This window comes from Streptomyces sp. Je 1-369 (assembly GCF_026810505.1).
GTDB lineage: Bacteria > Actinomycetota > Actinomycetes > Streptomycetales > Streptomycetaceae > Streptomyces.
This window is the reverse complement of record NZ_CP101750.1, coordinates 1,532,520-2,449,625: the sequence shown is the minus strand read 5'-3', so window position 1 is coordinate 2,449,625 and position 917,106 is coordinate 1,532,520. Positions and strand designations below refer to the sequence as shown.

Annotated in this window: 824 protein-coding genes, 9 tRNA genes, 3 rRNA genes, 12 pseudogenes and 3 riboswitches (2 of these 851 running past the window's edge); of the genes and pseudogenes, 526 read left to right on the top strand and 322 right to left on the bottom strand. The window is 71.1% G+C overall.

The features are described from left to right. The 4 genes from pknB to thiO all read right to left on the bottom strand — a co-directional run. On the bottom strand, positions 1–156 hold the 5' end (the start) of the coding sequence (gene pknB / locus NOO62_RS11210) for a Stk1 family PASTA domain-containing Ser/Thr kinase (RefSeq protein WP_268770736.1). 1,803 nt of this gene lie to the left of the window's left edge; only the first 156 of its 1,959 coding nucleotides appear in the window; its start codon is at positions 154–156; the stop codon falls past the left edge of the window. Positions 157–259: 103 nt separating this feature from the next. Further along, on the bottom strand, positions 260–1,054 hold the full coding sequence (locus NOO62_RS11205; RefSeq protein WP_268770735.1) for a thiazole synthase: 795 nt from the start codon (positions 1,052–1,054) through the stop codon (positions 260–262). Positions 1,055–1,059: 5 nt separating this feature from the next. Further along, complete coding sequence (thiS, locus tag NOO62_RS11200; protein ID WP_268770734.1) at positions 1,060–1,272, bottom strand: sulfur carrier protein ThiS; 213 nt, start codon at positions 1,270–1,272, stop codon at positions 1,060–1,062. Continuing rightward, a complete protein-coding gene (gene thiO / locus NOO62_RS11195; RefSeq protein WP_268770733.1) occupies positions 1,269–2,483 on the bottom strand; it encodes a glycine oxidase ThiO in 1,215 nt (404 codons plus the stop codon). The genes thiS and thiO overlap by 4 nt, the downstream gene beginning before the upstream one ends. Then, positions 2,481–2,594: riboswitch (TPP riboswitch) on the bottom strand. Its footprint overlaps the gene before it by 3 nt. A gap of 130 nt (positions 2,595–2,724) precedes the next feature. Here thiO and NOO62_RS11190 point away from each other — a divergent pair. The 5 genes from NOO62_RS11190 to NOO62_RS11170 all read left to right on the top strand — a co-directional run bounded on the left by NOO62_RS11190 (position 2,725) and on the right by NOO62_RS11170 (position 7,111). Beyond that, on the top strand, positions 2,725–3,975 hold the full coding sequence (locus NOO62_RS11190) for an NAD(P)/FAD-dependent oxidoreductase (RefSeq protein ID WP_268770732.1): 1,251 nt from the start codon (positions 2,725–2,727) through the stop codon (positions 3,973–3,975). 65 nt (positions 3,976–4,040) lie between these two features. Next, on the top strand, positions 4,041–4,406 hold the full coding sequence (locus NOO62_RS11185; RefSeq protein WP_268770731.1) for an Rv2175c family DNA-binding protein: 366 nt from the start codon (positions 4,041–4,043) through the stop codon (positions 4,404–4,406). A gap of 76 nt (positions 4,407–4,482) precedes the next feature. After that, entirely contained in the window at positions 4,483–5,139 is a 657-nt protein-coding gene (thiE, locus tag NOO62_RS11180; protein WP_268770730.1) for a thiamine phosphate synthase, read from the top strand. 103 nt (positions 5,140–5,242) lie between these two features. After that, positions 5,243–6,160 carry a methylenetetrahydrofolate reductase [NAD(P)H] gene (gene metF, locus NOO62_RS11175; protein WP_268770729.1) on the top strand — a complete coding sequence of 306 codons (918 nt, stop codon included), beginning with the start codon at positions 5,243–5,245 and terminating at the stop codon, positions 6,158–6,160. 54 nt (positions 6,161–6,214) lie between these two features. Then, the gene (locus tag NOO62_RS11170) at positions 6,215–7,111 is read left to right on the top strand and encodes a hypothetical protein (RefSeq protein WP_268770728.1); all 897 of its coding nucleotides are present in this window, start codon (positions 6,215–6,217) and stop codon (positions 7,109–7,111) included. Positions 7,112–7,181: 70 nt separating this feature from the next. On the opposite strand, the gene NOO62_RS11165 is transcribed toward NOO62_RS11170, so the two are convergent. The 5 genes from NOO62_RS11165 to NOO62_RS11145 all read right to left on the bottom strand — a co-directional run bounded on the left by NOO62_RS11165 (position 7,182) and on the right by NOO62_RS11145 (position 13,142). Further along, positions 7,182–8,681 (bottom strand): phytoene desaturase family protein, encoded by a 1,500-nt coding sequence (locus NOO62_RS11165; protein ID WP_268770727.1) that lies wholly within the window; start codon positions 8,679–8,681, stop codon positions 7,182–7,184. A gap of 30 nt (positions 8,682–8,711) precedes the next feature. Further along, entirely contained in the window at positions 8,712–9,326 is a 615-nt protein-coding gene (locus NOO62_RS11160) for a DUF4126 domain-containing protein (protein WP_268770726.1), read from the bottom strand. A gap of 234 nt (positions 9,327–9,560) precedes the next feature. Next, complete coding sequence (locus NOO62_RS11155; RefSeq protein WP_268770725.1) at positions 9,561–10,181, bottom strand: TetR/AcrR family transcriptional regulator; 621 nt, start codon at positions 10,179–10,181, stop codon at positions 9,561–9,563. Positions 10,182–10,246: 65 nt separating this feature from the next. After that, entirely contained in the window at positions 10,247–12,331 is a 2,085-nt protein-coding gene (locus tag NOO62_RS11150) for a YhgE/Pip domain-containing protein (RefSeq protein ID WP_268770724.1), read from the bottom strand. Beyond that, positions 12,303–13,142, bottom strand: coding sequence for an ATP-binding cassette domain-containing protein (locus tag NOO62_RS11145; RefSeq protein WP_414930799.1), 840 nt, complete (start codon positions 13,140–13,142; stop codon positions 12,303–12,305). Before NOO62_RS11145 ends, NOO62_RS11150 begins: the two co-directional genes overlap by 29 nt. 166 nt (positions 13,143–13,308) lie before the next feature. Here NOO62_RS11145 and NOO62_RS11140 point away from each other — a divergent pair, with 166 nt between their 5' ends. From NOO62_RS11140 to NOO62_RS11130, 3 genes are all read left to right on the top strand, one after another. Beyond that, a complete protein-coding gene (locus NOO62_RS11140) occupies positions 13,309–13,854 on the top strand; it encodes an SAV_6107 family HEPN domain-containing protein (protein ID WP_268770722.1) in 546 nt (181 codons plus the stop codon). A 99-nt stretch (positions 13,855–13,953) separates the two neighbouring features. Continuing rightward, on the top strand, positions 13,954–14,733 hold the full coding sequence (locus tag NOO62_RS11135; RefSeq protein WP_268770721.1) for a class I SAM-dependent methyltransferase: 780 nt from the start codon (positions 13,954–13,956) through the stop codon (positions 14,731–14,733). 275 nt (positions 14,734–15,008) lie between these two features. Beyond that, the gene (locus tag NOO62_RS11130) at positions 15,009–15,422 is read left to right on the top strand and encodes a DUF3040 domain-containing protein (RefSeq protein WP_268770720.1); all 414 of its coding nucleotides are present in this window, start codon (positions 15,009–15,011) and stop codon (positions 15,420–15,422) included. Between the two features lie 96 nt (positions 15,423–15,518). Here NOO62_RS11130 and NOO62_RS11125 read toward each other — a convergent pair whose 3' ends face one another. The 4 genes from NOO62_RS11125 to NOO62_RS11110 all read right to left on the bottom strand — a co-directional run bounded on the left by NOO62_RS11125 (position 15,519) and on the right by NOO62_RS11110 (position 21,220). Next, complete coding sequence (locus NOO62_RS11125; RefSeq protein ID WP_268770719.1) at positions 15,519–17,945, bottom strand: DUF3488 and DUF4129 domain-containing transglutaminase family protein; 2,427 nt, start codon at positions 17,943–17,945, stop codon at positions 15,519–15,521. Positions 17,946–18,039: 94 nt separating this feature from the next. Continuing rightward, positions 18,040–19,404, bottom strand: a complete 1,365-nt coding sequence (locus NOO62_RS11120; RefSeq protein ID WP_268770718.1) for a DUF58 domain-containing protein — start codon at positions 19,402–19,404, stop codon at positions 18,040–18,042. Further along, positions 19,404–20,426: an AAA family ATPase gene (locus NOO62_RS11115; protein WP_268770717.1), complete on the bottom strand. Its 1,023-nt coding sequence runs from the start codon at positions 20,424–20,426 to the stop codon at positions 19,404–19,406. The genes NOO62_RS11120 and NOO62_RS11115 overlap by 1 nt, the downstream gene beginning before the upstream one ends. A gap of 239 nt (positions 20,427–20,665) precedes the next feature. Further along, positions 20,666–21,220 carry a beta-class carbonic anhydrase gene (locus tag NOO62_RS11110; protein ID WP_268770716.1) on the bottom strand — a complete coding sequence of 185 codons (555 nt, stop codon included), beginning with the start codon at positions 21,218–21,220 and terminating at the stop codon, positions 20,666–20,668. Positions 21,221–21,642: 422 nt separating this feature from the next. Between NOO62_RS11110 and rsmH the strand changes: the two genes are divergently transcribed. The 16 genes from rsmH (at position 21,643) to NOO62_RS11030 (ending at position 39,278) form a co-directional block, all read left to right on the top strand. Beyond that, positions 21,643–22,602: a 16S rRNA (cytosine(1402)-N(4))-methyltransferase RsmH gene (rsmH, locus tag NOO62_RS11105; protein ID WP_268770715.1), complete on the top strand. Its 960-nt coding sequence runs from the start codon at positions 21,643–21,645 to the stop codon at positions 22,600–22,602. 46 nt (positions 22,603–22,648) lie between these two features. Then, positions 22,649–23,212, top strand: a complete 564-nt coding sequence (locus NOO62_RS11100; protein ID WP_268770714.1) for a septum formation initiator family protein — start codon at positions 22,649–22,651, stop codon at positions 23,210–23,212. A 5-nt stretch (positions 23,213–23,217) separates the two neighbouring features. After that, positions 23,218–25,182: a peptidoglycan D,D-transpeptidase FtsI family protein gene (locus tag NOO62_RS11095; RefSeq protein ID WP_321170566.1), complete on the top strand. Its 1,965-nt coding sequence runs from the start codon at positions 23,218–23,220 to the stop codon at positions 25,180–25,182. 19 nt (positions 25,183–25,201) lie between these two features. After that, positions 25,202–26,854: a UDP-N-acetylmuramoyl-L-alanyl-D-glutamate--2,6-diaminopimelate ligase gene (locus tag NOO62_RS11090; RefSeq protein WP_268770712.1), complete on the top strand. Its 1,653-nt coding sequence runs from the start codon at positions 25,202–25,204 to the stop codon at positions 26,852–26,854. 4 nt (positions 26,855–26,858) lie between these two features. Further along, a complete protein-coding gene (locus NOO62_RS11085) occupies positions 26,859–28,274 on the top strand; it encodes a UDP-N-acetylmuramoyl-tripeptide--D-alanyl-D-alanine ligase (protein WP_268770711.1) in 1,416 nt (471 codons plus the stop codon). Further along, positions 28,271–29,341, top strand: coding sequence for a phospho-N-acetylmuramoyl-pentapeptide-transferase (mraY, locus tag NOO62_RS11080; protein WP_055565239.1), 1,071 nt, complete (start codon positions 28,271–28,273; stop codon positions 29,339–29,341). The genes NOO62_RS11085 and mraY overlap by 4 nt, the downstream gene beginning before the upstream one ends. 5 nt (positions 29,342–29,346) lie before the next feature. Next, positions 29,347–30,762 (top strand): UDP-N-acetylmuramoyl-L-alanine--D-glutamate ligase, encoded by a 1,416-nt coding sequence (gene murD / locus NOO62_RS11075; RefSeq protein WP_268775566.1) that lies wholly within the window; start codon positions 29,347–29,349, stop codon positions 30,760–30,762. Between the two features lie 64 nt (positions 30,763–30,826). Further along, positions 30,827–32,122: a putative lipid II flippase FtsW gene (gene ftsW, locus NOO62_RS11070; RefSeq protein WP_414930983.1), complete on the top strand. Its 1,296-nt coding sequence runs from the start codon at positions 30,827–30,829 to the stop codon at positions 32,120–32,122. A 6-nt stretch (positions 32,123–32,128) separates the two neighbouring features. Then, entirely contained in the window at positions 32,129–33,223 is a 1,095-nt protein-coding gene (murG, locus tag NOO62_RS11065; RefSeq protein WP_268770709.1) for an undecaprenyldiphospho-muramoylpentapeptide beta-N-acetylglucosaminyltransferase, read from the top strand. Between the two features lie 14 nt (positions 33,224–33,237). Beyond that, entirely contained in the window at positions 33,238–34,029 is a 792-nt protein-coding gene (locus NOO62_RS11060; protein WP_268770708.1) for a cell division protein FtsQ/DivIB, read from the top strand. A 275-nt stretch (positions 34,030–34,304) separates the two neighbouring features. Next, a complete protein-coding gene (gene ftsZ / locus NOO62_RS11055; RefSeq protein ID WP_268770707.1) occupies positions 34,305–35,534 on the top strand; it encodes a cell division protein FtsZ in 1,230 nt (409 codons plus the stop codon). Between the two features lie 17 nt (positions 35,535–35,551). Beyond that, entirely contained in the window at positions 35,552–36,262 is a 711-nt protein-coding gene (gene pgeF / locus NOO62_RS11050; protein ID WP_268770706.1) for a peptidoglycan editing factor PgeF, read from the top strand. Positions 36,263–36,268: 6 nt separating this feature from the next. After that, positions 36,269–36,988 carry a YggS family pyridoxal phosphate-dependent enzyme gene (locus tag NOO62_RS11045; protein WP_268770705.1) on the top strand — a complete coding sequence of 240 codons (720 nt, stop codon included), beginning with the start codon at positions 36,269–36,271 and terminating at the stop codon, positions 36,986–36,988. Between the two features lie 124 nt (positions 36,989–37,112). Then, positions 37,113–37,748, top strand: a complete 636-nt coding sequence (locus NOO62_RS11040; RefSeq protein WP_268770704.1) for a cell division protein SepF — start codon at positions 37,113–37,115, stop codon at positions 37,746–37,748. 80 nt (positions 37,749–37,828) lie between these two features. After that, positions 37,829–38,113 carry a YggT family protein gene (locus NOO62_RS11035; RefSeq protein ID WP_268770703.1) on the top strand — a complete coding sequence of 95 codons (285 nt, stop codon included), beginning with the start codon at positions 37,829–37,831 and terminating at the stop codon, positions 38,111–38,113. Positions 38,114–38,168: 55 nt separating this feature from the next. Beyond that, positions 38,169–39,278 carry a DivIVA domain-containing protein gene (locus NOO62_RS11030; protein WP_268770702.1) on the top strand — a complete coding sequence of 370 codons (1,110 nt, stop codon included), beginning with the start codon at positions 38,169–38,171 and terminating at the stop codon, positions 39,276–39,278. Between the two features lie 143 nt (positions 39,279–39,421). On the opposite strand, the gene ileS is transcribed toward NOO62_RS11030, so the two are convergent. Then, positions 39,422–42,601 carry an isoleucine--tRNA ligase gene (gene ileS, locus NOO62_RS11025; RefSeq protein ID WP_268770701.1) on the bottom strand — a complete coding sequence of 1,060 codons (3,180 nt, stop codon included), beginning with the start codon at positions 42,599–42,601 and terminating at the stop codon, positions 39,422–39,424. Between the two features lie 592 nt (positions 42,602–43,193). Between ileS and NOO62_RS11020 the strand changes: the two genes are divergently transcribed. From NOO62_RS11020 to NOO62_RS11000, 5 genes are all read left to right on the top strand, one after another. Further along, positions 43,194–44,096 (top strand): TraR/DksA family transcriptional regulator, encoded by a 903-nt coding sequence (locus tag NOO62_RS11020; protein ID WP_268770700.1) that lies wholly within the window; start codon positions 43,194–43,196, stop codon positions 44,094–44,096. A gap of 78 nt (positions 44,097–44,174) precedes the next feature. Continuing rightward, the gene (gene lspA / locus NOO62_RS11015; RefSeq protein WP_268770699.1) at positions 44,175–44,843 is read left to right on the top strand and encodes a signal peptidase II; all 669 of its coding nucleotides are present in this window, start codon (positions 44,175–44,177) and stop codon (positions 44,841–44,843) included. 80 nt (positions 44,844–44,923) lie between these two features. Beyond that, positions 44,924–45,865 (top strand): RluA family pseudouridine synthase, encoded by a 942-nt coding sequence (locus NOO62_RS11010; RefSeq protein WP_268770698.1) that lies wholly within the window; start codon positions 44,924–44,926, stop codon positions 45,863–45,865. Continuing rightward, positions 45,862–46,341, top strand: a complete 480-nt coding sequence (locus NOO62_RS11005) for a GNAT family N-acetyltransferase (protein ID WP_268770697.1) — start codon at positions 45,862–45,864, stop codon at positions 46,339–46,341. The genes NOO62_RS11010 and NOO62_RS11005 overlap by 4 nt, the downstream gene beginning before the upstream one ends. Before the next feature lie 80 nt (positions 46,342–46,421). Beyond that, positions 46,422–48,008, top strand: a complete 1,587-nt coding sequence (locus tag NOO62_RS11000; RefSeq protein ID WP_268770696.1) for a Na+/H+ antiporter — start codon at positions 46,422–46,424, stop codon at positions 48,006–48,008. Positions 48,009–48,014: 6 nt separating this feature from the next. Here the strand turns inward: NOO62_RS11000 and NOO62_RS10995 are convergent, their stop codons facing one another. Continuing rightward, complete coding sequence (locus tag NOO62_RS10995) at positions 48,015–49,112, bottom strand: mechanosensitive ion channel family protein (RefSeq protein WP_268770695.1); 1,098 nt, start codon at positions 49,110–49,112, stop codon at positions 48,015–48,017. A 43-nt stretch (positions 49,113–49,155) separates the two neighbouring features. On the opposite strand from NOO62_RS10995, the gene NOO62_RS10990 reads away from it, so the two are divergent. Further along, positions 49,156–49,725: a dienelactone hydrolase family protein gene (locus NOO62_RS10990; protein WP_268770694.1), complete on the top strand. Its 570-nt coding sequence runs from the start codon at positions 49,156–49,158 to the stop codon at positions 49,723–49,725. 23 nt (positions 49,726–49,748) lie between these two features. On the opposite strand, the gene NOO62_RS10985 is transcribed toward NOO62_RS10990, so the two are convergent. From NOO62_RS10985 to NOO62_RS10970, 4 genes are all read right to left on the bottom strand, one after another. Next, positions 49,749–51,407 carry an alkaline phosphatase D family protein gene (locus NOO62_RS10985; RefSeq protein WP_268770693.1) on the bottom strand — a complete coding sequence of 553 codons (1,659 nt, stop codon included), beginning with the start codon at positions 51,405–51,407 and terminating at the stop codon, positions 49,749–49,751. A 129-nt stretch (positions 51,408–51,536) separates the two neighbouring features. Then, on the bottom strand, positions 51,537–52,337 hold the full coding sequence (locus NOO62_RS10980; RefSeq protein WP_268770692.1) for a DsbA family protein: 801 nt from the start codon (positions 52,335–52,337) through the stop codon (positions 51,537–51,539). Positions 52,338–52,380: 43 nt separating this feature from the next. Next, complete coding sequence (locus NOO62_RS10975; protein WP_268775565.1) at positions 52,381–53,067, bottom strand: hypothetical protein; 687 nt, start codon at positions 53,065–53,067, stop codon at positions 52,381–52,383. Positions 53,068–53,104: 37 nt separating this feature from the next. Further along, positions 53,105–54,433, bottom strand: coding sequence for a DUF2252 domain-containing protein (locus tag NOO62_RS10970; RefSeq protein ID WP_268770691.1), 1,329 nt, complete (start codon positions 54,431–54,433; stop codon positions 53,105–53,107). Positions 54,434–54,659: 226 nt separating this feature from the next. Between NOO62_RS10970 and dnaE the strand changes: the two genes are divergently transcribed. Further along, on the top strand, positions 54,660–58,202 hold the full coding sequence (gene dnaE / locus NOO62_RS10965) for a DNA polymerase III subunit alpha (RefSeq protein ID WP_268770690.1): 3,543 nt from the start codon (positions 54,660–54,662) through the stop codon (positions 58,200–58,202). 92 nt (positions 58,203–58,294) lie between these two features. Here dnaE and NOO62_RS10960 read toward each other — a convergent pair whose 3' ends face one another. Next, positions 58,295–58,480: a hypothetical protein gene (locus NOO62_RS10960; protein WP_268770689.1), complete on the bottom strand. Its 186-nt coding sequence runs from the start codon at positions 58,478–58,480 to the stop codon at positions 58,295–58,297. 337 nt (positions 58,481–58,817) lie between these two features. Between NOO62_RS10960 and NOO62_RS10955 the strand changes: the two genes are divergently transcribed. The 4 genes from NOO62_RS10955 (at position 58,818) to NOO62_RS10940 (ending at position 62,716) form a co-directional block, all read left to right on the top strand. Next, positions 58,818–60,056 carry an NYN domain-containing protein gene (locus NOO62_RS10955; protein ID WP_268770688.1) on the top strand — a complete coding sequence of 413 codons (1,239 nt, stop codon included), beginning with the start codon at positions 58,818–58,820 and terminating at the stop codon, positions 60,054–60,056. Positions 60,057–60,119: 63 nt separating this feature from the next. Then, entirely contained in the window at positions 60,120–61,154 is a 1,035-nt protein-coding gene (locus tag NOO62_RS10950) for an ABC transporter ATP-binding protein (RefSeq protein ID WP_398976055.1), read from the top strand. 43 nt (positions 61,155–61,197) lie between these two features. Continuing rightward, the gene (locus NOO62_RS10945) at positions 61,198–62,019 is read left to right on the top strand and encodes an ABC transporter permease (protein ID WP_414930798.1); all 822 of its coding nucleotides are present in this window, start codon (positions 61,198–61,200) and stop codon (positions 62,017–62,019) included. Positions 62,020–62,053: 34 nt separating this feature from the next. Next, positions 62,054–62,716 carry a DUF2567 domain-containing protein gene (locus NOO62_RS10940; protein ID WP_268770687.1) on the top strand — a complete coding sequence of 221 codons (663 nt, stop codon included), beginning with the start codon at positions 62,054–62,056 and terminating at the stop codon, positions 62,714–62,716. A 181-nt stretch (positions 62,717–62,897) separates the two neighbouring features. Here the strand turns inward: NOO62_RS10940 and ybaK are convergent, their stop codons facing one another. The 4 genes from ybaK to NOO62_RS10920 form a co-directional block, all read right to left on the bottom strand. Further along, positions 62,898–63,404: a Cys-tRNA(Pro) deacylase gene (gene ybaK, locus NOO62_RS10935; RefSeq protein ID WP_268770686.1), complete on the bottom strand. Its 507-nt coding sequence runs from the start codon at positions 63,402–63,404 to the stop codon at positions 62,898–62,900. A gap of 47 nt (positions 63,405–63,451) precedes the next feature. Continuing rightward, positions 63,452–64,198, bottom strand: coding sequence for an LON peptidase substrate-binding domain-containing protein (locus NOO62_RS10930; RefSeq protein ID WP_268770685.1), 747 nt, complete (start codon positions 64,196–64,198; stop codon positions 63,452–63,454). 2 nt (positions 64,199–64,200) lie between these two features. Further along, the gene (locus NOO62_RS10925) at positions 64,201–65,172 is read right to left on the bottom strand and encodes a hypothetical protein (RefSeq protein WP_268775562.1); all 972 of its coding nucleotides are present in this window, start codon (positions 65,170–65,172) and stop codon (positions 64,201–64,203) included. Between the two features lie 232 nt (positions 65,173–65,404). Further along, a complete protein-coding gene (locus NOO62_RS10920) occupies positions 65,405–66,919 on the bottom strand; it encodes an oxidoreductase (protein WP_268775561.1) in 1,515 nt (504 codons plus the stop codon). A 232-nt stretch (positions 66,920–67,151) separates the two neighbouring features. Between NOO62_RS10920 and hisD the strand changes: the two genes are divergently transcribed. From hisD to NOO62_RS10870, 10 genes are all read left to right on the top strand, one after another. Further along, the gene (gene hisD, locus NOO62_RS10915) at positions 67,152–68,483 is read left to right on the top strand and encodes a histidinol dehydrogenase (RefSeq protein WP_268770684.1); all 1,332 of its coding nucleotides are present in this window, start codon (positions 67,152–67,154) and stop codon (positions 68,481–68,483) included. After that, complete coding sequence (locus NOO62_RS10910; protein WP_268770683.1) at positions 68,480–69,592, top strand: histidinol-phosphate transaminase; 1,113 nt, start codon at positions 68,480–68,482, stop codon at positions 69,590–69,592. Before hisD ends, NOO62_RS10910 begins: the two co-directional genes overlap by 4 nt. Further along, on the top strand, positions 69,589–70,191 hold the full coding sequence (gene hisB / locus NOO62_RS10905) for an imidazoleglycerol-phosphate dehydratase HisB (protein ID WP_055563285.1): 603 nt from the start codon (positions 69,589–69,591) through the stop codon (positions 70,189–70,191). Before NOO62_RS10910 ends, hisB begins: the two co-directional genes overlap by 4 nt. Positions 70,192–70,194: 3 nt before the next feature. Then, positions 70,195–70,359 (top strand): hypothetical protein, encoded by a 165-nt coding sequence (locus NOO62_RS10900; protein WP_055527442.1) that lies wholly within the window; start codon positions 70,195–70,197, stop codon positions 70,357–70,359. Positions 70,360–70,375: 16 nt separating this feature from the next. Further along, complete coding sequence (gene hisH / locus NOO62_RS10895; RefSeq protein ID WP_150166753.1) at positions 70,376–71,017, top strand: imidazole glycerol phosphate synthase subunit HisH; 642 nt, start codon at positions 70,376–70,378, stop codon at positions 71,015–71,017. Then, the gene (gene priA / locus NOO62_RS10890; protein WP_268770682.1) at positions 71,014–71,742 is read left to right on the top strand and encodes a bifunctional 1-(5-phosphoribosyl)-5-((5-phosphoribosylamino)methylideneamino)imidazole-4-carboxamide isomerase/phosphoribosylanthranilate isomerase PriA; all 729 of its coding nucleotides are present in this window, start codon (positions 71,014–71,016) and stop codon (positions 71,740–71,742) included. Before hisH ends, priA begins: the two co-directional genes overlap by 4 nt. Continuing rightward, entirely contained in the window at positions 71,739–72,152 is a 414-nt protein-coding gene (locus NOO62_RS10885; RefSeq protein WP_268770681.1) for a RidA family protein, read from the top strand. The genes priA and NOO62_RS10885 overlap by 4 nt, the downstream gene beginning before the upstream one ends. Continuing rightward, on the top strand, positions 72,149–72,904 hold the full coding sequence (gene hisF, locus NOO62_RS10880) for an imidazole glycerol phosphate synthase subunit HisF (RefSeq protein WP_268770680.1): 756 nt from the start codon (positions 72,149–72,151) through the stop codon (positions 72,902–72,904). The genes NOO62_RS10885 and hisF overlap by 4 nt, the downstream gene beginning before the upstream one ends. Before the next feature lie 124 nt (positions 72,905–73,028). Then, positions 73,029–73,610, top strand: a complete 582-nt coding sequence (locus tag NOO62_RS10875; protein ID WP_268770679.1) for an ArsR/SmtB family transcription factor — start codon at positions 73,029–73,031, stop codon at positions 73,608–73,610. An 11-nt stretch (positions 73,611–73,621) separates the two neighbouring features. Beyond that, positions 73,622–74,863, top strand: a complete 1,242-nt coding sequence (locus NOO62_RS10870) for an MFS transporter (RefSeq protein ID WP_268770678.1) — start codon at positions 73,622–73,624, stop codon at positions 74,861–74,863. Positions 74,864–74,886: 23 nt separating this feature from the next. Here NOO62_RS10870 and NOO62_RS10865 read toward each other — a convergent pair whose 3' ends face one another. Continuing rightward, entirely contained in the window at positions 74,887–75,522 is a 636-nt protein-coding gene (locus NOO62_RS10865; RefSeq protein WP_268770677.1) for a TIGR03085 family metal-binding protein, read from the bottom strand. 81 nt (positions 75,523–75,603) lie between these two features. Here NOO62_RS10865 and hisI point away from each other — a divergent pair, with 81 nt between their 5' ends. From hisI to lgt, 11 genes are all read left to right on the top strand, one after another. Then, the gene (hisI, locus tag NOO62_RS10860) at positions 75,604–75,999 is read left to right on the top strand and encodes a phosphoribosyl-AMP cyclohydrolase (protein WP_268770676.1); all 396 of its coding nucleotides are present in this window, start codon (positions 75,604–75,606) and stop codon (positions 75,997–75,999) included. 11 nt (positions 76,000–76,010) lie between these two features. Beyond that, positions 76,011–77,519 carry an anthranilate synthase component I gene (locus tag NOO62_RS10855; RefSeq protein ID WP_268770675.1) on the top strand — a complete coding sequence of 503 codons (1,509 nt, stop codon included), beginning with the start codon at positions 76,011–76,013 and terminating at the stop codon, positions 77,517–77,519. A gap of 7 nt (positions 77,520–77,526) precedes the next feature. Next, entirely contained in the window at positions 77,527–78,174 is a 648-nt protein-coding gene (locus NOO62_RS10850; protein ID WP_268770674.1) for a TIGR02234 family membrane protein, read from the top strand. A 109-nt stretch (positions 78,175–78,283) separates the two neighbouring features. Continuing rightward, positions 78,284–78,508: an HGxxPAAW family protein gene (locus tag NOO62_RS10845; protein WP_268770673.1), complete on the top strand. Its 225-nt coding sequence runs from the start codon at positions 78,284–78,286 to the stop codon at positions 78,506–78,508. A gap of 131 nt (positions 78,509–78,639) precedes the next feature. Further along, a complete protein-coding gene (locus NOO62_RS10840; RefSeq protein WP_268770672.1) occupies positions 78,640–79,065 on the top strand; it encodes a DUF2752 domain-containing protein in 426 nt (141 codons plus the stop codon). A 139-nt stretch (positions 79,066–79,204) separates the two neighbouring features. Continuing rightward, positions 79,205–80,014 carry an indole-3-glycerol phosphate synthase TrpC gene (gene trpC / locus NOO62_RS10835; protein ID WP_268770671.1) on the top strand — a complete coding sequence of 270 codons (810 nt, stop codon included), beginning with the start codon at positions 79,205–79,207 and terminating at the stop codon, positions 80,012–80,014. An 8-nt stretch (positions 80,015–80,022) separates the two neighbouring features. After that, a complete protein-coding gene (trpM, locus tag NOO62_RS39255; protein ID WP_398307285.1) occupies positions 80,023–80,169 on the top strand; it encodes a tryptophan biosynthesis modulator TrpM in 147 nt (48 codons plus the stop codon). Positions 80,170–80,306: 137 nt separating this feature from the next. Next, positions 80,307–81,593 carry a tryptophan synthase subunit beta gene (gene trpB, locus NOO62_RS10830; RefSeq protein ID WP_268770670.1) on the top strand — a complete coding sequence of 429 codons (1,287 nt, stop codon included), beginning with the start codon at positions 80,307–80,309 and terminating at the stop codon, positions 81,591–81,593. Next, on the top strand, positions 81,590–82,405 hold the full coding sequence (trpA, locus tag NOO62_RS10825; protein WP_268770669.1) for a tryptophan synthase subunit alpha: 816 nt from the start codon (positions 81,590–81,592) through the stop codon (positions 82,403–82,405). The genes trpB and trpA overlap by 4 nt, the downstream gene beginning before the upstream one ends. A 63-nt stretch (positions 82,406–82,468) precedes the next feature. Then, positions 82,469–83,248: a DsbA family protein gene (locus NOO62_RS10820; RefSeq protein WP_268770668.1), complete on the top strand. Its 780-nt coding sequence runs from the start codon at positions 82,469–82,471 to the stop codon at positions 83,246–83,248. A 108-nt stretch (positions 83,249–83,356) separates the two neighbouring features. Then, the gene (lgt, locus tag NOO62_RS10815) at positions 83,357–84,325 is read left to right on the top strand and encodes a prolipoprotein diacylglyceryl transferase (protein WP_268770667.1); all 969 of its coding nucleotides are present in this window, start codon (positions 83,357–83,359) and stop codon (positions 84,323–84,325) included. 82 nt (positions 84,326–84,407) lie between these two features. Here the strand turns inward: lgt and NOO62_RS10810 are convergent, their stop codons facing one another. The 7 genes from NOO62_RS10810 to NOO62_RS10780 form a co-directional block, all read right to left on the bottom strand. Continuing rightward, positions 84,408–85,256 (bottom strand): HpcH/HpaI aldolase/citrate lyase family protein, encoded by an 849-nt coding sequence (locus tag NOO62_RS10810; protein ID WP_268770666.1) that lies wholly within the window; start codon positions 85,254–85,256, stop codon positions 84,408–84,410. After that, positions 85,253–86,470, bottom strand: coding sequence for a CaiB/BaiF CoA transferase family protein (locus NOO62_RS10805; RefSeq protein ID WP_268770665.1), 1,218 nt, complete (start codon positions 86,468–86,470; stop codon positions 85,253–85,255). The genes NOO62_RS10810 and NOO62_RS10805 overlap by 4 nt, the downstream gene beginning before the upstream one ends. Beyond that, on the bottom strand, positions 86,467–87,378 hold the full coding sequence (rbsK, locus tag NOO62_RS10800) for a ribokinase (protein ID WP_268770664.1): 912 nt from the start codon (positions 87,376–87,378) through the stop codon (positions 86,467–86,469). Before rbsK ends, NOO62_RS10805 begins: the two co-directional genes overlap by 4 nt. Then, a complete protein-coding gene (locus NOO62_RS10795) occupies positions 87,375–88,724 on the bottom strand; it encodes an ADP-ribosylglycohydrolase family protein (protein ID WP_268770663.1) in 1,350 nt (449 codons plus the stop codon). The genes rbsK and NOO62_RS10795 overlap by 4 nt, the downstream gene beginning before the upstream one ends. Further along, positions 88,721–89,947 carry an ADP-ribosylglycohydrolase family protein gene (locus tag NOO62_RS10790; protein ID WP_268775560.1) on the bottom strand — a complete coding sequence of 409 codons (1,227 nt, stop codon included), beginning with the start codon at positions 89,945–89,947 and terminating at the stop codon, positions 88,721–88,723. Before NOO62_RS10790 ends, NOO62_RS10795 begins: the two co-directional genes overlap by 4 nt. Beyond that, complete coding sequence (locus tag NOO62_RS10785; RefSeq protein ID WP_268770662.1) at positions 89,895–91,106, bottom strand: ADP-ribosylglycohydrolase family protein; 1,212 nt, start codon at positions 91,104–91,106, stop codon at positions 89,895–89,897. Before NOO62_RS10785 ends, NOO62_RS10790 begins: the two co-directional genes overlap by 53 nt. Positions 91,107–91,219: 113 nt before the next feature. After that, a complete protein-coding gene (locus NOO62_RS10780) occupies positions 91,220–92,242 on the bottom strand; it encodes an ADP-ribosylglycohydrolase family protein (RefSeq protein WP_268770661.1) in 1,023 nt (340 codons plus the stop codon). A 296-nt stretch (positions 92,243–92,538) separates the two neighbouring features. Between NOO62_RS10780 and NOO62_RS10775 the strand changes: the two genes are divergently transcribed. The 7 genes from NOO62_RS10775 to NOO62_RS10745 all read left to right on the top strand — a co-directional run bounded on the left by NOO62_RS10775 (position 92,539) and on the right by NOO62_RS10745 (position 103,682). Further along, positions 92,539–93,270 (top strand): VIT1/CCC1 transporter family protein, encoded by a 732-nt coding sequence (locus tag NOO62_RS10775; protein ID WP_268770660.1) that lies wholly within the window; start codon positions 92,539–92,541, stop codon positions 93,268–93,270. Positions 93,271–93,601: 331 nt separating this feature from the next. After that, on the top strand, positions 93,602–98,164 hold the full coding sequence (gltB, locus tag NOO62_RS10770; RefSeq protein WP_268775559.1) for a glutamate synthase large subunit: 4,563 nt from the start codon (positions 93,602–93,604) through the stop codon (positions 98,162–98,164). Then, positions 98,157–99,617 carry a glutamate synthase subunit beta gene (locus NOO62_RS10765; RefSeq protein ID WP_268770659.1) on the top strand — a complete coding sequence of 487 codons (1,461 nt, stop codon included), beginning with the start codon at positions 98,157–98,159 and terminating at the stop codon, positions 99,615–99,617. The genes gltB and NOO62_RS10765 overlap by 8 nt, the downstream gene beginning before the upstream one ends. A 288-nt stretch (positions 99,618–99,905) precedes the next feature. Then, complete coding sequence (locus NOO62_RS10760; protein ID WP_268770658.1) at positions 99,906–101,207, top strand: sugar ABC transporter substrate-binding protein; 1,302 nt, start codon at positions 99,906–99,908, stop codon at positions 101,205–101,207. Between the two features lie 67 nt (positions 101,208–101,274). After that, entirely contained in the window at positions 101,275–102,234 is a 960-nt protein-coding gene (locus tag NOO62_RS10755; protein WP_321170649.1) for a sugar ABC transporter permease, read from the top strand. Beyond that, positions 102,231–103,064: a carbohydrate ABC transporter permease gene (locus NOO62_RS10750; protein WP_268770656.1), complete on the top strand. Its 834-nt coding sequence runs from the start codon at positions 102,231–102,233 to the stop codon at positions 103,062–103,064. Before NOO62_RS10755 ends, NOO62_RS10750 begins: the two co-directional genes overlap by 4 nt. Positions 103,065–103,325: 261 nt before the next feature. Next, positions 103,326–103,682, top strand: coding sequence for a hypothetical protein (locus NOO62_RS10745; protein ID WP_268770655.1), 357 nt, complete (start codon positions 103,326–103,328; stop codon positions 103,680–103,682). A 23-nt stretch (positions 103,683–103,705) separates the two neighbouring features. Here the strand turns inward: NOO62_RS10745 and NOO62_RS10740 are convergent, their stop codons facing one another. Next, positions 103,706–104,446, bottom strand: a complete 741-nt coding sequence (locus NOO62_RS10740) for an SDR family NAD(P)-dependent oxidoreductase (protein WP_268770654.1) — start codon at positions 104,444–104,446, stop codon at positions 103,706–103,708. An 81-nt stretch (positions 104,447–104,527) separates the two neighbouring features. On the opposite strand from NOO62_RS10740, the gene NOO62_RS10735 reads away from it, so the two are divergent. Next, positions 104,528–105,271: a VWA domain-containing protein gene (locus tag NOO62_RS10735; protein ID WP_268770653.1), complete on the top strand. Its 744-nt coding sequence runs from the start codon at positions 104,528–104,530 to the stop codon at positions 105,269–105,271. Here the strand turns inward: NOO62_RS10735 and NOO62_RS10730 are convergent. Continuing rightward, positions 105,268–106,224, bottom strand: coding sequence for a tyrosine-protein phosphatase (locus NOO62_RS10730; RefSeq protein ID WP_268770652.1), 957 nt, complete (start codon positions 106,222–106,224; stop codon positions 105,268–105,270). The two genes, NOO62_RS10735 and NOO62_RS10730, sit on opposite strands and share 4 nt — an antisense overlap. 288 nt (positions 106,225–106,512) lie before the next feature. Between NOO62_RS10730 and NOO62_RS10725 the strand changes: the two genes are divergently transcribed. From NOO62_RS10725 to NOO62_RS10715, 3 genes are all read left to right on the top strand, one after another. Next, the gene (locus tag NOO62_RS10725) at positions 106,513–106,716 is read left to right on the top strand and encodes a cold-shock protein (RefSeq protein ID WP_030362889.1); all 204 of its coding nucleotides are present in this window, start codon (positions 106,513–106,515) and stop codon (positions 106,714–106,716) included. A 142-nt stretch (positions 106,717–106,858) separates the two neighbouring features. Then, positions 106,859–108,526, top strand: a complete 1,668-nt coding sequence (locus NOO62_RS10720; RefSeq protein WP_268770651.1) for a DEAD/DEAH box helicase — start codon at positions 106,859–106,861, stop codon at positions 108,524–108,526. 82 nt (positions 108,527–108,608) lie between these two features. Then, the gene (locus NOO62_RS10715; protein ID WP_268770650.1) at positions 108,609–109,496 is read left to right on the top strand and encodes a pentapeptide repeat-containing protein; all 888 of its coding nucleotides are present in this window, start codon (positions 108,609–108,611) and stop codon (positions 109,494–109,496) included. A gap of 110 nt (positions 109,497–109,606) precedes the next feature. Here NOO62_RS10715 and NOO62_RS10710 read toward each other — a convergent pair whose 3' ends face one another. Next, entirely contained in the window at positions 109,607–110,563 is a 957-nt protein-coding gene (locus tag NOO62_RS10710) for a hypothetical protein (protein ID WP_268770649.1), read from the bottom strand. Positions 110,564–110,857: 294 nt separating this feature from the next. Between NOO62_RS10710 and NOO62_RS10705 the strand changes: the two genes are divergently transcribed. Both NOO62_RS10705 and NOO62_RS10700 read left to right on the top strand, forming a co-directional pair. Next, positions 110,858–111,643 (top strand): S1 family peptidase, encoded by a 786-nt coding sequence (locus tag NOO62_RS10705; RefSeq protein ID WP_414930982.1) that lies wholly within the window; start codon positions 110,858–110,860, stop codon positions 111,641–111,643. Between the two features lie 143 nt (positions 111,644–111,786). Beyond that, positions 111,787–114,921: an endo-alpha-N-acetylgalactosaminidase family protein gene (locus NOO62_RS10700; protein WP_268770647.1), complete on the top strand. Its 3,135-nt coding sequence runs from the start codon at positions 111,787–111,789 to the stop codon at positions 114,919–114,921. Positions 114,922–115,045: 124 nt separating this feature from the next. Here NOO62_RS10700 and NOO62_RS10695 read toward each other — a convergent pair whose 3' ends face one another. Beyond that, complete coding sequence (locus NOO62_RS10695; protein WP_268770646.1) at positions 115,046–116,791, bottom strand: glycoside hydrolase family 35 protein; 1,746 nt, start codon at positions 116,789–116,791, stop codon at positions 115,046–115,048. A gap of 124 nt (positions 116,792–116,915) precedes the next feature. On the opposite strand from NOO62_RS10695, the gene NOO62_RS10690 reads away from it, so the two are divergent. The 6 genes from NOO62_RS10690 (at position 116,916) to NOO62_RS10665 (ending at position 124,886) form a co-directional block, all read left to right on the top strand. Then, positions 116,916–117,824: a helix-turn-helix domain-containing protein gene (locus tag NOO62_RS10690; protein ID WP_268770645.1), complete on the top strand. Its 909-nt coding sequence runs from the start codon at positions 116,916–116,918 to the stop codon at positions 117,822–117,824. 11 nt (positions 117,825–117,835) lie between these two features. Further along, a complete protein-coding gene (locus NOO62_RS10685; protein WP_268770644.1) occupies positions 117,836–118,234 on the top strand; it encodes a chorismate mutase in 399 nt (132 codons plus the stop codon). A gap of 130 nt (positions 118,235–118,364) precedes the next feature. Continuing rightward, a complete protein-coding gene (locus NOO62_RS10680; RefSeq protein ID WP_268770643.1) occupies positions 118,365–118,799 on the top strand; it encodes a hypothetical protein in 435 nt (144 codons plus the stop codon). Positions 118,800–118,902: 103 nt separating this feature from the next. Then, positions 118,903–121,452 carry an aminopeptidase N gene (gene pepN, locus NOO62_RS10675; RefSeq protein WP_268770642.1) on the top strand — a complete coding sequence of 850 codons (2,550 nt, stop codon included), beginning with the start codon at positions 118,903–118,905 and terminating at the stop codon, positions 121,450–121,452. Positions 121,453–121,986: 534 nt separating this feature from the next. After that, positions 121,987–123,438, top strand: a complete 1,452-nt coding sequence (locus tag NOO62_RS10670; RefSeq protein ID WP_268770641.1) for a pyridoxal phosphate-dependent decarboxylase family protein — start codon at positions 121,987–121,989, stop codon at positions 123,436–123,438. Further along, entirely contained in the window at positions 123,435–124,886 is a 1,452-nt protein-coding gene (locus NOO62_RS10665) for a lysine N(6)-hydroxylase/L-ornithine N(5)-oxygenase family protein (RefSeq protein ID WP_268770640.1), read from the top strand. Before NOO62_RS10670 ends, NOO62_RS10665 begins: the two co-directional genes overlap by 4 nt. On the opposite strand, the gene NOO62_RS10660 is transcribed toward NOO62_RS10665, so the two are convergent. Next, complete coding sequence (locus NOO62_RS10660; protein ID WP_268770639.1) at positions 124,876–125,268, bottom strand: hypothetical protein; 393 nt, start codon at positions 125,266–125,268, stop codon at positions 124,876–124,878. The genes NOO62_RS10665 and NOO62_RS10660 overlap by 11 nt on opposite strands. A 104-nt stretch (positions 125,269–125,372) precedes the next feature. Here NOO62_RS10660 and NOO62_RS10655 point away from each other — a divergent pair, with 104 nt between their 5' ends. Continuing rightward, positions 125,373–126,554: a GDSL-type esterase/lipase family protein gene (locus NOO62_RS10655; protein ID WP_268770638.1), complete on the top strand. Its 1,182-nt coding sequence runs from the start codon at positions 125,373–125,375 to the stop codon at positions 126,552–126,554. Here NOO62_RS10655 and NOO62_RS10650 read toward each other — a convergent pair. Next, positions 126,551–128,359, bottom strand: a complete 1,809-nt coding sequence (locus tag NOO62_RS10650; RefSeq protein WP_268770637.1) for a bifunctional metallophosphatase/5'-nucleotidase — start codon at positions 128,357–128,359, stop codon at positions 126,551–126,553. The two genes, NOO62_RS10655 and NOO62_RS10650, sit on opposite strands and share 4 nt — an antisense overlap. Before the next feature lie 156 nt (positions 128,360–128,515). Here NOO62_RS10650 and NOO62_RS10645 point away from each other — a divergent pair, with 156 nt between their 5' ends. Then, a complete protein-coding gene (locus tag NOO62_RS10645) occupies positions 128,516–129,241 on the top strand; it encodes an SIMPL domain-containing protein (protein ID WP_268770636.1) in 726 nt (241 codons plus the stop codon). 128 nt (positions 129,242–129,369) lie between these two features. Next, positions 129,370–130,806, top strand: coding sequence for a pyruvate kinase (pyk, locus tag NOO62_RS10640; RefSeq protein ID WP_268770635.1), 1,437 nt, complete (start codon positions 129,370–129,372; stop codon positions 130,804–130,806). A 12-nt stretch (positions 130,807–130,818) separates the two neighbouring features. On the opposite strand, the gene NOO62_RS10635 is transcribed toward pyk, so the two are convergent. Both NOO62_RS10635 and NOO62_RS10630 read right to left on the bottom strand, forming a co-directional pair. Continuing rightward, positions 130,819–131,607 (bottom strand): helix-turn-helix domain-containing protein, encoded by a 789-nt coding sequence (locus NOO62_RS10635; RefSeq protein ID WP_268770634.1) that lies wholly within the window; start codon positions 131,605–131,607, stop codon positions 130,819–130,821. 83 nt (positions 131,608–131,690) lie between these two features. Then, positions 131,691–131,773, bottom strand: a tRNA-Leu gene (locus NOO62_RS10630). A gap of 92 nt (positions 131,774–131,865) precedes the next feature. On the opposite strand from NOO62_RS10630, the gene NOO62_RS10625 reads away from it, so the two are divergent. Further along, a complete protein-coding gene (locus tag NOO62_RS10625; RefSeq protein WP_268770633.1) occupies positions 131,866–132,522 on the top strand; it encodes an ANTAR domain-containing response regulator in 657 nt (218 codons plus the stop codon). A gap of 87 nt (positions 132,523–132,609) precedes the next feature. Here the strand turns inward: NOO62_RS10625 and NOO62_RS10620 are convergent, their stop codons facing one another. The 5 genes from NOO62_RS10620 to NOO62_RS10600 form a co-directional block, all read right to left on the bottom strand. Next, on the bottom strand, positions 132,610–133,326 hold the full coding sequence (locus NOO62_RS10620; RefSeq protein ID WP_268770632.1) for an ABC transporter ATP-binding protein: 717 nt from the start codon (positions 133,324–133,326) through the stop codon (positions 132,610–132,612). Continuing rightward, a complete protein-coding gene (locus NOO62_RS10615) occupies positions 133,323–134,147 on the bottom strand; it encodes an ABC transporter ATP-binding protein (RefSeq protein WP_321170565.1) in 825 nt (274 codons plus the stop codon). The genes NOO62_RS10620 and NOO62_RS10615 overlap by 4 nt, the downstream gene beginning before the upstream one ends. Before the next feature lie 3 nt (positions 134,148–134,150). Beyond that, complete coding sequence (locus tag NOO62_RS10610; RefSeq protein WP_268770631.1) at positions 134,151–135,998, bottom strand: branched-chain amino acid ABC transporter permease; 1,848 nt, start codon at positions 135,996–135,998, stop codon at positions 134,151–134,153. Positions 135,999–136,003: 5 nt separating this feature from the next. Continuing rightward, complete coding sequence (locus NOO62_RS10605; RefSeq protein WP_268770630.1) at positions 136,004–136,933, bottom strand: branched-chain amino acid ABC transporter permease; 930 nt, start codon at positions 136,931–136,933, stop codon at positions 136,004–136,006. A 102-nt stretch (positions 136,934–137,035) separates the two neighbouring features. After that, the gene (locus NOO62_RS10600; protein ID WP_268770629.1) at positions 137,036–138,286 is read right to left on the bottom strand and encodes a branched-chain amino acid ABC transporter substrate-binding protein; all 1,251 of its coding nucleotides are present in this window, start codon (positions 138,284–138,286) and stop codon (positions 137,036–137,038) included. A gap of 523 nt (positions 138,287–138,809) precedes the next feature. Here NOO62_RS10600 and NOO62_RS10595 point away from each other — a divergent pair. After that, positions 138,810–139,130, top strand: coding sequence for a hypothetical protein (locus NOO62_RS10595; RefSeq protein WP_268770628.1), 321 nt, complete (start codon positions 138,810–138,812; stop codon positions 139,128–139,130). Positions 139,131–139,164: 34 nt separating this feature from the next. Here the strand turns inward: NOO62_RS10595 and NOO62_RS10590 are convergent, their stop codons facing one another. The 3 genes from NOO62_RS10590 to NOO62_RS10580 form a co-directional block, all read right to left on the bottom strand. Next, complete coding sequence (locus NOO62_RS10590; RefSeq protein WP_268770627.1) at positions 139,165–139,548, bottom strand: hypothetical protein; 384 nt, start codon at positions 139,546–139,548, stop codon at positions 139,165–139,167. A gap of 134 nt (positions 139,549–139,682) precedes the next feature. Beyond that, entirely contained in the window at positions 139,683–140,150 is a 468-nt protein-coding gene (locus NOO62_RS10585; protein WP_268770626.1) for a PaaI family thioesterase, read from the bottom strand. A gap of 49 nt (positions 140,151–140,199) precedes the next feature. Next, positions 140,200–142,479, bottom strand: coding sequence for an FdhF/YdeP family oxidoreductase (locus tag NOO62_RS10580; RefSeq protein ID WP_268770625.1), 2,280 nt, complete (start codon positions 142,477–142,479; stop codon positions 140,200–140,202). Between the two features lie 208 nt (positions 142,480–142,687). Here NOO62_RS10580 and polA point away from each other — a divergent pair, with 208 nt between their 5' ends. The 4 genes from polA to NOO62_RS10560 all read left to right on the top strand — a co-directional run bounded on the left by polA (position 142,688) and on the right by NOO62_RS10560 (position 148,809). Next, complete coding sequence (gene polA / locus NOO62_RS10575; protein WP_414930981.1) at positions 142,688–145,357, top strand: DNA polymerase I; 2,670 nt, start codon at positions 142,688–142,690, stop codon at positions 145,355–145,357. 355 nt (positions 145,358–145,712) lie between these two features. Next, entirely contained in the window at positions 145,713–147,470 is a 1,758-nt protein-coding gene (locus NOO62_RS10570; protein WP_268770623.1) for a lytic murein transglycosylase, read from the top strand. Positions 147,471–147,655: 185 nt separating this feature from the next. Further along, positions 147,656–147,790: an SPW_0924 family protein gene (locus NOO62_RS10565; protein WP_107098168.1), complete on the top strand. Its 135-nt coding sequence runs from the start codon at positions 147,656–147,658 to the stop codon at positions 147,788–147,790. Positions 147,791–147,810: 20 nt separating this feature from the next. Next, complete coding sequence (locus NOO62_RS10560; protein ID WP_268770622.1) at positions 147,811–148,809, top strand: DUF3068 domain-containing protein; 999 nt, start codon at positions 147,811–147,813, stop codon at positions 148,807–148,809. Here NOO62_RS10560 and hrpB read toward each other — a convergent pair. Together hrpB and NOO62_RS10550 are read right to left on the bottom strand one after the other, a co-directional pair. Continuing rightward, entirely contained in the window at positions 148,799–151,360 is a 2,562-nt protein-coding gene (gene hrpB / locus NOO62_RS10555; RefSeq protein ID WP_268770621.1) for an ATP-dependent helicase HrpB, read from the bottom strand. The genes NOO62_RS10560 and hrpB overlap by 11 nt on opposite strands. 5 nt (positions 151,361–151,365) lie before the next feature. After that, positions 151,366–152,187 (bottom strand): class I SAM-dependent methyltransferase, encoded by an 822-nt coding sequence (locus tag NOO62_RS10550; RefSeq protein ID WP_268770620.1) that lies wholly within the window; start codon positions 152,185–152,187, stop codon positions 151,366–151,368. Between the two features lie 357 nt (positions 152,188–152,544). On the opposite strand from NOO62_RS10550, the gene rpsA reads away from it, so the two are divergent. Further along, positions 152,545–154,062, top strand: a complete 1,518-nt coding sequence (rpsA, locus tag NOO62_RS10545; protein ID WP_268770619.1) for a 30S ribosomal protein S1 — start codon at positions 152,545–152,547, stop codon at positions 154,060–154,062. Between the two features lie 197 nt (positions 154,063–154,259). On the opposite strand, the gene NOO62_RS10540 is transcribed toward rpsA, so the two are convergent. Then, positions 154,260–155,231 (bottom strand): right-handed parallel beta-helix repeat-containing protein, encoded by a 972-nt coding sequence (locus NOO62_RS10540; protein ID WP_268770618.1) that lies wholly within the window; start codon positions 155,229–155,231, stop codon positions 154,260–154,262. A 243-nt stretch (positions 155,232–155,474) separates the two neighbouring features. On the opposite strand from NOO62_RS10540, the gene NOO62_RS10535 reads away from it, so the two are divergent. The 3 genes from NOO62_RS10535 (at position 155,475) to NOO62_RS10525 (ending at position 157,527) form a co-directional block, all read left to right on the top strand. Further along, entirely contained in the window at positions 155,475–156,413 is a 939-nt protein-coding gene (locus NOO62_RS10535; RefSeq protein ID WP_268770617.1) for a PAC2 family protein, read from the top strand. Between the two features lie 23 nt (positions 156,414–156,436). Continuing rightward, complete coding sequence (coaE, locus tag NOO62_RS10530) at positions 156,437–157,036, top strand: dephospho-CoA kinase (RefSeq protein WP_268770616.1); 600 nt, start codon at positions 156,437–156,439, stop codon at positions 157,034–157,036. A gap of 125 nt (positions 157,037–157,161) precedes the next feature. Further along, positions 157,162–157,527: a tetratricopeptide repeat protein gene (locus NOO62_RS10525; protein WP_268770615.1), complete on the top strand. Its 366-nt coding sequence runs from the start codon at positions 157,162–157,164 to the stop codon at positions 157,525–157,527. A gap of 43 nt (positions 157,528–157,570) precedes the next feature. Here NOO62_RS10525 and NOO62_RS10520 read toward each other — a convergent pair whose 3' ends face one another. Further along, on the bottom strand, positions 157,571–157,831 hold the full coding sequence (locus NOO62_RS10520; RefSeq protein WP_268775558.1) for a DUF6343 family protein: 261 nt from the start codon (positions 157,829–157,831) through the stop codon (positions 157,571–157,573). 118 nt (positions 157,832–157,949) lie between these two features. Between NOO62_RS10520 and NOO62_RS10515 the strand changes: the two genes are divergently transcribed. Both NOO62_RS10515 and NOO62_RS10510 read left to right on the top strand, forming a co-directional pair. Further along, the gene (locus tag NOO62_RS10515; RefSeq protein WP_268775557.1) at positions 157,950–158,891 is read left to right on the top strand and encodes an acyltransferase domain-containing protein; all 942 of its coding nucleotides are present in this window, start codon (positions 157,950–157,952) and stop codon (positions 158,889–158,891) included. 69 nt (positions 158,892–158,960) lie between these two features. Next, a complete protein-coding gene (locus NOO62_RS10510) occupies positions 158,961–159,656 on the top strand; it encodes a class I SAM-dependent methyltransferase (protein ID WP_268775556.1) in 696 nt (231 codons plus the stop codon). Positions 159,657–159,732: 76 nt separating this feature from the next. Here NOO62_RS10510 and NOO62_RS10505 read toward each other — a convergent pair whose 3' ends face one another. Next, positions 159,733–160,095 carry an RNA-binding S4 domain-containing protein gene (locus tag NOO62_RS10505; protein ID WP_268770614.1) on the bottom strand — a complete coding sequence of 121 codons (363 nt, stop codon included), beginning with the start codon at positions 160,093–160,095 and terminating at the stop codon, positions 159,733–159,735. A 693-nt stretch (positions 160,096–160,788) separates the two neighbouring features. Between NOO62_RS10505 and NOO62_RS10500 the strand changes: the two genes are divergently transcribed. From NOO62_RS10500 to NOO62_RS10475, 6 genes are all read left to right on the top strand, one after another. After that, a complete protein-coding gene (locus tag NOO62_RS10500) occupies positions 160,789–162,162 on the top strand; it encodes a M20/M25/M40 family metallo-hydrolase (RefSeq protein ID WP_268770613.1) in 1,374 nt (457 codons plus the stop codon). Next, positions 162,159–163,712, top strand: a complete 1,554-nt coding sequence (locus NOO62_RS10495) for a YfcC family protein (protein ID WP_268770612.1) — start codon at positions 162,159–162,161, stop codon at positions 163,710–163,712. The genes NOO62_RS10500 and NOO62_RS10495 overlap by 4 nt, the downstream gene beginning before the upstream one ends. Before the next feature lie 48 nt (positions 163,713–163,760). Beyond that, the gene (locus NOO62_RS10490; protein ID WP_268770611.1) at positions 163,761–164,492 is read left to right on the top strand and encodes a uracil-DNA glycosylase; all 732 of its coding nucleotides are present in this window, start codon (positions 163,761–163,763) and stop codon (positions 164,490–164,492) included. 66 nt (positions 164,493–164,558) lie between these two features. Then, positions 164,559–165,764, top strand: a complete 1,206-nt coding sequence (locus tag NOO62_RS10485; protein WP_268775555.1) for a nitrate/nitrite transporter — start codon at positions 164,559–164,561, stop codon at positions 165,762–165,764. Between the two features lie 25 nt (positions 165,765–165,789). Further along, positions 165,790–166,743 carry a prolyl aminopeptidase gene (gene pip, locus NOO62_RS10480; RefSeq protein ID WP_268770610.1) on the top strand — a complete coding sequence of 318 codons (954 nt, stop codon included), beginning with the start codon at positions 165,790–165,792 and terminating at the stop codon, positions 166,741–166,743. Between the two features lie 264 nt (positions 166,744–167,007). Then, entirely contained in the window at positions 167,008–167,973 is a 966-nt protein-coding gene (locus tag NOO62_RS10475) for a glycoside hydrolase family 6 protein (protein ID WP_414930980.1), read from the top strand. 45 nt (positions 167,974–168,018) lie between these two features. Here NOO62_RS10475 and NOO62_RS10470 read toward each other — a convergent pair whose 3' ends face one another. From NOO62_RS10470 to NOO62_RS10460, 3 genes are read right to left on the bottom strand one after another with little or no spacing between them, the layout of a single operon-like run. Next, entirely contained in the window at positions 168,019–169,047 is a 1,029-nt protein-coding gene (locus NOO62_RS10470) for a hypothetical protein (protein ID WP_414930979.1), read from the bottom strand. Positions 169,048–169,061: 14 nt separating this feature from the next. Further along, a complete protein-coding gene (locus NOO62_RS10465; protein WP_268770609.1) occupies positions 169,062–170,348 on the bottom strand; it encodes an MFS transporter in 1,287 nt (428 codons plus the stop codon). A gap of 20 nt (positions 170,349–170,368) precedes the next feature. After that, complete coding sequence (locus NOO62_RS10460; protein WP_268770608.1) at positions 170,369–171,316, bottom strand: metallophosphoesterase family protein; 948 nt, start codon at positions 171,314–171,316, stop codon at positions 170,369–170,371. 269 nt (positions 171,317–171,585) lie between these two features. Here NOO62_RS10460 and NOO62_RS10455 point away from each other — a divergent pair, with 269 nt between their 5' ends. Next, positions 171,586–174,531, top strand: a complete 2,946-nt coding sequence (locus tag NOO62_RS10455) for a DEAD/DEAH box helicase (protein WP_414930978.1) — start codon at positions 171,586–171,588, stop codon at positions 174,529–174,531. 50 nt (positions 174,532–174,581) lie between these two features. After that, complete coding sequence (locus NOO62_RS10450; protein ID WP_414930795.1) at positions 174,582–176,120, top strand: SWIM zinc finger family protein; 1,539 nt, start codon at positions 174,582–174,584, stop codon at positions 176,118–176,120. Between the two features lies 1 nt (position 176,121). On the opposite strand, the gene NOO62_RS10445 is transcribed toward NOO62_RS10450, so the two are convergent. The 5 genes from NOO62_RS10445 to NOO62_RS10425 all read right to left on the bottom strand — a co-directional run bounded on the left by NOO62_RS10445 (position 176,122) and on the right by NOO62_RS10425 (position 179,777). Then, on the bottom strand, positions 176,122–176,706 hold the full coding sequence (locus tag NOO62_RS10445) for a DUF4291 domain-containing protein (RefSeq protein WP_268770607.1): 585 nt from the start codon (positions 176,704–176,706) through the stop codon (positions 176,122–176,124). A gap of 132 nt (positions 176,707–176,838) precedes the next feature. Continuing rightward, entirely contained in the window at positions 176,839–177,336 is a 498-nt protein-coding gene (locus NOO62_RS10440) for a DUF3574 domain-containing protein (protein WP_268770606.1), read from the bottom strand. 143 nt (positions 177,337–177,479) lie between these two features. After that, the gene (locus tag NOO62_RS10435; protein ID WP_268770605.1) at positions 177,480–178,094 is read right to left on the bottom strand and encodes a 2'-5' RNA ligase family protein; all 615 of its coding nucleotides are present in this window, start codon (positions 178,092–178,094) and stop codon (positions 177,480–177,482) included. Continuing rightward, complete coding sequence (locus NOO62_RS10430; RefSeq protein ID WP_268770604.1) at positions 178,091–178,642, bottom strand: FABP family protein; 552 nt, start codon at positions 178,640–178,642, stop codon at positions 178,091–178,093. Before NOO62_RS10430 ends, NOO62_RS10435 begins: the two co-directional genes overlap by 4 nt. A 178-nt stretch (positions 178,643–178,820) precedes the next feature. Next, positions 178,821–179,777, bottom strand: coding sequence for an endonuclease/exonuclease/phosphatase family protein (locus NOO62_RS10425; RefSeq protein ID WP_268770603.1), 957 nt, complete (start codon positions 179,775–179,777; stop codon positions 178,821–178,823). Between the two features lie 281 nt (positions 179,778–180,058). On the opposite strand from NOO62_RS10425, the gene NOO62_RS10420 reads away from it, so the two are divergent. The 3 genes from NOO62_RS10420 to NOO62_RS10410 all read left to right on the top strand — a co-directional run bounded on the left by NOO62_RS10420 (position 180,059) and on the right by NOO62_RS10410 (position 182,508). After that, on the top strand, positions 180,059–181,339 hold the full coding sequence (locus NOO62_RS10420; RefSeq protein WP_268770602.1) for a cytochrome P450 family protein: 1,281 nt from the start codon (positions 180,059–180,061) through the stop codon (positions 181,337–181,339). A gap of 134 nt (positions 181,340–181,473) precedes the next feature. Beyond that, complete coding sequence (locus NOO62_RS10415; RefSeq protein ID WP_268770601.1) at positions 181,474–182,157, top strand: DUF899 domain-containing protein; 684 nt, start codon at positions 181,474–181,476, stop codon at positions 182,155–182,157. 162 nt (positions 182,158–182,319) lie between these two features. Then, positions 182,320–182,508: a hypothetical protein gene (locus NOO62_RS10410; RefSeq protein WP_268770600.1), complete on the top strand. Its 189-nt coding sequence runs from the start codon at positions 182,320–182,322 to the stop codon at positions 182,506–182,508. Between the two features lie 25 nt (positions 182,509–182,533). Here NOO62_RS10410 and NOO62_RS10405 read toward each other — a convergent pair whose 3' ends face one another. Beyond that, the gene (locus NOO62_RS10405; protein ID WP_414930794.1) at positions 182,534–182,980 is read right to left on the bottom strand and encodes a hypothetical protein; all 447 of its coding nucleotides are present in this window, start codon (positions 182,978–182,980) and stop codon (positions 182,534–182,536) included. A gap of 83 nt (positions 182,981–183,063) precedes the next feature. Next, positions 183,064–183,573: an ATP-binding protein gene (locus tag NOO62_RS10400; RefSeq protein ID WP_268770599.1), complete on the bottom strand. Its 510-nt coding sequence runs from the start codon at positions 183,571–183,573 to the stop codon at positions 183,064–183,066. 158 nt (positions 183,574–183,731) lie between these two features. Between NOO62_RS10400 and NOO62_RS10395 the strand changes: the two genes are divergently transcribed. Both NOO62_RS10395 and NOO62_RS10390 read left to right on the top strand, forming a co-directional pair. Continuing rightward, the gene (locus NOO62_RS10395) at positions 183,732–184,592 is read left to right on the top strand and encodes a helix-turn-helix domain-containing protein (protein ID WP_268770597.1); all 861 of its coding nucleotides are present in this window, start codon (positions 183,732–183,734) and stop codon (positions 184,590–184,592) included. Between the two features lie 103 nt (positions 184,593–184,695). Further along, on the top strand, positions 184,696–184,911 hold the full coding sequence (locus NOO62_RS10390; RefSeq protein WP_244177774.1) for a DUF397 domain-containing protein: 216 nt from the start codon (positions 184,696–184,698) through the stop codon (positions 184,909–184,911). Positions 184,912–184,920: 9 nt separating this feature from the next. Here the strand turns inward: NOO62_RS10390 and NOO62_RS10385 are convergent, their stop codons facing one another. Together NOO62_RS10385 and NOO62_RS10380 are read right to left on the bottom strand one after the other, a co-directional pair. Then, positions 184,921–185,400 carry a DUF1772 domain-containing protein gene (locus tag NOO62_RS10385; RefSeq protein ID WP_268770596.1) on the bottom strand — a complete coding sequence of 160 codons (480 nt, stop codon included), beginning with the start codon at positions 185,398–185,400 and terminating at the stop codon, positions 184,921–184,923. Positions 185,401–185,574: 174 nt separating this feature from the next. After that, entirely contained in the window at positions 185,575–186,276 is a 702-nt protein-coding gene (locus NOO62_RS10380; RefSeq protein WP_268770594.1) for a DUF2293 domain-containing protein, read from the bottom strand. An 88-nt stretch (positions 186,277–186,364) separates the two neighbouring features. On the opposite strand from NOO62_RS10380, the gene NOO62_RS10375 reads away from it, so the two are divergent. Next, on the top strand, positions 186,365–187,024 hold the full coding sequence (locus tag NOO62_RS10375; protein ID WP_268770593.1) for a uridine kinase: 660 nt from the start codon (positions 186,365–186,367) through the stop codon (positions 187,022–187,024). A gap of 110 nt (positions 187,025–187,134) precedes the next feature. Further along, a complete protein-coding gene (locus NOO62_RS10370) occupies positions 187,135–187,554 on the top strand; it encodes a CBS domain-containing protein (RefSeq protein WP_268770592.1) in 420 nt (139 codons plus the stop codon). Positions 187,555–187,586: 32 nt separating this feature from the next. Here the strand turns inward: NOO62_RS10370 and corA (NOO62_RS10365) are convergent, their stop codons facing one another. Beyond that, positions 187,587–188,732, bottom strand: coding sequence for a magnesium/cobalt transporter CorA (gene corA / locus NOO62_RS10365; RefSeq protein ID WP_268770591.1), 1,146 nt, complete (start codon positions 188,730–188,732; stop codon positions 187,587–187,589). Between the two features lie 147 nt (positions 188,733–188,879). On the opposite strand from corA (NOO62_RS10365), the gene NOO62_RS10360 reads away from it, so the two are divergent. Further along, a complete protein-coding gene (locus tag NOO62_RS10360) occupies positions 188,880–189,728 on the top strand; it encodes a methyltransferase domain-containing protein (protein ID WP_268770590.1) in 849 nt (282 codons plus the stop codon). Between the two features lie 33 nt (positions 189,729–189,761). On the opposite strand, the gene NOO62_RS10355 is transcribed toward NOO62_RS10360, so the two are convergent. Both NOO62_RS10355 and NOO62_RS10350 read right to left on the bottom strand, forming a co-directional pair. Beyond that, positions 189,762–190,700 (bottom strand): carbohydrate kinase family protein, encoded by a 939-nt coding sequence (locus tag NOO62_RS10355; RefSeq protein WP_414930793.1) that lies wholly within the window; start codon positions 190,698–190,700, stop codon positions 189,762–189,764. After that, complete coding sequence (locus NOO62_RS10350) at positions 190,697–191,602, bottom strand: pseudouridine-5'-phosphate glycosidase (RefSeq protein ID WP_268770589.1); 906 nt, start codon at positions 191,600–191,602, stop codon at positions 190,697–190,699. The genes NOO62_RS10355 and NOO62_RS10350 overlap by 4 nt, the downstream gene beginning before the upstream one ends. A 108-nt stretch (positions 191,603–191,710) precedes the next feature. Here NOO62_RS10350 and NOO62_RS10345 point away from each other — a divergent pair, with 108 nt between their 5' ends. Further along, entirely contained in the window at positions 191,711–192,076 is a 366-nt protein-coding gene (locus NOO62_RS10345; RefSeq protein ID WP_268770588.1) for a cupin domain-containing protein, read from the top strand. Positions 192,077–192,103: 27 nt separating this feature from the next. Here NOO62_RS10345 and NOO62_RS10340 read toward each other — a convergent pair whose 3' ends face one another. From NOO62_RS10340 to NOO62_RS10330, 3 genes are all read right to left on the bottom strand, one after another. Next, positions 192,104–193,366 (bottom strand): MFS transporter, encoded by a 1,263-nt coding sequence (locus NOO62_RS10340; protein WP_268770587.1) that lies wholly within the window; start codon positions 193,364–193,366, stop codon positions 192,104–192,106. Between the two features lie 80 nt (positions 193,367–193,446). Beyond that, positions 193,447–194,004, bottom strand: a complete 558-nt coding sequence (locus tag NOO62_RS10335) for a methylated-DNA--[protein]-cysteine S-methyltransferase (protein WP_268770586.1) — start codon at positions 194,002–194,004, stop codon at positions 193,447–193,449. A gap of 57 nt (positions 194,005–194,061) precedes the next feature. Further along, positions 194,062–194,952, bottom strand: a complete 891-nt coding sequence (locus tag NOO62_RS10330; protein ID WP_268770585.1) for a glycerophosphodiester phosphodiesterase family protein — start codon at positions 194,950–194,952, stop codon at positions 194,062–194,064. 275 nt (positions 194,953–195,227) lie between these two features. On the opposite strand from NOO62_RS10330, the gene NOO62_RS10325 reads away from it, so the two are divergent. From NOO62_RS10325 to NOO62_RS10300, 6 genes are all read left to right on the top strand, one after another. Further along, positions 195,228–196,112, top strand: coding sequence for an MHYT domain-containing protein (locus NOO62_RS10325; RefSeq protein WP_268770584.1), 885 nt, complete (start codon positions 195,228–195,230; stop codon positions 196,110–196,112). A 99-nt stretch (positions 196,113–196,211) separates the two neighbouring features. Next, positions 196,212–198,365: an excinuclease ABC subunit UvrB gene (gene uvrB / locus NOO62_RS10320; RefSeq protein ID WP_268770583.1), complete on the top strand. Its 2,154-nt coding sequence runs from the start codon at positions 196,212–196,214 to the stop codon at positions 198,363–198,365. Between the two features lie 188 nt (positions 198,366–198,553). Further along, the gene (locus NOO62_RS10315; protein ID WP_268770582.1) at positions 198,554–199,132 is read left to right on the top strand and encodes a TerD family protein; all 579 of its coding nucleotides are present in this window, start codon (positions 198,554–198,556) and stop codon (positions 199,130–199,132) included. Positions 199,133–199,213: 81 nt separating this feature from the next. Next, complete coding sequence (locus tag NOO62_RS10310; RefSeq protein WP_268770581.1) at positions 199,214–201,166, top strand: TerD family protein; 1,953 nt, start codon at positions 199,214–199,216, stop codon at positions 201,164–201,166. A 251-nt stretch (positions 201,167–201,417) separates the two neighbouring features. After that, positions 201,418–202,416, top strand: a complete 999-nt coding sequence (locus tag NOO62_RS10305) for a TerC family protein (protein WP_268770580.1) — start codon at positions 201,418–201,420, stop codon at positions 202,414–202,416. Between the two features lie 75 nt (positions 202,417–202,491). Beyond that, positions 202,492–203,592: a calcium:proton antiporter gene (locus NOO62_RS10300; protein WP_268770579.1), complete on the top strand. Its 1,101-nt coding sequence runs from the start codon at positions 202,492–202,494 to the stop codon at positions 203,590–203,592. On the opposite strand, the gene NOO62_RS10295 is transcribed toward NOO62_RS10300, so the two are convergent. Then, entirely contained in the window at positions 203,582–204,874 is a 1,293-nt protein-coding gene (locus NOO62_RS10295) for an MFS transporter (protein WP_268770578.1), read from the bottom strand. The two genes, NOO62_RS10300 and NOO62_RS10295, sit on opposite strands and share 11 nt — an antisense overlap. A 134-nt stretch (positions 204,875–205,008) precedes the next feature. Here NOO62_RS10295 and aroQ point away from each other — a divergent pair, with 134 nt between their 5' ends. Beyond that, complete coding sequence (gene aroQ, locus NOO62_RS10290) at positions 205,009–205,479, top strand: type II 3-dehydroquinate dehydratase (protein WP_268770577.1); 471 nt, start codon at positions 205,009–205,011, stop codon at positions 205,477–205,479. Positions 205,480–205,495: 16 nt separating this feature from the next. Here aroQ and NOO62_RS10285 read toward each other — a convergent pair whose 3' ends face one another. Both NOO62_RS10285 and NOO62_RS10280 read right to left on the bottom strand, forming a co-directional pair. Continuing rightward, a complete protein-coding gene (locus NOO62_RS10285) occupies positions 205,496–206,152 on the bottom strand; it encodes an MBL fold metallo-hydrolase (protein ID WP_268770576.1) in 657 nt (218 codons plus the stop codon). A gap of 10 nt (positions 206,153–206,162) precedes the next feature. Beyond that, entirely contained in the window at positions 206,163–206,846 is a 684-nt protein-coding gene (locus tag NOO62_RS10280; protein WP_268770575.1) for a maleylpyruvate isomerase family mycothiol-dependent enzyme, read from the bottom strand. A gap of 230 nt (positions 206,847–207,076) precedes the next feature. On the opposite strand from NOO62_RS10280, the gene uvrA reads away from it, so the two are divergent. Both uvrA and NOO62_RS10270 read left to right on the top strand, forming a co-directional pair. Continuing rightward, positions 207,077–210,247 carry an excinuclease ABC subunit UvrA gene (gene uvrA / locus NOO62_RS10275; RefSeq protein ID WP_268770574.1) on the top strand — a complete coding sequence of 1,057 codons (3,171 nt, stop codon included), beginning with the start codon at positions 207,077–207,079 and terminating at the stop codon, positions 210,245–210,247. Positions 210,248–210,419: 172 nt separating this feature from the next. Then, entirely contained in the window at positions 210,420–211,184 is a 765-nt protein-coding gene (locus NOO62_RS10270) for a crotonase/enoyl-CoA hydratase family protein (protein ID WP_268770573.1), read from the top strand. 48 nt (positions 211,185–211,232) lie between these two features. Here the strand turns inward: NOO62_RS10270 and NOO62_RS10265 are convergent, their stop codons facing one another. After that, the gene (locus NOO62_RS10265) at positions 211,233–212,177 is read right to left on the bottom strand and encodes a carbohydrate kinase family protein (RefSeq protein WP_268770572.1); all 945 of its coding nucleotides are present in this window, start codon (positions 212,175–212,177) and stop codon (positions 211,233–211,235) included. 177 nt (positions 212,178–212,354) lie between these two features. Between NOO62_RS10265 and NOO62_RS10260 the strand changes: the two genes are divergently transcribed. Next, positions 212,355–212,780: a Rieske (2Fe-2S) protein gene (locus tag NOO62_RS10260; RefSeq protein WP_268770571.1), complete on the top strand. Its 426-nt coding sequence runs from the start codon at positions 212,355–212,357 to the stop codon at positions 212,778–212,780. Positions 212,781–212,804: 24 nt separating this feature from the next. Here the strand turns inward: NOO62_RS10260 and NOO62_RS10255 are convergent, their stop codons facing one another. Further along, entirely contained in the window at positions 212,805–213,764 is a 960-nt protein-coding gene (locus NOO62_RS10255; protein ID WP_268770570.1) for a hypothetical protein, read from the bottom strand. Between the two features lie 225 nt (positions 213,765–213,989). Here NOO62_RS10255 and NOO62_RS10250 point away from each other — a divergent pair, with 225 nt between their 5' ends. Together NOO62_RS10250 and NOO62_RS10245 are read left to right on the top strand one after the other, a co-directional pair. Then, positions 213,990–214,658, top strand: coding sequence for a papain-like cysteine protease family protein (locus NOO62_RS10250; protein WP_268770569.1), 669 nt, complete (start codon positions 213,990–213,992; stop codon positions 214,656–214,658). A 5-nt stretch (positions 214,659–214,663) separates the two neighbouring features. After that, positions 214,664–215,500, top strand: a complete 837-nt coding sequence (locus tag NOO62_RS10245) for a hypothetical protein (protein WP_268770568.1) — start codon at positions 214,664–214,666, stop codon at positions 215,498–215,500. Positions 215,501–215,554: 54 nt separating this feature from the next. Here the strand turns inward: NOO62_RS10245 and NOO62_RS10240 are convergent, their stop codons facing one another. Continuing rightward, complete coding sequence (locus NOO62_RS10240) at positions 215,555–216,502, bottom strand: L,D-transpeptidase (protein WP_268770567.1); 948 nt, start codon at positions 216,500–216,502, stop codon at positions 215,555–215,557. A 125-nt stretch (positions 216,503–216,627) separates the two neighbouring features. On the opposite strand from NOO62_RS10240, the gene NOO62_RS10235 reads away from it, so the two are divergent. The 14 genes from NOO62_RS10235 to NOO62_RS39100 all read left to right on the top strand — a co-directional run bounded on the left by NOO62_RS10235 (position 216,628) and on the right by NOO62_RS39100 (position 232,557). Then, complete coding sequence (locus NOO62_RS10235) at positions 216,628–217,200, top strand: SigE family RNA polymerase sigma factor (RefSeq protein WP_268770566.1); 573 nt, start codon at positions 216,628–216,630, stop codon at positions 217,198–217,200. After that, on the top strand, positions 217,190–217,819 hold the full coding sequence (locus tag NOO62_RS10230) for a L,D-transpeptidase (protein WP_268770565.1): 630 nt from the start codon (positions 217,190–217,192) through the stop codon (positions 217,817–217,819). The genes NOO62_RS10235 and NOO62_RS10230 overlap by 11 nt, the downstream gene beginning before the upstream one ends. A gap of 36 nt (positions 217,820–217,855) precedes the next feature. Next, complete coding sequence (uvrC, locus tag NOO62_RS10225; protein ID WP_268770564.1) at positions 217,856–219,952, top strand: excinuclease ABC subunit UvrC; 2,097 nt, start codon at positions 217,856–217,858, stop codon at positions 219,950–219,952. Next, positions 219,949–220,884, top strand: coding sequence for an RNase adapter RapZ (rapZ, locus tag NOO62_RS10220; RefSeq protein ID WP_268770561.1), 936 nt, complete (start codon positions 219,949–219,951; stop codon positions 220,882–220,884). Before uvrC ends, rapZ begins: the two co-directional genes overlap by 4 nt. After that, complete coding sequence (locus NOO62_RS10215; RefSeq protein WP_268770560.1) at positions 220,881–221,903, top strand: gluconeogenesis factor YvcK family protein; 1,023 nt, start codon at positions 220,881–220,883, stop codon at positions 221,901–221,903. Before rapZ ends, NOO62_RS10215 begins: the two co-directional genes overlap by 4 nt. Continuing rightward, entirely contained in the window at positions 221,894–222,883 is a 990-nt protein-coding gene (gene whiA / locus NOO62_RS10210; RefSeq protein WP_055566779.1) for a DNA-binding protein WhiA, read from the top strand. The genes NOO62_RS10215 and whiA overlap by 10 nt, the downstream gene beginning before the upstream one ends. 173 nt (positions 222,884–223,056) lie before the next feature. Continuing rightward, the gene (locus NOO62_RS10205; RefSeq protein WP_268770559.1) at positions 223,057–226,017 is read left to right on the top strand and encodes a M14 family metallopeptidase; all 2,961 of its coding nucleotides are present in this window, start codon (positions 223,057–223,059) and stop codon (positions 226,015–226,017) included. A 189-nt stretch (positions 226,018–226,206) separates the two neighbouring features. Further along, on the top strand, positions 226,207–227,217 hold the full coding sequence (gene gap, locus NOO62_RS10200) for a type I glyceraldehyde-3-phosphate dehydrogenase (protein WP_268770558.1): 1,011 nt from the start codon (positions 226,207–226,209) through the stop codon (positions 227,215–227,217). A gap of 101 nt (positions 227,218–227,318) precedes the next feature. Next, complete coding sequence (locus NOO62_RS10195) at positions 227,319–228,530, top strand: phosphoglycerate kinase (protein WP_268770557.1); 1,212 nt, start codon at positions 227,319–227,321, stop codon at positions 228,528–228,530. 6 nt (positions 228,531–228,536) lie between these two features. Further along, positions 228,537–229,313 carry a triose-phosphate isomerase gene (gene tpiA / locus NOO62_RS10190; RefSeq protein WP_268770556.1) on the top strand — a complete coding sequence of 259 codons (777 nt, stop codon included), beginning with the start codon at positions 228,537–228,539 and terminating at the stop codon, positions 229,311–229,313. Positions 229,314–229,417: 104 nt separating this feature from the next. Beyond that, positions 229,418–229,648 (top strand): preprotein translocase subunit SecG, encoded by a 231-nt coding sequence (gene secG / locus NOO62_RS10185; RefSeq protein ID WP_030784160.1) that lies wholly within the window; start codon positions 229,418–229,420, stop codon positions 229,646–229,648. A 159-nt stretch (positions 229,649–229,807) separates the two neighbouring features. After that, positions 229,808–230,143, top strand: coding sequence for an RNA polymerase-binding protein RbpA (locus tag NOO62_RS10180; protein WP_003957010.1), 336 nt, complete (start codon positions 229,808–229,810; stop codon positions 230,141–230,143). Between the two features lie 179 nt (positions 230,144–230,322). Beyond that, a complete protein-coding gene (gene pgi / locus NOO62_RS10175) occupies positions 230,323–231,975 on the top strand; it encodes a glucose-6-phosphate isomerase (protein WP_268770555.1) in 1,653 nt (550 codons plus the stop codon). 87 nt (positions 231,976–232,062) lie between these two features. Further along, the gene (locus NOO62_RS39100) at positions 232,063–232,557 is read left to right on the top strand and encodes a DUF2087 domain-containing protein (protein WP_321170564.1); all 495 of its coding nucleotides are present in this window, start codon (positions 232,063–232,065) and stop codon (positions 232,555–232,557) included. Between the two features lie 52 nt (positions 232,558–232,609). Here the strand turns inward: NOO62_RS39100 and pgl are convergent, their stop codons facing one another. Genes pgl through tkt form a run of 5 tightly spaced genes read right to left on the bottom strand, consistent with a single transcriptional unit; the run spans position 232,610 to position 239,250 of the window. Beyond that, positions 232,610–233,389: a 6-phosphogluconolactonase gene (gene pgl, locus NOO62_RS10165; RefSeq protein ID WP_268770554.1), complete on the bottom strand. Its 780-nt coding sequence runs from the start codon at positions 233,387–233,389 to the stop codon at positions 232,610–232,612. Beyond that, entirely contained in the window at positions 233,386–234,468 is a 1,083-nt protein-coding gene (gene opcA / locus NOO62_RS10160; RefSeq protein WP_268770553.1) for a glucose-6-phosphate dehydrogenase assembly protein OpcA, read from the bottom strand. The genes pgl and opcA overlap by 4 nt, the downstream gene beginning before the upstream one ends. Next, positions 234,465–235,988 (bottom strand): glucose-6-phosphate dehydrogenase, encoded by a 1,524-nt coding sequence (zwf, locus tag NOO62_RS10155; protein ID WP_268770552.1) that lies wholly within the window; start codon positions 235,986–235,988, stop codon positions 234,465–234,467. Before zwf ends, opcA begins: the two co-directional genes overlap by 4 nt. A 6-nt stretch (positions 235,989–235,994) precedes the next feature. Beyond that, on the bottom strand, positions 235,995–237,113 hold the full coding sequence (gene tal, locus NOO62_RS10150; protein ID WP_268770551.1) for a transaldolase: 1,119 nt from the start codon (positions 237,111–237,113) through the stop codon (positions 235,995–235,997). A 34-nt stretch (positions 237,114–237,147) separates the two neighbouring features. After that, positions 237,148–239,250: a transketolase gene (tkt, locus tag NOO62_RS10145; protein WP_268770550.1), complete on the bottom strand. Its 2,103-nt coding sequence runs from the start codon at positions 239,248–239,250 to the stop codon at positions 237,148–237,150. Between the two features lie 419 nt (positions 239,251–239,669). Between tkt and NOO62_RS10140 the strand changes: the two genes are divergently transcribed. From NOO62_RS10140 to NOO62_RS10130, 3 genes are all read left to right on the top strand, one after another. Beyond that, entirely contained in the window at positions 239,670–240,623 is a 954-nt protein-coding gene (locus NOO62_RS10140; RefSeq protein WP_268775547.1) for a heme o synthase, read from the top strand. 103 nt (positions 240,624–240,726) lie between these two features. Further along, positions 240,727–241,098 carry a hypothetical protein gene (locus NOO62_RS10135; RefSeq protein ID WP_268770549.1) on the top strand — a complete coding sequence of 124 codons (372 nt, stop codon included), beginning with the start codon at positions 240,727–240,729 and terminating at the stop codon, positions 241,096–241,098. A 103-nt stretch (positions 241,099–241,201) separates the two neighbouring features. Then, complete coding sequence (locus NOO62_RS10130; RefSeq protein ID WP_268770548.1) at positions 241,202–242,308, top strand: amidohydrolase family protein; 1,107 nt, start codon at positions 241,202–241,204, stop codon at positions 242,306–242,308. Here NOO62_RS10130 and NOO62_RS10125 read toward each other — a convergent pair. Genes NOO62_RS10125 through NOO62_RS10110 form a run of 4 tightly spaced genes read right to left on the bottom strand, consistent with a single transcriptional unit; the run spans position 242,288 to position 245,882 of the window. Next, positions 242,288–243,316, bottom strand: coding sequence for a COX15/CtaA family protein (locus tag NOO62_RS10125; protein ID WP_268770547.1), 1,029 nt, complete (start codon positions 243,314–243,316; stop codon positions 242,288–242,290). The two genes, NOO62_RS10130 and NOO62_RS10125, sit on opposite strands and share 21 nt — an antisense overlap. Before the next feature lie 42 nt (positions 243,317–243,358). Then, entirely contained in the window at positions 243,359–244,129 is a 771-nt protein-coding gene (locus NOO62_RS10120) for an ABC transporter permease (RefSeq protein ID WP_268770546.1), read from the bottom strand. Next, on the bottom strand, positions 244,126–245,049 hold the full coding sequence (locus tag NOO62_RS10115; RefSeq protein WP_268770545.1) for an ABC transporter ATP-binding protein: 924 nt from the start codon (positions 245,047–245,049) through the stop codon (positions 244,126–244,128). The genes NOO62_RS10120 and NOO62_RS10115 overlap by 4 nt, the downstream gene beginning before the upstream one ends. An 11-nt stretch (positions 245,050–245,060) precedes the next feature. After that, complete coding sequence (locus tag NOO62_RS10110) at positions 245,061–245,882, bottom strand: aminoglycoside N(3)-acetyltransferase (protein ID WP_268770544.1); 822 nt, start codon at positions 245,880–245,882, stop codon at positions 245,061–245,063. Between the two features lie 161 nt (positions 245,883–246,043). Between NOO62_RS10110 and NOO62_RS10105 the strand changes: the two genes are divergently transcribed. From NOO62_RS10105 to NOO62_RS10055, 11 genes are all read left to right on the top strand, one after another. Then, positions 246,044–246,784: a helix-turn-helix transcriptional regulator gene (locus NOO62_RS10105; protein WP_268770543.1), complete on the top strand. Its 741-nt coding sequence runs from the start codon at positions 246,044–246,046 to the stop codon at positions 246,782–246,784. After that, on the top strand, positions 246,781–248,202 hold the full coding sequence (gene sufB / locus NOO62_RS10100) for a Fe-S cluster assembly protein SufB (protein ID WP_062776871.1): 1,422 nt from the start codon (positions 246,781–246,783) through the stop codon (positions 248,200–248,202). Before NOO62_RS10105 ends, sufB begins: the two co-directional genes overlap by 4 nt. Before the next feature lie 62 nt (positions 248,203–248,264). Then, complete coding sequence (gene sufD, locus NOO62_RS10095; RefSeq protein WP_268770542.1) at positions 248,265–249,446, top strand: Fe-S cluster assembly protein SufD; 1,182 nt, start codon at positions 248,265–248,267, stop codon at positions 249,444–249,446. Further along, positions 249,443–249,787 carry a bifunctional 3-phenylpropionate/cinnamic acid dioxygenase ferredoxin subunit gene (locus tag NOO62_RS10090; RefSeq protein WP_055566801.1) on the top strand — a complete coding sequence of 115 codons (345 nt, stop codon included), beginning with the start codon at positions 249,443–249,445 and terminating at the stop codon, positions 249,785–249,787. The genes sufD and NOO62_RS10090 overlap by 4 nt, the downstream gene beginning before the upstream one ends. A gap of 7 nt (positions 249,788–249,794) precedes the next feature. Continuing rightward, on the top strand, positions 249,795–250,559 hold the full coding sequence (sufC, locus tag NOO62_RS10085; protein WP_055566802.1) for a Fe-S cluster assembly ATPase SufC: 765 nt from the start codon (positions 249,795–249,797) through the stop codon (positions 250,557–250,559). Continuing rightward, positions 250,556–251,824: a cysteine desulfurase gene (locus tag NOO62_RS10080; protein WP_268770541.1), complete on the top strand. Its 1,269-nt coding sequence runs from the start codon at positions 250,556–250,558 to the stop codon at positions 251,822–251,824. Before sufC ends, NOO62_RS10080 begins: the two co-directional genes overlap by 4 nt. Positions 251,825–251,840: 16 nt before the next feature. Further along, the gene (gene sufU / locus NOO62_RS10075) at positions 251,841–252,317 is read left to right on the top strand and encodes a Fe-S cluster assembly sulfur transfer protein SufU (protein ID WP_268770540.1); all 477 of its coding nucleotides are present in this window, start codon (positions 251,841–251,843) and stop codon (positions 252,315–252,317) included. Beyond that, the gene (locus NOO62_RS10070; protein WP_030358830.1) at positions 252,314–252,652 is read left to right on the top strand and encodes a metal-sulfur cluster assembly factor; all 339 of its coding nucleotides are present in this window, start codon (positions 252,314–252,316) and stop codon (positions 252,650–252,652) included. Before sufU ends, NOO62_RS10070 begins: the two co-directional genes overlap by 4 nt. 139 nt (positions 252,653–252,791) lie before the next feature. Beyond that, positions 252,792–253,112, top strand: coding sequence for a DMT family transporter (locus NOO62_RS10065; protein ID WP_268770539.1), 321 nt, complete (start codon positions 252,792–252,794; stop codon positions 253,110–253,112). After that, a complete protein-coding gene (locus NOO62_RS10060) occupies positions 253,112–253,657 on the top strand; it encodes a TetR/AcrR family transcriptional regulator (protein ID WP_268770538.1) in 546 nt (181 codons plus the stop codon). Before NOO62_RS10065 ends, NOO62_RS10060 begins: the two co-directional genes overlap by 1 nt. Before the next feature lie 114 nt (positions 253,658–253,771). Then, entirely contained in the window at positions 253,772–254,260 is a 489-nt protein-coding gene (locus NOO62_RS10055) for a hypothetical protein (protein WP_268770537.1), read from the top strand. 266 nt (positions 254,261–254,526) lie between these two features. Here the strand turns inward: NOO62_RS10055 and NOO62_RS10050 are convergent, their stop codons facing one another. Continuing rightward, positions 254,527–255,417, bottom strand: a complete 891-nt coding sequence (locus tag NOO62_RS10050) for a winged helix-turn-helix transcriptional regulator (protein WP_268770536.1) — start codon at positions 255,415–255,417, stop codon at positions 254,527–254,529. A 140-nt stretch (positions 255,418–255,557) separates the two neighbouring features. Here NOO62_RS10050 and NOO62_RS10045 point away from each other — a divergent pair, with 140 nt between their 5' ends. From NOO62_RS10045 to NOO62_RS10030, 4 genes are all read left to right on the top strand, one after another. Then, positions 255,558–256,760 carry an MFS transporter gene (locus NOO62_RS10045; protein ID WP_414930977.1) on the top strand — a complete coding sequence of 401 codons (1,203 nt, stop codon included), beginning with the start codon at positions 255,558–255,560 and terminating at the stop codon, positions 256,758–256,760. Positions 256,761–256,769: 9 nt separating this feature from the next. Further along, positions 256,770–257,759 carry a 2,3,4,5-tetrahydropyridine-2,6-dicarboxylate N-succinyltransferase gene (dapD, locus tag NOO62_RS10040; protein WP_268770534.1) on the top strand — a complete coding sequence of 330 codons (990 nt, stop codon included), beginning with the start codon at positions 256,770–256,772 and terminating at the stop codon, positions 257,757–257,759. A 155-nt stretch (positions 257,760–257,914) separates the two neighbouring features. Beyond that, a complete protein-coding gene (locus NOO62_RS10035) occupies positions 257,915–258,502 on the top strand; it encodes a SigE family RNA polymerase sigma factor (RefSeq protein ID WP_268770533.1) in 588 nt (195 codons plus the stop codon). After that, positions 258,499–259,725 carry a WD40 repeat domain-containing protein gene (locus NOO62_RS10030; protein WP_268770532.1) on the top strand — a complete coding sequence of 409 codons (1,227 nt, stop codon included), beginning with the start codon at positions 258,499–258,501 and terminating at the stop codon, positions 259,723–259,725. Before NOO62_RS10035 ends, NOO62_RS10030 begins: the two co-directional genes overlap by 4 nt. Here the strand turns inward: NOO62_RS10030 and dapA are convergent. Continuing rightward, positions 259,665–260,609 carry a 4-hydroxy-tetrahydrodipicolinate synthase gene (gene dapA, locus NOO62_RS10025; protein WP_268770531.1) on the bottom strand — a complete coding sequence of 315 codons (945 nt, stop codon included), beginning with the start codon at positions 260,607–260,609 and terminating at the stop codon, positions 259,665–259,667. The two genes, NOO62_RS10030 and dapA, sit on opposite strands and share 61 nt — an antisense overlap. Before the next feature lie 188 nt (positions 260,610–260,797). Between dapA and NOO62_RS10020 the strand changes: the two genes are divergently transcribed. The 6 genes from NOO62_RS10020 (at position 260,798) to NOO62_RS09995 (ending at position 264,633) form a co-directional block, all read left to right on the top strand. Next, complete coding sequence (locus NOO62_RS10020; RefSeq protein WP_414930792.1) at positions 260,798–261,220, top strand: phage holin family protein; 423 nt, start codon at positions 260,798–260,800, stop codon at positions 261,218–261,220. Then, the gene (locus NOO62_RS10015; protein WP_268770530.1) at positions 261,217–261,849 is read left to right on the top strand and encodes a DUF3618 domain-containing protein; all 633 of its coding nucleotides are present in this window, start codon (positions 261,217–261,219) and stop codon (positions 261,847–261,849) included. Before NOO62_RS10020 ends, NOO62_RS10015 begins: the two co-directional genes overlap by 4 nt. Then, on the top strand, positions 261,849–262,115 hold the full coding sequence (locus NOO62_RS10010; RefSeq protein ID WP_268770529.1) for a DUF4235 domain-containing protein: 267 nt from the start codon (positions 261,849–261,851) through the stop codon (positions 262,113–262,115). Before NOO62_RS10015 ends, NOO62_RS10010 begins: the two co-directional genes overlap by 1 nt. Positions 262,116–262,218: 103 nt before the next feature. After that, on the top strand, positions 262,219–263,025 hold the full coding sequence (locus tag NOO62_RS10005) for an SGNH/GDSL hydrolase family protein (RefSeq protein WP_268770528.1): 807 nt from the start codon (positions 262,219–262,221) through the stop codon (positions 263,023–263,025). Positions 263,026–263,090: 65 nt separating this feature from the next. Next, entirely contained in the window at positions 263,091–263,729 is a 639-nt protein-coding gene (locus NOO62_RS10000) for an antibiotic biosynthesis monooxygenase (protein ID WP_268770527.1), read from the top strand. A gap of 73 nt (positions 263,730–263,802) precedes the next feature. After that, positions 263,803–264,633 (top strand): SRPBCC family protein, encoded by an 831-nt coding sequence (locus NOO62_RS09995; RefSeq protein WP_268770526.1) that lies wholly within the window; start codon positions 263,803–263,805, stop codon positions 264,631–264,633. Between the two features lie 32 nt (positions 264,634–264,665). On the opposite strand, the gene NOO62_RS09990 is transcribed toward NOO62_RS09995, so the two are convergent. Then, positions 264,666–266,525 carry an endonuclease/exonuclease/phosphatase family protein gene (locus NOO62_RS09990; protein WP_268770525.1) on the bottom strand — a complete coding sequence of 620 codons (1,860 nt, stop codon included), beginning with the start codon at positions 266,523–266,525 and terminating at the stop codon, positions 264,666–264,668. A gap of 221 nt (positions 266,526–266,746) precedes the next feature. On the opposite strand from NOO62_RS09990, the gene NOO62_RS09985 reads away from it, so the two are divergent. Further along, a complete protein-coding gene (locus NOO62_RS09985) occupies positions 266,747–268,201 on the top strand; it encodes a hypothetical protein (protein WP_268770524.1) in 1,455 nt (484 codons plus the stop codon). Between the two features lie 93 nt (positions 268,202–268,294). Here NOO62_RS09985 and NOO62_RS09980 read toward each other — a convergent pair whose 3' ends face one another. The 4 genes from NOO62_RS09980 to NOO62_RS09965 all read right to left on the bottom strand — a co-directional run bounded on the left by NOO62_RS09980 (position 268,295) and on the right by NOO62_RS09965 (position 271,153). Next, entirely contained in the window at positions 268,295–268,750 is a 456-nt protein-coding gene (locus tag NOO62_RS09980; RefSeq protein ID WP_268770523.1) for a hypothetical protein, read from the bottom strand. Between the two features lie 26 nt (positions 268,751–268,776). After that, on the bottom strand, positions 268,777–269,940 hold the full coding sequence (locus NOO62_RS09975) for a hypothetical protein (protein WP_268770522.1): 1,164 nt from the start codon (positions 269,938–269,940) through the stop codon (positions 268,777–268,779). A 65-nt stretch (positions 269,941–270,005) separates the two neighbouring features. Next, complete coding sequence (locus NOO62_RS09970) at positions 270,006–270,203, bottom strand: hypothetical protein (RefSeq protein WP_268770521.1); 198 nt, start codon at positions 270,201–270,203, stop codon at positions 270,006–270,008. 170 nt (positions 270,204–270,373) lie between these two features. Next, a complete protein-coding gene (locus NOO62_RS09965) occupies positions 270,374–271,153 on the bottom strand; it encodes an SDR family NAD(P)-dependent oxidoreductase (RefSeq protein ID WP_268770520.1) in 780 nt (259 codons plus the stop codon). A 116-nt stretch (positions 271,154–271,269) separates the two neighbouring features. On the opposite strand from NOO62_RS09965, the gene NOO62_RS09960 reads away from it, so the two are divergent. Beyond that, positions 271,270–272,724, top strand: a complete 1,455-nt coding sequence (locus tag NOO62_RS09960) for an alkaline phosphatase PhoX (RefSeq protein ID WP_268770519.1) — start codon at positions 271,270–271,272, stop codon at positions 272,722–272,724. Positions 272,725–272,760: 36 nt separating this feature from the next. Here NOO62_RS09960 and NOO62_RS09955 read toward each other — a convergent pair whose 3' ends face one another. The 3 genes from NOO62_RS09955 to NOO62_RS09945 are packed head-to-tail and all read right to left on the bottom strand — an operon-like array spanning position 272,761 to position 277,855. Next, complete coding sequence (locus NOO62_RS09955) at positions 272,761–275,121, bottom strand: protein kinase domain-containing protein (protein WP_268770518.1); 2,361 nt, start codon at positions 275,119–275,121, stop codon at positions 272,761–272,763. Then, positions 275,118–275,564 carry a hypothetical protein gene (locus NOO62_RS09950; RefSeq protein WP_268770517.1) on the bottom strand — a complete coding sequence of 149 codons (447 nt, stop codon included), beginning with the start codon at positions 275,562–275,564 and terminating at the stop codon, positions 275,118–275,120. The genes NOO62_RS09955 and NOO62_RS09950 overlap by 4 nt, the downstream gene beginning before the upstream one ends. Further along, positions 275,561–277,855, bottom strand: coding sequence for a protein kinase domain-containing protein (locus tag NOO62_RS09945; protein WP_268770516.1), 2,295 nt, complete (start codon positions 277,853–277,855; stop codon positions 275,561–275,563). Before NOO62_RS09945 ends, NOO62_RS09950 begins: the two co-directional genes overlap by 4 nt. 111 nt (positions 277,856–277,966) lie before the next feature. On the opposite strand from NOO62_RS09945, the pseudogene NOO62_RS09940 reads away from it, so the two are divergent. Beyond that, positions 277,967–278,194 (top strand): annotated as a pseudogene (locus NOO62_RS09940) (hypothetical protein); the annotation flags it as partial. A gap of 85 nt (positions 278,195–278,279) precedes the next feature. Beyond that, complete coding sequence (locus tag NOO62_RS09935; protein WP_055564387.1) at positions 278,280–278,507, top strand: CarD family transcriptional regulator; 228 nt, start codon at positions 278,280–278,282, stop codon at positions 278,505–278,507. A gap of 141 nt (positions 278,508–278,648) precedes the next feature. Here NOO62_RS09935 and NOO62_RS09930 read toward each other — a convergent pair whose 3' ends face one another. From NOO62_RS09930 to NOO62_RS09885, 10 genes and pseudogenes are all read right to left on the bottom strand, one after another. Continuing rightward, a complete protein-coding gene (locus NOO62_RS09930; protein ID WP_268775545.1) occupies positions 278,649–279,875 on the bottom strand; it encodes a TerD family protein in 1,227 nt (408 codons plus the stop codon). A 97-nt stretch (positions 279,876–279,972) separates the two neighbouring features. Continuing rightward, positions 279,973–280,194 (bottom strand): hypothetical protein, encoded by a 222-nt coding sequence (locus NOO62_RS09925; RefSeq protein ID WP_268770515.1) that lies wholly within the window; start codon positions 280,192–280,194, stop codon positions 279,973–279,975. 41 nt (positions 280,195–280,235) lie between these two features. After that, positions 280,236–281,225, bottom strand: a complete 990-nt coding sequence (locus tag NOO62_RS09920; protein ID WP_268770514.1) for a zinc-dependent alcohol dehydrogenase family protein — start codon at positions 281,223–281,225, stop codon at positions 280,236–280,238. Positions 281,226–281,241: 16 nt separating this feature from the next. Further along, entirely contained in the window at positions 281,242–282,072 is an 831-nt protein-coding gene (locus NOO62_RS09915) for a carbohydrate ABC transporter permease (RefSeq protein ID WP_268770513.1), read from the bottom strand. Continuing rightward, positions 282,072–283,022 carry a carbohydrate ABC transporter permease gene (locus NOO62_RS09910; protein WP_268770512.1) on the bottom strand — a complete coding sequence of 317 codons (951 nt, stop codon included), beginning with the start codon at positions 283,020–283,022 and terminating at the stop codon, positions 282,072–282,074. Before NOO62_RS09910 ends, NOO62_RS09915 begins: the two co-directional genes overlap by 1 nt. Beyond that, a pseudogene (locus tag NOO62_RS09905) lies at positions 283,019–284,080 on the bottom strand (ABC transporter substrate-binding protein); the annotation flags it as partial. The gene NOO62_RS09910 and the pseudogene NOO62_RS09905, both read right to left, overlap by 4 nt. Further along, positions 284,077–284,772: pseudogene (locus NOO62_RS09900) on the bottom strand (aminotransferase class V-fold PLP-dependent enzyme); the annotation flags it as partial. The pseudogenes NOO62_RS09905 and NOO62_RS09900, both read right to left, overlap by 4 nt. A gap of 22 nt (positions 284,773–284,794) precedes the next feature. After that, a complete protein-coding gene (locus NOO62_RS09895) occupies positions 284,795–285,520 on the bottom strand; it encodes a DsbA family oxidoreductase (protein WP_268770510.1) in 726 nt (241 codons plus the stop codon). Between the two features lie 117 nt (positions 285,521–285,637). Beyond that, complete coding sequence (locus NOO62_RS09890; RefSeq protein WP_268770509.1) at positions 285,638–286,246, bottom strand: DUF1349 domain-containing protein; 609 nt, start codon at positions 286,244–286,246, stop codon at positions 285,638–285,640. Positions 286,247–286,250: 4 nt separating this feature from the next. Further along, a complete protein-coding gene (locus NOO62_RS09885) occupies positions 286,251–287,783 on the bottom strand; it encodes an aldehyde dehydrogenase (NADP(+)) (protein WP_268770508.1) in 1,533 nt (510 codons plus the stop codon). A gap of 124 nt (positions 287,784–287,907) precedes the next feature. Here NOO62_RS09885 and NOO62_RS09880 point away from each other — a divergent pair, with 124 nt between their 5' ends. The 3 genes from NOO62_RS09880 to NOO62_RS09870 all read left to right on the top strand — a co-directional run bounded on the left by NOO62_RS09880 (position 287,908) and on the right by NOO62_RS09870 (position 290,750). Further along, positions 287,908–288,681, top strand: a complete 774-nt coding sequence (locus tag NOO62_RS09880; protein WP_268770507.1) for an IclR family transcriptional regulator — start codon at positions 287,908–287,910, stop codon at positions 288,679–288,681. Positions 288,682–288,684: 3 nt separating this feature from the next. After that, positions 288,685–289,200 (top strand): GNAT family N-acetyltransferase, encoded by a 516-nt coding sequence (locus NOO62_RS09875; RefSeq protein ID WP_268770506.1) that lies wholly within the window; start codon positions 288,685–288,687, stop codon positions 289,198–289,200. A gap of 101 nt (positions 289,201–289,301) precedes the next feature. Continuing rightward, complete coding sequence (locus NOO62_RS09870; protein ID WP_268770505.1) at positions 289,302–290,750, top strand: peptidoglycan D,D-transpeptidase FtsI family protein; 1,449 nt, start codon at positions 289,302–289,304, stop codon at positions 290,748–290,750. A 106-nt stretch (positions 290,751–290,856) separates the two neighbouring features. On the opposite strand, the gene NOO62_RS09865 is transcribed toward NOO62_RS09870, so the two are convergent. The 5 genes from NOO62_RS09865 to NOO62_RS39250 form a co-directional block, all read right to left on the bottom strand. Further along, entirely contained in the window at positions 290,857–291,636 is a 780-nt protein-coding gene (locus NOO62_RS09865) for a hypothetical protein (RefSeq protein WP_268770504.1), read from the bottom strand. Continuing rightward, on the bottom strand, positions 291,633–291,977 hold the full coding sequence (locus tag NOO62_RS09860; RefSeq protein ID WP_268770503.1) for a PadR family transcriptional regulator: 345 nt from the start codon (positions 291,975–291,977) through the stop codon (positions 291,633–291,635). Before NOO62_RS09860 ends, NOO62_RS09865 begins: the two co-directional genes overlap by 4 nt. 14 nt (positions 291,978–291,991) lie before the next feature. Further along, positions 291,992–292,729, bottom strand: a complete 738-nt coding sequence (locus NOO62_RS09855) for a CPBP family intramembrane glutamic endopeptidase (protein WP_268770502.1) — start codon at positions 292,727–292,729, stop codon at positions 291,992–291,994. A 111-nt stretch (positions 292,730–292,840) separates the two neighbouring features. Beyond that, on the bottom strand, positions 292,841–293,638 hold the full coding sequence (locus NOO62_RS09850; protein ID WP_268770501.1) for an HAD family acid phosphatase: 798 nt from the start codon (positions 293,636–293,638) through the stop codon (positions 292,841–292,843). Positions 293,639–293,745: 107 nt separating this feature from the next. Continuing rightward, positions 293,746–293,997 (bottom strand): hypothetical protein, encoded by a 252-nt coding sequence (locus NOO62_RS39250; protein WP_414930791.1) that lies wholly within the window; start codon positions 293,995–293,997, stop codon positions 293,746–293,748. Between the two features lie 14 nt (positions 293,998–294,011). On the opposite strand from NOO62_RS39250, the gene NOO62_RS09840 reads away from it, so the two are divergent. Then, a complete protein-coding gene (locus NOO62_RS09840) occupies positions 294,012–295,217 on the top strand; it encodes an MFS transporter (RefSeq protein ID WP_268770500.1) in 1,206 nt (401 codons plus the stop codon). On the opposite strand, the gene NOO62_RS09835 is transcribed toward NOO62_RS09840, so the two are convergent. The 3 genes from NOO62_RS09835 to NOO62_RS09825 form a co-directional block, all read right to left on the bottom strand. After that, complete coding sequence (locus NOO62_RS09835; RefSeq protein WP_268770499.1) at positions 295,192–296,565, bottom strand: S28 family serine protease; 1,374 nt, start codon at positions 296,563–296,565, stop codon at positions 295,192–295,194. The two genes, NOO62_RS09840 and NOO62_RS09835, sit on opposite strands and share 26 nt — an antisense overlap. 61 nt (positions 296,566–296,626) lie before the next feature. After that, on the bottom strand, positions 296,627–297,826 hold the full coding sequence (locus NOO62_RS09830) for a hypothetical protein (protein WP_268770498.1): 1,200 nt from the start codon (positions 297,824–297,826) through the stop codon (positions 296,627–296,629). Then, a complete protein-coding gene (locus NOO62_RS09825; RefSeq protein WP_268770497.1) occupies positions 297,823–298,788 on the bottom strand; it encodes a 5-dehydro-4-deoxyglucarate dehydratase in 966 nt (321 codons plus the stop codon). Before NOO62_RS09825 ends, NOO62_RS09830 begins: the two co-directional genes overlap by 4 nt. Before the next feature lie 248 nt (positions 298,789–299,036). Between NOO62_RS09825 and NOO62_RS09820 the strand changes: the two genes are divergently transcribed. The 6 genes and pseudogenes from NOO62_RS09820 to NOO62_RS09795 all read left to right on the top strand — a co-directional run bounded on the left by NOO62_RS09820 (position 299,037) and on the right by NOO62_RS09795 (position 303,403). Next, on the top strand, positions 299,037–299,846 hold the full coding sequence (locus NOO62_RS09820; protein ID WP_268775544.1) for an NAD-dependent epimerase/dehydratase family protein: 810 nt from the start codon (positions 299,037–299,039) through the stop codon (positions 299,844–299,846). Positions 299,847–300,080: 234 nt separating this feature from the next. Beyond that, positions 300,081–300,851 (top strand): DeoR/GlpR family DNA-binding transcription regulator, encoded by a 771-nt coding sequence (locus NOO62_RS09815; protein WP_268770496.1) that lies wholly within the window; start codon positions 300,081–300,083, stop codon positions 300,849–300,851. Between the two features lie 149 nt (positions 300,852–301,000). Continuing rightward, positions 301,001–301,306, top strand: a pseudogene (locus NOO62_RS09810) (extracellular solute-binding protein); the annotation flags it as partial. A gap of 1 nt (position 301,307) precedes the next feature. Continuing rightward, positions 301,308–301,667 (top strand): annotated as a pseudogene (locus tag NOO62_RS09805) (aminotransferase); the annotation flags it as partial. Positions 301,668–301,733: 66 nt separating this feature from the next. Then, positions 301,734–302,372: an RNA polymerase sigma factor gene (locus NOO62_RS09800; RefSeq protein WP_414930976.1), complete on the top strand. Its 639-nt coding sequence runs from the start codon at positions 301,734–301,736 to the stop codon at positions 302,370–302,372. Beyond that, entirely contained in the window at positions 302,369–303,403 is a 1,035-nt protein-coding gene (locus tag NOO62_RS09795) for a maleylpyruvate isomerase family mycothiol-dependent enzyme (RefSeq protein ID WP_268770495.1), read from the top strand. Before NOO62_RS09800 ends, NOO62_RS09795 begins: the two co-directional genes overlap by 4 nt. A 35-nt stretch (positions 303,404–303,438) precedes the next feature. Here NOO62_RS09795 and NOO62_RS09790 read toward each other — a convergent pair whose 3' ends face one another. After that, a complete protein-coding gene (locus NOO62_RS09790) occupies positions 303,439–303,960 on the bottom strand; it encodes a MarR family winged helix-turn-helix transcriptional regulator (RefSeq protein ID WP_268770494.1) in 522 nt (173 codons plus the stop codon). Positions 303,961–304,107: 147 nt separating this feature from the next. On the opposite strand from NOO62_RS09790, the gene NOO62_RS09785 reads away from it, so the two are divergent. After that, positions 304,108–305,175, top strand: coding sequence for an alkene reductase (locus NOO62_RS09785; protein ID WP_268770493.1), 1,068 nt, complete (start codon positions 304,108–304,110; stop codon positions 305,173–305,175). Positions 305,176–305,241: 66 nt separating this feature from the next. Here NOO62_RS09785 and thpD read toward each other — a convergent pair whose 3' ends face one another. From thpD to NOO62_RS09760, 5 genes are all read right to left on the bottom strand, one after another. Continuing rightward, entirely contained in the window at positions 305,242–306,141 is a 900-nt protein-coding gene (thpD, locus tag NOO62_RS09780) for an ectoine hydroxylase (RefSeq protein ID WP_268770492.1), read from the bottom strand. 51 nt (positions 306,142–306,192) lie between these two features. After that, complete coding sequence (locus NOO62_RS09775) at positions 306,193–306,597, bottom strand: ectoine synthase (RefSeq protein WP_150166377.1); 405 nt, start codon at positions 306,595–306,597, stop codon at positions 306,193–306,195. A gap of 53 nt (positions 306,598–306,650) precedes the next feature. Further along, complete coding sequence (gene ectB / locus NOO62_RS09770; RefSeq protein ID WP_268770491.1) at positions 306,651–307,922, bottom strand: diaminobutyrate--2-oxoglutarate transaminase; 1,272 nt, start codon at positions 307,920–307,922, stop codon at positions 306,651–306,653. A 122-nt stretch (positions 307,923–308,044) separates the two neighbouring features. Continuing rightward, the gene (gene ectA / locus NOO62_RS09765) at positions 308,045–308,596 is read right to left on the bottom strand and encodes a diaminobutyrate acetyltransferase (protein WP_268770490.1); all 552 of its coding nucleotides are present in this window, start codon (positions 308,594–308,596) and stop codon (positions 308,045–308,047) included. Between the two features lie 481 nt (positions 308,597–309,077). Continuing rightward, positions 309,078–310,184, bottom strand: coding sequence for a pyridoxal-phosphate-dependent aminotransferase family protein (locus NOO62_RS09760; protein ID WP_268775542.1), 1,107 nt, complete (start codon positions 310,182–310,184; stop codon positions 309,078–309,080). A 135-nt stretch (positions 310,185–310,319) separates the two neighbouring features. Between NOO62_RS09760 and NOO62_RS09755 the strand changes: the two genes are divergently transcribed. Beyond that, positions 310,320–311,417 carry an amidohydrolase family protein gene (locus tag NOO62_RS09755; protein ID WP_268770489.1) on the top strand — a complete coding sequence of 366 codons (1,098 nt, stop codon included), beginning with the start codon at positions 310,320–310,322 and terminating at the stop codon, positions 311,415–311,417. Between the two features lie 466 nt (positions 311,418–311,883). Further along, positions 311,884–312,762, top strand: a complete 879-nt coding sequence (locus tag NOO62_RS09750; protein WP_268775541.1) for an SCO1860 family LAETG-anchored protein — start codon at positions 311,884–311,886, stop codon at positions 312,760–312,762. Between the two features lie 543 nt (positions 312,763–313,305). On the opposite strand, the gene cobC is transcribed toward NOO62_RS09750, so the two are convergent. Continuing rightward, entirely contained in the window at positions 313,306–314,760 is a 1,455-nt protein-coding gene (gene cobC / locus NOO62_RS09745; RefSeq protein ID WP_268770488.1) for an Rv2231c family pyridoxal phosphate-dependent protein CobC, read from the bottom strand. Positions 314,761–314,833: 73 nt separating this feature from the next. Between cobC and NOO62_RS09740 the strand changes: the two genes are divergently transcribed. Further along, the gene (locus NOO62_RS09740; protein WP_268770487.1) at positions 314,834–315,565 is read left to right on the top strand and encodes a ZIP family metal transporter; all 732 of its coding nucleotides are present in this window, start codon (positions 314,834–314,836) and stop codon (positions 315,563–315,565) included. Positions 315,566–315,579: 14 nt separating this feature from the next. Here NOO62_RS09740 and NOO62_RS09735 read toward each other — a convergent pair whose 3' ends face one another. The 7 genes from NOO62_RS09735 to NOO62_RS09705 form a co-directional block, all read right to left on the bottom strand. Continuing rightward, positions 315,580–316,971 (bottom strand): cobyrinate a,c-diamide synthase, encoded by a 1,392-nt coding sequence (locus NOO62_RS09735; RefSeq protein WP_268770486.1) that lies wholly within the window; start codon positions 316,969–316,971, stop codon positions 315,580–315,582. Next, the gene (gene cobO / locus NOO62_RS09730) at positions 316,965–317,573 is read right to left on the bottom strand and encodes a cob(I)yrinic acid a,c-diamide adenosyltransferase (RefSeq protein WP_268770485.1); all 609 of its coding nucleotides are present in this window, start codon (positions 317,571–317,573) and stop codon (positions 316,965–316,967) included. Before cobO ends, NOO62_RS09735 begins: the two co-directional genes overlap by 7 nt. Next, positions 317,573–319,660, bottom strand: a complete 2,088-nt coding sequence (locus NOO62_RS09725; protein ID WP_268770484.1) for a putative cobaltochelatase — start codon at positions 319,658–319,660, stop codon at positions 317,573–317,575. Before NOO62_RS09725 ends, cobO begins: the two co-directional genes overlap by 1 nt. After that, on the bottom strand, positions 319,657–321,195 hold the full coding sequence (locus tag NOO62_RS09720) for a cobyric acid synthase (protein WP_268770483.1): 1,539 nt from the start codon (positions 321,193–321,195) through the stop codon (positions 319,657–319,659). Before NOO62_RS09720 ends, NOO62_RS09725 begins: the two co-directional genes overlap by 4 nt. Continuing rightward, complete coding sequence (locus NOO62_RS09715; RefSeq protein ID WP_268770482.1) at positions 321,192–322,148, bottom strand: cobalamin biosynthesis protein; 957 nt, start codon at positions 322,146–322,148, stop codon at positions 321,192–321,194. The genes NOO62_RS09720 and NOO62_RS09715 overlap by 4 nt, the downstream gene beginning before the upstream one ends. A 36-nt stretch (positions 322,149–322,184) precedes the next feature. Then, a riboswitch (cobalamin riboswitch) is annotated at positions 322,185–322,324 on the bottom strand. A 148-nt stretch (positions 322,325–322,472) separates the two neighbouring features. Next, positions 322,473–322,697, bottom strand: a complete 225-nt coding sequence (locus NOO62_RS09710) for a hypothetical protein (RefSeq protein ID WP_268770481.1) — start codon at positions 322,695–322,697, stop codon at positions 322,473–322,475. A gap of 12 nt (positions 322,698–322,709) precedes the next feature. After that, a complete protein-coding gene (locus NOO62_RS09705; protein WP_268770480.1) occupies positions 322,710–324,008 on the bottom strand; it encodes an inorganic phosphate transporter in 1,299 nt (432 codons plus the stop codon). A gap of 236 nt (positions 324,009–324,244) precedes the next feature. Here NOO62_RS09705 and NOO62_RS09700 point away from each other — a divergent pair, with 236 nt between their 5' ends. The 3 genes from NOO62_RS09700 to NOO62_RS09690 all read left to right on the top strand — a co-directional run bounded on the left by NOO62_RS09700 (position 324,245) and on the right by NOO62_RS09690 (position 327,688). Beyond that, entirely contained in the window at positions 324,245–324,988 is a 744-nt protein-coding gene (locus tag NOO62_RS09700; protein ID WP_268770479.1) for a class II aldolase/adducin family protein, read from the top strand. A gap of 10 nt (positions 324,989–324,998) precedes the next feature. Continuing rightward, positions 324,999–326,135 carry an alpha/beta hydrolase gene (locus NOO62_RS09695; RefSeq protein WP_268770478.1) on the top strand — a complete coding sequence of 379 codons (1,137 nt, stop codon included), beginning with the start codon at positions 324,999–325,001 and terminating at the stop codon, positions 326,133–326,135. A gap of 101 nt (positions 326,136–326,236) precedes the next feature. Next, positions 326,237–327,688 (top strand): hypothetical protein, encoded by a 1,452-nt coding sequence (locus NOO62_RS09690; protein ID WP_268770477.1) that lies wholly within the window; start codon positions 326,237–326,239, stop codon positions 327,686–327,688. Positions 327,689–327,716: 28 nt separating this feature from the next. On the opposite strand, the gene NOO62_RS09685 is transcribed toward NOO62_RS09690, so the two are convergent. Further along, a complete protein-coding gene (locus tag NOO62_RS09685; RefSeq protein WP_268770476.1) occupies positions 327,717–328,607 on the bottom strand; it encodes a neutral zinc metallopeptidase in 891 nt (296 codons plus the stop codon). Between the two features lie 225 nt (positions 328,608–328,832). Here NOO62_RS09685 and NOO62_RS09680 point away from each other — a divergent pair, with 225 nt between their 5' ends. From NOO62_RS09680 to NOO62_RS09665, 4 genes are all read left to right on the top strand, one after another. Continuing rightward, a complete protein-coding gene (locus tag NOO62_RS09680; RefSeq protein ID WP_268770475.1) occupies positions 328,833–329,588 on the top strand; it encodes a hypothetical protein in 756 nt (251 codons plus the stop codon). A gap of 121 nt (positions 329,589–329,709) precedes the next feature. Then, a complete protein-coding gene (locus NOO62_RS09675) occupies positions 329,710–331,308 on the top strand; it encodes an ABC-F family ATP-binding cassette domain-containing protein (RefSeq protein ID WP_268770474.1) in 1,599 nt (532 codons plus the stop codon). A 354-nt stretch (positions 331,309–331,662) separates the two neighbouring features. After that, positions 331,663–331,884 (top strand): helix-turn-helix domain-containing protein, encoded by a 222-nt coding sequence (locus tag NOO62_RS09670; protein WP_055550175.1) that lies wholly within the window; start codon positions 331,663–331,665, stop codon positions 331,882–331,884. Positions 331,885–332,018: 134 nt separating this feature from the next. Next, positions 332,019–332,822: an enoyl-CoA hydratase/isomerase family protein gene (locus NOO62_RS09665; protein WP_268770473.1), complete on the top strand. Its 804-nt coding sequence runs from the start codon at positions 332,019–332,021 to the stop codon at positions 332,820–332,822. 17 nt (positions 332,823–332,839) lie between these two features. Here the strand turns inward: NOO62_RS09665 and NOO62_RS09660 are convergent, their stop codons facing one another. After that, positions 332,840–333,574, bottom strand: coding sequence for a nucleopolyhedrovirus P10 family protein (locus NOO62_RS09660; RefSeq protein ID WP_268770472.1), 735 nt, complete (start codon positions 333,572–333,574; stop codon positions 332,840–332,842). Between the two features lie 108 nt (positions 333,575–333,682). Here NOO62_RS09660 and NOO62_RS09655 point away from each other — a divergent pair, with 108 nt between their 5' ends. Genes NOO62_RS09655 through amaP form a run of 5 tightly spaced genes read left to right on the top strand, consistent with a single transcriptional unit; the run spans position 333,683 to position 335,962 of the window. Further along, the gene (locus NOO62_RS09655) at positions 333,683–334,168 is read left to right on the top strand and encodes an Asp23/Gls24 family envelope stress response protein (RefSeq protein ID WP_268770471.1); all 486 of its coding nucleotides are present in this window, start codon (positions 333,683–333,685) and stop codon (positions 334,166–334,168) included. Positions 334,169–334,179: 11 nt separating this feature from the next. Continuing rightward, positions 334,180–334,365, top strand: coding sequence for a hypothetical protein (locus NOO62_RS09650; protein ID WP_150166335.1), 186 nt, complete (start codon positions 334,180–334,182; stop codon positions 334,363–334,365). 3 nt (positions 334,366–334,368) lie between these two features. Beyond that, positions 334,369–334,713 (top strand): Asp23/Gls24 family envelope stress response protein, encoded by a 345-nt coding sequence (locus NOO62_RS09645; protein ID WP_268770470.1) that lies wholly within the window; start codon positions 334,369–334,371, stop codon positions 334,711–334,713. Continuing rightward, the gene (locus NOO62_RS09640) at positions 334,710–335,378 is read left to right on the top strand and encodes a DUF6286 domain-containing protein (RefSeq protein WP_268770469.1); all 669 of its coding nucleotides are present in this window, start codon (positions 334,710–334,712) and stop codon (positions 335,376–335,378) included. The genes NOO62_RS09645 and NOO62_RS09640 overlap by 4 nt, the downstream gene beginning before the upstream one ends. After that, the gene (gene amaP / locus NOO62_RS09635; protein ID WP_268770468.1) at positions 335,375–335,962 is read left to right on the top strand and encodes an alkaline shock response membrane anchor protein AmaP; all 588 of its coding nucleotides are present in this window, start codon (positions 335,375–335,377) and stop codon (positions 335,960–335,962) included. The genes NOO62_RS09640 and amaP overlap by 4 nt, the downstream gene beginning before the upstream one ends. A 33-nt stretch (positions 335,963–335,995) precedes the next feature. On the opposite strand, the gene NOO62_RS09630 is transcribed toward amaP, so the two are convergent. The 6 genes from NOO62_RS09630 to NOO62_RS09605 form a co-directional block, all read right to left on the bottom strand. Continuing rightward, the gene (locus NOO62_RS09630; RefSeq protein ID WP_268770467.1) at positions 335,996–336,751 is read right to left on the bottom strand and encodes an SDR family oxidoreductase; all 756 of its coding nucleotides are present in this window, start codon (positions 336,749–336,751) and stop codon (positions 335,996–335,998) included. 4 nt (positions 336,752–336,755) lie between these two features. Then, positions 336,756–338,534: a glycoside hydrolase family 15 protein gene (locus NOO62_RS09625; protein ID WP_414930975.1), complete on the bottom strand. Its 1,779-nt coding sequence runs from the start codon at positions 338,532–338,534 to the stop codon at positions 336,756–336,758. A 124-nt stretch (positions 338,535–338,658) separates the two neighbouring features. Beyond that, positions 338,659–339,450: an SURF1 family protein gene (locus tag NOO62_RS09620; RefSeq protein WP_268770465.1), complete on the bottom strand. Its 792-nt coding sequence runs from the start codon at positions 339,448–339,450 to the stop codon at positions 338,659–338,661. Between the two features lie 70 nt (positions 339,451–339,520). Continuing rightward, positions 339,521–339,754 carry a hypothetical protein gene (locus NOO62_RS09615; RefSeq protein WP_079074822.1) on the bottom strand — a complete coding sequence of 78 codons (234 nt, stop codon included), beginning with the start codon at positions 339,752–339,754 and terminating at the stop codon, positions 339,521–339,523. Between the two features lie 103 nt (positions 339,755–339,857). After that, complete coding sequence (locus NOO62_RS09610) at positions 339,858–340,853, bottom strand: DEDDh family exonuclease (RefSeq protein WP_268770464.1); 996 nt, start codon at positions 340,851–340,853, stop codon at positions 339,858–339,860. A 31-nt stretch (positions 340,854–340,884) separates the two neighbouring features. Then, entirely contained in the window at positions 340,885–341,520 is a 636-nt protein-coding gene (locus NOO62_RS09605; RefSeq protein WP_268770463.1) for a TetR/AcrR family transcriptional regulator, read from the bottom strand. Between the two features lie 82 nt (positions 341,521–341,602). Between NOO62_RS09605 and NOO62_RS09600 the strand changes: the two genes are divergently transcribed. The 6 genes from NOO62_RS09600 (at position 341,603) to NOO62_RS09575 (ending at position 347,651) form a co-directional block, all read left to right on the top strand. Beyond that, positions 341,603–342,400 (top strand): acetoacetate decarboxylase family protein, encoded by a 798-nt coding sequence (locus NOO62_RS09600; RefSeq protein ID WP_268770462.1) that lies wholly within the window; start codon positions 341,603–341,605, stop codon positions 342,398–342,400. Between the two features lies 1 nt (position 342,401). Continuing rightward, positions 342,402–343,277, top strand: coding sequence for an SDR family NAD(P)-dependent oxidoreductase (locus NOO62_RS09595; RefSeq protein ID WP_268770461.1), 876 nt, complete (start codon positions 342,402–342,404; stop codon positions 343,275–343,277). Positions 343,278–343,300: 23 nt separating this feature from the next. Next, positions 343,301–344,584, top strand: a complete 1,284-nt coding sequence (locus tag NOO62_RS09590; RefSeq protein ID WP_268770460.1) for an amidohydrolase family protein — start codon at positions 343,301–343,303, stop codon at positions 344,582–344,584. After that, the gene (locus tag NOO62_RS09585; RefSeq protein WP_268770459.1) at positions 344,581–345,828 is read left to right on the top strand and encodes an amidohydrolase family protein; all 1,248 of its coding nucleotides are present in this window, start codon (positions 344,581–344,583) and stop codon (positions 345,826–345,828) included. Before NOO62_RS09590 ends, NOO62_RS09585 begins: the two co-directional genes overlap by 4 nt. Positions 345,829–346,017: 189 nt before the next feature. Then, positions 346,018–346,935 carry a sterol desaturase family protein gene (locus tag NOO62_RS09580; RefSeq protein ID WP_268770458.1) on the top strand — a complete coding sequence of 306 codons (918 nt, stop codon included), beginning with the start codon at positions 346,018–346,020 and terminating at the stop codon, positions 346,933–346,935. After that, positions 346,932–347,651, top strand: coding sequence for a lysoplasmalogenase (locus NOO62_RS09575; RefSeq protein ID WP_268770457.1), 720 nt, complete (start codon positions 346,932–346,934; stop codon positions 347,649–347,651). The genes NOO62_RS09580 and NOO62_RS09575 overlap by 4 nt, the downstream gene beginning before the upstream one ends. Here the strand turns inward: NOO62_RS09575 and NOO62_RS09570 are convergent. From NOO62_RS09570 to NOO62_RS09555, 4 genes are all read right to left on the bottom strand, one after another. Then, positions 347,558–348,622 (bottom strand): CopD family protein, encoded by a 1,065-nt coding sequence (locus NOO62_RS09570; RefSeq protein WP_268770456.1) that lies wholly within the window; start codon positions 348,620–348,622, stop codon positions 347,558–347,560. The genes NOO62_RS09575 and NOO62_RS09570 overlap by 94 nt on opposite strands. A gap of 131 nt (positions 348,623–348,753) precedes the next feature. Further along, positions 348,754–349,296 carry a hypothetical protein gene (locus NOO62_RS09565; protein WP_268770455.1) on the bottom strand — a complete coding sequence of 181 codons (543 nt, stop codon included), beginning with the start codon at positions 349,294–349,296 and terminating at the stop codon, positions 348,754–348,756. 82 nt (positions 349,297–349,378) lie between these two features. Continuing rightward, positions 349,379–350,956: a S8 family peptidase gene (locus NOO62_RS09560; protein WP_268770454.1), complete on the bottom strand. Its 1,578-nt coding sequence runs from the start codon at positions 350,954–350,956 to the stop codon at positions 349,379–349,381. A 14-nt stretch (positions 350,957–350,970) separates the two neighbouring features. After that, positions 350,971–352,518, bottom strand: a complete 1,548-nt coding sequence (locus NOO62_RS09555) for a S8 family peptidase (protein WP_268770453.1) — start codon at positions 352,516–352,518, stop codon at positions 350,971–350,973. A gap of 352 nt (positions 352,519–352,870) precedes the next feature. Here NOO62_RS09555 and NOO62_RS09550 point away from each other — a divergent pair, with 352 nt between their 5' ends. From NOO62_RS09550 to moaA, 3 genes are all read left to right on the top strand, one after another. Beyond that, positions 352,871–353,290: a DUF485 domain-containing protein gene (locus NOO62_RS09550; RefSeq protein ID WP_268770452.1), complete on the top strand. Its 420-nt coding sequence runs from the start codon at positions 352,871–352,873 to the stop codon at positions 353,288–353,290. Continuing rightward, a complete protein-coding gene (locus tag NOO62_RS09545; protein WP_268770451.1) occupies positions 353,287–354,924 on the top strand; it encodes a cation acetate symporter in 1,638 nt (545 codons plus the stop codon). The genes NOO62_RS09550 and NOO62_RS09545 overlap by 4 nt, the downstream gene beginning before the upstream one ends. A gap of 172 nt (positions 354,925–355,096) precedes the next feature. Continuing rightward, positions 355,097–356,104, top strand: coding sequence for a GTP 3',8-cyclase MoaA (gene moaA, locus NOO62_RS09540; protein WP_268770450.1), 1,008 nt, complete (start codon positions 355,097–355,099; stop codon positions 356,102–356,104). A 14-nt stretch (positions 356,105–356,118) separates the two neighbouring features. On the opposite strand, the gene NOO62_RS09535 is transcribed toward moaA, so the two are convergent. Both NOO62_RS09535 and NOO62_RS09530 read right to left on the bottom strand, forming a co-directional pair. Continuing rightward, complete coding sequence (locus NOO62_RS09535) at positions 356,119–356,343, bottom strand: hypothetical protein (protein WP_268770449.1); 225 nt, start codon at positions 356,341–356,343, stop codon at positions 356,119–356,121. 189 nt (positions 356,344–356,532) lie between these two features. Next, the gene (locus tag NOO62_RS09530; RefSeq protein WP_268770448.1) at positions 356,533–356,919 is read right to left on the bottom strand and encodes a DUF3099 domain-containing protein; all 387 of its coding nucleotides are present in this window, start codon (positions 356,917–356,919) and stop codon (positions 356,533–356,535) included. Positions 356,920–357,144: 225 nt separating this feature from the next. Here NOO62_RS09530 and NOO62_RS09525 point away from each other — a divergent pair, with 225 nt between their 5' ends. After that, entirely contained in the window at positions 357,145–357,420 is a 276-nt protein-coding gene (locus tag NOO62_RS09525) for a GlsB/YeaQ/YmgE family stress response membrane protein (RefSeq protein WP_150183375.1), read from the top strand. A 75-nt stretch (positions 357,421–357,495) separates the two neighbouring features. Here NOO62_RS09525 and tyrS read toward each other — a convergent pair whose 3' ends face one another. Genes tyrS through NOO62_RS09510 form a run of 3 tightly spaced genes read right to left on the bottom strand, consistent with a single transcriptional unit; the run spans position 357,496 to position 361,734 of the window. After that, on the bottom strand, positions 357,496–358,761 hold the full coding sequence (gene tyrS / locus NOO62_RS09520) for a tyrosine--tRNA ligase (RefSeq protein WP_268770447.1): 1,266 nt from the start codon (positions 358,759–358,761) through the stop codon (positions 357,496–357,498). A gap of 58 nt (positions 358,762–358,819) precedes the next feature. Further along, positions 358,820–360,214, bottom strand: coding sequence for a metallopeptidase TldD-related protein (locus NOO62_RS09515; protein WP_268770446.1), 1,395 nt, complete (start codon positions 360,212–360,214; stop codon positions 358,820–358,822). Continuing rightward, on the bottom strand, positions 360,211–361,734 hold the full coding sequence (locus NOO62_RS09510; RefSeq protein WP_268770445.1) for a TldD/PmbA family protein: 1,524 nt from the start codon (positions 361,732–361,734) through the stop codon (positions 360,211–360,213). Before NOO62_RS09510 ends, NOO62_RS09515 begins: the two co-directional genes overlap by 4 nt. Positions 361,735–361,920: 186 nt before the next feature. Here NOO62_RS09510 and fabG point away from each other — a divergent pair, with 186 nt between their 5' ends. The 3 genes from fabG to NOO62_RS09495 all read left to right on the top strand — a co-directional run bounded on the left by fabG (position 361,921) and on the right by NOO62_RS09495 (position 363,873). Continuing rightward, positions 361,921–362,640 (top strand): 3-oxoacyl-[acyl-carrier-protein] reductase, encoded by a 720-nt coding sequence (gene fabG, locus NOO62_RS09505; protein WP_150166284.1) that lies wholly within the window; start codon positions 361,921–361,923, stop codon positions 362,638–362,640. A 4-nt stretch (positions 362,641–362,644) separates the two neighbouring features. After that, positions 362,645–363,406, top strand: coding sequence for an enoyl-ACP reductase FabI (fabI, locus tag NOO62_RS09500; RefSeq protein WP_268770444.1), 762 nt, complete (start codon positions 362,645–362,647; stop codon positions 363,404–363,406). Positions 363,407–363,546: 140 nt separating this feature from the next. After that, the gene (locus NOO62_RS09495; protein WP_268775540.1) at positions 363,547–363,873 is read left to right on the top strand and encodes a hypothetical protein; all 327 of its coding nucleotides are present in this window, start codon (positions 363,547–363,549) and stop codon (positions 363,871–363,873) included. 28 nt (positions 363,874–363,901) lie between these two features. Here NOO62_RS09495 and NOO62_RS09490 read toward each other — a convergent pair whose 3' ends face one another. Continuing rightward, on the bottom strand, positions 363,902–364,588 hold the full coding sequence (locus NOO62_RS09490) for a FadR/GntR family transcriptional regulator (protein WP_268770443.1): 687 nt from the start codon (positions 364,586–364,588) through the stop codon (positions 363,902–363,904). Positions 364,589–364,711: 123 nt separating this feature from the next. Here NOO62_RS09490 and NOO62_RS09485 point away from each other — a divergent pair, with 123 nt between their 5' ends. The 4 genes from NOO62_RS09485 (at position 364,712) to NOO62_RS09470 (ending at position 367,259) form a co-directional block, all read left to right on the top strand. Continuing rightward, positions 364,712–366,031: a CynX/NimT family MFS transporter gene (locus NOO62_RS09485; RefSeq protein WP_414930789.1), complete on the top strand. Its 1,320-nt coding sequence runs from the start codon at positions 364,712–364,714 to the stop codon at positions 366,029–366,031. Between the two features lie 85 nt (positions 366,032–366,116). Continuing rightward, complete coding sequence (locus NOO62_RS09480; protein WP_268770442.1) at positions 366,117–366,233, top strand: SGM_5486 family transporter-associated protein; 117 nt, start codon at positions 366,117–366,119, stop codon at positions 366,231–366,233. A gap of 155 nt (positions 366,234–366,388) precedes the next feature. Next, positions 366,389–366,652, top strand: a complete 264-nt coding sequence (locus NOO62_RS09475; RefSeq protein ID WP_321170563.1) for a hypothetical protein — start codon at positions 366,389–366,391, stop codon at positions 366,650–366,652. An 88-nt stretch (positions 366,653–366,740) separates the two neighbouring features. Next, positions 366,741–367,259, top strand: a complete 519-nt coding sequence (locus tag NOO62_RS09470; protein ID WP_268770441.1) for a SixA phosphatase family protein — start codon at positions 366,741–366,743, stop codon at positions 367,257–367,259. 126 nt (positions 367,260–367,385) lie between these two features. Here NOO62_RS09470 and serB read toward each other — a convergent pair whose 3' ends face one another. Together serB and NOO62_RS09460 are read right to left on the bottom strand one after the other, a co-directional pair. After that, on the bottom strand, positions 367,386–368,600 hold the full coding sequence (gene serB, locus NOO62_RS09465; RefSeq protein ID WP_268770440.1) for a phosphoserine phosphatase SerB: 1,215 nt from the start codon (positions 368,598–368,600) through the stop codon (positions 367,386–367,388). 364 nt (positions 368,601–368,964) lie between these two features. Further along, a complete protein-coding gene (locus NOO62_RS09460) occupies positions 368,965–371,163 on the bottom strand; it encodes a streptophobe family protein (protein WP_268770439.1) in 2,199 nt (732 codons plus the stop codon). 265 nt (positions 371,164–371,428) lie between these two features. Here NOO62_RS09460 and NOO62_RS09455 point away from each other — a divergent pair, with 265 nt between their 5' ends. Next, the gene (locus tag NOO62_RS09455) at positions 371,429–374,050 is read left to right on the top strand and encodes an FHA domain-containing protein (protein WP_268770438.1); all 2,622 of its coding nucleotides are present in this window, start codon (positions 371,429–371,431) and stop codon (positions 374,048–374,050) included. A 110-nt stretch (positions 374,051–374,160) separates the two neighbouring features. Here NOO62_RS09455 and NOO62_RS09450 read toward each other — a convergent pair whose 3' ends face one another. Further along, complete coding sequence (locus NOO62_RS09450; RefSeq protein ID WP_268770437.1) at positions 374,161–374,877, bottom strand: transglycosylase SLT domain-containing protein; 717 nt, start codon at positions 374,875–374,877, stop codon at positions 374,161–374,163. Positions 374,878–375,316: 439 nt separating this feature from the next. Here NOO62_RS09450 and NOO62_RS09445 point away from each other — a divergent pair, with 439 nt between their 5' ends. The 4 genes from NOO62_RS09445 to NOO62_RS09430 all read left to right on the top strand — a co-directional run bounded on the left by NOO62_RS09445 (position 375,317) and on the right by NOO62_RS09430 (position 377,837). Continuing rightward, positions 375,317–376,462: a GAF domain-containing sensor histidine kinase gene (locus tag NOO62_RS09445; RefSeq protein WP_268770436.1), complete on the top strand. Its 1,146-nt coding sequence runs from the start codon at positions 375,317–375,319 to the stop codon at positions 376,460–376,462. Further along, positions 376,455–377,126 carry a response regulator gene (locus tag NOO62_RS09440; RefSeq protein WP_268770435.1) on the top strand — a complete coding sequence of 224 codons (672 nt, stop codon included), beginning with the start codon at positions 376,455–376,457 and terminating at the stop codon, positions 377,124–377,126. The genes NOO62_RS09445 and NOO62_RS09440 overlap by 8 nt, the downstream gene beginning before the upstream one ends. Positions 377,127–377,266: 140 nt before the next feature. Continuing rightward, on the top strand, positions 377,267–377,512 hold the full coding sequence (locus tag NOO62_RS09435; protein WP_268770434.1) for a chaplin: 246 nt from the start codon (positions 377,267–377,269) through the stop codon (positions 377,510–377,512). Positions 377,513–377,588: 76 nt separating this feature from the next. Then, entirely contained in the window at positions 377,589–377,837 is a 249-nt protein-coding gene (locus NOO62_RS09430) for a chaplin (RefSeq protein WP_268770433.1), read from the top strand. Positions 377,838–377,932: 95 nt separating this feature from the next. On the opposite strand, the gene NOO62_RS09425 is transcribed toward NOO62_RS09430, so the two are convergent. Further along, positions 377,933–378,724 (bottom strand): hypothetical protein, encoded by a 792-nt coding sequence (locus NOO62_RS09425; protein ID WP_268770432.1) that lies wholly within the window; start codon positions 378,722–378,724, stop codon positions 377,933–377,935. A 121-nt stretch (positions 378,725–378,845) separates the two neighbouring features. Here NOO62_RS09425 and NOO62_RS09420 point away from each other — a divergent pair, with 121 nt between their 5' ends. From NOO62_RS09420 to NOO62_RS09410, 3 genes are all read left to right on the top strand, one after another. Beyond that, positions 378,846–379,643 (top strand): ABC transporter ATP-binding protein, encoded by a 798-nt coding sequence (locus NOO62_RS09420; protein ID WP_150183359.1) that lies wholly within the window; start codon positions 378,846–378,848, stop codon positions 379,641–379,643. 45 nt (positions 379,644–379,688) lie between these two features. Beyond that, positions 379,689–380,117, top strand: coding sequence for an NfeD family protein (locus NOO62_RS09415; RefSeq protein ID WP_268770431.1), 429 nt, complete (start codon positions 379,689–379,691; stop codon positions 380,115–380,117). 125 nt (positions 380,118–380,242) lie between these two features. Further along, the gene (locus NOO62_RS09410) at positions 380,243–381,181 is read left to right on the top strand and encodes an SPFH domain-containing protein (RefSeq protein WP_150166251.1); all 939 of its coding nucleotides are present in this window, start codon (positions 380,243–380,245) and stop codon (positions 381,179–381,181) included. Between the two features lie 31 nt (positions 381,182–381,212). Here NOO62_RS09410 and NOO62_RS09405 read toward each other — a convergent pair whose 3' ends face one another. From NOO62_RS09405 to NOO62_RS09395, 3 genes are all read right to left on the bottom strand, one after another. Beyond that, the gene (locus NOO62_RS09405; RefSeq protein WP_150183357.1) at positions 381,213–381,719 is read right to left on the bottom strand and encodes an HNH endonuclease; all 507 of its coding nucleotides are present in this window, start codon (positions 381,717–381,719) and stop codon (positions 381,213–381,215) included. Between the two features lie 167 nt (positions 381,720–381,886). Then, positions 381,887–382,426 carry a YbhB/YbcL family Raf kinase inhibitor-like protein gene (locus NOO62_RS09400; RefSeq protein WP_268770430.1) on the bottom strand — a complete coding sequence of 180 codons (540 nt, stop codon included), beginning with the start codon at positions 382,424–382,426 and terminating at the stop codon, positions 381,887–381,889. A gap of 38 nt (positions 382,427–382,464) precedes the next feature. Continuing rightward, positions 382,465–383,247, bottom strand: a complete 783-nt coding sequence (locus NOO62_RS09395; protein WP_268770429.1) for a sporulation protein — start codon at positions 383,245–383,247, stop codon at positions 382,465–382,467. A 161-nt stretch (positions 383,248–383,408) separates the two neighbouring features. Here NOO62_RS09395 and NOO62_RS09390 point away from each other — a divergent pair, with 161 nt between their 5' ends. The 6 genes and pseudogenes from NOO62_RS09390 to NOO62_RS09365 all read left to right on the top strand — a co-directional run bounded on the left by NOO62_RS09390 (position 383,409) and on the right by NOO62_RS09365 (position 391,984). Further along, positions 383,409–384,050: a DNA-3-methyladenine glycosylase gene (locus tag NOO62_RS09390; protein ID WP_268770428.1), complete on the top strand. Its 642-nt coding sequence runs from the start codon at positions 383,409–383,411 to the stop codon at positions 384,048–384,050. 539 nt (positions 384,051–384,589) lie between these two features. Next, positions 384,590–386,114, top strand: a 16S ribosomal RNA gene (locus tag NOO62_RS09385). 314 nt (positions 386,115–386,428) lie between these two features. After that, positions 386,429–389,550: ribosomal RNA gene (locus NOO62_RS09380) — 23S ribosomal RNA — on the top strand. 137 nt (positions 389,551–389,687) lie between these two features. Then, positions 389,688–389,804 (top strand): 5S ribosomal RNA (gene rrf / locus NOO62_RS09375). The 16S, 23S and 5S rRNA genes sit together here, the layout of an rRNA operon. A gap of 146 nt (positions 389,805–389,950) precedes the next feature. Further along, a pseudogene (locus NOO62_RS39095) lies at positions 389,951–390,868 on the top strand (hypothetical protein); the annotation flags it as partial. 327 nt (positions 390,869–391,195) lie between these two features. Then, positions 391,196–391,984 (top strand): tetratricopeptide repeat protein, encoded by a 789-nt coding sequence (locus NOO62_RS09365; RefSeq protein WP_268775537.1) that lies wholly within the window; start codon positions 391,196–391,198, stop codon positions 391,982–391,984. 60 nt (positions 391,985–392,044) lie between these two features. Here NOO62_RS09365 and NOO62_RS09360 read toward each other — a convergent pair whose 3' ends face one another. After that, positions 392,045–393,337, bottom strand: coding sequence for a DUF1015 domain-containing protein (locus NOO62_RS09360; protein ID WP_268770427.1), 1,293 nt, complete (start codon positions 393,335–393,337; stop codon positions 392,045–392,047). A gap of 72 nt (positions 393,338–393,409) precedes the next feature. On the opposite strand from NOO62_RS09360, the gene NOO62_RS09355 reads away from it, so the two are divergent. Beyond that, on the top strand, positions 393,410–394,462 hold the full coding sequence (locus NOO62_RS09355; RefSeq protein ID WP_268770426.1) for an HAD hydrolase-like protein: 1,053 nt from the start codon (positions 393,410–393,412) through the stop codon (positions 394,460–394,462). Positions 394,463–394,526: 64 nt separating this feature from the next. On the opposite strand, the gene NOO62_RS09350 is transcribed toward NOO62_RS09355, so the two are convergent. Next, a complete protein-coding gene (locus NOO62_RS09350) occupies positions 394,527–395,360 on the bottom strand; it encodes a siderophore-interacting protein (RefSeq protein ID WP_268770425.1) in 834 nt (277 codons plus the stop codon). Continuing rightward, a complete protein-coding gene (locus tag NOO62_RS09345) occupies positions 395,357–396,400 on the bottom strand; it encodes an ABC transporter substrate-binding protein (RefSeq protein ID WP_268770424.1) in 1,044 nt (347 codons plus the stop codon). The genes NOO62_RS09350 and NOO62_RS09345 overlap by 4 nt, the downstream gene beginning before the upstream one ends. Before the next feature lie 53 nt (positions 396,401–396,453). Here NOO62_RS09345 and NOO62_RS09340 point away from each other — a divergent pair, with 53 nt between their 5' ends. Genes NOO62_RS09340 through NOO62_RS09330 form a run of 3 tightly spaced genes read left to right on the top strand, consistent with a single transcriptional unit; the run spans position 396,454 to position 399,403 of the window. Further along, entirely contained in the window at positions 396,454–397,497 is a 1,044-nt protein-coding gene (locus NOO62_RS09340) for a FecCD family ABC transporter permease (RefSeq protein ID WP_268770423.1), read from the top strand. Continuing rightward, complete coding sequence (locus NOO62_RS09335; protein WP_268770422.1) at positions 397,494–398,522, top strand: FecCD family ABC transporter permease; 1,029 nt, start codon at positions 397,494–397,496, stop codon at positions 398,520–398,522. The genes NOO62_RS09340 and NOO62_RS09335 overlap by 4 nt, the downstream gene beginning before the upstream one ends. Next, positions 398,519–399,403, top strand: coding sequence for an ABC transporter ATP-binding protein (locus NOO62_RS09330; protein WP_268770421.1), 885 nt, complete (start codon positions 398,519–398,521; stop codon positions 399,401–399,403). The genes NOO62_RS09335 and NOO62_RS09330 overlap by 4 nt, the downstream gene beginning before the upstream one ends. On the opposite strand, the gene NOO62_RS09325 is transcribed toward NOO62_RS09330, so the two are convergent. Further along, positions 399,387–399,734 carry an alkyl sulfatase C-terminal domain-containing protein gene (locus NOO62_RS09325; RefSeq protein WP_268770420.1) on the bottom strand — a complete coding sequence of 116 codons (348 nt, stop codon included), beginning with the start codon at positions 399,732–399,734 and terminating at the stop codon, positions 399,387–399,389. The genes NOO62_RS09330 and NOO62_RS09325 overlap by 17 nt on opposite strands. A gap of 42 nt (positions 399,735–399,776) precedes the next feature. On the opposite strand from NOO62_RS09325, the gene NOO62_RS09320 reads away from it, so the two are divergent. From NOO62_RS09320 to NOO62_RS09310, 3 genes are read left to right on the top strand one after another with little or no spacing between them, the layout of a single operon-like run. Beyond that, positions 399,777–400,091 (top strand): hypothetical protein, encoded by a 315-nt coding sequence (locus NOO62_RS09320; RefSeq protein ID WP_268770419.1) that lies wholly within the window; start codon positions 399,777–399,779, stop codon positions 400,089–400,091. Between the two features lie 7 nt (positions 400,092–400,098). After that, complete coding sequence (locus tag NOO62_RS09315) at positions 400,099–400,914, top strand: TlyA family RNA methyltransferase (protein WP_268770418.1); 816 nt, start codon at positions 400,099–400,101, stop codon at positions 400,912–400,914. Then, positions 400,911–401,831 (top strand): NAD kinase, encoded by a 921-nt coding sequence (locus NOO62_RS09310; RefSeq protein ID WP_398980209.1) that lies wholly within the window; start codon positions 400,911–400,913, stop codon positions 401,829–401,831. The genes NOO62_RS09315 and NOO62_RS09310 overlap by 4 nt, the downstream gene beginning before the upstream one ends. A 172-nt stretch (positions 401,832–402,003) precedes the next feature. Here NOO62_RS09310 and NOO62_RS09305 read toward each other — a convergent pair whose 3' ends face one another. Next, entirely contained in the window at positions 402,004–403,359 is a 1,356-nt protein-coding gene (locus NOO62_RS09305; RefSeq protein WP_268770417.1) for an ABC transporter permease, read from the bottom strand. Positions 403,360–403,594: 235 nt separating this feature from the next. On the opposite strand from NOO62_RS09305, the gene recN reads away from it, so the two are divergent. The 4 genes from recN to NOO62_RS09285 all read left to right on the top strand — a co-directional run bounded on the left by recN (position 403,595) and on the right by NOO62_RS09285 (position 408,674). After that, the gene (gene recN / locus NOO62_RS09300; protein ID WP_268775535.1) at positions 403,595–405,322 is read left to right on the top strand and encodes a DNA repair protein RecN; all 1,728 of its coding nucleotides are present in this window, start codon (positions 403,595–403,597) and stop codon (positions 405,320–405,322) included. A 75-nt stretch (positions 405,323–405,397) separates the two neighbouring features. After that, complete coding sequence (locus NOO62_RS09295) at positions 405,398–406,159, top strand: hypothetical protein (RefSeq protein ID WP_268770416.1); 762 nt, start codon at positions 405,398–405,400, stop codon at positions 406,157–406,159. A 65-nt stretch (positions 406,160–406,224) separates the two neighbouring features. Next, positions 406,225–407,298 carry a hypothetical protein gene (locus NOO62_RS09290; protein WP_268770415.1) on the top strand — a complete coding sequence of 358 codons (1,074 nt, stop codon included), beginning with the start codon at positions 406,225–406,227 and terminating at the stop codon, positions 407,296–407,298. Between the two features lie 239 nt (positions 407,299–407,537). Further along, positions 407,538–408,674: a glycosyltransferase family 4 protein gene (locus NOO62_RS09285; protein WP_268770414.1), complete on the top strand. Its 1,137-nt coding sequence runs from the start codon at positions 407,538–407,540 to the stop codon at positions 408,672–408,674. A gap of 27 nt (positions 408,675–408,701) precedes the next feature. Here NOO62_RS09285 and NOO62_RS09280 read toward each other — a convergent pair whose 3' ends face one another. Beyond that, positions 408,702–410,345 carry a PucR family transcriptional regulator gene (locus NOO62_RS09280; RefSeq protein ID WP_268770413.1) on the bottom strand — a complete coding sequence of 548 codons (1,644 nt, stop codon included), beginning with the start codon at positions 410,343–410,345 and terminating at the stop codon, positions 408,702–408,704. Between the two features lie 223 nt (positions 410,346–410,568). On the opposite strand from NOO62_RS09280, the pseudogene NOO62_RS09275 reads away from it, so the two are divergent. Both NOO62_RS09275 and NOO62_RS09270 read left to right on the top strand, forming a co-directional pair. After that, positions 410,569–410,857, top strand: a pseudogene (locus NOO62_RS09275) (IS5/IS1182 family transposase); the annotation flags it as partial. A gap of 336 nt (positions 410,858–411,193) precedes the next feature. Then, positions 411,194–411,862: a hypothetical protein gene (locus tag NOO62_RS09270; RefSeq protein ID WP_268770412.1), complete on the top strand. Its 669-nt coding sequence runs from the start codon at positions 411,194–411,196 to the stop codon at positions 411,860–411,862. 106 nt (positions 411,863–411,968) lie between these two features. Here the strand turns inward: NOO62_RS09270 and NOO62_RS09265 are convergent. From NOO62_RS09265 to NOO62_RS09255, 3 genes and pseudogenes are all read right to left on the bottom strand, one after another. Continuing rightward, positions 411,969–412,217: pseudogene (locus NOO62_RS09265) on the bottom strand (tyrosine-type recombinase/integrase); the annotation flags it as partial. A gap of 9 nt (positions 412,218–412,226) precedes the next feature. Beyond that, complete coding sequence (locus tag NOO62_RS09260; protein WP_268775534.1) at positions 412,227–412,616, bottom strand: transposase; 390 nt, start codon at positions 412,614–412,616, stop codon at positions 412,227–412,229. Between the two features lie 67 nt (positions 412,617–412,683). After that, positions 412,684–414,495 (bottom strand): glycoside hydrolase family 15 protein, encoded by a 1,812-nt coding sequence (locus NOO62_RS09255; RefSeq protein ID WP_268775533.1) that lies wholly within the window; start codon positions 414,493–414,495, stop codon positions 412,684–412,686. Between the two features lie 443 nt (positions 414,496–414,938). On the opposite strand from NOO62_RS09255, the gene NOO62_RS09250 reads away from it, so the two are divergent. From NOO62_RS09250 to NOO62_RS09195, 12 genes are all read left to right on the top strand, one after another. Next, positions 414,939–416,633 (top strand): CTP synthase, encoded by a 1,695-nt coding sequence (locus NOO62_RS09250; RefSeq protein ID WP_268775532.1) that lies wholly within the window; start codon positions 414,939–414,941, stop codon positions 416,631–416,633. An 85-nt stretch (positions 416,634–416,718) separates the two neighbouring features. Continuing rightward, entirely contained in the window at positions 416,719–417,345 is a 627-nt protein-coding gene (locus NOO62_RS09245; protein WP_268770411.1) for an NUDIX domain-containing protein, read from the top strand. 164 nt (positions 417,346–417,509) lie between these two features. Beyond that, positions 417,510–419,600: a tetratricopeptide repeat protein gene (locus NOO62_RS09240; protein WP_398980198.1), complete on the top strand. Its 2,091-nt coding sequence runs from the start codon at positions 417,510–417,512 to the stop codon at positions 419,598–419,600. Between the two features lie 145 nt (positions 419,601–419,745). Next, on the top strand, positions 419,746–420,861 hold the full coding sequence (gene ald / locus NOO62_RS09235) for an alanine dehydrogenase (RefSeq protein ID WP_268770410.1): 1,116 nt from the start codon (positions 419,746–419,748) through the stop codon (positions 420,859–420,861). A gap of 356 nt (positions 420,862–421,217) precedes the next feature. Then, a complete protein-coding gene (locus NOO62_RS09230; RefSeq protein ID WP_223828263.1) occupies positions 421,218–422,390 on the top strand; it encodes a ParA family protein in 1,173 nt (390 codons plus the stop codon). Continuing rightward, complete coding sequence (locus NOO62_RS09225; protein WP_268770409.1) at positions 422,375–422,962, top strand: hypothetical protein; 588 nt, start codon at positions 422,375–422,377, stop codon at positions 422,960–422,962. The genes NOO62_RS09230 and NOO62_RS09225 overlap by 16 nt, the downstream gene beginning before the upstream one ends. Positions 422,963–422,981: 19 nt before the next feature. Then, the gene (locus NOO62_RS09220) at positions 422,982–423,968 is read left to right on the top strand and encodes a segregation and condensation protein A (protein ID WP_268770408.1); all 987 of its coding nucleotides are present in this window, start codon (positions 422,982–422,984) and stop codon (positions 423,966–423,968) included. After that, positions 423,965–424,621, top strand: coding sequence for an SMC-Scp complex subunit ScpB (scpB, locus tag NOO62_RS09215; protein ID WP_268770407.1), 657 nt, complete (start codon positions 423,965–423,967; stop codon positions 424,619–424,621). Before NOO62_RS09220 ends, scpB begins: the two co-directional genes overlap by 4 nt. Before the next feature lie 12 nt (positions 424,622–424,633). After that, the gene (locus tag NOO62_RS09210) at positions 424,634–425,761 is read left to right on the top strand and encodes a pseudouridine synthase (protein ID WP_268770406.1); all 1,128 of its coding nucleotides are present in this window, start codon (positions 424,634–424,636) and stop codon (positions 425,759–425,761) included. Positions 425,762–425,862: 101 nt separating this feature from the next. After that, positions 425,863–426,588: an NUDIX hydrolase gene (locus NOO62_RS09205; protein ID WP_268770405.1), complete on the top strand. Its 726-nt coding sequence runs from the start codon at positions 425,863–425,865 to the stop codon at positions 426,586–426,588. Then, the gene (locus NOO62_RS09200) at positions 426,585–427,586 is read left to right on the top strand and encodes an ADP-ribosylglycohydrolase family protein (protein WP_268770404.1); all 1,002 of its coding nucleotides are present in this window, start codon (positions 426,585–426,587) and stop codon (positions 427,584–427,586) included. The genes NOO62_RS09205 and NOO62_RS09200 overlap by 4 nt, the downstream gene beginning before the upstream one ends. A gap of 3 nt (positions 427,587–427,589) precedes the next feature. After that, on the top strand, positions 427,590–428,378 hold the full coding sequence (locus NOO62_RS09195) for a DNA polymerase beta superfamily protein (protein WP_268770403.1): 789 nt from the start codon (positions 427,590–427,592) through the stop codon (positions 428,376–428,378). Here NOO62_RS09195 and NOO62_RS09190 read toward each other — a convergent pair. Continuing rightward, positions 428,277–429,047, bottom strand: coding sequence for a DNA polymerase beta superfamily protein (locus tag NOO62_RS09190; protein ID WP_268770402.1), 771 nt, complete (start codon positions 429,045–429,047; stop codon positions 428,277–428,279). The genes NOO62_RS09195 and NOO62_RS09190 overlap by 102 nt on opposite strands. A gap of 22 nt (positions 429,048–429,069) precedes the next feature. Then, positions 429,070–429,387 (bottom strand): annotated as a pseudogene (locus NOO62_RS09185) (Rieske (2Fe-2S) protein); the annotation flags it as partial. Between the two features lie 109 nt (positions 429,388–429,496). On the opposite strand from NOO62_RS09185, the gene aroH reads away from it, so the two are divergent. The 5 genes from aroH (at position 429,497) to der (ending at position 433,965) form a co-directional block, all read left to right on the top strand. After that, complete coding sequence (gene aroH, locus NOO62_RS09180) at positions 429,497–429,859, top strand: chorismate mutase (protein WP_268770401.1); 363 nt, start codon at positions 429,497–429,499, stop codon at positions 429,857–429,859. Continuing rightward, positions 429,856–430,941 (top strand): prephenate dehydrogenase, encoded by a 1,086-nt coding sequence (locus NOO62_RS09175; protein WP_268770400.1) that lies wholly within the window; start codon positions 429,856–429,858, stop codon positions 430,939–430,941. The genes aroH and NOO62_RS09175 overlap by 4 nt, the downstream gene beginning before the upstream one ends. A 124-nt stretch (positions 430,942–431,065) precedes the next feature. Further along, positions 431,066–431,761, top strand: a complete 696-nt coding sequence (gene cmk, locus NOO62_RS09170; protein WP_268770399.1) for a (d)CMP kinase — start codon at positions 431,066–431,068, stop codon at positions 431,759–431,761. Beyond that, positions 431,719–432,405, top strand: a complete 687-nt coding sequence (locus NOO62_RS09165) for a lysophospholipid acyltransferase family protein (RefSeq protein ID WP_268770398.1) — start codon at positions 431,719–431,721, stop codon at positions 432,403–432,405. Before cmk ends, NOO62_RS09165 begins: the two co-directional genes overlap by 43 nt. An 81-nt stretch (positions 432,406–432,486) precedes the next feature. Continuing rightward, positions 432,487–433,965 carry a ribosome biogenesis GTPase Der gene (der, locus tag NOO62_RS09160; RefSeq protein WP_268770397.1) on the top strand — a complete coding sequence of 493 codons (1,479 nt, stop codon included), beginning with the start codon at positions 432,487–432,489 and terminating at the stop codon, positions 433,963–433,965. Between the two features lie 87 nt (positions 433,966–434,052). Here der and NOO62_RS09155 read toward each other — a convergent pair whose 3' ends face one another. Continuing rightward, on the bottom strand, positions 434,053–434,349 hold the full coding sequence (locus NOO62_RS09155) for a hypothetical protein (protein WP_321170562.1): 297 nt from the start codon (positions 434,347–434,349) through the stop codon (positions 434,053–434,055). Between the two features lie 178 nt (positions 434,350–434,527). Further along, positions 434,528–435,310: a hypothetical protein gene (locus NOO62_RS09150; RefSeq protein ID WP_268770395.1), complete on the bottom strand. Its 783-nt coding sequence runs from the start codon at positions 435,308–435,310 to the stop codon at positions 434,528–434,530. A 525-nt stretch (positions 435,311–435,835) separates the two neighbouring features. On the opposite strand from NOO62_RS09150, the gene NOO62_RS09145 reads away from it, so the two are divergent. Together NOO62_RS09145 and NOO62_RS09140 are read left to right on the top strand one after the other, a co-directional pair. Then, on the top strand, positions 435,836–436,477 hold the full coding sequence (locus tag NOO62_RS09145; protein ID WP_268770394.1) for a transglycosylase family protein: 642 nt from the start codon (positions 435,836–435,838) through the stop codon (positions 436,475–436,477). A gap of 84 nt (positions 436,478–436,561) precedes the next feature. Then, on the top strand, positions 436,562–437,176 hold the full coding sequence (locus NOO62_RS09140; protein WP_268770393.1) for a transglycosylase family protein: 615 nt from the start codon (positions 436,562–436,564) through the stop codon (positions 437,174–437,176). On the opposite strand, the gene NOO62_RS09135 is transcribed toward NOO62_RS09140, so the two are convergent. The 3 genes from NOO62_RS09135 to NOO62_RS09125 are packed head-to-tail and all read right to left on the bottom strand — an operon-like array spanning position 437,127 to position 441,057. After that, positions 437,127–437,822, bottom strand: a complete 696-nt coding sequence (locus tag NOO62_RS09135; protein WP_268770392.1) for an ATP-binding cassette domain-containing protein — start codon at positions 437,820–437,822, stop codon at positions 437,127–437,129. The genes NOO62_RS09140 and NOO62_RS09135 overlap by 50 nt on opposite strands. Further along, positions 437,823–440,519, bottom strand: a complete 2,697-nt coding sequence (locus NOO62_RS09130) for an ABC transporter permease subunit (protein WP_268770391.1) — start codon at positions 440,517–440,519, stop codon at positions 437,823–437,825. Between the two features lie 4 nt (positions 440,520–440,523). Continuing rightward, entirely contained in the window at positions 440,524–441,057 is a 534-nt protein-coding gene (locus tag NOO62_RS09125) for a hypothetical protein (protein WP_268775530.1), read from the bottom strand. A gap of 146 nt (positions 441,058–441,203) precedes the next feature. Between NOO62_RS09125 and NOO62_RS09120 the strand changes: the two genes are divergently transcribed. From NOO62_RS09120 to NOO62_RS09100, 5 genes are all read left to right on the top strand, one after another. Next, a complete protein-coding gene (locus NOO62_RS09120) occupies positions 441,204–441,785 on the top strand; it encodes a hypothetical protein (protein WP_268770390.1) in 582 nt (193 codons plus the stop codon). After that, a complete protein-coding gene (locus NOO62_RS09115; RefSeq protein ID WP_268770389.1) occupies positions 441,760–443,052 on the top strand; it encodes an ABC transporter substrate-binding protein in 1,293 nt (430 codons plus the stop codon). Before NOO62_RS09120 ends, NOO62_RS09115 begins: the two co-directional genes overlap by 26 nt. A 163-nt stretch (positions 443,053–443,215) precedes the next feature. After that, positions 443,216–444,478 (top strand): glycosyltransferase family 4 protein, encoded by a 1,263-nt coding sequence (locus NOO62_RS09110; RefSeq protein ID WP_268770388.1) that lies wholly within the window; start codon positions 443,216–443,218, stop codon positions 444,476–444,478. Next, complete coding sequence (locus NOO62_RS09105; protein ID WP_268770387.1) at positions 444,475–445,365, top strand: hypothetical protein; 891 nt, start codon at positions 444,475–444,477, stop codon at positions 445,363–445,365. Before NOO62_RS09110 ends, NOO62_RS09105 begins: the two co-directional genes overlap by 4 nt. A 27-nt stretch (positions 445,366–445,392) precedes the next feature. After that, positions 445,393–446,511 carry a YafY family protein gene (locus tag NOO62_RS09100; RefSeq protein ID WP_321170561.1) on the top strand — a complete coding sequence of 373 codons (1,119 nt, stop codon included), beginning with the start codon at positions 445,393–445,395 and terminating at the stop codon, positions 446,509–446,511. Here the strand turns inward: NOO62_RS09100 and ctaD are convergent. Next, positions 446,417–448,084, bottom strand: a pseudogene (gene ctaD / locus NOO62_RS09095) (cytochrome c oxidase subunit I); the annotation flags it as partial. The gene NOO62_RS09100 and the pseudogene ctaD overlap by 95 nt on opposite strands. Positions 448,085–448,523: 439 nt before the next feature. On the opposite strand from ctaD, the gene NOO62_RS09090 reads away from it, so the two are divergent. Next, positions 448,524–448,739: an I78 family peptidase inhibitor gene (locus tag NOO62_RS09090; RefSeq protein WP_268770385.1), complete on the top strand. Its 216-nt coding sequence runs from the start codon at positions 448,524–448,526 to the stop codon at positions 448,737–448,739. 120 nt (positions 448,740–448,859) lie between these two features. Here NOO62_RS09090 and NOO62_RS09085 read toward each other — a convergent pair whose 3' ends face one another. Continuing rightward, a complete protein-coding gene (locus NOO62_RS09085) occupies positions 448,860–449,888 on the bottom strand; it encodes a phosphatase PAP2 family protein (RefSeq protein ID WP_268770384.1) in 1,029 nt (342 codons plus the stop codon). 248 nt (positions 449,889–450,136) lie between these two features. After that, the gene (locus NOO62_RS09080) at positions 450,137–451,285 is read right to left on the bottom strand and encodes a mannosyltransferase family protein (protein WP_268770383.1); all 1,149 of its coding nucleotides are present in this window, start codon (positions 451,283–451,285) and stop codon (positions 450,137–450,139) included. 231 nt (positions 451,286–451,516) lie between these two features. On the opposite strand from NOO62_RS09080, the gene NOO62_RS09075 reads away from it, so the two are divergent. Together NOO62_RS09075 and NOO62_RS09070 are read left to right on the top strand one after the other, a co-directional pair. After that, a complete protein-coding gene (locus NOO62_RS09075; protein ID WP_268770382.1) occupies positions 451,517–453,154 on the top strand; it encodes an MFS transporter in 1,638 nt (545 codons plus the stop codon). 179 nt (positions 453,155–453,333) lie between these two features. Then, positions 453,334–454,530 (top strand): acyl-CoA dehydrogenase family protein, encoded by a 1,197-nt coding sequence (locus NOO62_RS09070; RefSeq protein ID WP_268770381.1) that lies wholly within the window; start codon positions 453,334–453,336, stop codon positions 454,528–454,530. Positions 454,531–454,540: 10 nt separating this feature from the next. On the opposite strand, the gene NOO62_RS09065 is transcribed toward NOO62_RS09070, so the two are convergent. Continuing rightward, positions 454,541–454,990: a cell division protein SepF gene (locus NOO62_RS09065; protein ID WP_268770380.1), complete on the bottom strand. Its 450-nt coding sequence runs from the start codon at positions 454,988–454,990 to the stop codon at positions 454,541–454,543. Positions 454,991–455,281: 291 nt separating this feature from the next. Here NOO62_RS09065 and NOO62_RS09060 point away from each other — a divergent pair, with 291 nt between their 5' ends. Next, positions 455,282–456,583: a DUF5685 family protein gene (locus NOO62_RS09060; RefSeq protein ID WP_268770379.1), complete on the top strand. Its 1,302-nt coding sequence runs from the start codon at positions 455,282–455,284 to the stop codon at positions 456,581–456,583. Between the two features lie 19 nt (positions 456,584–456,602). Here NOO62_RS09060 and NOO62_RS09055 read toward each other — a convergent pair whose 3' ends face one another. Next, positions 456,603–457,562, bottom strand: a complete 960-nt coding sequence (locus NOO62_RS09055) for an ABC transporter substrate-binding protein (protein ID WP_268770378.1) — start codon at positions 457,560–457,562, stop codon at positions 456,603–456,605. 495 nt (positions 457,563–458,057) lie between these two features. On the opposite strand from NOO62_RS09055, the gene NOO62_RS09050 reads away from it, so the two are divergent. From NOO62_RS09050 to adhE, 10 genes are all read left to right on the top strand, one after another. Next, a complete protein-coding gene (locus NOO62_RS09050; protein WP_268770377.1) occupies positions 458,058–458,924 on the top strand; it encodes an amino acid ABC transporter permease in 867 nt (288 codons plus the stop codon). Further along, positions 458,921–460,699: an FAD/NAD(P)-binding protein gene (locus NOO62_RS09045; protein WP_268770376.1), complete on the top strand. Its 1,779-nt coding sequence runs from the start codon at positions 458,921–458,923 to the stop codon at positions 460,697–460,699. The genes NOO62_RS09050 and NOO62_RS09045 overlap by 4 nt, the downstream gene beginning before the upstream one ends. After that, a complete protein-coding gene (locus NOO62_RS09040) occupies positions 460,683–461,471 on the top strand; it encodes an amino acid ABC transporter ATP-binding protein (protein ID WP_321170560.1) in 789 nt (262 codons plus the stop codon). Before NOO62_RS09045 ends, NOO62_RS09040 begins: the two co-directional genes overlap by 17 nt. A gap of 16 nt (positions 461,472–461,487) precedes the next feature. Continuing rightward, entirely contained in the window at positions 461,488–462,549 is a 1,062-nt protein-coding gene (locus tag NOO62_RS09035) for an LLM class flavin-dependent oxidoreductase (RefSeq protein ID WP_268770375.1), read from the top strand. Next, entirely contained in the window at positions 462,546–463,850 is a 1,305-nt protein-coding gene (locus tag NOO62_RS09030) for an NtaA/DmoA family FMN-dependent monooxygenase (protein ID WP_268770374.1), read from the top strand. The genes NOO62_RS09035 and NOO62_RS09030 overlap by 4 nt, the downstream gene beginning before the upstream one ends. Positions 463,851–463,855: 5 nt before the next feature. Beyond that, positions 463,856–464,674 carry a DUF1684 domain-containing protein gene (locus NOO62_RS09025; protein WP_268770373.1) on the top strand — a complete coding sequence of 273 codons (819 nt, stop codon included), beginning with the start codon at positions 463,856–463,858 and terminating at the stop codon, positions 464,672–464,674. Positions 464,675–464,845: 171 nt separating this feature from the next. Continuing rightward, positions 464,846–465,748: a S1 family peptidase gene (locus NOO62_RS09020; RefSeq protein WP_268770372.1), complete on the top strand. Its 903-nt coding sequence runs from the start codon at positions 464,846–464,848 to the stop codon at positions 465,746–465,748. Positions 465,749–465,883: 135 nt separating this feature from the next. Continuing rightward, positions 465,884–466,765, top strand: coding sequence for a slipin family protein (locus NOO62_RS09015; RefSeq protein WP_268770371.1), 882 nt, complete (start codon positions 465,884–465,886; stop codon positions 466,763–466,765). Positions 466,766–467,043: 278 nt separating this feature from the next. After that, complete coding sequence (locus NOO62_RS09010) at positions 467,044–468,123, top strand: S1 family peptidase (protein WP_268770370.1); 1,080 nt, start codon at positions 467,044–467,046, stop codon at positions 468,121–468,123. Positions 468,124–468,398: 275 nt separating this feature from the next. Further along, complete coding sequence (gene adhE / locus NOO62_RS09005) at positions 468,399–471,002, top strand: bifunctional acetaldehyde-CoA/alcohol dehydrogenase (RefSeq protein ID WP_268770369.1); 2,604 nt, start codon at positions 468,399–468,401, stop codon at positions 471,000–471,002. Positions 471,003–471,020: 18 nt separating this feature from the next. Here the strand turns inward: adhE and NOO62_RS09000 are convergent, their stop codons facing one another. After that, the gene (locus tag NOO62_RS09000) at positions 471,021–472,169 is read right to left on the bottom strand and encodes an AAA family ATPase (protein ID WP_268770368.1); all 1,149 of its coding nucleotides are present in this window, start codon (positions 472,167–472,169) and stop codon (positions 471,021–471,023) included. Between the two features lie 40 nt (positions 472,170–472,209). Continuing rightward, positions 472,210–473,277 carry a DUF3533 domain-containing protein gene (locus tag NOO62_RS08995; RefSeq protein WP_268770367.1) on the bottom strand — a complete coding sequence of 356 codons (1,068 nt, stop codon included), beginning with the start codon at positions 473,275–473,277 and terminating at the stop codon, positions 472,210–472,212. 184 nt (positions 473,278–473,461) lie between these two features. Between NOO62_RS08995 and NOO62_RS08990 the strand changes: the two genes are divergently transcribed. From NOO62_RS08990 to NOO62_RS08980, 3 genes are all read left to right on the top strand, one after another. Beyond that, a complete protein-coding gene (locus NOO62_RS08990; RefSeq protein ID WP_268770366.1) occupies positions 473,462–476,968 on the top strand; it encodes a DNA polymerase III subunit alpha in 3,507 nt (1,168 codons plus the stop codon). Then, entirely contained in the window at positions 476,965–477,972 is a 1,008-nt protein-coding gene (locus tag NOO62_RS08985; RefSeq protein ID WP_268770365.1) for a DNA polymerase thumb domain-containing protein, read from the top strand. The genes NOO62_RS08990 and NOO62_RS08985 overlap by 4 nt, the downstream gene beginning before the upstream one ends. A 173-nt stretch (positions 477,973–478,145) precedes the next feature. Next, positions 478,146–479,012 carry an esterase/lipase family protein gene (locus NOO62_RS08980; protein ID WP_268770364.1) on the top strand — a complete coding sequence of 289 codons (867 nt, stop codon included), beginning with the start codon at positions 478,146–478,148 and terminating at the stop codon, positions 479,010–479,012. Between the two features lie 52 nt (positions 479,013–479,064). On the opposite strand, the gene NOO62_RS08975 is transcribed toward NOO62_RS08980, so the two are convergent. Together NOO62_RS08975 and NOO62_RS08970 are read right to left on the bottom strand one after the other, a co-directional pair. Further along, positions 479,065–480,072, bottom strand: a complete 1,008-nt coding sequence (locus NOO62_RS08975; RefSeq protein WP_268770363.1) for a lytic polysaccharide monooxygenase — start codon at positions 480,070–480,072, stop codon at positions 479,065–479,067. A 1,048-nt stretch (positions 480,073–481,120) separates the two neighbouring features. Next, a complete protein-coding gene (locus NOO62_RS08970) occupies positions 481,121–481,807 on the bottom strand; it encodes a response regulator (RefSeq protein ID WP_268770362.1) in 687 nt (228 codons plus the stop codon). A 131-nt stretch (positions 481,808–481,938) separates the two neighbouring features. Here NOO62_RS08970 and NOO62_RS08965 point away from each other — a divergent pair, with 131 nt between their 5' ends. The 4 genes from NOO62_RS08965 to NOO62_RS08950 all read left to right on the top strand — a co-directional run bounded on the left by NOO62_RS08965 (position 481,939) and on the right by NOO62_RS08950 (position 485,462). Then, positions 481,939–482,922, top strand: a complete 984-nt coding sequence (locus NOO62_RS08965) for a Bug family tripartite tricarboxylate transporter substrate binding protein (protein ID WP_268770361.1) — start codon at positions 481,939–481,941, stop codon at positions 482,920–482,922. An 80-nt stretch (positions 482,923–483,002) separates the two neighbouring features. Further along, the gene (locus tag NOO62_RS08960; protein ID WP_268775528.1) at positions 483,003–483,485 is read left to right on the top strand and encodes a tripartite tricarboxylate transporter TctB family protein; all 483 of its coding nucleotides are present in this window, start codon (positions 483,003–483,005) and stop codon (positions 483,483–483,485) included. Between the two features lies 1 nt (position 483,486). Further along, positions 483,487–484,992, top strand: a complete 1,506-nt coding sequence (locus NOO62_RS08955) for a tripartite tricarboxylate transporter permease (protein ID WP_268770360.1) — start codon at positions 483,487–483,489, stop codon at positions 484,990–484,992. After that, positions 484,989–485,462, top strand: coding sequence for a GNAT family N-acetyltransferase (locus tag NOO62_RS08950; protein WP_268770359.1), 474 nt, complete (start codon positions 484,989–484,991; stop codon positions 485,460–485,462). Before NOO62_RS08955 ends, NOO62_RS08950 begins: the two co-directional genes overlap by 4 nt. Positions 485,463–485,504: 42 nt before the next feature. Here NOO62_RS08950 and NOO62_RS08945 read toward each other — a convergent pair whose 3' ends face one another. From NOO62_RS08945 to NOO62_RS08935, 3 genes are all read right to left on the bottom strand, one after another. Beyond that, positions 485,505–485,645, bottom strand: a complete 141-nt coding sequence (locus tag NOO62_RS08945) for a hypothetical protein (RefSeq protein ID WP_268770358.1) — start codon at positions 485,643–485,645, stop codon at positions 485,505–485,507. A 96-nt stretch (positions 485,646–485,741) separates the two neighbouring features. Then, the gene (locus NOO62_RS08940; RefSeq protein WP_268770357.1) at positions 485,742–486,281 is read right to left on the bottom strand and encodes a DUF402 domain-containing protein; all 540 of its coding nucleotides are present in this window, start codon (positions 486,279–486,281) and stop codon (positions 485,742–485,744) included. Beyond that, a complete protein-coding gene (locus tag NOO62_RS08935; RefSeq protein WP_268770356.1) occupies positions 486,262–487,200 on the bottom strand; it encodes a GNAT family N-acetyltransferase in 939 nt (312 codons plus the stop codon). The genes NOO62_RS08940 and NOO62_RS08935 overlap by 20 nt, the downstream gene beginning before the upstream one ends. Positions 487,201–487,306: 106 nt before the next feature. Here NOO62_RS08935 and NOO62_RS08930 point away from each other — a divergent pair, with 106 nt between their 5' ends. Continuing rightward, complete coding sequence (locus NOO62_RS08930; RefSeq protein WP_268770355.1) at positions 487,307–487,687, top strand: GntR family transcriptional regulator; 381 nt, start codon at positions 487,307–487,309, stop codon at positions 487,685–487,687. 23 nt (positions 487,688–487,710) lie between these two features. Here NOO62_RS08930 and NOO62_RS08925 read toward each other — a convergent pair whose 3' ends face one another. Beyond that, positions 487,711–488,805, bottom strand: a complete 1,095-nt coding sequence (locus tag NOO62_RS08925; RefSeq protein WP_268770354.1) for a DUF5925 domain-containing protein — start codon at positions 488,803–488,805, stop codon at positions 487,711–487,713. A gap of 106 nt (positions 488,806–488,911) precedes the next feature. On the opposite strand from NOO62_RS08925, the gene NOO62_RS08920 reads away from it, so the two are divergent. Beyond that, positions 488,912–490,342 carry a GH39 family glycosyl hydrolase gene (locus NOO62_RS08920; protein ID WP_268770353.1) on the top strand — a complete coding sequence of 477 codons (1,431 nt, stop codon included), beginning with the start codon at positions 488,912–488,914 and terminating at the stop codon, positions 490,340–490,342. 34 nt (positions 490,343–490,376) lie between these two features. On the opposite strand, the gene NOO62_RS08915 is transcribed toward NOO62_RS08920, so the two are convergent. From NOO62_RS08915 to NOO62_RS08890, 6 genes are all read right to left on the bottom strand, one after another. Then, positions 490,377–494,309, bottom strand: coding sequence for a lipopolysaccharide biosynthesis protein (locus NOO62_RS08915; protein ID WP_414930788.1), 3,933 nt, complete (start codon positions 494,307–494,309; stop codon positions 490,377–490,379). Beyond that, positions 494,302–495,105, bottom strand: a complete 804-nt coding sequence (locus NOO62_RS08910; RefSeq protein WP_268770352.1) for a polysaccharide deacetylase family protein — start codon at positions 495,103–495,105, stop codon at positions 494,302–494,304. The genes NOO62_RS08915 and NOO62_RS08910 overlap by 8 nt, the downstream gene beginning before the upstream one ends. Further along, positions 495,102–496,109 (bottom strand): glycosyltransferase family 2 protein, encoded by a 1,008-nt coding sequence (locus NOO62_RS08905; RefSeq protein ID WP_268775526.1) that lies wholly within the window; start codon positions 496,107–496,109, stop codon positions 495,102–495,104. Before NOO62_RS08905 ends, NOO62_RS08910 begins: the two co-directional genes overlap by 4 nt. Positions 496,110–496,150: 41 nt before the next feature. Further along, entirely contained in the window at positions 496,151–496,984 is an 834-nt protein-coding gene (locus tag NOO62_RS08900; RefSeq protein WP_268770351.1) for a glycosyltransferase family 2 protein, read from the bottom strand. 362 nt (positions 496,985–497,346) lie between these two features. Further along, the gene (locus NOO62_RS08895; RefSeq protein WP_268770350.1) at positions 497,347–498,468 is read right to left on the bottom strand and encodes a GNAT family N-acetyltransferase; all 1,122 of its coding nucleotides are present in this window, start codon (positions 498,466–498,468) and stop codon (positions 497,347–497,349) included. Between the two features lies 1 nt (position 498,469). Continuing rightward, positions 498,470–498,895 carry a hypothetical protein gene (locus tag NOO62_RS08890; protein ID WP_268770349.1) on the bottom strand — a complete coding sequence of 142 codons (426 nt, stop codon included), beginning with the start codon at positions 498,893–498,895 and terminating at the stop codon, positions 498,470–498,472. Positions 498,896–499,129: 234 nt separating this feature from the next. Between NOO62_RS08890 and NOO62_RS08885 the strand changes: the two genes are divergently transcribed. Continuing rightward, entirely contained in the window at positions 499,130–499,951 is an 822-nt protein-coding gene (locus NOO62_RS08885) for an SGNH/GDSL hydrolase family protein (protein ID WP_268770348.1), read from the top strand. A 26-nt stretch (positions 499,952–499,977) separates the two neighbouring features. Here the strand turns inward: NOO62_RS08885 and NOO62_RS08880 are convergent, their stop codons facing one another. From NOO62_RS08880 to NOO62_RS08865, 4 genes are all read right to left on the bottom strand, one after another. After that, positions 499,978–501,648: a serine/threonine-protein kinase gene (locus NOO62_RS08880; protein WP_414930787.1), complete on the bottom strand. Its 1,671-nt coding sequence runs from the start codon at positions 501,646–501,648 to the stop codon at positions 499,978–499,980. Between the two features lie 44 nt (positions 501,649–501,692). Continuing rightward, positions 501,693–503,135 (bottom strand): nickel transporter, encoded by a 1,443-nt coding sequence (locus tag NOO62_RS08875; RefSeq protein WP_268770347.1) that lies wholly within the window; start codon positions 503,133–503,135, stop codon positions 501,693–501,695. Continuing rightward, on the bottom strand, positions 503,132–504,469 hold the full coding sequence (locus NOO62_RS08870; RefSeq protein ID WP_268770346.1) for a tetratricopeptide repeat protein: 1,338 nt from the start codon (positions 504,467–504,469) through the stop codon (positions 503,132–503,134). Before NOO62_RS08870 ends, NOO62_RS08875 begins: the two co-directional genes overlap by 4 nt. A 154-nt stretch (positions 504,470–504,623) precedes the next feature. After that, positions 504,624–506,177, bottom strand: a complete 1,554-nt coding sequence (locus tag NOO62_RS08865; RefSeq protein ID WP_268770345.1) for a DUF4331 domain-containing protein — start codon at positions 506,175–506,177, stop codon at positions 504,624–504,626. 100 nt (positions 506,178–506,277) lie between these two features. Between NOO62_RS08865 and sigK the strand changes: the two genes are divergently transcribed. Together sigK and NOO62_RS08855 are read left to right on the top strand one after the other, a co-directional pair. Beyond that, positions 506,278–506,910, top strand: a complete 633-nt coding sequence (gene sigK / locus NOO62_RS08860) for an ECF RNA polymerase sigma factor SigK (protein ID WP_398979638.1) — start codon at positions 506,278–506,280, stop codon at positions 506,908–506,910. Positions 506,911–507,377: 467 nt separating this feature from the next. Beyond that, positions 507,378–507,647: a hypothetical protein gene (locus NOO62_RS08855; protein ID WP_268770344.1), complete on the top strand. Its 270-nt coding sequence runs from the start codon at positions 507,378–507,380 to the stop codon at positions 507,645–507,647. Positions 507,648–507,880: 233 nt separating this feature from the next. Here the strand turns inward: NOO62_RS08855 and NOO62_RS08850 are convergent, their stop codons facing one another. Next, positions 507,881–508,663, bottom strand: a complete 783-nt coding sequence (locus NOO62_RS08850; RefSeq protein WP_268770343.1) for an ABC transporter permease — start codon at positions 508,661–508,663, stop codon at positions 507,881–507,883. A gap of 56 nt (positions 508,664–508,719) precedes the next feature. Beyond that, the gene (locus NOO62_RS08845) at positions 508,720–509,652 is read right to left on the bottom strand and encodes an ATP-binding cassette domain-containing protein (RefSeq protein ID WP_268770342.1); all 933 of its coding nucleotides are present in this window, start codon (positions 509,650–509,652) and stop codon (positions 508,720–508,722) included. A 64-nt stretch (positions 509,653–509,716) separates the two neighbouring features. On the opposite strand from NOO62_RS08845, the gene NOO62_RS08840 reads away from it, so the two are divergent. Continuing rightward, positions 509,717–510,445: a TetR/AcrR family transcriptional regulator C-terminal domain-containing protein gene (locus tag NOO62_RS08840; RefSeq protein WP_268770341.1), complete on the top strand. Its 729-nt coding sequence runs from the start codon at positions 509,717–509,719 to the stop codon at positions 510,443–510,445. A gap of 3 nt (positions 510,446–510,448) precedes the next feature. On the opposite strand, the gene NOO62_RS08835 is transcribed toward NOO62_RS08840, so the two are convergent. The 3 genes from NOO62_RS08835 to hmgA are packed head-to-tail and all read right to left on the bottom strand — an operon-like array spanning position 510,449 to position 513,812. Further along, entirely contained in the window at positions 510,449–511,654 is a 1,206-nt protein-coding gene (locus NOO62_RS08835; protein WP_268770340.1) for a type ISP restriction/modification enzyme, read from the bottom strand. Positions 511,655–511,679: 25 nt separating this feature from the next. Next, positions 511,680–512,429 (bottom strand): GntR family transcriptional regulator, encoded by a 750-nt coding sequence (locus tag NOO62_RS08830; RefSeq protein WP_268770339.1) that lies wholly within the window; start codon positions 512,427–512,429, stop codon positions 511,680–511,682. Positions 512,430–512,456: 27 nt separating this feature from the next. After that, positions 512,457–513,812 (bottom strand): homogentisate 1,2-dioxygenase, encoded by a 1,356-nt coding sequence (gene hmgA, locus NOO62_RS08825; protein WP_268770338.1) that lies wholly within the window; start codon positions 513,810–513,812, stop codon positions 512,457–512,459. Between the two features lie 222 nt (positions 513,813–514,034). Between hmgA and NOO62_RS08820 the strand changes: the two genes are divergently transcribed. From NOO62_RS08820 to NOO62_RS08810, 3 genes are all read left to right on the top strand, one after another. Continuing rightward, the gene (locus tag NOO62_RS08820; protein ID WP_268775523.1) at positions 514,035–514,622 is read left to right on the top strand and encodes a TetR/AcrR family transcriptional regulator; all 588 of its coding nucleotides are present in this window, start codon (positions 514,035–514,037) and stop codon (positions 514,620–514,622) included. A 151-nt stretch (positions 514,623–514,773) separates the two neighbouring features. Beyond that, complete coding sequence (locus tag NOO62_RS08815) at positions 514,774–516,216, top strand: CitMHS family transporter (protein WP_268770337.1); 1,443 nt, start codon at positions 514,774–514,776, stop codon at positions 516,214–516,216. Next, entirely contained in the window at positions 516,216–517,454 is a 1,239-nt protein-coding gene (locus NOO62_RS08810; RefSeq protein WP_268770336.1) for an MFS transporter, read from the top strand. The genes NOO62_RS08815 and NOO62_RS08810 overlap by 1 nt, the downstream gene beginning before the upstream one ends. On the opposite strand, the gene NOO62_RS08805 is transcribed toward NOO62_RS08810, so the two are convergent. Both NOO62_RS08805 and NOO62_RS08800 read right to left on the bottom strand, forming a co-directional pair. Further along, positions 517,438–518,652 (bottom strand): S8 family peptidase, encoded by a 1,215-nt coding sequence (locus tag NOO62_RS08805; protein WP_268770335.1) that lies wholly within the window; start codon positions 518,650–518,652, stop codon positions 517,438–517,440. The genes NOO62_RS08810 and NOO62_RS08805 overlap by 17 nt on opposite strands. Positions 518,653–519,052: 400 nt before the next feature. Then, positions 519,053–520,108, bottom strand: a complete 1,056-nt coding sequence (locus NOO62_RS08800) for a sulfotransferase family protein (RefSeq protein ID WP_268770334.1) — start codon at positions 520,106–520,108, stop codon at positions 519,053–519,055. 209 nt (positions 520,109–520,317) lie between these two features. Here NOO62_RS08800 and NOO62_RS08795 point away from each other — a divergent pair, with 209 nt between their 5' ends. After that, complete coding sequence (locus tag NOO62_RS08795) at positions 520,318–521,712, top strand: aldehyde dehydrogenase family protein (RefSeq protein ID WP_268770333.1); 1,395 nt, start codon at positions 520,318–520,320, stop codon at positions 521,710–521,712. A 52-nt stretch (positions 521,713–521,764) separates the two neighbouring features. Beyond that, positions 521,765–522,844: a Zn-dependent alcohol dehydrogenase gene (locus NOO62_RS08790; protein WP_268775522.1), complete on the top strand. Its 1,080-nt coding sequence runs from the start codon at positions 521,765–521,767 to the stop codon at positions 522,842–522,844. Here the strand turns inward: NOO62_RS08790 and NOO62_RS08785 are convergent, their stop codons facing one another. Together NOO62_RS08785 and NOO62_RS08780 are read right to left on the bottom strand one after the other, a co-directional pair. Then, complete coding sequence (locus tag NOO62_RS08785; protein ID WP_268770332.1) at positions 522,845–523,891, bottom strand: urea transporter; 1,047 nt, start codon at positions 523,889–523,891, stop codon at positions 522,845–522,847. It lies immediately after the preceding gene. Positions 523,892–523,949: 58 nt separating this feature from the next. Next, positions 523,950–524,540, bottom strand: coding sequence for a dihydrofolate reductase family protein (locus NOO62_RS08780; RefSeq protein WP_268770331.1), 591 nt, complete (start codon positions 524,538–524,540; stop codon positions 523,950–523,952). A 69-nt stretch (positions 524,541–524,609) separates the two neighbouring features. On the opposite strand from NOO62_RS08780, the gene NOO62_RS08775 reads away from it, so the two are divergent. Further along, positions 524,610–525,185: a TetR/AcrR family transcriptional regulator gene (locus tag NOO62_RS08775; RefSeq protein ID WP_268770330.1), complete on the top strand. Its 576-nt coding sequence runs from the start codon at positions 524,610–524,612 to the stop codon at positions 525,183–525,185. A gap of 20 nt (positions 525,186–525,205) precedes the next feature. On the opposite strand, the gene NOO62_RS08770 is transcribed toward NOO62_RS08775, so the two are convergent. Beyond that, positions 525,206–525,853 carry a TetR/AcrR family transcriptional regulator gene (locus NOO62_RS08770; RefSeq protein ID WP_268770329.1) on the bottom strand — a complete coding sequence of 216 codons (648 nt, stop codon included), beginning with the start codon at positions 525,851–525,853 and terminating at the stop codon, positions 525,206–525,208. A 95-nt stretch (positions 525,854–525,948) separates the two neighbouring features. On the opposite strand from NOO62_RS08770, the gene NOO62_RS08765 reads away from it, so the two are divergent. From NOO62_RS08765 to NOO62_RS08755, 3 genes are all read left to right on the top strand, one after another. Then, positions 525,949–527,100, top strand: coding sequence for an acyl-CoA dehydrogenase family protein (locus NOO62_RS08765; protein WP_268770328.1), 1,152 nt, complete (start codon positions 525,949–525,951; stop codon positions 527,098–527,100). 60 nt (positions 527,101–527,160) lie between these two features. Beyond that, a complete protein-coding gene (locus NOO62_RS08760) occupies positions 527,161–527,448 on the top strand; it encodes a YiaA/YiaB family inner membrane protein (protein ID WP_268770327.1) in 288 nt (95 codons plus the stop codon). A gap of 97 nt (positions 527,449–527,545) precedes the next feature. Further along, positions 527,546–528,184, top strand: a complete 639-nt coding sequence (locus tag NOO62_RS08755) for a TetR/AcrR family transcriptional regulator (protein WP_268770326.1) — start codon at positions 527,546–527,548, stop codon at positions 528,182–528,184. On the opposite strand, the gene NOO62_RS08750 is transcribed toward NOO62_RS08755, so the two are convergent. Beyond that, positions 528,175–528,639: a MaoC family dehydratase gene (locus tag NOO62_RS08750; protein ID WP_268770325.1), complete on the bottom strand. Its 465-nt coding sequence runs from the start codon at positions 528,637–528,639 to the stop codon at positions 528,175–528,177. The two genes, NOO62_RS08755 and NOO62_RS08750, sit on opposite strands and share 10 nt — an antisense overlap. 94 nt (positions 528,640–528,733) lie before the next feature. Here NOO62_RS08750 and soxR point away from each other — a divergent pair, with 94 nt between their 5' ends. Then, positions 528,734–529,204, top strand: a complete 471-nt coding sequence (gene soxR / locus NOO62_RS08745; RefSeq protein ID WP_268770324.1) for a redox-sensitive transcriptional activator SoxR — start codon at positions 528,734–528,736, stop codon at positions 529,202–529,204. 39 nt (positions 529,205–529,243) lie between these two features. Here soxR and NOO62_RS08740 read toward each other — a convergent pair. Then, a pseudogene (locus NOO62_RS08740) lies at positions 529,244–529,549 on the bottom strand (RNA ligase (ATP)); the annotation flags it as partial. A 122-nt stretch (positions 529,550–529,671) separates the two neighbouring features. On the opposite strand from NOO62_RS08740, the gene NOO62_RS08735 reads away from it, so the two are divergent. Beyond that, the gene (locus NOO62_RS08735) at positions 529,672–530,190 is read left to right on the top strand and encodes a hypothetical protein (protein ID WP_268770323.1); all 519 of its coding nucleotides are present in this window, start codon (positions 529,672–529,674) and stop codon (positions 530,188–530,190) included. Positions 530,191–530,202: 12 nt separating this feature from the next. Here the strand turns inward: NOO62_RS08735 and NOO62_RS08730 are convergent, their stop codons facing one another. After that, entirely contained in the window at positions 530,203–530,811 is a 609-nt protein-coding gene (locus tag NOO62_RS08730; RefSeq protein ID WP_150219545.1) for a hypothetical protein, read from the bottom strand. Between the two features lie 303 nt (positions 530,812–531,114). Between NOO62_RS08730 and NOO62_RS08725 the strand changes: the two genes are divergently transcribed. Next, on the top strand, positions 531,115–533,955 hold the full coding sequence (locus NOO62_RS08725) for a penicillin acylase family protein (protein WP_268770322.1): 2,841 nt from the start codon (positions 531,115–531,117) through the stop codon (positions 533,953–533,955). A 27-nt stretch (positions 533,956–533,982) separates the two neighbouring features. Here NOO62_RS08725 and NOO62_RS08720 read toward each other — a convergent pair whose 3' ends face one another. Together NOO62_RS08720 and NOO62_RS08715 are read right to left on the bottom strand one after the other, a co-directional pair. After that, complete coding sequence (locus NOO62_RS08720) at positions 533,983–535,248, bottom strand: serine-threonine protein kinase (protein ID WP_268770321.1); 1,266 nt, start codon at positions 535,246–535,248, stop codon at positions 533,983–533,985. A gap of 55 nt (positions 535,249–535,303) precedes the next feature. After that, positions 535,304–536,557: an MFS transporter gene (locus NOO62_RS08715; protein WP_268775521.1), complete on the bottom strand. Its 1,254-nt coding sequence runs from the start codon at positions 536,555–536,557 to the stop codon at positions 535,304–535,306. A gap of 189 nt (positions 536,558–536,746) precedes the next feature. Between NOO62_RS08715 and NOO62_RS08710 the strand changes: the two genes are divergently transcribed. From NOO62_RS08710 to NOO62_RS08695, 4 genes are all read left to right on the top strand, one after another. Further along, complete coding sequence (locus tag NOO62_RS08710; RefSeq protein WP_268770320.1) at positions 536,747–537,448, top strand: alpha/beta fold hydrolase; 702 nt, start codon at positions 536,747–536,749, stop codon at positions 537,446–537,448. Between the two features lie 119 nt (positions 537,449–537,567). Next, positions 537,568–538,335: an SDR family oxidoreductase gene (locus tag NOO62_RS08705; RefSeq protein ID WP_268775520.1), complete on the top strand. Its 768-nt coding sequence runs from the start codon at positions 537,568–537,570 to the stop codon at positions 538,333–538,335. A gap of 71 nt (positions 538,336–538,406) precedes the next feature. Beyond that, positions 538,407–540,077, top strand: a complete 1,671-nt coding sequence (locus tag NOO62_RS08700; protein WP_268775519.1) for a class I adenylate-forming enzyme family protein — start codon at positions 538,407–538,409, stop codon at positions 540,075–540,077. A gap of 21 nt (positions 540,078–540,098) precedes the next feature. Continuing rightward, positions 540,099–540,695 (top strand): TetR/AcrR family transcriptional regulator, encoded by a 597-nt coding sequence (locus NOO62_RS08695; RefSeq protein ID WP_268770319.1) that lies wholly within the window; start codon positions 540,099–540,101, stop codon positions 540,693–540,695. Positions 540,696–540,832: 137 nt separating this feature from the next. Here NOO62_RS08695 and NOO62_RS08690 read toward each other — a convergent pair whose 3' ends face one another. The 3 genes from NOO62_RS08690 to NOO62_RS08680 all read right to left on the bottom strand — a co-directional run bounded on the left by NOO62_RS08690 (position 540,833) and on the right by NOO62_RS08680 (position 543,529). Then, positions 540,833–542,071 (bottom strand): acyl-CoA dehydrogenase family protein, encoded by a 1,239-nt coding sequence (locus NOO62_RS08690; protein ID WP_268770318.1) that lies wholly within the window; start codon positions 542,069–542,071, stop codon positions 540,833–540,835. A 6-nt stretch (positions 542,072–542,077) separates the two neighbouring features. After that, on the bottom strand, positions 542,078–543,100 hold the full coding sequence (locus NOO62_RS08685; protein WP_268770317.1) for a phosphotransferase family protein: 1,023 nt from the start codon (positions 543,098–543,100) through the stop codon (positions 542,078–542,080). A 132-nt stretch (positions 543,101–543,232) separates the two neighbouring features. Continuing rightward, on the bottom strand, positions 543,233–543,529 hold the full coding sequence (locus NOO62_RS08680; protein ID WP_268770316.1) for a hypothetical protein: 297 nt from the start codon (positions 543,527–543,529) through the stop codon (positions 543,233–543,235). A 193-nt stretch (positions 543,530–543,722) separates the two neighbouring features. On the opposite strand from NOO62_RS08680, the gene NOO62_RS08675 reads away from it, so the two are divergent. After that, positions 543,723–544,658, top strand: a complete 936-nt coding sequence (locus NOO62_RS08675; protein WP_268770315.1) for an NADP-dependent oxidoreductase — start codon at positions 543,723–543,725, stop codon at positions 544,656–544,658. Between the two features lie 46 nt (positions 544,659–544,704). Here the strand turns inward: NOO62_RS08675 and NOO62_RS08670 are convergent, their stop codons facing one another. The 5 genes from NOO62_RS08670 to NOO62_RS08650 form a co-directional block, all read right to left on the bottom strand. Beyond that, on the bottom strand, positions 544,705–544,989 hold the full coding sequence (locus NOO62_RS08670; protein WP_268775518.1) for a DUF202 domain-containing protein: 285 nt from the start codon (positions 544,987–544,989) through the stop codon (positions 544,705–544,707). Positions 544,990–545,123: 134 nt separating this feature from the next. Continuing rightward, a complete protein-coding gene (locus NOO62_RS08665) occupies positions 545,124–545,495 on the bottom strand; it encodes a YidH family protein (protein ID WP_414930974.1) in 372 nt (123 codons plus the stop codon). A gap of 108 nt (positions 545,496–545,603) precedes the next feature. Then, positions 545,604–546,140 carry an NUDIX hydrolase gene (locus tag NOO62_RS08660; RefSeq protein ID WP_268770313.1) on the bottom strand — a complete coding sequence of 179 codons (537 nt, stop codon included), beginning with the start codon at positions 546,138–546,140 and terminating at the stop codon, positions 545,604–545,606. Positions 546,141–546,186: 46 nt separating this feature from the next. Then, positions 546,187–546,957, bottom strand: coding sequence for a glucose 1-dehydrogenase (locus NOO62_RS08655; protein ID WP_268770312.1), 771 nt, complete (start codon positions 546,955–546,957; stop codon positions 546,187–546,189). Then, positions 546,954–547,604 (bottom strand): helix-turn-helix domain-containing protein, encoded by a 651-nt coding sequence (locus NOO62_RS08650; RefSeq protein ID WP_268770311.1) that lies wholly within the window; start codon positions 547,602–547,604, stop codon positions 546,954–546,956. Before NOO62_RS08650 ends, NOO62_RS08655 begins: the two co-directional genes overlap by 4 nt. A gap of 274 nt (positions 547,605–547,878) precedes the next feature. On the opposite strand from NOO62_RS08650, the gene NOO62_RS08645 reads away from it, so the two are divergent. The 3 genes from NOO62_RS08645 (at position 547,879) to NOO62_RS08635 (ending at position 552,344) form a co-directional block, all read left to right on the top strand. Beyond that, the gene (locus tag NOO62_RS08645) at positions 547,879–549,534 is read left to right on the top strand and encodes an FAD-binding dehydrogenase (RefSeq protein ID WP_268770310.1); all 1,656 of its coding nucleotides are present in this window, start codon (positions 547,879–547,881) and stop codon (positions 549,532–549,534) included. Between the two features lie 199 nt (positions 549,535–549,733). Next, on the top strand, positions 549,734–550,696 hold the full coding sequence (locus NOO62_RS08640; RefSeq protein ID WP_268770309.1) for a hypothetical protein: 963 nt from the start codon (positions 549,734–549,736) through the stop codon (positions 550,694–550,696). A gap of 82 nt (positions 550,697–550,778) precedes the next feature. Then, positions 550,779–552,344, top strand: coding sequence for an APC family permease (locus tag NOO62_RS08635; RefSeq protein WP_268770308.1), 1,566 nt, complete (start codon positions 550,779–550,781; stop codon positions 552,342–552,344). Positions 552,345–552,437: 93 nt separating this feature from the next. Here the strand turns inward: NOO62_RS08635 and NOO62_RS08630 are convergent, their stop codons facing one another. After that, positions 552,438–553,835 carry a gluconate:H+ symporter gene (locus NOO62_RS08630; protein ID WP_268770307.1) on the bottom strand — a complete coding sequence of 466 codons (1,398 nt, stop codon included), beginning with the start codon at positions 553,833–553,835 and terminating at the stop codon, positions 552,438–552,440. 69 nt (positions 553,836–553,904) lie between these two features. Then, positions 553,905–554,420, bottom strand: a complete 516-nt coding sequence (locus tag NOO62_RS08625) for a gluconokinase (protein WP_268775517.1) — start codon at positions 554,418–554,420, stop codon at positions 553,905–553,907. 138 nt (positions 554,421–554,558) lie between these two features. On the opposite strand from NOO62_RS08625, the gene NOO62_RS08620 reads away from it, so the two are divergent. Together NOO62_RS08620 and NOO62_RS08615 are read left to right on the top strand one after the other, a co-directional pair. Beyond that, positions 554,559–555,260: a FadR/GntR family transcriptional regulator gene (locus NOO62_RS08620; protein ID WP_268770306.1), complete on the top strand. Its 702-nt coding sequence runs from the start codon at positions 554,559–554,561 to the stop codon at positions 555,258–555,260. 115 nt (positions 555,261–555,375) lie between these two features. Further along, a complete protein-coding gene (locus NOO62_RS08615) occupies positions 555,376–555,783 on the top strand; it encodes a YchJ family protein (RefSeq protein ID WP_268770305.1) in 408 nt (135 codons plus the stop codon). Positions 555,784–555,810: 27 nt separating this feature from the next. Here the strand turns inward: NOO62_RS08615 and NOO62_RS08610 are convergent, their stop codons facing one another. Continuing rightward, positions 555,811–557,082 carry a lipase family protein gene (locus NOO62_RS08610; protein ID WP_268770304.1) on the bottom strand — a complete coding sequence of 424 codons (1,272 nt, stop codon included), beginning with the start codon at positions 557,080–557,082 and terminating at the stop codon, positions 555,811–555,813. Between the two features lie 418 nt (positions 557,083–557,500). On the opposite strand from NOO62_RS08610, the gene NOO62_RS08605 reads away from it, so the two are divergent. Then, the gene (locus tag NOO62_RS08605; RefSeq protein ID WP_268770303.1) at positions 557,501–560,389 is read left to right on the top strand and encodes a peroxidase family protein; all 2,889 of its coding nucleotides are present in this window, start codon (positions 557,501–557,503) and stop codon (positions 560,387–560,389) included. Further along, on the top strand, positions 560,376–561,791 hold the full coding sequence (locus tag NOO62_RS08600) for a hypothetical protein (protein ID WP_268770302.1): 1,416 nt from the start codon (positions 560,376–560,378) through the stop codon (positions 561,789–561,791). The genes NOO62_RS08605 and NOO62_RS08600 overlap by 14 nt, the downstream gene beginning before the upstream one ends. A gap of 12 nt (positions 561,792–561,803) precedes the next feature. Here the strand turns inward: NOO62_RS08600 and NOO62_RS08595 are convergent, their stop codons facing one another. Both NOO62_RS08595 and NOO62_RS08590 read right to left on the bottom strand, forming a co-directional pair. Then, entirely contained in the window at positions 561,804–563,366 is a 1,563-nt protein-coding gene (locus NOO62_RS08595; RefSeq protein ID WP_268770301.1) for an acetolactate synthase large subunit, read from the bottom strand. Between the two features lie 73 nt (positions 563,367–563,439). Next, positions 563,440–564,483 carry a GlxA family transcriptional regulator gene (locus tag NOO62_RS08590; protein WP_268770300.1) on the bottom strand — a complete coding sequence of 348 codons (1,044 nt, stop codon included), beginning with the start codon at positions 564,481–564,483 and terminating at the stop codon, positions 563,440–563,442. 52 nt (positions 564,484–564,535) lie between these two features. Between NOO62_RS08590 and NOO62_RS08585 the strand changes: the two genes are divergently transcribed. The 7 genes from NOO62_RS08585 to NOO62_RS08555 all read left to right on the top strand — a co-directional run bounded on the left by NOO62_RS08585 (position 564,536) and on the right by NOO62_RS08555 (position 571,146). Beyond that, a complete protein-coding gene (locus tag NOO62_RS08585) occupies positions 564,536–564,955 on the top strand; it encodes a cupin domain-containing protein (RefSeq protein WP_268770299.1) in 420 nt (139 codons plus the stop codon). A 14-nt stretch (positions 564,956–564,969) separates the two neighbouring features. After that, positions 564,970–565,671, top strand: a complete 702-nt coding sequence (locus NOO62_RS08580; RefSeq protein WP_268770298.1) for a bleomycin resistance protein — start codon at positions 564,970–564,972, stop codon at positions 565,669–565,671. A 249-nt stretch (positions 565,672–565,920) separates the two neighbouring features. Beyond that, positions 565,921–566,010: a K(+)-transporting ATPase subunit F gene (gene kdpF / locus NOO62_RS08575; protein ID WP_033264828.1), complete on the top strand. Its 90-nt coding sequence runs from the start codon at positions 565,921–565,923 to the stop codon at positions 566,008–566,010. Between the two features lie 8 nt (positions 566,011–566,018). Then, complete coding sequence (gene kdpA, locus NOO62_RS08570; protein WP_268770297.1) at positions 566,019–567,683, top strand: potassium-transporting ATPase subunit KdpA; 1,665 nt, start codon at positions 566,019–566,021, stop codon at positions 567,681–567,683. Further along, on the top strand, positions 567,680–569,782 hold the full coding sequence (gene kdpB, locus NOO62_RS08565) for a potassium-transporting ATPase subunit KdpB (RefSeq protein ID WP_268770296.1): 2,103 nt from the start codon (positions 567,680–567,682) through the stop codon (positions 569,780–569,782). The genes kdpA and kdpB overlap by 4 nt, the downstream gene beginning before the upstream one ends. 7 nt (positions 569,783–569,789) lie before the next feature. Further along, complete coding sequence (locus tag NOO62_RS08560; protein WP_268770295.1) at positions 569,790–570,458, top strand: potassium-transporting ATPase subunit C; 669 nt, start codon at positions 569,790–569,792, stop codon at positions 570,456–570,458. A gap of 4 nt (positions 570,459–570,462) precedes the next feature. Beyond that, positions 570,463–571,146, top strand: a complete 684-nt coding sequence (locus NOO62_RS08555) for a response regulator (RefSeq protein ID WP_268770294.1) — start codon at positions 570,463–570,465, stop codon at positions 571,144–571,146. Positions 571,147–571,176: 30 nt separating this feature from the next. On the opposite strand, the gene NOO62_RS08550 is transcribed toward NOO62_RS08555, so the two are convergent. After that, positions 571,177–571,533 carry an effector-associated constant component EACC1 gene (locus NOO62_RS08550; protein WP_268770293.1) on the bottom strand — a complete coding sequence of 119 codons (357 nt, stop codon included), beginning with the start codon at positions 571,531–571,533 and terminating at the stop codon, positions 571,177–571,179. Positions 571,534–571,642: 109 nt separating this feature from the next. Between NOO62_RS08550 and NOO62_RS08545 the strand changes: the two genes are divergently transcribed. Further along, positions 571,643–572,686: a glucokinase gene (locus NOO62_RS08545; RefSeq protein WP_268770292.1), complete on the top strand. Its 1,044-nt coding sequence runs from the start codon at positions 571,643–571,645 to the stop codon at positions 572,684–572,686. Between the two features lie 212 nt (positions 572,687–572,898). Here NOO62_RS08545 and NOO62_RS08540 read toward each other — a convergent pair whose 3' ends face one another. Next, the gene (locus NOO62_RS08540) at positions 572,899–574,275 is read right to left on the bottom strand and encodes a glucose-6-phosphate dehydrogenase (protein WP_268770291.1); all 1,377 of its coding nucleotides are present in this window, start codon (positions 574,273–574,275) and stop codon (positions 572,899–572,901) included. 125 nt (positions 574,276–574,400) lie between these two features. On the opposite strand from NOO62_RS08540, the gene NOO62_RS08535 reads away from it, so the two are divergent. Next, a complete protein-coding gene (locus tag NOO62_RS08535) occupies positions 574,401–576,749 on the top strand; it encodes an ATP-binding protein (RefSeq protein WP_268770290.1) in 2,349 nt (782 codons plus the stop codon). Here NOO62_RS08535 and NOO62_RS08530 read toward each other — a convergent pair. Next, positions 576,746–578,188 carry a trehalose-6-phosphate synthase gene (locus tag NOO62_RS08530; RefSeq protein ID WP_268770289.1) on the bottom strand — a complete coding sequence of 481 codons (1,443 nt, stop codon included), beginning with the start codon at positions 578,186–578,188 and terminating at the stop codon, positions 576,746–576,748. The genes NOO62_RS08535 and NOO62_RS08530 overlap by 4 nt on opposite strands. Positions 578,189–578,239: 51 nt before the next feature. After that, entirely contained in the window at positions 578,240–578,905 is a 666-nt protein-coding gene (locus NOO62_RS08525) for an SIS domain-containing protein (RefSeq protein ID WP_268770288.1), read from the bottom strand. A 139-nt stretch (positions 578,906–579,044) separates the two neighbouring features. On the opposite strand from NOO62_RS08525, the gene NOO62_RS08520 reads away from it, so the two are divergent. The 7 genes from NOO62_RS08520 to NOO62_RS08490 all read left to right on the top strand — a co-directional run bounded on the left by NOO62_RS08520 (position 579,045) and on the right by NOO62_RS08490 (position 583,514). Then, positions 579,045–580,358, top strand: coding sequence for a caspase family protein (locus NOO62_RS08520; protein WP_268770287.1), 1,314 nt, complete (start codon positions 579,045–579,047; stop codon positions 580,356–580,358). A gap of 412 nt (positions 580,359–580,770) precedes the next feature. Continuing rightward, the gene (locus NOO62_RS08515; RefSeq protein WP_266985467.1) at positions 580,771–580,980 is read left to right on the top strand and encodes a hypothetical protein; all 210 of its coding nucleotides are present in this window, start codon (positions 580,771–580,773) and stop codon (positions 580,978–580,980) included. Beyond that, positions 580,964–581,485: a DUF6879 family protein gene (locus NOO62_RS08510; protein ID WP_268770286.1), complete on the top strand. Its 522-nt coding sequence runs from the start codon at positions 580,964–580,966 to the stop codon at positions 581,483–581,485. Before NOO62_RS08515 ends, NOO62_RS08510 begins: the two co-directional genes overlap by 17 nt. Next, the gene (locus NOO62_RS08505) at positions 581,475–582,308 is read left to right on the top strand and encodes a helix-turn-helix domain-containing protein (RefSeq protein ID WP_268770285.1); all 834 of its coding nucleotides are present in this window, start codon (positions 581,475–581,477) and stop codon (positions 582,306–582,308) included. The genes NOO62_RS08510 and NOO62_RS08505 overlap by 11 nt, the downstream gene beginning before the upstream one ends. A 61-nt stretch (positions 582,309–582,369) precedes the next feature. Next, positions 582,370–582,684 carry a hypothetical protein gene (locus NOO62_RS08500; RefSeq protein WP_268770284.1) on the top strand — a complete coding sequence of 105 codons (315 nt, stop codon included), beginning with the start codon at positions 582,370–582,372 and terminating at the stop codon, positions 582,682–582,684. 38 nt (positions 582,685–582,722) lie between these two features. Next, positions 582,723–582,953 (top strand): DUF397 domain-containing protein, encoded by a 231-nt coding sequence (locus NOO62_RS08495; RefSeq protein WP_268770283.1) that lies wholly within the window; start codon positions 582,723–582,725, stop codon positions 582,951–582,953. A gap of 90 nt (positions 582,954–583,043) precedes the next feature. Further along, positions 583,044–583,514, top strand: a complete 471-nt coding sequence (locus NOO62_RS08490; RefSeq protein ID WP_268770282.1) for a hypothetical protein — start codon at positions 583,044–583,046, stop codon at positions 583,512–583,514. A 300-nt stretch (positions 583,515–583,814) separates the two neighbouring features. On the opposite strand, the gene NOO62_RS08485 is transcribed toward NOO62_RS08490, so the two are convergent. The 8 genes from NOO62_RS08485 to NOO62_RS08450 all read right to left on the bottom strand — a co-directional run bounded on the left by NOO62_RS08485 (position 583,815) and on the right by NOO62_RS08450 (position 590,070). Then, positions 583,815–585,221 (bottom strand): DUF3987 domain-containing protein, encoded by a 1,407-nt coding sequence (locus tag NOO62_RS08485; protein WP_268770281.1) that lies wholly within the window; start codon positions 585,219–585,221, stop codon positions 583,815–583,817. Positions 585,222–585,309: 88 nt separating this feature from the next. Continuing rightward, positions 585,310–585,834: a hypothetical protein gene (locus NOO62_RS08480; protein ID WP_268770280.1), complete on the bottom strand. Its 525-nt coding sequence runs from the start codon at positions 585,832–585,834 to the stop codon at positions 585,310–585,312. A 916-nt stretch (positions 585,835–586,750) separates the two neighbouring features. Further along, the gene (locus NOO62_RS08475; RefSeq protein ID WP_268770279.1) at positions 586,751–586,933 is read right to left on the bottom strand and encodes a hypothetical protein; all 183 of its coding nucleotides are present in this window, start codon (positions 586,931–586,933) and stop codon (positions 586,751–586,753) included. 253 nt (positions 586,934–587,186) lie between these two features. After that, positions 587,187–588,092, bottom strand: a complete 906-nt coding sequence (locus NOO62_RS08470) for a P22 phage major capsid protein family protein (RefSeq protein WP_268770278.1) — start codon at positions 588,090–588,092, stop codon at positions 587,187–587,189. A gap of 45 nt (positions 588,093–588,137) precedes the next feature. Next, positions 588,138–588,404 (bottom strand): helix-turn-helix domain-containing protein, encoded by a 267-nt coding sequence (locus NOO62_RS08465; protein ID WP_268770277.1) that lies wholly within the window; start codon positions 588,402–588,404, stop codon positions 588,138–588,140. A 360-nt stretch (positions 588,405–588,764) separates the two neighbouring features. Then, the gene (locus NOO62_RS08460) at positions 588,765–589,280 is read right to left on the bottom strand and encodes a hypothetical protein (protein WP_268770276.1); all 516 of its coding nucleotides are present in this window, start codon (positions 589,278–589,280) and stop codon (positions 588,765–588,767) included. Further along, positions 589,277–589,447, bottom strand: coding sequence for a helix-turn-helix domain-containing protein (locus NOO62_RS08455; RefSeq protein ID WP_266985443.1), 171 nt, complete (start codon positions 589,445–589,447; stop codon positions 589,277–589,279). Before NOO62_RS08455 ends, NOO62_RS08460 begins: the two co-directional genes overlap by 4 nt. Positions 589,448–589,518: 71 nt before the next feature. Then, positions 589,519–590,070, bottom strand: a complete 552-nt coding sequence (locus tag NOO62_RS08450) for a hypothetical protein (protein ID WP_266985441.1) — start codon at positions 590,068–590,070, stop codon at positions 589,519–589,521. A gap of 56 nt (positions 590,071–590,126) precedes the next feature. Between NOO62_RS08450 and NOO62_RS08445 the strand changes: the two genes are divergently transcribed. After that, the gene (locus NOO62_RS08445) at positions 590,127–591,485 is read left to right on the top strand and encodes a tyrosine-type recombinase/integrase (RefSeq protein WP_266985439.1); all 1,359 of its coding nucleotides are present in this window, start codon (positions 590,127–590,129) and stop codon (positions 591,483–591,485) included. Between the two features lie 88 nt (positions 591,486–591,573). Here the strand turns inward: NOO62_RS08445 and NOO62_RS08440 are convergent. Beyond that, a tRNA-Leu gene (locus tag NOO62_RS08440) sits at positions 591,574–591,661 on the bottom strand. 188 nt (positions 591,662–591,849) lie between these two features. On the opposite strand from NOO62_RS08440, the gene NOO62_RS08435 reads away from it, so the two are divergent. The 3 genes from NOO62_RS08435 to NOO62_RS08420 all read left to right on the top strand — a co-directional run bounded on the left by NOO62_RS08435 (position 591,850) and on the right by NOO62_RS08420 (position 594,568). Then, on the top strand, positions 591,850–593,175 hold the full coding sequence (locus tag NOO62_RS08435) for a M20/M25/M40 family metallo-hydrolase (protein ID WP_268770275.1): 1,326 nt from the start codon (positions 591,850–591,852) through the stop codon (positions 593,173–593,175). A gap of 190 nt (positions 593,176–593,365) precedes the next feature. Beyond that, positions 593,366–593,599: a chaplin gene (locus tag NOO62_RS08430; protein ID WP_268770274.1), complete on the top strand. Its 234-nt coding sequence runs from the start codon at positions 593,366–593,368 to the stop codon at positions 593,597–593,599. A 138-nt stretch (positions 593,600–593,737) separates the two neighbouring features. After that, complete coding sequence (locus NOO62_RS08420; RefSeq protein ID WP_321170559.1) at positions 593,738–594,568, top strand: chaplin; 831 nt, start codon at positions 593,738–593,740, stop codon at positions 594,566–594,568. 62 nt (positions 594,569–594,630) lie between these two features. Here the strand turns inward: NOO62_RS08420 and NOO62_RS08415 are convergent, their stop codons facing one another. After that, positions 594,631–594,819, bottom strand: coding sequence for a DUF5703 family protein (locus NOO62_RS08415; RefSeq protein WP_079074641.1), 189 nt, complete (start codon positions 594,817–594,819; stop codon positions 594,631–594,633). A gap of 47 nt (positions 594,820–594,866) precedes the next feature. Between NOO62_RS08415 and NOO62_RS08410 the strand changes: the two genes are divergently transcribed. Beyond that, on the top strand, positions 594,867–595,646 hold the full coding sequence (locus NOO62_RS08410; protein WP_268770273.1) for a hypothetical protein: 780 nt from the start codon (positions 594,867–594,869) through the stop codon (positions 595,644–595,646). Between the two features lie 96 nt (positions 595,647–595,742). Here the strand turns inward: NOO62_RS08410 and NOO62_RS08405 are convergent, their stop codons facing one another. Further along, the gene (locus tag NOO62_RS08405; protein WP_268770272.1) at positions 595,743–597,971 is read right to left on the bottom strand and encodes an ATP-binding domain-containing protein; all 2,229 of its coding nucleotides are present in this window, start codon (positions 597,969–597,971) and stop codon (positions 595,743–595,745) included. Continuing rightward, on the bottom strand, positions 597,968–598,948 hold the full coding sequence (locus tag NOO62_RS08400) for an aldo/keto reductase (RefSeq protein ID WP_268770271.1): 981 nt from the start codon (positions 598,946–598,948) through the stop codon (positions 597,968–597,970). The genes NOO62_RS08405 and NOO62_RS08400 overlap by 4 nt, the downstream gene beginning before the upstream one ends. A 167-nt stretch (positions 598,949–599,115) precedes the next feature. On the opposite strand from NOO62_RS08400, the gene NOO62_RS08395 reads away from it, so the two are divergent. Further along, positions 599,116–600,171, top strand: a complete 1,056-nt coding sequence (locus tag NOO62_RS08395; protein WP_268770270.1) for an LLM class F420-dependent oxidoreductase — start codon at positions 599,116–599,118, stop codon at positions 600,169–600,171. 235 nt (positions 600,172–600,406) lie between these two features. Next, positions 600,407–601,195: a ferritin-like domain-containing protein gene (locus NOO62_RS08390; protein ID WP_268775515.1), complete on the top strand. Its 789-nt coding sequence runs from the start codon at positions 600,407–600,409 to the stop codon at positions 601,193–601,195. A gap of 9 nt (positions 601,196–601,204) precedes the next feature. Here NOO62_RS08390 and corA (NOO62_RS08385) read toward each other — a convergent pair whose 3' ends face one another. Then, positions 601,205–602,206, bottom strand: a complete 1,002-nt coding sequence (gene corA / locus NOO62_RS08385; protein ID WP_268770269.1) for a magnesium/cobalt transporter CorA — start codon at positions 602,204–602,206, stop codon at positions 601,205–601,207. A 61-nt stretch (positions 602,207–602,267) separates the two neighbouring features. Here corA (NOO62_RS08385) and NOO62_RS08380 point away from each other — a divergent pair, with 61 nt between their 5' ends. The 5 genes from NOO62_RS08380 (at position 602,268) to NOO62_RS08360 (ending at position 609,000) form a co-directional block, all read left to right on the top strand. Next, entirely contained in the window at positions 602,268–602,954 is a 687-nt protein-coding gene (locus NOO62_RS08380; protein WP_268770268.1) for a histidine phosphatase family protein, read from the top strand. 73 nt (positions 602,955–603,027) lie between these two features. Continuing rightward, the gene (locus tag NOO62_RS08375; protein WP_268770267.1) at positions 603,028–603,618 is read left to right on the top strand and encodes a DUF3090 domain-containing protein; all 591 of its coding nucleotides are present in this window, start codon (positions 603,028–603,030) and stop codon (positions 603,616–603,618) included. Continuing rightward, positions 603,582–604,406: an SCO1664 family protein gene (locus NOO62_RS08370; protein ID WP_268770266.1), complete on the top strand. Its 825-nt coding sequence runs from the start codon at positions 603,582–603,584 to the stop codon at positions 604,404–604,406. Before NOO62_RS08375 ends, NOO62_RS08370 begins: the two co-directional genes overlap by 37 nt. 67 nt (positions 604,407–604,473) lie before the next feature. Then, complete coding sequence (mshC, locus tag NOO62_RS08365; RefSeq protein WP_268770265.1) at positions 604,474–605,703, top strand: cysteine--1-D-myo-inosityl 2-amino-2-deoxy-alpha-D-glucopyranoside ligase; 1,230 nt, start codon at positions 604,474–604,476, stop codon at positions 605,701–605,703. A gap of 234 nt (positions 605,704–605,937) precedes the next feature. Next, the gene (locus NOO62_RS08360) at positions 605,938–609,000 is read left to right on the top strand and encodes an NPCBM/NEW2 domain-containing protein (protein WP_268770264.1); all 3,063 of its coding nucleotides are present in this window, start codon (positions 605,938–605,940) and stop codon (positions 608,998–609,000) included. 96 nt (positions 609,001–609,096) lie between these two features. Here NOO62_RS08360 and NOO62_RS08355 read toward each other — a convergent pair whose 3' ends face one another. The 12 genes from NOO62_RS08355 to NOO62_RS08300 all read right to left on the bottom strand — a co-directional run bounded on the left by NOO62_RS08355 (position 609,097) and on the right by NOO62_RS08300 (position 622,534). Further along, positions 609,097–609,699, bottom strand: coding sequence for a hypothetical protein (locus NOO62_RS08355; protein ID WP_268770263.1), 603 nt, complete (start codon positions 609,697–609,699; stop codon positions 609,097–609,099). A gap of 33 nt (positions 609,700–609,732) precedes the next feature. Beyond that, entirely contained in the window at positions 609,733–611,490 is a 1,758-nt protein-coding gene (locus NOO62_RS08350) for a S8 family peptidase (protein WP_268770262.1), read from the bottom strand. Positions 611,491–611,703: 213 nt separating this feature from the next. Next, a complete protein-coding gene (locus NOO62_RS08345) occupies positions 611,704–612,693 on the bottom strand; it encodes a PAC2 family protein (protein ID WP_268770260.1) in 990 nt (329 codons plus the stop codon). A gap of 151 nt (positions 612,694–612,844) precedes the next feature. Further along, entirely contained in the window at positions 612,845–613,516 is a 672-nt protein-coding gene (locus tag NOO62_RS08340; RefSeq protein WP_268770259.1) for a FadR/GntR family transcriptional regulator, read from the bottom strand. Between the two features lie 119 nt (positions 613,517–613,635). Further along, a complete protein-coding gene (locus NOO62_RS08335) occupies positions 613,636–614,403 on the bottom strand; it encodes a ferredoxin reductase (RefSeq protein ID WP_268770258.1) in 768 nt (255 codons plus the stop codon). Next, positions 614,396–615,013: a sulfite oxidase-like oxidoreductase gene (locus NOO62_RS08330; RefSeq protein WP_268770257.1), complete on the bottom strand. Its 618-nt coding sequence runs from the start codon at positions 615,011–615,013 to the stop codon at positions 614,396–614,398. The genes NOO62_RS08335 and NOO62_RS08330 overlap by 8 nt, the downstream gene beginning before the upstream one ends. Further along, complete coding sequence (locus NOO62_RS08325; protein WP_268770256.1) at positions 615,010–616,383, bottom strand: amidohydrolase; 1,374 nt, start codon at positions 616,381–616,383, stop codon at positions 615,010–615,012. The genes NOO62_RS08330 and NOO62_RS08325 overlap by 4 nt, the downstream gene beginning before the upstream one ends. Positions 616,384–616,432: 49 nt before the next feature. Further along, a complete protein-coding gene (locus tag NOO62_RS08320; RefSeq protein ID WP_268770255.1) occupies positions 616,433–617,194 on the bottom strand; it encodes a purine-nucleoside phosphorylase in 762 nt (253 codons plus the stop codon). A 131-nt stretch (positions 617,195–617,325) separates the two neighbouring features. Further along, a complete protein-coding gene (locus NOO62_RS08315; protein WP_268770254.1) occupies positions 617,326–618,936 on the bottom strand; it encodes a glycerol-3-phosphate dehydrogenase/oxidase in 1,611 nt (536 codons plus the stop codon). A 5-nt stretch (positions 618,937–618,941) separates the two neighbouring features. Continuing rightward, positions 618,942–620,486, bottom strand: a complete 1,545-nt coding sequence (gene glpK, locus NOO62_RS08310) for a glycerol kinase GlpK (protein WP_268770253.1) — start codon at positions 620,484–620,486, stop codon at positions 618,942–618,944. 69 nt (positions 620,487–620,555) lie between these two features. Then, entirely contained in the window at positions 620,556–621,347 is a 792-nt protein-coding gene (locus tag NOO62_RS08305; protein ID WP_268770252.1) for an MIP/aquaporin family protein, read from the bottom strand. Positions 621,348–621,769: 422 nt separating this feature from the next. Continuing rightward, a complete protein-coding gene (locus tag NOO62_RS08300; protein ID WP_150183100.1) occupies positions 621,770–622,534 on the bottom strand; it encodes an IclR family transcriptional regulator in 765 nt (254 codons plus the stop codon). 266 nt (positions 622,535–622,800) lie between these two features. Here NOO62_RS08300 and metH point away from each other — a divergent pair, with 266 nt between their 5' ends. The 4 genes from metH to NOO62_RS08280 all read left to right on the top strand — a co-directional run bounded on the left by metH (position 622,801) and on the right by NOO62_RS08280 (position 630,731). Beyond that, a complete protein-coding gene (gene metH / locus NOO62_RS08295) occupies positions 622,801–626,331 on the top strand; it encodes a methionine synthase (RefSeq protein WP_268770251.1) in 3,531 nt (1,176 codons plus the stop codon). A 100-nt stretch (positions 626,332–626,431) separates the two neighbouring features. Then, complete coding sequence (locus NOO62_RS08290; RefSeq protein WP_268770250.1) at positions 626,432–627,127, top strand: HAD family hydrolase; 696 nt, start codon at positions 626,432–626,434, stop codon at positions 627,125–627,127. 348 nt (positions 627,128–627,475) lie between these two features. After that, positions 627,476–629,083 carry an ABC transporter substrate-binding protein gene (locus NOO62_RS08285; protein WP_268770249.1) on the top strand — a complete coding sequence of 536 codons (1,608 nt, stop codon included), beginning with the start codon at positions 627,476–627,478 and terminating at the stop codon, positions 629,081–629,083. Between the two features lie 61 nt (positions 629,084–629,144). Continuing rightward, entirely contained in the window at positions 629,145–630,731 is a 1,587-nt protein-coding gene (locus tag NOO62_RS08280) for an ABC transporter substrate-binding protein (protein WP_268770248.1), read from the top strand. 75 nt (positions 630,732–630,806) lie between these two features. On the opposite strand, the gene NOO62_RS08275 is transcribed toward NOO62_RS08280, so the two are convergent. Together NOO62_RS08275 and NOO62_RS08270 are read right to left on the bottom strand one after the other, a co-directional pair. Beyond that, entirely contained in the window at positions 630,807–631,478 is a 672-nt protein-coding gene (locus NOO62_RS08275; RefSeq protein ID WP_150165899.1) for a response regulator, read from the bottom strand. 15 nt (positions 631,479–631,493) lie between these two features. Continuing rightward, a complete protein-coding gene (locus NOO62_RS08270) occupies positions 631,494–632,375 on the bottom strand; it encodes a RecB family exonuclease (RefSeq protein ID WP_268770247.1) in 882 nt (293 codons plus the stop codon). Between the two features lie 129 nt (positions 632,376–632,504). On the opposite strand from NOO62_RS08270, the gene NOO62_RS08265 reads away from it, so the two are divergent. The 3 genes from NOO62_RS08265 to NOO62_RS08255 all read left to right on the top strand — a co-directional run bounded on the left by NOO62_RS08265 (position 632,505) and on the right by NOO62_RS08255 (position 635,791). Then, on the top strand, positions 632,505–634,040 hold the full coding sequence (locus NOO62_RS08265; RefSeq protein ID WP_268770246.1) for a site-2 protease family protein: 1,536 nt from the start codon (positions 632,505–632,507) through the stop codon (positions 634,038–634,040). Positions 634,041–634,090: 50 nt separating this feature from the next. Continuing rightward, entirely contained in the window at positions 634,091–634,993 is a 903-nt protein-coding gene (locus tag NOO62_RS08260; RefSeq protein WP_055567236.1) for a tRNA (adenine-N1)-methyltransferase, read from the top strand. Between the two features lie 216 nt (positions 634,994–635,209). Further along, positions 635,210–635,791: a hypothetical protein gene (locus tag NOO62_RS08255; RefSeq protein WP_268770245.1), complete on the top strand. Its 582-nt coding sequence runs from the start codon at positions 635,210–635,212 to the stop codon at positions 635,789–635,791. Positions 635,792–635,810: 19 nt separating this feature from the next. On the opposite strand, the gene NOO62_RS08250 is transcribed toward NOO62_RS08255, so the two are convergent. Further along, on the bottom strand, positions 635,811–636,122 hold the full coding sequence (locus NOO62_RS08250) for a ferredoxin (protein WP_268770244.1): 312 nt from the start codon (positions 636,120–636,122) through the stop codon (positions 635,811–635,813). A 254-nt stretch (positions 636,123–636,376) separates the two neighbouring features. On the opposite strand from NOO62_RS08250, the gene arc reads away from it, so the two are divergent. From arc to prcA, 6 genes are all read left to right on the top strand, one after another. Beyond that, on the top strand, positions 636,377–638,143 hold the full coding sequence (gene arc / locus NOO62_RS08245; RefSeq protein ID WP_268770243.1) for a proteasome ATPase: 1,767 nt from the start codon (positions 636,377–636,379) through the stop codon (positions 638,141–638,143). A 213-nt stretch (positions 638,144–638,356) separates the two neighbouring features. Continuing rightward, on the top strand, positions 638,357–639,868 hold the full coding sequence (gene dop, locus NOO62_RS08240; RefSeq protein WP_414930782.1) for a depupylase/deamidase Dop: 1,512 nt from the start codon (positions 638,357–638,359) through the stop codon (positions 639,866–639,868). A 124-nt stretch (positions 639,869–639,992) separates the two neighbouring features. Continuing rightward, a complete protein-coding gene (locus NOO62_RS08235; protein WP_150219625.1) occupies positions 639,993–640,211 on the top strand; it encodes a ubiquitin-like protein Pup in 219 nt (72 codons plus the stop codon). A 7-nt stretch (positions 640,212–640,218) separates the two neighbouring features. Next, positions 640,219–640,812: an endonuclease VII domain-containing protein gene (locus NOO62_RS08230; protein ID WP_268770242.1), complete on the top strand. Its 594-nt coding sequence runs from the start codon at positions 640,219–640,221 to the stop codon at positions 640,810–640,812. Then, the gene (gene prcB, locus NOO62_RS08225; RefSeq protein WP_268770241.1) at positions 640,764–641,609 is read left to right on the top strand and encodes a proteasome subunit beta; all 846 of its coding nucleotides are present in this window, start codon (positions 640,764–640,766) and stop codon (positions 641,607–641,609) included. The genes NOO62_RS08230 and prcB overlap by 49 nt, the downstream gene beginning before the upstream one ends. A gap of 54 nt (positions 641,610–641,663) precedes the next feature. Then, positions 641,664–642,437 (top strand): proteasome subunit alpha, encoded by a 774-nt coding sequence (gene prcA, locus NOO62_RS08220; protein WP_268770240.1) that lies wholly within the window; start codon positions 641,664–641,666, stop codon positions 642,435–642,437. A 69-nt stretch (positions 642,438–642,506) separates the two neighbouring features. On the opposite strand, the gene NOO62_RS08215 is transcribed toward prcA, so the two are convergent. Beyond that, complete coding sequence (locus NOO62_RS08215) at positions 642,507–643,571, bottom strand: LacI family DNA-binding transcriptional regulator (protein WP_414930780.1); 1,065 nt, start codon at positions 643,569–643,571, stop codon at positions 642,507–642,509. Between the two features lie 68 nt (positions 643,572–643,639). Here NOO62_RS08215 and NOO62_RS08210 point away from each other — a divergent pair, with 68 nt between their 5' ends. The 17 genes from NOO62_RS08210 (at position 643,640) to NOO62_RS08130 (ending at position 660,731) form a co-directional block, all read left to right on the top strand. Beyond that, positions 643,640–644,899, top strand: a complete 1,260-nt coding sequence (locus NOO62_RS08210; RefSeq protein ID WP_268770238.1) for an MFS transporter — start codon at positions 643,640–643,642, stop codon at positions 644,897–644,899. 9 nt (positions 644,900–644,908) lie between these two features. Next, positions 644,909–646,270, top strand: coding sequence for a Pup--protein ligase (gene pafA, locus NOO62_RS08205; RefSeq protein ID WP_055567245.1), 1,362 nt, complete (start codon positions 644,909–644,911; stop codon positions 646,268–646,270). A 138-nt stretch (positions 646,271–646,408) separates the two neighbouring features. After that, positions 646,409–647,410, top strand: coding sequence for an FKBP-type peptidyl-prolyl cis-trans isomerase (locus NOO62_RS08200; protein WP_268770237.1), 1,002 nt, complete (start codon positions 646,409–646,411; stop codon positions 647,408–647,410). A gap of 59 nt (positions 647,411–647,469) precedes the next feature. Then, the gene (locus NOO62_RS08195; protein ID WP_268770236.1) at positions 647,470–647,844 is read left to right on the top strand and encodes an FKBP-type peptidyl-prolyl cis-trans isomerase; all 375 of its coding nucleotides are present in this window, start codon (positions 647,470–647,472) and stop codon (positions 647,842–647,844) included. A gap of 134 nt (positions 647,845–647,978) precedes the next feature. Then, the gene (locus NOO62_RS08190) at positions 647,979–648,932 is read left to right on the top strand and encodes a helix-turn-helix transcriptional regulator (RefSeq protein WP_268770235.1); all 954 of its coding nucleotides are present in this window, start codon (positions 647,979–647,981) and stop codon (positions 648,930–648,932) included. A gap of 18 nt (positions 648,933–648,950) precedes the next feature. Continuing rightward, positions 648,951–649,946 (top strand): helix-turn-helix transcriptional regulator, encoded by a 996-nt coding sequence (locus NOO62_RS08185; protein WP_268770234.1) that lies wholly within the window; start codon positions 648,951–648,953, stop codon positions 649,944–649,946. 11 nt (positions 649,947–649,957) lie between these two features. Next, complete coding sequence (locus NOO62_RS08180) at positions 649,958–650,221, top strand: hypothetical protein (RefSeq protein WP_268775513.1); 264 nt, start codon at positions 649,958–649,960, stop codon at positions 650,219–650,221. 9 nt (positions 650,222–650,230) lie between these two features. Next, positions 650,231–650,428 carry a hypothetical protein gene (locus NOO62_RS08175; protein ID WP_268770233.1) on the top strand — a complete coding sequence of 66 codons (198 nt, stop codon included), beginning with the start codon at positions 650,231–650,233 and terminating at the stop codon, positions 650,426–650,428. Positions 650,429–650,638: 210 nt separating this feature from the next. Then, positions 650,639–650,923 (top strand): Sec-independent protein translocase subunit TatA, encoded by a 285-nt coding sequence (tatA, locus tag NOO62_RS08170; RefSeq protein ID WP_150165866.1) that lies wholly within the window; start codon positions 650,639–650,641, stop codon positions 650,921–650,923. Positions 650,924–651,018: 95 nt separating this feature from the next. Next, the gene (gene tatC / locus NOO62_RS08165) at positions 651,019–651,912 is read left to right on the top strand and encodes a twin-arginine translocase subunit TatC (RefSeq protein WP_268775512.1); all 894 of its coding nucleotides are present in this window, start codon (positions 651,019–651,021) and stop codon (positions 651,910–651,912) included. Positions 651,913–651,955: 43 nt separating this feature from the next. Continuing rightward, on the top strand, positions 651,956–652,846 hold the full coding sequence (locus tag NOO62_RS08160; protein ID WP_268770232.1) for a diacylglycerol kinase: 891 nt from the start codon (positions 651,956–651,958) through the stop codon (positions 652,844–652,846). A gap of 95 nt (positions 652,847–652,941) precedes the next feature. Further along, positions 652,942–655,752: a DEAD/DEAH box helicase gene (locus NOO62_RS08155; protein ID WP_268770231.1), complete on the top strand. Its 2,811-nt coding sequence runs from the start codon at positions 652,942–652,944 to the stop codon at positions 655,750–655,752. 358 nt (positions 655,753–656,110) lie between these two features. Then, positions 656,111–657,763, top strand: a complete 1,653-nt coding sequence (locus tag NOO62_RS08150; protein WP_268770230.1) for a sensor histidine kinase — start codon at positions 656,111–656,113, stop codon at positions 657,761–657,763. Next, positions 657,760–658,167 carry a roadblock/LC7 domain-containing protein gene (locus tag NOO62_RS08145; protein WP_268770229.1) on the top strand — a complete coding sequence of 136 codons (408 nt, stop codon included), beginning with the start codon at positions 657,760–657,762 and terminating at the stop codon, positions 658,165–658,167. Before NOO62_RS08150 ends, NOO62_RS08145 begins: the two co-directional genes overlap by 4 nt. After that, positions 658,164–658,577, top strand: a complete 414-nt coding sequence (locus NOO62_RS08140; RefSeq protein WP_268770228.1) for a DUF742 domain-containing protein — start codon at positions 658,164–658,166, stop codon at positions 658,575–658,577. The genes NOO62_RS08145 and NOO62_RS08140 overlap by 4 nt, the downstream gene beginning before the upstream one ends. Then, positions 658,558–659,181, top strand: coding sequence for a GTP-binding protein (locus NOO62_RS08135; protein WP_268770227.1), 624 nt, complete (start codon positions 658,558–658,560; stop codon positions 659,179–659,181). Before NOO62_RS08140 ends, NOO62_RS08135 begins: the two co-directional genes overlap by 20 nt. A 62-nt stretch (positions 659,182–659,243) precedes the next feature. Then, complete coding sequence (locus tag NOO62_RS08130; RefSeq protein WP_268770226.1) at positions 659,244–660,731, top strand: cytochrome P450; 1,488 nt, start codon at positions 659,244–659,246, stop codon at positions 660,729–660,731. Positions 660,732–660,737: 6 nt separating this feature from the next. Here NOO62_RS08130 and NOO62_RS08125 read toward each other — a convergent pair whose 3' ends face one another. Further along, a complete protein-coding gene (locus NOO62_RS08125) occupies positions 660,738–661,682 on the bottom strand; it encodes an RluA family pseudouridine synthase (protein WP_268770225.1) in 945 nt (314 codons plus the stop codon). Between the two features lie 180 nt (positions 661,683–661,862). Between NOO62_RS08125 and NOO62_RS08120 the strand changes: the two genes are divergently transcribed. The 4 genes from NOO62_RS08120 (at position 661,863) to NOO62_RS08105 (ending at position 673,670) form a co-directional block, all read left to right on the top strand. Beyond that, a complete protein-coding gene (locus NOO62_RS08120; RefSeq protein ID WP_268770224.1) occupies positions 661,863–662,462 on the top strand; it encodes a GNAT family N-acetyltransferase in 600 nt (199 codons plus the stop codon). 210 nt (positions 662,463–662,672) lie between these two features. Next, positions 662,673–666,332, top strand: a complete 3,660-nt coding sequence (locus tag NOO62_RS08115; protein WP_268770223.1) for a LamG-like jellyroll fold domain-containing protein — start codon at positions 662,673–662,675, stop codon at positions 666,330–666,332. Positions 666,333–666,545: 213 nt separating this feature from the next. Next, positions 666,546–673,163, top strand: coding sequence for an RHS repeat-associated core domain-containing protein (locus NOO62_RS08110; RefSeq protein ID WP_268770222.1), 6,618 nt, complete (start codon positions 666,546–666,548; stop codon positions 673,161–673,163). Positions 673,164–673,226: 63 nt separating this feature from the next. After that, complete coding sequence (locus tag NOO62_RS08105) at positions 673,227–673,670, top strand: hypothetical protein (protein ID WP_268770221.1); 444 nt, start codon at positions 673,227–673,229, stop codon at positions 673,668–673,670. A gap of 25 nt (positions 673,671–673,695) precedes the next feature. Here NOO62_RS08105 and NOO62_RS08100 read toward each other — a convergent pair whose 3' ends face one another. After that, positions 673,696–674,532: a siderophore-interacting protein gene (locus tag NOO62_RS08100; RefSeq protein WP_268770220.1), complete on the bottom strand. Its 837-nt coding sequence runs from the start codon at positions 674,530–674,532 to the stop codon at positions 673,696–673,698. Between the two features lie 63 nt (positions 674,533–674,595). Beyond that, a complete protein-coding gene (locus tag NOO62_RS08095; RefSeq protein ID WP_268770219.1) occupies positions 674,596–675,534 on the bottom strand; it encodes a 5'-3' exonuclease in 939 nt (312 codons plus the stop codon). 263 nt (positions 675,535–675,797) lie between these two features. Here NOO62_RS08095 and NOO62_RS08090 point away from each other — a divergent pair, with 263 nt between their 5' ends. The 5 genes from NOO62_RS08090 (at position 675,798) to NOO62_RS08070 (ending at position 682,080) form a co-directional block, all read left to right on the top strand. Beyond that, positions 675,798–676,922 (top strand): quaternary amine ABC transporter ATP-binding protein, encoded by a 1,125-nt coding sequence (locus tag NOO62_RS08090; protein WP_268770218.1) that lies wholly within the window; start codon positions 675,798–675,800, stop codon positions 676,920–676,922. After that, on the top strand, positions 676,915–679,524 hold the full coding sequence (locus tag NOO62_RS08085; protein WP_268770217.1) for an ABC transporter permease/substrate binding protein: 2,610 nt from the start codon (positions 676,915–676,917) through the stop codon (positions 679,522–679,524). Before NOO62_RS08090 ends, NOO62_RS08085 begins: the two co-directional genes overlap by 8 nt. 146 nt (positions 679,525–679,670) lie before the next feature. After that, positions 679,671–680,660: a hypothetical protein gene (locus NOO62_RS08080; protein ID WP_268770216.1), complete on the top strand. Its 990-nt coding sequence runs from the start codon at positions 679,671–679,673 to the stop codon at positions 680,658–680,660. Between the two features lie 105 nt (positions 680,661–680,765). Further along, on the top strand, positions 680,766–681,341 hold the full coding sequence (locus NOO62_RS08075) for a helix-turn-helix domain-containing protein (protein WP_268770215.1): 576 nt from the start codon (positions 680,766–680,768) through the stop codon (positions 681,339–681,341). A gap of 22 nt (positions 681,342–681,363) precedes the next feature. Beyond that, the gene (locus tag NOO62_RS08070) at positions 681,364–682,080 is read left to right on the top strand and encodes a helical backbone metal receptor (RefSeq protein WP_268775511.1); all 717 of its coding nucleotides are present in this window, start codon (positions 681,364–681,366) and stop codon (positions 682,078–682,080) included. Here NOO62_RS08070 and NOO62_RS08065 read toward each other — a convergent pair. After that, on the bottom strand, positions 682,049–683,176 hold the full coding sequence (locus tag NOO62_RS08065; protein WP_268770214.1) for a TDT family transporter: 1,128 nt from the start codon (positions 683,174–683,176) through the stop codon (positions 682,049–682,051). The two genes, NOO62_RS08070 and NOO62_RS08065, sit on opposite strands and share 32 nt — an antisense overlap. A gap of 71 nt (positions 683,177–683,247) precedes the next feature. Here NOO62_RS08065 and NOO62_RS08060 point away from each other — a divergent pair, with 71 nt between their 5' ends. Genes NOO62_RS08060 through NOO62_RS08050 form a run of 3 tightly spaced genes read left to right on the top strand, consistent with a single transcriptional unit; the run spans position 683,248 to position 685,597 of the window. Continuing rightward, entirely contained in the window at positions 683,248–684,183 is a 936-nt protein-coding gene (locus tag NOO62_RS08060) for a LysR family transcriptional regulator (RefSeq protein WP_268770213.1), read from the top strand. 3 nt (positions 684,184–684,186) lie between these two features. After that, a complete protein-coding gene (locus tag NOO62_RS08055; protein ID WP_268770212.1) occupies positions 684,187–684,603 on the top strand; it encodes a DNA-binding protein in 417 nt (138 codons plus the stop codon). A 4-nt stretch (positions 684,604–684,607) separates the two neighbouring features. Continuing rightward, a complete protein-coding gene (locus NOO62_RS08050; protein WP_268770211.1) occupies positions 684,608–685,597 on the top strand; it encodes a phosphotransferase in 990 nt (329 codons plus the stop codon). Here NOO62_RS08050 and NOO62_RS08045 read toward each other — a convergent pair. From NOO62_RS08045 to NOO62_RS08035, 3 genes are all read right to left on the bottom strand, one after another. Further along, the gene (locus NOO62_RS08045; protein ID WP_268770210.1) at positions 685,566–686,270 is read right to left on the bottom strand and encodes a gamma-glutamyl-gamma-aminobutyrate hydrolase family protein; all 705 of its coding nucleotides are present in this window, start codon (positions 686,268–686,270) and stop codon (positions 685,566–685,568) included. The two genes, NOO62_RS08050 and NOO62_RS08045, sit on opposite strands and share 32 nt — an antisense overlap. A gap of 35 nt (positions 686,271–686,305) precedes the next feature. Continuing rightward, entirely contained in the window at positions 686,306–687,751 is a 1,446-nt protein-coding gene (eat, locus tag NOO62_RS08040; RefSeq protein ID WP_268770209.1) for an ethanolamine permease, read from the bottom strand. Between the two features lie 137 nt (positions 687,752–687,888). Further along, positions 687,889–688,638, bottom strand: coding sequence for a FadR/GntR family transcriptional regulator (locus tag NOO62_RS08035; protein ID WP_268770208.1), 750 nt, complete (start codon positions 688,636–688,638; stop codon positions 687,889–687,891). Positions 688,639–688,713: 75 nt separating this feature from the next. On the opposite strand from NOO62_RS08035, the gene NOO62_RS08030 reads away from it, so the two are divergent. From NOO62_RS08030 to NOO62_RS08005, 6 genes are all read left to right on the top strand, one after another. Further along, positions 688,714–690,084: a glutamine synthetase family protein gene (locus NOO62_RS08030; protein WP_268770207.1), complete on the top strand. Its 1,371-nt coding sequence runs from the start codon at positions 688,714–688,716 to the stop codon at positions 690,082–690,084. Positions 690,085–690,092: 8 nt separating this feature from the next. Continuing rightward, positions 690,093–691,445 (top strand): aldehyde dehydrogenase family protein, encoded by a 1,353-nt coding sequence (locus NOO62_RS08025; protein WP_268770206.1) that lies wholly within the window; start codon positions 690,093–690,095, stop codon positions 691,443–691,445. 4 nt (positions 691,446–691,449) lie between these two features. Continuing rightward, positions 691,450–692,229 carry a 3-oxoacyl-ACP reductase gene (locus NOO62_RS08020; protein ID WP_268770205.1) on the top strand — a complete coding sequence of 260 codons (780 nt, stop codon included), beginning with the start codon at positions 691,450–691,452 and terminating at the stop codon, positions 692,227–692,229. Between the two features lie 90 nt (positions 692,230–692,319). Next, the gene (locus NOO62_RS08015; RefSeq protein ID WP_268770204.1) at positions 692,320–693,636 is read left to right on the top strand and encodes a haloacid dehalogenase-like hydrolase; all 1,317 of its coding nucleotides are present in this window, start codon (positions 692,320–692,322) and stop codon (positions 693,634–693,636) included. Positions 693,637–693,658: 22 nt separating this feature from the next. Beyond that, the gene (locus NOO62_RS08010; RefSeq protein WP_268770203.1) at positions 693,659–694,969 is read left to right on the top strand and encodes a haloacid dehalogenase-like hydrolase; all 1,311 of its coding nucleotides are present in this window, start codon (positions 693,659–693,661) and stop codon (positions 694,967–694,969) included. A gap of 46 nt (positions 694,970–695,015) precedes the next feature. Then, a complete protein-coding gene (locus tag NOO62_RS08005) occupies positions 695,016–695,972 on the top strand; it encodes a DUF2510 domain-containing protein (protein ID WP_268770202.1) in 957 nt (318 codons plus the stop codon). A 24-nt stretch (positions 695,973–695,996) separates the two neighbouring features. Here NOO62_RS08005 and NOO62_RS08000 read toward each other — a convergent pair whose 3' ends face one another. After that, entirely contained in the window at positions 695,997–697,199 is a 1,203-nt protein-coding gene (locus NOO62_RS08000; protein ID WP_268770201.1) for an amino acid deaminase/aldolase, read from the bottom strand. Positions 697,200–698,036: 837 nt separating this feature from the next. Between NOO62_RS08000 and NOO62_RS07995 the strand changes: the two genes are divergently transcribed. The 3 genes from NOO62_RS07995 (at position 698,037) to NOO62_RS07985 (ending at position 701,289) form a co-directional block, all read left to right on the top strand. Next, positions 698,037–699,275 (top strand): hypothetical protein, encoded by a 1,239-nt coding sequence (locus NOO62_RS07995; RefSeq protein ID WP_268770200.1) that lies wholly within the window; start codon positions 698,037–698,039, stop codon positions 699,273–699,275. Further along, positions 699,272–700,480 (top strand): type VII secretion-associated serine protease mycosin, encoded by a 1,209-nt coding sequence (gene mycP / locus NOO62_RS07990; RefSeq protein WP_414930779.1) that lies wholly within the window; start codon positions 699,272–699,274, stop codon positions 700,478–700,480. The genes NOO62_RS07995 and mycP overlap by 4 nt, the downstream gene beginning before the upstream one ends. A 65-nt stretch (positions 700,481–700,545) precedes the next feature. After that, entirely contained in the window at positions 700,546–701,289 is a 744-nt protein-coding gene (locus NOO62_RS07985) for an SseB family protein (protein ID WP_268775509.1), read from the top strand. Positions 701,290–701,299: 10 nt separating this feature from the next. Here NOO62_RS07985 and NOO62_RS07980 read toward each other — a convergent pair whose 3' ends face one another. Then, a complete protein-coding gene (locus NOO62_RS07980; RefSeq protein WP_268770199.1) occupies positions 701,300–701,683 on the bottom strand; it encodes a DUF1844 domain-containing protein in 384 nt (127 codons plus the stop codon). Positions 701,684–702,141: 458 nt separating this feature from the next. Here NOO62_RS07980 and infC point away from each other — a divergent pair, with 458 nt between their 5' ends. The 10 genes from infC (at position 702,142) to NOO62_RS07930 (ending at position 713,050) form a co-directional block, all read left to right on the top strand. Further along, positions 702,142–702,804 (top strand): translation initiation factor IF-3, encoded by a 663-nt coding sequence (infC, locus tag NOO62_RS07975; RefSeq protein WP_268775508.1) that lies wholly within the window; start codon positions 702,142–702,144, stop codon positions 702,802–702,804. A 106-nt stretch (positions 702,805–702,910) separates the two neighbouring features. Next, positions 702,911–703,105 (top strand): 50S ribosomal protein L35, encoded by a 195-nt coding sequence (gene rpmI, locus NOO62_RS07970; RefSeq protein WP_268770198.1) that lies wholly within the window; start codon positions 702,911–702,913, stop codon positions 703,103–703,105. A 95-nt stretch (positions 703,106–703,200) separates the two neighbouring features. Continuing rightward, a complete protein-coding gene (gene rplT, locus NOO62_RS07965; RefSeq protein ID WP_016642495.1) occupies positions 703,201–703,584 on the top strand; it encodes a 50S ribosomal protein L20 in 384 nt (127 codons plus the stop codon). A gap of 141 nt (positions 703,585–703,725) precedes the next feature. Continuing rightward, the gene (locus tag NOO62_RS07960; protein WP_268770197.1) at positions 703,726–704,553 is read left to right on the top strand and encodes a TrmH family RNA methyltransferase; all 828 of its coding nucleotides are present in this window, start codon (positions 703,726–703,728) and stop codon (positions 704,551–704,553) included. 80 nt (positions 704,554–704,633) lie between these two features. Continuing rightward, the gene (locus tag NOO62_RS07955; protein WP_268770196.1) at positions 704,634–705,776 is read left to right on the top strand and encodes an ATP-binding protein; all 1,143 of its coding nucleotides are present in this window, start codon (positions 704,634–704,636) and stop codon (positions 705,774–705,776) included. Between the two features lie 158 nt (positions 705,777–705,934). Beyond that, positions 705,935–707,065 carry a phenylalanine--tRNA ligase subunit alpha gene (pheS, locus tag NOO62_RS07950; protein WP_268770195.1) on the top strand — a complete coding sequence of 377 codons (1,131 nt, stop codon included), beginning with the start codon at positions 705,935–705,937 and terminating at the stop codon, positions 707,063–707,065. Next, positions 707,065–709,593, top strand: a complete 2,529-nt coding sequence (gene pheT, locus NOO62_RS07945) for a phenylalanine--tRNA ligase subunit beta (protein ID WP_268770194.1) — start codon at positions 707,065–707,067, stop codon at positions 709,591–709,593. Before pheS ends, pheT begins: the two co-directional genes overlap by 1 nt. 190 nt (positions 709,594–709,783) lie before the next feature. Next, on the top strand, positions 709,784–710,845 hold the full coding sequence (locus NOO62_RS07940) for a PP2C family protein-serine/threonine phosphatase (protein WP_268770193.1): 1,062 nt from the start codon (positions 709,784–709,786) through the stop codon (positions 710,843–710,845). 191 nt (positions 710,846–711,036) lie between these two features. Beyond that, positions 711,037–712,386 (top strand): transcriptional regulator, encoded by a 1,350-nt coding sequence (locus NOO62_RS07935; protein WP_150219668.1) that lies wholly within the window; start codon positions 711,037–711,039, stop codon positions 712,384–712,386. Between the two features lie 121 nt (positions 712,387–712,507). Continuing rightward, complete coding sequence (locus NOO62_RS07930; RefSeq protein ID WP_268770192.1) at positions 712,508–713,050, top strand: NUDIX hydrolase; 543 nt, start codon at positions 712,508–712,510, stop codon at positions 713,048–713,050. Here NOO62_RS07930 and NOO62_RS07925 read toward each other — a convergent pair whose 3' ends face one another. Together NOO62_RS07925 and NOO62_RS07920 are read right to left on the bottom strand one after the other, a co-directional pair. After that, complete coding sequence (locus NOO62_RS07925) at positions 713,051–713,308, bottom strand: hypothetical protein (protein WP_150165797.1); 258 nt, start codon at positions 713,306–713,308, stop codon at positions 713,051–713,053. It lies immediately after the preceding gene. Positions 713,309–713,535: 227 nt separating this feature from the next. Continuing rightward, positions 713,536–714,396 (bottom strand): 3-hydroxybutyryl-CoA dehydrogenase, encoded by an 861-nt coding sequence (locus NOO62_RS07920; RefSeq protein ID WP_268770191.1) that lies wholly within the window; start codon positions 714,394–714,396, stop codon positions 713,536–713,538. A 188-nt stretch (positions 714,397–714,584) separates the two neighbouring features. On the opposite strand from NOO62_RS07920, the gene NOO62_RS07915 reads away from it, so the two are divergent. Continuing rightward, entirely contained in the window at positions 714,585–715,820 is a 1,236-nt protein-coding gene (locus NOO62_RS07915; protein WP_268770190.1) for a glycoside hydrolase family 10 protein, read from the top strand. 10 nt (positions 715,821–715,830) lie between these two features. On the opposite strand, the gene NOO62_RS07910 is transcribed toward NOO62_RS07915, so the two are convergent. Next, entirely contained in the window at positions 715,831–716,025 is a 195-nt protein-coding gene (locus NOO62_RS07910; RefSeq protein WP_268770189.1) for a DUF1918 domain-containing protein, read from the bottom strand. Positions 716,026–716,120: 95 nt separating this feature from the next. Beyond that, positions 716,121–717,071 (bottom strand): DMT family transporter, encoded by a 951-nt coding sequence (locus NOO62_RS07905; protein WP_268770188.1) that lies wholly within the window; start codon positions 717,069–717,071, stop codon positions 716,121–716,123. Here NOO62_RS07905 and NOO62_RS07900 point away from each other — a divergent pair. Further along, positions 717,070–718,512 carry a PLP-dependent aminotransferase family protein gene (locus NOO62_RS07900; RefSeq protein WP_268770187.1) on the top strand — a complete coding sequence of 481 codons (1,443 nt, stop codon included), beginning with the start codon at positions 717,070–717,072 and terminating at the stop codon, positions 718,510–718,512. The two genes, NOO62_RS07905 and NOO62_RS07900, sit on opposite strands and share 2 nt — an antisense overlap. 52 nt (positions 718,513–718,564) lie before the next feature. On the opposite strand, the gene NOO62_RS07895 is transcribed toward NOO62_RS07900, so the two are convergent. Together NOO62_RS07895 and NOO62_RS07890 are read right to left on the bottom strand one after the other, a co-directional pair. Continuing rightward, the gene (locus NOO62_RS07895) at positions 718,565–719,008 is read right to left on the bottom strand and encodes an SUKH-3 domain-containing protein (RefSeq protein ID WP_268770186.1); all 444 of its coding nucleotides are present in this window, start codon (positions 719,006–719,008) and stop codon (positions 718,565–718,567) included. Beyond that, positions 719,009–723,631, bottom strand: a complete 4,623-nt coding sequence (locus NOO62_RS07890; RefSeq protein ID WP_268770185.1) for a DUF6531 domain-containing protein — start codon at positions 723,629–723,631, stop codon at positions 719,009–719,011. A 140-nt stretch (positions 723,632–723,771) separates the two neighbouring features. Between NOO62_RS07890 and NOO62_RS07885 the strand changes: the two genes are divergently transcribed. Then, positions 723,772–724,212 (top strand): GNAT family N-acetyltransferase, encoded by a 441-nt coding sequence (locus tag NOO62_RS07885; protein ID WP_268770184.1) that lies wholly within the window; start codon positions 723,772–723,774, stop codon positions 724,210–724,212. Here the strand turns inward: NOO62_RS07885 and NOO62_RS07880 are convergent. Beyond that, positions 724,160–724,660 carry a DUF6314 family protein gene (locus NOO62_RS07880; protein WP_268770183.1) on the bottom strand — a complete coding sequence of 167 codons (501 nt, stop codon included), beginning with the start codon at positions 724,658–724,660 and terminating at the stop codon, positions 724,160–724,162. The genes NOO62_RS07885 and NOO62_RS07880 overlap by 53 nt on opposite strands. Before the next feature lie 62 nt (positions 724,661–724,722). Then, positions 724,723–725,745, bottom strand: coding sequence for an aldo/keto reductase (locus NOO62_RS07875; RefSeq protein WP_268770181.1), 1,023 nt, complete (start codon positions 725,743–725,745; stop codon positions 724,723–724,725). Positions 725,746–725,940: 195 nt separating this feature from the next. On the opposite strand from NOO62_RS07875, the gene NOO62_RS07870 reads away from it, so the two are divergent. Together NOO62_RS07870 and NOO62_RS07865 are read left to right on the top strand one after the other, a co-directional pair. Continuing rightward, positions 725,941–727,476 carry an alpha/beta hydrolase gene (locus NOO62_RS07870; RefSeq protein ID WP_268770180.1) on the top strand — a complete coding sequence of 512 codons (1,536 nt, stop codon included), beginning with the start codon at positions 725,941–725,943 and terminating at the stop codon, positions 727,474–727,476. Further along, entirely contained in the window at positions 727,473–728,693 is a 1,221-nt protein-coding gene (locus NOO62_RS07865) for a serine hydrolase domain-containing protein (protein ID WP_268770179.1), read from the top strand. The genes NOO62_RS07870 and NOO62_RS07865 overlap by 4 nt, the downstream gene beginning before the upstream one ends. A gap of 83 nt (positions 728,694–728,776) precedes the next feature. On the opposite strand, the gene NOO62_RS07860 is transcribed toward NOO62_RS07865, so the two are convergent. Together NOO62_RS07860 and NOO62_RS07855 are read right to left on the bottom strand one after the other, a co-directional pair. Then, complete coding sequence (locus NOO62_RS07860) at positions 728,777–730,246, bottom strand: MFS transporter (protein ID WP_414930778.1); 1,470 nt, start codon at positions 730,244–730,246, stop codon at positions 728,777–728,779. Next, the gene (locus NOO62_RS07855; protein ID WP_268770178.1) at positions 730,243–730,830 is read right to left on the bottom strand and encodes a TetR/AcrR family transcriptional regulator; all 588 of its coding nucleotides are present in this window, start codon (positions 730,828–730,830) and stop codon (positions 730,243–730,245) included. The genes NOO62_RS07860 and NOO62_RS07855 overlap by 4 nt, the downstream gene beginning before the upstream one ends. Positions 730,831–730,957: 127 nt before the next feature. On the opposite strand from NOO62_RS07855, the gene NOO62_RS07850 reads away from it, so the two are divergent. Then, positions 730,958–733,177 (top strand): NADP-dependent isocitrate dehydrogenase, encoded by a 2,220-nt coding sequence (locus NOO62_RS07850; protein WP_268770177.1) that lies wholly within the window; start codon positions 730,958–730,960, stop codon positions 733,175–733,177. A 112-nt stretch (positions 733,178–733,289) separates the two neighbouring features. Here the strand turns inward: NOO62_RS07850 and NOO62_RS07845 are convergent, their stop codons facing one another. Then, positions 733,290–734,060, bottom strand: a complete 771-nt coding sequence (locus tag NOO62_RS07845) for a LysR substrate-binding domain-containing protein (RefSeq protein ID WP_268770176.1) — start codon at positions 734,058–734,060, stop codon at positions 733,290–733,292. A gap of 57 nt (positions 734,061–734,117) precedes the next feature. On the opposite strand from NOO62_RS07845, the gene NOO62_RS07840 reads away from it, so the two are divergent. Continuing rightward, positions 734,118–734,534 (top strand): DUF5997 family protein, encoded by a 417-nt coding sequence (locus NOO62_RS07840; RefSeq protein WP_268770175.1) that lies wholly within the window; start codon positions 734,118–734,120, stop codon positions 734,532–734,534. 39 nt (positions 734,535–734,573) lie between these two features. Beyond that, entirely contained in the window at positions 734,574–735,362 is a 789-nt protein-coding gene (locus NOO62_RS07835; protein ID WP_414930777.1) for an alpha/beta fold hydrolase, read from the top strand. Positions 735,363–735,455: 93 nt separating this feature from the next. On the opposite strand, the gene NOO62_RS07830 is transcribed toward NOO62_RS07835, so the two are convergent. Further along, positions 735,456–736,040, bottom strand: coding sequence for a hypothetical protein (locus NOO62_RS07830; RefSeq protein WP_268770174.1), 585 nt, complete (start codon positions 736,038–736,040; stop codon positions 735,456–735,458). Between the two features lie 286 nt (positions 736,041–736,326). On the opposite strand from NOO62_RS07830, the gene rph reads away from it, so the two are divergent. From rph to NOO62_RS07800, 6 genes are all read left to right on the top strand, one after another. Then, on the top strand, positions 736,327–739,047 hold the full coding sequence (gene rph, locus NOO62_RS07825) for a rifamycin-inactivating phosphotransferase (protein WP_268770173.1): 2,721 nt from the start codon (positions 736,327–736,329) through the stop codon (positions 739,045–739,047). A gap of 97 nt (positions 739,048–739,144) precedes the next feature. Next, complete coding sequence (argC, locus tag NOO62_RS07820; RefSeq protein WP_268770172.1) at positions 739,145–740,173, top strand: N-acetyl-gamma-glutamyl-phosphate reductase; 1,029 nt, start codon at positions 739,145–739,147, stop codon at positions 740,171–740,173. After that, positions 740,170–741,324, top strand: coding sequence for a bifunctional glutamate N-acetyltransferase/amino-acid acetyltransferase ArgJ (gene argJ, locus NOO62_RS07815; protein ID WP_268770171.1), 1,155 nt, complete (start codon positions 740,170–740,172; stop codon positions 741,322–741,324). The genes argC and argJ overlap by 4 nt, the downstream gene beginning before the upstream one ends. Continuing rightward, positions 741,321–742,235 (top strand): acetylglutamate kinase, encoded by a 915-nt coding sequence (gene argB / locus NOO62_RS07810; RefSeq protein ID WP_268770170.1) that lies wholly within the window; start codon positions 741,321–741,323, stop codon positions 742,233–742,235. Before argJ ends, argB begins: the two co-directional genes overlap by 4 nt. Then, complete coding sequence (locus tag NOO62_RS07805; RefSeq protein WP_268770169.1) at positions 742,232–743,437, top strand: acetylornithine transaminase; 1,206 nt, start codon at positions 742,232–742,234, stop codon at positions 743,435–743,437. Before argB ends, NOO62_RS07805 begins: the two co-directional genes overlap by 4 nt. A gap of 7 nt (positions 743,438–743,444) precedes the next feature. Beyond that, positions 743,445–743,990 (top strand): arginine repressor, encoded by a 546-nt coding sequence (locus tag NOO62_RS07800; RefSeq protein WP_055566065.1) that lies wholly within the window; start codon positions 743,445–743,447, stop codon positions 743,988–743,990. 141 nt (positions 743,991–744,131) lie between these two features. On the opposite strand, the gene NOO62_RS07795 is transcribed toward NOO62_RS07800, so the two are convergent. Further along, entirely contained in the window at positions 744,132–744,737 is a 606-nt protein-coding gene (locus NOO62_RS07795) for a pyridoxamine 5'-phosphate oxidase family protein (RefSeq protein WP_268770168.1), read from the bottom strand. Between the two features lie 268 nt (positions 744,738–745,005). Here NOO62_RS07795 and argH point away from each other — a divergent pair, with 268 nt between their 5' ends. From argH to NOO62_RS07775, 4 genes are all read left to right on the top strand, one after another. Next, positions 745,006–746,436, top strand: a complete 1,431-nt coding sequence (argH, locus tag NOO62_RS07790; protein ID WP_268770167.1) for an argininosuccinate lyase — start codon at positions 745,006–745,008, stop codon at positions 746,434–746,436. 65 nt (positions 746,437–746,501) lie between these two features. Continuing rightward, positions 746,502–747,476, top strand: a complete 975-nt coding sequence (locus NOO62_RS07785; RefSeq protein WP_268770166.1) for an aldo/keto reductase — start codon at positions 746,502–746,504, stop codon at positions 747,474–747,476. Positions 747,477–747,570: 94 nt separating this feature from the next. Beyond that, complete coding sequence (locus NOO62_RS07780; protein WP_268770165.1) at positions 747,571–748,122, top strand: TetR/AcrR family transcriptional regulator; 552 nt, start codon at positions 747,571–747,573, stop codon at positions 748,120–748,122. Beyond that, positions 748,119–749,660 carry an MFS transporter gene (locus NOO62_RS07775; protein ID WP_268770164.1) on the top strand — a complete coding sequence of 514 codons (1,542 nt, stop codon included), beginning with the start codon at positions 748,119–748,121 and terminating at the stop codon, positions 749,658–749,660. Before NOO62_RS07780 ends, NOO62_RS07775 begins: the two co-directional genes overlap by 4 nt. Before the next feature lie 268 nt (positions 749,661–749,928). Here NOO62_RS07775 and NOO62_RS07770 read toward each other — a convergent pair whose 3' ends face one another. Continuing rightward, positions 749,929–750,600: a lysophospholipid acyltransferase family protein gene (locus NOO62_RS07770; protein ID WP_268770163.1), complete on the bottom strand. Its 672-nt coding sequence runs from the start codon at positions 750,598–750,600 to the stop codon at positions 749,929–749,931. 384 nt (positions 750,601–750,984) lie between these two features. Here NOO62_RS07770 and NOO62_RS07765 point away from each other — a divergent pair, with 384 nt between their 5' ends. From NOO62_RS07765 to NOO62_RS07755, 3 genes are all read left to right on the top strand, one after another. Further along, entirely contained in the window at positions 750,985–752,175 is a 1,191-nt protein-coding gene (locus NOO62_RS07765; protein ID WP_268770162.1) for a glycerophosphodiester phosphodiesterase, read from the top strand. A gap of 74 nt (positions 752,176–752,249) precedes the next feature. Continuing rightward, entirely contained in the window at positions 752,250–752,777 is a 528-nt protein-coding gene (locus tag NOO62_RS07760) for a sigma-70 family RNA polymerase sigma factor (RefSeq protein ID WP_268770161.1), read from the top strand. Between the two features lie 37 nt (positions 752,778–752,814). Then, a complete protein-coding gene (locus NOO62_RS07755; RefSeq protein ID WP_268770160.1) occupies positions 752,815–753,327 on the top strand; it encodes a GNAT family N-acetyltransferase in 513 nt (170 codons plus the stop codon). On the opposite strand, the gene NOO62_RS07750 is transcribed toward NOO62_RS07755, so the two are convergent. Beyond that, positions 753,324–753,761 (bottom strand): hypothetical protein, encoded by a 438-nt coding sequence (locus tag NOO62_RS07750; protein ID WP_398979300.1) that lies wholly within the window; start codon positions 753,759–753,761, stop codon positions 753,324–753,326. The genes NOO62_RS07755 and NOO62_RS07750 overlap by 4 nt on opposite strands. Position 753,762: 1 nt before the next feature. Further along, positions 753,763–754,122 carry a hypothetical protein gene (locus tag NOO62_RS07745; RefSeq protein ID WP_268770159.1) on the bottom strand — a complete coding sequence of 120 codons (360 nt, stop codon included), beginning with the start codon at positions 754,120–754,122 and terminating at the stop codon, positions 753,763–753,765. Positions 754,123–754,214: 92 nt separating this feature from the next. Between NOO62_RS07745 and NOO62_RS07740 the strand changes: the two genes are divergently transcribed. From NOO62_RS07740 to NOO62_RS07695, 10 genes are all read left to right on the top strand, one after another. Further along, complete coding sequence (locus tag NOO62_RS07740) at positions 754,215–754,871, top strand: HAD family hydrolase (protein WP_268770158.1); 657 nt, start codon at positions 754,215–754,217, stop codon at positions 754,869–754,871. A gap of 419 nt (positions 754,872–755,290) precedes the next feature. After that, positions 755,291–756,349: a methionine ABC transporter ATP-binding protein gene (locus tag NOO62_RS07735; protein ID WP_268770157.1), complete on the top strand. Its 1,059-nt coding sequence runs from the start codon at positions 755,291–755,293 to the stop codon at positions 756,347–756,349. Then, a complete protein-coding gene (locus NOO62_RS07730; RefSeq protein ID WP_268770156.1) occupies positions 756,346–757,092 on the top strand; it encodes a methionine ABC transporter permease in 747 nt (248 codons plus the stop codon). Before NOO62_RS07735 ends, NOO62_RS07730 begins: the two co-directional genes overlap by 4 nt. A gap of 69 nt (positions 757,093–757,161) precedes the next feature. Next, the gene (locus tag NOO62_RS07725; RefSeq protein WP_268770155.1) at positions 757,162–758,001 is read left to right on the top strand and encodes a MetQ/NlpA family ABC transporter substrate-binding protein; all 840 of its coding nucleotides are present in this window, start codon (positions 757,162–757,164) and stop codon (positions 757,999–758,001) included. A gap of 2 nt (positions 758,002–758,003) precedes the next feature. Then, a complete protein-coding gene (locus NOO62_RS07720) occupies positions 758,004–758,819 on the top strand; it encodes a MetQ/NlpA family ABC transporter substrate-binding protein (RefSeq protein ID WP_268770154.1) in 816 nt (271 codons plus the stop codon). Positions 758,820–758,960: 141 nt separating this feature from the next. Then, entirely contained in the window at positions 758,961–759,644 is a 684-nt protein-coding gene (locus NOO62_RS07715) for a GNAT family N-acetyltransferase (protein WP_398979458.1), read from the top strand. A gap of 102 nt (positions 759,645–759,746) precedes the next feature. Continuing rightward, entirely contained in the window at positions 759,747–760,961 is a 1,215-nt protein-coding gene (gene cbiE, locus NOO62_RS07710; RefSeq protein ID WP_268770152.1) for a precorrin-6y C5,15-methyltransferase (decarboxylating) subunit CbiE, read from the top strand. A gap of 356 nt (positions 760,962–761,317) precedes the next feature. Beyond that, entirely contained in the window at positions 761,318–765,265 is a 3,948-nt protein-coding gene (gene cobT, locus NOO62_RS07705; RefSeq protein WP_268770151.1) for a nicotinate-nucleotide--dimethylbenzimidazole phosphoribosyltransferase, read from the top strand. 154 nt (positions 765,266–765,419) lie between these two features. Next, positions 765,420–766,652 carry a uroporphyrinogen-III C-methyltransferase gene (cobA, locus tag NOO62_RS07700; protein WP_268770150.1) on the top strand — a complete coding sequence of 411 codons (1,233 nt, stop codon included), beginning with the start codon at positions 765,420–765,422 and terminating at the stop codon, positions 766,650–766,652. Positions 766,653–766,743: 91 nt separating this feature from the next. Then, positions 766,744–767,562 carry a TrmH family RNA methyltransferase gene (locus NOO62_RS07695; RefSeq protein ID WP_268770149.1) on the top strand — a complete coding sequence of 273 codons (819 nt, stop codon included), beginning with the start codon at positions 766,744–766,746 and terminating at the stop codon, positions 767,560–767,562. Here NOO62_RS07695 and NOO62_RS07690 read toward each other — a convergent pair whose 3' ends face one another. After that, positions 767,563–768,951 (bottom strand): serine/threonine-protein kinase, encoded by a 1,389-nt coding sequence (locus NOO62_RS07690; protein ID WP_268775504.1) that lies wholly within the window; start codon positions 768,949–768,951, stop codon positions 767,563–767,565. It lies immediately after the preceding gene. Positions 768,952–769,147: 196 nt separating this feature from the next. Here NOO62_RS07690 and NOO62_RS07685 point away from each other — a divergent pair, with 196 nt between their 5' ends. The 4 genes from NOO62_RS07685 (at position 769,148) to NOO62_RS07670 (ending at position 771,647) form a co-directional block, all read left to right on the top strand. Next, positions 769,148–769,426 (top strand): hypothetical protein, encoded by a 279-nt coding sequence (locus NOO62_RS07685; RefSeq protein WP_150165703.1) that lies wholly within the window; start codon positions 769,148–769,150, stop codon positions 769,424–769,426. 199 nt (positions 769,427–769,625) lie between these two features. Further along, complete coding sequence (locus tag NOO62_RS07680; protein ID WP_055569527.1) at positions 769,626–769,829, top strand: hypothetical protein; 204 nt, start codon at positions 769,626–769,628, stop codon at positions 769,827–769,829. A gap of 498 nt (positions 769,830–770,327) precedes the next feature. Continuing rightward, positions 770,328–771,275, top strand: coding sequence for an aminoglycoside phosphotransferase family protein (locus NOO62_RS07675; protein WP_268770148.1), 948 nt, complete (start codon positions 770,328–770,330; stop codon positions 771,273–771,275). 69 nt (positions 771,276–771,344) lie between these two features. Continuing rightward, positions 771,345–771,647: a zf-TFIIB domain-containing protein gene (locus NOO62_RS07670; RefSeq protein ID WP_268770147.1), complete on the top strand. Its 303-nt coding sequence runs from the start codon at positions 771,345–771,347 to the stop codon at positions 771,645–771,647. 57 nt (positions 771,648–771,704) lie between these two features. Here NOO62_RS07670 and NOO62_RS07665 read toward each other — a convergent pair. The 5 genes from NOO62_RS07665 to NOO62_RS07645 all read right to left on the bottom strand — a co-directional run bounded on the left by NOO62_RS07665 (position 771,705) and on the right by NOO62_RS07645 (position 772,179). Beyond that, positions 771,705–771,779: transfer RNA gene (locus NOO62_RS07665), tRNA-Val, on the bottom strand. Positions 771,780–771,808: 29 nt separating this feature from the next. Continuing rightward, positions 771,809–771,880, bottom strand: a tRNA-Val gene (locus NOO62_RS07660). Positions 771,881–771,919: 39 nt separating this feature from the next. After that, positions 771,920–771,991 (bottom strand) — tRNA-Val (locus NOO62_RS07655). A 1-nt stretch (position 771,992) separates the two neighbouring features. Further along, positions 771,993–772,066, bottom strand: a tRNA-Cys gene (locus NOO62_RS07650). A gap of 40 nt (positions 772,067–772,106) precedes the next feature. Then, positions 772,107–772,179: transfer RNA gene (locus NOO62_RS07645), tRNA-Gly, on the bottom strand. 187 nt (positions 772,180–772,366) lie between these two features. On the opposite strand from NOO62_RS07645, the gene NOO62_RS07640 reads away from it, so the two are divergent. From NOO62_RS07640 to NOO62_RS07630, 3 genes are all read left to right on the top strand, one after another. Further along, complete coding sequence (locus tag NOO62_RS07640; RefSeq protein ID WP_268770146.1) at positions 772,367–773,392, top strand: chorismate-binding protein; 1,026 nt, start codon at positions 772,367–772,369, stop codon at positions 773,390–773,392. Then, complete coding sequence (locus NOO62_RS07635; RefSeq protein WP_268770145.1) at positions 773,389–774,210, top strand: aminotransferase class IV; 822 nt, start codon at positions 773,389–773,391, stop codon at positions 774,208–774,210. Before NOO62_RS07640 ends, NOO62_RS07635 begins: the two co-directional genes overlap by 4 nt. Before the next feature lie 77 nt (positions 774,211–774,287). Next, complete coding sequence (locus tag NOO62_RS07630) at positions 774,288–775,112, top strand: GNAT family N-acetyltransferase (protein ID WP_268770144.1); 825 nt, start codon at positions 774,288–774,290, stop codon at positions 775,110–775,112. On the opposite strand, the gene NOO62_RS07625 is transcribed toward NOO62_RS07630, so the two are convergent. Then, entirely contained in the window at positions 775,109–775,639 is a 531-nt protein-coding gene (locus NOO62_RS07625) for a DsbA family protein (protein WP_268770143.1), read from the bottom strand. The genes NOO62_RS07630 and NOO62_RS07625 overlap by 4 nt on opposite strands. Positions 775,640–775,846: 207 nt before the next feature. Here NOO62_RS07625 and NOO62_RS07620 point away from each other — a divergent pair, with 207 nt between their 5' ends. Beyond that, positions 775,847–776,293 carry a hypothetical protein gene (locus tag NOO62_RS07620; RefSeq protein ID WP_268770142.1) on the top strand — a complete coding sequence of 149 codons (447 nt, stop codon included), beginning with the start codon at positions 775,847–775,849 and terminating at the stop codon, positions 776,291–776,293. Positions 776,294–776,510: 217 nt separating this feature from the next. Continuing rightward, positions 776,511–776,786: a hypothetical protein gene (locus NOO62_RS07615; protein WP_268775975.1), complete on the top strand. Its 276-nt coding sequence runs from the start codon at positions 776,511–776,513 to the stop codon at positions 776,784–776,786. On the opposite strand, the gene NOO62_RS07610 is transcribed toward NOO62_RS07615, so the two are convergent. Then, positions 776,783–777,352, bottom strand: a complete 570-nt coding sequence (locus NOO62_RS07610; protein ID WP_268770141.1) for a CGNR zinc finger domain-containing protein — start codon at positions 777,350–777,352, stop codon at positions 776,783–776,785. The two genes, NOO62_RS07615 and NOO62_RS07610, sit on opposite strands and share 4 nt — an antisense overlap. 216 nt (positions 777,353–777,568) lie before the next feature. Then, positions 777,569–777,982 (bottom strand): SsgA family sporulation/cell division regulator, encoded by a 414-nt coding sequence (locus NOO62_RS07605; protein ID WP_003959770.1) that lies wholly within the window; start codon positions 777,980–777,982, stop codon positions 777,569–777,571. A 191-nt stretch (positions 777,983–778,173) separates the two neighbouring features. On the opposite strand from NOO62_RS07605, the gene NOO62_RS07600 reads away from it, so the two are divergent. Further along, positions 778,174–778,608, top strand: coding sequence for a TIGR02611 family protein (locus NOO62_RS07600; protein ID WP_268770140.1), 435 nt, complete (start codon positions 778,174–778,176; stop codon positions 778,606–778,608). Positions 778,609–778,670: 62 nt separating this feature from the next. Further along, positions 778,671–778,742, top strand: a tRNA-Val gene (locus NOO62_RS07595). 103 nt (positions 778,743–778,845) lie between these two features. Here the strand turns inward: NOO62_RS07595 and NOO62_RS07590 are convergent. Continuing rightward, a complete protein-coding gene (locus NOO62_RS07590; protein ID WP_268770139.1) occupies positions 778,846–781,236 on the bottom strand; it encodes an SCO7613 C-terminal domain-containing membrane protein in 2,391 nt (796 codons plus the stop codon). 103 nt (positions 781,237–781,339) lie between these two features. On the opposite strand from NOO62_RS07590, the gene NOO62_RS07585 reads away from it, so the two are divergent. Next, complete coding sequence (locus NOO62_RS07585) at positions 781,340–781,786, top strand: SRPBCC family protein (RefSeq protein ID WP_268770138.1); 447 nt, start codon at positions 781,340–781,342, stop codon at positions 781,784–781,786. A gap of 50 nt (positions 781,787–781,836) precedes the next feature. Continuing rightward, a tRNA-Val gene (locus NOO62_RS07580) sits at positions 781,837–781,908 on the top strand. 78 nt (positions 781,909–781,986) lie between these two features. On the opposite strand, the gene NOO62_RS07575 is transcribed toward NOO62_RS07580, so the two are convergent. Next, the gene (locus NOO62_RS07575) at positions 781,987–782,712 is read right to left on the bottom strand and encodes a 3'-5' exonuclease (RefSeq protein WP_268770137.1); all 726 of its coding nucleotides are present in this window, start codon (positions 782,710–782,712) and stop codon (positions 781,987–781,989) included. 168 nt (positions 782,713–782,880) lie between these two features. Here NOO62_RS07575 and NOO62_RS07570 point away from each other — a divergent pair, with 168 nt between their 5' ends. The 6 genes from NOO62_RS07570 to NOO62_RS07545 all read left to right on the top strand — a co-directional run bounded on the left by NOO62_RS07570 (position 782,881) and on the right by NOO62_RS07545 (position 792,386). Next, positions 782,881–783,447, top strand: a complete 567-nt coding sequence (locus tag NOO62_RS07570) for a DUF4365 domain-containing protein (protein WP_268770136.1) — start codon at positions 782,881–782,883, stop codon at positions 783,445–783,447. Then, complete coding sequence (locus tag NOO62_RS07565) at positions 783,447–784,688, top strand: hypothetical protein (protein WP_268770135.1); 1,242 nt, start codon at positions 783,447–783,449, stop codon at positions 784,686–784,688. Before NOO62_RS07570 ends, NOO62_RS07565 begins: the two co-directional genes overlap by 1 nt. 118 nt (positions 784,689–784,806) lie before the next feature. Continuing rightward, the gene (thrS, locus tag NOO62_RS07560; protein ID WP_268770134.1) at positions 784,807–786,786 is read left to right on the top strand and encodes a threonine--tRNA ligase; all 1,980 of its coding nucleotides are present in this window, start codon (positions 784,807–784,809) and stop codon (positions 786,784–786,786) included. A 60-nt stretch (positions 786,787–786,846) separates the two neighbouring features. Then, on the top strand, positions 786,847–787,413 hold the full coding sequence (locus NOO62_RS07555) for an HIT family protein (protein WP_268770133.1): 567 nt from the start codon (positions 786,847–786,849) through the stop codon (positions 787,411–787,413). Positions 787,414–787,557: 144 nt separating this feature from the next. Continuing rightward, a complete protein-coding gene (locus NOO62_RS07550) occupies positions 787,558–788,979 on the top strand; it encodes a helix-turn-helix domain-containing protein (protein ID WP_268770132.1) in 1,422 nt (473 codons plus the stop codon). Between the two features lie 218 nt (positions 788,980–789,197). After that, positions 789,198–792,386, top strand: coding sequence for a M20/M25/M40 family metallo-hydrolase (locus tag NOO62_RS07545; protein ID WP_268770131.1), 3,189 nt, complete (start codon positions 789,198–789,200; stop codon positions 792,384–792,386). Between the two features lie 3 nt (positions 792,387–792,389). Here the strand turns inward: NOO62_RS07545 and NOO62_RS07540 are convergent, their stop codons facing one another. Beyond that, positions 792,390–794,057 carry a hypothetical protein gene (locus NOO62_RS07540; protein WP_268770130.1) on the bottom strand — a complete coding sequence of 556 codons (1,668 nt, stop codon included), beginning with the start codon at positions 794,055–794,057 and terminating at the stop codon, positions 792,390–792,392. A gap of 180 nt (positions 794,058–794,237) precedes the next feature. Further along, positions 794,238–796,445, bottom strand: a complete 2,208-nt coding sequence (locus tag NOO62_RS07535) for an elongation factor G-like protein EF-G2 (protein ID WP_268770129.1) — start codon at positions 796,443–796,445, stop codon at positions 794,238–794,240. 202 nt (positions 796,446–796,647) lie between these two features. Between NOO62_RS07535 and pgsA the strand changes: the two are divergent. From pgsA to NOO62_RS07460, 15 genes and pseudogenes are all read left to right on the top strand, one after another. Then, a pseudogene (gene pgsA / locus NOO62_RS07530) lies at positions 796,648–797,375 on the top strand (phosphatidylinositol phosphate synthase). Continuing rightward, on the top strand, positions 797,372–798,292 hold the full coding sequence (locus tag NOO62_RS07525; RefSeq protein WP_268770128.1) for a phosphatidylinositol mannoside acyltransferase: 921 nt from the start codon (positions 797,372–797,374) through the stop codon (positions 798,290–798,292). The pseudogene pgsA and the gene NOO62_RS07525 overlap by 4 nt, the downstream one beginning before the upstream one ends. Next, complete coding sequence (locus NOO62_RS07520; RefSeq protein ID WP_268770127.1) at positions 798,289–799,452, top strand: glycosyltransferase family 4 protein; 1,164 nt, start codon at positions 798,289–798,291, stop codon at positions 799,450–799,452. The genes NOO62_RS07525 and NOO62_RS07520 overlap by 4 nt, the downstream gene beginning before the upstream one ends. 488 nt (positions 799,453–799,940) lie before the next feature. Further along, positions 799,941–800,486 carry a hypothetical protein gene (locus NOO62_RS07515; protein WP_268770126.1) on the top strand — a complete coding sequence of 182 codons (546 nt, stop codon included), beginning with the start codon at positions 799,941–799,943 and terminating at the stop codon, positions 800,484–800,486. Between the two features lie 151 nt (positions 800,487–800,637). Next, the gene (pdxS, locus tag NOO62_RS07510) at positions 800,638–801,552 is read left to right on the top strand and encodes a pyridoxal 5'-phosphate synthase lyase subunit PdxS (protein WP_268770125.1); all 915 of its coding nucleotides are present in this window, start codon (positions 800,638–800,640) and stop codon (positions 801,550–801,552) included. Beyond that, positions 801,552–802,154, top strand: a complete 603-nt coding sequence (gene pdxT / locus NOO62_RS07505) for a pyridoxal 5'-phosphate synthase glutaminase subunit PdxT (protein WP_268770124.1) — start codon at positions 801,552–801,554, stop codon at positions 802,152–802,154. The genes pdxS and pdxT overlap by 1 nt, the downstream gene beginning before the upstream one ends. Positions 802,155–802,237: 83 nt before the next feature. Continuing rightward, the gene (locus NOO62_RS07500; protein ID WP_268770123.1) at positions 802,238–802,990 is read left to right on the top strand and encodes a YebC/PmpR family DNA-binding transcriptional regulator; all 753 of its coding nucleotides are present in this window, start codon (positions 802,238–802,240) and stop codon (positions 802,988–802,990) included. A gap of 128 nt (positions 802,991–803,118) precedes the next feature. Then, positions 803,119–803,721 carry a crossover junction endodeoxyribonuclease RuvC gene (ruvC, locus tag NOO62_RS07495; RefSeq protein WP_268770122.1) on the top strand — a complete coding sequence of 201 codons (603 nt, stop codon included), beginning with the start codon at positions 803,119–803,121 and terminating at the stop codon, positions 803,719–803,721. Next, positions 803,718–804,329 (top strand): Holliday junction branch migration protein RuvA, encoded by a 612-nt coding sequence (gene ruvA / locus NOO62_RS07490; protein ID WP_268770121.1) that lies wholly within the window; start codon positions 803,718–803,720, stop codon positions 804,327–804,329. Before ruvC ends, ruvA begins: the two co-directional genes overlap by 4 nt. 101 nt (positions 804,330–804,430) lie before the next feature. Further along, entirely contained in the window at positions 804,431–805,513 is a 1,083-nt protein-coding gene (gene ruvB, locus NOO62_RS07485; RefSeq protein WP_268770120.1) for a Holliday junction branch migration DNA helicase RuvB, read from the top strand. 196 nt (positions 805,514–805,709) lie between these two features. Further along, positions 805,710–806,174: a preprotein translocase subunit YajC gene (gene yajC, locus NOO62_RS07480; RefSeq protein WP_268770119.1), complete on the top strand. Its 465-nt coding sequence runs from the start codon at positions 805,710–805,712 to the stop codon at positions 806,172–806,174. Positions 806,175–806,336: 162 nt separating this feature from the next. After that, positions 806,337–808,115: a protein translocase subunit SecD gene (secD, locus tag NOO62_RS07475; protein WP_268770118.1), complete on the top strand. Its 1,779-nt coding sequence runs from the start codon at positions 806,337–806,339 to the stop codon at positions 808,113–808,115. 1 nt (position 808,116) lies between these two features. Next, entirely contained in the window at positions 808,117–809,244 is a 1,128-nt protein-coding gene (gene secF, locus NOO62_RS07470) for a protein translocase subunit SecF (protein WP_268770117.1), read from the top strand. After that, positions 809,241–809,789 carry an adenine phosphoribosyltransferase gene (locus NOO62_RS07465; RefSeq protein ID WP_268770116.1) on the top strand — a complete coding sequence of 183 codons (549 nt, stop codon included), beginning with the start codon at positions 809,241–809,243 and terminating at the stop codon, positions 809,787–809,789. Before secF ends, NOO62_RS07465 begins: the two co-directional genes overlap by 4 nt. 229 nt (positions 809,790–810,018) lie before the next feature. Continuing rightward, complete coding sequence (locus NOO62_RS07460) at positions 810,019–812,559, top strand: RelA/SpoT family protein (RefSeq protein ID WP_268770115.1); 2,541 nt, start codon at positions 810,019–810,021, stop codon at positions 812,557–812,559. A gap of 70 nt (positions 812,560–812,629) precedes the next feature. Here the strand turns inward: NOO62_RS07460 and NOO62_RS07455 are convergent, their stop codons facing one another. Both NOO62_RS07455 and NOO62_RS07450 read right to left on the bottom strand, forming a co-directional pair. After that, positions 812,630–813,862, bottom strand: coding sequence for a DUF349 domain-containing protein (locus NOO62_RS07455; RefSeq protein WP_268770114.1), 1,233 nt, complete (start codon positions 813,860–813,862; stop codon positions 812,630–812,632). A gap of 134 nt (positions 813,863–813,996) precedes the next feature. Beyond that, complete coding sequence (locus NOO62_RS07450; protein ID WP_268770113.1) at positions 813,997–814,818, bottom strand: peptidylprolyl isomerase; 822 nt, start codon at positions 814,816–814,818, stop codon at positions 813,997–813,999. 167 nt (positions 814,819–814,985) lie between these two features. Here NOO62_RS07450 and NOO62_RS07445 point away from each other — a divergent pair, with 167 nt between their 5' ends. The 5 genes from NOO62_RS07445 to rpsD all read left to right on the top strand — a co-directional run bounded on the left by NOO62_RS07445 (position 814,986) and on the right by rpsD (position 820,110). After that, a complete protein-coding gene (locus NOO62_RS07445; protein ID WP_268770112.1) occupies positions 814,986–815,699 on the top strand; it encodes an MBL fold metallo-hydrolase in 714 nt (237 codons plus the stop codon). 13 nt (positions 815,700–815,712) lie between these two features. Next, the gene (gene hisS / locus NOO62_RS07440) at positions 815,713–816,975 is read left to right on the top strand and encodes a histidine--tRNA ligase (RefSeq protein WP_268770111.1); all 1,263 of its coding nucleotides are present in this window, start codon (positions 815,713–815,715) and stop codon (positions 816,973–816,975) included. 129 nt (positions 816,976–817,104) lie between these two features. Then, positions 817,105–817,734, top strand: coding sequence for a vitamin K epoxide reductase family protein (locus tag NOO62_RS07435; protein ID WP_268770110.1), 630 nt, complete (start codon positions 817,105–817,107; stop codon positions 817,732–817,734). A gap of 47 nt (positions 817,735–817,781) precedes the next feature. Next, positions 817,782–819,143 carry a replication-associated recombination protein A gene (locus NOO62_RS07430; RefSeq protein ID WP_268770109.1) on the top strand — a complete coding sequence of 454 codons (1,362 nt, stop codon included), beginning with the start codon at positions 817,782–817,784 and terminating at the stop codon, positions 819,141–819,143. 352 nt (positions 819,144–819,495) lie between these two features. After that, complete coding sequence (rpsD, locus tag NOO62_RS07425) at positions 819,496–820,110, top strand: 30S ribosomal protein S4 (RefSeq protein WP_055543665.1); 615 nt, start codon at positions 819,496–819,498, stop codon at positions 820,108–820,110. On the opposite strand, the gene NOO62_RS07420 is transcribed toward rpsD, so the two are convergent. Next, the gene (locus NOO62_RS07420) at positions 820,098–822,230 is read right to left on the bottom strand and encodes an ATP-binding protein (protein ID WP_268770108.1); all 2,133 of its coding nucleotides are present in this window, start codon (positions 822,228–822,230) and stop codon (positions 820,098–820,100) included. The two genes, rpsD and NOO62_RS07420, sit on opposite strands and share 13 nt — an antisense overlap. Before the next feature lie 173 nt (positions 822,231–822,403). On the opposite strand from NOO62_RS07420, the gene NOO62_RS07415 reads away from it, so the two are divergent. The 13 genes from NOO62_RS07415 (at position 822,404) to nusB (ending at position 835,316) form a co-directional block, all read left to right on the top strand. Further along, a complete protein-coding gene (locus tag NOO62_RS07415) occupies positions 822,404–822,862 on the top strand; it encodes a DUF948 domain-containing protein (RefSeq protein ID WP_268770107.1) in 459 nt (152 codons plus the stop codon). Between the two features lie 7 nt (positions 822,863–822,869). Continuing rightward, a complete protein-coding gene (locus tag NOO62_RS07410) occupies positions 822,870–823,202 on the top strand; it encodes a DUF6167 family protein (protein WP_150165619.1) in 333 nt (110 codons plus the stop codon). Beyond that, positions 823,202–825,871, top strand: a complete 2,670-nt coding sequence (gene alaS / locus NOO62_RS07405) for an alanine--tRNA ligase (protein WP_268770106.1) — start codon at positions 823,202–823,204, stop codon at positions 825,869–825,871. The genes NOO62_RS07410 and alaS overlap by 1 nt, the downstream gene beginning before the upstream one ends. Further along, a complete protein-coding gene (ruvX, locus tag NOO62_RS07400; RefSeq protein ID WP_268770105.1) occupies positions 825,871–826,356 on the top strand; it encodes a Holliday junction resolvase RuvX in 486 nt (161 codons plus the stop codon). Before alaS ends, ruvX begins: the two co-directional genes overlap by 1 nt. A 124-nt stretch (positions 826,357–826,480) precedes the next feature. Further along, positions 826,481–828,208, top strand: a complete 1,728-nt coding sequence (mltG, locus tag NOO62_RS07395) for an endolytic transglycosylase MltG (protein ID WP_268770104.1) — start codon at positions 826,481–826,483, stop codon at positions 828,206–828,208. After that, on the top strand, positions 828,205–829,035 hold the full coding sequence (locus NOO62_RS07390; protein ID WP_268770103.1) for a shikimate dehydrogenase: 831 nt from the start codon (positions 828,205–828,207) through the stop codon (positions 829,033–829,035). The genes mltG and NOO62_RS07390 overlap by 4 nt, the downstream gene beginning before the upstream one ends. Positions 829,036–829,203: 168 nt before the next feature. After that, a complete protein-coding gene (aroC, locus tag NOO62_RS07385; protein WP_268770102.1) occupies positions 829,204–830,388 on the top strand; it encodes a chorismate synthase in 1,185 nt (394 codons plus the stop codon). Then, on the top strand, positions 830,385–830,900 hold the full coding sequence (locus tag NOO62_RS07380) for a shikimate kinase (protein ID WP_268770101.1): 516 nt from the start codon (positions 830,385–830,387) through the stop codon (positions 830,898–830,900). Before aroC ends, NOO62_RS07380 begins: the two co-directional genes overlap by 4 nt. Then, entirely contained in the window at positions 830,897–831,994 is a 1,098-nt protein-coding gene (aroB, locus tag NOO62_RS07375; RefSeq protein ID WP_268770100.1) for a 3-dehydroquinate synthase, read from the top strand. The genes NOO62_RS07380 and aroB overlap by 4 nt, the downstream gene beginning before the upstream one ends. 161 nt (positions 831,995–832,155) lie before the next feature. After that, entirely contained in the window at positions 832,156–833,049 is an 894-nt protein-coding gene (locus tag NOO62_RS07370) for a Pro-rich N-terminal domain-containing protein (protein ID WP_268770099.1), read from the top strand. A 92-nt stretch (positions 833,050–833,141) separates the two neighbouring features. Then, positions 833,142–834,254, top strand: coding sequence for an aminopeptidase P family protein (locus NOO62_RS07365; protein ID WP_268770098.1), 1,113 nt, complete (start codon positions 833,142–833,144; stop codon positions 834,252–834,254). A 58-nt stretch (positions 834,255–834,312) separates the two neighbouring features. Next, positions 834,313–834,879, top strand: coding sequence for an elongation factor P (gene efp / locus NOO62_RS07360; protein ID WP_268770097.1), 567 nt, complete (start codon positions 834,313–834,315; stop codon positions 834,877–834,879). A gap of 2 nt (positions 834,880–834,881) precedes the next feature. Then, complete coding sequence (gene nusB / locus NOO62_RS07355; protein ID WP_268770096.1) at positions 834,882–835,316, top strand: transcription antitermination factor NusB; 435 nt, start codon at positions 834,882–834,884, stop codon at positions 835,314–835,316. Positions 835,317–835,527: 211 nt separating this feature from the next. Here nusB and bldD read toward each other — a convergent pair whose 3' ends face one another. Next, on the bottom strand, positions 835,528–836,028 hold the full coding sequence (bldD, locus tag NOO62_RS07350; protein WP_030787240.1) for a transcriptional regulator BldD: 501 nt from the start codon (positions 836,026–836,028) through the stop codon (positions 835,528–835,530). A 224-nt stretch (positions 836,029–836,252) separates the two neighbouring features. On the opposite strand from bldD, the gene pyrR reads away from it, so the two are divergent. The 14 genes from pyrR to NOO62_RS07280 all read left to right on the top strand — a co-directional run bounded on the left by pyrR (position 836,253) and on the right by NOO62_RS07280 (position 852,943). Then, the gene (pyrR, locus tag NOO62_RS07345; protein ID WP_268770095.1) at positions 836,253–836,834 is read left to right on the top strand and encodes a bifunctional pyr operon transcriptional regulator/uracil phosphoribosyltransferase PyrR; all 582 of its coding nucleotides are present in this window, start codon (positions 836,253–836,255) and stop codon (positions 836,832–836,834) included. An 85-nt stretch (positions 836,835–836,919) separates the two neighbouring features. Beyond that, complete coding sequence (locus NOO62_RS07340; protein WP_268770094.1) at positions 836,920–837,906, top strand: aspartate carbamoyltransferase catalytic subunit; 987 nt, start codon at positions 836,920–836,922, stop codon at positions 837,904–837,906. A 4-nt stretch (positions 837,907–837,910) separates the two neighbouring features. Further along, positions 837,911–839,197: a dihydroorotase gene (locus NOO62_RS07335; protein WP_268770093.1), complete on the top strand. Its 1,287-nt coding sequence runs from the start codon at positions 837,911–837,913 to the stop codon at positions 839,195–839,197. Then, entirely contained in the window at positions 839,194–839,766 is a 573-nt protein-coding gene (locus NOO62_RS07330) for a hypothetical protein (RefSeq protein WP_268770092.1), read from the top strand. Before NOO62_RS07335 ends, NOO62_RS07330 begins: the two co-directional genes overlap by 4 nt. Next, positions 839,763–840,905, top strand: a complete 1,143-nt coding sequence (gene carA / locus NOO62_RS07325) for a glutamine-hydrolyzing carbamoyl-phosphate synthase small subunit (protein ID WP_268770091.1) — start codon at positions 839,763–839,765, stop codon at positions 840,903–840,905. The genes NOO62_RS07330 and carA overlap by 4 nt, the downstream gene beginning before the upstream one ends. Beyond that, positions 840,898–844,206, top strand: coding sequence for a carbamoyl-phosphate synthase large subunit (gene carB / locus NOO62_RS07320; protein ID WP_268770090.1), 3,309 nt, complete (start codon positions 840,898–840,900; stop codon positions 844,204–844,206). Before carA ends, carB begins: the two co-directional genes overlap by 8 nt. Before the next feature lie 85 nt (positions 844,207–844,291). Next, positions 844,292–845,407: a quinone-dependent dihydroorotate dehydrogenase gene (locus NOO62_RS07315; protein WP_268770089.1), complete on the top strand. Its 1,116-nt coding sequence runs from the start codon at positions 844,292–844,294 to the stop codon at positions 845,405–845,407. Beyond that, positions 845,404–846,249 (top strand): orotidine-5'-phosphate decarboxylase, encoded by an 846-nt coding sequence (gene pyrF / locus NOO62_RS07310; protein WP_268770088.1) that lies wholly within the window; start codon positions 845,404–845,406, stop codon positions 846,247–846,249. Before NOO62_RS07315 ends, pyrF begins: the two co-directional genes overlap by 4 nt. 255 nt (positions 846,250–846,504) lie before the next feature. Then, complete coding sequence (locus tag NOO62_RS07305; RefSeq protein ID WP_055564204.1) at positions 846,505–846,831, top strand: integration host factor; 327 nt, start codon at positions 846,505–846,507, stop codon at positions 846,829–846,831. A gap of 38 nt (positions 846,832–846,869) precedes the next feature. Continuing rightward, positions 846,870–847,463, top strand: coding sequence for a guanylate kinase (gmk, locus tag NOO62_RS07300; protein ID WP_268770087.1), 594 nt, complete (start codon positions 846,870–846,872; stop codon positions 847,461–847,463). Positions 847,464–847,523: 60 nt separating this feature from the next. After that, the gene (gene rpoZ / locus NOO62_RS07295; RefSeq protein WP_005319902.1) at positions 847,524–847,796 is read left to right on the top strand and encodes a DNA-directed RNA polymerase subunit omega; all 273 of its coding nucleotides are present in this window, start codon (positions 847,524–847,526) and stop codon (positions 847,794–847,796) included. Positions 847,797–847,853: 57 nt separating this feature from the next. Continuing rightward, positions 847,854–849,098 (top strand): bifunctional phosphopantothenoylcysteine decarboxylase/phosphopantothenate--cysteine ligase CoaBC, encoded by a 1,245-nt coding sequence (gene coaBC / locus NOO62_RS07290; RefSeq protein ID WP_268770086.1) that lies wholly within the window; start codon positions 847,854–847,856, stop codon positions 849,096–849,098. A 334-nt stretch (positions 849,099–849,432) separates the two neighbouring features. Further along, on the top strand, positions 849,433–850,641 hold the full coding sequence (metK, locus tag NOO62_RS07285; protein ID WP_268770085.1) for a methionine adenosyltransferase: 1,209 nt from the start codon (positions 849,433–849,435) through the stop codon (positions 850,639–850,641). Between the two features lie 112 nt (positions 850,642–850,753). Further along, positions 850,754–852,943 (top strand): primosomal protein N', encoded by a 2,190-nt coding sequence (locus NOO62_RS07280; RefSeq protein ID WP_268770084.1) that lies wholly within the window; start codon positions 850,754–850,756, stop codon positions 852,941–852,943. Positions 852,944–853,148: 205 nt separating this feature from the next. Here the strand turns inward: NOO62_RS07280 and NOO62_RS07275 are convergent, their stop codons facing one another. Further along, the gene (locus NOO62_RS07275; RefSeq protein WP_268770083.1) at positions 853,149–853,703 is read right to left on the bottom strand and encodes a hypothetical protein; all 555 of its coding nucleotides are present in this window, start codon (positions 853,701–853,703) and stop codon (positions 853,149–853,151) included. A 282-nt stretch (positions 853,704–853,985) separates the two neighbouring features. On the opposite strand from NOO62_RS07275, the gene fmt reads away from it, so the two are divergent. Together fmt and NOO62_RS07265 are read left to right on the top strand one after the other, a co-directional pair. Beyond that, entirely contained in the window at positions 853,986–854,930 is a 945-nt protein-coding gene (gene fmt / locus NOO62_RS07270; RefSeq protein WP_268770082.1) for a methionyl-tRNA formyltransferase, read from the top strand. 142 nt (positions 854,931–855,072) lie between these two features. Continuing rightward, positions 855,073–856,515, top strand: coding sequence for an RsmB/NOP family class I SAM-dependent RNA methyltransferase (locus NOO62_RS07265; RefSeq protein ID WP_268770081.1), 1,443 nt, complete (start codon positions 855,073–855,075; stop codon positions 856,513–856,515). Positions 856,516–856,610: 95 nt separating this feature from the next. Here the strand turns inward: NOO62_RS07265 and NOO62_RS07260 are convergent, their stop codons facing one another. Then, positions 856,611–857,252 (bottom strand): hypothetical protein, encoded by a 642-nt coding sequence (locus NOO62_RS07260; protein ID WP_268770080.1) that lies wholly within the window; start codon positions 857,250–857,252, stop codon positions 856,611–856,613. Between the two features lie 142 nt (positions 857,253–857,394). Next, positions 857,395–858,039 (bottom strand): TetR/AcrR family transcriptional regulator, encoded by a 645-nt coding sequence (locus tag NOO62_RS07255; protein WP_268770079.1) that lies wholly within the window; start codon positions 858,037–858,039, stop codon positions 857,395–857,397. A 70-nt stretch (positions 858,040–858,109) separates the two neighbouring features. Here NOO62_RS07255 and NOO62_RS07250 point away from each other — a divergent pair, with 70 nt between their 5' ends. Together NOO62_RS07250 and NOO62_RS07245 are read left to right on the top strand one after the other, a co-directional pair. Continuing rightward, on the top strand, positions 858,110–858,772 hold the full coding sequence (locus tag NOO62_RS07250; protein WP_268770078.1) for an O-methyltransferase: 663 nt from the start codon (positions 858,110–858,112) through the stop codon (positions 858,770–858,772). 140 nt (positions 858,773–858,912) lie between these two features. Next, positions 858,913–860,247 (top strand): MFS transporter, encoded by a 1,335-nt coding sequence (locus NOO62_RS07245; RefSeq protein ID WP_268770077.1) that lies wholly within the window; start codon positions 858,913–858,915, stop codon positions 860,245–860,247. On the opposite strand, the gene NOO62_RS07240 is transcribed toward NOO62_RS07245, so the two are convergent. Further along, positions 860,244–862,355 carry an MMPL family transporter gene (locus NOO62_RS07240; RefSeq protein ID WP_268770076.1) on the bottom strand — a complete coding sequence of 704 codons (2,112 nt, stop codon included), beginning with the start codon at positions 862,353–862,355 and terminating at the stop codon, positions 860,244–860,246. The two genes, NOO62_RS07245 and NOO62_RS07240, sit on opposite strands and share 4 nt — an antisense overlap. 134 nt (positions 862,356–862,489) lie before the next feature. On the opposite strand from NOO62_RS07240, the gene rpe reads away from it, so the two are divergent. From rpe to NOO62_RS07195, 9 genes are all read left to right on the top strand, one after another. Continuing rightward, positions 862,490–863,176 carry a ribulose-phosphate 3-epimerase gene (gene rpe, locus NOO62_RS07235; protein WP_268770075.1) on the top strand — a complete coding sequence of 229 codons (687 nt, stop codon included), beginning with the start codon at positions 862,490–862,492 and terminating at the stop codon, positions 863,174–863,176. Positions 863,177–863,254: 78 nt separating this feature from the next. After that, positions 863,255–864,307 (top strand): sugar-binding transcriptional regulator, encoded by a 1,053-nt coding sequence (locus NOO62_RS07230; RefSeq protein WP_055564812.1) that lies wholly within the window; start codon positions 863,255–863,257, stop codon positions 864,305–864,307. 98 nt (positions 864,308–864,405) lie between these two features. Next, complete coding sequence (locus NOO62_RS07225; protein ID WP_268770074.1) at positions 864,406–864,798, top strand: ribonuclease domain-containing protein; 393 nt, start codon at positions 864,406–864,408, stop codon at positions 864,796–864,798. Next, the gene (locus tag NOO62_RS07220) at positions 864,798–865,193 is read left to right on the top strand and encodes a barstar family protein (protein ID WP_268770073.1); all 396 of its coding nucleotides are present in this window, start codon (positions 864,798–864,800) and stop codon (positions 865,191–865,193) included. The genes NOO62_RS07225 and NOO62_RS07220 overlap by 1 nt, the downstream gene beginning before the upstream one ends. A 174-nt stretch (positions 865,194–865,367) precedes the next feature. After that, complete coding sequence (locus NOO62_RS07215; RefSeq protein WP_268770072.1) at positions 865,368–866,810, top strand: GuaB1 family IMP dehydrogenase-related protein; 1,443 nt, start codon at positions 865,368–865,370, stop codon at positions 866,808–866,810. Between the two features lie 315 nt (positions 866,811–867,125). Then, complete coding sequence (locus tag NOO62_RS07210) at positions 867,126–868,595, top strand: amino acid permease (protein ID WP_268770071.1); 1,470 nt, start codon at positions 867,126–867,128, stop codon at positions 868,593–868,595. Between the two features lie 10 nt (positions 868,596–868,605). Further along, positions 868,606–869,061 carry an Lrp/AsnC family transcriptional regulator gene (locus NOO62_RS07205; protein WP_268770070.1) on the top strand — a complete coding sequence of 152 codons (456 nt, stop codon included), beginning with the start codon at positions 868,606–868,608 and terminating at the stop codon, positions 869,059–869,061. A gap of 212 nt (positions 869,062–869,273) precedes the next feature. After that, positions 869,274–870,062 carry a carbon-nitrogen hydrolase family protein gene (locus NOO62_RS07200; protein ID WP_268775503.1) on the top strand — a complete coding sequence of 263 codons (789 nt, stop codon included), beginning with the start codon at positions 869,274–869,276 and terminating at the stop codon, positions 870,060–870,062. Positions 870,063–870,123: 61 nt separating this feature from the next. Continuing rightward, on the top strand, positions 870,124–871,833 hold the full coding sequence (locus NOO62_RS07195) for a flavin monoamine oxidase family protein (RefSeq protein ID WP_268770069.1): 1,710 nt from the start codon (positions 870,124–870,126) through the stop codon (positions 871,831–871,833). 26 nt (positions 871,834–871,859) lie between these two features. Here NOO62_RS07195 and NOO62_RS07190 read toward each other — a convergent pair whose 3' ends face one another. The 5 genes from NOO62_RS07190 to NOO62_RS07170 form a co-directional block, all read right to left on the bottom strand. Further along, on the bottom strand, positions 871,860–872,792 hold the full coding sequence (locus NOO62_RS07190) for an LLM class F420-dependent oxidoreductase (protein ID WP_268770068.1): 933 nt from the start codon (positions 872,790–872,792) through the stop codon (positions 871,860–871,862). A gap of 91 nt (positions 872,793–872,883) precedes the next feature. Beyond that, the gene (locus tag NOO62_RS07185) at positions 872,884–873,594 is read right to left on the bottom strand and encodes a DUF5995 family protein (RefSeq protein ID WP_268770067.1); all 711 of its coding nucleotides are present in this window, start codon (positions 873,592–873,594) and stop codon (positions 872,884–872,886) included. Positions 873,595–873,724: 130 nt separating this feature from the next. Beyond that, positions 873,725–874,945, bottom strand: a complete 1,221-nt coding sequence (locus tag NOO62_RS07180) for a Cmx/CmrA family chloramphenicol efflux MFS transporter (protein ID WP_268770066.1) — start codon at positions 874,943–874,945, stop codon at positions 873,725–873,727. Between the two features lie 200 nt (positions 874,946–875,145). Continuing rightward, positions 875,146–876,534 (bottom strand): uracil-xanthine permease family protein, encoded by a 1,389-nt coding sequence (locus NOO62_RS07175; RefSeq protein WP_268770065.1) that lies wholly within the window; start codon positions 876,532–876,534, stop codon positions 875,146–875,148. A gap of 97 nt (positions 876,535–876,631) precedes the next feature. Next, on the bottom strand, positions 876,632–877,843 hold the full coding sequence (locus NOO62_RS07170; RefSeq protein WP_268770064.1) for an MFS transporter: 1,212 nt from the start codon (positions 877,841–877,843) through the stop codon (positions 876,632–876,634). Positions 877,844–877,940: 97 nt separating this feature from the next. Here NOO62_RS07170 and NOO62_RS07165 point away from each other — a divergent pair, with 97 nt between their 5' ends. Next, entirely contained in the window at positions 877,941–879,116 is a 1,176-nt protein-coding gene (locus tag NOO62_RS07165; protein ID WP_268770063.1) for an ROK family transcriptional regulator, read from the top strand. A gap of 31 nt (positions 879,117–879,147) precedes the next feature. Here NOO62_RS07165 and NOO62_RS07160 read toward each other — a convergent pair whose 3' ends face one another. From NOO62_RS07160 to NOO62_RS07150, 3 genes are read right to left on the bottom strand one after another with little or no spacing between them, the layout of a single operon-like run. Next, positions 879,148–879,897 (bottom strand): SDR family oxidoreductase, encoded by a 750-nt coding sequence (locus NOO62_RS07160; RefSeq protein WP_268770062.1) that lies wholly within the window; start codon positions 879,895–879,897, stop codon positions 879,148–879,150. A gap of 16 nt (positions 879,898–879,913) precedes the next feature. After that, positions 879,914–880,810, bottom strand: a complete 897-nt coding sequence (locus tag NOO62_RS07155) for an RNA polymerase sigma-70 factor (protein ID WP_414930776.1) — start codon at positions 880,808–880,810, stop codon at positions 879,914–879,916. 38 nt (positions 880,811–880,848) lie between these two features. Beyond that, positions 880,849–883,185, bottom strand: coding sequence for a chitinase C-terminal domain-containing protein (locus tag NOO62_RS07150; RefSeq protein WP_268770060.1), 2,337 nt, complete (start codon positions 883,183–883,185; stop codon positions 880,849–880,851). A gap of 269 nt (positions 883,186–883,454) precedes the next feature. Continuing rightward, positions 883,455–883,585: riboswitch (FMN riboswitch) on the top strand. Between the two features lie 181 nt (positions 883,586–883,766). Here NOO62_RS07150 and ribD point away from each other — a divergent pair. The 10 genes from ribD (at position 883,767) to NOO62_RS07100 (ending at position 892,223) form a co-directional block, all read left to right on the top strand. Next, positions 883,767–884,852, top strand: a complete 1,086-nt coding sequence (gene ribD / locus NOO62_RS07145; RefSeq protein ID WP_414930775.1) for a bifunctional diaminohydroxyphosphoribosylaminopyrimidine deaminase/5-amino-6-(5-phosphoribosylamino)uracil reductase RibD — start codon at positions 883,767–883,769, stop codon at positions 884,850–884,852. A 1-nt stretch (position 884,853) separates the two neighbouring features. Continuing rightward, the gene (locus NOO62_RS07140) at positions 884,854–885,468 is read left to right on the top strand and encodes a riboflavin synthase (protein WP_268770059.1); all 615 of its coding nucleotides are present in this window, start codon (positions 884,854–884,856) and stop codon (positions 885,466–885,468) included. Between the two features lie 56 nt (positions 885,469–885,524). Further along, positions 885,525–886,112, top strand: a complete 588-nt coding sequence (locus tag NOO62_RS07135) for a nicotinamide mononucleotide transporter family protein (RefSeq protein ID WP_268775501.1) — start codon at positions 885,525–885,527, stop codon at positions 886,110–886,112. Continuing rightward, positions 886,109–887,407: a bifunctional 3,4-dihydroxy-2-butanone-4-phosphate synthase/GTP cyclohydrolase II gene (locus NOO62_RS07130; RefSeq protein WP_268770058.1), complete on the top strand. Its 1,299-nt coding sequence runs from the start codon at positions 886,109–886,111 to the stop codon at positions 887,405–887,407. The genes NOO62_RS07135 and NOO62_RS07130 overlap by 4 nt, the downstream gene beginning before the upstream one ends. Before the next feature lie 26 nt (positions 887,408–887,433). Beyond that, positions 887,434–887,919 carry a 6,7-dimethyl-8-ribityllumazine synthase gene (ribH, locus tag NOO62_RS07125; RefSeq protein ID WP_268770057.1) on the top strand — a complete coding sequence of 162 codons (486 nt, stop codon included), beginning with the start codon at positions 887,434–887,436 and terminating at the stop codon, positions 887,917–887,919. Positions 887,920–887,954: 35 nt separating this feature from the next. After that, complete coding sequence (locus NOO62_RS07120) at positions 887,955–888,227, top strand: phosphoribosyl-ATP diphosphatase (protein ID WP_055564821.1); 273 nt, start codon at positions 887,955–887,957, stop codon at positions 888,225–888,227. A 51-nt stretch (positions 888,228–888,278) separates the two neighbouring features. Then, positions 888,279–889,127: an ATP phosphoribosyltransferase gene (hisG, locus tag NOO62_RS07115; protein WP_150219802.1), complete on the top strand. Its 849-nt coding sequence runs from the start codon at positions 888,279–888,281 to the stop codon at positions 889,125–889,127. Between the two features lie 31 nt (positions 889,128–889,158). After that, positions 889,159–889,623, top strand: a complete 465-nt coding sequence (locus tag NOO62_RS07110; protein WP_268770056.1) for a PH domain-containing protein — start codon at positions 889,159–889,161, stop codon at positions 889,621–889,623. A gap of 174 nt (positions 889,624–889,797) precedes the next feature. Further along, positions 889,798–891,141 (top strand): hemolysin family protein, encoded by a 1,344-nt coding sequence (locus tag NOO62_RS07105; protein ID WP_268770055.1) that lies wholly within the window; start codon positions 889,798–889,800, stop codon positions 891,139–891,141. Next, positions 891,138–892,223 (top strand): hemolysin family protein, encoded by a 1,086-nt coding sequence (locus tag NOO62_RS07100; RefSeq protein ID WP_268770054.1) that lies wholly within the window; start codon positions 891,138–891,140, stop codon positions 892,221–892,223. The genes NOO62_RS07105 and NOO62_RS07100 overlap by 4 nt, the downstream gene beginning before the upstream one ends. A gap of 25 nt (positions 892,224–892,248) precedes the next feature. Here NOO62_RS07100 and NOO62_RS07095 read toward each other — a convergent pair whose 3' ends face one another. Next, positions 892,249–894,204, bottom strand: coding sequence for an AAA family ATPase (locus NOO62_RS07095; RefSeq protein ID WP_268770053.1), 1,956 nt, complete (start codon positions 894,202–894,204; stop codon positions 892,249–892,251). A gap of 483 nt (positions 894,205–894,687) precedes the next feature. Beyond that, positions 894,688–895,296, bottom strand: coding sequence for a uridine kinase (locus tag NOO62_RS07090; RefSeq protein WP_268770052.1), 609 nt, complete (start codon positions 895,294–895,296; stop codon positions 894,688–894,690). A gap of 274 nt (positions 895,297–895,570) precedes the next feature. Between NOO62_RS07090 and NOO62_RS07085 the strand changes: the two genes are divergently transcribed. Further along, positions 895,571–896,938, top strand: coding sequence for a peptidase C39 family protein (locus tag NOO62_RS07085; protein WP_268770051.1), 1,368 nt, complete (start codon positions 895,571–895,573; stop codon positions 896,936–896,938). 28 nt (positions 896,939–896,966) lie between these two features. On the opposite strand, the gene NOO62_RS07080 is transcribed toward NOO62_RS07085, so the two are convergent. From NOO62_RS07080 to NOO62_RS07070, 3 genes are all read right to left on the bottom strand, one after another. Beyond that, positions 896,967–897,485 carry a hypothetical protein gene (locus NOO62_RS07080; protein ID WP_268770050.1) on the bottom strand — a complete coding sequence of 173 codons (519 nt, stop codon included), beginning with the start codon at positions 897,483–897,485 and terminating at the stop codon, positions 896,967–896,969. Between the two features lie 271 nt (positions 897,486–897,756). Continuing rightward, the gene (locus NOO62_RS07075; RefSeq protein WP_268770049.1) at positions 897,757–897,942 is read right to left on the bottom strand and encodes a CsbD family protein; all 186 of its coding nucleotides are present in this window, start codon (positions 897,940–897,942) and stop codon (positions 897,757–897,759) included. Between the two features lie 74 nt (positions 897,943–898,016). Next, entirely contained in the window at positions 898,017–899,498 is a 1,482-nt protein-coding gene (locus NOO62_RS07070) for a M1 family metallopeptidase (RefSeq protein WP_268770048.1), read from the bottom strand. A gap of 218 nt (positions 899,499–899,716) precedes the next feature. Between NOO62_RS07070 and NOO62_RS07065 the strand changes: the two genes are divergently transcribed. Then, positions 899,717–899,863 carry an SCO1431 family membrane protein gene (locus NOO62_RS07065; RefSeq protein ID WP_268770047.1) on the top strand — a complete coding sequence of 49 codons (147 nt, stop codon included), beginning with the start codon at positions 899,717–899,719 and terminating at the stop codon, positions 899,861–899,863. Here the strand turns inward: NOO62_RS07065 and NOO62_RS07060 are convergent. Genes NOO62_RS07060 through NOO62_RS07050 form a run of 3 tightly spaced genes read right to left on the bottom strand, consistent with a single transcriptional unit; the run spans position 899,841 to position 902,309 of the window. Then, positions 899,841–900,755 carry a hypothetical protein gene (locus NOO62_RS07060; protein ID WP_268770046.1) on the bottom strand — a complete coding sequence of 305 codons (915 nt, stop codon included), beginning with the start codon at positions 900,753–900,755 and terminating at the stop codon, positions 899,841–899,843. The two genes, NOO62_RS07065 and NOO62_RS07060, sit on opposite strands and share 23 nt — an antisense overlap. Before the next feature lie 10 nt (positions 900,756–900,765). Then, the gene (locus NOO62_RS07055; protein ID WP_414930774.1) at positions 900,766–901,764 is read right to left on the bottom strand and encodes a DUF6114 domain-containing protein; all 999 of its coding nucleotides are present in this window, start codon (positions 901,762–901,764) and stop codon (positions 900,766–900,768) included. Then, entirely contained in the window at positions 901,755–902,309 is a 555-nt protein-coding gene (locus NOO62_RS07050) for a DUF6230 family protein (RefSeq protein ID WP_268775499.1), read from the bottom strand. The genes NOO62_RS07055 and NOO62_RS07050 overlap by 10 nt, the downstream gene beginning before the upstream one ends. 203 nt (positions 902,310–902,512) lie before the next feature. Here NOO62_RS07050 and NOO62_RS07045 point away from each other — a divergent pair, with 203 nt between their 5' ends. Beyond that, positions 902,513–903,136, top strand: coding sequence for a TetR/AcrR family transcriptional regulator (locus NOO62_RS07045; protein WP_268770045.1), 624 nt, complete (start codon positions 902,513–902,515; stop codon positions 903,134–903,136). 93 nt (positions 903,137–903,229) lie between these two features. Here the strand turns inward: NOO62_RS07045 and NOO62_RS07040 are convergent, their stop codons facing one another. After that, positions 903,230–904,474, bottom strand: coding sequence for a glycoside hydrolase family 18 protein (locus tag NOO62_RS07040; RefSeq protein ID WP_268770044.1), 1,245 nt, complete (start codon positions 904,472–904,474; stop codon positions 903,230–903,232). Between the two features lie 408 nt (positions 904,475–904,882). On the opposite strand from NOO62_RS07040, the gene NOO62_RS07035 reads away from it, so the two are divergent. Then, positions 904,883–906,055 carry an acyl-CoA dehydrogenase family protein gene (locus NOO62_RS07035; protein ID WP_268770043.1) on the top strand — a complete coding sequence of 391 codons (1,173 nt, stop codon included), beginning with the start codon at positions 904,883–904,885 and terminating at the stop codon, positions 906,053–906,055. On the opposite strand, the gene NOO62_RS07030 is transcribed toward NOO62_RS07035, so the two are convergent. Next, a complete protein-coding gene (locus tag NOO62_RS07030; RefSeq protein ID WP_268775974.1) occupies positions 906,018–906,344 on the bottom strand; it encodes a hypothetical protein in 327 nt (108 codons plus the stop codon). The genes NOO62_RS07035 and NOO62_RS07030 overlap by 38 nt on opposite strands. A gap of 578 nt (positions 906,345–906,922) precedes the next feature. On the opposite strand from NOO62_RS07030, the gene NOO62_RS07025 reads away from it, so the two are divergent. Together NOO62_RS07025 and NOO62_RS07020 are read left to right on the top strand one after the other, a co-directional pair. Further along, positions 906,923–908,050: a hypothetical protein gene (locus tag NOO62_RS07025; RefSeq protein WP_268770042.1), complete on the top strand. Its 1,128-nt coding sequence runs from the start codon at positions 906,923–906,925 to the stop codon at positions 908,048–908,050. Between the two features lie 33 nt (positions 908,051–908,083). Next, positions 908,084–909,184, top strand: a complete 1,101-nt coding sequence (locus tag NOO62_RS07020) for a phosphotransferase family protein (RefSeq protein WP_268770041.1) — start codon at positions 908,084–908,086, stop codon at positions 909,182–909,184. Between the two features lies 1 nt (position 909,185). Here the strand turns inward: NOO62_RS07020 and NOO62_RS07015 are convergent, their stop codons facing one another. Further along, on the bottom strand, positions 909,186–909,614 hold the full coding sequence (locus NOO62_RS07015; RefSeq protein WP_268770040.1) for a hypothetical protein: 429 nt from the start codon (positions 909,612–909,614) through the stop codon (positions 909,186–909,188). 205 nt (positions 909,615–909,819) lie between these two features. Between NOO62_RS07015 and NOO62_RS07010 the strand changes: the two genes are divergently transcribed. From NOO62_RS07010 to fxsA, 4 genes are all read left to right on the top strand, one after another. After that, entirely contained in the window at positions 909,820–910,260 is a 441-nt protein-coding gene (locus NOO62_RS07010; protein WP_030789227.1) for an Lrp/AsnC family transcriptional regulator, read from the top strand. A 42-nt stretch (positions 910,261–910,302) separates the two neighbouring features. Continuing rightward, positions 910,303–911,946 (top strand): amidohydrolase, encoded by a 1,644-nt coding sequence (locus tag NOO62_RS07005; protein WP_268770039.1) that lies wholly within the window; start codon positions 910,303–910,305, stop codon positions 911,944–911,946. Between the two features lie 480 nt (positions 911,947–912,426). Beyond that, a complete protein-coding gene (locus NOO62_RS07000) occupies positions 912,427–913,227 on the top strand; it encodes a polyprenol monophosphomannose synthase (protein ID WP_268770038.1) in 801 nt (266 codons plus the stop codon). 64 nt (positions 913,228–913,291) lie between these two features. Next, a complete protein-coding gene (gene fxsA, locus NOO62_RS06995; protein WP_268770037.1) occupies positions 913,292–913,867 on the top strand; it encodes an FxsA family membrane protein in 576 nt (191 codons plus the stop codon). 123 nt (positions 913,868–913,990) lie between these two features. Here fxsA and NOO62_RS06990 read toward each other — a convergent pair whose 3' ends face one another. The 4 genes from NOO62_RS06990 to NOO62_RS06975 form a co-directional block, all read right to left on the bottom strand. Further along, on the bottom strand, positions 913,991–914,365 hold the full coding sequence (locus tag NOO62_RS06990; protein WP_030360404.1) for an RNA polymerase-binding protein RbpA: 375 nt from the start codon (positions 914,363–914,365) through the stop codon (positions 913,991–913,993). A 256-nt stretch (positions 914,366–914,621) separates the two neighbouring features. Continuing rightward, positions 914,622–915,983 carry an MFS transporter gene (locus tag NOO62_RS06985; protein WP_268770036.1) on the bottom strand — a complete coding sequence of 454 codons (1,362 nt, stop codon included), beginning with the start codon at positions 915,981–915,983 and terminating at the stop codon, positions 914,622–914,624. A gap of 45 nt (positions 915,984–916,028) precedes the next feature. Continuing rightward, positions 916,029–916,796 carry a glycerophosphodiester phosphodiesterase gene (locus NOO62_RS06980; RefSeq protein WP_268770035.1) on the bottom strand — a complete coding sequence of 256 codons (768 nt, stop codon included), beginning with the start codon at positions 916,794–916,796 and terminating at the stop codon, positions 916,029–916,031. Continuing rightward, a protein-coding gene (locus tag NOO62_RS06975; RefSeq protein WP_268770034.1) for a YczE/YyaS/YitT family protein crosses the window boundary here: on the bottom strand, positions 916,793–917,106 show its 3' end. The gene runs 376 nt beyond the window's last position; 314 of the gene's 690 nt are visible here — the last part of the coding sequence; its start codon lies off the right edge, out of view; the stop codon is at positions 916,793–916,795. The genes NOO62_RS06980 and NOO62_RS06975 overlap by 4 nt, the downstream gene beginning before the upstream one ends.

Here is a 917,106-nt window from a genome sequence, read left to right as displayed (position 1 = left end):
CGTCGGGTGCATCACCTTGAGCGCGAGCTCGCGGTCGAGGCGGGTGTCCACGGCCCGGTAGACCGTGGCCATCCCGCCGACCGCGATGCGCCCGTCGATGCGGTAACGGCTGTCGAGCAGCTGCCCGACGAGCGGGTCCTGAAGGGTCGTGTCCACGCAGGGGAGTCTACGAGCCGCCGCCGACACCTCGTCCCGGGCGGGCGCCCTCACGGCTGGACTGCAGCCGAGCTGTAACAGGCGGAGCCCCTGGGGGGACTGCTCAGAACGCGGGCCGCTCCGGGTCGAGGCGTGCCATGCCCTCCGCGGGCGAGGACGCCTCCGCGAAGTGCCGACGCGGAATGCGGCCCGCCCGGTGCGCGAGGCGCCCGGCCTCCACGCCGTACCGCATGGCCTCGGCCATCAGGACCGGCTCCTGCGCCCGCGTCACCGCCGAGGCGAGCATCACGCCCGCGCACCCCAGCTCCATCGCGATCGCCGCGTCGGACGCCGTGCCCGCGCCCGCGTCGAGGATCACCGGCACGCGCGCGTGCTCCACGATCAGCTGGAAGTTGTGCGGATTGCGGATGCCGAGACCGGAACCGATGGGCGACCCGAGCGGCATGACCGCCGCGCAGCCCACGTCCTCCAGCTTCCGCGCGAGCACCGGGTCGTCGTTGGTGTACGGCAGGACCGTGAAGCCGTCGTCCACCAGCGTCTCCGCGGCGTCCAGGAGCTCGACGGGGTCGGGCAGCAGGGTCCGCTCGTCGGCGATCACCTCCAGCTTCACCAGATCCGTGCCGAGCGCCTCCCGTGCGAGCCGGGCGGTGAGGACGGCCTCGCCCGCCGTGAAGCAGCCCGCGGTGTTGGGCAGCACGCGGATGCCGAGCCGGTCGAGCACGGAGAGCACGGAACCCTGGACGCCCGGGTCGAGCCTGCGCATCGCGACCGTGGTCAGCTCCGTGCCGGACGCGACGAGGGACCGCTCCAGGATGTCGAGGCTGGGCGCCCCGCCCGTGCCCATGATCAGGCGCGAGGAGAGGGTGAGCCCGCCGATGACGAAGGGGTCGTCTGCCATGGTGTTCAGCCTCCCTGTACGGCGGTGAGTACTTCGACGCGGTCACCCGCGGAGAGGGCCGTGGTGGGCCACTGCGCGCGCGGGACGACGGTTTCGTTGAGGGCGGCGGCGACACCGGAGTGCGCCGAGGAGAGGGTGGCCACGAGGGCTTCGAGCGTGGTGCCCGAGGCCACCTCGCGTTCCTCCCCGTTGACGGAGACGGCGAAGGGTGTGCTCATGCGGGCTGCTCCGTGTCGTGCTGCGTGCGGGCCGGGGCGGAGATCTCGGGGGACGCGCCGTCGAAGCGGCGCGGGGTGAACGGGAGCGCCTCTTCCGGGAGCGCGCCCGTGGTCAGGGCGTGCGCCATGACGTCGCCCGTGACGGGCGTCAGGAGGACGCCGTTGCGGAAGTGCCCGGTGGCCAGGTGGAGCCCGTCGAGCCGTGTCGGGCCGAGCATCGGCGCGTTGTCGGGGGAGCCGGGGCGCAGACCCGCGCGGGTCTCGGTCAGCGGCAGCTCGGTGATGCCGGGCACGAGCTCGTGCGCGTCCCGCAGCAGTTCGTACACGCCGCCCGCGGTGACCGTGGTGTCCCAGCCGAGCTCCTCGCTGGTCGCGCCGACGACGAGCTCGCCGTTCTCGCGCGGCACGAGGTAGACGTGGCTGCCGCGCACCACGGCCCGCACGGTGCGGCTCAGGAACGGGGCGTAGGGCCCGGGCACCGTAAGACGCAGGACCTGGCCCTTGACGGGGCGCACGGGCGGCAGGACGTCGTCGGGGACGCCCGCGAGGCGCCCGCTGAGGCTGCCCGCCGCGAGGACCGTCAGACCCGCGCCCAGCTCGGTGCCGTCCGCGAGGACGACGCCGTGCGCACGGTCGCGTACGACCGACAGACGCTCGGCCCAGGCGCGGTGGAAGACCACACCGGCCCGCTCGCAGGCCACCACGAGCGCGCCCGCGAGCCGCCGCGGGTCGATCTGGTGATCGCCGTCGACCCGAAGGCCGCCGCGCACACCCGGCGCCAGCATCGGTTCGAGGCGACGGCACTCGCGGCCGTTCAGCCACTCGGACTCCAGGCCCGAACGCTGCTGCAGGGCGTGCAGTTCGCGCAGGTGGGCACGGTCGTCGGAGTCCAGCGCGACGGCGAGCGTGCCGCACGCGCGGTAGCCGAGGTCGTGGCCGCTCGCCTCGGTCAGCTCGTCGGCGAACGCCGGATAGCGCCGCGCGGAGGCGATGTTGAGGCCGAGCAACGTCTGCTCGCCGTAGTGGAGTTCGGTGACGGCGGCCAGCATGCCCGCCGCGACCTGGGCGGCGCCGCCGCCCGGCTCGGGGTCCACGACCGCCACGGAGAGCCCCCGCTGCGCGGTCCGCCAGGCCGTGACCAGGCCGATGATGCCGCCTCCGACGATCAGGACGTCAGAGGTGGCGGATGGTGATGTCGTACGTGGATGCATGGGCGTCCAGCCCCTCCCTTCGCCGGCATGACCCGGATCAGGTTCGTACGGTCGGAGGCCGTCCCAGCCTCCCTCTCAGCCCGGTGCGTCCGGGCTCCCGCGAGTGCTCTGCACGGGCCACCCTAGCCCGTCGCTTCGTGCGGCAGTAGGGGAGCTGTCCGGGTATGGGCGGTGACGTTGTGTCAGAGATCTCCCCGACCACACCTGAGGGCGCCCTCGACAACCGCCCTAGAGTGATCGGGTGAGCGAGCAGCAGAGGCAGAGCGAGCAGCAGCAGAGCGGGAAGCGGCGACAGGCGGAGCGGCACGTCGTGGTCGTCGGCGCCGGGATGGCCGGCGTGCAGACCGCGGTGGCCCTGCGCGAGCAGGGCTTCACGGGCCGGGTCACCCTCGTCGGCGCCGAGCCGCACCCGCCGTACGACAGGCCACCGCTGTCCAAGGCGGTGCTGCTCGGCAAGGCGGAGGGCTCCACCTTCGACATCGACTTCCCGGCGCTCGGCATCGAGCTGGACCTGGGCCGCGAGGTCACCGGCGTGCGCCCCGCCGACCACGAGCTGGACACCGCCGACGGGGCCCTCACGTACGACGTCCTGGTCCTCGCGACCGGCGCCGAACCGATCCGCCTGCCCGGCACCGAGAACATCCCCGGCGTGCACCTGCTGCGCACCCTGGACGACGCCGCGCGGCTGCGCCCGGTCCTCGCGGGGCAGCACGACGTGGTGGTCGTCGGGGCGGGCTGGATCGGCGCGGAGTTCGCGACCGCCGCGCGCGAGGCGGGCTGCTCCGTCACCGTCGTCGAGGCCGCGGGCAGGCCGCTCGCGGGGGCGCTCCCCGAGGAGGTCGCGGCCCCCATGGCGGGCTGGTACGCGGACTCCGGAGCGGTCCTGCGCACCCACGCGCGCGTGGAGCGCGTCGAACCCGGCGCCGTCGTCCTGTCCGACGGGACCACGCTGCCCGCGACCGCCGTCGTCGTCGGCATCGGGGCACGGCCCGCGACGGGCTGGCTCACCGGCTCCGGCATCGAGCTCGGCACGCACCGCGAGGTCGTCACCGACGAGGGCCTGCGCACGTCGGCGCCGGACGTGTACGCGGTCGGGGACTGCGCCTCGTTCCCCTCCGGCCGGTACGGCGAGCGGCTCCTCGTGCACCACTGGGACAACGCACTCCAGGGGCCGCGCACGGTGGCGGCGAACATCATCGGTGAGACGCCGGCCGCGTACGACCCCGTGCCGTACTTCTGGTCGGAGCAGTTCGGCCGCTTCGTGCAGTACGCGGGACATCACGCCGGGGCCGACGAGCTGGTGTGGCGCGGGGACCCGGACGGCATGGCCTGGTCGGTGTGCTGGCTGCGGGACGGCGCCCTGGTCGCGGTTCTCGCCGTGGGCCGCCCCAGGGACCTGGCGCAGGGCCGTCGGCTGATCGAGTCGGGTGCGCGCCTCGACCCGGCACTGACGGCGGACCCGTCGATTCCGCTGAAGAAGGCGGTGCTGTAGCGGGCCGCTCGCCGGTGGGGCGGTGCCACCCGGTGCGTGTCAGTGGCCGGAGATACGCTTGACCCGTGACCGAGATTGACGCAAAGACCGATGCTCTCGTCCCCGAGTGGCTGCACCTCCCCGACATCGCGGAGATGCTCGACATCGAGGTGACCCGTGTGCGCCAGCTGGTCAAGGAGGGCCAGGTGATCGCCGTGCGCCGCGGGGAGAACCGGGCGCTCCAGGTGCCGGCCGCCTTCATCGACGGCGACAAGGTCGTCAAGGGCCTCAGCGGCACCCTGACGCTCCTGCGGGACGACGGTTTCTCCGACGAAGAGATGCTCGAATGGCTCTTCACCCCCGACCCGAGCCTGCCCGGCACCCCCGCGCAGGCGCTGAGCGAGAATCGCGGCACGGAGGTGAAGCGCCGCGCCCAGGCGCTCGCCGTCTGACCTGAACACATCGTCCGGTGTGCGGGCCGCTGATCCCACGCGGCCCGCACACCACCGACAACGGGGGGACCTCTCCATGGCCGCAGACCGCCGCGACCGGCTCGCCGACGCCCGGCTCTACCTGTGCACGGATGCCCGCAGGCGCCAGGGGGACCTCCCCGAGTTCCTCGACGCCGTCCTCGCGGGCGGCGTCGACATCGTGCAGCTGCGCGACAAGGGCATGGAGGCCGGCGAGGAGCTGGAGCACCTCCGAGTCTTCGCGGACGCCGCCTGCAGGCACGGCAAGCTCTTCGCCGTGAACGACCGCGCGGACGTCGCCCACGCCATCGGCGCCGACGTGCTGCACCTCGGCCAGGGCGACCTGCCCGTCCCCGCGGCCCGCGCCATCCTCGGCGGCAGCGCCGACGTGCTGATCGGCCGCTCCACGCACGCCGAGTCGGAGGCCGCCGCGGCCGCCGTCCAGGAGGGCGTGGACTACTTCTGCACGGGACCCTGCTGGCCCACGCCCACCAAGCCGGGCCGCCATGCCCCGGGCCTCGACCTGGTCAGGTACACGGCCTCGCTCGGCACGGACCGCCCCTGGTTCGCCATCGGCGGCATCGACGCGGACAACCTCGACGAGGTCCTCGACGCGGGCGCGCGGCGCGTCGTCGTCGTACGGGCGATCACCGAGGCCGACGACCCCGGAGCGGCGGCCGCGGAGTTCGCGAAGCGGCTGCGCGACGCCGGGTGAGGCGTGGCCCGGGAGTGTCCGATCCGTGGACAAGAAACCGGCAAACCGGCCAAAACTTCCGGCCCCGGTTGGGGGACCGCCCGGGCCTGGCTAACCTGCCCATATGGCCCTAGGCACAGCTTCGACCAGGACTGACCGTGCGCGCACGGTTCGCGACATGCTCGCGACCGGTAAGACGACGTTCTCGTTCGAGTTCTCCGCGCCGAAAACCCCGAAGGGGGAGCGGAACCTCTGGAACGCGCTGCGCAGGGTCGAGGCGGTCGCCCCGGACTTCGTCTCCGTGACCTACGGTGCGGGTGGTTCCACCCGCACCGGCACGGTCAAGGAGACCCAGCAGATCGTCGCCGACACGACGCTGACGCCGGTCGCGCACCTGACGGCGGTCGACCACTCCGTGGCCGAGCTGCGCAACATCATCGGGCAGTACGCGGACGCGGGCATCAGGAACATGCTCGCGGTCCGCGGCGACCCGCCCGGCGACCCGCTCGGCGACTGGATCGCCCACCCCGAGGGCCTCACCTACGCCGCCGAACTGGTCGAACTCATCAAGGAGTCCGGCGACTTCTGCGTGGGCGTCGCCGCCTTCCCGGCGATGCACCCGCGCTCGCCCGACTGGGAGACCGACACCCGGCACTTCATCGACAAGTGCCGGGCAGGCGCGGACTACGCGATCACGCAGATGTTCTTCGACCCCGAGGAGTACCTGCGGCTGCGCGACCGCGTCGAGGCGGCGGGCTGCGCCACGCCGATCATCCCCGAGATGATGCCGGTCACCAACGTCCGCCAGCTCGACCGGCTGCCTCAGCTCAGCAACGCCGTGTTCCCGGCCGAGCTGAAAGAGAGGATCCTCGCGGTCAAGGACGATCCCGCCGCTGTACGCTCCATTGGCATCGAGTTCGCGACGGAGTTCTGCGCGCGGCTGCTGGCCGAAGGTGTGCCGGGGCTGCACTTCATCACGCTCAACAACTCCACGGCGACGCTGGAAATCTACGAGAATCTGGGCCTGCACCACCAGGCCTGAAGCGGTCGTACCCGTACCCGTACCAGCGGGCGGCCGCAGGGGAGAGGGGCGTACATGGGCTGGACGGTCCTCTACATCGCGTTCGCATTCGTCGCGCTGTGGCTGCTCGGCGAGGTGCTGTTGCAGTACAAGGCCAGGCTGCGCTGGCGCCTGCTGGCCTTCGTCGGCTTCCTCGGTGTCGTCGTCGGCGTGCTGATTCCGTCGGTGTGGATCATCGGGCTGGGTGCCATCGCCTTCGCCACGGGCCAGACGTACGTGACGCTGTCGTTCCGCAAGGGCTTCTCCACCGGCTGGGCGCTCGGCGGACGGCCGGGCCTGAGCAAGCGCCGCAGGGCACCGGCGCGGGCCGCCGCCAAGGAGCCGACGCTGCAGGTCTCCGACCTGGAGTACGAGCAGGTCCCGCCGCCCCCCGCGCACGGCCCCGACATCCCTGACGTCCCCGACGTTCCCGGGGGCGGGGTGTACGCGCCGGAGCCGATGCCCGACGACACCGGTCAGTACGGCGTGTACAACGACGCGGCCCACGCCCCGCCCGCGGCGGGCAACGCCCACCAGAGCGAGGGCTACGGCTACGACGCGGCGGCCTTCGGCGGCTACGACCAGCAGAACTACAGCTACGACGAGACGGGCGGCCAGCAGTACGCCGCCTACTCCGACCCGTACATCGGCACGCAGACCTACGGCGCCCGGCAGAGCTACGACACCTACGGCGACCAGCAGCAGTACGCCCCCTACGGAGGCGACACGTACAGCGGCGGGCTCGGCGGGACGTACAGCGACAGCACGTACACCGACACGCCGCCCGGCGGCGTCTGGGTGCCGCAGCAGCGCAGCACCGACGACCAGTACAGCGGCGAACTGCCGCCGGAGCAGCCCTACCCCTACCAGGGCGGACACCCGGGCGACCACCACGACGGCTCGGGCTACAACGAGCAGCAGTACCGCTACTGAGCCCTGCCGAGCGGATCCGAGCCCTGCCGATCCGGTCTGAGCCCCGCCGAGTCCGGCGGGGCCCGGACACTCACTGGGAGCCGCGGAACTCCGGCCCCTCGACGATCAGCCCCGCCACCAGCGTGCCCGACATGCCCGCGTGGGGCAGACCGCCGCCCGGATGGGCCCAGCCGCCGACCGCGAAGAGACCCGGCAGACGCGTGCTGTTGGACGGCTGCAGGAGCCCCCCGGCGGCCGCGGCGAGCGCCGGCGCGGGAACGGCGCCGCCGTGCGCGCCGGTGGCCTCCGCGACGTCCGCCGGGGTGCGGACCTCGTGCCACAGCAGACGGCTCCGCAGCTCCGGGACCACGTCCTCGGCGCGGGTGATCACCCGCGCCACGTCCTCGGCCGTCACCTCCAGGTGGGCGGGCACCGTCGCCGTGAGCGTCACCGCCTCGTGTGCTGCGTCCGGTGTCAGCTCCGGGTCGTCGGGGCGGAGCACCGCGAGCGTGGGGGAGGCGGGCAGTCCGGGCCGCTCTCCGAAGAGGCGGTCCAGCTCGTCCTGACGGTCGGCCGAATGCAGCACCGTGCGCAGCGGCGTGCCCTCGGGGCGCGCGCCGGACAGGGCCAGGAAGATCGTCAGACGGCTCGGCAGACCGGAACGCGCCGGAACGTCACCCTCCGCCCGTATGTTCACACCGGACAGCATCCCGTCCAGGACCGAGGGGGCGACCCCGGCGACCACGAAGTCCGCGTCCGCGGTGGTGCCGTCCGCGAGCTCCACGCCCGCCGCCCTGCCGTCCTTCTCGACGATCCGCGTCACCGCGGCGCCGAACACGAACTCGACCCGCCGGGCCACACACCGCTCGTACACCGCGCGGGCCAGGGCGCGCATGCCGCCCCGCGCCGACCAGGTGCCGAACGTCTGCTCCAGATAGGGCAGGACCGCGGCGCTCGCCGGAGTCGCACGGGGATCCAGGCCCTGCGCCAGCGCGAACTGCTCCAGGAGCGCCACCAGCCGCGCGTCACCGCCCAGCTCCAGCTCGCCGACCTCGCTGAGCGTGGCCGCCCTGCGCTCACGGCGCAGCAGCCGCTTGTGAGGCACCGAGGGGTAGGGCTCGCGGTCGGCGAGCACCTCCCAGTTCGGCCACAGGGGCTCTTCGAGGAGGGGGCGGCGGGTGCGGTCCCAGGCCTCCCTCGCGCGGTCCATGAACGCCGACCAGCGCGCGCCCGCGCCCGCGCCGAGAGCCGTGTCCAGGGCCTCGCCGACGCCCGCGCGTGAGGCGTTCGGCAGGTCGGCCGTGGTGCCGTCCGCGAAGACGTGGCGCACGGCGGGCTCCACCTGGGACAGCTCGACGCACTTCTCCAGGGGCTCCTTGCCCGTCTTGACGAACAAGTCGCGGTACACCGCGGGGAGGTGCAGCAGCCCCGGGCCCGTGTCGAACGAGAAGCCGTCCCGCTCGACGCGGCCCACCGCGCCGCCGAACGTCTCCCCGCGTTCGTACACCACCACCCGGTGGCCCGCGACGGCCAGCCGGGCGGCCGCCGACATCGCGCCGAGACCTGCGCCGATCACCACAATCCGTGCCATGCCAGGGACTTTATCGGCAGCCACTGACAGTCACGGCGGCGGCGCCCCCACCCGCTCCGCGAGCCGCTTCTCCTCGCGCCGCTGCGCCCTGCGCCGCCAGAACCGGCGGATCCGCGAGACGAGGAAGAACAGCAGGAACAGGCCGATCACCAGCAGCACCGCGGCGATGATCGCCGCGGCCTCCGGATAGAACATCGCGAAGCTGATGAGGCCGCCGACCCCGAGGTCCTCGGCCGTGCTCATCACGACGTTGCTGAACGGTTCGGGCGAGGTGTTGACCGCCATCCGCGTCCCGGCCTTCACCGCATGGCTGGCCAGCGCGGTCGACCCGCCCACCGCGCCCGCCGCCAGATCCGACAGCGACCCGCTCTGGCCCGCGAGCAGCGCCCCCACCACGGCGCCCGACACCGGCCGGATCACGGTGTGCACCGTGTCCCAGACCGAGTCGACGTACGGGATCTTGTCGGCGACGGCCTCACACAGGAAGAGCACGCCGGCCGCGATCAGGACATCGGGCCGCTGGAGCGCCTCGGGAACCTCGTCGCTCACACCGGTCGCTCCGAAGACGCCGAGCAGCAGGACCACGGCGTACGCGTTGATCCCGCTCGCCCAGCCGCTGGTGAACACCAGGGGGAGTACGGACACGGACGTGATCGTAACCATTTGTGAACGTATCGGCCTGGGGATGAACACGGACGACTGAGTATCCGTACTCAGTGAGTGAGATGAGTACCCGCACGGATGGGCTCCCACCTGCGGAGACGGAAGAGTGTGGGGCACGGAGAAGGGCGCGGCGCCGGTACCGCCGACACGGGGCGGCGGAACCGCGCCGCGCCCTTGGCCGTCCTGGAGAGATCGAAAGAGATCGAAGAAGCAGGTCTACGCGCGCGTGCCGCTGACCCGGCCCTGCAGCAGCCGCGACAGTGCCGCGTGCACGTCGTCGAGCGAGCGCTCCGGCTGGAAGGCCTGCCAGTCCAGCGCGGCGACCAGCACCATGCCGACGAGCGCCGCGGCCGTCAGCGGGATGTCGATCTCGTCGCTGAGCTCACCGCTCTCCACGCCCGCCCGCAGTACGTCCTCGACCACCGCGACGGCCTGCTGCCTGACCACGAGCAGGGTGGACTGCCACGCGCGGTTGGTCCGCCACAGCTCGGCCACGTAGAGCTGTGTGAAGGCCGGATAGCGGTTGATGAAGACCAGGCCGGCCCGGATCATCGCGTCGAGGGCGTCGACCGTGCTGCCGCCGCTCCTCGCCGCCTCCTCGGAGGCCTCCTTCAGGGAGGCGGTCAGCAGGCCGACACCGTGCCGCAGCAGCTCTTCGAAGAGGACCGATTTGCTCGCGAAGTTGTAGTAGACGGTGCCCTTCGCGACTCCGGCCCGCTCGGCGATCTCGTCGACCGTCGTGGCCGAGAAGCCCTGTTCCGCGATGAGGGTGACCGCGGCCTCGTAGAGCTTCTGCCGGGTGGCCTCGCGGCGGGTGCTGCCTGCACTGCTGTCCATGGTCCTGATTCTCACAGGTCGCGCCGGGCCGCCCGGCCCCGTCGTGCGCACGGAGTGGGCGCCGCTCACAGCGTCAGCTCCGGGTGCAGCCGGTCGAGGGTCCACACCTGCTTGCGGCGTGCGGAGAGCGCGGTGAGGGCGAGGGCGCCCAGGGTGAAGGCGGTCAGCACCGCGCAGCCCTGCCAGACGGGACCGAGGCCGCCGCCCGTGATGAGTCTCCGGAGAGCCTCGACGACGTAACTCATCGGCAGGAAGGGGTGGATCGCGCTGAAGAAGCCGGGGCTCGTCTGAACGGGGTACGTGCCGCCCGCCGACGTCAGCTGCAGCATCAGCAGGGCGAGGACGAGGATGCGTCCGGCCGCTCCGAAGCGGGCGTTGAGCCACTGCACGATCGCCGCGAAGCACGCCGTCACCAGGAACAGGAAGCCCACCGTCCCGGCCGCCCGCTCCATCTGCAGACCGATGCCCCAGTGCAGTACGGAGAGCAGCGCCGCCGTCTGGAGCACCCCGAGGGCGGCCACCGGGAGCCAGCCCGCGAGCGCGATGCGCCACGCGGAGGCGCCCGCGGCGAGCGCGCGCCGGTTGAGCGGCTGGATCAACATGTACGCCACCATCGCGCCGACCCACAGGGAGAGCGGGATGAAGTACGGGGCGAATCCGGTCCCGTAGTTGGGTGCCTTGTGCAGCGACTGGGAGGCGAGCTGCACGGGGTCGGACATGACGCCCGTACGTTCGTCACGGTCCTTCTTGTCGTAGTCCGGGATCTTCTTGACGCCGTCGTGCAGTCCGCCGGACAGCTTCGACGACCCGTCGGCGAGCTTGAACATGCCGCCCTTGAGGTCGCTCGCGCCGGTCTCCAGCTTGCCGATGCCCTCGTCGAGGTCGTTGGCGCCGGTGCTCGCGGTGCCGAGGCCGGTGTGGATCTTCTTGGCGCCCTTGGCGACCTCGCCCGCGCCCTTGTTGAGGTCGTTGATCTGGGTGACGGCGGTGTTCAGGTCCTCGTCGAGGTGCGGGGCGCGGTCGGCGAGCGCCTGGGACTTCTTCTCCAGCGCGGCCAGGTGCTTGTCGAGCTTCTTGACGTCGCTGTTCTGGTCCTTGATGACGGTGTTCATGTCGTCCGCGATGGTCGACACGTCCTCGGCGGCCGTCCTGGCCTTCTTGAACCGCGCGCAGTGGGGATCGGGGACGGGGGCCTTCTCGCACCGCTCGCGGTAGAAGTCGCCGATGACCCGGGAGCCGTCCTTGGCGCCCTCGGCCGCCACGGGCGCCAGCTCGACCCAGGTGGACAGGTTGCGGCGCATCGCCTTGGAGGAGTCGGCGACCAGCTGCGCCGTGTCCCCGATCGTCTTGCCGTTGTCCTTCAGGAAGGGCCGCACCTGGTCCGCCGTGCCGTTGACCTTGTCGGCCAGCTTCTGCGTACCGTCCGCGACCTTCTTCGAGCCGGTCTGGAGCCTGCCCGCACCCTTGTCGAGCTTCTCGACGCCACTGGACAGCTTGCCGCTGCCGTCCTTGGCGTCCCCGAGGCCGTTCGCGAGGTCCTTGGAGCCCTTCTTCGCCTTGCCGATGCCGCTGTCCAGCTTGTCGGCGCCGTCGGCGGCCTTCTGCGTGGCCCCGTGGATGTCGGAGAACGAGATGAAGATCTTGTCGAGGAACGAGCGCGAGGCCTTCGTGGACGCGGCGGAGCGCACCTCGGAGAAGACCGTCCGCGAGATCTGCCCGACGATGTAGTTGTTGGCGTCGTTCGTACGGACCCGCAAGGCACCCGTCTCGGGGGAGTCCCCCGAACTCGACGCGATGCGCTTGCTGAAGTCCGTGGGCATCGTCAGGGACAGGTAGTACGTGCCGTCCTCGACGCCCCTGCGCGCCTCGGCGTCGCTCACCTCGTGCCACTCGAAGGTCTTGCTGTCGCGCAGCCCCTCGACGATGTTGTCGCCCGCCGCGAGCTTCTTGCCCTGCGCGGTGGCGCCCTTGTCGTCGTTGACGAGTGCCACGGGGATGCGGTCGAGGCGGCCGTAGGGGTCCCAGAAGGACCACAGGTACAGGGCTCCGTACAGCAGGGGCAGCAGCAGGAGTGCGACGAGCGCGGCGCGCGGCAGCTTCCCCCTGCCGAAGCGCCTGAGCTCAAGCGCGGCGAGCTTCGGCGAGCGCATCCGCCGCCTCCTTGTCGTCGGAGCGGTCGTCGGATCGGTCGTCGGGACGTGCGTCGGCACGGGCTTCGGAACGTTCGTCGGGGCGGGAGCCGGTGCGGACCACGACCGCGCCCTCGGGGGCCTCGCTGCACACCGCCACGACGGTCATGCCGTGGTCCGTGAGGGACGCCAGCATTCCCCAGGCCTCGGCCCGTTCGGCGTCGGAGAGCTTCAGGTCGGTGTCGTCGACGCCCAGCACGCGCGGGCGGCCGATCAGGGCCAGCGCCACCGAGAGCCGCAGCACTTCGAGCCGCTCCAGATCGCGCACCGCGGTCCGCCGCCCCTTGGGCAGCGTCTCCGGGTCGAGCCCGGCGGCGGCCAGTGCCGCGTCGACGCGCAGCCGCGCCTCGTTCCTCCGTTCGCCGCGCGGCCGCAGGAGTCCACGCAGCGAACCCCCGAACCGCCGCTGCAGCAGCGCGCGTTCGCGCAGGTGCTCGCCGACGGTCAGGGCAGGGTCGAGGTCGGTGACACCGGGCACGGGCCCGAGCCCGCTGATCCCGCGCACCGCGGCCAGCTGCTTCGGCAGGCGGAAGCGCCCCACGGACGCATGGCCCTCAGTGGCACGCATACGTCCCGTCAGCGCGAGCAGAAGACAAGTGCGGCCCGACCCCGAAGGGCCCTCCAGAGCGATCAGCGACCCGGGCTCCGCACGGATCCCGATGCCGCGGAACGCCCAGCCGCGCGGACCCTTGAGCCCGAAGTCCTCGGCGGTGACGGCGGCTCCCCGCGCGCCATCGGTCGGACCGTCCACAGTCCCCCCCTGCCCCTTCATCGCGCCGGGCGCACCCGCACCGGCTTTTGAACTGACTGGTCAGTACAAAAGTAAGCCCGAACCCCCGGCCGAGGCAAAGGCCCAGGTCAGAGCCGATTGTCAGTGGCGTACTCCACGATGGGCACATACGGCCACTGCGCCGTCACACGACGACAGGAGGTTCGTCATGGCCAGCACTTCCGCAGCCGCCCACCGGCACCGCGCCGTCGGCCCTGCTCCCTCACTGACCGGCCCGGCGAGCGATGTCCACCCCGTCCTGCGCCGCGCGACCGCCCCGCCCGCCGCCCTCGAACTGCTGGCCCAGGCCCGCGCCGGCATCGACGAGGCCGCCCGCCTGGAAGCCCCGCACGAGCGCTACGCCACCGCACACCTCGCCGCCCTGCGCACCGCCGCCGCCGTCCTGGCCGCCCGCGGCCGCCCCGAGACGACCGCGCGCCGCAGGCAGCGCATCCGCAGCGCCTGGGAAGTCCTCCCCGAAATAGCCCCCGAACTGACCGAGTGGAGCGCCCTGTTCGCCTCCGGTGCCGCCCGCCGGGCCCGCGCCGAGGCGGGCATAGCGGCCGCAGCCACCACCCGCGACGCCGACGACCTGCTCCGCGACGTCGCGATGTTCCTGCGCATCGTCGAGCGGATGCTCGTGCTCCAGCCCGTGCTGCCCCAGCCCCGGCAGGAGTCCCAGGACGCGGGCCGGGAGCCGCCGGACGCGGGCTGACCGGCGCGTCCGCACGGTGGGACACGTGGCCCTGGCACCACGGCGCAGGCAATAGGGTGGAGCCATATCCGCACCCCACGCGCCGAGGAGTCACCTGCCGTGTCGGACCCGATGCGCCCCCGCGCTTCTCTTCGTACAGCAGTGGTCTGGGACGTCCTGAAGGACGCCCTGGACCGCCGGGTCAAGGCCACCGGTAGGGAGTCGCGCACCGAACTCGACGTGCTCGACACCGGCGGCGGCAGCGGCAACTTCGCCGTGCCCGTCGCCCGGCTCGGCCACCGCGTCACGGTCGTCGACCCCAGCCCGAACGCGCTGTTCGCACTGGAGCGCCGCGCCGCCGAAGCAGGCGTCGCCGACCGGGTCCGCGGCGTCCAGGGCGACATCCTCGGCCTCTTCGACGTCGTCGAGCGGGGCGGCTTCGACGCGGTCCTGTGCCACGGCGTCCTGGAGTACGTGGACGACCCCGCCGAGGGCGTCCGCCTCGCCGTCGACGCGCTGCGCCCCGCCGGCATCCTCAGCCTGCTCGGGGCGGGCCTCGGCGGCGCCGTGCTCGCCCGCGCCCTCGCCGGGCACTTCAAGGAGGCGCAGACCGCACTCGCCGACCCGGCGGGCCGCTGGGGCGCAGGCGACCCCGTGCCGCGCCGCTTCACCGCCGAGCAGCTCACCGCGCTCGTCGAGTCCGCGGGCGTGCGCGTCGACGCGGTGCACGGCGTCCGCGTCTTCGCCGACCTGGTCCCCGGCGTCCTCGTGGACACCGAGCCTGGCGCCATGGAGGCCCTCCTCCAGCTGGAGGCCGCCGCGGCCGAGCTGCCCGCTTTCCATGCCGTGGCCACCCAGCTGCACGTGCTCGGCGAGGCACGGGAGACGTCCGCGACCTGAGCTGCTCCCGTGGCTCACCGGCTGATCAGGGGCGCAGCCGCACATGGAGTACGCCACAGGCCCCCCGAACGGGCTACGGGCGCCGTATGATCGAGGGACACCGTTCTGCATGACGGTTCGGCCGCTGGGGAATGCACGCTTCAGCGAGCCGGAGCGGAGTGAAGGTCCGGTTTGGCGAAGTTGGCGTAGAGGGGCGGGTTTCACGGGGGCGATTCCCTGCCTATCCTGAAGGGGACCCCCGGTCGCCCCGGCGACTGCACGATGAGGAGGACTCCGTGCCGCTCTCGGAGCACGAGCAGCGCATGCTCGAGCAAATGGAGCGAGCGCTGTACGCCGAAGATCCCAAGTTCGCGACAGCGCTTGAGGGAAGCGGGCTGCGCACGTACACCCGGAAGCGGGTCTACCAAGCGGTCGTGGGCTTCCTTGTGGGCATCGCCCTTCTCATGTCCGGAATGGTCGCCCAGCAGATCTGGATCAGCGTGGTGGGGTTCCTCGTCATGCTGGGCTGCGCGGTGCTCGCCGTCACCGGCTGGCGCAAAGCGCCGAAACCGGGCGAGCAGGCTTCGGGCACGGCCGCCGCGCCAGGTGGGGCAGCGGCCCCACGGCCGGCGAGGCAGCGCCGCTCCGTCATGAACCGGATCGAGCAGCGGTGGCAGCGTCGCCGCGACGAACAGCAGGGCGGTCAGTGAGCCCAGCGGCTCACGCCTGACCGAACAGACGTAGGTACGTGTGAGGGGCGGCCACCCACTGGGTGGCCGCCCCTCACACATGTACGGACCCGCGCCTCAGTTCTCCTGGCCGGCCCGGCGCGGCAGCTTCCGTGCGAGCGCCGACCACCGCTTGGCGGTCCGCTCGCGCCACCGCTCCCCGAACGCCGCCCACCGGTCCGAGGCCGCCCACACCACCCGCGCGGCCGAACGCGGCGCGAGCGTCACCCGCAGTCGCGTCGTCCGGCCCACCGAAGCGTTCAGGCCGTCCTGGACGCGCCGGACGTCCTCGGCGAGGCCCGCCGCGGGCTGCGGATGCGGAGCGTAGAGCACCTGCTCCACCGCGGCCGCCACCCGATGGACGGCCTCCGCGGGACCACTGGCCAGCTGCCCCACGCGGACGATCCGCGCGGCGGCCTTCCGCGGGGTCTGTGACTCGTCCGGCGCAATGCCGTGGTCCCAGGCCGTATCGGTCACTTCCAGCCAGGCGGCCAGCGTGCGCGCCGCCGCGTCCCGCGGGGTGCGGCCGCCGGAACCCAGGCGCGCGGCCCGGACCCTGGTCCGCCACAGCAGGGGCAGCAGAGGCAGGGTGAGGGCGAGCAGCGCCGCCAGACCGATGCCCACGATCATCGCGACGGGCGGCCCGTCATCGCCCGAACCACCCGCGATCGCCGGGGCGATGCTCGCGCAGCCGCCCTGCTTCTTCTGGTCGGGCGGGCAGGTGTCCGCGGCGGAAGGCGCCGTGGAGGGCTCGGAGGAGGTGGAAGGCTCCGGGGTGTCCGGGTCGTCCGTGTCGCCGGACGGGACGTCCGCGCGGGTGTAGTCCGGCACCGTGCCGCGGCTCGGCGTCGGCTCGAAACGGGTCCAGCCCACGCCCTCGAAGTACAGCTCGGGCCAGGCGTGCGCGTCCCGCAGCCCGACCGACATCGAACCGTCCCCCTCGGCCGTGCCCGGAGTGAAACCCACCGCGACCCGGGCCGGTATCCCCAGCGTCCGTGCCATGGAGGCCATCGCGAAGGAGAAGTGGACGCAGAAGCCCTCCTTCTGCTTCAGGAACCGCTCGATCGCCGAGGGACCGCTGCCCGCGCGCACCTGCGTGTTGTACGTGAACCCGCCGTCCGACGCGAAGTAGTCCTGGAGCTTGACCGCCTGCTCGTACGGGTTCCCGGCGCCCTTGGTGACCTGACGGGCCCGGTCCGCGACCAGCTGGGGCAGCGAGTCCGGCACCTTCGTGAACTCGCGCCGCAGATCGTCGGGCGGCTCGGGCGCGGCCGCGAGCTGCTCGGCCGTGGGCTCCACGACCAGGCTCTTCACCTTGTACTGCGCACCCCGCGTGGTCTGGCCCCGGTCGCCCACGAGGGCGCGGCCCACCGGCTCGTACCGCCAGCGGCCGTCGATCTCCACCTGGCTGGCGGGGAACGGCATCGGGAGCCAGTTCTGCGCGTAGCTGTCGGCGGCCCCGATGTTCGTCTGGATCTCGGTCCTGCGGACGTCGGGGCGCAGCCCCTGGGGGGTCGGCAGCGGCGACGGCACGTCCTGGATGCGCCGGACGGTGGTCTTCCACGTCGTGCCGTCGAACTGGTCGAGGGAGACGATCCGCAGATACATCCCGTCGGTCGTGTCGGCGTTCGTGCGGTACGACAGGACCTCGCGGTCCTCCGGCTGGTTCAGGCTGTCCTGGAGCGCCACCAGCGGATTGACCGCCGAGATCGTTCCGCCGCCGCCCGATCCGTCACCGCCCGCACCGCCGGAGCCGTCAAGCAGACCGCCGTCCAGGGCGGGCAGCGCGAGCGGCACCACCAGGGCGATGCCCAGGGCGACGGCCCCGATGCGGCGCCCCGTGCGGACCGGGGCGAGTGCCCCGCCGTCGCTTTCCAGGCCCGCGCTGACCCGCCCCGGCGCGCGCGCCGCGCCGCCGAAGACACGGCCCCACTGCGAGAGCCGGTCCCGGCCCTCGGCCAGGAGCAGCAGCAGATATCCGGCGGCCGCCAGCAGGAACCACAGCCATCCCGCGCCGCCGTCGGAGAGCCCCGCCGCGACCGAGTACAGGGCGAGCAGCGGGAGTCCGGCGGGGGCCGCCGTACGGAAGGTCACCGCGAGCGCGTCCACCGCGAGGCCGATCACCAGCACGCCGCCGACCAGCATCAGCCGGATGCCGTCGCTGAGCGGCGCCGGGATCATGTACTGGCTGACGTCGTTGCCGCCCGCTTCCAGAAGCGTCCCGAACCTGCGGAACACGTCCGGCCCCGGCACGATCCCGGCCAGCGCCTGTTCGCGGGCGAACACCAGCGTCAGCAGGAACAGCGACACCAGGGCCTGCACCGCCACGGTCAGGGGCCTGGCCAGCGGCACCCGCCGGGCCAGCGCGCCCACCCCGCTCTGCAGCACGAGCAGGACGATCGCCTGCAAGAACCACGTCGCCGGATCGACGAGCGGCAGCAGCGAGCCCGACGCCATCAGCGTGGCCGCCGTGGCGCAGACCGCGAGCCGCGCGCGTCCGCTCATGAAAGTTCCCCCACGTCCCTGGCCCCCACGTCCCTGACCCCCACGTCACTGACCCTCACGACACTGTCTTTCACGGTCCAACGGCCCCGGCCGTTCATGCCCAACCCCCGGTCGTGCCCGCGGCGGCCGCGGGCCCCGCGGCCGCGCGGGCGTGGTCCGCCTGCCGCCACAGGTCCGCGAAGCCCACCCCGGGCGGCACCATCAGCGCCGCCCACCCCGCCTCGCGGAGCATCTGCACGCGCGCCTCACCGGCACCGGACGGCAGAGCGCCGGGACCCTGCGCCCACGCCGCGCTGTCCAGCACGAACGCGACCGCGGAGCCGCTGCGTCGGCGCATCTTGGCGACCACCGCGGCCTGCTCCTCCGCCAGGTCGCCGAGGAAGGCGACGAGGAGGCCTTCGTTCCCGCCGCGCAGCACGTCGTACGCCCGCGAGAGCCCCGCACCGTCCGAGTGGTCGACCACCGCGAGCGTGTCCATCATCAGTCCGGCCGCGTCCGCCGACTCCTGGCTGGCCCCCGCGAAGCCGTCCGAGCCCTCACCCGGCACCGAGGCGCCCGTGTCGGTGAGCAGACGCACCGAGAAGCCCCGTTCGAGCATGTGCACCAGGGTCGACGCCGTGCCCGACACCGCCCACTCGAAGGCCGAGTCCGGTCCAGCGCCCCGGAACCCGGCGGCCCGGGTGTCAAGGAGCACCGTGCAACGGGCGCGCTGCGGCTGCTCCTCGCGGCGCACCATCAACTCGCCGTAGCGCGCCGTGGAGCGCCAGTGGACCCGGCGCAGGTCGTCGCCGTGCCGGTAGCCGCGCGGGATGACGTCGTCCTCGCCGGCCAGGGCAAGCGAGCGGTTGCGCCCGTCGCCGTACCCCTTCGCCTCACCGGTGAGCCGCACCGGAGGCAGCGCCTCCACGCGCGGGATGACCGTCAGGGTGTCGTACGTCGAGAAGGAACGCGTCAGCTCGCACATGCCGAACGGGTCCGTCAGGCGCAGCTGCAGCGGGCCCAGCGGGTAGCGGCCCCGCAGGTCGGAGCGGACGCGGTAGGACACCTCGCGCCGCCCGCCCGCCTCGACGCGGTCGAGCACGAACCGGGGTCGCGGCCCCAGCACGTACGGCACCCGGTCCTGGAGCATCAGGAGCCCGGTGGGCAGCCGCGAGACGTTGTCCATCCGCAGATGGACGCGGGCCTCCGAACCGGCCGGCACGCGCGCGGGGGACAGCCTGCGGCTGCCCGCCACGCGGTACCGGGTGCGGAACAGGACGGTGGCGCACACCAGGGGCAGCACGGCGAGCAGCAGCCCGACGCGCAGCAGGTCGCTCTGGCCCAGAACATAGGCGCAGATGGCGGCGGCGACACCGGCCGCGAGGAAGGAACGGCCGCGGGTGGTCAGTCCCGCGAGAGCCGTGCGCACCCCGCCCTTCTCGCCCTCGGCGGGGCCCGCCGGCCTCCCCCCGGCCGTCATCACAGCCTCCGGGCGCCGGGCGGCTGCTGGTTGAAGTAGGCGTTCGGAGCCGGCTGCGCCGCGGCGGGCACCGGGGTGTGCTGCAGGATCTCCAGGACGACGGATTCGGCCGTGCGCCGGTTCAACTGGGCCTGTGCCGTGGGCAGCAGGCGGTGCGCGAGGACCGCGACGGCCAGGGCCTGCACGTCGTCCGGGAGGGCGAACTCACGGCCGCTCAGGGCGGCGGAGGCCTTGGCGGCGCGCAGCAGGTGCAGCGTCGCGCGCGGGGACGCCCCAAGTCTGAGGTCCGGGTGGTTGCGGGTCGCGGAGACCAGGTCCACCGCGTACCTCCGCACGGGCTCGGCCACGTGGACCGTGCGCACCGCGTCGATGAGCTTCACGATCTCGTGCGCGTGCGCCACCGGCTGGAGGTCGTCCAGGGGTGAGACACCGCCGTGGACGTCGAGCATCTGCAACTCGGCCTCCGGCGCCGGATAGCCGATCGAGACGCGCGCCATGAAGCGGTCGCGCTGCGCCTCGGGCAGGGGATAGGTCCCCTCCATCTCGACGGGGTTCTGCGTGGCCACCACCATGAAAGGACTCGGCAGTTCGTACGTCTGCCCGTCGATGGTGACCTGGCGCTCCTCCATGGACTCCAGGAGCGCGGACTGCGTCTTCGGAGACGCGCGGTTGATCTCGTCGCCGATCACGATCTGCGCGAAGATCGCGCCCGGTTTGAACTCGAAATCCCTGCGCTGCTGGTCGAAGATGGACACCCCGGTGATGTCCGACGGCAGCAGGTCCGGCGTGAACTGGATCCGCCGCACGGAACAGTCGATGGACCGCGCGAGTGCCTTGGCGAGCATGGTCTTGCCCACGCCCGGCACATCCTCGATGAGCAGGTGCCCCTCCGCCAGGAGCACAGTCAGCGAAAGCCGTACGACCTCTGGCTTGCCCTCGATCACACCCTCCACCGACCTGCGGACACGCTCCGCGGTCGTGGTCAGATCTGTGAGGCTCGCTCGATCGTCATAGGTCGTCACCCGGCCCTCCTCGGCCCTTCCCCGAGCTCACGAGGAGCAGGGGATACCCCATGTCCGGGCCGGACGCTCGCGCGCACGACCCGGTCCACCCAGAATTCATCGGCAGCACGCGGGAATGGTTCCGCGTGATGCCACCCCCGCATTGTTGTTGGGCATACCGGGTCGTGTCACTCGCCTGTGGATAACTGGCGGCGAATTGTCGGGCCTTGCGGCCCTTTGTCAGTCACGCCCCTTGTCGGTCACGCAGGGTCGATCTCCCGCAGCAGACCCGTCTTCACGTCGAAGACAAAGCCCCGGACGTCGTCGGTGTGCAGCAGGAACGGCGAGGTCCGCACCCGCTCCATCGACTGCCGTACGTCCTGGTCCACGTCCCGGAAGGCCTCCACCGCCCAGGCGGGGCGCTGTCCGACCTCCATCTCCAGGTCGTGCCGGAACTCCTCGGTGAGGGACTCCAGGCCGCAGGTGGTGTGGTGGATCAGCACGACGCTGCGGGTGCCGAGCGCGCGCTGGCTGATGGTCAGGGAGCGGATGACGTCGTCGGTGACCACGCCGCCCGCGTTGCGGATGGTGTGGCAGTCACCGAGGTCGAGACCGAGGGCGCCGTGCAGGTCGAGACGGGCGTCCATGCACGCGACGACGGCGACCTGGAGGACGGGCCGCGCGTCCATGCCGGGGTCGGTGAACCGGGAGGCGTACTTCCCGTTGGCTTCGACGAGGCGGTCGGTGACGCCTCCGACGGCTATGGCGCCGGTCGTGTCGGGCGTGCGGTCCGGGGAGGCTGCGGAAGTCGACATGGCTACGACGTTAATGCGCGCTGATCGTCCGGGCCCGCTGTGAGGAGGGACAAAGAACGTCAAAGACTCTTGTTGTGAGCTAACCCACAGGGGGTCCCGAAGATGCAGCTGAACGGGTGAACCAGCCGGTTCGAGACCCCCGCCCGCGACCCGTGCGCGACGCGCAGGCCGGTTGATTGACCGCGAGACACGGTGGACTAAAGTGACGCGAAGCGGGAGACGTGACCTGCTCCCCACTGGACCGCACATCCCGGGGATTCCCAGAATCCCCCCACGTGCGCGGCGCGTACGTACGGCTCGGCCTCCTCCCGCTCCCGGTCGGCTGACGCCACTTCCCCGGCGCCAGCAGTCCATTCCCCTTCACGGAGCGGGTGGGGACCCGGCGGTGCGTACGCACGCCGCGCCGGACCTGAGAGGGCCCCTTGAGCGACAACAGCCGACACGTCCCGGTGATGCTTCAGCGATGCCTGGACATGCTGGCCCCCGCGCTCGCCGAGCCGGGCGCCGTCGTCGTCGACTGCACCCTGGGCCTCGGCGGCCACAGCGAGGCCCTCCTCACCACCTTCCCCTCCGCCCGCCTCGTCGCCCTGGACCGCGACAAGGAAGCGCTGCGCCTGTCCGGCGAACGCCTCGCCCCCTACGGCGACCGGGCCACCCTGGTCCACGCGGTCTACGACGAACTCCCCGACGTACTCGACCGCCTCGGCATCCCACGCGTCCAGGGCGTCCTCTTCGACCTCGGCGTCTCCTCCATGCAGCTCGACGAGGCGGACCGCGGCTTCGCGTACGCCCAGGACGCCCCCCTCGACATGCGCATGGACCAGACCACCGGAGTCAGCGCCGCCGAGGTGCTCAACACCTACGCGCCGGGCGAACTGGTGCGGATCCTGCGGGCGTACGGCGAGGAGAAGCAGGCCAAGCGCATCGTGAGCGCCGTGGTGCGCGAGCGCGAGAAGGAGCCGTTCAGCAACAGCGCCCGACTCGTCGAACTCATCCGCGACTCCCTGCCGCAGGCCGCCAAGCGCACCGGCGGCAACCCCGCCAAGCGCACCTTCCAGGCCCTGCGCATCGAGGTCAACGGCGAGCTGAGCGTCCTGGAGCAGGCCGTCCCCGCCGCGGTGAAGTCGCTCGCCGTCGGCGGCAGGATCGCCGTCCTGTCGTACCAGTCGCTGGAGGACCGCCTCGTCAAGCAGGTGCTCGCGGCCGGCGCCGCGACGACCGCGCCGCCCGGCCTGCCCGTCGTACCCGAGCGCTACCAGCCACGGCTCAAGCTCCTGACCCGGGGTGCCGAACTCCCCACCGAGGAAGAGATCGCCGAGAACCGCAGGGCGGCACCGGCCCGGCTGCGGGGCGCCCAGCGCATCCGCGAAGACGTCGGATAGCCGCTGCCCGCGCAGAACCCCTGATCAGAGGCCGCGAGGAGGCTCCATGAGCAAGAAGCCCGAGCTGCGGGGGAGGGCCGCCCGCCTCGCGCGGCTGCTGCCCCAGGGCCCGAGCCAGGCCGCACGGACCCCCTTCGTGCTCCTCGTGGTCCTGCTCCTCGGCGGTGGCCTGATCGCGCTGCTCATCCTGAACTCCTCCCTCAACGAGGGCTCGTTCCAGCTGAGCGAGCTGAAGAAGGAGACCAAGGACCTCACCGAGGAGGAACAGGAGCTCCAGCGCGAGGTCGACGGCTACGCGGCCCCCGACGCCCTGCAGCGCCGCGCCCAGGAGCTCGGCATGGTCCCCGGCGGCGACCCGGCCTTCCTGAACCCCGACGGCACCGTCCGCGGCGTCCCCGGCACCGCGGCCCGCCCCTCCTCGCTGTCGTACCCCGCGCCCCGCCCGCAGGAGGTCGCGTCCCCCGCCGCCACCGTCTCCCTCCCGGCCACGCCCCCGCCGTCCTCCGCGGCCCCGGACCCGGCCGCCCCACCGCCGCCCGCGCAGCCCGCCGACAGCCACGCTGCCCAGGCCCCCACGACTCCCCGGCCCACGACGACCTCCGGCAGGTGACGCAAGTGTCCGACAGGGAACCCCCGCGGCGCCGGGTGCCAGGACCGGCGAAGCCCGTCAGGCCCGCACGGCCCGGCGCGCCCCGCCGACCTGCCCAGGGCGGCCGCCCCGCCGCCCGCCGCCCCGCCGCCAAGGGAAAGGGCAAGGCCCGCACCATCCGCCTGGGCAGCCCCCGGCCGCGCCTGCGCATGGTCAGCCTCGGACTCACGCTGGTGATGCTGGCCTTCGTCGTACGGCTTCTCCAGGTGCAGGCCGTCGACGCGAGCGCGTACGCCGCCAAGGCCGAGAAGAACCGCTACTTCACCCACACCCTCACCGCCGAGCGCGGGCGGATCACCGACCGCGGCGGCGTCGAGATGGCCGCCAGCGTCGACGCGTACGACATCACGGCCGACCCCACGCTCTTCGCGCCGAAGGAGGCCAAGACCAAGGACGCGCCCGAACAGGCCGCCGCGCTCCTGGCCCCCATCCTCGGCAAGGACACCGCCGAGCTCACCAAGAAGCTCAAGACCCCCGACACGCGCTACGTCCTGCTCGCCCGCCGCCAGACACCCCAGGTGTGGAAGCAGATCAAGGACCTGCGCGGCGCGCTCGCCGAGCGGGCGGGCGCCGACCCGGCCTCCCCGAACGTCCTGGCCGGCGTCCTGGCCGACCCCAGCAGCAAGCGGGTCTATCCGAACGACGAGCTGGGCGCCGGGATACTGGGCTGGGTCAACTCCGACGGCAAGGGCGCGGGCGGCCTGGAGGCGCAGCTCGACAAGCAGCTGGCGGGCGAGGACGGCAAGATCCGCTACGCGCAGTCCGGTGGCCGCCAGGTGCCGACCGCGGGCTCCACGGAGACGCCCGCCGTGCCCGGCTCCGACGTCGAGCTCACCATCGACCGCGACATCCAGTGGGCCGCGCAGAACGCCATCAGCGAGCAGGTCAAGAAGTCCAGGGCCGACCGGGGCTACGTGATAGTGCAGGACACCCGGACCGGCGAGGTCCTCGCCATGGCCAACGCCCCCGGCTTCGACCCGAACGACCTCTCGCAGGCCAACGGCGCGGCCCTCGGCAACGCCGCCCTCCAGGACGCCTTCGAACCGGGTTCCACCGCCAAGGTCATGTCGATGGCCGCCGTCCTCGAGGAGAAGGTGGCCACCCCCGGCACGCGCGTGACGGTGCCCAACCGGCTGCACCGCGGCGACCGCCTCTTCCAGGACGACATCGACCACCCCACCTGGCACCTGACGCTCAACGGCGTCCTCGCCAAGTCGTCCAACATCGGCACGATCCTCGCCACCGGGGAGCTGGGCAGGACACAGAAGGACGTCAACAAGGTCCTCTACTCGTACCTGCGCAAGTTCGGCCTCGGCAAGGAATCCGGGCTCGACTTCCCCGGCGAGACGTCCGGCATCCTCGCGCGCCCCGCCAAGTGGTCCACCTCGCAGCAGTTCACGATCCCCTTCGGCCAGGGCTTCTCCCTCAACGCCATGCAGGCCGCCTCCGTCTACTCGACCATCGCCAACGGAGGCGTACGCGTCGAACCCACCCTGGTGCGCGGCACGAAGGGTCCCGACGGCCGCTTCACGCCCGCGCCCAGGCCGAAGAAGAACCGCGTCGTCAGCGAGAAGACCGCGAAGACCGTGGCGCAGATGCTGGAGTCCGTCGTCGACGACGAGGAGGGCACCGGCACCAAGGCGCGCATCCCCGGCTACCGCGTCGCGGGCAAGACCGGTACGGCCAACCGGGTCGATCCGGAGACCGGCCGCTACAAGGGCTACACCTCGTCGTTCGCCGGCTTCGCGCCCGCCGACAAACCGCGCGTCACCGTCTACTGCGCCATCCAGAACGCCACCAAGGGCAGCTACTTCGGCGGCCAGATCTGCGGCCCCATCTACAAGGAGGTCATGGAGTTCGCCCTCAAGACGCTCCAAGTCCCGCCCACCGGAAGCGGCCCGGCCCGTCTGCCGGTGACCTTCAAGCCCTGAGACCGACCAGGAACCACCCGTGACAACGATCACCCCCGACCCGGGGAACCGCCCCCCGGCACGCCCCTCACTTCGCTCCGAGAGGGGTACGCCCGGTACGCTCACCGCCGTGCCACACGCTGATCAGTCCCAAACCACCCAGAAGGGCGCTCCCGTGACATATCCGGGACCGCCGCGGCCGGACCGGGTCTCACCGGCCTCGCTGACCGAGCTCGCGGGCCAGCTGGGCCTCGCCGACCCGGGCAGCGCGCAGATCACGGGCATCACGCACGACTCGCGCGCCGTCCGTCCCGGCGACATCTACGCCGCGCTGCCCGGCGCCCGCATGCACGGCGCCGACTTCGTCGCGCAGGCCGCCGACCTCGGCGCCGCCGCGGTGCTCACCGACCCGACGGGCGCCGAACGCGCGGCCGCCACCGGCCTGCCGGTCCTGGCCGTCGACGACCCGCGCGGCAGCATGGGCGAGCTCGCGGCGACGGTCTACGGCCACCCAGGACGCGACCTGCTGCAGATCGGCATCACCGGCACGTCCGGCAAGACCACGACCGCGTACCTCATCGAGGGCGGCCTCAAGGGCGTGCGCTCGACCGGTCTCATCGGCACGGTCGAGATGCGCATCGGCGACGAGCGCATCAAGTCGGAGCGCACGACCCCCGAAGCCACCGACCTCCAGGCGCTGTTCGCGGTGATGCGCGAACGCGGCGTCGAGGCGGTCGCCATGGAGGTCTCCAGCCACGCGCTGGTGCTCGGCCGGGTGGACGGCTGCGTCTTCGACGTCGCCGTCTTCAACAACCTCAGCCCGGAGCACATGGAGTTCCACTCCGGCATGGAGGACTACTTCCAGGCCAAGGCGCAGCTGTTCACCAAGCACCGCTCGCGCGTCGGCGTGGTCAACTTCGACGACGAGTACGGGCGCAGGCTCATCACCGAGTCGGAGGTGCCCGTCACCACCTTCTCCGCCGAGGGCCACCCCGACGCCGACTGGCGCGCCGAGGACGTCGAGGTCGGGCCGCTCGACTCGACGTTCGTCGCCGTCGGACCCAAGGGCGAGCGCATCAACGCCAAGTCGCCGCTCGCGGGCCCCTTCAACGTCGCCAACACCCTCGCCGCGATCGTCTCGCTGGCCGTCGCCGGGCTCGACCCGCAGCAGGCCGCCGACGGCGTCGCCGCGGTGCCCGGCGTCCCCGGCCGCCTGGAGCGCATCGACGCCGGCCAGCCCTACCTCGCCGTCGTCGACTACGCCCACAAGACGGACGCCGTCGAATCGGTCCTGCGCGCCCTGCGCAAGGTCACCGAGGGCAAGCTGCACATCGTGCTCGGCTGCGGCGGCGACCGCGACAAGACCAAGCGGATGCCGATGGGCGCGGCCGCGGCCCGCCTCGCCGACACCGCCGTACTGACGTCGGACAACCCGCGTGGCGAGGACCCCCTCGCGATCCTCGCCACGATGCTCGCCGGCGCCGCCGACGTGCCGGCCCACGAGCGCGGCGACGTCGCCGTCTTCGAGGACCGGGCCGCCGCCATCCGTGCCGCCGTCGTCCGCGCCAGGCCGGGCGACACCGTCCTGGTCGCGGGCAAGGGCCACGAGCAGGGACAGGACATCGCCGGGGTGGTGCGTCCCTTCGACGACCGCCAGGTGCTTCGCGAAGCTATCCAGCAAACCCAGGGATGAAGTTGTGATCGCCCTCTCCCTCGCCGAGATCGCCACCGTCGTCGGCGGGCAGACGTACGACATACCGGATCCGGCCGTCCAGGTCACAGGACCCGTCGTCCGGGACTCCCGTGAGGTGGAGCCCGGCAGCCTCTTCGTCGCCTTCGTCGGCGAGCGCGTCGACGGCCACGACTACGCGGCCGACGTGGTCGCGGCGGGCGCGGTCGCCGTGCTCGCCTCGCGGCCCGTCGGCGTGCCCGCCGTCGTCGTCGACGATGTGCAGGCGGCCCTCGGAGCCCTCGCGCGCCACGTCGTGGAGCGGCTCGGCGCCACGCTGGTGGCGCTGACCGGATCGGTCGGCAAGACCAGCTCCAAGGACCTCCTCGCGCAGGTGCTCCAGCGCAAGGCGCCCACGGTCTTCACGCCGGGCTCGCTCAACAACGAGATCGGCCTGCCGCTGACCGCGCTCAGCGCCACCGACGAGACGCGCTTCCTCGTCCTCGAGATGGGAGCGCGCGGAATCGGCCACATCCGGTACCTCGCCGGTCTCACCCCGCCGAAGATCGGGCTCGTCCTGAACGTCGGCACCGCCCACATCGGCGAGTTCGGCGGCCGCGAGCAGATCGCGGTCGCGAAGGGTGAGCTGGTGGAGTCGCTGCCCGCGGACGGGGCCGCGATCCTCAACGCCGACGACCCGCTCGTCCGCGCCATGGCTTCCCGCACGAAGGCACGCGTCCTCCTCTTCGGGGAGTCCGACGACGCCGACGTACGGGCGGAAAATGTCCGGCTCACAGAGAACGGACAGCCTGCTTTTACGCTGCACACACCCTCCGGGTGCAGCGACGTGACCTTGCGGCTGTACGGTGAGCACCACGTGTCGAACGCGCTTGCCGCGGCCGCCGTCGCCCATGAGCTGGGCATGTCCGTGGACGAGATCGCCCTCGCGCTCTCCGAGGCGGGCACGCTGTCCCGCTGGCGGATGGAGGTCACCGAGCGCCCCGACGGCGTGACGGTCGTCAACGACGCCTACAACGCGAACCCCGAGTCCATGCGAGCCGCCCTGCGCGCGCTCGTGGCCATGGGCAAGGGGCGTCGTACGTGGGCGGTGCTCGGCCACATGGCCGAGCTCGGGGACGAGGGGCTCGCCGAGCACGACGCGGTCGGACGCCTTGCCGTCCGGCTCAACGTGAGCAAGCTCGTGGCAGTCGGGGGCAGGGAAGCGTCCTGGCTCCAACTGGGCGCATACAACGAGGGTTCGTGGGGTGAGGAGTCGGTGCACGTGTCCGACGCACAGGCGGCGATCGACCTGCTGCGCAGCGAGCTGCGCGCAGGAGACGTCGTACTGGTGAAGGCGTCCAGATCGGTCGGTCTCGAGAAGGTCGCCACGGCGCTTCTCGACGACGCCGCGGTGTCTTCTGAGGGGCAGGTCTCCGGCCGATGAGGCAGATCCTCTTCGCGGGTGTGATCGGGCTCTTCCTGACCCTGGTCGGTACCCCGCTGCTGATCAAGCTCCTGGCCCGCAAGGGCTACGGCCAGTTCATCCGGGACGACGGCCCGCGCGAGCACCACAGCAAGCGCGGTACGCCGACCATGGGTGGTATCGCCTTCATCCTGGCCACGCTCATCGCCTACTTCCTCACGAAGGTCATCACCGGCACGGAGACGACGCTCTCCGGCCTCCTGGTGCTCTTCCTGATGGCGGGCATGGGCCTCGTCGGCTTCCTCGACGACTACATCAAGATCGTCAAGCAGCGCTCGCTCGGTCTGCGCGCCAAGGCGAAGATGGCCGGTCAGCTGATCGTCGGCATCGGCTTCGCCGTGCTCGCGCTGAACTGGCCGGACAACCGCAACCAGACCCCGGCCTCCACCAAGCTGTCGTTCGTCACGGACTTCGGCTGGTCGATCGGCCCGGTCCTGTTCGTGGTCTGGGCGCTGTTCATGATCCTCGCGATGTCGAACGGCGTGAACCTCACCGACGGTCTGGACGGCCTCGCCACCGGCGCCTCCGTGATGGTCTTCGGCGCCTACACCTTCATCGGTGTCTGGCAGTACCAGGAGTCCTGCGCCAACGCGGTCACCCTGACCAACCCCCAGGCGTGCTTCGAGGTACGGGACCCCCTCGACCTCGCGGTGGTCGCCTCCGCACTCATGGGCGCCTGCTTCGGCTTCCTGTGGTGGAACACCTCGCCCGCCAAGATCTTCATGGGCGACACCGGCTCCCTGGCCCTCGGCGGCGCGCTCGCCGGCCTCGCGATCTGCTCCCGCACGGAGCTGCTCCTCGCGCTCCTCGGCGGCCTCTTCGTGATGATCACCATGTCGGTCGTCATCCAGGTCGGCTCGTTCAAGCTCACCGGCAAGCGCGTCTTCCGGATGGCGCCACTCCAGCACCACTTCGAACTCAAGGGGTGGTCCGAGGTCCTTGTGGTGGTCCGCTTCTGGATCATCCAGGGCATGTGCGTGATCGTCGGTCTCGGACTCTTCTACGCGGGATGGGCAGCCGAAAAGTGACCACTGTGTCCGAGTGGCAGGGCAAGAACATCACCGTCGCCGGTCTCGGCGTGAGCGGCATCAGCGCCGCCCGCGCCCTGGCCGGCCTCGGCGCGACGGTCACCGTCGTGGACGGTGGCTCCGGAGAGGCGCACCAGGAACGTGCCGCCTCCCTGGAGGGCGAGGGCATCTCCGTACGGCTCGGAGACGCACAGACGCTCCCCGCGGGCACCGACCTGGTGGTCACCTCGCCCGGCTGGAAGCCCTCCTCGCCGCTGTTCGCGGCGGCCGCGGACGCGGGCGTGGACGTCATCGGCGACGTCGAGATCGCCTGGCGCCTGCGCGGCCCCGACGCGGCACCCTGGCTCGCCATCACGGGCACCAACGGCAAGACCACGACCACCCAGATGCTCGCCTCGATCCTGACGGCGGGCGGCCTGCGCACGGCGGCCGTCGGCAACATCGGCACCCCGATCGTGGACGTGATCCTGGAGGGCGACGACGCGTACGACGTGCTCGCCGTCGAGCTCTCCTCGTACCAGCTGCACTGGGCGCCCTCGCTGCGCGCCCACTCCGCGGCGGTCCTCAACCTCGCGCCGGACCACCTGGACTGGCACGGCTCCATGGAGGCGTACAGCGCCGACAAGGGGCGTATCTACGAGGGCAACACGATCGCCTGCGTCTACAACGTCGCCGACCGGGCCACCGAGGACCTGGTCCGCGAGGCCGACGTCGAAGAGGGCTGCCGCGCCATCGGTTTCACGCTGAATGCGCCCGCGCCCTCGCAACTGGGCGTCGTGGACGGCATCCTGGTCGACCGTGCCTTCGTGCCGGACCGCCAGAAGCAGGCCCAGGAGCTCGCCGAGATCTCCGACGTCCAGCCGCCCGCGCCGCACAACATCGCCAACGCGCTGGCCGCGGCCGCCCTCGCCCGCGCCTTCGGCGTCCAGGCGACGGCCGTCCGCGACGGCCTGCGGGCCTTCCGCCCGGACGCCCACCGCATCGAGCACGTCGCCGACGTCGAGGGCGTGGCGTACGTCGACGACTCCAAGGCCACCAACACCCACGCCGCCGAGGCGTCGTTGGCGGCGTACGAGTCGATCGTCTGGATCGCGGGCGGCCTCGCCAAGGGCGCCACCTTCGACGAACTCGTCGAGAACGCGGCGAAGCGGCTGCGCGGCGCCGTCCTCATCGGCGCCGACCGCGAGCTGATCCGCGAAGCCCTCGCGCGACACGCGCCCGAGGTCCCGGTCGTCGACCTCGACCGGACCGACACTGGGGCGATGTCCGAGGCGGTACGCCGGGCGGCAGAGCTGGCCCAGCCGGGGGACACCGTGCTGATGGCTCCGGCCTGCGCGTCGATGGACATGTTCACCAACTACAACAAGCGTGGTGAAGCGTTCGCGGACGCCGTCCGCGAGCTCGGCTCCACGAGCGCCTGACCGGGCTTACCGCCCGGCGGGGCGCCGGGCACACCCTTGGGAGGGGAACGTGGCCAGGTCTTCCGTGCGGGTCGCAAGGCGACCGGCTCCGGTACGCGCCAGGGGAGCCACCCAGCCCCCGGGCGAGAGCGGGCCGAGGCGGCTCTACAACAGGGCGCGCAAGGCCTGGGACAGGCCGCTCACGGCGTACTACCTGATCTTCGGCAGCAGCCTGCTGATCACCGTGCTCGGCCTGGTGATGGTCTACTCGGCCTCGATGATCCAGGCGCTGCAGCTGAACCTGCCCGCCTCGTACTTCTTCCGCAAGCAGTTCGTGGCGGCCGTGCTCGGCACGATCCTGCTCCTGGTCGCCATGCGGATGCCGATCAAACTGCACCGGGCGCTCGCCTACCCGATCCTCGCGGTGACCGTCTTCCTGATGGCCCTCGTACAGATCCCGGGCATAGGGCGCAGCGTCAACGGCAACCAGAACTGGATCTACCTCGGCGGCCCGTTCCAGCTCCAGCCCAGCGAGTTCGGCAAGCTCGCCCTGGTCCTGTGGGGCGCCGACCTGCTCGCGCGCAAGCACGACAAGCGGCTCCTCGCCCAGTGGAAACACATGCTGGTGCCGCTCGTCCCCGTCGCCTTCATGCTGCTCGGACTCATCATGCTCGGCGGCGACATGGGCACGGCGATCATCCTCACCGCGATCCTCTTCGGCCTGCTCTGGCTCGCCGGAGCGCCCACCCGCCTCTTCGCGGGGGTGCTCAGCATCGCGGCGGTCCTCGGTGTGATCCTCATCAAGACCAGCCCCAACCGCATGGCGAGGCTCGGCTGCATCGGCGCCACGGATCCGGGCCCCGGCGACCAGTGCTGGCAGGCCGTGCACGGCATCTACGCCCTGGCCTCCGGTGGATTCTTCGGTTCCGGACTCGGCGCGAGTGTGGAAAAATGGGGTCAACTGCCTGAACCGCACACCGACTTCATCTTCGCCATCACCGGGGAGGAACTCGGCCTGGCAGGGACACTGTCGGTGCTCGCCCTGTTCGCGGCTCTAGGCTATGCGGGTATCCGCGTGGCCGGACGCACGGAGGACCCCTTCGTACGGTATGCCGCGGGAGGCGTGACCACCTGGATCACGGCGCAGGCCGTGATCAACGTCGGTGCGGTGCTCGGTCTGCTGCCGATCGCCGGTGTCCCGCTCCCGCTGTTCTCCTACGGGGGTTCGGCCCTGCTGCCGACCATGTTCGCCATCGGACTCCTCATCGCCTTCGCGCGGTCGGATCCGGCGGCGAAGGCGGCCCTGGCCATGCGGCAACCTCGGGTGAGATGGAACACGATGCGACGGCGCGTCAAGGCGCGTTCGTCCGGAGAGCGGTGAATTTCGGTGCATGTCGTACTCGCCGGCGGGGGGACCGCCGGCCACATCGAGCCCGCGCTCGCCCTCGCGGACGCCCTGCGGAGGCAGGACCCGACCGTGGGCATCACGGCCCTGGGCACGGAGCGTGGACTCGAGACCCGACTCGTACCCGAGCGGGGCTACGAACTCGCGCTGATCCCGGCCGTCCCGCTGCCGCGCAAGCCAACCCCTGAACTGATCACCGTCCCGGGGCGGCTGCGCGGCACCATCAAGGCGGCCGAGCAGATCCTGGAGCGCACCAAGGCGGACTGCGTCGTCGGCTTCGGCGGCTACGTGGCCCTGCCCGGCTACCTCGCGGCCAAGCGGACCGGGACGCCGATCGTGGTGCACGAGGCCAACGCGCGCCCCGGCCTCGCCAACAAGATCGGTTCGCGATACGCCTCCGGGGTGGCCGTCGCCACGCCCGACAGCAAGCTGCGCAACTCCCGCTACATTGGCATTCCGTTGCGGCACACCATCGCCACGCTGGACCGGGCCAGGGTCCGCCCGGAGGCGCGCGCCGCCTTCGGTCTCGACCCCAACCTGCCGACACTGCTCGTCTCCGGCGGCTCGCAGGGCGCCCGGCGGCTCAACGAGGTCGTCCAGCAGATCGCTCCGGTCCTGCAGCGCGCGGGCATCCAGATCCTGCACGCGGTCGGCCCGAAGAACGAATTGCCGCAGGTACAGCAGATGCCGGGGATGCCCCCCTACATCCCGGTACCGTACGTGGACCGGATGGACCTCGCGTACGCCGCGGCCGACATGATGCTCTGCCGCGCGGGCGCGATGACCGTGGCCGAACTCTCCGCCGTCGGGCTCCCCGCCGCCTACGTCCCGCTGCCGATCGGCAACGGCGAACAGCGGCTCAACGCCCAGCCGGTGGTCAAGGCCGGCGGCGGACTGCTGGTCGACGACGCGGAACTGACGCCCGAGTGGGTCCAGGGCAACGTCCTGCCCGTCCTCGCCGACCCGCACCGGCTGTACGAGATGTCCCGCGCGGCCTCGGAGTTCGGCCGCAGGGACGCCGACGAGCTGCTCGTCGGCATGGTGTACGAGGCGATTGCGTCACGCCGCAACGCGTGAGAAGGCAGGGGACCGTGGCCGGACCGACCACCGCCGAACGGCAGCAGAAGAAGTCCGGCCCGCCCCGCCCGCAGCGCATCCGCCGCCTCCGGCTGCCGCGTTCGCGCACTGTGATCATCATGTCGGTGCTCGCCGTGCTGTTCGGCGCCGGGGCGGTCTGGATGCTCTACGGCTCGCCATGGCTGCGTCTCGAACACGTGAAGACGTCGGGAACCCGCGTCCTGACGCCCGAAGAAGTCCGCGAGGCGGCCGACGCCCCCGTCGGGGCACCACTGATTTCGGTCGATACGGATGCGCTCGAAGACCGGCTGCGCTCAAAATTGCCCCGAATTGACTCGGTTGACGTCGTCCGCTCCTGGCCGCACGGAATCGGACTCAAAGTGACGGAACGCAAGCCGGTTCTCCTCATCGAAAAGGGCGGAAAGTTCGTCGAAGTGGACGCCAAGGGAGTGCGATTCGCCACGGTCGGACGCGCGCCGGGGGGAGTCCCGAAGCTCGAAATGCGGGTGGACCGGGACAGTGCGGCGGCCAGCCTGCGCCGCTTCGGCGCCGACCGGCTGCTGCGCGAGGCGGTCCGGGTCGCCGGTGACCTGCCCGAAGGGGTCGCCCGCGATACCCGGAACGTCAAGGTCCGTTCGTACGACTCCATCTCCCTGGAGCTGAAGGGCGGGCGCACCGTCGAGTGGGGCAGCGGCGAGAAGGGGCGTTCCAAGGCCACTACCCTCACCGCGCTCATGAAAGCGGCACCCAAGGCAGGGCACTTCGACGTGAGCGTCCCCACCGCCCCCGCATCGTCGGGCAGTTGACGCATATCGTCGCAGGCCAGCACCCTGGTTCGGCAGCGCTACGGCTGATCACATAGGGTGAAAAGAAAAACGGGAGGTTCGGCGTGTTCGTTGAACGTGCGCCACTTGTCGACTTAGTGTCCTGTTCGGAAGAGTCCAAGGAACAGACACACTGGTAACCCTAAACTTCAGCGTTAGGGTTCGGGTCGGCGTTCGGACCGTCCCATTCGGCATCAGTCGCCGTATCGCATCCATGCGAAACGGCGACACGTAACTCGAGGCGAGAGGCCTTCGACGTGGCAGCACCGCAGAACTACCTCGCAGTCATCAAAGTCATCGGTGTCGGCGGCGGTGGTGTCAATGCCATCAACCGGATGATCGAGGTCGGTCTCAAGGGCGTCGAGTTCATCGCCATCAACACCGACGCGCAAGCCCTGTTGATGAGCGACGCCGACGTCAAGCTCGACGTGGGCCGTGAACTCACCCGCGGACTCGGCGCCGGCGCCAACCCGGCCGTCGGCCGCAAGGCCGCAGAGGACCACCGCGAGGAGATCGAGGAGGTCCTCAAGGGGGCCGACATGGTCTTCGTCACCGCCGGCGAAGGCGGTGGCACCGGCACCGGCGGCGCACCCGTCGTCGCCAACATCGCGCGCTCGCTCGGCGCCCTCACCATCGGCGTGGTCACCCGGCCCTTCACCTTCGAGGGCCGCCGCCGCGCCAACCAGGCCGAGGACGGCATCGCGGAGCTGCGCGAAGAGGTCGACACCCTCATCGTCATCCCCAACGACCGGCTCCTGTCCATCTCGGACCGGCAGGTCTCCGTCCTCGACGCCTTCAAGTCGGCGGACCAGGTCCTGCTCTCCGGTGTCCAGGGCATCACCGACCTCATCACCACGCCCGGCCTGATCAACCTCGACTTCGCCGACGTCAAGTCGGTCATGTCCGAGGCCGGTTCGGCGCTCATGGGCATCGGCTCGGCCCGCGGCGACGACCGCGCGGTGGCCGCCGCCGAGATGGCGATCTCCTCGCCGCTCCTGGAGGCGTCCATCGACGGCGCCCGCGGGGTGCTGCTCTCCATCTCCGGCGGTTCGGACCTCGGCCTCTTCGAGATCAACGAAGCGGCCCAGCTGGTCAGCGAGGCCGCGCACCCCGAGGCCAACATCATCTTCGGCGCGGTCATCGACGACGCGCTCGGCGACGAGGTCAGGGTCACCGTCATCGCGGCGGGCTTCGACGGCGGCCAGCCGCCGTCGAAGCGCGACACCGTCCTCGGTTCGGCTTCATCCGGCCAGGCCAAGCGGGAAGAGCCCGCGACGCCCGCCCGCCCTGCCGAATCGTCCCGCCCGGCCTTCGGCGGCCTCGGCTCCGTCACCCCGCGCGACGAGCCCGCCGCCCCGGAGCCCGCGGAGTCGGCCGCGGTGAGCGAGGCCCCGTCCGCGCCCTCGGCCCCGCCGCAGGTTCCGCCGGCCCGTCCCTACCAGGACAGCCAGGCCGAGGAGCTGGACGTGCCGGACTTCTTGAAGTGATAAGCACGCACAGCACCGTGAGCGGCGCGCACTTCGCCTTCACCGACAGGTGGGGCGGGGTGAGCGCCGTTCCGTACGAAGAGCTCAACCTGGGCGGCGCGGTCGGGGACGACCCCGAGGCCGTGCGCACCAACCGCGCGCTCGCCGCCAAGTCCCTCGACCTCGATCCGGTCCGCGTCGTCTGGATGAACCAGGTGCACGGCCGTGATGTCGCGGTGGTCGAGGGTCCCTGGGGACCCGACGCCGACATCCCGGCCGTCGACGCGGTGGTGACCGCCCGCAGGGGCCTCGCCCTCGCGGTCCTCACCGCCGACTGCACGCCCGTCCTGCTCGCCGACCCCGTCGCCGGTGTCGCGGCCGCGGCGCACGCGGGCCGTCCCGGCATGCTGGCGGGCGTCGTTCCCGCCACCGTCGAGGCCATGGTGGAACTCGGCGCGGAGCCCGGCCGCATCGTCGCCCGCACCGGCCCCGCGGTCTGCGGGCGCTGTTACGAAGTGCCGGAGGCGATGCGCGCCGACGCCGCCGCGGTCGAACCCGCGGCGCACGCCGAGACGAGCTGGGGCACGCCCGCGGTCGACGTGACCGCCGGGGTGCACGCGCAGCTCGAGCGGCTCGGGGTGTGCGACCGGGAGCAGTCGCCGGTGTGCACCCTGGAATCCGGTGACCATTTCTCGTACCGCCGCGACCGGACCACCGGTCGTCTCGCGGGCTATGTCTGGCTGGACTGATAGGGCATGACGGAGCGAAAGTCCCAACTCGCAGCGAATCTCGCGCAGGTCGAGGAGCGCATCGCCGCGGCGTGCGCCGCGGCGATGCGCAAGCGGGAAGAAGTGACCCTGATCGTGGTCACGAAGACCTATCCCGCGAGCGATGTGCGGATTCTCTCCGAACTCGGTGTGCGGCACGTCGCGGAGAACCGTGACCAGGACGCGGCGCCGAAGGCGGCGGAGTGCGCGGACCTCCCTCTCACCTGGCACTTCGTGGGTCAGTTGCAGACCAATAAGGTCCGTTCCGTGGTCGGTTATGCCGATGTGGTGCAGTCCGTCGATCGTCCCAAGCTCGTCACAGCTCTGTCGGCGGCCGCGGTGCGCGCGGAGCGCGAGCTCGGCTGTCTGATCCAGGTCGCGCTCGACGCGGAGGAGAACGGGCGGGGCGAGCGCGGGGGCGTGGGCCCGGGCGGAATCGAAGAGTTGTCCGGCCTCGTGGCCGGGGCGCCGGGGCTGCGGCTCGACGGTCTGATGACCGTGGCGCCGCTCACCGGACCGTACGCGGGCCGGCAACAGGCGGCGTTCGAGCGGTTGATGGAATTCTCAACCCTCATGCGCGCGGCTCATCCTGCTGCGAACATGGTGTCGGCAGGGATGAGTGCGGACCTCGAACAGGCTGTTGCGGCCGGGGCGACACATGTGCGCGTCGGAACGGCGGTACTCGGAGTCCGACCCGGGCTCGGGTAACGTCGCCAAGAAGTCGGACCACAGCAGAAAATATGGTCATTCTCGCTGTTGGGCGGGGATACCTCGTGGATCGCGAGCAGTTGGTGACGACAGCCGATCCACCACAGAGCGGAGGACTCAGAGCATGGCCGGCGCGATGCGCAAGATGGCGGTCTACCTCGGCCTCGTGGAGGACGATGGGTACGACGGTCCGGGGTTCGACCCCGATGACGAGTTCGAACCCGAGCCGGAGCCCGAGCGTGACCGCAGGAGGCACGAACCGTCGCATCAGTCGCACCAGTCCCACCAGTCGCAAAGGGACGAATCGGTACGAGTGGTGCAGCCGCCCGCCCCGCGCGAGCCGGCGCCCCATTCCGCTTCGCCAGCCGCGGAATCCGGACGTCCGGCACGAATCGCCCCCGTGGCATCCATCACACCTGAACGCCAGAGCCTGGAGAAGAACGCACCGGTGATCATGCCCAAGGTCGTGTCCGAGCGGGAGCCCTACCGCATCACCACATTGCACCCCCGGACCTACAACGAGGCCCGTACCATCGGGGAACACTTCCGTGAAGGCACTCCGGTGATCATGAATCTGACGGAGATGGACGACACGGACGCGAAGCGACTTGTCGACTTTGCCGCCGGTCTGGTCTTCGGCCTGCATGGCAGCATTGAGCGAGTGACGCAGAAGGTGTTCCTGTTGTCGCCTGCTAACGTCGATGTAACGGCGGAGGACAAGGCTCGCATCGCAGAGGGCGGGTTCTTCAACCAGAGCTGAGACGCAGTGATGCAGTAGTTGCCGTAGACGCAGTACCGGAACGACGAAGTACGAGTAACAGGGGAGAGGGAACCGCGAACATGAGCGTGGTCGTGCAGGTGCTTTATGTCGCGCTGATGTGCTTCCTCATCGTGCTGATCTTCCGGCTGGTCATGGACTACGTCTTCCAGTTCGCCCGCTCATGGCAACCAGGCAAGCCGATGGTGGTCGTTCTGGAGGCCACCTACACTGTCACTGATCCACCGCTCAAGCTCCTGCGGCGGTTCATTCCGCCGCTGCGTCTCGGGGGCGTGGCGCTCGACCTGTCCTTCTTCGTACTGATGATCATCGTCTACATCCTGATCCACATCGTGAGTCAGCTGTGAGTGCGATGTCTAATACGGTCTTGCCGAATGCCGACGACTACGTTGAGGTGAAGAGATGCCGTTGACCCCCGAGGACGTGCGGAACAAACAGTTCACGACCGTCCGCCTCCGAGAAGGCTATGACGAGGACGAGGTCGATGCCTTCCTCGATGAGGTCGAAGCCGAACTGACGCGGCTCCTCCGTGAGAACGAGGACCTGCGCGCCAAGCTCGCCGCGGCCACCCGTGCCGCCGCGCAGAACCAGCAGCAGGGCGGGATGCGCAAGGGCCCCGACGGCGGCCCCGGCCCGCAGGACCAGCGCGGTCCCGGCGCCCCCGTGCCCGCCGCTATATCGGGTCCGCAGCCGGTCCCGCCGCAGCAGCAGATGGGTGGCCCCATGGGCGGCCCGCCGCAGCTGCCCGGCGGCGCTCCGCAGCTGCCCGCAGGTCCCAGTGGACACGGTCCGCAGGGCGGTCAGCAGGGTCCGGGCCCGATGGGGCAGGGTCCGATGGGCGGCCCCATGGGCGGTCCGATGGGCGGCGGTCCCATGGGCGGCCCGCAGATGCCGCAGCCCGGTCAGGGCCCCGGTGGCGACAGCGCCGCCCGTGTGCTCTCCCTTGCGCAGCAGACCGCCGACCAGGCGATCGCGGAGGCCCGTTCCGAGGCCAACAAGATCGTCGGCGAGGCCCGTTCGCGCGCCGAGGGTCTTGAGCGTGACGCCCGTGCCAAGGCCGACGCCCTGGAGCGGGACGCGCAGGAGAAGCACCGCGTCGCGATGGGCTCCCTGGAGTCCGCTCGCGCCACGCTGGAGCGCAAGGTCGAGGACCTGCGCGGCTTCGAGCGCGAGTACCGCACGCGTCTGAAGTCGTACCTGGAGTCGCAGCTGCGTCAGCTGGAGACCCAGGCCGACGACTCGCTGGCGCCCCCGCGCACTCCGGCCACCGCCTCGCTGCCGCCGTCCCCGGCGCCGTCGATGGCTCCGGCCGGTGCGGGTGCCCCGTCCTACGGCGGCAACCAGTCGATGGGCAACAACCAGCCCAACGGCGGCCCGTCCTACGGCGGCCAGCAGCAGATGTCTCCCGCGATGACCCAGCCGATGGCGCCGGTGCGGCCGCAGGGCCCCGCCCCGATGCAGCAGGCTCCGTCGCCGATGCGCGGCTTCCTCATCGACGAGGACGACAACTGACGGGCGTGACCACGCCCTAGGCGTCGGCAGCGTTCAGGGCCGGGCCCCCAGAGTTTCTGGGGGCCCGGCCCTTTTGTGTACCTCGGGAGGTGGGGTGCGCGAAAGGCCCGGCCCCATGGGGACCGGGCCTTTCGCGCGAGTGCTTACGCCTTGCGGAGGCGGAACGTCAGCTTCAGGGAGTCGTCCGTGAACGGCTCTCCGTACGTGTCGTCCGCCTCGCCCCGGGCGAAGTCGGTGGCGAGGACCTCGTCCGCGATCAGACCGGCGTGCTCGGCCAGGGCGGTGGACACCGCCTCGTCCGTCGAGGTCCAGCGCAGGGCGATCCGGTCCGCGACGTCCAGGCCGCTGTTCTTGCGGGCCTCCTGGATCATGCGGATCGCGTCGCGGGCCAGTCCTGCCCGGCGCAGTTCCTCGGTGATCTCCAGGTCAAGGGCGACCGTGGCGCCGGACTCGGACGCCACCGACCAGCCCTCGCGCGGGGTCTCCGTGATGATGACCTCGTCCGGGGCCAGCGTCACCGTCTCGCCGTCGACCTCGACGGAGGCCGTGCCCTCGCGCAGGGCGAGGGACAGCGCGGCGGCGTCCGCGTCGGCGACGGCCTTGGCGACCGCCTGGACGCCCTTGCCGAACCGCTTGCCGAGCGCCCGGAAGTTCGCCTTGGCGGTGGTGTCGACCAGTGAACCGCCGACCTCGGAGAGCGACGCCAGCGAGGAGACGTTGAGCTCCTCGGTGATCTGGGCGTGCAGCTCCGGGTTGAGGGACTCGAAGCCCGTCGCCGCGATCAGCGCGCGGGAGAGCGGCTGGCGGGTCTTGACGCCCGACTCCGCGCGCGTGGCGCGGCCGAGCTCGACGAGTCGGCGTACGAGGACCATCTGCTGGGACAGGTCCGGGTCGATGGCGGAGAGGTCCGCCTCCGGCCAGGTGGAGAGGTGCACCGACTCCGGGGCGTCGGGCGTCACCGGCACGATCAGGTCCTGCCAGACGCGCTCCGTGATGAACGGCGTCAGCGGGGCCAGCAGGCGCGTGACCGTCTCGACGACCTCGTGCAGGGTGCGCAGCGCCGCCTTGTCGCCCTGCCAGAAGCGGCGACGGGAGCGGCGGACGTACCAGTTCGAGAGGTTGTCGACGAAGACGGAAAGGAGCTTGCCCGCGCGCTGGGTGTCGTAGCTCTCCAGGGCCTGGGTGACCTGGTCGGTCAGTGCGTGCAGCTCGCTGAGCAGCCAGCGGTCCAGGAGCGGGCGGTCGGCGGGCGCCGGGTCGGCGTCGCTGGGGGCCCACTTCGACGTACGGGCGTAGAGCGCCTGGAAGGCGACCGTGTTCCAGTACGTGAGGAGGGTCTTGCGGACGACCTCCTGGATGGTGCCGTGGCCCACGCGGCGGGCCGCCCACGGGGAGCCGCCTGCCGCCATGAACCAGCGGACCGCGTCGGCGCCGTGCTGGTCCATGAGCGGGACCGGGTCCAGGGTGTTGCCCAGGTGCTTGGACATCTTGCGGCCGTCCTCGGCGAGGATGTGGCCGAGACAGACCACGTTCTCGTAGGACGACTTGTCGAAGACCAGGGTGCCGACGGCCATCAGCGTGTAGAACCAGCCGCGGGTCTGGTCGATGGCCTCCGAGATGAACTGCGCGGGGTAGCGGCTCTCGAAGAGCTCCTTGTTCTTGTGCGGGTAGCCCCACTGCGCGAACGGCATCGAGCCCGAGTCGTACCAGGCGTCGATGACCTCCGGCACGCGCGTGGCCGTCGCTCCGCAGCCCTCCTGCGGGCAGGCGAAGGTGACCGCGTCGATGTACGGGCGGTGCGGGTCGAGGCCCGACTGGTCGGTGCCCGTCAGGTCGGAGAGCTCGGCGCGCGAGCCGACGCAGGTGAGGTGGTCCTCCTCGCAGCGCCAGATGGGCAGCGGGGTGCCCCAGTAGCGGTTGCGGGACAGGGCCCAGTCGACGTTGTTGGTCAGCCAGTCGCCGAAGCGGCCGTGCTTGACCGACTCCGGGAACCAGTTGGTCTTCTCGTTCTCCTGGAGGAGGCGGTCCTTGATGGCCGTGGTGCGGATGTACCAGGACGGCTGCGCGTAGTAGAGCAGGGCCGTGTGGCAGCGCCAGCAGTGCGGATAGCTGTGCTCGTAGGCGATGTGCTTGAAGAGCAGGCCGCGGTCGTCGAGGTCCTTGGTCAGGCTTTCGTCGGCCTTCTTGAAGAAGACGCCGCCTACGAGCGGGATGTCCTCCTCGAAGGTGCCGTCCGGGCGGACCGGGTTCACGACCGGCAGGCCGTACGCACGGCAGACCTTGAGGTCGTCCTCACCGAAGGCGGGGGACTGGTGGACGAGGCCGGTGCCGTCCTCGGTCGTGACGTAGTCGGCGTTCACGACGTAGTGCGCCGGGGCCGGGCTGTGCCCATTGGTCCCCTCGCCGGCGCTCGGGAACTCTACGAGCTCGAAGGGACGTTGGTAGTTCCAGCGTTCCATCTCGGCGCCGGTGAAGGTCTCGCCGGTGGTCTCCCATCCCTCGCCGAGGGCCTTCTCGACGAGCGGCTGGGCGACGACCAGCTTCTCCTTGCCGTCCGTCGCGACGACGTACGTGACGTCGGGGTGCGCGGCGACAGCGGTGTTGGAGACGAGGGTCCACGGGGTCGTCGTCCAGACCAGGAGGGCGGCCTCGCCCGCGAGAGGACCGGAGGTGAGGGGGAAACGGACGTAGACGGAAGGGTCGACGACCGTCTCGTAGCCCTGCGCGAGCTCGTGGTCCGAGAGGCCCGTGCCGCAGCGCGGGCACCAGGGGGCGACACGGTGGTCCTGGACGAGGAGGTCCTTGTTGAAGATCTCCTTCAGCGACCACCAGACCGAGTCGACGTACTCGGGGTTCATGGTGCGGTACGCGTCGTCGAGGTCGACCCAGTACCCCATGCGGGTCGTGAGCTCGGCGAAGGCGTCGGTGTGCCGGGTCACGGACTCGCGGCACTTGGCGTTGAACTCGGCGATGCCGTACGCCTCGATATCCTTCTTGCCGTTGAACCCGAGTTCCTTCTCGACCGCGAGCTCCACGGGGAGGCCGTGGCAGTCCCAGCCGGCCTTGCGGGCCACGTGGTAGCCCCGCATCGTGCGGAAGCGCGGGAAGACGTCCTTGAAGACGCGGGCCTCGATGTGGTGGGCGCCCGGCATGCCGTTGGCGGTGGGCGGGCCTTCGTAGAACACCCACTCGGGGCGGCCCTCGGACTGCTCGAGGCTCCGGGCGAAGATCTTCTGCTCGCGCCAGAAGTCGAGCACGGCGTGCTCGAGGGCGGGCAGGTCGACCTGGGCGGGCACCTGACGGTACTGCGGCGGCGTATTCAACGAGTCCTCCGGCGGATGTGCTGCCTTCCGTCGGAGGGACGAGAGCCGTGTGCGCCTGGTGCGGCGCGCTCCCGCGGTACCACCCTCCTTGGCCCTCCGGCGCGGGGTTCGCACCGGTGAGCCCCCTCATTGGGGTCGCGATACCGGGTCTACTGGCCTCGGCTGTGGCGCTTCGGCGTTCTTCCGGCGGCTCCGGGGTGATCTTCACGTCGCGCCGGCCCCCGGGCTCTCACCGTCCCCGGGTCGCTCATGGCTGCGTACGCCGCTACTCGTCCCCATCCACGCTTCTCGCTGCCGTCCAGTGTACGGCGCGCGGGGAGGGTACTCCGACCGGTTTTCCGGGAGTCCCGGGGCGGGTGGGGGAGGAGGCCTCGGCTGACCCGAATGGCGACATGCGGGGCGAGCGGTTCCGGGCGTGTCCTGTCCCGCGGATTACCCGCCGGGGAGTTGGGCACAACGCTTGCAGACTCGCCTCGCGGCACCCGTGGGGCGGGGGATCGGGCGGCGTGCCCCGTTGCCGCGGGCCTGGAGTCGATTTATCGTCCCAGCACGATTCGCGAGCAAGATCACAATATGTGAAGGGGCCGCGGCCATGGTGGCGAAGAAGACCGCCGTACAGCAGTCGGCGTCCGGCAGATCCACCCCCGCGGCCGCGGGGACGGCCAAGGATGTGAGCGGCAAGAAGACGGCGGCGAAGAAGGCACCGACCACGACGTCGACCGCGGCGAAGGCCCCGGCGGGTGGGTCCGCGGCCAAGAAGGCCGTCGGCAAGAAGACGGCGGCCAAGAAGACGGCGGCCAAGAAGGTGGCGGCCGAGAAAACCGCTGCCAAGAAGACCGCCGTCGAGGCGGATGCTTCCGGTACCGAGGGCGAAGCCGCCCCGGTGAAGAAAGCGGCCGCCAAGAAGAGCACCGCCAGGAAGAGCACCGCCAAGAAGAGCACGGCCAAGAAGACGGCCGCGTCCGCGGCCGAGGGTGCGGCTGAGGCCGCGGAGACGACGGGAGCCACGACGGTGGTTGCGAAGAAGACTCCGGGCACGGCGACAGCAGCGAAGCAGCCGACGGCGGTGCCCAAGGCGCGCGCCGCCGCCGCGGAGCCCGGTGAGCTCGCGGTCCGGCCCGGGGAGGACCCCTGGACCCCGGCAGAGGTCGCCGAGGCCCGCACGGAGCTGCAGAGCGAGGTGCTGCGGCTCGGCAGCGAGATCGCGTCCTCCGAGGACGCCCTTGCGGGGCTGATGCGGGACTCCGGGGACGGAGCGGGCGACGACGACGCGGACACCGGCACGAAGAACATCACGCGGGAGCACGAGATGGCGCTCGCCGCCAACGCGCGCGAGATGCTCCTGCAGACCGAGCGCGCCCTGGAGCGCCTCGACGCGGGGACGTACGGCCTCTGCGAGAACTGCGGCAACGCGATCGGCAAGGCACGGATGCAGGCCTTCCCGCGCGCGACGCTGTGCGTGGAGTGCAAGCAGAAGCAGGAACGGCGCTACTGAGCACGGCCTGGGCACCGGGGACCGTACGTGTGTGCCGTACTCTCGTCCCCAGTCAGGTACCTAGGTTGAGGGACTCACGTGGCAGAGGCGGAGCGCATCATCGGTACGCCGGACATCCCTGAGGCGGCCGGGGACGGGCCGGAGCAGTCCGGTCCGGACTCCGGGGAGTCGGCGGCGGCCGAGCAGGACGGGCAGCGGGCCGAGCCCGACGCCGAAGGCGCGGCCGACGCCGAGGCCGAGGCCGGGACCGCCGACGGCAAGGGCAAGCGCAGGATCGCCGTGCTCTTCGCGGTGGCCGTCGTCGCGTACGCCTTCGACCTGATCAGCAAGATGATCGTGGTCGCCAAGCTGGAGCACCACGAGCCGATCGAGCTGGTCGGCGAGTGGCTCCGCCTCTCCGCGATCCGCAACGCGGGCGCGGCCTTCGGCTTCGGCGAGGCCTTCACCATCATCTTCACGTGCATCGCCGCGGCGGTCATCGTGGTGATCGCACGGCTCGCCCGCAAGCTGTACAGCCTGCCGTGGGCGATCGCGCTCGGCCTGCTCCTCGGCGGCGCCCTCGGCAACCTCACCGACCGCCTCTTCCGCACGCCCGGCGTCTTCGAGGGCGCGGTCGTCGACTTCATCGCCCCCAAGGGCTTCGCGGTGTTCAACCTCGCGGACTCGGCGATCGTCTGCGGCGGCATCCTGATCGTGCTGCTCTCCTTCCGCGGCCTGGACCCGGACGGCACCGTCCACAAGGACTGAGAGCCTGAGAGCCGACCTTCCGGACGCGGGCGGGAACCCTGTGGTGCGGGAGTGTCGGTGCGCTCCTGCATACTCAATGGGTGAGCACGATTCCCGAGATCCGTACCCTGCCCGTGCCGGACGGCCTGGAGGGCGAGCGCGTCGACGCCGCCATCTCGCGCATGTTCGGGTTCTCCCGTACGAAGGCCGCCGAGCTTGCCGCGGCGGGGAAGGTCTCGGTCGACGGCTCGGTGGTCGGCAAGTCCGAGCGGGTGCACGGCGGCGCCTGGCTGGAAGTCGAGATGCCGCAGGCGCCCGCTCCGGTGCAGATCGTCGCCGAGCCCGTCGAGGGCATGGAGATCGTGCATGACGACGACGACATCGTCGTGATCGTCAAGCCGGTCGGCGTGGCCGCGCACCCCAGCCCGGGCTGGACCGGCACGACCGTGATCGGCGGCCTCGCGGCGGCCGGATACCGGATCTCCACCTCCGGCGCGGCCGAGCGCCAGGGCATCGTGCACCGCCTCGACGTCGGCACGTCCGGCCTGATGGTCGTCGCCAAGTCGGAGCGGGCGTACACCTCCCTGAAGCGCCAGTTCAAGGAGCGTACGGTCGACAAGCGCTACAACGCGCTGGTCCAGGGCCACCCCGACCCGATGAGCGGCACCATCGACGCCCCCATCGGCCGCCACCCGAACCACGACTACAAGTGGGCGGTCACGGCCGAGGGCAAGCCCTCCGTGACGCACTACGACCTCATCGAGGCCTTCCGCGCCGCTTCCCTGCTCGACATCAAGCTGGAGACGGGACGCACGCACCAGATCCGCGTGCACATGTCGGCCCACCGGCACCCGTGCGTGGGCGACCTGACGTACGGCGCGGACCCGACCCTCGCCAAGCGTCTCGGCCTCACCCGCCAGTGGCTGCACGCGGTCCGGCTCGGCTTCGAGCACCCGGGCGACGGCCAGTGGGTGGAGTATGAGAGCGGCTACCCCGAGGACCTCCAGAAGGCGCTCGACCGGGTCCGGGCGGAGAGCTCGTGACCGGAGTGACGGTCCGGGTCGCCGAGAACACCGACGACGTGGAGGCCTGCTTCGCCGTCCGCAAGGACGTCTTCGTGGCCGAGCAGCAGGTCCCCGAAGAGCTGGAGTACGACGAGTACGACGCCCGGGCGGTGCACGTCCTGGCCGTCCGTGCGGACGGCGTCCCGCTGGGCACGGGCCGCCTCCTGACCGGATCCGCCGCGGCCGCCAAGAACGGCGGGGACACCACCGTGGGCGCCCTCGGCAGGCTCGCGGTGACGCGGGCCGCGCGCGGGCTCGGCGTGGGCGCCGCCCTGGTCCGGGCCATCGAGGACACGGCACGCGCGCGTGGCCTGAGCGCGGTCGACCTGCACGCGCAGACCCACGCCCTGGGCTTCTACGAACGCCTCGGGTACGAGGTGTATGGGCCGGAGTTCCCCGACGCCGGTATCCCGCACCGCGCCATGCGGAAGTCACTCACCCAGCGAGCCCAGTGAGCGCGCTGCTCCGGTTGGTGGTGCGGGCGTGGCAGGGTTGAGGTCTTGATCGTCCAAGTCTCGACCGCCGGAGTGCACACGTGGATCAACTGGCGCTGGTGCTCATCTTGCTGCTCGGTGCCGTGGTCACGGTGCCCCTGGGGGACCGGCTCGGGCTGCCCGCGCCGGTCCTGATGACGTTGGCCGGCATCGGCATGGCGCTGCTGCCGTTCGTGCCCAATGTGGAGATCCCGCCGGACTACATCCTTCCGCTGGTGCTCCCGCCGCTGCTCTACGCCGCCGTGCAGCGCACGTCGTGGCGGCAGTTCACGGCCAACATCCGCCCGATCCTGCTGCTCGCGGTGGCGCTGGTCTTCGTGACGACCGCGGCGGTCGCGGCGGTCGCCAACTCGTTCGTGCCGGGGCTGCCGATCGCTGCGGCCGTGGCGCTGGGGGCGCTCGTCGCGCCGCCCGACCCGGTCGCCGCGACCGCGGTCGCCGGGTCGCTGGGGCTGCCGCGCAGGCTCGTCTCGATCCTGGAGGGCGAGGGCCTCTTCAACGACGTCACGGCCATCGTGCTCTACCACGTGGCGATCACGGCGGCGGTGAGCGGTTCCTTCTCCTGGCCCTCCGCCGTGGGGCTCCTGGTCCTGTCGGCCGTGGTCGCCATCGTCGTCGGCCTCGTGCTCGGCTGGCTCACCAACAAGCTCATGGGGCTCCTCGGCGAGGCCACCCTGCAGACCGGTCTCACCCTCCTCGTGCCGTTCGTCAGCTACGTGCTCGCCGAGGAGCTGCACGGATCCGGTGTGCTCGCGGTCCTCGTCACCGCGCTCTACCTCGCGGAGAACGCCGTCGACGCCGACGACGTGCTCGGCCGGATCACCGGGCAGACGTTCTGGCAGATCGTGGACACCCTGGTCACCGGCATCGCCTTCGGCCTCATCGGCCTGGAGCTGCACAACGTCTTCGGCATCGCGAGCGGCCGCCAGTGGGAGATGTTCGGCTGGGGCGCGGCGATCGTCGCCGTCGTCGTCGGCGTACGCCTGCTGTGGCTGCTGCCCGCGACGTGGCTGGCCAAGCGGCTGCACAAGCTGCGCGACGTCGACGAGGAGATCCCGACCACCTGGCGCGAGACCGTCGTCATGTGGTGGTCGGGGATGCGGGGCGTGGCGTCGGTGGCGCTGGCGCTCGCCATTCCGCTCAAGACGGAGGACGGTTCTCCGTTCCCGGCCCGCGAAGAGATCATCTTCATCGCGTTCTGCGTGATCATGGCGACCCTCATCGCGCAGGGTCTCACCCTGCCCTGGCTGGTGCGCAGGCTCGGGGTGCGCGCCGACGCCGACAAGGAGCGCGAGCTGGAGCGCACGCTCGCCCTGCGGGCGGCCAAGGCCGCCAAGCGACGCCTCAAGGAGATCGAGGAGGTCGAGGAGCTCCCCGAGGACGTCACCGAGCGGCTCCAGCGCGGGGCGTTCGACATCGGGGCCAGGATCAGCCCGGACCTGGTCGACGACGAGCGCCGCGAGCGGTACGCCAAGCGCGTCGACCGGTGGAAGGCCGTCCAGCGCATCCAGCGCGAGATGATGTCCGCCGCCCGGCACGAAGTGCTTGCCGCCCGCAGCGAACCCGGCGCCGACCCCGAGGTCGTCGACCGGGTCCTGCACCACCTCGACATACGGAGTCTGCGGTGACTCGGCTCAGCCGCGTCCCGTCCGGGGCGCGTCCGGCGTGAACTGCTCGAAGTGCGGGCGGTGGCCGTTCGACGCCGACTCGGCGGTGCCGGTGGTGACCCGCGGCAGCGCGTAGGCGTGGTGCTCGGTGAGCCAGCGGACCATCTGCTCGCGCACCGTGACCCGCACCGTCCAGATGTCGTCCGCGTCCTTCGCGGTGACCAGGGCGCGGACCTGGATCGTCGTCGGCGTGGTGTCCGTGACCGCGAGGCCCCAGTCCCTGCCGTCCCACGCGGCGCAGTCCCGCAGGATGTCGTGGAGCCGGTCGCGCATCAGCGCGATCGGCGCCGAGTGGTCCAGCTGGAAGAAGACCGTGCCGGTCATCTCGGCGCCGCCCCGCGACCAGTTCTCGAACGGCTTCGACGTGAAGTACGACACGGGCATGGTGATCCGGCGCTCGTCCCATGTGCGGACGGTCAGGAAGGTCAGCGTGATCTCGTCGACCGTGCCCCACTCGCCGTCCACCACCACCGTGTCGCCGAGTCGCACCATGTCGCCGAAGGCGATCTGCAGCCCCGCGAAGAGGTTGCCGAGGGTGGACTGGGCGGCGACACCGGCGACGATGCCGAGGATGCCGGCGGAGGCGAGCAGTGAGGCGCCCGCGGCCTGCATGGCGGGGAAGGTCAGGAGCATCGCGGCGACGGCCACGACACCGACGATCGCGGTGACCACCCGCTGGATGAGGGTCACCTGTGTGCGGACGCGGCGGACGCGGGCCGGGTCGCGGTGCATGGCCGCGTAGCGCGCGTACGACGACTCGACTATGGCCGCCGCGATCCGCACGACGAGCCAGGCGGTGGAGCCGATGAGGACGAGGGTGAGCGTGCGGCTGATGTCCGCCGAGTGGTCCTTGGCGATCTTCGTCTGTGCGTAGGAGCCTCTCAAGATGGCGGTGCACAGGACGACTTGCAGCGGTATGCGGCAGCGGCGCAGCAGCCCCCACAGCGGTGTGTCGTGGTGCCGCTCGTCGGCCCGGCGCAGCAGTACGTCGACCAGATAGCCGACGACCACCGTGAGCACGACCGAGCCGCCGACCACGATCAACGGACGCAGTACGTTCTCCATGCCTCCGAGGGTAGGGGTACGGCCCGGATGGCACGATGGCCCCATGAACATCGTGCTTTTCCATTCGACGTACGGCCTGCGGCCCGCGGTGCACGCGGCGGCCGACCGGCTGCGTGCCGCCGGGCACGAGGTGTGGACCCCCGACCTCTTCGAGGGCCGCGTCTTCGACAGCGTCGAGGAGGGCAGGACCTTTCAGAACGAGCTCGGCAAGGACGAGATCCTGAAGCGCGCGATCCTCGCCGCAGCGCCCTACTCGGAGCGGGGGCTCGTCTACGCGGGCTTCGCGCTCGGCGCCGCGACCGCGCAGACCCTCGCCCTCGGCGACGAGAAGGCGCGCGGGCTGCTGCTCCTGCACGGCACCTCCGACCTCGCGGAGAACGCGGCCGTGGACGAGCTGCCCGTGCAGCTGCACGTCGCCGAGCCCGACCCGTTCGAGTCCGACGACTGGCTGAGCGCCTGGTACCTGCGGATGGGCCGGGCGGGCGCCGACGTGGAGATCTACCGGTACGCGGGCGCCGGGCACCTCTTCACCGACCCGGACCTCGACGACTACGACGCCGAGGCCACGGAGGCGACGTGGCGCACGGCGCTCGGCTTCCTGGAGACCCTCTAGAGCCTGCCCCTGGGGATCGGCGGTCAGCGGACCGGGGCGTGCACGCGCTCGACCTTCTGCGTGCCGCTCAGCGTGCGGTACGAACGGGCCCAGGACGAGGTGGCCGCCGGGTCGGTCCGGTCCGAGACGACGTAGTAGTCCATCTGCGAGCGCTCGGCGGTGACGTCGAGGACGCCGTAGCCGTGCGAGTCCATGTCGAGCCACTTCACGTGCCGGTTGGCGGCCTTGAGGGCGGCCGCCGCCACGAGGGAGACCGTGTGCGGGGCGACGTGGAGCATGTCGTCGATGTTGTCGGAGCTCACCGACGTGACCACGAACTCGGTGGCGGCCGAGGCCGACAGCGGGTACGTGGCGGCCTTGACCGGCACGTCGTTCGCCCAGGCCATGTGGATGTCGCCGGTGAGGAAGACGGTGTTGTGGATCTTGTTGTCCCGCAGGTGGGAGATGAGTTCCTTGCGGTCGTCCGTGTAGCCGTCCCACTGGTCGGTGTTGATGGCCAGGCCCTCGCCGGGCAGGCCGAGCAACTCCGCGAGGGGCTTCAGGAGATGCGCGGGCAGGGAGCCGAAGGCGACCGGCGTGATCATCACCGAGGTGCCGACGAGCTTCCAGGCGGCGTCCGAGGCGGCCAGGCCCGACTTCAGCCAGTCGAGCTGCGCGCGGCCGGTGATCGTGCGGTCCGGGTCGTCGACCTCGCCGCTGCCGAACCCGGCCTGCTCGGAGCGGAAGGACCGCAGGTCGAGCAGGTGCAGATCGGCCAGCCTGCCGAACCGGACGCGGCGGTAGACGGTGCCCGCGGTCGAGGCGCGCACGGGCATCCACTCGAAGTACGCCTGCTTGGCCGCCGCCATGCGGCCCGCCCAGTCGCCCTCGGTCTCCGGTGAGTGGTTCACGGCCCCGCCCGACCAGGCGTTGTCGGCGAACTCGTGGTCGTCCCAGATCGCGATGACGGGGTGCGTGGCGTGCATCGCCTGCGCGTCGGGGTCGGTCTTGTGGACGCCGTGCCGGGTGCGGTAGTCGGCGAGCGTCCTGATCTCGTGCTTCGGCTCGTGCTGGCGTACGACGTTCTCGGCCGAGGGGTACTCGCCGCTCCGGTACTCGTAGATGTAGTCGCCGAGGTGGAGGACCGCGTCGAGTTCGGTGCGGGCCGCGAGGTGGCGGTACGGGGAGAAGTGACCGGCCTCCCAGTTGGCGCAGGACACCACTCCGAAGCGGACGCCGTGCGCGGAGGCGTCGTGCGCGGGGGTGGTGCGGGTACGCCCCACGGGGGAGTGCACATCCCCTACGGAGAAGCGGAAGTAATAGGTGGTCGCCTGGTGCAGGCCCCTTACGTCGGCCTTCACCGTGTGGTCCGACTCCGCCCGCGCGGTGGTGCTGCCGCGGCCGACGACCCGGGTGAACCCCTTGTCCTCGGCCACCTGCCAGGTCACCTCGGTGTCGGGGCCCTTGCCGGAGCCGGGCACGGCGTCCGGGGCGGGCGTCACACGGGTCCAGAGCAGGACGCCGTCGGGCAGCGGGTCGCCCGAGGCGACGCCGTGGTGGAAGGCGGGTCTCTCGGCCGCGTGGGCGGGTATGGCGGCGAGGGGGGCGCCGAGTACGGCGGTGGCGGCCGCGGCCTTGACGACCGTACGGCGGCTGGGCGCCGGGGAGTTGAGCGACGAATGAAGATCGTTTCGACTGGTCACAGGCGATCACGATACTGAGCGGTAATCGCACGAGGGGGGCGAACGCGTTAAGTCCGCCCCCCTGTTGGGTGATCAGCCCGCTACCCAGGCGGAGCTATCAGCCCACTACTGATCGGGATGATCAGTCCGCTACTTCGTGACGCCCGCCTTCTTCAGGGCGGCCTTCCAGTCGTCCGGGGTCTTCGGCGTCTCGATGGCCTTGTCGTTGATCTTGATGGTCGGGGTGGAGTCCACGCCCTCGGCCGACTGGAAGGAGTCGCTCATCTTGAGGGCCCAGGGGTCGAACTTCCCCTTCTCGACGGCGCTCTTGAACTTCTTGTTGCCCTTGAGGGCGTCCACGGTGTTCGCGACCTTGATCAGGTACTCGTCCTTCGCGAAGTCGTCGGCGGACTCCGAGGGGTGGTACTTCGACGAGTACAGCGCGGTCTTGTACTCCAGGAACGCGTCGGAGCTGACGTCCAGGGCGGCGCCGAGCGCGCTCAGGGCGTTCTTCGACCCTTCGCCCGAGAGGTTGTTGTCGAGGAACGTGCCGATGGTGAAGGTCAGCTTGTAGTCGCCGTCCTTCATGCCCTTGTCGACCGCGGAGCCGATGGACTGCTCCATGGCCGCGCAGCCGGGGCAGCGCGGGTCCTCGTACAGGTGGACCTTGTTCTTCGAGTCGGACTTGCCGATCGTGACCGTGGTGCCGTCCTTGCCGGAGGTGTTCGCCGGGACGACCACCTTGGCGTCGGCGGCCTCCTCCCACTTCGAGGGCGCGTTGGACTGCATGACGGCGTAGCCGACGCCGCCGGCTATCGCGAGGACGCCGACGATCGCGCCGGCGACGATGGCGCCCCGCTTGCGCTTCTCGCGCCTGCGCTCGGCCTCCTGCTGGACGCGGATGCGCTCGCGCGCTGCGGACTTGGCGGCCTGGCTGTTGCGCTTGCTCATGATCTTTTTCTCCGTGTGGACGAACTGCGTGGGGGAGCTGTACTCAGGCGATGACGGCCGAGCACGGCGGTCCACGCCGTCCCACGAAGTGCACGAGGAGCCGCGTGCGCGCCGCCGCCCGCACCCGGCGCGCGGGGCGCGGCAGGCGGCGTACGGGCCTGCGGGAGGTGGTGACCGCGGCGACCGCGATCAGCAGGGGCCGGAACGTCGCGGCGGCGACCGCGCGCAGCAGCTGGGCCAGCGCCCGCTCGCCGCGCCGCAGCCAGGCCGCCGCGAGGAGGCCCACCCCGACGTGCGCACCGAGCAGCAGCCAGGCCGCGCCCGGATCCACGTCGGTGAGGAGCGCGGCCGCGCCGTGCCCCTCGGCGGTCATCCTGGCCAGCGGGGTCCCCACGGGCGCCCCGCCGCACAGCACGTCGAAGCCGACGGCGCGCAGCGGGCCCGCGACGGGGCCGCCCGCCTCGCCGTAACAGACGTGCTGCCCCGCGGTGAACACCGTGTCGGCTGCCAGCTCCAGGGGGATCAGCAGGGCCGCGATCCGCCCGTACCCGCGCTCGCGCCCCGCCGTCGCGTACGCGATGACGAAGACGGCGGCGGCGATCGCCGCGACGGTGGTCAGCGGCAGGGGAACGCGGGACAGCAGCACGTGCGACGCGGCGGACAGCGTCACGACGAGTGCCGTGAAGAGCGCCGCGCGCACCACTCTGAGCTGCATCCCGGATATGTCCATCGCGGAGGAGTGTGCCATGTGTTCCTGTGGGCGACGCCTACAGGCCCGGGATCCTGCCGTTGCGGAACAGGTCGACGAAGATCTGGTGGTCGGCACGCGCGCGTGCCCCGTACGAGTGCGCGAAGTCGACGAGCAGGTCCGCGAAGCCGTCCTCGTCCGCGGCGATCGTGGCGTCGATGGCGCGCTCCGTGGAGAACGGCACCAGGTCGGAGTGGCCGCTCTCGTCGTCCGCCGCGGCGTGCATCGTGGCCGTGGCGCGGCCCAGGTCGGCGACGACGGCGGAGATCTCGTCGATCTCGTCGATGTCCGACCAGTCCAGGTCCACGGCGTACGGCGACACCTCGGCGACCAGCTGGCCCGCGCCGTCCAGCTCGGTCCAGCCGAGCCACGGGTCGGCGTGCGCCTGGAGGGCGCGCTGCGAGATGACGGTGCGGTGGCCCTCGTGCTGGAAGTACCCACGGACCGCCGGGTCCGTGATGTGGCGCGAGACGGCGGGGGTCTGCGCCTGCTTGAGGTAGATCACGACGTCGTTCTCCAGGGCGTCGCTGTTGCCCTCCAGGAGGATGTTGTACGACGGCAGGCCCGCGGAGCCGATGCCGATGCCGCGACGGCCCACGACGTCCTTCACGCGGTACGAGTCGGGGCGGGTGAGCGAGGACTCCGGCAGCGTCTCCAGATAGCCGTCGAACGCGGCGAGGACCTTGTACCGCGTGGCGGCGTCGAGCTCGATGGAGCCGCCGCCGTCCGCGAAGCGGCGCTCGAAGTCGCGGATCTCGGTCATCGAGTCGAGCAGCCCGAAGCGGGTCAGGGAGCGGGCGTCGCGCAGGGCGTCCAGGAGGGGGCCCTGAGCGGTGTCCAGCGTGAAGGGCGGCACCTCGTCGCTCTTGGCGCCCGTCGCCAGGTCGTGGATCCGCTCGCGGTACGCCGACGCGTACGTCCGCACGAGGTCGGTGATCTGGTCGTCACCGAGCGCCTTCGTGTACCCGATCAGGGCCACGGAGGCGGCGAAGCGCTTCAGGTCCCAGGTGAAGGGGCCCACGTAGGCCTCGTCGAAGTCGTTCACGTTGAAGATCAGGCGGCCCTGCGCGTCCATGTACGTACCGAAGTTCTCGGCGTGCAGGTCGCCGTGGATCCACACCCGGCCCGTGCGGTCGTCGAGGTAGGGCCCGCCGTGCTGCTCGCGCTCCAGGTCGCCGTAGAACAGGCAGGCCGTGCCGCGGTAGAACGCGAAGGCGGAGGAGGCCATCTTCCGGAACTTGACCCGGAACGCGGCGGGGTCCGCGGCGAGCAGCTCGCCGAACGCGGTGTCGAAGACGGCGAGGATCTCCTCGCCGCGCTGCTCAGCCGTGGGCTGCGGGACCGACATCGCTGGGTGCCTCCTGGTACAGGGGTGGTGCGTGACACGGGGGCGGACGCTCCGCCTCCGGGGACAGGGGGATCTTCCGCCCCTCGGGGCAGGTGTTCCGCCCCTTCCAACGCTCGACCGTACTCCCGAGTGCCCACCGGTTGTCAGCGCCCCGGATTAGACTTCCACGCTGTCCCCCCAGACTGCCCGCAGCCTGTCACCCCTCGTTCGCCGGAGGCCTTCCACCGTGACCAAGCCGCCCTTCACGCACCTGCACGTCCACACGCAGTACTCGCTCCTGGACGGTGCCGCGCGGCTCAAGGACATGTTCAACGCGGCCAATGAGATGGGCATGACGCATATCGCCATGTCCGACCACGGCAACCTGCACGGTGCGTACGACTTCTTCCACTCGGCGCAGAAGGCGGGCGTGACGCCGATCATCGGCATCGAGGCGTACGTGGCGCCGGAGTCGCGCCGGAACAAGCGCAAGATCAAGTGGGGGCAGCCGCACCAGAAGCGCGACGACGTGTCCGGTTCGGGTGGTTACACCCACAAAACGATCTGGGCGGCGAACGAGAAGGGCCTGCACAACCTCTTCAAGCTGTCCTCGGACGCCTATGCCGAGGGCTGGCTGCAGAAGTGGCCGCGCATGGACAAGGAGACCATCTCCCAGTGGTCGGAGGGTCTTATCGCCTCCACCGGCTGCCCCTCGGGCGAGCTGCAGACGCGGCTGCGGCTCGGACAGTTCGACGAGGCCGTGCAGGCGGCCTCGGACTACCAGGACATCTTCGGCAAGGACCGGTATTTCCTGGAGCTGATGGACCACGGCATCGACATCGAGCGCCGGGTCCGTGACGACCTGCTCCGGGTCGGCAAGAAGCTCGGCATCCCGCCCCTGGTGACGAACGACTCGCACTACACGTACGCGCACGAGTCCGTGGCGCACGACGCGCTGCTGTGCATCCAGACCGGCAAGAACCTCTCCGACCCGGACCGCTTCCGCTTCGACGGCACGGGCTACTACCTGAAGTCCACGGACGAGATGTACGCCATCGACTCCTCGGAGGCGTGGCAGGAGGGCTGCCGCAACACGCTCCTGGTGGCCGAGCAGATCGACACCACGGGCATGTTCGAGAAGCGCGACCTGATGCCGAAGTTCGACATCCCGGAGGGCTTCACCGAGGTCACCTGGTTCCAGGAGGAGGTCCGCCGCGGCATGGAGCGCCGCTATCCGGGCGGCGTCCCCGAGGACCGCCAGAAGCAGGCCGAGTACGAGATGGACATCATCATCCAGATGGGGTTCCCGGGGTACTTCCTGGTCGTCGCCGACTTCATCATGTGGGCCAAGAACAACGGCATCGCGGTCGGCCCGGGCCGAGGCTCCGCGGCCGGTTCGATCGTGGCGTACGCCATGGGCATCACCGACCTCGACCCGATCACGCACGGCCTGATCTTCGAGCGGTTCCTCAACCCCGAGCGCGTCTCCATGCCCGATGTCGACATCGACTTCGACGAGCGCAGGCGCGTCGAGGTGATCAGGTACGTGACGGAGAAGTACGGCGCCGACAAGGTCGCCATGATCGGCACGTACGGCAAGATCAAGGCGAAGAACGCGATCAAGGACTCCGCGCGCGTGCTCGGATATCCGTACGCGATGGGCGACCGCCTCACCAAGGCCATGCCCGCCGACGTCCTGGGCAAGGGCATCGACCTCTCCGGCATCACCGACCCCAAGCACCCGCGCTACAGCGAAGCGGGCGAGATCCGGGGGATGTACGAGAACGAGCCCGACGTGAAGAAGGTCATCGACACCGCCAAGGGCGTCGAGGGCCTGGTCCGGCAGATGGGTGTGCACGCGGCCGGCGTGATCATGTCCAGCGAGCCCATCGTCGACCACGCCCCGCTCTGGACGCGGCACACCGACGGCGTGACCATCACGCAGTGGGACTACCCCCAGTGCGAGTCGCTCGGCCTGCTCAAGATGGACTTCCTGGGCCTGCGCAACCTCACCATCATGGACGACGCCGTCAAGATGGTGCGGAACGACAAGGGCATCGACCTGGAGATGCTCTCCCTCGAACTGGACGACCCCAAGACCTTCGAACTGCTCTGCCGCGGTGAGACGCTCGGCGTCTTCCAGTTCGACGGCGGCCCCATGCGCTCGCTGCTCCGCCAGATGCAGCCCGACAACTTCGAGGACATCTCCGCCGTCTCGGCCCTGTACCGGCCGGGCCCGATGGGCATGAACTCGCACATCAACTACGCCGAGCGCAAGAACGGCCGCCAGGAGATCACGCCGATCCACCCGGAGCTCGAAGAGCCCCTGAAGGAGACGCTCGGCCTCACCTACGGCCTCATCGTGTACCAGGAGCAGGTGCAGAAGGCCGCCCAGATCGTCGCCGGGTACTCGCTGGGTGAAGCCGACATCCTGCGCCGCGTGATGGGCAAGAAGAAGCCCGAGGAGCTGGCGAAGAACTTCGTCCTCTTCCAGGAGGGCGCGAAGAAGAACGGGTACTCGGACGAGGCGATCCAGGCCCTGTGGGACGTCCTGGTCCCGTTCGCCGGATACGCGTTCAACAAGGCGCACTCCTCCGCGTACGGCCTGGTCACCTACTGGACCGCCTACCTGAAGGCGAACTACCCGGCCGAGTACATGGCCGCGCTGCTCACCTCGGTGAAGGACGACAAGGACAAGTCGGCCGTCTATCTGAACGAGTGCCGGCGCATGGGCATCAAGGTGCTGCCGCCGAACGTGAACGAGTCGGTGCACAACTTCGCCGCCCAGGGAGACGACGAGATCCTCTTCGGCCTGGAGGCCGTGCGCAACGTCGGCACGAACGTGGTCGAGTCGATCATCCGGTCCCGCAAGGCCAAGGGGAAGTTCACCTCCTTCCCCGACTACCTGGACAAGGTCGAGGCCACCGCCTGCAACAAGCGCACCACGGAGTCGCTGATCAAGGCGGGCGCCTTCGACACCATGGGGCACACCCGCAAGGGCCTCACCGCGCAGTACGAACCGATGATCGACAACGTGGTCGCGGTCAAGCGCAAGGAGGCCGAGGGACAGTTCGACCTCTTCGGGGGGATGGGCGAGGAGACCGGCGGCGACGAGCCCGGCTTCGGCCTGGACGTGGAGTTCTCCGAGGACGAGTGGGAGAAGACCTACCTGCTCGCCCAGGAGCGCGAGATGCTCGGTCTCTACGTCTCCGACCACCCGCTCTTCGGCCTGGAGCACGTCCTGTCCGACAAGGCGGACGCGGGCATCGGGCAGCTCACCGGCGGTGACTTCTCCGACGGGTCGGTCGTCACCATCGGCGGCATCATCTCGGGCCTGCAGCGCAAGATGACCAAGCAGGGCAACGCCTGGGCGATCGCCACCGTCGAGGATCTCGCGGGATCCATCGAGTGCATGTTCTTCCCGGCCACGTACCAGCTGGTGTCGACGCAACTGGTCGAGGACGCCGTGGTGTTCGTCAAGGGACGCCTCGACAAGCGCGAGGACGTGCCGCGGCTCGTCGCGATGGAGATGCAGGTCCCCGACCTGTCGAACGCGGGTACCAACGCGCCCGTGATCATCACCATCCCGACGGTCAAGGTGAGCCCGCCGATGATCACCCGCCTCGGAGAGGTCCTCAGCCACCACCGCGGCAACAGCGAGGTGCGGATCAAGCTCCAGGGAGCGCAGAAGACCACCGTGCTGCGCCTCGACCGGCACCGCGTGAAGCCGGACCCGGCGCTCTTCGGCGACCTGAAGGTGCTGCTCGGCCCGTCCTGCCTGGCGGGCTGATCCGGCCCCCGGTCACCGACCGACACCTGCCATGAGGGGCGCACCCGGACCGGGTGCGCCCCTCATGCGTGCCATGTGTGCCTGCGCGCGCGTCAGTTGTGACCGAAGCGCCGCTGGTGCTTACGTGCAACATCAGCAGGGCTGCCCTGGGCCTGCGTCTGCGGCTGCATCGAGGTCTGGGCGTCGACGGCGGTCGACTTGGCCTCCTCCTGCGCCTGCTCGGCCTGCGAGGAGCGGTTCTGCTGGCCGCCCTGCTTGCGGTGTTTGTTCTTGGCCATGGTGATCTTCCTCCTGAGGGGGATCTGGGGGCCAGGACGCGACCAGATTCACATATGGCGGCAAAGCGCGCATTTCGGATAATTACCGTGCGTCATACGGCCTGTCGGGGAGCGATTCGCCGATGCGCCACGCCGAAGATCGAGTTCCGGCCGTTAACCTCCGCCGGGTCGGGCAGACTCGAAGGGAACCCGACGCGGACCCGCACCCCTGATTCGTTGGCCGGACAGGGTGTCTTCGTGGGCCTTCGAGGGAACGTCCAGAGACCTCCAGGCACGTAGCACTGTCCTGGAACCTCCAGGCACGTCAGGGAACCTCCAGGGAAAGAGGGTGGACCGCGTGGATCGCTGCATCGTCCTGGTGGACGCCGGTTATCTGCTGGGTGCCGCCGCGAGTCTCCTCGCGGGCGAACCGTCCAGGTCCCGGATCACCGTCGATCACTCCGCCCTCATCCAGGGCCTGCGCGAACGCGCGGAAGCCGACACCGAGCGCCCCCTCCTGCGCATCTACTGGTTCGACGGCGCCCCCGACCGCGTCCCCCAGCCCGAACACCGCAGACTGCGCGTCATGCCCCGCGTCACCGTCCGCCTCGGCGCCCTGACCCGCAGCGACGGCCGCTGGGCGCAGAAGGGCGTCGACGCCGCGATGCACGCCGAACTGACCGAGCTGGCCCGCAACCGCGCCTGCTCCGACGTCGTGCTCGTCACCGGCGACGGCGATCTGCTGCCCGGCATGATGGCCGCCAAGGAACACGGCGTCGCCGTCCACCTGTGGGCCGTACAGGCCGCCGACGGGGACTACAACCAGTCCGAGGACCTGGTCGCGGAGGCCGACGAGCGGCGCGTCCTCGACCGCGCCTGGATCACCAAGGCCGTCCGCCCCAAGGAGCTCACCGGCATCTGCGCGCCCCCGCCCGTGCCGCGCCCCGAGATCGCCGCGATCCTCTCCGCCCCGCTCCCGGAGTCCGCGCTCGCCGCCGCCGCGCAGCACGCCGAGGAAGAGGCCCAGGACCACCACCCCGAACCCGCGGCCAACGGCAGGCAGCCCGACGAGCACCGCATGCCGCCGGGCAAGGGCGTGCCCACCCCCAAGGACCTGGCCGCCCTGCGCGCCCCCGGCACCCAGCCCGCGCAGCACCCCACCAACGCGACGCTGCGCTGGTCCTCCGACAAGGGCTGGGTCGAGCGCCCGGGCGGCGCCCCGGAGGCCGCCGAGGCCGCCGCGCTGCCCACCCTCGCCCAGCTGACCACGGCCGAACAGCGCTGGGCCGACCGCGAGGAGGACATCACCACCGTCGGCGGCGACCCCTTCGAGGTCGGTCAGGTGTTCGCGCGGCGCTGGATGGCGCGGCTCCCGGAACAGCACAACCTGCAGAAACTGTCCACGATGTACCCCCGCATCCCGCACCGCGTCGACGGCGAGCTGCTCCGCTACGCCGCACGGTTCGGCCTGCTCGCGCACAAGGACGACCAGATCGACGAGCACGACCGGTACGCGATCAGGGCGGGCTTCTGGCGCGAGGTCGACGGGCGCACGGCCGCGGAGCACGCGCCCGCGGGCGACCGGGCAGGCGACTGACACAGGACGTACGGGGCGCCCCGGGCGCACTCCGCGCCCGCCGACCCCGTAGGCTCGTCCTTCGTGAGTACGCGCCCGACACCGGCAGTCCGACAGGGACTCCGTCAGGAACACGGCAACGACGCCGTCTGCGCGGTGCGCGACCTGGTGAAGACGTATCCCGCCGCCCGCGCCCGGCGCGGCAGGCCCGCGACCCCCGAGGTCCGCGCCACCGACGGGATCCGCCTGACGGTCGGACGCGGCGAGATCTTCGGTCTGCTCGGCCCCAACGGCGCCGGCAAATCCACCCTCGTACGCCAGCTGACCGGCCTGATGCGGCCCGACAGCGGCAGCGTCGAGATCCTCGGCCACGACATCGTGCGCCACCCCGAGCGGGCCGCGCGGATCCTCGCCTACCTGGGCCAGGAGTCCACCGCCCTCGACGAGCTGACCGTGTCGCTCGCCGTCGAGACGACCGGACGGCTGCGCGGACTCGACGTACCGCGCGCGCGGTACGAGCGGGACGCGGTCCTCGAGGAGCTGGGGCTCACCTCGCTGGCCGGACGGCCGCTGAAGAAGCTTTCCGGCGGGCAGCGCAGGCTCGCCTGCTTCGCCACCGCGCTGGTGGGGGAGCGGCAGCTGCTCGTCCTCGACGAACCCACCACCGGCATGGACCCGGTCGCGCGGCGCGCCGTCTGGGCGGCCATCGACTGGCGCAGGGCCGAGCGCGGCACCACGGTGGTCCTCGTGACCCACAACGTCATCGAGGCCGAGACGGTCCTCGACCGGGTCGCCGTGCTCGACCAGGGCAAGGTCATCGCCTGCGACAGCCCGGCCGGACTCAAGGAGAAGGTCGCGGACGAGGTCAGGGTGGAACTGGTGTGGCGGGAGCGGGCGCCGCTCGACGTGCCCGAGGTGGCCGCGCTGCGGTCCTCCGCGGTGGAGTCGGGGCGCCGGTGGTCCCTGCGGCTCGCCCCGGACGAGGCGCGGGCCGCCGTCGCGGCGGTCACCGGCGGGGCCGCGTTCGCCGCGCTGGACGACTTCACGCTGGCCACGCCCAGCCTGGAGGACGTCTACCTGGCATTGGGCGGGAGCGGACGGGGGCTGGTGAAGGCATGACACCGAGCACAGTGCGTAGGAACAGCGACAGAAGGGTTGCCCGGTGAGTGCCGTTCCCCTCGAAGCCGTGGTGCGGGCCGACGGGCGGGCCGAGGCGGCCGCGCCGGGCCCCGCACCCCTCGGGCCGCCCGCCCGGCTGCTGCCGGCGCTCTCGGCCGTCTACCGCGCCCAGCTCTCGCGGGCCAGGGTCGCCCGCATCCCGCTGCTCTTCGTGGCGACCTTCCAGTCCGTCGGCATCATGATCCTGATGCGCGGCGTCGTCGACGGGGGCGGTGAGGCGCGGGCCGTCGTCGCCGGGTCCTCCGTGCTCGTCGTCGCGTTCGTCGCCCTCAACCTGCTCGCCCAGTACTTCGGGCAGCTCCGCTCCGACGGCGGGCTCGACCACTACGCCACGCTCCCCGTGCCGCCCGCCGCCGTGGTCCTGGGGGCCGCGGCCGCGTACGCCTCGTTCACGGTGCCCGGCACGTTCGTGACGGCGATCGTCGGGTGCGGGCTCTTCGGGCTGCCCTTCACCCACCTGTGGGTGCTGCTCGCGGTGATCCCGCTGGCCGGTGCCGCCCTCGCGGGACTCGGCGCCGCCCTCGGCCTGCTCGCGCCACGCCCCGAACTGGCCACCCTGCTCGGTCAGATGGGCATGTCGGCGGCGCTGCTGCTCGGCGTGCTCCCGGCCGACCGGATGCCGACGGTGCTGCAGTACGCGCGTGACCTGCTGCCGTCGACGTACGGCGTGGAGGCCTTCGCCCATACGTTCGGTCCTGATCCTGACTGGGTCGTCGTCGCCCTGGACCTCGCGGTCTGCGCGGGCGTCGGCGTGGTCTCCCTGGCCGTCGCCACGTGGGCGTTCCGCCGGGCGGCCGTCCGGTGACGCGCCGCACAGGGTGTGCTGGCACGATGTGGGGGTGACCGCACCGTTGACTCCCTCCCAACCGCCGGACGAACAACCCCCGCACGACCCCTGGCAGACCCCCGAGCAGCCCTCGGGAGCGACGTCTCCTTACGGGTCCCCCGACGGGTCTCCCTACGGGTCTCCCGACGGGTACGAGCGGGACGGTGCGGGCCTGCGGGCCGAAGTGGTGCAGGCCGCAGTGATCGTGGTCGCGGTGGCCGTGGCCGGTGTGCTGCTCGGCGCGCTGTGGATGTGGCTGGCGCCGCGGGTGCCGCTCGTCTCGGACGGCAAGGCGGTGTACCTCAAGGACACCGAGGGCGAGCAGGCCATCGGAATAGACGGAACGTTCACCCTGCTGTCGCTCGGCTTCGGCCTGGTCAGCGGCGTCGTCGTCTTCCTGCTCCGCAAGCGCGGCGGGATCCCGCTGGTCGCGGGGCTGGCGGTCGGCAGCCTGCTCGGCGCGCTGCTCGCGTGGCGGGTCGGCATCTGGCTGGGCCCCGAGACGGACGTCGTGGCGCACGCCAAGTCCCTCGGCAAGGGCGTCGTCTTCGACGCGCCGCTGGAACTCAAGGCGATGGGCACGGTCCTCGCCTGGCCGGTGGCGGCGCTGGCCGTGCATCTCGGCCTCACGGGACTGTTCGGCCCGCGGGACCCGGAGCCGTACCCAGGACCCTGAGCCCTGGGCACGGGATCTGAGGCATCCGCAGCAACTACGGGAGCTACGGGATCTACGGGATCCTAGGCGGGACGTTTGCCGTGGTTGGCCTTGCGCTTCTTGGCCCGCCACTTCCGCATGCGCGTCTTCTTCGACATGCCCTCGGTACTAGTCCCGTCCGGGACAGGTGTCGAGGGCACTTTCAGGACCGGCCGATCGGCGCCAGCACCGCGTCCGTGAGCGACGCCAGGTCGCCCGGCGCCAGCTCGACCTCAAGGCCGCGGCGGCCCGCCGAGACGCAGATCGTGGAGTGCGCCGACGCCGAATCGTCCAGGACCGTGCGCAGCTTCTTGCGCTGGCCGAGCGGCGAGATGCCGCCCCGTACATAGCCCGTGGTGCGCTCGGCGGCCGCCGGGTCGGCCATCACGGCCTTCTTGCCGGAGACCGCGGCGGCCAGCGCCTTCAGGTCGAGGGAGCCCGCCACCGGGACGACCGCCACGGTGAGCGCGCCGTCGACCTCGGCGACCAGCGTCTTGAAGACCCGGTCGGGCGACACGCCCATCGCCTCGGCGGCCTCTTCGCCGTACGAGGGATGGGACGGGTCGTGTTCGTAGGAGTGGACGGTGAAGGACGCCCCGGCCGCGGTGAGCGCGACCGTCGCGGGCGTCCCCGCGGCCTGTGCCGTCTGCTTCTTCTGCTTCTTCGCCAAGGTGCTCGTGCCTTACGTCGGTGCGAAGACGGGCTGTGGGGCCCGCGTCAGTTGAGGCTCGTCGTCCCGCGCGTCAGCTCCGTCGCGGGCAGCGAGGGCAGGTTGCGGATGATCGCGGTCTCGGAGCGCAGCAGGGTCAGCTCGTCCCGCAGCCGCGACGCCGTGTCCTGCGCCTCCAGGAGCCGCTGCTTGGTGCCGGTGTCGAGGACGGCCGCGGCGGCGACCAGGTAGGAGACGACGGACGGGTCGTCGGGCAGCTCTGCGCCCGTCGACAGCGACCGCTCCCGCGCCCCCGCCAGCCGCTTCTGGTACGAGCGGAAGGCGCGCAGGACGCCCTCGGCGAGCGTGCCCGCACCCTCGCCGGACTCCTCGGGCACCTCCTCGACCTCGGCGGTGAGGAACGGCCCGGACGCGTCGACCGACGTGATGCGCACCCGTGTCGTGCCCGTCGCGAGGACCTCGAAGCCGCCGTCGTCGCGCTCCCTGATCGTCGCGGCGTCCGCCACGCAGCCCATGCCGTGGAAGGCCTTGAGCGGATCGTCGCCGAACCCCGCGGAGGGGCCGTGCTCGGGCAGCGCCGTCGGGTCGGGGAGTCCTGGCGCGCTCGGCGCCACCTCCTGGCCGTCGCGGATCGCGACGACGGCGAACTGGCGCTGCTCCTCCTCGGGGGTCTTGAGCAGCTCGCGCATCATGGCGCGATATCGCTCCTCGAAGACGTTCAGCGGCAGCACGAGGCCGGGGAACAGCACCGAGTTGAGCGGAAAGAGCGGAAGCCGGGTGGTCACGACCGGCAAGCCTAATGGTCGCCGGAGCGGTCGCGTCCCCGCGGACCGCGCAGCGGAGTCCGTGATGCCACTTCGATGCGCACGCCGTCGCGCAGCTCCAGGAACTGGCCGAGCGGATCGTCGGCCATCCGGTCCCAGGGGAACGACGTGGCGTACGGCCCGATCAGGCGCAGCTGCTCCAGCGCGTCGTCCCACCGCTCCAGGCGGACCAGGACGTACGTGAGGAGGTTGCGGACCTCGGCGGGCCACGGGTCCCCCGCCGCGTACTCCCGTGACAGGGCGATCGCGAGGTCGGCCGCCGCGTCCAGGCGCCGGCGCGGCAGGTTCCCCGAGGGGCTCGTCAGGTAGGCGAAGGCGGCCCGTGCCGGGAGGACCTGTATCAGCGAGCCGGGCAGGGCGTCGCCCGCGGCGCGCTCGGCGAAGTCGAAGCACTCGCGGTGCGAGCCGTACCAGGCGGCCGACAGGTACTGCAGAGCGGACGCGTGGCAGCCGTAGTGGTACGAGGAGCGGCGCACCGCCTCCTCCCACAGCTGCTCGAACACGGTGTGCGAGGCGTGCGTGCCGCGGGCGTGGTCGAGGGCGATCCGCCACGGCACCGGGTCGCGCGGGTCGGCCTCGGCGGCCGCGGTGAGCAGCGGTCCCGACTCGCGCAGCAGCTCGGCGCGGGCCGGTGACTCCCAGCCACGCACCACCGCGAGCTCCGCCTTGACGAGCAGGGCGTCGGGGTCGTGCGGGGACGCGCCGAGCCAGTCGTCGAACCACTCGGGGCGGGAGCGGGCGAAGGCGGCGAGCCGTGTGGTGTAGCGGTCGCGGTTCTCCCACTCGGCGGCCTCGCGGGTGGTGGCGAGGAGCTTCGAGGCCGGGCCGTAGTCGCCGCGTCCGGCGGCGACCAGAGCGGGGGCGAGCCGCTCGTCGGGCACGTCGAGGAGCACCTCGTCGTCCGGCGGGAGCCCGGCGGCGAGCCGCGGGGTGTGCCGGACCATGCGGGCGGTACGGATGAAGGCACGCAGCACCGTGCCCTCCTTTGCGCATCGACCGGCGCCGCTCGCGCGGCACCGCCGGTCACCGTTGTGGTTGTTCGTCGGTCGCAGGGATGACGGCCGACGGCGGGCGATGGTTGCCTGCGGTCACGTAACGGTTCGGCCGGGGACCACGGGTTCCGGCCGCGGCGGGACGACTCAGGGACGCCGGGGCGGCGCGGACGGCACGCCTGGCTCAGCTGCGCCGCAGGAGCCGCGTCGCCCCGGCCGCCACCGTGGTCGCCAGGATCCAGCCGAGCAGGATCAGCGCGGTCGAGAACCACTGCCAGCCGCCGTTCAGCTGCCAGTAGGTGTCCTGCCCGAGGTTGATGACGGGCAGCAGCAGATCGAGGGAGAACAGGGCGGGGTTCCAGTTCGGGTGCTCGCCGGGTTTGATCGCGGGATGCTCGGCGCGCGAGAACGCCACCGCGCTGACCGCCCACAGCACCGCCATCCAGACGGCGGCCCGCCCGGGCCGGTAGCCGTAGGCGACGGTCCAGTCCTGCGCGTACCCCCAGAGCTTCGCCGCGAGGGGCAGGGTCTCGCGGCGCCGCCGCTGCTTGGCGAGGAGCACCTCGCGGGCGTCGGCGTCCTCGCCGCCGTTGCGCAGGACGGTGGCGAGCTTCTCGTACGGCTCCGGGTTGTACTCGGCCGTCGCGGCCATCACCCAGCTCAGCCGCCGGGAGAGCGGGAAGGTGCCCTGCGGCACGAGGTTCTCGTACGTGAAACCGCCCATCTGGAGGCCGCCGGGCCCGGGCCAGCTCGACGCACGGTCGATGAGGTTGACGACCCGGGCGCCGGACAGGACGACCTTCCCGCGCTGCGGGGCCTCGCCGAGGAAGCGGAGCTCGGGCGTCTGGACGCGGCGCAGCGAGATCTCCTGGTCGTTCTGGAGGGTGAAGCGGGCGTGCGCGAAGTCGATGGCGTCGCCGAAGCGGCCGTCGTCGAGGCGGATGCCGCCCTCGCACTCGAAGCGCTGCACGCGGGTGCCGCGGGCCGGTGTGGTGCCGCTGGTCTGCGGGGGATTGCCGACGGCGGCCGGGGTCAGGTACAGGGTGCGCTCGACGGTCATCTGCGGGGCGTTGAGCGCGTGCCTGCCGTACTGGTTCACCAGCTTGCTGCCGCGCAGGCTCAGGGACACGCCGATCTTCGCGCCGCGCAGGCTCAGCTCGCCGTGCGACTCCATCATCTCGGCCTGGAGGTCCTGGCCGACGGTGAGGCCGTCGCCGGTGATGGAGTGGCTGCGCCGGTCGCGGTAGACCACCGCCTGGTTCAGGAGCAGGTCGGTGCCGATGTGGGCGTCGGTGAGGCGGATGCCGTTGTGGATGCGGCAGCGCGGCAGGTGCAGGTCGCCCTCGGTGTGCAGCCGGGCCGCCTCGACGCGCGGGATCGAGCAGTCGACGAGCCGCAGCGTCGCGAAGCGGGCCTCGGGAAGGAGGACCTCCTTCTCGAAGCGGCAGTGCTTCATCTCGGTATACGGGACGACCGTGCCGCCCGCGAGGTCCAGCGGATCGGTGATCTGCACGCCCGCCAGCTTCAGGGACGACACGCGGCCCGCGAGCGCCGGCGGGCCGTCGAGCAGCAGCCAGCACACGATGCGGGCCCGCACGCTCCGGTCGGGACCCCAGGGGTGCCCGCCGTGCGGATCGTCGACGGCCGGATCGCCCGATCTGAGGTCGTACACACTGCCGTTGCGGAAGGCCTGCCACATGCCGATCTCCGCGGCGGTCAGCCCGTCCGGCGGATCGCCGGTGCCGGCGTCGTCGACCACTGCTGTTGCCCCCCGTCCTGCGGCGCACGACTCTCGTACACCTGTTTCATGCCCGCTCGGTGACCGGCTGAAAGCCAGCGAGACCCTAGTGGTCAACGAGATCCGGCGGGGTTCATATCAGCCAGTGATACGCGCGTCCTGCGTCGAATGAAGGTCTGAGAGAATTGGCCGTGTGATCTCTCGAATCGATCTGCGCGGCGATGCCCTCACGGAGTTTCCGTCGGGTCCCGCCCTGCGCGCCCTGCTGCCCCGTGCCGACTTCGACGTCGCGGCCGCCCTGGAGAAGGTGCGGCCCATCTGCGAGGACGTGCATCATCGTGGCGACGCGGCCCTGATCGACTACGCGGAGAAGTTCGACGGCGTGCGCCTGGACCAGGTCCGGGTCCCCGCCGCCGCCCTCACCGAGGCCCTCGACGGCCTCGACCCGGCCGTGCGCGCGGCGCTTGAGGAGTCCATCCGCCGCGCCCGCACCGTCCACCGCGAGCAGCGCCGCGCCCCGCACACCACGCAGGTCGTCCCCGGCGGCACCGTCACCGAGAAGTGGGTCCCCGTCGAACGCGTCGGGCTCTACGCACCGGGCGGCCGGTCCGTCTACCCCTCCTCCGTGATCATGAACGCCGTCCCCGCCCAGGAGGCGGGCGTCGAGTCGATGGCGCTCGCGTCCCCGCCGCAGGCCGACTTCGGTGGCCTTCCGCACCCGACGATCCTCGCCGCCTGCGCGCTCCTCGGCATCGACGAGGTGTACGCGGTCGGCGGCGCCCAGGCCGTCGCGATGTTCGCGTACGGCACCGAGAGCTGCGCCCCCGCCAACATGGTCACCGGGCCCGGCAACATCTGGGTCGCGGCCGCCAAGCGCTACTTCACCGGGCGCATCGGCATCGACACCGAGGCGGGCCCGACCGAGATCGCCGTCCTCGCCGACGACACCGCCGACCCGGCGCACGTCGCGTCCGACCTGATCAGCCAGGCCGAGCACGACCCGCTCGCGGCCGCCGTCCTCGTCACGGACTCCCTCGCGCTCGCCGACGCGGTCGAGAAGGAGCTGGCACCGCAGGTCGCGGCGACCAAGCACGTCGAGGACCGCATCGTGCCCGCGCTCAGCGGCCGCCAGTCCGCGATCGTCCTGGTCGACGGCCTGGAGCAGGGCCTCAAGGTCGTCGACGCGTACGGCGCCGAGCACCTGGAGATCCAGACCGGTGACGCGGCCGCCGTCGCGGGACGCGTCAAGAACGCCGGCGCGATCTTCGTCGGCCCGTGGTCGCCCGTCTCCCTCGGCGACTACTGCGCGGGCTCCAACCACGTCCTGCCCACCGGCGGCTGCGCCTGCCACTCCTCGGGGCTCAGCGTCCAGTCGTTCCTGCGCGGCATCCACATCGTGGACTACAGCCGCGACGCCCTCGCCGACGTCGCGCACCACGTCGTGACGCTCGCCGAGGCGGAGGACCTGCCCGCGCACGGCGCGGCCGTCAAGGCACGGTTCGGATGGAAGGTGCCGGGGCAGTGAGCGACGTACGTATCGACGACCTGCCCGTGCGCGACGAGCTGCGCGGCAAGTCCCCCTACGGCGCACCCCAGCTCGACGTGCCCGTACGCCTGAACACCAACGAGAACCCCTACCCGCTGCCCGAAGCGCTCGTCGAACGCATCGCCGAGCGGGTGCGCGAGGCCGCCCGCGACCTCAACCGCTACCCCGACCGGGACGCCGTCGAGCTGCGCACCGAACTCGCCCGCTACCTCACCCGCACCGGCGGGCACGAGGTGACGCGCGCCCACGTGTGGGCGGCCAACGGGTCGAATGAAGTCATCCAGCAGCTCCTTCAGACCTTCGGCGGACCCGGCCGCACGGCCATCGGCTTCGAGCCGTCGTACTCGATGCACGGCCTCATCGCCCGCGGCACCGGCACCGGCTGGCTCTCCGGCCCGCGCCACGACGACTTCACCATCGACGTCGACGCGGCCACGAAGGCCATCGCCGAGCACCGCCCCGACGTCGTCTTCATCACCACGCCCAACAACCCCACGGGCAACGCGGTCCCGGCCGACGCCGTCCTCGCCCTGTACGAGGCGGCGCAGGCCGCGAAGCCGTCCCTCGTCGTCATCGACGAGGCGTACGTGGAGTTCAGCCACGGCGACTCGCTGCTCCCGCTGATCGAGGGGCGCCCGAACCTCGTCGTCTCCCGCACCATGTCGAAGGCGTTCGGCGCGGCCGGGCTGCGCCTCGGCTACCTCGCCGCCGACCCGGCGGTCGTCGACGCGGTGCAGCTCGTACGCCTGCCGTACCACCTGTCGGCCGTCACCCAGGCCACGGCGCTCGCCGCCCTGGAGCACACCGACACGCTCCTGAAGTACGTCGAGCAACTCAAGGGCGAGCGCGACCGCATCGTCACCGAACTGCGCGCGACGGGGTACGAAGTGACCGACTCCGACGCCAACTTCGTGCAGTTCGGGCGGTTCACCGACTCCCATGAGGTGTGGCGGCAGATCCTCGACCGGGGCGTCCTGGTGCGGGACAACGGCGTGCCGGGATGGCTGCGCGTGTCCACCGGGACCCCCGACGAAAACGACGCGTTCCTCGATGCGGTACGCGAACTCAAGAAGGAGCAGAGCGCATGACTCGCGAAGGCCGTGTCGGAAGAATCGAGCGGACCACCAAGGAGACCTCCGTCGTCGTCGAGATCGACCTCGACGGCACCGGCAAGGTCGACGTGTCGACCGGGGTCGGCTTCTACGACCACATGCTCGACCAGCTCGGCCGCCACGGCCTCTTCGACCTGACGGTCAAGACCGACGGCGACCTGCACATCGACTCGCACCACACCATCGAGGACACCGCGCTCGCCCTCGGTGCCGCCTTCAAGCAGGCGCTCGGCGACAAGGTCGGCATCTACCGCTTCGGCAACTGCACCGTCCCGCTGGACGAGTCGCTCGCCCAGGTGACCGTCGACCTGTCAGGCCGCCCGTACCTCGTGCACACCGAGCCCGAGAACATGGCGCCCATGATCGGTGCCTACGACACGACGATGACCCGGCACATCCTGGAGTCCTTCGTCGCGCAGGCCCAGATCGCGCTGCACGTCCACGTGCCGTACGGGCGCAACGCCCACCACATCGTGGAGTGCCAGTTCAAGGCCCTGGCCCGCGCCCTGCGGTACGCCTCCGAGCGCGACCCGCGCGCCGAAGGCATCCTTCCCTCCACGAAGGGCGCGCTGTAACCCATGACCGGGCTCAACACCATCCTCATCGTCGTCGGCCTCTTCCTGATCGGCGGCATCATCTCCTTCGTCAAGCAGGGCATGCCCAAGAGCCTCATCACGCTGCTCTCCATCGCCGCCGTGATGTGTCTGGCCGCGGGCATCCTCCGCCTCGACTACTGGAACTGACGGGAGGCGTACGCACATGAGCACTCCCAAGAAGGTCGTCGTCTTCGACTACGGCTTCGGCAACGTGCGCTCCGCCGAGCGCGCCCTCGCGCGCGCGGGCGCCGACGTCGAGATCACCCGTGACTACGACAGGGCGATGAACGCCGACGGCCTGCTCGTGCCGGGCGTCGGCGCCTTCGCCGCCTGCATGCAGGGGCTCAAGGAGGCGCGCGGCGACTGGATCGTGGGCCGCCGCCTGTCCGGCGGGCGCCCCGTGATGGGCATCTGCGTCGGCATGCAGATCCTCTTCGCGCGCGGCATCGAGCACGGCGTGGAGACCGAGGGGCTCGACGAGTGGCCCGGCACGGTCGAGCCGCTGAAGGCCGAGATCGTGCCGCACATGGGCTGGAACACGGTCCAGGCCTCGGCGGGATCCCCGCTCTTCAAGGACCTGGACGACGAAGCGCGCTTCTACTTCGTGCACTCCTACGCGGTCCACGACTGGTCCCTGGAGGTCGTGAACCCGGCGATGCGCGCCCCCTATGTGCACTGGTCCACGCACGGCGAGCCCTTCGTGGCGGCCGTCGAGAACGGCGCCCTGAGCGCCACCCAGTTCCACCCCGAGAAGTCCGGCGACGCCGGCGCCCAGCTCCTCACCAACTGGATCGGAACCCTGTGAGCACCCTCGAACTCCTTCCCGCCGTCGACGTCCGCGACGGCCAGGCCGTACGCCTCGTCCACGGCGAGTCCGGCTCGGAGACCTCCTACGGCTCCCCGCTGGAGGCCGCCCTCGCCTGGCAGCGGTCGGGCGCCGAGTGGCTGCACCTGGTCGACCTGGACGCCGCGTTCGGCACCGGCGACAACCGCGCCCTGATCGCCGAGGTCGCGGGCGCCATGGACATCAAGGTGGAACTCTCCGGCGGCATCCGCGACGACGACACGCTCGCCGCCGCCCTCGCCACCGGCTGCACCCGCGTCAACCTGGGCACGGCCGCCCTGGAGACCCCGGAGTGGGTCGCCAAGGTCATCGCCGAGTACGGCGACAAGATCGCGGTCGGCCTCGACGTACGCGGCACGACGCTGCGCGGCCGCGGCTGGACCCGCGACGGCGGCGACCTGTACGAGACCCTGGAGCGCCTGAACGCCGAGGGCTGCGCGCGCTACGTGGTCACGGACATCGCCAAGGACGGCACGCTGCAGGGCCCCAACCTGGAGCTCCTGAAGAACGTCTGCGCGGCGACGGACCGTCCTGTGGTGGCCTCCGGCGGGGTGAGCAGCCTCGACGACCTGCGCGCCATCGCCGAGCTCGTCCCGCAGGGCGTCGAGGGCTCGATCGTCGGCAAGGCGCTGTACGCGAAGGCGTTCACTCTCGAAGAGGCGCTCGCCGCGGTGGCGTCGTCATGAGGGACGCCATTCGCAGGGTGAGCTCGGGCGGTCCGTGGGAGGACGCCATCGGCTACTCCCGCGCCGTCGAGCTGCCCAACGGCCTCGTCATGGTGTCCGGCTGCACCTCCGTGGTGAACGGCGTCATCGACGCGGGCACCCCGTACGAGCAGACGGTCAACGCCTTCCGGGCCGCGTTCGACGCGCTGAGGAAGCTGGGCCTCGGCCGCGAGCACGTCGTCCGCACCCGCATGTACCTCACGCACGCGCGGGACGTGGAGGAGGTGGGCCGCGCCCACAAGGAGCTCTTCGACGACGTGCGCCCCGCGGCGTCGATGCTGATCGTCTCCGGCTTCGTCGACCCCAGCCTGGTCGTCGAGGTCGAGGTGGAGGCGTACGGTCCGCGTGCCGCGCTGGGAGGTGCGGAATGACTCTCTCCGTACGCGTGATCCCCTGCCTGGACGTGGACAACGGCCGCGTCGTCAAGGGCGTCAACTTCCAGAACCTGCGCGACGCGGGCGACCCCGTCGAGATGGCCAAGGTGTACGACGCCGAGGGCGCCGACGAGCTCACCTTCCTGGACATCACCGCGTCGTCCGGCAACCGCGAGACGACGTACGACGTGGTCCGCCGCACCGCCGAGCAGGTCTTCATCCCGCTCACGGTGGGCGGCGGCGTACGCACCGCCGAGGACGTCGACAAGCTGCTGCGCGCGGGCGCGGACAAGGTCGGCGTCAACACGGCGGCGATCGCGCGCCCCGAGCTGATCCGCGAGATCGCGGAGCGGTTCGGCCGCCAGGTGCTCGTCCTCTCCGTGGACGCGCGACGGACTCCGTCCGGCTCCTTCGAGGTCACCACCCACGGCGGCCGCGAGTCCGCCGGGATCGACGCGGTCGAGTGGGCGCACCGGGCCGCGGAGCTCGGCGCGGGGGAGATCCTGCTCAACTCGATGGACGCGGACGGCACGAAGGACGGCTACGACATCGAGATGATCTCGGCCGTACGCAAGCACGTGACCGTTCCTGTGATCGCCTCCGGTGGCGCGGGCCGCCTGGAGCACTTCCCGCCCGCGGTCGCGGCGGGCGCGGACGCGGTGCTCGCGGCGTCGGTCTTCCACTTCGGCGATCTGCGGATCGGCGAGGTCAAGGAGACCCTGCGAGGGGCGGGACACCCGGTCCGCTAGCGGCGGGTTCGCCTGGGCCCCGGTCACCCTGTGCGGGTGGCCGGGGCTTCTTCTTCGGCAGGTAGGAAGGGAAAGTTGCGCAATATTTGTTGTGCAACTTTTCTTTCGTATCTACGGTGGGAGTATGGAGAACCGTCGCCGGATCACGGATCTGGGCACCCTCAAGGCCTTCGGCAACCCCCTGCGCATGAAGCTGTACAGCACCCTGCGCGTGGGCGGCCCCGCGACCGCGTCGCACCTGGCCGCGCAGGTCGACGAGGCCGTCTCCCTCGTCAGCTACCACCTGCGCAAGCTCGCCGAGCACGGCCTCATCGAGGAGGCCGACGCACAGAGCGAGGACGCGCGGGAGCGGTGGTGGCAGGCCGCGCAGGACACGCTGAGCTTCCGCCACGAGGACTTCAAGGACACACCGGAAGGGGCGGCCACGCACGCGGCCGTCGTCCGCGGCCTGATCGCGCACCGCAGGGAGCAGTACGAGACGTACCTCGACCAGCAGGCGGCCTGGGGCGCCGAGTGGCGCAAGGCGGCCGACCAGTCGGACTTCCTCGCCCGCCTCAACCCCGCCGAACTCACGGCCCTGAACGCCGAGATCCACGCCCTCGTCCAGACGTACACGGAACGCGGCAAGGCCGCCGAAGCGGCCGGGGACACCGAGGGCCGCGAGAACGTCGCCGTACACCTGGCCAGCTTCCCGTTCCGGATCTGAGAGGCACCGCCATGGCCACCGCGACCGCACCCCTCACCACCGAGCTCCCCGCCCACCGCGACGCCAACGTCCTGCGCTGGCTCGGCGCCTACACCACGTCCATGGTCGGCGACGGCATCTACTTCGTCGCGCTGTCCTGGGCCGCGGCCCGCAGTGGCAGCCCCGGCCAGGCGGGCCTCGTCCTCGCCGTCGGCGCCGTCCCCCGCGCCGCCCTCATGCTCGGCGGGGGAGTCGTCGCCGACCGCCTCGGCCCCCGCCGCGTCGTGATCGGCAGCGACGCCGTCCGCTGCGCCGTGCTCCTCGCGGCCGCCCTGCTGCTCCTCGTCTCCTCACCCGGCATCTGGCTGCTCGCCTGCCTCGCCCTCGTCTTCGGCGCCGTCGACGCCCTCTTCCTGCCGAGCGTCGGCGCGCTGCCGCCCCGCATCACCGCGCCGGGCCAGCTGGGACGGGTCCAGGGCATGCGCGGCCTGGCCCAACGCGTCGCCACCGTCGTCGCGGCACCGCTGGGCGGCCTCGCCGTGGCGCTCGGCGGACCGTCGGCCGCGTTCGCCGCGGGCGGCGCGCTGTTCGTCGTCTCGCTGGTGCTCCTCGCGGCCGTACGCCTGCGCCCGCTGCCCGCCGACGACGCCACGGCGCACGGCGACTCGGCCGTGCGGCAGCTCGCCGACGGACTGCGGTACATCCGCGGACACCGGCTCCTCGCCCCGCTGACACTCGTCGCGGCGGTGATGGAACTCGGCTTCGCGGGACCCGCCAACATCGGCCTGGTGCTCCTCGCCGACCGGCGCGGCTGGGGCGCCACGGGGATGGGCTGGATCATCGCGGGATTCGGCGTCGGCGCGGGGCTCGCCGCCCTCCTGCTCGCCGTACGCGGACGGATACCCCGGGCCGGAGCGGTGCAGTCCGTGGGCGTCATCGCGGGATCGGTCGCCCTGGCGGGCATCGGCTTCGCACCCTCGGCCGCGGTGGCCACCGCGGCCGCGCTCTGCGTCGGACTGTGCACCGGGCTCGGCGGCGCCCTGATCGCGGCCCTGACGCAGACCGCCGCCGACCCCGCCTACCTGGGGCGCGTCACCTCCGTCGTCACCCTGTTCACCATGGGCTTCGCGCCGCTCTGCTATCCGGTCGTCGGCGCCGCGATCGGGACGTGGGGCGTCGAGCCGGTGTACGCCGTGTGCGCCGCGCTCAGCGCGACGGGCGGCGTCATCGGTCTCTGCTCACGCACCCTGCGCCGCGCCGAACTCCCGCGCTGAACTCCCGCGCTGCGCGCAGCGGTTCACAGGCCCAGCTGCTTCGAATCGTGCAGCGTGGCGATCGCCTGCTTGTCGCCGTCCAGCTCCACGTCCGCGACGTCCTGCCTGCCGTACACGTACATCAGCAGTTCCGACGGCTCACCCGTCACCGTCACCACCGGCGCGCCCCGGTGCGCCACCGCCGTCTGACCGTCCGGGCGGCGCAGCACCAGGCCCACCGGGGCCTTGCGGCCCGCCAGGCGGGCCGAGCGCTCCAGGCGGGACCAGAGGGTGTCCGCGAAGACCGGATCGAGCTCGCGCGGCGTCCAGTCGGGCCGCGCGCGGCGCACGTCCTCCGTGTGGATGTAGAACTCGACGGCGTTCGACAGCTCGTCGATCTGCTTGAGGGCGAAGGGGGAGAACCGTGGCGGACCCGTACGGATCAGCTGGATCAGTTCCTCGTACGGCTTCGCGGCGAACTCGGCCTGCACCCGCTCCAGGCGCGGCGCGAGCTGCTTGATCAGGAGCCCGCCCGCCGCGTCCGCGCGGCGCTCCCGCACCACCACGTGCGCCGCCAGGTCACGCGCCCTCCAGCCCTCGCACAGGGTGGGCGCCTCCGGACCCTCCGCTTCCAACAGATCGGCAAGGAGAAGTCGTTCACGCTTCGCATGGGTCGACATGCAGCCACCCTACGACCGGCCGCGAGGTCCGGACAGTGGACGCCGCCGGGGACGGCCCGCCGGGCGCGGCACAATGGGCCCATGACCAGCGTGCCCCCGCCCAGCAGCAACCTCGACCCGGACATCGCCGCGCGCCTCAGGCGCAGCGCCGACGGACTCGTCCCCGCCATCGCCCAGCAGTACGACACCGGTGAGGTGCTCATGCTCGGCTGGATGGACGACGAGGCGCTGCACCGCACCCTCACCACCGGCCGCTGCACCTACTGGTCCCGCAGCCGCCAGGAGTACTGGGTCAAGGGCGACACCTCCGGGCACTTCCAGTACGTCAAGGAGGTCGCGCTCGACTGCGACGCGGACACCGTCCTCGTCCAGGTCGACCAGATCGGCGCGGCCTGCCACACCGGCACCCGCACCTGCTTCGACACCGACGTGCTGCCCGTCCTGCCCGTGCCCGGCGAGCCCGCCCCCGGTCAGTAGGGTCGGCTGCCATGGACCTCGAGACCTTCCGCAAGCTGGCGTCCGACCGCCGCGTCATCCCCGTCAGCCGCAAGCTCCTCGCGGACGGCGACACCCCCGTCGGCCTCTACCGCAAACTCGCCGCCGAGCGCCCTGGCACGTTCCTCCTCGAATCCGCGGAGAACGGCCGATCGTGGTCCCGGTACTCCTTCGTCGGCGTCCGCAGCGCCGCCGCCCTCACCGTCCGCGACGGCGAGGCCCACTGGCTCGGCACCCCGCCCGTCGGCGTACCCACCTCCGGCGACCCGCTCGCCGCACTGCGCGCCACCATCGACATACTGCACACCCCCCGCGACGTCGTCAGCGCCCACGGCCTGCCGCCCTTCACCGGCGGCATGGTCGGCTACCTCGGCTACGACATCGTGCGCCGCCTGGAGAAGATCGGCCCGGGGGAGCGGGACGACCTGCGACTCCCCGAGCTGACCATGCTCCTCACCAGCGACCTCGCCGTCCTCGACCACTGGGACGGCTCGGTGCTCCTGATCGCCAACGCGATCAACCACAACGACCTGGAGACGGGGATCGACGAGGCGTACGCCGACGCGGTCGCCCGCCTCGACGCCATGGAGACCGACCTCTCCCGGCCCGTCTCCCAGCCCCCGGCCGCCCTGCCGCCCTCCGAGCTTCCCGCCTGCACCGCCCTGTGGGGCGGCGAGCAGTACCAGGAAGCCGTCGAGGACATCAAGGAACGCATCCGGGCCGGCGAGGCCTTCCAGGTCGTCCCCTCGCAGCGCTTCGAGACCCCGTGCACGGCAACCCCGCTGGACGTCTACCGCGTCCTGCGCGCCACCAACCCCTCGCCGTACATGTACCTCTTCCGCTTCGACGGGTTCGACGTCGTCGGCTCGTCGCCCGAGGCCCTCGTCAAGGTCGAGGACGGCCGCGCCATGGTCCACCCCATCGCGGGGACCCGGCACCGCGGCGCCACCCCGCAGGAGGACCAGGCGCTCGCCGACGAACTGCTCGCCGACCCCAAGGAGCGCGCCGAGCACCTGATGCTCGTCGACCTCGGCCGCAACGACCTGGGCCGCGTCTGCGAGCCGGGCTCCGTCGAGGTCGTCGACTTCATGTCGATCGAGAAGTACTCCCACGTCATGCACATCGTGTCGACGGTCACCGGACAGGTCGCCCAGGGCCGCACCGCCTTCGACGTGCTCACCGCCTGCTTCCCCGCGGGCACCCTCTCCGGCGCCCCCAAACCCCGCGCCATGCAGATCATCGACGAGCTGGAACCGTCCCGCCGCGGGCTCTACGGAGGCTGTGTCGGCTACCTCGACTTCGCCGGCGACTCCGACACCGCCATCGCCATCCGCACCGCCCTGCTCCGCGACGGCACGGCATACGTGCAGGCCGGAGCCGGGGTCGTCGCCGACTCCGACCCCGTCGCCGAGGACACCGAGTGCCGCAACAAGGCCGCCGCGGTGCTCCGCGCCATCCACACGGCGAACCGCCTGCACGACCGTTCGAGCGGTGAGGGATAGTGGACAGGTGACTTCAGCCGTACCTCCGCCCCGTACCGAGGACACGTCCGAGAGCCCGGCCCAGCGCAGCAGCAGACGCAGCATCGCTGTCGCGCTGCTGCTCGGCGCCGTCGGCGCGGCCCTCGCGCTCCTCGCCTCCCGCCAGGCCTGGGCCCACGGCACCGCGTCGGTGGCCGGCGGCGAGCTGCCGCTGACCGCCAAGGGCAGCGACGTCACCGGCGTGCCCGCGGCCCTCGCGATCGTGGGCCTCGCCGCCCTCGTCGCGGTCTTCGCGGTCCGCCGCGCAGGCCGCTTCCTCGTCTCGCTGCTGCTCACGCTCAGCGGCGGCGGCATCGTGGCCGCCGCCCTCCTCGGCGCCGACGACAGCGGCGCCCTCGACGAGAAGGCCGCCACCGCGTCCGGCGACGCCGCCACCACCATCGGCGACCTCTCGCACACCGGCTGGCCCTACGCCGCGGCCGCCGCGGGCGCGCTGATCTTCCTCGCGGGCCTCCTCGCCCTCACCTACGGCCGCTCGTGGCCCGCCATGTCGGGGCGCTACGAACGCGACGGCACGCCCACCCCCCGCAAGGCGCGCCGCGCCCCGGACCCGGAGCGGCCCGAGGAGCTGTGGAAGGCCCTCGACCGCGGCGAGGACCCGACGCGCGGAACATGACCCCCCGCGCTCGGGGCATACGCGCGGGTACGGGACAATGACAGCGAGCGTCCGCAGCGCGGCGGGCTCCCCAGCAACCGCCGCGCACACAGCAACAAGGAGCACTTTCATGGCGCACGGCCACGGACACACCCCGGCTGCCTGGACCGGTTCCATCATCGCCTTCGTCGGATTCTGCGTCGCGGGCGTCTTCATGGTGATGGCCAACGTGCCCGGCTTCTGGGCAGGCATCGCGCTCACCCTCATCGGTGCTGCCGTGGGCGGCGCCATGCGCCTCGCGGGCCTCGGCCAGGAGAAGCGTCCGCACCGCCAGGCGGCGAGCGCCCGGAGCTGACCGCGCCGTACGAGCCGTACGAGGTGGGTGACGAGAGGCGGTCCGGCAGGTGCCGGGGCCGCCTCTTCCGCATGCGGACTCTCCGGGCGGGCCACCGGGCGACGCGCCCGGCCACGCGGCACAATGCACGGGTGACCGCCGAACCCGGGAGCGCCGCGCCCGCCCTCCTGACCCGTCTGCTCGTCCCCGCGGGCCTGCTCGCCTCGGTCGCCGGAGCCTTCGCCTACGTCGGCGCCGTCGACCCGAACGAACCCGGCCACTACCCCGCCTGCCCGCTGCTGCGCCTCACCGGCATCTACTGCCCCGGCTGCGGCGGCCTGCGCAGCGCGCACGCCTTCATCCACGGCGACCTCACGACGGCCCTCGGCGCCAACGCGCTCGCCGTCGCCGGGTACGTCCTCTTCGCCGCGCTGTGGACCGTGTGGGTGATCCGCACGGTGCGCGGGCGGCCCTTGCGGATCGCGCTGGGGACGGCTCAGCTGTGGGGCGTCGGCGCCCTCGTGACGGTTTTCACCCTGACGCGCAATCTGCCGTTCGGGTCATGGCTGCATCCCTGAAACCGCAGGCAGCGGGCTTGACGCCTGTCCAGGTCGTGGGACGGGCGTCAACCGGATGCGAGCCCTTCGCCCTCCGGCGGATACCATCGCAGTGACCAGCTTGAACGTCAGCTCAACCGTCAGGAAGGGGGCCGCTCGCGTGAGTGTGCTCGACGAGATCATCGACGGAGTCCGTGCCGACCTCGCGGAGCGGCAGGCACGCGTCAGCCTCGACGAGCTCAAGGAGCGTGCGGCCAAGGCTCCCGCGGCCAAGGACGGCGCGGCGGCCCTGCGCGGCGACGGCGTCAAGGTCATCTGCGAGGTGAAGCGCTCCAGCCCCTCCAAGGGCGCGCTCGCCGCGATCGCCGACCCGGCTGGTCTCGCCGCCGACTACGAAGCGGGCGGCGCCGCCGTCATCTCCGTGCTCACCGAGGGGCGCCGCTTCGGCGGCTCGCTCGCCGACCTGGAGGCCGTCCGCGCCAAGGTCGACATCCCGGTGCTGCGCAAGGACTTCATCGTCACCTCGTACCAGCTGTGGGAGGCCAGGGCGTACGGCGCCGACCTCGCCCTGCTGATCGTGGCCGCCCTGGAGCAGCCCGCCCTGGAGTCCCTCATCGAGCGCGCCGAGTCGATCGGCCTCACGCCGATCGTCGAGGTCCACGACGAGGACGAGGCCGAGCGCGCCGTCGACGCGGGCGCCCGGGTCATCGGCGTCAACAACCGCGACCTCAAGACCCTCAACGTCGACCGCTCCACCTTCGAGCGCGTCGCCACCGAGTTGCCGGACGACGTCGTCAAGATCGCCGAGTCGGGTGTGCGCGGGCCGCACGACCTCATCGCGTTCGCCAACGCGGGCGCCGACGCGGTGCTCGTGGGCGAGTCCCTGGTCACCGGCCGCGACCCGAAGGGTGCGGTCTCCGACCTCGTCGCGGCGGGCACGCACCCGGCGCTCCGGCACGGACGGAGCTGACCCTCCCCATGCCGATCTCCGCCCGCCTCGCACCCGGCTGCCGCCCCCGCGGCTGCCGGGCGCCCGCGCGGCGCGTGCGGGGCCGGCGGGTGCGGTACCACATCGGCTCTGAGCCCGGCCAGATTCCCGGGATGCGATGGCAGGGCGGCGCCTGAACTGAAGAGACCCGCGCCGTTGTCGGCCAGGGTTTCGCCGCGACCGCGGCCCGTCTTGGGCTTGTCGCGCAGTTCCCCGCGCCCCTGAAGGGCGCGCCGGTACCCGTTCTCATCGTCAGCTCTGACAAGGATCTGTCATGCCCAGTGAGTACTTCATCCCCGACCCGGAGGGTCGGATTCCCAGCGCCGAAGGCTACTTCGGCGCGTACGGCGGCAAGTTCATCCCGGAGGCCCTCGTCGCCGCCGTGGACGAGGTCGCCGTCGAGTACGACAAGGCCAAGAGCGACCCCGCCTTCGCCGCCGAGCTCGACGACCTGCTCGTCCACTACACCGGCAGGCCCAGCAGCCTCACCGAGGTGCCCCGCTTCGCCACGCACGCCGGCGGCGCCCGTATCTTCCTCAAGCGCGAGGACCTGAACCACACCGGCTCGCACAAGATCAACAACGTGCTCGGCCAGGCCCTGCTCACCAAGCGCATGGGCAAGACCCGTGTCATCGCCGAGACCGGCGCGGGACAGCACGGCGTCGCCACGGCCACCGCCTGCGCGCTCTTCGGCCTCGAATGCACCATCTACATGGGCGAGATCGACACCGAGCGCCAGGCCCTGAACGTGGCCCGCATGCGGATGCTCGGCGCCGAGGTCGTCGCCGTGAAGTCCGGCAGCCGCACCCTCAAGGACGCCATCAACGAGGCGTTCCGCGACTGGGTCGCCAACGTCGACCGCACCCACTACCTCTTCGGGACCGTGGCGGGACCGCACCCCTTCCCCGCCATGGTGCGCGACTTCCACCGCGTCATCGGCGTCGAGGCCAGGCGGCAGATCCTGGAGCGCGCCGGACGCCTGCCCGACGCCGCCGTCGCCTGCGTCGGCGGCGGCTCCAACGCCATCGGCCTCTTCCACGCCTTCATCCCCGACGCGGACGTACGCCTCATCGGCTGCGAGCCCGCGGGGCACGGCGTGGAGACCGGCGAGCACGCCGCCACCCTGACCGCGGGCGAGCCCGGCATCCTGCACGGGTCGCGGTCGTACGTCCTCCAGGACGAGGAGGGCCAGATCACCGAGCCCTACTCGATCTCCGCGGGACTCGACTACCCCGGCATCGGCCCCGAGCACGCCTACCTCAAGGACAGCGGCCGCGGCGAGTACCGCGCGGTCACCGACGACGCCGCGATGCAGGCCCTGCGCCTCCTGTCGCGCACCGAGGGCATCATCCCGGCCATCGAGAGCGCCCACGCCCTCGCCGGAGCCCTGGACGTCGGCAAGGAGCTCGGCAAGGACGGCCTGATCGTCGTCAACCTGTCGGGGCGCGGCGACAAGGACATGGACACGGCCGCACGCTACTTCGGCCTGTACGACACGGACGCCGTCGTCGAGGCCGACGAGCCCGGCACCGGCGCGGAGATCGAGGGGGACGCCAAGTGAGCGGCAACATCCAGCTGTTGAACGACGCCCTCGCCGGCGCCAAGGCCGAGGGCCGCGCCGCCCTCATCGCCTACCTGCCCGCGGGTTTCCCGACCGTCGACGGCGGCATCGCGGCCGTCAAGGCGGTCTTCGAAGGCGGCGCCGACGTCGTCGAGGTCGGCCTGCCGCACTCCGACCCGGTGCTCGACGGCCCGGTCATCCAGACCGCCGACGACATCGCGCTGCGCGGCGGCCTCAAGATCCGCGACGTCATGCGCACCGTCCGCGAGGCCCACGCGGCGACCGGCAAGCCGGTGCTCGTCATGACGTACTGGAACCCGATCGACCGCTACGGAGTGGAGCGCTTCACCGCCGAGCTCGCCGAGGCGGGCGGCGCGGGCTGCATCCTGCCGGACCTGCCCGTCCAGGAGTCCGCGCTGTGGCGGGAGCACGCCGAGAAGCACGACCTGGCGACGGTCTTCGTCGTCGCGCCGAGCAGCAAGGACGAGCGGCTCGCCACGATCACCGCGGCGGGCTCCGGCTTCGTCTACGCGGCGTCCCTGATGGGCGTCACCGGCACCCGTGAATCGGTGGGCGCACAGGCGCAGGACCTGGTGCGGCGCACCAAGGCCACCACCGAACTGCCGGTCTGCGTCGGCCTCGGCGTCTCCAACGCGCGCCAGGCCGTCGAGGTCGCGGGCTTCGCCGACGGAGTGATCGTCGGCTCCGCGTTCGTGCAGCGGATGCTCGACGCGCCGGACGAGGCCGCCGGGCTCGCCGCCGTGCGCGCGCTCGCCGGTGAGCTCGCGGACGGGGTCCGCGGCAAGGCGTAACTCGTACGGGTGGACCTGGACCGGGGAGGCACGCTCGTGCCTCCCCGGTTCGTTTGGCGGGGTGTGAGCGAGAAGAACCGTGAGGGAAAACGATCGGCCCGTGAGCGGCTGGCGGAAGAGCGAGATCGGCAGAAGGCGCGCGACAAGCAGCGCCGGGCACTGATCGTGGGCGCCGCGGTGGTCGGCGTCCTCGGCCTCGCCGCCGTGGTGGGGCTGCTCGCCGCCAATTCCGGCGACGACAAGAGCGACACGGCGGGCCCGGTGGTCACGCCCAAGGGGGCGAGCGACAAGGACGGGCCCGCGATCCCCGTCGGCAAGAAGAGCGCCAAGTCCACCCTCACCATCTGGGAGGACTTCCGCTGCCCGGCCTGCAAGGGATTCGAGGACGGCTATCGCTCGACGATCCACGAGCTCGCCGACAAGGGGCAGCTCAAGGTCGAGTATCACCTGGCCACGCTGATCGACGGGAACATGGGCGGCAGCGGCTCCAAGCGCGCGGCCAACGCCGCGGCCTGCGCCCAGGACGAGGGCAAGTTCCTGCCGTACCACGACGTGCTGTTCAAGAACCAGCCCGGTGAAGCGGACGACGCGTTCAGCAAGAACAGCAAGCTGATCGAGCTCGCCGGGCAGGTCGACGGCCTGGACGGCGACTCCTTCAAGAAGTGCGTCGAGGACGGCAAGCACGACAGCTGGGTCGACAAGTCCAACCAGGCGTTCCAGGACGCGAAGCTGCGGGGCACGCCCACGGTGCGGCTCAACGGCAAGGACATCTTCGGGGACCAGAACAACCCGCTGTCGCCGCAGAAACTGAAGCAGAAGGTCGAAGAGGCGAACCGGAACTGACGCGCCGAGGGCGACCGGAGCGGCGACCGGAACGGCACGGGCTGTTATGGACCCGTAGCCGGACCGGTTGCCGTCCCCGATGCCCGGCACGGTAGCGTCGGTCGTGTCATGGACCTTGCCTTCATTCCCAGTCCGTCGCGCGGTGTGGTCGAACTCGGACCCATCCCGTTGCGCGGCTACGCGTTCTGCATCATCATCGGCGTCTTCGTAGCCGTCTGGCTCGGCAACAAGCGGTGGATCGCTCGCGGGGGCCGGTCAGGCACCGTGGCCGACATCGCCGTGTGGGCCGTGCCGTTCGGCCTCGTCGGCGGACGCCTCTACCACGTGATCACGGACTACCAGCTGTACTTCAGCGACGGCCGTGACTGGGTGGACGCCTTCAAGATCTGGGAGGGCGGCCTCGGCATCTGGGGCGCGATCGCGCTGGGCGCGGTCGGCGCGTGGATCGGCTGCCGCCGCCGCGGGATCCCGCTGCCGGCCTGGGCCGACGCGCTGGCCCCCGGCATCGCCCTCGCCCAGGCCATCGGCCGCTGGGGCAACTGGTTCAACCAGGAGCTGTACGGCAAGTCCACGGACGTGCCCTGGGCGCTCAAGATCACGTCGGCCGAGGACGGCCGGGTCCCCGGCACGTACCACCCGACGTTCCTGTACGAGTCGCTGTGGTGCATCGGCGTCGCCGTCCTGGTCATCTGGGCCGACCGCCGCTTCAAGCTCGGCCACGGCCGGGCGTTCGCCCTGTACGTCGCCGCGTACTGCGCGGGGCGCGGCTGGATCGAGTACATGCGGGTCGACGACGCGCACCACGTGCTCGGCCTGCGCCTGAACGTGTGGACCGCCATCGTGGTGTTCCTGCTCGCGGTCGCGTACCTGGTCGTGTCGGCGAAGAAGCACCCGGGGCGCGAGGAGATCGTGGAGCCGGGGGAGGAGTCGTCCCCGGACGCCGCCGGGAGCGCCACCGGATCCCCGAAGCTCACGAAGTCCGAGGACAAGGCTGCCGGTAAGGCTGAGGACGCCGACGCCTCGAAGGGGAAGGCCGCTGCCTCCGACGAGGAAGCAGAGTCGGCCAAGAAGAGCTGACGCTCATCGGGCGTACGTCGAAGGGCCGCCGGGTCGTGTGATCCGGCGGCCCTTCGCGCTCTCCGGCCACGGCACGGCACGGTCATTTCCTGCGGGCCAGCGCGAGGACCCGCCGCGCCCCCTCCACCACCGCCTTGTCCACGAAGCGGCCGTCCGGCAGGGCCAGGGCACCCTCGTCCGTCGCGGCCGCCTTGGTCACCTCCTCCGCCCGCTCGATCTCCGCGGGGGTGGGGAGGTAGGCCCGTTCGATCACCGGGAGCTGGCGGGGGTGGATCGCCGCGCGCCCCAGGAAGCCGAGGGCGCGGCCCCGGGAGCAGGACGCGGCGAGACCGGCCAGGTCGCGGATGTCCGGATGGACCGACTGCGCGGGCGGCGCGAGTCCTGCCGCCCGTGCGGCGACCACGACGCGGGAGCGGGCCCAGTCGAGCCCGGTGTCGTCGCGTACGCCCAGGTCCGCCCGGAGGTCGGCCTCGCCGAGGGAGATGCCGCGCAGGGCGGGGTGGGCCGTGGCGATGGCGAAGGCGTGCTCCAGGCCGAGCGCGGACTCGACGAGGGCGTGCAGGGCGGGGGCGCCGCCGTCGGCGGGGACGGCGCGTTCGGCGACGCGGATGACCTCGGCGCGGGTGGTCACTTTGGGCAGACGCAGCCCGGCCACGCCGGGAAGCGGGGCGACGGCGCGCAGATCGTCCTCGGCGAGGGGCCCGTCCAGGGCGTTCACACGCACGTGGACGGGCAGCGGCTGCGGCGAGGACAGCAACTCGGCGGTCGCCGCCCTCGCGTACGCCTTGCGGTCGGGGGCGACGGCGTCTTCCAGATCGACGATCACGGCGTCGGCCCCCGCGAGGAGGGCCTTGCTGACGACTTCGGGGCGGTCACCGGGGGCGTAGAGCCAGGTGAGGGGGGCGGCGGTGGTGACGAGTGGGGTGGTCACAGGGTGCCCTCCTTGCGGAGGGTCGTGATCTCGTCGGGGGTCAGGCCCAGTTCTGTGAGGACCGCTTCCGTGTCGGCGCCGTGGGGGCGGCCCGCCCAGTGGATGGCGCCCGGGGTCGCGGAGAGGCGGAAGAGGACGTTCTGCATGCGCAGGGGGCCGAGTTCGGGGTCGTCGATCGTGGTGAGGGTGGAGAGGGCCGCGTACTGAGGGTCGGTCATGACGTCGCGTACGTCCTGGACGGGGGCGACCGCCGCCTCCGCCTTCTCGAAGGCCTCGATCACCTCGGCGCGGGTGTGCTGCGCGATCCACGCGCCGACCGCCCCGTCGAGGACGTCCGCGTGGCGGGCCCGGTCCGCGCCCGTCGCGAACCACGGTTCCGCGATCAGGTCGGGGCGCCCGACCAGCCGCATGAGCCGTTCCGCGATCGACTGGGCCGACGTGGAGACGGCGACCCACTTGTCGTCCGCCGTGCGGTACGTGTTGCGGGGCGCGTTGTTGGTGGAGCGGTTGCCGGTGCGGGGCTGTACGTGGCCCAGCTGGTCGTACCAGAGAGGCTGCGGGCCGAGGACCGTGAGGATCGGCTCGATGATCGCCATGTCGACGACCTGGCCCTCGCCCGTGCGGTCGCGCGCCGCGAGGGCCGTCATCACCGCGTACGCCGTCGCCAGGCCCGCGATCGAGTCGGCGAGGCCGAACGGCGGCAGGGTCGGCGGCCCGTCCGGCTCGCCCGTGATCGCCGCGAAGCCGCTCATCGCCTCGGCGAGTGTGCCGAAGCCGGGGCGGCGCGAGTACGGGCCGAACTGGCCGAACCCGGTGACGCGGGCGAGGACGAGGCGCGGGTTGGCCGCACTCAGTTCCTCCCAGCCCAGGCCCCACTTCTCCAGCGTGCCGGGGCGGAAGTTCTCGATGATCACGTCGCTGGTGGCGGCCAGGCGCAGGAGGGTGTCGCGGCCGCCGGGTGCCGACAGGTCGAGGGTCGTCGTGCGCTTGTTGCGGCCGAGGAGTTTCCACCACAGGCCGACGCCGTCCTTGGAGGGGCCGTGGCCGCGCGACGGGTCGGGGCGCGTGGGGTGTTCGACCTTGATGACCTCCGCGCCGAAGTCGCCGAGCATCGTGGCGGCGAGGGGGCCCGCGAAGAGCGTGGCGAGGTCGAGGACGCGGAGGCCGGTGAGGGGCGCAGTCGCTGTCTTGGGGGCCGTCTCAGGAGGGGTCATGACGTCGTGCCCGCCTCTTCGTCGATCTCCTTGCGGTACGGCATCGAGGCCGACGCCCCCGCGCGCTGCACGGAGAGCGCTGCCGCCGACGACGCCCAACCCAGCGCGTCCGCGACGGAGTTGCCCTCGGCGAGTGCCACGGCGAGCGTGCCCGCGAAGGTGTCGCCCGCACCCGTGGTGTCGGTTGCCGCGACCTGGCGGGCGGGCACCGTCACGGGTTCGGTGTCGCGCGACGCGTACAGGCTGCCGCGCGAGCCGAGGGTGATGACGACTTCGGGCACCTGGGAGAGCAGTGCGCGGGCGGCGGCGTGCGGGTCGTCGGTGATGCCGGTGAGGGTGGCGGCCTCGTGTTCGTTGGGAAGCAACAGGTCGACGGAGTCGAGGAGTTCGGGTGGCAGGGGTTGTGCGGGGGCGGGGGTGAGGATCGTGCGGACGCCGTGGCGCCGGGCGGCCTGTGCGGCGGCGAGCACTCCTTCGAGGGGCACCTCCAGCTGGAGCAGCAGCGCGTCTGCGGAGGCGATCAGGCCCTCGTCGCCGGGAGTGAGGGAGGTGACGGTGCCGTTGGCGCCGGGGATGACGACGATCGCGTTGCCTCCGTCGTCGTCGACGACGATGTGCGCGGTGCCGGTGGGCGTCTCGACCGTACGCAGGGAGTCGGTCTCGATGCCGGAGTGTTCGAGGACGGCCCTGAGCCGCGCGCCGTACGCGTCGTTGCCGACGGCGCCGATCATCGAGACGGTGGCGCCCGCGCGGGCCGCCGCGACGGCCTGGTTGGCGCCCTTGCCGCCGGGGACGGTACGGAACTCGCGGCCCGTCACGGTCTCGCCGCGCCGCGGGGCCTTGTCGACGTACGCGACGAGATCCATGTTGGCGCTGCCGAGGACGGCGATGTGGGGCGTGGGGGTCATGAGGGGGGTACCTCCCGGGTGGAGAGTTCGGTGGTGAGGTCTGCCAGGGCGTCGAAGCCGGTGCCGTTGAAGTCGCCCACGGAGGTGGCGAGCCGGTTCTTGAGGGGCGCCGTCCAGCGGTCGGGGAGCGCGTCGGCGCGGCCGGCGAGCAGCCCGGCGACGGAGCCCGCGGTCGCGCCGTTGGAGTCGGTGTCCCAGCCGCCGGACACCGCGCGGGTGATGGAGCCGGTGAAGTCGCCGTCGGCGTGGGTGAGCGCGGCGGCGAGCAGGGCGGCGTTGGGGACGACGTGGACCCAGTGGTGGGCGCCGTGGCGCGCGTGGAGGTCGTCCACGACGTCGTCGAAGTCCGGGGTGTCGTGCGCGAGTCGGACGGCGTGGCGGACTGCGCGGGAGAGGCGCGATGCGGCCGGTACGACGGAGAGGCCCGCGTCCAGGCAGGCGTGGACGTCGGCGCGGCCGCCCGCTGCCGCCGCGATGGTGGCCGCGGTGAACATGGCGCCGTACACGCCGTTCTCCGTGTGGCTGAGGACGGCGTCCCGGCGGGCCTGTACGGCGGCCGCCCCTGGCGCTCCCGGGTTGGTCCAGCCGTGCACGTCGGCGCGGATCAGCGCGCCGATCCACTCGCGGAACGGGTTGCGGTGGGTGGCGGTGTGCGGGGGTTCGATGCCCTGGAGGAGGTTGCGGTAGGCGACGCGTTCGGCGGTGAAGGTGCGGCCCGCGGGGAGCTCGTCCAGCCAGAGACGCGCCACGTCGTCGGTGGTGAAGCTCTTGCCGTGGCGCTGGAGCAGGATGAGGTTCAGGAGCGGGAAGTTGAGGTCGTCGTCCTCGGGCGTGCCGTCGATGTTCTCGGCGAGGGAGGTCGGGGCGGAGCGGCGGTTCCAGGGGTACGCGGCCCTGAGCTTCGGCGGGACGCCGCGTTCCGTGAACCAGGTGGTGAGCGGCCAGTTGCCGGTGGCTTTCGCGAGGCTTCGGATGCCGTCGAGGGGGAGCTTCTCGACGGGTTTGCCGAGGACACAGCCCGCGGCCCTGCCGAGCCAGGCGGCGTGCAGCCGGTCGCGCAGTCCGACGGCGTCCGGCGGCCCGGCCGCGGGGTCGGGCGCCGTCTCCGGGATGCTCGGCCCGCCGTGCCACGGGGGCGGCCGCAGCTCGTCCAGGAGCCGCTCGGCGAGGAGGCGGAGGCGGGCCGGTGCCGGAGCGGGGGACGCGCCCGCGGTCGCCGGGGCCGTCTCGCCGCCCGCCGTCAGCCATCGGCACCGCACCGCCGCCACGTCGCGGCCCTCCAGCTCGGCCTGGCGCAGCTCGTGGCCGACGAGGTCCTCCGGCTGGACCCAGCTCAGGCGGATCACCGTCCGGCCCCGGCCGCGGCCTCGGAGCGGGTGACGGCCGTCAGGGCCGCGAACGCCGCCTCATGGGAGCGGCGGCGCCCGGTGTCACGGGCGAAGATCTCCCGCGCCACCTCCGTGAGGACCACCCCGGGAGCGCGCAGGTCGAGGCGGCTGGCCCCGGCGACCTGTACGGACCAGTCGTCGGGGACCGCCTCCTCGCCGTGCAGCGCGCCCACGATCGCCCCGGCCATCGTCGCGATGGAGTCGCAGTCGCGGCCGTAGTTGACGGAGCCGAGCACGGTGCGGCGGTAGTCGGACCCGCCGACCAGGAGCATGCCGAGGGCGACGGGGAGCTCTTCGATGGAGTGCAGCCGGGAGGGGCGGCGGGCGCCGAGCGACGGGGAGCGGTAGTCGGGACCGACGGTGTCGAAGGGCTCGACCGCGGCCCGGATGGGGGCCAGCGCCGACTCGAATTCCCCGTGCCGCGCGGCGACTTCGGTCACCGCCTCGATCGCGGCGCGCGTGCCGTCCTTGGCCAGGGCGAGGCACGCCTCGACCACCGACTCCGCGGTGGCGCCGGGTGTGCAGGCCGCCGCGACCGCCGCCGCGAAGACACCGGCCGCCTCCCTGCCGTACGACGACTGGTGGGCGCCCGCGATGTCGACGGCCTCGGCGTACGCGGCCCTCGGGTCGGCCGCGTTGACCAGGCCGACCGGCGCCATGTACATCGCGGCACCGCAGTTGACGATGTTTCCGGCGCCGGCCTCCCGCGGGTCGACGTGGCCGTAGTGCAGGCGGGCGACGAGCCACTTCTCGGCGAGGAAGATCCGGTGCAGGGGGAGCGCGTCGGCCTCCAGCTCCGGGATCCAGCGCGGGGTCGTCATCAGGTCGGGGACCAGGTGGTCGGCCATGGCGTAGGCGTCGAGGTGGTCGCGGACGGTGGCGTACACGCGGACCAGCGCGTGGGTCAGCAAGGTGTCGTCGGTGACGTGCCCGTCGCCCTTGTGGAACGGCGCGATGGGCCGGGCGGTGCGCCAGCGGTCGCCGTTCCAGGGGCCGACGATGCCGGTCACGCGGCCGCCGTGCCGCTCGGCGATCTGCTCGGGCGCGTACCCCTCGACGGGGCCGCCGAGCGCGTCGCCCACGGCGGCGCCGATGAGGCTGCCGGTGATGCGGTCGGACAGGGAGGGGTCAGGGAGCGCCGTCGTTCCCTTCGGGCGTGTTGTGGCTGTCGTAGCCGTCATGTACGTCATGTCGGGATTGTCCACCTGGGGTGGCCCGTTCCGTGTCTGCCAGGCGCCCGGCGAGTTCCACCAGGTCGGTACCGGCGAGCCGGGGGAGCGCGCAGCCCGACAGGGTGCGGCAGGCGTCGCGCCAGGCGGCGGGGATCGCGGCCGCCGTGCCGAGGGCGCCGGTCAGCGCCCCGGCGAGCGCGGGCGCGGAGTCCGCGACGCGCGACAGGCACGCGGCCGCGGGCACCGCCTCGCCGATACGGCCCCGGGCGGCGGTGGCCAGGGCGAGGGCGACCGGGACGGTCTCGGCGGCCGCGATGCCGTAGCTGTAGACGTGGTCGACGATCTGGTGCTCCAGGAACGGTACGAGGGCGAAGGCGCCGTCCCCCTCCGGCTGGGCGCGGGCCGTCTTCACGGCGTGCCGGGCGTTCCTGCCGATCTCCGTGTGTTCCGGGAGCTGGTCGAGTGCGTGGTCCACGGCGGTGTCGACGTCGGCGTTCCCCAGTGCGGCGGCGAGTGCGGCGGCCATGGCGCGGGCGCCGTGCACGCCGTCGCCGTCCTGGGTGTAGCGGGCGTCGAACTCCGCGAGGTCGGCGGCGCGTTCGGGGTCGCCGGGGTGGACGAGGGCGAGCACGCAGGCCCGTACGCAGGCCGCGTCGTCGAAGTAGTGCGGGTTGTCGTGGCCGGTGGCCGGGGGGCGCAGGCCTGTCGCGAGGTTGCCGAGACCGGCGCGGACGGAGATGCGGGCGCGCAGGGGGAGTACGGCGGACTCGACCTCGGGGGCACGGTCCGCGGCGGCGGCGATCTCGGCGGCGAGGGTGGTCCAGGCGAGGTCGAGTGCGGTCCGTACTTTCAGGTGGTGGTTGCCCGGTCCGGCGCGCAGTACGGACTCCGCGGTGAACGCCGCCCATTCCGCGTCGTCGGAGGGGCCCAGGCGGAGGGGTTCCGGGGGCTGGTTCAGGGCGATGGGGACGGGGAGGGTGGTCGTGGCGTTCTGCTCGGCGAAGGTGTCCAGTTCGCGGGTGAGGCGGCGGGTCCACTCGGGCATGCGGGATGCCCTGTGGCGGGCGGCGGGCCACCCCGCGGCGTCGCCTGCGGCCAGGCCCAGCAGAAGCCCCTCGGCTCGGGAGGCGTCGCATTCCCGGGCGTCCCCGTATGGCGCACCCGGCACCGGGGGCTGTGCCCACCCTCCCTCAAGCTCTCGGCTCCGCTCGACCAGGGGGGACCCCCATCGTCCTGCGGCCCGATCGTCCGCAGCGGTAGCGGCGAGCTTGTCCTCAGTGGTCACGAGGCCCCCACTCGTACCGGCTCGGGATCCGGGGTCAGGAGATCCGCCACGTCCAGAACGTGGTGCCCCCGCATCGAAGGCAAGCAGCTGCCCCGTGCCGGGCCGATCGCCGTCGACCAGGGGAGCGGGATCGCCGCCACGCCGCACGTCGCGCCGGAGAGCGCGCCCGCGACCGCCGCCGTCGTGTCCGCGTCCCGGCCCATGTTCACCGCACAGAGCACCGCGTCGCCGAAGTCCCCGCGCGCCGCCGCGTACGCCCCGAACGCGAGGGCCACCGCTTCCGGTGCGAGGTCCGTCCAGGGGTAGCCGCCGATGACCACCGCGGAGCGCACCGCGCGTTCGCCGCGGTCGGCGACCGCCACCGCGCGGCGCAGTGAGCGGGACGTCCAGGAGTCCTCGGGGATGACCGAGAGGCCCGCCTCCACCACGGCCTCCACCGGCGCGCCGGCCATGGCCGCCGCGACCCCCGCCGCCACCGCACGCCCGCCGTAGATGCCCTCGCCGTCGTGGCTGACGGAGCCGTCGATCGCGACGAGGCGGGCCGCTTCGTGCGGGTCGCCCGCGGCGAAGACGCCGAAGGGCGCGGCCCGCATCGCCAGGCCGTCGCTCCACGCGTGCCGGTGCTGGGCGGAGATCGGGGCGGCGAGGCCTCTGCGCAGGTTTTCGAGGGTGCCGCGTTCGCTGAAGCCCGCCCCGCGGAACGGGCCCTCGTCCAGGTCGGCGATCCACTGGTGCCACGCCGTCTCGACGTGCGCGACCGTGAGCGCGGAGCCGTGCCGGGCGAGCAGCAGGCCGGAGAAGATCGCGTACTCGGTGTCGTCCGTGCCCGCGGGGTGTTCGGCGACGTATCCGGTGATGCGGCCCCAGCGGCGGCGGATCTCGGACGGTTTCATGTTCTCGGCGGGCGCGCCGAGCGCGTCGCCGACCGCGAGGCCGAGCAGCGCGCCGCGCGCCCGCTCGCGGAGGTCGTCGGCGTCACCGGGCGCCGGGACCGAGGGAACACATGCGATGGACGCCATGCCGTGCCTCCCTTGTGTGCGGACCACGACGGGCCGCGGACTGGGGGCGTACCGCTGGATGCGGTGCTTGGTGCATCCCTGCCACGCCGGGCGCTCAAAAGAGCATGTGTGAGCTCAGATCACCCCTTCGCGCCTCCCGGGGGTGCGGACCGCTGTGTTCGGGTGGACCCTTTCCCGGCTCCTCCCGCCCTCCTCCGCGGCGCGTTTTCGCAGGTAAGTACGGCCTTCCTTGCTGGCGGGAGATTTTTTTCGCGCGTACTTTCGAGATCGTCCAACACGCACGAGGGGGCTTCACCATGGCGATCATCGAAACCGAAGCGGCACTGCACGAGGCGCACCGCGACAACCACACCCACCGCGATGTCAACGGCGGCTGGCTGCGTCCGGCGGTCTTCGGGGCGATGGACGGGCTCGTCTCCAACCTCGCGCTGATGACCGGCGTCGCGGGCGGCGCGGTGTCGCGGGAGACCATCGTCATCACCGGCCTCGTGGGGCTCGCCGCGGGCGCCTTCTCGATGGCGGCGGGCGAGTACACCTCCGTGGCCTCGCAGCGCGAGCTCGTCGAGGCCGAGCTGGACGTGGAGCGGCGCGAGCTGCGCAAGCATCCGCAGGACGAGGAGCGGGAGCTCGCCGAGCTGTACGCGTCGCGCGGCGTCGAGCCCGGCCTGGCCCGCGAGGTCGCCCGTCAGCTGTCCAAGGACCCCGAGCAGGCCCTGGAGATCCACGCCCGCGAGGAACTCGGCATCGACCCGGGCGACCTGCCCTCGCCGACCGTCGCCGCGGTGTCGTCCTTCGGCGCGTTCGCGCTGGGCGCCCTGCTCCCCGTACTGCCGTATCTGCTGGGTGCCACCGTGCTCTGGCCCGCCCTGCTGCTCGCGCTCATCGGGCTCTTCGCCTGCGGTGCGGTGGTGGCCAAGGTGACCGCGAGGTCCTGGTGGTTCAGCGGTCTGCGGCAACTGGCGCTCGGTGGGGCGGCCGCCGGTGTGACGTACGTCCTGGGCAGTCTGTTCGGTACCGCCGTAGGATGAGCCCTTGCAGGCCTATGCGGGACCTTGCATAAGTAGCCGTTACTCGGCGGTTTCGACACCGTGATCACGGGGCATGAGCCGTAAGCGCTGCGGGCAATGAGGCCTGTGCCGCGCCGGGCCTTCGGTCATGGATCTGCCCGCAGAGGTCCCCCTCGAACCGCTCCCACCTCCACGAGCGGTGTCCACATGGTGGAACCAGCTATCCGCTTTTCGAGAAGCGTTCCATCATGTAATCTGCACGAAATTTTGCCAGGGCCAACGTCGTCCCTTGCCACATGTAGTTGCCCCGACGACGACGGGAGTGCCGATGCGTACCCACGCCTGGTCGCCCATGGACGGTCGCCCCGCCCCCCAGGGGATGTACGACCCCCGCAACGAACACGACGCCTGCGGTGTCGGATTCGTGGCCACTCTTACCGGTGTGGCCAGCCATGAACTGGTCGAACAGGCGCTGACCGTACTGCGCAATCTCGAGCACCGCGGCGCCACCGGCTCCGAGCCGGACTCGGGTGACGGTGCGGGCATCCTGCTCCAGGTTCCCGACGCCTTCCTGCGCGAGGTGGCCGGATTCCAGCTGCCCGCGGCCGGCGCCTACGCCGTCGGCATCGCCTTCCTGCCGGTCGACACCGCAGGCACCACGGACGGCGCCGTCTCACAGATCGAGACGATCGCCTCCGAAGAGGGCCTGACCGTCCTCGGCTGGCGCGACGTCCCCGTCGCCCCCGAACTCCTCGGCGCCACCGCCCGCTCGACGATGCCCGTCTTCCGGCAGATCTTCGTCGCCGACGGCGACACCGAAGGCCTGGAGCTGGACCGCAAGGCGTTCGTGCTGCGCAAGCGCGCCGAACGCGAGGCGGGGACGTACTTCCCCTCCCTCTCCTCCCGCACCATCGTCTACAAGGGCATGCTGACCACCGGCCAGCTGGAGCCCTTCTTCCCCGACCTGTCCGACCGCCGTTTCGCCACGGCCGTCGCGCTCGTCCACTCCCGTTTCTCGACGAACACGTTCCCGAGCTGGCCGCTCGCGCACCCGTACCGCTTCGTCGCGCACAACGGTGAGATCAACACCGTCAAGGGCAACCGCAACTGGATGCGGGCCCGCGAGTCGCAGCTCGCCTCCGAGCTCTTCGGCGCCGACGGCCAGGCGGACAAGCTCGAGCGGATCTTCCCGATCTGCACGCCCGACGCCTCCGACTCCGCGTCCTTCGACGAGGTGCTCGAACTCCTCCACCTCGGCGGGCGCTCGCTGCCGCACTCCGTGCTGATGATGATCCCCGAGGCCTGGGAGAACCACGCCTCGATGGACCCGGCCCGCCGCGCCTTCTACCAGTACCACTCCACGATGATGGAGCCCTGGGACGGTCCGGCCTGCGTCACCTTCACCGACGGCACGCAGGTGGGTGCCGTTCTCGACCGCAACGGCCTGCGCCCCGGCCGCTACTGGGTCACCGACGACGGCCTCGTCGTCCTCGGCTCCGAGGTCGGCGTCCTCGACATCGACCCCGCCAAGGTCGTCCGCAAGGGCCGCCTCCAGCCGGGCCGCATGTTCCTCGTCGACACCGCCGAGCACCGCATCGTCGAGGACGACGAGATCAAGGCGGGCCTCGCCGCCGAGAAGCCGTACCAGGAGTGGCTGGAAGCCGGCGAGATCGAGCTGTCCGACCTGCCCGAGCGCGAGCACATCGTGCACACGCACGCCTCCGTCACGCGCCGCCAGCAGACCTTCGGCTACACCGAGGAAGAGCTCCGCATCATCCTCGCGCCGATGGCCAAGACCGGCGGCGAGCCGCTCGGCTCCATGGGCACGGACACCCCCATCGCGGCCCTCTCCGCCCGCCCGCGGCTGATCTTCGACTACTTCACGCAGCTGTTCGCGCAGGTCACCAACCCGCCGCTGGACGCCATCCGTGAAGAGCTCGTCACCTCGCTGCACAGCTCGCTCGGCCCGCAGGGCAACCTGCTCGACCCGACCGCCGCGTCCTGTCGCAGCGTCACCCTGCCCTTCCCGGTGATCGACAACGACGAGCTCGCCAAGCTCATCCACATCAACGCCGACGGCGACATGCCCGGCATGAAGGCCGCGACGCTCTCCGGCCTCTACCGCGTCAGCGGCGGCGGCGACGCCCTCGCCGCCCGCATCGACGAGATCTGCACCGAGGCCGACGCCGCCATCGAGGCAGGCGCCCGCCTGATCGTGCTCTCCGACCGGCACTCCGACGCCGAGCACGCGCCGATCCCGTCGCTGCTGCTCACCTCGGCCGTCCACCACCACCTCATCCGCACCAAGCAGCGCACCCAGGTGGGCCTGCTCGTCGAGGCGGGCGACGTCCGCGAGGTCCACCACGTGGCCCTCCTCATCGGCTTCGGCGCCGCGGCCGTCAACCCCTACCTCGCGATGGAGTCCGTCGAGGACCTCGTCCGCGCCGGAACGTTCCTGGAGTCCGTCGACGGCGGCGCCGAACAGGCCATCCGCAACCTGATCCACGCCCTCGGCAAGGGCGTCCTGAAGGTCATGTCCAAGATGGGCATCTCGACCGTCGCCTCCTACCGCGGCGCCCAGGTCTTCGAGGCCGTCGGTCTCGAAGCGGCCTTCGTGGAGCGGTACTTCAGCGGTACGACGACGAAGATCGGCGGCGCCGGACTCGACATCATCGCCCAGGAGGTCGCCGCCCGGCACGCCAAGGCCTACCCGGCCTCCGGCGTCCCCTCCGCGCACCGCGCCCTGGACATCGGCGGCGAGTACCAGTGGCGCCGCGAGGGCGAGCCGCACCTGTTCGACCCGGAGACGGTCTTCCGCCTCCAGCACTCCACGCGCGGCCGCCGCTACGACATCTTCAAGCAGTACACCGGCCGCGTGAACGAGCAGTCCGAGCGCCTCATGACGCTGCGCGGACTCTTCGGCTTCAAGTCGGGCCGCCGGCCGGTCTCCATCGACGAGGTCGAGCCCGTCTCGGAGATCGTCAAGCGGTTCTCGACCGGCGCCATGTCGTACGGCTCGATCTCCCGCGAGGCGCACGAGACCCTCGCCATCGCCATGAACCAGCTGGGCGGCAAGTCCAACACCGGTGAGGGCGGCGAGGACCCCGAGCGCCTGTACGACCCCGCGCGCCGCTCCTCCATCAAGCAGGTCGCCTCCGGCCGCTTCGGTGTGACCAGCGAGTACCTCGTCAACGCCGACGACATCCAGATCAAGATGGCGCAGGGCGCCAAGCCCGGCGAGGGCGGCCAGCTGCCCGGCCACAAGGTCTACCCGTGGGTCGCCAAGACGCGCCACTCGACGCCCGGCGTCGGCCTCATCTCGCCGCCGCCGCACCACGACATCTACTCCATCGAGGACCTCGCCCAGCTGATCCACGACCTGAAGAACGCGAACCCGCAGGCGCGGATTCACGTGAAGCTGGTCTCCGAGGTCGGCGTCGGCACGGTCGCCGCGGGCGTCTCCAAGGCCCACGCGGACGTCGTCCTCATCTCCGGCCACGACGGCGGCACCGGCGCCTCCCCGCTGACCTCCCTGAAGCACGCGGGCGGCCCCTGGGAGCTCGGCCTCGCCGAGACCCAGCAGACCCTGCTGCTCAACGGCCTGCGCGACCGCATCGTCGTGCAGACCGACGGCCAGCTGAAGACCGGCCGCGACGTGATCATCGCCGCGCTGCTCGGCGCCGAGGAGTTCGGTTTCGCGACCGCGCCGCTCGTCGTCTCCGGCTGCGTCATGATGCGCGTCTGCCACCTGGACACCTGCCCGGTCGGCATCGCCACGCAGAACCCGGCGCTGCGCGAGCGGTTCTCCGGCAAGGCCGAGTACATCGTCAACTTCTTCGAGTTCATCGCCGAAGAGGTCCGCGAGATCCTCGCCGAGCTCGGCTTCCGCTCCATCGAGGAGGCCGTCGGCCACGCCGAACTCCTCGACACCGAGAAGGCCGTCAGCCACTGGAAGGCGCAGGGCCTCGACCTGGCGCCGCTGTTCCACGTGCCGTCGCTGCCCGCGGGCGCCGTCCGGCACCAGATCGCGGTCCAGGACCACGGCCTGGAGAAGGCGCTCGACAACGAGCTGATCAAGCTCGCCGCCGACGCCCTCGCCGCGTCCAGCGCGACGGACGCCCACCCGGTTCGCGCGCAGGTCGCCATCCGCAACATCAACCGCACGGTCGGCACCATGCTCGGCCACGAGGTGACGAAGAAGTTCGGCGGCGCGGGCCTGCCCGACGACACCATCGACATCACCTTCACCGGATCGGCGGGCCAGTCCTTCGGCGCGTTCGTGCCGCGCGGTGTGACGCTGCGCCTGGAGGGCGACGCCAACGACTACGTCGGCAAGGGCCTCTCCGGCGGCCGTGTCATCGTCCGCCCGGACCGGGGCGCCGACCACCTCGCCGAGTACTCGACGATCGCGGGCAACACCATCGCGTACGGCGCGACCGGCGGCGAGCTGTTCCTGCGCGGCCGCACCGGCGAACGGTTCTGCGTCCGCAACTCGGGTGCGACCGTCGTCTCGGAGGGCGTGGGCGACCACGGCTGCGAGTACATGACCGGCGGCCACGCGGTGGTCCTCGGCGAGACGGGCCGCAACTTCGCGGCCGGCATGTCGGGCGGCATCGCGTACGTCATCGACCTCGACCGCGACAACGTCAACGCCGGGAACCTGGCAGCCGTCGAGCCGCTGGACGAGACCGACAAGCAGTGGCTGCACGACGTCGTGCGCCGCCACCAGGAGGAGACGGGCTCCACCGTCGCCGAGAAGCTCCTGGCCGAGTGGGACACGACCGTGGACCGCTTCAGCCGGATCATCCCCAGTACGTACAAGGCAGTGCTCGCCGCCAAGGACGCCGCCGAGCGAGCCGGTCTCTCCGAGACCGAGATCACCGAGAAGATGATGGAGGCGGCGACCAATGGCTGATCCCAAGGGCTTCCTTAACCACGGCCGCGAGGTCGCGCAGACCCGCCCGGTCGGCGAGCGCGTCCAGGACTGGAACGAGGTCTACGTTCCCGGTTCGCTCCTCCCGATCATCTCCAAGCAGGCCTCGCGCTGCATGGACTGCGGCATCCCGTTCTGCCACAACGGCTGCCCGCTGGGGAACCTGATCCCGGAGTGGAACGACTACGCGTACCGCGAGGACTGGTCGGCGGCCTCCGAGCGGCTGCACGCCACGAACAACTTCCCGGAGTTCACGGGCCGCCTGTGCCCGGCGCCCTGTGAGGCGGCGTGCGTGCTCGGCATCAACCAGCCGGCCGTCACCATCAAGAACGTCGAAGTCTCCATCATCGACAAGGCGTGGGACGCCAACGACGTCAAGCCGCAGGCGCCCGAGCGGCTCTCCGGCAAGACCGTCGCCGTCATCGGCTCCGGCCCGGCGGGCCTCGCCGCCGCCCAGCAGCTGACCCGGGCCGGCCACACCGTCGCCGTCTACGAGCGAGCCGACCGCATCGGCGGCCTGCTCCGCTACGGCATCCCCGAGTTCAAGATGGAGAAGCGGCACATCAACCGCCGCATCGAGCAGATGCGCGCGGAGGGCACCAAGTTCCGCACCGGCGTGGAGATCGGCCGCGACATCGACGCGGCGAAGCTCCGCAGGCGCTACGACGCGGTGGTCATCGCCGCGGGCTCCACCACCGCCCGCGACCTGCCCGTCCCCGGCCGCGAACTCAAGGGCATCTACCAGGCGATGGAGTACCTGCCCCTGGCCAACAAGGTCCAGGAGGGCGACTACGTCACCACGCCCGTCTCCGCCGAGGGCAAGCACGTCGTCGTCATCGGCGGCGGTGACACGGGCGCGGACTGCGTGGGCACCGCCCACCGCCAGGGCGCGGCCTCCGTGACGCAGCTGGAGATCATGCCGAAGCCGGGCGAGGACCGTGCCCCGCACCAGCCGTGGCCGACCTTCCCCATGCTGTACAAGGTCACCTCCGCGCACGAGGAGGGCGGCGAGCGGGTCTACGCCGTCAACACCACCCACTTCGAGGGCGACGAGGACGGCAACGTCCAGTTCCTGCACCTCGTCGAGGTGGAGTTCATCGAGGGCAAGCTCACCCCGAAGCCCGGCACCGAGCGGAAGATCCCCGCGCAGCTCGTCACCCTCGCGATGGGCTTCACCGGCACCGACCGCGACAACGGCCTCGTGGACCAGTTCGCCCTCGAGCTCGACGAGCGCGGCAACGTCGCACGCGACGGCGAGTTCCAGACGAACGTCCCCGGTGTCTTCGTCGCCGGTGACGCGGGCCGCGGCCAGTCGCTCATCGTGTGGGCGATCGCCGAGGGCCGCTCGGCGGCGCGCGGCGTGGACCGCTTCCTGACCGGCGCGAGCGACCTGCCGGCCCCGATCCGCCCCACGGACCGCGCCCTCACGGCCTGACGGACCGACCCGTACGGTTGATCCCGTACGACCCCTGATACGTCCCGTACAACGGCGTACGGAACTGAGCGACGCCCGCCTCGTCCCCGACCGGACCTGAGGCGGGCGTCGTGGCGTTTGCGGCCGTTTGTGCAACCAGTGCGTTGCATGGGGCGCAATGCTATGAGCGTATGTTGCGTCACCCGCAACCCTCATTACGGTTCGGCCGCTTATACCAATGGGTCTAGACCGCCCCCGTCTGGTGTGACCACAATCGCTCCCACCAATCGGAACCTGGAGGGGGCCGGCATGAATCGACGCGTCATCGCCGCTGGTTGTATCGCCATGAGTCTCGGACTGACCGCCACGGCGTGCGGTGGGGATGACGGCGACTCGGGCGACAAGGCCACCGACGGCAAGGGCAAGACCCTCACCGTGTGGATCATGGAGGGGACCAACCCCGACGCACGCCCGTTCTTCGAGGAGGCCGAGAAGGCCTTCACCAAGAAGACCGGTGCCAAGATCAAGGTCGAGTACCAGCAGTGGGCCAGCGCCCAGAAGAAGTTCACGACCGCCATCGAGGGCGGCGAGGACCAGGTACCCGACGTCGCGGAGGTCGGCACCACCTGGGTGCCCCAGTTCGCCGAGACCGACGCCCTCGTCGACGTCACGGACGAAGTGAAGAAGTCGGGCCTGAACGACGACCTCGTCGAGGGCCTCGCGGACGCGGGCACGCTCGACGGCAAGCAGTACGGCATGCCCTGGTACGCGGGCGTCCGCTCGATCGTCTACCGCAAGGACATCTTCGAGAAGCACGACCTGAAGCCCCCGACCACGTGGAAGGAGCTCCAGGAGACCGCCAGGACGCTCAAGGAGAAGGAGCCCAAGCTCGTCTCCTTCCCCGTCGCGGGCGGCGCGGAGATGTTCGCGGCCCCCTTCATCTGGGGCGCGGGCGGCGAACTCGCCACCGAGTCCGGCGGCAAGTGGAAGTCCGGCATCAACTCGCCCGACGCCATCAAGGGCATCGAGTTCTACACCGGCCTCGCCACCAAGGACAAGGTCTCCCCGGCCAAGGTCAACACCTGGACCGAGAAGGAGGTCGGCGACGCCTGGAACAAGGGCGAGATCGCCATGGCCATCGGCGGCAACTGGACCCCGAAGGCCATCATCGACGCCAACCCGGACCTCAAGGGCAAGCTCGGCGCGGTGCCGATCCCGGGCCGGAACGGCGGCATGAGCAAGTCCTTCCTCGGCGGCTCCTACCTGTCCACGTTCAACACGGACAAGAAGGACCTCGCCTGGGAGTTCGTGAAGCTCGTGACCACCGGCGAGTTCGCCGCCAAGTGGGCCGAGGAGACCAACTACTTCCCCGGCCAGAACTCCGAACTGAAGAAGATCGAGGCGAAGAAGGACCCGCTCGTCGAGCCCTTCGCCAAGCAGATGCTGGAAGCCGGCGCGACCGTCCCCAAGACCAAGTCGTACGGCGAGATCCAGGCCTCCAAGGTCATCCCCGGCATGGTCCAGTCGATCCTCACCGGCAAGTCGTCCGTGCAGGAAGCGGCGGACAAGGCGGCCAAGGACATGGACGCGATCTTCGCCAAGGACGAGTAGAAAAGGGCGAGTTCGGCACTGTGAAGGACTTACCGTGAAAGACACGCTCGTCAGCGGGGGGTCGAAGATCCCGGCCCCCCGCGGCCCCCGGCCCCCCGACAGCGGCGCCGAAGCGGCCCGCCGTCGCAAGAAACTCATCACACTCACCCGCCCCTGGCTCCTCCTCGCGCCCTCCCTCGTCGTCCTCGCCGGCCTGCTCCTGTGGCCGCTGATCCAGGTCGGCAAGCTCTCCATGGAGGACTACGAGGTCAAGTTCGGCGGCGGCGTCAGCACGTTCACCGGCTTCGACCACTACAGCGACCTGCTCTCCAGCAGCCTGCTGTGGAAGACGGTCCTGCCCAACACCGTCTTCTTCGCCTTCGCCTGCGTCGGCATCACCGTCGCACTCGGCACCCTCGTCGCATTGCTCCTCAACCGCCTCGGCACCACCTGGCGGATGATCTGCTCCATCGCGATCCTCGCCGCCTGGGCCATGCCGGCGGTGACAGGAACGTACGTATGGATCTGGCTGTTCCAGCCGCAGGACGGCATGGTCAGCCAGATCGCGGGCTCGGTCGGCCTGATCGACCCGGAGACCACCAACTGGTTCACCGAACGCGGCCCGTTCTACGCCATCGCCACGCTCAACGTCGTCCACCACGGCTTCCCGTTCGTCGCCATCACCGTCCTCGCGGGACTCATGACCATCCCCAAGGAGCTGTACGAAGCCGGGGAACTGGACGGCGCCAACGCCTGGCAGCGGTTCTGGAACATCACCGTGCCGACCATCAAGCCCGTCTTCCTCGTGGTGACCATCCTCTCCACGATCTGGGACTTCAAGGTCTTCACCCAGGTGTACCTGCAACCCGGCGGCGACGGCTCCAACGAAGAGGTCTACAACCTGGGCGTCTTCTCGTACATCCAGGCCTTCGCCAAGAACGACTACGGCACGGGCGCCGCGGCCGCGGTCCTGCTGACCGTGCTGCTCCTGGCCATCACCGTCGTCTACATCCGCACACTGTTCCGCCAGGGGGACGAGGACCTGTGACGACCCGCCGCACCACGCTCGCCTCACGCATCGGCCTGCCCGCCGCGGTCGTCGGGCTCCTCCTCTTCACGCTCTTCCCCGTCTACTGGATGGTCTCCACCGCGCTGGACCCCAAGGCGTCGCTGCGCGGCTCGGACGTCCTGCCCAGCGGCATCAGCTTCGAGCACTTCGAGTTCGTCTTCGACAAGGGCAACTTCGGCACGTACCTGCTGAACTCGGCGATCGTCGGGCTCGCCACGATCGTCGCGGCCGCGCTGCTCTCGCTCTTCGCCGCCATCGCGGTGGCGCGGTTCAAGTTCCGCTTCCGCACCTCCGTGCTGATCATGATCCTGATCGTGCAGATGGTGCCGCTCGAAGCCCTCGTCATCCCGCTCTTCATCCAGATGCGGGACTACGACATGCTCAACTCCCTGCTGGGCCTCAGCATCGTCTACATCGCCCTCTCGCTCCCCTTCGCGATCTGGACGCTGCGCGGCTTCGTCGCCACCGTCCCCAAGGAGGTCGAGGAGGCCGCGTACATCGACGGGGCGTCCTGGCCGCGGATGTTCTGGTCCGTGCTGCTTCCGCTGGTCGCGCCGGGGCTCGTCGCCACGTCGATCTTCGCGTTCATCACGGCGTGGAACGAGTTCGTGTTCGCGTACACGTTCATGAAGGGCAGCGACAAGTACACGGCCGCCGTGGGCATCTACCAGTTCTTCGGCGAGAACTCCACGGCCTGGGGCCCGGTCATGGCCAGCTCCACGCTGGTGACCGTGCCGGTGATGATCTTCTTCGTGATCGTCCACCGGAAGCTCGGCTCGGGCCTGGCGGCGGGGGCCGTCAAGGGGTGACCGTTCGCAAGGAGGCGCTGGGCGGCCGCAGCGCGCCGCCCGGCGCCTCTTCGCGTGTCACCGTCGTCCGTCGCGGCCCGGCGCACGGTAGTCCACCCGGCGGGCGAAGGATCGTTTCGGCTGCCCCGCGCGGGTGACACCGTGCATGCACGGCTCGGCAGGCGGGGAGGGCGGTGCCGGGCCCGCCACGTGCGGCGGGCCCGGCACACCCCCAGCCACCGGACGCCCACCGCGTCCGGCGCCCGTACCGAAACGGACCCCATGCGCCTTCGCCACACCCTCGCCGCCGCCCTCGGCGCGTTCGCCCTCGTCATCACCCTGCCGACCTCCGCGACCGCCGCCACCGGCGACTTCTCCTACAAGTTCGCCGGCCCCGACGGACACCCGCGGAAGGTCACCTTCCACAACCCGCCGAGCCCCGGCTGCATCCCCCTGGCCGAGGTCGCCGACCCCGGCTCCACCGAGCCCGCGTTCGCCCCGCACAACAACACCGACGAGTGGGCGACGGTCTTCACCGAGCCGGACTGCACCGGCGACTCCTGGACGCTGCGCCCGCACGGCAAACCCGCCACCGACCGCCTCAAGCTGCGCTCGGTGCTGCTGACCGGCCGCCACTGAGACCCGGCGGGACCGGCGCGCGGTCACCCCGCCGTCGACCCGCCGTCCACGGTGAACTCCGCCCCCGTGACGTACGACGACGCGTCCGACGCCAGGAACAGCACCAGCTCACCGACCTCCTCCGGGCGGCCCATCCGGCCCAGCGGCAGATGCGACCAGTCCCGCCCGGCGGAGGCGGCGGAGATCATCGGGGTGTCGACCGCCCCCGGATGTACGGAGTTGACCCGCACCCGGTACTTCGCCAGGTCGAGCGCCGCGGAGCGGGTCAGCCCCCGCAGGCCGAACTTCGTCGACCCGTACGCCGCGTGCCCCGGGATGCCGACGAGCCCCGCCGTCGACGACACGTTCACGACCGACCCGCCGCCCGCCTCCTTCAGCGCGGGCAGCACCGCCTGGATGCCCAGGAACGGCCCCAGGAGATTGACCCGTACCAGCTCCTCGAAGTTCTCGTACGTCTCGTCCTCCACGGACGCCGTCCGCCACAGCGCGGCATTGTTCACGAGGACGTCGAGCCGCCCGAACGCACCGAGCGCCGCCGCCACGGCCGACGCCCAGCTCCCCGCGTCGGAGACGTCGTGCCGTACGAACAACCCCCGCCCGCGCTGCCCGCCCAGGGCTTCGGCGACCTCGCGCCCCTCCTCCTCCCGTACGTCCGTCACCACGACCCGCGCCCCGGCCGCCGCGAAGAGCCGTGCCTCCGCGGCGCCCTGTCCGCGGCCCGCCCCGGTGACGAGGACGACCTTGCCTTCCAGGCCGTGGTTCATGTCATCCTCCGTACGTCCGTACGTGCCGAATCGGCATGTGTCTAGCAGTCATATGTGCAAGGTGGAAGGGCGGGGCGGGACATGGGATCCGCGATCAGTCTGCGCAAGGTGGAGGACTCGGCGCCGGCTCTGGTCAGCCTGTACAAGAGCGCCGGGGTCTCCCTGCGCAAACACGGCCTGGACGGGGCGCGGGCGGCCGTCTACCTCGTCGTCGACTACTCCGGTTCCATGAAGCCCTACTACAAGGACGGCAGCGTCCAGGCCCTCGCCGACCGCGTGCTCGGCCTCTCCGCGCACCTGGACGACGACGGTGTCGTGCCCACCGTCTTCTTCTCGACCGACGTCGACGCGGTGACGGACATCGCGCTGGACAACCACCGCGGCCGGGTCGACGAGATAGCCGCCGGGCTCGGACACATGGGCAAGACCAGCTACCACCTTGCGATGGACGCCGTAATCGACCACTACGTAGACAGCTGTGCCGACGGTCCCACCGCGCCCGCCCTCGTCGTCTTCCAGACCGACGGAGGCCCCATCAACAAGCTCGCCGCCGAGCGCTATCTGTGCAAGGCGGCGAGGCTTCCGCTGTTCTGGCAGTTCATAGGCTTCGGCGACCCCACGAGCAAGCAGTTCGACTACCTGCGCAAGCTCGACGAACTCGCCGTTCCCGCCAAGCGCCCGGTCGACAACGCGGGCTTCTTCCACGCGGGGGAGGACCCGCTCGCGGTGCCGGACGACGAGCTCTACGACCGGCTGGTAGGGGAGTTCCCCGCGTGGCTCGCGGCGGCGCGGGCGGCCGGGATCGTCACCCCGGCGGGCGGCTAGCCCACCATGCGGTCGCGCAGCTTCAGGATCGTGCGGGCGTCCAGGCCGAGCCCTTTCGTCAGGTAATCCTGGAAGCCGCCGTACCGCTGCGTGGCCTCCGTGAGGGCGGTGTCGAGGTAGTCGGGGCGGACCTCCTGGAGCGGGATGATCAGGTCCGGGTTCTGCATCAGCCCGCCCTGCTTCAGCGCCTCGCGGACCTTCGCGTCGTACGCGGCCCGGTAGGTGTTGGAGGCCAGGTAGTCGCCGGCCGCGGTCCGCTCGGGGACGCCGACGAGGCGCAGCAGCAGATACGTCGTCCAGCCGGTGCGGTCCTTGCCGGAGGTGCAGTGGTAGAGCAGCGGCGAGCGGCTGGCGGCGATGTCGCGCAGGGTGGCCGCGAACTGCGCCCGGTTGGCGGCGTCGGTGACGAAGGTGCGGTAGACGTCGCGCATGAACGCGGCCGCCTTCCCGTTGCCGAGCATTTCCTCCTGCTTGACCGGGTCCCTGGAGCCGATGGCGGTGAGGAGCTGGGTGAACAGGCCGTTGTCGGTGATCGGACGCGAGGTGGGGGAGAGCCCGGCGGGCAGCCGGTCCACCCCGTCGTACCGGACCTCGGCGGGCACCCGGAAGTCGATGACCTTCTTCAGCCCGAGCCCGGCGACCGTGCCGAGATCGGCGTCGGTGAGCTTGCTGAGCCCGTCGGCACGGAAGACCCGCCCTTCGCGGACGCGCTCCCCGTCGTAGGTCCGGTAGCCACCGACGTCTCGTACGTTGACCGCGCCCTGGAGCGGGACGTGGCGGGCGGCCGTCTCGGGGGCGGCGACCGTGTGGCTGGGCGCCGTGGGCGCCGCGGCTTCCGAGGGGGCCGCCCAGGCGGGCAGTGTGCCCAGGGCGAGCGCGCAGACCGCCAGCCCGGTCGCGGTACGGGCGCGGGTACGGGTACGGGTACGGGCTCGGGCTCGGGAGATACGCATCGGTCCGCCTTCCCAACGGCCTACCAAGCGATTGTTCGGCCGAAGGTAGCGATGTGATCTTGAGGGGGGAAGGGGCATGCGCGAGGAGGTGCCGTGCGGACAGGACCGTGAGCATGTTAGGGTTATGTGTTGCAGTTTTGGTACCCATGAACTTTATGTGCGCCTGACGGGAATGCTCCGAGGGCGCATGTTTGTTTTTCCGGTTCTCTCCGGTATGGGGGTCAATGCAGCGCTGGAGTCACGCAATTCGGTGTGCCTCCATTCACTGCCCCTGTTGAGGAGATTGACATGGCAACCGGCACCGTTAAGTGGTTCAACTCGGAAAAGGGCTTCGGCTTCATCGAGCAGGACGGCGGCGGCCCCGACGTCTTCGCCCACTACTCGAACATCGCGTCCTCCGGCTTCCGTGAGCTCCTCGAGGGCCAGAAGGTCTCCTTCGAGGTGACGCAGGGCCAGAAGGGCCTGCAGGCCGAGAACATCGTTCCTGCCTGATCGTCGCAGCGCGCGAACCTCACAGCCGAGGCCCGCACCGGAAGGTGCGGGCCTCGGCTTGCGCTGTCATCGGGCCCTACCGGGCCCAGAGCCGCACCGGCTCAGAGGTCCGGAAGTCCAGCGACCAGGAAGGCACTACTGCATGAACCGCTCCGAACGCCCGGCACGCCCCGCCCGCAAGCGCCCCGCCACCTCCGGCGGAAACGCAGGCGGCAGCGCGGCCGGCAGGGGACGGCCGTCCGGCCAGGCCAAGGGCTCCGCGCACGGCGCGAAGAAGTCCGGCAACCGCAGGCCGAAGCCGGTGCAGGGCGGCGAATTCGCCCTGCCCGAGAGCATCACGCCCGCCCTGCCCGCCGTCGAGGCCTTCGGCGATCTGGACATGCCCGAGGCCCTCCTGAAGACGCTGGCGGCCCAGGGAGTCACCGACCCCTTCCCGATCCAGGCCGCCACGCTCCCCAACTCCCTCGCGGGCCGCGACATCCTCGGGCGCGGACGGACCGGTTCCGGCAAGACCCTCGCCTTCGGCCTGGCCCTCCTGGCCCGCACCGCGGGCCACCGCGCCGAGCCGAAGTCGCCGCTCGCCATGGTCCTGGTCCCCACGCGCGAGCTGGCCCAGCAGGTGACGGACGCGCTCACCCCGTACGCGACGTCGGTCAACCTCCGCCTCGCCACCGTCGTCGGCGGTCTCTCCATCACCCGGCAGGCGGGCACGCTCCGCCGCGGCGCGGAGATCATCGTCGCCACCCCCGGCCGCCTGAAGGACCTCATCGAGCGCGGCGACTGCGACCTGTCGCGGGTCCGCGTCACCGTCCTCGACGAGGCCGACCAAATGGCCGACATGGGCTTCATGCCGCAGGTCACGGCGCTGCTCAAGCAGGTCGAGCAGGGCGGCCAGACGATGCTCTTCTCGGCGACGCTCGACAAGAACATCGACCGGCTCGTGCGGATGTTCCTGACCGATCCCGTCGTGCACTCCGTGGACCCGTCCGCGGGCGCGGTGACGACGATGGAGCACCACGTGCTCTACGTCGCCGACGAGACGGACAAGAAGGCCGTCGCCATGCGCATCGCCGCCCGCGAAGGCCGCGTGATCATGTTCCTGGACACCAAGCGCGCCGTGGACCGCTTCACCAAGCGACTCCTCGCCAACGGCGTCCGCGCCTCCGGACTGCACGGCGGACGCTCGCAGCCGCAGCGCAACCGTACGCTCGACCAGTTCAAGACCGGCCAGGTCACCGCGTTGATCGCGACGAACGTCGCGGCGCGCGGCATCCACGTCGACGACCTCGACCTCGTCGTGAACGTCGACCCGCCCACCGACCACAAGGACTACCTCCACCGCGGCGGCCGCACCGCGCGGGCGGGCGAGTCCGGCAGCGTCGTCACCCTCGTCCTCCCCGACGAGAAGCGCGAGATGACGCGGCTCATGACCGACGCCGAGATCCGGCCGAACACGGCCCGCGTCTCCTCCTCCGACGAGGAGCTGGTGCGGATCACCGGGGCGCGCGAGCCCTCCGGCGTGCCGGTCGTCATCGAGGTGCCGCAGCCGCAGCAGCAGCCCGCCGCTCGGGGTGGCGCGCAGCGGCGCCGGCGTCCCCGCGGCGCCGGTGGCGCAGCCGCAGGTCAGGGCCAGGGCCAGAGTCAGGGGCAGCGCAGGGTTCCCCGCCAGGGCCAGGGGCAGAGCGCCCAGGGTCAGGGTGGCCAGGCCAGGAGCGGTTCCGCCGGGACCGGCGGCAGCGGTGGCGGCGGTCGTGCCCGCCGCGGCCGCGCCGGTGGCGGGGCGCAGGGAGGCCGCCGCTCCGCGGCGTGACCCCACTTTCCAGCAGTACCGGTACGAGAGAGCCGCCCGCAGCCCCTCACTGAGGCTGCGGGCGTAACAAGGAGCCCGCCCGATGACACCGGAGCGCGAACCCGTCGCCCTGCCCCTGCTCGACGACGACCGCGCCGCGCTGCGCGCCGACTGCGGCAGCTGTTCCGGGCTGTGCTGCGTGGCCCTCACCTTCTCCAAGTCCTCGGACTTCCCCGTGCACAAGGACGCGGGGAAGCCCTGCGGCAACCTGGCGGCGGACTTCCGGTGCGGCATCCACCGCGACCTGCGGGACAAGGGGTACCGGGGCTGCACCGTGTACGACTGCTTCGGCGCGGGGCAGCGCGTCTCCCAGGGCACCTTCGAAGGGCGCGACTGGCGTCGGGATCCGGCCACCGCACGGCAGATGTTCGAGGTCTTCCCGCTCATGCGGCAGATCCACGAACTGCTCTGGTACCTGACCGAGGCGCTCACGTACCCGCAGACCCGGACGATCGCCGCCGACCTGGAGCGCGTCCTCGCCGAGACGGAGCGCCTCGCGCAGGGCACCCCTGACGCCGTCGCCGGGACGGACGTCGCGGCCCACCGCCAGGTCGTCAACACGCTCCTGCTGCGCACCAGCGAACTCGTCCGCGCCGAGCACCGCGGCCAGGGCGGTCGCGGAGGCAAGGGCGGCAAGGGTGCCAAGAAGAAGGACCGCAGGGGCGCCGATCTCATCGGTGCGCGGCTCAAGGGCGCCGATCTCAAGGGCGTCGACCTGCGCGGCGCCTACCTCATCGGCGCCGACCTGCGCGACGCCGACCTGCGGACGGCCGACCTCATCGGCGCGGACTTCCGCGACGCGGACCTGCGCGGCGCCGACCTGACCGGCGCGCTCTTCCTCACCCAGTCGCAGGTCAACGCGGCCAAGGGCGACGACCGCACGAAGCTTCCCGGCGCGCTCCGCCGCCCCGGGCACTGGGCGCAGGACTAACGGGGCCGCACAGCCTCTCGTAGCGCACCGCTATGTGTGGCTACGTGCCGCTACGTGCCGCTACGTGCCGCTACGTGCCGCTACGTGCCGCTACGAGTGGCTACGAGTGGCTACGTGTCGCACTCCAGCACCGTCCGGCACAGCGTGCACCGCACTCGCATCCGCCCCCGCACGGGAACCCGGATCCGCTGGTGGCAGGTGGGGCAGGAAAACGTCACGCGCAGCGCACCGAGACCGTCACCGGAGAAGCTGTACGCCCCGCCGGGCCCACCAGCGCCGCCAGCCCCGGACGCCCCGCCGCCCCCGTTCGCCCCAGCCGCCCCGCCCCGCACCGCCGACCCGTGCTCTCGCGCGTACCGCCGGTCCTTCGCGTACCGCCGACGTCCCGCCCACCCCGCCGCCGTCAGCGGCGGCTGCTGCTCGTCGCGGCGGGCCTGGGCGAGGCCCTTCGTGTACGCCGTGTAGGCCTGCGCGCTGGTGAACCACGTCTCCGGTGCCTCGCCGAACGCCAACGCCCGCTTGGCCAGGACGTACCCGAACTCCTCCGGGGTCAGATAGCCGAACTTCTGCGAGGAGGCGCCGTCCTCGCGGTAGGCGTCGAGCAGCAGCCAGCCCGCGCCCAGGTACGTGGTGGCCGTGTCGGTCAGGATCTCGTTGTCCCGCGTGCCGGGGAACGACAGGTCGAGCCGGTGCAGATACACGTGCATGATCTCGTGGGCGAGGGCCGCGCCGATGTCCCTGCGATGCGTGCGGAAGCGGTCGTTCAGCTCGATGAAGTACTCGGGCCCCGCGGCGAGTTCGACGGACGCGGCGTGCCGCATCTCGCGGAAGCCGACGATCATCCGGGCGTCGGGCAAATGCAGGTGCCGCACCATCTCGCGGGCCACCCGCTGCGCGCCGAGGTGCAGGTCGTCCTGGTCGCCGAAGGCCACGTCCGCGGGGGCCACGCTGGTCCCGAAGGAGTGCACGGTGTCGTAGGAGAGGCGTTTGTAGAGCGCCGTGACGGCTGCGCGCACGGTCTCCAGATGGGGGTAGCCGTGCACGACGGGACCGCCGGTGACCGTCACATCCGCACCCCCCTGAGGACTCCACCGGGACACTGCGACTCGCCCACCACTCTACGGGCGTCGCGCCTTGTTGTACGGGCCTCGTGCGCGTCGCGGGCCGCCCCGCTCGACAGGTCTGGCCGGAAAAGGCCCCTTGTCCTGAGCGGACACCGATCTCCATAATCCGCAACAACGCTTTGGCGGGCACATGTCACCCACGCGCATTCCGGCGACGGCGCGACCGGGACGGCAGGGTTCGTCACGCGTGCCCCGCCCCGCGAACCCCCCACCAAGGAGAGTCAGTTGAAGACCAAGATGCGTGGAGTCAAGAGAGCCGCCACCCTCGGAGCGATCGCGCTCGCCACCGTCAGCCTTCAGCCCGTGGCCGCCCAGGCGGCCCCGCACCCGGGCCCGCAGCCGAGTGAGAGCGTCGTCGGCGGCACCCGCGCCCAGCAGGGCGAGTTCCCGTTCATGGTCCGTCTCTCGATGGGCTGCGGCGGCGCGCTGTACGCGAAGAACATCGTGCTGACCGCCGCCCACTGTGTGGACGGCTCCGGCAACAACACCAGCATCACCGCGACCGCCGGCACCGTGGACCTGCAGAGCAGCTCCGCGATCAAGGTGAAGTCCACCAAGGTCCTCCAGGCCCCCGGCTACAACGGCAAGGGCAAGGACTGGGCGCTCATCAAGCTGGCGAAGCCGATCGACCTGCCCACGCTGAAGATCGCCAAGAACACCACGTACAACAAGGGCGACTTCACCGTCGCGGGCTGGGGCGCCACCAGGGAAGGCGGCGCCCAGCAGCGCTACCTCATGAAGGCGACCGTCCCGTTCGTCAGTGACGCCGACTGTCAGGCCGCCTACGGCAACGAGCTGACGCCCGGCGAGGAGATCTGCGCGGGCAGGCTCGCCCAGGGCGGCGTGGACACCTGCCAGGGCGACTCGGGCGGCCCCATGTTCCGCAAGGACGACACCGGCGCGTACATCCAGGTCGGCATCGTCAGCTGGGGCAACGGCTGCGCGCGGCCGCAGTACCCCGGCGTCTACACCGAGGTGTCGACCTTCGCGAGCGCCATAGCCACGGCGGCCGCACAGCTCTGAGGCCGCACGTCGTCGGGACCTCATGCCACGCCGTGAGGTCCCGACGGTTAGTCCAAGACCTGTCCCTCCTTTGTCCATGGGCGCGTCCGCCCCACCCGACGCATGGTGAGCGGCACGAATTCCGTCCCGTGGAGGGGTGCCGCATGCCGCCGTCAGACAGGTCAGGGCCGAGCCGTCGAGTCGTGGTCGCCACCGGCGCGATCGCCGGGGTGGGGGCCGCGCTCGGCGCGGGCGGCAGCGCGTTCGCCCAGGGCGCGACCAAGGGCCGGGGCGCCCCCGCCGGGCCCCACGCCGACGAGGTGGTCCTGCGCTCGAAAGACCTGGACGTACGCGTCGCCACCGCCTTCCCGAGCGTCGTCTCGTACACGGACCGCGCGAGCGGCGCCCTGCTGCACGGCCGCGCGGACGCCCCCGCCACCGTCCTCATCGACGACGCCGAGCACACCCCGAAGGTCACCGTCACGACGGGCCGCTCGCGCGCCGCGTACGTCCTGGCCTTCGACGGCGGCACCCGCATCGACGTCGAGATCACGGTCGAGGGCAGGCAGGTCCACTGGCGTGTCACGAAGATCGCGGACACGGCCGCGCTGCGCGTCGGAACCCTGCGCATCCCCGGACTGACCCTGCTCTCCGTGCGCAGCGACCAGCCCGGCGCCGCCCTCCTCGCCGCCAAGGTGCAGCTCGACAAGGCCAAGAGCGGCGACACCCTCGTACGACCTGCGAAGGACACGCCCGCGCAGGCGCCGACCGGATGCGCGTACGCCGTCGTCGCACACGACCGGCTCGGCGGCGCAGTCGAGACGAACACCGTCTACGACAAGCCCACCTTGGAGGCGGGCACCACCTGGGAGAACGGCCGCCTGTGGCGCGAGACGGTACGCCCCACCGTAAACGCCGACTACGTAGAGGCCCGGTTGAGCCCCGGACAGTGGACGCACCGCGCCGCGACCGCCCCCGTCGACGCCACCGAACCCCTCCCGTACGCCACCGTCGTCATCACCGGCGACCGCAACGGCGACGGCAAGGTCGACTGGCAGGACGCCGCGACCGCCTTCCGCGACATCATGGTCACCCCGCTCGGCGCCGACGAGCAGCACCTGCGGGTCGTCCCGCACATCCCCTTCAACTTCGCCTCGCAGGCCACCAACCCGTTCCTCGCCACCCTCGACAACGTCAAGCGGATCCACCTGGCGACCGACGGCCTGCGCCAGTACACACTCCTCAAGGGCTACCAGTCCGAGGGCCACGACTCCGCCCACCCCGACTACGCGGACAACTACAACACGCGCGCGGGCGGCCTCGACGACCTCAACACCCTGGTCCGCGAGGGCAAGAAGTGGAACAGCGACTTCAGCGTGCACGTCAACGCCACAGAGTCGTACCCCGTCGCGAAGGCGTTCTCCGACAAGCTCGTCGACAAGAAGAACGAACAGTGGGACTGGCTCGACCAGAGCTACCGCATCGACCAGCGCCGCGACCTGGTCTCCGGAGACATCATCAAACGCTTCGCCGACCTGCGCGCCCAGACCCACCCCGGCCTGAACGCCCTCTACATCGACGTGTTCCGCGAGTCAGGATGGACCTCCGACCGCCTCCAGCGCGCCTTCCGCGAACAGGGCTGGACCATCACCTCGGAGTGGGGCCACGGCTTCGAACGCTCCGCGATCTGGTCGCACTGGGCCACCGAGACCGACTACGGCGGCGACACCTCCCGCGGCATCAACTCCCGCCTCATCCGCTTCGTCCGCAACCACCAGAAGGACGTCTTCGCCGACAAGTGGCCCACCCTCCTCGGCGTCGCCCGCATGGGCAACTTCGAGGGCTGGGTCGGCAAAACCGACTGGCACGCCTTCTACGACCTGATCTGGACCCACTCACTGCCCGCCAAGTACCTCCAGGCGTACCCCATCAAGACGTGGGACGAGCACGAAATCACCTTCTACGGAGACAAGCGGTCCGCGGCAGACACCACGGTCTCCGACGCCACCGGCAAACGCCGCATCACCACGGACGGAAACGTCGTCTACGAAGACGGCCGCTATCTCCTCCCCTGGGAACCCCGCAAGGCACACGACCCCGCGAAGCTCTACCACTACAACCCCTCCGGAGGGACCAGCACCTGGCAGCTGCCCCGCGGCTGGGCCCGCCGCTCCCGCATCGCTCTCCACCGGCTCACCGACCAAGGGCGCGTCTTCGAGTCGTACGTCTCCGTAGCGGGCGGCAAAGTCACCCTCAAGGCCGAGCCGAAGCAGCCCTACGTCCTCTACCGCGAGCGCACCGCCGCCCTGCCCGACCCGCAGTGGGGCCAGGGCACCCCACTGCACGACCCGAGCTTCCACTCCGGGTCCCTCAAGAAGTGGAAGGTCAGCGGCCCCGCCTCCGTCGAGCTCAGCGACCTCGGCGACCACGAACTGATCATCGGCGCGGGCGGCGCGGCCTCCGTAGGACAGCGGCTCGCCCGCCTCAAAGCCGGCACCTACGTCGCATCCGTGCAGGTCGAGGTCGGCGCGAAACCGGGGGAGCGGCGCACGGCCACCCTGGAGGTGCGCACCGCCGACGGCATCACCGCCACCAACTCCACGGAGACGTCCACCGCCGGGAACTACGTCGCCGCCGACCGCAAGCACGGCACCCGCTTCCAGCGCATGTTCACGTACTTCACCGTCCCCGAAGGAGGCGGCACGGCCGAACTGACACTGCGCACCGGAGCGGGCGACGCGCGCGTGCGCTACGACAACGTACGCGTCGTCGCGACCCCGCGTCCCGCCAGGCTGCCGCGCGCCACCCTCGTCCACGAGGACTTCGAACACGTCCCCCAGGGCTGGGGCCCCTTCGTGAAGGGCGACGCGGGTGACGTCACCGACCCGCGCACCCACATCGCGCAGCGCCATGCCCCATACACGCAGCGCGGCTGGAACGGCAAAGCGATCGACGACGTCATCGACGGCGCGAACTCGCTGAAGTCACGCGGCGAGAACACCGGACTCGTGTACCGCACGGTCCCGCACACCGTCCGCTTCGAGCCCGGCAAGCGGTACCGCGTCTCCTTCCGGTACGAGAACGAGAAGGCGGCCCAGTACGCCTGGATCACCGCCGTCGACGAACCGGCACCCCGCGAACTCGACCGCAAGGACGTGCCGGTCGCCACCGGACCCACCACGCTCACCTACGAGTTCACCGCCCCCGCCACGGGCGAGGCCTGGGTGGGCCTGCGCAAGACCGGCGACGACGGCAAGGCGGAGTTCGTACTGGACGCGTTCGAGGTGAGGGAGGTCTGAGGTCCTCTCCTCTCCTGACCTGACCTGACCTGACCTGATCTGATCTGAACTGAACTGAACTGACGCGCTGAACGGGCCCGCCCCCTCACTCCTGGAGGGGGCGGGCCCGGTCGCAGCGGGAGCCTCAGTCCAGCCGGACCGCCTCCCCGCCCCCCTCCAGCTCCAGGACCCACACCTCGTTCGCCCCGGCCCGCAGCACCGGACCCGGCACGTACAGCGTCGTCTGCGGACCCGCCGACCAGTAGCGGCCCAGGTTGAAGCCGTTCACCCACACGAAGCCACGGGTCCACCCCGGCAGACCCAGGGACGCGTCACCGGGGGAGGACACGTCGACCGTCCCCCGGTACAGCCCGGGCCGCCCCGCACCCTCGCCCGCCGCGGGGATCGCCCGCACCGCCGACGCCACGTCGAACGCGTCCAGGCGCAGCGCCCGCGTCCGCACCCCGTGCAGATACTGCCGCTCATGCAGGATGCCCCCGGTGATCCCCTTGACCTCACCCGTCCGCGGCCCGTAATTGACCCTCCCCAGGGACTCCACCCACAGCTCCACGCGCGCGTGCCCCGCAACAGGGTCGAGCAGCGTCGGCGTGCCCTCCGTCAGGACACCGGCCCGCTCCCCGTCGACGTACACCACCGCCCGGTCCCGCAGCCCCCGCACACTCAGCGGATACGGCTCACGCGGACCCGGCACCGTCACCGCGTACCGCACCAGACCGCGGTCCACGTCCAGCTCCTCGAACGTGGGCGGAACGGCGTACTCCGCTTCCGGGGAGCCGAGCGCGTCCAGGACCGCGTCCAGCGGCGCCCAGTCGGTCAGGGCCGCCGCCGCGGGCTCGCCCAGCGACGGCAGCCGCGGGGGCGGGTCGGGCAGAGGAGCGGACGCGTACTCCGCGAGGACCTTCCTGAACGCCCAGAACTTCGGCGTCACCCGGCCGAACTCATCGACGGGCGCGTCGTAGTCGTACGACGTGACGTCCGGCTGCAACTCCCCGTCGTGCAGCGAACCACCACCCCGGTTGGCACCCGCCCACCCCGCGAAGTTCGTCCCGCCGTGCGCCATGTACAGATTCACCGACGCACCGCACTCCAAGATCTCCCGCAGCGCCCCCGCGGCGTCCTCCGCGTCCCGCACGACATGCTCCGCACCCCAGTGGTCGAACCAGCCGCACCAGAACTCCATGCACATCAACGGCCCCTTCGGCCGGTGCCTGCGCAGCGTCCCGAACCCCGCACGGGCACCCGACCCGAAGTTCACCGTCGCCAGCACCCCCGGAACCGAACCCCCCGTCAGCATGTGGTCCTCGGGCCCGTCCGACGTGCACAACGGCACCTCGACACCCTCCGCGAGCAGCAGATCCGCGAGCCGCCGCAGATACACCCCGTCCGAGCCGTAACTCCCGTACTCGTTCTCGACCTGCACCATGATCACCGGACCGCCCCGGTGCCACTGCCGCCCCACGACCTGCGGCAGAAGCCGCCGGAACCAGCGGCTCACATGCCCCAAGTACTCCTCGTCACGCGTCCGCGCCCGCACCCCCACCGCACCCGTCAACCAGTGCGGAAGCCCACCGTTCTCCCACTCCGCACAGATATAGGGCCCCGGCCGCACGATCGCCCACAGGCCCGCCTCCCGCGCCGCGTCCAGGAACCGGCCCAGCGCCTCGACATCGCGGTACGTCCCCGGGCGCGGCTCATGCAGATTCCACGGGACGTACGTCTCCACACAGTTCAGGCCCATCGCCCGCAGCATCGCAAGGCGGTGACCCCACTGCGCCTCATGCACCCGGAAGTAATGCATGGCGCCGGACAGCAGCCGCACCGGCCGTCCGTCCACCTCGAAATCATCCTCGCCGACCCTGAACCCGTTCATCGCGTCCTCTCGCTCACGTCCCGCCCACGATCACCTCTGGCGGGGCACAGGGTCCATGGACAAAGATCGAGCCCGGTTGGACGCAAGGAGCGGGCCAGCGCCCGGATGAAAGGGACGCACGCGGATGTACCACACGTGGATGCGGTATTTCACCCCCAGCCCCGCCCACCACAAACTCGGCCTCGCCTGCCTCGGCGTCGGCCTCCAACACGGCCTCCTGCCGACCGTCGGCCCCCGCACCCTCGACCACCACGTCGCCGTCGTCATCAGCTCCGGCGGCGGCTGGTTCCGCGGCCCCGACGGACGCCGCACCACCATCACCGCACCCGCCCTCATCTGGCTCACCCCCGGCGCACGCCACCACTACGGGCCCGACCCCGACACCGGCTGGGACGAGTGCTTCGTCGACTTCACCGGACCCGCCACCGCCACCTACACCGAACTCGGCTACATCGAACCCACCCGCCCCGTCGTACCCCTCTCCGACGCGGCAGGCGCCCGCGCCGTCGTCGCCCGCATCGCCCGCGCCGCCCGCCGCGGCAACCCCCTCCTCGAAGTCGAGACCGGCGCCGCCGTCCACGAACTCCTCGTCGCCCTGCGCCGCGCCCGCGCCGACATCGCCCCCGACGGCGACCCCGTCCTCCAGGCCCTCGCCCGCGACGCCTTCCAACCCCTGTCCGTCGCCGAACACGCCGCCCGACACGGCATGACCCCCGCCGAACTCCGCACCGCCGTGCGACGCGGCGCAGGATGCAGCCCCAAGGACTACCTCCTCGGCATCCGCCTGGGCCGCGCCAAGGAACTCCTCGCCGCCACCGAACTCCCCGTCGCCGCCATCGCCCGCCGCGTCGGCTACGACGACCCCGCATACTTTTCACGCCTTTTCACCCGCCGGGTCGGCATGGCCCCCGTACGCTTCCGCGACCAGCAAGGAAGGGCCGTACCCGGCGGCTGGTCCCACCAGATACCCGACCCCGAGCACCCACCCATTTTGCGCTCTTCCGCCGGTAGCGGCCCCGGACCGGCCACGTAGGCTCGGGGACCATGACCACCAGCCACACCAGTGACGACAACGTGAACGGCACGACCCCCGCACCCGCCGCGGGCTCCGCACGGACCACGCCCCCCGCACCCGCCGCGGACGAGGCCGTGCGCGCCGAGCTGTCCCGCCTGCGCGACAGCATCGACAACATCGACGCCGCCGTCGTCCACATGCTCGCCGAGCGCTTCAAGTGCACCCAGCAGGTCGGCCACCTCAAGGCCCAGCACCACCTGCCGCCCGCCGACCCGAGCCGCGAGTCCCGCCAGATCGCCCGCCTCCGCGAACTCGCCGAGAACGCCAAACTCGACCCGGCCTTCGCGGAGAAACTCCTCAACTTCATCATCGCCGAGGTGATCAGGCACCACGAGCAGATCGCCGAACAGCCCCAGACGAGCCCCTGACCAGCGGCAAAGCCGCCCCCACCCGCAGCTGCCTGCCGTGTCGTTTCTCCCGTACGACTAATCCGCCCGCGCGAGTGACCGGCAGCCGCTCCGCTGTTCAGCGCCCCGCAGGGACCGCTATCACCACTGCATGACCAAAACCTCGCTGCGCGGCCTCGCCGCAGCGGCGCTCCTCGTCCTGCCCGCCCTCGTCGCCGCACCCGCGCACTCCGCGCCGACCGACACCCACCGCCCCTCCAAGGCACCCCGCTCGCTGCCGTGCACCAACACCGCGCACATCCCCGTCAGCGACGGACCCGGCAGGGCCAAGGCCACCGTCGAACGCCGCGGCGGCGGCTGCGGCAACGCCACCGTCGAGATCCGCATCTGGTCCGACATCTCCTGGAACCCGGACAAGCAGTTCGGCCACAACAAGCAGTTCTTCTCCGTGGGCTCCCTGGACGCGGCAGGGGAGTGCTACAACGGCTTCGTCCACGTCCGCGGCATCTACAGCGAGATGTACGTCAACGGCCAGAAGGTCGCCGAGTCCGCACGGGCCAAACTGCCCGGCTGCGTCGCCCCCTAGGGCCTGTGCCGGACCGCCTCCCCGCCACCCCCCGGCGGGCAGGCGGTCCGCTCCCGGAGGACGGCCCTACACCCGCGCCCACCCCATCGGGCAGCATGGCCCCATGCCCGTACTGACGCGCGACGAAGCGCAGACCCGAGCCCAGCTCATCGACGTCCACCGGTACACGGTCGAGCTCGATCTGACCCGGGCGGCCGACCCTGCCCGCGACACCTTCGACTCCCACACCGTCATCCGCTTCAGCGCCCGCACCCAAGGCGCCACCTTCGTCGAACTCAAGCCCGCCGAGCTGCGCTCCGTCACCCTCGACGGGCACCCGCTGGACCCCACCGCACTCACCGACAACCGGCTCATCCTCGACGACCTCACCCCCGGCGAACACGAACTCCGCGTCGACGCCACGATGCGGTACTCCCGCACCGGCGAAGGCATGCACCGCTTCACCGACCCCACCGACGGTGAGACGTACCTCTACACCCAGCTCTTCATGGAAGACGTACAGCGCGTCTTCGCCGCCTTCGACCAGCCCGACCTGAAGGCCGTCTTCGAGCTCACCGTCACCGCCCCCGACACATGGACCGTCCTCGCCAACGGCATCACCGAACACCTCGGCGAAGGAAAATGGCGGGCCGCACCCACCCCCCTCATCTCCACCTATCTCGTCGCCGTCGCCGCAGGCCCCTGGCACTCCGTCCGCACCGAACACCGCGGCCTGCCCTTCGGCATCCACTGCCGGCGCTCCCTCGCCCCCCACCTGGACGCCGACGCCGAAGAAATCCTCGACATCACCCGCGCCTGCTACGACCGCTACCACGAGAAGTTCGAGGAGCCCTACCCCTTCGACTCCTACGACCAGGCATTCGTCCCCGAATTCAACGCCGGCGCCATGGAGAACCCCGGACTCGTCACCTTCCGCGACGAATTCATCTACCGCTCCGCCGTCACCGACACCGAACGCCAGACCCGCGCCATGGTCATCGCCCACGAAATGGCCCACATGTGGTTCGGCGACCTCGTCACCCTCCGCTGGTGGGACGACATCTGGCTCAACGAGTCCTTCGCCGAATACATGGGCTTCCAGACCACCGCCGAAGCCACCCGCTTCACCGGACCCTGGACCGACTTCGGCATCGCCCGCAAAACCTGGGGCTACGACGCCGACCAACGCCCCTCCACCCACCCCGTAGCCCCCGACCCCGACGCCGTCCCCGACACCGCGTCCGCGATGCTCAACTTCGACGGCATCTCCTACGCCAAGGGAGCAAGCGCCCTCCGCCAGCTCGTCGCCTGGCTCGGCGAAAAGGACTTCCTCACCGGCATCAACACCCACTTCGCCCGCCACAAATTCGGCAACGCCACCCTCGCCGACTTCATCGACTCCCTCGCCCACGCCACCGACCGCGACGTCCACGCCTGGGCCGAAGCGTGGCTGCGCACCACCGGCGTCGACACCCTCACCCCCAAAGTCACCCACTCCGGCCGCACCTGGACCCTCACCGTCGACCGCGACGGCGGCCCCGGCCACGAAGACGGACGACCCCACCGCATCGCCGTCGGCGTCTACGACCGCGACCTCTCCGGCGGCCCCGGCCTCGTCCTGCGCGAACGCTTCGAAACGGACATCCCCGCCACCGGCACCGACACCCCCCGCGACGGCGGCCGCCCCGCCCTGATCGTCCCCAACGACCAGGACCTCACCTACGCCAAGATCCGCCTCGACGACGCCTCCGAGGAAACCGCCCTGCGCGACCTCTCCGGCGTCCCCGACGCCCTCACCCGCGCCGTCCTCTGGAACAGCCTCCGCGACATGGTCCGCGACGGCGAACTCGAAGGCACCACCTACCTCGAAGCCGCCCGCACCCACCTCCCCGAGGAAACCGACCTCGCCATCGTCCAAGGCGTCCTCACCTTCGCCACCACCTACATCGCCGACCGCACCGCCACCCCCGACGAACGGCCCGCCGCCCTCGCCGTACTCGGCGACCTCTGCCGCGACCTGATCCGCCGCACCGAGGACGGCACCAACCCCGGCCTGCGCCTCACCGCAGTCCGCGGCTTCATCGACGTCGCCACCCAACCCGCACCCCTCCAGGCCTGGCTCACCGAAGGCACCGTCCCCGGCGGACCCGAACTCGACCCCGAACTCCGCTGGCGCACCCTCACCCGCCTCGCCGTCCTCGACGCCACCGACGAGACCGCCATCACCGCCGAACTCGACCGCGACCCCAGCGCCACCGGCCAGGAAGGCGCCGCCCGCTGCCGCGCCGCACTCCCCGACGCCGCCGCCAAACGAGCCGCCTGGGACGCCATGTTCGGCTCCGACGACCTCTCCAACTACCTCTTCACCGCCACCGCACAGGGCTTCTGGCAACCCGAACAAGCCGACCTCGTACGCGAATACGTCCCCCGCTACTACGAAGACGCCGTCGCCCTCGCCGCACGCCGCGGGACCGCCATGGCCGAAGCCGCCGGACGCCACGCCTTCCCCGCCCCCCTGGTCGACCCCGAGACCCTCCACCTCGGCAAACGCTGCCTGGACGCCACCGACCCCACCCCGGCCCTACGCCGCAAACTCATCGATCAACTCGACGACCTCGCACGAGCACTATGCGTACGGGAGAGCGGGACGGCCAGGGGGGACGAGGTGGGCTGAGGCGGGGGAGGGCTAGCTGGGCTGACGCAGGGGGTGGGGGACGAGCTGGGCTGACACGGGTCGGGGTGAACGGGAACGGCCCGGCGGGCGCCGCCAGCCAATGCCCTGCCCTTCGGCCCCCCAGCCCGCCCCGGGCCTCCCATCACGTGCCCTGCCGACCCCCAGACCTCGGCCCCCTCCCGACCCTGAGTTCCCGGCCCTCTGCCTTCCGGGCCCGGGGTCCGGGGCCCGGCCCCGAGCCGAGGCCAGAAGCCCCCCGGCCGCCGGGCCGCCGGGTCCCTCTTCCCCTGCCCCCGAGCCGGGGCCAGAACCCCACCCCACCCCACCCCACTCCGCCCCACCCGGCCCGGAGCCGAAGCCCCCAAGATCGCGGCCCCGCCCCCGGAGGGGCACCCCTAGCACCCCCCGCACCCCCAACACGTTTTCTCCGCACGGCAGTACCACTTTCGGGTTCCCTTCGCCGCGGTACTCGCACGAACCGCCCACGCGGCGTACAGGCTGGTGCCCCTGTACGCGCACCCGAAGGACAGCCCCATGAGTACCCCGCGCACCCCACCGCCCCTCGCCGGAGGCGCCCAAGGAGCCGATGCCCTGGAGCCGTTGCTCGACATCGCGCTCGGCGCCCTCCGCACAGGCGCCACCGCCCGCGGCGGACCCCTACCCGCCGGCGGACCCCAAGCCGTCGCCGCACACCTCCACGCCGCAGCCCACCCCGTCCTCCCCGACCACGGCACCGGACCCGAAACAGCGCTCCGCACCCTCATCCACGCCCTCACCCAAGGCGCCGCCGACCCCGCCGAACCCCTCTGCGCCGCCCACCTCCACTGCCCACCCCTCGCCGTCGCCACCGCCGCCGACCTCGCCGCGTCCGCCCTCAACCCCTCCATGGACTCCTGGGACCAGGCCCCCGCCGCGACCGCACTCGAAGCCCTCGTCACCCACGCCCTCGCCGCGGAAGTCCACGACAACGGCGACGCCCTCATCACCACCGGCGGCACCGAAGCCAACCAGCTCGCCCTCCTCCTCGCCCGCGAAGCCCCCACCACCCGAGGCCCCGTCCGCCTCCTCGCCGGAGCCAACGCACACCACTCCCTCACCCGCGCCGCCTGGCTCCTCGGACTCCCCGAACCCGTCACCGTGCCCGCCCCCGCCGGCACCCTCGACCCCGCCGCACTCGACGACGCCCTCACCGAACTCGGCGGCCCCCCGGGCACCTTCCTCGTCGCCGCCACCGCAGGCACCACCGACGCCGGCCTCATCGACCCCCTCGACGACATCGCCGACCTCTGCGCCGCCCACGGCGCCCGCCTCCACGTCGACGCCGCCTACGGCGGAGGACTCCTCTTCAGCGACACCCGCAAAGCACAACTGCACGGCATCGAACGCGCCGACACCGTCGCCCTCGACCTCCACAAACTCGGCTGGCAACCCGCCGCCGCAGGCCTCATCGCCGTCCGCGACCCCCACGACCTCGACACCCTCAACCACCGCGCCGACTACCTCAACGCCGACGACGACACCGACGCAGGACTCCCCGACCTCCTCGGCCGCTCCCTGCGCACCACCCGACGCCCCGACGTACTCAAAATCGCCGTCACCCTCAAAGCACTCGGACGCACCGGACTCGGCCACCTCGTCGACCAAGTCTGCGACCAGGCACAGCAGTTCGCCGACCTCATCGACGCCCACCCCGCCTTCGAGCTCTACGACACCCCCGCCATCAGCACCGTCCTGTTCCGCCCCACCGACGCCACCGACCACCACATCGCCCACGTACGACGCCGCCTGCTCACCGAAGGCACCGCCGTCCTCGGCCGCGCCGACCTCGACGGCCGCCGCTGGCTCAAGGCCACACTCCTCAACCCCCACACCCGCCCCGCCGACCTCACCGCACTCCTCAAACTCGTCCACGAAGCCGAAGAAGCTGAAGAAACCGAACCCGAAAAGGCCAAAACCGCACACACGAAAGGAACCACCCCCCGATGACCGGCACCCCCGGCACCCCCGACCCCCCCGGACCCCAGCCGCCACCCACCACCCCCGAACACCCCCGAGACCTCGTCGGCATCGGCATCGGCCCCTTCAACCTCTCCCTCGCCGCCCTCGCCCACCCCCTCACCGAACTCGACACCGCCTTCTACGAACAGCGCCCCGCCTTCCACTGGCACCCCGGACTCCTCATCGAAGGCGCCTGCCTCCAAGTCCCCTTCCTCGCCGACCTCGTCACCCTCGCCGACCCCACAAGCCCCTGGACCTTCCTCAACTACCTCAAAACCCGCGAACGCCTCTACCCCTTCTACTTCGCCGAACGCTTCCACATCCAACGCGCCGAATACGACGCCTACTGCCGCTGGGTCAGCGAAAACCTCCCCGCACTCCACTTCGGACACCAAATCGACGCCGTCCGCTGGAACCCCGAACGAGACCTCTTCGAAGTCGACTACACCCAACTCGACACCGAAGGCGAAGCCGAAGCCCTGGGCCGCACCCACACCCGCAACATCACCCTCGGCATCGGCACCGCCCCCCACATCCCCGACCCCCTCAAACCCCTCGCCGAAGCCCCCAACGTCCCCGTCATCCACTCCGCCGACTACCTAGACCACCGCGAACAACTCCTCAACGCCGACCACATCACCGTCATCGGCTCAGGACAGTCCGGCGCCGAAATCTTCCTCGACCTCCTCCGCGCCCGCCCCACCGGACGCGAAAAAATCCACTGGCTCGCCCGCACCGAAGCGTTCGCCCCCATGGAGTACTCCAAACTCGGCCTCGAACACTTCACCCCCGACTACACCCGCTACTTCCACGCACTCCCCGAAGCCGTACGCGACGGCCTCGTCCCCCACCAATGGCAACTCCACAAAGGCATCGACACCGACACCATCACCGCCATCCACGACGAGCTCTACCGCCGCACCCTCCACGGCGGCTGGCCCGACGCCACCCTCACCCCCGGCGTCTCCGTACGCACCGCGGGCCGCGTCGCCACCACCCGCGTCGAACTCCACCTCGAACACCTCCAACAAGGCACCCGCTCCCGCCTCACCACCGACGCCGTCGTCCTCGCCACCGGCTACCGCGAACGCCCCCTCGACCAACTCCTCGCCGGCCTCGACCCCTACATCCGCAAGGACTCCTCCGCCCGCCCCCGCATCGACGACCAATACCGACTCGTCCTCGACCCCTCCGTCACCGGCTCCATCTACGTACAGAACGCCGAACGCCACACCCACGGCGTCGGCACCCCCGACCTCGGCCTCGCCGCCTGGCGCAGCGCCACCATCCTCAACAACCTCACCGGCCGCACCCCCTACCCCCAACCACAACGCACCGCCTTCACCAGCTTCGGCCTCCAAACCCCCGAACAACCCACCAACACCACAGGCCGCATCGGCGAACAACGCGGAAACCTCGTACGCCTCAAGACGTGACCGGCGCACCCAACTCACCGATACGAGCCGCCACCCGCCGCGACCTCGGACACGACCACACCGCGACACCCCCCACCACCCCGGCCGCCAACGGATGCGCGTCGGGGTGCTCAGGACACTCCGGCCACACAGCCGGCCTCAACTCCGCGCACAACGCCTCGACCGCCCAGTCCTGCGCCTGATCCGCGAAGTCCGCCACCCGCTCCGCCGCACTCGAACCGAACCGCGGTACAAGCCCCGCACCCGAACCGTCCGGCCCGTAGAGCACCACCAGATCACCGACCGCGGCGTCCCACTCCTCGCGGACCTTCATCCGCACCGCACACGTCGCCTTCAGATCGCGGAGCACCGGGCCGAGCACCGTCGCAAGTTCCTCATTCATGGGCTGAATTGTCCGGCCCCAAGCGCCCCGACGCCCCCGAATATTCCTTCACCAAAAGGGCATGACAGCGAAATAACAGCCCCCGCGCCCCGGTTCAGACCACCATGACCACAGACTCCACCGCCGCCTGGACCGCAGCCTTCCGCTCCGCCCTCGTCAGCCCGTACGAAACCATCGACCTCTTCGAACGCCGCGGCTTCGACGGACACACCCTCCGCCAGATCATCCGCCTCGACGGCGGCGGCACCGCCCTCCGCATCCGCCTCAGCAACCGCTACGGCAAGGAACCCCTCCACATCGGTGGCGCCCACCTCGCCAGACGCACCGAAGGCAGCGGCATCGACAGCGGCAGCGACACCCCCCTCCGCTTCACCGGCGCCGAAGACTTCACCATCCCCGTCGGCGAGGAGCTCGTCAGCGACCCCGTCGACGGCCCCGTCGCCGCGGGCGACGAACTCGCCCTCACCCTCTGGCTCCCCGACGAAACCGGACCCTCCACCTACTCCGCCGTCCCCCTCCGCACCGGATACGCCGCCCCCGGCAACGCCCTCACCGCAGACACCCTCGACGGCACCGAAGGCCTCGAAGAACTCGCCACCCGCCACTACATCACCGGCGCCGACGTCCTCGCCCCCGCAGGCACCCGCATCGCCGTCGCCTTCGGAGACTCCTGGTTCGAAGGCACCGGCACCACCAACGACACCGACCGCCGCTTCCCCGACCTGCTCAACCAGCGCCTACAGGACGCCGGAAGCAACGGCTGGGTCGTCAACCAAGGCATCTCCGCCAACCGGCTCCTCACCGACGAAATCGGCGAACACGCCCTCGCCCGACTCGAACGCGACGCCCTCGACGTACCCGGCGTCACCCACGTCCTCATCCACTTCGGCCTCAACGACCTCGGCATCCCCGGCCAGGAGGCCTACCCCGAACCCGCCCCCATCCCCACCGCCGCCGACCTCATCGCGGGCCTCACCACCCTCGCCGACCGCATCCACGCGGCCGGACTCACCGCCACCGCCACCACCGTCGGCCCCTACAAGGACACGATCTACGACGGCTACTCCACCCCCGAAGGCGTCGCCGTCGCCCGCGAGGTCAACGACTGGCTCCGCGGCACCGACAGCCCCTTCGACACCTACGCCGACTTCGCCGCCGCCGTCGCCGACCCGGCCGACCCCGACCGGATCCACGACGACTACGACAGCGGCGACGGCCTGCACGTCAACGACGCCGGAGCCAAGGCCCTCGCCGACTCCGTCGACCTCGCCACCCTCAAGATCTAGAACACCGGCGTACCGTCCCGGGTCAGCTTCCAGTCCACCGAAGCGAACTGACCCGGGTCCACCGTCCCCTTCACCTTCACCCAACCAATGATCGTGTTCCGGATCTCCTCCGAATTCGCCCACAACTGCTTGGCCTTCGCGATGTGCGGGAAGTTACCGCCACCACTCGCCCGATAATTGTTCACCGCGAGCACGAACTCCGCCTTCGGATCCAACTCCTTGCCCTCGAACGCCAGCTTCACGATCCGCGAACCCACCGGCTTCGCGACATCGATCTCGTACGTCAGACCACTCACCGCGTCATAGTTGTAATCCGGAATGCTGTCCGCATTCGTCAGCTTCGCCGGATCCACCGGACCACCCGCAGGCGTCTGCACGTAATACCGCGCCGAGAACTCCAGATACTCCTTCACCTGCGCACCCGTAAGCAGCCGCGCCTCCAGAGTGTTCTCGAACGGATACAGACCCGCCGCATCCCGGATCGTCACCTCACCCGCAGGGATCTGCGCCGTACGCGAGAAACACGACGCCTGCGACAACACCGGCAGCGCCGCGTACGCGCCACCCTTCAACGCCTCCACGACCGTCTCCCGCTGGACGAGATTGATCAGGTCGATGATCGCGACGTCCTTCACCGGTCCCTCGGCCGTGCTCATCGCCGCCGTCGACGTACCGATCACCTGATTCACGTACGCCACGACCTTCTCGTGCTCGTCCGCAAGCAGCCGCGTCACCTTCCTGTCCTCCGCCACCGCATTCGAGTTCAGGACCTTCGCACCGACCTTCTCCACCGTCCAGCAGCCCTTCGACCACACCAGATCGAAGTCGAACAACGTCAGCCGCTGCCCCCACTTCAACGGCTCCGACAGGACGACCTTCTTCCCGGTCTTCTTGTTCTCCACGAAGTACTCGGGAATCTCCGTATGCGCATGCCCCACCAGAATCGCGTCGATCCCCGGCACCTGCTCCGCCACCAGACCCGCCGCGTTCTCCACATACGGCAACTGATCCCCGTACGACGACGTACCACTCGACCCCGAATGCGCCGACACGATCACCACATCCGCACCCATCGACCGCAGCTTCGGGACCCACTTCGCCGCCTGCTCCTCAAGACCCGGGAACGTCATCTTCCCCTGCACGTTCGCCTTGTCCCAGATCGCGATCCCCGGATTCGTCAGACCCAGGACCGCCACCTTCACATCACGGCCGTGCGGCGTACGGAGCCGCTTCATGAAATACGGCGGGAAAGCGGGCCTCTGCGTCTTCGCGTTCAGCGCGTTCGCCCCAAGCAGCGGGAAATCACACTGCTCCTCGAACTTCCGCAACACCGGAATGCCGTAATTGAACTCGTGATTGCCGAGCGCCGCCGCGTCGTACCCGATCGCGTTCATCGCCTGCGCCATCGGATGCACCGGACCACGCTTCGCCGTGATCGGATCGACCTTCGCGTAGTAGTACGACAGCTGCGTACCCTGAATCGTGTCGCCCGCGTCGATGAGCAGCGTGTTCCGGCGACCCTTCTCCTCACGGATCCGGTTCACCAACGTGGAGATCTTCGCCAGACCCACATCGTTGTGGTCCTTGTCGTCGAACTCCTTGTCCGTGAAGTAATCCCAGTTGAAGACGTTCCCGTGCAGGTCCGTCGTACCGAGCACCGTGAACGAGTACCGCCGCGTACGCCGCGAGCCCTTCCCGGACCCGTGCGCCGACGCGGACGACGGAGCGACCGCCGCACCCGTCACCGCCACCCCCACCCCGGTCGCGGCGGACGTGCCCAGGAACTTCCTGCGGTTCAACGGCATCTCTGAACTCCTCGCTAGGGCCACAGGGCCACACTCAACTCAACGCACATGGTTAACGCGCGTAGATTCTGTCCCCGGCACCCACACGGACAACAGACCCCACAGGTTGCGATCCGATGACTGTCCGGTACGCCCACGCGATGCGAGAGTGACCACATGGACACAGACCCGCACCCCGCCCCCGCCACCCCCTACGGCACCCCCGACGCCCCCCGCCTCGCCGTCCGCGGCGAAGCACACCTCGAAGTCGACCCCGAAATCGCCCGCATCGGCATCACCGTCCAAGCCCGCGGCACCGACCGCCGCGACGCACTCAACGACCTCACCCACCGCAACACCACCGTCCTCGACCTCATCAAGACCTACGGCCAAGCAGTCGAGAAAATCGAAACCGGCACCTTCTCCATCAGCCCCGAACTCACCAAACACGGCCGCGGCGAACGCATCCGCGCCTACCACGGCCGCGTCCACACCACCGCCGAACTCACCGACTTCACCGCACTCGGCGAACTCACCACCCGCATCGCCGACCTCGACCTCACCCAAGTCGAAGGACCCTGGTGGGCACTCCGCCCCGACTCACCCACCCACCGCCACGCCAGGCAGCAAGCCGTCCGCGAAGCCGTCCAACGCGCCCGCGAATACGCCGAAGCACTCGGCACCGGACTCGCCGCCCTCGTCGAACTCGCCGACATCGGAGCCGACAACCCCCAGCCCCCCACCTACGGAGGATTCGCCGGCGGCATGCGCGCAGCCGCCGCCTACGGAGGCGCCCCCGACCTCACCGAAGCCCCGCCCCTCGACCTCGAACCCCAACGCCAACACGTCTACGCAACCGTCAACGCCCGCTTCACGATGACCCCACCACGACTCACGCCGTAACCTCCGAAACGCTCATAGGAGCGGCGCCCCGCACAATTCAACACTTGTCAATAACCCTTCATGCAAAGGTTGTTGAGTAGTCACCCCCGACCAATTCTCTACCCACGGGTAAGGCCTAGGGTCGAACCATGCGCCGAGCGAAAATCGTCTGCACCCTGGGACCCGCGACCGACTCGTACGACCAGATCAAGGCCCTGGTCGAAGCCGGAATGGACGTGGCACGCTTCAACCTCAGCCACGGCACCCACGCCGAACACGAGGAGCGCTACCAGCGCGTGCGAAAGGCCTCCGAAGAGACAGGACGCAGCGTCGGCATCCTCGCCGACCTTCAAGGCCCGAAGATCCGCCTCGGCCGCTTCCGCGAAGGACCCGTACTACTCGAACGCGGCGACGAGTTCACCATCACCGTCGAAAACGGCATCGAAGGCGACCGCCAACTCTGCGGCACCACCTACGAAGGCCTCGCCGACGACGTCACCACCGGCGAACGCATCCTCGTCGACGACGGCAAAGTCTCCCTCGAAGTCACCTCCGTCGACGGCCCCCGCGTCACCACCACCGTCATCGAAGGCGGCATGGTCTCCGACCACAAAGGCCTCAACCTCCCCGGCGTCGCCGTCTCCGTCCCCGCCCTCTCCGACAAGGACCAGGACGACCTCCGCTGGGCCCTGCGTTCAGGCGTCGACGTCATCGCCCTCTCCTTCGTACGCAGCGGACGCGACATCGAAGACGTCCACCGCATCATGGACGAAGAAGGCCACCGCCTCCCCGTCATCGCCAAGGTCGAAAAGCCCCAGGCCGTCGACAACATCGAAGACATCGTCGCCGCCTTCGACGGCATCATGGTCGCCCGAGGCGACCTCGGCGTCGAAATGCCCCTGGAGCAAGTCCCGATCGTCCAGAAGCGCGCCATCAAACTCGCCAAGCGCAACGCCAAGCCGGTCATCGTCGCCACGCAAATGCTCGACTCCATGATCGACAACTCCCGCCCCACGAGGGCCGAAGCGAGCGACGTCGCCAACGCCGTCATCGACGGCACGGACGCCGTGATGCTCTCCGGCGAGACCAGCGTCGGCAAATACCCCATCGAGACGGTCAAGACGATGGGCCGCATCGTCGAAGCGGCAGAGGAAGACATCCTCGCGAAGGGTCTGCCCCCGCTCACCGAACGCAGCAAACCCCGCACCCAAGGCGGCGCCGTCGCCCGCGCGGCAGCGGAAATGGGCGACTTCCTCGGCGCGAAGTTCCTGGTCGCCTTCACACAGTCCGGCGACACGGTCCGCCGCCTCTCCCGCTACCGCTCACCCATCCCACTCCTCGCCTTCACCCCCGACAAGGCGACGCGCTCCCAGCTGAACCTGACGTGGGGCGTGGAAACCCTCCTCGGCCCGCACGTGGACTCCACGGACGCGATGGTCGACCAGGTGGACGAGCTCCTCCTCAAGATCGGCCGCTGCCAGAAGGGCGACACGGTCGTCATCACGGCCGGCTCCCCGCCCGGGGTCCCCGGCTCCACGAACCTGGTCCGCATCCACCACATCGGCGAGGACGACAGCCCGAAGTAGCGGGTCGGGTGGTCAGTGTTTCGGGCCGACGTGGACGTCCATGAGGGCCACGTCGGCTTTTCGGGCGATGGAGATGTTGTACGGGTTCCCGTGGCGGGTGCAGTGCGTCCAGCCGACGCCGAGCGCGTCGAGGGTGCGGGTGAAGAGCTCCCTGATGTCGTCAGAGACGTTGGTGAAGAAGTACCGGGGATATTCGTAGCGCTTGCGTGCGCCCGCGACGACGCGGGTGGTCCAGTTGGTGATGCGGCAACCGTCGGAGTGGATGAGCCCGCGGACGAAGTCCCACGGGTGGGCGTCGACGATCTCCTGTTGCCAGGGTTCCAGGGCGATCTTCCGGTCGTGCTTCTTGCCGGGCCCGTGCTGGGGGAACATGCACCACAGGTGCCGCGAGTAGACCTTGATGTTCTGGCAGCCGGTCTTGCGGACCCGGCAGACGGAGTTATCCGGGAAGACCGCCCGTATGGCCCGCTCGCAGTTGTCCTTGAGGCCCGGCCATGCGTTGTCGCAGGTGATCATGAGGCTGGGAACGCGGTGTGCTGAGTACTGGATGATGTGCCCGTCGCCGAGATAGAGCCCCAGCAGGTAGGCGTACGCGCTCGTGTCCAGAGCACGGCCGTCGCAGCGGGGGCAACTGGGAATCGGTCTGCCGGGACACTCCCCGCGTCTCGCCCGGTCCTCGTGCTTCCAGTAGCTGATGGTCCCGAGCGGGATATCGAGCGTTCGGGCGACGTCCGCGTTCTTGGTCCCGTTGCGCAGCAACGTCAAGGCTCGCTGTCGCACCTCTGTGCCGTGGAAATTCATACGGCCACTCTGAGTCACGGCCCGTCGCCGTGAGCAGCAAAAAGCGGAGGTCCACGAGAACGTGGACCTCCGCTTTACGGCGGTGCCGGGTGCGGGATTCGAACCCGCAAGCCCTCTCAGGCAGAGGTGTTTGAGACCTCCGTGTATACCGTTCCACCAACCCGGCCAGGCGCTGCCGGAAGTGTACCGGGTCACCGGGTGGCGACGCAGCTAGGTAGGCTGCAGGGGCAGCGCACCTGCCATGAACGAGGAGCCCCCGTGACCGCCCCCGAGTCGCCCCAGCCCACCGACGCGTCGGACGACGACAAGTCGCACGTGCCTCCGGTGACGACCCGCGTCGTCATCGCCGAGGACGAGGCCCTGATCCGGCTCGACCTCAAAGAGATGCTCGAGGAAGAGGGCTACAGCGTCGTCGGCGAGGCCGGTGACGGTCAGGCGGCCGTCGAGCTCGCCCGCGAGCACAAGCCGGACCTCGTGATCCTGGACGTGAAGATGCCCGTCCTGGACGGCATCTCCGCGGCCGAGAAGATCGCCGAGGAGTCCATCGCCCCCGTACTGATGCTGACCGCGTTCTCGCAGCGCGACCTCGTGGAGCGGGCGCGGGACGCCGGCGCGATGGCGTACCTCGTGAAGCCGTTCAGCAAGAGCGATGTCGTCCCGGCCATCGAGATGGCCGTGTCCCGCTTCACGGAGCTGAAGGCGCTGGAGCAGGAGGTCGCGGACCTTTCGCAGCGTCTTGAGACGCGGAAGCTCGTGGACCGGGCGAAGTCGATTCTGCAGACGGAGTACGGCCTGACGGAGCCCGCCGCGTTCCGGTGGATCCAGAAGACGTCGATGGATCGTCGTCTGTCGATGCAGCAGGTCGCGGAGGCGGTCATCGAGGACGCCGAGGAGAAGAAGGCGTCGAAGGGCTAGCTCCGGCGCATACGTACGACGAGGCCCGCATCCCGTTCGGGGGGTGCGGGCCTCGTCGTGTCGGCGGCGTGGGACTGAGTGTGCGGCTCAGTCCTCGCCGAGGTACGCCTTCCGCACGGACTCGTCGTGCAGGAGGTCGCCCCCCGTCCCGGAGAGGACGATCTTGCCGACTTCCATGACGTGGCCGTGGTCCGCGAGGGAGAGCGCGGCCTGCGCGTTCTGCTCGACGAGAAGGATCGTCGTGCCGTTGGCTTTCAGCTCGGAGATCGTCGCCATGATCTTCTGCATCATGATCGGCGAGAGGCCCATGGAGGGTTCGTCGAGCATGAGGAGCTTGGGCTGGGACATGAGGGCGCGGCCCATGGCGAGCATCTGCTGTTCGCCGCCCGAGAGGGTTCCCGCGGCTTGCTTCTTCCGTTCTCCGAGGATGGGGAAGAGTTCGTAGGCGTGGTTGATGTCCTTCTCGATGCCCGTCTTGTCGGAACGCAGGTAGGCGCCGAGGCGGAGGTTGTTCTCGATGGTCATGCGGGGGAAGATGTGGCGGCCTTCGGGGGAGTGGGCGAGGCCTTGCGCGACGATTTGGTCGGCGCGGTATTTCCGGAGGGGCTTGCCGTTGAATTTGATGGAGCCGCCGACCGGCTTGAGCAGGCCCGACAGCGTGCGGAGTGTCGTCGTCTTGCCTGCGCCGTTCGTGCCGATCAGGGTGACGACTTCTCCGGCGTCGACTTTGAAGCTGATGCCTTTGACGGCTTCGATTTTGCCGTAGGCGACGCGGAGGTCCTCGACCTCAAGGAGTGCGGTCATTTGTTGTTCTCCTCGAAGGGCTCGCCGAGGTAGGCGGCGATGACGCGGTCGTCCTGTTGCACGGTTTCGCTGGTGCCTTCGACGAGTTTTTCGCCTTGGACGAGGACGGCGACGCGGTCGCAGAGGTTGAAGATGAAGCGCATGTCGTGCTCGATGACGAGGACGGCGATGCCCATGTCGCGGATGGCGAAGACGAGTTCTTCGGTGGCGCGGGTTTCCTGCGGGTTCATGCCGGCGGTGGGTTCGTCGAGGAGGAGGAGGCCGGGTTCGCTGGCGAGGGCTCGGGCGATTTCGAGCTTGCGTTGTTCTCCGTAGGGGAGGTTGCGCGAGAGGTGTTCGGCCTTGTCGGCGAGACCGACGAACTCCAGGAGCTCCAGGGCGCGGGCCTTGGACGCCGCCTCCGCCTTGTGGAAGCCGGGGCCGCGGAGGAGGGCGGACCAGAGGCCTTCCTTCGTTCTGGTGTGGCGGCCGACGAGGACGTTTTCGAGGACCGTCATGTTGGCGAAGAGGCGGATGTTCTGGAAGGTGCGGGCGATGCCTGCCGCGGTGACCTTGAAGGATTTGGCGGGGAGGATGTCGCCTTTGTAGCGGACTTCGCCTTCGGTGGGGATGTAGAGGCCGGTGAGGCAGTTGAAGAAGGTGGTTTTGCCTGCGCCGTTGGGGCCGATGAGGCCGACGATTTCGCCGGTGTTGACGGTGAGGTCGACGGAGCGTACGGCGGTGAGGCCGCCGAAGCGCATGGTGACGCCGCGGGCGTCGAGGACGTTTTCGCCGGTCGGGGTGGCGGGGGTGTGGTCCTCTTTGGTGGTGTTGGTGGTCATGGGTCAGACCCCTGTCTTGCTGAGGGCTGCGGGTGGCGGCGTCTCGCCGGGGCTGAGTTCGGCCTCGTGGAATTCGAGTTGGCGGCGGCGGTTGGGGATGAGGCCTTCGGGGCGGAAGCGCATGAGGAGGACGAGTGCGAGTCCGAAGGCGAACAGTTGGTAGTCGCCGAGGAATTGGAGTTTGTTGGGGATGAGGTAGAGGAGTGCGGCGCCGACGAGGGGTCCGCTGATGGTGCCCATGCCGCCGAGGACGACGGCTGCCAGGAGGAAGGCGGAGTTGGGCGGTACCGAGTTGGCGAATTGGTACTGCTCCGGTGTCACGGTGTATGTGACGTGCGCCTGGACTGTGCCTGCGAGGCCTGCGAGTGAGGCGCCGAGGGCGAAGGCGATGAGTTTGACGCGGAATCCGTTGATGCCCATGGCGAGTGCCGCGGTTTCGTCTTCGCGGATGGCGACCCAGGCGCGTCCGATGCGGCTGTTTTCGCTGCGTCGGAAGACGAGGACGACGACGAGGGTGATGAGCAGCATCAGGAAGAAGTAGTTGGCGAATCGGCCGATGGTCTGGCCGAGGATGCTGTGCTCTACGCCGAAGTCGAAGCCGAAGATTTTGAGGTTGGGGATGGAGGAGATTCCGTTGGATCCGTTGGTGATGTCGGGTCCGGAGGAGCCGTCGGAGTTGTTGGCGGCGAGGCGGAAGATTTCGCCGAATCCGAGGGTGACGATGGCTAGGTAGTCGCCGCGGAGGCGGAGTGTGGGGGCGCCGATGAGGACGCCGAATATGAGGGATGCGCCTGCGCCGACGAGGATGGCTCCCCAGAAGGGGAGGTGGATGTCGAAGGGGGATGAGGGGGTTCCGGAGACCATGGATGCGGCGTAGGCGCCGACGCCGAGGAAGGCGACGTATCCGAGGTCGAGGAGTCCTGCGAGTCCGACGACGATGTTCAGGCCGAGGGCGACGGTGGCGAAGATGAGGATGTAGACGCCGATGGTGGCGTATTGGTCGTCGCTTTGGGTGAAGGGGAATGCGGCGGCGGCGAGGAAGGAGCCGGTGAGGGTGACGTTGCGGTGGCGGGCCGTATACGTCGAGACCTGTGCGACGAGTCCTGCTTTGGCGAGTGCGGCGAAGCAGAAGCCGACGGTGAGGAGGAAGCCGATGAAGAGTTCGTCGTATTCGGTGCCGATGCCGTAGGTGAAGACGAGGAGGCCGACGGCGAGGGCGGCGATGATGACGAGGATTTCGAGGTAGGAGTTGAGTTTGCGGGGTGGTGCCGGGGTGGTGTCGGCGGTGAAGGCGCCTTTGATGATGGTGTTGGCGTTGCGTGTGCGGTGTTTGAACTGTTCCCAGGTGCTGTCTTCTTCGTCGACCGGGTAGGTGTGGGGTCGGGTGAAGGGGAGGGCGAGGGCGCCGGTGAGGGCGGTGAGGGTGGCGATGGCTGCGACCCAGCCGCCGGGTTCGAGGTTGGCGAGTCCGCCGAGTGTGTCGCTGATGGCGTAGATCGTGTACCAGGCGGTGGTGAAGGCGGCGAGGGCGGCGTATTTGAGGGCTGCGTCGGTGCCGGCGGGGGCGATGGTGCGGAGGCCTTTTGTTCCGTAGGAGGCGAGTCCGAGGAGTGTGGTGAGGGCGCCTGCGATGAGGACGAGGACTTGGAGGCCGCCGGGGTAGCCGTAGACGGTGAGGTCGCCGGGGAATTTGGTGGTCCAGGTCCAGGCCATGAAGGTGGAGATGACGGTGAGGATGCCGCCGCCGGTGGTGAGGGCGCGGGCGGGGCCGGTGGGGATGGGGATGAGCCCGGTGGGGGGCTTTTCCTTGTGCGGCTGGGGGTTGTCGGCCTGGGTGGTGTGTGTGGTCATTGGTGTCACGCCCTGTCCGCGACGCGCTCGCCGAGGAGGCCTTGGGGCCTGACGAGGAGTACGACGATGAGGAGTACGAACGCCCAGACGTCGGCCCAGGACTGGCCGCCGAGCTTGTCCATGCCGGGTACGTCGTTGATGTAGGCGGTGGCCATGGATTCGGCGAGGCCGAGGACGACGCCGCCGATCATGGCGCCGTAGATGTTGCCGATGCCGCCGAGTACGGCTGCGGTGAAGGCTTTGAGGCCGAGGATGAATCCCATGCGGAAGTCGATCTGGCCGTATTTGAGTCCGCGGGCGACGGCGGCGATGCCGGCGAAGGCGGCGCCGATGGCGAAGGCGACGACGATGACGCGGTCGGTGTTGATGCCCATGAGTTTGGCGGTGTCTGGGTCTTGGGCGGTGGCTTGCATGCCGCGGCCGATGCGGGTCTTCATGACGAAGTAGCCGAGGGCGATCATGCAGATGGGGGCGGTGATGAGGAGGAAGACGTCGCCGGGTTGCATGGTGACGGAGCCGATGTGGATGGAGCCGCCGGGGAGTTCGGGGAAGGATCGGGCGGATTTGGCTTCGGGGTACCAGGCCCAGACGGCTTGTTGGAGGGCGAGGGAGAGGCCGATGGCGGTGATGAGTGGTGCGAGGCGTGGTGCTCCGCGCAGGGGGCGGTAGGCGAAGCGTTCGGCGCCGATGGCGATGGTGGTGGAGACGAAGATGGCGCCTATGAGCATGAGGGGCAGGGCGGCCCAGACGCTGGTGCCGGCGGGGAGCCAGAGCCAGACGGTGAGGGCGCCGAATCCGCCGGTCATGAAGATCTCGCCGTGGGCGAAGTTGATGAGCTGGACGATGCCGTAGACCATTGTGTAGCCGATGGCGATGAGGCCGTACATGGATCCCAGTAGCAGGCCGTTGACCAGCTGTTGCGGCAGTTCGTGCACCGCAGTCCTCCGAGTCTTTCGTGCGACGGATGCGACGCCGCGCGGGGCGCTTGTTTGCGGCGCCCCGCGCGGGGGGTTGTCGTGTGGGCTTACGGGCCGGGGTCAGTTGCTCCCGGTGTAGGTGCCGGACTCGACGGGCTTCCAGCCGCTCTTGGGGTCGGTGGTCTTGACTTGGTAGACGGTGAGCTGCTTGTTGGTGGCGTCGCCGTATTCGTCGAAGGAGACCTTGCCGGTGACGCCGTCGAAGGAGACGTCCTTCATGGCGTCGATGACCTTGGTGCGGGCGTCGTCGGGGAGTTTGCCGTCGTTGTCGTCGACGACCTTTTTGACGGCTTCGATGATGGCCCATGCGCTGTCGTAGGAGTAGCCGCCGTAGGCTTCGTAGGCTTCTTTGAAGCCGGCCTTCTTGTAGTTGGCGATGAACTCCTTGGCTGAGGGGAGTTCTTCGACGGGCTGGCCTACGGAGGTGGCGTAGTCGCCGACGCCTTGTTTGCCGGAGAGTTTGATGAAGTCGGCGCTGTAGATGCCGTCGCCGCCGACGAGGGGGGCTTTGGATCCGGCTTGCTTCATCTGCTTGCTGAGGGGTCCGGCCTGGGGGTATTCGCCGCCGTAGTAGACGAGGTCCGCGTCGCTGTTGCGGATCTTGGTGGCGACGGCGCCGAAGTCTTTGGTGTCGGGGTTGATGTGTTCGGTGCCGACGACCTTGCCGCCGAGTTTGGTGAACTCGTCCTTGAAGGTGGCGGCGAGTCCGGCGCCGTAGGTCTTCTTGTCGTCGACGACGAAGACCTTCTTCTTCTTGGCTTTGTTGTACAGGTACTGGGCGGCGAACGGGCCTTGGATGGCGTCGGTGGTGGCGGTGCGGAAGTAGGACTTGTAGGGGCGGGCCTTCTTGCCGCCGTTCCAGTCCGGGCCCTGGGTGAGGGCGGGGTTGGTGTTGGCGGGGGAGACCTGGACGAGTTTGGCGTCGTCGAAGACCTTCTGCATCGATTCGGCGACGCTGGAGTTCAGGGGGCCGACGGCGCCGAGGACGTCCTTGTCGGCGACGAGTTTGGTGGCGTTGGTCTGGCCGGACGAGGGTTGTCCCTGGTCGTCGAGGGCTTCGATCTTGAACGTGACGCCGTCGACGTACTTCTTGGCGTTGGCCTGTTTGGTGGCGAGGTCGACGGAGTTGCGGATGCCGAGGCCCAGCGCGGAGAGTTCGCCGGTCAGTGGCGCGTCGACGCCGATGACCACGGTGGTGCCGCCACCGGCTTCGTCTCCGTCGTCCTTGTCGTCGCGCGAGCCACAGGCGGTGAGGGTGAGAGCCCCCGCGGTGAGTGCAGCGGTGATGGCTATGAGCGAACGTTGACGCACGATCAGTCCTTTCCCCTGGCACGGCTGTCCCTTGTTGGGATGCCGAGTCGAGCGCGGAACCGAACTGACAGGAATCCGGTGGGCGCGGTGACTGGCCGTGACTCTAAGGGCGCCTTTGTTCTTGGTGGAGTGGTCGGACCAAGGCTGTGACGCTCTTGTTATGCCACGGAGTATTCCGGGCTGGAACGCGGGGGGCGGTTGGGGCTGAATATTGCCTTGTTCGGTGGATCTCGACGTATCCGCATGCTGAGAATCCCCAGGGCAACTTGCAGGACTGTTATGCGGTTTGACTCATGACAGTGGTGTTCGTGGGCATGCGGCGGTCAGGGCGGCGGAAAGATCATTCGCGTATTCCGGACCCAGGATGTAACTCTGCTTCTCGTTTGCGCGCGCATTACGCAGCGTTACTTCGAGAAAGGGGAGTCCTGCGTTCCGGGGTACTTCTCCACATTCGCGAATGTGCATCGTAATGATCAACTTCCGGGGTGATCCCGTTTTGACCTCGAAAGGGGTGACAGGGGATGTGCTGACCGAAAGGGCCGCGGAGGGCTGGCCGACCTGGCGGACGGTCGCGGGCGGTCCCGACTCCTGCGCGAACGCGACGGCGAAGGTGAACGTACGGTCCCCGGCGCGGGGGCGCGACATGTCGCCCTCGTACGTCACGGAGACGCTCTGTGACGGCCGGAGTGGCGGCGGCGGTGGGGGTGGTGGTTCCGGTCGCGTCACGTGGAAGGTGATCGCGGCGGCGCCGATGACCGCGGCCGTGGTGGCGGCGAGGGCGGTGCGGCGGAAGCGGAGGGGGCCCGGGCGGGCGCGGCGAGGGGGTGCGGACTCGTGGTCGTAGGTGTCCTCGCCCGGCTCGACCGGTCCGATGGCCATCATGTCCACGGCCCGCCGCTCGGGCCGCCGTCCCGGTATCGCTCGGCGCACCTGTGGCGGGCCTGCCGGTCGATCAACTCCCGTCCGGCGGCGGCGTTTTCACGCCTGCGCTCGGCGCGTGCGGTGTCGAGGATGTCGCGCAGGATGAGGTACTGCCCGTTCGACAGGCCCATGGACTGGTAGTCGCCGTAGGTCTTGTCCCCCGCGTCGTAGATCTTCCGCGCCCACGTGGTGATGATCATGGTGCAGAGGTCGGCGGGGGACGTGGTGCCCTGGGAGGGGCTGCGGGCCGCATCCGGTTCGGCGGATCCGGAATCACCGCATCCGGTGATGGCGGTGAGAGCGGCGAGGACGAGCGCACAGAGCGATATCCGGTGCCTCATGAAGTGACGCTAGACCGAAGCTCTACGCCCCGACAATGCCGCATGCGGGCCTCGTCGCGCCCGCGCCTTCGGCGGCTCCTTGTCGCGCCCGCGCCCTCAGCGGCTCCTCGCCGCGCCCCCGCGCCCCTGCGGGGTCAGCCCGCGGCGTTCTGCGCGTCCCGCAGCATGCACGTCAGGCGTGCGGTGCACACCCGCTTGTCGTGCTCGTCGGTGATCACGATTTCGTACGTCGCCGTGGAGCGGCCCCGGTGCACGGGCGTCGCGACGCCGGTGACCAGGCCGGAGCGGGCGCCGCGGTGGTGGGTGCAGTTCAGGTCGACGCCGACGGCGAGCTTCTGCGCGCCGCCGTGCAGCATCGCGCCGACCGAGCCGAGGGTCTCCGCGAGCACCGCGGACGCGCCGCCGTGGAGGAGTCCGTACGGCTGGGTGTTGCCCTCGACCGGCATCGTGCCGACGACGCGCTCGGCGGAGGCCTCCAGGACCTGGACGCCCATGCGGGTGCCGAGGTGCCCGGCCGAGAACAGGGAGGGCAGGTCGACCCCGAGCGATGCGTACTCGTCGAGGACTTCCTGCGGGAACTTCACGCTGTGCTGCTCACCCATGGGGCCCGGCTCCGTTCGTTCGTCGTCGCACCTGTCGCTGAGCGAACGCTCAGTCGGAGGCTGATTGTTCCAGGCGGACGACGACGGACTTGCTGGCAGGGGTGTTGCTGGTGTCCGCGGTGGCGTCGAGCGGTACCAGGACGTTGGTCTCGGGGTAGTACGCGGCGGCGCAGCCGCGTGCCGTCGGGTAGTGCACGATGCGGAAGCCGGGGGCGCGGCGCTCCACGCCGTCCTGCCATTCGCTGACGAGGTCGGCGTACGTTCCTTCGGCGAGGCCGAGGTCGGCCGCGTCCTGGGGGTGGACGAGGACGACGCGGCGGCCGTTCTTGATGCCGCGGTAGCGGTCGTCGAGGCCGTAGATCGTGGTGTTGTACTGGTCGTGGGAGCGGATGGTCTGGAGCAGTAGCCGCCCCTTCGGGACGGTGGGGTACTCGACGGGGGCCGCGGTGAAGTTGGCTTTGCCGGTGGCGGTGGGGAAGCGGCGTTCGTCGCGGGGTGCGTGGGGCAGGGCGAAGCCTCCGGGGTGGGCGATCTTCGCGTTGAAGTCCTGGAAACCGGGGATGACGCGGGCGATGCGGTCGCGGACGGTGGCGTAGTCCTTCTCGAACTCCTCCCAGGGAGTGCGGGACGTCTCGCCGAGTACGCGGCGGGCGAGGCGGCACACGATGGCGGGTTCGGAGAGGAGCTGCTTGCTCGCGGGTTCCAGGCGGCCGCGTGAGGCGTGGACCATGCCCATGGAGTCCTCGACGGTGACGACCTGCTCGCCGCTGCCCTGGACGTCGCGCTCGGTGCGGCCGAGGGTGGGCAGGATCAGGGCGCGGGCGCCGGTGACGGCGTGGGAGCGGTTGAGTTTGGTGGAGACGTGCACGGTGAGGCGGGCGCGGCGCATCGCGGCTTCGGTGACGTCGGTGTCGGGGGAGGCGGAGACGAAGTTGCCGCCCATGGCGAAGAACACCTTGGCTTCGCCGTCCCTGAGGGCACGGATGGCGCGGACGACGTCGAGGCCGTGGTGGCGGGGCGGTGTGAAGCCGAACTCCTTCTCCAGGGCGTCGAGGAAGGCGGGGGCGGGGCGTTCGAAGATGCCCATGGTGCGGTCGCCCTGCACGTTGGAGTGGCCGCGGACGGGGCAGACGCCTGCGCCGGGGCGGCCGATGTTGCCGCGCAGCAGCAGAAAGTTGACGACTTCGCGGATGGTGGGCACGGAGTGCTTGTGCTGGGTGAGGCCCATGGCCCAGCAGACGACGGTGCGCTTGGAGGCGAGAACCATGCGCAGCGCTTCTTCGATGCGCTGGCGGTCGAGGCCGGTGGCGCGGAGGGTGTCGTCCCAGTCGGCGTCCCGTGCGGCGGTGACGAAGTCCTCGTAGCCGTGGGTGTGCTCGCGGACGAATTCCTTGTCTACGGCGCCCTCGGTCTCCAGGATGAGTTTGTTGAGGAGGCGGAAGAGGGCTTGGTCGCCGCCTAGGCGGATCTGGAGGAAGAGGTCGGTGAGGGCGGTGCCCTTGAGCATGCCCTGTGCGGTCTGCGGGTTCTTGAAGCGTTCCATGCCCGCTTCGGGCAGCGGGTTGACCGTGATGATCTTCGCGCCGTTGTTCTTGGCCTTCTCCAGGGCGGAGAGCATGCGCGGGTGGTTCGTGCCGGGGTTCTGCCCGGCGACGATGATCAGGTCCGACTTGTAGAGGTCGTCCAGGAGGACGCTGCCCTTGCCGATGCCGATGGTCTCGGTGAGTGCGGAGCCGGACGACTCGTGGCACATGTTCGAGCAGTCGGGGAGGTTGTTCGTGCCGAGCTCGCGGGCGAACAGCTGGTAGAGGAACGCGGCTTCGTTGCTGGTCCTGCCCGAGGTGTAGAAGACGGACTCGTCGGGGGAGTCGAGGGCGGTGATCTCTTCGGCGATGATGTCGAAGGCCCGGTCCCAGGACACGGGCTCGTACCGCTCGGCGCCTTCCGCCAGATACATGGGGTGGGTGAGGCGGCCCTGCTGGCCCAGCCAGTACCCACTGCGGGTGGCGAGGTCCGCGACGGGGTGCTCGGCGAAGAAGTCGGGGGTGACGCGGCGCAGTGTGGCTTCCTCGGCGACGGCCTTCGCGCCGTTCTCGCAGAACTCCGCCTTGTGGCGGTGGTCCGGCTCGGGCCAGGCGCAGCCGGGGCAGTCGAAGCCGTCCTTCTGGTTGACGCGGAGCAGGGTGAGGGCGGTGCGGCGCACGCCCATCTGCTGCTGTGCCATGCGCAGGGTGTGACCGATGGCGGGCAGGCCGGCGGCCGCGTGCTGGACCTCGGCGACCTGCGGTGCGTCCTGGACCGGATCGCCCTTGGGCGGCTTGCTTGCCATGGTCGGCTCCCCTTCGAGCACGTACGTGAGGTACGTCTCCGATCCTCCCACGCGCCGGTGACATTGCCGGGGGCCGGGGCCGGGTGGAGCCGGAGTGTCAGTGGGGCGTGGCAGGATCGGGGACGTGGCAGAAACAGCAGCGAAGAAGAAGTCCGAGACCGCGGCGACGAAGGGCGGGTCGGCCGGTGGTGAGCAGCGCCCGCGTCTGATGCTCATGGACGGGCACTCCTTGGCGTACCGGGCGTTCTTCGCGCTGCCCGCGGAGAATTTCACGACCGCGACGGGCCAGCCGACGAACGCGATCTACGGCTTCGCGTCGATGCTGGCGAACACGCTGCGCGACGAGTCGCCCACGCACTTCGCGGTGGCGTTCGACGTGTCGCGCAAGACGTGGCGGTCCACGGAGTTCCCGGAGTACAAGGCGAACCGTTCCAAGACGCCCGACGAGTTCAAGGGTCAGGTCGAGCTGATCGGCGAGATGCTCGACGCGATGCACGCGGTGCGTTTCGCGGTCGACGGTTTCGAGGCGGACGACATCATCGCCACGCTGGCCACGCAGGCGGAGGCGGCGGGCTTTGACGTGCTGATCGTCACGGGTGACCGTGACTCGTTCCAGCTGATCACCGACCATGTGACGGTGCTGTATCCGACGAAGGGCGTCTCGGAGCTGACGCGTTTCACGCCGGAGAAGGTCCAGGAGAAGTACGGGCTGTCGCCGAGTCAGTACCCCGACTTCGCGGCGCTGCGCGGCGACCCGTCGGACAATCTGCCCGGTATTCCCGGTGTCGGTGAGAAGACCGCCGCGAAGTGGATCAACCAGTTCGGTTCGTTCGCCGACCTCGTGGAGCGTGCCGAGGAGGTCAAGGGCAAGGCGGGGCAGAATTTCCGCGACCACCTGGAGTCGGTCAAGCTCAACCGGGTCCTGACCGAGATGGTGCGTGACGTCGAACTTCCCAAGACGGTAACCGACTTGGAGCGCGCGCCGTACGACCGTACGGCGCTTGCGATGGTCCTGGACACCCTGGAGATCCGCAACCCGTCGCTGCGGGAGCGGCTGCTGGCCGTCGACCCGGGTGCGGAGGAGGCCGAGCAGGCTCCGGCCGAGCCGGGTGTGGAGCTGGACGGGTCGGTGCTGGGCGCGGGTGAGCTCGCGCCGTGGCTGGCGGAGCACGGCAAGGCGGTCCTGGGCGTCGCCACGGTGGACACCTGGCAGCTGGGTACGGGCACGGTTACCGAGGTCGCGCTCGCCGCGGCCGGTGGCGCTGCCGCCTGGTTCGATCCGGCGACGCTGGACGAGGCCGACGAGAACGCGTTCGCCGCGTGGATCGCCGACCCGACGAAGCCGAAGGTCCTGCACAACGCCAAGGGCGTCATGCGGGTCTTCCCCGAGCACGGGTGGGCGGTGGCGGGCGTCACCATGGACACGGCTCTCGCCGCGTATCTGGTGAAGCCCGGCCGTCGTTCCTTCGCTCTGGACGCGCTGTCCTTGGAGTACCTGGGCCGTGAGCTGGCGCCCGCCTCGGCGGCCGACGGGCAGCTCGCCTTCGGTACGGAGGAGGACGACCGGGCCGAGGCCGACTTCCTGATGTCGCAGGCCCGCACGGTCCTCGACCTCGGTACCGCCTTCGGCGAGAAGCTGACGGAGGTCGGTGCGAGCGACCTCCTCGCCGACATCGAGCTGCCGACGTCCGCGCTCCTGGCCCGCCTGGAGCGGCACGGCATCGCGGCGGACCGCGAGCATCTGCGGGCCATGGAGCAGCAGTTCGCGGGCGCGGTGCAGCAGGCCGTGAAGGAGGCGCACGCGGCGGCGGGCCACGAGTTCAACCTGGGCTCGCCCAAGCAGCTCCAGGAGGTTCTCTTCGGCGAGCTGAACCTCCCCAAGACGAAGAAGACGAAGACCGGGTACACGACGGACGCGGACGCGTTGGCGTGGCTCGCGGCGCAGACCGAGAACGAACTGCCGGTCATCATGCTGCGCCACCGCGAGCAGGCGAAGCTGCGGGTCACGGTCGAGGGTCTGATCAAGACGACGGCCGCGGACGGCCGTATCCACACCACGTTCAACCAGACGGTGGCGGCGACGGGCCGGCTCTCCTCCACGGACCCGAACCTGCAGAACATCCCGGTCCGCACGGACGAGGGGCGGGCGATCCGCCGCGGCTTCGTGGTCGGTGAGGGCTTCGAGTCCCTCATGACCGCGGACTACAGCCAGATCGAACTGCGCGTGATGGCGCACCTCTCCGAGGACGAGGGCCTCCTGGAGGCGTTCTCCTCCGGCGAGGACCTGCACACGACGGTCGCCTCCCAGGTGTTCGGCGTGGACGGCTCGGCCGTCGACGCGGAGATGCGGCGCAAGATCAAGGCGATGTCGTACGGGCTGGCGTACGGGCTGTCCGCGTTCGGGCTCTCGCAGCAGCTGAACATCGATGCGGGTGAGGCGCGGGCGCTGATGGACACGTACTTCGAGCGGTTCGGTGGGGTACGTGACTATCTCCGCCGCGCGGTCGACGAGGCCCGCGCGACGGGTTACACGGAGACGATGCTCGGCCGTCGGCGTTACCTGCCCGACCTCAACAGTGACAACCGTCAGCGCCGTGAGATGGCGGAGCGGATGGCTCTGAACGCGCCGATCCAGGGCACGGCGGCGGACATCGTCAAGATCGCCATGCTGAACGTCCACAGGGCGCTCACGGAGGCGAAGCTCGACTCCCGGATGCTGCTTCAGGTCCACGACGAAATCGTCCTCGAGATCGCGCCGGGCGAGCGGGCGAAGGTGGAGGAGCTGGTGCGCAGGGAGATGGCGGGGGCGGTGTCCCTGCGGGCGCCGCTGGATGTTTCGGTGGGGGTCGGCCCCGACTGGGAGTCCGCGGCGCACTAGCCCTCCCGGGTGGGGGAGCGGGCTGCCCTCCCGGGCGGGGGTTCGGGGGGTTGCCGCGGCGGGTCCGTGTCCGGGTGCGGTTCCCCGCGCCCCTAGGCGGACCACCCGGGAGTCCCGGCACGTGCCGCAGTCGCGTAACAGACCTGTCGCGGCGGACCCGCCAACCGGTAAAAACCGGGCACGAACGGGTGCCTGGGCGCGTCAAGTTGTCGTAGTGTCGGCTGAGTCGATCCACTGAGAGCACGCGCGTGCGAAGGCAGGCGTGAACGCGCAGGACTGCTGCGCGGCTGTCAACCAGCGTGCACCGGGGGTGGGGCGACGCGCAACAGTCGTCAATGGGGAGGGGTGGCTCGGCATGGCGCCGGTAATCGGCAGGCGGCTGCGCAGAGGAACGGTGACCGCTGCGGTGGCCGCGGCGGCGGTGGCGGCCCTCGCCGCGTCGCAGGCCCCGGGCGTGACGGACGTGGGGCGCGAGGGTCCGGCGGCAGGCGCGGCGGACACCCCGCCGCCGTCCGGTGACTCCGCGACCGGCGACTCCCCGTACTTCACCGATCTGCCGCCCCTGCAGAGTCCCGTCCCGCCGACCGCCCCGAACGGCGGCGACAAAGAGGATGAGGCGGGCGTGCCGGCCACGGTCCTCGACGCGTACAAGAAGGCCGAGGCGTCCCTCAGCAAGGACAAGCCCGGCTGCAACCTGCCCTGGCAACTCCTCGCCGCCATCGGCAAGGTGGAGTCCGGCCAGGCCCGCGGCGGCCGTGTCGACGCGAACGGTACGACGCTCAAGCCGATCCTCGGCCCGGTCCTGAACGGCGACGGCTTCGCGAAGATCACCGACACCGACAAGGGCGCGTACGACGGGGACAGCACGCACGACCGTGCCGTAGGCCCGATGCAGTTCATTCCGTCGACGTGGGCGTCCTGGGGCCAGGACGGCAACGGCGACGGCGAGAAGGACCCCAACAACATCTACGACGCGGCGCTCGCCGCGGGCCGTTACCTGTGCGCGGGCGGCCGTGACCTGTCCGTCGAGGCCGACCTGCACAAGGCGATCCTGAGCTACAACCGGTCGACGGAGTACCTGAACACGGTCCTGTCGTGGCTGGAGTACTACCGCAAGGGCACCCACGAGGTTCCCGACGGCAAGGGTGTCCTGCCGGACGACCGCAGCGACACCCGCTACCCGGGCCTGCGTCCGGACCCGACGCCGTCGCACTCGCCGTCGTCCAAGCCCAAGCCCAAGCCGAACCCCGGCAACGACGACAAGCCCGGGAACAACGGCGGCGGCAGCTCCAAGCCGAAGCCGCCGGGCGACGGCGGTTCGCAGAAGCCGCCCGCGCCCGCGGACGTCGACGCGCTGGCGAACGCGGGGACGGGCGACCTCGTCGCGAAGACGGGCAACGCCTTCAGCGAGCGTGTCGCGGTGCGCGCCCTGACCGAGTCGGGCGTATTCGTGCCCAAGGTGAAGGTGCGGTTCACCGTGTCCGGCGACACGGACGCCCGCTTCGAAGGCGGCGTGCGGGGTGTCACCGTCACCACGAACTCCCGGGGCAAGGCCACCGCGCCAGTGCTCGAAGCAGGGCAGAAGGCCGGCGAGTTCGTCGTGCAGGCCCGGGTTCTGGGCCACGCGGCGTCCCGTATCGACTTCGAGGCGCAGACCGTGGCACGCGTCGCCGACGCGCTCGCCAGGACCAGCGCCAAGCCGCTGGTCTGCGAGCCCGGCAAGGAGTTCGCCGAGCAGGTCGAGGTCAGGGCGACGCACAAGGGCAAGGTCGCGGACGGCGTCGCGGCGACCGCCACGATGATCAAGTCGGCGACGGACGCGTCCGCCAACGACAAGGGTCCGTACTTCAAGGGCGCGGACGGCAAGCCGGTCCGCACTCTGACGGGTCTGAAGACCGGTGCGAACGGCGTGCTGAAGCTCCCGAAGATGTACGCGGACGGCGCGGCGGGCACGTACCTGCTGCGCATCGTCACGGAGGGCGGCGCGACGCTGACCGTCGAGCTGAAGGTGACCGCGCCGGAGCCCGACACGACGCCGTCGCCGTCGGACTCCGCCAGTGCCACGCCGAGCACGTCTCCGAGCGCCTCCACGAGCGCTTCTCCCGGCGTCTGACCGGGCGGGCCCGCCCAGACCCGCCCGGGTCGGCCCCGCGACTCCACAGGACCGCCCCTCCGCCCACCCGGTGGAGGGGCGGTCCTGTGTTGTGCAACGTGTTCTCATCTCGCTCTGCCGTTGCTACGGTGCCCGACCTGACGACCAATCAGTTCCGGCCGTACGCCGAAATGGGGAGGCCCCGCATGCGCGCCCTCATCGCCGCCGCCGCAGGCCTCGCCGTCGCGCTCGCCCTGGTCCTGACCATCACGGCGATCGGCGCCCCACCGGGCGAGACGTCCCCCGAGCCGCTCCTCACCACTGTCCCCAAGCACCCATAGACGTAGGGAGGGCCGCCGCGATGCGCCGCAAGGCCAGCCTCGTCCTGCTCGCCTTCGCCGTGTTCTGCACGGCCATGTCCCCGCTCATGCGCTGGTACGCCTTCCCGCGGCTCGCGAAGATCCCGCCGAGCCAGTACCAGGAGGCGGTCCTGGAGGCGGACGACCCGACCCTCATCGACTACGGCTCCATGAAGGCCGAGAAGATCGACAAGGTCACCATCGTGCAGACCCTCAAGGGCAACGTCGAGGCCTCCGAGAGGATCGAGAGGACGGCGGACCGCGACGTCGTGGTCTGGGACGCCCTCTCCTACGTCCAGGACGCCGACGGCAAGATGGTCTCCAAGATCCCCGAGCGCTACATCTTCGACGCGCACAGCCAGGAACCCGTCCACGCCACGGGAGAAGCGGTCGACGGGGACCCCGTCAAACGCGAGGGCATCGAGTTCAAGTGGCCCTTCCTCACCGAGAAGCGGGACTACGAGTACTTCGACGCACAGGCCCGCATCACCCGCCCCATCCACTACAAGGGCACCCAGAACTTCCGCGGCCTGGAGGTCTACTACTTCGAGCAGACCATCCCCTGGACCAAAGTGCCCTTCCCCAAGACGATGCCCGTCAAAGGCATCACTCCGGAGTCCCTCGCCAAGACGGGCACCACCCGCTGGTACACCACCGTCCGCAAGTTCTGGGTCGAACCCACCACCGGAGCGCCCGTCTACGGAGAGGAGATCCAGAACAACGAACTCCGCGGCGGCACCCTCCTCGGCGACCGCGACAAGGTCACCGTCTTCTCCGGACACGTGAAGATGCGCGAGGACTACATCAAGGACACCGTCGACCTGGTCAAGTCCCAGCGCGTCCTGGTCCTCCTGCTGACCTCGTACCTCCCCTGGGGCTTCCTCACCCTCGGCATCCTCCTGCTGGCCCTCTCCCTCTGGCTGGAGGCCCGCGGCCGCAGGCCGGGCGATCCGACCCCCACGGCGGAGACCGACCCCGAACCGGAGCCCGTCAACGCCTAGGGGACCGGTCGCCGGGGCCCTGGCCCTCGGAACCCCGCGCGGCCTGCCTGGCCTTGGTGTAGCGGGTCGGCTCCGCCGTCGCCGGGTCCTCCGGCCACGGGTGCTTCGGGTAGCGGCCGCGCAGGTCGGCGCGGACCGCGCGGTAGCCGGACCGCCAGAAGGAGGCCAGGTCGGCGGTGACGGCCGCGGGGCGCCCCGCGGGGGACAGGAGGTGGACGACGACGGGGACGGCGCCGTCGGCGATGCGCGGGGTCTCGGCGAGGCCGAACATCTCCTGCAGCTTGACGGCGAGCACCGGCTGTCCGGGGTCGGAGTAGTCGATCCGGATCCTGGACCCGCTCGGCACCTCCAGGCGTTCCGGGGCGAGCTCGTCGAGGCGCGTCGCCTCGCCCGTCGCCCACGGCAGCAGCCGCGCCAGCGCCTGCCCGGCGTCGATCCTCGCCAGGTCGGCCCGGCGCCGGGCCCTGGACAGTTCGGGCTCGAGCCACTCGTCCACGCGCGCGTGGAGCGCGTTCTCCGATACGTCGGGCCAGGGCGCCCCGAGGTGCCGGTGCAGGAACGCGAGCCGCTCCCGCAGCTCCCGGGCGCTCCGGGACCAGTTCAGGAGCCGGGTGCCCTCCTCCCGCAGCCCGGCGAGCAGTCCCTCCCGCACGAGCCGGGGAGCGGGCTTCTTCAAGGGGCGCACCGCGAGCTCGACCGCGCCGAGCCGCTCCACGTGCCGCGCCACGACGTCGCCGCCGCTCCACGCCACCTCGTCGCTCTCGGAGTACAGCGGAGCCGCCGCGGCACGCGCGGCGTCCTCGTCGACGTGCCCGGCCAGGAGCACGCGCGCGTGGCCCGCGCCCACCGGACGGTCGGCCACGGCCACCGCGAGCCACCGCGCCCCGGACAACGCGGACCCCTGCCGGACCTCGGCCCGGGTCCCGCCCGCCATCAGATACGTTCCGCCGCCCACGCTCCGTGCCACCCGCTCCGGAAACGCGAGGGCCGCCACCAGACCGGCCACGTACTCGTCGCTCCCGTCCTCCTCGGCCGCCCCGGCGGGCGCCGCCGACGCCAGGCGTCTCGCCTCGGTCCGCCACCGCGCCCCGTACGCGTCCCTGCCGCCGCGCGCCGCCCGCCACGCGCCCGCCAGGTCGTCGCCGTACTCGCGCGGCGGCTCCTCACTCAGCAGCGCCACCGCCTCCGCCGCACGGCGGGCACCGACCCGAGGCGCCGCGTCCAGCAGGGCCCGCGCAAGGCGCGGGTGCAGCCCCACCCGCGACATCCGCGTCCCCCGCTCCGTCGCCCGGCCCGTGCCCGCGTCCACCGCGCCGACCGCCACGAGGACCTCACGGGCCGCCGCCATCGCGCCGCCCGGCGGAGCATCGAGGAGCGCGAGCCCGGAGGCGTCCGGATCGCCCCAGCAGGCCGCCTGCAGCGCGAACGCCGCGAGGTCGGCCACCTTGATCTCCGGCGCGGGAAAACGCGGCAGACGCCCGTCCTCCGCCTCGGCCCAGCACCGGTACACGGCCCCCGGCGCCTCACGCCCGGCACGCCCCGCCCGCTGCCGCCCCGCCGCCTGCGAAGCCCGCACCGTCGCCAGCGCGCTCAGCCCGCGCGCGTGGTCCACCCGCGGCTCGCGCGCGAGCCCCGCGTCCACCACGACCCGCACCCCGGGCACCGTCAGCGACGACTCGGCCACCGACGTCGCGAGCACCACCCGCCGGCCCGCCGACCCGGCGAGCACCGCGTCCTGCACCGCCGCGGGCGCCCGCCCGTGCACCCGCAGTACCTCCACGTCGCCGAGGCCCGTCAGCTGCCCGGCGACCCGCGCGATCTCGCCGACCCCCGGAAGGAAGCAGAGGACGTCCCCCTCCCGCTCGGCCAGCGCGCGCCGCACCACCGACGCCACGTGGGACAGCAGCGCCGGGTCCACCCGCATCCCGTGCGGCGGCCGCACCGCGCGCGGCGGCGGCGCCCACACCACCTCCACGGGGTGCGCGGTCCCGTGTGCCTCCACCACGGGCGCGTCCCCGAGGAGCCGCGCCCAGCCCTCCGCGTCGGTCGTCGCGGACGCCGCCACCAGCCGCAGCTCGGGCCGCAGCGCCGCCCGCACGTCCACCAGGAACGCCGCCACGGTGTCCGCGTCCAGATGCCGCTCGTGGCACTCGTCCAGGACGACCACGTCCACACCGGCCAGCTCCTGGTCCCGCTGGAGCCGCTGGAGCAGGACACCCGTCGTGACGACCTCCACGCGCGCGTGCGGGCCCACCACGCGCTCACCGCGCACCGTGTAGCCGACGCTGTCGCCCACCTTCTCGCCGAGCAGCCACGCCATCCGCCGGGCCGCCGCCCGCGCCGCGATCCGCCGCGGCTCGGCGACGACGACACGACGTGACCCCCGCGAGGCATCGAGCAGCCCGGCCAGGTCCAGCGGCACCAGCGTCGTCTTGCCCGTCCCCGGCGGGGCGCACAGCACAGCGCTGCCCGGCCCCTCCAGAGCGGACCGGAGGGCGGGCAGCGCGTCGCGTACGGGCAGATCCAGCGCTTCGTTACGGAGACCGATCACGTACGTCAGTCTCGTACGCACACGTAGATGGCCGTCCCCGGGATCAGGTTTCCGCGCAGCGGGGACCAGCCGCCCCACTCCTGGGTGTTCCAGGCGGGCCACTCCGGCTCCACGATGTCGACGAGCCGGAGTCCGGCGGCCACGATGTCCCGCACCCGGTCACCGATCGTCCTGTGGTGCTCCACATATACGGCGTTGCCGTCGTCGTCCTGCTCGACATAAGGAGTGCGGTCGAAATAGGAGGCCGCTACGGAGAGGCCCTCCGGACCCGGCTCGTCCGGGAACGCCCAGCGGATGGGGTGCGTCGCGGAGAAGACGAAACGGCCGCCGGGCCGCAGCACGCGCCGTACCTCTTCGAGGACGAGCACGGGGTCGGCGACGAAGGGCAGGGCCCCGTAGGCGGAGCAGGCCAGGTCGAAGGAGGCGTCCTTGAAGGGGAGCACCCCCGCGTCGGCCTGCACCAGGGGAACGTTTCCGCCGATCCGCAGCGCGTGCTGGAGCTGGCGGTGCGAGAGGTCGAGCGCGACCGGCCTGGCGCCCTGCGAGACCAGCCAGCGCGAGCACTGCGCGGCGCCGGCGCCGATCTCCAGGATGTCCTTGCCCTTGAGCTCCTCAGGCGGACCGAGAAGTTCCGCTTCCACCTCGTCGAGCCCTTCGGGACCCCACACGAAGCGGTCGTCCCCGAGGAACGTGCCGTGCTCGATCTGGTACTCGTCGGCATTCCGGTCCCACCAGCCGCGATTGGCTCGGCTGCTCTCCGTGACGTTCGCGTCACGCCGGGTGGCCTCGGGCTCGGGCAGTTCGGACTCTTGGATGATCGGCTCCATCGTCGTACTCTTCCGTGTCTTCCGTCGAAACCTCGTCGCGAAGGGGGCGCGGTACGGCCCGTGTGGCCTCATGCGACAGGTTTTGTGCCGGGTATGAGGCGATCCGCCCCGGGTGTGCGCCTTCGCGCATTGACCCTGTCCGGCTGCCCCCGTATGCTACAAGTTGCGCTGCGAGCCTGCGCTCCTCAGACATAGCAGGCTGCGCTCGCGTCTGTTGTATGTCCCCTCGGTTGTCGAGGCGCCTTCCGTTTCGCGGAAGTCGCGCTTCCTAGGCTGTCCGGCTTCTTCAGAGCGAAATCGGCTCCGGCGCGTTGCAGTACCTACGACTTCAATGTCCGTACCGGAGCCCTTACCCACATGACGAGCAGCACCGAGACCACCGCCACCACTCCGCAGGTAGCGGTCAACGACATCGGTAACGAGGAAGCCTTCCTCGCCGCGATCGACGAGACGATCAAGTACTTCAACGACGGCGACATCGTCGACGGCGTCATCGTGAAGGTCGACCGGGACGAGGTCCTGCTCGACATCGGTTACAAGACCGAAGGCGTCATCCCGAGCCGCGAGCTCTCCATCAAGCACGACGTCGACCCGAACGAGGTCGTCGCCGTCGGTGATGAGATCGAGGCCCTGGTTCTCCAGAAGGAGGACAAGGAAGGCCGTCTGATCCTGTCCAAGAAGCGCGCTCAGTACGAGCGTGCCTGGGGCACGATCGAGAAGATCAAGGAAGAAGACGGCATCGTCACCGGTACCGTCATCGAGGTCGTCAAGGGTGGTCTCATCCTCGACATCGGCCTCCGTGGCTTCCTGCCGGCCTCCCTCGTCGAGATGCGCCGCGTCCGCGACCTCCAGCCTTACGTGGGCAAGGAGCTCGAGGCCAAGATCATCGAGCTGGACAAGAACCGCAACAACGTGGTCCTGTCCCGCCGTGCCTGGCTCGAGCAGACCCAGAGCGAGGTCCGCCAGACCTTCCTCACGACCCTGCAGAAGGGCCAGGTCCGCTCCGGCGTCGTTTCCTCGATCGTCAACTTCGGTGCGTTCGTGGACCTCGGCGGCGTCGACGGTCTCGTGCACGTGTCCGAGCTGTCCTGGAAGCACATCGACCACCCCTCCGAGGTTGTCGAGGTCGGCCAGGAAGTCACCGTCGAGGTTCTCGACGTGGACATGGACCGCGAGCGCGTCTCCCTGTCGCTCAAGGCGACGCAGGAAGACCCGTGGCAGCAGTTCGCCCGCACGCACCAGATCGGGCAGGTCGTTCCCGGTAAGGTCACCAAGCTCGTTCCCTTCGGTGCGTTCGTGCGCGTCGACGAGGGCATCGAGGGCCTGGTCCACATCTCCGAGCTGGCCGAGCGCCACGTGGAGATCCCGGAGCAGGTCGTCCAGGTCAACGACGAGATCTTCGTCAAGGTCATCGACATCGACCTCGAGCGTCGCCGGATCTCGCTGTCGCTGAAGCAGGCCAACGAGTCCTTCGGCGCCGACCCGTCGGCCGTCGAGTTCGACCCGACCCTGTACGGCATGGCCGCGTCCTACGACGACCAGGGCAACTACATCTACCCCGAGGGCTTCGACCCCGAGACGAACGACTGGCTCGAGGGCTTCGAGACCCAGCGCGAGGCTTGGGAGGGTCAGTACGCCGAGGCGCAGACGCGCTTCGAGCAGCACCAGGCCCAGGTCATCAAGTCCCGCGAGGCCGACGCTCAGGCCGAGGCCGAGGGTGCGGCGGCTCCGGCCGGCGCGGCCCCGTCCGCCGGTACCGGCGGTGGCGGCGGCGGCGGTTCGTACTCCTCGGAGTCGGACGACAACTCCGGCGCCCTTGCTTCGGACGAGGCGCTCGCCGCGCTTCGTGAGAAGCTCGCCGGCGGTCAGAGCTGACCTCGCGTCGCTCTCTCTAGGCGGTAGTTGAACGTTGCGGGCCCGTACCTCTTCGGAGGTGCGGGCCCGTTTCTTTGTTTTCGGGTGCGGGATCGGGTTCGAGGGCGGGATCGGGATCGGGATCGGGTGCGGGATCGGTGGGGGCTGGGCGCGCAGTTCCCCGCGCCCCTGGAAGCTTGTCCCTTCGGGACCCGCTCCTACGGCGTCACCGTAATGTTCGTCAGGCCCTTGCCGCCCGTCACCGTGTTGCTCGCGTAGACCGTCGTCTTGCAGCTGCCGCTGTAGTTCGTCACGTTGATCGCCAGCTGCTTGTCGCCCGTCGCGCCCGTCAGGGTGGACCTGTTGCCGCGGAAGACCGTGCCGCAGCCCCAGCCGGACTGCTGGGAGTGGGTTTCGTAGCCGTTGTTCGTCGTGTTCTTGCCCGTGTTGTTCTCGATGACGTAGTTGTTGCCCTTCACGTCGATCCACGAGTCGTCGTAGTGGTTGCCGGTCAGGCCCCTGCCGTCGAACGTGTTGCCCGAGACCTTGCCGCCCGTGGTGCCCTCCTTGAGGTCGACCGCCTCGCCGCCCACGTCCGGGCCGATCGTGTTGCCGAGGATCTGCACACGGTCGCTCTTGTCGGAGAGCGTGTTGGCCGTGCCTACGTAGACGCCCTCTCCCATGCCGCGATCGTCGTTCCCGGTGTCGAAGATCCGCGAGTTCCTGATCACGCCGTCGCTGCTCGACTTGCGGAAGTGGACACCCTCCATGTCGAGGCCGTGGACGGTGACGCTGTCCACGACGACGCCGCGCGCGGAGTCGATCATGATGCCCTTCTGGCCGCCGGTGACGGTGACGCCCTTTACGGTCCAGTACGCGGCGCCGTTCAGATGGAGGCCGTAGCCGCCGCCCGCCTTGAGCACCGCCTTCGATGAACCGGTCAGTGTGATGCGGGCGTTGGTGTTCGCCGCCACGGAGGTCTTGAAGTTCCCGGAGTACGTTCCGTCGGCGAGGTGGATCGTGTCGCCGGGGGAGACGTCGCCGAGCGCCGCCTTCAGTTCGGCGGCCGTGGAGACCTCGATGGTCCGGGCCGACAGGGGTGACGTGCTCGCGAACGAGGGTGTGGCCAGCACGCCGGTGGCGGCTGTCGTGGCGAACAGGGCGGTGAGCAGGGGGCGTCGGGTGCGCATGGGGGGTGGCCTTCCCGTCGGCGTGGTCCGGAGTGGGTTCGTGGATGTGTTCTCGCACGTTGTCAGTCGTTCTCGTACATGAACACTGGATGCGCCTATGAACGTAGAAGCGGGAGCATGTCCGCGTCAAGGTATGGACCAGCGAGGATCAGCTCTCCAACTCCGTGGCTCCGCAAGGACGGCCGGGAATGCCCGTGACGCTGCGCGTGTTCTCCACTACGAACACGAGGAGGAGCGGTCACAGTGCTTGATCCGCAGGGTTTGTACGCATGGGAGCCGAAGGGCCTCGCCGTCGTCGACATGGCGCTCGCCCAGGAGTCGGCCGGACTTGTCATGCTCTACCACTTCGACGGATACATCGACGCGGGCGAAACCGGCGACCAGATCGTCGAGCGGCTCACGGACGGCCTCCCCGGGCAGGTGGTGGCCACGTTCGACCACGACCGGCTCGTGGACTACCGCGCCCGCCGCCCGCTGCTCACCTTCCGGCGCGACCGCTGGAGTGACTACGAGGTGCCGACGCTCGACGTCCGCCTCGTCCAGGACGCCACCGGCGCGCCCTTCCTGCTGCTCTCCGGGCCCGAGCCCGACGTCGAGTGGGAGCGGTTCGCGGCGGCCGTCCAGCAGATCGTTGAGCGGCTCGGTGTGCGGCTCTCCGTGAACTTCCACGGCATCCCCATGGGCGTACCGCACACGCGCCCCGTGGGTCTCACGCCGCACGGCAACCGCACCGACCTCGTGCCGGGGCACCGCAGCCCCTTCGACGAGGCGCAGGTGCCGGGCAGCGCGGCATCCCTCGTGGAGTACCGCCTCCTGGAGGCGGGCCACGACGTGCTGGGCGTCGCCGCGCACGTGCCGCACTACATCGCGCGCTCCGCGTACCCCGACGCGGCCCTCACGGTCCTCGAGGCCATCACGGCCGCGACCGGCCTGGTGCTGCCCACCGTCGCCCACGGACTGCGCACCGAGGCGCACCGGACGCAGACCGAGATCGACCGGCAGATCCAGGAGGGCGACGAGGAACTCGTCGCGCTCGTTCAGGGGCTGGAGCACCAGTACGACGCTGCGGCGGGCGCGCAGGAGCGGGGCAACATGCTCGCCGAGCCGCTGGACATCCCGTCGGCGGACGAGATCGGCCGTGACTTCGAACGCTTCCTCGCCGAGCGCGAGGGCGACGCGTAACGCCAGGCTCTAAGCTTCCCGGCATGCTGAAAGTTGGCCTGACCGGCGGCATCGGTGCCGGCAAGAGTGAGGTGTCGCGGCTGCTCGTCGCGTCCGGAGCGGTGCTGATCGACGCGGACAAGATCGCGAGGGAAGTCGTGGAGCCCGGAACGCCCGGTCTCGCGGCCGTCGTTGAGGCCTTCGGGACGGATGTCCTCGCCCCGGACGGCTCGCTGGACCGGCCGAAGCTGGGCGCGGTCGTCTTCGCGGACGCCGAGCAGCTGGCCGCCCTCAACGCGATCGTGCACCCCCTGGTGGGCGCCCGCTCCGCCGAGCTCGAACAGGCCGCGTCCGACGACGCCGTCGTCGTCCACGACGTGCCCCTCCTCACCGAGAACGGCCTCGCGCCGCTCTACGACCTCGTGATCGTCGTCGACGCGAGCCCCGAGACGCAGATGGACCGCCTGGTGCGGCTGCGCGGCATGAGCGAGGAGGACGCCCGCGCGCGGATGGCCGCGCAGGCCACCCGCGAGAAGCGCCTGGAGATCGCGGACATCGTCGTCGACAACGACGGCCCCCTGGAAGGCCTCCCGGAGCGGGTCGGCGAGGTCTGGGCAGACCTGGAGCGCAGGGCACGCCCGTAGGGTGCGCGCGTAGGGCACCCGTAGGGCGCGGGTTCACGCGCGCGTGGGGCACGAGTTCACGCGCGGGCGGAATAGGCCGGGGTGTGGCGGGCGTTGAGGCGGGGGAGCGAGGGAAGGAGCCCGGCGTGCCCGACATCACTCCGGAGACCCATGTCATCGATTTCCGAGCGGCCGAGCAGCTTCTCGCCGCCCGGGATCCGCGCGGCGCGGTGAAGTTGCTCGACACCGTCATCGCCGCCCACCCCGAGAACACGGCAGCCCGTCTGCTGCGGGCCCGCGCCTTCTTCGCCACCGCACAACTGCGCGCCGCCGAGCTGGAGTTCAGCACCGTCCTGGAGCGCGAGCCGGACAACGCGTTCGCGCACTTCGCGCTGGCCCGCACCTACGAACGCGGTGCGCGGCCCGAGCAGGCGCGGCGCCACTTCCGGCTCGCGGCCGCCCTCGACCCGCAGCCGGAGTACGTGGCGGCGGCCCGCTTCGACGAGGAGTAGAGGCGTAGAGGGGCAGGCGCGCACTGTTGTGGGCGTCCGGTGGCTACCGGGCGTTCGGCGGTTCGTACGGGGGTACGCTCCTGCCCGGCTGGTAGTGCGAGCCCTGTCGCATCCGGTGTACGACCCACGCCATGTCGACGGCGATCACGACCACCAGCGCGCCGCACACCGCCGCCCACCCCGGCCGGTCCGCGAGCGCGAAGGCCACGGTGCCGAAGACGGCCCAGGCCAGGCCCCATACGCTGAACCAAAGACGCATCCGCAGGGGACTGCGTGCGGTCACCGGTTCACTGCCTGTACGCATCATGGGAGGTCATCTCCTCCCTTACGGGATTCCTCCCTTACAGGATCCTCCCTTACAGGATAAAGAGGGTGAGAACGTGCTGGAAGCGCTCAGGGCCGACGAGCACCTCGCCGCGTGGCTGAGGGAGCTGGAAGACGCGGGGGAGCCACGGGCCGCGGCGGTTCTGCCGGACGCCGACGCGCTGCCGGAGGTGCTCCTCGACCTCGCCGTGCCGCACGAGGACATCAATCCGCTCGTGGCGCTGCGCGGTCGGTTGTGGGCCGATCCGGAGGCGCGCTGGCTGCTCGACCGCTGTGTGGACGCCGTCGTGCGCGACATGGGGAAGGTCGGCGGCGGGCGTGCACCCGTGCTGCCGGAGGCGTGGGGTGAGCTCGGGCGCTGCTTCTTCGTGTTCGTGTACGTGGCGGCGCTGGAGCACGTGCGTGCCTACCATCGCGGCCGCGGCATTCCCGACGACGTCTCGCGGCACACCCTCGCCGACCTCGGGCGCCATCTGGCGGTGCACCACAGGGCGCGCGGCAGCCGGGGGCTCCTCGTGCCTGACTGGCTCGGTCTGCACTTCCGGGGTGAGCTGTTCCAGTTGGGGCGGCTGCAGTTCCAGCGTGCCGTGCTGGGCGGGCGCATGGGCGGCGCGGTCGCGGCGGCCGGGCACCGGGCGGGGCCGGGTGACCCCTGCCTGAACGTCCACATCACCGATTTCCGGGGCGCGTTGACGCCCGAGGCCTGTGATCGGTCGCTGTTCCTGGCGCGGGAGTTCTTCGCGCGCCACTTCCCCGAGGAACGTTTCGAGACAGCCGTCTGCCACTCCTGGCTGCTCGACCCGCAGCTGCGGACGTACCTTCCCGATGACTCGAACATCGTCCGCTTCCAGCGGCGATTCCGTCAGGCGGACAGGTACGGGGAGGGGCCGTCGGACGGTGACCCCATCGCCTTCGTCTTCGGCGACCGGGACCTCCCCGTGGCCGAACTTCCCAGGCGAACGCGGGTGGAGAGGGCCGTGGGCGACCACTTGCGGGCGGGCGGTCACTGGTACGTGGGGCATGGCTGGTTCCCGCTGTAGTCGGCGGGGTGGTGCGGGGGTGGGGAACCGGGGGGTCGCACGCTTCGTTGGGCGGGCATGAGCGTGGAGATGCGTGAGGGATACGAGGGGACAGGGCCCGGCGCGATCACGCCGGACGGGTGCGCGGTCGAGCTGTACACGCGCCTGTCCGTCGGGGACGAGCCCGATGTCATCGAGGCCGCGGTGCCCGCCGGGGCGCACATCCTGGAACTGGGCTGCGGTGCGGGGCGGGTGACCCGTCCGCTCCTGGAGCGGGGCTTCCGGGTGACGGCCGTGGACGAGTCCGCCGAGATGCTGGAGAAGGTCGCCGTGCTCGACGGCGGGGTGCGGACGGTTCGCAGTGCCATAGAGAAGCTCGACCTGGACGAGAAGTTCCCCGTGGTCATGCTTGCGTCGTTCCTCGTGCACAACGGCGACACGGCGGTGCGGCGCCGGATGCTGCGCGCCTGCCGGAACCACGTCACGGACCAGGGCTGCGTGCTCATACAGCGGGAGGGTGCGGACTACCACACGAACCTGCCGAGGGAGCGGGTCGACCCGGGGGGCTATACGGTGCGGATCGTCTCGGCGACGCCGGTCGGCGACGGGGTGAACGAGGTGCGCGCGGAGTACGTGTTCCCGGACGCCGAATGGACCCAGACGTTCCGGGCCAGACCCCTCGACAGGGAGCAGTTCGAGGCGGCGCTCGCGGAGGCGGACCTGGAGGTCGAGGAGTACCTCACGGACGACGGCACGTGGGTGCGGGCCGTGCCGGTGGCCCCTTAACCCTCCGCTCCGCTCCCTACTCCTCCGCTCCCTACTCCTCTGCTTCTTACCTCTCCGGTTCTCACCCTTCCGGTCCTTACCCCTCCGCTCCGCGGAGCCGGTCCATCTCGCGGCGGTCCCGCTTCGTGGGGCGGCCGGTGCCGCGGTCGCGGATGCCCGCGGGGGCGACGGCCTCGCGGGGCGGCGGAGGCGGGGAGTTGTCGACGTAGCACTCGACGGCGACGGGTGCGCCGACGCGCTTGCGGATGAGGCGCTTCACGACGACGATCCGCTCCCGGCCGCCGGCCTGCCGCACGCGCACCTCGTCGCCCACGTGGACGCCGTACGCGGGCTTGACGCGCTCCCCGTTGACCCGGACGTGACCGCCCTTGCACGCGGCGGAGCCCGCCGAGCGGGTCTTGGCCAGCCGGACCGACCAGATCCAACTGTCGACCCGCACGGATCCTTCCCCCGCCGCACCGCCACCCGGCCCGTCGCTCGCACCGCTGCCCGGCCCACTCCCCGGATCTCCACCGGATCCGGCGCCCGAACCGCTGCTTGGCCTGCCGCCCGGCCTGCCTCCCGGCTCACCGCCGGACCCGGTGTCCGCGCCGGTGTGCGACCCGACGCCCGGACCGGCGCCCGGGCCGTCGCCCGGCCCGGCCCCCGGCCTGTTGCTTAGCTCGTCGCCCGGCCTGTCGCCCGAACCGCTGCCCGGCCTGCCGCTCGGCCTACCGCCGGACCCGGTGTCCGCACCGGTGCGCGACCCGACGCCCGCGCCGCTTCCCGGACCGACGCCCGCGCCGCTTCCCGGACCGACGTCCGCGCCGCTGCTTGAGCCAGCACCCAGCCCGGCGACAGGGCCAGCACCCAGCCTGGCGCCCGACCCGCCGCCCAGCCCGGCGCCCGAGCCGCCGCCCAGCCCCATCCTCAAGCCGCCATCCGACATGCCGCCCCGGCCGCCGTCCCCTGAAGTCTCCGAAGCCATGTGTCGACCTTAGTGCGGCTTCGGGGTGGGCTGTTCGTCTCACGGCGAGCCGTCCGGAATCCGCTGACCTCGGCCGTCGATAATTCGGACTGATCGCATCAAATCGGTCCGGACATCTCGGCCCGGACGTGCGGACGTGCCACGCGAATCCCGGGAGTGCTGCCCATGACGTCTTTCGAAGCCACCGTCGACGGTCTGATGGACGGACTCCGCGCCGACCTGGAACGGCTCGCCGCGATCCCCTCGATCGCGTTCCCCGGGTTCCCCGCCGAGCCCGTCGAGGAAGCGCACGACCTGGTGGCCGGGCTGCTGCGGGACGCGGGCGTCCCGCACGTCGAGCGGCTCGACCTGCCGGACACCGCCCCGGTGATCTACGGGGAGATCCCGCCCCCGTCCCCGGACGCGCCGACCGTCCTGCTCTACGGCCACTACGACGTACAGCCGCCCGGCGACGCGTCGCTGTGGAAGTCGCCGCCCTTCGAGCCGACACCCGTCGAGGGCGGGCTGCGCGCCCGGGGCATCGCGGACGACAAGTCCAACGTCATCGCGCACCTCGGGATGGTCCGGGCGTACGGGGGACGGCCGCCCGTCGGGATCAAGATCGTCATCGAGGGGCAGGAGGAGTACGGCGGCGCCTTCGACGACTACCCGCCCACCGACCCGGACCGGTTCGCCTGCGACGCCATGGTCATCGCCGACCTCGGCAACCTGCGCCCCGGCACCCCCACCCTCACCACCGGCCTGCGCGGCGCCGCCGAGGTGACCGTCGAGGTCCGCACCCTCGACGAGCCGCGCCACAGCGGCGAGTTCGGCGGAGCGGCGCCCGACGCGCTGCTCGTCCTCCTGAAGGCCCTCGCCACCCTGCACGACGTCCACGGGGACGTCGCCGTCGAAGGGCTGCGGCGCGAGGAGTGGGCCGGTACCTCGTACACCGAAGAGGAGTTCCGCTCGCTCGCGGGCGTGCGCGAGGGCGTGCCGCTCATCGGCAGCGGCAGCCTCGGCGAGCGGCTGTGGAGCGGGCCCGCGATCACCGTCATCGGCCTGGATGCCCCGAGCGTGCAGCACGCCGCCTCCGCCGTCGTGCCCTCCGCGAGAGCCAGGCTGAACCTCCGCTTCCACCCGAGGCAGGACCCGAGGGAGGCGCAGAGTCGGCTCGTGGAACACCTGCGTTCCCTCAGGCCCTTCGGTGTTCCGCTCACCGTCACACCCGGCGACACCGGGCCCGGCTTCGAGGCCGCCACCGGCGGACCCGCCTACCGCGCCGCACTCGTCGCGCTGCGCGAGGGCTGGGGGCAGGACGCCTCGTACGTGGCGACCGGCGGGTCCATTCCGCTCGTCAACGGGCTGGCGAAGGCGGCACCCGGCGCCGAGGTGCTGCTGTTCGGTGCGCAGGACAGCATGTGCAATCTGCATGCCCCGAACGAGCGCGTCCTCTTCTCGGAGCTGCGCAGCACGGTCATCGCGATGTGTGCCTTCGTACGGGAGTACGCGGCCGGTTTCGGCGGGCAGCCGGGAGAGTCGCGTGGCGGTGCCGCGTGAGTACGGCGCAGGCACCTTTGGAAGAGAAGCCGTCCGACAAGGCGAAGTTCACCTTTCCCAGCGCCCTCACCGTCCTCGCGATCGTCACCGTCGCCGTCTGGCTGCTCGCCTTCCTCGTCCCGTCCGGACAGTACGACCGCAACAAAGCGGGCGCCCCCGTAGAGGGCACCTACCACCGCGTCGACTCCGGGCAGTCCTTCGTCGACCGCCTCAACGACCTCTTCCTGTCACCCGTCAACGGGCTCTACGGCATTCAGGACGACAAGACCTCGCTGGTCGCGCCCGACAACACCGGCTCGCTGTACGGCAGTGCCGGTGTCGTCCTCTTCGTCCTCGCCATCGGCGCGTTCATCACCGTCGTCTTCGCGACCGGCGCGCTCGACCGCGGCATCGGACGGCTCGCGCACCGGCTGCGCGAGCGCGGGGCGCTGCTCATCGCGGGTGTCATGGTGGTGTTCTCGCTGCTCGGCACGGTCGAGGGCTTCGCCGAGGAGACGCTCGGCTTCTACGGTCTGATCGTGCCGCTGATGCTCGCCCTCGGGTACGACCGCATGACCGCGGTCGGCGTGATCATTCTCGGCGCGGGCGTCGGAGTGCTCTGCTCGACGGTGAACCCCTTCGCGACGGGCGTCGCCTCGTCCGCCGCGGGCATCTCGCTCGGCGACGGCATCGTGCTCCGCGCCGCGATGTGGATCGTGCTGACCGGCGTCACCGTCGCGTACGTCATCCGCTACGCGCAACGCGTCCGACGCGACCCCGAGCGCTCCCTCTCCGGCTTCCTGCCCGGCGACCGGGATGGCGACCGGGACGGCGACCGGGATGGCGACCGGGATGCTGAGGAAGCCTCCGACGTGCCCCAACTCACCGGTCTGCACAAGGCCGTGCTCGTCACCACGGGCCTCGTCTTCGCGTTCATGATCTTCTCGGTCGTGCCCTGGGCGAGCGCGCTGACGGGCAAGGCCGACGCGACACCGTACGGCTTCGAACTCGGCTGGTCCTTCCCGCAGCTGGCCGCGCTCTTCCTCTGCGCGGCGGTCCTCGTCGGGATCGTCGCGCGCATGGGGGAGCCCCGGCTCAGCTCGACGATCGTCCAGGGCGCGGCCGACTTCGTCTCGCCCGCGCTGGTCATCCTGCTCGCCCGCGGCGTCACGACCATCATGAACAACTCGAGGATCACGGACACCGTGCTCCACTCCATCGAGGGGGTCGTGAAGGGCACCTCGTCCGGGCTCTTCGCGGTCATCGTCTTCCTCGTGAACCTGCCGCTCGCCTTCCTGATCCCCTCCACCTCGGGCCACGCCACGCTCGCCATGCCGATCCTCGCCCCGCTCGCCGACTTCGCGGGCGTCTCGCGCGCGGTCGTCGTGACGGCGTGGCAGGCGGCCAGCGGCTGGATGAACCTGTGGGTGCCGACGACGGCCGTCACCATCGGCGGCGTGGCGCTGGCGAAGGTCGGCTACGACAAGTACCTGCGGTTCGTGTGGCCGCTGCTCGCCGTCCTCGCCGTGCTGATCTGCGGGTTCGTGGCGCTGGGGGCCGTGGCGACCTGAGCGGGCCCGGCGCGGCGCGGCGCGCGTGCGCGTACGTACGGTGGGGGGATGGACGGCCTGAGCGAACTGGACCAGCGGATCACCGAGTGCCGCGCCTGCCCCCGTCTCGTCGCGTGGCGCGAGGAGGTGGCGCGCACCAAGCGCGCCGCGTTCGAGGACTGGGACTACTGGGGGCGGCCCGTGCCCGGCTTCGGGCCGCACGACGCCGCGCTCCTCATCGTCGGCCTCGCGCCCGCGGCGCACGGCGCCAACCGCACAGGACGGATGTTCACCGGCGACCGCTCGGGCGCGTTCCTCTACCCGGCGCTGTACGACGTAGGGCTCGCCTCCCAGCCCACGGCGGAGAGCGCCGACGACGGCCTGACCCTGTACGGCACGCGCATCACCTCGCCCGTGCACTGTGCGCCGCCCGCCAACAAACCCACCACGCAGGAGCGTGACACCTGCCGCTCCTGGCTGGTGAGCGAGATGCAGTTGCTCGCGCCGACGCTCAGGGCGGTCGTCGTGCTCGGCGGCTTCGGCTGGCAGGCCGCGTTCCCCGCGTTCGCCGCGGCGGGCTGGCAGGTGCCGAGGCCGCGCCCGACGTTCGGGCACGGGGCGCACGTACGGCTCGCGGGCGACCCGGCACGCCCGGAACAGGAGCCCCTCGACGTCTTCGGCTGCTTCCACGTCAGCCAGCGCAACACGTTCACCGGGCGCCTCACCCCGGAGATGCTGCGGGAGGTGCTGCGCACGGCGGCCTTCGAGGCGGGGCTGCACCCGAACGGCCCAGCAGAGTGAGCCGCGCCGGGCGCTGATTCCTAGCGTGAGGACGTGGACGAGACTCGCGCAGCCAAGCCCTCCGGCATGTCGGCCGACAAGCCCTCCGGCACGTCGGCGGACAAGCCCTCCGGTGCCGCCTACCGCAACCTGGTGATGGCGACCATCGGCTTCACGCTCACCTTCTGGGCGTGGGCGCTGGTGGCGCCGCTCGGCAGCGACTTCAAGGACCGGCTGAACCTGAGCTCCTTCGAGCAGTCGCTCCTGGTCGCCGTGCCGGTGATCGTCGGCTCGCTGGGCCGCGTCCCGGTCGGCGCGCTCACCGACCGCTACGGCGCCCGGAAGATGTTCCCGCTGGTCTCGGCGCTCACCATCATCCCGGTGCTGCTGATCATTCCGGCGAGGCACAGTTTCGGGGCGATGATCGCGGTGGGCTTCCTGCTCGGCCTCGGCGGGACGACGTTCGCCATCGGCATCCCGCTGGTGAACTCCTGGTTCCCGCCCGCCCGCAGGGGCTTCGCCCTCGGCGTCTTCGGCATGGGCATGGGCGGTGTGGCGCTCTCCGGCTACTTCACCCCGCGCATCGCCAAGCACGGCGCGAACCTGCCGTTCGTCGTCGTGGCGATCGCGCTCGCCGCCTTCGCGGTGCTCGCGTTCTTCCTCATCACCGACCGCCCCGACCGGCCCGTTCCCACCAGCTCCCTCGGCACCCGTCTCGGGCAGGCGGGACGGCTGAGGGTGACGTGGGAGCTCTCGGCCCTCTACGCGATCGGGTTCGGCGGCATCGTCGCCTTCGGGGTGTACCTGCCCACGTACCTGAAGACCTGGTACGACCTCTCACCCACCGACGCGGGCACCAAGGCCGCCGGGTTCGCGCTCGTCACCGTGATCTTCCGGCCCATCGGCGGCTGGCTCTCTGACCGGATCCACCCGGCCACGGTCACCACGGTCGCCCTCGCCGTCGTCGCGCTCTTCGCCGTCTTGCAGGCCTTCGACCCGGCGCTGAACCCGATGGGCACGATCTGCTTCCTGTTCATGGCGGCGGGCCTCGGCACCGCGAGCGGCAGCGTCTTCGCCCTCGTCTCCCAGGTCACACCGCAGCCGCAGGTCGGCTCCGTCACCGGCATCGTGGGCGCGGTGGGCGGTCTCGGCGGGTTCCTGCCGCCGCTGGTCATGGGCGCGATCTACAGCGCCAAGGACTCGTACTCCATCGGCTTCATGCTCCTCTCCGACCTGGCGCTCGCGGGCTGCGTGTACGCCTACGGGCGCATGCGAAACGCGAAGGCGGAGTGAGACCGGGCGCCGTTACCCTGCCCCGATGGCTCTCTATCCGGATATCGAACCCTACGACCACGGCATGCTCGACGTCGGCGACGGCAACCGCGTGTACTGGGAGACCTGCGGCAACCCGCACGGCAAGCCGGCCGTGGTGCTGCACGGCGGCCCCGGTTCCGGTTGCACCCCCTTCTTCCGCCGGTACTTCGACCCCGACGCGTACCGGATCGTCCTGCTCGACCAGCGCGGCGCCGGCCGCTCCACGCCGCACGCGAGCGACCCGGCGGCCGACATGGGCGTCAACACGATCAAGCACCTGACGGCCGACCTGGAGCTGCTGCGGCGCCACCTCGGCATCGGGCGATGGCTCGTGTGGGGCGTGTCGTTCGGGTCCGTGCTGGGCCTCCGTTACGCGCAGACGTACCCGGACCGCGTCTCGGAACTCGTCCTCACGGGGATTGCCACGGGCAGCCGCGCCGAGGTCGACCTGCTGACGCGCGGGCTCGGGCGGATCTTCCCCGAGGCGTGGGAGGCGTTCCGTGACGGCGTGCCGGAGGCGGAGCGGGACGGGGACCTGGCCGCCGCGTACAACCGCCTCCTGGAGTCGCCCGACCCGGACGTGCGGGCCGCCGCGGCGCGGGCCTGGACGGACTGGGAGACGGCGTGCGTACCGGCGCCGCCGCGGTCCGTGCCGCGCTACGAGGACGCGGTGTTCCGGGCCGGTTTCGCGCGTACCGTCACGCACTACTTCGCCCACGACCACTGGCTGGGCGGCGACGAGGTCGTCCTGCGGGACGCGGATTCCCTCCGGGGGATTCCCGGCGTGATGGTGCAGGGCACCCTGGACTTCGGGAACCTCCTCGGCATCCCGTGGCGGCTTCATCAGGCGTGGCCGGAGAGCGAATTGGTGCTCGTCGACCTCGCGGGGCACAACGCGGGGGCGCGCGGCATCGCGGACGAGCTGACGGTGGCGACGGACAGGTTCCGTCAGCCCTGAGAGCTTGTGTCATCACCCTGATCGGCCGCCGTCGGAGTGATTTATGGGTGAACCGTGGTCGCGGCGGCGGGGGTGTGCGGTGCCGTGGGGGCGGGTCGACCCCAGACTCCGGGAAAGCGCCGGACCGGACCGGCGCCGAGCCACTGGAGCCGCCCGGTGTCCCCGTCGCCCCTCCGCCGCCTCCGTTCGCGCCTCTCTTCCCCCTTCCTCTCCTCCCCCTCCTCCCCCTCCTCCCTCTCCTCCCTCTCTCCCCACAGGCCCCGCCTGCGAAGTGCCCTCGCTGCGGCGCTGCTTCTGGGCGGAGTAGGAGCCGGGCCCTCCGACGCGACCCCGGCCGACGCCCCTGCCACCGCTGCCGCCGGTGCGTTCTGGGTCGACCCGCAGAGCTCCGCCGCTCGTCAGGCCGCGGAGTGGCGGCGGGCGGGCCGGGCGGACGATGCCCGGCTCATCGAACGCATCGCGGTGCAGCCCCAGGCGGTGTGGCTGCACGGCGACGGAGCCGGCGCCGTCGTGCGGGCGCACGTCGAGGCGGCGGCGAAGGCGGGACGCACGGCGGTGCTCGTGGCGTACTTCATTCCGCACCGGGACTGCGGCGCGTACTCGGCGGGCGGGGCCCGCGACGCCGCGCAGTACCGCCGGTGGATCGAGGACTTCGCGTCGAGCCTCGGCACGGGCGGCGCGTACGTGATCGTCGAACCGGACGCCGTCGCCCAGCTCGTGGCGGGCTGCCCGCGCGCGGACGCGGCCGAGCGGTACGCGCTGCTCACGCACGCCGTCCAGCGCCTGAAGCGGCAACCGAACACGAAGGTGTACGTCGACGCGGGCAACGCGGGCTGGATCCCCGACGAACGGCGCCTGGTCGCCCCGCTGGGCAAGGCAGGCATCGCCGGAGCCGACGGCTTCGCCCTGAACACGTCGAACTACCAGACCACCGCGGCCAGTACCGCGTACGCGCACCGTCTCGCCAAGGAACTCGGCGGCGGAAAGCACTTCGTCATCGACACCAGCCGCAACGGAAACGGCCCGTTCCAAGGCCCCCAGTCCTGGTGCAACCCACCCGGCCGCGCCCTCGGCACGCCACCCACCACCGAAACCGGCGACCCCGCCCTCGACGCCTACCTGTGGATCAAACGTCCCGGCGAGTCGGACGGAACGTGCCGGGGTGGCCCGCGGGCGGGCCAGTGGTGGCCGGAGTACGCCCTGGGCCTGGCCAGGCGGGCCCAGGGTTAGGGCCTAGGGGCAGGGCCCGGCCCCGGCCGGGTACGGCGGTGCGGTTCACCGCACCGCCGCCGGTGAACTTCCCCCGCGTATGCGCAACGTGGCGCTCCCCGCGCCGTCCGCCCGGCCCGTCCAGACATCCTGTTTGCGGCTGTTCCCGCCCTCGCTCGGCAGGGCATACGCGAGGGTGTCGTTGTCCAGCCAGGCGGCCTGGTCGTCGACGCTGCGCCGTTCGGCGAGCGGGTGCTCGCGCATCGTGCGCAGGTCGAGGACGTACAGCCGCCACGGGTCGCGCGTCCCCTTCCGCACCCGCTTCTTGAAGGCGATGCGCGTGTTGTCGGGGGAGAGCGAGGGGCACTCGACGTTGGAACGCAGGGTGGTCGCCGACCACTTGGCCATGTCGCCCCGCACCAGGTGCGTCTTCCCCTTCGTCGACACCGTCGCGTAGAAGCGGTTGTCGTCCTTCGCGAAGGTCACGCCCCAGTAGTTGACGTCGGGGGAGTGGTAGCGGCGGCCGTCGAGGGTGAGGGGGATCTCCTCCATGTTCTTGATGAGGTATCCCGTACGGGTGTCCAGGATCGACGTGCGGGTGGAGAAAGACGAGCCCGCGTACGAATCGCCCGTGGCGAACATCGTCCAGGACAGCATCCGGCCGGACGCCGAGACACGCGCCCGGTTCGGGATGCCGGTCAGGGCGATGCGGCGCTTCTCGCGGAGCCGGTCGTCCAGGACGACCGCGTACGACTTGGGCGGGATGCCGGACCTGCGCTGCAAGCAGAGACCCGTGCCCGCGGCGGCGTAGAAGCGCTCGCAGGACGGGCCGCCGGTGGTGCGTGCGCCGCCGCCCCCGCCCCCGGAGGCAGGGACGCGTGCGACCCGGCCTGCCGCCTCCGTCGTACTGCGGAAGTAGAGCTTGTCCCGGTCGAGGCCGAACTCCGAGGTCGCGTCGGCCGATTCGGCGCGCTCCGCCGCGTGCAGCGTGTACGTGACGGCGACGCCCGCGAGGACGGCCGCCGCCGCGGCCACGGCGACGACGCGGGAGCGCAGGGAGGGTGACTGCGGCTCCATGGGGGACTGGGGCTTCATGGGGGACTGCGGCTTCACGTGAGGCCTCCGGAAGATGTGTCCGACCGCGGGAGCAGCGCCGCCGCCCCGGCGACCGCCGCCGTCAGTGCGAGCACCGCGCAGGTCAGCGCGGTCTCGACGCCCCACAGTGTCCACGCCGCGCCGAACCCGGCCGCGGCGACGAGCCGGGCGAGGGCCTGCCCGGTCTGCAGGACGGCCATGCCGCTCGCCCGCCGCTCCTGGGCGACCACGGGGGCGACCAGCGCCATCAGGACGCCGTCGGTGGCCGCGTAGAAGACACCTAGGAGCAGCAGTACGCCGATGAGGAGCGGCCAGCCGTCGGTGGGCGCGAGCAGGAGGACGTAACCGCCGAGCAGGGCGACGTGTCCGGCGAGGAACGGCACGCGGCGCCCGACGCGGTCGGCGAGCCGCCCCGTCGGGACGGCGAGCAGCAGGTAGACGGCGGCGGCGCCCAGCGGCAGCAGCGGGAACCACGAGATCGCGAAGTCGAGCCGCCGTTGGAGGAGGAGGTACAGGAACGCGTCGCCGATGGTCGCGGCGCCGAGCAGCGCCGCCGCGCCGAGGACGCGCCGGAAGGCGGGGACGCGGAGGAGGCTGAGGGCGCGAGGACGTGGGGCGGCGGGGTGGTTCTGTCCGGTGGCGGAGCGTGGTCGCGGTGTGGTCTGCGACAAGTGCCCCGGCACGAACGCCACCAGCATCAGCACTCCGAGCAGCCCGAAGCAGAAGCTGACGACGAACACGGCGTCGTACGCGTCCGCCGTCGCCCACAGCAGCGCGAACGCGGCGAGCGGCCCGAGCAGCGCGCCCGTCGTGTCCATCGCCCGGTGCACACCGAAGGCGCGGCCCAGCGTGTCGGGCGGGCTGCTCAGCGAGATCAGGGCGTCGCGCGGCGCGGTGCGTACGCCCTTGCCGATGCGGTCGGCGGCGAGGGCCGCGCCGATCCCCGCGGTGGCGCCGCCCGCGAGGAGCAGGCCGAGGCGGGAGAGGGCGGAGAGGGCGTAGCCGCCGCCCGCGACCAGTTTGTGCCGGCCGCCGCGGTCGGCGGCGTACCCGCCGGCGAGGCGCACCAGGGCCGTGACTCCGTTGTAGAGCCCGTCGAGGAAACCGAACTGGAGCGGGGAGAGGCCGAGTTGGAGGACGAAGTAGAGCGGCAGGACGGCGGTGACCATCTCGGAGGAGATGTCCGTGACCAGGCTGACCGCGCCGAGCGCGAGGACGGGTCCCGCGACGCGGCCGCGCCGGGCTCCGGACCGTTCCTGGTCCGAGGTTTTGGCGACCGCGTCGGTGGTGGCCAGATACATGGCGTTCGCGTTCGTCCGGCTCAGCGGCAGCTGTAGGACGGGCTGGTGTCCTTCGTGGAGCCGTCCGTGCCGACGAGGTTCCAGGAGAAACCGGTGTCGGTGAAGTTCAGCTTCACGACACCGAAGGTGTCGGTGAGCCGCTTCTGGCTGTTGGGCTGGACTTCCTCGATGTCGTACGGGTTGGCGCCGCCCATGCCGCCGAGCAGCTCGACGATGCCGTTGGAGTCGGCCTTGCCGTCCGCGTTCTGCGGGGCGAACCGCTCGTAATGGTGGTCGTGGCCGTTGAGGACCAGCTCGGCCTTGTTGGCCTGGAGCAGCTTCCAGACCGGGCGGCCGACCGGGTCGTTGCCGTGCTCGCCGGAGGAGAAGAGCGGGTGGTGCCAGTACGCGGCCACGCACTTCTTGGAGTTGGCGGCGAGGTCGTCCTTGAGCCAGTCGATCTGCTCGTCGTCGTCGAAGTTGTTGGAGTCGAGGGCGATGAAGTGCCAGTTGCCCTGGTCGAAGCTGTAATAGCTCTCGCCGTCGGGGTAGGCGACGGACCCGAAGTAGGACTTGTAGCCCTTGAACGCGCCCGCCGGGTCGTAGCTCTCGTGGTTGCCCGGGACGGGCCGCGTCTTGCTTTTGAAGGCGCCCCAGGTCTTGTCGTAGTACTTCTGGAAGTCCTTCAGGCGTGCGTCGTCGTACTGGTTGTCGCCCATGGTCATCACGAAGGACGGGTTGATCTGCTTGACCAGAGCGGCGGTCTTGGGGTGCTTGCAGCTGCTGCTGCTCGCCGTGCACTGCTCGGCGATGTCACCGGCGGCGACCGCCGTGAACCCGGCGCGGGCGGCGGCGGTGGGTGAGGCGTCGGCCTCCCCGGCGGGGGACCACAGCAGCACGCCGCCGACGAGGGCGAGCGAGGCGCCGGCGGCGAGGGGGATGCCGAGGCGGGTCTTGCGGGAGGTCGTGGTGCGAGGGGTGTGCGGCATGTCCGTCTCCTCGGGAGGCGTGGGGGGTGCCGAACCGTCAATCCGGAATCCTGGCGATGCGGCATGTGCGCGTCAATAACTTGGGGTGAATTATTGTTAGGAAAGTTTCCTTCCAGTGTTCATATGGGGTGGGTGTGGCGCTTGGGACTTGTGGGGCTACTGGTGCGCGGTGGCGGTGCGGCGGTCGTTGTGACGGTGTTGTCAGTGGCCTCGCCTAGGGTGGCGAGCACGAGTGGCAGGTGCGTGAGCTGGGGCTGAGCGAGGCGGTGATGAGGATGGGGGCCGAGGTGCCGGGGGACGGCGACGCCGTTCTCGTACGCTCCCGTGCGGCGCTCGTACGTTCCTGTGCCGCCGTCTTCCTTCCGGCGGAGGTGCCGCGGGAGGGGCGGGTCGCTTTCTGGGACCCGAACCCGGAGGGCGGGCCCGCCGAGGCAGTCGTCGGCGTACGCGGTGACCTGGTCATCGCCCGCCTGCACGGCAAGGGCGCCCGCAGCCGCACCGTGCCCGCGCTGTTCCTGACGGTCGCCGAGGCGGTGCCGCTGCTGCTCCACGCCGAGCGTCCGCACCCCGCGGTGGCCTGCTGGGGCGCCGCCGCCCGGCACGCGCTGCATCTGGCGGCGCGGGGCAGGATGCTGCCCGGGCTGACGCCGGGGGACGTGGACGCGTGGCGGGCGGGCCCGCTGGACGAGGCCGACGTCGTCCACCTGCGGGCCATCGCCGCGGCACTCCCCGCGGAGGCGCACGCGGTGCCGCTGCCGGGGCGCGGGTCGGGCCCCCTGCTGCTCCCTCAGCCGTTCGCCCTGATCAGAGCCTTCGTGGACGCGGTGCTCGACGCCCTGCCCCGCACCCCGGCCGCCGCGTACGCGGTCGGTGCGCCCTTCGCCGCGCGCGAGCCGCAACACCTGCCGGGTGCCCGGGAGTGGGCGGCCGAGGTGGCCGCGGGTATGGACGCGGGGGTACGCGTGTCACTCCGTCTCGACCTGAGGGCGCACGAGGTGTTCGACGGGGGTGAGGGTTCCGCCGAAGAGAGTGATGCCGATGCCGATGCCTCTGTAGAGGTCCGCGCCGCCGTCGCCAGTCCCGCCGCCGCTGTCGTGCAGGTGCACAGTCTCGCCGACCCGGCGCTCGTCGCGGACGTGCCGGAGCTCTGGGCCGGTACGGACCACTTCGGGCCGCGCGCTCGCGTCGACACGCTGCTCGCGCTGCGCCGCGCGGCCCGCGTGTGGCCCCCGCTCGGCAGGCTCCTGGAGCGGCCGCGCCCCGACGTGCTGCCGCTCGGCGAAGAGGAGTTGTACGACCTGCTGGGCGCCGCCGCAGGACGGCTCGCCGCGGCGGGCGTGGCCGTCCACTGGCCCAGGGAGCTCACTCGCGGCCTCACCGCGACCGCCGTCGTGCGCCCCGCCCCCGGTACCGCCGCCGACAACTTCGACTTTTTCAAGACCGAGGAACTCCTCGAATTCCGCTGGCAGTTGGCGCTCGGCGACCAGGCGGACGACCCGCTGACCGAGGCTGAGCTCGACCTCCTCGCGGAGGCGCACCGCCCGGTCGTCCGGCTCCGGGACCAGTGGGTCCTGGTCGACCCCGAACTCGTCCGCAAGGCGCGCAAGCGGGACCTCGGCCTGCTCGACCCGGTGGACGCCCTCTCCGTCGCGCTGACCGGCACGGCCGAGGTGGACGGTGAGCAGGTGCCCGCCGTGCCGCTCGGCGCGCTGGCGCGGCTGCGCGAGCGCGTGACGGGCGACCTCGACGTACTGACACCGCCGCCGGGCCTGCACGCGACCCTCCGGGACTACCAGCTCAAGGGCCTCGCCTGGCTCGACCGCATGACCTCCCTCGGCCTCGGCGGCTGCCTCGCCGACGACATGGGCCTCGGCAAGACGATCACGCTCATCGCGCTGCACCTGCACCGCGCGCGGGACGGCGGTTCCGCGCCGACGCTCGTGGTGTGCCCGGCCTCGCTGCTCGGCAACTGGCAGCGCGAGATCGAACGGTTCGCGCCCGGCGAGCCGGTCCGCCGCTTCCACGGCACGGGTCGCACCCTCACCGGCCTGACCGGCGGCTTCGTCCTCACCACGTACGGCACGATGCGTACGAGCGCGCCCGAACTGGCCGCCCAGAAGTGGGGTCTCGTCGTCGCGGACGAGGCACAGCACGTCAAGAATCCGTACGCGGCGACGGCGAAGGCGCTGCGCACCATCCCCTCCCCGGCCCGCGTCGCGCTCACCGGCACCCCCGTCGAGAACAACCTCTCCGAACTGTGGGCGCTGCTCGACTGGACGACGCCGGGCCTGCTCGGCCCCCTGAAGGCGTTCCGGGCCCGCCACGCACGCCTGGTGGAGGGCGGGGACCCCTCGGGGACCGGCGCGGACGACGACGCGCTGGACCGCCTCGCCCGCCTCGTCCGCCCCTTCCTCCTGCGCCGCAAGAAGTCGGACCCCGGTATCGCGCCGGAACTGCCGCCGAAGACGGAGACCGACCACCCGGTGACCCTCACCCGCGAGCAGACCTCGCTGTACGAGGCGGTGGTGCGCGAGACGCTCGCGCGCATCGAGGCGTCGGACGGCATGGCGCGCCGCGGCCTGGTCATGAAGCTGCTGATGGCGCTCAAGCAGATCTGCAACCACCCGGCGCAGTACCTGAAGGACGGCATGCTCACGACCCGGTCGGGCCGCCCGCGCTCGGGCAAGCTCGAACTGCTCGACGAGCTCCTCGACACGATCCTCGCCGAGTCGGAGAGCGCGGGTGCGGTCCTGATCTTCACGCAGTACGTGGAGATGGCACGCCTCCTGGAGGCGCACCTCACCGCGCGCGGCATCGCCTCCCAGCTCCTGCACGGAGGTACGCCGGTCGCGCGCCGCGAGGAGATGGTGGACCGTTTCCAGTCGGGCGAGGTCCCGGTCTTCCTGCTCTCCCTGAAGGCGGCCGGTACGGGCCTGAACCTGACCCGGGCGGGCCACGTGATCCACTACGACCGCTGGTGGAACCCGGCGGTCGAGGAGCAGGCCACCGACCGGGCGTACCGCATCGGTCAGACGCAGCCCGTCCAGGTCCACCGGCTGGTCACCGAGGGCACGGTCGAGGACCGCATCGCGGAACTCCTCGCCGCGAAGCAGGCGTTGGCGGACGCGGTGCTCGGCGACGGCGGCGAGGCGGCGCTCACGGAACTGTCCGACGCGGAACTGGCGGACCTGGTCGCACTGAGGAGGGCGGCATGACGCCGCGGGGCGGGCCGCGACGGGGCGGTGGTCTGGGGTGGGCCAGCGGCATGAGCGAGACGAGCCGCATGGGCAGCGGCCGTGTCTTCCCCGCCCTGCCGAAGCACCCCGATCCCGGGGCGCCCTTCGCCACCTCGTGGTGGGGCAACGCGTGGATCGACGCGCTGGAGGAGAGCGCGCTGGACCAGGCGCGGCTGGCCCGTGGGCGTACGTATGCGCGCGAGGGCGCGGTCGACACGATCACCGTCGCGCCGGGCCGCATCGTCGCGTACGTCCACGGCAGCCGTCCCCGTCCGTACCGCGCGGAGATCCGCATGCGGACGATGCTGCCCGAGCACTGGGACCGCTTCCTGGACGTCGTCGCCACGGATCCCGTGCGCATCGCCGCGCTGCTCGACAAGGAGATGCCGCACGCGCTGGCAGCCGCGGCGGACCGGGCGGACGTCCCCCTCCTCCCCGGCGCCCGCGAACTGACCCCCTCCTGCACGTGCCCGGACCGCGGCCACCCCTGCAAACACGCAGCCGCCCTCGCCTACCAAACAGCCCGCCTCCTGGACGCCGACCCCTTCGTACTCCTGCTGCTGCGCGGCGGCGAGGAACAGGACCTCCTGGACGAACTCTCGCGGAGAAACGCGCGAAGGGGCGCGGCGGAGGCGGCGGAGTCGCTGCGCGGGGCGGGGGCGGCGGGTGAGGTCCGCGGGGCGGAGGAGGACCAGCAGCCGTCGCCCCACGAACTTCAGCCGCCTACGGGCGGAGGCCCTGTGCTCCGCGACGGACAGCAGTCGCCGCTGGAGGGGGGTCCTGTCCCGTCCGGAGGACAGCAGCCGCCCCCGGACAGCGTTTCCGCTCGGCCCGGCGACGTTCAGCCGTCCCCGGCCAGCGGTCCCGTCCTCGGCGACGGAGAACAGTCGCCCCCGACCAGCGCCCCCGTCCTCCCCGGCGTCCTGGCCCGTGAGGCCCTTGGCGCGGCGTACCGGTCGCCGTTGCCCGCGCCGCTTCCGCCCCCGTCGTACCCGGGGGAATCCCCGGTCCTCCCCGTCCTTCCCGGCGCCCCGGACCCGACGGCGTTGGAGTTCCTGATCACGGACGCGGCGCGCAGGGCGCACACGTTCCTCACGGCGAGCGCAACCGCGGTCGCGGACGCGGACCCGTTCCCCGTGGACGCGTCACCCTGGCACGACGCCGTCCGCCTCGCGGCCTCGCACCCCGGGCTCACGGGTCGCCGCACCTTCAGCCGCCAGTTCGGCGAACTGGCCAGGTCGGTGGGGCGTACCGCCGCGGACCTCTCCCGCGCGGCCGCGGCCTGGCGGCAGGGCGGCGAGGCGGGCCTCGCGGCTCTGGAGACCCCCTGGGACCCGCCGGCCGGCCCCTTCGACCGGGCCCGCGGCGCCCTGGTCGCGGCCGACCTGCCCCGGATGACGATCCACCGCAACCAGCTCACCGACGCGGAGGGCACGCTCCAGCTCCGCTACGGGACGGACGGCCGCTGGTACCCGTACCGGAGCGAGCCGGGCGGTGGCGACTGGTGGCCCGAGGGAGAGGCGGACATCGACCCGGTGGGGGCGCTGGCCGGTGTGACGGAGGCGTAGTTCAGGCCCGGAGGTGGGACAGAAGCTCGTCACCCGCCGGGTACGCGCGCTCCTCCGGCAGCAACCGCGCCGCCGCCGCCTCGTCCCCGTCCCTGACGAGCCCGTGGATCTCCCGCGCGCGATCGGTGACGTCGGTGATCGAGACCGTCCACTCGTCCGCGTAACAGCGGGACGCCTCACCGGACAGCCCGAGTTGCAGGGAGCGGTGGGGAAGGGCGTTGAGATGGAGGTCGCGCTCCGGGTCCCACTGGACGCGGGCGGGGGAGCGCCGCAACTCGCGCTTCCACGCGGCCTGGTCGGAGTGGAGACCGCGCACGTAGTGGGAGAGGCATGCGTGGCGCAGCGCCCAGTCGAAGCCCTCACGGGTGATCTCGACGGCAAGGACCGTCTGCTGGCCCTCCTTGGTGCCCCAGCCGCACCGGTACATCATCCAGAGGAAGGACGGCTTGATCCACGTCATGCGGTCCCGCTTCCAGGCGGCGGGAAACCGCCCGGTGCGGGCCGCGGGGACGCCGAGTTCAGGGGCGTACGCCTGGTAGACGGTGATGGTCGTGTCGGTGTGCAGGGCGCGGATCCGGTGGTTCATAGGAGATCAGCGTGCAGCCGCCAGTGATGACGCGCCAGCGAATTTCGCCCGGACGGAAGGGTGACGGTGATCCGTGATCCGTGATCCGTGATCCGTGGTCCGCGCCCCTTGAGCCTTGATCCAGTGTGATCTCTAGAAGTCCACCCGGGTCCGCTCGTCCAGCCGCGCCACCGAGTCCTGTGCGAACTTCTTCTCGTAGTCGCTGCGGATCTCCTCGATCTGGACGTCCCGCCGGTGCGCCTCGGTCGTCGGATACAGCAGGATCAGCTCGTACGAACGCTCGCGCTCGATCCTGCCGTTGGAGTCGCGCCACTGCCCGCGGCCGTTCTGGATGGTCAGCCCGTCGGGAAAGCCCGGCGTGACCTCCTTGTCGATGAAGGCCATGAACTGCTTGTCCGTCACAGCGGGCCCGCCGTCGGGGCGTTCCGTGCCGAAGAAGAGCCGCGTCTCGGTGAAGGGCTTGCCGCGGGCGACGGTCGACACAGCGGCCGACGAGGACGTGGACGGCGTGGTCTTCGCTCCGTCGTCCAGCGAGGCGTAGGCGGCCGGGGCGCCGACGGCCAGCACGGTGGTCGCCGCGGCGGCCACGGCGAGGCGGGTGCCGGAGAGGCGGGGGAGGGTGGGGGCCATGGGGTCCCTTTCCGAGCAGCAGGTTGAGGGCGCCGGTTACGGTTCCCTGCGTACGCCCGTACGCGTGCAGGCAGGGAGTCGTAGATCCGTGACGGCGGCAAACCGTAGCGGACCCGGGCGCGTCCGATGCCCTTCTTCCTGCGTTATGGCCTGTTTGGCCCCTCGTAGTTCGCACGGGGGCGTGCCACACGGCCCGTTCCCAGCCGGTAGGCCCTGAGGTCCCGCCAGCCCTTCCCCGGGCCGTCCGTCACGATCAGGTGGACGGTGCTCACGTGGCTGGTCAGGGGGAGGGCCGGGGCGAGCTCCGACTCCAGGGCGTCGTAGGCCGCTTCGCAGGTGTCCGGGCCCTCGTCGTTCGCCAGGGTGAGGTGGGGTGTCAGGGGCGGGGTGAAGATGCCGCGGTAGGGGAGCGCCTCCGGCCAGCGGTCCGTGAGGGACCGGGTGAGGGCGCTCACGGGGGTCTCGGGGGTCGGGGCGAGGTACAGGACGCCCGGGTAGCGGCGGAATTCGCTGAACGTGAGGGTGAACGCGGGCCGGGCGGCGAAGAGGGCCGTCAGGTCGGCGTGGGTGCTCGGGGTGAAGCGGGACTCGTTGAGGAACGGGTAGAGCACGGTCACGTGGGCGGGAAAGGCGGCCCGCACCAGCGGGTTCGCCTCGGGGATGCGGATCGTCAGGGCCGTGTCGCCGGGGAGGTCGGGCCAGCCGTGCGAGTCCGCCGCCCCGGTTTCCTCCGCGCGTTCGGGTGTCTCCGTGCTCACTGCGTGCGGCGCAGGACTGCCGAGAGGTGGTGCTGCAACGGCTGCTCCACCGCTGCCATGTCGTGGGTGAAGGTCAGCGTGCCGTCGTCGGTCAGCGTGTAGCGGCGGCGGGTCGCCGTGACGTCCTTGGCGGTGGGGGTGAGCGCCACGTCGTGCGTGGCGAGGTCGATGGTGCCGCCGGCCGCGTGGCCGACCGCGATCTCCGCGATGCCGGTGGGCTGGGTGACCAGCGCCTCCACCCGCCCGTCGGGCTGCAGCCGCCACCAGCCGCTCTCGCGCGCCGCGGGACGCAGCGGGGCGTCGTCGGCGTCGAGCAGCCAGGCCTTTGCCTCGTAACGGAGGAAGGGCCGCCCGTCGTGGCTGAACGTCACCTCCTGCGCGTACGTGAAGTCCGCGGGCAGCGTCGGGTATTCGCCCCGGCCCGTGCCGCGCCACCGGCCCAGCAGTCCCAGCACGGGCGCGAGCAGCGCGTGCGGGGCGGGCGTCGCCGCGTCCGGGCTGTGGCTCTCGGGGTACGGGTAGGGGTGCTCCGGCGCGGGGTCGAACACGGTGGGGGCTCCTGGGGGCGGGGCGACGGGTGAGGTGACGGGACGAAGCTTAGGGCGCGCGTACCCGGTCAACCCACGCGCGTACCCGGCCAACCCGCACGCGTCACCCCGACCCTTCCCACCCCCCTGGGGCCTCACCCCCCCACCACCTAAACCACCCCAGCCACCCCCAACACCCCTACGGCTGTATCCGTATCCACACCGGCGCGTGGTCCGACCCCGACGCCTCCCTCCGTACCGCCGGGTCCCCGTCCTCCACCGACGGCAGCGCGCTCGCCGCGGCGCCCGGCGCGCCCGTGCCCGCGCCACGGACCTGGTCCATCAGGCCACGGCTCACCAGCACGTGGTCGATGAGTTCGCGGCGGCCCGCGTGGATGCGGGAGAAGCGCTGGTCGGCCGGGATCAGCGGTGCGACGTTCCACAGCCGCGTCGCGTCGCCCTTGTCCGGGCGGTCGAAGCCCGGCGTGCCGATCTCGGAGCCGGGCGGGCCGAGCAGGATCTGCGTCGTCGCGGCCCCGACCTCGGCGTTGAGGTCCCCGAGCACGGCGACCCTGTGCTCCTGGCCGTCGCCCCGCAGCCGCTGGTCGGCGATCGCGCGGACCGCGGTCGCCTCGGCCGCGCGGCGGCACAGGGCGTACGCGCCGTACCGCGCGCGCTCGCCCTCGTCGTGCGGGAAGAAGCGGCCGCCGGGGTACGACAGCAGCTTCGACTTGAGGTGGCAGACGACCGCGTCGAAGAAGAACGCCCGCGTCGACACCGTCACCGCGAGGATGCCGCGCCCGGCCCGCGCGGTCGTCCGGCCCGAGTCGTCGATCTGCACCGGCCGCACCGGCTCGGGGAAGCCGGCCTCGTCGGCGACGATGAAGACGGGGAGGCTGGTGAGGAAGCCGACCCGGATGCCCCGGTCGTCAGCGTGCTGCGAGAGCGTGACGTGCCAGGTGCCTTCCAGCAGGCCCGCCAGATCTTCGAGCGCCGCGGGGTCGCCGACCTCCTGCACGCCGAGGACGCTCGGCCGCAACGTGGTGATCGTCGCCGCGAGCGAGGCCAGCTTCGCCTCGTAAGCGACCTTGTCCTTGGGGCCGAACTGCCCGCCGGGGCGGTAGAGGTTCTCCAGGTTCCACGTGCCGATGATCATCGTCGACTCCCTCGTCGGACTCCTTGGTCCGTGTCCCCTCGGCCGATCGGCGGGTAGGGCCAGCGTGCTCGCGAAACCGTCCCCGCGACAGGGCTGCCGGATGCGCACTCGTCCTACCTCGAAGAGATGACGCCGCCTCCCGCGTCAGGGGGGGGACGGCCCACCCGCGCCACCCGCCGATGACCACTGCCCGAACTCGTCGTCCGCGGACGCGGGATGCAGATCCAGGAGTACAGGAGTACAGGAGTACGAGGGGTGGGCGCCTGCCTAGAGTGGGACGCATGGCGACGAGCACCCACCGGACCCCGAATTCGACCCCGACCCCGACCCCGACTCCGACCTCGGTCCCGGAACCCCAGGAAGAGCCCGCACATCAGGACCCCGCCCAGGGAATCGCCGACGACCCGTACGGCACATACGCCCGGCTCCGCGACACCGCCCCCGTGCACCGCATCGCCGGTACCGACGGGAAGCCCGCCTGGCTCGTCACCCGGTACGACGACGTCCGCGAGGCGCTCGCGAACCCGCTGCTCTCGCTCGACAAGAGCCACGCCCTGCCCGGCGGTTACCGCGGCCTCGCGCTGCCGCCCGCCCTCGACGCGAACCTCCTCAACATGGACCCGCCGGACCACACCCGCATCCGGAGCCTGGTCGGCCGGGCCTTCACCCGGCGCCGCGTCGAGCGGTTGCGCGCTCCCGTCCGGCGTACCGCCGACGCACTCCTCGACGCTGTCGAACCGCTCGGCCGCGTCGACCTCGTCGCCGCGTACGCCGCACCGCTGCCCATCACCGTCATCTGCGACCTCCTCGGCGTGCCGGACGCCAGCCGAAGGGACTTCCGGGAGTGGACCGACGCCCTCCTCTCACCCGACCCCGCACACCCGGAGAAGGCAAAGCACGCCGTCGTCGCCATGCTCGGCTTCTTCACCGGGCTCCTCGCCGACAAGCGGCAGCACCCCGCCGACGACCTCCTCTCCGACCTGATCGCGGTGCGGGACGAGGGCGACCGGCTGAGCGAGGACGAGCTGATGTCGCTCGCCTTCCTCATCCTCATCGCCGGGTACGAGAACACCGTCCACCTCATCGGCAACGCCGTCCTCGCCCTCCTCGACCACCCGCAGCAGCTCGCCGCCCTGCGCGACGACCCCGCCCGACTCCCCGCCGCCGTCGAGGAGTTCCAGCGCTACGACGGTCCCGCGCCCCTCGCCATCCGCCGCTTCCCGGTGGAGGACATCACGATCGCGGGCGTCACCGTGCCCGCGGGCGAGACCGTGCTGCTCTCGCTCGGCTCCGCCAACCGCGACCCCGGCCGTTTCCCCGACCCCGACCGCCTCGACCTGGACCGCGCCACAGCGGGACACGTCGCCCTCGGCCACGGCATCCACCACTGCCTCGGCGCGCCCCTCGCCAGGCTGGAGACCGAGATCGCGGTCGGCGCCCTCGTCGAACGCTTCCCGCGCCTCGCCCTCGCCGTCCCCAGGGACGAGATCCGGTGGCGCCCTTCGATGCGTTCCAGGGGACTGCGCGAACTCCCCGTGACCCTGACCTCCCTGCCCCTCTGAAAGTTCTCCGGAACTTCTTCGCCCGCCAGCGATGAGTTCCGCGAAGCCCGCCGGTCCACCCTTCGCAGACGTATCGAAGACGTACCGAAGACGCATCGAGGACGTACGCGCCCGACGGGTGGAGGAGACAGACCATGGGACTTCCGGACATCGTCACGCGCGAGGAGTGGCTCACCGCGCGTGCGGAGCTGCTGGCCGAGGAGAAGGCCGTCACCCGCGCACGCGACGCGCTCAACGCCGAGCGGCGCGGGCTGCCGATGGTCGAGGTCGACAAGGAGTACTACTTCGACGGTTACGACGGGAAGGCGACCCTGCTCGACCTCTTCGACGGCAGGGACCAACTGATCGTCTACCACTTCATGTTCGCCCCCGAATGGGACGCGGGCTGCCGCAGCTGCTCCGGGTTCCTGGACCAGATCGGGCACCTCGCGCACCTGCGGGCCCGCAACACGAACTTCGTCGCCGTGTCCCGCGCGCCGTTCACCAAGCTGCTGACGTTCAAGGCACGGATGGGCTGGACCGTGCCCTGGTACTCGACGAACGGCGGCGACTTCAACCACGACTTCCTGGCGTCCTCGCCCGACGAGCCGCACGACGTGCCCGCGATCAACTGCTTCCTGCGGTACGGCGACCGGATCTTCCACACGTACGCGACGTTCGCCCGCGGCCTGGACGGCATCGGCTCCACCACGAGCCTCCTCGACCTCACCGCGCTCGGCCGTCAGGAGGAGTGGGAGGAGCCGACGGGGCGTGCGTCGGTGTTCGGGGCGTCGGCGGGCAGCGCGCGGGTCCGGTACCACGACGAGTACGACGACTGAGCATCCGGACGACGGTCCCAGGGAGAACCCTGGGAAATGCCCCGACTCCGTATCGATTCCGTCACGTCGCGCACCCATGGGGCCGTCCCACGCGTTCTCTTCGATACGGCGCACGCGACGACGGCGCGCGCAACGGAACGACGACGGGGGACAGGGATCATGATGAACGGACGACTGGTACTGGAACGATTTCCCGCGGGCGGACCGCGCGGCTCGTGGCCCGCGGAGGATTTCGCGCGGGACCGGCGGCAGGAGGGTCAGCCCGCCGAGGTCGTCATGGACCTCGCGTCGGACGCCTTCCTGGTGATCGTGCGCGAACCCGGCGAGACCCTGGCGGTGGCAGCGGCCTGACCGCGACGCGCGCGCCGGGCACCGCTCACGCCGTGAGGGCCCGGGACCATCCAGGTACCGTCCCCGTGACCCGGCAGAGCGCCAGATACAGCGGAATCGGCGGCGTATAGGGAACGTCGTCCGCGGGGCGGTTGATGAGCACCGGGCTGCGGTCCGCGTCCCGCACCACCGCCCCCGCCGAGTAGGCGACCTGCGCGGGCCACTCCATGGCCACGTCGGAGTCGGCCGGCACGATCCACCACCACCGCGCCCCGTCCTCGTACACGCAACCCACCCGGGGCAGCCGGGACATCAGTCCGGGCCCCAGCGCCGCGGGCACCGCCACCGCGTCGCAGCCGAGCGGCTCAGTCATCCCCTCGGGCAGGTCGAGCCGCAGGGGCCGCGGTACCGGTCGTCTCCCGGCACGCTGCCGCCGTCGCGACAGACGGACCAAGGTGTTCAAGTCCAACGGCCGCACCGTACCCGCGCTCACATGCCCCCCGCCCGTGCCACTGCCTCCGCAGCCACTGCCACCGCCACCGCAACTGCCACGCTCGATCGTTCCGTTCTGTGCCTCTACGCGTACGCCGTCGCTGTCGTCGTCACCGATGACGCCGTCCGCCGCAACTCCGCCCACACCGTGCGCCCGATATCGGGCCCCGCTTCGTGGACGCCCCACGCGCTGCTCACCGCGTCGACGAGAAGCAATCCCCTCCCGTGCTCATCGTCGGCCCCCCTGTGCGCCGGGCGCGGCATCCCTGAACCGCAGCCCTCGTCACGTACGGCTATCCGCAGCTTCTCCGAATCCGCGCAGAGCTCGCAGATGATCCGCCGGCTCGCGGTGTGCACCACGGCATTGGTGACCAGTTCGGAGAGAACGAGTGCCGCCGCGTCGCAGGCGTCGTCGTCGCGCACCGCCCACCCGTCGAGCTGCGTCCGCATCAGGCGTCTGGCCTGTGCGACGGAGCCCGGACGAGGTGCGAGGGCGAAACTGACGCAGACCTCGGCGCCCTCGGGCGACGCCTCGGCGAGATCGCCAGGACGGCCTTCGGTGGCTTCGGTTCGTAACGGCGCGGGCGGAGTCACGCTTTCCACTATCGCCCCGCCCCGAACACCTTGGCAAGACCCACTCTGAAAAGTGCACAGTGGCGTGTTCCTCCGAGACGGCACATGGCACACTGCTCGCTACAGCTCGCGGTGCGGTGTGAGTTGAAGCGACGCGGAGTCAGGTGGAGGTAGGAGACGTGAGCGAACCGCGGTCCGCGCCGACCGTCGGCCAGGTCGTTCTCGGTCGTCGCCTTCAGGACCTGCGTGAAGGCGCGGGTCTGAAACGCGAGGAGGCGGCGAAGATCCTGCGCGTCGCCCCCGCCACCGTCCGGCGGATGGAGACGGCAGAGGTCGCGCTGAAGATCCCGTACCTCCAACTGCTCCTGAAGTCGTACGGAGTCGCGGACGACGAGGCCGACGCCTTCGTCATGCTCGCCGAGGAGGCCAACAAGCCCGGCTGGTGGCAGCGGTTCCACGACATCCTGCCCGGCTGGTTCAGCATGTACGTCAGCCTGGAAGGGGCCGCGAGCCTCATCAGGTCGTACGAACCCCACTTCGCGCCGGGGCTCCTGCAGACCGAGGAGTACGCGCGCGCCGTGATGCGCTCCGGCGCCATCGGCCAGACCCGGCCCGCGGACATCGAGCGGTACGTGGCGCTCCGGATGGAGCGTCAGGCGCTGCTCACCCGCGAGGACGCGCCCCGCCTGTGGGTGGTCATGGACGAGACCGCGCTGCGCAGGCCGGTCGGCGACGCGGACGTGATGCGGGACCAGATCGACCGGCTCCTCGAAGCCGCCGAACTGCCGCATGTCACCCTTCAGGTCGCGACCTTCGCGGCGGGCCCGCATCCCGGCACGTTCGGACCGTTCGTGCTCTTCCGCTTCGCCATGGCGGAGCTGCCCGACATGGTCTACAGCGAGTACCTGACCGGCGCCGTCTACCTCGACGCGCGCACAGAGGTGGCCACCCACCTGGAGGTCATGGACCGCATGGCGGCGCAGGCCGCCACCGCACAACGCACGAAGGAGATCCTCCGGGACCTCCGCAAGGAGCTGTGACATGGACCGACACCGATCCGGAACGCGCCCTGCCGGTCCGCGTTCACCCGGGGCCCGCGACGACTCGCGCAGCGAGGTCAGGGAGTCCCGGATCTACAACGGCATGCCCGCCCGCGACCTGGGCACGGAGGGCTGGCACAAGCCCTGGAGCGGCGGCAACGGCGGCAACTGCCTGGAAGCCATGAAGCTGGCCGACGGACGCGTCGCCGTGCGCCAGTCCGCCGACCCCGACGGTCCCGCGCTCATCTACACGTACGGGGAGATCAACGCGTTCATCCAGGGCGCCAAGGCGGGCGAGGCGGACTTCCTGCTGTCGTGACCGCGGGCGTCAGGTCAGCGCCAGGACGAACGCCGCCGTCGCGGCGAGCGACGCGCCGGTGCGGACGTGGTTCCACACGGTCCACTCACTGACGTACGTACGCCAGTACGCGGCGCCCTCCGCGCTCTCCGGGTCGATCTTCGCGAGGGCGTCGTTGCGCGGAACGTTCGCCACGACGGTCACCCCGAACGAGCCGACGACGAAGAGCACGCTGCCGAACAGCAGCTCGAAGGTGCCCTCGTCGGGCCAGAGCACGAACGTCACGACGGCGAGCACCACGCAGAGGCCCGTCGCCCCCAGGAAGATGACCATGAAGGCGGGAGCGACCGCGGCGACGTTGATGCGGTTCATCGCGGCGATGCCCTGGGCCGGGGGCAGCGCCGCGAGACCCCTCATCACGAAGGTCGAGAACGCGGCGAAGACTCCGGCGGCGAGGCCGCAGGCCAGCGCCCCCAGCACGGTGAGCACGAAGTACGGTCCGTCGATCATGACAACTCCCGTGAGGCCTGGGGCGGTTGCGCCGGATAGTGGGCGGGGCGAGTGATCCTGCAAGCTTCACCCCGTCACCACAAGTCAATTGCCGCAGCTTCACGCACGCCATACGCGACGCTCGCGGCCGCATGCGCCGTCGTCTCCCACGCTGTCCGGGCCTGGGCCCGCGTCTCACGGTGCGCGCCAGCCGCGCAGCGTCGACTCGACCGCGGCCGCGATCCGTCGCCGCGCCTCCCCGCGGGGCACTCCGCCCATCAGCAACTGGTCGTAGGGCGTGGCCGTGTGACGTACCGCCGCCGCGACCGCCGCTGTCACCGCCCCCTTCGACAGGGCCCGCCCCGCCGCGCTGCGCCCGACCCGACCGCTGCCCCGCACCGACGCGTGCGCGGCGATCGCCTCGGCGCGGTCCAGGGGGCAGCCGGGGAAGAGCCGGTGGATCTCCGCGGCGAACGCCTCCCTGAACCGGACGTCCTCCGCCGCCCTGCGCGCCGCGTCGCGGGCCCGGCGCCGCGCCCGGGCCTCCGCGTCCGCCAGGCAGCGCTCCTCGGCGCGGGCGAGCGCGGCCTCCTCGACGAGGACGCCCTGCCGCTCGTACCGGCCGCGGCGCCGGTGGAAGCGGACGACGACCGCGGAGAGGCCGCTGCCCTCACGGGCGCGCCGGGTGAGCGCGGTGTCGCCGCGCGGCAGGTACACGAGGTGTCCGAGGTCGGCACAGTCCAGGCAGCGCGGCTCGCCGCCCTCCAGGGCGAGCAGCGCGAGCGGTCCGGCGCCGCACTCCGCGCAGCGCCGCCGCTTCAACGGCTGGACGACCAGGGGGCCGGTGGGAGCGGCAGGGCCGGTGGGGGCGGCGGAAGTGCCGGGTGGTCTTGCCATGTCCTGTTCATCCCCGGGACCGCGCCCGACGAAGCGGCCCCGCTCCCCGCGAAGCCGTGGCTCCGCTCCCGCGCGGCATCATGGGCCCGTGCGACTCGAACCGATCACCTGGGAACGACTGGCCGACACGCTCGCCGACCGACTGCTCGGCCTGAAGACGGCCGACGGGGGCTCCTGGCCGCGCATCGCCTTCGACGGGGCACCGGCCGGTGGCGCGGGCGGCATCGGCGGGACCGGTGAGCTGGCGCGCCGGGTGGCCGACGCGCTGCGGGTGCGGGGGCGCAGCGCCCTCGTGGTCGGCACGGAGGGCTTCCTGCGGCCCGCGTCGCTGCGGTTCGAGTACGGCCACGAGGACGTGGAGGCGTACTACAGCGGCTGGTTCGACACCGGCGCGCTCTGGCGCGAGGTCTTCGGGCCGCTCGACCCCGGCGGCACGGGGCGGGTCCTGCCCGACCTGTGGGACCCGGTGGCCGACCGGGCGACCCGCAGCCCGTACGTGCGGCTGCCGCCCGGCGGCCTGCTGTTGCTGCACGGCCCGCTGCTGCTCGGCCACTGGTTCCCGTTCGACCTGACCCTGCACGTGCGGCTCTCGCCGGGGGCCCTGGCGCGGCGCACGCCGGAGGGTGACCGGTGGACCCTGCCGGCCTTCGAACGGTACGAGTCGGAGGTCGACCCCGCGGCGACGGCTGATGTGGTCGTACGCGCGGACGACCCGCGGCATCCGGCGTGGAGCGGGCGAGCGGGGTGAGGGGGACTCCGGATGCGTGCGGGTCGGCCCGCCGCAACAATGGGGAGGGCCGGGACCAGGCGCGCCCTCGCGTCGCCGCTCCGGACACTGCCCGGCAACGGGAGGTAGTGATGACCACCGCCGGAGACATCATGCACCGGGGTGCCCAGTGGATACCCAGGCACGAGACCCTGGACCGCGCCGCGCAGCTGATGAGTGAACTCGACGTGGGCGCCCTGCCCATCAGCGACGAGAACGAACGGCTCTGCGGCATCCTCACCGACCGCGACATCGTCGTCGGCTGTGTGGCGAAGGGCCACGACCCGTCCCGGATCACCGCGGGCGACATGGCCAAGGGCACCCCGCGCTGGATCGACGCGAGCGCCGACGTCGACGCGGTCCTGCGGGAGATGGAGGGCCACCGGATCCGCAGGCTGCCGGTGATCGAGAACAAGCGGCTCGTCGGCATGATCAGCGAGGCCGATCTGGCCGTCCACCTGACCGACGACCAGCTCGCGGGCTGGGTCGAGAGCGTGTACGCCAAGGGGTGACGTCGGCGGCTCGCCGGGCCAGGGGCGACGCCTCAGAGCCAGCCGTTCCTCCGGAAGCCGCGGTACAGCGCCACACAGGCCACCGCGATCAAGGACATGACCATCGGATAGCCGAACTGCCAGTGCAGCTCCGGCATGTGGTCGAAGTTCATGCCGTACATGCCGCAGACCATCGTCGGCACCGCGATGACCGCCGCCCATGCGGTGATCTTCCGCATGTCCTCGTTCTGCGCGACCGTCACCTGGGCCAGGTGCGCCTGGAGGATCGAGTTCAGCAACTCGTCGAAGGCGGCGATCTGTTCGGTGGCGCGCTTCAGGTGGTCGTCGACGTCCCGGAAATACGCCTGTATCTCCGGGGCGATGACGCGCATCGGCTGGGTGGCGAGCACCTGGAGCGGGCGGCCCAGCGGCACCACCGCCCGCTTCAGTTCGAGCAGTTCGCGCTTGAGCTGGTAGATGCGGCCGGGGTCGGTCCGGGCGCCGTCCGGGGCGAACACGGCGGTCTCGACCTGGTCGATGTCCGACTGCACGGCGTCCGTCGCCTCGAGATAACCGTCCACGACGTGGTCCGCGAGGGCGTGCAGCACGGCGGCCGGGCCCTGGGCGAGCTGCTCGGGTGAGGACTCCAGCTCCTCGCGCATCGGGCCGAGCGAGCCGTGCCTGCCATGCCGGACCGTGATGACGAAATCCCGGCCGACGAAGACCATGATCTCGCCGGTGTCCACCACCTCGCTGGTCGCGGTCAGTTCGGTGTGTTCCACGTAGCAGACCGTCTTGAAGACGGCGAACAGCGTCTGGTCGTACCGCTCCACCTTCGGGCGCTGGTGTGCGTGGACCGCGTCCTCGACGGCCAGGGGGTGCAGGCCGAAGAGGTCGGCGATGTCGGCGAACTCGTCCTCCGTCGGTTCGTGCAGCCCCAGCCAGACGAAGCCGTCACCGGTCTTGCGGATGCGCTTCACGGAGTCGACCAGGTCGCGGCCCGGCGGCTGGCGCACCCCCTCGCGATACGTCACGCAGTTCACCACCGACGAGCCCAGCGGGGAGCGGGCCGGGTGGCTCAGGTCGACACGTGTGCCGCGGCGGGCCAGCCGGGCGACCTTCCGCAGGCCGCCGACCCCGCGCAGGCCGCCGACCTTGCGCAGGCCGGTCACCTTGCGCAGATTGCCTGCCATCGACATGTGGTCTCCTCGCACCGACGATTTGGCGTGCCAGTCTGCCAGTACGGTGCGACGGCTCGCCAAGGCCTGGGGGAACGGAGGACTCCGTTCCGGATTGTCCGGTTCTGCCTCCCAGGAGCAAGCAGGACAACTTGGGATGATCGCGGCATGACGCGAATCGACGGTCATCTCCTCGACCCCCGGCAGTACGCAGGCCCCCGTCAGCTCTCCGACCACCGTCAGCTCTCCGACTCCCGGTCGTCCGGGGCGCGGACGTGCTCCGACGCGTTCGCCGCGCTCTTCGACGCCACGACCTTCGGCCACGTCGAGCGCCTCGGCATCGGGCCGGGCTGGCGCTGCTGGGAGGTCGGGGCGGGCGGCACGTCCGTGATCTCCTGGCTCGCCAAGCGGGTCGGGCCCACGGGGCGGGTCCTTGCGACCGACATCGACATCTCCTGGCAGACGCGTGCCGCGCGCTCGCCCCTGGAGGTGCGGATCCACGACGTCGCGGCCGACCCGCCGCCCGCGGGCGGCTTCGACCTCGTGCACGCGCGGCTCGTCCTCGCCGACGTGGCCGACCGGGAGCGGGCGCTGGCCTCGATGCTCAGGGCGCTGCGGCCCGGCGGCAGGCTCCTCATCGAGGAACCCGATCCCGCGCTCCAGCCGCTGGCCTGCCCCGATGAGCACGGTCCCGCCCAGGAGGCGGCGAACCGGCTGCGCCACGGGGTGCACGCCCTCCTCACGGAGCGCGGCACGGACCTCACGTACGGACGCCGCCTGCCCCGCCTCCTGCGCGACGCGGGCCTGCGCCAAGTGGCGTCCGACGTGTACTTCCCCCTGGCCTCCCCGGCCGCCGCGGCCCTGGAAACAGCAACGCTCCAACACCTGCGCCCGGACCTCACCGCGTCGGGCCTGGCCACGCCGGAGGACATCGACGACCACGTGTCGACGGTGGCAACAGGCACCCTGGACGTGACGACGGCACCGCTGATCTCGGCTTGGGGGAAGAAGGCGTAGGGGCAGGTGGGGGGCTCTTCGGGGTGTACGGGGTTACGCCGCCGTCGCCGGGTCCGGAGGTCTGCCGCCGGTCCGTTCCACCGCTCGGGCCCCCGCGTCACACCCCTCCGCCGTCGCCTCACGCAGATCCGCGCCGGTCAGGCGGGCGGCCAGGAATGCGCCGGTGAAGGCGTCACCCGCGCCCGTCGAGTCGCGGGCCCGTGCGCGGGGTGCGGGGAGCCGGTGCAGGACCGTGCCGTTCCGGGCCACCAGCGCTCCGTCCGCGCCCAGCTTGACCACCACGGCCGGGAAGCGGCGGCTCAGCTGTGCCGCCGCGTCGGCCGGGTCGAGGAGGCCGGTCAGGAGCCGCGCCTCGTCGCGGCTCGGCAGGAGCACCGCCACTCCGTCCACCGCCGACAGGAACCGTTCAGGGCCGGTCTCCGCGAGGAACCCCGCCGACGCGGGATCCACGCTCACCGGCACCCCACGCGCGCGGGCCGCCGACAGCGCCGCTCGGGCCGCCGCCCGGCTCGGCTCCGCGAAGAACAGGTAGCCGGAGAGGTGCAGCAGGGCCACGCCGTCGAGGTCCCGGGGTGACCAGTCGGCGGGGGAGAGCCGCAGCGCGGCGCCGCTGTCCGTGAGGAACGTCCGCTCCGCCGCGGCGCCTCCGTCCACCAGACAGATCACCGTCCCCGTCGGCGCCCCGGCGTCGACGACGAGCCGGGAACGTACCCCCGCGCGCGTGAGAGCCGCTTCGTGCCACGCCGCCGAGTCCGCACCGACCCGGCCGACGAGCCGTACATCGGGACAGCCCCGATGCGCGGCCCAACAGGCCACGTTGGCACCCGCGCCACCCGGCACGGTACGGATCGCCGCCACCGTGTCCGTGCCCGGTGCGAGCGCCGTACGGTGCCGGGCCACGATGTCGGTGACGACGTCCCCCACGACCAGCAGCGCGCCGCCCAGGCCCACCCCGGCCGCCCGTACGCTCAACGCCCCGTCCAGGCCGCCGCCACGCGCCCCGCGAGCCGCACGTTGCCGCGGACCGCCGCGAGGTTCGCCTCCAGGGACGCGCCCCCGGTCCGCCGCACCAACTCGCCCAGCAGGAACGGCGTGATCGCCTGCCCCGTGATGCCCTGCTCCTCGCACGCCGCCAGCGCCTCGGCGAGCACGCGCGCGTGGAGCACGGGATCGAGCTGTTCGGCGCGCGGCACCGGATTGGCCACGATGAGCGCCGAGTCGGGCCCGCCGAGCGCGTCCTGGGCCCGTATCACCTCGGCGACCTCACCTGGGGTGTGCAGCGTCCAGTCCACCGGGTGCCCGGAGTCGGCAAGGTAGAAGCCCGGGAAGCGGTCGGTCCCGTACCCCGCCACGGCGACGCCCAGCGTCTCCAGGCGCTCCAGCGTCGCCCCGACGTCCAGGATCGACTTCACGCCCGCGCAGACCACCGCGATCCTCGTGCGGGCGAGCAGCCCGAGGTCGGCCGACTCGTCCTGCGCCTGCGTCCACTGCCGGTGCACTCCGCCGAGCCCGCCCGTGGCGAACACCCGCACGCGCGCGTGCGCGGCGAGCAGCGCCGTCGCCGACACCGTGGTGGCCCCGCTCGCGGCCGTCGCGACGGCGAGGGGCAGATCGCGGTGGCCCAGCTTGCGGATGCCGTCGTCGTTCGCGACGCGCTGCAACTGGTCCTTGGTCAGGCCGACGCGCGGGACGCCGTCCAGTACGGCGATCGTCGCGGGTACGGCGCCTTCGTCCCGTACGACCGCTTCGAGCTCCTCGGCCACCTGGAGATTGCGCGGCCGCGGCAGGCCGTGCGCGATGATCGTGGACTCCAGGGCCACCACGGGGCGTTGCTCCGCGACCGCCGTCCGCACCTCTTCGGACACCACCAGCACGGGTCTGCCTCCTGCCTGTCGGGTCTCCCCCTCATCCCTGGCGGGCGCTGCCTCGCGTCAAACCCCCGCTGCCGAGGGGCCTCCCGGCCGCGGCTAGGGTGACCGGCCATGACCACGAATGATCAGACTGTTTCGTCTTTTGCCGTGCACATTCCGGATGTTGAGCTGGAGGCCGAGCCGCTCGACCCGGCGCAGATCGTCTCCGGAGACCCGGTCGTGACCGGCAAGGTGCTGTGGGAGTCCGCCGACGGCAAGCAGCTGCGCGGCATCTGGCAGATCACACCGGGCGTGGTCACCGACACCGAGGCCAACGAACTCTTCGTGATCGTCAGCGGCCGCGCCACCGTCGCGGTCGAGGGCGGCGACACCCTGGAGATCGGCCCGGGCGACGCGGCCGTGCTGCGCGAGGGCGACCGCACCACCTGGACGGTGCACGAGACGCTGCGCAAGGCGTACCACATCACGCTCCCGTGACCGCCTCGCACGCCCCGGCCTCCCGCCTCACGCCTTCTTGAGCGACCTGCGCACGGCGAGCGCGGCCATCGGCAGCAGCACGCAGACGCCGATCAGGTTCAGCCAGCCGTAACTGGCGCGCGCGACGATCAGACCCGCGGCGGCACCGCCGATGCCCGCCGCCGCGTTCATCGTCAGGTCCGAGAGCCCCTGCACGGCCGCCCGTGCGGGCTGCGGCACCGAGTCGGTGAGCAGCGCCGAGCCGGAGACCAGGCCCGCGGACCACCCGAGGCCCAGCAGGAAGAGCCCGGCCGCGGTCTGGCCGTGGCTGGGCCCCGCCGTGCCCGCGAGCAGCGCGGCGCAGCACAGCAGCCCCACCGCGAGCCCGATCACGGAGAGCCTGCCGAACCGGTCGGCGAGCCACCCCATGACCGGCGAGAACGCGTACATGCCCGCGATGTGGCCGCTGATGACCAGACCGACCAGTTGCAGGCTGGCCCCGTGGTGCCCGAGGTCGACCGGGGTCATCACCATGATCGAGACCATCACGGTGTGCGAGGCGGCCACCGTCACGAGGGCGAGACGTGCCATCGGAGAGGCGGCCACCGCCGCGATGCCGGCTTTCAGCGAGCGGCTCTGCGCGGTCCCGCTCTCCTGGGGCGCCAGCGCACGGGCCGTGAGCAGCGGGTCGGGCCGCAGGAGCACCGCCACCACCACGGCGGCGGCCGCGAAGATCCCGGCGGCGAAGAGGAAGGGACCGGCCTCCTCGGGGATCGAGGTGTCGGTGAAGACCCGGCTCGCGGGCGCGGAGATGTTCGGACCGAGGACGGAGCCGATCGTCGTGGCCCAGATGACGTGCGAGATGGCGCGCCCGCGCCGGTCGGGCTCCACGAGGTCGGCCGCGGCGAACCGCGCCTGCAGTGTCGCAAGTGAGCCCGCGCCGAAGGCCGCCATGCCGAGCAGCAGCAGCGCGAAGCTCTCGGTGACCGAGGCGAGCACGACGAGTCCCGCGCCCAGCGCGCCGATCACATAGGCGAGGACGAGTCCGGCGCGCCGTCCGCGCGAGTTCATCAGCGCGGCGAGCGGCAGGGAGAGGACGGCCGTGCCCGCCACGGAGGCCGTCGGCGCGAGGCCGGACAGTGCCTCCGTCCCGCTCACGTCGGTGGCCAGCATCGGAGCCAGGGCGATGCCGATCGGCACTCCGAGGCCACCCAGGATCTGACTGGCGATCAGTACCGCGTTCGTGCGGCGGCGCAGGGCGGCGAGCGCCTCCGGGCCGGGTATGTCAGGGGCGTCGACGGTCGAAGTCACTGACGCAGTGTGCCAGGGCGTTCGCACGTCCGAAACAGAGAACTGTCGGCCAGGCTCTCGCCGGATCGGACAGGCTCCGGTCAGAACAGTGGCTGGGGAAGCACCCCTTCCAGAGCGAGCAGCTGTCGTTTGGTCTCCAGGCCGCCTCCGAAGCCCCCGATTCCGCCGTCGCTCTCCACCACGCGGTGGCACGGCACCACGACCGGCAGCGGGTTGGCACCCATCGCGAGACCCACGGCCTGGGCCGCGCCCGGACTGCCGACACGGCGGGCGAGGTCCCCATAGCCCACCACCGCGCCGTACGGCACGCCGGAGGCGAGTTCGCGCAGCACCTGACGGTTGAAGCCGGTGACCAGGGACCAGTCGAGCGGCAGCTCGAAGTCGTGCCGCTCGCCCGCGAAGTACTCCCGGAGCTGCGCCGTCGGCCCGGCGAGCAGGGGCGAGTCCGGCGCGTGGACCGGCTCGGCGCCCAAGCGGGAGCCGAGCCGGTCCAGGGTCTTCTCGCGCACCGCCTCCCTGGCATGGAAGCCCACGGTGACCAGTCCGTCGTCGGTCGCGGCGAGCAGCAGCGGGCCGATGTCGCTGTTGACGACGGCCCACACGGCGGCCGTACGCCGGTCCTGCGCAGTGGCGTTCATAGCGACACCGTACGACCGCCCACTGACAACGCCCTCAGGCGACGGCAGCCGGCGCCGTCAGCCGTCGCGCAGCGCCTTGCGCACCACGTCCGGCGTGTTGGTGATGATCCCGTCCACGCCGAAGCCCGCGGCCCGCTTGGCGTTCGGCGCGTCGTTCACGGTCCACGTGAAGATCTCCAGCGGCTTGCCGTGCGGGCCCTTGAGGGAGTGGATCGCGGAGACGTACGCGGCCGAGATGGACGTGTGCGTCGAGTTGATCTGGTCCGCGAAGCGCGCGTATGCGGGCAGGTCGGCGACCGCGGGGGTGCCGAGGAAGCCGGTCTTCACGTCGGGCCGCAGCTTGTGCACCGTCTTCACGCTGTCCGCACTGAAGCTCTGGATGACGAGCTTGCTCTTCACGTGGTGCTTGTCGAGCCAGCCCTCATTGCGCAGGATCCGCAGGCCCTGCTTCTCGATGCCCGGGTACAGCTCGGGCTTCTTGAACTCGAAGACCAGCTTCTGGTGGTTGTGCGAGACCCGCCGCATGTACTGCTTCAGGGTCGGCACGCGCTGACCGGCGTACTTCTTGCTGAACCAGCTGCCCGCGTCCAGCCTGGCTATCTCGGCCGCCGTGAAGTCCTTGACCTTCCAGGGGGCGCGGTCGGGGTAGAGCTCCTCGACGTTCGTCGTCCGCTTCAGGGTGTCGTCGTGCATGATGACCAGCTCGCCGTCCTTGGTGCGCTGGACGTCGTTCTCGACCCAGCGGAACCCCATGTCGCGGGCCTTGTCGATGGCCGCGAAGGTGTTCTCGGGGGCGTAGGCCGAGGCGCCGCGGTGAGCGACGACGAGCGGCTGGTCGTGCTGGACAGCGCTGGGCGCCGGGGTCTGCGCGCCGGCGGTGGCGGTGGGGAGGACGAGTGCACCGGCTCCCAGGAGGGCAGCGGTGGTGACGGCAGCACGTGCGTACACGGGTACTCCTCGCGTCGTGTGATCGCGGACCGCTCGAGAGTGACAGTCCACGGCCAACGGGAGACAGGTGCAGGATGGCCACAGGTTGAACGGAGTCGTCAAGGACAAGGACCCCGCGCGTGGGGATGGCGATTCTTTGCCGGAAAATCGTTCTTACGTTCCGGGCTGAGCTTTACTCTCAGCCTCAGCCGACGGCCTTTCAGATGTCCGTCGGCAGGGGGTGTATGGGGCGTATTCAGGGCATTTGGTCACCACAGGCAGAAGGGCTACCGGGCATGCAGGGCACGGTCGACGGGTTCAGCTACGGAGTCGTCACGCCGGTGGTGGCCTACCTCATGGCGTGTCTGGGAGGGGCGCTCGGGCTGCGCTGCACGACCAGATCGCTCCTCGTCGAGCACTCCTGGCGACCCGGCTGGCTGGCACTCGGCTCGGCCGCGATCGGCTCCGGGATCTGGACCATGCACTTCGTGGCGATGATGGGCTTCACCGTCGAGGAAGCCCCGATCCACTACGACAAGCCGCTGACCTTCGCGAGTCTCGCCGTCGCCATCGTCATGGTCGGCATCGGGATCTTCATCGTCGGCTACCGCGGCGCGACCGGCACCGCCCTCTTCACCGGCGGGACGATCACGGGACTCGGCGTCGCCACCATGCACTACCTGGGAATGGCCGGTATGCGTCTGCGCGGGACGCTGGAGTACAACACGCTGACCGTCGCCGCGTCCGTGGTGATCGCCATGGTCGCCGCGACCGCCGCGCTCTGGGCGGCCGGGCAGGTCAGGGGAATCCTGTGGAGCCTCGGCGCGAGCCTCGTCATGGGGCTGGCCGTGAGCGGCATGCACTACATGGGCATGGCGGGCCTCAGCGTCCATCTGCACGGCTCGGGCGCCGCCCCGCCCGGCGACTCGCCCGCCGAGATCCTCGCGCCCATGATGATCGGGCCGCTGGCCTTCCTGCTCCTCGCGGGCGTCATCGTGATGTTCGACCCGCTCATGGTGATGGGCGGCCAGGCGGACGTCAGGAACCCCGCGAACGGCAACCGCACCCGGCAGTCCTACCCCGTCCCGCGCTCCGGCGACCGCCACGTGCCCGTCTCCCGCCGCAGGACCCGCCCCCGCTCCCGCACCCGCCCCGGCTCCCGCACCCCGCAGAACTGGTGAGCACGGGCGCACCCCGCGGCGCCCCGCAGGACCGAACCGGAGCGCCGCCGGACGGCCGGTCCCGCCCCGTTGTCAGTGCGGGGTCGTACGGTTGATTCCATGCGGCCCGTATCCAAGATCGAACGCACGGTGGCACCTTTCGAGGTCGTCAGTCCGTACCAGCCCAGCGGCGACCAGCCGACCGCCATCGCCGACCTGGAGCGGCGCGTCCGTGCGGGTGAGAAGGATGTCGTCCTACTCGGCGCGACCGGCACCGGCAAGTCCGCCACCACCGCGTGGATGATCGAGAAGCTCCAGCGCCCCACCCTCGTGATGGCGCCGAACAAGACACTGGCCGCCCAGCTGGCGAACGAGTTCCGCGAGCTCCTGCCGAACAACGCCGTCGAGTACTTCGTCTCGTACTACGACTACTACCAGCCGGAGGCGTACGTTCCGCAGTCGGATACGTACATCGAGAAGGACTCCTCCATCAACGAGGAGGTGGAGCGCCTGCGCCACTCCGCCACGAACTCGCTGCTGACCCGCCGCGACGTGGTCGTGGTCGCCTCCGTCTCCTGCATCTACGGCCTCGGCACCCCGCAGGAGTACGTGGACCGCATGGTCCCCCTCAAGGTCGGCGAGGAGATCGACCGCGACCAGCTCCTGCGCCGCTTCGTCGACATCCAGTACACGCGCAACGACCTGGCGTTCACCCGCGGCACCTTCCGCGTCCGCGGCGACACCATCGAGATCTTCCCGGTCTACGAAGAGCTGGCCGTGCGCATCGAGATGTTCGGCGACGAGATCGAGGCGCTCTCCACCCTGCACCCGCTCACCGGCGAGGTCATCAGCGACGACGACCACCTGTACGTCTTCCCGGCCTCGCACTACGTAGCGGGTCCCGAGCGCCTGGAGAAGGCCGTCACCGGCATCGAGAAGGAGCTCACCGAGCGCCTCGCCGAGCTGGAGAAGCAGGGCAAAATGCTGGAGGCCCAGCGCCTGCGCATGCGCACGACGTACGACCTGGAGATGCTCCGCCAGATCGGCTCCTGCTCCGGCGTCGAGAACTACTCGATGCACTTCGACGACCGCGCCCCGGGCACCGCCCCGAACACCCTCCTGGACTACTTCCCGGAGGACTTCCTCCTGGTCCTCGACGAGTCGCACGTCACGGTCCCGCAGATCGGCGCGATGTACGAGGGCGACGCCTCCCGCAAGCGCACCCTCGTCGACCACGGCTTCCGGCTGCCCTCCGCGCTGGACAACCGCCCACTGAAGTGGGAGGAGTTCCTCGGCCGCATCGGCCAGACGGTCTACCTCTCGGCGACCCCGGGGAAGTACGAGCTCTCGCGCGGCGACGGCTTCGTCGAGCAGATCATCCGACCCACCGGCCTCGTCGACCCCGAGGTCGTCGTCAAGCCCACCGAGGGCCAGATCGACGACCTGGTGCACGAGATCCGCACGCGCACCGAGAAGGACGAGCGCGTCCTGGTCACCACGCTCACCAAGAAGATGGCCGAGGACCTCACGGACTACTTCCTGGAGCTCGGCATCCAGGTCCGCTATCTGCACAGCGACGTCGACACCCTGCGCCGCGTGGAGCTCCTGCGCGAGCTGCGGGCGGGGGAGTACGACGTCCTGGTCGGCATCAACCTCCTCCGCGAGGGACTCGACCTCCCCGAGGTCTCCCTCGTGGCGATCCTCGACGCCGACAAGGAGGGCTTCCTGCGCTCAGGCACCTCCCTGATCCAGACCATCGGCCGCGCGGCGCGCAACGTGTCCGGTCAGGTCCACATGTACGCCGACAAGATCACTCCGGCGATGGAGAAGGCCATCGACGAGACCAACCGGCGCCGCGAGAAGCAGATCGCGTACAACAAGGAGAGGGGCATCGATCCGCAGCCCCTCCGCAAGAAGATCAACGACATCGTGTCGCAGATCGCCCGCGAGGAAGTCGACACCGAGCAGCTCCTCGGCTCCGACTACCGCAAGGCGAAGGCCGGCAAGGCCCCGGTGCCTTCGCTCGGCGGCGACGCGGCCAAGGCGGGCAAGGCCGCCGCGCCCGCCAAGGGCAAGGCGAAGGGCAAGAAGGGCGCGGACACCGTCCCGACCGACCGCCCCGCGGCCGAACTGGCCGAGCAGATCGACGAGATGACCGAGCGCATGCGCGCGGCCGCCGCCGACCTGCAGTTCGAGATCGCCGCCCGGCTGCGCGACGAGGTGTCGGAGATGAAGAAGGAACTGCGGCAGATGCGGGAGGCGGGCCAGGCCTGAGGTCGACCTGAGAGCGTGACGGAAGGGCCTGGAGAACACGTCTGAGGCCCGGGAAACGGCGTACTGCCCGGTCTGTTGCAAGACCGCCACAATGTACGGCCCGGAGTGCTGCTTCGCAGGTCGGAGTGCATAAGGTGCTGGGCAACCGCAAGAGGCGGTTGCCCAGGCAGTTCGAGAGGGGACAGCGCGTGACGGTCAACATGACCAAGGGTCAGGCCATCAGCCTGCAGAAGGACGACGGGGGCGCCCTGTCCGCGGTGCGCATGGGACTCGGGTGGCAGGCGGCTCCGCGCCGCGGTCTGTTCGGCTCGCGGACCCGTGAGGTCGATCTGGACGCCTCGGCGGTGCTGTTCGCGGACAAGCAGCCCGTGGACGTCGTGTTCTTCCGCCACCTGGTCAGTGACGACGGCTCGGTGCGGCACACCGGCGACAACCTCGTGGGCGGTGTCGGTGCGGGCGGGGACGACGAGGCGATCCTCGTCGACCTCCAGCGGATCCCCGTCCACATCGACCAGATCGTCTTCACGGTGAACTCGTTCACCGGCCAGACCTTCCAGGAGGTGCAGAACGCGTTCTGCCGCCTGGTCGACGAGACCAACGGCCAGGAACTCGCGCGCTACACCCTCGACGGCGGCGGCCAGTACACCGCGCAGATCATGGCGAAGGTCCACCGTGCGGGCGCGGGCTGGCAGATGACGGCCATCGGCACCCCGGCCAACGGCCGCACCTTCCAGGACCTGATGCCGTCGATCCTGCCGCACCTGTAAAGCACCACAAGCAGTAACGGGCGCCACGAGCACCACCGGCACCACAAGCACCATCCGTACGTACGAGGGGGAACGAACGCGATGACGGCCGAGCTGGTGCGGGGGCAGAACCACCCGCTTCCCGGGACCCGCCTGGAGATCCGCGTGTCGGCAGGCCGACCCGTCGTCGCGGGCGCCACGCTCGGCGACGACCGGGGCCGGGTCCACGGCGTGGAATGGGTGGCCCACCCCGGCTCGCCCACCCTCCCCGGCCTCGAGGTGTCCAAACAGGCGGCCGCCGACCACCGCCTCGCCGTCGACCTCGGCGCACTCCAGGACACCGTTCACCGCGTCAGCGTGCTGCTCGCGCTGCCCGTCGGCGTCGAGGGCCCGGCCACTTTCCGCGCCCTCGCCGCCCCCTTCGTCGCGGTCACCGGACTCGACGGCACCGAGATCGCCAGCTACACCCTCACCGATCTGGACGCCGAGTCCGCCGTCGTCGCCCTGGAGCTCTACCGCCGCCAGGGCGCCTGGAAGGTCCGCGCCGTCGGCCAGGGGTACGCGGGCGGCCTCGCCGACATGCTCACCGACCAGGGCCTGCCGGAGGCCCGCGAGCTGGCCGCCGCGATCAACGAAGCGGTGGCCCAGGGCCTGGCCCGCTCCGTGGCCGCTCCGCCGCCCCGCCCCGCCGACGGCACCCGCGTGCGCACCGCGTCCCAGGGCCAGGACGGCCACCCCGCCCCGCCGCCCGAGGACCGCCCCGACGTCGCACAGGCCCGCCCCGCACGGCAGCCGGGCGACGACACCCCCCTCGCCCCCGCCGACCGGCCGAGCGGCGGCCCCGTCAACTACGCGCACCCGAGCCGCCGGACCACCGCACCCCCGCCGCCCGCGCCCACCGTGCCCCCGGCCCGCCCCGGCGAGCCCGCCCGGCCGGTAGCGGGCGACGCCACCGGCTGGTCCATGGAGGAGCGGCTCTACAACCAGGTGTGGGGCATGTTCGAGGACCTGGCCCGCACCACGGCGGCGTACCGCAGCGCCGTCGACTTCGCCGACTCCCGCATGGAGCAGGAGCTCGACAAGGTCCTCTCCGACCCGCGCGGCCGCATCGGCGGCGCCGGTGACGCCGCGCGCGAGAGCGCCCGCGCCAAACACGCCGACCTCGTCGCCCGGGCCAGGGCCGCCCTCGACCGCGACCTGGCCCAGCTCGCCGCCGAGGCCGAGGTCGTCGAGCCCGCCCTGCCCCCGGCGTACGCGTCGTGGAGCAGCCCCGCCTGGCACGCGTACCGCGCGCCGATGGAGATCCCCATGGCGCTGCGTCTCGGCGACCTCCACCTGCCCGAGCGCGTCGACCTGCGGATCCCGATGCTCGTGCGGCTGCCCCTGGAGCGCGGCCTGTGGATCGACAGCGGCAAGGCCCTGACCAACACCTTCACGGACTCCGCCGAGCTGCGCAGGCTGGCCATGGACACCGCCGTCGCGCACGCGGCGCGGCTCCTCGCGGCCTATCCGGCGGGCGAGTTCCAGGTGCACGTCATCGACGCGGCGGGCGCCGCCGCCGCCTCGCTCGCCCCGCTGGTGACGGCCGGTGTGCTCGCCGGGCCGCCCGCCACCGGGGCGGCCGGTGTCGCGGACGTCCTCGGCGGGCTCACGCAGCGCGTGGACCTGGTCCAGATGGCCGTTCGAGGGGCCGCCGCCGACGCGCTGCCGCCGGACCTGGACATCGCCGAGCAGCTCCTGATCGTCAACGACTTCCCGCACGGCTTCGACGATCGCGCCGTGACCCAGCTGCGCTACCTCGCGGACGAGGGCCCGGCCGTCGGCGTCCACCTGATGATGGTCGCCGACCGCGAGGACGCCGCCGCGTACGGCCCGCTGCTCGACCCCCTGTGGCGTGCGCTGCTGCGGCTGACGCCGGTGCCCGACGACCACCTCGCCGACCCCTGGGTCGGGCACACGTGGACGTACGACCCGCCGGTGATCCCGTCGAACAGCCAGATCCTGCGGCAGCTCCTCGACCGGGTCGCCACGGCCCGACGCACCGGCGGACGTTGACGCCAAAGCGACTTTTGTACCGCCCTGACCAGGGCTTTTGGCTCTTGTTTGCCGTCTCCTTTACCAATGCTTGGTACTTCGCGTACGCTTCTACCTGCGGAGGGGAGTACTCCCGGCTGCGACGTACCCGTCAATACGGACCGCCATCGGTCCCGGGGCGTCGGCCCGACACATGGCGGCAACCGCCTCGGGTGGAAGAGACCTCCGGCAGCGACGACGCTGATCAGTAGCCGTACGACGCCGGAGGCGCAGTGGACGTTTCAATGACCCTGTGGGTAACGACCGTTCTCGGTCTGTGTGCCCTGATCGCGGTCGACTTCTTCATCGGGCGCAAGCCCCATGACGTGTCGATCAAGGAAGCCGGAATCTGGACGGTCGTCTGGATCGTCCTCGCGGCGCTCTTCGGACTCGGCCTGCTCCTCGCGGGCGAGAGCCAGGCGTCCGGCGAGTTCTTCGCCGGCTTCATCACCGAGAAGTCCCTCTCCGTGGACAACCTCTTCGTCTTCATCCTGATCATGGCGAAGTTCTCGGTCCCCTCCCACCTGCAACAGCGCGTGCTGCTGTTCGGCGTGCTGATCGCCCTGGTCCTGCGAGCGATCTTCATCGCCGCCGGCGCCGCGGTCATCGCCAACTTCTCGTGGGTCTTCTACATCTTCGGCGCGTTCCTCATCTACACCGCCTGGAAGCTCATCCAGGAGGCCCGCGCCGACGACGAGGAAGAGGACTGGGAGGAGAACCGCCTCCTGAAGTCCATCGAGAAGAAGTTCGGCGTCTCGGACCGGTACGAGGGCACGAAGCTGTTCATCAGGAAGAACGGCAAGAAGATCATGACGCCGCTCATGGTCGTCATGCTCGCCATCGGCACCACCGACGTGCTCTTCGCGATGGACTCCATCCCGGCGATCTTCGGCCTCACCCAGGACCCGTACATCGTCTTCACCGCCAACGCCTTCGCCCTGATGGGCCTCCGCCAGCTGTACTTCCTCATCGGCGGACTCCTCAGGAAGCTGGTCCACCTCAGCTACGGCCTGTCGGTGATCCTCGGCTTCATCGGCGTGAAGCTCGTCCTGCACGCCCTGCACGAGAACGGGGTGCACGTCCCCGAGATCTCCATCCCCGTCTCGCTGGGCGTCATCTGCGGCGTCCTGGTGATCACCACGATCACCAGCCTCATCGCCTCCAAGAAGCAGGAGCAGCAGGCGGCCGCCGAGGGCGGCGACGACGCCCGCAAGGACAGCGTCGAGGCCTGACGGCACCCCTCCCGCCCGGTACCGGGCGGGAGGCACCGAGTAGCGGCACCAGAGCGCCCGGGGCAGCATCGAGTCATGGTCACTCGGCTCCGGGCGCTCGGCACGCAGTGGACGGCCGTGGTGCCGGTCCTCGCCATCGTTCTCCTCGCCCTCACCTGGGGGCGGAACCTGCCCGGCGTGGTGGTCGCCGTGGTGACGCTGGTCCTCGCCGGGGCGGTGCTCGCCGCCGTCCACCACGCCGAGGTCATCGCGCACCGCGTCGGTGAACCCTTCGGCTCGCTCGTCCTCGCGGTCGCCGTCACCATCATCGAGGTGGCGCTGATCGTCACCCTCATGGCCGACGGCGGCGACAAGAGCTCCACGCTCGCGCGGGACACCGTCTTCGCCGCCGTGATGATCACCTGCAACGGCATCGTCGGACTCTGCCTCCTGGTGGGCGCGCTCCGGCACCGCGTCGCCGTCTTCAACCCCGAGGGCACCGGCGCCGCCCTCGCCACCGTCGCGACGCTCGCCACGCTCTGCCTGGTCCTGCCGACGTTCACCACCACCAAGCAGGGCCCCGAGTTCTCCACGGCCCAGCTCACCTTCGCCGCGATCGCCTCGATCGTCCTCTACGGCATCTTCGTGACCACCCAGACCGTGCGGCACCGCGAGTACTTCCTGCCTCTGACCGAGCAGGGCGAGGTCATCGACACCGACGGCCACGCCAAGGGCCCCTCCTCCAAGGCGGCGATGGTGAGCCTGGGGCTGCTCGGGCTCGCGCTGATCGGGGTGGTCGGCCTGGCCAAGGGCGTGTCCCCGACGATCGAGTCGGGCGTGGAGAGCGCCGGCATGCCGCACGCCGTCGTCGGTGTGATCATCGCGCTGCTCGTACTGCTTCCCGAGACCATCGCGGCCGTGCGCGCCGCCCGCCGCGACCGCGTCCAGACCAGCCTGAACCTCGCCCTCGGCTCGGCGATGGCCAGCATCGGGCTGACCATCCCGGCCGTCGCCGTCGCCTCCGTATGGCTGTCGGGACCGCTCGTGCTGGGGCTGAGCTCGACCCACATGGTGCTGCTCGCGCTCACTGTGATCGTCGGAACGCTCACGGTCGTCCCCGGACGCGCCACACCGCTGCAGGGCGGCGTCCATCTGGTGCTGTTCGCGGCGTTCCTGGAGCTCGCCGTCACCCCGTAGCGGCAGCCGGATCGGGGACCGTAGCGGGGCGGGTCTCCGGCAGCAGCGCGAAGCAGCCGAGGCTCAGCAGAGCGATGCCCGTCAGATACGCGGCCACGCCCCACGGCGTCCCGCCCCCCTGCGCCGCCGCCGTCGCCACGATCGGGGTGAGCGCGCCCCCGACCACCCCGCCGAGGTTGTAGCCGACCGCCGCGCCCGTGCAGCGCATCCGGGGCTCGTACAGCTCCGGCAGATACGCGCCGATCACCGCGAACATCGAAATGAACGCCAGCATCGCCACCAGGAACCCGGTGAACATCAGCAGCGGCTGCCCGGTCGAGAGCAGCGCGATCATCGGGAACATCCACAGGGCCGTCGCGGCGCACCCGAACAGGCACAGCGGCCGCCGCCCGTAACGGTCGCCGAGCACGGCGACCACCGGTGTCAGGGCGCCCTTGACCACCACCACGGCCATGATGCAGCCGAGCATGACGGTACGGCTCACGCCGAGTTCCTCCACGCCGTACGAGAGTGACCAGGTCGTCACGGCGTAGAACACCGCATAGCCGACCGCGAGCGCGCCCGCCGTCAGCAGGACGAGCCGCCAGTGCCCGCGCACCACTTCGGCGAGCGGCACGCGCGCGTGCTCGCGCACGCCCAGGAAGTCCGGGCTCTCGGCGAGCGAGCTGCGCAGTGCGAGGCCCACCGCCACGAGCAGCCCCGCGATCCAGAACGGCACCCGCCACCCCCAGGCCGCGAACTGCGCCTCGGTGAGCGTGGCGGACAGGGCCAGCATGATGCCGTTGGCCAGCAGGAACCCGACCGACGGGCCGACCTGCGGAAAGCTCGCCCACAGTCCGCGCCGCTCGGGCGGCGCGTGCTCCGCGGTCAGCAGCACGGCGCCGCCCCACTCGCCCCCGAGCCCGAGGCCCTGCAGAAAGCGCAGGACGAGGAGCAGTACGGGGGCGGCGATCCCGATCGATTCGTATGTGGGGACGCAGCCGACGGCGACCGTGGCGACGCCGGTGAGGAGCAGCGACGCGATGAGGACGGGGCGCCGCCCGCGCCGGTCACCGATGTGCCCGAAGAGGACGGAGCCCAGCGGGCGCGCGACGAACCCCACTCCGAAGGTCGCGAAGGCGGCGAGGGTTCCGGCGAGTGGCGAGAAGGTGGGGAAGAACAGCGGTCCCAGGACCAGTGCCGCCGCCGTGCCGTAGATGAAGAAGTCGTAGAACTCGATGGCGGTCCCGGCGAGCGAGGCGGCCGCGAGGCGCGGCAGTGAGGGTGGTGCGGTTCGGTGCATGCCGCGTCAACTACCCATAGTGATGAGCTGTAACGCTTCGCGATCGAGTCTGGGATGTCCGCCCTCCTCCCGTGCGCGTGGGGCCCGAGTTGCACGGCCTCCCGCGCGCGTGGGGGGCGTGATAGACCTCCCCTATGACGCGCAGCCTCGCCACCGCCCCGATCATGATCCTGAACGGCCCGAACCTGAACCTCCTGGGCCGCCGCCAGCCCGAGATCTACGGCACGGACACCCTCGCCGACGTCGAGGCGCTGTGCGCCGAGGCGGCGGCCGCGCACGGCGGGACCGTGGACCTGCGACAGAGCAACCACGAGGGCGAGTTGGTGGACTGGATCCACGAGGCGCGCGAGCACCACGCGGGCATCGTCATCAATCCCGCGGCGTACTCCCACACGTCCGTCGCGATCCTGGACGCCCTCAACACCTGTGACGGCGTGCCCGTGGTGGAGGTGCACATCTCCAACATCCACCAGCGCGAGGCGTTCCGGCACCACAGCTACGTCTCGCAGCGCGCCGACGGCGTCATCGCGGGATGCGGTGTGCAGGGGTACGCGTTCGCGGTGGAGCGGGTGGCGGCGCTGGTGTCCGCCGCCGGTCAGGCGTGACGCGTACCCCTCGGGCTCACCAGCCCCGCGCGCGCCACTCGGCGAGGTGCGGACGCTCGGCGCCGAGCGTCGTGTCGCCGCCGTGGCCGGGGTAGACCCACGTCTCGTCGGGCAGCGCCCCGAAGATCTTCGTCTCCACGTCGTCGATGAGGCTCGCGAAGGCGTTCGGGTCCTTCCACGTGTTGCCGACGCCGCCCGGGAAGAGGCAGTCGCCGGTGAACACGTGCGGGTGGCCGTGCGGGTCGTCGTAGACCAGCGCGATCGAGCCCGGGGTGTGGCCCACCAGGTGCCGCGCGGTCAGCGTGACGCGGCCGACCGTGATCGTGTCGCCGTCGTCGACCAGGACGTCCGTCGGGACGGGGATGCCCGTGGCGTCCTCCCGGCCCGCGTACGTCCGCGCCCGCGTGGCCCCGACGACGGCCGCGAGGGCCTGCCAGTGGTCGCCGTGCTGATGCGTGGTGACGACGGACGCGATGCCGTCGTCACCGATCAGCGTCAGCAGCGTCTCGGCGTCGTTCGCCGCGTCGATCAGCAGCTGCTCGCCGGTGGCCCGGCAGCGCAACAGGTAGGCGTTGTTGTCCATCGGCCCGACCGCGACCTTCGAAATCATCAGGTCCGGCAGCTCGTGCACATCCGCGGGCCCGCCGACCTTCACCGCTCCGCTGTACGTCATGTGCGCCAGCCTATAGCGGGGGCAGGGCGGGCAGGAGGCCCCCTTCGGCCGTGAGCGCGGTGCCGTCGCGGCGGCCCGCCAGCCAGCCGACCACGTCGGGCGCGGACCCGGAGACGGTGACTTCGGGACTGCCCTCCCGGCCGGTGCTCCACGCGTGCGTGCCGTCCTTGATCAAGGTGGGCGGGACGTCGGGGTTCCCCGAGAAGCGTGCCGTCAGGAACGCGATCTCCCGCCGCACGAACTCCGCGGGCAGGTCCTCGAGCTCGTACCCGATGCCGAGGTCGACGTGGTGCAGCTCGACCTCGACCCAGCGCCGGAAGGGCACCCGCGCCGCCGCGTCCGTGACGCCGTTGCGGAGCTCAACGGTGCGGGACCAGTCGGCGTCCCGCTCGCCCTCGGCGAGGAAGCGGGCGCCGCTCTCGCGCACGTCCTCCAGCTGCGCGTCCAGCGGCCGCGGGGCGTCCCGCTCGATGTCCGCGTCCCGGGCCTGCGCGCTCTCGTACATCGGCCGCCCGGTGAGGACGTTCACCAGCGCGTCCGCGTTCCGCGCGAGGTGGGCGAGGACGTGGCCGCGGCTCCAGCCGGGGAGCCGTGACGGCTCGGCAGTCGAATCGTTGTTCAGTTTCGCCGCTGCGCTGAGCAGCCGGTCGGTCGCGTCACGTACAGACGCCAGGTCGCGCACATGATCAATCATGCGGTCGACGATAGCTGCGCCACACGTTCGGGTGAAGGGCTCTCGGTCCGGCCGCAAATCGAATACGCGTGCTATATGGTCGAGTGTGGCATCGGGCATTCTTGAAGGTCCGGGTTTGTTGTGCCTGTGGAACCAGGGAAGCGGCCCGGCGTTGTCAGTGGCTCGCCCTAGTCTGTGAATGACGGGGGTTCTGCCCCCTGTCTCTTCTCTCTAGAAAGGTGCGGACCGGCGTGGCCGACCGTCTCATCGTCCGTGGCGCGCGCGAGCACAATCTCAAGAACGTCTCGCTCGACCTCCCGCGTGACTCACTCATCGTCTTCACCGGACTCTCCGGGTCGGGCAAGTCCTCGCTCGCGTTCGACACGATCTTCGCCGAGGGTCAGCGGAGGTACGTGGAGTCCCTCTCCTCGTACGCCCGGCAGTTCCTCGGCCAGATGGACAAGCCGGACGTCGACTTCATCGAGGGCCTCTCGCCCGCGGTCTCCATCGACCAGAAGTCGACATCGCGCAACCCGCGCTCCACGGTCGGCACGATCACCGAGGTGTACGACTACCTGCGCCTGCTCTTCGCGCGCATCGGGAAGCCGCACTGCCCCGAGTGCGGCCGCCCGATCTCCCGGCAGTCGCCGCAGGCCATCGTCGACAAGGTCCTCGAGCTGCCCGAAGGCAGCCGCTTCCAGGTCCTGTCCCCGCTGGTGCGCGAGCGCAAGGGCGAGTTCGTCGACCTCTTCGCCGACCTCCAGACGAAGGGGTACTCCCGCGCGCGGGTCGACGGCGAGACGATCCAGCTCTCCGAGCCGCCCACGCTCAAGAAGCAGGAGAAGCACACCATCGAGGTGGTCGTCGACCGCCTCACGGTGAAGGACTCCGCCAAGCGCCGCCTGACCGACTCCGTGGAGACCGCCCTCGGCCTCTCCGGCGGCATGGTCGTGCTCGACTTCGTCGACCTCGCGGAGGACGACCCCGAGCGCGAGCGGATGTACTCGGAGCACCTCTACTGCCCGTACGACGACCTGTCCTTCGAAGAGCTGGAGCCCCGCTCCTTCTCCTTCAACTCGCCCTTCGGCGCCTGCCCGGACTGCACCGGCATCGGCACGCGCATGGAGGTCGACCCGGAGCTGATCGTCCCGGACGAGGACAAGTCCCTCGACGAGGGCGCCATCCACCCCTGGTCGCACGGCCACACCAAGGAATACTTCGGCCGGCTCGTCGGAGCCCTCGCCGACGCCCTCGGCTTCTCCACCGACATGCCCTGGGCCGGACTCCCGCAGCGCGCCAAGAAGGCCCTCCTCAACGGCCACAAGACGCAGATCGAGGTCCGCTACCGCAACCGGTACGGCCGCGAGCGGGTCTACACCACCGCCTTCGAAGGCGCCGTCCCCTTCGTCAAGCGCCGCCACAGCGAAGCCGAGAGCGACGCAAGCCGCGAGCGCTTCGAGGGGTACATGCGCGAGGTGCCCTGCCCCACCTGTGAGGGCACCCGCCTCAAGCCGATCGTCTTGGCCGTCACGGTCATGGGGAAGTCCATCGCCGAGGTCTCCGCGATGTCCATCAGCGACTGCGCGGACTTCCTCGCCGAGCTGAAGCTGGGCGCCCGCGACAAGAAGATCGCCGAGCGGGTCCTCAAGGAGGTCAACGAACGCCTGCGGTTCCTGGTCGACGTCGGCCTGGACTACCTCTCGCTGAACCGCGCCGCGGGCACCCTCTCCGGAGGCGAGGCCCAGCGCATCCGTCTGGCCACCCAGATCGGCTCCGGTCTGGTCGGTGTTCTCTACGTCCTGGACGAGCCGTCGATCGGCCTCCACCAGCGCGACAACCACCGCCTGATCGAGACCCTCGTCCGCCTGCGCGACATGGGCAACACCCTCATCGTCGTCGAGCACGACGAGGACACGATCAAGGTCGCCGACTGGGTCGTCGACATCGGCCCCGGCGCGGGCGAGCACGGCGGCAAGGTCGTGCACAGCGGCTCCATGAAGGAGCTGCTCGACAACGACAAGTCGATCACCGGGCAGTACCTGTCGGGCAAGAAGGCCATCCCGGTGCCGGACGTGCGCCGCCCGGCCGACCCGTCCCGGCAGCTCACGGTGCACGGCGCCCGCGAGAACAACCTCCAGGACATCGACGTCTCCTTCCCGCTCGGCGTCCTGACCGCCGTCACGGGTGTCTCGGGCTCGGGCAAGTCGACGCTCGTGAACGACATCCTGTACACGCACCTGGCCCGCGAGCTGAACGGCGCCCGGTCCGTCCCCGGCCGCCACACGCGCGTGGAGGGCGACGATCAGGTCGACAAGGTCGTGCACGTCGACCAGTCGCCCATCGGCCGCACCCCGCGGTCGAACCCGGCGACGTACACCGGAGTCTTCGACCACGTCCGCAGGCTCTTCGCGGAGACCACGGAGGCGAAGGTCCGGGGCTACCTGCCCGGCCGCTTCTCCTTCAACGTCAAGGGCGGCCGCTGCGAGAACTGCTCCGGCGACGGCACGATCAAGATCGAGATGAACTTCCTCCCGGACGTGTACGTGCCGTGCGAGGTCTGCCACGGCGCGCGCTACAACCGCGAGACGCTGGACGTGCACTACAAGGGCAAGTCCATCGCCGAGGTCCTCGACATGCCCATCGAGGAGGCGCTCGGCTTCTTCGAGGCCGTCCCCGCCATCGCCCGCCACCTGAGGACGCTCCACGACGTCGGTCTCGGGTACGTGCGCCTCGGGCAGTCGGCGCCGACGCTCTCCGGAGGCGAGGCCCAGCGCGTGAAGCTGGCGTCCGAACTCCAGAAGCGGTCGACGGGCCGGACCGTGTACGTCCTGGACGAGCCGACCACCGGTCTGCACTTCGAGGACATCAGCAAGCTGATCACGGTCCTCTCCGGCCTGGTCGACAAGGGCAACACGGTCATCGTCATCGAGCACAACCTCGACGTGATCAAGACGGCCGACTGGGTCGTCGACATGGGCCCCGAGGGCGGCAACGGCGGCGGTCTGGTCGTCGCCGAAGGCACGCCCGAGGAGGTCGCGGGCGTCCCGGCCAGCCACACCGGCAAGTTCCTGCGGGACATCATCGCGGCGGACCGGATCAGCGACGCGGTGCCCTCACGGGGGCGCGGAGCGGCGAAGAAGGCTCCCGCCAAGAAGTCCGCCGCGAAGAAGTCGGCAGCCAAGAAGGTGGTGGCGGCGAGCGCCGAGGGCACGCGGAAGACGGCGGCCAAGGCGGCCGTGAACGTGGGCGCCGCCAGGGGCACGGTGGCCAAGAAGGCTGCCGCCGCCGAGAAGGCGAGCGCCGCCAAGAAGGCCGCCGTCACCAAGAAGACCGCCGCCACGAAGTCGGCCGCCTCCGCCAAGGAGACCGGCGCCGCCAAGAAGACGGCCGCGAAGAAGACGACGCGGGCCCGCAAGGCCTGACCGGTAGGGGGCCCGGCCGGTAGCGCTCCGCCCTCCGCGGGCCGCCCCCGGCCGACGCTCCCGTACGACGCGCCCCGCCCCTCACCAGGGACGGGGCGCGTCGTCGTACGCGGGGGAGTGGCGGCCCGAACACACCTTGTCCGGCGCCCCGTTCCCATGGTCGGCTTGCACCATGCCCGTACGCAGCGAACGCGCAGGCCCCGTCACCACCATCGTCCTGTCCCGCCCTGCCGCGCGGAACGCCGTCGACGGGCCCACCGCCCGCGCCCTCGCCGACGCCTTCCGCGACTTCGACGCCGACCCGCACGCCTCCGTCGCCGTGCTGTGGGGCGAGGGCGGCACCTTCTGCGCGGGCGCGGACCTCAAGGCCATCGGCACCCCCGACGGCAACGAGGTCACGCAGGACGGGGACGGGCCCATGGGTCCCACCCGGATGCGCCTGACGAAGCCGGTCATCGCGGCGATCTCCGGCCACGCCGTCGCGGGCGGCCTCGAACTCGCCCTCTGGTGCGACCTGCGCGTCGCCGACGAGGACGCCGTCCTCGGCGTGTTCTGCCGACGCTGGGGCGTCCCGCTCATCGACGGCGGGACGGTGCGGCTGCCCCGGCTGATCGGCGAGGGCCGCGCCCTGGACCTGATCCTGACCGGTCGCCCGGTGGGCGCCGCGGAAGCGCTCGGCATGGGTCTGGTCAACCGGACCGTGCCCCCGGGCACCTCACGCGCCGCGGCCGAGCGCCTCGCCGCCGAGATCGCCGCGTTCCCGCAGACCTGCATGCGGCGCGACCGGCTCTCCGTCCTCGAACAGAGCGGCCGGCCGGAGGAGGAGGCGATGGCGGGCGAGTTGAACCATGGCCTGCACTCCCTGGCCGAGGCGGCACAAGGGGCGGCACGGTTCGCGGCGGGGGCGGGGCGGCACGGGGCGTTCAACGGGCGCTGACGGACGCGGCCGCCGGCGGCCGACCGGGTGCCGCTCAGCTCTTCGCGCTCAGGCCAGTTCCGCCGCGTACGGAGGCTCCGCGCCCGCCCGGGAACACGTGAGCGCCGCCGCGCGCGCCGCGAACCGCAGCACGTCGGTCCAGCCCTCCGCGCCGAGACCGGCGAGCGCCCCGTCCGACAGCGCGTCCCGCGCGCGCAGGCCGTGCAGCAGCGCCGCGTTGACCGTGTCACCCGCGCCGATCGTGTCGACCACGTCGACCTTCTCGCCCGGCACGCGCAGCTCCGTACCGTCCCGCGTGTACAGCGAAAGACCGTCCCCGCCGCGCGTGACCACCACGGCCGCGGGCCCGGCGGCCAGCCACTCGTGCGGGGTGCCGCCGAGCCAGTCGGCGTCCTCCTGCGACAGCTTGAGCAGTGTCACCGACGGCAGCCAGCTCTTGAAGCGCGCGCGGTAGGCGTCCGCGTCGGGGATCAGACCCGCGCGTACGTTCGGGTCGAGCGCCGTGCAGACGCCGTCCGCCGCCGCCCGCCGCATCAGCTCCTCGTACGCGCTCGCGCCCGGCTCCAGGACGAGCGAGCAGGTGCCGAACGACATCGCCCGCACCCCGTCGGGGAGCAGGTCGGGCGCTGCGAAGAGCCGGTCGGCCGTGCCCTCGACGTAGAAGGAGTAGCCCGCCGAGCCGTCCGCGCCGATCGAGGCGACGGCGAGCGTCGTCGGCTCCGGGCCGCGCTGCACGGGCGTCACGTCGACACCGGCCGAGCGCAGGCCGTCCAGCAGCGCCTCGCCGAACGCGTCCCGGGAGACGCGCGAGCAGAAGGCCACGGGGGAGCCGAGCCTGCCGAGCGCCACGGCGGTGTTGTACGGGCCGCCACCGAGGCGCGGCGCGAGCGCGGGCAGCCCCGCGCCGCCGTCCGCACCGGCCTGCGGTGTGCTCTCCGGTTCCCCGTCCTGCGGTACGAGGTCGATCAGGGCCTCTCCTGCGACGACAATCACGGGTCATTCCTCTCGGGCACCGTCCGGGTGGGCTCGCCGCGCCCAGGCTAGGCCGTGCGCGGCGCCGCGTGCGGGACCGGGCAGGACTCGGGCACGGTCGTGCCCGACCCGGTCGGGGCGCGGTGCACCGGTATGGTCTGATCCGTCACCGATGCCCTCCTGACCTGTGGAGACACCATGTCCGGCACCCCCCACGCCCGCCGTACCGTGCTGCGGGCCGCCGCTCTCGTCCCGGCCGTCGGACTCGGGCTCACCGCCTGCTCGTCCGGCGACGGGTCGAACCGGTCGGCGCCGACGGCGCCGGTGGACCTCGGGAAGGCCGACGACGTGAAGGTGGGCGCCTCGAAGCTGTACAAGGACAGCAACGTCGTCGTCAGCCGGATCTCCGACGACGAGTACAAGGCGTACAGCACGATCTGCACCCACGCGCGCTGCCCCATCCAGAACCTGGAGGGGCACAAGCTGATCTGTCAGTGCCACGGCAGCGAGTTCGACGCCACCAACGGCAAGGTGCTGCACGAGCCGGCCGTCGAGCCGCTCCCCGAGGTGCCGGTGAAGGTGGCGAACGGCAAGATCATCGCGGGTCCGGCGAAGAAGGCCTGAGAAGCCCCGGCGACCGTTCGGACCTCACTCCCAGTCCCACGCGATCCCCAGGATCCCCGCCCGTACCTGCGGCTCGACCATGTGCACCGACCGGTGGCTGCCGCTCAGCGTCAGCTCCTGGCGGCCGCCGCGCGGGGCCGCCGCCGAGTGCTGGGTGAAGCGGTGGCAGCGTACGGGCAGAGCCGTGTCGTCGTACCGGATCTGCAACGCGTACTGCCCGCCCGCGTAGGTGAAGCCGCGCATGTACTCGGTGGCGGCTCCGGCCGTGCCGTCCTCGAAGCCGTAGCCGAACAGATGCGTGTCGCCCGCGCGCAGCCGGGCGTCGAAGAGCAGCTCGGCGACGAGCACCCCCGTGCTCTTGTGCCAGCGCACCCTCCCCGTGCGGCAGTTCTCCAGGGCGAGCACCCGGACGCGGTCGGGGGCGCACCCGGGATCGCCGTGGTGGATGGCCACATAGCGGTCCACGCCGTCCCGGTGGGCGCGCACGACATGCTGCGACTCGCGGCCGAGCAGCTCGCGTTCCGCGCCGATCCGCACCCGTTCGTGGTGGCCGATGGTGTGCAGGCCGCCGTCGACCGGCGAGCCGAGGTCGGTCAGGAGGGACCGCAGCACGTCGGACGCCTCCACCAGGGAGCGGTACGAGCGGGCGGCGGGGCGGGCCCGGTCCGCGCGCTCCGCCGGCCGTACGAGCAGCCGGATCAGTGACTCCTCAGGGAGTTGGAGGATCTCCTCCAGGGCGCGTACGGCGCGCAGGGATTCGGGGCGCTGCGGTCTGCGGGCGCCCTGCTGCCAGTAACTGAGGCTCGTCACCCCCACGTTGACGCCGTGCCGGACCAGATGGTGGCGTATGCGTTGCAGGGGCAGCCGCCGCGCGGCGATGGCGGTGCGCAGCGCGAGGTGGAAGGGGCCGGTGCGCAGGGCGGCCTCCAGGTCCGCGGGCGCCTCGGGCCCGGGTTCCGCCGCGAGTGGTGTGCCGTGCCGCAAGACGGGTCCTCCTGTGAACGTTCACATCTGCCGTTCCGGCGTTCGCGCCGGTGGGGGCGGGCTGCCAGGTGGACGCACGGCCCGCGTTCACATCCGTACGCCGCCGTTCACGGCCCAAGTAATTCCGCATTGAAGCGTGTTGACCTGCACCCGACAACACTTGATGCTCAATCGCAGCGTCCGGACGCGCTCCTCCACACCCCACCCCCGCACGGGAGGAATGCGATGCGCTCACCACTCAGCAGGAGCGGCGGCGCCGGCAGGCAGAGACGCCTGTCCGCGCTCGCCGTCATATCGGCGGCCCTGTTCGCCGCGCCGGTGGCCACGGCCACGGCAGCCCCGCTCCACCCCGCCCCCGCCCCGGCGGCCACCGGCACCGTCATCGACCAGGGGGCCGCCGACCCGTCCGTCCTCGCCGCCAAGCGGCTGAACATCACCATGCAGGCCCAGCAGAAGACCAACTGGTGCTGGGCCGCGGGCGGCAACACCATCGCGACCTACATGGGCCGCAACTACAGCCAGAACCAGTTCTGCAACGCCGCCTTCGGGCGCAGCCAGAACACCGAGTGCCCCAACAACCAGGCCACCCTCGGCAACGTGCAGAGCGGCCTGCGCTGGGCGGGCATCAACTCCGGTTCGTACGTCACCGGATGGCTGCGCTATCCGACCGTGAAGGCCGAGATCGACGCGGGCCGCCCGATGGAGACCCGCATCCAGTGGTCCAACGGTGGCGGCCACATGCACGTCCTCTACGGCTACGACGACGCGAGCAGCTGGGTCTACTGGGGCGATCCCTGGCCCTCCAACGACCGCTACAACTGGGCCTCGCATGCCTGGTACGTCGACAACAACACGTTCTCCTGGACCCACTCGCTCTACCGGATCGGGGCGTGAGAACGATGACCCGTCACCTTCCCCGCCCCCTGCCCGGCCGGCTCGTGAGGGCCGCGCTCGCGGGCACCGCCGCCACTCTGCTCCTCGGCCTCGCCGCCCCCGCGGCCTCCGCCGACACCAGCCCCGCCGCGCCGTCCGCCGCGTCCAGGGACGCCGCGCACCGGGCGGCCGAGGCACCGAAGAACCTCGACACGCTCTCCCGCTTCTTCGCCAGGGAGGGAGCGGTCACCAAGGCCGCCGCCGCCCCGCGCGTCGAGGGCAGGGCCGTGCCCGTGTACTACCTCTCGCCGGACTTCGTCGCGGGCAAGAAGGACGCGCCCATCGCCCGCCTGCAGTTCCTCGCCAGCAAGGCGGTCTCCTCCGACGGCCAGGAGGCGTCCCTCTGGACCGTCCGGCAGGGCGGTGCCTGGCAGGTCGTGAACATCGCCACGGGCGACGACGAGACCCACTACGCGCGCGTGGGCGAGAAGAAGGCCTCCGGAGGCACCGTCTTCCACGAGCCGCAGATCAACGCCTGGTACGTCCTCCACGGCCGGGACGATGCCCACGCGCGCGTGCTGCCCCTCGACAAGGACGCGATACGCGCCGTGGGCGCGCGGGGCACCTCGGTCGCCGCCTACCGCGAGCGCGTGCGGAAGGCGTACGCCGACAAGCTGCCCGGCTCCGCGTACGAGAAGTCGGGCAAGGCGGGCGGCTACGACGAGCCCGCGCCGGGACCGAGGACGGACGACGGCGGTCCGGTCACGGTCGCCTCGTCGCTCGCGGGCGCGGGGGCCCTGGTCGCCCTCGGCCTCTCCGGAGCGGCGCTCGCCCGGCGCCGCGGCGCACGCCGGCGGGGCTGACCCGGGGGAGCGGCGGCCGGGACGCCGGCCGCCGCTCCACACCCCACCGCGTCCTCAGTCCAGCGCGCTGCCCGCCCGCCACTGCTTCCAGTCCACGTTCCAGGCCCCGTACCCGTTGCCCGTCGCCACGGTCTCCTTGGAGCCGACGACCCGCACGATGTCGCCGGGAATGACCTCTCCGTAGAAGCGCCGCGCGGTCCCGTCGGTGGCCAGGCCTATGCAGCCGTGCGTGACGTTGCTCTCCCCGGCGGTGGCGTTCGCGTTCGGGTTCTCGTGCAGGTACGTGCCCGAAGTCGTCAGGTGCACCGCGTAGTTGTAGTAGTCCTTGTAGGCCTTTCCGTAGCCCACGGTCCTGGAGTCCATGAGGACGCGGGACTGCTTGTCGAGGACGACCATCGTGCCGTTCCAGGTGTCCATCCCCGGGGCGCCCGCGGTCACCTTCACCACGCGCGTCCCGCCGTCCTTCACCACCTTCATGGTGTGCGTCCGCACGTCCACCGTGGCGACGAGCGAACGGCCCACCTCGAACGTCCGGGTGGTCCCGGAGCCCGCACGGACGGTGACCTTCGTACCGGGCTTCCACGGCTCGCGCGGCCGGTAGTCGACGCGCTGGCCGTCGTGCAGGTTGCGGTCCTTCACCCAGCTCCACGACCCCGTCACGCCGGGGTTCGCCGCCACCTTCAGGCGCCGCTCGACCGCGGCCCGCTCCGCCTCCGGCACCGGGCGGTCGAAGGTGAGCGATATCGGCATGCCTACGCCGACGGTCTGGCCGTCCGAGACGTTGACCCGCACGTTCTTGAGCGCGGCGGGGTCCGGAGCGGGCTTCTTCGTGGGCTCCTGCCGCGCGGCCGCGCGGTCTGCCGCGGTCGGCGCGACCTTCGGGCCGGACGCCCGCCCCTCGTCCGCCCCGCCCTGCGCGGAGCAGCCCGCGAGCGCGAGCGAACAGAGCACCGCGGCGCTCCACGCGCGCGTGGCGCGCCTCGTCGTCATTCCTGTGGTCATCGGTCCCCCTGGGCTGTGTTTCGATATACGCGACCTGTACGCACGGGCGATGCGGCGGGTTGCACGCGAGGTGCGGGAAATTTCGGAACACGTGATCCGGCGGGGCCGGACGGGGGCGCGGGGGCATGACGGAGGACGAGTTCGACGCGTTCTACGCCGCCGCCTTCCCGCGTCTGGTCGGCCAGTTGTACGCGCTGACCGGTGACCACGGCGAGGCGCAGGACGTCGTACAGGAGGCGTTCGTACGGGCCTGGGACCGCCGTCGGAGTTTCCTCGCCGACGAGGCCCCCGAGGCGTGGATCCGTACCGTCGCCATGCGCCTCGCGGTGAGCCGCTGGCGCCGGGCCCGTCGCTGGCTCGACCTCGTGCGCAAGAACCCGCCCGCCGATCGCGTCCCCGGCCCGGGCCCCGAACGCACCGCTCTGGTGCAGGCGCTGCGCACCCTCCCTGAGGCGCAGCGCACGGCCGTCGTCCTGCACCATCTGTGCGACCTGAGTGTCGAGCAGGTAGCCTCCGAGACCGGCTCGCCCGTCGGGACGGTCAAGGCCCGCCTCTCGCGCGGCCGGGCAGCGCTCGCCGCGCAGTTGTCCGCCGAGCCGGACACGGAGCCGGACGCCGGGCCGGACGGACGGGACACGAGCGGCGTACGCGACGACGGCGACGGGCAGAGCGCGAAGGAGAGTGGCCGTGTCCGATGACCTGACCTCCGCGCTCCGTGACCTGGCGGCCGACCACGCGACGCCGCCCCCCGTGCCCGGTGCCGAGATCCGCCGCCGGGCCGTGGTGCGCGGACGCCGCCGCCGCGCCGCGGCCGCGGGAGTGACCCTCGCCACGGCAGCCGTGGCCGTGACCGTCGTCGCCGGGCTCGTGTCCGGCTCCGACGACGGCCCGCGGCCCCACAGGAAGCCCGCCCCCGTCGCCACGGACAGCGCCCGCGAGCCCGCCGCCACCGTCGACCTGTCCCGGCGCCGCATGACGCTCGACGGCCGGGAGCTGCCCGTCTCCGCGGGCACCGCCGCGCACCCCACGCCCACCGGCCGCATGACGGTCGTCGCCACGTACCCCGAGAAGCGCATGACGGCGGGGAACGTGGGCCTCGACACGTACGACCTGACGCTGCCCTGGGTCGTCGAACTGCGCACCCCCGACGGCGGCACCAACTACGTCGTCGCACTGACCTACAACGAGAAGGCGCCGGGCGACATGGACGTCACCAAGGGCTGGATCGGCCTGCGCGAGGACGACGCCCGCACGTTCCACGACAGCGTCGAACCCGGCGACGTGATCACCGTCCGCACCGGGCGCCCCGCTCGCTGACCCGTACTGTCGGTGGCCGCCAGTAGGCTGTCCGACATGGCCGACCCTTCCAGCTACCGCCCCAAGCCGGGACAGATCCCCGACGCCCCGGGGGTCTACAAATTCCGCGACGAGCACCGCCGGGTGATCTACGTCGGGAAGGCCAAGAGCCTGCGCCAGCGCCTGGCGAACTACTTCCAGGACCTGGCGGGGCTCCACCCGCGGACCCGCTCCATGGTGACGACGGCCGCCTCCGTCGAGTGGACGGTGGTCAGCAACGAGGTCGAGGCGCTCCAGCTGGAGTACACCTGGATCAAGGAGTTCGACCCCCGCTTCAACGTCAAGTACCGCGACGACAAGAGCTATCCGTACCTCGCGGTGACGATGAACGAGCAGTTCCCGCGCGTGCAGGTGATGCGCGGCGCCAAGAAGAAGGGCGTGCGCTACTTCGGGCCCTACGGCCACGCGTGGGCGATCCGCGACACCGTCGACCTCCTCCTGCGCGCCTTCCCGGTCCGTACGTGCTCCGCGGGCGTCTTCAAGAACGCCGCCCGCACCGGCCGCCCCTGTCTGCTCGGGTACATCGACAAGTGCTCGGCGCCCTGCGTGGAGCGCATCACGCCCGAGGACCACCGTGAACTCGCCGAGGACTTCTGCGACTTCATGGGGGGCCGCACGGGCACGTACATCCGCCGTCTGGAGCGCCGGATGACGGACGCGGCCGAGGAGATGGAGTACGAGCGGGCGGGACGCCTGCGCGACGACATCGAGGCCCTCAAGAAGGCCATGGAGAAGAGCGCCGTCGTCCTCGCCGACGCCACCGACGCCGACCTCATCGCCCTCGCCGAGGACGAGCTGGAGGCCGCCGTGCAGATCTTCCACGTCCGCGGCGGGCGCGTGCGCGGACAGCGCGGCTGGGTCACCGACAAGGTCGAGGCGGTCACCAGCGGCGACCTCGTCGAGCACGCCCTCCAGCAGCTGTACGGCGAGGAGCGCGGCGACGCCGTGCCCAAGGAGGTGCTCGTCCCCGCGCTGCCCGACCCCATAGAGCCCGTCCAGGAGTGGCTGACCGAGCGCCGCGGCGCCAACGTCTCGCTGCGCATCCCGCAGCGCGGCGACAAGAAGGCCCTCATGGAGACCGTCGCGCGCAACGCACAGCAGTCCCTCGTCCTGCACAAGACCAAGCGCGCCTCCGACCTCACGACGCGCTCGCGCGCCTTGGAGGAGATCGCCGCCGCCCTGGAGCTGGACAGCGTCCCGCTGCGCGTCGAGTGCTACGACATCTCGCACCTCCAGGGCGACGACGTCGTGGCGTCGATGGTCGTCTTCGAGGACGGCCTCGCCAGGAAGAGCGAGTACCGCCGCTTCCAGATAAAGGGCTTCGAGGGCCAGGACGACGTCCGCTCCATGCACGAGGTGATCACGCGCCGCTTCAAGCGCTATCTCGCCGAGAAGGAGCGGAGCGGCGAGTGGGTCGACGAGGAGACCGGTGAGGTCGCCGACCTCGGGCCCACGGAGGAGGACGGCCGCCCCAAGCGGTTCGCGTATCCGCCGCAGCTCGTCGTGGTCGACGGTGGGCAGCCGCAGGTCGCGGCCGCCAAGAGGGCCCTGGACGAGCTGGGGATCGACGACATCGCGGTGTGCGGCCTCGCCAAGCGCCTGGAGGAGGTCTGGGTCCCCGACGAGGACGACCCGGTCATCCTGCCGCGCACGAGCGAGGGCCTGTATCTGCTCCAGCGGGTCCGTGACGAGGCCCACCGCTTCGCGATCACCTACCAGCGGACCAAGCGGGCCAAGCGCTTCAAGGCCGGGCCGCTGGACGAGGTGCGCGGCCTCGGTGAGGCCAGGAAACGGACGGTGATCAAGCACTTCGGTTCGGTGAAGCGGCTGCGGTCCGCGACGATCGACCAGATCTGCGAGGTCCCGGGAGTGGGCCGCAAGACGGCCGAAGCCATCGCGGTGGCCCTCGCCCAGGCGGCACCCGCCGCCCCCGCGGTCAACATGACCACCGGAGAGATCCTGGACGACGACGAGCCGATCGCCGTGGCCGAAGAGGACCGGGTGCCGCCCGTCGAGGCCGCGTCCGGGGAGAATGAGAGCGGGGAGCCCGTGTCCGCGGGCACCCCGGAAGAACGACGGGGGCAGAAGACATGACCGAGCACGACGAAGGTGGAGAGCAAGTGAGTGCGGGCACGCCCATGGAGACGCCGGCCGTCCCGGACGCCGCGATTCCCGAGCTGGTGATCATCTCGGGCATGTCCGGCGCCGGACGCAGCACCGCGGCGAAGTGCCTGGAGGACCTCGGCTGGTTCGTGGTCGACAACCTGCCGCCCGCGCTGATCCCCACGATGGTGGAGCTCGGCGCCCGCTCGCAGGGCAACGTCGCCCGCATCGCGGTCGTCGTCGACGTGCGGGGCAGGCGGTTCTTCGACAACCTCCGCGAGTCCCTCGCCGAGCTGGAGTCGAAGAACGTCACCCGGCGCATCGTCTTCCTGGAGTCCTCCGACGAGGCCCTGGTCCGCCGCTTCGAATCGGTCCGCCGCCCGCACCCGCTGCAGGGCGACGGCCGCATCGTCGACGGCATCGCCGCCGAGCGCGACCTGCTGCGCGAGCTGCGCGGCGACGCCGACCTGGTCATCGACACCTCCAGCCTGAACGTCCACGAGCTGCGGGCCAAGATGGACGCCTCGTTCGCGGGCGAGGAGGAGCCCGAGCTGCGGGCCACCGTCATGTCCTTCGGCTTCAAGTACGGCCTGCCGGTCGACGCCGACCTGGTCGTTGACATGCGCTTCCTGCCGAACCCCCACTGGGTCCCCGAACTGCGCCAGTACACCGGCCTCAACGAGGAGGTGGCGGCGTACGTCTTCAACCAGCCCGGCGCCAAGGAGTTCCTCGACAGGTACGCGGAGATGCTCCAGCTCATCGCCGCGGGCTACCGCCGCGAGGGCAAGCGCTACGTGACGATCGCGGTCGGCTGCACCGGCGGCAAGCACCGCTCCGTCGCCATGTCGGAGAAGCTCGCGGCACGCCTGGTGTCCGAGGGCGTGGAGACGGTCATCGTCCACCGGGACATGGGGCGCGAATGACCCCGAACCGCCGGAGCGTCCGCCTGAGCAGGCTGGGCCGCAAGCGGGGTACCCAGCCCAAGGTGGTCGCCCTCGGCGGTGGCATGGGCCTGTCCGCCTCGCTCGCCGCGCTGCGCCGCATCACCGGAGCCGGTGACCTCACCGCCGTCGTCACGGTCGCCGACGACGGCGGCTCCAGCGGCCGGCTCCGCGACGAGCTGGGCGTGCTGCCGCCCGGCGACCTGCGCAAGGCACTCGCCGCGCTCTGCGGCGACGACGACTGGGGCCAGACCTGGTCCCGCGTCATCCAGCACCGCTTCCAGTCCAAGGGTGACCTGCACGAACACGCGGTCGGCAATCTGCTGATCGTCGCCCTGTGGGAGCAGCTCGGCGACCACGTCCAGGCGCTCGACCTGGTCGGCAGGCTGCTCGGCGCGCAGGGCCGCGTGCTGCCCATGTCGGCCGTGCCGCTGGAGCTCCAGGCCCTGGTCAAGGGCCACGACCCGGAGCGCCCGGACGACGTGGACACCGTGCGCGGGCAGGCCACGGTCGCCCTCACGCCCGGCGAGGTCCAGTCCGTGCACGTCGTCCCGCACGACCCGCCGGCCGTCCCCGAAGCGGTCGCCGCCGTGCTCGACGCGGACTGGGTCGTCCTCGGTCCTGGCTCCTGGTTCTCCTCGGTGATCCCGCACCTGCTGGTCCCCGAACTGTTCGACGCGCTCACCGAGACGAAGGCCCGCAAGGTCCTCTCACTCAACCTCGCGCCGCAACCGGGAGAAACCGAGGGGTTCTCTCCGCAGCGTCATTTGGAGGTTTTGGCCCGACACGCCCCTAAACTCGCCCTGGACGTGGTGCTGGCCGACGAGGCCGCCGTGCCCGACCGTGAGTCACTGACCGATGCCGCCAAGCGGCTCGGTGCCACGGTCGAGCTGGCGCCGGTGGCCCGGCCCGACGGGACTCCGAGGCACGACCCGGAGCTCCTGGCAGCCGCGTACGACCGTATTTTTCGGATGCATGGAAGGATCGGCCCATGGCGATGACGGCAGCGGTGAAGGACGAGATCTCCCGGCTCCCCGTCACCCGGACCTGCTGCAGAAAAGCAGAGGTGTCGGCGATCCTGCGGTTCGCGGGCGGCCTTCACCTGGTGAGCGGCCGCATCGTGATCGAGGCGGAGCTGGACACCGCGATGGCCGCCCGGCGGCTCAAGCGGGACATCCTGGAGATCTTCGGGCACAGCTCGGAGCTGATCGTGATGGCCCCCGGCGGCCTCCGGCGCGGCTCGCGGTACGTGGTCCGGGTCGTCGCGGGCGGCGACCAGCTGGCCCGCCAGACGGGCCTCGTCGACGGCCGCGGCCGTCCCATCCGGGGCCTGCCGCCACAGGTGGTCTCGGGGGCCACCTGCGACGCGGAGGCGGCCTGGCGCGGCGCGTTCCTCGCCCACGGCTCGCTGACCGAGCCCGGCCGCTCCTCCTCCCTGGAGGTGACCTGCCCGGGCCCCGAGGCCGCGCTCGCGCTGGTCGGCGCCGCGCGCAGGCTGCAGATCGCGAGCAAGGCCCGCGAGGTGCGGGGCGTGGACCGCGTGGTCGTACGCGACGGAGACGCGATCGGCGCGCTGCTCACCCGTCTGGGGGCACACGAATCGGTGCTCGCCTGGGAGGAGCGGCGGATGCGCCGCGAGGTGCGGGCCACCGCCAACCGCCTCGCCAACTTCGACGACGCGAACCTGCGCCGCTCGGCCCGCGCGGCCGTCGCGGCGGGTGCCCGCGTGCAGCGCGCCCTGGAGATCCTCGGCGACGAGGTGCCTGAGCACCTCGCGGCCGCCGGACGCCTGCGCATGGAGCACAAGCAGGCCTCCCTCGAGGAGCTGGGTGCGCTCGCCGACCCGGTGCTGACGAAGGACGCCGTCGCGGGCCGCATCCGCCGCCTGCTCGCCATGGCCGACAAGCGCGCCCAGGACCTGGGCATCGCGGGTACGGAGTCCAATCTGAGCGAGGAGCTCGCGGACAACATGGCGGTCTGACCCGCCGCTCCCGTACGTCCCGCCAGCCGCTGGTGTCCCACAGGGCACCAGCGGCTTACGCATGCCCGCCCGCACTCCCGAAGGGCTCCTTCACCCGCTGTATTGACATGATCATGCACTGTCACGAGCCTGGCATCCCGCACATCTGTGCCGGACAACCGCAAGGGGGGCTCATGAGACGAAGAGCGACCGCGAGATCCGTTCTCGCCACCGGCGCACTGCTCATCGGCGGCCTCGCCGCCGCACCCACCGCCCAGGCCAGCGGCCCGGGCAAGGCCCCGGCCGCCGACGACCCGGCAGCCGTGCAGGTCTACCAGGCAGAGGTCACCGAGAAACAGATCCCCATCCTCGTCGAGGCCGGCCAGGACGCCCACGAACTCGCCGGACAGACATCCGGGAGCGGCACCAGCTCCGTCGAGCTGTACCTGACCGAGGGCCAGGCCAAGGCCATCGAGCGCAAGGGCATCGAGCTCAGCGAGCACAAGGTGCCGGCGGCGACGCAGAAGCGGCTCAAGGCCGCGGGGGACGGCGTCTACCGCCCGTACAGCGGAAAGGGCGGCCTCCAGGAGGAGATCGTCAAGACCGGGCAGGCCAACCCCGGCATCACCAAGGTCGTCTCCCTCGGCAAGACCCTCCAGGGCAAGGACATCCTCGCCCTGAAGCTCTCCAAGAACGCCAAGAAGGCCAAGGACGGCTCCAAGCCCTCCACGCTGTACATGTCCAACCAGCACGCGCGCGAGTGGATCACCCCCGAGATGACCCGCCGCCTGATGCACCACTACCTGGACAACTACGGCAAGGACAAGCGCATCACCAAGCTCGTGGACTCCACCGAGCTGTGGTTCGTGCTCTCCGCCAACCCCGACGGCTACGACTACACGCACGCCGCCGACGGCAACCGCCAGTGGCGCAAGAACCTGCGCGACATCAACGGCGACGGCAGGACCGCGCCGGGCGACGGCGTCGACCTCAACCGGAACTTCGCCTACAAGTGGGGCTACGACAACGAGGGCTCCTCCCCGGCGCCGTCCTCCGAGACCTACCGCGGCACGGGCCCGATGTCCGAGCCCGAGACCAAGGCGCTCGACCGCTTCCAGAAGCGCATCGGCTTCACGTACGGCATCAACTACCACTCGGCGGCCGAACTGCTGCTCTACGGAGTGGGCTGGCAGGTCGCCACGCCGACCCCGGACGACGTGCTCTACCGGGCGCTGAACGGCACCCCGGAGAAGCCCGCCGTCCCCGGCTACCACCCGCAGGTCTCCTCCGAGCTCTACACCACCAACGGCGAGGCCGACGGCCACGCGGGCAACATCAACGGCATCTCGATGTTCACCCCGGAGATGTCCACCTGCCAGACCGCGTCGAACGTGGACCCCAATGACGCGTGGAAGCCCGAGGACTGCGCCTCCATCTTCACCTTCCCGGACGACGAGAAGCTGATCCAGCAGGAGTTCGCCAAGAACGTCCCGTTCGCGCTCGCCGTCGCCGAGACCGCTCTCCACCCCGACCAGCCGGTCTCCGTCAGCGGCATCGAGGCCCCCGACTTCACCCCCGACTCCTTCACCACCTCCTACGCCCGCGGGGGCGACCAGGAAGTCGCCGTCACCGCCCGCAAGTCGGTGCGCGACAAGGAGCTCAACTACCGCATCAACGGCGGCCGCACGCACGATGAGGACCTCAAGGCCTGGAAGGGCGGCGAGACCTACGGCGGCGAGGACAACCTCCACTTCGACGAGTACCGCGCAGAGATCGAGGACGCGCGCGCCGGCGACAAGGTGGAGGTGTGGTTCACCGGACGCACGAAGAAGGGCCGCACCCAGAGCGAGCACTTCACCTACACCGTCGCCGAGCGCCCGAAGGCGAACACCCTCGTCGTCGCCGAGGAGGGCGCGACGGCCACCCAGACCCAGAAGTACGTCGACGCCATCAAGGCCAACGGACGCACCGCCGCCGTCTGGGACGTCGCCCGACAGGGCGTACCGCACCCCCTCGGCGTCCTGTCGCACTTCTCCGCGGTCGTCCACTACACCGGCGATCCCGTCCCCGGCGCGCCCACCCAACTCGCCCTGCGCGACTACCTCAACGAGGGCGGCAAGCTCATCGAGTCCGGCGAGCGCACCGGCGGCAACGTCGACCTCGGCGAGGCCCTCACCGACGACTTCGCGCAGTACTACCTGGGCGCCTATCAGCGGCTCAACGCGCCGGGCGTCACCAGCTTCAAGGGGAGCGGCGCACTCTCCGGGGTGACCACGCCGCTCGCCGGCGCCGACACCAACCCGCTGGACAAGGCAGGTCGCTTCGCCGTCACCTCCGAAACGCTGCCCGCCGACGAGTTCCCGCAGTTCAAGAGCGCGGCTGCGGGCTCCTACCCCGGCCTCACCAACCCCTACGCGCCCTTCGAGGGCCAGGGCATGGCCTCGGCCACCCACGCCGACCAGGACTGGAAGCGGCTCACCCGCACCATCGACCTGACCGGCGTCACGGCGGCCGACGCGCCCGAGCTGCGCCTCGCCCTCAACTGGAACCTGGAGACCGGCTACGACCACGGCCTCCTGGAGGCGCACACCACCGGAGCCGACGACTGGACCACGCTGCCCGACAAGAACGGCAACTCGTCCGCCGCCGTCCCCGCCGAGTGCGAAGCCGGTTTCTTCGTCAACGGCCACCCGTTCCTGCGCCACTACCTGACCGTCGGCGCCACCAGCTGCACGGCGTCCGGCACCAGCGGCGCCTGGAACAGCTTCACCGGCTCCTCCGGCGGCTGGAAGCCCGTCGCCTTCGACCTCAGCCCCTACGCGGGCAAGAAGATCGAGGTGGCGCTCAGCTCCGTCACCGACCCCTCCACCGGCGGTCGCGGCCTCTTCGCCGACAACGCGCAAATCGTCATCAACGGCAACGCCACGGAGACCGAGGGATTCGAGTCCTCGCTCGGCTCCTGGAGCGTCGCGCCGCCCCCGGCCGGAAGCCCCACTATCACAGGCGACTGGGCGCGGACCGGCGAGCTCTTCCGCTCCTACGCGGCGGTCACAGCGCGTGACAGCGTGCTCCTCGGCTTCGGCTTCGAGCACGTGCCCACGGACGCCGGAAGGGCCGCTCTTATGGGCGCCTCCCTGGCACATCTGCGCAGCTGACAGTGCGTAATCGGGACCAAGGTCCCGGTGGCCCGTACCCCTACTGCAGGGTACGGGCCTTTGTGCCGCCAACGGCCCCTCTCGATGTCACCTCAGAGGCTTCAGAGAGGTAGGGTCGGAGGCGGTCGGGGACATCCCATACAACTCGCCGGCGTCTAAAACCGGCGTACCAACGAGGAGATCGGTTTCGTGACGATCCGCGTAGGCATCAACGGCTTTGGCCGCATCGGTCGCAACTACTTCCGCGCGCTGCTGGAGCAGGGTGCGGACATCGAGATCGTGGCTGTCAACGACCTGGGTGACACCGCGACCACGGCGCACCTGCTGAAGTACGACACCATTCTGGGCCGCCTCAAGGCCGAGGTGACGCACACCGAGGACACCATCACCGTCGACGGTCACACCATCAAGGTGCTGTCCGAGCGCAACCCCGCCGACATCCCGTGGGGTCAGCTGGGCGTCGACGTGGTCGTCGAGTCCACCGGTATCTTCACCAAGAAGGCCGACGCCGAGAAGCACATCGCCGGCGGCGCCAAGAAGGTCCTCATCTCGGCTCCGGCCAAGGACGAGGACATCACGATCGTGATGGGCGTCAACCAGGACAAGTACGACGCGGCCAACCACCACGTCATCTCCAACGCCTCCTGCACCACCAACTGTGTGGCGCCGATGGCGAAGGTCCTCGACGAGAACTTCGGCATCGTCAAGGGCCTGATGACCACGGTCCACGCGTACACCAACGACCAGCGGATCCTGGACTTCCCGCACTCGGACCTGCGCCGCGCCCGCGCCGCCGCCGAGAACATCATTCCGACCACGACCGGTGCCGCGAAGGCCACCGCCCTGGTCCTGCCCCAGCTCAAGGGCAAGCTCGACGGCATCGCGATGCGCGTCCCGGTCCCGACCGGCTCCGCCACCGACCTGGTCGTCGAGCTGCAGCGCGAGGTCACCAAGGACGAGGTCAACGCCGCGTTCAAGAAGGCCGCCGACGACGGCGACCTGAAGGGCATCCTCTACTACACCGAGGACCCGATCGTGTCGTCCGACATCGTCAGCGACCCGGCGTCCTGCACCTTCGACTCCTCCCTGACCATGGTCCAGGAGGGCAAGACGGTGAAGATCCTCGGCTGGTACGACAACGAGTGGGGCTACTCGAACCGCCTCGTCGACCTCACCGTCTTCGTCGGCGGTCAGCTCTAGTCACCAGAGCAGGCACCTAGATGTGAGCACAGGGTCCGGACCGCGCAACGTCGCGCGCTCCGGGCCCTGTTGCGCGTCAGCCCACCCAAGGAGTCCAGTTCATGAAGACGATCGACGAACTTCTCGCCGAAGGAGTCGACGGCAAGCGGGTCTTCGTCCGCGCCGACCTCAACGTGCCGCTCGACGGCGCCACCATCACCGACGACGGCCGCATCCGCGCCGTCCTGCCGACCGTCAAGGCACTCGCCGACGCGGGCGCCAAGGTGGTCGTGGCCTCGCACCTGGGCCGCCCCAAGGGCGCCCCGGACCCGGCCTTCTCGCTGCTGCCCGCCGCCGAGCGGCTCGGTGAACTCCTCGGCGCGCCCGTCGCGTTCGCGAAGGACACCGTCGGCCCCGCCGCGCACGACGCGGTGAACGGTCTGCGGTCCGGCCAGGTCGCCGTCGTCGAGAACCTCCGCTTCAACGCGGGCGAGACGTCCGAGGACGACGCCGAGCGCGGCGAGTTCGCCGATCAGCTGGCCGCCCTCGCCGATGTCTACGTGGGCGACGGCTTCGGTGCCGTGCACCGCAAGCACGCGTCCGTGTACGACCTGCCGGCGAAGCTCCCGCACTACGCGGGCTACCTCATCGCCACCGAGGTCGGCGTCCTCAAGAAGCTCACCGAGGACGTGAAGCGCCCGTACACCGTCATCCTCGGCGGCGCCAAGGTCTCCGACAAGCTCGCCGTCATCGACGAGCTGCTCGGCAAGGCCGACCGGCTCCTCATCGGCGGCGGCATGGCGTACACCTTCCTCAAGGCCAAGGGGTACGAGGTCGGCATCTCCCTCCTCCAGGAGGACCAGATCCCGAAGGTCACGGAGTACATGGAGCGCGCCGAGAAGAACGGCGTCGAGCTCGTGCTGCCGGTCGACGTGCTGGTCTCCAAGGACTTCCCCGACCTGAAGACCAAGGCCCCGGCCGACTTCGAGACCGTCGACGCGGACAAGATCCCCGCGGACCGGGAGGGCCTGGACATCGGCCCCGCGTCCCGTGAGCTCTTCGCCTCCAAGATCGCTGACGCCGAGACCGTATTCTGGAACGGCCCGGTCGGCGTCGCCGAGCACCCCGACTACGCGAACGGCACCGCCGCGGTCGCCCGGGCCCTGCTCAACTGTGACGGCTTCACCGTGGTGGGTGGCGGCGACTCCGCCGCGGCCGTCCGTAACCTGGGCTTCGACGAAAACGCATTCGGCCACATCTCGACCGGCGGCGGCGCCTCCCTCGAATACCTCGAGGGCAAGACGCTCCCCGGCCTCGCCGCACTGGAGAACTGACACCTGATGACTACGCGTACCCCGCTGATGGCGGGCAACTGGAAGATGAACCTCAACCACCTCGAGGCCATCGCCCACGTCCAGAAGCTCGCCTTCGCCCTGGCGGACAAGGACTACGAGGCCTGTGAGGTCGCCGTCCTGCCGCCCTTCACCGACCTGCGCTCCGTGCAGACCCTGGTCGACGGCGACAAGCTCAAGATCAAGTACGGCGCCCAGGACATCTCGGCGCAGGACTCCGGTGCCTACACCGGCGAGATCTCGGGCCCGATGCTGTCGAAGCTGAAGTGCACCTACGTCGCCGTGGGCCACTCCGAGCGCCGCCAGTACCACAACGAGACCGACGAGATCTGCAACGCCAAGGTGAAGGCCGCGTACAAGCACGGTCTGACCCCGATCCTCTGCGTCGGCGAGGGCCTGGACATCCGCAAGGCGGGTCAGCAGGTCCAGTACACGCTGAACCAGCTCGACGGCGGCCTGAAGGACGTCCCGGCCGAGCAGGCCGAGACCATCGTCATCGCCTACGAGCCGGTCTGGGCCATCGGCACCGGCGAGGTCGCGACCCCCGAGGACGCGCAGGAGGTCTGCGGCGCGATCCGCGGCCGCCTCGCCGAGCTGTACTCGCAGGAGCTCGCCGACAAGGTCCGCATCCAGTACGGCGGCTCCGTCAAGGCGAAGAACGTCGCCGACATCATGGCGCAGCCCGACGTGGACGGCGCCCTCGTCGGCGGCGCGGCGCTGGACGCGGACGAGTTCGTCAAGATCGTTCGCTTCGGCGACCAGTGAGTATGCGCTAGCGGCGTTACGTCGTACCCTGACGGGGGTCGAAGCTCCAGGCTTTCGGCCCCCGTCGTCGATTCAAGTCCGAGGAAGTTGGTCCAGCCGTGGTTATGGGGTTCTCGATCGCCCTGATCGTCTTCAGCGCTCTGATGATGTTGCTGGTGCTGATGCACAAGGGCAAGGGCGGCGGTCTTTCCGACATGTTCGGTGGCGGAATGCAGTCGTCCGTCGGCGGTTCCTCCGTCGCGGAGCGCAACCTCGACCGCATCACGGTCGTGGTCGGTCTGCTGTGGTTCGCGTGCATTGTCGCGCTCGGTCTTCTGATGAAGGCGAACAACTAGCGTCAGCCACTGGTCGCTTGTCCGGTGCGAGCTCGCGTGCGCGGCTTATCATGGGGCTTGCGTCCGGGGGTGGGGTGTAACTCCCAACACTGGACGCGCGTTGGGCCTTACGTAAACTGAGGCGCCCGCAGCAGCACCATCACGCAGGGAGTTACGACCGTGGCAAGTGGCAACGCGATCCGAGGAAGTCGGGTCGGGGCGGGGCCGATGGGCGAGGCCGAGCGCGGTGAGTCCGCGCCGCGACTGCGCATCTCCTTCTGGTGCTCCAACGGGCACGAGACGCAGCCGAGCTTCGCCAGCGACGCGCAGGTCCCCGATACGTGGGACTGTCCCCGCTGCGGCTTTCCGGCAGGTCAGGACCGGGACAACCCGCCGGACCCGCCGCGCACCGAGCCGTACAAGACGCACCTGGCGTATGTACGCGAGCGGCGCAGCGACGCGGACGGGGAGGCCATCCTCGCGGAAGCGCTCGCCAAACTGCGGGGCGAGATCTAACACTTGAATACGACCACGGAACCGGCCGGACACGTAAAGGTGTCCGGCCGGTTTCTCTGTTCCGGTACGTGTGCGGACAGACAGTTTCGGACATCTCATCCCGCTCTCTGATCGATTAGGTTGGAGGGTGCAGCGGGGCAATTAACGTACGCACGTACGAGAGAAGGCTGAAGTCCGAGATGAACGCAGAAAGCCGCGCCAGGCTCGACCGTATTCCCGAGTGGACGGCGCTCACCGAGCACCGTGACCAGCTGGGGGAGGTGCAGCTGCGAGAGCTCTTCGCCGCGGACCCGGCGCGCGGCACGGCGTACACCCTCCAGGTCGGCGACCTGCACATCGACTACTCCAAGCACCTCGTCACCGACGAGACGCTGACGCTCCTGCGCGACCTCGCGGCCGCCACCGACGTCTTCGGACTGCGGGACGCCATGTTCCGCGGCGAGAAGATCAACACCACCGAGGACCGGGCCGTCCTGCACACGGCGCTGCGCGCCCCGCGGGACGCCGTCGTCGAGGTCGACGGCGAGAATGTGGTGCCCGCCGTGCACGCCGTCCTCGACAAGATGAGCGCCTTCTCGGAGAAGGTCCGCTCCGGCGAGTGGACCGGTCACACCGGCAGGCGCATCAAGAACGTCGTCAACATCGGCATCGGCGGCTCCGACCTCGGTCCCGCGATGGCGTACGAGGCGCTGCGCTCCTTCACCGACCGCGGCCTCACGGTCCGCTTCGTGTCGAACGTCGACGGCGCCGACCTGCACGAGGCCGTGCGGGACCTGGACGCCGCCGAGACGCTCTTCATCATCGCCTCGAAGACGTTCACCACCATCGAGACGATCACTAACGCCACCTCCGCGCGCGACTGGCTGCTCACCGAGCTGAAGGCTGGTCAGGACGCCGTCGCCAAGCACTTCGTGGCCCTGTCGACCAACGCCGAGAAGGTCTCCGACTTCGGCATCGACACGGACAACATGTTCGAGTTCTGGGACTGGGTCGGCGGCCGCTACTCGTTCGACTCGGCCATCGGCCTCTCCCTGATGATCGCCATCGGGCCCGACCGCTTCCGCGAGATGCTCGACGGCTTCCACCTCGTCGACGAGCACTTCCGCACGGCGCCCGCCGAGTCCAACGTGCCTCTCCTGATGGGCCTGTTGGGCGTCTGGTACGGCAACTTCCACGACGCGCAGTCGCACGCCGTCCTGCCGTACTCGCACTACCTCTCCAAGTTCACCGCGTACCTCCAGCAGCTGGACATGGAGTCCAACGGCAAGTACGTCGACCGGGACGGCAAGGAGGTCGACTGGCAGACGGGCCCGGTCGTCTGGGGCACGCCCGGCACCAACGGCCAGCACGCCTACTACCAACTCATCCACCAGGGCACGAAGTTGATCCCGGCGGACTTCATCGGCTTCGCCGAGCCCGTCGCCGACCTGCTGCCCGGCCTGGTCGCCCAGCACGACCTGCTGATGGCCAACTTCTTCGCGCAGACCCAGGCGCTGGCGTTCGGCAAGACGCCGGACGAGGTGCGCGCCGAGGGCGTCGCGGAGGAGCTCGTCCCGCACAAGACGTTCAAGGGCAACCACCCCACGACGACGATCCTCGCCAAGGAACTGACCCCCTCGGTCCTCGGTCAGCTCATCGCGCTGTACGAGCACAAGGTCTTCGTGCAGGGCGCCGTGTGGAACATCGACTCCTTCGACCAGTGGGGCGTCGAGCTCGGCAAGGTCCTCGCCAAGCGCGTCGAGCCCGCACTGACCGAGGGTGCCGAGGTGCCCGACCTGGACGGGTCGACCACGGCGCTGGTCGACAAGTACCGCGACCTGCGCGGGCGTTGATCCCTACCCGGTATTAATCGGATGCGGGCGGACCACCCGGCGGGTGACACTGCTTCGGCTCTGTCACCCGCCGGGAGGGACCCCGTCATGGACCAGCTGCACGCCGCGCTCGCCGACCCCGAAAGACTCAGGCTGTACGCGCGGATCGTCCTCGACGACCTGCCGCCGCGCGAGGCCGACTCCGCGGTCGCCCGCAAGCACCTGGGACGCCTCCTCGCCACCGGGCTCGTGGAGCGGCTGCCCGACGGCTCGCTGCGGGCCGACCCCGCCGTCTTCCGGCGTTCGCCCGACCCGGTCGACGCGCACGACCGTCCCACCGTGCCGCGCCGCCTCACCGGCTTCTTCGCGCACGGCCGCCTCACGGCCATACCGGTACGTCCCGTCGTGCGCCACGAACTCCTCGTCCACCTCACGGACGCCCTCTTCGACACGGGCCGCACCTACAGCGAGGGCGAGATCAACGACGCGTTCCGCACCGTCCACGACGACACGGCGGCCCTGCGCAGGTACTGCGTCACCGATGGCCTCCTCGTCCGCGAGCAGGACGGCAGCAGCTACCGACGCGTCCTCGTGGACGCCTGAGGGCCCCGCACCGTTCGGTGCGGGGCCCTCAGAGGTGGAGAGCGGTGAACGGCTACGCGACGGCCGGCGGATACAGCTCCGGGGGGAGCTGCGAGGCCGCCGCGGCGTCCAGGAGCCACAGCGTCCGGACACGGCCGTAGGCACCGGCCGCGGGGGCCTGCACCTCGCCCGCGCCCGACAGGGCGACCGCCGCGGCGTTCGCCTTGTCCTCGCCCGCCGCCAGCAGCCACACCTCGCGCGCCGCCCGGATCGCCGGGAGCGTGAGCGTGACGCGGGTCGGCGGGGGCTTCGGCGCGCCGTGCACGCCGACCACCGAGCGCTCCGTCTCACGCACCGCGGGAAGCTCCGGGAAGAGCGACGCGACGTGCGTGTCCGGGCCGACGCCGAGCATCAGGACGTCGAACGTCGGCACCGGGCCGTGGTCCTCCGGGCCCGCGGCCGCGGTGAGTTCGGCGGCGTAGATCTCCGCCGCCGCGTCCACCTCGTACGCGCCGTCCGAGGCCGGCATCGGGTGCACCCGGGCCGGGTTGAGAGGCACCGAGTCGAGCAGCGCCTCCTTGGCCTGGGTGTAGTTGCGCTCCGGGTCGCCGTCCGGCAGGAAGCGCTCGTCGCCCCACCACAGGTCCAGACGCGACCAGTCGATCGCGTCCTTCGCGGGGGAGGCGGCCAGCGCCGCGAGGACGCCGTTGCCGTTGCGGCCGCCGGTGAGGACCACCGACGCGTGGCCGCGGGCGGCCTGCGCGTCGACGATCTTCGTGATGAGGCGGGCCGCCGCGGCCTGCGCCATCAGCTCCTTGTCGCGGTGGACGACGAGCTGCGGGGCCGCGGTCACTTGGCCGCCGCCTTCTTCGCGGCGGTCTTCTTGGCCGGGGCCTTCTTGGCAGGCGCCTTCTCCGGCTCCTCCGACGCGGCCGCCTTGGACTCGGCCTCGGCCTTCGCGTCGTCGGACGGCTTCTCGTCGGCGAGCGACGGGGTCTGCTCCGTCGGGTCGCCCAGACGGTCCACGCCGTACCTCAGCGCGGACGCGTAGGTGTCGTCCGGGTCCAGGCGGCGCAGCTCCTCGGCGATCAGCTCGGCCACCTCGCGGCGCTTGAGCGCCACCGCGCGGTCGGGCTGCCCCTCGATGGAGAGCGTGGCGAGCGAGCCGTCGGCGCGGTCGAGCACGATGGGACCGCAGGTGGTCTCCATGCGGACGCCGGTCAGGCCGGGGCCCCCCGACAGGGTGCGCTTCACGGGGACGTCGAGGCGGTCAGCGAGCCACATGGCGAGCAGCTCGCAGCTCGGGTTGAACTCCTCGCCCTCCACCTGCACCGAGGTGACCTTGCAGATGACCTGGTCGAGCGCGGCGGCCAGCATGGAGCGCCACGGCGTGATGCGGGTCCAGGACAGGTCCGTGTCGCCGGGGCTGTACGCCTCGGCGCGCGCGGTCAGCTCGTGGATCGGCTGCTCCGCCGCGTACGTGTCCGTGACGCGGCGCTGGGCCAGGGCGCCCAGCGGGTCCTTGGCGGGGTCCAGCGGGGCGTTCACCGGCCACCAGGCGACCACGGGGGCGTCGGGCAGCAGCAGCGGCAGGACGACGGACTGGGCGTGGTTGATGCCCTCGCCGTAGAGCCGCAGGATGACCGTCTCGCCGGTGCCCGCGTCCGCACCGACCCGGACCTCGGCGTCGAGGCGCGAGGTGGTGCGGTCGCGGGGCGAGCGGGCGGCGCGCTTGATGACCACGAGGGTGCGCGAGGGGTGCTCGCGGGAGGCCTCGCTGGCCGCCTTCAGGGAGTCGTAGGCGTTCTCCTCGTCGGTGACGATGACGAGGGTGAGCACCATGCCGACGGCCGGGGTCCCGATCGCGCGGCGGCCCTGCACGAGCGCCTTGTTGATCTTGCTGGACGTGGTGTCCGTGAGGTCGATCTTCATGGCCGGCGCCAGCTCCGTCCGTCTCGTGCGAGCATTTCGTCCGCTTCGGTCGGGCCCCAGGTGCCGGCCGGGTACTGCGCGGGCTTGCCGTGCTTGTCCCAGTACTCCTCGATCGGGTCGAGGATGTTCCAGGACAGCTCGACCTCCTCCGTGCGCGGGAAGAGGTTGGCGTCGCCGAGCAGGACGTCGAGGATCAGACGCTCGTACGCCTCCGGGCTGGACTCGGTGAAGGACTCGCCGTACGCGAAGTCCATCGAGACGTCCCGGATCTCCATGGAGGTGCCGGGCACCTTCGAGCCGAACCGCACCGTGATGCCCTCGTCGGGCTGGACGCGGATGACGATCGCGTTCTGCCCGAGCTCCTCGGTGGCGGTGTGGTCGAAGGGGGAGTGCGGCGCGCGCTGGAAGACCACCGCGATCTCGGTGACGCGGCGGCCGAGGCGCTTGCCGGTGCGCAGGTAGAAGGGGACGCCCGCCCAACGACGGTTGTCCACCTGCAGCTTGATGGCCGCGTAGGTGTCGGTCTTCGACTTGGGGTCGATGCCGTCTTCCTGGAGGTAGCCGACGGCCTTCTCGCCGCCCTGCCAGCCCGCGGCGTACTGCCCGCGCACGGTGTCCTCGCCGAGGTCCTTCGGCAGCCGGACGGCGCCGAGCACCTTGGCCTTCTCGGCGACGAGCGCGTCGGCGTCGAAGGAGGCGGGCTCCTCCATCGCGGTGAGCGCCATCAGCTGGAGCAGGTGGTTCTGGATGACGTCACGGGCGGCGCCGATGCCGTCGTAGTAACCGGCGCGGCCGCCGATGCCGATGTCCTCGGCCATGGTGATCTGGACGTGGTCCACGTACGACCGGTTCCAGATCGGCTCGAACATCTGGTTGGCGAAGCGGAGCGCCAGGATGTTCTGGACGGTCTCCTTGCCGAGGTAGTGGTCGATCCGGAACACCTGGTCCGGGTCGAACACCTCGTGCACGATCGCGTTGAGGTCCTGTGCCGACGCCAGGTCGTGGCCGAACGGCTTCTCGATGACGGCGCGCCGCCAGGAGCCCTCGGGGGCGTCCGCGAGCTCGTGCTTCTTGAGCTGCTGGACGACCTGGGGGAAGAACTTCGGGGGCACGGAGAGGTAGAAGGCGAAGTTGCCGCCCGTACCCTGCGCCTTGTCCAGCTCCTGGATGGTGTCCTTCAGCTGCTCGAAGGCGTCGTCGTCGTCGAAGTTGCCCTGGACGAAGCGCATGCCCTGGATGAGCTGCTGCCAGACCTCCTCGCGGAAGGGCGTGCGCGCGTGCTGCTTGACGGCGTCGTGCACTTCCTGCGCGAAGTCCTCGTCCTGCCATTCGCGGCGGGCGAAGCCGATGAGGGCGAAGCCCGGCGGCAGCAGACCCCGGTTGGCGAGGTCGTAGACAGCAGGCATCAACTTTTTACGGGACAAATCGCCCGTGACACCAAAAATGACCAGGCCCGACGGCCCCGCGATACGCGGGAGCCGTCGGTCTGCGGCGTCACGCAGCGGATTGCTGCTTGACAAAGTGGGTCAGCCCTTCGCGGGAGCGAGGCGCTGGAGCTCGGCCTCGGTGGACTTGAGCAGGTCGGTCCAGGACGCCTCGAACTTCTCGACGCCCTCGTCCTCGAGGAGCTGCACGACCTCGTCGTAGCCGATGCCGAGCTTCTCCACCGCGGCGATCTCGGCGCGCGCCTGGTCGTACGTGCCCGCGATGGTGTTGCCGGTGATCTGCCCGTGGTCGGCCGTGGCCTCCAGGGTCGCCTCCGGCATCGTGTTCACCGTGTTCGGCGCGACCAGGTCGTCGACGTACAGGGTGTCCTTGTACGCCGGGTCCTTGACGCCGGTCGAGGCCCACAGCGGACGCTGCTTGTTGGCCTGCGCCTTGTCCAGGGCGGCCCAGCGGTCCGAGGAGAAGACCTCCTCGTACGCCTCGTACGCCAGACGCGCGTTGGCGAGCGCGGCCTTGCCCTTGAGGGACTTGGCCTCGTCCGTGCCGATGCCGTCGAGGCGCTTGTCGATCTCGGTGTCCACGCGGGACACGAAGAACGACGCCACCGAGTGGATCTTCGACAGGTCCAGGCCGCGCTCCTTGGCCTTCTCCAGGCCCGCCAGGTACGCGTCCATCACCATGCGGTAGCGCTCGAGGGAGAAGATCAGCGTGACGTTGACGCTGATGCCGAGGCCGATGACCTCGGTGATCGCCGGGATGCCCGCCTTGGTGGCCGGGATCTTGATGAGCGCGTTCGGCCGGTCCACCAGCCACGCGAGCTGCTTGGCCTCGGCGACCGTCGACTTGGTGTTGTGCGCGAGCCGCGGGTCGACCTCGATCGACACCCGGCCGTCCTGGCCGCCGGTGGCGTCGAAGACCGGGCGCAGGATGTCGGCGGCGTCACGGACGTCCGCCGTCGTGATCATGCGGATGGCCTCTTCGACGGTGACCCCGCGGGCGGCGAGGTCCGAGAGCTGCTGGTCGTAACCGTCGCCCTGCGAGATCGCCTTCTGGAAGATCGAGGGGTTGGTCGTGACGCCCACGACGTGCTGCTGGTCGATCAGCTCGGCGAGGTTGCCGGACGTGATCCGCTTGCGCGACAGGTCGTCCAGCCAGATCGCGACGCCTTCTTCTGAAAGGCGCTTGAGTGCGTCTGTCATGGAATTACATCTCCTACTTGGTCGTATATGGGCGTCAGCGCTGAGCGGCGGCGAGAGATTCCCGTGCCGCCTCGGCCACCGCGTCGGCGGTGAAACCGAACTCGCGGAACAGCACCTTGGCGTCCGCGGAAGCACCGAAGTGCTCCAGCGAGACGATGCGGCCGGCGTCGCCCACGAAACGGTGCCAGGTCAGGCCGATGCCCGCCTCGACCGCCACGCGCGCCTTCACCGACGGCGGCAGCACGCTGTCGCGGTACCCCTGGTCCTGCTCCTCGAACCACTCGACCGACGGCATCGAGACGACGCGCGTCGGGACACCCGCGGCCTGCAGCTGCTCGCGCGCCTCGACGGCGAGCTGGACCTCGGAGCCGGTGCCGATGAGCACGACCTCGGGCGCTGTGCTCTTTCCGTTGGGCCCTTCGGCCTCGAACAGGACGTAGCCGCCCTTGGCGGCGTCCTCGTTGCGCTCGTACGTCGGCACGCCCTGGCGGGTCAGCGCGAGGCCGTGCGGGGCGCCCTTGCCGAACTCCTTCGTGTAGCGCTTGAGGATCTCGCGCCACGCGATGGCGGTCTCGTTCGCGTCGGCCGGGCGCACGACGTTCAGGCCCGGGATGGCGCGCAGCGAGGCCAGGTGCTCGACCGGCTGGTGGGTCGGGCCGTCCTCGCCGAGGCCGACGGAGTCGTGCGTCCACACGTACGTCACCGGCAGGTGCATCAGCGCGGACAGACGCACGGCGTTGCGCATGTAGTCGGAGAACACCAGGAAGGTGCCGCCGTAGATACGCGTGTTGCCGTGCAGCGCGATGCCGTTCATCTCCGCGGCCATGGAGTGCTCGCGGATGCCGAAGTGAATCGTGCGGCCGTACGGGTCGGCCCCCGGCAGCGGGTTGCCCTTCGGCAGGAACGAGGAGTTCTTGTCGATGGTGGTGTTGTTCGAGCCCGCCAGGTCGGCGGAGCCGCCCCACAGCTCGGGGATGACCGCACCGAGCGCCTGGAGGACCTTGCCGGACGCGGCACGCGTGGCCACACCCTTGCCGGTCTCGAACTCCGGGAGCTTCTCCTCCCAGCCCTCGGGCAGCTCGCCCGCGGCGATGCGGTCGAACTCGGCGGCGCGCGCGGAGTCGGCGCCGCGCCAGGCGGCGAAGCCCTTCTCCCACTCGGCCTTGGCCTCGCGGCCGCGGTCGAGCGCCTTGCGGGTGTGCGCGAGGACCTCGTCGGAGACCTCGAAGGTCTGCTCCGGGTCGAAGCCGAGGACGCGCTTGGTGGCGGCCACTTCCTCGTCGCCGAGCGCCGAGCCGTGCGCGGCCTCGGTGTTCTGCGCGTTCGGGGCGGGCCAGGCGATGATCGAGCGCATCGCGATGAAGGAGGGGCGCTCGGTCTCGGCCTTGGCGGCCTGGATCGCGGCGTAGAGCGCGGCGGGGTCGAGGTCGCCGTCCTCCTTGGGCGCCACGCGCTGGACGTGCCAGCCGTACGCCTCGTACCGCTTGAGGGTGTCCTCGGAGACGGCGGTCTCGGTGTCGCCCTCGATCGAGATGTGGTTGTCGTCCCACAGCAGGACCAGGTTGCCGAGCTTCTGGTGCCCGGCCAGCGACGAGGCCTCGCCGGAGATGCCCTCCTGGAGGCAGCCGTCACCGGCGATGGCGTACACGTAGTGGTCGAACGGGGACGAGCCGTCGGTCGTCTCCGGGTCGAACAGACCGCGCTCGTAGCGGGCGGCCATCGCCATGCCCACGGCGTTGGCGACGCCCTGGCCCAGCGGTCCCGTGGTCGTCTCCACGCCCACCGTGTGGCCGTACTCCGGGTGGCCCGGGGTCTTCGAGCCCCAGGTGCGGAAGGCCTTCAGGTCATCCAGCTCCAGGCCGAAACCGGCCAGGTACAGCTGGATGTAGAGGGTCAGGGACGAGTGGCCCGCAGAGAGGACGAACCGGTCGCGGCCCGTCCAGTCGGCGTCCGCCGGGTCATGGCGCATCACCTTCTGGAAGAGGGTGTACGCGGCGGGCGCGAGGCTCATGGCCGTACCGGGATGGCCGTTGCCGACCTTCTGTACGGAATCCATGGCCAGGACGCGGGCGGTGTCAACGGCCCGCTGGTCCAGTTCGGTCCACTCGAGGTCTGTGGTGGTCGGCTTGGTGCTCACCCTGAGTCAGGGCTCCTCTCCACATGTCGAATGCCGGCGGCGTAGATCCCACCGGCCGTTGTCGAGCCTACCGCTGCTAGAACGCTCATTTTTTCGAGTCATTCCAGACTGCAGCGACATGCGAGGATGCGCCTCCCGAAAGGAAAGCGAAGGCATTCCGCAAGTGAATACGGGCTCGCTCATATGTCCGCTCAAAAGGCCATAGGTATCGCCCATTTGTCCGCTCAATGAACGCACGGTTCCGCTCATGTGGCGACTCGAACCGCCGCGGACGCCGTTCGGGGTGGCCGCCCAACACGACCCCACCCCCGCGAAGGGCGAGGTATGGGCAACGTCTACAGTGGCGTGGTACGCGCGGGCTTTACCGGATCTTCATGTCAGAAGGTGCTGGTCGGCCTGCTGGGATGTCTCTGTCAGGGGTGTGCGTGACGGCCGTTGAATCCCGTCCAGCGGGGGTTTCCGGGACGGACCTTAGCCCGAGCCATCGGCCGTTCGGGGCTCGTGTCAAGGCGTTCGTGGAGCTGACCAAGCCGCGGATCATCGAGCTTCTGCTCATCACCACCGTTCCGGTGATGTTCCTCGCCGAACAGGGAGTGCCCGACCTGTGGCTGGTCTTCGTGACCTGCCTGGGCGGCTATCTCTCCGCTGGGGGCGCGAACGCCCTCAACATGTACATCGACCGCGACATCGACGCGCTGATGGACCGCACGTCGCAGCGGCCGCTCGTGACCGGCATGGTCAGCCCTCGCGAGTGCCTCGTCTTCGGCATCACCCTGGCGGTCGTGTCGACCCTGTTGTTCGGCTTCGCCGTCAACTGGCTCTCCGCGTGGCTCTCGCTCGGCGCCCTGCTCTTCTATGTGGTCGTCTACACGATGATCCTGAAGCGCCGGACCTCCCAGAACATCGTCTGGGGCGGCATCGCGGGCTGTCTGCCGGTCCTCATCGGCTGGTCCTCGGTCACCAACTCCATGTCGTGGGCGCCGGTCATCCTCTTCCTGGTCATGTTCTTCTGGACGCCGCCCCACTACTGGCCGCTCTCCATGAAGGTCAAGGCCGACTACGCGCGCGTCGGCGTGCCGATGCTGCCGGTCATCGCCTCCAACAAGGTGGTCGCCCGCCAGATCGTCCTCTACAGCTGGGTCATGGTCGCCGTCTCGCTGCTGCTCCAGCCCCTCGGCTACACCGGCTGGTTCTACACGGCGGTGGCGCTGGTGACCGGCGGCTGGTGGCTGTGGGAGGCGCACGGGCTGCAGAACCGCGCCAAGGCCGAGGCCACGGGCGGCAAGCTCAAGGAGATGCGGCTCTTCCACTGGTCGATCACGTACGTGTCGCTGCTCTTCGTGGCCGTGGCGGTGGACCCCTTCCTGCGCTGAGGGTCCGCGAAAGACCGTTCCGCCGACGGGCGGGGCGCGTGGTGTTGAACGCCACGCGCCCCGCCCGTCGCCAGTTGATCTACCCGTCGGTAGCATCCTGCTCATGGCAGACACGCAGCAGGTGGACGACAGCAAGGGCGCGGGCAGGGAAGCCGCCAAGGAAGCCGCCAAGGCCGAGCGGAAGGCCGCCCGGCTCGCCAAGGAGATCGGCGCCTTCGCGCAGGCTCACGGCGGCGCCGAGGCGCAGGTCGCGTACATCGGGCACGAGGGCACCCGGATCGTCCTCGTCGGCGAGGACGGCGGCTGGGGCGACCTCGTGGCGCCCACCTACGCCGTCGCGCGGAGTGCCGTGGAGAAGGCCGGGATCACCGTCCACGAGGAGTTCGCCGGGGAATTCGCCGCCAAGGTGAGGACCGGCCCCTACGAGTGGAAGCGGATGGCGGGCATCCAGATCGGCGGCCCGAGCAACGGCTGACGGCCCCCGCAACGGATTCCGCCGATAAACGCCGAAAGCAACACCTGACACCCGGGTCACCCGTTAGGACCGTAGAAGCCAGGTCCACCGATCGGGAGTCCGGATGATCGAAACGCCGTCCCTGGTGGATCAGTACTGCCATGGCGTCCTCCGTACGGAGCTGGGCCTCGGCACCTTCGAGGCCCACCTCGGCCGGGGCGAGGGACCGCCCGCCCCCGGCACCACCTTCTTCGACACCCAGACCGGCTTCGCGGTACGCCGCTGGTGCCCGCCCCTGCTCGGCATCGAGCCGCACTGCCCGCCGGCCCGCTATCTCGCCCGCCGCCGCGAACTGGGCGTCCTGGAGTCGGGGCGGCGCCTCCTGCGCGGCAGCGGCATCACCACGTACCTCGTCGACACGGGCCTTCCCGGGGACCTGACAGGACCCGGCGAGATGGCCTCCACCGGCGACGCCGACGCCCGCGAGATCGTCCGCCTGGAATTACTGGCCGAACAGGTCGCCGACACCTCCGGCACCGCCGACTCGTTCCTCGCCAACCTCGCCGAGTCCGTGCACGCGGCCGCCGCCGGAGCCGTCGCCTTCACCTCGGTCGCGGGCGTACGGCACCCGCTCGCCCTCGCCCCTGAACCGCCGGGGCCCGGCGAGGTGCGGGGCGCGGTGGGACGCTGGCTGGCCGGACGGCAGGTGGGCGGCGTCCTCGCAGATCCCGTGCTGCTGCGGCACCTGCTGTGGATCGCGGTGGCCTCGGGACGGCCGCTCCAGCTGCACGCGGGGGCCGGGGATCCGCAGACGTACTTCGGGGAGTTCGCGCGGGCCACCGCGGGCCTCGGCACGGATCTGGTGCTGCTGCACGGCTACCCGTACCACCGCAGCGCCGCGCACCTCGCGGCCGTCTTCCCGCACGTCTACGCGGATCTCGGCCCCGCACTGGTGCGCACCGGAGCCCGCGCCGCCGCCGTGCTCGCCGAGATCCTGGAACTCGCGCCCTTCGGCAAGCTGCTGTTCTCCAGCGGCGCCCACGGGCTGCCCGAGCTGCACGTCGTCGGGGCGCATCTGTTCAGGGAGGCCCTCGGACGGGTGCTGGGCACCTGGGTCGCGGAGGGCGCCTGGTCGCTCACCGACGCGCAGCGCGTGGCGGGTCTCATCGCCGCGGGCAACGCGCGGCGGGTGTACGGCCTCGCGGACGGGTCAGACGGCCGAAAGCCGTGAGTCGTCCGCCTGGGCGGGCAGGTCGGCCGTGGTGAGCGGACGCTCCCGCAGCGAGAGCAGGACGCGCATCACGGCGATCCACACCACGCACGAGCCGAGCATGTGCAGGCCGACCAGGAGCTCCGGCAGGTCCGTGAAGTACTGGACGTAACCGATCGCGCCCTGCGACAGCAGGATCAGGAACAGCTGGCGGGTGCGGGTCAGCGGGCCCGGCGGGGCGTCGACCGCCTTCAGGACGAACCACAGGGCGAACGTCAGCGTCACCACGATCCAGGCGAGGACCGCGTGGAGCTTGCTGACGGCCTCCCAGTCGACGCCCATCCGCGGCACGTCACTGGAGTCGCCCGCGTGCGGCCCCGCGCCCGTCACGACGGTGCCCACCACGATCAGCAGGGCGGACGCCGCGACCAGGAACCACACGAGCTGCGCCACGGCCTTGCCGACCAGCGGGCGCGGTTCCGCGTCGCCCTCCTGGGTGCGCTGCCACATGACGACGGCGACCGCGATCAGGGCGGAGGAGAGCAGGAAGTGTGCCGCGACCGTGTACGGGTTCAGGCCGACGAGGACGACGATGCCGCCGAGTACCGCGTTGCCCATGACCAGCCAGAACTGCGCCCAGCCGAGCCGGACGAGGCTGCGCCGCAGCGGCTTCTGGGAGCGGGCCGCGATGATGGCCCAGCCGACGGCCGCGGACAGCACGTACGCCAGCATGCGGTTGCCGAACTCGATGGCTCCGTGGACGCCCATCTCGTGGGTCGCGGTCAGCGAGTCGTCCGTGCACTTGGGCCAGGTCGGGCAGCCGAGGCCCGAGCCGGTCAGGCGGACGGCGCCACCCGTCACCACGATGAGGACCGTCATGACGAGGGAGATCAGGGCCGCCTGCTGGACGGTCCGCTGGGTGGGGGTCCAGCGCTCGGCGATGAAGGCGAGCGGGTTCCGCACGGCTTGAGCGATGTCGGCTCGGGTCACGTTTGGCACGCGCCCCATCGTAGGGGGCCGCTTGTGCATGGCTTCACGAGGGGGACGTATGCGGTGCTTTTGTGACCCCCATTACTCCCAGCGGAAGAACTTCGCCGCCGCGCCGAGTCCGAGCACCGCCCACACCGCGAGGATCCCGAGGTCCCCCCACGGCATGCCCGCGCCGTGCTGCAGGACGTCGCGCAGGCCGTCCGAGAGCGCCGAGATGGGGAGCAGTTCGAGGAGGGTCCGGGCCGCGTCGGGGAACTTGTCGAGGGGCACGATCACGCCGCCGCCCATGAGCAGGAGCAGGAAGACGAGGTTCGCGGCGGCCAGGGTCGCCTCCGCCTTGAGCGTGCCCGCCATCAGCAGTCCGAGCCCGGAGAACGCCGCTGTGCCGAGCACCAGGAGCAGCAGGACGGCGAACGGGTTGCCGTGCGGCGACCAGCCGAGCGCGAACGCGATGACCGTGACGAGGGCGACCTGCATGACCTCGGTGACCAGCACCGACAGCGTCTTCGCCGTCATCAGCCCCCAGCGGGGCAGCGGCGAGGCGCCGAGCCGCTTCAGCACCCCGTACCGGCGCTCGAAGCCCGTCGCGATGGCCTGCCCGGTGAACGCCGTCGACATCACGGCGAGCGCGAGGATGCCGGGCGCGAGGAAGTCGACGGCCTCGCCCTTGCCCGTGTCGACGATGTCGACCGCGCTGAACAGCACCAGGAGCAGGGTCGGGATGATGACGGTGAGGAGCAGCTGCTCGCCGTTGCGCAGCAGCATCCTCGTCTCCAGGGCCGCCTGCGCCGCGATCATGCGGGGGAGCGGGGCGGCGCCCGGCATCGGCGTGTACGTTCCGGCAGCGCTCATCCGCGCAGCTCCTTACCGGTGAGCTCCAAGAAGACGTCTTCCAGGGTGTGGCGTTCGACCGCGATGCGGTCCGGCATGACTCCGTGCTGGGCGCACCACGAGGTGACCGTGGCGAGCAGCTGGGGGTCGACCGTGCCGCTCACGCGGTAGGTGCCGGGGGAGAGTTCGGCGGCGGCGGAGTCCGGGGGGAGTGCCTTGAGGAGCGAGGCGACGTCGAGCCCGGGGCGGCCGGTGAAGCGCAGGGTGTTCTCGGCGCCGCCGCGGCACAGCGCGTCGGGGCTGCCCTGGGCGATGACCTTGCCCGCGTCGACGATCGCGACGTCGTCGGAGAGCTCCTCGGCCTCGTCCATGTGGTGGGTGGTGAGGATGACGGAGACCCCGTCGCGGCGCAGGTCCCGCACGAGCTCCCAGGTCGCCCGGCGCGCCTGCGGGTCCAGGCCCGCGGTCGGCTCGTCGAGGAAGACCAGTTCGGGCCTGCCGACCACGGCCATGGCGAGCGCCAGACGCTGCTGCTGGCCGCCGGAGAGCCGCCGGTAGGTGGTGCGGCCGCAGCTGCCGAGGCCGAGGCGCTCGATGAGGTCGGGCACGTCCAGGGGGGCGGCGTGCAGCTTCGCCACGTGGCGGAGCATCTCGTCGGCGCGGGCGCCGGAGTAGACGCCGCCGGACTGGAGCATCACGCCGATGCGGGGCCGCAGCGCGTCCGCCTCGCGGGCCGGGTCCAGGCCGAGGACGCGGACGGTGCCGGAGTCAGGCTTCCGGTAGCCCTCGCACGTCTCGATGGTGGTGGTCTTGCCCGCGCCGTTGGGGCCGAGGACGGCGGTGATGCCGGCCCCCGCCGTCAGGTCGAGACCGTCCACCGCGGTCTTGGGGCCGTACCGCTTGACCAGATTCCTGACCTGGACGACGGGCTCGTTTCGCATGGTGAGCCAGTCTAGGGACGGTCCTGGGGCCCCGGGTGGGCGGGGCGGTTCGTCGCCAGCCACCGCTCCGCGTACGCCACGGCGTCCGCCACGGGGAAGAGGCGCGACTCGGCGGCGCCGACGAGACCGCGTACGACCTCGTTGTCCTTCTCGAAGGCCGCGCCGAGCTCGGCGAAGTCCTCCTCGTTGATCGTGCGCTCCCGCACGGTCTTCCAGACGCGCCCCCGGGACGTCATCGCGGCGTAGGAGTTCTCCTCGTACGAGCCGGGGATGCGGTACTCGGCCAGGTGGAACGAGGTGCAGGAGCCGTACCCCGCGCCGAGCAGGAGGACGCGGGCGCCCGCCTTCTCCAGGTGGGCCAGGGGGCTGCGCTCGCCGAGCCGGCAGTCGCGGGCGTGCCCCGCGGTGATCATGGCGGCGGCGGGGCCGAGCGCCGCGAACGACGTCTGGGGGTGGGCGCTGCGCAGGACGCCGGGCCAGGTGCGGACGGTCTCCGGGACGATGCCGATGCCGTACGTGGGGGAGGTCAGAGGGTCGTACGCGGGCATCGAGGCGCGCAGCACCGGCCACCACTCCTCGGGCACGGGCGGGTTCTGCCACGCCGAGGGGTCGGAGTTGTCGCCGGAGTGGGTGGGGACCACCAGCGTGCCCTCGGGGCCCAGGGCGTCCAGGAGCGCCTGGACGAGGGCGACGGCGCCGCCGCTCACCCAGCCGAGCGCGCTGAGCGAGGTGTGGGCGAGGAGGGTCTCGCCGGGGTGCACACCGAGCCTGAGCAGCTCGCGCGCGAGCGACTCCCGCGTGCACAAAGGGCCGGTGAGAGGGCGTGTCGGCATGGTGCACGAGTCTCCAGGAACGGGCGCGCGAGCGCCACCGATTTGCGCGACCGGTGATCGTTTCCGCAGGTCAGCTTAGGTTTGCCTAAGTGATGCAGCGCACCGTCCGGTGATCAGGACGTGGGTTGTCAGGCTCTGAGGAATTACGCAACAATGGCGTTGTGAAAAACGTTGGCGAGGCTCCGCAGGAGGAACTCGCGACCGGTGAGCGTTCGACGCGCAACCGGGTCGCGCGGTCCATCCTGGATCACGGCCCGTCCACCGTCGCCGATCTCGCGAAGCGCCTCGGCCTCACCCAGGCGGCCGTCCGCAGGCACCTGGACGCCCTCGCCCACGAGAACGTGGTCGAGCCCCGCGAACAGCGGGTCTACGGCGCCAGGACCCGGGGCCGCCCCGCCAAGGTCTTCGCCCTGACCGACTGCGGGCGCGACGCCTTCGACCAGTCGTACGACAAGCTGGCCGCGGACGCGCTCCGGTGGATCACCGAGCACCACGGTGAAGAGGCCGTCGTCGCCTTCGCCCGGGCGAGGATCACCGCCCAGGCGGAGACATACAGGCAGGCGATCGACGCCGCGCCCCCCGAACGGCGTACCGAGGCTCTGGCGAAGGCGTTGACCTCCGACGGGTACGCTGCTACGGCGCGCAGCGCACCGGTCGGCGAACAGCTCTGCCAGCACCACTGCCCGGTCGCCCATGTCGCCGAACAGTTTCCGCAGCTCTGCGAGGCGGAGACGGAGATCTTCTCCGAACTCCTCGGCACGCATGTGCAGCGCCTCGCCACCATCGCCCACGGAGACGGCGTCTGCACGACGTTCATTCCGCGCAGCGGCGGCAGCGGCAGCACCACCAGGCAGACCACCACACCAGCATCAGCAAGCACGGCCGGGAGGAACCCCGCATGACGCTCCCCACGGAGACTGCCCACCCCGAACTCGAGGGCCTGGGCAACTACGAATACGGCTGGGCCGACTCCGACGTCGCCGGTGCCTCTGCCAAGCGCGGCATCAACGAGGACGTCGTCCGCGACATCTCGGCGAAGAAGAACGAGCCGGAGTGGATGACCAAGCTCCGCCTCAAGGGCCTGCGCCTCTTCGACAAGAAGCCCATGCCGAACTGGGGCTCGGACCTGTCGGGCATCGACTTCGACAACATCAAGTACTTCGTGCGCTCCACGGAGAAGCAGGCGGAGTCCTGGGAGGACCTGCCCGAGGACATCAAGAACACGTACGACAAGCTCGGCATCCCCGAGGCGGAGAAGCAGCGCCTCGTCGCCGGTGTCGCGGCGCAGTACGAGTCCGAGGTCGTCTACCACCAGATCCGCGAGGACCTGGAGGAGCAGGGCGTCATCTTCCTGGACACCGACACGGCGCTGAAGGAGCACCCGGAGCTCTTCAAGGAGTACTTCGGCACGGTCATCCCCGTCGGTGACAACAAGTTCGCCTCGCTGAACAGCGCCGTCTGGTCCGGTGGCTCGTTCATCTACGTCCCCAAGGGCGTGCACGTCGAGATCCCGCTCCAGGCCTACTTCCGCATCAACACGGAGAACATGGGTCAGTTCGAGCGGACCCTGATCATCGTCGACGAGGACGCGTACGTTCACTACGTCGAGGGCTGCACCGCCCCGATCTACAAGTCGGACTCGCTGCACTCCGCCGTCGTCGAGATCATCGTCAAGAAGGGCGGCCGCTGCCGCTACACGACGATCCAGAACTGGTCGAACAACGTCTACAACCTGGTCACCAAGCGCGCCGTGGCGTACGAGGGCGCGACCATGGAGTGGATCGACGGCAACATCGGCTCCAAGGTGACGATGAAGTACCCCGCCGTCTACCTCATGGGCGAGCACGCCAAGGGCGAGACCCTCTCCATCGCCTTCGCGGGCGAGGGCCAGCACCAGGACGCCGGCTCCAAGATGGTCCACATGGCGCCGAACACGTCCTCCAACATCGTCTCCAAGTCGGTGGCGCGCGGCGGCGGTCGTACGTCGTACCGCGGTCTCGTCGAGATCGGTGAGGGCGCCGCCGGATCGAAGTCGAACGTGCTCTGCGACGCACTGCTCGTCGACACGATCTCGCGCTCGGACACCTACCCCTACGTCGACGTCCGCGAGGACGACGTCTCCATGGGGCACGAGGCGACCGTCTCCAAGGTCTCCGACGACCAGCTCTTCTACCTGATGAGCCGCGGCATGACGGAGTTCGAGGCCATGGCGATGATCGTGCGCGGCTTCGTCGAGCCGATCGCCAAGGAGCTCCCCATGGAGTACGCCCTTGAGCTCAACCGGCTGATCGAGCTGCAGATGGAGGGTTCGGTCGGCTAAGACCGGACACCGTCCCCCGCAGCGACTGACTTCTTACGCAGAGAGAGAGCACGACGACAGCCATGGCTGAGGCTCAGAATATTCCCGTGGGGTCGACGACCGCCGGGTCCATCGCGGTGGCCGCCGAGTCCACCGTCGCCACCCGCATGAGCGCTCCCCCGTCCTACGACGTGGACAGCTTCCCGGTCCCGCACGGCCGCGAGGAGGAGTGGCGGTTCACGCCGCTGGAGCGCCTGCGCGGGCTGCACGACGGCACGGCCGGCGCCGACGGCGGCATCCGCGTCGAGGTGAGCGCCCCCGAGGGCGTCACCCAGGAGACCGTCGGCCGCGACGACGTCCGCGTCGGCAAGGCGGGCAAGCCCGTCGACCGCGTCGCCGCCCAGGCCTACTCGTCCTTCGAGAAGGCCTCGGTCGTGACCGTCCCCAAGGACACGGTGCTCACCGAGCCCATCCGCATCGCCGTGCACGGCGAGGGCGGCACCGCCTTCGCGCACCAGGTCGTCGAGCTCGGCGCGTTCGCCGAGGCCCTCGTCGTCATCGACCACACCGGTGACGCCGTGCTCGCCGCCAACGTCGACTTCGTCGTCGGCGACGGCGCGAAGCTCACCGTCGTCTCCGTCCAGGACTGGGACGACACCGCGGTGCACGTCGCCCAGCACAACGCGCTGGTCGGCCGTGACGCGTCCTTCAAGTCCGTGGTCGTCACCTTCGGCGGCGACCTGGTCCGCCTGCACCCGCGCGTGCACTACGCGGGCACCGGTGGCGAGGCCGAGCTCTTCGGCCTGTACATCACCGACGCGGGCCAGCACCAGGAGCACCGCCTCCTGGTCGACCACAACACCCCGCACTGCAAGTCGAACGTCGTCTACAAGGGCGCGCTCCAGGGCGACGAGGCCCACGCGGTGTGGATCGGCGACGTCCTCATCGAGGCCGCGGCCGAGGGCACGGACACGTACGAGATGAACCGCAACCTGGTTCTGACCGACGGCGCCCGGGTCGACTCGGTGCCGAACCTCGAGATCGAGACCGGCGAGATCGTCGGCGCGGGCCACGCCTCGGCGACCGGCCGCTTCGACGACGAGCAGCTGTTCTACCTGCAGTCGCGCGGCATCCCGGAGGAGGAGGCCCGCCGCCTCGTCGTCCGCGGCTTCTTCGCCGAGCTGGTCCAGCAGATCGGCCTGCCCGACGTCGAGGAGCGCCTCATCGCGAAGATCGAAGAGGAGCTGGAGGCGACCGTCGCATGAGCCTCGACCAAGCCCGCTTCGTTCGGGCCTGCGGACTGAGCGAGCTGGAGGAGGACACCCCGAAGCGGGTGGAACTCGACGGCACGCCGGTCTCGGTCGTCCACACCGAGGGCGAGGTGTACGCGATTCACGACATCTGCTCGCACGCGAACGTCTCCCTCTCCGAGGGCGAGGTGGAGGACTGTCAGATCGAGTGCTGGCTGCACGGCTCCAGCTTCGACCTCCGCACCGGCAAGCCGTCCGGCCTCCCCGCGACGCGCCCCGTCCCCGTATACCCCGTAAAGATCGAAGGGGGCGATGTACTCGTAGACGTGCACGCCTCCCTTTCCCAGGAGTCCTGAGGCACCCATGGCAACGCTTGAAATCAAGGACCTGCACGTCACCGTCGAGGCCGACAACGCCACGAAGGAGATCCTCAAGGGCGTCGACCTGACCGTGAAGCAGGGCGAGACCCACGCCATCATGGGCCCGAACGGCTCCGGCAAGTCGACGCTCGCCTACTCGGTCGCGGGTCACCCCAAGTACACGATCACCCAGGGCAGCGTGACCCTCGACGGCGAGGACGTCCTCGAGATGTCCGTCGACGAGCGCGCCCGCGCCGGCATGTTCCTGGCCATGCAGTACCCGGTCGAGGTCCCCGGCGTCTCGGTCTCCAACTTCCTGCGCACGTCGGCGACGGCGATCCGCGGCGAGGCCCCCAAGCTGCGCACCTGGGTGAAGGAGGTCAAGTCCGCGATGGAGCAGCTCCAGATGGACCCGGCCTTCGCCGAGCGCAACGTGAACGAGGGCTTCTCCGGCGGTGAGAAGAAGCGCCACGAGATCCTCCAGATGGAGCTCCTCAAGCCGAAGATCGCGATCCTCGACGAGACGGACTCCGGTCTGGACGTCGACGCGCTGCGCCAGGTCTCGGACGGCGTCAACCGCGTCCGCGAGACGGGCGAGGTCGGCACCCTCCTCATCACGCACTACACGCGCATCCTGCGCTACATCAAGCCCGACTTCGTGCACGTCTTCGCCAACGGCCGCATCGCCGAGTCCGGCGGCGCCGAGCTCGCCGACAAGCTGGAGGCCGAGGGCTACGAGGCCTACACGAAGGGTGGCGCATCCGCGTGACAGTGGCCCACCAGGGGCTCTCCGGCCTCCTCGACACCGAGGCGATCCGCAAGGACTTCCCGATCCTGGATCGCACGATCCACGACGGCAAGAAGCTCGTGTACCTGGACAACGCGGCGACCTCGCAGACGCCGCGCCAGGTCCTCGACGTACTGAACGAGTACTACGAGCAGCACAACGCCAACGTTCACCGCGGCGTGCACGTCCTCGCCGAGGAGGCCACGGCGCTGTACGAGGGCGCCCGTGACAAGGTCGCGGAGTTCATCAACGCGCCCAGCCGCGACGAGGTGATCTTCACCAAGAACGCCTCGGAGTCGCTCAACCTCGTCGCGAACATGCTGGGCTGGGCCGACGAGCCCTACCGCGTGGACCACGAGACCGAGATCGTCATCACGGAGATGGAGCACCACTCCAACATCGTCCCGTGGCAGCTGCTCTCGCAGCGCACCGGCGCGAAGCTGAAGTGGTTCGGCCTCACCGACGACGGTCGCCTGGACCTCTCCAACATCGAAGAGGTCATCACCGAGAAGACGAAGATCGTCTCCTTCGTCCTGGTCAGCAACATCCTGGGCACGCACAACCCGGTCGAGGCCATAGTGCGCCGCGCCCAGGAGGTCGGCGCCCTCGTCCTCATCGACGCCTCGCAGGCCGCCCCGCACATGCCGCTGGACGTGCAGGCGCTGCAGGCCGACTTCGTGGCCTTCACCGGTCACAAGATGTGCGGTCCGACGGGCATCGGCGTGCTGTGGGGACGCCAGGAGCTCCTGGAGGACCTGCCCCCGTTCCTCGGCGGCGGCGAGATGATCGAGACCGTGTCGATGAACTCGTCGACGTACGCGCCCGCGCCGCACAAGTTCGAGGCCGGCACGCCGCCGGTCTCCCAGGCCGTCGGCCTGGGCGCGGCCGTGGACTATCTCTCGGCCATCGGCATGGACAAGATCGCCGCGCACGAGCACGCGATCACCGAGTACGCGGTCAAGCGCCTCCTGGAGGTGCCCGACCTGCGCATCATCGGCCCGACGACGGCCGAGGAGCGCGGCGCCGCGATCTCCTTCACGCTCGGCGACATCCACCCGCACGACGTGGGCCAGGTCCTCGACGAGCAGGGCATCGCGGTGCGCGTGGGCCACCACTGCGCGCGCCCCGTCTGCCTGCGGTACGGAATTCCTGCGACCACGCGAGCGTCGTTCTATCTGTACTCCACGCCCGGCGAGATCGACGCTCTCGTCGACGGCCTGGAGCACGTACGGAACTTCTTCGGCTGAGGGGCTGGCTGGGAACGTGAAGCTGGATTCGATGTACCAGGAAGTCATCCTGGACCACTACAAGCACCCGCACGGGCGTGGTCTGCGCGATGGCGACGCCGAGGTGCACCACGTCAACCCGACGTGCGGCGACGAGATCACGCTGCGCGTCAAGTACGACGGGTCGACGATCGCCGACGTGTCGTACGAGGGCCAGGGCTGCTCCATCAGCCAGGCCAGCGCGTCCGTCCTGAACGACCTGCTCGTCGGCAAGGAGCTCGCCGAGGCGCAGCGGATCCAGGAGGTCTTCCTGGAACTGATGCAGTCCAAGGGCAAGCTGGAGCCGGACGACGCGATGGAGGAGGTCCTGGAGGACGCGGTCGCGTTCGCCGGGGTCTCCAAGTACCCGGCGCGTGTGAAGTGTGCTCTGCTGAGCTGGATGGCGTGGAAGGACGCGACGGCCCAGGCGCTGGGCACCGATGCCGCCGACGTCGCTGAGAGGAAGACCGCATGAGCGAGAACGAGACCCTGACCACGAAGCCCGCTTCCGAGGAAGAGGTCCGCGAGGCGCTGTACGACGTCGTCGACCCCGAACTGGGCATCGACGTCGTCAACCTCGGCCTGATCTACGGCGTGCACATCGACGACGCCAACATCGCCACGATCGACATGACGCTCACGTCCGCGGCCTGCCCGCTGACCGACGTCATCGAGGACCAGGCGAAGTCGGCGACGGAGGGCATCGTCAACGAGCTCCGGATCAACTGGGTCTGGATGCCGCCGTGGGGCCCCGACAAGATCACGGACGACGGCCGCGAGCAGCTTCGGGCGCTCGGGTTCAACGTCTGAGAGTGACACCACCGCGTACGTAGCCCCCTGGAGGATTCTCCGGGGGGCTTCGTCGTGTGCGCTCACGCCGATCGCGCCGCCCGAGGCCTGGACGCGCTTTTGTGTACGCCCGTACGCATCGATATGTACACTCGTACGCATGGGATACGCACTGCTGGCCGCGGCCATCGCGGCGGAGGTGGCCGGGACGACGGCCATGAAGTACAGCGAGGGGTTCAGCAGGCTGGTTCCCTCGCTGATCACGGTCGCGGGGTACCTGCTCGCCTTCACGCTGCTCGCACAGACCCTGAAGACCCTGTCCGTCGGCACCGCCTATGCGATCTGGGCCGGCATCGGCACCGCCGCCGTGGCCGCCATCGGCATGATCTTCCTGGGGGAGTCGGCCAACATGGTCAAGGTCGCGGGCATCGCGCTCGTCATCGCGGGCGTCGTCGTGCTCAATCTGGGCGGGGCCCACTGATGGGGCGTCGGTACGATCCCGAGCGTCGGCAGCGGATCATCGACGCCGCGATCCGCGTCGTCGGGGCGAAAGGGATCGGCGGGCTCAGCCACCGCTCGGTCGCCGCCGAGGCCGACGTGCCGCTCGGCTCGACCACGTACCACTTCAAGACGCTCGACGAGCTGCTGACCGCCGCGCTGCGGCAGAGCAACGAGGGTTTCGCGAAGGTGATGGCCGCCAGTGACGTGTTCGAGGACCCGGCGGCCGACCTCGGCGACCTGGCTCGTGGGCTCGCCCGGGTCCTGGGTGAGTGGTTCGCGGGGGAGCGGGCCGGGGTCGAGTTGGAGTACGAGCTCTATCTCGCCGCCCTGCGCAGGCCCGCGCTGCGGCCCGTGGCCGCCGAATGGTGCGCCGGGCTCGCGGACGTCATCGAGCTCCGCACCGACCCGGTCACCGCGCGCGCCCTCGTCGCCCTGATGGACGGCATCAGCCTGCAAGTGCTCCTCACGGGCGGGGAGTACGACGAGGAGTATGCGCGGGAGATGCTCGGACGGCTGCTCGTGTAGATCCGTCAAGGAATAGCTATGTGCTGTCAAAGATCATTGCGTACGCCGAGTTCCCGCTGGTAGCGTCCCGCGTGCATTGACCAAGCAATTGCGAGAACTTGGGGGAACGAGTTCATGAGCATGCGTAATAAAGGTATTTCCGTCGTGATTGCCTGCGCCATGACCGGGGTAGCGGGTGGTACGGCGTACGCGGCTTCGGCGCCACAGGAGGCGGCGCAGCGGCAGGCACTCGGCGCGGACGAGATATGTGCCGTCCTCGGCATCGGCAGCGGAGCGGCGGGCCTTGCCAAAGCGCTGGCCAAGGGGGCATCGTGGGTAGGGATCGGCGCCAGCGTCGGGTGCTACGCGTACACGAAGGCCAAGGAAGCGACGCCTGCGCAGAAGCGTGCGGCCATGATCAAGTCGTACAAGAAGTACCAGGCGATGAGTGACGTCAAGAAGCTCGACGCCCTCGGCTATTACTGCCGCAAGCAGAACGGCGGCGGCAGTGGCGGAACCGATGTCGCCCCGGTCAATTCGCCCTCGACCGTGGGGGTGATGGCAGGATGGCGGACCATCAAAATGAAGGGCGTCAAGTACTCGTGCACCGCCAGCAGGGACTGAAGGGGAGCCGCTCTCCCGGACGTACTTCCGGACGCGCTCCGGGAAATGGCGAGCGATTCCTGTTCTCCCTGGCATTGGTCGCCGTGAGCCTCCTGTGGATGACACGGGAAATGGCGCAGTGGGCCGTCGTGCTGTGTGTTGTCGGCGCGGTGGCCGGGGCGGCGGGAATGGTCCTTTTCGGGCTGCGCTATATGCGGGGGCGCGCCCATTCGGGGTGAGTCACACGTAATTCCCCGGCCGTTGTCGTCCCGCTCCGGCGCGCACCCTCAGCCGGAGCGGGACCCCAGCTCCCTGACCGTCCGCAGCGCCGCCTCGACGCTCGCCGTGACGTCCGTGACGGGGTACTGCACGTTCCGCACGGTCCGGTCGCCGTCGAGCACCAGCGTCAGCCGCTTCAGCCGGCTCACACCCGCCGCGCGGAACGTCGGCAGCCGCAGGGCCGCCGTGAGAGCCAGGTCCGCGTCCGAGAGGAGCGGGAAACGCAGGCCCTCCTTCTCCGCGAACGCCGCCTGTTCGTCGGGGCGTTGGGACGAGACCCCGTGCACCGTCGCACCCGCCGCGGTGAACTCCGCCAGCTGGTCGCGGAACGTGCAGGACTCCAGCGTGCAGCCGCGCGCGCCGGGGATCCCTGCCCAGCCGGGCGGGTAGGCGTCCTTGCGGGCGTACGCGCCGGGAAAGCAGTACAGGACCGTGTACGGGGTGTCCGCGGAGACCGGATCGCGCGCCTCGCCGTCGTGTCCCACGAGCCGCAGCTCCGGCAGGCGCGTGCCGAGCAGCGCGTGCACCCGCTGCGCCTCCCGTGAGGTCTCCGTCGCCGTCGCCATCGTCTCTCCCTCTCCCAGCACCCAGGTGTCCCCCCAGTCCTGGAGGGCGACCAGGACGGGCAGCAGCGCGCGGCCGCGCGGCGTCAGGCGGTACTCGTGGCGCACGGGGCGGTCCTGGTAGGGGACGCGCGTGACGACGTCCGCCTCCACCAAGAGCTTCAGCCGCTCGCTCAGCACCTTGCGGGACACGCCCAGTTCGCGCTGCATCTCGTCGAAGCGGCGCACGCCCCGCGCCGCGTCGCGCACGATCAGCAGGGTCCACCAGTCGCCGACCACGTCCAGGGCCTGGGCGATCGCGCAGTGGTCGTCGTCGAGCCGGGTCCGTTGCGCCATGCCGCACATGCTGACATAGTCCGTTCCCAAAAGGAACTGACCCCTGCGGGTCGGCTCCGTCGGTTCACTGACCTGCCGGGGGCGGCGTGCGTGATGTACCCAGGACCGTGTGGCTGCTCGCCGCCGGTCAGTTCTTCAACATGGTCGTCGCGTTCACCTTCGTCTACTTCTTCGTCTACCTGACGGACGAACGCGGCCTCGCGGTCGCCCAGGCCGGACTGATCAGCGGCATCGGCGGCGTCGGCATGGTCGCGGGCAACTTCACCGGCGGCTGGTTCGGCGACCGCTCGGGCCACCGGCGCGTCCTGCTCGTCGGGTCACTGGTCAGCGGCGCGGGCGTGCTCGCGCTGCCGTTCCTGCCGGTCGCGCTGCTCTACGTCGTGCCGCCGCTCAGCCAGTACGCGGGCGGCTGCGTGCGCGCCGCCACCGGCGCCCTCGTCGCCGTGTCCGTGCCCGAGGGCGCGCGCCGCCAGGGGTTCGCGGTCACCCGGTTCGCGGGCAACGCGGGCTTCACCGTCGGACCGCCGCTCGGCGCGCTCCTCATCGCCCACACCTCGTACACCTGGCTCTTCGTCATCGACGGCATCGGCACGCTGGTCTACGCCGCGTACGCCGCGCGGATCCTGCCCGCCCGCGGGGCGGTGCGCTCCGGGCCGGGCCTTCCGGACGCGGGCAAGGGGGCGCGGCCGGGTGTCTTCGCCGCCCTGCGTGAGCGGCCCACCGTCCTCGTCCTCCTCGGCGCCATCCTCCTCACCGACCTCGTCTACCGGCAGCAGTACTCGACCCTCCCCGTCGACCTCGACCGGCACGGCCTCGGCACCGGCGTCTACGGCTGGCTCCTCGCCATCAACGGCGGCGTCATCCTGCTCCTCGAACTCCCCGCCACCCTCGCCCTGCGCGACCGGGCGCCGCTGCGCATCATCGGCACCGGGCTGCTGCTCGTCGGCGCGGGCTGCGCCGTGCTCGCCCTCGGCACCGGGCTCGGCACCGCCGTGACCATGATGCTGCTGCTCACCGCGGGGGAGATCCTCTACAAGACACCGGCCACCGCGTACGTCGCCGACCACGCGCCGGCGCATGTGCAGGGCCGCTTCCAGAGCCTGTACTCGGGCGTCTCGGTCAGCGGCGTCGTGCTCTCGGCGCCGCTCGGCGGGGCGCTCTACTCCGTGGCGCCGGGGTTGTTGTGGCCGGTCTGTGCGGGGCTCGCGGGGGTTGCGGGGTGCCTGGTCCTCGCGGCGGGGCGGGGCCGGGCGCGGCAGCCCTCCGCAGCGGTGGCCGCGGGCGGCACCGCGGGCGGCCCGGAGCGTGAGACCGGTTCGCCCGCGCGGCACACCTCCGGTTAGGTTTCACCCATGACCGACACGAACGCTTCCCGCACCACCGGCGCCGTCGCCGCAGGCCTCGCCACCGTCACCGCCGACGGCACCGTTCTCGACACCTGGTTCCCCGCCCCCGAGCTCGTCGCGGAGCCGGGCCCGGCCGGCAGCGAGCGGCTCACCGCCGAGCGCGCCGTGGAACTGCTCGGTGAGGGCGCGGGCAAGGCCATCGGCCCGGACGCCCGCCGCGGCGTGGAGGTCATCGCTGTCCGTACGGTCATCGGATCCCTCGACGACAAGCCGCTGGACGCCCACGACGTCTACCTGCGCCTGCACCTCCTCTCGCACCGCCTGGTCAAGCCGCACGGCGTGAACCTCGACGGCCAGTTCGCCTTCCTCGCCAACGTCGCCTGGACCTCGCTCGGCCCGGTCGCCGTCGACGACGTCGAGAAGGTGCGCCTCAACGCCCGCGCTGAGGGCCTGCACCTCGCCGTGACGTCCGTCGACAAGTTCCCGCGCATGACGGACTACGTCACGCCGAAGGGCGTCCGCATCGCCGACGCCGACCGCGTGCGGCTCGGCGCGCACCTCGCCGCGGGCACCACGGTCATGCACGAGGGCTTCGTGAACTTCAACGCGGGCACGCTCGGCACCTCCATGGTCGAGGGCCGCATCTCCGCCGGTGTCGTCGTCGGCGACGGCTCGGACATCGGCGGCGGCGCCTCCACCATGGGCACGCTCTCCGGCGGCGGCAACGTGCGCATCGTCATCGGCGAGCGCTGCCTCGTCGGCGCCGAGGCGGGCGTCGGCATCGCGCTGGGCGACGAGTGCGTCGTCGAGGCGGGCCTGTACGTCACCGCGGGCACGCGCGTGACCATGCCCGACGGACAGATCGTCAAGGCCCGCGAACTCTCCGGCGCCTCCAACATCCTCTTCCGCCGCAACTCGGTCACCGGCACGGTCGAGGCCCGCCCGAACAACGCGGTGTGGGGCGGTCTGAACGACGTACTGCACAGCCACAACTAGCCGAGACCGGCAGAAACGGAGCGGCCACCCCGTGCGGGGTGGCCGCTCCGTTTTTCGTGCCGGATTCATCCGCCGGACAGGCATAGCGGGGGCCTTCCGGACCCGTCCTCATCCATGCGGGAGGGCAACAGGCCCCCCAGGGAGCGAAGGTGACGATGGATGCCCATGAGCAGGACAGTTTCCGGGAATTCGTGGCGACCAGATCGTCGGCGCTGCTGAAGACCGCCGTACTGCTCAGCGGGGGCGACCGGCACGCGGGTGAGGACCTGCTGCAGAACGCGCTCGTCAAGGCGGCGGGGCGGTGGCAGCGGATCGACGAGCCGGAGGCGTACGTACGCCGGATCCTGTACCGGCAGCAGGTCAGCCGGTGGCGGCTGAAGTGGCCGCGGCGCGAACTCGCCGTCGCCGAACCGCCCGAGCGTGCCGCGTCGGGGGACGGCACGGCCGCGGCGGAGCTGCGCATCGTGATGCGCGGCGCCCTCGCCAGGCTCACCGCACGGCAGCGCACCGTACTCGTCCTGCGCTACTACGAGGACATGCCGGAGGCGGAGGTCGCCGCCGTGCTCGGCTGCTCCGTCGGCACCGTGCGCAGCACCACGCACCGCTCGCTCGCCCGGCTGCGCGGCCTCGCGCCCGAGCTCGCGCACCTCGGCCGCTCCGACACCGCCGAGCGGGCCGTTTCACCCGGCCCACCCGGCTCAGCCGACTCCCGTGACTTCTCGCCCATGGAGGTATCACCGTGAACGTGGCAGAACTGGTGCGCGAGTCGCTGCGGGAGCAGGCGGACCAAGGGCCGCCCGCGCCGGGGAACTTCGCCGACCGCGTGCTCGCCGTCCGCCGGCGGCGCAGGACCCGGGCGATCGTGGGCACCTCGCTCGCCGTGGTGACGGCCGCCGTCGTGGGTGTGGCGGTGCCGGCCTTCGACTCCGACGGCGAGGAGCGGGGTCCGCGCCCGGCCAGCGAGTCGCAGACCGGCGACGTCGTCGCGCACCCCGGACAGACACCGCCGCGTGACCTGATCGCCGCGGGCGGCACGGCACTCGCCGCGTACAGCACGAGCAAGCACGTCAAGCAGCCCGGCGGCGACGCGCTCATCACCCGTACCTACCGGCTGCTCGACCAGAAGACCGGCACCTACCGCGAGGACCCCCGCTGGTCGTGGGTCGACGTCGCGCCCGGCATGCGGACCGCCGCCGTCCTGGAGCGCGGACTCCCCGCCAAGCGGATCGGCCTGCTGAACATGATCACCGGCAAGGTCGAGCGCTGGCTCCCCGTGGACCACGGGGTCGGAGGCGTCGAGTTCTCGCCCGACGGCAGGAAGCTCGTCGCCACGACGTACGCCGAGGACCCGGACCGGCTCGACGGTGACCGGCCGATGAGCGACGGCAAGCACGAGGAGCCGGGCCCCGCCGACCCCACCAGGACCGGCTTCTACGTCCTCGACGTGGCCTCGGGGAACGGCGGTTGGAGCGAGGTGAAGACCAAGACCGGCGGGTTCGGCGCCGCGGACATCAACACCAGGCAGGACTTCGGCTTCAGCCAGGACGGCTCGCTGGTCTACACGGGGCGCATCCGCGAGCCCAGCCAGCAGTACTACGACTTCCAGGGGCACGAGAAGAGCGCGCCCCCGCGGGAGAAGCACCTGTCCTGGTTCGTCGACGCACGGCTCTCCCCGAACGGGAAGCTCGCCGCGGGTGACTTCGCGGGCGGCCTCGAAACCACCGCCACGCAGGTCCTCGACCCCCTCACCGGTAAGCGGGTCGCCAAGCTGCCCGGTCAGCAGCTGCTCGCCTGGGCCGACGACAAGCGGCTCATCGCCTGGGACATCGCACCCGGCACGAGCGAGTACCGCAACCGGCTCGTCCTGGTCACCATCGGGAGCAAGAAGACCGTCCCGCTCAGCGGCTACCGCTCCTCGAAGGACCGCGGCGTCAAGCGCTGGACGCCGATCTTCGCCGATCGCTGAGCAGCCTCGTACGCGGCGAGCAGCCCGTCGGTCGCCTCGCGGCCGGCGGGCAGCAGCGGTGCCCGCACCGGTCCCGACGGCAGACCGAGCGCGCCGAGCAGCGCCTTCGCCGTGACGGTGCCCGGCAGACCCGACGCCATCATCGCCTCGATCAGCGGGACCGCGGCCAGCTGCGCCCGGCGCGCGCCCTCCGTGTCGCCCGCGTCGAACGCGTCGAAGACCTCCCGGGGGCGGCCGGGGAGCACGTTGGCCACCGTGCTGACACAGCCGGCGCCGCCCACCGCGTACAGCGCCAGAGTGAACTCGTCGCAGCCCGCGTAGTACGCCAACTCCGTGCGGGAGATGACCTTCTGGCTGCCGAGGACGTCGTACGCGCAGTCCTTCACGCCGACGATCCGCGGATGGTCCGCGAGCCGCAGCACCGTCTCCGTCGCGATGCGGGTGCCGGTGCGGCCCGGGATGTCGTAGAGCAGTACGGGCAGCCCGCAGGTGTCGGCGACCGTGCGGAAGTGGGCCTCGACGGCGTCCTGCGGCGGCAGGCTGTAGGACGGCGTGAGCACCAACAGGCCGTCGGCGCCCGCCTTCTCGGCCTCTTGCGCCTGTTCGACGGCGTGCCGGGTGTCGTTGCTGCCGACGCCCGCGACGATCGACGCACGGTCGCCGACCGTGTCGGCCACGGCCCGGATGAGAGCAGCCTTCTCGGCGTCGGAGGTGGTCGGCGACTCACCGGTCGTACCGGACAGCACGAGTCCGTCGCAGCCCCGCGACACGAGGTGGTCGGCGAGGCGCCGGGCGCCGTCGAGGTCGAGGGCTCCCTCGGCGGTGAAGGGGGTGATCATCGCGCAGAGGGCGCGGCCGAAGGGCGCTGCGGTTCCGGAGGTCATGAGGGCAGTCTCGGTACGCCGGTGCTGAAGCTCCACTTAATTCTCCTACGAGGTAATGGACAGCAACGCTACGACGAGTGGGCGCCCGGGCCGACTTCACCGGGATCTGCGGGGATCCGGAGATCGGCGGGGGTAGCGTCGCGCGGTGCGGGTACTCGGCCATCCCAGCCAGAAGGGAGGCGGACCCCGTGACCGGGACCATGGGCGAGCAGCCGACGCGCGATCACGCGCAGCACTCGGTGGGAGAGCTCGTCGAGCGGGCCACCGCGCAGCTTTCGGAACTCGTACGCCAGGAAATGCGGCTCGCCGGGCAGGAGATGGCGGCCAAGGGCAAACGCGCGGGCCGCGGCGGAGGGCTCCTCGGAGCGGCCGGCGCCATCTCGTACGTCGGAGTCATGGCGCTCGCGGCCACGGCGATCGCCGCACTCGCACTGACCCTGCCCGTCTGGGGCGCGGCCCTCATCGTCACCGGCGTGCTCTTCGTCGTGGCCGGGGTGCTCGCCGCGCTCGGCCGCAAGCAGCTGGCCCGCGCGGTGCCCCCCGTGCCGCAGGAGGCGATGGACAGCGTCAAGGCGGATGTCGACGAGATCAAGGAAAGGGCGCACCGATGACGGACACCCCCAAGGACGCGAAGAAAGCGGGCGCCAAGGGTCCCGACGAACTGCGCCGGCAGATCGAGGAGACCCGCGGTGACCTCGGCGAGACCGTCGAGGAACTCGCGGCGAAGGCAGATGTGAAGGCCCGCGCCCGGGAACGGGCCGCGGCGGTGAAGGACCACGTACAAGGGACGGCGGCACAGGTGAAGGACAAGGTGACGGAGAAGGCGGCGCGCGCCACGGGCAAGGCCACGGACGAGGCCGGGCAGGCGAAGAGCGCCACGGCCGAGGGCGCGGCCCGCGCCAAGGGCATGGCGGCCGAGGGCGCCGCCCGTGCGAAGGGCATGGCGGCGGAGGGCGCCGGACGTGCCAAGGGCTTGGCGGCCGAGGGCGCCGGGCGCGCCAAGGGTGCCGTGCTGGAGGGCAAGGCGCGCGCGGAACAGCACGCCGTCGTGGTCCAGGCGGAGGAGAAGGTGGCCGAGGCCGCGCGCCGCGTACAGGACGGCGCGCCCGAGCCCGTGCGGGCCGCCGCGAGCGGCGTCGCACGCATCGGCGGCCGCCACCCGCGGACGGTCGCCGCGGCCGGTGCGGGCGTCCTGGTGGCCTGGCTGCTGCTCCGCCGCGGGAAGAGGAACGGCCGCTGATGAGCGGGACCACGATCCTCTACAAGCCGCTCGGCATGGCCTTCGGCATGCTGGGCGGCGCGGTCGCGGGCGCGGTCTTCCGCCGTACGTGGAAGGCCGTGGCGGGCGAGGACGACGCGCCGGACGCGCACGACGAGGAACGCTCCTGGAACGAGATCCTCATCGCCGCGGCGTTGCAGGGCGCCATCTTCGCCGTGGTCAAGGCCGCGGTGGACCGGGGCGGCGCGGTCGGCGTGCGGCGTGTGACGGGCCGCTGGCCGGGCTGACGGCCGTGCCCGTCCGGCATGACCGGCGCGGGTGCCGACAGGCCGGACCGACACAGAGGCAGGCCGCGTTGACGGGGCCGGACGCCCGGAGGAAGCTCGGGCCATGGCCACGACGCAGCAGCATCCGTACGCGCGTTACGTCGCGATCGGCGACAGTCAGACGGAGGGCCTCGGGGACGGCGACGAGGAACGCGGCTACCGCGGCTGGGCCGACCGGCTCGCCGAGATCCTCGCCGCCGGGTACCCGGACTTCACCTATGCCAACCTCGCCGTGCGCGGCCGCAGGACGGCGCTGATCAAGGCGGAGCAGCTCGGCCCCGCCCTCGCGCTCAAGCCGGATCTCGTGACCGTCATGGCGGGCATGAACGACCTGGTGCGGCCGGGCTACGACGCGGCGCGCGTCGCCGCGGACGTCGAGGAGATGTTCACCGAGCTCACCGCGGCGGGCGCACGCGTGGCCACCGTCACCTTCCCGGACATCGGGCGCGTCTCGCCGATGGCGCGGCGCGCGCTGCCCCGCGTCCTGGACCTCAATGCCCGCATCCGTGCGGCCGCCGACCGGCACGGTGTGATCGTCTTCGACACTTTCCCGCACCGCATCACCACCGATCCGCGGCTGTGGAGCCGCGACCGGATGCACGCGAGCCCGCTCGGCCACGCCCGGATCGCCGCGGGCATGGCGGAGGCGCTCGGCCTCGCGGGGCACGACAGCTGGCTGCGTCCGCTGCCGCCGCTCGCCCCGGTATCGGTGCTCGGGGCGGTGACGGCGGAGGCGCGCTGGTTCGCCGGGTTCATGGGCCCCTGGGTGTGGCGGCGGGTGCGGGGCCGGTCGTCGGGCGACGGCAGGGAGGCGAAGCGGCCGGCGCTGGAGGCGGTGACGGCGGCGCAGGCGCCTCACGAACGGGCTTGACTTCAACCTTGGTCGAGGTCCGAGTGTGGTGCGTGCAACTTCCACCGCGACGGACGGATCACGCCATGCCCACGACCCCCACCCCCACCCTCAGCACCGGCGCCCTCCCCGACCCGGCCCGCGCCGACGGCGGCCTCACCTTCATCAGTACCTGGAGCACCGGCTCGCCCGAGCGGCTGCGGGCCACCCTGGACGCCATCGCCAAGGCGTGGGAGACCCGGCCCTGGCCGCACGAAGGGCTCCTCTCGTACACGGTGTACGCGGGAGCCGACGGGTCGACCGTCCTGCACTACTCGCAGTGGCGGGACGAAGCGGCGTACCAGGACTTCTTCGCGGGCGTCGGCAACGGCAGGGACGCACGGAACTCCGAGATCGACGCGGCCGTGCCGGGCATCGAGCGGCTCGGCCTCAACAAGACGCGTCTGTACCGGAGTTGGAGCGGCGGCCGGGCGGGTGAGGTCCATGAGCCCGGTACGGTGGTGATCGGTCAGACCGACTTCGGGAGTCCCGACCCCGAGGGGCAGCGTGCCCGGTCGGACCGGGCGGTCGAGGCCCTGGACGGAGGTACCGCCGACGGCCCCGGCCCCTACGCCGCGCACTTCCACCTCACCCTGGACGGCAAGCGGGTCATCACCTACGCGGAGGGCGGCGGAGAGGGCGCCCGGTACCGGTTCGCGTACGGCTTCGTACCGAGCAAGGCGTAGATTTTCCCCGCCCCGCACCCCCGACCGCCCCGCTCTCCTGGACAGCCCCCGGAGGCGGCGGGACGGTGGACCCATGAGCGGGGACGGCAGGGCGGGCCGGGGCAGGCCGCGCAGGCGCAGGCCCGACAAGGGCGAGCCCGGCAGCAGCCCCGCCGCGCAGGGCGGGGACGCGGGCAACGGCAAGGCGTTCGAGATCGTCAGGGAGCTGGCGGTCGAGGGCTCCCCGGCCAGGCTCTGGGCCGCCCTCACCACCGGCACCGGCGGCTGGCTGTGGCCGGTGGAGTACGAACCGCGCGAGGGCGGCGCCGCCCCCTCCGGCGGCACCGTCACCCACTGGGACCCGCCCCACCGCCTCACCGCCCGCGTCGAGGACCCGGACGGCATACCCGGCCAGACCCTCGACGAACTCGACCACGTCATCGAGCCGCGCGACGGTGGGCGCCGCTCCTGGCTGCGCCACGTGCACAGCGGCATCTTCACCGGCGACTGGGACGCGCGGTACGACGGCGTGGTGAAGCACACCGACTTCCACCTGCACACCCTGGGTCAGTACATGGCGTACTTCGAGGGCCGCCCCGTTGCCTACTCCGCCCTGCACGGCCCGCCCGCCTCCACCGCCCCGGACGCCTTCGCCAGGCTGGCCAGGGCCCTCGGCCTGCCCGACGACGCCACGGACGGCGCGCGCGTGCGGGTGCAGGCCGCGGGCGGCGAGCTTGACGCGGTGATCGACTTCCGCAGCCGGTACTTCATCGGCCTGCGCGCCGACGAGACGCTGCACCGCTTCTACGGCCGCAACCACTTCGGCGCCCCGGTCGGCATCAGCGTCCACGACTTCGGCGCGCACGCCGACGCCAAAGGCACCGAACTGGCGTGGCAGGACTGGCTGGACCACCTCTACGGCTGAGGCGGCCCGGCCCGTACCGCCGGTCCCTGCGGCTACGGCCTGAAGCGCAGCACCTGCGGGTCGTGGTCGCTGTTCTGCTCCGCGAACTCCGCGTTGATGTGCACGCTGTCGAAGCTGACGTCGTCCGCGTCGCCCACCCCCGGGCTGGTCAGGATCTGGTCGAGGACCTGCGAGTTGCCCTGGTAGACGTACGAGTAGCGCTCGCTCCTCGGCAGCGACCTGACGGCGGAGCGCAGCGCGCCGCCGTCCTCGAGCGCCTTGGTGGTCGCCGAGAACTCGAAGTCGTTGATGTCGCCGAGCACGACGACGTCGGCGTTCCGCTGGACCTCGCGGATGTCCTTCACGAAGCCGTTCACCGCCTGCGCCTGGAGCAGCCGCTTGGCCTCGGAGGAGCGCACCGGCGGCTGGTGGTGCGAGGTCAGCCCCTCGTCGCCGCCCTTGGACCCGAAGTGGTTGGCGATCACGAAGACGGTGCGGCCGCGGAAGGTGAACTCGCCGGCCAGCGGCTTGCGGCTGTCCGCCCACGCCGCGTTGGCCGGGTCGACGCGCCCGGGGGAGTGGCTCAGCGCGGCGCGGCCGCCCTCGCGCACGACCTCGGTGGGCGTCGTCGCGTCGCCGGGCGCGCGCTCGGTGAACGAGACCCGCTCGGGGTTGTAGAGGAAGACCTGGCGGATGTTGCCGCCCGGCTCGCCGCCGTCCTTGTTGTTCTGCGGGTCGACGGACCGCCACGCGTACCGCGGGCCGCCCGCGGCGACGATCGCGTCCGTGAACTTCTTCAGCGTCGTCTCCGCGGAGACCGTGCCGTCGTTCTTCGCCCCGTTGTCGTCCTGGATCTCCTCAAGGGCCACGATGTCGGGCGAGGAGAGGTTCGCGACGACCGCGCCGGCCAGCGCGTCGAACTTCTTCTGCGGGTCGGTCGGGTCGAGGTTCTCGACGTTGTACGTGGCCACGGCGAGCTCGCCCTTGGCCTGGCGCCGCGTCTTCTCGGGCTTCAGGCCCTTGTCGTCGACCTTGCCGAGCTCGCGTGCCACGAGGGTGTAGCCGCCGAACTGGTTGAAGTCCAGGGGGCCCGCGGCGCCGCCGCGCAGGACGTCACCGACGTTCGCCTTGGGGAACGGCTGCTCGGAGACCGGGGCGAGCTGCTGGATCTGCAGCCGCCCGCCGTTCTGGGCGCCGTACGAGCCGTAGACGGTGCCGCCGCGCCGGTTCGGGTTCTCGTGCTTCTTCACCGTCACCCACAGCTCGTTGTACGCGTCGGTCGCACCGACGACGCGGGAGCTGCCGACCCGTACGTTCATGCCCTCAAGCGACTCGTAGAGGTCGAGGGCGTACGAGCGGGGCTTCAGCGGCAGCGCGTTGATGCTGCCGGCCCGCGCGGGGTCGCCCGCGGGCGCGTACCGGCTCGGCACGGACTTGGCGGTGACCGCGACCGGGGCGGGCAGCGCGTTGCCGGAGGACTCCACGGTCACCGTCGGCTTGGTGATCTGCGTGAGGGACTGGTTGCCGGAGCCGGTGCCCCCGGGAACGTACTCGCCGACCGTGCCGGAGACCCGTACCGCGTCACCCGCCTTGACGGTGAGCGGCGCGGAGCCGGTGAAGACGAAGACGCCCTCGCTGGTGGCCGCGTCGTCATCGGCCGTCCCCGCGGCGGACTGGATCCAGAAGCCCTTCGAGCCGTAGCCGCGCACGCCCGTCACGATGCCGGGCACGTCGGTGACCTGCTGCCCCACCAGGGGCGACGTACGGGTGGTGCCCTGGATGTCGTGGATGCGGACCCCGTCGGCGGCGGCCGGGGACGAGGTGACGGCGAGCAGTCCGGCCGCCAGGGCGGCGGCGACCACGGCGCCGACGGCGGCGGATCGCGGAAGGCGGGGCGACGATATGTGAGGCATCTGGGCACTCCGGATGAGGGTGTGGGAACGAAGCTGCGACGCAGGTCCTGTCGGGCGCTCTACGCGCGTCAATCTCTTGTGTGACCAGGGGAGTTGTCAAGGTTCTCCGGGTGTTCCGCCGCTGTACGTTTCCTGACAGGGACATGAACCGGGCGGCATGGTCCCAAATCCGTCTAGGCTTGCGCACTGCAGAGCCCACCCCTCCGGAGGAGAACCAGCCGATGTCCGTAAGCCCCGCCACCCTGCCGCCGGTGCTGCTGCACTCCGAAGCGGAACTCGCGCGGGCCGCGCTCGCCACGCCGCTGCTCTCCCGCGCCGTGCGGCTCGCCCGCTGGGCGGGACCCGAGACCCGCGTCGGCGCGGGCGGCGAGCTCGTCGAGGCGCAGCTCCCGGCGGCCGCGGCCGAGCTGGGCCTCGCGGCGGACGACCCGGACGCGGCCGCCTACGCGAGCGAGGCGTGGCGGGTCGCGGTGGACACCGGACTCCTCGACGTCACGGACGCCGAGGAGGAGGGCGCGGACGGCACCGTCACCCAGGGCGAGGACCTCGCGCTGCTCTCCGAGGGCGGCCCGCAGGACGTCCTCGGCATCTGGCTCGGCGCCCTCGACACCGTGTACGCGGACGCGACCGTGCCCGACATGGAGAACCTCCTCGACGTCCTCGAAGAGAACGGCGAGGTCGACTTCGACGAGCTCGGCTGGGACCCGCAGGCCGAGGCGGACTTCCTCGACGGCGTCCTCGGCAACCTCTACCTGCTCACCGTCGGCGACGCCGCGGGCGGCGAGAGCCCGGTGCCGCTGCCCGCGCTCGCCGCCTCGATGATCGTCCCCGACGACATGGGCGAGCCCACGGACGACATCCTGGAGCAGGTGTCGGACGCGATGATGAAGCTCGACGACCAGTTCCGGCTCTTCGAACCGCTCGGCCTCGTCGAGTACCAGCCGGTCGACGAAGCGCTCATGGCCGACATCGACGACGAGACGGCCCAGGCCATCGAGCCCGCCCCCGTCGACGACGAGGACGTCAGCCGCTACGGCATGGTCCGCCTCACCCCGCTCGGCCTGTACGGCGTCCGCGCCCGCATGCTGGAGGCCGGCGTCGACGCGCCCGCCGTCGGCGACCTCGCGGACAAGGGCGCGGACGCGCTGCTCGACGGCACCTCCGGCTTCCCGCAGCACGCCGCGCAGGCGGAGATCGAGCGGTGGCTCGGGCAGCACGAACCGCTCGGCGCCGCACGGGAGTTGCTGGCCGCGGCGCGCGGCGGCGACGAGGGTGCGCCGCTGCGCAGGCTCCGCTGCCAGCAGGCGCTCTCCCTGGTCGGCGACGAGGCGGAGCCCGCGCTGCGCGACGTCCTGGACGACCCGGAGCTCGGCGGCCTCGCCCGGGTCTGGCTCGCCGAGCACGGCGCCACGGACGTGCCCGCGCCGTCGGAGGAGCTCATCTTCTGGCTGACCATCGACACGCTCGCCGCGCAGCTCTCCGCCGAGGGCAACTCGGACGAGCTGCAGAGCCTGGTCGAGGGCCTGGCCCAGCAGCACAGCGGCTTCTTCGCCACGGCGTGGCGCGTCGAGCACCCCGCCACGGCCGACGTCCTGGACGCGATGGGCCGCCTGCACCCCGACAAGAAGGTCGCGAAGGAGGCCCGCAAGGCGGCGTTCAAGGCACGGAACTTGTGAGCGTTTGAGCCCGAAGGGCGATGAACGGCACCCCGGGTGGGCCGGGCCGAACGGTCCAGGCCCACCCGGGTTCCGCTCAACCCGTCGCAGGCGTCAGCACTCGTACCGCGTCGTGTGCTTGAACGACGACGTCGCACCGTCGAAACCGTACGTCCCCCGGTACGCCGGAGGGTTCTGGTACTCGCCCACGATCGTGATCGTGTTCGCGCACGACCCCTGACCGGCGCGCTTCGCGTCCAGCCGTATCGTCTCGCCGATCGTGCCGCCCGTGATGTCCCACGGCGCGCCGCAGATGCCGGACGTGATCTGCCCGCCCGTCACCACGTGCGGGTAGGTGTTGGGGTTGTACTTCACCTCGATGACGAACGTGACCGCGCCGGCGTGGAGCGTCAGCTTGCACTCCGTCGCCAGGGCCTCGGCCGACACCTCGGCCATCGGCGCGGCGAACGCCTCGTCGCGCGTCTTGACCTCGGCGCCCTGCGGGTTGTGGAAGCGATGCTCCGACACCCGCGACTGGCCGCCCTTCTGCTTACGTGCCTGAGTGGTCATGGAAAACCCTCCTCCCGTCCTGACCGTCAGGCCAGCAGCTCGGCGATCTCCACACGCAGCAGCGCGCGGACGTTCTCGATGTGGTTGACGATGGTCGCGACCGACGAACCGGCGAAGAGCAGACCCACCGCGACGTCGTCCTGCGAGGTCACCAGCGAACCGGAGTCGCCGCCCGCGGAGATGTTCGTCGTGACGATCTGGTCCTTGAAGCGGGCCGTGCCCGCCGTGCCGTAGTTCACGTCGACCGTCGCGTCGACCGCGATGATCCGGCCGAAGCTGATGTTCGTCGTCCTGCCGGACTTCTTCACCAGGTCGCCGACGGCCACATTGGCCTTGCGCCGCCAGGCGCGCGGGGCGCCGCTGAAATACTGCTCACGCGTCGCGTCCTGGAAGTCCACCGCGCCGAGCGCCGCGTCCACGACGTTGTTGTGCCGCTCCAGCGGGATCTGCGGCGCGAACTGGATCGTGATGAACCGCTCCAGCGTCGCGATGCGGTCGGCCGGGTCCTGCCCGCCGTCGAAGACGCCGGGCTGCACGATCGCGCTGCCCAGCTGCGCCCGGTTGGAGTCGGCGAGCACGTGGTTGTTGGAGAGGATGTAGAACTTCGCCGGTACGCCGAGGCCGGCGCCGGGCGGGTCGACGGAGGCGCCCGGCAGGAAGTCGTAGACCACGCTGCCGAGCGTGCCCGCGGTCACCCGGACGTTGCCGACCGAGAAGCCCGAGGGGCACGGACGCATCCGGCGCTTCAGGAGCTGCGGCTCGAACGCGCCGCGTCCCGCGAGCTCTTCGAGCTGCGGCTGCCCGAGGCCCGAGAGCTGCTCGCTGACGCTGCCGTCCGGTCCGTACGTCACCGAGGTGCGGTCCTCGGCGCGCCGGCCGCCCGCGCGGCCCTGCTGGCGCTGCGCCGCGATGTGGCCCACCGCGACGACGTCGGTCGGGGTGCCGTCGTCCATCTGGCGCGGGACGACGTCCCGCTCCGGGAGCATGGACTCCGGGACCTTCTGGGTGACGAACACGATGACGGCGGGCTCGCCCGTGGGCTGCCCGTCGCTCCACTTCACGCCGTGGCCGAAGCCGACGACGTTGGAGAGCGGCTGCTGGGGCCGCAGGAAGTCGGACATCGCCTGCTGGCGGGAGCTGTCGCTCAGCTGACCGCCGGTGGGTCCTCGCATCAGTTCGGGCTGGCTCACCACGCCAGACCACCTCTTCCCCTTTGAAGGGTGGGAGTTCCGGGTGCGCCGGGGCGCCGCTCTGGCTACGTCCCGTTGTTCTGGGCGTCGACCTCGCCGATGGCGAGTACGCGTACGGGAACGCCTTCGAGCGTGTCCGGAACCACGTCTGCGTCACGGAGACGGTCACGGGGCACCCGGTGGGTGACGAAGACGACGATCACGTCCTGACCCGAGTGTTCGTCTCTGCCGGTGCCGACTCCGGTGACATTGGCCAGCCTCATCAGCCGGCCCTCATGGAGGCTGCGTGCCTGATGTGCGTCCACTCGGCTCGCCTCCCCGTGCGGGTGGTGCAGCACTGCACGTACGTGATGTCTATTGCGGTGTGCATCCCGGGTCAAGGTGTTCTGCGGTGATTCTTGGCTTTACGTTCACGTACGCAGCCGCAACACGTTCACGTACGCAGGTGCGACGCGCCGTTGAGGTCGAGCACCGCGCCCGACGCCCACTCGGCGACCGGCGACGCCAGCCACAGCACGGCCGCCGCGATCTCCTCCGCCGTGCCCGCCCGCCCGAACGGGCTCTGCGCCCGGATCGCCTCGCCCTCCGCCCCGCTGAGGCGGTGCGCCACCCGCTCCGTCCCGAAGAACCCGGGCGCCACCGAAGCCACCGCGATCCCGTGCGGCGCGAGGGACACGGCGAGCGACTGGCCGAGCGCGTGGACGGCGGCCTTCGTCGCCCCGTACGCCGGGTGGTCCGGCTCCCCGCGGAACGCGCCGCGCGAGCCGATGTTCACGATCCGGCCGCCCGTGCCCTGGTCGATCATGCGGCGGGCCGCGAGGTGGCTGAGGTTCGCCGTGGCGAGCAGGTTCACGGAGACATGCCGCTGCCACAGGGCCGCCCACTCCTCGTACGGCGTGTCGGCGAGGGGGTGCGGGAGGTTCACGGCGGCGTTGTTGACCAGGACGTCGAGGCCGCCGAGCGCCTCGGCCGCGCGCGACGCGACGTCCGCCGCGCCCGCCGGGTCCGACAGGTCGCCGCCCACCAGCACGTGCCCCTCGCCCTCCAGCGAGCCGAGCGTCGCCCGCGCGTCGTCCTCGCGAGAGCCGTAGTGCACCGCGACCCGGTCGCCGTTCCCCGCGAAGGCGCGGGCGACGGCGCGGCCGAGGCCCCGGGAGGCGCCGCTGACCAGGACGCGGCGGCCGGTGCCTGACTGGTTGATGGGCAGGTTCATGGAAGGAGGCCCCTCGACGTCGAACGGTGTTCAACCGCCGTTTATACGCGAGCGGGACGGTGACGCCGACAGCAGCCCCGGTCGTACGCAGCCACCTTCGCGCCTCAGGAGAAACGATGTCGCTCACCCGCAGGGATTTCGCCGGACGCTCCGCGCTCACCGGTGCGGGGGTCGCCCTGGCCGGCAGTGTCGGGGCGCTCGCCACGGCCCCCGGAGCCCTCGCCGCGACGGACGTCGAGAGCGCGGACGAGTCGGAGGACGCCCGTCACCACGGCCACCACGGCCCCGGTTACGGCCCCCTGATCCCCGACCCCGAAGGCCTCCTCGCGCTGCCCGCCGGATTCTCGTACCGCGTCCTCACGCACAGCGGCAGGACCAGACTGGAGAGCGGCGAGTTCACGCCGTCCAACCACGACGGCACCGCCACCTTCCGCGGCCCGCGCGGCACCACGCTCCTCGTCAACAACCACGAGCTCGGCGGCCCCCGCAGCAAGTGGAAGCACCCCGTACCGCTCGCCGAAGGACTCGTCTACGACCCCGCCGCGTCCGGTGGCTGCACCGTCGTCGAGGTACGCCCCGACGGCCGCGTCGCCGAATGGGTCGGCATAGCGGGCACCGCCACCAACTGCGCGGGCGGCAGCACCCCCTGGGGCACCTGGCTCACCTGCGAGGAGACCGAGGACCGGGCAGGCCGGAACGGCATGACCAAGGACCACGGCTACGTCTTCGAGGTCGACCCCCTCGACAGGCGCGCCAACCGCGCCCCCAAGCCCATCAAGGCGCTGGGCCGCTACGCCCACGAAGCCGTCGTCGTCGACCCCAAGCGCGGCCACCTCTACCTCACCGAGGACGCCTCCGGACCGAACGGCCTCCTCTACCGCTGGACCCCGCCGCACGGCTTCGCACACGGCCGCGGCAGGCTGCGCACCCTCGCCGACGACGCGGGCGTCCTGAAGGCCCCCAAGTGCTTCGACTCCGGCGGCCGCTTCGTCGACGACCTGTCCCGCGCCACGAAGACCGGCACGGTCTACGGCGTGGACTGGATCGAGGTCCCCGACCGCGACGCGCGGACCGTGCCCGTGCGCGAGCAGTTCGACGACGGCGACATCACGCGCGCCCGCAAACTCGAAGGCATGTGGTGGGGCGACGGCGGCGTCTACATCGTCGCGTCCTTCGCCCGCGGCGAGAGCCCCGTACCGCACGACGGACAGGTGTGGTTCTACCACCCGGGCCGCCGCACCCTCACCCTGAAGGTGCTCCTCGGCGTGAACCGGGACCCCGGCAAGGACGGCGCCTTCGACGGCCCCGACAACATCACCGTCTCGCCCTACGGCGGCCTCGTCATCGCCGAGGACGGCGACGGCGTCCAGCACCTCTTCGGGGCGACGGAGCGCGGCCGCACGTACCCGATCGCCCGCAACGAACTCAACGCGGGCACCGAGGAGAAGCCGGAGTACAGCGAGTTCACCGGCGTCACGTTCTCCCCCGACGGCCGAACGCTCTACGCCAACATCCAGACGCCCGGCATCATGCTCGCGATCACCGGTCCGTGGAAGCGGCAGCGGAACTGACCGGAGCGGGGGCGAGGGCGGGAGCGGGCGCGGACGTCACGGCGCGTTGACCGCCCGCAGGGACGACGCGCCGACCCGGGCGTACCAGCCGTCACCGTCGGCGGCGAGCCAGGTGACGCCCTCGTCCACCGGCCACTCCCGCACCGTCTTCCCCGTGCGCAGCTCCAGCGCCCGGCACACCCGCCCCGCCGTGACATAGGCCGTGCCGCCACCGATGGCGGGCGGGCAGCGCGCGACGGCGTCGAACGACGTCCGCCACAACTGCCGCCCGCCGTCGGCGAGATCGATCGCCTGCAACACCCTGGCGTCCACCCAGTTCAGCAGGGTCCCGTCCCGGACGACGGGCCCGCGCCTGCCGCCGCCGGGCAGCGACGGCCAGCCGGTGTCGAGCCCGGCGGTGGGATGGCTCCACAGCCGCTTGCCGCTCCCGGGGTCGAAGCCGATCAGGTCCTCCCCGGCGGCGAGCAGCAGACCGGTGCCCGACGCGTGCCCGAGGGCGGTGGCGCCGCTCCCCGCGGTGAGCCGCAGCGGCTCACCGCGCAGCGCGTCACCCGTGCGCACGTCGATGAGGTGCAGCTCGTCGGCGTCGCTCAGCAGGGCGAAGCGGTCGCCCCCGCGGCCGTCCGGCGCGGGCAGCGTGACCGGTGCGGTCTGCGCCCGACCGTCCCTGCCGAGCCCCTGGTACGTCCACGGCTCGCGGCCCGTGACCGCGTCGAGGCAGAACACGCGCGGGTCCAGCGCGCCGGTGTCCGGCACGAGGAGCAGCCTGCCGCCCGACACCGCGGGTGCCCGCCAGTCCCGTGTGTCCTCCTTGCCGCGGGTGCGGGGTGAGCCTCCCGAGGGCAGCGCCCACGTGTGCAGCACCCGGTCGCCCGACGACCCGCCGCCGTCGTCGAGGGTGAGCAGCCGCCCGCCCGCGACGGCGAACCACTTCACGGTGCCGGGCCACGGCCGCTCCGGACGCCACGGATCGCCCGACGCCAGTTCGTAGGCCCTGTCCAGCAGTTCGGGGGCGATCAGCAGGCCGCCGGTGACGCCCCAGAGGGGTTCGCGGGCCGCCGCCGGGGGAGCCTTCCCGTACTGCCGGCGGCTCGTGCCGTCCGCGGCGCCGACGGCACGGACCACGCCCCGCGAGGCGCCGAACTCCGTGCTCGCCCCGTGCACAAGCACCGTGTCCCCGGCGAGCAGCGCGGCCATGACGCCGCCCGCGCCGCCCTCCTCGCCGGTCAGCTCCCAGCGCTGCCTGCCCGGCCGCTTCGACCCCTTCCGCAGCACGGGCCCGTCCTGCTCCGCGTCCGCGGCCGGGGACTTCGGGGCCCGGGCGACGGCCCACGCGGCGAGTCCGGCGAGCCCGGCGCCGCCGGTGGTGAGGAGCGCGCGGCGGGTGAGGGCGTGGTGGCGTCCGGCTCGGGGGAAGGGTGTGGGGGTGCGGGTGGGGGCGGCCTCGGGCGAGGGGTGCCGCAGCCGCTCGGTGGGGACACCGTCGCCGTTCCGCGCCGCGCCCTCCCGCTCCTCGCCTGCGATCAGCGACCTCAGCGGCTCCTCCCGCCACCACAGAGGCGCGTCCGGAGCCGAGGCCAGGGCGAGGACCCGCGCCACGGAAGGGCGTTGCCGCGGGTCCTTGTGCAGACAGGCGGCGACGAGCGCGCGCAGACCTGCTGTCTCCGGGACGTCGGCGAGGTGCGGCTCCTCGTGCGTGGCGCGGTAGAGCAGCACGGCGACGGGCCCCGAACCGAAGGGCTGCTCGCCGGTCGCGGCGAAGGCGAGGACCGCGCCCAGCGCGAACACGTCGGCGGCGGGCCCGACGTCGCCCTCGCCGGCGATCTGCTCCGGAGCCATGAACCCGGGCGTGCCGATCATCGATCCGGCCTGCGTGAGACCCGGGTCCCCGGCGGCGCGGGCGATGCCGAAGTCGATGACGCGCGGGCCGTCGGCGGTCAGCAGCACGTTGGACGGCTTGAGGTCGCGGTGCACGATGCCCGCGGCGTGGATGCTCGCCAGGGCCTCGGCGAGACACGCCCCGAGCGACCGCACGGCAGCGGCGCCCCACGGCATGCCCGCGGCGACCGCGCGGCGCAGGGTCACCCCGGGCAGGAAGGCCGTCGCGAGCCAGGGCACGGGCGAGTCGGGATCCGCGTCGAGCACGGCGGCGGTGTGCGCTCCCGTGACGGCACGCGCGGCGGTCGCCTCACGCCGGAAACGCTCCCGGTAGTGCGGGTCGGCGGCGAGGTGGGCGTGCACGGTCTTGACGGCGACGAGCCGCCCGCCCGGACTGCGCCCCAGATAAACCTGCCCCATGCCACCCGCCCCGAGCCGCCGCACGATGCGGTGGCCACCCAGGAGACGGGGGTCGCCGGGGAGCAGGGGGGTGCCGGGAAGCAAGGGGGTGCCGGTCACGGGGCGACGTCCTGGGGGGTGTTGTCGCGGGGGTCGGCATGGGCGTCACCGGCATCGGCGGTACCGGCACCTGCGCCACCGGCATGCGCGGCACCGGCGTAGGCTGCGCCGTCACCGTCACCGTCACCGTCACCGTCACCGTCACCGGCGGCACAGGCGGCACCGGCATAGACGGGACCGGCACCTGCGGGACTGGCATGCGCGGCACCGGTGGCAGCGGCACCGGCATAAGCGGAGCCGCCCCCGTCACTGGCGGCACGGGCACCGGCACCTGCGGCACCTGCATGCGCGGCACCGGCATACGCGGCACCGGCATACGCGGCACCGGCATAAGCGGTGCCGGTACTGCCACCGCCACCGCCACGGGCGGCAGCGGCACCGGCACCGCAGGCCCCTTGCCAGGCGGGCGCGGCCGCGTGGTCCCGGCCGCTCAGCGGCGTCACGTTCGCGCCCCCGGGCCGCGCAGCGTGTGCAGCGTGCGGCCCGCGCAGACGTGGAACAGGCCGTCGTGTGCCGCCGTCAGGCTCATGCCGGACGCGGCGGGGACGGGCGCCGCCCACACCGCGTCACCCGTCCCCGCGTCCAGCGCGTACACCCCCCACGTTCCCTCGCCCGCGCCGCCCGGCTCCGGTCCTGAGACGAGGGCCAGGCCGCCCGAGACCGGCGGCGCGCCCTCCTCGATCCATCGGAACTCCGGCCGCGACCAGCGTCTCCTGCCCGTACGGGCATCCAGCGCCTCGACGCCGTCCGACCCGGACGCGAGCACCGGGCCGCCCTCCGCGGCCCGTGCCGCCACCGCCGTGACCGCGCCCGCGGGCCGGTCCCACACCGTGCGGCGGGTCGCCAGGTCGACCGCCTCGATCCGCTCCTCCGACGCGAAGAAGCCGACGCCCTCGGCGCCGGGATGGGCCTGGGGGCGACGGGCGCCGTTCTCGACCTCCCGCTCCACGGTGCCGTCGGACGCCTTGAGGACGACCAGCGGATTGTGGCGGGCGTACCGGTCCGTGCCCGGGGCGCCCGATTCCCCGGACTCGGCGGCCACGGCGATGCGGCCGCCCGCTCCGTCCACGCCGGTCACCCCCGCCGCGCGCCCCTCGTGGTACCAGAGCTCCCGCCCCGTACGCGCGTCGAAGCCGTACGCGCGCCAGGGCCGGTCCCAGGTGCCGCGCCGATCCCCCCGGGTGCCGTACGAGGCGGAGGTGAACAGGCAGGCCACGCCGTCCGAGACGGTGAACAGACCCTCGCCGCCCTCCAGTTCGCTCGCCGGCGCGTCCAGGGGACGGGGCGGGCGGTGCCGGTTGCGTGACAGGACGCTCGACGTCCACGCCTCCCGGCCGCCCGCCGCACGCAGGGCGATCAACTCGGGGGCCAACAGGCTGTTCCGGAGTACGTAGACGAGGCCGCCGTGCGTGTCGACGCCCCGCAGGTCCTCCTCCGGGTAGGTCCAGCGGAGCGTGTTCGTCTCCGCGTCGAGGCGCGTGAGGCCCTTGTCGTCGAGTACGTAGAGGTCCTTGCCGTCGCGCAACAGGGCGCCGCCGTACTCGACTTCGCCGATGTCGCGGCTCCAGACCACCTCACCGGCCGGCGGCCGGGACTCCCCGCGCCGCCCGGCGCGGGACGCGCCCGCGCCACCGTCCCCGTCGTTGAGGGCGACGGCCGCCGTCGTGCCGACCGTGGCCGCGAGGACCGCACCGCCCCAGCCGAGAAGCCGCCGCCGGGACGTGCGGTGCGGGGGCGGCGGGGTGCCCCGGGGGTGAGTGGGGGTGTCGGGACGGGCGTCCTCGGGGGCGGCGGGCGGGCTCCACGCCCCGTCACCCCCGGCAGGGAAGGACCCGTCGACCCGCCCCGCCCCTGCCCCGTCCGCCGCCGCGGCCCTCAGCAGCTCCGCGACCTCGTCCTCCCGGCGGCGGATCAGCCCGGCGACCGGCTGCTGCTCCCACCACGGCTCGTCCGCCGCCCGCTCGGCGCACCGGGCGAGCACCTCCGCGACCGCGGGGCGGCCCGCCGGATCCCTGGACAGGCAGCGGCCGAGCAGGTCCCGCCACCTCGGGTCCGGCACGCCCGCCAGGTCCGGGTCCTCGTGCAGCGTGCGGTGCAGGACCTCGGGGGCGCCGCCCGAACCGAAGGGACCACGCCCGGTCGCCGCCACCGCGAGCACCGCGCCGAGTGCGAAGACGTCGCAGGCGGGCTCGGGGCGCCCGCCCCGCGCCAGCTGCTCGGGGGCGATGAAGCCGGGCGAGCCGATGGCCTCGCCCTCGGCCGTGAGGCTCTCGTCGGCCGCGTTCTTGGCGATGCCGAAGTCGATGAGCTTCGGGCCGTCGCGCGTGACGACGATGTTGGACGGCTTCACGTCACGGTGCACGAGCCCCGCCGCGTGCACCGCCGCCAGGGCCTCGGCGAGCGCGGCGCCCAGCGTGGCGAGTTCGGCGGCACCGAGCGGGCCGCGCGCGGCCACCGCGTCCGGCAGGCCGGGGCCCGCGCAGAACTCGATGGCCAGCCACGGCTGTTCGGCGTCCGGACCCGCGTCGAGCACGGCGGCGGTGTACGGCCCTGTGACGGCACGCACGGCGGCCGCCTCCCGCCGGAACCGCTCACGGAACTCCGGATCGGCGGCGAGGTGCCCGTGGACCGTCTTGACGGCGACCGGCCGCCCGGACGCGGACCGTGCGAGATGTACCCGGCCCATGCCGCCCTCGCCGAGCAGCGCGACGATCCGGTACCCGCCGACCTCCACGGCTGCTCCCTCCGTTGCCCCCGACGGACTGTGCGACGCCTGTGAGGCATCGTACGGTTGCGGCCGCGGGAGAGGTTGCGGCCGCGGAAGAGCGCGGGGAAAACCTTTGGCGTCCCCGTTTACGCCTGGAACCTCGCGGGCCACCGCGCGAGCCACGGCGCGTCGGGCGAGGGCAACCGCCACGTCTTCGGCGGCCTCTCGGACGCGGCGTTCCGGATGGTGCGGCTCCTTGAGGCGGGGGAGAACGCCGACTGGCCGTGGACCGTGGACCGTGGGCTGAGAGCTGTGTCCCCCGTTCGGGTCGTATCCACACCGTCGCCGAGGTCGCACACACCGTGACTTGTGTGTCTGTTCCATACCGATGTGAGGGCAGTGTCAGTACAGAGCATGGTGCCGTGGGCTCCCGAAGGCCCATACTGCGAATATGACGAGGCCCCCCGGCTCGCGCCGACACCTGCCGAACAGTCCCTTCAACGTGCCTGCACCGCCCGCCCCACCCGTGGAGCACTTCGAGGTGGGTGACAGGGTTTCCCACGACCAGTACGGCCTGGGAAGGATCGTGGGCGTCGAGGGAGAGGACGCGGTCGTCATCGACTTCGCGGGCCGCCAGGGGCGGTTCCTGAGTCCTTACCCGAAGCTGGCCAAGCTCTGACACCGAAGGCCCGCTCACGATATTGATGCCGATGCTGTGATCCGAACCGCTTGAGGGGCGGCGGCCCGCTTGTGCGGACCCGCCGCCCCTCAGCGCGTTCCCGGGCGTGTCGCCCGGATGGCGTCCGCGCGTCCCGGAGTCTCAGAGCGCCTGCGCGGCCGGCTTCACCATGCCCCGCACCGTGCGGGACTTGACGAACTGCCCCATTCCGGTCATTTCCCACTCGCCGGTGAACTGCTTGATCAGCTTCGCCATCATGACGCCCGTCTGCGCCTCGGCGTTGGTGAGGTCGAAGCGGACCAGCTCTTCGCCCGACGCCGCGTCGATCAGGCGGCAGTACGCCTTCGCGACCTCCGTGAACTTCTGGCCGGAGAACGAGTTCACCGTGAAGACCAGGCCCGTGACGTCCTGCGGGAGACGGCCGAGGTCGACGACGATCACCTCGTCGTCACCGCCGCCCTCACCCGTGAGGTTGTCGCCGGAGTGCTTGATCGCGCCGTTCACGATCGACAGCTTGCCGAAGTAGCAACTGTCGACGTGGTTGCGCTGCGGTCCGTACGCGATCACGGACGCGTCGAGGTCGATGTCCTTGCCGCGGAACGCGGGCTCCCAGCCGAGGCCCATCTTGACCTGCGAGAGCAGCGGACGGCCGCCCTTGACCAGGGACACCGTCTGGTTCTTCTGGAGGCTGACGCGGCCCTTGTCCAGGTTGATCTTCCCGGCGCCGGGGGCGGGCGCGGCGGGCGCCGCCGGGGCGGCGGGCGCGGCCTGGCGCGGGTCGGCGACCGGCGGGGGCGGGCCCTGCACCGGCTGGCCCACCGGGGGAGCAGGCGGGGCCGGCGGAGCCACGGGCGCGGCGGCCGGGGCCGGGGCGGGCTCCTCCACCGAGACGCCGAAGTCCGTCGCGATGCCCGCGAGCCCGTTGGAGTACCCCTGGCCGACCGCGCGGGCCTTCCACGCGCCGTTGCGCAGGTAGATCTCGACGATCACGAGGGCGGTCTCGGTGCCGAGCTGCGGCGGCGTGAAGGTGGCGAGCACCGAGCCGTCGTCGGCGTTGCGGATCGTGGCGGTCGGCTCGACGCCCTGGAAGGTCTGGCCCGCCGCGTCCGGGCTCGCGGTCACGACGATCTTCTCGATGCCGGGCGGCACGGCGGCCGTGTCGACGGTGACCTTGTCGGGGGTCGTGCCGCCGCCCGACTGATACGTCACGCCGGGCCCGGAGGGCTGGTTGAAGAAGATGAAGTCGTCGTCGGAGCGCACCTTGCCGTCGGCGGTGAGCAGCAGGCCCGATACGTCGAGCCGCACCGGAGCGGCGACGTCCACCGCCACGCGGGCGGCGGTCAGCGGGATGTTCGAGCCGGGGGTCATAGCTGTCATGCCAGGGGTAACGAACGATCCCGCTTTGCCGTTCCCTTACCCGGCGAAGGTTTTTCCAGGTGTTCTCCGGCCCTGTGGGCGGCGGGTCTCAGCCGCGGTTGCGCGGGTGCGCGCGGGCGGCACGTTCGTTGCCGCGCTTGTAGTTCCCGGTCCAGCGGGCCATCACCAGCTGCGGGTCGCCGCCCGTCACCTCGCCGAGGAACTGTTCGGCGCGGCCGCCGCGCAGCGTTCCCGCCGCGCGGCCGCCGTGGGTGATCAGGACGGTCCCGTCGGCGCGTTCCTCGTACGTGAATCCATGGGGTCTCGGCATGGCCGGGAGCGTACGTCCCGGCCCCGCCGCGCGGTACCGAATTACGGCACGACCACGATCTTCCGCCCCACCCCCGCGGCGAACCGGTCGAGCGCCTCCGGGTACTCCGCGAGCGGCAGCCGGTCGCTGATGAAGACGTCGGGGTCGAGGACGCCCGCCGCGAAGAGCTCCGCCGCCCGCTCGTAGCTGTGCAGGACGGCCATCGAACCGGTGATGGTGATCTCCTGGTTGTAGATGCGGTACGGGTCGATCTTCACGCGAGTGGCGTAGTCGGCGACACCGAACTGCAGGAACGTGCCCGCCTTGGCGACCCGTTCGAGACCGTCCTGGATCGCCGCCGCGTTGCCGGTCGCGTCGATGACGACGTCCCAGCCCTGGGGGCGGTCCAATTCGTCCGCGCCGGCCGCGGAACCCGAGACGCCGAGGCGCCGCGCCGTCGCGAGCCGGTCCGCGTTCAGGTCCACGACGTCGACGCTCGCCGCGCCGGTGCGCTTGGCCAGCTCCAGCATCATCAGGCCCATCGTCCCGGAGCCGTAGATCAGCACGTGCGCGCCGAGCCGGGCGCGCAGCACGTCGTAGCCGCGCACCGCGCAGGACAGCGGCTCGATCAGGGCGGCGTCCTGGGTGCGGACGTGGTCGGGCAGCCGTACGCAGTTGGCGGCGGGCGCGACCGCGTACTGGGCGGCGCCGCCCGCGGTGGTCACGCCGATCGCGGCCCACCGTTCGCAGAGGTTGCCCCGGCCGTCCCGGCAATAGCGGCACTCGTGGCAGTGCAGCGAGGGGTCCACGGCGACCCGGTCGCCGACGGCGAGCGTCCGGACGTCGCTGCCGAGCGCGACGACCTCCCCGGCGAACTCGTGGCCCGGCACGACCGGCAGGGTCGGCGCGAACTCCCCCTGGAGGATGTGCAGGTCGGTGCCGCACAGGCCGCACGCGGCGACCTCGACGACGACGTCACGGGGGCCGGGGGCCGGGTCGGGCACTTCCCCGACGACGGCCTTGCCGACGGACTCGATGATGGCGGCCTTCACTTGGCGGCTCCCTGGTTCATTTGACGGCTCCCAACGACAGGCCCTGGACCAGCTTGTCCTGGGCGGCGAACCCCGCGGCGAGCACCGGCAGGGAGATCACGAGCGACGCGGCGCACACCTTCGCCAGGAACAGGCCCTGGCTGGTGATGAAGCCGGTCAGGAAGACGGGCGCGGTCTGGGCGACGACGCCCGTGAGTACCCGCGCGAAGAGCAGCTCGTTCCAGCTGAAGATGAAGCAGATCAGGGAGGTCGCGGCGATCCCGGGGAGCGCGATGGGCGCCACCACGCGCGTGAGGATCGTGGGCAGCCGCGCCCCGTCGATCTGCGCGGCCTCGATGACGGGCTTCGGCACCTCGGCGAGGAACGACTGCATCATCCACACCGCGATCGGCAGGTTCATCGAGGTGTAGAGCAGGACGAGCAGCCAGATGTTGTCCAGCATGCCGGTGTTCTTGGCGAAGAGGTAGATCGGCAGGAGGCCCGCCACGACCGGCAGCATCTTCGTCGACAGGAAGAAGAAGAGCACGTCCGTCCACTTCTTCACGGGCCGCAGGGACAGGGCGTACGCGGCCGGCAGCGCGAGGACGAGGACGAGCAGCGTCGAGGCGAGCGACGCCACCGTCGAGTTGATCAGCGACGGCCAGGGGCTGGCGCCGCCGCCCGTCCCGAAGAAGTCCCGGTACCCGTCCAGGGTGAGCGGAGCGGCGAGCGAGGGCGGGTTGGTGGCGGCGTCCTCCTCCGAGTGGAAGGAGGTCAGGACCATCCAGGCGATGGGCAGGAAGAACAGGATCCCGGCGAGCCAGGCGGTGAGCCCCAGGCCGATTCCCTTGCCGCGTGCGTTCTTCATCAGCGGGACACCTCCTCACGGAACAGGGACGAGACGACCCGCAGGGCGAACGTCGCGATGATGATCGAGCCGATGACGACGAGCACGCCCGCCGCGGAGGCCAGACCGTTCTCGTGGGCCTGGTAGAAGCTCTGGTAGACGGTGTACGGCAGGTTGGCCGTGCCGAGGCCGCCCGAGGTGATGGTGAAGACGGCGTCGAAGTTCTGCACGATGTAGATCGAGCCGAGCAGCGCGCCCAGTTCGAGGTAGCGGCGCAGGTGCGGCAGCGTCAGATATCGGAAGACCTGCCAGTTGCTAGCGCCGTCCATGCGGGCCGCCTCGATCAGCTCGGAGTCACGGCTCTGCAGACCCGCTAGCAGGATCAGCATCATGAAGGGCGTCCACTGCCACACGAGGGACGCCTCGATGGCGAGCAGCGGCGTGTTGGAGACCCAGTCGGGCTGCGCCGCGGAGTCCCCGCCGACCCAGTGCAGCAGGCCGTTGAAGAGCCCGTACTCGGGGTTGTAGAGCACGTGCTTCCACAGCAGCGCGGCAGCCACGGGTACCAGCAGGAACGGCGCGATGAGCAGCGTGCGGACCAGGCCGCGCCCCTTGAAACGCCGGTTGAGGAGCAGGGCGAGGGCGAGCCCGATGATCAGGCTGGCGAGGACCACGGAGGCGGTCAGGAGGATCGTGGTCAGCACGGACTTGCGCAGGTCGGGGTCGGAGAGGACCTCGGAGTAGTTGCCGAACCCGGTGAAGCCGCGGGCGTCGGGGTAGAGGGCGTTCCAGTCGAAGAAGGAGATCACCAGGGTCGCCACGAAGGGCAGCTGGGTCACGGCGATCATGAAGATGAGGGCGGGCAGCAGAGGCGCCCTGGTGGCCCAGGCGCGCAGCCGGTTCGACGGCGGCGGGGTCTTGGGGGTCGGCACGCGCGTGTGCCGCACGGTGGTGCTCGCGGTGGCGGTCATCGTCCCTCGTACTCCTCGGAGATCTTCTCGGCGAGGTCCTGCGACGTCTTGAGGGCCGACTCGACGGACTGGCGTCCGGCGATGGCCGCGCTGATCTCCTGGGAGACCTTGGTGCCGAGGTCGGTGAACTCGGGGATGCCCACGAACTGGATGCCGGGCGCCGGACGGGGCTGCACGCCGGGGTCGCGGGGCCTGGCCCCTTCGATGGCGGCGCGGGTGACGTCCTGGAAGGCGGCGGCCTCCTCGCGGTACGCGGGGTTGGCGTAGGTCGACGCGCGCTTGCCCGCGGGCACGTTGGACCAGCCGATCTTCTCGCCGACGAGCTTCTCGTACTCCTTGCCGGAGGCCCAGGAGATGAACTTCCAGGCCTTGTCCGGGTTGCGCGAGGCCTTCTGCATGCCCCAGGCCCAGGTGTAGAGCCATCCGGAGTTCTCGGTCTTCGCCACGGGGGCGGGTACGTAGCCGATCTTGCCCTTCACCGGGGACTTGGCGGACTCCAGTGACCCGGCGGCGGCCGTGGCGTCGTACCACATGGCCGTCTTGCCCTGGGTGAGGTTGTTGAGGCACTCGGCATAGCCGGACTGCGCCGCTCCGGACTCGCCGTGCTCGCGGACGAGGTCTACGTAGAAGCGCGTCGCCTTCTCGAACTCGGGGGAGTCCAGACGGGCCGTCCAGTCCTTGTCGAACCAGGTGCCCCCGAAGGTGTTCACCACGGTCGTGAGCGGCGCCATCACCTCGCCCCAGCCGGGCAGTCCGCGCAGACAGATGCCCTTCATCCCCGGCTCCTTGCCGTCCACGCGGGCGGCGAGGTCCGCGACCTGCTGCCAGGTGGGGTGCTTCGGCATGGTCAGGCCGGCCTTTTCGAAGACGTCCTTGCGGTACATCAGGAAGGACGACTCTCCGTAGAAGGGCTGTCCGTAGAGCTTGCCGTCGCCGCCGGTGAGCGACTGGCGCATGGGAGGCAGGATGTCCTTCTCGTCGTACGTCCTGTCCTTGCGCGCGTACGAACCGACCTCGTGCAGCCAGCCGTTCTTGGCGTAGATCGGTATCTCGTAGTGGAGTGCCAGGTGTCGGCCGCGGCGAGCCAGCCGCCGTGCAGCGGGGCGAGGGATTCCTGGGCGTCCTCGCGCACGGTCAGGAAGGAGACGCCGCGCGGGCAGAGCAGCCACTTGAAGGCGCCGGTGAGGGTGTAGTCGTACGCGTCGGCGGCCAGCGGCAGCCAGCCCGTCGCCTGCGTCGCGTCGAGGAGGGTGCGCGTGCCGTGGGCGGCGGCGGCCGCGCGGACGGCGGGCAGGTCGGCGGTGCGGCCGTCGGCGGACTGGACGGCGGAGAACGAGACGAGCGCCGTCGTGGGTGTGACGGCGTCGGCGAGCTCGTCCAGCGGCGCGTACCGCATCTTGAGGTCGCCGCGCAGCACGAAGGGGTTCACGATGGAGGCGAACTCCCCCTCGGGAGCTAGGACTTCGGCGCCCGGCGGCAGCGAACCGGCGATCAGTCCCGCGTGCACGGCGACGGACCCGCCGACCGCCACTCGCCCCTCGGCCACGCCGACGAGCCGGGCGAACGCGGCCCGCGCCGCGTCCACCACCTCGAAGTCACCGGCGCCGCCCGGCCGCCCCTGGCCGTTCTCGACGGCGAGCGCGTGCACCGCTTCGATGGCGCGGCGGGGCAGCAGCCCGCAACTGGCGGTGTTCAGATACGTCGTCGTAGGAGCGAATTCCGTGCCGGTGCTGATCCCCATGGACTCCATGGGGATCAACCTATGCGGCGTGTCAGGCCTGCGGAACCGCGCATCCGTCGGGCCCGCACGCGTCGCCGCCGTCGGCTCCGCCGGCCGACGCGAGGGTGGTGAGCGGCGCGCGCTCGCCCCACGCCTGCTCCAGGGCCTGCGTGAAGACCTCGGCGGGCTGGGCGCCGGAGACGCCGTACTTCCGGTCGAGGACGAAGAACGGCACGCCGTTCGCGCCCAGCTCGGCGGCCTCGCGCTCGTCGGCGCGGACGTCGTCGGCGTACCGCTCGGGGTCGGCGAGGACGCCCCGCACCTCGCCCTCCTCCAGACCCGCCTCGACGGCGAGCTCCACGACGCGTGCGTCGTCCGCGAAGACGGACCGCTCCTCGGCGAAGTTCGCGCGGTAGAGCAGCCCGATCAGCTCGTCCTGCCTGCCCTGCTCCTTGGCGAAGTGCAGCAGGCGGTGCATGTCGAAGGTGTTGCCGTGGTCGCGGCCCTCGGTGCGGTAGTCGAGGCCTTCGGCGGCCGCGTTCTCCCCGAGCCGCTGCTCACCCTCGCGGGCCTGCTCCTCGCTCATGCCGTACTTCTGCATCAGCATCGGCAGGACCAGCCCGGTGTCGCCCTTGGCGCGCCCGGGGTCAAGCTCGAAGGAGCGGTGCACGACCTCGACGCCGTCACGGTGCGGGAAGGCGGCGAGGGCCTTCTCGAAGCGGGCCTTGCCCACGTAGCACCAGGGGCAGGCGATGTCGCTCCAGATCTCGACGCGCATGTGTGTGGCTCTCTTCAGGTCGTACGTCAGGTCGGTGCGGAGGTGGCCTCCGCTCCCGACGTCAACGTACGGGCAAAGCACCGCATTCCCGGTACCGCTCCGGCACCGCTCCCGGGCCTACGAACCGTCCCGCAGCCCCTTCGGCCAGTTCGGACGGAACTCGATGTGGTCGTACGTCACCACGCAGCCCTCCCCTACGGGCGACTGCGCCATGAAGCCGACCAGCGCGGCGGCCGCCGCCTTCTCGTCGCCGAGCGAGAAGATCCGTACGAACGTCCACCGCTCGCCGTCCGTCGACGCGTGGAACGCGAACGCCGGTCCCGTACGGCTGATGCGCAGCCAGGCGCTGCTGCCGTCCACCACGAACGCGTTGGCGTCGTCGGAGTGGCCGCGGGTGACGACCGTGCAGATCGTGGGCTCGTCCGGGGAGCGCTCCAGGCAGAGCTTGGCCCACTCCCGTTCGCCGACGTGCAGGTACAGCACGCCCGCGTCGAAGGCGGCGGCGAAGCCGACCGTGACGCGGGCGATCAGCTGGAAGTCGCCCTCGGGGGCGCCGAGGAGGCGCGGCGCGTCGGACGCGGGCTCCACCACGGCGTTCGTCGGCGGCACGAAGCGGTCCTGGCGAGGGCCCGCCCAGCCGGTGAGGACGCCGTCCTCATGGGACCAGCCGCCTTCGGGGCCGTAGGTGCGCAGCGGGAAGGGCAGTTCGGGGATCGTGACGTCCATGGGCTCAGTGTTGCAGGCGCCCGTCGTAGCGCCGGGGCAGTCCCAGCGGGTTGGCGTCGCGCAGCTCCGGCGGGAGCAGCGCCTCGGGGGTGTTCTGGTACGCGACGGGGCGCAGCCAGCGCTCGACGGCCGTGCCGCCCACGCTCGTCGAGGTCGACGTGGTCGCGGGGTAGGGGCCTCCGTGGTGCTGGGCGGGGGCGACGGCGACGCCCGTCGGCCAGCCGTCGACGAGGACGCGTCCGGCGAGCGGGGTGAGCTCGGCGAGGAGCTCGGCGCCCCGGCCGCTCTCCCCCGCCGCCTCGTCCGAGGAGAGCTGCACGGTGGCGGTGAGGTTGCCGGGCAGGCGGGAGAGGACGGCGGTGATCTCCGCGTCGTCGGCGTAGCGCGCGACGACGGTGACCGGGCCGAAGCACTCCTCGAGGAGCAGGTCGTGCGCCCCCTCGGCGGCGAGGCGCGCGGCCGGGACGGTGAGGAAGCCCGCGCTGACGGTGTGCTCGCCGCCCGCGCCCGGGGTGACCGGCGCGTCCACGTCGGGCAGACCGGCGCGCTCGCGCACCCCGGCGACGAAGTTGTCCCGCATCCGGTGGTCGAGGAGCACCCCCGACTCGGTGTTGCTGACCGCCTCGGTCAGGGACTTCACGAGCCGGTCGCCGCCCGCGCCCTCGGGGGCGAGGACCAGGCCGGGCTTGACGCAGAACTGGCCGACGCCGAGCGTCATGGAGCCCGCGAGTCCGGTGCCGATCTCCTCGCCGCGCTCGGCGGCCGCGGCTTCGGTGACGACGACGGGGTTGAGGGAGCCGAGCTCGCCGTGGAAGGGGATCGGCACGGGACGGGCGGCGGCCGCGTCGAAGAGGGCGCGCCCGCCGCGTATGGAGCCGGTGAAGCCGGCGCCGGAGACCAGTGGGTGCTTGACGAGTTCGACGCCCGCGTCGAAGCCGTGCACGAGGCCGAGGACGCCTTCGGGGATGCCGTGCCGGACCGCGGCCCTGCGCAGCACGGAGGCGACCAGCTCGGAGGTGCCGGGGTGGTCGGGGTGGGCCTTGACCACGACGGGGCAGCCCGCGGCGAGGGCGCTCGCGGTGTCGCCGCCGGGCACGGAGAAGGCGAAGGGGAAGTTGGACGCGGAGTAGACCGCGACGACGCCGAGCGGGATCTTGTAGCGGCGCAGGTCGGGGACGGGCGGGGTCGCCGAGGCGTCGGGGTGGTCGATGACGATGCCGAGGAACGCGCCCTCGTCGACCATGTCCGCGAAGGAGCGCAACTGGTAGCAGGTGCGGGCGAGTTCCCCGGTGAGCCGGACCGGGCCGAGGGCGGTCTCCGCGTCCGCGGCCTCCACGAGGTGGTCCTTCGCCTCTTCGAGGAGGTCCGCCGCGGTGCGCAGGAACGCGGCGCGGACCGTGCGGTCGGCGAGCGCGGACGCGGCGTCGCCCGCGGCGCGGACCGCGAGGTCGACCTCCTCGGCCGTGGCCTCCACCGCGACCTGCTCGCGCTCCTTCCCGGTTCGGGGGTCGACACTCCAGACTGGTGCTGCTGCCACCGCGGATTCCCTTTCCAGAGGTATGCCACTCACCAGGGCTGTTCGATATGCTGAACGCTGTCTTCGTTGATGAATGGCGGGGACTTCGGAGACTATTTCTCGGCGTTCAAAGGGGTCAAGGGCGATGTCGGCTGGCGAGACCGGAGGCGGTGCGCAGGTCAAGTCCGCGGTGCGGACGGTGGAATTGCTCGAGTACTTCGCGGGCCGTCCCGGAATGCACTCCCTCGCCGCGGTCCAGGAGGCCGTCGGATACCCCAAGTCGAGCCTTTACATGCTGCTCCGCACCCTGGTCGAGCTCGGCTGGGTGGAGACGGACGCGACCGGCACGCGGTACGGGATCGGGGTGCGGGCCCTGCTCGTCGGCACGTCGTACATCGACGGCGACGAGGTCGTGGCCGCCGCGCGCCCCACCCTCGACCGGCTCTCCGACGACACCACGGAGACCATCCACCTCGCGCGGCTCGACGGCACGAACGTCGTCTACCTCGCCACCCGCCAGTCGCAGCACTATCTGCGCCCCTTCACGCGCGTCGGCCGCCGCCTGCCCGCGCACTCCACGTCGCTCGGCAAGGCGCTGCTCGCCACGCACACCGACGAGCAGGTCCGCAAGCTGCTCCCGGAGACGCTGCCCGCGCTCACCGAGCACACCATCACCGACCGCGAGAAGCTCATCGAGGAGCTGCGCGCGGTGCGCGAGCAGGGCTTCGCGGTGGACCGCGAGGAGAACACGCTCGGGCTCCGCTGCTTCGGCGTGGCCATCCCCTACCGCACGCCCGCCCGCGACGCGATCAGCTGCTCCGTGCCGGTGGCGCGGCTCACGCCCGCGCACGAACAGATGGTGAAGGACGCGCTCTTCGACGCGCGCGACCGGCTGTCACTGGCAACTCGTAGGCTCTGACCCATGGATGTCAGCCTGCGCGAAGTCCACGACAGCGATCTGCCCGTCTTCTTCCGGCAGATGAACGACCCCGAGGCGACCCGCATGGCCGCCTTCACACCCGAGGACCCGGCCGACCACGACGCCTTCGAGGCGCACTGGACGAAGATGCGGGGTTCCGCCGACATCGCCATCCGCACGGTCCTCGCGGACGGGGACGTGGTGGGGAACGCGGGGGTGTACGGGGCGCCGGGCGAGCGTGAGGTCACGTACTGGATCGACCGTGCGTACTGGGGCCGGGGCCTCGCCACGGCGGCGCTGCGCGGCCTCCTCGAACTGGAACGGGGCCGCCCGCTCTATGCCCGCGCGGCGGCGGACAACGCGGCGTCGATACGGGTCCTGGAGAAGTGCGGCTTCCAGATCTCCGCGAAGGACCGCGGGTACGCACCGGCCCGCGGCCAGGAGATCGACGAGGTCGTCCTCGTCCTGCGCGGCAGCCGACCCTCCGCCCCGCACGCCCTGTGGGCCGCGGGGCGGTGATCGCGGCGTACGAGGCGGGCTTCATTAAGGCTCGATGAGAAAACGGTCTCAAGCACGCCAATAGGGAACGAAACCCTTCCCTCCGCTCGTCCTCCCACGGGATGAACAAGACGATCAGGCGCGCCTCGGTCTTCGCGCTGCTGCTCGTGCTCGCCCTGCTGCTGCGGGCGACATGGGTGCAGTTCCACGACTCGACGGCTCTCGCGGACAACAAGCACAACCGGCGGAACGTGATGGCGCAGTACGCGAATCCGCTGGGCGACATCATCGTGGGCGGTGAGGCCATCACCGGCTCGGAGCGGACGACAGGAGGAGACCTCGCGTACAAGCGCACGTACAAGAACGGCGACCTCTACTCGCCCATCACGGGCTACAGCTCGCAGGTGTACGGCGCCACGCAGCTCGAAGGCATCTACAAGGACCTGCTCGACGGCACCGACAACCGTCTGAAGAGCCCCCTCGACGCGCTCACCAACAAGCGCGCCGACCCCGGTGACGTGATCACGACGATCGACCCGGCGGTGCAGAAGGCCGGGTACAAGGCGCTCGGTGACACCAAGGGCGCCGCCGTGGCCATCGACCCCAAGTCGGGCAACATCCTCGGCATGGTCTCGACCCCGTCGTACGACCCGTCGAGGATCAGCGGTTCCTCGGACTCCAAGGCGTGGAAGGAGCTGACCACCGACAAGGAGAAGCCGATGGTCAACCGCGCGATGCGGCAGCCGCTCCCGCCCGGCTCCACCTTCAAGCTGGTCGTCGCGGCGGCGGCCCTGGAGGACGGTCTCTACGGCTCGGTGGACGACAAGACGAGCAGCCCCAACCCGTACACGCTGCCCGGCACGCGGACGGTCCTCAAGAACGAGAACCAGTCGGCTCCCTGCGAGAACGCGGACATCCGCACGGCACTGCAGTACTCCTGCAACAACGTCTTCGCGAAGATGGCCGTCGACCTGGGCCAGGGCAAGGTCAAGGCGATGGCGGACAAGATGGGCTTCAACACGGACAAGCTGGACGTGCCGGTGCGCGCGGGCAAGAGCGTCTACCCGTCCGGCATGGACAAGGCGCAGACCGCGCTGAGCGGCATCGGCCAGTTCGACGTCACGGCGACGCCGCTGCAGATGTCGATGGTCTCTGCGGCCATCGCCAACGACGGCGTACTGGCAAGGCCGCACATGGTGTCGCAGATCAGCGACTCCGGCGGTGACGTCCTGGAGAAGTACGACGACGGCGCTTCCCAGCGCGTGATGGACGCGTCGACGGCCGAGGGCCTCCAGTCGGCGATGCAGACGGTCGTCGAGAAGGGCACCGGCACGAACGCGCGGATCAGCGGCGCGACGGTGGGCGGCAAGACGGGTACGGCGCAGCACGGCGAGAACAACAGCAAGACGCCGTACGCCTGGTTCACGTCGTACGCCAAGGGCAGCGACGGCAAGGAGGTGGCGGTCGCCGTGATGATCGAGTCGTCGAGCGCGGCACGCGACGAGGTCAGCGGCAACGGCCTGGCGGCGCCGATCGCGAAGGCGATGATGGCGGCGGGGCTGAAGTCCTGAGCGGCGCCACGCACGCGTACGCCTGAGGTTCGCGGCTGCACGCACGCGTACGCGTACGCCTGACGTCCCCTCCCCAAGGCGCCGCCCCCGACCCCTCCCCCGGGGGTCAGGTGCGGCGCCCGCGCCACATCTGCAGCGCCCACGCCACGCCCACGACCGCGACCGCCCCGGCGGGCAGCCCCACCAGGAACCCGAGACCGGAGCTCGCGTCCTCGTCACCGACGGCCACGGAGATACCGGCGACGGCCACCGCCAGGGCGAGCACGGCGAGGAGCCCGTAGAACCTGCGGCTGAAGAAGCGGGACCGCTCCGGCACCGGCGGCGGTGACTCCACCCGGGCGGCGGGCCCGAGGCTCGCCGCCCGCGGCCGCTTGAACCAGGCGTAGACCACCCACGTCCCGCAGGCCTCCCAGCCGTCGGGGGCGAGCCGCTCGTCGAGGCCTTCGCGCCCGCGCGTGACCAGCTCGCGCCGGTACTCCCAGCGCTGCGGCTGCGCCACGTCGCGGTGGCTGACGAAGCGGCCGATGGCGTCGACGCGTTCGACCTCCCAGCCCTCGTCGCCGAAGCGGTTGAGGAGCTCCTCGTCGACGTAGGTGTCGGCGGTCCAGCGCCAGGTCTCCACCGCCTCACTCGCCTCACCCGACTCACGCGCCTCGTCCGGCTTGTCCGCCGCCCCTGGTGCCCGCACCCCCGTGTCGGGCACCAGCTGGGCGGCGAACTCGTCGGCGGGCCCGAACTCGGTCTCCGCGTCCTCGGTCCCGGACTCCTCCAGGTGCGCGGCGAGGTCCGTGACGGTCGCCTCGACACGGTCGGCGGGCAGGCCGCGCGCCCTGAGCCGCTCGGCGAGGCCGATGAGGTACCCGTCCCGCTCGTACTGCGTGTTCATCGTGGTTCCACTCCCGCCCTCGCGAGGACGTCGCGTACGGATCCGTCGAAGGCGAGCCACAGCCCACCCTGTTCGCCGAGGGTCTCGCGCCCGGCGTCGGTGAGCCGGTAGTAACGCCGCCCAGGACCCTTCTCGGTGGCGCGGAACTCCGCGGCGACCAGGTCCGCCTCCTCCAGGCGGTTGAGCACGGGATAGAGCGTGCCGCCCTTGATCTGGCCGAAGCCCGCGGCTCCGAGCCGCTTGGCGATCTCGTAGCCGTAGCTCTCACCGTCGGTGAGGGCGGCGAGCACGAGCAGGTCGAGGACGCCCTTGAACCAGCTGGCGCGGCGGTCGGTCGTCACGTCACATCCCTCTTTCAGACGGCGGCTTCGGGTGCGGCACGCAGCTTCTCCGGCGCGGGCAGCGTCAGATCCCGTACGGAGAGGATGACGTGCACGGCGACGGGGAGCAGCAGGCTGCCCGTGGCGAGGTAGAGGCCGGTGAACATGGCGCCGAAGAGCGCGAAGGCGAGGACGCCCTGGCGGCCCTGGTAGAACCCGGCGACGGCGTAGACGAGGACCGAGAAGGCCGCCGCCACGTACAGGTCGAGGCCGAGGACTCCGACGCCGAAGGCGATGAGGAGGCCGCGGTACACGAGTTCGGCGCCGATGCCGTCGGTCACGGCGACGGCGATCGCGAGCCTGCGCTCCTCGGCGGTGCGGGGCAGCATCGCCTCGATGGAGGCGAGCCCCGGCACGTTCTTTTCCCGCTTGGCGAGGTCGTGGAAGTTCCGCCCGGAGGCAACGGCGACCGCGCCTGCGAGGAGGATGCCGGTGACGACGTACCCCGGCCGGTCCGGCATCGCGAGGCCGAAGTCGGCGGCGTCCGTGCCGGGCGAGAGCAGCAGGACCGCGACGGCGAGGGCGGCGAGGGCCCACCACAGGGTGAGGACGAGGCCGAAGTAGCGGACCAGGGCGCGGGGTTCGGTGTCCCTGCGGCGGGCCAGCGAGCCGTACATGCGCCGTCCGGCCCACGGCTCGCCGAGGAGCAGGTATGCGGCGAGCACGGTGGCGACGGCCGTCGAGGCGGCCGAGAAGTCCGGCGAGATGGTCATGGGGGTCCCCCTACCCTGAGCGACTGAGCTACCTAGACCGTATGCCGACCTAGTCAGGATTACAACCTATCTCGCGATGCGACTCCCCGGCCGCCGCGACCACGGCAGCGGCTAGCCCACGAAGTAGGTGGGGTTCGGGAGCTTGTACGTCCGGTCCGCGTAACCGCCGGCGAGGTCGGAGACCTGGTCGCCGAAGCTGCCGATGATGTTGTAGCCGGTGGACTCGATGTGCTTGCGCGTGCCTTCCTTGAACTGGACGGTGTCGCACTTCCAGGCGGCGGCCGTGGCGCAGTGGCTCAGATAGGCCGGGGGGTTCGGCTTGTTCTTGGTGAACACGTGCGTACGGTCGAGCGGCGTCTTGTAGCCCGCCCTGGCGAGGTTGGTGACGGCGCCGTCGCGCTGCGACTCGGCGAGGCCGGTGAGGAAGAAGACCTCGACGCCGTGGCGCTTCGCGTACGCCACGAGCTCGGGCATGCCGAAGACCGCGGGGCGCTTGGCCGCCTTGACGTAGGCGTCCCAGCTGTCGTTGTTGTACGTGTAGTTGGTGGACTTCTCGTAGTCGAAGCTGAGCAGGGCGGTGTCGTCGACGTCGAGGACGATGGCCGGCTTCCTGCCGTGACCGCGGTGCGGGTGCCGCGCGGCCTTCCTGATGTCCTTCTTCGCCTTGGCCTGGATGCGGGCCAGGTCCTTGGCGTACGGGCTGTCCGGCGAGGACTTCCAGACGCCGTCCGCGCCCTTGGTCGCGCCGTAGTACTCGTCGATCTCGCCGACGAGCAGGCCTATGTTGTGGGGTTCCTTGGTGGGCCGCGGCCGGGACTCGTCGGCACTCGCGGCGCCGGTGGTGTAGAGGGCGGCACCGGCGACGGTGCAGGCAGTGGCCAGGCCGGCCACACGTAGGGACTTGCGCATGTGTTGCGTCTCCGCATCAGGGTTCGGGCAGGTCAAGAACTGTCTACGCGCATCAACCCAGCCCTGGGGAGACCATGGGCCGACCCTTTACCTGATCCATACCTGGGTCAGGACCGCGCCTCCTCGCCGGGCAGGTCGAGACCGCCCGCGCGGGTCATGCCCTCCCAGGCCGCCGGGTCGCGCCAGGCGTCGGTGAGGGTGGCGAGGGCCTTCGGCAGGTCCGCGCGCCGGCCCGGGCCGATGGTGCCCTTCTGAGGATGCGAATACGGTACGTCTCCCCTTGTGGACCGCCCCCGCGCGCCGAACTCATCGCCACTCCCAGGGAAGTCGCCCGATACCCGGCGGAGGGCCTTAGTCACCACCATCACCACACATGGAATCTTCGATCGGACGCGTCCTGCGGGACCGAAACGCGGGCCTGTACCTGGGCGCCGTGCTGGTCTCCGGCTTCGGGACCTCCGCGCTGTGGCTGGCCTCCGGGATCTGGGTGAAGGAGCTGACGGGTTCGGACGGACTCGCCGCCCTCTGCCAGCTCGCCCTGTGGGCACCCGCCCTCACCGGCCCGCTCCTCGGCACCCTCGCCGACCGCACGCGCCGCAGACCGCTCCTCGTGGCCACGAACCTGGCACTGGGCGTGCTGCTCCTGTCCCTGTTCACGGTGGACACGCAGGCCCGCCTGTGGATCCTCTTCGCCGTCCTCGTGGTGTACGGGGCGTGCGGCGTCGTCACCGACGCGGCGGAGGCGGCGCTCGCCGCGGCGGCACTCGACAAGGAGCTCCTCGGCGACTTCAACGGCCTGCGGATGTCCGCGAACGAGGGTATGAAGCTGGTGGCCCCGCTCGCGGGCGCGGGCCTGTTCGCCGCGTACGGGGGCGCACGGGTGGCCCTCCTGGACGCGGTGACGTTCGTCCTGGCGGCGGGCATGTTCGCGCTGCTGCGGGTCAGGGAGACCGTGCCGGCACCCGACCCCGCGCCGCTGCGCGCGAGGACGGCGGAGGGAGCCCGCTACCTCTGGGGGCACGCGCGGCTGCGGCCCCTCGTGGTGGCGGGCGGCCTGACGATGCTGACCTCGGGCATCAGCGGCGCGACGGTCTACGCCATCGTCGAGAACCTCGGCCGCTCCCCCTCGTTCACGGGCGTCCTGTACGTCGCCCAGGGCGTCGGTTCCGTCGCGGTGGGCGTGGCGTCGGGGGCACTGATCCGCCGGTTCGGGGCGCGCCGGTTCGGCGGCGCGGGCATCGCCCTGACCGCCGTCGCGGCGGCACTCTCGGCGATCCCGCACGACGCGGCGGCCCTGGCCGGAAGCCTCACGAACGGCGCCGGGCTGCCGTGCGTCCTGATCGCGGGCCTGACGGCGGTACAGCGCGAGACACCGGACGCGCTGCTGGGCCGGGTGGCGGCCACGGCGAACACGCTGATGTTCGCCCCGACCGCCCTCGGCATCGCGACGGGCGCGGCCCTGGTGGAGACCGTCGACCTGGCGGTACTCCTCCCGGCGCTGGCAGGGGCACGACTACTGATAGCCACACCCCTGCTGCGGCCACGGGCCCGGGTTACTTCACGTCCGCCCAGCGCTTGATGGTCGCGACCGCCTTCGCCTGCTCCGCCGCGGGCAGCTTCGCGATCGACGCGCCGTGGTTGGCGCCGGGGACCACGTAGCGGTACGAGTCGTGGCGGCTCGGGGTGAACTTCTCGGCGCTCCACGGGTCGTTCTCGCCGTAGATGAACATCATGCGCTGGCCGCGCTTCTTCACCCAGCGGTCGACGTCGGCGATGGTTTTGTTGTCGTACGTGCCGCGCATGGCGGCGGGCAGCACCGAGTTGGGCTGGTAGATGTCCGGGTAGTGGCGGACGTCCTTGAGGTGCTTGAACGCGAGGTCGGCCCAGCCGAGTTGGGTGGCTGCCTGGCGGTAGTAGGGGCCCGTGCCGTTGGTGCCGAGGGTCTCGTCCTGGTAGACGCTGAAGCCGTGTCCCTTGGACCAGGAGTAGAGCTCGTCGTCGGTGGCCCGCTTCGCGTCGGGCACGGTCGGGCAGTCGGCGGCGGTGCCGGACTGCCAGAAGTTCCACACCTGGTCCAGGACCGCGAACTCGTAGGCGCGGTCGGTGGTGCCGAGGGTCTCCTCGAAGGTGTCGCCCGCGGCCTCGGCATCCGCCTCGAACTTGGGGAGCAGCGCGTCACGGCGTACGAGCATCTCGCGCTGCACGGCGTTCAGCGCGTCCCTGCACTCCTTGGTGCCCACCGTCTTGAAGAAGCGTTCGTAGCCGGAGTCGTCGCGGTTGTTCGCGTCGTTGGGCGCGACGAACGCGACGACCGCGTCGAGGTCCTGGGGGTAGAAGCGCTCGTGGTACGTCGCGGTCATGCCGCCCTTGCTGGCGCCGGTGCCCAGCCACTTGCCCTTCTCGATGGTGCGCAGGGCGCGGGTGAGGCGGTGCTCGTCGGCGGCTTCCTGCTCGACGGTCATCTTGGACCAGTCGTCGCCCGCGGCGCCCTTGGGCCGCGACTCGGCGAAGTAGCGGTGCTCGACGCTGACCTGGTTGGCGTCGATGAGCTTGGTGAGGGCGGTGGTGCCGCCGGCGAGGGTGTAGCCGCCGGTGTACAGGACGGTCGGCTTGTCCGTGGCCTTGTGCCAGAGCGTGGCGCGCTGCGTGAAGGTGGCGCCGTGGGGCCTGCGGTGGTCGACGGGCTGCTTGTACGTGAGCGTGTAGAGGGGGTGGCCCTCCTTGTCCGCCACGGAGACGACCGTCATGCCCGGTATTCGCTCCAGGCGCTCGCGGATGTCGGAGGACGGTGACTTCTTGCCGGGTGCCGCGGCCTCCTTGTGAGCTGCCGTCGGCGTCTGCGCGGCCGCGGACGGCGTGGCGCCGAGCGCGGCGGCGCCCGCGACCACTCCGGCGCAGACCAGCGCGGATATCCCCTTGTTGCGCACTCTTCCCCCTCTGTCCCGTGATACGGGCGTGACGGTTGTGGTGCGCGGATCGTATCGGTGATCACTTCGCGTGCGACAGGGCCTTCGCGACGTGCGCGAGGTCGGCGTCCGATGCCAGTCCCGCGTGGTAGAGCCGCAGTTCCGTCGCGCCCAGTTCGGCCGCGCGTGCCGCGTCGGCGGTGAGGGTGGCGGGGCTGCCGCCCATGCCGCTCACCACGGTGAGGTTGGCCGCCAGGACCGTCCCGTCCCCGGCCCGCGCGGCGAACGGCTCCAGGAGGTGCGCGCCGCCGGTGCAGGGCACGACCACGCCGTCGGCCACGGAGAGGATGTGCGCCGGGTCGACACCCGCGTTGGCGCCGCAGTGGTAGGGCACCGGGTCGGCGTGGAGCAGTACCTGGAATCCGGCGGGGGCCGCCGCGCGGACGGCGGCGACGACGGTCTCCTGGAGGGTGCGGGCGGTTTTTTCGCGCCACGCGCGCGTGGCGGCCGCCAGGTCGGCGCCGATGAGCTTCTCGACGGCAGGCCAGCCATCGCCCTCGTGGCCGCCGCGCCACACCGGCTCAAGCGCGCGGCGTACGGCGGCGGTCAGCTCGTCGGGGTCGAGGCCCTGTCCCGCGTACCCCTCCCGGCAGGAGCCGCAGAAGCACAGGGACATCAGGTACTGCCCCGCCTCGCCGAGGGCGACGCCACCGATCTTGTCGTGGGCGTGCAGGTGCGCGAGGCCGTACCAGCCGCAGGACTCCAGTTCGGTGCCGCGCGTCTCCTGCCCGGGACGCCCGGGACGCCCGGGACGCCCGGGGCGTACGGCGGCTTCCGCGGCGAGATCGGTGAGGTACGCGCGTGTGGCGGGCTGCGCGATGCAGGGCGCCCAGGAATAGCGGTCTCCGTAGGCGTTGACCACCGAGGTCGCCGGGTGGTCCTCGCCCATGCGGGAGTTGTGGGCGAGGACCACCCAGCTGTGCACGTCGAGCCCGGCGTCGCTCAGCGCCCGCGCCGCCTCTCCGTAGGCATCGCCCGGCGCCCAGTCCCCGGCCGCGTACGGCCGCGGCTCGCGGCCCTGCCAGCGGTCGCCCGGCGGGTAGAGCACCGCGGCGTGCGCGGCGGTGACGATGCGGTGGCGCGGGTGGCGCGGGGTCAGCGCGCGCGTGGAGTGGTAGGCGGAGGCGAGGGTGACCTGGCGGATGCCGAGGTCGGCGAGGCGTGCGGGCGCGTCGGGGTCGCCGACGACGTCCCACGGGTAGAGGAACGCGGCGGCCTTCACGCGCCCGCTCCGGGGTGTGTGGTGCCGAGCAGCGCCCGGCCCTGCTCGACGAGTTCGGCGAGCCGCTTGACGTGTTCCCCGGCCGGTTCGTGCAGCGGCGGCCGCACGGGCCCTACGTCCAGGCCGCCGAGCCGCACGCCCGCCTTGACGAGGGAGACCGCGTACCCGCGGCCGAGGGCGCGCAACTCCACGAAGGGCCGGTAGAAGCCGTCGACGAGGCGGTTCACCAGGGCGTCCCCCTCCGGCGTACCGGCGTTGAACGCGCGGTGGAAGGCGAGTGCGATGTCCGGCGCGAAGCAGAAGACCGCCGAGGAGTAGAGGGTCACGCCGATGCCGCGGTAGGCGAGACCGGTCAGCTCGGCGGTCGGCAGGCCGTTGAAGTACAGGAAGTCGCCCGGCACTTCGCCACGCACGGCGCTGACGGTGCGCTGCATCAGGTCCATGTCGCCGAGGCCGTCCTTGAAGCCGATGATGCCGTCCGCGCGGGCGAGCTCGACGACCGTCTCCGGGGTGAGGACGGCGTTGTCGCGCTGGTAGACGATGACGTCCAGGGAGGTGGCTGCGGCCAGTTCCGTGTAGTGCCGTACGAGCCCCTCCTGCTCGGCGACGACGAGGTAGGGGGGCATGGCGAGCAGTCCGTCGGCGCCCGCCTCCTCGGCGAGGCGCGCGTACCGCACGGCGAGCGCGGTGCCGTATCCGGCGCCCGCGACCACCGGCACCCGGCCCGCCGTCTCGTCGACCGCGGCGGCGACGCACTCCTGGAACTCCTCGGGCGTCAGGGCGTGGAACTCGCCCGTGCCGCAGCACGCGAACACGGCCGCCGCACCGGCCTCGATGCCACCGCGCACATGGGCGCGGAAGGTCTCCAGGTCGAGAGCGCCGTCGGGCCCGTACGCGGTGACCGGGAAGAACAGCGGCCCGCTGGGGACGCGCAGTCGGGAAGCGAGGGAAGCTGACGTCACGGACTCTCCCTAGTCGTGCATGTTTCTGATTCACGTCCATATTTCTGAACACCACCACGCTAAGGCGCCGTCTCGGGGCCGGTCAAGCGGGTGAACTCCCCCGCGCGCGAGCGGACTCGCCACCTCCGCAGCCCTCTTGACGCGGCTCGACGGAGATCCTTACCTTGCCACTCGTCCATGAATGTGAATCTCGTACGCGCATGAGTACGACGCCGTATGCGCACGAGTACGCCTCCCGAGGAGACCCGATGCCCGCTCCCCGCACCGTCCTGCTCACCGGCGCAGCCGGCGGCCTCGGCACCCTGATGCGCGGCCTCCTGCCCGCGTACGGCTACGACCTGCGTCTGCTGGACGTCCGCCCCATCGCCGACGAGCCGCACGCCCGCACGGCCGACCTCGCCGACCGGGACGCCCTGCGCGAGGCCGTGCGCGGGACCGACGCGGTCCTCCATCTCGCGGGCATCTCCCTGGAGTCCACCTTCGACAAGATCCTGAAGGCCAACATCGAGGGCACGTACAACCTGTACGAGGCGGCCCGCGAGGAGGGCGTCCGGCGCGTCGTCCTCGCCTCCTCCAACCACGCCGTGGGCTTCACCCCGCGCCCACAGGGCGACGACCCGCTGATCCCCATCGACACCCCCCGCCGCCCGGACACCTTCTACGGCCTGTCGAAGTCCTTCGGCGAGGACCTGGCCCAGTTCTACTGGGACAAGCACGGCATCGAGACCGTGTCGGTCCGCATCGGGTCGTGCTTCCCGGAGCCGTCGAGCGTGCGGATGCTGTCGGTCTGGATGAGCCCCGACGACGGCGCACGCCTCTTCCACGCGGCCCTCACCGCCGAGGACGTGCGGCACACCGTGGTGTACGGCTCGTCGGCCAACACCCGCCTGTGGTGGGACCTCTCCTCCGCGCGGGCGCTCGGTTACGACCCGCGGGACGACTCCGAGCAGTACGCGCCGAAGCTGATCGCCGAACAGGGCGAGCTCGACCCCGCGAACCCGGACCACGCACACCTGGGCGGCCACTTCTGCACGAACCCGCCGGTCTGGCCGTACTGAGGAATCCGCGCCCGCCCCGTTCGGGCACCGAACGGGCACCCCGCACCCCTTAAACGGGCACGCCCGCACCCCGCACCACTGGCCCCTGCCCCGCCAAGCGGGCAGATGCGGGCATCATCGTGCCCGCTCGGAGCCTGGTAACCCCCCTCGTCCGCGCTGTAGAACTTCCCCACAGGCCCGAACGGGCACCGCGCACCGCGCAGACCGCAGACCCAGGGGAAGAAGGTGGCGCCGATGACCGCGGAGGAACGTCAGCGGCGGATCGTCAACGCTGCCCGGCACGCCGGCTCCGTCGACGTGACGGCCCTCGCCGGTGAGCTCGGCGTCGCCAAGGAGACCGTCCGCCGCGACCTGCGGGCCCTGGAGGACCACGGACTGGTCCGCCGCACCCACGGCGGCGCCTACCCCGTGGAGAGCGCGGGTTTCGAGACCACCCTCGCCTTCCGCACGACCATGCACGTCCCGGAGAAGCGGCGCATCGCGGCCGCCGCCGCCGAACTCCTCGGCGACGCGGAGACCGTCTTCGTCGACGAGGGCTTCACCCCGCAGCTCATCGCCGAGGCGCTGCCAGGAGCCGCGGCGGGCCGCCCGCTCACCGTCGTCACCGCCTCCCTGGCCACCGCCGGGTCGCTCGCCGAGGCCGAGAACGTCACCGTGCTGCTGCTCGGCGGCCGGGTGCGGTCGGGGACGCTCGCCACCGTCGACCACTGGACCACCCGCATGCTGGCCGGGTTCGTCATCGACCTGGCGTACATCGGGGCCAACGGCATCTCCCGCGAACACGGCCTGACCACCCCTGACCCCGCCGTCAGCGAGGTGAAGGCGCAGGCCATCAGGGCGTCGCGGCGCACCGTGTTCATGGGTGTGCACACCAAGTTCGGGGCGACGAGCTTCTGCCGGTTCGCCGGGATCGGCGACCTCGACACGATCGTCACGAGCAGTCGGCTGCCCGCGTCCGAAGCGCACCGCTACTCCCTCCTGGGCCCACAGGTCCTCCGCGTCTGACGCCCACCCCTCCCTCTCTCCCCTCCCCCTCTCTCCCTTCCCCCTCCCGCACCGGCCTCCCCGTCCCCCGTACGCCGATCCGGGGTCCCGCACGCCCCGAAACACCCCCCCCCACGTCCCCAAACGACCCTCTACGTCCAGGAGCTTTCATGCGAACCCCGAGCCGACGGAGGCCGCGCACGCTCGCCGCGGCCGCCGCAGGGGCGCTGCTCGCCCCGCTGCTCGCCGGCTGCTGGGCCGGCGCCGGCGGGGCAGGTTCAGGCGACTCCATCAACGTCCTCATGGTGAACAACCCGCAGATGGTGGAGTTGCGCAAGCTCACCGCCGCCCACTTCACCCAGGAGACGGGCATCAAGGTGAACTTCACCGTCCTGCCCGAGAACGACGTCCGCGACAAGATCAGCCAGGACTTCGCCAACCAGGCTGGCCAGTACGACATCGCGACGCTCAGCAACGTACGGCCCGCTCACCGAACTCGCCCCCGACGCCCGCCGGTACGACGAAGCCGCCGCCTTCCTCTCCTACCACGGGGCCGCCGCGGCACTCACCCTCGTCGAGGAGATCGGCGTCGACGCCATCCACGCCCACGACACGGCGCTCGCCGCCCGCTACCGCGCGGGACTCGCCACGCTGGGCCACACCCCCGTGCCGGGCGCCTCACCCATCGTCTCCGTGCCCGGACTCGGCGACCGGGCACCGGAGCTGACCCGGGCGGGCATTCTGACGTCGGCACGGGCGGGACACCTGAGGGCCGCGTTCCACCTGTACAACACCGAGGCCGATGTGGACCGTCTCCTCGACGTGCTGTCGGGCTGAGGCCTGGCGCGGCGGGCCGCGGGGGGCCAGGCTTGGCACTACTACGTGGCCGAGCGGTCGCGCGAGGTGGTGGTGCCGGTGGAGCCGTCCCCCGAGATGCCGGGCACGTCGGACCCGCCGTCCGGCGCGGGCAGGACGACCGTCGACACCGAGCTGCACCGGCGGCTCGTCTACGGCGAGGAGGCGGCGCTCGCCGACGCCTACGCCGAGTACGGCGTGCTCGTCCTCCGCGTCGCCACCCGCGTCACCCGCAACCGCACCGCCGCCGAGGACGTGACCCAGGAGGTCTTCGCCCACTTGTGGACCAGGCCCTACGCCTTCGACGCACGACGCGGCAGCCTGCGCGGCTGGCTCTCGATGCTCGCCCACCGGCGCGCCGTGGACTGGGTCCGCGGCGAGGAACGGCACCGCAAGGCCGCCCACGCCGACGAGACCGCCCTGCGGGCGGTCCCGGCGCCCGGCCCCGCCCCGGACGAGGCGATCCTCGAACAGGAACGCTCCCTGCTCCTGCACTCCGCCCTCGCCAGGCTCCCGCTGCCCCAGCAACAGGTGGTGCACCTCGCCTACTTCGCAGGACGCACCTACCGGCAGGCCGCCGTCGAACTCGGCATCCCCGAAGGCACCGCGAAGACCCGCCTGCGAACGGCCCTGCGCACCCTGGCCGAGACCCTCGCGGACCCACCCCTGCGAGGTGAGCACCCATGACGACCCCCCACGAGGCGGTACGTGAACTCCTCGGCGCCTGGGCCCTCGACGCCCTCATGCCGGGCGACGAGGCCGATGTCGTACGGCACTTGGGGGAGTGCGAGCACTGCGCCGCCGAAGCGGTACGGCTGCGGGCCACCGTGCGGCACCTGGACGGCCCCGCGGCGCCCGACCCGGTGCCGGACACGGACCCCGGCAGGCACGGCCTCTCCCTCGCCCTGCGCAGCCGCGCCCCCGCCCTGCGCACCGCCCCGCACGCCGCGCCCTACGCCGCCGCGGTGGCCGGACTCCGGGCGCTCCTCGCCGAACTGGACGAACACGGGCCGTGGGGGACGCCGGTCATCCACGAATGGGACGTGCACGACACGGTCGCGCACCTGATCGCCGCGGACGAGCCCCTGGCCCGGCACGTGGGCAGCAACGGGCGGGCCCCCGCGTCGTCCCCGGCCCCCTCCGGAGCGCCGCCCCCGTGGCGCGTCGAATGGGCGGCGCGCACCCGCGAGGTGATCTCCCGCGAACGGGTCCGCACGCCCGCCCAGACCGTCTCCACGTGGCGCAACCAGGCCGCCGGGCTCCTCTCGTCCCGCGCCGCCCACGACCCCGAACTCGCCGCCCGCACCGTGCTGCTCGCCGGCGGGCGGCTCCCCGTCGCCGACCACTTCCTGGCCCGCGCCTTCGAGGCGTGGGTGCACGCCCGCGACATCGGTGCCGCCCTCGGCCTGCCCGTCCCCCCGCCGCCCGGCCCGCACCTGTGGCAGCTGGTCCGCTTCGCCGTCCGCATCCTCGGCCCGGCCCTCGGCCCCCAGGCCCCGCCCGTCGCCCTGACGGTCTCCGGCGAAGGCGGCGAAACGGAGTGGATCCTGGGCAGCGGGGACGACCCGGTACGCGCGCAACTCGTCCTGGACCCCGTCGACTTCTGCCTCCTGGTGGGCGGCCGCCGCACCCCCGACCACGTCCCGCGCGGCACGTCGGGCGACGCGTCGGCGGCCCAGCGGGTCCTGACCCGGGCGGCGTCGCTGTCCTGGCTGTAGTGCGGAAGCCCTGACCCCCACGCCCTCCGGGGGCCTCAGCCCCGCCCTTTCCGCTCCGGGCAGTCCTCCGTCTCCTTGCACAGGTTCGTCTCTACCTTCGCGAGGAGCCGCGCCAGATCCGCGCGTTCCGTGTCGTCCAGACCCGCCAGCGTGTGGCCCTCCAGCTCGCCCCACGCGCGTTCCACCTGCGTGAGCAGGCCGCAGCTCGCCGCGCTGGCCTCGACCAGGACCGCGCGGCGGTCGGCCGGGTCGGGGCGGCGGCGCACGTGGCCCGCCTGTTCCAGGCGCTGGAGCATCTTCGTGACCGTCGAGGGGTCGAGGTCGACCGCCTTGATCAGCTCGGACTGCCGCACCGCGCCCGCCTCCCACAGGTGCATCATCACGAACTCCTGGCCGGGGTAGAGGCCGAGCCCCTTCAACACCTTGCCCGCGGCGATGCGGTGCAGCCGGGCCACCCGGCTGACGGCGAGACTGACGGGTCCCGCGTCGGCGACACCGGACGCCCCGGGCGTACAGACGGGGTCGGCCGGGGGTGCCTGGACGGTGTCGGCCTTCATCGCGCGCTCCTGTTTGTCGATCGTGAGACGTCTGCCAAAAGATTACCTTGGTCGGCCAATAAATGGGTTACAGTGCTCTCAGTGCAGATACTTGGCCGACCACATATTTCCGCGACATCTCCGTCGTATCTCAGCCCGGGAGTTCTGATGACCACCGCGTTCGACCCGATCGACCTGTCCGGCACCCCGCTCCGCAACCGCATCGCCATGGCCCCCATGACCCGAAGCCGCGCCGGTGAGGGCGGTGTCGCCACCGATCTGACCGCGGAGTACTACGTACAGCGCGCCTCCGCGGGCCTCATCGTCACCGAGGGCATCCAGCCTTCCGTGGTCGGCCAGGGATACCCGGACACGCCGGGCCTGCACAGCACCGAACAGATCGCCGCCTGGCGCAAGGTCACCGACGCCGTGCACGCCGCCGGGGGCACGATCTTCGCCCAGCTCATGCACGCGGGCCGCGTCGGCCACCCCGCCCTCCTGCCCGACGGACTGATCAACGTCGCCCCCTCGCCGGTCGCGGCCGAAGGGCAGGTCTACACCGCCGAGGGCCCCAAGGACTTCGTCACCCCGCACGAGCTCACCGACGCCGAGATCCGCGCCACCGTCGCCGACTTCGCCACCGCGGCCCGCAACGCCGTCGACGCGGGCTTCGACGGCGTGGAGCTGCACGGCGCCAACGGCTACCTGATCCACCAGTTCCTCGCCCCCGGCTCCAACCACCGCACCGACGACTGGGGCGGCTCGCCCGAGAACCGCATCCGGTTCGCCGTCGAGGCCGCCGCGGCCGTCGCCGCGGAGATCGGCGCCTCCCGCACCGGCTTCCGCGTCTCGCCGGGCAACCCCGCCAACGGCATCTCCGAGCCCGACCCCGAGCCCGAGTACACCGCGCTCGCCAAGGAACTGGGCGCGCTCGACCTCGCGTACCTGCACGTCATGGAGGTCGGCGACATCCGCGAGCTCACCGTACGACTGCGGCAGGACTTCGGCGGCACGCTCGTCCTGAACCCGCACAGCGAAGGCCCCACAGGACCCGACGCGCTCGCCCTGGTCGAGGACGGCACCGCGGACCTCATCACGTTCGGCGCGCTGTTCCTCGCCAACCCCGACCTGCCGGCCCGTTTGCAGGCCGGCGGCCCGTACAACACCCCCGACCGCGCGACCTACTACGGCGGCACCGAGAAGGGCTACACGGACTACGCGCACCTGCCGCGGTAGCCGGAAAACGGCGAACGGCCCGGCTCCCAGCAAAGGGAACCGGGCCGAACGCACCCACCTACCGGGTCACTTCACCGGGGTGAAGTCCCGCGCCCCGATGTACTCGGGCCGGCGCACCGGCGCCGCGAACGGCTCCACCGCCGTGTTCTCCACGCTGTTGAACACGATGAAGACGTTGCTGCGCGGGTACGGGGTGATGTTGTCCCCCGAGCCGTGCATGGCGTTGCAGTCGAACCACGTCGCCGAACCGGCCTCGCCCGTGAACAGACGGATGCCGTAGTCGGACGCGAGGTGCGTGAGCGTCTCGTCCGACGGGATGCCCGCGTCCTGCATCTGCAGCGACCGCTTGTAGTTGTCCTTCGGCGTGGCGCCCGCACAGCCGAGGAACGTCTTGTGCGACCCCGGCATGATCATGAGACCGCCATTGGTGTCGTGGTTCTTCGTCAGCGCGATGGACACCGAGACGGTCCGCATGTTCGGCAGGCCGTCCTCCGCGTGCCAGGTCTCGAAGTCCGAGTGCCAGTAGAAGCCCGTCGCACCGAAGCCCGGCTTCACGTTGATCCGCGACTGGTGGACGTACACGTCCGAGCCGAGGATCTGCCGTGCCCTGCCGACGACCCGCGGGTCCGCCGCCAGCCTGCCGAACAGCTCGCTGATCTTGTGCACCTCGAAGATCGTTCGGATCTCCTGGGAGCGCGGCTCGACGATCGAGCGGTCGTCCGCGCGCATCGCCGGATCGTTGATGAGCCGATCCAGCTCGGAGTGGTACACGCTCACTTCGTCCGGGGTGATCAACTGGTCGATCGCCAGGAAACCGTCCCGCTCGAACCCGGCCAGATCCCCGGCCGTGATCGGCCCCGCTGCACCCGGCTCGGACCACACGACGGGGTCCTTGCGCTCGATCAGCACCTCTTCGGCGCCTCGGGTCGGGTACAGGTCACTGGTGCGTTCGGGTGCGGTGGTCATGGTGTTGCCTGCCTCTCCTCTCGTACGGCCCTTTCCGGGATGTAGGTGGTGTCAGTCCGCTTCCGGCTCCGTGAGCAGCGGGTACACGCCGTTCTCGTCGTGGTCCTCACGACCCGTGACGGGCGGGTTGAAGACACAGATGCAGTGGAAGTCCTCCTTGATCCGCATCGTGTGCTTCTCGTGCCCGTCGAGCAGGTACATGGTGCCCGGCGTGATCGTGTACTTCTCGCCGGTCGTGTCGTCGGTCAGCTCCGCCTCACCCTTGGTGCAGACGACGGCCTCGATGTGGTTGGCGTACCACATCGACGTCTCCGTACCCGCGTACAGGATGGTCTCGTGGACGGAGAAGCCCACCCGCTCCTTGGCGAGAACGATGCGCTTGCTCTCCCAGGTGCCCGAAGCGGCCTTCACATGCCGGTCGGTGCCTTCAATGTCCTTGAACGAACGGACGATCACGGTGAGTTGGTTCCTTTTCTCTTACGGTGCCGGGGGCTCGGTGGGGCGCTCGGTCAGGCGGACTCGCGTACCGCGCGGGCCAGCGTGCGCAACCCCTCGTCCAGCTCGTCGGGGGTGATCGTCAGCGCCGGAAGGAGCTTGACGACCTCGCCCTCGGGGCCGGAGGTCTCGATGAGCAGGCCCAGTTCGAAGGCCCGCTTCGCCACGGCGCTCGCGCGGTCCTTGTCGTGGAACTCGACGCCCCAGACCATGCCGCGGCCGCGCCACTCCTTGATGGCCGAACGGTTCTCCTCGACGATCGAGGTCAGCGCCTGCTCGATCTGCTCGCCGCGGGCGCGGGTCTGCTTCTCCATCGCCGGGCCGTCGGTCCAGTACGTCTCCAGGGCGGCGGCGGCCGTCACGAACGCGGGGTTGTTGCCGCGGAACGTGCCGTTGTGCTCGCCCGGCTCCCAGACGTCGAGCTCCGGCTTGAACAGGCAGAGCGACATCGGCATGCCGTAGCCGCTGATGGACTTCGACACCGTCACGATGTCCGGCGTGATGCCCGCCTCCTCGAAGGAGAAGAACGCGCCGGTGCGGCCGCAGCCCATCTGGATGTCGTCGACGATGAGCAGCATGTCCCAGCGCTCGCACACGTCGGCGAGCTTGCGCAGCCACTCGGCGCGGGCGACGTTGATGCCGCCCTCGCCCTGCACCGTCTCGACGATCACGGCGGCGGGGGTGTTCAGGCCCGAGCCGGAGTCCTCCAGGAGGCGCTCGAACCAGATGAAGTCGGGGGTCCGGCCGTCGAGGTAGTTGTCGAACGGCATCGGGGTGCCGTGCACCAGCGGGATGCCGGCGCCGGCGCGCTTGAACGCGTTGCCGGTCACGGCGAGCGAGCCGAGCGACATGCCGTGGAAGGCGTTCGTGAACGACACGATCGACTCGCGGCCCTTGACCTTGCGGGCCAGCTTCAGCGCCGACTCGACGGCGTTGGTGCCCGTCGGGCCCGGGAACATGACCTTGTACGGCAGGTCGCGCGGGCGCAGGATGACGTTCTGGAACGTCTCGAGGAAGGCGCGCTTCGCCGTCGTCGACATGTCGAGACCGTGCGTGACGCCGTCCCGCTCGATGTAGTCGATCAGGGCGCGTTTCAGGACCGGGTTGTTGTGGCCGTAATTGAGCGATCCGGCTCCGGCGAAGAAGTCGAGGTACTCGTGGCCGTCCTCGTCGTACATGCGGCTGCCCTGCGCGCGGTCGAAGACCGTAGGCCAACCGCGGCAGTAGCTGCGCACCTCCGACTCCAGGGTCTCGAAGACGCTCAGGTCGGGCTGGGTGATGGTCACAGCAGATCTCCTGGGAGATGGAAAGGCGTGGGAGGTGGGGGGAGTTACGGGTGGTGCTGATGGTGCACGTGGTGCATTTGGTGCCGGTCTCGCGGGCATCGCTTGGGGGGAGCGAGAGCGGATCAGTGGTCGAGTGGACCGATGCGGTACAGCACCTCGGGCTCGTGGCCGTCGTCGGGGAAGAGCCCCGCGTCGAACAGGACCTTCCGCTCGACGGACGCGCCGTGTCGCCGCGCGAAGGAGAGGAAGAGCCGCTCGGACGCGGTGTTCGAGGGCGCGATCGTCGTCTCGATCCTGGTCAGCGCCCGGCCCGCGGCGACCTTCGCGGTCAGTCCTTCGAGCAGGGCGCCGGCGAGGCCGCGGCCACGCTGACCGTGGTCGACGGCCACCTGCCAGACCATCAGGACGTCGGGGTGCTCGGGCCGGATGTAGCCGGTGATGAACCCGACCGTCTCCCCGTCGGCGTCCCGGGCCACGAGGGACGTGGCCGCGAAGTCACGGCACCACAGCAGATAGCTGTAGGACGAGTTCAGGTCGAGCACCTTCGAGTCGCGGGCGATCCGCCAGATCGCGGCGCCGTCGGCGACATCGGGACTGTCGAGTCGCAGCCCCTCCGGCAGTTTTTGGAATTTCGCTCGCAGGTCGGTCGGTAGATCGGCTTGTGCAGCGGTCATGCGGATTGAATTTACCGAGCAATTTCTTGAATTGCATCGGGGGGAGGGGTTACACAAGGGCGCCGCATGTGTTATCAGGCGTGGGTGCGCGCCCGCATGAGGTCCCCTCCATTTGGGGTGATTTGACCCATGCAAACCACGCAAAATGGACGCATTGTGGAGTACGTCACATGCCTGCGACCACTCTTGTGTGCGTCCGAATTGGGGGGTTTGATGCTGTCGAAATCTTAGTGTTTAGGTCCCGGGAAAGCGGGCAGAAGAATACGGGAAGCTGCGCTTCTCAGTTTATAAATAATTCGTGAGAGCGTGCGCGGGAATTCACAGAGACGCGAGGGGGCGGGGGCGTGGATTCACGAATGCGGCCGTCCCGCAGCGTGGTCACGGCATGCACGTTGCCATGGGGCTGGGGACGGCCGCAGGTATTTCGTACGGATGGTCCGGCGGGACGAGGACGGAGACAGGGGCGGGGCTGTGGGCGGCCTCAGGCCGTCGTGAAGACGTCCGTCACCGCGCGGCGAGCGCCCTCCAGGTCCACCGCGACACCCGTCTCACCCAGCGCGCCGCCCAGCGCGGCCAACGACGCGTGGACGACGCCTCGGGTCGCGTCAGGACCGTAGTGGTTGACCCTGATCATCTCCTTGGCGAGCGCCCCGCCCCCGGCGACCAGCGGAAGCACCGGATCGGCGGCGAGCGCCCTGGCGACCAGCGCGGACGCGTCGACACCCGCAGGCGTCCGCAGCGTCGTGGCGACCGGCGCCGCGTCCACCGCGTCGTGCACGTACGGCTCGAGGCCCCCGCCCAGCGCGATCGCCCCCGCACGGACCGCCGCGGCGGCCGCGGCGTGCCGCGCCATGAGCGCCTCCAGGCCCTCCCCCTCGATGCGCTCCACACACGCCTCCAGCGCCAGCATCTCCAGCTGCGCGGGCGCGTGCAGCAGCGCCTTCCTGCCGCCGTCGATCCACCGCTCCTTCCAGTCCAGGAGTGAGAGGTACGAGCGGCGCGGCGCCCGCGGATTCGCGGCGACGCGCTCCCACGCCCGCTCGCTCACCGACACCGCGGAGACACCCGCGGGCCCGCCCATCGCCTTCTGCGCGCCGATCACGCACAGGTCCACGCCCCACGCGTCCGGCAGCAGCGGCTCGGCCGCCACCGAGGCGACCGCGTCCAGCATGAACAGCGCCCCGTGCTCCCGCACGACCGCACCGATCTCCGCGACGGGGTTGGTGTTCCCGGTCGCCGCCTCCGCGTGCACCAGCGACACGAAGTCGATCTCCGGGTGCTCGGCGAACGCCTGACGCACCTGCTCGGCCGTGACCGCGGTGTGGAACGGCACGGCGAGATCGATGACGGTCGCCCCGCAGTCGCGCAGCCAGTTGCCGAACGTCTGCCCGTACGGACCGGTGATCACGTTCAGCGCGGTCGTACCCGGCGCCGCCGCGCCCCGGATGCACCCCTCCAGGGGCAGCAGCGCCTCGCCCTGCATGATCACGACGTCCTGCTCCGTGTCGAGCAGCCGGGCCACCCGCGCCTCGATGGCGGCGAAGTGCTGGGCGCTCAGCGGCGCCAGGTCCAGGAAGGGGTGCGTCACAGTACTGCTCACGTCACTGCTCTCTTCGCTCACGAGTTCGTCCGGGATGCCGTACCGAGCGTACCGATCGGCCCCGCACCGGGCGCACCGACCGGCCCCGTATCGGGCGTTCCGAGTGCCTCCTAAGCTGCTGCCATGAGCGATCACGCGGTGCTGCACGTGAAGGGTCGGGTGCTCGTCGGGCCCGACGACGTACGGGACGAACTGTGGGTGGTCGGGGGGAGGGTGACCTACGACCGCCCCGTCGGCACCGCCGCCGACGACGTCCGCACGGTCGAGGGCTGGACCCTGCCCGGCCTGGTCGACGCCCACTGCCACGTGGGCCTGGACGCGCACGGACCCGTCGACGCGGACACCGCGGAGAAGCAGGCGCTCACCGACCGCGAGATCGGCGCCCTCCTCCTGCGCGACGCGGGTTCGCCGTCCGACACCCGCTGGACGGACGACCGCGACGACCTCCCGAAGATCATTCGCGCGGGCCGCCACATCGCGCGCACCCGCCGCTACATCCGCAACTACGCCCACGAGATCGAGCCCGACGAACTGGTCGCGTACGTCGCACAGGAGGCCCGGCGCGGCGACGGCTGGGTCAAGCTCGTCGGCGACTGGATCGACCGCGACGCGGGCGACCTCACGGCGTGCTGGCCCCGCGACGCGGTGCGGGCGGCCATCGCGGAGGCGCACCGCCTCGGGGCCCGCGTCACCGCCCACTGCTTCGCCGAGGACTCGCTGCGCGACCTGGTCGAGGCGGGCATCGACTGCATCGAGCACGCGACGGGCCTCACGGAGGACACGATCCCGCTCTTCGCGGAGCGCGGCGTCGCGATCGTCCCCACGCTCGTCAACATCGCCACGTTCCCGGACCTCGCCGCGGGCGGCGAGAAGAAGTTTCCGCGCTGGTCGGACCACATGCGCCGACTGCACGCACGCCGCTACGACACGGTGCGGGCCGCGTACGACGCGGGCATCCCCGTCTTCGCGGGCACCGACGCGGGCGGCTCCCTGCCGCACGGCCTGGTGGCGGCGGAGATCGTCGAGCTGACCCGCGCGGGCATCCCCGCGCTGGACGCGCTCTCGGCGACGACCTGGGGTGCGCGGGAGTGGCTCGGCCGCCCGGGGCTCACGGAGGGCGCGCCGGCGGACCTCGTGGTGTACGAGGCGGACCCGCGGGACGACGTGCGCGTGCTGGGCGCGCCCCGCAGGGTCGTGCTGAACGGGCTGGTGGTGGGCTGAGGCTCTGGGGTGTGGGCGACGGGTTGACCTGGGCGTTACGTGGGGGCGGCGCGGCTCGTTGGGCGTGGCCCCCGAGGGGGAGGGGGCGCGCTGGTGTCGAGCCCGGACTGTTGCTGGGGTGCTCCCTGGGAACGCCTGTGCCGTGGGATTCGAATGCAGGGACGGAAATGTCCCGTTGGAGTGAACTCACGTCAGGTTGCTGACCGTTCACTCTGTGTGCGTAAAGATTCCCGCGTCGTCCTACGTCGATGTCGGACGACGCCATCGGCGCGCACGTGATGTCCCCCATGTGGCGTGCGCGCCCGGTGGCCCGCGTCTCTCGTGAGGTCCCACCACAGTGAACAGCCACACCTCTAGCCACACCTCCAACCCCACCTCCCACCACACTTTCAGCGCCCCCTTCCGCCCCTTCCGCCCCTCCCGTCCCTTCCGCCCCCTCCGCACGCCCGCCCGCCGCCTCTCCGTCATCGCTGTCGCCACCGCGCTGGCCGCCGGTCCCGCGGCCCTCGCAGGTGCGGGGTCCGCGCAGGCGACGGGAGGCGACAGCCACAAAGGCGGGCGGGCCGACGCCGTCGTGCTGCGCACCGGCCTGAACGTCGCCCTGCTCAACAAGACCGTGAACATCCCGCTCAAGGTCGCCCTCAACGAGGTGCGGGCCCCCGCGAGCGCGGAGAAGACCGCGCTGTCCGCCAGGCTCGACGGCGTCGACGGCGGGCGGCCGTTCAGCGTCCTGCGCGCGGACGTCGCCACGGCGAAGGCGACGGTGCGGGGCGGCACGGCCCGGGGCTACAGCAACATCGCACGCGCCAAGATGCACGTGCCGGGGCTCCCGCTCCTCTCCCTCATCGAGGTGGAGCAGGTCACCTCCAAGGCCGTCTGCGCGGAGGGTGAACGCCCGGTCGCCGAATCGAATCTGCTGGGCGCGGTGACCGTGCTCGGCAAGAAGGTCACGCTCACGGCGAAGGGCACGACGGAGGTGAAGGTGCCGGGGGTCGGCGAGGTCACCCTCGCCCTTTCCAAGACGCACACGACGTCGCGTACGGCGGCGGCGTCGGCGCTGGAACTCACGGTGTCCGTGAACCCGCTGAAGCTGAACGTCGCCGAGGTGACGGGCACGGTGACGCTGGCCGGGGCGGGATGCGAGACGCCGGTGGGGGTGACGCCGCCGAAGGAGTCCGGCGAGCAGCCGCAGGGCAAGCCGAAAGCCCCGGTCGAGCCCGCAACGGAGGCGAACCTCGCGGAGACGGGCGGCAACTCGATGACGCCGTACGTGGCGGGCGGCGCGGTGGTGCTGTTGCTGGCGGGAGGCGGAGCGGTGACGCTGGCGCGCCGCAGCAGGGGTTAGCCACCCCCGGGGACGGGGCGGGCCTCTTGACCCGCCCCTACTCCCGCGGCACGCCGCGGGGTGACCGGACCGCCCAGTCGTCCTACCCCGGTGGGACGCGGCAGTGTGAACGGACCGCCCACCCGTCCCTGTTTTCGCGGCACGTCGCGGGGTGACCGGACCGCCCAGTCGTCCATACCCCGGTGGGACGTAGCGGGTGTCAACAGGCCGCCCACCCACCCCTACTCCCGCAGTGCGTCACGGGGTGACCGGGTCACCCGCCCGCCCCTACCCCCACCACACATCGCGGGGTGAACGGGTGGGTGGGTGGGAGTGATCCCGCCGCGGAGCGGCGGGTTTTGCGCTCCTGCCCCGCGGCGCGTCGCGGGGCAAACGGTCGGGCCCGTACCCTCGCGGCGCGTCACGGGGGAACGGTCGGGCCCGTACTCCCGCGGGACGTCGCGGGGTGAACGGGTGGGTGGGTGGGAGTGATCCGCCGCGGAGCGGCGGGCTTGAGGCCCCCACCCCACCCCAGCGCAGCGGTACACCGCACCCCCCACACCCCTACCCCCGCAACACCCCCGCCAACGCCACAAGGAACTCGGACGACGTGCCCCGATCGCGGACGGCAAGTCGAACCCAGTCAGGCCCCAGGCCAGGAAACGTATCGCCACGCCGCACAGCAAACCCCCGCCCCCGAAGCCGCTCCCGCACCCCGGCCGCCGCCGCCCCCGGCACCCGCACCAGCAGGAAGGGCCCCTCCGCGGGCCCCACCACGCGGACCCCGAGGGGAGCCAACTCGGCGAGACCGGCGAGGAGATGCGTGCGGTCCGAGGCGACCCGGTGCGCCGCATGCCCCGCCTCCGCCAGCGCCCGAGGCCCCACACACGCCCGCGCCGCCACGAGCGCGGGCGTCGACACCGGCCACAGCGGCTGCGCCTGCGCGAGGGCGCCGATCGTCTCGGGGTCGGCGAGGACGTAACCGATCCGCAGCCCCGCGAGCCCCCACGTCTTGGTGAGGCTGCGCAGGACGACGAGTCCAGGCACGTCCGTACGCCCCGCCAACGCCTCCCGCTCACCCGGCACGGCGTCCATGAACGCCTCGTCGACCACCAACACCCGTCCCGGGCGCGCCAGTTGAGCAATCGACGCGGCCGGGTGGAGTACGGACGTCGGATTCGTGGGATTGCCGACGACCACCAGGTCGGCTTCCTCCGGCACCGCCGCCGGATCCAGCCGGAAGCCGTCCTCCTCGCGCAGCAGCACCCGGCCCACCTCGTGCCCCGCATCCCGCAGCGCGGCCTCGGGCTCGGTGAACTGGGGGTGGACGACGTACGGGTGACGGACCTTCAGCGCGCGGGCCAGGAGCACGAACGCCTCCGCCGCGCCCGCCGTGAGCAGCACGCGGTCCGGGGCGAGGCCATGACGCGCCGCCACCGCCTCACGCGCCTCCCGGCCGTCCGGGTAGGCCGCCAGATCGTCGAGGGACGCGGCGATGAGCTCCTTGAGCCACGCCGGGGGAGTGTCGGACCGTACGTTGACGGCGAGATCGGTGAGGTCCGCGCCGTCGTCCCGTACCTCCGCGTCCCCGTGGTGACGTAGATCGAAGGAAGCGGCGGCCGTGCCCCGCGGGCGGGCCGCGACCGCGCACGTCGCCATCGCCGGACGCCCCGCGGGCGCCGACTTCCGCTTGGGCACGAGGAGTTCGCCGCCGCCCCGCAGTGCCGCCGCCTCCGCCACGGAAGGCGTGCCCACCGCGGCACGGGACCGCGCGGTCGGGTTCGGCACCGTCACGTCCGACAGCTCTGCCGCCGTGTACGTCACGAGCGGCACCCCGAGCCGCGCCGCCGCCCCGACGATCCCCGGCTCCGCGCCCTTCACGTCGACCGTCGCCAGCTCGGCGACCGCCCCCTCGGAGAGGCCCGCTTCGCGGACCGTGTCCCGGACGAGGCCGAGCACCTCCTCCACCGGGGCGTCCTCGCAGGCGCCGACGCCGACGACGAGCACGACGTCCTCCATGGAGTGGATCCTTTCGTGTGGGGTGGGGGCGGTGGATGTGCGGAGCAGGGGGTCAATCGGCTAGCAAGGGGCCATGGCGGTGTTCGTGGCGCTCGGCGCCTTTCTCATGACCCTGGTGGGCGGCTGGACGGCCCAGCGGGTCACCGACCGGCGCCACCTCGTCCTGGGGCTCGCGGGCGGCCTCATGCTCGGGGTCGTCGGCCTGGACCTGTTGCCGGAGGCGCTGGACGCCGCGGGCGACCCCGTCTTCGGCGTACCGGCGGCCCTGCTCCTGTTCGTGGCCGGCTTCCTCGTCGCCCATCTGGTGGAACGGCTCCTCGCCGGTCGCCAGGCCGCGCACGGCGCCGACGAGCACGAGGGCGGACGGGTGCCCGAGGTGGGACTGACCGCCGCCGCGGCGATGGTCGGGCACAGCGTGATGGACGGCGTCGCGATCGGCGCGGCCTTCCAGGTGGGCGGCGGCATGGGTGTGGCCGTGGCGCTGGCCGTCGTCGCCCATGACTTCGCGGACGGCTTCAACACGTACACGCTCACCAGCCTGTACGGGAACGCCCGCCGCAAGGCGCTCGCGATGCTGTTCGCGGACGCGGTGGCCCCGGTGGTGGGCGCCGCGTCGACGCTGCTGTTCACCATTCCGGAGCAACTGCTCGGCAGCTATCTGGGCTTCTTCGGCGGCGCGCTGCTCTACCTCGCGGCGGCGGAGATCCTGCCCGAGGCGCACCACGACCACCCGGCCCGCTCGACCCTGCTGTGCACGGTGGCGGGCGCGGCGTTCATCTGGCTGGTGGTGGGCATCGCGGGCTGAGCCGCCGCCCGTGCTCACGGCGTGCACCGCTCGACGAACCGGCGCGCGACGCCCGGCTCCGCGGCCCAGTGCGTGTGCAGGTAACTGGCGTGCACGTTGCCCTGTACGAAGCCTTCGACGCGCCGCTCGGGCCGGTGCAGGCCCCAGGCGGGTACGGGGCCTGCACCCGGCTCCATGACGGTGCGGTGGAACTCGTGGCCCCGCATCCGCGTCCCCACCGCCGCGAGGACGCTGTCCGACACGGCGACGGCCTCGCGGTACCCGAGCGTCAGCCGCTCCGACATCCGCGCCCCGGCGTCAAGCACCCCGCACATCGGCTTCCCGTCCAGCTCACGGGAGAGGTAGAGCAGCCCCGCGCACTCGGCCGCGACGGGCGCCCCCGAGCGGGCGAGCTCGGCGACGGCCTTCCGCAGCACGTCGTTGGCGGACAACTCCGGCGCGTACACCTCGGGGAACCCGCCCCCGATGACCAGCCCGGCGGTCCCGTCGGGCAGTTGCTCGTCGTGGAGGGGGTCGAAGGTGACGACGTCGGCTCCGGCGGCGGCGAGCAGCTCGGCGTGCTCGGCGTACGAGAAGGTGAAGGCGGGCCCACCGGCAACGGCGACGAGCGGCCTCTCCGGCGTGGCGGACGATTCAGCCCGTCCGGCGCTCGAGGACGGACTCGGCGAAGCCGGTGACACGGCCGCAACCGGATCCCACGCCTCACCGGACAGCGAAGGCGCACTGCGCGCCAGCGCGAGCAAGGCGTCCAGGTCGCACCCTTCCCGCACCCGCGAAGCCAGCGCCGCCACCGACTCCACCGCGTCGCCCCGCCGCTCGGCCACCGGCACGAGCCCCAGGTGCCGCGAAGGCGTCTGCACCTGCGCCGCCCGGCGCAGCGCACCGAGCACCGGCACCCCCGACTCGTCCAGCGCCTCCCGCAGCAGCGACTCGTGCCGGTCCGAGCCCACCTTGTTCAGGATGACGCCCGCGACCCGCACCTCCGGGTCCCACGACGCGAAGCCGTGCACCAGCGCCGCCACCGACCGCGACTGCGACGACGCGTCGACGACCAGGACGACCGGCGCCCGCAGCAGCTTCGCGACGTGGGCCGTGGAGGCCAGCTCGCCCTGTCCGGCGGCCCCGTCGTACATCCCCATCACGCCCTCGACCACGGCGAGATCGCACCCGGCGGCGCCGTGCGCGAAGAGCGGCGCGACCAGGTCGGGCCCGCACAGGTACGCGTCGAGGTTGCGGCCGGGCCGCCCCGTCGCCAGCGCGTGGTAGCCGGGGTCGATGTAGTCGGGCCCGACCTTGTGCGGGGAGACGGCGAGCCCGGCCGCCGAGAACGCGGCCATCAGGCCCGTCGCGACGGTCGTCTTGCCGCTGCCCGACGACGGCGCCGCGATGACGAGACGAGCTACCACTCGATGCCCCTCTGGCCCTTCTGCCCGGCGTCCATCGGGTGCTTGATCTTCGACATGTCGGTCACCAGGTCGGCGAAGTCGATCAGCTTCTGCGGAGCGTTGCGGCCGGTGATGACGACGTGCTGCGTCCCGGGGCGGTCGCGCAGGACCTGAACGACCTCGTCCGTGTCGATCCAGCCCCAGTGCATGGGGTAGGCGAACTCGTCGAGGACATACAGCTTGTACGTCTCCGCCGCGAGGTCACGCTTGACCTGCTCCCAGCCCTCACGGGCCTTGTCCTCGTTGGTCGACTCGCCCTCGGCGGGGGCGCGCTGGATCCACGACCAGCCCTCGCCCATCTTGTGCCAGGCGACCGTGCCGCCCTCACCCGTGGCTCCGAGGACCTTCAGCGCGTTCTCCTCGCCGACCTTCCACTTCGCCGACTTCACGAACTGGAAGACACCGATCGGCCACCCCTGATTCCAGGCCCGCAGCGCGAGCCCGAACGCGGCGGTCGACTTGCCCTTGCCGACGCCCGTGTGGACGAAGACGAGCGGACGGTTGCGGCGCTGGCGCGTCGTGAGACCGTCGTCCGGCACGACGCTCGGCTGTCCCTGCGGCATTAAGCGGCCCTCCTGGAAGGCGAGTTCATTCCCTGTACGTCCTTGACGAGACCGGCGATCGAGTCCGCCCGCAGCTCGTCGAGCGTCACGACCGTCCCGCCGAGCTCGCCCGCGAGCTGTCCCGCGAGGCCGAGCCGTACGTAACCCGACTCGCAGTCCACGACGACCGAGGCGACGCCGTCGGCCGCGAACAGCCGGGCCGCACGGCCCGCGCGGGCCACCGGCTCCACGCCCCCGGTCGCCCGCCCGTCCGTCACGACGACGACCAGCGGACGCCGCGCGGCGTCCCGCAACCGCTCGACGCGCAGCACGTCGTGCGCCTTCAGCAGACCCGCGGCCAGCGGGGTGCGCCCGCCGGTCGGCAGCTTTTCCAGGCGGGCGGCCGCCGCGTCCACCGACGACGTCGGCGGCAGCGCCACCTCCGCCTCCGCGCCGCGGAACGTCACGAGCCCCACCTTGTCGCGCCGCTGATAGGCGTCGAGGAGGAGCGAGAGCACGGCGCCCTTGACGGCGCTCATCCGCTGCCGCGCAGCCATCGACCCGGAGGCGTCCACCACGAACAGCACGAGGTTGCCCTCGCGGCCCTCCCGCGTCGCCTGCCGCAGATCGTCACGGCGTACGACGAGACCGGCGCCGGAGCGCCCGCGCGCCTTCTGGTGCGGGGCCGCGGCCTGCACGGTGGCCGCCAGGTGCAGCTTGGTCAGGGCGCCGCGGGGGCGCCGCGAACCCGTGGTGCGGCCGTGCTCGGTGCGGGCGCGCGAACGCCGCCCCGCGGCGCCCTCGCCGATGCCGGGCACGCTCAGCATCTTGGTGCGGAACGGCTCGGCGGCGCGCACGGCCTGCTGCTCGCCGGGGCCGGAGGGGGCGCCTGCCGTGGGGGCGGGCTCCTCGGGGGCCGGTGCGTCGTCGGTGTCCGGAGTGTCGCGCGTGTCCTGGCCCTGGTTCTGCGAGGGCAGCTCGGGGGAGTCGGGGCCGTCGGCCGGGGGCTGCCCGCCGCCTCCGTCGGGTCCGTCACCGTCCGGACCGCCGCCCCCGTCCGGGTCGTCGTCACCCTCCGGGGGCTCGGGCTCCTCGTCCTCGCGCGCGTCCTCCAGCGTCTCGTCGAGCTTGTCCTCGTCGAGTCCGGGCGCGTCGAAGGGGTTGCGGCGCCTGCGGTGCGGCAGGGCGAGCAGCGCGGCCTGGCGCACGTCCTCGCTGAGGACGTCGGTGCGGCCCGCCCACGCGGCGAGCGCCGTCGCCGTGCGCGCCATCACGATGTCCGCGCGCATCCCGTCGACCTCGAACGCCGCGCAGGTCGCCGCGATCTGCCGCAACGCCGCGTCGCCGAGGACGACTTGAGGGAGCAGCGCACGGGCCGCCACGACCCGGTCGCGCAGCGCCGACTCGTCCTCGGACCAGCGCCCCGCGAAGCCCTCGGGGTCGTCGTCGTACGCGAGCCGTCGCCGTACGACCTCGACGCGCTGGTCCGTCTCGCGGGACGCGGCCACCTCGACGGTGAGACCGAACCGGTCGAGCAGCTGCGGCCGCAGCTCGCCCTCCTCGGGGTTCATCGTGCCGACGAGCAGGAACCGCGCGGCGTGCCGCACGGACACGCCTTCGCGCTCCACGTACGAGGCGCCCATCGCGGCCGCGTCGAGCAGCAGGTCGACCAGGTGGTCGTGGAGGAGGTTGACCTCGTCCACGTACAGGATGCCGCGGTGCGCGTCGGCGAGCAGTCCGGGCTCGAAGGCCTTCACGCCCTCCGCGAGGGCCCGCTCGATGTCGAGGGCGCCGACGAGCCGGTCCTCGGAGGCACCGACCGGCAGCTCGACCATGCGCGCGGGGCGCGCGGTGGCACCGGCCGACTCGTGCGGGCCGTCGGGGCAGTCGGGGTCGGCGGCCGCCGGGTCGCACGAGAAGCGGCATCCGGCGACGACCGGCACCTCCGGCAGCAGCGCGGAGAGCGCGCGCACGGCGGTGGACTTGGCGGTGCCCTTCTCTCCCCGTACGAGCACGCCTCCCACGGCGGGCGATACGGCGTTCAGCAAGAGCGCGAGCCGCAGGTCGTCCTGCCCGACGAGGGCGGTGAACGGATACGGGGTACTCACAGAGCCTCCTTGGTGCGTTCTGGTGCTGCCGGCGGTGCTCCGGGCGCGATGAACGGCAGGCCCGCCGGCGGGCCCTGCTCGATGAGCCTCCACAGCGCGTCCGTGTCGGCGTGTTCTTCGATCAGGTCGCCCAGCAGGTCGAGCTGCTCCTCGCGGAGCGTGCCGAAGCTGGTGTCGGGGGCGGGCACGAAGCGGCGGCCCGCCGCGCGGGCGACCTCGGTGAGGAACCGGCGCCGGAACGCGTCGCTCTCCAGCGACCCGTGCCAGTGCGTGCCCCACACCTCGCCGACCCGGCAGCCGTCCAGGAAAGGTTCGCCGCCCGTGACTTCGGCGACGCCGTGGTGGATCTCGTACCCCTCGACGGGCTCGCCGAGCGCCTCGCCCACCGGCCGGGCGAGAGTCTTCTCGCGGGCGAACCGCACCCGCACCGGCAGCAGCCCGAGCCCGTCGACGGAGCCGGCCCGCGACTCGACCTCGTCCTCGATGTGCTCGCCGAGGACCTGGAAGCCGCCGCAGATGCCGAGCACCGGGCGCCCTTCGGCGGCGCGGCGCGCCAGGGCGTCCGCGAGGCCGCGCTCGCGCAGCCACCGCAGGGCCTTCACCGTGCCGCGGGTGCCGGGCACCACCACGAGGTCGGCGTCGACGAGTTCTTCGGCACGGTCCACGAACCGCACGACGACGCCGGGTTCGGCGGCCAGCGCGTCCACGTCGGTGAAGTTGGACATCAGGGGCACGGCGCACACGGCGACGCGCAGTACGTCATCGCCGACGGGCGGGGCGACGACGGACTCGCGCACGGCGCCCCGCAGGGACACCCGCAGGCCGTCCTCCTCGTCGATGCCGAGCCCGTGCTGGAACGGCAGCACGCCGTACGTGCGCCGCCCGGTGAGACCGAGCAGCATGTCGAGTCCGGGTTCGAGGAGGGAGACGTCGCCGCGGAACTTGTTGACGAGGTACCCGGCGACCAGCCCCTGGTCGGCCGCGCTCAGCAGCGCCGTCGTCCCGAAGAACGACGCGAAGACCCCGCCGCGGTCGATGTCCCCGACCACGAGCACGGGGAAGCGGGCGGCCCGCGCGATGCCCATGTTCACGATGTCGGTGCGCCGCAGATTGATCTCGGCGGGGCTGCCCGCGCCCTCACAGATCACGGCGTCGTACGTGCTCCGGAGCTCTTCGAGGCAGCCCACGACGGTGTCGAGCAGCGCCGCCTGACGCCCCCCGTGGTAGCCGCGCGCGCTCATCTCGCCCACGGGTTTGCCCATGAGGACGACCTGGCTGGAGCGGTCGCCGCCCGGCTTGAGCAGCACGGGGTTCATCAGCGCGCTCGGCTCGACGCGGGCGGCCTGCGCCTGCATGGCCTGCGCGCGCCCGATCTCGGCGCCCTCGCGGGTCACGAAGGAGTTGAGGGACATGTTCTGCGCCTTGAACGGCGCGACGGACACACCCTTGCGCGTCAGCCACCGGCAGATGCCGGCGGTGACGACGCTCTTCCCGGCGTCCGACGTGGTTCCGGCGACGAGCAGTCCACCGCTCACGAAGCTCTCCTTGACCTCAGTCGGGCGACGCCCGAGACGACGGCGACGCCGAGAGCCAGCCGGCTCACCCGCCGGGACAGCCGCACCGCGCGCTCGATGTCCCGCACGTGTACGTCGCGCCCGTCCGCGTTGAGTACGGGCCGGTGCTCGACCCGTCCCGCGTACGAGAGGGTCCCCCCGAGGCGTACGCCCAAAGCCCCCGCGAAGGCGGCCTCGACGGGACCGGCGTTGGGGCTCGGGTGTTTCGCGGCGTCGGAGCGCCAGGCGCGCACCGCACCGGAAGGTGCGTCGCCCGCCAGCACGGCCAGCGCGGCGGTGAGCCGCGACCCCGGCCAGCCGAGGACGTCGTCGAGGCGCGCGGAGGCCCAGCCGTAGCGCCGGTAGCGCGCGGACTTGTGGCCGACCATCGCGTCGAGGGTGTTCACGGCACGGAAGGCGACGAGCCCCGGCACGCCGCCGACGGCGCCCCACACGAGCGCTCCCACCACGGCGTCCGAGGTGTTCTCGGCGACGGACTCCACGACGGCCCGCGCGATCCCGTCGGCGTCCAGGGCCTGCGGGTCCCGCCCGCACAGATGGGGCAGCCGCTCCCTGGCGACCTCGATGTCGCCGGCCTCCAGCGCCCCGCCGACGGCCCGTGCCTCGCGGCCCAGCGAGGTTCCGCCGAGCACGGCCCAGGTCGCGGCGGCGGTGAGCGCCACGGTTCCGGCGCGTCCTGCGGCGGAGCGGCGTACGAGAGCGGAAGTCAGCGCGGCGGCACCTGCCGCGCCCCCGGCGCACACCGCGGCGTGCAGGGCGCCCCACCCGCGGTGGTCCCGCCACAGCACCTGTTCGACGGCGTCCGCCGCCCGCCCGAATACGGCGACCGGATGGCCCCGGCGGGGATCGCCGAGCAGCAGGTCACCGAGGAATCCGGCGGCGGCGCCGTACGCGAAATCGCGATCGGCACTCATGGCGTTGTGTGTCCTCACTCAGGGTGTCCGCGCCCTGGTTCGACGTGTATCGGCGGCGAGAGTTCCTGGCTTCCGGGGAGTGGCTCCCCGGTGACAGTGGCGGGACCGCGCCGGATTCGCACCGGCTTCCTCTTCTGCCGCCGTAGTTGGCCCGGGCAGTCCACCACGCCCCGCGAACGCCCGTCAACTCGCTGTTGACCTGCGACGGGAGAGTGTGTTGGGACCCACAGGCGGGTCCACCGGCGGGTCCACACACGCGGCCCGCACGCAGGAGGGGCGCGGAGCGTTTCGCACGCTCCGCGCCCCTCCGGGAAAACGCTGCCGTCAGGCGACGATCAGATAGATCCCGTACGCCACGGCCGCCGCGCACAGCGCGAAGCAGGCGTACGCGCCGGTGCGCGCCATGGCCGCCGAGCCGCCGGAGGCGGTGGTCGCCCTCTCCTGCTGGGAGAGGCCGACGATGCCGAGGGTGAAGAGGCCCACCAGGGCCACCGTCACCGCGAGGCTGACGCCGAAGACGGAGCCGAGAGCCGCCCAGTCGATGTTCATGCTGATCTGTCCTTACACCGTCGCGGGCCGGGCGGGGTCCGCCATGGCGCCGGTCGTGGTCGTGGTCGGGGCCGAGACGCCGGCCTTGACGGTCTCGTCCGGGACGGGCGAGGCGGCCAGGGTGCCCGCGGGGGGCGGCGTGACGGCGGCGATCGCGGTGGTCACGACGCCCGCGGGCTCGGCGGCCGGAGTGTTCCCGTCCGCGCGGAACTCGTCGTCGGTGACGTTGGTGTGGTCGATGGCGTTGCGCCGCGAGAGCACCCAGATGACGGCCGAGCCGCCGATGAGGAGCGCGGCCGTGACCGCGATGCCCCAGGGGCCCTGCTTGGTGAGGAACTCGGCGCCCGCGCCGACCAGACCGGCGGCCGGCAGGGTCAGGCCCCACGCGACGAACATGCGGGTCGCGGTCGACCAGCGGACGACGCCTCCCTTGCGGCCGAGGCCCGCGCCCATCACGGCGCCGGAGCAGACCTGCGTGGTGGAGAGGGAGAAGCCGATGTGCGAGGAGGCGAGGATCGCCGTCGCGGCGCTGGTCTGGGCGGCGAAGCCCTGCTGCGGCGCGAGGTCGGTGAGGCCCTTGCCCATGGTGCGGATGATGCGCCAGCCGCCGAGGTACGTGCCGAGCGCGATGGCGACACCGGCCGAGACGATGACCCACATCGGGGGGTTGGCGCCGGGGTTCAGGGCGCCGCCCGTGATGAGGGCGAGCGTGATGATGCCCATGGTCTTCTGCGCGTCGTTCGTGCCGTGCGCCAGCGAGACGAGGCCCGCGGAGGCGATCTGGCCCGCGCGGTACCCCTTGGCGGTGGCCTTCTGGTCCGTGTTGCGGCCGATGCGGTACGTCAGGCGCGTGGCCAGCGTCGCGGCGATGCCCGCCACGAGCGGGGCCGCGACGGCCGGGATCAGGATCTTGGTGACGACGGTGCCGCCGTTGATCGACGACCAGCCCATCGACATGACCGCGGCGCCGATGAGGCCGCCGAAGAGGGCGTGGGAGGAGCTGGAGGGCAGGCCCACCAGCCACGTCAGGAGGTTCCACAGAATCGCGCCGACGAGCGCGGCGAAGATGACCTCTGTTTTGAGGCCGTCCTCATTGACGATGCCGCCGGAGATCGTCTTGGCGACTTCCACCGAGAGGAAGGCGCCGACGAGGTTGAGCACGGCGGACATGGCCACCGCCGTCTTGGGCTTCAGAGCGCCGGTCGAGATGGTCGTCGCCATCGCGTTGGCAGTGTCGTGGAAACCGTTCGTGAAATCGAACACGAGAGCGGTAACGATCACGATCCCGAGGAGAAGCGTGATGTGTTCCATTTACCCAGGCTTCTGTTGGACGTCAGTGGCAGGTTGAACGTAGGCAATCCGGGTGAACGGAAAGTGAACTGGGCCGGGCGGTGCGGTGACCCGAAGCGGAGTGCCCTCACCTCGCGCGTTCCAGGTGTACGACAGCAATCGTAAGGAGCGGGGGAGGGGGGCCCGCAAACCGGGCGGAATGTCGTGCTCCGCCATCCGGCGGCCGCCGCCGCGCCGCCCCCTGGCAGGATCGCCGCATGACTGAGCAGCGGCAGCAGCGGCAGCACGGGGACGAAGGCAACGGCGACGCCATCGGGGAAGCCTGGGGCGAACTCGTCGGGACGGCCCGCAGGACGGTCACGGACGGCCTGGTCGTCGGCACCTCCGGCAACGTCTCCATACGCGTCGGCGGCACCGTCCTCGTCACCCCGAGCGGAGTGCCGTACGACCGGCTGCGCCCCGAGGACGCGGTCGGCGTCGACCTCGAAGGACGGCAGCTCCTCGGTGACCTCTCGCCGACCAGCGAGCTGCCCATGCACCTCGCGATCTACCGCAACACCTCCGCGCGCGCCGTGGTCCACACCCACGCGGTGCACGCCACGGCCGTCTCGATGCTGGTCCCGGAGCTCCCCGCCGTGCACTACATGACCGGCATCCTCGGCGGCCCGCCCCGCGTCGCGCCCTACGCGCTGTACGGCACCGAGGAGCTGGCCGAGAACATGCTCGGCGCCCTGCGCGACCGCACGGGATGCCTCCTCCAGAACCACGGAACGGTCACCTACGGAGACACCCTCTCCCAGGCGTACGACCGCACCGCACAGCTGGAATGGATGTCCCGCCTCTGGCTCACGGCCGCCGCGGTCCCCGGCCGCGCCCCGACCCTCCTGTCCCCCTCCCAGCTGCGCGAAGCGGAAGACCGGCTGAAGGGGTACGGCCAGCACCGGAGTGATCCGGTCACCCCGGGGACACCGCCCACTGGCCCCGGAGCCCTCCGCCCATAACACTGGGACGGTGCGCCCAGCCAAAGCGACGGCAGCGGCCGTCACCGCAGTAACAGCCGCCCTGGGGACGGCCGCGGCCGCCATCGCGGCGGGCCGTTTCGCCAGCGACGCCGCCCTCAAGGCGCCCGCGGGCCGACCCCTGCCCACCGAGCCCCGCCTCACCGTGCACGCCACGGCCGCGGGCCAGATCAGCCTCACCCGCGCCCTGGCGAGCCTGCGCCCCGGCACGTACGGCCTGAGCGGCAACGGCACCCACGCCGTCGTCGGACCCGTCCTGGAGTCCGCCCCGCACGAGGCCGACACCGTCGTACGCCGCCTCGAAGCCGTCACCCACGGCGTCCTGGAACCCGGCGCCCGCGTCTGGCTCACCCCCCAGGTCCACATCGGCGACCCGCGCACCGCACTCGGCCTCGACCACACCGACGTCGTCATCCCCGGCGAACTCGGCGGCCTGCCCGCCTGGTTCGTGCCCGCCGCGCGGGACACCTGGGTCATCACGGTGCACGGCCTCGGCACCACCCGCGAGCACCCCATGGTCGTCATGGACTTCCTGAACCGCCTGCGGGTCCCCGTCCTCGACCTCGCCTACCGCGGCGACCTCGGCGCGCCCCGCTCCCCGGACGGCCTCGGCCACCTCGGCGAGACCGAGTGGCGCGACCTGGACGCCGCCATCCGCCACGCCGTGCGCAACGGCGCCGAGCGCGTCGTCCTGCACGGCTGGTCCACGGGCGCCGCCATGTGCCTGCACGCCGCCGCGCACTCCGCGCTCCGCGACCGCATCAGCGGCCTCGTCCTCGACTCGCCGGTACTGAACTGGGAGGTCACCCTGCGGGCCCTCGCCGGCGCCCGGCGCACCCCGGGACCCCTCCTTCCGCTTGCGGTCCGTGCGGCACAGGGGCGCACGGGTCTGCGCGGCGACCGGATCCTGGCGTCCGCGGGACCCGACGCGCTGAGGGTGCCCACCCTCGTCGTGCACGGACCCGACGACACCGTCGCCCCCTGGGCCTTCTCCCGCCGGATGGCCGAACGGCGCCCGGACCTGGTCACGTTGCACCCCGTTCCGGACGCGCCGCACGGCGCCATGTGGAACGCGGACCCGGCGGGTTACGAAGAGGTGCTGCGCCGCTTCCTCACCCCGCTGATGTGACCCTTCGAAGCCCCTCCCGCACGCCCGTCGCACACCGCCTTCGAAGGCCTGCGCCGCCATTCCGTTTGGGTTTTCGGACCGTCAACAGGAAGACTGCTCCTGTGACGTCCCGTACCCCGCGCGACTCCAGGCTCCGACTTGTCCGCGCGCCCCGCCAGAGGGCCGAAGAGCGAGGAGAGGCCCGGCGCGACCCAGCACGGCCCCTGTCCGCCGCGCCCGGCGCGATGGGCAACCGCCGCACGCGCCGTCCCGCGCCCCGCCCGCCGGAGGGCACACCCGCCCCCGCGGAGCTCGCGCGGGGCGCACGAGCCGTCCTCGCCGCCTCCGCACGGGTCGCCCGCTGGGCCGACGCGGCCCTGCGCCCGGGCCCCGGCGGCACCGGCGCGGCCCCCGACGGCAAGGGCACCCTCTCCGACGCCACCGCCGAACGGGCCGCCCAGGAACTGGGACTGACCCCCGCTCAGGTCCGCGCCGACTGGGACACCGCCCGCCTCTCCGGCCTCATCGAGGTCCACGGCGACAGCGCACGCCCCGGCTGGCGGCTGCGCGTGTGGGACCGCGACGACACCGCCGTACTGCGCGGCTGGGTCGCCCTCTTCGACGCCTGGTCGCTCGCCCACCCGGCGCCCGACGACCTCGCCCCCGCGGCCGTCGCGGAGACCGTCGAGGCCATGCCGCAGGTCCTCTCCCTCCTCCAGCTGTCGGCGGGCCCCGTCCCCGTGCCGCAGCTCCTCGACCTCCTGGACCAGCGCGTCACGGAACTGCGCACCGAACGCTGCGAGATCGCGCACGGCCCGGAACCGGAAGCCCCCGCCGAGGCCCCGCAGGAGGCCCCGCTCGCCGCCCTCCTCGACTGGGCCCTGCACGGCCTCGCCGCCGTGGGAGCGCTCACCTGCGCCGACGGACAGGCCACGCTCACCCCGCTCGGCAGCTGGGCGGTCTGGGTCAAGCTGGAACAGATCTGCGTCGCCGCACAGAGCCCCGCCGGGCACTTCGAGCAGTCCGCCGAGGACATGCTGCGCGGCTGCGCACGCCTGCGCCCCAACGCGGCCCGCGCCGAATACCGCGCCTGGCTCGCCGCCCGCCCCGTCGGCAGCGCCGTCACCGACCTCCTCACCGCCGCACGCGGCGAGGACGCCCTGCTGCGCGGCCTCGCCTTCGAGGCGCTGCGCGTCGTCGGCGCACCGGCCGAGGCGGACGTCAGGGCCATCGTCACGGAACCCTCCCTGCGGCCCTACGCCCTGCTGTGGCTCGCCGAGCAGGAGGGCGCCGACCCGGAGGACGTCCACCTCGTGCTGACCCGCGAGGAGTCCACCTGGCTCTGGGTCGACACCGCGGCCGCCGTCGCCGACCACGGAGAGGCCGATCTCCTCGTCCGGCACCTGGAGTCGGCGGTCCAGCCCACGGTCCCCGCCCTCCTCGACGAGGTCCGCCGCATCGGGCACCCGCGCACCGTGCAGGTCCTCGTCGCCCTCGCGGCGGCCCACCCCGACCCGGCGCTCGCCAAGGCCGTGCGCCGGGCGGCCTTCCAGGTCCACACCGGCGGCGAGTGAGCCGTAGCGCTCCCCAGCCGCGAACGCCTCAGCGGAACGTGTCGCACCGGCCCATGTCGCCGGTGCGGTAGCCCTCGTAGAACCACTGCTGGCGCTGCTGGGCCGAGCCGTGCGTCCAGGACTCCGGGGTGACCCGGCCCTGGAACTTCTCCTGGATGCGGTCGTCGCCCACCGCGGCCGCCGCGTCAAGGCCGTCGCGGATGTCGTTGTCGTCGAGGCTGCTGATCAGCGGCTTGCCCGTACGGTCGTCCGGGCTGCGCGTCGCGTGCCGCGCCCACACCCCGGCGTAGCAGTCGGCCTGCAGCTCGACCTTCACGGCGTTGCTGTCCCGGCCGGTGCGGCCGTCCTGGGAGCGCTGCAGGGTGCCCATCAGGTTCTGCACGTGGTGCCCGTACTCGTGCGCCACGACGTACGCCTGCGCGAAGGGCCCGCCGCTCGACCCGAACTTGGTCCGCAGGTCGTCGAAGAAGTCCAGGTCCAGATAGACCTTCCGGTCACCGGGGCAGTAGAACGGGCCGACCGCCGACGTGGCGGTGCCGCAGGCGGTGCCGACCCGGCCGGTGAACAGGATGGTCCGCGCGGGGGAGTACGTGCCCTCCCTGCGCTGGAACTCCGGACGCCAGAAGTCCTGGACGCTGTTGACCACCGCCACGATGCGGCAGTCCTCCTTGCTGTTCGCGTCCCGCCCCTTGTGGCAGCTCTGCTGCACCTGCGCGAGGGAGGAGGAGGTGGCCGCGGGCTCCTCGTTGCCGGACGAGAGCCCCAGCTGGTCGGGGCCGACCCCGAAGAAGAGCCCCAGGAGCAGGGCGATCAGGCCGGCGATGCCGCCGCCCACCGTCGCCCGGCCGCCGGGGATCCGACTGCCGCGCACATCCTGCACCTCCGAGGTGTCCAGGTCGGCGTCGTCGTCGAACTGCATGGGCGCACCCCTCTGCCGCGCATCCGGAACGGCACACGCCGTCCCGCACCGAGCTACCGGCCACTTCATCCTGATGTGCCCGCCCCCGCCGAGCCCCGGAGAAGGGTCCGAACGGGGGACACGGACCGCTCCCCGCGCCGTGTCGCCCCGCGGCGCGGCGGCCACCACGACCCTCGCGGCTACGCTCTGCGCCTGACCATGGGCAGTGGTACCGAAGGGGGCGTCATGGCCGCTCTGCCGCTCGGCGCGACAAGCCACGCCACGGTCCGCCGGGGCACGCGCATCGCGCTGCCCGTGGCCCTCGCCGTGCTCGCCCTGCCCCTCATCACCGCCGCCCACCACTCGCGGCCCGCCCCCTACGGAGACCGGCTCATCGTCCACGCGCGCGTGGACGACGCCCGGCCCGACCGGGAACCCGTGCTGCGCGCGACGGGCCGGGCCGTCCAGGCGTACGACAAGGAGAGCGGCGCCCCCCGCTGGACGTACACCCGCGCGGGACGGCGTCCCGTGACGCTCCTGCCCGCGCCGGGCCACGCCTTCACGCTCTGGAGCGACGGCCTCGTCACCGACACCGCGCGGACCGACGGCGACTCCGTGCGCTGGCACCGCGCCGTCCCCGCCGGCGCCGACTGGCTGCGCACCCCGGACGCCCGCGGCGGCGCCGGGGTCCTGCAGCCGCTCACCGCCGACGCCGGCATGCTCGCCGTCGTCACCCCGCACCGCATCGCCGCCTACCGCACCGCGGACGGCGACCTGCGCTGGGTGCTGCCCGCGAAGACCGGCTGCGCCTTCGCACCTGCACGCGCCGTCCGCCGGGGCGGGGCGCTCCTGGTCGCTCAGCCCTGCACGGGCCCGGCCGCGGCCTGGACCGCGCAGGTCGTCGCGGTGGACGACTACGGCAGAATCGTTCCGGGCCGCACTCCGCTGGGCAACGGAGACCTCCGGCCGGGTCCCGGCGGCGCCGACGGCCCGCAAAACTAGTTGCGACGGGCCGTTAGACTGGTTGTCATGGCAGCACCTCTCCTCAGTTGGACGGCATAGACACCGGTCCTGAGCACCTCAGTCGTCCCTCTCGCCGTCCACTCTGTTTCAGGAGAACCCCGTGATCACCGCTTCCGGCATCGAGCTGCGCGCCGGCGCCCGCATCCTCATCGAGAACGCCACCTTCCGCATCGCGAAGGGCGACCGCATCGGCCTCGTCGGCCGCAACGGCGCGGGCAAGACCACCCTCACCAAGTGTCTGGCGGGTGAAGGCACCCCCGCGGGCGGCACGATCTCCCGCTCCGGAGAGGTCGGCTACCTCCCGCAGGACCCCCGCACCGGCGACCTCGACGTGCTCGCCCGCAACCGCATCCTCTCCGCGCGCGGGCTCGACGTACTGATCCGCAAGATGCGCGAGAACGAACAGCGCATCGCGAACGGCGCGGGCGCCACCCGTGAGAAGGCCCTCAAGCAGTACGAGCGCCAGGAGACGGAGTTCCTCACCAAGGGCGGGTACGCCGCCGAGGCCGAGGCCGCCACCATCGCCGCCGCGCTCAACCTCCCGGACCGCGTGCTCGGCCAGCCCCTGCACACGCTCTCCGGTGGTCAGCGCCGCCGTATCGAGCTGGCCCGCATCCTGTTCTCGGACGCCGACACGCTCCTCCTCGACGAGCCGACCAACCACCTCGACGCCGACTCGATCGTCTGGCTGCGGGACTACCTGAAGACGTACCGCGGCGGCTTCATCGTGATCTCCCACGACGTCGACCTCGTCGAGACCGTCGTGAACAAGGTTTTCTACCTGGACGCCAACCGCGCCCAGATCGACGTCTACAACATGGGCTGGAAGCTCTACCAGCAGCAGCGCGAGTCCGACGAGAAGCGCCGCAAGCGCGAGCGCCAGAACGCCGAGAAGAAGGCCGCGACGCTGCACTCGCAGGCCGACAAGATGCGCGCCAAGGCCACCAAGACCGTCGCCGCGCAGAACATGGCCAAGCGCGCCGACAAGCTCCTCGCGGGCCTCGAGGCGGTACGCCAGAACGACAAGGTCGCCAAGCTGCGCTTCCCCGAGCCCTCGCCGTGCGGCAAGACGCCGCTGATGGCCGAGGGCCTCTCGAAGTCGTACGGCTCGCTGGAGATCTTCACCGACGTCGACCTCGCCATCGACAAGGGCTCGCGCGTCGTCATCCTCGGCCTCAACGGCGCGGGCAAGACCACGCTGCTCCGGCTCCTCGGCGGTGCCGAGAAGCCCGACACCGGCCAGGTCATCGAGGGCCACGGCCTGAAGCTCGGGTACTACGCGCAGGAGCACGAGACGCTCGACCCCGAGCGCACGGTCCTGGAGAACATGCGCTCGGCCGCGCCCGACCTCGACCTCGTCGAGGTGCGCAAGACGCTCGGCTCGTTCCTCTTCTCCGGCGACGACGTCGACAAGCCCGCCGGTGTGCTCTCCGGCGGCGAGAAGACCCGGCTCGCCCTCGCGACCCTCGTCGTCTCCTCGGCCAACGTCCTCCTCCTCGACGAGCCCACGAACAACCTCGACCCGGCGAGCCGCGAGGAGATCCTCGGCGCGCTGCGCACCTACAAGGGAGCCGTCGTCCTCGTCACGCACGACGAGGGCGCCGTCGAGGCCCTCCAGCCGGAGCGGATCATCCTGCTGCCGGACGGTGTCGAGGACCTGTGGGGCCAGGACTACGCGGACCTGGTCGCCCTCGCCTGAGACCGTCCACCGCGCTTGATCGAATGACTGATCCACTGGGTATGGATCATTCGGCCGATCCGTGATCCCTCATCTGTGTGAGCCGGACTCGTACCGAGGTGTGGCATACACGGATTTCCGCGCTGAGCTGCGACAAGGCACGCCACGTTGACGGTCGCGGCGCTGACCTGGGGATTCGCCGTTCTCCCCGTTCCGTCGTACGCGGAGCGACGCGCGGAATCATTCACTCCGCTCGTGATGTCCGTCCCCGAAGGGACGAACCCCGCCGTACGGACCTTGTCGAATGGGTGGCCAGGAAGCCCGAGAGGGGTGATCATGAGAAGTCCAGAGCGCACTTCCCACGAGGAGGCACGGGTGGCCGAGACTCTGAAGAAGGGCAGCCGGGTAACCGGCGCCGCGCGCGACAAGCTCGCGGCAGACCTGAAGAAGAAGTACGACGGCGGTGCGAGCATCCGGGCGTTGGCCGAGGAGACCGGCCGCTCGTACGGCTTCGTGCACCGCATGCTCAGCGAATCCGGCGTCACGCTGCGGGGACGCGGCGGGGCGACGCGAGGCAAGAAGGCCGCCGCCGGCTGACGGCAGGCGGCACGCTGTCCCATGGTCCGATGGTGACCACCCGGTCGGTCGGCTGACCGGCCGGGTGGTTACTGTGCAGTCACTTACGGGCGCTCCCGGCGTCCGGCCCGACCGCATCCCCATCGGAGGCACCCATGGCTTCGTCCGACAGCGAGCTCGCACCGGTTCTCGACAAGGACGGCGTACGCCTCACCATCGACGAGGCCGTCGCCACGGTGACGCTGACCAATCCGGCCAAGCGCAACGCCCAATCTCCCGCGCTGTGGAGGGCGTTGGTCGAGGCCGGTCAGCTGTTGCCTGGCAGTGTCCGCGTCGTGGTGCTGCGCGGGGAGGGCAAGTCCTTCTCCGCGGGCCTCGACCGGCAGGCGTTCACGCCCGAGGGCTTCGACGGCGAACCGTCCTTCATCGATCTGGCACGCGGTGAGGACGGTCTTCTCGACGCCACGATCACCGAGTACCAGGAAGCGTTCACCTGGTGGCGGCGGAGCGACATCGTGTCCGTCGCCGCCGTCCAGGGCCACGCCATCGGCGCGGGCTTCCAGCTCGCGCTCGCCTGCGATCTGCGGATCGCGGCGGACGACGTGCAGTTCGCCATGCGCGAGACCAGCCTGGGCCTGGTCCCCGACCTCACCGGCACACACCCGCTGGTGGGGCTCGTCGGTTATGCCCGCGCGCTGGAGATCTGCGCCACCGGGCGCTTCGTCCACGCGAACGAGGCCGAGCGGGTGGGCCTCGCCAACCTCGTCGTGCCCGCCGACCAGCTCGAAGCCGCCGCCACGGACCTGGCCGCCGCGCTCGTCGCCGCGCCCCGCGACGCGGTCATCGAGACGAAGGCCCTGCTGCAGGGCGCGGTGGGCCGCTCCTACGAAGACCAGCGCGTCGCCGAACGCGCCGCCCAGGGCCGCCGCCTGCGGGACCTCGCGGGCCTCGGCGACTGACCCCCCGCGCGGCGTGCCTACCGCACCTCGGTGACCAGCACCGCCACCGTCGGACGGTCGGGCAGGGCCGCGCCGACCGCTGTGCGGACCGCGAGTGCCACGTCCAGGGCGCGGTGCTCGCGGTCCGTCGCGAGTTCCACGCGCGCGTGGCGGCGCGGCAGCGTGTCCGTCGCCGGGGGCTCCTCGATGTGGACGGCGCGGCCCAGGACGCCGGTCAGGCGTGTCACTCCGGGGACCGACAGGGCGGCCCGTTCGGCACGTGCCTCGTCGGTGTCGGCGCCCTCGGCCGCGGGGTGCTCCGGGGGTGAGTGCGGGGGATCGTCGGTCCGCCGAGGGTGGACCTCGTCCGTCGCGTCCGCCTCGTCGAGGAGCGCCGTCACTTTCAGGTCCACCTCGCCGGCGGCCAGACCCAGTCCCTTCGCCGCCTCCGACAGCGCCGCGCGCAGCCGGTCCGCCGCCGCGGGGAGCGGCTCGCCCGCGACGGCGGCGAACTCCGCGGTGATCCGCAGCGGCCCGGGCGGCAGCGCGCTCGGCGGCGCCGGTACCGCAGGGACCCCCGCCTCGTCCGGCGCCGCCAACGCGACGCGCACCGTGCCGAGCCGCACCCCGGGAACCCGCTCAGCCATCTGGCGCAACGCGCCGTCCACCGCCGATTCCGTCACCCACACGCCGTCCGCGGCACCGCCCAGCGGCAGCACCCGGCCAAGCCCCAGCTGCCGGCGCACCGCCTGCGTCCAACCCTCGCCCGTCATGTCCCCAGCCTGCCGCATCCCGGGCGCGCGGGCGCGGGGCCGCGCTTAATGTGGGCGGAGAAGCAGCCCCACTCGGGCAGTTCCCCTTTCGAAAGGGACGGGACGGCCATGACCGACACCGGACAGCGGAAGGCGTCGCAGACGCTGGAGAAGGACTCCCCGGAGGAGAGCACGGCGCGGTCCGCGCCCGGACGGGGAGGCGGTGATCCCGGCAGCCGGGGCCGCACCACCATCGCGGACGGCGTCGTAGAGAAGATCGCCGGTCTCGCCGCGCGTGACGTCGACGGCGTGCACGCGATGGGCGGCGGGCTCGCCCGGACCTTCGGCGCCGTGCGCGACCGCGTGCCCGGCGGCTCGAAGTCCGTGTCGCGCGGTGTGAAGGCCGAGGTCGGCGAGGTGCAGACCGCGCTCGACCTGGAGATCGTCGTGGAGTACGGCGTCGCGATCGTGGACGTCACCCAGGACGTACGGGAGAACGTGATCACGGCCGTCGAGCGCATGACCGGCCTTGAGGTCGTCGAGGTCAACATCGCGGTGAGCGACGTGAAGCTGCCCGACGAGGAAGACGACGAGCAACAAGGACGCCTTCAGTAGGGAGCGCGCACATGAGTATGGCCGTGATCGGCATGATCGCGGGAATGGCTCTGGGCTTCGCCGGATACTTCGGCGGATTCGGGGCGTTCCTGCTGGTGGCAGCCTTGGGTGCCATCGGCTTCGTCGCCGGCAAGTTCCTCGACGGAGACCTGGAACCCGGCGAGTTCTTCCGCACCCGCGGCGACCGGCGGCGGTGAGCGGTGGCGGCACAGGTCGCGCCCCGGGAGCGCGGCGCGACCCGGATCGCCGACCGGGTCGTCGCGAAGATCGCCGCGAGGGCGGCACGTGAGGCGGTGGACGCGGTCCCGGCCGACGGACCGCCGCCCCGAGCCACGGTCTCCGTCCACCACGAGGCGGCCCGCATCCGCGTCAGCCTGGAGCTGGAGTACCCCTGCGACATCGGCGGGCAGTGCGGCGCGGTGCGTCGCCATGTCACCGAACGGGTAGAGGCGTTGGCGGGGATGGACGTACCCGAGGTGGCCGTTCAGGTGGAGCGGCTGCACTCCGCGCAGGTACGCGCCGCGGCACAGGGGAGGACACGATGAGTGAACCCCACGGGGGCGGCACCCAGCCGCTGCCGGTCGTCGAACAGTCGGATGGCGAGCTGCGCCAGTCGGCGTCCGCGACGGTGTACGACCCGCTGCCCACGTTCTCCGACGACGAGGAGAAGGCCTCCCGGTTCTGGTCACCGCGCCGGGTGCCCGCCGCCCTCCTCGCCCTGGTGGTCCTCGGCGCCGCGGGACTGCTGCTCTACGACATCGTCGCCGTCCGGGCCGACCACCCCGCCATGCACTGGCGGCGCGAACTGGCCCACCAGCTCGGCAGGCGACCCCTCGACGACACCGCGGTGCTCGCCGGGGCCGCGGTCGCCGCCCTCCTGGGCCTCTGGCTCCTCGTGCTCGCGTCGACCCCCGGGCAGCGCGGCATCCTGCCGATGCGCCGCACCCACTCCGACGTACGCGGCGGCCTGTACCGCGGCGCCGCGGCGATGGTCCTGCGCGACCGGGCCATGGACGTGCCCGGCGTGCAGTCCGTGCGGGTCCGCATGAAGCGCTCCAAGGTCGACGTGCGCGCCGTGTCCCACTTCCGTGAACTCGACGACGTACGCGGCGACCTGGACGCGGCACTCGCCGACGGCATCCACGATCTGGGCCTCGCCCGCGCCCCCGGACTCTCCGTCCACGTGGCCCGGCCCGGCAGGAAGGGGTGAGCGGCGTGCTGCGTACGGTCAACCGCGTCGTCCTGGCTCTGGCCGGGCTCGTCCTGCTCGTCCTCGGCGGCTCCGTGCTCACCGTCGGACTCGGCGCGTCCCCGCCCTCCTGGTGGATCCACGACGGCCGGCACGACGTGCTGGTCAGCGCCGCCGACCGGGCGCGGTGGCGGGACGACGGATGGTTCTGGCCCACGGTCATCGCCGCCTTGGCGGTGCTCGTCCTGCTCGCGCTGTGGTGGCTCTCCGCCCAGCTGCGCAGGCGCCGCCTCGCCGAGGTCCTGGTGGAGACCGGGGACGGCGAGGGCGCGCTGCTGCGCGGCCGGGCCATGGAGAACGTCCTGGCCGGCGAGGCCGAGGCGCTGGACGGCGTCGACCGGGCCCAGGCCGTCCTCACCGGCCGCCGCGGCACACCGCAGGCGCGCGTGGACCTCACCCTGGCCCCCCACGCCACCCCGGCCGAGGCGCTGCACCGGCTCTCCGCCGACACGCTCGACCGGGCCCGCGACTCGGCGGGCCTCGCGAGCCTGCCGACCACGGTCCGGCTGCGCGCCGCCAAGCACGGGGCGGAACGGGTGAGTTGAGCCGCGGTCCGTACAGCCCGCGCAGCCCTGCCCTCAGAACCCGGCGCGTGAACCGCCGTCCACCGGCACCATGATTCCCGTGAGGTACGACGCCGCGGGCGAGAGCAGGAACGCCGCGGTGCGGCCGAACTCCTGCGGGGTGCCGTAGCGCCGCAGGGGAATGCCCGCCTCGTTGGCGGCGCGGGTGGCCTCCGGGTCGGGGGAGAGACCGTCGAGCTGACGCATGCGGTCCGTGCCGATCCGGCCGGGCAGCACGCCGACCACCCGGATGCCGCGCGGGCCGAGCTCGTCCGCGAGGGACTTGGCGAACCCGGCGAGCCCCGGCCGCAGACCGTTCGAGATCGTCAGGCCCGCGATCGGCTCGTACACCGACCCGGAGAGCACGAAGCCGATGACGCCGCCCTCGCCGAGCTCCGCGGCCGCGGTCCTGGCCAGGCGCACCGCGCCGAGGAAGACCGACTCGAACGCCGCCTGCCACTGCTCGTCGGTGTTGTCCGCGACGAAGCCGGGCGCGGGCCCGCCGACGCTGATCAGCACGCCGTCGAAGCGGCCGAAGTGCTCACGGGCGGCGGCGACGAGCGCGGCGGCGGAGTCCGGCTCCGCGTTGTCCGCGACGACACCCACCGCGTTCGGGCCGAGCTCGGCGGCCGCTTCGTCGACCGTCTTCTGCTGTCGGCCCGTGACCACGACCTTCGCGCCGTCCGCGACGAGCTCGCGGGCGGTGGCGTTGCCGAGGCCACGGGTGGCGCCGGTGACTACGTAGACACGGTTTTCCAGTCCAAGATCCATGGCCCTATCCTCCCGCGTCCTGCCCGTAGAGCGCGAGGGCGGTATTCACCAGGCCGATGTGGCTGAATGCCTGCGGGAAGTTGCCCAGCTGACGGCGGGACGTCGGGTCGTACTCCTCGGCGATCAGCCCCACGTCGTTGCGGAGCGCGAGCAGGCGCTCGAACAGCTCGCGTGCCTCCTTCGTCCGGCCCGTCATGTGCAGCGCGTCCGCCAGCCAGAACGAGCAGACGACGAAGACGCCCTCCTGCCCCGGCAGGCCGTCGATGTCCTTCTGGTCGGCGGTGTAGCGGCGCAGGAGTCCGCCGTGGCCGAGCTCGGCGTGGACCGCGTCGATGGTGCCGATGACGCGCGGGTCGTCGGGCGGCAGGAACCCCACACGCGGTATGAGCAGCAGCGACGCGTCCAGTTCGGCGGAACCGTAGGACTGCGTGAACGTGTTGCGCTCCGGGTCGTAGCCGCGCTCACAGACCTCGCGGTGCACCTCGTCCCGCAGCTTCCGCCACCGGTCGACGTCGCCGCGGAGCTTCGGGTTCTCCTCCAGGGCGCGCACCGTGCGGTCGGCGGCGACCCAGACCATCACCTTCGAGTACACGAAGTGCCGTCGCGGGCCGCGCACCTCCCACAGGCCCTGGTCGGGCTCCCGCCACTTCTTGTGCAGGAATTCGAGCAGGGACAGCTGGAGGTGCCAGGCGTGCGGAGGCGTGGCGAGACCCGACCGGTCGGCGAGGGCGAGGGAGTCGACGACCTCTCCGTACACGTCGAGCTGCAGCTGTTCGACCGCTTCGTTGCCGATGCGGACGGGGGCGGAGTCCGCGTACCCGGACAGCCACGGAACCTCGTACTCCGGCAATCGGCGCTCCCCGGAGAGGCCGTACACGATCTGCAGGTCCGCCGGGTTGCCCGCGACGGCGCGCAGCAGCCAGTCGCGCCACGCCTCGGCCTCCTCCGAGAAGCCCGCGGCGAGCAGCGCGCCCAGGGTGAGGGTGGAGTCGCGCAGCCAGCAGAAGCGGTAGTCCCAGTTGCGCACGCCGCCGGGTTCCTCGGGCAGCGAGGTGGTGGGGGCGGCGACGATGCCGCCGGTCGGGGCGTACGTGAGGGCCTTGAGGGTGATGAGGGAACGGATCACCGCGTCCCGGTGCGGCCCGTCGTAGTGGCAGAGGGACGTCCAGGCACGCCAGTCCTCCAGGCTGTGCTCCAGCGACTCGTACGGGTCGACGAGCGAGGGGCGCGGCTCGTGCGAGGGGTGCCAGGTGAGGACGAAGGCGACCTTCTCGCCCTCCTCGACGGTGAACTCGGAGTGCGTGCCGAAGGCGTGGCCCCAGGTGTGTACGGACGGCTCGCTGCGCAGCCAGACGGAGTCGGGGCCCGCCACGGCGACGCGGTGGCCGTCCTTCTGGCGCATCCAGGGCACGACCGAGCCGTAGTCGAACCGGAGCCGGAGCGTGCTGCGCACGGTGACGCGGCCCTTGAGGCCCTCGACGATGCGGATGACGTCGGGGGCGCGGTCGCGCTGCGGCATGAAGTCCGTGACACGGACGGTCCCCTCCTCGGTGTCCCACTCCGAGTCGAGGACGAGGGAGTCGGGACGGTAGGCGCGGCGGGTGCAGGCCCCGGCGTCCTTGGGCGCTATGCGCCAGTGCCCGTTCTCCTCGTCGCCGAGCAGTGCGGCGAAGCAGGCGGGTGAGTCGAAGCGGGGCAGGCAGAGCCATCCGATGGAGCCGTCCCTGCCGACGAGGGCGGCGGTCTGGTGGTCGCCGATGAGCGCGAGGTCCTCGATGGGCACGAGCTCTTCGGCGGGCGGGAGGTCGGTGGCGGGCGCGAGGTCTTCGATGTGGCGGGACACGGATGACGGTTTCCCGGAGTGGGGCCCCGTCAATCGGGCGAATGCGGGACGTCCGGCACGGGCCCTATACGGCGGCCGGTGTCGCTTCCTCGGTGGTGGCGGCCTCGGCGGCCGCCGCGCGGTCGCGCCGCTCCCTGCGGACCAGGACCACCCAGCCGACCGGGACGCCCGAGGCGAACAGCCACCACTGGACCGCGTACGCCATGTGCGGGCCGATGCTGCTGTGGTCGGGTTCGCCGATCAGCTCGGGGGAGCCGTCAGCGGCCTCGGGCGCGGACTGCTCGACGTATCCGCCGAGGACCTCCTTGCCGAGGGCGTCGGCCTGCTGCCCGCTGCTGATCAGCATGATCTGACGGTCCGGAAGGCCGCGGACGTCCTTGATGCCGCTGGCCGCGGACGTCTCGTCGGCCATGAGGCGGCCGGTGACGGTGATCTCGCCCTTGGGGGGCGCGGGGATCTTCGGGAAGGCGGTCTGCGGGCCGTCGGCGGGGATCCAGCCGCGGTTGACGAGCAGGACCTTGCCGTCGCCGAGGACGAACGGCGTCAGGACGTGGAAGCCGACCGCGTCGTCGGAGTTGGTGCGGCGCCGCACGACGACCTCGTGCTCCGTGTCGAACGTCCCCTCGGCGCTCACCCGGCGGTACAGGTCCTCCTTGGGCACCTCGTGGCCGGGCGACGTGAGCTTCTCGGCCGGGACCGGGTCGGCGTTCAGCGCGTCGGTGATCCGCTGGTTCTGCGCGACACGGTTCTCGTGGCGGTGCAGCTGCCAGAAGCCGAGCTCGACCATCACGGGGATGAGAACGAGGGCGATGAGGGTGAGGATCACCCACTGCCGGGACAACAGGAAGCGGTACACGCATTGACGGTACCCCGGCACGGTCGGGCCCTCGTCGGGTGGGTCCCGACGAGGGCCGGAAACACCGTGATCACACTCGGTCGACGATGCCCACCCGCCCCTCCGCGCGCGAGCAGTGGGCGCCGCAGTACCAGTGCCCCTCCGCCTCGACGCCCTGGCCGATGATGCGGCACCGGCAGTGCTCGCAGATGGGCGCCATGCGGTGGATGGCGCAGGAGAAGCTGTCGAAGACGTGCACCGCCCCTTGGGCGTGCACTTCGAAGGACATGCCGTAGTCGTTTCCGCAGACCTCGCAACGTGCCATGCGCCACAGGGTGGGACGCCGTGGCGGTGCGGGCGAGCGGTCGGCGGGCGAGTCGTGCGGCAATCACCCGTCTGACGCCTGCGAGGGTTCTCAAGGCGGGCTTCTACGACTCCGTGGCGGGCGTCACGTCCTGGAGGAGCTGTCCGAACGCCGCCTCGTCGATCACGGGCGTGCCGAACGAGCGGGCCTTGACCGTCTTGGAGGTGCCGGAGTCCGGGTCGTTCGTGACGAGCAGGCTCGTGAGGCGCGACACACTCGACGCGATGTGCAGCCCGGCTTCCACCGCGCGGTCCTCCAGGAGTTCACGCTCCACGGAGGTGTCTCCGGAGAACGCGACCCGCATGCCCTGCTTGAGTGCTTTGCCCGGTTCGTAACGCCCCGGGTTCGGGTACGGGCACGGCGGACGCTTGCGCGAGGGGCGCCAACTTCCGGGCCGGTACGACGAGGCGGGCGTCGGTCCCGTCGACTGGCGGACGATGCGGGGCGCGCCGTCCGACCACTCGGTGAGCGGCCTGCACTCCAGGAGCGGCAGGCGGACGTTGCCACCGGCCGCCGCCAGCAGGCTGGGGCGGAACGCCTCGGCGAGCACGCGCGCGTCGTCCAGGGCGTTGTGCGCGTGGCGCTGCTCGACGCCGAAGTGCGCGGCCAGGGACTCCAGCTTGTGGTTGGGCAGCGGGAGCGCGAGCTCCTTGGAGAGCGCGATGGTGCACAGGCGTTGACGGACGGGGGCCGTGCGCTCCGCGCGCGCGTACTCCCTCGCGATCATCGACCAGTCGAAGACGGCGTTGTGCGCGACGAGGACGCGGCCGTCGAGCCGGGCCGCGAACTCCTCGGCGACGTCCTTGAAGAGCGGGGCGTCCGCGAGCATCTCGCTGGTGAGCCCGTGGATCCAGACGGGACCCGGGTCGCGCTGGGGGTTCACCAGCGTGTACCAGTGGTCCTCGATGTCGCCCTGGGCGCTCACGCGGTAGACGGCGGCCGACACTATGCGGTCGTCGCGGGCCAGGCCGGTGGTCTCCACGTCGACGACCGCGTATCCCGTTGGATACGCGGCCGGCCAGGGCACTGCGGACGCTGCGGTCGTGTGGTCTTCGAGCATGGTCCATGAGGATACGGGCCGCGACCGACAGTCAGGGCGCCGGTCCGAGAAGCCCGGCCACCAGAGCCCTGACCGAGGTGGCGAAAACCGCCTCCGGATCGACGGGCTCCGCAAGGGCGCGGGCGAGCGCGTCGTCCTCCTCCGCCGCCTGCGCCGTCCACAACTCCTCCTCGCCCGGCCGCTGCACGGGCGCCCGTTCGCGGGCCCGCTCGACCAGGACGTGGCCGACAACGTGGACCTGGACGGCGCGCACGGCCTCGGCTGCGCGGACCCCGCGCAGCCCCGCCTCGTGGACCTCGTGGACGAGCGTGCGCTGGGCGGGCAGGAACATCCGCTCCGTCAGGCCGCGTTCGTGGACCATCGCGACGAGGTGCGGGTGGTCGAGGAGCCGACGGCGCAGGGCGCGGGCCACGGAGGCGACGCGCTGGACGGGGGTGCGTCCGGAGGCGCGGATCTCGCCGAGGTCGTCGAGGGTGCGCTCGACCAGGGCGTCCAGGAGCGACTCGCGGTTGCCGACGTGCCAGTAGATGGAGGTGACGGCGGTGCCGAGCTCGGCGGCGAGCGCCCGCATCGTCAGGGCCTGCGGACCGTGCCGCTTGACGAGGTGCGCGGCGGTGTCGAGCACGACGGCCCGGTTCAGCTGCGCGCGCGTCTCTTTACCCTTCACGAGTCCTGTTGTAACTGTGTTACAGAACCGCCGCAAGTCCCGCCCGCGGACCCCGGTCCGCGCCGACGAAGGGTGGTACGACATGGCACGCATTCGCTACGGAGCACGTGACGAGGCGGAGATCGCCGCCGCGCGCACCGCGAGTTCCAGACTCCCCGACATCTGGTCCACGGGTGTCGTGGCCGTCTGGGAGAGCGACCCGGACGTGGTCGCCGCGGTCCTTCCGCCGCCGCTGAAGCCCACCGGGCGGCCCCTGGTGCGGGCGAACATCAGCAAGGTCGACCTGCCGGGCTACCCCCTGGGCGCGGGCTCGGTCGCGGTCGCCGCCGAGCACGCGGGAGTGGCGGGCTGGTACCCGCTGGTGATGCCGATGACCCACGAGCGGGCCCTCATCGGCGGGCGCGAGGTGTTCGGGGAGCCGAAGAAGCTCGGCGAGGTGGAGGTCGAGCGGGACGGCCTGGTGGTGCGGGCCCGCCTCGCCCGGCACGGCATCGCCTTCGTGGAGGTGCGGGGCGCGGTCAGCGGCGCCCTGCCGCTGCCCGAGCCGACGCGGAAGACCGACTTCTACTTCAAGTTCCTGCCCGCGGTGGACGGTTCGGGCTTCGACGCGGACCCCGTCCTCGTGCACTGCGTACGGAACGAGAAGGTCCGCAAGCTGGAGGCCGTCACCGGGGACGTGGTGCTGCGCGAGTCGATGTACGACCCGGTGGCCGACCTGCCGGTGCGCTCCCTCGTCGGGATCACCATCGGCGAGAAGACCACTGACCAGCAGGGCCGCGTCGTCGAGCGCGTCAGCGCGCAGGCCCTGCTGCCCTACATCCACCAGCGCTACGACGACCCCGCGCAGATCCTCGACGGGCCGCCCGAGGGGAGCGCCTGAGATGGAGCTGCGCACGGGTCGGGTCGCCGTCGTCACGGGCGCGGCGAGCGGCATCGGGCTCGCGATGGCGCGCCGGTTCGCGGCGGACGGCCTGAAGGTGGTCCTCGCGGACGTCGAGGAGAGCGCCCTGGAGAAGGCGTCCGCCTCCCTCAGGGAGGACGGTGCGACGGTGCACGCGCGCGTGGTGGACGTCGGGGTGCGCGAGCAGGTCTTCGCCCTCGCCGAGGAGGCGTACGACAAGTTCGGCGCCGTCCATGTGCTGTGCAACAACGCGGGGGTCGGTTCCGGCGCCGAGGGGCGCATGTGGGAGCACGACCCGAACGACTGGAAGTGGGCCTTCGAAGTCAACGTCTGGGGCGTCTTCCACGGCATCCAGGCCTTCGTGCCCCGCATGCTCGCGTGCGGCGAGCCGGGGCACGTCGTGAACACCTCGTCCGGCGACGGCGGCATCGCGCCGCTGCCCACCGCCTCCGTGTACGCGGTCACCAAGGCCGCCGTCGTCACGGTGACCGAATCGCTGTACGCCCACTTGAAGGCGGAGCACGCGCGCGTGGGCGCCTCCGTGCTCTTCCCCGGCCCGCACATGCTCCGCACCGGCCTGTGGGAGTCCCACCGCAACCGGCCCGGCCGGTACGCCAAGTCCCGCCCCCGCAGGACCCCTTACCGCAGCCTCGACCAGTGGGAGACCGCCATGAAGGAGGAGATCGAGTTCACGCCCGTCGAACAGGTCGCGGACTTCGTGGCCGAGGGCATCACGGCCGACCGCTTCTGGCTGCTCCCGGAGAGCGAGCACAGCGACCGGCAGATCACGGCGAGGTCGCGCTCGATGCTCGACCGCGCCGACCCGGCGTACCTCGAGAACTTCATCCTCGACTGACTGGACCGAAGGGGGCTCAGCAGATGAGCGCTCAGGACCCGTACCTGATCATCTCCTCCGACTGCCACGCCGGACTCCCCACCGAGGAGTACCGGCCCTACCTCGACCGCCGCTTCCACCGAGACTTCGACGACTTCCTCGGCGAGCGCGGCGCCCGCCGCGAGGAGGCCACCCGCCTCGGCATCCGCAACGACGCCTTCGCCGCCAAGTGGTTCCAGGACAACGAAGAGGGCCTGCGCGGCGGCTGGGACGCCGCACAGCGCCTCAAGGAGCTGGACGGCGACGGGGTGGCCGCCGAGGTGGTCTTCCCCGACGCGGACGCCGTCGACAGCCGCACCGCCGCGCCCTTCGGAGTCGGCCTCGGCCTCTCCGGCGACCAGGACCCCGAGCTCGGCATGGCGGGCGCCCAGGCCCACAACCGCTGGCTTGCCGACTTCGTCTCCGAGCATCCCGAACGGCACTGCGGTGTCGCCCTGTTGCCCGTCACCGGAGACGTCGACCGCGTCGTCGCCGAGGTCCACCGCGCCAAGGAGTCGGGGCTCGGCGCGCTGATGATCCCCTCCATGTGGGTCGACAAGGCGCCCTACCACGACCGGCGCTACGACCCCGTGTGGGCGGCGGCGGCCGAGTGCGCGATGCCCGTGGTCACCCACTCCGGAGCGGCGCCCCGCCACGAGTACGGCGACCACCTCGGGATCTACGTCTCCGAAGTGACCTGGTGGCCCGCCCGCCCCCTGTGGTTCATGCTCTGGTCCGGCGTCTTCGAACGCCACCCGGGGCTGCGGTTCGGCGTCGCCGAGTCCGGCTGCTGGTGGCTGCCGAACCTCCTCTGGTTCATGGACCGCCTCTACCTGGGCGCGCACGGCGGCAAGAAGCTCTCCCCGTTCGAGGAGCTCAAGCGGCCGCCGCACGAGTACCTGGACCGGCAGCTCTTCGTCTGCGCCACCAACACCAAGCGGCGCGAGCTCGCCCAGCGCTACGAGATCGGCGTCGACAACATCCTGTGGGGCAGCGACTTCCCGCACCCCGAGGGCACCTGGCCCGACACACGCGCGTGGCTGCGCAAGACCTTCCACGACATCCCCGTGGCGGAGAGCCGCCGCATGCTGGGGCTCGCCGCCGCCGAGGTCTTCGGCTTCGACACGGCGGCTCTCGCGCCGCTGGCCCACCGCATCGGCCCGACACCCGCCGACCTCGGCCAGGACGCCGACCAGACGTCCGTCGAGGCGTCCTGGGCCCGCTCGCGCGAGGTGGGCCGCCACTGGCTGACCGACCACGACTTCCCGATGCTGGGGGTGACCCGATGACCGAGGACCGCTACACCGTCATCTCCGCGGACTGCCACGCGGGCGCCGATCTCCTGGACTACAGGCCGTACTTGGAGTCGCGCCACCACGACGCGTTCGACACGTGGGCGGCCACCTACGTCAACCCGTACGAGGACCTCCTCGCCGACACCGCCGACCGCAACTGGAACTCCGACCGCCGGGTCGCCGAGCTCGAAGCGGACGGCATCGTCGCCGAGGTCGTCTTCCCCAACACCATCCCGCCGTTCTTCCCCTCGGCGTCCCTCATGGCACCGGCGCCGACCCGCGAGGAGTTCGAGCAGCGCTGGGCCGGCCTGCGCGCCCACAACCGCTGGCTGGCGGACTTCTGCGCGGCCGCGCCCGGGCGCAGGGCGGGCGTCTTCCAGATCCTCCTCAACGACGTCGACCGGGCCGTCGAAGAGATCCACCGTTCCGTGGAGGCGGGCCTGACAGGCGGCCTCATGCTGCCCGGCACCCCGCCCGGCTCAGGCCTGCCCGAGCTCTACTCCTCAACCTACGACCCGATCTGGGCGGCCTGCGCGGAGCTGGGCGTACCCGTCAACCACCACGCGGGCTCGGCGTCGCCGCCGCTCGGCGAGGAACCGGCCGCCCGCGCGGTGTTCATGGTCGAGACGACGTGGTTCTCGCACCGCGCGCTGTGGCACCTGGCCTTCGGCGGAGCCTTCCGCCGCCACCCGGAGCTCAAACTGGTCCTCACCGAGCAGGGCTCGGGCTGGATCCCCGGGGTGCTCGACATGCTGGACTACTACCACGGGCGGCTGGTCGCCGCGGCGCGGCGGGCGGGCGGCGCGGACACGGCGGAGACCGCCGAGTCCAAGTTCGGCGCGGGCCTCGCCGACGCGATGGGCAAGGGCCCCTCCGAAGTGTGGCGGGACAACTGCTTCGTCGGCGCGAGCTTCATGCGCCCCCACGAGGCGGCCCTGCGCGACCGCATCGGCCTCGACAAGATCATGTGGGGCAGCGACTACCCGCACGACGAGGGCACGTACCCCCACTCACGCGAGGGCCTGCGCACCGCCTACGCCGGCCTCCCCAGGGACGAGATCACCGCCATGGTCGGCGGCAACGCGGCCCGCGTCTACGGCTTCGACCTGGAACGGCTCGGGCGGATCGCCGCGCGCGTGGGCCCGACGGCCGGAGAACTGGACGAACCCCTCAAGGAGGCACCCGCGGGCGCGACGAGTCCGGTGTTCGCGACGGGAGGGGCGGTGCGGGTCTGGTGAGCGGCGGCGGTCGGTGAGCGGGCGCGGTCGGTGAGCGGGCAGGGGGTTCGGGGTGCCCCCCGCCCGCCAGCACGCCCGTTTGAGGCGGGATCTTTGGTGAGGATCACCAACATCCACCCTCGTACCGCCGGTAATACTTGTCGGTAACAACCCCTAGTCGTGGGCGAATAGCCGTTCTACGGTGCCTGCATGTCCCCGAACCTGCCCGATGTCGTGCTGTGGTCCATCCCGGCCTTCGTGCTGCTCACCGTCGTCGAGATCGTGAGCCACCGGATCCATCCCGACGACGATGCCGCCGGGTACGAGACCAAGGACGCCGCGACCAGCATCACCATGGGGCTCGGCAGTCTCGTCTTCGACTTGCTGTGGAAGATCCCCATCGTCGCGATCTACTCGGGCGTCTACGCGCTGACCCCGCTGAGCGTGCCCATCCTGTGGTGGACGATCCCGCTGATGCTTCTCGCGCAGGACTTCTTCTACTACTGGTCCCACCGAGGCCACCACGTGATCCGCGTCCTGTGGGCCTGCCACGTGGTGCACCACTCCAGTGAGAAGTTCAACCTCACCACCGCGCTGCGCCAGCCCTGGACGAGCCTCACGGTGTGGCCGTTCTACCTGCCGCTGATCGCCCTCGGCGTCCACCCGGCGGCGCTCGCGTTCTGTTCGTCGGCCAACCTGGTCTACCAGTTCTGGATCCACACCGAGCGCATCGGGAAGCTGCCGCGGCCCATCGAGTACGTCTTCAACACGCCCTCGCACCACCGCGTGCACCACGCGTCCCAGGGCGGCTACCTCGACCGCAACTTCGGCGGCATCCTCATCATCTGGGACCGCGTGTTCGGCTCCTGGGTCGCCGAGACCGACCGGCCCGTGTACGGGCTCACGAAGAACATCCACACGTACAACCCGCTGCGCGTGGCGACCCACGAGTACGCCGCCATCGCCAGGGACCTGAAAGCGGCCACCGGTTGGCGCGAACGGGCCGGACGCGTCTTCAGGGGCCCCGGATGGCAGCCCGCGGCCCCCGCGGCGCCCGCCGCCCCCGAGCCGTCCCCGGCCGCCGTCGTGCCCGCCTCCGACACCCCCGTCCCGGAGCGCGCCGCGTGACGCGACGCCCCGCACCCCGCACGGTCCTCGGCGCCTTCGGTGCCGCCGCGCTCGGTGACCTCCTCGCGCTCCTCGCGGACTTCGAGCCCGGCCACGCCGTCTGCAAGCCGCTGCTCATGCCGCTCCTCGCGGCGTACGTCGCCCTGCGGAACGGGCCCCGACCGCTGATCGCCGCCCTTCTCTTCGGCTGGGGCGGCGACACCTTCCTGCTCTCCGACGCCGAGCCCGCCTTCCTCGCGGGGATGGGCTCCTTCGCCGCGGGGCACGTCTGCTACCTCGTGCTCTTCAAGCGGTACGGAGCACGGGCGCCCCGCGCGCGTGGGGTGGGTCTCGTGGCCGCGTACGCGGTCGCGCTCATCGGCACCGTCGCGCTGCTCTGGTCCGACCTGCCCGCCGACATGCGCGGGCCCGTCGCGGGCTACAGCCTGCTGCTCACCGCCATGGCGTTCGGCGCCACGACGCTCGGGCCCGTGGCGGCCGCGGGAGGGGCGCTGTTCCTGCTCTCGGACACGCTGATCGCGACCGGCGTCGCCGAGTGGCCACAGCTGCCCCGGCCCGACTTCGCGATCATGGTCACGTACATCGCAGCGCAGTTTTTGCTGGCCGAAGGGGTGCTGACGGCTCACCAGCGAATCGGTACCGGCACCGCGGTGAGCAGCGCCGAAAGCACTACGACGACGCCCAGCGCGATCACCTCACCACGCGCGGGAACGTAGGCGGAGGCGCGGTCCGCGGCGGTGCGCAGGCGACGGCGGGCAAGGACCGCGAGCACCGCCACGACCAGGACGAGCAGCACCTTGGCGAGCAGGGTGCGGCCGTAGGCCGTTCCGGTGAGCTGGTCGACGACCGTGCCCGCAGGCATCCTGCGCAGCGTGCTGCACACCCCGGTCGCCGTGATCGCGGCGAACAGGACGGCGGCCACGCGCGCGTAGAGCCCCAGTACCGCGACGGCCTTCTCCGGAGAGGACGTCCGCCACCGGCGCAGGATGCGCAGGACGTACAGCAGCCCGCCCGCCCACAGCGCGCCGCAGGTGAGGTGGACGAGCGTGAGACCGCTGCCGAGGAGCGGGGAGTCCTCCACCGGAGGATGGGCCCGCAACGCCTCCGCGACGATCACCGCGCCCAGGGGGAGCGCCGCCCACGCCGGGCGCCGGGAACGCGCACACAGTGCGGCCACGATGAACGCGTTGACCTCAAGGAGGGCGAGACGCCCGTCCCGGGTGTCGTAGAGGCGGCCGATGTCCAGGTCCGAGAGCTCCTGCGGGACCAGGTTCCCGTTCGCCACGATCGCCGCGAGCCCCAGCGCGGCCACGCACCCCGCCCACGCCGCGTAAGCCGACCAACTGCCCGGCGCCCGGTCGGGCGGCGCCCCCGGGACCCGGCGCGCGAGCCGCGTGGCGAACACCTCGCCCAACTGCACGCACAGCGCCGCGAACAGCACCGTCCGCAGGAACGTGATCCCACCCGTGCCGGGCGCCCGGGCCTCACCGGTGTCGTGCAGCGCCGCCGACGGGCCGAGCAGGGGGATCAGCGCGGCGACGGCCACGAGGACGAACACGGCGACGGCGTGGCCGACGGAGGGGCGGCGGCGCGGGGCGCGGTGCGAGACGGGGACGGTGGCGGCAGTGGCCGGTACGCCGGTCGCGGCATCGCCTCCGGGGTCGACGGACGGTCCTATGGAGCTCACCACATGATCTTCACCAGGGCTTCCGGCGATGGGCAAGTCCTGGGGGACAACTGGTGCAAAGCCGTTCCGATCGGACCGAGTCACTCATCTCTACCGGAGTCCCTACCGATCCACCCGAAACCCGACCGGGCTCAACTGCTCGCCGACCACCACAGCCTGACCGACTTCTCCGGCTCCGAGGGCCGCAGCTCCCACCCCTCGGCGGTCGCCGTCCGGACGACGTAGTGCCCGCCGCATCCCCGGTAGGCGCGGCGCGGGATCTCGCACTCGGAGATCGGCCGCGACTTGTTGGGCACACTCGGGGCCGTCGCCCTGGCCGTCCACTTGGCGATGAGCTTGTCGACCTCCGCGCGGTAGTGCGCCGCGTCCCCCTCGTACCGCATCTCGGACCAGAGCACGCACCAGCGGGGCAGCGTGAAGACGCGGCCCAGCGCCTTGTCCATGAACCGGTCGAAGGCCTTCTCGTACGACGAGCTCACCGCCGAGATCACCTCGGAGACGAGGCCGATGGCGAGGGTGCCTGCGAAGATCGCGACCCCGAGGACGGCCCAGAACGGCAGGAGCACCACCGTGCCGACGAACCGGGCCACCAGCTGCCACCGGGGGCGGACCGGCCACGCCACCCAGTGCTCCGTGCCGGAGACGACGAACTCGGAGTTCTTGTACTCGTACATGACACGAAATCCTCTCGTGGGCCGACAGGAAAGGGCCGGGCGGCCCCCAAGCCGCCCGGCCCCACCTCACCGCGTGACGGTGTTACTTGCGCACGGCGTCCAGCGCGTCGGCCATGCCCACGCCGTAGAAGCCGTTCTTGTTCCGGCCGCCCTCGCAGACCGCGTCGGCCTTGCCGTCACCGTCGTAGTCGTACGGCTTCGTGCAGGCCATCGCGTCCGCCTGGCGGTAGAGCAGCGCCTTGATGCGCGCCGCCGAGGCGTGCGGATGCGTCGACTTCAGCAGCGCGGCCACGCCCGCGGCGTGCGGCGACGCCATCGACGTACCGGCCTTGTAGCCGAACTTGCCGCCGGGCAGCGTCGACAGGATGCGGCCGTCGACGGCCGGCGCGTTCGGCGCCTGGTACTTCGTGGAGTCGCCTCCCGGAGCCGTGATGTCGACGACGCCGTTGCCGTAGTTCGAGTACGACGACTTGATGCCCTTCGCGCCGGTGGCCGAGACCGTCACGACGCCGGGCAGCTGCGACGGAAGGTCGAGACAGTCCTTGGTCTTGATGGTCCGCGGCACCGGAGTGGTGTCGTCGGGGCTCGAATCGTCGAGGATCTCGTCCTGGGCGAGGTCGGTCTTCGCGTTGCCCGCGGCCGCGACGTTCACCGCGCCCTTGCGCTCCGCGTACTTCGAGGCCCGCCCGACCGCGTCGACCAGCGCCTTCTGGTCGGCGTCGGTCTTGCAGTTGAACAGCCACGGGTCGGTGTAGTAGCTGCTGTTGGTGACGTCGACGCCGTGGTCGGCCGCCCACACGAAGCCGCAGACGACGGCCTCCGTGTAGTACATGCCGGTCGCCGGCTCGGCCACCTTCAGGCTCGCGACCTTCACGCCCGGCGCGACACCGGTGACGCCGGTGCCGTTCTTCGCGGCGGCGATGGTGCCCGCCACGTGCATGCCGTGGTCGCTCTCCCCGGCCACCGGACGCCACGCGTCGCCCTTCTGGACGGGTACGCCGCCCAGGCAGCTCGCGGAGGCCCCGCGGTCGAAGTTCGGCGCGATGTCGGGGTGCGTGTCGTCGACCCCGGAGTCGAGCACGCCGACCGTGACCTTGCGGCTGCCGAGCGAGATCTCGTGCGCCTTGTCCGCCTTCATGGCGGGCAGGTCCCACTGGAGGGGCTCGAGCTCGTCCTGGCCCGCCGTCGCCTTGCCCGCGGCGGCCTTCGCCTCCTGGGCGGTCAGCGGCCGCTCCGACTCCAGGGCGTCGTCGGCCTGCGCCGAGAGCGGGGCCGTCCGCGTCGCGCCCGCCGAGTCGACGCCCTTGACCTTGCGCATCGTCTTCGCGAAGTCGGGGTTGTCCGAGTGGACGACGATGACGCCGATCCGGTCGTACGCGATGACGACGTCACCGCCGGCCTTGGCGATGGCCTTCTTCGCGCGCTCCGCGCTCCCCTTGCCGGGGCGGACGTTCACCACGTAGCTCATCGACGCGGCGTCCGCGGTCGGCAACCCCAGGGCCTGCGACACCGAGGCCGGAGCGTCCGGGATCCCCGCGGGCCTGGCCGAGGCAGTGCCCGGCAGGAAGGCGACGGCCGAGACCAGCGCGACGCCGAGCGGCAGGGCCAGTGCGCGGCGGGAGCGCAGGAAGGCCGTGGCCGATATGTGGGACTTGTGCACGTTCTCTCTCCCCGTCACTTCTTCTTCACGGCGTCGAGCGCGTCGACGAGACCGCTGCCGTAGAAGCTGTTGTCGTGCTTGCCGCCGCTCTGGCAGACCGCGTCGGCGTCGCCGTCACCGTCGGGGTCGTACGGACCCGACGGGCACTCCAGCCGGTCGGCCTGCTTCTTCAGGAGCCGCTGCACCTCGGCCGGGCTCGCCTTGGGGTGCGTCGACTTGATGAGCGCGGCGACGCCCGAGGCGTGCGGCGCGGCCATCGAGGTGCCCTGCAGCCAGCCGTACTCGCCGCCCGGCATGGTGGAGAGGATGCGGCCGTTCTTCGACGGGGTGTCCGACGGGATCTGCCACTTGTCGCCGCCCGGGGCCGCGATGTCGACGACGCCCTTGCCGTAGCTGGAGTAGATCGACTTCAGGTCCTTGACGCCCGTCGCGCTGGTGGTGACGACGCCCGGCAGCTGGGTCGGCACGTCGAGGCACTCGTGCGGGTCGATGGTGCGGGTCACCGGAGTGGAGTCGTCCGGGCTGGAGTCGTCGACGATCGCGTCGGAGTCCAGGTCGTGGTTGGAGTTGCCCGCGGAGGCGACGTGCAGGGTGCCCTTCTTCTGCCCGTACAGCTGGGCGCGGTTGACCGCGTCGAGGATCGCCCTCTGGTCCGGGTCGTCCTTGCAGTTGTACAGCCACGGGTCCACGTAGTAGCTGTTGTTGGTGATCTCGACGCCGTGCTCGGCGGCGAACACGAAGGCGCAGACCACGTTCTCCGGGTAGAACAGCTCGTCGACCGGGTCGGCGACCCTGATGGCGGAGATCTTCACGCCGGGCGCCACGCCCGCGACGCCGACGCCGTTGCGCGCGGCGGCGATCTCACCGGCGACGTGCGTGCCGTGGTAGCTGTCCTTCGAGGACGGGCGCCAGGCACCCGCCGAGGTGTCCGCCTTGCCGCCGACACAGCTCGCCGACTGCGACGCCGAGAAGTTGGCCGAGAGGTCGGGGTGGGTGTCGTCGACGCCGGTGTCGATCACGGCGACGGTGACCTTCTTGCTGCCCGGGTTGATCTTCGCGGCCTTGTCGGCGTCTATCGCGCGCAGGTCCCACTGGTCGGCCTCCATCGGCTCGGCGCCGGGGGCGGCGCTCCGCTTCAGGGCCTTCGCCTCGGACTTGGAGAGCAGCTTCGCCTTGCCGTCGTCCGTGGTGCCCGCGGCCTTCAGGGGCGAGGTGTGGGTCGCGCCCGCGGACTGGACACCGCGGACCTTACGTATGTGCTCGCCGAACTCCGGATTCGACGAGTGCGCGACGATGACGCCGATCTTCTCGTGCGTGACGACGACGGAGCCACCGGCCCTGGCGATCGCCTTCTTGACGTACGCGAGCGTCTTGCGGTCGGTACGGGTGTTGACGACGTACGCGAAGACGGGGGCGTCCTCCGCGGCCTTCGCCGACACCGGGGCGGGCGACTCGTTCGGGGCCGCGGTCGCGGCGCCGGGCACGAAACCGACCGAGGCGGCGAGCGCGAGGCCGAGCGGCACGATCAGTGCCGTGCGACGTCTGGAACGCAGATGAGCCATGGGATCTCCACATCATCCGGAGACGGAACCGCATACGGAATCGCATACGGAACTGCCCGAACACGACTGGTGCTCGGGCAGGTACATGACGGGTGGTTCAGGGTGAAGCTAACCCTGAAACCCCCAGGCCAGCAATGACTTGCTGAAGAAATGGGGGAGTTCGACCACGTCGGACGCGCCGCGGGGACGTTGAGCAGGCAACGGAAGCAACATCAACCCCTGTCGGATCACGTCCCATGGCCTTAGCATCGCCATCCGTGGCTCACGTGATCCGCGTCACGCCGAATGCGAGATCAGCGAGCCCATGGAACAACTGTCCGTCCCCACCGCACCCGCACCACGAGGAGACTCCGTGGCCACCGACGCACCGCCCCCTTCGAAGGGTGGCGCAGGAAAAGAACCCGCTCCCCACGCGCCCTCCACGGAGGAGTTCACCGAGGTGCAGGAGAGCGTGGAATTCGGTGAACTGCGCACCGCGCACCGCTCGTTCGCCTTCCCGCTCACCATCGCCTTCATCGCCTGGTACCTCGTGTACGTCCTGCTCTCCAACTACGCGGGCGACTTCATGGGCACCAAGCTCTTCGGCAACATCAACGTCGCCCTGGTCCTCGGCCTCGGGCAGTTCCTGACCACGTTCCTCATCGCCTGGTTCTACTCGCGCCACGCCGCCTCGAAGCTCGACCCGAAGGCCGAGGCGATCAGGTCCCGCATGGAGCACGGCCCGCGGAGCTCCGTGGACCGTACGCAGACCCGCCTGGAGGGCGACGCATGAGCCCCGCGCACCCCACCGTCATCGAGCTGGCGGCCGCGTCCGACGCCTCCGAGCACCGGACGCTGATCATCAGCCTCTTCGCGGCCTTTGTCGTCGCGACCCTCTTCATCACCGTCTGGGCGGGCCGGCAGACCAAGAGCGCCGCCGACTTCTACGCGGGCGGCCGCCAGTTCACCGGCTTCCAGAACGGCCTCGCGATCTCCGGCGACTACATGTCCGCCGCGTCCTTCCTCGGCATCGCGGGCGCCATCGCCCTCTTCGGCTACGACGGGTTCCTCTACTCCATCGGCTTCCTGGTCGCCTGGCTGGTGGCGCTCCTCCTGGTCGCCGAACCGCTGCGCAACTCCGGGCGCTACACGATGGGCGACGTCCTCGCGTACCGCATGCGCCAGCGCCCGGTCCGTACCGCCGCGGGCACCTCCACCATCGTCGTGTCGATCTTCTACCTGCTCGCGCAGATGGCGGGCGCGGGCGTACTCGTCTCGCTGCTGCTCGGCATCACCAGTGACGCCGGCAAGATCCTCATCGTCGCCCTCGTCGGCGTCCTGATGATCGTCTACGTCACCATCGGCGGCATGAAGGGCACCACCTGGGTGCAGATGGTCAAAGCCGTCCTGCTCATCACCGGCACCATCCTCATCACCTTCCTCATCCTCCTGAAGTTCGACTTCAACGTCTCAGACCTGCTCGGCACGGCCGCCTCCAACAGCGGCAAGGGCTCGGCGTTCCTGGAGCCCGGCCTCAAGTACGGCGTCTCCGGCACCTCGAAGCTGGACTTCATCTCGCTCGGCATCGCCCTGGTCCTCGGCACCGCGGGACTGCCGCACATCCTCATCCGCTTCTACACGGTGCCCACGGCAAAGGCCGCCCGTAAGTCCGTGAACTGGGCGATCGGCATCATCGGCGCCTTCTACCTGATGACGATCGTCCTCGGCTTCGGCGCCGCCGCCCTGCTCAAGCCCGGCGAGATCATCGCCTCCAACAAGGCGGGCAACACGGCGGCACCGCTCGCCGCCATGGAGATCGGCGGCGGTGGCGACTCGACCGGCGGCGCGCTCCTGCTCGCGGTGATCTCCGCGGTCGCCTTCGCCACGATCCTCGCGGTCGTCGCGGGCCTCACCCTCGCCTCGTCGTCCTCGTTCGCGCACGACATCTACGCGAACGTCATCCGCAAGGGCAAGGCCACGGAGAAGGAGGAGATGAAGGCGGCCCGCTGGTCGACCGTGTTCATCGGCATCGTCTCCATCGCGCTGGGAGCACTGGCCCGCGACCTCAACGTGGCAGGACTGGTCGCCCTCGCCTTCGCGGTCGCGGCATCCGCCAACCTGCCGACGATCCTCTACAGCCTGTTCTGGAAGAGGTTCACCACCCAGGGCGCCCTCTGGTCCATCTACGGAGGCCTCGTCGCCGCGGTCGGCCTGGTGCTGTTCTCACCGGTCGTCTCCGGCAAGCCCTCCTCGATGTTCCCCGATGCGAACTTCGACTTCTTCCCGCTGGAGAACCCGGGCCTCATCTCCATCCCGCTGGGCTTCGCGCTCGGCTGGCTCGGCTCGGTCCTCTCCAAGGAGGAGCCGGACAAGGGCAAGTACGCGGAGCTGGAGGTCAAGTCCCTCACGGGCGTCGGAGCCCACTGATCCGAACCGATTGACCGGGCCTTGTTCACACGTTCGTAGCGGCCGCGTCGTAGAGTCCTACGACGCGGCCGTGCCGTTCCTCGTGGCAAATGGCCCATGAGGATGTCAGAGGCGTCGCGTAAGGTCGAAAGCAGAGGACCCAGAACATCCAACCGCCGGGGAGGGGGCCGCAGTGCTCATCGACACCTTTGGCCGTGTAGCCACTGACCTGCGCGTTTCACTGACCGACCGCTGCAATCTGCGCTGCACGTACTGCATGCCGGAAGAAGGCCTGCAGTGGCTGGCCAAGCCGGACCTGCTCACGGACGACGAGATCGTGCGGCTCGTGCGCATCGCCGTCACCCAGCTGGGCATCAAGGAGGTCCGCTTCACCGGCGGCGAGCCCCTGCTCCGCCCCGGACTCGTCGGCATCGTCGAGCGCTGCGCCCAGCTGGAGCCCCGCCCGAAGATGTCCCTGACGACGAACGGCATCGGCCTGAAGCGCACCGCGAAGGCCCTCAAGGCCGCGGGCCTCGACCGGGTCAACGTCTCGCTGGACACGCTGCGCCCCGACGTCTTCAAGACGCTCACCCGCCGCGACCGCCACAAGGACGTCCTCGAAGGCCTCGAAGCCGCCCGCGACGCGGGCCTCACCCCGGTCAAGGTCAACACCGTCCTCATGCCGGGTCTGAACGACGACGAGGCCCCCGACCTGCTGGCCTGGGCCGTCGAGAACGACTACGAACTCCGGTTCATCGAGCAGATGCCCCTGGACGCCCAGCACGGCTGGAAGCGCGACGGCATGATCACCGCGGGTGACATCCTGACGTCCCTGCGCACCCGCTTCGAACTCACCGAAGAGGGCTCCACGGAGCGCGGTTCGGCCCCCGCCGAGCGCTGGGTCGTGGACGGCGGCCCGCACCGCGTCGGCGTCATCGCCTCCGTCACCCGCCCGTTCTGCTCGGCCTGCGACCGCACCCGCCTGACCGCCGACGGCCAGGTCCGCACCTGCCTCTTCGCCACCGAGGAAACCGACCTGCGCGCAGCACTCCGCGCGGCCCCCGAGGACAGCACGGACGGCTCGGACGAGGCCATAGCCCGCATCTGGAAGGTCGCCATGTGGGGCAAGAAGGCGGGCTCGGGCCTGGACGACCCGACGTTCCTCCAGCCGGACCGCCCGATGTCGGCGATCGGCGGCTGACTGGAACACAGGCCCTAGCCGTCGGCGGCTTCGCGCGCCTGCCACTCCGTCAGCTCGACGACGTCCTTCAGGAACCCGCGTACACCCAGGAACTGGGAGAGGTGTTCGCGGTGCTCGTCGCACGCGAGCCACGTCTTGCGGCGCTCCGGGGTGTGGATCTTCGGGTTGTTCCAGGCGAGCACCCAGACCGCGTCGACGCGGCAGCCCTTGGCGGAACAGATCGGCTTTTCGTCACTCACAGGCGCGTCCAAAAAGTGCTTCAAACAAGGCGACGCCGAGCAGCCACGGGGGGAGCTGCCCGGCGTCGGTCTGTCGCTCCGACGGGGGATGCGGAGCGCGTACGAAGTATGTCATGGGGGACCCGGCTACTGGCACCGGAACTACATGATTGATCTGAGGTTTTCTTGAGCTTGGCGCAACGTCGACGGTCAGCTCGGTTCGGTCGCCGCGTCGCGCCGCTGGTCGTACGCGGGCCCCGGGGGATCTTCCGGGACGGATTCCGCGGCGGCGGCCGCGGCGGGCGGCGCCAGCATTGGCCGAGAAGGAGCGGGTACGAACGTCGACGGCAGCGAAGGCGGCGTCTCCCGCCCGGCGTTGGCGATCACGACGGAGACGTACGGCAGGAGGATGCCGAGCACCAGTGCGACGAGCGCGACGTGTCGCTCGACGTTCCATAGCACCGCCGCGGCCACCACCGACACGGTGCGCACCGACATCGAGATCACATAACGGCGCTGCCTGCCCCGCACGTCCTCCGCGAGACCCTGCCGGGCCCCCGTGATCCGGAAGACCTGGCCGCTGCTCTGCTTCCGCATCACGTTCCACCGCCCTGTCGGCTGTGCCGGACTCTCCCTGGTATCCACCCCTGGCCCGACCCGTCCAACGTTACGCCGCGGCTGCGCCGCCTACGAGACCGGGGCAGCCCTCACCTCGGTGCCCTGCCTGCGCCGTGCCACGTATGGAGCTGCCCGACATGCGCCGTATGGCGTACGGGTCGAGACTTGCCGTAATGCTCATGTAGAGCCGACTAGGAGGCAGCTATGGGCTGGTTGTGGGCGATCATCGTGGGATTCGTGCTGGGTCTGATTGCCAAGGCGATTCTGCCCGGCAAGCAGCACAGTCCACTCTGGCTGACCACGGTGTTCGGCATCATCGGAGCCGTCCTGGGCAACTGGCTCGCGACGCAGTTCGGCATCAATGAGACCAAGGGCATCGACTGGGGCCGGCACGCGCTCCAGCTGGTCGCGGCGCTCGTCGTCGTCGGTCTCGGTGACGCGGCGTACACCATGCTCCGCGGCAACAAACGCAGGGCGTAGCCGCCTCGCACGAAAAGGGGGCCGGTCCACAAGGACCGGCCCCCTTTCGCGTACGGGTGTCGCGTACGGGTGCGGCTACCGGGTGACCTCGACCGCCGCCAGGTTCTTCTTGCCGCGGCGCAGCACCAGCCACCGCCCGTGCAGCAGCTCCTCGCGGGCCGGTACGGCGTCCTCGGCGGCGACCTTCACGTTGTTCACGTAGGCACCGCCCTCCTTGACCGTGCGCCGGGCGGCGGACTTGCTCGCCACCAGGCCCACCTCGGCGAGCAGGTCCACGACCGGGCCGAGCTCGGCGACCTCGACGCGCGGCAGCTCGGAGAGGGCCGCGGCCAGCGTCGCCTCGTCCAGGTCCCCCAGCTCGCCCTGCCCGAAGAGCGCCTTGGACGCGGCGATCACCGCGGCGCACTGGTCCGCGCCGTGCACCAGCGTGGTCAGCTCCTCGGCGAGCGCGCGCTGCGCGGCACGGGCCTGCGGACGCTCCTCCGTCTGCTTCTCGATCTCCTCGAGCTCCTCGCGGGACTTGAAGGACAGGATCCGCATGTACGTCGAGATGTCCCGGTCGTCCGTGTTCAGCCAGAACTGGTAGAACGCGTACGGCGTCGTCATCGTCGGGTCGAGCCAGACCGCGCCGCCCTCGGACTTGCCGAACTTGGTGCCGTCCGACTTCAGCATCAGCGGCGTGCCGAGCGCGTGGACCGCGGCGTCCGGCTCCAGGCGGTGGATCAGGTCGATGCCCGCCGTGAGGTTGCCCCACTGGTCGCTGCCGCCGGTCTGCAGTGTGCAGCCGTACCGCCGGTAGAGCTCCAGGAAGTCCATGCCCTGGAGGAGCTGGTAACTGAACTCGGTGTACGAGATGCCCTCCTGCGACTCCAGTCGGCGGGCCACGGAGTCCTTGGTCAGCATCTTGTTCACGCGGAAGTGCTTGCCGATGTCGCGCAGGAACTCGATCGCGGACATGCCCGCGGTCCAGTCGAGGTTGTTCACCATCGTCGCGCCGTTCTCGCCCTCGAAGGACAGGAAGGGCTCGATCTGCGAGCGCAGCCGCGCCACCCAGTTCGCGACCGTCTCCGGGTCGTTCAGGGTGCGCTCCGCGGTCGGCCGCGGGTCGCCGATCTGGCCCGTGGCACCGCCGACCAGCGCCAGCGGACGGTGACCCGCCTGCTGGAGCCGCCGGACGGTGAGGACCTGCACGAGGTGCCCGACGTGCAGGCTCGCCGCGGTCGGGTCGAAGCCGCAATAGAACGTGACGGGACCGTCCGCGAGCGCCTTGCGCAGTGCGTCTTCATCGGTGGACAGGGCGAAGAGCCCCCGCCACTTCAGCTCGTCGACGATGTCCGTCACGGGTCTCGCGTCTCCTTGGGTGTGCTGACAACTGTGCACGTAGGTGCAGGGTCCGAGGTTATACGCCCGGGCTGACCGAACTCATATTGAAATCGGGGACGCGCAGCGCGGGCATCGCGGCCCGGGTGAAGTAGTCGCCCCACTCGCGAGGCAGCGTCTTCTCCGTACGGCCCGCCTCCGTCGCCCGGCCGAGCAGGTCCACGGGCGACTCGTTGAACCGGAAGTTGTTCACCTCGCCCACGACCTCGCCGTTCTCGACCAGATACACGCCGTCCCTGGTCAGCCCCGTGAGCAGCAGCGTCGCCGGGTCCACCTCGCGGATGTACCAGAGGCAGGTCAGCAGCAGCCCGCGCTCGGTGGCCGCGACCATCTCGTCCAGCGTGCGCTCGCCGCCGCCGTCCAGGACGAGGTTGTCGACGGCCGGCGTCACCGGGAGCCCGGTCAGCTGCGCGCTGTGCCGACTGGTGGCGAGGTGAGCGAGCTCACCGGCGCGGATCCACTCGGTGGGGGACAGGGGCAGGCCGTTGTCGAAGACCGAGGCGTCGCCCCCCGAGGCGTGCGCGAGCACGAAGGGCGCCGACTCGAGGCCCGGCTCGTGCGGATCGCTGCGCAGCGTCAGCGGCAGCTCGGCGATCCGCTCGCCGAGACGCGTGGCACCGCCCGGCTTGGAGAACACCGTGCGGCCCTCGGCGGCGTCGCGGGCCGAGGACTGCCACAGCTGGTAGATCACCAGGTCGGCGACGGCGGTCGGCGGCAGCAGCGTCTCGTACCGCCCGGCGGGCAGGTCGATGCGGCGCTCCGCCCACCCGAGGCGCTTGGCGAGCTCCGCGTCGAGGGTGGCGGGGTCGACGTCCTTGAAGTCGCGGGTGGCGCGCCCCGCCCACGCGGACCTGGTGCGGTCGGGCGACTTGGCGTTGAGTTCCAGGGTGCCGTTGGGCTGGTCGTGCCGGAGGCGGAGCCCCGTCGACGTACCGAGATAGCTCGACACGAACTCGTGGTTCGCGAAGCCGTACAGCTCCCGGCCGCCCGCGCGGGCGCGGGCGAAGGCCTCGCCGAGCGCCGGGGCGAACTCCGCGAACACCGCCGAGGACGTCTCGACGGGCGCCTCGGTGAAGTCGGGGGAGGCGGCCGTGCCGGTCACCAGCGGCTGCGCGTCCTCGGCGGGCCCCGCCCCGCGCGCGGCCTCCTCGGCGGCCCGCACCAGCGGCTCCAGGTCGTCCGCGGTCACCGCCGCGCGCGTCACGACGCCGGACGCGGTGCCCTCCTTGCCGTCGACGGTCGCGATGACGGTGAGGGTGCGTCCGCGCGTGACGCCGTTGGTGGTCAGGGCATTGCCCGCCCAGCGCAGGTTCGCCGTCGACTCCTCGTCGGCGATCACGACGCAGCCGTCGGCGGTGGACAGTTCGAGGGCGCGCTCGACGATCTCGTGCGGCTTGCTGGCGCTGCGGCTCATCGACCGGCCTCCTGCGTGGTGTTCAGAATGTTCACGCCCCGGAACAGGGCGGACGGGCAGCCGTGCGAGACCGCGGCGATCTGGCCGGGCTGGGCCTTGCCGCAGTTGAAGGCGCCACCGAGTACGTACGTCTGCGGACCGCCGACCGCGGCCATCGAGCCCCAGAAGTCGGTGGTCGTCGCCTGGTAGGCGACGTCGCGCAGCTGCCCGGCGAGGCGTCCGTTCCGGATCGCGTATGCCCTTTGCTGAGTAAATTGAAAGTTGTAGCGCTGCATGTCGATGGACCACGACCGGTCCCCGACCACATAGATCCCGCGGTCCACGCCCGCGATCAGATCCTCCGTGGAGAGCCCGCCCGGATCCGGCTGGAGCGACACGTTCGCCATGCGCTGCACCGGGACGTGACCGGGGGAGTCGGCGTACGCGCAGCCGTTGGAGCGCTCGAAACCGGTGAGCTTCGCGATGCGCCGGTCCAGCTGGTAGCCGACCAGCGTGCCGTCCTTGACCAGGTCCCAGGACTGGCCTGCCACGCCCTCGTCGTCGTACCCGATCGTCGCGAGCCCGTGCTCGGCCGTCCGGTCGCCCGTCACGTTCATCAGCGAGGAGCCGTACGCCAGCTTGCCGAGCTGGTCGAAGGTGGCGAAGGAGGTGCCCGCGTACGCCGCCTCGTAGCCGAGCGCGCGGTCCAGCTCCGTGGCGTGGCCGATGGACTCGTGGATCGTCAGCCACAGGTTGGACGGATCGACGACGACGTCGTACGAACCCGCCCGGACGCTCGGCGCCCGCATCTTCTCCGCCAAATGCTCGGGAATCTCGGAGAGCTCCCGCTCCCAGTCCCAGCCGGTCCCCGTGAGGTACTCCCAGCCGCGGCCGACCGGCGGCGCGATCGTCCGCATCGAGTCGAACTCGCCGCTCCCCCCGTCGACGGCCACCGCGGTCAGCTGCGGGTGCAGCCGCACACGCTGCTGCGTGGTCGACGTCCCCGCCGTATCCGCGTAGAACTTGTTCTCGTGCACGGCGACCAGCGACGCGTCGACGTGCGTGACTCCGTCGGCGGCCAGCAGCCGCGCGCTCCAGTCGGCGAGCAGCCCCGCCTTCTCCTCGTCGGGCACCGAGAACGGATCGATCTCGTACGAGGAGACCCACGTCTTGTCCGCGTGCACCGGCTCGTCGGCCAACTCGACCTTCTCGTCCGACCCGGCCGCCTTGATGACCTGTGCGGACAGCTTCGCCATCGCCACGGCCTGCGAGGCGACGCGCGCCGCCGCGTCCATGGTCATGTCGACACCGGAGGCGAATCCCCAGGTGCCGCCGTGCACCACACGGACCGCGTACCCGAGGTCCGTGGAGTCGGAACTGCCCGCCGGTTTGGCGTCGCGCAGCAGCCAGGACGCGCTGCGCACCCGCTCCAGGCGGAAGTCCGCGTGGTCGGCGCCGAGCGCCCGCGCGCGGGCCAGCGCGGCGTCGGCGAGAGCCCGCAGCGGCAACGCCGTGAAGGCTTCATCGATGGAATGAGGCACGGATGTCTCCCTGCAGTCGGCTCCGGTGAGCCCCGATCATGTCGCGCCGGGCACCCCGGCGGCCAGGGGTTTCTGTAGGGATCCGACAGCGAGTTCTCTGAGCCACTGTCGGTCGTCGATTCTCCGTATCGCGACAGGTACCGATAGGTTTTCGAGGTACCAGACCACTATGGAAAGGGTGATCCGTTGAGCCGCTCGGTTCTCGTCACCGGAGGAAACCGGGGCATCGGCCTCGCCATCGCCCGCGCCTTCGCCGACGCCGGCGACAAGGTCGCGATCACCTACCGCTCGGGTGAGCCGCCGAAGCTCCTCACCGACGCCGGTGTTCTCGCCGTCAAGTGCGACATCACCGACGCCGAGCAGGTGGAGCAGGCCTACAAGGAGATCGAGGAGAAGCACGGGAACGTCGAGGTCCTGGTCGCCAACGCGGGCATCACCAAGGACCAGCTCCTGATGCGCATGTCCGAGGAGGACTTCACGTCCGTCCTCGACACCAACCTCACCGGCACCTTCCGCGTCGTCAAGCGTGCCAACCGCGGCATGCTGCGCGCCAAGAAGGGCCGCGTCGTCCTCATCTCCTCGGTCGTGGGCCTGCTGGGCGGCGCCGGGCAGGCGAACTACGCCGCCTCCAAGGCGGGTCTGGTCGGCTTCGCGCGTTCGCTCGCCCGCGAGCTCGGTTCGCGCAACCTCACCTTCAACGTCGTCGCCCCCGGTTTTGTCGACACCGACATGACCAAGGTGCTGACGGACGAGCAGCGTGAGGGCATCGTCTCTCAGGTGCCGCTCGGCCGTTACGCGCAGCCCGAGGAGATCGCCGCCGCGGTCAAGTTCCTCGCGTCGGACGACGCTTCTTACATCACTGGAGCCGTCATCCCCGTTGACGGCGGATTGGGCATGGGTCACTGATCACATGAGCGGAATTCTCGAAGGCAAGCGCATCCTCATCACCGGTGTGCTGACGGAGGCCTCCATCGCCTTCCACGCGGCCAAGGTCGCCCAGGAGCAGGGCGCGGAGGTCATCCTGACCGCCTTCCCGCGGCCCACGCTCACCGAGCGCATCGCCAAGAAGCTGCCCAAGCCCGCCAAGGTCATCGAGCTCGACGTGACCAACCAGGAGCACCTCGACCGCCTCGCGGGCGTCGTCAAGGAGGAGCTCGGCGGCCTCGACGGCATCGTGCACTCCATCGGCTTCGCTCCGCAGGGCGCGTTCAACTTCCTGGAGGCGTCCTTCGAGGACGTGTCCACCGCGATGCACGTCTCGGCGTACTCCCTGAAGTCGCTCACCATGGCCTGCCGCCCGCTGTTCGAGGGCGGCGCCTCGGTCGTCGGCCTCACCTTCGACGCCCAGTACGCCTGGCCGAAGTACGACTGGATGGGCCCGGCCAAGGCCGCCCTGGAGGCCACCAGCCGCTACCTCGCCCGCGACCTGGGCAAGGAGGACGTCCGCTGCAACCTGATCTCCGCGGGACCGCTCGGCTCCATGGCGGCCAAGTCCATTCCGGGCTTCGAGGAGCTCGCGGACGTCTGGAACTCCCGCTCCCCGCTGAACTGGGACATGGCCGACCCGGAGCCCGCGGGCCGCGGCGTCGTCGCCCTGCTCTCGGACTTCTTCCCGAAGACCACCGGCGAGATCATCCACGTCGACGGCGGCGTGCACATGATGGGTGCCTGATCCGGCACTCGCCTGCTGGGCACTTTTCCGAGGCTCCGTCACCCGCAGCGCGCGGGGGCGGGGCCTCACCCGTTCGGCCCCCTCGCCAAGCGGCGACCGGGGAGTGACCGGCACTCTGAAGTGTGCGTCTTACAGGTGCGGTGCTCGTGGCTCTCGCCCTTGTGGTCGCCGCGCCGAGCGCCGCGCCGCAAGGGTCATCCCACGCGCGTGGGCGTACGGACGCGCGTGAGAAGCCGCGCCCCTTCGGGTCGGAGTGCCGCACCGGCGTCGCCGGCTCCCACGTCGTCGCGTACTGCCACAACCCCTACCCGGAGACCGACCGGGTCCGTCTGCACGTGGAGTGCGACCAGTGGTGGGACATCGACACGGACTCCCGCCCCGTCGACGCGGAAGCCGCGATGACGGTGCGTCTCACCGGGCGGTGCTGGAAAGAGGTCCGCTCGGTGTGGGTCAGCCACCAGAAGTGACCGGGCCGGCCACCAGAGGCGCCTGCGGTCAGCTGCCGGAGGTGAAGCGGTCCGGGCGGCACATGAACGGGTAGCCCGCGGCCTCCGAGGCGGCGGCCTCCGCGTCGCCCGCGCGGATCGCGTCGACCAGCCGCGCGTGGTCCATGTGCGCCTCGGGCGTCAGCTCCTCGCCGATGTCCTCGCGCAGCCAGTCCCGCAGCACCTCGCCGAGGTCCGCGTAGAGCGCCGTCATGACGTCGTTGTGCGACGCGGCGACGACGGCCATGTGGAACGTCGCGTCGGCCGTCACGAACGCCTCCGCGTCCCCGGACGCCCAGACCTCCTCGCGGCGCACGAGGAGCGCGTCCAGCTGCTTGAGGTCCCGGTCGGTGCGGCGCTCGGCGGCGAGCTTCGCGGCACTGGACTCCAGCGTGCTGCGCAGCTCCGCGATGTGCCGCGGGTCCGCGTCGGCGAACCTGCGCTGCATCACACCGGCGAGCTCGCTCGTCGCGACCACATACGTCCCCGAGCCCTGCCGGATGTCGAGCAGACCGTTGTGCGCGAGGGCGCGCACGGCCTCCCTGACCGTGTTCCTGGCCACGCCCAGCTGGTCGACCAGCTCCGGCTCGGTGGGGATGCGGGAACCGACCGGCCACTCGCCCGACGAGATCTGGTTGCGCAGCTCGGAGATGACCTGTTCGGAGAGTGCCGAACGGCGAGGGGTGGTCAGCGGCATGACGTTCCTTCGTGCGTGGCCTGTGGGTGAGGGGTTACTCGGGGGGTGGAGGGTTGCCTACGGGTGAGCAGTGTGACGCAATCGATTGGACAGCCAATCATCCCATGATTCTATGATGGCTCCATGGCTAGCGAGAAAACCGAGACGATGACCCCGACGGCCGGGGCGAACCCGGCACCCCCCGTACAGACCGAGGGCGCCGAGAAACAGGCCCCCACGCGCGCGTGGGCGACGCGACTCGTCATCGTCGGCATCGTCCTCGCCGCCATGAACCTCCGCCCGGCCATCACCAGCCTCGGCGCACTCCTCGAAGAGGTCCGCGACGGCCTCGGCATGAGCGGCACCCTCGCGGGACTGCTCACCTCCGTTCCGCCGCTGTGCTTCGCGTTCTTCGGAGTGATGGCACCCCGCCTGGCCAAGCGCTTCGGGCCCAGCGCGGTCGTCTGCGTCGGCATGGTCGCCATCGCCTCCGGCCTGGTGATCCGCCCGTTCATCGGCGGCACCGCGGGCTTCCTCGCCGCCACCGCCCTCGCCCTCGCGGGCATCGCCGTCAGCAACGTCCTGATGCCCGTCATCGTCAAGCGCTGGTTCCCCGACCGGGTCGGTTCCATGACCGGCCTGTACTCGATGGCGCTGGCCCTCGGCACCTCCCTCGCGGCGGCCCTCACCGTGCCCGTCACCGACGGCCTCGGCGGGCGCTGGCAGACCGGCCTCGCCGTGTGGGCGCTGCTGGCCGTCGTCGCCGTCATCCCGTGGATCCCGCTCGTCCGCGACCGCGGCCAGACCGCCGCCGCGGTGCCGGAGCACGTCAGCGCCGCCGTACGCCGCGAGGACGACGAGCTGCGCATCACCTCCAGCCGCACCGCCTGGGCCCTCGCCGTCTTCTTCGGCCTCCAGGCCACCGCCGCGTACATCACGATGGGCTGGATGCCGCAGATCTTCCGCGACGCGGGCGTTCCCGCGGGCCAGGCGGGCGTCCTGCTCGCCGTCACGATGGCCATGGGCGTGCCCCTGGCGTTCGTCATCCCGCGGGTCGCCACGCGTCTCACCAACCAGGGCCCGGTCGTGATCGTCCTCGGTACGTGCGGCCTCGCCGGGTACGCGGGCCTCTACTTGGCCCCCGCCGGTGGCGCCTGGGTCTGGGCGCTGCTGCTCGGCGTCTCCAACTGCGCCTTCCCGCTCGCCCTCACCATGGTCGGCATGCGCGCCAAGAGCAGCGTCGGCGTGGCCAAGCTGTCCGCCTTCGCGCAGAGCACGGGCTACCTGATCTCCATCCCGGGCCCGCTCCTCGTGGGCGTGCTCTACCAGCACAGCGGCGGCTGGGGGCTGCCCCTCGCGCTCATGGCCGGCCTCATGGTGCCGCAGATCGTCATCGGCACTCTCGCGGGCCGCAACCGCACGGTCGAGGACGAGGTGGCGGCGGCGAGGACGGCGACGGCCTGATCCCCGGGGCTTTCAGGGCGACCCCTGGGCCTTTCAGGGCTACCCCGACGCGGAGGGGGCGGGCAAAGGGTGCGAGACTGGCCGTATGCCCGTCCTTGACCCGAACCCCCAGAACGGCCAGAAGAAGTTGCTCATCGTGCTCGGCGCGATGCTGGCCATCACCGTGATCATCGGCGTCATCGCATCCATCGCCTCACCGTGACCGCTGCGCCGGTCGCTTTCATCGCGGCGCCGTGAACCGGCCCCCCGGCGGACGATGGTGGGGCTAGCACCACCATCCCCTAGGGGGTCAGTGTCAGGGTCAAGTGGGTGGATCTCCGGATGGGTTGAGGGGCGCCGATCGCCTAACTTCGAGTTGTGGCCGCGAAGACGCGGCACGGCACACTCGAGGACCACGGAGGCGACATGTCGGCCCGATCGCACACCCTGCGCGACCCGGCGAAGTCGGGCAGCATCGAGGTCCAGCTTCCCTGGTGGGCGATCGCCCTGCCCGCCGTCGCCTTCGCGGCCCTGCTCCTGCTGATCCTGAACCCCGTGGACGCGCACGCGGCGTCCAGCGAGCCGGTGATCACCAACGTCCTGGAGCGGATACAGACGCTGATCCTGCGCACGGCTTCCTGACCCGGTTGCCACCGGTGCCGTCACCCGCGCCGGGGGACCGCACCAACTCCCTGCGCCCCGTGGCGCGTTTCATGCGAAGCTGGGAAGCATGAGCGTCGCAGAACCCCGCAGGATTATCCTCTTCCGGCATGCGAAGGCCGACTGGCCGCAGGTTTCCGACCACGAGAGGCCGCTCGCCGAGCGCGGACGCCGGGACGCCCCCGTCGCCGGGCGCAAGCTGACCGACAGCGGCATCGCCTTCGACCTCGCCCTCTGCTCGACCGCCACCCGGACCCGCGAGACCTGGAAGCTCGCCGTCCAGGAGCTCCCGCAGCGCCCGAAGACCGTCTACGAGGATCGGGTGTACGAAGCCTCCCCCGGTGAGCTGATCGCCGTGCTCAACGAAACCCCGGACGACGTACAGAACCTCGTCCTGATCGGCCACAACCCCGGCATCCAGGGTCTCACCGACGTCCTCGCGGGGGACTCCGAGGGCGACGCCAGAGAGCGGCTGAACCGCAGGGGCTTCCCGACCGCGGCCTTCGCCGTCCTGACGTACCCCGGTTCGTGGAAGGCGCTGGAGCCCGGCGTGGCCACGCTCGTCGACTACTGGGCGCCGTCCGAGTAGTTCCTCTCCCCGCCCGTCGCCAGGGGCCCGGCACCTTCGTGGTGCCGGGCCCCCTTGACGTAGGCGATCCGCGCCGTTTCCGCGGGCCGTGCGTTCACGGGCCGCGGGTTCAGCCGGTGTGCGGGTTCAGTCGGTGTGCGTGTCCGCCGCCTCGACCTCTTCGCGGGTGATGCCGAGGAGATAGAGAACGGTGTCCAGGAAGGGAACGTTCACCGCGGTGTGCGCCGCCTCGCGGACCAAGGGCTTGGCGTTGAAGGCGACGCCGAGGCCGGCCGCGTTCAGCATGTCCAGGTCGTTCGCGCCGTCGCCGATCGCGACGGTCTGCTCCAGCGGGACCCCCGCCTCCGTGGCGAAACGGCGCAGCAGCCGGGCCTTGCCCGCGCGGTCGACGATCTCGCCGGTCACCTTGCCGGTGAGTTTGCCGTCGACGATCTCCAGGGTGTTGGCCTGGGCGAAGTCGAGGCCGAGACGTTCCTTCAGATCGTCGGTGACCTGAGTGAACCCGCCCGAGACGACGCCCACTTGGTAGCCGAGGCGCTTGAGGGTACGGATCAGGGTGCGGGCGCCCGGTGTGAGCCGGACCTCGGAGCGGACCTTGTCCACGACCGAGGCGTCCAGGCCCGCGAGGAGCGCCACGCGGGCGTGCAGCGACTGCTCGAAGTCCAGCTCGCCGCGCATCGCCGCCGCCGTCACCCCGGCGACCTCGGCCTCGCATCCGGCGTGCGCGGCGAAGAGTTCGATGACCTCGTCCTGGATGAGCGTCGAGTCGACGTCCATCACGACCAGGCGCTGGGCGCGGCGGTGCAGGCCCGCCGACACGACGGCGACGTCCACGCCGAGCCGCGCGGCCTCTATGGCGAGGGCGGTGCGCAGCGGCTCCGTCTCGGTGCCGGAGACGGCGAACTCGACGGCGGTGACCGGGTACTTGGCGAGCCGGAAGATACGGTCGATGTTGCCGCCGGTCGCGGTGATGCTGGCGGCGATCGCGGCCGTCGACTCGGAGGTCAGCGGGTGGCCGAGGACGGTCACCAGTGAACGCCCGAGGCCTCGCGGCCGGTTGTCACCGATGCCGGAGATGATCTCGGCCTGCATCTTCATGGACTCCGCCCAGCTGTGGACGGTGGCGCGCAGGTCGCCCTCCAGGCCGGCGGGCGGCTCGGTCACGAGCGCGCACAGCACGATCCGGCCACGGGTGACGACCTGCTCGATGTCGACGACGTCGACGGAGTAGGCGGCGAGGGTGTCGAAGAGGCCGGCGGTGATGCCGGGGCGGTCCTTGCCGAAGATCTTGACGAGGAGCGTCGGGATGTCGGCGGGCTGAGGGGGCTGCGAAGCACTCATGGTGATCCCTACGGTATCCGCCCTCTTCTCGCGGCTGCCCCGCGGTCCGCCTGCCGGACGCGCCCCCCCCGCCCTCCGCGCCGGCCCCCACACTGATCCACCCGCCCACCCACCCGTTCACCCCGCAACGCGACGTGCCGTAGAAGCCCAACACTCCGCCTCCCCCCGGTTCGCCTGCGACGCGACGTACCCGTAACAGCCGCGAGCCGCCGACCGTCCGTTCGCCTCCCTCCGGCTGCCCGCACCGAGGCCCCGCCCCCTTCGTTGCGTGCAGGCGTGCCATAGACGACGAGGGCACCCTGCTCGCGCGAAGCCGAGAGCTTGGGGGAGGACGGACGCGACCCGCGACGCCGGGGGCCGCCGTTCAGTCCGGGTCTCGAGGGGCCTTGGGCGGCGGCGGAGGCGGAGGCGGAGGCGGAGGCGGCCAGTCCGTGGAGCGGGAGCGGGAGCGGCGGCGGGGTGGTGGGGGAGGAGGGACTACCGGACCCATGACGGTGGGGGCGCCGGAGACGTCCCGGTCGGGTCGCGGAGGTACCTCTTCCGGCGGGAGCTCCGGCGGGTCCGTGGGGCTTGTCGGGTCCGAGTAGCCGTCAAAGCCCGCAGGGCCCCTAGACCCCGTCGTGCCTCCGGCCCCCGCAGGGCCCCTAGACCCCGTCGTGCCTCCGGACCCTGCCGTGCCCCTAGGCCCCGCAGGGTCCCTAGATTCCGTCGAGCCTCCGGACCTCGCAGGACCCCAGGACCCTGCAGGACCCCCGGACCCCGCCGTCCCTCCGGACCCTGCCGTGCCCCTAGACCGCGCCGCGCCCCTAGACCCCGCCGTGCCCCCGGCCCCCGCAGGACCCCCGGCCCCCGCAGACCCCCCAGACCCCGCCGAGCCCCCCGCCCCCGCCCAGCCGTCCTCCGTGCGCAAGTACGGATTCGTGTCCGGGTTCGGCGGCCGGTACGGCGCCCCGGGTGCGTACGGCCCTGGCCCTGCCCCCGCAGGTCCGGTGGATCCTGGCCCCGCTCCCGCAGGTCCGGTGGATCCTGGCCCCGCTCCCGCAGGCCCGGCCGCCCCCGGCCCCGCCCCCCCCCCCGCCCCGCCGGACCCCAGCCCCACCCCAGCCCCGCCGGACCCCACCCCCACCCCAGCCCCCGCAGAGCCACCACCCCCCTGCTCGACAGCGAGTGGAAGGCCGCCCGCGCCAGAAGCGAGGGCCAACCCCGATGCTCGGCCACCCGCCGCCCCCGTAAGCACCGCGAGACCCGCCCCGACCAACCCCGCCCCGAACCCCCACGCCGCCCCCAGCAGCGCCGCCATCCCCGGGCGGCCGTGCAGCTCGATGCCCGCGCCGAACGCGTCGAAGCCGAAGACGGAGAGCGAGGCGTCGGCCGAGACATTCGTCAGCCGGACCAGGAGCGGCAGGCCCAGCGCCGTCACGATGCCGAGACGCACCCCGCACCGCCCCGCGAACCCCGCCGCGGACACGGTGTCCCGGGCGCGTGGCGTGCGTACGGCCGTCAGTACGCCCGCGGACAGCATCGCCATCGCCGCCGCGATGCCCAACAGCCATACCCTGTTGTCGAGTTCGGCGAGGCGGGCGAGCGAGAGCGGCTTGTCGGAAGGGCCCGTCAGGAGGTCGTCCACCGGATCCGGCAGGAAACGCGTGAGCTCGCCCGTCGCCTTGCCGTCCCACGGGACGAGGAGGCCGACCGGCAGGCCGAGCCACACCCCGTTCGGCGCCCCGAGCAGCGCCGCGCCCGCGATCCGCTTCGGATGGCCGTCGCCGATCATCGCGTACGCCGCCGCCGCGAACCCCGCGGCGACCGCCACCAGTACCACCGTGACCAGCGCGGACACGGCAGGCCGCACCACTCGGTGCAGGCCGCCCAGGGCGCGCGGCAACGGCGTGCGGCGCGAGGCGAGGAGCGCGATGAGCAGGACGCCGGTCACCCAGACCGCGCCGCCGAGCAGCGTCGGACCCGTGTCGACGGTGAATCCGACCGATGCCTTCGCCTGCGCGAGGTCCCCGAGCCGGTCCGGGAGCAGCCCGCCGATGTCCCCGATCCCGCCGGGCAGCTCGTCGATGCCCTCCTCGATCCCCTTGTCGATACCGAGCTGCTCGCCGTCGATCGTGATGACGTCGTGACCGGCCCAGGCGAGCCCCGCGAGCATCCCGAGGAAGAGGGCGACCACCGCGCCCGCACGCGCGAGGAGTTCGGCAGGTGAGATGACGACGCCCGCCCCGCGCAGGGAACGCAGGAAGAAGTGGGCGAGCAGGAGCGCTCCGACCAAACCCACACCGAGTGGCGCAATATCGACTGTCGTCGTCGCCTCGGCGTCGTCCAGGCCGAAGGCGGAGACGTCACCGGACGGCGTGACCGAACCCCCCGCGCCCAGCGCGACGGTGGCCGCCGTCAGCGGCCCGAGCGCGGCCACCGCGTCCGCGCCGAGCAGGTGCAGCGCGAGCGCGGCCGTCCCCGCCATGCCCACCAGCGCCCAACTGACCGCGGCGATCGCGGAGAGCAGCACATCGCCCCACCGCACGCCCCGCCTCTCACCGTTCCGTTCCTCGGCCTGCATCAGGACCCCCCGGACCGCAGCGCGTTGCCCCAAATGCACTTAATGCTCTCAATGGGCATGATCCGTATGCACTGATGGGCGCTTACTACTCTCCGGGGCGGTTTCTTCTCCGTCAACGGGGCAACCCGTCACGCGCGTACGCAGTCTTCACAAGGCCCGACTTTCGGTCAGAGCCCTCCGCCTGAAATAGTTCCTCCCGATGTTCGACATCCCTAGACTCCCCATCGATGGGGGCTAGCTCGGGGGACAACTCAGTGGGGCTGGAGTGCCGGAACTCGTACTGGAATTGAATGGCAGGACCTGGACGCTCGACGCGTCCAGGCCGTACACCCTCGGACGTGATCCGCAGGGGGATATCTCGCTCGACGACGCCAGGGTGTCCTGGCGGCACGCGACGATCAGCTGGAGCGGCCGCAGTTGGGTCATCGAGGACCACGGCAGCACCAATGGCACCTTCGTGCAGGGCCAGCGGATCCACCAGATGGAAATCGGTCCGGGCACAGCCGTGTACCTCGGCAACGCGACCGACGGTCCGCTGGTGAACGTGTCCGGTGGCGCCGCGGGCGCCGCGGCCGTCTCCGCGCCGCAGCACGCCCAGCAGCAGGCCGCGCCGCAGCACGCGCCCCAGCAGCACCAGCAGGAAGCTCCCGGCTGGGCCGCTCAGGCCCCGCAGCAGGAGGCACCCCAGCAGCAGGCCCCGTACCAGGCGCAGCAGCAGGGCTGGCAGCAGCAACAGCAGCCACCGCAGCAGCACCAGGCGCCGCAGCACCAGCAGCACCAGCAACACGTGCCCCAGCAGCAGGGCGGCCCGTCCGAGCAGTACGCACAGAAAACTCCGGGTTCCGGCGGTGTCGCGGGGGCCCCGCCGGTCTACGGCGACCGCAGCCCGACGACGTTCCACCAGCTGGCCATGGGCCGCAAGATGCGCATCGGCCGTGCGCTCGAGAACGAGCTGGTCGTCTCCGACCTCCAGGTCTCGCGCCACCACGCCGAGTTCACGGCGACGCCCGACGGCCGCTTCGAGATCCACGACCTCGGCTCCCACAACGGCACGTACGTCAACGGCCAGCCGATCGCGAAGTCCTCGACGGTCTCCATCGGCCCCAACGACATCGTCGGCGTCGGCCACTCGACCTTCCGTCTCGTCGGCGGACAGCTCGAGGAGTTCGTCGACACCGGTGACGTCTCCTTCTCGGCCCGGCACCTCACGGTCACGGTCGACGGCGGCAAGCAGATCCTCAAGGACGTCTCCTTCGGCGTACCGGAGAAGTCGCTCATCGCGGTCATCGGCCCCTCGGGTTCCGGCAAGTCCACCCTGCTCAAGGCGCTCACCGGCTACCGGCCCGCCAACCAGGGCGACGTCCTGTACGACAACAGGAACCTGTACAAGCAGTTCGCGGAGCTGCGTCAGCGCATCGGTCTGGTCCCGCAGGACGACATCCTGCACAAGGAGCTGACCGTCAAGAAGGCCCTCAAGTACGCGGCCAAGCTGCGCTTCCCCGCGGACACCACGGAGGCCGAGCGCGAGTCCCGCATCGACGAGGTCCTGCGCGAGCTCAAGCTGGACATCCACAAGGAGAAGAAGGTCACCTCCCTCTCCGGTGGCCAGCGCAAGCGCGTGTCGGTGGCCCTTGAGCTCCTGACCAAGCCCTCGCTGATCTTCCTGGACGAGCCGACCTCCGGCCTCGACCCGGGCATGGACCGCGACGTCATGCAGCTGCTCCGCGGCCTCGCCGACGACGGCCGCACGGTCCTCGTCGTCACGCACTCGGTCGCCGAGCTGGCGATCTGCGACAAGCTCCTGGTGATGGCGCCGGGCGGTTCGGTGGCGTACTTCGGCCCGCCGGAGGAAGCCCTCAACTTCTTCGGCTACAGCACCTGGGCCGACGTCTTCTCCGCCTTCGAGAACTACCGCGACTACGACTGGGCGGGCCGCTGGAAGGGCTCGCAGCACTACCAGATGTACGCCGCGGACATCGACGCCGTCGCCGCGCAGTCCGTACAGATGCCACCGCCCCAGGCCGTGCGGCCGCCGAAACCGCAGGGCTGGGGGTCACAGCTGTGGACCCTGATCCGGCGGTACGTCTCCGTGATCGCCTCCGACAAGGGCTTCATGGGCCTGATGGTGATCCTGCCCGCGGTCCTCGGCATCGTCAGCGTCGTGATCCCGGCCGACTTCGGCCTCGCGCCACCGAAACCGCCGGTCAAGTTCAACGCGGACGCCGGCACGATCATGCTGATCCTCGCGGTCGGCATGTGCTTCTCGGGCGCGGCCAACTCCGTACGTGAACTGATCAAGGAACGGGTCATCTACGAACGGGAACGGGCGACCGGCCTGTCCCGCTCGGCGTACCTGATGTCCAAGGTCATCGTCCTCGGCGTGATCACGGCCATCCAGGGCGTCATCATCTGCGGCATCGGCTTCGCACCGCGCGAGCTGCCGGAAGAGGGCCTCCTGATGCCCCCGGCCGTGGAGATCTGCCTGACGATCATCGCGCTCGGCTTCACGTCGATGATGTTCGGCCTGGTCATCTCAGCGCTGGTGAAGACCTCCGAGAAGACCATGCCGCTCCTGGTGATGTTCGCGATCGTCCAGGTCGTCTTCACCGGTGTCCTCTTCCAGATCTACGGCTCGCCCGGCCTGGAGCAGTTCGCCTGGCTGATGCCGTCCCGCTGGGCCATCGCAGGCGCGGGCGCCACGCTCGACCTGGCGCACATCATGCCGCCGTGGGACCCGAAGAAGCCGGGCGACCTCGATCCGCTGTGGGAGCACTCGGTCGGCCAGTGGAGCCTGAACATCACGATCCTGATCCTGCTCGGCGTCATCTGCGGCGTCGCGGTCGCGCGCCTGCTGCGCCGCCACGAGCCGGAGGTCATGCGCAAGTGACCGGTGCCCCCAGGGCACACGAGAAGGGCGGCACCCGCGCGGGTGCCGCCCTTCGGCGTCTTGAGAACCTCAGCTTCGCTGAAGAGGTCCAGTGATCAGGCGATCAAGGCTCAGTAGGCGCCGTTCACGTTGTCCATCGAGCCGTACCGGTCGGCGGCGTAGTTGGCCGCGGCCGTGATGTTGGCGACCGGGTCGTAGATGTTCGTCGAGGTGCCGTCGACGTGGTACGCGTCGAACGTCGGCTGGATGACCTGGAGCAGGCCGATCGACGGGGTGCCGTTGATGGCGTTGATGTCCCAGCCGTTCACGGCCTGCGGGTTGCCCGCGGACTCACGGATGATGTTGCGGTGCAGACCCTCGTAGGAACCGGGGATGCCCTTGGCCTTCATGATGTCCAGGGACTGGCGGATCCAGCCGTCGAGGTTGTTGGTGTAGACCGGCTTGCGGGCGGCGGCGCGGCTCGCGGCCTCCTCGGCCTTCCGCTCGTCCTCGGCCTTCTTCTTCGCGGCGGCCTCGTCGGCGGCCTTCTTGGCGTCGTCGGCCTTCTTCTTCTCGGCGGCGGCCTTCTCGGCGGCGTCCTTGGCCTGCTTGTCGGCGTTGGACTGCTGCTTCGAGACGTTGGCGTGGACGGCCTGCTGCGCGTTGGCGCCCGCGGCGAAGGCGACGGGGGAGACCTCGCCGGCGGCCTGGGTGGTGGCCTCGGAGCTGCCCGGCACGAGGGAGAACGCGAGGGCGGCGGCACCGAGCGTGGCGACACCGGCGATCGAGAGCTTCTGGGTCTTGGTCACGGTCGAGCGACTATGACCAGGAAGGCTGTGCTTGGACATGCGAGATGGACCTCTTCGGATAGCGGAGGTCGCTCTGGTCCGGCGGGGGACATGTTGCTTCTCCGGCACAAACGCCGCGGTGGGGAGACCGCGGCGCCGAGCGACGGGAGCAATTCTTAGCGGCAGCAAAAATCTGTGGCAAAGGCGTGACGTACGATCCCGGGTAGTGGATCAGCGGATCCGGACATGCCTCCACGGGACCGCATCCCGCGGGCATAAAGGGATTCCTTATCCACTAGGGACCTTCGTACGTGATGTGGGTCCTATGCGCGGGCTCACATCGAACACGTAACAGTCTCACCACGAGTTGCCGAAGCAATGCTCTCCGTGAGGAGACTTCCGCTCGGGCGTACGGACCATGGACCTAGGTCCCGCGCCCTAGGCGTGGGCCTCCACAGGTCGGATACGCACTGTCACACCCCGCCGGTAGCGTGAGGTCATGAGTCAAGGACCCCGATCCGGCCTGACCGCGGTGAGTTCCGCGCTCCTCGCCATGAGCAGGCACCTGGAGGTGCGCGACGTCCTCAAGACGATCGTCGCCTCGGCCCGCGAGCTGCTCAACGCCGAGTACGCCGCGCTGGGGGTCCCGGACGACCACGGCGGCTTCGCCCAGTTCGTCGTCGACGGCGTCAGCGAGGACCAATGGGAGGCCATCGGCCCGCTGCCCCGGCAGCACGGCATCCTCGCCTCGATGCTGAAGAAGGGCGAGACCGTCCGCCTCGGTGACGTGCGCGAGGACCCGCGCTTCGGCGGCTGGCCCTCCGCCCACCCGGACATGTCCGACTTCCTGGGCATGCCGATCCACTCCGACGGCGAGACGCTCGGCGCGCTCTTCCTCGCCAACAAGAACTGCCCCAAGCCCCAGGGCACGTGCGGCTTCACCGAGGACGACGCGGAGCTCCTCGCCCTCCTCGCCCAGCACGCCGCCATCGCCCTCACCAACGCCCGCCTGTACGAGCGCAGCCGCGAGCTGACCATCGCCGAGGAACGCTCCCGCCTCGCCCACGAACTGCACGACGCCGTCAGCCAGAAGCTCTTCTCCCTGCGCCTGACGGCCCAGGCCGCCACCGCACTGGTGGACCGTGACCCGTCCCGCGCCAAGGGCGAACTGCAACAGGTGGCGGTGCTCGCCGCCGAAGCCGCCGACGAGCTGCGCGCGGCCGTCGTGGAACTGCGCCCCGCCGCCCTCGACGAGGACGGCCTGGTGGCCACGTTGCGCACCCACACACAGGTGCTGCACCGCGCGCACTCCGCCGAGGTCACCTTCGAGAGCAACGGAGTGCGGGCCCTGCCCGCCTCCCAGGAAGAAGCCATGCTGCGGGTCGCCCAGGAGGCCCTGCACAACGCTCTGCGCCACTCCGGCGCCGAGCACGTCGCCGTGCTCCTGGACAAGCGCGGCGCCGGTGCCGCCCTGCGCGTCGTCGACGACGGCTCGGGCTTCGACCCGCGGTCGGTGCGGAGCGCGGGGCGCCACCTCGGCCTGGTCTCCATGCGGGACCGGGCGAGCGGGGTCGGCGGACGGCTGACCGTGGAATCGGAGCCCGGCAAGGGCACAACGATCGTGATGGAGGTCCCCGGTGGCTGACGCGGTGCGCAATGCAGTCGATAAAGAGACAGGGATCCGGGTACTGCTGGTCGACGACCACCAGGTGGTCCGCCGCGGCCTGCGCACGTTCCTGGAGATCCAGGACGACATCGACGTCGTAGGGGAGGCGTCGGACGGCGCCGAAGGAGTCGCACAGGCCGAGAAGCTGAAGCCGGACGTCGTCCTCATGGACGTCAAGATGCCCGGCATGGACGGCGTGGAGGCGCTGCGCAAGCTCCGCGAACTGGCCAACCCCGCGCGCGTGCTCGTCGTCACCAGCTTCACCGAGCAGCGCACGGTCGTCCCGGCCCTGCGCGCGGGCGCGGCGGGGTACGTGTACAAGGACATCGACCCGGACGCCCTCGCCGGGGCCATCCGCTCCGTGCACGCGGGACACGTGCTCCTGCAGCCCGAGGTGGCGGGCGCCCTCCTCTCCCAGGAGGAGACGGGCACCGGCCAGGGGAGGGGCGGCTCGCTCACCGAACGCGAGCGCGAGGTCCTCGGCCTGATCGCCGACGGCCGTTCGAACCGCGAGATCGCCCGCGCCCTCGTCCTCTCCGAGAAGACCGTCAAGACACACGTCTCGAACATCCTGATGAAGCTGGACCTGGCCGACCGCACCCAGGCCGCGCTCTGGGCCGTACGCCATGGTGTGGCCGGCTGAGACGATCCGTCGACTTGCGGTCTGAGATTCATACCGTCGTGTGGATGTCCCCCGGATGGCGTATCCCCCGAGCCGTTCGGGCGTTCTCCAGTGCGTGCTGCGGCGGCTGGCCGCAGCTTCTGCTCAGGAGGAACGTAGAAGTGAAGAACCTGAAGAAGGCCGCTGCCGTCACGATGGTGGCCGGTGGCCTGGTTGCGGCCGGCGCCGGCATGGCTTCCGCCCACGGTGGCGCGGACGCCGACGGACTCGCCAAGAACTCCCCCGGCGTCGTCTCGGGCAACCTGGTCCAGGCCCCGGTCCACGTCCCGGTGAACGTCTGCGGCAACGCCGTCACCGTCATCGGTGGCCTCAACCCGGTGTTCGGCAACGTCTGCAAGAACCTCTGATCGCACCCTGCGAGCAGCACATCCCCTGACCCCGCCACCCCCGGGGTCGCCCATGCCAGCAGGAGGAGCACGTCCCATGAACAGCATCGCCAAGAAGGCCGCCCTGGCCGTCGTCGCCGCCGGTCTCGCCGCGGGCGCGTCCGCCGGAGTCGCCTCCGCCACCTCGAACGCCCAGGCCGACGGTGTCGCCACGAAGTCCCCGGGCGTCGGCTCCGGCAACCTCGTCCAGGTGCCGATCGACGTCCCGGTCAACGCCACCGGCAACAGCGTCAACGTCATCGGTGTCCTCAACCCGGCGTTCGCCAACCACACGGTGAACCACTGAGGCACAAGCCCCGGCACGGGCCCCGCGGACCGCAAGGTTCCGCGGGGCCCGCGCCGTTCCCGGCCCCGAAGTGCCCGAGGCCCGCAGCACTGGACTCAGCGCCCGCCGCCCCGCTCCCGCTCCTCGACATACGCGTTGTACGCGGCCACCTGGGCCCGCCGCGCCGTCCGCTCCACGGGCCGCAGCGCCTGCCCCCGCGCGGCCATCTCCGACGCGCTCACGGCTCCGCCGTGCCCGTTCTCGTACGCCAGTGAGATCAGCAGACCGACCCGCTGGGCCAGCTCGAGCACCCGCACGGCACGCGGCGGATAGCCGGGCGCAAGGAGTTCGCGCCCCCGCTCCGCCCGCGCCCGGTACGCGTCGAGCGCCGCCTCGGCCACCGGCCCCGACCCCGCGACATCGAGCCGGGACAGCACCTCCGTCGCCTCCCGCAGCGCCTCCGCGAGCTCCCGCTCCGCCTCGCCCAGCGAGGGCACGTCCGCGGGCGGCGTCTCCCGTACGGGCAGGCAGTGCCAGACGACCTCCACATGCACGTCGCCGTCGGGCCCCGCCTCGTACACCTCGGGCACGAGCCCGTACGGCGCGCCGAAACCGACGACGGCTTCCTCCGCCTCCAGAGCGCGCGCATTGAACTCGGGCGGCCCACTCAGCCCCAGCGGATGCCCCGGCGCGGGCAGCGCCACCCGCAGACCGGTCACCCCCAAGGAGCGCAGCCGCCCCATGGCGAGCGTCAGACCGACCGGGCCGGACTCCCCGGGAAGTCCTTCGACCCGGTGCACCGCGTCGTCGCCGACCATCGCGAGTACGGCGTCATCCGGAGAGACAAGTCCGGCCAAAAGGGCATTTCCCCATGCGGCCAGGCGTCCTGAGCGTAGTTCCGAGAGCATGCACACAGCCTAAGGACCGGGCTCAGGACAGGAACGGTCGGCCGGTGGCGTAGGTTTTATCCGGGGGCCGCGTCCACAGGCGCGAGCGACGACCGAGACTGCAATGGGAGACAGCGCGCTCATGAGCGATGTACTGGAGCTTGAGGACGTATCTGTGGTCCGCGAGGGCCGGGCTCTGGTGGACCAGGTCTCCTGGTCGGTCAAGGAAGGGGAGCGCTGGGTCATCCTCGGCCCCAACGGCGCCGGCAAGACCACCCTCCTCAACGTCGCGTCCAGCTACCTCTACCCGAGCACCGGCACCGCCACCATCCTCGGCGAGACCCTCGGCAAGCCCGGCACGGACGTCTTCGAACTGCGCCCGCGCATCGGCGTCGCCGGCATCGCGATGGCGGAGAAGCTGCCCAAGCGCCAGACCGTCCTCCAGACGGTCCTCACCGCCGCCTACGGAATGACCGCCGGCTGGCACGAGGACTACGAGGACGTGGACGAGCAGCGCGCCCGCGCCTTCCTCGACCGCCTCGGCATGAGCGACTACCTCGACCGCAGGTTCGGCACCCTCTCCGAGGGCGAGCGCAAGCGCACCCTGATCGCCCGCGCCCTGATGACCGACCCCGAGCTGCTCCTCCTCGACGAGCCCGCCGCGGGCCTCGACCTCGGCGGCCGCGAGGACCTCGTACGCCGCCTCGGCCGCCTCGCCCGCGACCCGATCGCCCCCTCGATGATCATGGTCACGCACCACGTCGAGGAGATCGCACCCGGCTTCACCCACGTCCTGATGATCCGCCAGGGCAAGGTCCTCGCCGCGGGCCCGCTGGAGCTGGAGCTCACCTCCCGCAACCTCAGCCTCTGCTTCGGCCTCCCGCTCGTCGTCGACCAGAAGAACGACCGCTGGACCGCCACGGGCCTTCCGCTCAGCTGATCGGCGCCCTGTCCATCGAGGGACCCGCGGTCCTACGATGACCACGTGGACATCGACGCATGGGTGTGGTGGCTGATCGGGGCCGCCGCACTCGGAATCCCGCTCGTACTGACCGCGATGCCTGAACTCGGCATGCTCGCCGTGGGCGCCGTCGCGGCCTCCGTGACCGCGGGCCTCGGCGGCGGCGCCGTGCTCCAAGTCGTCGTCTTCGCCGCGGTATCGGTGGCGCTCATCGCCGTCGTACGGCCCATCGCGACCCGGCACCGCGCCGGACGGCCCGCACTGGCCACCGGAGTCGAGGCCCTGAAAGGCAGATCCGCTCTCGTCCTCGAACGGGTCGACGGCTCCGGCGGCCGCATCAAGCTGGCCGGAGAGATCTGGTCGGCCCGCGCCCTCGACACCGACCGCGCCTTCGAAGCGGGCCAAGAGGTCGACGTCGTCGAGATCGACGGAGCGACCGCCGTCGTCATGTGAATGCCCCACGGGCGGTACGACGGTCTGACAGACTCGACCAGCAAGATCTTCGCGGCCGCGCGGAATCTTTCGGGAACGCGGAATCTTTCGGGAACACCGAAGCATGAAGGGTACGGGGAGCCACGATGCAACCAATCATCATCGTCCTGATCATTCTGGTGGTGCTGGTCTTCATCGCCCTGATCAAGACCATCCAGGTCATCCCACAGGCCAGCGCCGCCATCGTCGAACGCTTCGGCCGCTACACCCGCACGCTGAACGCCGGACTCAACATCGTCGTCCCGTTCATCGACTCGATCCGCAACCGCATCGACCTGCGTGAACAGGTCGTCCCCTTCCCGCCGCAGCCCGTGATCACCCAGGACAACCTGGTGGTCAACATCGACACCGTCATCTACTACCAGGTGACCGACGCCAGGGCCGCGACGTACGAAGTCGCCAGCTACATCCAGGCGATCGAGCAGCTCACCGTCACCACCCTGCGCAACATCATCGGTGGCATGGACCTGGAACGGACCCTGACCTCCCGCGAGGAGATCAACGCGGCCCTGCGCGGCGTCCTCGACGAGGCGACCGGCAAGTGGGGCATCCGCGTCAACCGCGTCGAGCTCAAGGCGATCGAGCCGCCGACCTCCATCCAGGACTCGATGGAGAAGCAGATGCGCGCCGACCGCGACAAGCGCGCGGCGATCCTCCAGGCCGAAGGTGTACGGCAGTCGGAGATCCTCCGCGCCGAGGGCGAGAAGCAGTCCGCGATCCTGCGCGCCGAAGGTGAGGCCAAGGCCGCCGCCCTGCGCGCCGAGGGCGAGGCCCAGGCGATCCGCACGGTCTTCGAGTCGATCCACGCGGGCGACCCCGACCAGAAGCTCCTGTCCTACCAGTACCTCCAGATGCTCCCGAAGATCGCCGAGGGCGACGCCAACAAGCTCTGGATCGTGCCCAGCGAAATCGGCGACGCCCTCAAGGGCCTCGGCGGCGCACTCGGCAACTTCGGCCCGCTGGGCGGCGGCTCCGGCGGCTCGGCCCCCGCCACCGAGCGCCGCGAACAGCCCCCGATCGACTGATCGCACGGACTGCCGACCGCGGGGACGAGCCCTAGGCGGCGGGCTGCGCCAGCCACTCCGGGAGCGAGGCCAGCTCGTCCCTGCCCAGCGACAAGAGCATCGCATCCGCGGGCGTCGGCTCGAACGGCTGCCGGAGCAGCGGCATACCGGCCTCCTCCGGAGTCCGGTTCGCCTTGCGGTGATTGTCCAGCGCACACGAAGCGACCGTGTTCAGCCAGGAGTCCGCACCGCCCTGCGACCGCGGCACCACGTGGTCCACGGTCGTGGCGCGCCTCCCGCAGTACGCGCACCGGTGCCGGTCCCTGACCAGCACGCCCCTTCTCGACCATGGCGCCTGTCTTCGGAACGGCACCCGCACGTACCTGCACAGCCTGATCACCCGCGGCACGGGTATGTCGATCGCCGCCGCGCGCACACGCAGACCGGGGTGGGCGTGCTCGACCACGGCCTTGTCCTGGAGCACCAGAACGACGGCCCGGTTGAGCGACACCGTCGAGAGCGGCTCGAAGCTCGCGTTCAGCACCAGCGTGTCCCGCATCAACCTGCCCACCTCCCGTATGCACCGGCCCACCTGCTGGCGGGCTGGGGATCAACTCTGGCCGGGCACGCCGAGATGGACAACGCAATAAAAAATGCCCGCCTCTGATCACTTCCATGACCAGAGGCGGGCAAACACTGAGTGAACGCTCAGTACCTGACAGTTGTTCAGCTCTCCGGGGGAGCCGCGTACTCGGCGATCACCTGGGCGCGCGCCAGCGTGTGGAACCTGAGGTTGAAGCCCACGAACGCGGGGGGCGCGTCCGAGTCGGGACCCAGCTTCTCCTGGTCCACCGCGTACACGGTGAACACATAACGGTGCGGCCGGTCGCCCGCGGGCGGTGCCGCACCCCCGAAGTCCTTCGTCCCGAAGTCGTTGCGCACCTGCACCGCACCCTCGGGCAGCCCCTCGAACTTCCCGCTGCCCGCACCGCCGGGCAGCTCGGTCACCGAGACCGGGATGTCGAAGACGGTCCAGTGCCAGAACCCGCTGCCCGTGGGGGCGTCCGGGTCGAAGCACGTCACGGCGAAGCTCTTGGTCTCCGGCGGAAAGCCCTCCCACCGCAGCTGCGGCGAGGTGTTCCCCGCCGCGTAGACCTGAGCGTCCTTGAGGACCGCACCCGGCTCGAAGTCCTCGCTCACGACCGTGAACGACGGCACGGGCGGATGGAAGTCATGGGGCAGCGGCGGCCTCTTGAGCTCGCTCACGTAGGCACCTCCAGATTGATTGCTGATCCCCTCCGAGCCTAGAACCAGTTGCGCTTGCTGCCGACCTGGGACAGCCACTCGTTCAGGTACGCCGCCCAGTCGGTGCCCTGGAAGTTGTTCAGACCGACCTTGAACGAACGGAACGAGTCGCTGCTCTCGCTGAACAGACCCGGCTTCTTGTCCATCTCCAGGACGACGTCCATCTCGCGGTCGTCGGCGACGAAGCTCAGCTCGACCTGGTTGAGCCCGCGGTACTGCTGCGGCGGGAAGAACTCGATCTCCTGGTAGAAGGGCAGCTTCTGCCGCGTACCGCGGATGTGACCGCGCTCCATGTCCGCGCTCTTGAAGCGGAAGCCCAGCTGGATGAAGGCGTCGAGGATGGCCTGCTGCGCCGGCAGCGGGTGCACGTTGATCGGGTCCAGGTCACCGGAGTCCACGGCGCGCGCGATCTCCAGCTCGGTGGTCACGCCGATGTTCATGCCGCGCAGCTGCTGCCCGTCGATGCTCGTGACCGGGGTCTCCCACGGGATCTCCAGGGTGAACTGCACGGCGTGCACCTGGTTGGCCTGCAGCGTGAAGGCGCCGCCGAGCCGCACCTTGGTGAACTCGATGTCCTGCTTGGTCTCCTGGTCGTTGCCCTCGACCTCGACCCGTGCCTGCAGACCGACGGAGAGACCCTCGATCTCCTGGTCCACCGAACCGCCCTGGATCCGCACCTCACCCTGGACGACGCCGCCCGGGACCACGTTGACCTCGGCCAGCACGGTCTCCACCGAGGCACCACCGGCGCCCAGACTCGCGAGCAGCTTCTTGAACCCCATGACACTCCATCCCCAGGCCGCCGCCTGTGGCTCGTCTCGACTTGAATACTTGATCGATAGATACGCGAGGGAACCGTCCGTGGTTCCGCACCCTCACCCTGGCAACAGGGCGGCCCGGGGACCACCCATGGACGGAGACAAGTGCATTACGCTCGTACGGCATGATCGCGAGCCCTGACCGTACGCCCCTGACCCGAGACTTCTTCGACCGCCCGGTCCTGGAGGTCGCCCCGGACCTGCTGGGCCGGATCCTCGTTCGCGACTCGGCGGACGGCCCGATCGAAGTGCGCCTGACAGAGGTGGAGGCGTACGCCGGGGAGGTCGACCCCGGCTCCCATGCCTACCGCGGCCGCACCGCCCGCAACAGCGTCATGTTCGGACAGGGCGGACACATGTACGTCTACTTCACCTACGGCATGTGGCACTGCATGAACCTGGTGTGCGGTCCGGAGGGCAAGGCCGGCGCGGTCCTGCTGCGCGCTGGCGAGATCACGGAGGGCGTGGAGCTCGCCCGCAAGCGACGCCTCTCGGCCCGTAACGACAAGGAACTGGCCAAAGGCCCCGCCCGCCTGGCCACCGCCCTCGATGTGGACCGACAGCTCGACGGCGCCGACGTCTGCGGGGACCCGTCCTCCCCCTTCTCCGTACTGACCGGCACACCCACCCCGTCCGACCAGGTCAGCAGCGGACCTCGCACGGGCGTGGCGGGGGAGGGCGGCGTCCACCCGTGGCGCTTCTGGACGACCAACGACCCTACGGTCAGCCCCTATCGGGCCCACGTGCCCCGCCGCCGCCGAACTTGACGCGGCCTTGGTGCCTCCGTAAGGTAGTCCGAGTCGCTTGAACCGGGTACGGCGCTCTGCCACCCCGGAAGCGGCCAACCACTACCTGACAACTTCCCCTCGGCGGGGTCTTATTCGGTGTGCCCGCATGCCGTAATTCGAACTCGCGAAACTCGATTATGAGTTGCGGAGGGAATCCGCTAAAGTAGTGAACACGCCGAAAGGCAAAGGCCCTCCAACGGCCACCGGAAATGAAATCCGAACCGGAAACGGAACGGAAAACGGATCTGGTAGAGTTGGAAACACGAAATACCGAAGGGAAGCGCCCGGAGGAAAGCCGCAGAGAGTTTTCTGCGAGTGAGTACAAAGGAAGCGTCCGTTCCTTGAGAACTCAACAGCGTGCCAAAAGTCAACGCCAGATATGTTGATAACCCCGTCTCCGGCCAATCGGCTGGGACGAGGTTCCTTTGAAAAAACACAGCGAGGACGCTGTGAACGGCCGGGATTATTCCTCCCGACCGTTCCGCTCTCGTGGTGTAGCACCGGATTACCGGTACACATTCACGGAGAGTTTGATCCTGGCTCAGGACGAACGCTGGCGGCGTGCTTAACACATGCAAGTCGAACGATGAAGCCCTTCGGGGTGGATTAGTGGCGAACGGGTGAGTAACACGTGGGCAATCTGCCCTTCACTCTGGGACAAGCCCTGGAAACGGGGTCTAATACCGGATAACACCTACTCTCGCATGGGAGAGGGTTAAAAGCTCCGGCGGTGAAGGATGAGCCCGCGGCCTATCAGCTTGTTGGTGAGGTAGAAGCTCACCAAGGCGACGACGGGTAGCCGGCCTGAGAGGGCGACCGGCCACACTGGGACTGAGACACGGCCCAGACTCCTACGGGAGGCAGCAGTGGGGAATATTGCACAATGGGCGAAAGCCTGATGCAGCGACGCCGCGTGAGGGATGACGGCCTTCGGGTTGTAAACCTCTTTCAGCAGGGAAGAAGCGAAAGTGACGGTACCTGCAGAAGAAGCGCCGGCTAACTACGTGCCAGCAGCCGCGGTAATACGTAGGGCGCAAGCGTTGTCCGGAATTATTGGGCGTAAAGAGCTCGTAGGCGGCTTGTCACGTCGATTGTGAAAGCTCGGGGCTTAACCCCGAGTCTGCAGTCGATACGGGCTAGCTAGAGTGTGGTAGGGGAGATCGGAATTCCTGGTGTAGCGGTGAAATGCGCAGATATCAGGAGGAACACCGGTGGCGAAGGCGGATCTCTGGGCCATTACTGACGCTGAGGAGCGAAAGCGTGGGGAGCGAACAGGATTAGATACCCTGGTAGTCCACGCCGTAAACGGTGGGAACTAGGTGTTGGCGACATTCCACGTCGTCGGTGCCGCAGCTAACGCATTAAGTTCCCCGCCTGGGGAGTACGGCCGCAAGGCTAAAACTCAAAGGAATTGACGGGGGCCCGCACAAGCAGCGGAGCATGTGGCTTAATTCGACGCAACGCGAAGAACCTTACCAAGGCTTGACATATACCGGAAAGCATCAGAGATGGTGCCCCCCTTGTGGTCGGTATACAGGTGGTGCATGGCTGTCGTCAGCTCGTGTCGTGAGATGTTGGGTTAAGTCCCGCAACGAGCGCAACCCTTGTCCCGTGTTGCCAGCAGGCCCTTGTGGTGCTGGGGACTCACGGGAGACCGCCGGGGTCAACTCGGAGGAAGGTGGGGACGACGTCAAGTCATCATGCCCCTTATGTCTTGGGCTGCACACGTGCTACAATGGCAGGTACAATGAGCTGCGAAGCCGCGAGGCGGAGCGAATCTCAAAAAGCCTGTCTCAGTTCGGATTGGGGTCTGCAACTCGACCCCATGAAGTCGGAGTTGCTAGTAATCGCAGATCAGCATTGCTGCGGTGAATACGTTCCCGGGCCTTGTACACACCGCCCGTCACGTCACGAAAGTCGGTAACACCCGAAGCCGGTGGCCCAACCCCTTGTGGGAGGGAGCTGTCGAAGGTGGGACTGGCGATTGGGACGAAGTCGTAACAAGGTAGCCGTACCGGAAGGTGCGGCTGGATCACCTCCTTTCTAAGGAGCACTTCTTACCGAGTCCGCTCGGTCAGAGGCCAGTACATCAGCGACTGTCTGATGCTGGTTGCTCATGGGTGGAACGTTGACTACTCGGCCTGAATCTGGGCCGGAGGCTGCAAGTACTGCTCGTAAGAGTGTGGAAAGCACGATCTCCGGACAGGGACGGGTCGGGCACGCTGTTGGGTATCTGAGGGTACGGGCTGTGAAGCCTGTCCTTCGCGATGCCGACCCCAGTGCACTCGGGCTACTGGTCCGGGGTGATGGGTGGTTGGTCGTTGTTTGAGAACTGCACAGTGGACGCGAGCATCTGTGGCCAAGTTTTTAAGGGCGCACGGTGGATGCCTTGGCACCAGGAACCGATGAAGGACGTGGGAGGCCACGATAGTCCCCGGGGAGTCGTCAACCAGGCTTTGATCCGGGGGTTTCCGAATGGGGAAACCCGGCAGTCGTCATGGGCTGTCACCCGCTGCTGAACACATAGGCAGTGTGGAGGGAACGCGGGGAAGTGAAACATCTCAGTACCCGCAGGAAGAGAAAACAACCGTGATTCCGGGAGTAGTGGCGAGCGAAACCGGATGAGGCCAAACCGTATGCGTGTGATACCCGGCAGGGGTTGCGCATACGGGGTTGTGGGATCTCTCTTTTACAGTCTGCCGGCTGTGAGACGAGTCAGAAACCGTTGATGTAGACGAAGGACATGCGAAAGGTCCGGCGTAGAGGGTAAGACCCCCGTAGTCGAAACATTAGCGGCTCGTTTGAGAGACACCCAAGTAGCACGGGGCCCGAGAAATCCCGTGTGAATCTGGCGGGACCACCCGTTAAGCCTAAATATTCCCTGGTGACCGATAGCGGATAGTACCGTGAGGGAATGGTGAAAAGTACCGCGGGAGCGGAGTGAAATAGTACCTGAAACCGTGTGCCTACAAGCCGTGGGAGCGTCGGATATGTGCTTGCACATATCTCGTGACTGCGTGCCTTTTGAAGAATGAGCCTGCGAGTTTGCGGTGTGTTGCGAGGTTAACCCGTGTGGGGAAGCCGTAGCGAAAGCGAGTCCGAATAGGGCGGTTTAGTAGCGCGCTCAAGACCCGAAGCGGAGTGATCTAGCCATGGGCAGGTTGAAGCGGCTGTAAGAGGTCGTGGAGGACCGAACCCACCAGGGTTGAAAACCTGGGGGATGACCTGTGGTTAGGGGTGAAAGGCCAATCAAACTCCGTGATAGCTGGTTCTCCCCGAAATGCATTTAGGTGCAGCGTCGTGTGTTTCTTGCCGGAGGTAGAGCACTGGATAGGCGATGGGCCCTACCGGGTTACTGACCTTAGCCAAACTCCGAATGCCGGTAAGTGAGAGCACGGCAGTGAGACTGTGGGGGATAAGCTCCATGGTCGAGAGGGAAACAGCCCAGAGCATCGACTAAGGCCCCTAAGCGTACGCTAAGTGGGAAAGGATGTGGAGTCGCAGAGACAACCAGGAGGTTGGCTTAGAAGCAGCCACCCTTGAAAGAGTGCGTAATAGCTCACTGGTCTAGTGATTCCGCGCCGACAATGTAGCGGGGCTCAAGCGTACCGCCGAAGTCGTGTCATTCCAGCAATAAGCCCCAACGGGTGCTGGGATGGGTAGGGGAGCGTCGTGTGCCGGGTGAAGCCGCGCCGGAAGGCAGTGGTGGACGGTTCACGAGTGAGAATGCAGGCATGAGTAGCGATACATACGTGAGAAACGTGTGCGCCGATTGACTAAGGGTTCCTGGGTCAAGCTGATCTGCCCAGGGTAAGTCGGGACCTAAGGCGAGGCCGACAGGCGTAGTCGATGGATAACCGGTTGATATTCCGGTACCCGCTGTGAAGCGTCAAACATCGAGCCCATTAATGCTAAGGCCGTGAAGCCGTCCTGGAGCCTTCGGGCAAAGGGAAGTGGTGGAGCCGCCGACCCAAGGTGGTAGTAGGTGAGTGATGGGGTGACGCAGGAAGGTAGTCCAGCCCGGGCGGTGGTTGTCCCGGGGTAAGGGTGTAGGCCGTGCGGTAGGTAAATCCGTCGCACACAAGGCTGAGACCTGATGCCGAGCCGATTGTGGTGAAGTGGATGATCCTATGCTGTCGAGAAAAGCCTCTAGCGAGTTTCATGGCGGCCCGTACCCTAAACCGACTCAGGTGGTCAGGTAGAGAATACCGAGGCGTTCGGGTGAACTATGGTTAAGGAACTCGGCAAAATGCCCCCGTAACTTCGGGAGAAGGGGGGCCATCACTGGTGATCGGATTTACTCCGTGAGCTGGGGGTGGCCGCAGAGACCAGCGAGAAGCGACTGTTTACTAAAAACACAGGTCCGTGCGAAGCCGTAAGGCGATGTATACGGACTGACGCCTGCCCGGTGCTGGAACGTTAAGGGGACCGGTTAGTGCGCTTTCGGGCGTGCGAAGCTGAGAACTTAAGCGCCAGTAAACGGCGGTGGTAACTATAACCATCCTAAGGTAGCGAAATTCCTTGTCGGGTAAGTTCCGACCTGCACGAATGGCGTAACGACTTCTCGACTGTCTCAACCATAGGCCCGGTGAAATTGCACTACGAGTAAAGATGCTCGTTTCGCGCAGAAGGACGGAAAGACCCCGGGACCTTTACTACAGTTTGATATTGGTGTTCGGTTCGGCTTGTGTAGGATAGGTGGGAGACTTTGAAGCGGGCACGCCAGTGTTCGTGGAGTCAACGTTGAAATACCACTCTGGTCGTGCTGGATGTCTAACCTCGGTCCGTGATCCGGATCAGGGACAGTGTCTGATGGGTAGTTTAACTGGGGCGGTTGCCTCCCAAAGAGTAACGGAGGCGCCCAAAGGTTCCCTCAGCCTGGTTGGTAATCAGGTGTTGAGTGTAAGTGCACAAGGGAGCTTGACTGTGAGACCGACGGGTCGAGCAGGGACGAAAGTCGGGACTAGTGATCCGGCGGTGGCTTGTGGAAGCGCCGTCGCTCAACGGATAAAAGGTACCCCGGGGATAACAGGCTGATCTTCCCCAAGAGTCCATATCGACGGGATGGTTTGGCACCTCGATGTCGGCTCGTCGCATCCTGGGGCTGGAGTCGGTCCCAAGGGTTGGGCTGTTCGCCCATTAAAGCGGTACGCGAGCTGGGTTTAGAACGTCGTGAGACAGTTCGGTCCCTATCCTCTGTGCGCGTAGGAATATTGAGAAGGGCTGTCCCTAGTACGAGAGGACCGGGACGGACGAACCTCTGGTGTGCCAGTTGTCCTGCCAAGGGCATGGCTGGTTGGCTACGTTCGGAAAGGATAACCGCTGAAAGCATCTAAGCGGGAAGCCTGCTTCGAGATGAGTATTCCCACCCCCTTTGAGGGGTTAAGGCTCCCAGTAGACGACTGGGTTGATAGGCCAGATCTGGAAGCCCGGTAACGGGTGGAGGTGACTGGTACTAATAGGCCGAGGGCTTGTCCTCAGTTGCTCGCGTCCACTGTGTTTGTTCTGAAACAACGAACAGTTGTGTCGGCTGAACAGCGTCACTATTAATTGAAAAGTGTGCTTGTTCGCTGCCCTGTTTGAGATTCTGCGTATCCGCAGGATATTTCATAGGGTTTCGGTGGTCATAGCGTGAGGGAAACGCCCGGTTACATTCCGAACCCGGAAGCTAAGCCTCAAAGCGCCGATGGTACTGCAGGGGGGACCCTGTGGGAGAGTAGGACGCCGCCGAACAATCTTTGGAGGACCCCTGGTCCCAGCGTTCACGCTGGGACCAGGGGTCCTTTTGTTTTTGTCGAAGCGCGCCGGCACCCCGGCTGCGCGAGAATGACTGCGGTACCGAAGACTAGGAGTCACCCATGTCCCCCAACTCTCCCGACGAGCGACCCGAGCGCGACCAGCGCCGCAGGGACAGTGGTGACCGCGGTGGCTTCCGTCGTGACGACCGTCGCGACGACAACCGTGGCGGTGGCTACCGGGGTCGCGATGACCGCCGTGACGACAACCGCGGCGGCGACCGGGACCGTGGCGGCCGACCTCCGTTCCGACGTGACGACCGGCCGAGTGGGCCTCGTCGCGATGACAACCGCGGTGGCGGCGGCTTCCGTCGCGATGACAACCGCGGTGGCGGTGACCGGCCCGCGTTCCGCCGTGACGACCGGCGCGATGACCGTCGGGACAACGACCGCGGTGACCGTGGTGGGTTCCGTCGTGACGACAACCGTGGTGGCGGTGGCTACCGTGGGCGCGATGACCGGCCCAGTGGGCCTCGTCGCGATGACAACCGCGGTGGCGGCGGCTTCCGCCGTGACGACAACCGTGGCGGTGGCGACCGGCCTTCCTTCCGTCGCGATGACAACCGTGGTGGCGGCGACCGTCCTCCCTTCCGCCGTGATGACAACCGTGGTGGCGGCGACCGTCCTCCCTTCCGTCGCGATGACCGCCGTGATGATCGGCGCGACAACGACCGCGGCGACCGCGGTGGCTTCCGCCGTGACGACAACCGCGGTGGCGGTGCCGGGGACCGGCTTCCCTTCCGGCGTGACGATCGACGCGATGACCGTCGGGACAACGACCGCGGTGACCGTGGTGGGTTCCGTCGTGACGACAACCGCGGTGGCGGTGGCGGTGGCTACCGTGGGCGCGATGACCGGCCCAGTGGGCCTCGTCGCGATGACAACCGCGGTGGCGGCGGCTTCCGCCGTGACGACAACCGTGGCGGTGGCGACCGGCCTTCCTTCCGTCGCGATGACAACCGTGGCGGTGGCGAGCGTCCTCCGTTCCGTCGTGATGACCGGCGTGACGACCGTCGGGATGACCGGCGCGACGACCGCGGCGACCGTGGTGGCTTCCGTCGTGACGACCGCTCGTTCGACCGCAGGGACGACCGTCGTGACAGTGACCGGGGCGACCGTGGTGGCTTCCGTCGTGACGACAACCGTGGCGGTGGCTACCGCGGGCGCGATGACCGGGGTCGTGACGACCGCGGGCACGGGCCGCGTCGTGACGACCGGGGCGGGCGTCCCGGCGGTGGCGGGTTCCGTGGGCGGGACGACCGGCGCGACGGGGACCGCGGTGGGTACCGCGGCGCGCGTGACGACCGTGATCGCGAGCCCATCAGGCGGCTGCCGATCCCCGAGGACGTCACGGGCTACGAGATCGACAAGGACGTACAGCAGGAGTTGCAGAGCCTTCCCAAGGGGCTCGCGGAGGACGTCGCCAAGAACCTGGTGATGGTCGCCAAGCTCATCGACGAGGAGCCCGAGCAGGCGTACGCCTACTCGCGGATCGCCCTGCGCCTCGCCTCCAGGGTCGCCGCCGTGCGTGAGGCCGCCGGCTTCGCCGCGTACGCCACCCAGAAGTACAGCGAGGCACTCGCCGAGTTCCGTGCCGCGCGGCGCATGACCGGCAGTGTCGAGCTGTGGCCCGTCATGGCGGACTGCGAGCGTGGGCTCGGCAGGCCCGAGAAGGCGCTGGAGATGGCCGGTGCCCCCGAGGTGCACAAGCTCGACAAGGCCGGACAGGTCGAGATGCGGCTCGTCGCCGCCGGGGCCCGCCGTGACCTGGACCAGATGGACGCCGCCATCGTCACCCTGCAGAGCCCCGAGCTGGCCTCGAACTCCGTTCAGCCGTGGACGGCCCGCCTGCGGTACGCGTACGCCGACGCGCTGCTCGCGGCCGGGCGCGAGGACGAGGCGCGGGAGTGGTTCGCGAAGGTCGTCGAGTCCGACAAGGACGGCAGCACCGACGCGTCGGACCGGCTCGCCGAGCTGGACGGCGTCGAGTTCGTCGACCTCGACACCGTCGATGAGGACGATGAGGACGATGAGGGCGACGACATCGCGGAGAGCGGTGCCGGTGCCGAGATCGAAACCGGTACCGATATTGATGGTGACGGGCGTGACAAGGACTGACGCGTAGCGTCGAAGGGCGGGCTCCTCTCTGAGGGGCCCGCCCTTTTGCGTGTCCGGACGTCAGAAGGTGAGGTCTCGGAGTACCAGGCCCGTCGCCGGCTTCGGGCCGAACGATGTCGACTTGCGGGGCATCGTGACGCCCTGCCGGGCCAGGTCGCGGACGACCTCTTCGCGTACCGGATGCATCAGGATCGCCGTGCCGCCGTCGCGTTCCGCCTTCTCGACCGTCGCCGCGGTGTCATGGATGTACGCGATGTGGTCCGGGGTGTCCGGGATCTGCCACACGTGGTCGAGGAGCGTGGAGTGCAGGACCGTCGCGTCGAGGGTGCGCCAGGCCACGGGGTGGTCGTTCGGCACCGTACGGGCCAGGAGCTCCGGGGACGGGTGGTCGATGAGGTGGAAGGCGCCGTCGCCGGCGAGCACGAAGGCGTTGCCCTTCGCCGCCGTCTCGGCCAGAGCTTCCAGGGCGTGGTCGAGCGGTCCCTCGACGGTCCGTATGCGGAAGGAGTCCCCGAGGGCGGCGAGGGCGTCGGCCACCGGCAGGCGGTGGAGGTAGCGGTGGATGGCGCGGACGCGCAGCGGATAGCGGGCCGTGTCGACGAGGAGTACCAGGCCGTAGTCCCAGGCGCTCGGTGACGGGTGCTCGGCGCGCAGGCGCAGGTTGGTCGCCCAGCGGTGGTGGCCGTCCGCGATCAGGGCCTGGTGGTGGGCGAGGTCCGACTGGATCTCGGCGATCTCCGCGGGGTCCGTGACGGCCCACAGGCGGTGGTGGAAGCCGTCCTCCGTGGTCGTCGAGAGGAGCGGCTCGCGGCGGGCGGTGCGTTCGACCACGGCCGTCGCTCCGGCGGGCTCGGTCTCGCCGTCGGGGTCGTCGCTGCGGTACGTCAGGAGCAGCGGCTCCAGGTTCGCGGAGGTCGCCTGCATCAGGGCGGCGCGGTCCTCGACGACGTGCGGCATGACGCCTTCGTGGGGGAGGACGATGCCGTCCGCGGCCTCCGAGAGGCGGAGCGCGCCGATGACGCCGCGCTGCAGGATGTCGCCGTCCCGCTGTTCGTAGACGTACAGGCTGGGCTCGGCGTCGGGGGCGAGGACGCCCTCGGCGAGCCAGGTGTGAAGGGTGTCGGCGGCCTGCTGGTTGCGGACTGCCGGGGTGGTGGCCTGCGGGAGGATCAGCCGGACGATGTTGTGCGGGTCGGCGGATTCCAGGTGGAGCAGGCCGTCCGGCCGTACGACCACGTCGTAGGGCGGTGAGGTCACCGCGGCGAGACTGCCGACCCGTTCGGGGACGTAGCGCACACCCCGGAACGGGATCAGATCGAGGCCGGTGACGTCGTTGTGACCCGCTGTGTTCATTAGGGCATCGTATGTGTGTCAGTGGCATGAGCGATGATCGGGGGAGTGGGATCGAGCGAGGAGCGATGCGTAATGAGCCAGGCCGCGAGCCGGAATACAGATGACCGTGTCAGGACGTGCCCGGACGGCAGCGAACGGGCGCTGAGTGAGGTCTACGACACGGCTCTCCTCGACCTCGACGGGGTGGTCTACGCGGGCGGACACGCCATCGCGCACGCCGTCGATTCGCTGGGCACCGCGCGTGATGGCGGCATGCACCTCGCGTACGTCACGAACAACGCACTGCGGACGCCGGACGCGGTGGCGGAGCATCTGACGGAGCTGGGGATCCCGACCGACGGCTCGGACGTCATCACGTCGGCGCAGGCCGCGGCCCGTCTGGTGAGCGAGCATGTGCCGCAGGGCGCGCGGGTGCTTGTGATCGGTGGTGAGGGGCTGCGGGTCGCGCTGCGCGAGCGGGGGCTCGAGCCGGTCGAGTCGGCCGATGACGATCCGGTGGCTGTGGTGCAGGGGTACGGCGGCCCGGACATGGCGTGGGGGCGTTTCGCGGAGGCCTGTTTCGCCATCGCGCGCGGGGTGCCGTGGTTCGCGTCGAACACGGACCTCACCATCCCGAGCGCCCGCGGTATCGCGCCCGGCAACGGTGCGGCGGTCGAGGTCGTCCGGATCGCGACGGGCGCGGAGCCGCGGGTGGCGGGCAAGCCGCTGCCTCCGATGCACCGCGAGACGATCCTGCGGACCGGCGCCGAGCGGCCGCTCGTGGTGGGCGACCGGCTCGACACGGACATCGAGGGGGCGTTCAACGGCGAGGTGGACTCGCTGCTCGTGCTGACCGGCGTCACGGACGGCGCGCAGCTGCTCGCCGCGCCTCCGGAGCACCGGCCGACGTATGTGGACGCGGATCTGCGCGGCATGCTCACCGGCCAGCCGGAGGTCACCTCCGTGGACGGCGGGTTCGGTTGCGGGGGCTGGACCGCTTCGGTGCGGGGTGAGGAGCTCGTACTGGACGGTGAGGGTCAGGCCATGGACGGGTTGCGGGCCCTGTGTGCGGCGGCCTGGACGGAGGCGGGGGACGGCACGTGCGGTCTTGACGCGGGGAAGGCGTTGTCCCGGCTGGGGTTGTGAGACCCCCGGGCCCGATAGCCCGGCTGCGGGGCCGGTCAAAGGGTCTGCTCGGCCGAGGGGCTCGTCAGGCGGCTTCGCCGGAGTCGATCAGCTGGTCCGTGGTCGTTCCCGCCCGCCAGTAGCCCGAGAACGACACCCGCTTGCGGTCGTGCCCGCGGTCGCCGACGAGGTGGCGGCGGACGGCCTTGACGGTCGCGGACTCGCCCGCGATCCATGCGTAGGGGGTGCCGGCGGGGAGGTCCGTGCCGCGGATCGCGTCCGCGGTGGTGCCCACCCGTGTGAGCCAGTGGATCTCGGCGTCTGCCTCGGTGGGCAGCTCCTGGCGGTCGGCGAGGTCGTGGACCTCGATCCAGACGCGGGTCGGCAGGCCCATCGGGAGTGTTTCCAGGATGTTGGCGACGGCGGGCAGCGCCGACTCGTCGGCGGCGAGGAGCAGCCAGTCGGTGCCGGCGGGGAGGCGGAAGTCGTATGCCGAGTTCTCCTCCTCGACCGGGGCGAGGACGCCGATGCGGGAGCCCGGGCGTGCGGTCCGCGCCCAACTGGTCGCCGGGCCGTCGGCGGGCGACGGGGCGGGGCCGTGCACGGCGAAGTCGATGATCAGCTCGTCCGGGTCGCGGCGCAGTGCACGGGTCGTGTACGTGCGCATGATGCCCCGTACCGAAGGGTCGAGGTCGCACCAGGCTGCGTACCAGTCGAGGGTGTCGCCCGACGACGTGTCCGGCATGACCGGGGCGTCCTGGCCCGGGTGCGGCAGGAAGATCTTGACGCGCTGGTCGAGGCCGGCGGTCGCCATGCGGGACAGGTCGGCGCCGGTGAACGTCACGCGGATCATGGCGGGGGTGACGTGCTCGGCGCGCACCACGTCGACGTCGAAGAACTGGTACGGGGAGTCTGTCATCGCTTGAGCCTCTTCGACTTCTCGACGGCGGCGGCGAGCCGCTCGAGGACGGGTGCGTAGCCGGCGTAGCTGTAGCGCTCTTCCATCGGCCACGGGATGGTCTGCCCCGCCTTGACGGCCGGGAGCTCGTTCCAGGTGGGTTTCTCCGCGAGCTCCTTGGGCGGGAGCGCGGACGTACGGTTGTCGATCATGATGAGGTCGGCGTGGTGACGGTCGGCGTTCTCCCAGCCGAAGAACTCCCAGAAGCCCCACTCGTCGCTCTTCTCGCCCTCGACGAACTCGACGCCGAGGTCCTTGAAGTAGTTGAGGTCGCAGTAGGAGTCGGGGACGGCGACGTACATCTGGTCGGCGGTGCCCGTCATCGCCATGACCTTGAGGCCGCGGTTGGCCTCCGCGGCCTTGCGCAGGGTCCGTTCGGCGCGGTGGAAGCGGGCTTTCGCGGCGCGCACCCGCTCGGTCTCCAGGTCCGCGCCGAGGGAGGCGGCCAGTTCGGCGTAGCGCTTCAGCGGTTCCTTGAGGGAGGCGCGGGCGACGCTGATGCCGACGGTGGGGGCGAGCGACGCGATCTTCTCGCTGCTCTCCTCGGGCACGTACCAGAGGGCGGGCGCCGGGAACATGTTGCTGATCAGCAGGTCGGGTTCGAGGGCCGCGTACTTCTCGATGCTGAACTGGCCCCACTCGGTGCCGAGGCTGGTGAGCTTCCTCAGGTCCAGGTCGCCGGCCTGCGGGTTCGGCTTCCCGCCGATGGGCTTCGAGGGGCCGAAGACACCCTTGCACTCGATGCCGTAGTCGTGCAGGGCCGCTGCCGTGCTGATGAAGGCGACGATGTTCTTCGGGAGCTGTCCGGCCGTGGCGGTTCTGCCGCGGTCGTCCTTGAAACTCCAGGACCCGGCGCCCCGGCTGTTCCTGCCGTCCTGATCGGTGGAGGCGCCGCCGTCGCCGCACGCGGTGAGCAGGGCGCCGACGCCGAGGGCGCCGCCCGTAAGGAGTACGCGGCGGCGGGTCGGGGCAGGTGAGGGGGAGCGCCGGGCTGCGCGCATGGGCGGTGCTTCTCTCGTCGAAGTCCAGTGCGAGGGTAGGCTAACCTAACCAGGTGTTGGTCGACAGTCCCCCAGAATCGCGCGCGGAGACCGCCGCCGCGCCCCCCGGACGCCGCGCGATACGCAGCGTCGGGTTGCTCGTCGCGCTGGCCGTCCTGCTCCTCGTGTTCCTCGCGAGCATCGCGGTCGGCGCCAAATCGATGTCCATGGACCAGGTCTGGCACGGACTGTTTCAGGACACCGGGACGTACGGGGACGTCGTGGTCGGTGAGCGGCTCGCCCGCAGCCTCCTCGGACTGCTCGCCGGTGTCGCGCTCGGCCTCTCCGGCGCCGTCCTCCAGGCGCTCACCCGCAACCCGCTGGCCGACCCCGGACTGCTCGGCATCAACCTCGGGGCGTCGGCCGCCGTCGTCAGCGCCATCAGCTTCTTCGGCGTCACCTCGCTCAGCGGCTACGTGTGGTTCGCCTTCACCGGCGCGCTGCTCGTCGGCGTACTGCTCTACTTCCTCGGCGGATCACGCGGAGCCACGCCGGTACGGCTCGCGCTCGCGGGCACCGCGCTCAGCGCCGCCCTCTACGGCTATCTGCAGGCCGTCATGATCATGGATGGCGCGGCGCTGAACAAGATGCGCTTCTGGACGGTCGGCTCCCTCGCCTCCGCCAACATGGACACCATCAAGCAGGTGCTGCCCTTCCTCGCGATCGGCACCGTGCTCGCCCTCTCCCTGGCCAGGCCGCTGAACGCCATGGCCATGGGCGACGACACCGCCCGCGCGCTCGGCGCCCACCTCACGCGCACCCGCGTCCTGTCCATGGCGGCGGCGACGCTGCTCTGCGGGGCCGCGACCGCCGCCTGCGGCCCGATCGTCTTCGTCGGCCTGATGGTGCCGCACATGGTGCGCTCCTTCACCGGGCCCGACCTGCGCTGGATCCTGCCGTACTCGGCGGTCCTCTCGCCCGTCCTGCTGCTCGGCGCGGACGTCGTCGGGCGCGTCGTGGCCCGGCCCGCCGAACTCCAGGTCGGCATCGTGACCGCGGTCATCGGTGCGCCGGTCTTCATCTTCCTCGTACGTCGGCGCAAGGTGGCCCAGCTGTGAAGGCGATACGCACCCGGGGCGGCCTCTCCGTCCGCATCGACGTCCGCACGGCCGTGGTCATCACCTTCCTCGTGATCGCCGCGCTCGCCTCCGGCGTCGTCCTGATCGGCACCGGCGACTTCTACATCCCGGCCGCCGACGTCGTCCGCACCCTGCTCGGAAACGGCGACGCGGGGCAGGAGTTCATCATCAACGACCTGCGGCTGCCGCGGGTCATCGTCGGACTCCTGGTGGGCGCCGCCCTCGGGCTCGGCGGCGCGCTGTTCCAGTCCATCGCGCGCAATCCGCTGGGCAGCCCGGACGTGCTCGGCCTCGGGCAGGGCTCGACCGCCGGGGCGCTCACCATGATCGTCCTGTTCCAGGGCAGCGCGGCCCAGGTCGCGGCCGGCGCGCTCGTCGGCGGTCTCGTCACCGGCCTCGCGATCTACCTGCTCGCCTGGAAGCGCGGCGTGCACGGCTACCGCCTCGTCCTGGTCGGCATCGGCGTCTCCGCGTTCATCACCGCCATCAACGGCTATCTGCTCACCAAGGCGGACTTCGTCGACGCCGCGCGTTCCGTGGTCTGGATGACCGGCTCCCTCAACGGCCGCGACTGGAAGCAGGTCTGGCCGCTCCTCGTGCTCTGCGCCGTCCTCGTACCCCTCGTGCTCCTGTACGGGCGGCCGCTGCGGATGCTGGAGATGGGCGACGACGTCGCGAACTCGCTCGGCGTACCCGTCGAACGCACCCGGTTCGTGCTCCTGACCGCCTCCGTGCTGCTCACCGCGGCCGCCACCGCCGCCGCGGGCCCCGTCAGCTTCGTCGCGCTCACCGCGCCCCAGCTGGCGCGCCGCCTGACGCGCTCGCCGGGCCCCAACCTGATGCCCGCCATGTTCATGGGCGCCACGCTCCTGATCGTCGCGGACTGGGCCTCGCAGCGGGCCTTCGGCGCCGACCAGCTGCCCGTCGGTGTCGTCACCGGCGTGCTCGGCGGCGTCTATCTGCTGTGGCTGCTCGTCAGCCAGCGCAAGGCGGGACGGATATGAAGCCCCGCCGCGACCTCGTACCACCCCACGACCAGGAGCGTGCTGCTGTGAACCGGCTCATCGCCGACGACGTCACCCTCGGCTATGACCAGCGCGTCATCGCGGAGAAGCTGTCCGTCGAGATCCCCGACAACTCCTTCACCGTGATCGTGGGCCCCAACGCCTGCGGCAAGTCCACGCTGCTGCGCGCCCTGTCCCGCATGCTCAAGCCGTCGACGGGGCGCGTCCTGCTCGACGGGAACGTCATCCAGTCGATGCCCGCGAAGAAGGTCGCCAAGACGCTCGGGCTGCTCCCGCAGTCGTCCGTCGCGCCCGACGGCATCACCGTCGGCGACCTGGTCGCCCGCGGCCGCTACCCCCACCAGGGGCTGCTGCGGCAGTGGTCCGAGGACGACGAGCGGATCGTCAACGAGTCCATGGCCTCGACCGGCGTCGGCGAACTCGCCGAGCGGTACGTCGACGAGCTCTCCGGCGGCCAGCGCCAGCGGGTCTGGATCGCCATGGCGCTCGCCCAGCAGACGCCGCTGCTCCTGCTGGACGAGCCGACGACGTTCCTCGACATCCAGCACCAGCTCGACGTACTCGACCTCTGCGCCGAACTCCACGAGGAGCAGGGCCGCACGCTCGTCGCCGTCCTGCACGACCTCAACCACGCCGCCCGCTACGCCACGCACCTCATCGCGTTGCGCGACGGCGCGGTGCTCGCCGAGGGCGCGCCGTCCGAGATCGTCACGGCGGAGCTCGTGAAGGAGGCGTTCGGGATCGACTGCCAGATCATCGACGACCCGGAGACGGGGACGCCGCTGGTGGTTCCGGCGGCGCGGGCGGGGCGGCGGACAGCTGTCGAAGCGGGGACCTCGTCGGCTAAAGCAGCGACCTGAGGCGCAGCAGGTCACGGAAGCCCGCTTCCAGTTTCACCCGGCCCGACGCCCACGCCCGCGCGAAGTTGAGCTCGCCGTCCACCATCGCGAGCAGGTCGTCCCCGGTCATCGCGAGGCGGATCTCCGTCTTCTCGCGCGGCGGCCCCGGGTGGCTGTCGAGCACCGTGATCCGGCCGTTCTCGAGACGGCCCGTGAAGGTGACGTCGAGATCGGTGATGCGGCAGCTCAGCGAGCGGTTCAGGGCAGCGGCACTCCGCACGTCGCCGTCGGCCGACGCGAGGGTGTCCGAGAGTCTGTCGAGTGCCGTACGGCACTCCGCCATGGTCGCCATCGTGATCGACCGTACCCCAGGCCTTCGCGGTAGCGTCGTGCCATGAGCGACTCTTTCGCGGGCCCCGAACAGGGGGAGGCGGTGGAGCCGGAGCGCCAGGTTCCGGACGATCCTTCGTACGACCCCGCCGCCCCCGCGCCCCTCGGCGTCGAGCGCATCCCCACCGGCCACACCGAGGTGGACGCGTGTCTCGCCCGCCTCGGCGACGCGGACCACCTCGCCACGGACGGCCACATCGAGGTGTACGAGGATGTACACCGGGGCCTGCGCGACGCGCTGACCGCGCTCGACGCGCGCCCCGGACCGTCGGCCCCCACCGGGCCACCGGCAACCCGATCTTCGTACGACAGGAGCTGAACCGAACGTGGCAGGAGTGGCACGACGCCGCCTCGACGCCGAGCTGGTCCGCAGGAAGCTCGCGCGCTCGCGCGAGCACGCGAGCCAGCTGATCGCCGCAGGCCGGGTCGCGGTCGGCAGGACCGTCGCGACCAAGGCGGCGACGCAGGTCGAGACGGCCGCCGCGATCGTGGTGACACAGGACGACAACGACCCCGACTACGTCTCGCGCGGCGGGCACAAGCTCGCCGGCGCCCTCGCCGCCTTCGCGCCGCGGGGCCTGGCCGTCGAGGGGCGCCGCGCGCTGGACGCGGGCGCGTCCACCGGCGGCTTCACCGACGTGCTGCTGCGCGCGGGCGCCGCGCACGTCGTCGCCGTCGACGTCGGGTACGGCCAGCTCGCCTGGTCGCTGCAGAGCGACGACCGGGTCACCGTGAAGGATCGTACGAACGTACGCGAGTTGACGCTCGAAGCCATCGACGACATCCCCGTCGACGTGGTCGTCGGGGACCTCTCCTTCATCCCGCTCGGCCTGGTGCTGCCCGCCCTGGTGCGGTGCGCGGCGCCCGACGCGGACCTCGTCCTCATGGTCAAGCCGCAGTTCGAGGTCGGCAAGGAACGGCTCGGCAGCGGCGGCGTCGTGCGCAGCGCCGAACTGCGGGCGGACGCCGTGCGCAACGTGGCACGGCAGGCGTGGGGGCTCGGCCTCGGGGTGCGCGGGGTGACCGCGAGCCCGCTGCCCGGACCCTCCGGCAACGTCGAGTACTTTCTGTGGCTGCGCGCCGGGGCCGATGAGCTGGACCCGGCGGATGTTGACCGTGCCGTGGCGGAGGGGCCCCGTTGACTGAGACCCGAGTGACCCAGACCCGAGCTCGTACCGTCTTCCTGCTCGCGCACACGGGGCGGCCCGCGGCCATCCGCAGCGCCGAACTCGTCGTACAGGGGCTGCTGCGCAGCGGCCTCGGTGTGCGGGTCCTGGAAGCGGAGGCGGTGGACCTGCCGCTGCCCGCCGAGGTCGAGACGGTCGAGGAGGCCACGGCCGACTGCATCGACGACTGCGAGCTGATCGTCGTCCTCGGCGGGGACGGGACGCTGCTGCGGGGCGCCGAGTTCGCGCGGGCGTCCGGGGTGCCGATGCTCGGGGTGAACCTCGGGCGGGTCGGCTTCCTCGCGGAGGCCGAGCGGGACGACCTCGACAAGGTCGTCGACCGGGTGGTCACCAAGGCGTACGAGGTCGAGGAGCGGATGACGATCGACGTCGTCGTGCACCGCAACGGTGACGTCATGCACCGCGACTGGGCGCTGAACGAGGCGGCGGTGCAGAAGGTGTCGCCCGAGCGGATGCTCGAAGTCGTCCTGGAGATCGACGGGCGGCCCGTCACGGGGTTCGGGTGCGACGGCATCGTCTGCGCGACGCCGACCGGCTCCACGGCGTACGCGTTCTCGGCGGGTGGGCCCGTGGTGTGGCCGGAGGTGGAGGCGCTGCTCATGGTTCCCATCAGCGCGCACGCGCTCTTCGCCAAGCCGCTCGTGACGTCGCCGGACTCCGTGCTGGCCGTCGAGGTCCAGCAGCACACGCCGCACGGGGTGCTGTGGTGCGACGGGCGGCGGACTCTGGAGCTGCCCTCGGGGGCGCGGGTCGAGGTGCGGCGGGGTGAGGTGCCGGTGAGGCTCGCTCGGCTGCATCACGCTTCGTTCACGGATCGGCTTGTCGCGAAGTTCGCGTTGCCGGTCTCCGGGTGGCGGGGGGCGCCGCAGTAGAGCTGCACGGGGGCTCGCCGGGGGCGGTTGTGCGGTGCGGGTCGTGGGGGCTGGTCGCGCAGTTCCCCGCGCCCCTGGGGAGTGGGGCTCGTCGTCGGCTTTTCAGTGCGGGGGTGTGTGGCTTGTCGCGCAGTTCCCCGCGCCCCTTGGCCCAGCCTCCGCCTCGGTTCTTTTACGTTGTGCTCAGTACCGAGATCGCTTGCCTTCGCATCGCTGCTCGTACGGGGACGCCCGTTGCCAGGAGGGTGAGAAGCAGCGTGGCCGTTGCCAGGGCTGTGGGGACCGGCCACGGCACGTACGGGAGTGCTGAGCCGAACGCCGTGCTGAGGATGGGGGCCAGCGTGGCCAGTGCGATCGCCGTGCCGAGGAGTAGCGCCGTTCCCGCCACCACCGCCGCCTCCCACGCCGCCATCGCCCCGACCTGCGCCCGCCCGCTGCCCACGACCCGTAGGAGCGCCACGTCGCGGCGGCGTTCGAAGGAGATCATGGCGAGGGTGTTCGCCGCAGCGATGGCGGCGAAGCCCGCGTACAGGCCCGTGCCGACGTAGTCGAGCCAGACCTCGCCCCGGTCGCCCGCCGAACCCGTGTGGTGCTGGGCCGTCGTATGCATGCCGATCTTGGTGAGGCCGAAGCCCACGACCAGGAGCAGCGGGACCACCGCCGCGGAGAAGCGGCGGGGCTGTGAGCGGACGTTGAGCATCGCCAGGCGCGCGCTCGGGCCGAACCGGCCGACCACCGCCGAGACCAGCCAGGCCGCGGGGCCGATGATGCGGGGACCGAGCAGGCCCGCGCCCACGCAGAAGAGGATGAGGACCAGGAAGGCGCCCTCGCCCGCCTCGTTGGGGGACTCATGGGACAGGAGTACGGAGACGGAGCAGCCGCCGGCCACCGCCAGGACGCCGAGTGGTGCCCGTAGCAGGCCCAGGCCTTTGCGGCCCGTCGCCGCCTCGCTCAGGGCGCGGGCCGGGCGGAGCAGGGAGAAGCGCAGGGCGGACAGCAGCGCGGCGAGCGTCGTCGTCACCACGGCCACGCCGAGGCACACCGGCAGGGCGAGCCAGCTGAAACGGAAGTCGGCCTCGGCGGGCAGCAGCCCGTGGTCGACCATGCCCGCGTGCCACCATCGCGCGCCGAAGCCGCCGAGCACGAAGCCGAGGAGTGCCGCGGGGATCGAGGCCGCCAGGGCTTGCGCGGCCACCGCGCGGCGGATCTGGCGGGGCCTGGCGCCGATGGAGCGGACCATCGCGAGTTCGCGGTGCTGCTGCGTGACGGCCGTGCCCATGGTCGACACGACCACGAATATCGACATGTAGATGGAGCCGATCAGCAGGACGACGGCCATGTCGCCCACGCCGTTCTCCGCGATCTGTCTGCGGGCCGCGGCGGAGAGGCCCGCACGGTCCGTGCTCGTCGTGCCCAGCATCATCGTCGACGCACTCACCACGGTCGCCGCGAAGAGCGCGGCCACCGCCGTCCCCACGAAAGCCGGGCGGTGCGCGCGCAGGGCCGCCCGGGCCAGTCCAGTTGCCATGTGGATCATGGTCTCGCCGGGTGGGGGAGCGGGACCATGTGGAGAACCGGTGGATCTTGCGGGGGGTAGCCCCACCCCACGGCGGTACGGGAAGGTCGCCTGTTCCGGAGGCCCACTCCAGCGGGTGACAGCCGTGTCCGGTGCGCCGCTTCGACCTGCGTCTTCACAGGAGGGGCCCAGGGCCCGTCGCACACCGGGCCTCTGACCTCGTAAGGTCTTGTCCGTGTTGGAGGAGATGCGGATACGGTCGCTCGGAGTCATCGACGACGCGGTCGTCGAGCTGTCACCGGGCTTCACCGCCGTGACGGGTGAGACCGGTGCGGGCAAGACGATGGTGGTCACCAGCCTTGGCCTGCTGCTCGGCGGGCGCGCCGACCCCGCCCTGGTGCGGATCGGCGCGAAGTCGGCGGTGGTGGAGGGGCGCATCGCCGTGCCCGCCGGCGCCTCGGCCGTCGCACGCGCGGAGGAGGCCGGGGCCGAGCTCGACGACGGTGCGCTGCTCATCAGTCGTACCGTCTCGGCGGAGGGCCGCTCCCGGGCGCACCTGGGCGGGCGCTCCGTGCCCGTGGGCCTGCTGGCCGAACTCGCGGACGACCTCGTCGCCGTGCACGGCCAGACCGACCAGCAGGGCCTGCTCAGACCGGCCCGCCAGCGCGCCGCCCTCGACCGGTACGCGGGCGACGCCGTCACCGGGCCACTCACCAAGTACACGGCCGCCTACCGCAGACTGCGGGCCGTCACCACCGAGGTCGAGGAGATCACCACCCGCGCGCGGGAGCGTGCCCAGGAAGCGGATCTGCTGCGCTTCGGCCTGGAGGACATCGCGGGCGTCGAACCGCGTGCGGGCGAGGACACCGAACTCGCCGCCGAGGCCGAACGGCTCGGTCACGCGGAGGCGCTCGCCTCCGCCGCCACGTCCGCGCACGCCGCGCTCGCGGGCAACCCCGAGGACCCGGAGATCGTGGACGCCTCGACGCTGGTCGCGGGCGCCTCACGGGCCCTCGACGCCGTGCGTTCCCACGACCCCGCCCTGTCCGCCCTCGCCGACCGCCTCGGCGAGATCGGGATCCTGCTCGGCGATGTGGCGGGCGAGCTCGCCGGGTACGCCGACGACCTGGACGCCGACCCGCTGCGGCTCTCCGCGGTCGAGGAGCGCAGGGCCGCCCTGACGCAGCTCACCCGCAAGTACGGCCAGGACATCGACGCCGTCCTCGCGTGGGCGGAGGAGGGCGCGGCGCGCCTCACGGAGCTGGAGGGCGACGACGACCGGCTCGGGGAGCTGACCGCCGAGCGCGACGCGCTGCGCGCGGAACTCGCCGGGCTCGCCCAGGCGCTGACGGACGCCCGTCAGGAGGCGGCCACGCGGTTCGCGGCGGCCGTCACCGAAGAGCTCGCCTCGCTGGCGATGCCCCACGCGCGCGTGTCGATCGCCATCAGCAGCACGGAGGTTCCGGAGGGCGCCGACGGCGTGGAGGTCGGCGGCCGCACCGTCGCGTACGGGCCCGCGGGCGTCGACGAGGTGGAGCTGCTGCTCGCCCCGCACCCGGGCGCCCCGCCCCGGCCCATCGCCAAGGGCGCGTCGGGCGGTGAGCTGTCGCGCGTGATGCTCGCCGTCGAGGTGGTCTTCGCGGGCACGGACCCCGTCCCGACGTACCTCTTCGACGAGGTCGACGCGGGCGTCGGCGGCAAGGCGGCGGTCGAGATCGGCCGGCGCCTCGCACGCCTCGCCAAGTCGGCACAGGTCGTGGTCGTCACCCATCTGCCGCAGGTCGCGGCCTTCGCCGACCGGCAGCTGCTGGTGGAGAAGACCAACGACGGCATGGTGACGCGCTCCGGAGTGCAGGTCCTCGAGGGCGAGGACCGGGTGCGTGAACTGTCGCGCATGCTGGCAGGACAGGAGGACTCGGAGACGGCCCGGGCCCACGCGGAGGAGCTGCTGGCGACGGCCCGGGGTGACGGGTGACCAGGTGACGCGCGGCGGGTGACGGGGCTTCGGGCGGCGGACAGGGCGTTCGTGGCCGCGCCATAGGGTGACCGCATGATCGAACGCAAGCTCGGGTCGCGGCTGGGCGCCGCGGCCGTCGCCGCTGCCGCCACCCGTGCCGGGACCGCCGCGCTGCGGTCCCTCGCGCCCGGTGGGGCCGAGCGGTGGACACGGAAGAACTACGCGGGCAGGTGCGTCGACCTGTACGCCGGGCCCGCCGTCGCCATCGGTGCTGCCGTCGGTGTCGCCGCACTGCCCGCGAGGCCGCGGGCGGCCGCCGTACTGGCCGTCCTCGGCGCCGGTGCCTGCGGGGGCTACGACGACATGGCGGGGGCCGGAGACCCGCGCCGTGGGTTCCGGGCGCACCTCGGGGCGCTGCGGAAGGGCGAGATCACCAGCGGCGCCGTGAAGCTGTTCGGAATCTCCGCCGCGGGGCTCGCCGCCGGGGCCCTCCTCAAGGAACGGCCCGTGGACAAGGCACTCGCGGGCGTGGTCGTCGCGGGCACCGCCCACCTCGTGAACCTCGTGGACGTACGCCCCGGTCAGGCCGGTGCGGCCGTGCTGGCGCTTGCCGCGCCCGGGCTGCTGCGCAAGGGGCCGGGCGCGGCGATCGCCGCCGCGTCCATGGGGGCCGCGGCCGCCGTCCTGCCCGACGACCTCGGCGAGCGCACGATGCTCGGCGACGCGGGCGCGCACGCCCTGGGTGCGGCCCTCGGCACGGCCGTCGTCGCGGGCAACGGCCGCATGGGTCTGGCCGCCCACGCGGCGGCTCTGGTGGCCGTGGCGGCGTACGCGGACAAAAGGGTTGGATCATGATCGTCGCGGCGGGTCAGGGTCTGACGGTTCGGGGACGCATAAGGGGTGAACCGGGGGTATCGGGCGTGGTCGTGTTCACGTGCGTGCGGTGCGATGCCGTGCTCACCCGGCCCGTCGAGCGGGTCGCGCTTCCCGCGCGGGCCCATCAGACGTACGGACACGAGCTGCTCCCCGCGCTCATGGAGTCCGGCACGTACGCCGTCGACCCGGAGCCGTTCGGGCTGCCCTACCGGCCCTGGAGCGAGATCGGGGCGGAAGCGGCGGCGGAGCGTGGCGTGTTCGCGCCCGTTCACCGGCTGTCCTTCGCCGCCCCCGGCGCGGTCGTCGTCGCACCGGGGGACACCCGCGGCACCGTCCTGATCCCCGAGCGGTGCGACGGCTACTGCATGGGGCTCGACGGGCGGGACGGCCCGAACCTGGCCTGCGAGCGGTGCGGGAGCGCGGTGGCGACCCGCATCGACGACTGCTCGTTGTGGCAGACGGTGTGGTTCGTTCCGGATGCCGTACGCCGTGTCCCCGACGGCGACGCGTGCGCCGAGCCCGAGGACGCCGGTGCCGACTGGGACGCCCTCGCGCAGGAGTACGGGGCGCCGCCGCCGGTCGAGCCGTACGGGGGGTGGGACGCGCAGTGGGAGGCAGCGGTCGGCGCGGCGCTGGCCCATCTGCTCGCGGCGTCGGCGGGCGCGCCGGTGGCGTTGCCCGACGGGATCCTCACGGACACGTTCGGCCGTGCGCTCGACGCGCTGCTCCCGCCGGGGCCCGCGGCGCGGCGGCTCGTTCCGGCCGGGCCAGGACTGCCCGCGGCCGTCGGGGACCCCGACATCGCCCTGGTGCCGTGGCATCCGCGGACCGGTGAGGTCTGGCGGCCTTCGGACCCCGAGGTCGCGGTCGTGCCGCTCGAGGCCGACGTGTGGCTCGGTGTGGCCTTCCCCCGCGTACAGCTGCCGGTTCCGGCGACGGGCGGGTTGCCCGACGGCGTCTACCGCGACGATCCGCTGCCGCTGTACCCGACGCGGCTGTTCGCACCCGACCGGCGGGTCTTCCTCCATACGCTGGCCCGGCTGCCCGCCGTCCGTGCGCCCTGGCTGCGCGCGGTGTACGACCTCATGGAGGACGCCCCGTTCGGAGAGCCGTTCTAGGGACTTCCGACACAGGCTCCATGGACTGTGCCGGACACCCCGCCCGCCCCGCGAGTTGTCCGCAACCTCCCATATCTCTCCCCCGTGTGGGTGATCCCGTTCGCGGAGTTGCCCCGCCAAATGCGGAAGTGACCTTTCGGCAGTGCCGGAACGCCCGTGCCTCCTGGCATCCTTGGCGCAGCATCTGCCCGAGTACCCGTCCGAGCACCCACCGACGCAGACCGAGGAGCCCCCGCCACGTGAGCCACGTGAGCAGCCACTCGCCGCACGGACAGACGCCGCTGCACACCGTTCAGGTCCTCGGAGGTGGCAGCGCGGGCAGCAGCGCGCACGTCAGAGCGCTGGCCGCGGGCCTCACCGCCAGAGGGCTGCGCGTCACCGTGTGCGCCCCCGACGAGGCCGCCCGCACCTACGACTTCACCGGCGCCGGCGCCCGCCACATCCCCGTGCCCCGCAGCGGCGACCCCGCCTCCGTCGCCGCACTCCGCGCCGCCTGCGCCGACGCCGACCTCGTGCACGCGCACGGACTGCACGCCGCCCTCCGTGCCGCCCTGGCCCTCACCGGCCGCCGCGTCCCCCTCGTCGTCACCTGGCACACCCGCGCGCAGGCGGAGGGCGCCCGCGGCCGCCTGCTGCACCTCCTGGAGCGGCGCGTCGCCAGGGCCGCGGCCGTCGTCCTCGGCACCTCGTCCGATCTGGTCGACCGGGCCCGCAGCAGGGGCGCACGCGACGCCCGCCTCGCCGCCGTCGCCCTGCCCGCGCCGCGCCGCCCGGAGCCCGCCGAGGAACCCGACGGCCTCCTGCACAAGGCCCGCGCCGAAGTGGGCGCCGTGGACCGGCCGTTGATCCTCGCCGTCGGCGCCCTCGAACGCGGCGGCGGCTACGACGTCCTGCTGGACGCCACGCGCGCGTGGCGCCACCTGGACCCGCCGCCGCTGCTCGTCGTCGCGGGGGAGGGGCCCGAACGGGCCGCCCTGCAACGCCGCATCGAGGAGGAGCTGCTGCCGGTGCGGCTCGTCGGGCGGCGCGACGACGTCCCCGAACTCCTCACGGCAGCCGACCTCGCCGTACTGCCGAGCAGCTGGGAGTCCCGCTCCGTGCTCGCCCAGGAAGCGCTCCACGCGCGCGTGCCGCTCGTGGCGACCGCCATCGGCGGCATCCCCGAACTCGTCGGCGACGCGGCCGAACTCGTCGCGTACGGCGACGCGGAGGCCCTCGCCACCGCCGTTGTACGCCTCCTCGCCGACCCCGTACGCCGGGCGGAACTCGCGGCCAGGGGCGCGGCCCAGGCCGCCACGTGGCCGACCGAGGACGAAACGGTCACTCAAGTCCTGAGCGTGTACGACGAGTTGACGCAACCCCTGCCGTACACCTGATGAGGGCCGACAGGCCCCTCCGGAGTGCTACGCCACGTGCCTGCGGGCCCGCAGCGCCAGGCTCAGCGCGAGCACCGTCTGCGGGTCGTCGAGATCCGTGCCCAGCAGCTCACTGATCCTCGCGAGTCGGTTGTACAGGGTCTGCCGGTTCAGATGCAGCTCCCGCGCGGTCTCCGCCTTGCGCCCCGCATGCGCCAGATACGTCTGCAGCGTCGGCAGCAGCGGCGGCTTCGCACGCTGGTCGTGGGCGCGCAGCGGGCCGATCGCGCGGTCCACGAACGCCGCGAGGACCCCGTCCTCGTCGTGCCGGTGCAGCCGCCACAGCAGCAGGTCGATGTCGAGCCGCCGCGCGTCGTACCAGGGCCGGTCGGAGAGCCCCTGCGCGGCCGTCGCCGTCTCCGCGGCGTGCCGCAGCCCCGCCGACGCCGCCGCCCAGCCGCCCGCGACCCCGACCACCACGACCGGCGGCTGTGCCCCCGGCCGCTGCATCCCGGCCCGCTCGACACCGGCCCGCAGCGCGGCGGCGACCCGGTCCGCCACCGCGGTCCGCTCGGACTCCGAGCGCAGCCCGAGCAGCAGCGGCACCCGCCCCTCCACGGGACGTACGCCGAGCAGCGCGGGCACCCCCACCGACGCCAGCTCCTCCGCGACCGCCCGCGCCAGGACCGCCCACCCGCCACCGGTCGGCAACCCGTCCGCGAGCCGCATCACCACCGGGAGCAGCGGACTGTCGGCCGCGCCGGGCCGGAAGCCGAGGACGCGGGCCTGCGCGGGGGCGTCATCGGCCGCGATGCGGCCCTCCGCGAGGTCGGTGAGGAAGTCGCCGCGCCCGCGCGCGGCGAGCTCCTCCTCCTGGCGGGCCTGCATCAGGACCACCGCGAGGCTGCTCGCCGCCCGCTCCGCGGCGATGCGGTGCACCGGCAGCGGCGCCGACTCCACGGCGAGCAGCACGAGCCTGGCCCGCACCGATCCCGCGCCAGGACCCCCGCCCGGCACGTCGACGATGACCGCGCTCGCGGGCGGGCCCTCACGGTCCACCGGGCGCCCCCGCAGCCCCTCCCACACCTGGAGCGGGTCCGCGCACTCGGTGCCCGCCCCGGCGGCGTACAGGAGCTGGCCGTCCGCCGTCTCCAGGAACACCGGGTTGCCGCTGAACTCAGCGAGGATCGCCAGTACCTGCGGTGTGCCGCCCCCGCCGAGCAGCGCCTCCGTGCAGCGCCGGTGCACCTCCTCGGCCTGCTGGAGGAGCGCGTAGTGGCCGTTGACGATCTCGGTGTGCACTTCCTCGGTGACCGTGACGAACGGCACCTCCCGGTGCAGCTGCACCAGCGGGAGGCCCGCAGAGCGCGCCGTCTCCACGATCGCCGCGGGCAGCCGTGCGAAGCGCGGGCCCAGCTCGACGACGAGCGCCGCGATGCCGCGCTCGGCGAGCTTGCGCACGAAGGCGCGCTGCTCGGCGGGGCGGGCGCCGAGCCCGAGGCCCGTGGTGAGCAGCAGCTCGCCGCCCTTGAGCAGCGAGGCGATGTTGGGCACCTCGCCCGCGTGCACCCACCGCACGGTCCGCTGGAGCCGCTCCGCACCCGCGACGACCTCGGGGAGCCCGCCGCGCAGCCCCGGAAGTTCCAGCGCGCGCTGCACGGTGATGCCGCCCTGAGTGCCCTGACTGTCCATGGCTCGGACGCTACCGGGGCGCACCTCCGGCGAACATCTCCGGACGATCACACGGCCGGCCAGGTGCGATGGCGGCCCGGCAACTCGTGGGTTCCGCGCGGCACTTGCGGAGACCCCTGCCCACCTGTGACGTACGCCATAGGGGGGCAGGGGGCGGGGTGCGGGTGCCGGGTGCCGAGGGCCCAGCGCGTGTTTCTTTGATGGGTTGGTCTGTTGATCGGATGTGTCCTTCCGATCAGTGATCACCGATGTGGTGTGGGACCGGATCGAGCCGTTGACGCCGGCGGATCCGGTCCGCGGCCGGTGATGGGCCGACCACCGCCGCACCCTTGAGGCCATCGCGTGGAAGTACCGCTCACAAGCGGCTGATCGGATGGGCCGTGGACGGCACCTGGGAGATGGTCCTCACCGCCGTCCTGGCGGCAGCGGCGGAGGCCGACGACGACATCGACTGGACCGTGTCAGTGGACTCCACGGAACTCCGTGAGTGGGTGGACGCCGCCGACCTGCGGGTCGGCCAGTGGCTGCGCACGAGCGCCGGCACCCACGTGCAGGTCAGCGCGGTCAAACAGTGGACAGTCCAGCAGGCCACGGTCCATAACCTCACTCTGGTTCAAAGGGCTGATTCTCTTGACGCTGGAGAATTGGCTATATCGATTAGTAATGGTGCGCATGCTGAAGTAAAGCTAGTAACTGCAGCTCAGCACCTAGGTCTTAGTCCTGGTGGGATTGCGGCCAGCAGACCTTTCTGTCCTGCTTGTTCTCAGTTTCTGACAAACCAGGGTGCGACACTTGTGAGCCCTAGGACTGCTCTTTGGCTTCCGCCCGGCGTAAAGTAACTCTCGATCGTGGCGGCATCGGAAGGGGTGCAAATGCTCACAAAGGAAGAGATTGGCCGGATCGAGACAGCGTGTGGCGAGCTGGCCCTGGAGAGAGTCCTCGTGCTCTCTCTGGCTGCAGCCCACCGGACTCTTCCCGTTTATCAGGCATACAGTGAGGCCCACGCCGAGCTCCAAGGATACGGCTTGGTTCACGATGGCCTGGTGGGGACGTGGCGAGTTCTGCGCGCCAGGCCGGGCGCCTCTGCCGTCGAACTTGCTCCCAGGCTTGAGGCTGCGATCAGGAGTGCAGAGTCAGACCTTGAGTCGATCAACAGGGTCGATGAAGTTGGCCTCGCGCAAGCTTTGGCTGTGGAGTCAATTTCTACCGCGATTCTGGCGTTGCGTGCCTACCTTGAAGAATCGCGAAGTGGCGCATTCAATGCCATTTTTGGCGCTCTTGAGGTTGATTCTGTTTGGGCGGAAGGCGAGGCCGAACGTCCAGGCGTCGAAGGCAACGTTTCTTGGGACAGTTTGATGACTCACTACGGGCAGCAAGTGCGGGACATCGCCCTCCTGTCTGGTGCTGATGAGTCTGACGAGAAGCTCCTGTTCCGTGATGTTGCAATGCGCGCCGAACGGGAAGGTATGCCTTTCCTTGTACAGATGAGGGACTTGGTGTCAACCGCGACCTCTTAATCTCATAGGGGGTCCTGAAATACCGCGCATTTCATCCACAAGGTGCCCCGCCGGATCGATTCCGGCGGGGCACCTTGGCTGTTTGACGGCAACGGTGGCGGCAACGTCAGCGGACGACGGCTGCGGTGGGTGGGGCGTCGGGGGCATCGTCGCCCGAACCGAGGGCGTTGCCGAGGGTGTCGATGGCTTGGCGTTGGAGGCTGAGCCGGAAGTGGGCGTAGACGCCGATGTGGGCGTGCCCGAGGAATTCCTTGATGACGACGAGGTCGACGCCTCGTTCCAGGAGCAGAGTGGCCGTCGAGTGTCGGAGGTCGTGGAAGCGGATCGTCCGGAGTCCGGCACGGTAGAGGAGTCGACGGACACATCACCGTCTCGAAGGCGGGTGCGTCTCCTGCCTGGCCCGCGGTGACGGTGAAGGCGAGAGGCCGTGTGCGGCCGGTGGGTCTTGGTGCTCAGGTCGCCGCGAGAGCGTCCGAGCGCGTGATCGGCGGGCTCGCCGGTGCGGACCGCCCCCCTTTTTTCGAGTGCTCCGGCAGCGTGCGGGTGCCCGGACAACCGTGGAGTCCACTGACACAATCCATCCGATCAGCCGCTTGTGAGCGGTCTGGAACGAGCCGAGCTTGTCGGGCAGGTCCCGCCGGGGCGAGTTGGTGCGGTACTTCCACGCGATGGCCTCAAGGGTGCGGCGGTGGTCGGCCCATCGCCGGCCGCGGACCGGATCCGCCGGCGTCAACGGCTCGATCCGGTCCCGCACCACATCGGTGATCACTGATCGGACGGATACATCCGATCAGCAGACCAACCCATCAAAGGAACACGCGCTAGCCCCCGTACGCCCCCGAAGCCGTCAGCCGCAGCGCCGTGTCGATCAGCGGCACGTGGCTGAACGCCTGCGGGAAGTTGCCGACCTGTCGCTGGAGGCGCGGGTCCCACTCCTCGGCGAGCAGGCCCAGGTCGTTGCGGAGGGCGAGGAGCTTCTCGAAGAGCTTGCGGGCCTCGTCGACCCGGCCGATCATCGCGAGGTCGTCGGCCATCCAGAACGAGCAGGCGAGGAACGCGCCCTCATCGCCCTCCAGGCCGTCCAGGTTCTCCTCGTCGCTGGAGGTCGGGTAGCGCAGGATGAACCCGTCCGGCGTGGACAGCTCCCGCTGGATCGCCTCGATCGTGCCGATGACGCGCTTGTCGTCCGGCGGCAGGAAGCCCATCTGCGGAATCAGCAGCAGCGAGGCGTCCAGCTCCTTCGAGCCGTACGACTGCGTGAAGGTGTTCCGCTCCTGGTCGTAGCCCTTCTCGCACACGTCCCGGTGGATGTCGTCGCGCAGCTTGTGCCACTCCTCCAGCGGGCCGTCCGCGTCACCGGACTCGATGAGCTTGATGGTGCGGTCCACGGCGACCCACGCCATCACCTTCGAGTGAACGAAGTGGCGGCGCGGACCGCGCACCTCCCAGATGCCCTCGTCCGGCTCGTCCCAGTGGTCCTCGAGATACCGGATCAGCTTGAGCTGGAGGAGTGACGCGTAGTCGTTGCGGGCCAGGCCCGTCATGTGGGCCAGGTGCAGTGCCTCGGTCACCTCGCCGTACACGTCCAGCTGCAGCTGGCCCGCCGCGCCGTTGCCCGCACGGACCGGCTGCGAGTTCTCGTACCCCGGCAGCCAGTCCAGCTCCGTCTCGCCGAGCTCGCGCTCGCCCGCGATGCCGTACATGATCTGCAGGTTCTCCGGGTCGCCCGCGACCGCCCGCAGCAGCCACTCGCGCCAGGCGCGGGCCTCCTCGCGGTAGCCGGTGCGCAGCAGCGAGGAGAGCGTGATCGCCGCGTCGCGCAGCCAGGTGAAGCGGTAGTCCCAGTTGCGGGAGCCGCCGACGTCCTCGGGCAGCGAGGTGGTCGGCGCCGCGACGATGCCGCCCGTCGGCGCGTAGGTGAGCGCCTTGAGCGTGATCAGCGAGCGGACCACGGCCTCCCGGTACGGGCCGTGGTACGTGCAGTGGTCGACCCAATCCCGCCAGAAGTCCTCCGTCGCGGTGAGCGCGTTCTCGGGCTCCGGCAGCGCCGGCTGGTCCTTGTGGGACGGCTGCCACGAGATGGTGAACGCGATCCGCTCACCCGGCGAGACGGTGAAGTCGGAGTACGTCGTCAGGTCCTTGCCGTAGGTCTCGGTATCGGCGTCGTGCCAGACCGAGTCGGGGCCCGCGACGGCCACGGTGCGTCCGTCGACCTTGTGCACCCAGGGCACCACACGGCCGTAACTGAAACGCATCCGCAGCGCCGAGCGCATCGGCACCCGGCCGCTGACACCCTCGACGATCCGCACCAGCTGCGGCGCGTCGGTGTCGCGCGGAGGCATGAAATCGATCACGCGGACGGTTCCGCGCGTCGTGTCCCACTCGGATTCGAGCACCAGGGAGTCGCCGCGGTAGCTGCGGCGCGCGGCAGTGGGTGGCTGCGCGTCCGGTTCGTGTGCGGGCCCAAGGCGCCAGAAGCCGTGCTCCTCGGTGCCCAGCAGGCCGGCAAAAATGGCGTGGGAATCGAAGCGGGGCAGGCACAGCCAGTCGACTGTGCCGTCCCGGCAGACCAGGGCTGCGGTCTGCATGTCTCCGATGAGTGCGTAGTCCTCGATGCGCCCGGCCACGTCTATCTCCAGTCGAACGGCCACGTTCGCCCCGCGGGGCGCTTACAGGTCAGCGGTCAAGTGATCGTCGACGAGCGCTTGTTCCGGGTGCAAGGCGGGATGGTGCCGTGTGCCGGATGGGCTCGGCAGCGATTGTCCGAGCAGGATACGACGCACCCTAGTGATCTGCGCGCCCCTCCCGGCAACGAGGCTCCGCCGAACGGGTGAGCGGCAGGTGAGAGGCGGTGCGGCGGGGAAAAATGGGGGCGTGCGGGTCTGGTGACCGAGTTGTGTGCGCCTGATGGCGGAGCGTGGCCGGGCGCGGGCTCCGTCCGGCGCTGATACCCTGGTAGCCCGTGAGCCGGTGGTCATAGAACCCCCGAACCGCAGCGACGGCACCTCCCCGAACCTCAGGCGAGAGCGCCGGTACGCACCCTTCAGACCGCGACCACGGGAGCCCCCCTTTGGCTATGCAGCCCGCTGCTTTTCGAAACAGCACAGCCACGACGACCAAGCACATCTTCGTCACCGGGGGTGTCGCCTCCTCCCTCGGCAAGGGCCTGACTGCGTCGAGTCTCGGTGCGCTGCTCAAGGCCAGGGGCCTTCGCGTCACCATGCAGAAGCTCGACCCGTACCTGAACGTCGACCCGGGCACGATGAACCCCTTCCAGCACGGTGAGGTGTTCGTCACCAACGACGGCGCCGAGACCGACCTGGACATCGGCCACTACGAGCGCTTCCTCGATGTCGACCTCGACGGCTCGGCCAACGTCACCACCGGCCAGGTCTACTCGCAGGTGATCGCCAAGGAGCGGCGCGGCGAGTACCTGGGCGACACCGTCCAGGTCATCCCGCACATCACCAACGAGATCAAGCACCGCATCCGCCGCATGGCGACCGACGACGTCGACGTCGTCATCACCGAGGTCGGCGGCACGGTCGGCGACATCGAGTCGCTGCCGTTCCTGGAGACCGTCCGCCAGGTCCGCCACGAGGTCGGCCGCGACAACGTCTTCGTCGTGCACATCTCGCTGCTGCCCTACATCGGCCCGTCCGGCGAGCTGAAGACCAAGCCGACCCAGCACTCCGTCGCCGCGCTGCGCAACATCGGCATCCAGCCGGACGCCATCGTCCTGCGCGCCGACCGCGAGGTGCCGACCGCCATCAAGCGCAAGATCTCGCTGATGTGCGACGTCGACGAGGCCGCCGTGGTCGCCGCCATCGACGCCAAGTCGATCTACGACATCCCGAAGGTGCTGCACACCGAGGGCCTCGACGCCTACGTGGTGCGCAAGCTCGACCTGCCGTTCCGCGACGTCGACTGGACGCAGTGGGACGACCTGCTCGACCGTGTGCACAACCCGCAGCACGAGGTCACCGTCGCGCTCGTCGGCAAGTACATCGACCTGCCCGACGCCTACCTCTCGATCACCGAGGCCATGCGCGCGGGCGGCTTCGCCAACAAGGCCCGCGTCAAGGTCAAGTGGGTCACCTCGGACGACTGCAAGACCCCGGGGGGCGCCAAGAAGCAGCTCGCCGACTGCGACGCGATCCTGATCCCCGGCGGCTTCGGCGACCGCGGTGTGTCCGGCAAGGTCGGCGCGATCCAGTACGCCCGCGAGAACAAGGTGCCGCTGCTCGGCATCTGCCTCGGCCTGCAGTGCATCGTCATCGAGGCCGCCCGCAACCTCGCGGACATCCCCGACGCGAACTCCACGGAGTTCGACGCGGCCACCGGCCACCCGGTGATCTCCACCATGGCCGAGCAGCTCGACATCGTCGCCGGTGAGGGCGACATGGGCGGCACGATGCGCCTGGGCATGTACCCCGCCAAGCTCGCCGAGGGCTCCATCGTGCGCGAGGTGTACGAGGGCAAGGAGTACGTCGAGGAGCGCCACCGCCACCGCTACGAGGTGAACAACGCCTACCGCGCGGACCTGGAGAAGAAGGCCGGGATCCTGTTCTCCGGCACCTCCCCCGACGGCAAGCTCGTCGAGTACGTCGAGTACCCGCGTGAGGTCCACCCCTACCTGGTGGCCACGCAGGCCCACCCCGAGCTGCGGTCCCGTCCGACCCGCCCGCACCCGCTCTTCGCGGGCCTGGTGAAGGCCGCCGTCGAGCGCCAGCAGGGCGAGCGGAAGTCCGGCGGCAAGTCCGGCAAGTAACACCGGAGCTGTACGGTTGCCGGGGTGCGTGTCCACGAGACGCGCACCCCGGTTTCTTTTTGCACGTGTGGGAGGACAGGGCGACATGACGATCAAGGACACCGCCGAGGAGTGGCAGGTCACGGCGACGGAGACCCCGTTCGTCGGAAACAAGACCTCCGTCCGCACCGACGACGTGGTCATGCCCGACGGCTCGGTCGTCCGCCGTGACTACCAGGTCCACCCGGGCTCCGTGGCCGTCCTCGCGCTCGACGACACGGGCCGCGTCCTGGTCATCCGCCAGTACCGCCACCCGGTCCGCCACAAGCTCTGGGAGATCCCCGCGGGCCTCCTCGACATCCCCGGTGAGAACCCCCTGCACGCCGCCCAGCGCGAGCTTTACGAAGAGGCGCACGTCAAGGCCGAGGACTGGCGTGTCCTCACCGACGTCTACACCACCCCCGGTGGCTGCGACGAAGCCGTGCGGATCTTCCTGGCCCGCGATCTGTCCGAGGCCGAGGGGGAGCGGTTCGAGGTCGAGGAGGAGGAGTCCGACATGGAGCTCGCCCGGGTGCCCCTCGACGAGCTCGTACGCGGTGTGCTCGCCGGTGAACTGCACAACAACTGCCTGGTCGTCGGTGTGCTGTCGCTCGTCGCGGCCCAGCAGGGCGACGGCCTCGACGCGCTGCGCCCGGCCGAGGCGCCCTGGCCCGCCCGGCCCTTCGACGCGTAGTCCCCGGGGAAGCGCACAGGTTCCGGTATGACGATCCACTGATCCGATCGGGCGACTTGTGCGCGCCGTGCGACCGGAACCGCCACAGGGCCTGAACTAGGCTCTGAAAGCGTCCCGCCCGGAGTCCCGGCGGGTTCGTGCGCAGGCGGACGGGAGCGTGGCCCGTGACGGATCAGGCGGTCGACACGGACGGTGCGACGGCGGGCGGCGCCGTGCCGCCGCCCGCGAGTGCCCCGGAACCGACAAAGGGTCAGTTCGTCGGCAGACGCAGGGAGTTGAAGGAGCTCCGCGCGGACATCGACCGCGCGGGCCTCGACACCCTCTCGGGCCGCAAGGCACCCCGCGCGCGCGTCCTGCTCGTCGCGGGCCGCCCCGGATCGGGCCGCACCTCCCTCGCCGAGGAACTCGCCCGGCAACTCGCGGGCGACTACCCCGACGGCGTGCTGCGCGCCCGCCTCACGGACCCCGACCGCAGCCGGGTGCCCACCGAACGCACCGCCCGCGAACTCCTGGACGCACTCGGCGTGCCCGCACCCCCCGGCGCGGCCGAGGACGACCTGACCGAGATCCTCCGGGACGCGCTCTCCGGCCGCAGGGCCCTGCTCCTGCTCGACGACGCCACGGACGCCGAGCAGGTCGACCCGCTCCTTCCGGACACCCCGGACTGCCTGGTCGTCGCGGTCTCGGAGGGCCCGCTCACCGGCATCCCCGACGTGCGGCCCTGCACGCTCGGCGGCCTGGACAAGGCGGCCGCCGTCGAGCTCCTCGCGCGCGCCGCCGGTCCCGTCCGCATCACCGTGGACCCGCGTTCAGCGGAGTCCCTCGTCGAGGCGTGCGCGGCCCACCCGGCGGCGCTCGTCCTGGCCGGCGGCTGGCTCGGGGGCCGGCCCAAGGCGGCCGTCGCCGATCTGGCCAAGCAGGTGCACGACCTGCCGGACGAGGGCCCGCCCCTCGCCCGTGTCTTCGCTCACACCTACGCCTCGCTGCCCGCGCCCGCCGCCCGGATACTGCGGTTCCTCTCCCTCGCCCCGGCAGGACACGTCGACCCGCACACCGCCTCGGCGCTCGCGGGCTGCTCGGTCTCCGCGGCCAGGACCACCCTCGACGACTTCGTCGCCCTCGGGCTCGTGCGGGCCGTCGAATCGCCGCTGCCGCAGTACGAGGTGCCGGGCTGCCTGGTGCCGCTCCTGAAGGCCCGCACCGAGAGCCAGGACCGGCCCGCCGAGGTCCAGCTGGCCCGCGCCCGCATGCTGGAGCGGACCGTGCGCCTGCTCCAGTCCTGCCGGGCCGTCACGGAGCCGGACGCCTCCGCCGCCCGCAAGAAACTCGCCGGGATGCCGCGAGCCCTGCGCTTCCCCAACCCGCGGGCGGCCGCCGAGTGGCTGCGCATCCGCCAGCCCGCACTGCTCGCCGCCGCACGCCTCGCGGTGGCCGACGGCGAGCTCGACACCCTCGCGCGGCGCCTGATGGCCGCCCTGGTCAGAGCCCTGGTGGCCCACCGCGGCACGGAGGACGCGGCCCCGGAGCTGTACGGCATCCACCGGCTGGTCCTGGACGTCGCCGAGCGGCGGAACCTGCCGCGCGAGCAGGCAGCGGCGCTGCTGAACCTGGCGGATCTGGACGCACGGACGGGACGTACGAAGGACGCGCTGGTCCGCTACCGCGCGGCGCTGGACGCGGGCCGCGCGGCCGGCGATCCGTACGCGACCGGGCGCGCGATGGAATCCGTAGGCGGCGCCCACCAGGAGCTGGGGGACTGGTCACGGGCCTCCGACTGGTTCGGCAGGGCACTGGCACATCGCCTCGCCCGCGGCGAGCGTACGGACGCCGCCCGGCTGTACGGCCGGATCGGCGCGGTGCACACCTACGCGGGGCGCTACGGGGAGGCGTTGCGCAACTGGAGTTCGGCCGTCACCGGGTACCGCAAGAGCGGTGATGTGGCCGCCCAGGCGCGGGCGTTGAGCGAGACGGCCCGCGTGCAGGAGTACGCCGGACGGCCCGAGGAGTCGCTGCGCACCTGCCAGGAAGCCGTCGAGCTGGCCCGGCACGCCGAGGACGTACGGCTCCAGGCGGCGTTGCAGCTCCGGCTCGCGGACACCCTGGAGCGGCTCGGCGACCCGGCGGCCGCCCGGCTGCACCGCGGCGCGGCCGAGCGCATGCTGGGAGAGGAGCTTCCGCAGGCCGCAAGGCTTGAAACGAACGGTGGAGCAGCCCCTTCCGCCTACGAAATCCGTAGTGCTTCGACAGAAGATTGAAGTATTGAAAGGCTAGACAGCGAGAAATCCTTCATTAGACTGGCTCCGCCGCATACCTCTGCGGTGTCTCCCGCTGCGCCCCCACGCGCACCGGTATGCGTTGCATTGCCCGAGAAATCCCCTGAGCCAAGGACCGTGATCGACGATGAAGGTCGGCATCCCCCGCGAGGTCAAGAACAACGAGTTCCGGGTGGCCATCACCCCCGCTGGTGTGCACGAGCTCGTGCGCCACGGCCACGAGGTCGTCATCGAGCGGAACGCAGGCGTCGGCTCCTCGATCACGGACGCCGAGTACGTCTCGGCGGGCGCCAAGATCCTGGACACCGCCGATGAGGTCTGGGCCACCGCGGACCTGCTCCTGAAGGTCAAGGAGCCCATCGCGGAGGAGTACCACCGCCTCCGCAAGGACCAGACCCTCTTCACCTACCTCCACCTGGCCGCGTCCAAGGAGTGCACGGACGCGCTCCTGGAGTCGGGCACCACCGCCATCGCGTACGAGACGGTCGAGACCGCCAACCGCGCGCTCCCGCTGCTCGCCCCGATGTCCGAGGTCGCGGGCCGGCTGGCCCCGCAGGTCGGCGCCTACCACCTGATGGCCGCCAACGGCGGCCGCGGCGTCCTGCCGGGCGGTGTCCCCGGCGTGGCCGCGGGCAAGGCCGTCGTCATCGGCGGCGGCGTCTCCGGCTGGAACGCCGCGCAGATCGCCATCGGCATGGGCTTCCACGTGACCCTGCTCGACAAGGACATCAACAAGCTCAAGGAAGCCGACAAGATCTTCGGTACGAAGATCCAGACGGTCATCTCCAACGCCTTCGAGCTGGAGAAGGCCTGCCTCGACGCCGACCTCGTCATCGGTGCCGTCCTCATCCCGGGCGCCAAGGCCCCGAAGCTGGTCACCAACGAGCTCGTCTCGCGGATGAAGCCCGGAAGTGTTCTTGTCGACATCGCGATCGACCAGGGCGGCTGCTTCGAGGACTCGCACGCGACCACGCACGCCGAGCCGACCTTCCCGGTCCACAACTCGGTCTTCTACTGCGTCGCCAACATGCCCGGCGCGGTGCCCAACACGTCGACGTACGCGCTGACCAACGCGACGATGCCGTACATCGTCGAGCTCGCGAACCGCGGCTGGGCCGAGGCGCTGCGCCGCGACCACGCGCTCGCGCTGGGTCTCAACACGCATGACGGCAAGGTCGTTTACAAGGAGGTCGCCGAGGCCCACGGTCTCGACCACGTCGAGCTGGAGACGCTCCTCGGCTGACCGAGGTGACCGACTCCGGTCGGTCTCCGACACTTTCGGCGCTGTCGTCAACGAAAGTCGTCAATCTCACGCCCGCGGCCGGACCTTGAGAGGGGTCCGGCCGTGTGCGTATCAGTGTGGACACGCTCAACTGGCCGTGAACGTAACCCTTTAACCGTTTCGCGCACCCCCGAAACGCCGCGATGGCGAGCCGCACGCCCTTGACACAAGGGTGTTCCATTGCCGACACATCGGGCCGGGTCCGGCGGATTGTGTTGCTGCGGAGCGGTGACACGCCATAGAGTCGCCAACCGTCGGCATGGTGCCACGCTGACCTATCGAGAAATTTCCTGGTCACCAAGGAGGTAAGACGACTTGTGAATGAGTCGACATTTGCTCCCGGGGGTGGTCAACCAGGAACGTCTGTGCGGGACCAGGGTTCCGAGGGGCTCGAAGCCGTCGGCTCGGTCGCTGTCCGCACCTTCGAAGCCCGGCAGGGCCCCCAGCCGACACAGTCAGCACCCCAGAGCATGGATGGCCATCACGTGAACGCCATGGCCGGCGACCGGAGTGGCGATAACACCCACACCCACCTCGCCGACTACGAGGAACTGCCCCAAGGGCACTTCTACGACCCCGACGCCGAGTACGAGCCCGATCCGGAGTACGCGGCCACGCTCGCGCCGGACGCCGCCCGTCAGCGCCGTGAGCGCATCGGCCCGACGGGACGCCCGCTGCCGTACTTCCCGATCCCGGGCCCGCTGACCGACCACGGTCCCGCGAAGATCATCGCGATGTGCAACCAGAAGGGCGGCGTCGGCAAGACGACGTCGACCATCAACCTCGGCGCGGCCCTCGCGGAGTACGGACGCCGGGTCCTGCTCGTCGACTTCGACCCGCAGGGCGCCCTCTCCGTGGGCCTCGGGGTCAACCCGATGGAGCTGGACCTGACGGTCTACAACCTCCTCATGGAGCGCGGCATGTCCGCGGACGAGGTGCTCCTGAAGACCGCGGTCCCCAACATGGACCTGCTGCCGAGCAACATCGACCTGTCGGCCGCCGAAGTGCAGCTGGTGAGCGAGGTCGCGCGCGAGTCCACTCTGCAGCGCGCCCTGAAGCCGCTCATGCAGGACTACGACTACATCGTGATCGACTGTCAGCCCTCGCTCGGCCTGCTCACCGTGAACGCCCTGACGGCGGCTCACAAGGTGATCGTGCCGCTCGAGTGCGAGTTCTTCGCGCTGCGCGGTGTGGCCCTCCTGACGGAGACCATCGAGAAGGTCCAGGAGCGGCTCAACCCCGACCTGGAGCTCGACGGCATCCTCGCGACCATGTACGACTCCCGCACGGTGCACAGCCGTGAGGTGCTCGCGCGCGTGGTCGAGGCCTTCGACGACCACGTCTACCACACGGTCATCGGCCGTACGGTCCGCTTCCCGGAGACCACGGTCGCAGGTGAGCCGATCACCACGTACGCCTCCAACTCGGTCGGCGCGGCCGCCTATCGCCAGCTCGCCAGGGAGGTGCTCGCCCGGTGTCACGCCGAGTGAGTCTGCCGGGGGCCGACGAGCTGTTCCGTACGACCGGGGGCATGGCGCTGCAGTCGTCGTCGCCGCGCCGCCAGGCGAACGGCGAGGCGAAGGTGCCCGCTCCGGCGGGCGAGAGCGACGAGGCGGCGGCCGCGGCCGAGGACGCGGCCCAGGGCGACGGTGAGCCCGCCGAACACGCGGCATCGGACGCGGAGTCGGGCGCCGAGTCGCGCGCGAGGGCGGCCGGCGCCGAGAGCGACAAGAGTGCCGGACGGCGCTCGGGAGCGGCGCAGGAAGGTTCGGCCGCCCAGGGCGGCAAGTCCGGCGGCTCGTCGACCGCGCAGGCGCGGCGGCGGGCACGGGCGGCGAACCGGCGGCCCAGCGGGCGCGAGCGGCACGACGAGAAGATCACCGTGTACGTCTCCGCCGAGGAGCTGATGGACCTCGAACACGCGCGGCTCGTGCTGCGCGGCGAGCACGGGCTCGCGGTCGACCGCGGCCGGATCGTGCGGGAGGCGGTCGCCGTCGTCCTCGCCGATCTGGAGTCCCGCGGAGACGCGAGCATCCTCGTGCGACGGTTGCGCGGGCGGTAGGGGTAGCGTTTCCGGCCTCATGGCCTCGAACAGTGAACCCGCACCGCCCGCACCCTCCCGCCGCCGCGCCCTGGGCCGCGGGCCCGGCGCGGCGCCCGCGGAGCAGGCAGTGGCGGAGGAGCAGGTTTCGGCTCCGGAACCCCCGGCCGAGCCCGCAGAGCCCCCAGAGCCCCCAGAGCCCCCGGAGCCCGCAGAGCCCGACGACGGGCGGTTCAAGGTCCGGCTCGCGAACTTCGAGGGGCCCTTCGATCTGCTGCTCCAGCTGATCTCGAAGCACAAGCTGGACGTCACCGAGGTCGCGCTCTCCAAGGTCACCGACGAGTTCATGGCGCACATCCGGGCCATGGGAACCGACTGGGACCTGGACCAGACGACCGAGTTCCTGGTCGTCGCCGCCACGCTGCTCGACCTCAAGGCCGCGCGGCTGCTGCCCACCGCCGAGGTCGAGGACGAGGCCGACCTCGCGCTGCTCGAGGCACGGGACCTGCTCTTCGCGCGGCTCCTCCAGTACCGCGCGTACAAACACGTCGCGGACATCTTCAGCGGGCGGCTCGACGACGAGGCGCGGCGCTATCCGCGGACCGTCGGCCTCGAACCGCACCACGCCGAACTGCTCCCGGAAGTCGTCATCAGCATCGGGGCGGAAGGGTTCGCCAAGCTCGCCGTGAAGGCGATGCAGCCCCGCGCCAAGCCGCAGGTGTACGTGGAACACATCCACGCCCCGCTCGTCTCCGTGCAGGAACAGGCGGGGCTCGTCGTCGCCCGGCTCCGGGAGCAGGGGGAGACCAGCTTCCGGGTGCTCGTGGAGGACGCGGGGGACACCCTCACCGTCGTCGCCCGCTTCCTCGCCCTCCTGGAGCTCTACCGCGAGAAGGCCGTCGCCCTGGACCAGGAGGACCCCCTCGGCGAGCTGATGGTGCGCTGGACCGGCGGGGACGGCGCCGCGGAGCCGACCGTGACCGATGAGTTCGACCGGGCGCCCGAGCCCTTGGAGGAGAAGGCGTGAGCACGCAGAGCCCCGTCGGGGAGCTTGCCGGTGCCGTGGCCGATCTGGAGCTGCGGCCCGCCCTCGAGGCGGTCCTGATGGTGGTGGACGAGCCCGCCACCGAGGAGCACCTCGCGAAGATCCTGCAACGGCCGCGGCGCGCCGTCGCCGTCGCGCTGCGGGAGCTCGCCGACGAGTACACCGTGCAGAAGCGCGGCTTCGAGCTGCGGCTCGTGGCCGGTGGGTGGCGGTTCTACTCGCGGCCCGAGTACGCCGCCGCCGTGGAGGGCTTCGTCCTGGACGGGCAGCAGGCGCGGCTCACCCAGGCGGCCCTGGAGACCCTCGCCGTCGTCGCGTACCGCCAGCCGGTCAGCCGTTCCCGGGTCTCCGCGGTGCGCGGAGTGAACTGTGACGGCGTGATGCGCACGCTCCTCCAGAGGGGTCTGGTGGAGGAGGCGGGCGCGGAACCCGAAACAGGTGCGATCCTGTACAGGACGACGAACTACTTCCTGGAGCGGATGGGCCTGCGCGGCCTGGACGAGCTCCCGGAGCTCGCGCCCTTCCTCCCCGAGGCGGACGCGATCGAAGGGGAGACGCAGGAAGGTGTCCCGTCGTTCGACCCGGACGCACCCGATGCGCCGGGGTACGGGTACACCCAGGACACAGCCGACTAGACGGAACTTTTGATGCGAAGCAGCAGCGGCAGGAACAGCAGCGGAAACAACGGCGGGAGCCGTGGTGGCAACAGCGGCGGCCGCGGCGGGAGCAGCGGTGGCCGCGGTAACCCCCGCGGTGCCGGGAACAACCGCGATGACAAGCAGGGCGGCTCCGGCCGTCCGAAGAAGCCGCGTCCGGAGGAGCGGCGCTACGACGTGGGCTCCGGCGGCACGCACGAGGGCCCGAAGTCGGGCCGCGGCGCCTCGGCGCGCGGCGGCGCCAAGGGCGGGCCGAAGCAGGGCCAGGGCAGCGGACGGGGGCGTTGGGCCCCGGCCACGTCCCGTGAGTACGACGCGCGGGCCGAGGAGCGCAACCGCGAGCGGTACGCGGGCAAGGCGAAGACCAACCTGCCCAAGACCTTCCCGGGCGCCGAGCAGGAGGGCGAGCGGCTGCAGAAGGTCCTGGCCCGCGCGGGCTACGGCTCGCGCCGCGCCTGCGAGGAACTGGTCGAGGAGGCCCGCGTCGAGGTCAACGGCGAGATCGTCCTGGAGCAGGGGCTGCGCGTCGACCCGGAGAAGGACGAGATCAAGGTCGACGGCCTGACCGTGGCCACGCAGTCGTACCAGTTCTTCTCCCTGAACAAGCCCGCGGGCGTCGTCTCCACCATGGAGGACACCGAGGGCCGTCAGTGCCTGGGCGACTACGTGACCAACCGCGAGACGCGGCTCTTCCACGTGGGGCGGCTCGACACCGAGACCGAGGGTGTCATCCTGCTCACCAACCACGGCGAGCTGGCGCACCGCCTGACCCACCCCAAGTACGGCGTGAAGAAGGTCTACCTCGCGCACATCGTGGGCCCCATCCCGCGTGACCTGGGCAAGCAGCTCAAGGACGGCATCCAGCTGGAGGACGGGTACGCCCGCGCGGACCACTTCCGCGTCGTCGAGCAGACCGGCAAGAACTACCTGGTCGAGGTCACCCTCCACGAGGGCCGCAAGCACATCGTGCGGCGCATGCTCGCCGAGGCCGGGTTCCCGGTCGACAAGCTGGTCCGGGTGGCCTTCGGGCCGATCACTCTGGGCGACCAGAAGTCGGGCTGGCTGCGGCGTCTTTCCAACACGGAGGTCGGGATGCTGATGCAGGAAGTCGACCTCTAGGCCTTGTAGGCCGCTCCTCCCGGGGCTGGTAGGCCTCTTGCGTGGCCCACCCCCCTCTCTTTATAGTCATCGAGACCATAAAGAGAGGGGGGTGGTCGTGCATGCAGGGGTACGACAAGCACGCCTTCGAGCCGTTCGCCGTCACCGTGGACCTGGCCGTGTTCACCATCCGCGACGGCGCGCTGCACGTCCTGCTCGTCGAGCGCGGCCAGGAGCCGTACGCGGGCCGCTGGGCACTGCCCGGCGGCTTCGTGCTGCCCGACGAGTCCGCCGAGGCGGCCGCGGGGCGTGAGCTCGCCGAGGAGACCGGGATCGCCGACGTCGGACGGCTGCACCTGGAGCAGGTGCGCACCTACAGCGACCCTGACCGCGATCCGCGCATGCGGGTCGTCTCCGTCGCCTTCGCGGCGCTCGTCCCCGACCCGCCGGAGGTGCGGGGCGGGGGCGACGCCGCCCATGCGGCCTGGCTGCCCTACAGCCCCGCCACCTACCGGCCGCTCGCCTTCGACCACGACCGGATCCTCGCCGACGCCCACGACCGCGTCGGCGCCAAACTGGAGTACACCGGGCTCGCCACCGCCTTCTGCGCGCCCGAGTTCACCCTCGGCGAGCTGCGCCAGGTCTACGAAGCGGTGTGGGGCGCCGAGCTCGACCCCGCCAACTTCCGCCGCAAGGTGGTCGGCACGGCAGGGCTCGTCGAAGCCGTGCCCGGCGCCGCGCGGCTGACCGGCGGACGCGGGAAGCCCGCGGCCCTCTTCCGGGCCGGGGCCGCCTCCGCCCTGCACCCGCCCCTGCTCCGCCCCGCCCCGGAAGGACAGCCCTCATGAAGCGTGCCGCCACGGGATCCCTCATAGGGCTCGCCCTCGGGGACGCGCTCGGCTTCCCGACCGAGTTCGACGACGTGCCCTCGATCCTTGCCAAGTGCGGGCCCTGGCGTGAGATGGCGCTGCCGGAACCGGCGTACATCACCGACGACACGCAGATGACGCTCGCCCTGAGCCGCGGCCTGCGCACCGCCATGGACCGGGGGACGCTCGGGCCCAAGCGTCTCGAGCGGCCGCTGCGCGAGGAGTTCGTGGACTGGTACCAGTCGCCGGAGAACAACCGCGCGCCCGGCAACACCTGCCTCAAGGCCTGCTGCCTCCTCAAGACCGGCAAGCCGTGGGAGGAGGCGAGCCAGGTGCACTCCAAGGGCTGCGGCGCCAACATGCGCGTCGCACCGGTCGGACTCGCACCCGGGCTCGACGACGGACAGCGGGCGGGCGCCGCCCAGCTCCAGTCCGCCCTCACCCACGGCCACCCGACCGCGCTCGCCGCCTCCGACCTCACCGCCCACGCCGTCCGGCTGCTCGCCGCGGGCGCCGAGCCGACGGGCCTGGTCGGGCTGCTTCGCTCGTACGCGTACGACAACCGGGAGACGTACCACGAGCGCTGGCTCGGCGAGCTGTGGACGCGGGGCGGGGACGCGTCGCCCGAGGCGTTCATCGCGCGCGGCTGGGACGAATGCCTCGGCGCCCTCGAGCGGCTCCGTGACGCGCTGCGCTCGCCGTCGCCCGAGACGGACCCCTGTCTCGCGACCGGCGAGGGCTGGATCGCCGAGGAGGCCTTCGCCACCGGGCTGCTCTGCTTCCTGATGTTCGTCGACGAGCCGGTCACCGCGCTGCGCAGGGCCGCCTGCACGTCGGGGGACTCGGACTCGATCGCCTGCCTCACGGGCGCCTTCGCCGGGGCCCACCTCGGCGCGGACGCCTGGCCGGCCGAGTGGGCGGACCGGATCGAACACAGGGTCGAGCTCCAGGCGTTCGGGGCGCTCTGGGACGCTTGAGCCATGACTGTGGACCTCGGCCCCGACCTGGACATCGACCTGACCTCCGTCGTCGCCGAGCAGCGTGACCCGCTGCTCTTCGCGACGGTCTCCGGGGCGCACCTGTACGGCTTCCCCTCCCGCGACTCGGACGTGGACCTGCGGGGCGTGCACCTGCTGCCGGTGACCGACCTGGTGGGGCTGCGGGAGCCGGAGGAGACGCGGTCGAGGATGTGGGACAGGGACGGCGTCGAGATGGACCTCGTCACGCACGACCTGCGCAAGTTCGTGCGGCTGATGCTGCGCCACAACGGATACGTCCTGGAGCAGCTGCTCTCCCCGCTGGTCGTGCACACCACCGACGTGCACGCGGAGCTCGTCGCGCACGCCCCGGACGTCCTCACCAGCCACCACGCCCACCACTACCGGGGGTTCGCGAAGACCCAGTGGCGGCTCTTCGAGAAGAACGGCGAGCTCAAGCCGCTGCTCTACACGTTCCGTGTGCTGCTGACCGGGATCCATCTGATGCGCGGCGGTGCCGTGGTGGCGCATCTGCCCACGCTGATCGGCGAGGTGGATGCCCCCGCCTATCTGCCCGAGCTCGTCGCCGCCAAGGGTGAGGCCGAGCACGGCGGCGCCGACGTGGACCACGCGCGCGTGGCCGCCGACGTGGAGCGGCTGCACGCCGTCCTCGACGAGGCGCAGGCGGCGTCAGTGCTGCCCGGTTCCCACACGGCGCACGACGCGCTGCACGACCTCGTCGTCCGCGTACGCCTTCAGGGGCTTCAGGGGCTTCAGGGGCTCCAGGGCTGACGCCCGGCGCGTACGGAACAGGAAGTCCTCGACCCGTTCCCGGTCGGGTTCGGCGGGGAGCGGGCTGTGCACGGCCGCGTCCTCCGACTCCGCGGCGAGACGGTTCATCCAGGACTCGACCCGCGGCCAGGACAGCTCGCCGCGCTTCACCGCGAGCAGCGGCTCGCGCTGGTCGCCGACGTCGATGGTCAGCTCGCCGGTGCGCAGCAGGTCGCGGCAGGACATCAGGAGCCGCAGCAGGTGCATGGCGTGTTTCCAGCGCGGGGCGCCGTGCGTGCGGACGTCGGCGTCGAGCTTCTTGCGCTGGCCGAGGGCGTAGCGGGCGAAGGTGTCGTGGGCCTGGCGGGAGAGGAACGCGCCGCGCAGCGCGAGCAGTTCGCGCCCGGTCTCCGTGACGTGCTCGACGAGCGGGGAGTGCAGGCATTCCAGGGTGTTCGGATTGGCGCGCAGCGCGAGCTCGCAGAACCGTTCCAGCTCCCAGCTGAACTGTTCGTCGTCGGGCCCGTCGACATGCGTCGGGGGCTTGTCGAAGCGCCAGAACAGCGGTGTGGGGGCGAGGAAGATGCCCCTGCGGTCGGTGTCGCTGTCGTCCGTGGCCAGGCCGAAGGCGCGCGAACCCATCACGCAGGAGTAGACGGTGTGGTCGCGTACCAGGTCCTGAGGGTGCATGCAGGGAGCGTACGGGCCCGGATCAGCCCAGGATGATCGAATTTCCGGTGACGGTGATCTTCTCCTCGGACAGCGGGCGCGGGGCGGGACCCTCCGCCACCGACGCGTCGGCCACCCGGTACTTGCTGCCGTGGCACGGGCAGTTGATCGTGCCGTCCGCCACCTCCGCGACCAGGCGGCCCGAGTGGGTGCACACGGCCGAGAACGCCTTGAAGGTGCCGCTCTCCGGCTGCGTCACGACGACCTTCCTGTCCTTGACGACCTTGCCGCCGCCCACCGGCACCTCGGCGGTCTTCGCCGGCTCCGGACCCGCGGGATCCCCCGAGCCGCCGTCTCGTCCAGGGTCCGGGCCGTCCGTCTCGGCAGACGGGCGCCGCGCGCCACCGCGGCGGACGCTGGATAGGCTGGACGCTCATCCAAGGCGTACGTGCGGCAAGAGGGGCAGTGACGTGGCGGTACGAGCGGTCCGGGGCGCCGTCCAGCTGGAACGGGACGAGGCCGGGCACATGGCCGAGCAGGTCGGCGCGCTGCTCACCGGCGTCCTGGAGCGGAACGGTCTGACGCAGGACGACCTGATCAGCATCTGGTTCACGGCCACGCCCGACCTGCACTGCGACTTCCCCGCGGCCGCCGCCCGCGGACTCGGCATCGTCGACGTACCGCTGATCTGCGCACAGGAGCTGGACATCGAGGGCGCCCTGCCCCGCGTCGTCCGCGTCCTCGCGCACATCGACACCGACCGGGCCCGCTCCGAGATCACCCACGTGTACCTCGGCGCCGCGGCCGCACTCCGCAAGGACATCGCCCAGTGAGAACCGCCCTCGTCATCGGCACCGGCCTGATCGGCACCTCCGCAGCCCTGGCCCTCGCCTCCCGTGGCGTCACCGTCCACCTCGCCGACCACGACCCGGGCCAGGCCCGGACCGCCGCCGCGCTCGGCGCCGGCACGGACGAGGAGCCCGCGGGCATCGTCGACCTCTGCGTCGTCGCCGTACCGCCCGCGCACGTCGCCACCACACTGGCCGACGTGATGGGCCGCGGAGTCGCGCGCGCCTACATCGACGTGGCGAGCGTCAAGGGCGGCCCCCGCCGCGAGCTCGAGGCGCTCGGCCTCGACCTCACCCCGTACATCGGCACGCACCCCATGTCCGGGCGCGAGCGCAGCGGCCCGCTGGCCGCCACCGCCGACCTCTTCGAGGGCAGGCCCTGGGTGCTCACGCCGACCCGGGACACCGACACCGAGGTGCTCAACCTCGCCCTCGAGCTCGTCGCCCTCTGCCGGGCCGTGCCCGTCGTCATGGACGCCGACGCCCACGACCGCGCGGTCGCCCTCGTCTCGCACATGCCGCACCTGGTCTCCAGCATGGTCGCGGCCCGTCTCGAGCACGCCGAGGAGTCCGCGGTACGGCTCTGCGGCCAGGGCATCCGCGATGTCACGCGGATCGCCGCGTCCGACCCGCGGATGTGGATCGACATCCTCTCCGCCAACCCGGGACCCGTCGCCGACCTGCTCGCGCAGGTCGCCTCCGACCTCGACGAGACGGTGACGGCGCTGCGCGCGCTGCAGTCCGCCGACAGCGACAAGTGGGCCGAGGGCGCCGCCGGGGTCGAGAGCATGCTGCGGCGCGGCAACGCGGGACAGGTCAGGGTGCCCGGCAAGCACGGCGCGGCCCCGGCCGCGTACGAGGTCGTCGCGGTGCTCATCAACGACCAGCCGGGCCAGCTGGCCCGTATCTTCGCCGACGCGGACGCCGCGGGCGTCAACATCGAGGACGTCCGCATCGAGCACGCGACCGGGCAGCAGGCCGGTCTGATGCAGCTGATGGTCGAGCCGCGGTCCGCGCCGGTGCTCACGGCGGCGCTGCGGGAACGCGGCTGGTCGATCCGGCAGTAGCGGGACCGCGAACGGGACCGCGAAGGGGCTGTCGGGGCAGAGCGTGCGAGCCAGTAACCTTGTGCGGGGCGCGTTCGCGCCCCGCCTCCCTGGCCCGCGTCATGCGAAAGGTGCCCACAGCCCCGTGGAAACAGCCGAAACCGCCGCCCCGGCAGCCGTGATCGTCGCCATCGACGGACCGTCCGGCACGGGCAAGTCGAGCACCTCGAAGGCTGTCGCCGCCCAGCTCGGCCTCAGCTACCTGGACACCGGTGCCCAGTACCGGGCCATCACCTGGTGGATGGTGCACCACGGCATCGACCTCACCGACCCGACGGCGATCGCCGCTGTCGCGGGCAAGCCCGAGATCGTTTCCGGCACCGACCCGGCCGCCCCGACCATCACGGTCGACGGCACCGACGTCGCCGGGCCGATCCGCACCACCGACGTCACCTCGAAGGTCAGCGCGGTCAGCGCCGTCCCCGAGGTCCGCACCCGCATCACCGAGCTCCAGCGCTCCATCGCGGTCTCGGCCGAGAAGGGCATCGTCGTCGAGGGCCGTGACATCGGCACGACCGTGCTGCCCGACGCCGACCTGAAGGTCTTCCTCACCGCGTCGCCCGAGGCGCGCGCCGCCCGCCGCTCCGGCGAGCTGAAGGGCGCCGACATCAAGGCGACGCAGGAAGCCCTGATCAAGCGGGACGCGGCCGACTCCAGCCGCAAGACGTCCCCGCTGGCCAAGGCCGGCGACGCCGTCGAGGTCGACACGACCGAGCTCACGCTCCAGCAGGTCATCGAATGCGTGGTCACCCTCGTCGAGGAGAAGCGGGCCGCCAAGTGACTGAAGGTGCTTCCGAGCGGGGCGCGGAGGTCGGCCGCCGGATCGGCGTCGGCCTCATGTACGGCCTGTGGAAGCCGCGGGTGCTCGGCGCCTGGCGGGTGCCCGCGAGCGGGCCCGTGATCCTGGCCGTCAACCACTCGCACAACGTCGACGGCCCGATGGTCATGGGCGTCGCGCCCCGGCCCACGCACTTCCTGATCAAGAAGGAAGCGTTCATCGGGCCCCTCGGCTCCTTCCTGCACGGCATCGGCCAGCTGAAGGTGGACCGCTCGGTCGCCGACCGCACGGCCATCACCCGTGCGCTCGGCGTCCTGCAGCAGGGCGGCGTCCTCGGCATCTTCCCGGAGGGCACCCGGGGCGAGGGCGACTTCGCGTCGCTGCGGGCCGGGCTCGCGTACTTCGCGGTGCGGGCCGACGCACCGATCGTGCCGGTCGCGGTGCTGGGAAGCACGGAGCGGCCGGGACGGTTGATAAAGCAGCTGCCCCCGCTCCGCAGCCGCGTCGACGTCGTCTTCGGGGAGCCCTTCGACGCGGGCGACGGCAGCGGCCGCCGCACGCGCAAGGCGCTCGACGAGGCGACCGTGCGCATCCAGGAGCGGCTCACCGGCCACCTGGAAAACGCCAGGCGCCTGACCGGGCGCTGAGCGAGACTTATCAAGTAGTGCGCAGGACCGACACGAGGCCGGTGCACCGATCACCACGATGAACGACGAGGTACGGACTTCATGAACGACCAGATCCAGCCCGAGGGCGACGGCTCCGCCGAGCACGACCACGGGGCGCTCGGCGACGCCGAGTACGCACAGTTCATGGAGCTCGCCGCCGAAGAGGGCTTCGACATCGAGGACGTCGAGGGCGCCATCGAGGAGGCGGGCCACGGCCCGCTGCCCGTCCTCGCCGTCATCGGCCGCCCCAATGTCGGCAAGTCGACTCTGGTGAACCGCATCATCGGCCGCCGCGAGGCCGTCGTGGAGGACCGCCCCGGCGTGACCCGCGACCGCGTCACCTATGAGGCGGAGTGGTCGGGCCGCCGCTTCAAGCTCGTCGACACCGGCGGCTGGGAGCAGGACGTGCTCGGCATCGACGCGTCCGTCGCCGCCCAGGCGGAGTACGCGATCGAGGCGGCGGACGCCGTCGTCTTCGTCGTCGACGCCACGGTCGGCGCCACCGACACGGACGAGGCCGTCGTGCGGCTGCTCCGCAAGGCCGGCAAGCCCGTCGTGCTCTGCGCCAACAAGGTCGACGGACCGTCCGGCGAGGCCGACGCCACCGCCCTGTGGTCCCTGGGCCTCGGCGAGCCGCACCCCATCTCCGCGCTGCACGGCCGCGGCACCGGCGACATGCTGGACGCCGTCCTGGAGGCGCTGCCCGAGGCGCCCGCGCAGACCTTCGGCGCGGCCATCGGCGGACCGCGCCGCATCGCGCTCATCGGCCGTCCGAACGTCGGCAAGTCCTCGCTGCTGAACAAGGTGGCCAACGAGGACCGCGTGGTCGTCAACGAGCTGGCGGGCACCACCCGCGACCCGGTCGACGAGCTCATCGAGCTGGGCGGCGTGACCTGGAAGTTCGTCGACACGGCGGGCATCCGCAAGCGCGTCCACCTCCAGCAGGGCGCGGACTACTACGCGTCGCTGCGCACCGCCGCCGCCGTCGAGAAGGCGGAGGTCGCGGTGATCCTCATCGACTCCTCCGAGTCCATCTCGGTCCAGGACCAGCGCATCGTGACGATGGCCGTCGAGGCGGGCCGCGCGATCGTCGTCGCGTACAACAAGTGGGACACCCTCGACGAGGAGCGCCGCTACTACCTGGAGCGGGAGATCGAGACGGAGCTCGCCCAGGTGGCCTGGGCCCCGCGCGTCAACGTGTCGGCGACCACCGGGCGCCACATGGAGAAGCTGGTCCCCGCGATCGAGACGGCCCTCGAGGGCTGGGAGACGCGCGTGCCGACCGGGCGTCTGAACGCGTTCCTCGGCGAGATCGTCGCCTCCCACCCGCACCCGGTCCGCGGCGGCAAGCAGCCCCGCATCCTCTTCGGCACGCAGGCGGGCACCAAGCCGCCGCGGTTCGTCTTCTTCGCGTCGGGCTTCATCGAGGCGGGCTACCGCCGCTTCCTGGAGCGCCGTCTGCGCGAGGAGTTCGGCTTCGAGGGCACGCCGATCCACGTGTCGGTGCGGGTGCGCGAGAAGCGCGGCCGCAAGAAGTAACGCGCCTGCGAGAACCTCGTACACAGACCGATGCCCGGCCCCCCGTCGTGGGGAGGCCGGGCATTCGGCTGTCCGGGCAGACAGGCCTTAGGGCCTGTGTCGCGGGCCGGGCGGCAGGGCCGCCGGGAACGAGTGGTGGCTCGTTCCGTGGTGTTCGTACTGGCCGTAGCGCGACACGTGGAACGGGTTGTAGCGCGGGTCGTGCCGTGCGTCCACACGGTGCTGCATGCCGTACGGCCCCGGGGCGAAGGCGGTGAACCCCAGGTCCTCCTCGCCGCTCCGGTCGCCCGGCAGGGCCCTGAAGGCCCTGAGGTACTCCGAGTACAGCGCGTCGTAGATGGGTGTGGCCGAGTGGTTGCCCGTCGAGTCCGGCGCGGTGCGCATGGACGGGATGGGGCTCTGGTACGCCGGCCGGGGGCGGGAGGGGTCGTATGGATGCACGTATGTGCCAACGAAACGGGCGCTCCCCGGATGCGGGGGCCGCACCGGTTTCCCCGTCCGGCGCACACGTGTGACCGGTGCGTTCGGGGGCCGGGGCGGCCTCCGCGGGCGGCCGGGCCGGTCAGGTCCCGGCGAGCGGCAGGGTGCTCGCGACGAGGCGGCCGTGGGTCGCCGCCTTGTCCAGCGCGTCCCGCAGCATGTCCTCGCGCGGCTGCCGGCCGATGGAGCCGACGGGGGCCGCGAAGAGCAGCACGGTCTGGGTCTTGTTGGCCGCGGTCCGCCAGTCCTCGGTGACCTGGAGCGGGTGGTGCGCCTGCCACCAGGCGACGGGCGAGCCGCCGCCGGTGCCGGGCTGCAGGATGGCGTGCAGCTGGCCCATGGCGAGCAGCACCGACCAGCCGTGCAGCGGGGGCGGCACGGTGTCGAGGGAGGCGACGGGCATGAAGCCCTGTTCGATCAGGAGCGGCAGGAACTCGTCGCCGCCGCCGGTCTCGCCGCCGGGGCGGGCGATGGCCCCGGTCGGCTCCACGACCAGGGCGGGGCGCAGCTCGCCCTCGATCAGGACGAGGCCGCTGGTCACGCCGAGCACGGCCTGGCTCGGGGCCGCGTCGTCCGCCGTGGCGCCGTCGTCCCCGGTGATCGAACGGACGGCGCCCTGCAACTGCTCCTCGGAGACCGTGACGATCTGGGAGGGCAGGCAGGTGGCGTGGGCGAAGGCGAGCACGGCCGTCTCGTCGCCGACGAACAGGACGGTGCTGGTGCGCTCCTGTTCCGCGTCGCCGGGGGTGCGGCAGGACGTGCAGTCGTAGCTGCCCGGGGTGTTGTCTCCGGCGAGCAGCCGGTCGGCTTCTTCGTCGCCGATCTCGGCGCGTACGTCGTCGCTGACGTCCAGCATGCGCGGCACGGGTGACTCCTCGGGATCGTCATCTGGGGTGCATGGGGAGGGTGTGGCGGGCCGGACCGTGTCCGGCTCATAAGGACTCAACGGCGGATCAGTGGCGCAAGTCACGCACGAAGGCGAACGGAATCGAACCATCCGCAGCGGAGGGTGAGACGGGCGGCGGAATGTGTCACTCCGCGCCAACAGGTGCTGGGTGCACGGAGGTTGACCCGGTGAGCTGAGTCACAGATCGCTGGCGTGGACGGTCACTAAATCCTGATATCAGCCAATGAAGTGGGTGGCCTGAACTCGCCGATACCGGGGGTAACGCCCAACTGGCCTGGAATGACAAGGACTTGGTTGATACGGGGCGGAAGGACTCCTAGATTCCACCGCCGTGTGCAGCGAGCACCGCTCGGGTACGTCCGCCGGTCGCACCAGCCAGCTCGAGCACCGACACCGGCGGGCGGGGTCGGCCGGACCCCAGGCGCCGGATGCGTGAGGGGCCGCTCGGCCAGGGGGAGCCCGGGGCCTGCGAGAGGGAAATTCATGTCCGCACGTCCCAAGAGCACGCGCACCATGGCAGTGATCGGAGGGGCCGCGCTTCTGGCCCCGCTGGGACTGCTCGCCGCGACCGGCCAGGCCGGAGCCGCGGACAGCGGAGTGTGGGACCGCATCGCACGGTGCGAGAGCGGCGGAAACTGGCAGATCAACACGGGCAACGGCTACTACGGCGGGCTGCAGTTCTCCGCCGGTACGTGGCGTGCGTACGGCGGCGGGGCCTATGCGCCGACCGCCGACAGGGCGTCGAAGGCGCAGCAGATCGCCGTCGCCGCCAAGGTGCAGCGAGCGCAGGGGTGGGGCGCGTGGCCGTCCTGCGCGGCCCGGGCCGGGGCCTACGGCAGCGCGCCGTCCGCCGCCGCGCCGGTCCCGAAGGCGGCGAAGCCCGCGCCCAGGGCGGCGAAGCCCGCGCCCAAGGCCGTCGGGCAGCGGCCCGGCGGGACCGCGGACCGCTCCGACCGGGGCTCCTCGCGCGGCGCTCCCGGCAACTACACCGTCGGGCAGGGCGACACCCTCAGCCTCATCGCGGCCCGGTACGGGACGGACTGGCAGCGGGTGTACGCGGCCAACCGGCAGGTCATCGGCGGTGACCCGAACATGATCGTGCCGGGGCAGCGGCTGAGCCTCTGATCGGATCGTCCGACCGGGTGGGGGCAGACTCCGCGGCGGCGCGGCAGGCGCTGGGCCCGTCGCGGAGCTGCCTAGCGTGACCCGATGCACCTGAAGTCGATTTCGCGTATCAGGTCCGTACCCCTGTCCCTGGCCGTCGGCGCGGTCCTCGTGGCGGTGGCGTTGCCCTCGGGCGCCGCGTCGGCGGCCGCGCCGCGGCAGCCGGGCGGCGCTCACGGCGCTTCGAAGCCGTACGACTGCTCCCGGGACAAGGGTCCGTGGCACTGCCTCGCCGAGTGCGAGAGCAACGGACGATGGCAGACCAACACGGGCAATGGCTTCTACGGAGGACTGCAGTTCCGGCAGACCACCTGGGAGGAGCACGGCGGGCTCGAGTACGCGCCGCGGGCCGATCTCGCCACCCGGGAGGAGCAGATCAAGGTCGCCGAGAAGGTGTTGCGCACCCAGGGCTGGAATGCGTGGCCCGCCTGCTCCAAGGCGGTGCGCATCGAGCGGTTCGACCGACGCGTCCATGAGGTGAGGCCGGGCGAGACGCTGAGTGGGGTCGCGCGACGCTACGACGTGAAGGGAGGCTGGCAGGCCCTGTACAAGACCAACCGGGGCAAGGTCGGGAGCCGCCCCGACCGGCTCGCCATCGGCACGCTCCTCGTCATTCCGGGGCGTACTGAGAGCGGGCTGGGGTCCAAGGACAGGCTCTGAGCTCTCCCGGCTCTCCGCTGAACACGACCGCGCCCCGACGCAGTTCGTGCACGACCGCCGTCCGGCCCGCGCCCTCCCGCAGGCCGGGCGGCAGCCGCTGCTCGGCGAGGACCACGCAGGCGTCGAGGTCCTCCAGGAGGGCGTAGGTGCGGGCCGCGACGGCGGGTGACATGCCCTGGGTCGGCTCATCCACGAGGATGACGGCCGCGTCGGCGAGCAGGGCCCTGGAGAGGGCCAGCATGCGCTGCTCGCCCCCGGAAAGCGTGCCCGCGCGGCGCGGCAGGAGGGGGCGCAGCTCGGGGTAGGCGTCCAGCGCGCGTGCGGTGTCCCTTGCGGGGTGGGCGAGGGCGAGGTTCTCCGCGACGGTGAGGGAGGAGAACACGGCTTCCCGGTCCGGTACGAAGCAGAGGCCGTTGGCGGCGCGTTCGTGGGCCGGTTGCCGGGTGATGTCTCTTCCGTCGCGGACGACGGTGCCGGAGGAGAGCGGGACCGTGCCGGCCAGGGCGCGCAGGGCGGTGGTCCGGCCCGCGCCGTTGCGGCCGAGGAGGACGGTGAGTGCGGCGGCGGGGGCGGCCAGGGTGATGCCGTGCAGGGCTTCGAGGGGGCCGTAGTGGACGCGGGCGTCGCGGAGTTCGATGCCGCGCATTCAGTGCGCCTCGTCCAGTACCTGGTTCGCGGGGCCGCTCGTCACGATGCGGCCCGCCGCCATGACGTGCACGGTGTCGGCGAGGCCCGCCACGAGATCGAGGTCGTGCTCGACGACGAGGAGCGCCATGCCGTCGGCGGCGAGGGCGCGCAGCAGGGTGGCGAGCGCCGCGACCTCGGCCGCGTCCAGGCCCGCGGCGGGCTCGTCCAGGAGGAGCGTGTGGGGGCTGCCTGCGAGGGCTCTGGCCAGTTCCGTGCGTCTGAGGGCGCCGGTGGGGAGGTTCGTCGCGGGGCGGGTGCGGAGGGGCATGAGGTCCAGGAGGCGGAGGGTTTGGGTGACGGTGGCGGTGGTGCGGGGTCCGTTGGTCTGGTCCGCGCCCACCTGGACGTTCTCCGCGATCGTCAGTGACGGGAAGACGGCCAGCTGCTGGAAGGTGCGGGCCATGCCGGTGCGGGTACGGGCGTGCGCGGGGAGCGCGGTGATGTCGCGGGCGCCGAGGGTGATGCGTCCGGAGGCGGGGCGGAGGGTCCCGGCCAGGCAGTGGAACAGCGTGCTCTTGCCCGCGCCGTTGGGGCCTACTACGGCGGTGACCTGTCCTGGGGGGACGGTGAGACTGACGTCGTTCAGGGCGGTGAATCCGTCGTAGGCCAGGGTGAGGCGGTGAGCGGTGAGGGTGCGGACCTCGCGCGGGGTTCGTCTCGGGTGCGGGGCCGCGGGGGTGTCTGCGTGCTCGCCGTCCCCGCGGCGGGGTCCTTTTGCGGTGGCTCCGTTGCCGGGGTCACTGAGCTGCGCTCGCGGAAACCCCCAGGTCTCCTTCTGCCGGTTCGGCGACCGTGGGGCGGTGGGGGCGAGTGTCGCCAGCGACTTGCGGGCGCGGTCGCCCGTCGGGGTCAGGCGGGGGGTGCGGGGGAAGTGGTGGGCGGCTGTGCGCAGTGCCTCGTAGGGGCCGCCCGGGAAGCGGGCGATGAGGAGTGCCAGGAGGCCTACGAGGGCTGCTGCCAGGCCGCCTCGCGTTCCCGCGTCCAGGCCTACCAGGAGGGCCGCCGCCGTCAACGCGCCGAGCACGCTGTCCGAGCCGAGGACGATGACCGCGGCGAACCAGAGCAGGCCCCGTACGGGGTCGTACGCGCCCGCGTCGAAGGCCCGCTGGCCCATGGCGAGCATGCCACCGCCGAGTGCCGCGAGCGCCGCCCCGGTCACGAACGCGGCGAGTTTGAGGGCCGGGACCGGTACCCCCGCCGCCGCTGCGCCCGCCTCGTGGTCCCGCATCGCCGCGAGCGCCCGGCCCGTGCGGCCCCTGCGCAAGGCGACGACGAGGAGTAACGCGACGGTGAGCAGGGCGAGTTCCAGGACGTAGTACGCGCGGTCGCCCGTGAAGCCCGCCGGGCGGTCCAGGGTCAGGCCCGACGTCGCGTACGGCTGGGTGAAGACGAAGCGGCTGACGCCCACGCCCACCGCGAACGTGGCGAGGGCGAGGGCCAGGCCTCGGCGGCTGATCGCGGGCCAGCCCGTGAGCACGCCCAGCGGCGCGACGAGCAGGACCGCCACGGCCAGGGCGGGCAGGTGCGGGAGTTCGGGGAGGCCGGGGAAGCGGCCTGCCGTGAGGAGGGCCGTGAAGAGGGCGCCCAGGCCCGCGTACGCCGCCTGGCCAAGGGAGATCTGGCCGCCCCGGCCCGTGACGATCACCAGCGAGAGCAGGATCACCGCGAGCGCCGGGACCTGGACCGCGGTCGTCAGGTCGGAGCCCGCGAAGCCGAGCGGGATGAGGAAGAGCACCGCCGCCACCGTCCAGGCCCCCGGCGGCGTGGGGACACGGGCCGTCGCCGTGCGGGGCAGGGCGTCCCGGGAGCCGATGCCGGGCAGGAGCAGCGCCGCGACGAGCAGGGCGATCACGAAGAGGTTCGCGCCCGCGGTCTGGAGGAGCTGCTCCGGGAGGCCGCCCGGGTGCAGGCGCGTCAACTGGCTCTGGGCCACACCCAGGCCGAGGGCGACCGCCACGGCGACGGGCAGGCTGCGCATGCCGGCGACCACGGCGACCGCCACCACTTCCATGACGAGGAGCGGCATGCCGTACGGGTCGAGCCGTACGTAGGGGGCGAGCAGCACGCCCGTGAGGCCCGCCGTGAAGGAGCCGAACGCCCAGCCCGCCGCTGCCACCCGGTCCGCGTCGACGCCGGAGAGCACGGCGAGGCGGCGGTTGTCGACGACCGCGCGCAGCTCGCCGCCGAAGCGGGTCCAGCGGGTCAGCGCGCCCACCCCGGCGGCGAGGGCGACGGTCGCGCCCAGCTGGGTCCAGGGGTCGGCGGGGAGCAGCTCGGGCGCGTCGTCGCGGGCGCCGGGGCCCCAGAGGAGGGCCGCCCCGCCGACGAGCAGGACGAAGACGCCGATCGAGGCGACCAGGGTGCGTGCCGGGTCCCCGCCCAGCACCGCGAGGGGGCGGAACACCGCGCGGTCCAGGAGCAGGCCGATGCCGGGGGCGATGAGGAGGAGAGTCACCGCCGCGGCCAGGGGGAGTGGCCAGTGCCATTCGACCGTCAGGTGGCGCAGGACGTAGGCGCAGAGCATCGCCACCGCGCCGTGCGCGAAGTTGAGGACGCCGGTCGCGCGGTGGGTGACGATCAGTCCGATGCCGGTGAGGGCGGCCGCGCTGCCGATCGAGAGCCCGGCCAGCGTGAGGTCGTAGCTCAGGGACGCCACCGGGTCAGTGCTCCGGGGCGGGGGAGGACGGCGGGGTTTCGGGTTCTGGAGGGCGGCCCGGTTCGCAGATCGGGCAGGGTGCGAGGGCCTGCGCGGAGAGGACCGTGGCGTCGGCGGGGACCGTTTCCGGCTTCCCCGCGACCAGCGGGCAGTCCGCCCGGTGCCAGAGCGTGCCGCCCGGGACCATGAGGGGGGTGCCGTCGGTCGCGGTGGGAGGTCGTTGCGGGGGCGTCGGCGGCTCCGTCGTCACCAGCAGGCCGTACAACTCCTCCACGCGCGCCGCCGCGAGCACGCTCCTGCCGTGTGTGAGCAGCAGCGTGCCCGCGACGATCAGCGCGGCGCCCGGCACCGTGCACGACGCGAGGTAGGGCAGCTGCCGTTCGGCGAACCGCTCGCCGGAGACGCCGTACCAGCCGAGCACGCAGAGCACCGCGCCGACGGCGAGCGACGCGAAGGCCGCCCACAGCATGGGGTGCGGGGCCCGCAGGCGCGCCGGGCCGGACGTACCGGCCGTCCGAGCTGTCCGATCCGCCCGCATCGAGGCCCCCTGGGACACGTCGTCGGTCACATCAGTAACGTCGGTGGGCTGTCCATGTCAGCCGATGGCTTGCACTATGCCTTCTGGAAGCCGACGCTGAAAGCTCCGGGCCCGCGCGGTCCGGACCGATACCCGGTGGTGACCAGATGGTTCTCGGGATCAGCCCCAGGCAGGGGACGTACCACGGGCGGGGCAGGGCCAGGAGCGCGGTGCTGGCGGCCGCCGCGGTCCTGCTGATCGGACCGGCCGCCGCGGCCTGCGGCGACGACAGCGGGGGCGGGGACAGGGCGACGCCGCCCGAGCCGTCCGTGGAGAAGACCACCGAGCCGTCCGACGACGGCGGCGGGTCCGCGTCCGCGTCCGCCCCCGCCGATCCGGCGGCCGCGGAGAAAGAGGTCACGGAGAACTGGGAGAAGTTCTTCGACCCGAAGACGCCGCTGAAGGAGAAGGAGACCGTCCTGGAGAACGGTGCCGAGATGCGCGACGTCCTGGAGAGCTTCAGCGGCGACGAACGCGGCGAGCAGGTGGCGGCGGACGTGACCGAGGTCGGGTTCGGCTCGGCGACGGAGGCGGACGTGACGTACGCGCTGACGCTGAAGGGCGCCACCGCGCTGCCCGACGCCTCGGGGACGGCCGTCAACCAGGACGACACCTGGAAGGTCTCCGTCAAGACGCTCTGCGCCCTGGTGAAGCTGAGCGGCAATGAGTCGCCGGGTCCCGGCTGCTGAGACGCTGCTCGTCGTCGCGGTCCTGCTGGCGGGCGCGGCCTGCGGGAGCCGGCTGCCCGAGAGCGACTTCGAGCGGCGCGGCGCGGCGCCCGCACCGGCCGGGGGAGCGCCCATCAGGGTCGGCATCGTCACCAGCGCGACCAGTCCGGTCGGCGGCGCCGCGTTCACCGGGCCGCGCGACGGGGCCAAGGCCTACTTCGACCGGCTGAACGCCCGCGGCGGCATCGGGGGCCGCGAGGTCGAGGTGCGGACCTGCGACGACGGCGGCAGCGGCGTCGGCAACAACGACTGCGTGCACCGGCTGGTCGAGGAGGAGAAGGTCGTCGCGCTCGTCGCCACGTCGTCCCTCGACTACGCGGGCGCGGCCCGGGTCTCGCGGGCCGGGGTGCCCGACGTCGGGGGACAGCCCATCGGAGCGGCGTACGAGACGTATCCACACCTGTACGGGATCTACGGCAGCCTCGCCCCGCGGAACGGCAGTCCGGGCTGGGACGGCGAGCTGTACGGCGGGACCGAGGTCTACCGCTACTTCAAGCGGGAGCGGGGCGCGCGGACCGCCGCCGTCGTCTCCTACAATCAGGCCGCGTCCGCCGCGTACGCCCGGCTCGTCACCCGGGGCCTGAAGGCCGAGGGCTACAAGGTGGTCACCGAACAGGTCGACTTCGCGCTGCCCAACTTCCGCGCCGCCGCGGCCGACCTGAAGGAGCAGGGCGCCGACCTGGTCTTCGACGCGATGGACACGCACGGCAACGCCAGGCTGTGCGAGGCGATGGACGACGTCGGCGCGAAGGTCACGGCCAAGGTCACCAACGTGCAGAACTGGACGTCGTCCGTCGGCGACGACTACAAGGACGCGCCCCGCTGCCGCAACGCCCTGTGGGCCACCGGGTCGAGCAGGAACTACGAGGAAATCGACCACCCGGCCGTACGCGAGTTTCGCGCCGCCGTGCGCGGCAAGGCGCTCTCACAGTGGCAGCTGGAGGGCTGGGCCGCCGCCATGTGGTTCACCGACGCCGCGAAGTCCTGCCTGAGGGGTGGCGGCGGCGACGTCACGCGCGCGTGCGTGGACCGTTTCATGAACCGGAACAAGCCGTATACGGCGCGGGGGCTGCTGATTCCCGTGACGTTCGAGCACCGGGCGGAGCCGCCGGAGACTCGCAGGACGTGTCTGTCCGTCGCGCGCTGGCGGGACGGTGAGGGATGGGTCACTCAGGGCGACATGAACAGTAACTGTTTCGACGTACCCCAGCTCGCCTACCAGCCTTGATGCACGTCATCGCAGAAAGGTTCCCATTCGTGGTTACCGATCACGCATCTGTTCGGGAACAGGATGGTGAGGGAACCCAACCTTTGGCCAGGAATCCCCGTCTAACCCTGCGGTAGGCGGACGAGGGGGACTGTCCGCATAGAAGCGCGGAATACGGGGACGCATGCACATCTCTTTCCTCATACACAACGCGTACGGAATCGGAGGGACGATCCGGACGACGTACAACCTGGCGAACACGCTGGCCCAACAGCATGACGTCGAGGTCGTATCCGTCTTCCGGCACCGTGACGAGCCTGTCTTCGCGCCTGACCAGCGCGTCCGACTGCGCCACCTCGTCGACCTGCGCAAGGACACGGCCGGCTACGAGGGAGAGGACCCCGAGCACCTGCGCCCCGCCCGGACGTTCCCCAGCGCCGAGGGCCGCTACAAGCAGTACAGCGCGCTCACCGACCGGCGCATCGCCGCCCACCTCACGGGCGTCGAAGCGGACGTCGTCATCGGCACCCGGCCCGGCCTCAACGTGCACCTCGCCCGCCAGACCGCGCGCGGGCCGCTGCGCGTCGGGCAGGAGCACCTCACGCTCGACAGCCACAGCAAGGAACTGCGCCGCCAGCTCCGCAGCGTCTACCCCCGCCTCGACGTCCTGACCACGACGACCGAGGCCGACGCCCGCGCGTACACCCGCAAGATGCGGCTGCCCGGCGTACACGTCCAGGCCGTTCCGAACCCCGTCCCCGCGCCCGGCATCGAGCCCGCCGACGGCTCCCACAAGTGGGTCGTCGCGGCGGGCCGTCTCGCCCCCGTGAAGCGGTACGACCTGCTGATCAGGGCGTTCGACAAGGTGCGGCGCGAGCGCCCCGACTGGCGGCTGCGGATCTACGGAGGCGGCAAGCAGAAGGACAAGCTGCGCGCCCTGATCGACGAGCTCGGCCTGTACAACCACGTCTTCCTGATGGGCCCCGCCCACCCCATCGAGCCCGAGTGGGCCAAGGGCTCCATCGCCGCCGTCACCTCCAGCCTGGAGTCCTTCGGCATGACGATCGTCGAGGCGATGCGCTGCGGGCTCCCCGTCGTCGCCACCGACTGCCCGCACGGCCCCGGCGAGATCATCTCCAACGGCGTCGACGGCCGGCTCGTCGAGGTCGGCAATGCCGACGCCATCGCGAGCGGACTGCTCGAACTGATCAACAACGACTCGCTCAGGCAGCAGATGGCGGGCGCGGCGCTGCAGGACTCCGAGCGCTTCGACCCGGAACGCATCGCCGAGCGCTACGACACCATGTTCACCGGGATGCTCGCCCGGGGGAGCTCGGTGGGGGGCCGGATGCGCGGCTCCCTGCACCGCACGCGCGGCGCGCTGCTCGGGGGCGCGTACGCCGTGCGGGACCTCGGCCGGGCACAGACGAAGGGATCGACCGCATGACGGCCTTGGCCACCTCGCAGGCGCACGCCGGGGACGACCAGGAGGCGTCGGCGGCGCCGCGTGCCGACTGCATCGCGGACTCCGCCGGTGGACTCACCTTCGACGTCACCGACCCCGGCGAGCCGGGCACGGAGGCCGTCGCGCACCTCGTGCTGCGCCGCCGTGACGCCGAGTCCGCGGAGTCTTCCGAGAGCACGGTACGGCTGCCGCTGACCCCGTCGGGCGACGGCAGGCTGCGGGCCGCGCTGCCCAGCAGCGTCGGGCTCGCCGAGGGCCGCTGGAACGCGTACGCGCAGGTCGCGGGCGGCGAGCCGCGCCGCCTCATGCCGGGCCTCAACGACCTGCGCTCGCTGGTCGACCGGGCGCCGAGCGGCAGCCGCGGCCATGTCGCGGTGCGCATCCCGTACGCGACGAAGCAGGGCAACCTCTCGGTGCGCAGCTGGCTGCGCGCCCCGCACGCCGAGAGCGGCGAGGTCGAGATCTCCGGCACCGCCATGACCGTGCGGGGCCGGGTGTACGGCACCGCGCTCACCGACGCCGGATACGTCGAGGCCGTCCGGCGCGACGAGCCGGACGCCGTCCAGCGGGCCGAGATCACCGCCGAAGGGCCGGAGTTCTCCTTCGCGCTGCCGTACGGCCCGCTCGCCGACCGCGGGGCAGGCCCCTGGGACCTGTGGCTGCGCCCGGCCGGTGACAGCGGCCCGCGCGTGCGTCTCGCCCGGATCCTGGACGACGTCCCGGACAAGAAGCCGATCTTCACGTACCCGGTGGTGCCGTGCGTGACCAAGGAGCACGGCACGCTGGAGGCGGGCCCGTACTACACGCTCGACAACGACCTGTCCGTGCGCGTGCGCGAGACGAACGCCAAGGAGGGCACGGGGAAGTAGGACTGGCCCCCCGGCACAATCACCTCCATGTTGGAGACCTCCGCACGACTGCTCCGCCTGCTCTCCCTGTTGCAGGCCCACCGCGACTGGTCCGGCGCGGACCTCGCCGAACGGCTCGGCGTGACCCCGCGCACGGTCCGGCGCGACGTGGACCGGCTGCGCGAGCTCGGCTACCCCGTGAACGCGAGCCCCGGCACCGGAGGCGGCTACCAGCTCGGCGCCGGGGCCGAGTTGCCGCCGCTGCTCCTGGACGACGACGAGGCGGTCGCGGTCGCCGTCGGGCTGCGGACCGCCGCGGGACAGGGCGTCGAGGGCATCGGCGAGAGCTCGGTCCGTGCGCTCTCCAAGCTCGAACAGGTGCTGCCGAACCGGCTGCGCCGTCGCGTCGGCGCCCTGAACGCGTTCACCGTGCCGCTGCTGCGCGCCCCGCAGCGGCAGGGCGTCGACCCGGCGGTCCTCACCGGACTCGCCGACCTCTGCCGGGACTCGGAGCGGCTCCGCTTCGACTACCGCGACCACGGCGGCAGTTCCACCCGCAGGACGGTGGAGCCGCACCGCCTGGTCTGCACCGAGCGCCGCTGGTACCTCGTCGCCTGGGACCTCGACCGCGAGGACTGGCGTACGTTCCGCGCGGACCGCATCGACCCGCGCCCGCCGCACGGCCCCCGCTTCGCGCCGCGCACCCCGCCGGCCGACGACCTCGCCGCGTACGTCGCACAGGGCCTCTCCACCGGCGCGTACGCCGCACACGCTGTCGTCCGCCTCCTCGTCCCCATGGAGGAGGCGGCCCAGCGGCTCTCGCCCGCCGACGGCACCCTGGAGGCCGAGACCGCGCAGACCTGTCTGCTGCGCACGGGCGCCACGAGCCTGGACGTGATGGTCTTCCACGTGCTGTTCCTCGGCATGGAGTTCGAGGTCGTCGAGCCCGCGGAGCTCTCCGAACGGATCAGGACGTCCAGGGACCTGCTCAGTCGGGCTCTGGACCGGAGTGTCCCGGACCGGGATGCCCCGGACCGGGGTGGTCCGTCTGCAGATCGTCGGGGCGCCGGTCAGGGTCCCGGCCCGCGTCCCGCGCCTCGTACGCCGCGTACTCGGGATGGTGCAGATCGAACGCCGGGGACTCGGAGCGGACCCGGGGCAGCGTGACGAAGTTGTGCCGCGGCGGCGGGCAGGACGTCGCCCACTCCAGGGAGCGGCCGAAGCCCCAGGGGTCGTCGACCTCGACCTTCTCGCCGTACTTGGCGGTCTTCCAGACGTTGTGGAGGAATGGCAGCGTCGACATGCCGAGCAGGAACGCCCCGATGGACGAGACGGTGTTGAGCACCGTGAAGCCGTCCGCGGCCAGGTAGTCCGCGTACCGCCGCGGCATGCCCTCGGCGCCCAGCCAGTGCTGGACGAGGAACGTCGTGTGGAAGCCGATGAAGAGCGTCCAGAAGTGGATCTTCCCGAGCCGTTCGTCGAGCATCTTGCCGGTCAGCTTCGGCCACCAGAAGTAGAAGCCGCCGAAGGTCGCGAAGACGACGGTGCCGAACACGACGTAGTGGAAGTGCGCGACGACGAAGTACGTGTCCGTGACGTGGAAGTCGATGGGCGGCGAGGCGAGCAGGACGCCGGTGAGGCCGCCGAAGAGGAAGCTCACCAGGAACCCGACCGACCACAGCATGGGTGTCTCGAAGGAGAGCGAACCCTTGAGCATCGTGCCCGTCCAGTTGAAGAACTTCACGCCCGTGGGGACGGCGATGAGGAAGGACATGAAAGAGAAGAACGGCAGCAGGACCGCGCCGGTGGCGAACATGTGGTGCGCCCACACGACAACGGAGAGACCGGTGATGGCCGTCGTCGCACCGACCAGCGGCAGATAGCCGAAGATCGGCTTCCGGCTGAAGACAGGGATGATCTCCGTGATGATGCCGAAGAACGGCAGCGCGATGATGTAGACCTCGGGATGCCCGAAGAACCAGAAGAGGTGCTGCCACAGCAGCGCACCGCCGTTCTCCGAGGCGAAGACGAGCGAGTGGAAGCGCCGGTCCGCCTCCAGGACGAGCAACGCGGCGGCGAGCACGGGGAACGCGATCAGCACCAGGATCGACGTGAACAGGACGTTCCAGGTGAAGATGGGCATCCGGAACATCGTCATGCCGGGCGCCCGCATGCCGATGATGGTGGTCAGGAAGTTCACCGAGCCGAGGATCGTGCCGAAGCCGGAGAGCGCGAGCCCCATGATCCACAGGTCGGCGCCGACGCCCGGCGACCGCTCCATGCTGTTCAGCGGGGCGTACGCGAACCAGCCGAACGCGGCGGGCCCGCTCGGCACGAGGAGCGAGCCGAGGACCATCAGGCCGCCGAAGAGGAACAGCCAGTACGAGAGCATGTTCAGCCGCGGGAAGGCGACGTCGGGCGAGCCGATCTGCAGCGGCATGATCTCGTTGGCGAACCCCGCGAACGTCGGCGTCGCGAAGAGCAGCAGCATGATCGTGCCGTGCATAGTGAAGGCCTGGTTGAACTCCTCGTTGCTCATCAGCTGCAGGCCGGGGCGGGCCAGTTCGGCCCGCATGAGCAGGGCGAGCGCGCCGGCGATCAGGAAGAAGACGAACGACGTGATCAGGTAGAGGTGGCCGATCTTCTTGTGGTCCGTCGTGGTCAGCCAGTCCACCACGACCCGGCCGGGGCGCCGTTCCCGCACCGGTCGTTCGGCCGCCCGCGCCGTCTCGGTCCCCATCGCCCGCCCCTTCGCCCTCGCGTCCCGGGCCCGCCCGACGCTGCCCGACCGAAGCTGTTCGAAGCCCATCCATGATGCTCGCGTCACCGCGGGTTCGACAGGGGGCGAGCCGGAATGGCGAATTCCTCCACACTTCGTCACCTTCCGTGCGAGGACCGGGATTCGGAAAAGCGGGCGTCCGGAAAAGGGCGTCACGAGGGGGCGCGATCCTATTCGGACCGGTCTTTTCCGGGCGTACGGGAGAACCCTTCCGAGTGACGTTCGGACGCTCCCGAATTACACCTGTAGAAGTACGGAACCGCCCGTACGTGTGACGGAGTTCGACCAAAACACGCGTCGTGATCCTGTGACGAAAGCGTGACCGGAGAGGTATCCGTGACCCAAGGTGCGCACCTCCCGGCCTTCCCCGGCGGGGCCGCGCTCGCCTACCGTGGCGGGCATGGCACCTATCCCGACCCCTCCCACAGAGCCCCAGGACAGCCCGGACGGTTATGTCGGCCTGGCGGCCGACGGCGCCGAGCGGCGGGCCCGCGAGCGCGGCTGGACCACCGTCAGGTCGCTGCAGCCGGGCGCGATCATCACGATGGAGTACCTCGCGGGGCGGCTCAACTTCGAGGTCAAGGACGGCGTCGTGGCGCGCTGCTGGAAGGGCTGAGCCCGTACGCCCGGCGAACGGCGGGCACGCGCACGGCGGAAGGCCCCGGTTCCTCGTCGGAACCGGGGCCTTCGCGGTGCGGGGGATGGGCTGTGCGTACCGGCCCCCGCCGTCCTGGGGTCAGCCGCCCGCCACCGGGCGGGCCGACGTGGTGCCGCGCGGCACGCGGTCGGAGTGCGGCGGGCGGCGGCTGCCCGCCGGGGTGACCGGGGTCCGCTCCGAGCGGGCCGTGTGCGGTCCGGGCGCCAGGTAGGCCGCGGGGCGTGCGCCGCGGGCGGCCGCGACGGGCTCGCGCGCGGGCGCGTCGCCGTCCGGGGCCGTGCGCTGGGGGACCAAGGCAGGGGCGCCGACCGGCGCGGGGCTGGTCTCCGGCACCGTGATGATGCCGGTGCGGCGGGCCCGAACGGCCTCGCGGAGGCTGAAGATCATGGCCTCGACCCGGGCGATCAGCGTCTCGCACCAGGGCAGCGCGAGCAGGATGAGCAGACCCGCGGCCCAGCCGAGGAAGACGTCGCTCAGCCAGTGCGTACCGAGGTAGACGGTGGTGAGGCCGACGCTCAGCGAGACCACGGCGGAGAGGGCCGACAGATAGCGGCGGGTGCGCGGGGTCGAGGCGAGATAGGCCAGGATTCCCCAGGTCACGACGGCGTTGGCGGTGTGGCCCGAAGGGAATATATCGCCGCCGAGCCACATCTCGTTCGAGCCGATCGCGGTCGCGTAGTGCGGGCCGAGGCGGCCCATGCCGAGCTTGGCGGCGCCCACGGTGACGTTGAGCAGGAGCAGGGCGGCGCCGAACATGAGGAGCGGGCGCAGCGTGTGCTGCCGCCAGGAGCGCCAGCCGAGCCAGGCCGCGACCATCACGGCGGTCGGGCCGCGCTGGCCGAGCACGACCCAGTAGTCGAGGAAGGCGTGGATCTCCGGCCACTGCTGGTAGGGCCGGAAGAACATGACCTGCCAGTCGAACCGCACCAGCCACGAGGTGGCCAGCACGGCGACGACGATGGCCAGGTAGAAGGCCAGGGTCGCGCTGAAGAGCACGACCCTGTGCCGACTCATCCTCGGCACGTCGAGGTGGGCCGGTCGTTCCGGCTCACGGTCCAGCCGGGCGAAGACCCGGTCAAGACGGGTGAGGTTTCGTTCGGTACGCACCCAATCGACGTTACAGCGAGTGAGTGAGGCACTAGGCCGAATCAGTGGCTTTGTGATGACGATGTGATGTGGGATTGATCTCAACACGGGGTTTATTCCCGCGTTTTGTTTATTCCGCACCGACCGCCTTAGTCAATTGGCTGATCATTTCCGGCGCAGTTATATGCCCCTTATGAATTCGTTCACCGGGTCCTGGTGCGGAATTTCCCGTTCGATCACCGGGGCCCACGGAAATGATCATGACGCGATCAGGGCGGGCCCGAGCCGTGCAGCCAGAACGCCCCATAGACCGCGCTCGCCACCGCCACGCCCCCGAGCACCAGCGCCGACCTGGACGTACGCAGCCGGGCGAGCGCCACCGCGACCGGCAGCAGCAGCGGGAAGGCGGGCATCAGGAGCCGTGGCTTCGAGCCGAAGTACCCGGCCGCGCAGAGGGCGAGCACGACGACGATCCCGCAGTACACGAGCAGCGGCAGGGGCTGCCCGCGCCGCACACACAGGACGTACAGCCACCCGACCAGGCCGACGCCGCCGATCAGGCCGAGGCCCGCGAGGGCGCCCGGCACCGAGGTGAACTTCTCCCCGACGAAGCGCACGAAGGCGTAGCCGAAGTCGAAGCCGTTGCCCCAGCCCGCCTGGACGTCGAGATAGCCGAAGAGCCCGCCGCCGGTGCGCCGGCCGACCCACAGCACATAGGCCGCGGCGCCCAGTGGCGCCAGGACCACGCCGAGCAGCATGCGCCGGTCCGCCCGGCGCTCCCGGTACATCCGCACGGCGGCCGCCGCCCAGATCGCGGCGACCACCGCCGCGCCCACCGGCCGCGTCAGCCCCGCCAGCGAGGCGAGCAGGCCCGCCGTCACCCAGCGCTCCCCGAGCACCGCGTACAGCGACCAGGCGGCGAGCGCCGTGAACAGGGACTCGCTGTACGCCATCGACTGCACGATGCCGACCGGCAGCACCGCCCACAGCGCGGCCGCGCAGATCCCGGCCCGACGCCCGTACAGATGGTCGGCGACCGCGAAGATCCCGGCGGCGGCGAAGAGTGAGGCGACCCAGCTCACCACCAGACCCGCGTCCGCGTACGACAACGGGCTCACCGACGAGACGAGCCGCTCAAGCCAGGGCAGCAGCGGGAAGAACGCGAGGTTCGAGTGGACGCTGCCGTCCGGGAGCGTCACTTCCCAGCCGTATCCGTGCTCGGCGACGCGGGTGTACCAGAGGGAGTCCCAGCGGGCGGACAGCAGCGTGTGCGGGCTCTTGCCCGCCGCCGCGCCCCAGACCGCGAGCACGGCGACGCCCAGCGCACGCACCGCCGCGTACACGAGGAGCGCGGGCGCCGCACGGCGCAGCACGGGACCCGCCGGGGCCGGTGAGGGACGTTGATCAAGATCGGTCACGAGCTCGATTATCGGCCGTCGAGGGAACCGGACGCCGCCACGGGGCGTGGCCGGAGGGCAGGGGGCGTGGCGCACGCCACATCACATCCGTACAACCGTGAGAGGTCCGCCACGCGCCCCGGTCGCGGACTCGCGTACTCTGACGGCTCACTCGCCTTGTCCGCGCCGCCGGAGCTGGGAGTTCACCATCCCGCAGGCCGCCGATGCGAGGGACCACTGGGAGGTACGCACATGTCCGGGACGACCACGGCCGCAGCACCGCAGGGCCGGCGGGGATCCGGGGCCGGTGTCGGGGCCAACCGCTGGGTCGTGCTCGTCGTCCTCTGCGTCAGCCTGCTGCTCGTCGCCGTCGACGCCACCGTGCTGCACGTCGCCGTCCCCGCGGTCACCGAGGACCTGAAGCCCGGCGCCATCGAACTGCTGTGGATCGTCGACATCTATCCACTGGTCTGCGCCTCGCTCCTCATCCTCTTCGGCACGCTCGGCGACCGCGTCGGCCGCAGACGCGTCCTCCTCCTCGGCTACGCCCTCTTCGGCGTCGCCTCAGCCGTCGCGGCCCTCGCGGACAACGCGCAGGTCCTCATAGCGGCCCGCGCGCTGCTCGGCGTCGGCGGCGCGATGATCATGCCCGCGACGCTCTCGATCCTGCGCCAGGTCTTCCCCGACCGGCGCGAGCGGGCCGTCGCCATCGGCCTCTGGAGCGCCGTCGCCGCGGTCGGCGCGGCCGTCGGGCCGCTGCTCGGCGGGTTCCTCCTCGAACACTTCTGGTGGGGCTCGGTCTTCCTCATAAACATCCCGCTGATGCTGATCAGCCTGCCCATCGGCCGCTGGCTGCTGCCCGAGTCGACCGGCGACAGGAACGGGCCGTGGGACGTGGTCGGCGCGCTGATGGCCGCGACCGGGCTCTTCGGCCTCGTCCTCGGCGTGAAGCGGCTCGGCGGCGGCGAGGACCCGCTCGGCCTCACGACCCTCCTCTCCCTCTTCCTCGGCGGCGCCCTGCTCATCGGCTTCGTCCGCAGACAGCGGCGGCGCGAGCATCCGCTGGTCGACCTGTCGATGTTCATGCGGCCCGCGTTCAGCACGTCGGTCGGCTGCATCGTCCTCGCCATGCTCGCGCTCGTGGGCCTGGAACTGATCGCCGCGCAGTATCTCCAGCTGGTGCTGGGCCTCTCCCCGTTGGAGACGGGACTGCGGCTGCTCCCCCTGACGATCGCCGCGATGGCCGCGGGCCTCGCGGGGTCGAAGATGCTCAGTGGGCTCGGGCCGCGCGCGATGGTCTGCGCGGGCTTCTGTCTGACCGCGTTCGCCGTGCTGCTGCTCACGGGCATGGGCGGACACGCGAACGATGCGCTGCTGCTTGTCGGGTTCGTGCTGCTCGGTTTCGGCCTGGAGACGACGCTCTTCGGCGCGTACGAGTCGATGCTGAGCGAGGCGCCGCAGGCGCAGGCGGGGGGCGCGGCCGCGATCGGTGAGACGTCCTACCAGCTGGGTGCGGGGATCGGCATCGCGCTGCTCGGCAGCGTCATGAACGCGGCGTACGCGCCGGGGTTGTCTTCGGTGCACGGGGTGTCGGCCGCGGACAGTGCGGCCGCGGGGCACTCGCTCGGTGAGGCGTACGAGGTCGCTGCGCGGGTCGGGGGCGGGGCGGGGGCCGCGCTGCGGAGCGCGGCTCGGGACTCCTTCGTGCATGGGCTGCATGTGACCTTGCTGGTCAGTGCGGGGCTGCTGTTGCTGGGGGCGGTGGCTGCGTTGCGGCTGCCGCGGGGTATGGAGTGTGGGGGTTCTGCCCCTGCGGGGCGGGCTGAGGTGGGGGTGCCGGCGCCGCGGGACCCTGCGCGGGTCGGGGCGGGGTCTTCTGTGGACGCCTGACCCCTCGGGGGCGGGTCTTTCGGGTACGGGTTGTTTGTGGCTGGTCGTGCAGTTCCCCGCGCCCCTGGAGGGCTTGCCCCTGACGGGGCCCGGTGCTCTGGACGTAGGGGAGCGTGCGTCGTAACGTCGGCGCGAGTGTGCTAACTAACAGTGCTAGTTTTGTGTTGCCGGAGGCCCGCATGTCCGCAAGCGCCCGCACCCCTCTGCCGCCCTTCGACCCCGCCGACCCCCTCGGCATCGACGACCTCCTCGACCCGGAGGACCTCGCGATCCGCGACACCGTCCGCACCTGGGCGGCCGACCGCGTCCTGCCGCACATCGCCGACTGGTACGAGAAGGGCGAGCTGCCCGGTATTCGCGAGCTGGCCCGTGAACTCGGTTCCATCGGGGCGCTCGGGATGTCCCTGGAGGGGTACGGCTGCGCGGGGGCGAGCGCCGTGCAGTACGGGCTCGCCTGTCTGGAGCTGGAGGCCGCCGACTCCGGCATCCGCTCCCTCGTCTCCGTGCAGGGCTCCCTCGCCATGTACGCCATCCACCGCTTCGGCTCCGAGGAGCAGAAGCAGCGTTGGCTGCCGGGCATGGCCGCCGGAGAGATCATCGGCTGCTTCGGTCTGACCGAGCCGGACCACGGCTCCGACCCGGCGTCCATGCGTACGCACGCGAAGAAGGACGGCACCGACTGGGTGCTCACCGGCCGGAAGATGTGGATCACGAACGGGTCGGTGGCCGGGGTCGCTGTCGTATGGGCCCAGACGGACGACGGGATCAGGGGATTCGTCGTACCGACCGACAGCCCCGGTTTCTCGGCGCCCGAGATCAAGCACAAGTGGTCGCTGCGCGCGAGCGTCACCAGCGAACTGGTCCTCGACGAGGTGCGGCTGCCCGCCGACGCGGTGCTGCCCGAGGTCGTCGGCCTCAAGGGCCCGCTGAGCTGTCTCTCGCACGCCCGCTACGGCATCGTCTGGGGCGCCATGGGCGCGGCCCGCTCCTCCTTCGAGGCCGCCGTCGACTACGCGCGCAGCCGCGAGCAGTTCGGCCGGGCCATCGGCGGCTTCCAGCTCACCCAGGCGAAGATCGCCGACATGGCGGTCGAGCTGCACAAGGGCGTCCTGCTCGCCCATCACCTGGGGCGGCGCATGGACGCGGGGAAGCTGCGCCCCGAGCAGATCAGCTTCGGCAAGCTCAACAACGCCCGTGAGGCGATCGAGATCTGCCGTACGGCCAGGACGATCCTGGGCGCCAACGGGATCTCGCTGGAGTACCCCGTCATGCGGCACGCGACGAACCTGGAGTCCGTCCTCACCTACGAGGGCACGTCCGAGATGCATCAGCTGGTGCTGGGCAAGGCGCTCACCGGTCTCGACGCCTTCCGGTGAGCGGCCTTGCCTAGCTCTGGTTGAAGAAGCCGTCCGCCGCGCGGCTTCCGGCCTCGCCGTTGACGATCTGCGTGTCGGCGGGCGTGAGCAGGAAGACCCGCGTGGCCACGCGCTCGATCGATCCGCGCAGGCCGAACGTGAGGCCCGCCGCGAAGTCGACCACGCGCTTGGCGTCGGTGGGCTCCATGGACGTCAGGTTCATGATGACCGGGACGCCGTCCCGGAACAGCTCACCGATGCGGCGGGCGTCCCGGAAGCTGTCCGGGGTCACGGTCCCGATCCGGTGTTCCTGCTCCGGGGCCTTCTCGCTCGCCACCCGCACGCGCGGGTCGGTGACCCAGGCCTCCGGCTGGTCGGGGCCCTCGCTCCGGTCGTCTTCGTAGCCGTCGTCGTAGTAACGCTCGTCGTTGTTGTCGTCGACGAGGCCAAGCCAAGCACTCGCCTTGCGCACCGATCCCATGGACGCCTCCTCTCGCAGCGGTTTCCCTGAATTCCGCATCCCTATCGTCGTCCATGATGCGGATGATGCGCCAAGTGGATAGTCGCCGCGCGGGGTTTTCGTGACGGTACTGGTGCAGAGTCAACACGCCGATGTGCGGTGCGCTCCAAGGGTCGTGCTGTGCACGGTTGCTGACAGTGAGTGAAATATGATTGTCCACTGCGTATGGGTGACGGCCGGTGCGTACGGGTGAACGGGACGATGGCTACGATGCCGGGGTTGCTCACACACAGGCCTCTCGGGGGAGTCGTCTTGTTCGGAATCGTCAGGCCCTGCAGCCATCGCCTCGGCGAAGGACTCAAGACCCAGTGGATGGCCCACCTGTGCGGGCTCTGCCTCGCGCTGCGCGGCGACCACGGCCAGTTCGCCCGCGTCGTCACCAACTACGACGGCCTCATCATCTCGGTTCTGACGGAGGCTCAGGCACTACGAACGACCGGCTGGCGGCGCACCGCCGGGCCCTGCCCGCTGCGCGGGATGCGGACCGCATCCGTCGCCCGGGGGGAGGGAGCGCGGCTCGCCGCCGCCGTCTCGCTGGTGCTCGCGTCGGCGAAGGTCCGCGACCATGTCGTCGACGGGGACGGGATCCTGGCGCGCAGGCCGGTGGCCGTCGCCGCCCGCCGCGTGGCCCGGAACTGGGACCGGGCGGGCGCGGAGACCGGCGCCGATGTGGGGTTCGACACGGCGGTCCTGGTCGACGCCGTCGAACGGCAGGCCGGCATCGAGGCCTTGGCGGGACCCGGCACGTCGCTGCTCGCGGTCACCGAGCCGACGGAGACGGCGACCGCCGCGGCCTTCGCGCACACCGCCGTGCTCGCCGGGCGGCCCGGCAACGCGGCGCCGCTCGCCGAGGCGGGCCGCCTCTTCGGCAGGCTCGCCCATCTGCTCGACGCCGTCGAGGACAAGGAAGCTGACGCCGCGTCGGGGGCGTGGAACCCGCTCACCGCGACCGGTACGTCACTGGCCGAGGCGCGCCGTCTCGCCGACGACGCGCTGCACGGCATCAGGCTCGCGCTGCGTGACGCCGAGTTCACCGACGGCAAGCTGGCGCACCTGCTGCTCGCGCACGAGCTGGGCACGTCGATCGACCGGGCCTTCGGCACGGTGGCGTGCGGGCAGGGGCATGGGCAGGGGCATGGGCATGGGCATGGACATGGGCGTGGGCATGAGGTGACGGTGCATCAGGGTGGGGGCTTCGGGCCGCCGCAGGGGAGTGGCAACCCTTACGGGGGTGGTAACCCGTACGGGGGTGGGACTCCGGACGGTGGCAACCCTTACGGGGGCGGAGCGCCCGGCGGGTCCGGTGGCTTCGGTGGTCCCGGTGGTCCCGGTGGCTTCGGTGGTGGGCCCGGCTTCGAGCCGCAGCCCCCGAAGCCCGGCAAGCGCGGCTTCTGGGCGGGGTGTGCCGTCGCCATCGGGCTCTGCTGCACCTGCAAGATGTGCTGCGCCGAGGAGTACGAGGGCCCCTGGTCCCGCAAGAAGCGCGAGGGCTGCTGCCACAAGTGCGACTGCGACTGCTGCGAGTGCTGCACCTGCTGCGACTGCGGGGTCTGATCCCCGCGGCAGGCGTATGTCAGTCCTTGATCTCGGGCGGGGAGATGCGGGAGTGCTCGATCGCCGAGCCCCGCGTGCCCCACTTCTTCAGGATGCGGTCGTACGTGCCGTCCTTGATCAGTTGGTCGACCGCCGCCCGGAACGCGGGCGCGAGCTCCGAGCCCTTCTCGAAGGCGAAGCCGACGTCGAGCCGCCGGTACTCGCCGAGGAACTTCAGGCCCTCCTGCTGCTTCACGGCGTAGCGCAGACCGTTGATGGTGGACATCACCACGTCGGCCCTGCCCTGCTGGAGCGCGGCCCAGATCGCGCCTTGCTCGGCGTACGTCTTCACGCTGTACGGCTTCTTGCCCGCCTCCTCGCAGACGTGCTTGTTGTCCTCCAGCGTGACCTCGAACGTGGTGCCCGCGCCGGTCGCCACGTTCAGGCCGCACAGCTGCTCGAAGTCGGTGACCTTCTTCAGCTCGCTGTTCTCGCGGACCGCGAAGCCCTGTCCGTCGTTGATGTACGTGACGAAGTCGATGGTCTTCCGGCGCTCGTCGGTCACGCCGAAGTTGCCCGTGCCCAGGTCGTACTTGCCGCTGCCCAGGGCGGACAGGATCGCCTCGAAGCTCGCGGCCTCCCGCTTCAGCTTCAGGCCGAGGACCTTGGCGGCCGCGTCCGCGAAGTCGATGTCCTGGCCGACGATCGTCCTGCCGTCCTCCAGGTAGAGCGCGCCGGGCGGTGTGCCGCCGACGGATGAGGCGACGGAGAGCGAGCCGCGGGCGCGGACGTCCTCAGGGAGCAGACGCGCCGCCGTCCCGTTCTTCTTGACCGCCGCGACCACGTCCGCGGTGGGGATCCCGCCGCTCTTCCCCGCGGGGGCGGCCCCGCCCGCGGTGTCCGCGGCGTCACCCGCCCCGCAGCCGGTCAGGACGAGAGTGGCCGCGGTGATCAGGGCGAAGGCCGCCGGGATGCGGCGGGACTGCGGGGGCGTGCTCATGGCGTGACGGACTCCAGCTCGGCAGGGCAGGGCAGGGCGAAGCGGACGTGCGAGGGGAGGGGGTGTCACCGCTCGTGGCGTCCGTGACGGGAGAGCGGTGACGTACGCGTGTGAAGGCAGGAGCGAACGGCGCGCGACGGCGCGACGTCGGACGTACGCGGAAGACCGACCGGTCCACAGGCAGGGAAAGGTGCGAGCCCGGAACGGGCCCGGCGCGCAGGCGGTCGGCTCAGAAAGACATCAACAAGACGCCGACCACACTCGACCGAAGTCGATGTGGGAGCGCGTGACCAGCCACTGCTGCGGATGCATGGGGCAAGTGGAACAGGCATCCGTTTCCGCGTCAACTGCCGTGAGACGTAAGGCTCACATCCTGGACAGCCTTGACAATGCGTGTGCGCAGCACCGTAATGTCGATGCGGATCGTGCTGAGGGGCTCGGTCCGTGTGAAGGCATCACCCGTGTTCGGTCTTCTGTATCCACGGAGCCTTCCGCATGTCTTCCGACATCCTCGCCAAACCGGCGCCGGTCCCCGAGCCCCGAGAACCCGCCGAACTCTCCGCCGAGCCGCGCATCGTGCCCCGCCCCCGCGCGGGACAGTGGACCGCGGCCGTCGCCGTCCTGGTCCTGCTCGCACTGGCCGCGCGGTCCGTCGTACGCAACGACGCGTTCCAATGGGCCGTCGTCGGCGACTACTTCACCTCGGCGTCCGTGCTGCGCGGGCTCGGGCTCACGCTCTGGCTGACCGCCCTCGTCATGGCGCTCGGCTTCGCCCTCGGTACGCTCCTCGCCCTGGGCAGGCTCTCCGCCAACCCCGTCCTGCGGGCGGTGAGTTGGGGGTACGTCTGGTTCTTCAGGTCGATGCCGATCCTGGTGCAGCTGCTCTTCTGGTTCAACATCGGGGCGCTGTACCCGCAGCTGTTCGGCGTGAAGACCGTGAACCTGCTCGGGCCCGTCACCATCGCCGTCATCGGGCTCACCCTGCACGAGGCCGCGTACGCCGCCGAAGTGGTGCGCGGCGGGATCCTCTCCGTCGACCGGGGGCAGACCGAGGCCGCGCAGTCGCTCGGTCTCGGGCGGTGGCGCAGGTGGCGGCGGATCGTCCTGCCGCAGGCCATGCGGTCCATCGTGCCGCCGGCCGGGAACATGCTGATCGGCACCCTGAAGGGCACCTCGATCGTCTCCGTCATCGCCGTGCAGGACCTGCTCTACTCCGTGCAGCTCGTCTACCACCGCACCTACCAGGTGATCCCGCTCCTCATGGTCGCCACCCTCTGGTACGTCGTGGTCACCTCGGTGCTCGGCGTCGGCCAGTACTACGTCGAGCGGCACTACGCCAAGGGCTCGGAGCGTGCCCGGTGAGGCGGTCGCTGGTCATCGTCGGCGCGGGGCCGCGCGCCACCGGCATCCTGGAGCGGGTCGGCGCCAACGCCGGTGAACTGTACGGGGGTTCGGGGCTCGACATCCACCTCGTCGACCCCTACCCACCGGGCGGCGGCCGCATCTGGCGGCCCGACCAGTCGCCGCTGCTCTGGATGAACTCGCAGGCCCAGGACGTCACGATGTTCACCGACGAGACGGTGGAGGTCGCCGGCCCCGTCCTGCCGGGGCCCGCGCTCCACGAGTGGTCCGGGCGCGACGGGCGGGCCTTCCTCGGCCGCCGCGAGCAGAGCGCCTACCTGCGCTGGGTGTACGAGAAAGCCGTCGCCGCCCTCCCCGAAGGCGTCGTCGTCCACCACCACCGGCGCAGGGCCCTGCGCGTCACCGGGGCCCGCGACACCCGCCAGGAGGTGGTACTCGAAGGTGTCGACACACCGCTCGCCGCCGATGCCGTCATCCTCGCGCAGGGGCACCTGGGCGCCGAACTCGACGACGAACAGGCCGAGTTGGCGGCGTACGCCGAACGCACCGGGCTCGTGCACCTGCCGCCCGACTTCACCGCCGACACCGACCTGTCGCGGCTCGAACCCGGCGCGCCCGTCGTCGTGCGCGGCTTCGGCCTGGCCTTCGTCGACCTGATGGTGCTCCTCACCGAGGGGCGCGGCGGACGGTACGAAGGGGGCACGTACCACCCCTCGGGCCGTGAGCCCGTCCTGTACGTCGGCTCGCGGCGCGGCGTCCCCTACCGCTCGAAGATCGGCTACGACTGGGAGGGCGAACGGCCGCCGCTGCCGCGCTACTTGGGGCCCGCCGAGATCGACGGACTCCTCGCGAGACCCGGCGGGTACGACTTCCGGCGCGACGTCTGGCCGCTCGTCGAGAAGGAACTCGGCTTCGCCCACTACCACCGCCTCTTCACCGCCCACCCCGAACGCGCCCGCACCGCCTGGACCGACTTCGACGAGAAGTACGCGGTCTGCGACCCCGGCAGCCCCGAACTGGACGCCCTCGTCGCCTCCGCCGTGCCCGACCCCGCCGACCGGCTCGACCTCACCGCACTCGACCACCCGCTGGCCGGGGTGCGCCACACCTCGTACGCGGCGCTTCAGGACGGTCTTCGCGCCCACATCGCCGACGACCTCGCGCGCAGGAACGACCCCGGACACAGCCCCGACCTCGCCGTCTTCCTCGGCCTGCTCTCCGTGTACGGGCAGCTGGTGCGGCTCGGCGACGTCGGGGCGTGGTGGCACGGCTTCTTCAGCTACCTCGCGTCCGGGCCGCCGGGCCCCCGGCTGGAACAGCTGCTCGCCCTCTCCCGCGCCGGAGTCGTCCGGTTCCTCGGCGCGGACGTCCAGGTCACCGCCGAGGACGGGGTGTTCCGCGCCCAGAGCCCCACCCTGCCCGGACAGGTCACCGAGGCCCGCGCGCTCGTCGAGGCGCGGCTCCCGCAGCCCACCCTCGCCCGCACCCGCGACCCGCTCCTGCGCGCCCTGCACGCCGAGGGCGCCGCGTCGACCGCCGCCGGGCTCCTCGCCGTCGACCCGGCCGACGGACGCGTACTCGACCGGGCGGGCACACCGCACCCGCGTCGCTTCGCACTCGGCCCGCACACCGACGCGCGCGGGGCCGGAGCGTTCACCCGGCCGCGTACCAACAGCCCCACCTTCCGGCAGAACGACGCCACGGCACGCGCCGTACTCGACTTCCTGCGCACCCCCACGACCACGACCCGAGGTACCCATGCCCCAGCCCAGTGACGCCCCGATGGCCGACGTCATGGTCGACGTCCGTTCCGTGCACAAGTCCTTCGGCTCCCTGCGGGTCCTGAAGGGCGTCGACCTGCACGTCGGCAGGGGCGAGGTCACCGTCGTCATCGGCCCGTCCGGGTCCGGCAAGTCCACCCTCCTGCGCACCATCAACCACCTGGAGAAGGTCGACGCGGGACGGATCACCGTCGACGGGGCGCTCATCGGCTACCGGCGCTCCGGCGACAAGCTGTACGAGCTGCCCGAACGCGACGTGCTCAAGCAGCGCACCCGGATCGGCTTCGTCTTCCAGAACTTCAACCTCTTCCCGCACCTGACCGTGGTGGAGAACATCGTCGAGGCGCCCGTCTCCGCGCTCAAACGGCCACGTCCCAGCGCGGAACGTGCCGCACGGGAGCTCCTGGAGCGCGTCGGCCTCGCCGACAAGGCCCGCGCCTACCCCCGGCAGCTCTCCGGCGGACAGCAGCAGCGCGTCGCCATCGCCCGCGCCCTCGCCCTGGAACCGAGACTGCTCCTCTTCGACGAGCCGACGTCGGCTCTCGACCCCGAACTGGTCGGCGAGGTCCTCGACGTCATCAAGGACCTCGCCCGGCAGGGCACCACGATGATCGTCGTCACCCACGAGATCGGCTTCGCCCGCGAGGTGGCCGACACCGTCGTCTTCATGGACGACGGCCGCGTCGTCGAACAGGGCGCCCCCGCCGACGTACTCGACAGGCCGCGCCACGACCGCACGCGCGCCTTCCTCTCCAAGGTCCTCTAGCCCTCCGGGAGTACGCATGCCTTCCCTCCACCTGGCCGTCGCCCTCGACAGGCCCGACACCCACGACACCGCCCCCTACCTCGAATCGGCGCTCCTCGCCGAGCACGGGGCACTGGACTTCGTGACGCTCCACGACTCCTTCGCGCGCCCCGGACCCGACGCGCTCGCCGTGGCCGCCAGGATCGCGCCCGGCACCGCACGCATCGGCCTCGTGCCGACCGTCACGACCACCCACACCGAGCCCTTCCACGTGCAGGCCGCCGTGGCGACCCTCGACTGGGTCAGCCACGGGCGGGCGGGCTGGGCGCTCGACGTCTCGGCGACGGAAGCCGAGGCGCGGCTCTTCGGGCGGCGCGGGGCCGCGTCGCGCGAAGAGCTGTGGCGGGAGGCCGGTGACGTCGCCGACGCCGCCGCCCGGCTGTGGGACAGCTGGGAGGACGACGCGGAGATACGGGACGTGGCGACGGGCCGGTTCATCGACCGGGACAAGCTGCACTACGCCGACTTCGCGGGGCGTACGTTCTCGGTGCGCGGGCCCTCCATCGTGCCGCGGCCGCCGCAGGGCCACCCGGTGCGGGTCGTCGACGCGACCGCTCCGCAGGCCCGCGAGACCGCCGCACGGCACGCGGACGTCGCCCTGGTGCGCGCCGCATCCGCCGCACGGGCCGACGCCGCCCGCGCCGAACTGCGCGGCCTGGCGGCCCGGTTCGGGCGCGACCCGCGGACGCTCCTCGTCTTCGCCGCCCTCGACGTCGACCTCGGCGGCGGCGAACACGCCGCCGAGCCCGGCCACGGCGGCGGACCGCTGCCCACCGCCGGAGGGCCCGCCTACCGCGGCGGGCCCGTCGACCTCGCCGAGCTCATCGCCGACTGGCACCGCGCGGGCGCCGTCGACGGCTTCCACCTCACGCCCGCCGAGCCCCGCCGTGACCTGGAGCGGCTCGTCAACGGCACCGTCGCGCTGCTCCAGCACCGCGGCCTGTTCCGCACCTTCTATCCGGGCAGCACGCTCCGCGACCACCTGGGGCTCGCCCGGCCCGCCAACCGATACGCAGCGCTCACGGGGGAGTCCGCATGACGACGCAACGACCCAAGCAGGTGCACCTGGCCGCGCACTTCCCCGGCGTCAACAGCACCACCGTCTGGTCCGACCCCGCGTCCGGCTCGCACATCGACTTCTCGTCCTTCGCGTCGCTCGCCCGCACCGCCGAGCGCGGGCTCTTCGACTTCTTCTTCCTCGCCGAAGGGCTGCGGCTGCGCGAGCACAAGGGGCGCATCCACGACCTGGACGTCGTCGGGCGGCCCGAGTCGCTGACCGTCCTGACCGCGCTCGCCGCCGTCACCGAGCGGCTCGGCCTCGCCGGCACGGTCAACGCCACCTTCAACGAACCTTTCGAGCTGGCCCGCAGGTTCGCCGCCCTCGACCACCTGAGCGCGGGCCGTGCCGCCTGGAACGTCGTCACCACGTCGGACGCCTTCACCGGCGAGAACTTCCGGCGCGGCGGCTACCTCGACCGAGCCGACCGGTACACCCGCGCCGCCGAGTTCCTGGCGACCGCCCGCGAACTGTGGGACTCCTGGACGCCGGACGGCAGACCGCGACCGTTCGCGCACCACGGACGGCACTTCTCCGTCGAGGGCGAGTTCACCGCGCCCCGCTCCCCGCAGGGGCACCCCGTCGTCATCCAGGCGGGCGACTCGCCGGAGGGGCGGGAGTTCGCCGCGTCCGCCGCCGACGTGATCTTCACCCGGCACGGCACGCTGGAGGCGGGACGGGAGTTCTACGCCGACGTGAAGGGCCGCCTCGCGAAGTACGGGCGCTCCGCCGACGACCTGAAGATCATGCCCGGGGTCACCTTCGTCCTCGGCGACACCGCGGCCGAGGCGCAGGAGAAGGCCACCGGGATACGCCGCGAACAGGTCTCCCCGCAGAACGCGATCCTCGCCCTGGAACAGGTCTGGGGCGTCGACCTCTCCTCGTACGACCCGGACGGGCCGCTGCCCGACATCGACCCCGACCCGGACTCCGAGCTCGTCCAGGGCCGGGTGAAGATCGGCGACCCCTTCGCCGTCGCCGCGAAGTGGCGGGCCCTGTCCGAGGCCAAGGGGCTCTCCATCCGCCAGACCGTCATCGAGACCACGGCACGCCAGTCCTTCATCGGCACCCCGGACCGGGTCGCCGCCGACATGACGGAGTTCGTGCGCACCGACGCCGCCGACGGCTTCATCCTCGTGCCGCACCTCACCCCCGGCGGCCTCGACGACTTCGTGGACCGGGTGGTGCCGCTGCTCCAGGAGCGCGGCGCGTACCGCACGGCGTACGAGGGCACGACGCTCCGCTCCCACCTCGGGCTGCGCGAGCCGGTATGGAAGGGTTGATCACCATGAGCAACGGGCACACCGCGGACGCGGCGCAGGACTGGAAGCACTGGCACGAGCAGCGGACGGAGACGGTGTCGGCGCCCTACGGGCCGCTCTCCCTCACCGGCACGCACTGGCTCGCCGACCACCCGGAGGGACACCTGCCGGGCATCCCCGGGCACTGGGCCGACACGTCCGGCACGTCCGGCACGTCCGACGCGCTCGTCCTGACGGCGGGAGCCGAGGACGGCCTCACCGTCGACGGGACGCCCCTCAGCGGCGAGGTCCGCCTCGGCGCCGACAGCGGCCCGGTCGCCGACGCCCGCGTCGCGCTCGGCGGGCGCCGCCTCGTCGTCATCCGGCGCGAAGGCCTGTGGGCGGTGCGCGACTTCGACCCGGACGCCACCGCGCGCCGCGCCTTCCGTGGCATCGACGCCACCGCGTACGACGAGCGCTGGGCGGTGCCGGGGCGCTTCATCCCGTACGACGAGGACCGCACCGTCACGGTCGGCAACGCGGACGGCAAGGAGCGCGGGCTCGGAGTCGGCGGTGAACTCTCCTTCAGGATCGGGGGAGTCGAGCACACCCTCCAGGTGAGCGTCGAGGGCGACGGGTCGCTGTGGGCGGTCTTCGCGGACGCCACCAGCGGCGTGTCCAGCTACCGCTTCCGCTTCCTGCGCCCCGCCGCGCCCGGCGCCGACGGCCGCACCACCGTCGACTTCAACCGTGCGCTGCTGCCCCCGTGCGCCTTCGCCGACCACTTCATCTGCCCCTTCCCGCCGCCCGGCAACACGCTGCCCGTCGACATCGCGGCGGGGGAGCGGAACCTTCGGGACACCTAAGGCCCGTGTCGGCCGAAAGGTGCCCTTGTGCGGCTCGTGTCCACCCCCCAATACTCCCGAGCAGCGCTTGTCAGGAGCACGGCGTAACCGGAATCCGGGCTGTCTCTTTGGCTGCGCCTCACGGGTCCTCAACCCACAAGGACCCACTGACTTCCCTCGGGAGGAACAAACGTGAGGATCAAGCGCACCATCCCCCACAACGGCATATCAAGACACACCCGTCTGCTCGCCGTGGCCACCGGGCTCGTCGCCGCAGGAGCGCTCGCCGTGCCCGCGGCCACCGCGCAGGACGGCGCCGCCACCTTCAGCGCCTCGCAGCTGGAACAGGCCAGCGACGCCGTCCTCGGCGCCGACGTCGCCGGTACCGCCTGGGGTGTCGACGCGAAGACCAAGCAGGTCGTCGTGACCGCCGACAGCACGGTCTCCAAGGCCGAGATCGCGAAGCTCAAGGACGCGGCGGGAGCCAACGCCGACGCGCTGAGGATCGAGCGCACCCCGGGCACGTTCCAGAAGTACATCTCCGGCGGCGACGCGATCTACGCGAGCAGCTGGCGCTGCTCGCTCGGCTTCAACGTGCGCAACGGCAGCACCTACTACTTCCTGACCGCCGGTCACTGCACCGACGGCGCGACCACCTGGTGGTCCAACTCGGCGAAGACCACCGTGCTCGGCACCACGTCGGGCTCCAGCTTCCCGACCAACGACTACGGCATCGTCAAGTACACGAACAACTCGGTCACCAAGTCCGGCACCGTGGGCAGCCAGGACATCACCCGCGCCGCCGACCCGACCGTCGGACAGAACGTCACCCGGCGCGGCTCCACGACCGGCACGCACAGCGGCCGCGTCACCGCGCTGAACCAGACCGTGAACTACGGCGGCGGCGACGTCGTCTACGGCATGATCAAGACCACCGTCTGCGCCGAACCCGGCGACAGCGGCGGCCCGCTGTACTCGGGCTCCACGGCCCTCGGTCTGACCTCCGGCGGCAGCGGCAACTGCTCGTCGGGCGGCACCACGTTCTTCCAGCCGGTCACCGAGGCGCTGCGCGCGTACAACGTCAGCGTCTACTGACACAGCGCCCGCCGAGAACGTCCCACCGGCACAGGCCCCCGTCCGGACACCGGGCGGGGGCTCGCTCTTGCCCGAAGGGCGAGCTACCTTCGAAGCAGCGCGCAACACGCCCAATTCGGACCCTGGGGGGCCGGCATGGTCGAGGAGCTGGTGGCGGTGGGGTTGACCCTCGGGTCGCTCGGAGCGGTCTACGCGATGGCGGCGGCGCGCGTCATCAAACAGTACGAGCGAGGTGTGGTGCTGCGCCTCGGCAAGCTCCAGAGCCACGTGCGCGGACCGGGGTTCACCATGATCGTGCCCATGGTCGACCGGCTCCGCCGCGTCAACATGCAGATCGTGACGATGCCGGTGCCCGCCCAGGACGGCATCACGCGCGACAACGTCACGGTCCGCGTCGACGCCGTCATCTACTTCAAGGTCATGGACGCCGCCGAGGCGGTCGTCGAGGTGGAGGACTACCGCTTCGCGGTCTCACAGATGGCACAGACGTCGCTGCGCTCCATCATCGGCAAGAGCAACCTGGACGACCTGCTGTCCAACCGCGAGAAGCTCAACCAGGGCCTGGAGCTGATGATCGACTCCCCGGCCGTCGGGTGGGGCGTGCAGATCGACCGCGTCGAGATCAAGGACGTGTCGCTGCCCGAGACGATGAAGCGGTCCATGGCCCGCCAGGCCGAGGCCGACCGCGAGCGGCGCGCCCGCATCATCAACGCCGACGCCGAACTCCAGGCCTCCAAGAAGCTCGCCGAGGCCGCCCATGAGATGTCGGAGGAGCCCGCCGCGCTCCAACTCCGGCTCCTCCAGACCGTGGTGGCCGTCGCCGCCGAGAAGAACTCCACCCTCGTCCTGCCCTTCCCCGTGGAGCTCCTCCGGTTCCTGGAACGGGCCCAGCCGCCCGTGCCGCAGCAGCCGCAGGGGAACCACGCGGAGCCCGGGAAGCTGCCGGATTCCGGTGCGGGAGACGCGGAAGTCGGAGAGCTCGGCCCGTCCACGGGGTCGAAATCCGGACAGGACTAGTCCTTACCGGCTGACGACCTTCCCTCGCACGGGGTGTTTGCAGCGGGGACCGACGTGCTGTGACCCGGCTCACTCGACGCACAGGGGGCGCACGGCCGTTCCCGCATGCGCGTCCTGAAGTGGACCTTGTGTGCGACCGGATGACGTCGGGATAGTTAGCGGGTCAACTTGGCATGGACGCGGCTAATTCAGCGTGGTGGTTCCGTGCTGCGCAAGACACGCGACCCGCGAGGCCCCCACGCCGGACGGGTCGGTCCCCCCACAGGAGGTCGTGAGCTTTGAAGCACCGACGCATACCCAAGCGCCGTGCCGCCGTGGCAGGCGCGGGCATCGCCGCGCTGGTCGCCGCGGGAATCACCTTCCAGACTGCGAACGCGAGCGAGAACTCCCCCACCCCCACCCCCGACACCCTCTCCGTGGCCAAGGCCGGAAAGCTCGCCTCTTCGCTGGGCAAGGAGCTCGGCGCGGACGCCGCGGGCACGTACTACGACGCCGAGACCAAGACCCTCGTCGTGAACGTGCTCGACCGGAGCGCGGCGGACGCCGTCGAGTCGGCGGGCGGCAAGGCCAGAATCGTCGAGAACTCCCTCGCCGAGCTGAAGAGCGCCCGCGCGACGCTCGACGACAAGGCGGCCGTGCCCGGCACCTCGTGGGCGATGGACCCGGCCACCAACAAGGTCGTCGTCACGGCCGACCGCACGGTCAAGGGCGCGAAGCTCGACAAGGTCACCTCGATCGTGAAGGAGCTCGGCGGCAAGGCCGAACTCAAGCGCAGCAAGGGCGAGTACAAGGCCTTCATCGCCGGCGGCGACGCGATCTGGGGGAGCGGCTCGCGCTGCTCGCTCGGCTTCAACGTCGTCAAGGGCGGCGAGCCGTACTTCCTGACGGCGGGACACTGCGGCAACGCGGTGAAGAGCTGGTCCGACTCGCAGGGCGGCTCGGAGATCGGTGCCACGGAGGAGTCCAGCTTCCCGGGCAACGACTACGCCATCGTGAAGTACACGGCCGACACCCCGCACCCCAGCGAGGTGAACCTCTATGGCGGCACCCAGGCGATCAGCAAGGCCGGGGACGCCACGGTCGGCCAGAAGGTGACGCGCAGCGGCAGCACCACCCAGGTCCACGACGGTGACGTCACCGCGCTGGACGCCACGGTCAACTACCAGGAGGGCCAGGTCGACGGTCTGATCCAGACGACGGTCTGCGCCGAGCCCGGCGACAGCGGCGGCGCGCTCTTCGCCGGCGACACCGCGCTCGGCCTCACCTCGGGCGGCAGCGGCGACTGCTCGTCCGGCGGCGAGACCTTCTTCCAGCCGGTTCCCGAGGCCCTTTCGGCCTACGGAGCGGAGATCGGCTGACCTCGCAGGACGCTCGACGCCCCGCTCCCGCACCTGCGGGGGCGGGGCTTTCCGTATTTATCGCATTTCTTGTGAAAGTTTTCACAAGCGCGCATGGGTCTAAAGTCACTCACGATTTGCGCAGCTCAGGGCCGCTTTCGCGCGTGCTTGCGTTTCCCCGGAAGGACCTTCTCCCCTGCGTTTGAGGCCCTTTTCGGAGCCTCGCGGGACACGTACAGGTGTGGAATTGAGGTGGAGCGAAAAGGACTCGAAGAATCCGACGAAGGGGTGCCGCCATGCAGGCCAACGAGATGGTGGACGGACTGGTCGAGAGGGCGCTCACGGCCCTCGGCCGGTTCGCGACGTACGACCAGGAACAGGTCGACCACATCGTCAAGAAGGCCTCCCTCGCCGCGCTGAGCCGGCACGGGGAGCTCGCGCGGCAGGCGGTCGAGGAGACCGGCCGCGGCCTCTTCGAGGACAAGGCCGTCAAGAACCTCTTCGCCTGCGAGCACGTCGTCAACTCGCTGCGCGGCCTGAAGACGGCGGGCGTCGTCTCCCGCGACGAGCTGAACGGCGTCACCGAGATCGCCGAACCGGTCGGCGTCGTCTGCGCGATGACGCCGGTGACCAACCCGACCTCCACCACGCTCTTCAAGGCGCTCATCGCCCTCAAGACCCGCAACCCGATCGTCTTCGCCTTCCACCCCAGCGCCCAGCGCTGCTCCGCCGAGGCCGCGCGGATCGTGCGGGACGCGGCGGTCGAGGCGGGCGCGCCCGAGGACTGCGTGCAGTGGGTCGAGGAGCCCTCGATGGAGGCCACCGGCCTCCTCATGAACCACGACGGCGTCTCCACGATCCTCGCCACCGGCGGCAACGCGATGGTGAAGGCCGCCTACTCCTGCGGCAAGCCCGCACTCGGCGTCGGCGCGGGCAACGTACCCGCGTACGTCGCGCGCAGCGGCAAGCTGCGGCGGGCCGTGCACGACATCGTGCTCTCCAAGGCCTTCGACCACGGCATGATCTGCGCCTCCGAGCAGGCCGTCATCCTCGACGAGGAGATCTACGACGAGGGGATCGAGGAGTTCCGGCGGCTCGGCGCGTACGTCGTCACGGCGGCCGAGAAGACCAAGCTGGAGGAGTTCGTCTTCGGCACGACCGCCTTCGCCAACAACTGCTCGGGCGCCGAGCTGAACGCGGACGTCGTCGGCAGGTCCCCGCGATGGATCGCCGAACAGGCCGGGTTCGAGGTCCCCGAGGGCACGTCGGTCATCGTCGCCGAGTGCGCCGAGGTCGGCGAGGGCGAACCGCTCACCCGCGAGAAGCTCTCCCCGGTACTCGCCGCCCTGAAGGCCGACACCACCGAGCACGGCCTCGAACTGGCCGCCCGGATGGTCGAGTTCCACGGACTCGGGCACAGCGCCGCCATCCACACCGAGGACGAGGAGCTCGCCGAGGAGTTCGGCAGGCGCGTCAAGGCGGTCCGCGTCATCGTCAACGCGCCCTCCACCTTCGGCGGCATCGGCGACGTCTACAACTCCTTCCTCCCCTCACTCACCCTCGGCTGCGGCAGCTATGGACACAACTCGGTGTCCAACAACGTCTCCGCGGTCAACCTGATCAACATCAAGCGGATCGGACGGCGCAACAACAACATGCAGTGGTTCAAGGTCCCGCCGAAGATCTACTTCGAGCGCAACGCGCTGCGCTACCTCGGTGAGATGGACGGCATCAAGCGGGTCTCGATCGTCACCGACAAGACCATGTCGGCCCTCGGCTTCGTCGCCCGCGTGACCGACATCCTCGCGGCCCGTACGTCGGCCGTCACCGTCCAGGTCATCGACGACGTCGAGCCCAACCCGGAGCTCTCCACGGTGCGGGCGGGCGCCGCCCTGATGCGGGACTTCGAGCCGGACACGATCATCGCCCTCGGCGGCGGCTCGCCGATGGACGCGGCCAAGATCATGTGGCTCATGTACGAGCACCCCGAGGTCGAGTTCGCGGACACCAAGGAGAAGTTCTTCGACATCCGCAAGCGGGCGTTCAAGTTCCCCGGGCTCGGCGAGAAGGCGCAGCTGGTGGCCGTCCCGACGACCTCGGGCACCGGCTCGGAGGTCACCCCGTTCGCGGTCATCTCCGACCCGGCGGCCGCGCAGAAGTACCCCCTTGCCGACTACGCGCTCACTCCGAACGTCGCGATCGTCGACCCCGTCCTGCCGATGCGGCTCCCGGCGACCGTCACCGCCGACTCCGGCTTCGACGCGCTGACCCACGCCACGGAGGCGTACGTCTCGGCGTACGCGAACGACTACACCGACGGGCTCTGCCTCCAGGCCATCAAACTGATCTTCGAGAACCTGGAGCGGTGCGTCGTGAACGGGGCGGAGGACCCCGAGGCGCGCGAGAAGATGCACAACGCCTCGACCGTCGCGGGCATGGCCTTCGCCAACGCCTTCCTCGGCCTGGTGCACGCCATGGCACACACCCTCGGCAACACGTTCCACGTCGCCCACGGCCGCACCAACGCGCTGCTCCTGCCGCACGTCATCCGGCACAACGGCACGGTGACCGGCAAGGCGACGCCCTGGCCGAAGGCCGAGGTCTACCGGGCGCCTGAGCGGTTCCAGGAGATCGCCCGCATGCTGGGCCTGCCGGCGGCCTCCCCGGAGGAGGGCGTCGAGTCCTACGCCCGCGCGGTGGAGGAGCTGCGCGCGAAGTGCGGGATCCCCGCGTCCTTCCAGGAGGAGGGTGTGGACGAGGCGGCCTTCCTGGAGGCCCTGCCGCAGCAGGCGATGAACGCGTACGCCGATCAGTGCGCGCCCGCCAATCCGCGCATGCCGATGATCGACGAGATGCAGCAGCTCATGCGGCAGGCGTACTACGGCGCGACCAGCCACTGACGAGCCGCAGGGACGAACTCACCGCTTCGGCCAGTACCACAACGGCTCGTCCAAGAGGCTCTCCCGGCCCGCCACCGTCGTCCGGCCCGACTCCTTGAGCAGTTCTATGGAGTTGACGTCGACCCGGTGGCGGGCCGCGCCCTTGGCCACCGCCTCGGCGAGAGGGCGGGCATGGGTCACCAGGACTACCTGCGTGTCCTTCGTCGCCGTCACGATCAGGTCCGCGAGCGGGCGCAGGAGGTCCGGGTGCAGGCTCGTCTCCGGCTCGTTCAGGACGAGCAGCTCGGGCGGCCGCGGGGTCAGGAGCGCCGCCGTCCACAGCAGGTAGCGCAGCGTGCCGTCGGACAGCTCCGCGGGGCCCAGCGGGCGCAGCAGCCCGTGCTGGTGCAGCTGGAGCTCGAACCGGCCGCCGTTGTCGACGACGCGGACCCGGCTGCCCGGGAAGGCGTCGTCCACCGCGTCGTCGAGCGCCTCGTCGTCGCCGATCTCGCGGATGGTCTGGAGCGCGGCGGCCAGATCCGCGCCGTCGTGGGCGAGGACCGGCGTGCGCGTGCCGATGCGGGCGGCACGGGCGGGCGCGTCGGCGTCGGTGCGCACGTGGTCGTAGAACCGCCAGGAGCGGATCAGCTCGCGCAGCCGCAGCAGGTCGGGAGCGAGCTGCGGGTCGGCGAACTCGCTCAGCATGCTGTCGTACGGACGGATGCCCTGGGTGCGGTGCCAGCCGCCGTCGGCCGTGCGGGTGCGCACCGCGGGGCCCGCGCGGTCGCAGAGCAGCGCCGCGGGCCGCAGGACGGGGCCCGCCCAGGTGGACTCGCGCTTGATCTCGGGGTCGAGCTGGAAGAGGGACGGCGCGCCCCGCGGGCCCGCGCCGCTGGACTGGGGGAGGCCGAAGTCCACCGCGTACCCGAACTCGTCGCCGGCGAAGCCGAGCTTCAGCCCCGTGGGCTCCGCCTTCCGCTCGCCCGCCCAGAGCGCGGACGGCAGGCCGCCCTCGCGGGCCAGGGCCGCGACCGCGCCGCCCGTGGCGGAGTCGGCGAGTAGGCGCAGGGAGCGGTACAGGCTGGACTTGCCCGTGCCGTTCGCGCCCGTGATCACGTTCAGCCGGTCCAGCGGGACGATCAGCTTGCGCAGGGAGCGGTAGTTCTCGACGGCGAGTGTGCGGATCATGCGTCTCAGCCTCGCACCCGGGTCTGACAATCCCCGTGTGTCACCCGAAGCGGCGGCTGCCGCTGCCGTTTCCGCTGCCGTAGTTCGTGCCGCTGAGGTCGATGTTGCTGCTGTGGTGCGTCTTGCGGCGGGCGGACAGGGCGAGGGTGACGACCGTGCCGAGGAGTGCCCAGGCGGCGAGGACGAGGAGCGGGCGGGTGATCGAGTTCCCGTCGAAGTACGCGATGGAGCGGGCGACCCAGGTGCCCGCGCCCGGTTGCAGCCAGGGCCCGATCGCTTCCCAGAAGGGCGGGAGCATCGGCAGCGGGAAGGCGCCGCCCGCGCTGGGGTTGCCGCCGATGACGACGAGGAGGACGGCGAGTCCGATGCCGACGATGCCGGTGAGCGCCTGGAGGGCGAGGGTGACCGCGCCGACCCCGAAGATCACCAGTGCGCCGAGGCCCCACAGGCCGAGGACGCTGCCGGGCAGGGCGCCGAGGATCGGCCCGATGATGACCGCGCCGCCGAGCCCGCCGACGATCGCGTAGAGCGCCATGGTGCCGAGTCTGATGACCGCGCGGGGCACGTTGGAGGCCCGGGAGCCCGCGCTGATCGCGAGGATCGACGCGCACAGGTAGCCGCCGACGCACCAGCCGACGACCAGGTAGAACGACGAGAGGCCGTTGAAGTCCTGGTCCGACGCGGGGGCCACGTCGTCGGTCTTCACGGTGCGCTTCTCGGCGGCGTCGACGTCGGTGACGAGGGTGGTGAGGGTCCTGGAGAGGGCGGTGCCGCCGCCGGAGGCGACCAGGAGGGTGTCGGTGGTGCCGCGCGGGTCGACGAGCAGGGCGCCGTCGATGTCGCGGTTCATGATCTGGTGGCGGGCCGCGGCCTCGTCCTTGAGGACGCGCGGGTCGAGCGGGTCGCCGGGGAGCTTCTTCAGCTTGTCGGCGGTCTGCTCGGCCGCGGCGCCGGGGGCGACGACTCCGAAGGGCACGTCTCTGGGTTTCGGGTTGTGCAGGGCCCCTACGTAGGAGGCGATGAACAGCAGTTGCAGGGCGAGTACGCCGATGACGAGCAGGGCTGCTCGCGGGGTGACGGCGCTCTTCAATTCGTCGGCGAACCTCATGCCCCCACGCTCCGGTGTGCGGGGCGTTTGCGCAGGTGGGATGGGCCGAACGGACGATGCGGGGGCAGTGGGGTCAGCCCTCGCACGCTAATCGAACGTATGTGTCGTACGTGAGTTCGAAACTGGTCTATGGTGGAGACGGGGGATGTCAGATCGGATCGGTTCGGAGTTTCAGGAGGTGCGTGTGCCCGGGTTCACGCATCTGCACACCGTCTCCGGATTCTCCCTGCGGTACGGCGCATCGCACCCGGAGCGGCTCGCCGAGCGCGCCGCCGACCGCGGCATGGACGCCCTCGCGCTCACCGACCGCGACACCCTCGCGGGCGCCGTCCGGTTCGCCAAGGCCGCGGCCAAGGCGGGCGTGCGGCCGCTGTTCGGGGCCGAGCTCGCGGTGGGCGCGCCCGCACCCGCCCGGGGCGAGCGCCGGCGTGCCCCCGTACGCGGCGGCGCCTTCATCGACGAGTCGACACCCCGCGTCACCTTCCTCGCCAGGGACGGCGCCACCGGCTGGGCCACGCTCTGCCGCCTGGTCACCGCCGCGCACCGCGACGGCACGGCGCAGGGGCAGGCACAGGGGCAGGGGCAGCCCGTCCTGCCGTGGCAGGAGAACCACGGCGAAGGTCTCACCGTGCTGCTCGGCCCCGCGTCCGACGTGGGGCGCGCGCTCGCCGCGGGCCGCCCCGACCGGGCCGCCCGCCTCCTCGCCCCCTGGCGCGAGCGGTACGGCGACGCGCTGCGCCTGGAGTCCGTCTGGCACGGCCGCGAGGGCACGGGCCCCGGCTCCCTGCGCCTGGCCGCGCGCACCGTCGGCTTCGCCGCCGAACAGGGCGTGCGCCCCGTCCTGAGCAACGCCGTGCGCTACGCGGACCCCGGCCAGGGCCCGGTCGCCGACGTCCTCGACGCCGCCCGCCGCCTCGTCCCCGTCGACCCGACCAAGGAACTCGACAGCGGCGAGCGGTGGCTGAAGGGCGCCGACGCCATGCTGCACGTCGCCGAACGCGTCGTCGAGGCCGCGGGCTTCCGCCGCGACACCGCCCACCGCCTCGTCGAACAGACCAGTGCCGCCGCCGCCGAATGCCTCGTCGACCCCGAGGACGACATCGGCATCGGCTCCGTACGCTTCCCCGAACCGCACCTCGTCGGCGCCGGGCGCCGCACCGCGCAGCGCGTCCTCGCCTCGCGGGCCGCGGCGGGCATGGTGCGGCGCGGCTACGACACCCGGCGCGAGTACTGGGAGCGGATGCACCACGAGCTGGACATCATCGACCACCACGGATACGCCTCGTACTTCCTGACCGTGGCCCAGGTCGTCGACGACGTGCGCGACCTGGGCATCCGGGTCGCGGCGCGCGGCTCCGGCGCCGGGTCCCTGGTCAACCACCTCATCGGCATCGCGCACGCCGACCCCGTCGAGCACGGGCTGCTCATGGAGCGGTTCCTCTCCAAGCGGCGGCACGTCCTGCCGGACATCGACATCGACGTCGAGTCGGCCCGCCGCCTGGAGGTCTACCGCGCGATCATCGGCCGCTTCGGCCCCGAGCGCGTCGCGACGGTCGCGATGCCGGAGACGTACCGGGTGCGCCATGCCATACGCGACGTGGGCGCCGCCCTGTCCATGGACCCGGCCGACATCGACCGGATCGCCAAGGCCTTCCCGCACATCCGCGCCCGCGACGCCCGCTCCGCGATGAAGGAGCTGCCCGAACTCCGGGAGATCACCCAGGAACTGGGCGACCGTGACCGGCTGTGGGACCTCGTCGAGGCGCTGGACGCGCTGCCGCGCGGTGTCGCCATGCACCCGTGCGGGGTGCTGCTCTCCGACGCCTCGCTGCTCGCCCGCACCCCCGTGATGCCGACCAGCGGCGAGGGCCTGCCCATGTCGCAGTTCGACAAGGACGACGTCGAGGACCTCGGCCTGCTCAAGCTGGACGTGCTCGGCGTGCGGATGCAGTCGGCGATGGCGCACGCGGTAGCGGAGGTCGAGCGGGCCACGGGTGACGCCGTGGATCTCGACGACCCGCGCCAGGTGCCGCCGGGCGACCCGGCGACGTACCAGCTGATCAAGTCCACCGAGACGCTGGGATGCTTCCAGATCGAGTCGCCGGGCCAGCGCGACCTGGTCGGGCGGCTCCAGCCGACGACCTTCCACGACCTGGTGGTCGACATCTCGCTGTTCCGGCCAGGACCGGTCGCCGCCGACATGGTGCGGCCCTTCATCGAGTCCAGGCACGGCCGCGCGCCCGTCCGCTACCCGCACCCCGACCTCGCGGAGCCGCTGAAGGAGACGTACGGCGTCGTCGTCTTCCACGAGCAGGTCATCCAGATCGTCGACATCATGACCGGCTGCGGGCGCGACGAGGCGGACCGGGTGCGGCGCGGGCTCTCCGACCCGGAGTCGCAGGGCAGGATCCGCTTCTGGTTCGCGCAGCACGCGGCGGCCAGGGGGTACGACGCGGAGACCATCGGCCGCACGTGGGGGATCGTCGAGGCCTTCGGCTCGTACGGCTTCTGCAAGGCGCACGCGGTGGCCTTCGCCGTGCCCACCTACCAGTCGGCGTGGCTGAAGGCCCATCACCCGGCCGCGTTCTACGCCGGGCTGCTCACGCACGACCCCGGGATGTACCCGAAGCGGCTGCTGCTCGCGGACGCGCGGCGGCGGGGGGTGCCGATCCTTCCCCTGGACGTGAACCGGTCGGCGGTCGCTCACCGTATCGAACTGGTGTCCGGTTCGGAGGGGGCTCCGGACCGGTGGGGGCTGCGGCTCGCGCTCTCCGACGTGCACGGCATCAGCGAGGCCGAGGCCGCCCGGATCGCCGATAGTCAGCCCTACGCCTCCCTCGTCGACTTCTGGGAGCGCGCCAGGCCCTCCAAGCCGGTCGCCCAGCGGCTCGCGCAGGTCGGCGCACTCGACGCGTTCGGCGCCAACCGCCGCGACCTGCAACTGCACCTGGCCGAGCTGCGGCGCGGCGCGCGGGGCGCGGCCGGCGCCCAACTGTCCCTGGCGGGCGGCCGGAAGACGGTGCCCGCGGGCCTGCCCGACCTGGACGACGCGGAGCGGCTCAGCGCCGAACTCGGCGTCCTCGGCATGGACTCCTCACGCCACCTCATGGGCGACCACCGCGCCTTCCTCGATGAGCTCGGCGCCCTCAGTGCCCGGCGCCTGCGCGAGGCCGAACACGGCGCGACCGTCCTGGTCGCGGGCGCCAAGGCGGCCACCCAGACCCCGCCGATCCGCTCCGGCAAGCGCGTCATCTTCACCACCCTGGACGACGGCACGGGCCTGATCGACCTGGCCTTCTTCGACGACGCCCACGAGCGGTGCGCGCACACCGTCTTCCACTCCTGGCTGCTGCTCGTACGCGGCGTCGTGCAGCGCCGCGGGCCGCGCAGCCTCAGCGTGGTGGGCGCGGCGGCGTGGAACCTGGCGGAGCTGGTGGAGGTGCGGGCGGAGGGGGGCCTCGATGCGGTGGCGCTGCGCTTGGCGGAGCCGGTCCATGGGTCGGAGTCGGAGTCGGAGTCGGTCCCGGAACCGGGCTCGGAACCGGGCTCGGAACCGGGATCGGCGGCAGGGCGGCGTATCCGTATGGCCACGGGATACGAGATGCACCCCTGGGCGGACCTGCGCCCGGCGGGCGAAGGGGCGACACCGGCAAGGAAGCTGTGGCACCGGAGTTCGGGGAGCGCGGGATGAGTGAAGAGGCGCGCGGGATGAGCAACGGCGTCACCACCCTCTACGTACGCTTCCTGCTGCCCCCCATGCACGAGGCGCTACTGCCCCAACTCCTCGCCCTGCTGGGCGAGTTCACTCCGCAGGTAGAGGCGCTCCCGCCCGACGCCGCGCTTGTCGACGTACGGGGAGCGCGACGGTACTTCGGACGGAGCGCCGTCGACCTCGCCGCACTGATCCGGGTACGGGCACTCGCGCTGTACGGGGTGGAGTGCGCGATCGGCGCAGGGCCCGGCCCGATGCTGGCGCGGATGGCCGCGCGCGGCGCCGCCCCCGGCGTGACCCGCTCGGTGCCCGAAGGGGAGGACGGCGTACGGGAGTTCCTCGCCGAGCGGCCGGTCGGCGAGCTGCCCGGCATCGGCCGCGCCACCGCCCGCACCCTCTGCGAGTACGGCCTCGACTCCCTCGGGAAGGTCGGTGCCGCGCCCCTGTCCACCCTGCAGCGGCTCGTCGGCGCCCGCGCGGGCCGCGAGCTGAGCGAGAAGGCGCGGGGCGTCGACCGCACCCGGGTCGTGCCGAACGCCGCCGCGCGCTCGCTCTCCGTCGAACGGCCTTTCCCGCGCGACGAACTGGACCCCTTCCGGCACCGCCGCGCACTGCTCTCCGGCGCGGAGGAGCTGGGGGCGCGGATGCGCGGCGAGGACCAGGTGTGCCGCACGCTGGTCCTCACGGTGCGGTACGCCGACCGCTCCACGACCACTCGCTCCAAGGCCCTCCCCGAGCAGACCGCGCACTCCACCGAGCTGGCCATGACCGCGTACCGCATGTACGAGGCGCTGGGCCTCCAGCGGGCCAGGGTGCGCGCCCTCTCCCTGCGTGCCGAGGGCCTCGCCCCCGCCGAACACGCCACCCACCAGCTGTCGTTCGACCCGACGGACGAGAAGACCCGCCGCATCGAGGAGGTCGCCGACCGGGCGCGGGCGAAGTTCGGTCCGGGCGCCATCGTGCCGGGAACGCTGGCGGCGTAACGGCGCCGGGATCCGCGTCGTGACCGCGCCAGTGAACGCTGGAACTTTTTACGACGCGCCGCTTCACTCTTCACCTACTCGCGCGTAATTTGACGTGAGCACGGCATCCTGCTGATCCGGGTCACAGGGCGTACCGCCATCGCACTCCCCTTGAGCCGCAAGGAGATCACACGATGCTGCCCTGGAGACGAGCGCTGCGCGCGCTCGCCGCCGCCCTGCTCGTCACGGGCGCGGTCACTCTCACCCCCGCCACGGCCACCGCTGACGCGGCGTCCACCGCACCCGCCATATCCCGAGGCTGGAACGACTACGACTGCAAGCCGTCCGCCGCACACCCCCGACCGGTCGTCCTCGTGCACGGCACGTTCGGGAACTCCGTCGACAACTGGCTCGTCCTCGCGCCCTACCTGGTCAAGCGCGGCTACTGCGTCTACTCCCTGGACTACGGCCAGCTGCCGGGCGTCCCGTTCTTCAACGGCCTCGGCCCCATCGACAAGTCGGCCGGGCAGCTCGACACCTTCGTGGACAAGGTGCTCGCCTCGACGGGTGCGAAGAAGGCGGACCTCGTCGGGCACTCGCAGGGCGGCATGATGCCGCGCCACTACCTCAAGTTCCTGGGCGGCGCCGCGAAGGTGAACGCCCTGGTCGGTCTCGCCCCCGACAACCACGGCACCACGCTGCTCGGCCTCACCAAGCTGCTGCCGTACTTCCCCGGCATCGAGGACCTGCTGACCACGAAGACCCCGAGCCTCGCCGACCAGGTCGCGGGCTCACCCTTCCTGACCAAGCTCAACGAGGGCGGCGACACGGTGCCCGGCGTGCGCTACACCGTCATCGCCACCAAGTACGACGAGGTCGTCACCCCGTACCGCACCCAGTTCCTGACCGGCCCGGACGTCCGCAACGTCACCCTCCAGGACCTGTGCCCCGTGGCCCTGTCCGAGCACGTGGCGATCGGCATCCTGGACCGGGTGGCCCACCACGAGGTGGCGAACGCACTGGACCCGGCACACGCGACGCCGAGCACGTGCCTGTCATGACACGTGCCCGGCGTCGTTTCCGCTGACTCCGTTCCGCTGACTCGTCCGGGGCTCAGCGGCCGTGGCGTCCCGCGGCGCGGCGGCGGGTCGTGGCGAACATCGCCGCGGCACCGATGGCCAGGATGGCGGCGCCGCCCATGGCGATGTACGGCGTGGTGCTGTCGCCGCCGGTCTCGGCGAGGTTGTCGTTCGCCGTGGTGACCGGCTTCTCGGCGCCGCCGTTCACCTCGGGCCGGTTGTCGCCGGCCGCCTCGTCCGCGGCCGGGGCGGCGGGCGCGGCGCCGGTGGCGTCGGCGCCCGTCTCGGCGTCGGCGTCCCCGTGGCCGTGGTGCTCGACGGAGGACTTGTCGGCACCGGCGGCGATGTCCTGATCGGTGGGCGCGGAGGCGGCGGGGGCCGGGGCGTTGCTGCCCGAACCCCCGCTGTCCTTCCCGAACACGACGTCGGAGCAGGTGTAGAAGGCCTCGGGGGAATCGGAGCGCTGCCAGATCGAGTAGATCAGGTGCCGGCCCGACTTGGCCGGGACCTTGCCGTCGAAGACGTAGTCACCGTTCTCCATCTTCGGGTCGGCCACGTCGACGAAGGGCTTCTCCTCCAGATCCGACCACTTCAGCGGCTTGGACGGGTCGTACGAGTCCTTGGTGATGTACAGCTCGAAGGAGCCCTTGTGCGGGGCGGTGCCCTTGTAGTGGAAGGTGTGGTTGCCGCCGGACATCTTGCTGGACGGCCAGTCGGCGCGCGGCAGGTCGAGCCCCTTGTACTTGTCGTTCCCGGCGCTGCACAGCTTCCCGTCCGGGATGATCTCCTTCGACTTCCCGGCGGCGTTAGCGATGTTCACGCCGTTCCAGTCGTAGAAGGCCTGCGCGCCACTGGCCGCGACGGCTGCCTTGCAGGCGGCCGACTCGGGCGACTCCGGCCCCTCCTGGAAGCAGGCGGAGACCCGGCTGACCGGGTCCGTCATCGAACCGTGCGCGGCGGCAGGCGTGACCGAAAGGGCGGTCAGGGCGAGCGGCGCGACACCGACGGCGGCGAGGCGTGCGACCTTGCGGCGTGCAGACATGGGGGTTCTCCTCAAACGGCGGTTCAGGGGACACGGGGCAGTGGCGAACGGGCGGCACGGCCCCCCGATCCACCAGCGGCACCGACGGCTCGTCACCGCCCCGGCGACCAGAAAACTAGCCCCTGAAATCCACGAAATCCCCTGCTGGGGGCGGGGGATGGAGATCCTTATGGTCGCTTTAAGGGAGAGCTAACCGAGGGCTCAGACTGGGCTTTTGGACGTCCCGGTTTGCCCCCCCTGCGCGAGCTACGGACCGATCCGTGTGACCCCGGAGTGAATCCACGCGACGTGCTACCACACGTATGCCCCGCGAGTCCCTGGATTGCCGCAACTCGGGTGCCAATACGCCAGGGTTCGCTACCCCCGCTCGTTCGCCACCTGGGAGTTCCCCGTTTCGCGCCACCCAGACGCCAGGGTCAGCAAGATCATTCGCCACCGGCAAAAGCCGCATATTGCCGAACCGGGCGGTCATAACGGCTTGATGAGTGCCGTGACTTGGGGTTATCTCGTCCTGGAGCGCCTGCAGAGGCCCGCAGCCGGGGCGCTGCATGCTCCTCGCGCACACGCGAGAAAGGCCTGGCTCCGGGAATGCAGCCCAGAGCCAGGCCCGTGCGCGGGGCGGGTGAGTCCGGCCGGGTATCCGTCGGCCGGGCTTGCTCATCCGCTCGGCCAGCCGTCCGGCTCACACCTCATGCGTCACACAAAGCGTTCGACGCACCCCGCGATGGCGGTGATCGCGGTGAGGGACAGCGCCGCTAACTGCACCCACTCGTACCGTCGGGGGCGCCTGGGGCACCTGCCCTCCCGCCTCGATCCGTCCATCGTGTCCGGCCTCCTGTCTCTCTGTGTCCCCGACCGAAGTCGGGACCCGCCCGGGCACGGGCGGGCGTTGCGGGAGAGACATCGCCGGGCATCTCGCAACCTACCGGCGCGCCGGGCGCGCGCTCGACCGACCGCCACCATTCGCCAGGGATCGCCAGGCTCAACCAGGGAGAGAGCCAGGCGCCCGGCCCGCCGGCCGCGGTGCACGGTGGCCGCCGGGACCGCCTCACCCCACCCACCGATACCGCCGCTCGGGCCGCCCCGTCCCCCCGTACCGAAGCGTCACCTCGGCCCTGCGGGTGTCCGCGAAGAATTCCAGGTAGCGGCGGGCGCTGACGCGGGACAGGGTGCCTGCTTCCGCGCACTCCGAGGCGGAGAGGCCGGACGGGTGGTCGCGCAGGGTCTGTTCCACCAGGTCCGCCGTGTGGGGGGCCAGGCCCTTCGGGAGTTCTCGGGAACCCGGCGGGCGCGTGCCGAAGATCTGGTCGACGTCCTCCTGGCGGGCCTCCGCCAGGCCGTCCAGGCGGGCCCGCAGGGCGGCGACGTGGCGCAGCTGCTCCTGGAGCGCGGCCTGGTTGAAGGGCTTGATGAGGTAGTGCAGCGCGCCGGCCCGCAGCGCCGCCCGCACCACCTCCGCGTCCCGCGCCGCCGTGATGAACAGCGCGTCCACCGGCTCGCGCCCCGGCTCCCGCTCCTCGGCCGCCCGCAGCTCGCGCAGCACCGCGATGCCGTCCATGTCGGGCAGGTACACGTCGAGGAGTACGAGGTCGGGGCGTACGTCATCGGCGAGGCGCACCGCCTCCGCGCCGCTGTGCGCGACCCCGACCACCGTGAAGCCGGCCACCGCCGCGACGTACCGACTGTGCAGCTTGGCGACCATGAAGTCGTCGTCCACGACCAGCACCCTCGTCATCGCCGCAGGCTATGGGCGCGACCACAAGGACCACAACGTCCGTTGGTTCCGGAAGAGAGACAGGTTGTTAACGCCCGGGCAACATGTGGGCCACCTCACAACCGACTACACGCCGACAGGTGGTGGCACACGTGCGCCTGCGCACCCCCCTCGCCCTGTCCGGGGCCGCCCTCCTCGTGCTCGTGGCGCCGCCGCTGCTCACCACGGGCAGCGGCGCCGACACCGGCACACAGATCCCCGGCCTGCGCTTCATGGTCCCCAACACGCCCGGCGGCGGCTACGACATCACCGCACGCACCGCTGCCAAGAACGCCGAGGACGCCGGACTCACCCACAACATCGAGGTGTTCAACCTGCCGGGAGCGGGCGGCACCGTCGGCCTGACCCGGCTCGTCGGCGAGCACGGCAACGGCAAGCTCGCCATGTCCATGGGGCTCGGCGTCGTCGGCGCCGCCCGCTCCAACGACTCGCCCAAGACCCTCGCCGACACGACCCCCATCGCCCGGCTCACCGAGGAGCAGGACGTCGTCGTGGTCGCCAAGGACTCCCCGTACAAGACCATCGGGCAGCTCATCGACGCCTGGAAGGAGGATCCGGGCAAGGTGCCAGTAGGAGGGGGTTCTTCGCCCGGTGGGCCCGACCACCTCGCCCCGATGCTGATGGCCCGTGCCGCAGGCATCGACCCGAAGGAGGTCAACTACGTGCCCTTCGACGGGGGTGGTGAGCTTCTTGCCTCCATCCTCGGGAGCAAGGTCGCCTTCGGTGTCTCCGGAGTCGGCGAGTACCTCGACCAGATCAAGTCGGGCGAGCTGCGGCTCCTCGCCGTCACCGGACCCGAGCGGGTCAAGGGCCTGGACGGGCCCACCCTCAAGGAGTCCGGCTACGACGTGAACTTCACCAACTGGCGCGGCATCGTCGCCCCGCCCGGCCTCAGCGACGCCGAGCGCAAGAAGCTCACCGGGCTCATCAAGAAGCTGCACGGGTCGCGCGAATGGCGCGAGTCCCTGCGGAAGAACGGGTGGGACGACGCCTTCCTCACCGGAGAGAAGTTCGGCGACTTCCTGGACGCCCAGGACAAGCGCGTCGTCTCCGTACTGAAGGAGCTGGGGCTGTGAGCACCAACGGCCTCCCGGACCAGTCCGGCAACCCCGGCCTCCCCGGCACCCCCGACGCGCCGCGCGGCCGCCGCGCCTGGCTGCGCGAGCACTCTGAGCTCGGCGTCTGCGTCCTGCTCCTCGCCCTCGGCGCCCTCGTCCTCACCGACGCCCTCACCATGGACGTCGAGATCGCCCAGCGCGGGCCCATCGGCCCGAAGACCGTGCCGATCGTCGTCGGGGCCGGGCTGCTCGTCGTCGCGCTGCTGCTCGCCGTCGACGTACTGCGCGGCGGGCGCGGCGAGGCCGAGGGCGGCGAGGACGTCGACCTGTCCGAACCCGCCGACTGGCGCACCGTGCTGCTGCTCGCCGGCGTCTTCCTCGCCACCGCCGCCCTCATCGAACCGGTCGGCTTCCCCATCGCGGGAGCGCTGCTCTTCTGGGGCTCCGCCCACGCCCTCGGCAGCCGCCACCTCGACCGCGATCCGCTCATCGCCGCCGGGCTCTCCGTCGTCACGTACGAAGTCTTCAACAACCTGCTCGGCGTGCCCCTGCCGGGCGGCCCCCTGATGGGAGTGCTGTGACATGAACGCCTTCTCCTCCCTCATGGACGGCTTCGGCACGGCCCTGACCCCCGTCAACCTCCTGTGGGCCGCCGTCGGCGTGCTCCTCGGCACCGCGATCGGCGTACTCCCCGGCATCGGGCCCGCCATGGCCGTCGCCCTGCTGCTCCCCGTGACGTACGGACTCGAACCGACCGGCGCCTTCATCATGTTCGCGGGCATCTACTACGGCGCGATGTTCGGCGGCTCGACGACCTCCATCCTGCTCAACACACCCGGTGAGAGCGCCGCCGTCGTCGCCGCCATGGAAGGCCACCCGATGGCCAAGGCAGGGCGCGGAGCGCAGGCCCTCGCGGCCGCCGCCATCGGGCACTTCGCCGGCGGCATGATCGGCACGCTGCTCCTGGTCGCGCTCGCCCCCACCGTCGCCGACCTCGCCGTCGACATCGGCGCGCCCGACTACTTCGCCATCATGGTGCTCGCCTTCATCGCGGTCACCTCCGTGCTCGGCTCGTCCCGCGTCCGCGGCCTCGCCTCGCTCCTCATCGGCCTGACCATCGGCCTGGTCGGCCTCGACCAGATGACGGGCCAGCAGCGGCTCACCTTCGGCTCGCTCCAGCTCGCCGACGGCGTCGACGTGGTCATCGTCGCGGTGGGGCTCTTCGCCATCGGCGAGGCCCTGTGGGTCGCCGCCCATCTGCGCCGCACCAGCGGACAGGCCATCCCCGTGGGCCGCCCCTGGCTCGGCGGGGACGACGTGAAGCGCACCTGGAAGTCCTGGCTGCGCGGGCCCCTCATCGGCTTCCCGTTCGGCGCCATCCCCGCGGGCGGCGCGGAGATCCCGACGTTCCTGTCGTACGTGACGGAGAAGCGGTTGTCGAAGCACAAGGACGAGTGGGGCAAGGGCGCCATCGAGGGCGTCGCGGGCCCGGAGTCGGCGGCCTCCGCGTCGGCGGCGGGCACCCTCGTCTCCATGCTCACCCTCGGCCTGCCCACGACCGCCGTCGCCGCCGTGATGCTCGCCGCCTTCCAGCAGTACGGCATCCAGCCGGGACCGCTCCTCTTCGAACGCGAGCCGGACCTCGTCTGGGGCCTCATCGCGTCCCTGTTCGTCGGCATGGTGCTGCTGCTGGCCCTCAACCTGCCCCTCGCACCGGTCTGGGCGAAGCTCCTGCGCATCCCGCGGCCCTACCTCTACGCGGGCATCCTCTTCTTCGCGGCCGTCGGCGCCTACGCGGTCGGCGGCGAGGCGCTCGACCTCGTCGTCCTCCTCGTCATCGGCCTGATCGGCTTCGGCATGCGGCGCTACGGACTGCCGATCCTGCCCGCCGTCATCGGCGTCATCCTCGGCCCGAACGCCGAGCAACAGCTGCGCCGCGCCCTGCAGATCAGTGACGGCGACGTCAGCGGCCTCCTCACGCCGTTCTCCGTGACGGTCTATGGCCTCATCGTCCTGATCGTGGCCTGGCCCTTGTTGAAGAAGGCGGTGGTGCGGGCGCGACGCCGTGACGTAGACGTAGAGGCATGACCACCACCGAGGGCCCCACGGACGTCCGCCTCGCCACCGCCGCCGACGTGCCCGCCGTACGGGCGGTCACCGACGCGGCGTACCACCGCTACATCGAACGCATCGGGTTGGTTCCCAAGCCGATGGAGGCCGATCACGCGGCCGATGTGGCGGCGGGCTTCGTGTACGTCACCGGGGACCCCGTGGTGGGTCTCCTGGTGCTCGTCCCGCGCCCCTACGAAGGGCGGCTCCTCCTGGAGTCGATCGCGGTCCACCCCGATGCCGCGGGGCGGGGGGTGGGCCGGCGTCTGCTCTCCTTCGTGGAAGCCCACGCGCGCGAGCTGGGGCTTCCCGAGATCCGGCTCTACACCAACGCCCTCATGTGGGAGAACCAGAAGATCTACGAACGGTACGGGTACGAGGTCGTCGAGCGGCGCGCGGACGGGCCGTACGACCGGATCCACTACCGCAAGCGGGTCCAGGACCGCTGACGGTGTGGCCGCACCCGCCGTATCCGCCGCACCCGCCGCATCTCAGCCGTCCGGCCACCACGTCCGCTGGATGTCCTTGCGGACCTCGGGCCTCTCCTGCGGCTGGGATTCCGCCTCCTGACGCTCCCGCACCCGACGGCTGACGGTCTTGGCGGCGGGTTTGTGCGTGGTCACTTGGCGCATCGCGGCCTCCCTGCCTTCTGCTTCCTGCCTTACCGATGTCCATTCAAGGCCTGTCGTAGACCTCTTGGGGCCCGCTTTCTGATCGAGGGCCGAATGTCAGTGGCAGCTGAGACCATCGTCGGCACGGCTCAAGGCCAGTGCTTCCAACTCGTCCAGGGCGCGGACCGCCGCGGCTGCCGCCTCCGGGTCCGTGGTGGCGAGCCCGCTCTCCGCGAACTCGTCCTCGTCCAGGCGCAGTACGGTGCCGCGGTCGGCCGAGACCCACAGGTCCAGGTCCAGATCCACGACAGTGAGGACGGCGCCTTCGCGGACGGCCGGGCGGGTCACGTCGCAGTACCAGCCCTTGAGGGACCCGTCCGCGGCGTACACCTCCTTGATCGCGTACCAGCGGTCGCGCCAGTAGTGCTCCACGAAGACGTCGCCCGGCTCGAAGCGCACGAAGCCGAAGTCGCGGGCCCCGGGGGCCGCCCAGGGTGCCCGGACGGTGAGGTGGTTGCCGTCGTCGCGCAGCAGCGCCGCGGGGTAACGGATCTTCGTACGGCCCGCCTTGACGAGCGCGACCTCCAGCGTGGCCGCCGCGTCCGGCTCCGCCTCCGTGACGTCCGGTTCCGTCGCGTCAGCCGAGGGTGCGGACATGGCGGACCTCCGTCTCGCAGATCTCGTAACCGAACCACTTGTTGATCGCCAGCATCGGCTCGTTCCCGGCGTCGTTGCCCGTGAACGCCTCCGTGCAGCCCGCCGCGCGGGCCCGGTGCAGGGAGTCGTTCTTGGCGAGCTTCGCCAGGCCGCGGCCGCGCTGGGCCCGGGCCGTGCCGGTCATGTTGGACGCGTAGCGCCCCGCGCCGTCCGCGCGGGCCAGGCTGAACGCCGCCGGAACCCCGTCCACGAGGGCCACCGTGGTGAGCTCCTGGCTGACCAGCGGGTGGCGCCAGGTCTCGGCGAGCCAGTGCTCGTAGTCCGTGAACTCGGCGCCCACGTCACTCGGTTCGTCCGCCGCCGTCTCCGCGTCCAGCGCGAACAGCGGGCGCGCGTCGTCCGCGTACACCGAGCCGGAGACCAGTTCGACCCCGCCCGGCGGCTCGCGGCGGGACGGCAGCGTGCCGTGCGCCAGGTCGAGACGGAGGAAGTGCGCGCTGCGCCGCGCCCGGTAGCCGTGGCGGGCGGCGAAGGCGAGGTTCACGGGCTCGTCGAGGACCCAGGAGTAGACCTCCCTCACGCCCGCGTCGGCGAGGTACTCCTCCGCCGTGCGCAGGAGCAGCGTCCCGGCGCCCCGGCCGAGCCGCTCGGGATGTACGTAGATGTTGGCGTAGCCCTTGCCGGGCTCGGGGCTGTCGTAGGCGATGCCGACCTGCGCCGTGCCGATGACCTCGCCGTCGGCCTCCGCGATCAACTGCCGGTAACCGGCGTCCGGATGGGCGTGCGCGCGGTCGAAGGCGACCGAGGCGGGCGTGGCGAGCATGGCGGGCACGCAGGCCCGGCGTACGGCGGCGAAGCCCGCGTCGTCCGCGGCGGCTGTCGGCCCACCGTGGTCGAGGGCTCGGACGATCACTGTCATGGGCCGCACGCTACGGGTGGGACGCGCCGCACCGCTCCTCATTTTCCGAGGCCGCGCGACGCACGGCATGTGCCGCGGGGGCGCCCCCGTGCGGGACAATCACCCCGTGACGCTGAAGATCGACATCGACGGGGGCGCGAGCGACGCGCCGTACGAGCAGGTGCGCGCCCGGATCGCCGAACAGGCGAGGTCCGGAGCGCTGCCCGCCGGCTACAAACTGCCCACCGTGCGGGGGCTCGCCGAAACCCTCGGACTCGCCGCCAACACGGTGGCCAAGGCCTACCGGGCGCTGGAGGCCGACGGGGTCATCGAGACCCGCGGGCGGAACGGGACGTTCGTCGCGGCGGCGGGGGATGCGGCGGCGCGGGCCGCGGCGGCCGAGGCGCAGGCGTACGCCGAGCGGGCCCGCAGGCTCGGCCTCACGGAGGACGCCGCGCTCGCGGCGGTGCGGGACGCGCTGCGCGCGGCGTACGGGGACGCCGGGTAGAGAGCACACGGGAACACCCGCGGCTACAGATACAGCCCCGAATCCGCCCCCTCCCGCTGCCCCGGTACCGACGTCGGCGACGTGCCGCGGCGCAGGGCGAAGAGTTCCGCGAGGGTCGCGCCCTCGCGGGGCACCCCTTCCTCCGTGCCGAGCCACTCCACCGCCTCGGGTCGCGTCAGCGGGCCCACCTCCACGCGGGCCAGACAGCGGCCGGGGCGGACCACCGCGGGGTGCAGGCGCTCCAGGTCCTCGTTGGTCGTGACGCCCACCAGCACGTTCCTGCCCTGGCCGAGCAGGCCGTCCGTCAGGTTGAGCAGCCGCGAAAGGGCCTGGCCCGCCGTGTGCTTGGCCTCGCCGCGGATCAGCTCGTCGCAGTCCTCCAGGAGCAGCAGCCGCCAGCGGCCCTTCGCCGTCCCGTCGTCCTCGCCGATCGCGATGTCCATCAGATAGCCGACGTCGCTGAACAGCCGCTCCGGATCCAGCACGCAGTCCACCTGGCACCAGTCGCGCCACGAACGCGCGAGCGTCCGCAGCGCCGACGTCTTGCCGGTGCCCGGCGGGCCGTGGAGCAGCAGCAGCCGCCCCGAGATGTCCTCGGGGGTCGTCTTCATCAGGGTGTCCATGGCGTCGGCGACCGGCGCCGTGTAGTTGGACCTGACCTCTTCCCACGTACCGGCCGAGATCTGGCGGGTGGTGCGGTGCGGGCCGCGCCGCGGGGAGACGTACCAGAAACCCATCGTCACGTTCTCCGGCTGGGGTTCCGGCTCGTCCTGCGCGCCGTCCGTGGCCTGGCCGAGTACCTTCTCGGCGAGTTCGGCGCTGGTCGCCGTCACCGTGACGTCCGCGCCGCGGTTCCAGCGCGAGACCAGCAGCGTCCAGCCCTCGCCCTCGGCGAGCGTGGCGCTGCGGTCGTCGTCGCGGGCCGCGCGCAGGACCTTCGCGCCGGGCGGCAGCAACGTGGAACCGGACTTGACGCGGTCGATGTTGGCGCTGTGCGAGAAGGGCTGCTCGCCCGTGGCGAAGCGGCCCAGGAAGAGGGCGTCCACGACATCCGTGGGGGAGTCGCTGTCGTCGACGTTGAGCCGTATCGGCAGGGCGTCCTGTGGGTTCGCAGACATGCCGACATGATCCGTCACGTGTGCGCCGTTGTGCACCCGTTTTCCGCCGTGCGCCTGCGTCCGTAACCTGTTCCGCCGCCGACCGGCCCCGCTAGCCTTGCGGTTGATGGGACGACATGAGTGGAATCCGGCCGCACGGCGGTGGCGTCTCACCGCTCTGCTCGGCGTCGGTCTGACCGTACTCGCCCTGGTGATCACGCTGGTCAACACGCTGCCCGGCGACCGGGGCAGCACCGCGGGCACCACCCCGGACGGGGACAAGGTGCACGGCACGCCCGTCGTCCCGCCCGGCGCCGTCGAGCCGCAGGTGGGCTGGGGCTTCACCCATACCCAGTACAGCGCGGACGAGGGCGGGGACAAGGCCGTCGAGCGCGTCCGCGCCGAGCTCGCGGACCAGGGCGCGCCCGTCCCGCAGATCCAGCACATCATGGGCTGGGGCGCGGGCAACCCGGAGCCGGTGAAGGGGCGTTACGACTTCTCGGCGATGGACCGCCGGATGGACTTCGTCCGGGCGAGCGAGGGCACCCCCGTCGTCACCCTGTGCTGCGCGCCCGACTGGATGAAGGGCGGCGAGCCCGGCGCGGACAACACGGACTGGAGCCAGCAGTCCCTGGAGACCGCCCCCGAGCGCGCGCACTACAAGGACTTCGCGAAGCTCGCGGCGACCGTCGCCAAGCGCTACCCGGACGTGCGTCACTTCGTCGTCTGGAACGAGTTCAAGGGCTTCTGGAACGACGAGCAGGGCCGCTGGGACTACGAGGGGTACACCGAGCTGTACAACCTCGTCTACAAAGAGCTCAAGAAGGTCGACGACGACATCATGGTCGGCGGGCCCTACCTGGTGATGAACAGCGTCGACCCGCGCCAGACCGAGGGCGTCGCGGCGGAGCCGAAGGGCCCCTGGGGCCGCATGGACCAGCGCATCCTCGACGCCTTCGAGCACTGGAACAAGAACAAGGCGGGCGCCGACTTCGTCGTCGTCGACGGCTCCAGCTACACCGCGGACGACGAGCTGCTCCCCGACGAGTTCAGGGCCACCGCCAAGTTCACGGACGTCGGCAAGTGGCTGCGCGAGCGGACCGGCGACCTGCCGCTGTGGTGGGCCGAGTACTACGTGGAGCCGGGCGACAGCCAGGACAACCGGGACGACTGGTCCGAGGCGCACCGCGTCGCCGTCCACGCGTCCGGCCTGATGGCGATGGTCCGCGGCGGCGCCACGAGCGGCTTCTACTGGAACCCGCAGAAACGCGGCAAGAAATGCGCGGGCTGCCTCTGGACGTCCACCGAGCTTCCCGACGACGTTGGAGGGGAGGCGCTGCCGATGCTGGGGCTCATCGGGCGGTTCGGCAAGGAGTTCGGGCCCGGTACGACGTACGAGAAGGTGTCCGTCGCCGCCGACGACCGGCCGCACGTCCGCGTCCTCGCCGACGACGAGGCCGTCCTCGTGGTCAACACCCTCGACCGGCGGATCATCACGAAGGTCGACGGACGCCGCCTCGACATGGCGGGGTACGAGGTGAAGTGGCTCGAGCGCTAGCCACGTCCGCGCCCCCTTACGTAGTCGTCAAGAATCACGCCATCGTCACGAACCGTTGGATCAGCGAGGCGAGCAGCACCGCGAGCAGCGGCAGCGAGAACCAGAAGCTGCCCTGCAGCCACCGCTGCTGCCGCACGCTCGGCGCCGCCGCGACCCGCACCATCTCGCGTGCCCCGAGCAGCAGGATGAGCGCCACCGCGGCGAGCCCGCCCACGACCGACCACGGCGTCCACGTCACCTTCGGCCCGACCGGGCCCGGATCGGGCTCCGCCGCCCTGCCGTCCGGCTGCACGCTCAGGGTGTAGAGGGTCGCGTCGGCGTTGGAGTAGACCTTCTTGACGTCCTTGCGGTCGTCCAGGTGGCGGATGAGCCGCGGCTCCCACGTCTTCGAGTAGCCGGCGTCCAGTTGCAGATAGGTCGTCTGGCTGCGGTTGATCATCAGGTACGAGTTGGGGCCCGCGTCCTTGAGCGCCTTCACCAGGGCCGACACCAGGACCGGGTCGGCGGGCGCGAGCGTGGGAACGTACTCCAGCTTCTCCATGTCCCTGGCGCCCCACGGGATCGACGGGGTGACGTTCTCGACCGTGTCGTTGCTCATCCACAGGAGCCGCGCCGTCGGGTCGTCGTGCGCGTACACGTACTCCATCGCCGCGACCTCGCCCGGGCGGATCCGCTCGAAGGGCTCGTTGCCCCAGCGGGCCACCAGGAACCCGCCCATCAGGACGAGCCCGGCCATCAGCGCGGCCAGCGGCGCGAGGCTCACCCGGTCGCGGTCACACTCGTCCGGGGTGAGGCCCGCCCGCGGGAACAGCGCGAGACCGGCGAGCAGCGCGGCGCCCGGCAGCGCGAACATGAAGACGCGCAGGGCCATCTCGCCACCGTACGACTGCATGCCGAAGCCCAGGAACGGCACGAAGGTCAGGACGAGCAGCGAGCGCTCGCTGTACTTGTAGAAGTGCCGCCGCCACCAGCCCCAGCACGCGAACGCCAGCACGGCGCCCGCCATCGCCACCCGCACGTACAGCACCAGCTGATGGGTCGAACTGCCGCCCTCGATACGCCCGGAGACCGACGACGACACGTTGCCGCCGACGCCGCCGACCCCGCCGAACAGCTCGTCGAAGTGGCCCGACCAGTACGGTTCGGCGAGGAAGCCGAGCCAGACGACGACGAGCACGCCGAACAGGATCGGCAGCCCGCGCAGCTCGGAGCGGCCGACCAGGACGAGCACCGTGAGGACGCCGAGCATCACGAACGGCGTGAGCTGGTGGGCGGGGACCGTCGCGGCGAACAGGCCGATGAGGACCAGAAGCAGCACGGCGCGCTCCTTGCGCCCCGCCGGTTCGACCTCGGTCTCGCCCGGCCGCCTCTTGGCCCACAGCATGCGCGGCGCACGGAACCACACCATCAGTACGGCGACGAACGCGATGTAGAGCAGGAACGTGAAGCCCTGCGGCGAGAAGTAGTCCTGGCCCACCCAGCCGCTCAGGACGAAGATCCACAGGCCCGTCCACTTGGCGCGCCAGGCCGCCCGCATGGAGCGTACGAGCAGGAACATCGGCGCCAGGTAGAGCAGTTGGATGGCCGTCGGCCACCAGCGGATCACCTCGGTCAGGTCCGAGACGCCGCACGCCTTCGCGGCGAAGGCGGCCGCGGCGAAGAACCCCGGCCAGCTCCAGCGCGCGTCCAGATCCGGCACCGCGGTGCCGGTCCTGTCGATGTACTCCAGGAAGCCCAGGTGCTGCCAGGCCGTGGCGAACCGCGGCTCGGACTCGATGACGGCGGGCAGCGCGTGCAGGGACACCACGGTCGCCAGCAGCGTGAGCAGGAGGAGGCTCTTGACCGGCCGGTCCATCCAGAGCAGCGCGGCGAACACGACGACCAGGAGGGCCGCGCCGACCAGCGTCGGCGTGGGCAGCACGGAGATCAGCCCGAGCCCGCCCATGTCGTCCAGGTCCTGCTCGCCGAGGCCGAGGACGGGCAGCCAGTAGAGGGCGAGCGCGGCGGCGAGGAGCAGCGCCATGACGAGGACGTGGCGGCGGGGGGCGCGCTGGTCCGTGGGTTCCTCGCGCGCGGCGGCTTCTTCGGGCTCGGCGAGTTCTTCGGGCTCGACGGGCTCCTCGGGCTCGACGGGCTCGACGGGCTCTTCGGGCTTGACGGGCTCCTCGGGCCCCACGAGTTCCGGTTCCGAGGGCTCCAGGAGCTCGACGTGCTCCACCGCCCCCGCAGGCGTCGGCTCGGGCGGCGGCACCTCGTCCTCCACCGGCCCGGCAGGGGATCTCAGTGCCCACGTCGGCCGGTGCTCCATGTCGTCCCCCTCGCTCCGCGCCGCGGGCACCATGCGGACAGGTGTGCCCGCGGCAGGCGTGCCAGGACCCGGCCGTACGTCCGGCCGCCGCTCCTGGTGGTCGAAGTCGAGCTGCACGGCGAGCTGGAGGGTGGGCGAGTCCAGCGACTCGCGCAAAGCCCACGCGGGCCCGTGCCGCTCCTTGTGCGCCCCGGAACCCCGCTGGTCCGGCGCCCCGGCCACCCGCATCCGCACCGTGGGCGCGTCCGGCGTCCCCAGGTCGGCCAGGTCCCCGTCCGGCGCCGCCCGTTCGTCCTTCGCCGAGGGCGCCGCCCGCACCACGCGGTACAGCTTCGGCGCCGCGACGGCCACGATCACGGCCAGGCTGGAGATCTCCGCGATGCCCGCGCCGGTCAGCCCCATGCGCGGCAGCAGGATCAGCGTGAGGCCGAGCACCAGGACGCACAGCAGGCCCTGCAGCCAGGCGATCCCGGACGTCTTGCTCTGCGCGCGCTGCACCGAGAAGTACGTCTCCATGACGACCCGCAGCAGCGCCCCCACCGCGAACCAGCGCAGCAGGGGAGTGGCCGCGTCCGCGTACCCCTGGCCGAACATGCGCAGGATCAGCGGCGCCGCGAGGAAGAGGACGGCGCACACCGGCAGCATGATCGTCGCCATCCGGCGCAGCGCGGCGCGGGTGTTGGCGGCGAGCAGCGCCGGATCGTGCGCGCCCTCCACGGTCAGCGAGGCGCCCATGTTGATGGCGAGGAGGTTGACGGTGCCGCCGATGGTGGTGGTGATGTAGAAATACGCGTTGTCGACCGAGCTGACCTGCGAGGCGACGATGACCGGGACGAGGTAGACCACGGCGAGCGAGAAGAGCGAGCCGGTGTAGTCGCCGGCCAGGAAACGGCCGATCTCGCGCAGCGTCGGCGGATGCGCCTTCCCGGCGGTGGCCTTCACATGCCGAGGCACCAGGCGCCGGAAGACCAGCCAGCCGAGCGGGATCACCGACACGAGGATCGAGGCGACCCAGGAGACGAAGACTCCGGCGGTGGGGATCGCCGCGGCGATCGCGATGAGCAGGCACAGCTTGGCGACCGAGAAGGCGGTGTTGCCCACGGGCACCCAGAGCGCGCTGCGCAGCCCGGTCAGGACGCCGTCCTGCAGCGTCAGGACCGACCAGGCCACGACGGCGAGGATGAACCCGATGCCGTGGACGGGCCCGTGCAGGAAGCGGTACGAGGGTCCCCACAGGTCGAGCGTGAGCAGGAAAGCGGCGGCGGCGAGCGCCACCGCCACCGAACTGCCCGCGTACGTACGGAAGATGAGCTTGCCCGTGGCGCGCCCCGCGACGGGGATGAACCGAGCGAGGGCACCCGTCAGCGTCACGGCGGTGAGCCCCGCGAGGAGCTTCATCGCCGCGATCGCCGCCGATCCCTGGCCGACCGCCGACTCCGAGTAGTAGCGGGCGGCCGCCAGCCAGAAGCCGACGCCGAGCACGCCGGAGATGCCGGTGTTGAGCATCAGCGCGTACGCGTTGCGGAACAGCGGGCTGTTGCCGTCGCCCCGCCCCGGAAGGCGCATCCCGCGGCGCCCACCGGGCGTACTGGCCGACGCCCGCTTCCCGGAGTCCCCGGAACCGGAGACGCCGGTATGGGCCGTGGTCGTGTCAGACACGGGAACCGATTGCCTTCCGGCTGACCTGTCGGGCTCTGCGGACCAGGGCGTACCCCTTGGTCAGGGTGCGGTCCTCGGCGAAGGTGCGGCCGATCGCGCGGCCCGCCACGAGACGCTCGAACTCCTCGGCTCCAGTGGTGCGGCGCACGGTCACGCGCCGCAGGGCATACGGCCCCTGGGCGCGGTGGGCCAGGCCGTTGCCGACGGCGAGCGCCTGCCGGAACCCCGTCTCGCGCACCCGGTCACGGACCCGCCTGCTGGAGTAGCCGTAGGGGTACGCGAACGACACGGGCCGGGTGCCGAGCTGGTCGGCGACGATGTCGCGGCAGCGCCGCAGCTCGTACCGGAGCGCGTCCTCGGCCAGCTGGTCGAGCTCGGGGTGCGTGTGGCTGTGCCCGCCGACCTCCGCGCCGTCGGCGGCGAGTTCGCGCACCTGGTCCCAGTCGAGCATGCGGTCGAGGCCGCCCCCGGTGTCGTACTCCCCGCGCAGCCAGCCGGTGGAGACGAACAGGGTCGACGCGAAACCGTGCTTGGCGAGCACGGGCAGCGCGTACCGGTGCACGCCCTCGTAGCCGTCGTCGAAGGTGATCAGGACCGGCCGCTCGGGCAGCACCTTTCCCGGCGACCGCCAGACGGCGGCCAGCTGGGCGGCCGTGAGCGGCGTGAACCCCTGCTCGCCGAGCACCTCCATCTGGCGTGCGAATGCGTCGGGCGACACGGACAGCGCGTGCGTCGCGGCGCTCGGCACGCGCGCCACGGAGTGGTACATCAGGATCGGCACGGTCTCCGTGCTCATGCGGCAGCCCCCTCGCCACCCGTGCTCCTCACGTCCCCGGCACGCCCGTCGACGTCGCCGATCGGCCCTGCCGAGAACGCGGCGCCTCCCCTGCGCGCACGGACGCTCCCGACTACGTACCCTCCCGTCGCGGTGAGCACTCCCGCCACGATGGCCCCCGCGCGGCCCGCGCCGCCGGGCCGTCCGAGCACGGCGTCGCGCAGTCCGCGGGCGACGCCGGAGGGCAGCACGCGCGTGGTGTAACGCCGCTCGGACTCAAGGCCCTTCGACGCGCCGACGCTGCGGGCGACGAGCGCCTTGGAGAGGCCTTCCGCGTACGTCCGCGTACGGAAGTAGCCGAACCGTTCCCGTGCGGCGGGCACCCGGTGGTGGATCACCGAGCGGTCGTCGATGAGCAGGACCGCGTCAGGGACCGCGCGGGTGAGACGGATGCAGAACTCCGTCTCCTCGCAGCCCAGCGGACGCTTGTCGCCGTCCCGTCCGATGCCCGTGGCGAAGCCGCCCGCCGCGTCGAACGCGGTGCGCCGGAACGAGGCGTTGCCGCCGAGGACGTTGCGCACCCGCACGCGGCCGCGGGGAAGCCCCCTGTACGTACAGCCGACGACCCAGTCGAACTCCTCGGGGAACCAGGCGGGGCGCCCGCCGGACGCCCAGGCGGGCAGGGTGCGGCCGCCGACGGCGAGGACCCGCGGGTCCTCGAACCCCTCGGCGAAGTACCGCAGCCAGTCCCGCTCGGCGACGGCGTCGTCGTCGAGGAAGGCGACGATGTCGCCGCGGGCCGCGCCGATCCCGGTGTTGCGCCCCGCCGAGAGGCCGCGGGGGCCCGCGTTGGCGAGCACCCGCACGTCCCCGGCCTCCCCGTACTCCTTGGTGAGCCGTTCGAGGAGCGTGGGGTTGTGGTCGACCACGAGGAGCGTTTCCCGGGCCGTCAGTGACTGCGCACGGACCGAGGAGACCGCCGAGAGGATGTCCTCCCAGCGGTCCTCGGTGTACACGCAGATCACGACGGAGATCTCTGCGCCGGTCTCTGCGCCGGTCTCTGCGCTCAAGACGCCTCTCCCTGCCCCGCCGGGAGGGGCAGTGCGCGGGCGGGCTTGCGCCGCCCGCCGCGTCTGTCGCGATTGGAGCGCTCGGACAGGATCACCTTCAGGACGCGGATGCCGTCACGGACGGCCCTGAGGTTGCTGGTGCCGTGGATCCGCAGGTACTCGTGGCTCGGAATCTCCTGGACCTTGAGCCCCGCCTTGACGACCCGGATGTTCATCAGGGTCTCGACCTCGAAGCCGGTGCAGTCGAGCTCGATCTTGTCGAGGCAGTGGCGCCAGAAGGCGTTGTAGCCGTAGCACAGGTCGGTGTAGCGGGCCCCGAACTTGGTGTTCACGACGGAGCACAGGACGTGGTTGCCGAGCTTGCGGATCGGCGTCATGTCGTCCGTACCGCCGCCGTTGGCGAAGCGGGAGCCCTTGGCGAAGTCCGCGCCCGAGACGAGGGCGGAGACGTAGGAGACGATCTCGTGGCCGTCGGCCGAGCCGTCGGCGTCGACCATCACGATGATGTCGCCCGTGCACGCGGCGAAGCCGGTGATCAGCGCGTCACCCTTGCCCTTGCCGAGCTGGCGGACGACCTTCACGTCCGGCCACAGGTCACGGGCCACGGCGACCGTGTCGTCGGTGGAGTTGCCGTCCACGAGGACGACCTCGTGGATCCAGTCGGGCAGTGTCTTGAAGACGTACGGAAGGTTCTCCGCTTCGTTCATGGCGGGTATGACCACACTGACCGGCGGTGTGATCGCCAAATGCGTGGAGATCGGACGGTAGTTTCTGGAGATCTCTTTCGACGGGTCTTGTCCGGCGTCTGCCGGGCGCACAAACGAACTCATGAGTCCGGTGGTCCCTCTCGTCCGGTGGACCGCCCGCCCCCGGGCGGTCCGGCAATTGATCCGGTTCGAAAGGGGGGTTCACACTTGAGCATGACGAAATGGATCTCCGTGCATGCCGAGTGAGCTGGCATTGCGCGGGACGTGACTCGGCCGAAGAGCGGTCACCGAGCACGGCACCCCCCTACCGCGCCCCGCTCGGGTGCCATCGCGATCCTGAGCCCTCCCCCGGATCGCATTGCGTGATGGACCGTTGCGGGTGGATGTACGACGGTATTGATGATTGAGACTGTATGGCAAGACCTGGAACGTGGCCCCACGTTTCACATGATTTGAGTAATCTATGCGATCACATTCGGACTGCCTTATTCCTTGTCCCTAGATCGAAATTCTCCGCCCCTAGATCGAATTCGACCCATCCGCTTGAGCATTTTGTCAGCCGGTTCGAAGAATTCCGGTCGTGATTGCACAGTGTTCCGCAGCGCCCTGACCGGGCCGCGCCGCGCGAGGTGTCCGAACGCCACCGGGTGGCGGAGCGCCACCCACCCCTCCGAGACGGTCAGATCGCGGGTCTTGAGGGAGTCCTTGTACGCCTTCTGGCCGCGGCCGAGGTCGAGGTGGGCGATGCCGTCGGCCGCCGCGGCCTCGGCCATGCGCAGATGCAGGACCAAGCCGGGCGAGTACTTGGCGAACGCCGGGTCGTACGCGGGAAACCAGCAGGCGAGGATCTGCTCGGAGCGCAGCCCGAAGTGCGCGGCGATCGGCGCGTCCCCGGCGTAGAGGACCGAGAGGAGTCCGGCGAAGGAGTCGGAGCGGGTGTGGAAGAGCCGGTCCACCAGGCGGGCGATCCACGGATGCGCGAATCGGTCGCTGCGGCCCGTCCTGCGGTACTGCGCGGACTTCCAGCCCATCAGGGTGGCGAGGACCGCGGGGTCGCGCTCGTCGTGCACATAGCGGACCGGGCCGTGATCGCGGTCGAGCCTGCGCTCCTTGGCCAGTGTGGTGCGAGTGAACTTCGGTGCCGCCGCGCGGAGTTGGCCGAGATAGGCCTCATAGCCCCGGTCGACGTCCATGACGGGGGACGGGAAGGAGCCGGACGCGCTCGCCTCGAACGGGGTCTGCCCGCCCACCAGGTGATCGAACTCCCACACCGAGAGACCGCAGGCCCGCAGCAGGTCCCGCGCGTCCCAGTCGAAGCCCGGCCGGTGCACCAGGCCCTGGCAGTCCGAGACGCCGAGGCCGATGGCGCGGCCGACGCCGGCGACGGACCGCTGGAAGGGCAGGAACGCGGCGCGCTCGCTCTCCTCGCGTACGACGGCGATCCGCACCCCGCGCCGCTCGTGCCCGATCGCGAGCGCGAACTCGGGGGAGAGGAAGGGGTTGGCGAGCTCGGGCGAGCCGTCGAGGTGCGCCTTGGACTGCAACGCGGTCCACGCCGCCCGGTCGGCCGCGGTGAGTTCGCCGGGACGGTGCACGGTGATGTTCACGTCAGGAGGTCCACCTCTTCGCCGCGCGGTGGCGCAGCCGCTGTCCCGCTGTCAGCAGGAGGATGAGCGAGCTGAGGACCGCGACCGCGACGACGCCCCCGCGCACCGACCACACGTGCAGCGCCAGCATCCCCTGCGCGACGAGCAGGTTGACGGCCATCGCGCCGGAAACGGAGGCGACGGCCCGGCCCCACGGCGTGAGGGCGCGCAGCGCCGCACCGATCGCGGCGCCCGGTGCGGCGAGGAGGAAGAAGAGGGTGAAGGGGCCGCGCAGCGGGGAGCTCAGGTCGATGAGCGCGAGCACCGCGCCGACGCCGCCCACGGCGACGGCCGCCCCGGCGAGCAGCGGCAGCAGGTCCTTCTCCGTGCCCTGTCCGGTCTGTTGCCCCGTGTCTGATGACGGAGATTTGATCCTGATGGTCTGCATTGGTGACTTTGCCCCCCGACGCACCGGATGCCGGGCCTCAATGTCGCGCAGTCCCGGGCAGCCCGTCAAGATGCGGAGGAGGTGTGCAGATGTTCCCCGCCACCCCCCTGAGCGGTAGATGAACTTCCCACGTGGGCAAGGGAATTGTTGAGGAATTCATTGACATGGACACTATCGGCGGCCGGGGAGCGGTGCTACCACGGTCGAGGCAGAAATCCTGCTAAGGGAGGTTCCATGAAATTGTCCCGCATCACGGCATACATGTCCTCGCTCCTCCTTGCGGCCGCCTTCGCGCTCACCGGCGCGGCAGCGGCCCACGCGGACCAGACGACCGACCGGACGGCCACGGCCACCGGTTATGTGGCCCTCGGCGACTCCTACTCCTCGGGTGTCGGCGCGGGAAGCTACGACAGCGGAAGCGGCGACTGCAAGCGCAGCACCCGCGCCTACCCCGCTCTGTGGGCGAAGGCCCACTCACCCGCAGGCTTCAACTTCACGGCTTGCTCGGGCGCTCGTACGGGTGATGTTCTGGCGAACCAGCTGGGCCCGCTCGGCAGCGGCACCGGACTCGTCTCGATCTCCATCGGAGGCAACGACGCGGGCTTCGCCGACGTCATGACGACCTGCGTGCTGCAGTCCGAGAGCAACTGCATCGCCCGCATCGACAAGGCACGCCAGTACGTGGACTCCACACTCCCCGGCAACCTCGACAAGGTGTACGACGCGATCAGCGCGAAGGCACCCTCCGCCCGCGTCGTGGTGCTCGGCTACCCCCGCTTCTACAAGCTGAGCGGCAGCTGTCTCGCGGGCCTCTCCGAGCGTGAGCGGACCGCCATCAACGACGCCTCCGACTACCTCAACACGGCCACCGCCAAGCGCGCCGCCGACCACGGCTTCGCGTTCGGCGACGTCGCGTCGGCCTTCGCCGGGCACGAGATCTGCTCGGGCAGCCCATGGCTGCACAGCGTGAACTGGACCAACATCGGCGAGTCCTACCACCCCACCGCCGCCGGCCAGTCCGGTGGCTACCTCCCGGTGTTCACCGCGGCGGCCTGACCCCCGCCCGACCCAACCTGCCCCACCTATCCGTTCGGTGTGTAGGAGGCCCCGCCCGTCGGGGTCTCCTGCTCACAGGACACCGTGTACGCCACCGAGTTCGACGTCGCCGACACCGGCCGGCGCACTTGGACGTGGACGGAGTTCTGATACGTCCCTCCGCCCTGGTCGTACGCGGTCTCCACGTGGTTGACCTGCCGGGACTTCCCGCCGCCGGAGGAGAGGGACAGCGTCTTCCAGCCCGGGTCGCCGGACTCGCCGGACGCCGTGACCCAGCGGTACTCGACGGTGGCGGGGACGCGCCCCACCGTGAACGTCGCGGTGAACGACGGCGCCTGACCGGCGCCCGGCGGACACGCGCCCTCGTACTGCGTGTGGGCGCCCACGACGTGCACCTTCACGCTCTGGGCGGGCGGCTTGGTGCTGCCGCCGTTACCGCCGTTGTCGCCACCGGTTCCGTTGTTCCCGCCGTTGTTGCCGCCACTGCCTCCGGTGCTGCCGTTGCCTCCGGTGCCGCCGTTGCCTCCGGTGCCGCCGCCCGTGGACCCGGCCGACCCGTTCCCGTCCTTGTCGCCGGTGGACCCGGTGGACCCGGCGCCGCTGTTCTGGCTCCCTTTGTCGTCGCCGCCCCCGCCGTCGCCGTCCCGGCCGACCAGGGCGTACGTGATGCCGCCCAGGGCGAGCGCCAGCGCGACGAGCCCCGCCACCAGGGCGACCCTCGCACGGCGGTCCCGGTGCGGCTCGTCCGCCGGGGTGCCGACGACCGTGGCGGGTCCCGGTGGCGGCACGGGGAAGGGGGTGGGCGGCGTCGCCCCGGAGGGCGGCCGCTCGGCCGTGGTCGTCGGCAGGTAGGGGAACGCCGCCTCCGTGCGCGGGGTGCCGCCCCCGGCCACGATCCGCAGATCGCGTTCGGCCTCGGCGGCGGACATCCGTTCGGCCGGATCCTTGCGGAGCAGCCCCTCGATGACCGACGTGAGGGGACCGGCGCGGCGGGCGGGCGGCAACTCCTCGTCCACCACCGCGCGCAACGTGCTCAACGGCGTGTCCTGGCGGAACGGTGAGCTGCCCTCCACCGCGGCGTACAGCAGCACGCCGAGCGACCACAGGTCGGACGCGGGCCCCGGACGCTGCCCCAACGCACGCTCCGGGGCGAGGAACTCGGGCGACCCGACGACCTCGCCGGTCATCGTCAGCGCCGAACTCCCCTCGACCAGCGCGATCCCGAAGTCCGTCAGGACCACGCGGCCGTCGTTCGCGACGAGTACGTTGCCGGGCTTCACGTCGCGGTGCAGGACCCCGGCGTCGTGCGCGGCACGCAGCGCGCCGAGGATCTCGGCACCGATCTCGGCGGTCCGCTGCGGGGTCAGCGCGCCCTCGGCCGCCAGTACGTCGGAGAGCGACAGGCCGCGCACCAGCTCCATGACGATCCAGGGACGGCCGTCCTCGCTCGCCACGTCGTAGACCGTCACCACGTTCCGGTGCGGGATGCGGGCGGCCGCCCAGGCCTCCCGCTCGAGGCGCACGTACAGCCGGTCCACGTCGGGTGCCGGTAGCCCGGCGGGCGCGCGCACTTCCTTGACGGCGACCTCGCGGCCGAGCACCTCGTCACGGGCCCGCCACACCGTGCCCATGCCGCCCTCGCCCAACGGGGCCAGGAGCCGGTACCGCCCGGCGATCACGTGCTCTGGCCGGCTCACGGGCGCCCCCCATCCGCAGCGGTGCGATTCTCCACAAAAGTAGCTCAACCGAGCGCCGTTGCAGCCCCCTTGAACACCAATCCACACCCAAGGGCGAGAACCACGCAGGCCGAACCGAGCGGCAGGAACCGCCGGGTGCCGCGGCGCACCCACTCCGGACCCACGCGCCGCCCCGCGAACGCGCCCACGCGCACGACGAGGAACCCGGCGGCCGTCAGCGTCACGGCGAGCCCCACCCCGTACGCCAGCACGAGCGACAGCCCGAACCACGCCTCGCCGAGCGCGGCGGCACCGACGAGCACGACGACGGCGGACGGGCTCGGCACCAGACCCCCGGCGAACCCGAGGAAGAGCATGCCGCGCAGGCCGGTGCCGGGGGAGTGGTGGTGGCCGTGGTCGTGATGATGCGTGTGACCGTGGTCATGTGTGTGCTCGTGGCGGCCCGTCCTGCGCCGTCGCAGCCATGCCCTGCGCACCAGCAGCACCCCCGCGCCCGTGACGAGCAGCCCGCTGACCACGCCGAGCCAGGCGACCACCGAAGGACCCGCGGCGGAGCCCCCGCTCACCAGCAGGCCGAGGGCGAGCACGCCCAGGGTGTGCGTGACGGTCACGGATGCGGCGAGCGGCAGCACGTCGCGTACGGAGGCACGGCCGCGGGCCGCCGCGGTGGCGGCCATGAGTGTCTTGCCGTGGCCCGGCGCGAGCGCGTGCAGGGCGCCGAGGAGCACGGCGGTGCCGAGGGCGAGCGCCGCGAAGGCCGGGGTGAGCGGGTGCCGGCCGACGAGGCCGGTGAGGGCCCGCGCCCACCGGTCGGCTCCACGCGGCAGCACGGAGGCCACGCCGCTACCCCTCTCCTCGGGGCGGCTGTCCGAGAGGGCGGGGCCGCCCGGCGTGATCCGCAGCGACGCGGACGCGGTGTCGGGCGGGGCGGAGAGCAGCCGCTTCGGGTAGCGGGTGAGCCGCTCGGACGCGGACGTCTCCGGCACGTCGGAGCGGGTGAGGGTCGCCCGGTCGCCGCGGGCGGTGATCTCCCGCCAGCCGGTGCCGTCCCGCGCGCCGCTCCGGAACTCGACGCTCACCCCGTCCTCCCGTGGCAGGGCAGCGGTGAGGGTGCACTCCACGCGGAGGGTGTCGAGCCCCGCCTGCCCCGGCCGGACGCGGGCCCGCGCGGCGCCCAGGGTCAGCTCCGCGGCCCGTCCCGCCACGGTGACACGGGCATCGTCGGCCGCGTCCCGGCAGCGCTGCCGTGCCCAGGCGGCGCGGCCCGCCGCACGGATGCGGGGGGCGGCCTGGGCGGCGGGGATCTCGGCGAGGTCCTCCACGTGGTCGACCGTGAGGCGCCCCGGCCCGGCGACGAGTCCGTCGTACCGGCCGACGGTGAAGTTGCCCAGCGGGTGCGCGTGCGCGGTGCCGCCGGGACCGCCCAGCGCGACGACCACCCCGAGCACCACACCGGCCCACACCGCCCACAGCGTCCGGCGCCTCATGACGCGTCACCCCCGAGCGACCGCAGCGCCTCCCGCGCCTCGCGCGCACCCACCGGCGAGAACCCGGGGTTCAGCCGCAGCGCCGACGTCAGCGACTCGCGGGCGGCCGCCTTGTCCCCCACGGCCCGCTCGATCATCCCGCGGTGGTAGCGGAACGCCGCCTCCTCGAACCCCGTGGCCGTGGCGCGCCGCGCGTACCGCAGCGCCTCCTCGTCCCGCCCGTTCACGTGCAGCGCCCACCCGAGCGCGTCCGCCGTGTGGACCGTCCTGCGCCGCTCCCACTCGGCCCGCGCCGCCCGCAGCGCCGCCGCCTCGTCCCCGTGGTCGGCCGAGGCGAGCGCCGTGTCGAGGTCCGGGTCGACCCCGTTGGCGCGGGCCAGCGCGGCCCACGCGTCCACGAGTCGGTACTGCTCGCGAGCCCGCGCCAGGTCGCCCTTCGCCTCGTACAGCTCGCCGAGCGCGACGACAGGACCCGGCAGCGGCTGCCGCCCGACGACATCGCGCAGCCCGGCCACCGCCGCGGCGGTCCCGCCCCTGGCGGCCCGCGCCCTGGCCCGGCACTCCAGGGCGGGCAGATACGTGGAGTCGGCCCGCAGCGCCGCCCCGCAGTGGCGCAGCGCGGCCCCGTACTCACCCTGCCGCCACGCCAGTTGTCCGAGGGCGGTCGCCACGTACGCGATGTCGCCGGGCGCGGTCGCCCCGTCGAGCGCCCGCTCCAGGACGCGTCGCGCGGTCGCCGTGTCGCCGCGCAGCTCCCGTACGTACGCGTACCGCGTGAAGACCGGGACGCCGGGCCGCCGCTCGTCCGCCTCGTCGGCCGCGCGGGACGCCTCGCCGTAGCGCCCGAGTTCGACGAGGGCGTCGATGCGGGTGGCCAGCGCCCGTTCGCTGTACGGGTTCTCGGCGAGCGCGGCCTTGGCGTGGCGCAGGGCGCCGCGGAAGTCGTGCCGGGCGGCGGCGACGGCGGCGCGCCCCGCGAGCGCCGCGTCGTAGTCGGGGCGCAGCTCCAGCGAGCGGTCGAGGGCGCGGTCGGCGGCGCGGTAGAGGGCGGGGTCGCCGCGGGTGCGGGCCTGTTCGACGTAGGCCGTGCCGAGCGTGGCCCAGGACGTGAAGTCCTTCGGCTGGTCGCGCAGCCTGGTCCGGAGCGCCTCCACGCCCCGGTCCAGGTCGCCGCCGCGCAGACCGTCGAGCGGCGCCGCGGGTCCGACCGCTGCGGGCGTCGAACGCCCCGCCCCGTCGTCGCCGTCACCGCCGTTGACGATGACGGCGCCCGAGGTGAGCGCGAGGGCCAGTGCGACGACGGCCACGGCGCTCCGTACGGAGATGCGTGCCATGGAGAAGACCAATCGTTCGAAGAAGCGGAAGCAGAGAGGGTGAGAGGGGAAGGGGAAAGGCGCGGCCCGCAGGGGGATCAAGGTGCGGACCGCGCCCGTTCGAGGAGGAGCCCGCAGGACACCCGGTAGGGGTCCGGAAGGCGTCCGGGAGGGCTCAGACGACCCCGCCGGCCCCCCGCCTGCGCGTCCGCCACCACGCGAGCCCGAGCCCGACGAGCAGCACACCCGCGGCCCCGGCCGCCGCGGAGGCGATCAGTACCGCGTCGGACCCGCCGGACCCGTCGGACGACGACGGGGCCTGCACGTCCGCCCCGCCCCCGAGCGCGCCGCGCATCGAGGTGTTGTCGTCGCCGCCCTTGGCCGCCGGCGCGTGCGTCGGGGACGTGGGCAGTGCCAGGTACGGGAACGTCTGGCCGAACGCCCGGTCGTTCGCGTCCACCGCGTCGCCCAGGTCGTTCTTGTTGCCCACGAGTTCACCCGCGACGGCCTGCAGCTCGATGTCGACGACGTCGTCGGCGAGCCGCCGCCCGTTCGGGAATCCCGCGGTGTCCCCGTCGAGGACGCCGAGCCGCTTCGGGTCGGCCGACGGCTTGATGGAGGTGTTGAGCCGCAGGGCCTCCGCCGGGCGTACGTTCGGCGGCTGGTTGAGGTCCTTCACGCCGGTCAGGAAGACGGAGACCAGGTCCTTCCTGGGCTCGGCCGGTGCCTTGATGCCGTAGACCTTCTCCAGGAGCTTCGGCAGCTCGGGCTTCTGGACGTACGGCAGGAAGTCGGCGTCGTTCCACGGCGAGGACGCGTTGAACTTGTCCTTGTCGCGCAGCGGCACCACGAGCTCGTCGACCAGCGGGTTGCCGAGCCGCGAGACCTGCGTGTAGTCGCCCTTGGCGTTCTTGCGCTGGGTCGTCGACCAGACGCCGACGGTCGGCTGCTTGTCCGACTGGCGTATCTCGGCGGTCGGGACCTGCAGCGCGACCGAGTTCACGCTGTACCCCTTGAGGGTGTCGTCGCCGACCTGCGAGAGGTCGCCGCCGTACAGCGAGTCGAACACCTGCAGATCGAGGAAGAACGGGTCGTCGGCCTGTCCGACGTACGACGTGCCGCCGCCCGCGACCTTCCGCACCGCCTGGTCGCGGAGCTTCTTGTAGTCGGGCATCGAGGCGTCGCCCACCCGCGACGGCGCGACCGGCAGGTTGTTCGCGAGCTTCTTGGTGGAGACGACCTTCTGGTCCTTCAGCTTCAGCAGGTCGATGTCGTACGTCTGCGTGAAGTTGAGGTCGGGGTCGTCGAGGCTCGTCACCTGGCCGGTGTTGTACAGGAAGGTGTTGCCGTTCTTGACCTTGCTGTCGAACGTCCAGCGGTAGACCAGATCGCCCTGGGCGTCGCCGTCGCTGTCGATGTGTATGTCGTACTGGGCATCCTCCGGGAAGGGGTAGAAGTTGGGCCCGCCCGCCGGCTCCTCGAACGGGGTCCAGTTCGCCACGAGCGTCGTGGTGTCCGGCTTGTCGGGGCTGACGAACGCGTACACGTCCGTGTTGTCGTACTGCGGCTGACCCGAGATCAGCGGGGCCTCCCGGTGGCTGGAGGCCCGCGCGGAGCCGGGCTCCAGCGCACTCGCCCCGGCGGCTGCGAGCCCCCCGGCGGCGAGTGCGCCGCAGACCAGCGCGGCGAGGCCGCGAGGCCCCCGCCGGCTCCTGGCATGTGCTGTCATCGCATCCGTCCTTGCGTGTCCGATGAACCTGTTCCGACCCGGCCGACTGGTGCGCACGGGTCGACTGACACAGGCCATTCGGGGCCGCCGCGGGGGCGGATTGGCCCGGGTTTCCATCCGTCAGGGCGCCCGCGCCGAATGCCGGACAGCCGCACGAGCGGCCGTCAGGCGTCGGGGGACGGGGGAGCGGATGGAAGCGGACGAGTTGCTGCCGCGGGTCGCGAAAGGGGACCAGGAGGCGTTCGAGGAGCTGTACGGCCGGGTGGCGGGGCAGGTCTTCGGCCTCGTGCGCAGGGTGCTGCGCGATCACGCGCAGTCCGAGGAGGTGACCCAGGAAGTGCTCGTCGAACTCTGGCGCTGCGCTCCCCGTTTCGACCCGGCCCGCGGCCGCGCCCTGCCGTGGATCCTCACGCTCGCGCACCGCAGGGCGGTGGACCGGGTCCGCAGCGTGCGGGCGGCGGCCGACCGGGAGGCGCGGGCGGCGCGGCGCGGCGAGGGCCCCGCCTACGACCAGGTCGCCGAGGAGGTCGAGGCGGGTCTGGAGCGCGAGTGGGTGCGCGGCTGTCTCGGCAGCCTCACCGACCTGCAACGGCAGGCGGTCGTGCTCGCCTACTACGACGGCTGCACCTACCGGGAGGTGGCCCGGCGCCTCTCCGTGCCGCTCGGCACGGTCAAGACCCGGATGCGCGACGGGCTGCTGCGGCTGCGGGACTGCCTGGAAGCCGCCCTGTGAGGCCGACTTGTGGGGCCGAGGGGGCGGGAAGTCCCCCGTACGCCTGGCGTGCGCGGCCTCCGCCCCGGCGCCGCCCGCCCTGCGGAAACGGGCCGGGCTGCCCTACGCCGAACGCCCCGGCAGGTCACCGGCAGGTGTGCGTGCCCGAGCCGGTCCCTTCTCCCCGCTTCCGTCATCATCGGCGCGCCGCGAGAGGCGGAAACCGCACGTGAGATAGCCCACGTCCCGGTCCGCCCGCACGCGCGGCGAGACCGGCCTCCGCCCGCCGGAGCAGGGCGATCGGGCTCCCTCCGACCCACTGTCGGTCCCTTTGTCCAACTCGCCCTGGAATCAGTTGGATTCGGAGAGTAATCGTCAACCTCCTTACGGGGTAGGTGATTCCTGTGACCGGGATACACGCGTGTACCGATGGGGCGATAGGGTTAACCTGCCCTGGGCCGGGTGCCCTCGTACGGGTGGGGAGTGACATGGAACAGATAACAGTGCGCAGCAGGGCGCGTGTCCCTGCGATCACTTGTGGCAGCAGCGCGAGCAGCTCGCGTCTCGATCGTCACCTTTCGGTGCTGGGCGGCCCCGCCGTCCCGCAGCGCGAGGCGCACGAGGCGACGCTGCTGATGCGTGAGCTGACCTCACGTGACGCCGCGCACGCCCGCAGCAGCAGGGGTGTCCGAGTGAGCCGGGTCTCGCTCTTCGCGCCACTGCGCCGGTTGCGGCGTTCGCTGTTCGGCGGACGCTGACCGCGGGTGGTCCCCGGGACTGAACCGCCGCTCCGCGGCGGATCTTTCCCCCCACTCCGCTCCGCTCCGTAGTCACCCATCGGCCCCCGCACGCATCACCCGTGCCGCGTGCACCTTTCAAACCGCAGAGTTTCAGCCAGAACCGCATCGACCGCCGGGCCGAATCGCCCAAACTCCCCCGGTCGGTGCGGTTTTGCCGTACTTGGTTCCTGTACTCGTCGTCCGTTCGTGGTTCAGCGCGGGCCGCGCGCACAGCGCCGGACGGCGAGCGGGACGCACACCGCGAGCAGCGCGAGCGACCACAGGACCGACCCCGCCACCGGATGCGTGACCGGCCAGGCCGCGTCCGCGGGGACCGGGGCGTTGCCGAACAGGTCGCGCACCGCCGTCGCCACCGCGCTGATCGGATTCCACTCGGCGACGAGACGCAGCCAGGACGGCAGCCCGTCGGTCGGGATGTACGCGTCCGAGAGCAGCGGCAGCATGAACGTCGCGCTCCCCAGCTGCCCCGCCGCCTCCTCGCTCTGCGAGGCGAGACCCAGCAGGATCCCGACCCAGGTGGTCGCGTACCGGAAGAGCAGCAGCAGCCCGAACGCGCCCGCGGCGGCGAACGGCCCGCCCTCGATCCGCCACCCCATGGCGAGCCCGACGAGCGCCAGCGGCACGAGCCCCAGCGCGGTCGTCACCAGATCGGCGAGTGCCTGCCCGAGCGGCACGGCCGCCCTGCTCATCGGCAGCGTCCGCAGCCGGTCCATGACGCCGCGGTGGGTGTCCTGGGCGGCGGTGAACATGCCGGTCATGATGCCGTTGGCGGCGGTCGCGACGAGCATCCCCGGCACCAGGAAGGCGCGGTAGTCGGAGCCGGGCATGGCGAGGGCGCTGCCGAAGACGTAGCCGAAGAAGAGCAGGAAGACGATGGGCATCGTCTGGGTCATGACGAGGATCGCGGGCGCGTGCCGGATGCGCCGCAGATGCCGGCCGAGCATGGTGGTGCCGTCGTAGAGGATGGCGCTCATGGGGGTGACCTCCGGAGGTCGGGTCGGGACGGGGGCTTGGCGGCGGACGGACCGGCTCACGCGATGAGGCGCAGGAAGACGTCGTCCAGCGAGGGCCGCCGCAGGCTCACGTCGACCACGGGCACCCCCGCCGCGTCCAGTTCGCGGACGAGGCGCGGCAGCGTGAGCGCGGGGTCGAGGGTGATCACTCCGGCGGTGCGGGCCGCCGCGTCGAGCACGGGCTCCGCCCCCGTCAGCTGGTCCAGGACCACCGCCGCCGCGGGCAGCGCCGCGTCCTCGGCGACGACGACCTCCGCGTAACTGCCGATCCGCGCCTTGAGCTCCGCGGGTGTGCCGCGGTGCGCCGCGCGGCCGCCGTCGATCAGCACGATGTCGTCGGCCAGCTGATCGGCCTCTTCCAGGTACTGGGTCGTGAGCAGCACCGTCGTGCCCTCCCCGGCCAGCTTCCGCACGGAGTCCCAGATGGCGTTCCTGCTGTGCGGGTCCAGGCCCGTGGTGGGCTCGTCGAGGAAGAGCACGGCGGGCCGGGTGATCAGGCCGACCGCGAGGTCCAGGCGGCGCCGCATGCCGCCCGAGTACGTCCGTGCGGGCCGCTGCGCCGCCTCGGTGAGCCCGAACCGCTCCAGGAGTTCGTCGGCGCGGCCGCGCGGCGCCCGCAGCAGCCGGGCGAAGAGGCGCAGGTTCTCGCGGCCCGTCAGGTCGCCGTCGACGGACGCGTACTGGCCGATGACGCCGATCTGCCCGCGGACCGCCGCCGCGTCCCGCACCACGTCGTACCCCGCCACCCGGGCGGTCCCGGCGTCGGGTGTCTGCAGGGTCGTGAGCACCCGCACCGCCGTGGTCTTGCCCGCGCCGTTGGGGCCGAGGAGTCCGCAGACGGTGCCCGCGGGAATGGCCAGGTCCAGGCCGCGCAGCGCGCGGACGGCGGTGTCGCCGGAGCCGAAGCGCTTCTCCAGACCCTCACTAAGTACAGCGTACGTAGAAGTCATGTGCTGCACGGTACCTCACTACGTACGCTGTACGTAACTAACATGGTGGGCGAGGTGATGATCAATGGCGGGCCGAGCGGCCACTCCCGAAGTGATCTGGGCGCGCCCCGAGCGTGCGGGCCGCGGCCCCAAGCCCGCGTACAGCAGGGCCGACATCGCGGCGGCGGCCGTCCGCATCGCCGACGCGGACGGCATCGACGCGGTGTCCATGCGGCGGGTGGCGGCGGAGCTGGGCTGCGGCACGATGTCGCTGTACAACTACGTGCCGCGCAAAGAGGACCTGTACGAGCTGATGGTCGACGCGGTCAGCGGGGAGTACGAGCTGGCGGCGGACGCCGAGGGCGGCGACTGGTACGACGGGATGCTCGGCCTCGGCCGGCAGACCCGGGCCATCCTGCACCGGCACCCGTGGCTCGTGCGCGTGATGTCGACGGTCCACGGCTCCAGCCCGAACGCGCTGCGCTACCTGGAGCACTGCCTCGGTGTCCTGGAGCGCCTCGACGCGCCCTACGGTACGAAGATGGAGCTCATCGCCATGGTCAACGGCACGGCGATGACGTCCGTGGCCAACGAGATCGCCGCCGCCGAGCGCACCAGGGGCCTGCCCTGGTCGCCGGAGCAGGAGCAGGAGGTGCGGTCCGCCTATCTGGCCGGGCGGCTGGCGGGCGGGGCGTATCCGCGGCTCGCGGGGATGATGGCGCAGGCGCCGCCGCCGGGGAACGCGGACGAGAGCTACGAGCGGGCGCTGCGCAGGCTCCTCGACTCGTTCCGTTCGGAAGGCCGAAGGGACTAGAGACTAGAGCAGGGCGAACTGGCCGTCCGGGCCCTCTTCGTGGTGGTCGAGGACGGATGCGGGGCGGCGGGCGGTGTCGGGTACGGGCAGGATGCCCGCGTCGTGCAGTTCGGGACCGGTGACCGCGGCTTCCGGGGGCGACCTCAACTCCTCCTGCTCGGGGGAGAGTTCCGCGAGCAGGGCCAGCACCGTGATGAGTTCCAGGAGTTCGGACGTCCACGTCTGGGGCCACGCCGTGGGGCGGATCGCCTCCAGCGTGCCCGCCTCGCCCGCCTCCGTGCGCTGCGCGAACCAGCGCTCGACCACGCGTACGCCGCTCACCTCGTACTCCCACGCCTCCCGCGGCACCGGCGAGATGACGCCCTCGTCGCCGACGTACAAGATCTGCTCGTCGGCGTCGTACGACAGGGCGGCGGGGCGGGCGGGCAGCGGTGCCCTGACGTACGGCCTGCGGCCGCCGGGCAGCTTCGGGCGCTCCCCGTTGCCGCGCAAGTGGAGCCGGAGCAGGCGTCGGCCGAGTGCCACGCCGCGCGTCCAGACGTCGGCGTCGCGGGTGAGCGGCACCCGGCAGCCCGCCGCGGAGCCGGTGCCGGTGGCGAGTACCCATGCGAGGAGGTCGCGTGCGGTGACCTCGTGGCTGCCGAGGACGTTCGAGAGGTGGGCGAGCAGGCCCGGGGCCACGTTGGGCTCCCGGCCTCCGGGGCGCCGGAACAGGGGGCGTATCCGTCCCGGGCGCCCTGCCGGGGAGCGGCCGTCCGGGAGGACGAGGGACGCGAGGACGGCGGGGCCCGCCGCCCCGGGAACGTAACCCTGCTCGACGGCGAAGAGCTGGCCCTCGCCCGCCACCCGCCACAGCTCGGGGCGGGCGACGTCGATGAGGCGGTGGTCCGGGATCAGCCACTGCTCGTCGAAGGGGCCGTGCAGGACGCGCACGGGCTCGGGGCAGGGTCCCGCCTCCCTCGCCAGGCGGCCCGTGCCGCCGCCGTGGCCGGGCAGCTGGGCGACCGCGGTGTGCAGGGTGCGGGCGCGGGTGGGGCGGAAGAGGGCCTCGCGGTCCGGCCCCGCGGCGCGGACGAAGGCGTTCCAACGGGCTTGCAGGGATGCCGGGTCCGGGCCCATCGGCCACCCGCGGCCCGGCCGGAGCGGTGCGACGGACCACGGCATGAGGTCCGCGAGCAGCGGCGCTTCGTCGTGCGTCACGCCCGGCATCGTACGACGTGTCCGCCCGGTCACGTCACGTCGCGTCGAGCGTGACCGAGAACGAGAAGCGGTCGCCGCGGTAGTGGATGCGGGCGACGTCCAGGGTGCGGCCGTCCTCGTCGTACGTGATGCCGGTGTAGTGCAGGATCGGGCTGAGCAGCGGCACTTCGAGGAGCCGCGCGGTCTCCGGGTCGGCGAGCGTGGCCTCGACGGTGTCGGTGATACGGCTGATGCGGACGCCCACCACGTCGCGCAGGACCTTCGTCATGGGCCAGCGCACGAGGTCGTCCAGGTCGATGCGGGACGCCAGTTCGGGCCGGATGTAGTTGCGGGCGTGGTTGGTGGGCTCGCCCGTCTTCTCGTCGCAGCGCAGCCGGTGGTACGTCGCGACCTCCGCCGAGCCCGGGAAGTGCCCGGCGAGGTCGGCGGGGGGCGTGGCGGCGCCGTGGCCGAGGAGGCGGGTGGTCATGCCCGACTGCTGGGCCACGATCGCGTCGACCGAGCCGAGCAGGCGGACGGGGGCGCCGCGCCGCGCGCTCGGCTCGATGAAGGTGCCGCGCCGCCGGTGGCGGGTGATGAGACCCTCGTCCTCCAGCTCCTTGAGCGCCTGCCGCATGGTCAGCACGCTCACCCCGTAATGCCCCGCCAGCTGCTCCTCGGTGGGCAGCCGGAGCGGGGCATCGGGGGAGCGGCCCAGTATCGAGGCGCGCAGGGACTGCGACACCTGATACCAGAGCGGCAGCTTCCGATTCAGGACGATCGAGTCCGGGGCGAAAGCGGTCACAATCTCTCCGAATCAGGTGGCGTCGCGTCAGTTGCGGAAGTGGCGCTCCAGACCCTGCCATACGTCGTCGTAGCCGCGCTGCAGGTGGGACGCCCCGGCCGCCTGTTCCGTCGCCGTCACCGGCCACCGCGTCTCGAACATGAAGGCGAGACCGTCGTCGATCTTCTGCGGCTTCAGCTCCGCGGCGGACGCCTTCTCGAACGTCTCGCGGTCCGGGCCGTGCGCCGACATCATGTTGTGCAGCGAGCCGCCGCCGGGCACGAAGCCCTCCGCCTTGGCGTCGTACGCACCCTCGATCAGGCCCATGTACTCGCTCATCACGTTCCGGTGGAAGTACGGCGGACGGAACGTGTCCTCGCCCACCAGCCAGCGCGGCGCGAACACCACGAAGTCGACGCCCGCGAGGCCCGGGGTGTCGGACGGCGAGGTGAGCACGGTGAAGATCGACGGGTCCGGGTGGTCGTAGCTGATCGAGCCGATCACATTGAAGCGGTGCAGGTCGTAGACGTACGGGACGTGGTTGCCGTGCCAGGCGACCACGTCGAGCGGCGAGTGGTCGTACGTGGCGCGCCACAGGTTCCCGCAGAACTTGTTCACCACCTCCACCGGGCCCTCGACGTCCTCGTACGCGGCCACGGGCGCCCGGAAGTCACGCGCGTTGGCGAGCCCGTTGGCACCGATCGGGCCGAGGTCGGGGAGCTGGAACGGGGCGCCGTAGTTCTCGCACACGTACCCGCGGGCGCTCGCGTCGAGGAGCTCCACGCGGAAGCGGACGCCGCGCGGAATCAGCGCGACCTCGCCGGGCTCGGCGTGCAGCAGCCCGAACTCGGTGCGCAGGAGCAGCCCGCCGCGCTCGGGCACGATGAGCAGCTCGCCGTCGGCGTCGCTGAACACCCGTTCCCGCATCGAGGAGTTGGCGTGGTACAGGTGAATGCCCATGCCGGTGCGCTGCGTCGCGTCGCCGTTGCCGCCCAGCGTCCACAGGCCCGCAAGGAAGTCCGTGCCGGGCGCGGGCTCGGGGAGCGGGTTCCAGCGCAGCCGGTTCGGGTCGGGCACCGACTCCGCGAAGGGGGCCGTGCGGAGCGCTCCGTTGTCGGCGCGGGTGAACCGCGGGTGCGCGGCCGAGGGGCGGATGCGGTACAGCCACGAGCGGCGGTTGTGCGCGCGGGGCTCGGTGAAGGCGCTGCCGCTCAGCTGCTCGGCGTAGAGCCCGAGGGGCGCGCGCTGCGGGGAGTTGCGGCCGTGCGGCAGTGCGCCGGGCACGGCTTCGGAGCTGTGTTCGTTGCCGAAGCCGGAGAGGTAGGCCAGCCCTTCGGCGGTCTTGCGTGCGTCTGCGTCGTACGCGTCCGTCCGGTCCGCGTTGCCTGCGTGGTCCCCGCTCATCACACCGCTCCCTCATCAGTGATTCCTATGGGACACCGTAGGATTCACTTTTTCCTTCCGCAAGAGGAAGCGGGAATGTGAGCGATGCTCTACTCTCCCGGAATGCCCCACCCGAACCCGTCCCAGGACCCGTCCCAGGACCTGTCGCAGGGCCCGTCCCCGGACCCGTCGCAGGGCCCGTCCCGCGACTCGCGGCCAGGCCCCCGTGCCCAGTCGTCCGCCATGCGCCGCCTCCCCGTGCAGGAGCGCAGCGCGGAGCGCCTGACGCGGATCCTCGACGCCTGCGCCGCCGTCCTGGACGAGACCGGCTACGACGGCCTCACCACCCGCGCCGTCGCCCAGCGCGCCGGCGTCCCCATCGGCTCCGTCTACCGCTTCTTCGGCAACAAGCGGGCCCTCACCGACGCGCTGGCCCACCGCAACCTCGACGCGTACGCCGAACGAGTGGCCGCCCGCGTCACCGGCATCGAGCACGGCGACTGGCGCGGCGCCGTCGACGCGGCCTTCGACGAGTACCTGGTGATGATGCGCACCGTCCCCGGCTTCGGCCTCGTGGACTTCGGCGTCCCCTCCGCACCGGACGCGATGCCCGACGCCAACTCGCAGGTCGCCGACCGGGTGGCCGCCCTGCTCGCCCTCCACCTGAACCGCCCGCTCGACGCCGCGCTGCGCCGCACCATCCTCGTCGGCGTCGAGGCGGTCGACGCGGTCCTCCAGCTCGCCTTCCGCGCCGACCCGTCGGGGGACCCGGCACTCGTCGACGAAGCGCGGATCCTGCTCCACGCCTACTTCGCGCGGTCCCTGGACTGACTCCTGGACGTCCCCGAGACCCAGCCGTGACCAGGAGTTTTGCGCTTATTGCTCGCGCGTCAACATCTTGTTAACGCTTGATGGCGAGTCCTAACGTCGTCCGGACCGCCAGACCTGGTGGGAGTTCGATGGTGAACGTTAGGTAGCCCCCATGCTGACAATCCTCGGATTCGTCATGATCGCCACCTTCCTGGTGCTGATCATGATGAAGAAGATGTCGCCGATCGCGGCACTGGTGCTGATCCCCGCGCTCTTCTGCGTGTTCGTAGGAAAGGGAGCCCATCTCGGGGACTACGTCCTCGAAGGCATCGGCAATCTCGCGCCCACGGCGGCCATGCTCATGTTCGCCATCGTGTACTTCGGCGTCATGATCGACGTCGGCCTCTTCGACCCGATCGTCCGGGGCATCCTGCGCTTCTGCAAGGCGGACCCGGTGCGCATCGTGGTCGGCACCGCCGTGCTCGCCGCGATCGTCTCCCTCGACGGCGACGGCTCGACGACCTTCATGATCACGGTCTCGGCGATGTATCCGCTGTACAAGCGCCTCAAGATGAGCCTCGTCGTGATGACGGGTGTCGCCGCGACCGCCAACGGCGTCATGAACACCCTGCCCTGGGGCGGCCCGACCGCCCGCGCCGCGACCGCGCTCAAGGTCGACGCCTCCGACATCTTCGTACCGATGATCCCGGCGCTCGCCATGGGCCTCGTCGCCGTCTTCCTCCTCGCGTACGCACTGGGTCTGCGCGAGCGCAAGCGGCTCGGCATCCTCTCGCTGGACGAGGTCCTGGAGAAGGAGACGGCCGGGGAGACGGTCCTGGTGGGTACGGCAGGTGGTGACGGGCGTACGTCGCTCACCAAGAACACCACCGGAGATGCGGGCGGCGGCACCGACGCGGACGCACCCAGGAGCGACAGCGGCAGCCACGGCGACAGCGAAGGCGACGACGACGGCTTCCAGGGCCTCGACCCCGACCGCCCCACCCTCCGCCCCAAGCTCTACTGGTTCAACGCCGCCCTCACCGTCCTCCTGCTCACCGCCATGATCATGGAGTGGCTGCCGATCCCCGTCCTCTTCCTGCTCGGCGCCGCGCTCGCCCTCACCGTCAACTTCCCGCACATGCCCGACCAGAAGGCCCGCATCGGCGCCCACGCCGAGAACGTCCTCAACGTCACCGGCATGGTCTTCGCGGCCGCCGTCTTCACCGGCGTGCTCCAGGGCACCGGCATGGTCGACCACATGGCCGACTGGCTCGTCGACGCCATCCCCGAGGGCATGGGACCGCACATGGGCCTGGTCACCGGGCTGCTCTCCATCCCGCTCACCTACTTCATGTCCAACGACGGTTTCTACTTCGGCGTCCTGCCCGTCCTCGCCGAGGCCGGGCAGGCGCACGGCGTCGGCACCCTGGAGATCGCCCGCGCCTCCATCGCCGGACAGGCCCTGCACATGTCGAGCCCGCTCGTGCCCGCCGTGTACGTCCTCGTCGGCATGGCCAAGGTCGAGTTCGGCGACCACACCAAGTTCACCGTCAAATGGGCCGTGCTCACCTCGCTGGTGGTGCTCGGCGCCGGAATCCTCTTCGGCATCATCTGATGCCGAACGCGTCGTCCGGGCCCGGTGGCAGGGGCTGGCTGCTCCGTCTCGTCATCGCCTTCAGCTTCGCGCAGGGGGCGGTGTCGATGGCGCGGCCCGCCGTCTCCTACCGGGCCCTCGCCCTTGGCGCGGACGAGCGCGCCATCGGCGTCATCGCGGGTGTCTACGCCCTGCTCCCGCTCTTCGCCGCCGTACCGCTCGGGCGCCGGACGGATCACGGACGGTGCGCGCCGCTGCTGCCCGTCGGCGTCGTGCTCATCTCCGGCGGCTGCGCCCTCAGCGGCGTCGCGGGCTCGCTCACCGCGATGGCGGCGTGGAGCGGTGTGATGGGGCTCGGACACCTCTGCTTCGTGATCGGCGCGCAGTCGATCGTCGCCCGGCAGTCCGCGCCCGCCGAACAGGACCGCAACTTCGGCCACTTCACCATCGGCGCCTCCCTCGGCCAGCTGGTCGGGCCGATCGCCGCCGGAGCGCTGATCGGCGGCGACATGGACCGTACGAGTGCGCTCGCCCTGCTCGTGTCGGCGGCGGTCGGCGCCGTCTCCCTCGCCTCGCTCTGGCGCATCGAGCACAGGCGGCCGCGGTCCGCCGCCCCGGAGCGTGCCGGGCGCGTCCCGGTCCTCGGCATCCTGCGCACCCGGGGCGTGCCCGCGGGCATCTTCATCAGCCTCGCCGTGCTCTCCGCGACGGACATCCTCACGGCGTACCTGCCGGTGGTCGGCGAGCATCGGGGCATCGCGCCCGCCACGGTGGGGCTGCTCCTGTCCCTGCGGGCGGCGGCGACCATCGCCTGCCGCCTGGTGATGACGCCCCTCATCCGGCTCCTGGGCAGGACGGTCCTGCTGACCACCACCTGCCTCCTCGCCGGGCTGCTCTGCGCGGGCATCGCGCTGCCGCTGCCGGTGTGGGGCCTCGCGCTGGTGCTCGCGGTGCTCGGCTTCTGCCTCGGCGTCGGGCAGCCGCTCTCCATGACGACCGTCGTCCAGGCGGCACCGGACGGCGCGCGCTCCACGGCGCTCGCGCTGCGGCTCACCGGCAACCGGCTCGGGCAGGTCGCGGCGCCCGCTGCGGCGGGCCTGATCGCGGGCGTCGCGGGTGTGGCGGCGCCGTTCGTGATGCTGGGCGGGCTGCTGTTCGCCGCGGCGGGGCTCGGCGTACGGAAGCGCCCCGGAGGCGGCGCCGGCCGCCTCCGGGGCACTGCTGACCGTGTCGAGCGGAGTGTTACGAGACGATCTTGAGCAGCTTGTTCGGCGACCCCGAGCCGGGGCTGGTCACCACGTTCGGCGTGGCACCGTTCACCAGCGCCGAGGAGACCTGCGACGGCGTGGCCGAGGTGTGGCCCGCGAGGTAGACGGCGGCGGCGCCCGCGACGTGCGGGGTGGCCATCGACGTACCGGAGATGGTGTTGGTCGCCGTGTCGCCGGTGTTCCAGCCCGCCTTGATGTTCACGCCGGGCGCGAAGATGTCCAGGACCGAGCCGTAGTTGGAGAAGCTGGCGCGGGCGTCCGTGTTGCTGGTGGCGCCGACCGTGATGGCCGCGGGCACGCGGGCGGGCGAGGTGTTGGCGGCGTTGGTGTTGGCGTTGCCCGCCGCGACCGCGTAGGTGACGCCGTCGGCGATGGACTTCTTCACCGCGTTGTCGAGCGTGGTGGACGCGCCGCCGCCGAGCGACATGTTGGCCACGGCGGGGGCGCCCGCGGCGTGGTTGCTCGTCACCCAGTCGATGCCCGCGACGACACCGGCGGTGGTGCCGGATCCGTTGTTGTCGAGCACGCGGACGGCCACGATCTTGGCCTTCTTCGCGACGCCGTACGTCGTGCCCGCGATGGTCGTGGCGACGTGCGTGCCGTGGCCGTTGCCGTCCTGGGCGGTGTTGTCGCCGTCGACGGCGTCGTAGCCGTTCACCGCGCGGCCGCTGATCTCGGAGTGCGTGATCCGCACGCCGGTGTCGATGACGTACGCGGTGACGCCGGAACCGGCGCTGTCCGGGTAGGTGTAGGTGCCGGACAGCGGCAGCTTCGTCTGGTCGATCCGGTCCAGGCCCCAGGGGGCGTTGGACTGGGTCGCGTCGACGTGGAGTCTCTGGTTCTGCTCGACCGAGGCGACGGCCGGGTCGGCGGCGAGTCTCCGCGCCTCCGCGGCGCTCAGCTTCACGGAGTAGCCGTTGAGCGCGGACTTGAAGGTCTTCTGCACCGAGCCGCCGTACTCGGCTATGAGGTCCTTGCCCTGGCTCGTGGCGGCCTTGAGGCCGGAGCCGTCCTTCAGCGTGACGAGGTAGCTGCCCTTGACCGCGTCGGCGGAGCCCGCCGCGATCACGTGGCCCTCGGCGGGCGCGGCCTGGGCGGGCAGGGCGGTGACCGCACCGAGGACGGCGGCGGCGGTGGCGGTCGAGATCGCGGCGGCGATCACAGTCTTCTTGCTGCGAAGCATGGCCATTACGAGGGAGTCCTCCTCATAGGCGGCGTGCCCGGGGTGGGGCGACGCGACTGTGGGGGGTGCGCGCGGAATCGCACACACAGATGGGAGCGGTGTGTGCCGCTCCCGTCGCGATCAGTAGCGTGGCCGCTCCACCCGTCCCGGGCAAGAGAGTTGACGCCTTGTCATGCCACTTTCACGTTTCTGAAACCGAATACGGGCCGAATGCGTGGGGTGTGTCCGGAAAACGGCTCGCGGCGGCGCGGGGTGCGTGTGCCGGGCACGCACCCCGTACTGTCCGCTGGGCGGACAAATCGCTGGTCGGAGGCCTTGCGCAGGCCTTAAGACGAGCTGGAGCGGAGCTCGGCGTACGGTGGAGCGCTCGGCCGGACCGGCGCGGCGCACCCGGCCGCCGCGCCGTTCACCCCGGTTCGCCCGGCGCCGCCTGAAGCAAGGTCCGGGTGCCCTCCGTGCAGGCGGCTCGCAAGCCGTCGTACTCGGTGGCGGTCAGCTGCTTCCGTGCGGAGCCGCGGCGGCTGGGGTCGAGTCGGGTGCACGCGTTCTTCAGCCAGTGCGGGTCCGGGTCCACCCCGACGAAGGCCGCGAGCCGGGTGAGTTCGTCCTGCGGGGCGTCGAGCAGGTCCTCGTACCCGAGCGTCATGCACTGATCCGCCGGTACGTCGCCGAGGAAACGTACGCCCTGGACGACGAGTTCGGACCACAGGTCGCCGAACGGCCGCACCGGGAAGGCGCGGTCCCGTACGAGCGCGGGGTCGAAGCGCTCGCCGAGCAGCGGCGCGAGCTCCGGCGGCAGGGAGCGCACCTGCTCGTCCGTGAGGTCGCCGAGGCTCTCGGCGCCCGTCCGCTCCGCGATCTCCCGCATCAGAGTGATCACGCGGTACCCGGGGTGGCGGCTCATGGACAGCGCGCAGTCAGGACCGTCCCGGAAGAGGTGCACGAACTTCGCGTACGGGAACGCCGCACGCAGCCCCGGCACCCAGCCCGTCGAGTAGCCGGAGCGCTCCACGACGGCGGACCGCCCGAACCGGGCGGCCAGGAGGTCGAAGAGCGCCTCGTGGTGCGCGGCGGCGGTGCGGACGGGCCACTCGACGACCGCCGCACGGACCGCGTCGAGCAGGCCGTCGGGGTCGTCCGTGAGGTGGGGCAGCACCATGAGGGAGAGGGCGGGGATGCCGGTGGTCTCCGGTGCGTAGCGGCCCCCGGGCGTGCGGGTGTAGAGGAACTCCGGCATCGGCACCCCGCTGCGGAGCATGCCCGCGAAGTACGGGGTGGGCCGGAAGAGGGTCTCCCAGAACTCCGCGCCCGGCAGCACGCCTTCGGGAAAGGCCGCATCGCCGACCGAGGCCATGTACTCGTTGAGGCTGAGCACGTCGGGGTGGCTGTTGAGGATGCGGGACAGCGCGGTGGAACCGCTGCGGCCGGTCCCGATGACGAAGGTCAGATTGCGCAAGGTCACTCTCCGGGGGCATGTCGCACGGGTGCGGGGTGCGGGGTGCGGGGTGCGGGGCGCGGGTGCGGGTGCGGTGAACTCGGACGGACTCGGGTGTGCCGACCTGTGCACCTCAGCACACCCCCGCCCCCCGCACCAGATGCCCCTGGTGCCGGAAAACTATCAGCGCTAGTTTGTAGGCGGTCGTCCACCGCTCGTCCACCTGGAGGAATGTCATGAAGGCCCACGACGGGATGTACATCGACGGCGCCTGGCGGCCTGCCGCGGGCACCGGCACCATCACGGTCCTGAACCCCGCCGACGAACAGCCCGTCGGCCAGGTCCCCGCCGGCACCGCGGAGGACGTCGACGCCGCGGTCCGTGCCGCCCGCGCCGCCCTGCCCGGCTGGGCCGCCACCCCGCCCGCCGAACGCGCCGCCCTGATCGGCGCGCTCCGCGACCGCCTCGTCGCCCGCAAGGACGAGGTCGCCGAGACCGTCACCGCGGAGCTCGGCGCGCCGCTGCCGTTCTCGCAGGCCGTGCACGCGGGCGTACCGATCCTGGTCTCCGGTTCGTACGCCGAGCTCGCCGCGACCCACCCCTTCCAGGAGAAGGTCGGCAACTCCACCGTCTACCTGGAGCCGGTCGGCGTGGTCGGCGCGATCACCCCCTGGAACTACCCCCTCCACCAGATCGTCAACAAGGTGGCCCCCGCGCTCGCCGCGGGCTGCACGGTCGTCCTCAAGCCCGCCGAGGACACGCCCCTCACCGCCCAGCTCTTCGCCGAGGCCGTCCACGAGGCGGGCGTGCCCGCGGGCGTGTTCAACCTCGTCACCGGTCTCGGTCCGGTCGCGGGGCAGGCACTCGCCGAGCACGAGGGTGTCGACCTCGTCTCGTTCACCGGGTCGACGGCGGTCGGCAGGCGGATCGGCGCCACCGCGGGCGCGGCCGTCAAGCGCGTCGCGCTGGAGCTCGGCGGCAAGTCCGCCAACGTCATCCTGCCGAGCGCGGACCTCGCCAAGGCCGTCAACGTGGGCGTCGCCAACGTCATGTCCAACTCCGGCCAGACGTGCAGCGCGTGGACCCGCATGCTGGTGCACACCGACCGGTACGACGAGGCGGTGGAGCTCGCCGCGGCCGCGGCCGCCAAGTACGGCGACCGCATCGGCCCCGTCGTCAACGCCAAGCAGCAGGCACGCGTGCGCGGCTACATCGAGAAGGGCGTCGAGGACGGCGCCCGGATCGTCGCGGGCGGCCCCGAGGCACCCGAGGGCAAGGACAAGGGCTACTTCGTCCGGCCCACCGTCTTCGCCGACGTCACACCCGAGATGGCCATCGCCCAGGAGGAGATCTTCGGCCCGGTGGTCTCGATCATCCGGTACGAGGACGAGGACGACGCCCTGCGCATCGCCAACGGCACCGTGTACGGGCTCGCGGGCGCGGTGTGGGCGGCCGACGACGCGGAAGCCGTGGCGTTCGCCCGCCGCATGGACACCGGCCAGGTCGACATCAACGGCGGCAGCTTCAACCCCCTGGCACCCTTCGGCGGGTACAAGCAGTCGGGTGTCGGCCGCGAACTGGGCGCGCACGGCCTGACCGAGTACCTCCAGACGAAATCACTGCAGTTCTGACCGCTCGTATGTCGCCACCATCCCCCGACCCCAATCCAAGGAGTACGTGAACGTGGTCCGCGCCGCCATCCTGCCCGCCGTCGGCTCCCCGCTGGAGATCGCGGAGATCGACCTCCCCGAGCCGGGCCCCGGCCAGGTCCGGGTACGCCTCGCAGCCGCCGGGGTCTGCCACTCCGACCTGTCCCTGTCCAACGGCACGATGCGGGTGCCGGTGCCCGCCGTCCTCGGTCACGAGGGAGCGGGCACCGTGGTCTCCGTCGGCGAGGGCGTCACGCATGTCGCGCCGGGCGACGGGGCCGTCCTGAACTGGGCGCCGTCCTGCGGCAGCTGTCACGCCTGTTCCATCGGCGAGGTGTGGCTGTGCGGCAACGCCCTCGCGGGCGCCGCGGACGTCTATGCCCGGCGCCCCGACGGCAGCGACCTGCACCCCGGCCTGAACGTCGCCGCGTTCGCCGAGGAGACGGTGGTCGCCGCCAACTGCGTCCTGCCGGCGCCGGACGGCGTGCCGCTCACCGACGCGGCGCTGCTCGGCTGCGCCGTCCTGACCGGATACGGCGCCGTGCACCACTCGGCGCGGGTCCGCGAGGGCGAGAGCGTCGCGGTCTTCGGCGTCGGCGGAGTGGGCCTCGCCACGCTGCAGGCGGCACGGATCGCGGGTGCCGGGCGGATCGTCGCCGTCGACGTCTCCCCGGAGAAGGAGGAGCTGGCCCGCGCGGCCGGCGCCACGGACTACGTGGTGGCCTCGGAGACGACGGCCCGCGCCATCCGCAAGCTCACCGGCGGCCAGGGCGTCGACGTGGCGGTGGAGTGCGTGGGCCGCGCGGTGACGATCCGCACGGCCTGGGAGTCGACGCGGCGCGGCGGCCGCACCACGGTCGTCGGCATCGGCGGCAAGGACCAGCAGGTCACGTTCAACGCCCTGGAACTCTTCCACTGGGGCAGGACCCTGTCCGGCTGCGTGTACGGCAACTGCGACCCGGTGGTGGACCTGCCGGTCCTCGCGGAACACATCAGGGCGGGCCGCTTCGACCTGGGCGTCCTGGTGACCGACAGGATCGGTCTCGACGGCATCCCGGCGGCGTTCGAGAACATGCTCGCGGGCAAGGGGGGCCGGGCGCTGGTGGTGTTCTGATCAGTGCCCGGCCCCCGCCTCCGTCCCCGAACCCGTCAGCCGCGGAAAGGACTTGGCACCCGCCAGGAACACGACCGTCGTCAGGACGAACGGCCAGGTGAAGGCGTGGCCGCCGGACGGTGCGAAGAGGGCCGAGACCGCGGGGCCGAGTGCCGTCGCGGCGGCGGCTCCCACGAGTGCGTACGCGAGGGTCGCCGCCCGCGCCGGCAGGAAGACGCCGCACAGGGCGAGGGCCACGAGCACCGCGTTGTAGCCCATCGTGCCGTCGGCGATCCGCGCCGCGGGCGCGCCGAGGGCCCACGCGGTCGCGACGCCCACGGCGTTGCCGAGGCACGCGACGGCGGCCGTGCGGGGTCCGGCGACGAGGAGGCCGAGCAGCAGCAGCGCGCCCACGTACCACTGGGGCATGAAGAAGATCTGGGCGAAACCGGCGAGGAACCCCCGGGCGAGTCCGGCCGGTTCGACGGCCGTCGTGCCCGACGCGGGAAGCGGGAGCGCGGCCACGCCCTGCCCCGTGTGCCAGAGCCGTCCGAAGCCGGGCGCGGCGATCGTCACCGCGGTGGCGAGCAGGCAGTACGGGAGCGTGAGCGAGGGCAGGCCCCAGACGCCGAGGAGCCGGACCACGGCCGCGGTCACGACCGTGACGACCACGCACCCCGCGACCGCGAGCAGCGCCGTCGACAGGTGGGCCGCGCCGAGGAAGACCGCGAAACAGAGCGCTGTCAGGCAGGCGTTGAAGCCTTCCAGCCCGGCCGCGACGCGGCCGCCGTCCACGCCGAGGAGCCGTGCGGTGGCCGTCCCCACGGCGGTGCCGGCCAGCCCGTACACCCCGTACTCCCAGCCCGCCGCGAAGAGCGCCACGGCGAAGAGGGCGCCTGTGGCGGCGTTCGGCAGGAAGGTGACCTGCGCCTGGCCGCGCAGCACCTGAGCGGCGAAGAGCCGCGCACGGGACGCCCCGGCCGCCCGGCCCCCGCTCCCGGCCGAGTCCCCCGGCCCCCCGGCCGGACCACCGGCATCCAGCGCGTCCATCGCGTGCCCCACGGCCATCCCCCTGTCCCTCAACCGTCCGGCTCGCACCGCCCGACGGGACGGATGCAGATTACATCTACCGCACCGCTTCGAACCACGTCATCAGGACGTCGTTGTCGAACGACTCGCGGGCCGTGACGCGGAACCGCGTGGGGTCGAACCGGCCGCCGAAGACGGGGATTCCCGCCCCCGCGACCACGGGGTAGCTCTTGACGATCAGCTCGTCGAGCTCGGGAAGCAGCGCGGCCGCGACCCGGCCGCCGCCGCACAGCCAGAGGTCCTGTCCCTGCTGCCGCTTGAGGTCGCGGACCAACGCGAGCGGATCACCGGCGGCGACGGTGACCGCCGGGTCGGGGGAGGCGGCGAGCGAGTTCGACAGGACGAACTGGCGCAGGTGCGCGTACGGACTCGGAGTGCCGTGGGCCAGTGCCTGCCGGTAGGTTCCGTGGCCCATCAGGACCGTGTCGAAGCGGAGATTGGCGGCGTCCGCGAGGCCGACGTGGGGGCGCAGGGACGTGGGGACGGTCTCGGGGTAGCGGGCGTTGACCCGGGCGGCGTAGTCGGCGGCCCGGTCCGCGTCGCCCACCGGGTAGAAGTCGTACTCGCCTTCGGGGCCCGCGATGTATCCGTCGATGGAAGCGCCGATGTAGTAGACCAGCTTGCGCATACGGTTACTCCCCCTGTAGTACTCATGCTGTAGTGGTCGGAACGTAGTACTGCGAATGGAGTGGTGTCAATGGTGCGCAGGAATGACGGGCGGCGGGCGGCCCTGGTCGACGGCGCCATCGAGGTGCTGGCCAGGGAGGGTGCGCGCGGGCTGACGTTCCGGGCCGTGGACACCGAGGCGGGCGTGCCCACCGGGACCGCGTCCAACTACTTCGGCAACCGCGACGACCTGCTCACACAGGCGGGCGCCCGGGTCTACGAACGCCTCACGCCCGAACCCGCCGAGGTCGAACGGCAGCGTGCCGCCAAGCCGGACAAGGAGACCTACGTCCAGCTGATGCGCGAGGTCGTCGGCCGCGTCAGCGGTTTCCGCACGGGCTACCTGGCGCTGCTCGAACTCCGCCTGGAAGCCACCCGGCGCCCGGAGCTCCGCGCCGTCCTCACCGAGCGCGTCCGGGCCGACCTGGCGGCGAACCTCTCGTACCACGAGGCCTCGGGGCTCCCCGGCGACGCCACCGCCGTCAAGCTGCTCTACCTGGCCTTCAACTGGCTCATCGTCGAACAGCTCACCCTGCCCGACGTCCTCTCGGGCGCCGAGCGCGACGCCCTCGTCGCGGCCGCCGTGGAGCGCATCGTCACGGAGTGACGCGGATCGGGGGCTGAACCTTACGTCCGCGCCGCCGCCTGCTCGTACTGCAGCGCGAGCCCGTCCAGCAGAGCCTGCAGGCCCGCCTCGAAAGCCCGCTCGTCGATGACCTGTTGACGGTCGGCGAGCAGGTGGGCCTGGCCGAGGTGCGGGTAGTCGGCGGGGTCGTACGCCGCTTCGTCGTCCACGAAGCCCCCGGCGAACGAGCCGATCGCGGAGCCCATGACGAAGTACCGCATGAGCGCGCCGATCGACGTGGCCTGCGCGGCGGGCCAGCCCGCGTCGACCATCGCCCCGAACACCGCGTCCGCGAGCCGCAGCCCGGCCGGACGGCGCCCGGGGCCGCGTGCGAGCACCGGCACGATGTTCGGGTGCAGGGTGAGGGCCGCCCGGTAGGAGACCGCCCAGTCGTGCAGTGCCGTGCGCCAGTCCCGCGCGTCGTCGGCGTCGAACATCGACAGGTCGACCTGCGCGCTCACCGAGTCCGCGACCGCTTCCAGGATCTGGTCCTTGGTGCGGAAGTGGTTGTAGAGGGACGGTCCGCTGACGCCGAGCTCGGCGGCGAGGCGGCGCGTCGAGACGGCCGCGAGCCCCTCGGAGTCCACGAGTGCGCGCGCCGTCTCGACGATGCGTTCTCGGCTGAGGAGGGGCTTGCGCGGTCGGGCCATGCGGCACATAGTAGGGCTGCCGGAACAAACTAGCAGTGCTAATTTAAAATTCGACGTCACACACTCGACACGTTCCCGACCGGAGAGGTGCCCCGATGAACCTGGAGCTCAGCGACGAGCAGACCGCCGTCCGGGAGCTGGCCGAGGACTTCGTCGCGCGCGAGATCGCACCGCACGTCGTCGAGTGGGACCGCGCGGAGAGCGTCGACCGCGCCCTCGTGAAGAAGCTCGGCGAGGTCGGCTTCCTGGGGCTCACCATCGACGAGGAGTACGGCGGCTCCGGCGGCGACCACCTCGCGTACTGCCTGGTGACCGAGGAGCTCGGGCGCGGGGACTCCTCCGTGCGCGGCATCGTCTCCGTCTCGCTCGGCCTGGTCGCCAAGACCATCGCGCACTGGGGCAGCGAGGAGCAGAAGCGGCAGTGGCTGCCGGGGCTCACCTCAGGCGAGTACGTCGGATGCTTCGGGCTCACCGAGCCGGGCACCGGCTCCGACGCGGGCAGCCTCACCACCAAGGCGGTGCGCGACGGCGACTCGTACGTCGTCAACGGCACCAAGATGTTCATCACGAACGGCACCTGGGCCGACGTCGTGCTCCTTTTCGCCCGCACCGGCGACGCCCCCGGCCACAAGGGCGTCTCCGCCTTCCTGATCCCCACCGACACCCCCGGCCTCACCCGCCGTACCCTGCACGGCAAGCTGGGCCTGCGCGGCCAGGCCACCGCCGAACTCGTCCTGGAGGACGTGCGCGTACCCGCGTCGGCCATGATGGCGCCCGAGGGCAAGGGCTTCTCCGTCGCCATGTCGGCCCTCGCCAAGGGGCGGATGTCGGTGGCGGCGGGCTGCGTGGGCATCGCGCAGGCCGCCCTGGACGCGGCGGTGCGGTACGCCACCGAGCGCGAGCAGTTCGGGAAGACCATCGCCCACCACCAGCTGGTGCAGGAGCTGATCAGCGACATCGCCGTCGACGTGGACGCCGCGCGCCTGCTGACCTGGCGGGTCGCCGACCTCATCGACCGGGGGCAGCCGTTCGCCACGGAGTCCTCCAAGGCCAAGCTGTTCGCCTCCGAGGCCGCCGTGCGCGCCGCCAACAACGCCCTCCAGGTCTTCGGCGGTTACGGCTACATCGACGAGTACCCGGCGGGCAAGCTGCTGCGCGATGCGCGCGTGATGACCCTCTACGAAGGCACCAGCCAGATGCAGAAGCTCGTCATCGGCCGTGCGCTGACAGGGGTTTCGGCCTTCTGAGTACCGACATGAGTACGTGAGCGGATACCGGTCGCGCCCACTCTCGCCGAAGCTGTCCGCATGACCGAGCCGCCCGTCAAACAGCAGACCACCAACGCCTTCTACGGCCAGGCCGTGGCCTCCTTCGCGATCTCCATCGGTGCCGTCACCGTCGGCATCGGCTACCTGGACGCGTCGGCCTGGGTGCGGGGCTTCCTCGCCATCGCCGTGCTCTACCTGACGACCTCCGCGTTCACCCTCGCCAAGGTGATCAGGGACCGGCAGGAGGTGGAGCAGATCGTCAGCAGGGTCGACCAGGCCCGCGTCGACCGGATCCTCGCCGAACACGACCCGTTCGCCAAGCCCTGACCTGACCTGACCTGACCTGCCCCGATCCGGCCGAGGCGCTAAGCGCTTGCTCACCGTCGGGGGTATGGTGTCCCTCCCGAACGGTGAAGGAGCGGACATGGGTACGGCGGAGGAGACGCCCGGCGAGGAGCAGCCGTGGGGCGAGGTCAGCCCCGACGCGGCCAGGCGGCTGCTGGTCGCCGCCGTCGAGGCCTTCGCCGAGCGCGGGTACCACGCGACGACGACCCGGGACATCGCGGGCCGCGCAGGCATGAGCCCCGCCGCGCTCTACATCCACTACAAGACGAAGGAAGAGCTGCTCCACCGCATCAGCAGGATCGGCCACGACAAGGCCCTGACGATCCTGCGGACCGCGGCGGACGGCGAGGGCGGCCCCGCCGAGCGTCTTGAGGCGGCCGTGCGCTCCTTCGTCGGCTGGCACGCCGCGCACCACACGACCGCGCGCGTCGTGCAGTACGAGCTGGACGCGCTCGGCGACGAGCACCGTACGGAGATCGTGGCGCTGCGCCGCAAGTCGGACGCGGCCGTGCGGGACATCATCAACGACGGGGTGCGGACGGGGGAGTTCGACGTCCCCGACGTGCCGGGCACCACGCTCGCCGTCCTGTCGCTCTGCATCGACGTCGCCCGCTGGTTCAACGTGGCGGGACACCGCACGCCGGACGAGGTCGGCGCGCTCTACGCCGACCTCGTGCTGCGCATGGTGGGCGCCAGGCCCGGGGAGCCTCAGAAGTAGTAGCGCGACACCGACTCCGCCACGCACGCCGGCTTGTCGCCGCCCTCGCGCTCCACGGTGACCTTGGCGGTCACCTGCACGCCGCCGTCCTTGGTCGGCGTGACGTCCGTGAGCACGGCGGTCGCGCGCAGCCGCGAGCCGACCGGCACGGGGGAGGGGAAGCGGACCTTCTCCGTGCCGTAGTTGAGGCCCATCTTCATGCCCTCGACGCGCAGTGTCTGCGGCACCAGGACCGGCAGCAGCGACAGCGTCAGATAGCCGTGCGCGATGGTCGTCCCGAAGGGGCCCTGCGCCGCCTTCTCCGCGTCCACGTGGATCCACTGGTGATCGCCGGTCGCCTCCGCGAAGAGGTCGATCCGCTTCTGGTCGATCTCCAGCCAGTCGCTGTACCCGAGCTGCTCGCCGACACCGGCGCGCAGCTCCTCGGGCGACGTGAAGATCCTTGGCTCCGCCATGTCCCTGGCCTCCTAGACGTATGCAGACTAAGCGCTTGCTCAGCATGGTGCGTGGGCCGACGCGTGTCAACGGACCAGCCAGTAGGTTTGAGGCGTGCCCCAGATACCGGAGAAGGTCCACGAACTCACGGTCGGCCAGCTCGCCGACCGCAGCGGCGTCGCCGTGTCCGCCCTGCACTTCTACGAGTCCAAGGGCCTCATCACCAGCCGCCGCACCTCCGGCAACCAGCGCCGCTACCACCGGGACACGCTCCGGCGCGTCGCCTTCGTCCGCGCCTCCCAGCGCGTCGGCATCCCGCTCTCCACCATCCGCGAGGCCCTCGACTCGCTCCCCGAGGAGCGCACGCCCAACCGCGAGGACTGGGCGCGCCTCTCCGAGGGCTGGCGCTCGGAGCTGGACAAGCGCATCAAGCAGCTGGGCAGGCTGCGCGACCACCTCACGGACTGCATCGGCTGCGGCTGCCTGTCCCTGGACACGTGTGTGCTCTCCAACCCCGACGACGTCTTCGGCGAGCGGCACACCGGTTCCCGGCTCCTGGTGGACCGCAGGCCCCGGGAGAAGTGACGCCCCCGGGGCCCCGTACATCCGTGAGCGATGGCCCGCCCGCCCGTCACCGGGCTGTGCCGCTCCGTCGAACACCGCGTACCCGAGCGTGTCGCGGCGGCCGGCCGCGCCGTAGGTGAGGTCCTGCACCCCGTCGCCGTACACCTCGCCGAAGATCCCGATCCGGCGCGCCCCGAGCCGCTCCGCGAGCTTCGCCGCCGCGGCCGCGACCTCGTGGCCGCGGACCGCGCGCCAGTACAGCTTCTCGGTCAGGACGACCGGCTCACCCGGCTCGAAGATGTCCGGATAGCGCTGGATGTTCTCGATGTCGACCCACGGCAGCAGATCGGGCGCCGACTCCACGTCGCGGCATGACCACCGGAATTTCCCTGTGCTACGTCTGGCCGCAACCGGGCCCGGCGTACCAACGTGTGTTCTACGTAAGGAAGCACGCATCCAGCACGTCGACACAGAACGGGGGAGAGCCGATGTCCGTCGCCATTTGCTCATTGCTGTGGGACGCCGCACGCCACGGGAGGCAGACCGTCAAGTACGACAGTGACGGCTACCACCTGGTGCGCTTCCCGTACGGCGCGGGTGACGAGTCCTACGATCCGTGGCACATGCACGACCCGGCGAAGGGCTTCACGAGCCCTTCGGAGTACCCGGACGCGCGCTCGGGGCTGATATGGCCGAGCCACGACGGCTGGGGCATGCTCTCCGCGATGGTCTTCTGGGAGCCGGACGCGAAGGCGACCGAGTTCCGCTCGCGGTACGTCCGTGACCCGCTCAACCACTCGACCGGGTACGACTCGACCGCGACGACCGACTCGGCGCCGACCAGGGGAGGGCAGTACAGGACCTACCTCTGGCAGATGTTCGTGCACCCGGGCACGCCGCTCGGCCTGAAGATCTCGGCACGCGGCGTGGGAGACGTGAAGCTCCGCACGCCGCTGATCCACGCCCAGTTCAAGCTGGCGATCCACACGGATGTGGTCACGCCCTGACCGCGCCGCTCCTCACGCCGACACCAGGGGCCGCAGCCGCCTCGCGCGCGCCCGGTCCACGGCGTCGGCGGTGAGGACCGGGCCGGGCACGACGATGCCGCAGCCCGTGCAGACCGCTCCCGACGACGGCTCGTGCGCCAGGCCGTGCTTCCAGGTGAGGGCGGTGTCCGCACAGACGGGGCAGGTCGTGCCCGGCTCCCTTTCCAGCGCCGCGATGAGCCGCCGGAGCACCTCGGCGAGGGGCTCGTCCGGGTGGATGTCGGGGTCGTCGCACCAGGCCACGCCGCACCCGCCCCAGGTGCAGCGGTGCCAGTCGTCGACGCTGCCCGGGCGCCTGAGCCCGTCGTGCTTCTCCTTGCGGCGGCGTTCGGCGAAGCCCGCCTCGTAGGCGAGCCACACCGCCCGTGCCGCTTCCAGTTCGTTCAGTGCCGCCACCAGCCGCACCGGGTCGGGTGACCTGTCCTCGGGCCCGAACCCCGCCCGGGCGCACAGATGGTCCCAGGTCGCCCGGTGGCCGTAGGGGGCGAACCTCTCCAGGCACTTGCGCAGCGAGTACCGCCGCAGTGCCAGGTCGCTCTTCGGATCACGCACCTGTCTCGCGAGACTCCGGAATCCGGCCATCGCCCTGCACCTCCGTCACACGTACTTCCGTACTGGTACCCGTGTTCCGCATTCGCCGGCGTCGATGTCGAGTCGAGTCCATCGAGTTCGTCACGACGTCGCCGAGTAGACGTATCGACACGCGATTCGGCTCCCTCATCGCGCGACCGTTTTTCGCCTGCCCGCACGAGCTGCGGTGATGCAGGCGCATGGGGGGCGCGTTGTGGTGATTCGGAAAAGGCGACGCTTGTTCATCTTTCACGTTGGGCAACCCGCCAGTAGCCTCCGCCGCATCGGTCTTCCGCAGGAACCGGAGGAGCACCCATGCGACGACGCATCGTCAGGCTCAGAACACTCACCGCGGGGGCGGCGCTCGCGCTCGGCGCCTCCCTGCTCGCGCCCCTGCCGGGCGCCGTCGCCGGTCCCGGGGCGCCGGCGCCCGAAGGGCGCACCGCGGCCGACGACACGGACTACTGCGGGGGTCAGTGCGCGGACGTCCTGCCGCCCGGCGCCAATGGCAACGCGACGCTCGCCGAGATCCTCGCCCACCGCGTCCTCGGCACCCAGCCCAAGCACGCAGACGACCAGTTGGGTCCGTACGACGCGCTCTCCTCCGGCTATCCGTCGCTCACCGACGACAAGCTCACCGAGTTCTTCAACGACGCCTCCTTCGGGGTGCCCGGCGACCGGACAGCCTCCGTCACCAAACCCCGCGACGACGTCACGATCACCCGGGACAAGAAGTACGGCGTCCCGCACATCAAGGGCACCACGCGCTACGGCACCGAGTTCGGCGCGGGCTTCGCCGCCGGGCAGGACCGGCTCTGGCTCATCGACCTCTTCCGGCACATCGGGCGCGGTCAGCTGACGTCGTTCGCGGGCGGCGCGCCCGCCAACCAGGGCCTGGAGCAGCAGTTCTGGCCGCAGGCCCCGTACACGGAGAAGGACCTGGAGAAGCAGGTCGAGTACATCCGGTCGACGCAGGGCGAGCGCGGCAAGCAGGCGATGGAGGATGCACAGGCCTACATCGACGGCCTCAACGCGTACCGCACGAAGTCGAAGAACGGCCGCTACTTCCCCGGCGAGTACGTCCTGACCGGCAAGATAGACGCGATCACCAACGTCGGCGAGATAGAGCCCTTCAAGATCACCGACATGATCGCGCTGGCCTCCGTGGTCGGTGGGCTCTTCGGCAACGGCGGCGGCGGAGAGGTCGAGTCCGCCCTCTCCCTCCTGGAGTCGCAGAAGAAGTACGGCGTCGAGAAGGGCACGAAGGTCTGGGAGTCCTTCCGCGCCCGCAACGACCCCGAGGCCGTCCGGACCATCCACGACGGCACGAGCTTCCCGTACGCGGGCAAGCCGGAGAAGGCGCGCGGCACCGCCATGCCCGACCCCGGCTCGGTCGAGCGCGAACAGCTCGTGTACGACCGCGAGGGCGGCGCCAAGAGCGGCGCCAAGGACCCCGTGAAGGCGCCGAAGAAGCTGAAGCCGGTCCAGGGCATGTACGACAAGGGCGTGCTGCCCCCGGACCTGTTCCGGGCCGACGGCCACAAGAAGGGCATGTCCAACGCCTTGCTCGTCGCCGGGAAGCACACCGCGAGCGGCAACCCCGTCGCCGTCTTCGGCCCCCAGACCGGCTACTTCGCGCCGCAGCTCCTCATGCAGCAGGAGCTCCAGGGCCCCGGCATCAGCGCGCGCGGCGTCTCCTTCGCGGGTGTCGGCATGTACGTCCAGCTGGGGCGCGGCCAGGACTACGCCTGGTCGGCCACGTCCGCGGGGCAGGACATCACCGATACGTACGCCGTGGAGCTGTGCGAGCCGGGCGGCGGAGCGCCCACCAAGCAGTCGGCCGGTTACCTGTACCGGGGCACCTGCACACCCATGGAGAAGATGGAGCGCAAGAACGCCTGGAAGCCGACCGTCGCCGACTCCACGGCCGCGGGCTCCTACCGCATGCAGGTCTTCCGCACGAAGTACGGCATCGTCACGCACCGCGCGAGCATTGACGGAAAACCCGTCGCGTACGTCTCGCTGCGCTCCACCTACCGCCACGAAGCCGACTCGATCATCGGCTTCCAGATGCTGAACGACCCCACGTACGTCAAGGACTCCGCGACGTTCAAGAAGGCCGCGCAGAACATCAGCTACGCCTTCAACTGGTTCTACGCCGACTCGCGCGACATCGCGTACTACAACAGCGGCGCCAACCCCGAGCGCGCCGACAGCGTCGACCCGGCCCTGCCGGTCGAGGCCCAACAGGGCCTCGAATGGCGCGACTTCGACCCCGAGGACAACACCTCGGCGCAGACCCCGCCCGCCCAGCACCCGCAGTCCGTCAACCAGGACTACTACATCTCCTGGAACAACAAGCAGGCCAAGGACTTCAGCACGGCGGGCTTCGGCGTCAGCGCCGTGCACCGCGGCGACCTGCTCGACGGGCGCGTCAAGAAGCTCACCGAGGCAGGCGGTGTCACCCGCGCCTCGCTCACCCGGGCCATGTCCGAGGCCGCCGTCACCGACCTGCGCGGCGAACAGGTACTGCCCGAGCTCCTGAAGGTGCTGCGCAGCAAACCGATCACCGACCCGCAACAGGCCAAGGCGGTCCAGCAGCTGGAGGCCTGGGGCAAGGCCGGGGCCCAGCGCAACCAGACGTCGGCGGGGTCCAAGACGTACGCACATCCCGACGCCGTGCGCATCATGGACGCCTGGTGGCCGCGGCTGATCGAGGCCGAGTTCGAGCCGGGCCTCGGCAAGGAGCTGTACGACGCCCTCACCTCCCAGCTCGCCACCGACGAGGCACCCTCCGCCGGGCACGGGCCGACGGGGGCGCACGCCGGATCGGCCTTCCAGTACGGCTGGTGGGGCTACGCCGACAAGGACCTGCGCAAGGTCCTCGGGCAGCCGGTGAAGGGCGAGCTCGCCGACACCTACTGCGGCGGCGGCAATCTCGACGCCTGCCGCGACGCCTTGCTCACCACCCTCGGGCAGGCCGCCGCGAAGCCCGCCACCGAGGTCTACCCCGGTGACGACTCCTGCAAGGCGGGCGACCAGTGGTGCGCGGACTCCGTCATCCACCGGGCGCTCGGCGGCATCACGCACAAGCCGATCCAGTGGCAGAACCGCCCGACGTACCAGCAGGTCGTCGAGTTCCCCCGCCACCGGTAGACCGGTCCCGCCCTCAAGGACAGGCTCTCAGGACCGGGCGATCCGTCCCGCCGCGAACACGACGCGTGCCAGCTCCTCGTGGCACACGTCGCTGTGCGCGCCGGAGGGCGGACCGCCCCGGCGCACCACCGACGCCGCGTCGATGCTCACGCACCCCTTGGCCGGCACCTTCTCGCCCAGCTTGATGCGTTTGGTGCCGGTCACGGAGCGGACGCCGTTGTAGCCGATGGCGCCCCACCTCTCCCACAGGCCGAGGAAGCCGGAGGAGTCCCCGGCCAGCTTCGACGCGAGGGGGTACAGCCGGCCGAGGGCGTCGTCGTGGCGCGAGTAGCAGGCGACCAGCGGGCCGTCGATCCGCTTCTGTATCCCGTGCAGCGCCCCGCTCCGCGACTTGTCGTGGGGCAGCCGCTCGGCGAACGTGTAGTGCGAGAACGCGCCTTGGAGGAGCGTCACCGACTTCACCGCCCGCACGTCGGCGGGCATCCCGCGCAGCGCGTACGACACGAGCCTGCCGCCGAAGCTGTGCCCGATGAGGTGCACCCTCACCCTCGGCACGTCCGCGGCGAGCAGACCGATCGCGGGCCCGAGCCCCAGCTGGCCGACGGCGCCCGCACGGCGCTTCATCGCGTAGTACGTGCCCTGGCGCAGCAGTTCGTACGCGCCGTCCCACATTCGGTTGCGCAGGTCGCTGAGGAGGAGGGGCTCGCCGGTGTCCGCGCGTGCGGCGGCGAACACCTCGCAGACCTTGACCGCGTCGTCGGTGAGCATGGCGGGCTCGCCCGCCCCGGTGTCCTGGCCGAAGTGCCGGGCCGGATGGGTCTCGCGCAGGGACACCAGCTCGCGCACGTGCCGCCCGAACTCGTAGATGCGGGTCGGTACTTCGGAGCGCTCGGCGAGCAGTTCGGCGATCCGGTCGAGGGTCGCCGCGTGGTCGGGGAAGGCGCGGTCGAGCGCCTCCCGGGTGGTCGCGTCGAGGACGGGCTCGCCCGGCGGGGTGGCGGGGACGGGCGCGGCCGACGGGTCGAAGTCGGGGATCGACTCGTCGGGAAAGCGGATCGCGGGCCACATCACCCCCACGTAGCCGAGGCGCACCCCCGTCCCCGCGAGGTCCTGGCAGGGGGTGAAGAAACGCCCGTACAGCTTCCTGGCGTCCTTCTTCTCGTTGTTCCAGCCGTGCGCGAAGACCAGCAGATCGGTGACGCGTTCACGTTCCGCGCCGGACAGCAGCTGCGCGCGCTGCGCGGTGTCGACGTCGCCGTCGGCGTCGAAGGTCAATTCCCAGTAGGGCTCCACGCCGGTATGGTCCTGCCGCCCGGGCCACCTGGCCAGATGCGCGGCAGGGGCACGTTCACGCGAGTTCCCGCTCCCGCGTCTCGGGCAGGGCGAGGACACACAACAGCGACACGACCGCCATCGCACTCACGTACCAGCCCACCGACGACGAACCGAACGCCGACTGCAGCCGGGTCGCCACCAGCGGCGAGACCGCGCCGCCGAGGACACCGCCCAGGTTGTACGCGAGGGAGGCGCCCGAGTAGCGCACGTTCGCCCCGAACAGCTCGGGCAGATAGGCGCCCATCGGGCCGTACACCACGCCCATGCAGAACAGCGCGCCGCCGATCGCCAGGGCGACGAGCACCGGCTGCTCGGTGTCCAGGAGCGGGAAGAGCACGAGCCCCCACACCACCGCGAGCGCCGAGCCCACGAGGACCAGCCTGCGGCGCCCCGCGCCGTCGGAGCGCGTCGCGGCGAGCCAGGTGCCCGCGGCGAGGAAGAGGCAGGCCACGAGGGAGAGGCCCAGCATGGTGTTACGGGAGATGTGCAGGGTGCCGGTGGCGTACGAGAGGCAGTACGTCGTGGCCGTGTAGAAGAGGCCGTACGCGACGACCATGCCGCCCGCACCGAGCAGCAGTTCGCGCGGATGGCGGCGGAACACGTCGAGCGCGGGCACCTTGCTCGCCTCCTGCGCCGCCATGACCTTCGCGAACACCGGCGTCTCGCTGATCCGCAGCCGCACGAAGAGGCCGACGCCGACAAGGAGGAAGGAGAGCAGGAACGGCACGCGCCAGCCCCACGAGCGGAACGCGTCGTCGGAGAGCGCGGCCGACAGCAGCCAGAAGACGCCGGTCGCCGCGGAGAACCCCACGGACGGGCCGAGTTGCGGGAACGCCGCGTACATCCCGCGCTTCTTCTTCGGCGCGTGCTCCACCGCGAGCAGCGCCGCGCCGCCCCACTCGCCGCCGAGCCCGATGCCTTGCAGGAAGCGGAGCAGGATGAGCAGCAGCGGCGCCCAGACGCCCCACGTGCCGTAGCCGGGCAGGAGCCCGACGAGGGCGGTCGAGAGGCCCATCAGGAGCAGCGAGGCCACCAGGACGGACTTGCGGCCCACGCGGTCGCCGAAGTGCCCGAAGATCACCGAACCGATGGGGCGGGCCGCGAACGCCACCGCGTAGGTGGAGAACGACGCGAGGGTGGCGTTGACCGGGTCGAGGGTCGGGAAGAACGTCTCGTTCAGGACCAGGGCGGCGGCGGTGCCGTAGATGTAGAAGTCGTAGAACTCGATGGCCGTCCCGATGAACGAGGCCACCGCCACCCGGCGCATGCTCTCGCCGCTGCCGACCTGCTGTTTCGATGTTGCTGTCGCTTCGCTGTGCACGTGCGGCACTCTCGTGGTGCGTGTACGGGGCAGTCAATAGCTGATACGGCTGGTCTCGGTCACTGAGACGTGCGTGCGACGACGGCCACCGTAGGGGTCTGCCCCGATTCGCCCCGAGCGTGTACGTTCTCCGCCATGGCGGAATACATACTGGTGGCAGGCGCGTGGCTCGGCTCCTGGGTGTGGGAGGACGTGGCACGGAACCTGCGGGCCGCCGGACACGGCGCCCACCCCCTGACCCTCTCCGGCCTCGCCGACAAGCAGGACGTCCCTGCCGGACAGCAGACCCACGTACGCGACATCGTCGACGAGGTCGAACGCCTCGACCTGCGCGACGTCGTCCTCGTCGGGCACAGCTACGCGGGCATCCCCGTCGGACAGGCGGCCGAGCGCATCGGTGACCGGCTGGCCCGCGTCGTGTTCGTGGACGCGGTCGTGCCCGTCGACGGCGAGTCGTTCGCCTCCCTGTGGTGGCAGGGCCAACCGGCGTTCGAGTCCCTGCTCGACGACGGCGACGGCGCGTGGCTCCTGAACGCGGCGGAGTTCGACGGGCAGGGGCTCGACAGCGAGCAGGTCGCCAGAATCGCGAGCGGCGGGACACCGCACCCGGGCGCCACCCTGACCGAGCCCGCCGTACTGGAACGCTCGCTCGACGGTGTGCCCGCGACGTACGTCAAGTGCCTGCTCGACGGCGAGGAGCCGGGCGACGACGTGGCCGACCTGCTCAAGAGCGAGCACTGGCGGCTCGTCGAGATGGACACCGGGCACTGGCCGATGTTCTCCCAGCCGCGCGAACTGGCACGGATCCTGCACGCGAGCGTGACCGGCAGGCCGTAGGGCCCCGGGCTCCTCAGGGCTCCCGAAGAACCGTACTCCGGCCCTCCGCCCCTCTTTCGCCGCAACATACCGACTGGTTAGTCTGCCAGCGAAGTCGAGCCGCGGGCCGAAGGAGAACCATCGTGGAAACCCTGCTGGACAAGGGAGTCGTCGTCACGGGCGGAGGCGGCGGCATAGGGGCCGCACTCGCCCGCCGCTTCGCCGCCGAAGGGGCGCGCGTCGTCGTCAACGACCTCGACGGCACCAAGGCGAAGGCCGTCGCCGACGAGATCGGCGGCATCGCCGTGCCCGGCGACGCGTCCACGATCGTGCCCGAGGCCCGCGAGGCGCTCGGCGGCACCGTCGACGTGTACTGCGCCAACGCCGGGCTCGGCTCCGGCGGCAGCGAGGCCGCGCCCGAGGAGGTCTGGGCCGCCGCCTGGGACGTCAACGTCATGGCCCACGTGCGGGCGGCCCACGCGCTGCTCCCCGACTGGCTGGAGCGCGGCAGCGGCCGCTTCGTCTCCACCGTCTCCGCGGCCGGTCTGCTCACCATGATCGGCGCCGCGCCCTACAGCGTCACCAAGCACGGCGCGTACGCCTTCGCCGAGTGGCTCTCCCTCACGTACCGCCACCGCGGCATCAAGGTCCACGCGATCTGCCCGCAGGGCGTCCGCACCGACATGCTCGCCGCCACCGGCACCGCGGGCGACCTCGTGCTCACCCCCACGGCCATCGAACCGGACGACGTCGCCGCCGCGCTCTTCGCCGGCATGGCGGAGGACCGCTTCCTCGTCCTGCCGCACCCCGAGGTGGCCGCGTTCTACCGGGCCCGCGCCGAGACTCCCGACAAGTGGCTGAAGGGCATGAACCACATCCAGCAGAAGTGGGAGGAGAGCGAGCGGTGAACGACTCCACGCGAGCGGTGAACGCCCGGGCCGAAGCGGTGAACGCCCAGGCCGAAGCGGTGAACGCCCCCATGCCCACCGGGTCCCCGTACGCCGCCAAGCCCTGGCTGGCCCGGCTCAACGACGCCCAGCGCGCCACCGTCCACCCCGCTCCCTCCGTGACCGACGCCTTCCGCGCCGCCGTCGCACGGGCCCCCGAACACACCGCGCTCGCCTACTTCGACGGCCGCCTGACCTACCGCGAGACCGACGCCCTCAGCGACTCCGTCGCTGGCCACCTCGCCGCACGGGGCGTCGCCCGCGGCGACCGCGTCGCGATCCTCCTCCAGAACACCCCGCACTTCGTGCTCGCGCTCCTCGGCGCGTGGAAGGCGGGCGCCACCGTCGTCCCCGTCAACCCCATGTACCGCACGGCGGAGGTACGGCACGTCCTCGCCGACGCCGGAGCGACCGCGCTGATCTGCTCCGACCGTGCCTGGGAGACGTACCTGCGCGACACCGCCGCCGACTCGCCGGTCCGTGTCGTCCTCACCGCCTGCCAGCTCGACCTGCAGACCCGCAACGACACCCGCGTCCTCGACTTCGAACGCCTGCCCGTCGCCGACGACGCCGAAGACCTGATCGCCGTCGCCCGCCAGGGCACCCCCGCCCCGGACGACCGCGCTCACGCCCCCTCCGACGTGGCGCTGATCAGCTACACGTCGGGCACCAGCGGCACCCCCAAGGGCGCCATGAACACCCACGGCAACATCACCTACAACGCGGAGCGCCAGCGCACCGGATCCGGCATACCCGAAGGCGCCTGCTACTTCGCGATGGCGCCGCTCTTCCACATCACCGGCATGGTCGCGCAGGTCGCCGCCTGCATCGCCAACGCGGGCACGCTCGCGCTCGCCTACCGCTTCGAGGCCGGAGTGGTGCTCGACGCCTTCGCCGAGCACCGGCCCGCGTACACCGTCGGCCCCTCCACCGCCTTCATGGCGCTCGCCGCCCACCCCTCGGTGACCCGCGCCCACTTCGACTCCTTCGCGATGATCTCCTCCGGCGGCGCGCCGCTGCCCCCGGCCCTCGTCGAGAAATTCCGCGCCTCCTTCGGCCCCTACCTCCACAACGGGTACGGCCTCACCGAGTGCACCGCCCCCTGCGCCTCCGTGCCGCCGGGACTGGAGTCCCCCGTCGACCCGGTCTCCGGCACCCTCGCCGTCGGCGTCCCGGGCCCCGAGACGGTCGTACGCATCCTGGACGACCTCGGCGAAGAGGTGCCGTTCGGGGAGCACGGCGAGATCGTCGTCCGCGGACCCCAGGTCGTCCCGGGGTACTGGCAGCGCCCCGACGCCACTGCCGAAGCCTTCCCCGACGGGGAACTGCGCACCGGCGACATCGGGTTCATGGACCCGGCGGGCTGGCTCTACGTCGTCGACCGCAAGAAGGACATGATCAACGCGTCCGGCTTCAAGGTGTGGCCCCGCGAGGTCGAGGACGTCCTCTACACCCACCCCGCCGTCCGCGAGGCGGCCGTCGTCGGCATCCCCGACAGCTACCGCGGCGAGACCGTGAAGGCGTACGTCAGCCTCCGCCCCGGCAGCGACACCCGGCCCGACGACCTGACCGCGTACTGCAAGGAACGGCTCGCCGCGTACAAGTATCCGCGCGAGGTCGAGGTACTGGAGGAGTTGCCGAAGACGACAAGTGGGAAGATCCTCCGGCGGGAACTGCGTTCCCGCCCGACCGACAGCAAGTGACGCGAAAGGCAGGTGGCGGCAGTGGCCCGAACGACGGACGGTGACGGCACGCCCGTCCCGCAGCGACTCCTCGCCGCCGCCACCAGGCTCTTCGCCGACCAGGGCTACGACCGCACGTCGGTCCAGGAGATCGTGGAGGCGGCCGGCGTCACCAAGGGCGCGCTCTACCACTACTTCGGCTCCAAGGACGACCTGCTCCACGAGGTCTACGCCCGGCTGCTCCGCGTCCAGCAGGAGCGGCTCGACGCCATCGCCGACGCGGACGCGCCGGTCGCCGACCGGGTCCGCGACGCCGCGGCGGACGTCGTCGTCAGCACGATCGACAACCTCGACGACGCGTCGATCTTCTTCCGCTCCATGCACCACCTCGGACCGGAGAAGAACAAGCAGGTCCGGGCGGAGCGGCGCCGCTACCACGAACGCTTCCGGGCCCTGATCGAGGAGGGCCAGGCCTCGGGCGTCTTCTCCAAGGCGACGCCCGCGGACCTGGTGGTGGACTACCACTTCGGCTCGGTCCACCACCTGTCCACGTGGTACCGCCCGGAGGGCCCGCTCTCCCCGCGGCAGGTGGCGGACCACCTGGCGGACCTCCTCCTCCGGGCCCTGCGGGCCCCGTAACGGGCGCGTCCCGTAGGGGCGCGGGGAACTGCGCGCTCAGCCCCCGCCGGGGCGCGGTCGCGTCTGCCACGGCAGGGTCTACGGCGAGTGCGGCTCGTCGCGGGCCGCTCGCGCGGTTCCCCGCGCCCCTGACGGGGCTACACGTACCGCTTCAGTTCGCGCCGGGCGAGGGACCGCTGGTGCACCTCGTCCGGCCCGTCCGCCAAGCGCAGCGTCCGCGCCGCGGCCCACAGCTCGGCGAGCGGGAAGTCCTGGCTCACGCCGCCCGCGCCGTGCAGCTGCACCGCGCGGTCGAGGATGTCCACCACCGCGCGCGGCGTCGCGATCTTGATGGACTGGATCTCCGTGTGCGCCCCCTTGTTGCCGACCGTGTCCATCAGCCACGCCGTCTTCAGGACCAGCAGGCGCAGCTGCTCCACGGCGACCCGCGCGTCCGCGATCCACTCCTGCACGACGCCCTGCTGGGCGAGCGGCTTCCCGAACGCCGTACGCGACACGGCCCGGCGGCACATCAGCTCGATCGCCCGCTCCGCCATGCCGATCAGCCGCATGCAGTGGTGGATGCGGCCGGGACCGAGCCGGGCCTGCGCGATGGCGAAGCCGCCGCCCTCCTCGCCGATCAGGTTCGACACGGGGACGCGGACGCGGTCGAAGACGACCTCGGCGTGACCGCCGTGGTAGTGGTCCTCATACCCGTACACCCGCATGGCGCGCCGGACTTCGAGTCCGGGGGTGTCGCGCGGGACGAGCACCATCGACTGCTGGCGGCGGATGTCCGCACCGTCGGGGTCGGTCTTGCCCATCACGATGAAGATCTTGCAGTCCGGGTTCATCGCCCCCGAGATGTACCACTTGCGCCCGCTGATGACGTACTCGGAGCCGTCGGCGGAGCGCTCGATGCGCGTCGTGATGTTCGTGGCGTCGGAGGAGGCGACCTCCGGCTCGGTCATCGCGAACGCCGAGCGGATCTCACCGGCGAGCAGCGGCTCGAGCCACTGCTTGCGCTGCGCCTCGCTGCCGAACTGCGCGAGCACCTCCATGTTGCCGGTGTCGGGCGCGGCGCAGTTCAGCGCGGTGGGGGCGAGTTGCGGGGAGCGGCCGGTGATCTCGGCGAGCGGCGCGTACTGGAGGTTGGTGAGCCCGGCGCCGTGCTCCGCGCCGGGCAGGGTGTGCTGGTCCACGAAGAAGAGATTCCACAGGCCCTGCCTGCGCGCCTCGGCCTTCAACTCCCCGACGACGGCGGGGGTGTCCCAGGGGGAGGCGAGCGCGGCGCGCTGCTCGTCGGCGACGGCCTCGGCCGGGTGGACGTGCTCGTCCATGAAGGCGAGCAGCTTGCCGCGCAGCTCTTCGGTGCGGGCGTCGTACGCGAAGTCCACAGTGGATCAGCCTTCCTGGAGGGTCGTCAGACCGTGCTGGATGAACACGGGCACCAGCTCGCCGATCCTGTCGAAGCCCGCGCCGACCGTCTGGCCCAGCGTGTAGCGGTAGTGGATGCCCTCCAGGATCACGGCGAGCTTGAACCACGCGAACGCCGTGTACCAGGAGACGGCCGACACGTCGCGCCCCGAGCGCGCGGCGTACCGCTCGATCAGCTCGGCCGGATCCGGGTGGCCCGGTGCGCCCGCCGTGGTGCTGACGGGGGAGTCGGGCACCTCCAGCTTCGCGCTGTACATCACGAGCAGGCCCAGGTCGGTGAGCGGATCGCCGAGCGTGGACATCTCCCAGTCGAGGATGGCCTTGATCCGGTCGCCGTCGCCTATCAGCACGTTGTCCAGGCGGTAGTCGCCGTGGATGACGGTGGGCGCGGGGGAGTCGGGGAGCGAACGGCCGAGCGCCGCGTGCAGCTCGTCGATGCCGGCGAGCTCGCGGTTGCGGGACGCGTCGAGTTGCTTGCCCCAGCGGCGCAGCTGCCGGTCCAGGAATCCGTCGGGCCGCCCGAAGTCGCCGAGCCCGACGGCCGCCGGGTCGACGGCGTGCAGGTCGACGAGGGTGTCGACGAGGCCGAGGACCGCGTCACGGGTGCGCTCGGGGCCGAGCGGCGCGAGCTCCTCTGCGGTGCGGTACGGGGTTCCGTCCACGAACTCCATCACGTAGAACGGCGACCCGATGACGGTGTCGTCCTCGCAGAGCAGCACGGGCGCGGGCACCGGCACGTCCGTCGGGTGCAGGGCCGCGATCACCCGGTGCTCGCGCTTCATGTCGTGCGCGGTGGCGAGGACGTGGCCCAGCGGGGGACGCCGGACCACCCAGCGCGACGTGCCGTCGGTGACGGCGTACGTGAGGTTCGACCGGCCGCCCTCGATGAGGCGGGCGGAGAGCGGGCCGCCGACCAGGCCGGGCCGCTCGCGGTCGAGGTGGCCGCGCAGCTGGTCGAGGTCGAGGCCCGGCGGGTGGTCTGAGCTCATCTTCGCTCCTGATCGGCGTGGTGGCGTGCCACTGCGGGGTGGCGTGCCCTCCATGATGCCGACCAGTCGGTATGCCGTCCAGAGGCTACCGCGCCCCGGCGCGGGGCGCGGGCGGAGCGCCGGGCGCGAGTCTCAGTGGTCGTCCCAGTGCCCGTCGTGCGCCGCGTGCCGGTGACCGTCGTGCACGTAGTCGACGTGGTCGTCGTGCGTCACGGAGTCGTGGCCGCAGCCGTCCCCGTGCTGGTGGTCGTGGCCCTGGTGCGCGGTGTGGCCGGACGGCTCGCACTCGTCGTAGTGGTCGGAGTGCAGGCGGTGCATGTGGCCGTCGTGCGCGTAGTCGACGTGGTCGCCGTGCGGCACCTCGGGGTGGCCGCAGGCCGGGCCGTGGACATGGTCGTGCACCGGGTGTTCGTGGTGGAGGGTCGTCATGGCGCGCACCTTCTGTGGCTGCGGGGAAGGGTTGACCCTCTCAGGCTAGCCCCTGATGCCCAGTTATTTCCCGTATGCGAGTGTTGTCAGGCTCGTAGGTGTTTCCCCCTGTCTTCCCCAGTCTTCCCCAGTCTTCCCCAGTCTTCCACTGACCTCCACTGACCTCCACTGACCTCCGCGAAGGCGACCCCTCATGAAGGCGATCAGTTACCGCAGCTACGGCGGGCCCGAAGTCCTCGAGTACGGAGAGGTGCGCGACCCCAAGGTCGGCCCCGACTCCGTCCTCGTGAAGGTCCGCGCCGCCGCAGTGAACCCCGTCGACTGGAAGTGCAGGGAGGGCCACCTCGACGGCCTCCTGGACCCGGTCTTCCCCGTGATCCCCGGCTGGGACGTCGCCGGTGTGGTGGTCCAGCCGGGCGCGGCGGCGCCGGAGTTCGCGGTCGGGGACGAGGTCATCGGCTACGTACGCGAGGACTTCCTCTCCCGCGGCACGTTCGCCGAGTACGTCGCCGCGCCGATCCGCACCCTGGCCCGCAAGCCGCGCAACCTCACCTTCGAGGAGGCCGCCGGGCTGCCGCTCGCCGGTCTAACCGCGTACCAGGTCATCCACCAGGCGCTGGAGGTCACCGAGGGCGACGTCGTCCTCGTGCACGCGGCGGCGGGCGGCGTCGGCTCGATCGCCGTGCAGCTGGCCCGGCACGCGGGCGCCCGCGTGATCGGCACCGCGAGCGAACGCAACCACGACTTCCTGCGCGAACTGGGCGCCGAGCCGGTCACGTACGGGGACGGTCTGGTGGACCGGGTCCGCGGACTCGCCCCGGAGGGTGTCGACGCGGCGTTCGACACGGTGGGCGGCGACACGCTGAAGGCGTCCGCGGAACTCCTCTCGCCCGGCGGCCGCCTCGCGTCCATCGCGGACGGCGGCGTGATCGGCCTCGGCGGCCACTACTGCTTCGTACGTCCCGTGGCCGCGGACCTCAAGCACCTGTCCGAACTCGCCGAGCAGGACGTCGTGACCGTCCACGTGGACAAGACGTTCCCGCTGGAGCGGGCCGCCGACGCGCACCGGCTGAGCGAGGAGGGGCGGGCCAGGGGGAAGATCGTGGTGACGGTGGACTGGGGGGACTGAGGGGAACGCCCCCTCGGGTGCCCCCCCAACGGGCCCCAACCGCCCCTCAGAAGAGCATCACCATCGCGCACACCGCCAGCGCGAACGTGCACAGCGCAGCCGCCCGCGCCGCCCGGAGCGACATCGTCCGGGGCCGGGGCGCCGTCAGCGTGACCATCCGGCGGTGGGCCACCGCCAGGAAGCCGAGCCAGAGCAGCAGGCACAGCGCGCAGGCCAGCACGCCGAGCGCGGTCGCCCCGTCGTGCAGGACCGCGCGGGCGGCGAGCACCGCGGCCACCGTGCACGACAGGGTCGTACGCCGCCACGCGAGGCGGGTGCGCTCCGGCTGCAGACCGGGGTCACGGACCTGCGCGGCCCCGGGACCAGCCCCGGGACCAGCCCCGGGACCAGCCCCGGGACCAGCCCCGGGACCAGCCCCGGGACCAGCCCCGGGACCAGCCCCGGGCCCGGCCCCCGCCCCCTCCGTCACCCCTCCCACCCGAACAGCACGACCACCACCATGGCGAGCGCGACCACCGCGACCGCCAGGCTCAGCACCGTCGGGAAGCGGCTCGACGGCAGGTCGTCGCCGCGCCGCATGGCCCGCTCGCAGCGCACCCAGTGGTTGACCGCGCGCAGCGAGCACAGGACGCCCGCCGCGAGCAGCGCGAGCGCGAGCCCGATCCGCCACCCCCAGCGCAGGTCCGGCAGGAACTGGTCCACGGCGAAGCCGCCGCCGATCAGCGCGAGCGCGGTGCGCAGCCAGGCGAGGAAGGTGCGTTCGTTGGCGAGGGAGAAGCGGTAGTCGGGGGTGTCGCCGTCCTCGCGGATCCGCTCGGGCGCGAACCACAGCTTCATGCTCTGTACGAAATTGCTCACGGCCGCACCATAGGCGGTGTCGATCAAGGTGCGCCGGTCACGCCATGCCGCGCTCACGGCGCTTGCCGCTCATGCCGCTCATGCCGCTCATGCCGCGCGGAAGGCCTTCAAGCGGTGGTAGGCAGCGAGCCCGTCCGGCACCCACTCCCATTCGTCCAGCCGCCGCTCCAGCTCGTCCTCCGTGACGAACGCGTGCCAGGCGACCTCCTCGGCCTGTGGTTGTACGGGCAACTCGCAGCGGACTTCGTAGAGGTACGACCACCAGGACTTCCCGGCGCCGTCGTCGTACAGGAACGTGAACAGCGGGGTGGGCCGCGGCAGCCCGTGGACGCCGAGCTCCTCCTCCGCCTCGCGCAGCGCCGCGTCGTCGCAGGACTCCCCGGCGCCGACCACGCCGCCGACGAACATGTCGTACAGCGAGGGGAAGACCAGCTTGGTCGGGGTGCGGCGGTGCACGAAGACGCGCCCCTCGGCGTCGCGCGCCAGGATGAACACGCAGCGGTGGCGCAGCCCGCGCGCATACGCCTCACCGCGCGGGGCCTCGCCGGTCACCTCGTCGTGCTCGTCGACGATGGTGATCATCTCTTCGCTGGGGTCGGGCACGGGCCCACTGGCGGCAGTCATGCCGCCCATCCAACCCCACTCCGGCGAGACGGGACCGACGGGCCGGTCACTGCCCCATGACGTACTTCACGGTCGGCCCCGCCGTCCAGCCGCCGTCGACGGCGAGCTCGGCGCCCGTGACGTAGGAGGCGGCGTCGGAGAGCAGGAAGACCATGGCGCCCGCGATCTCGTGCGGCTCGCCGACCCGGCCCATCGGCGTGTTGGGGTACTTGCCCTCGCCCTTCTCGATGCCCACCTGGGCGGTCATCGGGGTGTACGTCATGCCGGGGTGCACGGAGTTGACCCGGATGCGTGCCGTGCCGAGCTCCACCGCGCCGATCTTGGTGAGGCCGCGCACGCCCCACTTCGACGCGCCGTAGCCCGCGGTGAGGGCGAGGCCCATCAGTCCTGCGGCGGAGGAGATGTTGACGATCGACCCGCCCCCGGCCTCCTTCATGGCGGGCACGACGGTCTTCATGCCGATGAAGACGCCGGTGAGGTTGATGTCGAGGACCTTGCGGAAGTGCTCGACGGACTCCGACTCCAGGAACTGGCCGGTGGATATCCCGGCGTTGTTCACCAGGCCGTGCACGCCGCCGAACTCGGTGACGGCGAGGTCGACGACGCGCTGCCAGTCCTCTTCCGACGTCACGTCGTGGTGCGCGAACCGGGCGCGCTCGCCGAGTTCCGCGGCGGTGGCCTCGCCCTCGTCCGCGAGCACGTCGGTCAGGACGACGTTGGCACCCGCGGCGACGGCCTGGCGGGCGGCCTCCGCGCCGAGGCCGCGCGCGGCGCCGGTGATGATGGCGGTGCGGCCGGTGAGGTCGTGCTGGCTCATGAGGGGTCTCCAGGGGTCGGATGCGGGGCCCGCAGCAGTGCAGCGGTGGTGGCGGCGAGGTCGGCCAGGAAGACGTCCTCGCCGGTCAGGGGGGCGGTGTCGGCCAGGTACTGGCGTGCGCGGTCGCCCAGCGCGGCGCCGACCATCGTGAGCGCGAGGTCGAGGCGTTCCAGGCGGAGCGGCTCGGGCAGGTCGGGGGAGAGGGCGACGAGCCGGTCCTCGATGTGCCCGATCAGCGTCCAGTAGACGGTGCCGTCGAGGGTGGGGTGCGGGGTACGGGTGCGGACGCCGCTCTCGTGGCTGAGCTGGGCGGAGATGCGCAGACAGCGGCACCCGCGCTCGGTGCGGAGCTCGGTGGCCTCGGCGCGGACGAGGGCGGTGAGGAGTCCGTGCAGGCCGATGTCGTCGCCGGAGCGGGCGAGCTCGGCGGTGAGGACCTGCTCGGTGCGGTGCTGGCGGGCGGCCATCACGGCGTCGAGGAGCCCGGCGCGGGAACCGAAGTGGTACTGGACGGCGGAGGGGTTGCTCTGCCCCGCGAGCCGGACGATGTCCCGCAGCTGAGCCCCGTCCACGCCTTGCGCGGCGAAGACCTCTTCCCCGGCACGGATGAGCTTCTCCCGGGTCTCGGGACCTGAGGTTCTGGCCATGCGCCCACACTAATGCTGCCCATTATTAAAAAGCGAGCGGAACGGGATCCGCGGTCGCAACCCGTCAGATAGGTGTTTCAACCCGTCCGGGGGTCCCGTCGGCCCGCCGCCCGCACGCATCGCGTACCGGAGCTCGACGAACTCCCCCGCCCTGTCGGTTGACGTCGGTCACTCCGCTGCCCAGGATCTGACCTGAGCGTGAGATGACCCACCAGTAACGTTGCGGGCCCGGTCCGGGCTCTTGTCCGGGACCCTGTCGAGGAGGACGACCTCTATGGCGTACGACGCAGATGTGATCGTGATCGGGGCAGGGCTCGCCGGACTCGCGGCGACCGCGGAGCTCGTCGACGCGGGCCGTCGGGTCATCCTCGTCGACCAGGAGCCCGAGCACGCGATCGGCGGTCAGGCGCACTGGTCCTTCGGCGGCCTGTTCTTCGTCGACTCGCCCGAGCAGCGGCGGATGCGCATCAAGGACTCGCACGCGCTCGCCCTCCAGGACTGGATGGGGACGGCGGCGTTCGACCGCCCGGAGGACCGCTGGCCGCGCAAGTGGGCGGAGGCGTACGTCGACTTCGCGGCCGGTGAGAAGCGGTCCTGGCTGCACGGGCAGGGCGTCCGGTTCTTCCCCGTCGTGGGCTGGGCCGAGCGCGGCGGGTACGACGCGCAGGGGCACGGCAACTCGGTGCCGCGCTTCCACATCACCTGGGGCACGGGCCCGGGGCTGCTCGAACCGTTCGTGCGGCGGGTACGGGCGGGGGTCGCGCGCGGCCTCGTCCAGCTGAGGTTCCGGCACCGCGTCACGGGTCTCTCGCGCAGCGCGGGCAGCGTCGACACGGTCACCGGTGAGGTCCTCGAACCGTCGGCCGTCGCGCGGGGCGAGGCGAGCAGCCGCGTGGTGACCGGCGACTTCGAGTTCCGGGCCCAGGCGGTGATCGTCACGTCCGGCGGCATCGGCGGCAACCACGACCTGGTCCGCGCCAACTGGCCCGAGCGGCTCGGCACCCCGCCCCAGAGGATGATCTCCGGCGTCCCCGCCCACGTGGACGGCAAGATGCTGGGCATCGCCGAGGGCGCGGGCGCGCACCTCATCAACCGCGACCGCATGTGGCACTACACCGAGGGCATCCAGAACTGGAACCCCATCTGGGACCGGCACGGCATCCGCATCCTGCCCGGCCCCTCCTCGCTCTGGCTCGACGCGCGCGGCGACCGGCTGCCCGTGCCGCTGTTCCCCGGCTTCGACACGCTCGGCACCCTCGAACACATCATGAAGACCGGGCACGACTACACGTGGTTCGTGCTCAACCAGCGCATCATCGGCAAGGAGTTCACCCTCAGTGGCTCCGAGCAGAACCCCGACCTGACCGGCAAGTCCGTGCGCGGCGTCATCGACCGCGCGCGCTCCGAAGTGCCGGGGCCCGTCAAGGCGTTCATGGACCACGGCGTCGACTTCGTCGTCGAAAGGGAGCTGGGCGCCCTCGTGCGCGGCATGAACGCACTCACCGACAAGCCCCTCATCGACGAGGACACCCTGCGCCGCACCATCGCCGCGCGCGACCGCGAGATCGCCAACCCCTTCACCAAGGACCTCCAGGTGATGGCCGCCCGCGGCGCCCGCAAGTTCCTCGGCGACCGGCTCATCCGGGCCGCCGCCCCGCACCGCATCCTCGACCCGAAGGCGGGCCCGCTCGTCGCCGTACGCCTCAACATCCTCACCCGCAAGACCCTCGGCGGCCTGGAGACCGACCTCTCCTCGCGCGTCCTGACCGAGGGCGGGCGGCCGCTGCCGGGCGTGTACGCCGCCGGGGAGGCCGCCGGATTCGGCGGCGGGGGAGTCCACGGCTACCGCTCGCTCGAAGGGACGTTCCTCGGTGGCTGCCTCTTCTCGGGCCGCACGGCGGGCCGCGCCGCCGCCCGCGCGGTGAAGTGAGCGCGACGCGATCATGATTCGACTGTTGCTCCAGTGGTGCTTGGTAGGGGAGTTCGCCCCGGTGACGGATGAAGTCTGTGGAATGTGAGTCGAGTTGGTGAAGGCGCTGCGACCACCGGGCCTTGACGTGGAGCAGTGCCTACCGCTTTGCTGTGCGTGATCATCCGTACGCAAGCCGCCTCGGGGAGGACGTCCCGCGGTGTCACCACCCCCGCCCCCACTGGGCCGGTCCCGCAAGAAAGCCGCGGGGCACGCCTTCGACGCCGCACTCGACGACGCCGAACTCGTCGCCGCACGCGCGGCCCTGGCGCAGGGCCGCTGGACCGAGGTCCGCGCGCTGCTCGCCGCCACCGGCGACGACTGGGACCGCAGGGGACACCGCGTCGACGTCCTCGCACAGGAGCCCACCACCACCGCGTGGGCGCGCGACTGGCGGCTCGCCGAGCCCGAGAGCCACGACGCCGAGGTGCTGCTCGCCTTCGCCGCCGTACACAAGGCGCTGCGCGGGAAGGAACGTTCGGGCAAGGTGCGCGAGCGGTGCCGCGAGGCCGCGGCCCGCGTGCCCGCCGACCCCACGCCGTGGCTCGCGCTGCTCATCCTCGAACGCGCACTGGGCCACGAGGAGGACGTCGTACGCCTCTTCGACGAGATCAGGCACCGCCACCCCGAACACCACCACGCCCACCACCTGATGGTGGCCCGCCTCGCCGAACGTCGCCCCGGCGCGGGCCAGGACCCGATGCACGAGGTGTACGACTTCGCATCCTGGGCGGCCGAACAGGCCCCCGCCGACTCGCCGCTCGCCGTCCTGCCCGTCGTCGCACACGCCGAGCGCTACCGCGTCCTCGCCCACGCGGGCCTCGAACCCGCGGACCCGGCCGCGTCCGGACACTGGATCGGGCGCCGCGCCCGCGGCGTCATGAAGGCCGCCTTCGACTGGTGGCTGGAGTGGGAGACACCCGACGACCCCGGCCACCCCCGCTGCCACGTCGACCTCAACTTCCTTGCCCACGCGAAGTCCTGCGAGGGCAGGGCGGCCGAAGCCGCCGCGCTCTTCCACCGCATCGGACGGAACGCGACCCCGGCCCCCTGGTCGTACCCGGACAGGGACCCCTACGCGGCGTTCACCGCCGCACGGGCCGCAGCGTTCGGCTCGGCCTGAAGCCTGAAGCCTGAAGCACCCTCCGAACCTCCGAAGAAGCTCCGAAGAACCTCTGAAGAACCTCCGAAAGGACGACCGCGCCATGGCGACGGGAAGTTCGAGCCCGAGCGGAACCAGATCCCCCGGCGACCCAACGGGTGGCACCGGGATCAGTACGTACAAGGGACAGGAGCAGGCGCTCCGCGCGGGCAGGCTCGGCACCGCGGGACTGCTGCTCTCCGTGCTCGCCGCGACCGGGCCCCTGATGGTCGTCGCCGGCGTCATGCCCACCACGTACGGCGTGATGGGCATCGTCGGACAGCCCCTCCTCTTCCTCATCCTCGGCGTCGTCCTCGCGCTCTTCAGCCTCGGGTACGCCGAGATGAGCCGCCACGTGCACAACGCCGGCGCGTTCTACGCGTACATATCCCGCGGCCTCGGCGGCACCGCGGGCGCGGGCGCCGCGCTGGTCGCACTCGTCGCCTACAGCGCCCTGCAAGCGGGCCTCTACGGGCTGCTCGGCTTCGAGGTGTCCGGGCTCCTCCAGACCTACTTCGAGGTCGAGGTCGCCTGGTGGGTCCCTGCGCTGGCCACCGTGGCCGTCGTCGGCGTCCTCGCCTGGATGAAGATCGACCTCAACGCGCGCGTGCTCGGCGTGCTGCTCCTCATCGAGGTGGCCCTCGTCGTCATCTTCGACATCGCCGCCGTCGTCGACCCGGCCAAGGAGGGCCTGTCGCTGCACGCGTTCAACCCGGACACGCTCACCGGCGCGGGCGTGGCCACCTCGCTCTGCTTCTGCATCGCGGCCTTCACCGGCTTCGAGCAGGCCCCCGTGTACGCGGAGGAGACCAGCCGCCCGCAGGTCGTCGTCGCCCGCGTGATGTTCTTCGCCGTCGGCTTCGTCGCCGTCTTCTTCGCGTTCAGCTCCTGGGCGCTCACCGTCGCGGCGGGCCCCTCCGGCATTGTCCCCGCGGCGCAGGAGCAGAGCGCGGGGCTGCTCTTCGGCCTCACCGAGTCCCGGCTGGGCGGCACCTTCACCGACGTGCTCCACGTCCTCTTCGTGACCGGCATGTTCGCGGCGATCCTCAGCTTCCACAACGTCGTCGCGCGGTACGCGTTCGCGATGGGCCGCGAGGGCCTGCTCCCCGCCGCGTTCGCCCGCACGAATACGTCCACGGGCGCGCCGGGCACGGGCTCGCTGCTCCAGACCGTCGTCTCCGTCGTGGTCGTGATCGGCTTCGCCGTCGCCGACGACGGCAAGGCGGGCGACCCGACCGCACCCGTCCTGCACCTGTTCACGTGGGGCGGCAACATCGGCGCACTCGGCGTGATCCTGCTGATGGCCACGGCGTCCGTCGCCGTCATCGTCTTCTTCGCCCGCAGGGGCGCGGCCCGCGCCCAGGCCTGGCGCATCGCGGCCTCCGCGCTCGCCGCGGTCGGCCTCCTGGTCATCGCCGGCTACACCGTCAAGGACTTCGACGTCCTGGTGGGCGCGGGCCCCGACTCGGCTCTCAGCTGGGCGCTGCCGGGCATCATCTTCCTGGCGGCGGTGATCGGCGTGGTGTACGGGGCGGTCCTGCGGAGCAGGAACCCGGCGGCACACGCGAGGATCGGCCTCGGCAACGAGGCGTTCCAGTTGGAGAAGGCGTCGGCCTCGCCGAAGGCGTAACGGGTTCCGGTAAGCCCGACGGCCGCGCTGCGAAGTGCAGCGCGGCCGTCGGGCTCGTGGGTACTGCTCTGTACGGTCAGCTGTCAGCTGTCGCTAGATGATCAGGGACAACAGGAGCACCAGGCCGCCCGCCACCACGGAGATGATCGTCTCCATGACGGACCACGTCTTGATCGTCTGACCGACGTCCAGCCCGAAGTACTCCTTGACCAGCCAGAACCCCGCATCGTTGACGTGCGAGAAGAACAGCGAACCCGCACCGATGGCGAGGACGAGCAGGGCCGTGTGCGACGTCGACATGTCCGCGGCCAGCGGGGCCACGAGGCCCGCCGCCGAGATCGTCGCCACCGTCGCGGAACCCGTCGCGAGGCGGATCGCCACCGCGATCAGCCAGGCGAGGAGCAGCGCCGGGATCGACCAGTCCTTGGAGAAGTCCAGGATCATCTGGCCCACGCCCACGTCGATGAGCGTCTGCTTGAAGCCGCCGCCCGCGCCCACGATCATCAGGACGCCCGCGATCGGGGCGAGCGACTTCTCGACGGTCGTCGAGAGCCGGTCCTTGGTGAACCCGGCCGCGCGGCCCAGCGTGAACATGCCCACGATCACCGCGGCGAGCAGCGCGATCAGCGGCGACCCGATGACGTCGAAGACCCGCTGCACGGTGGCATCGGGGTCGTCGATCACGATGTCCACCAGCGCCTTGGCCAGCATCAGGACGACGGGCAGCAGCACGGTGGCCACCGTCGCGCCGAAGCCGGGGCGCTTCTCCAGGTCCTCCGAGGGACGCTGCGGGATCATCTTCTCGGGCGCGGGAACGTCCACCCAGCGGGCCGCGACCTTCGAGAACAGCGGCCCCGCGATGACCACCGTCGGAATGGCGACGAGGACACCGAGCGCGAGCGTGACACCGAGGTTGGCCTTGACCGCGTCGATCGCGACGAGCGGGCCGGGGTGCGGCGGGATGAGCCCGTGCATCACGGAGAGACCGGCGAGGGCCGGGATGCCGATCCGCATCAGCGAGTAGTTGCCGCGCTTGGCGACCATCAGGACAACCGGGATCAGCAGCACGATGCCGACCTCGAAGAAGAGCGGCAGACCGATGACGGAGGCGATGAGGACCATCGCCCACGGCATGGCGCGCCCGCCCGCCTTCGCGAGGATCGTGTCGACGATCTGGTCGGCGCCCCCGGAGTCCGCGAGCAGCTTGCCGAGGATCGCGCCGAGCGCGATGAGCACGCCCACACCGGCGACCGTCGAGCCGAGCCCGGCGGTGAAGCTGGTGATGGCCTTGTCGAGCGGGGCGCCCGCGAAGGCGCCGAGCGCGAGCGACCCGACGGTCAGCGCGAGGAACGCGTGCAGCTTGAACTTGGTGATGAGCAGGACGATGACGGCGATGCCCGCGAGGACGGCGATCCCCAGCTGGGCATGGCCCGCCGAGGTGATCGGCTCGACGGACTCCGCTGCCAACATCTCGACGCTGAGATGGGTCACGGTGCTTCCTTGTACGTGGGTGCGGGGCGCCCCGTAGGGGCGCGGATCAAAGCCTTCCGGCGGGAGCGCTCAGCCGAGCCGACCGAGCGCCTCGACGGCCCGGTCGGCGATGTCATCCGGGCTACCGGCGACATCGACGGCGACGCCCGCCTCATCCGCCCCGAGAGGCTGAAGCGTGGCGAACTGGGAGTCGAGCAGCGCCGTAGGCATGAAGTGACCCTGCCGGTGCGACATCCGGTCCTCGATGAGGGCCCGGTCACCGGTGAGGTGGACGAAGACGACGTCGGGCGCGGCCGCGCGCAGCCGGTCGCGATAGCCACGCTTGAGCGCGGAGCTGCTGACCACCCCGCCGAGCCCCGCCCGCCCGTGCGCCCAGGACCCGATCGCGTCGAGCCAGGGCCACCGGTCGTCGTCGGTGAGCGGCGTGCCGGACGACATCTTCTGGATGTTCGCCGGCGGGTGGAAGTCGTCTCCCTCGGCGTACGGAACGCCGAGCCGGTCCGCGAGCAGGGGGCCGATCGTGGTCTTGCCGGTCCCTGCCACGCCCATGACTACGACGACGTGGGGGGTGCGCCGTTCCTGCATCGCGTACTGCCTCGCTGTCTTCATCGACATCGGTCGGTTGTTCACGTCACTGAAACCCATTAGGTCAGACAAATTCAAGAGCCTGTGACGTAAAAGTCTGACTTATTGTTCCCGTGTCACTCCTCGTAGGCTTCCGTCATGACCGCACAGGCCCGAGGGCTGCACTCCCGCGTACTGGAAAGCCTCGGGCCCGCCATCACCGCCGGCGAGTACCCGCCGGGCAGCGTGTTGCGCACGGACGAGCTGGCGCAGCGCTTCGAGGTGTCCCGCTCCGTGATGCGGGAGGCCGTCCGGGTCCTGGAGTCCATGCACCTCGTCGCGTCACGCCGCCGCGTGGGCGTCACCGTGCTGCCCACCGAGGAGTGGAATGTCTACGACCCGCAGGTCATCCGGTGGCGGCTGGCCGGCGCCGACCGGCCGCGGCAGCTGCGCTCGCTGACCGTCCTGCGGTCCGCCGTCGAGCCGGTCGCCGCGGGGCTCGCCGCGCGGTACGCCACGGCGGCGCAGTGCGCGCAGCTCACCGAGTGCGCGCTCGGCATGGTCGCCCACTCGCGGGGGCACCAGTTGGAGGGCTACCTCAAGCACGACGTCGCCTTCCACCGGGTCATCCTCAACGCCTCCGGCAACGAGATGTTCGCCCGGCTCGGCGATGTCGTCGCCGAGGTCCTGACGGGACGTACCGCACACCAGGTGATGTTCGAGGACCCGGACCCGCCCGCCGTCACCCTGCACGTCCAGGTCGCCGAGGCGGTCAGGGAGGGCGACGCGGTCCGCGCGGAGGCCCTGACGCGGGAGATCGCGCTGGGCGCCCTGGAGGAACTGGACATCCTCGCGCCCTGAGACCGGGGACCACCGGCCCCTGAGACCGGGGACCACCGGCCTTGCGGGCGAGGGAGCCACAGCATCCTCAGCCCCTGCGACCGAGAGCCCGCCCCCGTCGGTGACAATGGGCGCCATGTCCCGACGCGCCCGCCGCCCCGCCACCACGTCCTGCCCCTGCGGGCACCCCCAGCCGTACGAGAAGTGCTGCGGAAGGCTGCACCGGGGCGAGGCCGCCGCGAGCAGCCCCGAAGAGCTGATGCGCTCCCGCTACAGCGCCTTCGCCGTACGGGACGAGGGGTACCTGCTCCGCACCTGGCACCCCCGCACCCGGCCGCCCCTCGTCGAGTTCGACCCGGCGATGCGCTGGGTCGGCCTGGAGATCGAGGAGACCACCGAGGGCTCCGCGTTCCACACCACCGGCACGGTGACGTTCCGCGCCCGGTACACCGACAGCGGCCGCCCGGACTCCCTGCACGAGAAGAGCAGGTTCGAGCGCGTGGACGGCTCGTGGCTGTACGTGGACGGCGACTTCATCGACTGAGGCGGGGCCGCACCGGGACCGGGACGGTCACAGCACGTCCCCGTACTCGCTGACGGCCCCCTCCGGAGCCAGCGCGTTGACGTAGTGGCCGGGCCCGTGGTCCTCGAAGGAGTACGTGAACGGGATCGTCCGCGTCAGCGCGAGACGCGCCGCGAAGAACGCGAGCGGCGCCACCACCGCGAGCCCCGCGAGGCTGTCCATCTGCGGATAGTGCAGGCCAGGGTCGTGCACCTCGGCCCAGCCGCCCTCCCGCGGCCCCCGCGCGAGCTCGGACAGCGAGCGCCCCGCGGCCCGCGCCCTGCGCCCCGCGTTGCGGCGCAGCTGCCCGCAGAGCAGGTCACCCGGCAGCGAGACCGCGTCGATGGCCGTCTCCGCGGCGAAGGCGAGCGCGCCCTCCGTCACCCCGCGCGGCCTGCGGTAGTGGAATTCGCGGCCGAACGGGGCGTACGGCCCCACGGGCCGGGGCGGCAGCGCGGGCACGACGTCACGGTCGAAGATGTAGCGCAGGAGCCGGTCCCGCAGGACGTGTTCGCCGCGGTGGTCGGTCGCCGCCGCGCACGCCTCGGCGAACTCGGGGCCGCCGAGCAGCGGCTGCCCGAAGGTGTAGACGGCCCGCAGGCGTTCGGCGACGGCGTGGTAGCGCGGCTCGTGGGTCAGGACCACCCCCATCAGCGCGGCCATCGCCCCGCCCAGGCTGTGCCCGGTGATGTACAGCGCCTCCATGCCGTCGCCGCGCACGCCCTTCTCCGTGGGGTCGACCGACTCGCCGCGCGCCGCCCGCTCCAGGGCCTGCATGATGAGGTGCCGGGTGGCGCGCATGTTGCGGTAGAAACCGGCGTGGACCTGGTGGCGCGTGCCCGCCAGCTCCACGGAGAGCGTCTCGGGGCGCACGTCGGCGTCCGTGAGGATGCTGATGATGTCCTCGGGCTGGGTGCCGCGGTAGCAGAGGATCACCACGCGGCGGTCCTTGTCCTGGATCAGATAGGCGGCCGATGCGATGTACATGGCGTCGACGCGCTGCTCGAAGACCCGGCAGCGGTTCTCCTCCAGTCCGAGCCGCGACATGATCATCGCGACGGTGCCGGGGTCACCGACCCGCCCGGCCCCGGCGTACGCGTACGCCGCGCAGGTCGCCATGGTGTGCGGGACGGGGCCCTCCGTCTCGGGCGGCCCCTTCGCCGCGGCGAGCAGATCCACCAGATCCTTGTGGACCGGGAAACCGCCCGGCCCGCCCTCGGTGGGCTCCTTGAGCGGGCGCAGCTCTGCGAAGCCCGGTCCTCTGGCGAAGTCGTCCCGCATGGTGTCCCCCCACGGCGAGCGGCGGCCGCCCCCACGACGCGCGGGGGCCGCACCGGAGCTGCGAGCACACCACCGGCCCGGCGCACCGTCAACTCGGCGGCTCCCGCACGGCGGTCACCCGACGGGACCCGGCCACCGCGCGCGCCCCGCACGTGGGGCTGGTGGGGAGCGGGGATTCACACGGGGTGTGATCCGGCCGCCCGGCCCGGCACGGCGCACCCGGCGGACCGCCGCCCACGGGCCCAAACGCCCTACCCCGCCCGCCTGTTCGACGGCTCGGGGCGGCCGCGCACATAGGCGGGAACCGTCGCTGCGGCCGCCCGGCGCCACCAGTAGCGTCTGCCTGCCCCCTGTCCCGTAAGCAGTCCCGATCCACGCAGTCCCGCGCAGCCCAGCCGTGCGAAGGAAGAGGCGCCCGATGGCCGACACCGGACAGCACCAGCAGAGTTACGAGCGCTACATGGGCGGCAGCCCGGAAGCGGAGCGACGCCTCTTCGAGCGCATGGCCAAGGAACTGATGAAGGTCCAGGAGAAGAACCGGCGCGGGGCACGGGCGGCCACACCCGAGCGCGCCCTGCACGCCAAGGCCGCACTCGGCGTCGAGAACGCCCGCCTGCGCTTCCACGACGACCTGCTCGCCCCCCTGCGCTGCGGCTTCGCGCAGCCCGGCGCCGAATATCAGGCGACCGTGCGGCTCTCCAACGCGAGCGGCATCCGGCAGGCCGACGGCGCGCCCGACCTGCGCGGCGCCGCCGTGCGCGTCACCGTGTCCGCCGAGGAGAGCCACGACCTGCTCGCCACCAACCATCCGGTCTCGCACGCCCGCGACGCCCGCGAGTTCGTCGCCTTCGCCAAGGCCATGGCGGGCGCCACGACCACGCTCCAGAAGGCCGTCGGCCTCTTCGTGAAGCTGCCGCTCGCCGTCGGCGTCGCCACCGCCACCCGCATGCGCCGCAACGTCCGCGCCGCTGCCCGGCACACCGTGAACAGCCTCGCCGCGGAGACGTACTGGAGCCGCAGCGCCATCCTGTGGGGCGAGGCGGGACCGGTCCGCTACCTGCTGCGGCCCGCGGGCGGCAGCGCCACCGCCACCCGCTCCGACCCCGAGCGCCGTGACCCGCAGTACCTGCGCCGCGAGCTGGAGACCCGGCTGGCCCGGCAGGACGTCACCTTCGACCTGTGCGTGCAGCGGTACGTCGACGAGCGGCGCACCCCCGTCGAGGACGGCTCCGTGGAGTGGCTGGAGTCGGTGGCCCCCGCCGTGCCCGTCGCCACCCTCACCGTGCCGAGCCAGGACCTGGACACGGCCGAGGCGCGCGCCGCCGGCGGCCGCGTCGAAGTGACCGGCTTCAACCCGTGGTTCACCACGGACGAGTTCCGTCCGCTCGGCAACCTCAACCGCGCCCGCAAGGCAACCTACGAAGCGAGCGCCGCACACCGCCACGGCCTGCGCTTCGTCACCGACGAACCGCTGCGCAACACGGTGCTCGGGGTGCCCGTCTCCGCCGCCTTCCGGCTCCTGAACCGGTACGTGCCCTGGCACAAGCTGCCGGTCGAGGCGAGCCTGCTCAACCTCGTCTTCCTCCGCAAGGCCCTGCGCCGCCTCAACCTCATCGACACCGACGTGCACGAGGCGCCGCCCAAGACCACGCGGGTGCCCGCCCCCGTCGACGAGCAGCTGCGCACCGCCCGGTCCTACGACGGGACGTACAACGACCTGTCCAAGCCGTCCATGGGAGCCGTGGGCGCCGCATTCGGCCGCAACCTCAAGCCCGTCTACCGGCCCGACCTCTTCGACGTCCCGAACCTCGTCACGGTCAGCCGCCAGCTCCTGCACCGCGACACCTTCCTGCCCGCGCCGTCCCTGAACGTCCTGGCCGCCGCCTGGATCCAGTTCCAGGTCCACGACTGGGTCAACCACCGGCGGTACAAGCCCGGCGGCAAGTCCGTCGAGGTGCCGCTGCCGCCCGGCACCAGCTGGCACAACACCCCCGGCGGGCCCGCGGAGCACGTGATGCGCTTCGCCGACAACGAAGGCATCGAACTCCCCGGCGACCAGCCGCCCGTCCTCTTCGCCAACACCGCGTCGCACTGGTGGGACGGCTCCGAGGTGTACGGCGAGAACGAACACACCGCCAGGTTCCTGCGCGAGCCGGACGGCGGGGCCAAACTCCGCCTCGAAGAGGGCCACTTGCCCATCGCGCAGAACGGCGTCCCGCTCACCGGATTCGCCGACAGCTGGTGGCTGGGCCTCAGCGTCATGCACACGCTCTTCGCCCGCGAGCACAACGCGGTCTGCGACGCGCTGCACCACGCCTACCCGTCGATGGGCCAGGAGAGCGTCTACCACACGGCCCGCCTCGTCGTCTCCGCCCTCATCGCCAAGATCCATACGGTGGAGTGGACCCCGGCGATCCTCGCCACCGAGGCGATCGACATAGGCCTGCACACCAACTGGGAGGGCCCGCCCAACAGCTGGCTGAACAAGCTCGGCCTCTGGCTCCTCGAGTCCCACTCGCTGACCGGCATCCCCGCCACGCTGCCGGACCACCACAGCACGCCGTACTCCCTGACGGAGGACTTCGTCACCGTCTACCGCATGCACCCGCTGATCCCCGACGACTACGAGCTGCGCGAGCACCGCTTCGGGCAGCGCCTGGAGACCCTCGGGTTCAACGACATCCAGGGCCGCGCCGCCGAGGGCGCCATCCGCAAGACGGGTCTCGCCGACACGCTCTACTCCTTCGGCATCGCCCATCCCGGCGCGATCACCCTGCACAACTTCCCGCGCGCGCTCCAGCAGTTCGAGCGCGACGGCGAGCTCATCGACCTGTCCGTCGTCGACCTCGTCCGCACCCGCAGGCGCGGTGTGCCCCGTTACAACGACTTCCGCGAGGGCCTGCACAAGCAGCGCATCCGCAGCTTCGAGGAGCTGTCGCAGGACCCCGAGACGGTGGCCCGCCTCAAGGACGTCTACCGCTCCGTCGACGAGATCGACACCGTGGTCGGCCTGTTCGCCGAGAACCCGCCGCACGGCTTCGGCTTCAGCGACACGGCGTTCCGCATCTTCATCCTGATGGCCACGCGGCGCCTGCAGAGCGACCGCTTCCTGACCGTCGACTTCCGCCCCGAGATCTACACCCCGCTCGGCATCGACTGGGTCCAGAAGGGCGGCATGAACACGGTGCTCCTGCGCCACTGCCCCGAACTCGCGGGCCTGCTCCCGCGCGGAGCGAGCGCGTTCGCGCCGTGGCGGCAGGTGCAGCAGACGGTCGAGGGGGACGAGGGCGGACGTGCCGGCGGCTGAGGGCGGGCAGGGGGACCGGGGCGGGCGTACGGCGGGCCCCGGCCCCGGCCACCCGGGCCTGGGTGACCTCTTCGCCCGGCCCCTCCTGGAGACGGTCTGGCGGCGCCGCACTCACCGGGTGAGCCGCGGCGCCGCCGTCCCCGCGGGGTCGATGAGCTACCGGTCGCCGCACGAGCCGCGGCCCCTGTCCGAGCTGGAGGAGGCGGTGCTGGTCGCGTTGACCGGGTGCACCGGGCTCACCATGCCGGACCGCCCCTTCGACGATCCGCGTGACGGCAAGCCCATCATGGCCAAGCCCAACATGACCATGGCGGGCCGTACCGCGGGCAGCCCCGACAACGCGCAGGGCACGCACTTCTTCCTGATCAACGACTCGGGCACGTACTTCCTGCGCCGCCTGCCCCCGGCCCCCTCCACGCCCCTCGACGCGACCACCCTGGTGGAGCGGGCACGGCAGGCGAAGGTCCGCGTCCTCGACCACCGCCTGGACGTCGCCGACGGCATGCGCGACTTCCCGGCCTACCTCGACTCCAACCGCTTCCTGTCCAACCTGCCGGGAACGACCGTCCTGTTCCCCGTGGTGGACCTCTCCCACCAGTACATCAACGCCCTGATGTACCTGCTCACCCAGCCGGACGACGTCCGCCCCACCCTCGTCGACGACCGCAACTTCTACCGCCCGGCGGGCGTGAAGAAGTGGGTCCGCAACGGCTTCCTCAACGCCGACATCAAGCTGCCGCTCGGCGCGCTCGGCCCGCTGCGCACCCAGATCGAGGCGGACCTGCTGCTGCAGAACCTGATGCTGACCGCGGAGGGGATGGGCCTCGGCGCATGGATCCACGCCTCCATCAACCCGCAGATCGTCCTGGGCGACCCGAAGTTCTCCCGCGCCTACGGCCGCATGCTCGGCTTCACCTTCGTCACCCCGCGCTGGCGCCTGCCGGACGTGTGGCGCTGGCACGTACCGCTCCCCAAATACGCCAACCTGCGCTCCCACCCCGTCGGCCTCAAGTCACCCGGGGGCGAGCCGCTCATCGAGGCGGCGTGCCCGCCGGCGCACCGCACGATGGCGGCGGCGGTCGACGCGGTGATGCGCGCCAAGTTCGGCCCCGGCGGCACGTACGGCGACAAGGACGTCTTCTCCCGCATCTACAAGGAGGGGTACGGGCAGCGGTACCTCGCGGAGGCGAGCGAGTACGAGGACCGGGTGGTCGACTGCGCGCGGGACATCTGCACGTACATCCTGCGCACGCACCGCCGCTTCCCCGCGCACACCGACGCGATCCACGTCCCCGGCGTCTGGCTCCAGGTCCACCACGTCGAGTCCGAGTACTACGACCGGTTCTTCGCCGACGGCCTGACGGACGCGCACCGCCGGCACGAAGGGCTGTGGGACACCTGATGTCTCCCTGAGTCACGCCAACGGCGGGACCACACAAGCGATCAGGAAAGGCCCGGGTTCCGCGAGGCCCCGCTTCAGCAGCGCCGCGAACTCCTCGGCCGTGGCCGCCCGTTCCGCGGGCACCCCCATCCCGCGCGCCAGCGCGACGAAGTCGAGGGGCGGCCCCGACAGGTCGAGGAGCCTGCGGGCCCGCTCCCCGCCCGCCACCGCCCCCACCGCAGCCAGCTCCAGATTGAGGATCGCGTACGACCCGTTGTCGAAGACGACCGTCGTGACGTCGAGCCCCTCCCGCGCCTGGGTCCACAGCGCCTGCACCGTGTACATCGAGGCGCCGTCCCCGACCAGGGCGAGCACGGGCCGCTCGGGACAGGCCACCCCCGCACCCACCGCGAGCGGCAGCCCCTGCCCCATGGCGCCGCCGGTCAGCGTCAGCCAGTCGTGCGGCGGCGCGCCCGCGGTCGCGCCCGGCAGCCACAGCCCCGACGTGTTGGCCTCGTCGACGACGACGGCACCCTCCGGCAGCAGCGCCCCGATCACCTCGGCCGCCGACTCGGCGGTCAGCTCCCCGCTGGGCAGCGCGGGCCGCGCCGTCTCCTCCCGTACGCGCCGCACGCCGGGCCCGACCACCTCGGCGAGCCCTTCGAGCGCCGCCGTCACGTCCTCCGACCCGGCCGCGAGCGTATGCACCGCGCACCCCTGCGGCACCAGCGCGCCGCCCTGCCCCGGATACGCGAAGAAGGTGACCGGCGACGCGGCTCCGGCGAGCACCAGGTGCCGTACGCCCGCCAGTTGACGGACCGCGCCGGCCGCCAGGTAGGCGAGCCGCTCGACGGCAGGGCGGCCCGCGCCCCGCTCCATGCGGGCGGGGAAGGTCTCGCAGAGCAGCTTGGCGCCGGTCGCCGCGGCGATCCGCCCCGCCGCCTCGAGCCCGGGCCCGCGCACGGCGTCCCCACCGAGGAGCAGGGCGGCCCCCTCACCGGACCGCAGCGCCCCGGCGGCGCCCGTCACGGCGTCCACGGAGACGAGGCCGTGCCGCGCCGGGGCGGGACGCGCGGCGGCCGGTGCGTCGCCCGCCTGCGACCACGACACATCGGCGGGCACGACGAGCGTCGCGACGGCGCCGGGCGGACCGGTCGCGGCGGTGACGGCGGCGGCCACGTCCCCCGCGAGTTCGGAGGCGTAGTACGTGCGCCGCGTCCAGGTGGAGACGGTGCGGGCGAGCGCCCCGATGTCGGACTCCAGGGGCGCGTCGAGGCGCTTGTGGTGCAGGGCGTGGTCGCCGACGACGTTGACGACGGGGGTGGCGGCCCGGCGCGCGTTGTGCAGGTTGGGCAGGCCGCCGGCGAGGCCGGGGCCGAGGTGCAGGAGCGTGCAGGCGGGGCGCCGCGTCATCCGTCCGTAGCCGTCGGCGGCGCCCGTGGCCACGCCCTCGAAGAGGCAGAGCACGGGCCGCAGCTCGGGCGTCTCGTCCAGGGCGGCCACGAAGTGCATCTCGGAGGTGCCGGGGTTGGCGAAGCACGCGCGGACGCCTCCGTCCACGAGTCCGTTGATCAGGATCTGCGCTCCGGTCGGCATGGCGGTCCGCCTCTGCTCGGTGGCGAGGGCGCGCGGTGGGCGACGGCGCCCGGCGCGTGGGGGAGGCCAGTCTTCACGGGGTCCGGGCCGTGGCGGCAGCCGGGATCCGGCCAGCCGGTGGGGGCGCGCCGGGCCCGAACCTGCGCCGGTAGCCGGACGGGCTGAGCCCCGTCTCGCGGCGCAGCCTGGCCCGCAGATTGGCGGCGGTGCCGAGGCCGCTGCGGTGCGCGACCACGTCGAGGCGCTCCTCGCCGCGCTCGATGAGTCGGCAGGCCAGCGCCACGCGCTCACTCGTGAGCCAGGCCAGCGGGGTCGTGCCGAGCTGGGCGCGGAAACGGCGGTGCAGAGTGGCCGGGCTGACCCCGGCGCGGGCGGCGAGACCGGTCACCGTCACCGGTTCGCCGAGCCGCTCCTGCGCCCAGGCGAGCACGGGCGCGAGGGACTCGTCAGGGACCGCGGGAACGGGCCGCTCGATGAACTGCCGCTGCCCGCCGTCGCGGTGGGCGGCGAACACGAGCCGCCTGCTCACGGAGTTGGCGACCTCGGCCCCGAAGTCCTTGCGCACGATGTGCAGGCTCAGGTCGAGGGCGGCCGCGCTGCCCGCCGCGGTGAGGATGTCGCCGTCGTCCACGAACAGCACGTCGCGTTCGAGCTGCACGGCCGGAAACAGCTCACGGAAGGAGTCGGCCCACTGCCAGTGGGTGGCGGCCCGGCGGCCGTCGAGGATGCCCGACTCCGCGAGGGCGAAGGCGCCCGTGCAGAAGCTCAGGATCCGGGCGCCGCGCGCGTGGGCCCGCCGTAGGGCGGCGAGGACGTCCGGGGCGCGCGGCACGGTGTTGCCGGGCCTGCCCGGCATGATCAGCGTGTCCGCGGTGTCCGCGGCGTCGAGCCCGGGCACGCCGGTGAGCGTGAAGAACCCGTGGTTCATGCGGATGTCCGGCCGCGGGGTGCACAGCTCGATCCCGTACAGGGCGCCCGGCAGGCCGAGTTCGGGTCGCGGCAGGCCGAACACCTCGGTGGCGACGCCGACTTCGAAGGGGTTGGTGCCCTCGTCGACGATGACGACGACGCGGTGCGGGGGCCGCGCGGCGGACGAGTGCGAGGATCCTTGCGTCATGTGCGATTTCTAGCACTCGTGGCACCTGCCGGTCACGCCGCAAGATCACTGCATGAACACCGAACCCAGCACCGGACCCGGCACCGAACCCCTCGCTCTCGACCGGGCCTTCGCCTCCTTCGACGCCCTGTGGAGCCCTCGCATCGTCACCTCCGTCAACGACTACGACGTACGCGTCGCCAAGGTCGAGGGCACACACGTCTGGCACGTCCACGACGACACCGACGAGTTCTTCCTCGTCGTCGACGGCGAGCTGCACATCGACCTGCGCGAGCCCGCGGGGGAACGCCGGGTCACGCTCCCGAAGGGGTCGGTCTTCACCGTCCCGCGCGGCACCGAGCACCGCCCCTGCGCCCCGGACGGCGCCCGCATCCTCCTCTTCGAGCCCACCGGCACCCCGACGGTCGGCGACCGCCACGACGAGATCCCGGACCACGTGCACGCGACGACAGGAACTCCTATTCAAATTTGACTAGACTGGGCCGCATGCCCGAGAAGATGATTCCGCTCCTCCCGTGCCGCGCCGTTCAGCCGGTGGTCGACTTCTACACCGCCCTCGGCTTCGGGACGACCTTCTTCCAGAAGAGCCCCTATCCGTACGCCGTCGTCGAACGCGGCCGCATCGAGCTCCAGTTCTTCGCCATGAAGGAGTACGACCCCCAGCAGTCCTACTCCGGGTGCTACGTCGTCACGGACGACGTCGAGACGCTGCACGCCGCCTTCCGCGCCGGGCTCAAGGCGGCGTACGGCAGGATCCCCACCCGCGGCCTGCCCCGCATCGGGCCGCTCAAGGACATGTCGTACGGCATGCGGCAGTTCCTGATGACCGACCCCGGCGGCAACACCATCCGCGTCGGACAGCAGATCAGCGAGGACCAGTCGATGCGCCCCGCACCCAAGGAGACGTTCGCGCGGGCCCTGCACATGGCCGACCTGTTCGCCGACTCGAAGGAGGACCTGCCAGGCGCCGCGAAGATCATCGACCGGGCCCTCGGCCTCACCGACGAGAGCCCCACCCCCGAGCAGGAGCTGCGCCTCCTGGTCCTGCGCGGCGACATCGCCCGCCGCCTCGGTGACGACGGCCTGGCGGAGCGGCTCCTGACCCGCGCCGCGGGCCTCCCGCTCACCGACGCGGAGCGGGAGTCCGTGCGGGACGCCCTGGCACGCCTGGCCGAGCTCCGCGAGTAGCGGCCGGGCCCCGGACGGGCGCGGACCGGCACCCTCCGTATGAGAGCCGTCAAGACGGCCGAACGCGCCGTATGGAGGGTGTCAACGCCGGTCGTGGACGGCGAAAAGGGCGGTTACCTCTAACCGTCCGAGCAGCTACTGCACCGTCCACTTCCTTCAGGAGCTCACGATGGCCGACGTGGCCTTCGTCGTCACCACGCTCGCGGTCTTCGCGCTGGTGGCCCTCGTCGCCAAGGGGGTGACCAAGCTGTGACCGCCGAGAACATCGTCGGCCTCGTCGTGGCCGTCGCCCTCCTTGGCTATCTCGTCCTCGCCCTCGTCTTCCCGGAGAGGTTCTGAGTACGGATATGAGCCCCGTTCTTGCCGGTGTGCTCCAGCTGCTCGCCCTCGTGGCGGCGCTCGCCCTCGCATACCGTCCGCTCGGCGACTACATGGCCCACGTCTACGGCTCGAAGAAGCACCTCCGTGCCGAGAAGTGGATCTACAAGGCCATCGGCGCCAATCCCGACACGGAGATGCGCTGGCCCGCCTACCTGCGCGGTGTCCTCGCCTTCTCCGCCGCCGGCGTCCTCTTCCTCTACCTGCTGCAGCGGCTCCAGGGCTCGCTGCCCGGCTCGCTGGGCTTCAAGTCCATCGACCCGGACCAGGCGTTCAACACCGCGGCGTCGTTCGTCGCGAACACCAACTGGCAGTCGTACTCCGGCGAACAGGCCATGGGCCACGTCGTGCAGACCGGCGGCCTCGCCGTGCAGAACTTCGTCTCCGCGGCCGTGGGCATCGCCGTCGCGGTGGCGCTCGTACGCGGCTTCGCCAGGTCCCGCACCGGTGAGCTCGGCAACTTCTGGGCCGACCTCGTGCGCGGCACGGTCCGCATCCTGCTCCCGATCTCCGTGATCGGCGCGCTCGTCCTGGTCGCCTGCGGCGCCCTCCAGAACTTCTCCGGCATCCACGAGGTCGGCCAGTTCCTGGGCGGCAAGCAGCAGTGGAACGGCGGCGCCGTCGCCTCCCAGGAGGTCATCAAGGAGCTGGGCACCAACGGCGGCGGCTACTTCAACGCCAACTCCGCCCACCCCTTCGAGAACCCCAACCCGCTCTCGAACCTCTTCGAGATCTTCCTGATCCTGCTCATCCCGTTCGCGCTGACGCGGACCTTCGGCAGGATGGTCGGCTCGATACGGCAGGGCTACGCGATCCTCGCCACGATGGCGACGATCTGGCTCGGCTTCACCGCGCTGATGATGTGGACCGAGTTCCACCACGGCGGCCCGGCCTTCGACCTCGCGGGCGGGGCGATGGAGGGCAAGGAGAACCGGTTCGGCATCGCAGGCTCGTCGATCTTCTCCGTAGCCACCACGCTCACCTCCACCGGCGCGGTGAACTCCTTCCACTCCTCCTACACCGGCTTCGGCGGCGGCATCCAGATGCTGGGCATGCAGCTCGGCGAGATCGCGCCCGGCGGCACCGGATCGGGCCTCTACGGCATGCTGATCATGGCGCTCATCGCCGTGTTCATCGCAGGACTCATGGTCGGACGCACCCCCGAGTACCTCGGCAAGAAGATCGGCACCCGCGAGATCAAGCTGGCCGCCTGCTACATCCTCGTCACCCCGGCGCTCGTCCTCGGCTTCACCGCCGTCGCGATGGCCCTGCCCACCCCGGGCGACTCGATGACGAACACCGGCGCGCACGGCTTCTCCGAGATCCTCTACGCCTATACCTCCGGGGCCAACAACAACGGCTCGGCCTTCGCGGGCCTGAACGCCGACACGCAGTGGTTCAACAGCACCATCGGACTCGCGATGCTGCTCGGCCGGTTCCTGCCGATGGTCTTCGTCCTCGCGCTCGCCGGTTCGCTGGCCGAGCAGCAGCCCGTCCCGAAGACGGCGGGGACCCTGCGCACCGAGAAGCCGCTCTTCACCGGGCTGCTTGTCGGCACGATCATGATCATCACCGGTCTGACCTATTTCCCCGCGCTCGCGCTGGGACCGCTTGCCGAGGGGCTCGCATCATGAGCACAGACACCAAGGTGGAAGTCCCCACCGGCCACGAGCCCGCCCACGCCGGGGACTCCGGCAAAGTCGGCGCGGGCCTCTTCGACCCGGCCCAGCTCCTGAAGTCGCTGCCGGACGCCTTCCGCAAACTGAACCCGCGCGTGATGGTCAAGTCACCCGTCATGTTCGTCGTCCTGATCGGCTCGGTGGTCACCACCGTGCTCGCGCTCAAGGACCCGGGGGACTGGTTCGGCTGGGCGATCACCGCCTGGCTCTGGCTGACCACGGTCTTCGCCAACCTCGCGGAGGCCGTCGCCGAGGGCCGCGGCAAGGCGCAGGCCGACACCCTGCGCAAGGCCAAGACCGACACCGTCGCCCGCCGCCTCTCCGGCACCGCCGAGGAGTCCGTGGCCGGCACCGACCTGCGCATCGGCGACCTGGTCGTCTGCGAGGCCGGCGACATCATCCCCGGCGACGGAGACGTCGTAGAAGGCGTGGCCTCCGTCGACGAGTCCGCGATCACCGGCGAATCGGCGCCCGTCATCCGCGAGTCGGGCGGCGACCGCTCCGCCGTCACGGGCGGTACGAAGGTCCTCTCCGACCGCATCGTCATCAAGATCACGACGAAGCCGGGCGAGACGTTCATCGACCGCATGATCAACCTGGTCGAGGGCGCGGCCCGCCAGAAGACGCCCAACGAGATCGCCCTGAACATCCTCCTGGCGTCCCTCACCATCGTCTTCCTGCTCGCCGTCGTCACCCTCAAGCCCTTCGCGATCTACGCGGGTGCCGACGGCCAGACGTCGCTGATCGTCCTCGCGGCGCTGCTCGTCTGCCTCATCCCGACGACCATCGGCGCGCTGCTCTCCGCGATCGGCATCGCGGGCATGGACCGCCTGGTCCAGCGCAACGTCCTCGCCATGTCCGGCAGGGCCGTCGAGGCCGCGGGCGACGTGTCGACGCTGCTCCTCGACAAGACAGGCACCATCACCCTCGGCAACCGCCAGGCCGCCGAGTTCGTGCCGGTGCGCGGCACCACGGAGGCCGAGGTCGCCGACGCCGCGCAACTCTCCTCGCTGGCCGACGAGACGCCCGAGGGCCGCTCCGTCGTCGTACTCGCCAAGGAGAAGTACGGACTCAGGGAGCGCCACCAAGGCGAGCTGACCGGCGCCGAATGGATCGAGTTCACGGCCCAGACCCGCATGTCCGGTGTCGACATCGACGGCCGCAAGGTCCGCAAGGGCGCGACCGGTTCGGTCGTCGCCTGGGTCAAGGAACGCGGGGGCGAGGTCGCCGAGGATGCCCAGGACATCAACGACCGGATTTCACAGGCTGGTGGCACGCCGCTGCTGGTGGCTCTGGAAGACGCTGACGGCGCCCGGGTCCTCGGGGTGATCCACCTCAAGGACGTCGTCAAGGAAGGCATGCGCGAACGGTTCGACGAACTGCGCCGCATGGGCATCAAGACCGTCATGATCACCGGCGACAACCCGCTGACCGCCAAGGCCATCGCGGACGAGGCGGGCGTGGACGACTTCCTCGCCGAGGCCACGCCCGAGGACAAGATGGCGCTGATCAAGCGCGAGCAGGCCGGCGGCAAACTCGTCGCGATGACGGGCGACGGCACCAACGACGCCCCCGCGCTCGCCCAGGCCGACGTCGGCGTCGCCATGAACACCGGCACCTCCGCCGCCAAGGAGGCCGGGAACATGGTCGACCTGGACTCCAACCCGACGAAACTCATCGAGATCGTCGAGGTCGGCAAGCAACTCCTCATCACCCGGGGCGCGTTGACGACCTTCTCGATCGCCAACGACGTCGCGAAGTACTTCGCGATCATCCCCGCCATGTTCGCGGTCGCCTATCCGTCGCTCGACAAGCTCAACATCATGAACCTGTCGTCGCCGGAGTCCGCGATCCTCTCCGCGGTCGTCTTCAACGCGCTGATCATCGTCGCGCTCGTCCCGCTCGCCCTCAAGGGCGTCCGGTACCGGCCGATGAGCGCCGACAGGATGCTGCGGCGCAACCTCGGCCTCTACGGCCTGGGCGGGCTCGTCGCCCCGTTCATCGGCATCAAGATCATCGACGTACTCATCTCCCTCATCCCCGGCATTGGGTGACGCAGCCATGAACAACTCCGTAGGAAACACCGCCCGGCTGATCGGCGCCGGCCTGCGCGCCCTCCTCGTCCTCACCGTCATCTGCGGCGTCCTCTACCCCCTCGCCGTGACCGGCGTCGCCCAAGCCCTGTTCAACGACAAGGCGAACGGCTCCGAGGTGCAGGCGGACGGCAGGACCGTCGGCTCCGAACTCATCGGCCAGCGCTACGACCTGCCGCTGAGGAAGGGCCAGGAGACCGCCGAACCGGACCTCAAGTGGTTCCAGCCCCGCCCCTCCAACGGCCTCGGCGAGAACAGCGTCAACACGCAGTACAAGCTGCTCCTGTCCGGCGCCACCAACCTCTCCGGCGCCAACAAGGAACTGATCCAGCAGGTGAAGGACGCCAAGGCGGCCGTCATCAAGGACAACTCGACCCCCGGCCACCGGATCGCCCCCGCCGACGTGCCCGCCGACGCGGTCACCTCCTCCGGCTCCGGCCTCGACCCGCACATCTCCCCGGAGTACGCCGACCTCCAGGTCCGACGTGTGGCCGCCGAGAACCACCTGCCCGTACGACAGGTCCACGAGCTGGTCGACGACCACACCGACGGACGCACCCTCGGCTTCATCGGCGAGCCGCGCGTCAACGTCCTCCAGCTCAACATCGCGCTCAAGGAACTCACCGGCAAGGGGTGACCAGATGACCCGGGTGCTGGTGGTGGAGGACGACGCGCAGCTCGTACGGGCTCTCGTGATCAACCTCCGGGCCCGCGAGTACGGGGTGGACGCCGCCCCCGACGGAACCACCGCGTTACGCCTGACGGAGGCCCGGCGGCCGGACGTCGTCATCCTCGACCTGGGCCTGCCCGACATGGACGGCATCGAGGTGCTCAAGCTCCTCCGCGCCCTGACCCGCGCGCCGGTCCTGGTCCTCACCGCCCGGCGCGCGTCGGCCGAGAAGGTCGTGGCGCTCGACGCGGGAGCCGACGACTACATCACGAAGCCGTTCGGCATGAACGAGCTCCTCGCCCGGCTGCGCGCCGCCGTCCGCCGCACCGAACCCGCCCCGGCGGGACGGGAGACCGCCGTGGTCACCACCGACGGCTTCACCGTCGACCTGGTCGCCAAGAAGGTCACCCGCGACGGCCGCGACGTACGCCTGACCCCCACGGAGTGGCAGCTCCTGGAGATCCTCATCCGCCACCCGGGACACCTCATCACCCAGCGGCAACTGCTGCTCGACGTGTGGGGCCCGTCCCACGACACGAAAACCAACTACCTCCGGGTCTACATGGCCCAGCTCCGCCGCAAACTGGAAACGGACCCCTCCCGTCCCCGGCACCTCATCACGGAGCCGGGGATGGGGTACCGCTTCGAGAGCTGAGAGCCCGAGCCCTGACCCCGGGAACAGCGGTCAGGGCGCCGGGTCCGCATCCCGCAGTACCGTTCGGATGAATTCCTCGGCGCCCGAGATCTGCTCCGCGTCGATCTCCACCTCCTTGCCGTCCGGATGCCGCACGACGATGGAGAGGTTCGCGCGCCGCTGCTTGATCCAGAGCTGCGCGGACGCCACCAGCGCGGCGACCGTGCCGCTGCTGACCGCCGTCAGGACCAGCTCCGACACGGCCCCCATCTGCCCCGGCTCCGGCGGCCCGCCCGCGAGCCGGACCCGGCCGCGCAGCTCGTCCTCCCGCTGGAGCCAGGCGTGCAGATCCCGCACCAGCGCCGAGTCGGAGCCCGCAGGACCACTGACCTTGATCTGTATCGACATCACCGCATCCGTTCCCGCGTCCGCACGGACGTCTCGTCATACTGTGCCCCACGACAACTCGGTCCGTACGGGGGAGAATTGGACCGACCCGAAGCGAAGTGGTGAGACAGTGCGTACAGCGGTGGCCGCGTTCGACGTGGGTGGTACCAATTCCCGGCTGCGCGGCGGCCGGGCGGGCGAACCGGAGTACGCAGAGAGGAAGGTGCGCACCGCGGACTTCCCTTCGCTGGGGGACCTGCTGACCGCCTCCCTGCGCGAGGCGGACCTGCACCCCGACACCGTCGTCCTCGCGGTCGCAGGCCGCGTTCCCGCGCACGGCAACGTACAGCTGACGAACCTGCCGCACTGGCCGCTGTTCGACAGCGCCGCGTTCGCGGCCGAGCACGGCATCCGGCTCCGCGTCGTGAACGACATGACGGCGACCGCGCACGGCATGGCCGACCTCGGACCGGACGAGGTGCGGCCGCTCACCCACCACGATGCCGCCTTCCGCGCGGACGAACTCCTCGCGGTCTCCGTGGGCAGCGGCGTCGGCAGCGCCCTCCTGGACGGGCACGGGGCGGTCCGCACGTCCGAGTCGGGGCACGTCACCTGGCAGCCGGTGGACGCGTTCGAGGCGGGCTACCTGGCCTTCCTCCGGCGCGGAAGCGGCGGGAGCGGCGGACTCGGAGGGGTCATCACCGTCGAGGAGGCCATCGGCGGGCTCCGCGGCTTCGACCGGATGTACGACTACGCGTGTCACGCGGCGCCCGCCGCCCCCGACCTGCACGACAGGGTGACCGAGGCGCGCCGCACCGGCGCGGCCGTCGCACCGCTGATCACCGCCGCGGCGCTCGCGGGCGACCCCCGTGCCCGCGAGGTCGTCCGGCTGTTCGCCGCCCTCTTCGGCCAGTACCTGCGCGGCGTGGTCCTGGTCTGCCTGCCCGCGGGCGGCGTCGTCACCCTGACGAGCGGGGTGTTGCAGGCCCCCGGGGTCGCGGAGTTCCTGTGCGCGGAGACGGAGTTCCTGGACCGCTTCATCAGCCCGGGAGCCTGCCACCACGACCTCCTCGCGGAGGTCCCGGTGCGCCTCGCCCTCGACCCGCTGGTGGGCGTGCGCGGCGCGTACCGCCTGGCCACGCGGGACGCACTGGGGGAGGAGCGCAGGCCTTAGGGCCTGTGTCGGCAGTCCCGCCTGCCCCGCGACGTCCGGCACGCGCCCTCGCGGCGTTGTCGGGACACCCCGATACAACCAGTATCGGGGCGACCCTCCGCCTTGCGATCGCACGCTCCCCCAAGCTCTCGGCTCCGCTCGAGCAGGGAGGTGCCCCCATGACGCCGCGGGGCCCGCCCTCCGGGCGGACGACGGGACTTCCGACACAGGCCCTAGAGCGGCGCGCACCACCCGCCCGCCCCCGGCAGCCCCGCCGACTCCTCCGGCCCCCACGACCCCCGCGCGTAGGGCAGCGGCGCGTCCCGCACGTCCAGTGCGGGGGCCACGATGCGCCACGACTCCTCCACCGTCCGCATCGACACGAACCGGCCCGTCCTGCCGTGGATCGCATCCGCCAGGAGGTGCGTGTACGCCTCCCACGACGGCCCTGACGCCTCCAGATCGAACGCCAGGTCCACCGCCATCGGCCCGGGATCCGCCCCCGGCCTGCGGGCGTTGACGGTCAGCACGGCCCCGCCGTGACCGCCGAGCCGGAAGCGCAGGCGCGCGGGCCCCGGATCCTCGCGGGTGAACCAGAGCCGGTGCTCGGCGGGCACGAAGTCCACGACCACCTCGATCGCCGTCGCGGCGAGACCCTTGCCGGAGCGCAGCAGGAACGGCACGCCGCGCCAGCGCTCGGTATCGATGTCGAGGCGCAGCGCGGCGAAGGTCTCCACCGCCGAGTCGGATGCCACGCCCGCCTCCGCCCGGTAGCCCGCGTACTGCCCGCGCACGAGCTGCCGCGGCTCGACCGGCCGCACCCGGGCGAGGGCCTGCGCGATCCGCTCGCGGAAGGCCTCCGCGGTGCCGTCGGCGGGCGAGTCCATCGCCACTATCCCGACGAGTTGCAGCAGATGGCTCTGGACGACGTCGCGGACCGCGCCGATCTCCTCGTACAGGGATCCGCGCGTGTCGACACCTCTGCTCTCGCAATGCGTGATCTGCACCCGGGAAATGGTGTTCCGGTCCCACGCGGAGGCGAGGAAGGGATTGCAGAATCGGAATGCGAGGAGATTTTCGACCGCTTCCTTGCCGAGGTAGTGATCCATTCTCAGCACGGAGTCGGCGGAAAATACCTTGAGCAGCGAATCGTTGAGCGCCCGCGCCGAATCGAGATCGTTTCCGAACGGTTTCTCGACGAGTACGGAACCGGGCGGGAGCCCCACGGCCCCCATCGTCGCGATCGTGCCGGTCGCCAGTGGGGGCGGAACGCCGAGGAAATACGCGGGACGGTCCGTGGTGCGCAGCGCGTGGGCCACGTCCTCCATGGTGGCGCGCCGCGTCGTGTCCCCTTCGACGTAGCACGTCCTGGCCAGCAGTCCGTGGACCGTCACGCCGTCCGAGGGGCCGCACATGTCGTGGACGGCCGACGTCACGAACTTCTCGAAGCCCTCCCTGCCGAGGCCGGGCAGTCCGACCGCGACGATCAGCGGAGTGCACCGTTCGGAAAACGGGAGTGACAGGCGATAGAGGGCGGGCCAGAGTTTTCGTCGTGCCAGATCTCCGGTCGCGCCGAAGAGAACCAAGGCATCTGACGATGCGTTCGCCACGCACCCTCCTCAGGGAGAACCCGACGCCCGCGAGAATACCCAAGCCACCCGCCCGGGACACGTCTCGCAGCCTTTCGCACGCCGTATAATTCGCCCCACTTGGCTTGACCCACGGGGGTGGACCGGTGTCGGCAGGGGAAATCCACGGAACGGTCGCGGGCGCGCCGTCGCGCGACGCGCCCACGACCGGCTCGCAGACCAGCTGGGAGGGGCTCCGCAGGCTGGTGGACGACCGCACGGCCGGGCGGGCGGGCCGGGACGCGCCACGGGCGGAGGAACGCCGCTGGCCAGCGGTCGGGTCGGTCGACGAGCTGTCGCGAGCCGTCGCCGCGGACCCCGAGTTCGGCCGCCGGCTCATCGAAGGCCTGCTCCGGTTCCGGCCGGCCGAGGCGGCGCCCGCGGACCGGCCGCCGCTCCCCGTCCCCCACCAGCTGCCCCTGGACCGCCCGGGGTTCGTCGGCCGCGAGGACGAGATCGCGGAACTGGACCAGCTGTTGGGGGAGCGCCGCAGGCCGGGCCCCGACACCGCCGTGATCTCCTCCGTCGGCGGCGCCCCCGGAGTGGGCAAGACCGCGCTGATGGTCCACTGGGCGCACCGCTCCCGCGACGCGTTCCCGGACGGACAGCTCTACGTCAACCTGCGCGGCTACGGACCGGGCATCCCCCTCGAACCCGCCGAGGTCCTCGCCGACTTCCTGCACGCGCTGGACGTGGCCTCGCCCAAGGTGCCGCAGGAACTCGAACCGCGCGCGGCGATGTACCGCACCCTGCTGCACGAACGGAAGATGCTCCTCCTCCTGGACAACGCCCGCGACACGGCGCAGGTGCTCCCCCTGCTGCCGGGCAGCGCCACCTGCGTGGTGATCGTGACCAGCCGCAACCGCCTCCAGGGGCTGGTGGGGACCTACGGCGCGCGCAGCATCCGCCTCGACACCCTGAGCGAGCGCGAGTCCATAGAGCTGCTGACCGGGATCGTCGGCGGCGACCGCGTGCTGCACGAGCCCGGCGCGGTCGAGGAACTCGCGGCCGGCTGCGGCCATCTGCCGCTGGCCCTCAGCATCGTGGGCGAGCGCGTCGCCGCGTACCCGCAGTGGCCCATAGCCGACCTCCTGGAAGGCCTCGGCGACGAGCGCCACCGGCTCGACACCTTCGCCGCCGACGGCGAGGACACCGGCGCCGAACAGCGCGAGGTGCGGGTCGCCTTCTCCTGGTCGTACCGCGCACTCGGCACCGGAAGTGCCCGCTGCTTCCGCATCCTCGGCCTGCACCCCACCGGCGAGTTCAGCCTCCTCGCCGCGGCCGCCGCGACCGGCGACTCCCGGGCCCGCACCAACGTGTACCTGCGCGGCCTGATCGACTGCCACCTCCTCGAACAGGTGGCGCCCGACCGGTTCCGCTTCCACGACCTCATCCACGACTACGCCGCCGAGCGCGCCTACGAGGAGGAGTCCGAGGAGTCCCGCAACGAGTCCATCAGGCGCTGCCTGCTCTGGTACCTGCACACCGCCGACGCGGCGAACCGGCAGCTCATGCCGCACCGGCGCGCCATCGACCTCGACGCGCTGCCCGAGCGGTGCGAACCGCTCCGGTTCGCCGACGGCGCGGAGGCCCTGACGTGGTGCGACACCGAACGCACCCACCTGATCGCCCTCGTGCGCCAGGCGGTGCAGTTCGAGCAGGACGCCGTCGCCTGGCAGCTGCCCGTGGTCCTGTGGAGCTTCTTCAACGTGCGCAAGCTGATGAGCGACTGGATCGTCACCCATGAACTGGGGCTGAGCGGCGCCCGCCGCTCCGGCTGCCACAAGGGCGAGGCCTGGACGCTGAACAGCCTCGGCAACGCCTACCGCGGCACGCTGGAGTTCGACAAGGCCGTCGAGGTCTGGGAACAGGCCCTGGCCATCCGCCGCCGGATCGGCGACAAGTACGGCGAAGGCACCTCCCTCAACAACCTGGCGGGCGCGCTGCGGCGGATGGACCGCATCGAGGACTCGATCCGCTGCTCCAAGAAGGCCCTCGCCATCCACCGGGAGATCCGCGACCGCTGGAACGAGGGCATCGACCTCAACAGCCTCGGCACCGCCTACCGCGACCTCGGCCGGATCGAGCAGGCGATCGCCTACTGGCTGGACGCCCTCGTCATCCAACGCGAGATCAAGGACCTCTTCGGCCAGGGCACGTCGCTCAACCACCTCGGCGAGGCCTACCGCACCGCCGGGCGCGACGACGAGGCCGTGGCGACGTTCGACGAGGCGCTGCGGATCAGACGCTCCTTCGGCGACGAACCGGGCGCCGCGGCGACCGCGGTCAACCTGGGCGCGACACTGGCCGCCATGGGCCGCCCGAAGGAAGCCGCCGTCTACTACTCCCTCGCCCTGAAGGACCTCGAACGCCTCGGCGACCCGCGCACCGACGCGGTCAAGGAGGCCCTCCGCGCCCTGGACGAGGACATCGCGCCCTGGACCCCCGAGGCCTAGGACCGGCGGTCCCGGACCTCCGCGAGATCGGCGAGCTGCGCCCGCAGCCAGCTCTCCGGCGAGGTGGTCAGCAGCGGCTCCCGCATCCGGTGCGCCCGCGCGGCACGCTCGGCGGGCGGCATCGCGAGCGCCTGCCCGAGCGCCACCACGGTCTCGCGGACGTCACGCGGGTCGTCGAGCACGACGGCGCCCACGCCGAGCCGCTCGGCGCTCCCGGTACGGGCCGACAGGACGACCGCCCCCTCACGCCGGTTCACCAGGACCCCTTCCTGGGCGACCAGGTTCATCCCGTCGTGCACGGAGTTGACCAGCAGGACGTCGTACTCCCGCAGCGCGGCCATGGCCCGCACCCGGTCCTCGTCCCAGTAGACGGTCAGGACCCCCGGGTGGTCCCGCTGGATGGCGGCGACGGCCTCCCGCACACGGGCCGCGTACCACGCGTACTCGGGAACGGCGGGCCTGGAAGGGGTCAGACAGCACACGAACCGCACGCTGTGCCGCAGCTCCGGGCGCTCGCCGAGGAGCCGCGCGAAGGCCTCGAACCCCCGCAGTACGTTCTTCGCGGGATCGAGCCGGTCGACGCGCACCAACAGCCGCGCACCGCCCCCGGCCCCCTCCCGCAGCCGCCGGAAGGCATCCGACCACCGCTCCGCCTCCGCCGTGCCGACCACACCGGACAGGTACTCCTGATCGGGCGGCGCCGGATAGCGGCGTACCAGCGTCCTGCCCCCCGCGTGCCGGACCGTGCCGGCCGCCGCGTCGACCTCGTGCCCGGCCTCCCCGGCGAAACGCAGGAAGGACTCCGCCCACCGCCCGCACTGGAAGCCCAGCACGTCCGCCCCGAGCATGCCGCGCAGGAGCAGCCCACGCGCCGCGCCCGCCAGCTCGGCCAGCGACGAGGGACCGGCGAACGCGGCGTGCACGAAGAGACCCACGGTCTGCGCGGGCCGCAGGGAGCGCAGGAACGCGGGCGCCGTGGCGAACTGGTAGTCGTGGAAACAGACGACGGTACCGGGACGGCAGTACGTCGCGGCCGCCGCGGCCACACCACGGTTCACCTGCTGGTACGCCCGCAGCGCCGCGCCGTCGCCGAGCGGCCCCGACCCCGCGCCCCCCGCGTCGAGGTCCCGCGGCAGGTCCGCCCACAGATCGTGCAGCGCGTACCAGAGCCCCCGTACGCCCGCGTCCTCGTAGTACCGCCGGTACTCCGCCGCCCGGAAAAGCACCGGCCGGAACTCATAGCCCAGCCCCAGCCCGGCGAACCGGCCGTCCCGGACCGCCGCGCCGTCCGCCTCGCCCGCCGACGGGGCCAGCCAGCACACGTCGTCGTCGAGCGCCCGCGCGGACCGGTCGAGCAGCGCCGTCACACTGCCCGTACGACGTTCCGCAACGAGACCGGACGGGGTGGCCCGGAACGTCACGGGCCCCCGGTCGGACACCAGCACCACATCGGCCGTACGCGCCCCCCGCGCGGACCGACGCTCCACCCGTCAGCCCTGCGTTCCGTCGAACGACGCCTCCAGAATGTCCTGGGAACGCCCCCTCCCCGTGCCCAGAGCGAGCGCCAGGGAGTGCACGAGCCCCAGGTGGACGGTCTCCACCACGCCGTACACCTCGCTGTCGACCAGCAGCGGCACGTCGACGAGCGCGGCGGCGCTGCCCCCCGAGCCACCGAGCAGCCCGACCGTGCGCACACCGCGCGCCCGCGCCGTCTTGAGGCCTTCCAGGATGTTCGGTGAGTTGCCGCTGACGCTGATGGCCACGACGACGTCACCCGGCGTCAGCAGGCGGGCCAGCTGCTCGGAGAACACACGGTCGTAGCCGATGTCGTTGGCCAGCGCGGTGACCAGCGGCGTGTTGCCGGTGAGTGCGTGCGTCCGCAGCCCCGCCGCCTGCGGACCCGAGGTCATCGCGAGGTCGCACGCCAAGTGGCCCGCCGTCGCCGCGCTCCCGCCGTTGCCGATCGCGTAGAGACAGTTGCCGCTCGTCCTCACCGAGTCGAGCAGCCGGACGGCCGCCGCGAACTCACCGGGCTCCACCGCGAGAGCGGCGTCGGCCACCAGATTCTGGAACGCCGTACAGACGGCGGAAGCTTGGTGCGCACCGCCTCTGCCGTCCAACGCGTCCGCGTCGTCCCGCACGTCCGAACGCCCCATAACAACCCCCACCCGTCACAGCCGACTTCGGATTCGTCAGCATGCCCGAAACCTCGGACAGCGGTAAGAGCGCCACCCCTCAAATGAGTTGCGTCGCTATCATTTGGGCAGCGGTGCGGTGCAGCAAGAGGGGGCCCAAGTGCGGTTGGCCGGCGGTTCGAACTCCCATGCAGTACTCATCGGTTGCGGCAGCTACGACGACGACGAATTACCGCCGCTCCCCGCGGTCCGCAACAACCTCGACGACCTGCGGGCGCTGCTCACCGGCCCCCGCAACGTCGCACTTCCCGAGGAACGCTGCACGCTCCTGCGCGACGTACGGGAACCGCACACGGTCGGGGCGGCGCTCAGCCGCGCGGCGAGCGGCGTGGACGACATGTTCCTCGTCTACTTCGCGGGCCACGGCGCGCTCGACGAACGCGGACTGCTCCACCTCCTGCTCACAGGAACCCAGACCGGGCTGCTCGGCTGGACGAGCCTGCCGTTCGACCTCATCCGCCAGACGATGGCGTCGGCACCCGCCAGAAACCGCGTCCTGCTCCTCGACTGCTGCTTCTCGGGGCGGGCCATCGAAACCATGGGCGACACCGCGTCGCTCTACTTCGGCCAGCTGGAGATCGCGGGTACGTTCGTCCTGGCCTCCGCCCCCGCGAACACCCCGGCCCGCGCGCCCCTGGGCGACCGCCACACGCTGTTCACCGGCGAGCTGATCAGGTTCCTGCGCGACGGCTCCGCCGCGGAACCCGAGCTGCTCACCCTCGGCGCGGCCTACCGCCACACGGCCCGCGTCCTCGCCGCCAGGGGCGAGCCGAGGCCCCAGCGGTGCGGCACCGGGACGAGCGACCAGCTGGCCCTGGCCGCGAACACCGCGTTCCGCAGGCTGACCGCCGAGGACGTACCCGAGCGGCTGAGCAGCGCCGTCGGGATGGGCGAGTCCGGTGACCTGGCGGGGGCACTCGAAGCCCTGGACGCCCTCGCGCAGCAGTGCGGCCGGGTACTCGGCACCCATCACGAGCTCACCCTCCTCACGCACCGGGCCCTGGCGCACGCCGAGGGGGAGAGCGGACGGGCGGCCGACGCGGCCGCGCGCTACGGCAGGCTCGCCGAGCAGCTGGCCGTGGAACACGGCCCGCGCCACCCGGACACCCTTCAGGCGCGCCACGAGCACGCCCGCTGGTCCGGCATCGGCGGCGACGCCGCGGCCGCCGCGGACCTCTTCGCCGAGCTCGCCGTGGACGCCTCGGGGGCGCTGGGCCCCGGCGATGTCCGCGCGCTCAGCTGCCGGTGGCAGCATGCCCACTGGCTGGGAGTGGGCGGCCACCCCGAACGTGCCGCGGCGGCCTTCGCCGAGCTCGCCGAGAACTACCGCTCCTCGCTGGGCGAGCAGCACGGCGACACGCGCGCGGTCCGCCGCAATCACGCGTACTGGCGGGACGCCGCGGGACCGGCCTGAGCGTCCTTCCGTACGGGACGCGACTTCCGTACGCCGCGCACCTTTCGTACGCCACGCAAAAGGCCCCAGTCTTTCGACTGGGGCCCTGCTGGTGTCCGAGGGGGGACTTGAACTCTCCACTCGGGCACCAGCACTTTACTTGGTTGACCTGCGACGATGTGCCCGACACGCCGCAGAGTTGACGGCTAGCGTTGGTCATGCGTTCCCCCTGTTTCGGGCTGTTTCGGACCGCTGTTGGTCATGCGTTGGTCACGTGATCAACCAGGGCAGGGCGGGCTCCCTTCGCTCATCCACCCAAGATCGTCTACCCGACAACGCAAATATTGGCGTTCCCGCATGGACGTCCCGCCCGACCGCGTCCTAGCGTCCTCTCAGCAGCAAGGACACGCCTTGCGCGGGAGGGTGGACCATCATGGCTCGCGAGGATCTGACCCGCTTAACGGGCAACGTCGACGACCCGGAGTGCAACCAGAACGATTGCCCCAACCTGTACCGGACGAAGCGCGGCTCCATCATCGTCCAGGGCGACGTGTCCGACGCCTTCACGCCGCCTGACGGTGAGGGCCTGGTGGAGATTCCCGAGCACGTCCTTAGGGAGGCTTTCCGTGCTCTTGGATGGTGACGCTTGGGCGGCCAAGTTCCGCGACTTCCAGAGCGAGGCATGGCGGCTCGAAACGCTGCCTGCGTACAACGTCCCACAGGAGGCCGAGGAGATCAGGGCTTTTCAAGCCGGGGAACGCATCGATCCTCGCATGCACTCGAATGAGTACACCGAGGATCTGCAACGGGTACGACGCGAGGGTAAGAGTAAGGGGCGCGTGCATATCGTGACCCGTCCGCTCTCGGACTACCTTCGCTACGAGTTCATGTACTACCGGCCGCATGTGTGGGCCGGTGAGGACATCCGGATTATGGATGTCACCGACCGGCCAAATCCTTTGGCGGGCGTCCAGGACTTCTGGATGTTCGATCGGCAAGAGGTCGTCCTCATGAACTATGAGGCGGACGGAACTCAGATCAACCGGGAAGCGTACGAGGGCAGCGTGAGCCCTTACTTGGAATACCAGCGAATCGCATTGGCCGAGTCGGTGCCCTTTGAGGAGTACGTGAAGGGCCTTGACGTTTGAGCCGCAGGAGCTAGGCCAGTCGAAGGCTGACCTAGCGGAGACTCTGAAGACACTACGCAAGCGAGCCGGACGCACTCAGGTCTGGCTCGCTAAGCGTACGAATATGTCTCAGACAAAGATCAGCAACATTGAGGGCGGGAAGCTGACCCCGTCCCTTGTCGACGTGGAGCTAGTTCTCCGAGCCCTGGACGCTCCGGCCGACATGGTGGCACAGGTGTCGGCCCTTGCCCGCACGGCCAACACAGAGTGGCAAGACGTGTGGTCGCAACGCCGTACGGGCCTAGAGAAGAAGCAGAACGAGCTAGCAGGCTTCGAGCAGTCGTCTACCGAGTTCCGGTACTTCCTCCTGTCCATGGTGACGGGCCTACTGGCGACGCCCGAATACGTGAGGGAGAGTCTCGCCGCCGTCCCCGGTGACCACAGCAAAGCCATCGGCAAGAAGCTGGAGCGACAGGCTGTCCTACACGACACGTCGAAACGGTTCACGTTCATTCTAACTGAGCAGGCAGTTAGGTGGCCGTACCTTCCTTCGTCGGCAATGGCGATGCAGGTAGACCGTCTCGTTTCTGTCAGTCGCCTGCCGAATGTACGCCTAGGTGTCATTCCCCTGGGTGGTCACATGCCGAATGCGCCACTGAATACGTTCACCGTCTATGACTCTCGGATAGCCACCGTGGAGACTTCGACCGGAGCAATGGTGTTTCGGGATCATCGGGACGTGTCGGCATACCTCAATGAGTTCAGTGTTTACGAGGGGTACGCAGTCTTCGGTGATGAGGCCAGGGAACGACTGTCCGAATGGGCTAGCGGCTTCCGATCGTGATCTTTACCCGACAACGCAAATAAGGCTAGAGATCCCTGGCCGGTGGTCCGAGGATGTACTCATGCCGACCGAACCGAAGAGCCAGAGGAAGAAGTCACCGCAGGGTTGGCGGATGGACCCCATCCCAAGCCGTCCGGCATACCGGGATGACGATGGAAACATTCGCATTCCTGTGTGGCTGACGAAGAACGGTCGGCATATGGCAGACACGGAAATGGTCCTGCTTCCGTCTGAGGCCGCCTTACTGGCCGACAACCTGACCAATGCGATGCGCGACAACTCCAGGTCGATACTGCACGAGATCTTTCGGGAGAGCGCAACGGCTCTTGGCCCGGGTGTCGTGTTCGTGTCGAAGTCGGATCAGTACCAGCTCTGAATCTGCCCCCAGCACTGATCTCACAGGAAGGCACACCCATGCCCGGAACCGACCTGTACAGCCTCCCCATCGACGGCGCCACCTTCCTCAAGGCATGCGGGGGCAACACACACCCCGACGGCGAGTCCTGCGCCACGCTGGCGAAGATCGGCCCCAGCGCGTGGGCGTTGGGCGACAGCAAGCGGCCCGGTGCGGAGCCGTTGCGCTTCACCACCGAGGAACTGAATGCGGCCGGTATCGACCCGGCCCGCTTCGGCCTGTCCGTCTGACGTCCGCTCCTTGCCCCCGGCCCTGGCTCACCCCCGAGAGACGGGGCCGGTCGGGCGCCCCGCTTCTTCCTGCTCCGAACGGGACGACAGTTGCACCACCACGGCTACCTGTGGACCGGCTCCAAGCAACGGTTCGATGACGAGGCGCTGAGACGGCCCCCGCACCCTGACCCTCCTCCGGCCGATAAGCCGGAGCTGATCGCAAGGTACAAGGAAGTGAAGGCGGAGTTCCCAACCGTGGACCTGCCACCGCTGGAAACGGCCCTCTGGCTGAGCAAGCCCGCGAAGCTGGTGCGTGGCACCTGGGAGGAGCCGAAGGAAGCGGCGGAATGGCTCGGGCGACAACTGACCGAGTACGCACCCCGGTTCACCTGCGAGTCGGACCGCGACAGTACGCGGCTGGCGCTGCTGGTCTACTCCGCTGCCGAACGGCTGGGTTGGGGTGGAGACGTATCCCACGGCTTCTACCTGGAGAGGCCCGCATTCCTGTCCGTAGCTCTGGTGACGTGCTCCCCGAACCGTGCCGCACCGGACCTTGCCTGCCCGACGGTCCACGCCTGAGGAGGGGAGCGCACCACGATGCCTCGTTCGATCCTGCGGTATACGAAGCACCGGATCACTCAGCAGCCGGATACAGAGGTGACGTTCGAGGCGAAGTGCCTGACGTGCGGTTGGGAGGCTAAGCCTGCGTCGGACGGCGCGTCCGTCGATGTGGAGTGCATGAGCCACACCGGCCGAACGGGACACGCCCGGTTCCGACGCCTATGCACATCGGTCGCCCTGGTCGAACGAGCGGAGTAGGCCCGAAGCAACAAAGCGAGCCCCGGCCCATTTCTGGCCGGGGCTCGCTTTGTTGGTTCATTAGAGGAGTGCTCGGAACGGGTTGGCGTCGAGCGGTTCCAGGCGCTTGGGTTCGGGCGTGGGCTCCGGGGCCTGCCTGGGAGTCGGGCGGTAAGCGTCCATCTGCACAACCGTTGCGCGGTTCTCATCACGCTTCGAGTCAGCCGGCCGCGACTCAGAGCGACGGGAATCGTCCCGGTTCTGCTCACGCTCCGCGCGGGCCGGCTGCGGCACAGCGTCACCGGAAGTGTCACCGCGGAGCGTGAAAACGGTGGCCGGTCGGCCAGTCTTCCCCGAGCGGTCCACCGTCACGATGATTCCGGGCAGTTCCTTGACCTCGGCGGCCGACGCCCCCACGTACGGGAGCACCTGAGACGACGTGGCCCGGCCGCCGTGCAGTTCGATCCGGGCGCGGACCTTGTCCGCCAGGCTGAGCGGCTGCCGCTTCACCTTCAGAGCGTCGGCCCCCTTATTGATCCGTACGGCGTCCTGGACAGAGCGGCGTACGAGCGTGAACGCGGCCGACAGGATCTCGTCCGTGATGATCTCGGAGCACTCGGAGGCCGCGAGGCAGGCCGCGACCCTGAGCGTCTGCTCTGCGGTCCGCTCGATGAACACGGCCTGAGCTTCCGGCAGGGTCTCGCCCAGGATGCGGGCGTACCGGCGCACGGTCCGCCATAGCGGCCGGGCGTCCTCGGAGAGGGTGATCACGTGGGGGCGGGCGGTGGCCCATCTGTAAGCGTCGGACAGTTCGGAGCCGTCCACCTTCGGCAGGCTCACCCGATCGTCATCCAACATCGGCACCGACCCCAGCAGGAACGGCAGGATGCGGTTGTACGAGCCTCCGGCCGCCTCCGACTCCCCGACGTACTTGGACCAGTCGGAGGTCGTGACGTGGCAGTGCAGCACCATGGCGGGGTCGCGTACTTCCTGCGCCTCTTCCTTGGTGGTGTTCCGGAGGGTGGCGCCGTCCCAGGCGGCCCGAAGTTTGGTCGTGAACGACGCGTCGCGCTTGACCCTGCGGAGCACTTCCGACCATTCCTCTTCGACCACCAGGGTCCGTACGTCCCGGCCGTGTTCGGTCTCGGCGGTGGCCTCTTGCTGCTCCCACAGGTGGTTGACCATGCTCGCTCCGGACGTGATCCCCGAAGTAGTGTGTGTGGCCAGGAAGCGGCCCAAGGACTTGTCCAGAACGTGAAGCGCGGCCCGTAGTGCAGTTCCCTTACCCCTGCCCGTTCCTGCCACGAGGGCCGACCACAGCAGCACGGGCCGGGCGGAGCCACGGGAGGAGACCTTGACGCTTCCGCCGATGGCGGCCGACCACATCGACAGGGCGGCCACGTACACCCCCAGGGCATCCGCTTCCAGGCATGGGGAGATCTTGCGGACCGCGCGACCGATGGGACCGTACAGAACGGGGGTGTTCATGCTGCCTCTATCTCGAAAAGAGTTGCCTGGGTGGCCTCTGGCCGGGGAGGCCGGGCGCACTCAGCGCCCGGCACGGTGGGGGCGGCACTCAGGCCGCAGCCGCTTTTCCCTCGGATGCATCCTGATGGGCCAGCTCGTACGCGTGGCGGACCTGCATCGGGACACGCCCCTGCACAGGGAGGTGGGGCCAACCGTTCTCGCGGGCCCATGCCCGGATCACACGGTTACGCTCCCGATCGCTCACCCCCGAGCGGTCCACCTTGACAGGCTCGGGAAGCGGGTCGCCACCAACGAACTCACCTGAAAGAACGGCCGACTTGAAGCGGCCCGGCTTGCGCACGTCCATGCACGGGATGCCACGCTCGACCGCGTCCCTCAGCTTGTGCCCGTTGTTTTCGCCTCGCTCACCGAGGATGAGAAGCACGGTCGTACTGACCGCACGTCCCACTACCTCGTAGCCCGCGTTCCTCAGTGCGTCCCGAGCCGCCTGATAGTCGTAGCCGGGCACGTCACCGGCCAGCATCACGGAAGGTACGGGCGCAGGCTCCGCCGCTTCCTCGCTCACGTCCTCCACATCGCGCTGCGACTCGACAACGGGCGACGGCTCAGCCACGGGCACAGGCTCAACGACTGCCACCGGTTCAGCCTCGGGAGCCACCGGGGAGGTTTCGGCTGGGGCGCCCTCCGGCACTCCCAGGGCGTCTACCAAATACCGGCCGAACGTGGCCGCGTGTTCCGTGCACAGGTCCCAGGTACGGGCACCCAGGGCAAGTGTGTCCGTGGCCTCTTGCTCACTTCCGTCCCGCGCTATGTGAGCGTCGCAGAGCGTCTTGAGAACGGGTACCAGAACGGTCTTACGCATGGGCGCACGAATCCTTAGATAGGGCGGAGCGGTGAAGTCTCAGCGAGCGGCCGGAGTGAGTCTCTGACGGCCTCCGCATTCGGTGGTGCGGTGTGAGATCAACCCTGCCGATCCCCTATCACGGAACGGTAACGTAAAGATATCTAGAGCATTACTCTCGTGAATGCAATAGTGGGGGTAATGGTTATTGGAAAAGAAATAGGACCCACCAGGGGTGCCTTCCTTCGATCATGTACGGGTATGAACTAACTAACCCGCAGCGTGGTTCGTGGGCCCCTGCCGGCCTCCGCTAATCCCCTGCACCCCCCTTCGAGCCTCTTAGAGGCTTCAATGCCCCCTACGAGGTGATCCGGGTCACTCTTTGAGGGTTTCACGTCCCCCAGATGACCAGGTGACACCGACATTAATAGTGAGGGGGTTATATACCTCCGAACGCTCTGGCCAGGTCTGGCCTCGGAGGCCAGGTGCGGGTCTCCTCGACCGCCCCCAGAGAGGGCGGTGGTGCCTGCATTGAGGCGAGAATGAACGAACTAACCGTGATACAGGGCTAGGTACAAAAAAGGGGCCCTCAAGGGGCCCCTTCTCTGGATAGCCATGGACGAACAAGGACGTGCCCGATAGGTCGGGCGCATCGGGCACGCCCTGCTAGCCAAGCACCAGCGGCGGACTACTCGTCCTCGCCGCTACCCTGGTCCTTCTCCAGTTGCTGCTTGAGGGCGTCTTGGGTGCCGTCGGCGACATCACCGGCCTTTTCGGCGGCCTCGTCGACAACCCCACCATCCTTGTCGGTGGCCTTACTGGCCTGGGGTGCCTGCCCCATCATCTTCTTGATGTTGTCCTCTGTAGGCATTGCAGTCCTCCTTGCAGCGGTTTCCCGTCCTCTCCAGATTCACGGATTCCGCGGCATACCGCATCTGCACAAGGCCATTGGTTTGCTGCCTGATGACTGCTGGACTACCACAGCTGCTGCATCGGGCAGGCTCTCACGCTGCTCCCACTCACGCTTCCAGTCCGGGTCGCCCAGATCGCCCAGGAGTCGCCCGATGTCGAGCATCAGGCTGTCCAGACCGCCAAGGCGGCTCCGTCGCCCTGCGCGGCTGCGGTCAGGCGAGCTTGAGACCAACCGAGCGCCGCTCGTCCAAGACAGTCGAGCCGACGTAGGCGTCCATGATGGAGCGCTGGTTCAGGCTGTCGTCGTTGAAGGTCATCAGCCAGCGCATCGAGTAGCCCTGGTGACCGGCCGAGGCGGAGAACTCACTCCGCACCACGGGCGGCGAGCAGACCGCCATGGCGAACGCCGAGCCGATGTAGGCAACGGCGGTCTTGTCGGCCAGAAACGGCGAGTAGACGACCGTGAAGCCGTACGCCTCACCGATGATGCCGCCGCGCAGCGTCTCATCCGAACCGGCCTGGGCGACCTGAGAGAAGTTGTCGTCCTTCAGCAGGACGTTCTTCACATCCGGGGAGACGGCCAGCCAACGGCGGCCCGCCGTACGGCTCTTGTCCAGCACCGTGCCCGCGTCGATGATCGCGTGCCGGGGCTGGGTCGCCTTCATCGTGATCAGGCCCGAAGCGCCGTCGGCCGTGCGCTGGTTCATCGTGTTCGCAATGTTCTGCTCCAGGTAGTCACCGACTCCCGCGGACTGGGGAAGCGTGATCTGCTGCTCGAACGTGTAGAGGTCGAAGCGCATCTCCTTGTCTGTGATCTCCACCGCCGACAGGGCGTGATCGGTGATCTCTAGCTCAATGGTGGTGTCCTTGACGGGTTGCACCATGCTGTTCACAGAGCCGTTGAAGTTGGCGGCCTTCAGTACCTCCGGACGCCGGATGCGCACCTTGGTGCCGACACCGCCCCGGAAATCTTCCTCCGCGTCCCGGTGCACCGTGTGTGCCAGGCCCTTGAACCCGACCAGCATTTCCAGGGCCGTAGAGGCGACGATCTGGGAGATGGCGAAGCTGTTCTCGGACTTAACGGCTTCCTGGACGGTCATAGGGTTCTGATCGGTCATGCTCACTCCTAATAATCAATAAAACTGTGGCCTATGGGCACTTCATCAGTGAGTCGTGGAATGTCCCTCGCGAAGCAGGGCGTCAACGGCCGTGGCCTTGCGGCGCTGCTCGGTGTCGTCGTCGGTCATGAGGGAAAGCAGCGGCGCGCACAGGTGCCGGGATGCCTGGACGAGCATCCGCAGGCTCGGGCAGGTCTCCCCGTTCTCCCACCGGTAGACGGTGGAGCGAGCAACCATCATTTCGTCGGCCATCTCCTCAACGGACAGGCCAAGGGTGACGCGACGGGCAGTGAAAGCGTGACGATCGAACATAAGGGACTCCTATCAGTTGGTAGCTGAACCGCGACTCTGCGGGCAAAAAGAAGACCCCGGCCACGCATACAAGTGGCCGGGGCTGGAGGCGTTATGGGTAACGTTCTCTCTCACTAATAATGTCGGTGTCCCTGCGAGGGGCAGGGGACGCATCTGCGAGAAAGTGAGACGCCCGTCACGGGGCGGGCGGAACCGAATCCTTGATCTCTGCCTCGGCTGGTAGAAGGTCATAGTTCAGAGCATGAGCCTGGCCAGCCCCTCAAGGCTGGCCATCTCAGCAGCCCTGGCCTAACCAGCCCAGGATCACTCGGTCAACAACCCTCGGTAGAAGTCCCTGGGTAAACATCACTAGGTAGTAGGTCAGTGTGACGTGTGGTCGTATTCCCTGGCCCTGGCCTTCATGTCCTTGAAGCCGTGCCCGTGGTCATGCCGGGGAATCGTCAGCCAGTGCACGTCACAGTCACCCTTGCCCTTCGACTTGTGCTCCACCCACAACCAGCCCTCCTCGCGCCCGTACCGGATGGCCCGGCCAACCGTGCTCAGCGACGCCCCGGACGCTTCGGCGATGAGTTCCTGCGGTGCCCGGAGGTCTCGCCCGGTGTCGAAGGTGGCGAAGAACGAGGCAGCCGCGAGCACGTGCTTGTGCTTGCCTGCGATGTCGGGGCAGTTCCACATGGCCCGCTCCCACTCGTACCGGATCACAGACCTCGGCTTCCTCAACGCCGGGGTCGAGCTAATCAACTCCGGTTCACCGCTCCCGTTCTCGCTCCGCTCAGCCGGCCGTGACGCTCCGTGTGGGGCGGCCACCTGCGCTATCGGCTCGGGCGTCTCCCAAGCCGGGCGCTTGGGGAACGGGTCCGCGTCCAGGTCAATCATCGTGCCCCCTGCCCGTCCAGCCACCGGTCAAGGTCATGACGGCGGCAGCGGAGCGCCTGTCCCACCTTCTTGAACGGGATGCCCTGGGCCTTGTGGTTGTTGTAGATCCAATGCTTCGGGCGGCCCAGGTACTCCGCCACCTCATCAACGGTCATCAGCTTGGTCAAAGAATCCTCCGAGAAACAGAAAGCCCCCGATGGCCTCGGGGGCGTGGTCAAGTAGGCATGCAGAACGGGGACTACCGGGCTTCTCCTGTGTCCGGCAGGGAATCGAGTACGGCCGTGGCCTTGTCGGTCAGCTCCCCACCGGCCTTGCCTGCGAGCGAACTCAAGTACCCGTCCCTGCGGGCCTTCTTGAGGTGGTCCCGGACGGTCTCCGGCCGCCGCTCGATGAGCTCGGCCAGCCAGTCAACGGGGCGGCGTGCTCCGATGTTCGCCATCTGGATGTATGTGGCCGACAGGATGACCAGATAAGGGGCCGAGACCCCTTCGGCGGCGAGCAGATGCCCAGCCGTCTTCGCTGCCGCCTCAATCGCCTCGCTGATCTCCCGTGCTTTGTCTTCGAGGCTGGGGGCGGCCTCATGCGCCGCTTTCAGGGCCCCCGCGAGATCGAGTCTGCGGAGCACCGTCGTAGAGATGCCTCGCGCCACGTCACGGGCGGGGGCATCTTCCGCCTCCTCGATGGTGATGCGCTGCGGACCTCCCGTCACTGGCCCGCTCGGCCACCACATGCGGATGTCCCACGCGCCCTGATGTTGGGTGATCTCGAATCCGCTCTCGTCTGCATCCATGCCCAAACCGTACCACGGATGGTGGTCCACCATCGGTTGACAATGGGTGGTGGGTCATGGTCAAACTGGGGGCGCCGGAGCGATGCACCGGCCCGGTACGGCACACGCCGACCGGCGGACCCGACAGAGAGCACCAGGCATCCGTGGCGAAGCGCGGCAACGGACTCGGCGGAACCCCCGTGGAGATCAAGCGGACGGGACGGCCGAACACCTGGGGCGTACGCACGCCCCTCCACTTCAACAAGGCAACTGGAAAGCAGGAGCGCTATTGGATCGGCAGGGACTACAAGACCAAGACCGCAGCGGAAAAGGCACTTCGCGACTGGCACACCGACCACGAGGCCGGGAAGATCGCGCCCCGCTCTGACATGAAGCTGGGGGACTGGCTCGACAAGTGGCACAGCAATCTAAGGAAGGAGGGAACGACCGTGGCCGGGTACGAGACGAAGATCCGCCTGCACGTTAAACCACACATCGGCCACATGAAGCTGTCCGAGGTCACCGACGACACGCTGGACGACCTGTACCGAATGCTGGAAACCGTCCCGTGCCCCACCAACGCGGGCAAGCCGCTCGGGGCCAAGTCCGTGCGGCACGTCCACAACATCCTGTCCGGCGCACTCGGCGCGGCTGTGCCCAAGCTGATCCCTGCCAACCCGGCCGCCACCGCCAACCCGCCTACAGGCCGGGAGATACGAGCGCAGGAACGGGACTTCCCCACCCTGGACGACGACGGGACCGCCCGGTTCCTGTCCTCCGTGTGGGAGCCGTGCGGCAACCGGGCCTGTGATGGTGGCCTGGCTCATCACTGCCTGCGGGATGCTCCGCTGTGGACCGTCTACGCCGCCACTGGAGTGCGGCGCAGTGAGGCCCTGGGTATGAAGTGGTCCCTCATCAACTGGGCTGAGGGTTCCATCGAACTGGGCTGGGTCGTGGTGGAGGAGGGCAACACCTACCGGCTGCGGAAGCTGACCAAGGACGGCGACGCCAACGCCCTGATCCATGTGGATCAGTCCGTGATGAACATTCTGAAGTGGCAATGGGAGCGCCAGCAGGCGGAGCGCGAACGCCTCGGCTTCGCATGGACGGATCACGATCTCGTGTTCGCCCGCGACGGCTTCAAGCTCTACCGGGGCGAAGCGGGCGGGCCGCAAGACCCCGAGAAGGTCTCGGCACGGTGGCGCACCCTGCGCACCCGCCTGAAGCTCCCCGAAGAGTTCCGGATTCACGACTGGAGGCACAGCAAGGTCACGAACGATCTGGAGGCCGGGGAGAACCCCGTCGAGGTCTCCGCCAACGTCCGGCACCACTCGCCGGGCTACACGATGGCCCGCTACGGGCACAGCAGGAAGAACGGAGCCCGGAAGCTCGCTGCCTCCGGAGCCAACAGGCTCGGCCTGTCATCCCTGGTCTGACCTGGGAAATCTCTGGGCTGTTGGTCACGCGGTTGGTCACGCCACACCCCAGAAAAGCAGAAAACCCCTGATGAACAGGGGTCTCAGCTGGTGTCCGAGGGGGGACTTGAACCCCCACGCCCGATAAAGGGCACTAGCACCTCAAGCTAGCGCGTCTGCCATTCCGCCACCCGGACAAGGTGTCTGTCTTCGCGGGGCGTTTCCCGCGGCGACACAGAGAACATTACCAGGCTTCCAGGGGTCCCCGATCACCCCCGCCACCCCTCGTGAACTGCGGATGACGACACCCGCCCGCCCTTGGGCGCGGAGCCGCGGAGAGAGAGGATGAGGGGGACCACCAGCAGCGAATGCGGGAGGAGCCAGCGTGAGCGGGTCCAGCACGGGCAAGGCCGTCACCGGTGAGGACGAGGTCGTCGACCTCTGTCGCGAACTGATCCAGATCGATACGAGCAACTACGGCGACCACTCGGGCCCGGGGGAGCGCAAGGCCGCCGAGTACGTCGCGGAGAAACTCGCCGAGGTGGGGCTCGAGCCGAAGATCTTCGAGTCCCACCCGGGCCGGGCCTCCACGGTCGCCAGGATCGAGGGCGAGGACCCGTCGCGGCCCGCGCTCCTCATCCACGGCCACACGGACGTCGTCCCGGCCAACGCCGCGGACTGGACGCACCACCCCTTCTCCGGGGAGATCGCGGACGGCTGCGTGTGGGGCCGGGGCGCGGTCGACATGAAGGACATGGACGCGATGACCCTCGCGGTCGTCCGCGAGCGCATGCGGTCGGGCCGCAAGCCCCCGCGCGACATCGTCCTGGCGTTCCTCGCGGACGAGGAGGCGGGCGGCACGTACGGCGCGCGGCACCTGGTCGACAACCACCCCGGCCTCTTCGAGGGGTGCACGGAGGCGATCAGCGAGGTCGGCGGCTTCTCCTTCACCGTCAACGAGAACCTGCGGCTCTACCTCGTCGAGACGGCCCAGAAGGGCATGCACTGGATGAAGCTGACCGTGGACGGCACCGCCGGCCACGGGTCGATGATCCACAAGGACAACGCGATCACCGAGCTCTCCGAGGCCGTCGGACGGCTCGGGCGTCACAAGTTCCCGGTGCGCGTCACCAAGACGCTCCGGCACTTCCTCGACGAACTCGGCGACGCCCTCGGCACCGAGCTCGACCCGGAGGACATGGACGCGACGCTCGCCAAGCTCGGCGGCATCGCCAAGCTCATCGGCGCCTCCCTGCAGAACACCGCCAACCCCACGCAGCTCGGCGCCGGGTACAAGGTGAACGTGATTCCGGGCCAGGCCACCGCGCACGTCGACGGCCGCTACCTGCCCGGCTACGAGGAGGAGTTCCTCGCCGACCTCGACCGGATTCTCGGCCCGCGGGTCAAGCGCGAGGACGTTCATGCCGACAAGGCACTGGAGACCACCTTCGACGGTGCGCTCGTCGACGCCATGCAGACCGCCCTGCGCGCCGAGGACCCGATCGCCCGCGCCGTGCCGTACATGCTCTCGGCCGGCACGGACGCCAAGTCCTTCGACGACCTCGGCATCCGCGGCTTCGGCTTCGCGCCGCTGAAGCTGCCGCCGGAGCTGGACTTCGCGGGCATGTTCCACGGTGTCGACGAGCGGGTGCCGGTGGACGGCCTCAAGTTCGGCGTCCGGGTGCTCGACCGGTTCATCGACGCGTCCTGAAGGAATGCGGCCGGAATTCGGTGGAAAACCGGCCGCATTACGCGCTGAAACGACACTCCAATAATCGTCAGCGCGTGCGTACTTGCCTGAAAAGAGTGAAAGGGCCCGTCGAGTCGTAGCCCCTCCGGTCCCCCCTCGTTACAGGTCATGCAGTCCGCGGCTGGGATTGCATTGCCAACGAGGAGGAATAATGATCAAGAAGGTCGTCGCTGCTGTGGCTGCCACTGGTGGTCTCGTGCTCGCGGGTGCGGGCATCGCCACCGCCGACGCCGGTGCCCAGGGTGCCGCCGTGGGCTCTCCCGGCGTGGTGTCGGGCAATGTCATCCAGGTGCCCGTGCACGTTCCGGTGAACGCCTGCGGCAACACGGTCTCCGTGGTCGGGCTGCTGAACCCCGCCTTCGGCAACACCTGCATCAACAAGTGACGTCGTTGTGCCTCACCCCTTGAGGGTCTGAGTCCGTCGGCCCCGGAGTGCGTGCCATGCGCTCCGGGGCCGACGGGCATTCCGCGTTCGGGCAGTGGGCCCGTACGCATTCCGGCAGGTTAAAGGCAGGGAACAGCTATGCGACAGGTCACGCGCAAGGGCCTGATCACCGTGGCGGCCGCGACCGGCGTGCTCGCCGCGACCGGCGGTTACGCACACGCGGACTCGGGTGCTCAGGGAAGCAGCACGAATTCGCCCGGCGTGTTGTCGGGCAACAATGTCCAGCTTCCCGTCGACGTACCGGTCAACGTGTGCGGGAACACCGTGAACGTGGTCGGCGTCCTCAACCCGGCGATGGGCAACAGCTGCGCCAACGGCGGCCACAAGGGCGGCGGTTCGCACAAGCCGTCCGGCGGCGCCAAGGCGCAGGGGCACGCCGGTGACTCGCCCGGCGTCGGCTCCGGCAACAACGTGCAGCTGCCGATCGACGCCCCGGTGAACGTGTGCGGCAACAGCGTCACCATCGGCGGCCTCGGCAACCCGGCGATGGGCAACGAGTGCGCCAACGAATCCGGCTCCACGGGCACCCCGCCGGGCGGCGAGAAGCCCCCGACCGAACCCGAAGAGCCGGGCAAGCCGGAACACCCCGGCAATCCGGAGGAACCCGGCAAGCCGGGCAACCCGGGTGAACCCGGCCACCCCGGTAATCCCGGTAATCCCGGTAATCCCGGTAACCCCGGCAACCCGGAAACGCCCGGGGGCTCCCAGTCCCCGCACGACCCGGTCAAGCCGATCGACGACCGTGCCATGCCGAACAACCCGCAGGCGCAGGTCGTCACCCCGCCCGAGGGGACGTCGCAGCTCGCGTCGACTGGCAGTGAGCTGCCGCTCGGCCTCACGCTGCCGATCGGTGCGGGTGCGGTGCTCGCGGGCGCCGTGCTCTACCGCAAGGCCCGGGCGTCCGCCTGAGCCACGTCGCACACCGGCACGCCGAACGGAGCGGGCCCCGCCGTCGCGGGGCCCGCTCCGTTTCACCAGGTGGCTCTCAGCTGGCGGATGATGCGCCGCTTCAGGCGCACTCTGCGGCTGCCGTCGGGGCGCAGACTCAGGCGGTCCAACTCCCAGTGTCCGTACTCCGCGTGGTCCGTCAGCAGGCGCGTGGCTTCCTTGCGGGTAACCCCGCGCGGTACATACACGTCGACAAATTCGTATTCCGGCATCGCATCTATTGTGCGGGCACGGGCCTCGTACGGATAGCGTCTGCACTATGTCTGATGCTGCGCAGCCCACCGCTGCCGAGGTACGTGCCGCCGCCGAGGCGGTCAAGACCGCGCTCGACCGCCACCTGGCCGCGGTCGAACGCAGGTCTGGCGAGGACGATCCGGCCGTCTACGAAGCGTTCAACGAACTCGCCGCGGCGGCCGAGGAGTACGACGAGCTCCTCTACGACCGCTACGACGAGGTCACCCCCTTCGAGATCCCCGGCACCGACGACGCGCTCCCGCCGTACCAGGGTCCCGACGAAGCCAACGCGCTGAGCGTGCTGCTCCGCCGCGACTACACGGTGGTGGAGCCGCAGCGGCTCCTCGCCCAGGCCCAGCGGGTCGCCGACCTCGAAGCGGGCGGCACGGGGGGCGGCAGCTCCGCGGACACCGTGCACAGCGCCCTCGGTGTCCTCTTCGGCGAGTTCGAGCCGGACGAGATCTCCTCCCGGCACAAGGAGTTCGGCCTGGAGGAGGGCGACTCCACGCTCTGGGTCACTGCCGTGGACACCCCCGCGGAGCCGGGGGAGTGGCTCGACGCCCCCTTCGACCAGGCCGACCCGCACCGGGTGGTGTGCCGCTTCGACGTCAGCGTGGTCTTCGACGACGAACTGGACGACGACGGGCTCGACGGCCTCGACCCGGACGTCGACATCGACATCGACCCGGACGTGCCGGTGCCGCTCGACGACACCGATGACGTCGACGTCGCCGACGACACGGAGGGTGTCGACGAGACGGACGGTGTCGGGGACGCTCCGGACGCCCGGCGGGCGGGCCGCTGACGGCTGCTTCCCGCGCCATGGTCCAAGGCGAATCGCTCCTGCGCTCGCCGCTCCCTCGGGGGCGGCGAGCGCACTGCGTCGTGGGAGCGGCGGCCCTCAGGCCGTCGTCGCCGGCACCTGCGGGTGCAGCAGCGTCTGCAGGCGCGTCGTACGGCCCTTCCAGAGGCGTTCCGCCACCGCGCGCGGCAGCGCCTGCTCCACGCCCTGCACGACCGACAGATGCCGTTCCGCGCGGCTGAACGCGGTGTACACCCACGGCCGGGACAGTGCCTGGGCCGCGTCGCCCGGCAGCACCACGACGACCGCGGGCCAGCGCTGCCCGGTCGCCTGGTGCGCGGTGAGCGCCCAGCCGTGCCGCACCTCCCGCTCGACCCGTTCCTTGGCTACGACGACGGGGGCGCCGTCGCACTCCAGGTGCAGTCCCTCCTCATCGGCCCGCACCACGCGGCCGAGCGTCGTGCGGCCCGGCGCGGGGACGTACGCCACCCGGTCGTCCGGGTCGAAGCCGCCGAACCTGCCGGGGCCCGGATTCAGCCGTTCCTTCAGGGCGGTGTTGAGCGCGCGCGTGCCCGCGGCGCCGCCGGGTCCCGGCGTGATGACCTGGGTGTGCTCGGCGGGCACTCCGATCGCCCGGGGCACGGAGTCCGCGACGAGCTGGACCGTGCGGTGGATGGCCTCCGCGGGGTCGCGCACCGGGACGAGGACGACTTCCTTGCCGGGCGCCTCGACCTGGTTCAGCTCGCCGATGCCGATGCCGGACGTCAGCTCGCCGACGGGGCCCGGGTCCGGGGTGCGCGAGACGACCTGCGGGCAGCAGCGCGCGGCGAGGAGATCGGTGAAGACCCGCCCGGGGCCCGCCGACCACAGCACGCCCGGGTCGCCGCTGAGGACCAGGCGGGCGCCGTCCGACAGGGACTCGACGAGCATCGCCGCGCTCTCCACGTCCAGCTGCGGCGCGTCCAGGACGACCAGGAGGTCGAGCGCGAGCGCACCCTCCGCGTCGCGCCCGGGGCCCTCGTCGCCCGCGAGCAGCCCGGCGACGGTGACCGCGGTGTCGTCGGTGCCCGTCGCCCGCGCGAGGCGACGGCGTCCGTCGGCGCTGTGGGCGGCGGCGCACACCCGCAGGCCCAGCGCCGCGGCGGCGGCCACCAGCGCCGCGGGCTCGGCGCGTGCCTCCTCGCCGCCGGTGTGCAGCACGAGTCCGTGCCCGGCGACGGCGCGGATCAGCTCGGCCGCGGAGCCGGACGCCTGCGCGGCGGCGGCCTCCCAGTCGGGGCCCTCCGGTTCCGACGTCTCGGCGGGCTCCTTGGGCAGGGAGTTGATCAGGCGGGCGAGGCCGTCGGCGAGGCTCTCCTCCGCGAGTGCGTACCGCTCCAGGCCGATCAGGACGCGGACCGGGCGCTCCGGCTCTGCGCCCTCGCCGTCCTCGCCGTCCGCTCCGCTCCGCGCGGCCTCGTCGTCCGTGCGCTGGACCGGCACCTCGGCCCCTTCGAGGGCGTCCTGGAAGACCAGGGCGTCGCCCTCGGCGAGTGCGCTCTGCACCGCCGCGTCCGGATCCGGCACCGCGCGCTGCCCGAGCGCGGCGTGCAGCGTCGCGGCGTCGAGCGCCGTGTGCCCCGCGACGGCGGCCTGCTCCAGGAGCCATACGGTGATCGCGCGGCCCCTGCGCTCGTCGTCGGGTCCGCACTCCGCGCCGAGCAGCGCCCTGGCGAACCCGTCGGCCTGCTCGGGCCGCACGCCGGTGACCCGCAGCAACTGCCACGGGTCGGCGCGCAGTTGCCCGTCGGCGCCGTCGCCGAGCGCCGCCGCCGTCGGCTCGGCGAGGGCGGGCGGCGCGCCTCCCTCGGCGAGCACGGCACGGACAACCTCGACGGTCTCCTGCGCGGGTGCCTGAGCGGTCGCGGGCTGCTGCGGGCGCACGGGTTCGGGCGCGCGGACCGGGGCGGGCCTGCGGGCGGGCTCCGGCTCCTGGAAGGCGCTCACGACGGGCTTCTCGCCGCTCTCCACGGCGCGCACGGCGGCCAGCAGGTCGGCGGCGGTGCCGCTCAGCTTCGTCCCGGCCTCGATCGGCCCCTGCTTCGACGCCTTCCGCTCCGCGATGCGCTCCCGCAGCTCGCGCTGCGCGGCGATCTCGGCCTCGGTCTCGGACAGCTCGGCGCTCTTGTCCTCGGCCCCGCCTTCGCTCTTGTCCCCGGCCTCGTCCTTGCTCTCGCCGGTGTCCGACGCGGCCTCGGCGTCCGGCGCGGCTTCCTCCGCGCCGGGCGACTCCGCCTGCTCCGCGGCAGCGGCCCCGGGGTCCTCCGCGGCAGCGGGTTCCGTACTCACAGCGTGCTCCAGTCGTGATCGGGATAGCGGTGCACCGGCGCCGACACGTCGTCGAGCGCCCGGCAGATCTCGTCAGGAAGACTAAGGGTCTCCACTGACAATGCGGCCGTGAGCTGCTGCGCGTTGCGCGCGCCGATGATGGGGGCGGTCACTCCGGGGCGGTCCCGCACCCAGGCGAGGGCGACCTGGAGCGGGGTCGCCGCGAGCCCGTCGGCGGCCGTCGCGACCGCGTCGACGATGCGGCCCGCCGTCTCGTCGAGGTACGGAGCGACGAAGGGCGCCATGTGGTCGGAGCCGCCGCGCGAGTCGGCGGGCGTGGCGTGCCGGTACTTCCCGGTGAGGACGCCTCTGCCGAGCGGCGAGGACGGCAGGAGCCCGACCCCCAGGTCGAGGGCGGCGGGCAGCACTTCCCGCTCCACGCCGCGCTGCAGCAACGAGTACTCCATCTGCGTACTGGCCAGGCGGGTGCGGGTGCCCGGCGCCGCGAGCTGCCAGGTGGCGGCCTTCGCGAGCTGCCAGCCGCTGAAGTCCGCGACGCCCGCATAGCGGGCCCGGCCGCTGCTCACCGCGATGTCCAGGGCTTGCAGGGTCTCCTCCAGTGGCGTCCCCGGATCGAAGGCATGAACCTGCCACAGGTCCACATGGTCCGTGCCGAGGCGGGTGAGGGAGGCGTCCAGTGCGGCGAGGAGATGGCCGCGCGAGCCGTCGAAGCGCCGCTCCGGGTCCGGGACGCTGCCCGCCTTCGTCGCGATGACCAGGTCGCGGCGGGGCACGAGCCGCTCGATCAGACGGCCGATGACGTACTCCGCCTCCCCGTCGCCGTACACATCAGCGGTGTCGACGAGGGTGCCGCCCGCCTCCCAGAACACCTTCAACAGGTCGGCGGCGTCGTTCTCCTCGGTGTGGCCCCAGGTGAGGGTTCCGAGTCCGATGCGGGACACGCGCAGGCCGGTCCGGCCGAGATGCCTCTGCTCCATGGGCGCTGAGATTACTGGCCGGGCCCCCGCGACGGGCGAGCCTGTGGACAAACCAGCGACTGTGGAGAACCGGGTCACCCCTCCGTCACTGACGGAGGGCGGTGCCGCACGCTACAGTCCCGGGCACAGACACGTTACTCATGAGTACAGCGGTAAGGGGACCGGTCATGCAGCTCGGGATCAACCTCGGCTACTGGGGCGCGGGGATGGACGCGGACAATCTCGCCGTCGCGAAGGAGGCCGACAAGCTGGGCTATTCGGTCTGCTGGGCCGCGGAGGCGTACGGGTCGGACGCCGCGACGGTGCTGTCCTGGGTGGCGGCGCAGACGGAACGCATCGACATCGGGTCCGCCATCTTCCAGATCCCGGCGCGCCAGCCGGCGATGACCGCGATGACGGCGGCGACCCTCGACTCGCTCTCCGGCGGCCGGTTCCGTCTCGGCCTCGGCGTCTCGGGCCCGCAGGTCTCCGAGGGCTGGTACGGCGTCAAGTTCGACAAGCCGCTGGCCCGCACGCGCGAGTACGTCGAGATCGTGCGCAAGGCCATGACCCGCGAGCGCCTCTCCTACGAGGGCGAGCACTGGACGCTGCCGCTGCCCGGCGGCCCCGGCAAGCCCATCAAGCTGACCGTCCACCCCCAGCGCGAGCACATCCCGCTGTACGTCGCCGCGATCGGCCCGAAGAACCTGGAGCAGACCGGCGAGATCGCCGACGGAGCCCTGCTGATCTTCCCGGCCGCCGAACACCTGGAGGACACCGCGATCCGGCACCTGCGCGCCGGGCGTGAGAAGGCAGGCAAGACCATGGACGGCTTCGACGTCGTCCCGACGGTGCCGCTCGCCGTCGGCGAGGACACCCAGGTCGACGCCCTCGCGGACATGTTCAGGCCGTACACCGCCCTGTACGTCGGCGGCATGGGCAGCCGGAAGCAGAACTTCTACAACCAGCTGGCACAGCGCATGGGGTACGAGAAGGAGGCCGCCGAGATCCAGGACAAGTACCTGGCGGGCGACAAGGACGGGGCGGCCGCGGCGGTGCCCCGGCAGCTGATCGACTCCACCACGCTGCTCGGTTCCGTGGACCGGATCGCCGACCGCATGCAGGCCTACGCCGCGGCCGGGGTCACCACGCTCACGCTGGCCCCCGCGGGCTTCACGCTGGAGGAACGCCTCGCCTCGCTGCGCGCGGGCACGGAGGCCCTGGAGCGCGCCGGACTGGCGTAGGAAGAGGAAACGCAAGGGGGGGGGAAGTCTGCGGCCGTGGTGGGGGCTCGGGGGGTCTTCCCCGCCACGGCCGTCACGGGGAACAACGCGTCAACAAGCCCTCGGTTACGGCTTCGTGGCGGTGCCGGTGTCCTTCGTTCGGCGCAGTCGACCGGTACAGCTGTTGCCCGCGGCGGAACCTCGCACTTGACTCGTTCTTTGCGAGGTTCGCGTGCAGGCCATGGAGGTGTCCGTGATGCTGTCGGCCAGGAGTGTCTTCGAAGAGATCCTCGACAACGACGAGTCGTTCCGGCTCTTCTGCTCCATCGCGGCCAGTGGTGAGGCCCAGGGCGGCTGGGAGAACGGCCGCATCGCCGCGCTCGTCCCGCGGACCGAGCGCGCCCTCGCCCCCAGGATCGTCCGGCACGGCGCCGACGAGGACAAGCACGGCAGGATCTTCCACGCACTGTTGAGGAAACGCGGCCTGCGACCGGTCGAGGTCCCACACGACACCGACTACACGATGCTCCTGGAGAAACACGGCATCGGTCTCGCACACGACAAGCTGAAGGCCGACAAGCCGCTGTCCGTGCAGGACATCGTCACCTACCTCGCGCACAGCAGAGTCACCGAGCAGCGCGCCTCCGAACAGATGCGGCTGCTCCTCAAGCACTTCGCCGACCACCCCGACATCGGCCGCGCCGTACGGATGATCTCCCACGACGAGGACAACCACCTCGCGTACTGCCACGAGGAACTGCTCCGGTTCGCGCGTGCGGGGCACGGCCGCACCATCCAGCGCACCCTGCGCGAGTGCGCCCACACCGAGATCCGCGTCTACCGCGACGTCAGCCTCGCCGTGATGGAGCGCATGGGACGCATCCTCCACTGGCCGCACGCCAAACGGCAGATGCTCACCGCGGGCATCCACGCCCTGTACGGCTACGAGAGAGCCCTCGGCTGGCGGCGCATGGTCTCCCTGGAGGTGCCCGGCCGGCGCGACGCCCTGGGAGGACCCGCCACGGCGGCCACCGAGCTCGCCTGAGCCGCGGGCCTACAGCCAGCCGCGGCGCTTGAACATGCGGTACAGGACGACCTCCAGGACCGCCATCAGGAGGATCACCGCCGGGTACGTCCACGCCCAGTGCAGCTCGGGCATGTGATCGAAGTTCATGCCGTAGACGCCCGCGATCATCGTGGGCACCGCGGCCATCGCCGCCCACGCCGAGATCTTCCGCATGTCGTCGTTCTGCCGCACGCTCATCTGCGCCAGGTGCGCGGACAGGATGTCCGACACCAGCCGGTCCAGACCCTCCACGGACTCGTTGACGCGCGTCAGGTGGTCATTGACGTCCCGGAAGAACGGCTGCGCCGTCTCGTCCACGAAGGGCACCGAGGAGCTGAAAGGGCCCACTCCGGAGAGACGTCCCACAGGCAGGGCCAACGGCCCCGTCGCCCGGCGGAACTCCAGGATCTGCCGCTTGAACCGGTAGATCCGCGACGCCGTGTTCCGCGACGCGCTCCCGCCCTCCGGGGAGAAGACCTCCGCCTCCAGGCCCTCCAGGTCGGTCTGCAGCTCGTCGGCGACCTCCAGATAGTGGTCCACGGACGCGTCGGCGATCGAGTACAGGACGGCTGTCGGACCGTGCTTGAGGACGTCCCGGTCGGCCTCGAGCCGGTGCCGGACGGCACCGAGCGGCGCGCCCTCGCCGTGCCGGACGGTGACCACGAACGAGTCACCCATGAAGATCATGACCTCGCCCGACGAGACGGTGTCGCTGTCCTGCTCGTACACGACCGGCTTGAGGACCATGAACAGCGAGTCGTCGTAAACCTCCAGCTTGGGCCGCTGATGGGCCTTGAGGGCGTCCTCGACGGCCAGCGGATGCAGCCCGAACTCCTGGCTGACCCGGTCGAACTCCTTCGCCGTCGGCTCATGAAGCCCGATCCACACGAACGCGTCGCCCTCCGCCCGCGCCTGGTCGAGGGCGTCGGAGAGGTCCTCGGGGCCCTCGGTCCGACGTCCGTCCCGGTAGATGGCACAGTCGACGATCACACAGCGCATTCTTCCCAGCCTTCCCCCGGTTGCACCACCTGGGGCGCATAGGCTGAACCGCATGCCCACGCTGATCCTCGTCCGGCACGGACGCTCCACGGCCAACACCGCCGGCCTGCTCGCCGGGTGGACCCCCGGCGTGGCCCTCGACGAGCGCGGCTCCGCACAGGCCGCCGCACTGCCCGCACGGCTCTCCGCGCTGCCCATATCCGCAGTGGTCACCAGCCCCCTGCAACGCTGCCGCGAGACCGTCGCGCCGCTGCTCGCCGCCCGCCCCGGGCTGCCGGAGCACACGGAGGACCGCATCGGAGAGTGCGACTACGGGGACTGGTCGGGCCGCAAGCTCGCCGAGCTCGCCGACGAACCGCTGATGGAGGTCGTCCAGCGGCACCCGTCCGCCGCCGCGTTCCCCGGCGGCGAGTCCATGCGCGCCATGCAGACGCGGGCCGCGGAGGCGGTACGCGAGTGGAACGCGCGCGTGGAGCACGAACACGGCGAGGACGCCGTCTACGTGATGTGCTCCCACGGCGACATCATCAAGTCCCTCGTCGCGGAGGCCCTCGGGCTCCACCTCGACCTGTTCCAGCGCATCTCCGTGGAGCCCTGCTCCGTCACCGCCATCCGCTACACGCGGCTGCGCCCCTTCCTCGTACGCCTCGGGGACACCGGCGACTTCGCCTCGCTCGCGCCCCGCGAGGAGCCGCCGGGTGACGACGCCACCGTGGGAGGCGGTGCTGGCGCACCGTGATCGTCCCCCGCAGTAGGGTGAACCGGGCTGGAACAGCCCTCCGTACTTTGCAGCCGATCAATGGAGACAGGACGTGTCCCGTCAGGTGTTCCTCTACGACCCCCCGGAGCGATTCGTCGCGGGAACGGTAGGGCTGCCCGGACGGCGTACCTTCTTCCTCCAGGCCTCCGCCGGCGTCAGGGTGACCAGCGTCGCCCTGGAGAAGACCCAGGTGGCCGCGCTCGCCGAGCGCATGGAGGAGCTCCTCGACGAGGTCGTACGCCGTAGCGGGGGCAACGCCCCGGTGCCGGCCGTCGCACCGTCCGAGGTCTCCGACAGCGCGCCGCTCGACTCCCCCGTGGAGGAGGAGTTCCGCGTCGGCACGATGGCGCTCGCCTGGGACGGCGAGGAGGAGCGGATGGTCGTCGAGGCGCAGGCCCTCGTCGAGCTGGACGCCGATACCGAGGACGACCTCGCCGAAGCCGAAGAAAGGCTTCTTCAGGACGAGGAGAACGGCCCGCCGATGCTCCGCGTCCGGCTCACCGGCGCGCAGGCCCGCGCCTTCACCAAGCGCGCCCTCGACGTCGTCAACGCAGGCCGCCCGCCGTGCCCGCTGTGCAGCCTCCCGCTCGACCCGGAAGGACACGTATGCCCGCGCCAGAACGGATACCGGCGGGGAGCGTGACCGTCGCCGACCCCGTCGCGCTCCTCACCCGCGGGGAGCTGACCGTGCGCGGCCGCATCCGCGAGGCCTCCAACGCGGTGCTCTACTGCACCGTCGCGTACGAAGGGCAGGAGGCCGCCTGCGTCTACAAGCCGGTCGCAGGCGAGCGCCCGCTGTGGGACTTCCCCGACGGCACGCTCGCCCAGCGCGAGGTCGCCGCCTACGAGGTGTCGCTCGCCACCGGCTGGGACCTCGTACCGCCGACCGTGCTGCGGGACGGACCGCACGGCGAAGGCATGTGCCAGCTGTGGATCGAGGCCTCCGGCGACGCGGAACTCCTCGCCCTGGTCGACGGGGACGAACCGGGAGAGGGCTGGAAGGCGGTCGGCCTCGCGCAGGTCGACGAGGAGCGGACGGCGCTCCTCGTGCACGCCGATGACGTACGGCTGCGGCGGCTCGCCGTCCTCGACGCGGTGATCAACAACAGCGACCGCAAGGGCGGCCACCTGCTGCCGGCCGACGGCCGCCTCTACGGCATCGACCACGGTGTCACCTTCCACGCCGAGAACAAGCTGCGGACGCTGCTGTGGGGCTGGGCGGGGGAGCCCCTGACCGACGAGGCCCTGGAGGCCCTCCAGGGCCTCCAGGACGGCCTCGCGGACGAGGCGGGGCTGGCAGGGCGGCTGGCCGGGCTGATCACCGCCACGGAGACCGAGGCGCTGCGCGCACGGGTGGCGGCACTCCTGAAATCGGGGCGCCACCCCGAGCCGAGCGGCGAGTGGCCTGCTATTCCCTGGCCGCCGGTGTGATCCCCCACTCTTATCCGCCGTGATCCCCCACTCGTATACGGACGCTCCGTCCGGTTAGGCTCAGGGCATGCATGCCTGGCCCGCTTCTGAGGTCCCCGCCCTTCCTGGCAAGGGCCGCGACCTCCGGATCCACGACACCGCGACCGGTGGACTCGTCACCCTCGACCCCGGTCCCGTCGCCCGTATCTACGTCTGCGGAATCACCCCGTACGACGCGACCCACATGGGTCACGCGGCGACCTACAACGCGTTCGACCTCGTGCAACGCGTGTGGCTCGACACCAAGCGGCAGGTTCACTACGTCCAGAACGTGACCGACGTGGACGACCCGCTCCTGGAACGCGCCAACCGCGACGGCAAGGACTGGGTCGAGCTCGCCGAAGGCGAGACCGCGCTGTTCCGCGAGGACATGACCGCGCTGCGCCTCCTGCCGCCGCAGCACTACATCGGCGCCGTCGAGGCCATACCCGGCATCGTGCCGCTCGTCGAACGCCTCCGCGACATGGGCGCCGCCTACGAACTCGAGGGCGACGTCTACTTCTCCGTCGAGTCCGACACCCACTTCGGGGAGGTGTCCGGGCTCGACACCGCCGCGATGAAGCTCCTCTCCGCGGAGCGCGGCGGCGACCCGGAGCGCGTCGGCAAGAAGAACCCCCTCGACCCGATGCTGTGGATGGCGGCCCGCGACGGCGAGCCGAGCTGGGACGGCGGCAGCCTCGGCCGCGGGCGCCCCGGCTGGCACATCGAGTGCGTCGCCATCGCCCTCGACCACCTCGGCATGGGCTTCGACGTGCAGGGCGGCGGATCCGACCTCGCGTTCCCGCACCACGAGATGGGTGCGTCGCACGCGCAGGCCCTGACCGGCGAGTACCCCTTCGCGAAGGCGTACGTCCACGCGGGCATGGTCGCTCTGGACGGCGCGAAGATGTCCAAGTCCAAGGGCAACCTCGTCTTCGTCTCGAAGCTGCGGCGCGACGGGGTCGACCCCGCCGCGATCCGGCTCGCCCTCCTCGCGCACCACTACCGCGCGGACTGGGAGTGGACCGACGCGGTTCTGGCGGAGGCGGTGGAGCGGCTCGGACGCTGGCGTGCGGCCGTGTCCCGTCCCGACGGGCCGTCCGCCGACGCGCTCGTCGAGGAGATCCGCGAGGCGCTCGCGAACGACCTGGACGCGCCGACCGCGCTGGCCGCGGTCGACCGCTGGGCCGCTCGGCAGGGTACCGAGGGCGGGGCGGACGAGGGGGCTCCCGGGGTGGTCTCGCGGGCCGTCGACGCGTTGCTCGGCGTGGCCTTGTAGCGGCATCCCTCTGCTGAGGCCGAATCGCCCCGCGGGCTCGTCCTCAAGCGCCGGACGGGCTGGAACCTCTTCCGCCCGTCCGGTTTTTGCGTGCGGGCTCCAGGCTCCGGGGCTCGGGGATGCTAGTCCACGAGCCCCGCATGGTGCGCTCCGGCCCCCTCCCGCGGCGGAAATCCACGAGTAGGTCAGCAAAGTCCATGGCCCCGGGGCCGGTTGTCGCGCTAGACCTCCGCCATGAGATCTTCCACGCGCTTCGGACCGGTGGTCGCGGTCGCCCTGCTGGGGCTCCTCGCGGCGTTCGCGGGGCCCGGTGGCGGCTCCGCGCAAGCCGCCGGTGAGCCTGCCGCTACCACCGTCGGCGACGTCACCGGGTTTGACGCCGACGGCCCCGTCTATCAGCTGACCGCGGGTGACGCCGAGGCCCGCGTCAGCTTCGTGTCGGCCGAGACCTTCCGGCTCGAACTCGCCCCGGACGGGAAGTTCACCGACCCCACGGCGGACGACATCGTCCTGCCGCAGGGCAAGCCGCCCCGCACCAAGTGGGACGACAAGGGCGACCGATACGAGCTGAGCACCCCCAAAGTGACGCTGCGGGCCTACAAGTCACCGCTGCGGTTCGCCCTGTACCGGAGTGACGGCAGCCGGGTCTGGGCCGAGTCCAAGGGCCTTTCCTGGACCAAGGACGGCACCACGCAGAGCCTCGCACGCGGTGCCGACGAGCAGTTCTACGGCGCCGGAATGCAGAACGGGCGCGGCAACACCTCGCACCGCGGCAAGAGGGTCGAGGTGAGCGTCGACTACAACTGGGACGACGGGGGGCACCCCAACTCCGTGCCCTTCTACCTGTCCTCCCAGGGGTACGGCGTCTTCCGTAACACGTACGCGCCCAACACCTACGACTTCGCCGAGCCCGTGACCGCCACGGCCAAGGAACAGCGGTTCGACGCCTACTACTTCGCCGGGCGCGGCAGCGATGCCGCCAAGGACGTCATCGGGCAGTACACGAAGCTCACCGGGAAGCCCTTCCTGCCGCCGGTCTACGGCATGGAGATCGGCGACGCCGACTGCTACCTCCACAACGCCAACCGCGGCGAGCGGCACACCCTGGACTCCCTGAAGGTCGCCGACGGATACGTCGAGAACGACATGCCCAACGGCTGGATGCTCGTCAACGACGGCTACGGCTGCGGCTACGAGAACCTCGCCGAGACCTCCAAGGGCCTCGCCGAGCGCAAGATGAAGACGGGCCTGTGGACCGAGGACGGCCTCGACAAGATCGCCGAACAGGTCAAGGCAGGCCAGCGCGTCGCCAAACTCGACGTCGCCTGGGTCGGCGACGGCTACAAGAAGGCGCTCGACGGCTGCAAGGACGCCCACAAGGGGATCGAGGACAACAGCGACGCCCGCGGCTTCACCTGGGCCCCGGAGAGCTGGTCCGGCGCGCAGCGCTGCGGCGTGCAGTGGTCCGGCGACCAGAGCGGCAGCTGGGAGTACATCCGCTGGCAGATCCCGACGTACGCCGGGTCCACCATGTCCGGGCTCGCCTACACGACGGGTGACGTCGACGGCATCTTCGGCGGCAGCCCCAAGACGTACGTACGCGACCTCCAGTGGAAGATGTTCCTGCCGGTCACGATGACCATGGACGGCTGGGCCGCCAGCGACAAGCAGCCCTTCCGCCAGGGCGAGCCCCACACCTCCATCAACCGCAAGTACCTGAAGCTGCACGAGTCGCTGCTGCCCTATCTCTACTCGTACGCCCATGAGGCCACCCGGACCGGGGTCGGCGCCGTGCGGCCGCTCGCCTTGGAGTACCCCCATGACCCCAAGGCCGCGACCGACGCCGCCAAGTACGAGTTCCTGACCGGCGAGGATTTCCTCGTCGCGCCCGTCTACAAGGACACCACCACCCGCGACGGCATCTACCTCCCCAAGGGCACCTGGACCGACTACTGGAGCGGGCGCACCTACCAAGGTCCGACCACGATCGACGGCTACAGCGCGCCCCTCGACACGCTTCCCCTCTTCGTGCGAGGTGGTGCGACCGTGCCCATGTGGCCGGGCGGCATCCGCTCCTACCAGGACCGCACCGCGGACTCCCCACTCGCCTGGGACATCTACCCGCAGGGCAACTCCTCCTTCGACCTGTACGAGGACGACGGCGTGACCCGGCAGCACCGCGACGGCGAATACGCCACCCAGCGCGCCGACGTCCGCGCGCCGCACTCCGGAGCGGGCGACGTGCGGGTGCGGATCGGCGCCAGCAAGGGCGCCTACAAGGGGAAGCCCAGCAGCCGCCCGTACTCCTTCACCCTGCACACCGGCGACGCGCCCAGTCGTGTGGAGCTGGGCGGCCGCACACTGCCGCGGCTGACCTCGCAGAACGCGTACGACCGTGCACGCTCGGGATGGTTCTACGATCGTGACGACCGCGGAGGCGTCGTCAAGGTGAAGACGGCCGCCCTGCGCACCGACCGCGCCTTCGAGCTGCGGCTCGACGACACGAGCGCCGTCGGCGGTGCCGTGCCCGGCGCACCGGCCACCGTCGGTGTCCCCGCGGGCCAGGAGCTCGGCGCGGGCACGCGCGGCAAGGTCGCCGTCGACATCACCGCGGGCACGAAGGACGCCACCGGCGTCGAAGCCACCCTCGACGTACCGGCAGGCTGGAGCGCGGGCATCGCGAAGGCCGACCGGATCCCCGCCGGCACCACACGCCGCGTCGAGGTGGCCCTCACCCCCGCCAAGGACGCGGCCATCGGCGAACAGCCGCTCACCGCGACCGTCCGCCACCGCTCGGCAGGCCAGGACCGCACCGCCGTCCAACGGTTCGCACTCGGCGTGATGCCCGAGGCACCCACCGAGGACACCTGGGCGAGCGACATGAAGTGGCTCAAGTCCACCAACGGATACGGGCCCGCCGAACGCGACCGCAGCAACGGCGAGTCGGGCGCCGACGACGGCCACCCGCTGACCCTGGCCGGAAAGACGTACGAGAAAGGAATCGGCACGCACGCCGACTCCGTCATCGAGGTCTATGCGGGCGGCCGCTGCGGCAAATTCACCGCGGACGTCGGCATCGACGACGAGATCAACGGCTACGGAGAGGCCGCTTTCTCCGTCGAGGCCGACGGCAAGGTGCTGTGGACCTCGCCCGAGGTGACGGGCGCGTCGGCGACCGTCCCGGTCGACGTCGACGTACGGGGCGCCCGGCACATCGAGCTGAAGGTGTCCGACACCAACGGCTCCAAGAGCGGGGACCACGCGGACTGGGCGGCGGCCCGGTTCAGCTGCGCCTGAGCAGTACGTCGACCTCCGGACACGGAGCGGCGCCGGGCGGGACTCTCCGCCCGGCGCCGCCGTGTGGTCACGCTGGGAGCGTGCCGATCGCGCGGGTCACTTGGTGATGACGATGGCCAGCAGGTAGCCCGGGTTGTTGGTGTCGTAGTAGCCGATCACCTGATGCCCGTAGGCGAAGGCCTCTTGAACCTCGTCGTGGGTGTGCGGGTTGGGGTCGACGAAGGCCCGCCAGGCGTTGTCGACGTGCAGATAGAGGATGTACGCCTGGCCGGGCAGCGGCTCGACGACGTCCCAGAACGCCGTCGCGACGTTGGACGCGAGGGCCTGCGTGGAGATCTCGGGCGCGTGCGCCTGCGGGATCTGCTGCTCCTGCTCCCGCCCGAACTGCTGGAGCAGGTTCTGGAACGGCTGCTGCTGACCGAGCTGCTGGAGCTGCTGGCGCAGATGCGGCGGGACCTGCTGCATGCCCTGTTGCCCCTGCATGCCCTGCTGGCCCTGCATGCCCTGCTGGCCGTACTGCTGCTGGCTCTGCTGCGGCGGGGCGGTGCTGGGGCTCTGCTGCTGGCCGTACTGTTGCTGGCCGTGCTGTTGCGGCCCGTACTGCTGCTGGCCGTACTGCTGGGGGCCGTACTGCTGTTGCGGTCCGTACTGCCGTCCTTGTTGCTGACCCAGTTGACTCATCTGCGGGGTGGTGCTCATGCGTGTGCCACCTTCCCTCACTGATCGGTTGATTCAGCCGGTGACGACGAGGCCGACGACCTCGTCGTCCGAGAACCAGACACGTACGTCCGGTCGCCCCCCGGCGAAGGCGGCGTGCACCGCCTGCCGCGTCTCGGGGGACGGATTGTCGAGGTTGCGCCACTCCCCGGCCACGAACAGCCGGAGCCGCGGCGAGAGTTCCGGCGGATACGGGAGCAGCTCGTCCCAGTACCGCTCGGCCTGACCCGAACCCACCGCGGACGGCAGCAGGTTCGTCACCGCCGCCTTGAGGTCGGGGCGGTTGCCTATGCGCTGCGAAGCGGGCCTGCCCGGCGCGTCCTGCTGCGGGGAGCCCGTCGCGCGCAGCGTCGCGCGGGCCCGGTCCGGCGTCATCGGCTGCTGGCCCGCTGCCTTCAGCATGCCCTGCAACGAGGCGAGGGCGCCCACGACGATCGGTGACGCGGAGGACGTGCCGGAGAACGTGTCCGTGTACCAGGCGATTTCGTCGGCGCCGCCCTGCAGATCGCCGGGCCGGTCCCAGAAGCCGCCGGTCGTGGTCGTCTCACGGCCCCAGCCCTGCGCGTCCACGCGTGCCCCGTAGTTGGAGAACGCGAGCCGCGAACGGTCGGGGCCGTGATCGCGGCCGTGGGTGCCGGGCGGGGGAGCGCCCGCGCCGACCAGGACCGCGCCGGAGGAACGGTTGCCGGGGTTGAACGGGTTGCGCCACCAGGACGGGAAGCCGTCCGGCCTGCGCTCGTACACCGCGTCGTCCAGGGACTCCGCGCCGTTGCCCGCCGCGCCCACGACGAGCACGCCTTTCGCGGTGGCGTAGCGCACGGCGGCGTAGTCGTCGGGCCACCACTCGATGGCGATGTAGCCCTTCTGGTCGTCGCGCGTACCGAAGTCGAACTTCGGCCCGGGGCGGTGCAGTTCGAGCAGGATGATGTCGCCGCGGTTCAGCCGCTCCGCCGCCGCGTGGATCGTCGCGGCCGTGCCGAGGGGCTGGAAGGACGCGGTCGCCGTCACGGCCTCCGGCACGATGCCGGTGATGCCGAGGGAGTTCCGGTCGCCGCCGATGACGCCGATCACCGCCGTGCCGTGGTTGCGCCAGGCCAGGTCCTGGATGGGCGTGCCGACGACCACGCCCGCGAGCTTCGCGGCGAGGTCCTCGTGACGCAGCTGCCAGGCGCCCTCGACGTCGACGACGGTGACACCCTCGCCGGAGCCGCCGACGCGCTGCCAGGCCCAGCGTGCGTCGATTCCCTCGGGCGCCGGCTTCAAGTACCCCTGACGGCTGGTGAAGTCGGGTGTGGCGGGCATGCCCTCCTTGCGCCGCCGGGTCGCCTCGTCCAGGTCGTGCGGCTGCGTCGGCGAGGGGTCGATGGAGGCCGGTACGGCACCGGGCTTCACGTACGCCGTGTCGATGCCCGGCAGCGCCGCCATCCGCGCGCGCAGTTCGTCGGGCCGGTCGTCGCCGCCGCGGACGCGGTAGAAGAGGGCCAGGTCGGGCACGTCCTCCTCGCCCGCCGACGAGGGCGCGGCGGCCCGCAGTCGGTCCTCGTTGCCGAACAGCGGCTCCAGAGTGAGCTGTTCGTCGGAGAGGAACATGTTCAGGGCCGATACGTCTGAGCCGGAGGCCGAGCGGACGTCCCGCTCCCCGGCGCGCAGCCGGGCCTCGGGCCGGGCGACGACGATCAGCTCTTCTTGGGCTTCTCGGTAGGTGAATCCCATTCCGTCGGGGCCCGGACCGCCGGCTCCTGGGTCTCGCGCCGGGTCTGCCTGCTCGGTCATCGCTTCACCGCTCCCTTCCGTCCTTCGGGTGCCGTGCTGTGCGCTACGCCAGGTTTCCGGGGCACACCCTGCTACGGCCGGGCCGCGCCGTCCACCCCCCTTTCGAGCAACAGTGTTTGAAGAGAAGTTGAAAAGGGAACCCCGTGCAATTCGGCCACGAGCAGCACAATGGGGCGGCACCCGTACAGGTGCCGCCCCATCGAGACGTGGAGGTCAGTCGTCCGAGGAATCCGGAGGGCCCGAGTCGCCGCCCTCGCCCTCGCCTTCCTCCGCGCCCTGCCCCGGCCGCTGCGTCGGCTTCGGCTTCGGCGGCCGTGTGCGGTCGCTCGGCGAATCCCGCAGGTACGCCGCTCCGCCCTCCCCGCCGTCGCGCCGCCGCAGGTACCGCTCGAACTCGCGGGCGATGGCCTCGCCGGACGCCTCGGGGAGCTCCGCGGTGTCCCGCGCCTCCTCCAGCGACTGGACGTACTCCGCGACCTCGCTGTCCTCGGCGGCCAGCTGGTCCACGCCCACCTGCCAGGCGCGCGCGTCCTCGGCCAGCTCGCCCAGCGGGATCCGCAGGCCGATCAGGTCCTCGAGGCGGTTGAGGAGCGCCAGCGTGGCCTTGGGGTTGGGCGGCTGCGACACGTAGTGCGGGACGGCGGCCCACAGGCTGACGGCCGGTACGCCCGCGTGCGTGCACGCCTCCTGGAGGATGCCGACGATGCCCGTCGGACCCTCGTACTTGGTCTCTTCCAGGTCCATGGTGCGCGCCAGGTCCGGGTCGGACGTCACGCCGCTGACCGGGACGGGCCGCGTGTGCGGGGTGTCACCGAGCAGTGCGCCCATGATCACGACCAGTTCGACGCCCAGCTCGTGCGCGAAGCCCAGGATCTCGTTGCAGAACGACCGCCAGCGCATGGACGGCTCGATGCCCCGGACCAGGACGAGGTCACGGGGCTTGTCGCCGCCGACGCGGACCACCGAGAGCCTGGTCGTCGGCCACGTGATCTTCCGCACCCCGCCGTCGAGCCAGACGGTGGGGCGGTTGACCTGGAAGTCGTAGTAGTCCTCGGCGTCCAGCGCCGCGAACACTTCGCCCTTCCACTCCTTGTCGAGATGCGCGACCGCGGCGGAGGCGGCGTCACCGGCGTCGTTCCAGCCCTCGAACGCGGCCACCATGACCGGGTCGACCAGCTCGGGTACCCCCTCGAGCTCGATCACCCAGGCCTCCTTCCGACGTTCCCTTGCGTACGCCCCAACCTTACGGCGTCGGGAGGGTCCGTCCGCAGCCCCCTTGCGTGGGGGAATGCGTGATCACTGCCCACGCTCGGGCCCGGGAAACAGCGCCTTCACGCACAGGTGCGAGGTGGTCTCACAGCGTCGTGCGCAGCCACTGTTCCACGCTCGCGATGTGCACGGTCGCCCATGAGCGTGCCGCCTCCGCGTCGCGGGCCCGCAGCGCGGTGAGGATCGCCCGGTGCTCGTGGAGGGTGCGGCTGACGGCGTCCTCCTGGGTCAGGCCGCGCCAGACACGGGCCCGGGTGGTGGGTCCGGAGAGGCCGTCGAGGAGGGAGCACAGGACGGAGTTGCCGGACGTCTGGACGATGCGACGGTGGAACTCCAGGTCGGCGACGACCAGCTCCTCCACCGACGGCGCGCTGCCCAGCGCGTCCAACTGCTCGGTCAGCGCGTCCAGTTCGACGTCGGAGATGTGCGCGCACGCCATCGCCGTGGCCGCCGGTTCCAGGATCCGGCGGACCGCGAGGAACTCCAGGACCGTGTCGTCACGGTGGAAGTCGACGACGAAACTCAGGGCCTCCAGGAGGAGCTGGGGGTCCAGGCTGGTGACGTACGTGCCGTCGCCCTGGCGCACGTCGAGGATGCGTATCAGGGCGAGGGCGCGTACGGCCTCGCGCAGCGAGTTGCGCGAAAGGCCCAGCTCGGCGGCGAGTTCGCTCTCCTTGGGCAGCCGGTCACCCGGGCGCAGCGCGCCCGAGACGATCATGTCCTTGATCTTCTCGATGGCCTCGTCGGTGACAGCCATGGGGACCTCGCCTAATAGACGTCCGATGTATCAGGCGATTATGGACCGGGGTGAGGCCGCACCGCACGGGAGCAGGGGGATCTCCGCGGATCAGCCGCCTGTTGCCGTCGCCGTCGCCGTCAGCCGAAGCGTTCGATGCGGATCCGGTCCACCGGCTGACCGCCCGCCACCAGCAGCTGCGAGGCGTGCTCGGCGAACCCGTTGGAGCCGCAGATGTACGCCTCCCAGCCGCCCTCGGGCCGCCCCTCCTCGCCGAGGAACGGTGCCAGATGGGACGCGTTGAGACGGCCCTCGGAGCGGGTGAGGACGACGGTGGTCTCGTCCGCGTACTCGTCCGCGTAGATCAGGTCCGCGGGCGTGCGCGCCGACACGACGAGCCGCACCGGCACGTCGAGCCCGGCCAGCCGCTGGTGCCGGACCATCGACATCAGGGGCACCACCCCCGACCCGGCCCCGAGCAGCAGTGCGGGACGGTCGCCCGGCCAGGCGAAGAAGCCGGACAGCGGCCCGCGCACCTCGACCGTGTCACCGACGTGCGCCACGGTGTGCAGATGCCCCGACACCTCGCCGCCCGGCACGTGGTCGAGGGTCAGCTCGATCTCGCCGCTGCCGTCGGGCGCGGAGGCGATCGAATAGTGCCGCTGGGCGACGTAGCCGTCCTCGGCGGTGAGCCGCAGCATCAGGTGCTGCCCCGGCAGGTGCCCCTGCCAGTCGGGCACCTTCAGGCGGAACGTCGAGACGAGCGGCGTCTCGCGGCGGATCTCCACGACGGTCGCGCGCTGCCACACCGCCGCGGAACGGTTGCTCACCTCGATGCGGCCGGGCACGGCGAACGCCGTCGGCGGCACGAAACGCTCCTCGGATCCGGAATGCGTGGGGTCAGTCACCGGCGTAACGCTCCTCGGCCCACGGGTTGCCGCGGTGGTGGTATCCGTTCTGCTCCCAGAAGCCCGGCTGGTCGCGGTCGCGGAGCCGCAGCCCCGCCACCCACTTGGTGCTCTTCCAGAAGTACAGGTGGGGGACGATCAGCCGGGCCGGGCCGCCGTGCTCGGCGGGCAGCGGCCCGTCGCCGTACTCCCAGACGATCCACGCCTTGCCCTCCGTCACGTCGGACAGCGGAAGGTTCGTGGTGTAGCCGGTGTGCGAGTACGCGACGACGTGCGTCGCCGTGGGGAGCGGGCGGGCCGCGGCCAGGAACGTGTCCAGGCTCACCCCGCCGAACCGCACCCCGAACTTGGACCAGCTCGTCACGCAGTGGATGTCGCCCCGGTACTCGGAGGCGGGCAGTGCGTGGGCCTCGTCCCAGGTCCAGGTGTGCGGCGCCGCGACGAGACCGTCGACGCGGAACGTCCAGTCCGCGGCGGCGAGCCGCGGGGTGACCTCGGCGGACAGGACGGGCCAGCCGTCGCCCGCGTCGTACTGGCCCGGGGGCAGCCGCGGGTCGCGGTCGGCGGCGCGGGCGCGGCCGGTGAAGCCGCGGGTGGGTTCGAACGTCATGCGGTGGATGCCACTTCGGGGGTCGGTGTCACTTCGCTTGCGGTCGCCGCGTCCTGGAGGGACCGCAGGACGGCCTGCTCGTCGAGGGTGAGCAGGGTCCGGTCGCGCATCAGGACACGGCCGTCCACCACAGTGTCCCGGACGTCGGCGGCGGACGCGGCATACGCCAGCGTGGACCACGGGTCGTGCCGGGGCGCGAGGTGCGGCCGGTCCAGGTCGAGGACGATCAGGTCGGCCTGCTTGCCCGCCTCCAGGGAACCGAGGCGGTCGCCGAGCCCGAGCGCACGCGCCGACTCGATCGTCGCCATCCGGACGGCCTGCTCGGCGCCGACCGCCGTGGGGTCGCCGCCCGCCTTGTGCACCAGCGCGGCGATCTTCACCGCGCCCAGCAGGTCGAGCGTGTTGGACGACACCGCGCCGTCCGTGCCGAGACCCACCGTGACGCCCGCGTCGAGGAGGTCGGGCACGCGCGCGATGCCGCAGCCCAGCTTGAGGTTGGACACCGGACAGTGCGCCACACCCGTGCCGGTGCGGGCCAGCGTCGCGATCTCGGCGTCCGTGAGGTCCACGGCGTGCGCGAGCAGCGTGTCGGGGCCGAGCACACCGAGCGAGTCGAGCAGCTCCACGGGGCGCATGCCGTGGAGCTCGACGACGTTCGCCACCTCCGCCGCGTTCTCCGCGGCGTGGATGTGCAGCAGCGCACCGTGCTCGCGGGCGAGCGCCGTGATCTCGGTGAGCTGCGCGGGGTTCAGCGTGTACGCGGAGTGCGCGCAGACGACGGGACGGGTGCCCGGCACGGGAACGTACGCCTTCAGGTGCGCGGTCGCCCAGCCGAGCCGCTCCTCGTAGGGCCTGCCGTCCGGCGGGCCCGGCACGTCCATGAACGTCGGCCCGGTCAGCAGCCGCCACCCGGCGTCGCGGGCCGCTTCCCCGGCCGCCTCGTGGAACCAGTACATGTCGAGCGCGGTCGTGACCCCGCCCCGTACGGACTCCGCGACGGCCGCCCGCATCGCGGTGGCCACCGTGTCCGGCGAGAGGATCGCGGCCTCACGCGGCACGACCCGGGCCAGGAAACCCTGCAACGTGACGTCGTCGGCGATCCCGCGCATCAGGTTCATCGCGAGGTGCGTGTGCGTGTTGATCAGGCCCGGCAGGACGAGGCAGCCGCGCGCGTCGATCTCCTCGGCCGCCTCGTACGCGGCGCGCAGCCGCTCCGCGGGCCCCACCTCGACGACGCGGCCGCCGCGAACGGCGACCGCCCCGTCCGTCACGACGGTGCCCGCCGCGTCGACGGTCAGCACGTCGCCGCCGTGCACCAGCAGGTCTATGGAGCCGCCGCGGTCCTGGGCCGGCAGGTCAGTGGGGTGCATCGTTCCGTTCTCCCTGGTCGCCTCGGTTCTGGCTGATCGCTACGGTCGTTCAGCGCTCGGTGGAGGCCAGCAGGCGCAGCGCGTCCAAGGTTATCCGGGCGCCCCGGTCGACCCCGGCGGCGACCACCTCGCGGTGCGGGTCGTACCCGCCCGTGACGTCCTTGTCGACGAGCTCGTCGGCGTTCGCGCCGTCCACGACCAGGGCGCCGCCCGCGGTCAGACCGTGCGTCGAGGCGAAGACGTACAGCGCCGAGAGCTCCATCTCGATGGCCGCGATCCCGGCGGCCACGTACGCCTCACCGGGCAGCGGCAGGAAACCCGGCTGGAACGCGGCCCTCGTCCACACCACCCCGCGGTGGTACGGGGCACCGGCGGCCCGCGCCGCGCGTTGCAGGGCGAGCACCGCCTCCGGCGCCGAGAACGCCGGGTACTCGGCGGGGATCAGCTGCTGCGTCACCCCGTCGTCGCGCACCGCCGCGTCCGCGATGACGAGGTCGCCGTCGCGGATGCCGGGCCGGATCGCGCCCGCCGTACCGAGCCGCAGGAACGTCGTGACGCCCGCCTCCGCCAGCTCCTGGAAGAGCAGGAGCGCGCCGGGCGCGCCCACACCGTGCGAGGCGACGACGACGGGCGTGCCCTGCCAGGTGCCGACGAAGGTGCGGTACTCACGGTGGTACGACACCTCCTTCGCGTCGGCCAGGAGATCGGCGACGGCGGCCGCACGGCCCGGGTCGCCGACGACGACCGCGTGCGCGGGCAGGCCGGTGCGGGGGACACGGGTGATGGGCAGCGCGTCGATGGACGACGTCATGGGGGAGGGCTCCTACCGGGGACATGGATGGCTCGCCGCAGCCGGCGCCATCGGCACGAGTAAGGGGCGGTCGCCATGGCGACCGCCCCTTACTCAACCCTCAAGAAGCGCGACTCTCAAGAAACCCGGGATCAGGCCTTCTTGGCCAGCAGGTCCTCGACCTTGCCGCGCACCTCGTCCGTGGCCAGGCCGCGGATCGTCAGCGTCGTACGGCGGCGCAGCACGTCGTCCGCGGTCTCGGCCCACTCGTTGTCGCGGGCGTAGACGACCTGGGCCCAGATCTCCGGGGCGTCCGGGTGGACGCGCTCGGCGAGCTCCGGGTTCTCGTTCGCCAGCCGGGCGATGTCGAAGGAGAGCGAGCCGTAGTGCGTCGCCAGGTGCTTGGCGGTGTCCGCGGCCATGCGCGGGCCGGGCGCCGGGCCGTCCACCAGGAGGCGGTGGGCGACGGCGCGCGGGTTCGCGATGCCGGGCAGCGGCAGCTTCTTCGGCAGCGAGGAGACCGGCTCGTAGTCGTCGCCCAGCGGGTGGCCCGGCAGCGCCTCCAGCTTCTTCATGATCGTCCGGCCGATGTGGCGGAACGTCGTCCACTTGCCGCCGGCCACCGACAGCATGCCGCCCGCGCCCTCGGTGACGACCGTCTCGCGCTTGGCCTTCGAGGTGTCGCCGGGTCCGCCGGGCAGCACCCGCAGACCCGCGAAGGAGTACGTGATCAGGTCCCGCGACAGCTGCTGGTCGCGGATGGAGAACGCGGCCTCGTCCAGGATCTGCGCGGTGTCGGACTCGGTGACGCGCACGTCCGCCGGGTCGCCCTCGAACTCCTCGTCCGTGGTGCCGAGCAGCAGCATGTCCTCCCAGGGCAGAGCGAACGTGATGCGGTACTTGTCGATCGGGGTCGCCAGCGCGGCCTTCCAGGGAGCGGTGCGCTTGAGGACCAGGTGCGCGCCCTTGGAGAGGCGGATGGAGGGCGCCGCGGCGGGGTTCTCCATCTTGCGCAGGTGGTCGACCCAGGGACCGGTCGCGTTCAGGACCAGCCGGGCGTTGACGCCGAACTCGTCGCCGGACGTGCGGTCCTTGAGCTCCGCGCCCGTGACCCGGCCCTGCGTGAAGCGCAGCCCGGTGACCTCGGCGTGGTTGAGGACGGCGGCACCCGCCTCGACGGCCGCGCGGACCGTCATCAGGGCCATGCGGGCGTCGTTCATCTGGTCGTCGCCGTAGACCGCGACGGCCTTCAGATTGTCGGTGCGCAGCTCCGGCACGTCCTGCGCGGCCTTCGACGGCGACAGGAGGTGGCCGACGCCGTCACCGAACGCGGAGAGCGCGCTGTACGCGAACACGCCCGCGCCGAGCTTGGCGGCGCCGTGCGGGCCGCCCTTGTACACCGGCAGGTAGAACGTGAGCGGGTTCGCCAGGTGGGGGGCCACCTGACGGGACACCGCGCGACGCTCGAAGTGGTTCTCCGCGACCAGCTTCACCGCGCCGGTCTGCAGGTAGCGCAGACCGCCGTGGAGCAGCTTGGAGGAGGCGGAGGAGGTGGCGCCGGCGAAGTCACCGGCGTCCACCAGGGCCACCCGCAGTCCCGACTGCGCGGCATGCCAGGCGGTGGAGATGCCCAGGATTCCGCCGCCGATCACCAGGAGGTCGTACGTCGCCTTGGAAAGCTGCTCCCGGGTCTCGGCGCGGCTCTGGTGGGAACCGGCGGCCGGATGCGTCCCGAGGGCAGGGACGCTCTGCAGGGTGGTCATGTGTCTTACTCCTCGCCACTCTCGTCGAGCCAACCCATGGACCGCTCGACGGCCTTGAGCCAGCTCTTGTACTCACGGTCGCGGGTGCCCGCGTCCATGTGGGGGGTCCACTCCGCGGCCCGCCGCCAGTTGGCGCGCAGCTCGTCGGTCGAGGACCAGAAGCCGACGGCGAGACCGGCGGCGTAGGCGGCACCGAGGCAGGTCGTCTCGGCGACCATCGGGCGCACCACGGGTGCGTCGAGGAAGTCCGAGATGGTCTGCATCAGCAGGTTGTTGGAGGTCATGCCGCCGTCGACCTTGAGGGCCGCGAGCTCGACGCCGGAGTCCTTCGTCATGGCGTCGGTGATCTCGCGGGTCTGCCAGGCCGTGGCCTCCAGGACGGCGCGCGCGATGTGCGCCTTGGTGACGTACCGGGTCAGCCCTGCGATCACACCGCGGGCGTCGGAGCGCCAGTACGGGGCGAACAGGCCGGAGAAGGCCGGTACGAAGTAGGCGCCGCCGTTGTCCTCGACCGACGACGCGAGCGTCTCGATCTCGGCGGCGGAGTTGATCAGGCCCATCTGGTCACGCATCCACTGCACCAGCGAACCGGTGACGGCGATGGAGCCCTCCAGGGCGTAGACCGGCTTCTGGTCGCCGATCTGGTAGCCGACCGTGGTCAGCAGGCCCGAGTAGGAGTTGATGGCCTTGTCACCGGTGTTCAGGAGCATGAACGTGCCGGTGCCGTACGTGGACTTGGCCTCGCCCTCGTCGAAGCAGGTCTGGCCGAACAGGGCCGCCTGCTGGTCGCCGAGCGCGGAGGCGACGGGGATGCCGCCGAGCAGGTCGCCGAGCTGTCCGCCGGTGACCTCGCCGTACACCTCGGCGGAGGAGCGGATCTCGGGGAGCATCGCCGTGGGCACGCCGATGGACTCGCAGATCTTGTCGTCCCACTGCATCTTGTGCAGGTTCATCAGCATGGTGCGCGAGGCGTTGGTGACGTCGGTGACGTGCTTGCCGCCGTCGACGCCGCCGGTCAGGTTCCAGATGACCCAGGAGTCCATGGTGCCGAAGAGGATGTCGCCGGCCTCGGCGCGCTCGCGCAGGCCCTCGACGTTGTCCAGCAGCCAGCGGGCCTTCGGGCCCGCGAAGTAGGAGGCCAGCGGCAGGCCGGTCTCGCGGCGGAAGCGGTCCTGGCCGACGTTGCGCCCGAGCTCCTTGCAGAGCGCGTCGGTGCGGGTGTCCTGCCAGACGATGGCGTTGTGCACCGGCTCGCCGGTGTTCTTGTCCCACAGCAGCGTGGTCTCACGCTGGTTGGTGATGCCGATCGCCTTGATGTCGTCGCGGGTGATGCCGGCCTTGGAGACGGCCTTGGAGACGACTTCCTGGACGTTGGTCCAGATCTCGGCGGCGTCGTGCTCGACCCATCCCGGCTTCGGGAAGATCTGCTCGTGCTCCTTCTGGTCGACGGAGACGATCCGTCCGTCCTTGTCGAAGACGATGCAGCGGCTCGAGGTCGTGCCCTGGTCGATGGCCGCGATGAAGGGGCCTGCGGTGTGTGCGTCGGTCACGGTGTGCTCCAGGATTTCTTTGCTGTCGGTCTCAAGCGTCTGTGGCGGTCATCGGTCGCTGTCGCGGTTCTACTTGAACGCGACGTTGTAGAGACCGCCTGCGATGGCGCCGCCGATCAGCGGACCGACGACCGGAACCCACGCGTACGACCAGTCCGAGCTGCCCTTGTTCGGCAGCGGGAGCACGGAGTGGATGATGCGCGGACCGAGGTCACGGACGGGGTTGATCGCGTAGCCCGTGGGGCCACCGAGCGAGAGGCCGATGCTGACCACGACGAGCGCCGTGATGAGCGCGCCGAGGGTGCCGAGGCCGTTGCCGCCGTCGTTGAGGCCCTGCGTGAGGATGGCGAGGACCAGGACGACCGTGGCGATGATCTCCGTGAGCACGTTCTGGACGTAGTTGCGGATCTCGGGGCCGGTCGAGAAGACACCGAGCACCGGGCCCGCCGCGGGGGCGGCCTTCTGGTCGACCATGCCCTCCTCGACGGGCTGCGCCGCGAGGATCTCGGGGTCGGTCAGGTGGGCCTTGAACTGGCCCATGTACGTGACCCACACCAGCACGGCGCCGATCATCGCGCCCAGCAGCTGCGAGCCCAGGTAGAGCGGTACGTCGCTCCACTTGGTGCCGCCCTCGACGGCGAGCCCGAGCGTGACCGCCGGGTTCAGGTGGGCGCCGGAGACGCCGCCCGCGAGGTAGGCACCGGTCAGTACGGCGAAGCCCCACCCGAAGGTGACCGCGAGCCAGCCGGCGTCCTTGGCCTTTGAGCGCTTGAGCGTGACGGCGGCACACACGCCACCGCCGAGCAGGATGAGCACGGCGGTACCGATGGTCTCGCCGATGAAGATGTCGGAGCTGGACACCCGCGACTCCTTTGTCCTTCGTCCAGGGGAAGGCGAACCCCGGGTCCCTCCGGTGGTCCGCGACCTCAGGTGAGGTCGTTGCCGGCCCTTGGCCTTGTCCCACTCTAGCGCGTAATGCCGGTAGGTGTTCGACAATGCCGACCGATGGACGCGAGTCTCGCCCCGGGGTTACTCGCTCGTCAAGAGTTCTGTTATTGAAAACACGATCGTTATTGATCGTTTCGACCTATCGGTTCGGGCCCGCCTGTCCGAGACCCGGCAGGGCCCGGTCGCCAGGGGCCCGGAGACGTCCAGAGATCGTTGCGCGAACACGTGCCACCCGCGCGTCGAACCACCGGACAGCCGCCGAATCGCCCCGCGGCCCGCCCGGCTCGGAGCCGCCCCGGCGCCTGCGGCTTCAGAACCGCCCGGCGCTTGCGGCTTCAGAACCGCCCGGCGCCCAGGTCCCGGGACACCGCACGCGCGCAGTCCCGCACCGCGGCGATCAGCTCGGGCCGCAGCTCCCCGTCCTTGCACACGCGCTCCACGGCGCCCGTGACACCGACCGCGCCGACCGGCATCCGCCGCCGGTCGTGAATGGGCGCGGCAACGGAGGCGATGCCCTCCCAGGTCTCCTCGACGTCCGACGCGTACCCGCGCGCGCGAGTCAGATCCAGAACGCCCTCGAACCCCTCGGGGTCGGCCACCGTGTGCACGGTGAACGTCTTCCGCTCGACCTCGACGGCCTCGTTGTGCGCCACCGGGTCGTACGCCGACAGGACCTTGCCCAGCGCCGTGGAATGCAGCGGCTGCATGGCCCCCACCTCCAGGACCTGACGGCTGTCGTCGGGCCGGAAGACGTGGTGGACGATGAGCACGCCCTGCTGGTGCAGGACACCGAGGTGCACGCTCTCGCCGCTGGACCGGGCCAGATCGTCGGTCCACACCAGGGCGCGCGCCCGCAGCTCGTGCACGTCCAGATAGCTGTTGCCCAGGCGCAGCAGCTCCGCGCCCAGCTGATAGCGGCCCGACGCGGAGTCCTGCTCCACGAAGCCCTCCGCCTGAAGGGTGCGCAGGATGCCGTGCGCCGTACCCTTGGCGAGATCGAGGGCGGAGGCGATCTCCGAGAGGCCGAGCCGTCGCTCGCCGCCCGCGAGCAGCCGCAGCATCGCCGCGGCCCTTTCGAGCGACTGGATGTTGCGTGCCATCGCAGCCCCGACCTCCGTCCCCTAGCACCAACTCGACGTTCGACAATGCTGAACACTATCGGTCGTTGTCGACCTCTCGCTAATGCGCGGACGGCCTGTCCCGCACCCACACCCCCACCGGGGATCCGATCCGGCCAAGCCCGTCCGGCGCGTCCGTCCCGTGGACTACTTCACAACGGGACCATGGTCCCGGCTACCCTGACCGAGTGCGCCCTCCAACCAGAGGACGCAAAGCCGACAGCCGTCGCACTCCAGGGAGCTCTTTCATGGCCTCGTCGCCAACCCCGTCGTCGCAGCCCACGCCTGTTTCGTCCGAGAGCAGGACCCGAGCCGACGCCCTCCGCGAGGCCCTGGCCACCCGCGTGGTGGTGGCCGACGGCGCGATGGGCACCATGCTCCAGGCACAGGACCCCACCCTTGAGGACTTCCAGCAGCTCGAGGGCTGCAACGAGATCCTCAACGTCACCCGCCCCGACATCGTGCGCTCGGTGCACGAGGAGTATTTCGCGGTCGGCGTGGACTGTGTGGAGACCAACACTTTCGGCGCGAACTATGCGGCGCTGACCGAGTACGACATCGCGGACCGCAACTTCGAGCTCTCCGAGGCGGGCGTCCGCATCGCCCGCGAGGTCGCCGACGAGTTCACCGCCGCCACCGGACAGCAGCGCTGGGTCCTGGGCTCGATGGGCCCCGGCACCAAACTGCCGACGCTCGGCCACGCCCCGTACACCGTGCTGCGCGACGCCTACCAGACCAACGCCGAAGGCATGATCGCGGGCGGTGCCGACGCCCTCCTGGTGGAGACCACCCAGGACCTGCTGCAGACCAAGGCCTCGATCCTCGGCGCCCGCCGCGCCCTGGACGCCACCGGCGCGAACCTCCCGCTGATCTGCTCGGTCACCGTCGAGACGACCGGCACCATGCTCCTCGGCTCGGAGATCGGCGCCGCGCTCACCGCCCTGGAACCGCTGGGCATCGACATGATCGGCCTGAACTGCGCCACAGGACCGGCCGAGATGAGCGAGCACCTGCGCTACCTGGCCCGCCACTCCCGCATCCCGCTCTCCTGCATGCCCAACGCGGGCCTCCCGGTCCTCGGCAAGGACGGCGCCCACTACCCCCTGTCGGCGTCCGAGCTGGCCGACGCGCAGGAGAACTTCGTGCGCGACTACGGGCTCTCGCTGGTCGGTGGCTGCTGCGGTACGACTCCGGAGCACCTGCGCCAGGTCGTGGAGCGCGTCCGCGGCATCGAGACGCCGGCGCGCGACCCGCGCCCCGAGCCGGGCGCCGCGTCGCTCTACCAGACGGTGCCGTTCCGGCAGGACACCGCGTACATGGCGATCGGCGAGCGGACGAACGCCAACGGTTCGAAGAAGTTCCGCGAGGCGATGCTCGAGGGCCGCTGGGACGACTGCGTGGAGATGGCCCGCGACCAGATCCGCGAGGGCGCCCACATGCTCGACCTGTGCGTCGACTACGTGGGCCGCGACGGCGTGGCCGACATGGCCGAGCTCGCCGGACGCTTCGCGACCGCCTCCACCCTGCCGATCGTCCTCGACTCCACCGAACTGCCCGTCCTCCAGGCGGGCTTGGAGAAGCTGGGCGGCCGCGCCGTCATCAACTCCGTCAACTACGAGGACGGCGACGGCCCCGAGTCGCGCTTCGTGAAGGTCACCGCGCTCGCCAAGGAGCACGGGGCGGCGCTGATCGCCCTGACCATCGACGAGGAGGGCCAGGCCCGCACCGTCGAGCACAAGGTCGCCATCGCCGAGCGCCTGATCGAGGATCTGACCGGCAACTGGGGCATCCACGAGTCGGACATCCTCATCGACACCCTGACCTTCACCATCTGCACAGGCCAGGAAGAGTCCCGCAAGGACGGCATCGCCACCATCGAGGCGATCCGCGAGCTGAAGAAGCGCCACCCCGACGTGCAGACCACGCTCGGCCTGTCCAACATCTCCTTCGGCCTCAACCCGGCCGCCCGCGTCCTGCTCAACTCCGTCTTCCTCGACGAGTGCGTCAAGGCAGGACTGGACTCGGCGATCGTGCACGCCTCGAAGATCCTGCCGATCGCCCGCTTCGACGACGAGCAGGTCACCACCGCCCTCGACCTCATCCACGACCGCCGCGCCGAGGGCTACGACCCGCTGCAAAAGCTCATGGAGCTCTTCGAGGGCGTCTCCACCAAGTCGATGAAGGCGGGCAAGGCCGAGGAACTCCTCGCCCTGCCCCTGGACGAGCGCCTGCAGCGGCGCATCATCGACGGCGAGAAGAACGGCCTGGAGGCCGACCTCGACGAGGCGCTCCAGGACACGCCCGCCCTGGACATCGTCAACAACACCCTCCTGGAGGGCATGAAGGTCGTCGGTGAGCTGTTCGGCTCCGGACAGATGCAGCTGCCGTTCGTGCTGCAGTCCGCCGAGGTCATGAAGACCGCGGTCGCCCACCTCGAACCGCACATGGAGAAGACCGACGACGAGGGCAAGGGCACCATCGTGCTGGCCACGGTCCGCGGCGACGTGCACGACATCGGCAAGAACCTCGTCGACATCATCCTGTCCAACAACGGCTACAACGTCGTCAACCTCGGCATCAAGCAGCCCGTCGCCGCCATCCTGGACGCGGCCGCCGAGCACAGGGCCGACGTGATCGGCATGTCCGGTCTGCTGGTCAAATCCACGGTGATCATGAAGGAGAACCTGGAGGAGCTCAACCAGCGCAAGATGGCCGCCGACTTCCCCGTCATCCTCGGCGGGGCGGCCCTCACCCGGGCCTACGTCGAGCAGGACCTGCACGAGATCTACGAGGGCGAGGTGCGCTACGCACGCGACGCGTTCGAGGGCCTGCGCCTGATGGACGCGCTCATCGCGGTCAAGCGCGGCGTGCCCGGGGCGACCCTGCCGGAGCTGAAGCAGCGCCGTGTGCCCAAGCGCGAGGCGCCGGTGGCCGTCGAGGAGGCCGAGGGCCCCTCCCGCTCGGATGTGGCCGTCGACAACCCGCTGCCCACGCCCCCGTTCTGGGGCACCCGCGTCATCAAGGGCATCCAGCTCAAGGAGTACGCGTCCTGGCTCGATGAGGGCGCCCTCTTCAAGGGCCAGTGGGGCCTGAAGCAGGCCCGCACCGGGGACGGACCCACGTACGAGGAGCTCGTCGAGAGCGAGGGCCGCCCGCGCCTGCGCGGTCTCCTGGACGAATTGCAGACCAAGAACCTCCTGGAAGCGGCCGTCGTCTACGGCTACTTCCCGTGCGTCTCCAAGGGCGACGACCTGATCATCCTCAACGACGACGGTTCGGAGCGCACCCGCTTCTCCTTCCCGCGTCAGCGCCGCGGGCGACGCCTGTGCCTGGCCGACTTCTTCCGCCCCGAGGAATCCGGCGAGACCGATGTCGTGGGGCTGCAGGTCGTCACCGTCGGCTCGAAGATCGGCGAGGCCACCGCGAAACTGTTCGCCGCCGACTCCTACCGCGACTACCTCGAACTGCACGGCCTGTCCGTCCAGCTCGCCGAGGCCCTCGCCGAGTACTGGCACGCCCGGGTACGCGCCGAACTCGGATTCGGGGGAGAGGACCCCGCCGACGTGGAGGACATGTTCGCGCTCAAGTACCGCGGCGCACGCTTCTCCCTCGGCTACGGCGCCTGCCCCGACCTGGAGGACCGCGCCAAGATCGCCGATCTCCTGCAGCCCGAGCGGATCGGCGTACAGCTCTCCGAGGAATTCCAGCTCCACCCCGAGCAGTCCACCGACGCGATCGTCATCCACCACCCCGAGGCGAAATATTTCAACGCGCGCTGATCCGGCGCAGTCGTACACTGGTCGGTCCAGTGCAGGCCGGTTGCCTTCCCGCAAGAAGGAGGCAACCGGCCTTCTCGTCCCTTACGGAAGGTGTGGTCGCATGACCAGTACGGTTCCCGCGCTCAGCACCCCAATGGCCGAAGGCTCCGCGCTGCAGGGTGTCCTGCTCGACATGGACGGCACCCTCGTGGACACCGAGGGCTTCTGGTGGGACACCGAGGTCGAGGTCTTCGCCTCCCTGGGCCACGCACTCGACGAGGCGTGGCGCGATGTCGTCGTGGGCGGCCCCATGACGCGCAGCGCCGGCTTCCTCATCGAGGCCACCGGCGCCGACGTCACCGTCGCCGAGCTCACCGTGCTGCTCAACGACGGCTTCGAGAACCGCATCAGCCGCTCCCTGCCGCTGATGCCGGGCGCCACACGGCTGCTCGCTGAACTCGCCGCGCACGGCGTGCCGATGGCCCTGGTCTCCGCCTCGCACCGCCGCATCATCGACCGCGTCCTCGACTCGATCGGCGCCCACCACTTCGAACTCACCGTCGCCGGCGACGAGGTGGCCCGCACCAAGCCCCACCCCGACCCCTACCTCCTCGCGGCCCGTGGCCTCGGCGCGGACCCCGCGAGATGCGCCGTCATCGAGGACACCGCGACCGGCGTCGCCTCCGCGGAGGCCGCAGGGTGCCGCGTGGTGGCCGTGCCATCGGTCGCCCCCATCCCCGCCGTCGCGGGCCGCACCGTCGTCCCGTCCCTCGAACACGTCAACCTGCCTTTCCTGCAAGGCCTGATGACCCTCTGACAGCTCCGCGGGATCCCGGACCAACCCTGTTTCGGGGTGTGACGTTTCCCACCCCGATGAAGGTCGACAGTGGGGGCCGTGTGTGCTGTGGGCTGCCGCAGGGTCCGGTGTGACGTGACGTTGTGTCCCGATTGATGGGAGCGTGCACGAAACCTTCCGGTGTCGGGTTATCAGTGTGTCCACGCCCGGTTTCGCAGCGTGATGGAAAGCGGGTTCATGCGCCCTCCGACGCTCATCTGGTGCGGACTAATCTCGTCGCGAGAACATCGCCCCACCCCCCGTGCCCCACCAACCCACACCCCGCGTTGCGGGATTCACGGGATTCAAGAGCTCTGGAGAACGTCGAGCATGAACCGCAAGACTTTGGTGCTGCCGGCAGTCATAGGTCTGCTCGCCCCCGCGCTCGCCGCGTGCGGCGGCTCGGACGGCGGCGACGGCGACAAGCCGATCGCGGTCGGCACCACGGACACGTTCGCCATCTCGAAGGAAGTCCCAGCCCCCTTCGACCCGGCGTACGCCTACGACGCGGGCTCCTGGAACGTCCTGCGCCAGACCGTGCAGACACTGATGGGCATGCCACGCGGCGGCGGCGACCCCCAGCCCGAGGCAGCCGAGCAGTGCGGCTTCACCGACACCGGCAACGAGCGGTACGCCTGCACCCTGCGCAAGGGGCTGAAGTTCTCGGACGGCAAGCCGCTGACGGCCGCCGATGTGAAGTTCTCCATCGAGCGCGTCCGCGACATCAAGATCAAGGACCCCAGCGGCTCCGACGGCCTGGTCTCCAACGTCGACGAGATCGAGGTCCAGGGCGACCGCGACATCGTCTTCCACCTCAAGACCCCCGACGCGACGTTCCCCTTCAAGCTGGCGACGCCCACCGCGGGCATCATCAGCAAGGAGCACTACAGCAAGAACAAGCTCCGCGACGGCTTCGAGGTCGACGGCTCGGGCCCCTACATCGCCGAGCAGGACGTCAAGGACAACCGCCTGGTCAAGACGGTGTTCACCAAGAACCCCCACTACAAGGGCGGGTTCAAGATGCAGAGCGACAAGGTGGAGCTCCGCAACTACGCCGACACCGACGCCATGGGCAAGGCGCTCGACGACGGCGACATCGACCTGATGACGCGCACCATGTCGCCCGAGCAGGTCAAGGAACTCGACGCCTCCACGGACAAGAAGATCGACCTGGTCGACATGCAGGGCCTGGAGATCCGCTACCTCGCCTTCAACACCGACGCCCCCGTCGCCAAGAACAAGGCCGTGCGCCAGGCCATGGCACAGCTCGTCGACCGCGGCGCGCTGGCCTCCTCGGTGTACGGCTCGACGGCCGACCCCCTGTACTCGCTGGTGCCCTCCACCATCACCGGACACGCCAACTCGTTCTTCAACAAGTACGGCGACCCGAGCACGGCCAAGGCCCGCAACCTGCTCAACAAGGCCAACATCACCACCCCGGTGAAGATGACCCTGCACTACACCACCGACCACTACGGCCCCGGCACCAAGAAGGAGTTCGAGCTGCTCCAGAAGCAGCTGAACGACTCCGGCCTGTTCGACGTGTCGGTCAAGGGCGTGCCGTGGAACACCTTCCGCGCCGCCGAACGCGACGGCAAGTACGCGGCGTACGGCATGGGCTGGTTCCCCGACTTCCCCGACGCCGACAACTTCCTCGCGCCGTTCCTCGACAAGGACAACTTCCTCGGCTCGCCGTACGTCAACGACACGATCAACGACCAGCTGATCCCGACCTCCCGCCGAGAGGCCGACCGGCTCGCCGCCTCCAAGAGCATCCGCAAGATCCAGGACATCGTCGCCGACGACGTCCCGGTGCTCCCGCTCTGGCAGGGCAAGCAGTACATCGCCGCGCGCGACGACATCACCGGCATCCAGTGGGCCCTCAACTCCTCCTCGAACCTCCAGCTGTGGGAGCTCGGCCGCGGCGTCAGCGGCTGACCCCCGCACCCCGAGGGCACCTCAAGTTCCAACGAACGACCACACCAACAAAGGCACGTACGTGAAATGTCGTAACCAGTGGCTGGCCCTTCCCCTCACGGGAGGGCTGGCCGCCGCCCTGCTGACCGGCTGCGGCACGGAATCGGGCGGCGCGGGGGACACGGGCGACGCGGTAGTGATGGGGATGTCCGACGACATCCTCGCCACCGACCCCGCGTCCGGCTACGACCCCGGCTCCTGGCTCCTGTTCAACAACGTCTTCCAGTCGCTCCTGAGCTTCCCCAAGGGCGCCACCGAGCCCGAGCCGGAGGCCGCCGAGGAGTGCGGCTTCACCGACACGGAAGCCAAGGTCTTCAAGTGCGAGCTGCGTGACGGACTGAAGTTCAGCAACGGCAACGCGCTCACCTCGAAGGACGTCAAGTTCTCCTTCGACCGCATGCGGAAGATCAACGACGACGCCGGCCCCGCGCTGATGTTCCCGATGCTCGACCAGGTACAGACACCCGACGCCAAGACCGTCGTCTTCAAACTGAAGTACTCCGACGCGACCTTCCCCAGCAAGATCGCCTCGGGCGCGGGCTCGATCGTCGACCACACCGAGTACGACATGAACCGGCTCCGCAAGGACGGCAAGGCCGTCGGCTCCGGACCGTACGAGCTGGACTCCTTCAGCAAGGAGCAGGCGACCTTCTCCGTCAACTCCGACTACAAGGGCACCGCCAAGACGAAGAACGACGGCATCGCCCTCAAATTCTTCCGCGGCGACCAGCAGGGCCTCAAGCAGGCACTCCTGGACGGCAAGATCGACCTGGCCTACCGAGGCCTCGCCCCCGCCGACATCGCCGACATCGAGCAGGACACCTCCAAGGACGGCCAGGACGTCGACATCGTCGAGGGCACCAGCGCCGAGGTACAGCACCTGGTCTTCAACATGAAGGACCCGGTCGCGGGCAAGCTCGGCGTCCGCAAGGCCATGGCCTACCTCCTGGACCGCGACGCCCTCGTCAAGGACGTCTACCAGGACACCGCCACCCCGCTGTACTCGATCGTCCCCGCCGGCATCGGCGGCCACAACACCGCCTTCTTCGACACCTATGGCGCCCGCCCGCAGCGCGCCAAGGCCGCCGCCGCACTCCGCGCCGACGGCATCGAGGGCAAGGCCAAGCTCACCCTCTGGTCGACGCCCACCCGCTACGGCCCGGCCACCGACCAGGAGCTGCGCGCCATCGCCAAGCAGCTCAACGCCTCCGGCCTCTTCGACGCCGACGTGAAGTCCGTCGCCTTCGAGCAGTACGAGAAGGACATCGAAGCCGGCAAGTACGGCGTCTACGTCAAGGGCTGGGTCCCCGACTACCCCGACGCCGACAACTTCACCCAGCCGTTCTTCGGCAAGGGCAACGTCCTCGGCAACCACTTCGAGAACAGCACCATCACCTCGAAGATCATCCCGAACACCGCGACCGAGAGCGACCGCACCAGGACCAGCAAGGAGTACGGCCGCCTCCAGGACATCGTGGCCGAACAGCTGCCCGTCCTGCCCGTGTGGCAGGCCAAGCAGTACGCCGTCGTCCGCGACAGCGTCTACGGCCTGGAGTCCTGCCTCGACGCCTCCACCGTCTTCCGCTTCTGGGAGATCAGCAAGGGCTGACCCCCTGATCCACGGCGAAGGGCGGCCACCCCCTCGGGGGACGGCCGCCCTTCCTCGTTCACACCCCGGACGGCGTCACTGCGCCCCGGGACGCACCAGCCCGCTCTCGTACGCGTACACAGCCGCCTGCACCCGGTCACGCAGACCCAGCTTCGTCAGCACGTGACCCACATGCGTCTTCACCGTCGTCTCGCTCACGAACAGGTCCGCCGCGATCTCCGCGTTCGACAGACCGCGAGCCACCAGCTTCAGCACCTCGACCTCACGATCGGTCAGCGTGTGCAACGTGTCCGGCACCGGCTCGTCACCCGACGGCAGATGCGCCGAGTACTTGTCCAGGAGACGGCGCGTGATGCTCGGCGCGAGCATCGCCTCACCCGCCGCGACCACCCGGATCGCCTGCACCAGCTCGTTCGCCGGAGCGTCCTTCAGCAGGAAGCCACTGGCACCCGCCCGCAACGCCTCCACTACGTACTCATCGAGATCGAACGTGGTCAGCACCAGCACCTTCGCCGGACCGTCCCGGCCGGGACCGGTGATCTGCCGCGTCGCCTCCACCCCGTCCATCCGCGGCATACGGATGTCCATGAGCACCACATCGGGCTGCAACGCCCGCACCTGATCCTGAGCCTGCAGGCCGTCTCCGGCCTCGCCGACGACCGCGATGTCCTGCTCGGCCTCCAGAATCATCCGGAACCCGGTGCGCAACAGCGGCTGGTCATCGACCAGTAGGACGCGGATGGCCACGTGTCTCTCCTTCAGCTAGCCCGCGCCCATTCTGCCCTGCTCACCCTCCGCCGACTCGGGCGCCCTCACAGGAAGCGGATACGGCGGGGGAGTCCCACCGAATTCAGGACAGACCGCCCGGTGATCGCACCAACCGCACAATTTCGTCGGCCGCGGCCGCCAGTTCCCCGTCTCCGTCGCCAGCTCGATCGCCTCCCACAGCGCGAGCAGCTTCCGTTCCACCCGCTCCAGGTCCGCCACCACCGGGTCGTACGTGATCACATCACCACTCCCCAGATAGACGAGCTGCAGACGGCGCGGCACCACACCCCTCAGCCGCCACACCACCAACGCGTAGAACTTCATCTGGAACAGCGCACCCTCCGCGTACTCAGGACGCGGAGCCTTGCCCGTCTTGTAGTCCACGATGCGGACATCGCCCGACGGTGCCACGTCCACCCGGTCGATGATCCCCCGCAGCCGCAAACCCGACGCCAGCTCGGCCTGCACGAACAGCTCCCGCTCGGCAGGCTCCAGCCGCGTCGGATCCTCCAGCGTGAACCAGCGCTCCACCAGCTTCTCCGCGTCCGACAGCCAGCGCGCCATCCGCTCGCCCTCCGGATCGTCCGCGAACAGCTCCGACAGCTCCGGCTTCGACTCCCGCAGACGGTCCCACTGCCCCGGAATGAGCGACTTGGCCCGCGGCGCGGTCCGCTCACCCGCCGGGGCGTCGAAGAGCCGCTCCAGCACCGCATGCACCAAAGTGCCCCGCGTCGCCGCCTCACTCGGCTTCTCGGGCAGCTTGTCGATCACCCGGAACCGGTACAGCAACGGACACTGCATGAAATCGCCCGCACGCGAGGGCGACAAGGACGCCGGGCGCACGGCCGCCACGGCGTCGTCGGAGCTGGTTTCCATAGGGACAGACCCTACGACCCGCCACTGACAACAGCCGCATACCATCGACGACAGACCCTCTCGCCCTGCATGATCGTGCGGGTAACCACGCCATACCGGGGCGAGGGACGCTTCGAACGAGGGGACATCGTGGACGAAAGCGGCGGGAGCGGCAGGCCGCAGTCCGACGGCACGGAGGGCCTGCGGCCGACGGAGCCACACGGCCCGCACCACACGCCCGGCTCCCAGGAGCCGACGCGGCCGGTCGACACGGCCGAGGGACCCGAGCGCCCGGCCGACGAGCCCCGGCGCCCGGCCGACGCGCCGACGCGTCCGGCCGAGCCGCCGAAGGACGAGAACCGCACCTCCCTCACCAAGACACCACGCACCGAACCCCCGCGCACCGAAACACCGCGCACCGAACCCCCGCGCACCGACACGAGGGAAGAACACCCCGCCGAAGACCGGCGCCCCCGCGCCGCACACTCCGGACGCCCCGGCAAGGGCACCCCCGTACCGCCCAAGGCGCAGAAAGGCCCCGGCGGCGGCCTCCTCATGGGCAAACCCTTCGGCGTACCCGTCTACGTAGCCCCCAGCTGGTTCCTCGTCGCCGCCCTCATCACCTGGGTCTTCGGCAACCAGCTCGACCGCGTCCTGCCCGAGCTCGGCGGCGCCCGCTACCTCGTCTCCCTCTTCTTCGCCGTCGCCTTCTACGCCTCCGTACTCGTCCACGAACTCGCCCACACCGTCGCGGCCCTCCGCTTCAAACTCCCCGTACGCCGCATCCAGCTCCAGTTCTTCGGCGGCGTCTCCGAGATCGAGAAGGAGTCCGAGACCCCCGGCCGCGAATTCGTCCTCGCCTTCGTCGGCCCCCTCCTCTCCCTCGTCCTCGCCGGCGTCTTCTACGCGGGGATGCAGGCCGTCGACGCGGGCACCGTCCCCGGCGTCCTCCTCGCCGGCCTGATGATCTCCAACCTCATCGTCGCCGCCTTCAACCTCCTGCCCGGCCTGCCCCTCGACGGCGGCCGCATGCTCCGCGCCGTCGTCTGGAAGATCACCGGCAAACCCATGAGCGGCACCGTCGCCGCCGCCTGGGTCGGCCGCGCCCTCGCCATCTCCGTCCTCATCGGCCTGCCCCTCCTCAACCAGTCCGGCGCCCTCGGCGGCGAAGCCCAGGACATCGGCGGCATGGACACCGTCACCGACGCCCTGCTCGCCGCGATCCTCGCCGCGATCATCTGGACCGGCGCCGGAAACAGCCTCCGCATGGCCCGCCTGCGCGAACACCTCCCCGAACTCCGCGCCCGCACCCTGACCCGCCGCGCCGTCCCCGTCGAAAGCGAAACACCCCTCTCCGAAGCACTGCGCCGCGCCAACGACGCGGGCGCCCGCGCCCTCGTCGTCGTCGACACCGACGGCGACCCCACGGCCCTCGTCCGCGAAGCGGCCATCGTCTCCGTACCCCAGCACCGCCGCCCCTGGGTCGGCGTAGGCGGCCTCGCCCAGGACCTCACCGAAGGCATGCGCATCTCCGCCGAACTCGCCGGCGAAGAACTCCTCGACACCCTCCGCGCCACACCCGCCACCGAATATCTCGTCGTCGAGGAGTCCGGCGAGATCTACGGAGTCCTCTCCGCCGCCGACGTCGAGCGCGCCTTCGTCAAGGCCATGGCCCGCCCCACCTAGGACAGACCTCAGTGGTCGGCGGCCCGCGCGGGGGCCGGTAGGCTGGTCACATGTCCGAACCGACCGGTGCCGCCCGCCGTCGCGGGCCCTTCAAGGTCGGGGACCAGGTCCAGCTCACCGACCCCAAGGGACGCCACTACACGTTCACGCTCGAGGCCGGGAAGAACTTCCACACCCACAAGGGTTCCTTCCCCCACGACGAGCTGATCGGCGCTCCCGAGGGCAGTGTTGTCCGAACCACGGGAAACGTCGCCTACCTGGCGCTGCGACCCCTGCTCCCCGACTACGTCCTGTCCATGCCCCGCGGCGCCGCCGTGGTCTACCCCAAGGACGCAGGGCAGATCCTGGCCTTCGCCGACATCTTCCCCGGCGCACGCGTCGTCGAAGCGGGCGTGGGCTCCGGCTCGCTGAGCAGCTTCCTGCTCCGCGCCATCGGCGACCAGGGCATGCTGCACTCCTACGAGCGCCGCGAGGACTTCGCCGAGATCGCCCAGCAGAACGTCGAGCGCTACTTCGGGGGACCCCACCCCGCCTGGCAGCTCACCGTCGGCGACCTCCAGGACAACCTCAGCGACACCGAGGTCGACCGGGTCATCCTCGACATGCTCGCCCCCTGGGAATGCCTCGAAGCCGTCTCCAAGGCACTCGTCCCCGGCGGCATCCTCTGCTGCTACGTCGCGACCACCACCCAGCTCGCACGGACCGTCGAGTCCATCCGCGAGATCGGCGGCTTCAACGAGCCGACCGCCTGGGAATCGATGATCCGCAACTGGCACATCGAAGGCCTCGCCGTCCGCCCCGACCACCGCATGATCGGGCACACCGGCTTCCTCCTCACCGCCCGCCGCCTCGCGGACGGCGTCGAGCCGCCCATGCGCCGCCGCCGCCCCGCCAAGGGTGCCTACGGCGAGGACTACTCAGGACCGAACGCCGACGGCGGCTCCCCGCGCTGACCCGCGCGGCACGCCCCGTCCAATGAGCAGGCGCCGCCGCCGAGTTCCCTGACCGACCAGGGAACTCGGCGGCGGCGCCGTTTCGTTGACAGCACACCAGCCCGTACCGAAAGAACCGCGAGAACCACCGGACCCCGGTGTTCCACCTCACTGTGACGTATGGCACGATGCTGGCCACCTCCCCGCCGGCACAGCCCCCACAGGAGACGCCTCCCCGTGCAGCACCCCGCGGTCCCGGAACTGGCACACACCACCACCCGCCCCATCCACTGGCTGGCCACCGCGGCCGCACTCGCCGCCGTCGTCGCGGGCTCCGCCGTCCTGCAGCCCGACGCCGCCACCGCGGCCCAGACCGGCCCCCAGACGCACCCCAGGGCCACCGCGGGCGCACCCGCCCCGGCCCCCGACCCCGCCGCCGTCGACTTCCCGATCGCCTGCGGCCCCGTCGAAGCCGTGGTGAAGAAGAAGACCTCCGGCGACCTCGACGGCGACGGCAAACCCGAAACCGTCGCCGTCGTCCACTGCGAAGCCGGCTCGGGCACCCCGCCCGACGGGATCTACGTCATCACCGCGCCCCGGCCCGGAAAACCCCGCGTCGTCGCCACCCTCGTCGACCCAAAGGACCGACAGAACGTGACCCGCATCGCCCTGCGCGACGGCGCCGTCACCGCCACCCTGCTCGGCTACTCCTCACCCGACGTGCCCCGCTGCTGCCCCGACCGCAAGGACAAGGCCAAGTGGCAGTGGAAGGACGGGACGTTCGAGCGGACCACCCCCGCCGAAGCACGCAGCGTATGAAACCGCCGCAGGGGTGAAATCAGGCCGCGTCGGGGCCGTACACCTCGACGCTGTCCGAAACACGGCGCACATGGATGCAGTCCCCAGGACACTCCTTGGCCGAATCCACGACATCATTGAGGAGCGTCAGCGGCACGGGCGTTGTGGCCCCCGGAGCCTGCAACAGCTCGTCGTCACCGCTCTTCACATACGCCAGACCATCGATGTCCAGCTCGAAGACCTCAGGCGCGTACTGCGCACAGATGCCGTCCCCGGTACAGAGGTCCTGGTCGATCCAGACCTCCAGATCGTGGCCCTCACTGCCGGTCTCGGCCTCGTGCCGCACGGTCATCTCTCCTGCCGGTCGCTGCGCCGAGCGACCCGACGATGCAGCAAGTCGGGCCAGCCCTGACGGGTGTTGAACACTTCGACGATACAACCGCCCGCTTTCCGATGTTGTTGGGTGGGTATCCCCCTGGTGTGAGGGAGAGCGCAAGGGTGAAGATCGGACACACCCCCACGGTCTTTGTGATCTAGGGGTTTCAATCGACACCCACCCAGGTAGGGTCAGGAAGCGTCCAGCTCCCCTTGGAGGAGGTGAGGACCGTGGCAGCCCACGACGACGACATCAACCGCGGCATCCGGCCGGGGCGAGGGTCTGAAGACCCTGCCGGCCAGGTTGCCTATCTCGAGCAGGAAATCGCCGTCCTGCGACGCAAGCTCGCCGACTCTCCGCGTCATACGAGGATTCTCGAAGAGCGGATCGTCGAGCTGCAGACCAACCTGGCCGGCGTGTCCGCACAGAACGAGCGGCTCGCCAACACGCTCCGCGAGGCCCGCGACCAGATCGTGGCCCTCAAAGAGGAAGTCGACCGGCTCGCACAGCCACCGGCCGGCTTCGGAGTCTTCCTCGTGGCGAACGAGGACGGCACGGCCGACATCTTCACCGGGGGCCGCAAGCTCCGGGTGAACGTCAGCCCGAGCGTGGAGCTCGAAGAGCTCAGGCGCGGCCAGGAAGTCATGCTCAACGAAGCGCTCAACGTGGTCGAGGCCATGGAGTACGAGAGCGTCGGCGACATCGTCACCCTCAAGGAAATCCTCGAGGACGGCGACCGAGCCCTGGTGGTGGGACACACCGACGAAGAACGAGTGGTCCGGCTCGCCGAACCCCTCCTCGACGTCACCATCCGCCCGGGCGACGCCCTCCTTCTCGAACCCCGCTCCGGCTACGTCTACGAAGTCGTGCCCAAGAGCGAGGTCGAAGAACTCGTCCTCGAAGAAGTCCCCGACATCAGCTACGAAAAGATCGGCGGCCTCGGCGGCCAGATCGAAATGATCCGGGACGCCGTCGAACTTCCGTACCTCTACCCCGACCTCTTCAAGGAGCACGAACTGCGGCCACCCAAGGGTGTGCTGCTGTACGGGCCCCCCGGCTGCGGCAAGACACTGATCGCGAAGGCCGTCGCCAACTCACTCGCCAAGAAGGTCGCCGAGGTGACCGGCCAGCCCGCGGGGAAGAGCTTCTTCCTCAACATCAAGGGCCCCGAGCTCCTCAACAAGTACGTCGGCGAGACCGAGCGCCACATCCGCCTGGTCTTCCAGCGTGCCCGAGAGAAGGCGAGCGAGGGCACCCCCGTCATCGTCTTCTTCGACGAGATGGAATCCCTCTTCCGCACCCGCGGATCCGGCGTCAGCTCGGACGTGGAGAACACCATCGTCCCCCAGCTGCTCGCCGAGATCGACGGCGTGGAAGGCCTGGAGAACGTCATCGTCATCGGCGCCTCCAACCGCGAAGACATGATCGACCCCGCGATCCTTCGCCCCGGACGACTCGACGTCAAGATCAAGATCGAGCGCCCGGACGCCGAAGCGGCCAAGGACATCTTCGCCAAGTACCTCACCGAACGCCTCCCCCTGCACTCCGACGACCTCGCCGAGCACAGCGCCGACCGGCGCGCCACGGTGCACGGCATGATCCAGTCCGTCGTCGAGCAGATGTACGCGGAGTCCGAGGAGAACCGCTTCCTCGAGGTGACGTACGCCAACGGAGACAAGGAAGTCCTCTACTTCAAGGACTTCAATTCCGGCGCCATGATCGAAAACATCGTGGGCCGCGCCAAGAAGATGGCCATCAAGGCCTTCCTCGAAGCGAACCAGAAGGGCCTCCGGGTCGCTCACCTCCTCCAGGCTTGCATCGACGAGTTCAAGGAGAACGAGGACCTGCCCAACACCACCAACCCCGACGACTGGGCCAGGATCTCCGGAAAGAAGGGCGAACGGATCGTGTACATCCGTACCCTCGTCACCGGAAAGCAGGGCGCGGACACGGGACGCTCCATCGACACGGTGGCCAACACCGGTCAATACCTGTAGAACACAGGGCGGCTGCGGGTGTCCTTCACGGGTACCCGCAGCCGTCTGTTTTTCAATGACAGCAATGATCTCCCCACCAGCGCAAAGGCGTTCTAGGCTCTTCGGTACCGCCGAGTCGCGCAGTGCGGGGACGGGCACCGCACACGCACCGGAGCACCAGCGGTACTTGAGCGCCGTTCCCGAACGGGAGCGCCGCCGGGCAAGGAGGGCCGCATGACCGTACGGCGAGTAATGGGTATCGAGACGGAGTACGGCATCTCGGTCCCCGGCCACCCCAACGCCAATGCCATGCTCACCTCATCCCAAATCGTCAACGCCTACGCCGCGGCGATGCACCGGGCGCGACGCGCCCGCTGGGACTTCGAGGAAGAGAACCCGCTGCGGGACGCGCGGGGCTTCGACCTCGCCCGCGAGGCCGCCGACTCCAGCCAGCTCACCGACGAGGACATCGGCCTCGCCAACGTCATCCTCACCAACGGCGCACGCCTCTACGTCGACCACGCACACCCCGAGTACAGCTCCCCGGAGATCACCAACCCCTGGGACGCCGTCCTCTGGGACAAAGCCGGCGAACGCATCATGGCCGAGGCCGCCGAGCGCGCCGCGGCACTCCCCGGCGCCCAGCCGATCCACCTCTACAAAAACAACACCGACAACAAGGGCGCCTCCTACGGCACGCATGAGAACTACCTGATGAAGCGGGAGACCCCCTTCTCGGACATCGTGCGGCACCTGACCCCGTTCTTCGTCTCCCGCCAGGTCGTCACCGGAGCGGGACGCGTCGGCATCGGCCAGGACGGCCACGAACACGGCTTCCAGCTCAGCCAGCGCGCCGACTACTTCGAGGTCGAAGTCGGCCTGGAGACGACGCTGAAGCGGCCGATCATCAACACCCGCGACGAGCCGCACTCCGACGCCGAGAAATACCGCAGGCTGCACGTCATCATCGGCGACGCGAACCTCTCCGAGATCTCGACGTACCTGAAGCTCGGCACGACGTCACTGGTCCTCGCGATGATCGAGGACGGCTTCATCAACGTCGACCTCGCGGTCGACCAGCCCGTGCGCACGCTGCACCAGGTCTCCCACGACCCGTCCCTCAAGCACCTCGTCACGCTCCGCAGTGGACGGTCACTCACCGCGGTGCAGCTCCAGATGGAGTACTTCGAGCTGGCCCGCAAATACGTCGAGGAGCGGTACGGCTCCGACGCCGACGACCAGACCAAGGACGTACTGAGCCGCTGGGAAGACGTCCTCGGCCGCCTGGAGAGCGACCCGATGAGCCTCTCCGGAGAGCTCGACTGGGTCGCCAAACGAGAACTCATGGAGGGCTACCGCCGACGCGACAACCTCGACTGGGACGCCGCACGCCTCCACCTCGTCGACCTCCAGTACGCGGACGTACGGGCCGAGAAGGGCCTGTACAACCGGCTGGTGGCGCGAGGCAAGATGAAGCGGCTCCTCGACGAGGCGGACGTCGACCGGGCCACCACGAAGCCACCCGAGGACACGCGCGCGTACTTCCGCGGCCGGTGCCTCGAGCAGTACGCGGACGACGTGGCCGCGGCGTCCTGGGACTCGGTCATCTTCGACCTCCCGGGCCGTGACTCTCTGCAACGGGTCCCCACGCTGGAGCCCCTGCGCGGCACGAGGAACCACGTCAAGGAACTCCTGGACCGCTGCCGCACGGCAGAGGACCTGGTTCGGGTCCTCTCGGGCGGCTGAAAGGTCATCCGCGAGGGAATCACACAGGTGGGTCCCGCACGTTGAGAGAACTGCGGGGCCGATGTCGGACCCGAAGCGTAGGGTCTGATCAAGAACGTCTAACCGAGCGAGCGGGGTGAGGTAGATGGCGACCAAGGACACCGGCGGCGGACAGCAGAAGGCGACGCGTCCCACCGAGGAGACCGAGGAGCAGACGCAGGACGCGCAGGCTTCGGAGGACCTCAAGGAACGCCAGGAGAAGCTGAGCGACGACGTCGACTCTGTGCTTGACGAAATCGATGACGTCTTGGAAGAGAATGCTGAGGATTTCGTGAGGTCATTTGTCCAAAAGGGTGGCGAGTAGAGGGCAAATGTCCGACTTGCCGCAAGGTAAGAAGTGCTCGCGCTGTAAGCGGACGCGAGAGCGAGCGGCGTTCGCGAGCAACAAGTCCATGCGGGGCGGCCTACAGGCCTACTGCAAGGAGTGCGCTGCTGAGTACTACAAGGAGCGCCAAGAGGCGAAAGGTCGCGCGGTGCGGGTGAAAGTCTCCGTGCCGCACGGCCACAAGCGTTGCCCTCAGTGCACAGAGGTCAAGCCCCACGCCGAATGGGAACCCAACCCCACGTCGTCCGACGGGTACTCGAGTTACTGCAAAATTTGCCGAGCTGAGCGGAATCAGCGGAGCTACTTCAAGCGCAAGTACGGCATCACCATGGCGGAGCGGGACGAGCTGGTCCTCTCTCAAGCGGGAGTCTGCTGCATCTGCTTGGCCGCCCCGGCGGTACATGTGGATCACTGCCACGACACGGGTAGGGTCCGAGGCGTACTGTGCTTCAGCTGCAACGCGGCGCTGGGGCAATTCAAGGATCGGCCGGACTCCATAAGGCGAGCGGCCGCATACGTGGAAGGAAACGCGTGGAAGCCAACACTCGTGGCACAGGGCGTCTACCGGCTGCCTTCCTGACGCCTGGTTCGTCGTCGTTCATGGACTTCCTGTCCGAGCACCAGCCCGAGATCCTGCCGGGCAACCGTCAACTGCCGCCCACGCAGGGCGTGATCGAGGCGCCGCACGGCACGACGATCGTGGCCGTGACGTTCCCCGGCGGTGTCGTCCTCGCCGGCGACCGGCGGGCGACGATGGGCAACGTCATCGCGCAGCGCGACATCGAGAAGGTGTTCCCGGCCGATGAGTACTCGGCGGTGGGCATCGCCGGTACGGCGGGTCTGGCCGTGGAGATGGTGAAGCTCTTCCAGTTGGAGCTGGAGCACTTCGAGAAGGTGGAGGGGGCCACGCTCTCCCTGGAGGGCAAGGCGAACCGCCTCTCCACGATGATTCGGAGCAACCTCGGCATGGCCATGCAGGGCCTGGCCGTGGTGCCGCTCTTCGCGGGGTACGACGTGGACCGCGAGAAGGGTCGTATCTTCTCGTACGACGTCACGGGTGGGCGTTCGGAGGAGCACGGTTTCGCGGCGACCGGTTCGGGTTCGGTCTTCGCGCGCGGTGCGATGAAGAAGCTCTACCACAACGGTCTGACGGAGGAGCAGGCGACGACGCTGGTCGTTCAGGCGTTGTACGACGCCGCGGACGACGACTCGGCGACGGGCGGTCCTGACGTGGCGCGGCGTATCTATCCCATCGTCACCGTGATTTCCGATGAGGGGTTCCGCAGGCTGACGGATGACGAGTCGTCGGCCATTGCGCGTTCGATCTTGGAGAAGCGTCTGGAGCAGCCGGACGGTCCGCGGGCCGCGTTGCTCTGAGCGTTCCGAATTCGCCACTGACTGAAGTTTTTTTGACAGAAAGGGACGGATCCGGTGTCGACGCCGTTCTATGTCTCACCCCAGCAGGCCATGGCCGACCGGGCGGAATACGCCCGGAAGGGCATCGCCCGTGGCCGCAGCCTTGTCGTGATGCAGTTTGCCGATGGCATCGTGTTCGTCGGCGAGAACCCGTCCCGTGCGCTGCACAAGTTCAGCGAGATCTATGACCGGATCGGCTTCGCGGCCGCCGGTAAGTACAACGAGTACGAGAATCTGCGGATCGGCGGCGTTCGCTACGCCGACCTTCGTGGATATACGTACGACCGCGATGACGTGACGGCTCGTGGGCTCGCGAACGTGTACGCGCAGACGCTCGGCACGATCTTCTCCAGCAATGCGGAGAAGCCGTACGAGGTGGAGCTGGTGGTGGCCGAGGTGGGCGCCACGGCTGATGGTGATCAGATCTATCGCCTGCCGCATGACGGGTCGATCGTGGATGAGCACGGTTCGGTCGCGGTCGGTGGCAATGCCGAGCAGATCAGCAGCTATCTCGATCAGCGTCACCAGGACGGGATGACGTTGGCGGAGGCGCTGAAGCTGGCGGTGCAGGCGCTGTCGCGCGACACCAACGGCAGTGAGCGGGAGATTCCCGCGGAGCGTCTCGAGGTGGCGGTCCTTGACCGGACGCGGCCTCAGAAGCGCAAGTTCAAGCGGATCGTGGGCCGTCAGTTGTCGCGGCTGCTCGATGAGGGCGGTGCGACGGACGCGCCGACCGATACGGACGCGGATGCGGGGCCGACGCCGAAGTCGGGCGGCGACGTCGAGTAGTCCGCGCGGGCGTGCGCCCCGTGTTCCGGCCTGAGGGCCGGGGCGCGGGGCGTTTTTTTGTGGGATGGGTCAGGGGGTGGGGCCCGTGGAGCCGCGTACGACCAGTTCGACGGGGAGTGGCGTGGCGTCGGGCTCGCGGGCCTCCAGGACGGCGACCAGGGATTCCATGGCGCGTTCTCCGAAGCGTTCGGCGGGGAGTCGGACGGTGGTCAGTTCGGGTTCGACGGCGGTCGCGAGGGTGAGGTCGTCGAAGCCGGTGACGGAGACGTCCTCGGGGATGCGCAGGCCGAGGCGTCGGGCGGCTTTGCAGGCGCCTGCGGAGAGGAAGTCGTCGTCGCAGACGATGGCGGTGGGGCGGGGGCCCGGCCCGGAGAGTGCGGCTTCGGCGACGGTGCGGGCGCCTTCGACGTTCAGGGGTGCGGCGACGCGGCGTACGGCGGTGTCGGTGCCGCGGAGGGTGCGGGCGAGCGCTTCGGCGCGGATGTCGAAGGTCCAGGAGTCGACGTCGGCGGCGAGGTGGAGGAAGTCGCGGTGGCCGAGGGCGAGGAGGTGTTCGGTGACCTGGCGCATGCCGTCGGCGAGGTCGAGGTTGACGGTGGCGGCGCCGAGGCTGTTCGCGGGGTCGCTGTCGAGCATGACGAGGGGGAGGTCGTCGCCGCGGATGGTGGCGAGGGCGTCGGAGGCCATGGAGGAGGCGAGGACGCCGTCGAGGGAGGCGCGGGCGGAGGCGAAGGGGTCGCGGGCGGGGCCGATGCCGTCGGGGGAGGGGTAGAGGACGACGCCGAAGCCGTGGCGGGCGGCGATGCGGGCGACGCCGGTGTAGACGTGGGCGAAGAATTCGTTGGTGAGTTCGGGGACGACGAGGAGTGCTGTCCGGGTGCGGCCGAGGCGGAGGTTGCGGGCGGCGAGGTTGGGGCGGTAGCCGAGTTCGCGTGCGGCGGTGCGGACGCGTTCGGCGGTGGGTTCGGCGACGCGGCCGCGCCATTTGTCGCCGAGTACGAGGGAGACGGTGGCCTGGGAGACGCCTGCGGCGCGTGCGACGTCGCGGCTGGTGGGGCGTGGGGCCCCGGCTTCCTGTAGTGGCCCGGCCACTGTCACCTCCTGTTCTGCGGTGGACCCGCGGACTGGGCTCATGGTACGTATGACGCCGGACGTTATACGTAAAACCCCGGCTCGGCGTTGCGGGGGGAGGGCGGGAGAGCATGGCTGCGGGATACGCGGAGATCCTTCGGACGCCTCATGCGACGCGGCTGCTGGCCGGGACGCTGGTGGGCCGGCTGCCGAACGCGACGGCGGCGATCGCGATCGTGCTGTTCATCCGGGCCGAGGGCGGTACGTACAGCCTGGCCGGTGCGCTGGCCGCGGTGTACGGCGTGGCGAACGCGGTCGGGCAGCCGCTGCTCGGGCGCCTGGTCGACCTGCACGGTCAGCCGCGCGTCCAGCTGCCCGCCGCGCTGCTCTCCGCGCTCGGCATGGCGCTGTTCGCCTTCACGGGGCCGGGTCAGCTGGCGCTCGCGTATGTGGCGGTGGCGGCCGCGGGTCTGTTCACGCCGCCTCTGGAGGGCGGTCTGCGGGCGCTGTGGCCGAGCGTGCTCGGCAAGGAGGAGCAGGTCCACGCCGCGTACGCGATGGATGCGATCGCCCAGGAAGTGATGTTCACCGTCGGCCCGTTGCTGGTGACCGGGTGTGTGGCGCTGTGGGATGAGCGGGCGGCGCTGCTCGTCGTCAACGCGGTGGGTGTGCTGGGTGCCCTCTCCGTGGTGGTGTCCCGGCCCTCGCGCGCGTGGCGTTCGGCGCCCAGGGAGGCGCACTGGCTCGGGGCGCTGCGCTCGCGCGGGCTGCTCGCGCTCCTCGGCGCGTTCCTGTTCATCGGGATGGCGCTGGGTTCCATCACGGTCGCGGGTGTGTCGTACGCGGACGGGAACGGCGGTGACGCGGTGTACGGGTGGATGATGGCGGCGCTCGGGCTCGGTGCGCTGGTGGGCGGGTCCGTGTACGGGGCGCGGCAGTGGAGTGGTGTGCCGGAGCGGCGGCTGAGTGTCCTGGTGGCGCTGCTGGCCGTTTTCTACTGGCCGTTGACGCTGACTCCGGGGGCGGTCGCGATGACGGCGCTGACGGCGCTCGCGGGTGTGTTTCTCGCGCCGGCGCTTGCTTGTGCGTTCATCATCGTGGACCGGCATGCTCCGCGCGGGACGGTGACGGAGGCGTTCTCGTGGCTGGTGACGACGTTCACGGTGGGGGCGTCGTTGGGGACGGCGGCGGCTGGTCCTGTGGTCGAGTGGGGTGGCACGGCGTGGGGGTTCGCGGTGCCGGGGCTTGCCGGGGTGGCCGCGTTGGTGGTTCTGCTGGCGACGACGCGGGTACTCGTACCGGCCGGGGAATCCGGGGTTGTTGCGGGTTCATCGGAAAATGATCGAAACGGTGCTGCCGAACCCGGTTTCAGTGCCCCGCATCAGGCGTAATGTTCAGTCATGGACCGCCGCATTTTCGGGCTGGAGAACGAGTACGGCGTCACATGCACGTTCAGGGGACAGCGCCGTCTGTCGCCTGACGAGGTGGCGCGCTACCTCTTCCGCCGTGTTGTGTCATGGGGCCGCAGCAGCAACGTCTTTCTGCGGAACGGTGCCCGCCTCTATCTTGACGTGGGATCACATCCGGAATATGCGACACCGGAGTGTGACAATGTGACCGAGCTGGTCACCCACGACAAGGCGGGCGAGCGCATTCTGGAAGGCCTGCTCGTCGACGCCGAACGCCGCCTGCACGAGGAGGGAATCGCGGGCGACGTCTATCTTTTCAAGAACAACACCGATTCGGCGGGAAACTCCTACGGGTGCCACGAGAACTATCTGGTGGCCCGTCACGGGGAGTTCTCCCGGCTCGCGGACATCCTCATCCCGTTCCTCGTCACCCGGCAGCTGCTGTGCGGCGCGGGCAAGGTGCTGCAGACTCCGCGCGGCGCCGTGTACTGCGTGAGTCAGCGTGCCGAGCACATCTGGGAAGGGGTGTCCTCCGCGACCACCCGTTCCCGGCCGATCATCAACACCCGCGACGAACCGCACGCGGACGCCGAGCGGTATCGCAGGCTCCACGTCATCGTGGGTGACTCGAACATGTCCGAGACGACCATGCTCCTCAAGGTCGGCGCCACCGATCTGGTGCTGCGCATGATCGAGGCGGGCACGGTCATGCGGGATCTCACTCTGGAGAACCCGATCAGGGCCATCCGCGAGGTGTCCCACGACATCACGGGCCGCCGTAAGGTGCGTCTGGCCAGTGGCCGTGAGGCCTCGGCTCTCGAAGTGCAGCGCGAGTACTACGAGAAGGCGGTGGACTTCGTCGACCGCCGCGGTATCCGCACGGGCACCGTCGAACAGGTCCTTGAGCTGTGGGGCCGCACGCTGGACGCGATCGAGTCGGAGGACCTCGACCGCATCGGCACGGAGATCGACTGGGTCATGAAGTACAAGCTCATCGAGCGGTACCGGGCGAAGAACAACATGACCATGTCGCATCCGCGGGTCGCGCAGATAGACCTCGCGTACCACGACATCCACCGTCGGCGAGGGCTGTACTACCTCCTGGAGAAGAAGGGGCAAGCCGCCCGGATCTGCAACGACTTGAAGATCTTCGAGGGCAAGTCGGTGCCGCCGCAGACGACCCGGGCGCGGCTGCGCGGCGACTTCATCCGGCGGGCCCAGGAGCAGCGTCGTGACTTCACGGTCGACTGGGTCCACCTCAAGCTCAACGACCAAGCACAGCGCACGGTGTTGTGCAAGGACCCGTTCAGGTCGGTGGACGACCGGGTGGAGAAGCTGATCGCCGGTATGTGACCCATGTGGCCCCAACGTCCTGTGTGGCGTTGCGGGAACGCAACACGGGCGCCGTACGTTCCTCGTGCGGCGCCCTTCTCACGCCGTAGAGTTGCGCGCACGCCAACCCACAAGATCGACCGATACGAGGCCCCCACCGTGCGCCGACGCTCACTTCTTCTTGCCGTCCCGGCAGGCCTGCTCACGCTGGCAGGCTGTGGTGACGACAAGGCCGACAAGGCCGACAAGGCCAAGCCCAGTGACAGCCCGACCAACGACACGTCGGCGCCGCCGACCGCGAAGATCGTGGACGGGCCGCTGCCCGAGATCACGAAGGGCACGAAGTTCGGTGAGAAGCCGACCGTCGCGAAGGGCTCGGGCAAGCCGTCCTCCGACCTCGCCGTGAAGACCCTGATCGAGGGCAAGGGCAAGGAGGTCGTCAAGGGCGACTACCTGCAGGCCAACTACCTCGGCCAGATCTGGGCGACGGCCAAGGTCTTCGACAATTCGTACGACCGGGGCAACCCCACGGTCTTCCCGATCGGCACCGGTCAGGTCATCCCCGGCTGGGACCAGGCCCTGGTCGGCAAGAAGCTCGACAGCCGTGTGGAGCTCGCCATCCCTCCGAAGATGGGTTATGGCGAGGAGGGCAACAAGCAGGCCGGGATCAAGGGCTCGGACACCCTCGTGTTCGTCGTCGACCTCGTGGGCACCTTCTCCGCCACGAGCTCCGCGAAGGGCAAGGAGGTGGCGCAGTCCAACAAGGACCTGCCCAAGGTCGGCACGAACACCGACGGCAAGGCCCCCTCCGTCGACGTCCCGAAGACGGCCGCGCCGAAGAAGCTCGTCGCGTCGTACGTCCTGGAGGGCGACGGCGACGAGGTCAAGAAGACCGACAGCCTGCTGTGCCAGTACAAGGGTGTGCTGTGGGCCGACGGCAAGGAGTTCGACTCCTCGTACAAGCGCAAGCAGCTCGCGTCGTTCCAGCTGGCGCAGGTCGTCAAGGGCTGGGCGCAGGGGCTGACCGGCAAGAAGGTCGGCAGCCGCGTCCTCATCGTGATCCCGCCGGAGCTGGGGTACGGAGACCAGCCCCCGCAGGGCAGCTCCATCAAGAAGGACTCCACCCTGATCTTCACCGTGGACATCCTCGCGAAGATGTGACGCCGCGGGGATGTAAGACTGTCCGCGCTGACCTTTCGTATCAAAGCAGGAGCATTTTCGTGAGCATTGACAAGCCCGAGGTCGACTTCCCGGTCGGCGAGCCGCCGGCCGAGCTTCAGATCAAGGACATCTGGGAGGGTGACGGGGCGGTCGCCAAGGCGGGCGACTTCGTCAAGGTCCACTACGTGGGCGTCGCCTTCAGCACGGGCGAGGAGTTCGACGCGAGCTGGAACCGCGGCAACCCGCTGGAGTTCCAGCTCGGTGCCGGTCAGGTCATCTCCGGCTGGGACCAGGGCGTGCAGGGCATGAAGGTCGGTGGCCGGCGTGAGCTGACCATCCCGGCCCACCTCGCGTACGGCGACCGCGGCGCCGGTGGCGGCCGCATCGCCCCCGGCGAGACGCTGATCTTCGTCTGCGATCTGGTCTCCGTCTGAGGACGTCTGTGACCTGATCCTTTCGCCGAGGGTCCATGCCTGTCCGGCATGGGCCCTCGGCTTTTACCCGGACACCCCGGGGCGGTACGGTCATCGGTCGGAAGCACAATCTGAACAGCCGAGGAAGGGCGTCGATGGCCATTGCCAAGGCCGAGCGGCTGATGAATCTTGCGCTGTGCCTGCTCGGGACCCGGCGGCCGCTCAGCAAGCGGGAGCTGCGTGAGTCGATCGAGGCCTATCTGGAGGCGGGGTCCGACGACAGCTTCAACCGGATGTTCGAGCGCGACAAGGACGATCTGCGCGAGCTCGGTCTGGTCATCGAGACCGTGGAGAACCTGGAAGGGGAGGTCGGCTACCTCGCCCGCCGCGACAGCAACCGCCTGCCCGCCATCACCCTGGACGCCGAGGAGGCCGCGGCGCTCGGTCTGGCCGCGAAGGTCTGGCAGCAGGCCCGTCTCGCCGGTGCCGCCAGCGGCGCCCTGCAGAAGCTGCGCGCCGCGGGCCTGCCCGAGGACGTCGACCCGTACGGGGGGCACAGCGCCCTGGAGCCGCGGATCCCCGCGCACGAGGCGTCCTTCGAGCCGTTGATGCTCGCCTGCCGCGACCGCCGTCCCGTCGTCTTCGACTACCGCAAGGCCACCGCGGCCCGCCCCGAGCAGCGCCACGTCGAGCCGTGGGCGCTGGAGTGCTGGCGCGGCCACTGGTACCTGGCGGGCTGGGACAGGGACCGGGGCGCCGAGCGCGTGTTCCGGCTCTCGCGCATCACCGGCAAGGTGCGGGCCCGCGCGGGCAAGTACACCGCCGACGTCCCGGACGTCGTCACGGTCCGTGAGACCGTCGCGAGCTGGGCGGGGGAGACCGCCGACCGCACCGCCCTGATCCGGCTGCGCACGGACGCCGGCTACCCGCTGCGGGCCAAGGCCGTCGCGGCGCGGGTGGGCGACGACGGGTGGGACGAGTTGGAGATTCCGTACGGCCACGGCCTCGACGCGTGGCTGGTGGAGTTCGGGCCCGATGTGGTGGTCCTCGAGCCCGCCGAGCTGCGGGCCGATGTCGTGGACCGGCTGCGTGCCGTGGCCAAGGGCTGAGGGGGAGCGGACAGAGCAATGGCCTCGAACGCCATCGACCAGACGCGACGGATGCTGTCGCTGGTGACCTATCTGCGGGAGCGCCCCGGGGCGCACGTCGGCGACGTCGCCCGTGCCTTCGGGATCAGCACGGACGAGCTGATCTCCGACCTCGATGTGCTGCCGCTGTGCGGGACCAGCTTCCGCGGCGGTGACCTCCTGGACATCGACACCGACGGCGACCGCATCTGGTGGCACAACCCCGACGACGTGGCGGCGCCGCTGCGCCTGGCCGCCGACGAGGCGACCGCCCTCCTTGTGGCCGCCCGCGCCGTGTCCACACTGCCCGGCCTGCGCGAGAGCGACCGCCTCGCGCTGCTGCGTGCCACCGCGAAGCTGGAGACCGCGGCCGGTGAGGCGGCGGGCGCCAGCTCCCGCCTTTCGGTGACGTTCGAGTCGGAGGGCGGCGTCTTCGCCGACGTCGACCGGGCCATCTCGGAGCGGCGCAGGCTCTGGATCCGCTACTACTCGCCGGCGCGCGACGAGCTCACCGAGCGGGAGATCGACCCCATCCGTCTGGTGAGCGTCGGCCACACCTACGTAGAGGCGTGGTGCCGTCGCTCCGAGGCGCGGCGCACCTTCCGTCTGGACCGGGTCGCCGAGATCAAGATCCTCGACGAGCCGTCCGCGCCGCCCGAGGTGGAGCTGCGCGACCTCTCCGAAGGCCTCGTGCAGCCCGCGGCCGAGGACCCGGAGGTCGTCGTCGAGGTCGGCCCCGGTGGCCGCTGGGTCGCCGAGTACTACCCGCACGACAGTGCCGACGAGCTGCCCGACGGCGGTCTGCGGATCACGCTGCGCACCCCCGACCCGACCTCGCTGCGGCGGCTCGCGCTGCGGCTCGGCAGGGACGGGCGGATCGTCTCCCCGGCCCAGCTCGCCGACAGTGCGCGTGAGGCGGCCCGCGAGGCCCTCGACGCGTACGAGCGGGAAGTGGCGGCGTACGAGGAGCACGACGGTCAGGAGGCGGGGCGTTGAGTACACCGACGATGTCCGGGCTGCCGGGGGTGCCGTCGCAGCGGTCCGCCTCCGCCCCCGTCCTGTTCACGGCCGCCTGCCCGGACTGCCGTGCCCGCTTCGAGCTGTCCGCGGGTGCGCTGCGCCTCGCGATCGGCGCGAGCGCCCGCACCACCTTCTACTCGTTCACGTGCCCGGAGTGCGAGGCCGCGGTGCGCAAGCCCGCGGGCGAGCGGATCGTGGAACTCCTCACCGGCGGTGGGGTGCGGACGCTGCGCCTGCACCCGACCGTCTAGGCTCGGCGCATGTTCTGGGCGATGCTCGCGATCGCGGCGGGCTTCTTGGGTCTCGCCGTCCTCGGCGTACTGGCGGTCAAGGTGTTTGTGGAGGCGCAGCGTCTCGCGCGGCAAGTGACCGAGACCACACGGCAGATCAACCGGGCGGCGGAGGACCTGGAGAAGGCAGCGGCCGGTGTGGCCCGTGCGGGCGGCGGGGCTCTTTAGCGTCCGCGGCCTGTCAACTCCCCGAGGTGGACGGGTACGCTGCGAATACGGCCCGGGATCGAGGCGGGGGCCGTACTCGGAGTATGCGCGGGGATTGCCGAGCGTTTACCCCGGGGGGTTACGATCGCTGCCATGCGCGGGAGATCGGATATATGTCCGGTCTGTCGAGCAACCAGACTCCTGTCGCCTCGGTGAAGAAGGTAAACAGCTATGGGTAGGCTCGGCCCCACCGAGATCATTCTCATCCTCGTCGTCATCGTCCTGCTCTTCGGTGCCAAGAAGCTGCCCGACATGGCGCGCTCCCTCGGCAAGTCGGCCCGCATCCTCAAGAGCGAGGCCAAGGCCATGAAGTCCGAGAGCAAGGACGACACCGCCGCTCCGGCCGACCCGCCGAGCGACCCGGCCGTCCAGAAGCGCACGATCCAGGCCGCCCCCGGCGACGTGACCAGCTCGCGCCCGGTCACCGAGCCGACCGACCGTACGACGCAGCGCTGATCCAAGGCCGGCGCCGACGGCCGGCCTGCCGCACGAGATGAGGACGTGGGTTGCTCAAGTCTGCCCGCAAGAAGGAGAAGGACCCCGAGGGGCGGATGTCCCTCGCGGAGCACCTTCGCGAGCTCCGCAACCGGCTCGCCAAGGGGCTCCTCGCCATCACGGTCGTGTCGATCGTGGCGGCGTTCTACAGCCAGGAGCTGATGGAGTTCCTGGCTGACCCCGTGCCGCGCTGCGAGCCCGGCATGAAGCAGACCGGTGGCCACTGCGCGACCGTGACCTTCAACGACCTGCTCTCGCCCTTCACCACGACGGTGAAGGTCAGCCTCATGGTCGGCATCATCGTGTCCAGCCCGGTCTGGCTGTACCAGCTGTGGGCGTTCGTCGCGCCGGGACTCCACAAGAACGAGCGCAAGTACACGTACTGGTTCGTGTCCGCCGCCGTGCCGCTCTTCTTCGCGGGCGCCTGGCTGGCCTACGCGATCCTCCCCGTCAGCATGCGCGTCCTGCTCGGCATCACGCCCGACGGCGCGGCCAACCTGCTGCCGATGGACAAGATCCTCGACTTCACCGTCAGGATGGTCCTCGTCTTCGGTGCCTCGTTCGAGCTGCCACTGCTCCTGGTGATGCTCAACATGACGGGCATGGTGACCGGCCGCCGCATGCTCACCTGGTGGCGCGGCGTCGTCATGGGCGTCTTCATCTTCGGCGCGGTGGCGACCCCGACGACCGACCCGGTCGGCATGATCGCGCTCGCGGGACCGATCGTCGTCCTGTACTTCATCGCGGTCGGCATCTCGTTCCTCAACGACCGTCGCCGCCGCCGCAACGACCCCGACGCCGAGCTCGACGACGACGAGGCGTCCGACCTCGATCTGACGCCGCAGGACGTCGACGGCGTCGAATCGGTGCGGCCGCCCCGGGCGCTGCCCGAGCAGGCGGGCACCGGAAGGGCCGATCAGCGGGTGAACGGTTTCGACGACGTGACCTGACGTTGTTAGGGTCCTCCCTCAAACTCCGTCCGGGGGGACCCCAGTGACCAGCGAGATCACCCTCTTCGTCAATCCCACCGCGGGCCGCGGCCGGGGCGCTCACGCGGCGCAGCCGGCCGCTTCGGCGTTGCGGGCCCGTGGCTTCTCCGTGCGCACGGTCATCGGTGAGGACGCCCCCGACGCGTTGCGGCGGGCCCGTGCGGCCGTCGAGGGCGGCACGGGGGCGCTCATAGCCGTCGGCGGCGACGGCATGGCGAGCCTCGCGCTGCAGGCCGTCGCCGGGACGCGCACCCCGCTGGGCGTGATCGCGGTGGGGACCGGCAACGACTTCGCGCGGGCCCTGGGCCTGCCGGTGCGCGAGCCGGCCGCCGCCGGGGAGCTCGTCGCCGAGGCGCTGAAGGGGGCCCGCACGCGCGACGTCGACCTGGGGAGGGTCGGCGGGACGTGGTTCGGGACGGTGCTCGCCTCCGGCTTCGACTCGCGGGTCAACGACCGCGGCAACCGGATGCGGTGGCCCACGGGACGCTTCAAGTACGACCTGGCGATGGTCGCTGAGCTGGCGGCGTTCCGCCCGATCCCGTACCGCATCACGCTGGACGGCGGTGACGTCCACGAGGTCGAGGCCACGCTCGTCGCGGTCGGCAACGGAACCTCGTACGGCGGTGGCATGCGGATCTGTGCCGGGGCCGACATGGGCGACGGTCTTTTCGACGTCACCGTGGTCGGCGACTGCAGCCGTACGACGCTCCTCAAGGTCTTCCCGCGGGTCTACAGGGGAACGCACCTCGACCATCCGAAGGTCACCGTGCACCGCGCGGCCCGGGTCGAGCTCGCCGCGCCCGGCATCACGGGTTACGCGGACGGGGAGCCGCTCGGCGCGCTGCCGCTGACCGCGGAGTGCGTACCGGGAGCCGTGCGCGTCCTCGGGCCGTGAGCGCCGCGGCGCACGCCGTGTGAGCTGGCACGTTCCACCCCCGTTCCAATAATGATCGTCCGTTGTCAGTGGTGGCCGGTAGTCTCGAAAGCACGATGACAGAGGACCTCTCACCGGCCGAGCGGTACGCGGCGGCGCGCAAGCGCGCTGCCGAGCAGGCCACCGCACTCGCGTCCTTCCGCGAGATGTACGAATTCGGCCTCGACCCCTTCCAGATCGAGGCGTGCCAGGCGCTGGAGGCGGGCAAGGGCGTGCTCGTGGCCGCCCCCACGGGCTCGGGCAAGACGATCGTCGGCGAGTTCGCCGTGCACCTCGCCCTGCTGCAGGGCAAGAAGTGTTTCTACACCACGCCGATCAAGGCGCTCTCCAACCAGAAGTACTCCGACCTCGCCAAGCGGTACGGCGCGGACAAGGTCGGCCTGCTCACCGGCGACAACAGCGTCAACAGTGACGCCCCGGTGGTCGTCATGACCACCGAAGTCCTGCGGAACATGCTGTATTCGGGCTCGCAGTCGCTGCTGAACCTCGGCTATGTGGTCATGGACGAGGTGCACTACCTCTCCGACCGCTTCCGCGGTGCCGTCTGGGAGGAAGTGATCATCCACCTCCAGGAGTCGGTCACGCTGGTCTCCCTGTCGGCCACGGTGTCGAACGCCGAGGAGTTCGGCGACTGGCTCGACACGGTCCGCGGCGACACCGAGGTGATCGTCTCCGAGCACCGGCCCGTGCCGCTGTTCCAGCACGTGCTCGCCGGGCGCCGGATGTACGACCTCTTCGAGGAGGGCGAGGGCCAGCGCAAGGCGGTCAACCCCGACCTCACGCGCATGGCGCGGATGGAGTCCAGCCGTTCGTACAACCCGCGTGACCGCCGCAAGGGCAAGATGGTCCGCGAGGCCGACCGCGAGCGGGAGCGCCGCCAGCGGTCGCGGATCTGGACGCCGGGGCGGCCCGAGGTCATCGAGCGGCTCGACGCCGAGGGCCTGCTGCCCGCCATCACGTTCATCTTCAGCCGGGCCGCCTGCGAGGCGGCCGTGCAGCAGTGTCTGTACGCGGGGCTCAGGCTGAACGACGACGAGGCACGGATGACGGTCCGGGGGATCGTCGAGGAGCGCACGTCCTCGATCCCGAACGAGGACCTCCACGTCCTTGGTTACTACGAATGGCTGGAAGGCCTGGAGCGCGGCATCGCGGCGCACCACGCGGGCATGCTGCCGACCTTCAAGGAGGTCGTCGAGGAGCTGTTCGTGCGGGGCCTGGTCAAGGCCGTCTTCGCCACCGAGACCCTCGCGCTGGGCATCAACATGCCCGCGCGCAGTGTGGTGTTGGAGAAGCTCGTCAAGTGGAACGGCGAGCAGCACGCCGACATCACCCCGGGTGAGTACACGCAGTTGACGGGCCGTGCCGGGCGCCGCGGCATCGACGTCGAGGGTCACGCGGTGGTGCTCTGGCAGCGCGCCTTCAGCCCCGAGCACCTGGCGGGCCTGGCCGGGACGCGCACGTACCCGCTGCGGTCCAGCTTCAAGCCGTCGTACAACATGGCGGTGAACCTGGTCGAGCAGTTCGGGCGGCACCGCTCGCGCGAGCTCCTGGAGACGTCGTTCGCGCAGTTCCAGGCCGACAAGTCGGTCGTCGGGATCTCCCGTCAGGTGCAGAAGAACGAGACGGGCCTCGAGGGCTACAAGGCCTCCATGACCTGCCACCTGGGCGACTTCGACGAGTACGCGCGGTTGCGCCGCGAGTTGAAGGACCGGGAGAACGAGCTCGCCAAGCAGGGTGCCGCCCAGCGCAGGGTCGCCGCTGCCGTCGCGCTGGAGAAGCTGAAGCCGGGGGACGTCATCCACGTGCCCACGGGGAAGTATGCGGGCCTGGCGCTCGTCCTGGACCCGGGGCTGCCCGCGGGGCGGGCCAACGGCCACCGCGGGTTCGACCACGTCGACGGGCCGCGGCCGCTGGTGCTCACGGCCGAGCGGCAGGTCAAGCGGCTCGCTGCCATGGACTTCCCGGTGCCGGTCGAGGCGCTGGAGCGGATGCGCATCCCGAAGTCGTTCAACGCGCGCTCCCCGCAGTCCCGCCGTGACCTGGCGTCCGCGCTGCGCACCAAGGCCGGGCACATCGTCCCGGACCGGCACCGCAAGGGGCGTGCGACGGCCGCCGACGACCAGGAGATCGCACGCCTGCGCGCGGAGCTGCGCGCGCACCCCTGCCACGGCTGTGACGAGCGCGAGGACCACGCGCGCTGGGCCGAGCGGTACTACCGCCTCAAGCGCGACACCTCGCAGCTGGAGCGCCGCATCGAGGGGCGTACGAACACGATCGCCCGTACCTTCGACCGGATCGTCGCGCTCCTGACGGAGCTGGACTATCTGCGGGGCGACGAGGTCACCGAGCACGGCAAGCGGCTCGCCCGGTTGTACGGGGAGCTGGATCTGCTGGCCAGCGAGTGCCTGCGGGCCGGTGTGTGGGAGGGGCTCAGCCCGGCCGAACTGGCCGCGTGCGTCTCGGCGTTGGTGTACGAGTCGCGGGTCGGTGACGACGCGCTGGCGCCGAAGCTGCCGTCCGGCGCGGTGAAGGCCTCGCTCGGCGAGATGGTCCGCATCTGGGGCCGTCTCGACGGTCTGGAGGAAGAGTTCAAGATCAGTCAGACGGAGGGTGTCGGCCAGCGGGAGCCCGACCTCGGCTTCGCCTGGGCGGCGTACATGTGGGCCAACGACAAGGGCCTTGACGAGGTGCTGCGCGAGGCGGAGATGCCGGCCGGTGACTTCGTGCGCTGGTGCAAGCAGGTCATCGACGTGCTCGGGCAGATCTCGGCCGCGGCCCCCCGTGAGGGCAGCACGGTCGCGAAGAACGCTCGCAAGGCCGTCGATCAGCTCTTGCGGGGTGTGGTGGCGTACAGCTCGGTGGGCTGAGACCGGCCTCTGTCGCGCTACGGGCGCGTTCCTCGACCACGTCGGTCGCGGAACGCGCCCGTTCGGCGTTTTTCCGGCACTTTCGAGGTGTTACTCCATGTGTTCGAACCGTCGCCAGCTGTGCAAAAGGGCGGAGTGTATGCCTCCCGGCGCACCCTCTGCAGAGGGTTGCCGAATATGACTCGACGATGATTTTGGCGGACTAAGCTCGCCCGGAGCGCGGCGAGTTGAACGAGTTGCGACTGATTCGCGCGCTTGTTCCCCAAATCTTTTCGATCGTACGTTTCGTCATCCCCCTTATGTTCCGTCATTCCCCAAGACGTCACATTCCCCCAAGACGAGTGTTCAGAGGGCATACATGGTGAGTGTTCAATCGCCTCCCGGTGGCCGAGAAGTCCCTTACGCGCGCGTGTTGTTGCTGCCCGCCATGCTCATGGCGGCGGCGACCGGAGCCGCCGTCGCCTCGGTGGCGGCACCGGCCCGGCCCGCCGTCACCTGGTGCGGCGCCGTCGCGACCCTCATGGTCATCGCGGTCGGCGCCGAAGCGGTGCGCCGCGGCCGGACCATCCGGGGGCAGCGCACGCAGTACGCACAGCGGCTCGCCTTCCTCGAACGGCGCATCGCGGCCCACGACGACGAGATCGTGCGCCTGGGCCGGGAACTCCTGCCCGACGCGCTCTGGCGGCTGCGGCAGGGCGAAACGCCCGTGGACGTCATCCGCAATGTCGTCGACAGGAGCGAGGTCTACAGCGATCTCCCAGACTCCCAGCGCGACTTGCTGCGCTCCGTCCTGGAGATCCTGGACAACGAGGAGGCGATGCGTGAGTCCGCGCAGCGCGCCTTCGTCAACATCGCCCGGCGCGTCCAGTCGATCGTCCACCAGCAGGCCGCGGAACTGCGCGAGATGGAAGAGTTCCACGGCCGCAACCCCGAGGTCTTCGACGACCTGCTGCGCATCGACCACGGCACCGCGCTGATCGGCCGGCTCGCCGACTCCATCACGGTGCTCGGCGGCGCACGCCCGGGCCGCCAGTGGCCCGAGCCCGTCCGGCTGTTCAGCGTGCTGCGCGGCGCGATGTCCCGGATCCTCGACTACCCGCGCGTGGAGCTGCACTCGATCGCCGACGTCGCGATCCTCGGCACGTCCGTCGAGCCGCTCATCCACGCCTGCGCCGAACTCCTGGACAACGCCACCCGGTACTCGCCCCCGCAGACCAAGGTGCACGTCACCGCCGTCGAGGTGCAGACCGGCATCGCCATCGAGATCGAGGACGGCGGCGTCAGCCTCAGCGAGGAGGCCCGGGCCCGCGCCGAGCGCATGCTGGCACGGGCCCAGGCCGGCATCGACCTCAACGACCTCGGTGAGACGCCCCGCCTCGGCATGGCCGTCGTGGGCCGCCTCTCGCAGATGTACAACCTCCAGGTCGCCCTGCGCCAGTCCGCCTACGGCGGGGTCCGCGCGGTGCTCATCGTGCCGCGCGAGATGATGACCACCGGCCCCGCGCCCGGCCTCGCCCACGGCATCGGCGCCTCCGCCGTGCCCCGCTTCGACAACAGCGGCCGCAGCATCGAAGAGCCCGCCCGCAACATCCGCCGCAAGAAGCCCCGCGTCGTCACCGCGGGCCCGCCGCTGCGCTCCCCGCTCACCGCGACCATGCAGGACGACGTCCCCGAGGTCACCGAATGGACGTCCGGCGGCCTGCCGCAGCGCCGCAGCCGCGTCAAGATCTCCCTCGTCGAGCGGTACGCCCAGGAGGCCGAGGCCCAGCGGATCGCCGAGGCCCACGCCGCGGCCACCGCACCGCCCCCCGCACCGCCCAAGCGGGAGGAGCCCGAACCGGGCCTGTGGGTCGAGGCGTTCATGAAGGGCGTCAAAGGCGACCCCGCAGACCCCGCCCCGCTGCCTCCGCACGCAGCCACCCCGGAGGGAACCGCCGAGGACGGCCCCCACGCTCCGCGGGGAACCACCCAGAACAACCACGGCAGCGCCGACGAGAGGGACTGGCAGTGATCCAGCAACGCGCCAACTTCGACTGGATGCTGAAGGAGCTCGCCGACGGAGTGCCGCAGACCCGGCAGATCGTGGTGCTCTCGGCGGACGGTCTGCGCATCGCGCGCTACGGCGGCGACCCGGACGCGGCCGACCGCATCGCCGCGGCCTGCGCGGGTCTGCAGAGCCTCGCCGCCGCCGTCGCCACCGAGATCCCGCACAGCGACGGCGGCATGAAGATGGTCATCATCGAGATCAACGGCGGCTACTTCTACCTGATGGCCGCGGGCGCGGGCGCCTACCTCGCCGTGCTCGCCGACGAAACCGTCGACGCGGGCCTCGTCGCCACCCGCATGCGCGACCTCGTCGTACGCATCGGGGCGCACCTGACCAGCCCGCCCCGGCGTGACGGGCAGGCCGTATGACTCCTCCGCAGGACTCCCCACGCGGCCCGCAACAGGGCGATGTACCGCCGCAGGGCGGTGCGACCCCCCAGCGGGAGCGCCGCAGCCCCGGGAACCCGGAGCGGCTGTACATCCTCACGGGCGAGGACTCCGAGCGGGCACCGCTCGACCTCGTCACCCTGATCGTCGCGCAGGGCGAGGCGTCCCCGACGGCGCAGCCGGAACACTCGGCGGTACTGCGGCTGTGCACGACGCCGCTCTCCGTCGCCGAGCTCTCGGCGTACATGTCGCTGCCGTTCTCCGTCGTGACCGTCGTCCTGACGGAGTTACTGGCGACCGACCTCGTGCAGGCGCGCGCCCCCGTCGTCCGCTCCGCGCTCCCCGACCGATCCCTCCTCGAAGCGGTGATGCATGGACTTCAGAAACTCTAGGAACACGGACACGATCACCGGCCCGCGCAGTGAGGACGTCCTGCCGCACACGGCCGCGGCCGCCGTGAAGGTCGTGATCGTGGGCGGTTTCGGGGTCGGCAAGACGACGATGGTCGGTTCGGTGAGCGAGATCCGCCCGCTGACCACCGAGGAGACGATGACCCAGGCGGGCATCGGCGTCGACGACAACTACGGCTCCGAGTCCAAGACGGCCACCACCGTGGCGATGGACTTCGGCCGCATCAGCGTCTCCGAGGAACTCGTCCTCTACCTCTTCGGAACCCCCGGCCAGGAACGCTTCTGGTTCCTGTGGAACGGCCTCTTCGAAGGCGCGCTCGGCGCGGTCGTGCTCATCGACACCCGCCGCCTCGAGGTCAGCTTCGACGTCATCGGCCGCCTTGAGGAGCGCGGCGTGCCGTTCGTCGTCGCCGTCAACGACTTCCCCGACGCGCCCCACCACCCGGTCGAGACCCTGCGCAAGGCGCTCGACCTGGAGGCCGTCGTGCCGATCATGGCGTGCGACGCCCGCCGCAGGGAATCCAGCCGGGACGTCCTGATGACCCTGATGCGCTACCTCCACTCCCTGACCACGGCGCGCGTCTGACCGTGTCCGCACCCGTACCCAGCCACCCGCAACCCCCCTCAGTGAAACCCGGAGCGACGACCGTGACGACTCCTCCCCCTTCCTCCTGGGCCGGCGCCGGCGACCTCGGTGCCGCGCCGCCCGGCTGCCCCGCCCACGGCCTCGGCCCCGGCGGCCTGCGCCGCATCTACGGCCCCGAGGCGGACACCGACCTCGCGGGGCTGTACGAGAAGCTGCGCGCCGAGCACGGCCCGGTCGCGCCCGTGCTGATCCACAACGACGTGCCGATGTGGGTGGTGCTCGGCCACAGCGAGAACCTCCACATGGTCCGCACTCCCTCGCACTACACCCGCGACTCGCGCGTCTGGCGGGCCGTGCGGGACGGCAGCGCGGGCCTCGACCATCCGCTCGCGCCCGTCTTCACCTGGCAGCCGATGTGCAGCTTCGTCGAGGGCGACGAGCACCAGAGGCTGCGCGGCGCGGTCACCGGCGCCATGTCCGGCATCGACCACCGAGGCATCCGCCGCCACATCAACCGCTATACGAACCATCTGCTGAACGACTTCTGCCAGGACGGTCACGCCGACCTCGTCAGCCAGTTCGCCGAACACCTGCCGATGATGGTGATGTGCCACGTCCTCGGGATGCCCGAGGAGTACAACGAGCGGATGGTGCAGTCCGCCCGCGACATGATCAAGGGCACCGACACCGCCATCGCGAGCAACGCGTACGTGATGGAGGTCCTGATGGGGCTGGTGCGGCGGCGCCGCGCCAACGCCGAGGAGGACTTCACCAGCAGCCTCATCGCCCACCCCGCGCAGCTCACCGACAACGAGGTCGGCGAGCACCTGCGGCTCGTGCTCATCGCCGCGTACGAGGCCACCGCCAACCTCATCGCGAACGTCGTGCGGATGGTCCTCACCGACCCGCGCTTCCGGGCGCAGCTCAGCGGCGGGCAGATGACCGTTCCCGAGGCGGTCGAGCAGTCCCTGTGGGACGAGCCGCCGTTCAGCGCGATGGTCGGCTACTTCGCGAAGCAGGACACCCAGCTGGGCGGTCAGCACATCCGCGCGGGCGACGGCCTGATCATGGGCATCGCGCCGGGCAACGTCGACCCGGTCGTACGGCCCGACCTCGCCGCCAACATGCAGGGCAACCGCTCGCACCTCGCGTTCAGCGGCGGGCCGCACGAGTGCCCGGGCCAGGACATCGGGCGCGCCATCGCCGACACCGGCGTCGACGCGCTCCTGATGCGGCTGCCGGACGTCGAACTCGCCATCGACGAGCGGGATCTGGGGTGGACGTCGTCGATCCTGTCGCGGCACCTCGTGGAGCTGCCGGTCACGTTCGCGCCGCGCCCGCCGCAGGACATCACGGCCCGCCCCTCGGCGCACCTGCCGCCCCAGCGCAGGGACTGGCAGGTGTCGTCCCCGGCGCCGCACCCTCCGGCCCCCGCCGCCCCCGCCGCCCCGGCCCCCCGGCCGTCGGCGCCCGCCCCGGCCCCGGCTCCCGAGGCCGTCCGCCCCAGGGGAGCGTGGCAGCGCTTCCTCACCTGGTGGCGCGGCTACTGACAGGGGCTACCGCGCCCAGCTGTCGTACGCCTCCCAGGCGCCCAGCGTCCGCCCGCTGGTGAAACGGTGGGCGACGCCCGTGACCGGGTCCGTGAACTCCAGGACGCGCGCCAGGAGTTGCAGGGGCCGCCGGAAGTCGCCCGGTGGCACGGGCCCGGCCACCACCGGGTAGACGGGGTCGCCGAGGATCGGCAGGCCCAACGCGTTCATGTGGACGCGGAGTTGGTGGGTACGGCCGGTGTGCGGGGTCAGACGGTAGCGGCCGAGGCCCGCGCGGTGCTCGACGAGTTCGACGCGGCTCTCGCTGTTGGGCTCGGCGTCCGCCACCTCGTACGCGGCGATGATCCCGCGCTCCTTCACGATGTGGCTGCGCACGCTCCGGGGGAGCGGCACGCCCGGATCGTACGCGGCCACGGCCTCGTACTCCTTACGCACCCGACGGTCCCCGAACAACGTCTGATACGCCCCGCGTTCCGCGGGCCGCACCGTGCACAGGAGCAGTCCGGCGGTCAGCCGGTCCAGGCGGTGGGCGACGCCGAGCGTCGGGATGCCGAGTTCGGTGCGGAGCCGGGCGAGGGCCGTCTGCGTGACGTGGCTGCCGCGGGGCATCGTCGCGAGGAAGTGCGGCTTGTCCACGACGACGATGTGCTCGTCGCGGTGGACGACGTCGAGGGCGAAGGGGACGGGGACCTCGGCGGGGAGGTCCCGGTGGAACCAGACGGAGGCGCCCGGCAGATAGGGGGTGTCCGGGGCCACCGGTGCACCGTCCGCGCCGACGATCCGGCCATCCCGCACCATCGCGTCGACGACGTCCGGCCCGACCGGCAGCCGCTCCGTCAGATAGTCGCGCACGGTCGGCCACGCCCCGTCGGGCGGCAGCGCGACCCGGACGGGGTCGATGCCGTCGCGCTGGGGGAGCGGGGCGGGGGGAAGGCGGCGCTTGCGTCTCATCAGGGGGTCAGCGTACGGGGCGCCGCAGGTCATAGAGGGTGTGGACGGGGGCGATCGGGGCGTTCGTGGATCTTCCGGGGCGGGCGGGTGTGCGGGGCGCGCGGGTCCGGGTCCCGCAGGCTCATGTGCGCCCCGGAAAACCACTGCCGTCGCGCGTGTCCCCGCTGACACGATGCGCCCATGCCCTTCAAGATCTCCGACATCGTCGCGGCAGGCACCCTGGCCCGCCGCGCGCAGCCGACGCTCCCCGCTCCCGGCGGACTGATCCTGCGCCCCTGGTCGACTGCCGATGTGCCCGCCGTGTACGAGGCGTTCCAGGACCCCGTGATGCAGCGCTGGCACGCGCGCGTGGCCGACTCCGAGAGCGAGGCGCGCGGTTGGATAGAGGGCTGGCGCAAGGCGTGGGCGGACGAACGCGACGCGTACTGGGCGATCGCCGACGCGGGGACCGACGAGGTCGTGGGGCGTGTCGCGCTGCGCTGCATCGTGCTCGCGGACGGCCAGGCGGAGATCGCGTACTGGACGATGCCGTCGGCCCGCGGCCGCGGCATCGCCCCCCGCGCCGTCGAGGCGCTCTCGGCGTGGGCGTTCGACGAGGTGGGCCTGCACCGCCTGGAACTGACCCACTCGACGGCGAACGAGGCGTCGTGCCGCGTGGCCCTGAAGACGGGGTTCGCGGCGGAGGGCACGAAGCGGAGTGCGCTGCTGCACGAGGACGGGTGGCATGACATGCATCTGCATGCGCGGATCAGGGGGGAGGGGCCGGTCACGATGTCGTGAAGTCCCGGGTTGTCCAGACCAATCCATATTTCTGCAGGTCAGGCGGGGTGCCTTATGCCCGTCTTTACTTACCCTTTATTGACGCTTACTGAGAGTAGGTGCTTAGCTTCGCTCGTTTCTGTGGAGAACCTGTAAACCTGGGGTGGGGACGTGCTGACAGCAAGGGGGCGTCGCGATTCGCGACGGCCAAGATCGAGTGGTGCTCGCGCGGTGAGTTGGGCGACGGCGTGCGCCGTCCTGGCATCGCTGGTGACGGCGGTGGGCCTGGCCGGATCGGCCGCGTCCGCGGACGGCGGGAAGACGGACGCCGGGCGGACGGCGTCGGAGCGTGCCGCGGCCACCGGTAAGCCGGTCGAGGTGGTGTCGGAGCGCGGCACCTACAGCACGACCGTGGCCAATCCCGACGGCACCTACACGCTGACGAAGGCCACCACCCCGCAGCGGGTGAAGGCGGCCGACGGTGACTGGCGGGACATCGACACCACGCTGGTGCGCCGCTCCGACGGCACCGTCGCCCCCGGGGCGACCGCCGTCGACCTCGCCTTCTCCGGCGGGGGCAGCGGCAGCAGGATGATCCGCATCGGCACCCCGCGCGGCGCCCTGGAGCTCGGCTGGCCCGGCGAGCTGCCGACCCCCGAGCTGAAGGGCGCCACGGCGACGTACCCGAACGTGCTCAAAGGCGTCGACCTCGAACTGACGGCCACGTCGGAGGGGTTCAGGGAGATCCTCGTCGTCAAGACGCCGGAGGCGGCCGCCGACCCCCGGCTGGCCACCGTCCGGCTGGCCGTCAAAGGCAAGGGTCTGCAGGTCGTCCCCGGCGCGGACGGCGGGCTTCGCGCGGTCGACGAGGACGGCAACGACGTCCTGGCGGGCCCGGCCGGTGTGATGTGGGACGCGGCGGGCGACAAGGCGCAGCGCGCCCGGTCGTCGAAGTCGGCGTCCGCCCCGGCCGCCGAGCCCGGCGCCCGGCACGGGCGGAGCGCCACGCAGCCGAACCCCGGCGACCACAGCGCCGAAATGCCGGTGAAGGTCGAGGACGGCGCCATCAGCGTGCGTCCGGACCGGGCGCTGCTGCGCGGCAAGAAGACCGTCTACCCGGTGCGCATCGATCCCCCCGTCGGCCTCGGCGCCTCGGAGCGTACGGTCCTCTCCAGTGACGGCGACGTCTTCTGGCAGTTCAACGGGGACTACGGAGTCGGCAACTGCAGCCGCATGGGCCCGTACTACTGCGACAAGGACCACACGAACCGGATGTACTTCGAGTTCGGGCCCTCGAAGCTGTCCGGCAAGCAGGTCGTCGACGCCACCTTCCGTGCCAAGGAGACCTGGTCGTTCACCTGTGACGCCAAGTGGGTCGACCTGGAGCGCACCGACAACATCTCCAAGGGCAAGAAGTGGCCGGGCCCCACGCAGCGGGACCAGATGGGCGACCGGTACGTCTCCGCGGGCCGCGGGGACCAGTGCAGCCCCGAACAGCCGGACCAGTGGGTCGAGTTCAACGACAACCCGGACGAGTCGGACGAGAACCTCACCTCCTCGGTGCGCAATCTGGCGTCCGGCAAGTTCAGCGCCCTGACGCTGATGCTGCGGGCGCACGACGAGGGCGACCCGGCGGCCTGGAAACGGTTCGACGACAACGCCGAGCTCCAGGTGATCTACGTGCCGAAGCCCGGCACCCCCTCATCGGTGGGGATCATCCCGGGCAACGGAAACACGGGGTACTGCGCCAAGTCCTCGCGCACCCCCACGATCGTCACCCGTCTCGACCCGATGGCGCAGGCCAAGGTGCAGACCCAGGTCAAGCCGAAGGCGGGCGAGGAGAAGGGCGAGCTGCAGGCCGAGTTCGTCGTGCAGCGCGGCGACGACGCCGACTGGCACCAGGTGTGGTCGGACTACCGGCCGAAGCCCGGCTGGGTGGCGGACGACACGCTGGCGAAGGTCCGCATGGGCGAACGGGCCGACGGCGGCCTGTACCGCATGAGGGCGCGCACGCAGTCCCACTGGACGTACGGCAAGAGGAACGGCGACCTGTGGTCGGCCTACTCGTCCTGGTGCTACTTCAAGATCGACTCGACGGCGCCCAAGGCGCCCCAGATCACCTCGACGGGTCTCTACACCGAATGCCTCCCCGACCTCTGCGAGGGCAAGGGCGGCCCCGGAGTGGCCGGATCCTTCCAGTTCAAGCCGAACACCGTCGACAAGGACATCGTCGCCTACCGGTGGCGGCTGCTGACCCAGAAGGGCGCCAGCGAGACGGCCGGCTCGACCGTCACCGTCAAGCCGACGCCGTCACTGTCCGGGCTCCAGGTCCTGACGGTGCAGGCCAAGGACGTACGTGAACGCTGGGGCAGCCCGAGCGAGTTCGCCTTCAAGGTCGCTCCGGCCGCGGGGCCCGTCGGCACCTGGCACTTCGACGACGGCGCACCGGGCTCGACGGCCACCGTGGCCAAGGACACCGGGTCCGAGGGCACGCGGCACGACGCGACGCTGCGCGCCCGGACGGACGGCACGGCCGCGGGCTGGTCCGTGCTCGGTCGCCGCGGCACCGCCGACTACTCGCTGCTCCTCAACGACGATGTGAGCACGGAGTCCGGGCGGACCGGCTATGCCGCCACCTCCGCGCCCGCGGTCAACACCGGCGACTCGTTCACGCTGTCCTCGTGGGTCCTGCTCACCGACACCTCGGCGAACCGGGTGGTGGCCTCCGCACCGGGAGCCAACGGTTCGGCGTTCACGCTCTACTACTCGTCCACGTACAACAAGTGGGTGTTCAACCGCACCGCCACGGACACGAAGACGAACCCCGTCTACATCCGCTCGATCGCGGACACCGCGAACCCGTCGACAGAGGTGTGGACCCACGTCGCCGGAGTGTTCGACAGCAAGGGCGACACCGACAGGACGAACGACACCATCCAGCTGTTCGTCAACGGCCGCCCGCAGGGCCAGCCGGTCAAGCTCCACGCGACCTCCAGCGCCTACACGCCCTGGGTCTCGACCGAGGGCCTGCAGTTCGGCCGCTCCAAGGTCGGCGGTGCATGGGGCGAGAACTTCATGGGCCGACTCGACGAGGCCAACGTCTGGCAGCGCGCGCTGACCGGTGAACAGCTGCGCCAGGACGCGCGCCTGGAGACCGACAGCGTGCCCGCGACCGAACTCGTCGGATACTGGGACTCCGCCACCGCGGAGAACGGGAAGGTCGCCGAGTTCACGTCGTACGCACTCGGCTCGATGGACATCTCGTCCACCGGCGCGGTCGCGGATCCCGACGACAACGAGCTGGAACTCGACGGCAGCTCGGGCTACATGGCCACCACGGGCCCCGTGGTGGACGAGACCGGTTCCTTCACGGTGACCGCCGACGTCAAGCTGGACGGCGCGAAGTTCGCGGCCATGAAGGTCGGCTCCCGCGCCCAGGTCTTCGGCCAGTCCACCCCGGACGGCAAGGAGTCGTCGTGGGCGCTGTGGGTGGAGAAGGTCTCGGCCGACGGCTACCTCTGGCACTTCGGGCGTACGGCAACCGACGCCGCCGGGAAGGTGCTCTCGACCGCTTCCGTGCCGTCCGAGACGTCCGCCGAGATGGACACGTGGGTGCAGGTCACCGGCGTGTACGACGCCACCGAGGAAGTCGATGGCGGCTACGGCAACACCCATCTGTACCTGAGCGAGACCGAGCAGGCGCAGGAGGGGGGCGCCGCCTTCCCCGCGGTCGAACAGGGCGGCGGTGAGCTCGCGGCCGGGCGAGGCCGGGCCGGTGGCGTCAACGGGCACTACCTGCCCGCCTCCCTGGACGAGGTCCGGGTGTGGACCGGGGCCATGACCGCCGACCAGGTCCGCGCCAAGGCGCTGGGCGCACCCGGCGACGAGTGACGGACGCCGGGGGCCCGCACACGCGGGCCGCCGGCTCCGCCCCGACGGGCCCGACGCACGCACCCACGCATACGCATACGCGCTTTCGCGCATTCACGCATACAGCCAGTGGCACCTGACGGCGGTGTGGAGCAGATCCATGCCTCCGTGGTCGTCACGCGATGGCCCCTGCCCGGACGTCGCCGTCCCGGCGCGGGCCGCAGAGGGACACCAATGAGACGAACAGCGTTGGTCCGGCATGTGCCGGGCCGCACCAGAGCCGCGCGAGAGCGCAGGCTCCGCCGAGTGGCGGTCATCGCCGGATTCTCGCTGCTTCCGGGGCTGCTGAGCACCAGCGCCTACGGGGCGCGCCCCGATCCGCTGGGCCGCCCCGACCTGAAGACGGTCGCGGCCGACGACGTGTCGCCCTTCAAGGCGAAGACGGACAAGAAGACGGCAGCCAGGATGGCGGAGGCGGCGCAGGCGGATCGGGACGCCGTGCGGCGTGCCCACGCCGACGCGCGACGGACCGTCGCCTGGCCGAAGCGCGGGGCGGCGACCCTGAAGCTGCCCGACGCAGGAACGGCCGAGGCCGCGCCGGGAGCACTGCCGGTGACCCTCGCACCGCCGAAGCAGGGCAAGGGCATGGGCAAGGGCAAGAAGCACGGCCGGGTCGCCGACCAGGTCGAGGTGAACGTCCTCAGTCGGCAGGAGACGGCCGAGCTCGGGATCAAGGGCGTCGCGCTGAAGGTGACGGGCCCCGCGACCGGCGGCAAGGCCGAACTCGGCATCCAGTACGCGAAGTTCGCCACGGCCTACGGCGGTGACTGGGCAGGCCGACTGCAGGTCGCCCGCGTCTCCGACTGTGCGCTGCGCTCGCCCGAGGCGGCCAAGTGCCACAAGGCGGAGCCCCTGCCATCCGTGAACGAGCGCGGCGACCAGCGCCTCGCCGCCCAGCTGGACTTCCCGGCCACCGCCCCGGCGGCCAAGGGCGCGGCCACGAGCGCGCGTTCCGGCACCGGAAGGACGCTGCTCCTCGCGGTCTCGGCCGGTACGCAGTCGGGTGGCGGCGACTTCAAGGCGACCCCGCTGACCGCCTCGTCCACCTGGGAGGCGGGCGGCAGCGCGGGCACCTTCACCTGGTCGTACCCGCTGAAGCCGCCGGCGCCCGCCGCCGGGCCCAAGCCCACCCTGGACATCTCCTACAACTCCTCCAGCGTCGACGGCCGTACGGCCACCACCAACAACCAGGGCACGCAGGTGGGTGAGGGCTTCGACCTCACAGAGTCCTTCGTCGAGCGCAAGTACGGCTCGTGCAACGACGACGGCCAGGACAAGAAGTACGACCTGTGCTGGAAGTACGACAACGCCTCGCTCGTGCTCAACGGCAAGGCCACCGAGCTGGTCAAGGACGACACCGACGGCAAGTGGCGGCTCAAGAACGACGACGCCTCCGTCGTCACGCACTCCACGGGCGCGGAGAACGGTGACGACAACGGCGAGCACTGGACCGTCGTCACCGGCGACGGCACGAAGTACGTCTTCGGCCTGAACAAGCTCGACGGCGCGGCGGCCGCCGACCGCACCGAGTCCACGTGGACCGTGCCCGTCTTCGGCGACGACTCCGGCGAACCCGGATACGAGGACGGCACCACGTTCTCCGGCCGCGACAAGAAGCAGGCGTGGCGGTGGAACCTCGACTACGTGGAGGACACCCACGGCAACGCGATGAGCTACTGGTACGAGGCCGAGCACAACAACTACGACAAGCTCGGCGACGACAACACCGGTACCGACTACGTTCGCGGCGGATACCTCAAGGAGATCCGCTACGGCCAGCGCGCCGGTGCCCTCTTCTCCGCGACGCCTGCCGCCTCCGACAAGGTCGTGTTCACCCATGCCGAGCGGTGCGTCGCCTCGGGCAGCGGGTGCGACTCGCTGACGAAGGACACCAGGGACAACTGGCCCGACGTGCCGTTCGACAGCCTCTGCAAGGACGGCGACAAGTGCACGTACAACCTCAGCCCCACGTTCTTCTCCCGTAAGCGGCTGACGGGCGTCACCACCTCCGCGTGGGACGCGGGCGCGGCCACGCCCGGCTACGCGCCGGTGGACTCCTGGTCCCTCAAGCAGCGTTACCTCGACCCCGGGGACACCGGTGACTCCACCGACCAGTCGCTGTGGCTGGACGAGATCGAGCACACCGGCAAGCGAGGGGCCGACCTCTCCCTGGACCCGGTCAAGTTCGACCATGTGTACCGGCCCAACCGGGTCGACGGTCCTTCGGACGACATCCTGCCGTTCAACCGGCCGCGCCTGAAGACGATCACTTCGGAGACGGGCGCCCAGACCATCGTGGACTACCTCGCCGCCGACTGCGCGGCCGGGCAGACCATGCCCAAGGCGGACGAGAACACCAAGCGGTGCTATCCGGTGTACTGGTCCCCGAACGGCGAGCTCACACCGATCCTCGACTGGTTCCAGAAGTACCCGGTCAGCGGCGTCCAGACGACCGACCCGCGCGGCGGCTCCGAGGCCGTGCAGCACATCTACACGTACTCCGGCGGCGGTGCCTGGCACTACAACGACGACCCGATGACTCCGGCCAAGGAGCGCACCTGGTCGATCTGGCGCGGCTACGAGAAGGTCACGCACCTCACGGGCTCGCCCGGCGGCACCCAGTCCAAGGAGGTGTCGGTCTTCCTGCGCGGCATGAACGGGGACCGGGTCCTCGGGACCGACGGAAAGACCCCTGACGCCGACAAGCGCAAGAGCGCCGACGTCACCGGCGTCAAGGCTCCGAAGATCACCGACTCCGATCAGTACGCGGGCTTCACCCGGGAAACGGTGTCTTACGACGGGGCCACCGAGGTCTCCGGCACGGTCAACGACCCCTGGTCGAAGCGGACCGGCACGCAGCACAAGTCGTACGCCGACACGGAGGCGTACTTCGTCCGCACCGCGGCGTCCCACGCCCGCACCAACGTCACGAGCAAGCTGACCCCCGTCGACCGGGTCCGCACCACGAAGACGACCTACGACGACTACGGCATGCCCGAAACGGTCGAGGACACCGGCGACGACGCGGTCAAGGGCGACGAGAAGTGCACGCGCACCTGGTACGCGCGCAACAGCGAGGCGGGCATCAACTCGGCCACGTCACGCACACGTTCCGTCGCGAAGCCCTGCTCCGTCACGGACGCCGAGCTGGACCTGCCGGCCGACTCCACACGCTCCGGTGACGTGATCTCGGACGAGGCCACGGCCTACGACACGACCACTTGGTCCGCCGCGCAGAAGCCCACCAAGGGCGAAGCGCAGTGGAAGGGCCGCGCCAAGGGATACGGCAGCGACAACGCCCCCGTCTGGCAGCAGTCGGGAACCGTCAAGTACGACGTGCTCGGCCGCCCCACCGTGGAGCGGGACACCCACGACGACACCGTCACCAGCACGGGCTACACCCCGGCCACGACGGGCCCGCTGACCGGGACCACCGTCACGAACGCCAAGGGGTTCAAGACCACCACGGCCAAGGACTTCGGACTCGGCGTCGACCTGAAGGTCACCGACCCCAACGGCAAGGCCACCGAGAGCGAGTACGACAGCCTCGGGCGCATCCTCAAGGTCTGGCTGCCCAACCGGTCCAAGTCGCTCGGCAAGACACCCAACTACGTGTACGGCTACAGCATCACCGCCGCCGCCCTTCCCTGGGTGTCGAGCGGCACCCTCCAGGCCGACGGTTCCGGCTACACCACCACCTACGAAATCTTCGACTCACAGTTGAGGACCCGTCAGGTGCAGGCGCCGTCCGCTTCCGGTGGACGCGTCATCGCGGAGACGCTGTACGACGACCGCGGTCTCGCGGTCACCGCCGAGTCCGACATCTGGGACGCCAAGAACGCGCCGTCCGGCGTGCTCGCCCAGATCGACGGAGGCCAGGCACCCACCCAGACGGACACCGTCTTCGACGGCGCGGCCCGCGCGATCAAGACCACGACGAAGAACAGGGGAGTCGCGCGCTGGTCGACCGAGACCGTCTACCAGGGCGACACCGTGATCACCGGCGCCCCGGCCGGCGGCCAGGCGGCCGCGGTCGTGACCGACGCCCTCGGCCAGACCACGGAGCGGCGCGAGTACTCGGGCCCCAAGGCGACCGGCACCGAGTACACCACCACGACGTTCGGCTACACGCCTCGCGGCCTGCAGAAGTCCGTCACCGGGCCGGGCAAGGACGCCGCGTGGACCTACACCTACGACCTCTTCGGCCGTCAGGTCCACGCGGACGACCCGGACAAGGGCGGCAACTCCACGGAGTACAACGACCTGGACCAGCCGGTGCGGACCACCGACAACACCGGCAAGTCCCTGCTCGTCGGGTACGACGAACTCAACCGCAAGACCGCCGTGTGGCAGAACTCCAAGACCGACGCCAACAAGCTTGCCGCCTGGACCTTCGACAGCCTCGCCAAGGGGCAGCAGGACACCGCCGTCCGCTATGACGGCGGCCTGAGCGGCAAGGCGTACATCCAGAAGGTCACCTCGTACGACAGTCTCTACAAGGTCACCGGCAAACAGATCATCCTGCCGGACGGCGACCCGCTCGTGACGGCCGGCGTGCCCAAGACGCTGTCCTTCTCCACCGGCTACAACCTCGACGGCACGGTCAAGCAGAGCACCGCCCCCGCGGTCGCCGGGCTCGCCGCCGAGACGGTGTCGTACGGCTACGACGCCCTGGGCCGGATCCGCACGGCCAAGGGCGCCACCGGCTACCTCCAGGACGCCGCCTACTCACCGGTCGGTGACAAGAGCCAGCTGACCTTGGGCACCGACGCCACCGCGAAGAAGGCCTATGTCACCAACGAGTACGAGGACGGCACGCGACGCCTCACCCGGTCGTACGTCACCGACGACGTGCACGGCTACATGCTGCAGGACCTCAAGTACCACCAGGACGACGCGGGCAACATGACGTCGGTCTTCGACGCGACGACCCTGGGCGGCACCGGCCAGGCCGACTACCAGTGCTTCGACTACGACGGCCAGCGCCGCCTGACCGAGGCCTGGACGCCGAAGACTGCGGACTGCGCCACCACCGGCCGCACGGTCGGCAACCTAGGCGGGGCCGCGCCGTACTGGACGAGCTACCAGTACGACGACGCCGGGCTGCGCACCCAGCAGACCGACCACGCGTCCGCAGGCAACACCGTCACCGACTACCGCTACGGAACGGAGACCGGGCAGCCGCACGCGCTGGCCAGGACGGAGTCGGGCGGCAAGACGAAGTCCTACTCCTACTACGCCGACGGCACCACCAGGACCCGCCCCGGCACGCAGGCGGAGCAGACGCTGACCTGGAACGCGGAAGGCAGCCTGCAGAGCGTCAGTGAGCCCGCCGCCGGTGACAAGGGAGCCAAGAAGACCGAGTACCTCTACGACGCCGGTGGAGACCTGCTGATCCGCCGTGCCACGTCCGGCGACGGCGAGACGGTGATGTACCTCGGCGCGATCGAGGTGCGCGTGAAGTCGGCCAGTGGCGGCAAGGCGTCCCTGTCCGGGACCCGCTATTACACGGCCGGGGACCAGACCGTCGCGGTCCGCACCGCGACCGCGGGGACGTCCGGCAGCAAGCTGGCCTTCCTCGTCGGCGACCACCACGGCACGTCGAGCCTCGTGATCGACGCGACGACCATGGCGTTCACCAAGCGGCAGACCACGCCCTTCGGGGCGCCGCGCGGAGCGAAGCCCGCGGAGTGGCCGGACGACAAGGGCTTCCTCGGGAAGCCGACCGACCAGGAGACGGGCCTCACGCACGTCGGCGCCCGGGAGTACGACCCGGTCATCGGCCGGTTCCTCAGCGTGGACCCGGTCATCGACCCGGAGAAGGCCCAGTCCCTCAACGGCTACACCTACGGCAACAACAACCCGGCGACGTTCAGCGACCCCACGGGCCTGGACATCGGTGGCCTCTTCGGCATGGTCATCGGCGGCCTCGCCGCCGTGGGCAGCTTCGTGCAGAACGTCATGGGCATGCTCGGTGGCGGTGGTGGCGGTGGCGGCGGTTTCGGCGGCACGGGGTACACCGGCGGTACGGCGCCGACCAACAACTGGGGATGGGCCGGAAGCATCAACAACGGGTGGAAGCCCGGGGCGACCTACAACCTCATCACCAAGTCCTGGGACTACCCGTTCCTGGTCCGAGGGGGTAAGGCGCTGGACGAAGTCCTCGCGTCCGTTCCGGAGTGGGGAATCGTCCAGGACCCCAAGGCGCAGAACGGCTGGACCTCCTCCCGACAGCTCTTCTTCGGATGGGTCTGGGGAGGCGGGTGGCCGCTCAAGTCGAATCAGTACTTCCACGGAGGCGACGCCTTTACCGCCATTCTGGCTCGTGACGGCACTATTGCCAAGAAGCGTGCGGAATTGCTGGGGCAGGCCCGGGAGAAGGGGATGGAGGCGAAGGGCGCCGACGAAAAGGGCGAAAGGTTTTCCTACAAGGACGTCGGTCCTGATCCAGGCAGCTCTTTCTGGAAGTTCAACTCCCTTCGCGGAGCTGCCAGCGATATTGCGGGGACCTTGACCAACGGTGCCATAGGGACCTCTAATTCTGCCGATGCCTTCCTGGGCAGCTACAGCGGCACGGCGCGCATCAAGGCAGTCGACAAGAGAAAGGGAACGGTTACGCTCCGGTTCACTGCTACGAATCTCTCGGACTGGAACTCGGCCACCCATGTGCTTCCGAGGTCCTGGAACCCTGTATACAAGGGCGGTCGCGGAGCGCTCGTGACCGAGCAATTCGGGTGGGAAGAGAAATGGCCGCTCGGCGGGTGCGTGAGCTACTCGGAGTGGCTGGAATAGTGCTCGGGCAGGGCTGTGGGGCTCTTGAATGTGACCCCGCAGCCCTGCTGCTATTATGCGAGGGTGAGCAAATTGAGATTCGGTCTACCGCTGGTATTGGCAGCCTTGCTCGTTGTCTCCTCGTGCGGCTATGGTGACAAATCGGTGAAGGTCAAAATGGATGACGTCGCCGGGGAATGGGTTGAGTCGGCCGGTGGGAGGATCGCCATCTCCACCGATCGGACTTTCACGGCGTCCGGTCTGAAATCTGATGCTTTTTCGGATAATGACTGCCCGGCAGGCGCCGCGTCCGGGACGTGGGGTTTCTACGTCTACAAGGGTGAATCGATGACCGAGGTCTCGGAGAAGGCGCAGTCGGGGACCCGGCTCGGCCTGTCGTTCAACGGTGTGCCGCAGGGGGAGTGTCTGATCGACCTGGTCGCGGTCGACGGCGGCGACACGCTCTGCGCCTCCGACGACCCGGACGCCCTGTGCGGTCTCGACGTGAAGTTCTCCCGCAAGGGCTGACAGGGCGCGTCGCGGGCCGGTGCCGTCAGGCCGCCTTCTCCTGCTCCGCCTCCACCTGCGCGTTCCACTCCCGCTTGGAGGCCTGCCAGCCGTCCTCGTTGTGGCCGAGGCGCCAGTAGCCGGAGATGGAGAGGCGCTCGCGGGGGATCTCGTGCTCGATGCGCAGGTAGCGGCGCAGCTCCTTCACGAAGCCCGCCTCGCCGTGCACGAAGGCCTGCAGCTCGCCTGCCGGGAACTCCAGGGAGCGGACGGCCTCGATGAGGAGCTCGCCGACCGGGCGGTCGCCGCGGTGCAGCCAGACGACCTCGGCGTCCGTCGCGATCTTCTGCTCCTCCTCGGGGCCCTCGACCTCGACGAAGATGCGCGCGACGGCGCCCGGGGGAAGTGCCTCGGCCGCCGCGGCGATGGCGGGCAGGGCGCTCTCGTCACCGGCGAGCAGGTGCCAGTCGGCGTCCGCACCCGGGGCGTACGCGCCGCCCGGGCCCAGGAAGCGCACCGTGGCGCCGGGCTGGACGTCGCGGGCCCACGGCCCGGCGAGGCCCTCGTCGCCGTGGATCACGAAGTCGAGGGCGAGCTCGCGGGCCTCGGGGTCCCAGGAACGGACCGTGTAGGTGCGGGTGACCGGCCACTGGTCGCGCGGGAACTCCTCGCGGATGCGCTGCATGTCGAAGGGCTCGGGATAGGTGACGCCCTCCGCGTCGAAGAGCAGCTTCACATAGTGATCGGTGCACCCGGCGGTGGTGAACTCGGCGAGGCCCTCGCCGCCGAGGACCACCCGCTGCATGTGCGGGGTCAGCCGCTCCGTGCGGACGACCTGCGCGACATGGGCCTTCGGTGCTTTGCGTGCCGGACGTTCTGCCATGGCGACGGCCTCCCCTGATCCACAACTGATCCACAAGTACTTAGGTTTACCTAAGCTAACACCTCAGAGGGTGAGGGTGGAGAGCAGGCGTTGCAGCGAGCCGCCCAGGCCCCAGCGGGCCGCCAGCTCGTCCAGTGCGGCGGGATCGCGGGGGGTGTGCGGAAGCGCGACGTCCACATCCGGCAGGGGGACGTCGTCCGCCACTCGTACGACCTTCGGCGCGACCGCCACGTACGCGCGCGACTCGTCGAGCCGCCTGCGCTGCGACGGGGTGAGCTTCGACTTCGGGTCGTCGACCGCGGCCATGATCCCCGCCAGGTCGCCGAACGCGTCCAGGAGCTTGGCCGCCGTCTTCTCGCCGATGCCGGGGACGCCCGGCAGGCCGTCGCTCGGGTCGCCGCGCAGCAGCGCCAGGTCGACGTAGCCCGGGCCGTCCACGCCGTACTTCTCGCGCAGCCACGCCTCGTCCGTCGTCTGGAGGGTGCCGACGCCCTTGAGGGGATAGAGGACGCGGACGCCGCGCCTGTCGTCCACCAGCTGGTAGAGGTCGCGGTCGCCCGTGACGATGTCGACGGGGCCGGTGGCGCGCGCCGTGAACGTGCCGATCACGTCGTCCGCCTCGTACGCCGCCACGCCCACGCGTGCGATGCCGAGCGCGTCGAGGACCTCCTCGATGACCGGCACCTGAGGCGAGAGCGTGTCCGGGATCTCCTCGGCGTCCGCGCCCTGCTCGACCTCCTCGGCGACGCGGTGCGCCTTGTAGGAGGGGATGAGCTCGACACGCCACTGCGGGCGCCAGTCGGCGTCCATGCAGGCGACCAGGTCGTCCGGGCGGTGGTCCTGGACGAGGCGCGTGATGAAGTCGAGGAGCCCGCGGACGGCGTTCACCGGAGTGCCGTCCGGGGCCTTCACGGACTCCGGGACCCCGAAGTACGCCCTGAAGTAGAGGGAAGCCGTGTCGAGAAGCATGAGCCGTCGTGTTCGCTGAGTCACATCGCGCATCATGCCGCACGGCACTGACAGTGCGAACGTGCTGCGTACGAAGGTGTGGCCGCGTTGCGCATCGCGCCACACCGTGCCGACAGCGCAACGGATGTGACGTGGGCCACTCATCGGTTTGGCCTGCATAAGCGTGGGCAGGTGCGCACCCGGAGCGGACCCGGTCGCATATTCAACTTTTCGATCGGTAAGCGGGCAGACCCCGTGCCGCTCACGGCCCGCCGGCGGGGGAGGCGGGCCGTCTTGGTTCGACCCGAGAGGTGTATGTGTCCAGGCTGCAGGCCGAGCACTTGTACAAAGTGTTCGGCAGACGACCCGATGACGCGGTGGAGCAACTCCGCCACGGAGCCGACCGAGAGGAGCTGCGCGCCAACGGCACCACCGCTGCCGTGATCGACGCGTCCTTCGAGGTCGAGCCGGGCCAGATCTTCGTCGTCATGGGTCTCTCCGGATCCGGCAAGTCCACGTTGTTGCGCATGCTCAACGGACTGTCGGAGCCGACGGCCGGTCATGTCCGCTTCGACGGTCAGGACCTGACCGAGCTGAGCGCGCGCGAGATGCGGGAGGTGCGCTCCAAGAAGATCAGCATGGTCTTCCAGCACTTCGCGCTCTTCCCGCACCGCAGCGTCCTGGAGAACGCCGGTTACGGCCTCGAGGTGCAGGGCGTGCCCCGCGCCGAGCGCGAGAAGCGCGCCACCGAGGCGCTGGAGCTCGCGGGCCTCAAGGGCTGGGAGAAGTCCTGGCCCGACGAGCTGTCCGGCGGCATGCAGCAGCGCGTGGGCCTCGCCCGCGCGCTCGCCACCGACGCCGACCTGCTCCTCATGGACGAGTCGTTCAGCGCGCTCGACCCGCTGATCCGGCGCGACATGCAGGACCAGCTCCTCGTACTGCAGAAGCGGCTGAAGAAGACCATCGTCTTCATCACCCACGACCTCAACGAGGCCATGCGCCTGGGCGACCAGATCGCCGTCATGCGCGACGGCCGCATCGTCCAGATCGGCAACTCCGAGGACATCCTGGTCACCCCGGCCAACGACTACGTCGCCGCGTTCACGCAGGACGTCGACCGTTCCCGGGTGCTCACGGCGGGCGCGATCATGGCCGAGCCCGACGAGGGCTTCGTGGCGGCCGCCGCGCCCGCGACGGTCGCCGAGGACACTCCGATCATCGAGCTGTTCACGCCCTGCTCCACCAGCGAGGTACCGGTCGCCGTGACCGACGCCGACGGCGAGCTCGTCGGCGTCGTGCCGCGGGCCAGGCTGCTCGCCGTGCTCGGCGAGCCGATGAAGGAACCGGCAGACGCCGTGCCGACTTCCATACCCGCCCAGGACGAGGGCGACGCCCAGGACAAGGGCGACAAGAACGCGGGCAAGGTGAGCAGCGGTGCCTAGGATTCCTTTCGGCGACTGGGTCAATGACTCGGTCGAGTGGCTCAGAACCCACATGGACTGGCTGTTCTCGTTCATCAAGACGATCTTCCAGAACATGTGGGACGGCGTCTTCGACGTCCTCTCGGGACCCGAGCCGCTGCTGATGGCGGGCATCCTCGCCGTCATCGCGTTCTGGCTGCGCGGCCTGCTCGGCGGCGTCCTCGCCTTCGTCGGCTTCGCCTTCATCGTGTCCCTGGAGCTGTGGGACAACGCGATGATGACGCTGGCCCTGGTGCTCGTCTCGACCTTCGTGGCGCTGGTCATCGCCGTGCCCGTGGGCATCTGGGCGGCCCGCTCCAAGACGGTCAGCGGCGTCGTCCGCCCCATCCTGGACTTCATGCAGACGCTGCCCGCGATGATCTACCTCATCCCGGCGCTGCTCTTCTTCCGCATGGGCGCCCCCGCGGGCATCGTCGCCACGATCGTCTTCGCGCTCGCCCCCGGCGTGCGCATGACGGAGCTCGGCATCCGGCAGGTCGACAAGGAGCTGGTCGAGGCCGCCGACGCGTTCGGCACCACGCCCCGCAACACCCTGTTCCGGGTCCAGCTGCCGCTCGCGCTGCCGACGATCATGGCCGGTGTCAACCAGGTCATCATGCTCGGCCTCTCCATGGCGGCGCTGACCGGCATGGTCGGCACCCCGGGTCTCGGCGCGGACGTCAACGCGGCCATCGGCCAGCTCGACGTCGGTCTCGGCGCCGAGGCGGGCGTCTCCATCGTCATCCTCGCCATCTACCTGGACCGCGTCACCAGCGGTCTGGGCGGCCAGGTCTCGCCGCTCGGCCGGCGTGCGCTCGCCAAGCTGCGGGCCGCGCAGGGCCTGAACATCTGGAACTACCGCCCCCGGCCCGTCGTCGCGATGGTCGGCGTCGTCGTCCTCGCGCTCGTCGCGGGCGGCATGAGCATCTTCGGCGGCACCAAGTCCGAGCCCGTGGCCGACTCCGACAACGTCGGCCAGGGCAAGGAAATCAACATCGGCTACATCAACTGGGACGAGGGCATCGCCTCCACCTTCCTCTGGAAGGAGATCCTGGAGCAGCGCGGCTTCAAGGTGAACGCCAGCCTCCTGGACGCGGGGCCGCTCTACACCTCGCTCGCCCAGGGCGACGTCGACTTCCAGACCGACTCGTGGCTGCCGACGACGCACGCCACGTACATGAAGAAGTACGGCAAGCAGCTGGAGGACCTCGGCGCCTGGTACGACCGGACGTCCCTGGAGCTGACCGTCCCGTCGTACATGAAGGACGTGAACTCGCTCGCCGACCTCAAGGGCAAGGGCGGCACGTTCGACGGGAAGATCACCGGCATCGAGCCGAGCGCCGGTGAGATGCAGCTCCTGAAGAGCAAGGTCCTCAAGGAGTACGGCCTCGACAAGGAGTACAAGGTCGTCGACGGCTCCACCACCGCGATGCTGTCCGAGCTGAAGGCGGCGTACGGGAAGAAGGAGCCGATCGTCGTCCCGCTGTGGTCGCCGCACTGGGCGTACAACGACTTCGACCTGAAGAAGCTCAAGGACCCGAAGGGTGCCTGGGGCAAGGGCGACGGCGTGCACTCGCTGGCACGTAAGGGTTTCTCCGAGGAGAACCCGCAGGTCGCCAAGTGGCTGAAGAACTTCAAGATGGAGGAGAAGCAGCTCACCAGCCTTGAAGCGGAGATCAACCAGGCGGGCAAGGGCAAGCAGCAGGACGCCGTGCGCACCTGGCTGAAGAAGAACCCGAAGGTCGTCGACAAGCTCGCCCCGCTGCCGAAGAACTCCGGCGGCGAGGAGAAGAAGCGTCCGCTGAAGGCCGCGTACTTCGCCTGGGACGAGAACGTCGCCGTCACCAACCTGTGGAAGCGCGTCCTGGAGAAGCGCGGCTACAAGATGGAGCTGACGCCGGCCGACGTGGGCCCCGCCTACACCGGTCTCGCGCAGGGTGACATCGACCTGAACCTGGACGCCTGGCTGCCCACCGCGCAGAAGACGTACTGGGACAAGAACAAGGCGAACCTGAAGGACCTCGGTTCCTGGTACAGCCCGACCTCCCTGGAGGTCGCCGTCCCGTCCTACGTCAAGGACGTGAAGTCGCTCGAGGACCTCAAGGGCAAGGGCGACAAGTTCAAGGGCAAGATCATCGGCATCGAGCCGGGCACCGGCGTGATGCAGGCCCTCAAGGACAAGGTCCTGCCGGGTTACGGCCTCGAGGACGAGTACGAGATCGCCGCGGGCTCGACCCCCGCGATGCTCTCCGAGCTGAAGACGGCGTACGCGAAGAAGGAGCCGATCGCGGTTCTGCTCTGGTCGCCGCACTGGGCGTACAGCGAGTACGACCTGACCAAGCTGGAGGACCCCAAGGGTGGCTTCGGCAAGGGCAACACGATCCGGTCGCTCTCCAGCAAGGACTTCCCGAACCAGTACCCGCAGCTCACGAAGTGGCTCAAGAACTTCAAGATGAGCGAGAAGGAACTGGCGAGTCTGGAGAACGAGATCAACAAGGCGGGCAAGAACAACGAGCCCGATGCCGTCGACGCCTGGCTGAAGAAGAACCCGGGCTTCGAGGAGAAGATGACGGCGGTCAAGTAGCCGAAACGTCGTCGCCACTCCTGGGGGGTGGGCCTCGCCCTGTGGCGAAGCCCACCCCCTCCGGCGTTCCCGCGGGACCGCCGAGTCCCTACGCTCGACCGGGCCCCGTCCCACAATCTCGAACACCTGAACGTGAGAACCCGCCCGTGACCGCAAGGCAGCCCAGGACCGCGCTCTTCGCCGCGGCCGCCGCCCTGGCCCTGGCCGCCGCCCTGCTCGTCGCGCAGCTCGCGCGGGCCGACGCCGCCCCCGCCTCCGCGGGCACCGCCCGCCTCGCCGCACTCGCCGAGGACGTGACCGCCGCCGACGGCCACCGCTACGACGCACGCGACCACACCGGCCGCACCATGGACGCCGCGCAGATCGCCCAGGCCCAGGACGGCACCTACCTCGCCGTGTACCACACGCTCCTGCCCGACGGACGCTTCCACGCGGCCGTCGCCACCTCCACCGACCTGCGCCACTGGCACCGCCGTCACGACTTCGGCCCCGGCACCCACCAGGCCTCCCTCGCCTCCGACGGCCGCGGGGGATACGTCCTCGCGTACGAGAAGGACCCCCGCAACCACATCGCCGTACGCGCGTACGCGAACCCGACCGCGCTCCTCGACGGGCACGCCCACCGCGCCTTCGACGCCCCGCTGACCCTCTCCCGCTGCGCCGAGGGCACCCCCAGCATCAGCGCCGTGCGCGGCGCCACCATCCACCTCACCGGGCACTACCGCGCGGGCTGCGACACCGACCGCCAGCTGCGCGCCACCCTCACCGGCTTCCGGCACTGGCATGCCGAGCCGGACCGCCGCCTGGACCGTGCCGTGCACGCCTGGGGCAACGGCGGCAACATCGGCGACCGGTCACCCGTGCGGCTCGGCGGGGAGCGCGTGGTCCTCGTCGAGGGCCAGGGGCGGCGCGGCGACTTCGGCAGCTGGGGCACGTACGCGTACGACCCCTCAAGTGGCCGCGCGGACCGCCTCGACATCCGGACGCACGGCGGCAGCCACGCATTCGCCAACCCCTCGGCGACCCTCCTCACCGGCCCGCGGGGCCAACCCGCCCTGCTCGTCAGCGTGTTCGTGCCGGCCGAGGGTTCCGCCCCCGGCGAGTCCGGGCAACTGCTCTACTGGCACGAGCTGTAGAAGGCGGTCTCGGCAACGGGGCAAAACCGTTTGGCGAACATGCGTAGGGTGCAGAGAACCCCTCAGGGTTGAGAGCGGGCCGACGCGCTGAAGGGAGTCGAGGCGATGGACGAGCACAAGGAGACGCTCCGGGTGGGCTCGGCCGTGCGGCGACGCCGCAGGCAGCTGGAGCTCACCCTCGCGGTCGTCGCCGAGCGCAGTGGTCTCTCCGTGCCCTTCCTCAGCCAGATCGAGAACGAGCGGGCCCGGCCCAGCATGCGCTCGCTGCAACGCGTCGCCGACGCCCTGTGCACCACCGACGTGGAGCTCCTGGCCGCCGCCGACCCGGCCCGCACCGTCGAGGTGGTGCGCGCGGGCGACGAAACGGACCTGGACGGCTCCACTCCCGACACGCGCGTACGCGAGCTGACCCGCGGCCACCACCAACTGCACGCCCTGGAATTCATCGGCGACCACGACGAGGGACGCGAGTTCCAGCACCGCAACGACGAGCTGATGTACGTCGTCGAGGGCGCCGTGGAGATGGAGGCCGAGGGCCGGGCCTACCGCCTCGGGCGCGGCGACGCGCTGTTCCTCACGGGCGGGGTGCGGCACCGCTGGCGGGCCACCGTGCCGGACACCCGGGTCCTGGTGGTCGCAGTGGGGGACCACATCGAGGCCGTGGACGACAAGGGGCGCTGACGTGTCGCGCGCGCGTGGCCCGCTGCGGGTCGTCTCGCTGGTGCCCTCGCTGACCGAGGCGGTCGCCGTCACCGTGCCCGGCGCGCTGGTCGGGGCGACCGACTGGTGCAGCCACCCGGCGGGCCTCGACGTCACGCGGGTGGGCGGGACCAAGAACCCCGACGTGGCGCGCGTCGTCGCCCTCGCGCCCGACCTCGTCGTCGCCAACGAGGAGGAGAACCGGGCCCCCGACCTGGCGGCGCTCCGCGCGGCGGGCATCGAGGTCCTCGTCACCGAGGTGCGCACGCTGGAGCAGGCCTTCCGGGAGCTGGCGCGAGTCCTCGCGGCGTGTGGGGCGGGACGTCCGCGGTGGCTGGACGAGGCCGAGGCGGCGTGGCGGGAGGTCCCGCGCCCTGCCGCCCGGCTGCGGGCGGCTGTCCCCATCTGGCGCCGACCGTGGATGGTCCTGGGCCGCGACACCTTCGCGGGGGACGTCCTCGCGCGCCTCGGCGTCGACAACGCGTACGCGGACCACACCGAGCGGTACCCGCGCGTGCCGGTCGAGGAGCTGACGTCGGCGGACCTCGACCTGGTGGTGCTCCCGGACGAGCCGTACCGCTTCACGCGCGACGACGGCCCCGAGGCGTTCCCGGACACGCCGGTCGCGCTGGTCGGGGGCCGCCATCTCACCTGGTACGGGCCGTCCTTGGTCGAGGCGCCCGCCGTACTCAGCGCGGCGCTGCAAGCAGTCGACCGCTGACGACGCCCCGCAGGGTGTGGGCGAGGGCCACCGCCCAGGCCGCCACGAGGAACACGAACAGGGCGGTCGCGAGCCAGTCGAACACCGCCAGGCCCGTGTGCTTGCCGAGGCCCTCCGCGCCGGTCACGCAGGTGCCGACGGGGAAGGTGAACGCCCACCACGTCATCGCGAACCCCATGCCGCGGCGCCCGGCGCGCACCACCATCGCCCCGGCCAGCGCCAGCCACATCAGGGCGAAGCCCATCACGGGTACGCCGTACAGGACGGCGAAGACGAGGAAGCCCCGGTCGAGGGGGGCCGAGACGACGTGCGGGGCGAAGTCGGCGAACTTGTTGGTCGCGGTCGTCGACTGGCCCAGCGGGCCGAGGACCAGGAACAGGGTGGGGGTGAGGGCCGGGGGCAGCGGGCCCGCGGTCACCAGGCGGGCGAAGATCACCGGCAGCATCACGAGGGTGGCGAGCAGGCTCAGGCCGAACATCGCGAAGCAGGCGTACAGCATCGTCTGCTGTGCCTGGCCCGCCGGCAGGTGCGGGATGAGCAGCGGGCCGACGGCCGCCGACACCATGGGGGCCACCACGGGCAGCAGCCACACGGGGGAGGCCTGGTCGGCGGCTATGCGGTGCCGGACCACCATCAGGTAGGGGATGGCGACGGCGGCTGCGAGCCCGATGACCGTGCCCGCGGTGAACAGCACCGCGTCAACCGCGACGGCCGCGTCCGTGCCGATCCAGTCCTCGCCGACGAGCAGGGTGCCGCCGCCGACCGCGAGCAGCGCCATCGACAGGCAGCCGTAGAACGGGGCGACGGCCGGGTCCAGGAGGTGGGCGCGGGCCTGGTCGCGGTGGTGGATCCAGTGCGCGGCGCGGGCGGTGAGCAGGACGGCCAGCATCACGAAGGACAGCGCCCACACGATCGTGCAGCCCGTGCGCAGTCCCGCGAACCGGTACGGCAGCGTCGCGCCCGCGTTGGCGACGATGGCGGTGCCCATGACGGCGGCGTACCAGTTCGGTCCGAGGTGGCGGACCGCCAGGACGCGGGTGGCGGTGGCCGTGGGGGAGGCGCCCGCGGAAGCGGCGGGATGTGCGGTGGTGACCATGTGTCCACAGTCGTGCAGGGTGAGGGTCGGCCACCAGGGAGCACCGTTCTATGGGGGCATAAGCTGGTTTTATGAGTACGTCCCCTGCGTCCCCCGAGCCGTCCGCCGCCCCCGAGGCCTCACTGGCTCACCGCGTGCCCGATCTCGGGGCGCTGCAGCTCCTGCTCGCCGTCGCCAGACTCGGCAGCCTGGGGCGGGCGGCGCGGGAGCTCGGCATCACCCAGCCCGCCGCCAGCAGCCGGGTGCGGGCCATGGAGCGGCAGCTGGGCGTGGCCCTCGTCGACCGCTCGCCGCGCGGTTCGCGCCTCACGGACGCGGGCGCGCTGGTCACGGACTGGGCGGGCCGGATCGTGGAGGCGGCGGAGGCGTTCGACGTGGGGGCGCAGGCGCTGCGCGTGCGGCGGGACTCGAGGCTGCGGGTGGCGGCGAGCATGACGATCGCCGAGTATCTGCTGCCGGGCTGGCTGATCGCCCTGCGCACCCAGCGTCCGGACACGGCGGTGTCGCTGCTCGCGGGGAACTCCGCGGCGGTCGCGTCCCGGCTCCTCGCCGGCGAGGCGGACCTCGGCTTCGTCGAAGGGCTCACCGTGCCGGGCGGACTCGACGATGTGGTCATCGCCCACGACCGCCTGGTCGTCGTGACGGCGCCGGGGCACCCGTGGGCCCGGCGCAGGAAGCCTCTCGGCGCGGACGAGCTGGCGGCGACGCCGCTGATCCTGCGCGAGGAGGGCTCGGGCACGCGCCAGGTCCTCGACGCGGCGCTCGGCGGTCTCGCCCGCCCGCTGATCGAGCTGTCGTCGACGACGGCGGTGAAGGCGTCCGCGGTGAGCGGCGCGGGTCCGTCGGTCCTGAGCGAGCTCGCGGTGGGCGAGGAGCTGGCGGCCCGGCGGCTGGTGGAGATTCCCGTGGCGGAGGTGCGGCTGCGCAGGGCGTTGCGGGCGGTGTGGCCGACGGGCCACCGACCGGCGGGGCCGGGCAGGGACCTGCTGTCCCTGACCCGCATGTAGCAAGTGAAGCAAGCGAAGCAAACGAGGAGAACTGGGGCCCGCGCCCGGCGCGCCTACGCCTCCCTGATGCGCATCGCCGAGCGCCACGCCGCCGCCGACGCGCAGCGCAAGCGTCAGGTCCACCCCACCGTCCTCGGCCCGCACGAAGCGGTCAGGATCGTGTCGTTCCTGCTCAGCGGCGCCGCGAAACCCGTCGGCGACGAGCCGGACGTGGACCACGCCGACATCACCGCCGCCCTCACCCTGCTGCCGACGGCCCGCGGCGGAATGGACGAACTGGAGGTCGGCCTCCTCCAGATGGCCCGCGGCCGCGGCATGACCTGGCCCGAAATCGCCTTCGGCCTCGGCCTCGGCACCCCGCAGGCGGCCCGGCAGCGGTACGAGCGCCTGGTGCCGCGCACGGCGGCGGAGGGTGAGTAGGGGCGTGTTTCCCCTCGCGCCCCCGGCCACCGGCGTCCGCACCCCCTGGGAAGAGCTCCCCGCACACGTACGGGGAGAGCTGGAGAGCGTGCTCGGCGCGCCCGTGGTCGACGCGGTCACGCAGCGCGGCGGGTTCTCGCCCGGCGTGGCGGCGCGCGTGCGGCTCGGCGACGGGCGGCGCGCCTTCGTCAAGGCCGTCAGCGCCGAGGCCAACCCCGGCAGCCCTGAGCTGCACCGCGCCGAGGCCCGGAACTCCGCCGCCCTGCCGGACCACGTGCCCGCGCCCCGGCTCCTCGCCTCCTACGACGACGGGCTCTGGGTCGCTCTCGTGTTTGAGGACATCGAAGGCCGCCAGCCGCACGTGCCCTGGCGTGCCGACGAGTTCGGGCTCGTGCTCGACGCGGTGACGCAGCTGTCGTACGCGCTGACGCCCGCGCTGACGCCCGCGCCCATCGACGTACGGCCCGTCGTGGATACGGAGAGGGAGAGCTTCCGCGGGTGGGAGCGGCTGATCGAGGCCGAAGCGGAAGCTGACGGCGCGGCCGGTGCGCGGCTCGACCCGTGGGTGCGCCGCAACCTCCACGCGCTCGCCGAACTCGCCGCCCCCTGGACCGGGGCCGCCGCGGGAGACACCCTCGTCCACGCCGACCTGCGCGCCGACAACATGCTGATCACCGCCGAGGGGAGGGTCGTCTTCGTCGACTGGCCGCACGCCGTGCGCGCCGCCCCCTGGACCGACCTGCTCTTCATGCTGCCGTGCGTGCGGGCGCAGGGCGGACCCGACCCGGAGGACGTGTTCACCGCCCACCCCCTGGGCCGCGCCGCGGATCCGCGCGGTGTGACCGCCACGCTCGCCGCCTTCGCGAGCTACCTCGTACGCGGGTCCCTGAAGCCCGCCCCGCCGGGACTGCCGACCCTGCGCGCCTTCCAGGCCGCCCAGGGCGCGGCCGCCGTCGCCTGGCTCAGGACGCGGCTCGGACCAGCGCTGCCATGACGCGCGTGTCCTCGCCCATCTCCGGGTGCCACTGCACGCCCAACGCCCAGGCCGGGCCGGGGAGTTCGACCGCTTCGATCGTGCCGTCCTCCGCGTACGCCGACACCACCAGGTCCCTGCCGAGGCGGTCCACCGCCTGGTGGTGGTAGGTCGGGACGTCCGTGGACGCGTCCGGTACGACCGACTCGTAAAGAGTGCCGGGGACCGGCTTCACCGTGTGCGTGCCGAAGACGCCGATGCCCTCGACGTGGCCGTCCATGTGCTGGACCAGTGTCCCGCCGAGTGCCACGTTCATGAGCTGCATGCCACGGCAGATGCCGAGCAGCGGGGTCCCGGAGCCCAACGCGGCCTCGATCAGGGCGAGTTCCCACGCGTCCCGCTCCGGTGCGGGCGGTCCTGTGCGTTCCTCACGGGCCGCGCCGTACCGCTCGGGTGCCACGTCGGGGCCGCCCGCGACGACCACGCCGTCCAGGCGGGCGACGACCTCGGCGGCGTGCGCGGGGTCGTCCGGCGGCAGCATCGCGGTGAGGCCGCCCGCCGCCCGTACGAGGCGCGGGTAGCCGGCCGGCAGGACGGCCGCGGGCAGCTGCCACACGCCCCAGCTCACCGAGGACTCCAGGTACGTGCTGACCCCGATCAGCGGCTTGCCGCCGGTCACTGCGTTCTCCCTCACCGTTCTCCTTCGACGTCGTGCTCGGGTCCTGCTGATCAGTTGCGTTCCAACTCTGCCTCGGCCGCCGCCAGCGCCGCGAACTCCTCCTCCGGTGCGCGCGCCACCAGGTGCTTGCGGCTGTAGACGCCGAAGTAGGCGAGGGCGACCACGTACACCCCGAGCGCGATGAGCGCCGCCGTGACGTCGACCAGGAACGTCGCGACCAGCGCCGCGCAGGCGAGGACCAGCGCCACGGACGACGTGAGGATGCCGCCGGGAGTGCGGTAGGGGCGGTCGAGGGTGGGCTCGCGGCGGCGCAGGACGATGTGCGAGAGGGACATCAGGGCGTACGAGATGGTCGCGCCGAACACCGCGACGTTGAGCATCCGGGCGCCGTCCCCCGTCGCCGCAGCCAGGCCGAAGCCGATGGCGCCCGGGACGAGCAGGCCCAGGTAGGGGGCCTTGCGGCTGCTGGTGAGCGAGAGGAAGCGGGGGAGGTAGCCCGCCCGGGAGAGCGCGAAGAGCTGGCGCGAGCCCGCGTAGATGAGGGAGAAGAAGGAGGCGACCAGGCCCGCGAGGCCCGCGTAGTTGACGATGCGGCTGAGCGCCGTCGCCTCGCCGTCCGGCTGCAACGCCTCCACCAGCGGATTGCCCGCGTCCTGGATCGCGTTCGCGCCCCGCGCGCCGGACGAGGCGAAGAAGGTGAGGAGGGCGAGGACGACGAGGATGGCCATCGACCAGCGGATCGCGCGGGGCAGGGTGCGCGCCGGGTCCTTGGTCTCCTCGGCGGCGAGCGGTACGCCCTCCACGCCCAGGAAGAACCACATGCCGAACGGGAACGCCGCCCAGATGCCCAACAGGCCCATCGGCAGCCACGAGTTGGAGCCGAAGGCGTCCGCCTCCACGGGGATGTCGTTCAGCTTCGACGCGTCGAAGTCCATGAACGCGCCGACCGCGAAGACCAGCAGCGCGGCCACCGCGATGCCGGTGACGACGAAGCTGAAGCGCAGCGCTTCGCCGACGCCCCACAGGTGGATGCCGATGAAGATCACGAAGCAGGCGAGGTGGACCGGCCAGCCGGAGCTGAGGCCGAAGAGGCCGAGCGACTCGACGTAGTCGCCGATGAAGATGGAGATCGCGGCCGGCGCCAGGATGTACTCGATGAGGATCGCCGTGCCCGTCAGGAAGCCGCCCCACGGGCCGAGCGCCCGCCGCGCGAAGCCGTAGCCGCCGCCCGCCGTCGGCAGGACGGACGAGAGCTCGGCGAGCGAGAAGACCATGCACGCGTACATGACGCCCATGAGCGCCATGGCGATCCCGAGGCCGCCGAAGCCGCCCTCCGCGAGGCCGAAGTTCCACCCCGAGTAGTCGCCGGAGACGACGTAGGCGACGCCGAGGCCGGTGAGCAGGAGCCAGCCCGCGCTGCCCCGGCGCAGCGTCCTGCGTTCCAGGTAGTCGTCCGCGGGCTCGGCTGGTTTCGGCGGGGTGGAATCCATGGTCATGGCACGGCTCCTCGGCAGGCGGGGCGACTCAATGGAACGGATGCATACCTTTGCCGTGCCGGGGGCGAGAAAGCAAGACCCGTGCGTTACCCGGTGGTTAACAGGCCCTCACGCAGCCGTACGCCAGTAAGCGCCCCTTACGTCAAGAACCCCCGCAACAGCGCCGCCGTCCCCGAGCAGTGCTCCCGCATCATTTCCCGCGCCCCGTCCGCGTCCCCGTCGAGCACCGCCTCGACGAGCGCCGTGTGCTGGCGCTGCGAGTGCTCCAGGTTCCGTACGAGCAGCGGGATGCAGTCCAGGAGGTCGTTGACGGTCGCGCGGACCGCCGCGTACTGCGCGGTCAGCGTCGGCGACCCGCACAGCTCGGCGAGCGTGAGGTGCAGCAGGGTGTCCTGGCGCCGGTACTCGGCGAGGGGCGCGTCGTGCGTCCGGTCCAGCGCCGTGCGCAGCCGGTCCGCCTGCCCGCCGGTCAGGCCGTGCGCCGCGCACAGCCCGGCCGCGCCGACCTCGAGGACCTCGCGGAAGCGCAGCGCGTCCTCGACGTCGACGTCCTTGATGCGGCGCCGCAGCTCGTCCTCGCCCTGCGCCTCGGGGCGCGGCCGCACGAACGTGCCGCCGTACCGCCCGCGCCGCGATTCGACCAAGCCCTGGTCCTGCAGCACCTTCAGGACCTCGCGCAGCGTGACCCTGCTGATGCCGAGGCGGTCGGCGAGCTCCCGCTCCGACGGCAGGCGTTCGCCGCCGGGCACCAGGCCGAGGCGGACGACCTGGAGGATCTGCTCCAGGGCCTCCTCGAAGCCGTTGCCCGCCCGCACCGGACGCAGCACCGCCGTCAGGCGCTCGTCGTCCGGTGCGGGCGCCGCCGTGCCCTCTTCCGGGTGCGACATCTCCGTACCCCCTTCCCAAGCAATGGTTCTCGGCAATACCTTATGGCTCCCGGCTGACCCAAGGAGGCTTTTCCCGTGGCAGACCGCACACCCCCGCTGGCCGTCGAGGAGCTGAAGGCCCTCGTCGCGAGCGGCGAGATCGACACGGTCGTCCTGGCCTTTCCCGACATGCAGGGACGACTCCAGGGCAAGCGGTTCGCCGCCCGCTTCTTCCTCGAAGAGGTCCTGGAACACGGCACGGAGGGCTGCAACTACCTCCTCGCCGTCGACGCCGACATGAACACCGTCGACGGCTACGCGATGTCCTCCTGGGACAGCGGCTACGGCGACTTCGCCATGCACGCCGACCTCTCCACCCTGCGCCGTGTCCCCTGGAACGAGGGCACCGCGATGCTCATCGCGGACCTCGCCTGGAGCGACTCCTCGCCCGTGGTCGCCGCGCCCCGGCAGATCCTGCGCCGCCAGCTGGAGCGCCTCGCCGAGCTCGGCTACACCGCGCACGTCGGCACGGAGCTCGAGTTCATCGTCTTCAAGGACACCTACGAACAGGCCTGGGACGCCGGGTACAAGGACCTCACGCCCGCCAACCAGTACAACATCGACTACTCCGTCCTCGGCACCGGCCGCATCGAGCCCCTCCTGCGCCGCATCCGCAACGACATGGCGGCCGCCGGGCTGATCGTCGAGTCGGCCAAGGGCGAGTGCAACCCCGGCCAGCACGAGATCGTGTTCAAGTACGACGAGGCCCTCGTCACCTGCGACCAGCACGCCATCTACAAGACCGGCGCCAAGGAGATCGCGGCCCAGGAAGGTGTCTCCCTCACCTTCATGGCCAAGTTCAACGAGCGCGAGGGCAACTCCTGCCACATCCACCTCTCGCTGCAGGACGCCGAAGGCACCAACGTCATGGCGGGCTCCGCGGACGACCCCGGAGGCATGTCACCCGTCATGCGGCACTTCCTCGCGGGCCAGCTCGCCGCGCTCCGCGACTTCTCCCTCCTCTACGCGCCCCACATCAACTCCTACAAGCGGTTCCAGCCCGGCACGTTCGCGCCGACCGCGGCAGCCTGGGGATTCGACAACCGCACCTGCGCGCTCCGCGTCGTCGGCCACGGCCGCTCCATGCGGTTCGAGAACCGGCTGCCCGGCGGAGACGTCAACCCGCACCTCGCCGTCGCGGGACTCGTCGCCGCGGGCCTGTGGGGAATAGAACAAAAGCTCGAACTGCCCGAGGAGTGCACGGGAAACGCCTACACCGGCGAGTACGAGCACGTCCCCACCACCCTGCGCGAGGCCGCCGAGCTCTGGGAGAACAGCCCCATCGCCAAGGCCGCCTTCGGCGACGAGGTGGTCGCGCACTACCGCAACATGGCGCGGGTCGAGCTGCACGCCTTCGATTCCGCGGTGACCGACTGGGAGCTCCGCCGCTCCTTCGAACGCATGTGAGGAACGACTTGCTGCAGGTACTCAACCCGGCGACCGAAGAGGTCGTCGCGTCCGTCCGGGCCGCCACCGCGGCGGACGTCGACGCCGCCGTCGCACGGGCCGCAAGGGCCCAGGAGAAGTGGGCGGCCACCGCCCCCGCCGACCGCGCGCGCCTCCTGCGCCGCTTCGCCACCACCGTCGACGCACACATCGAGGAGCTCGCCCGGCTGGAGGTCCGCGAGGCGGGCCACCTCATCGGCAACGCCCGCTGGGAAGCGGGCAACGTCCGCGACCTCCTCGACTACGCCGCCGGGGGAGCCGAACGCCTCAACGGCCGGCAGATCCCCGTCACCGGCGGCCTCAACGTCACCGTCCTCGAACCCCTCGGCGTCGTCGGCGTCATCGCCCCCTGGAACTTCCCGATGCCCATCGCCGCGTGGGGCACCGCCCCCGCACTCGCGGCCGGCAACGCGGTCATCCTCAAGCCCGCCGAGACCACCCCGCTCACCGCGCTCCGCCTCGCCGGACTCGCCATCGAAGCGGGCCTGCCCGAAAACCTCTTCCAGGTCCTGCCCGGCGAGGGCGGCGTCGCGGGCAACGCGCTCGTCGAGCACCCCGGCGTCGCGAAGATCGTGTTCACCGGCTCCACCCGCGTCGGCAAGCAGATCATGGCCAGGTGCGCCGACCGCGTGAAGCGCCTGACCCTCGAACTCGGCGGCAAGAGCCCCAACATCGTCTTCGCCGACGCCGACGTGGAAGCGGCGGCGCTGGCCACCCCCATGTCGTACCTGGACAACTCGGGCCAGGACTGCTGCGCCCGCACCCGTGTCCTCGTGCAGCGCTCGGTGTACGACCGGTTCCTGGAGGTCGTCACGCCCGCCGTCGAGTCCATCGTCGTGGGCGACCCGACCGACGAGAAGACGCAGATGGGCCCGCTGATCTCCAGGACCCAGCTGGACCGCGTCCGCTCCTACGTCACCCCTGGCGACGGCATCCACGGGACGGCGCCCGAGGGCCCCGGCTTCTGGTTCCCGCCGACGCTGCTCACCGACGTCGACCCGGACTCGCCGGTGGCCACGGAGGAGGTCTTCGGGCCCGTCGCCGTCGTCATCCCCTTCGACGACGAGGCCGACGCGATCCGCCTCGCCAACGCCACCGACCACGGCCTGTCCGGCTCCATCTGGACGCGCGACGTCGGCCGCGCCCTGCGCGTGTCCGGTGCGGTCAGGGCAGGCAACCTGTCCGTCAACTCGCATTCCAGCGTGCGCTATTGGACCCCCTTCGGGGGCTACAAGCAGTCCGGGCTCGGCCGCGAACTCGGCCCCGACGCGCTCGCCGCATTCACCGAAACCAAGAACGTCTTCATCAGCACGGAGGCCTGAACCCATGACAGAAAACATCTGCCGCCGCCTCGTGGGCCGTACCGCCGTCATCACCGGCGCCGGCAGCGGCATCGGCCTCGCCACCGCGCGCCGCCTCGCCTCGGAGGGCGCCAACGTCGTCTGCGGCGACATCGACGAGACCGCGGGCAAGGCCGCCGCCGACGAGGTCGGCGGGACCTTCGTGAAGGTCGACGTCACCGACGCCGAGCAGGTCGATGCGCTCTTCAAGACGGCCTTCGACACGTACGGCTCCGTCGACATCGCGTTCAACAACGCGGGCATCTCGCCGCCCGACGACGACTCCATCCTGGACACCGGCCTGGAGGCCTGGAAGCGCGTCCAGGACGTCAACCTCACCTCCGTGTACCTGTGCTGCAAGGCCGCCATCCCCTATATGCGGCGCCAGGGCAAGGGTTCCATCATCAACACCGCGTCGTTCGTGGCCCGGATGGGCGCGGCGACCTCGCAGATCTCCTACACCGCGTCCAAGGGCGGCGTCCTCGCCATGTCCCGCGAGCTCGGCGTGCAGTTCGCCCGCGAGGGCATCCGCGTCAACGCGCTCTGCCCGGGCCCGGTCAACACGCCGCTCCTCCAGGAACTGTTCGCCAAGGACCCCGAGCGGGCCGCCCGCCGCCTCGTGCACATCCCCGTGGGCCGCTTCGCGGAGGCCGAGGAGATGGCGTCCGCGGTGGCGTTCCTCGCCAGCGACGACTCCTCGTTCGTGAACGCGACGGACTTCCTCGTCGACGGCGGTCTCACGGGGGCGTACGTCACGCCGCTGTAGGCGTCCCCGTAGTTCACCCAGCAGCCATCCACCCGTCAGCCGGGCGTCGCACGACGCCCGGCTGACCTGCGTAGACACGGGAGCGTGTACATGAACCTCAAGCGCCGCTGCACCGCCGCAGCCGCCGTGCTCGCCGTCGCGGGGGCCGGGCTCCTCGGCGTCCAGGCCACCGCCGAAGCAACGCAGCACGCCCGGCCGAAGGCCGACAAGTGCCCCACGCCGACCGTCTCCGCGGGCTGGTACGGCAAGAACAAGGCGCGGATCCAGCGCATGGTGGACCAGTACGGCAGATGCGGTGAAGGCGGGGGAGGCAAGGGTGGCGCCAAGCCCGTCGCCATCTTCGACTGGGACAACACCGTCATCAAGAACGACATCGGCGACGCCACCATTTTCTGGCTGCTGCGCAACGGCAAGATCCGCACGCCCGAGCGGGGCGACTGGCACACCACGAGCCGCTACCTCAGCGACACCGCGGCCAAGGCCCTCTCGAAGGCCTGCCCCGCCACCCGCACCACCCTGCCCACCCACCGCGACACCGCCTGCGCCGACGAGATCCTCTCCGTCTACAGCGAGGGCACCACGACCTCCGACAAGGCCGCCTTCGCCGGGTTCGACCACCGCCGCATGGAACCGCAGTACGCCTGGCTCGCCCAGCTCACCCGCGGCTGGTCCACGCGCCAGGTGCAGCAGTTCGCGGCCGCGGCCCGCAAGGAGAACCTCGCGGCGCCGGTCGGAGCGGAGCAGCAGGTCGGCAGTCACCGGGTCACGGGCTGGGTGCGCTACTACGACCAGCAGCGCGACCTGATCCGTACGCTCAAGAAGGCCGGGTTCGCCGTCCACGTCGTCTCCGCGTCGCCCGAGCCGGTCGCCGAGGTGTGGGGGCGCGCCGTGGGCGTCGACGCCCGCCACACCCTCGGCATCCGCAACGTCACCGCGCACGGGAAGCTGACCGCGCACCTCAAGGGCTGCGGCACCGTCAGGGACGGCGACGACTCGATGATCACGTACATCGACGGCAAGCGCTGCTGGATCAACAAGGAGATCCTCGGCGTGCGCGGCGCGGCGGCCGAGAAGGTCCAACCGGCCGCGAAGCGACAGGTGTTCGCGGCGGGCGACTCCGACACGGACGTCTCCTTCCTGCGCGACGCCACCGCCCTCAGGCTCGTACTGAACCGCAACAAGAACGAACTGATGTGCCGCGCCTACGAGAACGGCGACGGACGCTGGCTGGTGAACCCCATGTTCATCGAGCCGAAGGGCCGCAAGGCCGACCCCTACCCGTGCGCCTCCACCGGATACACCGAACGGGACGGCGGACAGGGCCCGGTGCGCCGTGGGGACGGCTCCGTGATCCCCGATCAGAGGGACACGGTGTACGGGGCGTCGACGGCGTCGTCAGGCTCGTAGGACTGATGTACGGTCCACTCACATGCGTAACAGAAACATTTTGGCGCTGACTCTGGCCGCGGCCGCCACCCTGGCGGCCGTACCCGCAGCACTCCCCGCGGCCGCCGCCACGGCCGCGCACCCCATGAACTCCCGCACCGCGGGCGGTGACTGCCCACAGCTGTCGAAGAAGCTGGAGTGGTACGGCAACAACCGTGCCAAGCTCCAGCGGACCATCGACGAGCGCGGCACCTGTGCGAACCCCGACCTGGGCCACGGCAGGAGCAAGCGCCCGGTCGCCGCGTTCGACTGGGACAACACCATCACGAAGAACGACGTCACCGACGCGACCATCGCCTGGTCGCTGCGGCACGACAAGATCCTGCGCCCCAAGAGCTGGAAGTCCACCAGTAAGTGGATGACCGACGACGCGGACCGCGCGCTCACCGAGGCGTGCGGCACGAAGGTCCCCGTCGGCAAGCCGCTGCCCACCTCCAGGAACCGTGCCTGCGCCGACGAGATCTTCGAGGTCCGCGAGGACGGAAAGACGATGAGCGGCGCCGCCGCGTTCGCGGGGGAGTGGGACCACCGGCACACCGTCCCGCAGTACGCCTGGGTGCCGCAGCTCTTCGCCGGGCACACCGTCCCCGAGCTGGAGTCGTACGCCGCGAAGGCCCGCAAGGAGGCGCTCGCCGCCCCCGTCGGCGCCACCCAGACCGTCGGCACGCACGAGATCCCCGGCTACGTCCGCTACTACGACCAGCAGCGCGACCTGATCCGTACGCTCAAGAAGGCCGGGTTCGACGTCTACATCGTCTCGGCGGGCTCGGAGCCGGTCACCGAGGTGTGGTCCAGGAGCGTGGGGATCGACCGCAAGCACACGGTCGCCATCCGCTCGGTCCTGGACCGCAAGGGCCGCATCACCACCTGGAACCAGGGCTGCGGCGGCGTCCCCGTCAACAAGGGCGAGGCCATCCCGTACATCGACGGCAAGCGCTGCTGGATCAACCAGGAGATCTTCAGGATCAAGGGCAAGAAGGCCTGGGACAAACAGGACTTCAAGCACCGCATCGCCCTCGGTGGCGGCGACGCCGACACGGACGTGACGTTCGTCGGCGACGCCACGGGCTCGCACCTCGTCCTGAACCGCAACAAGAGCGAGTTCATGTGCCGTGCGTACGACAACGAGGACGGCCGCTGGGTCGTGAACCCCATGTTCATCGAGCCGCTGCCGCGCAAGGACGGCACGTACCCGTGCTCGACCGCCGCGTACAACGAGCACGACGGGAACAAGGGGCCGGTGCGGCGGGAGGACGGCTCGGTGGTGCCGGACCAACAGGACCGGGTGCATTGATCGGACTCGGTGTACTGATCTTCGCGGCACGTCTTAGAGTGCCGGGATGAGCATGTCGACCCCGCCCGGCTGGTACCCGGACCCGCACCAGCCGTCCGCCGAGCGCTGGTGGGACGGAGCCGCCTGGACCGAGCACCGGCGGACGCCCGAGTACGCCCAGGCCGCCCCGGCACAGCAGGGGTTCGGGCCGCCGCAGGACACGACGTCGGTCATGCCGGTGGCGTCGGGCGGCGGCGGACGCCGGGCGAAGGTCGTCGCGCTCGGCGTCGCCGGGGTCGTCCTCGTCGGAGCCATCGTCGCGGGCGCCGTCACCCTCGCCGGGGGCGACGACGACCCGCAGGGCGGCACACCGGCGCCGAGCGCGCCCGCGAAGGACGATCCGGAGCCGGTCGCCTCGAAGGAGGAGTCGAAGGCGCCGACCACCGACCCCGACCCGGACACCCTCGTCGACGACCTCAACGGCATCACGCTCCCCGTGCCCGACGGCTGGGAGAAGGACGACGACTCCTTCGGCAGCGGCGCGACCATCCAGACCCCCGACATCGTCGACTGCCCCGGCGACTCCGGGCTCTGCCGCGAGGGCACCGTCACGTCGACCACGGTGACGGGCACGGACGAGACGGACCCCAAGGCCCTCGCCCTCGGCGACATCGAGGACGCGGCGGACGCCGCCTACGACAAGGACAAGCTGGACAACCGGCCCTACGGCGGCATCACCCGCCACGAGAAGGTCAAGGAAGGCCAGGTCGCGGTCGCGGGCCGCAGCGGATACTTCGTGCGCTGGCGCGTCCACACGGCGAAGGGCGACGGCGGATACGTCCAGTCGCTGTCCTTCGCGTCGAGCGTCGGCTCCGAGTCGATGGTCATGGTCCGCTTCAACGTCGGCGCGGGTGACGGCGCGCCGCCCGTCTCCGTCCTCGACGAGATCACCGACGGGATCCGCTCGGTCGACGACAGCGGGACCGGCGGCGGCGTGGGCAACGACGTCGAGCCGACGCCGTAGCGGGTACGTCACGTTCGGGATCGGTCAGAGGAACGTACGGCCCTCACCGCGGTACGTCGGGACGCTCCCCGTCACCCGGTCGCCCTCGACCAGGTGCAGCGTCTCGAACCGCTCGCACAGCTCCCCGGCCTTGGCGTGCCGGAACCACACCTTGTCGCCGATCCGCAGGTCGTCCGCGGGGGGCCCGTGCAGCGGCGTCTGCACCTCGCCGGCGCCCTCCTGCGCGTCGTACCGCAGCCCTTCGGGGAGGTACGGCTCCGGGGAGCGGTCCGTGCCCGCGACGCCCGACGCCGGATAGCCGCCGCCGAGCACCGTCACGGTGCCCGCGCCGGGCCGCCGCACCACGGGCTGCGCGAACAGTGCGGCCGGACGACCACTGAACGACGTGTAGTTGTCGAAGAGCCGCGGCACGAAGAGTCCCGAACCCGCGGCGATCTCCGTGACCGCGTGCTCGGCCGCGGTGTGCTGCACGCTGCCGGTACCGCCGCCGTTCACGAACTCCAGGCCCGGCGCGACCGCCCGCACCGCGGCGATCGTCTCCGCGCGGCGCGCGGCGAGCTCCTTGCGGGCCGCGGTCTGCATCATGCGGACCGCCCGCGAGCGCGCCGGGTGCCCGTCGACGGCGTCGCCCACGCCCGCGACGTGGCCCTCGTACGCCATGACGCCCACGAGCCGGAAGCCGGGACGCCGTTCGACGGCGCGGGCCAGGGCGGCGACCTGTACGGGGGAGTGCAGCGGTGAGCGGAGCGCGCCGATCCGCACCTTGCCGCCCAGCGCCCTGAAGCTGGTGTCCAGTTCCAGACAGACCCGCACCTCCTCGGTCCCACCGTCCCTGGCCTCGTCCATCAGCCGCAGCTGGGCCGGGTCGTCGACCATCACGGTCACGGAGGCCGCGAGCTTCGGGTCGGCGGTCAGCTCGGCGAACGCGGCGCGGTCCGCGGAGGGGTAGGCGAGCAGCACGTCGTCGAAGCCGGAGCGGGCCAGCCACAGCGACTCGCCGAGCGTGAACGACATGAGCCCGGCGAAGCCGTCGCGCGCGAGGACCCGTTCGAGCAGGGCACGGCAGCGCACGGACTTGCTCGCGACCCGGATCGGCTTGCCCCCGGCCCGCCGCACCAGGTCATCGGCGTTGGCGTCGAAGGCGTCCAGATCGACGATGGCGACGGGGGCGTCGAGGTGTGCGGTGGCCCGGTCGTAACGGGCCCGGTCTGCGGCACGGGCAGTCATGGGCGAAGCCTGCCAGACACGATTACCCGAGGGTAGGGGGATGATCCGGGCAGATCGCCCGGGGGTGCGGACCGAGTTCCCGTACGCCCTGTGTCTGCCCGTAGAGTGACGCGCACGGAGCCTGGCCGAGCGGTGCGCACGGAGCCTCGCCCGCCGAGCGCTCCGGCCGGCCGAGCGCGAGGAAACGGGGGGAGCATGAGCACGGAGGCGCCTGGCAACCCCGTCCCCCCGCGCCCCACCACGCCGCCCCACCCCTCGGCCCCACCGACCCACCCGCGCCCCGAGTCCCCACCGCCCCACGCCGCGACGACATCGATCCACCCGCGCCCGGAGTCCCGGCCGCCCCACTCCACGGCCCCACCGGCCCGTCCGGAGGCCCCGTCGGCCCGCCCCGAGGCTCCGCCGTCCCGGCCGTCGGCTCCGTCGGCCCGCCCCGAGGCTCCGTCGGCCCGCCCCGAGGCTCCGTCGGCCCGCCCCACGGTTCCACCGGCCCACCCCGAGGCCCCGCCGACCCGCCCCGCGGCTTCACCGGCCCACCCCGAGGCGCCGCCAACCCGCCCCACGGTTCCACCGGCCCACCCCGAGGCGCCGCCAACCCGCCCCACGGTTCCACCGGCCCACCCCGAGGTCTCGCCGACCCGCCCTGCGGCTTCACCGCCCCACCCCGAGGTCTCGCCAACCCGTCCCACGGCTTCCGCGACCCGCCCCTCAGCACCGCCAGCTACGTCCACGGCCCCATCGGATCCGCCCACGGCCCCATCCCACGAAGCGGCCGAGCCGCCGCCCGTGGCGTCCGCTCGCTTTCCTGATGTTCGGCCGCCCGTCGATCAGGACTGGGTGCTCGCACCCTCACGCGGTGACGCGGAGCCCGGCCGGGCGGCGCTCATACACGACCTCCTCGCCCCCTTCGAGAAGGCCCGCGCGGAACGGGAAGCCTCCGGCGCCACGGTCCCGGCCCCGCCCCCACCGGCCTCCGCCCGCCTGCCCGACGCCCCGCCGCCGCCCGCCGAGCCTCCGGCGAGCACGAGCACGGTCACGTCCCCGCTCGTGCCCGAGGCGCAACAGCCGCGCGCCACCGGCAAGTCGGCCGTGAGCCAGGACCCCGGGCCCGTCCTCCCCGGGCGGCCCGACAAGGTTCCGGCGCTGCGGGCGGTCGCCGGGAGCTCGCGTGCCGGTACGGAAGCGGTGCGGGGGACCGCCTCGCGCCGTGCCGTCGGTGCCGTCGATCTGTCGCCGGGGCCCGGGGCCGGGCGGCCCTTCGTGGCGTTCGCGCGGCCCGCGATGGACGACGACAGCACCACCCGGCTGCGCCCCATCGGCACCTGGGCGCGGCCCCGCGCCGCCGCCGCCGTCGTCTGCGTCGTGCTCGGACTCGGTCTCATCGGCGGTGCGGCGACGGGGAGTTGGCTGACCGGCGAGTCCGTGGCGGGCGGCACCACACGCAGCGCGTACGCCGTCACCGGCGCCCTCTGGCACAGCGTCCCCGTCGACCGGCTCTTCCCGCCCGAGCTCAAGGGCGAGGGCGCGGGCCCCGGCGGCGCCGACCGCTCCTGGACCCGCATAGCCGTCGCCCCGGACAGCGGCTGCGCGAACGCCTTCGACCCGCTGCTGCAGAAGGTCCTCGCACCGGTCGGCTGCCTGCGCCTGCTCCGCGCCACCTACGCGGACGCGACCCGCAGCCATGTCACCACCGTCGGCCTGCTGTTCACCAAGGCGGACGCCGACGCCATGCAGACGCTGCGGAACCGTTTCACGGACGAGGGACTCGACCGGCGCCCCGACCTGATGCCGCGCGCGTACGCGGCCAAGGGCACCGAGGCCGAGGGCTTCGGAGACTCGCAGCGGGCGACCTGGGTGATGTCCGTACTGCCGGACGCCCCGGTCATCGCGTACGCCGTCTCCGGATTCGCCGACGGCCGCGCCGTCACGGACCCCGAGCCCGCCACGGAGGCCATGGGCAGCAACACCACGTCGGCACCGGCCCAGTCCGGCCTCGGCCACGAGGCGAAGGGCATCGCCGACCGCGTCGAACGGGGCCTGCGCAAGACCATCGCGGCCGCGGAGAAGCCGTCGTGAGGCGCCCGGATGAGGGGCGGCGGGTGACGAGGGCGCGCCGCCGGACGGGCGTCGCCGCGGTGCTGGCCACGGCGCTGGCACTCATACCCGTCACCGCCACGACCGCCCACGCCGACGACGGCATCCGCGCCCAGCAGTGGGGCCTCGACGCCATGCACACCGGCCAGGTGTGGCAGACCACGAAGGGCCGGGGCATCACCGTCGCCGTCCTGGACACCGGCATAGACGCCGAGCACCCGGACCTCGCGGGCAACGTCCTCGAAGGCACGGACATGGTCGGCTTCGGCGCGGGCCGCGGCGACCGGCCCTGGGCCAGGCACGGCACCGCCATGGCCGGCATCATCGCGGGCCACGGGCATGGGGAAGGCCGTACGGACGGCGTGCTCGGCATCGCGCCCGAGGCCAGGATCCTGCCCGTCCGCGTGATCCTCGAGGACGGCGATCCCGCCCGCAAGAAGGCCCGCAACACCCGCGGCAACGCCCTCGCCGACGGCATCCGGTGGGCCGCGGACCACGGCGCGGACGTCATCAACCTCTCCCTCGGCGACGACTCCAAGTCCGCCCACCCCGAGCCCGACGAGGACGCGGCCGTCCAGTACGCCCTGAAGAAGGGCGTCGCCGTCGTCGCCTCCGCGGGCAACGGCGGCGAGCGCGGCGATCACATCTCGTACCCGGCCGCCTACCCCGGTGTGATCGCCGCGACGGCCGTCGACGAGAACGGCGCCCGCGCCTCGTTCTCCACCCGCCGCTGGTACGCCACCGTCGCCGCACCCGGCGACGACATCGTCATCGCCGACCCCGACCGCAAGTACTACGAAGGCTGGGGTACCAGCGCCGCCTCCGCCTTCGTCTCGGGCGCCGTCGCCCTCATCCGCGCCGCGCACCCCGCCCTGAAGCCCGCGCAGATCAAGGAGATCCTGGAGGACACGGCCCGCGACGCCCCCTCCGGCGGCCGCGACGACTCACGGGGCTTCGGCCTGATCGACCCGGCGGCCGCGCTGGACCGCGCCGGGCGGATCAAACCGCAGGGGCAGCGCACGGCGACGTACGGCACGAAGTACTACGGCAGCGGCCCGGACGAAACCACGTCCGACGACGGCCCCGCGGCCTGGCTCGGCCCCACGGCCGGCGCCCTCGGCGTCGCACTCCTCGCCCTGGCGGTCCACCTCTGGCGCACCAGGCCGCGGACGTCCCGGCGCGCCTGACCCGGCGGGGCCGGGTGGCTCACCGCCCCGCACAGCCACTCTGTAGGGTCGATGCCGTGGCGAACATGGCGAACACGGCGAACAAGAACATTCCCGACCCCGGCTTCTCCGACGACGACGGCACCGCCGATCCCCGGCTGGCCGCGGCGCTCGCCGGATGGGCCGCGGACCGTACGGCCCACGGGCCCGTCCTGGAAGCCCTCGCCGGAGCCCGGCTCCTCGTACCGGTCGTCGCCGTGCTCGGCGAGGTCGAGGAGGACGAGAACGGTCTGCGCCGCGAGAAGACCAGCGACATGGCCGTGCCCACCCTCAAGGCCGGTGACCGCAAGGCCCTGCCCGCCTTCACCTCCATCGAGGCCCTCGCCCTGTGGGACCCGGCCGCCCGCCCCGTCGCCGTACCCCTCCACCAGGCGCTGCAGGCCGCCGTCCACGAGCAGGCCGACACCATCGTCCTCGACCTCGCGGGCCCCGTCCCCTACGAACTGGGCCGCTCCGCGCTGCTCGCCCTCGCCGAGGGCCGGGCCAGCGCCGACCCGCTCGCCGACCCGGCCGTCACCGACGCGGTCCGTGCCGCCGTCGCCGCCGAGCCCGCCGTGCTCCGCGCCCACCTCGGCCCCGGCAGCGCGGACGGCACCCTCGCCCTCGTCCTCGACCCCGCCGCGGACCCGGCCGAGGCCGCCCAGCGCGTGGCCCGGCGGATCGCCGCCGACGAAACACTGAGGGCCCGCCTGGTGCGCGGCCTCGACCTGGCACTCCTGCCGGCCGAGGCGACGCCACCGGGCGAGCCCCTCTACGTACGTACGGTGTGAAACGACCGGCTCAGCCGAAGACCGGGCCCGTGTACTTCTCGCCGGGGGCCTGGCCGGGCTCGTCCGGCACCACCGACGCCTCGCGGAACGCCAGCTGCAGCGACTTCAGGCCGTCGCGCAGCGGAGCCGCGTGGAACGAGCTGACCTCCGTGGCGCTCGCGTCGAGCAGCCCGGCCAGCGAGTGGATCAGCTTGCGGGCCTCGTCCAGGTCCTTGTGACCCTCGCCGCCCTCGGCGAGACCGAGGTTCACCGCGGCGGCGCTCATCAGGTGGACCGCCACCGTGGTGATCACCTCGACCGCGGGGACGTCCGCGATGTCACGGGTCAGGGTGTCGAAGTCGGGGGAGTCGGCCCCGGGGGCAGCGGACTCGGGGGTGGGGGTCGTGTCGCTCATGCTCACATCTTCCTGAGGGCCGAAACGGTGTAAGCGTAGTTGATGGCGAGAAACGGGCTCCGTGAGGCGCCGCCCGGGACCACAGCTGTGTCGTGGCTGTCGGGGGCGGCATGACGAGGACCATACCGGCCGGGGCGTGGAGCCCCCGAAGTGCTGGTATTCTGGACAGCGACCGGTTGGCTCCGTAGTGAGTCAACCCGCAAGTGGAGGCTCCGAATCTCCCACCTGGCCGCCCTGAGGGCGGCGGGTCACCGGTCAGACGGTCCCATCGTTCCGTACGGACGATGGAATTGTCAGACGCGCCCCGCGGTACACCGTGGTGGTGCTCCGGTATGTGAGGAGCCCCGCCTGTGTTCCGGCCGGGGCATTTTTTGTGCGCCGAATCGGTTAGGTCCATCGAAAACAGACGTAACGCGGCTGTCCGCCAGACGGTCGCGTGGTGCTACCGAGGAGGATCCATCAGCGCCGAGCCCCGCATCAACGACCGGATTCGCGTTCCCGAGGTGCGACTTGTCGGCCCCAGTGGCGAGCAGGTCGGAATTGTTCCGCTTGCCAAGGCCCTGGAGCTCGCGCAGGAGTACGACCTTGACCTGGTCGAGGTCGCGGCGACCGCCCGGCCGCCCGTGTGCAAGCTCATGGACTACGGGAAGTTCAAGTACGAGTCGGCCATGAAGGCCCGTGAGGCGCGCAAGAACCAGGCGCACACGGTCATCAAGGAGATGAAGCTCCGGCCGAAGATCGACCCGCACGACTATGACACCAAGAAGGGTCACGTCGTCCGGTTCCTCAAGCAGGGCGACAAGGTCAAGATCACGATCATGTTCCGTGGTCGCGAGCAGTCCCGCCCCGAGCTGGGCTTCCGACTGCTGCAGCGTCTCGCTTCGGACGTCGAGGACCTTGGGTTCATCGAGTCGAACCCGAAGCAGGACGGCCGAAACATGATCATGGTTCTCGGTCCGCACAAGAAGAAGACCGAGGCGATGGCCGAAGCCCGTGAGGCCCAGGCGGCCCGCAAGGCGGACGCGAAGGCCAACCCGGGCCGCTCGCAGAACTCCGCCGAGGGGGAGGAGCTCGACGAGGCTCCCGCCGAGGCCCCGGCCGAGGCTCCTGCCGAGGCCTGATCCTCCGGACGCAGGTCCAGAGGACACCAATCGACATATCTGGCTCCCGGATGCCCGGTTTCACGACCGGGCATCGGAGTGCCCCTGACGAGGAGAGAACGGCGCTATGCCGAAGAACAAGACTCACAGCGGTGCCAAGAAGCGTTTCCGGGTCACCGGCTCGGGCAAGGTGCTGCGGCAGCGTGCCAACCGCCGCCACTACCTGGAGCACAAGTCGTCGACGCTGACCCGTCGTCTCGCCGGCACCGTCGAGCTGTCGTCGGCGGACGCCGCCAAGGCCAAGAAGCTCCTCGGTATGTGACGGCGCGCCCCGCACCCCCGGGGCGCAGCCGACCGACCATCGGGACCAAGCCGTTCTCGGGTCACGCAGGTGACCCAGCTACAAGGAGTTAACAAGTGGCACGCGTCAAGCGGGCAGTCAACGCCCACAAGAAGCGTCGGGCGATCCTCGAGCAGGCCAGCGGTTACCGCGGCCAGCGTTCGCGCCTGTACCGCAAGGCCAAGGAGCAGGTCACCCACTCCCTGGTCTACAACTACAACGACCGCAAGAAGCGCAAGGGCGACTTCCGTCAGCTGTGGATCCAGCGCATCAACGCCGCTGCCCGCGCCAACGGCATCACCTACAACCGCTTCATCCAGGGTCTGAAGGCCGCCAACATCGAGGTGGACCGCAAGATCCTCGCGGAGCTGGCCGTCAACGACGCGAACGCGTTCGCCGCGCTCGTCGAGGTCGCGCAGAAGGCGCTGCCGTCGGACGTCAACGCGCCCAAGGCCGCGTGACGCCGCGCTGAGCTCAGCGTGTATTCGGACCCGCAGGCCGGTCGGCTTGCGGGTTCGACTGTGTTCGGCCCCTTGTCCGCCGTCGTCCGTTCGCTGCCGCCCGCGCCCCTTTCAAGGGCGCTGCACCCGAGGTGAGTATTGATGGTTGCCGCTCCTGAATTGATCTCCGCCAGGTCGCCCCGTGTCAGTGCCGCGCGGCGGCTGGCCAAGCGGAACTTCCGGAGCAAGGAGCGACTGTTCCTCGCCGAGGGGCCGCAGGCCGTGCGGGAGGCCGCCGGGCACGGGCAGACGCTCGTCGAGCTGTTCGCCACCGTCGACGCCGCCGAGCGGTACGCCGACATCGTGGGGGAGGCCCGCGCCGCCGGTGCCCGCGTGCACCTCGCCGACGAGGACGTCATCGCCGACATCTCGACGACCGTCACCCCGCAGGGCCTCGTCGGCGTCTGCCGGTTCCTCGACGTGCCCTTCGAGAAGATCCTCGCCGCCCGGCCCCGGCTCGTCGCGGTCCTGTCGAACGTACGCGACCCCGGGAACGCCGGGACCGTGCTGCGCTGCGCCGACGCCGCGGGCGCCGACGCCGTGATCCTCACGGACGCCTCCGTGGACCTCTACAACCCCAAGTCGGTGCGTGCCTCGGTCGGCTCGCACTTCCATCTGCCGGTCGCCGTGGGCGTACCCGTCGAGCAGGCCGTGCAGGGGCTCAAGGACGCGGGCGTACGGATCCTCGCCGCCGACGGGGCCGGTGAGGACGACCTCGACGCGGAGCTCGACAAGGGCACCATGGGCACCCCGACCGCCTGGATCTTCGGCAACGAGGCGTGGGGGCTGCCGGAGGAGACCCGCGCACTCGCGGACGCCGTGGTGCGTGTTCCGATCCACGGCAGAGCCGAAAGCCTCAACCTCGCGACGGCCGCCGCCGTGTGCCTCTACGCGTCGGCCCGCGCCCAGCGCGCCTCCAGTACTCGCTGAGGGGGTCCGCTCCGTCACATCGAGCTAGTAGTGTGACGGGCTCGGGGGCCCCGACAGGTCCGAGAGGTGGGGTACGGGGAATGAGTGTGGGCACGAGCAGAGCACCGGGGGTACAGGACCTCGTCCGTGCTCGCGCGGACCACGGTGGTCCCGGTGACCTCGGCGGCCTCGGACTCGACCCCGACGAGCTGCCCGACGGGCTCGTCGTCGCGGACGAGACGGGCCACATCATCTGCTTCAACGCGGCGGCGGCGCGGATCACCGCCCTGCCGGCGGCCGACGCCCTCGGAACGCCCCTGGAGCACGCGCTCCCGTTAGAGGACCTGGAAGGCCGCCGCTGGTGGCAGCTGACCGATCCCTACGGCGGCCTCGCCATCCGCGTCGGCCAGCCAGAGTGCAACCTCCTCCTGCCCGGCGGCCGCGAAGTCCTCGTCTCCGCGCGCTACGTCCGCACCACCCGCACCGGCCCCGTCCGCCGCGTCGTCGTCTCCCTCCGCGACACCGAGGCCCGCCGCCGCACCGAGCGCAGCCACGCCGAGCTGATCGCCACGGTCGCCCACGAGCTCCGCTCGCCGCTCACCTCCGTCAAGGGCTTCACCGCGACGCTGCTCGCCAAGTGGGAGCGGTTCACCGACGACCAGAAGAAACTGATGCTGGAGACCGTCGACGCCGACGCGAACCGCGTCACCCGGCTGATCGCCGAACTCCTCGACATCTCCCGCATCGACTCCGGACGCCTTGAGCTGCGCCGCCAGCCCGTCGACATAGGTGCCGCCGTCGGCCGCCACATCCAGGCGCACGTCGCCGCAGGGCAGGACGCGGACCGCTTCCTCGTCCGGGTCCAGCGGCCGCTGCCCGACTGCTGGGCGGACCCCGACAAGGTCGACCAGGTGCTCAGCAACCTGCTGGAAAATGCCGTGCGGCACGGCGAGGGAACCGTCACCATCGAGGTGGCGCCCTCCTCGTCCGCGCGCGAGCGGGGCGGCGCCGAGACCGCCGTGACCGTGAGCGACGAAGGTCCCGGCATTCCGGAGGAGTCGATGGGCCGCGTCTTCACCCGCTTCTGGCGGGGCAGCAAGCGCGGCGGGACGGGACTGGGGTTGTACATCGTGAAGGGCATCGTGGAAGTGCACGGCGGGACGATCACCGTCGGCCGCGCACCCGGCGGCGGCGCCCGATTCCGATTTACGTTGCCCGTGGGGGCCCCGGCGTATCTCCAGTGACCCTGTAGAGGACGCCCTGCGCAGCCCGCGGGCTCATTCGTTCACCGCACCCCCGTTAGACTCGGTCGTTGGCACTTTGTGTCCCCACACCTGGGACAGCTTGTCTCCGAGTCGTTGACGGGGACCCATCCGCCAGCCAACCGGAAGCACGGGAAGAGATGTCGGCACCGAACAAGTCGTACGACCCTGTTGAGGTCGAGGCACTGAAACCTGAAGAGATCGAGCGGATGCGGGACGAGGCGCTCGCCGCCCTCGCCGCCGCGGACTCCCTCGACGCGCTCCAGGAGGCCAAGGTCGCGCACACCGGCGGCACGTCGCCGCTGGCGCTCGCCAACCGCGAGATCGGCGCGCTGCCCCCGCAGGCCAAGGCCGAGGCGGGCAAGCGCGTCGGCATGGCGCGCGGCGCCGTGAGCAAGGCCCTGGCCGCCCGCCAGGCCGAGCTCGAGGCCGAGCGCGACGCCCGCGTCCTGGTCGAGGAGGCGGTGGACGTCACGCTGCCGTACGACAGGACGCCCGCCGGCGCCCGGCACCCGCTGACCACGATGATGGAGCGCGTCGCCGACGTCTTCGTCTCGATGGGCTACGAGGTCGCCGAGGGCCCCGAGGTCGAGGCGGAGTGGTTCAACTTCGACGCCCTGAACTTCACGCCCGACCACCCGGCCCGGCAGATGCAGGACACCTTCTTCGTCCAGGGTCCGAACGGGACCGAGGGCGACGAATCGGGTGTCGTGCTGCGTACGCACACCTCGCCCGTACAGGCCCGCGCGCTCCTCGAGCGCCGCGAGCCGCCGGTCTACATCGTCTGCCCCGGCCGCGTGTACCGCACGGACGAGCTCGACGCCACGCACACCCCGGTCTTCCACCAGATCGAGCTGCTCGCCGTCGACGAGGGCCTCACCATGGCCGACCTCAAGGGCACCCTCGACCACATGGTCCAGGCGCTCTTCGGCCCGGACATGAAGACCCGGCTGCGGCCGAACTACTTCCCGTTCACCGAGCCGTCCGCCGAGATGGACATGGTCTGCTACGTGTGCCGCGGCGAGTCCGTCGGCAACCCCGACCGCGCCTGCCGCACCTGCGGCAGCGAGGGCTGGATCGAGCTCGGCGGCTGCGGCATGGTCAACCCCAAGGTGCTCACCGCCTGTGGCGTCGACCCCAAGAAGTACAGCGGATTCGCCTTCGGGTTCGGCATCGAGCGGATGCTGATGTTCCGCCACAACGTCGAAGACATGCGAGACATGGTCGAGGGTGACATCCGGTTCACCCGGCCGTTCGGGATGGAGATCTGATGCGGGTCCCGCTTTCCTGGCTGCGGGAGTACGTCGACCTCCCCGCCACCGAGACCGGCCGTGACGTGCAGGCCAAGCTGATCGAGGTCGGCCTCGAGGTCGAGACCGTCGAGCAGCTCGGCGCGGGCCTCAAGGGCCCGCTCGTCGTGGGCAAGGTCCTCACCATCGAGGAGCTGGAGGGCTTCAAGAAGCCCATCCGCTTCTGCACCGTCGACGTCGGTACCGCCAACGGCACCGGCGAGCCGCAGGAGATCGTCTGCGGCGCCCGTAACTTCGCCGTCGGCGACAAGGTCGTCGTGGTCCTGCCCGGCGCCGTCCTGCCCGGCGACTTCGCCATCGCCGCCCGCAAGACGTACGGCAAGACGTCGCACGGCATGATCTGCTCCGGCGACGAGCTGGGCATGGGCGACGACGGCAGCGGCGGCATCATCGTCCTGCCGCCCGAGCACGAGGCGGGCACCGACGCCATCGAGCTCCTCGAGCTCGTCGACGAGGTCCTGGACATCGCCGTCACGCCCGACCGCGGCTATGCCCTGTCGATGCGCGGCGTCGCCCGCGAGACCGCCATCGCGTACGGCCTGCCGCTGCGTGACCCGGCGCTCCTCGACGTGCCCGCGCCGAACTCCTTCGGCTACCCGGTCAAGATCGCCGACCCGCTCGGCTGCGACCGCTTCACCGCGCGCACCGTCACGGGCCTGCAGCCCGAGGCGCGCTCCCCGATCTGGCTGCGGCGCCGTCTGCAGAAGGTCGGCATGCGCCCGATCTCGCTCGCCGTCGACATCACCAACTACGTGATGATGGAGCTCGGCCAGCCCCTGCACGCGTACGACCGTTCCCGCGTCCAGGGCACGATCGGCGTGCGCCGGGCCGAGCAGGGCGAGAAGTTCACCACCCTCGACGGCACCAAGCGCGTCCTGGACGCCGGTGACCTGGTCATCACCGACGACCGCGGCCCGATCGGCCTCGCGGGCGTCATGGGCGGCGCGAACACCGAGATCGCGGACTCGGAGACCGACCCCGAGACCGGGCAGGTCCGCGGCACCACCGAGGTGGTCGTCGAGGCCGCGCACTTCGACGCGATCTCCATCGCCCGCACCGCGCGCCGCCACAAGCTGGCCTCCGAGGCGTCCAAGCGCTTCGAGCGCGGCGTCGACCCGCAGGCCGCGGCCGCCGCCGCACAGCGCACCGTCGACCTGCTCGTGCTCCTCGCGGGCGGCAGCGCGGAGGCCGGTGTCACCGAGGTCATCGCGCCGACCGCGCCGCGCACGATCACGATGCCCGCCGACCACCCGGACAGCGTCGCCGGTGTGGCCTACGGCCGCGAGACCGTCGTACGCCGCCTTCAGCAGGTCGGCTGCGACGTCTACGGCCAGGACGACCTGACGGTCACCGTCCCGTCGTGGCGCCCCGACCTCGCCGAGCCGAACGACCTCGCCGAAGAGGTCATCCGCCTCGAGGGGTACGAGAACCTGCCCTCGACCCTGCCGAAGCCCCCCGCGGGCCGCGGCCTGAGCGAGCGGCAGCGGCTGCACCGCCGCGTCGGCCGCGCGCTGGCCGGTGCGGGCTACGTGGAGTCGCTGAGCTACCCCTTCCTCGGCGAGGGCGTCTTCGACCAGCTGGGCCTGGACGCGGACGACCCGAACCGCCGCGTGGTCAAGCTCGTCAACCCGCTCTCCGACGAGGAGCCCGCGCTCCGCACGACGCTGCTGCCGGGCCTGCTCTCCGCGCTGCGCCGCAACGACGGCCGCGGCTCGCACGACCTGGCGCTCTTCGAGACGGGTCTGGTCTTCCACCCGCAGGACGAGCTGAAGGTCGCCGGGCGTCTGCCCGTCGACCGGCGTCCCACCGACGAGGAGATCGCGTCCCTCACCGCGGCGCTGCCCGTCCAGCCCCGGCACGCCGCCGTCGTCCTCGCGGGCGCCCGCGAGCAGGCCGGCTGGTGGGGCAAGGGCCGCCCGGCCGACTGGGCCGACGCCGTCGAGGCGGCGCGGACCATCGCCCGCGAGGCCGGTGTCGAGCTCATCGTCGACCAGGGGCAGTACGGCCCGTGGCACCCGGGCCGCTGCGCCGAGCTGAAGGCCGTCGTCGCCGGGGACATCGTCTCCGTCGGCCACGCCGGTGAGCTGCACCCGCGCGTCATCAAGGCGTTCGGTGTGCCCGCGCGCGCCTGCGCGATGGAGCTCGACCTCGACCGCCTGGAGCAGGCCCGCGAAGGGGTGCTGCGGGCGCCGCGGATCTCCACGTTCCCCGTGGCCACGCAGGACGTCGCGCTGGTCGTCGACAAGGAGGTGCCGGCCGCCGTGGTCGAGTACTACCTCCGGGGCGGCGCGGGTGAACTCCTGGAGTCCATCCGGCTGTTCGACGTCTTCGAGGGCGAGCAGATCGGCGAGGGCAAGAAGTCCCTGGCGTACGCGCTGCGCTTCCGCGCGGCCGACCGCACGCTGACCGTCGACGAGGCCTCCGCGGCCCGTGACGCCGCTGTCGCTCTCGCGGCCGAGCGGACGGGTGCGGTGCTGCGCGGAGCGTAGTGACTGCCCGTAGGCGATAACAGGCGCACAAGGGGCGCAAAGAGGGGCTCATCCGGACCAACGGATGAGTCCCTCACTCGTTTGAGTGACTTCAATCGGCACTCTGGCCCGATCGGCCCATGTGGTCGACACAATCAGTCCGGCCATACGGGTGGGCCTGTGCGCTGAACCCAGGAGGGGGGCCACCGCCATGATCCGTCTCGGGAGGTCGCTGGTCCTGCCCGCGGTGTGGGGTGCCTTCGCCGTCACGTACAAACTGGCCTGCCCGCTCGCCCAGGCGGAGAGCCTGGGGGCGCGGATCGTCAGCAGCGCCGTCTTCCTCACCGTCGGGGCCGGGCTGATACTGCACGTCCGGTGGGCGCTGCTGCGGGAGTTGCGGCAGCTGCGCGAGGTCGCGGGCGCCACGCAGAACGTACTCCTGCGGCCCCTGCCGCCCCGCGTCGAAGGCCTCGCGCTCGCCGCCGGGCGGCTCTCCGCGTCACGCGGCGCCTCCGTCGGGGGCGATCTCTACGAGGTGGCGGCCACCGACCACGGAGTGCGTGTCGTGATGGGTGACGTCCGGGGGCACGGTCTCGCCGCCATCTCGACCGTCGCCGCCGTGCTCGGCAGCTTCCGCGAGGCCGCCCACGACGAGCCCGAACTGCCCCGTGTGCTGCGCCGCCTGGACCGGGCGCTGGACCGGCACCTGCGCGAACGCGCGCGGGCCGAGCACCCGGCGTACGGCGGCGCTCCGCCGGAGACCCCGGTGGCCGAGGAGTTCGTCACCGTCCTGCTCCTGGAGATCGACGGGGACGGCGGGATCTCCGCCCTCAACTGCGGCCACCCCTGGCCCCATCTGCTGAGCGGCACCGCGCGGCCCCTGACGGACAGCGATCCGCTGCCGCCGCTCGGGGCCTTCCCGCTCCCCGCCGACCTGCCGGTGCTCGACTGCGGACGGCTGCTGCCCGGCGAGGCGCTCGTCCTGCACACGGACGGCATGGAGGACGCGCGTGACGCCACGGGGACGTTCTTCCCGCTGCGGGCCGTGCTGGCCGACGCGGCCCGCGTCCCACCGGTCTCCCCGCAGGGCGTCATCCGCACGGTCTACGCCCAGCTCCTGCGCCACACCGGCAGGTTGCCGTCCGACGACGCGACGCTGCTCGTCCTGCGCAACGACCGCACGAGAGTCCCTCCGCAGCAGCGGGAGACGGCCTGCGCCGCCCGCCCCGCCATGGAGTTGTCGGGCAGACGGCGGGACGAACGGCGCCGATGAGGGCCGCCGCACTGTAAGAGGGGGGAGCCCGGCGGCCCGGCCGGCCTCCTTAACTGATGAGGCATCTCAGTCAAGCGATCCCACACCCCATGCGGCAGAGCGCACACCCCCCGGATTCGGGCACTCCGTTCACACCCCGTGTGAAGGGGCCTCCATTAATCTGAACAGCACTGAGCCTCCGGAGGGCATCCATGCAGCCCAACACCCTGCTCGACGCGATCCTCGACGAAGCCGGCATCTCCCACGCGGGACTCGCCGCACACGTGAACCAGGCCGGAAGGGCCAGAGGACTCGCGCTCCGCTACGAACACACGGCCGTCTCACGCTGGTTGAAGGGCCAGCGGCCGCGCGGCCAGGTGCCGGACCTGATCTGCGAAGTCCTCGCCGCCCGCCTGCACCGCCCCGTCACCCTGGACGACATCGGACTCGGGCTGCCCGGCGTCCCCGCCGCCCGGTCCGGGACGGCCGCGTCCACCCTCTCCGGCTTCGTGGAACGGGCCACCGCGCTGTGGCGTTCGGACGAACAGCAGCGCCCGCACCTGCTCGGGGCGCCCGCCGTCACCGGCACGCCCGCCGTGATGCCGGTCTGGGAGTGGGAGAACCCGCCCGAGGACGTCGACGTGTCACGCGGTGGACGGCACCCGGTGAGCACGGCCGACATCGAGATGATGCGCGCCGCCCGCGCCCACTACGAGCAGATGTACCGCAAGACCGGCGGCATCGCGACCCGCTCCCGCATCGTCGGCTTCCTCAACGCCGAGGCAGCGCCCCTGCTGCGCGGCAGCTACACCGACGAGATGGGCCGCCAACTGCACCGCTCCACGGGCGGGTTGGTCGCCATCGCCGGAATCTGCGCCTACGACTCCGACGCGCACGGCCTCGCCCAGCGCTACTTCCACCAGGCGCTGCGCCTCTCCAAGGCGAGCGGCGACACCGGACTCGGCGCGTATGTGATCGCGCTCCTCGTCAACCAGTCGCTGTTCATGCGCGAGTACCGCCAGGCGGTGGCGTTCGCGGAGGCCGCGCTGCGCGCCGCGGGGCGCGACCTCACCCCGGCCCTCGCCTCCGACCTGTACGCGATGCAGGCCAAGGCGTACGCGCACCTGGGCGACGGCAGGAGCGCGCTGTCCTGCATCCGGCGTGCCGAGGCGGCGGCCGATCGGATCCTGCGTGGTCGCGAGCCGGACGAGACGGGCTATGTCCAGCCCGGCCTGGTCAACGTGCAAGTGGCGGAGGCGCTGCTCAGCCTGGGTGATCTCGCCAGCGCCCGGGAGCACGCCGCGGCGGCCGTGGACACTCCGGCGCACGACCGCGGGCGGGTGCACCGCCTGGCCATGCTCAGCCAGATCGAACTGCGCCAGGGCAACACCGACGAGGCGGTGGTCACGGCCGTGGAAATGGCTGAACAGGCCCGGGGAATGGAGTCCCAGCGGCTGCGTGACCGGCTGCGCGCGGTACGCGAGCACCTGGTCCGCAGCGACTGCGCCGGGACGGCCGAGGCTGCCGAACTCATCGCGGGCGCGCTGCGCGTACCCCTGTGACGCGCACCGGGCGCCGCCGGTCCGACATCGTGCGCACACGCCGTTCAGGGGTGCACACACGCTGCTCATGAGTTTTGTCTGCTGCGATATTGCCATCTACCGATCGGAAGGTGGCAGAACCGTGCAGTGGACGAAACAGAGCGAACAAACTGTGTATGAAAACCGGTGGTTCACCGTCAATCTCGCAGATGTCGAGCTGCCCGACGGCCGGCATCTCGACCACTTCCTCATACGGCTGCGGCCCGTCGCCGTGGCCACCGTCGTCAACGACGCCAACGAAGTGCTCCTGCTGTGGCGGCACCGCTTCATCACCGACAGCTGGGGCTGGGAACTCGCGGCAGGCGTCGTCGAGGACGGCGAGGACATCGCGTACGCCGCGGCACGCGAAATGGAGGAGGAGACCGGGTGGCGACCGGGCCCGCTGCGGCACCTCATGAGCGTCGAGCCGTCCAACGGGCTCACTGACGCGAGGCACCACATCTACTGGTCCGACGAAGGGACGTACATCGGTCATCCCGAGGACGACTTCGAGTCGGACCGCCGGGAGTGGGTCCCGCTCAAACTGGTTCCCGACATGGTGTCCCGTGGGGAGGTCCCGGCCGCCAACATGGCCGCGGCGCTCCTCCTCCTGCACCATCTGCGCCTCGGCCAGGACGCGCGCTAGCTAATGGCCGAGTGCCTGCCAGACCGACACCGCGATTGCCGCGACCGCCGCGAGAGCGACGATCGTGGGCAGCGGCCAGCGTGTGTTCTCCAGCGCGGCGACCCGGGCCTCCATGGTCTCCACGTTCTTGGCGGTCTGTTCGTCGTGCTGACTGAGTAACGCGAGCCGTCCGTCGACGCGGGCCAGGCCCACCTCCAGGCTTCGGCGTAACTCAGCGAGTTCTTCCGGGACCACGGCACTCTCGCCGTCGATGGTCACGAGTCCACTCCTCTCTGTAGTGGCGCGTCCCCCCTTCATCCGCACAGGCAGTCAACCCGCCTGGTGGGCAGGACGGGAGAGTGCGCGAGGGGCATATGCGGGCCCGCCGCGCACACCCTGTGTGAACGCCGCGGGCCCGGCACTCGAACGGAGTGCCGGGCCCGATGGGTACAGAGAGTGTTCGTACGGGGAGTGATCCCCGCCTACGCCGCATGGCGTACGGGGCGTCAGGCGTACGTGTAGAAACCCGAGCCGGACTTCCGGCCGAGGCGGCCCGCGTCCACCATCCGCTGCAGCAGCGGGGGAGCGGCGTACAGCGGCTCCTTGTACTCGGTGTACATCGAGTCGGCGACCGAGGCGACCGTGTCCAGGCCGATCAGGTCGGAGAGCTTGAGCGGGCCCATCGGGTGGGCGCAGCCCATCTCCATGCCGTTGTCGATGTCCTCGCGGCTCGCGATGCCCGACTCGAACATCCGGATGGCGGAGAGCAGGTACGGGATGAGCAGGGCGTTCACCACGAAGCCCGAGCGGTCCTGGGCGCGGATCGCGTGCTTGCCGAGGATCTTCTCGACCACGGCCTGCGCCCGGCTGATGGTGCCCTCGGACGTGGTGAGCGCGGGGATGAGCTCGACGAGCTGCTGCACCGGCGCCGGGTTGAAGAAGTGGATGCCGATGACCTGGTCGGGACGCGAGGTCGCGACGGCCAGCTTCACCAGCGGAATGGAGGAGGTGTTGGAGGCGAGGATCGCGTCCTGCCGGGTCACCACCTGGTCGAGCACCTGGAAGATCTCGGTCTTGACCTGCTCGTTCTCGACGACGGCCTCGATGACCAGGTCACGGTCGGAGAACTCGCCGAGGTCGGTGGTGAAGCTCAGGCGGGCCAGGGTCGCGTCGCGCTCCTCCTCGGAGATCTTGCCGCGCTCGGCCGCCTTGGAGAGGGAGTTGTACAGCCGCGTACGGCCGATCTCCAGGGCTTCGCCGGTGGTCTCCGCGACCTTCACGTCCAGTCCGGAGCGGGCGCAGACCTCTGCGATTCCGGCGCCCATCTGGCCACAGCCCACCACTCCGACGCGTGCGATATCGGTCATGGAGTCGGTCACCTCGTGCCTTTCGCTGATCAACGGGACCGGCAGGACCCCCCCGTATATGGATTCGGTGTGCCTGCCTCGGCCGTGAACGTTACTCCGCAATGAGGGCGCCATGACGGGCCGGGTCGGGCATGCTGTGCCCCACCGGCAAGGGATGTCGGTGCACAGCGAGCTCAGGGGGCATGCAGATGAGGCGTATGTCACGTCGGGGTTTCTCCGTGGTGGCCGTCGCGACGGTGGCCGGACTTGCGACGGCGGGGGACGCGGTCGCCGCGTCCGGCCGGCGCCCGAAGGACGGCCGCGAACTGCGCGGCATGTGGCTGGCGAGCGTCGTCAACCGTGACTGGCCGTCCAAGCCGGGCCTCCCGGCGGCGCAGCAGCGCAGCGAGTTGCTGGCCTATCTGGACTCGGCCGTGAACCGCAGACTCAATGCGGTGGTCTTCCAGGTGCGTCCCACCGCGGACGCCCTGTGGCCGTCGCCCTACGAGCCGTGGTCGGAGTACCTGACCGGCGTCCAGGGCAAGGACCCGGGCTGGGACCCGCTGGGCACCGCCGTGCACGAGGCGCACCGCAGGGGCCTGGAGCTGCACGCGTGGTTCAACCCGTTCCGGATCGCCAACCACACCGACCCGTCCCGTCTGGTGGCCACGCACCCCGCGCGGGTGCACCCCGACTGGGTCGTGCCGTACGGCGGGAAGCTGTACTACAACCCGGGGCTGCCCGCGGTGCGGCGCTTCGTGCAGGACGCGATGCTCGACGCCGTGCGCCGCTATCCGATCGACGCGGTGCACTGGGACGACTACTTCTACCCGTATCCCGTCGCGGGCCAGGTCTTCGACGACGACGACGCCTTCGAGCGGTACGGCGGCGGCTTCCCCGACCGGGCGTCGTGGCGACGGGACAACATCGACCGGCTCGTGCGCGAGATGGCCCGGCGGGTGAAGAAGGCGCGGGCGCGGACACAGTTCGGGATCAGCCCCTTCGCGGTCTGGCGCAACATCGCCACCGACCCGACGGGCTCGGACACCCGGGCGGGCGTGCAGACCTACGACGATCTGTACGCGGACACCCGCGGCTGGGTGAAGAAGGGCTGGATCGACTACATCGTCCCGCAGGTGTACTGGAACATCGGCTTCCCCGCCGCGGACTACGCGAAGCTCATCCCGTGGTGGAACGACGTCGTGCGCGGCACGGGCGTGCACCTCTACATCGGCGAGGCCCTGTACAAGGCGGGCGACCCGGCGCAGCCCGCCGCCTGGCAGGACCCCGCGGAGCTGTCCCGGCACCTCACGTACGCCGAGGGCTTCCACGGGGTGCGCGGGCACGTCTACTTCTCGGCGAAGGAGGTCGGCGTCGACAAGATCGGCGCGATGGCGCGGGTGGTCGCCGACCACTACCAGAAGCCGGCGAAGCCGCCGCGCTGATCCTCGTACGTCAGGGAGCCGGGTCCTGATGCCGTACGACGGTGTCGGGGCCCGGCGACATCACGGTCTCGTGGCCGTCCTCGAAGCGGACGCGGTACGGCGGACCGCCGTTCGCCCCCAGCACCTCGACGACCTGCGCGACCCGGTCGTGCTGCCCGACGATCCTGCCGTGCACCACCAGCTCGTCGCCTACGGTTGCACGCATCTGAAGTGCCCCCTCATCCCGCTCTGCGGTCGCGATCCGTGGCGGCAAGTGTACGACGAGTGGCGGGAGTTGGGACCTGTCGGGCGCTACGCCCGTCAGCCGCGGGAGCGTTGGGTGACCGCGATGCAGACGAGGACCGCGGCCGCCGTGAGGGGTGCGGCGACAGTGAGGTGCTCGCCGAGCAGGAACACCGACCACACCAGCGTGAGGAGCGGCTGGGCGAGCTGGAGCTGGCTGGCCTTGGGGACGCCGATGGCCGCCATGCCCCGGTACCAGACGACCAGGCCGAGGAACTGCGAGCCGAGCGCCGCGTACAGCAGCCCCGCCGTGCTGTGCCCGGTCAGCTGGAAGGACTCGTGGGGCAGGGCCAGGGCCGCGCCCAGGAGGTTGAGCGGCAGGCAGAGGATCAGCGCCCAGCCGATGACCTGCCAGCCGGGCATCTCGCGGGCCAGGCGGCCGCCCTCGGTGTAGCCGGCCGCACAGATCAGCAGCGCGCCGAAGAGGTACAGGTCGGCGGTGGTGAGGGCACCGCCGCTCTGTTGCACGGTGAACGCGATGACGGCCGCGGCCCCGGCGAGCGCCGCCGCCCAGAAGGCGCGCGACGGGCGCGCGCCGTTGCGCAGCACCGAGAAGACGGCGGTCGTGAGGGGGAGCAGGCCGACGACCACGGCCGCGTGCGCGGTCGTGGAGGTCTGCAGGGCGAGCGTGGTGAGCAGCGGGAAGCCGACGACGACCCCGGCGCCGACCACCGCGAGGCCCGCCCAGTGGCGGCGGTCGGGGACCGCGACGCGCAGCGCGAGCAGACAGCCGCCCGCGACGAGCGCGCTGAGCGCCCCGCGCAGGGTCACGAAGCTCCACGGGCCGATGCCTTCGAGGCCCCAGGCGGTGGAGGGGAACGTGAGGGAGAAAGCGATGACGCCGAGGGCGGCCATCAGGGTGCCGGTGCGGTGCGTCCCCGCCGGAGCGGGTGCCGGTTCTCGGGGCTCTCGGCCGGGGGCGGGAACCGCTATCCGGGACGGTCGAGTAGCGCTATCCTGTGCTGTCATGCATGACAGTAGCAGTGTGGGCGATCTGGCGAAACGGCTGCGGAACGAGCTGGACCGCTACTCACCGGGTGGAAAGCTGCCGTCGAGCCGGGCGATCGTGGAACGGTTCAGAGTGAGCCCCGTGACCGTGTCGAGGGCCCTCGCGCAGCTCGCCGCCGAAGGGCTCGTCGTCACCCGCCCCGGTGCGGGCGTCTTCCGCGCCGAGCCGACGGCGCCCGCCGCCCCTGCCGGGGACACCTCGTGGCAGGAGGTGACGCTGAGCGCCGACGCCGCCACGGAGCTCGTGCCGCGCTCGGTCGACGCGACCGGGGTCCTCGCCACGCTCGCCGCCCCGCCGCCGGGCGTCATCGAGTTCAACGGCGGCTACCTCGACCCCGCGCTACAGCCCGGGCAGGCGATGGCAGCGGCCCTCGCCCGCGCGGGACGGCGGCCGGGCGCGTGGGGGAGGCCGCCCGTCGACGGACTGCCCGAGCTGCGCGAATGGTTCGCGCGAGGGATCGGCGGGGCCGTCACGGCCGCCGAGGTACTGATCACGGCAGGTGGCCAGAGCGCCCTGACGACGGCACTGCGAGCGCTCGCCCCGCCCGGGGCGCCGGTCCTCGTCGAGTCCCCCACGTATCCCGGCATGCTCGCCATCGCACGGGCGGCGGGGCTGCGTCCTGTCCCCGTGCCCGTCGACACGGACGGGGTGCGGCCCCAACTTCTGGAGGCAGCGTTCCGGGCGACCGGCGCCCGGGTCTTCGTCTGCCAGCCGCTGTTCCAGAACCCGACCGGCGCCGTGCTCTCCGCCGAGCGCCGCCCCGAGGTCCTGCGGATCGCCCGCGAGGCGGGCGCGTTCGTCATCGAGGACGACTTCGTGCGCCGCCTCGTCCACGAGGACGCGGGCCCGCTGCCGCGCCCGCTCTCGTCCGACGACCCCGACGGCGTCGTCGTCCACGTCTGTTCGCTCACCAAGGCCACCTCGCCGAGCTTCCGCGTCAGCGCGCTCGCGGCCCGCGGCCCGGTCCTCGAAAGGCTCCGCGCCATCCAGGTCGTCGACCACTTCTTCGTGCCGCGGCCCCTTCAGGAAGCGGCGCTCGAACTGGTGGGCTCACCGGCCTGGCCACGCCATCTGCGGGCGGTCGCGGGCGAGTTGAAGGGGCGCAGGGACGCCATGTCGGCGGCGCTGCGGCTACGGCTGCCCGAACTCACGGTGGAGCACATCCCGGCGGGCGGCTACCACCTGTGGGTACGGCTGCCCGACGGCGCCGACGAGGCCGCGTTCGCCTCCGCGGCACTGCGCGCGGGCGTGGCCGTGGCGCCGGGCCGCCCGTACTTCGCGGCCGAACCCCCGGCAGCACACGTCCGGCTGAGCTTCGCGGCGGTGCCGGGGGTGGGGGAGATCACGGAGGGAGTACGACGGCTGCGCGCGGCCTGCGACGAGGTGCTGAACCTCCGCTGACCGCCCGCCTTCACGTTCTTACGCCTTCAAGCCGTCACGCCGTCACACCTCTTCACCGGATTCCCTCGATGAGCTTCTCCAGGGCCTCGTCGCCGGTGTCGGCGAGCAGGGTGACGCTGTCCATCCCGGCGTAGACCTTGCCGTCCGGCGCGATCCCCAGGTAGGTGTTGCGACGATCGGCCTCGCCGACGGGATACAGGTACGCACCGGCTTCCTCGCTGAGCACGTCGAAGATCTCGTCGTCCCATTCCGCCGCGAGGGGGTCGAGCCGAAAGCCCATGCGGGCCATCGTCCGCCCAGGGCCCCGCTCCTCGCTCGCCAGACCGCCGAACTCGGCGAGGAAGAGCCGTGCCGCCTCATGCATCTCGAAGCCGCCGTGCTCGTGCAGGACGCGCTCCCACTCGGCCGTCGGCACGGACCGCCCGGGATGCCACCCGGCCGCCCGCAACACACGGTCGGACTCCTCCGACCAACGCCCGCAGGGTTCTGTACTCATCTAGGTCACCGCCGTGATTCCGAATTGGTCGAGCACATGCTGACATGACGAACAAGGCGCCTTGGGCACGCCGTGTTTGGGATTACCCGCCGCGCGTACGTCCACCGCGGCGCTCACCCCACCCCTCGGGTCGTGCCCGGCGTGCATGGCGTTCGACAGGGCCTCCGCCTCGCCGCACCGGCCGTGCTGGTTCCCCGTCGGGCGCAGCTCCATCGGCACCCTGTCGTAGGCGGCCCGCACGTCCGGGTGCAGGTTGTGGTCGCCGCCGCCCTTGATGCTGGCGCCGCTGAAGGTCCCCTGGTGCCCCGGCACGGTGAGCCCCGCCGTGCTCGTCGGCCTCGTCTGCTTGCTGGCGCCGGGCCTGGCCTGTTCGAGGTCGGCCCGGTCGCGGGCGGCCTGGAGGGCACGCTCGCAGTCCGGCGCGAGACCCAGCGGGTCCACCCCGGTGAAGGGGTTCGACGCGTACGCGCGCGGGTTCGGGCCAGGGGCGAGATCGAGCGGGTCCAGGGATACGTACCGGCCCGTCTCCGGATCGTAGTGACGCTGGTAGTTGTAGTGCAGCGCCGACTCGGGGTCGTGGTACTGGCCGGGAAGCCGGAGGGGGCAGCGGGCGCGGTCATCGGAAGCCTCCTCGTCCAGCGGGGCGCCCCAGACGGTGGTCCGCGCGCGCCACGCGAGACCGCCGTCCTCGTCGAACAGTTCCGCGGGCGCGCCGACCACGTCCGTGACGATCGAGTAGAACTGCTCGTCGACCCACTCCTGCTCCGCGTCGCGGCCGTCCCGTGGCGCGGCGACACGCTCGGTCTGCGTGACCGGGCTGAAGCGGTCCCTCTCCCAGTCCCACGTCGTGCACCGGAGCGGTTCGTCGCCGGACCGCTCGATCTGCTCCGCGAGCACGAAGCCGTCCCAGGCGAACCGCACCTCCGCCACGACTGTCTCGCCGTCGGCCGCGAGCCGCCGCTTCGCGGTACGGCGGCCGAACGGGTCGTACCGGTACGCCCATTTCTCCCCGTCCGGCGTGACCACGCCGACGAGGCGGTCCTGGCTGTCCCACGTGTAGTGCCAGACGTCGGCCTTGCGCGAGAGACGCTTCTTGCGCCGCCGCACCACACGGCCCTGGGCGTCGAAGTCGTACCGCACGCCTCCGGGCCGTCCGCCCGGGTCGCCGAGAGAGCTCCGGGACGGCGTGGACGACGCGGGGGCCTCGGCCGCCGGCCACTCGGCCGACACGACGTTCCCCGCCGCGTCGTACGCATACCGTTCCGACCAGGTGTCCGCCCGCACGCCGGTGACCCGGCCGGTGCCGTCGACGTCGACGGTCCGGTCCCCGTTGACCAGGTCGTGGATCGCCCGGACCGTACCGTCCGGCCGGTAGCGGTACGTCCGCTCCTGCACCCTGTGCCGTGCGGGCGCCGTCGGCGCGATGCCGGCGGTCACCGTCTGGGAGCTCAGCCTGCCGTTCGAGTCCCAGCTCTGGCTGAGCACCGTCGCCCCGGCCCGGCGCTCGGTCTCGCGGCCCGCCTCGTCGTAGCCGAAGGTGACCGCCCGGCCCGCCGTCCGCAGCAGGACGGGCCGGTCGCGGCCGTCGTACTCCCAGTGGCTCTCCGCGTTCGACGGCGTCACCCGGCGCGTGCGCCTGCCCAGCTCGTCGTAGGCCGAGCGCACGGTCGCGCCGTCGCACGTCTCGGCGAGGACCCGGCCGAGGGCGTCGCGTTCGTACGAGACCTCCGTGCCGTTGCCGCGCACGACTCTGAGGTTGCCCACCGCGTCGTACTCGTAGCTGGTGATGCCCTCGGGGGTCCGCTGTTCCAGGACCTTGCCGAGCAGGTCGCGCACGTACTCGGTGGTTTCGCCCGCACCGTTCGTCTGCTCGACGAGTTGTCCGACGGCGTCGTGGCGGTAGCTCCGCGTGCGCCCCTCGAAGTCCTGCTCGTGGGTGAGCCGGCCGGCGGCGTCGTAGAAGTAGCTCCAGGTGGCGCCGAGTTGATTCGTCACCGAGGTGACGCGCAGTTCGCCGTCGTAGGCGAAGCGCAGGCAGGATCCGTCCGGGTCGATCCGCTTCTCCAGCAGATCGAACGCGCCGTACTCGAAGCGCGTCACGCGGCCGACGGTGTCCACGTGCTCGACGAGGTTGCCCTCGCCGTCATGGCTCCAGTGTTCCGTGCTTCCGTCGGGCAGGGTGCGCCGGACCGGCCTGCCCTCCGGTGTCCACGCGAAGGTGGTGCGGGAGCCGTCCGGACCCGTCTGCGCGACGAGCCGCCCGAAAGCGTCCCGCTGGTACCGCGTCGTCGCGCCCTCGGCGTCGGTCGTCGCGACGGGCAGACCGGCGGCGTCGGTCTCCAACAGGGTGGCGCGGCCCGAGGCATCGGTGATCGTGGAGATGCCGCCGGTCTCGCCGTACCCGTAGGAGACGCGAGCGCCGGTCGGGTCGGTCTCCGCCGTGAGACGGCCCGCGGAGTCGTACTCCGTGCGCCACACGGCGCCGTCGGGCTCGGTGAGCGTCACGGGCCTGCCGTGCTCGTCGAGCTCCGCGACGCTCCGCAGCCCGTCGGGGCGCACGACGTGCGTCGGAACGCCGTTCCCGTCGTAGCGGTAACGGGTCGTCCGGCCGAGCGCGTCCGTGCGGGAGAGCAACCGGTCGTACCGGTCCCATTCCGAGTGCGTGGTGTGCCCGAGCGGGTCCGTCACGGACACGAGCTGACGCAGCTCGTTGTGCCGGTAGACGGTCGTGCGGCCGAGCGAGTCCGTGTAGCGGGTCTCGCGGTGGTCGGTGTCGTACGCGACGGTGCAGGAGAGGCGGCCCTCGCTGCCCTCGCCCCTGATGCAGCGGTCCTGGTCGTCGTATGTGAAGCGGTACCGGCCGCCGTTGCGGTCCGTCCAGGACGTGATGCGGTCGCGGGCGTCGTAGGTGAGCTTCAGGGGCGCGCCGCCGGAGTCGCGGACCTCGGTGAGGTTGCGCCGGCTGTCGTCGCTGTAGCCGTAGGACAGCAGGGTGGCGCCCTCGGGGCCCACCGACTCGTCGGCCAGGCGAAGGCGGACGACGCGGTCCCCGTCCGTGTCGACGTGGAGGTGCCGCCCGGCGGAATCCCGTACGGCCGTCGGGGTCCCGTGCTCGTCGCGGTCGAAGTCGACGCGCTTGCCGGTGAGGTCCGATATCGCCGCCAAGGGCATGACGAAGGCGGTGTCGTCCGGGCCGGGCGCGCCCAGCGGGGCGAAGTGCCGGACCGTGCCCGTCCGCGGATCCGAGATGCGGATGGGGGCGCCGGGGGAGCCGTCCCAGTCCAGGGGCCATCGCGGCCCTTCCAGGGGCATGACCGAGGCACCGGGGAGAGGCACCGGGTAGAGGAGGATCATGCCGTCCTCTGCGGCGAACACGACGCCCTCGTCGTCCAGTTCGAGCCTCTCGTCGAGGGTCGAGGACCAGGACGGACCGAACCACCGGCCCCACCCGTACGTCGACAGATGGGTGCGCCGAAGGACCAGGGGCAGCAGCCCCGGGAGCTCGACGTCGGTCGCCTCCATGAGCATCTCGCCGGAGACCATGTCGATCGGGTCGCCGTTCTTGCACCGGGAGGCGGCCTTCTTGCCCGCGCCCGCCGCGTCATCGGCGCCCTTGCGCAGGCCGCCCTTGCCCAGGCCCTTGGCCATCGCCTTGAGGCCGCTCTTGACGCCCTTGGCGAGTTTGGCGGCGGTGGTGATGCCTTTGCCGCCCGGTACGCAGTCCATGGCGGCGAAGGCCACGTCCATGAGGGTGGCTTGGCCTTTCGCATATTTGCTCAAGGTGTCGGCCAGGACGATGGCGCCCGCGACGATGACGATGGCGGCGAGGATGGGTCCGCCGATGATCATCGCGATGATGCCGACGACGGCGACGACGACCTTGCAGACCTCGACGATGGTGTCCCAGTTGTCGGAGACCCAGTCGCCGACCTCCTCCCACCACTTGCGGTTCTGGATGCCCGCGTCGGACGCTTCGTCGATCTTCTTCTTCGCGGTGCCCGCGGCCTCCTCGCGCATCTTGCGCGCGTCGGCGGCCATCTTCTTCGCCGCTTCCAGGGCGCTCTGGGCGGAGTCGACGTCACCTTGGGCGGACTTCTGGGCCTTCTCGGCGGAGTGGGCGTTGCGGGTGGCGGCCTTGACCTTGTCCTCGTCCGGTTTGGGCACGTCCTTGCCGCCGCCGGGCTTGTCCTTGTACTTGTCGGCTTCCTTGCCGGCCTTGTCCACCCAGGAATCGGCGGAGGTGAGACGGGTCTTGGCGCTGCTGAGGTCGGCCTGAGCCTCGCGGCCCTTGACCAGTGCCTTGTCGGCCAGGGACTGGGCGCGCTCCAGCTCGGGCCAGTACGCGGACAGCGCGTCGCCCGCCATCTCGTAGCTCTTCTTGAGCTTCTTGAGCTTGTCGGGGGCGTCCTCGAACTTCTCGGTGAACGCGTCGGCGGTCTTGCCCACCCACTTCAGGATGGCCTCGTCGCCCGCCATCCCCTTGATGTCGCGGAGAACCTTGCCGACGTCGTCGGCGAAATCGTGCAGGTTCTTGGCCAGCGACCGCACCCGGTGCGGATCACCCGGCGTCGGATCCTTCTCCAGATCAAGGACATGCCAATCCGACGGTCGGTGGCCCCCCATGTGCTTCCCCCGATACTTGCTTCACTGTTCGTGTGCGGAAGCGAATGTACTAGGTCGCGCTCGTCAAGTCCCCTTCAGTGGCCGTCCCACCAGGTGAAATAGGGTCGACTGTGCCGAGTGGCGCTGCGAGGCTCGCCCTCATGACCGAAAGCACCGCGCTCCCCGACGGCTACGAGATATCCACCGACGCCGCCCGCATCGACGTCGCCCGTGTGCACCACTGGCTCTCCACCGACGCGTACTGGGCCCTCGGACGCCCTCGCGAGAAGCACGACGCGGCGATGGCCGGTTCGCTCAACTTCGGTGTGTACGACGAGACATCGGGCGAGCAGGTCGCGTACGCGCGCGTGGTGACCGACCGTGCCACGTTCGCCTATCTCTGCGACGTGTACGTCTCCCCGGACGTACGCGGCAAGGGCCTCGGCGTCGCGCTCGTCACCGCGGTCTGCGCGCACCTGGAGCCGTTCGGGCTGCGCAGGACACTGCTCGCCACGGGTGACGCGCACGGGGTCTACGAGAAGGTCGGCTTCACGGCGCTTCCGGCGCCCGAGGAGTGGATGATGCGCGTCGGTACTCCGTGACGAGGAGCAGGTCCTTGGCGGGGCCGCCGACCCGCCACCGGCTGCGCCAGCGGTCCGCGCCCACCACCTCGAATTCCCCGCGGTAGAGGTCGTCCACGCAGGGGTGGTCCGTCGTCCAGCGGCCCGTGCGCAGGTCGAGGTCGTGGAAGAAGCGGCCGTCGGCGAACTCCACGCGCGCGGTGCCCGGCTCGCCGCCGGGCAGGAAGCGGAGCGTGCGCTCGGCGGGGCGCGGCACGCCGTGCCAGGTGAACGTGCCGGACTCGTGGTGCAGGAGCCCGCCGGTGTCGGGGGCGGGCAGCGGTGCGAAGAGCGTCGTACCGGTGAAGCGGCCCTCGGAGCCGTCCGTGAGGTCGCGGACGGTGCGTTCGACGTCCCACGCGCCCGCGAGGTGGGCGAGGGTGTCGGGGACGGCGTGGCACGTGAGGTCCGACGGCGGGGGCACGGTCATGCGTGCAGGCTACTTGTCTTCTTGTGCACCTGTTCGGGGCGGCTTGCCTGCTTGTCCACTGTCTACTTGTCGACGACGGCCAGGCTGCGCTCGTCGTACCGCGTGCCCGCCACGCGGCCCGCGGGCGCCGCCGCGTCGATCGCCGTTAGCTCGTCGGCGGACAGTTCGACGGCGACCGCCCCGAGGTTCTCCACCAGGTACTTCTCGCGGCGCGTGCCGGGGATGGGCACGACGTCCGCGCCGCGGTGCTGCACCCAGGCGAGCGCGAGCTGCCCCGCGGTGACGCCCTTCTCGGCGGCCAGCGCGTCCAGGGTCTCCACGATGGACAGGTTCTGCTCCAGGTTGCCCGCGGCGAAGCGGGGCTGGGCGCGGCGCATGTCGTCCTGCGCGAACCCGTCGACCGACGTGTAGCGGCCGGTGAGGAAGCCCCGGCCGAGCGGCGAGAACGGCACGAGGCCGATGCCCAGCTCGCGGCAGACCGGTGCGATCTCCGCCTCCAGGTCCCTGGTCCACAGCGACCACTCGCTCTGCAGCGCCGCGATGGGATGCACGGCGTGCGCCCGCCGCAGGGTCCGCGCGCCGGCCTCGGAGAGCCCGAGGTGGCGCACCTTGCCCGCCGCGACGAGCTCGGCCATCGCGCCGACGGTCTCCTCGATCGGTACGGTCGTGTCCACCCGGTGCTGGTAGTACAGGTCGATGTGGTCGACGCCGAGGCGGCGCAGGGACGCGTCGCAGGCCTGTCGTACGTACGCCGCGTCGCCGCGGATGAGCGTGGGCTCGCCGAGCCGGTTGGCGAAGCCGAACTTCGTCGCCACGACGGCCTGTTCGCGTCGCGGGCCCGCGAGGGCGCGCCCGATGAGCTCCTCGTTGTGGCCGTTGCCGTAGAAGTCGGAGGTGTCGAGCAGGGTGACGCCGAGGTCGAGGGCGCGGTGGATCGTCGCGATGGACTGGGCGTCGTCCGAGGCGCCGTAGCCGTGGCTCATCCCCATGCACCCGAGGCCCTGCGCCGAGACGGTCAGCGCGCCGAGGCGGCGCGTGGGAAGGGCCGCGGGGGTGGTGGGGGTGGTGGCGGGAAGGCCGGTCATGGTGGTACCTCCTGGGGTGTGCCCGGTGATCGCTGACGACAGTAGGAGTTGGAGCGGACTCCAGGTCAAGGGGAGGGTGTAAGGGGAGCCGGGCCCTGGGGTTTTCCCCCGGGTGGTCCGGCCCGGTAGCCCGATGGTCCGGCGGCGCGCGCGTTCCTAACGTGGTGATCCCTTCCCACCGAACCAAGGAGCACGATGCGCGTCGTGTCAGCAGTCACCGCGGGCCTGGGCCTCGTCGGGTTGCTCGCGGGCCCCGGGGCCGCCGCGGACCTCACCGGGGCCGGGGCGCCCAAGGCCCAGCGTCAATCGGTCGGTTGGGGGCCCTGCTCCGCCGGCCAGAAGGAGCTGAACGAGGCGGGCGCGGAGTGCGCGAAGGTGGCCGTACCCCTCGACTACGCGGACCCCCGCGGCCGTACGATCGACATCGCCGTCTCCCGTATCAGGGCGAAGTCGCCGGGTGAACGGCGCGGCATCCTGCTCTCCAACCCCGGCGGGCCCGGCGGCACGGGACTCGCCCACACCCTCGCGCTGCGCCCCGCGTTGAAGGACGTGGCCGACCGCTACGACCTCATCGGCTTCGACCCCCGCTTCCTCGGCGAGAGCACCCCCGTCACCTGCGGCAAGGCCCCGCAGCCCGCGCCGCCTGCCCCGTCCACCACCCCGCGCCGGGACTTCGAGGACCAGGTGCGGTCCGCGCGCGACACCGCACGCAGGTGCCAGGAGCACGGCGACAACGCCGAGTTGCTCCCGCACGCCTCGACCAGGAACGTCGCCCGCGACATGGACGCCATCCGCGCGGCCCTGGGTGAGCCCAGGCTGTCGTACTACGGCATCTCGTACGGCGCCGACCTGGGCGCCGTCTACACCCAGCTGTTCCCGCGCCGGAGCGACCGCATCGTCCTTGACTCCTCGACCGACCCGGCGGCCACGCAGTACGAACTGTTCCAGCGGTCGGGCGCACCCGCGGAGGCGGCACTCGACGGACTCGATGGACTCGGTGGCCACGTGCGCTCCGACGTCCTGAAGCTGCTCGCACAGGCCGAGCGGCACCCCATCCCGGTGAAGGACGTGCGCCTCAACGCGCCGCTGCTGCGGCTGCTCTTCAAACAGCTCGTCCAGCACGAGGAGAACGACCCGCAACTCGTCAGCGTCGTCGACGACTTGAAGAAGGCCGCCGCCGGCGAGGAATTCGAACCGGGGCCCGCGCTGAGCGGACTCCTCGACCTCCTCTCGTCGCCCGAGCTGGCGGACAGCATGGCGGGCGGCGCGATCTTCATGTGCGGCGACGGGGGCTGGCCTGCGGGCGGCTGGCCGAAGAACCCCGAGACGTACTGGAAGAACATGCAGCGCAGCCGCGCCACCCAGCCGGTCTTCGGGCCGTACGTCAACGGCATGATCGCCCCCTGCGCGTTCTGGGGGACCGAGCCCCGCGAACCCGGCACGAAGATCCGCAACGACGTGCCCGTCCTGCTGCTCCAGGCCAAGTACGACAACAACGTGCCGTACGACGGCGCACTCGCCCTGCACAAGAAGCTCAAGGGATCCCGCCTCGTCACGGCGGACATCCGCTCCCACGGCGTCTACGGGCGCGGCGACAGCGGCCTCACCCCGGTCCCGTGCGCCGACAACACGGTGAACACCTACCTGCGCGACGGCAAGCTGCCCACGGCGGACGTCACCTGCGCGAAGCCGGACGCGAAGCCGAACCTGAAGACGGAGAAGACACGATGACCGACATCAGCAGGCGTACCGGCCTCACGGCGGCCGCGGCGGCACTTCTCGCGGGAACGGCCGCGACCGCGACCCCCGCCTCGGCCACTCCGCGTACCCCACGTACCCCTCGCGGCCCACGCGGACGCGCCCTCCAGCGCGGCGTCGACGCCATCCGTGCCACCGGCGCCAGCGGTGTCCTCGCCGAGGTGCGGGACGCGCGCGGCCGCACCACCGCACGCGCCGGGGTCGCCGATCTCGGCGACCCCGCGAAGGGCCCGGTGCCGTGGGGCGCGTACTACCGCATCGGCAGCGACACCAAGACGTACACGGCGACCGTCGTCCTCCAGCTGGTCGGAGAGGGACGGCTGAGACTGACGGACACCGTGGAACGGTGGCTGCCCGGTGCGATCCGCGGGCACGGCAACGACGGGCGCCGGATCACCGTCACCAACCTGCTGCGGCAGACCAGCGGGCTCAACGACTACATCACGGCGGAGAGCGGCGACTTCACCCCCGACGCGTACCGGCGCAACCGCTTCCGTTCGCAGACGCCGAAGGAGCAGCTGGCGGCGGCCCTCGCCGGACCCCCGCAGTGGCTGCCCGACGCGGGCGACCCGGCGGAGGAGCGGCGCTGGGGATACTCCAACACCAATTACGTCGTGGCCGGGATGCTCGTCGAGGCGGTCACCGGGCACCCCTGGGCCCAGGAGGTCCACGAGCGGATCATCGAACCGCTCGGCCTGCGCCATACGTTCATGCCCGGCAGCTCGCCGTACGTGCCGCAACCGACGGCGACGGGCTACACGTACTTCCCGGAGGAGACCCGCCCCGTCGACACCACCCTCGGCTACGGCGGGGGAGCGGACGGCTGCCTCATTTCGACGACGCACGACCACGGCGTGTTCCTGCGCGCGCTGCTGGGCGGCCGGCTGCTGCGCCCGGCCCAGCTGGCGGCGATGAAGTCGACGGTGCCGGTGCGGGACTGGGTCCCGGCCGACGGCGTCCGCTACGGCCTCGGCATCGCCTGCCGCCCCCTCGCCGGCCGCGACGACGGCATCTGGTTCCACGGCGGTACGAGCCTGGGCTGCGTCAGCGAGGGCGGAGTAACCCCGGACGGCGCGACGTCGGTGACCGGCGCGGCCTTCACACTGCGCCTCGACAGCGCCGAGACACACGACCGGCAGGCGCGAGCGGTGCTACGAATGGTGGACGAGACGCTGGCCGCGGCGGCGTGACGACGCGGGCCTGCCCGGCCCGGGTCCCAGGAGCTCGCCCCCTGCGCCCCAGCCCCTGCGCCCCAGCCCCTACGCCCCAGCCCCTACGCCCCAGCCCCTACACCCTCGGGGCGTGCCGCGTTCCGTCGCGGCAGTCGTGTCGCCGCCAGGGCGCCCAGCGCGGCCACCGCCGCCAGTGTCGTGAGCGTGGGGGGCATCGCGGAGAGGAACGCGGCGTCCGGCCACCGGGAGCCGCGTCCCCCCGTGTGGGGCGCGAGGGCCGTCATCAAGGTCGTCGCCACCGCGATACCCACCGTGGGGCCCACGTTCATCGCCGTCTGCTGGAGGCCCCCGGCCACCCCCGCGTCGGCCACCGGAGCATGGCGTACGACGACCGCCGTCGCGGCCACCATCACCGTCCCGAACCCCGCCCCCACCAGTAGGAACCCGGCCCCCGTCGCCACCGGCCCCGACCCCGCGTCCAGCCGCGACAGGGCCAGGATCCCGGCGGCGAGCACCGTCATCGCCGCCGTGAGTGTCCGACGCGGCCCCTGCCTGCGCAGCACCACCGCCGCGAGCGGCGCGCACACCACCATCATCACGGCGAGCGGCAGCGCCCTCAGCGCACAGTCCAGCGGGTCGAGACCGAGGACGTCCTGAAGGAAGTACGTACCGACGAAGAGCGCCCCGAACATCGCCGCGGACGCCGCGAGGAGGATGCCGAGCGCGGAACCGACCCCGGCCGCGCGGAGCAGGCGCGGCGGCACCAGCGGGCTCGCGGCACGCCGCTCGTGCCGTACGAACGCGCCGCCCGCGACGGCCGCCACCGCGAGGCCCGCCACCGTGGCCGCCGCCCACCCCTGCTCCGGCACCGTGACGAGGGTGTGCACCAGGCAGGCCAGCGTCAGCGCGAGCAGCCCCGCGCCGGGCACGTCGAGACCGGGAGCGGGGGCCCGCCGGGGCGCTGCCGGGACACGCACCACCAGCGCCAGTACGCCGATCACCACCGCCGGCACCACACTCAGGCAGAACACCGAGCGCCAGCCCAGATGCGTGGCGAGCGCCCCGCCGACCAGCGGCCCCGTGGCCGCCGCCAGGCCGATCGCGCTCATCCGCAGAGCGATCGGCATCCCGAGCCGGTCCGGCGGGAACGCGGCCCGCAGCATCCCGAGCGTCGCGGGCTGCAACAGCGCCCCGAAGACGCCCTGGGCCACGCGCAGCGCGATCACCCAGCCGATGCCGGACGCGAGGCCGACGCCCGCCGACGCGGCCGCGAAGCCGAGCGTCCCGACGGCGAAGAGCCGCCCGTGCCCGTACCGGTCGCCCAGCCGCCCGGCGAAGACGAGCAGGCTCGCCACGGCGATCAGATAGCCGGTGCTCGTCCACTGCACCTGCGCGAACGAGGCGTCCAGATCGCGTTGCAGAGCGGGCTGGACGACGGTCAGGGCGGTGCCGTCGAGCGCGACGATCATGGCGCCGAGGACGCTGCAGGCGAGGGTGAGGCGGCGTTGGGTTCCCGTGGTCCGGACCTCCGTAGCCGGTAGGGCCGGAGCGCTGACGGTTCTCGCGGTCATGAGGCCTCCGGCCCGAGGTGTGCGTCCAGCGCGGCCGCGAGCAGCGCCTCCACGTCGTCCTCGCCCGTCGCCAGCCGCAGGCTGCCCCACCCCCACAGCTGCGCGATCCCGTGCAGGTTCGCCCACAGCGCGCCCGCGACGACCCGCGCCCCGGCGCCCGACGCGGGGCGGGCCTCGGCGACCAGACCGGTCAGGACGTCGAAGAGGGGGAGGCTGGTCTCCCGGAGACCGAGCTCGTTGCTCTCCAGCAGGTCGTGGCGGAACATCAGCTCGAACATGCCGCGGTGGGTCACGGCGAAGTCGAGGTAGGCGCGGCTCAGGGCACGCAGCCGCGCGCGGGCGCCGTCGTCAGGACCGTCGCCCACCGCCTTCGCCACCTCGCCGCCCAGCTCCCCGAAGCCGCGCCGCGCGATGGCGGAGAGCAGCGACACGTGCGTGGGGAAGTAGCGCCGGGGCGCGCCGTGCGAGACGCCCGCCCTGCGCGCGATCTCCCGCAGGGTCAACGCCTGCACCCCTTGCGTCGCCACGAGCTCGACGCCCACGTCCACCAGCCGGGCCCGCAGCCCGGCTTCCTGTTCAGTCATAGACACTGTCTACTGCATCGCGTAGACAGTGTCTACGAAGAACGGACCGGAAGGCACTGTCCGTAAGGGGGTGGGTAGGAGATATCTTGATGTCGAGCAATGTTGCAGACGCGGAGCGGAGCACCCGGTGACTGACTCGACCATCATCTACACCCACACTGACGAGGCCCCGGCCCTGGCGACCCATTCGTTCTTGCCGGTGGTCCAGGCCTACGCCTCGACGGCCGGTGTCGGCGTGGAGACCCGCGACATCTCGCTCGCGGGGCGCATCATCGCGAGCTTCCCCGAGCGTCTGGAGGAGAGCCAGCGCATCTCCGACGCCCTCGCCGAGCTCGGCGAGCTGGCCAAGACGCCCGGGGCGAACATCATCAAGCTGCCCAACATCTCGGCCTCGATCCCGCAGCTCAAGGCCGCGGTCGCCGAGCTGCAGGGCCAGGGCTACGCGCTCCCGGACTACCCGGACGACCCGAAGACCGACGAGGAGCGCGACATCCGCGCCCGCTACGACAAGGTCAAGGGCAGCGCCGTCAACCCGGTCCTGCGCGAGGGCAACTCCGACCGCCGCGCCCCCGCGTCGGTCAAGAACTACGCCAAGGCGCACCCGCACCGCATGGGCGCCTGGACGGCCGACTCGAAGACGAACGTCGCCACCATGGGCGAGAACGACTTCCGCTCGACCGAGAAGTCCGCGGTGATCACCGAGGCCGGTTCGCTGCGCATCGAGCTCACCGGTGACGACGGCTCCACCACCGTCCTGCGCGAGTCCGTACCGGTCCTCGAGGGCGAGGTCGTCGACGCCTCCGTCATGCGCGTCGCCGCGCTGCGCGAGTTCCTCAAGGAGCAGGTCGCCCGCGCCAAGGCCGAGGGCATCCTCTTCTCCGTGCACCTCAAGGCCACGATGATGAAGGTCTCCGACCCGATCGTCTTCGGCCACGTGGTCCGCGCCTTCTTCCCGAAGACCTTCGCGGCGCACGGCGAGACCCTCGCCGCCGCGGGCCTGACCCCGAACGACGGTCTCGGCGGCATCTTCAAGGGCCTGGAGTCGCTCCCCGAGGGCGAGAAGATCAAGGCGTCCTTCGAGGCCGAGCTCGCCGAGGGCCCGGAGCTCGCCATGGTCGACTCCGACAAGGGCATCTCCAACCTGCACGTCCCGAGCGACGTCATCGTCGACGCCTCCATGCCGGCCATGATCCGCACCTCCGGCCACATGTGGGGCCCGGACGGCGGCGAGCACGACACCCTCGCGGTCCTGCCGGACAGCAGCTACGCGGGCATCTACCAGGTCGTCCTCGACGACTGCCGCGCCAACGGCGCCTTCGACCCGTCGACGATGGGCTCCGTCCCGAACGTCGGCCTCATGGCGCAGAAGGCCGAGGAGTACGGCAGCCACGACAAGACCTTCGAGGTCCCCACCACGGGCAACGTGCGGGTTCTCGACGGCGCCGGCAACGTCGTCCTCGAGCAGACCGTCGCCGCCGGTGACATCTTCCGCATGTGCCAGACCAAGGACGCGCCGATCCAGGACTGGGTCAAGCTCGCCGTCACGCGCGCCCGCGCCACCGGCAACCCGGCCGTCTTCTGGCTCGACGAGAGCCGCGCCCACGACGCCGTGCTCATCGGCAAGGTCGAGCGCTACCTCGCCGACCACGACACCGAGGGCCTGGACATCCGGGTCATGTCGCCGGTCGACGCCACCGCGTTCTCCCTGGAGCGCATCCGCCGCGGCGAGGACACCATCTCCGTCACCGGCAACGTCCTGCGCGACTACCTCACCGACCTGTTCCCGATCCTGGAGCTGGGCACCAGCGCCAAGATGCTGTCGGTCGTCCCGCTGATGAACGGCGGCGGCCTCTTCGAGACGGGCGCCGGCGGCTCCGCCCCGAAGCACGTCCAGCAGCTGGTCAAGGAGAACTACCTGCGCTGGGACAGCCTGGGCGAGTTCCTCGCCCTCGCGGTGAGCTTCGAGCACCTCGCCACCACCACGGGCAACGCCCGCGCGCAGATCCTCGCCGACACCCTGGACCGCGCCACGGCCACGTTCCTGGAGAACGACAAGTCGCCGAGCCGTCGCCTCGGTGGCATCGACAACCGCGGCAGCCACTTCTACCTCGCCCTGTACTGGGCGCAGGAGCTGGCCAAGCAGACCGACGACGCGCCGCTCGCCGAGGCCTTCGCGGCCCTCGCCAAGACGCTGGGCGAGCAGGAGCAGACCATCGTCGACGAGCTGATCGCCGTGCAGGGCTCGCCGGCCGACATCGGCGGCTACTACCAGCCGGACGCGGAGAAGGCCTCCAAGGTCATGCGCCCGTCCGCGACGCTCAACCAGGCGCTGTCGATCCTGGGCTGACGTTGCACGTGGTGCACACATTGCACACGTCGCCGTAGCGCAGTACCAAGAGGGGCCTCCCGCCGTACCGGCGGGAGGCCCCTCGTTGTGTCGGGTGCCCGGGCGGGAAGCGCTAGGAGCGGCGGCGGGGCTTGCCGCGCTTCGGGGCGCCGCCGGTGGGGCGGCCACCCTTGCCCTTCGGCTTCCCGGACGCGCCCGGCTTCCGCTTCGCCAGTGCCGCCTTCGCCCTGACCACGTCCTTGTCCGTGCCCTTGCCCTTCGGCGGGGTCTGGGCGCGGCCCCGGGAGCTGTTGACCGTCCGGCCGCGGACGATCCCGATGAAGTCCTCGACCAGATCCGTGGTCTCGGCCTCCGGCCACGCCAGGGCGACGCGCGACTCCGGGGCGTCCGTCACCGGACGGTAGGTGAGGTCCTTGCGGTGGTACAGGCGGGCCAGCGACTGCGGTACGACCAGGACGCCCACCCCCGCCGCCACCAGTTCCACCGCGTCCTCGGTCGTCGCGGGACGCTCGTACGCGGGCCGGCCCGGGCGCCGCTCCCACTCCAGCGTCTCGTCGAGCGGGTGGAACACGACCTCGTCGGCGAGATCGTCGACGGCCACCTCGTCGACCGCGGCCACGACATGATCCTTGGGGATCACGACGACCGTCGTCTCGGTGTAGAGGGGGATCGCGCTGAGGTCCGTACGGTCAATGGGCAGCCGTACGAAACCGGCGTCGGCGCCACCCGCGCGCAGCACGTCGGGCGCCTCGGCCGCGGCCGCGGTGAGGAGAGTCAGCGGGACGTCGGGCAGCCGCTCGTTCCAGATACGCACCCATTTGGCGGGCGTCACCCCCGGGACGTAGGCGAGCCGGAACGAAGGGGATACTTCCGAGCCTGTCACCTCGCCAGGCTACCCGCCGTGGTCAGGAACAGCGCACACGCTCGATACCCTTGACCCATGACGTCGCACCAGACCACCCAGACCATGAAGCCCGCGACCGCGGCGAAGAAGCTGGGTGTGTACCTCCAGGCCACGCCCGCCGAGTTCCAGGAGGGCGTCGTTTCGCGCAGCGAGTTCAACGCGCTGCAGACCGACCCGCCCGAGTGGCTCCAGGAGCTGCGGCGCAACGGCCCGCACCCCCGTCCCGTCGTCGCGGCCAAGCTCGGCGTCTCCATCGCGGGCCTCGCGCGCGGCGGAGTGACCGAGCCGCTCACCACGGAGCAGATCGACGCGCTGAAGGAGGAGCAGCCCGGCTGGCTGCGCCAGGAGCGCGCCACGCAGGCCGAGGTGCGCAAGGACGCGGTGCGGATCAAGGAGAAGCAGGCGGAGCAGGCGGAGAAGCGGGCGGCGCGCGGCGAGGACCCGCGCGACTGAGGGGCGCTCCGCGCTGAACCAAGGGGGAGGGGAGCCACGGTGACCGAGGCGGACGCCGCGAGTGCGTCGTACGCGCCCAACCCCTCGTACGCGACCACCGCACCCCCCATCGTCTTCGTCCACGGAACCCGCCTCAACGCGGGCCAGTGGAGCCCGCAACTGGCCGCGCTGCGGGACGACTTCGCCGTGGCCGCGGTCGATCTGCCCGGACACGGCGCCCGCTCCGAACAGCCCTGGAGCCTCGCCGCCGCGACGGAGGTCATCGCGTCCGAGGTGGACGCGCTCGACCGCGGGCCGGCCCTGGTCGTCGGCCACTCCCTCGGCGGGTACGCCGCGCTGGAGTTCGCCCGCAGCCACCCGGATCGCCTGCGCGGCCTCGTCCTCGCGGGCGCCAGCGCCTCGACGTGCGGGGCGTGGGCGACGCCGTACCGGTGGGCCGCGGGGCTCGTCCCGCGGCTGCCCGCGGACCGGCTGGCCCGGTGGAACGACCGCATGCTGCGACGGATGTACCCGCCGGAGGTCGTGGCGGACACCATCCGCTCCGGCTACGCGTTCCACACGCTGCCCGACGCCTGGGGCGAGGTCATCGGCCGCTTCGACGCGAGCGCGATGCGGCACGTCGCGGCACCCGTCCTCATCCTCAACGGAGAGAAGGACACTGTCTTCCGGTCCGGTGAGGCCGAGTTCGCCCGCGCGCACCCCGAGGCCCGCATCGAGCTGATCCCCGGCGCACGCCACCTCGCGAACTTCGACGAGCCGGACGCCTTCACCTACGCGGTAAGCCGCTTCGCGGACCGGCTGCCGGACGCCCCGGCCGCCGTCACGTGATGGTGTGGGTACAGTCAGCCCGCCTATGGCACGGCACCATGTCCGGTCACGTCGGCAACGGTAGGCGACTCGCGGTGTGAGCCGCTGGGGAGGTCAGGCCGCGGGGCAGAGTGCCGCGGTCTCGGCCGGGGCCGCGGTGCGGGTCACGGTCACGGAGACGGGGCGTGCGCCGCGGACGGGCGCGGGCTGCGGGCGGCGGCCGCGGGCGAAGACCACGACGCGGAGCACCGCGAACCGCGCGACACCGGCCAGCGCGGACGCGGACAGGTAGACGACCTGCTCCAGCACCGCACCGGGCGCGGCCACCAACTGCTGCAGGACCAGCATCGCCCCGCACGTCACCATGTACGCCGCCGCCGCGGACCCGGCCGACTGCACGTGCTGCCGCCAGGTCGCGCGGCCGCCCCCGCCGAAGGTGAAGCGGGCGTGCAGCTCGGTGGCGAGCACCGTGGAGACCGCGGTGACCAGCGCGTTGGCCACGGCCCACGGAAGCGAGAGGGCGAGGCCCGCCACGGCGAAGCTGGAGGCGAGTCCCACGCCGCCGCCGCAGAGCACGAAGCGGGCGAAGGCGCGTAAGGCGCCGGGGCCCCGGCCGCCGTTGTGGCTGCTGCCACCCCCACTGCCCTGTCGCTCGCCCTGTCGCTCGCGCTGTCTCTCTCTGCGCTCTGTCGATGCCATGTCCTGCTCCCCACCCCGTTGCGACGACCCACCGTGTCGCTGTGGTGCCATCATGGCACACGCGTGGTGCCATGGCGAAGGAATTATGGCGCCACGCGCGGCGGCCAGGCGTCAGGGGGCGTCAGCGGGCATCAGGGGGCGTCAGGCCGGAAAACACAAAGGGCAAGGAGAGAGCTCTCCTTGCCACTATCAACTTATAGCGTCCTGGGGGGCTTGCCACAAGGCCCCGGGCACGGCGCACAATCGTCGGCCGAAGCCACTACCTGCGGAAACGGGGCGCCGAACGATGGGCATGCAATACGTACTCGACCTTGCGGAAGTCGACGAGCGACAGACCGCCGCTGTCGGCGGCAAGGGCGCGCATCTGGGCGGACTGGCGCGGATCGGTGGCGTCCACGTGCCGGCCGGTTTCTGCGTGACGACCGACGCGTACCGGCACATCGTCGCGGAGACGCCCTCCCTCGATGACCGGCTCGACCGCCTGGCGCGGCTGAGCCCGGACGGCCAGGAGGGCATCCGGACGCTGAGCGCGGAGATCCGCCACGTCATCGAAGGCGTCGCGGTCCCGGACGACCTCGCGGAAACGGTCACCCGCGCAGTCGCCCGTACGGGAGAGCGGGCCGCCTATGCCGTACGGTCCAGCGCGACCGCCGAGGACCAGCCGACGGCGTCGTTCGCCGGGCAGCAGGACACGTACCTCAACATCGTGGGGCCGGAGGAGATCCTGCGGCACATCAGGCGCTGCTGGGCCTCGGTCTTCACCGAGCGCGCCGTGGTCTACCGCCGGCGCAACGGCGTCGACCACCGCACGGTCCTGATGGCCGTGGTCGTACAGCGGATGGTCTTCCCGCACGCCGCCGGGATCCTCTTCACGGCCGACCCCGTCACGGGGGACCGGAAGACCGCCACCGTGGACGCGGGCTTCGGCCTCGGCGAGGCGCTGGTCTCCGGCCTGGTCAATCCGGACGTCTTCACGGTGCGGGACGGCAGAGTCGTCGACAGGACCATCGCCGCCAAGGAGCGCGCCGTGTACGCCCTGCCCACCGGCGGCACCGAGGAAGTGGCGGTCGACGCACGACAGCAGAAGGAACCGGCGCTGACGGACGACCAGGTCGTGGAGCTCGTACGGATCGGACGTCACATCGAGGCGCACTTCGGCCGACCGCAGGACATCGAGTGGTGCCTCGCCGACGGCGGCTTCCGGATCGTGCAGAGCCGACCGATCACCACGCTCTTTCCCATCCCCGAGCGCGAAGCCGAGAGCGGCAGCGGCCAGCGGAACCGCGTCTACGTATCCGTCGGCCACCAGCAGATGATGACCGACGCGATGAAGCCCCTCGGGTACTCCATGTGGCAGCGGACGGCCATGGCCGACATGTGCGAGGCCGGGGGCAGGCTCTTCGTCGACGTGACCCCGCGCCTGGCCTCGCCCGGCACCCGCGCGGCCCTCCTCGATGTCATCGGCAAGAGCGATCCGCTGACCAGGGACGCGCTGGAGACGGTCATCGACCGCGGCGACTTCGTCGTACCGTCGCCCCCGGCCGAGGAGCCATCGCCCGCCACCCCGCCCGCGACCGCGCCCGCCACCCCGCCCCCCGCCCCCATCGAGACCGACCCCGCCATCGTCACCGAGCTCATCGCCCGCAGCGAGGCCTCCGTCGCCGCGCTGGAGCGCGACATCCGTACGAAGTCCGGACCGGCGCTGTTCGACTTCCTCATCGAGGCCTTCGTCGAGCACAAGCGGGTCCTCGGCGACCCCCTGAGCTTCCAGGCGCTCATGGCGGGCATGGACGCCACCTGGTGGCTCAACGACAAGCTGCGGGAGTGGCTGGGGGAGACGAACGCGGCCGACACGCTCACCCTGTCCGCCCCGGACAACATCACGTCCGAGATGGGCCTCGCGCTGCTCGACGTCGCGGACGCGATCCGCCCGTACCCGGAGGCCGTGGCGTATCTCCAGGGCGTCGAGGACGAGGACTTCCTGTCGAGCGACGAGCTGGCGGCGCTCCCGGGCGGGGCCGAGGCGCGGGACGCCATCGAGGCCTACCTCGACCGGTACGGTGTGCGCTGCGTCGGCGAGATCGACATCACCAGGCCGCGGTGGCGTGAGCGCCCCACCGCGCTCATCCCCGTGATCCTCGACAACGTCAGGAACTTCGGCCCCGGCGCCGCCGCACTCCGTTTCGAGCAGGGACGGCAGAAGGCGGCCGAGAAGGAACGCGACGTGCTGACGCGGTTGCGGGCCCTGCCGGACGACGGGGACCTGAAGGCCGACGAGACCAAGCGGATGATCGACCGGGTCAGGACGTTCATCGGGTACCGGGAGTACCCGAAGTACGGCATCATCCAGCGCTACTTCGTCTACAAGCAGGCCCTCCTGGGGGAGGCCGAACGCCTGGTGCGGGCGGGCGTGCTCGCCGAGAAGGAGGACATCTTCCACCTCACCTTCCAGGAACTCCACGACGTGGTGCGCACGCACCGGCTGGACCCCGGACTCGTCCAGCGGCGCAAGGACGACTTCCGGTGGCACGAGGAGCTCACGCCGCCCCGCGTACTCACCTCGGACGGCGAGGCCCTCACCGGCGCGTACCGGCGTGACGACGTGCCCGACGGCGCCCTGACCGGCCTCGCGGTCTCCGCGGGGACCGTCGAGGGGCGGGCCCGCGTCATCCTCGACATCGCGGACGCCGACCTGGAAGCGGGCGACATCCTGGTCACCACCTTCACGGACCCCAGCTGGTCGCCGCTGTTCGTCGCCGTCGCGGGCCTGGTGACCGAGGTGGGCGGCCTGATGACCCATGGCGCGGTGATCGCCAGGGAGTACGGCCTGCCCGCCGTCGTGGGCGTGGAGAAGGCGACCCGGCTGATCCGGGACGGCCAGCGGATCCGCGTCCACGGAACGAGCGGGTACGTCGAGATCCTCGCTGCCCCGAACCCCGCCGAACTGCGGATCAGCCCGGACGTGGAACGAGTCACCGGCCGCGCCCCGCGCTCCTTCGGCGACTGAGTCGACCGCAACATCACCGCTTTCGGTCAAGACTCACCCTTGGATTGCATAAAACTTCGGTGATACGTATAGTCATGCCATCCAAGAGGAGGGTTCCATGAGGGTACGCGCAGCAGTGGCAGGGGCGAGTGGGTACGCGGGCGGCGAGCTGCTGCGTCTGCTGCTCGCGCACCCCGAGGTCGAGATCGGTGCCCTCACCGGCAACACGAACGCGGGCCAGCGCCTGGGCGCGCTGCAACCGCATCTCCACCCGCTCGCCGACCGCATCCTGGAGCCGACCGCGGCGGACGTCCTGGGAGGACACGACGTCGTGTTCCTCGCGCTGCCCCACGGTCAGTCCGCCGCCGTCGCCGAGCAGCTCGGACCTGACGTCCTCGTCGTCGACATGGGCGCCGACTTCCGCCTGAAGGACGCGGGCGACTGGGAGAAGTTCTACGGGAGCCCGCACGCCGGGACCTGGCCCTACGGCCTGCCCGAGCTGCCCGGCGCCCGAGCCGCGCTGGCGGGCACCAAGCGGATCGCCGTGCCCGGGTGCTACCCCACCGCCGTCTCCCTCGCGCTCTTCCCCGCGTACGCCGCGGACCTCGTCGAGCCCGAAGCGGTGATCGTCGCGGCGTCCGGTACCTCCGGCGCGGGCAAGGCGGCCAAGCCGCACCTCCTCGGCTCGGAGGTCATGGGCAGCATGTCCCCGTACGGCGTCGGCGGAGCCCACCGGCACACGCCCGAGATGATCCAGAACCTCGGCGCCGCCGCGGGCACCCCCGTCTCCGTCTCCTTCACGCCCACCCTGGCCCCGATGCCCCGCGGCATCCTCGCCACGTGCAGCGCGAAGGCCAAGGCGGACGTCACCTCCGAGTCCGTACGGGACGCGTACGCGAAGGCGTTCGCCGACGAGCCGTTCGTGCGGCTCCTCCCCGAGGGGCAGTGGCCCGCCACCGCCTCCGTGTACGGCTCGAACGCCGTACAGATCCAGGTCGCGTACGACGAGGCGGCCGGGCGCGTCATCGTGATCAGCGCCATCGACAACCTGACCAAGGGCACCGCGGGCGGCGCCCTGCAGAGCATGAACATCGCCCTCGGCCTCGACGAGGCCACCGGGCTCACTACGATCGGAGTCGCGCCGTGAGTGTGACGGCAGCCAAGGGATTCACGGCGGCGGGCATCGCCGCCGGCATCAAGGAGAACGGCAACCCGGACCTGGCCCTCGTGGTCAACACCGGGCCCCGCCTGGCCGCCGCGGGCGTCTTCACCTCCAACCGCGTCAAAGCCGCCCCCGTCCTGTGGTCGGAGCAGGTCCTCAAGGGCGGCCTCGTCTCCGCCGTCGTCCTCAACTCCGGTGGCGCCAACGCCTGTACGGGACCGCAGGGCTTCCAGGACACCCACGCCACCGCCGAGAAGGTGGCCGACGTGCTCTCCGTGAACGCGGGCGAAATCGCCGTCGCGTCGACCGGGCTCATCGGCGTGACACTCCCCATGGACAAGCTCCTGCCGGGCGTCGACAAGGCCGCCGGTGAACTCTCCGCGCACGGCGGCGAGAAGGCCGCCATCGCCATCAAGACCACCGACAGCGTGCACAAGACGTCCGTGGTCACCAAGGATGGCGGCTGGACCGTCGGCGGCATGGCCAAGGGTGCGGGCATGCTCGCCCCCGGCCTCGCCACGATGCTCGTAGTGCTGACCACGGACGCCGATCTGGAGGCCGGTGTCCTGGACCGCGCGCTGCGCGACGCCACCCGGCTCACCTTCGACCGCGTCGACTCCGATGGCTGCATGTCGACCAACGACACCGTGCTGCTACTGGCCTCCGGAGCCGCCGGAGTCACCCCGGAGTACGCCGAGTTCGCCGACGCCGTCCGCGAGGTCTGCGCCGACCTCGGCCGCCAGCTCATCGGCGACGCCGAGGGCGCGAGCAAGGACATCAAGGTCGACGTGGTCAACGCCGCGAGCGAGGCCGACGCCGTCGAGGTGGGCCGCTCCATCGCCCGCAACAACCTCCTCAAGTGCGCCCTGCACGGCGAGGACCCCAACTGGGGCCGGGTGCTCTCCGCGATCGGCACCACCTCCGCCGCCTTCGACCCGAACCAGCTCAACGTCGCCATCAACGGCGTCTGGGTCTGCAAGAACGGTTCCGTCGGCGAGGACCGCGAGCTCGTCGACATGCGCTACCGGGAGGTCGTCATCACCGCCGACCTGGCGGCGGGCACCGAGTCCGCGACGATCTGGACCAACGACCTCACCGCGGACTACGTCCACGAGAACAGCGCGTACAGCTCATGAGCACTCCCACCGCGCGCAAGCACACCGCGCTCCCCAAGGCCGAGATCCTCATCGAGGCGCTGCCCTGGCTGACCCGGCACCGCGGCAAGACCGTCGTCATCAAGTTCGGCGGCAACGCCATGGTCGACGAGGCGCTCAAGGCGGCCTTCGCCCAGGACGTCGTCTTCCTGCACCACGCGGGCCTCAAGCCCGTCGTCGTACACGGCGGCGGACCGCAGATCAGCAAGGCCCTCGACCGGCACGGCATCGTCAGCGAGTTCAAGGCGGGCCTGCGCGTCACCACCGAGGACGCCATGGACGTCGTACGCATGGTGCTCGCAGGACAGGTGCAGCGCGAGCTCGTCGGCCTGCTCAACCAGCACGGCCCGCTCGCCGTCGGCCTCACCGGCGAGGACGCCCACACCATCACCGCCACCAAGCACCAGCCCCGCATCGAGGGCGAACTGGTCGACATCGGCCGCGTCGGCGAGATCACCGAGATCGACACGGGCGCCATCGAGGCGCTGCTCGCCGACGGCCGCATCCCGGTCGTCTCCTCGATCGCCCGCTCCCAGGACGACGGACATGTCTACAACGTCAATGCTGATACGGCGGCTTCGGCACTCGCTGCGGCGCTTGATGCCGAGACCCTGATGGTCCTCACCGACGTCGAGGGCCTCTACGAGGACTGGCCGAACTCCGACGAGGTCATCAGCCGCCTCACCGCGAAGGAGCTGGAGAAGCTCCTGCCCGAGCTCGCCAGCGGCATGGTCCCCAAGATGGAGGGCTGCCTGCACGCCGTCCGCAACGGCGTCGAGACGGCCCGCGTGATCGACGGACGTGTCCAGCACTCGATCCTGCTGGAGATCTTCACGGACGAAGGCATCGGCACGATGGTCGTGCCCGACGACGACACTGAGGGGGAGTCATGAGCAACCAGGAGCTGACCGGGCGCTGGCGGGACGCACTCATGGACAACTACGGCACGCCGAGGCTGCCGCTCGTGCGCGGCGCGGGCACCAAGCTGTGGGACGCCGACGGCAACGAGTACCTCGACTTCGTCGGCGGCATCGCGGTCAACGCGCTCGGCCACGCCCACCCGGCGCTCGTCGAGGCCGTGAGCGCCCAGATGGGCGCCCTCGGCCACGTCTCCAACCTCTTCGTAGCCGAGCCGCCCGTCGCGCTCGCCGAGAAGCTGCTGCAGCTCTTCGGCCGTGAAGGCCGGGTGTACTTCTGCAACTCCGGCGCCGAGGCCAACGAGGGCGCGTTCAAGCTCGGCAGGCTGACCGGCCGCCCGCACATGGTCGCGACCCAGGGCGGCTTCCACGGCCGCACGATGGGCGCGCTCGCCCTCACCGGACAGCCCGGCAAGCAGGAGCCGTTCGTACCGCTGCCCGGAGAGGTGACGCACGTCCCCTACGGCGACGTGGACGCCCTCCGCGCAGCCGTGACCACCGACACCGCCCTCGTCATCATCGAGCCGATCCAGGGCGAGAACGGTGTCGTCGTGCCGCCCGCGGGCTACCTCAAGGCGGCCCGCGAGATCACCGAGGCCACCGGCACGCTCCTCGTCCTCGACGAGGTGCAGACCGGAATCGGCCGCACCGGCCACTGGTTCGAGTACCTGGCACACGACGGCGTACAGCCCGACGTCGTCACGCTCGCGAAGGGTCTGGGCGGCGGCCTCCCGCTCGGCGCGACCGTCGCGTTCGGCGCCGCCGCCGAGCTCTTCAAGCCCGGTCACCACGGCACGACGTTCGGCGGGAACCCCGTCGCGTGCGCCGCGGGCCGCGCCGTGATCGACACCATCGAGGCGGAGGGGCTCCTCGACAACACCAAGCGCGCGGGCGAAAAGCTGCGCGACGGAATCGAGTCACCGGGACACCCGCTCGTACGGCATGTAAGGGGCTCGGGCCTCCTGCTGGGTATCGTGCTCACCGAGCCGCTCGCGCCGCGGGTGCAGCAGGTGGCTCAGGACGCCGGCTTCCTCGTGAACGCGCCCGCCCCCGATGTCGTACGGCTGATGCCGCCGCTGAACGTGCGCGACGAAGAGGTGGACGCGTTCCTCGGGGCCCTGCCCGGCATCCTGGGCAAGGCTCTTGAAGCCGACGGGGACGAACGATCCGGAGAATGAGACGACGATGAGCCAGGCGCAAGGCAACGAGCACGCCGACCACGCGGGTCCCGCCGTACCGCAGACCCGCACCGCACGTCACCGCCGGATCGTGGACATCCTCAACCGGCAGCCGGTGCGCTCCCAGAGCCAGCTGGCGAAGCTGCTCGCCGACGACGGCCTGACCGTCACCCAGGCGACGCTCTCCCGCGACCTGGACGAGCTGAACGCGGTGAAGATCCGCAACGCCGAGGGCGACCTCATCTACGCGGTCCCGAGCGAGGGCGGTTTCCGCACCCCGCGCGCACCGCTCGGCGAGTCGGCCAAGGAGGAACGGATGCGGCGCCTCTCCGCGGAACTCCTGATCTCCGCGGAAGCCTCGGCCAACCTCGTCGTCCTGCGCACCCCACCGGGCGCGGCCCAGTTCCTGGCCTCCGCGATCGACCAGGCCGAACTCCACGACATCCTCGGCACGATCGCGGGCGACGACACGCTGATGCTGATCAGCAGGGAGCCGACGGGGGGTCAGGCGCTGGCGGACCATCTGCTGCGGCTGGCTTCTAACGAGCACTAGGCCCACGGCCGTTCGGGCCCTACGGTCCACCGCGCGAGCGGGCGACGTACGCGTTCCTTACAGCTCCGCACCGTCGCCCGCGGCGCCGGGTGGCAACGCTCCGGTCGTGTGCGCGTGCAGCCCCGTCTCGGTGTGTGGTCGCTACATGGAGGGTTCGGCCGGTGCGGGGGTGGGGGGCAGGGGGAGGGGGAGCCCGGGGAGGCCGTCGATGCTCTGGGCGATGTGGTCCTTCTTCGTGAAGTACGCGCTGAGCGACGCGTCGTCCTCGCGCGCGAACCGCTTGCCGTGCAGGTCGCGGTCCTCGTCGTACGTCATGAAGGGCACCGCGTACCCGCAGGTGTCGCGGATGACGTCGGCCGTCACGACGATGACGGCGCGCAGCCCGTGCGGTGTCGGGTCGATGCCGGGGAAGTGGGCGAGGAGCTCCGTGAAGCGCGGGTCGTCGCGGAAGACCGGTTCACCGCGGCCGTGCACCCGCACGATGTTCGGCGGCCCCTGGAAGGCGCACCACATGAGCGTGATGCGGCCGTTCTCCCGCAGGTGGGCGACGGTCTCGGCGTTGCTGCCCGCGAAGTCCAGGTAGGCGACGGTCCGTTCGTCGACGACCGCGAAGGAGCCCTTGAGACCCTTGGGGGAGAGGTTGATCGTGCCGTCGTCGGCGAGGGGCGCGGTCGCCGTGAAGAACATCGGCTGTTCCTCGATGAAGGTGCGGAGCCTGCCGTCTATGCGGTCGTGAGTCTTTCCCATGGCTGCGGATTATCGACCAGGATCCTTCGGCTGTCTAACGACCCCCGGCGAGTCGTCGCGTTGACGAAACATACGGTGCACTGCATACTCATGCATAGAGCGCATCGCCGCATGGGGAAGGCCCCGCTCGGGCGACACGTTCGACCGGTCCGAGGCGCGGGCTTCGTCGAGATCTTCGGGTCTCTGCGCGAAGATCGCCGCACGGCGCGACCCGCAATTCCCGTAACAGTTTCCAGCGACAGCAGCGACAGCCTGAGGAGCACGTGCAGTGAGCAGCAACAACGGCGGTGACGTCCGGCTCTGGGGCGGGCGGTTCGCCGACGGCCCCGCAGAGGCCCTCGCGAAGCTGTCGGCATCGGTCCACTTCGACTGGCGCCTCGCCCCGTACGACATCGCCGGATCCCGCGCCCACGCGCGCGTGCTCCACACCGCGGGCCTGCTCACGGAGGACGAGCTGACCGGCATGCTGGACGGGCTCGACCGCCTGGAGGCCGACGTCGCCGACGGCTCGTTCGTCGGCACGATCGCCGACGAGGACGTCCACACCGCCCTGGAGCGCGGCCTGCTGGAGCGCCTCGGCCCGGACCTCGGCGGCAAGCTGCGCGCCGGACGGTCCCGCAACGACCAGGTGGCGACGCTCTTCAGGATGTACCTGCGCGACCACGCCCGGATCCTCGGCGGCCTGCTCGCCGAACTGCAGGGCGCGCTCGTCGGCCTGGCCGAGGCGCACCCCGACGTCGCCATGCCGGGCCGTACGCACCTGCAGCACGCCCAGCCGGTCCTCTTCGCGCACCACGTCCTCGCGCACGTCCAGTCCCTGTCCCGCGACGCGGAGCGGCTGCGGCAGTGGGACGCGCGGACGGCCGTGTCGCCGTACGGCTCCGGCGCGCTGGCCGGCTCCTCGCTCGGCCTCGACCCGGAGGCGGTCGCCAAGGAGCTGGGCTTCGAGCACGGCTCGTCGGCCAACTCCATCGACGGGACGGCCTCCCGTGACTTCGTCGCCGAGTTCGCCTTCATCACCGCGATGATCGGCGTGAACCTCTCCCGGATCGCGGAGGAGGTCATCATCTGGAACACGAAGGAGTTCTCCTTCGTCACGCTCCACGACGCCTTCTCGACCGGCTCGTCGATCATGCCGCAGAAGAAGAACCCGGACATCGCCGAGCTGGCGCGGGGCAAGTCCGGCCGCCTCATCGGCAACCTGACGGGCCTGATGGCCACCCTCAAGGCCCTCCCGCTCGCGTACAACCGCGACCTCCAGGAGGACAAGGAGCCGGTCTTCGACTCCTGCGACCAGCTGGAGATCCTGCTGCCCGCCTTCACCGGCATGATGGCGACGCTCACCGTCCACCGCGAGCGCATGGAGGAGCTGGCCCCGGCCGGTTTCTCGCTCGCCACCGACATCGCCGAGTGGCTCGTCAAGCAGGGCGTGCCGTTCCGTGTCGCGCACGAGGTCGCGGGCGAGTGCGTGAAGGTCGCCGAGGCCGAGGGCAAGGAACTGGACGACCTCACCGACGACCAGTTCGCCGAGATCTCCCCACACCTGACGCCCGAGGTGCGCACGGTCCTGAACGTGCCGGGCGCGCTCGCCTCCCGCAACGGCCGCGGCGGCACCGCCCCCTCGGCGGTCGCCGACCAGCTCGCCGACGTCAAAGCGGACCTGTCGATCCAGAAGGAGTGGGCGGGCGCCCGCGGGTGACCGCAGGTGAGAAAAGGGCATCGCGGGTTACGTTGGCGGGAGACCCCGAAAGCTAGGAGCTCGCGATGCCCTTCGCCAGGCTGGCCGCAGCCACGACCCCGACCGCGCACATAGGGCTCGGTCTCGCCGCCGTCGGCAGGCCCGGTTACATCACGCTCGGCCGCGACACCGACCTGCCGCACTCGCGCAGCGTCGAGGCCCTGCGCGAACGCACCCTCGAACTCCTCGACGCCGCCTACGCGTCGGGGGTCCGCTACATCGACGCGGCCCGCTCGTACGGCCGCTCCGAGGACTTCCTCGGCGACTGGCTGAAGGCCAGGCCCGAGATCCGTGACGTCGTCATCGGCAGCAAGTGGGGCTACACGTACACGGCGGACTGGCGTACCGACGCCGAGGGCCCGCACGAGGTCAAGGACCACAGCCCGGCGGCGTACGACCGGCAGCGCGCCGAGACCGCCGAGCTCCTCGGCGACCGCCTCGACCTCTACCAGGTGCACTCCGTGACGCCCGAGAGCCCCGCGCTCACCGACAAGGAGCTCCACGCCCGCCTCGCCGGGCTCGCGGCCGAGGGCGTCACCGTCGGTCTCTCCGTCAGCGGCCCCGAGCAGGCCGCCGCGATCCGCGCCGCCCTCGAAGTGACCGTCGACGGCGAGCCGCTCTTCCGCACCGTCCAGGCGACGTACAACATCCTGGAGACCTCCGCGGGCCCCGCGCTCGCCGAGGCGCACGACGCGGGGCTCACGGTGCTCATCAAGGAAGGCCTGGCCAACGGCCGCCTCGCGGATCCCTACGCGCCCACCGTGCTGCGCGAGGTCGCCGAGGAGGCGGGCCTCGGCTGCGACGCGGTGGCGCTCGCCGTCCTCCTCGCCGAACCGTGGGCGGGCGTCGTCCTCTCCGGAGCGGCCACGTCGGTCCAGCTGGTCTCCAACCTGCACGCCGCCGCCGTCGACCTCGACGCCGGGCAGGTGGAGCGGCTGGTGGGGCTGGTGCAGGACCCGGCGGCGTACTGGGAGGGCCGCGCGCGGCTGCCCTGGAACTGACGCGGCGGTCCCGGGGCGGGAGGTCCAGGTCCAGCACGGGCCGCCGCACGGAACTCGTGAGACGTGAGTGTCTCACGCGGCTTATGCTTGTCTCATGTCAGTCGATCGCGACCAGGTCCTGCGCAGCGCCGCGGCCCTGCTCACCCGCAAAGCCACCTCCACCATGGACGAGGTCGCCCGCGCCGCGGGCATCAGCAGGGCGACCCTCCACCGCCACTTCGCGGGCCGCGACGCCCTCGTGCGCGCCCTCGAAGAGCTCGGCCTCCAGGAGTGCGAGGCCGCCCTCGTCCGGGCCCGGCTCGACGAGGACGGCGCGGGTGACGCGCTGCGGCGCCTGGTGAAGGAGATCGAGCCCGCCGCGGGCCTGCTCGCCTTCCTCTACACCGAGAACCAGCTCTTCGAGGGCGACGCGCAGAACGACGGCTGGTCCCACATCGACGACCGGCTCGCCTCACTCTTCCGGCGGGGTCAGGAGAACGGTGAGTTCCGTATCGACCTGACACCCATCTGGCTCACCGAGGCGCTCTACGGCCTCATCGGCTCCGGCGCCTGGGCCGTCCAGGACGGGCGGGTGGCCGCCAACGACTTCTCGTACATGATCGCCGAGCTGCTGATCGGCGGCGCACAGCGGAGAGTGGAATCATGACCAGCATCCACAAGGAGGCCGCTGCGCCCGAGATCGAGCGCAGCCCCGGCCGCTGGCTCGCTCTCGCCGTGCTCGCGCTCGCCGTGCTCCTCGTCGCCGTCGACGCGACCGTGCTCGGCCTGGCGACGCCGTACATCAGCGAGGACCTCAAGCCCTCCGGCACCCAGCTCCTCTGGATCGGCGACGTCTACTCGTTCGTCATCGCGGGTCTGCTCGTCTCCATGGGCAGCCTCGGCGACCGCATCGGCCGCAAGAAGCTGCTGCTCACCGGAGCGGTCGCCTTCGGCGCGGTGTCGGTCCTGAACTCCTACGCCACCAGTCCCGAGATGATGATCGTGGCCCGCGCGCTGCTCGGAGTCGCGGGCGCGACGCTGATGCCGTCGACGCTGGCGCTGATCCGCAACATCTTCCACGACCCGCGCGAGCGCAGCCTCGCGGTCGGCATCTGGGGCGCCATGGCGTCCGCGGGCGCCGCGGTGGGGCCCGTCGTCGGCGGCTTCCTGCTCGAACACTTCTGGTGGGGTTCGGTCTTCCTCATCAACCTGCCGGTGATGGCCGTGCTCGTCCTGGTCGGCATCAAGTTCCTGCCCGAGTCCAAGAACCCGGCGCCGGGCCCCTGGGACCTGGTCAGCGTCGTGCTCTCCCTCATCGGCATGATCGCCGTCGTGTACGCCATCAAGGAGGCGGCCGCGCACGGGCTGCGCTGGGACGTGGCCGCGTCGGCGGTCGTGGGCGTCGCCGCGCTCGTCTGGTTCGTACGCCGCCAACTCACGCTTCCCGCGCCGCTCCTGGACATGCGGCTCTTCCGCAACCGCGGGTTCTCCGGGGCGGTCCTCGCCGACCTGCTGACCGTCCTCGGCCTCTCCGGCCTGGTCTTCTTCCTCTCCCAGTTCCTGCAGCTCGTGCAGGGGAGGCGGCCGTTCGAGGCGGGCCTCGCCGAACTGCCCGCGGCGGTGGGCGCGGTGGGCGCGGGCCTGATCGCGGGCATGGTGGCGCGCCGCTTCTCGGTACGGCTGGTGGTCGCAGGGGGCCTGGCGGCGGTAGGCCTCTCCCTCGCCGTACTCACGGCACTCGACCAGAGCACGGGCTATCCGCTGCTGGGCGCGGCGCTCCTGGTGGTGGGCATCGGCGCGGGCTTCTCGTTCACGGTGACCGCCGACGTCATCCTCTCCAGCGTCCCCAAGGAACAGGCGGGCGCGGCCTCCGCGGTCTCGGAGACGGCGTACGAGCTGGGCGCGGCGCTAGGCATCGCCCTGCTCGGCTCCATCGTCACGGGCGTCTACCGCGACTTCACGGCGCCACCGGGCACGCCGGCGGACGTGGCGTCGGCGGCGCACGAGTCGCTGGGCGGCGCGGTGGAATCCTCGACGTCGCTCCCCTCCGCCCAGGCGGACGTACTCCTCTCCTCCGCCCAATCGGCCTTCGTGGACGGCCTGCGCCTGGCGGCGGGCGTGGGCGCGGCGGTCCTCCTCGCCACGGCAGCGGCGGCGTGGTTCCTGTTGAGGCACCAGAAACTGGAAGACGGCGTAGAACACTGAGGCCTGGGGGCGAGCCCAGCCGTCGCCCCCCTGGCAGGCGTCAGCTCCGTGTGGCGTCAACGGGGCGGTGGGCCGGAGCGGTCCGACCTAGGGGCGCGGGGAACTGCGCGACCAGCCCCCACCCACCCGCAGCCGAAGGCATCGGCACCCCCGCACCCCGGCACCCCGGCACTCCAGCGAGGAAACGCGAACGCCCGCCCCGGTGCAGGGAGGAAAAGACCTCCGCACCGGTGCGGGCGCACCAGTAATCCGCTCAGGCCCCGCAGGGCTACGCCGCCTTCGCCTTCGTGGCGTACATGTCCACGTACTCCTGCCCGGAGAGCAACATGACCTCCGTCATCACGGAGTCCGTCACCGCCCGCAGCACATACCGGTCACGGTCCATCCCGTCGTACCGCGAGAACTCCATCGCCTCGCCGAAGCGGACCGTCACCTTCCCCGGCCGGGGGAGGCCCTTGCCGCCCGGCTGGAGCTTGTCCGTGCCGATCATCGCGAAGGGGACGACGGGCGCGCCCGTCATGAGGGTGAGCCGGGCGATGCCCGTACGCCCCCGGTACAGCCGCCCGTCGGGAGACCTCGTGCCCTCGGGGTAGATGCCGAACACCTTGCCGTCGTCGAGGATGCGCCGCCCCGTCATCAGCGCGGCGACACCCCCGCGCCCGCCGTCACGGTCCACGGGGATCATGCCGACGCCCGTGAAGAACCACGCCATGAGGCGGCCCTTGAGGCCCTTGCCGGTGACGTACTCGTCCTTGCCGATGAAGAACACCGGACGGTTGGCCACCAGCGGCATGATCATCGAGTCGATGAACGTCAGGTGGTTTCCGGCCAGAATGACCGGCCCGGTCCCCGGAATGTTCTCGGCGCCTTCTACCCGTGGGCGGAACATCAGGCGCAAGAACGGTCCGAGCACTGCCTTGATGAGCGCTAGACGGGACAACAGGCCCTCCGGTGTCAACGGGTCGACGACGAGTAAGTGCAGGTGAGTACGGTACTCGCGGGCCACCGCCCTTTGCACATCGGGTTCATGGACCCGATACACAGTGTTGACCTGATTCTGTGCCGTGTTGCCCGGGGTTGTCGCCTGTGTGACGACCGTATCCCCGCGAGGCGGACGTGGCCCGAAGTAGTGGTCCTTGTCACGCGCGTACTTCGCTCTGCGTGGCGGTCCCCGTACCCGCGCCGCCACCCCCATCGTGCGCCCACTCGCCACGCCACGTCATCCCGCCGTTCCCTCCAGGGTCTCCCACACGTCACTCCCGGCCACCTACGATCAGTCCCGCTTTGTCAGGTGCAAGGCAGCGGGACATCGGGAGGAACGCCAATGGCGACGCAGGATTCGGGTCAGCAGCAGCCGGGGACGAGCCCGGGGCGCCGAGCGCTACTGGGAGCGGCGATCGCCGGTGCGGGCGCCGCCGCGGTCGGACTGCCCGGCGTGGCGAGAGCCGACGAGCGGCACGGCGGTGGACACGGCGGGCACGGCGGACATGGCGGATACGCGTCCCTGCCCGTGCCGACCGTCGTCGCGCACCGCGGCACCAGCGGCTATCGGCCGGAACACACCCTCGGCTCGTACCAGCTCGCCCTCGACATGGGCGCGCACGTCATCGAGCAGGACGTGGTGCCCACCAAGGACGGCCACCTCGTCTGCCGTCACGAGAACGACATCACGGCGACGACGGACGTCTCGGCGCACCCCGAGTTCGCGTCCCGCAAGACCACCAAGTCCGTGGACGGCGCCTCGCTCACCGGCTGGTTCACCGAGGACTTCACGCTCGCCGAGCTGAAGACGCTGCGCGCCAAGGAGCGCATCCCCGGCACCCGCCAGCGCAACACCCTCTACGACGGCCGCTGGGACGTGCCCACCCTCGAAGAGGTCTTCCGGTGGGCCGAGAAGGCGGGCCGCAAGCGCGGCAGGCCCGTCTGGCTGCACATCGAGACCAAGCACCCCACCTACTTCCGCAAGCTGGGCCTCGGTCTTGAGGAGCCCCTCGCCAAGCTCCTGCGCCGCTACGGCCGCCACAAGAAGAACTCGCCGAACTTCCTCCAGTCCTTCGAGCCCAGCAGCATCCAGCGCCTGGCCAAGCTGGTCTCCGCGCCGCGCGTCGTGCTCCTGTCGACCGCGGGCTCCCGCCCCTGGGACTTCGTCGAGGCGGGCGACCCGCGCACCGTCGCCGACCTGATCACGCCCAAAGGCCTGCGCTGGATGGCCGGCTTCGCGCAGGGCATCGGCCCGACCCTCGACCTGGTCATCCCGCGCAAGGCCGACGGCAGCCTCGGCACGCCGACCACCCTGGTCAAGGACGCGCACGCGGCGGACCTGATCCTGCACCCGTACACGATGCGCAACGAGAACACCTTCCTCCCCGCGAACTTCAGGAAGGGCACCGACCCGAACGCCTACGGCGACGCCTTCGGCGCCTTCAAGGCGTACTTCGAGACGGGCATCGACGGGATCTTCTCCGACAACTGCGACACCGCCCTGCTCGCGGCCGCGGACTTCGTCAACCGGTAAGGGCCGGGCCCCGGTTGGGGTGAGAGACGGCCGCTCCGGAAACCTCGAACCGGAGCGGCCGCGTCCCGCCGTGCATGACGTACGACCCCCTCCCCACGCTCATCCCCGCCCTGCGCCCGCTCCTCGCCGCCGAGGCGTCCGCGGAGGCGCTCGGCTCCGGCACGGACCCCGGCGACCTCGAACAGGCCGTCTGGCTGCGCCTCCTGGAGCGCCTGGAGTCCGACGGGCCGCCCGCCGACCCCGCTCTGTGGCTGCGCGGCGCCGTGCGGGCCGAGGCGCGCCTCACCCGGCGCACGAGCCGACAGGAAGCGGCGTACGCCACCGAACCCGCCGACGACACCGGGTGCGGCCCCGAGGAGCGCGCCCTGTCCGCCGACCGGAACCGCACCCTGCACGCCGCCGTGCGCAGGCTGCCCGGACGCTGCCCCGGCCTCATGGCCGCACTGCTGTCCCCCAAGGACCTCACCTACCGCGAAATCGCAGGAGAGTTGGGAATGTCACAGGGGAGTCTGGGGCCGGAACGTTCCCGTTGCCTGGGATGCCTGCGCAGAATGCTGGCGGCGGAGGTTGCGGCTCCTGCACCGTGGGGAATGGAGCGTTAGACAACCGGTGGAGCAGGTGAGCGGGAGGCATGCACACATGGGCATGAGCGTGACCATCTCGGTGGCGGCGGCAGACGATCAGGACGCCGTCGAGCAGATCCTGAAACTGCAGTACCTCTGCTACCAGAGCGAGGCCGAGATCTACGGCGACTACTCGATCGAACCCCTGACCCAGTCACTGGAGTCACTCCGGGGCGAACTGGCCGCGGGCACCGTCCTGGTGGCCCGGCTCGGCGGCGAGGTGGTGGCCTCCGTGCGCGGCACGGTCGACGCCGACGGCACGGCGCGGATCGGCAAGCTCATCGTCCACCCCAGGATGCAGCGCCACGGCCTGGGCGGCCGCCTCCTCGACGCGATCGAGCGGCGGCTCGGCGAGGGCGGCACGGCCAAGTGCTTCCAGCTCTCCGCGGGCCACCGCAGCGAGCAGAACCTCCAGCTCTACCGCAAGCACGGGTACGCGCCGGTGAGCACCCAGCACGTGAACGAACGGCTCACGGTGCTGACGCTCGCGAAGGAGGCGGCCGCGGGAACGTACGTGGCCAGCGCCTAGCGTTCCGCCGAAGCCTTCCGTGCCTTGTTCAGCCAGAAGATCGCCGTCACCGGCAGGATCACCGGGATGAAGAGGTAGCCCATCCCGAAGTCCGACCACACCGTGGCGTCCGGGAAGGCGGACGGCTCCACCAGCGTCCACGTACCCACGCCGAGCACGCCCACCAGCTCGGCGGCGCAGCACACCAGCGCCGCCGTGCGGGCCGTGGCACCGCCGCGCACCAGCGAGTACGTGATGAAGCCGTAGACGAGGCCCGCGACCGCGGACAGCGAGTACGCGAGCGGGGCCTTGTCGAAGTCCGTGGAGATCTGCACGGCCGAGCGGGACACGGCGCCGACCACCATCACGCCGTACAGCCACACCAGCAGGATGCCCGGGCCCGAGATGAGCTTCTGGCGGGTCTCGGGGGACTCGCTCTCGCCGGTCACCGTCACCTCAGCCTCCCCAGATGTCGTAGAGCCGCACTTCGAGCACGGCGAGGACCACGCCGCCCGCGGCGACCGTCAGGGAGCCCCAGCGGGTGCGCTCGGCGAGGGACATGAAGCCCGCCGCGGGCACACAGGCGAACGCGCCGATCAGATACGCCACGAAGATCGTCGTGCCCTGGTCCGCGTGCTCGCCGCGCGCGAGCTGCACGATGCCGGCGATCAGCTGGACGGCGGCCAGGAGGGTCACGACACCCATCCCGATGAAGTGCCAGTCCTTGGTCGGCTGGTCGCGGTAGGCGGCGAAACCGCACCACGCGGCGAGGGCGAGCGCGGCCACGGAGGTCGCGATCGTCAGGGCAACAAGCATGTCCGTGACTTTATTACGGGGCCTTCGGCCCGGTGCGCGCGGCCCTCGGCCCGTTGCACGGCCCCTGGGGGCGCCCCGTAGGCTCGATGATTATGAAGATCCATGCTGACGCGCTCCTGTTCGACAACGACGGCACCCTCGTCTCCTCCATGGAGTCGGTGTACCGCTGCTGGTCGCGGTGGGCGCAGGAGTACGGGATCACCGCCGAGGAGTTCGCCGAGGTCGAGCTGCACGGGCGCCCCGCCGCCGAGATCGCCGCCGACCTGCTGCCTCCGGAGAAGATCGCCGAGGCCGTCGCCCGCATCGAGGAGCTCGAGGTCTCCGACGTCGCGGGCGGTGTCGTCCTGCTGCCCGGCACCCGCGAGCTCCTGGAGTCCCTGCCCGCCGAGCGCTGGGCCGTGGTGACCTCCGCGACCCGCGCCCTGGGCGAGGCCCGGCTCGCCGAGGTCGGCCTGCGCCCCGGCCTCGTCATCGCCGCCGACGACATCACGCGCGGCAAGCCCGACCCGGAGCCCTTCCTCCTCGCCGCCGACAAGCTCGGCGTCGACCCCGCCCGCTGCGTCGTCTTCGAGGACGCCCCCGCGGGATTGCAGGCAGGCCGGGCCGCCGGCATGAAGACCGTGGCGTTGACCACAACCCACCAGGCGTCCGAGCTCCCCGCCGACCTCGCCGACGTCGTCGTCAAGGACCTCTCCGCCGTGTCCGCGCAGGTCACGGATGGCGGCGTGGAGATCGTCCTCGCCGACTGAGCCGCCCGTCACCGGCGTCCGCGGCCGTCCCACCGCTGTCCGTATACCGGACAGCGGTGGTGGACAGCGACCTCACGCGTGTTTTACTTGGGCCCATGACCACGACGAGCAGCCGCACCCCTGCGACCGAGGCGATCACGACGCCCGGTGCTCGTTGTATGTGTCGAATGTGCGCCTTCTGAGGGCCCCCGCACCACTGAAGAGCCTCGCGCCCCGAAGCGAAGCCGCTGTGCCGCGCTCCTGACCGACGCAACCGTCGTACTCAACGGAGTCGACAAGTCGACGTAGGAAGCGAGCCCGCCCCGCGCACACGTCCTCCGGTTCCACCGCACCACCACCGCGAGAACCGTGCCGCGTTCCGAACGAATGCCCCGTGCCCGGCCACCCCGCGCCGCGCACTCGACAGTGACGGAAATCCTGTGATCACCACTTCCGGCCTCACCAAGGTCTACCGCTCACGCGGTCGTGAAGTAACCGCCCTCGACGGAGTCGACCTGCACGTCCGCGAGGGCGAGGTGTACGGCGTCATCGGCCAGTCCGGCGCCGGCAAGTCCTCCCTGATCCGCTGCGTCAACCTCCTGGAGCGCCCCACCTCCGGCACCGTGACCGTCGCCGGCCAGGACCTCACCGCCCTGGCGGGCCGCGGCCCCCGCGCCGGCAAGGAACTGCGCCGGGCCCGCAACCGCATCGGCATGGTCTTCCAGCACTTCAACCTGCTGTCCTCGCGCACCGTGCAGGACAACGTCGAGCTGCCCCTGGAGATCCTCGGCCTCTCCGGCCAGGAACGCTCCCGCAAGGCCCGCGAACTCCTCGACCTGGTCGGCCTCGCCGACAAGGCGAAGTCCTACCCGGCGCAGCTCTCCGGCGGCCAGAAGCAGCGCGTCGGCATCGCCCGCGCCCTGGCCGGCGACCCGAAGGTGCTCCTCTCCGACGAGGCGACCAGCGCCCTCGACCCCGAGACCACCCGCTCCATCCTCCAGCTGCTGCGCGACCTCAACCAGCAGCTCGGCCTGACCGTCCTGCTCATCACGCACGAGATGGACGTCGTCAAGAGCGTCTGCGACTCCGCCGCCCTCATGGAGCGCGGACAGATCATCGAGTCCGGCACCGTCAGCGAGCTGCTCGCCACCCCCGGCTCCGAGCTCGCCGCCGCGCTCTTCCCGGTCAGCGGCGAAGCCACCGGCGACGACCGCACCGTCGTCGACGTGACCTTCCACGGGGAGGCCGCGACCCAGCCGGTCATCTCCCAGCTGTCGCGCACGTACAACATCGACATCTCGATCCTCGGCGCCGCGATGGACACCGTCGCGGGCAAGCAGGTCGGCCGCATGCGCATCGAGCTGCCGGGCCGCTTCGAGGAGAACGTCGTCCCCATCGGCTTCCTGCGCGAGCAGGGCCTCCAGGTCGACATCGCGGGCGAAGACGCCGCACCCACGCCGAAGGACGCGACGCTGCTGATCAAGGAAGGTGCCAAGTGACCTGGTCGGAGATGCAGCCCCTGCTGGAGCAGGCCTGTTGGGACACCCTCTACATGGTGGGCTGGTCGACGCTGATAGCCGTCGTCGCCGGGCTGCCGCTCGGCGTGCTGCTCGTCCTCAGCGAGCGCGGCGGACTGCTGCAGAACGCCTTCCTCAACAAGGTCATCGGGCAGATCGTGAACATCGCCCGCTCGATGCCCTTCATCATCCTGATGGTCGCCCTGATGGGCTTCACGCGCTGGGTCACCGGCACCACGATCGGCCGCGAGGCCGCCCTCGTGCCGCTCGCCGTCGGCGCCATCCCGTTCTTCGCGCGGCTGGTCGAGACCTCCATCCGTGAGGTCGACGGCGGACTCGTCGAGGCCGTGCAGTCGATGGGCGGCTCCACCTGGACCGTCGTACGCAAGGTCCTCGTCCCCGAGTCGCTGCCCTCGCTGATCTCGGGCGCCACCACCACCATCGTCGCGCTCATCGGCTACTCCGCCATGGCGGGCACGGTCGGCGGCGGCGGCCTCGGCGACCTCGCCCTGCGCTACGGCTACCAGCGCTTCGAGACCGAGCTGATGTGGATCACCGTGGCGGTCCTCGCCGTGGTCATCTCGATCATCCAGTTCATCGGCGACTACGCGGCCCGCCGCCTGCACAAGCGCGGCGGCGGCTCGGGCCCGCTGCTGCTGTTCCGGCCGCTGCGGGGCGTACTGCCCGGCACCGCCGCCGCCGAATCGGGCACCAAGACCGGCTGACGCAGCGGTCACCAGGACTTCCCCGCGCACCCCGCGGGGCTGCACCACCCATGGAGAAAGGCACTTTTCGTGCGTAACACCGCCAAGATCACCACCGCTGTCCTCGCCGCCGGAGCCCTCACCCTCGGGCTCACCGCCTGCGGCTCCGACAAGGGCTCCGCCGCCGACAAGGACGGCAAGCTCATCGTCGCCGCGACGCCGATGCCGCAGGGCGAGATCCTGGACTACGTCCAGAAGAACCTCGCCAAGAAGGCCGGTCTCGACCTCGAGGTGAAGGAATTCACCGACTACATCACGCCGAACACGGCCGTGGAGCAGGGCGAGGTCTTCGCCAACTACTTCCAGCACAAGCCGTACCTGGACGACTTCAACAAGAAGCGCGGCACCGACATCGTGCCCGTCCCGGGAGCCACGGTTCACCTGGAGCCGCTCGGCGTCTACTCGAACAAGGTCAAGAAGCTCGGTGAGCTGAAGAACGGCGCCACCATCGCCATTCCGAACGACACCACCAACGAGGCCCGCGCGCTCAAGCTCCTCGCGGACAACGGCATCATCGAGCTCAAGAAGGGCGTGGGCTACGAGGCCACCCCCAAGGACATCGCCAAGAACCCCAAGAACATCCAGTTCAAGGAGCTCGAAGCCCCCACGGTGCCCCGCACCCTGAGCGATGTCGACGCCGCGGTGATCAACGGCAACTACGCGCTGGAGGCCAAGCCCGCCCTCAGCCCCGCCAAGGACGCCATCGTCGCCGAGCCCGCCAAGGGCAACCCCTACGGCAACTTCCTCGCCGTGAAGAAGGGCGACGAGAACGACCCGCGCGTGAAGAAGCTCGCCAAGCTCCTCACCTCGCCCGAGGTCAAGAAGTTCATCGACGAGAAGTACGACGGCGCCGTCGTCGCGGCGTTCTGACCGTGCGTACGTCCGCCATCGCCGCCGCGGCGGGGACCCTGGCCCTCGCGCTCGGCCTCACCGCGTGCGGCGCGGACGACCGGAGCGACAGCACGCTCGTGGTCGGCGCCACGCCGACCCCGGCCGGCGAGGTCCTCACGTACATCCAGCAGAACCTGGCGAAGAAGGAAGGACTCGACCTCAGGATCACGGAGTTCACGGACTACGTCACGCCGAACACCGCGCTCCAAGAGGGGTCCCTCGACGCCAACCTGTACCAGCACACCCCGTACCTCGAGGACTTCAACAAGTCCAAGAAGACGGACCTCGTGCCGGTCACCGAGGTGTACCTGCCCCCCATGGGCGTGTACTCGCACAAGATCAAGGACATCGCGAAGCTCCCCGCGGGAGCGACCGTCGGCGTCCCGAACGACACGACCAACGAGGGACGGGCGCTCCAGCTGCTCGCCTCCAAGGGCCTCATCGGGCTCAAGAAGGGCGTCGGCGGCACCGCGACGCCCCAGGACATCACGTCCAACCCGAAGAAGCTCACCGTCAAGGCGCTCGAACCGGCGCAGCTGCCGCGCTCGCTCGACGACCTCGACGCGGCGGTCATCAACAACAACTACGCGCTCGACGCCGACCTCAGCCCCAAGGAGGACGCCATCCTCCTGGAGTCGTCGAAGGGCAATCCCTACAACAACGTCCTCGCCGTCCAGAAGGGCGACAAGGACGACCCGCGGGTGCGCAAGCTGGCGAAACTGCTCCGCTCACCCGAGGTGAAGAAGTTCATCGAGGACAAGTACAAGGGATCCGTCCTGCCCGTCGAGGCGGCCTGAACGGCCTCCCGCGCGCGTGACACCAACGGGGTCCTCTCCCGCACCGGGAGAGGACCCCGTGGTGCGTCTGTGCCCGTGCATGCTGCATGCTGGGCACTTCAGAAGACCGAAAGGTGAAGGTCCTTCAGGTCTATGAAGGGTATGGAGCGGCGCATGACTACAGCCTCCTCGGGCACAGCGGGCACATCGGGGTTCCCCGAAATCTCCATCAGCACGGAGCGGTTGGTGCTGCGCCCTCTCGAAGAGGCGGACGTCCCCGCGTACGCGGAGATGATGAACGACGAACTCGTCACGGCCTGGACCTCCGTGCCCCAGCCCTACACCGAGGCCGTCGCGCGCGACTGGATCGCACGCCGCGCCCCCGCCGAACGCTCCGAGGGCCGCGGCATCGTCCTCGCCGTCACCGAGTTCCTCACCCAGCGGCTTGTCGGCATCATCCAACTCCGGGGCACCGACTGGCGGGTGCGCTCCACCGAACTGAGCTACGTCGTCGCCCCCTGGGCCCGCGGCGAGGGGTACGCGTCCGAGGCCGCGCTCGCCACCGCCCAGTGGCTGTTCCACGACCAGAAGTTCGAACGCATCGAGCTGCGCACCGCCGCCGACAACACCGCCGCCCAGCAGGTCGCACAGAAGATCGGCTGCATCAGCGAGGGCGTCCTGCGCGGCGCCTGGATAGCACGCACGAGAAACGGCGGCGACCCGTTCGGCGGCTGGCTCGAGCTGCGCACCGACCTCATCGTGTGGAGCCTGCTCCCCGAGGACCTCGAAGGCGTCTCCGAGAGCCTCGCCGACAGCGGATTCTCCGCCTACTCCGACTGGAACTGACTCCGGTCCCAGCGGGTACGCTCGCCTGGTCCGGTGCCCTGCCCCACCCCGCAGCCGCCGCCCCGCACTGACGACCCGCGAGAACCCAGGAGACAGACGACGATGGCCGACCGGGTCACGGTGATCGGCTGGGACGGCACGCCGCTGACCGCCGCGGCACGCTCCGCGCTGAGCGCCGCGACGCTCGTGGCGGGCGCCGCCCACCACCTGGCACTCGACGAGGTCCCCGCCCGCGCCGAAAGGATCCGCCTCGGCAGCGTGGGCCTCGCCGCCCGCCGCATCGCCGCCCACCGCGGCACCGCCGTCGTACTCGCCGACGGCGACCCCGGCTTCTTCGGCGTCGTACGCACCCTGCGCGCCCCCGAATTCGGCCTGGAGGTCGAAGTGGTGCCCGCCGTCTCCTCCGTCGCCCAGGCCTTCGCCCGCGCGGGCATGCCGTGGGACGACGCCGAGGTCGTGGTCGCCCACCGCCGCACCCTGCGCCGCGCCGTGAACGTCTGCCGCGCCCACCCCAAGGTCGCCGTCCTCACCTCGCCCGGCGCGGGCCCCGCCGAACTCGGCCTGCTGCTCCAGGACGTCCACCGCACCTTCGTGATCTGCGAGGAGCTCGGCACCGAACGCGAGCAGGTCTCCGTCGTCACCTCCGAGAAGGCCGCCGACCACAGCTGGCGCGACCCGAACGTCGTCATCGTCATCGGCGGCGCCGCCGCGGCCGCCGACACCGGCTGGATCATGGGTCGCGAACCGGGCGCCGGCCCGCGCGGCTGGGCGCTGCCCGCCGCGGAGTACGGCGGCGACATCTGGCTCGGCGAGGGCGAGAGCGACCGGCTGCGGGCCGCGCAACTCGCGCGCCTGGGGCCCCGCGTGGGCGACCTGGTCTGGGACATCGGCTGCGGCAGCGGCGCCTTCACCGCGGAGGCCGCCCGCTTCGGTGCCGCGGTGATCGCCGTCGACAGCGACCCCGACGCCCTCGGCCGCACGACCGCCGCCGTCCGCCGCTTCGGCGTCCAGGCGCAGACCGTGCACGGCATCGCCCCGCACGTCCTCGAGGACCTGCCCGAACCCGATGTCGTACGCGTCGGGGGCGGGGGAGCCGCGGTGGTCTCCGCGGTCGCCGACCGCCGCCCGGAGCGCATCGTGACGCACGCCGCGACACGCGACGCCGCCGAACTCATCGGCAGGGACCTCAGCGAGCACGGATACGCCGTCGAGTGCGCCCTCCTGCAATCCGTGGAGCTCGACACACGGGCGTGGCGCGAGGAGAAGCGGACCGTGGTGTTCCTGCTCTCCGGGCGGTTGCCCGACCGTTCCCCGTGACCCTGCCGGCGTGCGGTGCGGGGTAGGCTGGCCGATTGTTGTACTGCACCCGGGTGCCACGGAGTTCGTTGGCCGATGTCCGGAAAGCTCACCCGATTTCGGGGGGTGTGTGGTACGGCATGACCGGAGGATGCGCAACGTGGCGCAGTCCACAGCGGGCCGTGGCCGATCAACCTGCCACGGCGGCGGACCGACAGGGACAATGCCTGTTGTCCGGTGCGCGGTTCGTGCCGCGGGACGCACACGCTCGTTGAGGATGACGGGCGGTCGGTGCGCCGCTCCGGGCAATGGGACCTCCCCGGCCGAAGGCTGCGGGGCGGTCGAAGAAGCACTAACCGATGGGCGAGGGGTTACGCATGACCGACACCGGCCAGGTCCCGGGTGAGGGACTGCCGGAGGGCGCAGGCAATGATGTGCCGTCCGGGCCCGTGCAGGGCATGGGGGCGCAGCAGCCGGGCGTTCCCGCTCCGGGTGCGTATCCCTATGCCGACCCCGCCGCCGTTCCTGTCGCAGCACCTGCCGCAGCTCCCGCCGACGAGGACGACCTGCTGCTGATGCCGGGCGCCCAGGGCGCGTGGGGCGAGGGTCTCGCGGCGCAGGGCGGATACGCGGGCCAGCCGGCGCACGCCGCCCACCAGCCGGGACCGCACGAGACGTCCGGCAGGGACAGCGGTTCGGTCGACCTCAACGGCGTCCGGCTGCCCGGCTCCATGCCCGCACCGTCCCACCCGGGCCCCGCCCGTCGTCCGCTGCACCACGGCCCGTCGGGCCCGGCCGTGCCGGATGGCTCCGGGAGCCCGGTGCGCTCGCTCGCGGACCGCGGGCCCGCGCCGACCCGTCACGCGGGTCCGCCGACCGGACCCGAGTACCTCGACATCCCCCGCGACGACGCGGGGCTGCCGCTGCCGGGCCCGCAGCTCGGTGAGATCCCGCCGCAGGGCGGGACGCCGTGGGGGTCCCCGCAGGAGCAGACCGCGCCGGAGGCGTACGCCGCACCAGCAGAAACGGTCGTCCCGCAGGTCCCGCAGGCCACGGAGGGCGCGGAGGGCGCGGTCGCCACGGAGGTCCCCGTCGGCACAGGGGCCCCTGACGTCGCGGGTGACGCATCCGTCGCATCGGCCCCACAGACCACAGAAGCGCCGCAGGCGCAGGACTCCGTGCCCTTCGCGCTTCCCACTGAGGCGCCCGAGGCGCCCGTAGCGTCCCAGGCGCCCGTGGCCGCCCCCGTGGACGCCCCCGCCTTCCCGCACGCCGCGGACGCCGGAGCCGGTCAGGCCGACCCGGTGGCGCAGCAGGGTGCCGATCTCGGCCAGGTCCCCTCGGAGGAGCAGCAGTTCTCCGTGGCGGAGCAGCCCGTGTTCGCGCAGGCCGTGCCCGCCGGTGTCGGGCAGCCCGCGTTCGCCGTCGCCTCCGCCCAGCCGTGGGACGGCGCGCAGCTTCCGCACGCCCCCGAGGCCGTACAGCCCGGCTTCGCCCCGGAGGCACGGCACGCCGCGCCGGGCCCGCACCACCCCGAGGGGCAGCCCGCGCAGGGCCCTGCCGCACCCGTGGACGCCCCGCTTCCCGGCGGCCTCGACGGCGCCCAAGACCCCGCGCCCATCGGCCGGTTCGTGCCGGTGGACGGCACGGTCCCGACCACGCCCCACCTGGCCCCGACACCGCCGCACCCGCTGGTCGTCCCCCAGGAGGCCCCGGCCGTGCAGCCCGTCCCCGAGGCCGAGGGCGCGGAGGCCACGGAGGGCGCGCCCTCCGAGGCGGCACCCGCCCCGACCGCGGAGACCGTGACAGCGGAAGCTCCGGCGGCATCGGCATCGGCATCGGCATCGGCTCCGGCCCCGGAAGCCGTGGCAACCGAAGCCCCGGTCGCCGAGCCCGCCACCCCGGCGGAGGCCCCCGAAGTCTCTGTAGCCCCCGAAGCGCCCGCGAACCCCGACGTGACCCCGGAGGCGGCCCAGCAGCCCGCCGCCACCGTCACCGTCCCCGCCCCGCGCGACGGCGCTCAGCCCACGGCACAGCCCGACGCCGTGCCGGACGAGGCGGCGCCCGAAGCGGCGCTCGGCGCGACGCCCGAGGTCACGGAGACCCCCCAGGTCCCGCCCGTCTCCGGTGTGCCCCGTATTGTCTCCTCTGCGGCGGCTCCGACCGAGTTCCCGGCCGCCCCCGAGACGGCCGACCCGGCCGACGAGTTGGACGAGGCCGACGAAGTCATCTCGTTCGAACCGATCGAAGCGAACGAAGTGACCGAAGTGGCCGAAGCACCTGAGATGGCCGAAGCGCCTGAAGCAGCCGTACCGGCTGCCGCAGTACCCGCGCCCGCGCCCGCCCCCCTGCCCGACCCCGAGGACGCCACGGGCCATGAGGGCCCCGAGGCCCTCGCCCCCGTCGCCGCGGTGGCAGCCCCCGAGGCAGCTGACGATCCGGACGCCGACGCCCCGGAGATCCTGATGGTCGCGCCCGCCGAGGCCGTGGGCGCCCCGGCACCCGAGGCACGCGCCGAGGGCGACGCCGAAGCCGGGACGGCCGCCGAAGCGCAGCACGCCCCGGACCTCGCCGAGCCCGTCGCGTCCCCCGGCACCGCCGCTCCCGGCTACGCCGACGCCGAGCGTGAGGCCGTCCTGCGCGTCATGCGCGAGCGCCGCGACATCCGCAACGGCTTCCGCAACGACGCCATCCCGCACGAGGTGCTGCTCCGCGTCCTGGAGGCCGCGCACACCGCCCCGTCGGTCGGCCACTCCCAGCCCTGGGACTTCGTCGTCATCAAGTCCGCCGAGACCCGGCGCTCGATGCACGAACTGGCCACGCGCCAGCGCGACGCGTACGCCAAGTCCCTCCCCAAGGGCCGCGCGAAGCAGTTCAAGGAACTGAAGATCGAGGCCATCCTCGACACCCCGGTGAACATCGTCGTCACCGCCGACCCCACCCGTGGCGGCCGCCACACCCTCGGCCGGCACACCCAGCCGCAGATGGCCCCCTATTCCTCGGCGCTCGCCGTCGAGAACCTCTGGCTCGCCGCACGCGCCGAGGGCCTCGGCGTCGGCTGGGTCAGCTTCTTCGACGAGCGCGAGATGGTCCGCGCCCTCGGCCTGCCCGAGCACCTCGAAGTCGTCGCCTACCTCTGCGTGGGCTACGTCGACGAGTTCCCGGACGAGCCCGAGCTGATGCAGGCCGGCTGGTCCAAGCGCCGCCCGCTCTCCTGGGTCGTCCACGAGGAGACGTACGGCCGTCGTGCCCTGCCCGGCGAGGACCCGCACGACCTGCTCGCCGAGACCGTCGCCAACATCCGCCCGCTGGACGCCAAGGCGCTCGGCGAGGCGTGGGAACGGCAGAAGCGGATGACGAAGCCGCCGGGCGCCCTCGGCATGCTGGAGATCATCTCCGCCCAGCTCTCCGGCCTCTCCCGGATGTGCCCGCCGCCCATCCCGGAGCCCGCGGCCGTCGCGATCTTCGCGGGCGACCACGGCGTGCACGCCCAGGGCGTCACCGCCTGGCCCCAGGAGGTGACCGCGCAGATGGTCGCCAACTTCCTCGGCGGCGGCGCGGTCTGCAACGCCTTCGCCAACCAGGTGGGCGCCGAGGTCTGCGTCATCGACGTCGGCGTGGCGAGCGAACTGCCCGCCACCCCCGGCCTGCTGCCCCGCAAGGTCCGCGCGGGCACGGCCGACATGACGACCGGACCCGCCCTGACCCGGGAAGAGGTCAAGGCGGCCATCGAGGTCGGCATCGAGACGGCCCGCGACCTCGTGGCGGCGGGCAACAAGGCGCTGCTGACGGGTGAGATGGGCATCGCGAACACCACCGCGTCCGCAGCCCTCATCTCGGTCTACACGGACACGGACCCCGCCGAGGTCACCGGGCGCGGTACAGGCATCAACGACGAGATGCACACCCGCAAGGTCGAGGTCGTACGCCGCGCCCTGGACCTGCACCAGCCCGACCCCGCGGACCCGGTCGGCGTCCTCGCGGCCATCGGCGGCCTGGAGCACGCTGCGATGGTGGGCCTCCTCCTCGGCGGCGCGTCCCTGCGTACGCCGGTGATCCTGGACGGCGTCAGCGCCGGCGCCGCCGCCCTGGTGGCCCGCGCCATCGCCCCCGAGGTCCTCGCGGCCTGCATCGCGGGACACCGCAGCGCGGAGCCCGGCCACGTGGCGGCCCTCAACAAGCTGGGCCTGCGCCCCCTGGTCGACCTGGACCTCCGCCTCGGCGAGGGAACGGGCGCGCTCCTGGCCCTGCCGGTCGTCCAGAGCGCGGCCCGCGCCATGCACGAGGTGGCCACCTTCGACTCGGCGGGCGTCACCGAGAAGTAGTGCCCGAGCCGGAGGACTGTTCCGGCAATTCGGGATCGGGCGGGGCTCGGGGGAGAACCCCGGCCCCGCCCCAGCCATACTGAACCCGCACGTCAAAGGGCCGCTCCAGCGTCGCAGCGGCAGCCGTAACGCCCGTACGAGGAGCCACCCCGCCATGGCCGAAAACCCCGCCTACCCCGTTGGCCTCCGCCTGACCGGCCGCCGCGTCGTCGTCCTCGGCGGCGGCCAGGTCGCCCAGCGCCGCCTCCCGGCCCTCATCAAGGCGGGCGCGGCCATCACCCTCGTATCCCCCTCGGCCACGCCCTCCGTGGAAGCGATGGCCGACGCGGGCGAGCTCACCTGGACCCGGCGCAGGTACGAGGAGGGCGACCTCCAGGACGCCTGGTACGCCCTGATCGCCACCAGCGACGCGGAGGCGAACACCCGGGCCTCCGCCGAGGCCGAGGCCCACCGCGTGTGGTGCGTCCGCTCCGACGACGCCGAAGAGGCCACCGCCTGGACCCCGGCCACCGGCCGCTCCGAGGGCGTCACGATCGCCGTCCTCTCCTCCGACATCAACGACCGCGACCCCCGCCGCACCGCCGCCATCCGCGACGCGGTCGTCGAGGGCCTGCGCGACGGCAGCCTCGTCGCCCCGCACCTGCGCACCCGCACCCCCGGCGTCGCCCTCGTCGGCGGCGGGCCCGGCGACCCCGACCTGATCACGGTCCGCGGCCGCCGCCTGCTCGCCGCCGCGGACGTCGTCATCGCGGACCGCCTCGGCCCCCGCGACCTCCTCGACGAGCTGCCGCCGCACGTCGAGATCATCGACGCCGCCAAGATCCCGTACGGCCGTTTCATGGCCCAGGAGGCCATCAACAACGCTCTGATCGAGCACGCCAAGCAGGGCAAGGCCGTCGTCCGCCTGAAGGGCGGCGACCCCTACGTCTACGGCCGCGGCATGGAGGAGCTCCAGGCGCTCGCGGAGGCGGGCATCACCTGCACCGTCGTACCCGGCATCTCCAGCTCGATCTCGGTCCCCTCGGCGGCGGGCATCCCCGTCACCCACCGCGGCGTCGCCCACGAGTTCACGGTGGTCAGCGGCCACGTGGCCCCGGACGACGAGCGCTCCCTGGTCGACTGGCAGTCCCTGGCCAAGCTGCGCGGCACCCTCGTGGTCCTCATGGGGGTCGACAAGATCGGCAAGATCGCGGCGGCCCTGATCGCCTACGGCAAGTCCGCCGACACCCCGCTCGCCCTGATCCAGGAGGGCACGACGGCCGCCCAGCGCCGCGTCGACGCGACACTCGGCACGGTCGCGGAGGCGGTCCGCACCCACGAGGTGAAGCCCCCCGCTGTCATCGTCATCGGCGACGTCGTGAAGGTCGGCCCCCAGCCCCTCGCGTGACGCCCGGCCCCGCCCACTCCCAAGTAACCAGCGGTAACGGAACCGGTCCGCAGCCGTTGGCACCACACCCAGGACAAGGCAGTATCACCCTGTGGCTGATCTCATCACCGTCGACGACCCCGACGACCCGCGCCTGCGCGACTACACAGGCCTTACCGACGTCGAGCTGCGCCGCAAGCGCGAACCGGCCGAAGGCCTGTTCATCGCGGAGGGCGAGAAGGTCATCAGACGGGCCAAGGACGCCGGGTACGAGATGCGGTCGATGCTGCTCTCGGCCAAGTGGGTCGACGTCATGCGCGATGTCATCGACGAGCTCCCGGCCCCGGTGTACGCGGTCAGCCCCGACCTCGCCGAGCGGGTCACCGGCTACCACGTGCACCGCGGTGCCCTCGCCTCCATGCAGCGCAAGCCCCTGCCCACCGCCGACGAGCTCCTCGCGACCACGCGCCGCGTGGTCGTCATGGAGGCGGTCAACGACCACACCAACATCGGTGCGATCTTCCGCTCGGCCGCCGCGCTCGGCATGGACGCGGTGCTGCTCTCCCCGGACTGCGCGGACCCGCTGTACCGCCGCTCGGTGAAGGTCTCGATGGGCGCCGTCTTCTCGGTGCCGTACGCCCGTCTGGAGTCCTGGCCCAAGGGCCTCGAAGGCGTACGCGAGGCAGGCTTCAACCTCCTCGCGCTCACCCCGGACGAGAAGGCGAAGTCCCTGGACGAGGCGGCGCCGCACCGCATGGACCGCGTGGCGCTGATGCTCGGCGCCGAGGGCGACGGCCTCTCCACCCAGGCGCTGGTCGCCGCCGACGAATGGGTCCGCATCCCGATGGCCCACGGCGTGGACTCGCTCAACGTGGGCGCGGCGGCGGCGGTCGCGTTCTACGCGGTGGCGACGGGCCGCCCGCGGCTCTGATCAGTCGCGGGGATCGTGCTGTACCGGACCGATCGGCCCGCTCTGCTGTGACCGCTGCTGGTGTACGCCCGTGTCGCCGAGGCTCCGTGCGGGCCCCTGGCATCCCTGCGCCGCCGCGATGCCGAGTGCCACCAGCAGCGTCACGACCACGAACACGAAGATCCGCTGACGCAGCAGCCGCGGATTGGCGGGACCCCTGCGGCCCGTCCCCTTGGTGCGCGGCCCCGGACGTCCGGCGCCGCCGCGCGTCGTGTTGCGGGGCCCCGAAGGCCGGGAGCCGGACCGCGGGACGCCGGTACGAGAGGCTCCGGTCCGGGAAGGACCAGTCCGTGCCGACCCCGTCCGTGAGGACCCCGTCCGCGACGCCCCCGTCCGTGACGACCCGGTCCGCGACGCCCCCGTCCGTGACGACCCGGTCCGGGACGCGCCGGACCGCGGCGGGGGAGTGGCGCCGGGCGCCGCACGCCGCTGCGTGCGCTCGTCCAGATAGCTCTCGGCGAGCCGGCCGGTGGGACGGTCGTGGTCCTGGCGGGGTGCGGGCGGCCGGACATCGCTGATCCCCTGCGCCTCCCGGGCGGCGATCTCCTTCAGTCGCAGCGAAAGCTGCAGCGTGCTGGGCCGTTCCTCCGGGTCCTTGGCCAGGCAGGCCCTGATGAGCGGTGCGAGCGCGTCGGGCACACCGTGCAGCTGCGCCTCTTCGTGCACCACCCGGTAGAGCATGACCTCGGAACTGCCGTGCCCGAAGGGCGAGTCCGCCATGCCCGCGTAGGCGAGCGTGGCGCCGAGCGCGAAGACGTCGGTGGCGGGGGTGACGGCGGCGCCGCGCACCTGCTCGGGGGCGAGGAAGCCGGGGGACCCCACGGCGGTCCCGACATGCGTCAGCGTCGAGGCGCCGGTGGCCCACGCGATCCCGAAGTCGATGATCCGCGGCCCCTTGGGGGACAGCAGGATGTTGGACGGCTTGAGGTCACGGTGGACGACACCGGCCTCGTGCACGGCCACGAGCCCCTCGGCCAGCGCCGAACCGACCACGGCCACGTCGGCCGCGGAGAGCGGGCCCTCGGCGGCGACCTTGTCGTGCAGGGAGGGCCCGGGGACGTACTGCGTGGCGAACCACGGCCGGTCCGCGTCGAGGTCGGCGGCGACGAGCCGCGCGGTACAGCCACCCCTGATCCGGCGTGCGGCGGAGACCTCACGGGCGAACCGTGACCGGAACTCCTGATCCTCCGCCAGGTCGGGCCGGATCACCTTGAGGGCGACGCGCTGCCCCCGCCGGTCCGACCCCAAATAGACGACCCCCATGCCGCCGGCGCCCAGGCGCCTGTGCAGCCTGAACGAGCCGACGACACGCGGGTCCTCGCGCCGGAGCCGCATCATCGCCATGTCCATCCCCGCTACCCGGTCCGTCTGACGAGCCACAGCTTACGTTTCCGCGGCCGGGCACGTGCAGAGGCCGCGCCCTCGCGGGGCGATCGATTGTCAGTGCCGGGTGGGAAACTTGAAGAGTGGTCAGAGGACGGGGGAGCCACGGCCGTTGTCGCGGCCCGGCACCTCAACCATCCGTCGCTGAAGGGGGATTGATCCCGTGAAGGGTGATCGCGTGGAGATAGTCGTGGATGCCGGAGACACGACTCGGACGTACGAAGTGGTGGCGAGCAGGGCGGGTCGCCGGGTGGAGACGGCGGTGCGCAGGGGAGTGGTGGAAGTGAGCGAAGTCACCCGTAGCGGCTCGGTGGTCCGCACGGCGCGGTTCATGGCCACGCGGGTCCTGGCCCTGGTCGAGCAACCGGTCCCCAGGGAGGACTCCTCCGAGGTCAAGGCCGTCCCCTCAGGGTCTTCCCCGAGTCCTAGGACCACGTCCTAGGCCCCCATCTCCACCCACGGGAGTACGTGCGTGTCGATCGGTCATCCTCCGGGAGGCCAGGCATTCGGTACGAGGGCATGACGCCCGGCAGGTCCCGCGGACCTAGATTTGAGGTCAAGCGGCGGGTGGAGCACTCGTCCCCCGAGGTCAGACACTCGCCGCTTGCCAAAACCACATCGAAGCGGTCAGGAGAGGAATCATGGCGGACACGGCACCGCGGACCATGATCCGCACGCAAGGGCGCAGGTTCTCCGCGTTCGGCGTCCGCCCGTCCGGCACGCGTCATCCTCTGGTGGCGACGGCCATGGTCCTCCCCCTGGCAGCCCTGCTCGTGGTCGTCTTCGGCGGCTGGGAGGCAGTGGTCACACAAGCGTCGTCCGTGGGCGTGATGCTGGGGCGCTGAGCGGCGCTCCAGGCCCGGAAGAGCGGTCCGGGCGGGGACATCCGGCCATGAAACCCCGTGGGGACGGGGGTGCGGCGGACGGCAGAATGCCCGCGCAGCTGGGGAGCTGCGCGGGCATTGCCATGTCTGGCGGGGCGCCCAACGGATCCACGACGTCCCCGGCGCCCGAAAGTCCACCTCGCAGGGGACGGCGAACGTCGGGTGCCGGGGTCAGACTTCAGCACCTGCACGCCAGCAGCGGGGTCCACCCTGGCACGCGAGAAGCCCACTCCATCGGGGGGGCGGGCGCCGGGCCCATCCCGGCTCCCGGCACGCCGCATGCTCACTTCGCCGGGTATCGAGTGCGCCGAGTCCGCCCGCCTTCGCCGGGCCTGCCGGGTGCCGAGGGTGTCCCCCCCCGGGTGGGCCCGCGGCACGCAGTCGCGGGAGACATGAGCCCGGGCCCCGCCCGGGTGCGTACGCTTCGGGCGTGTTCTTTTCGATCGCCTACGGAGTTTCGTGACCGCCGCCGTTCTCGCCGCCCTTGCCGACTCCGCGCGTGCCGTCGCCCACCCCCTCCCCGGAGGGGCCTGTGTCTGTGGGGACAGGGACGCCGTGCTCGCGGACAGGGCGGATGCCAGCGTCGTCCGGCACGGGGACGTCGTCGCCAAGGCGCACGCCGCGGACACCGACCCCGCGGAGCTCGCCGTACGGCTCGACGTGGCCACCCGCATCCCCGATGTCCTGCTCGCTCCCCTCGCCCCCGCCGCCGCCCCTCTCCACGGCCGCCTCGTCACGTTCTGGCCGCACGGGACCCCCGTCGACCGCGACGATCCCGATTCCGCCCCGTGGGAGGCCGCCGGCGCTCTCCTCGCCCGGCTCCACGCCGCCCCGCTGCCGCACTCGCTGCCGCCCATGCGGGGTCCCGCCAAGGCGGCCAGGGCCGTGGCGCGGCTCCGCGCCGCCGGGCCGCACGTGGGGGCGTCGGCCGTCCTGCGCGCCTGGGCGGGGCTCCCGCCCTGGGCCCGCGCGGAGGCGCCCGCGCCCCGGCCCCCGAGCCTGTGCCACGGCGACCTCCACCTCGGGCAACTCGTACGCGCCCCCGAAGGCCACTGGCTGCTCATCGACGTGGACGACCTCGGGGCGGGCGATCCCGCGTGGGACCTCGCCCGGCCCGCCGCGTGGTTCGCGTGCGGGCTGCTGTCCCCGGAGGAGTGGGCCCGCTTCCTGGACGCCTACCGGGGCGCCCGCGGCCCCGCCGTCCCGCTCGACGGCGCCGACCCCTGGCCCGCTCTCGACGTCCCGGCCCGCGCCCTCACCGTGCAGACCGCGGCCCTCGCGATCACCAAGGCCGTCGCGGCCCACCGCCCCCTGGACGAAGTCGAACAAGCCCTGGTGGACGCGTGCGCGCGCATGAGCGGAGTCGAGGTCCGCCCGCCGGAGTTGGCACCGGACGCCACGAAGTAGGGTGCAACGCACCGAAGCCGGGCAGTCTCCCGGCGAAGCAGTCACCACCGGCGAGGAGTTGAGCCGTCCATGCAGTGCCCCAAGTGTCACGCACCGATGCACACGTACAACCGCAATGGCGTCCAGATCGAGCAGTGCAACGGCTGCCGCGGCATATTCCTGGACTACGGCGAGCTGGAGTCCCTGACCCGCCTGGAGGCCCAGTGGGGCCAGCAGGCCCCGCCGCCGCCCGTCCCGCCGGCCGCCCCCCAGGGCTACCCCGCGGCCCCGGCCCCCGCCTGGGGTGCCCCGCACGGCGGTCACACCGGCCACGGCGGTCACTACGGCCACAAGCGTCACAAGAGCTTTGGGCACATGCTCTTCTCGTCGTAAGCCGCTTTGCGACACGACGAAGCCCCGGCCGTGGAGACGACCGGGGCTTCGTGTGGATGGTGCGCGATACTGGGATTGAACCAGTGACCTCTTCCGTGTCAGGGAAGCGCTCTCCCGCTGAGCTAATCGCGCAGGTGAACCTGCGTGTGCTGCGTACTGCGTGCGCGATACTGGGATTGAACCAGTGACCTCTTCCGTGTCAGGGAAGCGCTCTCCCGCTGAGCTAATCGCGCGGGACGACCTTCATGAAGATGATCTTCTCGAAGATCCAGTGGACGATACTGGGATTGAACCAGTGACCTCTTCCGTGTCAGGGAAGCGCTCTCCCGCTGAGCTAATCGTCCTTGGAGGTGGAGACGGGATTTGAACCCGTGTAGACGGCTTTGCAGGCCGTTGCCTCGCCTCTCGGCCACTCCACCAGGAGTATGGGGGTTCGGGAAGATCCCCCACTTTCCTGCGAGCGGACGACCAGGTTCGAACTGGCGACCTCAACCTTGGCAAGGTTGCGCTCTACCAACTGAGCTACGTCCGCTTGTCTTTCCCGGTCCGCTTGCGCGTCCCGGCGACGTGTTGAACTCTAGCGGATTCCTGGGCCAGTACAAAAACGCGTTTGCGCAGCGTGCTGCGCTGTCCCTGGTCCAGGGCGCCCCCGGCGCACCGGTCATAGACTCGCAGCCGTGCACAACCCCCCTCTGACTACGTCTCCCGCGCTCCCTCCCATGGCGCGCTTCGGCCGTCTCGTGGCCACCGGGCTACGCGACGTGACCAGCGATCCCGCGGCCCTGGACTCCACCGGCTTCTGGGCGGTGTCCGCGGATTTCGAGGGGGGCATGGTCTGCGCCCGCTTCGACGACGTGCGCGAGGAAGCCGTGCCCGCCCCCGTCCCGGGCGGGTGGCACGGCCCAGCCGCCGGGGACTGGACGTCGTCCCTCGACCGGGCCGCGTACACGGAGGGCGTACGGCGGGTGCGCGCGTACATAGCCGCCGGCGAGGTCTACCAGGCCAACCTCTGCCGCGTCCTGTCCGCGCCCGTCCCCGCCGACGCCGACGTGGACGCCCTGACCGCCCTCCTCGCGCGCGGGAACCCCGCCCCGTACGCGGGAACGATCCGGCTGCCCGAGCACGGCGTGGAGCTCGCCACCGCCTCTCCCGAGCTCTTCCTGCGCCGCGACGGGCGACACGTGGAGTCGGGCCCCATCAAGGGCACGGGCCGCACCGAGGCGGACCTCCTGGAGAAGGACTACGCCGAGAACGTCATGATCGTGGACCTCGTCCGCAACGACCTCGGCCGCGTCTGCGCCACCGGCTCCGTGACCGTCCCCGACCTCTGCGTGGTCGAGAAGCACCCCGGACTCGTCCACCTCGTCTCCACCGTCGCTGGTGACTTGCCCCCCGGTGCGGGCTGGCCCGAGCTGTTCGAGGCAGTGTTCCCGCCCGGCTCCGTCACCGGCGCCCCCAAGTCCAGCGCCCTGCGGATCATCGACGAGCTGGAGACGGCGCCCCGCGGCCCGTACTGCGGCGGCATCGGCTGGGTCGACGCCGACCGGGGGACGGGGGAGCTCGCTGTAGGGATCCGTACCTTCTGGATCGACAGGGGCGCGGGTGCGCTGCGCTTCGGCACGGGAGCGGGCATCACCTGGGGCTCGGACCCCGAAGGGGAGTGGCGGGAGACCGAGCTGAAGGCCGCGCGGCTGCTGGCGGTAGCGTCGGGCGCATACGCAGCGAGCGAAGGAAACCCAACGTGAAGATCTGGCTCAATGGCGGGCTGCAGGACGTCGACGACGCCCGCGTCTCCGTGCTCGACCACGGGCTGACGGTGGGCGACGGCATTTTCGAGACGGTGAAGTCGGTCGAGGGCCGCCCCTTCGCCCTGACCCGCCACCTGGCCCGGCTCGCGCAGTCGGCCCGCGGCCTCGGGCTGCCCGAACCGGACCTCGACGAGGTGCGCCACGCCTGCGCCGCCGTCCTCGACGCCAACCCGCTCCCGCTCGGCCGCCTCCGGATCACCTACACCGGCGGCCTCTCACCGCTCGGCTCCGACCGCGGCGACCAGGGCACCACGCTCGTCGTCGCCCTCGGCGAGGCCAAGCAGCGCCCCGACACCACCGCGGTGATCACCGTCCCCTGGACCCGCAACGAACGCGGCGCCCTGACCGGCCTGAAGACCACCTCGTACGCGGAGAACGTCGTCGCTCTGGCCCGCGCGCACGAACACGGCGCCACGGAAGCCCTCTTCGCCAACACCGTCGGACAGCTCTGCGAAGGCACGGGCTCCAACGTCTTCGTCGTGCTCGACGGCGAGATCCACACCCCGCCGGTCGCCTCCGGCTGCCTCGCGGGCATCACCCGCGCGCTGGCCGTCGAGTGGACGGGCGCACGCGAGACCGACCTGCCGCTCGACGTCCTGGACCGCGCCGACGAGGTCTTCCTGACGTCGACGCTGCGCGACGTGCAGGGCGTGCACCGTGTCGACGACCGCCAACTTCCCGCCGCTCCGGGCCCGGTGACCGCCAAGGCGATGCGGATCTTCGACGAGCGCGCCGCCGACGACCTGGACCCGTAGGACCGCGAGCCCTTGAGACCGTAAGACCGGGGAAACCCCGGTGACGGTACGGGCCCGGGGCGGGTAGAACCAGAGGGATGACCACGACCCTGCGGCCGACCGGGCCGCTTCAGCAGGGCGCCGACGGCGCCAAGGCGCGCACGTACGACGTCTGCGTCAACAGCCGTCCCGTGGGGTCCATAGGCCTCGCCACGCACGAGGTCTTCGGCCCGCGCGTCTGTCGGCTCCACGACCTCCGGATCGCGGAGCCGGACCGCGGGCGCGGGCGCGGCACGGTCGCGGCGCTGGCCGCCGAGGAAGTGGCGCGCGGCTGGGGGTGTACGCGCATCGAGACGACCGTGCCCGCCGACGCGGCGGCCGCACTGCGGCTCGTCACGGCGCTCGGCTACGTCGAGCGGAGCCGCAGGCTGACGAAGCCGCTGACGGACCCGGTGCCCACGCTGCCCGTCGGCACCGAGGGGCGGCCGATGACCGAGGCGGAGGCCGGGCCGTGGCTGGTGCGCGCGAAGGAGCTCTACGCGAGTACCTGGACGGACCGCGGCCTGCCGGAGGACGAGGCGCGCGCCAAGGCCGAGGCCGACCACGCCAGGGCCCTCCCGCGCGGCCTCGCGACGCCCGGCACCTGGCTGAGCGTCCTCACGCACGTCGGCACCCCAGTGGGCACGCTGTGGCTCTCCGTGGCGGACGGCGACGCGTTCGTCTACGACGTCGCGGTCGACGCCGAGCACCGCGGGCACGGGCACGGCCGGTCCCTGATGCGCCTCGCGGAGGCGCAGGGCCGCGCGGCGGACCGGCACCGCATCGGCCTCAACGTCCTCGCCGACAACACCCCGGCCCTGAACCTGTACGCCTCGCTCGGCTACGAACCGGCGTCGTACTACTTCTGGAAACCGCTGCTCTAGGAGGGCGAGTCCGACGCCAGGAGGCGGTCGGTGATCGCCTCGACGCGTTCGCGCAGCCCCTCCTGGCTCTTGCCGCCGTCGAGGCGCTCGCCGCCGACGACGTACGTGGGCGTGCCGGTGACGCCGATGGCCTTGCCCTCGGCCTCGTCGGCGTCGACGATCAGGATGTGCCGCCCGTCGATCAGGGCGATGTCGAACTCCTCCGCGTCCAGACCGAGTTCGCGGGCCGTGTCCACCAGGTGGGCCTCGCCCTTGCGGTCGAGGTTCTCGACCCCGGCGAGCGCGGCCTCCACGTACGGCCACCCCTGGCCCTGCTCGAAGGCCTCCTCGGCGGCCTGGGCGGCGGCGAAGGAGTGCTTGTGCTTCTCGAGGGGGAAGTGCCGCAGGCGCAGCTCGACACGGTCGCCGTAGCGTGCGCGCAGGGCGCGCACGTCGTCGAGTGCGGTACGGCAGTCGGGGCACTGCAGCTCGCACCAGACGTCGATGACGACGGGACGGGCGGGGCGGTCGGCAGGGGAGTCGCTCATGGGTACAGTCTCCCAGCCCACGGATCCGGCCCCCAACCGGGACAGGGCCGCACCGACCGGCACCTGCGGAGGAGGCCCGACCCCTAGATGACCCGGAAATGTCCCTGAGGTCCGCTCCGGACATGGCTCAGCGGCGCCCACCCGGTGCAGGATGGAAGGGACGACAGCGTCTTTTCCCGACGTACGCCTGCATGCCTGGAGGACCGGATGATTGCCGAGACCGTCTGTTCCGCCGTATCCGCGGCCGGGCTCGGCATCGCCGCGGTCACGGCCTACCGCAAGCGCTTCCTCTCCGCGGCCCGCCTCGCCGCGTACTCCCTGGTGCCGATAGGCCTGGTGCTGACGGGAGTCGTGGGATGGGCGGCGGACACGGCGTTCAGCCTCAAGGCGTGGGTCGGCTTCGGCGTGCTCGGCGTGGCCTGGCTCATGTTCCTCGGCACACGGGCCGTGGAGCGCCGCACGGGCGGGACCCGCAAGGAACGCAAAGCCGCGAAGGCGGCCCGGCGCGAGGCCGTGGCCCCGGCCGCCTCGGCGCCCTCGCTCGGCGGCAGCACCCGGCAGCCCGCGGCCCGGCCCGCAGCCAAGCCGCAGTCGGCCGCGCCCGCGGAGGACTTCAGCGACATCGAGGCCATCCTGAAGAAGCACGGCATCTGACGGGGGAGGGCCGCCGCCTCGCGCCGGGCGGACTGCGCGGCTCCCTCGTTCGGGTACGGACGGGGCGGCCGGGTCCCATGGAGGGATCACCCCCGGGTGAGGGGTGGAACGTGCCGGGCGCTGGACTTATCCCTGTTCACGGGAGTCGGCGAACTTCCGCCCCGAACGGGTGTGTTGGTCAACGGCAGGCCCGCGGCTGCGTCATCATCACGACGAGATGCTTGACACCACCACAGAGGGCGATGCCACCCCGTCGGACGACGGCGGACAAACGGCACCGGCCCATGAGCGACGACCTGCGGCCGCCGAGCGGCATGCCACCGACGGCGAAGCGGAGCGGCACGCCATCGATGGCGAAGCGGAGCGGCCCCACGGTGACGAGGAGCGGCAGGGGTGCCTCTTCGCCCTCTCCCAGCCACCCTTGATGATCTTTCTGGCGGTGATCAGCACCCTGATCCTGGTGGCCACGCTCCACGACCTGCTGCTGCTCTAGGGGACGCTCTGGCCCGAGGCCTCCTTGCGGCGGGCGCGGTACGCGGCGACGTGCAGGCGGTTGCCGCAGGTGCGGCTGTCGCAGTAGCGCCGCGAACGGTTGCGCGAGAGGTCGACGAAGGCGTGCCGGCAGTCCGGGGCCTCACAGCGCCGCAGCCGTTCCTGCTCGCCCGCGACCACGAAGAACGCCAGCGCCATCCCGCAGTCGGCAGCCAGGTGGTCCGCGACGGACGCGCCGGGCGCGAAGTAGTGGACGTGCCAGTCGTAGCCGTCGTGGTCGGTGAGGCGCGGCGTGGTGCCCGCCCTCGCGATCAGGTCGTTGAGGATCGTGGAGGCGGCCTGCGGTTCGGGGTGCGCGAAGACCTCGCCGAAGCGGGCGCGGATGCGGTGCACGTCGGCGAGGTCGCCCTCCGAGAGCGCCCCGACGTCGCTCACGTCGTGGCTCCGTACGAAATCACCGAGCGCCGCCACGTTCGCGAGCCCGTCCGTGCCGTTCGTCTCCGGTGCGGTGTTCACCAGATCGACCACGGCGTCGAGAGAACACCGGGTGTCGTGGGTGATCAGCACGATTTGCTCCCTGGCCTGGGGGTCGGGCCGGTGCCCGCCGATGCTGGCCGATGCTAGCGGCTTCGCGACGGGACGCACCGGCGCCGTCGCCGCGGGAAGCCCGCGGCGACGGCGCCGGTGTCTGCATCTGTTCGCCTTGTGTCGTTGTGCCGTGACTGCTTGCGCCGTCGCCCCGAGTCGGACGGCGTGGCGGTTCTCGACGCGCCGGGGCGGCGCTTAGCTCTCGGCCAGGATGTGTGAGAGCTCCGTGTCGAGGTCGAAGTGGCGGTGTTCCGTACCGGGTGGCACGGCTGCGTCCGTTCGCTTGAGAAAGGATTCCAGGGCCCGCGCCGGGGCCTCGAGCAGAGCCTCACCTTCCGGAGAGCTCAGGGCGATGCAGACGACGCCCTGACCGTGGCTCCGGGACGGCCAGACTCGGACGTCGCCGGTACCGGTGGGCCGGTGCAGGCCCTCGGCGAGGAGGTCGCGGGCGAAGACCCACTCGACGGTTTCCTCGGCTCCGGTGTGGAAGGTGGCGTGCACGGCATAGGGATCGGCCGTGTCATACCGCAGTCCTGCGGGAACAGGCAGTGAGGACTCGCTCGACACAACGAGGCGCAGGTGCAGCTCGCAGCTGACCGTGGTGTTCATAAGCGCCAGGGCCTTTCGCTCAGTGTGCGCTCGGGGATTCGCACGTCGGCGAAATCGACATGCCACCTACGGTGCCGTTGTAAACCCCTCTGAGGGATTTGCGTGTCTTTAGACGCCCCGTATGGCGGATTGTCCCATCCGCCCATGCGCCCATTCCGGTGATGGGTTTCCGTCCGGTAGGGTTTGGCCGCATGAATACGGGGAGTAACGATTCGGCGGGGGTCACGGATCCGGCCGCCGGAGCCAAGTCCGACCCGCCGCTCGGCTCGCGGGCTCCGCAGTACGTCCAGTCCCGCCGGGTGCTGCATCTGAGCTGGCAGGTGGGCGTCTTCATCGTCGGTCTCGCGGTCGTCGTCGCGGGCATCATCATGCTGCCGCTGCCGGGTCCCGGATGGCTGGTGATCTTCGGCGGCATGGCGATCTGGGCGACCGAGTTCGTCTGGGCCCAGCTGGTGCTCCGCTGGACGAAACGCAAGGTCACCGAGGCGGCACAGCGCGCACTCGACCCGAAGGTGCGCCGCCGCAACATCATCCTGACCACGATCGGCCTCGTGATCGTCGCGGTGCTCGTCGCCGTCTACGTGTGGAAGTTCGGCATCGAGATGCCGTGGAAGATCAAGGAGTGACCGTCGGCTCAAGGGCGGTCGGGAGCACCCGCTGACATGCGGTAATGTTCTTCCTGCGCCCGGGGCGATTAGCTCAGTGGGAGAGCGCTTCGTTCACACCGAAGAGGTCACTGGTTCGAACCCAGTATCGCCCACCCCGGATTACGGCCCGGAGGCTATTGAGCCTCCGGGCCGTTCTCGTATTCCCGCGCCCTTTAAGGGAATTGACGGGTCCACATGTTCCGCGGCGGCCGGTAATCAGTGCATTCGGTTCAGGACATTCCGGAACCGGCGTGCGTCGCGCAGCCGTTGCTCGTACGTGGCGCCGACCGCGAGCAGCAGCAGACCCGCGAGCGCGGGCGGCAGCCAGCGCGGCAGCGCGTCCGCGACCTGCACGATGTACGGGGCCAGTTCGTGCAGCGCGTCCAGCGCGAGGACCGTGCCGCCGAGCACCAGCGGGGCGCGCAGCCGGTAGTGGGCACCCACCAGCGTCAGGACGAGGGCCGCCGTGCCGAGCAGCAGCGGACGCTGCCAGTACACGTCGCCCCAGGCGGCCGCGAGGCTCGGGAGCAGCGTCACCGCGAGGCCCGGACCGTAGGCCGTCCAGGAGGAGGCCGCCGGGTCGCGCCGCCGCCGCAGCAAGCCGATGAGCAGTGCGGGGACGGTCACCGGAAGGGTGTACGCCTCCGGGGCCGACACCTCCCACGACGCGAGGCGCACCCAGCTCGCCAGGACGAACAGCACCCCGGCCGCGTACCCGACGGAACGGCGGTCCGCCCGCAGCGCGGTGCCGGACGCGATGACCCCGCAGAGCGCGAGGACGAGCGACAGGACGGGGGCGTCCCCCGCGGCGAGGACGACCGCGACGGCTCCGGAGACGGCCGCCATGATCTCCACGGGCGGCGTCAGGGGGTGCGTGCCGAGGCGGGCCGCGGCCGCGGCGGCGAGCGCCGGGACCGTCAGGGAGAGCAGCCCGATGTGCTCGGGACGCAGCCCCCACGCGGCACCCGACGCGCAGACCAGCGCCGTGGCGGAGGCAAGGGAGGCGCAGGCGGCGAGCGCCGCGGCGCCGGGAGTGGGCGATCCGGCCCGCGCCGGACGCACACAGGCCGCGAGATGCAGCGCCGTCAGCACGCCGAGCGTGGAGAGGGTCGCCGTCGTGGTCGCCAGCGACAGGAACGCGACGCTCGCCGAGGACACCGCCGCGAGGGCCGAAGCGGTCAGCGCGGGCACGGCCGACGCGGTACGCGCGGCCACGGCGAGAAGGACGGCGGTCGCAAGGAGCTGTGCCGCCACCCCGGCCCCGTACGGCAGACGGAGCGCGGCCGGCAGCGCCACGACCGCGGACCACAGCAGCACCGGCGCCCCGAACCGTGCCGCCCGCCGCGCCGACTCGCCCAGCGGCCCCGCCGTCACGGAGAGCACGGCGGCGACGGCTCCCAGCACCAGCGGAGCCAGGAGCGGGTGCGGCAGCGGGAGTTCGAGCAGCAGCGCGTCCCGGGCGTCGCCGTGCGCACCCGACCAGACGCGCGTCCCCCAGCCGAACGGTCCCAGCAGGGCGACCGCCGCGACCGGCAGCGCCCACAGCGCCGCGAGCCCCTGCACCACGGCCGACGCCGCGAGAATCCCGCGCCGCAGCGTCCAGGGCAGCGAGGTGCGCACGACGGCCAACAGCGCCAGCCCGCACGCCAGGTAGGCGGGAACCGTCCACTCCGCGGGCAGCACGGTCCGCAGCACCCCGCCCGACGCGGCCACCACGAGCAGACCGCAGGCACCGGCCGCACCGCTCACCACCTCGGCGCCCTTCGCCCACCGCGCGGCGGCCAGCGCGATCCCCGCGGCGAACAGCAGCAGCACGCCCGCGCGAGCCGCCCCGCCGGGACCCGACGCCTGCACGGAGAGCCACCCGGCGCTCGCCACACCCCACAGACCCAGCACGCAGGCACCGGCCGTGGCGGCGGACCGCACCGAACTGATCCCCGCCCACAGGGCGAGCGCCGTGTCGAAGGCAGCCGTCACGAGCAGCGCGGCCGTCATCACGTACGCGTCGGCGTGCGCGGCGCCCGCCCACAGGACCAGGGGGAGCTGCGCCGCCACGACCGCGATCGGCAGTGGCAGCCGCAACTTCCGGAGCAGCAGCCCGTACCCGCCCCAGAGCGCGGCCAGGACCGCGGAGGTGGCGGCCGCGTACCCGAAGGCGTTCACGTCCGGGAGCGCGAGGTGGCGCAGCGCGTACGCGTCGAGGACGGTCAGCGCCAGACCGAGGCCCGCCACCGCCTCCGCCGTCGAGCGCAGCGAGCGCCGCAGCAGGACCGCGGGCGTACCGAGCGCCGCCAGCGTCACCGCACCCAGGACCGCACTGCGGCCACCGATCCCCAAGTGGCCCCAGCTCACCACCGTGAACGCGATCGCGGCGAAGGTCAGGAGCACCCCGCCCAGCGCGAGCAGGACGTTCTGCACGCTCGGCGGCGTGGCGTCGGGGGCGGGCGGCCCGGCCGGACGAGGGGGCGGCCCGGCCGGGCCCGCCGCGCGCAGGACACCGAGCAGCCAGGCCCGGCGCTGCAGCAACTGCGTTCTGCGCGCCTCCAGTTGGCGCAGCTCCCAGTCGAGGATGCGCAGCTCCTCGGCCGGGGGCGGAATATTCGTCATGTCAGGGAGTGTGGTCCGCGGCACACCGCGCGGCATGGGTGCGGGTACTCAGGACGTACTCAGATCCGGTACGGGTCCAGGTCCTTGCGGCAGACTGCCGCCCATGGACTGGTGCCACTACCGCTTCCGCAGCGTCTGGGAACTGCCCGGAGCGCCTACCGGCGTCTTCGCCGCGCTGGAACAGGCCGAGGACTATCCGCAGTGGTGGCCGCAGGTGCGCGAGGTGACACCGCTGGACGACCGCAGCGGCATCGTCCGCTTCCGGTCCTTCCTGCCGTACGACCTGGTCGTCACCGCACGGGAGCGGCGCAACGACCCCGCGGCCGGGGTCCTGGAGATCGCCATGAGCGGAGACCTGGACGGCTGGGCGCGCTGGACGCTCACGGCCACCCCGGACGGCACCCGCGCCCGCTACGATCAGGAGGTCGAGGTGCGCAAAGCCCTGATGCGACGCCTCTCCGTCCCCGGGCGTCCGCTGTTCCGGCTCAACCACGCCCTGATGATGCGCGCCGGACAGCGCGGCCTCGCGGCCCGTCTGCGAGCGGCCTGAAGGCGGTTTGAAGGAAAGGCGCCGGGACCTGTATTGTTCAGTGCGTTCCCGGGCGATTAGCTCAGTGGGAGAGCGCTTCGTTCACACCGAAGAGGTCACTGGTTCGAACCCAGTATCGCCCACCCGGAGAATGCCGGTCCGTCAGCAGACGGACCGGTTTTTTCTTGCCCGCGCGGGGCGTCGGCGCTCGGTGCCCGCCCTCAGGCCGCCGCAGGAAGATCGGGACGCAGCGGCCACGCCGGGTCCACCGTCTCCGGAGAGCCGCTCTTCGCGAACCACGCCTGCAGCCCGCGCGCCTGCGCCGCATGCCAGACCGCCTGCAACGTGTGCAGCTCGGCCGGTGAGAGTCGCTCGAGGCGCCCCGCGAAACGCCGTCCCACCGCACGCACCACATCCATGGCCGCCTGCGCGTCCGCCGCCGCGTCATGCGCCTCCGACAGCTCCACCTCGTAGTGCGCACACAGATCGGTGAGCGTCCGGCGCCCCTTGCGGTAGCGGTCCAGCTGCTTGTCCAGGACCCGCGGGTCGATCACGCACAGCGAAGAGCCCTCCGTGTAGCGGCTCAGCGACGAGGCGCGGTGCCTGCGCAACTCCCGGTCCAGAATGGTCAGATCGAACGGCGCGTTCATCACCACGATCGGCCTGCCCGCCGCTCCCTGCTCGGCCAGATCGCGCGCTATCTCCTCCATCACCGGCGCGGGCCAGCGGCCCGTGCGCTGCAGATGATCCTCCGTCAGTCCGTGCACCGCGGTGGCGGCCGCGGGCACGGGTACGCCCGGATTTACCAGCCAGCGAGTGATGCGCGGCCGGGTTCCCGCGCCCTGCTGGACGACGACCGAGGCCGACACGATCCGGTCGGTCTCGACGTCGACGCCCGTGGTCTCCGTGTCGAATGCGGCCAAGGGGCCTTCGTACCAGCACGTCATGGTGACGCAACTCCTCGTTCAGTCCCGGCAGATGACGTTCGGTCCCCTGCCCACGCTGGTGATACCCGGGCCGTTTGCGCTGTACGCGGCCCGGAGACAACAGAGGAGAGGGGCTTTGGAAATCACCGTCCCGGCACTGAACCACCCGGCTCGGAAGGCACGTTGACCATGGCGCTCGCGCAGCCCGACCAGGGTGGGCTGCTGCCCGAGCGGATCGCACCGCCGCGCGGCACACTCGCCACCACCGCCTGCATGGAGACACTTCAAGTGGGCTATCTGCACGCCGTCGCGGCGGCCGCGGGCTGCTCGCTCTCCCAGCCCTTTCCGGACAACGGCATCGACTGGCACGTCAGCCACAGCGCCCCCGGGCACACGGTCGACGACGAGGTCACCATCAAGGTCCAGCTCAAGTGCACGTACCAGATACCGCCGAACCCGACGGGGCCCGCCTTCTCCTTCACGCTCGACAACCCGCACCTGGAGAAGCTCGCCCGCACCCCGGTCTCGGTCCACAAGATCCTGGTCGTGATGCTCGTGCCCCGCTCCCAGGACGACTGGCTGCGCGCCGGTCACGACCGGCTCGACCTGCGGCACTGCTGCTACTGGACCAATCTCGCCGGGCACCCCGTGACCGGCCGGCGCAGGACCACCGTGCGCGTCCCGACCTCGCGGATCTTCGACGACCGCGCCCTCTGCGAGATCATGACGCGCGTCGGAACGGGAGGGAAACCCTGATGCACCGCCCCTTCGACCACGACGAGGCCGGCCACGACGCGTCGCTGCCGCCCGTCCGCCCGCACCCCGCACCGGCCGCGGGCGGCTGGACCGAGCCGCCCGAACCCTCCCACATCGACCCCTCCGTCCTCGGCGCGCTCCTCGCCCGGCACGGCTGGCTCCGCCGCGGCGGAGCCCCCGGCCGCTACGCACGCTGGACACCCCCAGGACCCGGCGGCGCGGGCACCAGCCTCCTCGTCCCCGAGAGCCGTGCCTTCCCGGACTGCGAGGACCTCGTCGCGGAGGCGCTCGTCGCGCTGTCCCGCAGCGCCTCGCCCGCCGCCCGCGAAGTACTCGTCGGGCTGGCCGTGCCCAGCGACGAGATCCACTGGTCGCGCGACGTGCGGACGGGACCAGCCGACACCGCGACCTGGCCGGAGGAGGAACAGCTGCGCTCCGCCGCTCGGCAGATGCTCCTCGCGGGCGCACTCGCCGCACGCGGCCGCGCGGGCTACTACGGCGCGCGGCACCGCGGCCCCGCCGCCGCATCCCTGGAGAACGTGCTCGTCGGCCCCGCCACGGGCGGACAGCAGCTCACCGCCTTCGTGCCCGTCCTGACCGGTCGGCCCCTCGCAGTCCGGCTCCACCAGGCGCTCTGCGCGGCCCGCGAAGCCATCGACTACCAGCGCGCCACCGGCGGCATGGACGCCTTCGACGGCGCGGTCGAGGCGGGCGTCAGCCACGAGCTGACCGAGGCCGTCGTCGCCATGGTGCGCGGCACCGAAGGGGCGCGCGTCGCCGTGCGGTGGGCGCCCGGCGCCGGGGTGCCCGAGGGGTGCGCGGCCCACGCCGAACCCGTCGAGTTCTCGCCCGGCGACCTGCCCGCGCTGCGCGAGGCGGGCGCCCGGTACCTCCGCGACGAACCGTCGGTGCCGGTGCGGGTCACCGGAGCCGTGGTGCGGATGCGGCGCTCGGCGCCCCACGAGGACGGCACCGTGCGGATCCGGGTGATCGCGGGCGCCGACGTCCCGCACGTGCGGATGACCCTGGACGAGGAGGCGTACCGCATCGCGGGCCACGCCCACCTGGTCGGGCTGCCCATCCGCGTGCAGGGGCGCCTGGAGAGCAGGGGCGGGTTCCGCAGGCTCACCGGGGCGAGCGGGGTGGTGCCCGTGCAGGTGGACGAGGCGGAACGCGACCGGCTCATGAAGTCGCTCCAGGAGAACCTCGACTTCTTCGAGGAGGCGTGCAGCACGGACTGAAGGGGTCGATGGGGGTACGGAGAGATCCGTTTCGCGGGCGGGCCCCGCGGCTCGGTACGATTCCCCTTGCGTACGCGCGACAGAGAGCGGCGCGCCCCCCTTCAGGTAGGAGAGACCGGTGTCAGACGTCCGTGTGATCATCCAACGCGATTCCGAGCGGGAAGAGCGCGTGGTGACGACGGGCACTACGGCCGCCGAGCTCTTCCCCGGTGAGCGCGCCATCGTCGCCGTGCGCGTGGCCGGCGAGCTGAAGGACCTCGCGTACGTGCCGGGCGACGGCGAGGAGGTCGAGCCCGTCGAGATCTCCTCCGAGGACGGCCTGAACATCCTGCGCCACTCGACCGCGCACGTCATGGCGCAGGCCGTGCAGGAGCTCTTCCCCGACGCCAAGCTCGGCATCGGCCCGCCCATCCGGGACGGCTTCTACTACGACTTCGACGTCAAGGAGCCCTTCACCCCCGAGGACCTCAAGCGCATCGAGAAGAAGATGCAGGAGATCCAGAAGCGCGGGCAGAGGTTCTCGCGGCGCGTCACCACCGACGACGACGCCCGCGTCGAGCTCGCCGACGAGCCGTACAAGCTGGAGCTCATCGGCCTCAAGGGCAACGCCGCCCAGGCCGCCGACGGCGCCGACGCCGAGGTGGGCGCGGGCGAGCTGACCATCTACGACAACCTCGACGCGAAGACCGGCGAGCTGTGCTGGAAGGACCTCTGCCGGGGCCCGCACCTGCCCAGCACCCGCGTCATCCCCGCGTTCAAGCTGATGCGCTCCGCCGCCGCCTACTGGCGAGGCAGTGAGAAGAACCCGCAGCTCCAGCGCATCTACGGCACCGCATGGCCGTCGAAGGACGAGCTGAAGGCGCACCTGGAGTTCCTCGCCGAGGCCGAGAAGCGCGACCACCGCAAGCTCGGCTCCGAGCTCGACCTCTTCTCCTTCCCCGAGGAGCTCGGCCCGGGCCTCGCGGTCTTCCACCCCAAGGGCGGTGTGATCCGCAAGGTCATGGAGGACTACTCGCGGCGCCGCCACGAGGTCTCCGGGTACGAGTTCGTGAACACCCCGCACATCTCGAAGGAGAAGCTCTTCGAGATCTCGGGTCACCTGCCGCACTACGCGGAGGGCATGTTCCCGCCCATCGAGTTCGACGAGCAGAACTACCGCCTCAAGGCGATGAACTGCCCGATGCACAACCTGATCTTCAAGTCGCGCGGGCGTTCCTACCGTGAGCTGCCGCTGCGCCTCTTCGAGTTCGGCACCGTCTACCGGTACGAGAAGTCGGGCGTCGTGCACGGCCTGACCCGCTCGCGCGGCTTCACGCAGGACGACTCGCACATCTACTGCACCAAGGACCAGATGCCGCAGGAGCTCGACACGCTCCTGACCTTCGTGCTCGACCTGCTGCGGGACTACGGCCTGACCGAGTTCGAGCTGGAGCTGTCCACCCGCGACGACTCCGACAAGTTCATCGGCACGGACGAGGACTGGGCGGAGGCCACGGAGGCGCTGCGGCTCGCCGCCGAGAAGCAGAACCTGCCGCTGGTGCCGGACCCGGGCGGCGCCGCGTACTACGGGCCGAAGATCTCGGTGCAGGCGAAGGACGCGATCGGGCGGTCCTGGCAGATGTCGACCATTCAGGTCGACTTCAACCAGCCCAAGCGGTTCAACCTGGAGTACACGGCGGCGGACGGCTCGCGCCAGCAGCCCGTCATGATCCACCGTGCCCTGTTCGGCTCCATCGAGCGGTTCTTCGGGGTGCTCCTCGAGCACTACGCCGGTGCGTTCCCCGCCTGGCTCGCGCCCGTGCAGGCCGTCGGCATCCCGATCGGCGACGCGCACATCCCCTACCTCCGCGAGTTCGCCGAGAAGGCGAAGGAGCAGGGGCTGCGGGTCGAGGTGGACGCGTCGTCCGACCGCATGCAGAAGAAGATCCGCAACCAGCAGAAGGCCAAGGTGCCCTTCATGGTCATCGCGGGCGACGAGGACATGAGCAACAACTCCGTGTCCTTCCGCTACCGCGACGGCTCGCAGGAGAACGGCATCCCCGTCGACGAGGCCATCGCCAAGATCGCGAAGGCGGTCGAGGACCGCGTCCAGGTCTGACGCCACGGTGACACTGCGCTGAGCTCGGGCCCCGGGGACCTCTCCCCGGGGCCAAGTCATATGCTTCACCCCATGACGAGTGAGCCGGAGCAGCAGATCGGAGTCGGGTCGCAGGACGCGTTCCAGCGCCTGTGGACGCCCCACCGGATGGCGTACATCCAGGGCGAGAACAAGCCCACGGGCCCAGGGGCCGACGACGGCTGTCCGTTCTGCTCGATCCCGGCCAAGTCCGACGAGGACGGGCTCGTCATCGCGCGCGGCGAGCACGTGTACGCGGTCCTCAACCTGTACCCGTACAACGGCGGCCACCTGATGGTCGTGCCCTATCGGCACGTCGCCGACTACACGGACCTGACCGCCCCCGAGACGGCCGAGCTCGGCGAGCTCACCAAGCAGGCGATGCAGGCGCTGCGCACCGCGTCCGGGGCGCACGGCTTCAACATCGGCATGAACCAGGGAGCCGTGGCGGGTGCCGGTATCGCGGCCCACCTGCACCAGCACATCGTTCCGCGCTGGGGCGGCGACACCAACTTCATGCCGGTCGTCGGGCACACCAAGGTGCTGCCGCAGCTGCTCGCCGACACCCGCAAGATGCTGGCGGACGCCTGGCCCACGCCGGTGAGCTAGCGGCGGTGCCGTAGTACCTCATCCGCCCCGTCCCTGTCGTCCGCATCGTCCATAGCGTCAACCCCCCTGCTCCATTGGGGGGTTAAGAGCGGCGACCTCTCCTGCCACCCTGCCCTCACGGAGCACCTGTGTCAGGGAGGGGTCATGTCCGTCGGCATGTCACGGGCGGCCGACCCGGTCGAGCCGGGGTGGGCGGAGTTCGGGCGGCTGCTGCGTTTCCACCGCAGGCGGGCCGGGCTCACCCAGCTGCAGCTCGGCAGGAGGGTGGGCTACCACCACAGCTTCATCAGCAGGCTCGAGGGCGGGCTGCGGGAACCGCCCTTCGACCTGGTGAACCGGCTCGACGCCGTCCTGGGGGCCGGGGGCGGGCTCGCCGCGCTCGTCGCCTCACCGCCCGCCCCTCCGTGCGCGCCCGGCCTGCCTCCGGCGGCGCCCACGCTGTTCTCGCCGATCCCCGGGGCCGACGCCCCCGGTGACACGGCCTCCCTGACCGCGCAGCCCTGGCCGTCGCGGCTGCCCGCCGAGGGCCTTGCCTGTCCGCTGCACGGCAGGGTGGGCTGCGCGACGCCCGACCGGGGGGCGGTGACGGACCTGCTGGCCGGGCTGACCGGACCGTACGACCGCGTCGGCGAGACGGCGGGCGCGGAGGCCGAGCTGCTGCACGGTCTGACCGCCGCGCTTGCCTGTCTGGTCCGCGAGGCGTTCGGCCACGCCACCGACGCGTGCGCGAGCACCGTGGAGCGGCTGCTGCGCGGGGTGGTGCGGTGGGCCGAGGCGGCCAATGCCGGGGGACGGCTGCCGTACGGGCAGTTGCGGCTCGCCGCGCAGTACGCGCAGGTCGCCGGGCGGCTGCGGATGGAGCGCGGGCAGAGCGGCGTGGCCATGGCCTGGTTCGGACACGGCCTGCGGTGGGCGGACGCCGCGCAGGACGCCGAGGCCCGGGCGACCCTCCTCAGCGACATGTCGACTCTTGTGCGGCTGGACGGGGACCCTGCGTCGATGCTCGTGTACGCGCAGGCCATCGGGGCGGTGGACGTCAAGCGGCGCTGGATGATGACGCTGGCCGACCTGTATCAGGCGCGTGCGTACGCGCTGGGGCATGACGTCGCCGCGTGCCGACGGCATCTGTCGATGGCGCGGCGCAGGTTCGCCCGGCTCGACGACCGGGACCGGCTCGAAGCGCCCTGGCTCACGGGGGCGGAAGGTGTGCTGCGGGTGGAGTCGGCGGCCGGTGGGGCGCTGCGTGACCTGGCGGTGGTGACGGGGGACCGGGCGGTGGCCCGGCGGGCGGTCGAGGCCACCGCACGGTCGTACGCGCTGCTGCCGCCGGTGATGCGCTCCACACGGCTGCTGCTCACCCTGCGCCTCGCGGACAGCTGGGCGTGTGCCGGTGACCCCGTCGCGGCGGTGACCCTGGCGGGGCCTGTCCTGCAAGAGGCGGTGGGCGCGCGGGAGTTGACGGTCGCCGTCGAGCTGCGCGGGCTGCACCGGCGGCTCGCGGGGCGTTGGGGTGATCTGCCGGAGGTCCGGGAGTACCGGGAGCGGGTGCGGGCCGCGTCGGAGTGAGGCGGTGGGGTCGCGTCGCGCTTGCCAGTTCTTGCCGGGGCGTGCCGGAGGCCGGGAATCCATTGACCGCGGACCGGGCCGGTGTGAGGGTTCCGCCAGCCACGAGGGTGTCATGTCACCGCCAGGTCGCAAGCGGAGCAGCGGGCACGACCGCACAGCCTGACGCACGGGCTCCCCCTGGCTCGAACGAGCCGCAACACCTCTCACAAGGAGCCGTGATGCTCAGAAGATCCGCAGCGGCCGGGATAACCCTGGCCCTGGCACTCGCGGGGGTGACGGTACCGGCGTCCCTCGCCTCGGCGGCGCAGACCGCACCCACCGCGGACAGACCGGACCCCCTCGCGAAAGCCGTCGCGGCCGCCGACAAGGCGGTGCGCAGCGGCCTCGACTCGCTGGCCAGAGGGCCGGAGGAGCAGTACGACCGGCAGCAGGTCACCCCCTGGCTCAAGGGCCTCTACTCGGTCGCGTACGAACGCACCTACCGCGGGCTGCCGGTGGTGGGCGGCGACGCGGTGGTCCTCGCCGACGGCAAGGGGAAGGTCCGGTCCGTCAGAGCCGCGACCGACGCGACGATCTCGGTCACCACCAAGGCGAAGGTACCGGCGGCGCAGGCGGTCAGGACGAGCCGTACGAAGCTCGCCACCGTCAAGAAGGTCGACTCCAAGCGCCTGGTGGTCCGGGTCAAGAAGGACGCGCCCGCGCTCGCCTGGGAGACCGAGCTGACCGGCCGTACGAAGGCGGGCGCCCCCAGCAGGCTGCACGTCTTCGTCGACGCGCTCACCGGCAAGGTCATCGACACCTACGACGACGTGCGCGCGGGCAGCGGCCACAGCAAGTGGAACGGCCCCGACCCGCTGACCATCGACACCTCGCGCTCGGGCAGCAACTACGTGCTGCGCGACACCACACGCCCCGGTCTCCAGTGCTCGAGCTACCAGGGCAGCGTCTTCACCAAGGCGACCGACGACTGGGGCACCGGCAACCCCACGAGCCGGGAGACCGGCTGCGTCGACGTGATGTTCGCCGCGCAGAAGCAGTGGAACATGCTCAAGGAGTGGGTCGGCCGCAACGGACACAACGGCAACGGCGGCAGCTGGCCGGTGAGCGTGGGCCTCAACCAGCTCAACGCCTACTGGGACGGCTCCTCCGTCACCATCGGCCATAACAGCGCCAACGAGTGGATCGCCGGAGTGGACGTCGTCGCCCACGAGTTCGGCCACGGCCTCGACTCCAACACGCCCGGCGGCGCCAACCACGAGAGCGGCCTGGGCGAGGCGACCGGCGACATCATGGGCGCCCTGACCGAGGCGTACATCAACCAGCCCGCCCCCTACGACACCCCGGACTACACCGTCGGGGAGATGATCAACCTCCAGGGGCGCGGCCCGATCCGCAACATGTACGACCCGAGCCGGGTCAACAACGACCCCAACTGCTACTCCGCCTCGATCCCGGGCACCGAGGAGCACAAGGCGGCCGGGCCCATGAACCACTGGTTCTACCTGCTCGCCGAGGGCTCCAACCCCGGTGGCGGCAAGCCATCGAGCCCCACCTGCAACAACCAGCAGGTGACCGGCGTGGGCGTCAAGAACGCCGGCAAGATCTTCTACGGAGCCATGCTGCTCAAGACCAGCGGCATGACGTACAAGCGCTACCGCACCGCCACGCTCACCGCGGCGAAGAACCTGGACGCGAGCTGCGACCTGTTCAACGCCACCAAGGCGGCCTGGGACGCCATCAGCATTCCGGCCCAGAGCGGTGACCCGACCTGCACCGGGCAGCAGAACGACTTCTCCCTCGGGCTCAGCCCGGCCTCGGGGAAGGTCGAGCCCGGCGCATCGACCACCGGCACGGTCAACACCACGACCGTCACCGGCAGCGCCCAGCAGATCACGCTGACCGCCGCGGGCGCCCCGGCGGGCGTGGACGTCACCTTCGACCCGAAGACCGTCACCTCCGGCTCCAACGCCACCATGAAGATCACCACCGCGGGCTCCACCACCGCAGGCACCTATCCGATCACCGTCACCGGCACCGCGGGCACCAAGACACACACCGCCCAGTACACGCTGACCGTGGGCGGCGGCGGCAACCCGACGCCCCCGCCGGACATCGACGTGGAGAAGGTCCGGGCGCACCTCACGCAGTTCAACACCATCGCCACGCAGAACGGCGGCAACCGCCGCGCCACCGGCGCCGGCTACCGCGCCTCCCTCGCGTACGTGAAGGGCAAGCTGGAGGCCGCCGGATACAAGGTCACCGAGCAGAGCTGCGCCTCCGGCTGCTCCGCGGGCGCGGGCAACAACCTGATCGCCGAGTGGCCGCAGGGCGACGCGGACAGCGTCTACATGTTCGGCGCGCACCTGGACGGCGTGTCGGCGGGGCCTGGCATCAACGACAACGGCTCCGGATCCGCCGCGATCCTGGAGGCGGCGCTGTCCCTGGCGCAGAACAACCCCGCCATGAAGAACCGCGTCCGCTTCGCCTGGTGGACCGACGAGGAGCAGGGCCTCAACGGCTCGGACTACTACGCCTCGTCGCTGCCGGCCGCGGAACGCGCCAAGATCAAGGCGTACTACAACTTCGACATGGTGGGCTCGACGAACGCCGGGTACTTCGTCAACAACCTGAACTCCACGGCGTCGGTCCCGCTGCGCGACTACTGGACCTCCCTCAACCTCGCACCCCAGGAGAACGTCGAGGGCCAGGGCCGGTCGGACGACGCCTCCTTCCAGCGCGTCGGCATCCCGACCTCCGGCTACGCCACCGGCGCCTCCGCCACGAAGTCCGCGGCCGAGGCCGCGAAGTGGGGCGGCACCGCGGGCCGTTCGTACGACCCGTGCTACCACTCCGCCTGTGACACCACCGCCAACGTGAGCGCCACCGCCCTCGACCGCAGCTCGGACGGCGTCGCGTACGCACTCTGGAAGACCTCGGTCGGCGACAAGCCCGCCCCGGTGGACGACTTCTCCCTCGCCGCCGACCCGGCGTCGGGCACGGTCGAGCCCGGCTCCTCCGCGAAGGTCACCCTCGCCACCGCCACGACCAGTGGGGAGGCGCAGAAGGTGGGACTCTCGGCATCCGGGGCCCCGTCCGGAGTGAGCGTGTCCATCAGCCCCGAATCGGTGCTCTCGGGCGAGTCCGCGACGGCCACCGTCGAGGTCGCGGCGGGCACGGCCGCCGGTACGTACACGCTCACCTTCACCGGTGAGGGACAGGTCAGCCACACCACGACCTACACCCTGACCGTGCCGGGCGGCGGTGAGACCAGCTGGCGGCTGGGCGGCACCTACGCGGCCGGGGACGTGGTCACCTACAACGGCGTCCGCTACCGCTGCATCCAGGGCCACACCGCCTATCCGGGCTGGGAGCCGCCGAACGTCCCCGCCCTGTGGCAGGCCATCTGATCGCTACGCGTCGTACAGATCCGCCTTCCTCGGCATCGGGTCCTGGATGGCCCCGCTGAGGAAGCCGGATCGCGCGCCGAACTTCTCCGTGTTCACGCCGTTCTCGTCGAGGACCTTGATCGCGGCGGAGTGCACCACGCGCAGCACCGGCGTGGCGGCGCGCAGCGCGTCGTCCGCCATGAAACGGTGCCGCCACGGCTTGTCGGCCCAGGCGTGCCGCAGACCGAACGGCTCGGGCAGGATCAGCTTGCCGCCGAGATGGTCGAGGACCGGCGGGTACCAGGTGAAGGGGGCGCGGACGGCGAGGCGCACGACCTCGTCCGCGTCGATCAGCGGCAGGTTGCGGGTGGTGGTCTCCCAGAACCTGATCGGCTTGGCGACCGTCTTCGTCTTCGGCGAGGGCTTCGTGGTGAACAGCGGGTGCACGGGGCCCAGGGCGTGGCCGGTGACCTCGATGCGCAGCGTCTCGTGCAGCACGGTCACCGTGATCAGCATCGTGATGACCAGCTGGCCGTCCCAGAGCGTGAACTGCACGCCCAGGTAGTGCCGGTTGCCGCTGCCGAACTGCTGCTCGTTGCAGATCCGCTGTATCTCGTGGCCGCGGATCTGGAAGGCCTCGACGTCCGTGCCGGTGGGGCGGGACACCGCCTTCGCGTTCTCCCCGATGGGAGAGACGATCCAGTGGTTTATGTCGGGGGCGGGGAAACCGCCCGTGTGCAGCGGGCCGCGCTCCAGCATGCGCAGCTGGTCGTGCACCGCCCGTATGACATCCCAGCTGCGGAAGGGGTGGATCTCCTTGCTCGCGTCGGCAGGCACCAGCTCCTCGGCGAGCTGCCAGCTGCCCCACCGCGTGCCCATGCCCAATATGCCCTTGGGCCCCGCGTAGAACACGGAGTTGCTCTGCTGCTCGGCGGAGAGCCTGGCCAGACCCTGCCGGAGCCGCTCGGCCGCCGTCTCACCGGGGCTGCCGGGCACCGCCTCGGGGATCTTGGCGCCGATGCCGCCGCCCGCGAGCAGGCCGGACCAGCGATCGCGCAGGTCCCTGGCGGTGCGCTCGGCGATCTGCTTCGCCCAGAACCAGCCCACCACCGGCAGCACGATCGCCGCACGCAGATACCAGGCCCAGAAACCGCCGAACGGCAGCTTGAGCAGGGCGACGGCGGCCAGCACACCCACGGCGACCAGCACGGCCGTCGCGAGCGCGCCCGCGCGCTTGTCCTCGCCCTTGGTGACCTGCCGCCGGATGGTGAAGACGAGCAGCCAGAAGATGAAACCCGGCAGGAAGAGCACGCCGCACAGCACCGTCACCGCGGTCAGCCAGCTGTCGCGCTCCTTGCGGATGCGGTTCGCCGCGAGGCAGTGCTCCACGACCGCCTGCGGCTCGGTCCCGAAGGACTGGATGAGCGGACTGCGACCGCCGCCCAGCATCCGCACCTGCACGGTCCGCGAGAACGCCTCACCCAGATTCGGCTTGAACAGCGACCAGATGCCGGGCTTGACCACGGACTTGTGCCACTCGTTGTTGGCCGCGAGGATGCCGTCGACATCACCGTCGCGGTACGCGGCCGAGGACAGGGCGTGGGTCGCCGCCGTCTGTCCCGCGGAGCCCGAGAGCGGAACCTGGGCCCCGGGCCTGAAGTCGAATACATCGTCCGCCACTGCCGCCCCCATCGCCGCGGTGCCTTCGCTGCTGCGGCTCTTCCCGACTTCCCTGCCCGGCACACCTGTTGCCGCCAGGCGCGTCTGTTGATCAGGTCATCAGCGTATCCGGGCGCACCGACATCCGTCAGGTGGCAACCGCATGCCGCCCGCCCGGGGGAGGGGCGAGCGGCACGCTTTTGTGGGAGGCAACTACGAGGCGTCGTGCGCCCGTTCGCGGATCCGTTCGGAGAGCTGCGGGGGCATCGGCTCGTGGCGTGCGTACGTACGGTTGAAGCGCGCGGTGCCCTGCGACAGGGACCGCAGGTCCACCGCGTACCGGCCGATCTCGATCTCGGGCACCTCGGCCCGCACCAGAGTGCGCCCGCCCGCCGCCTGCTCGGTGCCGACCACCCGGCCGCGCCGCCCCGAAAGGTCGCTCATCACCGCCCCGACGTAGTCGTCGCCGACCAGCACCTGCACTTCGGCGACCGGTTCCAGCAGATGGATCTTCGCGCCGGACGCGGCCTCCCGCAGCGCCAGCGCGCCCGCCGTCTGGAACGCGGCGTCGGAGGAATCCACCGAGTGCGCCTTGCCGTCGAGGAGCGTGATGCGTACGTCGATGAGCGCGTACCCGGCGGCGACGCCCTTCGCCGCCTGCGCGCGCACACCCTTCTCGACGGACGGGATGAACTGCCGCGGGACCGACCCGCCCACGACCTTGTCGACGAACTCGATGCCGCTGCCGCCCGGCAGCGGTTCCACCTCGATCTCACAGATCGCGTACTGCCCGTGCCCGCCCGACTGCTTCACATGGCGGCCCCGGCCACCGGACCTGGCCGCGAACGTCTCCCGGAGGGAGACCTTGTACGGCACCACGTCGACCTGCACGCCGTACCGGCTGCGCAGCCGCTCCAGAGCCACGTCCGCGTGCGCCTCGCCCAGACACCACAGGACAACCTGGTGCGTGTCCTGATTCTGTTCGAGCCGCATCGTGGGGTCCTCGGCGACCAGCCGCGAAAGCCCCTGCGACAGCTTGTCCTCGTCGGCCTTGCTGTGCGCCTGGATGGCCAGCGGCAGCAGCGGGTCCGGCATGTCCCAGGGCTCCATCAGGAGCGGGTCGTCCTTGGCGGAGAGCGTGTCGCCGGTCTCCGCGCGGTGCAGCTTGGCCACGCACGCCAGGTCGCCCGCCACGCAGTGGGTGAGGGCGCGCTGCTGCTTGCCGAAGGGGGAGGAGAGCGCGCCGATGCGCTCGTCGACGTCGTGGTCCTCGTGGCCGCGGTCGGTGCGGCCGTGCCCGGAGACGTGCACCGTCTCGTCGGGGCGCAGGGTGCCGGAGAAGACACGGACGAGGGAGACCCGGCCCACGTACGGGTCGGAGGCGGTCTTCACGACCTCGGCGGCCAGCGGGCCCTCGGGGTCGCAGGTCAGCGCGGGGCGCGCTTTTCCGCCCGGCGTGGTGACGGCCGGTGCCGGGTGTTCGAGCGGGGTCGGGAAGCCGCCCGTGATGAGCTCGAGGAGCTCGACCGTGCCGATGCCCTGGCGTGCGCCCTCCGCCGCCGGTGCGGCGGCCAGCACCGGATGGAAGATGCCGCGCGCGACCGCACGTTCCAGGTCGTCCACCAATGTCTTGAAGTCGATGTCCTCGCCGCCGAGGTAACGGTCCATGAGGGACTCGTCCTCGCTCTCGGCGATGATCCCCTCGATCAGCGTGTTGCGCGCCTCCGCGATCAGCGGGAGCTGATCGGCGCCCGGCTCGGACTCCTTGCGCTCCCCGGAGGCGTAGTCGAATATCCGCTGCGAGAGCAGCCCGATCAGGCCGGTCACCGGGGCGTGGCCGTCCGGCCCCTGCTCACCGTGGAGCGGCAGGTACAGCGGCACCACCGCGTCGGGGTCGTCGCCGCCGAACGCCCGCGCGCAGGTGCTGGTCATCGCGGTGAAGTCCGCACGCGCCGACTCCAGGTGCGTGATCACGATGGCCCGCGGCATGCCGACCGCCGCGCACTCCTCCCACACCATGCGGGTCGCACCGGTGATGCCCTCGACGCCCTCGGCCGCCGAGACGACGAAAAGGGCCGCGTCCGCGGCGCGCAGACCGGCCCTCAGCTCGCCGACGAAATCGGCGTAACCCGGGGTGTCCAGCAAGTTGATCTTGAACCCGTCCCATTCGACGGGGACCAGTGACAGCTGCACCGAACGCTGCTGCCGGTGCTCCATCTCGTCGTAGTCGGAGACGGTGCCGCCGTCCTCCACGCGGCCCGCCCGGTTCACCGCCCCCGCCGTCAGCGCGAGGGCCTCCACCAGAGTCGTCTTGCCGGATCCGCTGTGGCCGACCAGCACCACATTCCGTACGGACGCGGGGTGGTCGGCCGATGCTGCCCTGCCGGCGGCTCCGGGGTGTGCGTTCGCCTTGTCGCCCATGCCTTGGCCTCCCGGTTACGTGCACGGTGAGGAGGCTCAGCCCCCTCGGGGATGCTGGCTGCTCGCGGACGCGCGGGGCCGAGTGCGGGGCGGCACCGGCGGCGCCCGTCATGCTTTCGAGCTTTCCACTCGGGTCACTGTGCGTCCATACGTCGTACGCGATCGTGAGGGGGCGAGCCGGTCCGTCAACAGCGTGACTACGATGGGTCGGCCGGTGGCCATCGGGGCCGCGCGGCGCACCGAACCCTCGGGAAGGCCATGCTGAACAAGTACGCGCGTGCATTCTTCACGCGTGTCCTCACGCCGTTCGCCGCGTTTCTCATCCGCCGTGGGGTCAGCCCCGACGCGGTCACCTTCATCGGCACGGCCGGTGTGGTGGCGGGGGCGCTGGTCTTCTTCCCCCGGGGCGAGCTCTTCTGGGGCGTGATCGTCATCACGTCGTTCGTCTTCTCGGACCTCGTCGACGGCAACATGGCCCGCCAGCTCGGTCGCTCCAGCCGCTGGGGCGCGTTCCTGGACTCGACGCTCGACCGGGTGGCGGACAGCGCGATCTTCGGCGGCCTCGCCCTCTGGTACGCCGGATCGGGCGACGACAACATCCTCTGCGCCGTCTCCATCTTCTGTCTGGCGAGCGGCCAGGTGGTCTCGTACACGAAGGCGCGCGGTGAGGCGATCGGCCTGCCCGTCGCCGTCAACGGCCTGGTGGAGCGCGCCGAGCGGCTGGTGATCACGCTGGTCGCCGCGGGCCTCGCGGGCCTGCACAAGTTCGGCGTCCCCGGCATCCAGATCCTGCTGCCCATCGCCCTGTGGGCCGTCGCGGCCGGCAGCATGGTCACCCTCGTCCAGCGGGTCGTGACCGTGCGCCGGGAGTCGGCGGAGGCGGACGCCGCCACGGCGTCAGGGGCCCAGGAGAGTGAGGCCGCGCAGTGAAGGACCGACTCACCGACGGGCTGTACGGGCTCGGTTGGAGCGCCGTCAAGAAGCTTCCCGAACCCGTCGCCGAGCGGCTCGGCAGGGCCATCGCCGACACGGTCTGGAAACGCCGCGGCAAGGGCGTGCTCCGGCTGGAGTCCAACCTCGCGCGCGTGGTGCCCGACGCGAGCCCGCAGCGGCTCACCGAGCTCTCCAAGGCGGGCATGCGCTCCTACCTGCGCTACTGGATGGAGTCCTTCCGACTGCCGTCCTGGAGCAAGGAGCGCGTCAGGAACGGCTTCGACGTCAAGGACGTCCACCACCTCACCGACGGGCTCGCCGCCGGCAAGGGCGTGATCATCGCCCTGCCGCACCTGGGCAACTGGGACCTCGCGGGCGCCTGGGTCACCACCGAACTGGAGACCCCCTTCACGACGGTCGCCGAGCGCCTCAAGCCGGAGACGCTGTACGACCGCTTCGTCGCCTACCGCGAAAGCCTCGGCATGGAGGTCCTGCCCCACACCGGAGGCTCCGCCTTCGGAACCCTGGCACGGCGCCTGCGCGCGGGCGGCCTCGTCTGCCTCGTCGCCGACCGCGATCTGTCCGCCTCCGGAGTCGAAGTGAAGTTCTTCGGAGACACCGCCCGGATGCCCGCGGGCCCCGCGATGCTCGCCCAGCAGACCGGAGCCCTGTTGCTGCCCGTCACCCTCTGGTATGACGATTCGCCCGTCATGAAGGGCCGCGTCCACCCGCCCGTCGACGTCCCCGAGACAGGTACGCGGGTCGAGAAGACGTCCTCCATGACACAGGCGCTGGCCGACGCCTTCGCCACCGGTATCGCCGACCACCCGGAGGACTGGCACATGCTGCAGCGTCTGTGGCTCGCCGACCTGGAACCCCGCGCCGATGCCGCACCGGCGGGGGAGGCGTCGTGAGGATCGGCATCGTCTGCCCCTACTCGTGGGACGTGCCGGGCGGCGTCCAGTTCCACATCCGCGATCTGGCGGAGCACCTCATCCGCCTGGGGCACGAGGTCTCCGTCCTCGCCCCGGCCGACGACGAGACACCGCTTCCGTCGTACGTCGTATCGGCGGGACGCGCCGTTCCGGTGCCGTACAACGGCTCGGTGGCCCGCCTCAACTTCGGCTTCCTGTCGGCCGCGCGGGTGCGCCGCTGGCTGCACGACGGCACGTTCGACGTCATCCACATCCACGAGCCCGCGTCGCCCTCGCTCGGCCTGCTCACCTGCTGGGCCGCGCAGGGCCCCATCGTCGCGACGTTCCACACGTCCAACCCGCGCTCGCGGGCCATGATCGCCGCGTACCCGATCCTCCAGCCGGCACTCGAGAAGATCAGCGCACGCATCGCGGTGAGCGAGTACGCGCGGCGCACCCTCGTCGAACACCTCGGCGGCGACGCGGTCGTCATCCCCAACGGCGTCGACGTCGACTTCTTCGCCGACGCCGAGCCCAAGCCCGAGTGGCAGGGCGAGACGATCGGCTTCATCGGACGCATCGACGAGCCCCGCAAGGGCCTGCCGGTCCTCATGCGGGCCCTCCCGCAGATCTTCGCCGAGCGCCCGAACGCCCGCCTGCTCGTCGCGGGCCGCGGCGACGAGGAGGAAGCGGTGGCGTCCCTGCCCGCCGAGCTGCGCTCCCGGGTGGAGTTCCTCGGCATGGTCAGCGACGAGGACAAGGCGCGGCTGCTGCGCAGCGTCGACCTGTACGTCGCGCCCAACACCGGCGGCGAGAGCTTCGGCATCATCCTGGTCGAGGCGATGTCCGCGGGCGCGCCCGTACTCGCCAGCGACCTGGACGCGTTCGCCCAGGTCCTGGACCAGGGCGCGGCGGGCGACCTCTTCAGCAACGAGGACGCGGAGTCCCTCGCGAAGTCCGCGGTACGCCTGCTCGCCGACCCCGAACGCCGACAGGGCCTGCACGAACGCGGCAGCGCCCACGTCCGCCGCTTCGACTGGTCGACGGTCGGCTCCGACATCCTCGCGGTCTACGAAACAGTGACGGACGGCGCGACCTCGGTAGCCGAGGACGAACGCTCGGGACTGCGGGCGCGGTTCGGATTGGCGTCGAAGGGCTAGTTCCCAACCTGTGCGGCGTTTGAGGGCCGGGAGGTTCGGGGGTGGAGTCCGTGGAGAGGGTGCGTGCGGTGCCGGGCGCTGAGTTTCAGCCTGTCCGGCGTTGAGGACGGGGGGTCCGGGGGTGGATCCCGTGGAGAGGGCGCGTGTGGTGTCGGGCGCTGAGTTTCAGCTTGTCCGGTGTTTGAGGACGGGGGGCCGGGGGTGGATCCCGTGGAGAGGGTGCGTGCGGTGCTGGGCGCTGAGTTTCGGCCTGTGCGGTGTTTGAGGGCCGGGGGGTCCGGAGGTGGATCCCGTGAAGGGGGTGCGGGTGCGGGTGCGGGTGCCGGGCGCTGAATTGCAGCCCGTCCGGCGATTGAGGACCGGGGGCGCGGGGGCGGAGCCCCCGAAGACGGTGCGTGGGGCGCCGGGCGCCGTCGCCCGGTCATAGGCGCCCACGCCAGAAGCCGCCCACGCCAGAAGCCGCCCACGCCCGAAGGTAGCCTCGGGCTGTGACCTCCACCTTGATCTGGATCGCGGTAGCCCTCTTCGCGATCGGCCTGTACCTGAGCTGGACCGCCGGCCGACTCGACCGGCTGCACGCCCGGATCGACGCCGCACGCGCCGCCCTGGACGCCCAACTGCTGCGCCGCGCCTCGGTCGCCCAGGAACTGGCCACCTCCGGAGTGCTCGATCCGGCCGCGTCGATCGTGCTCTACGAAGCGGCGCACGCGGCCCGGCAGGCGGAGGAGGAGCACCGCGAGGTCGCCGAGAGCGAGCTCAGCCAGGCACTGCGCGCCATCTTCGGAGAGGTCCAGCAGGTCGAGGCCGTACGGGAGGCCCCCGGCGGCGACGAGGCGGCCACCGAGCTGGCCGCGTCCGTACGCCGGGTGCCGATGGCCCGCCGCTTTCACAACGACGCCGTACGCGCAGCCCGCGCGCTCCGCCGCCACCGCACGGTCCGCTGGTTCCGGCTCGCGGGCCACGCGCCCTTCCCGATGGCGTTCGAGATGGACGACGAGCCGCCGACGGCCCTGGCCGACCGCGCGACCGCCTGACGACGGGGTCCGCGCACGGCCGCAAACGGCGCTGACCAGGCACATCGCTTAAAAACGAGCCACCGCTCACCCATTGGCCCTTGCTGTGGCCTGCTCACCGGGCGTTTCCTCGGAGCTGCAGAAGCCGTCTCCAGCGAGTGAGGTCAACTCCGTGTCCAGCACCCCCTCCAGCAACAACCCGACGCCCGAGACCGGCACCGCGCGCGTCAAGCGCGGCATGGCCGAGCAGCTCAAGGGCGGCGTGATCATGGACGTCGTCAACGCCGAGCAGGCGAAGATAGCCGAGGACGCCGGCGCGGTCGCCGTCATGGCGCTGGAGCGGGTGCCCGCCGACATCCGCAAGGACGGCGGCGTGGCCCGGATGTCCGACCCGAACATGATCGAAGAGATCATCGAGGCCGTCTCGATCCCGGTCATGGCCAAGTCCCGCATCGGCCACTTCGTGGAGGCCCAGGTCCTGCAGTCCCTGGGCGTCGACTACATCGACGAGTCCGAGGTCCTCACCCCGGCCGACGAGGTCAACCACAGCGACAAGTTCGCCTTCACGACCCCGTTCGTGTGTGGCGCCACCAACCTGGGCGAGGCCCTGCGCCGCATCGCCGAGGGCGCCGCGATGATCCGCTCCAAGGGCGAGGCCGGCACCGGCAACGTCGTCGAGGCCGTCCGCCACCTGCGTCAGATCAAGAACGAGATCGCCAAGCTGCGCGGCTACGACAACAACGAGCTGTACGCCGCCGCCAAGGACCTCCGCGCCCCGTACGAGCTGGTCAAGGAGACCGCCGAGCTCGGCAAGCTCCCGGTGGTCCTCTTCTCCGCCGGTGGCGTCGCCACCCCTGCCGACGCCGCCCTGATGCGCCAGCTCGGTGCCGAGGGCGTCTTCGTCGGCTCCGGCATCTTCAAGTCCGGCGACCCGGCCCGCCGCGCCGCCGCCATCGTGAAGGCCACGACGTTCTTCGACGACCCGAAGATCATCGCCGACGCCTCCCGCAACCTCGGCGAGGCCATGGTCGGCATCAACTGCGACACCCTGCCGGAGACCGAGCGCTACGCGAACCGGGGCTGGTGATGACCACTCCTGTAGTGGGCGTCCTCGCCCTCCAGGGGGACGTACGGGAGCACCTGATCGCCCTGGCCTCGGCGGACGCCGTGGCCAGGCCGGTCCGGCGCCCCGAGGAGCTCGCCGAGGTCGACGGCCTGGTCATCCCCGGCGGTGAGTCCACCACCATCTCCAAGCTGGCCACTCTCTTCGGTGTCATGGAGCCCCTCCGCGCGCGCGTGCGGGACGGCATGCCGGTCTACGGCAGCTGCGCGGGCATGATCATGCTCGCCGACAAGATCCTCGACCCGCGCTCGGGCCAGGAGACGGTGGGCGGCATCGACATGATCGTGCGGCGCAACGCGTTCGGGCGGCAGAACGAGTCGTTCGAGGCGGCCGTCGACGTCCGGGGCGTCGAAGGAGCCCCCGTGGAGGGCGTCTTCATCCGTGCCCCCTGGGTGGAGTCCGTCGGTGCCGAGGTCGACGTGCTCGCCGAGCACGAGGGCCACATCGTCGCCGTACGCCAGGGGAATGCCCTCGCCACGTCGTTCCACCCCGAGCTGACGGGCGACCACCGGATCCACGCGCTGTTCGTGGAGATGGCGCGGGGTAACCCGCGGGCGGGATCCTAGTAGGATCTCCGGGGATCCCCCCGGGGCCTTAACCTCTGGGAGAGTTCGTACTGGTTGTTGGGTAACGCGAAGGAGACAGGCAGATGTCCGGCCACTCTAAATGGGCTACGACGAAGCACAAGAAGGCCGTGATCGACGCCAAGCGCGGCAAGCTCTTCGCGAAGATGATCAAGAACATCGAGGTCGCGGCCCGCACGGGCGGCGCCGACGTGTCGGGTAACCCGACCCTCTTCGACGCCATCCAGAAGGCCAAGAAGAGCTCGGTCCCGAACAAGAACATCGACTCCGCCGTCAAGCGTGGTGCCGGCCTCGAAGCCGGTGGCGCCGACTACGAGACGATCATGTACGAGGGCTACGGCCCGAACGGCGTCGCGGTGCTCATCGAGTGCCTCACCGACAACCGCAACCGCGCCGCCTCCGACGTGCGCGTCGCCATGACGCGCAACGGCGGCTCGATGGCCGACCCGGGCTCCGTCTCGTACCTCTTCAACCGCAAGGGCGTCGTCATCGTCCCCAAGGGCGAGCTGTCCGAGGACGACGTCCTGGGCGCGGTCCTTGACGCGGGCGCCGAAGAGGTCAACGACCTCGGCGAGTCCTTCGAGGTGCTCTCCGAGGCCACCGACATGGTCGCGGTCCGCACCGCGCTCCAGGACGCCGGCATCGAGTACGACTCGGCGGACGCCAACTTCGTCCCGACCATGCAGGTCGAACTGGACGAGGACGGCGCCCGGAAGATCTTCAAGCTGATCGACGCCCTGGAGGACAGCGACGACGTGCAGAACGTCTTCGCCAACTTCGACGTCTCCGACGAGGTCATGGCGAAGGTCGACGCGTAGGTATTCGCTCGCGCAGTTCCCCGCGCCCCCCTGGGGCGTGCGATGGGCCGACGGGACACGCCCCGTCGGCCCATCGCGTTGTCAGAGGGACCCGATAGCCTGCACGGACAGGCGATTGGAGGGGCTACGTGCGCGTGTTGGGGGTCGACCCGGGGCTGACCCGGTGCGGTGTGGGAGTCGTCGAAGGCGTCGCGGGACGGCCGCTGACCATGCGCGGCGTCGGAGTCGTGCGGACCCCGGCCGACGCCGAGTTGGGGCACCGGCTCGTCGCCATCGAGCGCGGCATCGAGCAGTGGCTCGACGAGCACGAGCCGGAAGTCGTCGCCGTGGAGCGGGTCTTCAGCCAGCACAACGTCCGTACGGTCATGGGCACCGCCCAGGCCAGCGCCGTAGCCATGCTCTGCGCGTCGCGCCGCGGCATCCCCGTCGCCCTGCACACCCCCAGCGAGGTCAAGGCCGCCGTCACCGGCAGCGGCCGCGCCGACAAGGCACAGGTCGGCGCGATGGTCACCCGCCTCCTCAGGCTCGACGCACCGCCCAGACCCGCGGACGCCGCGGACGCCCTCGCCCTGGCCATCTGCCACATCTGGCGTGCCCCCGCGCAGCACCGCCTGCAGCAGGCCGTCGCCCAGAACCGCCTCCAGCAGGCCGTGGCCGCACACGCGGCCAGGACCCCGAAGACACAGACGGCACAGACAGCACAAACAGCACAGAAAGGCCGTACCGCATGATCGCCTTCGTCAGCGGCCCCGTCGCCGCCCTCGCCCCCGATGCCGCGGTGGTCGAGGTGGGCGGCATCGGCATGGCCGTCCAGTGCACGCCGAACACGCTCTCCACCCTCCGCGTCGGCCAGCAGGCCAAGCTCGCCACCTCCCTGGTCGTGCGCGAGGACTCCCTGACCCTCTACGGCTTCGCGGACGACGACGAGCGCCAGACCTTCGAGCTGCTGCAGACCGCGAGCGGCGTCGGCCCGCGCCTCGCCCAGGCCATGCTCGCCGTGCACAGCCCCGACGCCCTGCGCCGAGCGGTCTCCACCGGCGACGAGAAGGCACTCACCGCCGTCCCCGGCATCGGCAAGAAGGGCGCCCAGAAGCTCCTCCTGGAGTACAAGGACCGCCTCGGCGAGCCCCTCGGCACCGGCGGCCCCGCGATCGGCAAGGCCGTCACCGCGGGCTGGCGCGACCAGCTGCACGCGGCCCTGATCGGCCTCGGGTACGCCACGCGCGAGGCCGACGAAGCCGTTGTCGCCGTCACCCCCCAGGCCGAGGCGACGGAAGGCACCCCGCAGGTCGGCCAGCTCCTGAAGGCCGCACTCCAGACCCTGAACCGCACCCGCTGACACCGCATCCCGCATCCCGCACCCGCTGACACCGCGCACCCCACCCGTCAGCTCCCCCCGACGGCCACCCCCGGAACCGACCGCATCGCGAGGCACACCGCATGAACTGGGACGACCCCACCCACGACGCCGCCGAAGCCGCCGACGCGGCCGAGCGGCTCGTCGGTGCGTCCGCCGACGGCGAGGACCAGGCGGTCGAGGCCGCCCTGCGCCCCAAGGACCTGGGCGAGTTCATCGGCCAGGAGAAGGTCCGCGAACAGCTCGACCTCGTCCTGCGTGCGGCCCGCGCGCGCGGCGCCACCGCCGACCACGTGCTGCTCTCCGGAGCCCCCGGCCTCGGCAAAACGACCCTATCGATGATCATCGCCGCCGAGATGGGCGCCCCCATCCGCATCACCAGTGGCCCCGCCATCCAGCACGCGGGCGACCTGGCCGCGATCCTCTCCTCCCTCCAGGAGGGAGAGGTGCTCTTCCTGGACGAGATCCACCGGATGTCACGGCCCGCCGAGGAAATGCTCTACATGGCCATGGAGGACTTCCGCGTCGACGTCATCGTCGGCAAGGGCCCCGGCGCCACCGCCATCCCCCTCGAACTGCCCCCGTTCACGCTCGTCGGCGCCACCACGCGCGCGGGACTGCTCCCGCCGCCGCTCCGCGACCGCTTCGGGTTCACCGCGCACATGGAGTTCTACGAACCCGCCGAGCTGGAGCGCGTCGTCCACCGCTCCGCCCAGCTGCTCGACGTGGAGATCGACCCGCGGGGCGCCGCTGAGATCGCGGGCCGCTCGCGCGGCACGCCCCGTATCGCCAACCGCCTGCTGCGCCGCGTCAGGGACTATGCGCAGGTGAAGGCCGACGGCTCGATCACCCAGGACATCGCAGGCGCGGCCCTCGCTGTCTACGAGGTGGACGAGCGCGGCCTCGACCGCCTCGACCGCGCCGTCCTGGAGGCCTTGCTCAAGCTGTTCGGCGGCGGTCCCGTCGGCCTGTCGACGCTCGCGGTCGCCGTGGGGGAGGAGCGCGAGACGGTCGAGGAGGTGGCGGAGCCCTTCCTCGTACGGGAGGGACTGCTGGCCCGCACCCCGCGCGGCCGTGTCGCGACGCCCGCGGCATGGGCGCACCTCGGCCTGGTGCCTCCGCGGCAGGCGGGCGGAAAGGGACAACAGGACCTGTTCGGGACGTGATATCGGCGAGACAGCGCCGCGGCCGGAGAACAACGGCGCGGAGAGTCGACCCCCCAGGAACTGCGGTGCCATGCTGAGCGTTGTTCGTTAGGTGCGGACTCGCTTAGACTCCGCCGATGCCGCCCTTATGGGCGGCGTGCCCACCCCCATCCCCATGGCCGCTTACCTGCGCGGTCTGCGAAGGAAACTCCGTCCCGTGAATATCGTGACCCTCCTCCCGTTCATCGTGCTCATCGGGGCCATGTTCCTGATGACCCGCTCGGCCAAGAAGAAGCAGCAGGCCGCCGCGACGATGCGTAACGAGATGCAGCCCGGCACCGGCATCCGCACGATCGGTGGCATGTACGCCACCGTCAAGGAGGTTCACGACGAAGCCGTCCTCCTTGAGGTGGCCCCCGGTGTCCACGCGGTCTACGCGAAGAACTCGATCGGCGCCGTCCTCGACGACGACGAGTACAACCGCATCGTGCACGGCACCGAGGACGACCTGAACGAGGACGCCCCCGTCGTCCCGGACGACGCCTCCTCCCTCACCGAGAAGACCGACGAGCCCGCCGCCACTTCCGACGACTCGCCCATCGACCTCGGCAAGAAGGACGCGGCCGCCGGGGCCGACGACGCGGAGCCGAAGAAGACCGACGGCGAGTCCGACGCGAAGTAGTCACGACCGGGGTTGGTGGGGCGCGCCGCTCGCGCACCACGGGCCCCGGACCACGTGCATTTCGCGCCGAATCTCGACACCACTTCATGGCCGCCCGCCCGGGCTCCCGCACTGCAGGGGGGCAGACCGGAGTCCGGGCGGTTGGACAGGGAGAACGAGAAGGTGGCAGCACCGAAGAAGGGCCGAAGGCAGAGCGCCCCGGGTAAGCCGGGACGCTCGCTGGTCTTCATCCTGATTGCCCTCGTGGCGCTGACCGGGGGAATGTTCCTTTCCGGACACACCACGCCGCGCCTGGGCATCGACCTCGCCGGCGGCACGAGCATCACGCTCGAGGCGAAGAACGAGCCGGGCCAGAAGAACGCGATCAACCCGGACAACATGAACACCGCGGTTGACATCATCAACAACCGTGTCAACGGGCTGGGTGTCTCCGAGGCCGAGGTTCAGACCCAGGGCGAGAAGAACATCATCGTCAACATCCCCAAGGGTTCGAACGAGAAGCAGGCGCGCGAGCAGGTCGGTACGACCGCTCAGCTCTACTTCCGCCCGGTGATCACGCAGGCCCCCGGTCAGCCCACGCCGGAGCCGTCCACCAGCCCCTCGTCCGGGACGGACAAGGAAAAGGGCAAGGACAAGGACAAGGACAAGGCGACCGACAAGGCCACCGACAAGGGGACGGACAAGGCGACCTCCCCGAGCGGCAATCCGACCTCTCAGGGCCGCGCCGTCAGCGAGGCCCTGAAGGACGATCCGACGCCGTCCGCCTCGGACAAGGCCAAGGACGAGGGCAAGAAGGACGAGACGCCCAAGCCCGACCCGGCCACCGCCAAGCTCCAGGAGCAGTTCACCAAGCTGGACTGCACCGACAAGAAGGCACGCGCCGCGGCCGGCCGCGGCATCAAGCCCTCCGACCCCACCATCGCGTGCGGCAAGAGCCCCGACGGCAAGACCTGGGACAAGTTCATCCTGGCCCCGGCCGAGCTGAACGGTAAGGACGTCGACGACGCCAAGGCGGCCATCCAGCAGCAGTCCGGTGCCTGGGTCGTCAACATGGAGTTCACCAAGGGCGGCGCCAAGAAGTTCGCGAAGACCACCGGCAAGCTGTCGCAGCAGCAGCCCCCGCAGAACCAGTTCGCGATCGTCCTCGACGGCGAAGTGGCCTCGGCCCCCAGCGTCCGTACGGCGCTGAGCACCAACGCCGAGATCTCCGGCAGCTTCAACCAGGACTCCGCCAAGGACCTGGCGAACATCCTGTCGTACGGCGCCCTGCCGCTGACCTTCCACGAGCAGAGCGTCACCACGGTCAGCCCGGCCCTCGGCGGCGAGCAGCTCAAGGCGGGTCTGATCGCGGGTGCCATCGGTCTCGCGCTCGTCATCATCTACCTGGTGGCCTACTACCGCGGCCTCTCGCTCATCGCCATCGCGAGCCTCCTGGTCTCCGCGGCGCTGACGTACACGATCATGACGCTGCTCGGCCCGACCATTAAGTTCGCGCTCAACCTGCCCGCGGTGTGTGGTGCGATCGTCGCCATCGGTATCACCGCGGACTCGTTCATCGTGTTCTTCGAACGCGTGCGGGACGAGATCCGTGAGGGCCGCACGCTGCGACCCGCCGTCGAGCGGGGCTGGCCGCGCGCCCGGCGCACCATCCTGGTCTCCGACTTCGTGTCGTTCCTCGCCGCCGCCGTCCTCTTCGTCGTCACCGTCGGCAAGGTGCAGGGCTTCGCGTTCACGCTCGGCCTGACCACACTGCTCGACGTCGTCGTGGTGTTCTTCTTCACCAAGCCGCTGATGACACTGATGGCGCGCAAGAAGTTCTTCGCGAGCGGCCACAAGTGGTCCGGTCTCGACCCGAAGCGGCTCGGCGCCAAGCCGCCGCTGCGCCGGTCGCGCCGCACCACCGCACCCACCGCCGGCCCTGTCGACCCGAAGGAGGCGTGAGATGTCGAAGCTCGGCAATCTCGGCGCCAGGCTCTACCGCGGTGAGGTCGGCTACGACTTCGTCGGCAAGCGCAAGATCTGGTACGGCATCTCGATACTGATCACCATCACGGCCATCGTCGGCCTGGCGGTGCGCGGCCTGAACATGGGCATCGAGTTCGAGGGCGGCGCCGTCTTCAACACCCCGAAGACCAGCGTCTCGGTCTCCCAGGCCGAGGAGGCCGCGGAGAAGGCGTCCGGCCACGACGCGATCGTCCAGAAGCTGGGTGACGACAAGCTCCGCATCCAGATCGCGGGCGTCGACATCAAGAAGTCCGACCAGATCAAGAACGCGCTGGCCGAGGACCTGGACGTCAAGGCCGGCGACATCGACGCCGACCTCGTCGGCCCCAGCTGGGGCGACCAGATCGCCAACAAGGCCTGGCAGGGCCTGGCGATCTTCATGGTCCTCGTCGTGATCTACCTGGCCATCGCCTTCGAGTGGCGCATGGCCCTGGCGGCCCTGATCGCGCTGATCCACGACATCACCATCACCGTGGGTGTGTACGCGCTGGTCGGCTTCGAGGTCACCCCGGGCACGGTGATCGGTCTGCTGACCATTCTCGGTTACTCGCTCTACGACACGGTGGTGGTCTTCGACAGCTTGAAGGAGCAGTCGAAGGACATCACCAAGCAGACGAGGTACACGTACAGCGAACTCGCCAACCGCAGCATCAACGGCACCCTGGTGCGTTCCATCAACACCACGGTCGTCGCGCTGCTCCCGGTGGCGGGCCTGCTGTTCATCGGTGGTGGCGCCCTGGGTGCCGGCATGCTGAACGACATCTCGCTGTCGCTGTTCGTCGGCCTCGCGGCCGGTGCGTACTCCTCGATCTTCATCGCCACGCCGCTCGTCGCCGACTTCAAGGAGCGCGAGCCGCAGATGAAGGCCCTCAAGAAGCGGGTGCTCGCCAAGCGCGCGGCGGCCGCGGCCAAGGGCGAGTCCGCGGAGGCGCCGGAGTCCTTCGCCGACGAGGAGCCGGAGGACGACATCGAGTCCGGTGACGCCGCCCCGGCCGTCGTCGGTCCCCGCAGCCAGCCCGCGTCGCGCAACCGCGGCCGTGGCCGGCCCTCGGGGAAGCGCCGATGACCGAGCTCGCAGGCGTCACGGAGCTGCTGCTCAGCCGCATCCGTGACGTCCCGGACTACCCGAAGCCGGGCGTGGTGTTCAAGGACATCACGCCACTCCTCGCCGATCCGGCCGCGTTCGCGGCGCTCACGGAGACGCTGGCGGACCTCAGCGTGCGGCACGGCGCCACGAAGATCGTCGGCCTGGAGGCCCGCGGCTTCATCCTCGGCGCCCCCGTAGCGCTCCGCGCGGGCCTCGGCTTCATCCCCGTACGCAAGGCGGGCAAGCTCCCCGGGGCGACGCTCCGGCAGAGCTACGACCTGGAGTACGGCAGCGCCGAGATCGAGGTGCACGCCGAGGACCTGGCCGCGGGCGACCGCGTCATGGTCATCGACGACGTCCTCGCCACCGGCGGCACCGCGGCGGCCTCGCTGGACCTGGTCCGGCGCTCGGGCGCCGAGGTGGCGGGAGTCGCGGTCCTCATGGAGCTCGGCTTCCTCGACGGCCGGCGCAGGCTGGAGCAGGCGCTGGGTGGGGCGCCGCTGGAGGCGTTGATCACCGTCTGAGACGGCTCGCAGGACCGTACGACGGGCGTTCCGGTACCCACCGGGACGCCCGTCGTCGTTTCGGCCGGATCCCGCTCTGGACGGTTCCGGGGGAATCCGCCGTACGTCCCTCGCGTTCCTCCAGTACAGAGCCGTCTCACCAGCCCAAGGCGAGCCGACGGCCCAGGATCGATACCATGGACTCTTCGGGGCCTGTCCGGGGGACCCCGATCGCGCACAGGGAGCGCTCTTGCCAGACGAGTCCCAGCCACTCACCGCCGCCAAGGCCGCCCAGCAGGGCAAGGAGGCCTCGGCCGGATCGGTGGCGCCCGCGAAGAAGGCCGCGGGCGCGCAGGGCGGCACGTCCGCACAGCGCGCCCAGGGAGAGGTCTCCCGCGGCGACAAGCCGGCCGAGCAGCCCCGCCCGAAGCCGCCCGCGGACCACCACCCGACGGCTCCGGCGATCCGGCCCGCCACCGGGCAGCCCGCGCGGTCCGGCTCCTCCAACCGCGTGCGGGCCCGGCTCGCCCGGCTCGGCGTCCAGCGCTCGAACCCGTACAACCCGGTCCTGGAGCCCCTGCTGCGCATAGTGCGCAGCAACGATCCCAAGATCGAGACGTCGACGCTCCGCCAGATCGAGCGGGCCTACCAGGTCGCCGAACGCTGGCACCGCGGCCAGAAGCGCAAGAGCGGCGACCCGTACATCACGCACCCCCTCGCCGTGACGACCATCCTCGCCGAGCTCGGCATGGACCCGGCCACCCTGATGGCCGGACTCCTGCACGACACCGTCGAGGACACCGAGTACGGCCTGGACACCCTCAAGCGCGACTTCGGCGACCAGGTCGCCCTGCTCGTCGACGGCGTCACCAAGCTGGACAAGGTCAAGTTCGGCGAGGCCGCGCAGGCCGAGACCGTGCGCAAGATGGTCGTCGCCATGGCCAAGGACCCCCGCGTCCTGGTCATCAAGCTCGCCGACCGCCTGCACAACATGCGCACGATGCGGTACCTCAAGCGCGAGAAGCAGGAGAAGAAGGCCCGCGAGACCCTGGAGATCTACGCTCCGCTGGCGCACCGCCTGGGCATGAACACCATCAAGTGGGAGCTGGAGGACCTCGCCTTCGCGATCCTCTACCCCAAGATGTACGACGAGATCGTGCGGCTCGTCGCCGAGCGCGCGCCCAAGCGCGACGAGTACCTCGCCATAGTGACCGACGAGGTCCAGGCCGACCTGCGCGCCGCCCGCATCAAGGCGACCGTCACAGGGCGCCCGAAGCACTACTACAGCGTCTACCAGAAGATGATCGTCCGCGGCCGTGACTTCGCGGAGATCTACGACCTGGTGGGGATTCGTGTACTTGTCGACACGGTCCGCGACTGCTACGCCGCCCTCGGCACCGTGCACGCGCGATGGAACCCGGTCCCCGGCCGGTTCAAGGACTACATCGCGATGCCGAAGTTCAACATGTACCAGTCGCTGCACACGACGGTCATCGGCCCCAACGGCAAGCCCGTCGAGCTCCAGATCCGTACGTTCGACATGCACCGCCGTGCCGAGTACGGCATCGCCGCGCACTGGAAGTACAAGCAGGAAGCCGTCGCCGGCGCCTCGAAGGTGCGCTCGGACGTGCCGAAGAAGGCCGGCGGCAAGGACGACCACCTCAACGACATGGCGTGGCTGCGCCAGCTCCTCGACTGGCAGAAGGAGACCGAGGACCCCAGCGAGTTCCTGGAGTCGCTGCGCTTCGACCTGTCGCGCAACGAGGTCTTCGTCTTCACGCCGAAGGGCGACGTCATAGCGCTTCCGGCGGGCGCCACCCCCGTCGACTTCTCGTACGCGGTGCACACCGAGGTCGGCCACCGCACCATAGGGGCGCGGGTCAACGGACGCCTCGTACCGCTCGAATCGACCCTGGACAACGGCGACCTGGTGGAGGTCTTCACCTCCAAGGCGGCGGGCGCGGGCCCGTCCCGCGACTGGCTCGGCTTCGTCAAGTCGCCGCGGGCGCGCAACAAGATCCGCGCGTGGTTCTCCAAGGAGCGCCGAGACGAGGCCATCGAGCAGGGCAAGGACGCCATCGCGCGCGCCATGCGCAAGCAGAACCTGCCGATCCAGCGGATCCTCACCGGCGACTCGCTGGTCACCCTCGCCCACGAGATGCGCTACCCCGACATCTCGTCGCTGTACGCGGCGATCGGCGAGGGCCACGTCACCGCGCAGTCCGTCGTGCAGAAGCTCGTCCAGGCGCTCGGCGGCGAGGAAGCCGCCAACGAGGACATCGCCGAGAGCGCGCCGCCGTCCCGCGGCCGCAGCAAGCGCCGCTCCAACGCGGACCCGGGCGTCGTCGTCAAGGGCGTCGACGACGTGTGGGTCAAGCTGGCCCGCTGCTGCACGCCCGTGCCCGGCGACCCCATCATCGGCTTCGTCACGCGCGGCAGTGGCGTATCGGTTCACCGCAGCGACTGCGTGAACGTCGACTCGCTCTCGCGCGAACCCGAGCGCATCCTCGAGGTCGAGTGGGCGCCCACCCAGTCCTCGGTCTTCCTGGTCGCCATCCAGGTCGAGGCACTGGACCGCTCGCGCCTCCTGTCGGACGTCACGCGCATCCTCTCGGACCAGCACGTGAACATCCTGTCGGCGGCCGTGCAGACCTCCCGCGACCGCGTCGCCACGTCCCGCTTCACCTTCGAGATGGGCGACCCGAAGCACCTCGGCCACGTACTCAAGGCCGTCAGGGGAGTCGAGGGCGTCTACGACGTCTACCGGGTCACCTCGGCGCGCAGACCCTGACTCCCGTCACTCATGGGTCCGCCCCCGGCGCTCTGCGCCGGGGGCGGACCCATGAGTGGTGCGGGCCGTGTCAGCCGCCGAACTCGTGCAGACCCTTGAGGGCCTGGTCGAGAAGCGCCTGGCGTCCGTCAAGTTCCTTCTGGAGCTTGTCGGCCCTGGCGTTGTTGCCCGCGGTGCGGGCCTTCTCGATCTGCTCCGTCAGCTTGTCCACCGCGGCCTGCAGCTGCCCCGTCAGGCCCGCGGCCCGAGCCCGTGCCTCCGGGTTCGTCCGGCGCCACTCGGCCTCCTCGGACTCCTGCAGCGCCCGCTCCACGGCGTGCATCCGGCCCTCGACCTTCGGCCGTGCGTCACGCGGGACGTGGCCGATGGCCTCCCACCGCTCGTTGATGGCACGGAACGCGGCACGGGCCGACTTGAGTTCCGTCACCGGGACGAGCTTCTCCGCCTCGGCGGCCAGCTCCTCCTTCAGCTTCAGGTTCTCGCCCTGCTCCGCGTCACGCTCCGCGAAGACCGCGCTGCGCGCCGCGAAGAACACGTCCTGGGCGCCGCGGAAGCGGTTCCACAGATCGTCCTCGTGCTCGCGCTGGGCACGGCCCGCGGCCTTCCAGTCGGCCATCAGCTCGCGGTACCGCGCGGCCGTCGGGCCCCAGTCCGTCGACTTCGACAGGGCCTCGGCCTCGCCGACCAGCTTCTCCTTGGCCTTGCGGGCATCCTCACGCTGCGCGTCGAGCGACGCGAAGTGCGCCTTGCGGCGCTTGGAGAACGCCGAGCGGGCGTGCGAGAAGCGGTGCCACAGTTCGTCGTCCGACTTGCGGTCGAGCCGCGGCAGCCCCTTCCAGGTGTCCACCAGGGCCCGCAGCCGCTCACCGGCCGCCCGCCACTGCTCGCTCTGGGCCAGCTCCTCGGCCTCGACGACCAGCGCCTCCTTGGCGTGCCGCGCCTCGTCGGACTGCTTGGCCTTCTGGACCTTGCGCTCCTCGCGGCGCGCCTCGACGCTCTCCACGAGCTTGTCGAGCCGCTTGCCCAGGGCGTCCAGATCGCCGACCGCGTGCGCCTCGTCGACCTGCTGACGCAGGTGATCGATGGCGGTCATGGCGTCCTTGGCCGACAGGTCGGTGGTCTTGACCCGGCGCTCGAGAAGTCCGATCTCGACGACCAGACCGTCGTACTTGCGCTCGAAGTAGGCGAGGGCCTCATCCGGAGATCCTGCCTGCCACGAACCGACCACTCGCTCGCCGCCGTCGGCCGTACGCACGTACACGGTCCCCGTCTCGTCGACGCGGCCCCACGGGTCGCTGCTCACAGCGCCTCCTCCACATGATGCCTGCGCAGGGCCTCGGGGCCCCCGGCATCGTCCACAGTTTCGTCTCCGCCAACATAGGCGACCGGCGGGGCGGCTGTCCGCATCCCGCACGACCGAAGTTTGCCTGGCGGCGCTCAGGATTTAGTGACGGTGGCCTTGTCGATGACGACGTTCGCGTTCGGGGCGCCGTCGCCCCGCCCGGTGCTCTCACCCGCGGCGGCGATCTTCTTCAGGACCTTCATCCCCGAATCGGAAATGGTCCCGAACGGTGTGTAGTCGGGCGGCAGCTGACTGTCCTGGTAGACGAGGAAGAACTGGCTGCCGCCACTGTTCCTGCCCTTCTTCGTCTGCGCGTTGTACTGGTTCGCCATCGCGACCGTGCCCGCCGGATACACCTTCCCCTTGAGGCGCTTGTCCTTGAGGTTCTCGTCCGGGATCTTGTAGCCCGGGGTGCCCGTGCCGTCGCCCTTCGGGTCGCCGCACTGCAGGACGTAGATGCCGCCCGTCGTCAGGCGGTGGCACTTGGTGTGGTCGAGATAGCCCTTCTTCGCCAGGAAAGCGAAGGAGTTGACCGTGTGCGGGGCCTTCGCCGCGTCCAGGTCGAGGGCGATGTCGCCGCACGTCGTCCTCAAGTCCATCGTGTAGTCGGCGGACTTGTCGACGGTGAGCGCGGGCTCCTTGTCGAAGGTCAGCGGCTTCACCTTGCCGGGCGCCGCCTTCGCGCACGGGTCCTTCGGCGCGCTGCTGGGCTGTGCGCTCGCGCCATCCTTGGTGCCGTCCCCGTCGAAGGCTCCCGCCGCGTACGACACGGCGCCGCCCGCCACGACCACGGCGAGGGCGCCCGCGATCACCGCGTTGCGCGCCCGTGCCCTGCGCCGCGCGGCCTCCCGCCGCTCCTGCTGGCGCACCATCTTCTCCCGGGCGAGCTGCTTGCGCCGCTGTTCCTGGCTGACCACCGGCTCTTCTCCCCTTCTCCCGCGCATGTCTCGGCATGCGCCGCGTAGTGCCCCGTACCGTATATGGGTTACCTGTGGAATCGGCAGCGCCGGTAGGCTCTGATCTGCCGCGTTCTCCCGCCGGGGGCCGCGGTCACCCGCCGCCGGACGACGAACGAAGGACGATCGTGCTCATTGCCGGGTTCCCCGCCGGGGCCTGGGGCACCAACTGCTACCTGGTCGCCCCCGCCGCAGGCGAGGAGTGCGTGATCATCGACCCGGGCCACCAGGCCGCCCAGGGAGTCGAGGACGCACTCAAGAAGCATCGGCTCAAGCCCGTCGCGGTCATCCTCACCCACGGCCACATCGACCACGTCGCGTCGGTCGTCCCGGTCTGCGGGGCGCACGACGTACCGGCGTGGATCCACCCCTCGGACCGGTACATGATGAGCGACCCCGAGAAGGCGCTCGGCCGCTCCATCGGGATGCCGCTCATGGGCGAGCTGACGGTGGGGGAGCCGGACGACGTGCGGGAGCTGTCCGACGGTGCGGGGCTGAAGCTGGCCGGGCTCGACTTCTCCGTCGCGCACGCGCCGGGCCATACGAAGGGGTCGGTGACCTTCCAGATGCCCGAGACGCAGGAGATCCCCTCGGTCTTCTTCTCGGGCGATCTGCTCTTCGCCGGCTCCATCGGACGCACCGACCTGCCCGGCGGCAGCCACACCGAGATCCTCGAATCGCTGGGCCGCGTGTGCCTGCCGCTCGACGACTCGACCGTGGTGCTGTCCGGCCACGGCCCCCAGACATCCATCGGCCAGGAGCGCGCCACCAACCCGTATCTGCGGCAGGTGGCCTCCGGCCTGGGCGCGGACCCCACGTCCGCCCCGCGACGAGGAATGTGACGAGAGAAAATCCGTGAGCACCTTCAAGGCCCCCAAGGGCACGTACGACCTGCTTCCGCCGGACTCCGCGAAGTTCCTCGCGGTCCGCGAGACCATCGCCGCGCCACTGCGCAACTCCGGCTACGGCTACATCGAGACGCCCGGCTTTGAGAACGTCGAGCTGTTCGCGCGCGGTGTCGGTGAGTCCACCGACATCGTCACCAAGGAGATGTACGCCTTCACGACCAAGGGCGGCGACGAGCTCGCCCTGCGCCCCGAAGGCACCGCCTCCGTGCTGCGCGCGGCCCTGGAGGGCAACCTCCACAAGGCGGGCAACCTCCCCGTCAAGCTCTGGTACTCGGGCTCCTACTACCGGTACGAGCGCCCCCAGAAGGGCCGCTACAGGCACTTCTCCCAGGTCGGCGCCGAGGCGATCGGCGCCGAGGACCCGGCGCTCGACGCCGAGCTGATCATCCTGGCCGACCAGGCGTACCGCGCCCTCGGCCTGCGGAACTTCCGCATCCTGCTGAACTCGCTCGGCGACAAGGAGTGCCGCCCCGTCTACCGTGCCGCGCTGCAGGAGTTCCTGCGCGGCCTGGACCTGGACGAGGAGACACGTCGACGCATCGACATCAACCCGCTGCGGGTCCTCGACGACAAGCGGGCCGACGTCCAGAAGCAGTTGGTGGGCGCGCCCTCGCTGCGCGACTACCTGTGCGACGCGTGCAAGGCGTACCACGAGCAGGTCCGCGAGCTCATCACGGCGGCGGGCGTCGCCTTCGAGGACGACGAGAAGCTCGTCCGCGGCCTGGACTACTACACCCGCACCACCTTCGAGTTCGTCCACGACGGCCTCGGCTCGCAGTCCGCGGTCGGCGGCGGCGGACGCTACGACGGCCTCTCCGAGATGATCGGCGGCCCCTCGCTGCCGTCGGTCGGCTGGGCGCTCGGCGTGGACCGCACGGTGCTCGCCCTGGAGGCGGAAGGCGTCGAGCTCGAACTGCCCGCGGCCACCAGCGTGTTCGCGGTGCCGCTCGGCGACGAGGCGCGCCGCGTCCTGTTCGCCAAGGTGACCGAGCTGCGCAAGGCGGGCGTCGCGGCGGACTTCTCGTACGGCGGGAAGGGTCTCAAGGGCGCGATGAAGAACGCCAACCGCAGCGGTGCGCGCTTCACCGTCGTCGCCGGTGAGCGTGACCTCGCCGAGGGCGTCGTCCAGCTCAAGGACATGGAGTCCGGGGAGCAGAGCGCCGTCGCGGTCGACGACGTCGTCGCGGTGCTCACGGCGAAGCTGGCGTAAGGCCTTCGCGCGCGGGGTCCGGAAACGGACCCCGCGATGCCGTTCCGGGGACGGACACACAGGTACGTACGGCACAATGTCCCTGCCCGCGGCCACCACAAGCGACGGAACGGCGTGATGAGCAAAACGATGTCAGCGAAGGACGGCGCCCTCGACCAGCGGGAGCGCACGGTCGCTTCCGGTTCCGTCGGCGGAAGCCGCGCGCTCGCCCTGCTCCTGGTGATCACCGGCGCGGGCGGTCTGCTCGCCTCGTGGATCATCACCCTCGACAAGTTCGAGCTCCTCAAGGACCCGAACTTCCAGCCGGGCTGCAGCATCAACCCCGTCGTCGCCTGCGGCAGCATCATGAAGAGCGAGCAGGCGGAGGCGTTCGGCTTCCCCAACCCGATGCTGGGCCTGGTCGCCTACGGCATCGTGATCTGCGTCGGCATGAGCCTCCTCGCAGGGGCCCGCTTCCCCCGCTGGTACTGGCTGACCTTCAACGCGGGCATGCTCTTCGGCGTCGGCTTCTGCACCTGGCTGATGATCCAGTCGCTCTACCACATCAACGCGCTCTGCCTCTGGTGCACGCTCGCCTGGATCATGACGCTCGTGATGTTCTGGTACGTCACCTCGTCCAACATCCGCGCCGGCTTCCTGCCCGCGCCCGCCTGGGCCAGGAGCTTCCTCGCGGACTTCACCTGGGCGCTGCCGGTGATGCACACCGGCGTCATCGCGATGCTGATCCTCACCCGCTGGGGCGCCGACCTCTGGGCCTGACCGGCTGCCCGGAAGGATTGTCAGTGGGGTGACATAGGGTTCTTGACGTGGAGCCCGATCTGTTCACCGCCGCAGCCGAAGACCGCCAGGAGAAGGACCCGTCCAGCAGCCCCCTGGCCGTCCGGATGCGCCCCCGCACCCTCGACGAGGTCGTCGGCCAGCAGCACCTGCTGAAGCCCGGCTCTCCGCTGCGCCGCCTCGTCGGCGAAGGCGGCGGAGGACCGGCCGGACCCTCCTCGGTGTTCCTGTGGGGCCCGCCCGGCATCGGCAAGACGACTCTGGCGTACGTGGTCTCCAAGGCCACCAACAAGCGCTTCGTCGAGCTCTCCGCGATCACCGCGGGCGTCAAGGAAGTGCGCGCCGTGATCGACGGCGCCCGCCGGGCGATGGGCGGCCACGGCAAGGAGACCGTCCTCTTCCTCGACGAGATCCACCGCTTCAGCAAGGCGCAGCAGGACTCCCTGCTGCCCGCCGTGGAGAACCGCTGGGTCACGCTGATCGCGGCGACCACCGAGAATCCGTACTTCTCGATCATCTCCCCGCTCCTGTCCCGCTCCCTGCTCCTCACCCTCGAACCGCTCACCGACGACGACCTGCGCGCTCTGCTGCGCCGGGCGCTCATCGACGAGCGGGGCCTGGCCGGCGCGGTCGAGCTGCCCGAGGAGGCGGAGGAGCATCTGCTGCGGATCGCCGGCGGCGACGCACGGCGCGTGCTCACCGCCCTGGAGGCGGGCGCGGGCTCGGCGCTCGCCAAGGGCGAGGAGGAGATCACCCTCCAGACCCTGGAGGAGTCGGTCGACCGGGCGGCGGTGAAGTACGACCGCGACGGCGACCAGCACTACGACGTGGCGAGTGCCCTCATCAAGTCCATCCGCGGCTCCGACGTGGACGCCGCCCTGCACTATCTGGCCCGCATGATCGAGGCGGGCGAGGACCCCCGCTTCATCGCGCGGCGCCTGATGATCTCCGCCAGCGAGGACATCGGCCTCGCCGACCCGACGGCCCTGCCCACCGCGGTCGCCGCCGCCCAGGCCGTCGCTATGATCGGCTTCCCGGAGGCCGCGCTCACCCTCAGCCACGCCACGATCGCGCTGGCCCTTGCCCCGAAGTCGAACGCGGCGACGATCGCGATCCAGCAGGCCCAGGCCGACGTCCGCGGTGGCCTCGCGGGCCCCGTCCCGCCCCACCTGCGCGACGGGCACTACAAGGGCGCCGCCAAGCTCGGCCACGCCCAGGGGTACGTATATCCGCACGACGTCCCCGGCGGCATCGCCACCCAGCAGTACGCACCGGACACCATCGCGGGCAAGCGGTACTACCAACCGACGAGGTACGGCGCGGAGGCGCGGTACGCCGACGTGGTCGAGCGGGTCCGCGCCCGCCTCAAGGGCGAGAAGACCGACGGCTGAGGCACCCCGCCACACCCGGTACACTTGCCACCAGTGCTGCGTCCCGTGCCGGTTTCGTACCGGCACCACCAGAACGGGACATCCAGCCGGAACCCCGCCGCCGCGAGGCGCGAGGGGATCCAGGAGCGTCGCGCACCGTCGAAGGTGTCGCGGGCAGCCCACCACCACCCGGAGCTCCGGGACCCGGTCGGTGGGCCACTCGCGTGCTGCACATAGTGCCCAGACCAGGGAGCGGCTGCCTCACGGCCCCACGGCTTTCGAGCCCACGGCCCGCGAGGTTTCCCAGGCTGCGGATGCGACCTCCCCTAACCACTGGTGAAGCCGATTTCACAATGAACAGAGAGGTTGGTTCATGCCGAACCAGTCCCGCCCCAAGGTCAAGAAGTCGCGTGCCCTCGGCATCGCGCTGACCCCGAAGGCCGTCAAGTACTTCGAGGCCCGTCCCTACCCGCCGGGCGAGCACGGCCGTGGGCGCAAGCAGAACTCGGACTACAAGGTCCGTCTGCTCGAGAAGCAGCGCCTGCGCGCGCAGTACGACCTCTCGGAGCGCCAGCTCGTCCGTGCCTACGAGCGTGCGTCCAAGACGCAGCTCAAGACCGGTGAGGCCCTGGTCATCGAGCTGGAGCGTCGTCTCGACGCCCTGGTTCTGCGTTCGGGCATCGCCCGCACGATCTACCAGGCCCGCCAGATGGTCGTGCACGGCCACATCGAGGTCAACGGCGGCAAGGTCGACAAGCCGTCGTTCCGCGTCCGTCCCGACGACGTCGTGATGGTCCGCGAGCGCAGCCGCGAGAAGCCGCTGTTCCAGGTTGCGCGCGAGGGTGGTTTCGCCCCCGACGGTGAGACCCCGCGCTACCTCCAGGTGAACCTGAAGGCCCTGGCCTTCCGCCTGGACCGCGACCCGAACCGCAAGGAGATCCCCGTGATCTGCGACGAGCAGCTCGTCGTCGAGTACTACGCCCGCTGACCCGGACGTAGCTCACCCTGCTGCAGCCCGTCGCCTCCCCGCCCTTCCTGGCGGGGCAGGCGGCGGGTTCGCTCGTTTCCGGGGCCGCTGCCCAGCGCCCGGGTGACCGCCGCGTCCAGGCCGAGCCCCGCACCCGCCCGCACGCACTCCTCGTACCGCACGTCGCCGAGCGCCTCGCGGGCCTGCCGCTCGCACATCAGATGCGGCCTGCCGAAGTGCGCCGAGCCGAACAGCGGCAGCCCCACCGAGGGCCAGATGCCCGCCGCGGCGCCCTGCAGCACCGCCGCCTCCGCCGGGTCGCCCTCCGCCGCGGTGAACAGCGCGATCAGCTCGATGGAGAGGACCGTGCCGAGCAGGTCGTGGAAGCGGTGGTCGAGGCGGAGCGCCTCGGTGAGCAGCTCCCGCGCCGTCCCCGCCTCGCCGCGGGTCCACGCCGCGAACCCGAGTACATAGAGGGCGTACGCGAGGGTCCAGCGCTCACCGTGGTCGTCGCAGACCCGGCGCACCTCCTCGCAGAGCTCCACCGCGACCGCGAGCTCCCCCCGGAAGGCCAGTGCCATGGCGAGCTCGGTCTGCCCCATGAGGACGTTGCTGTTGAGCTCGCCGATCTCCCGGTACCGCTCCAGCGCCGACCGCAGCAGCGTTTCCGCGCGCGGCAGGTCGTCCGTGACCAGGGCCAGACAGCCGATGCGGTGCTCCGCGTACGCCGCCGCGAGCGCGCTGTCCGTGCGCTCCGCGCCGTCACGGCACTCGTGCAGCGCGGCGAGCGCGGCGACCGTGTCGCCCTGCAGCACCGCCACATAGCCGAGCACCCACAGCGCCTTGAGGCGTGAGTCGTCGTGCCCGCCGTCGAGCTCCAGGGCCCGGTCGAGCCAGTGCCTGCCCTCCGCGAGACGGCCGCAGCCCGCCCAGTAGAACCAGAGCGTGCCGGCGAGGTACTGCCCCAGGTGCGCCTGGTCGCCCTCGGTCAGACAGAACTCCAGCGCGGCACGCAGATTGGGCAGTTCGAGGTCGACCAGGGCGGCGACCTCCGGCTGGCGCGGCGAGAACCAGTCCAGCTCGCACCAGGTGGCGAGCCCCATGTACCAGTCGCGGTGCCTGCGCCGCATCCGGCCGCTCTCACCCGCCGCCTCCAGCCAGTCGGCGCCGTACGCCCTGACCGTGTCGAGCATGCGGTAGCGCACGCCCGACGGGCCGTCCTCACGGTTCACGACGGACTGGGCGAGCAGCTCCTCCAGCACGTCGAGCACGTCGTCGGCGGGCAGCCCGTCCCCGGCGCAGATGTACTCGGCGGCCTCCAGGTCGAACTGCCCGGCGAACACCGACAGGCGCGACCACAGCAGCCGCTCCCGCGGCGCGCACAGCTCGTGGCTCCAGCCGATCGCCGTACGCAGCGTCTGATGCCGGGGCAGCGCGTCACGTCGTACGCCCGTCAGGAGCCGGAACCGGTCGTCGAGCCGGGCGAGCAGCTGCGCGGGCGACAGCGCCCGCAGCCGCCCCGCGGCCAGCTCCACCGCGAGCGGGATGCCGTCGAGACGGCGGCACAGCTCCATGACGTCCGTACGGTTGCCGTCGTCGAGGACGAAGCCGGGCAGTCCCGCCACCGCCCGGTCCGTGAAGAGCGCGGCCGCGTCCGGGCCCGGCATCGGTGCGAGCGGAAGGAGCCGCTCACCCTCGATCTCCAGCGGCCTGCGCCCCACCGCCAGCACCCGCAGGCCGGGGGAGTGCACGAGGAGGTCGCGTACCAGCGAGGCGCAGGCGTCGACAAGGAGCTCGAAACCGTCGACGACCAGGAGCAGTTCCCGCTCGGCGAGGTGCCCGAGCAGCACCTGGCGCGGCGGCCGCTTCGTATGGTCCGTCAGGCCCAGGGCGTCCACGACCGCGTGCTCGAGCAGCTCGGCGTCCCGCAGCGCCGTGAGGTCCACGAGCCAGGCGCCGTCGCGCAGTCCGCTCCGCCCCGCCGCCCGCACGGCGAGCCGCGACTTTCCGACGCCGCCGACCCCCGTCACCGTGACCAGCCGCCCCGCCTCCAAAGCCGTGGCGAGCTCGGCGAGTTCGGTGTCCCGCCCGACGAAGGCGTTCAGTTCCAGGGGAAGATTGCCGGGCGGAGAAGGTCGCATAAGCTACGGAGCGTACTCAGTCATACTCGTTCCGTACAAACACTTCGGACAACTCCTGGCAGCACGCGGACGAATGCGGTACGGAGCGACGCCCCCGGCGCGATAGGGTCGGGGGACGACTTTTCGATGTTCAGGGACGAAGTTCAGGGACGAGATCCAGGGAGCGGTGCCAAGTGTCCGGTGGAGAGGTTGCCGGGATTCTGGTGGCTGTCTTCTGGGCGATCCTGGTCTCCTTCCTCGCGGTGGCACTGGCGAGGCTGGCCCAGACGCTCAGGGCGACCACCAAGCTCGTCGCGGACGTGACCGAGCAGGCGGTCCCCCTCCTGGCCGACGCCTCCACCGCGGTGCGCACCGCGCAGACGCAGATCGACCGGGTCGACGCCATCGCCTCCGACGTCCAGGAGGTCACGTCGAACGCGTCGGCGCTCTCCACGACGGTCGCCTCGACGTTCGGCGGCCCGCTGGTCAAGGTCGCCGCGTTCGGCTACGGCGTGCGCAGGGCCATCAGCCGCAAGGCCGCCCCCGAAACAAAGGACATGCCCGCCAAGCCGTCCCGTCGTACGGTGATCGTGGGGCGCACCGTCCCCTCCGCGCGGCGGACCAAGCGGGCCAACCGGACCAAGAGGGACTGACGCAGCGATGTTCCGCCGTACGTTCTGGTTCACCGCGGGCGCAGCCGCCGGCGTATGGGCCACCACCAAGGTCAACCGCAAGCTCAAGCAGCTGACCCCCGAGAGCCTCGCCGCGCAGGCGGCGAACAAGGCGATCGAGACGGGGCACCGCCTGAAGGACTTCGCACTCGACATCCGTGACGGCATGGTCGAGCGCGAGGCCGAACTGGGCGAGGCGCTGGGCCTGCGGAACGATCCCGACGCCGAACTGGCCCCGCCGCGCCGCTTCGCGGTCATCGAGAGCCACAGCAGCTACAAGAACGACATGAAGACGCAGTACAACCGGAATGAGGACCACTGATGGAGTCGGCTGAAATCCGCCGCCGCTGGCTGAGCTTCTTCGAGGAGCGCGGGCACACCGTCGTCCCTTCGGCGTCGCTCATCGCGGACGACCCGACTCTGCTGCTCGTCCCCGCCGGCATGGTGCCGTTCAAGCCCTACTTCCTGGGTGAGGTCAAGCCGCCCGCTCCGCGCGTCACCAGCGTGCAGAAGTGCGTGCGCACGCCCGACATCGAAGAGGTCGGCAAGACCACGCGCCACGGCACCTTCTTCCAGATGTGCGGCAACTTCTCCTTCGGCGACTACTTCAAGGAAGGCGCCATCACGCTTTCCTGGGAGCTGCTGACCAGCCCGGTCGACAAGGGCGGCTTCGGCCTCGACCCCGAGCGCCTGTGGATCACGGTCTACCTCGACGACGACGAGGCCGAGCAGATCTGGCGCGAGAAGGTCGGCGTCCCGGCCGAGCGCATCCAGCGCCTGGGCAAGAAGGACAACTTCTGGTCCATGGGCGTCCCCGGACCCTGCGGCCCGTGCTCCGAGATCAACTACGACCGCGGCCCCGAGTTCGGCGAAGAGGGCGGCCCCGCCGTCAACGACGAGCGCTACGTGGAGATCTGGAACCTGGTCTTCATGCAGTTCGAGCGCGGTGCGGGCGACGGCAAGGAGGACTTCCCGATCCTCGGCGAGCTGCCGTCGAAGAACATCGACACCGGCCTCGGCCTCGAGCGCCTCGCGATGATCCTCCAGGGCGTACAGAACATGTACGAGACGGACACCCTCCGCGTCGTCATGGACAAGGCCACCGAGCTGACCGGCGTGCGCTACGGCGCTGAGCGCGGCTCGGACGTCTCCCTGCGCGTCGTCGCCGACCACATCCGTACGTCGACGATGCTCATCGGCGACGGCGTCACCCCCGGCAACGAGGGCCGCGGGTACGTGCTGCGCCGCATCATGCGCCGCGCCATCCGCAACATGCGCCTGATGGGCGCCACCGGTCAGGTCGTCAAGGACCTCGTCGACGTCGTCATCGACACGATGGGGCAGCAGTACCCGGAGCTCATCACCGACCGCAAGCGCATCGAGACCGTCGCCCTCGCCGAAGAGGCCGCTTTCCTCAAGGCCCTCAAGGGCGGCACGAACATCCTCGACACCGCCGTCACCGAGACCAAGGCCGCGGACGGCCAGGTCCTCTCCGGCGACAAGGCGTTCCTGCTGCACGACACGTGGGGCTTCCCCATCGACCTCACCCTCGAAATGGCCGCCGAGCAGGGCCTCTCCGTGGATGAGGACGGCTTCCGCCGCCTGATGAAGGAGCAGCGGGACCGCGCCAAGGCCGATGCCAGGGCCAAGAAGACCGGCCACGCCGACCTGCACGCCTACCGCGAGATCGCCGACGCCTCCGGCGCCACCGACTTCACCGGCTACTCCCTCACGGAGAACGAGGCCCGGATCGTCGGCCTGCTGGTCAACGGCGTCTCGTCGCCCGCCGCCACCGAGGGCGACGAGGTCGAGATCGTCCTCGACCGCACCCCGTTCTACGCCGAGGGCGGCGGTCAGATCGGCGACACCGGCCGCATCCGCGTGGACAGCGGCGCCGTCGTCGAGATCCGCGACGTGCAGAAGCCGGTGCCCGGCGTGCACGTCCACAAGGGTGTCGTCCAGGTCGGCGAGATCACCGTCGGCGCCCCGGTCTGGGCCTCGATCGACTCGCACCGCCGCCGGGCCATCGCCCGCGCCCACTCCGCCACGCACCTCACGCACCAGGCGCTGCGCGACGCGCTCGGCCCGACGGCCGCCCAGGCCGGTTCCGAGAACCAGCCCGGCCGCTTCCGCTTCGACTTCGGTTCGCCGTCCGCCGTGCCCACGGCCGTGATGACGGACGTGGAGCAGAAGATCAACTCGGTGCTCTCCAGGGAACTGGACGTGCAGGCCGAGGTCATGTCGATCGACGACGCCAAGAAGCAGGGCGCCATCGCCGAGTTCGGTGAGAAGTACGGCGAGCGCGTGCGCGTCGTCACCATCGGCGACTTCTCCAAGGAGCTCTGCGGCGGCACGCACGTGCACAACACTGCCCAGCTGGGACTGGTGAAGCTGCTCGGCGAGTCCTCCATCGGCTCCGGTGTGCGCCGCATCGAGGCGCTGGTCGGCGTGGACGCGTACAACTTCCTCGCCAAGGAGCACACGGTCGTCGCCCAGCTCCAGGAGCTGGTCAAGGGCCGTCCCGAGGAGCTCCCCGAGAAGATCTCCGGCATGCTCGCCAAGCTGAAGGACGCCGAGAAGGAGATCGAGAAGTTCCGCGCGGAGAAGGTCCTCCAGGCCGCCGCCGGTCTCGTCGAGTCCGCCAAGGACGTACGGGGTGTCGCCCTCGTCACCGGTCAGGTGCCGGACGGCACGGGCGCCGACGACCTGCGCAGGCTGGTCCTCGACGTGCGCGGCCGCATCCAGGGTGACCGCGCGGCCGTCGTGGCCCTGTTCACCACGGCCAACGGCCGCCCGCTGACGGTCATCGCCACCAACGAGGCGGCCCGTGAGCGCGGCCTCAAGGCCGGCGATTTGGTCCGCACGGCCGCCAAGACCCTCGGCGGCGGTGGCGGCGGCAAGCCGGACGTCGCCCAGGGCGGCGGCCAGAACGCGGCCGCGGTGCCCGAGGCCATCGCCGCCGTCGAGCGCCTCGTCACCGAGACGGCCTGATGACCGAGCCTGCACAGGGCATGCGCCGGGGCCGACGGCTCGCCGTCGACGTCGGCGACGCCCGGATCGGGGTCGCCTCGTGCGACCCCGACGGGATCCTGGCCACGCCGGTGGAGACGGTGCCGGGACGCGACGTCCCGGCGGCGCGGCGCCGGCTGAAGCAGCTCGCCGACGAGTACGAGCCGATCGAGATCGTCGTCGGCCTCCCTCGCTCCCTCAACGGGGGCGAGGGTCCGGCGGCCGCCAAGGTCCGCGCGTTCACCCAGGAGCTCGCCCGCATGGTCGCCCCCGTTTCGGTGAGGCTCGTGGACGAGAGGATGACCACAGTGACGGCCAGTCAGGGCCTGCGCGCCTCCGGCGTGAAGTCCAAAAAGGGCAGGTCCGTCATCGATCAGGCCGCGGCCGTGATCATCCTTCAGCAGGCGCTGGAGTCCGAACGGGCGTCAGGTAAAGCTCCCGGCGAGGGCGTCGAAGTGGTCATCTGATCGCGATACGGTAACGTTCCGCGCGATGCGGCGGTGTTCGAACAGCTGCCGCACAGCATCAAGAGGCGGAACGGTTGCCCGGCCATCCCGACGGCGGCCCCGCCTCGCGGCATGTAGGGGATCGATGACTGAGTATGGCCGGGGCCCAGGCTCCGAACCGTGGCATCCGGAGGACCCGTTGTACGGGGACAGCGGATGGGGAGGACAGCAGCCCGCGGGCGGCACGTCCACCTACGGCGGCCAGGGGCAGTACCACCCGCAGCAGCCGCACCAGCATCAGCAGCCGAACCAGGAGTCGCACCAGTCCCAGCAGTACGGCGGGGAGTGGAGCACCGGGCAGCAGCAGGCCTATGGCCAGCAGCAGTACGACGCTCAGCAGCAGTACGACGGCGGGGCCGCGTACGGCTACAACGGAAACCCTGATCAGGGGTACAACGGCGGTCCCGGCCAGGGCCACTCGAACGGCGGCTGGGACACCAACGGGCAGGGCCAGGTCCCGTACGGCGGCGACCCCATGGATCCGTACGGCGGCCAGCAGCCCGGGTACGGCTCGGAGAGCCACGACTACTACTCCACGCCCGACGCCTACGCTCCGCCGGAGCCGCCCGGCCAACGCCGTCCCGCGCCCGCCGAGGCCGAGCCGGAGTCGCAGGCCGACTGGGACCCGGGGCCCGACCAGGGGGAGCACGCGTTCTTCGCCGGTGGCGGGGACGACGACGCCGACGACGACGCGCCCGGCCGCCGGGGCGACCGGCGCGGGCGTGGCGGAAAGAAGCCCAAGAAGCGCCGCAGCGGATGCGCCTGTCTGGTCGTCACCCTCGTCTTCGCGGGTGGCCTCGGCGGCGTCGGCTACTTCGGCTACCAGTTCTACCAGGACCGTTTCGGTACGGCGCCGGACTTCGCGGGCGAGGGCTCGGGGACGGCCGTCGTCGAGATCCCCAAGGACTCCGGTGGCTACGCGATCGGCCAGAAGCTCAAGGCGGCGGGCGTCGTCAAGAGCGTCGACGCGTTCGTCTCCGCCCAGAAGAAGCACCCGGACGGGCAGTCCATCCAGTCGGGCGTCTACACGCTCAAGAAGCAGATGTCCGCCAAGAGCGCCGTCGCGCTGATGCTCAGCCCGAAGAGCCGCAGAAACCTCATCATTCCCGAGGGCAAGCGGAACGTCTGGGTCTACACGCAGATCGACGATCGCCTCGACGTCCCCAAGGGCACCACGGAGAACGTCGCCAAGAAGGATTGGCGCAGTCTCGGACTTCCCGACTGGGCGAATACGAACAAGGACATCAAGGACCCGCTGGAAGGATTCCTCTATCCCTCCAGCTATCCGGTGGCCAAGGGACAGAAGCCCGCGGACGTCCTCAAGAACATGGTCGCCCATGCGACGGAGAAGTACGACGAGCTCGACCTGAAGTCGAAGGCCGCGGAACTGAACCTGAAGGATCCGCTCCAGGTTCTCACCGTGGCGAGCCTGGTCCAGGCCGAAGGCAAGTACAAGCACGACTTCGAGAAGGTCGCCACGGTCGTCTACAACCGTCTCAAGCCCAACAACACCGAAACGTACGGCCTGTTGGACTTCGACTCGACGGTCAACTACCTGCGCGGCAAGTCCGAGTTGGCGACGGGCTCGGTCGACGAGCTCCGCAAGCTCAACGACCCGTACAACACTTACAAGATCAAGGGCCTCCCGCCCGGACCGATCGGAAACCCGGGCGAGGTGGCGCTGAATTCGGCACTGCACCCCGCCAAGGGCAACTGGTACTACTTCGTCTCCGTCAGCGACGACAAGACGCTCTTCGCCGAGACGAACGAGGAACAGAACCAGAACCGCAAGAAATACCTGGAGGGGCAGTGAGCGCGGAAAAGCGACGGGCCGCAGTTCTCGGTTCCCCGATCGCCCATTCACTCTCCCCGGTGCTGCACCGCGCCGCGTACGACGAAATGGGTCTGACCGACTGGACGTACGACCGTTTCGAGATCGATGAGGCGGCGCTGCCGGAATTCATCGAGAAGGCAGGGCCCGAATGGGCCGGGCTCTCCCTCACCATGCCGCTGAAGCGGGCGATCATTCCGCTGCTCGACCAGGTCAGCGAGACCGCGGCGTCCGTCGAGGCAGTGAACACGGTGGTGTTCGGCGCGGACGGACGGCGAGTCGGCGACAACACCGACATCCCCGGCATGGTCGCCGCGCTCCACGAGCGGGGCATCGAGCAGGTCGAGTCGGCCGCGATCCTGGGCGCGGGCGCCACCGCGTCGTCCGCACTGGCCGCGCTGGCGCGGATCTGCACGGGTGAGGTCGTCGCGTACGTGCGCAGCGACGCCCGCGCCGCCGAGATGCGCGAGTGGGGCTACCGCCTCGACGTGCCGGTGAGGACGGAGTCCTGGGAGGACGCGGCGGAGGCGCTGCACGCGCCCCTGGTGATCGCCACGACGCCCGCGGGCACCACGGACGCGCTGTCGGCCACCGTGCCCGAGCGGCCCGCGACCCTCTTCGACGTGCTGTACAACCCGTGGCCCACCGAGCTCGCCGCCCGCTGGTCGGCGTACGGAGGGGCCGTCGTCAGCGGCCTCGACCTCCTCGTGCACCAGGCTGTGCTCCAGGTCGAGCAGATGACGGGACAGGCCCCCGCGCCCCTCGCCGCCATGCGCAAGGCGGGGGAGCACGCGCTGGCCGCACGGTAAATCCCTGGTCGCGCCGTGGTCGAGGCGCGACCGAGGGACGTCCGTCAGATGGACCGGACGCCGGGTCTCCCCTCAGGTCGTGGGAGGATCGGGGGTGGCGGGCCAGGGCCGCGCACCCGGCCGCGCCGTCGAAGACAGCAGTTCGAGGCGCGAGCATGAGGAGCACCGTTGAGCAGGTTGCGTTGGCTGACCGCGGGGGAGTCGCACGGACCCGCGCTTGTCGCGACGTTGGAGGGTCTTCCCGCCGGCGTTCCGGTGACGACGGAGATGGTGGCGGATCATCTGGCGCGGCGGCGGCTGGGGTATGGCCGGGGTGCGCGGATGAAGTTCGAGCGTGATGAGGTCACGTTTTTGGGCGGGGTCCGGCACGGTTTGAGTATGGGTTCGCCGATCGCGGTGATGGTGGGCAATACGGAGTGGCCCAAGTGGGAGCAGGTGATGTCGGCCGATCCGGTGGATCCGGAGGTGCTGGCGGATCTGGCGCGTAATGCTCCGCTGACCCGGCCGCGTCCGGGCCACGCCGATTTGGCGGGGATGCAGAAGTACGGGTTCGACGAGGCGCGTCCGGTCCTGGAGCGGGCGTCGGCGCGGGAGACCGCGGCGCGGGTGGCGCTGGGTGCGGTGGCGCGGTCGTTCCTGAAGGAGACGGCCGGGATCGAGGTCGTCTCGCATGTGACGGAGCTGGCGGCGGCCAAGGCGCCGTACGGGGTGTACCCGACTCCGGCGGATGTGGAGAAGCTGGACGCGGACCCGGTGCGCTGTCTGGACGCGGACGCGTCGAAGGCGATGGTCGCGGAGATCGACCAGGCTCACAAGGACGGTGACACCCTGGGTGGTGTCGTCGAGGTCCTGGCGTATGGGGTGCCGGTGGGGCTGGGTTCGCATGTGCACTGGGACCGGCGTCTGGACGCGCGTCTGGCGGCCGCGCTCATGGGTATCCAGGCGATCAAGGGTGTCGAGGTGGGTGACGGCTTTGATCTGGCCCGGGTGCCGGGTTCGAAGGCGCACGATGAGATCGTCACCACTGAGGATGGTATCCGTCGCACTTCGGGCCGCTCCGGTGGTACGGAGGGTGGGCTGACCACGGGTGAGCTGTTGCGGGTGCGGGCGGCGATGAAGCCGATCGCGACGGTGCCGCGGGCGTTGGCGACGATCGATGTGGTGACGGGTGAGGCGGCCAAGGCGCATCACCAGCGTTCGGATGTGTGTGCTGTTCCGGCGGCGGGCATCGTCGCGGAGGCGATGGTGGCGCTGGTCCTTGCGGACGCGGTCGCGGAGAAGTTCGGCGGGGACAGCGTTCCCGAGACGCGCCGCAACGTGCAGTCCTACCTCGACAACCTGCAGATCCGGTGACCGGTCCCAAGGTGGTCCTGGTCGGACCGATGGGCGTCGGAAAGACGACGGTCGGCGAACTGCTGGCCGGACGTCTCGGCGTCGCGTTCCGTGACACCGACGCCGACATCGTGAAGGCGCAGGGCCGGGAGATCTCCGACATCTTCGTGGACGAGGGCGAAGAGTACTTCCGGGCCCTGGAGAAGGCCTCGGTCGCCACGGCCCTCGGGGAGCACGACGGCATCCTCGCCCTCGGCGGCGGCGCCGTCCTCGCCGAGTCGACCCGCGCGCTCCTCGCCGAGCACCCCGTCGTCTGCCTCTCGATGGACGTGGAGGAAGCGGTCCAGCGCACCGGCCTCAACCAGGCGCGCCCCCTGCTCGCGGTCAACCCGCGCAAGCAGTGGCGCGAGCTGATGGAGTCGCGCAGACCGCTGTACGCCGAAGTCGCCCGCGTGGTCGTCCCCACCGACGGCCGCACCCCCGATGAGGTCGCCCAGGCGGTCCTCGACGCACTGGAGTTGAAGGAAGCATGACGACGGAGCAGACCCCCACCCGTATCCACGTCGGTGGCGCCGCCGGCACGGATCCGTACGAGGTCCTGGTCGGTCGGCAGCTCCTCGGCGAGCTGCCCGGCCTCATCGGCGACCAGGCCAAGCGGGTCGCCGTGATCCACCCCGAGGCGCTCGCCGAGACCGGCGAGGCGCTCCGCCAGGACCTCGCCGACCAGGGCTACGAAGCGGTGGCCATCCAGGTGCCGAACGCCGAGGAGGCCAAGACGGCGGAGGTCGCCGCGTACTGCTGGAAGGCCCTCGGCCAGTCCGGCTTCACGCGCAGCGACGTCATCGTCGGCGTCGGCGGCGGCGCCTCGACGGACCTCGCCGGGTTCGTGGCCGCGACGTGGCTTCGCGGGGTGCGGTGGATCGCCGTGCCGACCACGGTGCTGGGCATGGTGGACGCGGCGGTCGGCGGCAAGACCGGCATCAACACCGCCGAGGGCAAGAACCTGGTGGGCGCCTTCCACCCGCCGGCGGGCGTCCTGTGCGACCTGGCGGCCCTCGACTCCCTGCCGGTGAACGACTACGTCTCCGGGCTCGCGGAGATCATCAAGGCCGGTTTCATCGCCGACCCGGCGATCCTGGAGCTCATCGAGGCGGACCCGCAGGCCGCCCGCACCCCTGCGGGGCCGAACACCGCCGAGCTCATCGAGCGGTCCATCAGGGTCAAGGCCGAGGTCGTCTCGGGCGACCTGAAGGAGGCGGGCCTGCGCGAGATCCTCAACTACGGGCACACGCTCGCGCACGCCATCGAGAAGAACGAGCGCTACAAGTGGCGGCACGGCGCCGCGGTCTCCGTCGGCATGCTCTTCGCGGCCGAACTCGGCCGTCTGGCGGGCCGGTTGGACGACGTGACGGCCGACCGTCACCGTACGGTGCTCGAATCGGTCGGTCTGCCGCTGACCTACCGTTACGACCAGTGGCCCAAGCTCCTCGAGACCATGAAGGTCGACAAGAAGTCCCGCGGTGACCTGCTGCGCTTCATCGTCCTCGACGGCCTCGGCAAGCCGACCGTCCTGGAGGGTCCCGACCCGGCGGTGCTCCTGGCCGCATACGGAGAAGTGGGCCAGTAGCAGCCCTCGCTCCCCTCACCGTGGCTTTCTGATTCGGCCACGGGCACGTCTCGGCCTCCCCGGCCGTTCACACAACAGCGGCCGGGGACGGTACCGTTCGGTAACGGGCGGCCTGGTCGCTGCCCTACCAGCGACAGTCGCACGAGACGGAGTGGCACCGGATGCAGCACGCAGTGGGATCTCCGCTGCCGCCGCCCCATCAGCCGGGGCACGGACCGGCCACCGGCTGGTCGCAGGCCGCACACCACCCGACCGCTCCGCCTCCCGGAGCGGCGCCGCACGCGCCTCCCACGCCGGGGTTCGCGGGCGGCCACGCCCCGCACGCCGCGCAGGGGCAGCCCCCGATGCCGCAGGCTCCCCTCCACGGACCGGCCCCGGTGCCTCCCGTACCCGACGCCCCGGCCCCCGTCGGCACGACGAGCCACATCCAACTCCCGCCGGGCGGCCCCGTGGCCATGCCGAGCCCCCCGCAGGGAGCGGCTCCACCGGACACCGGCGCCACGACACTCGCGGTCCTCCTCATCGGCCCCGCGGGCGCGGGCAAGACGAGCGTGGCGAAGTACTGGGCGGAGCACCGCCGCGTGCCCACGGCCCACATCAGCCTCGACGACGTACGCGAATGGGTCCGCTCGGGGTTCGCCGACCCCCAGTCGGGCTGGAACGACCACTCCGAGGCGCAGTACCGCCTGGCCCGCCGCACCTGCGGCTTCGCCGCGCGGAACTTCCTGGCCAACGGCATCTCGTGCATCCTCGACGACGCGGTCTTCCCGGACCGCCCGGTCGTCGGCCTCGGCGGCTGGAAACGGCACGTGGGCCCGGGCCTGCTCCCCGTGGTCCTCCTCCCCGGCCTGGAAATCGTCCTGGAACGCAACGCGGAACGCACCGGCAACCGCCGCCTCACGGACGAGGAAGTGGCCCGCATCCACGGCCGCATGGCGGGTTGGTACGGCTCGGGCCTCCCCATCATCGACAACTCCCAGCTGGACGTCCCCGCCACGGCCCGAGTCCTGGACGAGGTCCTGACCCGAGCAATCGCCAGCCCGCCGCAGTGGTAGCGAGGGCGGTCCCACCTCGGCAGGCATAGGGATGACGCCCGGTCGGACGCGTCTGGCGGGCCGGGGGGTGGTCGGGCTTTTAGGCTCGCCCCATGTCAGAGGTGTACGCGGTCCGCAGGGAGCGGGTTCGGGAGCGGTGTGCTGCTGGGGGTGGTGGCGCGGCGCTCGTGTCCCGGCCCGCCAATGTGCGCTATCTCGCGGGTGCGGCGCCCGACGGCGCCGTGCTTCTTGTCGGGAAGGACGGGGACACGGACGTTCTGGTGTGTGGGCGTCCGCCCGGCGGTGAGCATGGGGAGGGGCGGGCCGACGGAGGGCTTCGGGTGCAGTTGCTGCCCGAGCCGAGTGCCGATCCCGCCGTCGCCGGTGCCAACCTCGCCACCGCTCAGGGCGCCGACTCGCTCGCCGTTGAGGAGCATCACCTGACCGTCGCCCGGCACCGGGCCGTCGGGTCGGTCGCGCCACGGCTGCGGCTCATGGACCTCGGGACCGCCGTCGAGCAGTTGCGGCTCGTCAAGGACGAGGACGAGCTGTCCTGTCTGCGGGTCGCCGCCGAGATCGCCGACCAGGCGCTGGGGGAACTGCTCGAGTCCATCCTCGTGGGGCGTACGGAACGGCATCTGGCGCTTGAGCTGGAGCGGCGCCTCGTCGACCACGGTGCGGACGGGCCGGCCTTCGCGACCTCGGTCGGGACGGGACCGAACTCCGGCAGGGGCGCCCATCGGCCCACGGACCGGCGTGTGGAGGAGGGCGATTTCCTCTCCGTGTGCCTGGGGGCGAGCTATCGCGGCTATCAGTGCGAGATCGGGCGCACGTTCGTCATCGGCACGTCACCCGCAGACTGGCAGATCGAGTTGTACGACGTCGTCTTCGCCGCCCAGCGGGCCGGCCGCGAGGCCCTCGCACCCGGCGCCGCCTGCCGCGACGTCGACCGCGCCGCACGCCACGTACTGGACTCCGCGGGCTATGCGGAAGGTCTCGCTCCGATCACCGGACACGGCGTAGGGCTCGAAATCGACGAGGACCCTCAATTGGCGCCCGCGGCCATGGGTAAACTGGACGCCTGCGTGCCGGTCACCGTCGAACCGGGGGTTCACCTCCCTGGCCGGGGTGGTGTCCGGATCGATGACACGCTCGTCGTGCGCCCCGAGGCGGACGGCGGACCCGAGCTACTCACCATCACGACCAAGGAACTGCTCGCGCTCTGAAGGCGCGTGCGCGCCTTGGGTCGTCCACCAGTCAGTCAGTGCAGGAGATTCCGCAACCGTGGCTTCCACGAACGACCTCAAGAACGGCCTGGTGCTCAAGCTCGAAGGCGGCCAGCTCTGGTCCGTCGTCGAGTTCCAGCACGTCAAGCCCGGCAAGGGCCCGGCCTTCGTGCGCACCAAGCTCAAGAACGTGCTCTCCGGCAAGGTCGTCGACAAGACGTTCAACGCCGGCGTCAAGGTCGACACGGCCACGATTGACAAGCGCGACATGCAGTTCTCCTACATGGACGGCGACTACTTCGTCTTCATGGACATGGAGACCTACGACCAGCTGCACGTCGACCGCAAGGCCGTCGGCGACGCCGCCAACTTCCTGATCGAGGGCTTCACCGCCTCCGTCGCGCAGCACGAGGGCTCGGTTCTCTACGTCGAGCTCCCCGCCGCCGTCGAGCTCGTCATCCAGGAGACCGAGCCGGGCGTCCAGGGCGACCGCTCCACCGGCGGCACCAAGCCCGCCACGCTGGAGACCGGCCACCAGATCCAGGTCCCGCTCTTCATCACCACGGGCGAGAAGATCAAGGTCGACACCCGTGACAGCGGCTACCTCGGCCGGGTGAACAGCTAACCGTGGCTGCTCGTAACACGGCCCGCAAGCGCGCCTTCCAGATCCTCTTCGAGGCAGACCAGCGCGGTACCGACGTCCTGACGGTCCTCGCGGACTGGGTGCGCCACTCGCGGTCCGACACCCGGCAGCCGCCGGTGAGCGAGTACACGATGGAGCTCGTCGAGGGGTACGCGGATCATGAGCGCCGCATCGACGAACTCCTCTCGCAGTACGCCGTCGGATGGACCCTGGACCGCATGCCGGTCGTCGACCGCAACATCCTGCGGCTCGGGGCCTACGAACTCATCTGGATGGACGCCACGCCCGACGCGGTGGTGCTCGACGAGGCGGTCCAGCTCGCCAAGGAGTTCTCCACGGACGAGTCGCCGTCCTTCGTCAACGGTCTGCTCGGACGCTTGAAGGACCTCAAGCCGTCCCTGCGCCGCGACGAGGAGTAGAGCAGCCGAGGCGTAAAGCCTCGGCATCGTCATACGGAGGGCCCGCAGCAATACGCTGCGGGCCCTCCGACTTTTCTCCCGGTGTGGCGTAACCGGCCGCGGGGAAGACACAGAAAGCTGCGGGGAAGACACAGAAAACCGCCGGGGTGCGGCGGCCTTTCGGCCACCGCACCCCGGCGGTACGTTTCTGCTGAAGTCTCCCGGAGCCGGATCAGACCTCTTCGTGGGCGACCGCGCGGCGCGCGTCCGCGTCCAGGACGCCCCAGCTGATGAGCTGCTCGGTCAGGACCGAGGGCGACTGGTCATAGATCACGGCGAGGGTGCGCAGGTCGTCCTGGCGGATCGACAGCACCTTCCCGTTGTAGTCACCGCGCTGCGACTGGATCGTGGCGGCATACCGCTGCAGCGGGCCCGCCTTCTCCTGCGGGACGTGCGCAAGACGCTCCAGGTCGAGCACGAGCTTCGGCGGCGGCTCAGCGGCGCCACCGGGCGCCGTACCGGGCAGGAGCTCCTGGACCGGGACGCCGTAGAAGTCCGCCAGCTCGGCGAGGCGCTGCACGGTCACGGCACGGTCGCCGCGCTCGTACGACCCCACGACGACCGCCTTCCAGCGTCCCTGGGACTTCTCCTCGACTCCGTGGAGGGAAAGGCCCTGCTGGGTGCGGATCGCGCGGAGCTTGGCCCCGAGCTGCTTGGCGTATTCGCTGGACATATAGCTCCCCGGACGCTGCGACAATCAGGCGGCTCCGCCGCGTGGCTGGTAACTCACTGTGAGGTTACGCAGCGTTACTTGCCTGCGTCAAGCCGAAAGGTCCTTACCGCCCCTTCGGTGGAGGCTGATGACGTGCCCGGTCGTAAGTGCTGGTAGACTGGCTGGCGCAATTTCGACGTCCTTTAAAGTCCGTCCCGTGAGGCGGAGAAGGAGGTCCGTTTCATATGGACACGCAGGACACCAAAGACTCCGCAGACTCCGCTGTCGCGCGCCCCGTACTCGAGGGCCCGGACATCGCGCGGGTAATGACCCGCATCGCCCACGAGATCGTCGAGCGCGCCAAGGGCGCCGACGACGTGGTCCTCCTCGGCATCCCCACGCGTGGCGTCTTCCTCGCCCGCAGGCTCGCCGAGAAGCTCGAAGAGATCACCGGCCGCACGATCCCGGTCGGCTCCCTCGACATCACCATGTACCGCGACGATCTGCGCATGCACCCCCCGCGCGCGCTGGCCCGCACCGACATCCCCGGTGACGGCATCGACGGCCGCCTGGTCGTCCTCGTCGACGACGTGCTCTTCTCCGGCCGCACCATCCGCGCCGCCCTCGACGCGCTGAACGACATCGGCCGCCCCCGCGCGGTCCAGCTCGCCGTCCTCGTCGACCGCGGCCACCGCGAACTGCCCATCCGTGCCGACTACGTGGGCAAGAACCTCCCCACGTCGTTGCGGGAGACGGTCAAGGTGCAGCTCGCCGAGGAGGACGGCCGCGACGCCGTGCTGCTCGGCGCCAAGCCCGCCTCCGCGTAAGACCGGTTTCCTCCCTCACGGGCCCAGGGGCACACCCCTGCGCGCCCGCGCGCCCGCAGACCTCCACACACCGGAGTACACGCAGATGATGCGACACCTCATCTCGGCCGCCGACCTCTCACGCGACGACGCCGTCCTCATCCTCGACACGGCCGAGGAGATGGCGCGCGTCGCCGACCGGCCGATCAAGAAGCTGCCCGCCCTGCGCGGCCGCACCGTGGTCAACCTCTTCTTCGAGGACTCCACCCGGACCCGGATCTCCTTCGAGGCCGCCGAGAAGCGCCTCTCCGCCGACGTCATCAACTTCGCCGCCAAGGGCTCGAGCGTCTCCAAGGGCGAGTCCCTGAAGGACACCGCGCAGACCCTGGAGGCGATGGGCGTCGACGCCGTCGTCATCCGGCACGGCGCCTCCGGAGCGCCCTATCGCCTGGCGACCTCCGGCTGGATCGACGCCGCCGTCATCAACGCGGGCGACGGCACCCACCAGCACCCCACCCAGGCCCTCCTCGACGCCTTCACCATGCGCCGCCGCCTCGTCGGCCCCGACGCCGGCCTCGGCCAGGACCTGGCGGGCAGGCACATCACCCTGGTCGGCGACATCCTGCACAGCCGCGTCGCCCGCTCCAACGTCGACCTGCTGCACACCCTCGGCGCCGAGGTCACCCTCGTCGCCCCGCCCACCCTCGTGCCGGTCGGCGTCGAGCAGTGGCCCTGCGAGGTCAGCTACGACCTGGACCGGGTGCTGCCCAAGTCCGACGCCGTGATGATGCTGCGGGTGCAGCGCGAGCGCATGAACGCCGCGTTCTTCCCCACCGAGCGCGAGTACTCCCGCCGCTACGGCCTGGACGGCGAGCGCATGGCGAAGATGCCCGAGCACGCCATCGTCATGCACCCGGGCCCGATGGTCCGCGGCATGGAGATCACCGCCGAGGTCGCCGACTCCGACCGCTGCACGGTCGTCGAGCAGGTCGCCAACGGCGTCTCCATCCGCATGGCCGTCCTCTACCTGCTTCTGGGCGGCAACGAGCCCGCCGTCACACACACCCGCCCCACCGGTTCCGAGGAGAAGTAAGAACATGAGCAAGATCCTGATCCGCGGTGCGAAGGTACTGGGCGGCGAGGCGCAGGACGTCCTCATCGACGGCGAGACGATCGAGGCCGTGGGCACGGGACTCTCCGCCGACGGCGCCGAGATCGTCGAGGCGGACGGCAAGGTGCTCCTGCCGGGCCTCGTCGACCTCCACACCCACCTGCGAGAGCCGGGCCGCGAGGACTCCGAGACCGTCCTGACCGGCACGCGCGCCGCCGCCTCCGGTGGCTACACCGCCGTGTTCGCCATGGCCAACACCTTCCCCGTCGCCGACACCGCCGGCGTCGTCGAGCAGGTCTACCGGCTCGGCAAGGAATCCGGCTACTGCGACGTGCAGCCCATCGGCGCCGTCACCGTCGGCCTGGAGGGCAAGAAGCTCGCCGAGCTCGGCGCCATGCACGAGTCCGCCGCCGGGGTCACCGTCTTCTCCGACGACGGCAAGTGCGTCGACGACGCCGTGATCATGCGGCGCGCCCTGGAGTACGTGAAGGCATTCGGCGGCGTCGTCGCGCAGCACGCGCAGGAACCGCGGCTCACCGAGGGCGCCCAGATGAACGAGGGCGTCGTCTCCGCCGAGCTGGGCCTCGGCGGCTGGCCCGCCGTCGCCGAGGAGTCGATCATCGCGCGCGACGTGCTGCTCGCCGAGCACGTGGGCTCCAGGGTGCACATCTGCCACCTGTCGACCGCGGGATCGGTCGAGATCGTGCGCTGGGCCAAGTCCCGCGGCATCGACGTCACCACCGAGGTCACCCCCCACCACCTCCTCCTCACGGATGAGCTGGTGCGCTCCTACAACCCCGTCTACAAGGTCAACCCGCCGCTGCGCACCGAGCGCGACGTGATGGCGCTGCGCGAGGCTCTGGCCGACGGCACGATCGACATCGTCGCCACCGACCACGCCCCGCACCCGCACGAGGACAAGGACTGCGAGTGGGCCGCGGCGGCCATGGGCATGGTCGGCCTGGAGACGGCACTCTCCGTGGTCCAGCAGACGATGGTCGAGACCGGCCTGCTCACCTGGGAGGCCGTCGCCGAGCGGATGTCCTTCAAGCCCGCCGCGATCGGCGGGGCCGCCGGTCACGGACGCCCCGTCTCGGCAGGTGAGCCCGCCAACCTCGTCCTGGTCGACGCCGATTACCGTGGGGCAGTGGACCCCGCGGGCTTCGCCTCGCGCAGCCGCAACACGCCCTACGAAGGCCGTGAGCTGCCGGGCCGCGTCACGCACACGTGGCTCCGGGGTCGGGCCACGCTCGTCGACGGGAAGCTCACGTGACATCACTTCTGGAACTGGCCGCCGACAAAGAGTCGGCGGAGGTGACCGACTGGGCCGCGCGCCTCGGCTGGGTCGTCGGACTGCTGCTCTTCATCGCGCTCGTCTACTGGCTGATGCGCGAGGGCTGGAAGTGGCGCGGCACGCTCCAGGGCGACCTGCCCGAGCTGCCCGGCGCGCCGACCGAGCAGGGTCCGGTGAAACTTGAGCTGAGCGGCAGGTACCACGGCTCGACCACGGCAGGGCAGTGGCTCGACCGCATCGTGGCGCACGGCCTCGGCACCCGCAGCCGCGTCGAGCTGACGCTCACCGACGCGGGCCTGGACGTCGTACGCCCCGGCGCGACCGACTTCTTCATCCCGGTCGCACAGCTGCGCGAGGCCCGCCTCGACAAGGGCATCGCGGGCAAGGTCCTCACGGAGGGCGGTCTCCTGATCGTCACGTGGGAACACGGCGGGAAGCAGCTCGACTCCGGCTTCCGCTCGGACCACGCCGCCGAGCAGGCGGAGTGGGTCGAGACGCTCAACAACATGATCGACACGAACAGCACGACGGAAGGCACCGCACGATGACGACCTCCACCAGGGGAGCCAGCAAGGCTCCCGCCGTACTCGTCCTGGAGGACGGCCGCATCTTCCGCGGTCGTGCCTACGGGGCCGTGGGGGAGACCTTCGGCGAAGCGGTGTTCTCCACCGGCATGACCGGCTACCAGGAGACCCTGACCGACCCCTCGTACGACCGCCAGATCGTCGTCGCCACCGCCCCGCAGATCGGCAACACGGGCTGGAACGACGAGGACGACGAGTCGGGCCGCATCTGGGTCTCCGGCTACGTGGTCCGCGACCCGGCCCGCATCCCCTCGAACTGGCGCGCAAAGCGCTCCCTCGACGACGAGCTGGCCGCCCAGAACATCGTCGGCATCAGCGGCATCGACACCCGCGCCCTCACCCGCCACCTGCGCGAGGGCGGCTCCATGCGCTCCGGCATCTTCTCCGGCGAGACGCTGCCGACCGACGCCGAGCTCGTCGAGCGCGTCCAGGCACAGCCCCAGATGAAGGGCGCCAGCCTGTACGAGGAGGTCGCCACCAAGGAGGCCTACGTCGTCCCCGCGGTCGGCGAGAAGCGGTTCACCGTCGCCGCCATCGACCTCGGCATCAAGGGCATGACCCCGCACCGCATGGCGGAGCGCGGCATCGAGGTCCACGTGCTGCCCGCCACGGCCACCGAGGAGGACGTGTACGCCGTCGCCCCCGACGGAGTCTTCTTCTCCAACGGCCCCGGCGACCCGGCCACCGCCGAAGGCCCCGTCGCGCTCATGTCCGCCGTCCTCGAGCGGAAGACGCCGCTGTTCGGCATCTGCTTCGGCAACCAGATCCTCGGCCGCGCCCTCGGCTTCGGCACGTACAAGCTGAAGTACGGCCACCGCGGCATCAACCAGCCGGTGCAGGACCGCACGACCGGCAAGGTCGAGGTCACCGCGCACAACCACGGCTTCGCCGTCGACGCGCCCCTCGACAAGGTCAGCGACACGCCCCACGGCCGCGCCGAGGTCTCCCACGTCTGCCTGAACGACCAGGTCGTCGAGGGGCTCCAGCTCCTCGACCAGCCGGCGTTCAGCGTCCAGTACCACCCCGAGGCGGCCGCGGGCCCGCACGACGCCGCGTACCTCTTCGACCGCTTCGTATCTCTGATGGAGGGCCAGCGTGCCTAAGCGCTCCGATATCCAGTCCGTCCTGGTCATCGGCTCCGGCCCGATCGTCATCGGCCAGGCCGCCGAGTTCGACTACTCCGGCACCCAGGCGTGCCGCGTCCTCAAGTCCGAGGGCCTGCGCGTCATCCTCGTGAACTCCAACCCGGCGACGATCATGACCGACCCGGAGATCGCCGACGCCACGTACGTCGAGCCGATCACCCCCGAGTTCGTCGAGAAGATCATCGCCAAGGAGCGCCCCGACGCGCTCCTCCCCACGCTGGGCGGCCAGACGGCCCTCAACACGGCCATCTCCATGCACGAGCAGGGCGTCCTGGAGAAGTACGGCGTCGAACTCATCGGAGCCAACGTCGAGGCCATCAACAAGGGTGAGGACCGCGACCTCTTCAAGGGCGTCGTCGAAGAGGTCAAGAAGAAGATCGGGCACGGCGAGTCCGCCCGCTCGTACATCTGCCACTCCATGGACGACGTCCTCAAGGGCGTCGACGAGCTCGGCGGCTACCCCGTGGTCGTCCGCCCGTCCTTCACCATGGGCGGCGCGGGCTCCGGCTTCGCGCACGACGAGGAAGAGCTGCGCCGCATCGCAGGCCAGGGCCTCACGCTCTCGCCGACCACCGAGGTGCTCCTGGAGGAGTCCATCCTCGGCTGGAAGGAGTACGAGCTGGAGCTGATGCGCGACAGGAACGACAACGTCGTGGTCGTCTGCTCCATCGAGAACTTCGACCCGATGGGCGTCCACACGGGCGACTCGATCACCGTCGCGCCCGCGATGACGCTGACCGACCGCGAGTACCAGATCCTGCGCGACGTCGGCATCGCGATCATCCGCGAGGTCGGCGTCGACACCGGCGGCTGCAACATCCAGTTCGCGGTGAACCCCGAGGACGGCCGGGTCATCGTCATCGAGATGAACCCGCGCGTGTCCCGGTCCTCCGCGCTCGCCTCCAAGGCCACCGGCTTCCCGATCGCGAAGATCGCCGCCAAGCTGGCCGTCGGCTACACGCTGGACGAGATCCCGAACGACATCACCGAGAAGACCCCGGCCTCCTTCGAGCCGACCCTCGACTACGTGGTGGTCAAGGCCCCGCGCTTCGCCTTCGAGAAGTTCCCCTCGGCGGACTCGACCCTGACGACCACCATGAAGTCCGTCGGCGAGGCCATGGCCATCGGCCGCAACTTCACCGAGGCCCTCCAGAAGGCGCTGCGCTCCCTGGAGAAGAAGGGCTCGCAGTTCACCTTCGTCGGCGAGCCCGGCGACAAGGCCGAGCTGCTGCGCGAGGCGGTGCGCCCCACCGACGGCCGCATCAACTCCGTCATGCAGGCCATCCGCGCGGGCGCCACGCCCGAGGAGGTCTTCGACGCCACGAAGATCGACCCCTGGTTCGTCGACCAGCTCTTCCTGATCAAGGAACTCGCCGACGAGCTCGCCGCCACCGAGCGCCTGGACGCCGACGTGCTGGCCGAGGCCAAGCGGCACGGCTTCTCCGACACCCAGATCGCCGAGATCCGCGGCCTGCGGGAAGACGTGGTGCGCGAAGTGCGCCAGGCCCTCGGCGTGCGCCCGGTCTACAAGACGGTCGACACCTGCGCCGCCGAGTTCGCCGCGAAGACCCCGTACTTCTACTCCTCGTACGACGAGGAGAGCGAGGTCGCGCCGCGCGAGAAGCCCGCGGTGATCATCCTCGGCTCGGGCCCGAACCGCATCGGCCAGGGCATCGAGTTCGACTACTCCTGCGTCCACGCCTCCTTCGCGCTCAGCGACGCGGGCTACGAGACCGTGATGGTCAACTGCAACCCCGAGACCGTCTCGACGGACTACGACACGTCCGACCGCCTGTACTTCGAGCCGCTCACGCTCGAGGACGTCCTGGAGATCGTCCACGCCGAGGCGCAGGCGGGCCCCATCGCGGGCGTCATCGTCCAGCTCGGCGGCCAGACCCCGCTCGGCCTCGCACAGGCCCTCAAGGACAACGGCGTGCCGGTCGTCGGCACCCCGCCCGAGGCCATCCACGCCGCCGAGGACCGCGGCGCCTTCGGCCGCGTGCTCGCGGAGGCCGGCCTCCCAGCGCCCAAGCACGGCACCGCCACGACGTTCGCGGAAGCCAAGGCGATCGCCGACGAGATCGGCTACCCCGTCCTGGTGCGCCCCTCCTACGTGCTCGGCGGCCGCGGCATGGAGATCGTGTACGACGAGACCCGGCTCTCGGCGTACATCGAGGAGTCGACCGAGATCAGCCCCTCGCGGCCGGTCCTCGTCGACCGCTTCCTCGACGACGCCATCGAGATCGACGTGGACGCGCTCTACGACGGCGAGGAGCTCTACCTCGGCGGCGTCATGGAGCACATCGAGGAGGCCGGCATCCACTCCGGCGACTCGGCGTGCGCGCTGCCCCCGATCACGCTCGGCGGCTTCGACATCAAGCGCCTGCGGGCCTCCACGGAGGGCATCGCCAAGGGTGTCGGCGTACGCGGACTGATCAACATCCAGTTCGCCATGGCGGGCGACATCCTCTACGTCCTCGAGGCCAACCCGCGCGCCTCGCGCACCGTCCCCTTCACCTCGAAGGCGACCGCGGTGCCGCTGGCCAAGGCCGCCGCGCGCATCTCGCTCGGCGCGACCGTCGCCGAGCTGCGCGCCGAGGGCATGCTGCCCGCGGTGGGTGACGGCGGCACGCTCCCCATGGACGCGCCGATCTCAGTCAAGGAGGCCGTCATGCCGTGGTCGCGCTTCCGCGACATCCACGGCGCGGGCGTCGACACCGTCCTCGGCCCGGAGATGCGCTCCACGGGCGAGGTCATGGGCATCGACTCGGTGTTCGGCACCGCGTACGCCAAGTCGCAGGCGGGCGCGTACGGCCCGCTGCCGACCAAGGGCCGCGCCTTCATCTCCGTCGCCAACCGCGACAAGCGCTCGATGATCTTCCCGGCGCGTGAGCTGGTCGCGCACGGCTTCGAGCTGTTCGCCACGTCCGGCACGGCCGAGGTCCTCAAGCGCAACGGCATCAACGCCACGGTCGTGCGCAAGCAGTCCGAGGGCGAGGGCCCGAACGGGGAGAAGACCATCGTCCAGCTCATCCACGACGGCGGCGTCGACCTCATCGTCAACACCCCGTACGGCACCGGCGGCCGCCTCGACGGCTACGAGATCCGCACGGCCGCCGTGTCGCGCTCCGTGCCGTGCCTGACGACCGTCCAGGCGCTGGCCGCGGCCGTCCAGGGCATCGACGCGCTGAGCCACGGCGACGTGGGCGTCCGATCGCTCCAGGAACACGCGGAACACCTGACCGCGACCCGCGACTAGCAGCCCACAAGGGGGACACCGAAAACGGTGTCCCCCTTCTGGTGAGCACGCCTGAGCCCACCTGAGGACCTCTGAGGACCCCACCATGTACAAACTGTTCTTCAACCTCGTCTTCCAGCGCATGGACCCGGAGCAGGCCCACTACCTGGCCTTCCGCTGGATCCGCCGCGCCGCCCGCATCCCCGTGCTCCGCACCTTCGTCGCGGCCGTCCTCGCGCCCCGCCACAAGGAGCTGCGCACCGAAGCCCTCGGGCTCCGGATGCACGGGCCCTTCGGGCTCGCCGCGGGCTTCGACAAGAACGCCGTGGCGATCGACGGCATGTCGATGCTCGGCTTCGACCACATCGAGATCGGCACGGTCACCGGCGAGCCGCAGCCCGGCAACCCCAAGAAGCGCCTCTTCCGCCTCGTCCCGGACCGCGCGCTCATCAACCGCATGGGCTTCAACAACGAGGGCTCCGCGGCCGTCGCGGAGCGCCTGGCGTCCCGCAAGGCCGTCTTCAAGACCGTCGTCGGCGTGAACATCGGCAAGACCAAGGTCGTCCCCGAGGACGATGCGGCCGCCGACTACGTGAAGTCGACCGAGCGCCTCGCCCGCCACGCCGACTACCTCGTCGTCAACGTCTCGTCGCCCAACACCCCCGGCCTGCGCAACCTCCAGGCCACCGAGTCGCTGCGCCCCCTCCTGACCGCCGTGCGCGAGGCCGCCGACCGCAGCGTCGAGGGCCGCCGCGTCCCGCTGCTCGTCAAGATCGCGCCGGACCTGGCCGACGACGACATCGACGCGGTCGCCGACCTCGCCGTCGAGCTCGGCCTTGACGGCATCATCGCCACGAACACCACCATCGCCCGCGAGAGCCTGGGTCTGGCCTCCGCGCCCGACCTCTACGGAGAGACCGGCGGATTGTCCGGCGCGCCCCTCAAGGAGCGCTCCCTGGAGGTCCTGAGGCGCCTCTACGCGCGCGTGGGCGACCGGATCACGCTCGTGGGCGTCGGCGGCATCGAGAACGCCGAGGACGCCTGGCAGCGCATCCTCGCGGGCGCCACCCTCATCCAGGGCTACAGCGCCTTCATCTACGAAGGGCCCTTCTGGGGCCGCGCCATCCACAAGGGCCTCGCCGCGCGCCTGCGCACGAGCCCGTACGCCACCCTCGCCGACGCGGTCGGCGCCGATGTGAGGAAGCCCGAGGTCACCGCATGAGTCCCCTGGAGCCCTTCGGCACACGCCTGCGCCACGCCATGGACGAGCGCGGCCCCCTGTGCGTCGGCATCGACCCGCACGCCTCGCTCCTGACCGCGTGGGGCCTGAACGACGACATCGCGGGCCTGGAGCGGTTCACGCGGACCGTCGTGGAGGCACTCGCCGGGACCGTCGCGGTGTTCAAGCCGCAGAGCGCGTTCTTCGAGCGCTTCGGCTCGCGCGGCATCGCCGTCCTGGAGAAGGCGGTCGAGGAGCTGCGGGCGGCCGGCGCCCTGATCGTCATGGACGCCAAGCGCGGCGACATCGGCTCGACCATGGCCGCGTACGCCGAGACCTTCCTGCACAAGGACTCACCGCTGTTCAGCGACGCGCTCACCGTCTCGCCCTACCTCGGGTACGGCTCCCTGAAGCCGGCCGTCGACCTCGCGCGCGAGAACGGTGCCGGGCTCTTCGTGCTCGCCCTCACCTCCAACCCCGAGGGCGCCGAGGTGCAGCACGCGGTGCGCGAGGACGGCCGCACGGTCGGCGCCACGGTCCTCGGCCACCTCGCCGCCGAGAACGCGGGAGCGGAGCCCCTGGGGTCCTTCGGCGCGGTCGTCGGCGCCACGCTGGGGGACCTGTCCTCGTACGACCTGGCGATCAACGGCCCGCTGCTGGCTCCCGGCATCGGCGCCCAGGGCGCGACCCCGGCCGACCTTCCCTCGGTCTTCGGCGCCGCGGTGCGCAACGTCGTCCCGAACGTCAGCCGTGGAGTGCTGCGGCACGGACCCGACGTCACGGGCCTGCGGGACTCCGCGACGCGCTTCGCGGACGAGATCAGGGCGGCTGTCGACCCGCGCTGAGCGGGGTAACGGGGCCCGTCCTTATGTTTCTTTGACGTCTCCCCGGCCAAAACCGGGGAGAAATGCCCGATATGTACGGCTCGGTGCAGGCTGACCAGGACTTTTCGTCTGTTCTCGCTGACTCCGGCGGCCATGCCCGCTAGTCTCCGACGAGAGCGAACGGGCAAGCGCGTTGCACGTTGCTCACCAGGTGTGGGGCGACTAGGTTCCACACCGGTCCGTATCCGACAGTTCGACATCCGAGGTGACGTAGGCGTGGCTCTTCCGCCCCTTACCCCTGAACAGCGCGCAGCCGCGCTCGAAAAGGCCGCCGCGGCTCGCCGGGAGCGGGCCGAGGTCAAGAATCGACTCAAGCACTCCGGTGCCTCGCTTCACGAGGTCATCAAGCAGGGCCAGGAGAACGATGTCATCGGCAAGATGAAGGTCTCCGCCCTCCTGGAGTCCCTGCCGGGCGTGGGCAAGGTCCGCGCCAAGCAGATCATGGAGCGTCTTGGCATCTCCGAGAGCCGCCGTGTGCGCGGTCTCGGCTCCAACCAGATTGCGTCGCTCGAGCGAGAGTTCGGTGGGGGTGCCGCCGGCTGATGTTCTCAGGCACTCCTGAGAACCTGGATAATCGCTGCATGGCTGCAACATCCCGGGGGACGACCCCCGTGCCCCCGGACGTACGTCCGCGGCTGACCGTGCTCTCCGGCCCCTCCGGGGTCGGCAAGAGCACGGTCGTCGCTCATATGCGCAAAGAACACCCCGAGGTCTGGCTCTCCGTCTCGGCCACCACCCGCAAGCCGCGGCCGGGTGAGAACCACGGTGTCCAGTACTTCTTCGTCTCCGACGACGAGATGGACAAGCTGATCGCCAACGGCGAGCTCCTGGAGTGGGCCGAATTCGCGGGCAACCGCTACGGAACCCCGCGCCGCGCGGTCCTCGACCGCCTGGAGGCGGGCGAGCCCGTCCTCCTGGAGATCGACCTCCAGGGCGCTCGCCTGGTGCGCGAGTCGATGCCCGAGGCGCAGCTCGTCTTCCTCGCCCCGCCGAGCTGGGACGAGCTGGTCCGCCGGCTCACCGGCCGCGGGACCGAGGCACCCGAGGTCATCGAGCGCAGGCTCGCCGCCGCCAAGGTGGAGCTCGCCGCCGAAGCCGAGTTCGACACGACGCTGGTCAATACCTCCGTCGAGGACGTGGCCCGTGATCTGCTAGCCTTGATGAAAGTTCTTTGATCTTTAACAGTGTCTCGACCTCTGGTCCTGACATCATTTGACCCCATCGGAAGGCAGAGAGTGTCCTCTTCCATCACCGCGCCCGAGGGCATCATCAACCCGCCGATTGATGAGCTGCTCGAAGCCACCGACTCGAAGTACAGCCTCGTGATCTACGCCGCCAAGCGCGCGCGTCAGATCAACGCGTACTACTCGCAGCTCGGTGAGGGCCTCCTGGAGTACGTCGGCCCCCTCGTGGACACGCACGTCCACGAGAAGCCGCTCTCGATCGCGCTCCGCGAGATCAACGCGGGTCTGCTGACGTCCGAGGCCATCGAGGGCCCGGCGCAGTAAGCGTTTCGTACCTTCACCACAGGCCCGGCAGCACGACTGCCGGGCCTGTGGTGTGTCATGGAGCAGTACGCATCCGAGTGCGGGGAGACAGAGGCAGTGGCCGAGAAGCCGAAGGTAGTCCTGGGGGTCAGCGGCGGCATCGCCGCCTACAAGGCGTGCGAGCTGCTGCGGCGGCTGACCGAGTCCGGCCATGACGTACGGGTCGTGCCGACCGCGTCGGCGCTGCACTTCGTCGGCGCCGCGACCTGGTCCGCGCTCTCCGGCCACCCCGTCTCCACCGAGGTCTGGTCCGACGTCCACGAGGTGCCGCACGTCCGCATCGGTCAGCACGCCGACCTCGTGATCGTCGCCCCCGCCACCGCCGACATGCTCGCCAAGGCGGCCCACGGACTCGCCGACGACCTCCTCACCAACACACTCCTGACGGCCCGCTGTCCGGTGGTCTTCGCCCCCGCCATGCACACCGAGATGTGGGAGCACCCCGCCACCCAGGAGAACGTGGCCACGCTGCGCCGCCGCGGCGCGCTGGTGATCGAACCCGCGGTCGGCCGCCTCACCGGTGTCGACACCGGCAAGGGCCGCTTCCCGGACCCCGTCGAGCTCTTCGAGGTCGTACGCCGTGTCCTCGCGCGCAAGGACCTGACCCAGGACCTCGCGGGCCGCCACGTCGTCGTCAGCGCCGGCGGCACCCGCGAGCCCCTCGACCCGGTCCGCTTCCTCGGCAACCGCTCCTCGGGCAAGCAGGGCTACGCGCTCGCCCGCAGCGCGGCCGCCCGCGGCGCCCGTGTCACGCTCGTCGCCGCCAACGCGGCGCTGCCCGACCCGGCGGGCGTGGACGTCGTGCCGGTCGGCACCGCCGTGCAGCTGCGCGAGGCCGTCGTGAAGGCCGCCGCCGACGCCGACGCGGTGGTCATGGCGGCCGCCGTGGCCGACTTCCGCCCCGAGACGTACGCCACAGGAAAGATCAAGAAGAAGGACGGCCAGGATCCCGCGCCGATCGCCCTGGTCCGCAATCCCGACGTCCTCGCCGAGATCGCGGGGGACAGGCTCCGACCCGGCCAGGTCGTCGTCGGCTTCGCCGCGGAGACGGACGACGTGCTGGCCAACGGCCGCGCCAAGCTCGCCCGCAAGGGCTGCGACCTGCTGGTCGTCAACGAGGTCGGCGAGCGCAAGACCTTCGGCTCCGAGAAGAACGAGGCCGTCGTGCTCGGAGCGGACGGCAGCGAGACGCCGGTGCCGCACGGACCCAAGGAAGCCCTCGCGGACACCGTCTGGGACCTGGTCGCGCAGCGTCTCGCCTGACTTCACGCGGCGCGGTCCGTGCTCTTCGTCTCACCATCCGGAACTCGGCCATAATCGAGCACCTGTCTTGACGGGGTGTCCACGGGCAGGGCTCAATGTCATCTTCGCCCCATCGGGCGCCTCAAACCCGGCAAAACGGGGCACGAGGCTCGCCGGTGGGGGTCGATCTTCGTACCGCTCAACGCAGTGTCGCAGGTCACAAGGCTCCCAAGTGGCGAGACATGTGGCCCGGCGGCCGAGTGTGACCGATAAACTGGTCTCGGACGACGCCGGGCGCAGCTCCCGGCCGTCCACCCATGATCAGCCAGCAGCCGCTGCAACCACAGGGAGCGATGTGTCCCGGCGCCTCTTCACCTCGGAGTCTGTGACCGAGGGTCACCCCGACAAGATCGCTGACCAGATCAGCGACACCATTCTCGACGCACTTCTGCGGGAGGACCCGACCTCCCGGGTCGCCGTGGAAACGCTGATCACCACGGGCCTCGTCCACGTGGCCGGCGAGGTCACGACGAAGGCGTACGCGCCGATCGCGCAGCTCGTGCGCGACAAGATCCTCGAGATCGGTTACGACTCCTCGAAGAAGGGCTTCGACGGCGCCTCCTGCGGCGTCTCGGTGTCCATCGGCTCGCAGTCCCCCGACATCGCGCAGGGCGTCGACACGGCGTACGAGAAGCGCGTCGAGGGCGATGAGGACGAGCTCGACAAGCAGGGCGCGGGCGACCAGGGCCTGATGTTCGGCTACGCCTGCGACGAGACCCCGGAGCTCATGCCGCTCCCGATCCACCTCGCGCACCGCCTCTCGCGCCGCCTCTCCGAGGTGCGCAAGAACGGGACCATCCCCTACCTGCGCCCCGACGGCAAGACCCAGGTCACCATCGAGTACGACGGCGACAAGGCCGTCCGTCTCGACACGGTCGTGGTCTCGTCCCAGCACGCCTCGGACATCGACCTGGACTCGCTCCTGGCCCCCGACATCCGTGAGTTCGTGGTCGAGCCCGAGCTGAAGGCCCTCCTCGAGGACGGCATCAAGCTGGAGACCGAGGGCTACCGCCTGCTGGTCAACCCGACCGGACGCTTCGAGATCGGCGGCCCGATGGGCGACGCCGGTCTCACCGGCCGCAAGATCATCATCGACACGTACGGCGGCATGGCCCGCCACGGCGGCGGTGCCTTCTCCGGCAAGGACCCGTCCAAGGTGGACCGCTCGGCCGCGTACGCGATGCGCTGGGTCGCCAAGAACGTCGTCGCCGCCGGCCTCGCGGCCCGCTGCGAGGTCCAGGTCGCGTACGCGATCGGCAAGGCCGAGCCGGTCGGCCTCTTCGTCGAGACGTTCGGCACGGCCACGGTCGACACGGACAAGATCGAGACGGCCATCGGTGAGGTCTTCGACCTGCGCCCGGCCGCGATCATCCGCGACCTCGACCTGCTCCGCCCGATCTACTCGCAGACCGCGGCGTACGGCCACTTCGGCCGGGCGATCCCCGACTTCACGTGGGAGCGCACGGACCGTGTGGAGGCGCTGCGGAAGGCTGCGGGGCTGTAGTTCCCGCGCTCTCCCGGTCACGGTCGAGGCCCGGTATCCCTGCGGGGGTGCCGGGCCTCGGCGTTTTCACGGCCGGGCGGTCGTGTCAGTGCGGTCTGGTAGGAATGCAGCTGTGAGCAGGGAGAACGAAGCGTTCGAGGGTGGGGGAGCCGAGGAGCCGGAGCAGCTCGCGCTGATTCGTGAGTCGGTGCGCAGGGCCAAGGTGCCGCGTGCCAAGCCCCGGACCTGGCGGGGGGCCGCGCTGGCCAAGGAGCTGCCGGTCGCGCGGGTGCTCGTGGACAAGGGCGTACTGCACCTCGACCGCTATTTCGACTACGCCGTGCCGGAGGAGCTGGACGCCGACGCGCAGCCCGGGGTGCGCGTCCGGGTGCGGTTCGGGGCCGGGTCGCGGAACGTGCGGCAGGGGCGGCGCGAGGGGGGCGGGCTGATCGACGGGTTCATCGTCGAGCGGTGCGCGGAGACGGAGTACACGGGGCCGTTGGCGGCCCTGGCCCAGGTCGTGTCGCCGGAGCCGGTGCTCGACTCCGGGCTCCTGGAACTGGCGCGGGCCGTGGCCGACCGTTACGCGGGCAGCCTCGCCGATGTGCTGCAGCTCGCCGTGCCGCCCCGGCACGCGCGTGCCGAGTCCAAGGCGGCCCCCGAGCCGCCCGCCCCGCCGGCCGCGCCCGAACCGGGGAGTTGGGGGAGGTATGGGCACGGCCCCGATTTCTTGCGTTCCCTCGCCTCGGGGGGTGCGCCCCGCGCCGTGTGGACGGCGTTGCCGGGGCCGCAGTGGGCCGAGGAGATCGCCCGTGCCGTGCAGGCCACCCTCGCCTCCGGGCGGGGCGCGCTCGTCGTCGTGCCGACCGGGCGGCCCGCCGCGCGCGTGGACGCCGCGCTGACCGGACTGCTCGGCCCGGGGCAGCATGCGCTGCTCACCGCCGACGCCGGGCAGGAGCGGCGCTATCAGGAGTGGCTCTCCGTGCGGCGCGGGACCGTGCGGGCCGTCGTCGGCACCCGGGCCGCCATGTTCGCGCCCGTACGGAACCTGGGCCTCGTCGTCGTATGGGACGACGGGGACTCCAACCACAGCGACGACCGCGCCCCGTTCCCCCATGTGCGGGAAGTCCTTGAACTGCGGGCGACACGCGACAAGTGCGGCTTTTTGCTGGGGGGTTGGAGCTGCACGGTGGAGGCGGCCCAGCTCGTCGAGAGCGGGTGGGCCGCGCCGCTCGTCGCCGACCGCGAGCAGGTACGGGGGGCCGCGCCGCTCGTACGGACCGTGGGCGACCTGGACCTCGCGCGGGACGAGGCGGCGCGGGCGGCGCGGCTGCCGACGCTGGCCTGGCAGGTCGCACGGGAGGGCCTGAAGCACGGGCCCGTCCTGGTGCAGGTGCCGAGGCGTGGTTATGTGCCGCGGCTCGCCTGCGAGCGGTGCCGTGAGCCCGCGCGCTGCCGGCGGTGCGCGGGGCCGCTGGAGGCGCAGGAAAGCGGATCCGCGCTGCGGTGCGGTTGGTGCGGGGTGGAGGAGGCTTCCTGGCACTGCGAGTCCTGCGGCGGGTTCCGGCTGCGGGCGCAGGTCGTCGGGGCGCGCAGGACAGCGGAGGAGCTGGGCCGGGCGTTCCCGGCGGTGCCGGTGCGGACTTCGGGCCGCGAGCAGGTCCTCGACACGGTGCCGGGGGCGCCGGCGCTGGTCGTGAGCACACCGGGGGCGGAGCCCGTGGCCGAGGGCGGTTACGCGGCCGCCCTGCTGCTCGACGGCTGGGCCATGCTGGGCCGCCCCGACCTGCGGGCGGGCGAGGACGCGCTGCGGCGGTGGGTCGGCGCCGCGTCACTGGTCCGTCCGCAGGGCGCGGGCGGCACGGTGGTGGTCGTGGCCGAGCCGACCCTGCGACCCGTGCAGGCGCTGGTGCGGTGGGATCCGGTGGGCCACGCGGTACGGGAACTCGCGGAACGCGCCGAACTGGGCTTCCCGCCGGTGTCGCGCATGGCATCGGTGTCCGGCCCGCCGGAGGCGCTCACGGAGTTCCTGTCCGGCGCGGAACTGCCGGGGGACGCGGTGGTGTTGGGGCCGGTTCCGGTGTGGGGTGGTGCGGGTGGTGGTCCTGCCGGTGCCGGGGGGGCGCGGGGCGGTGCGGGTGCGCCGTCCGGGGCGGAGCTGTGGGAGCGGGTGCTGATCCGGGTGCCGCCGGGCAGCGGTGCCGCACTCGCCGCTGCGTTGAAGACGGCGCAGGCGGCGCGGATGGCCCGGGGGGCGAAGGGCGCGCGGGAGGCCGGGGGAGAGGCGGTGCGGGTGCGGGTGGATCCGCTGGACATCGGCTGAGCTGCGGACAGGGGTGGGGCTTTGGGCGTCGGCTCAGCTCTGGGTATCGGCTGGGCTGGGCGTCGGCTCAGCTCTGGGCATCGGCTGGGCTTTGGCCGTCGGCCGAGTTGGCGGAACGGTGCCTGCGCAGGAAGCTGCCCCCTCGTCCTTGGCGGAGGAGCGAGAGGGCAGCGGTTGGTGGGGTGGAGTGGGGCAGCCGTCGGCGTCAGCCGTTGCGGGGGCCGGGGAACGCGCTCGGCCTGGGCTCGTCGCGGAGCGTGGGGCTGCCCGCCGTGGGCTGGGTCGGCATCGTGCGGGCCGCGGGTACGGACGGCAGCGGGACACCGACCGGGAGGGGACGCGTGGCCGTCGACGTGACCGTGGGCGCAGGGGTCTCCGCCGCGCGCTCCGCCTCGGCCGCCGCCTGCGTGGTGGCCCGTCGCGCGCCGTAACGGCGGTGGACCGCCTGCTTGGTGACGCCGAGGGCCGAGCCCACCGCGTCCCACGAGAACCCCAGCGAGCGGTCGAAGTCCACCGCCGCGGTGACCAGCGTCTCGACGCTGTCCCGGAGTTCCTGGGCGAGACGGACGGTCGGGGCGGGGGCCCGCCCGTACACGACGAAGCCCGCGGACGGGCTGGAGCGGCGCGGGCGGTAGACGTTGCCGAGCTGCGCGGTGAGGGTGCGCAGCGCGTCCACCTGCCGGCGGACCCGCTCGATGTCCCGCACCAGGAGGTGCAGGCTCGCCCGTGCCTGGGCGTCGTGGGTTGCGTGGTCGGCCATGAACAAGCCTCTCGAACCGGCGTTGAAAAGGATCGGGCCGCGTCGGCGGCCCGTTGTGGTCAACTCTTTCTTGACCAACGCGCTAGTTCGTGTGGGGTCACGGTGCAGGGGCGCATATGCATATGCACAGGGCGCGCGGCGCTTCGTACGCCCCCGGCGGCGGGGGCCGCGGCGGCGCGAGGACGACCGGCCCGGGCGGGGTCCGTGCGCGGCCCATAGACTGGTGTGCTGCCGTCGCCCCACCCCTGACCACCCCTCACCAGAGATCCGAGGTACCCCTCAGTGAAGCTTGTCTTCGCAGGCACTCCCGAGGTAGCCGTCCCCGCACTGGACGCCCTGATCGCCTCCGACCGGCACGAGGTGGCCGCCGTGGTGACCCGCCCGGACGCGCCCGCGGGACGGGGCCGCAGGCTGGTCGCGAGCCCGGTCGCCGAGCGCGCCGAGGAGGCGGGCATCGAGGTGCTCAAGCCCGCGAAGCCGCGCGACGAGGACTTCCTGGCGCGGCTGCGCGAGATCGGCCCCGACTGCTGCCCCGTCGTCGCGTACGGCGCGCTGCTGCCGAAGGCTGCCCTGGACATCCCGGCCCGCGGCTGGGTCAACCTGCACTTCTCGCTGCTGCCCGCGTGGCGCGGCGCCGCGCCGGTGCAGCACGCGGTGATGGCGGGCGACGAGATCACCGGCGCCTCCACGTTCCTGATCGAGCAGGGCCTCGACTCCGGGCCCGTGTACGGGACGGTCACCGAAGCGGTGCGGCCGACCGACACCAGCGGGGACCTGCTCACGCGTCTCGCGTTCGCGGGGTCCGGGCTGCTGGTCGCGACCATGGACGGCATCGAGGACGGCAGCCTCAAGGCGGTGTCGCAGCCCGCGGACGGCGTCACCCTCGCCCCGAAGATCACCGTCGAGGACGCCCAGGTGGACTGGGCGGCGCCCGCGATGCGGGTCGACCGGGTCGTGCGCGGCTGCACTCCCGCGCCCGGCGCCTGGACCGTGTTCCGCGGCGAGCGGCTGAAGATCATCCAGGCCGCGCCCGTCCAGGACCGCACCGACCTCGCGCCCGGTGAGATCGCCGCCGCCAAGAACAACGTCCACGTCGGTTCCGGTTCGCACGCCGTCGAGCTGCTCTGGGTCCAGCCGCAGGGCAAGAAGCCGATGCGCGGCGCGGACTGGGCGCGCGGGGTTCGGATCGCCCCGGGTGAGCGGATGGGGCACAGCGACGTAGGCTGAGTGGGTTCGGACCGATTTCAGCAATCGGATCCAACGCAGCATTCGGACCGATTCCAGCAATCGGACCCATCGCAGCATCCGGACCGATCCCAGCAATCGGGCCCCGTTCCAGCATTCGACCCGTCCCAGCAGCGGAGCACCTTTGAACGACCAGCCGAACCGGCCACCCCGTAAGCCCTCCGGGAAGTCCGGCAAGCCCTACCGCCGCCCCCAGAAGGACCCCGTCCGCTTCCTCGCGTTCGAGGCGCTGCGGGCGGTCGACGAGCGTGACGCGTACGCGAACCTCGTCCTGCCGCCCCTGCTCCGCAAGGCGCGCGAGAAGGGCGACTTCGACGCGCGGGACGCGGCGCTCGCCACCGAGCTGGTCTACGGAACGCTCCGCCGCCAGGGGACGTACGACGCGATCGTCGCGGCCTGCATCGACCGGCCGCTGCGCGAGGTCGACCCGCCGGTCCTCGACGTGCTCAACCTCGGCGTGCACCAGCTGCTCGGTACGCGCATCCCGACGCACGCCGCCGTCTCCGCCTCGGTGGAGCTGGCCCGCGTCGTGCTCGGCGACGGGCGCGCCAAGTTCGTCAACGCCGTGCTGCGCAAGGTCTCCCAGGACGACCTCGACGGCTGGGTGGAGAAGGTCGCGCCGCCGTACGACGAGGACGCCGAGGACCACCTCGCCGTCGTCCACTCGCATCCCCGCTGGGTCGTCTCGGCGCTGTGGGACTCCCTCGGCGGCGGCCGCGCCGGCATCGAGGACCTGCTGGAGGCGGACAACGAGCGGCCCGAGGTGACGCTCGTGGCGCGCCCCGGCCGCGCCACCGCCGAGGAACTCCTCGAATCCGTCGGAGAGGACTCCGCGCTGCCCGGACGCTGGTCGCCGTATGCCGTGCGGCTCAGCGAGGGCGGCGAGCCCGGTGCCCTGGAGGCCGTGCGCGAGGGGCGCGCGGGCGTGCAGGACGAGGGCAGCCAGCTCGTCGCGCTCGCACTCGCGAACGCCCCGCTGGACGGCCCCGACGAGAAGTGGCTCGACGGCTGCGCGGGCCCCGGCGGCAAGGCGGCCCTGCTCGCCGGTATCGCCGCCCAGCGCGGCGCCGTCCTGCTCGCCGCCGAGAAGCAGCCGCACCGGGCCGGTCTCGTCGCCCAGGCGCTCGCCGGGAACCCCGGCCCCTACCAGGTCGTCGCGGCCGACGGCACCCGCCCGCCGTGGCGGCCCGGCACCTTCGACCGCGTCCTGATGGACGTGCCCTGCACGGGACTCGGCGCCCTGCGACGCCGCCCCGAGGCCCGCTGGCGCCGCCGCCCGCAGGACCTGGACGGCTTCGCCCCGCTCCAGCGCGGGCTGCTGCGCACGGCGTTGGAGTCGGTGCGGGTCGGCGGCATCGTCGGATACGCCACGTGCTCCCCGCACCTCGCCGAGACGCGGGCCGTCGTGGACGACGTACTCAAACACGGTGGCGGCGCCGAACTCGTCGACGCGCGGCCCCTGATGCAGGACGTTCCGGCACTGGGCGACGGGCCCGACGTACAGCTGTGGCCGCATCTGCACGGGACGGACGCGATGTATCTGGCGCTGATCCGGCGCACCGCCTGACGGCTGCCGGATCGTGATGGCCCCGACTCGATTAGCCGGACCGCCCTGTCCGCCGCCGTGCTTCAGTACGGGCCGCTCATCCGTCGGTCAGTGGATCAGTTCTCGCCTGACGCGGGCCACCAGAAGCCGTCGCCGCGCAGGTTGAGTTGGACCCATGGATGGGTGGTGCTGATGCATTTGATGACGCAGTTCTCGAACTGTGCCCTCATGCGGGAGCGAACTTCTCGCGCCGGGGAAGGGGTCACGGAATCCTCCTCCAGGCCGCGCCACACCGCGTGGGAGCTCACTTCCTCCTTCCGGTATTCGCGGTAGTGCACGCCGAGTACGTTCTGCCCGTCCGAGCACCAGTCGGCGCGGTGGAAGAACTTGTAGAAGGTGAATCCGAGAGCGGTCTTCGCGTGATGGTGGCCCTCGGAGATCCAGCATTGCCGGCCTCTGACGCCCCGCGCGCTCGCGGGGTCGGGCACCGTCCGGAACCGCGCTGTGCCGGCCGCCGGATCGTGGACCATGTTCGCCACCTTCGGATACTTCCGTAGTGTGGCGCGATCGCTGTCCGACAACTTGCCGCCGTTGGCCTCGATGTGTTCCAGCACCGTCCTGGCCTCGGCAGGCAGTTCAGCAGCGGATGCGTCGACCGTGCCCGAGAGCAACAGGATCGCGCTGCCGAGCCCGACTCGGGCGAGGTTCATGTACCGCGACCGCCCGGGGCGGACGAGAGCCTTCGAGGGTTTGGCCATGATTCCTCCAGGAGCATCGCGCCAAGCCGGCTGCCGGCACGCATACGTCCACGTCCTCCCCGCGCGGCACCGGCACGACGCGCAGCGACGCACAGCACCATCCGAACGAGGTACGCCCCGCCCCTCTCGAGGTAGGTGTCGGTCAGCCGGGGTCCGCCGCTGCGTCCACGCGGTGCAGGAACGCCTCGACGAGGCGGTCGGTGAAAGCCTCGTCGACGGGTTCCGCCGTCACCAGGACGCGGTGGTAGACCGGTCCCACGAGTTGGTCGATCTCGGCCGCCATGTCGAGTCCCGCGGCGAGCCGGCCGCGTGCCACCGCACGTTCCAGCGGGAGCCGGTCGCGTCGGCGCTGCTCGTCCAGGTACGCGGACCGCAGGGTGGCGGCGAACGCGGGATCGTGCTGGGCATGCCCGATCAGGGCCCTGAAGACAGCACCCGCGTCTGACTCGGTGAGGAACAGGGCCAGTTGGCGCAGGTGGGCGCGTAGATCCGCCGCCAGGTCGCCCTGGTCCGGCGGAGTCAGCGCTTCGGCCGCGTCCTGGAGGAAGGCGTCCAGGAGGATGTCGGTCTTGGTCTTCCACCAGCGGTAGACGGTCTGCTTGGCTACGCCCGCCCGCGCGGCGATGCCCTCGATGGTGACGCCGGTGAAGCCCTTCTCCACCAAGAGGTCGTCGACCGCCTCAAGCACCGCCTGCCGGGCCTGTTCGCTGCGGCCGTGCCTGTTGCCGTGGTGGCGTGCGGCCGGTTCCGGCCGGGCCGTGGCGGCGGTCGTACTTCCCTGTCCCATGTCTGCCTCCCGGGGCCAGCGTAGGCCAGAACCTCTAGACGCTACGCAACGGTGCGTCTAGCCTAGGTTCATGACACCCACCAACACGCTCGAAGACCCCCGCGTCGCCTCCGCCCTCGACCGGATGTTCCGCAGTGCCGAGCAGGACGAGGAGACCAGCAGGCGGATCAGGGCGGCGCTGCCCCAGGGTTCCGCGCCCCTCGGCCCGCAGGAGCAGGCCGACGCCAAGGCGGAGGTGTACATGCCGATCTCCGCCCAGGGCGGCCGTCTTCTCTACAACCTGATCCGGGCCGTCCGCCCCGCCACCGTCGTCGAGTTCGGCACGTCCTTCGGCATATCCACGCTCCACCTCGCCGCCGCGGTGCGCGACAACGGGACGGGGCACGTGATCAGTACGGAACTGAGCGCCGCCAAGGCCGCCGCCGCCCGCCGGACGTTCACCGAGACGGGTCTCGACGACCTGATCACCGTCCTCGAAGGAGACGCCCGCGACACCCTCGCCGCGGTCGACGGCTCCGCGGACTTCGTCCTGCTCGACGGCTGGAAGGACCTGTGCCTGCCGGTCCTGCGACTCCTCGAACCACGTCTCGCGCCCGGCACCCTCGTCGTCGCCGACGACGTCGACCTGGAGGACCTCGCGCCCTACCTCGACTACGTCCGTGACCCCCGGAACGGCTACCAGAGCGTCACGTTCCCCGTGGAGGACGGGATGGAGATCAGCTGCCGCCTCTAGGCCGTTCCGGCCGTTCTGGCCGGTCAGGCCGTTTCCGGAGGATCAGGCGTACGGCCCGCTCTCCCTCGGATGGCTGACCGCCCGGCTGCGGCTGGCGCGTCCGTCGTGCGCGGGGTCGTCGCCGCCCTAGAGTCACTGAGGTGAAGCCGGTCAGCGCGGCGCCGCCGGATCCTACCGAGCCACGGCCCGGCGTACGGACCAGGTGGCGGGCCCGGCTGCGCGAGGCCGTCGTGCCGCTTGCCCGGCGCGCCTTCCGGCTGCACTGGTGCGGCTACCTGCTGTCGTGGGCGGGGTCGGCCGTCGCCCCGCTTGCTCTCGCGTTCGCCGCGCTCGCCACCGGCGGTGGCCCGCGGGCCCTGGGGGTCGTGCTCGCTGCCGGTGTCCTCCCGCAGATCGTGCTGCTGCCGGTCGGGGGCGTGATCGCCGACCGGTACCACCGCGTCCGGGTGATGGTGTGGTCCAACGTCGTCTGCGCGCTCGCCGAGACGGCGGCCGCATGTCTGATCTGGTCAGGCACCGTTCAGGTGTGGCAGCTCGCGGTCACGGCGGGCGTGTGCGGTGCCGCGGGCGCGTTCTTCGTACCCGCGGCGGACGGCGCCGTCGTGCAGGTGGTGCCGGCCGGGCAGCGGCACACGGCCAACGCGCTCCTGAAGTTCGGGCAGAACGTGGGGAAGATGGCGAGCCCGGCGCTGGGCGGCGTGCTCATCGCCGCGGCGGGCCCGGCGTTTGCACTCGTCTGGGACGCGGTCACCTTCGCCGTGTCGGCGGTCCTGTTCGCGCGCATCAAGGTGTCCCGGACGGGCCCGCGGCCGGAGTCCGCGGCACCCCGGCGGGGCGGGCCGGGTGCGGGCCTGCGCGGCGAGATGGGCCGCGGCTGGCGCGAGGTGTGGGACCGGCGCTGGCTCGCGGTGATGGTCTGTCAGGCCGCCGTGACCGGTTCGGCCTGGCTGGCCGGCTACCAGCTGCTCGGGCCCCTGTACGGGCAACGGGTCCTCGGCGGGGCCGCGCTGTGGGGTGTCGTCGTGTCCGCCTTCACCGGCGGCCTGATCGCCGGGGCCGCACTGGCACTGGCGTGGCGGCCCTCCTGGGTCGGTGCCGTCGTGTGCGCGGGGACCGGAGCCCTGGCCCTGCCTCTCGCCGCGATAGCCGTCCGCGCCCCGCTGCCCGCACTCGTGGCCGCCTTCGTCGTGGCGGGCGCGGGCCTGGAGCTCGCCATGGTCGTCTGGCTCTCGCTCCTCCAGGAACGCATCCCGGGCGACCGCCTCGGCCGCGTCCTGTCGTACTCGACGCTCGGCCAGATGCTGCCCGTACCCGTCGCCTACCTCCTCACCGGACCCGCCACCGAAAGACTCGGACTGCACACCACCCTCGCGTGGGCCGCGGGCCTGGTCACGACCGCGGCACTGTTCCCGCTGGTCCTGCCACAGGTGCGCCGCCTCACCCATACGCCCGCGAGACGGGCGACGGAGGCCTAGTCGCCGCGGCGCGCCAGCGAGTGCGGCCACCACACCTTCGGGCCCACGTCCAGGAACAGTGCCGTCACCAGGACCGAACGTACGACGAAGGTGTCGAGCAGTACGCCGAGGGCCACCGCGAAGCCGATCTCGGCGAACGCCACCATCGGCAGCGTGCCGAGCGCGGCGAACGTGCCCGCGAGGACCAGACCCGCCGAGGTGATCACCGCGCCGGTCGCGGCGAGACCGGTCAGGACGCCCGCACGCGTCCCCTGTCCACCCGCCTCCTCACGGATGCGGGTGGACAGGAAGATGTTGTAGTCGATGCCGAGTGCCACCAGGAACACGAAGACGAAGAGCGGGAAGTCCGTCGGCACGCCCGCGTAGTCGAAGAGGTGGCGGAAGGCCAGTGCGCTGAGGCCGAGGGCCGTCGCGAAGGACAGGACCACCGTCGCGATGAGGATCAACGGGGCCACCACGGCCCGCAGCAGCACGGCGAGGATCAGCAGGACCACGGCAAGGACCAGCGGGATGATCAGCTTGTTGTCGTGCGCCGTGGCGTGGTCCATGTCGAGCAGGGCCGCCGTGCCGCCGCCCACCTGCGCGTCCGCGTCGGGTACGGCGTGCACGGCGTCGCGCACCCGCTCCACCGTCCGCTTCGCGGCCGCGCTGTCGGACGGGTCGGTCAGCGTCGCCTCGAACAGCACCTGGCCGTCGTACAGGGGTTTCGTCCCCGGCGGCCGCGCGACGCTGCCGGGCACCACGCCCCGGTCGTCCCGCACGACGCGGGCGACGGCGTCGCGCTGCGCCCGGTCCGCCACGATCACCAGCGGATCCCCCGAGCCCGCGGGGAAGTGCCGTGCGAGCACCTCCTGGCCGGTGATCGAGTCCGGCTTGTCGGTGAAGGCGTCGGCGTTGCTGAGGCCCTCGGCCCGCAGCTGCAGGACTCCGAGCGAGAGCAGGGCGAGGGTCGCCGCCGTGACGCCCCAGATCAGCCGAGGGCGGCGGTCGATGCGCTGCCCCGTGCGGGCCCACACGCCGCGCTCGGTCGGCTCGGCGGAACCGACGTGCGGAATCAGCGGCCAGAAGAACCACCGGCCGAAGATGACGAGGAGCGCGGGGAACAGCGACAGCATCGCCAGGAGCCCCACCGCGACGCCGATCGCGGCGACCGGACCGAGGCCGCTCGTCGAGTTCATCTCGGCGGCCAGCAGCACCAGCATGCTCAGGACGACCGTCGCACCCGACGCGAGGACGGCGGGACCGGCCCGGTGCAGAGCGAGGGCCATCGCCTCGTGCCGGTCCTCGTGGCGGCGCAGTTCTTCGCGATAGCGAGCGACCAGGAGCAGCGCGTAGTCCGTCCCCGCGCCGAAGACGAGGACCGTCAGGATGCCCGCGCTCTGGCCGTTGACGGTGAGGTCCGCGTGCTCGGCGAGAAGGTAGATGAGGGCCTGGGCAGTGAACAGCGCGGTGATGACGGAGAGCAGCGGGGCGAGGAGGAGGGTCGGACTGCGGTACGTGAAGAGCAGGATGACGATCACGATGCCGGCCGCCGCGAGCAGCAGCGTCGAGTCGATGCCCTCGAAGGCCTCCGCCGAGTCGGCGCCCGTGCCGCCGGGCCCGGTGATGTGCACGGCGAGGCCGTCGCCGCCGTCCCCGACCCGCTCCCGGATGGTGTCGACGGCGGGCCCGATGCGCTCCCAGCCCTCGGCGTCCATGGTGATCGGGACGGCCACCTGAGCCGCCTCGGCGCCCGACTTCTCGTCGTACACCGGGCCGCGGGTCTCGGCGCCGCGGATTCCGTGGGCGCGCAACTCCCCGGCCTGGCGGACGTCCTCGGCGATCTGCTCGCGGTCCGCCGCGGTGAGGCCGCCTTCGCGGGCGTACACGATGATCGCGGGGATCACCTCGGGCCTGAACTCGGCCGACAGGTCCAGGACTTGGGTCGACTCGGCGGATCCCGGCAGCCAGGACTCGGCGTCGTTCTCCTGGGCGTCGGTGAGCTTCTGGGCCAGGGGCGCCGCGACGATGATCACCACCAGCCAGAACAGCACCACCAGCCACTTGGCGCGCCGCCCGCACACCAGCCACGCGACGCCGCGCCGCTCCTGCCGCCGTTCGTCCGCCATGGCTTCCCCCCGCTTGCCGTGCGCGGTGCCGCTGGACCGTCCAGCATGGCACTCGGCACGCGGTCGCGGGAGCCACTGTGCCCATGCGGTGGACTGCGGTCAGCAACGAGCGCCGGGCATGGCAGGCTTGGGGCATGGCCGTGCAGATCAACCCCAGCATCCTGTCCGCGGACTTCGCCCGTCTTGCCGAGGAGGCAAAGGCAGTCGAAGGCGCCGACTGGCTCCACGTCGACGTGATGGACAACCACTTCGTCCCGAACCTCACTCTCGGGGTGCCGGTCGTAGAGTCCCTGGCCCGTGCGGCGGACACGCCTCTGGACTGCCATCTGATGATCGAGGACCCCGATCGCTGGGCCCCGCAGTACGTCGAGGCGGGCGCCGGATCCGTCACGTTCCACGCGGAGGCGGCCGCCGCACCGGTCCGGCTCGCGCGCGAGATCCGCGCCAAGGGCGCCCGCGCCTCGATGGCGCTGAAGCCCGCGACGCCCATCGAGCCGTTCGAGGACCTGCTCCCCGAGCTCGACATGCTGCTCATCATGACGGTCGAGCCCGGCTTCGGCGGTCAGGCGTTCCTCGACATCATGCTGCCCAAGATCCGCCGCACCCGTGAGCTGATCGCCAAGCACGGCCTGGAGATGTGGCTGCAGGTCGACGGCGGTGTCTCGGCCGAGACCATCGAGCGCTGCGCCGAGGCCGGAGCCGATGTCTTCGTCGCCGGCTCCGCCGTCTACGGCGCCAAGGATCCCGCGGACGCGGTACGTTCATTGCGCACCCAAGCCGAGGCAAAGACCGCGTCAAGCGGCTGGGCGTGCGACCACTGAGCCACGGGAACGTGAACGCAGTCCGCCAGGGCTGATCGACCAGGCCGGATCTGCAAGGATGAACGGCGAATCCAGTTTGTGAACAGCAGTGAGGAGAGCGCCGTGTCGGCCATGTCGGCGGGTCGGTCAGCCATGCGGATGGGACCCGCGGAGCTGGTGCAGGCGGCGGCCATGGCCCGCCGCTTCTACCTCGAGGGCAAGTCCAAGATCCAGATCGCCGAGGAGTTCGGCGTCAGCCGCTTCAAGGTGGCCCGGGTCCTGGAGACCGCCCTGGAGCGTGATCTCGTGCGCATCGAGATCCGGGTGCCCGCCGAGCTGGACGCGGAGCGCTCCGACGCGCTGCGCGCCCGCTACGGCCTGCGGCACGCCGTCGTCGTGGAGTCGCCGGCGCCCGCCGACGAGATCGACGAGTCGCCCGACCCGGAGAACCTCGGGGAGGTGGCGGCGGACCTCCTCGGCGAGCTCGTCACCGAGGGCGACGTGCTCGGCCTCGCCTGGGGCCGCTCCACGATCCACATGGCGGCCGCGCTCGACCAGCTGCCGCCGTGCACGGTCGTGCAGCTGACGGGGGTGTACGACGCCGGGACCGCGGAGCGCGGCTCCGTCGAGGCGGTCCGCCGCGCCGCGCAGGTGTCCGGTGGCGAGGCCCACCCCATCTACGCGCCGATGCTGCTGCCCGACCCCGCCACCGCGGCGGCGCTGCGCAACCAGACCGGCATCGCCCGCGCCTTCGAGTACTTCGACAAGGTCACGGTCGCCTGCGTCTCCATCGGCTCCTGGGAGCCGGGCATCTCCACCGTCCACGACATGCTCAGCGACGAGGAGCGGGCGCATTACGCCTCGCTGGGCGTCGCCGCGGAGATGTCGGCGCACCTGTTCGACGCCGAGGGGCGTCGGGTCGGGCGGGATCTCGGGGAGCGGTGCATCACCGTCGAGGCGGACCGGCTTCGGCGGATTCCCGAGGTCGTCGCGATCGCGGGCGGGCAGCGGAAGGCGGCGGCGATCGATGCGGTGCTGCGGTCCGGGCTTGTCACGAGTCTCGTGACGGATACGGCTGCGGCTGATCAGTTGCTCGTCGCCGGGGCTGCGCCCCGCCCCGCGCTCAACCGGGCGGACCCGGACGGGAGCTGAGCCTCTGCGGGCCGCGGGGGTCGCTCGCGCCCACGCGGCCGAGCCGCACGTGTCACTGCCCCGCGCCCCTGAAGGGGTGCTGTGGCAAGGTCTGAGACATGCTGAACCGGTTTGTCCCCCGCGTCCTGGGGGCGCTGCTGCTCTGTCTCGCCGTCCTCGCCGCCGGGTGCTCCTCCGGCGACGGTGACCGGGATGCCCCCGCCTGGGCCCGCGGCATGGCCACCGTCCAGGTCGACCGGCTGCCCGCCGAGGCGCGGAAGACGTTGCGCCTCATCGATGACGGCGGACCCTTCCCGTACCCGAAGGACGGCACCGTCTTCGGCAACTTCGAGCGCGAGCTCCCGCGGCAGAAGCGTGGCTACTACCACGAGTACACCGTCCGCACGCCCGGCGAACGGGACCGCGGGGCCCGCCGGATCGTCACCGGCAGCCACGACGAGGTCTACTACACCGACGACCACTACGCGTCCTTCAAGGCGGTGCTGAGGTAATGACCCACGACGTCGGCGGAGAGCCGCTCGGGCCCGTGCTGGAGGCGGTGCGCGGCGCCGGCTGGACCACCACCGCGCTCTCCCTCTCCGGGGTGACGGACAAGGCCGCCTTCATGGAGCGCTGCGCCCGCGGACTCGGCCTGCCCGACTGGTTCGGGCGCAACTGGGACGCGCTGGCCGACTGCCTCACCGATCTGTCGTGGGCGCCTCCCGCGCGCGGGAGGCTGCTCGTCGTATCCGGATGGCAGGAGTACGCCGACGCGGCGCCGGGGGAGTGGCGGATCGCCCAGGAGGTGTTCTCGTCGGCCGTCGAGCACTGGCGGGGCGCGGCGGAGGCGGGGCTCGAGATCGTACTCGCGCTCGGCCCTGCCGACACGGAGCGTGGCGACGGCTGAACGTGCTGTTCCGCTTCGGGGATCCCCTTGGACGATCGGACCAGTGTCCTCCCGTCCCGTCTGGGTGATCATCCCAGGCGGTACGACCCCTGCGGCATGGGAGAATGAAGTACGTGCTTTCCCCCCGGTCCAACTGTCCGGGGGCCACCTCTGATCGACTGGGATGAGCAGCACGTGCGCTTCCTCAATGACATCCAGCCTGCGTACGACCTGACGTACGACGACGTCTTCATGGTCCCGAGGCGCTCCGCCGTCGGATCCCGCCAGGGCGTGGACCTCTCGTCGCCCGACGGCACCGGCACCACGATCCCGCTGGTCGTCGCCAACATGACCGCGATCGCGGGACGGCGCATGGCCGAGACCGTCGCCCGCCGCGGCGGCCTCGTCGTCATCCCCCAGGACATCCCGATCGAGGTCGTCACCGAGGTCGTCTCCTGGGTCAAGACGCGCCATCACGTCCTGGACACCCCCATCGTCCTGGCCCCCACGCAGACGGTCGCGGACGCGCTCGCCCTGCTCCCGAAGCGCGCGCACGACGCCGGCGTCGTCGTCGACGCCGACCAGAAGCCCGTCGGTGTCGTCACGGACGCCGACCTGACCGGCGTCGACCGCTTCACGCAGCTCTCCGAGGTCATGTCCAGGGACCTGCTGCTCCTGGACGCCGACATCGACCCGCGCGACGCCTTCAACAAGCTCGACGCCGCCAACCGGCGCTACGCCCCCGCGGTGGACAAGGACGGCCGCCTCGCCGGCATCCTCACCCGTACGGGCGCCCTGCGCGCCACGCTCTACACCCCGGCCGTCGACGCCAACGGCGGCCTGCGCATCGCCGCCGCCGTCGGCATCAACGGCGACGTGGCGGGCAAGGCCAAGCAGCTCCTCGACGCGGGCGTCGACACGCTCGTCGTCGACACCGCGCACGGTCACCAGGAGTCGATGATCGCCGCGGTCAAGGCCGTACGCGCCCTCGACCCGCGGGTCCCGATCGTGGCGGGCAACATCGTCGCCGCCGAGGGCGTCCGCGACCTCATCGAGGCCGGCGCCGACATCATCAAGGTGGGTGTCGGCCCCGGCGCCATGTGCACCACCCGCATGATGACCGGTGTGGGCCGCCCGCAGTTCTCCGCGGTGCTCGAATGCGCCGCCGAGGCCAAGAAGTTCGGCAAGCACGTCTGGGCCGACGGCGGTGTCCGGCACCCCCGCGACGTCGCCATGGCGCTCGCCGCCGGCGCCTCGAACGTCATGGTCGGCTCCTGGTTCGCGGGTACCTACGAGTCCCCGGGCGACCTCCAGCACGACGCCAAGGGCCGTGCCTACAAGGAGTCGTTCGGCATGGCCTCCGCGCGTGCCGTGCGCAACCGCACGTCCGAGGAGTCCGCGTACGACCGCGCCCGCAAGGCGCTCTTCGAGGAGGGCATCTCGACCTCCCGCATGTTCCTCGACCCGGCGAGGCCCGGCGTCGAGGACCTGATCGACTCGATCATCGCGGGCGTCCGCTCGTCCTGCACGTATGCGGGCGCGGCCTCCCTGGAGGAGTTCGCCGAGAAGGCCACGGTCGGCATCCAGAGCGCCGCCGGATACGCGGAGGGCAAGCCCCTGCACGCCAGCTGGAGCTAACCCTTCCCGACCTGCACGAAGGCCCCCGCGGTGCGTCCGCGGGGGCCTTCGTCGTGTCCGCTCGGAGAGCCCCGTCGAGGGGCGGAACGCAACGGACGAAACGGACCGCGCAACGAAGAGACGCGTATGGCGGAAGTGCGCAATGATCATTCGGCGGTACGCAAGGTTGCTGCATTACGGTCGGGAAGCCGGGGACTCTAGAGTCAGGCGCTGAACGTGGTGTGGCGGGGACTGCCTGCTCGGTGGTTCCCGTCGCCAAGCGCGGGTGCCGTGGGTCCTCGCCGCCCTGACCGGCAGCGATGAAGGAGCCAGCGCGTGCTCGACCAAGGCGCACCCCCGCAGAACCGCCCAAGCCCCCCGGGCAGCCCTGGCCTCGCCGGCCGTCTGATGCGCCGCAAGCCGGTGGAACGCCTGATCGAGGAGGGTGGCCAGGGCGAGGGAGGATCGCTGCGCCGCTCCCTCGGCATGTGGCAGCTGACCATGATCAGCATCGGTGCCACGCTCGGTACCGGCATCTTCGTCGTCCTCGGCGAGAGCGTCCCCAAGGCCGGCCCCGCCGTCACCGTCTCCTTCGTGATCGCCGGACTCACCGCGCTCTTCTCGGCGCTCTCGTACGCGGAGCTCGCCGGCTCCATCCCGGTGGCCGGCTCCTCGTACTCGTACGCGTACGCAACGATGGGTGAACTCGTCGCCTGGGTCTGCGGCTGGTGCCTGGTCCTTGAGTACGGCGTCTCGGTCGCCGCGGTCGCGGTCGGCTGGGGCGAGTACCTCAACGAGCTGCTCGACGGCACCATCGGCGTCACCATCCCCGACGCGCTCTCCGCGGCGCCCGGCGAGGTCGACGGCGCGATCATCAACCTGCCCGGCCTGATCGTCGTACTGCTCGCCATGGTGTTCCTGCTCGGCGGCGCCAAGGAGTCGGCGACGGCCAACACGATCATGGTCATCGTGAAGATCGCCGCGCTCGTGCTCTTCTGCACCATCGGCTTCATGGGCTTCAAGTCCGGCAACTACTCGGACTTCATGCCGCTCGGCACGGCCGGTGTCAGCGCCGCCGCCGCGAGCCTATTCTTCTCCTACATCGGCTTCGACGCCGCCTCCACCGCCGGTGAGGAGGCCAAGAACCCGCAGCGCGACCTGCCCCGCGCGATCATGCTGTCGCTGGTCATCGTCACCGCCCTCTACGTCCTGGTCGCCGCCGTCGCCGTCGGCGCCTGGAACTGGAAGGACTTCGAGGGCTCCGAGGCCACGCTCGCCGCGATCATGAACGACGTCAGCGGCCAGAGCTTCTGGGGCACGCTGCTCGCCGCCGGCGCGGTCATCTCCATCGCCTCCGTCGTCCTCACCGTCCTCTACGGCCAGACCCGCGTCCTGTTCGCCATGTCCCGCGACGGCCTGGTCCCCAAGGTGTTCGGCAAGGTCAGCAAGAAGACCGGGACGCCCCGCGTGAACACCGTCATCGTGTCGCTGTTCTGCGGAGCCCTCGCCTCCGTCATCCCGCTCGGCAAGCTCGTCGACGCCACCAGCATCGGCACCCTGTTCGCCTTCGGTCTGGTCAACATCGCCGTCGTCGTGCTGCGCAGGACCCGCCCGGACATGCCGCGCACCTTCCGCGTGCCGCTCGGCTGGCTCTTCCCGGTGCTCGGCTTCGGCTTCTGCGCCTACAACATGTTCAGCCTCGACTCCGTCACCTGGAAGGTCTTCGGTGTCTGGATGGTCGTCGGCCTCGTGTTCTACTTCCTGTACGGCATGAGCCGCTCCCGATTGGCCACAGCAGAGAAGTGATCCACCCCCCGTGCGACTGAACGATCTCGACGAACGCATCGTGCACGCCCTCGCCGAGGACGCCCGCCGCTCCTACGCCGACATCGGCCAGCTGGTCGGACTCTCCGCGCCCGCCGTGAAGCGGCGTGTGGACCGGCTGCGCGCCACCGGAGCCATCACCGGCTTCACGGTCCGCGTGGACCCGGCGGCCCTCGGTTGGGAGACCGAGGGGTTCATCGAGATCTACTGTCGCCGCAACACCTCCCCGGAAGCGATCCAGCGAGGCCTGGAGCGCTATCCGGAGATTTCGTCCGCGTCCACCGTCACCGGTGACGCGGACGCGATCGTCCAGGTCTTCGCCGCCGACATGCGGCACTTCGAACGGGTCCTCGAGCGGATCGCGGGGGAGCCGTTCGTGGAGCGCACGAAGTCGGTGCTCGTGCTCTCGCCCCTGATGCGCCGCTTCTCCTCGGGGTCCCCGGCCTAGGGCACGGGCCCTGGTGATACCCGGGGCATACCCGAGGCATAGTCGCGACCCACGGGGCGCGCGCAACGAATCGCCGTACACGCCCCGCCACGCGCAACGGATCACGCAGCTGCCCGCAACGGTCGCGCCTTGTCCGGGCACGGCCGCCGACCGTACCGTCTTATCGACCCCGCCTTCCCCTTCGTACGCCCCGAGGATCCGCCATGCCTGCGCTGCGCACCGCCCTGCTCCAGAGCTCCGGGCAGCCCGGATCCGTCGACGCGAACCTCGCGGCGCTCGACGACGCCGCCGGACGCGCCGCCGCAGCGGGAGCCGGGCTGCTCGTGGCGCCCGAGCTCCACCTCACCGGGTACGCGATCGGCGACGACATCGCCCGCCTCGCCGAGCCCGCCGACGGCGAGTCCGCGAAGGCCGTCGCCGAGATCGCGGCACGCCACGAGGTCGGCGTCGTCTACGGCTACCCGGAGCGCGAGGGCGACCTCGTCTTCAACTCCGTCCAGCTCATCGGTCCGGACGGGGCCCGCCTCGCGAACTACCGCAAGACCCACCTCTTCGGCGGCTTCGAGCGCGACTCCTTCACCCCCGGCGAGCAGAGCGTCGTCCAGGCCGAGCTCGGCGGCGTCCGGATCGGCCTGATGATCTGCTACGACGTGGAGTTCCCCGAGAACGTCCGCGCGCACGCCCTCGCGGGCACCGACCTGCTCGTCGTGCCGACCGCGCAGATGCACCCCTTCCAGTTCGTCGCCGAGTCCCTCGTGCCGGTGCGCGCCTTCGAGAACCAGCTGTACGTCGCGTACGTCAACCGGGTCGGCCCCGAGGGCGAGTTCGAGTTCGTCGGGCTCTCCACACTGGTCGGGCCCGACGGGGTGGCGCGCGCCCGCGCGGGCCGCGGCGAGGAACTCGTCCTCGGCGACGTCGACCCGGAGTTCCTGAGCGCCTCCCGCGAGAACAACCCGTACCTGCGCGACCGCCGCCCCGGCCTGTACGCGTCCCTCGTCTGAGCCCCCCCCCCGCAGCCCCGCAGCCTTCTGCCTCAGTTCCCCCGCAAGGAGTCCGTACCCCATGACGTCCACTGTGCCCACAGCCATCCAGCACACCGACGCCCAGCCGCCGATCACCATGTTCGGTCCGGACTTCCCGTACGCCTACGACGACTTCCTCGCCCACCCCGCGGGCCTCGGCCAGATACCCGCGACCGAGCACGGCACCGAGGTCGCCGTCATCGGTGGCGGTCTCTCCGGCATCATCGCCGCGTACGAGCTGATGAAGATGGGCCTCAAGCCCGTCGTCTACGAGGCCGACCAGATCGGCGGCCGGCTGCGCACCGTCGGCTTCGAGGGCTGCGACACCGACCTGACCGCCGAGATGGGCGCGATGCGCTTCCCGCCGTCGTCGACGGCGCTGCAGCACTACATCGACCTGGTGGGCCTGAAGACCAGCGCGTTCCCCAACCCGCTCGCCGAGTCGACCCCCTCCACGGTCGTGGACCTCAAGGGCGAGTCGCACTACGCCGAGACCGTCGCCGACCTGCCGCAGGTCTACCGTGACGTCGCGAAGGCGTGGAACGACTGCCTCGAAGAGGGCGCGGACTTCTCCGACATGAACCGCGCCCTGCGCGAGCGCGACGTGCCGAAGATCCGTGAGATCTGGTCGAAGCTCGTCGAGAAGCTCGACAACCAGACGTTCTACGGCTTCCTCTGCGAGTCCGAGGCGTTCAAGTCCTTCCGGCACCGCGAGATCTTCGGCCAGGTCGGCTTCGGCACGGGCGGCTGGGACACCGACTTCCCGAACTCCATCCTGGAGATCCTGCGCGTCGTCTACACCGAGGCCGACGACCACCACCGCGGCATCGTCGGCGGCAGCCAGCAGCTGCCGCTGCGCCTGTGGGACCGCGAGCCGCAGAAGATCGTGCACTGGGAGCCGGGTACGTCCCTGTCCTCGCTGCACGAGGGCGGCGCGCCCAGGCCCGCCGTGACCCGCCTCAACCGCACCGCCGGGAACCGCGTGACGGTCACCGACGCCTCAGGCGACATCCGCACCTTCCAGGCCGCGATCTTCACCGCCCAGTCGTGGATGCTGCTCTCGAAGATCGACTGTGACGACTCGCTCTTCCCCATCGACCACTGGACGGCGATGGAGCGGACCCACTACATGGAGTCGTCGAAGCTCTTCGTGCCGGTGGACCGGCCTTTCTGGCTGGACAAGGCCGTCGACGACAGGGGAAACCCGACGGGTCGTGACGTCATGTCGATGACGCTCACCGACCGGATGACCCGTGGCACGTACCTGCTCGACGACGGGCCCGACAAGCCCGCCGTCATCTGCCTCTCCTACACCTGGTGCGACGACAGCCTGAAGTGGCTGCCGCTCTCGGCGAACGAGCGCATGGACGTCATGCTCAAGTCGCTCGGCGAGATCTACCCGAACGTCGACATCCGGAAGCACATCATCGGCAACCCGGTGACCGTGTCCTGGGAGAACGAGCCCTACTTCATGGGCGCCTTCAAGGCGAACCTGCCGGGGCACTACCGCTACCAGCGGCGCCTGTTCACCCACTTCATGCAGGAGCACCTGCCCGAGGACAAGCGCGGCATCTTCCTCGCGGGCGACGACATCTCCTGGACGGCGGGGTGGGCCGAGGGCGCGGTGCAGACCGCTCTGAACGCGGTGTGGGGCGTCATGCACCACTTCGGCGGGGCGACGGACGCGACGAACCCCGGTCCGGGGGATGTGTACGACGAGATCGCTCCCGTCGAGCTGCCGGAGGACTGACAGCGCCGCTGGGCGGTCCCAGCGGCTTATACCCCCGCCGCCCGGGCCGCCCCGTACACCTCCGCCGCCACGTCCTTCAGTTCCTCCGCGTCCCTCGTGCCGCCCGCGAGGTCGATGAGGATCTCGTCCACCGCGCCCGTGGCGGCGTGTGCTTCGAGGTCCTCGACGATCTGGGCGACGCTGCCCCGGAAGGGGGCGCGCCGGTCGCCCTCGTACGCCTTCGGCGTGTACCGCGCGTTGGCCCGCAGGACGGTCCGGACCGGCTGGGTGCGCCCCCGTTCGGCGGCCAGTTCCTTCAGCGTCTGGGCCTGCTCGGTGAGCGCCGCGGCGCCCGTCGCCACCGGCATCCAGCCGTCCGCGCGGTCGATCAGCCTGCGCTGGGAGCGCGGGCTGTTGGCGGGCAGCAGGACCGGGATCGGCCGGGCGGGCTTGGGCCTGACCACGGACGGCGCGATGGTGGTCAGCTCTCCTTCGTACGCCACCGGGTCAGGACCCCAGACCGCACGGCAGACGTCGAGCAGCTCGTCCAGGACCTTGCCGCGCCGTTCGTAGGGCGCGACGGAGGCGGCCGCGTACTCGTCGCGGGACCAGCCCGTGCCGAAGCCCGCGACGACCCGGCCGCCGCTCGCCGCGTCCAACGAGGCCAGCGAGCGGGCGAGTTGGAACGGCACGTGCAGCGGGGCGACCAGCACGCTGGTGCCGAGACGGGCCCGTTCCGTGGCCGCCGCGGCGAGCGTCAGGGTGATCAGCGGGTCGGCGACCGAGCGGTACGTGTCGGGCCAGGGGCGGCCCGGGATCCCGTACAGGCCCTGCGTGGCGGGCTCGGGGTAGAGGATGCGCTCGTAGACCCACAGGCTTTCGTAGCCCATGTCCTCGGCGGCCCGTGCCACCGCGGGGACGTCGCGTCCGATGGCGTACTGACTGCCCTGCGGAAGGCCCAGGCCGAGAGGGGTCGCCATACCGGTACTCCTTTGCGTCGGGTACATCGGGTACGTCAAGAACGGTCGTTACTACGTCGAGAACGGTCGTTTCAACGTACAACGATCGCCGTCAGTCCGGCAGCGGCGTCAGCAGGATTCGGCCCACCAGACCCACGGCCCCGTCGAGCCGCTCGCCGAACTCCGACGCCACGCCCGGGCATTCGCGCAGCGCCCACAGGGCCCGCCCCGACGCCCAGGCGCCGTCCCTGGCCCGCTCCAAGCTCCAGGAACCTGCCAGATGGGTCAGCGGGTCGCCGACCTGGAGGAGGTCGGGGCCGGGCATCAGCTCCTCGCGGATGCGCTCCTCCAGGGAGACGAGCGAGTCGCCCACGCGCTCGAACTCGTCCTCCAGATCGGCCGGTTCGCACCCGAGCGCACGGCAGCTGTCCACGACGGCGAGGGCGAGATCGTGCCCGATGTGCGCGTTGATGCCCGCGAGTGCGAACTGCAGGGGGTGGATGCCGGGATGGCGGCGGTACTGGAACAGCGGGCGCCAGCAGGCGGGCGGGCGGTGTCCCTCGGCCGCCGCGTCGACGGCCGTGAGGTACCGCTCGGCGAAGCGGACGGCCAGGGTCGTCGCCGCGTGTACGTCGGGGAAGGCGCCCTCGCCGAGGCGCCGGGCGACCTCCTCCGTCACCGTGAGGTAGACGCGGTTGAAGACGGCGACCCCGTCGCGCGGCGGCCAGTCGGCGCCGAGTGCCCGCATCCGCGCCAGCACGCCGTCGACGTCGGCCCCACGGGCCGGGGTCCTGAACTCTGCGAACCGCTCCAACTGCGCCATGGGGGCAGGTTCCCAGTCCGGACCCGCCCCGGACGCCAGCGCACCGGACGCTTCCCCGAAACGAGGGAACGGACGGCGTGCGGGGCGGGCGGGAGTGGACGCGGCGCGGCGCGCCCACTCCCGCGTACGCCTACGAGTGGACGCGGGACTCGGCCAGTCCCTCAGCCGAAGCCGAAGTCGAAGCCGAACGCGGAACCCTCGCGGGGTGCCTTCCGCCGAGTCCGAGCGCCGTACCCCCCACGACCAGCGCAGCCGCCACCAGCGCCGCGCTGAGCCAGAGCGGTGCGCGGTAGCCGAGCCCCGCGGAGATCGCGAGGCCGCCGAGCCACGGGCCGAGGGCGCCGCCCACGTTGAACGCGGCCGTCGCGAACCCGCCCGCCAGACGGGGCGCCTCGGTCGCCGCGTACAGCGCCCGCGCGATCAGCGTGGAACCGACCCCGAACGACAGTGCCCCCTGGACGAGCACCAGCACGACCACCGCCACCGGACGCGCCGCGGTCACCGCGAACAGGACCCACCCGGCGAGCAGCGCGAGCGAGCCGTACACCAGGACCGGCATGGGCCGTACGTCGGCGAGGCGCCCGGCCGCGCCGACGCCGACGAAGGAGCCGACGCCGAACAGCGCGAGCATCGCGGGGACCCAGCCGGAGCCGAGACCCGTGACGTGGGTGACGACGGGGGAGAGGTAGGTGAACGTGCAGAACGTCGCGCCGTTGACCAGCGCGCCGAGCAGCAGCGTCACCACGAGCCGCGGACCGCGCAGCGCGCGCAGCTCCCCGACCGCACTCGTCTTCTCCGTTTCGGGCGCCCCCGCCGGTACCGCCCGCGCGATGGCGAGCAGGGCGGGCAGCGAGAGCAGGGCCACCGCCCAGAACGCCGAGCGCCAGCCCCACGCCTCGCCGAGCAGCGCGCCCGCGGGCACTCCCGCGACACAGGCGACGGTCACGCCGCCGAGCAGCGCGGACGTGGCGCGCCCTTTGGCGTCGGGCTCGACCATGCTCGTGGCGGTGACCAGCGCGACGGCGAGGAAGCCCGCGTTGGCGAGGGCGCCGACGACGCGGGTCACGAGGAGGACGGCGAAGCTGGTGGTGAGCGCGCCGACGACATGGACGAGCAGGAAGGTGACGAGGAAGACCAGGAGCGCGCTCCGGCGCGAGAAGCGGCGGCTCAGAAGGGCCATGAGCGGCGCGCCGACGATCATTCCCACGGCGAACGCCGAGGTCAGATGGCCCGCGGCCGGAACGGTGACGGACAGGTCGCGCGCGATGTCGGGGATCAGTCCCGACAGCATGAACTCGGAGGTTCCTTGCGCGAAAACGGCAAGCCCGAGGAGGTACAGGGCAAAGGGCACAGCAGGACTCCGCAACCACGATGTGGATCGAAAGGATCAGGGCACGGGGCGGTGATCCGGTGGCGGCGGCGGCGCGGAGGCCGGCACGTCAGCGCTGTGGCGCGAGAAGCCACCGGACGACCGGTGGCGTGAGTCTGTCGGACTCGGGGGAAGACATGGTGCGCACCTTAATCAGGCGTGACGCACCACGTCCAACGGTTTCAGGAGCGCTCGCGGTTCTCGTCGTCGTACGTCGACGTGCCCGAATCGAGCAGTGGTTCCTGCGACTTGAGGTGGGCGGGGGCGAAGGCACGCAGTACGTGGTAGCCCGTGATGACGACGATCGTGCCGAGCGCGATACCGCTCAGCTGGAAGTTGTCGCTGATCTTCAGGGAGACGCCGCCGACGCCGATGATGATGCCCGCGGCGGCCGGTACGAGGTTCAGCGGGTTGCGCAGGTCGACCTTGGCGTTGATCCAGATCTGGGCGCCGAGCAGGCCGATCATGCCGTACAGGATGACGGTGATGCCGCCGAGCACGCCGCCGGGGATGGCGGCCACGACCGCGCCGAACTTGGGGCAGAGGCCGAAGAGCAGGGCGAAGCAGGCCGCCGCCCAGTACGCGGCCGTGGAGTAGACGCGGGTCGCGGCCATCACGCCGATGTTCTCGGAGTACGTGGTGTTGGGAGGGCCGCCGACCGCGGTGGAGAGCATGGAGGCGGCGCCGTCGGCGGAGATCGCCGTGCCGAGCTTGTCGTCGAGGTTGTCGCCGGTCATCTCGCCGACGGCCTTCACGTGACCCGCGTTCTCGGCGATCAGCGCGATGACGACGGGCAGCGCCACGAGGATCGCCGACCACTCGAAGCTCGGCGCGTGGAACGACGGCAGGCCGATCCAGTCGGCGTCGCCCACCGCGGACAGGTCCAGGCGCCAGTGGTCGACGACCTTGCCCGACGCGTCCGCCGAGTGGATCTTGCCGAAGACCTGGTCGAGGACCCAGGAGATGCCGTACCCGAAGATCAGGCCCATGAAGATCGCGATGCGCGACCAGAAGCCGCGCAGGCACACCACGGCGAGGCCGGTGAACAGCATCACCATGAGCGCCGTCCACTGGTCCTGCGGCCAGTACGTCGACGCCGTCACCGGCGCCAGGTTGAAGCCGATCAGCATGACGACCGCGCCGGTCACGATCGGTGGCATCGCGGCGTGGATGATCCGCGCCCCGAACTTCTGCACGGCGAGGCCCACCAGGAACAGCGCGCCGCCGACGACGAAGACCGCGCCGGTCACCGTCGCGCTGGAGCCGCCCTGCGCGCGGATGACCGCGGCGACGCCCACGAAGGAGAGCGAGCAGCCCAGATAGCTGGGCACCCGGCCGCGCGTGGCGAGCAGGAAGATGACGGTGGCGACGCCCGACATCATGATCGCGAGGTTGGGGTCGAGGCCCATGAGCACGGGGGCCACGAAGGACGCCCCGAACATGGCGACCACGTGCTGGGCGCCGAGCCCGAAGGTGCGCGGCCAGGAGAGCCGCTCGTCGGGACGGACGACGGCTCCGGGCGCGGGGGTGCGCCCGTCGCCGTGCAGCTTCCAGCGCACGCCGAGATCCATGGTGAGTAGTCGCTTTCTGTGCGCCGAACCGGGGCCGGTCCTGATGGCCGGAAATGATCGACGCCATGTTAATGCGACGTAAGTACGGCCCCGCCGGTCAGGACCTCGGTCCGGGCGCCGTCACGTCCGCGGGTGCGGCCTGCGCCGCCTTGCGGCCACCCGTGCGCAGGACGCCCGCGAAGACCGTGAGGCCGCAGGCGAGCAGCGTCACCAGGCCGAAGGAGGCCACGAGGCTCGTCGCCTGCGCGAGGGCGCCGATCGCGGAGGGGGCGATGAGGCTGGAGGTGTACGTGATGGTGGCGACACCGGCGATGGCCTGGCTGGGGTTGGGGCCGCTGTGCCCGGCCGCGGCGAAGGCGAGCGGCACCACGACCGCGATGCCGAGGCCCATCAGCGCGAACCCGCCCATGGCCATCACGGGATGCGTGGCGAGGACGACGAGGAGCCCGCCGACCGCCGCGAGGACGCCACCGGCCCGGACCGTGCGCACCGCGCCGAACCGGTTGACCACCGCGTCGCCCGCGAGCCGTGCGACGGCCATGGTGAGCGTGAAGCCCGTGGTGGAGGCGGCGGCGACACCGGCCGACGTGTCCAGGACGTCTCGCAGGTAGACCGCCGACCAGTCCAGGCTCGCGCCCTCCGCGAAGACCGCGCAGAAGCCGACGGCGCCGATGAGCAGCGCCGACTTGGGCGGCAGCGAGAACCGCGGCGGCGCCTCCTCCTCGGGCTCCGGTTGCAGGTCGAGGACGCCCTGGCAGGCGACGAGGCCGAGCGCGGTCAGCGTGGCGGCGGCCAGCGCGTGGTGCAGGCGGGCGTCCGAGCCGAGGTGGGCTGCGACCGTGCCCGCCGCGGAGCCGATCAGGGCGCCGACGCTCCACATGCCGTGCAGCCCCGACATGATCGACTTCCGCATGCGGGACTCGGTCTCGACGCCGAGCGCGTTCATCGTCACGTCGGACATGCCGGAGGTCGCGCCGTACACGAAGAGCGCCAGGCAGAGCGTGGGCAGGTTCGGCGCGAGGGAGGGCAGGACCAGCGCGAGCGTCCACATGACGAGGAGGCCGCGCAGCGCGGTGCGGGCCCCGAAGCGGTGGCTGATCCGGCTCGCCAGCGGCATCGCGACGGACGCGCCGATCGCGGGGAAGGCCAGGGCGAGGCCGAGCATGCCCGCGCTGACGTCGGCGTGGTCCTGGATCCAGGGGACCCGGGTCGCGAAGGATCCGGCGACCGCGCCGTGCACGCAGAACACGGCCGCGACGGCGAGCCGCGCCCGCTTCAACCGCTGTTTGTCGTAGACCACTTCACTCATTCCGCTCCGCCCCTCCCGCGTGCTGACTCGATCCGGCGACGTAAACTATCAGGAACCCTGCCTGATAAATAGAAGATTCCTGTGGGAGGATCCGGCCATGCCTGTGTCGCCTGCCTCACCGAGTACCGCCCGAGCCATCAACGACCGGCTCGCGCTGGGGCTCCTGCAGAGCGAAGGGCCGCTCACCGCGAACCAGTTGAAGCAGCTCACCGGCCTGTCGCGGCCCTCGGTCGCCGATCTCGTCGAGCGGCTCCAGGGCTCCGGGCTCATCACGGTCGTCGGGGAGGCGGGTGCCCAGCGACGCGGCCCGAATGCCCGCCTGTACGGCATAGTCGCCGACCGCGCCCACCTCGCCGCGCTCGACGTGCGCACCGAGAGCGTCTCCGTCGTCGTCACCGACCTGCTCGGCGCGGTCCTCGCCGAGGCCTCCGCGCCCATCGGAGACAGCACCGGCACCGGACCCGCCGTCGAGCGCGCCGTCGCCCTCGTCGAGCGCACGGCCCAAGAGGGCGGTGTGCAGCGCCTGCACACCGTCGGCATCGGCGCCCCGGGTCTCATCGACCCCGCCACCGGCGACCTGCACGACACGTCCTCGCTGCCCGCCTGGCACCGCCACCTCGCGGGCACCCTCCACGAGCGGCTCGGCGCCCGCGTCCTCGTGGAGAACGAGACCAACCTCGCGGCGCGCGCCGAACGCAGGGACGGCGCCGCGCACGACCGCGACACGTTCGTGCTGCTCTGGCTCGGCGACGGCGTCGGCGCCGCGGTCGTGCTCGACGGCGTGCTGCGCAGGGGCGCGTCGGGCGGCGCCGGTGAGATCGGGTTCCTGCCGGTGCCGGGCACGAGCACCCTGCCGTCGGCCACCAGCTGCGAGGGCGGCTTCCACACGCTGGCCTGCGCGGCGGCCCTGCGCGAACTCGGCGCGGAGCACGGCATCCTGGAGCCCGGCATGTCAGGCGCCGACGTGGTGCGGCGCGCGGTCGAGACCGGCGAGGACGCGTTCCTGGACGCCGCCGCCGACCGGGTGGCCGTCGGGGCGGCGGCGATGGCCGCGATCCTCGACCCCGGCTGCGTGGTCCTCGGCGGTGAGGTGGGCCGCGCGGGCGGCGCCGAGCTCGCCGCCCGGGTCACGAACCGCGTCGCCGCCATGTCGCCCCTGCGCACGGAGGTGCGGGCCGGCACGCTGGGCGGGGCCGCGGTGCTGCGGGGCGCGCTGCTCGCGGCACGGGACGCGGCGCAGGACGAGCTGTTCGGACCGCGGTCGGGTCACTGACAGCTCGTGCAACCGCGGCTCCGAGCCCGCCTCACCTCCGTACGCCCCCGGACCGCACCGCCAGATACTCCTCGAACGTCCCCTTGCCCACGGCCCGGTCCGGTGTCAGATGGCCGCCCGCCCGCGCCGCACGGTACGTGCGGCCCGCGAGCCGCACCGGCAGCACCCGGCGCCGCTTCCCGCTCGCCCGCAGGTAGGCGCGGGCCAGGTCGGGGAAGGTGCGGACCTCGGGGCCTCCCATGTCGTCGACGCGCCCCGCCGGAGGCGCCGCCGCCAGCTGCGCCAGGCGGTCCGCGACCTCGCCGACCTCGATCGGCTGGTCGCTGACCCCACCGGGCAGCAGCATGACGGGAAGCTTCGCCGAGGCCTCCATGATCCGCAGGACCAGATCGTGGAACTGCGTGGTCCGCAGCACGGTCCAGCCGAGCCCGGACTCCTCGACCAGCCGTTCGACCGCGAGCTTCGACTTGTAGTAGCCGAGCGGCACCCGGTCGATGCCGACGATCGAGATGTAGACCAGATGGGCGACGCCCGCCTTCCCGGCCGCGGCGATCAGGTTCCGGGCGGCACGCTCGTCACCGCCGCGCGGCGTGGTCGCGCAGTGTACGATCACGTCCACGCCGGTCACGGCCGCGTCCAGGCCCGTGCCCTCGCGCAGGTCGACGGCGTAGGGCTGGGTGTGGCGGCTGAGTACCCGTACCTCGTGACCGTCCGCGCGCAGCCGCTCGGTCACGAGGCGGCCGAGGGTTCCCGTACCACCGGTCACCAGGATCGTGCTCATCACAGCTCCTTCGTCGTCATGCGGCGGTCAACTGGCGTTCCACGAACGCCAGCTTGTCCGGATTGACGACCGACCGTACCCCGGTGACGACCCCGTCGCCCCCTTCGAACGAGGCGACGGCCGTCAGATGTCCCGCCGTCCGCATGACCATCGCGGGCGCGCCGTTGACCTCGGCGTACGAAACCTCGGCGGACCCGAACTTCGCCGTGATGCCCGCCAGGAACCGCAGGACGTTGTCGCGCCCGAGGATCGGCGTGGCCGCCGCGGCGACCTTGCCGCCGCCGTCGCCCCACCACGTGACGTCCCTGGCCAGTATCTTCTCCAGGCCGACGACATCGCCCTCGCGGGCCGCGGCGACGAACGACTCGACGAACCGCTGCCGCAGCTCGTGCCCCGGCGCGAAGCGGGGCCGCGCGTCGGCGACCGCCCTGGCCGCCCTGCGGTACAGCTGGCGGCAGCCCGCCTCGCTCGCGTCGAGGACGCCCGCGATCTCCCGGTGGCTGTACGAGAAGGCCTCCCGCAGCACGTAGACCGCGCGCTCCCTGGGCGTCAGCCGCTCCAGGAGGACGAGCAGGGCCATCGAGACCGCCTCCCGCTGCTCCGCGGACTCCAGCGGCCCCAGCGTGCCGCCGGAGGTGATGACCGGCTCCGGCAGCCAGGTGCCCACGTACTGCTCACGGCGGGCGCGGGCCGAGGTCAGCCGGTTCAGGCAGAGGTTCGTGACGGTCTTGGCCAGCCAGGCGGCGGGCTGTTCGATGTCCTCGCGGCGGGTGCCGTTCCACCGCAGGTACGCGTCCTGCACGGCGTCCTCCGCCTCCTGCGCGGAGCCGAGTATGCGGTAGGCAAGGCCGAACATCCGGGGGCGGTGGGACTCGAACTCCTCGGCCAGTGCCGTTGCGGTGCTCACGCCCATAGGGTGCCAAATCCCGCGGGCGTGAGCACTCCGGACAGTCAGCAGGCGCCGAGATCCTGCCAAACCCCCCATGTGCCACCGGCGCCGGGCTCATCGCCCTTCGTCCACCACTTGGCCTTCCAGGTGTGGGACTTGTGGGACACGGTGGTCCCGCTGCCGTACTCGGTGCCCGAACCCCACGCGGGAGCCGTGCACTTGCCGGGCGTCGGCGGGTCGGTCGGGTCCGGCGGGTCGGTCGGACCCGTGCCGCCGCCCGGCTCGACGACGGTGGTGCCGCGCGCCAGGTCACCGGCGAGCGCGTACGTCGTGCCGCTGATGTTCACCGTCCAGTTCCACGGCGTGGACGTCGGCAGGTAGTAGTTGAACGAGAGGTCCACGGAGGCGCCGGGGGCAAGGGACTGCCAGGCCGGGAGCTTCAGGGACACCCGGTGGAAGTCGCCCTTCAGGCCGCCGACGTTGCTTCCCGTGTGGTCGCTGCTGATCACCTTCGTACCGAAACCGGACTGGTCGGAGGCGTTGCCCGGGGCCGCGGTGGAGTAGTCGAACTGGAACTCGGTGCCGCCGGGCAGCGCCGTCTTCGTGTTGTTGGTGATCTTCACCTTGGGCGTGATCGGGTAGTTGGAGTCGCCCAGCTTGAAGTCGCCGAACTCCACACCGATGTCGACGGCCTTGGCGGGCAGCTCCTTGTTGGAGACCTTCGCGCCGTACGGCTTGGCGTTCTTGAACTTGTCGTACATCAGCGAGGTGAGCGTGTCGCCCATCTCGTACTGGCCCGACGCGCCGTTCCAGCGGTAGTCGCCCGCCATCTCCCAGATCATCGTGCCGCCGATGCCCCGGTCGACCACGTAGTCGGCCTTCTTCGCCACCGACTCCTCGTCCTCCGTGGACAGGAAGACCTTCTTGTCGGCGTTCCACAGCCACGGCGCGACGAGCGTGGAGCTGTACTTGCGGGCGTAGGAGCCGGTCAGCTTGGTGTCCGCGGGGAAGCCGTACTTGGTGACGTAGTCGCCGACGATCCCCTTCTCCAGGTTCTTGGCGTGCCACATCGGGTTGGAGCCCGCCGGGGACTCCTTGCCGTTGTCGTCCTTGTCGTGCCAGAGGTTGTCGATGCCGACCGCGCCGTTACCGCACTTGGTCAGGCCGGAGCCGGCCGGGCAGCTGGTCGCTGCCGCCTTGCCCCACAGTCCGTCGGTGCCGCCCTGCACGTTCTTGAACCCGCGGGTGTAGTACGGCAGGCCGATGTTGATGCGGCCCGCGGGCATCGACCCGCGGAAGTAGTGGTAGGCCCAGTCGGTGTTCAGATAGCCGATGCCGCCGTACTGGGAGCTGCCGTAGACGTTCGCCGCCGCGAGCTCGGCGTCCTTGCCGTCGTCGAAGAGGGAGGCGTTGGGGCCGACGTACTCGTTCCAGGCGCCGTGCAGGTCGTACGACATGATGTTGACGTAGTCCAGGTACTTCTGGACCTGGAAGGTCTCCATGCCGCGCAGCAGGTAGCCGGACGAGGGCGCCGCCACCGTCAGCATGTAGTGCTTGCCGTCGGCCGCGCCCGCCTTGTCGAGCTTCTGGCGCAGGGACTTCATGAGCGCCGCGTAGCCCTTGACGAGTCCGCCGCGGCGGGCGTTGGAGATCGAGTAGTCGAGCGGGTTGCCCGCGTCCTTCATCGTGGTCGGGTACTCGTAGTCGATGTCGACGCCGTTGAAGCCGTACTTCTTTATGAAGGCGACCGCGGAGTCGGCGAACGTGTCGATGCCCGCCTGGTTCACGGAGCCGTCCGCGTTGGTGGCCATCGAGTAGAAGCCGCCGGAGTCCACGCGCTTGCCGTCGTCACCGAAGTAGCCGCCGGTCTCGGCCCAGCCGCCCACCGAGATCAGCGTCTTGACGTCCGGGTGCTGCTTCTTGAACTTGGTGAGCTGGTTGAAGTGGCCCTTGTAGGGCAGCGCCGGGTCCATCTCGGCGCCCGCCACGCCCGGCCACGTCATGCCGGTGGCGGCGTTCTTCTCGCTGTCGGAGCCGACGGAGAGCTTGTTGTCCTTGTCGACGTGCGCGAAGGCGTAGTTGATGTGGGTGATCTTGTCCCACGGTATGTCCTTGGCGAGGTAGGCGGGCTCGCCGTTCTTGCCGGTGCGCCAGCCGGTGAAGTAGCCGATGGTGCGGCGCTGGTGGTCGGCGCCCATCTTCTCGCGGCCGGCACTGTCGTAGACGGAGCAGTAGGGGACATCGACCCCGGGCGTCTGATAGAGGCCGTCGGGGCGACAGGACGCGTCGTCGGCGGCGGCGGCCGGGGCGGCGCCGCCGGAGACCAGACTGAGCAGCAGTCCTGCGACGGCTGCGCCGGACGCGAGCAGCGTGGGTCTCGCGCGGTTGAGGGACGGCAAGGGAGCCTCCTGGGAGGGTGCGGAACACGAGCGGGGCGGAACAACACAACTGGCACAGATGTGGATCGTTCTGGGGCCCCGGGCGTGCACGCCGTCGGCTCCTGCTCCTCGGAGGTGACGGTGAGATTAAAAGGACTAGACCAGTGCGTCAATAGGTCTGGACCAAGTTGGTTGAAAGTGATGTTGAATGGTCATGCTGTGATCCAGCCCACAACTGTTCACCCGTATGGCCCACATCCGGTCATGGCACACTGGCCTCGTACCAGAAGCAGCGCACTCCGGGGTCGGTGTAATTCCGAACCGGCGGTTACAGTCCGCGACCCGGTCACCTCCAGTGACCGGTTGACCAGGTGAAATTCCTGGACCGACGGTGAAAGTCCGGATGGGAGGCAGTGCGCGGCGGGCGGGCATCTTTGCACGCCGTCGTCATGGCTCGTTCCTGGCCCAGGCCCGGAGCGGTCTCCGGGTTTCCGGGGACAGGTGTCATCCGGCGCAGGCGTTGCCGCAGGTGTCGTCGTCCGTACGTTCTGTCGTCATCGACAGCGCCCCGGAGTCCGTGCCCGAAGAGGCAGGAGGACCCGGTGGCCACCGCCGTAGCCGAAGCAGCCGCCATGCGGCGCGCCATCACGCTGGCCGCCCGCGGCCTCGGCTCCACCAGCCCCAACCCCGTCGTCGGCTGCGTCGTCCTCGACGCCGCGGGCGAGAGCGTCGGCGAGGGCTGGCACCAGCGCGCCGGAGGGCCCCACGCCGAGGTCCACGCCCTGCGCGCGGCCGGCGAGCGGGCCCGCGGCGGCACTGCCCTCGTCACCCTCGAACCCTGCAACCACACCGGCCGCACAGGCCCGTGCGCCCAGGCCCTCATCGACGCGGGCGTCACCCGTGTCGTCTACGCGGTCGGCGATCCCGACCCGGCCGCGACCGGCGGCGCGCACACCCTGCGTACGGCCGGAATCGCGGTGGCACAGGGCCTGCTGGAGGCCGAGGCCGCCGAGGTGAACGCCGCCTGGCTGACCTCCGTCCGGCTCGGCCGCCCGCACGTCACCTGGAAGTACGCCGCCACGCTCGACGGCCGCATCGCCGCCGCCGACGGCACCAGCCGCTGGATCACCTCCGCCGAGTCCCGCGCCGACGTGCACCGGCTGCGCGCCGAGTGCGACGCCGTCGTCGTCGGCTCCGGCACCCAGCGCGCCGACGACCCGCACCTCGCCGTGCGGGACATCGAAGGTGCCGTACAGCCGCTGCGGGTCGTCGTCGACACCCACGGCACCGCCGTCACGCCGGGCGCCCGAGTCCTCGACGACGCGGCGCCCACCCTGATCGCCGTCGCCGACGACAGCACCCCCGTCCATGACGGCCAGACCGTCCGACTCCCGCGCGCCGAAGGCGGGTTGGACATCCGAGCCCTCCTCGATGTGCTCCACGCGCGTGGCGTGCGGTCCGTCCTCCTCGAGGGCGGCCCGACCCTCGCCGGAGCCTTTGTCGCCGCCGGCTGCGTCGACCGCGTCGTCGGCTACCTCGCCCCCGTCCTCCTCGGCGCGGGCCCCGCGGCCCTGGACGGCGGCGGAATCACGACCATCACCAAAGCGTTGCGGCTCGACGTGAGCGACACCGTCCGCATCGGCCCCGACCTGCGCATCACCGCGACCCTCGTAGCGAAGGAGCACTGAAGTGTTCACCGGAATCGTCGAAGAGCTGGGCGAGATCACGGCCGTCGAGAACCTCCCCGACGCCTCCCGCTTCCGCCTGCGCGGCCCCGTCGTCACCGAGGGCGCCGAACACGGCGACTCCATCGCGGTCAACGGCGTCTGTCTGACGGTCGTGGAGCACGAGGGCGACGAGTTCACCGCCGACGTCATGGCCGAGACCCTGAACCGCTCCAGCCTCGGGGCGCTCGCGGTCGGCTCCCGCGTCAACCTGGAGCGCCCCACCGCGGTCGGCGCCCGCCTCGGCGGACACATCGTGCAGGGGCACGTCGACGGGACCGGCGAGATCGTCGAGCGCAAGCCGTCCGAGAACTGGGAGATCGTCAAGGTCTCGCTCCCGGCGGCTCTCTCCCGCTACGTCGTGGAGAAGGGCTCCATCACCGTCGACGGAGTCAGCCTCACCGTGGTCGACGCGGGCCCCGACTTCTTCACCATCAGCCTCATCCCCACGACCCTCGCGCTGACCACGCTCGGCATCAAGCAGCCCGGCGACCCGGTCAACCTCGAGGTCGACGTCATCGCCAAGTACGTCGAGCGCCTGCTCGGCGACCGCGCACACCAGCAGGGGGCCGCACAGTGAACTGGCTCAACTCCGAAGCCTTCACGGCCTTCGACCAGCACATCCTCTGGTCCGACATGATCGGCAACACCGTCGGCCTGATCGCCCTCGCGCTCGGCTGGCGGCGCTCGATCTGGACCTGGCCCGCCCAGTTCCTGTCCGGCGTCATCCTCGTCGCCGCCTACGCCTCCGCCCAGCTCTCCGGCGGCGTCGGCAAGCAGCTCCTCGTCATCGGCGTCGCGGTGTGGGGCTGGCGGCAGTGGACGCGCGGCAGGCAGCAGGCGCAGGACGGCTCCATCGCCATCCGGTTCGCCACCTGGAAGGAACGGGGCATCCTCGTCGCGGGCACCGCGGTCGGCACCCTCGCCGTCGGCGCCCTGTTCAGCGCCGTCCCCGACCTGTCCTGGAACCCCTGGCCCGACGCGTACATTTTCGTCGGCACGCTCGCCGCGATGGTCGCCCAGGCCCGCGGGCTCGTCGAGTTCTGGTTCGCCTGGCTGCTCGTCGACGTGGTCGGCGTGCCGCTCGCCTTCAGCAGCGGCCTCGCCTTCTCCGGACTCGTGTACGTCGTCTACCTCGCCCTCGTCCTCTGGGGCCTGCGCGACTGGTGGCTGCGCTCCCGCACCGCCGCCTCGCAGCCCGTCATGGAAGGAGCCCCGGCATGACTGTGGCACCCGTCTGGCACGGCACCGCCAGCGAAGAAGACCCCCTCGACCTCTCCCTCGACCCCGTCGAGCAGGCCGTCCGCGACATCGCCGCGGGCCGCCCCGTCGTGGTCGTCGACGACGAGGACCGCGAGAACGAGGGCGACCTCGTCGTCGCCGCCGAGAAGGCGACCCCCGAGATCGTCGCGTTCATGATGAGCGAGTGCCGCGGCCTGATCTGCGCGCCCATGGAGGCCGAGGAGCTCGACCGGCTCCGCCTCCCGCAGATGGTCGAGCACAACACCGAGTCGATGAGCACGGCCTTCACCGTCTCCGTCGACGCGTCCGCCGCGCACGGCGTGAGCACCGGCATCTCCGCCGACGATCGCGCCACCACGCTCCGGCTCCTCGCGGGCGGCGCCGCCACCGCCGACGACTTCGTGCGCCCCGGGCACATCTTCCCGCTGCGCGCCAAGTCCGGCGGCGTGCTCACCCGCAACGGCCACACCGAGGCCGCCGTCGACCTCGCCCGGCTCGCCGGGCTGCGCCCCGCCGGGGCCATCGTGGAGATCGCGGGCGAGGACGGCAAGATGCTCCGCCTGCCCGAGCTGATCCCCTTCGCCCGCAAGCACGGCCTGACGATCATCTCCATCGAGGACCTCATCGCCTACCGCCGCTCCGCGGAGCCCACCGTCCGCCGCGAGGCCGAGGTCAGCCTGCCCACCGCCTTCGGCGAGTTCACGGCGCACGGCTACCGCTCCACCGTCGACGGCGTCGAGCACGTCGCCCTCGTCCACGGCGACCTCGGCGACGGCGAGGACGTCCTGGTCCGCCTGCACTCCGAGTGCCTCACCGGCGACGTCTTCCACTCCCTGCGCTGCGACTGCGGCCCGCAGCTGGAGGCGTCCATGCGGCGCATCACCGACGAGGGCCGCGGCGTCGTCGTCTACCTGCGCGGCCACGAGGGCCGCGGCATCGGCCTGCTCTCCAAGCTGCGCGCGTACGCCCTCCAGGAGCAGGGCAGCGACACCCTCGACGCCAACCTGGAGCTCGGCCTGCCCGCCGACGCCCGTGACTACGGCGCGGGCGCGCAAATCCTGCGCGACCTCGGCGTCCACGGCGTCCGGCTGATGACCAACAACCCCGACAAGACCGACGCGGTCCTGCGGCACGGCCTGAAGGTCACCGGGCGCGAGCCCATGCCCGTCGAGGCCGGCGAACACAATCTTCGGTACCTGCGCACCAAGCGGGACCGGATGGGGCACGACCTGCCCTGGCTGGACGCCACCGACGTGTCCGCCTGCGGCAACCAGTAAGCCACAAACACCTTGAGGAGAAGCGCGTGAGCGGCAAGGGTGCACCCGAACTGAGTGTGAAGAACTGCGGCGACCTGCGGGTCGCGGTCATCGCGGCGCAGTGGCACGACCAGGTCATGGACGGCCTCGTCGACGGTGCCCTGCGCGCCCTGAACGAGCTCGGCATCAGCGAGCCGACCGTGCTGCGCGTCCCCGGCAGCTTCGAGCTGCCCGTCGTCGCCAAGGTCCTCGCCGGACGCGGATACGACGCGATCGTCGCCCTCGGCGTCGTCATCCGCGGCGGCACCCCGCACTTCGAGTACGTGTGCCAGGGCGTCACCCAGGGCCTCGTCCAGGTCTCCGTCGACACCGGCGTCCCGATCGGCTTCGGCGTACTCACCTGCGACACCGAGGAGCAGGCGCTGGACCGCGCCGGCATCGAGGGCTCCAGCGAGGACAAGGGCCACGAGGCGGTCACCGCGGCCGTCGCCACCGCGACCACGCTGCGTACCGTCTCCGAACCCTGGCGCTGAGGGGGACCGCCCGGCCGCGTAGAGTGGCGACCATCATGTCCAAGAAGACTTTCGAGGAGCTCTTCACCGAGCTCCAGCACAAGGCCGCCAACGGCGACCCCGCGACCTCCCGCACCGCCGAGCTGGTCGACAAGGGCGTCCATGCCATCGGCAAGAAGGTCGTCGAGGAGGCCGCCGAGGTGTGGATGGCCGCCGAGCACGAGGGCAAGGAAGCCGCCGCCGAGGAGATCTCGCAGCTCCTGTACCACGTACAGGTGATGATGGTCGCCCGCGGCATCTCCCTCGACGACGTCTACGCCCACCTCTGAGCCGTCCGCTCAACCCATCCCCGTAACCCACCAGTTAAGGAAGCTGACCTCATGCTGCGCATCGCCGTCCCCAACAAGGGTTCACTGTCCGGACCTGCGTCGGCGATGCTCCATGAGGCCGGCTACCAGCAGCGCAAGGAGTCGAAGGAGCTCGTCCTCGTCGACCCCGACAACGAGGTCGAGTTCTTCTACCTGAGGCCCAAGGACATCGCGATCTACGTCGCGACCGGCAGGCTCGACATCGGCATCACGGGTGAGGACCTGCTGATCGACTCCGGAGCCGACGCCGAGGCGATCCTGCCGCTCGGCTTCGCCCGCTCCACCTTCCGCTTCGCCGCGAAGCCCGGCACGGCGAGCGACATCAAGGACCTCGCGGGCAAGACCGTCGCGACGTCCTACGAGGGCATCGTCGCCAAGCACCTCGCCGAGCAGGGCGTCGACGCCTCCGTCGTGCACCTGGACGGCGCCGTCGAGACCGCCATCGAGCTGGGCGTCGCCCAGGTCATCGCGGACGTCGTCGAGACCGGCACCTCCCTGCGCAACGCGGGCCTCGAGGTCTTCGGCGACCCGATCATGAAGTCCGAGGCCGTCGTCATCCGGCGCACCGGCGCCGACACCGACAACCCGAAGGTGCAGCAGTTCCTGCGCCGCCTCCAGGGCGTCCTCGTCGCCAGGTCGTACGTGATGATGGACTACGACTGCCGCGCCGAGCACCTGGAGCAGGCCGTCGCCCTCACCCCGGGCCTCGAGTCGCCGACGATCTCCCCGCTGCACAACGAGGGCTGGGTCGCCGTCCGCTCGATGGTCCCCGCCAAGGAGGCCCAGCGGATCATGGACGACCTGTACGCCATCGGCGCGCGGGCCATCCTGACCACGGCCATCCACGCCTGCCGCCTCTGACCGGCCCCGACCCGGCAGGAGCACCCGCCGCATGTCCGACAGCCCCGCCCTCCCCGCCCTGCCCGTCACCTTCCGGCCGACGCGGACCCGGGCCGTCCTGCTCACCGCGGGCGTCGCGATCTTCGTGGTCATCACGGCCATCGCGTTCCTGCTGCCCACGCTCAGCCCGGGGGAGCGGACCAGCTTCGTCTTCACCGGCGCGCTGCTCTGCGGCGTGCTCGTGCTGCTCAGCAGGCCCAAGGTCGTCGCCGACGAGTCCGGCGTCACCGTCGTCAACATCGCGACCAGCCGCCGCCTCGCCTGGGCCGAGATCGTGCAGGTCAACCTGCGTCCCGGCGACCCCTGGGTGTTCCTGAACCTCAGCGACGGCACCAGCCTGCCCGCCCTGGGCATCCAGCCGGGCATCGCCAAGCAGCAGGCCATCGGCGACGCCCGCGCCCTGCGTGCCCTCGCGGACGCCCGCACGACTGGACGTTCCGCGCCCGGTCTTGATTAATCTGGTGGCGGGGCGCGCGTAGAGTGCCGCCCCGCCCCTGACGGGCCCGCCCGGCTCCCAGGGGCTCCTGCTACCCGAGGAGTGACTCCCTCCGGCGATGGACGGATCGTCCTGTAGTACCTGCGCCGCCCCCTCCCGACATACCGGGACCGGCACGACCGGAGAGGCGGCGGCATGACAGTGCCCCTGCTGCTTCTCGGGGCGGCATTCCTGCTGATTCTCGCCAACGGCTTCTTCGTGGCGGCCGAGTTCGGCCTCGTCACCGTCGAGCGGCCGGACGCGGAGAAGGCCGCGGCGGACGGCGACCGAAGGGCACGTACGGTCGTCGACGCCCTCAAGGAGCTGTCCTTCCAGCTCTCCGGCACCCAGCTCGGCATCACCATCACCTCGCTCGTCGTCGGCATGCTCGCCGAACCGGCCCTCGCGCACCTGCTCGCGGGCCCGTTCACGGCCGTCGGCGTGCCCGGGGGAGCCGTCGGCGGTGTCTCCGTGGTGGTCGGCATGCTGCTCGCGTCCGCCGTGCAGATGGTGATCGGCGAGCTCGTGCCCAAGAACTGGGCCGTGTCGCGGCCGTTGCAGGTCGCGCGGTTCGTCGCGGGCCCGCAGCACGTGTTCGCGCGGCTCTTCCGGCCCGTGATCGCCCTCCTGAACGCCGTGGCCAACCGTCTGGTGCGCACGCTCGGCGTCGAGCCCGCCGAGGAGCTGGCCTCGGCCCGCACCCCCGGCGAACTGGTCTCCCTCGCCAGGCACTCGGCGCAGGCCGGTGCCCTGGAGCAGGACACCGCCGACCTGTTCGTGCGCACCCTCTCCCTCGCGGAGCTGACCGCGCAGCACGTCATGACGCCGCGCGTGAAGGTCAGCGCGCTGCAGTCGTCGGCGACCGCCGAGGACGTCGTGAACCTGACCCGCGCCACCGGTCTGTCCCGCTTCCCGGTCTACACCGAGCGGATCGACGAAATCGTCGGCATGGTCCACCTCAAGGACGCCCTCGCGGTGGCCGCCCACGCACGCCTCAGGACGCCCGTGGGCCGCATCGCGAAGTCCCCGCTGCTCGTCCCCGAGACGCTGCCCGTGCAGCCCCTCCTGGAGCGGCTGCGCAGCGAGCAGCCCATCGCCGTCGTCGTCGACGAGTACGGCGGCACGGCGGGCGTCGTCACCCTGGAGGACATCGTCGAGGAGCTCGTCGGCGAGGTCCGCGACGAGCACGACCACTTCGACCTGCCCGAACTCTGCCCGGCACCCGCCGAGGACGGCAGGGCGGCGTGGGACGCCGACGGCTCCTGCCGCGTGGACACGCTCCAGCGCATAGGCCTCGACGTGCCCGAAGGTCCTTACGAGACCGTGGCCGGACTCGTCGCCGACCTGCTCGGCCGCATCCCGGCCCCCGGCGACCGGGCCGAACTCCCGGGCTGGCGGCTCTCGGTGCGCCAGGTCGGGCACTACCGCGCGGAGCGGGTGCGGATCGTGCGCACCCAGGACACCTTCGCCGTCATGGAAGCCGCGGAGGCGCTCCGATGAGTCTGCTGCAACTCCTCTTCGCCCTCCTCCTCGTGCTCGCCAACGGCTTCTTCGTGGGGGCCGAGTTCGCGCTCGTCTCCGTGCGCCGCAGCCAGATCGAGCCCCTGGACACCAAGCGGTCCCGCCAGGTCCTGTACGGCCTGGAGCATCTGCCGCAGATGATGGCGGCCGCCCAGTTCGGCATCACCGTCTGCTCGCTGACGCTCGGCGCGGTCGCCGAGCCGACCGTCGCCCGCCTTTTGGAGCCGGTCTTCGAGGCGGTCCACCTGCCCGAGGGCATGATCCACCCCCTCGGCTACGTGATCGCGCTCGCCGTCGTCATCTTCCTCCACCTCGTCATCGGCGAGATGGTCCCGAAGAACCTGGCGATGGCGGCGCCCGAGAAGACCGCACTCCGGTTCAGCCCCGGCCTGGTCGCCTTCGCGCGGCTGTGCCGACCGGTGACCGTGGCACTCGGCGCCTGCGCGCGGGTCGTGCTCCGGCTCTTCGGGGTGGAGCCCAAGGACGAGGTCGAGGCGGTGTTCACCAGCGTGCAGCTGGGCCGCCTCGTCGAGGACTCCGGCCAGGCGGGACTCCTCGACCCCGTCGAACAGGAGCGCCTGGAGGACGCCCTCGAGCTGGGCTCGCGCCCGGTCACCGACGTCCTCCTCGATCCGGTGTCGCTGGTCACCGTCGGCCCTTCGGTCACCCCTGCCGGGATCATCGAGCTCACCGGCCGCACCGGCTACTCCCGCTTCCCCGTCCGCGCGGAGAACGGCGCCTTCATGGGCTACCTCCACGTCAAGGACGTACTGGACCTGGAGGAGACCGAGCGTGCCGTGCCGCAGCAGGTGTGGCGCCCGATGACCACGCTGGGCGCCGAGCTCCCGCTGGACGACGCACTGACCGTGATGCGCCGCGCCGCGACGCACCTCGCGCAGGTCGCCGACGCGTCGGGGAAGGTGCTCGGCCTGGTGGCCATGGAGGACGTCCTCGAGCTCCTGGTGGGGGAGGTCCGAGACCCGACGCACCGGGTCACGGTGCCGAGGACGCCGCCGGAGGACTCCAGGGAATCCGCGCTGGCCGTCGTCCGCGCGAGCTGACCCGCACCAGGACCCCCGGGGGCCGTCAGATCCCCGGGGTGTCCTGCGGTCCGCGGCCCGAGAGCACTTCGCCGTACGCCTGCATCAGGTCGGGCAGCCGCAGGGTCGACAGGTCGTCGCGGCCCGGTTCGCCGGGGTAGCCGGAGAGCCGCAGGTCGCGGTAGGCGCAGCTCTTCTCGTACAGCGTGCGCAGGAAACGGCCGTTGCCGAGCTCGTCGATCCAGGACTGGTCGACGACGTGCCCGGCGATGGAGCGCAGCTCTTCGAGCGCCTCCTCGTCCCACACGTCGCCGTTGTCCGCCGCGAGGACCTCGCCGATGGCGGTGAGTTCGAGCGGGCGGTACGAGGGGAAGTCGACGCGCGTCGTGAAGCGGGAGGACAGCCCGGGGTTGGCGGCGAGGAGCCGGTCCATGCCCTCGGGGTAGCCCGCGAGGATCACGACGAGGTGGTCGCGGTTGTCCTCGGCGCGCTTGAGGAGGACTTGCAGGGCCTCGTCGCCGTACGCGTCGCCCTTGCCGTAGCCGGAGTTGGAGAGCGAGTACGCCTCGTCGACGAAGAGGACCCCGCCGATCGCCGAGTCGATCAGTTCGTTGGCCTTCACGGCGGTCTGGCCCAGGTACTCGCCGACGAGGTCGGCGCGCTGCGCCTCCACGAGGTGGTCGCCGCCGAGCAGGCCCAGCGCGTAGAAGACCCGGCCGAGGATGCGGGCCACGGTGGTCTTGCCGGTGCCCGAGGGGCCGGAGAAGACGAAGTGTCGTTTCGGCGGCTGCACAGGAAGGCCTTGCGCGGCCCGCAGACGCGCCATGTTTAGCTGCGCCGAGAGCGCCTTGACCTGCCGTTTCACCGGCTCCATGCCGACCATGCCCTCCAGCTCGGAGAGCGCGGCCTCCAGGAGCGCGGGGTCGGTGGGGCCCGGGGGCAGCTGCGGCGGGCCCGCCTTGATCGGGATGATCGCCTTCTCGCGGACGGTGTCGGGGTCGGGAGGCACCGAGGAGCCGGACGCGCCCGGGGTGCCTGGCGGGCCGGAGGGGCCCGGAGGCACGCCGGGGCCGTTGGGCGCCGATGGGCCGCCGTTCGACGGGAGTTCGGGGCCGGTGACCTTCACGTCGCGTCCCTCGGGCCCGAACAGTACGTCGATGCCGTCGGGCCCCTCAAGGACGTCCTGGCCCGCGCCGGTGAGGCTGATCGCGGCGGCGAGGTCGGCTGCCTCGTCGTACCCGTCGCCCTCGGAGATCGCCGCGAGCCGCGCGGAGGTGTCCATGAAGGAGGCGTCGACCCGGTGCACCGCGCGGTACAGCGGCAGGGCCGCCGCCGAGCGTCCGGTGCCCTCGCGCGCGCGGGCCAGCCAGTAGCGCAGCTCCTTGCGCTGCGGCTGTTCGCTGCGGCAGCGCATGAGGGCGGCGGACAGCAGCGGTTCCGCCTGGCCGTACGTCTCCAGGCGGACCCGCGCCATGCCGCCGAAGAGCCCGGCCTCGATGCCCAGCATCGGGTCGTCGATCAGCGGGTCGGTGTGCCGCACCAGCTGCTCCCAGTCCTTGACCAGGTAGGAGCGGCAGGCGTGCAGGAAGCGGACCTGCGGGTCGGCGTCGACCGGCGGCAGGCCCGCCAACGCCCGGTCGAGCTCGGGGACATGGCGGCCGTCCAGCCAGTGTGAGGCGTGCGCGAGCAGCAGATCGCGCGTGCTCTCCAGGACAGGCTGCACCCACCAGCCCAGCCAGTACCAGGAGTTGAGGGCGCGGCCGTGCCGGGTGCGCTGCTCGCCGAATCGGTCCCGGTGCTGGAACATCCGCAGCAGCGCCGTCGTCGTGTCGATGCGCAGCGCGTGCAGCCCGAGCCAGCCGTCGGCCATCCCGGGATCCATCCGCACCGCCGTCCGGAACTCGTCCTCCGCCTGCGGATAGGCGCCCATCGTGTAGGCGTCGACGCCCCTCAGCCAGGCGAGGTCGGCCGGTGCGGGTGAGCCCACCGCGTCGAAGTCCATCAGGTCCCCCACAAACCGTGCCCCCGTTTGCGTACCGCCGGACCGGTGCCCGCCGGCGACTGCGCTGAACCATCGTGCTGCGGACGGGAGTTGTTCCGGTGCGCAGAGCACTCGTCCGAAAAGGCGCACCGAGATGCATCGTACCTGCGGGGGAGCGGTCGGCCGTAGGGTGCCGCACCGGACGATCGGCCGGAAAACGCCGATGGAGAGCGTGCCCGATGGTGACCGACGGTGAGCGAATGAAGGCGCGCAGCGGCCGAAAAACGGGCTCGGAGGGCAGAACGAAGCCCCCGATCACGGGGGAACAACCGGGGGCTTCGCGTCTGCGGGCGGTGTCGCAACACCGCACATTCAGAACGTAAGTCCTGTAAGGGCCCTGGGTCAAGCAGAGTTGGGGCACTCGGCAAAACTCGTCGGGTCAAGTGGAAGCGCGTTTCCGGGGGTTCAGCGGACCGCCGATGATCGCTCACTCAGCGTAATGATTCAGGCCTCGGTAAGTGTCACATTGGGCCCCGGAAGTACCTCGTACCCCTCCGGACACTGGCGCACCAAAAGGTGCGCGAAGGGTCGGGTGGGGTCCCCGGTGAAGTGCTGGAGCTCCTCCGGTTCCCATCCGTCCCAGAATTCACGCTGGACCGTCCCGTCCCGGCGGCGCCCCCGCTGCCATGCCTCCTCGTGCGGCACGTCCATCCACAGCACGGCGGCGAGGTGCGGGCGCAGCGCGAGGCGGCCGGCGCCGACGCCCTCGACGATCACCACGGGCGCGGGCGGCAGGGGCCGGTCGGCGGGACCGAAGCGGCGCGCGTTCCAGTCGTACGTCGCGTAGTGCGCGGTTTCGCCCCGGGAGAGCGGTTCGAGGACCTGCTCGCGCAGCGGCCGCGTCCAGTCGAAGAGCCGGTCGTGGCTCGCGATGTCGTCGAGGCGCAGCACGGGCGCGCCGCCGAGCGCCTCGGCCAGGCGGCCGGCGAACGTCGACTTGCCGGAGCCCGCGTGTCCGTCCACGGCGACGAGGCGGACGGCGCCACAGGAGGGCGGCAGGCGGCGCAGGGTGTCGGCGAGGCGGGGGAGCGGGGTGTGCGGGTGCGCGGTCATCACGGCAAGGGTACGGCGCACGGAACAATGTGTTCCGCGCGCCGTCGCAGGTCATGCCATTGGTTGAGGCCAATATTGATGCGTACGGCAGTGCCCGAAGCGCTGGCAGAAGTCGGTGGGGACCGGCCATAGTTGGCCCACTTCCGTGCGCCTGACCCGACCGCACCTGACCCGACTTTCCGGATCCCGCCGGAAACCCTGTCGACTGGGGGTCCCCTCCATGGACCGAGCTGACCGAACCGACCGCACGCAGCGATCAGACCGAGCTGATGACATGTCCCGCAGAACCGTGCTCGCCACCGCGGTCACCGCGGCCGCGGCAGCCGCCCTCGCGGCCACCGCCGCCGCCCCCGCCCTGGCCGCCACCGGCTCCGGCTCCGCGGCCCGCGGGCCCAGAGCGGACCGGCTCGTGGACAACCGCTTCTGGACCTCGCACAAGGACTGGAGCTCCGGCACCCACCAGGGCACCGCCGTCGTCGCGGGTGCCCGCCCCGGCCTGCGGATCGCGCGGCCCGCGGGCCGCACCGAGTACGCGGACCCGCACACCGGCAAGACCGCCACCTGGGAGTACGCCCGCTGGACGACGCCCGCGCACCGCTCCACCGTCCCCGCCACCGAGCTGATCGCGTCCTGGAACGCGCGCACCCCGGCCGGGACCTGGCTCCAGGTCGAGCTGCGCGGCACGTACTCGGACTCGACGAGATCCCCCTGGTACGTGATGGGCCGCTGGACCTCGGGCGACGACAAGGAAGCCGACATCCGGCGGACCTCGGTCGACGACCAGACCGACGGCAAGTCCACGGTGTGGACGGACACGCTCTCCCTCGACGACGCGACCACGGGCCTGCGCGTCGTCTCGTACCAGCTGCGCCTGACGCTTTACCGCAAACCGGGCGCCACCCACACCCCCACGGTCTGGCGGCTCGGAGCGATGGCCTCCGCGGTCCCCGACCGCTTCACGGTCCCGGCGTCGAAGCCGGGCCTCGCCGAGGAGCTGGCCGTCCCGCGGTACTCGCAGGAGATCCACGCCGGCCAGTATCCGGAGTACGACAACGGGGGCGAGGCCTGGTGCAGCCCCACGTCCTCGCAGATGATCATCGAGTTCTGGGGGCGCGAGCCGACGGCGGACGACCTGTCGTGGGTCGACCCGTCCTACGAGGACCCGCAGGTGTGCCACGCGGCCCGGTACACGTTCGACTACCAGTACAACGGCTGCGGCAACTGGCCCTTCAACGCCGCGTACGCCTCGACGTACAAGGACCTCCAGGGCGTGGTGACCCGGCTCGCCTCGCTCACGGAGCTGGAGTCCCTGATCGCGGCGGGCCTGCCGGCCATAACGTCCCAGTCGTTCCTCAGGGAGGAGCTGACCGGCGCGGGCTACGGCACGGCGGGCCACCTGATGACGGTCATCGGGTTCACGGCGGACGGCGACGTGATCGCCAACGACCCGGCGTCGCCGACCAACGCGGCGGTGCGACGCGTCTACAAGCGGCGCGAGTGGGAGAACATCTGGCTGCGGACGAAGCGCTACAACGCCTCCGGGAAGGTCGTCTCGGGCACCGGAGGCGTCTGCTACCTGTACTTCCCGACGACACTCTCCGAGCGCCAGCGCGCCGCGCTGGCCGCGGTCGGTATCCGCTGAGCACCCGGGGGGCACCGGAGGGCGTTCGTCAGCGGGCGTTCGTGCTCAGCGGAGGTGGCTGGTGCGGGCGGACCTCGCCCGGCCGGTACTGCATCATCACGAACATGGCGTCGATCTCGGGAAGGGGGTTGGCGGCCGACGCGATCACCCAGCCGGGTCCCTTCGTCGGGTGGTTGACCTGCCGCACCGCGCCGTCGGGGTGCAGGGCGTGGGAGCTCGCGGTCGCCAGGTAGATGGGGCCCGCGAGCGGATCGCGCCGCACGTCGCTCGCCAGGTCGATCAGCGTGGGGTCGGTCGGGTGGTTCGTGACGGCCCGCCGCAGCGCAGGACAGGCGCCGCGCGCCCAGTCCTCGGTCCAGTTCATCAGGACGTCGTGGCGGGCCCGGTCGTCCAGGAGCATCCACCGCATGATGTTGGACGGCGGTCTGCCGTCCGGTATGAGTGCTCTGAACTCGTCGTTGCACGCCACGACGTTCCAGTGCTTGTCGGCGATGTAGGCCATCGAGCCGGTGACTCCTTCGACGACCGTCCGCCAGACCGCACCCATCGGCGTCCAACCTGCTAAGTCCTGCTCCTCCGGCTGCACTTGCCCGTTCCCTTCATGTCGCCCGCAGGTCGGCATCAACGCGATCACAGTTCGTGGGCGCAAGCCTAGCCAGCGTTCGCCGTGAGGTGGCCGGTGCCCCGGCACGCACTCCACTGCGTCTTGAGGACATGTGGAGTTTGAGGACATGTGGAGTCGCCCTTGATCCGGAGAGGGCGGGGTGACACGCGTGTGTGCCCGTCCCCTCATGGGAGGACGGGCACACAGCGTGGGGTCAGCGGTCCTCGCGGAACGAGTCGCGCATGCCCTCGGCCTTGTCGCGCATGTCGTCCGCGGCGTCCTTCGCCTTGCCCTTGGCCTGATCGGTCTTGCCCTCGGCCGACCTGCGGTTGTCGCCGGAGGCCTTGCCCATCATCTCTTTGGCCTTGCCCTTTGCCTTGTCCATGGCGTTGTCGCCCATGACGGCTCCTTCGGTAGGAATGCCTCCACGCTATGAGCGGTGGACGAAGGCCGCATCTCGGACGATCCGCCGGTTCACACGGCCGGGTCCACCACCCAGTCCGGGTGCCCGGGCATCGGCGGGGTCTTCGCGCCGTACAGCCAGGGGTGCAGGAAGCCCTCCAGGTCCTCGCCCGCGATCCCCGACGCCAGGTCCACGAACTGCTCCGTGCTCGCCGTGCGCCCCTTGAACCCGTTGACCCAGGCGCGTTCGATCTTCTGGAACGTCGCGTCGCCGACCCGCTCGCGCAGCGCGTACAGGACCAGGGCCGAGCCGTCGTACCGCATGCGCTTGAAGAGGTTCGGCTCGGTCGGCTCCGCGGGGGCGCCGTAGTCCCTGCGCCACTGGTCGTGGGCCTGGTAGGCGGTCTTCATGGCGGCCTCGAAGCTGTCCCCGCCGTGCTGCTCGGAGTACTCCCTCTCGTAGAAGCGGGCGTGTCCCTCGCTCAGCCACAGGTCGGACCAGCTCTTGAGGGCCACGCTGTCGCCGAACCACTGGTGGGTCAGTTCGTGCACCATGTTCCGCTCGGCGTCGACCTTCGTGCCGAGCAGGTCCGCCTTCGGGACGAGCGACAGGGTCTGCGTCTCCAGGGCCACGCCGAGGTCGGTGTCGCCGACCAGCAGGCCGTAGCGGTTGAAGGGGTACGGGCCGAGCTTGTCCTCCAGCCACTTCAGGTGGTCCGAGGTGAGTTTGCGGTAGGCGGCCGTCGGCTCGACCAGCGCGTCAGGGACGACGTCCCGCAGCGGGAGGCCGCCGGGGCCCTCGCCGTCCACCAGCTGGAACTTGCCGACGGCCAGCTGCACCAGCTGGGTGGAGAGCGGCTGTTCGGAGTCGTACGTCCAGCGCACCCGGCCGTCGGGGCGCTCGGTGCGCGAGACCAGCTTGCCGTTGGCGACGGCCGTGCGGTCGGCCGGCGTCGTGATGCGGAAGGTGATCGGTGCCCGCTGGCTAGGGTGGTCGTTGGCCGGGAAGATCAGCCGTGCGCCGTTCGGCTGCGGGTAGACCACCGTGCCGTCGGGCGTGGGTATCCAGCCGTAGTCCTCTATCGCGTCGTCGCGGTGCCGGGTCTGCGTCGGGTCGGCGGTGTAGGTGACCTCGACGGTGAAGGAACCGCCCTTGGGGATCGGCGACTTGGGGGTGACCGTCAGCTCGTCACCCTCGCGCGACGCGCCGGCCGCGGAGCCGTTCACGGTGACCTTGTGCAGGGTGTTGCCGCCGAAGTCCAGGTTGAAGCGCGAGAGCGCCTGGGTGGACCGCGCCTTGATCGTCGTCGTCGCCTCGAAGGGCGTCTTCGGCGCCTGCCAGTCGAAGTCCAGGTAGTAGCGCTCCACCCGGTATCCGCCGTTCCCGTCCAGCGGGAACATCGGGTCGCCGAGTCCGGGCGCACCCGGTGACGGCTTCTCCGTAGGGGTTGGGGCGGCCTGCGAGACCGGGGCGCTGAGGGCGACCGTCGCGATGATCGCGGCGGCGAGGGCGAGCCGCGCCCTGCGGCGGGGCGTCGTCCGGTTCGTGCTCATCGGAAACCTCTCGGTCGTACGGTGCACGGGCGGACGGACGGGGGGACACCCCCGCCGTCCGTACTTAGACGCACAGCGCGACGCCGTAGTTGTGGGGTGACCAAGGTCTCGCCCGCAAGGGCGCCGAGTGCTGGCAAGGTAGAGGGGTCCCGTGGGGGTGGAGTTGTCACCGGGACCTCGTGGGGGAGCCCTGCCGGACGAACGTCAGTGAGAAAGACATGACCGCGACCTCTGCCACCGCTGTCCGTGCGAAGGCCCGCACCGGCGGCCCCAAGGACGACGGACCGACCCTGCTGGAGCACTTCGCGGGCTGGACCCTCGTCGTCGTCCTCGCGATGCTCGTCACGCAGACCGGTCTGCTGTGACGCCGCTCTCATGACCGCCGCCGGCCTCGTCGAGGCCGGCCCGCCAGTGCCGCCCCGGCACACCCACCAGGCCGTACAGCCACCGCACCGGCGAGCGCCCGTGCAGCAGGGTGAGGCCCGCCACGACCGCGAACAGCGGGAGCCCGAGCCACCCGCCGACCAGCCGCACCAGGACGCTCGCGAGGAGCGCGCCCACGAACGGCAGGCCGTACACCCCCGCCGCCGCGATGACGACGGCGAGCAGCCTCGGTACCTCGCGGTCCTCGTCCGCGCCGGGTAGCGACCAGCCCTCCATGAGCCAGCCGATCTCCGTCATCAGCATGACGCCGATCACCGCGGCCCCGAAGAGCAGCAGCGCGAGGAACGTCCCGGACGTCACGAAGTCCAGGACGTTGTTGACGACGCTCTCCCGCCGCCAGTCGGCGAAATCCCCGGCACCGGATGAGAAGAACCGCTCGTATCCTCTGCCGTCCCAGCCGTGGATCAGCGTTCCGAACAGCAGGAAGTACCCTCCGACGCAGCTCAGGTACGCCCAGTAGCCGGCACCCACGAGCACCAGGCCCTGCGCCACCAGGAACCCGAGGATCACGGCGACCGGGATCCCGCCCGCGTAGAGGAGGACGAACCCCGCCCACACGCCGTCGTGGCCGTCCGCCACGTGCATGGTCGACCAGGACGGGTTCTGCCAGAGCAGAAAGAGCCCCGTCGGCACCAAGAGGACGGAGGCGAAGAGCGCCGTGAGCGCCAGGTACGGGTTGGCGGCGCGGCTGCGGGTGCGCGGGCCCTCGCCCGCGTTGATCCGCTCCCACACCTGGAGCTGGCGCCCGGCGGAGAGGGCGAACGTCGCGCCGATCGCGTACGCCCAGAACAGCGCCGCCTGAATCTGGATCACCCTGTTCCCCTCATGCCGAGGCCCGGAGGGTGAGGCCGCCCGCCACGATCGAGTCCGAGGTGACCAGGGCCTGCTCGGCGCTCACGTCCGTCATGAAGACGAAGGGCGGCACCACGGGCGGCACCGGCAGCTTGTCGGGCGTGAAGGTCAGACAGAGGATGCCCTCCAGACACCCCCTGAACTTGGTCAGGTACAGGGTGACCTCGCCGCTCAGGTCCAAAGTGTCGGCGCCCAGGGCCAGTTCACGGCTGCCGTCACGCGTCTTGAGCCGGTAGTCGGTGAGCGAGGCGGCCTTCATCCGCAGCACCATGACCTTCAGCGGCCCGTCCGCGGTCGGGATCTCCCGGACCCCGGCCAGGAGGAAGCCCTGCGGCGCGAAGAGCGTCGTGGTGACGGTCGGTGGCACGCGCGGCGCCACGATCGCGTCCGCCGCGGCCGCGTCCCCCGGGACCGCCTCCGCCCGGCCGCCGCCGTGCGCGACGAGCCCGGCGGTCATCGCCACGGGCAGCAGTACGGCCAGCGTCCGGGTGCCCCGCCCGTCGCGCACCCTGGGGCGCGTCGGATCGTCCTCGGCGTCCTGGGGCACCGGAGTCCAGGCGAACCCCATGGCACTGCCCGCGATGCCGAGCAGCATGCCGACCAGGAACCCGCCGAGGTTCGTCGCCGCGAACGAGAGCACCGAGAGGATCATGGCGTTGACGCTCACGTAGTGGTGCGTGTGCGGCAGCAGCCACAGGAAGAGGCCCGCCACGACCAGCGCGATCCCGATGCCGAGGGCCGCGATGCCGCCGAGCCCCAGGCTGACGAGCACGGTCAGCGGGGAGAGCGGGATCAGGAGCAGCTCGGCGCCGCCGAGGATGAGCAGCAGGCCTGCCCAGAAAGGGCGGGTGCGCCGCCATCTGCGGACGACGCGGCGCTCGTCGGGCCACGGCAGCCGCCGGTCGAGCCAACCGCCGCCGTCCGTGCGGAACGGCCTGACACCGCTTCTGCCGCCGCCGGTCAGAAGCACTTCTTGCCACCCAGACTGACGTCGACCCGCATGCCCTTGAGCCGGAAGTTGCCGCCCGTCGCCGACCAGGCGTGCGACTTCACCCCGGCGACCGTGATGTCCCCGGCCTGCAGCCCGAACTTGCCCCTCTCGCCCTGCACGCCCGGCACTTCGTCGAGCGTCGAGGCGTCCCGGCCGATCTGCGCGGTGCCGAACCGGGCGTCGCCCACCAGGTCCTCGCCGTCGATGATGAGGTTGCTCGCGGTGACGTTGCCCGCGTCGCCGCCCGCCGTCAGCTTGAAGACGACGGTGCCCACCGGCGTCTTGACCTCGGCGGCCTGGCAGATGTCGGAGAGGGTCGCGTCACCGATGCCGAGGAGCGCCACGGGGTGCCCCTTGCCGTCGATGTCCCGGTCCGTCTGTACGTAGGAGGAAAGGCCCTGGCTGGTCAGTTTCCCGGAGGACACCTGGAAGCTGGTCCCGGAGACGGCGAAGGACGCGGCGAGCGCGCCCTCGGCCATCACGGAGGCCATCACACCGACGGCCAGGACGGCCGGCAGGGCCATCGCGGCCGTCTTCTTCCAGGAGGTTCTGCCCTCGCGTAACGCGGTGCGTGCTGCGCCCACTGTCTTCCTCCCGTACGTCGTTCCGCGTCGCCGAGCGTGTGCGTAAGGGGAGTGCGTGAAGAGCTGCCGGGAGCCGGCCGACAGGTGGCGGCGTTCTGCCATACTGCGGACGATTCCGAGGCAGTTGGAGACTAGGGCCGAAATTGAATAATAGTCAACAGCGCGGCACCGACCGCTCGGCGACGCGCCGTGCCGAACTCATCGCCATCGGCCGGAAGTTGTTCGCCGACACGTCCTACGACGCGCTGTCGATGGACGACATCGCCAAGCACGCGGGCGTCGCCAAAGGGCTGATCTACTACTACTTCAAGTCCAAGCGCGGCTACTACCTCGCGATCATCGAGGACTCCGTCGCCGACCTCGTGGCCCGTGCGGGCCGCCACGACGACCTGCCGCCCGTGGAGCGGGTGCAGCGCACCGTCGACGGCTACCTCCGCTACGCCGAGCACCATCAGGCCGCGTACCGCACGATCATCAGCGGCGGCGTCGGCTTCGACGCCGAGGTGCACGCGATACGGGACGGGGTGCGCGAGGCGCTGATCGGGGCGATCGCCGAGGGGGCGTACGGCCGCAAGGACATACCGCAGCTGGCGCGGACGGCGCTGATCGGCTGGCTGTGCAGCGTGGAGGGCGTCACGCTGGACTGGATCGACCGCCCGGGTCTCGCGCGGGAGACGGTCGGCTGCCTCCTGGTGCGGACACTCGGCGACACGCTGCGGGTGATCGAGGACTTCGAGCCGTCGTATCCGGCGCCCGCGCGGCCATGAACGGGCACGCGCGAAGGGGCGGGAGCCGTGTCGGCCCCCGCCCCTCCTGCTGCGCACGGAACTGCCGCGTACACAACCAGCGTGTACGGAGGGTCAGTTGATGGCCTTGATCAGCTCACCGTTGGTCGTGTCGCCGCTGAGCTCCCAGAAGAACGTGCCGCCGAGGCCCTGCTGGTTCTTGTAGTTCATCTTGGTCGCGATGGTCGCCGGGGTGTCGTAGCTCCACCAGTTGTTGCCGCAGTGCGCGTACGCCGTCCCGCCGACCGTGCCGTTGGCCGGGCACTTGGTCTTGAGGACCTTGTAGTCGTCGATGCCCTGCTCGTACTTGCCCGCAGCCGGGCCCGTCGCGGTGCCGCCGGGTGCCTTCTGCGTGACGCCCGTCCAGCCGCGGCCGTAGAAGCCGATGCCGAGCAGCAGCTTGTTCGAGGGGATGCCGAGGCCCTTGAGCTTCTTGATGGTGGCGTCGGAGTTGTAGCCGTCCTTCGGTATGCCGCTGTAGGACGTGAGCGGCGAGTGCGGGGCGGTCGGCCCCTTCGCGTCCCAGGCGCCGAAGTAGTCGTACGTCATCGGGTTGTACCAGTCGACGTACTGGGCGGCGCCCGCGTAGTCGGCGGCGTCGAGCTTGCCGCCCGCGGAGGCGTCGGCCGGGATCGCCGAGGTCACGAGGTTCTTGCTGCCGAACTTCGAACGGACCGCGGACATCAGCTTCTTGTACGCGTCGCGCCCGCTGGTGTCACAGGTCAGACCGCACGCGTTGGGGTACTCCCAGTCGATGTCGATGCCGTCGAAGACATCGGCCCACTTGGAGTTCTCGACCAGGTCGTAGCAGGACTGGGCGAAGGCCGCGGGGTTCTTCGCCGCCTCGGTGAACCCGCCCGACCAGGTCCAGCCGCCGAAGGACCAGAGGACCTTGAGGTCCGGATGCTTCTTCTTCAGCTTGCGGAGCTGGTTGAAGTTGCCGCGCAGGGGCTGGTCCCAGGTGTCCGCCACGCCGTCCACCGACTGGTCGGCGGTGTACGCCTTGTCCGTGGCCGCGTAGGCGTCGCCCATCGCGCACTTGCCGCCCTGGACGTTGCCGAAGGAGTAGTTGATGTGCGTCAGCTTGTTGGCCGACCCCGACGTCTCGATGTTCTTGACGTGGTAGTTCCGGTCGTAGACACCCCATTCGGTGAAGTAGCCGACGACCTTGGAACCGGCGGCGGCCTTCGTCGCGGTGCCCTTGTCCTGTCCGGCGGCGGCGGTGCCCGCGCCGGCCAGCAGACCGGCGCCGAGGACGGCGCAACAGGTGGTGGCGACGAGCGCCCTGAAGGAGGCGCGGGAGGTGTGCGGTCTGAGCATCGTGACTCCTCGTGGGGGGAAACCGGGAGGGGGAAAGTGGTGCCGTGGACCTGCGGGTGTGACGTGACATGAACTGACTTGGCATGAACGCGTTAAGAACGTTCGGGGGAACAGTAGGAGGACTAGACCAGTGCGGTCAATGGTTCGTACCAATCCGCGCCCGGGGTGCCACGGCCGCCCCGCCAGGGGTGCCACGGCCGCCGGGTGCGAGCGATCTTCAGCTATCTTTCGAGTAAGCGGTCGTTAACTAGTGACGGGTCGCCGCCGATCGGGCATACTCAACGCGCCGGAGCCGCTGGTCAGCTGCTTTCGTGACCCGAAAACGACCCCACGGTCCGGCACGTTTCCCGGCGGCGCCGCCCCACCCAGCGCGGGCGTCCGCCGCAGCCCCACAGGGAGGAGAGCGTCATGCCCGACCACATCACGCAGTCGGTGGAGCGTCAGCTGCCCACGGATGAGGCCAGGGATCTGCTCTCGCTGGTCCGGGACATCGCCCAGCGCGAGATCGCCCCGAAGACCGCGGAGCAGGAGGACGCGGGAGTCTTCCCCCGCGAGGTCTTCACGCTGCTCTCCGAGTCGGGCCTGCTCGGCCTGCCCTACGACTCCGCGTTCGGCGGCGGCGACCAGCCATACGAGGTCTACCTGCAGGTCCTCGAGGAGCTCGCCGCCGCGCGTCTGACCGTCGGTCTCGGCGTCAGCGTCCACTCCCTCTCCTGCCACGCCCTCGCCGGGTACGGCACCAAGGAGCAGCGGACCGACCACCTGCCCGCCATGCTCGGCGGCGGCCTCCTCGGCGCGTACTGCCTCTCCGAGCCCGCGGCGGGCTCGGACGCCGCGTCGCTGCGCACGAAGGCCGTCCGGGACGGCGACGACTGGGTCATCAGCGGCACCAAGGCCTGGATCACGCACGGCGGCGTCGCCGACTTCTACACCGTGCTCGCCCGCACGGGACCCGACGGCGCCCGCGGCATCACGGCCTTCCTGGTGCCGGGCGACGCAGAGGGGCTGAGCGCCGCGGTGCCCGAGAAGAAGATGGGCATGAAGGGCTCGCCCACCGCCCAGATCAACTTCGACGGCGTGCGCATCCCCGACTCCCGCCGCATCGGCGACGAGGGCCAGGGCTTCGCCATCGCGCTCTCCGCGCTCGACTCGGGGCGCCTCGGCATAGCCGCCTGCGCGATCGGGGTGGCCCAGGCGGCCCTCGACGAGGCGGTGCGGTACGCGACCGAGCGCCGCCAGTTCGGCAGGCCCATCGCGGACTTCCAGGGCCTGCGCTTCATGCTCGCGGACATGGCGACGCAGATCGAGGCGGGCCGGGCGCTCTACCTGTCGGCGGCCAGGCTCCGGGACGCCGGGCGGCCTTTCGCCAAGCAGGCGGCCATGGCCAAGCTGCTGTGCACGGACGCCGCGATGAAGGTGACGACGGACGCCGTGCAGGTCCTCGGGGGGTACGGCTACACGGCGGACTTCCCCGTGGAGCGCCTCATGCGCGAGGCCAAGGTGCTGCAGATCGTCGAGGGCACGAATCAGATCCAGCGCATGGTCATCGCACGTCACCTCGCGGGTCCCGACTCGCGCTGAACTGGCCGTGGCGCACCGGCGGCGCCACGAGCCTGACCCACTCCGCGTCGTGGTGCCCCGGCAGCGTGCGGCCCCGGTCCGCCCACTGGCGGATCAGGGTGCGGTAGATCGGCGGGTCCGGGATGCGGGGCTGCTGCTGGTAGGGCGCGGGCGCGTGGGTCTGCTGGTACTGCGGTGAGTACGCCTGGTGCGGCTGCTGGCGCAGGGGCTGTTGGTGATGCTGGGGCGCGGGGTACTGGGGCGCGGGCTGCTGATGCGGGGGTTGTTGCTGCATGGGCTGCTGGTGCATCGGCTGTTGGTGCGCTTGTTGGTGCGCGTGCGGCTGTACGTGCTGGAGTTGTGGCTGGTGTGCCTGGTGCTGCTGATGTGCCTGGTGTGCCTGGTGCTGCTGGGGGTACTGATACGGCTGGGGTTCCTGAGGTCGTCGGGGAACCGATTCTGCGGAGGCAGGCACCGTCACCAGGGTGCGCCGCCGACGCCCGGTGGGGAAGTGCGCCGGGCCCATGTCCGTGCCCATGTCCGTGGGGGTCATGCAAGGCCAACGCCCGCCGCCGTACGGAAGTCACCGCCTCGGAGAATCGAGCGTCTGTTCCTGACCCGCCCGCGCACGTTCCCGGCCCGCCTGCGCCCGCGCACGTTCCTGACCCGCCTTCGCTCTCGCCCGTTCCCAGCCCACCCGCGCCCGCGCCCGCGCAGCCATGCCGCACCCGGGCCCCGTACGTGTCCGGCTCCGCGTATGCCCGCCCCCGCACGAGCGCGCGCACGCGTCTGGCTCCACCCCGCGAACTGACGTACCGTCAACTCCGCGCCGGAGGGGCCGCCCGCCTCCCGCCGCCCTGAACTGCCGTGCGACCAGGGAGGTTTGCCGTGGCAGACGACCGTCCGGTCCCGCTCGACGAGTACCCCGTGCACCAGGTCCCCCTGTCGATGAAGTACGTCGCGACGGGCGACCGCAACGCCTACGACCGGTGCATCTTCCACCTCTTCGACCACGAGGGCCGCGCCCTGCTCATCCTCGGGCTCGGTGTCTATCCGAACACCGGTGTCATCGACGCGTACGCCACTCTGCGCATCGGCGACACGCTCCGCGCCGTACGCGCCAGCGACGCCCTGGGCGAGGACCGGATGGACCTCGGCGTGGGCCCACTCCGCATCACCGTCGACGAGCCGTTGCACCGCATCCGCCTGACGTGCGCCGCCGACCCGAACGACCCCTTGTCCCTCTCGTACGACCTGACCTGGACCGCGGACTTCCCCGCCCTGTGGGAGCCGCACCACGTCCAGCGCCGCGGCGACCGGCTCACCCTCGAAGGGCGCCGCTTCGTGCAGGCGGGGCGGCCCGCCGGGGTGATCCGTGCGGGCGGCGAGGAGATCACCGTGACGGCGGGGGAGTGGACCGCGACCCGCGACCGCAGCTGGGGCGTGCGGCCCGTGCCCGGCGAGGAACGCGGGCGCCTGGAGGAGGAGTTCGCCACCGAGGGCTTCCACTGGATCTGGTGCCCGGTCCACTTCGACGACCGTTTCCTCATGGTCATCGCGCAGGAGGACGCGGACGGCTACCGCACCCTCAACGACGCCACCCTCGTCCGCCCCGGCCGCCCCGACCGCCAACTCGGCTGGCCCCGCACCGACATCACCTACCGCTCCGGCACCCGCCACCCCGACCGCGCCGTCATCCACCTCACCGACCCCGAAAGCCACAAGCCACTGGAAGTCGGTGTCCAGGTGCTCGCCTCGCTGCCCCTCGCCGTGGGCGCCGGATACCCGCCCGCCGACGACTGGCAGCACGGCACCTGGCGCGGCCGCGACTGGACCGACCGCCGCAGCTACGACCTGTCGGACCCCGCCGCCCACCCCCTCGCCGCGTACGGCGTCATCGACCACGCCGCACGCTTCACCCTCGAAGGGCGCACCGGCTACGGCATCTTCGAGCACGGCAGCTTCGGCCGCCACGACCCGAGCGGCTTCACCGGATTCGACTCCGTGGCGCCCTGAGAGCGCGGCCCGCCCGGAGGAAGGAGCACGGACATGGCAACGGCACCCCGCCCCCGCACCACCACACGCGACCCGGAAGACCTCGCCCGCCGTCTCACCGCCTGGCTCGACACCCGGTTGCCCGGCGCCAAGGCTGCCGACGTGACCGTCCCCGAGTCCAACGGCATGTCCAGCGAGACCCTGCTCTTCACCGTCGAACACCCCGAACCACCGCTCAGCGACTGCGCGTTGCGCCTCGCGGCGGACCCGGCGGCGTACACGATCTTCCCTGTCTACGACATGCCGCGTCAGTACCGCACGATGCGGCTCGTCGCCGAACACAGCGACGTGCCAGTGCCGCGGGTGCTGTGGCTGGAGGAGGACCCGGGCCCGCTCGGGGCGCCTTTCTTCGTCATGGAGCGGGTCGAGGGACGCGTCCCGCCGGACGTCATGCCCTATACGTACGCGGGCAATTGGCTGCACGCTGCGACCGACGCCGAACGCGCGCACCTCGAAGAGGCCTCGGTCCGCGTCCTCGCCCACCTGCACGACCAAGTACCGCCCGAAGCAGCGGAGTTCCTCGCGCTGACGGGTGAGGGCAGCCCGCTCCGTCGCCACGTGGCGGCCCAACGCGCCTACTACACATGGGTGGTGGACGGGCTGCCCCGCTCACCCCTCATCGAGAGCGCTTTCGACCGCCTCGGGGAACTGTGGCCCCGTCATGAGGGCGACGCCGTGCTCAACTGGGGCGACGCGCGCATCGGGAACATCATCTACGACGGCTACGAACCCGCGGCCGTCCTCGACTGGGAGATGGCGGCGCTCGCCCCGCGCGAGGTCGACCTCGGCTGGACCGTCTACCTCCACCGCTTCTTCCAGGACCTGACGGTGGGCTTCGGCCAGCCGGGGCTGCCGGAGTTCCAGCGCCGCGACCGCGTCGAGGCGGCGTACGCCCGACTCACCGGGCACACACCGCGCGACATGGACTTCTACACGCTCTACGCGGCCCTGCGGCACGCGATCGTCATGCTGCGCGTCGCCTACCGGCAGGCCCACTTCGGCGAGGCCGCGGTCCCCACGGGCGCGGAGTCCGCGGACACGCTGATCCTGCACCACGACAGCCTGGCCGCCATGGTGCAAGGCAGCTACTGGTGAATCAGGCGGCGGGCCGTTGCGGCTGCGGCACCCGGATGGGGCGCGAGCCGGGCCCGCCCACGTGCGAGAAGGGCTGCGTCCGCCAGTCGAGTCCCTGAGGGAGCGTCAGGAGCAGGGCGGTGTCCTGTTCCTGGACCTCCATCGACTCGTCGGTGGGCGCGGCGTCGGTGGCCGCACGGCCGGTGCCCGCACAGACCGTCAGGCCGAACGGGTTCCACGGCGTGGGGCACAGCGCGTGCTCGGGCAGCACGTCCTCGTCCGCGAGGAGCGCGATGGGCTGCCCGCAGTCGGGGCAGTCCACCCGGTACATCTCGAAAGTGTCGTAGGAGTCGAGAAAGTCGTCAGCCGGTTCGACGCCCTCCGGCTCGGGCTCGGCGACCGGCTGCTGCTTGGCGCGGGCAGACCGGCCGGGGCGCTTCAAATTCTGCATGGGAATCTCCCCCTCGGGTGGGCCGACAAGGCGCTGCGGCCTCGACCACAGCAAGCACTTCCCGTCCCGTCGTAGAGGTAATCGTTGCATCCCGTCGGACACGGGCACAGGGGTGTGTCGTTCGTCACATGCCAAATAAAGTTGCCCTCGAGCGGGGAGACGAGTCGGCTACCCGAACGGATCAAGAGCCCTGTAGGTTCGGCGCATGGAGGAGCTGGACCGACAGATCGTGCAGCTGCTCGTCAAGGACGGGCGGATGAGCTACACCGACCTGGGCAAGGCCACGGGCCTGTCCACCTCGGCCGTGCACCAGCGGGTGCGCAGGCTGGAGCAGCGGGGTGTCATCCGCGGCTATGCCGCGGTGGTCGACCCCGAGGCCGTCGGGCTGCCGCTCACGGCCTTCATCTCGGTGAAACCGTTCGACCCCAGCGCCCCCGACGACATCGCCGAACGGCTCGCGGGCGTCCCGGAGATCGAGGCGTGCCACAGCGTCGCCGGCGACGAGAACTACATCCTCAAGGTCCGCGTCGCCACCCCCCTGGAGCTCGAGCACCTGCTCAGCAGGCTCCGGGCGCTCGCCGGTGTCTCCACGCGCACGACCGTCGTCCTCTCCACTCCGTACGAGGCGCGCCCGCCCCAGGTGTGACCCCCGCGCCGGCCACCCGCCGGCAGGGGCGAGACTGGTCCCATGAGCCAGAGCACCGCCCCCGGGAACGACCCCCAGGATCCATCGAACCACCGCACCGTGCTGCTGCGAGGCGGCGACGTCCACAGCCCCGCCGACCCGTTCGCCACCGCAATGGTCGTCGAGCGCGGACATGTCGCCTGGGTCGGCTCCGAGGGCGCGGCCGACGCCTTCGCCGACGGCGTCGACGACGTGGTCGACCTCGAAGGAGCCCTGGTCACCCCGGCGTTCACGGACGCCCATGTGCACACCACCGCCACCGGCCTCGCCCTGTCGGGACTGGATCTCACCGGGACCCGCTCGCTGGCCGACGCACTCGTTCTCGTACGCGAACACGCCGCCGCGCGGCCGCACGACACCGTCCTCCTCGGCCACGGCTGGGACGCGGCCCGCTGGGCCGGTGGCCGCCCGCCCACGCGCGCGGAACTCGACGAGGCGGCGGGCGGCAGGCCGCTCTACCTCTCCCGCATCGACGTCCACTCGGCGGTGGTCACGACCGCGCTGCTCGACCTGGTGCCCGGCGTCACCGGCCGCGCCGGTTACCACCCGGACGCCCCGCTGACCGCCGACGCCCACCACGGCGTGCGCGCCGCGGCCCTCGGCGCGATCACCCCGCGCCAGCGCACGGAGGCCCAGCGCACCGCGCTCCGCCATGCCGCCTCGCTCGGCATCGGCTCCGTGCACGAGTGCGCGGGCCCCGAGATCTCCGACGAGGACGACTTCACCGGGCTGCTGCGGCTCGCCGCCGACGAGCCCGGCCCGCGCGTCGTCGGCTACTGGGCCGAGCGGGACGTGCGCCGCGCGAAGGAACTCGGCGCGGTCGGCGCCGCCGGTGACCTCTTCGTCGACGGCGCCCTCGGCTCGCACACCGCATGCCTGCACGAGCCGTACGCCGACGCGGCCCACACCGGCACCGCCCACCTGGACGCGGCGGCCGTCGCCGCCCACGTCGTGGCATGCACGGAGGAAGGCCTCCAGGCGGGCTTCCACGCCATCGGGGACGCCGCGGTGGCCTCCGTGGTCGACGGCATGCGCCAGGCCGCCGAGAAGGTCGGTGCGGCCCGCGTGCGCGCCGCACGGCACCGCGTCGAGCACGCCGAGATGCTCACTCCGGAGACGATCGCCGCGTTCGCCGAGTTCGGTCTCACCGCGTCCGTGCAGCCCGTCTTCGACGCGCTGTGGGGCGGCGAGGACGGCATGTACGCCCAGCGCCTCGGCGCCGAGCGCGCCCGCACCCTCAACCCGTACGCGGCCCTCCTGCGCGCCGGTGTGCCCCTGGCCTTCGGCTCCGACAGCCCCGTCACGCCCCTCGACCCCTGGGCCACGGTCCGCGCCGCCGCCTTCCACCGCACGCCGGAGCACCGGGTCTCCGTGCGGGCGGCGTTCACCGCGCACACCCGCGGCGGCTGGCGGGCCGTCGGCCGTGACGACGCGGGCATCCTGGTGCCGGGCGCGCCCGCGGACTACGCCGTATGGCGCACCTCCGATCTGGTGGTGCAGGCCCCGGACGACCGGGTGGCCCGCTGGTCGACCGACCCGCGGTCCGGCACGCCCGGCCTGCCGGACCTCTCGCCGGGCGCCGGACTCCCCGTCTGTCTGCGCACGGTGGTGGGCGGAAGGACCGTGTTCGTGGGGCCGGACGAGTGATGTCCCGGCGGTGCGCGCCGCGGATCGTGGCCGGTCAGGGCTCCGTACGACCTGGGAATCCTCGGCACTGACCTGGCGGTCCGTTAAGTCGCCGCAGCTCAGCCGGGTATTGACAGAGAGCGGCCGTGGGCCGGTAGGTTCGGCCGGGTCCACCACAGGACGTCCGACCGGCGAACCTCCACGCAGTCGTCGAACGCCGCTGGATCACAGGTGGTGTGCCGCACCGGCGCACCACCACTGGGAGCCAGGTCCAGCGCCCGCGACGCGGAGGCGAGGGAACGTATCAGCCGAATCGGCAGGTGTGACCCGGGTGGGGCCCGGACGCTCAGTAGACAACGGCTTTCGGTCGATCCGCAGCCAGCGGGTCCCGGGCCGGCCCGAAGGGCGCCGGGCCCCGATCCGCAGTACGTCCCGTGCCGTCGTGGCGGCGCAGGCAGCGGCCATTATGGTGGTCCTCTGCGTACGAACGAAGGGGCAGTAGTGAACGACGGCGGCGGGGTCTCCGAAGCAGGGGACCAGGGGAGGCAGTTCGGCTCGCTCGGCACGGCCTTGGTGATCATTCCGACCTACAACGAGGCGGAGAACATCCAGTCCATCGTCGGCCGGGTGCGCGCCTCCGTGCCGGACGCGCACATCCTGGTGGCCGACGACAACAGCCCCGACGGCACCGGCAAGATCGCCGACGAGCTCGCGGCCGATGACGAGCAGATCCACGTCCTGCACCGCAAGGGCAAGGAAGGGCTCGGCGCGGCCTATCTCGCGGGCTTCCGCTGGGGCCTCGAGAACGACTACGGCGTGCTCGTCGAGATGGACGCGGACGGCTCCCACCAGCCGGAGGAGCTGCCCCGGCTGCTCACCGCCCTGAAGGGCGCCGACCTCGTGCTCGGCTCGCGCTGGGTGCCGGGCGGGCGGGTCGTCAACTGGCCCAAGCACCGCGAGTTCATCTCCCGCGGCGGCAGCACGTACTCGCGCCTCCTGCTCGACGTGCCGATCCGCGACGTGACGGGCGGCTACCGCGCCTTCCGCCGCGAGACCCTCGAAGGCCTCGGACTCGGGGAGGTCGAGTCGCAGGGGTACTGCTTCCAGGTCGACCTGGCACGGCGCGCGGTCAAGGCGGGGTACCACGTCGTCGAGGTGCCCATCACCTTCGTCGAGCGGGAGCTCGGCGACAGCAAGATGAGCCAGAACATCGTCGTCGAAGCGCTGTGGCGGGTCACGGCCTGGGGAGTGGGCGAGCGGGTCGGCAAGGTCGGCAAGGCCATCGGACGCAAGCAGCCGTGAGCTGAGGGTGGGGCCTGATCATCCCCTTATGCCGGACTGAGGCGGGCCCAGGCACACTGGGAGCATGACGACTGGCGCACCGCCTCCCATCCGACCCGCCCGGCCCCGGCGCTCCGGGCCCCTGAGGTTCCTGCCGCTCGGCATCGCCGCGTGGCTGGTCCTGGAAATCTGGCTGCTCACCGTCGTGGCGGGCGCCACGAGCGGGTTCGTGGTCTTCCTGCTCCTGGTGGGCGGCCTCGTGCTCGGCTCCGCGGTGATCAAGCGCGCGGGGCGCCGGGCGTTCCGCAAGCTCAGCGAGGCGGTGCAACAGCAGCAGAGCGGTGTGACGCCCGCCCGGGAGACCAGGGGAGGCGGCGCCCTCACGATGCTGGGCGGCCTGCTGATCATCCTGCCGGGGCTCATCTCGGACGCCCTCGGGCTGATCCTGCTGGTCCCGCCGGTCCAGAAGGCCCTGGGGAAGTACGCGGAGCGGACCTTCGAGCGCAAGGTGCGCGAGGCGACGCCGGGCGGCCTCGGGGACGCCTATCAGCAGGCGCGGATGCACAAGCCCGACGGCAAGGTGGTGCAGGGCGAGGTCATCAGGGACGACGAGTCGCCGATGCGCGGCCCGCGCCCGGACGACCCGCAGCTGCCGCACTGATACAGGCTCCGAGGGCGGGGCGAGACACGAAAGGGCCGGGGCCACTGCTGAACAGTGGCCCCGGCCCTTTCGTACTGCGTTGCGCTGTGTACTGCGTTGTGCGGTGTGCCGCAGTGTTCGCCGTCAGGCGGACTTGCGGCTGTCACGCGGGTGCACCGCGATGTTCATGGCGCCGGACCGGAGAACCGCGAGACGCTCCTCAAGGACCTCTTCGAGCTCCTCTCGGGTGCGGCGCTCCATGAGCATGTCCCAGTGCGTACGCGCCGGCTTGCCCTTCTTCTCCTCAGGTCCGTCGCCGTCCACGAGGAGTGCCTGGGCCCCGCAGACCTTGCACTCCCACTCCGGCGGGATCTCCGCCTCGACCGAGAACGGCATCTCGAAACGATGTCCGTTCTGGCATGCGTACTCCACGGCCTGGCGAGGTGCCAGGTCGATGCCGCGGTCGGTCTCGTAGCTTGTCACCACGAGGCGCGTGCCGCGAAGAGCTCGCTCACTCATGAATCGTGCCTCCCGGGCTTGTCGCCCACAGGACAGGTGTCGCTGTCGTCGTCATCCGGTCAACGTCCGGTCGGCGGTAAAGATTCCCGTTCAGGGTTATGCGTCGCCGTCGTATGCCGCCCCTTGTTGTACCCACCAGTGCCCGGTTTGTCACATCTGGCAGCAGATGTCACCCAGCGTTTCTGATTCTTCAGCTCGCAGTAACGGTCCGCCTGGCAGGCCAAAGGCGTACACTACCGGCCTTTGGCTTCAGTTGCTAAATCCGGTCGGGTACGGGATTGCCCGCGTCGCGCACCGCGCGCCGTACGGGTACCCGTAGGAGCAGGACGAAACCGAGCAAAAAGAACGCCACGAGCGACACGATGGCGTCCCGGTAACTTCCGGTGAGCTGATACGTGAGGCCGAAGATCAACGGCCCCAGCCAGGCCATCCCCCGGTCACTGATCTCGTACGCGGAGAAGTACTCGGCCTCCTTCCCGTGCGGCACCAGGTGGGAGAAGAGTGAGCGGGACAGGGCCTGCGTGCCGCCGAGGACCAGGCCGATCCCCGCCGCCAGGACGAAGAACCACGCGGGCGCGCCGGCGGGCAGGAAGTACCCGGCCCCGATGGTCACCGTCCAGGCCACGAGCGAGCCGAGAATCGTCCGCTTGGCGCCGTACGCCCGGGCGAGTCGTCCCATGGCGAGAGCGCCGGCGACCGCGAGCACCTGCACCAGCAGGACCGCGACGATCAGCGTGGACTGACCGAGGCCGAGCTCCTCGGAGCCGTAGACGGACGCCTGGGAGATCACCGTCTGGACGCCGTCGTTGTAGACCAGGTAGGCGAGCAGGAACGCGAGCGTGTGCGGGCGGCGCCGCATGTCCCGCACGGTCGACCGCAACTGCTGCCACCCGCCCCGGGGTGCCGTCCCGGCCTCGTGCGCGGGCGTCCCGCGGTCCCGCAGCCGCTTCAGCGGTACGAGGGTGAAGGCGCCCCACCAGAGCCCCGCCGACGCCAGGCAGATGCGGACCGCGGTCGACTCGGCGACGCCGAAGCTGTCGTGGGCGAGGAACAGGACGAGGTTCGCCACCAGGACCAGGGCGCCGGACGCGTATCCGAAGGCCCAGCCGCGCGAGGAGACCGCGTCGCGTTCCTCAGGGGACGCGATCTGCGGCAGGTAGGAGTTGTAGAGCACCATCGAGACGGCGAGCGAGGCGTTGGCGGCGATCAGCAGGAGACCGCCGAGGAGATAGCGCTCCCCTTCCAGGAAGAACATGCCCGCCGTGGCGGCAGCCCCCAGGTACGCGGCGACGGCGAGCAGGGGCTTCTTGCGGCCCGTGCGGTCGGCGGCCGCTGCCGCGAGCGGCATGACGAAGACCGACACGAGCACCGACAAGGAGACCGTGTACGCGAAGAACGAGCCCGCGCGGACCGGTATGCCCAGCGGATGCACGTACCCGTCGGGGTCCGCGGCCGCCTTCGCGATCTCTGTGAGGTAGGGCCCGAGGAACACGGTCAGGACGCTCGTCGAATAGACCGAGCACGCCCAGTCGTAGACGTACCAGCCGCGCTGCTCGCGTCGCCGCTCGGCGGCCTCGGAACCGTCGGCCGCTGTTCTCTTCACGGTGTCGGTGCTCACCCGTGACCTCGCTGTTCCCCGTGGTGCGACGCCGTCATGGGGCGGTCAGATCCAGGTCCCCCGGTCCTTCAGGACCCCGCGCAGCGTCTCGATGTGATCGGAAACTATGCCATCCACACCGAGGTCGAGCAGGGCGCTCATCCGGTCCGCGTCATTGACCGTCCATACGTGGACCTGCATCCCGCGCGCGTGGGCGGCGCGCACGAAGCGCTGGTCCACCACCCGGATCCTCCCGTGCGTCTCGGGCACCTGGGCGCAGACCGCGGAACGGCGCAGGGAGGCGGGCACTCCGTAGGACAGCATGCGCAGCGCCGCCACGCCCCGGGTGCCCAGGGAGGTGGCAAGGCGCGGGCCCCCGAGGTGCTGGGCCCTGGCCACGCGGGCCTCGGAGAACGAGCCGACACAGACGCGGTCCCAGGAGCCGGTGCGGCGGATCAGGTCGAGCAACGGCAGAAGCGCGGACTCCGCCTTCACGTCCACGTTCCAGCGCACGTCGGGGAAGGCTTCGAGGCACTCCTCGAAGAGGGGCACCGGTTCGGCGCCCGCCACGCGCGCGTGGCGCACCTCGCTCCACGGGAGGTCGATGATGCGTCCCGCCGCGTCGGTCACCCGGTCGAGCGTCGTGTCGTGGAAGGCGACGAGGCGGCCGTCGGCGGTGGCGTGCACATCGGTCTCGATGTAGCGGTAACCGAGGTCGACGGCGTGCCGGAAGGCCGCGGCGGTGTTCTCCAGGCCGTCCGCCGCACCGCCGCGGTGGGCGAGGGCGAGCGGGCCGGGGTGATCGAGGTAGGGGTGGCGTACGCGCGTGGTCACGGTCGCAGTATCGCCTGCTCCGGCGGACCGCCCGAGGCCACGACGCCGCCCGTGGTGGCCGCCGGGACGGCGAACACGCGCAGGAAGAACTGGGCGAGCGGGCCGATGGCCAGCGCGTAGAGGACGGTGCCGATCCCCACCGTGCCGCCGAGCGCGAAGCCGGTCACGACCACCGCCACCTCGATGAGCGTCCGCATCAGCCGGATGGAACGCCCGGTCCGCTGGTGCAGGCCCGTCATCAGGCCGTCGCGGGGGCCGGGGCCGAACGCGGCCGCGATGTACAGGCCGGTCGCCGCGCCGTTCAGGACGA

What these genes read in the sequence shown, in the direction of transcription:
- NOO62_RS11205 (WP_268770735.1), bottom strand. Translation starts at nt 1,054, where the DNA reads ATGGCAGACGACCCCTTCGTCATCGGCGGGCTCACCCTCTCCTCGCGC.
- thiS (WP_268770734.1), bottom strand. Translation starts at nt 1,272, where the DNA reads ATGAGCACACCCTTCGCCGTCTCCGTCAACGGGGAGGAACGCGAGGTG.
- thiO (WP_268770733.1), bottom strand. Translation starts at nt 2,483, where the DNA reads ATGCATCCACGTACGACATCACCATCCGCCACCTCTGACGTCCTGATC.
- thiE (WP_268770730.1), top strand. Translation starts at nt 4,483, where the DNA reads ATGGCCGCAGACCGCCGCGACCGGCTCGCCGACGCCCGGCTCTACCTG.
- metF (WP_268770729.1), top strand. Translation starts at nt 5,243, where the DNA reads ATGGCCCTAGGCACAGCTTCGACCAGGACTGACCGTGCGCGCACGGTT.
- NOO62_RS11170 (WP_268770728.1), top strand. Translation starts at nt 6,215, where the DNA reads ATGGGCTGGACGGTCCTCTACATCGCGTTCGCATTCGTCGCGCTGTGG.
- NOO62_RS11165 (WP_268770727.1), bottom strand. Translation starts at nt 8,681, where the DNA reads ATGGCACGGATTGTGGTGATCGGCGCAGGTCTCGGCGCGATGTCGGCG.
- NOO62_RS11155 (WP_268770725.1), bottom strand. Translation starts at nt 10,181, where the DNA reads ATGGACAGCAGTGCAGGCAGCACCCGCCGCGAGGCCACCCGGCAGAAG.
- NOO62_RS11150 (WP_268770724.1), bottom strand. Translation starts at nt 12,331, where the DNA reads ATGCGCTCGCCGAAGCTCGCCGCGCTTGAGCTCAGGCGCTTCGGCAGG.
- NOO62_RS11145 (WP_414930799.1), bottom strand. Translation starts at nt 13,142, where the DNA reads ATGAAGGGGCAGGGGGGGACTGTGGACGGTCCGACCGATGGCGCGCGG.
- NOO62_RS11140 (WP_268770722.1), top strand. Translation starts at nt 13,309, where the DNA reads ATGGCCAGCACTTCCGCAGCCGCCCACCGGCACCGCGCCGTCGGCCCT.
- NOO62_RS11125 (WP_268770719.1), bottom strand. Translation starts at nt 17,945, where the DNA reads ATGAGCGGACGCGCGCGGCTCGCGGTCTGCGCCACGGCGGCCACGCTG.
- NOO62_RS11120 (WP_268770718.1), bottom strand. Translation starts at nt 19,404, where the DNA reads ATGACGGCCGGGGGGAGGCCGGCGGGCCCCGCCGAGGGCGAGAAGGGC.
- NOO62_RS11110 (WP_268770716.1), bottom strand. Translation starts at nt 21,220, where the DNA reads ATGTCGACTTCCGCAGCCTCCCCGGACCGCACGCCCGACACGACCGGC.
- NOO62_RS11100 (WP_268770714.1), top strand. Translation starts at nt 22,649, where the DNA reads ATGAGCAAGAAGCCCGAGCTGCGGGGGAGGGCCGCCCGCCTCGCGCGG.
- mraY (WP_055565239.1), top strand. Translation starts at nt 28,271, where the DNA reads ATGAGGCAGATCCTCTTCGCGGGTGTGATCGGGCTCTTCCTGACCCTG.
- NOO62_RS11045 (WP_268770705.1), top strand. Translation starts at nt 36,269, where the DNA reads ATGACGGAGCGAAAGTCCCAACTCGCAGCGAATCTCGCGCAGGTCGAG.
- NOO62_RS11040 (WP_268770704.1), top strand. Translation starts at nt 37,113, where the DNA reads ATGGCCGGCGCGATGCGCAAGATGGCGGTCTACCTCGGCCTCGTGGAG.
- NOO62_RS11035 (WP_268770703.1), top strand. Translation starts at nt 37,829, where the DNA reads ATGAGCGTGGTCGTGCAGGTGCTTTATGTCGCGCTGATGTGCTTCCTC.
- NOO62_RS11030 (WP_268770702.1), top strand. Translation starts at nt 38,169, where the DNA reads ATGCCGTTGACCCCCGAGGACGTGCGGAACAAACAGTTCACGACCGTC.
- NOO62_RS11020 (WP_268770700.1), top strand. Translation starts at nt 43,194, where the DNA reads ATGGTGGCGAAGAAGACCGCCGTACAGCAGTCGGCGTCCGGCAGATCC.
- NOO62_RS10995 (WP_268770695.1), bottom strand. Translation starts at nt 49,112, where the DNA reads ATGGAGAACGTACTGCGTCCGTTGATCGTGGTCGGCGGCTCGGTCGTG.
- NOO62_RS10990 (WP_268770694.1), top strand. Translation starts at nt 49,156, where the DNA reads ATGAACATCGTGCTTTTCCATTCGACGTACGGCCTGCGGCCCGCGGTG.
- NOO62_RS10980 (WP_268770692.1), bottom strand. Translation starts at nt 52,337, where the DNA reads ATGAGCAAGCGCAACAGCCAGGCCGCCAAGTCCGCAGCGCGCGAGCGC.
- NOO62_RS10975 (WP_268775565.1), bottom strand. Translation starts at nt 53,067, where the DNA reads ATGGACATATCCGGGATGCAGCTCAGAGTGGTGCGCGCGGCGCTCTTC.
- NOO62_RS10970 (WP_268770691.1), bottom strand. Translation starts at nt 54,433, where the DNA reads ATGTCGGTCCCGCAGCCCACGGCTGAGCAGCGCGGCGAGGAGATCCTC.
- NOO62_RS10960 (WP_268770689.1), bottom strand. Translation starts at nt 58,480, where the DNA reads ATGGCCAAGAACAAACACCGCAAGCAGGGCGGCCAGCAGAACCGCTCC.
- NOO62_RS10925 (WP_268775562.1), bottom strand. Translation starts at nt 65,172, where the DNA reads ATGGTCCGGCACACCCCGCGGCTCGCCGCCGGGCTCCCGCCGGACGAC.
- NOO62_RS10920 (WP_268775561.1), bottom strand. Translation starts at nt 66,919, where the DNA reads ATGTGGCAGGCCTTCCGCAACGGCAGTGTGTACGACCTCAGATCGGGC.
- hisB (WP_055563285.1), top strand. Translation starts at nt 69,589, where the DNA reads ATGACTCGCGAAGGCCGTGTCGGAAGAATCGAGCGGACCACCAAGGAG.
- NOO62_RS10900 (WP_055527442.1), top strand. Translation starts at nt 70,195, where the DNA reads ATGACCGGGCTCAACACCATCCTCATCGTCGTCGGCCTCTTCCTGATC.
- hisH (WP_150166753.1), top strand. Translation starts at nt 70,376, where the DNA reads ATGAGCACTCCCAAGAAGGTCGTCGTCTTCGACTACGGCTTCGGCAAC.
- NOO62_RS10885 (WP_268770681.1), top strand. Translation starts at nt 71,739, where the DNA reads ATGAGGGACGCCATTCGCAGGGTGAGCTCGGGCGGTCCGTGGGAGGAC.
- hisF (WP_268770680.1), top strand. Translation starts at nt 72,149, where the DNA reads ATGACTCTCTCCGTACGCGTGATCCCCTGCCTGGACGTGGACAACGGC.
- NOO62_RS10875 (WP_268770679.1), top strand. Translation starts at nt 73,029, where the DNA reads ATGGAGAACCGTCGCCGGATCACGGATCTGGGCACCCTCAAGGCCTTC.
- NOO62_RS10870 (WP_268770678.1), top strand. Translation starts at nt 73,622, where the DNA reads ATGGCCACCGCGACCGCACCCCTCACCACCGAGCTCCCCGCCCACCGC.
- NOO62_RS10865 (WP_268770677.1), bottom strand. Translation starts at nt 75,522, where the DNA reads ATGTCGACCCATGCGAAGCGTGAACGACTTCTCCTTGCCGATCTGTTG.
- hisI (WP_268770676.1), top strand. Translation starts at nt 75,604, where the DNA reads ATGACCAGCGTGCCCCCGCCCAGCAGCAACCTCGACCCGGACATCGCC.
- NOO62_RS10855 (WP_268770675.1), top strand. Translation starts at nt 76,011, where the DNA reads ATGGACCTCGAGACCTTCCGCAAGCTGGCGTCCGACCGCCGCGTCATC.
- NOO62_RS10845 (WP_268770673.1), top strand. Translation starts at nt 78,284, where the DNA reads ATGGCGCACGGCCACGGACACACCCCGGCTGCCTGGACCGGTTCCATC.
- trpM (WP_398307285.1), top strand. Translation starts at nt 80,023, where the DNA reads ATGCCGATCTCCGCCCGCCTCGCACCCGGCTGCCGCCCCCGCGGCTGC.
- trpB (WP_268770670.1), top strand. Translation starts at nt 80,307, where the DNA reads ATGCCCAGTGAGTACTTCATCCCCGACCCGGAGGGTCGGATTCCCAGC.
- lgt (WP_268770667.1), top strand. Translation starts at nt 83,357, where the DNA reads ATGGACCTTGCCTTCATTCCCAGTCCGTCGCGCGGTGTGGTCGAACTC.
- NOO62_RS10805 (WP_268770665.1), bottom strand. Translation starts at nt 86,470, where the DNA reads ATGACCCCTCCTGAGACGGCCCCCAAGACAGCGACTGCGCCCCTCACC.
- rbsK (WP_268770664.1), bottom strand. Translation starts at nt 87,378, where the DNA reads ATGACCCCCACGCCCCACATCGCCGTCCTCGGCAGCGCCAACATGGAT.
- NOO62_RS10790 (WP_268775560.1), bottom strand. Translation starts at nt 89,947, where the DNA reads ATGACGGCTACGACAGCCACAACACGCCCGAAGGGAACGACGGCGCTC.
- NOO62_RS10780 (WP_268770661.1), bottom strand. Translation starts at nt 92,242, where the DNA reads ATGGCGTCCATCGCATGTGTTCCCTCGGTCCCGGCGCCCGGTGACGCC.
- NOO62_RS10775 (WP_268770660.1), top strand. Translation starts at nt 92,539, where the DNA reads ATGGCGATCATCGAAACCGAAGCGGCACTGCACGAGGCGCACCGCGAC.
- gltB (WP_268775559.1), top strand. Translation starts at nt 93,602, where the DNA reads ATGGACGGTCGCCCCGCCCCCCAGGGGATGTACGACCCCCGCAACGAA.
- NOO62_RS10765 (WP_268770659.1), top strand. Translation starts at nt 98,157, where the DNA reads ATGGCTGATCCCAAGGGCTTCCTTAACCACGGCCGCGAGGTCGCGCAG.
- NOO62_RS10760 (WP_268770658.1), top strand. Translation starts at nt 99,906, where the DNA reads ATGAATCGACGCGTCATCGCCGCTGGTTGTATCGCCATGAGTCTCGGA.
- NOO62_RS10745 (WP_268770655.1), top strand. Translation starts at nt 103,326, where the DNA reads ATGCGCCTTCGCCACACCCTCGCCGCCGCCCTCGGCGCGTTCGCCCTC.
- NOO62_RS10740 (WP_268770654.1), bottom strand. Translation starts at nt 104,446, where the DNA reads ATGAACCACGGCCTGGAAGGCAAGGTCGTCCTCGTCACCGGGGCGGGC.
- NOO62_RS10735 (WP_268770653.1), top strand. Translation starts at nt 104,528, where the DNA reads ATGGGATCCGCGATCAGTCTGCGCAAGGTGGAGGACTCGGCGCCGGCT.
- NOO62_RS10730 (WP_268770652.1), bottom strand. Translation starts at nt 106,224, where the DNA reads ATGCGTATCTCCCGAGCCCGAGCCCGTACCCGTACCCGTACCCGCGCC.
- NOO62_RS10725 (WP_030362889.1), top strand. Translation starts at nt 106,513, where the DNA reads ATGGCAACCGGCACCGTTAAGTGGTTCAACTCGGAAAAGGGCTTCGGC.
- NOO62_RS10720 (WP_268770651.1), top strand. Translation starts at nt 106,859, where the DNA reads ATGAACCGCTCCGAACGCCCGGCACGCCCCGCCCGCAAGCGCCCCGCC.
- NOO62_RS10715 (WP_268770650.1), top strand. Translation starts at nt 108,609, where the DNA reads ATGACACCGGAGCGCGAACCCGTCGCCCTGCCCCTGCTCGACGACGAC.
- NOO62_RS10705 (WP_414930982.1), top strand. Translation starts at nt 110,858, where the DNA reads ATGCGTGGAGTCAAGAGAGCCGCCACCCTCGGAGCGATCGCGCTCGCC.
- NOO62_RS10700 (WP_268770647.1), top strand. Translation starts at nt 111,787, where the DNA reads ATGCCGCCGTCAGACAGGTCAGGGCCGAGCCGTCGAGTCGTGGTCGCC.
- NOO62_RS10695 (WP_268770646.1), bottom strand. Translation starts at nt 116,791, where the DNA reads ATGAACGGGTTCAGGGTCGGCGAGGATGATTTCGAGGTGGACGGACGG.
- NOO62_RS10690 (WP_268770645.1), top strand. Translation starts at nt 116,916, where the DNA reads ATGTACCACACGTGGATGCGGTATTTCACCCCCAGCCCCGCCCACCAC.
- NOO62_RS10685 (WP_268770644.1), top strand. Translation starts at nt 117,836, where the DNA reads ATGACCACCAGCCACACCAGTGACGACAACGTGAACGGCACGACCCCC.
- NOO62_RS10680 (WP_268770643.1), top strand. Translation starts at nt 118,365, where the DNA reads ATGACCAAAACCTCGCTGCGCGGCCTCGCCGCAGCGGCGCTCCTCGTC.
- pepN (WP_268770642.1), top strand. Translation starts at nt 118,903, where the DNA reads ATGCCCGTACTGACGCGCGACGAAGCGCAGACCCGAGCCCAGCTCATC.
- NOO62_RS10670 (WP_268770641.1), top strand. Translation starts at nt 121,987, where the DNA reads ATGAGTACCCCGCGCACCCCACCGCCCCTCGCCGGAGGCGCCCAAGGA.
- NOO62_RS10665 (WP_268770640.1), top strand. Translation starts at nt 123,435, where the DNA reads ATGACCGGCACCCCCGGCACCCCCGACCCCCCCGGACCCCAGCCGCCA.
- NOO62_RS10660 (WP_268770639.1), bottom strand. Translation starts at nt 125,268, where the DNA reads ATGAATGAGGAACTTGCGACGGTGCTCGGCCCGGTGCTCCGCGATCTG.
- NOO62_RS10655 (WP_268770638.1), top strand. Translation starts at nt 125,373, where the DNA reads ATGACCACAGACTCCACCGCCGCCTGGACCGCAGCCTTCCGCTCCGCC.
- NOO62_RS10650 (WP_268770637.1), bottom strand. Translation starts at nt 128,359, where the DNA reads ATGCCGTTGAACCGCAGGAAGTTCCTGGGCACGTCCGCCGCGACCGGG.
- NOO62_RS10645 (WP_268770636.1), top strand. Translation starts at nt 128,516, where the DNA reads ATGGACACAGACCCGCACCCCGCCCCCGCCACCCCCTACGGCACCCCC.
- pyk (WP_268770635.1), top strand. Translation starts at nt 129,370, where the DNA reads ATGCGCCGAGCGAAAATCGTCTGCACCCTGGGACCCGCGACCGACTCG.
- NOO62_RS10635 (WP_268770634.1), bottom strand. Translation starts at nt 131,607, where the DNA reads ATGAATTTCCACGGCACAGAGGTGCGACAGCGAGCCTTGACGTTGCTG.
- NOO62_RS10620 (WP_268770632.1), bottom strand. Translation starts at nt 133,326, where the DNA reads ATGACCGCACTCCTTGAGGTCGAGGACCTCCGCGTCGCCTACGGCAAA.
- NOO62_RS10615 (WP_321170565.1), bottom strand. Translation starts at nt 134,147, where the DNA reads ATGACCACCAACACCACCAAAGAGGACCACACCCCCGCCACCCCGACC.
- NOO62_RS10610 (WP_268770631.1), bottom strand. Translation starts at nt 135,998, where the DNA reads ATGACCACACACACCACCCAGGCCGACAACCCCCAGCCGCACAAGGAA.
- NOO62_RS10590 (WP_268770627.1), bottom strand. Translation starts at nt 139,548, where the DNA reads ATGAGGCACCGGATATCGCTCTGTGCGCTCGTCCTCGCCGCTCTCACC.
- NOO62_RS10585 (WP_268770626.1), bottom strand. Translation starts at nt 140,150, where the DNA reads ATGGGTGAGCAGCACAGCGTGAAGTTCCCGCAGGAAGTCCTCGACGAG.
- NOO62_RS10580 (WP_268770625.1), bottom strand. Translation starts at nt 142,479, where the DNA reads ATGGCAAGCAAGCCGCCCAAGGGCGATCCGGTCCAGGACGCACCGCAG.
- polA (WP_414930981.1), top strand. Translation starts at nt 142,688, where the DNA reads ATGCTCATGGACGGGCACTCCTTGGCGTACCGGGCGTTCTTCGCGCTG.
- NOO62_RS10570 (WP_268770623.1), top strand. Translation starts at nt 145,713, where the DNA reads ATGGCGCCGGTAATCGGCAGGCGGCTGCGCAGAGGAACGGTGACCGCT.
- NOO62_RS10565 (WP_107098168.1), top strand. Translation starts at nt 147,656, where the DNA reads ATGCGCGCCCTCATCGCCGCCGCCGCAGGCCTCGCCGTCGCGCTCGCC.
- NOO62_RS10560 (WP_268770622.1), top strand. Translation starts at nt 147,811, where the DNA reads ATGCGCCGCAAGGCCAGCCTCGTCCTGCTCGCCTTCGCCGTGTTCTGC.
- NOO62_RS10550 (WP_268770620.1), bottom strand. Translation starts at nt 152,187, where the DNA reads ATGGAGCCGATCATCCAAGAGTCCGAACTGCCCGAGCCCGAGGCCACC.
- rpsA (WP_268770619.1), top strand. Translation starts at nt 152,545, where the DNA reads ATGACGAGCAGCACCGAGACCACCGCCACCACTCCGCAGGTAGCGGTC.
- NOO62_RS10540 (WP_268770618.1), bottom strand. Translation starts at nt 155,231, where the DNA reads ATGCGCACCCGACGCCCCCTGCTCACCGCCCTGTTCGCCACGACAGCC.
- coaE (WP_268770616.1), top strand. Translation starts at nt 156,437, where the DNA reads ATGCTGAAAGTTGGCCTGACCGGCGGCATCGGTGCCGGCAAGAGTGAG.
- NOO62_RS10520 (WP_268775558.1), bottom strand. Translation starts at nt 157,831, where the DNA reads ATGCGTACAGGCAGTGAACCGGTGACCGCACGCAGTCCCCTGCGGATG.
- NOO62_RS10510 (WP_268775556.1), top strand. Translation starts at nt 158,961, where the DNA reads ATGCGTGAGGGATACGAGGGGACAGGGCCCGGCGCGATCACGCCGGAC.
- NOO62_RS10500 (WP_268770613.1), top strand. Translation starts at nt 160,789, where the DNA reads ATGACGTCTTTCGAAGCCACCGTCGACGGTCTGATGGACGGACTCCGC.
- NOO62_RS10490 (WP_268770611.1), top strand. Translation starts at nt 163,761, where the DNA reads ATGGACGGCCTGAGCGAACTGGACCAGCGGATCACCGAGTGCCGCGCC.
- NOO62_RS10485 (WP_268775555.1), top strand. Translation starts at nt 164,559, where the DNA reads ATGTCGGCCGACAAGCCCTCCGGCACGTCGGCGGACAAGCCCTCCGGT.
- pip (WP_268770610.1), top strand. Translation starts at nt 165,790, where the DNA reads ATGGCTCTCTATCCGGATATCGAACCCTACGACCACGGCATGCTCGAC.
- NOO62_RS10470 (WP_414930979.1), bottom strand. Translation starts at nt 169,047, where the DNA reads ATGAAGCCCCAGTCCCCCATGGAGCCGCAGTCACCCTCCCTGCGCTCC.
- NOO62_RS10465 (WP_268770609.1), bottom strand. Translation starts at nt 170,348, where the DNA reads ATGTATCTGGCCACCACCGACGCGGTCGCCAAAACCTCGGACCAGGAA.
- NOO62_RS10460 (WP_268770608.1), bottom strand. Translation starts at nt 171,316, where the DNA reads ATGCCGCACACCCCTCGCACCACGACCTCCCGCAAGACCCGCCTCGGC.
- NOO62_RS10455 (WP_414930978.1), top strand. Translation starts at nt 171,586, where the DNA reads ATGAGGATGGGGGCCGAGGTGCCGGGGGACGGCGACGCCGTTCTCGTA.
- NOO62_RS10450 (WP_414930795.1), top strand. Translation starts at nt 174,582, where the DNA reads ATGAGCGAGACGAGCCGCATGGGCAGCGGCCGTGTCTTCCCCGCCCTG.
- NOO62_RS10445 (WP_268770607.1), bottom strand. Translation starts at nt 176,706, where the DNA reads ATGAACCACCGGATCCGCGCCCTGCACACCGACACGACCATCACCGTC.
- NOO62_RS10440 (WP_268770606.1), bottom strand. Translation starts at nt 177,336, where the DNA reads ATGGCCCCCACCCTCCCCCGCCTCTCCGGCACCCGCCTCGCCGTGGCC.
- NOO62_RS10425 (WP_268770603.1), bottom strand. Translation starts at nt 179,777, where the DNA reads ATGATCATCGGCACGTGGAACCTGGAGAACCTCTACCGCCCCGGCGGG.
- NOO62_RS10420 (WP_268770602.1), top strand. Translation starts at nt 180,059, where the DNA reads ATGGCGACGAGCACCCACCGGACCCCGAATTCGACCCCGACCCCGACC.
- NOO62_RS10415 (WP_268770601.1), top strand. Translation starts at nt 181,474, where the DNA reads ATGGGACTTCCGGACATCGTCACGCGCGAGGAGTGGCTCACCGCGCGT.
- NOO62_RS10410 (WP_268770600.1), top strand. Translation starts at nt 182,320, where the DNA reads ATGAACGGACGACTGGTACTGGAACGATTTCCCGCGGGCGGACCGCGC.
- NOO62_RS10390 (WP_244177774.1), top strand. Translation starts at nt 184,696, where the DNA reads ATGCCCGCCCGCGACCTGGGCACGGAGGGCTGGCACAAGCCCTGGAGC.
- NOO62_RS10385 (WP_268770596.1), bottom strand. Translation starts at nt 185,400, where the DNA reads ATGATCGACGGACCGTACTTCGTGCTCACCGTGCTGGGGGCGCTGGCC.
- NOO62_RS10380 (WP_268770594.1), bottom strand. Translation starts at nt 186,276, where the DNA reads ATGGCAAGACCACCCGGCACTTCCGCCGCCCCCACCGGCCCTGCCGCT.
- NOO62_RS10370 (WP_268770592.1), top strand. Translation starts at nt 187,135, where the DNA reads ATGACCACCGCCGGAGACATCATGCACCGGGGTGCCCAGTGGATACCC.
- corA (WP_268770591.1), bottom strand. Translation starts at nt 188,732, where the DNA reads ATGTCGATGGCAGGCAATCTGCGCAAGGTGACCGGCCTGCGCAAGGTC.
- NOO62_RS10360 (WP_268770590.1), top strand. Translation starts at nt 188,880, where the DNA reads ATGACGCGAATCGACGGTCATCTCCTCGACCCCCGGCAGTACGCAGGC.
- NOO62_RS10345 (WP_268770588.1), top strand. Translation starts at nt 191,711, where the DNA reads ATGACCACGAATGATCAGACTGTTTCGTCTTTTGCCGTGCACATTCCG.
- NOO62_RS10335 (WP_268770586.1), bottom strand. Translation starts at nt 194,004, where the DNA reads ATGAACGCCACTGCGCAGGACCGGCGTACGGCCGCCGTGTGGGCCGTC.
- NOO62_RS10325 (WP_268770584.1), top strand. Translation starts at nt 195,228, where the DNA reads ATGCAGGGCACGGTCGACGGGTTCAGCTACGGAGTCGTCACGCCGGTG.
- uvrB (WP_268770583.1), top strand. Translation starts at nt 196,212, where the DNA reads ATGCGGCCCGTATCCAAGATCGAACGCACGGTGGCACCTTTCGAGGTC.
- NOO62_RS10310 (WP_268770581.1), top strand. Translation starts at nt 199,214, where the DNA reads ATGACGGCCGAGCTGGTGCGGGGGCAGAACCACCCGCTTCCCGGGACC.
- NOO62_RS10300 (WP_268770579.1), top strand. Translation starts at nt 202,492, where the DNA reads ATGGTCACTCGGCTCCGGGCGCTCGGCACGCAGTGGACGGCCGTGGTG.
- NOO62_RS10295 (WP_268770578.1), bottom strand. Translation starts at nt 204,874, where the DNA reads ATGCACCGAACCGCACCACCCTCACTGCCGCGCCTCGCGGCCGCCTCG.
- aroQ (WP_268770577.1), top strand. Translation starts at nt 205,009, where the DNA reads ATGACGCGCAGCCTCGCCACCGCCCCGATCATGATCCTGAACGGCCCG.
- NOO62_RS10285 (WP_268770576.1), bottom strand. Translation starts at nt 206,152, where the DNA reads ATGACGTACAGCGGAGCGGTGAAGGTCGGCGGGCCCGCGGATGTGCAC.
- NOO62_RS10280 (WP_268770575.1), bottom strand. Translation starts at nt 206,846, where the DNA reads ATGATTGATCATGTGCGCGACCTGGCGTCTGTACGTGACGCGACCGAC.
- NOO62_RS10270 (WP_268770573.1), top strand. Translation starts at nt 210,420, where the DNA reads ATGCCCGTACGCAGCGAACGCGCAGGCCCCGTCACCACCATCGTCCTG.
- NOO62_RS10260 (WP_268770571.1), top strand. Translation starts at nt 212,355, where the DNA reads ATGTCCGGCACCCCCCACGCCCGCCGTACCGTGCTGCGGGCCGCCGCT.
- NOO62_RS10250 (WP_268770569.1), top strand. Translation starts at nt 213,990, where the DNA reads ATGCGCTCACCACTCAGCAGGAGCGGCGGCGCCGGCAGGCAGAGACGC.
- NOO62_RS10245 (WP_268770568.1), top strand. Translation starts at nt 214,664, where the DNA reads ATGACCCGTCACCTTCCCCGCCCCCTGCCCGGCCGGCTCGTGAGGGCC.
- NOO62_RS10240 (WP_268770567.1), bottom strand. Translation starts at nt 216,502, where the DNA reads ATGACCACAGGAATGACGACGAGGCGCGCCACGCGCGCGTGGAGCGCC.
- NOO62_RS10235 (WP_268770566.1), top strand. Translation starts at nt 216,628, where the DNA reads ATGACGGAGGACGAGTTCGACGCGTTCTACGCCGCCGCCTTCCCGCGT.
- uvrC (WP_268770564.1), top strand. Translation starts at nt 217,856, where the DNA reads ATGGCCGACCCTTCCAGCTACCGCCCCAAGCCGGGACAGATCCCCGAC.
- rapZ (WP_268770561.1), top strand. Translation starts at nt 219,949, where the DNA reads ATGACCGAGCACGACGAAGGTGGAGAGCAAGTGAGTGCGGGCACGCCC.
- NOO62_RS10215 (WP_268770560.1), top strand. Translation starts at nt 220,881, where the DNA reads ATGACCCCGAACCGCCGGAGCGTCCGCCTGAGCAGGCTGGGCCGCAAG.
- whiA (WP_055566779.1), top strand. Translation starts at nt 221,894, where the DNA reads ATGGCGATGACGGCAGCGGTGAAGGACGAGATCTCCCGGCTCCCCGTC.
- NOO62_RS10205 (WP_268770559.1), top strand. Translation starts at nt 223,057, where the DNA reads ATGAGACGAAGAGCGACCGCGAGATCCGTTCTCGCCACCGGCGCACTG.
- NOO62_RS10195 (WP_268770557.1), top strand. Translation starts at nt 227,319, where the DNA reads ATGAAGACGATCGACGAACTTCTCGCCGAAGGAGTCGACGGCAAGCGG.
- tpiA (WP_268770556.1), top strand. Translation starts at nt 228,537, where the DNA reads ATGACTACGCGTACCCCGCTGATGGCGGGCAACTGGAAGATGAACCTC.
- secG (WP_030784160.1), top strand. Translation starts at nt 229,418, where the DNA reads ATGGGGTTCTCGATCGCCCTGATCGTCTTCAGCGCTCTGATGATGTTG.
- pgi (WP_268770555.1), top strand. Translation starts at nt 230,323, where the DNA reads ATGAACGCAGAAAGCCGCGCCAGGCTCGACCGTATTCCCGAGTGGACG.
- NOO62_RS39100 (WP_321170564.1), top strand. Translation starts at nt 232,063, where the DNA reads ATGGACCAGCTGCACGCCGCGCTCGCCGACCCCGAAAGACTCAGGCTG.
- opcA (WP_268770553.1), bottom strand. Translation starts at nt 234,468, where the DNA reads ATGAAGATCGACCTCACGGACACCACGTCCAGCAAGATCAACAAGGCG.
- tal (WP_268770551.1), bottom strand. Translation starts at nt 237,113, where the DNA reads ATGACAGACGCACTCAAGCGCCTTTCAGAAGAAGGCGTCGCGATCTGG.
- NOO62_RS10135 (WP_268770549.1), top strand. Translation starts at nt 240,727, where the DNA reads ATGGCAGACACGCAGCAGGTGGACGACAGCAAGGGCGCGGGCAGGGAA.
- NOO62_RS10130 (WP_268770548.1), top strand. Translation starts at nt 241,202, where the DNA reads ATGATCGAAACGCCGTCCCTGGTGGATCAGTACTGCCATGGCGTCCTC.
- NOO62_RS10125 (WP_268770547.1), bottom strand. Translation starts at nt 243,316, where the DNA reads ATGCACAAGCGGCCCCCTACGATGGGGCGCGTGCCAAACGTGACCCGA.
- NOO62_RS10120 (WP_268770546.1), bottom strand. Translation starts at nt 244,129, where the DNA reads ATGAGCGCTGCCGGAACGTACACGCCGATGCCGGGCGCCGCCCCGCTC.
- NOO62_RS10115 (WP_268770545.1), bottom strand. Translation starts at nt 245,049, where the DNA reads ATGCGAAACGAGCCCGTCGTCCAGGTCAGGAATCTGGTCAAGCGGTAC.
- NOO62_RS10110 (WP_268770544.1), bottom strand. Translation starts at nt 245,882, where the DNA reads ATGCCGACACGCCCTCTCACCGGCCCTTTGTGCACGCGGGAGTCGCTC.
- sufB (WP_062776871.1), top strand. Translation starts at nt 246,781, where the DNA reads ATGACGCTCCCCACGGAGACTGCCCACCCCGAACTCGAGGGCCTGGGC.
- sufD (WP_268770542.1), top strand. Translation starts at nt 248,265, where the DNA reads ATGGCTGAGGCTCAGAATATTCCCGTGGGGTCGACGACCGCCGGGTCC.
- NOO62_RS10090 (WP_055566801.1), top strand. Translation starts at nt 249,443, where the DNA reads ATGAGCCTCGACCAAGCCCGCTTCGTTCGGGCCTGCGGACTGAGCGAG.
- sufC (WP_055566802.1), top strand. Translation starts at nt 249,795, where the DNA reads ATGGCAACGCTTGAAATCAAGGACCTGCACGTCACCGTCGAGGCCGAC.
- NOO62_RS10070 (WP_030358830.1), top strand. Translation starts at nt 252,314, where the DNA reads ATGAGCGAGAACGAGACCCTGACCACGAAGCCCGCTTCCGAGGAAGAG.
- NOO62_RS10065 (WP_268770539.1), top strand. Translation starts at nt 252,792, where the DNA reads ATGGGATACGCACTGCTGGCCGCGGCCATCGCGGCGGAGGTGGCCGGG.
- NOO62_RS10060 (WP_268770538.1), top strand. Translation starts at nt 253,112, where the DNA reads ATGGGGCGTCGGTACGATCCCGAGCGTCGGCAGCGGATCATCGACGCC.
- NOO62_RS10055 (WP_268770537.1), top strand. Translation starts at nt 253,772, where the DNA reads ATGAGCATGCGTAATAAAGGTATTTCCGTCGTGATTGCCTGCGCCATG.
- NOO62_RS10050 (WP_268770536.1), bottom strand. Translation starts at nt 255,417, where the DNA reads ATGGCGCAACGGACCCGGCTCGACGACGACCACTGCGCGATCGCCCAG.
- NOO62_RS10045 (WP_414930977.1), top strand. Translation starts at nt 255,558, where the DNA reads ATGGTCGTCGCGTTCACCTTCGTCTACTTCTTCGTCTACCTGACGGAC.
- dapD (WP_268770534.1), top strand. Translation starts at nt 256,770, where the DNA reads ATGACCGACACGAACGCTTCCCGCACCACCGGCGCCGTCGCCGCAGGC.
- NOO62_RS10035 (WP_268770533.1), top strand. Translation starts at nt 257,915, where the DNA reads ATGGATGCCCATGAGCAGGACAGTTTCCGGGAATTCGTGGCGACCAGA.
- dapA (WP_268770531.1), bottom strand. Translation starts at nt 260,609, where the DNA reads ATGACCTCCGGAACCGCAGCGCCCTTCGGCCGCGCCCTCTGCGCGATG.
- NOO62_RS10015 (WP_268770530.1), top strand. Translation starts at nt 261,217, where the DNA reads ATGACGGACACCCCCAAGGACGCGAAGAAAGCGGGCGCCAAGGGTCCC.
- NOO62_RS10010 (WP_268770529.1), top strand. Translation starts at nt 261,849, where the DNA reads ATGAGCGGGACCACGATCCTCTACAAGCCGCTCGGCATGGCCTTCGGC.
- NOO62_RS10005 (WP_268770528.1), top strand. Translation starts at nt 262,219, where the DNA reads ATGGCCACGACGCAGCAGCATCCGTACGCGCGTTACGTCGCGATCGGC.
- NOO62_RS10000 (WP_268770527.1), top strand. Translation starts at nt 263,091, where the DNA reads ATGCCCACGACCCCCACCCCCACCCTCAGCACCGGCGCCCTCCCCGAC.
- NOO62_RS09995 (WP_268770526.1), top strand. Translation starts at nt 263,803, where the DNA reads ATGAGCGGGGACGGCAGGGCGGGCCGGGGCAGGCCGCGCAGGCGCAGG.
- NOO62_RS09990 (WP_268770525.1), bottom strand. Translation starts at nt 266,525, where the DNA reads ATGCCTCACATATCGTCGCCCCGCCTTCCGCGATCCGCCGCCGTCGGC.
- NOO62_RS09985 (WP_268770524.1), top strand. Translation starts at nt 266,747, where the DNA reads ATGTCCGTAAGCCCCGCCACCCTGCCGCCGGTGCTGCTGCACTCCGAA.
- NOO62_RS09980 (WP_268770523.1), bottom strand. Translation starts at nt 268,750, where the DNA reads ATGACCACTCAGGCACGTAAGCAGAAGGGCGGCCAGTCGCGGGTGTCG.
- NOO62_RS09970 (WP_268770521.1), bottom strand. Translation starts at nt 270,203, where the DNA reads ATGAGGCTGGCCAATGTCACCGGAGTCGGCACCGGCAGAGACGAACAC.
- NOO62_RS09965 (WP_268770520.1), bottom strand. Translation starts at nt 271,153, where the DNA reads ATGAACCTGCCCATCAACCAGTCAGGCACCGGCCGCCGCGTCCTGGTC.
- NOO62_RS09960 (WP_268770519.1), top strand. Translation starts at nt 271,270, where the DNA reads ATGTCGCTCACCCGCAGGGATTTCGCCGGACGCTCCGCGCTCACCGGT.
- NOO62_RS09935 (WP_055564387.1), top strand. Translation starts at nt 278,280, where the DNA reads ATGACGAGGCCCCCCGGCTCGCGCCGACACCTGCCGAACAGTCCCTTC.
- NOO62_RS09930 (WP_268775545.1), bottom strand. Translation starts at nt 279,875, where the DNA reads ATGACCCCCGGCTCGAACATCCCGCTGACCGCCGCCCGCGTGGCGGTG.
- NOO62_RS09925 (WP_268770515.1), bottom strand. Translation starts at nt 280,194, where the DNA reads ATGCCGAGACCCCATGGATTCACGTACGAGGAACGCGCCGACGGGACC.
- NOO62_RS09915 (WP_268770513.1), bottom strand. Translation starts at nt 282,072, where the DNA reads ATGAAGAACGCACGCGGCAAGGGAATCGGCCTGGGGCTCACCGCCTGG.
- NOO62_RS09910 (WP_268770512.1), bottom strand. Translation starts at nt 283,022, where the DNA reads ATGACCGCCACCGCGAGCACCACCGTGCGGCACACGCGCGTGCCGACC.
- NOO62_RS09895 (WP_268770510.1), bottom strand. Translation starts at nt 285,520, where the DNA reads ATGCGCGTCGAGATCTGGAGCGACATCGCCTGCCCCTGGTGCTACGTG.
- NOO62_RS09890 (WP_268770509.1), bottom strand. Translation starts at nt 286,246, where the DNA reads ATGGACGTCACGATCCCCGAACTGCCCTTCCCGCTGCGCACCTACGGC.
- NOO62_RS09880 (WP_268770507.1), top strand. Translation starts at nt 287,908, where the DNA reads ATGTCGGCTGGCGAGACCGGAGGCGGTGCGCAGGTCAAGTCCGCGGTG.
- NOO62_RS09875 (WP_268770506.1), top strand. Translation starts at nt 288,685, where the DNA reads ATGGATGTCAGCCTGCGCGAAGTCCACGACAGCGATCTGCCCGTCTTC.
- NOO62_RS09870 (WP_268770505.1), top strand. Translation starts at nt 289,302, where the DNA reads ATGAACAAGACGATCAGGCGCGCCTCGGTCTTCGCGCTGCTGCTCGTG.
- NOO62_RS09865 (WP_268770504.1), bottom strand. Translation starts at nt 291,636, where the DNA reads ATGAACACGCAGTACGAGCGGGACGGGTACCTCATCGGCCTCGCCGAG.
- NOO62_RS09855 (WP_268770502.1), bottom strand. Translation starts at nt 292,729, where the DNA reads ATGACCATCTCGCCGGACTTCTCGGCCGCCTCGACGGCCGTCGCCACC.
- NOO62_RS09850 (WP_268770501.1), bottom strand. Translation starts at nt 293,638, where the DNA reads ATGCGCAAGTCCCTACGTGTGGCCGGCCTGGCCACTGCCTGCACCGTC.
- NOO62_RS09840 (WP_268770500.1), top strand. Translation starts at nt 294,012, where the DNA reads ATGGAATCTTCGATCGGACGCGTCCTGCGGGACCGAAACGCGGGCCTG.
- NOO62_RS09820 (WP_268775544.1), top strand. Translation starts at nt 299,037, where the DNA reads ATGCCCGCTCCCCGCACCGTCCTGCTCACCGGCGCAGCCGGCGGCCTC.
- NOO62_RS09815 (WP_268770496.1), top strand. Translation starts at nt 300,081, where the DNA reads ATGACCGCGGAGGAACGTCAGCGGCGGATCGTCAACGCTGCCCGGCAC.
- NOO62_RS09795 (WP_268770495.1), top strand. Translation starts at nt 302,369, where the DNA reads ATGACGACCCCCCACGAGGCGGTACGTGAACTCCTCGGCGCCTGGGCC.
- NOO62_RS09790 (WP_268770494.1), bottom strand. Translation starts at nt 303,960, where the DNA reads ATGAAGGCCGACACCGTCCAGGCACCCCCGGCCGACCCCGTCTGTACG.
- NOO62_RS09785 (WP_268770493.1), top strand. Translation starts at nt 304,108, where the DNA reads ATGACCACCGCGTTCGACCCGATCGACCTGTCCGGCACCCCGCTCCGC.
- thpD (WP_268770492.1), bottom strand. Translation starts at nt 306,141, where the DNA reads ATGACCACCGCACCCGAACGCACCAGTGACCTGTACCCGACCCGAGGC.
- ectA (WP_268770490.1), bottom strand. Translation starts at nt 308,596, where the DNA reads ATGACCGCTGCACAAGCCGATCTACCGACCGACCTGCGAGCGAAATTC.
- NOO62_RS09755 (WP_268770489.1), top strand. Translation starts at nt 310,320, where the DNA reads ATGAGCGATCACGCGGTGCTGCACGTGAAGGGTCGGGTGCTCGTCGGG.
- cobC (WP_268770488.1), bottom strand. Translation starts at nt 314,760, where the DNA reads ATGGAGGACGTCGTGCTCGTCGTCGGCGTCGGCGCCTGCGAGGACGCC.
- NOO62_RS09740 (WP_268770487.1), top strand. Translation starts at nt 314,834, where the DNA reads ATGGCGGTGTTCGTGGCGCTCGGCGCCTTTCTCATGACCCTGGTGGGC.
- cobO (WP_268770485.1), bottom strand. Translation starts at nt 317,573, where the DNA reads ATGCCGCAGGGACAGCCGAGCGTCGTGCCGGACGACGGTCTCACGACG.
- NOO62_RS09715 (WP_268770482.1), bottom strand. Translation starts at nt 322,148, where the DNA reads ATGAGTGCCGATCGCGATTTCGCGTACGGCGCCGCCGCCGGATTCCTC.
- NOO62_RS09710 (WP_268770481.1), bottom strand. Translation starts at nt 322,697, where the DNA reads ATGAACATCGACTGGGCGGCTCTCGGCTCCGTCTTCGGCGTCAGCCTC.
- NOO62_RS09705 (WP_268770480.1), bottom strand. Translation starts at nt 324,008, where the DNA reads ATGGAACACATCACGCTTCTCCTCGGGATCGTGATCGTTACCGCTCTC.
- NOO62_RS09700 (WP_268770479.1), top strand. Translation starts at nt 324,245, where the DNA reads ATGACTGAGCAGCGGCAGCAGCGGCAGCACGGGGACGAAGGCAACGGC.
- NOO62_RS09685 (WP_268770476.1), bottom strand. Translation starts at nt 328,607, where the DNA reads ATGCAGTTCGACGACGACGCCGACCTGGACACCTCGGAGGTGCAGGAT.
- NOO62_RS09680 (WP_268770475.1), top strand. Translation starts at nt 328,833, where the DNA reads ATGGCCGCTCTGCCGCTCGGCGCGACAAGCCACGCCACGGTCCGCCGG.
- NOO62_RS09665 (WP_268770473.1), top strand. Translation starts at nt 332,019, where the DNA reads ATGGCTTCGTCCGACAGCGAGCTCGCACCGGTTCTCGACAAGGACGGC.
- NOO62_RS09660 (WP_268770472.1), bottom strand. Translation starts at nt 333,574, where the DNA reads ATGACGGGCGAGGGTTGGACGCAGGCGGTGCGCCGGCAGCTGGGGCTT.
- NOO62_RS09655 (WP_268770471.1), top strand. Translation starts at nt 333,683, where the DNA reads ATGACCGACACCGGACAGCGGAAGGCGTCGCAGACGCTGGAGAAGGAC.
- NOO62_RS09650 (WP_150166335.1), top strand. Translation starts at nt 334,180, where the DNA reads ATGAGTATGGCCGTGATCGGCATGATCGCGGGAATGGCTCTGGGCTTC.
- NOO62_RS09640 (WP_268770469.1), top strand. Translation starts at nt 334,710, where the DNA reads ATGAGTGAACCCCACGGGGGCGGCACCCAGCCGCTGCCGGTCGTCGAA.
- NOO62_RS09630 (WP_268770467.1), bottom strand. Translation starts at nt 336,751, where the DNA reads ATGGATCTTGGACTGGAAAACCGTGTCTACGTAGTCACCGGCGCCACC.
- NOO62_RS09615 (WP_079074822.1), bottom strand. Translation starts at nt 339,754, where the DNA reads ATGGCACGTTGCGAGGTCTGCGGAAACGACTACGGCATGTCCTTCGAA.
- NOO62_RS09610 (WP_268770464.1), bottom strand. Translation starts at nt 340,853, where the DNA reads ATGCTCGAAGACCACACGACCGCAGCGTCCGCAGTGCCCTGGCCGGCC.
- NOO62_RS09600 (WP_268770462.1), top strand. Translation starts at nt 341,603, where the DNA reads ATGGCACGCATTCGCTACGGAGCACGTGACGAGGCGGAGATCGCCGCC.
- NOO62_RS09595 (WP_268770461.1), top strand. Translation starts at nt 342,402, where the DNA reads ATGGAGCTGCGCACGGGTCGGGTCGCCGTCGTCACGGGCGCGGCGAGC.
- NOO62_RS09590 (WP_268770460.1), top strand. Translation starts at nt 343,301, where the DNA reads ATGAGCGCTCAGGACCCGTACCTGATCATCTCCTCCGACTGCCACGCC.
- NOO62_RS09585 (WP_268770459.1), top strand. Translation starts at nt 344,581, where the DNA reads ATGACCGAGGACCGCTACACCGTCATCTCCGCGGACTGCCACGCGGGC.
- NOO62_RS09580 (WP_268770458.1), top strand. Translation starts at nt 346,018, where the DNA reads ATGTCCCCGAACCTGCCCGATGTCGTGCTGTGGTCCATCCCGGCCTTC.
- NOO62_RS09565 (WP_268770455.1), bottom strand. Translation starts at nt 349,296, where the DNA reads ATGTACGAGTACAAGAACTCCGAGTTCGTCGTCTCCGGCACGGAGCAC.
- NOO62_RS09555 (WP_268770453.1), bottom strand. Translation starts at nt 352,518, where the DNA reads ATGGCTCATCTGCGTTCCAGACGTCGCACGGCACTGATCGTGCCGCTC.
- NOO62_RS09545 (WP_268770451.1), top strand. Translation starts at nt 353,287, where the DNA reads ATGAGCCCCGCGCACCCCACCGTCATCGAGCTGGCGGCCGCGTCCGAC.
- NOO62_RS09530 (WP_268770448.1), bottom strand. Translation starts at nt 356,919, where the DNA reads ATGCGGAAGCAGAGCAGCGGCCAGGTCTTCCGGATCACGGGGGCCCGG.
- NOO62_RS09525 (WP_150183375.1), top strand. Translation starts at nt 357,145, where the DNA reads ATGGGCTGGTTGTGGGCGATCATCGTGGGATTCGTGCTGGGTCTGATT.
- NOO62_RS09515 (WP_268770446.1), bottom strand. Translation starts at nt 360,214, where the DNA reads ATGAGCCGCAGCGCCAGCAAGCCGCACGAGATCGTCGAGCGCGCCCTC.
- fabI (WP_268770444.1), top strand. Translation starts at nt 362,645, where the DNA reads ATGAGCGGAATTCTCGAAGGCAAGCGCATCCTCATCACCGGTGTGCTG.
- NOO62_RS09490 (WP_268770443.1), bottom strand. Translation starts at nt 364,588, where the DNA reads ATGCCGCTGACCACCCCTCGCCGTTCGGCACTCTCCGAACAGGTCATC.
- NOO62_RS09485 (WP_414930789.1), top strand. Translation starts at nt 364,712, where the DNA reads ATGGCTAGCGAGAAAACCGAGACGATGACCCCGACGGCCGGGGCGAAC.
- NOO62_RS09480 (WP_268770442.1), top strand. Translation starts at nt 366,117, where the DNA reads ATGCCCGTCCTTGACCCGAACCCCCAGAACGGCCAGAAGAAGTTGCTC.
- NOO62_RS09470 (WP_268770441.1), top strand. Translation starts at nt 366,741, where the DNA reads ATGAGCGTCGCAGAACCCCGCAGGATTATCCTCTTCCGGCATGCGAAG.
- serB (WP_268770440.1), bottom strand. Translation starts at nt 368,600, where the DNA reads ATGAGTGCTTCGCAGCCCCCTCAGCCCGCCGACATCCCGACGCTCCTC.
- NOO62_RS09460 (WP_268770439.1), bottom strand. Translation starts at nt 371,163, where the DNA reads ATGCAGGCCGAGGAACGGAACGGTGAGAGGCGGGGCGTGCGGTGGGGC.
- NOO62_RS09450 (WP_268770437.1), bottom strand. Translation starts at nt 374,877, where the DNA reads ATGTCCAAGCACAGCCTTCCTGGTCATAGTCGCTCGACCGTGACCAAG.
- NOO62_RS09445 (WP_268770436.1), top strand. Translation starts at nt 375,317, where the DNA reads ATGAGTCAAGGACCCCGATCCGGCCTGACCGCGGTGAGTTCCGCGCTC.
- NOO62_RS09430 (WP_268770433.1), top strand. Translation starts at nt 377,589, where the DNA reads ATGAACAGCATCGCCAAGAAGGCCGCCCTGGCCGTCGTCGCCGCCGGT.
- NOO62_RS09425 (WP_268770432.1), bottom strand. Translation starts at nt 378,724, where the DNA reads ATGCTCTCGGAACTACGCTCAGGACGCCTGGCCGCATGGGGAAATGCC.
- NOO62_RS09420 (WP_150183359.1), top strand. Translation starts at nt 378,846, where the DNA reads ATGAGCGATGTACTGGAGCTTGAGGACGTATCTGTGGTCCGCGAGGGC.
- NOO62_RS09410 (WP_150166251.1), top strand. Translation starts at nt 380,243, where the DNA reads ATGCAACCAATCATCATCGTCCTGATCATTCTGGTGGTGCTGGTCTTC.
- NOO62_RS09405 (WP_150183357.1), bottom strand. Translation starts at nt 381,719, where the DNA reads ATGCGGGACACGCTGGTGCTGAACGCGAGCTTCGAGCCGCTCTCGACG.
- NOO62_RS09395 (WP_268770429.1), bottom strand. Translation starts at nt 383,247, where the DNA reads ATGGGGTTCAAGAAGCTGCTCGCGAGTCTGGGCGCCGGTGGTGCCTCG.
- NOO62_RS09390 (WP_268770428.1), top strand. Translation starts at nt 383,409, where the DNA reads ATGATCGCGAGCCCTGACCGTACGCCCCTGACCCGAGACTTCTTCGAC.
- NOO62_RS09360 (WP_268770427.1), bottom strand. Translation starts at nt 393,337, where the DNA reads ATGAACACAGCGGGTCACAACGACGTCACCGGCCTCGATCTGATCCCG.
- NOO62_RS09355 (WP_268770426.1), top strand. Translation starts at nt 393,410, where the DNA reads ATGAGCCAGGCCGCGAGCCGGAATACAGATGACCGTGTCAGGACGTGC.
- NOO62_RS09350 (WP_268770425.1), bottom strand. Translation starts at nt 395,360, where the DNA reads ATGACAGACTCCCCGTACCAGTTCTTCGACGTCGACGTGGTGCGCGCC.
- NOO62_RS09345 (WP_268770424.1), bottom strand. Translation starts at nt 396,400, where the DNA reads ATGCGCGCAGCCCGGCGCTCCCCCTCACCTGCCCCGACCCGCCGCCGC.
- NOO62_RS09330 (WP_268770421.1), top strand. Translation starts at nt 398,519, where the DNA reads ATGAAGCCCCGCCGCGACCTCGTACCACCCCACGACCAGGAGCGTGCT.
- NOO62_RS09325 (WP_268770420.1), bottom strand. Translation starts at nt 399,734, where the DNA reads ATGGCGACCATGGCGGAGTGCCGTACGGCACTCGACAGACTCTCGGAC.
- NOO62_RS09320 (WP_268770419.1), top strand. Translation starts at nt 399,777, where the DNA reads ATGAGCGACTCTTTCGCGGGCCCCGAACAGGGGGAGGCGGTGGAGCCG.
- NOO62_RS09305 (WP_268770417.1), bottom strand. Translation starts at nt 403,359, where the DNA reads ATGGCAACTGGACTGGCCCGGGCGGCCCTGCGCGCGCACCGCCCGGCT.
- recN (WP_268775535.1), top strand. Translation starts at nt 403,595, where the DNA reads ATGCGGATACGGTCGCTCGGAGTCATCGACGACGCGGTCGTCGAGCTG.
- NOO62_RS09295 (WP_268770416.1), top strand. Translation starts at nt 405,398, where the DNA reads ATGATCGAACGCAAGCTCGGGTCGCGGCTGGGCGCCGCGGCCGTCGCC.
- NOO62_RS09280 (WP_268770413.1), bottom strand. Translation starts at nt 410,345, where the DNA reads ATGGACAGTCAGGGCACTCAGGGCGGCATCACCGTGCAGCGCGCGCTG.
- NOO62_RS09250 (WP_268775532.1), top strand. Translation starts at nt 414,939, where the DNA reads ATGCAGCCCGCTGCTTTTCGAAACAGCACAGCCACGACGACCAAGCAC.
- NOO62_RS09245 (WP_268770411.1), top strand. Translation starts at nt 416,719, where the DNA reads ATGACGATCAAGGACACCGCCGAGGAGTGGCAGGTCACGGCGACGGAG.
- ald (WP_268770410.1), top strand. Translation starts at nt 419,746, where the DNA reads ATGAAGGTCGGCATCCCCCGCGAGGTCAAGAACAACGAGTTCCGGGTG.
- NOO62_RS09220 (WP_268770408.1), top strand. Translation starts at nt 422,982, where the DNA reads ATGGCCTCGAACAGTGAACCCGCACCGCCCGCACCCTCCCGCCGCCGC.
- NOO62_RS09210 (WP_268770406.1), top strand. Translation starts at nt 424,634, where the DNA reads ATGCGAAGCAGCAGCGGCAGGAACAGCAGCGGAAACAACGGCGGGAGC.
- NOO62_RS09205 (WP_268770405.1), top strand. Translation starts at nt 425,863, where the DNA reads ATGCAGGGGTACGACAAGCACGCCTTCGAGCCGTTCGCCGTCACCGTG.
- NOO62_RS09200 (WP_268770404.1), top strand. Translation starts at nt 426,585, where the DNA reads ATGAAGCGTGCCGCCACGGGATCCCTCATAGGGCTCGCCCTCGGGGAC.
- NOO62_RS09195 (WP_268770403.1), top strand. Translation starts at nt 427,590, where the DNA reads ATGACTGTGGACCTCGGCCCCGACCTGGACATCGACCTGACCTCCGTC.
- NOO62_RS09190 (WP_268770402.1), bottom strand. Translation starts at nt 429,047, where the DNA reads ATGCACCCTCAGGACCTGGTACGCGACCACACCGTCTACTCCTGCGTG.
- NOO62_RS09165 (WP_268770398.1), top strand. Translation starts at nt 431,719, where the DNA reads ATGCGTGGTCACCCTCGTCGAGGAGAAGCGGGCCGCCAAGTGACTGAA.
- der (WP_268770397.1), top strand. Translation starts at nt 432,487, where the DNA reads ATGAACGACCAGATCCAGCCCGAGGGCGACGGCTCCGCCGAGCACGAC.
- NOO62_RS09155 (WP_321170562.1), bottom strand. Translation starts at nt 434,349, where the DNA reads ATGCGCACCGCGCCGGACTCGACGGGCAACCACTCGGCCACACCCATC.
- NOO62_RS09145 (WP_268770394.1), top strand. Translation starts at nt 435,836, where the DNA reads ATGTCCGCACGTCCCAAGAGCACGCGCACCATGGCAGTGATCGGAGGG.
- NOO62_RS09140 (WP_268770393.1), top strand. Translation starts at nt 436,562, where the DNA reads ATGCACCTGAAGTCGATTTCGCGTATCAGGTCCGTACCCCTGTCCCTG.
- NOO62_RS09135 (WP_268770392.1), bottom strand. Translation starts at nt 437,822, where the DNA reads ATGCGCGGCATCGAACTCCGCGACGCCCGCGTCCACTACGGCCCCCTC.
- NOO62_RS09125 (WP_268775530.1), bottom strand. Translation starts at nt 441,057, where the DNA reads ATGCGGGCGGATCGGACAGCTCGGACGGCCGGTACGTCCGGCCCGGCG.
- NOO62_RS09120 (WP_268770390.1), top strand. Translation starts at nt 441,204, where the DNA reads ATGGTTCTCGGGATCAGCCCCAGGCAGGGGACGTACCACGGGCGGGGC.
- NOO62_RS09115 (WP_268770389.1), top strand. Translation starts at nt 441,760, where the DNA reads ATGAGTCGCCGGGTCCCGGCTGCTGAGACGCTGCTCGTCGTCGCGGTC.
- NOO62_RS09110 (WP_268770388.1), top strand. Translation starts at nt 443,216, where the DNA reads ATGCACATCTCTTTCCTCATACACAACGCGTACGGAATCGGAGGGACG.
- NOO62_RS09105 (WP_268770387.1), top strand. Translation starts at nt 444,475, where the DNA reads ATGACGGCCTTGGCCACCTCGCAGGCGCACGCCGGGGACGACCAGGAG.
- NOO62_RS09100 (WP_321170561.1), top strand. Translation starts at nt 445,393, where the DNA reads ATGTTGGAGACCTCCGCACGACTGCTCCGCCTGCTCTCCCTGTTGCAG.
- NOO62_RS09090 (WP_268770385.1), top strand. Translation starts at nt 448,524, where the DNA reads ATGGCACCTATCCCGACCCCTCCCACAGAGCCCCAGGACAGCCCGGAC.
- NOO62_RS09075 (WP_268770382.1), top strand. Translation starts at nt 451,517, where the DNA reads ATGTCCGGGACGACCACGGCCGCAGCACCGCAGGGCCGGCGGGGATCC.
- NOO62_RS09070 (WP_268770381.1), top strand. Translation starts at nt 453,334, where the DNA reads ATGTCCGCAAGCGCCCGCACCCCTCTGCCGCCCTTCGACCCCGCCGAC.
- NOO62_RS09065 (WP_268770380.1), bottom strand. Translation starts at nt 454,990, where the DNA reads ATGGGATCGGTGCGCAAGGCGAGTGCTTGGCTTGGCCTCGTCGACGAC.
- NOO62_RS09055 (WP_268770378.1), bottom strand. Translation starts at nt 457,562, where the DNA reads ATGAGCACGCCCCCGCAGTCCCGCCGCATCCCGGCGGCCTTCGCCCTG.
- NOO62_RS09050 (WP_268770377.1), top strand. Translation starts at nt 458,058, where the DNA reads ATGTCTTCCGACATCCTCGCCAAACCGGCGCCGGTCCCCGAGCCCCGA.
- NOO62_RS09040 (WP_321170560.1), top strand. Translation starts at nt 460,683, where the DNA reads ATGCCCCAGCCCAGTGACGCCCCGATGGCCGACGTCATGGTCGACGTC.
- NOO62_RS09035 (WP_268770375.1), top strand. Translation starts at nt 461,488, where the DNA reads ATGCCTTCCCTCCACCTGGCCGTCGCCCTCGACAGGCCCGACACCCAC.
- NOO62_RS09030 (WP_268770374.1), top strand. Translation starts at nt 462,546, where the DNA reads ATGACGACGCAACGACCCAAGCAGGTGCACCTGGCCGCGCACTTCCCC.
- NOO62_RS09025 (WP_268770373.1), top strand. Translation starts at nt 463,856, where the DNA reads ATGAGCAACGGGCACACCGCGGACGCGGCGCAGGACTGGAAGCACTGG.
- NOO62_RS09015 (WP_268770371.1), top strand. Translation starts at nt 465,884, where the DNA reads ATGGTCGAGGAGCTGGTGGCGGTGGGGTTGACCCTCGGGTCGCTCGGA.
- adhE (WP_268770369.1), top strand. Translation starts at nt 468,399, where the DNA reads ATGCAGGCCAACGAGATGGTGGACGGACTGGTCGAGAGGGCGCTCACG.
- NOO62_RS09000 (WP_268770368.1), bottom strand. Translation starts at nt 472,169, where the DNA reads ATGATCCGCACACTCGCCGTCGAGAACTACCGCTCCCTGCGCAAGCTG.
- NOO62_RS08995 (WP_268770367.1), bottom strand. Translation starts at nt 473,277, where the DNA reads ATGAGGTTCGCCGACGAATTGAAGAGCGCCGTCACCCCGCGAGCAGCC.
- NOO62_RS08985 (WP_268770365.1), top strand. Translation starts at nt 476,965, where the DNA reads ATGAGTGAAGAGGCGCGCGGGATGAGCAACGGCGTCACCACCCTCTAC.
- NOO62_RS08980 (WP_268770364.1), top strand. Translation starts at nt 478,146, where the DNA reads ATGCTGCCCTGGAGACGAGCGCTGCGCGCGCTCGCCGCCGCCCTGCTC.
- NOO62_RS08975 (WP_268770363.1), bottom strand. Translation starts at nt 480,072, where the DNA reads ATGTCTGCACGCCGCAAGGTCGCACGCCTCGCCGCCGTCGGTGTCGCG.
- NOO62_RS08970 (WP_268770362.1), bottom strand. Translation starts at nt 481,807, where the DNA reads ATGACGAGGGTGCTGGTCGTGGACGACGACTTCATGGTCGCCAAGCTG.
- NOO62_RS08955 (WP_268770360.1), top strand. Translation starts at nt 483,487, where the DNA reads ATGAACGCCTTCTCCTCCCTCATGGACGGCTTCGGCACGGCCCTGACC.
- NOO62_RS08950 (WP_268770359.1), top strand. Translation starts at nt 484,989, where the DNA reads ATGACCACCACCGAGGGCCCCACGGACGTCCGCCTCGCCACCGCCGCC.
- NOO62_RS08945 (WP_268770358.1), bottom strand. Translation starts at nt 485,645, where the DNA reads ATGCGCCAAGTGACCACGCACAAACCCGCCGCCAAGACCGTCAGCCGT.
- NOO62_RS08940 (WP_268770357.1), bottom strand. Translation starts at nt 486,281, where the DNA reads ATGTCCGCACCCTCGGCTGACGCGACGGAACCGGACGTCACGGAGGCG.
- NOO62_RS08935 (WP_268770356.1), bottom strand. Translation starts at nt 487,200, where the DNA reads ATGACAGTGATCGTCCGAGCCCTCGACCACGGTGGGCCGACAGCCGCC.
- NOO62_RS08925 (WP_268770354.1), bottom strand. Translation starts at nt 488,805, where the DNA reads ATGTCTGCGAACCCACAGGACGCCCTGCCGATACGGCTCAACGTCGAC.
- NOO62_RS08920 (WP_268770353.1), top strand. Translation starts at nt 488,912, where the DNA reads ATGGGACGACATGAGTGGAATCCGGCCGCACGGCGGTGGCGTCTCACC.
- NOO62_RS08910 (WP_268770352.1), bottom strand. Translation starts at nt 495,105, where the DNA reads ATGAGCACGGAGACCGTGCCGATCCTGATGTACCACTCCGTGGCGCGC.
- NOO62_RS08900 (WP_268770351.1), bottom strand. Translation starts at nt 496,984, where the DNA reads ATGAGTTCGTTTGTGCGCCCGGCAGACGCCGGACAAGACCCGTCGAAA.
- NOO62_RS08890 (WP_268770349.1), bottom strand. Translation starts at nt 498,895, where the DNA reads ATGCAGACCATCAGGATCAAATCTCCGTCATCAGACACGGGGCAACAG.
- NOO62_RS08885 (WP_268770348.1), top strand. Translation starts at nt 499,130, where the DNA reads ATGAAATTGTCCCGCATCACGGCATACATGTCCTCGCTCCTCCTTGCG.
- NOO62_RS08875 (WP_268770347.1), bottom strand. Translation starts at nt 503,135, where the DNA reads ATGAGGCGCCGGACGCTGTGGGCGGTGTGGGCCGGTGTGGTGCTCGGG.
- NOO62_RS08870 (WP_268770346.1), bottom strand. Translation starts at nt 504,469, where the DNA reads ATGGCACGCATCTCCGTACGGAGCGCCGTGGCCGTCGTCGCACTGGCC.
- NOO62_RS08865 (WP_268770345.1), bottom strand. Translation starts at nt 506,177, where the DNA reads ATGACAGCACATGCCAGGAGCCGGCGGGGGCCTCGCGGCCTCGCCGCG.
- NOO62_RS08855 (WP_268770344.1), top strand. Translation starts at nt 507,378, where the DNA reads ATGGAACAGATAACAGTGCGCAGCAGGGCGCGTGTCCCTGCGATCACT.
- NOO62_RS08850 (WP_268770343.1), bottom strand. Translation starts at nt 508,663, where the DNA reads ATGAGCGCCATCCTCTACGACGGCACCACCATGCTCGGCCGGCATCTG.
- NOO62_RS08845 (WP_268770342.1), bottom strand. Translation starts at nt 509,652, where the DNA reads ATGACTTCTACGTACGCTGTACTTAGTGAGGGTCTGGAGAAGCGCTTC.
- NOO62_RS08840 (WP_268770341.1), top strand. Translation starts at nt 509,717, where the DNA reads ATGGCGGGCCGAGCGGCCACTCCCGAAGTGATCTGGGCGCGCCCCGAG.
- NOO62_RS08835 (WP_268770340.1), bottom strand. Translation starts at nt 511,654, where the DNA reads ATGCCGGGCGTGACGCACGACGAAGCGCCGCTGCTCGCGGACCTCATG.
- hmgA (WP_268770338.1), bottom strand. Translation starts at nt 513,812, where the DNA reads ATGAGCGGGGACCACGCAGGCAACGCGGACCGGACGGACGCGTACGAC.
- NOO62_RS08820 (WP_268775523.1), top strand. Translation starts at nt 514,035, where the DNA reads ATGCGCCGCCTCCCCGTGCAGGAGCGCAGCGCGGAGCGCCTGACGCGG.
- NOO62_RS08815 (WP_268770337.1), top strand. Translation starts at nt 514,774, where the DNA reads ATGCTGACAATCCTCGGATTCGTCATGATCGCCACCTTCCTGGTGCTG.
- NOO62_RS08810 (WP_268770336.1), top strand. Translation starts at nt 516,216, where the DNA reads ATGCCGAACGCGTCGTCCGGGCCCGGTGGCAGGGGCTGGCTGCTCCGT.
- NOO62_RS08805 (WP_268770335.1), bottom strand. Translation starts at nt 518,652, where the DNA reads ATGGCCATGCTTCGCAGCAAGAAGACTGTGATCGCCGCCGCGATCTCG.
- NOO62_RS08795 (WP_268770333.1), top strand. Translation starts at nt 520,318, where the DNA reads ATGAAGGCCCACGACGGGATGTACATCGACGGCGCCTGGCGGCCTGCC.
- NOO62_RS08785 (WP_268770332.1), bottom strand. Translation starts at nt 523,891, where the DNA reads ATGGCCGTGGGGCACGCGATGGACGCGCTGGATGCCGGTGGTCCGGCC.
- NOO62_RS08780 (WP_268770331.1), bottom strand. Translation starts at nt 524,540, where the DNA reads ATGCGCAAGCTGGTCTACTACATCGGCGCTTCCATCGACGGATACATC.
- NOO62_RS08775 (WP_268770330.1), top strand. Translation starts at nt 524,610, where the DNA reads ATGGTGCGCAGGAATGACGGGCGGCGGGCGGCCCTGGTCGACGGCGCC.
- NOO62_RS08770 (WP_268770329.1), bottom strand. Translation starts at nt 525,853, where the DNA reads ATGGCCCGACCGCGCAAGCCCCTCCTCAGCCGAGAACGCATCGTCGAG.
- NOO62_RS08765 (WP_268770328.1), top strand. Translation starts at nt 525,949, where the DNA reads ATGAACCTGGAGCTCAGCGACGAGCAGACCGCCGTCCGGGAGCTGGCC.
- NOO62_RS08760 (WP_268770327.1), top strand. Translation starts at nt 527,161, where the DNA reads ATGACCGAGCCGCCCGTCAAACAGCAGACCACCAACGCCTTCTACGGC.
- NOO62_RS08755 (WP_268770326.1), top strand. Translation starts at nt 527,546, where the DNA reads ATGGGTACGGCGGAGGAGACGCCCGGCGAGGAGCAGCCGTGGGGCGAG.
- NOO62_RS08750 (WP_268770325.1), bottom strand. Translation starts at nt 528,639, where the DNA reads ATGGCGGAGCCAAGGATCTTCACGTCGCCCGAGGAGCTGCGCGCCGGT.
- NOO62_RS08735 (WP_268770323.1), top strand. Translation starts at nt 529,672, where the DNA reads ATGTCCGTCGCCATTTGCTCATTGCTGTGGGACGCCGCACGCCACGGG.
- NOO62_RS08730 (WP_150219545.1), bottom strand. Translation starts at nt 530,811, where the DNA reads ATGGCCGGATTCCGGAGTCTCGCGAGACAGGTGCGTGATCCGAAGAGC.
- NOO62_RS08725 (WP_268770322.1), top strand. Translation starts at nt 531,115, where the DNA reads ATGCGACGACGCATCGTCAGGCTCAGAACACTCACCGCGGGGGCGGCG.
- NOO62_RS08715 (WP_268775521.1), bottom strand. Translation starts at nt 536,557, where the DNA reads ATGCGCCGGGTGGCGGTGGCCTCGTTCATCGGGACGGCCATCGAGTTC.
- NOO62_RS08710 (WP_268770320.1), top strand. Translation starts at nt 536,747, where the DNA reads ATGGCGGAATACATACTGGTGGCAGGCGCGTGGCTCGGCTCCTGGGTG.
- NOO62_RS08700 (WP_268775519.1), top strand. Translation starts at nt 538,407, where the DNA reads ATGCCCACCGGGTCCCCGTACGCCGCCAAGCCCTGGCTGGCCCGGCTC.
- NOO62_RS08685 (WP_268770317.1), bottom strand. Translation starts at nt 543,100, where the DNA reads ATGAGCTCAGACCACCCGCCGGGCCTCGACCTCGACCAGCTGCGCGGC.
- NOO62_RS08680 (WP_268770316.1), bottom strand. Translation starts at nt 543,529, where the DNA reads ATGACGACCCTCCACCACGAACACCCGGTGCACGACCATGTCCACGGC.
- NOO62_RS08675 (WP_268770315.1), top strand. Translation starts at nt 543,723, where the DNA reads ATGAAGGCGATCAGTTACCGCAGCTACGGCGGGCCCGAAGTCCTCGAG.
- NOO62_RS08665 (WP_414930974.1), bottom strand. Translation starts at nt 545,495, where the DNA reads ATGAAGCTGTGGTTCGCGCCCGAGCGGATCCGCGAGGACGGCGACACC.
- NOO62_RS08660 (WP_268770313.1), bottom strand. Translation starts at nt 546,140, where the DNA reads ATGACTGCCGCCAGTGGGCCCGTGCCCGACCCCAGCGAAGAGATGATC.
- NOO62_RS08655 (WP_268770312.1), bottom strand. Translation starts at nt 546,957, where the DNA reads ATGAGCCAGCACGACCTCACCGGCCGCACCGCCATCATCACCGGCGCC.
- NOO62_RS08650 (WP_268770311.1), bottom strand. Translation starts at nt 547,604, where the DNA reads ATGGCCAGAACCTCAGGTCCCGAGACCCGGGAGAAGCTCATCCGTGCC.
- NOO62_RS08645 (WP_268770310.1), top strand. Translation starts at nt 547,879, where the DNA reads ATGGCGTACGACGCAGATGTGATCGTGATCGGGGCAGGGCTCGCCGGA.
- NOO62_RS08635 (WP_268770308.1), top strand. Translation starts at nt 550,779, where the DNA reads ATGGCGACGGGAAGTTCGAGCCCGAGCGGAACCAGATCCCCCGGCGAC.
- NOO62_RS08625 (WP_268775517.1), bottom strand. Translation starts at nt 554,420, where the DNA reads ATGCAGGAACGGCGCACCCCCCACGTCGTCGTAGTCATGGGCGTGGCA.
- NOO62_RS08620 (WP_268770306.1), top strand. Translation starts at nt 554,559, where the DNA reads ATGACCGCACAGGCCCGAGGGCTGCACTCCCGCGTACTGGAAAGCCTC.
- NOO62_RS08615 (WP_268770305.1), top strand. Translation starts at nt 555,376, where the DNA reads ATGTCCCGACGCGCCCGCCGCCCCGCCACCACGTCCTGCCCCTGCGGG.
- NOO62_RS08610 (WP_268770304.1), bottom strand. Translation starts at nt 557,082, where the DNA reads ATGCGGGACGACTTCGCCAGAGGACCGGGCTTCGCAGAGCTGCGCCCG.
- NOO62_RS08605 (WP_268770303.1), top strand. Translation starts at nt 557,501, where the DNA reads ATGGCCGACACCGGACAGCACCAGCAGAGTTACGAGCGCTACATGGGC.
- NOO62_RS08595 (WP_268770301.1), bottom strand. Translation starts at nt 563,366, where the DNA reads ATGCCGACCGGAGCGCAGATCCTGATCAACGGACTCGTGGACGGAGGC.
- NOO62_RS08590 (WP_268770300.1), bottom strand. Translation starts at nt 564,483, where the DNA reads ATGACGCAAGGATCCTCGCACTCGTCCGCCGCGCGGCCCCCGCACCGC.
- NOO62_RS08585 (WP_268770299.1), top strand. Translation starts at nt 564,536, where the DNA reads ATGAACACCGAACCCAGCACCGGACCCGGCACCGAACCCCTCGCTCTC.
- NOO62_RS08580 (WP_268770298.1), top strand. Translation starts at nt 564,970, where the DNA reads ATGCCCGAGAAGATGATTCCGCTCCTCCCGTGCCGCGCCGTTCAGCCG.
- kdpA (WP_268770297.1), top strand. Translation starts at nt 566,019, where the DNA reads ATGAGCCCCGTTCTTGCCGGTGTGCTCCAGCTGCTCGCCCTCGTGGCG.
- kdpB (WP_268770296.1), top strand. Translation starts at nt 567,680, where the DNA reads ATGAGCACAGACACCAAGGTGGAAGTCCCCACCGGCCACGAGCCCGCC.
- NOO62_RS08560 (WP_268770295.1), top strand. Translation starts at nt 569,790, where the DNA reads ATGAACAACTCCGTAGGAAACACCGCCCGGCTGATCGGCGCCGGCCTG.
- NOO62_RS08555 (WP_268770294.1), top strand. Translation starts at nt 570,463, where the DNA reads ATGACCCGGGTGCTGGTGGTGGAGGACGACGCGCAGCTCGTACGGGCT.
- NOO62_RS08550 (WP_268770293.1), bottom strand. Translation starts at nt 571,533, where the DNA reads ATGTCGATACAGATCAAGGTCAGTGGTCCTGCGGGCTCCGACTCGGCG.
- NOO62_RS08525 (WP_268770288.1), bottom strand. Translation starts at nt 578,905, where the DNA reads ATGGGGCGTTCGGACGTGCGGGACGACGCGGACGCGTTGGACGGCAGA.
- NOO62_RS08515 (WP_266985467.1), top strand. Translation starts at nt 580,771, where the DNA reads ATGGCTCGCGAGGATCTGACCCGCTTAACGGGCAACGTCGACGACCCG.
- NOO62_RS08500 (WP_268770284.1), top strand. Translation starts at nt 582,370, where the DNA reads ATGCCGACCGAACCGAAGAGCCAGAGGAAGAAGTCACCGCAGGGTTGG.
- NOO62_RS08495 (WP_268770283.1), top strand. Translation starts at nt 582,723, where the DNA reads ATGCCCGGAACCGACCTGTACAGCCTCCCCATCGACGGCGCCACCTTC.
- NOO62_RS08485 (WP_268770281.1), bottom strand. Translation starts at nt 585,221, where the DNA reads ATGAACACCCCCGTTCTGTACGGTCCCATCGGTCGCGCGGTCCGCAAG.
- NOO62_RS08475 (WP_268770279.1), bottom strand. Translation starts at nt 586,933, where the DNA reads ATGCCTACAGAGGACAACATCAAGAAGATGATGGGGCAGGCACCCCAG.
- NOO62_RS08470 (WP_268770278.1), bottom strand. Translation starts at nt 588,092, where the DNA reads ATGACCGATCAGAACCCTATGACCGTCCAGGAAGCCGTTAAGTCCGAG.
- NOO62_RS08465 (WP_268770277.1), bottom strand. Translation starts at nt 588,404, where the DNA reads ATGTTCGATCGTCACGCTTTCACTGCCCGTCGCGTCACCCTTGGCCTG.
- NOO62_RS08460 (WP_268770276.1), bottom strand. Translation starts at nt 589,280, where the DNA reads ATGATTGACCTGGACGCGGACCCGTTCCCCAAGCGCCCGGCTTGGGAG.
- NOO62_RS08450 (WP_266985441.1), bottom strand. Translation starts at nt 590,070, where the DNA reads ATGGATGCAGACGAGAGCGGATTCGAGATCACCCAACATCAGGGCGCG.
- NOO62_RS08445 (WP_266985439.1), top strand. Translation starts at nt 590,127, where the DNA reads ATGGTCAAACTGGGGGCGCCGGAGCGATGCACCGGCCCGGTACGGCAC.
- NOO62_RS08430 (WP_268770274.1), top strand. Translation starts at nt 593,366, where the DNA reads ATGATCAAGAAGGTCGTCGCTGCTGTGGCTGCCACTGGTGGTCTCGTG.
- NOO62_RS08420 (WP_321170559.1), top strand. Translation starts at nt 593,738, where the DNA reads ATGCGACAGGTCACGCGCAAGGGCCTGATCACCGTGGCGGCCGCGACC.
- NOO62_RS08415 (WP_079074641.1), bottom strand. Translation starts at nt 594,819, where the DNA reads ATGCCGGAATACGAATTTGTCGACGTGTATGTACCGCGCGGGGTTACC.
- NOO62_RS08410 (WP_268770273.1), top strand. Translation starts at nt 594,867, where the DNA reads ATGTCTGATGCTGCGCAGCCCACCGCTGCCGAGGTACGTGCCGCCGCC.
- NOO62_RS08400 (WP_268770271.1), bottom strand. Translation starts at nt 598,948, where the DNA reads ATGGAGCAGAGGCATCTCGGCCGGACCGGCCTGCGCGTGTCCCGCATC.
- NOO62_RS08395 (WP_268770270.1), top strand. Translation starts at nt 599,116, where the DNA reads ATGCAGCTCGGGATCAACCTCGGCTACTGGGGCGCGGGGATGGACGCG.
- NOO62_RS08390 (WP_268775515.1), top strand. Translation starts at nt 600,407, where the DNA reads ATGCTGTCGGCCAGGAGTGTCTTCGAAGAGATCCTCGACAACGACGAG.
- NOO62_RS08380 (WP_268770268.1), top strand. Translation starts at nt 602,268, where the DNA reads ATGCCCACGCTGATCCTCGTCCGGCACGGACGCTCCACGGCCAACACC.
- NOO62_RS08370 (WP_268770266.1), top strand. Translation starts at nt 603,582, where the DNA reads ATGCCCGCGCCAGAACGGATACCGGCGGGGAGCGTGACCGTCGCCGAC.
- mshC (WP_268770265.1), top strand. Translation starts at nt 604,474, where the DNA reads ATGCATGCCTGGCCCGCTTCTGAGGTCCCCGCCCTTCCTGGCAAGGGC.
- NOO62_RS08360 (WP_268770264.1), top strand. Translation starts at nt 605,938, where the DNA reads ATGAGATCTTCCACGCGCTTCGGACCGGTGGTCGCGGTCGCCCTGCTG.
- NOO62_RS08355 (WP_268770263.1), bottom strand. Translation starts at nt 609,699, where the DNA reads ATGAGCACCACCCCGCAGATGAGTCAACTGGGTCAGCAACAAGGACGG.
- NOO62_RS08350 (WP_268770262.1), bottom strand. Translation starts at nt 611,490, where the DNA reads ATGACCGAGCAGGCAGACCCGGCGCGAGACCCAGGAGCCGGCGGTCCG.
- NOO62_RS08340 (WP_268770259.1), bottom strand. Translation starts at nt 613,516, where the DNA reads ATGGCTGTCACCGACGAGGCCATCGAGAAGATCAAGGACATGATCGTC.
- NOO62_RS08330 (WP_268770257.1), bottom strand. Translation starts at nt 615,013, where the DNA reads ATGACGTTCGAACCCACCCGCGGCTTCACCGGCCGCGCCCGCGCCGCC.
- NOO62_RS08325 (WP_268770256.1), bottom strand. Translation starts at nt 616,383, where the DNA reads ATGCACCCCACTGACCTGCCGGCCCAGGACCGCGGCGGCTCCATAGAC.
- NOO62_RS08320 (WP_268770255.1), bottom strand. Translation starts at nt 617,194, where the DNA reads ATGACGTCGTCCATCGACGCGCTGCCCATCACCCGTGTCCCCCGCACC.
- NOO62_RS08315 (WP_268770254.1), bottom strand. Translation starts at nt 618,936, where the DNA reads ATGACCACCCTGCAGAGCGTCCCTGCCCTCGGGACGCATCCGGCCGCC.
- NOO62_RS08300 (WP_150183100.1), bottom strand. Translation starts at nt 622,534, where the DNA reads ATGGCACGCAACATCCAGTCGCTCGAAAGGGCCGCGGCGATGCTGCGG.
- metH (WP_268770251.1), top strand. Translation starts at nt 622,801, where the DNA reads ATGGCCTCGTCGCCAACCCCGTCGTCGCAGCCCACGCCTGTTTCGTCC.
- NOO62_RS08290 (WP_268770250.1), top strand. Translation starts at nt 626,432, where the DNA reads ATGACCAGTACGGTTCCCGCGCTCAGCACCCCAATGGCCGAAGGCTCC.
- NOO62_RS08285 (WP_268770249.1), top strand. Translation starts at nt 627,476, where the DNA reads ATGAACCGCAAGACTTTGGTGCTGCCGGCAGTCATAGGTCTGCTCGCC.
- NOO62_RS08270 (WP_268770247.1), bottom strand. Translation starts at nt 632,375, where the DNA reads ATGGAAACCAGCTCCGACGACGCCGTGGCGGCCGTGCGCCCGGCGTCC.
- NOO62_RS08260 (WP_055567236.1), top strand. Translation starts at nt 634,091, where the DNA reads ATGTCCGAACCGACCGGTGCCGCCCGCCGTCGCGGGCCCTTCAAGGTC.
- NOO62_RS08250 (WP_268770244.1), bottom strand. Translation starts at nt 636,122, where the DNA reads ATGACCGTGCGGCACGAGGCCGAGACCGGCAGTGAGGGCCACGATCTG.
- dop (WP_414930782.1), top strand. Translation starts at nt 638,357, where the DNA reads ATGACCGTACGGCGAGTAATGGGTATCGAGACGGAGTACGGCATCTCG.
- NOO62_RS08235 (WP_150219625.1), top strand. Translation starts at nt 639,993, where the DNA reads ATGGCGACCAAGGACACCGGCGGCGGACAGCAGAAGGCGACGCGTCCC.
- NOO62_RS08230 (WP_268770242.1), top strand. Translation starts at nt 640,219, where the DNA reads ATGTCCGACTTGCCGCAAGGTAAGAAGTGCTCGCGCTGTAAGCGGACG.
- NOO62_RS08215 (WP_414930780.1), bottom strand. Translation starts at nt 643,571, where the DNA reads ATGAGCCCAGTCCGCGGGTCCACCGCAGAACAGGAGGTGACAGTGGCC.
- NOO62_RS08210 (WP_268770238.1), top strand. Translation starts at nt 643,640, where the DNA reads ATGGCTGCGGGATACGCGGAGATCCTTCGGACGCCTCATGCGACGCGG.
- pafA (WP_055567245.1), top strand. Translation starts at nt 644,909, where the DNA reads ATGGACCGCCGCATTTTCGGGCTGGAGAACGAGTACGGCGTCACATGC.
- NOO62_RS08190 (WP_268770235.1), top strand. Translation starts at nt 647,979, where the DNA reads ATGGCCATTGCCAAGGCCGAGCGGCTGATGAATCTTGCGCTGTGCCTG.
- NOO62_RS08185 (WP_268770234.1), top strand. Translation starts at nt 648,951, where the DNA reads ATGGCCTCGAACGCCATCGACCAGACGCGACGGATGCTGTCGCTGGTG.
- NOO62_RS08180 (WP_268775513.1), top strand. Translation starts at nt 649,958, where the DNA reads ATGTCCGGGCTGCCGGGGGTGCCGTCGCAGCGGTCCGCCTCCGCCCCC.
- NOO62_RS08175 (WP_268770233.1), top strand. Translation starts at nt 650,231, where the DNA reads ATGTTCTGGGCGATGCTCGCGATCGCGGCGGGCTTCTTGGGTCTCGCC.
- tatA (WP_150165866.1), top strand. Translation starts at nt 650,639, where the DNA reads ATGGGTAGGCTCGGCCCCACCGAGATCATTCTCATCCTCGTCGTCATC.
- tatC (WP_268775512.1), top strand. Translation starts at nt 651,019, where the DNA reads ATGTCCCTCGCGGAGCACCTTCGCGAGCTCCGCAACCGGCTCGCCAAG.
- NOO62_RS08155 (WP_268770231.1), top strand. Translation starts at nt 652,942, where the DNA reads ATGACAGAGGACCTCTCACCGGCCGAGCGGTACGCGGCGGCGCGCAAG.
- NOO62_RS08150 (WP_268770230.1), top strand. Translation starts at nt 656,111, where the DNA reads ATGGTGAGTGTTCAATCGCCTCCCGGTGGCCGAGAAGTCCCTTACGCG.
- NOO62_RS08140 (WP_268770228.1), top strand. Translation starts at nt 658,164, where the DNA reads ATGACTCCTCCGCAGGACTCCCCACGCGGCCCGCAACAGGGCGATGTA.
- NOO62_RS08135 (WP_268770227.1), top strand. Translation starts at nt 658,558, where the DNA reads ATGGACTTCAGAAACTCTAGGAACACGGACACGATCACCGGCCCGCGC.
- NOO62_RS08125 (WP_268770225.1), bottom strand. Translation starts at nt 661,682, where the DNA reads ATGAGACGCAAGCGCCGCCTTCCCCCCGCCCCGCTCCCCCAGCGCGAC.
- NOO62_RS08120 (WP_268770224.1), top strand. Translation starts at nt 661,863, where the DNA reads ATGCCCTTCAAGATCTCCGACATCGTCGCGGCAGGCACCCTGGCCCGC.
- NOO62_RS08110 (WP_268770222.1), top strand. Translation starts at nt 666,546, where the DNA reads ATGAGACGAACAGCGTTGGTCCGGCATGTGCCGGGCCGCACCAGAGCC.
- NOO62_RS08100 (WP_268770220.1), bottom strand. Translation starts at nt 674,532, where the DNA reads ATGGCAGAACGTCCGGCACGCAAAGCACCGAAGGCCCATGTCGCGCAG.
- NOO62_RS08095 (WP_268770219.1), bottom strand. Translation starts at nt 675,534, where the DNA reads ATGCGCGATGTGACTCAGCGAACACGACGGCTCATGCTTCTCGACACG.
- NOO62_RS08075 (WP_268770215.1), top strand. Translation starts at nt 680,766, where the DNA reads ATGGACGAGCACAAGGAGACGCTCCGGGTGGGCTCGGCCGTGCGGCGA.
- NOO62_RS08065 (WP_268770214.1), bottom strand. Translation starts at nt 683,176, where the DNA reads ATGGTCACCACCGCACATCCCGCCGCTTCCGCGGGCGCCTCCCCCACG.
- NOO62_RS08060 (WP_268770213.1), top strand. Translation starts at nt 683,248, where the DNA reads ATGAGTACGTCCCCTGCGTCCCCCGAGCCGTCCGCCGCCCCCGAGGCC.
- eat (WP_268770209.1), bottom strand. Translation starts at nt 687,751, where the DNA reads ATGACCATGGATTCCACCCCGCCGAAACCAGCCGAGCCCGCGGACGAC.
- NOO62_RS08035 (WP_268770208.1), bottom strand. Translation starts at nt 688,638, where the DNA reads ATGTCGCACCCGGAAGAGGGCACGGCGGCGCCCGCACCGGACGACGAG.
- NOO62_RS08020 (WP_268770205.1), top strand. Translation starts at nt 691,450, where the DNA reads ATGACAGAAAACATCTGCCGCCGCCTCGTGGGCCGTACCGCCGTCATC.
- NOO62_RS08015 (WP_268770204.1), top strand. Translation starts at nt 692,320, where the DNA reads ATGAACCTCAAGCGCCGCTGCACCGCCGCAGCCGCCGTGCTCGCCGTC.
- NOO62_RS08010 (WP_268770203.1), top strand. Translation starts at nt 693,659, where the DNA reads ATGCGTAACAGAAACATTTTGGCGCTGACTCTGGCCGCGGCCGCCACC.
- NOO62_RS08005 (WP_268770202.1), top strand. Translation starts at nt 695,016, where the DNA reads ATGAGCATGTCGACCCCGCCCGGCTGGTACCCGGACCCGCACCAGCCG.
- NOO62_RS08000 (WP_268770201.1), bottom strand. Translation starts at nt 697,199, where the DNA reads ATGACTGCCCGTGCCGCAGACCGGGCCCGTTACGACCGGGCCACCGCA.
- NOO62_RS07985 (WP_268775509.1), top strand. Translation starts at nt 700,546, where the DNA reads ATGGCGAACACGGCGAACAAGAACATTCCCGACCCCGGCTTCTCCGAC.
- NOO62_RS07980 (WP_268770199.1), bottom strand. Translation starts at nt 701,683, where the DNA reads ATGAGCGACACGACCCCCACCCCCGAGTCCGCTGCCCCCGGGGCCGAC.
- rpmI (WP_268770198.1), top strand. Translation starts at nt 702,911, where the DNA reads ATGCCGAAGAACAAGACTCACAGCGGTGCCAAGAAGCGTTTCCGGGTC.
- NOO62_RS07960 (WP_268770197.1), top strand. Translation starts at nt 703,726, where the DNA reads ATGGTTGCCGCTCCTGAATTGATCTCCGCCAGGTCGCCCCGTGTCAGT.
- NOO62_RS07955 (WP_268770196.1), top strand. Translation starts at nt 704,634, where the DNA reads ATGAGTGTGGGCACGAGCAGAGCACCGGGGGTACAGGACCTCGTCCGT.
- pheS (WP_268770195.1), top strand. Translation starts at nt 705,935, where the DNA reads ATGTCGGCACCGAACAAGTCGTACGACCCTGTTGAGGTCGAGGCACTG.
- pheT (WP_268770194.1), top strand. Translation starts at nt 707,065, where the DNA reads ATGCGGGTCCCGCTTTCCTGGCTGCGGGAGTACGTCGACCTCCCCGCC.
- NOO62_RS07940 (WP_268770193.1), top strand. Translation starts at nt 709,784, where the DNA reads ATGATCCGTCTCGGGAGGTCGCTGGTCCTGCCCGCGGTGTGGGGTGCC.
- NOO62_RS07935 (WP_150219668.1), top strand. Translation starts at nt 711,037, where the DNA reads ATGCAGCCCAACACCCTGCTCGACGCGATCCTCGACGAAGCCGGCATC.
- NOO62_RS07920 (WP_268770191.1), bottom strand. Translation starts at nt 714,396, where the DNA reads ATGACCGATATCGCACGCGTCGGAGTGGTGGGCTGTGGCCAGATGGGC.
- NOO62_RS07915 (WP_268770190.1), top strand. Translation starts at nt 714,585, where the DNA reads ATGAGGCGTATGTCACGTCGGGGTTTCTCCGTGGTGGCCGTCGCGACG.
- NOO62_RS07910 (WP_268770189.1), bottom strand. Translation starts at nt 716,025, where the DNA reads ATGCGTGCAACCGTAGGCGACGAGCTGGTGGTGCACGGCAGGATCGTC.
- NOO62_RS07900 (WP_268770187.1), top strand. Translation starts at nt 717,070, where the DNA reads ATGCATGACAGTAGCAGTGTGGGCGATCTGGCGAAACGGCTGCGGAAC.
- NOO62_RS07905 (WP_268770188.1), bottom strand. Translation starts at nt 717,071, where the DNA reads ATGACAGCACAGGATAGCGCTACTCGACCGTCCCGGATAGCGGTTCCC.
- NOO62_RS07895 (WP_268770186.1), bottom strand. Translation starts at nt 719,008, where the DNA reads ATGAGTACAGAACCCTGCGGGCGTTGGTCGGAGGAGTCCGACCGTGTG.
- NOO62_RS07890 (WP_268770185.1), bottom strand. Translation starts at nt 723,631, where the DNA reads ATGGGGGGCCACCGACCGTCGGATTGGCATGTCCTTGATCTGGAGAAG.
- NOO62_RS07885 (WP_268770184.1), top strand. Translation starts at nt 723,772, where the DNA reads ATGACCGAAAGCACCGCGCTCCCCGACGGCTACGAGATATCCACCGAC.
- NOO62_RS07880 (WP_268770183.1), bottom strand. Translation starts at nt 724,660, where the DNA reads ATGACCGTGCCCCCGCCGTCGGACCTCACGTGCCACGCCGTCCCCGAC.
- NOO62_RS07875 (WP_268770181.1), bottom strand. Translation starts at nt 725,745, where the DNA reads ATGACCGGCCTTCCCGCCACCACCCCCACCACCCCCGCGGCCCTTCCC.
- NOO62_RS07870 (WP_268770180.1), top strand. Translation starts at nt 725,941, where the DNA reads ATGCGCGTCGTGTCAGCAGTCACCGCGGGCCTGGGCCTCGTCGGGTTG.
- NOO62_RS07865 (WP_268770179.1), top strand. Translation starts at nt 727,473, where the DNA reads ATGACCGACATCAGCAGGCGTACCGGCCTCACGGCGGCCGCGGCGGCA.
- NOO62_RS07860 (WP_414930778.1), bottom strand. Translation starts at nt 730,246, where the DNA reads ATGACCGCGAGAACCGTCAGCGCTCCGGCCCTACCGGCTACGGAGGTC.
- NOO62_RS07855 (WP_268770178.1), bottom strand. Translation starts at nt 730,830, where the DNA reads ATGACTGAACAGGAAGCCGGGCTGCGGGCCCGGCTGGTGGACGTGGGC.
- NOO62_RS07840 (WP_268770175.1), top strand. Translation starts at nt 734,118, where the DNA reads ATGACGTCGCACCAGACCACCCAGACCATGAAGCCCGCGACCGCGGCG.
- NOO62_RS07830 (WP_268770174.1), bottom strand. Translation starts at nt 736,040, where the DNA reads ATGGCATCGACAGAGCGCAGAGAGAGACAGCGCGAGCGACAGGGCGAG.
- rph (WP_268770173.1), top strand. Translation starts at nt 736,327, where the DNA reads ATGGGCATGCAATACGTACTCGACCTTGCGGAAGTCGACGAGCGACAG.
- argC (WP_268770172.1), top strand. Translation starts at nt 739,145, where the DNA reads ATGAGGGTACGCGCAGCAGTGGCAGGGGCGAGTGGGTACGCGGGCGGC.
- argB (WP_268770170.1), top strand. Translation starts at nt 741,321, where the DNA reads ATGAGCACTCCCACCGCGCGCAAGCACACCGCGCTCCCCAAGGCCGAG.
- NOO62_RS07805 (WP_268770169.1), top strand. Translation starts at nt 742,232, where the DNA reads ATGAGCAACCAGGAGCTGACCGGGCGCTGGCGGGACGCACTCATGGAC.
- NOO62_RS07800 (WP_055566065.1), top strand. Translation starts at nt 743,445, where the DNA reads ATGAGCCAGGCGCAAGGCAACGAGCACGCCGACCACGCGGGTCCCGCC.
- NOO62_RS07795 (WP_268770168.1), bottom strand. Translation starts at nt 744,737, where the DNA reads ATGGGAAAGACTCACGACCGCATAGACGGCAGGCTCCGCACCTTCATC.
- NOO62_RS07785 (WP_268770166.1), top strand. Translation starts at nt 746,502, where the DNA reads ATGCCCTTCGCCAGGCTGGCCGCAGCCACGACCCCGACCGCGCACATA.
- NOO62_RS07780 (WP_268770165.1), top strand. Translation starts at nt 747,571, where the DNA reads ATGTCAGTCGATCGCGACCAGGTCCTGCGCAGCGCCGCGGCCCTGCTC.
- NOO62_RS07775 (WP_268770164.1), top strand. Translation starts at nt 748,119, where the DNA reads ATGACCAGCATCCACAAGGAGGCCGCTGCGCCCGAGATCGAGCGCAGC.
- NOO62_RS07765 (WP_268770162.1), top strand. Translation starts at nt 750,985, where the DNA reads ATGGCGACGCAGGATTCGGGTCAGCAGCAGCCGGGGACGAGCCCGGGG.
- NOO62_RS07760 (WP_268770161.1), top strand. Translation starts at nt 752,250, where the DNA reads ATGACGTACGACCCCCTCCCCACGCTCATCCCCGCCCTGCGCCCGCTC.
- NOO62_RS07755 (WP_268770160.1), top strand. Translation starts at nt 752,815, where the DNA reads ATGGGCATGAGCGTGACCATCTCGGTGGCGGCGGCAGACGATCAGGAC.
- NOO62_RS07745 (WP_268770159.1), bottom strand. Translation starts at nt 754,122, where the DNA reads ATGCTTGTTGCCCTGACGATCGCGACCTCCGTGGCCGCGCTCGCCCTC.
- NOO62_RS07740 (WP_268770158.1), top strand. Translation starts at nt 754,215, where the DNA reads ATGAAGATCCATGCTGACGCGCTCCTGTTCGACAACGACGGCACCCTC.
- NOO62_RS07715 (WP_398979458.1), top strand. Translation starts at nt 758,961, where the DNA reads ATGGAGCGGCGCATGACTACAGCCTCCTCGGGCACAGCGGGCACATCG.
- cbiE (WP_268770152.1), top strand. Translation starts at nt 759,747, where the DNA reads ATGGCCGACCGGGTCACGGTGATCGGCTGGGACGGCACGCCGCTGACC.
- cobT (WP_268770151.1), top strand. Translation starts at nt 761,318, where the DNA reads ATGACCGACACCGGCCAGGTCCCGGGTGAGGGACTGCCGGAGGGCGCA.
- cobA (WP_268770150.1), top strand. Translation starts at nt 765,420, where the DNA reads ATGGCCGAAAACCCCGCCTACCCCGTTGGCCTCCGCCTGACCGGCCGC.
- NOO62_RS07690 (WP_268775504.1), bottom strand. Translation starts at nt 768,951, where the DNA reads ATGGACATGGCGATGATGCGGCTCCGGCGCGAGGACCCGCGTGTCGTC.
- NOO62_RS07680 (WP_055569527.1), top strand. Translation starts at nt 769,626, where the DNA reads ATGGCGGACACGGCACCGCGGACCATGATCCGCACGCAAGGGCGCAGG.
- NOO62_RS07670 (WP_268770147.1), top strand. Translation starts at nt 771,345, where the DNA reads ATGCAGTGCCCCAAGTGTCACGCACCGATGCACACGTACAACCGCAAT.
- NOO62_RS07640 (WP_268770146.1), top strand. Translation starts at nt 772,367, where the DNA reads ATGGCGCGCTTCGGCCGTCTCGTGGCCACCGGGCTACGCGACGTGACC.
- NOO62_RS07630 (WP_268770144.1), top strand. Translation starts at nt 774,288, where the DNA reads ATGACCACGACCCTGCGGCCGACCGGGCCGCTTCAGCAGGGCGCCGAC.
- NOO62_RS07625 (WP_268770143.1), bottom strand. Translation starts at nt 775,639, where the DNA reads ATGAGCGACTCCCCTGCCGACCGCCCCGCCCGTCCCGTCGTCATCGAC.
- NOO62_RS07620 (WP_268770142.1), top strand. Translation starts at nt 775,847, where the DNA reads ATGATTGCCGAGACCGTCTGTTCCGCCGTATCCGCGGCCGGGCTCGGC.
- NOO62_RS07615 (WP_268775975.1), top strand. Translation starts at nt 776,511, where the DNA reads ATGCTTGACACCACCACAGAGGGCGATGCCACCCCGTCGGACGACGGC.
- NOO62_RS07605 (WP_003959770.1), bottom strand. Translation starts at nt 777,982, where the DNA reads ATGAACACCACGGTCAGCTGCGAGCTGCACCTGCGCCTCGTTGTGTCG.
- NOO62_RS07600 (WP_268770140.1), top strand. Translation starts at nt 778,174, where the DNA reads ATGAATACGGGGAGTAACGATTCGGCGGGGGTCACGGATCCGGCCGCC.
- NOO62_RS07590 (WP_268770139.1), bottom strand. Translation starts at nt 781,236, where the DNA reads ATGACGAATATTCCGCCCCCGGCCGAGGAGCTGCGCATCCTCGACTGG.
- NOO62_RS07585 (WP_268770138.1), top strand. Translation starts at nt 781,340, where the DNA reads ATGGACTGGTGCCACTACCGCTTCCGCAGCGTCTGGGAACTGCCCGGA.
- NOO62_RS07575 (WP_268770137.1), bottom strand. Translation starts at nt 782,712, where the DNA reads ATGACGTGCTGGTACGAAGGCCCCTTGGCCGCATTCGACACGGAGACC.
- NOO62_RS07570 (WP_268770136.1), top strand. Translation starts at nt 782,881, where the DNA reads ATGGCGCTCGCGCAGCCCGACCAGGGTGGGCTGCTGCCCGAGCGGATC.
- NOO62_RS07565 (WP_268770135.1), top strand. Translation starts at nt 783,447, where the DNA reads ATGCACCGCCCCTTCGACCACGACGAGGCCGGCCACGACGCGTCGCTG.
- NOO62_RS07555 (WP_268770133.1), top strand. Translation starts at nt 786,847, where the DNA reads ATGCTTCACCCCATGACGAGTGAGCCGGAGCAGCAGATCGGAGTCGGG.
- NOO62_RS07550 (WP_268770132.1), top strand. Translation starts at nt 787,558, where the DNA reads ATGTCCGTCGGCATGTCACGGGCGGCCGACCCGGTCGAGCCGGGGTGG.
- NOO62_RS07545 (WP_268770131.1), top strand. Translation starts at nt 789,198, where the DNA reads ATGCTCAGAAGATCCGCAGCGGCCGGGATAACCCTGGCCCTGGCACTC.
- NOO62_RS07540 (WP_268770130.1), bottom strand. Translation starts at nt 794,057, where the DNA reads ATGGGGGCGGCAGTGGCGGACGATGTATTCGACTTCAGGCCCGGGGCC.
- NOO62_RS07535 (WP_268770129.1), bottom strand. Translation starts at nt 796,445, where the DNA reads ATGGGCGACAAGGCGAACGCACACCCCGGAGCCGCCGGCAGGGCAGCA.
- pdxT (WP_268770124.1), top strand. Translation starts at nt 801,552, where the DNA reads ATGACCACTCCTGTAGTGGGCGTCCTCGCCCTCCAGGGGGACGTACGG.
- NOO62_RS07500 (WP_268770123.1), top strand. Translation starts at nt 802,238, where the DNA reads ATGTCCGGCCACTCTAAATGGGCTACGACGAAGCACAAGAAGGCCGTG.
- ruvA (WP_268770121.1), top strand. Translation starts at nt 803,718, where the DNA reads ATGATCGCCTTCGTCAGCGGCCCCGTCGCCGCCCTCGCCCCCGATGCC.
- ruvB (WP_268770120.1), top strand. Translation starts at nt 804,431, where the DNA reads ATGAACTGGGACGACCCCACCCACGACGCCGCCGAAGCCGCCGACGCG.
- secF (WP_268770117.1), top strand. Translation starts at nt 808,117, where the DNA reads ATGTCGAAGCTCGGCAATCTCGGCGCCAGGCTCTACCGCGGTGAGGTC.
- NOO62_RS07465 (WP_268770116.1), top strand. Translation starts at nt 809,241, where the DNA reads ATGACCGAGCTCGCAGGCGTCACGGAGCTGCTGCTCAGCCGCATCCGT.
- NOO62_RS07435 (WP_268770110.1), top strand. Translation starts at nt 817,105, where the DNA reads ATGTCAGCGAAGGACGGCGCCCTCGACCAGCGGGAGCGCACGGTCGCT.
- rpsD (WP_055543665.1), top strand. Translation starts at nt 819,496, where the DNA reads ATGCCGAACCAGTCCCGCCCCAAGGTCAAGAAGTCGCGTGCCCTCGGC.
- NOO62_RS07420 (WP_268770108.1), bottom strand. Translation starts at nt 822,230, where the DNA reads ATGCGACCTTCTCCGCCCGGCAATCTTCCCCTGGAACTGAACGCCTTC.
- NOO62_RS07410 (WP_150165619.1), top strand. Translation starts at nt 822,870, where the DNA reads ATGTTCCGCCGTACGTTCTGGTTCACCGCGGGCGCAGCCGCCGGCGTA.
- alaS (WP_268770106.1), top strand. Translation starts at nt 823,202, where the DNA reads ATGGAGTCGGCTGAAATCCGCCGCCGCTGGCTGAGCTTCTTCGAGGAG.
- ruvX (WP_268770105.1), top strand. Translation starts at nt 825,871, where the DNA reads ATGACCGAGCCTGCACAGGGCATGCGCCGGGGCCGACGGCTCGCCGTC.
- mltG (WP_268770104.1), top strand. Translation starts at nt 826,481, where the DNA reads ATGACTGAGTATGGCCGGGGCCCAGGCTCCGAACCGTGGCATCCGGAG.
- aroB (WP_268770100.1), top strand. Translation starts at nt 830,897, where the DNA reads ATGACGACGGAGCAGACCCCCACCCGTATCCACGTCGGTGGCGCCGCC.
- NOO62_RS07370 (WP_268770099.1), top strand. Translation starts at nt 832,156, where the DNA reads ATGCAGCACGCAGTGGGATCTCCGCTGCCGCCGCCCCATCAGCCGGGG.
- NOO62_RS07365 (WP_268770098.1), top strand. Translation starts at nt 833,142, where the DNA reads ATGTCAGAGGTGTACGCGGTCCGCAGGGAGCGGGTTCGGGAGCGGTGT.
- bldD (WP_030787240.1), bottom strand. Translation starts at nt 836,028, where the DNA reads ATGTCCAGCGAATACGCCAAGCAGCTCGGGGCCAAGCTCCGCGCGATC.
- pyrR (WP_268770095.1), top strand. Translation starts at nt 836,253, where the DNA reads ATGGACACGCAGGACACCAAAGACTCCGCAGACTCCGCTGTCGCGCGC.
- NOO62_RS07340 (WP_268770094.1), top strand. Translation starts at nt 836,920, where the DNA reads ATGATGCGACACCTCATCTCGGCCGCCGACCTCTCACGCGACGACGCC.
- NOO62_RS07335 (WP_268770093.1), top strand. Translation starts at nt 837,911, where the DNA reads ATGAGCAAGATCCTGATCCGCGGTGCGAAGGTACTGGGCGGCGAGGCG.
- carA (WP_268770091.1), top strand. Translation starts at nt 839,763, where the DNA reads ATGACGACCTCCACCAGGGGAGCCAGCAAGGCTCCCGCCGTACTCGTC.
- NOO62_RS07315 (WP_268770089.1), top strand. Translation starts at nt 844,292, where the DNA reads ATGTACAAACTGTTCTTCAACCTCGTCTTCCAGCGCATGGACCCGGAG.
- pyrF (WP_268770088.1), top strand. Translation starts at nt 845,404, where the DNA reads ATGAGTCCCCTGGAGCCCTTCGGCACACGCCTGCGCCACGCCATGGAC.
- gmk (WP_268770087.1), top strand. Translation starts at nt 846,870, where the DNA reads ATGGCTGCAACATCCCGGGGGACGACCCCCGTGCCCCCGGACGTACGT.
- coaBC (WP_268770086.1), top strand. Translation starts at nt 847,854, where the DNA reads ATGGAGCAGTACGCATCCGAGTGCGGGGAGACAGAGGCAGTGGCCGAG.
- NOO62_RS07275 (WP_268770083.1), bottom strand. Translation starts at nt 853,703, where the DNA reads ATGGCCGACCACGCAACCCACGACGCCCAGGCACGGGCGAGCCTGCAC.
- NOO62_RS07260 (WP_268770080.1), bottom strand. Translation starts at nt 857,252, where the DNA reads ATGGCCAAACCCTCGAAGGCTCTCGTCCGCCCCGGGCGGTCGCGGTAC.
- NOO62_RS07255 (WP_268770079.1), bottom strand. Translation starts at nt 858,039, where the DNA reads ATGGGACAGGGAAGTACGACCGCCGCCACGGCCCGGCCGGAACCGGCC.
- NOO62_RS07250 (WP_268770078.1), top strand. Translation starts at nt 858,110, where the DNA reads ATGACACCCACCAACACGCTCGAAGACCCCCGCGTCGCCTCCGCCCTC.
- NOO62_RS07240 (WP_268770076.1), bottom strand. Translation starts at nt 862,355, where the DNA reads ATGGCGGACGAACGGCGGCAGGAGCGGCGCGGCGTCGCGTGGCTGGTG.
- rpe (WP_268770075.1), top strand. Translation starts at nt 862,490, where the DNA reads ATGGCCGTGCAGATCAACCCCAGCATCCTGTCCGCGGACTTCGCCCGT.
- NOO62_RS07225 (WP_268770074.1), top strand. Translation starts at nt 864,406, where the DNA reads ATGCTGAACCGGTTTGTCCCCCGCGTCCTGGGGGCGCTGCTGCTCTGT.
- NOO62_RS07220 (WP_268770073.1), top strand. Translation starts at nt 864,798, where the DNA reads ATGACCCACGACGTCGGCGGAGAGCCGCTCGGGCCCGTGCTGGAGGCG.
- NOO62_RS07195 (WP_268770069.1), top strand. Translation starts at nt 870,124, where the DNA reads ATGACGTCCACTGTGCCCACAGCCATCCAGCACACCGACGCCCAGCCG.
- NOO62_RS07190 (WP_268770068.1), bottom strand. Translation starts at nt 872,792, where the DNA reads ATGGCGACCCCTCTCGGCCTGGGCCTTCCGCAGGGCAGTCAGTACGCC.
- NOO62_RS07185 (WP_268770067.1), bottom strand. Translation starts at nt 873,594, where the DNA reads ATGGCGCAGTTGGAGCGGTTCGCAGAGTTCAGGACCCCGGCCCGTGGG.
- NOO62_RS07175 (WP_268770065.1), bottom strand. Translation starts at nt 876,534, where the DNA reads ATGGATCTCGGCGTGCGCTGGAAGCTGCACGGCGACGGGCGCACCCCC.
- NOO62_RS07170 (WP_268770064.1), bottom strand. Translation starts at nt 877,843, where the DNA reads ATGAGTGAAGTGGTCTACGACAAACAGCGGTTGAAGCGGGCGCGGCTC.
- NOO62_RS07165 (WP_268770063.1), top strand. Translation starts at nt 877,941, where the DNA reads ATGCCTGTGTCGCCTGCCTCACCGAGTACCGCCCGAGCCATCAACGAC.
- NOO62_RS07160 (WP_268770062.1), bottom strand. Translation starts at nt 879,897, where the DNA reads ATGAGCACGATCCTGGTGACCGGTGGTACGGGAACCCTCGGCCGCCTC.
- NOO62_RS07155 (WP_414930776.1), bottom strand. Translation starts at nt 880,810, where the DNA reads ATGGGCGTGAGCACCGCAACGGCACTGGCCGAGGAGTTCGAGTCCCAC.
- NOO62_RS07135 (WP_268775501.1), top strand. Translation starts at nt 885,525, where the DNA reads ATGATCGGCAACACCGTCGGCCTGATCGCCCTCGCGCTCGGCTGGCGG.
- NOO62_RS07130 (WP_268770058.1), top strand. Translation starts at nt 886,109, where the DNA reads ATGACTGTGGCACCCGTCTGGCACGGCACCGCCAGCGAAGAAGACCCC.
- NOO62_RS07120 (WP_055564821.1), top strand. Translation starts at nt 887,955, where the DNA reads ATGTCCAAGAAGACTTTCGAGGAGCTCTTCACCGAGCTCCAGCACAAG.
- hisG (WP_150219802.1), top strand. Translation starts at nt 888,279, where the DNA reads ATGCTGCGCATCGCCGTCCCCAACAAGGGTTCACTGTCCGGACCTGCG.
- NOO62_RS07110 (WP_268770056.1), top strand. Translation starts at nt 889,159, where the DNA reads ATGTCCGACAGCCCCGCCCTCCCCGCCCTGCCCGTCACCTTCCGGCCG.
- NOO62_RS07105 (WP_268770055.1), top strand. Translation starts at nt 889,798, where the DNA reads ATGACAGTGCCCCTGCTGCTTCTCGGGGCGGCATTCCTGCTGATTCTC.
- NOO62_RS07100 (WP_268770054.1), top strand. Translation starts at nt 891,138, where the DNA reads ATGAGTCTGCTGCAACTCCTCTTCGCCCTCCTCCTCGTGCTCGCCAAC.
- NOO62_RS07095 (WP_268770053.1), bottom strand. Translation starts at nt 894,204, where the DNA reads ATGGACTTCGACGCGGTGGGCTCACCCGCACCGGCCGACCTCGCCTGG.
- NOO62_RS07090 (WP_268770052.1), bottom strand. Translation starts at nt 895,296, where the DNA reads ATGACCGCGCACCCGCACACCCCGCTCCCCCGCCTCGCCGACACCCTG.
- NOO62_RS07085 (WP_268770051.1), top strand. Translation starts at nt 895,571, where the DNA reads ATGTCCCGCAGAACCGTGCTCGCCACCGCGGTCACCGCGGCCGCGGCA.
- NOO62_RS07080 (WP_268770050.1), bottom strand. Translation starts at nt 897,485, where the DNA reads ATGGGTGCGGTCTGGCGGACGGTCGTCGAAGGAGTCACCGGCTCGATG.
- NOO62_RS07075 (WP_268770049.1), bottom strand. Translation starts at nt 897,942, where the DNA reads ATGGGCGACAACGCCATGGACAAGGCAAAGGGCAAGGCCAAAGAGATG.
- NOO62_RS07070 (WP_268770048.1), bottom strand. Translation starts at nt 899,498, where the DNA reads ATGAGCACGAACCGGACGACGCCCCGCCGCAGGGCGCGGCTCGCCCTC.
- NOO62_RS07065 (WP_268770047.1), top strand. Translation starts at nt 899,717, where the DNA reads ATGACCGCGACCTCTGCCACCGCTGTCCGTGCGAAGGCCCGCACCGGC.
- NOO62_RS07050 (WP_268775499.1), bottom strand. Translation starts at nt 902,309, where the DNA reads ATGGCCCTGCCGGCCGTCCTGGCCGTCGGTGTGATGGCCTCCGTGATG.
- NOO62_RS07040 (WP_268770044.1), bottom strand. Translation starts at nt 904,474, where the DNA reads ATGCTCAGACCGCACACCTCCCGCGCCTCCTTCAGGGCGCTCGTCGCC.
- NOO62_RS07035 (WP_268770043.1), top strand. Translation starts at nt 904,883, where the DNA reads ATGCCCGACCACATCACGCAGTCGGTGGAGCGTCAGCTGCCCACGGAT.
- NOO62_RS07030 (WP_268775974.1), bottom strand. Translation starts at nt 906,344, where the DNA reads ATGCACCAGCAGCCCATGCAGCAACAACCCCCGCATCAGCAGCCCGCG.
- NOO62_RS07020 (WP_268770041.1), top strand. Translation starts at nt 908,084, where the DNA reads ATGGCAACGGCACCCCGCCCCCGCACCACCACACGCGACCCGGAAGAC.
- NOO62_RS07015 (WP_268770040.1), bottom strand. Translation starts at nt 909,614, where the DNA reads ATGCAGAATTTGAAGCGCCCCGGCCGGTCTGCCCGCGCCAAGCAGCAG.
- NOO62_RS07010 (WP_030789227.1), top strand. Translation starts at nt 909,820, where the DNA reads ATGGAGGAGCTGGACCGACAGATCGTGCAGCTGCTCGTCAAGGACGGG.
- NOO62_RS07005 (WP_268770039.1), top strand. Translation starts at nt 910,303, where the DNA reads ATGAGCCAGAGCACCGCCCCCGGGAACGACCCCCAGGATCCATCGAAC.
- fxsA (WP_268770037.1), top strand. Translation starts at nt 913,292, where the DNA reads ATGACGACTGGCGCACCGCCTCCCATCCGACCCGCCCGGCCCCGGCGC.
- NOO62_RS06990 (WP_030360404.1), bottom strand. Translation starts at nt 914,365, where the DNA reads ATGAGTGAGCGAGCTCTTCGCGGCACGCGCCTCGTGGTGACAAGCTAC.